The sequence below is a fragment of the Paracidovorax wautersii genome (assembly GCF_031453675.1).
In the GTDB taxonomy this organism is placed as follows: Bacteria; Pseudomonadota; Gammaproteobacteria; order Burkholderiales; family Burkholderiaceae_C; genus Paracidovorax.
The window spans coordinates 2,047,419-2,954,145 of the sequence record NZ_JAVIZX010000001.1; the positions used below are offsets into that span (position 1 = coordinate 2,047,419).

At 68.2% G+C, this 906,727-nt stretch carries 785 protein-coding genes, 8 tRNA genes, 3 rRNA genes, 2 other RNA genes, 11 pseudogenes and 4 riboswitches (2 of these 813 only partly in view); of the genes and pseudogenes, 465 read left to right on the forward strand and 344 right to left on the reverse strand.

What is annotated here, in order from left to right:
• From QE399_RS09325 to QE399_RS09345, 5 genes are all read left to right on the forward strand, one after another.
• Positions 1-114: the end of a DUF1289 domain-containing protein gene (locus QE399_RS09325; protein ID WP_309828197.1), read on the forward strand. It extends 144 nt beyond the left edge of the window; only the last 114 of its 258 coding nucleotides appear in the window; the start codon falls outside the window, past its left edge; it ends in the stop codon at positions 112-114.
• A 192-nt stretch (positions 115-306) separates the two neighbouring features.
• Entirely contained in the window at positions 307-957 is a 651-nt protein-coding gene (locus QE399_RS09330) for a DsbA family protein (protein WP_309828199.1), read from the forward strand.
• Positions 958-1,390: 433 nt separating this feature from the next.
• On the forward strand, positions 1,391-3,049 hold the full coding sequence (locus tag QE399_RS09335; RefSeq protein ID WP_309828201.1) for an MFS transporter: 1,659 nt from the start codon (positions 1,391-1,393) through the stop codon (positions 3,047-3,049).
• Between the two features lie 227 nt (positions 3,050-3,276).
• Positions 3,277-4,290 (forward strand): porin, encoded by a 1,014-nt coding sequence (locus QE399_RS09340; RefSeq protein ID WP_309828203.1) that lies wholly within the window; start codon positions 3,277-3,279, stop codon positions 4,288-4,290.
• A gap of 114 nt (positions 4,291-4,404) precedes the next feature.
• A complete protein-coding gene (locus QE399_RS09345; protein ID WP_309828204.1) occupies positions 4,405-4,596 on the forward strand; it encodes a hypothetical protein in 192 nt (63 codons plus the stop codon).
• 537 nt (positions 4,597-5,133) lie between these two features.
• Here the strand turns inward: QE399_RS09345 and QE399_RS09350 are convergent.
• The gene (locus QE399_RS09350; RefSeq protein WP_309828206.1) at positions 5,134-6,261 is read right to left on the reverse strand and encodes an ABC transporter substrate-binding protein; all 1,128 of its coding nucleotides are present in this window, start codon (positions 6,259-6,261) and stop codon (positions 5,134-5,136) included.
• A 360-nt stretch (positions 6,262-6,621) separates the two neighbouring features.
• On the opposite strand from QE399_RS09350, the gene uvrA reads away from it, so the two are divergent.
• From uvrA to QE399_RS09375, 5 genes are all read left to right on the forward strand, one after another.
• The gene (uvrA, locus tag QE399_RS09355; RefSeq protein ID WP_309828207.1) at positions 6,622-12,543 is read left to right on the forward strand and encodes an excinuclease ABC subunit UvrA; all 5,922 of its coding nucleotides are present in this window, start codon (positions 6,622-6,624) and stop codon (positions 12,541-12,543) included.
• A gap of 275 nt (positions 12,544-12,818) precedes the next feature.
• A complete protein-coding gene (locus tag QE399_RS09360) occupies positions 12,819-13,319 on the forward strand; it encodes a hypothetical protein (RefSeq protein WP_309828209.1) in 501 nt (166 codons plus the stop codon).
• A gap of 185 nt (positions 13,320-13,504) precedes the next feature.
• Positions 13,505-14,881 (forward strand): aspartate aminotransferase family protein, encoded by a 1,377-nt coding sequence (locus tag QE399_RS09365; protein ID WP_309828210.1) that lies wholly within the window; start codon positions 13,505-13,507, stop codon positions 14,879-14,881.
• Between the two features lie 5 nt (positions 14,882-14,886).
• Positions 14,887-15,954, forward strand: a complete 1,068-nt coding sequence (locus QE399_RS09370) for a GNAT family N-acetyltransferase (protein ID WP_309828211.1) — start codon at positions 14,887-14,889, stop codon at positions 15,952-15,954.
• Positions 15,951-16,856, forward strand: coding sequence for a hypothetical protein (locus QE399_RS09375; RefSeq protein WP_309828212.1), 906 nt, complete (start codon positions 15,951-15,953; stop codon positions 16,854-16,856). Before QE399_RS09370 ends, QE399_RS09375 begins: the two co-directional genes overlap by 4 nt.
• 278 nt (positions 16,857-17,134) lie before the next feature.
• Here the strand turns inward: QE399_RS09375 and QE399_RS09380 are convergent, their stop codons facing one another.
• The 9 genes from QE399_RS09380 to QE399_RS09420 are packed head-to-tail and all read right to left on the reverse strand — an operon-like array spanning position 17,135 to position 25,191.
• Positions 17,135-18,373: a DegT/DnrJ/EryC1/StrS family aminotransferase gene (locus tag QE399_RS09380; RefSeq protein WP_309828213.1), complete on the reverse strand. Its 1,239-nt coding sequence runs from the start codon at positions 18,371-18,373 to the stop codon at positions 17,135-17,137.
• Complete coding sequence (locus QE399_RS09385; RefSeq protein ID WP_309828215.1) at positions 18,363-18,770, reverse strand: DMT family transporter; 408 nt, start codon at positions 18,768-18,770, stop codon at positions 18,363-18,365. The genes QE399_RS09380 and QE399_RS09385 overlap by 11 nt, the downstream gene beginning before the upstream one ends.
• A 4-nt stretch (positions 18,771-18,774) precedes the next feature.
• Positions 18,775-19,161: a DMT family transporter gene (locus tag QE399_RS09390; protein ID WP_309828217.1), complete on the reverse strand. Its 387-nt coding sequence runs from the start codon at positions 19,159-19,161 to the stop codon at positions 18,775-18,777.
• Positions 19,158-20,081, reverse strand: a complete 924-nt coding sequence (locus tag QE399_RS09395; protein ID WP_309828218.1) for an alpha/beta hydrolase — start codon at positions 20,079-20,081, stop codon at positions 19,158-19,160. Before QE399_RS09395 ends, QE399_RS09390 begins: the two co-directional genes overlap by 4 nt.
• Positions 20,078-20,845, reverse strand: coding sequence for an MtnX-like HAD-IB family phosphatase (locus QE399_RS09400; protein ID WP_309828220.1), 768 nt, complete (start codon positions 20,843-20,845; stop codon positions 20,078-20,080). Before QE399_RS09400 ends, QE399_RS09395 begins: the two co-directional genes overlap by 4 nt.
• A gap of 35 nt (positions 20,846-20,880) precedes the next feature.
• On the reverse strand, positions 20,881-21,852 hold the full coding sequence (locus QE399_RS09405) for an efflux RND transporter periplasmic adaptor subunit (protein WP_309828221.1): 972 nt from the start codon (positions 21,850-21,852) through the stop codon (positions 20,881-20,883).
• Positions 21,849-22,622 (reverse strand): ABC transporter ATP-binding protein, encoded by a 774-nt coding sequence (locus tag QE399_RS09410; RefSeq protein ID WP_309828223.1) that lies wholly within the window; start codon positions 22,620-22,622, stop codon positions 21,849-21,851. Before QE399_RS09410 ends, QE399_RS09405 begins: the two co-directional genes overlap by 4 nt.
• Positions 22,619-23,758 carry an FtsX-like permease family protein gene (locus QE399_RS09415; RefSeq protein WP_309828224.1) on the reverse strand — a complete coding sequence of 380 codons (1,140 nt, stop codon included), beginning with the start codon at positions 23,756-23,758 and terminating at the stop codon, positions 22,619-22,621. The genes QE399_RS09410 and QE399_RS09415 overlap by 4 nt, the downstream gene beginning before the upstream one ends.
• A complete protein-coding gene (locus QE399_RS09420; RefSeq protein ID WP_309828225.1) occupies positions 23,755-25,191 on the reverse strand; it encodes an efflux transporter outer membrane subunit in 1,437 nt (478 codons plus the stop codon). The genes QE399_RS09415 and QE399_RS09420 overlap by 4 nt, the downstream gene beginning before the upstream one ends.
• 181 nt (positions 25,192-25,372) lie before the next feature.
• On the opposite strand from QE399_RS09420, the gene QE399_RS09425 reads away from it, so the two are divergent.
• The 6 genes from QE399_RS09425 to htpX are packed head-to-tail and all read left to right on the forward strand — an operon-like array spanning position 25,373 to position 31,136.
• Positions 25,373-26,134, forward strand: coding sequence for a response regulator (locus QE399_RS09425; RefSeq protein ID WP_309828227.1), 762 nt, complete (start codon positions 25,373-25,375; stop codon positions 26,132-26,134).
• Entirely contained in the window at positions 26,134-27,291 is a 1,158-nt protein-coding gene (locus QE399_RS09430) for a sensor histidine kinase (protein ID WP_309831997.1), read from the forward strand. Before QE399_RS09425 ends, QE399_RS09430 begins: the two co-directional genes overlap by 1 nt.
• Before the next feature lie 56 nt (positions 27,292-27,347).
• A complete protein-coding gene (gene pyrC, locus QE399_RS09435) occupies positions 27,348-28,430 on the forward strand; it encodes a dihydroorotase (protein WP_309828228.1) in 1,083 nt (360 codons plus the stop codon).
• Positions 28,431-28,460: 30 nt separating this feature from the next.
• Positions 28,461-29,357, forward strand: a complete 897-nt coding sequence (locus tag QE399_RS09440) for an NYN domain-containing protein (RefSeq protein WP_309828230.1) — start codon at positions 28,461-28,463, stop codon at positions 29,355-29,357.
• Complete coding sequence (locus tag QE399_RS09445; protein WP_309828231.1) at positions 29,354-30,205, forward strand: DUF3025 domain-containing protein; 852 nt, start codon at positions 29,354-29,356, stop codon at positions 30,203-30,205. The genes QE399_RS09440 and QE399_RS09445 overlap by 4 nt, the downstream gene beginning before the upstream one ends.
• A 52-nt stretch (positions 30,206-30,257) precedes the next feature.
• Positions 30,258-31,136: a protease HtpX gene (htpX, locus tag QE399_RS09450; RefSeq protein WP_309828233.1), complete on the forward strand. Its 879-nt coding sequence runs from the start codon at positions 30,258-30,260 to the stop codon at positions 31,134-31,136.
• A 136-nt stretch (positions 31,137-31,272) separates the two neighbouring features.
• Here htpX and QE399_RS09455 read toward each other — a convergent pair whose 3' ends face one another.
• A complete protein-coding gene (locus QE399_RS09455) occupies positions 31,273-32,196 on the reverse strand; it encodes a LysR family transcriptional regulator (protein WP_309828235.1) in 924 nt (307 codons plus the stop codon).
• Between the two features lie 127 nt (positions 32,197-32,323).
• Between QE399_RS09455 and QE399_RS09460 the strand changes: the two genes are divergently transcribed.
• From QE399_RS09460 to QE399_RS09535, 16 genes are all read left to right on the forward strand, one after another.
• Complete coding sequence (locus QE399_RS09460; protein WP_309828236.1) at positions 32,324-34,462, forward strand: 3-hydroxyacyl-CoA dehydrogenase NAD-binding domain-containing protein; 2,139 nt, start codon at positions 32,324-32,326, stop codon at positions 34,460-34,462.
• A 160-nt stretch (positions 34,463-34,622) separates the two neighbouring features.
• Positions 34,623-35,801, forward strand: a complete 1,179-nt coding sequence (locus tag QE399_RS09465; RefSeq protein ID WP_309828238.1) for an acetyl-CoA C-acyltransferase — start codon at positions 34,623-34,625, stop codon at positions 35,799-35,801.
• A 159-nt stretch (positions 35,802-35,960) separates the two neighbouring features.
• Positions 35,961-37,157 carry an acyl-CoA dehydrogenase family protein gene (locus tag QE399_RS09470; RefSeq protein ID WP_309828239.1) on the forward strand — a complete coding sequence of 399 codons (1,197 nt, stop codon included), beginning with the start codon at positions 35,961-35,963 and terminating at the stop codon, positions 37,155-37,157.
• Between the two features lie 25 nt (positions 37,158-37,182).
• Complete coding sequence (locus QE399_RS09475) at positions 37,183-38,319, forward strand: acyl-CoA dehydrogenase family protein (RefSeq protein ID WP_309828241.1); 1,137 nt, start codon at positions 37,183-37,185, stop codon at positions 38,317-38,319.
• Between the two features lie 3 nt (positions 38,320-38,322).
• On the forward strand, positions 38,323-39,123 hold the full coding sequence (locus QE399_RS09480; RefSeq protein WP_309828243.1) for an oxepin-CoA hydrolase, alternative type: 801 nt from the start codon (positions 38,323-38,325) through the stop codon (positions 39,121-39,123).
• A gap of 32 nt (positions 39,124-39,155) precedes the next feature.
• Positions 39,156-40,403, forward strand: coding sequence for a CaiB/BaiF CoA transferase family protein (locus QE399_RS09485; protein ID WP_309828245.1), 1,248 nt, complete (start codon positions 39,156-39,158; stop codon positions 40,401-40,403).
• 108 nt (positions 40,404-40,511) lie between these two features.
• A complete protein-coding gene (locus QE399_RS09490) occupies positions 40,512-41,516 on the forward strand; it encodes a Bug family tripartite tricarboxylate transporter substrate binding protein (protein ID WP_309828247.1) in 1,005 nt (334 codons plus the stop codon).
• A gap of 213 nt (positions 41,517-41,729) precedes the next feature.
• Positions 41,730-42,743 carry a Bug family tripartite tricarboxylate transporter substrate binding protein gene (locus QE399_RS09495; RefSeq protein ID WP_309828249.1) on the forward strand — a complete coding sequence of 338 codons (1,014 nt, stop codon included), beginning with the start codon at positions 41,730-41,732 and terminating at the stop codon, positions 42,741-42,743.
• Between the two features lie 59 nt (positions 42,744-42,802).
• Positions 42,803-43,552, forward strand: coding sequence for an electron transfer flavoprotein subunit beta/FixA family protein (locus tag QE399_RS09500; protein WP_309828250.1), 750 nt, complete (start codon positions 42,803-42,805; stop codon positions 43,550-43,552).
• A gap of 153 nt (positions 43,553-43,705) precedes the next feature.
• Positions 43,706-44,638 (forward strand): electron transfer flavoprotein subunit alpha/FixB family protein, encoded by a 933-nt coding sequence (locus QE399_RS09505; RefSeq protein WP_309828252.1) that lies wholly within the window; start codon positions 43,706-43,708, stop codon positions 44,636-44,638.
• 112 nt (positions 44,639-44,750) lie between these two features.
• Positions 44,751-45,731: a Bug family tripartite tricarboxylate transporter substrate binding protein gene (locus tag QE399_RS09510; RefSeq protein ID WP_309828253.1), complete on the forward strand. Its 981-nt coding sequence runs from the start codon at positions 44,751-44,753 to the stop codon at positions 45,729-45,731.
• Positions 45,732-45,776: 45 nt separating this feature from the next.
• Positions 45,777-47,330 (forward strand): class I adenylate-forming enzyme family protein, encoded by a 1,554-nt coding sequence (locus tag QE399_RS09515; RefSeq protein ID WP_309828255.1) that lies wholly within the window; start codon positions 45,777-45,779, stop codon positions 47,328-47,330.
• A gap of 36 nt (positions 47,331-47,366) precedes the next feature.
• Positions 47,367-48,137 carry a class II aldolase/adducin family protein gene (locus QE399_RS09520; protein ID WP_309828257.1) on the forward strand — a complete coding sequence of 257 codons (771 nt, stop codon included), beginning with the start codon at positions 47,367-47,369 and terminating at the stop codon, positions 48,135-48,137.
• A 72-nt stretch (positions 48,138-48,209) separates the two neighbouring features.
• On the forward strand, positions 48,210-49,139 hold the full coding sequence (locus QE399_RS09525) for a 2-hydroxyacid dehydrogenase (protein ID WP_309828258.1): 930 nt from the start codon (positions 48,210-48,212) through the stop codon (positions 49,137-49,139).
• A gap of 66 nt (positions 49,140-49,205) precedes the next feature.
• Complete coding sequence (locus QE399_RS09530; RefSeq protein WP_309828260.1) at positions 49,206-50,198, forward strand: Bug family tripartite tricarboxylate transporter substrate binding protein; 993 nt, start codon at positions 49,206-49,208, stop codon at positions 50,196-50,198.
• Positions 50,199-50,432: 234 nt separating this feature from the next.
• Positions 50,433-52,043 carry a methyl-accepting chemotaxis protein gene (locus tag QE399_RS09535; RefSeq protein WP_309828262.1) on the forward strand — a complete coding sequence of 537 codons (1,611 nt, stop codon included), beginning with the start codon at positions 50,433-50,435 and terminating at the stop codon, positions 52,041-52,043.
• A gap of 216 nt (positions 52,044-52,259) precedes the next feature.
• Here the strand turns inward: QE399_RS09535 and QE399_RS09540 are convergent, their stop codons facing one another.
• The 4 genes from QE399_RS09540 to QE399_RS09555 form a co-directional block, all read right to left on the reverse strand.
• Positions 52,260-54,005 carry an NAD(P)/FAD-dependent oxidoreductase gene (locus tag QE399_RS09540; RefSeq protein ID WP_309828264.1) on the reverse strand — a complete coding sequence of 582 codons (1,746 nt, stop codon included), beginning with the start codon at positions 54,003-54,005 and terminating at the stop codon, positions 52,260-52,262.
• 121 nt (positions 54,006-54,126) lie between these two features.
• Positions 54,127-55,215 carry a lysylphosphatidylglycerol synthase transmembrane domain-containing protein gene (locus QE399_RS09545; protein ID WP_309828266.1) on the reverse strand — a complete coding sequence of 363 codons (1,089 nt, stop codon included), beginning with the start codon at positions 55,213-55,215 and terminating at the stop codon, positions 54,127-54,129.
• Positions 55,216-55,239: 24 nt separating this feature from the next.
• The gene (gene clsB, locus QE399_RS09550) at positions 55,240-56,484 is read right to left on the reverse strand and encodes a cardiolipin synthase ClsB (RefSeq protein WP_309828268.1); all 1,245 of its coding nucleotides are present in this window, start codon (positions 56,482-56,484) and stop codon (positions 55,240-55,242) included.
• On the reverse strand, positions 56,481-57,245 hold the full coding sequence (locus QE399_RS09555; protein ID WP_309828270.1) for an endonuclease/exonuclease/phosphatase family protein: 765 nt from the start codon (positions 57,243-57,245) through the stop codon (positions 56,481-56,483). The genes clsB and QE399_RS09555 overlap by 4 nt, the downstream gene beginning before the upstream one ends.
• A 230-nt stretch (positions 57,246-57,475) precedes the next feature.
• On the opposite strand from QE399_RS09555, the gene QE399_RS09560 reads away from it, so the two are divergent.
• From QE399_RS09560 to QE399_RS09580, 5 genes are read left to right on the forward strand one after another with little or no spacing between them, the layout of a single operon-like run.
• Positions 57,476-58,012: a MarR family winged helix-turn-helix transcriptional regulator gene (locus tag QE399_RS09560; protein WP_405043428.1), complete on the forward strand. Its 537-nt coding sequence runs from the start codon at positions 57,476-57,478 to the stop codon at positions 58,010-58,012.
• Positions 58,013-58,014: 2 nt separating this feature from the next.
• Positions 58,015-60,141: an FUSC family protein gene (locus tag QE399_RS09565; protein ID WP_309828271.1), complete on the forward strand. Its 2,127-nt coding sequence runs from the start codon at positions 58,015-58,017 to the stop codon at positions 60,139-60,141.
• Positions 60,138-60,344, forward strand: a complete 207-nt coding sequence (locus QE399_RS09570) for a DUF1656 domain-containing protein (protein WP_309828273.1) — start codon at positions 60,138-60,140, stop codon at positions 60,342-60,344. The genes QE399_RS09565 and QE399_RS09570 overlap by 4 nt, the downstream gene beginning before the upstream one ends.
• An 8-nt stretch (positions 60,345-60,352) precedes the next feature.
• Entirely contained in the window at positions 60,353-61,315 is a 963-nt protein-coding gene (locus tag QE399_RS09575; RefSeq protein ID WP_309828274.1) for an efflux RND transporter periplasmic adaptor subunit, read from the forward strand.
• A 20-nt stretch (positions 61,316-61,335) separates the two neighbouring features.
• Positions 61,336-62,811 carry a TolC family protein gene (locus QE399_RS09580; RefSeq protein ID WP_309828276.1) on the forward strand — a complete coding sequence of 492 codons (1,476 nt, stop codon included), beginning with the start codon at positions 61,336-61,338 and terminating at the stop codon, positions 62,809-62,811.
• A 355-nt stretch (positions 62,812-63,166) separates the two neighbouring features.
• Here QE399_RS09580 and cysK read toward each other — a convergent pair whose 3' ends face one another.
• Complete coding sequence (gene cysK / locus QE399_RS09585) at positions 63,167-64,087, reverse strand: cysteine synthase A (RefSeq protein WP_309828277.1); 921 nt, start codon at positions 64,085-64,087, stop codon at positions 63,167-63,169.
• Between the two features lie 453 nt (positions 64,088-64,540).
• Between cysK and QE399_RS09590 the strand changes: the two genes are divergently transcribed.
• Positions 64,541-65,356 carry a hypothetical protein gene (locus tag QE399_RS09590; RefSeq protein ID WP_309828278.1) on the forward strand — a complete coding sequence of 272 codons (816 nt, stop codon included), beginning with the start codon at positions 64,541-64,543 and terminating at the stop codon, positions 65,354-65,356.
• Positions 65,357-65,376: 20 nt separating this feature from the next.
• An RNA gene (gene rnpB / locus QE399_RS09595) (RNase P RNA component class A) lies at positions 65,377-65,714 on the forward strand.
• 140 nt (positions 65,715-65,854) lie between these two features.
• Here the strand turns inward: rnpB and QE399_RS09600 are convergent.
• The 8 genes from QE399_RS09600 to QE399_RS09635 all read right to left on the reverse strand — a co-directional run bounded on the left by QE399_RS09600 (position 65,855) and on the right by QE399_RS09635 (position 75,988).
• Positions 65,855-68,146 (reverse strand): TonB-dependent siderophore receptor, encoded by a 2,292-nt coding sequence (locus QE399_RS09600; RefSeq protein ID WP_309828280.1) that lies wholly within the window; start codon positions 68,144-68,146, stop codon positions 65,855-65,857.
• A 284-nt stretch (positions 68,147-68,430) separates the two neighbouring features.
• Positions 68,431-69,738: a sigma-70 family RNA polymerase sigma factor gene (locus QE399_RS09605; protein ID WP_309828281.1), complete on the reverse strand. Its 1,308-nt coding sequence runs from the start codon at positions 69,736-69,738 to the stop codon at positions 68,431-68,433.
• A gap of 117 nt (positions 69,739-69,855) precedes the next feature.
• Positions 69,856-71,061 carry a M48 family metallopeptidase gene (locus QE399_RS09610; RefSeq protein ID WP_309828283.1) on the reverse strand — a complete coding sequence of 402 codons (1,206 nt, stop codon included), beginning with the start codon at positions 71,059-71,061 and terminating at the stop codon, positions 69,856-69,858.
• A gap of 10 nt (positions 71,062-71,071) precedes the next feature.
• A complete protein-coding gene (locus QE399_RS09615) occupies positions 71,072-72,325 on the reverse strand; it encodes a YjgN family protein (RefSeq protein ID WP_309828284.1) in 1,254 nt (417 codons plus the stop codon).
• A gap of 79 nt (positions 72,326-72,404) precedes the next feature.
• Positions 72,405-73,385, reverse strand: a complete 981-nt coding sequence (locus QE399_RS09620; protein WP_309828286.1) for a tyrosine-type recombinase/integrase — start codon at positions 73,383-73,385, stop codon at positions 72,405-72,407.
• Between the two features lie 93 nt (positions 73,386-73,478).
• Positions 73,479-74,195: a DUF484 family protein gene (locus tag QE399_RS09625; RefSeq protein ID WP_309828289.1), complete on the reverse strand. Its 717-nt coding sequence runs from the start codon at positions 74,193-74,195 to the stop codon at positions 73,479-73,481.
• Entirely contained in the window at positions 74,192-75,070 is an 879-nt protein-coding gene (gene dapF / locus QE399_RS09630) for a diaminopimelate epimerase (RefSeq protein ID WP_309828290.1), read from the reverse strand. Before dapF ends, QE399_RS09625 begins: the two co-directional genes overlap by 4 nt.
• 21 nt (positions 75,071-75,091) lie before the next feature.
• Positions 75,092-75,988 (reverse strand): LysR substrate-binding domain-containing protein, encoded by an 897-nt coding sequence (locus QE399_RS09635; RefSeq protein WP_309828291.1) that lies wholly within the window; start codon positions 75,986-75,988, stop codon positions 75,092-75,094.
• A 118-nt stretch (positions 75,989-76,106) separates the two neighbouring features.
• Here QE399_RS09635 and QE399_RS09640 point away from each other — a divergent pair, with 118 nt between their 5' ends.
• The 5 genes from QE399_RS09640 (at position 76,107) to QE399_RS09660 (ending at position 83,070) form a co-directional block, all read left to right on the forward strand.
• Positions 76,107-77,309, forward strand: a complete 1,203-nt coding sequence (locus QE399_RS09640) for an MFS transporter (RefSeq protein ID WP_309828292.1) — start codon at positions 76,107-76,109, stop codon at positions 77,307-77,309.
• Between the two features lie 83 nt (positions 77,310-77,392).
• A complete protein-coding gene (gene dkgB / locus QE399_RS09645) occupies positions 77,393-78,250 on the forward strand; it encodes a 2,5-didehydrogluconate reductase DkgB (RefSeq protein ID WP_309828294.1) in 858 nt (285 codons plus the stop codon).
• Between the two features lie 172 nt (positions 78,251-78,422).
• A complete protein-coding gene (locus tag QE399_RS09650) occupies positions 78,423-80,123 on the forward strand; it encodes an MBL fold metallo-hydrolase (RefSeq protein ID WP_309828295.1) in 1,701 nt (566 codons plus the stop codon).
• Positions 80,116-80,916: an rRNA pseudouridine synthase gene (locus tag QE399_RS09655; protein ID WP_309828296.1), complete on the forward strand. Its 801-nt coding sequence runs from the start codon at positions 80,116-80,118 to the stop codon at positions 80,914-80,916. The genes QE399_RS09650 and QE399_RS09655 overlap by 8 nt, the downstream gene beginning before the upstream one ends.
• A 963-nt stretch (positions 80,917-81,879) precedes the next feature.
• Entirely contained in the window at positions 81,880-83,070 is a 1,191-nt protein-coding gene (locus QE399_RS09660) for a class I SAM-dependent rRNA methyltransferase (protein WP_309828298.1), read from the forward strand.
• Between the two features lie 116 nt (positions 83,071-83,186).
• Here the strand turns inward: QE399_RS09660 and QE399_RS09665 are convergent, their stop codons facing one another.
• Positions 83,187-84,551 carry a sensor domain-containing diguanylate cyclase gene (locus tag QE399_RS09665; protein WP_309828300.1) on the reverse strand — a complete coding sequence of 455 codons (1,365 nt, stop codon included), beginning with the start codon at positions 84,549-84,551 and terminating at the stop codon, positions 83,187-83,189.
• Between the two features lie 204 nt (positions 84,552-84,755).
• Here QE399_RS09665 and QE399_RS09670 point away from each other — a divergent pair, with 204 nt between their 5' ends.
• The 23 genes from QE399_RS09670 (at position 84,756) to thiC (ending at position 112,165) form a co-directional block, all read left to right on the forward strand.
• Entirely contained in the window at positions 84,756-85,835 is a 1,080-nt protein-coding gene (locus tag QE399_RS09670; RefSeq protein ID WP_309828301.1) for a CobW family GTP-binding protein, read from the forward strand.
• A gap of 208 nt (positions 85,836-86,043) precedes the next feature.
• Positions 86,044-86,763, forward strand: coding sequence for an RNA polymerase-binding protein DksA (gene dksA, locus QE399_RS09675; RefSeq protein WP_309828303.1), 720 nt, complete (start codon positions 86,044-86,046; stop codon positions 86,761-86,763).
• A gap of 81 nt (positions 86,764-86,844) precedes the next feature.
• Positions 86,845-88,590: an STAS domain-containing protein gene (locus QE399_RS09680; protein ID WP_309828304.1), complete on the forward strand. Its 1,746-nt coding sequence runs from the start codon at positions 86,845-86,847 to the stop codon at positions 88,588-88,590.
• A gap of 50 nt (positions 88,591-88,640) precedes the next feature.
• Positions 88,641-89,189 carry an ATP-dependent protease subunit HslV gene (gene hslV, locus QE399_RS09685; protein WP_309828305.1) on the forward strand — a complete coding sequence of 183 codons (549 nt, stop codon included), beginning with the start codon at positions 88,641-88,643 and terminating at the stop codon, positions 89,187-89,189.
• 96 nt (positions 89,190-89,285) lie between these two features.
• Positions 89,286-90,617 carry an ATP-dependent protease ATPase subunit HslU gene (gene hslU, locus QE399_RS09690; RefSeq protein WP_309828306.1) on the forward strand — a complete coding sequence of 444 codons (1,332 nt, stop codon included), beginning with the start codon at positions 89,286-89,288 and terminating at the stop codon, positions 90,615-90,617.
• Positions 90,618-90,874: 257 nt separating this feature from the next.
• Positions 90,875-91,303, forward strand: a complete 429-nt coding sequence (gene mraZ / locus QE399_RS09695) for a division/cell wall cluster transcriptional repressor MraZ (protein ID WP_309828307.1) — start codon at positions 90,875-90,877, stop codon at positions 91,301-91,303.
• An 8-nt stretch (positions 91,304-91,311) separates the two neighbouring features.
• On the forward strand, positions 91,312-92,241 hold the full coding sequence (gene rsmH / locus QE399_RS09700; RefSeq protein WP_309828308.1) for a 16S rRNA (cytosine(1402)-N(4))-methyltransferase RsmH: 930 nt from the start codon (positions 91,312-91,314) through the stop codon (positions 92,239-92,241).
• The gene (ftsL, locus tag QE399_RS09705; protein WP_309828310.1) at positions 92,238-92,552 is read left to right on the forward strand and encodes a cell division protein FtsL; all 315 of its coding nucleotides are present in this window, start codon (positions 92,238-92,240) and stop codon (positions 92,550-92,552) included. Before rsmH ends, ftsL begins: the two co-directional genes overlap by 4 nt.
• Positions 92,549-94,297 (forward strand): peptidoglycan D,D-transpeptidase FtsI family protein, encoded by a 1,749-nt coding sequence (locus QE399_RS09710; RefSeq protein ID WP_309828312.1) that lies wholly within the window; start codon positions 92,549-92,551, stop codon positions 94,295-94,297. The genes ftsL and QE399_RS09710 overlap by 4 nt, the downstream gene beginning before the upstream one ends.
• A complete protein-coding gene (locus QE399_RS09715; RefSeq protein WP_309828314.1) occupies positions 94,294-95,814 on the forward strand; it encodes a UDP-N-acetylmuramoyl-L-alanyl-D-glutamate--2,6-diaminopimelate ligase in 1,521 nt (506 codons plus the stop codon). The genes QE399_RS09710 and QE399_RS09715 overlap by 4 nt, the downstream gene beginning before the upstream one ends.
• Positions 95,811-97,241, forward strand: a complete 1,431-nt coding sequence (locus QE399_RS09720; protein WP_309828315.1) for a UDP-N-acetylmuramoyl-tripeptide--D-alanyl-D-alanine ligase — start codon at positions 95,811-95,813, stop codon at positions 97,239-97,241. Before QE399_RS09715 ends, QE399_RS09720 begins: the two co-directional genes overlap by 4 nt.
• A complete protein-coding gene (mraY, locus tag QE399_RS09725) occupies positions 97,232-98,410 on the forward strand; it encodes a phospho-N-acetylmuramoyl-pentapeptide-transferase (protein WP_309828316.1) in 1,179 nt (392 codons plus the stop codon). Before QE399_RS09720 ends, mraY begins: the two co-directional genes overlap by 10 nt.
• Complete coding sequence (gene murD, locus QE399_RS09730) at positions 98,407-100,371, forward strand: UDP-N-acetylmuramoyl-L-alanine--D-glutamate ligase (protein WP_309828318.1); 1,965 nt, start codon at positions 98,407-98,409, stop codon at positions 100,369-100,371. The genes mraY and murD overlap by 4 nt, the downstream gene beginning before the upstream one ends.
• Positions 100,372-100,427: 56 nt before the next feature.
• Entirely contained in the window at positions 100,428-101,651 is a 1,224-nt protein-coding gene (gene ftsW, locus QE399_RS09735; protein ID WP_309832002.1) for a putative lipid II flippase FtsW, read from the forward strand.
• Entirely contained in the window at positions 101,648-102,718 is a 1,071-nt protein-coding gene (murG, locus tag QE399_RS09740) for an undecaprenyldiphospho-muramoylpentapeptide beta-N-acetylglucosaminyltransferase (protein WP_309828320.1), read from the forward strand. The genes ftsW and murG overlap by 4 nt, the downstream gene beginning before the upstream one ends.
• Positions 102,715-104,148 (forward strand): UDP-N-acetylmuramate--L-alanine ligase, encoded by a 1,434-nt coding sequence (murC, locus tag QE399_RS09745; protein WP_309828322.1) that lies wholly within the window; start codon positions 102,715-102,717, stop codon positions 104,146-104,148. Before murG ends, murC begins: the two co-directional genes overlap by 4 nt.
• Positions 104,145-105,143, forward strand: a complete 999-nt coding sequence (locus QE399_RS09750) for a D-alanine--D-alanine ligase (protein ID WP_309828324.1) — start codon at positions 104,145-104,147, stop codon at positions 105,141-105,143. Before murC ends, QE399_RS09750 begins: the two co-directional genes overlap by 4 nt.
• Positions 105,140-106,030: a cell division protein FtsQ/DivIB gene (locus QE399_RS09755; protein WP_309828326.1), complete on the forward strand. Its 891-nt coding sequence runs from the start codon at positions 105,140-105,142 to the stop codon at positions 106,028-106,030. Before QE399_RS09750 ends, QE399_RS09755 begins: the two co-directional genes overlap by 4 nt.
• Positions 106,031-106,046: 16 nt before the next feature.
• Complete coding sequence (ftsA, locus tag QE399_RS09760) at positions 106,047-107,276, forward strand: cell division protein FtsA (protein ID WP_309828327.1); 1,230 nt, start codon at positions 106,047-106,049, stop codon at positions 107,274-107,276.
• Between the two features lie 164 nt (positions 107,277-107,440).
• Positions 107,441-108,670 (forward strand): cell division protein FtsZ, encoded by a 1,230-nt coding sequence (gene ftsZ / locus QE399_RS09765; protein WP_309828328.1) that lies wholly within the window; start codon positions 107,441-107,443, stop codon positions 108,668-108,670.
• A 214-nt stretch (positions 108,671-108,884) separates the two neighbouring features.
• Positions 108,885-109,808 (forward strand): UDP-3-O-acyl-N-acetylglucosamine deacetylase, encoded by a 924-nt coding sequence (gene lpxC, locus QE399_RS09770; RefSeq protein WP_309828329.1) that lies wholly within the window; start codon positions 108,885-108,887, stop codon positions 109,806-109,808.
• A gap of 15 nt (positions 109,809-109,823) precedes the next feature.
• Complete coding sequence (locus QE399_RS09775) at positions 109,824-110,000, forward strand: hypothetical protein (protein ID WP_309828331.1); 177 nt, start codon at positions 109,824-109,826, stop codon at positions 109,998-110,000.
• 23 nt (positions 110,001-110,023) lie between these two features.
• A riboswitch (TPP riboswitch) is annotated at positions 110,024-110,148 on the forward strand.
• A gap of 172 nt (positions 110,149-110,320) precedes the next feature.
• On the forward strand, positions 110,321-112,165 hold the full coding sequence (gene thiC, locus QE399_RS09780; protein WP_309828333.1) for a phosphomethylpyrimidine synthase ThiC: 1,845 nt from the start codon (positions 110,321-110,323) through the stop codon (positions 112,163-112,165).
• Positions 112,166-112,499: 334 nt separating this feature from the next.
• Here thiC and QE399_RS09785 read toward each other — a convergent pair whose 3' ends face one another.
• On the reverse strand, positions 112,500-114,149 hold the full coding sequence (locus tag QE399_RS09785; RefSeq protein WP_309828334.1) for a methyl-accepting chemotaxis protein: 1,650 nt from the start codon (positions 114,147-114,149) through the stop codon (positions 112,500-112,502).
• A 270-nt stretch (positions 114,150-114,419) separates the two neighbouring features.
• Between QE399_RS09785 and QE399_RS09790 the strand changes: the two genes are divergently transcribed.
• From QE399_RS09790 to QE399_RS09800, 3 genes are all read left to right on the forward strand, one after another.
• Positions 114,420-116,099, forward strand: a complete 1,680-nt coding sequence (locus tag QE399_RS09790) for a methyl-accepting chemotaxis protein (protein WP_309828336.1) — start codon at positions 114,420-114,422, stop codon at positions 116,097-116,099.
• A 291-nt stretch (positions 116,100-116,390) separates the two neighbouring features.
• Entirely contained in the window at positions 116,391-116,816 is a 426-nt protein-coding gene (locus QE399_RS09795) for an RcnB family protein (protein ID WP_309828338.1), read from the forward strand.
• 76 nt (positions 116,817-116,892) lie between these two features.
• A complete protein-coding gene (locus tag QE399_RS09800) occupies positions 116,893-117,432 on the forward strand; it encodes an RcnB family protein (RefSeq protein WP_309828340.1) in 540 nt (179 codons plus the stop codon).
• 56 nt (positions 117,433-117,488) lie between these two features.
• Here the strand turns inward: QE399_RS09800 and QE399_RS09805 are convergent, their stop codons facing one another.
• The 4 genes from QE399_RS09805 to QE399_RS09820 all read right to left on the reverse strand — a co-directional run bounded on the left by QE399_RS09805 (position 117,489) and on the right by QE399_RS09820 (position 120,650).
• Complete coding sequence (locus QE399_RS09805) at positions 117,489-118,061, reverse strand: hypothetical protein (RefSeq protein ID WP_309828342.1); 573 nt, start codon at positions 118,059-118,061, stop codon at positions 117,489-117,491.
• A gap of 152 nt (positions 118,062-118,213) precedes the next feature.
• Positions 118,214-118,762 carry a crossover junction endodeoxyribonuclease RuvC gene (gene ruvC, locus QE399_RS09810; protein ID WP_309828344.1) on the reverse strand — a complete coding sequence of 183 codons (549 nt, stop codon included), beginning with the start codon at positions 118,760-118,762 and terminating at the stop codon, positions 118,214-118,216.
• A gap of 61 nt (positions 118,763-118,823) precedes the next feature.
• Positions 118,824-119,825 carry a phosphatidate cytidylyltransferase gene (locus QE399_RS09815; RefSeq protein ID WP_309828345.1) on the reverse strand — a complete coding sequence of 334 codons (1,002 nt, stop codon included), beginning with the start codon at positions 119,823-119,825 and terminating at the stop codon, positions 118,824-118,826.
• A 6-nt stretch (positions 119,826-119,831) separates the two neighbouring features.
• Entirely contained in the window at positions 119,832-120,650 is an 819-nt protein-coding gene (locus QE399_RS09820; RefSeq protein ID WP_309832003.1) for a lysophospholipid acyltransferase family protein, read from the reverse strand.
• A gap of 668 nt (positions 120,651-121,318) precedes the next feature.
• On the opposite strand from QE399_RS09820, the gene QE399_RS09825 reads away from it, so the two are divergent.
• The 3 genes from QE399_RS09825 to QE399_RS09835 all read left to right on the forward strand — a co-directional run bounded on the left by QE399_RS09825 (position 121,319) and on the right by QE399_RS09835 (position 123,734).
• Positions 121,319-122,089: an HpcH/HpaI aldolase family protein gene (locus tag QE399_RS09825; RefSeq protein ID WP_309828346.1), complete on the forward strand. Its 771-nt coding sequence runs from the start codon at positions 121,319-121,321 to the stop codon at positions 122,087-122,089.
• A gap of 107 nt (positions 122,090-122,196) precedes the next feature.
• On the forward strand, positions 122,197-122,973 hold the full coding sequence (locus tag QE399_RS09830) for a helix-turn-helix domain-containing protein (protein WP_309828348.1): 777 nt from the start codon (positions 122,197-122,199) through the stop codon (positions 122,971-122,973).
• Between the two features lie 197 nt (positions 122,974-123,170).
• Positions 123,171-123,734, forward strand: a complete 564-nt coding sequence (locus QE399_RS09835) for a bactofilin family protein (protein ID WP_309828350.1) — start codon at positions 123,171-123,173, stop codon at positions 123,732-123,734.
• A 103-nt stretch (positions 123,735-123,837) separates the two neighbouring features.
• On the opposite strand, the gene QE399_RS09840 is transcribed toward QE399_RS09835, so the two are convergent.
• Complete coding sequence (locus QE399_RS09840; RefSeq protein ID WP_309828352.1) at positions 123,838-124,281, reverse strand: acyl-CoA thioesterase; 444 nt, start codon at positions 124,279-124,281, stop codon at positions 123,838-123,840.
• Positions 124,282-124,322: 41 nt separating this feature from the next.
• Between QE399_RS09840 and QE399_RS09845 the strand changes: the two genes are divergently transcribed.
• The gene (locus tag QE399_RS09845) at positions 124,323-126,158 is read left to right on the forward strand and encodes an ABCB family ABC transporter ATP-binding protein/permease (protein WP_309828354.1); all 1,836 of its coding nucleotides are present in this window, start codon (positions 124,323-124,325) and stop codon (positions 126,156-126,158) included.
• A gap of 154 nt (positions 126,159-126,312) precedes the next feature.
• Positions 126,313-126,642, forward strand: coding sequence for a nucleotide pyrophosphohydrolase (locus tag QE399_RS09850; RefSeq protein ID WP_309828355.1), 330 nt, complete (start codon positions 126,313-126,315; stop codon positions 126,640-126,642).
• 180 nt (positions 126,643-126,822) lie between these two features.
• On the opposite strand, the gene QE399_RS09855 is transcribed toward QE399_RS09850, so the two are convergent.
• From QE399_RS09855 to QE399_RS09865, 3 genes are read right to left on the reverse strand one after another with little or no spacing between them, the layout of a single operon-like run.
• Positions 126,823-127,854 (reverse strand): DctP family TRAP transporter solute-binding subunit, encoded by a 1,032-nt coding sequence (locus QE399_RS09855; RefSeq protein WP_309828357.1) that lies wholly within the window; start codon positions 127,852-127,854, stop codon positions 126,823-126,825.
• A 27-nt stretch (positions 127,855-127,881) separates the two neighbouring features.
• On the reverse strand, positions 127,882-129,180 hold the full coding sequence (locus tag QE399_RS09860; RefSeq protein WP_309828359.1) for a TRAP transporter large permease: 1,299 nt from the start codon (positions 129,178-129,180) through the stop codon (positions 127,882-127,884).
• Positions 129,177-129,761 (reverse strand): TRAP transporter small permease, encoded by a 585-nt coding sequence (locus QE399_RS09865; RefSeq protein WP_309828361.1) that lies wholly within the window; start codon positions 129,759-129,761, stop codon positions 129,177-129,179. Before QE399_RS09865 ends, QE399_RS09860 begins: the two co-directional genes overlap by 4 nt.
• 201 nt (positions 129,762-129,962) lie before the next feature.
• Here QE399_RS09865 and QE399_RS09870 point away from each other — a divergent pair, with 201 nt between their 5' ends.
• The 7 genes from QE399_RS09870 to QE399_RS09900 all read left to right on the forward strand — a co-directional run bounded on the left by QE399_RS09870 (position 129,963) and on the right by QE399_RS09900 (position 136,215).
• On the forward strand, positions 129,963-130,901 hold the full coding sequence (locus tag QE399_RS09870; RefSeq protein WP_309828363.1) for a LysR family transcriptional regulator: 939 nt from the start codon (positions 129,963-129,965) through the stop codon (positions 130,899-130,901).
• Positions 130,902-131,226: 325 nt separating this feature from the next.
• Positions 131,227-132,114, forward strand: a complete 888-nt coding sequence (locus QE399_RS09875) for an amino acid ABC transporter substrate-binding protein (protein ID WP_309828364.1) — start codon at positions 131,227-131,229, stop codon at positions 132,112-132,114.
• A 113-nt stretch (positions 132,115-132,227) separates the two neighbouring features.
• Positions 132,228-133,130: a transporter substrate-binding domain-containing protein gene (locus tag QE399_RS09880; RefSeq protein WP_309828366.1), complete on the forward strand. Its 903-nt coding sequence runs from the start codon at positions 132,228-132,230 to the stop codon at positions 133,128-133,130.
• Between the two features lie 117 nt (positions 133,131-133,247).
• The gene (locus QE399_RS09885) at positions 133,248-133,979 is read left to right on the forward strand and encodes an amino acid ABC transporter permease (RefSeq protein WP_309828368.1); all 732 of its coding nucleotides are present in this window, start codon (positions 133,248-133,250) and stop codon (positions 133,977-133,979) included.
• Position 133,980: 1 nt separating this feature from the next.
• Positions 133,981-134,649 (forward strand): amino acid ABC transporter permease, encoded by a 669-nt coding sequence (locus tag QE399_RS09890; protein ID WP_309828370.1) that lies wholly within the window; start codon positions 133,981-133,983, stop codon positions 134,647-134,649.
• Between the two features lie 26 nt (positions 134,650-134,675).
• Entirely contained in the window at positions 134,676-135,413 is a 738-nt protein-coding gene (locus tag QE399_RS09895) for an amino acid ABC transporter ATP-binding protein (protein WP_309828372.1), read from the forward strand.
• Between the two features lie 412 nt (positions 135,414-135,825).
• A complete protein-coding gene (locus QE399_RS09900; RefSeq protein WP_309828374.1) occupies positions 135,826-136,215 on the forward strand; it encodes a hypothetical protein in 390 nt (129 codons plus the stop codon).
• Positions 136,216-136,254: 39 nt separating this feature from the next.
• Here QE399_RS09900 and QE399_RS09905 read toward each other — a convergent pair whose 3' ends face one another.
• Together QE399_RS09905 and QE399_RS09910 are read right to left on the reverse strand one after the other, a co-directional pair.
• Complete coding sequence (locus QE399_RS09905; protein ID WP_309828375.1) at positions 136,255-138,351, reverse strand: outer membrane protein assembly factor BamB family protein; 2,097 nt, start codon at positions 138,349-138,351, stop codon at positions 136,255-136,257.
• A 298-nt stretch (positions 138,352-138,649) separates the two neighbouring features.
• The gene (locus QE399_RS09910; RefSeq protein ID WP_309828377.1) at positions 138,650-139,720 is read right to left on the reverse strand and encodes an ornithine cyclodeaminase; all 1,071 of its coding nucleotides are present in this window, start codon (positions 139,718-139,720) and stop codon (positions 138,650-138,652) included.
• Between the two features lie 130 nt (positions 139,721-139,850).
• Here QE399_RS09910 and QE399_RS09915 point away from each other — a divergent pair, with 130 nt between their 5' ends.
• On the forward strand, positions 139,851-140,282 hold the full coding sequence (locus QE399_RS09915) for an Lrp/AsnC family transcriptional regulator (protein WP_309828379.1): 432 nt from the start codon (positions 139,851-139,853) through the stop codon (positions 140,280-140,282).
• Between the two features lie 148 nt (positions 140,283-140,430).
• Positions 140,431-141,393 carry a Bug family tripartite tricarboxylate transporter substrate binding protein gene (locus tag QE399_RS09920; RefSeq protein ID WP_309828382.1) on the forward strand — a complete coding sequence of 321 codons (963 nt, stop codon included), beginning with the start codon at positions 140,431-140,433 and terminating at the stop codon, positions 141,391-141,393.
• A 124-nt stretch (positions 141,394-141,517) separates the two neighbouring features.
• On the opposite strand, the gene QE399_RS09925 is transcribed toward QE399_RS09920, so the two are convergent.
• From QE399_RS09925 to QE399_RS09950, 6 genes and pseudogenes are all read right to left on the reverse strand, one after another.
• Entirely contained in the window at positions 141,518-141,799 is a 282-nt protein-coding gene (locus tag QE399_RS09925) for a hypothetical protein (RefSeq protein ID WP_309828384.1), read from the reverse strand.
• 71 nt (positions 141,800-141,870) lie between these two features.
• Entirely contained in the window at positions 141,871-142,698 is an 828-nt protein-coding gene (locus QE399_RS09930) for an HAD-IIB family hydrolase (protein ID WP_309832005.1), read from the reverse strand.
• A gap of 79 nt (positions 142,699-142,777) precedes the next feature.
• Entirely contained in the window at positions 142,778-143,188 is a 411-nt protein-coding gene (locus QE399_RS09935) for a GtrA family protein (protein ID WP_309828385.1), read from the reverse strand.
• Entirely contained in the window at positions 143,185-144,156 is a 972-nt protein-coding gene (locus QE399_RS09940; RefSeq protein WP_309828386.1) for a glycosyltransferase family 2 protein, read from the reverse strand. The genes QE399_RS09935 and QE399_RS09940 overlap by 4 nt, the downstream gene beginning before the upstream one ends.
• Complete coding sequence (locus tag QE399_RS09945; protein WP_309828388.1) at positions 144,153-145,967, reverse strand: ArnT family glycosyltransferase; 1,815 nt, start codon at positions 145,965-145,967, stop codon at positions 144,153-144,155. Before QE399_RS09945 ends, QE399_RS09940 begins: the two co-directional genes overlap by 4 nt.
• A gap of 12 nt (positions 145,968-145,979) precedes the next feature.
• Positions 145,980-147,610, reverse strand: a pseudogene (locus QE399_RS09950) (peptide chain release factor 3).
• Positions 147,611-147,821: 211 nt separating this feature from the next.
• Here QE399_RS09950 and QE399_RS09955 point away from each other — a divergent pair.
• From QE399_RS09955 to QE399_RS09975, 5 genes are all read left to right on the forward strand, one after another.
• Complete coding sequence (locus tag QE399_RS09955) at positions 147,822-149,060, forward strand: MFS transporter (protein WP_309828390.1); 1,239 nt, start codon at positions 147,822-147,824, stop codon at positions 149,058-149,060.
• Between the two features lie 62 nt (positions 149,061-149,122).
• Positions 149,123-149,201: riboswitch (S-adenosyl-L-homocysteine riboswitch) on the forward strand.
• A 70-nt stretch (positions 149,202-149,271) separates the two neighbouring features.
• On the forward strand, positions 149,272-150,702 hold the full coding sequence (ahcY, locus tag QE399_RS09960; protein ID WP_309828392.1) for an adenosylhomocysteinase: 1,431 nt from the start codon (positions 149,272-149,274) through the stop codon (positions 150,700-150,702).
• Positions 150,703-150,947: 245 nt separating this feature from the next.
• A complete protein-coding gene (locus QE399_RS09965; RefSeq protein WP_309828394.1) occupies positions 150,948-151,949 on the forward strand; it encodes a TlyA family RNA methyltransferase in 1,002 nt (333 codons plus the stop codon).
• Positions 151,946-152,797: a methylenetetrahydrofolate reductase [NAD(P)H] gene (gene metF, locus QE399_RS09970; RefSeq protein ID WP_309828396.1), complete on the forward strand. Its 852-nt coding sequence runs from the start codon at positions 151,946-151,948 to the stop codon at positions 152,795-152,797. Before QE399_RS09965 ends, metF begins: the two co-directional genes overlap by 4 nt.
• The gene (locus tag QE399_RS09975; protein WP_309828398.1) at positions 152,790-153,542 is read left to right on the forward strand and encodes a septal ring lytic transglycosylase RlpA family protein; all 753 of its coding nucleotides are present in this window, start codon (positions 152,790-152,792) and stop codon (positions 153,540-153,542) included. The genes metF and QE399_RS09975 overlap by 8 nt, the downstream gene beginning before the upstream one ends.
• 45 nt (positions 153,543-153,587) lie before the next feature.
• On the opposite strand, the gene QE399_RS09980 is transcribed toward QE399_RS09975, so the two are convergent.
• Positions 153,588-154,472 carry a 23S rRNA (adenine(2030)-N(6))-methyltransferase RlmJ gene (locus QE399_RS09980; RefSeq protein WP_309828400.1) on the reverse strand — a complete coding sequence of 295 codons (885 nt, stop codon included), beginning with the start codon at positions 154,470-154,472 and terminating at the stop codon, positions 153,588-153,590.
• 205 nt (positions 154,473-154,677) lie between these two features.
• Between QE399_RS09980 and QE399_RS09985 the strand changes: the two genes are divergently transcribed.
• The 7 genes from QE399_RS09985 (at position 154,678) to mdtD (ending at position 160,921) form a co-directional block, all read left to right on the forward strand.
• Positions 154,678-156,594, forward strand: coding sequence for a serine/threonine protein kinase (locus QE399_RS09985; protein ID WP_309828402.1), 1,917 nt, complete (start codon positions 154,678-154,680; stop codon positions 156,592-156,594).
• A gap of 173 nt (positions 156,595-156,767) precedes the next feature.
• Positions 156,768-157,199, forward strand: coding sequence for a 50S ribosomal protein L13 (gene rplM, locus QE399_RS09990; protein WP_026437700.1), 432 nt, complete (start codon positions 156,768-156,770; stop codon positions 157,197-157,199).
• Between the two features lie 10 nt (positions 157,200-157,209).
• Entirely contained in the window at positions 157,210-157,602 is a 393-nt protein-coding gene (gene rpsI / locus QE399_RS09995; RefSeq protein ID WP_309828405.1) for a 30S ribosomal protein S9, read from the forward strand.
• A gap of 176 nt (positions 157,603-157,778) precedes the next feature.
• Positions 157,779-158,489: a DUF6776 family protein gene (locus tag QE399_RS10000; protein ID WP_309828407.1), complete on the forward strand. Its 711-nt coding sequence runs from the start codon at positions 157,779-157,781 to the stop codon at positions 158,487-158,489.
• Between the two features lie 86 nt (positions 158,490-158,575).
• On the forward strand, positions 158,576-158,947 hold the full coding sequence (locus QE399_RS10005; protein ID WP_309832007.1) for a bactofilin family protein: 372 nt from the start codon (positions 158,576-158,578) through the stop codon (positions 158,945-158,947).
• Between the two features lie 59 nt (positions 158,948-159,006).
• Complete coding sequence (gene erpA, locus QE399_RS10010; RefSeq protein ID WP_309828409.1) at positions 159,007-159,372, forward strand: iron-sulfur cluster insertion protein ErpA; 366 nt, start codon at positions 159,007-159,009, stop codon at positions 159,370-159,372.
• 97 nt (positions 159,373-159,469) lie between these two features.
• Positions 159,470-160,921, forward strand: coding sequence for a multidrug transporter subunit MdtD (gene mdtD / locus QE399_RS10015; protein WP_309828410.1), 1,452 nt, complete (start codon positions 159,470-159,472; stop codon positions 160,919-160,921).
• Positions 160,922-161,100: 179 nt separating this feature from the next.
• On the opposite strand, the gene QE399_RS10020 is transcribed toward mdtD, so the two are convergent.
• Complete coding sequence (locus QE399_RS10020) at positions 161,101-162,231, reverse strand: anhydro-N-acetylmuramic acid kinase (protein ID WP_309828412.1); 1,131 nt, start codon at positions 162,229-162,231, stop codon at positions 161,101-161,103.
• Between the two features lie 136 nt (positions 162,232-162,367).
• The gene (locus QE399_RS10025; protein ID WP_309828414.1) at positions 162,368-163,729 is read right to left on the reverse strand and encodes a M23 family metallopeptidase; all 1,362 of its coding nucleotides are present in this window, start codon (positions 163,727-163,729) and stop codon (positions 162,368-162,370) included.
• Positions 163,730-163,924: 195 nt separating this feature from the next.
• Here QE399_RS10025 and tyrS point away from each other — a divergent pair, with 195 nt between their 5' ends.
• Positions 163,925-165,157: a tyrosine--tRNA ligase gene (tyrS, locus tag QE399_RS10030; protein WP_309828416.1), complete on the forward strand. Its 1,233-nt coding sequence runs from the start codon at positions 163,925-163,927 to the stop codon at positions 165,155-165,157.
• A 152-nt stretch (positions 165,158-165,309) separates the two neighbouring features.
• Here tyrS and QE399_RS10035 read toward each other — a convergent pair whose 3' ends face one another.
• Positions 165,310-166,311 carry a LysR substrate-binding domain-containing protein gene (locus QE399_RS10035; RefSeq protein WP_405043453.1) on the reverse strand — a complete coding sequence of 334 codons (1,002 nt, stop codon included), beginning with the start codon at positions 166,309-166,311 and terminating at the stop codon, positions 165,310-165,312.
• Positions 166,312-166,435: 124 nt separating this feature from the next.
• Here QE399_RS10035 and QE399_RS10040 point away from each other — a divergent pair, with 124 nt between their 5' ends.
• Positions 166,436-166,972, forward strand: coding sequence for a DUF2917 domain-containing protein (locus tag QE399_RS10040; RefSeq protein WP_309828418.1), 537 nt, complete (start codon positions 166,436-166,438; stop codon positions 166,970-166,972).
• A 117-nt stretch (positions 166,973-167,089) separates the two neighbouring features.
• Positions 167,090-167,464 carry a DUF2917 domain-containing protein gene (locus tag QE399_RS10045; protein ID WP_309828419.1) on the forward strand — a complete coding sequence of 125 codons (375 nt, stop codon included), beginning with the start codon at positions 167,090-167,092 and terminating at the stop codon, positions 167,462-167,464.
• Between the two features lie 75 nt (positions 167,465-167,539).
• On the opposite strand, the gene QE399_RS10050 is transcribed toward QE399_RS10045, so the two are convergent.
• A complete protein-coding gene (locus tag QE399_RS10050) occupies positions 167,540-167,935 on the reverse strand; it encodes a BLUF domain-containing protein (protein ID WP_309828421.1) in 396 nt (131 codons plus the stop codon).
• A gap of 78 nt (positions 167,936-168,013) precedes the next feature.
• On the opposite strand from QE399_RS10050, the gene QE399_RS10055 reads away from it, so the two are divergent.
• From QE399_RS10055 to QE399_RS10065, 3 genes are all read left to right on the forward strand, one after another.
• Complete coding sequence (locus QE399_RS10055; protein ID WP_309828423.1) at positions 168,014-168,781, forward strand: Crp/Fnr family transcriptional regulator; 768 nt, start codon at positions 168,014-168,016, stop codon at positions 168,779-168,781.
• Positions 168,782-168,885: 104 nt separating this feature from the next.
• On the forward strand, positions 168,886-170,319 hold the full coding sequence (gene glmU, locus QE399_RS10060; RefSeq protein WP_309828425.1) for a bifunctional UDP-N-acetylglucosamine diphosphorylase/glucosamine-1-phosphate N-acetyltransferase GlmU: 1,434 nt from the start codon (positions 168,886-168,888) through the stop codon (positions 170,317-170,319).
• Positions 170,316-171,173, forward strand: coding sequence for a sensor histidine kinase (locus QE399_RS10065; RefSeq protein ID WP_309828427.1), 858 nt, complete (start codon positions 170,316-170,318; stop codon positions 171,171-171,173). Before glmU ends, QE399_RS10065 begins: the two co-directional genes overlap by 4 nt.
• A 75-nt stretch (positions 171,174-171,248) precedes the next feature.
• Here the strand turns inward: QE399_RS10065 and QE399_RS10070 are convergent, their stop codons facing one another.
• Complete coding sequence (locus tag QE399_RS10070; protein ID WP_309828429.1) at positions 171,249-171,740, reverse strand: Lrp/AsnC family transcriptional regulator; 492 nt, start codon at positions 171,738-171,740, stop codon at positions 171,249-171,251.
• Between the two features lie 157 nt (positions 171,741-171,897).
• Here QE399_RS10070 and glmS point away from each other — a divergent pair, with 157 nt between their 5' ends.
• Positions 171,898-173,808 (forward strand): glutamine--fructose-6-phosphate transaminase (isomerizing), encoded by a 1,911-nt coding sequence (gene glmS, locus QE399_RS10075; RefSeq protein WP_309828431.1) that lies wholly within the window; start codon positions 171,898-171,900, stop codon positions 173,806-173,808.
• A 287-nt stretch (positions 173,809-174,095) separates the two neighbouring features.
• Here the strand turns inward: glmS and QE399_RS10080 are convergent.
• The 7 genes and pseudogenes from QE399_RS10080 to QE399_RS10110 all read right to left on the reverse strand — a co-directional run bounded on the left by QE399_RS10080 (position 174,096) and on the right by QE399_RS10110 (position 184,242).
• Positions 174,096-176,875, reverse strand: a pseudogene (locus QE399_RS10080) (excinuclease ABC subunit UvrA).
• 199 nt (positions 176,876-177,074) lie between these two features.
• The gene (locus QE399_RS10085) at positions 177,075-177,470 is read right to left on the reverse strand and encodes a hypothetical protein (RefSeq protein WP_309828433.1); all 396 of its coding nucleotides are present in this window, start codon (positions 177,468-177,470) and stop codon (positions 177,075-177,077) included.
• A 56-nt stretch (positions 177,471-177,526) separates the two neighbouring features.
• Entirely contained in the window at positions 177,527-180,646 is a 3,120-nt protein-coding gene (locus QE399_RS10090) for an efflux RND transporter permease subunit (protein ID WP_309828435.1), read from the reverse strand.
• Between the two features lie 10 nt (positions 180,647-180,656).
• Positions 180,657-181,811, reverse strand: a complete 1,155-nt coding sequence (locus tag QE399_RS10095) for an efflux RND transporter periplasmic adaptor subunit (protein WP_309828437.1) — start codon at positions 181,809-181,811, stop codon at positions 180,657-180,659.
• The gene (locus tag QE399_RS10100) at positions 181,808-182,359 is read right to left on the reverse strand and encodes a hypothetical protein (protein WP_309828438.1); all 552 of its coding nucleotides are present in this window, start codon (positions 182,357-182,359) and stop codon (positions 181,808-181,810) included. Before QE399_RS10100 ends, QE399_RS10095 begins: the two co-directional genes overlap by 4 nt.
• Before the next feature lie 44 nt (positions 182,360-182,403).
• A complete protein-coding gene (locus QE399_RS10105; RefSeq protein ID WP_309828440.1) occupies positions 182,404-183,768 on the reverse strand; it encodes a TolC family protein in 1,365 nt (454 codons plus the stop codon).
• Positions 183,769-183,870: 102 nt separating this feature from the next.
• Entirely contained in the window at positions 183,871-184,242 is a 372-nt protein-coding gene (locus tag QE399_RS10110) for a hypothetical protein (RefSeq protein WP_309828442.1), read from the reverse strand.
• Between the two features lie 155 nt (positions 184,243-184,397).
• Between QE399_RS10110 and QE399_RS10115 the strand changes: the two genes are divergently transcribed.
• The 3 genes from QE399_RS10115 (at position 184,398) to QE399_RS10125 (ending at position 186,900) form a co-directional block, all read left to right on the forward strand.
• Positions 184,398-185,084 (forward strand): heavy metal response regulator transcription factor, encoded by a 687-nt coding sequence (locus QE399_RS10115; protein WP_309828444.1) that lies wholly within the window; start codon positions 184,398-184,400, stop codon positions 185,082-185,084.
• Positions 185,084-186,421 carry a heavy metal sensor histidine kinase gene (locus tag QE399_RS10120; RefSeq protein WP_309832012.1) on the forward strand — a complete coding sequence of 446 codons (1,338 nt, stop codon included), beginning with the start codon at positions 185,084-185,086 and terminating at the stop codon, positions 186,419-186,421. Before QE399_RS10115 ends, QE399_RS10120 begins: the two co-directional genes overlap by 1 nt.
• A gap of 125 nt (positions 186,422-186,546) precedes the next feature.
• Positions 186,547-186,900, forward strand: coding sequence for a DUF4148 domain-containing protein (locus QE399_RS10125; RefSeq protein ID WP_309828446.1), 354 nt, complete (start codon positions 186,547-186,549; stop codon positions 186,898-186,900).
• Between the two features lie 153 nt (positions 186,901-187,053).
• Here QE399_RS10125 and QE399_RS10130 read toward each other — a convergent pair whose 3' ends face one another.
• The 3 genes from QE399_RS10130 to QE399_RS10140 all read right to left on the reverse strand — a co-directional run bounded on the left by QE399_RS10130 (position 187,054) and on the right by QE399_RS10140 (position 190,179).
• Positions 187,054-187,785, reverse strand: a complete 732-nt coding sequence (locus QE399_RS10130) for a formylglycine-generating enzyme family protein (protein ID WP_309828448.1) — start codon at positions 187,783-187,785, stop codon at positions 187,054-187,056.
• 23 nt (positions 187,786-187,808) lie between these two features.
• Positions 187,809-188,993, reverse strand: coding sequence for an aldo/keto reductase (locus tag QE399_RS10135; RefSeq protein ID WP_309828450.1), 1,185 nt, complete (start codon positions 188,991-188,993; stop codon positions 187,809-187,811).
• Between the two features lie 82 nt (positions 188,994-189,075).
• Positions 189,076-190,179, reverse strand: a complete 1,104-nt coding sequence (locus QE399_RS10140; RefSeq protein WP_309828451.1) for an aldo/keto reductase — start codon at positions 190,177-190,179, stop codon at positions 189,076-189,078.
• Between the two features lie 142 nt (positions 190,180-190,321).
• On the opposite strand from QE399_RS10140, the gene QE399_RS10145 reads away from it, so the two are divergent.
• Together QE399_RS10145 and QE399_RS10150 are read left to right on the forward strand one after the other, a co-directional pair.
• The gene (locus QE399_RS10145; protein ID WP_309832014.1) at positions 190,322-191,035 is read left to right on the forward strand and encodes a heavy metal response regulator transcription factor; all 714 of its coding nucleotides are present in this window, start codon (positions 190,322-190,324) and stop codon (positions 191,033-191,035) included.
• A complete protein-coding gene (locus QE399_RS10150; RefSeq protein ID WP_309828453.1) occupies positions 191,019-192,377 on the forward strand; it encodes a heavy metal sensor histidine kinase in 1,359 nt (452 codons plus the stop codon). Before QE399_RS10145 ends, QE399_RS10150 begins: the two co-directional genes overlap by 17 nt.
• 54 nt (positions 192,378-192,431) lie before the next feature.
• Here QE399_RS10150 and QE399_RS10155 read toward each other — a convergent pair whose 3' ends face one another.
• The 4 genes from QE399_RS10155 to QE399_RS10170 form a co-directional block, all read right to left on the reverse strand.
• Positions 192,432-193,241, reverse strand: a complete 810-nt coding sequence (locus QE399_RS10155; RefSeq protein ID WP_309828454.1) for an oxidoreductase — start codon at positions 193,239-193,241, stop codon at positions 192,432-192,434.
• A gap of 27 nt (positions 193,242-193,268) precedes the next feature.
• A complete protein-coding gene (locus QE399_RS10160; protein ID WP_309828456.1) occupies positions 193,269-196,379 on the reverse strand; it encodes an efflux RND transporter permease subunit in 3,111 nt (1,036 codons plus the stop codon).
• Positions 196,372-197,490 (reverse strand): efflux RND transporter periplasmic adaptor subunit, encoded by a 1,119-nt coding sequence (locus QE399_RS10165; RefSeq protein WP_309828457.1) that lies wholly within the window; start codon positions 197,488-197,490, stop codon positions 196,372-196,374. Before QE399_RS10165 ends, QE399_RS10160 begins: the two co-directional genes overlap by 8 nt.
• Before the next feature lie 81 nt (positions 197,491-197,571).
• Positions 197,572-198,189: a TetR/AcrR family transcriptional regulator gene (locus QE399_RS10170; RefSeq protein ID WP_309832016.1), complete on the reverse strand. Its 618-nt coding sequence runs from the start codon at positions 198,187-198,189 to the stop codon at positions 197,572-197,574.
• 88 nt (positions 198,190-198,277) lie between these two features.
• Between QE399_RS10170 and QE399_RS10175 the strand changes: the two genes are divergently transcribed.
• From QE399_RS10175 to QE399_RS10185, 3 genes are all read left to right on the forward strand, one after another.
• Positions 198,278-199,747 (forward strand): efflux transporter outer membrane subunit, encoded by a 1,470-nt coding sequence (locus QE399_RS10175; RefSeq protein WP_309828458.1) that lies wholly within the window; start codon positions 198,278-198,280, stop codon positions 199,745-199,747.
• Between the two features lie 223 nt (positions 199,748-199,970).
• Entirely contained in the window at positions 199,971-200,378 is a 408-nt protein-coding gene (locus tag QE399_RS10180) for a DUF2946 family protein (protein ID WP_309828461.1), read from the forward strand.
• 433 nt (positions 200,379-200,811) lie between these two features.
• Positions 200,812-202,932, forward strand: coding sequence for a TonB-dependent copper receptor (locus tag QE399_RS10185; protein WP_309828464.1), 2,121 nt, complete (start codon positions 200,812-200,814; stop codon positions 202,930-202,932).
• A 116-nt stretch (positions 202,933-203,048) separates the two neighbouring features.
• Here QE399_RS10185 and QE399_RS10190 read toward each other — a convergent pair whose 3' ends face one another.
• Both QE399_RS10190 and QE399_RS10195 read right to left on the reverse strand, forming a co-directional pair.
• On the reverse strand, positions 203,049-204,080 hold the full coding sequence (locus tag QE399_RS10190; protein WP_309828465.1) for an IS30 family transposase: 1,032 nt from the start codon (positions 204,078-204,080) through the stop codon (positions 203,049-203,051).
• A 177-nt stretch (positions 204,081-204,257) separates the two neighbouring features.
• Positions 204,258-206,228 (reverse strand): phosphatase PAP2 family protein, encoded by a 1,971-nt coding sequence (locus tag QE399_RS10195; RefSeq protein ID WP_309828466.1) that lies wholly within the window; start codon positions 206,226-206,228, stop codon positions 204,258-204,260.
• Positions 206,229-206,466: 238 nt separating this feature from the next.
• Between QE399_RS10195 and QE399_RS10200 the strand changes: the two genes are divergently transcribed.
• From QE399_RS10200 to QE399_RS10210, 3 genes are all read left to right on the forward strand, one after another.
• Positions 206,467-206,874: a hypothetical protein gene (locus QE399_RS10200; RefSeq protein WP_309828467.1), complete on the forward strand. Its 408-nt coding sequence runs from the start codon at positions 206,467-206,469 to the stop codon at positions 206,872-206,874.
• A gap of 142 nt (positions 206,875-207,016) precedes the next feature.
• On the forward strand, positions 207,017-207,238 hold the full coding sequence (locus QE399_RS10205; RefSeq protein WP_309828469.1) for a hypothetical protein: 222 nt from the start codon (positions 207,017-207,019) through the stop codon (positions 207,236-207,238).
• Between the two features lie 127 nt (positions 207,239-207,365).
• Positions 207,366-207,710, forward strand: coding sequence for an SMR family transporter (locus QE399_RS10210; protein WP_309828471.1), 345 nt, complete (start codon positions 207,366-207,368; stop codon positions 207,708-207,710).
• A gap of 34 nt (positions 207,711-207,744) precedes the next feature.
• On the opposite strand, the gene QE399_RS10215 is transcribed toward QE399_RS10210, so the two are convergent.
• Positions 207,745-207,930, reverse strand: coding sequence for a hypothetical protein (locus QE399_RS10215; RefSeq protein ID WP_309828473.1), 186 nt, complete (start codon positions 207,928-207,930; stop codon positions 207,745-207,747).
• 172 nt (positions 207,931-208,102) lie between these two features.
• Between QE399_RS10215 and QE399_RS10220 the strand changes: the two genes are divergently transcribed.
• The 5 genes from QE399_RS10220 to QE399_RS10240 all read left to right on the forward strand — a co-directional run bounded on the left by QE399_RS10220 (position 208,103) and on the right by QE399_RS10240 (position 215,204).
• Positions 208,103-208,933: a ParB N-terminal domain-containing protein gene (locus tag QE399_RS10220; RefSeq protein WP_309828474.1), complete on the forward strand. Its 831-nt coding sequence runs from the start codon at positions 208,103-208,105 to the stop codon at positions 208,931-208,933.
• Between the two features lie 124 nt (positions 208,934-209,057).
• Positions 209,058-212,561: a response regulator gene (locus tag QE399_RS10225; protein ID WP_309828476.1), complete on the forward strand. Its 3,504-nt coding sequence runs from the start codon at positions 209,058-209,060 to the stop codon at positions 212,559-212,561.
• A 17-nt stretch (positions 212,562-212,578) separates the two neighbouring features.
• Entirely contained in the window at positions 212,579-213,412 is an 834-nt protein-coding gene (locus QE399_RS10230; protein ID WP_309832018.1) for a CheR family methyltransferase, read from the forward strand.
• Positions 213,409-214,053 (forward strand): chemotaxis protein CheB, encoded by a 645-nt coding sequence (locus QE399_RS10235; RefSeq protein WP_309828477.1) that lies wholly within the window; start codon positions 213,409-213,411, stop codon positions 214,051-214,053. Before QE399_RS10230 ends, QE399_RS10235 begins: the two co-directional genes overlap by 4 nt.
• Entirely contained in the window at positions 214,050-215,204 is a 1,155-nt protein-coding gene (locus QE399_RS10240) for a hybrid sensor histidine kinase/response regulator (RefSeq protein ID WP_309828479.1), read from the forward strand. The genes QE399_RS10235 and QE399_RS10240 overlap by 4 nt, the downstream gene beginning before the upstream one ends.
• A 128-nt stretch (positions 215,205-215,332) precedes the next feature.
• On the opposite strand, the gene QE399_RS10245 is transcribed toward QE399_RS10240, so the two are convergent.
• Both QE399_RS10245 and alkB read right to left on the reverse strand, forming a co-directional pair.
• Positions 215,333-215,704: a response regulator transcription factor gene (locus QE399_RS10245; RefSeq protein ID WP_309828481.1), complete on the reverse strand. Its 372-nt coding sequence runs from the start codon at positions 215,702-215,704 to the stop codon at positions 215,333-215,335.
• 334 nt (positions 215,705-216,038) lie between these two features.
• Positions 216,039-216,689, reverse strand: coding sequence for a DNA oxidative demethylase AlkB (alkB, locus tag QE399_RS10250; protein WP_309828483.1), 651 nt, complete (start codon positions 216,687-216,689; stop codon positions 216,039-216,041).
• A 141-nt stretch (positions 216,690-216,830) separates the two neighbouring features.
• On the opposite strand from alkB, the gene QE399_RS10255 reads away from it, so the two are divergent.
• Positions 216,831-217,517, forward strand: a complete 687-nt coding sequence (locus QE399_RS10255) for a DsbA family oxidoreductase (RefSeq protein ID WP_309828485.1) — start codon at positions 216,831-216,833, stop codon at positions 217,515-217,517.
• Positions 217,518-217,731: 214 nt separating this feature from the next.
• Here QE399_RS10255 and QE399_RS10260 read toward each other — a convergent pair whose 3' ends face one another.
• From QE399_RS10260 to QE399_RS10270, 3 genes are all read right to left on the reverse strand, one after another.
• A complete protein-coding gene (locus QE399_RS10260; RefSeq protein ID WP_309828486.1) occupies positions 217,732-218,253 on the reverse strand; it encodes a CreA family protein in 522 nt (173 codons plus the stop codon).
• Positions 218,254-218,631: 378 nt separating this feature from the next.
• Entirely contained in the window at positions 218,632-221,211 is a 2,580-nt protein-coding gene (gene cphA / locus QE399_RS10265) for a cyanophycin synthetase (RefSeq protein ID WP_309828488.1), read from the reverse strand.
• A 75-nt stretch (positions 221,212-221,286) separates the two neighbouring features.
• Entirely contained in the window at positions 221,287-223,458 is a 2,172-nt protein-coding gene (locus tag QE399_RS10270) for a cyanophycin synthetase (RefSeq protein ID WP_309828490.1), read from the reverse strand.
• Between the two features lie 230 nt (positions 223,459-223,688).
• Here QE399_RS10270 and QE399_RS10275 point away from each other — a divergent pair, with 230 nt between their 5' ends.
• The 3 genes from QE399_RS10275 to QE399_RS10285 all read left to right on the forward strand — a co-directional run bounded on the left by QE399_RS10275 (position 223,689) and on the right by QE399_RS10285 (position 227,181).
• Positions 223,689-226,007: a cyanophycin metabolism-associated ABC transporter gene (locus tag QE399_RS10275; RefSeq protein WP_309828491.1), complete on the forward strand. Its 2,319-nt coding sequence runs from the start codon at positions 223,689-223,691 to the stop codon at positions 226,005-226,007.
• A gap of 19 nt (positions 226,008-226,026) precedes the next feature.
• A complete protein-coding gene (locus tag QE399_RS10280) occupies positions 226,027-226,554 on the forward strand; it encodes a cyanophycin metabolism-associated DUF1854 family protein (RefSeq protein WP_309828492.1) in 528 nt (175 codons plus the stop codon).
• A 192-nt stretch (positions 226,555-226,746) separates the two neighbouring features.
• A complete protein-coding gene (locus QE399_RS10285) occupies positions 226,747-227,181 on the forward strand; it encodes a hypothetical protein (RefSeq protein ID WP_309828494.1) in 435 nt (144 codons plus the stop codon).
• A gap of 75 nt (positions 227,182-227,256) precedes the next feature.
• Here the strand turns inward: QE399_RS10285 and QE399_RS10290 are convergent, their stop codons facing one another.
• The 5 genes from QE399_RS10290 to QE399_RS10310 all read right to left on the reverse strand — a co-directional run bounded on the left by QE399_RS10290 (position 227,257) and on the right by QE399_RS10310 (position 233,602).
• Entirely contained in the window at positions 227,257-227,676 is a 420-nt protein-coding gene (locus QE399_RS10290; RefSeq protein ID WP_309828495.1) for an EF-hand domain-containing protein, read from the reverse strand.
• Positions 227,677-227,833: 157 nt separating this feature from the next.
• A complete protein-coding gene (locus QE399_RS10295; RefSeq protein WP_309828496.1) occupies positions 227,834-228,742 on the reverse strand; it encodes a 5'-nucleotidase in 909 nt (302 codons plus the stop codon).
• 28 nt (positions 228,743-228,770) lie between these two features.
• Positions 228,771-229,997: a type II secretion system inner membrane protein GspF gene (gene gspF, locus QE399_RS10300; RefSeq protein ID WP_309828497.1), complete on the reverse strand. Its 1,227-nt coding sequence runs from the start codon at positions 229,995-229,997 to the stop codon at positions 228,771-228,773.
• A gap of 232 nt (positions 229,998-230,229) precedes the next feature.
• The gene (locus QE399_RS10305; protein WP_309828498.1) at positions 230,230-231,237 is read right to left on the reverse strand and encodes an LLM class flavin-dependent oxidoreductase; all 1,008 of its coding nucleotides are present in this window, start codon (positions 231,235-231,237) and stop codon (positions 230,230-230,232) included.
• 148 nt (positions 231,238-231,385) lie between these two features.
• Complete coding sequence (locus tag QE399_RS10310; RefSeq protein ID WP_309828499.1) at positions 231,386-233,602, reverse strand: Ig-like domain-containing protein; 2,217 nt, start codon at positions 233,600-233,602, stop codon at positions 231,386-231,388.
• 325 nt (positions 233,603-233,927) lie between these two features.
• On the opposite strand from QE399_RS10310, the gene QE399_RS10315 reads away from it, so the two are divergent.
• Entirely contained in the window at positions 233,928-234,419 is a 492-nt protein-coding gene (locus QE399_RS10315; RefSeq protein ID WP_309828500.1) for a CZB domain-containing protein, read from the forward strand.
• A gap of 212 nt (positions 234,420-234,631) precedes the next feature.
• Here the strand turns inward: QE399_RS10315 and QE399_RS10320 are convergent, their stop codons facing one another.
• The 10 genes from QE399_RS10320 to gspG all read right to left on the reverse strand — a co-directional run bounded on the left by QE399_RS10320 (position 234,632) and on the right by gspG (position 244,522).
• Positions 234,632-235,993, reverse strand: coding sequence for a GspE/PulE family protein (locus QE399_RS10320; RefSeq protein ID WP_309828501.1), 1,362 nt, complete (start codon positions 235,991-235,993; stop codon positions 234,632-234,634).
• An 18-nt stretch (positions 235,994-236,011) separates the two neighbouring features.
• The gene (gene gspD, locus QE399_RS10325; protein ID WP_309828502.1) at positions 236,012-238,420 is read right to left on the reverse strand and encodes a type II secretion system secretin GspD; all 2,409 of its coding nucleotides are present in this window, start codon (positions 238,418-238,420) and stop codon (positions 236,012-236,014) included.
• A gap of 4 nt (positions 238,421-238,424) precedes the next feature.
• On the reverse strand, positions 238,425-239,231 hold the full coding sequence (gene gspN / locus QE399_RS10330; protein ID WP_405043470.1) for a type II secretion system protein N: 807 nt from the start codon (positions 239,229-239,231) through the stop codon (positions 238,425-238,427).
• A 17-nt stretch (positions 239,232-239,248) separates the two neighbouring features.
• Positions 239,249-239,824 (reverse strand): type II secretion system protein GspM, encoded by a 576-nt coding sequence (gspM, locus tag QE399_RS10335; protein WP_309828503.1) that lies wholly within the window; start codon positions 239,822-239,824, stop codon positions 239,249-239,251.
• Positions 239,821-241,065 (reverse strand): type II secretion system protein GspL, encoded by a 1,245-nt coding sequence (gene gspL / locus QE399_RS10340; RefSeq protein WP_309828504.1) that lies wholly within the window; start codon positions 241,063-241,065, stop codon positions 239,821-239,823. Before gspL ends, gspM begins: the two co-directional genes overlap by 4 nt.
• 82 nt (positions 241,066-241,147) lie before the next feature.
• Positions 241,148-242,170, reverse strand: a complete 1,023-nt coding sequence (gene gspK / locus QE399_RS10345) for a type II secretion system minor pseudopilin GspK (RefSeq protein WP_405043473.1) — start codon at positions 242,168-242,170, stop codon at positions 241,148-241,150.
• Positions 242,167-242,922, reverse strand: a complete 756-nt coding sequence (locus tag QE399_RS10350; protein ID WP_405043474.1) for a PulJ/GspJ family protein — start codon at positions 242,920-242,922, stop codon at positions 242,167-242,169. Before QE399_RS10350 ends, gspK begins: the two co-directional genes overlap by 4 nt.
• Before the next feature lie 2 nt (positions 242,923-242,924).
• Entirely contained in the window at positions 242,925-243,317 is a 393-nt protein-coding gene (gene gspI / locus QE399_RS10355; RefSeq protein WP_309828506.1) for a type II secretion system minor pseudopilin GspI, read from the reverse strand.
• Positions 243,314-243,766 carry a prepilin-type N-terminal cleavage/methylation domain-containing protein gene (locus tag QE399_RS10360; protein ID WP_309828507.1) on the reverse strand — a complete coding sequence of 151 codons (453 nt, stop codon included), beginning with the start codon at positions 243,764-243,766 and terminating at the stop codon, positions 243,314-243,316. The genes gspI and QE399_RS10360 overlap by 4 nt, the downstream gene beginning before the upstream one ends.
• 303 nt (positions 243,767-244,069) lie before the next feature.
• A complete protein-coding gene (gene gspG, locus QE399_RS10365; RefSeq protein ID WP_309832025.1) occupies positions 244,070-244,522 on the reverse strand; it encodes a type II secretion system major pseudopilin GspG in 453 nt (150 codons plus the stop codon).
• A gap of 50 nt (positions 244,523-244,572) precedes the next feature.
• Here gspG and QE399_RS10370 point away from each other — a divergent pair, with 50 nt between their 5' ends.
• Positions 244,573-245,019, forward strand: a complete 447-nt coding sequence (locus QE399_RS10370; protein ID WP_309828508.1) for a type II secretion system protein N — start codon at positions 244,573-244,575, stop codon at positions 245,017-245,019.
• A gap of 59 nt (positions 245,020-245,078) precedes the next feature.
• Here the strand turns inward: QE399_RS10370 and QE399_RS10375 are convergent, their stop codons facing one another.
• The 3 genes from QE399_RS10375 to ilvA all read right to left on the reverse strand — a co-directional run bounded on the left by QE399_RS10375 (position 245,079) and on the right by ilvA (position 248,124).
• Positions 245,079-245,678 carry a histidine phosphatase family protein gene (locus QE399_RS10375; RefSeq protein WP_309828509.1) on the reverse strand — a complete coding sequence of 200 codons (600 nt, stop codon included), beginning with the start codon at positions 245,676-245,678 and terminating at the stop codon, positions 245,079-245,081.
• The gene (locus tag QE399_RS10380; RefSeq protein WP_309828510.1) at positions 245,675-246,487 is read right to left on the reverse strand and encodes an adenosylcobinamide-GDP ribazoletransferase; all 813 of its coding nucleotides are present in this window, start codon (positions 246,485-246,487) and stop codon (positions 245,675-245,677) included. Before QE399_RS10380 ends, QE399_RS10375 begins: the two co-directional genes overlap by 4 nt.
• A gap of 71 nt (positions 246,488-246,558) precedes the next feature.
• Positions 246,559-248,124: a threonine ammonia-lyase, biosynthetic gene (gene ilvA / locus QE399_RS10385; protein ID WP_309828511.1), complete on the reverse strand. Its 1,566-nt coding sequence runs from the start codon at positions 248,122-248,124 to the stop codon at positions 246,559-246,561.
• A gap of 291 nt (positions 248,125-248,415) precedes the next feature.
• On the opposite strand from ilvA, the gene QE399_RS10390 reads away from it, so the two are divergent.
• From QE399_RS10390 to QE399_RS10430, 9 genes are all read left to right on the forward strand, one after another.
• On the forward strand, positions 248,416-248,865 hold the full coding sequence (locus QE399_RS10390) for an OsmC family protein (RefSeq protein WP_309828513.1): 450 nt from the start codon (positions 248,416-248,418) through the stop codon (positions 248,863-248,865).
• 287 nt (positions 248,866-249,152) lie between these two features.
• A complete protein-coding gene (locus tag QE399_RS10395; protein WP_309828514.1) occupies positions 249,153-250,211 on the forward strand; it encodes a porin in 1,059 nt (352 codons plus the stop codon).
• Between the two features lie 619 nt (positions 250,212-250,830).
• A complete protein-coding gene (locus QE399_RS10400; RefSeq protein ID WP_309828515.1) occupies positions 250,831-252,411 on the forward strand; it encodes an ABC transporter substrate-binding protein in 1,581 nt (526 codons plus the stop codon).
• Between the two features lie 138 nt (positions 252,412-252,549).
• On the forward strand, positions 252,550-253,533 hold the full coding sequence (locus QE399_RS10405; RefSeq protein ID WP_309828516.1) for an ABC transporter permease: 984 nt from the start codon (positions 252,550-252,552) through the stop codon (positions 253,531-253,533).
• A gap of 1 nt (position 253,534) precedes the next feature.
• The gene (locus QE399_RS10410) at positions 253,535-254,752 is read left to right on the forward strand and encodes a M20 aminoacylase family protein (protein WP_309828517.1); all 1,218 of its coding nucleotides are present in this window, start codon (positions 253,535-253,537) and stop codon (positions 254,750-254,752) included.
• Positions 254,753-254,790: 38 nt separating this feature from the next.
• Positions 254,791-256,371, forward strand: a complete 1,581-nt coding sequence (locus tag QE399_RS10415) for an ABC transporter substrate-binding protein (RefSeq protein WP_405043478.1) — start codon at positions 254,791-254,793, stop codon at positions 256,369-256,371.
• Positions 256,372-256,489: 118 nt separating this feature from the next.
• Entirely contained in the window at positions 256,490-257,407 is a 918-nt protein-coding gene (locus QE399_RS10420) for an ABC transporter permease (protein ID WP_309828520.1), read from the forward strand.
• A 249-nt stretch (positions 257,408-257,656) separates the two neighbouring features.
• Positions 257,657-258,652 carry an ABC transporter ATP-binding protein gene (locus tag QE399_RS10425; protein ID WP_309828521.1) on the forward strand — a complete coding sequence of 332 codons (996 nt, stop codon included), beginning with the start codon at positions 257,657-257,659 and terminating at the stop codon, positions 258,650-258,652.
• Positions 258,649-259,719, forward strand: a complete 1,071-nt coding sequence (locus QE399_RS10430; protein ID WP_309828522.1) for an ABC transporter ATP-binding protein — start codon at positions 258,649-258,651, stop codon at positions 259,717-259,719. The genes QE399_RS10425 and QE399_RS10430 overlap by 4 nt, the downstream gene beginning before the upstream one ends.
• A 230-nt stretch (positions 259,720-259,949) precedes the next feature.
• Here QE399_RS10430 and QE399_RS10435 read toward each other — a convergent pair whose 3' ends face one another.
• Positions 259,950-260,408, reverse strand: coding sequence for a DoxX family protein (locus QE399_RS10435; RefSeq protein WP_405043481.1), 459 nt, complete (start codon positions 260,406-260,408; stop codon positions 259,950-259,952).
• Positions 260,409-260,637: 229 nt separating this feature from the next.
• Here QE399_RS10435 and QE399_RS10440 point away from each other — a divergent pair, with 229 nt between their 5' ends.
• Positions 260,638-262,608: a bifunctional metallophosphatase/5'-nucleotidase gene (locus tag QE399_RS10440; RefSeq protein WP_309828524.1), complete on the forward strand. Its 1,971-nt coding sequence runs from the start codon at positions 260,638-260,640 to the stop codon at positions 262,606-262,608.
• A gap of 373 nt (positions 262,609-262,981) precedes the next feature.
• Here QE399_RS10440 and QE399_RS10445 read toward each other — a convergent pair whose 3' ends face one another.
• Both QE399_RS10445 and zwf read right to left on the reverse strand, forming a co-directional pair.
• A complete protein-coding gene (locus tag QE399_RS10445) occupies positions 262,982-263,827 on the reverse strand; it encodes a MurR/RpiR family transcriptional regulator (RefSeq protein ID WP_309828525.1) in 846 nt (281 codons plus the stop codon).
• 177 nt (positions 263,828-264,004) lie between these two features.
• Positions 264,005-265,471, reverse strand: coding sequence for a glucose-6-phosphate dehydrogenase (gene zwf / locus QE399_RS10450; RefSeq protein ID WP_309828527.1), 1,467 nt, complete (start codon positions 265,469-265,471; stop codon positions 264,005-264,007).
• Between the two features lie 175 nt (positions 265,472-265,646).
• Here zwf and tal point away from each other — a divergent pair, with 175 nt between their 5' ends.
• The 3 genes from tal to QE399_RS10465 all read left to right on the forward strand — a co-directional run bounded on the left by tal (position 265,647) and on the right by QE399_RS10465 (position 270,633).
• Positions 265,647-266,597 carry a transaldolase gene (gene tal / locus QE399_RS10455; protein ID WP_309828529.1) on the forward strand — a complete coding sequence of 317 codons (951 nt, stop codon included), beginning with the start codon at positions 265,647-265,649 and terminating at the stop codon, positions 266,595-266,597.
• Positions 266,594-268,177 (forward strand): glucose-6-phosphate isomerase, encoded by a 1,584-nt coding sequence (pgi, locus tag QE399_RS10460; RefSeq protein WP_309828531.1) that lies wholly within the window; start codon positions 266,594-266,596, stop codon positions 268,175-268,177. The genes tal and pgi overlap by 4 nt, the downstream gene beginning before the upstream one ends.
• A 362-nt stretch (positions 268,178-268,539) precedes the next feature.
• A complete protein-coding gene (locus tag QE399_RS10465) occupies positions 268,540-270,633 on the forward strand; it encodes a TonB-dependent siderophore receptor (protein ID WP_309828533.1) in 2,094 nt (697 codons plus the stop codon).
• Positions 270,634-270,830: 197 nt separating this feature from the next.
• Here QE399_RS10465 and groL read toward each other — a convergent pair whose 3' ends face one another.
• The 16 genes from groL to napE all read right to left on the reverse strand — a co-directional run bounded on the left by groL (position 270,831) and on the right by napE (position 284,275).
• A complete protein-coding gene (gene groL, locus QE399_RS10470) occupies positions 270,831-272,480 on the reverse strand; it encodes a chaperonin GroEL (protein ID WP_092940477.1) in 1,650 nt (549 codons plus the stop codon).
• Between the two features lie 98 nt (positions 272,481-272,578).
• Positions 272,579-272,869, reverse strand: coding sequence for a co-chaperone GroES (locus QE399_RS10475; protein WP_056660833.1), 291 nt, complete (start codon positions 272,867-272,869; stop codon positions 272,579-272,581).
• A 215-nt stretch (positions 272,870-273,084) separates the two neighbouring features.
• The gene (ccmI, locus tag QE399_RS10480) at positions 273,085-274,404 is read right to left on the reverse strand and encodes a c-type cytochrome biogenesis protein CcmI (RefSeq protein WP_309828538.1); all 1,320 of its coding nucleotides are present in this window, start codon (positions 274,402-274,404) and stop codon (positions 273,085-273,087) included.
• A complete protein-coding gene (locus tag QE399_RS10485) occupies positions 274,401-274,853 on the reverse strand; it encodes a cytochrome c-type biogenesis protein (RefSeq protein WP_309828540.1) in 453 nt (150 codons plus the stop codon). Before QE399_RS10485 ends, ccmI begins: the two co-directional genes overlap by 4 nt.
• On the reverse strand, positions 274,850-275,368 hold the full coding sequence (locus QE399_RS10490; protein ID WP_309828542.1) for a DsbE family thiol:disulfide interchange protein: 519 nt from the start codon (positions 275,366-275,368) through the stop codon (positions 274,850-274,852). Before QE399_RS10490 ends, QE399_RS10485 begins: the two co-directional genes overlap by 4 nt.
• The gene (locus tag QE399_RS10495) at positions 275,365-277,383 is read right to left on the reverse strand and encodes a heme lyase CcmF/NrfE family subunit (protein WP_309828544.1); all 2,019 of its coding nucleotides are present in this window, start codon (positions 277,381-277,383) and stop codon (positions 275,365-275,367) included. The genes QE399_RS10490 and QE399_RS10495 overlap by 4 nt, the downstream gene beginning before the upstream one ends.
• Entirely contained in the window at positions 277,380-277,835 is a 456-nt protein-coding gene (gene ccmE / locus QE399_RS10500; RefSeq protein ID WP_309828546.1) for a cytochrome c maturation protein CcmE, read from the reverse strand. Before ccmE ends, QE399_RS10495 begins: the two co-directional genes overlap by 4 nt.
• Positions 277,832-277,981, reverse strand: coding sequence for a heme exporter protein CcmD (gene ccmD, locus QE399_RS10505; RefSeq protein ID WP_309828548.1), 150 nt, complete (start codon positions 277,979-277,981; stop codon positions 277,832-277,834). The genes ccmE and ccmD overlap by 4 nt, the downstream gene beginning before the upstream one ends.
• The gene (gene ccmC / locus QE399_RS10510; protein ID WP_309828550.1) at positions 277,978-278,724 is read right to left on the reverse strand and encodes a heme ABC transporter permease CcmC; all 747 of its coding nucleotides are present in this window, start codon (positions 278,722-278,724) and stop codon (positions 277,978-277,980) included. The genes ccmD and ccmC overlap by 4 nt, the downstream gene beginning before the upstream one ends.
• Before the next feature lie 31 nt (positions 278,725-278,755).
• Positions 278,756-279,412, reverse strand: coding sequence for a heme exporter protein CcmB (gene ccmB / locus QE399_RS10515; protein WP_405043489.1), 657 nt, complete (start codon positions 279,410-279,412; stop codon positions 278,756-278,758).
• The gene (gene ccmA, locus QE399_RS10520; protein ID WP_309828551.1) at positions 279,409-280,128 is read right to left on the reverse strand and encodes a cytochrome c biogenesis heme-transporting ATPase CcmA; all 720 of its coding nucleotides are present in this window, start codon (positions 280,126-280,128) and stop codon (positions 279,409-279,411) included. Before ccmA ends, ccmB begins: the two co-directional genes overlap by 4 nt.
• Positions 280,115-280,783: a cytochrome c3 family protein gene (locus QE399_RS10525; protein WP_309828552.1), complete on the reverse strand. Its 669-nt coding sequence runs from the start codon at positions 280,781-280,783 to the stop codon at positions 280,115-280,117. Before QE399_RS10525 ends, ccmA begins: the two co-directional genes overlap by 14 nt.
• Before the next feature lie 25 nt (positions 280,784-280,808).
• Positions 280,809-281,273, reverse strand: a complete 465-nt coding sequence (locus QE399_RS10530) for a nitrate reductase cytochrome c-type subunit (RefSeq protein WP_405044093.1) — start codon at positions 281,271-281,273, stop codon at positions 280,809-280,811.
• 36 nt (positions 281,274-281,309) lie between these two features.
• Entirely contained in the window at positions 281,310-283,799 is a 2,490-nt protein-coding gene (gene napA / locus QE399_RS10535) for a periplasmic nitrate reductase subunit alpha (RefSeq protein WP_309828554.1), read from the reverse strand.
• Positions 283,780-284,067, reverse strand: a complete 288-nt coding sequence (locus QE399_RS10540; protein WP_309828555.1) for a chaperone NapD — start codon at positions 284,065-284,067, stop codon at positions 283,780-283,782. Before QE399_RS10540 ends, napA begins: the two co-directional genes overlap by 20 nt.
• A 31-nt stretch (positions 284,068-284,098) precedes the next feature.
• Positions 284,099-284,275 carry a periplasmic nitrate reductase, NapE protein gene (napE, locus tag QE399_RS10545; protein WP_309828557.1) on the reverse strand — a complete coding sequence of 59 codons (177 nt, stop codon included), beginning with the start codon at positions 284,273-284,275 and terminating at the stop codon, positions 284,099-284,101.
• Positions 284,276-284,542: 267 nt separating this feature from the next.
• Between napE and QE399_RS10550 the strand changes: the two genes are divergently transcribed.
• The 4 genes from QE399_RS10550 (at position 284,543) to QE399_RS10565 (ending at position 289,619) form a co-directional block, all read left to right on the forward strand.
• Entirely contained in the window at positions 284,543-285,496 is a 954-nt protein-coding gene (locus QE399_RS10550; protein WP_309828559.1) for a LysR substrate-binding domain-containing protein, read from the forward strand.
• A 419-nt stretch (positions 285,497-285,915) separates the two neighbouring features.
• A complete protein-coding gene (tcuA, locus tag QE399_RS10555; RefSeq protein WP_309828561.1) occupies positions 285,916-287,379 on the forward strand; it encodes an FAD-dependent tricarballylate dehydrogenase TcuA in 1,464 nt (487 codons plus the stop codon).
• Positions 287,366-288,583 (forward strand): tricarballylate utilization 4Fe-4S protein TcuB, encoded by a 1,218-nt coding sequence (tcuB, locus tag QE399_RS10560; protein ID WP_309828563.1) that lies wholly within the window; start codon positions 287,366-287,368, stop codon positions 288,581-288,583. Before tcuA ends, tcuB begins: the two co-directional genes overlap by 14 nt.
• A gap of 52 nt (positions 288,584-288,635) precedes the next feature.
• Positions 288,636-289,619: a Bug family tripartite tricarboxylate transporter substrate binding protein gene (locus QE399_RS10565; protein ID WP_309828565.1), complete on the forward strand. Its 984-nt coding sequence runs from the start codon at positions 288,636-288,638 to the stop codon at positions 289,617-289,619.
• Positions 289,620-289,689: 70 nt separating this feature from the next.
• On the opposite strand, the gene QE399_RS10570 is transcribed toward QE399_RS10565, so the two are convergent.
• Together QE399_RS10570 and QE399_RS10575 are read right to left on the reverse strand one after the other, a co-directional pair.
• Positions 289,690-289,827 (reverse strand): hypothetical protein, encoded by a 138-nt coding sequence (locus tag QE399_RS10570; RefSeq protein WP_309828567.1) that lies wholly within the window; start codon positions 289,825-289,827, stop codon positions 289,690-289,692.
• Between the two features lie 187 nt (positions 289,828-290,014).
• Positions 290,015-290,974: a YihY/virulence factor BrkB family protein gene (locus QE399_RS10575; RefSeq protein WP_309828569.1), complete on the reverse strand. Its 960-nt coding sequence runs from the start codon at positions 290,972-290,974 to the stop codon at positions 290,015-290,017.
• Between the two features lie 229 nt (positions 290,975-291,203).
• Between QE399_RS10575 and QE399_RS10580 the strand changes: the two genes are divergently transcribed.
• Positions 291,204-291,593, forward strand: coding sequence for a response regulator (locus QE399_RS10580; RefSeq protein WP_309828570.1), 390 nt, complete (start codon positions 291,204-291,206; stop codon positions 291,591-291,593).
• A gap of 521 nt (positions 291,594-292,114) precedes the next feature.
• Entirely contained in the window at positions 292,115-292,318 is a 204-nt protein-coding gene (locus QE399_RS10585; RefSeq protein ID WP_309828571.1) for a hypothetical protein, read from the forward strand.
• Positions 292,319-292,405: 87 nt separating this feature from the next.
• Here the strand turns inward: QE399_RS10585 and QE399_RS10590 are convergent, their stop codons facing one another.
• Together QE399_RS10590 and QE399_RS10595 are read right to left on the reverse strand one after the other, a co-directional pair.
• Positions 292,406-293,467 carry a GGDEF domain-containing protein gene (locus tag QE399_RS10590; protein WP_309828573.1) on the reverse strand — a complete coding sequence of 354 codons (1,062 nt, stop codon included), beginning with the start codon at positions 293,465-293,467 and terminating at the stop codon, positions 292,406-292,408.
• A gap of 172 nt (positions 293,468-293,639) precedes the next feature.
• The gene (locus QE399_RS10595) at positions 293,640-294,362 is read right to left on the reverse strand and encodes a TetR/AcrR family transcriptional regulator (RefSeq protein ID WP_309828575.1); all 723 of its coding nucleotides are present in this window, start codon (positions 294,360-294,362) and stop codon (positions 293,640-293,642) included.
• Positions 294,363-294,729: 367 nt separating this feature from the next.
• On the opposite strand from QE399_RS10595, the gene QE399_RS10600 reads away from it, so the two are divergent.
• The 7 genes from QE399_RS10600 (at position 294,730) to QE399_RS10630 (ending at position 304,902) form a co-directional block, all read left to right on the forward strand.
• Entirely contained in the window at positions 294,730-296,082 is a 1,353-nt protein-coding gene (locus tag QE399_RS10600; protein ID WP_309828577.1) for an NAD(P)-dependent oxidoreductase, read from the forward strand.
• A 31-nt stretch (positions 296,083-296,113) separates the two neighbouring features.
• Complete coding sequence (preA, locus tag QE399_RS10605) at positions 296,114-297,436, forward strand: NAD-dependent dihydropyrimidine dehydrogenase subunit PreA (RefSeq protein WP_309828578.1); 1,323 nt, start codon at positions 296,114-296,116, stop codon at positions 297,434-297,436.
• Positions 297,437-297,486: 50 nt separating this feature from the next.
• On the forward strand, positions 297,487-298,953 hold the full coding sequence (locus QE399_RS10610) for an NCS1 family nucleobase:cation symporter-1 (protein WP_309828579.1): 1,467 nt from the start codon (positions 297,487-297,489) through the stop codon (positions 298,951-298,953).
• Between the two features lie 29 nt (positions 298,954-298,982).
• Positions 298,983-300,440: a dihydropyrimidinase gene (hydA, locus tag QE399_RS10615; RefSeq protein ID WP_309828580.1), complete on the forward strand. Its 1,458-nt coding sequence runs from the start codon at positions 298,983-298,985 to the stop codon at positions 300,438-300,440.
• Between the two features lie 23 nt (positions 300,441-300,463).
• Entirely contained in the window at positions 300,464-301,720 is a 1,257-nt protein-coding gene (locus QE399_RS10620) for a Zn-dependent hydrolase (RefSeq protein ID WP_309828581.1), read from the forward strand.
• Positions 301,721-302,026: 306 nt separating this feature from the next.
• A complete protein-coding gene (locus tag QE399_RS10625; RefSeq protein ID WP_309828582.1) occupies positions 302,027-303,115 on the forward strand; it encodes a peptidoglycan-binding protein in 1,089 nt (362 codons plus the stop codon).
• A gap of 212 nt (positions 303,116-303,327) precedes the next feature.
• On the forward strand, positions 303,328-304,902 hold the full coding sequence (locus tag QE399_RS10630) for a methyl-accepting chemotaxis protein (RefSeq protein WP_309828583.1): 1,575 nt from the start codon (positions 303,328-303,330) through the stop codon (positions 304,900-304,902).
• Positions 304,903-305,019: 117 nt separating this feature from the next.
• Here the strand turns inward: QE399_RS10630 and QE399_RS10635 are convergent, their stop codons facing one another.
• The 4 genes from QE399_RS10635 to QE399_RS10650 form a co-directional block, all read right to left on the reverse strand.
• A complete protein-coding gene (locus QE399_RS10635) occupies positions 305,020-306,072 on the reverse strand; it encodes a bifunctional nicotinamide-nucleotide adenylyltransferase/Nudix hydroxylase (RefSeq protein ID WP_309828585.1) in 1,053 nt (350 codons plus the stop codon).
• A 132-nt stretch (positions 306,073-306,204) separates the two neighbouring features.
• Complete coding sequence (locus tag QE399_RS10640) at positions 306,205-307,905, reverse strand: NAD+ synthase (protein WP_309828587.1); 1,701 nt, start codon at positions 307,903-307,905, stop codon at positions 306,205-306,207.
• Positions 307,906-307,966: 61 nt separating this feature from the next.
• On the reverse strand, positions 307,967-309,172 hold the full coding sequence (gene pncB, locus QE399_RS10645; protein ID WP_309828588.1) for a nicotinate phosphoribosyltransferase: 1,206 nt from the start codon (positions 309,170-309,172) through the stop codon (positions 307,967-307,969).
• A 59-nt stretch (positions 309,173-309,231) separates the two neighbouring features.
• Positions 309,232-310,089, reverse strand: coding sequence for a cysteine hydrolase family protein (locus QE399_RS10650; protein WP_309828590.1), 858 nt, complete (start codon positions 310,087-310,089; stop codon positions 309,232-309,234).
• A 171-nt stretch (positions 310,090-310,260) separates the two neighbouring features.
• Here QE399_RS10650 and QE399_RS10655 point away from each other — a divergent pair, with 171 nt between their 5' ends.
• Entirely contained in the window at positions 310,261-310,938 is a 678-nt protein-coding gene (locus QE399_RS10655) for an NUDIX hydrolase (RefSeq protein ID WP_309828592.1), read from the forward strand.
• 38 nt (positions 310,939-310,976) lie between these two features.
• On the opposite strand, the gene QE399_RS10660 is transcribed toward QE399_RS10655, so the two are convergent.
• The 3 genes from QE399_RS10660 to metK form a co-directional block, all read right to left on the reverse strand.
• Positions 310,977-311,450, reverse strand: a complete 474-nt coding sequence (locus QE399_RS10660) for a hemerythrin domain-containing protein (protein ID WP_309828594.1) — start codon at positions 311,448-311,450, stop codon at positions 310,977-310,979.
• 10 nt (positions 311,451-311,460) lie between these two features.
• Positions 311,461-311,646, reverse strand: a complete 186-nt coding sequence (locus QE399_RS10665) for a DUF1328 domain-containing protein (protein WP_309828596.1) — start codon at positions 311,644-311,646, stop codon at positions 311,461-311,463.
• Between the two features lie 317 nt (positions 311,647-311,963).
• The gene (gene metK, locus QE399_RS10670) at positions 311,964-313,145 is read right to left on the reverse strand and encodes a methionine adenosyltransferase (RefSeq protein WP_309828598.1); all 1,182 of its coding nucleotides are present in this window, start codon (positions 313,143-313,145) and stop codon (positions 311,964-311,966) included.
• Between the two features lie 129 nt (positions 313,146-313,274).
• On the opposite strand from metK, the gene QE399_RS10675 reads away from it, so the two are divergent.
• Both QE399_RS10675 and QE399_RS10680 read left to right on the forward strand, forming a co-directional pair.
• A complete protein-coding gene (locus QE399_RS10675) occupies positions 313,275-314,132 on the forward strand; it encodes a lysophospholipid acyltransferase family protein (RefSeq protein WP_309828601.1) in 858 nt (285 codons plus the stop codon).
• Positions 314,129-315,004 (forward strand): lysophospholipid acyltransferase family protein, encoded by an 876-nt coding sequence (locus QE399_RS10680; protein WP_309828603.1) that lies wholly within the window; start codon positions 314,129-314,131, stop codon positions 315,002-315,004. The genes QE399_RS10675 and QE399_RS10680 overlap by 4 nt, the downstream gene beginning before the upstream one ends.
• Before the next feature lie 32 nt (positions 315,005-315,036).
• On the opposite strand, the gene QE399_RS10685 is transcribed toward QE399_RS10680, so the two are convergent.
• Positions 315,037-315,957: an alpha/beta fold hydrolase gene (locus QE399_RS10685; protein WP_309832031.1), complete on the reverse strand. Its 921-nt coding sequence runs from the start codon at positions 315,955-315,957 to the stop codon at positions 315,037-315,039.
• A 52-nt stretch (positions 315,958-316,009) separates the two neighbouring features.
• Positions 316,010-316,762: a ribosome biogenesis GTP-binding protein YihA/YsxC gene (gene yihA, locus QE399_RS10690; RefSeq protein ID WP_309828604.1), complete on the reverse strand. Its 753-nt coding sequence runs from the start codon at positions 316,760-316,762 to the stop codon at positions 316,010-316,012.
• 85 nt (positions 316,763-316,847) lie between these two features.
• Here yihA and QE399_RS10695 point away from each other — a divergent pair, with 85 nt between their 5' ends.
• From QE399_RS10695 to QE399_RS10715, 5 genes are all read left to right on the forward strand, one after another.
• The gene (locus QE399_RS10695) at positions 316,848-317,492 is read left to right on the forward strand and encodes a c-type cytochrome (RefSeq protein ID WP_309828605.1); all 645 of its coding nucleotides are present in this window, start codon (positions 316,848-316,850) and stop codon (positions 317,490-317,492) included.
• A 131-nt stretch (positions 317,493-317,623) separates the two neighbouring features.
• The gene (locus QE399_RS10700; protein WP_309828607.1) at positions 317,624-319,771 is read left to right on the forward strand and encodes a cytochrome c biogenesis protein ResB; all 2,148 of its coding nucleotides are present in this window, start codon (positions 317,624-317,626) and stop codon (positions 319,769-319,771) included.
• On the forward strand, positions 319,768-321,102 hold the full coding sequence (gene ccsB / locus QE399_RS10705) for a c-type cytochrome biogenesis protein CcsB (protein ID WP_309828609.1): 1,335 nt from the start codon (positions 319,768-319,770) through the stop codon (positions 321,100-321,102). Before QE399_RS10700 ends, ccsB begins: the two co-directional genes overlap by 4 nt.
• A gap of 158 nt (positions 321,103-321,260) precedes the next feature.
• Positions 321,261-322,262: a protein-methionine-sulfoxide reductase catalytic subunit MsrP gene (gene msrP / locus QE399_RS10710; RefSeq protein WP_309828611.1), complete on the forward strand. Its 1,002-nt coding sequence runs from the start codon at positions 321,261-321,263 to the stop codon at positions 322,260-322,262.
• 119 nt (positions 322,263-322,381) lie between these two features.
• On the forward strand, positions 322,382-322,996 hold the full coding sequence (locus QE399_RS10715; protein ID WP_309828613.1) for a protein-methionine-sulfoxide reductase heme-binding subunit MsrQ: 615 nt from the start codon (positions 322,382-322,384) through the stop codon (positions 322,994-322,996).
• Between the two features lie 59 nt (positions 322,997-323,055).
• Here QE399_RS10715 and QE399_RS10720 read toward each other — a convergent pair whose 3' ends face one another.
• The 3 genes from QE399_RS10720 to lptM all read right to left on the reverse strand — a co-directional run bounded on the left by QE399_RS10720 (position 323,056) and on the right by lptM (position 325,518).
• Positions 323,056-323,892: an oxygen-binding di-iron domain-containing protein gene (locus tag QE399_RS10720; protein ID WP_309828614.1), complete on the reverse strand. Its 837-nt coding sequence runs from the start codon at positions 323,890-323,892 to the stop codon at positions 323,056-323,058.
• A 73-nt stretch (positions 323,893-323,965) separates the two neighbouring features.
• Complete coding sequence (gene lysA, locus QE399_RS10725; RefSeq protein ID WP_309828616.1) at positions 323,966-325,255, reverse strand: diaminopimelate decarboxylase; 1,290 nt, start codon at positions 325,253-325,255, stop codon at positions 323,966-323,968.
• Positions 325,252-325,518: an LPS translocon maturation chaperone LptM gene (lptM, locus tag QE399_RS10730; RefSeq protein ID WP_309828618.1), complete on the reverse strand. Its 267-nt coding sequence runs from the start codon at positions 325,516-325,518 to the stop codon at positions 325,252-325,254. The genes lysA and lptM overlap by 4 nt, the downstream gene beginning before the upstream one ends.
• Between lptM and cyaY the strand changes: the two genes are divergently transcribed.
• Positions 325,492-325,824: an iron donor protein CyaY gene (cyaY, locus tag QE399_RS10735; protein WP_309828620.1), complete on the forward strand. Its 333-nt coding sequence runs from the start codon at positions 325,492-325,494 to the stop codon at positions 325,822-325,824. The two genes, lptM and cyaY, sit on opposite strands and share 27 nt — an antisense overlap.
• Before the next feature lie 87 nt (positions 325,825-325,911).
• Here cyaY and QE399_RS10740 read toward each other — a convergent pair whose 3' ends face one another.
• Positions 325,912-328,290 carry a penicillin-binding protein 1A gene (locus tag QE399_RS10740; RefSeq protein ID WP_309828621.1) on the reverse strand — a complete coding sequence of 793 codons (2,379 nt, stop codon included), beginning with the start codon at positions 328,288-328,290 and terminating at the stop codon, positions 325,912-325,914.
• Positions 328,291-328,541: 251 nt separating this feature from the next.
• On the opposite strand from QE399_RS10740, the gene QE399_RS10745 reads away from it, so the two are divergent.
• The 10 genes from QE399_RS10745 (at position 328,542) to QE399_RS10790 (ending at position 339,416) form a co-directional block, all read left to right on the forward strand.
• A complete protein-coding gene (locus tag QE399_RS10745) occupies positions 328,542-329,621 on the forward strand; it encodes a pilus assembly protein PilM (RefSeq protein ID WP_309828622.1) in 1,080 nt (359 codons plus the stop codon).
• Positions 329,618-330,226 carry a PilN domain-containing protein gene (locus tag QE399_RS10750; protein ID WP_309828624.1) on the forward strand — a complete coding sequence of 203 codons (609 nt, stop codon included), beginning with the start codon at positions 329,618-329,620 and terminating at the stop codon, positions 330,224-330,226. The genes QE399_RS10745 and QE399_RS10750 overlap by 4 nt, the downstream gene beginning before the upstream one ends.
• Position 330,227: 1 nt before the next feature.
• On the forward strand, positions 330,228-330,899 hold the full coding sequence (locus QE399_RS10755) for a type IV pilus inner membrane component PilO (protein WP_309828626.1): 672 nt from the start codon (positions 330,228-330,230) through the stop codon (positions 330,897-330,899).
• On the forward strand, positions 330,899-331,444 hold the full coding sequence (locus tag QE399_RS10760) for a pilus assembly protein PilP (RefSeq protein ID WP_309828627.1): 546 nt from the start codon (positions 330,899-330,901) through the stop codon (positions 331,442-331,444). Before QE399_RS10755 ends, QE399_RS10760 begins: the two co-directional genes overlap by 1 nt.
• On the forward strand, positions 331,441-333,576 hold the full coding sequence (locus QE399_RS10765; RefSeq protein WP_309828630.1) for a type IV pilus secretin PilQ: 2,136 nt from the start codon (positions 331,441-331,443) through the stop codon (positions 333,574-333,576). Before QE399_RS10760 ends, QE399_RS10765 begins: the two co-directional genes overlap by 4 nt.
• A gap of 16 nt (positions 333,577-333,592) precedes the next feature.
• Positions 333,593-335,218 carry an Ig-like domain-containing protein gene (locus QE399_RS10770; protein ID WP_405043506.1) on the forward strand — a complete coding sequence of 542 codons (1,626 nt, stop codon included), beginning with the start codon at positions 333,593-333,595 and terminating at the stop codon, positions 335,216-335,218.
• A gap of 142 nt (positions 335,219-335,360) precedes the next feature.
• Positions 335,361-336,449 (forward strand): 3-dehydroquinate synthase, encoded by a 1,089-nt coding sequence (aroB, locus tag QE399_RS10775; protein WP_309828631.1) that lies wholly within the window; start codon positions 335,361-335,363, stop codon positions 336,447-336,449.
• 57 nt (positions 336,450-336,506) lie between these two features.
• Positions 336,507-337,679 carry a deoxyguanosinetriphosphate triphosphohydrolase gene (locus QE399_RS10780; RefSeq protein ID WP_309828633.1) on the forward strand — a complete coding sequence of 391 codons (1,173 nt, stop codon included), beginning with the start codon at positions 336,507-336,509 and terminating at the stop codon, positions 337,677-337,679.
• Between the two features lie 151 nt (positions 337,680-337,830).
• A complete protein-coding gene (locus QE399_RS10785; protein ID WP_309828635.1) occupies positions 337,831-338,466 on the forward strand; it encodes a DUF1415 domain-containing protein in 636 nt (211 codons plus the stop codon).
• Positions 338,463-339,416, forward strand: a complete 954-nt coding sequence (locus QE399_RS10790) for a class I SAM-dependent methyltransferase (RefSeq protein ID WP_405043509.1) — start codon at positions 338,463-338,465, stop codon at positions 339,414-339,416. Before QE399_RS10785 ends, QE399_RS10790 begins: the two co-directional genes overlap by 4 nt.
• A 36-nt stretch (positions 339,417-339,452) precedes the next feature.
• On the opposite strand, the gene QE399_RS10795 is transcribed toward QE399_RS10790, so the two are convergent.
• The 8 genes from QE399_RS10795 to QE399_RS10830 all read right to left on the reverse strand — a co-directional run bounded on the left by QE399_RS10795 (position 339,453) and on the right by QE399_RS10830 (position 350,182).
• Positions 339,453-341,198: a bifunctional protein-serine/threonine kinase/phosphatase gene (locus QE399_RS10795; RefSeq protein ID WP_309828638.1), complete on the reverse strand. Its 1,746-nt coding sequence runs from the start codon at positions 341,196-341,198 to the stop codon at positions 339,453-339,455.
• Positions 341,199-341,238: 40 nt separating this feature from the next.
• Positions 341,239-342,051 (reverse strand): formate/nitrite transporter family protein, encoded by an 813-nt coding sequence (locus QE399_RS10800; protein ID WP_309828639.1) that lies wholly within the window; start codon positions 342,049-342,051, stop codon positions 341,239-341,241.
• A gap of 305 nt (positions 342,052-342,356) precedes the next feature.
• Positions 342,357-343,700 (reverse strand): nitrate- and nitrite sensing domain-containing protein, encoded by a 1,344-nt coding sequence (locus QE399_RS10805; protein WP_309828640.1) that lies wholly within the window; start codon positions 343,698-343,700, stop codon positions 342,357-342,359.
• Between the two features lie 87 nt (positions 343,701-343,787).
• Entirely contained in the window at positions 343,788-344,141 is a 354-nt protein-coding gene (gene nirD / locus QE399_RS10810; protein WP_309828642.1) for a nitrite reductase small subunit NirD, read from the reverse strand.
• A 23-nt stretch (positions 344,142-344,164) separates the two neighbouring features.
• Positions 344,165-346,696, reverse strand: a complete 2,532-nt coding sequence (gene nirB / locus QE399_RS10815) for a nitrite reductase large subunit NirB (protein WP_309828644.1) — start codon at positions 346,694-346,696, stop codon at positions 344,165-344,167.
• 432 nt (positions 346,697-347,128) lie between these two features.
• The gene (locus QE399_RS10820; protein ID WP_309828646.1) at positions 347,129-348,118 is read right to left on the reverse strand and encodes an SdiA-regulated domain-containing protein; all 990 of its coding nucleotides are present in this window, start codon (positions 348,116-348,118) and stop codon (positions 347,129-347,131) included.
• 53 nt (positions 348,119-348,171) lie between these two features.
• Positions 348,172-349,476: a tryptophan--tRNA ligase gene (locus tag QE399_RS10825; protein ID WP_309828648.1), complete on the reverse strand. Its 1,305-nt coding sequence runs from the start codon at positions 349,474-349,476 to the stop codon at positions 348,172-348,174.
• A 37-nt stretch (positions 349,477-349,513) separates the two neighbouring features.
• On the reverse strand, positions 349,514-350,182 hold the full coding sequence (locus tag QE399_RS10830) for a site-2 protease family protein (protein WP_309828649.1): 669 nt from the start codon (positions 350,180-350,182) through the stop codon (positions 349,514-349,516).
• Between the two features lie 159 nt (positions 350,183-350,341).
• On the opposite strand from QE399_RS10830, the gene QE399_RS10835 reads away from it, so the two are divergent.
• Positions 350,342-351,544, forward strand: a complete 1,203-nt coding sequence (locus QE399_RS10835) for a methyl-accepting chemotaxis protein (RefSeq protein ID WP_309828650.1) — start codon at positions 350,342-350,344, stop codon at positions 351,542-351,544.
• Positions 351,545-351,592: 48 nt separating this feature from the next.
• Here the strand turns inward: QE399_RS10835 and QE399_RS10840 are convergent, their stop codons facing one another.
• From QE399_RS10840 to QE399_RS10855, 4 genes are all read right to left on the reverse strand, one after another.
• The gene (locus QE399_RS10840; protein WP_309828653.1) at positions 351,593-352,228 is read right to left on the reverse strand and encodes an L-threonylcarbamoyladenylate synthase; all 636 of its coding nucleotides are present in this window, start codon (positions 352,226-352,228) and stop codon (positions 351,593-351,595) included.
• A gap of 10 nt (positions 352,229-352,238) precedes the next feature.
• On the reverse strand, positions 352,239-353,102 hold the full coding sequence (locus QE399_RS10845) for a 3',5'-nucleoside bisphosphate phosphatase (RefSeq protein WP_309828655.1): 864 nt from the start codon (positions 353,100-353,102) through the stop codon (positions 352,239-352,241).
• 447 nt (positions 353,103-353,549) lie between these two features.
• Positions 353,550-355,274 carry a single-stranded-DNA-specific exonuclease RecJ gene (gene recJ, locus QE399_RS10850; protein WP_309828657.1) on the reverse strand — a complete coding sequence of 575 codons (1,725 nt, stop codon included), beginning with the start codon at positions 355,272-355,274 and terminating at the stop codon, positions 353,550-353,552.
• Positions 355,271-356,266 carry a phosphoglycerate mutase gene (locus tag QE399_RS10855; protein ID WP_309828659.1) on the reverse strand — a complete coding sequence of 332 codons (996 nt, stop codon included), beginning with the start codon at positions 356,264-356,266 and terminating at the stop codon, positions 355,271-355,273. Before QE399_RS10855 ends, recJ begins: the two co-directional genes overlap by 4 nt.
• Before the next feature lie 95 nt (positions 356,267-356,361).
• Here QE399_RS10855 and QE399_RS10860 point away from each other — a divergent pair, with 95 nt between their 5' ends.
• The gene (locus QE399_RS10860) at positions 356,362-357,615 is read left to right on the forward strand and encodes a lipoprotein-releasing ABC transporter permease subunit (protein ID WP_309828661.1); all 1,254 of its coding nucleotides are present in this window, start codon (positions 356,362-356,364) and stop codon (positions 357,613-357,615) included.
• Between the two features lie 174 nt (positions 357,616-357,789).
• Positions 357,790-358,476: a lipoprotein-releasing ABC transporter ATP-binding protein LolD gene (gene lolD / locus QE399_RS10865; protein ID WP_309828663.1), complete on the forward strand. Its 687-nt coding sequence runs from the start codon at positions 357,790-357,792 to the stop codon at positions 358,474-358,476.
• 75 nt (positions 358,477-358,551) lie between these two features.
• Here the strand turns inward: lolD and QE399_RS10870 are convergent, their stop codons facing one another.
• Together QE399_RS10870 and QE399_RS10875 are read right to left on the reverse strand one after the other, a co-directional pair.
• Positions 358,552-358,962 (reverse strand): hypothetical protein, encoded by a 411-nt coding sequence (locus QE399_RS10870; protein ID WP_309828665.1) that lies wholly within the window; start codon positions 358,960-358,962, stop codon positions 358,552-358,554.
• A 44-nt stretch (positions 358,963-359,006) separates the two neighbouring features.
• Positions 359,007-359,714, reverse strand: coding sequence for an SDR family oxidoreductase (locus QE399_RS10875; RefSeq protein ID WP_309828667.1), 708 nt, complete (start codon positions 359,712-359,714; stop codon positions 359,007-359,009).
• 112 nt (positions 359,715-359,826) lie between these two features.
• Between QE399_RS10875 and QE399_RS10880 the strand changes: the two genes are divergently transcribed.
• Positions 359,827-360,726, forward strand: a complete 900-nt coding sequence (locus QE399_RS10880; RefSeq protein WP_309828670.1) for a LysR substrate-binding domain-containing protein — start codon at positions 359,827-359,829, stop codon at positions 360,724-360,726.
• 314 nt (positions 360,727-361,040) lie between these two features.
• Here QE399_RS10880 and QE399_RS10885 read toward each other — a convergent pair whose 3' ends face one another.
• The 7 genes from QE399_RS10885 to QE399_RS10915 all read right to left on the reverse strand — a co-directional run bounded on the left by QE399_RS10885 (position 361,041) and on the right by QE399_RS10915 (position 368,309).
• Positions 361,041-361,397 (reverse strand): DUF3325 domain-containing protein, encoded by a 357-nt coding sequence (locus QE399_RS10885; protein ID WP_309828672.1) that lies wholly within the window; start codon positions 361,395-361,397, stop codon positions 361,041-361,043.
• Entirely contained in the window at positions 361,394-363,112 is a 1,719-nt protein-coding gene (locus QE399_RS10890) for a PepSY-associated TM helix domain-containing protein (protein WP_309828674.1), read from the reverse strand. Before QE399_RS10890 ends, QE399_RS10885 begins: the two co-directional genes overlap by 4 nt.
• Positions 363,109-363,456, reverse strand: coding sequence for a DUF3649 domain-containing protein (locus tag QE399_RS10895; protein WP_309828676.1), 348 nt, complete (start codon positions 363,454-363,456; stop codon positions 363,109-363,111). Before QE399_RS10895 ends, QE399_RS10890 begins: the two co-directional genes overlap by 4 nt.
• Before the next feature lie 467 nt (positions 363,457-363,923).
• Positions 363,924-364,970 carry a VWA domain-containing protein gene (locus QE399_RS10900; RefSeq protein WP_309828678.1) on the reverse strand — a complete coding sequence of 349 codons (1,047 nt, stop codon included), beginning with the start codon at positions 364,968-364,970 and terminating at the stop codon, positions 363,924-363,926.
• Positions 364,971-365,010: 40 nt separating this feature from the next.
• Positions 365,011-365,994 carry a DUF58 domain-containing protein gene (locus QE399_RS10905; protein WP_309828680.1) on the reverse strand — a complete coding sequence of 328 codons (984 nt, stop codon included), beginning with the start codon at positions 365,992-365,994 and terminating at the stop codon, positions 365,011-365,013.
• A gap of 143 nt (positions 365,995-366,137) precedes the next feature.
• Positions 366,138-367,160 carry an AAA family ATPase gene (locus tag QE399_RS10910; protein WP_309828682.1) on the reverse strand — a complete coding sequence of 341 codons (1,023 nt, stop codon included), beginning with the start codon at positions 367,158-367,160 and terminating at the stop codon, positions 366,138-366,140.
• Positions 367,161-367,373: 213 nt separating this feature from the next.
• Positions 367,374-368,309 (reverse strand): S1C family serine protease, encoded by a 936-nt coding sequence (locus tag QE399_RS10915; RefSeq protein WP_309828684.1) that lies wholly within the window; start codon positions 368,307-368,309, stop codon positions 367,374-367,376.
• 167 nt (positions 368,310-368,476) lie between these two features.
• Here QE399_RS10915 and QE399_RS10920 point away from each other — a divergent pair, with 167 nt between their 5' ends.
• The 11 genes and pseudogenes from QE399_RS10920 to QE399_RS10970 all read left to right on the forward strand — a co-directional run bounded on the left by QE399_RS10920 (position 368,477) and on the right by QE399_RS10970 (position 382,725).
• A complete protein-coding gene (locus tag QE399_RS10920) occupies positions 368,477-369,316 on the forward strand; it encodes a TatD family hydrolase (RefSeq protein WP_309828686.1) in 840 nt (279 codons plus the stop codon).
• A 208-nt stretch (positions 369,317-369,524) separates the two neighbouring features.
• Positions 369,525-370,103 carry a DNA-deoxyinosine glycosylase gene (locus tag QE399_RS10925; RefSeq protein ID WP_405043520.1) on the forward strand — a complete coding sequence of 193 codons (579 nt, stop codon included), beginning with the start codon at positions 369,525-369,527 and terminating at the stop codon, positions 370,101-370,103.
• Positions 370,104-370,107: 4 nt separating this feature from the next.
• Positions 370,108-370,878 carry a class I SAM-dependent methyltransferase gene (locus QE399_RS10930; protein ID WP_405043522.1) on the forward strand — a complete coding sequence of 257 codons (771 nt, stop codon included), beginning with the start codon at positions 370,108-370,110 and terminating at the stop codon, positions 370,876-370,878.
• A gap of 63 nt (positions 370,879-370,941) precedes the next feature.
• Positions 370,942-372,736 (forward strand): annotated as a pseudogene (gene tfpB, locus QE399_RS10935) (type IV pilus assembly ATPase TfpB).
• Positions 372,737-372,969: 233 nt separating this feature from the next.
• A complete protein-coding gene (locus QE399_RS10940; protein ID WP_309828690.1) occupies positions 372,970-373,461 on the forward strand; it encodes a tripartite tricarboxylate transporter TctB family protein in 492 nt (163 codons plus the stop codon).
• A gap of 18 nt (positions 373,462-373,479) precedes the next feature.
• Positions 373,480-374,991: a tripartite tricarboxylate transporter permease gene (locus QE399_RS10945; RefSeq protein WP_309828691.1), complete on the forward strand. Its 1,512-nt coding sequence runs from the start codon at positions 373,480-373,482 to the stop codon at positions 374,989-374,991.
• Positions 374,992-375,210: 219 nt separating this feature from the next.
• Positions 375,211-376,515, forward strand: a complete 1,305-nt coding sequence (locus QE399_RS10950; protein ID WP_309828692.1) for a DUF3422 family protein — start codon at positions 375,211-375,213, stop codon at positions 376,513-376,515.
• A 332-nt stretch (positions 376,516-376,847) separates the two neighbouring features.
• On the forward strand, positions 376,848-377,774 hold the full coding sequence (locus tag QE399_RS10955; RefSeq protein WP_309828694.1) for a DMT family transporter: 927 nt from the start codon (positions 376,848-376,850) through the stop codon (positions 377,772-377,774).
• A gap of 178 nt (positions 377,775-377,952) precedes the next feature.
• Positions 377,953-378,783: an SDR family oxidoreductase gene (locus QE399_RS10960; RefSeq protein WP_309828695.1), complete on the forward strand. Its 831-nt coding sequence runs from the start codon at positions 377,953-377,955 to the stop codon at positions 378,781-378,783.
• 226 nt (positions 378,784-379,009) lie between these two features.
• Positions 379,010-380,047, forward strand: a complete 1,038-nt coding sequence (locus QE399_RS10965) for a TRAP transporter substrate-binding protein (RefSeq protein WP_309832035.1) — start codon at positions 379,010-379,012, stop codon at positions 380,045-380,047.
• Positions 380,044-382,725, forward strand: coding sequence for a bifunctional diguanylate cyclase/phosphodiesterase (locus tag QE399_RS10970; protein ID WP_309828696.1), 2,682 nt, complete (start codon positions 380,044-380,046; stop codon positions 382,723-382,725). Before QE399_RS10965 ends, QE399_RS10970 begins: the two co-directional genes overlap by 4 nt.
• 32 nt (positions 382,726-382,757) lie before the next feature.
• On the opposite strand, the gene QE399_RS10975 is transcribed toward QE399_RS10970, so the two are convergent.
• Positions 382,758-383,657: a DMT family transporter gene (locus QE399_RS10975; protein WP_309828698.1), complete on the reverse strand. Its 900-nt coding sequence runs from the start codon at positions 383,655-383,657 to the stop codon at positions 382,758-382,760.
• 159 nt (positions 383,658-383,816) lie between these two features.
• Here QE399_RS10975 and QE399_RS10980 point away from each other — a divergent pair, with 159 nt between their 5' ends.
• Both QE399_RS10980 and QE399_RS10985 read left to right on the forward strand, forming a co-directional pair.
• Complete coding sequence (locus tag QE399_RS10980; RefSeq protein WP_309828700.1) at positions 383,817-384,803, forward strand: quinone oxidoreductase family protein; 987 nt, start codon at positions 383,817-383,819, stop codon at positions 384,801-384,803.
• Positions 384,800-385,618 carry an NUDIX hydrolase gene (locus tag QE399_RS10985; RefSeq protein ID WP_309828702.1) on the forward strand — a complete coding sequence of 273 codons (819 nt, stop codon included), beginning with the start codon at positions 384,800-384,802 and terminating at the stop codon, positions 385,616-385,618. Before QE399_RS10980 ends, QE399_RS10985 begins: the two co-directional genes overlap by 4 nt.
• A gap of 78 nt (positions 385,619-385,696) precedes the next feature.
• Here the strand turns inward: QE399_RS10985 and QE399_RS10990 are convergent, their stop codons facing one another.
• Both QE399_RS10990 and QE399_RS10995 read right to left on the reverse strand, forming a co-directional pair.
• On the reverse strand, positions 385,697-386,017 hold the full coding sequence (locus QE399_RS10990; protein ID WP_309828704.1) for a hypothetical protein: 321 nt from the start codon (positions 386,015-386,017) through the stop codon (positions 385,697-385,699).
• Positions 386,018-386,038: 21 nt separating this feature from the next.
• On the reverse strand, positions 386,039-386,932 hold the full coding sequence (locus tag QE399_RS10995; protein ID WP_309828705.1) for a LysR family transcriptional regulator: 894 nt from the start codon (positions 386,930-386,932) through the stop codon (positions 386,039-386,041).
• Between the two features lie 93 nt (positions 386,933-387,025).
• Here QE399_RS10995 and QE399_RS11000 point away from each other — a divergent pair, with 93 nt between their 5' ends.
• Positions 387,026-388,042 carry a bile acid:sodium symporter family protein gene (locus tag QE399_RS11000; RefSeq protein WP_309828706.1) on the forward strand — a complete coding sequence of 339 codons (1,017 nt, stop codon included), beginning with the start codon at positions 387,026-387,028 and terminating at the stop codon, positions 388,040-388,042.
• Between the two features lie 436 nt (positions 388,043-388,478).
• Here the strand turns inward: QE399_RS11000 and QE399_RS11005 are convergent, their stop codons facing one another.
• A complete protein-coding gene (locus QE399_RS11005) occupies positions 388,479-389,543 on the reverse strand; it encodes an NAD(P)-dependent alcohol dehydrogenase (protein WP_309828707.1) in 1,065 nt (354 codons plus the stop codon).
• A 203-nt stretch (positions 389,544-389,746) separates the two neighbouring features.
• Entirely contained in the window at positions 389,747-390,145 is a 399-nt protein-coding gene (locus QE399_RS11010) for a tautomerase family protein (protein ID WP_309828709.1), read from the reverse strand.
• Positions 390,146-390,265: 120 nt separating this feature from the next.
• Between QE399_RS11010 and QE399_RS11015 the strand changes: the two genes are divergently transcribed.
• On the forward strand, positions 390,266-391,138 hold the full coding sequence (locus tag QE399_RS11015) for a LysR family transcriptional regulator (RefSeq protein WP_309828711.1): 873 nt from the start codon (positions 390,266-390,268) through the stop codon (positions 391,136-391,138).
• Here the strand turns inward: QE399_RS11015 and QE399_RS11020 are convergent.
• The 5 genes from QE399_RS11020 to QE399_RS11040 form a co-directional block, all read right to left on the reverse strand.
• Complete coding sequence (locus tag QE399_RS11020; protein ID WP_309828713.1) at positions 391,135-391,308, reverse strand: hypothetical protein; 174 nt, start codon at positions 391,306-391,308, stop codon at positions 391,135-391,137. The genes QE399_RS11015 and QE399_RS11020 overlap by 4 nt on opposite strands.
• A 117-nt stretch (positions 391,309-391,425) precedes the next feature.
• On the reverse strand, positions 391,426-393,096 hold the full coding sequence (locus QE399_RS11025; RefSeq protein ID WP_309828715.1) for a Na/Pi cotransporter family protein: 1,671 nt from the start codon (positions 393,094-393,096) through the stop codon (positions 391,426-391,428).
• Positions 393,097-393,450: 354 nt separating this feature from the next.
• Entirely contained in the window at positions 393,451-393,951 is a 501-nt protein-coding gene (gene lspA / locus QE399_RS11030) for a signal peptidase II (protein WP_309828717.1), read from the reverse strand.
• Positions 393,951-396,836: an isoleucine--tRNA ligase gene (gene ileS, locus QE399_RS11035; protein WP_309828719.1), complete on the reverse strand. Its 2,886-nt coding sequence runs from the start codon at positions 396,834-396,836 to the stop codon at positions 393,951-393,953. Before ileS ends, lspA begins: the two co-directional genes overlap by 1 nt.
• Before the next feature lie 127 nt (positions 396,837-396,963).
• Positions 396,964-398,010, reverse strand: a complete 1,047-nt coding sequence (locus QE399_RS11040; RefSeq protein WP_309828720.1) for a bifunctional riboflavin kinase/FAD synthetase — start codon at positions 398,008-398,010, stop codon at positions 396,964-396,966.
• A 278-nt stretch (positions 398,011-398,288) separates the two neighbouring features.
• Here QE399_RS11040 and QE399_RS11045 point away from each other — a divergent pair, with 278 nt between their 5' ends.
• From QE399_RS11045 to QE399_RS11060, 4 genes are all read left to right on the forward strand, one after another.
• On the forward strand, positions 398,289-398,846 hold the full coding sequence (locus QE399_RS11045; RefSeq protein WP_309828722.1) for an HNH endonuclease: 558 nt from the start codon (positions 398,289-398,291) through the stop codon (positions 398,844-398,846).
• A gap of 236 nt (positions 398,847-399,082) precedes the next feature.
• Entirely contained in the window at positions 399,083-400,066 is a 984-nt protein-coding gene (locus QE399_RS11050; protein WP_309828724.1) for a TRAP transporter substrate-binding protein, read from the forward strand.
• 97 nt (positions 400,067-400,163) lie between these two features.
• Positions 400,164-400,679 carry a TRAP transporter small permease gene (locus tag QE399_RS11055; RefSeq protein ID WP_309828726.1) on the forward strand — a complete coding sequence of 172 codons (516 nt, stop codon included), beginning with the start codon at positions 400,164-400,166 and terminating at the stop codon, positions 400,677-400,679.
• A gap of 27 nt (positions 400,680-400,706) precedes the next feature.
• Entirely contained in the window at positions 400,707-401,990 is a 1,284-nt protein-coding gene (locus QE399_RS11060) for a TRAP transporter large permease (protein ID WP_309828728.1), read from the forward strand.
• 94 nt (positions 401,991-402,084) lie between these two features.
• Here QE399_RS11060 and QE399_RS11065 read toward each other — a convergent pair whose 3' ends face one another.
• The 4 genes from QE399_RS11065 to QE399_RS11080 form a co-directional block, all read right to left on the reverse strand.
• On the reverse strand, positions 402,085-403,464 hold the full coding sequence (locus tag QE399_RS11065; protein ID WP_309828729.1) for an alpha/beta fold hydrolase: 1,380 nt from the start codon (positions 403,462-403,464) through the stop codon (positions 402,085-402,087).
• Between the two features lie 126 nt (positions 403,465-403,590).
• Entirely contained in the window at positions 403,591-404,706 is a 1,116-nt protein-coding gene (locus tag QE399_RS11070) for an acyl-CoA dehydrogenase family protein (RefSeq protein WP_309828730.1), read from the reverse strand.
• Between the two features lie 151 nt (positions 404,707-404,857).
• On the reverse strand, positions 404,858-406,039 hold the full coding sequence (locus QE399_RS11075; RefSeq protein ID WP_309828731.1) for an acyl-CoA dehydrogenase family protein: 1,182 nt from the start codon (positions 406,037-406,039) through the stop codon (positions 404,858-404,860).
• A gap of 66 nt (positions 406,040-406,105) precedes the next feature.
• On the reverse strand, positions 406,106-406,822 hold the full coding sequence (locus QE399_RS11080; protein ID WP_309828732.1) for a YceH family protein: 717 nt from the start codon (positions 406,820-406,822) through the stop codon (positions 406,106-406,108).
• A 24-nt stretch (positions 406,823-406,846) separates the two neighbouring features.
• On the opposite strand from QE399_RS11080, the gene purN reads away from it, so the two are divergent.
• Positions 406,847-407,425: a phosphoribosylglycinamide formyltransferase gene (gene purN, locus QE399_RS11085; RefSeq protein ID WP_309828734.1), complete on the forward strand. Its 579-nt coding sequence runs from the start codon at positions 406,847-406,849 to the stop codon at positions 407,423-407,425.
• A gap of 19 nt (positions 407,426-407,444) precedes the next feature.
• Here the strand turns inward: purN and QE399_RS11090 are convergent, their stop codons facing one another.
• The gene (locus QE399_RS11090; protein WP_309828735.1) at positions 407,445-407,705 is read right to left on the reverse strand and encodes a DUF1653 domain-containing protein; all 261 of its coding nucleotides are present in this window, start codon (positions 407,703-407,705) and stop codon (positions 407,445-407,447) included.
• Positions 407,706-407,775: 70 nt separating this feature from the next.
• Here QE399_RS11090 and QE399_RS11095 point away from each other — a divergent pair.
• The 3 genes and pseudogenes from QE399_RS11095 to QE399_RS11105 all read left to right on the forward strand — a co-directional run bounded on the left by QE399_RS11095 (position 407,776) and on the right by QE399_RS11105 (position 412,287).
• Positions 407,776-409,627, forward strand: a pseudogene (locus QE399_RS11095) (M48 family metallopeptidase).
• Between the two features lie 35 nt (positions 409,628-409,662).
• Complete coding sequence (locus tag QE399_RS11100; RefSeq protein ID WP_309828737.1) at positions 409,663-410,937, forward strand: RsmB/NOP family class I SAM-dependent RNA methyltransferase; 1,275 nt, start codon at positions 409,663-409,665, stop codon at positions 410,935-410,937.
• A gap of 135 nt (positions 410,938-411,072) precedes the next feature.
• The gene (locus tag QE399_RS11105; RefSeq protein ID WP_309828739.1) at positions 411,073-412,287 is read left to right on the forward strand and encodes a DesA family fatty acid desaturase; all 1,215 of its coding nucleotides are present in this window, start codon (positions 411,073-411,075) and stop codon (positions 412,285-412,287) included.
• Positions 412,288-412,333: 46 nt separating this feature from the next.
• Here QE399_RS11105 and QE399_RS11110 read toward each other — a convergent pair whose 3' ends face one another.
• A complete protein-coding gene (locus QE399_RS11110; RefSeq protein ID WP_309828741.1) occupies positions 412,334-412,759 on the reverse strand; it encodes a hypothetical protein in 426 nt (141 codons plus the stop codon).
• Positions 412,760-412,987: 228 nt separating this feature from the next.
• On the opposite strand from QE399_RS11110, the gene QE399_RS11115 reads away from it, so the two are divergent.
• Complete coding sequence (locus tag QE399_RS11115) at positions 412,988-414,544, forward strand: aminotransferase-like domain-containing protein (protein WP_309828744.1); 1,557 nt, start codon at positions 412,988-412,990, stop codon at positions 414,542-414,544.
• Positions 414,545-414,590: 46 nt separating this feature from the next.
• On the opposite strand, the gene rpmG is transcribed toward QE399_RS11115, so the two are convergent.
• From rpmG to trxB, 3 genes are all read right to left on the reverse strand, one after another.
• The gene (gene rpmG / locus QE399_RS11120) at positions 414,591-414,761 is read right to left on the reverse strand and encodes a 50S ribosomal protein L33 (protein WP_187738059.1); all 171 of its coding nucleotides are present in this window, start codon (positions 414,759-414,761) and stop codon (positions 414,591-414,593) included.
• Between the two features lie 11 nt (positions 414,762-414,772).
• On the reverse strand, positions 414,773-415,006 hold the full coding sequence (gene rpmB / locus QE399_RS11125; protein WP_005797187.1) for a 50S ribosomal protein L28: 234 nt from the start codon (positions 415,004-415,006) through the stop codon (positions 414,773-414,775).
• Between the two features lie 176 nt (positions 415,007-415,182).
• Positions 415,183-416,142 carry a thioredoxin-disulfide reductase gene (gene trxB / locus QE399_RS11130; RefSeq protein WP_309828756.1) on the reverse strand — a complete coding sequence of 320 codons (960 nt, stop codon included), beginning with the start codon at positions 416,140-416,142 and terminating at the stop codon, positions 415,183-415,185.
• Between the two features lie 224 nt (positions 416,143-416,366).
• Between trxB and QE399_RS11135 the strand changes: the two genes are divergently transcribed.
• Both QE399_RS11135 and lolA read left to right on the forward strand, forming a co-directional pair.
• Positions 416,367-418,715, forward strand: coding sequence for a DNA translocase FtsK (locus QE399_RS11135; RefSeq protein WP_309828758.1), 2,349 nt, complete (start codon positions 416,367-416,369; stop codon positions 418,713-418,715).
• A gap of 48 nt (positions 418,716-418,763) precedes the next feature.
• Entirely contained in the window at positions 418,764-419,396 is a 633-nt protein-coding gene (gene lolA, locus QE399_RS11140) for an outer membrane lipoprotein periplasmic chaperone LolA (protein WP_309828760.1), read from the forward strand.
• A 10-nt stretch (positions 419,397-419,406) separates the two neighbouring features.
• Here the strand turns inward: lolA and QE399_RS11145 are convergent, their stop codons facing one another.
• Positions 419,407-419,766: a DUF1304 domain-containing protein gene (locus QE399_RS11145; protein WP_309828762.1), complete on the reverse strand. Its 360-nt coding sequence runs from the start codon at positions 419,764-419,766 to the stop codon at positions 419,407-419,409.
• A gap of 212 nt (positions 419,767-419,978) precedes the next feature.
• On the opposite strand from QE399_RS11145, the pseudogene QE399_RS11150 reads away from it, so the two are divergent.
• The 6 genes and pseudogenes from QE399_RS11150 to QE399_RS11175 form a co-directional block, all read left to right on the forward strand.
• Positions 419,979-421,281 (forward strand): annotated as a pseudogene (locus tag QE399_RS11150) (replication-associated recombination protein A).
• Positions 421,282-421,675: 394 nt separating this feature from the next.
• Positions 421,676-422,605, forward strand: coding sequence for a branched-chain amino acid ABC transporter permease (locus QE399_RS11155; protein WP_309828763.1), 930 nt, complete (start codon positions 421,676-421,678; stop codon positions 422,603-422,605).
• 11 nt (positions 422,606-422,616) lie between these two features.
• Positions 422,617-423,696, forward strand: coding sequence for an ABC transporter permease subunit (locus QE399_RS11160; RefSeq protein ID WP_309828765.1), 1,080 nt, complete (start codon positions 422,617-422,619; stop codon positions 423,694-423,696).
• Between the two features lie 22 nt (positions 423,697-423,718).
• A complete protein-coding gene (locus tag QE399_RS11165) occupies positions 423,719-424,501 on the forward strand; it encodes an ABC transporter ATP-binding protein (protein WP_309828767.1) in 783 nt (260 codons plus the stop codon).
• Positions 424,502-424,503: 2 nt separating this feature from the next.
• Positions 424,504-425,232, forward strand: a complete 729-nt coding sequence (locus QE399_RS11170) for an ABC transporter ATP-binding protein (RefSeq protein WP_309828768.1) — start codon at positions 424,504-424,506, stop codon at positions 425,230-425,232.
• Between the two features lie 121 nt (positions 425,233-425,353).
• Positions 425,354-425,773, forward strand: a pseudogene (locus QE399_RS11175) (DMT family protein); the annotation flags it as partial.
• Positions 425,774-425,883: 110 nt separating this feature from the next.
• Here the strand turns inward: QE399_RS11175 and QE399_RS11180 are convergent.
• Positions 425,884-426,483: an outer membrane beta-barrel protein gene (locus QE399_RS11180; protein ID WP_309828770.1), complete on the reverse strand. Its 600-nt coding sequence runs from the start codon at positions 426,481-426,483 to the stop codon at positions 425,884-425,886.
• Positions 426,484-426,801: 318 nt separating this feature from the next.
• On the opposite strand from QE399_RS11180, the gene QE399_RS11185 reads away from it, so the two are divergent.
• Both QE399_RS11185 and QE399_RS11190 read left to right on the forward strand, forming a co-directional pair.
• A complete protein-coding gene (locus QE399_RS11185) occupies positions 426,802-427,449 on the forward strand; it encodes a DUF47 domain-containing protein (protein ID WP_309828772.1) in 648 nt (215 codons plus the stop codon).
• 24 nt (positions 427,450-427,473) lie between these two features.
• Positions 427,474-428,484 (forward strand): inorganic phosphate transporter, encoded by a 1,011-nt coding sequence (locus QE399_RS11190; RefSeq protein ID WP_309828773.1) that lies wholly within the window; start codon positions 427,474-427,476, stop codon positions 428,482-428,484.
• A 270-nt stretch (positions 428,485-428,754) separates the two neighbouring features.
• Here QE399_RS11190 and QE399_RS11195 read toward each other — a convergent pair whose 3' ends face one another.
• A complete protein-coding gene (locus QE399_RS11195; RefSeq protein ID WP_309828775.1) occupies positions 428,755-429,207 on the reverse strand; it encodes an NINE protein in 453 nt (150 codons plus the stop codon).
• Between the two features lie 25 nt (positions 429,208-429,232).
• Entirely contained in the window at positions 429,233-429,754 is a 522-nt protein-coding gene (locus tag QE399_RS11200) for a GNAT family N-acetyltransferase (RefSeq protein ID WP_309828777.1), read from the reverse strand.
• Between the two features lie 122 nt (positions 429,755-429,876).
• On the opposite strand from QE399_RS11200, the gene rpsP reads away from it, so the two are divergent.
• The 7 genes from rpsP (at position 429,877) to QE399_RS11235 (ending at position 435,285) form a co-directional block, all read left to right on the forward strand.
• Positions 429,877-430,128 (forward strand): 30S ribosomal protein S16, encoded by a 252-nt coding sequence (gene rpsP, locus QE399_RS11205; protein ID WP_309828779.1) that lies wholly within the window; start codon positions 429,877-429,879, stop codon positions 430,126-430,128.
• 90 nt (positions 430,129-430,218) lie between these two features.
• Positions 430,219-430,791 (forward strand): ribosome maturation factor RimM, encoded by a 573-nt coding sequence (gene rimM / locus QE399_RS11210; RefSeq protein ID WP_309828781.1) that lies wholly within the window; start codon positions 430,219-430,221, stop codon positions 430,789-430,791.
• A gap of 53 nt (positions 430,792-430,844) precedes the next feature.
• Positions 430,845-431,612 carry a tRNA (guanosine(37)-N1)-methyltransferase TrmD gene (gene trmD / locus QE399_RS11215; protein ID WP_309828783.1) on the forward strand — a complete coding sequence of 256 codons (768 nt, stop codon included), beginning with the start codon at positions 430,845-430,847 and terminating at the stop codon, positions 431,610-431,612.
• A 114-nt stretch (positions 431,613-431,726) separates the two neighbouring features.
• Positions 431,727-432,110 (forward strand): 50S ribosomal protein L19, encoded by a 384-nt coding sequence (rplS, locus tag QE399_RS11220; RefSeq protein ID WP_309828785.1) that lies wholly within the window; start codon positions 431,727-431,729, stop codon positions 432,108-432,110.
• Between the two features lie 129 nt (positions 432,111-432,239).
• Entirely contained in the window at positions 432,240-432,932 is a 693-nt protein-coding gene (locus QE399_RS11225) for a CoA pyrophosphatase (RefSeq protein ID WP_309832036.1), read from the forward strand.
• Between the two features lie 169 nt (positions 432,933-433,101).
• Positions 433,102-434,094: a CobD/CbiB family protein gene (locus QE399_RS11230; RefSeq protein WP_309828787.1), complete on the forward strand. Its 993-nt coding sequence runs from the start codon at positions 433,102-433,104 to the stop codon at positions 434,092-434,094.
• 135 nt (positions 434,095-434,229) lie between these two features.
• Positions 434,230-435,285 (forward strand): hypothetical protein, encoded by a 1,056-nt coding sequence (locus QE399_RS11235; RefSeq protein ID WP_309828789.1) that lies wholly within the window; start codon positions 434,230-434,232, stop codon positions 435,283-435,285.
• A gap of 25 nt (positions 435,286-435,310) precedes the next feature.
• Here QE399_RS11235 and rsgA read toward each other — a convergent pair whose 3' ends face one another.
• The 3 genes from rsgA to QE399_RS11250 are packed head-to-tail and all read right to left on the reverse strand — an operon-like array spanning position 435,311 to position 437,982.
• Entirely contained in the window at positions 435,311-436,306 is a 996-nt protein-coding gene (gene rsgA, locus QE399_RS11240; RefSeq protein ID WP_309828791.1) for a ribosome small subunit-dependent GTPase A, read from the reverse strand.
• Between the two features lie 18 nt (positions 436,307-436,324).
• Complete coding sequence (locus tag QE399_RS11245) at positions 436,325-436,666, reverse strand: 4a-hydroxytetrahydrobiopterin dehydratase (protein ID WP_309828793.1); 342 nt, start codon at positions 436,664-436,666, stop codon at positions 436,325-436,327.
• Positions 436,663-437,982 (reverse strand): M48 family metallopeptidase, encoded by a 1,320-nt coding sequence (locus tag QE399_RS11250; RefSeq protein WP_309828795.1) that lies wholly within the window; start codon positions 437,980-437,982, stop codon positions 436,663-436,665. Before QE399_RS11250 ends, QE399_RS11245 begins: the two co-directional genes overlap by 4 nt.
• Positions 437,983-438,078: 96 nt before the next feature.
• On the opposite strand from QE399_RS11250, the gene orn reads away from it, so the two are divergent.
• The 3 genes from orn to QE399_RS11265 all read left to right on the forward strand — a co-directional run bounded on the left by orn (position 438,079) and on the right by QE399_RS11265 (position 442,702).
• Positions 438,079-438,660 (forward strand): oligoribonuclease, encoded by a 582-nt coding sequence (orn, locus tag QE399_RS11255; RefSeq protein WP_309828797.1) that lies wholly within the window; start codon positions 438,079-438,081, stop codon positions 438,658-438,660.
• Positions 438,661-438,944: 284 nt separating this feature from the next.
• Positions 438,945-440,936, forward strand: a complete 1,992-nt coding sequence (locus tag QE399_RS11260) for a DEAD/DEAH box helicase (RefSeq protein ID WP_309828799.1) — start codon at positions 438,945-438,947, stop codon at positions 440,934-440,936.
• A gap of 296 nt (positions 440,937-441,232) precedes the next feature.
• Complete coding sequence (locus QE399_RS11265; RefSeq protein ID WP_309828801.1) at positions 441,233-442,702, forward strand: sensor domain-containing diguanylate cyclase; 1,470 nt, start codon at positions 441,233-441,235, stop codon at positions 442,700-442,702.
• 29 nt (positions 442,703-442,731) lie between these two features.
• On the opposite strand, the gene QE399_RS11270 is transcribed toward QE399_RS11265, so the two are convergent.
• Positions 442,732-443,964 (reverse strand): multidrug effflux MFS transporter, encoded by a 1,233-nt coding sequence (locus tag QE399_RS11270; RefSeq protein WP_309828803.1) that lies wholly within the window; start codon positions 443,962-443,964, stop codon positions 442,732-442,734.
• A 294-nt stretch (positions 443,965-444,258) separates the two neighbouring features.
• Positions 444,259-444,551, forward strand: a riboswitch (cobalamin riboswitch).
• A 196-nt stretch (positions 444,552-444,747) separates the two neighbouring features.
• Between QE399_RS11270 and cobW the strand changes: the two genes are divergently transcribed.
• The 5 genes from cobW (at position 444,748) to QE399_RS11295 (ending at position 454,476) form a co-directional block, all read left to right on the forward strand.
• A complete protein-coding gene (gene cobW, locus QE399_RS11275; RefSeq protein ID WP_309828805.1) occupies positions 444,748-445,797 on the forward strand; it encodes a cobalamin biosynthesis protein CobW in 1,050 nt (349 codons plus the stop codon).
• 796 nt (positions 445,798-446,593) lie between these two features.
• A complete protein-coding gene (gene cobN, locus QE399_RS11280; RefSeq protein ID WP_309828806.1) occupies positions 446,594-450,436 on the forward strand; it encodes a cobaltochelatase subunit CobN in 3,843 nt (1,280 codons plus the stop codon).
• Positions 450,437-450,589: 153 nt separating this feature from the next.
• Positions 450,590-452,416, forward strand: a complete 1,827-nt coding sequence (locus QE399_RS11285) for a methyl-accepting chemotaxis protein (RefSeq protein WP_309828808.1) — start codon at positions 450,590-450,592, stop codon at positions 452,414-452,416.
• A 126-nt stretch (positions 452,417-452,542) separates the two neighbouring features.
• Positions 452,543-453,748, forward strand: a complete 1,206-nt coding sequence (locus QE399_RS11290; RefSeq protein ID WP_309828809.1) for a magnesium chelatase ATPase subunit I — start codon at positions 452,543-452,545, stop codon at positions 453,746-453,748.
• Between the two features lie 23 nt (positions 453,749-453,771).
• The gene (locus tag QE399_RS11295) at positions 453,772-454,476 is read left to right on the forward strand and encodes a vWA domain-containing protein (RefSeq protein ID WP_309828812.1); all 705 of its coding nucleotides are present in this window, start codon (positions 453,772-453,774) and stop codon (positions 454,474-454,476) included.
• A 140-nt stretch (positions 454,477-454,616) separates the two neighbouring features.
• Here the strand turns inward: QE399_RS11295 and QE399_RS11300 are convergent, their stop codons facing one another.
• Together QE399_RS11300 and QE399_RS11305 are read right to left on the reverse strand one after the other, a co-directional pair.
• Positions 454,617-455,117, reverse strand: a complete 501-nt coding sequence (locus QE399_RS11300; RefSeq protein ID WP_309828815.1) for a copper chaperone PCu(A)C — start codon at positions 455,115-455,117, stop codon at positions 454,617-454,619.
• 136 nt (positions 455,118-455,253) lie between these two features.
• Entirely contained in the window at positions 455,254-455,637 is a 384-nt protein-coding gene (locus QE399_RS11305) for a DUF2946 family protein (protein WP_309828817.1), read from the reverse strand.
• 233 nt (positions 455,638-455,870) lie between these two features.
• Here QE399_RS11305 and ilvB point away from each other — a divergent pair, with 233 nt between their 5' ends.
• Positions 455,871-457,670 carry a biosynthetic-type acetolactate synthase large subunit gene (ilvB, locus tag QE399_RS11310; protein WP_309828819.1) on the forward strand — a complete coding sequence of 600 codons (1,800 nt, stop codon included), beginning with the start codon at positions 455,871-455,873 and terminating at the stop codon, positions 457,668-457,670.
• A 76-nt stretch (positions 457,671-457,746) separates the two neighbouring features.
• Here ilvB and QE399_RS11315 read toward each other — a convergent pair whose 3' ends face one another.
• Positions 457,747-458,145 (reverse strand): hypothetical protein, encoded by a 399-nt coding sequence (locus QE399_RS11315; RefSeq protein WP_309828820.1) that lies wholly within the window; start codon positions 458,143-458,145, stop codon positions 457,747-457,749.
• A 226-nt stretch (positions 458,146-458,371) separates the two neighbouring features.
• The gene (locus QE399_RS11320; protein WP_309828822.1) at positions 458,372-458,632 is read right to left on the reverse strand and encodes a hypothetical protein; all 261 of its coding nucleotides are present in this window, start codon (positions 458,630-458,632) and stop codon (positions 458,372-458,374) included.
• Positions 458,633-458,843: 211 nt separating this feature from the next.
• Between QE399_RS11320 and QE399_RS11325 the strand changes: the two genes are divergently transcribed.
• Complete coding sequence (locus tag QE399_RS11325) at positions 458,844-460,718, forward strand: putative bifunctional diguanylate cyclase/phosphodiesterase (protein WP_309828824.1); 1,875 nt, start codon at positions 458,844-458,846, stop codon at positions 460,716-460,718.
• Positions 460,719-460,731: 13 nt separating this feature from the next.
• Here QE399_RS11325 and QE399_RS11330 read toward each other — a convergent pair whose 3' ends face one another.
• From QE399_RS11330 to QE399_RS11420, 19 genes are all read right to left on the reverse strand, one after another.
• A complete protein-coding gene (locus QE399_RS11330) occupies positions 460,732-461,127 on the reverse strand; it encodes a hypothetical protein (protein WP_309828826.1) in 396 nt (131 codons plus the stop codon).
• A gap of 901 nt (positions 461,128-462,028) precedes the next feature.
• Positions 462,029-463,705, reverse strand: a complete 1,677-nt coding sequence (locus tag QE399_RS11335) for a type IV secretory system conjugative DNA transfer family protein (protein ID WP_309828828.1) — start codon at positions 463,703-463,705, stop codon at positions 462,029-462,031.
• Between the two features lie 257 nt (positions 463,706-463,962).
• Positions 463,963-466,455 (reverse strand): VirB4 family type IV secretion/conjugal transfer ATPase, encoded by a 2,493-nt coding sequence (locus QE399_RS11340; protein WP_309828830.1) that lies wholly within the window; start codon positions 466,453-466,455, stop codon positions 463,963-463,965.
• A 467-nt stretch (positions 466,456-466,922) separates the two neighbouring features.
• Entirely contained in the window at positions 466,923-468,509 is a 1,587-nt protein-coding gene (locus QE399_RS11345; protein ID WP_309828831.1) for an XVIPCD domain-containing protein, read from the reverse strand.
• Positions 468,510-468,545: 36 nt separating this feature from the next.
• Positions 468,546-468,974 (reverse strand): lysozyme inhibitor LprI family protein, encoded by a 429-nt coding sequence (locus QE399_RS11350; protein WP_309828833.1) that lies wholly within the window; start codon positions 468,972-468,974, stop codon positions 468,546-468,548.
• Between the two features lie 182 nt (positions 468,975-469,156).
• Positions 469,157-470,596, reverse strand: coding sequence for an XVIPCD domain-containing protein (locus QE399_RS11355; RefSeq protein WP_309828835.1), 1,440 nt, complete (start codon positions 470,594-470,596; stop codon positions 469,157-469,159).
• Positions 470,593-471,132, reverse strand: coding sequence for a hypothetical protein (locus QE399_RS11360; protein WP_309828837.1), 540 nt, complete (start codon positions 471,130-471,132; stop codon positions 470,593-470,595). Before QE399_RS11360 ends, QE399_RS11355 begins: the two co-directional genes overlap by 4 nt.
• Positions 471,133-471,425: 293 nt before the next feature.
• Positions 471,426-471,938 carry a DUF4189 domain-containing protein gene (locus QE399_RS11365; protein ID WP_309828840.1) on the reverse strand — a complete coding sequence of 171 codons (513 nt, stop codon included), beginning with the start codon at positions 471,936-471,938 and terminating at the stop codon, positions 471,426-471,428.
• Positions 471,935-473,011: a TrbL/VirB6 family protein gene (locus tag QE399_RS11370; RefSeq protein ID WP_309828843.1), complete on the reverse strand. Its 1,077-nt coding sequence runs from the start codon at positions 473,009-473,011 to the stop codon at positions 471,935-471,937. Before QE399_RS11370 ends, QE399_RS11365 begins: the two co-directional genes overlap by 4 nt.
• Before the next feature lie 21 nt (positions 473,012-473,032).
• Positions 473,033-473,785 (reverse strand): hypothetical protein, encoded by a 753-nt coding sequence (locus QE399_RS11375; protein ID WP_309828845.1) that lies wholly within the window; start codon positions 473,783-473,785, stop codon positions 473,033-473,035.
• 14 nt (positions 473,786-473,799) lie between these two features.
• Positions 473,800-474,108, reverse strand: coding sequence for a VirB3 family type IV secretion system protein (locus QE399_RS11380; RefSeq protein ID WP_405043549.1), 309 nt, complete (start codon positions 474,106-474,108; stop codon positions 473,800-473,802).
• A complete protein-coding gene (locus tag QE399_RS11385) occupies positions 474,101-474,541 on the reverse strand; it encodes a TrbC/VirB2 family protein (protein ID WP_309828849.1) in 441 nt (146 codons plus the stop codon). Before QE399_RS11385 ends, QE399_RS11380 begins: the two co-directional genes overlap by 8 nt.
• 38 nt (positions 474,542-474,579) lie before the next feature.
• Positions 474,580-475,395, reverse strand: a complete 816-nt coding sequence (locus QE399_RS11390) for a lytic transglycosylase domain-containing protein (protein WP_309828850.1) — start codon at positions 475,393-475,395, stop codon at positions 474,580-474,582.
• A gap of 48 nt (positions 475,396-475,443) precedes the next feature.
• Positions 475,444-476,484 (reverse strand): P-type DNA transfer ATPase VirB11, encoded by a 1,041-nt coding sequence (virB11, locus tag QE399_RS11395; RefSeq protein WP_309828852.1) that lies wholly within the window; start codon positions 476,482-476,484, stop codon positions 475,444-475,446.
• Positions 476,485-476,499: 15 nt separating this feature from the next.
• Positions 476,500-477,678 carry a TrbI/VirB10 family protein gene (locus QE399_RS11400; protein WP_309828854.1) on the reverse strand — a complete coding sequence of 393 codons (1,179 nt, stop codon included), beginning with the start codon at positions 477,676-477,678 and terminating at the stop codon, positions 476,500-476,502.
• 104 nt (positions 477,679-477,782) lie between these two features.
• On the reverse strand, positions 477,783-478,556 hold the full coding sequence (locus QE399_RS11405; protein WP_309828856.1) for a TrbG/VirB9 family P-type conjugative transfer protein: 774 nt from the start codon (positions 478,554-478,556) through the stop codon (positions 477,783-477,785).
• Entirely contained in the window at positions 478,553-479,527 is a 975-nt protein-coding gene (locus QE399_RS11410) for a VirB8 family type IV secretion system protein (RefSeq protein WP_309828857.1), read from the reverse strand. The genes QE399_RS11405 and QE399_RS11410 overlap by 4 nt, the downstream gene beginning before the upstream one ends.
• Positions 479,527-479,994, reverse strand: coding sequence for a TcpQ domain-containing protein (locus QE399_RS11415; protein WP_309828859.1), 468 nt, complete (start codon positions 479,992-479,994; stop codon positions 479,527-479,529). Before QE399_RS11415 ends, QE399_RS11410 begins: the two co-directional genes overlap by 1 nt.
• A gap of 634 nt (positions 479,995-480,628) precedes the next feature.
• Positions 480,629-480,817, reverse strand: coding sequence for a hypothetical protein (locus tag QE399_RS11420; protein WP_309828861.1), 189 nt, complete (start codon positions 480,815-480,817; stop codon positions 480,629-480,631).
• Between the two features lie 42 nt (positions 480,818-480,859).
• Between QE399_RS11420 and QE399_RS11425 the strand changes: the two genes are divergently transcribed.
• Positions 480,860-481,228 (forward strand): phage terminase large subunit family protein, encoded by a 369-nt coding sequence (locus QE399_RS11425; RefSeq protein ID WP_309832038.1) that lies wholly within the window; start codon positions 480,860-480,862, stop codon positions 481,226-481,228.
• Positions 481,229-482,265: pseudogene (locus tag QE399_RS11430) on the forward strand (phage portal protein).
• Positions 482,266-482,334: 69 nt separating this feature from the next.
• Here the strand turns inward: QE399_RS11430 and QE399_RS11435 are convergent.
• On the reverse strand, positions 482,335-484,104 hold the full coding sequence (locus QE399_RS11435) for a hypothetical protein (RefSeq protein WP_309828863.1): 1,770 nt from the start codon (positions 484,102-484,104) through the stop codon (positions 482,335-482,337).
• Positions 484,105-484,783: 679 nt separating this feature from the next.
• Between QE399_RS11435 and QE399_RS11440 the strand changes: the two genes are divergently transcribed.
• Positions 484,784-485,263, forward strand: coding sequence for a hypothetical protein (locus QE399_RS11440; protein ID WP_309828865.1), 480 nt, complete (start codon positions 484,784-484,786; stop codon positions 485,261-485,263).
• A 358-nt stretch (positions 485,264-485,621) separates the two neighbouring features.
• Here the strand turns inward: QE399_RS11440 and QE399_RS11445 are convergent.
• The 5 genes from QE399_RS11445 to QE399_RS11465 form a co-directional block, all read right to left on the reverse strand.
• Positions 485,622-485,697 (reverse strand) — tRNA-Lys (locus QE399_RS11445).
• Between the two features lie 154 nt (positions 485,698-485,851).
• Entirely contained in the window at positions 485,852-486,829 is a 978-nt protein-coding gene (locus QE399_RS11450) for a GMP reductase (protein ID WP_309828867.1), read from the reverse strand.
• Positions 486,830-487,056: 227 nt separating this feature from the next.
• On the reverse strand, positions 487,057-487,824 hold the full coding sequence (locus QE399_RS11455; protein ID WP_309828869.1) for a hypothetical protein: 768 nt from the start codon (positions 487,822-487,824) through the stop codon (positions 487,057-487,059).
• 87 nt (positions 487,825-487,911) lie between these two features.
• Positions 487,912-488,913 carry a tripartite tricarboxylate transporter substrate binding protein BugE gene (locus tag QE399_RS11460; RefSeq protein ID WP_309828871.1) on the reverse strand — a complete coding sequence of 334 codons (1,002 nt, stop codon included), beginning with the start codon at positions 488,911-488,913 and terminating at the stop codon, positions 487,912-487,914.
• A gap of 44 nt (positions 488,914-488,957) precedes the next feature.
• The gene (locus tag QE399_RS11465) at positions 488,958-490,145 is read right to left on the reverse strand and encodes a M20 family metallopeptidase (protein ID WP_309828873.1); all 1,188 of its coding nucleotides are present in this window, start codon (positions 490,143-490,145) and stop codon (positions 488,958-488,960) included.
• Between the two features lie 157 nt (positions 490,146-490,302).
• Between QE399_RS11465 and QE399_RS11470 the strand changes: the two genes are divergently transcribed.
• Both QE399_RS11470 and QE399_RS11475 read left to right on the forward strand, forming a co-directional pair.
• Positions 490,303-491,172, forward strand: coding sequence for a MurR/RpiR family transcriptional regulator (locus tag QE399_RS11470; protein WP_309832039.1), 870 nt, complete (start codon positions 490,303-490,305; stop codon positions 491,170-491,172).
• Between the two features lie 160 nt (positions 491,173-491,332).
• Positions 491,333-493,798 (forward strand): UvrD-helicase domain-containing protein, encoded by a 2,466-nt coding sequence (locus tag QE399_RS11475; RefSeq protein WP_309828875.1) that lies wholly within the window; start codon positions 491,333-491,335, stop codon positions 493,796-493,798.
• A gap of 16 nt (positions 493,799-493,814) precedes the next feature.
• Here the strand turns inward: QE399_RS11475 and QE399_RS11480 are convergent, their stop codons facing one another.
• Positions 493,815-494,771 (reverse strand): IS110 family transposase, encoded by a 957-nt coding sequence (locus QE399_RS11480; RefSeq protein ID WP_309828877.1) that lies wholly within the window; start codon positions 494,769-494,771, stop codon positions 493,815-493,817.
• A gap of 587 nt (positions 494,772-495,358) precedes the next feature.
• Between QE399_RS11480 and QE399_RS11485 the strand changes: the two genes are divergently transcribed.
• Together QE399_RS11485 and QE399_RS11490 are read left to right on the forward strand one after the other, a co-directional pair.
• Positions 495,359-495,931, forward strand: coding sequence for a hypothetical protein (locus tag QE399_RS11485; RefSeq protein ID WP_309828879.1), 573 nt, complete (start codon positions 495,359-495,361; stop codon positions 495,929-495,931).
• Positions 495,931-496,644, forward strand: coding sequence for an OmpA family protein (locus tag QE399_RS11490; RefSeq protein ID WP_309828880.1), 714 nt, complete (start codon positions 495,931-495,933; stop codon positions 496,642-496,644). The genes QE399_RS11485 and QE399_RS11490 overlap by 1 nt, the downstream gene beginning before the upstream one ends.
• A 132-nt stretch (positions 496,645-496,776) precedes the next feature.
• Here the strand turns inward: QE399_RS11490 and QE399_RS11495 are convergent, their stop codons facing one another.
• The 4 genes from QE399_RS11495 to QE399_RS11510 all read right to left on the reverse strand — a co-directional run bounded on the left by QE399_RS11495 (position 496,777) and on the right by QE399_RS11510 (position 501,904).
• On the reverse strand, positions 496,777-497,937 hold the full coding sequence (locus QE399_RS11495; protein WP_309828882.1) for a DUF1513 domain-containing protein: 1,161 nt from the start codon (positions 497,935-497,937) through the stop codon (positions 496,777-496,779).
• A gap of 7 nt (positions 497,938-497,944) precedes the next feature.
• Positions 497,945-499,054 (reverse strand): imelysin family protein, encoded by a 1,110-nt coding sequence (locus QE399_RS11500; protein WP_309828884.1) that lies wholly within the window; start codon positions 499,052-499,054, stop codon positions 497,945-497,947.
• Complete coding sequence (locus QE399_RS11505) at positions 499,051-500,457, reverse strand: di-heme oxidoreductase family protein (RefSeq protein WP_309832042.1); 1,407 nt, start codon at positions 500,455-500,457, stop codon at positions 499,051-499,053. The genes QE399_RS11500 and QE399_RS11505 overlap by 4 nt, the downstream gene beginning before the upstream one ends.
• Positions 500,458-500,698: 241 nt before the next feature.
• Positions 500,699-501,904: an imelysin family protein gene (locus QE399_RS11510; protein WP_309828886.1), complete on the reverse strand. Its 1,206-nt coding sequence runs from the start codon at positions 501,902-501,904 to the stop codon at positions 500,699-500,701.
• Between the two features lie 342 nt (positions 501,905-502,246).
• Between QE399_RS11510 and QE399_RS11515 the strand changes: the two are divergent.
• A pseudogene (locus QE399_RS11515) lies at positions 502,247-504,483 on the forward strand (PhoX family protein).
• 98 nt (positions 504,484-504,581) lie between these two features.
• On the opposite strand, the gene QE399_RS11520 reads toward QE399_RS11515, so the two are convergent.
• The 3 genes from QE399_RS11520 to QE399_RS11530 all read right to left on the reverse strand — a co-directional run bounded on the left by QE399_RS11520 (position 504,582) and on the right by QE399_RS11530 (position 506,983).
• On the reverse strand, positions 504,582-505,400 hold the full coding sequence (locus tag QE399_RS11520; RefSeq protein WP_309828887.1) for a BPSS1780 family membrane protein: 819 nt from the start codon (positions 505,398-505,400) through the stop codon (positions 504,582-504,584).
• 161 nt (positions 505,401-505,561) lie between these two features.
• Complete coding sequence (locus QE399_RS11525; protein WP_309828889.1) at positions 505,562-506,512, reverse strand: homoserine kinase; 951 nt, start codon at positions 506,510-506,512, stop codon at positions 505,562-505,564.
• A 111-nt stretch (positions 506,513-506,623) separates the two neighbouring features.
• Positions 506,624-506,983, reverse strand: coding sequence for a hypothetical protein (locus QE399_RS11530; protein ID WP_309828891.1), 360 nt, complete (start codon positions 506,981-506,983; stop codon positions 506,624-506,626).
• Between the two features lie 84 nt (positions 506,984-507,067).
• Between QE399_RS11530 and polA the strand changes: the two genes are divergently transcribed.
• Both polA and QE399_RS11540 read left to right on the forward strand, forming a co-directional pair.
• On the forward strand, positions 507,068-509,845 hold the full coding sequence (gene polA / locus QE399_RS11535; RefSeq protein ID WP_309828893.1) for a DNA polymerase I: 2,778 nt from the start codon (positions 507,068-507,070) through the stop codon (positions 509,843-509,845).
• A gap of 85 nt (positions 509,846-509,930) precedes the next feature.
• Entirely contained in the window at positions 509,931-510,857 is a 927-nt protein-coding gene (locus QE399_RS11540; RefSeq protein ID WP_309828894.1) for a LysR substrate-binding domain-containing protein, read from the forward strand.
• A 7-nt stretch (positions 510,858-510,864) separates the two neighbouring features.
• Here the strand turns inward: QE399_RS11540 and QE399_RS11545 are convergent, their stop codons facing one another.
• Positions 510,865-512,091: a D-amino acid dehydrogenase gene (locus QE399_RS11545; RefSeq protein WP_309828896.1), complete on the reverse strand. Its 1,227-nt coding sequence runs from the start codon at positions 512,089-512,091 to the stop codon at positions 510,865-510,867.
• Between the two features lie 294 nt (positions 512,092-512,385).
• Between QE399_RS11545 and QE399_RS11550 the strand changes: the two genes are divergently transcribed.
• Positions 512,386-513,270 (forward strand): transporter substrate-binding domain-containing protein, encoded by an 885-nt coding sequence (locus QE399_RS11550; RefSeq protein ID WP_309828898.1) that lies wholly within the window; start codon positions 512,386-512,388, stop codon positions 513,268-513,270.
• A 41-nt stretch (positions 513,271-513,311) separates the two neighbouring features.
• On the forward strand, positions 513,312-514,121 hold the full coding sequence (locus QE399_RS11555; RefSeq protein ID WP_309828900.1) for an aspartate/glutamate racemase family protein: 810 nt from the start codon (positions 513,312-513,314) through the stop codon (positions 514,119-514,121).
• Here the strand turns inward: QE399_RS11555 and QE399_RS11560 are convergent.
• The 6 genes from QE399_RS11560 to QE399_RS11585 form a co-directional block, all read right to left on the reverse strand.
• Positions 514,085-514,561: a DUF2269 family protein gene (locus QE399_RS11560; protein WP_309828902.1), complete on the reverse strand. Its 477-nt coding sequence runs from the start codon at positions 514,559-514,561 to the stop codon at positions 514,085-514,087. The two genes, QE399_RS11555 and QE399_RS11560, sit on opposite strands and share 37 nt — an antisense overlap.
• A gap of 14 nt (positions 514,562-514,575) precedes the next feature.
• A complete protein-coding gene (locus QE399_RS11565; RefSeq protein WP_309832044.1) occupies positions 514,576-514,953 on the reverse strand; it encodes a DoxX-like family protein in 378 nt (125 codons plus the stop codon).
• Between the two features lie 274 nt (positions 514,954-515,227).
• On the reverse strand, positions 515,228-516,121 hold the full coding sequence (locus QE399_RS11570; protein ID WP_309828903.1) for an NAD-dependent epimerase/dehydratase family protein: 894 nt from the start codon (positions 516,119-516,121) through the stop codon (positions 515,228-515,230).
• Position 516,122: 1 nt separating this feature from the next.
• A complete protein-coding gene (locus tag QE399_RS11575) occupies positions 516,123-516,545 on the reverse strand; it encodes a hypothetical protein (RefSeq protein ID WP_309828904.1) in 423 nt (140 codons plus the stop codon).
• A gap of 33 nt (positions 516,546-516,578) precedes the next feature.
• Positions 516,579-517,028 (reverse strand): thiol-disulfide oxidoreductase DCC family protein, encoded by a 450-nt coding sequence (locus tag QE399_RS11580; RefSeq protein WP_309828905.1) that lies wholly within the window; start codon positions 517,026-517,028, stop codon positions 516,579-516,581.
• An 87-nt stretch (positions 517,029-517,115) separates the two neighbouring features.
• The gene (locus QE399_RS11585; RefSeq protein ID WP_309828908.1) at positions 517,116-517,652 is read right to left on the reverse strand and encodes a GbsR/MarR family transcriptional regulator; all 537 of its coding nucleotides are present in this window, start codon (positions 517,650-517,652) and stop codon (positions 517,116-517,118) included.
• Between the two features lie 423 nt (positions 517,653-518,075).
• Here QE399_RS11585 and QE399_RS11590 point away from each other — a divergent pair, with 423 nt between their 5' ends.
• On the forward strand, positions 518,076-518,972 hold the full coding sequence (locus QE399_RS11590; RefSeq protein WP_309828910.1) for a dienelactone hydrolase family protein: 897 nt from the start codon (positions 518,076-518,078) through the stop codon (positions 518,970-518,972).
• Positions 518,973-519,140: 168 nt separating this feature from the next.
• Positions 519,141-520,073, forward strand: coding sequence for a ZIP family metal transporter (locus tag QE399_RS11595; protein WP_309828912.1), 933 nt, complete (start codon positions 519,141-519,143; stop codon positions 520,071-520,073).
• A gap of 255 nt (positions 520,074-520,328) precedes the next feature.
• On the opposite strand, the gene QE399_RS11600 is transcribed toward QE399_RS11595, so the two are convergent.
• The 3 genes from QE399_RS11600 to QE399_RS11610 form a co-directional block, all read right to left on the reverse strand.
• Complete coding sequence (locus QE399_RS11600; protein WP_405043556.1) at positions 520,329-521,831, reverse strand: lyase family protein; 1,503 nt, start codon at positions 521,829-521,831, stop codon at positions 520,329-520,331.
• A 162-nt stretch (positions 521,832-521,993) separates the two neighbouring features.
• Positions 521,994-522,719, reverse strand: coding sequence for a LytR/AlgR family response regulator transcription factor (locus QE399_RS11605; RefSeq protein ID WP_309828914.1), 726 nt, complete (start codon positions 522,717-522,719; stop codon positions 521,994-521,996).
• Positions 522,720-522,754: 35 nt separating this feature from the next.
• Positions 522,755-523,822: a sensor histidine kinase gene (locus tag QE399_RS11610; RefSeq protein ID WP_309828916.1), complete on the reverse strand. Its 1,068-nt coding sequence runs from the start codon at positions 523,820-523,822 to the stop codon at positions 522,755-522,757.
• A 50-nt stretch (positions 523,823-523,872) separates the two neighbouring features.
• Here QE399_RS11610 and argH point away from each other — a divergent pair, with 50 nt between their 5' ends.
• The 3 genes from argH (at position 523,873) to QE399_RS11625 (ending at position 527,511) form a co-directional block, all read left to right on the forward strand.
• Positions 523,873-525,342: an argininosuccinate lyase gene (gene argH, locus QE399_RS11615; protein WP_309828918.1), complete on the forward strand. Its 1,470-nt coding sequence runs from the start codon at positions 523,873-523,875 to the stop codon at positions 525,340-525,342.
• 158 nt (positions 525,343-525,500) lie between these two features.
• A complete protein-coding gene (locus QE399_RS11620; RefSeq protein WP_309828920.1) occupies positions 525,501-526,508 on the forward strand; it encodes a Bug family tripartite tricarboxylate transporter substrate binding protein in 1,008 nt (335 codons plus the stop codon).
• Between the two features lie 139 nt (positions 526,509-526,647).
• The gene (locus QE399_RS11625) at positions 526,648-527,511 is read left to right on the forward strand and encodes an SGNH/GDSL hydrolase family protein (protein WP_309828921.1); all 864 of its coding nucleotides are present in this window, start codon (positions 526,648-526,650) and stop codon (positions 527,509-527,511) included.
• On the opposite strand, the gene QE399_RS11630 is transcribed toward QE399_RS11625, so the two are convergent.
• Positions 527,495-528,727, reverse strand: a complete 1,233-nt coding sequence (locus QE399_RS11630; RefSeq protein ID WP_309828923.1) for an OpgC domain-containing protein — start codon at positions 528,725-528,727, stop codon at positions 527,495-527,497. The two genes, QE399_RS11625 and QE399_RS11630, sit on opposite strands and share 17 nt — an antisense overlap.
• A gap of 215 nt (positions 528,728-528,942) precedes the next feature.
• On the opposite strand from QE399_RS11630, the gene QE399_RS11635 reads away from it, so the two are divergent.
• The 13 genes from QE399_RS11635 to QE399_RS11695 all read left to right on the forward strand — a co-directional run bounded on the left by QE399_RS11635 (position 528,943) and on the right by QE399_RS11695 (position 549,512).
• Positions 528,943-534,936: an alpha-2-macroglobulin family protein gene (locus QE399_RS11635; protein ID WP_309828925.1), complete on the forward strand. Its 5,994-nt coding sequence runs from the start codon at positions 528,943-528,945 to the stop codon at positions 534,934-534,936.
• Positions 534,937-535,397: 461 nt separating this feature from the next.
• On the forward strand, positions 535,398-536,243 hold the full coding sequence (locus QE399_RS11640; RefSeq protein WP_309828927.1) for an outer envelope protein: 846 nt from the start codon (positions 535,398-535,400) through the stop codon (positions 536,241-536,243).
• A gap of 266 nt (positions 536,244-536,509) precedes the next feature.
• Positions 536,510-536,920, forward strand: coding sequence for a nuclear transport factor 2 family protein (locus QE399_RS11645; protein WP_309828929.1), 411 nt, complete (start codon positions 536,510-536,512; stop codon positions 536,918-536,920).
• Positions 536,921-537,074: 154 nt separating this feature from the next.
• Positions 537,075-537,950, forward strand: coding sequence for a methylglyoxal synthase (locus QE399_RS11650; RefSeq protein ID WP_309828931.1), 876 nt, complete (start codon positions 537,075-537,077; stop codon positions 537,948-537,950).
• A 30-nt stretch (positions 537,951-537,980) separates the two neighbouring features.
• Complete coding sequence (locus QE399_RS11655; protein WP_309828933.1) at positions 537,981-538,367, forward strand: VOC family protein; 387 nt, start codon at positions 537,981-537,983, stop codon at positions 538,365-538,367.
• Positions 538,364-540,739, forward strand: coding sequence for a penicillin-binding protein 1C (gene pbpC / locus QE399_RS11660; protein WP_309828935.1), 2,376 nt, complete (start codon positions 538,364-538,366; stop codon positions 540,737-540,739). Before QE399_RS11655 ends, pbpC begins: the two co-directional genes overlap by 4 nt.
• Before the next feature lie 100 nt (positions 540,740-540,839).
• Positions 540,840-541,700, forward strand: coding sequence for a DMT family transporter (locus QE399_RS11665; protein ID WP_309828937.1), 861 nt, complete (start codon positions 540,840-540,842; stop codon positions 541,698-541,700).
• A gap of 342 nt (positions 541,701-542,042) precedes the next feature.
• Positions 542,043-543,203 (forward strand): alpha-hydroxy acid oxidase, encoded by a 1,161-nt coding sequence (locus tag QE399_RS11670; RefSeq protein WP_309828938.1) that lies wholly within the window; start codon positions 542,043-542,045, stop codon positions 543,201-543,203.
• Positions 543,204-543,686: 483 nt separating this feature from the next.
• On the forward strand, positions 543,687-544,619 hold the full coding sequence (locus tag QE399_RS11675) for a DMT family transporter (protein WP_309828940.1): 933 nt from the start codon (positions 543,687-543,689) through the stop codon (positions 544,617-544,619).
• Between the two features lie 217 nt (positions 544,620-544,836).
• On the forward strand, positions 544,837-545,811 hold the full coding sequence (locus QE399_RS11680; RefSeq protein WP_309828941.1) for a DUF3034 family protein: 975 nt from the start codon (positions 544,837-544,839) through the stop codon (positions 545,809-545,811).
• A 71-nt stretch (positions 545,812-545,882) separates the two neighbouring features.
• On the forward strand, positions 545,883-546,428 hold the full coding sequence (locus QE399_RS11685; RefSeq protein WP_309828943.1) for a group I truncated hemoglobin: 546 nt from the start codon (positions 545,883-545,885) through the stop codon (positions 546,426-546,428).
• Between the two features lie 240 nt (positions 546,429-546,668).
• Positions 546,669-547,844 (forward strand): Y-family DNA polymerase, encoded by a 1,176-nt coding sequence (locus QE399_RS11690; protein ID WP_309832049.1) that lies wholly within the window; start codon positions 546,669-546,671, stop codon positions 547,842-547,844.
• 102 nt (positions 547,845-547,946) lie between these two features.
• The gene (locus QE399_RS11695; protein ID WP_309828944.1) at positions 547,947-549,512 is read left to right on the forward strand and encodes a methyl-accepting chemotaxis protein; all 1,566 of its coding nucleotides are present in this window, start codon (positions 547,947-547,949) and stop codon (positions 549,510-549,512) included.
• A 202-nt stretch (positions 549,513-549,714) separates the two neighbouring features.
• Here QE399_RS11695 and queF read toward each other — a convergent pair whose 3' ends face one another.
• Entirely contained in the window at positions 549,715-550,560 is an 846-nt protein-coding gene (queF, locus tag QE399_RS11700) for an NADPH-dependent 7-cyano-7-deazaguanine reductase QueF (RefSeq protein WP_309828946.1), read from the reverse strand.
• A 342-nt stretch (positions 550,561-550,902) separates the two neighbouring features.
• On the opposite strand from queF, the gene QE399_RS11705 reads away from it, so the two are divergent.
• Positions 550,903-551,319 (forward strand): hypothetical protein, encoded by a 417-nt coding sequence (locus QE399_RS11705; protein WP_309828948.1) that lies wholly within the window; start codon positions 550,903-550,905, stop codon positions 551,317-551,319.
• An 8-nt stretch (positions 551,320-551,327) separates the two neighbouring features.
• Entirely contained in the window at positions 551,328-551,567 is a 240-nt protein-coding gene (locus tag QE399_RS11710) for a helix-turn-helix transcriptional regulator (RefSeq protein WP_309828950.1), read from the forward strand.
• Between the two features lie 38 nt (positions 551,568-551,605).
• Here the strand turns inward: QE399_RS11710 and QE399_RS11715 are convergent, their stop codons facing one another.
• From QE399_RS11715 to QE399_RS11725, 3 genes are all read right to left on the reverse strand, one after another.
• Positions 551,606-552,514, reverse strand: coding sequence for a 2OG-Fe(II) oxygenase (locus QE399_RS11715; RefSeq protein WP_309832051.1), 909 nt, complete (start codon positions 552,512-552,514; stop codon positions 551,606-551,608).
• Between the two features lie 139 nt (positions 552,515-552,653).
• Entirely contained in the window at positions 552,654-553,433 is a 780-nt protein-coding gene (yaaA, locus tag QE399_RS11720; RefSeq protein WP_309832053.1) for a peroxide stress protein YaaA, read from the reverse strand.
• Between the two features lie 257 nt (positions 553,434-553,690).
• Positions 553,691-556,873, reverse strand: a complete 3,183-nt coding sequence (locus tag QE399_RS11725) for an Rne/Rng family ribonuclease (RefSeq protein ID WP_309828951.1) — start codon at positions 556,871-556,873, stop codon at positions 553,691-553,693.
• A gap of 581 nt (positions 556,874-557,454) precedes the next feature.
• On the opposite strand from QE399_RS11725, the gene QE399_RS11730 reads away from it, so the two are divergent.
• The 4 genes and pseudogenes from QE399_RS11730 to QE399_RS11745 all read left to right on the forward strand — a co-directional run bounded on the left by QE399_RS11730 (position 557,455) and on the right by QE399_RS11745 (position 560,594).
• Positions 557,455-558,468, forward strand: coding sequence for an RluA family pseudouridine synthase (locus QE399_RS11730; protein ID WP_309828952.1), 1,014 nt, complete (start codon positions 557,455-557,457; stop codon positions 558,466-558,468).
• 7 nt (positions 558,469-558,475) lie between these two features.
• Positions 558,476-559,144, forward strand: coding sequence for an HAD family hydrolase (locus QE399_RS11735; RefSeq protein WP_309828954.1), 669 nt, complete (start codon positions 558,476-558,478; stop codon positions 559,142-559,144).
• Between the two features lie 2 nt (positions 559,145-559,146).
• A complete protein-coding gene (locus tag QE399_RS11740; RefSeq protein WP_309828956.1) occupies positions 559,147-559,545 on the forward strand; it encodes a Rieske (2Fe-2S) protein in 399 nt (132 codons plus the stop codon).
• Positions 559,546-559,549: 4 nt separating this feature from the next.
• Positions 559,550-560,594, forward strand: a pseudogene (locus QE399_RS11745) (S49 family peptidase).
• A 132-nt stretch (positions 560,595-560,726) separates the two neighbouring features.
• Here QE399_RS11745 and QE399_RS11750 read toward each other — a convergent pair.
• From QE399_RS11750 to QE399_RS11760, 3 genes are read right to left on the reverse strand one after another with little or no spacing between them, the layout of a single operon-like run.
• Entirely contained in the window at positions 560,727-561,914 is a 1,188-nt protein-coding gene (locus tag QE399_RS11750) for a toxin-antitoxin system YwqK family antitoxin (RefSeq protein ID WP_309828959.1), read from the reverse strand.
• 17 nt (positions 561,915-561,931) lie between these two features.
• Positions 561,932-562,717, reverse strand: a complete 786-nt coding sequence (locus QE399_RS11755; RefSeq protein ID WP_309828961.1) for an SAM-dependent methyltransferase — start codon at positions 562,715-562,717, stop codon at positions 561,932-561,934.
• Entirely contained in the window at positions 562,714-563,313 is a 600-nt protein-coding gene (locus tag QE399_RS11760) for a Maf family nucleotide pyrophosphatase (protein WP_309828963.1), read from the reverse strand. The genes QE399_RS11755 and QE399_RS11760 overlap by 4 nt, the downstream gene beginning before the upstream one ends.
• A 26-nt stretch (positions 563,314-563,339) precedes the next feature.
• Between QE399_RS11760 and QE399_RS11765 the strand changes: the two genes are divergently transcribed.
• The 23 genes from QE399_RS11765 to QE399_RS11875 all read left to right on the forward strand — a co-directional run bounded on the left by QE399_RS11765 (position 563,340) and on the right by QE399_RS11875 (position 586,686).
• Positions 563,340-563,891: a YceD family protein gene (locus tag QE399_RS11765; protein ID WP_309828965.1), complete on the forward strand. Its 552-nt coding sequence runs from the start codon at positions 563,340-563,342 to the stop codon at positions 563,889-563,891.
• Between the two features lie 126 nt (positions 563,892-564,017).
• Positions 564,018-564,200 carry a 50S ribosomal protein L32 gene (gene rpmF / locus QE399_RS11770; RefSeq protein ID WP_309828967.1) on the forward strand — a complete coding sequence of 61 codons (183 nt, stop codon included), beginning with the start codon at positions 564,018-564,020 and terminating at the stop codon, positions 564,198-564,200.
• Between the two features lie 109 nt (positions 564,201-564,309).
• The gene (gene plsX, locus QE399_RS11775) at positions 564,310-565,365 is read left to right on the forward strand and encodes a phosphate acyltransferase PlsX (RefSeq protein WP_309828970.1); all 1,056 of its coding nucleotides are present in this window, start codon (positions 564,310-564,312) and stop codon (positions 565,363-565,365) included.
• Positions 565,365-566,342 carry a beta-ketoacyl-ACP synthase III gene (locus QE399_RS11780; protein ID WP_309828972.1) on the forward strand — a complete coding sequence of 326 codons (978 nt, stop codon included), beginning with the start codon at positions 565,365-565,367 and terminating at the stop codon, positions 566,340-566,342. The genes plsX and QE399_RS11780 overlap by 1 nt, the downstream gene beginning before the upstream one ends.
• Before the next feature lie 55 nt (positions 566,343-566,397).
• Positions 566,398-567,351 carry an ACP S-malonyltransferase gene (gene fabD, locus QE399_RS11785; RefSeq protein WP_309828973.1) on the forward strand — a complete coding sequence of 318 codons (954 nt, stop codon included), beginning with the start codon at positions 566,398-566,400 and terminating at the stop codon, positions 567,349-567,351.
• Positions 567,348-568,094, forward strand: a complete 747-nt coding sequence (gene fabG, locus QE399_RS11790; protein ID WP_309828975.1) for a 3-oxoacyl-ACP reductase FabG — start codon at positions 567,348-567,350, stop codon at positions 568,092-568,094. Before fabD ends, fabG begins: the two co-directional genes overlap by 4 nt.
• 103 nt (positions 568,095-568,197) lie before the next feature.
• Positions 568,198-568,437, forward strand: coding sequence for an acyl carrier protein (gene acpP, locus QE399_RS11795; RefSeq protein ID WP_003058049.1), 240 nt, complete (start codon positions 568,198-568,200; stop codon positions 568,435-568,437).
• 41 nt (positions 568,438-568,478) lie between these two features.
• Entirely contained in the window at positions 568,479-569,723 is a 1,245-nt protein-coding gene (gene fabF / locus QE399_RS11800) for a beta-ketoacyl-ACP synthase II (protein WP_309828977.1), read from the forward strand.
• A 602-nt stretch (positions 569,724-570,325) separates the two neighbouring features.
• Entirely contained in the window at positions 570,326-570,955 is a 630-nt protein-coding gene (gene rpoE, locus QE399_RS11805; RefSeq protein WP_309828980.1) for an RNA polymerase sigma factor RpoE, read from the forward strand.
• A gap of 46 nt (positions 570,956-571,001) precedes the next feature.
• Positions 571,002-571,610, forward strand: coding sequence for a sigma-E factor negative regulatory protein (locus tag QE399_RS11810; RefSeq protein ID WP_309828982.1), 609 nt, complete (start codon positions 571,002-571,004; stop codon positions 571,608-571,610).
• 297 nt (positions 571,611-571,907) lie between these two features.
• A complete protein-coding gene (locus tag QE399_RS11815) occupies positions 571,908-573,386 on the forward strand; it encodes a DegQ family serine endoprotease (protein ID WP_309832055.1) in 1,479 nt (492 codons plus the stop codon).
• Between the two features lie 476 nt (positions 573,387-573,862).
• The gene (lepA, locus tag QE399_RS11820; RefSeq protein ID WP_309828984.1) at positions 573,863-575,671 is read left to right on the forward strand and encodes a translation elongation factor 4; all 1,809 of its coding nucleotides are present in this window, start codon (positions 573,863-573,865) and stop codon (positions 575,669-575,671) included.
• The gene (lepB, locus tag QE399_RS11825) at positions 575,671-576,645 is read left to right on the forward strand and encodes a signal peptidase I (protein WP_309828986.1); all 975 of its coding nucleotides are present in this window, start codon (positions 575,671-575,673) and stop codon (positions 576,643-576,645) included. The genes lepA and lepB overlap by 1 nt, the downstream gene beginning before the upstream one ends.
• A 62-nt stretch (positions 576,646-576,707) precedes the next feature.
• Complete coding sequence (locus QE399_RS11830) at positions 576,708-577,073, forward strand: DUF4845 domain-containing protein (protein WP_309828988.1); 366 nt, start codon at positions 576,708-576,710, stop codon at positions 577,071-577,073.
• Entirely contained in the window at positions 577,073-577,756 is a 684-nt protein-coding gene (rnc, locus tag QE399_RS11835) for a ribonuclease III (protein WP_309828991.1), read from the forward strand. The genes QE399_RS11830 and rnc overlap by 1 nt, the downstream gene beginning before the upstream one ends.
• Positions 577,753-578,775: a GTPase Era gene (gene era / locus QE399_RS11840; RefSeq protein ID WP_309828993.1), complete on the forward strand. Its 1,023-nt coding sequence runs from the start codon at positions 577,753-577,755 to the stop codon at positions 578,773-578,775. Before rnc ends, era begins: the two co-directional genes overlap by 4 nt.
• A 239-nt stretch (positions 578,776-579,014) precedes the next feature.
• Positions 579,015-579,788: a DNA repair protein RecO gene (gene recO / locus QE399_RS11845; protein ID WP_309828995.1), complete on the forward strand. Its 774-nt coding sequence runs from the start codon at positions 579,015-579,017 to the stop codon at positions 579,786-579,788.
• A 29-nt stretch (positions 579,789-579,817) separates the two neighbouring features.
• The gene (locus tag QE399_RS11850; protein ID WP_309828997.1) at positions 579,818-581,542 is read left to right on the forward strand and encodes a DUF4153 domain-containing protein; all 1,725 of its coding nucleotides are present in this window, start codon (positions 579,818-579,820) and stop codon (positions 581,540-581,542) included.
• A gap of 116 nt (positions 581,543-581,658) precedes the next feature.
• Positions 581,659-582,429, forward strand: a complete 771-nt coding sequence (locus QE399_RS11855) for a pyridoxine 5'-phosphate synthase (RefSeq protein WP_309828998.1) — start codon at positions 581,659-581,661, stop codon at positions 582,427-582,429.
• Positions 582,430-582,487: 58 nt separating this feature from the next.
• Entirely contained in the window at positions 582,488-582,880 is a 393-nt protein-coding gene (gene acpS, locus QE399_RS11860) for a holo-ACP synthase (protein ID WP_309829000.1), read from the forward strand.
• A 70-nt stretch (positions 582,881-582,950) separates the two neighbouring features.
• The gene (nagZ, locus tag QE399_RS11865; protein ID WP_309829001.1) at positions 582,951-584,042 is read left to right on the forward strand and encodes a beta-N-acetylhexosaminidase; all 1,092 of its coding nucleotides are present in this window, start codon (positions 582,951-582,953) and stop codon (positions 584,040-584,042) included.
• A 22-nt stretch (positions 584,043-584,064) separates the two neighbouring features.
• On the forward strand, positions 584,065-584,376 hold the full coding sequence (locus QE399_RS11870) for a hypothetical protein (protein ID WP_309829003.1): 312 nt from the start codon (positions 584,065-584,067) through the stop codon (positions 584,374-584,376).
• A 312-nt stretch (positions 584,377-584,688) separates the two neighbouring features.
• Positions 584,689-586,686, forward strand: a complete 1,998-nt coding sequence (locus tag QE399_RS11875; RefSeq protein ID WP_405043574.1) for a DUF3300 domain-containing protein — start codon at positions 584,689-584,691, stop codon at positions 586,684-586,686.
• A 346-nt stretch (positions 586,687-587,032) separates the two neighbouring features.
• On the opposite strand, the gene QE399_RS11880 is transcribed toward QE399_RS11875, so the two are convergent.
• The 8 genes from QE399_RS11880 to QE399_RS11925 all read right to left on the reverse strand — a co-directional run bounded on the left by QE399_RS11880 (position 587,033) and on the right by QE399_RS11925 (position 597,000).
• Complete coding sequence (locus tag QE399_RS11880; protein WP_309829004.1) at positions 587,033-587,698, reverse strand: mechanosensitive ion channel domain-containing protein; 666 nt, start codon at positions 587,696-587,698, stop codon at positions 587,033-587,035.
• Positions 587,699-587,859: 161 nt separating this feature from the next.
• Positions 587,860-588,897 carry a GGDEF domain-containing response regulator gene (locus QE399_RS11885; RefSeq protein ID WP_309829006.1) on the reverse strand — a complete coding sequence of 346 codons (1,038 nt, stop codon included), beginning with the start codon at positions 588,895-588,897 and terminating at the stop codon, positions 587,860-587,862.
• Between the two features lie 135 nt (positions 588,898-589,032).
• Positions 589,033-590,577, reverse strand: a complete 1,545-nt coding sequence (gene lysS, locus QE399_RS11890; RefSeq protein ID WP_309829008.1) for a lysine--tRNA ligase — start codon at positions 590,575-590,577, stop codon at positions 589,033-589,035.
• 68 nt (positions 590,578-590,645) lie between these two features.
• Positions 590,646-591,884 (reverse strand): hypothetical protein, encoded by a 1,239-nt coding sequence (locus QE399_RS11895; RefSeq protein WP_309829010.1) that lies wholly within the window; start codon positions 591,882-591,884, stop codon positions 590,646-590,648.
• On the reverse strand, positions 591,881-592,816 hold the full coding sequence (locus QE399_RS11900) for a glycosyltransferase (protein WP_309829011.1): 936 nt from the start codon (positions 592,814-592,816) through the stop codon (positions 591,881-591,883). Before QE399_RS11900 ends, QE399_RS11895 begins: the two co-directional genes overlap by 4 nt.
• Positions 592,813-595,209, reverse strand: a complete 2,397-nt coding sequence (locus tag QE399_RS20810; protein ID WP_473093999.1) for a sugar transferase — start codon at positions 595,207-595,209, stop codon at positions 592,813-592,815. Before QE399_RS20810 ends, QE399_RS11900 begins: the two co-directional genes overlap by 4 nt.
• On the reverse strand, positions 595,206-596,354 hold the full coding sequence (locus tag QE399_RS11920; protein WP_309829013.1) for a glycosyltransferase: 1,149 nt from the start codon (positions 596,352-596,354) through the stop codon (positions 595,206-595,208). The genes QE399_RS20810 and QE399_RS11920 overlap by 4 nt, the downstream gene beginning before the upstream one ends.
• A 7-nt stretch (positions 596,355-596,361) precedes the next feature.
• Positions 596,362-597,000 (reverse strand): LON peptidase substrate-binding domain-containing protein, encoded by a 639-nt coding sequence (locus QE399_RS11925; RefSeq protein ID WP_309829015.1) that lies wholly within the window; start codon positions 596,998-597,000, stop codon positions 596,362-596,364.
• Between the two features lie 78 nt (positions 597,001-597,078).
• Between QE399_RS11925 and QE399_RS11930 the strand changes: the two genes are divergently transcribed.
• Entirely contained in the window at positions 597,079-597,627 is a 549-nt protein-coding gene (locus tag QE399_RS11930; RefSeq protein ID WP_309829017.1) for a YggT family protein, read from the forward strand.
• Between the two features lie 98 nt (positions 597,628-597,725).
• On the opposite strand, the gene accD is transcribed toward QE399_RS11930, so the two are convergent.
• From accD to grpE, 15 genes and pseudogenes are all read right to left on the reverse strand, one after another.
• Positions 597,726-598,598 carry an acetyl-CoA carboxylase, carboxyltransferase subunit beta gene (gene accD, locus QE399_RS11935; RefSeq protein ID WP_309829018.1) on the reverse strand — a complete coding sequence of 291 codons (873 nt, stop codon included), beginning with the start codon at positions 598,596-598,598 and terminating at the stop codon, positions 597,726-597,728.
• A gap of 176 nt (positions 598,599-598,774) precedes the next feature.
• The gene (gene trpA / locus QE399_RS11940; RefSeq protein WP_309829020.1) at positions 598,775-599,638 is read right to left on the reverse strand and encodes a tryptophan synthase subunit alpha; all 864 of its coding nucleotides are present in this window, start codon (positions 599,636-599,638) and stop codon (positions 598,775-598,777) included.
• Positions 599,635-600,903 (reverse strand): tryptophan synthase subunit beta, encoded by a 1,269-nt coding sequence (trpB, locus tag QE399_RS11945; protein WP_309829021.1) that lies wholly within the window; start codon positions 600,901-600,903, stop codon positions 599,635-599,637. Before trpB ends, trpA begins: the two co-directional genes overlap by 4 nt.
• Positions 600,904-601,636, reverse strand: a pseudogene (locus QE399_RS11950) (phosphoribosylanthranilate isomerase).
• The gene (gene truA / locus QE399_RS11955) at positions 601,633-602,460 is read right to left on the reverse strand and encodes a tRNA pseudouridine(38-40) synthase TruA (protein WP_309829022.1); all 828 of its coding nucleotides are present in this window, start codon (positions 602,458-602,460) and stop codon (positions 601,633-601,635) included. Before truA ends, QE399_RS11950 begins: the two are co-directional and overlap by 4 nt.
• A gap of 64 nt (positions 602,461-602,524) precedes the next feature.
• Positions 602,525-605,242 carry a motility hub landmark protein FimV gene (locus QE399_RS11960; protein WP_309829023.1) on the reverse strand — a complete coding sequence of 906 codons (2,718 nt, stop codon included), beginning with the start codon at positions 605,240-605,242 and terminating at the stop codon, positions 602,525-602,527.
• Positions 605,243-605,533: 291 nt separating this feature from the next.
• Positions 605,534-606,664, reverse strand: coding sequence for an aspartate-semialdehyde dehydrogenase (asd, locus tag QE399_RS11965; protein ID WP_309829024.1), 1,131 nt, complete (start codon positions 606,662-606,664; stop codon positions 605,534-605,536).
• Between the two features lie 343 nt (positions 606,665-607,007).
• Positions 607,008-608,078 (reverse strand): 3-isopropylmalate dehydrogenase, encoded by a 1,071-nt coding sequence (leuB, locus tag QE399_RS11970; protein ID WP_309829025.1) that lies wholly within the window; start codon positions 608,076-608,078, stop codon positions 607,008-607,010.
• Between the two features lie 89 nt (positions 608,079-608,167).
• Positions 608,168-608,821 (reverse strand): 3-isopropylmalate dehydratase small subunit, encoded by a 654-nt coding sequence (leuD, locus tag QE399_RS11975; RefSeq protein WP_309829026.1) that lies wholly within the window; start codon positions 608,819-608,821, stop codon positions 608,168-608,170.
• A gap of 17 nt (positions 608,822-608,838) precedes the next feature.
• The gene (locus QE399_RS11980) at positions 608,839-608,964 is read right to left on the reverse strand and encodes an entericidin A/B family lipoprotein (protein ID WP_309829027.1); all 126 of its coding nucleotides are present in this window, start codon (positions 608,962-608,964) and stop codon (positions 608,839-608,841) included.
• Between the two features lie 27 nt (positions 608,965-608,991).
• The gene (leuC, locus tag QE399_RS11985) at positions 608,992-610,413 is read right to left on the reverse strand and encodes a 3-isopropylmalate dehydratase large subunit (RefSeq protein ID WP_309829028.1); all 1,422 of its coding nucleotides are present in this window, start codon (positions 610,411-610,413) and stop codon (positions 608,992-608,994) included.
• Positions 610,414-610,435: 22 nt separating this feature from the next.
• The gene (locus QE399_RS11990) at positions 610,436-611,455 is read right to left on the reverse strand and encodes a LysR family transcriptional regulator (RefSeq protein ID WP_309829029.1); all 1,020 of its coding nucleotides are present in this window, start codon (positions 611,453-611,455) and stop codon (positions 610,436-610,438) included.
• Between the two features lie 334 nt (positions 611,456-611,789).
• Positions 611,790-612,935, reverse strand: coding sequence for a molecular chaperone DnaJ (dnaJ, locus tag QE399_RS11995; protein WP_309829030.1), 1,146 nt, complete (start codon positions 612,933-612,935; stop codon positions 611,790-611,792).
• A gap of 97 nt (positions 612,936-613,032) precedes the next feature.
• On the reverse strand, positions 613,033-614,988 hold the full coding sequence (gene dnaK, locus QE399_RS12000; RefSeq protein ID WP_309829031.1) for a molecular chaperone DnaK: 1,956 nt from the start codon (positions 614,986-614,988) through the stop codon (positions 613,033-613,035).
• Between the two features lie 108 nt (positions 614,989-615,096).
• On the reverse strand, positions 615,097-615,648 hold the full coding sequence (grpE, locus tag QE399_RS12005) for a nucleotide exchange factor GrpE (protein WP_309829032.1): 552 nt from the start codon (positions 615,646-615,648) through the stop codon (positions 615,097-615,099).
• Positions 615,649-615,893: 245 nt separating this feature from the next.
• Between grpE and rpsF the strand changes: the two genes are divergently transcribed.
• From rpsF to dnaB, 5 genes are all read left to right on the forward strand, one after another.
• Entirely contained in the window at positions 615,894-616,277 is a 384-nt protein-coding gene (gene rpsF / locus QE399_RS12010; protein ID WP_309829033.1) for a 30S ribosomal protein S6, read from the forward strand.
• Positions 616,278-616,302: 25 nt separating this feature from the next.
• A complete protein-coding gene (gene priB, locus QE399_RS12015) occupies positions 616,303-616,608 on the forward strand; it encodes a primosomal replication protein N (protein WP_309829034.1) in 306 nt (101 codons plus the stop codon).
• 2 nt (positions 616,609-616,610) lie between these two features.
• Positions 616,611-616,892: a 30S ribosomal protein S18 gene (rpsR, locus tag QE399_RS12020; protein ID WP_011794373.1), complete on the forward strand. Its 282-nt coding sequence runs from the start codon at positions 616,611-616,613 to the stop codon at positions 616,890-616,892.
• 11 nt (positions 616,893-616,903) lie between these two features.
• Positions 616,904-617,356, forward strand: coding sequence for a 50S ribosomal protein L9 (rplI, locus tag QE399_RS12025; protein WP_309829035.1), 453 nt, complete (start codon positions 616,904-616,906; stop codon positions 617,354-617,356).
• 163 nt (positions 617,357-617,519) lie between these two features.
• Entirely contained in the window at positions 617,520-618,956 is a 1,437-nt protein-coding gene (gene dnaB / locus QE399_RS12030; RefSeq protein ID WP_309829036.1) for a replicative DNA helicase, read from the forward strand.
• 203 nt (positions 618,957-619,159) lie between these two features.
• On the opposite strand, the gene QE399_RS12035 is transcribed toward dnaB, so the two are convergent.
• From QE399_RS12035 to QE399_RS12050, 4 genes are all read right to left on the reverse strand, one after another.
• A complete protein-coding gene (locus QE399_RS12035; RefSeq protein WP_309829037.1) occupies positions 619,160-619,528 on the reverse strand; it encodes a hypothetical protein in 369 nt (122 codons plus the stop codon).
• Between the two features lie 2 nt (positions 619,529-619,530).
• Positions 619,531-621,366, reverse strand: a complete 1,836-nt coding sequence (locus QE399_RS12040) for a PhoH family protein (RefSeq protein ID WP_309829038.1) — start codon at positions 621,364-621,366, stop codon at positions 619,531-619,533.
• A gap of 155 nt (positions 621,367-621,521) precedes the next feature.
• Positions 621,522-622,007, reverse strand: a complete 486-nt coding sequence (locus tag QE399_RS12045) for a peroxiredoxin (protein WP_309829039.1) — start codon at positions 622,005-622,007, stop codon at positions 621,522-621,524.
• A gap of 146 nt (positions 622,008-622,153) precedes the next feature.
• Positions 622,154-622,531 (reverse strand): Mth938-like domain-containing protein, encoded by a 378-nt coding sequence (locus QE399_RS12050; protein WP_309829040.1) that lies wholly within the window; start codon positions 622,529-622,531, stop codon positions 622,154-622,156.
• Between the two features lie 162 nt (positions 622,532-622,693).
• Here QE399_RS12050 and QE399_RS12055 point away from each other — a divergent pair, with 162 nt between their 5' ends.
• The 6 genes from QE399_RS12055 to QE399_RS12080 all read left to right on the forward strand — a co-directional run bounded on the left by QE399_RS12055 (position 622,694) and on the right by QE399_RS12080 (position 629,275).
• Entirely contained in the window at positions 622,694-623,923 is a 1,230-nt protein-coding gene (locus QE399_RS12055) for a pyridoxal phosphate-dependent aminotransferase (protein ID WP_309829041.1), read from the forward strand.
• A 76-nt stretch (positions 623,924-623,999) separates the two neighbouring features.
• Positions 624,000-625,346, forward strand: a complete 1,347-nt coding sequence (locus QE399_RS12060) for a homoserine dehydrogenase (RefSeq protein WP_309829042.1) — start codon at positions 624,000-624,002, stop codon at positions 625,344-625,346.
• Entirely contained in the window at positions 625,346-626,776 is a 1,431-nt protein-coding gene (thrC, locus tag QE399_RS12065; RefSeq protein ID WP_309829043.1) for a threonine synthase, read from the forward strand. Before QE399_RS12060 ends, thrC begins: the two co-directional genes overlap by 1 nt.
• A 154-nt stretch (positions 626,777-626,930) precedes the next feature.
• Complete coding sequence (mobB, locus tag QE399_RS12070; RefSeq protein ID WP_309829044.1) at positions 626,931-627,491, forward strand: molybdopterin-guanine dinucleotide biosynthesis protein B; 561 nt, start codon at positions 626,931-626,933, stop codon at positions 627,489-627,491.
• A gap of 282 nt (positions 627,492-627,773) precedes the next feature.
• Complete coding sequence (locus tag QE399_RS12075; protein WP_309829045.1) at positions 627,774-629,009, forward strand: molybdopterin molybdotransferase MoeA; 1,236 nt, start codon at positions 627,774-627,776, stop codon at positions 629,007-629,009.
• Positions 629,006-629,275 (forward strand): MoaD/ThiS family protein, encoded by a 270-nt coding sequence (locus QE399_RS12080; RefSeq protein WP_309829046.1) that lies wholly within the window; start codon positions 629,006-629,008, stop codon positions 629,273-629,275. Before QE399_RS12075 ends, QE399_RS12080 begins: the two co-directional genes overlap by 4 nt.
• 133 nt (positions 629,276-629,408) lie before the next feature.
• Here the strand turns inward: QE399_RS12080 and QE399_RS12085 are convergent, their stop codons facing one another.
• The 4 genes from QE399_RS12085 to QE399_RS12100 all read right to left on the reverse strand — a co-directional run bounded on the left by QE399_RS12085 (position 629,409) and on the right by QE399_RS12100 (position 631,614).
• Positions 629,409-630,383, reverse strand: coding sequence for a 4-hydroxy-tetrahydrodipicolinate synthase family protein (locus tag QE399_RS12085; RefSeq protein WP_309829047.1), 975 nt, complete (start codon positions 630,381-630,383; stop codon positions 629,409-629,411).
• A 277-nt stretch (positions 630,384-630,660) separates the two neighbouring features.
• Positions 630,661-630,987, reverse strand: coding sequence for a hypothetical protein (locus QE399_RS12090; protein ID WP_309829048.1), 327 nt, complete (start codon positions 630,985-630,987; stop codon positions 630,661-630,663).
• A gap of 86 nt (positions 630,988-631,073) precedes the next feature.
• Positions 631,074-631,235 carry a DUF3149 domain-containing protein gene (locus tag QE399_RS12095; protein ID WP_309829049.1) on the reverse strand — a complete coding sequence of 54 codons (162 nt, stop codon included), beginning with the start codon at positions 631,233-631,235 and terminating at the stop codon, positions 631,074-631,076.
• 124 nt (positions 631,236-631,359) lie between these two features.
• Complete coding sequence (locus tag QE399_RS12100) at positions 631,360-631,614, reverse strand: hypothetical protein (protein ID WP_309829050.1); 255 nt, start codon at positions 631,612-631,614, stop codon at positions 631,360-631,362.
• An 85-nt stretch (positions 631,615-631,699) separates the two neighbouring features.
• Between QE399_RS12100 and QE399_RS12105 the strand changes: the two genes are divergently transcribed.
• The 7 genes from QE399_RS12105 (at position 631,700) to QE399_RS12135 (ending at position 639,343) form a co-directional block, all read left to right on the forward strand.
• Entirely contained in the window at positions 631,700-631,930 is a 231-nt protein-coding gene (locus QE399_RS12105; protein WP_309829051.1) for a hypothetical protein, read from the forward strand.
• Positions 631,927-632,439 (forward strand): molybdenum cofactor biosynthesis protein MoaE, encoded by a 513-nt coding sequence (locus tag QE399_RS12110; protein ID WP_309829052.1) that lies wholly within the window; start codon positions 631,927-631,929, stop codon positions 632,437-632,439. Before QE399_RS12105 ends, QE399_RS12110 begins: the two co-directional genes overlap by 4 nt.
• A gap of 206 nt (positions 632,440-632,645) precedes the next feature.
• Positions 632,646-635,255 (forward strand): ATP-dependent chaperone ClpB, encoded by a 2,610-nt coding sequence (clpB, locus tag QE399_RS12115; RefSeq protein WP_309829053.1) that lies wholly within the window; start codon positions 632,646-632,648, stop codon positions 635,253-635,255.
• A 76-nt stretch (positions 635,256-635,331) separates the two neighbouring features.
• Complete coding sequence (locus QE399_RS12120; protein WP_309829054.1) at positions 635,332-635,676, forward strand: hypothetical protein; 345 nt, start codon at positions 635,332-635,334, stop codon at positions 635,674-635,676.
• A 232-nt stretch (positions 635,677-635,908) separates the two neighbouring features.
• Positions 635,909-637,345, forward strand: a complete 1,437-nt coding sequence (locus QE399_RS12125) for a coniferyl aldehyde dehydrogenase (RefSeq protein WP_309829055.1) — start codon at positions 635,909-635,911, stop codon at positions 637,343-637,345.
• A gap of 236 nt (positions 637,346-637,581) precedes the next feature.
• The gene (locus QE399_RS12130) at positions 637,582-638,103 is read left to right on the forward strand and encodes a GNAT family N-acetyltransferase (RefSeq protein WP_309829056.1); all 522 of its coding nucleotides are present in this window, start codon (positions 637,582-637,584) and stop codon (positions 638,101-638,103) included.
• A gap of 46 nt (positions 638,104-638,149) precedes the next feature.
• Positions 638,150-639,343: a methyltransferase gene (locus QE399_RS12135; protein ID WP_309829057.1), complete on the forward strand. Its 1,194-nt coding sequence runs from the start codon at positions 638,150-638,152 to the stop codon at positions 639,341-639,343.
• A 43-nt stretch (positions 639,344-639,386) separates the two neighbouring features.
• Here the strand turns inward: QE399_RS12135 and QE399_RS12140 are convergent, their stop codons facing one another.
• Complete coding sequence (locus tag QE399_RS12140; protein WP_309829058.1) at positions 639,387-639,881, reverse strand: hypothetical protein; 495 nt, start codon at positions 639,879-639,881, stop codon at positions 639,387-639,389.
• Positions 639,882-640,150: 269 nt separating this feature from the next.
• On the opposite strand from QE399_RS12140, the gene QE399_RS12145 reads away from it, so the two are divergent.
• The gene (locus QE399_RS12145) at positions 640,151-641,113 is read left to right on the forward strand and encodes a tRNA dihydrouridine synthase (RefSeq protein WP_309829059.1); all 963 of its coding nucleotides are present in this window, start codon (positions 640,151-640,153) and stop codon (positions 641,111-641,113) included.
• Positions 641,114-641,197: 84 nt separating this feature from the next.
• Here the strand turns inward: QE399_RS12145 and QE399_RS12150 are convergent, their stop codons facing one another.
• The 8 genes from QE399_RS12150 to pilV all read right to left on the reverse strand — a co-directional run bounded on the left by QE399_RS12150 (position 641,198) and on the right by pilV (position 651,498).
• Positions 641,198-643,150, reverse strand: a complete 1,953-nt coding sequence (locus QE399_RS12150; RefSeq protein ID WP_309829060.1) for a phospholipase D family protein — start codon at positions 643,148-643,150, stop codon at positions 641,198-641,200.
• A gap of 162 nt (positions 643,151-643,312) precedes the next feature.
• Positions 643,313-644,425: a bifunctional diaminohydroxyphosphoribosylaminopyrimidine deaminase/5-amino-6-(5-phosphoribosylamino)uracil reductase RibD gene (ribD, locus tag QE399_RS12155; protein ID WP_309829061.1), complete on the reverse strand. Its 1,113-nt coding sequence runs from the start codon at positions 644,423-644,425 to the stop codon at positions 643,313-643,315.
• A 32-nt stretch (positions 644,426-644,457) separates the two neighbouring features.
• Positions 644,458-644,889, reverse strand: coding sequence for a type IV pilin protein (locus QE399_RS12160; protein ID WP_309829062.1), 432 nt, complete (start codon positions 644,887-644,889; stop codon positions 644,458-644,460).
• A gap of 27 nt (positions 644,890-644,916) precedes the next feature.
• On the reverse strand, positions 644,917-646,950 hold the full coding sequence (locus QE399_RS12165) for a pilus assembly protein (protein WP_309829063.1): 2,034 nt from the start codon (positions 646,948-646,950) through the stop codon (positions 644,917-644,919).
• A 91-nt stretch (positions 646,951-647,041) separates the two neighbouring features.
• Positions 647,042-648,571 (reverse strand): pilus assembly protein, encoded by a 1,530-nt coding sequence (locus QE399_RS12170; protein WP_309829064.1) that lies wholly within the window; start codon positions 648,569-648,571, stop codon positions 647,042-647,044.
• A gap of 39 nt (positions 648,572-648,610) precedes the next feature.
• Entirely contained in the window at positions 648,611-649,378 is a 768-nt protein-coding gene (locus QE399_RS12175) for a pilus assembly PilX family protein (RefSeq protein WP_405043596.1), read from the reverse strand.
• On the reverse strand, positions 649,375-650,253 hold the full coding sequence (locus tag QE399_RS12180; protein ID WP_309829066.1) for a PilW family protein: 879 nt from the start codon (positions 650,251-650,253) through the stop codon (positions 649,375-649,377). The genes QE399_RS12175 and QE399_RS12180 overlap by 4 nt, the downstream gene beginning before the upstream one ends.
• A 3-nt stretch (positions 650,254-650,256) precedes the next feature.
• Positions 650,257-651,498, reverse strand: a complete 1,242-nt coding sequence (pilV, locus tag QE399_RS12185; protein WP_309829067.1) for a type IV pilus modification protein PilV — start codon at positions 651,496-651,498, stop codon at positions 650,257-650,259.
• A gap of 82 nt (positions 651,499-651,580) precedes the next feature.
• On the opposite strand from pilV, the gene guaD reads away from it, so the two are divergent.
• From guaD to QE399_RS12215, 6 genes are all read left to right on the forward strand, one after another.
• Positions 651,581-652,855 carry a guanine deaminase gene (gene guaD, locus QE399_RS12190; protein WP_309829068.1) on the forward strand — a complete coding sequence of 425 codons (1,275 nt, stop codon included), beginning with the start codon at positions 651,581-651,583 and terminating at the stop codon, positions 652,853-652,855.
• A 109-nt stretch (positions 652,856-652,964) separates the two neighbouring features.
• Complete coding sequence (gene dcd / locus QE399_RS12195) at positions 652,965-653,531, forward strand: dCTP deaminase (RefSeq protein ID WP_309829069.1); 567 nt, start codon at positions 652,965-652,967, stop codon at positions 653,529-653,531.
• Positions 653,532-653,689: 158 nt separating this feature from the next.
• Positions 653,690-653,977 (forward strand): hypothetical protein, encoded by a 288-nt coding sequence (locus QE399_RS12200; protein ID WP_309829070.1) that lies wholly within the window; start codon positions 653,690-653,692, stop codon positions 653,975-653,977.
• A 166-nt stretch (positions 653,978-654,143) separates the two neighbouring features.
• A complete protein-coding gene (locus tag QE399_RS12205) occupies positions 654,144-654,365 on the forward strand; it encodes a hypothetical protein (RefSeq protein ID WP_309829071.1) in 222 nt (73 codons plus the stop codon).
• An 82-nt stretch (positions 654,366-654,447) separates the two neighbouring features.
• Positions 654,448-655,317 carry a KPN_02809 family neutral zinc metallopeptidase gene (gene ypfJ / locus QE399_RS12210; RefSeq protein ID WP_309829072.1) on the forward strand — a complete coding sequence of 290 codons (870 nt, stop codon included), beginning with the start codon at positions 654,448-654,450 and terminating at the stop codon, positions 655,315-655,317.
• Between the two features lie 177 nt (positions 655,318-655,494).
• A complete protein-coding gene (locus QE399_RS12215) occupies positions 655,495-656,946 on the forward strand; it encodes a DEAD/DEAH box helicase (protein WP_309829073.1) in 1,452 nt (483 codons plus the stop codon).
• A 76-nt stretch (positions 656,947-657,022) separates the two neighbouring features.
• Here the strand turns inward: QE399_RS12215 and QE399_RS12220 are convergent, their stop codons facing one another.
• Complete coding sequence (locus QE399_RS12220; protein ID WP_309829074.1) at positions 657,023-657,865, reverse strand: symmetrical bis(5'-nucleosyl)-tetraphosphatase; 843 nt, start codon at positions 657,863-657,865, stop codon at positions 657,023-657,025.
• A gap of 263 nt (positions 657,866-658,128) precedes the next feature.
• Here QE399_RS12220 and QE399_RS12225 point away from each other — a divergent pair, with 263 nt between their 5' ends.
• Positions 658,129-658,431 (forward strand): H-NS histone family protein, encoded by a 303-nt coding sequence (locus tag QE399_RS12225; protein ID WP_309829075.1) that lies wholly within the window; start codon positions 658,129-658,131, stop codon positions 658,429-658,431.
• A 180-nt stretch (positions 658,432-658,611) separates the two neighbouring features.
• Here the strand turns inward: QE399_RS12225 and QE399_RS12230 are convergent, their stop codons facing one another.
• Positions 658,612-658,923 carry a hypothetical protein gene (locus tag QE399_RS12230; protein WP_309832230.1) on the reverse strand — a complete coding sequence of 104 codons (312 nt, stop codon included), beginning with the start codon at positions 658,921-658,923 and terminating at the stop codon, positions 658,612-658,614.
• On the opposite strand from QE399_RS12230, the gene QE399_RS12235 reads away from it, so the two are divergent.
• From QE399_RS12235 to QE399_RS12250, 4 genes are all read left to right on the forward strand, one after another.
• Positions 658,862-661,780, forward strand: a complete 2,919-nt coding sequence (locus tag QE399_RS12235; RefSeq protein WP_309829076.1) for an aconitate hydratase — start codon at positions 658,862-658,864, stop codon at positions 661,778-661,780. The genes QE399_RS12230 and QE399_RS12235 overlap by 62 nt on opposite strands.
• 157 nt (positions 661,781-661,937) lie before the next feature.
• A complete protein-coding gene (locus QE399_RS12240; protein WP_309829077.1) occupies positions 661,938-665,249 on the forward strand; it encodes a sensor domain-containing protein in 3,312 nt (1,103 codons plus the stop codon).
• Positions 665,246-667,726 (forward strand): putative bifunctional diguanylate cyclase/phosphodiesterase, encoded by a 2,481-nt coding sequence (locus QE399_RS12245; protein ID WP_309829078.1) that lies wholly within the window; start codon positions 665,246-665,248, stop codon positions 667,724-667,726. The genes QE399_RS12240 and QE399_RS12245 overlap by 4 nt, the downstream gene beginning before the upstream one ends.
• Positions 667,727-667,899: 173 nt before the next feature.
• Positions 667,900-669,108 carry an FAD-dependent monooxygenase gene (locus QE399_RS12250; protein WP_309829079.1) on the forward strand — a complete coding sequence of 403 codons (1,209 nt, stop codon included), beginning with the start codon at positions 667,900-667,902 and terminating at the stop codon, positions 669,106-669,108.
• A gap of 103 nt (positions 669,109-669,211) precedes the next feature.
• On the opposite strand, the gene QE399_RS12255 is transcribed toward QE399_RS12250, so the two are convergent.
• Positions 669,212-670,468: an MFS transporter gene (locus QE399_RS12255; protein WP_309829080.1), complete on the reverse strand. Its 1,257-nt coding sequence runs from the start codon at positions 670,466-670,468 to the stop codon at positions 669,212-669,214.
• Between the two features lie 355 nt (positions 670,469-670,823).
• Here QE399_RS12255 and QE399_RS12260 point away from each other — a divergent pair, with 355 nt between their 5' ends.
• Both QE399_RS12260 and QE399_RS12265 read left to right on the forward strand, forming a co-directional pair.
• Positions 670,824-671,648, forward strand: coding sequence for an undecaprenyl-diphosphate phosphatase (locus tag QE399_RS12260; RefSeq protein WP_309829081.1), 825 nt, complete (start codon positions 670,824-670,826; stop codon positions 671,646-671,648).
• 172 nt (positions 671,649-671,820) lie between these two features.
• Positions 671,821-673,149 (forward strand): diguanylate cyclase domain-containing protein, encoded by a 1,329-nt coding sequence (locus QE399_RS12265; RefSeq protein WP_309829082.1) that lies wholly within the window; start codon positions 671,821-671,823, stop codon positions 673,147-673,149.
• Positions 673,150-673,259: 110 nt separating this feature from the next.
• Here QE399_RS12265 and QE399_RS12270 read toward each other — a convergent pair whose 3' ends face one another.
• From QE399_RS12270 to QE399_RS12290, 5 genes are all read right to left on the reverse strand, one after another.
• Positions 673,260-674,078 (reverse strand): alpha/beta fold hydrolase, encoded by an 819-nt coding sequence (locus tag QE399_RS12270; protein ID WP_309829083.1) that lies wholly within the window; start codon positions 674,076-674,078, stop codon positions 673,260-673,262.
• A gap of 60 nt (positions 674,079-674,138) precedes the next feature.
• Positions 674,139-674,966, reverse strand: coding sequence for a proteasome-type protease (locus tag QE399_RS12275; protein ID WP_309829084.1), 828 nt, complete (start codon positions 674,964-674,966; stop codon positions 674,139-674,141).
• 132 nt (positions 674,967-675,098) lie between these two features.
• Positions 675,099-677,690 carry a DNA mismatch repair protein MutS gene (gene mutS / locus QE399_RS12280; RefSeq protein ID WP_309832062.1) on the reverse strand — a complete coding sequence of 864 codons (2,592 nt, stop codon included), beginning with the start codon at positions 677,688-677,690 and terminating at the stop codon, positions 675,099-675,101.
• Between the two features lie 516 nt (positions 677,691-678,206).
• A complete protein-coding gene (locus QE399_RS12285) occupies positions 678,207-679,751 on the reverse strand; it encodes a GGDEF domain-containing protein (RefSeq protein ID WP_309829085.1) in 1,545 nt (514 codons plus the stop codon).
• Positions 679,752-679,880: 129 nt separating this feature from the next.
• Positions 679,881-680,861, reverse strand: coding sequence for an NADPH:quinone oxidoreductase family protein (locus QE399_RS12290; RefSeq protein WP_309829086.1), 981 nt, complete (start codon positions 680,859-680,861; stop codon positions 679,881-679,883).
• 169 nt (positions 680,862-681,030) lie between these two features.
• Between QE399_RS12290 and surE the strand changes: the two genes are divergently transcribed.
• From surE to QE399_RS12480, 38 genes are all read left to right on the forward strand, one after another.
• Positions 681,031-681,822 carry a 5'/3'-nucleotidase SurE gene (gene surE / locus QE399_RS12295; protein WP_309829087.1) on the forward strand — a complete coding sequence of 264 codons (792 nt, stop codon included), beginning with the start codon at positions 681,031-681,033 and terminating at the stop codon, positions 681,820-681,822.
• On the forward strand, positions 681,822-682,601 hold the full coding sequence (locus tag QE399_RS12300; protein ID WP_309832064.1) for a protein-L-isoaspartate(D-aspartate) O-methyltransferase: 780 nt from the start codon (positions 681,822-681,824) through the stop codon (positions 682,599-682,601). The genes surE and QE399_RS12300 overlap by 1 nt, the downstream gene beginning before the upstream one ends.
• An 11-nt stretch (positions 682,602-682,612) precedes the next feature.
• Positions 682,613-683,515 carry a peptidoglycan DD-metalloendopeptidase family protein gene (locus QE399_RS12305; protein WP_309829088.1) on the forward strand — a complete coding sequence of 301 codons (903 nt, stop codon included), beginning with the start codon at positions 682,613-682,615 and terminating at the stop codon, positions 683,513-683,515.
• On the forward strand, positions 683,512-684,555 hold the full coding sequence (locus QE399_RS12310; RefSeq protein WP_405044100.1) for an RluA family pseudouridine synthase: 1,044 nt from the start codon (positions 683,512-683,514) through the stop codon (positions 684,553-684,555). The genes QE399_RS12305 and QE399_RS12310 overlap by 4 nt, the downstream gene beginning before the upstream one ends.
• A 143-nt stretch (positions 684,556-684,698) precedes the next feature.
• Positions 684,699-685,427 (forward strand): SMC-Scp complex subunit ScpB, encoded by a 729-nt coding sequence (scpB, locus tag QE399_RS12315; RefSeq protein WP_309829089.1) that lies wholly within the window; start codon positions 684,699-684,701, stop codon positions 685,425-685,427.
• A complete protein-coding gene (locus tag QE399_RS12320; protein ID WP_309829090.1) occupies positions 685,424-686,731 on the forward strand; it encodes a pseudouridine synthase in 1,308 nt (435 codons plus the stop codon). Before scpB ends, QE399_RS12320 begins: the two co-directional genes overlap by 4 nt.
• 83 nt (positions 686,732-686,814) lie before the next feature.
• Positions 686,815-687,240: a nucleoside-diphosphate kinase gene (gene ndk, locus QE399_RS12325; RefSeq protein WP_309829091.1), complete on the forward strand. Its 426-nt coding sequence runs from the start codon at positions 686,815-686,817 to the stop codon at positions 687,238-687,240.
• A gap of 76 nt (positions 687,241-687,316) precedes the next feature.
• Positions 687,317-688,438 (forward strand): dual-specificity RNA methyltransferase RlmN, encoded by a 1,122-nt coding sequence (rlmN, locus tag QE399_RS12330; RefSeq protein WP_309829092.1) that lies wholly within the window; start codon positions 687,317-687,319, stop codon positions 688,436-688,438.
• A 27-nt stretch (positions 688,439-688,465) separates the two neighbouring features.
• Positions 688,466-689,299 carry a type IV pilus biogenesis/stability protein PilW gene (gene pilW, locus QE399_RS12335; RefSeq protein ID WP_309832068.1) on the forward strand — a complete coding sequence of 278 codons (834 nt, stop codon included), beginning with the start codon at positions 688,466-688,468 and terminating at the stop codon, positions 689,297-689,299.
• The gene (locus QE399_RS12340) at positions 689,292-690,224 is read left to right on the forward strand and encodes a helix-turn-helix domain-containing protein (RefSeq protein ID WP_309829093.1); all 933 of its coding nucleotides are present in this window, start codon (positions 689,292-689,294) and stop codon (positions 690,222-690,224) included. The genes pilW and QE399_RS12340 overlap by 8 nt, the downstream gene beginning before the upstream one ends.
• Entirely contained in the window at positions 690,225-691,508 is a 1,284-nt protein-coding gene (gene ispG, locus QE399_RS12345; protein WP_405043608.1) for a flavodoxin-dependent (E)-4-hydroxy-3-methylbut-2-enyl-diphosphate synthase, read from the forward strand.
• Positions 691,509-691,659: 151 nt separating this feature from the next.
• The gene (hisS, locus tag QE399_RS12350; RefSeq protein ID WP_309832072.1) at positions 691,660-692,925 is read left to right on the forward strand and encodes a histidine--tRNA ligase; all 1,266 of its coding nucleotides are present in this window, start codon (positions 691,660-691,662) and stop codon (positions 692,923-692,925) included.
• A gap of 11 nt (positions 692,926-692,936) precedes the next feature.
• A complete protein-coding gene (locus QE399_RS12355; RefSeq protein WP_309829094.1) occupies positions 692,937-693,617 on the forward strand; it encodes a YfgM family protein in 681 nt (226 codons plus the stop codon).
• Between the two features lie 23 nt (positions 693,618-693,640).
• The gene (gene bamB / locus QE399_RS12360; RefSeq protein WP_309832074.1) at positions 693,641-694,759 is read left to right on the forward strand and encodes an outer membrane protein assembly factor BamB; all 1,119 of its coding nucleotides are present in this window, start codon (positions 693,641-693,643) and stop codon (positions 694,757-694,759) included.
• Between the two features lie 33 nt (positions 694,760-694,792).
• The gene (gene der, locus QE399_RS12365) at positions 694,793-696,136 is read left to right on the forward strand and encodes a ribosome biogenesis GTPase Der (protein WP_309829095.1); all 1,344 of its coding nucleotides are present in this window, start codon (positions 694,793-694,795) and stop codon (positions 696,134-696,136) included.
• 98 nt (positions 696,137-696,234) lie between these two features.
• Entirely contained in the window at positions 696,235-696,489 is a 255-nt protein-coding gene (hfq, locus tag QE399_RS12370) for an RNA chaperone Hfq (protein WP_405043611.1), read from the forward strand.
• A gap of 60 nt (positions 696,490-696,549) precedes the next feature.
• Complete coding sequence (gene hflX, locus QE399_RS12375) at positions 696,550-697,728, forward strand: GTPase HflX (protein WP_309829097.1); 1,179 nt, start codon at positions 696,550-696,552, stop codon at positions 697,726-697,728.
• A 53-nt stretch (positions 697,729-697,781) separates the two neighbouring features.
• On the forward strand, positions 697,782-699,161 hold the full coding sequence (gene hflK / locus QE399_RS12380) for an FtsH protease activity modulator HflK (protein ID WP_309829098.1): 1,380 nt from the start codon (positions 697,782-697,784) through the stop codon (positions 699,159-699,161).
• Between the two features lie 9 nt (positions 699,162-699,170).
• Positions 699,171-700,067, forward strand: a complete 897-nt coding sequence (gene hflC, locus QE399_RS12385) for a protease modulator HflC (RefSeq protein WP_309829099.1) — start codon at positions 699,171-699,173, stop codon at positions 700,065-700,067.
• A gap of 277 nt (positions 700,068-700,344) precedes the next feature.
• Positions 700,345-701,493 (forward strand): ATP phosphoribosyltransferase regulatory subunit, encoded by a 1,149-nt coding sequence (locus QE399_RS12390; RefSeq protein ID WP_309829100.1) that lies wholly within the window; start codon positions 700,345-700,347, stop codon positions 701,491-701,493.
• Positions 701,494-701,520: 27 nt separating this feature from the next.
• Positions 701,521-702,897 carry an adenylosuccinate synthase gene (locus tag QE399_RS12395; RefSeq protein ID WP_309829101.1) on the forward strand — a complete coding sequence of 459 codons (1,377 nt, stop codon included), beginning with the start codon at positions 701,521-701,523 and terminating at the stop codon, positions 702,895-702,897.
• A 64-nt stretch (positions 702,898-702,961) separates the two neighbouring features.
• A complete protein-coding gene (locus tag QE399_RS12400; RefSeq protein WP_309829102.1) occupies positions 702,962-703,486 on the forward strand; it encodes a phosphoribosyltransferase in 525 nt (174 codons plus the stop codon).
• 508 nt (positions 703,487-703,994) lie between these two features.
• Positions 703,995-705,523: ribosomal RNA gene (locus QE399_RS12405) — 16S ribosomal RNA — on the forward strand.
• Positions 705,524-705,596: 73 nt separating this feature from the next.
• Positions 705,597-705,673, forward strand: a tRNA-Ile gene (locus QE399_RS12410).
• 27 nt (positions 705,674-705,700) lie between these two features.
• Positions 705,701-705,776: transfer RNA gene (locus QE399_RS12415), tRNA-Ala, on the forward strand.
• 348 nt (positions 705,777-706,124) lie between these two features.
• Positions 706,125-709,000 (forward strand): 23S ribosomal RNA (locus QE399_RS12420).
• Positions 709,001-709,116: 116 nt separating this feature from the next.
• A 5S ribosomal RNA gene (rrf, locus tag QE399_RS12425) occupies positions 709,117-709,229 on the forward strand.
• The 16S, 23S and 5S rRNA genes sit together here with 2 tRNA genes alongside, the layout of an rRNA operon.
• Before the next feature lie 152 nt (positions 709,230-709,381).
• Positions 709,382-710,119 (forward strand): 16S rRNA pseudouridine(516) synthase, encoded by a 738-nt coding sequence (locus QE399_RS12430; protein WP_309829103.1) that lies wholly within the window; start codon positions 709,382-709,384, stop codon positions 710,117-710,119.
• Positions 710,120-710,330: 211 nt separating this feature from the next.
• Positions 710,331-711,236 carry a YncE family protein gene (locus QE399_RS12435; protein ID WP_309832076.1) on the forward strand — a complete coding sequence of 302 codons (906 nt, stop codon included), beginning with the start codon at positions 710,331-710,333 and terminating at the stop codon, positions 711,234-711,236.
• Between the two features lie 10 nt (positions 711,237-711,246).
• Positions 711,247-712,056 (forward strand): polysaccharide deacetylase family protein, encoded by an 810-nt coding sequence (locus QE399_RS12440; protein WP_405043615.1) that lies wholly within the window; start codon positions 711,247-711,249, stop codon positions 712,054-712,056.
• A 20-nt stretch (positions 712,057-712,076) separates the two neighbouring features.
• Positions 712,077-713,123, forward strand: a complete 1,047-nt coding sequence (locus QE399_RS12445) for a sterol desaturase family protein (protein WP_309829104.1) — start codon at positions 712,077-712,079, stop codon at positions 713,121-713,123.
• Between the two features lie 31 nt (positions 713,124-713,154).
• Positions 713,155-714,045 carry an EI24 domain-containing protein gene (locus QE399_RS12450; protein ID WP_309829105.1) on the forward strand — a complete coding sequence of 297 codons (891 nt, stop codon included), beginning with the start codon at positions 713,155-713,157 and terminating at the stop codon, positions 714,043-714,045.
• Positions 714,042-714,863: a competence/damage-inducible protein A gene (locus tag QE399_RS12455; protein WP_309829106.1), complete on the forward strand. Its 822-nt coding sequence runs from the start codon at positions 714,042-714,044 to the stop codon at positions 714,861-714,863. The genes QE399_RS12450 and QE399_RS12455 overlap by 4 nt, the downstream gene beginning before the upstream one ends.
• 165 nt (positions 714,864-715,028) lie before the next feature.
• Positions 715,029-716,444: a type I glutamate--ammonia ligase gene (gene glnA / locus QE399_RS12460; protein WP_309829107.1), complete on the forward strand. Its 1,416-nt coding sequence runs from the start codon at positions 715,029-715,031 to the stop codon at positions 716,442-716,444.
• 204 nt (positions 716,445-716,648) lie between these two features.
• Positions 716,649-717,164: a hypothetical protein gene (locus QE399_RS12465; protein WP_309829108.1), complete on the forward strand. Its 516-nt coding sequence runs from the start codon at positions 716,649-716,651 to the stop codon at positions 717,162-717,164.
• A gap of 9 nt (positions 717,165-717,173) precedes the next feature.
• The gene (glnL, locus tag QE399_RS12470) at positions 717,174-718,238 is read left to right on the forward strand and encodes a nitrogen regulation protein NR(II) (RefSeq protein WP_309829109.1); all 1,065 of its coding nucleotides are present in this window, start codon (positions 717,174-717,176) and stop codon (positions 718,236-718,238) included.
• Positions 718,239-718,283: 45 nt separating this feature from the next.
• Positions 718,284-719,945, forward strand: a complete 1,662-nt coding sequence (ntrC, locus tag QE399_RS12475) for a nitrogen regulation protein NR(I) (protein ID WP_309829110.1) — start codon at positions 718,284-718,286, stop codon at positions 719,943-719,945.
• A gap of 194 nt (positions 719,946-720,139) precedes the next feature.
• Positions 720,140-721,192 (forward strand): ferritin-like domain-containing protein, encoded by a 1,053-nt coding sequence (locus QE399_RS12480; RefSeq protein WP_309829111.1) that lies wholly within the window; start codon positions 720,140-720,142, stop codon positions 721,190-721,192.
• 173 nt (positions 721,193-721,365) lie between these two features.
• On the opposite strand, the gene xth is transcribed toward QE399_RS12480, so the two are convergent.
• Positions 721,366-722,142, reverse strand: a complete 777-nt coding sequence (gene xth, locus QE399_RS12485; RefSeq protein WP_309829112.1) for an exodeoxyribonuclease III — start codon at positions 722,140-722,142, stop codon at positions 721,366-721,368.
• Between the two features lie 115 nt (positions 722,143-722,257).
• A complete protein-coding gene (locus tag QE399_RS12490) occupies positions 722,258-723,805 on the reverse strand; it encodes a tannase/feruloyl esterase family alpha/beta hydrolase (protein ID WP_309829113.1) in 1,548 nt (515 codons plus the stop codon).
• A 154-nt stretch (positions 723,806-723,959) separates the two neighbouring features.
• Between QE399_RS12490 and QE399_RS12495 the strand changes: the two genes are divergently transcribed.
• Positions 723,960-724,712, forward strand: coding sequence for a Crp/Fnr family transcriptional regulator (locus QE399_RS12495; protein WP_309829114.1), 753 nt, complete (start codon positions 723,960-723,962; stop codon positions 724,710-724,712).
• On the opposite strand, the gene QE399_RS12500 is transcribed toward QE399_RS12495, so the two are convergent.
• Positions 724,694-725,188 carry a dihydrofolate reductase gene (locus tag QE399_RS12500; protein WP_309829115.1) on the reverse strand — a complete coding sequence of 165 codons (495 nt, stop codon included), beginning with the start codon at positions 725,186-725,188 and terminating at the stop codon, positions 724,694-724,696. The genes QE399_RS12495 and QE399_RS12500 overlap by 19 nt on opposite strands.
• Before the next feature lie 14 nt (positions 725,189-725,202).
• Complete coding sequence (locus QE399_RS12505) at positions 725,203-726,042, reverse strand: thymidylate synthase (protein WP_309829116.1); 840 nt, start codon at positions 726,040-726,042, stop codon at positions 725,203-725,205.
• 115 nt (positions 726,043-726,157) lie between these two features.
• On the opposite strand from QE399_RS12505, the gene QE399_RS12510 reads away from it, so the two are divergent.
• Entirely contained in the window at positions 726,158-726,688 is a 531-nt protein-coding gene (locus QE399_RS12510) for a hypothetical protein (protein WP_309829117.1), read from the forward strand.
• Between the two features lie 34 nt (positions 726,689-726,722).
• Here the strand turns inward: QE399_RS12510 and QE399_RS12515 are convergent, their stop codons facing one another.
• On the reverse strand, positions 726,723-728,147 hold the full coding sequence (locus QE399_RS12515) for an FAD-binding oxidoreductase (protein ID WP_309829118.1): 1,425 nt from the start codon (positions 728,145-728,147) through the stop codon (positions 726,723-726,725).
• 115 nt (positions 728,148-728,262) lie between these two features.
• Here QE399_RS12515 and QE399_RS12520 point away from each other — a divergent pair, with 115 nt between their 5' ends.
• On the forward strand, positions 728,263-729,216 hold the full coding sequence (locus QE399_RS12520) for a LysR family transcriptional regulator (RefSeq protein WP_309829119.1): 954 nt from the start codon (positions 728,263-728,265) through the stop codon (positions 729,214-729,216).
• 33 nt (positions 729,217-729,249) lie between these two features.
• Here QE399_RS12520 and QE399_RS12525 read toward each other — a convergent pair whose 3' ends face one another.
• Positions 729,250-729,660, reverse strand: a complete 411-nt coding sequence (locus QE399_RS12525) for a DUF2069 domain-containing protein (protein WP_309829120.1) — start codon at positions 729,658-729,660, stop codon at positions 729,250-729,252.
• An 84-nt stretch (positions 729,661-729,744) separates the two neighbouring features.
• Here QE399_RS12525 and QE399_RS12530 point away from each other — a divergent pair, with 84 nt between their 5' ends.
• A complete protein-coding gene (locus tag QE399_RS12530) occupies positions 729,745-731,016 on the forward strand; it encodes a YihY family inner membrane protein (protein WP_309829121.1) in 1,272 nt (423 codons plus the stop codon).
• Between the two features lie 73 nt (positions 731,017-731,089).
• On the opposite strand, the gene hpnE is transcribed toward QE399_RS12530, so the two are convergent.
• The 4 genes from hpnE to hpnC all read right to left on the reverse strand — a co-directional run bounded on the left by hpnE (position 731,090) and on the right by hpnC (position 735,113).
• Positions 731,090-732,412 carry a hydroxysqualene dehydroxylase HpnE gene (hpnE, locus tag QE399_RS12535; RefSeq protein WP_309829122.1) on the reverse strand — a complete coding sequence of 441 codons (1,323 nt, stop codon included), beginning with the start codon at positions 732,410-732,412 and terminating at the stop codon, positions 731,090-731,092.
• Positions 732,409-733,182: a hypothetical protein gene (locus QE399_RS12540; protein ID WP_309829123.1), complete on the reverse strand. Its 774-nt coding sequence runs from the start codon at positions 733,180-733,182 to the stop codon at positions 732,409-732,411. The genes hpnE and QE399_RS12540 overlap by 4 nt, the downstream gene beginning before the upstream one ends.
• Before the next feature lie 70 nt (positions 733,183-733,252).
• The gene (gene hpnD / locus QE399_RS12545; protein WP_309829124.1) at positions 733,253-734,092 is read right to left on the reverse strand and encodes a presqualene diphosphate synthase HpnD; all 840 of its coding nucleotides are present in this window, start codon (positions 734,090-734,092) and stop codon (positions 733,253-733,255) included.
• 133 nt (positions 734,093-734,225) lie between these two features.
• Positions 734,226-735,113: a squalene synthase HpnC gene (hpnC, locus tag QE399_RS12550; RefSeq protein ID WP_309829125.1), complete on the reverse strand. Its 888-nt coding sequence runs from the start codon at positions 735,111-735,113 to the stop codon at positions 734,226-734,228.
• 152 nt (positions 735,114-735,265) lie between these two features.
• Between hpnC and QE399_RS12555 the strand changes: the two genes are divergently transcribed.
• The 13 genes from QE399_RS12555 (at position 735,266) to QE399_RS12615 (ending at position 747,926) form a co-directional block, all read left to right on the forward strand.
• Positions 735,266-736,534 carry an efflux RND transporter periplasmic adaptor subunit gene (locus tag QE399_RS12555; protein ID WP_405044103.1) on the forward strand — a complete coding sequence of 423 codons (1,269 nt, stop codon included), beginning with the start codon at positions 735,266-735,268 and terminating at the stop codon, positions 736,532-736,534.
• A gap of 9 nt (positions 736,535-736,543) precedes the next feature.
• Positions 736,544-739,687: an efflux RND transporter permease subunit gene (locus QE399_RS12560; RefSeq protein ID WP_309829127.1), complete on the forward strand. Its 3,144-nt coding sequence runs from the start codon at positions 736,544-736,546 to the stop codon at positions 739,685-739,687.
• A 92-nt stretch (positions 739,688-739,779) separates the two neighbouring features.
• A tRNA-Leu gene (locus tag QE399_RS12565) sits at positions 739,780-739,866 on the forward strand.
• Between the two features lie 52 nt (positions 739,867-739,918).
• The gene (gene tig, locus QE399_RS12570; protein ID WP_309829128.1) at positions 739,919-741,232 is read left to right on the forward strand and encodes a trigger factor; all 1,314 of its coding nucleotides are present in this window, start codon (positions 739,919-739,921) and stop codon (positions 741,230-741,232) included.
• Positions 741,233-741,348: 116 nt separating this feature from the next.
• Positions 741,349-741,957: an ATP-dependent Clp endopeptidase proteolytic subunit ClpP gene (gene clpP / locus QE399_RS12575; protein ID WP_309829129.1), complete on the forward strand. Its 609-nt coding sequence runs from the start codon at positions 741,349-741,351 to the stop codon at positions 741,955-741,957.
• 100 nt (positions 741,958-742,057) lie between these two features.
• A complete protein-coding gene (gene clpX / locus QE399_RS12580) occupies positions 742,058-743,323 on the forward strand; it encodes an ATP-dependent Clp protease ATP-binding subunit ClpX (RefSeq protein ID WP_309829130.1) in 1,266 nt (421 codons plus the stop codon).
• 123 nt (positions 743,324-743,446) lie between these two features.
• Positions 743,447-745,879 carry an endopeptidase La gene (lon, locus tag QE399_RS12585; RefSeq protein WP_309829131.1) on the forward strand — a complete coding sequence of 811 codons (2,433 nt, stop codon included), beginning with the start codon at positions 743,447-743,449 and terminating at the stop codon, positions 745,877-745,879.
• Between the two features lie 96 nt (positions 745,880-745,975).
• Positions 745,976-746,051, forward strand: a tRNA-Gly gene (locus tag QE399_RS12590).
• Between the two features lie 52 nt (positions 746,052-746,103).
• Positions 746,104-746,177: transfer RNA gene (locus QE399_RS12595), tRNA-Cys, on the forward strand.
• Positions 746,178-746,332: 155 nt separating this feature from the next.
• A tRNA-Gly gene (locus QE399_RS12600) sits at positions 746,333-746,408 on the forward strand.
• 146 nt (positions 746,409-746,554) lie between these two features.
• A tRNA-Leu gene (locus QE399_RS12605) sits at positions 746,555-746,646 on the forward strand.
• Between the two features lie 14 nt (positions 746,647-746,660).
• Complete coding sequence (locus tag QE399_RS12610) at positions 746,661-747,293, forward strand: DUF6806 family protein (RefSeq protein ID WP_309829132.1); 633 nt, start codon at positions 746,661-746,663, stop codon at positions 747,291-747,293.
• 96 nt (positions 747,294-747,389) lie between these two features.
• Positions 747,390-747,926 carry a M48 metallopeptidase family protein gene (locus tag QE399_RS12615; protein ID WP_309829133.1) on the forward strand — a complete coding sequence of 179 codons (537 nt, stop codon included), beginning with the start codon at positions 747,390-747,392 and terminating at the stop codon, positions 747,924-747,926.
• A 49-nt stretch (positions 747,927-747,975) separates the two neighbouring features.
• Here QE399_RS12615 and murI read toward each other — a convergent pair whose 3' ends face one another.
• The 3 genes from murI to QE399_RS12630 form a co-directional block, all read right to left on the reverse strand.
• Complete coding sequence (gene murI / locus QE399_RS12620; RefSeq protein WP_309829134.1) at positions 747,976-748,917, reverse strand: glutamate racemase; 942 nt, start codon at positions 748,915-748,917, stop codon at positions 747,976-747,978.
• Positions 748,918-749,161: 244 nt separating this feature from the next.
• Positions 749,162-750,721, reverse strand: coding sequence for a fumarate hydratase (locus tag QE399_RS12625; protein WP_309829135.1), 1,560 nt, complete (start codon positions 750,719-750,721; stop codon positions 749,162-749,164).
• 96 nt (positions 750,722-750,817) lie between these two features.
• Positions 750,818-753,013, reverse strand: a complete 2,196-nt coding sequence (locus QE399_RS12630; RefSeq protein WP_405043625.1) for a putative bifunctional diguanylate cyclase/phosphodiesterase — start codon at positions 753,011-753,013, stop codon at positions 750,818-750,820.
• Between the two features lie 334 nt (positions 753,014-753,347).
• On the opposite strand from QE399_RS12630, the gene fumC reads away from it, so the two are divergent.
• The 3 genes from fumC (at position 753,348) to QE399_RS12645 (ending at position 758,668) form a co-directional block, all read left to right on the forward strand.
• Positions 753,348-754,733 carry a class II fumarate hydratase gene (gene fumC / locus QE399_RS12635; protein WP_309829136.1) on the forward strand — a complete coding sequence of 462 codons (1,386 nt, stop codon included), beginning with the start codon at positions 753,348-753,350 and terminating at the stop codon, positions 754,731-754,733.
• A gap of 37 nt (positions 754,734-754,770) precedes the next feature.
• Positions 754,771-756,147 carry a sigma-70 family RNA polymerase sigma factor gene (locus QE399_RS12640; RefSeq protein ID WP_309829137.1) on the forward strand — a complete coding sequence of 459 codons (1,377 nt, stop codon included), beginning with the start codon at positions 754,771-754,773 and terminating at the stop codon, positions 756,145-756,147.
• Positions 756,148-756,310: 163 nt separating this feature from the next.
• Positions 756,311-758,668 (forward strand): TonB-dependent siderophore receptor, encoded by a 2,358-nt coding sequence (locus tag QE399_RS12645; protein ID WP_309829138.1) that lies wholly within the window; start codon positions 756,311-756,313, stop codon positions 758,666-758,668.
• A 10-nt stretch (positions 758,669-758,678) separates the two neighbouring features.
• Here the strand turns inward: QE399_RS12645 and QE399_RS12650 are convergent, their stop codons facing one another.
• The 6 genes from QE399_RS12650 to QE399_RS12675 all read right to left on the reverse strand — a co-directional run bounded on the left by QE399_RS12650 (position 758,679) and on the right by QE399_RS12675 (position 767,622).
• Positions 758,679-759,932, reverse strand: a complete 1,254-nt coding sequence (locus QE399_RS12650; RefSeq protein WP_309829139.1) for a DNA topoisomerase IB — start codon at positions 759,930-759,932, stop codon at positions 758,679-758,681.
• Positions 759,933-760,184: 252 nt separating this feature from the next.
• Positions 760,185-762,260 (reverse strand): TonB-dependent receptor domain-containing protein, encoded by a 2,076-nt coding sequence (locus tag QE399_RS12655; protein WP_309829140.1) that lies wholly within the window; start codon positions 762,258-762,260, stop codon positions 760,185-760,187.
• A gap of 382 nt (positions 762,261-762,642) precedes the next feature.
• The gene (gene proX / locus QE399_RS12660; RefSeq protein ID WP_405044105.1) at positions 762,643-763,686 is read right to left on the reverse strand and encodes a glycine betaine/L-proline ABC transporter substrate-binding protein ProX; all 1,044 of its coding nucleotides are present in this window, start codon (positions 763,684-763,686) and stop codon (positions 762,643-762,645) included.
• A gap of 65 nt (positions 763,687-763,751) precedes the next feature.
• Positions 763,752-765,080 (reverse strand): glycine betaine/L-proline ABC transporter permease ProW, encoded by a 1,329-nt coding sequence (proW, locus tag QE399_RS12665; protein ID WP_309829142.1) that lies wholly within the window; start codon positions 765,078-765,080, stop codon positions 763,752-763,754.
• Complete coding sequence (gene proV / locus QE399_RS12670; protein ID WP_309829143.1) at positions 765,077-766,372, reverse strand: glycine betaine/L-proline ABC transporter ATP-binding protein ProV; 1,296 nt, start codon at positions 766,370-766,372, stop codon at positions 765,077-765,079. The genes proW and proV overlap by 4 nt, the downstream gene beginning before the upstream one ends.
• A 638-nt stretch (positions 766,373-767,010) precedes the next feature.
• Entirely contained in the window at positions 767,011-767,622 is a 612-nt protein-coding gene (locus QE399_RS12675) for a TIGR00645 family protein (protein ID WP_309829144.1), read from the reverse strand.
• A gap of 290 nt (positions 767,623-767,912) precedes the next feature.
• Here QE399_RS12675 and acs point away from each other — a divergent pair, with 290 nt between their 5' ends.
• Both acs and QE399_RS12685 read left to right on the forward strand, forming a co-directional pair.
• Positions 767,913-769,919, forward strand: coding sequence for an acetate--CoA ligase (gene acs, locus QE399_RS12680; RefSeq protein ID WP_309829145.1), 2,007 nt, complete (start codon positions 767,913-767,915; stop codon positions 769,917-769,919).
• Positions 769,920-770,145: 226 nt separating this feature from the next.
• Positions 770,146-770,658: a LapA family protein gene (locus QE399_RS12685; RefSeq protein ID WP_309829146.1), complete on the forward strand. Its 513-nt coding sequence runs from the start codon at positions 770,146-770,148 to the stop codon at positions 770,656-770,658.
• A 108-nt stretch (positions 770,659-770,766) separates the two neighbouring features.
• Here the strand turns inward: QE399_RS12685 and QE399_RS12690 are convergent, their stop codons facing one another.
• Positions 770,767-771,072, reverse strand: a complete 306-nt coding sequence (locus QE399_RS12690) for a c-type cytochrome (RefSeq protein WP_309829147.1) — start codon at positions 771,070-771,072, stop codon at positions 770,767-770,769.
• Positions 771,073-771,174: 102 nt separating this feature from the next.
• Between QE399_RS12690 and QE399_RS12695 the strand changes: the two genes are divergently transcribed.
• Positions 771,175-771,417: a TIGR04438 family Trp-rich protein gene (locus tag QE399_RS12695; RefSeq protein ID WP_309829148.1), complete on the forward strand. Its 243-nt coding sequence runs from the start codon at positions 771,175-771,177 to the stop codon at positions 771,415-771,417.
• A 249-nt stretch (positions 771,418-771,666) separates the two neighbouring features.
• A complete protein-coding gene (gene ilvD, locus QE399_RS12700; protein WP_309829149.1) occupies positions 771,667-773,523 on the forward strand; it encodes a dihydroxy-acid dehydratase in 1,857 nt (618 codons plus the stop codon).
• Positions 773,524-773,685: 162 nt separating this feature from the next.
• Here the strand turns inward: ilvD and bfr are convergent, their stop codons facing one another.
• The 5 genes from bfr to QE399_RS12725 form a co-directional block, all read right to left on the reverse strand.
• Positions 773,686-774,162 carry a bacterioferritin gene (gene bfr / locus QE399_RS12705; RefSeq protein ID WP_309829150.1) on the reverse strand — a complete coding sequence of 159 codons (477 nt, stop codon included), beginning with the start codon at positions 774,160-774,162 and terminating at the stop codon, positions 773,686-773,688.
• 163 nt (positions 774,163-774,325) lie between these two features.
• Positions 774,326-776,521 carry a TonB-dependent receptor gene (locus tag QE399_RS12710; protein WP_309829151.1) on the reverse strand — a complete coding sequence of 732 codons (2,196 nt, stop codon included), beginning with the start codon at positions 776,519-776,521 and terminating at the stop codon, positions 774,326-774,328.
• A gap of 114 nt (positions 776,522-776,635) precedes the next feature.
• On the reverse strand, positions 776,636-779,164 hold the full coding sequence (locus tag QE399_RS12715; RefSeq protein WP_309829152.1) for a TonB-dependent siderophore receptor: 2,529 nt from the start codon (positions 779,162-779,164) through the stop codon (positions 776,636-776,638).
• Between the two features lie 198 nt (positions 779,165-779,362).
• Complete coding sequence (locus tag QE399_RS12720; protein ID WP_309829153.1) at positions 779,363-780,325, reverse strand: FecR domain-containing protein; 963 nt, start codon at positions 780,323-780,325, stop codon at positions 779,363-779,365.
• Positions 780,326-780,332: 7 nt separating this feature from the next.
• Complete coding sequence (locus tag QE399_RS12725; protein ID WP_309829154.1) at positions 780,333-780,809, reverse strand: sigma-70 family RNA polymerase sigma factor; 477 nt, start codon at positions 780,807-780,809, stop codon at positions 780,333-780,335.
• A gap of 317 nt (positions 780,810-781,126) precedes the next feature.
• Here QE399_RS12725 and lgt point away from each other — a divergent pair, with 317 nt between their 5' ends.
• Positions 781,127-781,954, forward strand: coding sequence for a prolipoprotein diacylglyceryl transferase (lgt, locus tag QE399_RS12730; RefSeq protein WP_309829155.1), 828 nt, complete (start codon positions 781,127-781,129; stop codon positions 781,952-781,954).
• Between the two features lie 134 nt (positions 781,955-782,088).
• On the opposite strand, the gene QE399_RS12735 is transcribed toward lgt, so the two are convergent.
• Both QE399_RS12735 and QE399_RS12740 read right to left on the reverse strand, forming a co-directional pair.
• Entirely contained in the window at positions 782,089-783,189 is a 1,101-nt protein-coding gene (locus tag QE399_RS12735) for a porin (RefSeq protein ID WP_309829156.1), read from the reverse strand.
• Between the two features lie 103 nt (positions 783,190-783,292).
• Complete coding sequence (locus QE399_RS12740; RefSeq protein WP_309829157.1) at positions 783,293-784,075, reverse strand: FadR/GntR family transcriptional regulator; 783 nt, start codon at positions 784,073-784,075, stop codon at positions 783,293-783,295.
• Between the two features lie 125 nt (positions 784,076-784,200).
• On the opposite strand from QE399_RS12740, the gene QE399_RS12745 reads away from it, so the two are divergent.
• The 6 genes from QE399_RS12745 (at position 784,201) to QE399_RS12770 (ending at position 790,850) form a co-directional block, all read left to right on the forward strand.
• Complete coding sequence (locus QE399_RS12745) at positions 784,201-785,355, forward strand: mandelate racemase family protein (protein ID WP_309829158.1); 1,155 nt, start codon at positions 784,201-784,203, stop codon at positions 785,353-785,355.
• A gap of 73 nt (positions 785,356-785,428) precedes the next feature.
• Positions 785,429-787,081, forward strand: a complete 1,653-nt coding sequence (locus tag QE399_RS12750; protein ID WP_309829159.1) for an ABC transporter substrate-binding protein — start codon at positions 785,429-785,431, stop codon at positions 787,079-787,081.
• A gap of 33 nt (positions 787,082-787,114) precedes the next feature.
• Positions 787,115-788,185 (forward strand): ABC transporter permease, encoded by a 1,071-nt coding sequence (locus tag QE399_RS12755; RefSeq protein WP_405043632.1) that lies wholly within the window; start codon positions 787,115-787,117, stop codon positions 788,183-788,185.
• Positions 788,186-788,200: 15 nt separating this feature from the next.
• Complete coding sequence (locus tag QE399_RS12760) at positions 788,201-789,139, forward strand: ABC transporter permease (protein WP_309829160.1); 939 nt, start codon at positions 788,201-788,203, stop codon at positions 789,137-789,139.
• A gap of 30 nt (positions 789,140-789,169) precedes the next feature.
• Entirely contained in the window at positions 789,170-790,036 is an 867-nt protein-coding gene (locus tag QE399_RS12765; RefSeq protein ID WP_309829161.1) for an ABC transporter ATP-binding protein, read from the forward strand.
• Positions 790,037-790,088: 52 nt separating this feature from the next.
• A complete protein-coding gene (locus QE399_RS12770) occupies positions 790,089-790,850 on the forward strand; it encodes an ABC transporter ATP-binding protein (protein ID WP_309829162.1) in 762 nt (253 codons plus the stop codon).
• Positions 790,851-791,201: 351 nt separating this feature from the next.
• On the opposite strand, the gene QE399_RS12775 is transcribed toward QE399_RS12770, so the two are convergent.
• Positions 791,202-791,615 carry a carboxymuconolactone decarboxylase family protein gene (locus QE399_RS12775; protein WP_309829163.1) on the reverse strand — a complete coding sequence of 138 codons (414 nt, stop codon included), beginning with the start codon at positions 791,613-791,615 and terminating at the stop codon, positions 791,202-791,204.
• On the reverse strand, positions 791,542-792,018 hold the full coding sequence (locus QE399_RS12780) for a MerR family transcriptional regulator (protein WP_309829164.1): 477 nt from the start codon (positions 792,016-792,018) through the stop codon (positions 791,542-791,544). Before QE399_RS12780 ends, QE399_RS12775 begins: the two co-directional genes overlap by 74 nt.
• 153 nt (positions 792,019-792,171) lie before the next feature.
• On the opposite strand from QE399_RS12780, the gene QE399_RS12785 reads away from it, so the two are divergent.
• The 6 genes from QE399_RS12785 to QE399_RS12810 all read left to right on the forward strand — a co-directional run bounded on the left by QE399_RS12785 (position 792,172) and on the right by QE399_RS12810 (position 798,666).
• Positions 792,172-792,579: a GFA family protein gene (locus QE399_RS12785; RefSeq protein ID WP_309829165.1), complete on the forward strand. Its 408-nt coding sequence runs from the start codon at positions 792,172-792,174 to the stop codon at positions 792,577-792,579.
• Positions 792,580-792,913: 334 nt separating this feature from the next.
• A complete protein-coding gene (locus QE399_RS12790; protein ID WP_309829166.1) occupies positions 792,914-793,582 on the forward strand; it encodes a GntR family transcriptional regulator in 669 nt (222 codons plus the stop codon).
• Positions 793,579-795,033 (forward strand): malonyl-CoA decarboxylase, encoded by a 1,455-nt coding sequence (locus QE399_RS12795; protein WP_309829167.1) that lies wholly within the window; start codon positions 793,579-793,581, stop codon positions 795,031-795,033. Before QE399_RS12790 ends, QE399_RS12795 begins: the two co-directional genes overlap by 4 nt.
• A 125-nt stretch (positions 795,034-795,158) precedes the next feature.
• Positions 795,159-796,181, forward strand: coding sequence for a Bug family tripartite tricarboxylate transporter substrate binding protein (locus QE399_RS12800; protein WP_309829168.1), 1,023 nt, complete (start codon positions 795,159-795,161; stop codon positions 796,179-796,181).
• Between the two features lie 84 nt (positions 796,182-796,265).
• Positions 796,266-797,093 (forward strand): enoyl-CoA hydratase/isomerase family protein, encoded by an 828-nt coding sequence (locus tag QE399_RS12805; protein ID WP_309832084.1) that lies wholly within the window; start codon positions 796,266-796,268, stop codon positions 797,091-797,093.
• A 13-nt stretch (positions 797,094-797,106) separates the two neighbouring features.
• Positions 797,107-798,666: a malonate--CoA ligase gene (locus QE399_RS12810; RefSeq protein WP_309829169.1), complete on the forward strand. Its 1,560-nt coding sequence runs from the start codon at positions 797,107-797,109 to the stop codon at positions 798,664-798,666.
• A 21-nt stretch (positions 798,667-798,687) separates the two neighbouring features.
• Here the strand turns inward: QE399_RS12810 and QE399_RS12815 are convergent, their stop codons facing one another.
• Positions 798,688-799,659, reverse strand: coding sequence for a LysR substrate-binding domain-containing protein (locus tag QE399_RS12815; RefSeq protein WP_309829170.1), 972 nt, complete (start codon positions 799,657-799,659; stop codon positions 798,688-798,690).
• A 216-nt stretch (positions 799,660-799,875) separates the two neighbouring features.
• Between QE399_RS12815 and QE399_RS12820 the strand changes: the two genes are divergently transcribed.
• The 6 genes from QE399_RS12820 (at position 799,876) to QE399_RS12845 (ending at position 805,816) form a co-directional block, all read left to right on the forward strand.
• Complete coding sequence (locus QE399_RS12820; protein ID WP_309829171.1) at positions 799,876-801,108, forward strand: metal-dependent hydrolase family protein; 1,233 nt, start codon at positions 799,876-799,878, stop codon at positions 801,106-801,108.
• Positions 801,109-801,156: 48 nt separating this feature from the next.
• Positions 801,157-802,377, forward strand: a complete 1,221-nt coding sequence (locus QE399_RS12825) for an ABC transporter substrate-binding protein (protein WP_309829172.1) — start codon at positions 801,157-801,159, stop codon at positions 802,375-802,377.
• A gap of 163 nt (positions 802,378-802,540) precedes the next feature.
• The gene (locus QE399_RS12830; RefSeq protein WP_309829173.1) at positions 802,541-803,416 is read left to right on the forward strand and encodes a branched-chain amino acid ABC transporter permease; all 876 of its coding nucleotides are present in this window, start codon (positions 802,541-802,543) and stop codon (positions 803,414-803,416) included.
• A gap of 26 nt (positions 803,417-803,442) precedes the next feature.
• Positions 803,443-804,324: a branched-chain amino acid ABC transporter permease gene (locus QE399_RS12835; RefSeq protein WP_309829174.1), complete on the forward strand. Its 882-nt coding sequence runs from the start codon at positions 803,443-803,445 to the stop codon at positions 804,322-804,324.
• Positions 804,321-805,082: an ABC transporter ATP-binding protein gene (locus QE399_RS12840; RefSeq protein ID WP_309829175.1), complete on the forward strand. Its 762-nt coding sequence runs from the start codon at positions 804,321-804,323 to the stop codon at positions 805,080-805,082. The genes QE399_RS12835 and QE399_RS12840 overlap by 4 nt, the downstream gene beginning before the upstream one ends.
• 11 nt (positions 805,083-805,093) lie before the next feature.
• Positions 805,094-805,816, forward strand: coding sequence for an ABC transporter ATP-binding protein (locus tag QE399_RS12845; protein ID WP_309829176.1), 723 nt, complete (start codon positions 805,094-805,096; stop codon positions 805,814-805,816).
• A 247-nt stretch (positions 805,817-806,063) separates the two neighbouring features.
• Here QE399_RS12845 and QE399_RS12850 read toward each other — a convergent pair whose 3' ends face one another.
• Positions 806,064-806,507 (reverse strand): universal stress protein, encoded by a 444-nt coding sequence (locus QE399_RS12850; RefSeq protein WP_309829177.1) that lies wholly within the window; start codon positions 806,505-806,507, stop codon positions 806,064-806,066.
• 108 nt (positions 806,508-806,615) lie between these two features.
• Between QE399_RS12850 and QE399_RS12855 the strand changes: the two genes are divergently transcribed.
• The 9 genes from QE399_RS12855 (at position 806,616) to QE399_RS12895 (ending at position 814,735) form a co-directional block, all read left to right on the forward strand.
• Complete coding sequence (locus QE399_RS12855) at positions 806,616-809,090, forward strand: heavy metal translocating P-type ATPase (RefSeq protein ID WP_309829178.1); 2,475 nt, start codon at positions 806,616-806,618, stop codon at positions 809,088-809,090.
• Positions 809,090-809,227: a cbb3-type cytochrome oxidase assembly protein CcoS gene (gene ccoS / locus QE399_RS12860; RefSeq protein WP_309829179.1), complete on the forward strand. Its 138-nt coding sequence runs from the start codon at positions 809,090-809,092 to the stop codon at positions 809,225-809,227. The genes QE399_RS12855 and ccoS overlap by 1 nt, the downstream gene beginning before the upstream one ends.
• Before the next feature lie 63 nt (positions 809,228-809,290).
• Positions 809,291-810,730 (forward strand): cytochrome-c oxidase, cbb3-type subunit I, encoded by a 1,440-nt coding sequence (gene ccoN, locus QE399_RS12865; RefSeq protein ID WP_309829180.1) that lies wholly within the window; start codon positions 809,291-809,293, stop codon positions 810,728-810,730.
• Between the two features lie 19 nt (positions 810,731-810,749).
• Complete coding sequence (gene ccoO / locus QE399_RS12870; protein ID WP_309829181.1) at positions 810,750-811,382, forward strand: cytochrome-c oxidase, cbb3-type subunit II; 633 nt, start codon at positions 810,750-810,752, stop codon at positions 811,380-811,382.
• Positions 811,383-811,392: 10 nt separating this feature from the next.
• A complete protein-coding gene (locus QE399_RS12875; RefSeq protein ID WP_309829182.1) occupies positions 811,393-811,530 on the forward strand; it encodes a cbb3-type cytochrome oxidase subunit 3 in 138 nt (45 codons plus the stop codon).
• A 25-nt stretch (positions 811,531-811,555) separates the two neighbouring features.
• The gene (gene ccoP, locus QE399_RS12880; RefSeq protein ID WP_309829183.1) at positions 811,556-812,470 is read left to right on the forward strand and encodes a cytochrome-c oxidase, cbb3-type subunit III; all 915 of its coding nucleotides are present in this window, start codon (positions 811,556-811,558) and stop codon (positions 812,468-812,470) included.
• Between the two features lie 91 nt (positions 812,471-812,561).
• A complete protein-coding gene (gene ccoG / locus QE399_RS12885; RefSeq protein ID WP_309829184.1) occupies positions 812,562-814,010 on the forward strand; it encodes a cytochrome c oxidase accessory protein CcoG in 1,449 nt (482 codons plus the stop codon).
• Positions 814,011-814,066: 56 nt separating this feature from the next.
• Positions 814,067-814,339, forward strand: a complete 273-nt coding sequence (locus QE399_RS12890; RefSeq protein WP_309829185.1) for a FixH family protein — start codon at positions 814,067-814,069, stop codon at positions 814,337-814,339.
• A 111-nt stretch (positions 814,340-814,450) separates the two neighbouring features.
• Complete coding sequence (locus QE399_RS12895) at positions 814,451-814,735, forward strand: hypothetical protein (protein ID WP_309829186.1); 285 nt, start codon at positions 814,451-814,453, stop codon at positions 814,733-814,735.
• An 81-nt stretch (positions 814,736-814,816) separates the two neighbouring features.
• Here QE399_RS12895 and fnr read toward each other — a convergent pair whose 3' ends face one another.
• A complete protein-coding gene (fnr, locus tag QE399_RS12900; RefSeq protein ID WP_309829187.1) occupies positions 814,817-815,536 on the reverse strand; it encodes a fumarate/nitrate reduction transcriptional regulator Fnr in 720 nt (239 codons plus the stop codon).
• A 187-nt stretch (positions 815,537-815,723) separates the two neighbouring features.
• On the opposite strand from fnr, the gene hemN reads away from it, so the two are divergent.
• The 4 genes from hemN to QE399_RS12920 all read left to right on the forward strand — a co-directional run bounded on the left by hemN (position 815,724) and on the right by QE399_RS12920 (position 821,798).
• On the forward strand, positions 815,724-817,106 hold the full coding sequence (gene hemN, locus QE399_RS12905; protein ID WP_309829188.1) for an oxygen-independent coproporphyrinogen III oxidase: 1,383 nt from the start codon (positions 815,724-815,726) through the stop codon (positions 817,104-817,106).
• Positions 817,107-817,114: 8 nt separating this feature from the next.
• Complete coding sequence (locus tag QE399_RS12910; RefSeq protein ID WP_309829189.1) at positions 817,115-817,864, forward strand: sulfite exporter TauE/SafE family protein; 750 nt, start codon at positions 817,115-817,117, stop codon at positions 817,862-817,864.
• A 176-nt stretch (positions 817,865-818,040) separates the two neighbouring features.
• Positions 818,041-819,345 carry a cyclic di-GMP phosphodiesterase gene (locus QE399_RS12915; RefSeq protein ID WP_309829190.1) on the forward strand — a complete coding sequence of 435 codons (1,305 nt, stop codon included), beginning with the start codon at positions 818,041-818,043 and terminating at the stop codon, positions 819,343-819,345.
• Positions 819,346-819,392: 47 nt separating this feature from the next.
• The gene (locus QE399_RS12920; protein ID WP_309832085.1) at positions 819,393-821,798 is read left to right on the forward strand and encodes a putative bifunctional diguanylate cyclase/phosphodiesterase; all 2,406 of its coding nucleotides are present in this window, start codon (positions 819,393-819,395) and stop codon (positions 821,796-821,798) included.
• Positions 821,799-821,849: 51 nt separating this feature from the next.
• Here QE399_RS12920 and ssrS read toward each other — a convergent pair.
• From ssrS to QE399_RS12930, 3 genes are all read right to left on the reverse strand, one after another.
• A non-coding RNA gene (ssrS, locus tag QE399_RS20815) (6S RNA) lies at positions 821,850-822,029 on the reverse strand.
• Between the two features lie 50 nt (positions 822,030-822,079).
• Positions 822,080-822,421: a cell division protein ZapA gene (locus QE399_RS12925; RefSeq protein WP_309829191.1), complete on the reverse strand. Its 342-nt coding sequence runs from the start codon at positions 822,419-822,421 to the stop codon at positions 822,080-822,082.
• Complete coding sequence (locus QE399_RS12930; protein WP_309829192.1) at positions 822,418-822,648, reverse strand: DUF904 domain-containing protein; 231 nt, start codon at positions 822,646-822,648, stop codon at positions 822,418-822,420. Before QE399_RS12930 ends, QE399_RS12925 begins: the two co-directional genes overlap by 4 nt.
• 199 nt (positions 822,649-822,847) lie before the next feature.
• A riboswitch (cobalamin riboswitch) is annotated at positions 822,848-823,083 on the forward strand.
• Positions 823,084-823,150: 67 nt separating this feature from the next.
• Here QE399_RS12930 and QE399_RS12935 point away from each other — a divergent pair.
• From QE399_RS12935 to QE399_RS13035, 21 genes are all read left to right on the forward strand, one after another.
• On the forward strand, positions 823,151-825,049 hold the full coding sequence (locus QE399_RS12935; RefSeq protein WP_405043642.1) for a TonB-dependent receptor domain-containing protein: 1,899 nt from the start codon (positions 823,151-823,153) through the stop codon (positions 825,047-825,049).
• The gene (locus QE399_RS12940) at positions 825,049-826,455 is read left to right on the forward strand and encodes a cobyrinic acid a,c-diamide synthase CobB (RefSeq protein WP_309829193.1); all 1,407 of its coding nucleotides are present in this window, start codon (positions 825,049-825,051) and stop codon (positions 826,453-826,455) included. The genes QE399_RS12935 and QE399_RS12940 overlap by 1 nt, the downstream gene beginning before the upstream one ends.
• Entirely contained in the window at positions 826,452-827,054 is a 603-nt protein-coding gene (locus QE399_RS12945) for a bifunctional adenosylcobinamide kinase/adenosylcobinamide-phosphate guanylyltransferase (protein WP_309829194.1), read from the forward strand. The genes QE399_RS12940 and QE399_RS12945 overlap by 4 nt, the downstream gene beginning before the upstream one ends.
• Positions 827,051-827,950: an ABC transporter substrate-binding protein gene (locus QE399_RS12950; protein WP_405043644.1), complete on the forward strand. Its 900-nt coding sequence runs from the start codon at positions 827,051-827,053 to the stop codon at positions 827,948-827,950. Before QE399_RS12945 ends, QE399_RS12950 begins: the two co-directional genes overlap by 4 nt.
• The gene (locus QE399_RS12955) at positions 827,947-829,038 is read left to right on the forward strand and encodes a FecCD family ABC transporter permease (RefSeq protein WP_309829195.1); all 1,092 of its coding nucleotides are present in this window, start codon (positions 827,947-827,949) and stop codon (positions 829,036-829,038) included. Before QE399_RS12950 ends, QE399_RS12955 begins: the two co-directional genes overlap by 4 nt.
• Entirely contained in the window at positions 829,035-829,835 is an 801-nt protein-coding gene (locus tag QE399_RS12960; protein ID WP_309829196.1) for an ABC transporter ATP-binding protein, read from the forward strand. The genes QE399_RS12955 and QE399_RS12960 overlap by 4 nt, the downstream gene beginning before the upstream one ends.
• Before the next feature lie 34 nt (positions 829,836-829,869).
• Positions 829,870-830,439 carry a cob(I)yrinic acid a,c-diamide adenosyltransferase gene (cobO, locus tag QE399_RS12965; RefSeq protein ID WP_309829197.1) on the forward strand — a complete coding sequence of 190 codons (570 nt, stop codon included), beginning with the start codon at positions 829,870-829,872 and terminating at the stop codon, positions 830,437-830,439.
• A gap of 174 nt (positions 830,440-830,613) precedes the next feature.
• Positions 830,614-831,363, forward strand: coding sequence for a 5,6-dimethylbenzimidazole synthase (gene bluB / locus QE399_RS12970; protein ID WP_405043646.1), 750 nt, complete (start codon positions 830,614-830,616; stop codon positions 831,361-831,363).
• Positions 831,356-832,351 carry an adenosylcobinamide-phosphate synthase CbiB gene (cbiB, locus tag QE399_RS12975; protein ID WP_309829198.1) on the forward strand — a complete coding sequence of 332 codons (996 nt, stop codon included), beginning with the start codon at positions 831,356-831,358 and terminating at the stop codon, positions 832,349-832,351. Before bluB ends, cbiB begins: the two co-directional genes overlap by 8 nt.
• A gap of 2 nt (positions 832,352-832,353) precedes the next feature.
• Positions 832,354-833,376 carry an aminotransferase class I/II-fold pyridoxal phosphate-dependent enzyme gene (locus tag QE399_RS12980; protein WP_309829199.1) on the forward strand — a complete coding sequence of 341 codons (1,023 nt, stop codon included), beginning with the start codon at positions 832,354-832,356 and terminating at the stop codon, positions 833,374-833,376.
• Between the two features lie 81 nt (positions 833,377-833,457).
• Entirely contained in the window at positions 833,458-834,246 is a 789-nt protein-coding gene (locus tag QE399_RS12985; RefSeq protein WP_309829200.1) for a HipA family kinase, read from the forward strand.
• Entirely contained in the window at positions 834,233-834,628 is a 396-nt protein-coding gene (locus QE399_RS12990) for a DUF3037 domain-containing protein (RefSeq protein ID WP_309829201.1), read from the forward strand. The genes QE399_RS12985 and QE399_RS12990 overlap by 14 nt, the downstream gene beginning before the upstream one ends.
• Before the next feature lie 113 nt (positions 834,629-834,741).
• On the forward strand, positions 834,742-835,533 hold the full coding sequence (budC, locus tag QE399_RS12995; RefSeq protein WP_309829202.1) for a meso-2,3-butanediol dehydrogenase: 792 nt from the start codon (positions 834,742-834,744) through the stop codon (positions 835,531-835,533).
• A 180-nt stretch (positions 835,534-835,713) separates the two neighbouring features.
• On the forward strand, positions 835,714-837,174 hold the full coding sequence (locus QE399_RS13000; RefSeq protein ID WP_309829203.1) for a cobyric acid synthase: 1,461 nt from the start codon (positions 835,714-835,716) through the stop codon (positions 837,172-837,174).
• Positions 837,175-837,246: 72 nt separating this feature from the next.
• Entirely contained in the window at positions 837,247-838,314 is a 1,068-nt protein-coding gene (cobT, locus tag QE399_RS13005) for a nicotinate-nucleotide--dimethylbenzimidazole phosphoribosyltransferase (RefSeq protein WP_309832092.1), read from the forward strand.
• A 187-nt stretch (positions 838,315-838,501) separates the two neighbouring features.
• Positions 838,502-839,578: an ABC transporter ATP-binding protein gene (locus QE399_RS13010; RefSeq protein ID WP_309829204.1), complete on the forward strand. Its 1,077-nt coding sequence runs from the start codon at positions 838,502-838,504 to the stop codon at positions 839,576-839,578.
• 77 nt (positions 839,579-839,655) lie between these two features.
• Entirely contained in the window at positions 839,656-840,948 is a 1,293-nt protein-coding gene (locus QE399_RS13015; RefSeq protein ID WP_309829205.1) for an ABC transporter substrate-binding protein, read from the forward strand.
• 216 nt (positions 840,949-841,164) lie between these two features.
• Positions 841,165-842,076 (forward strand): ABC transporter permease, encoded by a 912-nt coding sequence (locus tag QE399_RS13020; protein ID WP_309829206.1) that lies wholly within the window; start codon positions 841,165-841,167, stop codon positions 842,074-842,076.
• A 2-nt stretch (positions 842,077-842,078) separates the two neighbouring features.
• Complete coding sequence (locus QE399_RS13025; protein ID WP_309829207.1) at positions 842,079-842,966, forward strand: ABC transporter permease; 888 nt, start codon at positions 842,079-842,081, stop codon at positions 842,964-842,966.
• Between the two features lie 17 nt (positions 842,967-842,983).
• The gene (locus QE399_RS13030; protein WP_309832094.1) at positions 842,984-843,715 is read left to right on the forward strand and encodes a GntR family transcriptional regulator; all 732 of its coding nucleotides are present in this window, start codon (positions 842,984-842,986) and stop codon (positions 843,713-843,715) included.
• Positions 843,716-843,733: 18 nt separating this feature from the next.
• Positions 843,734-844,477 (forward strand): aspartate/glutamate racemase family protein, encoded by a 744-nt coding sequence (locus tag QE399_RS13035; RefSeq protein WP_309829208.1) that lies wholly within the window; start codon positions 843,734-843,736, stop codon positions 844,475-844,477.
• Between the two features lie 147 nt (positions 844,478-844,624).
• Here QE399_RS13035 and QE399_RS13040 read toward each other — a convergent pair whose 3' ends face one another.
• Entirely contained in the window at positions 844,625-845,971 is a 1,347-nt protein-coding gene (locus QE399_RS13040; RefSeq protein WP_309829209.1) for an MFS family transporter, read from the reverse strand.
• Positions 845,972-846,289: 318 nt separating this feature from the next.
• Between QE399_RS13040 and QE399_RS13045 the strand changes: the two genes are divergently transcribed.
• Positions 846,290-847,354 carry a YcjF family protein gene (locus tag QE399_RS13045; RefSeq protein WP_309829210.1) on the forward strand — a complete coding sequence of 355 codons (1,065 nt, stop codon included), beginning with the start codon at positions 846,290-846,292 and terminating at the stop codon, positions 847,352-847,354.
• 66 nt (positions 847,355-847,420) lie between these two features.
• Here QE399_RS13045 and nth read toward each other — a convergent pair whose 3' ends face one another.
• Positions 847,421-848,059, reverse strand: coding sequence for an endonuclease III (gene nth, locus QE399_RS13050; RefSeq protein WP_309829211.1), 639 nt, complete (start codon positions 848,057-848,059; stop codon positions 847,421-847,423).
• 96 nt (positions 848,060-848,155) lie between these two features.
• Positions 848,156-849,070, reverse strand: a complete 915-nt coding sequence (locus QE399_RS13055) for a LysR family transcriptional regulator (protein ID WP_309829212.1) — start codon at positions 849,068-849,070, stop codon at positions 848,156-848,158.
• 117 nt (positions 849,071-849,187) lie between these two features.
• Here QE399_RS13055 and QE399_RS13060 point away from each other — a divergent pair, with 117 nt between their 5' ends.
• Together QE399_RS13060 and QE399_RS13065 are read left to right on the forward strand one after the other, a co-directional pair.
• Complete coding sequence (locus QE399_RS13060) at positions 849,188-850,660, forward strand: amidase (protein ID WP_405044109.1); 1,473 nt, start codon at positions 849,188-849,190, stop codon at positions 850,658-850,660.
• A gap of 87 nt (positions 850,661-850,747) precedes the next feature.
• The gene (locus QE399_RS13065) at positions 850,748-851,728 is read left to right on the forward strand and encodes a Bug family tripartite tricarboxylate transporter substrate binding protein (protein WP_309829214.1); all 981 of its coding nucleotides are present in this window, start codon (positions 850,748-850,750) and stop codon (positions 851,726-851,728) included.
• 49 nt (positions 851,729-851,777) lie between these two features.
• Here QE399_RS13065 and QE399_RS13070 read toward each other — a convergent pair whose 3' ends face one another.
• A complete protein-coding gene (locus tag QE399_RS13070) occupies positions 851,778-851,996 on the reverse strand; it encodes a hypothetical protein (protein ID WP_309829215.1) in 219 nt (72 codons plus the stop codon).
• A gap of 290 nt (positions 851,997-852,286) precedes the next feature.
• Between QE399_RS13070 and QE399_RS13075 the strand changes: the two genes are divergently transcribed.
• From QE399_RS13075 to QE399_RS13085, 3 genes are all read left to right on the forward strand, one after another.
• Positions 852,287-853,477 (forward strand): aminotransferase-like domain-containing protein, encoded by a 1,191-nt coding sequence (locus tag QE399_RS13075; protein ID WP_309829216.1) that lies wholly within the window; start codon positions 852,287-852,289, stop codon positions 853,475-853,477.
• Positions 853,478-853,667: 190 nt separating this feature from the next.
• Positions 853,668-853,889 carry a SlyX family protein gene (locus QE399_RS13080; RefSeq protein WP_309829217.1) on the forward strand — a complete coding sequence of 74 codons (222 nt, stop codon included), beginning with the start codon at positions 853,668-853,670 and terminating at the stop codon, positions 853,887-853,889.
• Between the two features lie 124 nt (positions 853,890-854,013).
• A complete protein-coding gene (locus tag QE399_RS13085) occupies positions 854,014-855,012 on the forward strand; it encodes an aldo/keto reductase (RefSeq protein ID WP_309829218.1) in 999 nt (332 codons plus the stop codon).
• A gap of 57 nt (positions 855,013-855,069) precedes the next feature.
• Here QE399_RS13085 and QE399_RS13090 read toward each other — a convergent pair whose 3' ends face one another.
• Positions 855,070-855,963, reverse strand: coding sequence for an aldo/keto reductase family oxidoreductase (locus QE399_RS13090; RefSeq protein WP_309829219.1), 894 nt, complete (start codon positions 855,961-855,963; stop codon positions 855,070-855,072).
• A 93-nt stretch (positions 855,964-856,056) separates the two neighbouring features.
• Here QE399_RS13090 and QE399_RS13095 point away from each other — a divergent pair, with 93 nt between their 5' ends.
• Both QE399_RS13095 and QE399_RS13100 read left to right on the forward strand, forming a co-directional pair.
• Positions 856,057-856,965, forward strand: coding sequence for a LysR family transcriptional regulator (locus tag QE399_RS13095; RefSeq protein WP_309829220.1), 909 nt, complete (start codon positions 856,057-856,059; stop codon positions 856,963-856,965).
• A 192-nt stretch (positions 856,966-857,157) separates the two neighbouring features.
• On the forward strand, positions 857,158-857,751 hold the full coding sequence (locus QE399_RS13100) for a sugar O-acetyltransferase (protein WP_309829221.1): 594 nt from the start codon (positions 857,158-857,160) through the stop codon (positions 857,749-857,751).
• Positions 857,752-857,955: 204 nt separating this feature from the next.
• On the opposite strand, the gene mog is transcribed toward QE399_RS13100, so the two are convergent.
• The gene (gene mog / locus QE399_RS13105) at positions 857,956-858,579 is read right to left on the reverse strand and encodes a molybdopterin adenylyltransferase (protein ID WP_309829222.1); all 624 of its coding nucleotides are present in this window, start codon (positions 858,577-858,579) and stop codon (positions 857,956-857,958) included.
• The gene (yjgA, locus tag QE399_RS13110) at positions 858,572-859,234 is read right to left on the reverse strand and encodes a ribosome biogenesis factor YjgA (protein ID WP_309829223.1); all 663 of its coding nucleotides are present in this window, start codon (positions 859,232-859,234) and stop codon (positions 858,572-858,574) included. The genes mog and yjgA overlap by 8 nt, the downstream gene beginning before the upstream one ends.
• Before the next feature lie 88 nt (positions 859,235-859,322).
• Between yjgA and pmbA the strand changes: the two genes are divergently transcribed.
• A complete protein-coding gene (gene pmbA / locus QE399_RS13115; RefSeq protein ID WP_309829224.1) occupies positions 859,323-860,732 on the forward strand; it encodes a metalloprotease PmbA in 1,410 nt (469 codons plus the stop codon).
• Positions 860,733-860,906: 174 nt separating this feature from the next.
• Here the strand turns inward: pmbA and QE399_RS13120 are convergent, their stop codons facing one another.
• The gene (locus QE399_RS13120) at positions 860,907-862,592 is read right to left on the reverse strand and encodes a thiamine pyrophosphate-binding protein (RefSeq protein WP_309829225.1); all 1,686 of its coding nucleotides are present in this window, start codon (positions 862,590-862,592) and stop codon (positions 860,907-860,909) included.
• A 127-nt stretch (positions 862,593-862,719) separates the two neighbouring features.
• Entirely contained in the window at positions 862,720-864,273 is a 1,554-nt protein-coding gene (amaB, locus tag QE399_RS13125; RefSeq protein WP_309829226.1) for an L-piperidine-6-carboxylate dehydrogenase, read from the reverse strand.
• A gap of 246 nt (positions 864,274-864,519) precedes the next feature.
• On the opposite strand from amaB, the gene QE399_RS13130 reads away from it, so the two are divergent.
• Positions 864,520-865,431, forward strand: coding sequence for a LysR substrate-binding domain-containing protein (locus QE399_RS13130; protein WP_309829227.1), 912 nt, complete (start codon positions 864,520-864,522; stop codon positions 865,429-865,431).
• Positions 865,432-865,473: 42 nt separating this feature from the next.
• Here QE399_RS13130 and QE399_RS13135 read toward each other — a convergent pair whose 3' ends face one another.
• Both QE399_RS13135 and QE399_RS13140 read right to left on the reverse strand, forming a co-directional pair.
• Entirely contained in the window at positions 865,474-865,686 is a 213-nt protein-coding gene (locus tag QE399_RS13135; protein WP_309829228.1) for an oxidoreductase-like domain-containing protein, read from the reverse strand.
• Positions 865,687-865,696: 10 nt separating this feature from the next.
• Positions 865,697-865,939, reverse strand: a complete 243-nt coding sequence (locus QE399_RS13140; protein WP_309829229.1) for a hypothetical protein — start codon at positions 865,937-865,939, stop codon at positions 865,697-865,699.
• Between the two features lie 251 nt (positions 865,940-866,190).
• Here QE399_RS13140 and ylqF point away from each other — a divergent pair, with 251 nt between their 5' ends.
• Complete coding sequence (ylqF, locus tag QE399_RS13145; protein WP_309829230.1) at positions 866,191-867,177, forward strand: ribosome biogenesis GTPase YlqF; 987 nt, start codon at positions 866,191-866,193, stop codon at positions 867,175-867,177.
• Between the two features lie 186 nt (positions 867,178-867,363).
• On the opposite strand, the gene QE399_RS13150 is transcribed toward ylqF, so the two are convergent.
• The 4 genes from QE399_RS13150 to QE399_RS13165 all read right to left on the reverse strand — a co-directional run bounded on the left by QE399_RS13150 (position 867,364) and on the right by QE399_RS13165 (position 872,487).
• Positions 867,364-870,225, reverse strand: coding sequence for a hypothetical protein (locus tag QE399_RS13150; protein ID WP_309829231.1), 2,862 nt, complete (start codon positions 870,223-870,225; stop codon positions 867,364-867,366).
• 105 nt (positions 870,226-870,330) lie between these two features.
• Positions 870,331-870,582 carry a hypothetical protein gene (locus QE399_RS13155; protein WP_309829232.1) on the reverse strand — a complete coding sequence of 84 codons (252 nt, stop codon included), beginning with the start codon at positions 870,580-870,582 and terminating at the stop codon, positions 870,331-870,333.
• A 166-nt stretch (positions 870,583-870,748) separates the two neighbouring features.
• Positions 870,749-871,984 (reverse strand): MFS transporter, encoded by a 1,236-nt coding sequence (locus QE399_RS13160; protein ID WP_309829233.1) that lies wholly within the window; start codon positions 871,982-871,984, stop codon positions 870,749-870,751.
• A 71-nt stretch (positions 871,985-872,055) separates the two neighbouring features.
• Positions 872,056-872,487, reverse strand: coding sequence for a RidA family protein (locus tag QE399_RS13165; RefSeq protein ID WP_309829234.1), 432 nt, complete (start codon positions 872,485-872,487; stop codon positions 872,056-872,058).
• Positions 872,488-872,647: 160 nt separating this feature from the next.
• Here QE399_RS13165 and soxR point away from each other — a divergent pair, with 160 nt between their 5' ends.
• Positions 872,648-873,247 (forward strand): redox-sensitive transcriptional activator SoxR, encoded by a 600-nt coding sequence (gene soxR, locus QE399_RS13170; protein WP_309829235.1) that lies wholly within the window; start codon positions 872,648-872,650, stop codon positions 873,245-873,247.
• Positions 873,248-873,307: 60 nt separating this feature from the next.
• Here the strand turns inward: soxR and QE399_RS13175 are convergent, their stop codons facing one another.
• Positions 873,308-873,868, reverse strand: a complete 561-nt coding sequence (locus QE399_RS13175) for an MgtC/SapB family protein (RefSeq protein WP_309829236.1) — start codon at positions 873,866-873,868, stop codon at positions 873,308-873,310.
• A gap of 230 nt (positions 873,869-874,098) precedes the next feature.
• Positions 874,099-874,878: a pseudouridine synthase gene (locus QE399_RS13180; protein WP_309829237.1), complete on the reverse strand. Its 780-nt coding sequence runs from the start codon at positions 874,876-874,878 to the stop codon at positions 874,099-874,101.
• A 143-nt stretch (positions 874,879-875,021) separates the two neighbouring features.
• Here QE399_RS13180 and QE399_RS13185 point away from each other — a divergent pair, with 143 nt between their 5' ends.
• Entirely contained in the window at positions 875,022-875,357 is a 336-nt protein-coding gene (locus tag QE399_RS13185) for an ankyrin repeat domain-containing protein (RefSeq protein WP_309829238.1), read from the forward strand.
• 110 nt (positions 875,358-875,467) lie between these two features.
• Here the strand turns inward: QE399_RS13185 and QE399_RS13190 are convergent, their stop codons facing one another.
• Both QE399_RS13190 and QE399_RS13195 read right to left on the reverse strand, forming a co-directional pair.
• Positions 875,468-875,761: a hypothetical protein gene (locus tag QE399_RS13190; RefSeq protein ID WP_309829239.1), complete on the reverse strand. Its 294-nt coding sequence runs from the start codon at positions 875,759-875,761 to the stop codon at positions 875,468-875,470.
• 24 nt (positions 875,762-875,785) lie between these two features.
• On the reverse strand, positions 875,786-876,097 hold the full coding sequence (locus QE399_RS13195) for a hypothetical protein (protein ID WP_309829240.1): 312 nt from the start codon (positions 876,095-876,097) through the stop codon (positions 875,786-875,788).
• A 167-nt stretch (positions 876,098-876,264) separates the two neighbouring features.
• Between QE399_RS13195 and QE399_RS13200 the strand changes: the two genes are divergently transcribed.
• Positions 876,265-876,534 (forward strand): hypothetical protein, encoded by a 270-nt coding sequence (locus QE399_RS13200; protein ID WP_309829241.1) that lies wholly within the window; start codon positions 876,265-876,267, stop codon positions 876,532-876,534.
• Positions 876,535-876,601: 67 nt separating this feature from the next.
• Here QE399_RS13200 and QE399_RS13205 read toward each other — a convergent pair whose 3' ends face one another.
• Positions 876,602-876,889, reverse strand: a complete 288-nt coding sequence (locus QE399_RS13205) for a hypothetical protein (RefSeq protein WP_309829242.1) — start codon at positions 876,887-876,889, stop codon at positions 876,602-876,604.
• A 224-nt stretch (positions 876,890-877,113) separates the two neighbouring features.
• Here QE399_RS13205 and QE399_RS13210 point away from each other — a divergent pair, with 224 nt between their 5' ends.
• The 3 genes from QE399_RS13210 to QE399_RS13220 all read left to right on the forward strand — a co-directional run bounded on the left by QE399_RS13210 (position 877,114) and on the right by QE399_RS13220 (position 879,988).
• Positions 877,114-878,049, forward strand: a complete 936-nt coding sequence (locus QE399_RS13210; RefSeq protein WP_309829243.1) for a DHH family phosphoesterase — start codon at positions 877,114-877,116, stop codon at positions 878,047-878,049.
• 163 nt (positions 878,050-878,212) lie between these two features.
• Complete coding sequence (locus tag QE399_RS13215; protein ID WP_309829244.1) at positions 878,213-879,016, forward strand: type 1 glutamine amidotransferase domain-containing protein; 804 nt, start codon at positions 878,213-878,215, stop codon at positions 879,014-879,016.
• Positions 879,017-879,079: 63 nt separating this feature from the next.
• On the forward strand, positions 879,080-879,988 hold the full coding sequence (locus tag QE399_RS13220) for a LysR substrate-binding domain-containing protein (RefSeq protein WP_309829245.1): 909 nt from the start codon (positions 879,080-879,082) through the stop codon (positions 879,986-879,988).
• A gap of 24 nt (positions 879,989-880,012) precedes the next feature.
• Here QE399_RS13220 and QE399_RS13225 read toward each other — a convergent pair whose 3' ends face one another.
• From QE399_RS13225 to QE399_RS13235, 3 genes and pseudogenes are all read right to left on the reverse strand, one after another.
• Positions 880,013-881,284, reverse strand: coding sequence for a DUF1501 domain-containing protein (locus tag QE399_RS13225; protein WP_309829246.1), 1,272 nt, complete (start codon positions 881,282-881,284; stop codon positions 880,013-880,015).
• Between the two features lie 81 nt (positions 881,285-881,365).
• Positions 881,366-883,016, reverse strand: a pseudogene (locus QE399_RS13230) (DUF1800 domain-containing protein).
• 131 nt (positions 883,017-883,147) lie between these two features.
• Positions 883,148-884,350: an MFS transporter gene (locus QE399_RS13235; protein WP_405044111.1), complete on the reverse strand. Its 1,203-nt coding sequence runs from the start codon at positions 884,348-884,350 to the stop codon at positions 883,148-883,150.
• Between the two features lie 734 nt (positions 884,351-885,084).
• Here QE399_RS13235 and rarD point away from each other — a divergent pair.
• Positions 885,085-885,993: an EamA family transporter RarD gene (rarD, locus tag QE399_RS13240; protein WP_309829248.1), complete on the forward strand. Its 909-nt coding sequence runs from the start codon at positions 885,085-885,087 to the stop codon at positions 885,991-885,993.
• A gap of 171 nt (positions 885,994-886,164) precedes the next feature.
• Here rarD and QE399_RS13245 read toward each other — a convergent pair whose 3' ends face one another.
• Both QE399_RS13245 and QE399_RS13250 read right to left on the reverse strand, forming a co-directional pair.
• Complete coding sequence (locus QE399_RS13245; RefSeq protein ID WP_309832096.1) at positions 886,165-886,752, reverse strand: pseudouridine synthase; 588 nt, start codon at positions 886,750-886,752, stop codon at positions 886,165-886,167.
• A 101-nt stretch (positions 886,753-886,853) separates the two neighbouring features.
• Positions 886,854-887,750, reverse strand: a complete 897-nt coding sequence (locus QE399_RS13250) for a peptidoglycan DD-metalloendopeptidase family protein (protein WP_309829249.1) — start codon at positions 887,748-887,750, stop codon at positions 886,854-886,856.
• Between the two features lie 169 nt (positions 887,751-887,919).
• Here QE399_RS13250 and QE399_RS13255 point away from each other — a divergent pair, with 169 nt between their 5' ends.
• From QE399_RS13255 to QE399_RS13280, 6 genes are all read left to right on the forward strand, one after another.
• The gene (locus QE399_RS13255; RefSeq protein WP_309829250.1) at positions 887,920-888,702 is read left to right on the forward strand and encodes a DUF6250 domain-containing protein; all 783 of its coding nucleotides are present in this window, start codon (positions 887,920-887,922) and stop codon (positions 888,700-888,702) included.
• Positions 888,703-888,947: 245 nt separating this feature from the next.
• The gene (locus QE399_RS13260) at positions 888,948-890,210 is read left to right on the forward strand and encodes a phospholipase D-like domain-containing protein (RefSeq protein WP_309832098.1); all 1,263 of its coding nucleotides are present in this window, start codon (positions 888,948-888,950) and stop codon (positions 890,208-890,210) included.
• 231 nt (positions 890,211-890,441) lie between these two features.
• Positions 890,442-891,050, forward strand: coding sequence for a hypothetical protein (locus QE399_RS13265; RefSeq protein ID WP_309829251.1), 609 nt, complete (start codon positions 890,442-890,444; stop codon positions 891,048-891,050).
• A 76-nt stretch (positions 891,051-891,126) separates the two neighbouring features.
• Positions 891,127-891,669, forward strand: coding sequence for a cysteine hydrolase family protein (locus QE399_RS13270; RefSeq protein WP_405044114.1), 543 nt, complete (start codon positions 891,127-891,129; stop codon positions 891,667-891,669).
• A complete protein-coding gene (locus QE399_RS13275) occupies positions 891,656-892,132 on the forward strand; it encodes a DUF421 domain-containing protein (RefSeq protein ID WP_309829253.1) in 477 nt (158 codons plus the stop codon). Before QE399_RS13270 ends, QE399_RS13275 begins: the two co-directional genes overlap by 14 nt.
• 62 nt (positions 892,133-892,194) lie before the next feature.
• Positions 892,195-892,428, forward strand: coding sequence for a hypothetical protein (locus tag QE399_RS13280; RefSeq protein WP_309829254.1), 234 nt, complete (start codon positions 892,195-892,197; stop codon positions 892,426-892,428).
• A gap of 171 nt (positions 892,429-892,599) precedes the next feature.
• Here the strand turns inward: QE399_RS13280 and QE399_RS13285 are convergent, their stop codons facing one another.
• Positions 892,600-893,073, reverse strand: a complete 474-nt coding sequence (locus QE399_RS13285; RefSeq protein ID WP_309829255.1) for a hypothetical protein — start codon at positions 893,071-893,073, stop codon at positions 892,600-892,602.
• A gap of 256 nt (positions 893,074-893,329) precedes the next feature.
• On the reverse strand, positions 893,330-893,803 hold the full coding sequence (locus QE399_RS13290) for a CBS domain-containing protein (RefSeq protein ID WP_309829256.1): 474 nt from the start codon (positions 893,801-893,803) through the stop codon (positions 893,330-893,332).
• Between the two features lie 444 nt (positions 893,804-894,247).
• Here QE399_RS13290 and QE399_RS13295 point away from each other — a divergent pair, with 444 nt between their 5' ends.
• A complete protein-coding gene (locus QE399_RS13295; protein ID WP_309829257.1) occupies positions 894,248-894,985 on the forward strand; it encodes a hypothetical protein in 738 nt (245 codons plus the stop codon).
• A gap of 61 nt (positions 894,986-895,046) precedes the next feature.
• Here the strand turns inward: QE399_RS13295 and QE399_RS13300 are convergent, their stop codons facing one another.
• From QE399_RS13300 to QE399_RS13330, 7 genes are all read right to left on the reverse strand, one after another.
• Entirely contained in the window at positions 895,047-895,637 is a 591-nt protein-coding gene (locus QE399_RS13300) for a hypothetical protein (RefSeq protein ID WP_309829258.1), read from the reverse strand.
• 247 nt (positions 895,638-895,884) lie between these two features.
• Entirely contained in the window at positions 895,885-896,403 is a 519-nt protein-coding gene (locus QE399_RS13305; protein WP_309829259.1) for a hypothetical protein, read from the reverse strand.
• 176 nt (positions 896,404-896,579) lie between these two features.
• The gene (locus QE399_RS13310; protein WP_309829260.1) at positions 896,580-897,050 is read right to left on the reverse strand and encodes an SRPBCC family protein; all 471 of its coding nucleotides are present in this window, start codon (positions 897,048-897,050) and stop codon (positions 896,580-896,582) included.
• Between the two features lie 251 nt (positions 897,051-897,301).
• Positions 897,302-898,264 (reverse strand): alpha/beta hydrolase, encoded by a 963-nt coding sequence (locus tag QE399_RS13315; RefSeq protein WP_309829261.1) that lies wholly within the window; start codon positions 898,262-898,264, stop codon positions 897,302-897,304.
• Positions 898,265-898,405: 141 nt separating this feature from the next.
• Positions 898,406-898,738: a DUF2322 family protein gene (locus QE399_RS13320; RefSeq protein ID WP_309829262.1), complete on the reverse strand. Its 333-nt coding sequence runs from the start codon at positions 898,736-898,738 to the stop codon at positions 898,406-898,408.
• Positions 898,739-898,819: 81 nt separating this feature from the next.
• Positions 898,820-899,800, reverse strand: coding sequence for a restriction endonuclease (locus QE399_RS13325; RefSeq protein ID WP_309829263.1), 981 nt, complete (start codon positions 899,798-899,800; stop codon positions 898,820-898,822).
• Between the two features lie 176 nt (positions 899,801-899,976).
• Positions 899,977-901,779: a glutamine--tRNA ligase/YqeY domain fusion protein gene (locus QE399_RS13330; RefSeq protein ID WP_309829264.1), complete on the reverse strand. Its 1,803-nt coding sequence runs from the start codon at positions 901,777-901,779 to the stop codon at positions 899,977-899,979.
• Between the two features lie 231 nt (positions 901,780-902,010).
• Here QE399_RS13330 and QE399_RS13335 point away from each other — a divergent pair, with 231 nt between their 5' ends.
• From QE399_RS13335 to QE399_RS13370, 8 genes are all read left to right on the forward strand, one after another.
• Positions 902,011-902,364, forward strand: a complete 354-nt coding sequence (locus QE399_RS13335; RefSeq protein WP_309829265.1) for a hypothetical protein — start codon at positions 902,011-902,013, stop codon at positions 902,362-902,364.
• A 165-nt stretch (positions 902,365-902,529) separates the two neighbouring features.
• A complete protein-coding gene (gene aroQ, locus QE399_RS13340; RefSeq protein ID WP_309829266.1) occupies positions 902,530-902,979 on the forward strand; it encodes a type II 3-dehydroquinate dehydratase in 450 nt (149 codons plus the stop codon).
• A gap of 8 nt (positions 902,980-902,987) precedes the next feature.
• Entirely contained in the window at positions 902,988-903,872 is an 885-nt protein-coding gene (locus QE399_RS13345) for an alpha/beta fold hydrolase (protein WP_309832100.1), read from the forward strand.
• A 27-nt stretch (positions 903,873-903,899) separates the two neighbouring features.
• Entirely contained in the window at positions 903,900-904,361 is a 462-nt protein-coding gene (gene arfB, locus QE399_RS13350) for an alternative ribosome rescue aminoacyl-tRNA hydrolase ArfB (RefSeq protein ID WP_309829267.1), read from the forward strand.
• 147 nt (positions 904,362-904,508) lie between these two features.
• Complete coding sequence (locus QE399_RS13355) at positions 904,509-905,360, forward strand: dioxygenase family protein (RefSeq protein ID WP_309829268.1); 852 nt, start codon at positions 904,509-904,511, stop codon at positions 905,358-905,360.
• Positions 905,361-905,433: 73 nt separating this feature from the next.
• Positions 905,434-906,105, forward strand: coding sequence for an alpha/beta hydrolase (locus tag QE399_RS13360; protein WP_309832102.1), 672 nt, complete (start codon positions 905,434-905,436; stop codon positions 906,103-906,105).
• A gap of 119 nt (positions 906,106-906,224) precedes the next feature.
• A complete protein-coding gene (locus QE399_RS13365) occupies positions 906,225-906,386 on the forward strand; it encodes a hypothetical protein (protein ID WP_309829269.1) in 162 nt (53 codons plus the stop codon).
• A gap of 264 nt (positions 906,387-906,650) precedes the next feature.
• Positions 906,651-906,727: the 5' end (the start) of a DUF3014 domain-containing protein gene (locus QE399_RS13370; protein ID WP_309829270.1), read on the forward strand. The gene runs 823 nt beyond the window's last position; only the first 77 of its 900 coding nucleotides appear in the window; the start codon lies at positions 906,651-906,653; its stop codon lies off the right edge, out of view.

Below are 906,727 nucleotides of genomic sequence, written 5' to 3' on the forward strand. Positions count from 1 at the left end.
TTCCGCACGCTCGACGAGATCCGCATGTGGTCGCGTGCTGACAGCGGACTGCGCCGCGTGATCTGGGCCGCCGCGCTCGGGCGGGCGGGCGTGGCGCTGCCCGGCGGTCACTGAGACCGGTGGGGCACGCGCCCCCATGGCGTACGGGCCATGGCCCCCGGCGGGGCGCCGTCCCGTGAGCACGACGGCTGGCAGGGTGCCCGGCCGCGGCCGTTATGCCCGGCGCGCGGCGCGGTCGTCCGGCCGGCCCGGGAACGAGCGAGGACGCGCGCCATACTCGGACGGTCGTTTCGCTGGGGACCCCGCATGAAGCAGATCACGTTCTACCTGGATTTCGTTTCCCCCTATGCCTGGCTGGCGTTCGAGCAGCTGCCCCAGGCGCTGGAGGGACTGAGCTACCACGTGCGCTACCGCCCGGTGCTGCTGGGCGCGCTGCTGCAGCACCACGGCAACCCCGGCCCGGCCAGCATTCCCCCGAAGCGCGAGTGGACCTACCGCCACGCCAGCTGGCTGGGGCATGCGCTGGGCTGCGGGCTCGACATGCCCGCCCAACACCCCTTCAATCCCTTGCCCCTGCTGCGCCTGGCGCTGGCCTGCAGCGACGACGGCAGCATCAACCGCTTCGTGGCGCACGCCGTGCTGCGGCACGTGTGGATCGGCGGGCAGGATGCGCTGGAAGCCTCGCGCCTTGAGGCGCTGCGCGCCCTCCTGGCGAACCAGCTGCGCCCCGACGCCGATGGTGCCGGTGCGGCCGCCAAGGCACTGCTGCGTGCCAACACCGACGAGGCGGCGGCCCGCGGCGTGTTCGGCGTGCCTGCCTGGGAATTGGACGGCCGCCTGTTCTGGGGCGTGGACGGCCTGCCCATGCTGCGCGCGTATCTGGCCGGCGACCCGTGGTTCGAGGGCCCCGCCTGGGACACCGCGCCCCGGGTGCCCGCCAGGCCAGCGAAGGCGTAGACCCGCCCGTGCGCGGGCTGCCCGCCGGGGTGGCTCAGCCTTGGTTTGATCTGCGCACAGCGCCAGCCGGACGGCCGCGCCACAGCGCCCTGGCCGCCGCACCGTGCGCCTGGAGCCACATCAAGCCATTCGTCAGGGTTTGTCCCGATCAGTGTTAACCCGGTGCATGGACGTCGGTGTTTACCCGGCGTCCCACACGGGCGTGGACGCGCCCGCGTGCCTAAGGAACTCTCTTATTCCGTATCAAGAAAACGCGGCTAGGGGTTGCTCCCGGGTTTGTCAGTTGGCCGTAAGAAGCACCGCCACAGGCCGTTCCGGCCCTGTCAGTTTTCGGTCAGACGGCGGCCGGATATTGCGCCGCAGGCACCACAGAGTGCTCCCGCATCCTGGCCTCCGAGGCAACTCGGCCAACCAACTCATGGAGACGAAAACCATGGCTACCAACGTCGCTCACCGGCCCATGTCGCCGGAAGAAAAGAAGGTGATCTTCGCGTCATCGCTCGGCACCGTGTTCGAGTGGTACGACTTCTATCTGTACGGCTCGCTCGCCGCCATCATCGCCAAGCAGTTCTTCAGCGGGCTGGACGCCGGCTCGGCGTTCATCTTCGCGCTGCTCGCCTTCGCCGCCGGCTTCATCGTGCGCCCCTTCGGCGCGCTGGTGTTCGGCCGCCTGGGGGACATGATCGGCCGCAAGTACACCTTCCTGGTCACCATCCTGATCATGGGCCTGTCCACGTTCATCGTGGGTATCCTGCCCACCTACGCCAGCATCGGCGTGGCCGCTCCGGTCATCCTGATCGTCCTGCGCATGCTGCAGGGCCTGGCGCTGGGCGGTGAGTACGGCGGTGCTGCCACCTACGTGGCCGAGCACGCGCCGCACGGCCGCCGCGGTGCCTACACCTCGTGGATCCAGACCACCGCCACGCTGGGCCTGTTCCTGTCGCTGCTGGTGATCCTGGGCACGCGGACCGTCATGGGCGAAGAGGCCTTCGGCGACTGGGGCTGGCGCATTCCGTTCCTGGTCTCCATCCTGCTGCTGGGAATCTCGGTGTGGATCCGCCTCTCGCTGTCGGAATCGCCCGCCTTCCAGAAGATGAAGGCCGAGGGCAAGACCTCCAAGGCGCCGCTGGCCGAATCGTTCGGCCAATGGAAGAACCTGAAGATCGTGATCCTGGCGCTGATCGGCCTGACCGCCGGCCAGGCCGTGGTCTGGTACACGGGCCAGTTCTACGCGCTGTTCTTCCTGACGCAGCAACTGAAGGTGGACGCCGTCACGGCCAACCTGCTGATCGCTGCCGCGCTGCTGATCGGCACGCCGTTCTTCATCGTGTTCGGCTCGCTGTCGGACCGCATCGGCCGCAAGCCGATCATCATGCTGGGCTGCATTCTGGCCGTGCTGACGTACTTCCCCGTCTTCAAGGCGCTGACGGAAGCCGCCAACCCGGACCTGGCTGCGGCGCAGGCCAAGAACAAGGTGGTGATCGTGGCGGACCCGGCCGAGTGCTCGTTCCAGTTCAACCCCACCGGTACGGCCAAGTTCACCAGCTCGTGCGACGTCGCCAAGCAAGTGCTGGCGGCCAACTCGGTGAGCTATGAGAACGAAGCCGCTCCCGCCGGCACCCCGGCCGTGATCAAGATCGGCCAGACCGTCATCCCCAGCTACACCAGCAAGGGCCTGCCTGCCGACGAGGCCAAGGCCAAGGACGCAGCGTTCAAGAAGTCGGTGGCCGACACGCTGAAGGCCGACGGCTACCCTGCCAAGGCCGATCCGGCCAAGATGAACAAGGTGATGATGGTCGTCATCCTGACCTACCTGGTTCTGCTGGTCACCATGGTGTACGGCCCGATCGCCGCGATGCTCGTGGAAATGTTCCCCACCCGCATCCGCTACACCTCCATGAGCCTGCCCTACCACATCGGCAATGGCTGGTTCGGTGGCCTGCTGCCGACCATGTCGTTCGCCATCGTGGCCCAGACCGGCAACATGTACAACGGCTTGTGGTACCCCATCATCATCGCGGGCGCCACCGCCATCATCGGCACGCTGTTCATCCGCGAGACGAAGGACGTGGATATCTACGCGAACGATTGAGTGCAGGGGATGCACTGAAAAAGGACGCCGCCGCACCTTGCTGGGGATTCCAGGCCAAAGTGTGGCGGCGGAGCATCACGAACGTTATCAAAACGACACAGAAGTCTGTTATTTCAATAGTTACACCTAGAATTTGTCCAGTAGATGCACAAGAGCCCAAGGTTCTTACAGAGGACTGCAAGCGGTGTCTACCTCACCCGATGGACAAAAGCATTTAAGGAAATCACATGCAAAAAACCAATCGTTTGCTCATCGCAACGCTTGCTCTCCTGGGCACCTCCGCAGCCTTCGCACAAAGCAGCGTCACCATCTACGGTCGCGTCAACACCACCGTCGAGCGTTCCAAGGTCGGCGATCTGGAGCAGACCGGCGTCAACAACAACGCTTCCCGTATTGGCTTCAAGGGCGTGGAAGATCTGGGCGGCGGCCTGAAGGCTGGCTTCCAGCTGGAAAGCGGCTTCGACAGCTCGAGCGGTCTGGGTTCCGGCACCGGTGGCGGCATCAACTTCCGTCGTCAAAGCGAAGTGAACCTGGCCGGTGGCTTCGGTATGGTCCGTCTGGGCACCTGGACGCCTGAGTCCTACTACGCTGTGGCCGACTACGGTGTGCAAGACCAGCCCAACCACGACACCGGCAATTTCGCCAACCAACTGTACGTGTCCGTGGCTCCCTCCGCGAACAAGGTGGCTTACCGCACGCCCCAACTGGGCGGCTTCTGGGCTGAAGCGGCAGTTGGCGCACACGAGCGTGTCGCTCAAGGCGTGCCCTTCACGACCCTGGCTGTGACCAAGAACGCCTACGACCTGGCTCTGAACTGGGAAGGCGGCCCCCTGGCTCTGGGTGGCGGCTACTCCAAGCTGGGCGACAACTGGGACGCCGGCCTGCGCGCCCACTACACCGTTGGCGCCGTGCAAGTGGCAGCCTACTACCAGCGTAACGACTACGACCAGATCGGCACCCGCAACTCCGCTGGCGTTGCTGCTCAGTACGCCTTCGGCGCTTCGGAGCTGGTTGCCAACTACATCTGGGCTGGCAAGTGGAGCGAAATCGCTAACTCCGGCGCTCAACAGCTGATCCTGGGTTACAACTACAACCTGAGCAAGCGCACCAAGGTGTACGGCGCCTACACGTTCGTGAAGAACAAGTCGGCCGCCAACTACGCTTACGGCTTCGTGAACGGCACCACCGGTGCTGGCGCCGATCCCCGTACCTTCGGCGTGGGTGTTCGCCACAACTTCTAATTGCCGCTGTCGTGGGCGTGAGCCCACGGGCATTGCGTAGGCAATCGAGCCCCACACCCGCAAGGGCGTGGGGCTTTTTTTCAACTGTTCAATTCAAATCCAGGAGACAAAAGCATGTGGAAAATCGTCGTAGGCTTCGTTCTGTTCGCCGCCCTGTCGCTGTTCGTCATCATGAAGGCCGGGGACAAGGTGGACATGAGTGGAGAGAAGCACGGTGCGGACGCCGTCCATGTGCCTGAAGCTCCTGCTTCCTCGGTTGCCGCACCGGTCGCGCCCGCTGCGTCCACCGCCAGCCAGCCCCAGTAAGCTGGAACTTCCGTCGCGGCTGCTGCTGCCGCTGCTGAGAAAGCTGATGGCGCCAAGCCCGCATTGCGCGGGCTTTTTTGTTTCCGTTTTCCGCTGGGTCTCCTGCCCGTAGGAGGACGCAAGCCTCTCGAGTGGGCCATGTAGCGAACGGCGCCACGCAGCCCCGCCGTGCGTGGCTGCAGGCGGACGGGCAGGCAGGCAGGCCGCGGCAGGCGCCGCCGGGCCTTCATCGGGGCCGCTCATATGGCGGAGCTGGGACGTCCCCGGGCTTTTCTGTTTCGCAACGATTGCGGAGGAGCGAGGCCGCATTTCACGCGGGCCCTCGGGAAGATGGGAGCGGGCTTGGCTGATGATGCTGGCGTGGGCTGAGCGCCGAACGGGCTCTGCCGAGGGATGTGCTGTCGCAGGAGCGAATCAGACGTCGCTGGAAGCCTGTCCGGTCCGGTCGCCTCACAGCGGGGCGGGGATGTCCCGCCCCGAGGCCCGTGCCCCGTGCCCGGGCGCCGGCCGCCCGGATGCCGGGCTACGGCTGGCCGGTCAGCGGCGGAATTTGCCGTCGGTACCGATGATGGACAGGTCGGTGTAGTCCAGGCCCGAATGGTCTTCGGGGCTGAAGGACACTTCCAGACCGCCGAGGTCGAACTTCTGGATGCTTTCCAGTGCGGCCTGGACCTTGTCGCGGCCGGGCTTGGGACCCGCGCGGCGCAGGCCCTCGACCAGCACCTTGGCGGCCGCGAAGCCCTCCAGCATGGCGGGGCTGATCTCCTGCTGCTGCGCCTTGGCCAACTCCTGGGCCTCGCGCACCATCGGCAGGTTGGTGGCCCGCTCGTTGGGGAATACCTGCGTGACGATCACGCCCCGGGCATTGCTGCCCAGGCTCTTCACGAAGCCGGCCGATGCGTTGTGCGAGAAGGTCACGACCTGGGCGGTGGAGCCGGCGGCGCGTAGCGCGTTGTAGCCCTGCACCGTGGCGGCGCTGGAGGCGATCATGATGACGGCCTGCGGGTTGGCCAGCGCGATCCGGGGGGCAATGGTGGAGAAGTCGGGCTTGGCGCGGTCGAACTTCTCATGCGCCACGGGTGTCAGCTTGGCCGCCTGCAGTCCCTTCTGCACGCCGAGGAGCACGTCCGCGCCGAAGCTGTCGTCCGTCTGTACGATCGCCAAGCGGCTCACGCCCAGGGACGCCAGGTAGCCAATGGCCTTTTCTGCCTCGCGCTGGTAAGGCGCGCGCACGTTGAACACGTGGCGGCGCACGGGCCGGTGCAGCGACATCGCTCCGGTAGAGGGGCCGACCAGCGCAATGCCGTATTTGTCGAGCAAGGGAATGACGGCTTCGGTGTTGGGCGTGCCGCGGGTGAGGAACAGCGCGGACACGTTGCGCTCCTCGATCAGCTTGCGGGCGTTCTCCACGGTCAGGGCCGGGTCGAACTTGTCGTCGAGCGAGATCAGTTCGACCTTCTGCCCCAGCACGCCGCCGCGCGCGTTCACCGCGTCGAGGTACAGGCGTGCGCCAGCCGTCGTTTCCTTCACGCCGTCGGCCACGGGGCCAGAAAAGCCGGCCGTCTGGCCGATCAGGATCTGGGCCTGCGCTGCGGTATTGCCTCCTGCCAGGGCCGCCGCGAGTACGCAAGCTGCCCACCAACCATTCCCACGCTTCTTCGTCATATGGAACGTCCCTCTTTGGATCGGATGTAGACGGCGAGTGTAGGGCCGGCGTGGGTTTTGCGGTGGAACGTTCGTCAGGCGATGCCGCCGGCGTTGGCATCGGCGACGCCTCTCTGGCGGGTGGCTCCCTGCGGCACCGGCGAGGTGGCGCGCTTCCGGCGCGGGCCGGACCGGCCCTGGCCGTCTCCTGCGCCCCGGGACGCTTCCGAGGATGGGGTGCCGTCTGGCATGGGCCTGAGCCGATGGCCCGCGTTGCCTTTTGGCGCGGCCGCCCCAAATACAGGGGCTTGCGATGCCTCGGCCGGCGGTGCCGGGCCCCTTGCCTAGAATGTTCCGCCTCACACTGAAAGACCGCCTCCCATGACCCACGGACTGATCCGTATCCACGGCGCACGCCAGCACAACCTCAAGGACATCGATCTCGATATCCGCACCGGCGAGTTGACGGTGGTGACGGGGCCCAGCGGCTCGGGCAAGTCCAGCCTGGTGTTCGACACGCTGTACGCCGAAGGCCAGCGCCGGTACGTCGAGACCTTCAGCGCCTACGCGCGCCAGTTCCTTGACCGCATGGACAAGCCGGCGGTGGACAAGGTCGAAGGCGTGCCCCCGGCCATCGCCATCGACCAGACCAACCCCGTGCGCTCCAGCCGCTCCACCGTGGGCACGATGACGGAGCTGAACGACCACCTGAAGCTGCTCTTCGCCCGCGCCGGCCAACTGTTCGACAAGCAGACGGCCCAGCCGGTGCGCCACGATTCGCCCGAGACCATCTACGCCGAATTGCTGCGCCGCACCGCGGAGGCGGGCGATCCGCGCATCGTGCTCACCTTCCCGGTCGAGCTGCCCGCCAACACGTCGGCCGAGCAGGTCGAGCAGTGGCTGTCCGCCAGCGGATTCACCAAAGTGCAGGCCGAGCGCGAGGTGGCCACGACCACGGGCCCGCGCAAGCTGCTGGATGTGGTGGCCGACCGCTTCCGCCTGGGCAACACCGAGAAGGCCCGCGCCGTCGAAGCGATCGAGGTTGCGCTCAAGCGTGGTACCGGGCGCCTGAACGTCTACCGCCTGGCCGATGACGGCGAGCCCGAGCTGTGGAGGTTCTCCACCGGACTGCATTCACCCGAAAGCGACCTGCGCTACAGCGAGCCCATCCCGTCGATGTTCTCGTTCAACTCCGCCGTGGGCGCCTGCGAGACCTGCCGGGGCTTCGGCCGCGTGATCGGGGTGGATTACGGCCTGGTCATTCCCAACGACAAGCTCACCCTGCGCGCCGGCGCCATCAAGACCATCCAGACGCCCGCCTGGAAGGAGGCGCAGGACGACCTCATGCGCCACGCCGAGACGGCCGGCATTCCGCGCGATACGGCCTGGTACAAGCTCACCGACGACCAGAAGAAGTGGGTCATCGACGGTGCGCCGGGCTACAAGGAGGGCAACTGGAACAAGCAGTGGTACGGCATCAGGCGCTTCTTCGAGTACCTGGAGAGCAAGGCATACAAGATGCACATCCGCGTGCTGCTGTCCAAGTACCGCAGCTACACGCCGTGCCCCACCTGCGGCGGCGCGCGCCTGAAGACCGAGAGCCTGCTCTGGCGCATCGGCAGCAAGGCCGCCGCCGACGCGGTGGTGGAGCCGGCACGCCGCTTCATGCCGCAGGGTGTGCAGTGGAGCCGCGCGCAGCTCGAGGCGCTGCCCGGCCTCACCCTGCACGACCTGATGCTGCTGCCCATCGACCGGCTGCGCCGTTTCTTCGCGCAGATGGGGGACGAGGAGATTGCTCCTGCATTGATAGCTGATAGCGCAGGCGTGGCAAGCGCTGGAGGCCAAAATGACGCTGAATCGGCGGCCGGCGCTCGGGCTGCTGCGTCCCCGGCCGCCGCATCGGGCGATGCCCAGGCGCTCAAGCTGCTGCACGAAGAGATCACCACGCGCCTCAAGTACCTGTGCGACGTCGGCATCGGCTACCTCACGCTGGACCGGCAGAGCCGCACGCTCAGCGGCGGCGAGGTGCAGCGCATCAACCTGACGACGGCGCTGGGCACCAGCCTGGTCAACACGCTGTTCGTGCTGGACGAGCCCAGCATCGGCCTGCACCCGCGCGACATGCACCGCATCACCGAGGCCATGCTGCGCCTGCGCGATGCCGGCAACACGCTGGTGGTGGTGGAGCACGACCCCGCCGTCATGCTGGCGGCCGACCGCGTGATCGACATGGGCCCGGGCCCCGGCGAGCGCGGCGGCTCCATCGTGTTCGACGGCACCACGGCCGAGCTGCGGCGCGCCGACACGCTGACCGGCGTGTACCTGGGCGGCCGCAAGCAGATCGGCATGGGCTTCAAGCGCATGGTGAGCGAGTCCACGCCGCGCCTCATCCTGGAAGGCGCGCGCGAGCACAACCTGCGCGACGTGTCGGTCGAATTCCCGCTGCAGCGCCTGGTGACGGTCACCGGCGTCAGCGGCTCGGGCAAGTCCACGCTGATCCAGGACGTGCTGGCGCCCGCGCTGCTGCGCCACTTCGGCAAGGCCACGGAGTCGCCCGGCGCGCACGACCGCCTGCTGGGTGCCGACCACCTGGGCGAGGTCGTCTTCGTGGACCAGTCGCCCATCGGCAAGACGGCGCGCTCCAACCCCGTGAGCTATGTGGGCGCATGGGATGCCGTGCGCGAGCTGTTCGCCGTGGCGCCGCTGTCGCGCCAGCGCAGCTACACGGCTGCCAAGTTCAGCTTCAACTCGGGCGACGGGCGCTGCCCGACCTGCGGCGGCTCGGGCTTCGAGCATGTGGAGATGCAGTTTCTGTCCGACGTGTACCTGCGCTGCCCCGATTGCGACGGCAAGCGCTACCGCCCCGAGATTCTGGAGGTGACCATCGACCGCGGCGGCCGCGCGCTGAACGTGGCCGACGTGCTGGCCCTGACGGTGAGCGAGGCCGCCGCCGCCTTCGCGCAGGACCGCGACGTGATCCGTGCGCTGCAGCCCATCGTGGACGTGGGGCTGGAATACGTGAAGCTCGGCCAGCCCGTGCCCACGCTGTCGGGCGGCGAGGCGCAGCGCCTGAAACTGGCAGGATTTTTGGCGGAAGCGGCCCGCGGAGAAACCAAATCGCGCCAGCCCGTCGCGCGCAAGGGCACGCTGTTCCTCTTCGACGAGCCCACCACGGGCCTGCACTTCGACGACATCGCCAAGCTGATGCGCGCGCTGCGCAAGCTGCTCGATGCCGGCCACTCGCTCATCGTCATCGAGCACAACCTGGACGTGATCCGCGCCAGCGACTGGCTGATCGACCTGGGCCCCGAGGGCGGCGACGGCGGCGGTCTGGTGGTGGCCGAGGGCACGCCCGAGGACGTGCGCCAGCACCCCACGTCGCACACCGGGGCGGCGCTGCGCGACTACGAGCTGGCGCTGGGCGAGGGCGGCCATTCGGTGCACGAAAAGGCCGCCGTGCTGCGCAAGGAAAAGCAGGCCGCGCTCATCGCCAAGGCGCCTGCCAAGAACGCCATCGAGATCGTCAACGCCAAGGAGCACAACCTCAAGAACCTGTCGGTGGACATTCCGCGCGGCCAGTTCAACGTGATCACCGGCGTGAGCGGCTCGGGCAAGTCCACGCTGGCGTTCGACATCCTGTTCAACGAAGGGCAGCGCCGCTACCTCGAATCGCTGAACGCCTATGCGCGCTCCATCGTGCAGCCGGCCGGCCGGCCCGAGGTGGATGCGGTCTACGGCATTCCGCCCACGGTGGCCATCGAGCAGCGCCTGTCGCGCGGCGGCCGCAAGAGCACGGTGGGCACGACCACCGAGGTGTGGCACTTCCTGCGCCTGCTGTATGTGAAGCTGGGCGTGCAGCACTGCATCCATGACGGCGCGGCCGTGCAGCCGCAGACGCCCGACAGCATCGCCGCGCAGCTGCTCACGCAGTTCAAGGGCCAGCACATCGGCCTGCTGGCGCCGCTGGTGATGAACCGCAAGGGCGTCTACACCGAGCTGGCCGACTGGGCGCGCCCGCGCGGCTATACGCACCTGCGCGTGGACGGCCACTTCTTGCCCACCACGGGCTTTCCGCGCATCGACCGCTTCAAGGAGCACACCATCGAGCTGCCCGTGGCCAGCCTGGACGTGGGCGCGGCGCACGAGCCTGCGCTGCGCAGCGCCCTGGCCCGCGCACTGGAGCTGGGCAAGGGCGTGGTGCACGTGCTCAGCAGCCTGGATGGGCTGCGCGAGGCGCTGGCGGCAGGCGAGCCTACGGGGCACATCGGCGCGCTGCAGGCCTTTTCCACCAAGCGCGCCTGCCCGGTCTGCGCGACCAGCTATGCCGAGCTGGACCCGCGCCTGTTCTCCTACAACAGCAAGCACGGCTGGTGCCCCGACTGCGTGGGCACGGGCGTCAAGCTCACCAAGGAGCAGCGCAAGGTCTTCGACGACTCGGTGCAGGACGACAAGGACAAGGGCCGCGAGCAGACGTTTGCCGAGCCCGAGGCGGAGGATGTGGCCGACACGGCCTGCCCGACCTGCCAGGGCACGCGCCTGAACGCCACGGCGCGCGCGGTGCAGTTTGCCGGCATCGGCATCACCGACATCGCCGCGCTGTCGGTGAGCGACGTGCGCCGCTGGATCGAGACGCTGCAGGTGGACGGCGCCCTGACGGCGCGCGAGGCCGATATCGCCCGCGACCTGATTCCCGAGATCCGCAACCGGCTCGAATTCCTGGAAGAAGTGGGCCTGGGCTACCTCACGCTGGACCGGGGCGCGCCCACGCTCTCGGGCGGCGAGGCGCAGCGCATCCGCCTGGCGGCGCAGCTGGGCAGCAACCTGCAGGGCGTGTGCTACGTGCTGGACGAGCCCACCATCGGGCTGCACGCGCGCGACAACCAGATCCTGCTGAACGCGCTGCACAAGCTGGGCGACAAGGGCAACACGCTGGTGGTGGTGGAGCACGACGAGGACACCATCCGCCGTGCCGACCACATCATCGACATCGGCCCGAGCGCCGGCAAGCGCGGCGGGCGCCTGGTGGCGCAGGGCACGGCAGCGGACATCGCCGCGGCCGAGGACTCGCAGACCGGCCGCTACCTGCTGCACGCCATGCGCCACCCGCTGAAGGCGCGGCGCTGGGTTGCTACGGATAACGTAGCTGTTGGCGCTGTATCTGCGGGTGATTTAGATGGAAAAGTGCCTGAATCTGAGGAAAAGAAAGCGCAGCCAGCTATCAAAAACGAAGCGGCGCAGCCCCAGCAATGGCTGACGGTGTACGGCGCCCGCTTGCACAACCTGCAGCAGGTGACGGCCCGCGTGCCGCTGAACCGGCTGGTGGCCGTCACGGGCGTGAGCGGTTCGGGCAAATCGACGCTGGCGCGCGACGTACTGCTGGCCAACGTGCAGGCCTGGGTGCAGCAGCGCTCCACCAAGGCGGGCCGCGACGCCATGGATGCGGGCAAGGCGCCGCCGCTGGTCGGCTGCACGGGGCTGGCGGGCTTCGAGACCATCGACCGCGTGCTGGAAGTGGACCAGACCCCCATCGGCAAAACGCCGCGCAGCTGCCCGGCGACCTACATCGGCTTCTGGGACACCATCCGCAAGCTGTTCGCCGAAACGCTGGAAGCCAAGGCGCGCGGCTACGCGGCCGGACGCTTCTCCTTCAACACCGGCGAAGGCCGCTGCCCGGTCTGCGAGGGCCAGGGCATCCGCACCATCGCCATGAGCTTCCTGCCCGACGTGAAGGTGCCGTGCGAGGCCTGCCACGGCGCGCGCTTCAACCCCGAGACGCTGGCCGTCACCTGGCGCGGCAAGAGCATTGGCGACGTGCTGCAGATGGAGGTGGACGAAGCGGTGGAGTTCTTCGCCAGCATGCCCAGCATCGCGCACCCGCTGCAGCTGCTGAAGGACGTGGGCCTGGGCTACCTCACCCTGGGCCAGCCCAGTCCCACGCTGTCCGGTGGCGAGGCGCAGCGCATCAAGCTGGTGACCGAACTCACCAAGGTGCGCGACGAGGTGGGCCGCCGTGGCCAGAAGGCGCCGCACACGCTGTACGTGCTGGACGAGCCCACCGTGGGACTGCACATGGCCGACGTGCACAAGCTCATCCAGGTGCTGCACCGCCTGGTGGACGGCGGCCACAGCGTGGTGGTGATCGAGCACGACCTGGACGTGATCGCCGAGGCCGACTGGATCATCGATCTGGGACCCGAAGGCGGCAAGGAAGGCGGCCTCATCGTGGCCGCGGCCACGCCCGAGGAAGTGGTGCGCCGCGCAACGCACACCGGGGTGGCTTTGGCCCCGGTGCTGGCGCGGTGACGGGCCGCTGCTGAGCGCGGTGCCGGCAGCCGGTCCGTGCTGCCGGCAGGGGCGCAGGCGCGGCATCGGGCTGGGAGGCTGGTTTGGCAACCCGTGGGTTCCATGGGGCATGGGGCCGCGGGCTGCGCGCGCCGCGCGCCGCCATGGCGAACGTCCTACACGGGTAGGGGCGCCGCCCCGACGCACCGGGGTGGGGTGGATTTCTAGCATGGCGCCACGGTCGATGGCCCCGCGGCCCTGCCGGAAACAACCCCTTCAAGAACGGAAAAAACACCATGCCTACCCTGACCCTGCTGCGTACCTGCGCCGCCCTGGCGGCCTCTGCCGCCCTGCTGACCGCCTGCGGTGGCGGCAACGATGACGATCCCACCCCCAGCGAACAGCTGGGCGTGCTCACGGTGACCGGCTCCAACACCGCCGGCATCAACGGCGTCTATGGCGACGGCAACCTGAACCTGACCGATGTAGACAAGAAGAACCCCATCGGTTCCGACCCCGAGGTGTGCACCTTCAAGTACGACGGCGCCAACAAGGTGGGCGCCACTGGCACGGCCTTCGGTGATGTGCGCTACCGCCCCGACGCGGCCAACGTCTACCAGGCCTACCTGACCTTCAACGGCAAGGAATACGGCGCGCTGGACTGGTCCAACGTGGCCGTGGTGCGCGACACCAACCGCATCCGCCTGACGGGCAAGATCGTCGAGGCCAGCGACGGTGACCGCATCACGGTCAACGGCATCATCCCGATGCGCCCCAACCGTCCTTCGGGCTGCTGATGGCCTGAAGCGCCGGCCGCCGCTGCGGCCGGTGCCGAGATGGGCATGTTCAGGCCGGCACGCGCCACCGCGTGCCGGCCTTTTCTCATGGCTTTGTGTCTGCACACATTGCACACAAAAGCTCGATAAACGATCAAGGTTGGCTCAGCAGACTTCGCGGCATCACTTCCCGGAGTCTTCTTTTCATGACCATCGACGTTGACCAGCTCCTCGCGGACGAGGCCCAGTACTGCTCCTTCGGCGACACCGTCCACTATGTGAACCCGCCCAAGATTTTCACGGGCTGCGACGGCAGCTACATGCTGGACGACCAGGGTACGCAGTACTTGGATCTGCAGATGTGGTACTCGGCCGTGAACTTCGGCTACAAGAACCAGCGCCTGGAAAACGTGCTCAAGCGGCAGCTGGACACGCTGCCGCAGATCGCCAGCCAGTACCTGCACCCCACCAAGATCGAGCTGGCCAAGACCATCGCCCAGGGCGCCGAGGCCAAGTGGGGCCGGCCGGGCCGGGTACATTTCAACGTGGGCGGCGCGCAGGCCATCGAGGATTCGCTCAAGGTGGTGCGCAACGCCACGGGCGGCAAGAGCCTGATGTTCGCCTTCGAAGGCGGCTACCACGGCCGCACGCTGGGCGCCTCCAGCATCACGTCGAGCTACCGCTACCGCCGCCGCTACGGCCACTTCGGCGACCGCGCGCAGTTCCTGCCGTTCCCGTACCCGTTCCGCCGGCCCCAGGGCATGACGGCGGAGGAATACGGCGACTCCCTGGTGCAGGACTTCGCGCGCAAGTTCGAGAACGAATACCACGCGGTGTGGGACCCGAAGACGCGCCAGTGCGAGTACGCGGCCTTCTACATCGAGCCCATCCAGGGCACGGGCGGCTACGTGATCCCGCCGGCCAACTACTTCAAGGGCATCAAGAAGGTGCTCGACGAGCACGGCGTGCTGCTGGTGGTCGATGAGATCCAGATGGGTTTCTGGCGCACGGGCAAGCTGTGGTCCATCGAGAACTTCGGCGTGCAGCCCGACGTGCTGGTCTTCGCCAAGGCGCTGACCAACGGCCTGAACGCGCTGTCCGGCCTGTGGGCGCGCGAGGAACTCATCAACCCGACCATCTTCCCGCCGGGCTCTACGCACAGCACCTTCGCCTCCAACCCGCTGGGCACGGCGCTGGGCCTGGAAGTGATGAAGATGACGCACGAGGTGGACTTCGGCAAGCAGGTCTGCGACAGCGGCGCCTACTTCCTCGAAGGCCTGCGCGATTTGCAGAAGCGCCACAAGGAAATCGGCGATGTGGACGGCCTGGGCCTGGCGCTGCGCGCGGAGATCTGCACCGACGACGGCTTCACGCCCAACCGCGCGCTGCTCGACAAGATGGTGGACCTGGGCCTGGAAGGCACGCTGGAGTACCAGGGCCAGAAGCGCGGCCTGGTGCTGGATGTGGGCGGCTATTACAAGAACGTGATCACCTTCGCGCCGTCGCTCATGATCACGCGCGCCGAAATCGACGAGGCGATGGTGCTGCTCGACCAGCTGATCACGCGCGCCAAGCGCAGCTGAGCCACATGCGCTGGCGCAACCGGCTGGAGCCGCCGTCGCTCGTGGAGCATGCGCGGGCCCACCCGCCGGAGGGCTTCCGCTGGCTGGAGGGGGAGCCGGCGCCCACCTTCGCGGCCCCGTTCGACCTGCTGACGACGGCGGACGACGCGCTCAAGTCGCGCCTGCGCTCCTGGCCGGGGTTCTCGCGCTGGTCCCGGTGGCTGCGCGTGCGCACGGCCTTCGTGGGCACGACGGTGACCGAATACGCCCCGCTGCCCCGTGACCTCGCTCCGGAAGCCTTCGCCGCAGCGCTGCGCGCCGGACCGGGCCGCGACTTCGCGCTGGCGATCGTGAAGGACCTGCCGCAGCAGTCGCCCTTGCTCGGCAGCGACGACAACGCCTGGGCCGAGGCGCTCGCGCAGGCCTGCAGGTGGCAGGGCTGCGTGATGGTCGAGGGGCAGGCGCTGGCCTATGTGCCCATCGATTTCGGCAGCCTGGAAGAATACCTGGGGCGCCTTTCGTCCAGCCGGCGCAGCAACCTGCGGCGCAAACTGCGCAGCCGGCCGCTGCTGCGCATCGAGCGTGTGCCCACGGGCCCGGCGTTCGGCAGCGAGGCACGGGTCTCCGCCTACTACGCCCTGTACGAGCGGGTGCTTGCGCAAAGCGAGGTGCATTTCGACCGGCTCACCCCGGGCTTCTTCGCCGCCCTGCTGCGCGACGGCGAGAGCGGCGGCATCGTCTTCGAGTACCGCCACGCCGAAACCCTGGAACTGCTCGGCTGGAACCTGTGCTACGAACACGGCGGCCGCCTGGTGGACAAGTACATCGGCCTGTCCTACCCCGGCGCGCGCGACGTCAACCTGTACTTCGTGAGCTGGATGGTCAACCTGGAGTACGCGCTGGAGCGCGGCCTCACCCACTACATCGCCGGCTGGACCGACCCCGAGGTCAAGCGCAGCCTGGGCGCCCGCTTCACCTGGACGCGCCATGCCGTCTATGTGCGCAACCCCTTGCTGCGCGCGCTGGCGCGGCGCTTCGCGGGCCACTTCGAGGGCGACCGCCGCTGGCAGGACAGCGTGGAGGCGGGCGGGTGAGCGGCGTGGCGGGGCCCCCCGTGGTGATCGATGTGGACCACTCGGTGGGCCCGCTGCCCGGCGAGATCCGCCTGCCGCTGGCGCACGCGTGGCAAGAGCGCATCCGCTTCGGCTGCGGCCTGGGCACGCTGCGCTCCTTTCGCGATGCGCTGGCAAAGGGCATGCCCGCGCCGGCGGACCATGGCACGGTGTTCCTGGGCAGCGGCGACTTCCACCACCTGAGCTGGCCGCTCATCGAGCGCTGCATCGCCGGCCATGGCTTGTCCGCAGCGCAGCCGCTGCGCGTGGTGGTGCTGGACAACCACCCGGACAACATGCGCTTTCCGTTCGGGGTGCACTGCGGATCGTGGGTGCGGCGCGTCGCCCTGCTTGCGCAGGTGGCGCATGTGCACGTGGTGGGCATCACCTCGGGCGACATCGGCGCCGGCCACGCGTGGGAGAACTACTTCGCGCCGCTGCGTGCGGGCCGCCTCACCTACTGGAGCTGCGGCGTGGACACGCGCTGGGCCCGCTGGGCCGGGGTGGCGGACGGCTTCCGGGGGTTCCCCGACGCGGATGCCCTGGCCTGGGAACTGGTGCGCCTGCTCGCGCGGGAGCGGGGGCCCACGTACTTCAGCATCGACAAGGACGTGTTCTCGCCGACTGTGGTGCGCACGAACTGGGACCAGGGTACGCTGGAAACCCGCCACGCGTCCGCGGTGATCGCGGCCCTGCGCGGCTGCCTGGTCGGCAGCGATGTGACGGGGGATGTCTCGGCCTACCGCTATGCCACGGCGTGGAAGCGCTGGCTCAGCGCAGGCGACGGGCAGCAGACCGGCGCGGTGCATGCCAATCTGCCGGCGTGGCAGGCCGCGCAGGCCGCCTTCAACGTGTGGCTGCTGGACCTGCTGGAGGCGGATTAGCCGCGACCCTTAGAACGTGTTTACGATCTCCCAGGGGTCGCGCAGCGGTGTGGGCGGGAGGGATGCAAGGCGCGGTGCGCCGTGGATAGCTCGGCTATCCACCAGCGCCGCAACGCCGCAGACCGCCCGCCCACACCGCTGCCCTTCGGGTTGGAGCGAAATCGGGCGATTGAAGGCCCCGGCCGCTTGCATGGGCACGAGCCCATGCGGCGCACCCGCCGCCTCCACTCATCCCGATTGCGCTCCAACGCGACCCCTGAGAGATCGTAAATACGTTCTTACGCGGCGGCCGTGCCGATGGACTGCCGCAGCACCTCGCACACGCGGTCGAAGCCCGCGTCATCGAGCCAGGGGCTGTTGCTGAGGGACAGCACACGGGACGCGAACTCGCGCGCATTCGGCCAGCCGGTGCGTTCACCGTCCGCGATGAGCGGCGCGTAGCGGGGATAGTCCGGCAGGGCGTGCACGAACGGCAGGCTGATCCCCAGGCCCTGGCCCCATAGCGCGTGCAGTGCCCGCTCGCGGGCGGCCACGTTCGGCATCCAGACCAGCAGACAAGGCCACGTGCCCTGCGCGCCGGGGGCCGTGGGGCTGTCGCCCAGGATCTGCAGCGCGGGCACGCGCGCGCGCAGCAGGGCGATACGCCGGCAGGCGCGCGCATCGCCCTCGGCCAGCCAGGCGGGCAGCCGTTCCAGCGCCCGCACGCCCACGGCCTGGCGCCAGCGGCCGACCCGGTGCAGCGCAATGGTGTCGTGGAAGTCATCGCCCGCGGCGGCGACGCGGTCGCCGCGCGCCAGGGCGCGGCGCAGCGGTAGGCCGTACGCGAAGGGCAGGCCGGCCGGGCGGTAGAGCGCGGCGTAGCCCAGCAGTTCGGCACACCGGCGCAGCTCCCAGCTGCGGCGGCGGGGTGCGACGGTGCGGGCCACGGCGGCGCAGGCGGTGCGCAGGGCGGGGTCGGCCACCACCAGCAGGCCGCCTTCGTACAACGTGAGTCCCTTGCCCAAGGCCAGGCTGAAGAAGACCATGTCGCTGCCCGTGCCGAGCGGTGCCCCGCCGGCCTGCCGGGCCCCCAGGGCCTGGGCCGCGTCTTCGACCACGCGCGCGCCGGCGGCGTGGGCGATCGCGCGGACCAGCGCTACCTCGGTCACCCGCCCCGCCAGGTGCGTGGGCAGCACGGCCAGCGTGCGCGGGCCACACAGGGCGGCGAGACCCTCCGGGCACAGGTCCAGGCTGCCGGGGCGCAGATCGCACAGGCGCAGCCGCAGGCCGCAGTGCGCCACCGCCAGGGCGACCAGGGGGCAGGTATAGGCGGGTGCAATGACTTCGTCGCGCGCGGGCGACGTGGCGCGCAGCGCCGTGAGCGCCACCACCAGTGCCGCCGTGCCGGAGCACTCCACCTGCGCTGCCGGCACGCCCAGGAAGCGTGCGAGCGCGCCCGCCAGATCGGCATCGCCACCGGGGCGCAGGTCGCTCCAGCGCAGCGGCAGGCCTGCGGTGGGCGGCGCCTCAGGTGCCATGGGCTGCGGCCCGCGCGGCGGCGGGCTGCTCCGTCGATTCGCTGCGGGCGAGGCAGCCGATGCCCGCTGCAATGAGCGCGGCGCCCAGCAGCTGCGGCCAGCCGAGGGGCTCGTTGAACAGCAAGGCCGAGAGCGCCAGCACGGCCACCACCTCCAGATGCGAGGCGGCGAAGGCCGGACCGATGGGCGCGTGCTCCAGCAGGGTCATCCAGGTGAAGAAGGCGCCCACGTAGCCGACGAAGGCCCCGTAGATCCAGGGCTGGCCGAAGACCCGCGCCAGCCACGCGACGGAGAAGTCCAGCGGCAGCGCGTGCTCCCCCGCGAGCTTGAAGCTGAGCTGCGCGAGCGTGTCGAAGGCGACCAGGAGGAGGAATCCGATGGCGTAGAAGCGTCTCACGGCCTCATCCCTTCAGGCCGACCACGGCCACGCCGGCCGACACCAGCAAAATGCCCGCCACCCGCATCGGCGAGAGCTTCTCGCGGAACAGAAAGCGTCCGGCCACCATCACCGCCACGATGTTGATCGAGCCCAGCAGCACGCCGTCGGACAGCGGCACCAGCGACAGGAAGGCCAGCCAGACGATGAATTCGGCCACGTAGCAGCCGATGCCGATCCAGAGCCAGGGGCGTCGCACCATCCAGAGCCAGCGCGCCAGACCCGTGCCCGAGCGCGGGTCGGCCGTGGCCGCGGCCTTGAAGGCGAGCTGCCCGCCCGTGTCCACCAGCATGTTGAGCGCCCACAGCAGGGCCACCAGCGGCGTGATGCCGCCGCCGTCCGTCGGCGTCATGGCGCGGGCCCTTCCGCGGGCCGCCCGGCGACCGCCTGGGCGAACGCCACGGTGCGGGCGAGCACGGTGCGCCGCTCGCGGTCGATGGTAATCATGTGGTAGCTGTCGTCCAGCAGCACCAGCTCCACCGGCGCATGGCGCACGCCGCGCACGATGTCCTGCGCGTTGCTGGCCGCGGCGATGTCGTCCTGGCGGGCATGCATCACCAGACAGGGCGCGCGCACGGCATCCAGGTTGCGCCGCACGTGGGCGGACAGGGCCCGCAGCTCGATCACCGACCACCAGGGGTTGCCCGGCAGCCCGGCGGCCGCGCTGTCGCCCGACAGCATCTGCGCGACCACGCGGTCGCGCAGCGCCTCGTCCTTGATGCCGTACGGCGGCGCTTCCATGAAGACGCTGTGCCGGCCGATGCCCAGGGCGCGGAACAGCGGCAGCAGAAAGGACAGCCGCGTGTACGCCGGCATGCTCCAGCCGTCGTAGCGGAAGGTGGGCGACAGCGCGACCACACCGGCCACCTGCCGTGGCCGCTCGATGGCCAGCGCGAGCGCCAGCACGGCGCCCATCGACAGGCCGCCCACGATGAGAGGACCGTCCGTGTGCTGCCTGAGCCGGTCCGCGCCGCGCTGCACGCTGGCCAGCCAGTCCTGCCAGCGGGTGGCCACCAGGTCCTCCGCCGTGCCGCAGTGGCCCGCCAACTGCACGGCCAGCACGGTGAAGCCCGCCCGGTGCAGGCCCTTGGCGATCAGCCGCATCTCGTTGGGCGTGCCGGTGAGCCCGTGGATCAGCAGCACGCCCGTGCGCGCGAGCGGGCCTTGGCCTTCGAGCAGGTATTCGTGCTGCGTGCCGTGGGGGTACGCGGGCGGGGCTGAGACGGATGCGCCCGCCGTGGCCCGCCGGTGGGCGGCTGCTGCCAGGCTCATGCGGCCAGTTCCAGCGCGTGGGACGCGAGCACGTCCAGGCGGTGCAGCAGCGGGAGGGTGTCCGAGAAGCCGGTGAACGGCGCGTGGGCGATGCCGTTGCGCTCGCAATGGCCGATGAGCTTGTACTTGCCGAAGACGAAGTCCGCGCGGCCCGAGACGCAGAAGTCCGAGGTGCTGTCGCCCACGAACAGCACCCGGCCGTGCAGCGCGCGCTGCTCTGCCAGGCGCTCGCACTTGCAGTTGCCGCTGGCGCGTGCGCAGGCGGAGCTGGCCCAGGGCGATTCCAGGCGCCATTGGCGGGGGGCCGCATGCACCAGCCGGTTGGCGATCACCGGCAGGTCGTCCAGTCCGTGGCGTGCCAGCACGGTGCGGATAGCGTAGTCGATGCCGTCGCTCACCACCTGCACGGGCATGCCGAGGGCGCGGGCTTCGCGGACGAAGGCGGCGAAGTGCGGGTCGACCTCGATGGTCGCCAGGTGGGCGTCGAGTTCGGCGCGGTCCATGTCCAGCAGCGCGACCTGGCCCTTCATGCATTCGCGCGAGCCGATCTCGCCGCGTTCCCAGGCGTCTTCCAGCGCCTGCCAGCCGGGCTGGCCGAAGCGCTGCAGCAGCGAGTCCGTCACGTCGGCCGTGCTGATGGTGCCGTCGAAGTCGCACTGGACCAACCAGCCAGCGGGTGTTTCTTCGGGGTGTGGCGCAGATGCTGGCACCACGGGGATTACGCGGCGGAACGCGGTGGGAGAGTCAAGGGCAGCGGTTTTCATCGGAGGGTCCTGCGATGCGCGGTGAACGCGTGGCATCAGCGTTGAAAGGCCACGCGCACCGTCTGGCCGGGGCGCGCGTCCTGGATGGGTTGGTCGAATTCCAGAATGCATTCCACGACCCGCATCGGGCCGCGCTGGGCGTCCTCCTGCAGCCGTGCGGTGCCCAGCACCGGGCTGATGCGGACCACGCGGGCCGGCGGCAGTGCCATTGGGGCGGCATCGCCATCCGTGGTGACGGTGGCCCGCAGGCCCACCTGGATGGCGGCGGCATAGCTTTCGTTGACTTCGGCGCGCACCTGCAGCCGCCGGTTCGGCAGCAGCGTGATGGCCGGCTGGCCGCTGGCGGCCGCCAGACGCTGGCCAGCCTGGGTGGCCACGCGCACCACGGTGCCGTCATCGGGCGCGCGCAGCTCCAGCCGGCCTTGCTGGCCGCGCAGCAGCGCCAGCTTCTGGCGGGACACGTCCCCTTCGGCGCGGGCGATGGCTACGTCGGATTCGGCCGTGCGCAGCGCCTGGGCAGCTTCTTCGGCGCGCTGGGGTTCGGCGGCGCCGGCCGCGCTGGCTTCGGCCAGACGCTCTGCCGTGCGGCGCAGGCCGGGCAGCTGCTGGGCACGGGCGTGGGTGCGGGCCTCGGCCAGGTGCAGTTCGGCCTGCGCCACATGGACCTCCGCCTGCGAGGCCGTGGGAGACAGGCGCAGCAGCACCTGGCCGCGCTTGACGTGCTGGCCCTCGTGCGCCGTGACGGATTCCACCAGGCCTTCCTGCAGCGGGGCGAGTTCGACCAGGCCGCCCTGCACTTCGATGCGGCCGCGCGCCACGGCCACGCTGGCGGGTGCAGCGCTGCCGGCGGCAGGCGCACTTCCGTTGACGCCGGCATTGCTATTGGCGGCCGCGGGCGCGGCCGGGCCGCGGTCATTGCATGCGGCCAGCGCCAGCAGGCCTGCGGCCAGGGTGGCGGCGCGCAGCGGCGAGGAGAGCCGGGAAGAAAGGAGTGAGAGGCGGTTCATGCGGCGGAGTGGTCTGTCACGGCGTCCGGTTGGCGCCAGTCGCTGCGGATGGCGCCGTCTTCCATGCCGAGCACGCGGTCGGCATGGCGCACCAGGCGCGGGTCGTGGCTCACGCACAGCACCGTGGTGCCATGCGTGCGTGCGATGCGGTGGAGGATGTCGATCACCCGCTGACCGCTGTCGGCGTCCAGCGCGCTGGTGGGCTCGTCGGCGAAGAGCAACTGGGGCGATTTGGCGATGGCACGGGCGATGGCCACGCGTTGCTTCTCGCCGCCGGACAGCTGCGCCGGGCGCATGTGGGCGCGGGGCGCCAGGCCCACCTCGTCCAGCGCGTCCCGCGCGCGCTCCGCGCTTTCACGCGCACTCAAGCCCAGGTAGCCCAGGGGCAGCTGCACCTGTTCGATGGCGGTGAGCGCCGGGAACAGGTTGAAGCCCTGGAACACGAAGCCCGTGTGGTGCAGGCGGAAGCGCTCCAACGCACGCGCATCCAGCGAGGCCAGGTCTTCGCCCAGCGCGCGGATGGTGCCCGCGTCGGGCTTCTGCAGCGCCGACAGCAGCGACAGCAGCGTGCTCTTGCCGCAGCCCGACGGGCCCGAGATGAGAGTCAGCTCACCAGCGTGAATGGACAGATTCATCTGGCGCAGCACCTGCACCTGCACCACGCCCGAAACGAAGGACTTGTGCAGGTCGATGGCCTGCAGGCTGGGCGTGCCGCGGGGGGCACGGTGGCCCGGGGTGCCGGAGGTGGAGCGGGGCAGGGCGGGCTTCATCGCAGCAGCAGGGCCGGGTCGGCGGCCAGGAGGCCGCGCAGGGCGAAGAGGCCCGACAGCAGGGAAACGGCCGCCACCAGGCCGGCGCAGGCCAGGGCGGTGCCTGGGGTCATCGCCACGGGCACGCCGTTGGCGCGGGCCACGACCAGCAACCCCGTGCTGGCCGCGGCGCCCAGGAGCAGCCCCAGGCCGCCGATCCAGCCGGCCTGGCCGATGACCAGACGGCCCAGGACCCGGCGGCTCACGCCCAGGGCGTTGAGCACGGCGTATTCGCGCGCAGAGCCGGCGACTACGCCCATGAGCGACTGGCTGGTGACCACGGTGCCGACCAGGCACACGATGCCCACCATGAACAGGACCGCCACGCCGGCGCCCGTGTCCAGCAGCCAGTACAGCTGGGAGCGCTGGGCGAACTGCGCGGCCGTCCACACTTCGAACGGGCCGAAGCCGGGGGAGCCGGCGGCCAGGCGTGCCTGGACCTGCGGGGCCTCGGCCTCGGCGCGGGTGCGCGCCACCACATACGTCGGCCCGGCGTCGGCGCCGTTGCCGGAGATTTCGCGCGCGGTATCGAGGGAGGCCAGCACGTTGACCCCGCCCAGGCCGCGCAGCCCCTCCACCACGGCCACCACCTGCACGGGGTGGGCGTTGATCCAGGCTCGGCCTCCTTCCTCGGTGTGCAGGGTGGACAGGTCTTCCCGGTCGACGATCACCGCGCCCGGCGCGCGCAGCGCAGCGCGCTGCCAGTCCGCCAGCAGGCGCGAGAAGAGCATGGCGTCGCGCGTGGTGCGGATGCCCGACAGGTACACCGACACGCTGCCGCCGCTGTTTGGCTGGGCGCTGCGCCAGTCGCCGTCCACCCAGAGGTAGGGTTCGGTGGCAGCAACGGCCGGGTCGGCCGCCAGGCGCAGGTCCACGTCACGGCCGATGGCGCGGCCGAAATTCACGCTCTGCGTGCCCGGGTAGCCCGCCCACAGGTTGGCGCCGGAGGCCTGCACGTACAGCGCGGCACTGCCGAAAATGCCCTGCACCAGGGCCGCCTGCACCACCAGCAGCACGCAGGAGAAGCCCACGGCGAAGACGGCGGGGACGAAGCGTCGCCATTCATGCAGGAGCGTCTTGCGGCCCAGCGCGATCATGGGGCCTCCGGCCTTTCAGCCCGTTCCTGCGCCGTCGCCGGCGGCAGCGGCGCGCCGCCCAGCGCCTTGTAGAGCGCGACGAAGGCCAGGGCCCGTGCGTCCTGCGCGGTGGCTTCCTCCATCTGTGCCTGCAGCAGCGCCCGCTGCGGCGCCAGCGCGTCGTATTCGCTTGCCAGGCCCAGGCGCACGCGGGTGGCGGCCGCCGTGGAGCGGCCCCCCCATGCTGCGGCGGCATCGGCCAGGGCATCGGCGCGGGCCTGCTGCGCCGCCAGGCCGGCGAGCGCGCCCTCGGCTTCTGCCACGGCGGTGCGCACCGTGCGCTCGCGCGCCAGGACGGCGGCTTCGAACGCCTGCTGCTGGGCATCCACCTGCAGGCGCCGGCGGCCCCAGTCGAACAGCGGGATGTCGATCACCGGGCCGATGGCCGGCACGTTGTCGCTGACGAGGCGTCGGTTCTGCGTGATGTTGTAGGCGTAGAGCAATGAGCCCGTGATGGCGACGCGCGGGTACAGCTCGGAGCGGGCCAGCCCCACGCTGGCGGCCGCCTTGCGCATGCCCGCCTCTGCGGCCTGCACATCGGGCCGGGTGCGCAGCAGGTCGGCGGGCAGCGCAGTGACGGCGAAGGGGGCGAGTGCCAGGGGCTCGCCGGGGCCGGGCGCGGCCCAGGCCGGATCGGGCGCAACGCGGCCCAGCAGCACGGACAGCGCCTGCGCCGCGCGGGCCGCGGCTTCCGCGGGGGCAGCGCGCGCCGCCCGCGTCTGCGCGGCCAGGGCGGCGGCCTGGGCCATGTCGTCCGCCGCGCCGGTGTGGGTGCGCCGGCGCACCTGGGCCAGCGCGAGCGCACGAGTGTCGAGCCCGGCCATGCGGTCCAGCAGCCCGAGCTGTTGGCGGGCGGCCTGCAGATCGAGGTAGTTGCGCACCACATCGGCCACCACGGCCACGCGCACGCCCTGGCTGTCGGCCAGGGAGGCTGCGGCGTCCGCGTCGGCTGCGGCGCGTGTGTGCTCGCCCGCGCCGAACAGGCCCAGTTCCCAGGCCATGTCGATGCTGGCGTGGAAGTAGGTGTCGGTGGCGGAGATGTCCTGCAGCGTCCGCGCGCCCGCGCTGAACGCGGGCCGGAACTGCACGGCGGCGCGTCCGGCCTGCAGCCGCGCTTCCTGCAGCCGGTGCGTGGCGGCTGCGAGATCGAGGTTGTGCGCCAGGGCCTCGTCCACCAGGGCGTCCAGCGCGGGGCTCTGGAACGCCTTCCACCAGCTGCGCAGGTCGGGTGCCGCGGGGCCGCCCGGCAGGGGCGTGGCCCAGGCGGCGGGCATCGGCAGCTCCCGGGGCACCTTCGGTCCATCGCCCGGAAGGGCACACCAAGCCAGCAAGGCCAGCACCGCCAGCGGCAGGCCGGCGCGCAGGAGTCGCGAAGGAAGGGGCGGGGAGGGCACGCGCGGACGGGATGGGCGAAGGTGGCAGGACGGCGAAGAAGCCAGGCCATTGGACGGCGCGAAGCTTGCGCGACCGTGCATGGAATGTGGAGGGTTCATGGAGATGCCACAGACGTCGCGCAGGCCGTGCGCGGACGGCCCCTGCTATGGATAATCCGCCCACTTGCCGCCGCGCCCGCCCATGACGCCTTCCTCCACGCCACCCTCCCCCGCGCCCCTCATCCTCGTCGTGGAGGACGAGCCGGGCATCGCCAGCATCCTCACCGCCTACCTGGAGCGCGACGGCCTGCGGGCGAGGCAATCGGGGGACGGCCTGGAGGCGCTGGGCCTGTTCCGCCAGTTCCGTCCCGACCTGGTGCTGCTGGACATCCACCTGCCGGGCATGGACGGCCTGGACCTGCTGCGCGCCATCCGCGAGGAAGGGCAGACGCCCGTCATCATGGTCACCGCGGTGGCCGACGACGTGGACAAGCTGCTGGGACTGCGCCTGGGTGCAGACGACTATGTCGTCAAGCCCTTCAGCCCGCCGGAGGTGGTGGCCCGCGTGCGCGCCGTGCTGCGCCGCACGCGCGGGGCCACGGCCGCGCCGGCCCGCGCGGCCCTGCCGATCCGGGTGGGCAGCATCGAGGTCGACCAGGAGGCGCACGCCGCCTTCGTGCACGGCAGCGACGGGCAGGCCACAGCGCTGCCGCTGACGCTCACCGAGTTCCGCCTGCTGGCCTGCCTGGCTGCGCAGCCACGGCGGTGCTTCTCGCGCAGCCACCTCATCGAGCACTGCCTGCCCGAAAGCGATGCGCTCGACCGGGTGATCGACTCCCACCTGTCCAAGCTGCGGCGCAAGCTGCAGCAGGCGGGGCAGGGCGATCTCATCGAGACCGTGCGCGGCATCGGCTACCGGTTCCTGCCGGGCGCCGGTGCCGGGCAGCCGGGTGCTGCGGCGTGATGCAGCCCGGCCCGCTGCTGTCGCGCGTGTGGGTCCGCTTCGGCCTCAGCGTGGCGGCCACGCTGCTGGCCACGATGGCGCTGCTCACCGCGAGCGTCACGATCTTCTCCGAGCTGCAGTACCGCGACTTTTACCGCACGCTGCCTGCCGAGGTGCAGCGCGAGCTGGACGACCTGCGCGACCGCGACCTGGAGGACGGCCCCCGCGCCATGGAGATCTACAGCCAGTACTGGCATGGGGACCTGCTGTTCGGGGAGAAGCTCTCGCTGGTGGTGGGGCTGGTCGTGTGCCTGCCCATCGGGCTGGTGGTGGGGTTCTGGGTGTCGCGCTTGGTGACGCTGCCGCTGGCGTCGATGGCCGAGGTGGCATCGCGCGTGGCCGAGGGCGACTTCTCCCTGCGCGCCCAGCCAGGCCGCTACCACGACGAGATGGCCGTCACCGTGGGGCATTTCAACGAGATGATCGACTCTCTGGAGCGCATGGCGCGCGAGCGCAAGGCCACCGCGGCCTCCATCTCGCACGAGCTGCGCACGCCGCTGGCCGTGCTGCGCGCGCGGCTGCATGCGATCTGCGACGGCGTCATCGAGGCCGATGCCGCGGAGTCCCGCGCACTGCTCGACCAGGTGGAGTACCTTGGCCGGCTGGTGGGCGACCTGCACACCCTGTCCATGGCCGAGGCCGGCCAGCTCTCGCTGGAGGCGCGCCGCGTCGATCTGGCCGAGCTGGTGCGCGACGCCCTCGCCACGCATGCGCAGCGCATTGCCGAGCACGGCATGGTGCTGGAATTCACGCCGCCGGGCGACGGTGCGCAGGCCCCCGTGCTGGTGGACCCGGACCGCGTGCGGCAGATTCTGTTCAACCTCGTCGAGAACGCTCTGAGCCATGCCAGCGGCGGCGCGTGGCTGGGCGTGGCGGTGTCGGCTGCGGCGGACGCCGTCGTGCTGCAGGTGAGCGACGCCGGCCAGGGCCTGCCCGCCCACATGCGGGAGCGGCCGTTCGAGCGCTTCCCCCACCCGGCGGGCCGGCGCGGCGAGGGCTCGGGCCTGGGCCTGTCCATCGTGCAGGCCCTGGCGCAGCGCCAGGGCGGCAGCGTGCAGGTCGAAAGCCGGCCGGAAGGCGGCACCTGCTTCACCGTGCGCTTTCCCCTGGCCGCCTGAAAGCAGCCTGGAGGCCGCCCGCGGGCCCACGGCCCGGCGATGGGACAATACGGCGCATGACCGCAGCCGCCCCATCCTCCTCTTCCGCTTCTTCGTCCGTCGACACGCTCACGATCACCCGGCCCGACGACTGGCACCTGCACGTGCGCGACGGCGAGCCCCTGCGCACCGTGGTGCCGCACACGGCGGCCCAGTGCGGCCGCGCGGTCATCATGCCCAACCTGCGCCCGCCGGTGACCACGGCCGAGCAGGCCCTGGCGTACAAGCAGCGCATCCTGGCCGCCGTGCCAGAAGGCGTGGCCTTCGAGCCGCTGATGACGCTGTACCTGACCGACAACCTGCCGCCCGAGGAAATCACGCGCGCCAAGGACGCCGGTGTGGTCGCCCTCAAGCTCTACCCCGCGGGCGCCACCACCAACAGCGATGCCGGCGTGACCGACCTGCGCAAGACCTACAAGACGCTGGAGGCCATGCAGAAGGCCGGATTGATCCTGCTGGTGCACGGCGAGGTGACCAGCAGCGACATCGACCTGTTCGACCGCGAGGCCGTGTTCATCGACCAGCAGCTCATTCCTCTGCGCCGCGATTTCCCCGAGCTGAAGATCGTCTTCGAACACATCACCACCCAGGACGCTGCGCAGTACGTGCAGCAGGCCGACCGCTTCACGGCCGCCACCATCACCGCGCACCACCTGCTGTACAACCGCAACGCCATCTTCACCGGCGGCGTGCGGCCGCACTACTACTGCCTGCCCGTGCTCAAGCGCGAAACGCACCGCGTGGCCCTGGTCCAGGCCGCCACCAGCGGCAGCGAGAAGTTCTTCCTGGGCACCGACAGCGCGCCCCATCCCGCGCACCTGAAGGAGCACGCCAGCGGCTGCGCTGGCTGCTACACCGCGCATGCGGCCATTGAGATGTATGCCGAGGCCTTCGACAACGCCGGTGCGCTCGACAAGCTGGAAGGTTTCGCCAGCTTCCACGGCCCGGCGTTCTACGGCCTGCCGCGCAACCAAGGCACGATCACCCTGCGCCGCGAATCGTGGACGCCGCCGGACAGCTTCGCCTTCGGCGAGGCCCAGCTCAAGCCGCTGCGTTCGGGCGAGGCGCTGCCCTGGCGCGTGGTGTCCGCCAACGCCTGATTCCCCTTTTTCTTTGAAGGACCGTCGCCCATGCCGTCCGAACGCCAGTTGCGCATTGCGCTGCTCATCGATGCCGACAACGCGCCGGCCGAGAAGATCGACGAGATCCTGACCGAGCTGTCCACCCTGGGCGAGATCAGCATCCGGCGCGCGTACGGCAACTGGACCAAGTCCGGCCTGAACGGCTGGCAGCAGCGGCTTCTGGAGTTCGCCATCCGGCCGATGCAGCAGTTCGACTATTCCAAGCGCAAGAACGCCACCGACATGGCCATGACGGTGGATGCGATGGAGCTGCTGTACACCGAACACCCCGACGCCTTCGGCATCGTCTCGTCGGACGCGGACTTCACGCCCCTGGTCATGCACCTGCGCAGCAAGGGGGCGGCGGTGTATGGCTTTGGCGCGGAGCAGACGCCCAAGCCCTTCGTCAACGCCTGCTCGCGCTTCCTGTACCTGGAGTCGCTGGGCAGCGATGCCGACGGCGTGGCGGTGGAGGGCGCTGCTGCAGCCAGCACGCCGGCCGGCGAACCGGCGCGCCGCGAGGCCGCTGCGCCAGGCCCTGCAGGCAGCGCGCCAGCGGCAGACGCCGACATGGCGCCCGAGAATTTGCCCGCGCCCGGCGTGCCCGCCCGCCCCGCCACGCTGCGGGTGCCCACCGCCCAGCTGCGGCAGGACAGCCGGCTCATGAGCCTGCTGCGCGATGCGGTGCAGGCCTCGGCCGACGAGACGGGCTGGGCGCGCGTGGGCGCCGTGGGCACGCAGATCGGCAACAAGACCTCGTTCGACGCCCGCAACTACGGCTACGGCTCCCTCACCAAGCTGCTGCTGGCCACGCAGGGCTTCGAGATGCGGGACGAAGGCACCTCCAAGGTGTCCGTGCGCGACAAGCGCAGCGCCCGTCCGTCCGGCACGCCCACCCCGCCGTGAGCGGCGCCGGTTTCCAGTCCATCGACTGGTCGCGGCCCTGGTTCGCGGATGCGGTGCCGGGGGCCAGCGCGGCGGCACGGCAGATCGCCGAGGCTGGCACCGCAGTGGCTGATGCCCTCAACCGGCTGGCGGCGGATTCGGTCCCGGAAGAGGAGGCGGTGGTTCCGCGGTTCGTCGCCCCTGAACTGCTGCTCGCCGGCACCGCCTATGAGCCGTTCATCTTCGACACCGGCACCGTGCCCACGCGCGACAACCTGCACGACTTCTTCAACGGGCTGGTCTGGCTGAGCTTTCCGCAGGCCAAGCGGCGGCTGAACCAGTTGCAGGCCGAGGCGATCGCGGCGCACGGCGTGGGGGCGGTGCGGGGGCCGCTGCGCGATGCGATCACGCTGTTCGACGAGAACGGCGCCGTGCTGCTGGCGCCCGCGCCGCTGCACGCGGCGTTGCAGGCGCGCGACTGGCAGCAACTGTTCGTCGGCCTGCGCCCGCTGTGGCAGCAGGCGCGGCTGGTGCTGTTCGGCCACGCGCTGCTGGAAAAGCTGGTGCATCCGCGAAAACCGATCACGGCGCATGTCTATCAAGCGCCGGTAGCTATTGAATCAATAGCAAGCCTGGACGGCTGGCTGGCGCAAGCGCTGGATCCGGCGCATCTGGCGACCAAGCCGTTCAATCCCCTGCCGGTTCTGGGCGTGCCCGGTTGGTGGCCCGAAAACGAGAACTTTTGCTTCTATGATGACTCTTTAGTTTTCCGCCGCGCGCGCCCCGCACAAGCAACCACAACAGGGCCAGCGACGCGCAGCGAGCACGGCTTGAAGGCCTCCGCGCCGCCCCCAATTGACGGGCTGTGACGGGCCTTCCGGCCGCTGCCACACCCCGTATCCCTTCGTGGAGAACCTTTCGATGAAACGAATCGCCCTTTTCCTGTTGACCAACGTCGCCGTCGTGGTGGTGCTGGGCATCGTCGCCAGCCTGCTGGGCGTCAACCGCTTCCTGACCGCCAATGGCCTGAACCTGGGCGCGCTGCTCGGCTTCGCCTTCATCATGGGCTTCGGCGGCGCCATCATCTCGCTGCTGATCAGCAAGCCGGTGGCCAAGTGGAGCTCCGGCGTGCAGATCATCGACGGCACCGGTTCGGCCGACGAGGCCTGGATCGTCGAGACCGTGCGCCGCTTCGCCGACAAGGCCGGCATCGGCATGCCCGAGGTCGGCATCTTCGAAGGCGACCCGAATGCCTTCGCCACCGGCGCCTTCAAGAACAACGCCCTGGTGGCCGTGTCCACCGGCCTGCTGCAGAACATGACGCGCGAAGAGGTCGAGGCCGTGATCGGCCACGAGGTGGCCCACATCGCCAACGGCGACATGGTGACCATGACGCTGATCCAGGGCGTGATGAACACCTTCGTGGTGTTCCTGTCGCGCGTGATCGGCTACGCGGTGGACAGTTTCCTGAACAAGAACAACGAGAACCGCTCGGGCCCCGGCATCGGCTACTACGTGACCACCATCGTGCTCGACATCGTGCTGGGCTTCCTGGCCGCCATCGTCGTCGCCTGGTTCAGCCGCCAGCGCGAGTTCCGCGCCGACGCGGGCGCCGCCCAGCTCATGGGCCGCAAGCAGCCCATGGTGAACGCCCTGGCCCGCCTGGGTGGCCTGCACACGGCCGAACTGCCCAAGAGCATGCAGGCCCTGGGCATCGCCGGCGGCATCGGCAAGCTGTTCAGCACCCACCCTCCGATCGAGGAGCGCATCGCCGCCCTGCAGAACGCGCAGAACGTCTGAGCGGTTCGCGCCGGACCGGTCTCTACTCTCTTGAGAGACCCCCGGCGCCCCCGCCGCACCAGCCCCTGTCCGGCAACGGCAGGGGCTTTTTCGTGGGCGTTCGATTCGCGCGAAAGGTGCGCCGCGGGGCGCGGCGTCAGCGGGGCGCCGTGGGCGCTTCGGCCCGCGGGCCGTCCGCCGGCTGGGCCTTGGCCAGCAGGAAGTCGATGCAGGTGCGTACCGCGCGGGTCTGGTGGCGGTTGGGCAGGTACAGCAGGTACATGTGGGTGCCGAAGATGCTGAGGCGGTACTCGTTCAGCGTGGTCAGCACCTCGCCGCTATCGAGCTTGTCCTGCACGACGTAGTCGGGCACCAGGCCCACGCCCAGCCCGGCCAGGATGCCCTGGCGCAGGAACGGGAAGTGCTCGGAAACCATGGTCGGCTCCAGCATCACCTCGTGCCGCTCCTGGCCCTGGTAGGCCGCCAGCCGCAGTTGCCGGCCGGTCACGCCGGCGGTGATCACGGGGCTGCTGCGCAGCGCGTGCAGGGTGCGCGGCAGACCGTGCCGGTGTGCGTAGTCGAGCGAGGCGCAGGCCAGGTAGCGCACGGTGCCCAGGCTCCGGGCCACGAGCGACAGCGGCGGCTCCTGCACCACGCGGATGGCGATGTCCACCTCATCGCGCAGGTTGTCGGCCCGGTTCTCGAACAGCACGTCCAGCACGATGCCCGGGTAGGTGCGCTTGAACTCGATCAGCCAGTCGCTCACCACGATCTGGCCGTAGCCGCTTGGCACGCTGATCCCCACACGGCCCTGCAGGCCCTGGCCCAGGGTGGTGATGGCCTCGCGCGCGGCCAGCATCTCGTTGTGGATGGTGCGCCCGTGCTGGTACAGCCGCAGGCCGATCTCGGTGGGCTCCACGCGGCGGGTGGTGCGCTGCACCAGCTGCACGCCCGCGTCCTTCTCCAGCTTGGCGAGGTGGTAGCTCACGTTGGCGCGCGTCATCTTGAGCTTGCGCGCCGCCTGGCTCAGGTTGCCGCTGTCGATGATCTCGACCAGCAGCGTCAGCGATTGGGAATCCATGGCTCTCGGTGGCTCGATTGGTTGAAATCATTTGACAGTCTGTCAATGATTCATGGGATTGTTAGAAATCATTGTCGCCGCAAGAATGCCTGTTGGACATTCCACACCCATTAGAGGAGACAAGCGCATGACTCGTGAGGCAGCGGCTTCCGTGGTTTCAACCCGCCTGCAGGGCGACGTGCTGGTGGTCAGCATCCACAACCCGCCGGTCAATGCGCTGGGCGCGGCCGTGCGCCAGGGCCTGCTGGCGGCCGTGGAGCAGGCCGAGGCCGATGCCGCCGTGAAGGCCGTGCTGATCGTGGGCGAGGGCAAGGCCTTCATCGCCGGGGCCGACATCCGCGAGTTCGGCAAGCCTGCCGTGCCGCCGTCGCTGCCCGAGGTGTGCGCGCGCATCGAGTCGTGCGCCAAGCCCGTCGTGGCCGCCATCCACGGCGCCGCGCTGGGCGGGGGGCTGGAAGTGGCCCTGTCGGCCCACTACCGCCTGGCCTTGCCGGCGGCCCAGCTGGGCCTGCCCGAGGTGAACCTCGGCCTGCTGCCCGGTGCGGGCGGCACGCAGCGCGCCCCGCGCCTGATGGGCGTGAAGCCCGCCGCCGAACTGATGCTGAGCGGCAAGCCCCTGTCGGCCCAGGCCGCGCTGGCGGCCGGTCTGGTGGACCGGCTGGAGGAGGGCGCGGATGCCACCGCCGCAGGCCTGGCCTATGCCAACGCCTTGATCGCCCAGAACGTCCCGGTCCGCCGCACGCGCGACCTGGCCGTGGCCGACCGGGCCGCCGCGCTGGCCGATCTGGACGCCCTGGCGGCCGACACGGCGAAGAAGAGCCGCGGCCTGTTCTCGCCGATGAAGATCGTCGAATGCGTGCGCGCGGCCGTCGAGCTGCCCTTCGACGAAGGCATGGCAAAAGAGCGCGCGCTGTTCGTGGAATGCCTGAACAGCCCGCAGCGCGCCGGCCTGATCCACGCCTTCTTCGCCGAGCGCGAGACCGCCAAGATTCCCGAGGCCAAGGCCGCAGCGCCCCGGCCTTTCCACCAGATCGCGGTCATCGGCGGCGGCACCATGGGCGCCGGCATCACCGTGTCCGCGCTGGATGCGGGCCTGACGGTGACCATGATCGAGCGCGATGCCGACTCCATCGCCCGGGGCCAGGCCAACGTGGAGAAGGTCTACGACGGCCTGATCGCCAAGGGCCGCATGACGGCGGAGGGCAAGGCCGCCATCCTGGCGCGCTACACGCCCTCGACGCGCTACGACGACATCGCCGGCGTGGACCTGGTGATCGAAGCCGTGTTCGAGGACATCGAGGTGAAGAAAGCGGTGTTCCGGGAACTGGACCGCGTCTGCAAGCCCGGCGCCGTGCTGGCCACCAACACCTCGTACCTGGACATCGACGCCATCGCCGCCTCCACGCAGCGTCCGCAGGACGTGATCGGCCTGCACTTCTTCAGCCCGGCCAACATCATGAAGCTGCTGGAGATCGTGGTGCCCGCCCAGGTGGCGCCGGACGTGGTGACCACGGCCTTCGCGCTGGCCAAGCGCATGAAGAAGATTCCGGTGCGCGCCGGCGTGTGCGACGGCTTCATCGGCAACCGCATCCTGGCCGTGTACAAGCAGGCGGCCGACTACCTGATGGAAGACGGCGCATCGCCCTATGAGATCGACGCCGCGCTGCGCGGCTTCGGCTACCCCATGGGCCCGTTCCAGGTGACCGACCTGGCGGGCGGCGACATCGGCTGGGCCACGCGCAAGCGCCGCGCCGCAGCGGCGGTGGAATCGGGCGCCCCGAAGGCGCGCTACGTGGAGATCGCCGACCGCATCTGCGAGCGCGGCTGGTTCGGCCAGAAGACGGGGCGCGGCTTCTACCTGTACCCCGAGGGCGCCCGCACGGGCCAGCCCGACCCCGAGGTGCTGGCCATCGTCGACGCGGAGCGCGCCAAGAAAGGCATCACGCCGCGCAGCTTCACGCCGGAGGAGATCGTGCGCCGCTACATGGCGGCCATGGTCAACGAAGGCGCCAAGGTGGTGGCCGAGGGCATCGCCCTGCGGCCTTTGGACGTGGACGTGACCTTCCTCTCGGGCTACGGCTTTCCGCGCTATCGCGGCGGGCCGATGAAGTACGCCGACACGGTGGGGCTGGACACCATCCTGGCCGACATCCGCGCGTTCGCGAAGGAAGACCCGCTGTTCTGGCAACCCGCGCCGCTGCTGGAGCAGCTGGTGGCCGAAGGCCGGAATTTCGACAGCCTGAACCAGGCCGCAGCGAAGTCCTGAGCGGCCGCGCTGCGGCGCCAACGATCAAAAAAGAGAGCTGCCTGCGCTTGAAGAACGGGCGATTCAGATGCTTTTGGTGCTGAATCGCTTGCGGAATAAGCGCAGACAGCTCCTCAAAAAATAGCTAACCCTGCAGAAGAACAGACAAGAGACAACACCCATGCGCGAAGCCGTCATCGTTTCCACCGCCCGCACGCCGCTGGCCAAGTCCCACCGCGGCGAATTCAACGCCACGCCCGCGCCCCAGCTGGCCGCCTATTCGGTCAAGGCCGCCGTCGAACGCGCCGGCATCGACCCGGCGCTGATCGAGGACCTGATCCTCGGCTGCGGCAACCCCGAAGGCATGCAGGGCAAGAACCTGGGTCGCCAGACGGTGCTGCGGGCCGAGCTGCCGCTGTCCATCGCCGGCACCACGGTCACGCGCTTTTGCGCCTCGGGCCTGCAGTCCATCGCCATCGCGGCCGGGCGCATCGTGGCCGAGGGCGTGGACGCCATGATCGCGGGCGGCGTGGAGAGCATCTCGGGCGCGCGCGCCCTGGGCACGCCGGCCGACCTGGACCCGTGGCTGGTCGAGCGCAAGCCCGAGCTGTTCATGGCCATGATCGACACGGCCGACGTGGTGGCCCGGCGCTACGGCATCACGCGCGAAGACCAGGACGCCTTCTCGCTGCAGAGCCAGCAGCGCACGGCCGCCGCGCAGCAGCAGGGCGTGTTCGCCGAAGAGATCATCGCCTGCGCCGCGCGCATGACCGAGAAGAACAAGGACACCGGCGAGGTCACCTGGCGCGACGTGGTCGCCACGCAGGACAACTGCAACCGCCCCGGCACCACGCTGGAAGGGCTGGCCAAGTTGGAACCGGTGAAGGGCCCGGGCCACTTCGTCACCGCGGGCAATGCCTCGCAGCTGTCGGACGGCTCCAGCGCCTGCGTGCTGATGGAAGCCCGGCAGGCCGAGCGGCTGGGCCTGCAGCCGCTCGGCGCCTTCCGCGGCATGGCCGTGGCGGGCTGCGAGCCCGACGAGATGGGCATCGGCCCGGTGTTCGCCGTGCCCAAGCTGCTGCAGCGCCACGGCCTGACGGTGGACGACATCGACCTGTGGGAACTGAACGAGGCCTTCGCCTCCCAGGCGCTCTACTGCCAGCGCCAGCTGGGCATTCCGATGGAGCGGCTGAACGTGAACGGCGGCGCCATCTCCATCGGCCACCCCTTCGGCATGACGGGCGCGCGCCTGGCCGGCCACATCCTGCTGGAGGGCCGGCGCCGCAAGGCCAAGTACGGCGTGGTGACCATGTGCATCGCCGGCGGCATGGGCGCTGCCGGCCTGTTTGAGATTTATTGAGACACCCCCTGAGCGGCTGGCGCCGCTTCCCCCTCTCCTGCGGGAGGGGGACGACGCCCTCGCTGCGGGGCGGCCCTTGCTCGGCGTCTCTCGCATGGAGCGCGCCGGTGCACAGGCCCCCTCAGGTGCACAACGCTACGGACGATGAGGAAACAAGCAATGGATCTGCAATTCACCCCCCAGGAAGAGGCCTTCCGAACCGAAGTCCAGACCTTCCTGAAGGACCACCTGCCCGCGCGCATCGCCAGCAAGGTGAAGGCCGGGCAGCGCCTCACCAAGGCCGACCAGGAGGAGTGGCACGCCATCCTCAACGCGCGCGGCTGGCTGGCCAACCACTGGCCCGAGGCCTACGGCGGCCCGGGCTGGGGCGCGGTCGAGAAGTTCATCTTCGACACCGAATGCGCGCTGGCCGGCGGCCCGCGCATCGTGCCCTTCGGCGTGAACATGCTGGGCCCGGTGCTGATCAAGTACGGCAACGAGCAGCAGAAGGCTTACTGGCTGCCGCGCATCCTGAGCGGCGAGGACTGGTGGTGCCAGGGCTATTCCGAGCCGGGCGCGGGCTCGGACCTGGCGTCGGTCAAGACCACGGCGGTGCGGGACGGCGACCATTACGTGGTCAACGGCCAGAAGACCTGGACTACGCAAGGCCAGCACGCCAACATGATCTTCTGCCTCGTGCGCACCCAGCGCGAGGCCAAGGCCCAGGCGGGCATCAGCTTTTTGCTGGTGGACATGAACAGCCCGGGCGTGGAGCTGCGGCCCATCCGGACGCTGGACGGCGACCGCGAGGTCAACGAAGTGTTCTTCACCGACGTGCGCGTGCCGGTCGAGAACTTGGTGGGCGAGGAGAACAAGGGCTGGACCTATGCCAAGTACCTGCTGACCTACGAGCGCACCGGGATCGCCGGCGTGGGCTTCTGCATCGCGGCGCTGGCCAAGCTCAAGGTCATTGCCGACAAGGTGTACAAGAACGGCAAGCCGATCGCGCAGGACCCGCTGTTCGGGGCGCGCCTGGCGCGCGTGGAGATCGACCTGGAGAACATGAAGACCACCAACCTGCGCGTGATCGCCGCCGTGGCCGGTGGCGGCGTGCCGGGTGCGGAAAGCTCCATGCTCAAGATCCGCGGCACCGAGATCCGCCAGGAGATCCTTTCGCTGATTCGCCGCGCCATGGGCGTGCATGCCGCACCGTTCATCGAAGAGGCCCAGTACGAAGGCTATTCCGATGCGCCCGTGGGCCCGGCGGAAGCCGCTACGGCCGCGGCCAACTACTTCAACTACCGCAAGCTGTCGATCTTCGGTGGCTCCAACGAAATTCAAAAGAACATCATCTCCAAGATGATTCTCGGCCTGTGACCCGGCAACGGAAGGAATCAAGACCATGAACTTCGTACACACCGAAGACCGCCGCATGCTGGCGGACACCTTGAACCGCTTCGTGGCCGAGCAATACGGCATCGAGCACCGCAACCAGATCGCCTATGGCGACGAGGGCCACAGCCCGGCGCTGTATGCCCAATTCGCCGAGCTGGGCGCCATCGGCGCGCTGTTCCCCGAGGCCGTCGGCGGCTTCGGCGGCTCGGGCTTCGACATCAGCGTGGTGTTCGAGGCCCTGGGCCGCGGCCTGGTGGCCGAGCCGCTGCTGGGCGCCCTGGTGGTGGGCCAGGCGCTGATCGCCGCGGGCAACGATGCGCAGAAGCAGCGGCTGGAAGACATCATGGCCGGCGGCACCCTCGCCGCCCTGGCGCACGACGAGCCCGGCAGCCATTACGAGCTGGCCAACGTGGCCGCTACGGCCACGAAGAACGCCTCGGGCTGGACGCTGAACGGCGCCAAGTCGGTGGTGGCCTTCGGCGAGAAGGCCGACCTGCTGCTGGTGTCGGCCCGCACGTCCGGCAACGCTTTCGATACGGATGGCATCAGCCTGTTCCTGGTGGACGGCCAGGCCGCCGGCATCGCCCGCCGGGGCTACGGCCGCATCGACGGTGGCCGCGCGGCCGAGCTGTCGTTCACCGACGTGCAGGTGGGCGCCGACGCGCTGCTGGGCCAGGAAGGGCAGGGCCACGGGGTGCTGGAGCACATCCAGGGCTATGCGCTGCTGGCGCTGGCGGCGGAGGCGCTGGGCGCCATGGACGTCGCCAAGCAGAGCACGCTGGAATACCTGCAGACGCGCAAGCAGTTCGGCGTGGTGATCGGCACCTTCCAGGCGCTGCAGCACCGCATGGCCGACCTGCTGCTGGAGGTGGAGCAGATGCGTTCGGCCGTCATCAACGCGGCCGATGCGATCGACAACGCGCAAGGCGTGGCACGCCAGAAGGCGCTGTCGGCGGCCAAGTACACGGCCGGCTACGTGGGCGCGCTGGTGGCTGAGGAAAGCATCCAGCTGCATGGCGGCATCGGCATGACCTGGGAGCTGCCGCTGTCGCACTACGCCAAGCGCCTGGTGCTGATCGACCACCAGTTCGGCGACGAAGACCACCACCTGGGCCGCTTCATGGCCCTGGCGCAGGAGAGCTGAGCCATGCACGCGCCGCTCCTCGTTCGCCGCGAAGCTGCCGTGCTGGTGCTGAGCAACAACGATCCGGCCACGCGCAATGCGCTGTCGCCGGAGTTCTACGCCGCCCTGACCCAGGCCCTGGTCGAGGCCGCGTCGGACCCCACCGTGGGCGCCATCGTGCTCACGGGCGAGGGCGGGCACTTCTGCTCGGGTGGCAACCTGAACCAGCTCGCCAAGCGGCGCGAGCTGCCCGTCGAGGAGCGCCGCGCCAAGCTGGAAGGCCTGCACGATCTGGTGCGGGCGGTGCGTGACTGCCCCAAGCCCGTCATCGCCGCCGTCGAAGGCGCGGCGGCCGGGGCGGGCCTCTCGCTGGCGCTGGCCTGCGACATGCTCGTCGCCGCCAAGAACGCGGTGTTCTCCGTGGCCTATGTGAAAGTGGGCCTCACGCCCGACGGCGGGGCCACGGCCTTCCTGGCGGAGTTCGTCTCGCGCCAGGTACTGACCGAGCTGTGCCTGACCGGCGAGCGCCTGAGTGGCGAGCGCCTGGCCCAGCTGGGCCCGGTCAACCGCCTGGCCGAGCCGGGCGAAGCCCTGGCCCAGGCCCTGGTGCTGGCCCGGCAGATCGCGGCCGGCCCCGACCAGGCCATGGCGCGCATCAAGCACCTGTGCCGCCAGGCGCCGCACCACACGCTGGAAGAGCAGCTGGACATGGAAGCCCAGTACATGGTGCTGTCGCAGGAGACCGCAGAGTCCCGCGAAGGCATCGGCGCTTTCCTGGACAAGCGCGCGCCCGACTACGCCCCGCTGCGGCGCGCCCCGGACTGAGCCGCCGTCGCAAAAAAAAGGAGACAAGGAACATGAGCCCAACCCAAGCAACCGACGACATCGACTTTCCGCTGGAAGGCGTGCGCGTCCTCGACCTTTCGCGGGTCTTTGCCGGGCCGCTGTGCGGCCAGGTGCTGGCCGACTTCGGCGCCGAGGTCATCAAGGTGGAGCACCCGGGCCGCGGCGACGACACGCGCGACTGGGGCATGCGCATCGGCAAGACCGAGACCACCTACTACAACAGCATGAACCGCAACAAGCGGTCCATCACGCTGGACCTGCAAAGCCCCGAGGGCGTGCAGATCATCCATGACCTGCTGCCGCAGTTTGACGTGGTGCTGCACAACTTCAAGACCGGCGGGGCCGAGAAGCTGGGCCTGGGCTACGAGCAGCTCAAGGCCATCAAGCCCGACCTGGTCTACTGCGCCGTGGCGGGCTACGACACCAGCGGCCCCGAGGCCAAGCGCCCCGGCTACGACCTGGTGATCCAGGGCGAGGCGGGCCTGATGGCATTGAACGGCGAGGCGAGCCAGCCGCCGCTGAAGTTCGGCGTGGCCGTGGTGGACCTGGTGACCGGCATGTATGCGGCGCAGGCCGTGCTGGCGGCACTGTTCCGCCGCACCCGGACGGGCAAGGGCCGGCTCATCGAGATGGCGCTGTACGACTGCGGCCTGATGGTGACCGGCTACTACGGGCTGGACGCCATGCAGCTCGGCCACGACCCGGAGCGCTATGGCAACGCCCATCCGTCCATCGTGCCCTACGGCATGTACGACGCGGCCGATGGCCCGCTGATCATCGCCGTGGGCAACAACGCGCAGTTCGACAAGTTCTGCCGCCAGGTCATTCACCGCCCTGACATCGTCGAAGACCCGCGCTTCGCCACCAACGTCAACCGGGCCAGGAACCGGCTGGAGCTGGGGCCCATGCTCAAGGACCTCGTCCGCACCTTCCCCCGCGACGTGCTGCTGGAGCGTCTGACGGCGGCCGGCATTCCCTGCGGCCGCGTGGCCGGTCTGCACGAGGCCCTGACCAGCGAGCGCACGCGCCGCGGCGGCCTGCTGCAGGACATGCCGCACCCCGTGACCGGCACCACGCCGGTGTTCGCCCCCCCTTACCGCCTGGATGGCCAGCGCCTGCCGATCCGCAATGCGCCGCCCACGCTGGGCGAGGGCACTCGTGAGGTGCTGCACCGGCTGCTGTCCCTGAGCGACGAGCAGCTGCAGCAGCTGCAGCAGCGCGGTGTGCTGACGCTGCCGGAGGAGCCGGCGCCGAACTGAGCTTTCACCCGCAGGCCCTTTTGCGTACACACCGCACCAGACGGTGCAACGGGGCCTTTCTTCATCCCTTGACGACAAGCGATCGCAAAGATCACAGGAGACAACGCTATGGGAACGAACTTCAACCGCCGTGACGTCCTGCAGGGCCTGGCCGCTCTGGGTGGCAGCAGTCTGGTCGGCCAGGCCGCCGCGCAGCCCGCCAAGGAGGCCTGGCCGAACAAGCCGATCCGGATCATCGTGCCGTTCAACCCGGGCGGTGCGACGGATATCCTCGCCCGCACCGTGGGCGATGCGCTGTCGCGGCGCGTCGGCCAGCCGGTGGTGGTGGACAACCGGGGCGGGGCGGGCGGCATCCTGGGTACCGACGCCGTGGCCAAGGCCGCGCCGGACGGCTACACGCTGCTGGTGTCGCTCAGCACCTCGATGCTGATCAACCAGTTCCTGTACACCAAGCTGCCCTACAACCCGCAGAAGGACATCACGCCCATCACGCAGATCGCGGCGGCACCGGTCACGCTGGTGGTGCACCCGTCGGTGCCGGCCAGCAACATGAAGGAGCTGTTGGCGTACGTGAAGGCCCACAAGGCCAAGCTGTCGTACGGGTCCTGGGGAGTCGGGTCGTATGCCCACCTGGCAGGCGCCTACATGAGCAAGACGCTGGACGCCGACATGACCCATGTGGCCTACAAGGGCGAGGCGCCCATGATCCAGGACCTGATCGGCGGGCAACTGCAGCTGTGTTTCTCCAGCGCGCTGAACACCAAGCCCTTCATCGAAGCCGGCCGGCTCAAGGCCATCGGCGTGACGGGCAAGCAGCGCATGGACATCCTGCCCCAGCTGCCTTCTATCTACGAGCAGGGCGTTCAAGACGATGCCTACGCCATCTTCGGCTGGGTGGCCATGGGCGCGCCCGCCGGTATGCCCAAGGAGCTGGTGGATGCGCTCTACGGCCATCTGCGCGAGATCGCCAAGGACCCGAAGGTGCTGGAGCGCACCGTGGGCGCCGGCTTCATGCCCCTGATGAACAGCCCCGACGCCTTCCGCGAGAACTACCAGCGCGACATGCCCGTCTGGAAAGCCCTGGTCGACGCGGCTGACGCCAAACTGGATTGAACCCCCTGAGTCGCTTCGCGCCTTCCCCCTTGAAGGGGGACGACAGCCTCGCTGCGGGGCGGCCCTTGCTCGCTGTCCCTGGCTTTGGGCCGCGCCGGTTGCATGGGCTGCGGGTGGCGCGCAGGGCCATGGATAGCTATTTACCCGGCCCGCGGTAGCGGGCCACCACCGACGACCCAGAGCACGCTCTGGGCAGCTTTGATAGGAGACTTCATGCACATGCGCAATCCCGCATCCCCGGCCCGCACCACGCGGCGTAACGTTCTGGCCCTGGCCGCAGCGCCGCTGCTGGCTGGCATGGCCGGCGGCGCCCTGGCCGAGACCGGCTGGCCCAGCAAGATGCTGCGGCTGGTGGTGCCGTTCCCCGCGGGCGGCCCGACGGACACGGCATCGCGCATCGTCGGCCAGAAGCTGGGCGACCGCCTGAAGCAGCCCGTGGTGGTGGACAACCGCCCGGGCGCCTCGGGCTCCATCGCCGCATCGCAGGTGGCCAAGGCCGACCCGGACGGCTACACCTTCATGATGCTGGCCACCCCCACCTTGCTGGCTCCGCATCTGTACAAGAAGCTGGGCTACGACACGGTGAAGGATTTCGCGCCCGTCGCCACCGTGTACGACCTGCCCATCGTGGTGGTGGTCAACCCTGCGCTGCTGCCCGACGTGACCGATCTGCGCAAGCTCATCGCCCACGCCAAGGCCGAGAAGACGCCCCTCAACTACACCAGCTCGGGCGCCGGCAGCTTCGGCCACTTGAGCATGGAGCTGCTCAAGCAGATGGGCGGCTTCGACATGCAGCATGTGCCCTACAAGGGCGGTGTGCCGGCCATCACCGACACCATCGGCGGGCAGGTGCCCGTCATGTACGCCGATCTGGTTGCCGCGCTGCCGCACATCAAGGCGGGCAAGCTGCGGGCCATCGCCGTCGGGTCGCCGCAGCGGGTGGTCATGCTGCCCGATGTGCCCACCATTGCGGAGCAGGGTTTCAAGGGCTACGACGCCGTGTCGTGGGGCGGGCTGCTCGCGCCGGCGGGCACGCCCAAGGCCGTGGTGGACCGCGTGGCGAACGAGGTCCGTCAGATCCTGGCCGAGAAGGAAACGCAGGACAAGCTGCTGAACGCGGGCGCCATTGCGCGCTTCGAAGACCCCGCCCAGATGGGCAAGCACGTGCAGCAGGACTACGCCAAGTGGGGCCAGCTGATCCGCGACAAGGGCATCGCCTCGGATTGAGCAGCCGCGCCAATCCCTTTCAACCACTCATCAACTACTCCCAGCAGGAAAGAGCCTTTATGAAAATTTTGGTCCCGGTCAAACGCGTGGTGGACTACAACGTGAAGGTCCGTGTGAAGTCGGACAACACGGGGGTGGACATCGCCAACGTGAAGATGAGCATGAACCCGTTCGACGAGATCGCCGTCGAGGAAGCCGTGCGCCTGAAGGAAAAGGGCGTGGTCACCGAAGTCATCGCCGTCTCCTGCGGGGTCACGCAATGCCAGGAAACGCTGCGCACCGCCATGGCCATCGGCGCGGACCGCGCCATCCTGGTGGAGACCACCGAAGAGCTGCAGCCCCTGGCCGTGGCCAAGCTGCTCAAAGCCCTGGTGGACAAGGAACAGCCCTGCCTGGTCATCCTGGGCAAGCAGGCCATCGACGACGACAGTAACCAGACCGGCCAGATGCTGGCGGCCCTGGCCGAGCTGCCCCAGGCCACCTTCGCCTCCAAGGTCGAAGTGGCCGGTGACAAGGTGAGCGTCACCCGCGAAGTGGACGGCGGCCTGGAGACCCTGCAGCTGAGCCTGCCGGCCGTGGTGACCACCGACCTGCGCCTGAACGAGCCGCGCTACGTCACCCTGCCCAACATCATGAAGGCCAAGAAGAAGCAGCTGGACACCGTCAAACCCGAAGACCTGGGCGTCGATGTCAAGCCGCGCCTGAAGACCCTGAAGGTGACCGAGCCTGCCAAGCGCGGCGCCGGCGTCAAGGTGGCCGACGTGGCCGCCCTGGTCGACAAGCTGAAGAACGAAGCCAAAGTAATTTGACCCCCCCTGAGCCGCTTCGCGTCATCCCCCCCGGGGGACGACACCCTCGGTGCGGGGCGGCCCTTCCTCGGTGTCCCTCGCTCCGGCCGCGCCAGAACTGCAAGCCGCGGGCGATATGGGCACACCTAAGAAATCAAGAGAAAGACGACTGACATGACCTCTCTCGTTATTGCAGAACACGACAACGCCAGCATCAAGCCCGCCACCCTGAACACCGTCACCGCCGCCATCGCCTGCGGCGGCGACGTGCACGTGCTGGTGGCCGGCAGCGGTGCCGACGCCGCCGCCCAGGCCGCCGCCCAGATCGCCGGCGTGGCCAAAGTCATCCTGGCCGACGGCGCCAGCCTGAAAGACGGCCTGGCCGAGAACGTCGCCGCCCAGGTGCTCGCCATCGCCGGCAACTACAGCCACATCCTGTTCCCCGCCACCGCCGGCGGCAAGAACGTGGCCCCCCGCGTGGCCGCCAAGCTGGACGTCGCCCAGATCAGCGACATCACCAAGGTGGACAGCCCCGACACCTTCGAGCGCCCCATTTACGCCGGCAACGCCATCGCCACCGTGCAAAGCGCTGATGCCACCAAAGTGATCACCGTGCGCACCACCGGCTTCGACGCCGCAGCCGCCACCGGTGGCTCCGCCTCCGTTGAAAAGGCCGACGCCGCCGCCGACTCCGGCAAGAGCAGCTTCGTGGGCCGCGAAGTCACCAAGAGCGACCGCCCCGAGCTGACCGCCGCCAAGATCATCGTCTCCGGTGGCCGGGCGCTGGGCAGCAGCGAGAAGTTCAAGGAAGTGATCACGCCGCTGGCCGACAAGCTGGGCGCGGCCATCGGCGCCAGCCGCGCGGCGGTGGATGCGGGCTACGCCCCCAACGACCTGCAGGTGGGGCAGACGGGCAAGATCGTGGCGCCGCAGCTGTACATCGCAGCGGGCATCTCGGGCGCCATCCAGCACTTGGCGGGCATGAAGGACTCCAAGGTGATCGTGGCGATCAACAAGGACCCGGAGGCGCCGATCTTCAGCGTGGCCGACTACGGGCTGGAGGCCGATCTCTTCACCGCCGTGCCGGAGTTGGCCGGGCGCCTCTGACCTCTCTTGAACGACAGGCCCGGGCGAGACGCGCGGGCCTGTCCACCCGGGCCAGAGCGGCACGCCAAGCACGTGCGCCGGCCCTCTTCCTTTCCCTTCGGAGACACAACGCATGTCCATGCTTCGCAACCGCCGCAGCCTGCTGGCGGTGACCCTCGCCAGCCTGGCGGGCGCCTGCTTCACCGCCCCCGCAGCGGCCAGCGACTTTCCTTCCAAACCGATCACGCTGCTGGTGCCGTTCCCGGCCGGCGGCTCGACCGACCGCCACATGCGCACGCTGGCCGATCTGGCCAGCAAACAGCTCGGCCAGCCCATCATCGTGGAGAACAAGCCCGGCGCCGGCGGCACCCTGGGCCCCGGCATCATGGCGCGCACGGCGCGGCCCGACGGCTACACGATCACGCAGTTCCCCATGTCCATGCTGCGCATGGCACACATGCAGAAAACGGCGTGGAACCCGCTCACCGACTTCACCTACATCATCGGCGTCTCGGGCTACACCTTCGGCTTCACGGTGCGCTCCGACTCGCCCTACAAGAGCTTCAACGAGTACATCACCGCGGCGCGCAAGAACCCCGGCAAGGTCGAGTACGGCTCGACCGGAATCGGCTCCTCCCCGCACCTGCTGATGGAGGAGCTGGCCGGCAACGCCAAGGTCACCCTCAACCACGTGCCGTTCAAAGGCAATGCCGATCTGCAGCAGGCCCTGCTGGGCGGCCATGTGGGAGCGCAGAGCGATGCCTCGGGCTGGGACACCTATGTGGACGGTGGCCAGATGCGCCTGCTGATGACCTTCGGCGAGAAGCGCACCCAGCGCTGGCCGGACGTGCCCACGGCCAAGGAGCTGGGCTACGGCGTGGTGTCCACCTCGCCCTACGGTCTGGTGGGCCCCAAGGGCATGGACCCGGCCATCGTCGCCAAGCTGCACGACGCGTTCAAGAAGGCCATGGACGACCCGCGCCATGCCGAGGTGCTCAAGCAGCTCAACCAGGATGCCTGGTACCGCTCGGGACCGGACTACCTGCAGTGGGCCAAGGAGGCCTATGCCAAGGACAAGGTGCTCATCGACCGTCTGGGCCTGAGCGCACAGTGAGCCGCCTGCGGCCCTTTTTTGACACCACCTCCCGGGAGCGCTCTCATGTCCGATCTCCTCCCCGCGCCGGGCGCCCCTTTCCGCCCGCTGGCCGATCTGATACGGCTGCATGCAAGCCAGCGCCCGCAGGCCCTGGCGCTGCGCGACGACCAGCAGACGCTGGACTATGCGCAGCTCGACGCGCTCATGGACCGCATCGCCGCGAACCTGCAGCAGCGGGGCATCCGCCCGGGCGAGGCGATCGCCATCTGTGCGCTGAACTCGGTGCGCTACGCGGCGCTGTTCCTGGGCGCGCTGCGCGCCGGCGTGGTGGTGGCGCCGCTGGCGCCCTCGTCCACGCCCGACAGCCTGGCCTCCATGTTGCGCGACGCGCAGGCCCGCTGCCTGTTCGTGGATGCGGCAGCGCCGCAAGGGGAGGACGCTGCGGGCGACGCTTTACCCCGCATCTCGCTGGACGGCATCGCGCCCGGGCAGCCCTTCGCCGACTGGCTGGCAGCAGGCGAGAGCGCGCCGCTGCAGGCCGTGGACGTGCCGCCGCAGGCGGCCTTCAACATCATCTATTCGTCCGGCACGACGGGCACGCCCAAGGGTATCGTCCAGTCCCATGGCATGCGCTGGGCCCACGTCTGCCGTGGCGGCATGTACGCCTATGGGCCGGACAGCCGCACGCTGCTGGCCACGCCGCTGTACTCCAACACCACCCTGGTGGTGTTCTTTCCCACGCTGGCGTTCGGCGGCTGCGTGCACCTGATGGCCAAGTTCGACGCGGCGCGCTACCTGCAGCGGGCGGCGCAGCTCCGCACCACGCACACCATGCTGGTGCCGGTGCAGTACCAGCGCATCATGGCGCTGCCGGAGTTCGGCGCGCACGACCTGTCCGCCTTCCAGTACAAGTTCTGCACCAGCGCGCCGTTCCGTGCGGCGCTCAAGGCCGATGTGCTGGCCCGCTGGCCAGGCGCGCTGATCGAGTTCTACGGCATGACCGAGGGCGGCGGCACCTGCATCCTGGAGGCGCATCGCCACCCCGACAAGCTGCACACCGTGGGCCAGCCCGCGACTGGCCATGACATCCGCCTGATCGACGAGGCGGGCCGCGAGGTGCCCGCAGGCGAGGCCGGCGAAGTGGTCGGCCATTCGGCCGGCATGATGACCGGCTACCACGGCCAGCCCGAGAAGACGCGCGAGGCGGAGTGGTTCGACCCCACGGGCAAGCGCTTCATCCGCACGGGCGATGTGGGCCGCTTCGATGCGGACGGCTTCCTCACGCTCATCGACCGCCGCAAGGACATGGTCATCAGCGGGGGCTTCAACATCTACCCCAGCGATCTGGAGGCGCAGCTGCGCGCCCACCCGGCAGTCGACGATGTGGCCGTGGTGGGCGTGCCGTCCGAGCAGTGGGGCGAAACGCCGGTGGCCTTCGTCGTGCCACGCGCGGCGCCGTCCGCCTCCGCGAGCGAGGTCATGGCCTGGTTCAACCAGCGTGCCGGAAAGACCCAGCGGCTGGCCGACCTGCGCTTCGTGGATGAACTGCCGCGCAGCGCCATCGGCAAGATCCTCAAGCGCGAACTGCGCGATCTGTACCAGGCGCCGGCTGGCTGAACCCGGCCTCCCCCCGCAACCCTTCAGGAGGACTCCATGCATGCCCCTACCGCCCACCCCTCTGTCCGCAGCCAGGTCTCTGCCGAAGAGTGGCAGACCCGTGTCGAACTGGCGGCCGCCTACCGGCTGGTCGCGCATTTCGGCTGGGACGACCTGATCTTCACGCACATCTCGGCCCGCGTGCCGGGCCAGGCGGACCAGTTCCTGATCAACCCCTACGGCATGCTGTTCGACGAGATCACGGCCTCCAGCCTGGTCAAGGTGGACCACGCCGGCACGCCGCTGATGGCCTCGGAGTACGACGTGAACCCCGCGGGCTTCGTGATCCACAGCGCCATCCACGACGCCCGGCCCGAGGTGCAGTGCGTGCTGCACACCCACACGCGCTACGGCGTGGCGGTGTCGGCCCAGGCGGACGGCCTGCTGCCCATTTCGCAGCAGTCGATCTTTCCGCTGGCGCGGCTGGCGTACCACGACTACGAAGGCGTGGCCCTGCGCGACGACGAGAAGCCGCGCCTGGTGGCCGACCTGGGCCAGAGCAACTGCCTGATCCTGCGCAACCATGGCCTGCTGACCTGCGGGCGCAGCGTGGCCGAGGCGGTGCTGGGCATGTACACGCTGGAGTCGGCCTGCCGCATCCAGATCCTGGCGCAGTCGGGCGGCGGCACGCTGACGCGCATTCCCGACGCCATCATTTCCACGGCGGTGGAGCAGTCGCGGCAGGTCACCAAAGGCAAGGGGGCCGGGCTGGCCTGGCCCGGCCTGCTGCGCCGGCTGGACCGCATCGGTCCGAGCTACCAAGACTGATACAGCCTGAGCCGCTGCAGGTCCGCTGCCATCGCGCGCAGCGTGCAGGGGCTCAGCACCATGGGGAAAGCAATGGGAATCCTGGTCAACATCCATCCGAGCATGGGCGCGCCCATCGTCGATGCCCTGCGCCGGCTGGCGCCGGACGAAACCGTCTGGGCCCACCGCGACGAGGCGCCCGCCGATGCGGTCGAGGCCATGCTCGCGTGGAGCCTCAAGCCCGGCACCTTGCCGGCCTACCCGCAACTGAAGCTGCTGTGCGCGCCCAGCGCGGGCGTGGACAAGCTGGTCTCGGTGCCCGACCTGCCCCCCGATCTGCCGGTGGCGCGCACCGTGGACCCGCAGCAGCATGTGGAGATCGCCCAGTACGTGGTGGGCACCACGCTGCGCCACACGCGCGAGTTCGCGCTGTTTGCAGAGCAGCAGCGGCGGGGCGAATGGCTGCGCCGCCCGGTGCGGGCCAGCGCGCAGTGCCGCGTGGGCCTGCTCGGACTGGGCGCGGTCGGGCGCTTCGTCGCCGGTGCCCTGCAGGCCATCGGCTACCCGGTCGCCGGCTGGAGCCGCAGCCCGAAGGCCATCGAAGGCGTGACCACGCACAGCGGCGACGGCGGCCTCGCGCACTTGCTGGCCCACAGCGACATCCTGGTCTGCGCCTTGCCGCTCACGGACGGGACGCGCGACCTGCTCGACCGGCGCACCCTGTCCCTCCTGCCCCAGGGCGCGTACCTGATCAACGTCGGGCGTGGAGAGCAGGTGGTGGACGCCGACCTGCTGGCGCTGCTGGACAGCGGCCACCTGGCCGGTGCCGCGCTGGACGTGCTGCGCGAAGAGCCGCCCCGTCCCGGCGATCCGCTCTGGAACCACGCCAAGGTCTTCGGCACGCCGCACATCGCCGCCCAGGCCTCGCCGGAGACCATCGCCCGCCAGTGCCTGGACAACCTGCAGCGCGTGCGCGCCGGCCAGCCGGTGCTGAACCGGGTCGATCTCGCCCAGGGCTACTGAGACTTGTTTCCCGGCGCCATGCCATGGCGCTCTGCACCACCACAACCATTCCACAGGAGACACCCCATGCGATCCCTTCCTTCCCGCCGCAGCTTCCTCTGCACCGGCTCCGCGCTGGCGGCCGGCGCCGTGCTGGCCACGCCCGCCGCGGCGCAGAGCCCCTGGCCTGCCAAACCGATCCGCATCGTCGTGCCCTACACGGCGGGCGGATTCACCGACCAGATGGCGCGCCTGCTGCAGGTGGGCCTGCAGCAGCGCCTGGGCCAGCCGGTGATCGTGGACAACAAGCCGGGGGCCAACAGCATCATCGGCGTGGATGCCGTGGCCAAGGCCGCGCCGGACGGCTACACCTTCGGCGTGTTCATCGCCGCCTACGCGGCCAACACCACGCTGTACCCCAAGCTGCCCTACGACCCCAAGAAGGACCTGGTGGGCGTGTCGCTCATGGGCGTGTCCCCGCTGGTGGCGGCCGTGCCGATGAACGCGCCGTTCAAGACCACGGCCGAACTGGTGGCCTATGCGCGCGCCAACCCGGGCAAGCTCAGCTTCGCTTCGTCCGGCACGGGCTCGGCCGCACATCTCACCACGGAGCTGATGCGGCTCGTCACCCAAACCGACATGGTGCACGTGCCGTACAAGGGCGCATCGCCCGCGCTGGCCGACCTGATGGGCGGGCAGGTGCCGCTGTTCCTGGACCCCCCGCCCAACCTGATCCAGCCGGCCAAGGCCGGCAAGATCCGCCTGATCGGCGTGGCCAGCGACAAGCGCGTGCCGGCGTTGCCCGACGTGCCCACCTTCATCGAGCAGGGCTACCCCGGCCTGGTGGGCAGCACCTGGGCGGCCATGCTGGCGCCGGCCGGCGTGCCGCGCGAGATCGTGCAGCGCATGTCCGAAGAGGTGGCGCGCATCATCCGCAGCCCCGAGGTCACGCAGCGGCTGGAGCAGACCATGGGCACCTTCGCGGAAGGTTCGACCCCGCAGGAGTGCGACGCCTTCATCGCGGCCGAAACGGCCAAATGGGCCAAGGTGATCCAGGACGCGCAGGTGAAGCTGGACTGACACGGCGCGGAGCAGCCCGCGCAGACGCACTTACCGCCTCTCGGAAAGTGCACCCGGAAAACCGCTGTGGACGGCTGCCGCAGCGGTTTTTTCGTTGTCGGCAGGCGACACAACGAAAGATGCTTCAAGTCGCGGGCGCGGCCGTCGATAACCTAGCGAGGCATCGGCACGGCGCCTGCGCGCGCTCGCGCTGCAGGGCCGGTTGGTCATGTATCCGACTTATTTCTCCCCGCCATGAATCTGCACAACGCCCGCCTCTCCCTGCGCCTGGCCCTGGCCTTCGGCGCCATCTGCCTCGTGATGTCCCTGTCCGCCGCCGTCGGGGTCTGGCGGCTGATGAACCTGCAGGACATCGCCGATGACCTGGGCGGCGATTCCGCCGAGCGGGCCCTGCTGGCGCAGGAGCTGCACGCCATCGTGGTGCTCAGCTCGGTGCGGGCCGAAACGCTGCTGGAGATCGACAACCCCGCCTATGCCAGCCGCATCGACGCCGATCGCAAGACCACGTCGGCCCGCTCCACCGAAGTGCGCAAGCGGCTCGATGCCTTGGCGACGGACGCCGAGTCGGCCCGCATCTTCGACGCCATCGACAGCGCCGGCAACGGCTTCCGCGCGGCGCGCGACGAGCTGGTCAAGCGCCGCAAGGCCGGCGAGACGCTGCCGCCCGACGCGATCAGCCAGCAGCTGCGCCCCGCGGCTGAACGCTATGCCGCCGCCGTGAACGCGATGGCGGAGTACCAGCGCAAGCGCGTGGCCGAGGCCCGCGACGCCGCCGACGCCTCCGAGCGCCAGGGCATCCTGCTGCTGGCGGCCGGCTCGCTGCTGGGCCTGGTGCTGAGCGGCGCCTGCGCCTGGGTGCTGTCGCGCTCCATCCTGAAGCCGCTGGGCGACGCCTCCCAGGTGGCCGACCGCATCGCCGAGGGCGACCTGACCGCCACGGTGGCGCCCGCCGTGCCCGGCAACCGCGACGAGGTGCGTGCCCTGCTGGCCCGCCTGGGCGGCATGCAGTCGCGCCTGGCCGAACTGGTGGTGGGCATGCGCCAGGCCAGCGCCTCGGTGGCGGGGGCCAGCTCCGAGATCGCGGCCGGCAACGCCGACCTGTCGGCGCGCACCGAGCACACGGCGTCCAACCTGGAAGAGATCGCCGCCAGCATGGAAGAGCTGCTCTCCACCGTGCGCCACAGCGCCGACGCCGCCCAGCAGGCCAGCACGCTGGCCGTGTCCGCCAGCGACGTGGCCCAGCGCGGCCGCGATGCGGTGGAGCGCGTGGTGGGCACCATGGACGGCATCGCCCAGGCCTCGCGCAAGATCGCCGACATCACCAGCGTGATCGACGGCATCGCCTTCCAGACCAACATCCTGGCGCTGAACGCGGCCGTGGAAGCGGCGCGCGCGGGCGAGCAGGGCCGCGGCTTCGCCGTGGTGGCGGGCGAGGTGCGCAGCCTGGCGCAGCGCAGCGCCACGGCGGCCAAGGAGATCGGCACGCTCATCGGCGACAGCGTGCGCCAGGTGGGCGAGGGCTCCAAGCTCGTGAACGCCGCCGGCAGCACCATGGGCGAGATCGTCGAGTCCGTCCAGCAGGTGGCCACCATCATCGGCGAGATCAGCACGGCCACGCGCGAGCAGAGCACCGGCCTGGGCCAGGTGGGCGAGGCGGTGAGCCAGCTCGACCAGATGACGCAGCAGAACGCGGCGCTGGTCGAGGAGTCGTCCGCCGCCGCGCAGGGCCTGCGCGTGCAGGCGCAGCAGCTGGCCGCGCTGGTGGAGGCGTTCCGCCTGCCGGCGGGCAGTGCGGGTGCCGCGGGATCCGGTGGCCTAGGGGGCGCGCCCCTGGCCCTGCGCTGAGGGCTGGGCGGCGCCTGCGGGCGGCGAGTGCGCCGCGCCGCGCCGCACAGCCACCGCTGGCGCCTCTCTTACGCTATCGAAAAAATAGCTATTTGCGTTTGTCAATCAAGGACTTCAGGCACAAAAGTGCCTGAAGTCCTTTTTCATTAAGCGCATGGCGCTTCGCTATTGATAGCGCGGGCCAGCCGAACGACGGCCCGGCCCGGCGCAGCCGCGTCAGGCGGCCACGCCCAGGATGGCCCGCGCCACGGCCTCGCCCACCTTGATGCCGTCCACGCCCGCCGACAGAATGCCGCCCGCATAGCTCGCGCCTTCGCCCGCGGGGTACAGGCCGGGCGTGTTCAGGCTCTGCAGCGCATCGTTGCGGCCGATCTTGAGTGGCGACGAGGTGCGCGTTTCCACGCCGGTCAGCACGGCGTCGTGCATGTCGTAGCCGCGGATCTTGCGGCCGAAGGCGGGCAGCGCCTCGCGCATGGCCTCGGTGGCGTAGGTGGGCAGGGCGGCGTGCAGGTCCACCATCGTCACGCCGGGCTTGTACGAGGGCTCCACGCTGCCCAGCTGCGTGGAGGCGCGCTGCGCGAGGAAGTCGCCCACCAGCTGCGCCGGCGCGTTGTAGCTGCTGCCGCCCAGCACGTAGGCGTTGGACTCCAGCTGCCGCTGCAGCACGATGCCGGCCAGTGGGTGCGCCTGGCCGGGGGCCAGCGATTCGACGCCGTGCGTGCCGCCCAGCGCAGCGTCGAAGGCCTCTGCATCGTGCGGATAGTCGCGCGGGTCGATGGCCACCACCATGCCGGCGTTGGCATTGCGCTCGTTGCGCGAATACTGGCTCATGCCATTGGTGACCACGCGGCCGGGCTCGCTGGTGGCGGCCACCACCGTGCCGCCCGGGCACATGCAGAAGCTATAGACCGCGCGGCCGTTGCTGGCGTGGTGCACCAGCTTGTAGTCGGCCGCGCCCAGCAGCGGATGACCGGCGTGGCGGCCCCAGCGGGCGCGGTCGATCACGCCCTGCGGGTGCTCGATGCGGAAACCCACCGAGAACGGCTTGGACTCCATGGCCACGCCCCGGTCGTACAGCATGGCGAAGGTGTCGCGCGAGCTGTGCCCCAGCGCCATCACCACGTGGTCGGCGCGCAGGCCGTAGGGCTGGCCGGTGGCCTGGTCCAGCACCTGCAGGCCGCGCAGATGGCGCTGGCCGCTGCCATCGGTCTCGATCTCCACATCCGTCACGCGCTGGCCGAAGCGCACCTCGCCGCCCAGGGCGATGATCTGCTCGCGCAGCGTCTCCACCACCTTCACCAGCTTGAAGGTGCCGATGTGCGGATGGGCGACGTAGAGGATCTCCGGCGGCGCGCCGGCCTGCACGAACTCCTCCATCACCTTGCGGCCCAGGTGGCGCGGGTCCTTGATCTGGCTGTAGAGCTTGCCGTCGCTGAAGGTGCCCGCGCCGCCTTCGCCGAACTGCACGTTCGACTCCGGCGTCAGCGTGCGCTTGCGCCACAGGCCCCATGTGTCCTTGGTGCGCTCGCGCACCGGCTTGCCGCGCTCCAGCACGATGGGCTTGAAGCCCATCTGCGCCAGCACCAGCGCGGCGAAGATGCCGCACGGCCCGAAGCCCACCACCACCGGGCGGTGCGCCAGCCCGGCCGGCGCGCGGCCCACGGGCGTCCACGCCATGTCGGGCGTGGGCTGGATGTGCGGGTGCGCAGCGTGCTGCGCCAGCAGCGCGGGCGCCAGCGCCGGCTCGGCCAGGGTCACGTCGAGGATGTAGACCGCCAGCAGGTCGGCCTTGCGCGCATCGAAGCTGCGCTTGTGCACATGGACGTGGGCGATGGCGGCAGGCGGCAGGCCCAGGGCGGTGGCGGCCTGGGCGCGCAGCGCGGCTTCGGGGTGGGCGTCGGAGCCCTCGGCGCTGGCGGGCAGGGCGGCCAGCGGCAGCTTGATTTCGGAGAGGCGGATCATCGTGTGCGGGCCCGTGTTGATCGGGCAGCGTGCAGAACAGGGAGGCGCGATTTTAATCGGCCGGGCTGTTTTGCCGGCGCGAGTGCGGTGGCGGGCGGTGTGCGCGCGGACGGAACACGATTTAGTGCGGCGCCGCTCCATCGCCCGGCGCATGCCGGCGCTTCCACCACAGCTCCGTCGCGCCGAAGGCCAGCGCCGCCACCACCAGCGGCGCGAAGAAGTACAGCGTGCGGTAGGCCAGAATGGCCGCCAGCGCCTGCGTGGCCGGCATATAGGCCGACAGCACGGCCGTGCCCACGGCCTCCAGCACGCCCAGCCCGGCGGGGATGCGCGAGATGAGCCCGGCGATCGCACCGAGCAGCACGGTGGCGAGCGTGGCGGCGTAGGGCGCCTGCTGCTGGGTGAGCATCCACAGCGCCGCACCCATGACCATCCAGTTCAGGGTGGACACGGCCACCTGCAGCAGACCGGTGCCCCAGTGCGGCAGGGGGAAGCGGCGCCCGCGCACGGTCAGCGGCCGGCCGTGGCGCCAGGCGCACACGCCCACATAGGCCACGCTGAGCGCCGCCAGGGCCGTGCCGATGGCGCGCAGCTGCCCGCTGCTCACCTGCCAGCCGGGCGGCAGCTGGGGCGTCCAGGTCCAGAACACCGCACCCGCCAGCAGGAAGTAGCCGAGCCAGTTGGTGAGGATGGACAGCGCCACGATCTGCCCGATCCGCGCGACGCCGACGCCCTGGCGCGAGTACAGCCGGTAGCGCACCGACACGCCGCCGATGAGCGAGCCCAGGTTGAGCGTGAACGGGTAGGCGATGAGGGTGATGCCCACCGTGCGCGGCACCGACAGCCCGTGCCGCGTGTAGTGCCGCCCGAAGAGGTCGAAGCTGCTGTAGATGAGGTGGCTGCCCCAGGCGAAGGCCGCGGCCGCGGCCACCACGGTTGGCGGCAGGGCGAGGAAGGACGTCCACACGGCGCCCCACTCCACCTGGCGCGCCTGGTGCAGCAGCAGGTAGCCGATGAACACGATGAAAAGGGCGCTGAGCCCCGTGGCCAGCCAGGGCCACCAGCGCTGGGAGCGCAGCCGGCGCCAGGTGCTCTGGCGGGCATGGGGGCTGCGGGGGGAGGGCGCCGGGCCGTCCCCTGGCGGCCGCGCTGCGCTGCCCGGCCCTTGCCGGGGGGCTATCGCATTACCGTGGGTGGACGGGACGGCCATCGGGGCAGCGGGGCGCGGGCCCCGTCAGTGCGGGCCCGAGGTCTGCGGCGTGCCAGGGGATGCGTCCATCACGCGCTCCGGTGCACCCACCAGCGAGATCTGGGGCTTGTGGCGCGGCAGCCAGCCCACCCAGGTCGGGAACCAGCGCATCAGGTGGAACACGCAGTAGCTGCGCAGCAGCCGCAGCCCTTCCCAGGCCCCCTGGGGCTCGGGCTCGACCTGCCGGCAGCTGTGTTCCATGAGGTGCGCCAGACGCTTGTACAGCGTGGCGTTGAACTCGCTGTCGCGGATGATGACGTTGGCTTCGAGGTTGAGCGACAGGCTCAGCGGGTCGAGGTTGCTGGAGCCCACGGTGGACCACTCGTCGTCCACCAGCGCCACCTTGCCGTGCAGGGGCCGGTCGCAGTATTCGTAGATGCGCACGCCCGCGCGCAGCAGGTGGTCGTAGAGCAGGCTCGCGGCCGTCTTCACGATGGGCATGTCCGGCTGGCCCTGCAGGATCAGCCGCACTTCCACGCCGCGGCGCGCGGCGCGGCGCATCTCGCGGATGAAGCGGTAGCCGGGGAAGAAGTAGGCATTGGCGATCACCACCCGCTTGCGTGCCGAACGCAGGGCGATGCGGTAGTGCCGCTCGATGTCGTTGGTGTGGTTGTGGTTGTCCCGCGTGACGAACATGGCGTGGGACGTGCCCGCATACGGCAGGCCGGTGGCGGGCCGGGTGCGGCCGCGTTGGCGCTGCCCGCGCGGCAGTACGGCCTCGTGCGTGAAGTGGTGCATCTGGGCCACGATGGGGCCGCGCACCTCCACGGAGTAGTCCTGCTTGGCCTCGGGGCCGAAGTCGGCCACATGGTCGGCCGAGTAGTTGATGCCGCCGATGAAGCCGCGCTCGCCGTCGATCACCACGATCTTGCGGTGCATGCGCCGCAGCATGTTCAGGCGCTGCCCGAAGATGCGCTTGCCGCCCGGATCGAAGATGCGGAAGTGCACGCCCGCCTCCACCAGTTCGCCGATGAAGCGCTCGGACAGGTCGGGCGAGCCGAAGCCGTCGACCAGCACATGCACGTCCACTCCACGCTGCGCAGCCTTGAGCAGGGCCGCGTGCAGCTGCTTGCCGATCTTGTCGTCGAACAGGATGAAGGTCTCCAGCATGACCTCGCGGCGCGCCTGGGCGATCGCCTCGAACACGCGCGGGAAGAACTCCTCGCCGTTTTCCAGCAATTCGAAGCGGTTGCCCGGCACCCAGCGGGACGATGGATTGGCGCGTCTCATACGGCGATCTCCGCGGCGAGGGGGGCATGGTCCGAGAGCTTGTCCCAGGGCTTGCGGGGCAGGATGAGCGGCGAATGCACCGAGGCGCTGCGTACGTAGATGCGGTCCAGCGGCAGCAGCGGCATGGACGCGGGGAATGTGCGCACGGCCTTGCCCGTGGCCTGGAGGAACACCTCGTGCAGACCCGCGCCGCGGCGCAGCACATCGTGGGCGCGGCCGCGCCAGTCGTTGAAGTCGCCGGCCAGCACCACCGGGTCCTCCGGATCGAAGGTGTTGACCAGTTCGCACACGCGGCGCAGCTGGCGCTGGCGGTGCGCCTCCTGCAGGCCCAGGTGCACGCAGATGGCGTGCACCGGCCGCTCGCTGCCCGGCGGCTGCAGCACGCAGTGCAGCATGCCGCGGCGCTCGGGGCCGCTCACGGAGATATCGTGGTTCTCGTAGTGCGTGATGGGAAACTTCGACAGCAGCGCATTGCCGTGGTGGCCGTTGTCGTAGACGGCGTTGCGGCCGTAGGCGTACTGCGTCCAGATCGTGTCCGCCAGGAATTCGTAGTGCGGCTCCTGGGGAAAGTTCTCCACCCGCCCGGCATGCTTGTGGTGCGTGCCCAGCACCTCCTGCAGGAACACCAGGTCGGCCGAGACGTTGCGCACGGCCTCGCGCAGTTCATGCAGCATGAAGCGGCGGTTGAAGGACGTGAAACCCTTGTGCACGTTCACCGTGAGCACTTTGAAGGCGATGGGCGGGCGGGAGGCTGTGTCCATGGAAAACAGGCAGGAAATCGGAGCCGCTGGGGCGAGGGTCCATTGTTTCCAGGGGTAGCTTTGGACGCTGTAGGACGGCTGGCCGATTCCGTGAGATGCCCTGCACGCGCCGGTGCTGGGCGCATCCCCTGGCCCCGCGCTCCCGTGGCCCCGGGCAAAGACCTCAGGCCCGCAAAGGTCGGATTTCTGCAGTTTAATAGATAGCAAGCTAACTATTTAATCGGAAGACCATGGCATCCAATCCCTATCCCGAAGGCATGCACCGGCAGGCGGCATTGATGGCCGTGGGCATCGCCATGCCGGTGCTGCAGCGCGCCTACCGTGCTGCCGCCGACAAGGCGGTGGCCCACACGGGGCTGTCGCAGGCCCTGGCCTGGCCGCTGGTGATGATCGGCCGGCAGGGCGAGGGCGTGCGCCAGGGCGTTCTGGCCGAGTCCCTTGGCATCGAGGCGCCGTCCCTGGTGCGCTCGCTCGACCAGCTGGTCGATGCGGGCTTCATCGAACGGCGCGAGGACGCCCTGGACCGCCGCGCCAAGACCTTGCACCTGACGGCGGCCGGCACGGCGGCCTGCGCGCAGATCGAGACCGCCCTGCAGTCGCTGCGCACCGTCGTGTATGACGGCGTGCCCGACGAAGACATTGCGGCCTGCCTGCGGGTGTTCGGCGTGCTGGAGCAGCGGCTGGGCTGCACAGTGATGACCGTGCCGCAGGCGCGGCCTCCCCTGGCGAAGGGCGGTGCCGGCAAAACCACTTCGTCCCGGCGCTGAGCATGGCGTCGTTCACCCTGCCGCGCTTCACCCGCGCGGAGATCGTCTTTTCGCTGAAGAGCTTCGGCGCCGCGATGCTGGCCATGTACCTGGCCAGCCGCGCCGGGCTGCCGCGCCCGTTCTGGGCCCTGATGACCGCCTACATCGTGGCGCATCCGCTGGCCGGCGCCGTGCGCTCCAAGGCGCTGTTCCGCTTTCTGGGCACGCTGGTCGGCTGTACGGCCACGGTGCTGCTGGTGCCGCTGCTGTCCAACGCGCCGGAGCTGCTCACGCTGGCGTTGGCGCTGTGGGTGGGCCTGTGCCTGTTCGTCTCGCTGCTGGACCGCACGCCGCGCTCCTACACCTTCATGCTGGCCGGCTACACCGCCGCACTCATCGGCTTCCCTTCGGTGGAGACGCCGCTGCAGCTCTTCGACACCGGCGTGGCGCGCGTCGAGGAGATCGGCCTGGGCATCCTGTGTGCGACGCTGGTGCACAGCCTGGTGCTGCCGACGGGCCTGGCATCGAGCGTGCTGGGCCTGCTGGACCGCACCCTGAAGGACGCGCGGACGTGGACGGCTGATCTGCTGCAGCCGGGGCGCAAGGAGGGGCGTGCCCCTGCGGACGCGCAGGCGCTCGCAGCGGACCGCCGCCGGCTGGCGGTGGACGTGACGCAGCTGCGCCTGCTGTCGACCCACGTGCCGTTCGACACCACCCACCTGCGCTGGACGGCGGGGGCCATCCGCGCCATGCAGGACCGCGTTGCTGCGCTCACGCCCACGCTGTCGGCCGTGGAAGACCGCTTGCAGGCCCTGGAAGAGGCCGAGGGCGCCCTGCCGCCGGTGGTGGTGGCGGCGCTGGGCGCGGTCCATGCCTGGCTGCAGGAGAGGGCCGGGGAGCGCAGCGCGGCGCCCGGCACCGAAGCAGGGCCGCCGGACCGCCTGGACGCTGCGCTGCGGGCACTGGAAGCCCGCCCTGCGGGCACCACCGACTGGGTGCATGCGCTGCAGATCGGACTGGCCGTTCGGTTGCGCGAGCTGGTGGACGGCTGGAGCGCCTGTGCCCGGCTGCGGCGCGACATCGACGCCGGCCTGACCGGCGCCGCGCTGCCGCTGCGGCGCACGGCCGCGCTGGGCGACCGCGAGATGCACCGCGACTACGGCATGGCTTTGCTGTCGGCGCTGGCGGCCGTGCTGGCGATCTGCCTGTGCGGTGCGTTCTGGATCGTGACGGGCTGGCCGTCGGGCTCGGTGGCCGCCATGATGGCGGCGGTCTTCTGCTGCTTCTTCGCCACCATGGACGATCCCGTGCCCGCCATGCACGGGTTCCTCAAGTTCACGCTGTGGTCGGTGCCGATCTCGGCCGTGTATGTGCTGGTGCTGATGCCGGGCGTTCAGGACTTCGGCATGCTGGTGCTGGTGTGTGCGCCCACCTTCCTGGTGCTGGGCGGCTACATGGCGCGGTCGGCCCATTTCATGGGGGCCATGGCGCTGCTGTTCGGTGTCTCGGGCGCGCTGGCACTGCACGACACGGCCAATGCGGATCTGGTGAGCTTTGCCAACTCGATGGTCGGCCAGGTGCTGGGCGTGGTGGCTGCGGCGCGGGTGACGCGGCTGGTGCGGTCCGTGGGCGCGGACTGGAGCGCCCGCCGCATCCAGCGCGCGACCTGGCGTGAACTGGCCGACATGGCCGCCGCACCCCGGCTGCAGGACGCGGGCGACGCCTATGCCGTGCGCATGCTCGACCGTATCGGCCTGCTGGCGCCGCGCATCGCGCAGACGGGCGGATCGCTGGAAGGCGTCATCGCTGCTGACGCCCTGCAGGACCTGCGCATGGGCGCCGACATCGTTGCCCTGCAGCGCACGCGCACGCAGCTGCCTCCGGGGTCGGCTTCGGGCGTGGCTGCGCTGCTGGCCGAGGTTTCCGCGTTCTTCCGATCCCGTGCGAACGGCGTGGCCCATGCCTCGCCCCCCTTGCTGGCGCGCATCGACACGGCGCTGGCCGGCGCGCTCGATCCGGCCGCTGCGCATCGCTCCACGGGCTGGCGCGCGGCGGTGGCGGCGCTGGTGGGCCTGCGCCGCAATCTGTTCCCCGCCGCGCCTGCGGTGCTGATGACCACCGGGCCGCAGGCCCCAGGAGCGATTCCATGATCGGCGAAGCGAGTTTCTACGGGCTGTACCTGCCCTGGCTGATGCTCTGGGCGCTGGCGGCGTGGCCGCTGGCCTGGGGCCTGCGCCGCCTGCTGGCTGCCGCCGGCGCATACCGCTGGGTGTGGCACCCGGCGCTTTTCGATACCGCGCTGTATGTGCTGGTGCTGTATGGCATCAGCCGCACGGCGTCTCTTTTGCAATGAGTGCCTCCATGAAATCCGTGTCCAAGAACCTTCTTCAACGCCCCGCCGCCCAGGCGGCCGTGCGCCTGCTGGTCACCGCGCTAGCGCTGTGCGCCGCGGCCTGGGCCGCGTGGCAGCTGTGGGACCACTACGAGCTGGCGCCCTGGACGCGCGACGGCCGCGTGCGGGCCAACGTCGTGCAGATCGCGCCCGATGTGTCGGGCCTTGTCACGGCTGTGCCCATCCAGGACAACCAGTCCGTGGCGGCCGGGGCGCTGCTGTTCGAGGTGGACCACGCCCGCTACGCCCTGGCCCTGCGGCAGGCGCAGGCCGCGCTGAACGCCCAGCGCACGGTGCTGGCTCAGGCGCGGCGCGAAGACGCCCGCAACGCCGGACTGGGCGATCTGGTGTCGCGCGAGGCGCGCGAGCAGACCCAGGCGCGCGTCGAACAGGCGCGGGCCGCCGTGGCCCAGGCCGAGGTGACGCTCGCCAGCGCCCAGCTGAACCTGGAGCGCGCCAATGTGCGCGCCCCGGCCGACGGGATGGTGACCAACCTGGACCTGCGCCGCGGCAGCTACGCCACGGCCGGGCACCCCGCGCTGGCGCTGGTGGATGCCCATTCGTTCTACGTCGAGGGCTACTTCGAGGAGACCAAGCTGCCGCGCATCCACCAGGGCGACAAGGTGCGCGTGACGCCCATGGGCGGCACGGTGCTGACGGGCACCGTGGTCGGCATCGCCGCCGGCATCGCCGACCGCGACCGCACCACCAGCGCCAACCTGCTGCCCAGCGTGAACCCCACGTTCAACTGGGTGCGCCTGGCCCAGCGCATTCCGGTGCGCGTGCAGCTCGACCCGCTGCCCGAAGGCGCGCGGCTGGTGGCCGGGCAGACGGCGACGGTGCAGATCATCGAAGCCGCGAGCACCACCGCGGCCTCGGCCGCCCCCGCGGCGGCACCAATGACGGCACCGGTGACGGGGCAGGCCGGTTGATGGCGGAGGACAGCATGCACATGACGCGAACGATCGCCCCCCGCGCGGGGTGGCGGCTGCTGGGGCCGCTGGCCGCGGCCGCCGCACTGGCCGCCTGCGGCACGGCGCCCGTGGGCCCCGACTACCAGGTGCCCGCCGATGCCGTCGCCCGCCAGTCAGCGGCGGCGCAGCCCTTCATCGGTGCCGGCGCCGGCGAGGCGGCCGCAGACGGCGCTGCGGCTGCCGTGTTCGACAGCGCGCCGCTGCCCGACCACTGGTGGCGCCTATACCACGACACGCGGCTGGATGCGCTGGTGCAGCAGGCGCTGGAACACAACACCGACCTGCGCCAGGCCATGGCGAACCTGGAACGTGCTCAGGCCCTGGAAGACGAGGCGAGCGGCGCCGCCCGGCCTTCGGTGGCCGTCAATGGCGGGTTTTCGTTCGGCCATGCCTCGGGTCTGTCGGTGCTGCGCCCGGGCGATGTGCCGCCGGACGCCTTCCACTACAGCGCGGGCGCCTCGCTGTCGTACCAGATGGACCTGTTCGGCCAGATCCGCCGCGCCATCGAGGCGGCGCAGGCCGGCACCGCCGGGGCGCAGGCCGCGGTGGACCTGGTGCGCGTGAACGTCGCTGCCGGCACGGCGCGCGCCTATGCCGAGGTGTGCTCCACCGGCCTGCGCCTGCGCACGTCGCAGGCATCGGTCCGAGTGCAGTCCGACGCGCTGGAGGTCACCCGCCGTCTGCAGGCGGCCGGCCGGGCCGGCGCGATCGACGCCGCGCGCGCCGAGGCCCAGCTGGGCCAGCTGCAGGCCGCCCTCCCGCCGCTGCAGGCGCAGCGCCACTCCGCGCTCTTCCGCCTGGCCACCCTGACCGGCCATCTGCCGCAGGACTTTCCGCGCGCCCTGGCCGATTGCGCTACGCCGCCCCAGGTGGCCGGTGTGCTGCCCGTGGGCGACGGCGCCGCGCTGATCCGCCGACGCCCCGACATCCGCCAGGCCGAGCGCGCGCTCGCCGAAGCCACGGCACGCATCGGCGTGGCCACGGCGGACCTGTACCCCAAGGTGTCGCTGGGGCTTTCCGCCGCATCGGCCGGCAACCTGAGCGGCCTGGGCCGCAGCGACACGCTGAGCTGGAGCCTGGGCCCGCTGATCTCCTGGTCGATCCCGAACACCGGCACCGCGCGCGCCCGCATCGCACAGGCCGAGGCCGGCACACGCGCGGCGGCGGCGAAGTTCGACGGCACGGTGCTCACGGCCCTGCGCGAGACGGAAACGGCGCTGTCCGCCTACGCCCACGAACTGGACCGCCGCGCCCGCCTGCAGGCCGCCCGCGACGCCAGCGCGCAGGCCGCCGACCAGGCCCGCGCGCTGTACCGCAACGGCAAGACCGGCTATCTGGACACGCTGGACGCCGAGCGCAACCTGGCCAGCAGCGAAGCCGCCCTGGCGGCCAGCGAGGCGCAGGTGGCGGACGACCAGGTCACGCTGTTCCTGGCGCTGGGCGGCGGCTGGTAGGGTATGCGGCGCGCGTGATTGCTATGGTTTGAATAGCTGTTTGCGCTTGCCAAATGGAGGTTTCAGGTATGAAAATATCTGAGATTCAATCAAATAGAGCGCAAGCAGCTAGCGTTTTGATAGTGTGATTTGCCGCACCTGCGGCGTAGGGGCTTTGCGAAGGTGCAGCGGCTTTTGGCCCCCCGGCCGGCAGGGAACGCCGCTTCTCCGTCCCGTATGCCGCCGCTGCTCCGGTGCACGCCCGTGGCCGCTGGAGCCCGTCCCGATGCCCCGGCCGATAAAAAGCAAAAAGGCCCGCGAGGGCCTTTTGCTGGGGAGAGGGGCGCCGTGCGGCGCAGCCGGTGGTGCGCGTCGCTCAGGCGTTGGGCAGGAAGCCGTCCACCGACAGGTAGCGCTCGCCCGTGTCGTAGTTGAAGCCCAGCACCTTGGCGCCGGCCGGCAGCTCGGGCAGCTTCTGGGCGATGGCCGCCAGCGTGGCGCCGGACGAGATGCCGACCAGCAGGCCTTCTTCGCGCGCCGAGCGGCGGGCGTATTCGCGGGCGGGTTCGGCGTCGACCTGGATCACGCCGTCCAGCACGCTGGTGTCCAGGTTCTTCGGGATGAAGCCCGCGCCGATGCCCTGGATGGGGTGGGGCGCCGGCTGGCCGCCGGAGATCACGGGCGAGGCCACGGGCTCGACCGCAAACACCTTGAGTTGCGGAAACTTCGCCTTCAGCACGCGGGCCACGCCCGTCAGGTGGCCGCCGGTGCCCACGCCGGTGATCAGCACGTCGATGCCTTCGGGGAAGTCCGCCAGGATTTCCTGCGCGGTGGTGCGCACGTGGACATCGATGTTGGCGGGGTTCTCGAACTGCTGCGGGATCCACGCGCCCGGCGTGCTCGCGGCCAGCTCCTGCGCGCGGGCGATGGCGCCCTTCATGCCCTTTTCCTTGGGCGTCAGGTCGAACGTGGCGCCGTAGGCCAGCATCAGCCGGCGGCGTTCCAGCGACATGCTCTCGGGCATCACCAGCACCAGCTTGTAGCCCTTGACGGCCGCCACCAGCGCCAGGCCGATGCCGGTGTTGCCGGAGGTCGGCTCGATGATGGTGCCGCCGGGCTTCAGCGCGCCGGACTTCTCTGCGTCCTCGACCATCGCCAGCGCGATGCGGTCCTTGATCGATCCGCCGGGGTTGCTGCGCTCCGACTTCACCCACACGTTGGCGCCCGCGCCGAACAGGCGATTGATGCGCACATGGGGCGTGTTGCCGATGGTCTGCAGGATGTTCTGAACGGGCATGGCGACTCCAGTGAAAAGGGGTGGCTGATGGATGGGAAAGGCCCATTGTGGCCCACCGTAGCTGCCGTTTGCGCATATCGATATGCCGTACCGGAGGCCGTGCCAGCCGCCACCGCGCCTCTGCATCCCGGGGCCCACGGGCCTATCCGCTTTCGCGGGCGCAGGCTGTTTCCAGTTGTTCCGGGTGCGCTGCTGTGGGATGGCGGCGACGGGCCACGGGGCCAGACGGCGGATGTGCAATCTGTCACAGATCGCAGTGCCAGCGCTTTCCATAATCCGCCCGCCCGCCGGGTCTTTGGCCGCCGGGGAATGCCGTCGCCCTGGGGCGAATCCGCGTTCTCCGGCCGCGAGCGGCGGGCGGTGATGCAGTCAGTTCCGGCCGGCGGGTTCGCACGGCCTCTCGGCGGCCCAGACCGCCTTTTCTTTTCTGTGGAGGGAGTGGAGATGATGGTGGTGAATTCCAAAGTGTGGGCCTCGGCCGCTGCGATGGCGCTGGCGGCAACCCTGGCCGGGTGCGGCGGCGGTGGTGGTGGCGGAGACGGCGGCAATGCCGGCGGCGCCCAGCCCGCGCCAGTGACCCCGCCCCAGGCCGCGCTGCCGCCCGGCGGCTTGTACGTGGGCTTCTATGCAGAGGATGCTGCCGCCAACCCCGAAGACCCCACGCTGGGCGCCTTCCAGATGCGTTTGCCAGAGGGCAATGCGGACTACGCCGGCAGCATGTTCTTCACCTATGTGGGCTGCCAGAGCAGCAACGTGGGCACCACCGCGGGTACCAAGGCCGACACGGCCATCCGCGGCAGCATCGCCGGCATGGTGGACGGCCTGGCGCTGCGCGGCAGCTACAGCGGCAGCTACGACGCCGCGGTGCAGCGCTACACCGGCACGTATGCGCTCGAAGGCGGCAAGCAGTACCGCGACCTGCGTCCGTGCATCGAGTACTACATCGCGCCCAACGGCACCTTCGAGATGTACCCGGTGGGTGTCGCGCAGCCGGCCAGCTTCCAGGTCCAGGTCAGCGGCCGCAACCTGCAGTGGGGCAGCCTGGGCGGCGCCAGCCAGACGCTGGCGTATGTGCTCGATCCGTCCGCGACGGCCTCCAACGCCAACCCCGTGCTGTGGCAAGGCCTGGTCTTCGGCACGCAGACGCAGGTGACCCTGCCGGACAGCGTGACGCTGACCCGCGGCCGGGAGTACGTGGCCGCGGTGGCCGTGGGGTCTGCCACCCTGCAGCGGCTGGGCTTTGGCAGCGTGCGCTTCGTGGCGCCCTGATCGGCGATAATCACGCCCGTGAAGCGCGCCAGACCGCCGCTGGTGCAATCTGGGAAACCAGGCACTGGAGGAACGTCCGGACTGCACAGGACAGCGTAGCAGCTAACGGCTGCCCACCGTGAGGTGAGGATCAGAGCAACAGAGACGAGTCCCGGGGGAGTGCCGCAAGGTAGACCACCGGGGGTGAAACGGGCAATCTCTACGCGCAGCAATACCAAGTAGGCCAACGTTGATGTGGTTCCGCAGAGTTGGCGGGTAGGTAGCATCGAGCCGGGTGGGCGACCCCCGGCCCAGAGTAATGGCGGTCACGCCCGGGCAACCGGGCGCACAGAATCCGGCTTATCGGCGCGCTTCACACTTATCTCCCCAGGCCGGTGCGCGGCATGCGCACCGGCCTTTTTCCTGGCGCGGCGCTTGGCGCAGGTTCGACGCCCTTCCGGGGGGCGCGCAGGGCACTCGCCCGAATGCCATCCCCGGCAAGGACCTGGAGCGGGCGCTTTACCAGCGGTAGCTGGCCGCTGCGGTGACGCGGCGGGGCTCGCCGTAGTAGCAGACGTCGATGCAGTTGGTCACGTGCACGCGGTCGGCCAGGTTCGACAGGTTGAGCGTGAAGCGCCACGGCCCCGTCTCATAACCCACCATGGCGTCGAGCAGCGTGTACGACGGCACCCGCACCCCTTCGATGTAGGTCGCCGTGGAACTGCCCACGAAGCGCACGCCCGCGCCGGCCTTCCAGCCCGGCAGGCCCAGCGCGCCGAAGGCGTAGTCCGTCCACAGGGACAGCTGCTGGCGCGGCACGGCACCGGTGCGCTTGCCCACCTCGGCCGGGTCGTTGCTGCGCGTGGTGCGGGCGTCGGTGTAGGCGTAGGCCGCCAGCAGGCCCAGGCTGCGGGTGGCCTGCAGCTTGGCTTCCAGCTCCAGACCGCGCGAGCGCACCTCGCCGGTCTGCACCGTGAAGGCGTTGTCCACCGGGTCGGTGGTGGTCACGTTCTGCCGCGTGAGCTGGTACACGGCGGCGGTCAGCAGCAGGTCGCGGCCCTCGGGCTGGTAGCGCACGCCGGCTTCGTACTGCGTGCCGGTGGTCGGCTGGAACCGCGTGCCGCTGCGGTCGGTGCCCGACTGGGGCTGGAAGGACTCGCTCCAGCTCACGAACGGCGCCAGGCCGTTGGGCGCCAGGTACACCAGGCCGGCGCGGCCGGAGAAGGCATGGGAGCGCTCCCGCGTCCAGTTCTCCGCCTCGAAGTAGGGCGATTCGCGGTCTCGCGACCAGTCGTTGCGGCCGCCCAGCAGCAGCACCCAGCGGTCGGCGATGCGCGACTGGTTCTGCACGTACAGGCCCGTCAGGTCGTGCCGCTCGCGGCGCGAGGCGCGGTAGGGGCGCTGCACCTCGGGCGTGAGATCGGGCCGGCCGTACACCGGGTCGTACGCATCGAGCGGCGCGGCCATGCGCAGCCAGCGGGCCGAGCGGTGCTTCTGGCGCGTGTGGTCGGTGCCTACCAGCAAGGTGTTCTGCGTGCTGCCCAGGTCCCAGCGGTACTCCAGCGACAGGTCCATGGCGATGGCGGACGAGGCGTCCTCCCGCCGCGATTCGGCGAACCGCGGAAGGGTGCGCAGCGCCGCGTCCGAGAAGTCGCCGGTGAGCGGCCAGGTGGCCGGCATGGTGGACTCCGCATCGAAGACGTTCAGGTGGTTGCGCAGCCGCAGCCGGTCCGAGAAGGCATGCTCGAACTGGTAGCCGACCGAGCGCAGGGTGCTCTCGCTGCGGTCGCGGCCCGGCTCGCCCAGGTAGCGGTTCTCCGGAATGCGGCCGTTGGGGTTGGGCAGCACGGTGCCCCGCGCGGGGAAGCCGAACACGTACTTGGTGCGGCTCTTCTGGTAGTACGACAGCAGCGTGAGCGAGGTGTCCGCGGAGGGTTGCCACTTCAGCGCGGGAGCGATGTAGGTGCGGTCGTCGGGCACGAAGTCCACGAAGGTGTTGCTGTCGCGGGCCAGGGCGGTCAGGCGGTAGGTCCACACGCCGTCGTCCGTCAGCGCGCCGCCCAGGTCGGCCGAGAGCTGCTTGCGGTCGTAGCTGCCGGTCTCCACGTTCACCTCGCGCACCAGGTCGGCGGTCGGGCGTTTGGAGACCATGTGGATCACGCCGCCCGGGCCGGCGCTGCCGTAGAGCACCGAGGCCGCGCCCTTGAGCACTTCCACGCGTTCCAGTCCGTAGGGCTCGGCCTTGCCGTTGAAGGCGTTCACCATCGACTTGAGCCCGTCGCGGTAGATGCTGCCCTCGATGGCGTCGGAGTAGAAGCCGCGGATGAAGAGCCGGTCGGCGGTGCGGTCGTTGCCTTCGGTGCGGAACACCCCGGCGGTGTAGGCCAGGGCATCCGTCAGGTTCTGCGCCTTGGTGGCCTGCATCTCCTCGGCGGTCACGACCGAGATGGACTGCGGCGTTTCCACCAGGGCCGTGGCGGTCTTGGTTCCAGCGGCGCTGCGCCGGGCGACGTAGTTGCCGGCGGGCCCGGTGGTGGTTCCGGCATCGGCGCCGGCGCGGCCCGTCACGCGCACTTCCGACAGGGTGGCCGAGGACGCGGCGGGTGCACGCTCCACCACCAGCGTCTGCGCGCGGATCTGGCCGGACAGCCCGGTACCCCGCAGCAGTTGCGCGATGGCGGCCGCAGGCGCCATCCGGCCCTGCACCGCGGGCGCCTGCACGCCCTGCACCAGCGCGGGCGGCGCCAGCAGCTGCAGTCCGGCCTGGCGGGCCAGCTGGTTCAGAGCCTGGTCCAGGGGCTGGGCGGGCACGGAGAACGCCACCTCTCCGGCCGGCTGTGCGGCAGAGGCGGGCGCTGCGGTGGGTTACGCCCCGGCCGGCGGCAGGGCCGTGGCCAGAAGTGCAAGGCCGGCCAGGGCGGTGACGCGGTGGGAGCGGGGCGGGAAGCGGCGGGAAAGCATGGAGATCTCCGGGGTGCGCGAGGGCATGAACAGGCCCGGGGCGGCAACGGTGCACTCTCCCGGGTTCCATGGACTCAAACGAACGGCGCGCGCAATTCCCTCATGCGGCTTCGGGCACCGGGCACGGCCGCGGCTCAGCGCCGGGCGATGACGATCGCGCCGCCGCCTGCCTCGCGCACCGCGACGGGCAGGCTGCCCGGCAGCAGGCGCAGCCACTGGCGCGCGTCGGCGATGCGCACCCGCGCCAGCACCGGCAGGTCGGCCGCGTCCGGCTCCACCGACAGGGGCAGGGCGCTGTAGCGGCCCAGGCGCTGCACCGCTTCGCCCAGCGGCGTGTGGTGGAACTCGAGCCAGCCATCGCGCCAGGGCGCGACCGTGCCGGTGCGGGCGCTGCGCTGCGCAGGCGCTTGCGGCGGCAGAAGCACCTGCTCGCCGGCCTGCAGTTCCAGGGGGGCGCCGTGCGGGTCTTCCACCCGCACCCGGCCTTCTTCCACGGAGACGCGCACGCCATGGGGCTCCAGCGCCACCTCGAAGCGCGTGCCCACCACGGTCACGCGCACGCCCTGGGCCTGCACTTCGAACGGTCGCTGCGCGTCCGGTGCGACGGCAAAGAACGCCGATCCCGACAGCAGCTGCACGCCCCGGCGCAGGGCGGTGTAGCGCACCTGGACTTCGCTGCGCGCGTCCAGCGCCAGCGTGCTGCCGTCGGGCAAGGGCTGCACCAGCGTGCATCCGGTGGCCGTGGCCAGGGTCGCCGCGTACTGGGGCATCCACTGGCGCCACGCCTGCCACAGGGCCGCGCTCCCCACACCCATGCCCGCCGCGCCGAGCAGGGCCGACAGCGCGCGCCGGCGGCCCTTGCGGGCGGGCGCGTCCGCTTCGCCGCGCCAGCGGTGCAGCGAGGCCTCGACGCTGTCCAGCGCCCGCATGACCTCGCGCTCGACCGTCTTGACCGAGACGCCGTGGCGGCTGGCCAGCTCGGCATGCGGCAGGCCGTCGATGCGGTCGGCCAGGAAGATGTCACGGCAGCGGGCTGGCAGCTGCGCCAGCGTGCGCTCCACTTCCGTCAAGGCCTGGCGGTAGAGGTGGGTGTCCGCCACGTCGGGCGTGGCGTGGTGGGCGGGGGCGGCCTCGGGCAGCGCGTCGGCGTCGAACCGCTCGTGGGCGCGGCGGTTGCGCCGCAGGTGGTCGATGGTCAGGTTCTCCGCCACCGTGTAGAGGTAGCTGCGCTGCTGCCGCGCGGCCTGCTGGGGGTCGGCCGCGGGCTCGAACGCCGCAGCGCCCTGCACGCCCTGCACGCCCCGCTCGGCCAGCCGCAGCCACGCGTCATGCACCAGGTCCTGGGCGGCCTGCGGTCCGGTGCGCCGCGCCACGAAGCGGACGAGGTCGTGGTAGCTCTCGGCAAACGCCACCAGCAGCGGCGAAGGGGACGGTGCGGACATGCAGAAGGGCCCGGTGGACGCAGAAGGCCTGCATTCTAAAGAATGATTCTTATTTGCAGGAGTGTGGTCTGCCGGCCGCCACCCGCCGAGGGACTGGCCGGCAGACCCGGTGCGTCGTCAGCGCGCGCAGTGCGGGGCGTGGCCGTCGCGCAGTTCGCGGGCCCGCTGGACGGTGTCCGGATGGCTGCTGAGTAGCGTCCATCCTTCCTGCGCCGGCTGGGGATGCGGCGACGGCGGGGCCTGGCTGGCGGGCGTGGAGGCTCCGGCGGCCGGCGTTGGCGCGGGCGTTTCGGCGTCGTGCGCAATGGCCAGCAGCAGGTCGGCCATGGGGGCGGTCGGCAGGCGCGCCTGGCCCATCAGGGCGATGGCGAAGCAGTCCGCCTCGCGCTCCTTGCTGCGGCTGTAGGCCAGGCCCGTGAGCAGCGCGCTGCCGGTGGACAGCAGGCCGGAGACGTCGCCCAGCGCCAGCCCCAGCCCGATGTTGAGCACACCCTGCTCCACCAGCATGCGGGTGGTGTGGCGGTGCACCACGTGGCCGATCTCGTGCGCCAGCACGCCGACGATGGCATCGTCGCCCAGCTGCCGCTCGCGCGCCTCCCGCACCAGATCGTCCGTCACCACGATGGCTCCGCCGGGCAGCGCGAAGGCATTGGGTCCCATGCCCGAGCGGAACGACAGCGTGTAGCGCGGCGCGTAGCCCCGGTAGCGCCGCAGCCCGGGGGGCGTCTGCGCCACCAGGGCGTCGAAGCGCTGGCGCAGCGCGGCCTGGCGTTCCGGCGCGAGCTGGCTGGGCTTGAGCATGCGCCCTTCGTCCATGCGCCGCAGCGTGTCGGTGGTAAGGGCCGTCTCCCAGGCCAGCGGGACGAAGCGCGTGAGCTGCGTGGCCGCCCACGGCGTGCCATACCGGTAGAACAGCGTGAGGCCGATGGCCGCGACCACCAGCACGGCGATGAATGCGGGCCAGCGCGTCTGCATGCGCTGGGCCAGGGTCGGGCGCTGGCCGGCCCGCTGCAAGGCCGCATGCCAGCCGGCGGCGTCCTCGATCTCCAGGCTGCCCGCGTCCTGCAGGTCCACCACCAGACGTTCCTGCAGGCGCTGGGCGTGCCAGGCTTCGGGCCAGCCCACTTGGCGGTGGCCGAACACCACCGGCGCCGCGCCCTGGTGCAGCGGGTGCAGCACCAGGGCCGGCCCCGCCGTGCCGGGCTGGAAGCCGATGAGCACGGGCCGCCCCTGGCTGTTCAGCCCGTCATACCAGCGGGCCCGCACCAGCGCGGCTGGTGGCGCTGCGTTCGCGGTGGGTGGGATGGTGCGGGCGCCGGCCATGGATGCGGTATCAGCCGATCAGGTCCAGCCCGGCCGCATCGGCCAGGGCGTCGCCGATGCCGTCCTTCTGCTGGCGCACCAGCTGGCCGGCCACCTGGTCCACGCCGCCCTTGACGTGCAGGGTGACCGATTCGAGCTTCATGCGGTACTCGCTCACCATCGCGAACGGACGGAAGAAACCCAGCGTGAGCAGCGTGAAGAGCATGTTGCGCAGCCGCAGGAACACGTAGCGGCGCGCGCGCAGATCGCATTTGAAGCGGGCGATCTGGCTCACGCCGATGTTGTTCCACATCAGCTGGAACATGCGCGCCTCGCGGTAGGCCCGCGCCGGGGCCGACGCCAGCATCAGCGCGAACAGCATGACCGCGAAGGCAGCGACGATGGCGATGAACAGCCACAGGCCGAAGGCCGCCTTGGACACGATCGCTGCCGCCATCGCGATGGCCCCGCCGGCGGCCAGGCTGACCAGCAGCGAGATCGCCACGGCGCAGAGGATGAACACCAGCACGGTGGCCAGCCAGATCTTGACGAAGTCCAGGTACACGGGCTTCCAGCGGCCGGGCTCGGCGCCCACCCGCGCGCGCAGCACCAGCAGGCTGCGGTAGTTGTATTCGAGGCGGATGATGCACAGCACCGTCAGCACCACGCCCAGCAGCACCAGCGCGCCCATCGGGCGGGTGATGCGGGGCAGCTTGCGGCCGGCGCTGGCCGCCTCGGCCGTCACTTCCGGTGCCAGGGCCTGCAGGCCGAAGAACACCCCCAGCCACACCAGCGCCAGTGCGAACACCGGCCAGCTGGCGCGGTACACCTCGCCCCAGCCTGCGGTGAACTGCAGCCGCAGGCCGCGCCAGCGCGTGTTGCCCAGGCGAAAACGCATGGCGCTGGCCCAGATGAAGGGCGACAGCAGCGCGCCGCCGAGCAGGAACAGGCCCACGGTCGTGTCCTGCCCCGTCTTGGCGGCGATGTTGTAGGCGGCCGTCAGGGCCACCAGCACCAGGAAGCCCATGACCATGCGGCGCTGCTGCGCGGTGAATTCGAGGGGGCTGTCCGCCACCAGGGAGTGCCCGTAGAAGTACTGGGCGGTTCGCCGCCGCGCCCACGGGGTGTAGAAGCCCAGCGTGACGATGGTCAGCAGCAGGTTGACGATCCACACGCGGAAGTACTCTCCGCCGCTGCCGGTGAACTGCAGCGCATGGGCCTCGATGCCGGGCACGGCAAGGAACGGATGCGGCCGGGAACGGCCGTCCGTCGTGGTGTTGTTCATGGCTCTCCCTCCTGAATCGCGGGCAGTGTATAGCAGGGAGATGGCGGCAGCGCAGGGCTTGCGGCGCCAGCGGCGCGGCTCAGCCGGGCTTGCGCCGCGCGCGCGGGTGGGCCGCGTCGTACACCTGTGCCAGGTGCTGGAAGTCCAGGCGCGTGTAGACCTGGGTGGTGGTGATGTTGGCGTGGCCCAGCAGCTCCTGCACCGCGCGCAGGTCGCCGCTGGACTGCAGCAGGTGGCTGGCGAACGAATGGCGCAGCATGTGCGGGTGCACGGGCGTGGTCAGGCCGGCCTGTTGGCTGCGTTGGCGCAGCCGCAGCCAGACGGACTGCGCCGTCAGCCGCGCTCCGCGCTGGCCCACGAACAGCGCCGCGTCCAGCCGGGCCGATGCCGCGCCGCCGAAGGGCTGCGGCCGCTGCGCCAGCCAGGCCTGCAGCGCCGCCAGCGCGGCCGCGCCTACCGGCACGCTGCGGCGCTTGGAGCCCTTGCCGAAGACATGCGCCTCGCCGGCCTGCAGGTCGATCCAGCCGCGGCCCTGGCGCTGGGTGTCGGGGCCCGGCACGGCGTCCAAACCAACCAGCTCGCCCACGCGCAGGCCGCAGCCGTAGAGCAGTTCGACGATGGCGGCGTCGCGCGCCTCCAGCCACGGGTCGCCGCCGGCGTGCGCGTGTTCCGCCAGGCGCACGGCGTCGTCCACCGGCAGCGCCTTCGGTAACGGCTTGGGCGCCTTGGGCGCGCGCACGTCCTGCACCGGGTTGTGGGCCACCAGGCCCTGGCGCGCTGCCCAGGTGAAGAAGCCGCGCCAGCCGGAGAGGATCAGCGCAATGCCGCGCCCGCTGCGCCCGCTGCTGTGCATCTGCGCGACAAAGCGGCGGATGTGCGCGCTGGTGATCTGCAGCAGCGGCACCGGCACGCCGGCCGCGCACTGCACGAGCTTGTGCAGGTCGAGCGCGTACAGGGTCAGCGTGCGGTCGGCCAGGCGCTTCTCGACGCGTGCGTACTCCAGGTAGCGCTGCGCCTCGGGCGGCAGCGCGGTGACTTCGGCGGGCGCGGAGTGCTGCATACCGTCAGCGAGCGGCCCGCCGTGCACTCGTTGGGCGGGGCCGCTTCATGGGCGCGGCCCCACGCCAGGCGCGCAGCGCCACAGGGGGATGGTTCACCTCAGCCTCGACAGGGCCGAGCTGGCCAGCTCCGCCATGCGAGCGAGGAAGTCCGTGCCCATGGTGGCGTCGAAGCGGTGCGGATCGGGCGAGCCCAGCACCAGCAGGCCGAAGGCCGGGCCGTCGCCGTCGATGGCGCCTTCCCGCAGCGGCAGCAGAGCCAGCGACTGCACGTTGGCCGCATCGGGCAGCCACGCGGTGGCCTCGAAGCCGAGGTTGGGCCCGCAGAAGGGCATGGTGAGCGAGGCGGTGAAGGTGCGGGCGTCCTCGCTCGCGCCTTCGGTGAAGGCAGCGCCCTGGTGGGCGGGGGCCACGTCCCACACGCGCAGCGCGGCCTGCGGCACGTCGAACAGCGTGCGGATGCCGTCGGTGACGGCGGCCGGCAGGGCCTGCGGGTCCTTGGCGGCAGCCAGCTCGCGGCTCCACTGGTGGATCTTCGCGGCCGTGGCGGCGTTCTCGCTGCCGTGGCGCACGATCTCCATCACGCGCTGCTCCAGGCCCTTGATCTTCTCGCGCAGCATCTCGGCCTGGCGCTCCTGCAGGCTCACCGCGCGGTGGCCGTGGGGGCTGGTGATGGTGACACCGGCCAGCACTTCGGCGTGGCGCTCGAAGAAGCCGGGGGTGTTGGCCAGGAACTCGGCGATGTCGTCCTCGGTGATGGGCGGCACGGAGGAGGACGGGTGGGACGTGTGGTTGGAGGAAGGAGGGGTCATGGTGTGTCGGGAAGGTCGATCTGGCCGTCGAAGACGGCGGTGGCGGGGCCGGTCATGAAGACGGCGTCGTCGGCGCCGCCGGCCCAGGCGATGGTGAGCACGCCGCCGCGGGTCTGCACGTCCACGCGGGCGTCCAGCAGCCCCAGGCGGATGCCGGAGACCACGGCGGCGCAGGCGCCGGTGCCGCAGGCCAGGGTCTCGCCCGCGCCGCGTTCGTACACGCGCAGGCGCACATGGCTGCGGTCCACGACCTGCAGGTAGCCGGCGTTGACGCGCTGCGGAAAGCGGGCGTGCCCCTCGATCAGCGGGCCGGTCTGGGCCACGGGGGCGGTGTCCACGTCGTCCACGAGCTGCACGGCGTGCGGGTTGCCCATGGAGGCGACTGCTATCAATACGGTAGCTGGTTGCGCTGGTGTATCAAGCGCCAGCGGCCATTTTTGCCCGGAACCCTGGGCGATGGGCGTGAGGCCGGTGGCGTCGAAGGGCACGCGCGCCGGCTCCAGCACCGGGCGGCCCATGTCGACGGTGACGCGGCCATCGGGCGTGAGCTGCGGCGCGATCACGCCGGACAGCGTCTGCACGCGGATGGTGTCCTTGTCCGTCAGGCCCTTGTCGCGCACATAGCGTGCGAAGCAGCGCGCGCCGTTGCCGCACTGCTCCACTTCGCCGCCGTCGGCGTTGTGGATCACGTATTCGAAGTCGACGCCTTCCGCCGGCGCGGGTCGCACGGTGAGGATCTGGTCGGCGCCCACGCCGAAGTGGCGGTCGGCCAGAAAGCGGTAGTGCGCGGGCGTCAGGCCCAGGCGGCCCCGGGTCTCGTCGAGCACGACGAAGTCGTTGCCCGCGCCCTGCATCTTGGTGAAGCGGATCTGCATGGGGGGATTATCGTCACTGGCTCAGTCCGCAGGTCCGGCCCTGTGCTCCACCAGAAAGTCCAGGAAGCAGGCGATGCGCGCCGACAACTGCGTGTTGCGGTAGTACACGGCGCTGATGGGCTGGCGCACATCGGCCGTGTCCTTGGCCAGCAGCTGCACCAGATCGCCGCGCTCCCGGTCGGTGGCGGTCATGAAGTCCGACAGGCACACGATGCCCGCGCCGGCCAGCGCCAGCTGGCGCAGCGTCTCGCCGCTGGACGCGGTGATGTGCGGGGTGACGGGCCATGCGTCGCCGTGCGCGCCGCGCAGCGGCCAGCGGTTGAGCGATTCGGGCTGGGTGAAGCCCAGCAGCGTATGGCCGGCCAGGTCCTCGACCTTGCGCACCCGGCCGTGCGCGGCCAGGTAGTCCGGGCTGGCCAGCACGCGGATGCGGCTGGCGCCCAGCGGCCGGGCGTGCAGGGTGGAGTCGCGCAGCGCGCCGATGCGGATCGCCACGTCGGTGCGGCGCTCCAGCAGGTCGATGTTCAGCTCGTCGGTGTCCAGTTCCAGCGTGATCTGCGGGTAGGCCCGGCGGAAGGCCGGCACCAGCGGCGCCACCGCATGCAGCATGAAGGGCGTGGCCGCGTTCACGCGCAACCGGCCGGCCGGCTGCAGGCGGCGGGTGGCCATGTGCTCCTCGGCCTCGTCCAGTGCGGCCAGGATGGCGCGGGCGCGGACCAGGAAGGCCTGGCCCTCCTCGGTGAGCCCGATGCGCCGCGTGGTGCGGCGCAGCAGCGTGGTGTCCAGCTTCTTCTCCAGCCGCGCCAGCGCGCGGCTGATGCCGGAGACGGTCTGCCCCAGGCGCTCGGCGGCGGCGGTGATGGAGCCGCCGTCCACCACGGCGGCGAAGGCCTGCAGTTCTTCCAATGTGGTCTTCATGGGGATGGCTGAGAGCTGGGTGATTGTTGATTGCTGCGCAAATATATTCTGCAGAAAACCCTGTTTTTCTGCAAAGGTGATCGGCGGACACTGCGCTCCATTCCCAAGGAGTGTTTCCATGCCCATTGCTTTGTTCGCGCTGACGCTCAGCGCATTCGCCATCGGCACGACCGAGTTCGTGATCGTCGGCCTGCTGCCCACCGTGGCGGCGGACCTGGCCATCAGCCTGCCCTCGGCCGGCCTGCTGGTCAGCCTGTATGCGCTCGGCGTCGCCGTGGGCGCACCGGTGCTGACCGCGCTGACCGGCAGGCTGCCCCGCAAGGCCCTGTTGCTGGCGCTGATGGCGCTGTTCACCGCCGGCAACCTGCTGGCCTGGCAGGCGCCCAGCTACGGCGCGCTGGTGGCGGCGCGCATCCTGACCGGGCTGGCGCACGGCGTGTTCTTCTCGATCGGCTCGACCATCGCCACCGGCCTGGTGCCGCGCGAGAAGGCCGCGAGCGCCATCGCCATCATGTTCACCGGGCTCACCGTGGCGCTGGTCACCGGCGTGCCGCTGGGCACCTTCATCGGCCAGCACTTCGGCTGGCGCGAGACCTTCCTGGCCGTGTCGGCGCTGGGCGTGGTGGCCTTCATCGGCAGCGCGTTGTTCGTGCCGCGCCGCATCGCCCACACCCCGCCGGCATCGCTGGTGCAACAGGCCAAGGTGCTGGCCGAGCCGCGGCTGCTGCTGGTGTACGCCAAGACGGCCATCGGCTACGGCGGCACCTTCATTCCGTTCACCTTCCTGGCGCCCATCCTCACGGACATCGCCGGCTTCAGCGCCGGGGCGGTGGGCTGGGTGATGCTGGTCTACGGCGTCTCGGTGGCCGTGGGCAACCTCTGGGGCGGCCGGCTGGCCGACCGCCTGGGCGCCATCCCCGCGCTGCGCATCATCTTCGCGCTGCTGGCCGCCGTGTTGCTGCTGCTGCAGTTCACCGCGCCGCACCCGGCGCTGGCGGTGGCCACCGTGCTGCTGTGGGGTGCCGTGGCCTTCGGCAACGTGCCGGGGCTGCAGGTGTACGTGGTCCAGCAGGCCGAGCGCTACGCGCCGCAGGCCGTGGACGTGGCCTCGGGCCTGAACATCGCCGCGTTCAACCTGGGCATCGCCGGGGCCGCCTGGGCGGGCGGGCTGATCGTCACGCACCTGGGGCTGATGCACACGCCCTGGATCGGTGCCGCCGTGGTGCTGGTGGCCCTGGCGCTCACGCACTACAGCGGCGTGCTGGATGCCCGCGGCGGCGAGCCTGCCCGCCGCCGCGGCCCGGTACCGACCGGCCACTGACCGGCGGCCCCGGGAATGCCCGGCGGCCGGTCCCCTCTTTTCACCTTTTTCTTCTTTCTTTCTTCCGTCCCAGGAGACTTCCCATGTCCATCATTGATGCATTCGCCGCTTCCGTGGCCGCCCCCGCCGCCGTCACCACCGTGGTGCCGTCCTTCGGCCTGGGCACGTTCCGCCTGAAGGAGCAGGTCGCCGTCGATGCCGTGCGCAACGCGCTGGAGCTGGGCTACCGCCACGTCGACACCGCGCAGATCTATGGCAACGAGGCCGAGGTCGGCCAGGGCCTGGCGGAGAGCGGCGTGCCGCGCCGCGAAGTGTTCCTCACCACCAAGGTCTGGACCGAGCACCTGGCCGGCGACCGCCTCATCCCCAGCCTGAAGGACAGCCTGTCGCGCCTGCGCACCGACCAGGTGGACCTGACGCTGGTCCACTGGCCCTCGCCCGGCGGCGCCGTGCCGGTGGCCGAGACCCTGGCGGCCCTGGCCGAGGCGCAGGCGCAGGGCCTCACGCGGGCGATCGGCGTGTCCAACTTCAACATCGCGCTGCTGCGCGAGGCCATCGCCGCCGTGGGCGCGCAGGCCATCGCCACCCACCAGATCGAACTGCACCCCTACCTGCAGAACCGCGCGGTGGTGGAATTTGCCCGCAGCCAGGGCATCCACACCACGTCGTACATGACGCTGGGCTACGGCCAGGCGCTGCAGGACCCGGAGGTGCAGGCCATCGCCCAGGCGTGCGGCGCCACGCCCGCGCAGGTGGTGCTGGCCTGGGCCATGCAGTCGGGCTACGCGGTGATTCCCTCGTCCACGCAGCGGGCCCACCTGCAGAGCAACCTGCTCGCCCGGCAGCTGCGCCTGAGCGACACGCAGATGCAGCGCATCGCCGCGCTGGACCGGGGCGGCCGCCTGGTGGACCCGGAAGGCCTGGCGCCGGCCTGGGACTGAGCGCCGCGCGGCCCCGCTGCCCGGCGGGGCCGGGTGCGGGCTGCGAGCTGCCAGCCGTCGCCTGCGAAGGGGGATCGGGTCAAAACGGGCCGCAGCGCCCGTCCCTGCTGCGCAGGCAGCTATCGTTTTCGATAGTGACAGCCGGCCCCCGGCCGGCTGCCGATAATCGGGCATGCCCCGCGCCACCCAACAACTGCATGTCCCCCGCACTCCGGCCACACCGCTGGAGGCAGCCACCGTTCTGCTGCTGCGCGACGCGCCCCTGCCGGGCGGCGGCACGGCGCTGGAGGTGCTCATGACGCGGCGCTCGCCGCATGCCAGCTTTGCGCCGGGCGCGTATGTCTTCCCGGGCGGCGGCATCGAGGCGCTGGACGCGCAGAGCCACGCCCAGGCTGACCGCCGGCCCGCGCAGAGCGACCTGTGCGTGACGCAGTCCATCGCCGCCATCCGCGAGAGCTTCGAGGAGCTGGGCGTGCTGCTGGCGCGCCGGCCCGACGGCCGCTTTGCGGGCGCCGCCGACATCGCCGCGCTGGACCGCCAGGCGCCCTTCGTGGCGCAGTGCGCCGCGCGCGGCCTGCGCCTGGCGGCCGATGCCGTCTTCCTGCTGGCGCACTGGACGGCCGACCGCGACCTGCCGCGCCGCTTCGCCGTGCCGTTTCTGGTCGCCCGCATGCCGGAGGATCAGGAGCCCGTGGCCGATGAGTCCGAACAATTCGAACCCGTGTGGGTGCGCCCGGCCGATGCGCTGGAGCGCCACGCCGCCGGCCAGTTCTTCATGATCTACCCGACCATCCGCACGCTGGAGCGGCTGGCGAAGTTCGCTGGCGTGGATGCGGTGCTGGCTGCCGTGGCCGGCGAGCAGCCGCTGTGGGTCAGCAGCCCGCGGGCCGGCCTGAAAGGCGGCAAGGAGTCGCGCCACATGGAGGACGAGCCCGAGTTCGGCGAGCTGGCCCTGGTCTGCCCCGATGGCCAGATCGTGCACGCGCTGGACTGGCAGACCGAGATGGCCGTGCCGCTGCTGAAGAACGTGCAGCGCCTGACGGCGCCCAACCCCGGCGTGATGACCGGCCCCGGAACCAACAGCTACCTGGTGGGCGACCCGGCCACGGGCTACATCGCCATCGACCCCGGCCCGCAGGACGCCGAGCACCTGCAGCGCCTGTGGCGGGCCGCGGGCGGCGACATCCGCATGATCGTCTGCACGCACTCGCACGCCGACCATTCCCCCGGCGCCGCGCCGCTGCAGGCCCTGGTGGCCGCAACCGGGCGCGCTGCCCCGCCCATCCTCGGGCTGCCCTCGGCCCCCACGGCGCGGGCGGCCAGCCACTTCGTCCCCGATCGCGTGCTATCGAATGGCGAGCTGCTGGCGCTTTCCGGATATGGGCTGGAAGGCGAAATCACCCATACCCTGGAAGTGGTGCATACGCCCGGCCACGCGGCCAACCATGTCTGCCTGCTGCTGCGCGAGGACGGCCTGCTGTTCAGCGGCGACCACATCCTGAACGGCAGCACCACGGTCATCGACCCGCCGGATGGCAACATGGCCGACTACCTGGACTCGCTCGACCGCCTGGATGCGCTGTGCGCCCGCCACGGCGTGGACTTCATCCTGCCCGCGCACGGCCACGTGCTGGGCGGCCCGCTGCAGAACGCCCGCGCCTCCATCGCCCGCCTCAAGGCCCACCGCCTGGCGCGCGAGGCCAAGGTGCTGGCGGCCATGCAGGCCCTGCCGGACGGCAGCCTGCAGGACTGGGTGCAGCGCGCCTACGACGACGTGCCGCCGCGCCTGTGGCCCGTGGCCCAGCGCTCCCTGCTGGCGCACGTCGAGCGCATCCGACAATTGAATCTCTCCCTGGAACCCGGACATGCCTGATCTCGTCAACCCACCCGAACACATCCGCCTCGCCAAGCGCGTGGCCGAGCAGCTGCGCTGCTCGCGCACCACCGCCGAGCAATACATCGAGGGCGGCTGGGTCCGCGTGGACGGCCGCGTCGTGGAGGCGCCCGGCGCCCGCGTGACGGCCCTGCAGACAGTGGCGCTCGACCCCGACGCCAACCTGATGGAGCTCACGCCCGTCACCCTGCTGCTGCACAAGCCGGTCGGCTACGAGGCGGGCCTGGGCGCATCCGACGCGGCCGGCGCCCATCACCACCACAGCCACGGCAGCCGCAGCCAGGGCGCGCCCTCGGCCGCCACGCTGCTGACGGCGGCCTCGCACGCGGCCGAAGACGCCAGCGGCACGCGCGTGCTGCAGCGGCACTTCCGGCAACTGGAGTGCTTCACGCCCCTGCCCACGCCGGCCAGCGGCCTGGTGGTCTACACGCAGGACCGGCGCATCGCCCGCAAGCTGGCCGAAGACATCGAATCGATGGAGCAGGAATGCATCGTCGAGGTGGCCGGCCAGATCGCCGAGGGAGGCCTCCAGAAGCTCTGCCACGGCCTGAGCTTCAACGGCCGGCCGCTGCCGCCCATCAAGGTGAGCTGGCAGAACGAGACGCGGCTGCGGTTCGCGCTGAAGGGCATCCGGCCGGGGCAGATTCCGGCGATGTGCGAGGCGGTGGGGCTGCTGGTGATGGCGATCCGGCGGATCCGGCTGGGGCGGGTGCCGCTGGCGAAGGTGCCGGAGGGGCAGTGGCGGTATTTGCAGCCTTGGGAAAAGTTTTGAGGGTTTTTGGGCTCTGGAGCTTATGGGGTAAGCGCTGGTAGCTATCACTTTTGAATGGGCGGCTCTTTAGGGCCGCTTTTTCTTTTGGCGGGGGAGGTGGCTTGGCTTTCCGGGGCCGGGGTGTGCGCCCGGCGGGCGCACTCACTTTCTTTTGCTTCGCCAAAAGAAAGTAAGCAAAGAAAAGGCGACCCTGCTGTCTGCGTCCCCGCTCGCCTGCGGCGAACGGGGCAACCTGCGGTGCTCGGTCACGGGGCGGCGCCGTGGAACTCGCTGCGCGCTGGCGCGCTCCGCTCGGACAGCCACGGCGAGCCAGATCACGAAGCGGGCGTGTCCTGCGGCACACCCGCCCGCCCCGCGCCCTGTGCTCCTCGGCGCATACAGAAGGGAGTGGGGACGACACGGGTCTTTGCTTCGCTCGACCCGGCCTTCGCGGCGCTTCGCGCCTGCGCACGCGCAGAGCACACGCACTTCGCCCCACAAGGGCCGAGCGCAGCGATGGCCCAAGCGGGGCGTTCGGGTTCCCTTCTGCCCGTGCCGAGAAGCGGAGCGCGGGCAGGGCGCATGCGCGTCGGAGCGCGCATGCCTCGTGAACTGACTCGCCGTGGCTGTCCGAACGGAGCTGCTCTGCAGCGCAGTGAGTTCCACGGCGGCCCTGCCTGCGCGAGCATCGCAGGCTGCCCCGTAGCGCAGCGCAGGGGACACGGGCAGCAGGGTCGCCCTTTCTTTGCTTACTTTCTTTCGGCGAAGCGAAAGAAAGTGAGTGCGCCGCCGGGCGCACACCCCGGCCCCGGGAAGCAAAGGCCCTGCATCCCCCAAAAAGCAGCTCGAAGCCAACCTCCGGCCCATCGTAAGAAAGTCCTCGTCCACCAGACTGAGATCCGGCGCGGAAACATCCCAATGTCCCGCCATCGCACCGCCCCCGAGCGCAAGAGCGCGCCGCACGACCAACGACAATACGCCCCCATGAAAACCCTCCGCCTGCGCCCCGGCAAGGAACGCTCCCTCCTGCGCCGCCATCCCTGGATCTTCGAATCCGCCATCGCCAAGGGCGGCGGCGACAGCGGCGAGACTGTGCGCGTCGAATCGGCCGAGGGCCGGTTCCTCGCCTGGGCCGCGTTCAGCCCGAATTCGCGCATCCGTGCGCGGGCCTGGAGCTTCGACGAGGCGCAGCGCATCGATGCTTCTTTTTTCATAGCTGCTTGCGCAAACGCAGTCAGCGCCAGAGCCCGATTTGCCATTGACAGCGATGGCGTGCGCCTGGTGCATGGCGAGTCCGACGGCCTGCCGGGTTTGATCGTGGACCGCTACGGCGACACGTTGGTCGCCCAGTTCACCAGCGCCGGCACCGAGCGCTGGAAGAACGTGATCGCCGACGCGCTGCTGCAGGCCACGGGCCTCACGCACCTGTACGAGCGCTCGGACGCCAACGTGCGCCAGCTCGAAGGGCTGGAGCCCGCCACCGGCTGGCTGCGTGGGGGCGGCGAGGGCGTGCCGGTGGAGCTGACCATCCGCGAACACGGCTGGAAGCTCACGCTCAGCATTGCCGACGGCCACAAGACCGGCTTCTACCTGGACCAGCGCGACAGCCGCCAACGCTTTGCCGAGACGGTGCGCCGCCTGCAATCGCAGCGCGTGCTCAACTGCTTCTGCTACACGGGCGGCTTCTCGGTGGCCGCGCTGGCGGGCGGGGCAGGGCATGTGACGTCCATCGACTCGTCCGGCCCGGCGCTGGAGCGGGCGCGGGCCCACGTGGCGCTGAACGGCTTCGACGCGGCGCGGGCCGATTTCCTGGATGCCGACGTGAACGCTTCCCTGCGCCAGTTCCTGAAGGAGGGCCGCACCTTCGACGCCATCGTGCTGGACCCGCCCAAGTTCGCGCCCACCGCAGCGCACGCGGAGCGTGCCGCACGGGCCTACAAGGACATCAACCGCCTGGCCCTGCAGCTGCTGGAGCCGGGCGGCGTGCTGTTCACCTTCTCGTGCTCGGGCGGCATCAGCGCCGACCTGTTCCACAAGATCGTCGCCGGCGCCGGTGCCGACGCGCATGTGGACGGCTACATCCTGGAGCGCCTGTCCGGCGCGCCGGACCACCCCATGACGCTGCAGTTCCCGGAGGGCGAATACCTCAAGGGCCTGGTGGTGATGCGCAAGTAGCGCGCGCCGGGCCGCCACCGGGCCGCCACCGGGGCGGAAGGGCGCTCCGCAGAGCAACGCAGTGCGGGCCAGCCGGCACCCGGTGCGGCTGCGTGCGGGCTGCTGCTCCGCTGCCTTCAGGCGTCTGCGCCAAACACTTCCACGCGCCCGCGGCCGTTGCGCTTGGCGCGGTAGCAGGCCACGTCGGCGTCGTGCAGCACCACGTCCGGGCTGTCGCTGTGGCCCGAGAAGATGCGCACGCCCGCGCTGGCGCCCACGTGGAAGGCCATGCCTGCGGCCGTGAAGGGCTGCCGGGCGATCGCCTCGATGAGCTTGCCGCCCACCGCGCGCGCCTGCGCCGCGTCGCAACCCTGCAGCACCACCACGAATTCGTCGCCGCCGATGCGCACCAGCGTGTCGCCCTGGCGCACGGTGTGGCGCAGGACGCCGGCCACCTGGCACAGCACCTCGTCGCCGGCCTGGTGTCCGGCGGCATCGTTGACGGCCTTGAACCCGTCCAGGTCGATGTACAGCAGCCCGTGCGGGCCGGCCTCGTCCGACAGCGACTGCACCATGCCGTGCAGCCCGCGCCGGTTCTGCAGGCCGGTGAGGGCGTCGTGCCGGCTTTCCTCGCGCAGCTGGTCGGTCAGCGCGCGCAGTTCGTCGTGGCGCCGCCGGTCGGTACTGATGTCGGTGTGGAACGCGCAGGTCTGGCCATCGGCCAGGCGGTTCATCGACACCCGCACCCAGCGGCCGCCGGGCAGCGGCACATCGAACGGCACCCCGGCAAACAGCAGGCTGTCGTTCAGTGCGGCGGCCAGGTCTTCGGCGCGGGCGCCGTGCTCCTGCGGGGTGCCGTCTTCTGCCCAGCGCTGGCGCACCAGCTCAGGATAGGTGCGGCCCAGGGCGCAGGCCTTGCTGGCCAGCCCATACAGCGACAGGAAATGCGCATTGGCGAAGAGGATGCGCCCGTCGCCGCCGTGCACCGAGGTGCCGTCGCCGGCGTGTTCCAGCACCTGCAGGACCTCTCCGAAGCGGGTGGCCGGCAGCGCCTGCGCCGCGTCGACGGCAGCAGCAGTCGCAGCGGCGGTGGCGGTGGCGACGGCTCCTGGCAGCGGCGCTGCCGCCGGGACCTGCTCCGCGGCGCCCGACAGATCCACCCACACGCGCACCCGGTGACCGTCCTCCGCCGAAGGGGCGGCGGCCACGCGCAGCCAGCGGCCGAGGTGCTGGAAGACATAGGGCCGCCCCTGCGAGGCATGCCGGGCCACGCCATCGGCCACGTAGCGCTCCAGGTACTGCTGGTCCTGCGGGGCGAGGCGCCGGCGGTAGAAGCGCCGCAGGTTGTCCGCGTACGGTTCGCCAACGTGGACCTGCCCCTCATGCTCGGGAAAGAATTCCAGGAAGCACTGGTTCCACAGCACCGTGCGGTGCTGCCGGTCGAAAACGCACAGGGCGATGCCCAGGGAATCGAGGAGCGCGGCGGTCAGGCGGTAATCCATGGCCAGAACGGGTCAATTGACTTCTAGGTATTGATAGCCACTGTATAGCAGCCTCTGCCCATTTCTGCAGTGCCGTCAGGCGCTTGACAGCCCCGCTACACTGGCAGACAGCCCTGCCGGCGGCCCGCGCGCCGGCCGTGCAGACGCAGGCGCGGCGCGCCTGGGCACGCTGCGGCACCCGCTGTTTCATTCAAGGTTTTCCCCATGTCCCTCATCCCCGTCACCATCCTCACCGGCTTCCTGGGCTCCGGCAAGACGACCCTGCTCAAGCGCCTGCTGTCCGAAGCGCACGGCCAGAAGATCGCCGTGATCGAAAACGAGTTCGGCGAAGAGAACATCGACAACGACATCCTGGTCACCGAGTCCAAGGAGCAGATCGTGCAGATGAGCAACGGCTGCATCTGCTGCACCATCCGCGAAGACCTGCGCGAGACGCTGCAGCTGCTGGCCGCCAAGCGCCGCAAGGGCCTGCTGGACTTCGAGCGCATCGTGATCGAGACCACCGGCGTGGCCGATCCCGGCCCGGTGGCGCAGACCTTCTTCATGGACGAGGAGATCGCCGAGACCTATCTCATCGACTCCATCATCACGCTGGTGGATGCCAAGCACGCGGCCCAGCAGCTCAACGACCGCCAGGAGGCACGCCGCCAGGTCGGCTTCGCCGACCAGATCTTCCTGTCCAAAACCGACCTCGTCTCCAAGGAAGAGGCCGACGCGCTGATCCACCGCCTCAAGCACATGAACCCGCGCGCCCCGATCAAGGCCGTGCACTTCGGCGAAGTGCCCCTGGCCGAGGTGCTGGACCTGCGCGGCTTCAACCTGAACGCCAAGCTGGACATCGACCCCGACTTCCTGAAGGAAGACGAGCACGACCACGATCACAGCCATGGGCACGACCACCACGACCATGACCACGAGCACGGCGAGCACTGCAACCACCCCTCGCACGCGCACGACCAGGGGCACGGCCACCACCATCACCACGACGACGATGTGAAGAGCTTCGTCTACCGCGCCCAGCGGCCGTTCGATCCCGCCAAGCTGGAGGACTTCCTGGGCGCCATCGTCAACATCTACGGCCCACGCATGCTGCGCTACAAGGGCGTGCTCTATATGAAGGGGACGGAGCGCAAGGTGATCTTCCAGGGCGTGCACCAGCTCATGGGCAGCGACCTGGGACCGCAGTGGGGCGAGGGCGAAGAGCGCACGAGCAAGATGGTGTTCATCGGCATCGACCTGCCGAAGGACATCTTCCTACAGGGATTGGAGCAGTGTCTGGCATAAGCGGGCTGCGGTTTCGGACACCATAGCGCCCTGCCGTGGCAGGCCCGGAGCCTCTGGCGGGGCGTGTTTTGTCAGATATCCGCAACGAGTTCGCCACCCGGAGCGCAGGTCGATACAATCGCGCCCCGGTAAAACCCCGGAAGGCTTGCCATCCACCCCGGGCTGCAGTAGCAGTTTGGGTTCGCCCCGTTCTACGAGGAGACAGGAAGTGAAAGCCGAAGCCAGCAAATCCAAGGCGGTAGCGAAGGCCTCGTCCCCTGCGGGTGGCGGCCGAGCGACTCCCGCGGCGGCATCCTCTTCCGTGTCCGCGCCTGCGGGGCGGGCTTCCTCGCACCGTACCGGGCCCGCTTCCCGGGCAGTGCAATTGACCGTACCATCCCAGGCAACCCCGGAGGCCTCCGTGGCCTCTTCAGCCAGCTTTACTCATACCATGCCTACGACCCTGCAAGCGCAATCCCCTGTGGCGGCCGCCAAGAAAGACCCCAAGCTGGCCAACAACTGGAAGACCAAGTCGGCCGAGGAACTGAGCGACGCCGAGGTGCTCGCCATGCCCGACGCCGAGTACATGAACGACAAGCAGATGGCGTTCTTCCGCCACAAGCTGGTGCAGCTCAAGCAGGACATGCACAACAACGCGGGCGAAACGACCGAGCACCTGCGCGAGGACACCGTGGTGGTGCCCGACCCGGCCGACCGCGCGACCATCGAGGAAGAGCACGCCCTCGAACTGCGCACGCGGGACCGCGAGCGCAAGCTGCTCAAGAAGATCGAGCAGTCCATCGCCCGCATCGACGCCGGCGACTACGGCTACTGCGACGAGACCGGTGAGCCCATCGGGGTCGGCCGCCTGCTGGCCCGCCCCACGGCCACGCTGTCGCTGGAAGCGCAGCAGCGCCGCGAGCTCAAGCAGAAGATGTTCGGGGACTGATGGGTCCCACTGCTTGCACGCCGGCACTTCCTGGGCCTGGCGCGCCAAGCGCCCCCTTTGCAAGCGCCTGAACGCCCCTCCATGAGCAAGGAAGACACTTCCCCCGGCCTGCTGTCCAAGATGGTGAGGTTCGTGCGCAACCCGACCGTCCACTGGACGGATCTGGACTCCGTCGAGGCGGACCGCGAGAGCCAGTACAGCAAGCAGATGCTCAAGGAGATGATCGAGCGCAAGCGCCGCAACGACTTCGTGCGGCGCCGCGAGTTCGATCAGCTGCGCAAGCTGCGCCAGCGCGAGGCCCTGCAGGGCCAGCGCACCGAAGACCCGACAGCGCGTCCCTCGTTCTTCCAGAGCAGCATGGCCTCGCCCGACGAGCGCGCCGTCACGCTCAAGAAGATCGACGAGATCGAGGCGCAGATGTCCCAGCAGTGGTGGAAGAGCAAGCAGCAGGCCGGCGATGGCCGCGCGGCGGCTGCCGCATCCGCTCCTGCCGCCGCCGATGGCGACGCACCGTTGCCGCCGATGTCCGACACGGCCTATGCACGCGCTTTCGCGCCCACGGCCCCCCTGAGCCTGCCGCCCTCGGTGGAGCCGCTGTTCTCACAGCACAGTGGCGGCGCACCGACCGAAGCGGGTGCGCTTGATGCCGGGGCGCTGTTCTCCCGTGGCCCGGCGCCTGCCGACACCCAGGCCGGCGGCCTGTGCGCCCAGGGCCAGGCACCGGCACCCCTGGCGCGCTTCGAGCACGACCCCGACCTCGAAGAGGCTGCCATCCGCTTTGCCAACGGCGACCACGCCGGTGCCGAGGCCAGCCTGCGCGAGGTGCTGGCGCAACGTGAGGGCGAGGGCGCCGACGGGCAGGCCGAGATCTGGATGACGCTGTTCGATCTGTACCGCGCCATCGGGGCGCAGGAGCCGTTCGACGCCCTGTCCATCGATTTCGCCGCGCGCTTCGGGCGTTCGGCTCCGCACTGGTTTTCCATGCCGGAGCAGCTGGGGCTGCCCGATCCCTCGCAGGCCGCAGCGCCTGCGCCGATCGGCCCGCAGCGCGACTTCAGCTGGAACGCGCCGTCCGAACTCACGCTGCAGTCCGTTGCAGCGCTGAACGCGGCCACGGCCCGGGCTGCATCGCCCTGGACGCTGACCTGGTCCCGCCTGTCCGCCATCGACGCGCCGGCCGTCCCCGCGCTGGCTGACCTGTTCACCCGGTGGGCCGACCAGGATGTGCAGCTGGGCTTCTTCGGTGCCGAGGCCCTGCACGCCGTGCTGCAGGCCAGGACCCAGTCGGGTGATCGGGACTCCAGCGCGGAATGGTGGCGTCTGCGCATGGCCTTGCTGCGGCTGGCGGGCCAACTGGACGAATTCGAGCTGGTCGCGCTGGACTACTGCGTCACGTACGAGGTGTCGCCGCCGTCCTGGGTATCGCCGCGCTGCGGCTACCTGGCCGACGACGCAACCGGCGGCGGGCTGGCGGCCTCGATGGACGCCGTGGATGGCGACGGGCATGCCAGCGGCTTCGGATCCTCCCAGCTGGCGGCCGCGGGCGACGAAACCGTGGCGCACCTGTCCGGCACCATCGAAGGCGACGCCACGCCGCTGCTGGAGCCTCTGGAGGCGCTGGTGCCGGCGAACGGTCCGCTGGTCGTGGCCTGCGACGGCCTGGTCCGCATCGACTTCGCCGCCGCCGGCTCGGTGCTGAACTGGGTGGCCGACCAGCAGGACCGGGGGCGCGTGGTCCAGTTCACGCACGTGCAGCGGCTGGTGGCCGTGTTCTTCAATGTGATCGGCATCGGTGAGCATGCCTGCGTGAGCGCGCGCCGGAATTGACGCGCGCCGCGGCTTGCAAACGCTGCAGGCCGACCCCAGATGCCAACGCTATGGAACAGTACCACGGCACCACCATCCTCAGCGTCCGCCGCACCTTGGCGGACGGCAGCATCCAAGTCGCCATCGGCGGCGACGGCCAGGTCACCCTGGGCAACATCGTCGTCAAGGGCACGGCACGCAAGGTGCGCAAGCTCTACCACGGCAAGGTGCTTGCCGGCTTCGCAGGCGCCACGGCCGACGCCTTCACGCTCTTCGAGCGCTTCGAGGCCAAGCTGGAAAAGCACCAGGGCCACCTGACGCGCGCGGCCATCGAGCTCACCAAGGACTGGCGCACCGACCGCGTGCTGCGCCGGCTGGAGGCCATGCTGGCCGTGGCCGACGCCAGCGCCTCGCTCATCATCACCGGCAACGGCGACGTGCTGGAGCCCGAGCAGGGCATCGTCGCCATCGGATCGGGCGGTGCCTATGCGCATTCGGCCGCCAAGGCGCTGCTGGTGAACACCGAGCTTTCCGCGCAGGACATCGTGAAGAAGTCCCTCGAGATCGCTGGCGAGCTGTGCATCTACACCAACATGCACCACACCATCGAGACGCTGTAAGCGTCTGGATGCGTCACTATCGGATACATAGCTGCTTGCGCTTGCTGGATAAGCGCTGGCGGCTGGTTTGTCACTGAATCACAGGCAGATATCCCCATGTCCTCCATGACCCCCCAGGAAATCGTCTCCGAGCTGGACCACCACATCGTCGGCCAGGCCAGCGCCAAGCGGGCCGTGGCCATCGCGCTGCGCAACCGCTGGCGCCGCCAGCAGGTCGACAGCGGCCTGCGCCACGAAATCACGCCCAAGAACATCCTCATGATCGGCCCCACCGGCGTAGGCAAGACCGAGATCGCCCGCCGCCTGGCCCGTCTGGCCGACGCGCCGTTCATCAAGGTCGAGGCGACCAAGTTCACCGAGGTGGGCTACGTGGGCAAGGACGTCGATTCCATCATCCGCGACCTGGTCGAGATGGCCGTCAAGCAGACGCGCGAGAGCGATGTGAAGAAGCTGCGCGCCCGCGCCGAGGACGCTGCAGAGGACCGCATCCTCGACGTGCTGATTCCTCCGGCGCGCAGCACGGGTGCTGCCCCCGGCGCGGCGCCGGCGGACAACACCGCGCGCCAGGTCTTCCGTAAGAAGCTGCGCGAGGGCCAGCTCGACGACAAGGAGATCGAGATCGACTTGGCCGACGCGCGGCCGCAGCTGGAGATCATGGGCCCGCAGGGGATGGAGGAAATGGCCGAGCAGCTGCGCGGCATGTTCAGCCAGATGGGCCAGGAGCGCCGCCAGACCCGCAAGCTCAAGATCAAGGAGGCGCTCAAGCTGCTCACCGACGAAGAAGCCGGCAAGTTGGTGAACGAAGAGGACGTGAAGACCCGCGCCCTGCAGAACGCCGAGCAGAACGGCATCGTCTTCCTGGACGAGATCGACAAGGTGGCGACGCGCCAGGAGACCAGCGGATCCGACGTCTCTCGCCAGGGCGTGCAGCGCGACCTGCTGCCGCTGGTGGAGGGCACGACCGTCACCACCAAGTACGGCATGGTCAAGACCGACCACATCCTGTTCATCGCCTCGGGCGCCTTCCATTTGAGCAAGCCCAGCGACCTGATCCCCGAGTTGCAGGGGCGCTTTCCGATCCGTGTGGAACTAGAGTCGCTGTCGGTGCAGGACTTCGAGGCCATCCTGACGAGCACGCACGCATCGCTGGTCAAGCAGTACCAGGCCCTGCTGGCCACCGAGGGCGTGACCCTCGAATTCGCGCCCGATGGCATCACCCGCCTGGCCCACATCGCCTTCGAGGTGAACGAGCGCACCGAGAACATCGGCGCGCGCCGGCTGTCCACGGTGATGGAGCGCCTGCTGGACGAGGTGAGCTTTGACGCCGTGAAGCTCTCGGGGCAGACGGTGGTCGTCGATACCGCCTATGTGAACGCCCGCCTCGAATCCTTGAGCCAAGACGAGGACTTGTCTCGATACATCTTGTGAGGTGACGGGCCGCCCCGGCCCGTGCCTTCAGGTATCACTTGCAGAGCCTACTCTAAGTGCTTATGCAATAAGGGAATTTGCGCTATTGCTCCCTGCAAAACAGGCGCTAAGTCCTTGATTTCATTGAAAAATTTTGTTGCAAGCCCCCTTGCGTGCTGTGCTTTTGCTGCTACAGTGCAAAAAAGTGCAATTAAGTGGTGAAAAGTGCCCTCGGCGCCCGTTTTGGGCGATGCGGGACCAAGCTGGGGTTTCAATCCGTGTTTCAAGGGGCGTCATCGCTGAGTCTGGATGCCAAGGGGCGGCTGTCTGTGCCGACCCGGCACCGTGACGTCCTCTCGGCGACGGCGGGCGGCCAGCTCACGATCACCAAGCACCCCCACGGCTGCCTGATGGTGTTCCCGCGCCCCGAGTGGGAGAAATTCCGCGAACGCATTGCCGAACTGCCCATGTCCGCCCAGTGGTGGAAGCGCATCTTCCTGGGCAACGCCATGGATGTGGAGATGGACGGCACCGGCCGCGTGCTGGTCTCGCCCGAGCTGCGCCAGGCGGCCGGCATCACCAAGGACACCATGCTGCTCGGCATGGGCAACCACTTCGAGCTGTGGGATAAGGCCACGTACGACGCGCAGGAAGCGCAGGCCATGCAGGGCGAGATGCCCGAAGCCTTCAAGGACTTCTCGTTCTAAGGCACGACGTGAACCATCCGCTGCAGCACACCACCGTCCTTCTCGACGAAGCGGTCGATGCCCTTTTGGGCGCGGCCGGCGATCCGCCGTCCGGCACCTTCGTCGACGGCACCTTCGGCAGAGGAGGGCACTCGCGGCGCATCCTGCTGCGGCTCGGGCCCTCAGGGCGCCTGGTGGCGTTCGACAAGGACCCCGAAGCCATTCACGAGGCAGCGCGCATCACCGATGCGCGTTTTGCCATCCGGCACGAAGGTTTCAGCCACCTGGGCGATCTGCCCGAAGGCAGCGTGGCCGGGCTGCTGATGGACCTGGGCGTCAGCTCGCCCCAGATCGACAGCCCGGAGCGCGGCTTCAGTTTCCGTTTCGACGGGCCGCTCGACATGCGCATGGACACCACCCGCGGCCAGAGCGTGGCCGAGTGGCTGGCCGAGGCCGAGGTCGGGCAGATTGCGGAGGTGATACGTGAATACGGTGAAGAACGGTTTGCTGGCCCCATTGCAAAGGCGATTGTTGCTTGGCGGCAGGAACGGGGCCCTCTTGCAACCACCGCCGAGCTGGCCCAACTCGTGGCTGGCGCGGTCAAAACCCGCGAGCAGGGCCAGAACCCTGCAACGCGCACATTTCAGGCTCTTCGGATTTTCATCAATGCCGAGCTTGAAGAGCTGCAACAGGCGCTAGAAGCCAGCCTGCGGGTGCTCGCGCCCGGCGGGCGGCTGGTGGTCATCAGCTTCCACTCGCTGGAAGACCGCATCGTCAAGCAGTTCATCGCCCAGCATTCCAAGGAGGTCTACGACCGCCGTGCTCCGTTCGCCGCGCCGCAGCCCATGCGCCTGAAGGCGCTGGAGCGCATCAAGCCCAGCGCACAGGAAGTGGCCGCCAACCCCCGGGCGCGCAGCGCCGTCATGCGCGTGGCCGAACGCACGGAGGTGCCGGCATGACGCGCCTCAGCCTCGTGCTGCTGCTGGCCGTGATGGCCAGTGCCCTGTACCTGGTGCGCACGCAGTACGACTCGCGCCGCCTGTTCACCGAGCTCGATCGCGCCGTGGCCGAGTCGCGCCGTCTGGAAACCGAGCACCAGCGCCTGCAGGTGGAAAAGCGCGCCCAGGCCACGCCGCTGCGCGTGGAGAAGCTCGCGCGCGACCGGCTGCAGATGCACACCGCCACGCCGGCGATCACGCAGTACGTGATGGACGACGGCACGCCGGTAGCGATGCCCACCGCGCCCGTCGCCAGCGGAGTCCGCCCATGAGCAGCCGCAGCGTGAACTACACGTCCAGCCCGCTGCTGGCGAGCAAAACGCCGGTCTGGCGCAGCAAGTTCATCGTGGCCATGGTGGCGCTGGGCTTCGTGGGCCTGGCTGGCCGCGCGGCTTACGTGCAGGTCTTCGGCAATGCCTTCTTCCAGCGCCAGGGCGAGGTGCGTTTCGCCCGCACGCTGGAGCTGCCGGCCAACCGGGGCCGCATCCTGGACCGCAATGGGCTGATCCTCGCCTCCAGCGTGCCGGCCGCCAGCATCTGGGCCATTCCCGAAGACGTGGAGCAGGACAAGCCCGAAGTGCGCGCCAAGCTGCAGCAGCTGGCCAAGCTGCTGGAGATGTCCCCGTCCGCGCTGCAGGCCAAGCTGGCTGACGAGGACAAGACCTTCGTCTGGATCAAGCGCCAGCTCGACTGGGAGGTGGGCCAGAAGGTGGCTGCGCTCGACATCAAGGGCATCTACCAGCGCAAGGAATACAAGCGCCAGTACCCCGAGGGGGAATCCGCCGCGCACGTGGTGGGCTTCACCAACGTGGAAGACCAGGGCCAGGAAGGCATGGAACTCGCCTTCAACAAGGAGCTGGGCGGCAAGCCCGGCTCGCGCCGCGTGATCAAGGACCGCCTGGGTCGCGTGGTGGAAGGCATCGGTGCCGAAGTGCCGCCGGTGGACGGACAGGACATGCAGCTGTCCATCGACAGCAAGGTGCAGTTCTTTGCGTACCAGAAGCTGCGCGACCAGATCGCCCTGCACAAGGCCAAGGCCGGCAGCGTGGTGGTGCTGGATGCGCACACGGGCGAACTGCTGGCGCTGGCCAACTACCCCAGCTACGTGCCCGACAAGCGCCAGAATCTCACCGGCGAGCAGCTGCGCAACCGCGCGCTGACCGATGTGTTCGAGCCCGGATCGACGATGAAGCCGTTCACCATCGGCCTGGCGCTGAATACGGGCCGCGTGAGGCCGGACACCATCGTCGACACGAATCCGGGCCGCGTCACCATCACGGGCTCCACCATTTCGGATACCAGCAACCATGGCGTGCTGACGGTGGAGGGCGTCATCCAGAAGTCGAGCAACGTGGGCACCACCAAGATCGCCATGCAGTTGCCGGCCAAGGAAATGTGGGAGACCTTCTCCGCCGCCGGCTTCGGGCAGAAGCCGCAGATCCACTTTCCGGGCGTGGTGAGCGGCCGGCTGCGTCCGTACAAGACCTGGCGCCCGGTGGAGCAGGCCACCATGTCGTACGGCTACGGCCTCTCGGCCAGCCTGTTGCAGATGGCCCGCTCGTACACCGTGTTCGCCAACGACGGCAAGATCATTCCGGCGACCATGCTCAAGAGCCACGAACCGGCCGTGGGCGTGCCCGTGTTCACCGAACGCACGGCCGGCCAGGTGCGCAAGATGCTGCAGATGGCCGCCGGACCGGGCGGCACGGGGCAGAAGGCGCAGACCGTGGGCTATTCGGTCGGCGGCAAGTCGGGCACCGCCCGCAAACAGGTGGGCAAGAGCTACGCCTCGGGCAAGTACCGTTCGTGGTTCACCGGCATGGCGCCCATCGACAAGCCGCGCATCATCGTCGCGGTGATGATCGACGAGCCCAGCAACGGCGTGTACTACGGCGGCGCCGTGGCGGGGCCGGTGTTCAGTGAGGTGGTGCAGCAGACGCTGCGCATGATGGGCGTGCAGCCCGACATGGCGATCCGGCCGCAGATCGTGGCCAACACGGTGGAGGAGTCGCTGTGAGCACGCCCTTGCTGACCTCGGTACAGGAAGCCACGCAGTGGCTGCGCGAGCGCGTCACCGGCACGCTGCAGACCGACAGCCGCAAGGTCCAGCCCGGCGACGGCTTCATCGCCTGGCCCGGTGCTGCCACCGATGGCCGTGCCCATGTGGGCGATGCGCTGGCGCGCGGCGCCACCGCCTGCCTGGTGGAGCACGAGGGCCTGGAAGCCTTCGCCTTCGCCATCCCGCAGATCGCGGCCCTGCGCGGCCTGAAGGCCGCCACCGGGCTGCTGGCCGCGGAGTGGTTCGGCCATCCCACCCAGCGCCTGGACGTGCTGGCCGTGACCGGCACCAATGGCAAAACCAGCACGGCGTGGTGGCTGGCGGGTGCGATCAACGCGCTATCAGAAAGAGAGCTGGCTGCGCAGGGTGGATGCGCGTTCGTGGGTACTTTGGGTGTGGGCGTACCACCGGCGCTCGAATCCACCGGCCTGACCACGCCCGACCCGGTGCTGCTCCAGCGCGCCTTCGCGCGGTTCGCCGAGGTCGGCCACGCCGCCTGCGCCATCGAGGCCTCGTCCATCGGCCTGGCCGAGCACCGCATGGCCGGCACGCGGGTGCGCGTCGCGCTGTTCACCAATTTCACCCAGGACCACCTGGACTACCACCCGACCATGGCGGCTTACTGGCAGGCCAAGAGCATGCTGTTCGACGCGCCCGGCCTGCAGGCGGCCGTGGTCAACATCGACGACCCGCGCGGCGCCGAGCTGCACGAGCAGCTGTCCGCCCGCCCGCTCGACGTGTGGAGCATTTCCATCCAGGGCCCGGCCCGGCTGCAGGCCCGCGACATCGCCCACGGCGATACCGGCGTGAGCTTCACCGTGGCCGAGGGCGCGCAGACGCATGTGCTGCAAACGGGCCTGATCGGCCTGTACAACGTGTCCAACGTGCTGGGCGTGCTGGCGGCCCTGCGCAGCCTGGGCGTGCCCCTGGAGCACGCCCTGTATGCCTGCGCGCAGCTCACCCCGGTGCCAGGCCGCATGGAGCAGTTCAGCGTGCGCGGCCTGCCGCTGGTGGCCGTGGACTATGCCCACACGCCCGATGCGCTGGACCAGGCGCTGCAGGCTCTGCGGCCGGTGGCCGATGCCCGCGGTGGCCGGCTCTGGTGCGTGTTCGGCTGCGGCGGCAACCGCGATGCGGCCAAGCGCCCGCTGATGGGCGCGGTGGCGCAGCGTCGCGCCGACCAGGTCATCGTGACCAGCGACAACCCGCGCGGCGAGCCGCCCGAAGCCATCATCCACCACATCCTGCAAGGCACGATCGCCGGCACGTCGGTGCATGCCGAGCCCGACCGCGCTGCCGCCATCGCGCAGGCGCTCATGCAGGCCGACGCGCGCGACGTGGTGCTGCTGGCCGGCAAGGGCCACGAGGACTACCAGGAAACGGCCGGCGAACGCCGCCCCTTCTCCGACATGGCGCAGGCCCGGGCCGCCCTGGCGCAGCGCGTACGCCTTCCGTCTGCCGGAGGTGCCGCATGAACGCGCCGATGCTGACGTTGCAGCAGGCCTTCGCCCTGATCGCTGCCCGCATCCCGGCCGCACGCCTGGTGGGCGACGGTGCCACGCCGCTGCTGCGCGTGCACAGCGACACGCGCAGCCTGCAGCCCGGCGACCTGTTCGTGGCCCTCAAGGGCGAACGCTTCGATGCCAACGCCTTCCTGCCCGATGCCCGCGCCGCCGGTGCCGCCGCTGCCGTGGCCCATGGCGGCTTGGCCGCCGCAGGCCTGCCCGGCATCGAGGTGCCCGACACCCTGGCCGCCCTCGGCGCCCTGGCGGCCGGCTGGCGTGCCGCCCGGCACCTGCCGCTGATCGGCGTGACGGGCAGCAACGGCAAGACCACCGTGACGCAGATGACCGCGTCCGTGCTGCGTGCCTGGAAAGGCGATGCGGCCTTTGCCACGCAGGGCAATCTCAACAACGACATCGGCGTGCCGCTGATGCTGCTGCGCCTGCGCAATGCGCACGCTGCAGCGGTGATCGAAATGGGCATGAACCATCCGGGCGAGATCGCCTACCTGGCGGACATCGCCCGCCCGACCGTCGCCCTGGTCAACAACGCCCAGCGCGAGCACCTGGAGTTCATGCAGACCGTCGAAGCCGTGGCGCGCGAGAACGGCTCGGTGTTCGCCGCCCTGCCGCAGGACGGCGTCGCGGTGTTCCCGGCCGAGGATGTCTACGGCCCGGTCTGGCAATCGCTGGCCGGTGGGCGCCGCTGCGTCACTTTCGGCGGCGCCACGGGCGACGTGCGCTGCCTCGCGGCGCAGTGGAGCGCCGGTGCCTGGCAGGTGAGGATCGACACGCCCGACGGCGCATTCGGCACCACACTGCAGATCGCCGGGCGCCACAACGTGACCAATGCGCTGGCCGTGACGGCGAGCGCCTGGGCTGCGGGCGTGCCGCTCGCTGCCATCGCGCAGGGGCTCGCGGCCTTCGTGCCCGTGAAGGGGCGCTCGCGCGCCTTCGGCATCGCCCACGGCGGGCGGCACATCACCGTGGTGGACGACACCTACAACGCCAACCCCGACTCCATGCAGGCCGCCATCGACGTGCTGGCCGAACTGCCCGGCCCGCAGCTGCTGGTGATGGGCGACATGGGCGAGGTGGGCGACCAGGGCCCGCAGTTCCACGCGGAGGCGGGCGTCCATGCGCGCGCCGCCGGCATCGCGCAGCTGTTCGCCCTGGGCGCGCAGAGTGCACACGCCGCGCAGGCCTATGGGCCGGACGCGCGGTATTTCGAAGACATGGCATCGCTGCAGGCAGCGGTGCAGCAGGCGCTGCCCGCGGTGGGCAGCGTGCTGGTGAAGGGATCTCGGTTCATGAAGATGGAACAGGTGGTGCAGGCGCTCGAGGCCGGCACGCAGCAGGCGCAACCCCACACCACGCAGGGAGGCACCGCATGCTGCTGATCCTGTCGCAATGGCTGCAGAGCCTGTCGCCGGAGTTCAGTTTCCTGCGCGTCTTCCAGTACCTCACCTTCCGCGCCGTGATGGCGGCCCTGACGGCGCTGCTCATCGGCCTGGTGGCCGGCCCCAAGGTCATTCGCATGCTGACGGCGCTCAAGATCGGCCAGCCGATCCGCGGCTACGCCATGCAGTCGCACCTGTCCAAGAGCGGCACGCCCACCATGGGCGGCGTGCTCATCCTGGGTGCGATCACCCTGTCCACGCTGCTGTGGTTCGACCTCTCCAACCGCTTCGTGTGGATCGTGTTGGCCGTCACCCTGGGCTTCGGCGCCATCGGCTGGGTCGACGACTGGCGCAAGGTGGTCAACAAGGACCCGGAAGGCATGCGCTCGCGCGAGAAGTACTTCTGGCAGTCGCTGATCGGACTGCTGGCCGCGCTGTACCTGGTGTTCAGCATCTCCGAGAACTCCAACGCCCGCGTGTTCGAGCTGTTCATCAACTGGGTGTCGTCCGGGTTCTCGCTGGACCTGCCCCCGAAGGCCGGCCTGCTGGTGCCGTTCTTCAAGGAAGTGAGCTACCCGCTGGGCGTGCTCGGCTTCGTCATCCTCACCTACCTGGTGATCGTGGGCTCCAGCAACGCCGTGAACCTGACCGACGGCCTGGACGGCCTGGCCATCATGCCGGTGGTGATGGTGGGCGCCACGCTGGGCCTGTTCGCCTATGTGGCGGGCAGCTCGGTGTTCTCCAAGTACCTGCTGTTTCCGTACATCGCCGGCGCCGGCGAGCTGCTGATCTTCTGCTCGGCCATGGCTGGCGCCGGCCTGGCCTTCCTGTGGTTCAACACGCATCCCGCCCAGGTCTTCATGGGCGACGTGGGCGCGCTGGCGCTGGGCGCCGCGCTGGGCACCATCGCCGTCATCGTGCGCCAGGAGATCGTGCTGGCCGTGATGGGCGGCATCTTCGTGGTCGAGGCTCTGTCCGTGATGCTGCAGGTCACCTGGTTCAAGTACACCAAGCGCCGTTACGGCGAGGGCCGGCGCCTGTTCAAGATGGCGCCGCTGCACCACCACTTCGAAAAGAGCGGCTGGAAGGAAACGCAGGTCGTCGTGCGCTTCTGGATCATCACCATGCTGCTGTGCCTGCTCACCCTCACCACGCTGAAGCTGCGATGAGCTCGACGCCCCGCGACCCCCTCCACCCGGACGACGATGTCGTCGCTGCGGGCGCCGCCGCGCCCCTGCCAGAGGCTGGGCGCGGCGGGCTGCCAGTGGAGTCCGCATCGCCCGCGGCCGCGGTGGGGACGGACGCCGTGCCTGCCGACCGGAGTGCCGAGGACGGTGACACGGGCGCGGTCGCCGATGCCGCCGCGCCCACCGCAGGCCCCGCTGGTGCCGCCACCGCCGCTTCTGCCGACGCCGCGCTCTACACCGCCCCCGCTGTCTCGGCCGCCCAGTCGGCGGCCGAGTTCGTGGCGAAGATCTTTGCCGACGTGGGCGCGTCCGAGGCCCCCGAGTCCGCGGCCTCCGAAGCCCCTGCCGTTGCCGAAGCCGCAACGGATGGCGCGGAACCTGCACCCCTCGATCCTGTCGCGCCAGGCTGGCCGGCCGAGGGTGCCACCGCGCTGCGGGGCCGCAGCGTGCTGATCCTGGGGCTGGGCGCTTCGGGGCTGGCGATGGCGCGCTGGTGCGTACGCTGCGGCGCGCAGGTCACCGTGGCCGATACGCGCGCGCAGCCGCCGCAGCTCGCGGCCCTGCAGGCCGAGCTGCCCCAGGTGCGCTTCGTGGCTGGCGCCTTCGATGCGGCGCTGGTGGAAGGCCAGGCCTTGCACGCGGTGTACCGTTCGCCCGGGTTGAGTCCGGCGGCGGTTGCTCCTGTATTCGTAGCTGCTCGTGCAGTGGGAATCAGCGTTGGAGGCGAATTGGGCTTGTATGCCAACGCCCTGGTTGAACTGCGCGCGGCGCACGGCTATGCGCCGGCCGTGCTGGCGGTCACCGGCACCAATGGCAAGACCACCGTCACCTCGCTCACCGGCCTGCTGGTCGAGTGCGCAGGCCGGTCCGTCGCGGTGGCCGGCAACATCGGCCCCACGCTGCTGGACACGTTGTCGCAGCACATCGACGCCGGCACGCTGCCGCAGGTGTGGGTGCTGGAGCTGTCGAGCTTCCAGCTCGACGACGCCAGCGCCTTCGAACCCACGGCCGCCACGGTGCTCAACATCACGCAAGACCATCTGGACTGGCACGGCGACCTCAAGGCGTACGCCCAGGCGAAGGCGCGCATCTTCGGCGCCACCGGTCTGATGGTGCTCAACCGCGACGACACCGAGGTCATGGCCATGCTGCCACCTCCGGTGCGCGTGAAGCTGCAAAAGCCCCAGGTGCGCACGCACGTCACCTTCGGCGCCGACATGCCCCAGCGGCCCGGCGACTTCGGCATCGAGGTCGTCAGCGGCATGGCCTGGCTGGTGCGCGCGCAGGAGGCGGACGAGACCGCCAAGCGCGCGCGCTCGCAAGTGCAGGACGCCTTGCACATCCAGCGCCTGATGCCCGCCGACGCCCTGCGCATCCGCGGCCGCCACAACGCCGTCAACGCGCTGGCAGCCCTGGCCCTGGCCCAGGCCGCCGGCTGCGCGCTGGCTCCCATGCTCTACGGCCTGCGCGAATACCGTGGCGAGCCGCACCGCGTCGAGCCCATCGGCATGGTGAACGACATCGAATACTTCGACGACAGCAAGGGCACGAACGTGGGCGCCACCGTGGCGGCGCTCACCGGCCTGGGCGCCGACCGCCGCCTCGTCGTCATCCTGGGCGGCGACGGCAAGGGCCAGGACTTCTCGCCGCTGGCGGCACCGGTCGCACGCTACGCCCGGGCGGTGGTGCTGATCGGGCGCGACGGCCCGCAGATCCGCGCGGCCCTGCAGGGCAGCGGCGTGCCGATGGTCGACGCGGCGTCGATGGAAGAGGCCGTCCAGGCCGCTACCCAGCGCGTGCAGCCCGGCGATGCCGTGCTGATGTCTCCGGCCTGTGCCAGCTTCGACATGTTCACCGGCTACGAGCACCGCGCACGCGTGTTCCACGAGGCGGTGCAGACGCTGGCGCACGATGCCGGGCAAGAACTGGAGGGCGGGCTGTGAGCGCCTCGAACGCCACCTCGTCGTCGCCCAACCTGCTGCAGCGCGCGCTGGGCTGGATGGGCGGCAAGCCGGCCGCGCCGGCCGACGTGCTGCCCGTGCGTGTGGGCGGCATCGAATACCGCAAGACCACCAGCACGCCGGCGAGCGTGCTGGGTTTCGACCAGGCCCTGCTGTGGGTGGTCGTGGCGCTGCTCGCCTGGGGGCTGGTGATGGTCTATTCGGCCTCCATCGCCATGCCGGACAACCCGCGCTTCGGCAAGATCGCGCCCACGCATTTCCTGGTGCGCCACTGCATCGCGCTGGTCATCGGCTTCGTGGCGGCGCTGCTGGCGTTCCAGGTCTCCATGGCCACCTGGGAGCGGGTGGCGCCGTGGCTGTTCGTGGTGTCCATCGTCCTGCTGGTGGCCGTGCTGGTTCCGCACGTGGGCACGGTCGTGAACGGTGCGCGCCGCTGGCTGTCGCTGGGCATCATGAACTTCCAGCCGTCCGAGCTGGCCAAGTTCGCGGTGCTGATCTATGCGTCCGACTACATGGTGCGCAAGATGGAGGTGAAGGAGCGCTTCTTCCGCGCCGTGCTGCCCATGGCCGTGGCCGTGGCGGTCGTCGGCGCCCTGCTGCTGGCCGAGCCCGACATGGGCGCCTTCATGGTGATCGCGGTGATCGCCATGGGCATCCTGTTCCTGGGCGGGGTGAATGCCCGCATGTTCTTCCTGATCGCGCTGATCCTGGTGGGCGCCTTTGCCATGATGGTGATGGCCAGCCCCTGGCGGCGCGAGCGCATCTTCGCCTACCTCGACCCGTTCAGCGAGGCGCACGCGCTGGGCAAGGGCTACCAGCTCTCGCATTCGCTGATCGCCATCGGCCGCGGCGAGATCTTCGGCGTGGGCCTGGGCGGCAGCGTCGAGAAGCTGCACTGGCTGCCCGAGGCGCACACCGACTTCCTGCTGGCCGTCATCGGCGAGGAGTTCGGCCTGGTGGGCGTGCTGGTGCTCATCGTCCTGTTCCTGTGGATGACGCGCCGCATCATGCACATCGGCCGCCAGGCCATCGCGCTGGACCGCGTCTTCGCCGGCCTGGTGGCCCAGGGCGTCGCAATCTGGATGGGATTCCAGGCCTTCATCAACATGGGCGTGAACCTGGGTGCGCTGCCCACCAAGGGGCTCACGCTGCCCCTGATGAGCTTCGGCGGCTCGGCCATCCTGATGAACCTGGTGGCCATCGCGGTGGTGTTCCGGGTGGATTACGAGAACAAGCTTCTCATGCGAGGGGGCCGCGTATGACGGACCGGCAGAAGACCGCGCTCGTGATGGCCGGCGGCACCGGCGGCCACATCTTCCCTGGCCTGGCCGTGGCCGAGGAGCTGCGCGCGCGCGGCTGGCGCGTGCACTGGCTGGGCACACCCGGCAGCATGGAGTCGCGCATCGTGCCGCCGCAGGGCTTCGCGTTCGAGCCCATCGACTTTTCGGGCGTGCGCGGCAAGGGCCTGGTCACGCTGGCCTTGCTGCCGCTGCGCCTGCTGCGCGCGTTCTGGCAGTCCGTCGGCGTGGTCCGGCGGGTGAAGCCGGACGTGGTGATCGGCCTGGGCGGCTACGTCACCTTCCCGGGCGGCATGATGGCCGTGCTGCTGGGCAAGCCGCTGGTGCTGCACGAGCAGAACTCGGTGGCCGGCCTGGTGAACAAGGTGCTGGCCGGCGTGGCCGACCGCATCTTCACGGCCTTCCCCAACGTGTTGAAGAAGGGCGTGTGGGTGGGCAATCCGCTGCGCGCCGCCTTCACGCGCCAGGCCGGCCCGCAGGAGCGCTTCGCCGGCCGCAGCGGCCCGCTGCGCCTGCTCGTCGTGGGCGGCAGCCTGGGCGCCAAGGCGCTCAACGACATCGTGCCCCAGGCCGTGGCGCTGCTGCCCGCCGACCAGCGCCCCGTGGTCAAGCACCAGAGCGGCGCGGCGCAGATCGATGCGCTGCGCGCCAACTACGAGGCCGCGGGCGTGCAGGCCACGCTGACGCCCTTCATCGACGACACCGCCACGGCCTTCGCTGAGGCCGACCTGATCGTCTGCCGCGCGGGCGCGAGCACGGTGACCGAGATCGCCGCCGTCGGTGCGGCGGCCGTCTTCGTGCCGTTCCCCTTCGCCGTGGACGATCACCAGACCACCAATGCGCAGTTCCTCGTCAACCAGGGCGGCGGATGGCTCGTGCAACAGCGCGACCTGACGCCCCAGTGGCTGGCCGAGATGCTGCAGAAAACAGAGCGCACCACGCTGATGGAGCGGGCGCTGGAAGCCAAATCAATGCAAAAGACCCAAGCCACCCGCGAGGTGGTGACCGCCTGTGAGGAGCTCACGGCATGAAGCACGCCATTCGCCACATCCATTTCGTGGGCCTGGGCGGCGCCGGCATGTGCGGCATCGCGGAAGTGCTGTTCAACCTGGGCTACCAGATCTCGGGTTCCGATCTGTCCGACAGCGCCACGCTGCGCCGCCTGGCCGCGCTCGGCATCCGCACGCATGTGGGCCATGCGGCGGCGCACATCGACGGGGCGGATGCCGTCGTCACCTCGACGGCCGTGCAGTCGGACAACCCCGAGGTGCTGGCTGCCCGCGAGGCCAAGATCCCCGTGGTGCCGCGCGCCCTCATGCTGGCCGAGCTGATGCGCCTCAAGCGCGGCATCGCCATCGCCGGCACGCACGGCAAGACCACCACGACGAGCCTGGTCACCAGCGTGCTGGCCGAGGCCGGCCTGGACCCGACCTTCGTGATCGGCGGTCGCCTCAACAGCGCCGGCGCCAACGCCAAGCTGGGCAGCGGCGAATACATCGTGGTCGAGGCCGACGAGTCCGACGCCTCGTTCTTGAACCTGCTGCCGGTGATGGCCGTGGTGACGAACATCGACGCCGACCACATGGAAACCTACGGCCACGACTTCGCGCGGCTGAAGGCGGCCTTCGTCGACTTTCTGCACCGCATGCCGTTCTACGGCACGGCCGTGCTGTGCATCGACAACCCCGCCATCCGCGAGATCCTGCCGGACGTCACCTGCCCGATCACCAGCTACGGCTTCGCCGAAGACGCCCAGGTGCGGGCCGTCAACGTGCGCGCCGTGGGCCCGCAGATGCACTTCACGGTGCAGCGGCGCAACGGTGTGACCCTGCCCGATCTGCAGGTGGTGCTCAACCTGCCGGGCGAGCACAACGTGCTCAACGCGCTGTCGGCCATCGCCATCGCGGTCGAGCTGAACGTGCCGGACGAAGCGCTGCTGCGCGCGCTGGCCAGCTTCCGCGGCGTGGGCCGCCGCTTCCAGAGCCACGGCGACCTGCCTGCGAAAGACGGCGGCACGTTCACGCTGATCGAGGACTACGGCCACCACCCGGTGGAGATGACGGCCACGCTGGCGGCTGCGCGCGGCGCCTTCCCCGGCCGGCGCCTGGTGCTGGCCTTCCAGCCGCACCGCTACAGCCGCACGCGCGACTGCTTCGAGGACTTCGTCAAGGTGATCGGCAGTACCGACGCGGCGCTGCTGACCGAGGTGTATGCCGCCGGCGAGGCCCCCATCGTGGCGGCGGATGGCCGCGCGCTGGCGCGCGCCCTGCGCGTGGCCGGCAAGGTGGAGCCGGTCTTCATCGAGGACGTGGCCGACCTGCCGCAGCAGATCGCGGACAGCGTCCGCGGCGGCGATGTGGTGGTGTGCATGGGCGCGGGCTCCATCGGCGCCGTACCCGCCAAGGTGGTGCAAATGCTACAGAAAGATGAGCTGCTTGCGCAGCAAGGACGGGCGCTGTGAGCCAAAAATACTCCCAAATCGATGTGCGTGCGCTGGGCAAGGTGGCCGTGCTCATGGGCGGCTCGTCCGCCGAGCGCGAGGTGTCGCTGATGTCCGGTGGCGGGGTGCTGCAGGCGCTGCGCGCGCGCGGCGTGGACGCCCATGCGTTCGATCCCTCGCAGGCTGACCTGTCCGAACTCAAGAGCCACGGCTACAACCGCTGCTTCATCGCGCTGCACGGCCGCCATGGCGAAGACGGCACGGTGCAGGGCGCGCTGGAACTGCTGGGCATTCCCTATACGGGACCTGGCGTGATGGCGTCCAGCATCGCCATGGACAAGATCATGACCAAGCGCATCTGGCGCTTCGAGGGCCTGCCCACGCCGGACTGGCGCCTGGTATCGAGCGCGGCCGAGACGGCGCAGGCGCTGCAGGCCCTGGGCTCGCCGATGATCGTCAAGCCCTCGCGCGAAGGCTCGACCATCGGCCTGACCAAGGTCACCTCGCCGGGCCAGTGCGAGCAGGCCTACCGCCTCGCGTCGCGCTACGACCCCGAAGTGCTGTGCGAGCAGTTCATCGAGGGCGAAGAAACCACCTGCCCGATCCTGGGCCAGGGGGCGGACGCCCGCGCGCTGCCGGTGATCCGCATCGTGGCGCCCGAAGGCAACTACGACTACCAGAACAAGTACTTCACCGACGTCACGCAGTACCACTGCCCGAGCGGCCTGCCCGAGCACGAGGAACGCGAAATCCAGCGCATCGTCGTCGAGGCCTTCCGCTCGCTGCAGTGCCGCGGCTGGGCGCGCGCGGACATCATGATCCGCGCCAGCGACCGCAAGCCCTTCCTGCTGGAAATCAACACCTCGCCGGGCATGACCGGCCATTCGCTGGTGCCCATGTCGGCCCGCGCCTCGGGCGTGAGCTACGAGGAGCTGTGCCTGCGCATCCTGGCCAGCGCCTCGCTCGACAGCCAGCAGGGCCAAGCCCCCACGACCGGAGCCACGGAGGACGCATGACCCCGACGCTGCCCGCACCCTTCGACGTCAAGCTCATGAACTGGACCGCCACGGCCCTGTTCCTGGGCTGCGCCGTCTTCGTGCTGGTGGCCGGCGGACAGTGGGCCCTGCACCATCCGGCGTTCGCGATCGGGCGCATCGTGGTCCAGGGCGAACTCGTGCACAACAACGCCGTCACGCTGCGCGCCAATGTCGGCCCGCACTTGGTGGGCAATTTCTTCACCGTGGACCTGCGCGCCGCACGCGAGGCCTTCGAACAGGTGCCCTGGGTCCGGCGTGCGCTGGTGCGCCGCGAGTTCCCCAACAGCCTGCGCGTGGACCTGCAGGAGCACGACGCGGCCGCCTTCTGGGGTGCCGAGGGCGGCTCCACCCTGGTCAACAGCCAGGGCGAGGTGTTCGAGGCCAACGGGGACGACGTGGAGCAGGACGATCTGCCGCGCCTGCAGGGGCCGGACGGCCACTCCCTGGAAGTGCTGCAGATGTACCACCGCCTCGCGCCGGCGCTGCAGCCGCTGGGCTCGGGCATCGACGCGCTGGAGCTTACCGGGCGCGGCGGCTGGCGCGCCACGCTGGACAGCGGCGCCGTGGTGGAACTGGGCGGGGGCAGCCCCGCCGACGTGCTGCAGCGGGCACAGCGCTTCGTGCGCACCCTGCCGCGCGTGGCACAGCAACAAGGCCGGCGCGTGGACGCGCTGGAGTCCGCCGACCTGCGGCATGCCGACGGCTATGCGCTGCGGCTGCGGGGGGTGACCACGGTCACGGCGGAGGCGGCCAAGGCCGCGGCGGCACGGGCCCAGGCGCGCGGGGCCGCAGGCGCGCCGCGCAACGCCACCGCGGCGGGCCGGGCCGCCCCGGGAAGAACGACGACGACAGGGCAGACTCACTGAGGGCAGGACACAGAATATGGCAAGAGAGTACAAAGATGTGGTGGTCGGGCTGGACATCGGCACCGCCAAGGTCATGGCCGTCGTCGCCGAGGTCATGCCGGGCGGCGAGCTGAAGCTGGCCGGGCTGGGCGTGGCGCCGAGCAACGGGCTCAAGCGCGGCGTGGTAGTCAACATCGACGCCACGGTGCAGAGCATCCAGCAGGCGCTGAAAGAGGCCGAGCTGATGGCCGACTGCAAGATCCAGCGCGTATACACCGGCATCACGGGCAGCCACATCCGCGGCCTGAACTCCAGCGGTATGGTGGCCGTCAAGGACAAGGAAGTCACCCCCGCCGATGTGGCGCGCGTGGTCGAGACCGCCAAGGCCATCAACATCTCCAGCGACCAGCGGCTGCTGCTGGTGGAGCCGCAGGAGTTCGTGATCGACGGGCAGGACGTGAAGGAGCCCATCGGCATGAGCGGGATCCGCCTGGAGGCCAAGATCCACATCGTGACCGGCGCCCAGAGCGCGGCCGAGAACATCATCAAGTGCGTGCGCCGCTGCGGCCTGGAGGTCGAGCAGCTCATGCTGAACCCGCTGGCCTCCAGCCAGGCCGTGCTGACCGACGACGAGCGCGAGCTGGGCGTGGCCGTGGTGGACATCGGTGCCGGCACGACGGACGTGGCCATCTTCACCGGCGGCGCGATCCGCCACACGGCCGTCATCCCGATCGCCGGCGACCTGATCACCAGCGACATCGCCATGGCGCTGCGCACGCCCACCAAGGACGCCGAGGACATCAAGGTCGAGAGCGGCTATGCCAAGCAGCTGCTGGCCGATGCCGAGGCGCAGGTCGAGGTGCCGGGCCTGGGCGACCGCAGCCCGCGCATGCTGAGCAAGCAGGCGCTGGCCGGCGTGATCGAGCCGCGCGTGGAAGAGATCTTCTCGCTGGTGCAGCAGGTCATCCGCGAGTCGGGCTACGAAGAAGTGCTGTCGTCGGGCATCGTGCTCACGGGCGGCAGCGCCGTCATGCCGGGCATGGTCGAACTGGGCGAGGACATCTTCCTGAAGCCCGTGCGCCGCGGCATTCCCAAGTATTCCAGCGCGTTGTCTGACATGGTGGCCCAGCCCCGCGCTGCTACTGTTATGGGTTTGCTCGAGGAAGCTCGGCTGGCGCGTTTGCGTGGTTTCAAGGTGGCGCAGAAAAGCGGTTCGGTGAAGACGGCATTTGGCCGCTTCAAGGACTTCATCGTGGGGAACTTCTGACATGTTCCCCCATCTGCTCTGGCTGGCCCGTGGCAGCCCTCCTAGACCTTCACGCGGCCGATGGCGAAGCACCGGCCCACCCCCCAACGTTCGAACGATCAACAACAAGACTTCTGTGGTGACTACCACCCATCCCATTCAAGTGAAAGACTAGGAGCACGAACATGACCATCGAAATGATCGAAGCCGAAGAATTCAACCAGGGCACGCAGATCAAGGTGATCGGCGTCGGCGGCGGCGGCGGCAATGCCGTCGAGCACATGATCGCCCGCAGCGTGCAAGGCGTGGAGTTCGTCTGCGCCAACACCGATGCACAGGCCCTCACGCGCAGCACGGCGCACCGCACCATCCAGCTGGGCGGCAGCGGCCTGGGCGCCGGCAGCAAGCCCGACAAGGGCCGTGACGCCGCCGAAGCAGCGGTGGAAGACATCCGCCAGGCCATCGCCGGCTCGCACATGCTGTTCATCACCGCCGGCATGGGCGGCGGCACGGGCACGGGTGCAGCGCCCGTGATCGCCCGCGTGGCCAAGGAAATGGGCATTCTCACCGTGGGCGTGGTCACCAAGCCCTTCGACTGGGAAGGCGGCCGCCGCATGAAGAACGCCGACGACGGCCTGGCCGAGCTGGAAGCCAACGTCGACTCGCTGATCGTGGTGCTGAACGAGAAGCTGCTGGAAGTGCTGGGCGACGACATCACCCAGGACGAAGCCTTCGCCCACGCCAACGACGTGCTGAAGAACGCCGTCGGCGGCATCGCCGAAATCATCAACGAGTACGGCCACGTCAACGTCGACTTCGAAGACGTGCGCACCGTGATGGGCGAGCCCGGCAAGGCCATGATGGGCACGGCCACGGCCGCCGGCCCGGACCGCGCCCGCATCGCCGCCGAGCAGGCCGTGGCCTGCCCGCTGCTGGAAGGCATCGACCTGTCGGGCGCCAAGGGCGTGCTGGTGCTGGTCACCGCCGCCAAGGGCAGCCTCAAGCTGTCCGAGTCGCGCCTGGCCATGAGCACCATCAACGCCTACGCCTCGCCCGACGCGCACGTCATCTATGGCGCCGCCTACGACGACACGCTGGGCGACGAGATCCGCGTGACCGTGGTGGCGACCGGCCTGTCGCGCGCCAACGCACGCCGCCAGCCCATCTCGGTGGTGCAGGGCGGCCTGCGCACCGGCACCGACAACGTGGCGTACCAGATGCCCATGGCCGGTGCCGCCGTGGGCGTGGCCGGCGGCCTGGTCGGCGGCGCGGCCCAGGCGGACTACGGCAGCATGTCGGTCCCCAGCGTGTGGCGCACCAACCGCACCCAGGCGGCCGCCCGCGTGGACGCCCTGTCGTCCGGCGGCATGGACGATCTGGAGATCCCGGCTTTCCTGCGCAAGCAGGCCGACTGATCGCTGCGGAGGCGGTGCCTCTGCGCCGTCCCCGCCCTCCAAGAAGCCGCCAGCGCCGCAAGGCCCTGGCGGTTTTTTTCATGCCCGCGCCGCTCGTGCCCAGGCGGGCCGCCGCGACGATCCAGGCCTTTTGTGACCGAAGTTTCACCTTTGCCTATGGAGGTCATAGCGACAGGGATGGGGTGCACAGGGAGGGCGCCACTAAAATCGGCGGATGCTCCAGCAACGAACGATCAAGACCTTGACCCGCGCCGTGGGCGTGGGCCTGCACAGCGGCCAGCGCGTCGAGTTGACGCTGCGCCCGGCGCAGCCCGACACGGGCATCGTCTTCCGTCGCGTCGATCTGCCGGAGCCCGTCGACATTCCGGTGGCTGCGGCCTCGATCGTGGACACGCGCATGGCCTCGACGATCGGGGTCGGTGCGGCGAAGGTGCACACGGTGGAGCACCTGATGTCCGCTTGCGCGGGGTTGGGCCTGGACAATCTGTATGTGGACATCACGGCCGAAGAGGTGCCCATTCTCGATGGCTCGTCGGCCTCCTTCGTTTTCCTGCTGCAAAGTGCCGGCGTGGAACTGCAGAACGCGCCCAAGCGCTTCATCCGCGTCACGCGCCCTGTCGAAGTGCGCGAAGGCACGGGTGCCAACGCCAAGTGGGCCCGTCTGGACCCCTACCACGGCTTCAAGCTGCGCTTCGAGATCGACTTCGCCCACCCGGCGGTCGATTCCACCGGCCAGAGCGTGGAGTTCGACCTCGGCTCGGGCAACTACATCCGCGATATCGCGCGCGCCCGCACCTTCGGCTTCACCAAGGACGTGGAGATGATGCGTGCCAACGGTCTGGCGCTCGGCGGCGGGCTGGACAACGCCATCGTCATGGACGACTACAAGGTGCTCAATGCCGACGGCCTGCGCTACGACGACGAGTTCGTGAAGCACAAGATCCTCGACGCCATCGGCGACCTGTATGTGGTGGGCAAGCCGCTGCTGGCGGCCTACAGCGCCTTCCGATCCGGCCACGGCATGAACAACCTGCTGCTGCGCGAGCTGCTCGCCCAGGAGGATGCCTGGGAGATTGCGACGTTCGACAACGAGCGCCAGGCGCCCACGGGTTTCACGCAGCCGGCGCGCGCCTGGTAGCCGGGCGCAGGTGCCGTGCTGATCTTTCGCTGGCTCGTCACCCTGCTGCTGCTCATGGCGGCCGTGTCGTTCGCCTTCTACGTGGGCACCGGCCAGGCGCGGTACAAACGCTTTGGCCTGGTCATCCTGAAGTGGACCCTCATCGCGGCCTTCGTGTTCTTTGCCGTCCTTATCCTGGGGCGCATTGCCTGATGCGGGTCAACCCTCCTATACTCGCGGCTGCTCCGGGGTGCACGTAGGAACCAAGGGTTTCTGGGCGTGCTGAGACGGCGGACCCAACCGCCGGAACCGCGAACTTGATCTGGTTAGTACCAGCGTAAGAAGAGCTGCAGCCGGGATTCCCGCACCTGCAAGCGGATGCCGTCCGGCATCCGTCTGGCCGCCGCGCGCCGCAGACCCTCCGTTCGTGAGGGTCGCAGGCTGCGTAGCGGACGCCTCCGCAAGGAGGCCGGTGCGGCACACCCGCGGCTGATGCGGAGCACATTTCCATCCATCCGAGGAGATTGCCCGCCATGAACGCCCCCGATAAATTCGCCCAGCTGCTCGCGCTCACGCGTGAATCCTTTCCCGCGTCCACCAAGAACTACCTGACAGGCAGCCGCCCCGATGTGCGCGTTCCTGTACGCGACATCGCCCTCACCAACGGCGAGCAGGTCAGCGTGTACGACACGTCCGGCCCCTATACCGACCCCGCGGCCGAGATCGATGTGCGCAAGGGCCTGCCCAGCGTGCGCGGCGCGTGGATCGAGGCGCGCGGCGACACCGAGCGCTACGAAGGCCGCAAGCAGCAGGCGCTGGACGATGGCAGCAAGTCCGAGGACGCCGCCCGTCTGGCCTTGCTCCGCACCGAAGCCGCAGCGCTGCAGCGCAAGCCCGTGCGCGCCCGCAGCGGCGCGAACGTCACGCAGATGCATTACGCCAAGCGGGGCATCGTCACGCCCGAGATGGAATACGTGGCCCTGCGCGAGAACGGCCGGCGTGAATGGATGGCCCAGTACGCCCAGGACGAGGCCCGCGAGCGCCGCCTGGCCGGCAACCCGATGGGCGCCAGCATTCCCAAGATCATCACGCCCGAGTTCGTGCGCGACGAGGTGGCCCGCGGCCGCGCCATCATCCCGGCCAACATCAACCACCCCGAGGTCGAGCCCATGGCCATCGGGCGCAACTTCAAGGTGAAGATCAACGCCAACATCGGCAACTCGGCGGTCACGTCGAGCATCGAGGAAGAGGTCGAGAAGCTGGTCTGGGCGATCCGCTGGGGCGCCGACAACGTGATGGATCTCTCCACGGGCAAGAACATCCACACCACGCGCGACTGGATCATCCGCAACAGCCCCGTGCCCATCGGCACCGTGCCCATCTACCAGGCACTGGAGAAGGTGGGCGGCATTGCCGAGGACCTGACCTGGGAGATCTTCCGCGACACGCTGGTCGAGCAGGCGGAGCAGGGCGTGGACTACTTCACCATCCACGCGGGCGTGCGCCTGGCCTACATCCACCTCACGGCGGCGCGGCGCACGGGCATCGTCTCGCGCGGGGGCTCGATCATGGCCAAGTGGTGCATGGCGCACCACCGCGAGAGCTTCCTGTACGAGCACTTCGAAGACATCTGCGACATCATGAAGCAGTACGACGTGTCGTTCAGCCTGGGCGACGGCCTGCGTCCCGGCTGCGCATCGGATGCCAACGACGAGGCGCAGTTCGCTGAATTGCGCACGCTGGGCGAGCTGACCCAGGTGGCCTGGAAGCACGACGTACAAACGATGATCGAAGGCCCCGGCCACGTGCCCATGCACATGATCCAGGCCAACATGACCGAGCAGCTCAAGACCTGCCACGAGGCGCCGTTCTACACCCTGGGCCCGCTGACCATCGACATCGCGCCTGGCTACGACCACATCGCCAGCGCCATCGGCGCGGCCATGATCGGTTGGATGGGCACGGCCATGCTCTGCTACGTCACGCCCAAGGAGCACCTGGGCCTGCCCGACCGCGATGACGTCAAGCAGGGCATCATCGCGTACAAGATCGCGGCCCATGCGGCGGACGTGGCCAAGGGCCACCCTGGTGCGCGTGCGCGGGACGATGCGCTGAGCCAGGCACGGTTCGACTTCCGCTGGCAGGACCAGTTCAACCTGGGGCTCGACCCGGAGACCGCGCAGCAGTACCACGACGAAACCCTGCCCAAGGACTCGGCCAAGGTGGCGCATTTCTGCTCCATGTGCGGCCCCAAGTTCTGCTCGATGAAGATCACGCAGGAAGTGCGCGAGTTCGCGGCGCAGGGCATGCAGGAGAAGGCGGTGGAGTTCCGCGGCACGGGCGGCGAGCTGTACGTGCCCATCCAGCCGATCGCCTGATACGCCAGCGGCTGCGGCGTGCGTCGAATGCGGGCGCGGCTCGTTGGGGCGCCGCTTGGCTCCCCTAAGAACGTGTTTACGATCTCGCAGGGACCGCGTTGGAGCGCAATCGGGATGAGTGGATGCTGCGGATGTGCCGCATGGGCTCGTGCCCATGCAAGCAGCCGGGGCGTCCAATCGCCCGATTTCGCTTCAACCCTTCGGGCAGTGGCCTTTGCGGGCGGTCTGCGGCGTTGCGGCGCTGGTGGATAGCCGAGCTATCCACGGCGCACCGCGCCTTGCATCCCCTCCCGCAAACACCACTGCGCGGCCCCTGGGAGATCGTCAACACGTTCTAGGAGGCAACGTGCGTCAGCAGCGGCTGCGCCGGCGCATGCAGCCGCTGCGGCGCCATGCCGCCCCGCTGGGCGTTGGGCAGCACGAAGCGGCTGATGAGGGCCGCCAGATCGTGCGCCTGGCCGCGCAGGCTTTCCGCGGCGGCGGCCGATTCCTCCACCAATGCCGCGTTCTGCTGCGTCATCTGGTCCAGCTGGGTCACCGCCGCGTGGATGGTGGCGATGTCCTGGTTCTGCGCCTCGTTGTGGGCGCGGATCTCTGCCATGGTGCCGGCCGCGTGCTCGATGGACTGCACCACCTGCGCCATGGTGCGGCCGGCCTCGCCGGCCAGTTGGGCGCCGCTGTCCACCTGCCGGCTGGAGGCCGCGATCAGGGCCTTGATCTCGCGGGCGGCCTCCGCCGACCGGTTCGCCAGAGTGCGCACCTCGCTCGCCACCACGGCAAAGCCCCGGCCTTGATCGCCTGCCCGGGCGGCCTCCACGGCCGCGTTCAGTGCCAGGATGTTGGTCTGGAAGGCGATCGAGTCGATCACGCCCGTGATGTCGCCGATCTGGCGGGCGCTGTGCGAGATCTGCTGCATGGTGTCCACGACGCGCGTCACCACGCCGCTGCCCTGCCGCGCCACGGTGGCGGCATCGGCCGCCAGCGCCTCGGTGCGCTGGGCCGTGCTGACCGACTCCGCGATCTTGCGCGTGACCTGTTCCAGCGAGGCGGCCGTTTCCTGCAGGCTGGCGGCGGCCTGCTCCGTGCGGTTGGACAGGTGGACGTTGCCGCTGGCGATCTCGGCGGACGCGGCGCGCAGGCTCTGCACGGAAGCGCTCACCTGGCCCACCAGGCTGCGCAGGGCGCTCTGCATGGCCGACAGCGAGGTCAGCATGTGGCCGGTCTCGTCGCGGTCGTGGCCGGAGATGTCCTGGCGCAGGTCGAACCCGGCCACGCGGTCGGCGGTGGCGCTGGCCTGCGCGATGGGGCGGGTGATGCTGCGCACCAGCCACAGGGCCAGCAGCGTGCCCAGGACCAGCGACAGTGCACCGAAGGCGAGCAGCGACAGGCGTGCCAGCTGGCCGAGCTCGGCCACGTGCCGGGCCGCAGCGTCGATGGCGCTGCGCTGCGACTGCGTCAGGCCGTCCAGCGCGCCCAGCAGGGTCTGCGACGAGGGCAGGAAGCGCTCGCCATACACGTTGCGGATGCGTTCGGTCAGGCCCGAGTCCCGCGCGGCCACCAGCTCGGTGCGTGCCTTCAGGAAGGCCTCGTCCGCCGCGCGCACGCGCTCCAGACGATCCACGTCGTCGGGCGTGCGCAGCTGCTGGGCCAGCTGGGCGACCAAGGCGGTGTACTCCGCCTGGGTCCGGGAAATGTCGGCGCCCAGGATCTCGCCCACCTCGGGTTCGGAGCTGAGGGCGACGGCCTTGTAGCGCTCGGCGTTGATGGCCTGGAGCCGGTAGGCATCGGCCACCAGGCGCTCGTTGGCCACGCTGCCTTGCACCATGGCCTCGGTGAAGGCATGGATGCGGTGCAGGGACCACAGGCCGATGGCGGAGCCCGCCAGGCTGAGCGCCAGCACGGCCAGAAAAACGCCGAGCAAGCGGCGGCCCAGCGAGCCGCGGGACGCGGCCAGGGAACGAGGGATAAAGGAAGACGGTGGCATGGCAGGCGGGGCGCGACCCGCCGCGCGAGCAGCGCCGGTTGCGTCCAAAAAAGAAACCCAATGCCTGCACTGTGCCGCGCAAGTGTGACAACTTGTTTTAAGCCCGATGCCGCCGCACCAGAGGCGCGCACCGGTGTCACCGCGTAGATACCCTGCTGAGAGACCCGGTTGGGACGCATATAGTTACAGCGCCGTGCGCCCACAAGGCGCGCTGCGTGGTATGGCGCATTTATTGCATGCGCCATGGATCATGTTCTGTAGAGGAGCGCCATGACCGTTTTGGGCCGATTGTCGATCCGTGCACGCTTGTATTTCGGCACGGTTTTTTCCCTGGTATTGCTTGTCATCATCGGCGCAATGGGCTTCGTGGCCCTGGACCGCACCCGCGACACGCTGCAGGTGCTTTTCTCCCAGCGGGTGCAAACGCTCACCGACATGGCGGAGCTGCGCACCACGCTCGGCAACCTGCGCCGGGCGGAGAAGGACATCATCATCAACTTCAACAACTCGGTGGAAGTGGCCGCCCTGCGCGAAAGCTGGGCCAAGACCCTTGCCGCGCTGCGCAAGAGCCTGGCCGATGTGCGGCAGGTGCAGCAGGCAGACGCAGAGTTCGTCGCCTCTATCGACCGCTCCCTGGCCGAACTCAAGCAGTACGAGGACGGCATCTCGCCGATCTTCGAGCAGATCGAGCGGGCCCAGGTCGACGGTGCCGGCGGCGGGGCCTATGCAGACCGCTTCAAGGGCCACATGGAGACCACCGACCAGCTCTTCGCCAGCCTGGCCAGCGCTGCGCGCCAGCAGATGGAGGAGGCTCGCCAGGGCGTGGAGGCGCGCACCTCCAGCATGGCGGCTCTGATTGGCGTGGGCCTGCTGCTGGGCCTGGCGGTGCTCATTCCCCTCACGTTCTTCAGCGTGCGCTCCATCACCCGCTCGCTGGGCCAGGCGCGGGACCTGGCCGAGCGCATCGCTGGCGGCGATCTGTCGCAGGAGGTGCGGCCGGCGCAGCAGGACGAGGTGGGCCAGTTGGTAGTGGCCATGGGCCGCATGCAGGACGCCCTGCGCGGACTGGTACGCCAGGTGCAGGAAGCCGCGGGCAGCATCTCCACGGCGAGTACCGAGATCGCCTCGGGCAACCACGACCTCAGCCAGCGCACCGAGCAGACGGCGGCCAACCTGCAAGAGGCTGCCTCGTCCATGGAGTTGCTCACCAGCACGGTGCAGCAGAGTGCCCAGTCGTCGCGCCAGGCCAGCGAGTTCGCATCGTCTGCCGCCGAGGTGGCGGCGCGCGGCGGCAGCGTGGTGTCGCAGGTGGTGAGCACCATGGACCAGATCACCGACAGCTCGCGCAAGATCGGCGACATCACGGGCGTGATCGATTCCATTGCCTTCCAGACCAACATCCTGGCGCTCAATGCAGCCGTGGAAGCGGCGCGCGCCGGCGAACAGGGCCGGGGCTTTGCCGTGGTGGCCAGCGAGGTGCGCAGCCTCGCGCAGCGCAGCGCAGAAGCCGCCAAGGAGATCAAGGCGCTGATCGGCGCGTCGGTGGAACGGGTCGAGGGCGGCTCGCGCCTGGTGGGCGAGGCGGGTGCCACCATGACCGAGATCGTGAACAGCGTGCGCCGCGTGCACGGCATCATTTCGGAGATCACCGCGTCGGCCTCGGAACAGAGCGACAACATCGGCCAGATCAGCCAGTCGGTGAGCCAGCTCGACCAGATGACGCAGCAGAACGCCGCGCTGGTGGAGCAGTCCACCGCCGCCTCCGAATCGCTGCGCGAGCAGGCCAGCCAGCTGACCCGGGCCGTGAGCCAGTTCAAGCTGGCCTCGCACGGCGCCGAGCCGGTGGCGCTGGCGGGCGGCTCCGCCGGCCCGTTGGTGCGGGCCCATACGGCCCCGCGCGTACCGGCCGCCCCTGCTGCCGCCCCAGCCGCGGCCTTGCCCTGGCAGTGAGTTGCTATTGAAATGATAGCTATAGCCGCTTGCTGAAAAAGCGTTGGCGGCCATTTTCGCTTGAGTGTGGGTTGCGCCGCCGCACGCGGCCGGTCGCTGCCCGCGCAAAAGAGCACGGCAGCGCCGTGGCGGGGTGGAGTCTCCTTGCCAGCCGCCTTGTGTCACGGGTTGGTAAACGCCGAAAAGCTGCGGCAAAGCTTCGGCAAAGACGGGCCTGCGGGAGCTGCCGGAAGGGCGCAAAGGCGGGGACTTGAGGCACGATGGGGCATGCCCACTTCAAGGACGCCCGAAATGACCCTCTCGCTTCGCACCAGCCGATATGCCGGTGCTGCCCTGGCGGTGGCCCTTGCCCTGGCCGCCACGGCCAGCAACGCACAGCCCCGGCCGAACAACGATCACCGGGGGCCGCCAGCCCATGCGCACCAACCGGCACACAAGCCGGCCCAGAAACATGCCGAGCGCGCTCTGCATCCGCCGGGCCACGGCGGCGCCAAGGCGGCGCACGCCCACCGCGGGCGCGGGGCCGGGCCAGAGCATGCGTTCCACAAAGGCGGGCGGCTGCCCAGCCACTACCGCAGCCCGCAGTACGTGGTGAACGACTGGCGCGGCCACCATCTGGCTGCACCGCCGCGTGGCCACCACTGGGTGCAGACCGGCTCGGACTACGTGCTGGTGGCGGTCGCCACGGGCGTGATCGCGCAGATCGTGCTGCATTGAAGAAGGCAGCGGCGGCCCGCACGGCGGCGTGCAGGCGTGCCCCACAATCCGCCCGTCGCTGAACCAGGAGACCCCTATGCTTTTATCTCGCCTTTTTTCCCGCGGCATGCTGGCCGCGTGCATGGCTGCCGCGCTGGGCGCCACCGCCGTTGGCGCGCAGGCCCAGCCGCGCGACCACCGCAACGAAGGGCGCCATGAAGGGCGCCATGAAGGGCGCCATGAAGGGCGTCATGACGGCCGGCACGGCGGCCGCCACGATGCGCGCCATGACGACCGCCGGCATGACGACCGGCGCCATGCGCGGCCCCATGACCACCGCGGTCCGCCGGGCTACCACCCCGGCTACCGGCCCGGTCCGCCTCCCGGCGCCCGCCCGCCGGGGCACCGGCCGCCGCAGCACTTCCACGGCGGCCGCGGCGCCGGGCCGTCGCACAACTGGTACCGGGGCGGCCATGTGCCGCCGGCCTACCGCTCGCGCCACTATGTGGTGAGCGACTGGCGCCACCACCATCTGGCGCCACCGCCCCGCGGCTACCACTGGGTGCAGTACGGCGGCGACTACGTGATGATCGCCATCGGCTCGGGGCTGATCGCGCAGATCGTCCTGAGCAACTGACAACCGGCCGCAGCGGCAGCCCCAGCCGCGCTCGCGGCGGGGCGGCAGGGGTTCTGTCAGAGGTTGTCGCTGGCGCGGCAGAGCTTGGCGTCGGCCAGCGGCACGGACTCGTCGCTGGTGGTGCTGGCGCCCTGCACCTGCAGCCGGTGGACCCGGGTGAGGCACAGCGGGCCGCTGTGGCGGAAGCTGGCCTCGTAGTCCTGTCCCGCCACGGGCGTGAAGGATTTGCGGATGAAGCACTGCTCGGCCTGAAGGCCGTTGGAGCGGCCGTTGCTCATATAAGAGAGCATCAGCGGCTTGCCGGCGGGCACGTAGAACTCCGAGACCACGCGGCCGTCGGCGGGCACCGTGTCGGCGCCGGGCATGCCCAGCGACCGGCCGTTCTGGTCGGCGAAGCCCTTGCGCGCCGCCACCATCACGCCCGCGCCGGGCAGGCGCCAGTCTTCACAGTCGCTCTGCGGCACGGCGCGGACCATGCCGTCGGCCACGACCCGGATGCGGGCGCGCTCGCCCGAGGTGGGCTGCTCATAGGGGGTCGAGAACGATTTGACGTTCTGGAGATTGCCGCAACCCGTGAAGGTCAGGGCGGCGAGCGGTAGGGCAAGGAGGAGGGCGGTTCTCGGCATCATGCGCGGTCTGTGCGGTCGTCAAAACGGAGAAAACTACCACGCCACGGATGACGGCCTTGTCAGCCCATGCCGCATCGGGCGGTGCCGAGGGAGGGCGCCGCGCCGGGCTTGCCGACCCACTGCATGCCGCTCCTTCTTCTCTTGTCCCGCCTTCAGTAACTGCGCCCGCCCTTGTACATGGCGTGCTGGCGGCGCGCCAGGGGGCTCGCCTCGGCCAGCCGCGCCATGGCAGCGCCCGCGTGGGCATGGGTGATGGCCATGCCGAGCGCGTCAGCGGCATCGCTGCCGGGCAGGCCGGGCAGCTGCAGCAGGCGCTTGACCATCTCCTGCACCTGCGCCTTGGCCGCGCGGCCGTGGCCGGCCACGGCCTTCTTCATCTGCACGGCGGTGTATTCGGCCACGGGCAGGCCGCTGGCCACCAGGGCGGTCACCGCCGCGCCACGGGCCTGGCCCAACAGCAGGGTGGATTGCGGGTTCACGTTGACGAAGATGATCTCGACGGTGGCGCTATCGGGTTTGTAGCGCGACACCACCTCCGTGATGCCGTCGAACAGCACCTTGAGCCGCCCGGGCAGATCCCCCAGGGCCATCGCGCTGGTGCGGATGGTGCCGCTGGCGACGTAGCCCAGGCGCTGGCCCTCGACGTCGATGACGCCGAATCCGGTCGTCTGCAGGCCGGGGTCGATTCCCAGGATTCTCATGCAATGCTCATGTTTTGATAGCTGACTGCGCTTGCTGTATAAGCGCCGGTGGCTGACTGGGCTACAAGCCGAAGTACCAGCGCACCGAATGGAAGAACACGGGTGCGGCAAAGCACAGCGCGTCCACCCGGTCCAGCAGGCCGCCGGCGCCGGTGACCGACATGCCCTGCATGCCCCAGCTGGTGATGCCGCGGTCGCGCTTGATGGCTTTCATCACCAGGTGGCCCAGGCTGCCCGCCAGGCAGGCCAGCAGCGCCATGCCCAGCGCCTGCCCCGGCTTGAACGGCGTGATGAAGGACAGCAGCACGCCGGCCAGGCCGCCCACCGCCACGCCGATCACCCAGCTCAGCCACTGGAAGCTCTGGCTCACCTGCGGCGCGACGGGCCGGTGCGGAAACCGCTGGCCCAGCAGGTGCTGGGCGATCATGCCGGCCTGCACCACCACCACCAGGAAGAACACCAGGAACGCGCCCTTGCCCTGGTGGCCCGGAAAGTCCAGCAGCAGCAGCGCCGGCACGTGGCTCATGCCGTACACGCAGACCATGATGCCCCACTGCAGCTTGGCGTTGCGCTCCAGAAAGCGCTGCGGGTCGTTGGCCAGCGCGCTGATCGCCGGAATGGCCAGGAACACGTACACCGGGATGAACACCGTGAACAGGTCGAACTTGCGCAGGCCGACGAGCACGAACTGCAGCGGCAGCACGACGAAGAAGGCCATCACCAGGCTGCGGTGGTCACCCCGGCGGGTGGGCGACAGCGTGATGAATTCGCGCAGCGCGAAGAAGGCGACCATGGCGAACAGCACCGTGGCCACGGTGTCGCCCAGTGCCCAGCCCACCCAGAAGATGGTGGCCATGAACCAGGCGGTCTTCAGCAGGCTCCAGAAGCGGCGCCATTCCAGCTGGCGCGCCTCGTGGTGCGCCTGCTCGGCGGCGTCGTCGCTGCGGGCCTCGCGCAGGGTCTGCACGAAGGCATAGGTGGTGACCGCCGACAGCAGGCCGAAGACCACGACGAACAGGGCGCCGATCTGCTGGGTGGTGGAGAGGTTGCGCAGGAATTCCATGGCGTTTCAGATGTCCCGCAGCGCGATGACGGCCTGGCGAGCGCGGTCGAGGAAGGGGCGGCGCTCTTCGCCGGGCTCCACCTGGATCGGCGCGCCGAAGGTCACCGAGCACAGGATGGGCACGGGCACGACCTCGCCCTTAGGCATGACGCGCTGCACGTTGTTGATCCACACCGGCACCAGCACCACCTGCGGAAACATCCGCGCCAGCATGAACAGGCCGGATTTGAAGGGCTGCGGCTCGTCGCCGTGGCCGCGCGTGCCCTCGGGAAAGATCACGATCGAGTCGCCGCTTTCCAGCGCGCGCACCAGCGGCGCTAGCGGATCGGTGGGCTGCACGGCGGCGCGCAGCTCTTCGGGCGTGGGCTCGGGCGGCAGCGCCTCGGGCGCGGGATCGGGGCCGCCGGCCATGGCCAGGTCGGCCTCGGCCACGGCGGCGGTGATCTCGGCGAGAAGACCGGGCGTCGCGGTGGGCACCGCCGGCGACGCTTCGGCATCGGCGGGTGCAACGGCCGCTGCAGCGGGGCCGGGTGTGCGCGGGGCGCCGGATTGGCGGTCTACGTAGACGGCGTTGAACACCGCCGTGGTGATCCACTGGCGGAACGGCGACTTGGTCCAGTAGTCCTTGGCGGCGATGGGGCGGGTGATGCTGCGCAGTTCCTGCGGCAGCGCCGCCCAGATCATCACCAGGTCGGCATGGCTCTGGTGGTTGGCGAAGTAGATGCGCTGCTCGGCCTTGGGCGGGCAGCCGTACCAGCGCGCCTGCGAGCCGGTCAGGAAGCGCACCAGCCCCAGCAGGAACAGGCTCATCATTTGGGACAGCAACATGCGGGCGATGATACGGGGTGCGTGTGGCGGGCCCGCCCGTGGCTTTCTCCCCACACCGCACCCCTGCCGGCGGGGCATGGGTTCCGACGGCCGGAAAGGCTGGCAATCCCGCGCCCGGCCCCTTCCGCTTCTTCCTAGACTGCGCCCGGACGTGTCAGCGGGGCTATGGCCTTGCACGTTGTCATAGCCATGAATGACGGGCACCGAGGAAGGCGTGCCCGCCAGCTGCCAACTGCAGGCGGCTCGCGTCGCAGGCCGGCAGCCCTTCCCTGTCGGGGGGAGGGCCGCATGGCGGACCGGCAGATATCCATACAAGCACAAGAGAGAGAGACAGGCATGCAAGCAAGCAGGGCTGGGCAACGATTGCCGGTCGCAGCGCGATGGGGAGGGCCTTGGCAGAGGCGCCGTGCCCATGGCGGCGGGCCGGCAGTGCCGCGAGCACCGGCCGCGCGGAAGCAGCCGTGCGGGGCGTTGGCTGCCGATTCGCGCAACGCGCCACGCCCACGCTCTAGCGGGCTGCCCTGCTGTTTTTTCTTCTTCCCTGTATTTCTGCGTTGAGTGCGCTGCCGGACTGATCCAGCGGAATCTTACGTGCGTATTACAAGTGGTTACGGTCGGCTGGGACGGCGCCCAACGACCGAAGATCACAACAAGCCGAGCCCCTTATGTCTGCCCATCTGACTCTCAAATCGCGGTTGCTGGAACGTGAGCCCCTGCTGGCCACGTACGTGAAGACCACGTCGCACCAGACGGTGGAGGTGCTTGCCTCCACCGGCCTGGATGCGGTCGTGCTCGATGCGGAGCATGCCCCGTTCGGCCCCGAAACCCTGGACCGCGCGCTGCTCGCGTCGCGTGCCTGTGGTCTGCCGGCGCTGGTGCGCGTGCCCCATGTGCGAGCGGAGGCCATCCAGCAGGCGCTGGACATGGGCGCCGCCGGCGTGGTCGTGCCGCGGGTGGAATCCGCCGCCATCGCGACGCACGTGGTGCGCGCCTCGCGCTACCTGGGTGGCCGGGGCTTTTCCGACGCGCCCCGTGTCGGCGGCTACGGCCAGCGCGCCATGACCGAGCTGATGCATGCCGGCGACACGCAGAGCGCCGTGATCGTGCAGATCGAGAGCATGGTCGCGGTCGAAGAGGCTGCCGCCATCGCGGCCGTGCCGGGCGTGGACTGCCTCTTCGTCGCGCCGGCCGATCTGGCCGTGTCGCTGGGGGCGTCCAGCATCGCCGACCCGCGCGTGGCCGATGCGCTGGCGCGCGTGTGCGAGGCCGGCCAGCAGGCCGGGCGCGCCGTGGGCTGCTTCGTGGCCGACGGACGGCAGGTGCCGGGCCTGCGCGCCATGGGCATGTCGTTCTTCGTGGTCGGCTCCGACCAGGCCTTGCTCAGACACGCGGCACGCCAGGCCGTCGCCGTCACGAAGGAACCCCTAGCGGCCTAGTTCGCCAGTCCATCCTCCTCGCAGGTCGTGCGGGAAAAGGTCACCTCGATCCACCCTCTTTGTCCCAATCCACAGCCGCACTCCGTGCGCAAGATGGAGGTCCCCGCATGACCACTGAAGTCCGCTCCGTGCAACGCGCATTGCTCATCCTGCGCGTGATGAATGAACGCCCCACCTGGAGCCTGCAAGAACTGCACCGGCGCACCGGCCTGGCCAAGTCCACGCTGCACCGCCTGCTGAGCACGCTCGAAGCCGAGAAATACGTGCGCACCGATCCGCAGGCCTATGGCCAGTATCAGCTGACGCTGGCGGTGAGTAACCTGAGCTGCGGCATCTCCGAGCGGTCGGTGCTGGCCGAAATGGCGACGCCGCTGATGATCGGCACCACGCGTGAGATCAAGTGGCCGCTGTCGCTGGGCGTGGTGGACGGCCACCAGATCCGCGTGGTGTTCTGCACCATGCCCTACAGCCCCTACGCGGTGCGCCCCTCGACCACCGGGCGGCGCTACGAGTTCATGGATTCGGCCCTGGGCCGGGCCTATCTGGCCTTCTGCGGCGCGGCCGAGCGGCGCGTGATCGTGGAGGCGGTCAACCGCCGCGAGGATGGCGGCCCGCGCATCACCGACATGGCCGCGCTGCGCCGCGTGGTGCGCGAGACGCGGCGCCAGGGCTACGCGCTGTGCTACGCGGCCAACAATGCCGAGAGCACGGTGTTCGCGGTGCCCGTTTTCAGCCGTGGCCACCTGCGCGGCACGCTGGTGTATTCGACCTACGCCACCCAGATGAACGAGCGCATGCTGCGCGAGTTCGTGCCGGTGGTGCGTGCCACCGCCGACCGCATCGGCGAGGCCGTGGCCGATCCGAAGGAACTGCGGCGGGCCTGAGAACGTGTTCTGAGGGGGCGCCTGCCGGCCTACCCGGCGGGCCGCAACGGTCCTACATCGGCTCGCGCGGCTGTATGACACTGCAAGGGCTGCAAGTGCATGCAACGAACGAGCGGTTTGGTTACGGTTCTTGCGTAACGCCAGCGTTTTTAGGGGCGCATGGCTTCTAGCATGGCTGCTCTTTTCAAGGAGATCTGATGGCCGTGCAAAACCCCTTCTTCGGCAAGCGTGAACCCGAGTCGTTCCAACCCCGCCAGCCCGGCTCCGTGCTCGGTGGCGCCACGACGCCGGGCACCCTCAACAGCAGCAACGCAGGCGCCCAGGCCGCAGCGTCTTCGGCTGCAGTGAACAAGCCGGGGGCTGCTGCAGCGTCCCAGGGCGTGGGCAGCCAGCTCACGGTGGGCCCCAACATCAAGCTCAAGGGCGTGGAAATCACCGACTGCGACACGCTCGTGGTCGAAGGCACGGTGGAAGCCACCATGGACTCGCGCGTGATCAAGATCGCCGAGCAGGGGGCTTTCCGCGGCTCGGCCGACATCGACATCGCCGAGATCCACGGCGAGTTCGACGGCACACTGACCGTGCGTCAGAAGCTGGTGATCTACAGCACCGGCAAGGTCAACGGCAAGATCCGCTACGGCAAGGTCGTGATCGAGGAAGGCGGCCAGCTGGCGGGCGAGATCGAGGCCGGCACCGCCGGTGCATCGCGCGGCGGTGCCTCGTCGGCAGCCCGCTCCGAGCCGGCGCTGGCCGCTGCCTGAGCCAGGACAGCCCGGCGCCTCGTCGACCGACCGCACGGAAACCACAGCGCCTGCATGTACGGGGTACATGCAGGCGCTTTGCCTTGGGCGCTGCGGTGCTGGGCTATTCGGTGATCGCCGTGCCGTCCGCGGTGTCTGCCGGGCGCGGAATCGGCCGGGGCCGGCCCGAGGCATCGATGGCGACATAGGTGAGCCGGGCCTCGGTGACCTTCATGTAGCGGCCCTGCGTGGCGAAGCGCTCGGCGTACACCTCGACCTCCACCGTGACCGACGTGCGGCCGATGCGCGCCACGCTGGAGTAGAACGACAGGATGTCGCCCACGCGCACGGGCTGCTTGAACACGAACTCGTTCACGGCCACCGTGGCCATGCGGCCCTGCACGTGGCGCGCGGGCAGCACGGACCCGGCCAGGTCCACCTGCGCCATCACCCAGCCGCCGAAGATGTCGCCGTTGGCATTGCAGTCCGCGGGCATGGGAATGACCTTGAGCACCAGCTCCTTGTCGGTGGGCAAAGGGGTGTGGGGCGCGCTCGGGGCATCGGTCATGGGCACAATCTCGCTAAAAACAACAGCTGGAATTGTCCCTCATGCGCCCCACTGGCGACGCCGCCCCCGCTTTTCCGCCGGTAGCCACCCCGGCCCGCTCTTCTCCCTCCGACTGGGCCACGCTGCGCCGGCTGCTGCCGTATCTGTGGCAGTACAAGCTACGCGTGCTGGCGGCCCTGGCCTTCGTGCTGGCGGCCAAGCTGGCCAACGTGGGCGTGCCCGTGCTGCTCAAGCACCTGGTGGACATCATGACGCCGGCCGCGGGCCAGGCGGCCACGCTGGTGGCCGTGCCGGTCGGGCTGCTGCTGGCCTACGGTCTGCTGCGCCTGTCGACCTCGGTGTTCACCGAACTGCGCGAGCTGGTCTTCGCCAAGGCGACGCAGGGCGCGGCGCGCACCATCGCGCTGCAGACGTTTGCGCACCTGCATGCGCTGTCGCTGCGCTTTCACCTGGAGCGGCAGACCGGCGGCATGACGCGCGACATCGAGCGCGGGGTCAAGAGCATCGAGTCGCTCATCTCGTTCGCGCTGTTCAACATCGGCGCGACGCTGATCGAGGTGTTCCTGGTGCTGACCGTGCTGGGCACGCGTTTTGACCCCTGGTTCGCCTGGATCACGCTCACGGCGCTGGCGGCGTACATCCTCTTCACGGTGAGCGTGACGGAATGGCGCACGCAGTTCCGGCGCGAGGCCAACGCCTTCGACTCGGCCGCGCACACCAAGGCGGTGGATTCGCTGCTGAACTACGAGACGGTGAAGTACTTCAACAACGAGGCCTTCGAGGCGCAGCGCTACGACGAAAGCCTGCAGCGGCTGCGCCATGCGCGGCTCAAGAGCCAGACCTCGCTGTCGCTGCTCAACACGGGCCAGCAGATCATCATCGCCTCGGGCCTGGTGGTGATGCTGTGGCGCGCCGCGCAGGGCGTGGCCGACGGGCGCATGACGATCGGCGACCTGGTCATGGTCAACGCCTTCATGATCCAGCTGTACATCCCGCTCAACTTCCTGGGCGTGGTGTACCGCGAGATCAAGCAGAGCCTGACCGACCTGGACAAGATGTTCCTGCTGATCGACCGCGAGCGCGAGGTGGCCGACGCCCCGGACGCCTTGGTGCTGGCAGCGGCGGACCAGCCGGCCGTGCGCTTCGAGGGCGTGCACTTCGCCTACGACACGGGCGCGCAGGGCGGCCGCACCATCCTGCACGGCGTGGACTTCGAGATTCCGGCGGGGCGCACGGTGGCGGTCGTCGGGCCGTCGGGCTCGGGCAAGTCCACGCTGGCGCGGCTGCTGTACCGCTTCTACGACGTGCAGCAGGGCCGCATCACCATCGGCGGGCAGGACCTGCGCAGCGTGACGCAGGACAGCCTGCGCCGCGCCATCGGCATCGTGCCGCAGGACACCGTGCTGTTCAACGAGACCGTCGGCTACAACATCGCCTACGGCCGGCCCGGCGCCACGCAGGCACAGGTGGAGGAGGCCGCGCGTGCGGCGCGCATCCACGGCTTCATCGCCGCGCTGCCGCAGGGCTATGCCACGCAGGTGGGCGAGCGGGGGCTCAAGCTCTCGGGCGGCGAGAAGCAGCGCGTGGCCATCGCGCGCACGCTGCTCAAGAACCCGCCCGTGCTGATCTTCGACGAGGCGACCAGCGCGCTCGATTCGGCCAACGAGCGCGCCATCCAGCAGGAACTGCGCAGCGCCGCCCAGGGCAAGACCACGCTGGTCATCGCGCACCGCCTGTCCACCGTGGTCGATGCCCACGAGATTCTGGTCATGGACGCCGGCCGCATCATCGAGCGGGGCACGCACGCACAGCTGCTGGCCCGCGGCGGGCGCTACGCCACCATGTGGGCGCTGCAGCAGAGCGGCGAAGGCGGCTAGGAAACACCTTGGTGCTATTGATTTGAGAGCTGGCTGCGCTGATTCAGCAAGCACTTTGATGTAATTGAATATTTGAATCCAGGCGGGACAAGCGCAAGCAGCTATCGAATTGGTAGCGATGTCGCCGCCCTGGGTCTCCGGAAAGAACGCCCCCATGGACATTCCCGCTTTGCAGTCCACCCTGCGCCGCTTTGCCGAGCAGCGCCGCTGGCCGCCGTTCCACACGCCCAAGAACCTGTCCATGGCGCTGATGGTCGAGGCGGCCGAGCTGCTGGAGTTGTTCCAGTGGCTCACGCCCGAAGAGTCCCGCACGCTGGCGCAATCCGCGCCGGGGCGCGAGCGCGTCGCCGAGGAGATGGCCGACGTGCTGCTCTACCTGGTCCAGCTGGCCGACCACACCGGCATCGACCTGGATGAGGCCGTCCAGCGCAAGCTGCGCATGAACGCGCTCAAGCACCCGCCGCCGGTGGACGGCAGCTACTGAGCGGCCGCAGCGCCGGCCGGTGGAAGCGCTGGCCGGCTGAGTGGCCAGCCGCGGCGGTTTGTCGGCCGATGCCGGTCGCCTGGCTGCAAGCCCGCAGCGCGGCGCAGTGGGATGTGTTTCGTGCCCATGAAAAAGCCCCGCCGGGGCGGGGCTCTGCGCGGAAGGCGGCTGCCGGGCCGGTCAGGGCTTGCGGGCGGCGATGGCCTTCTCGGCCGCACCCACCAGGTCGGTGCCGATGGGGCCCTTCCACTTCTCGAACACGGGGCGGGTCGCCTTCACGAACGCCTCGCGCTCGGCGGGGCTGAGCTGCGTGACCGTCACGCCGTGGCTGGCGATCTCCTTCAGCAAGGGCTTGTCGGCTTCGACCATGCCCTTGCGCGCGATGGCGATCTGCTCCTTGCCGGCGTCGATGGCGGCCTGCTTCACGATCTCGCGGTCGGCGGGCGTCCAGCTGGCCCAGATGTCCTTGTTCACCACGAAGATCAGCGGGTCGTTCATGTATCCCCACATCGTGATGTGCTTCTGCGCCACCGTGTAGAGCTTGGCGGCCATGTAGACCGACACGGGGTTTTCCTGACCGTCCACGGCGCCGCTGGCCATGGCAGGCTGGGCGTCGGCCCAGCTCATCTGCGTGGGGTTGGCACCCAGGGCGGTGAAGGTATCCAGGAACAGGGGCGAGCCCACCACGCGGATCTTCAGGCCCTTGAGGTCGGCCGGCGACTTGATGGCGTGCTTGGAATTGCTGATCTCGCGGTAGCCGTTCTCGCCCCAGGCCAGCGGCACCACGCCGGACTTCTCCAGCGTCTGGAAGATGCTCTTGCCCACGTCGCCCTGCGTCACCGCGTCCACGGCCGCGTAGTCGGGGAACAGGAAGGGCAGCGAGAACAGGTTGAGTGCCTTCACCTGTGGCGACCAGTTGATGGTGGAGCCCACGGCCATGTCGATCACGCCCTGGCGCAGCGCGCTGAACTCGCGCGTCTGGTCGCCCTGGATCAGCGACACGCCGGGGTACAGCTTGATGTTGATGCGGCCCTGCGTGCGCTCGCGCACCTTGTTGGCCCAGATCTCGCCACCCTTGCCCCAGGGGAAGGCCGTGCCCAGCACCAGCGACATGCGGTACTCGCTTTTGTAGGTCTGTGCCAGCGCGGGCGCGCTGAAGGCGAGGCCGGCGGCAGCGGCCACGGCAGAGGTGAGGAAGGTGCGCAGTTTCATGGTTTCAGTCTCCTTGTATGAATTCGGTCAGTAGCCCAGCTTGGCGGGCAGCCACAGGGCCAGTTGCGGGAAGGCGATCACCAGCAGCATCACCACACCCATGGCCAGCAGCATGGGCCCGACCCAGCGCACGGTGGATTCCATGCGCACGCCGGCGATGCGGCACGACACCATCAGGTTGACGGCGAGCGGCGGCGTGAACTGGCCGAGCGCCACCTTGAGCGTGAGGATCACGCCGAACCACACCGGATCCCACTGGTAGTGGTTCATGATGGGCAGCAGCAGGGGCACGAAGATCAGGAAGATCGAGATGCCATCGAGGAACATGCCCACGGTGATCAGCAGCAGGATCAGCAGGCCCATCACGCCGTATTCGCCCAGGCCGGAATGCACGATGGCATTCGCCACCGGATCGATCACGCCCAGTGTGGACAGCGAGAACGCGAAGATGCCGGCCAGCGAGACGACCAGCAGGATCACGGCGGACAGCTCGCCCGCCTCGCGCAGGATCGGGAACAGGTCGCGGAACGTGATCGTGCGGTGGATGCACATGCCCACGAACAGGCCGTAGAACACCGCGACCACGGCAGCCTCGGTCGGCGTGAACCAGCCGGCGCGCATGCCGCCCAGGATCAGCACCGGCGCGGCCAGGCCCCAGGCGGCTTCGCGCAGGCTCTTCCAGAACGCGGGGCGCGGCATGGACGCTTCGAGCGCACCCATGTTGTGCTTGCGCGCGAGCCACACGGCCGGAACGATGAGCGCGATGCCGGCCAGCACGCCGGGGATCATGCCGGCCGCGAACAGCGCCGGCACCGAAGCGCCGGGCACCAGCACCGAATAGATGATGAAGGCGACGGACGGCGGAATCAGGATGTCGGTGGCCGCCGCGGCGCCCACCACGCTGGCCGAGAAGCTGCCGGGGTAGCCGGCGCGGCTCATGGCCGCGATCATCACGCCGCCCACGGCCGCCGCATTGGCCGGGCCCGAGCCCGAGATGCCGCCCAGGAACATGGCCACGGCAATCGCCACCAGCGGCAGCATGCCCGGGCCGCGGCCCACGATGGCGACGGCGAAGTTGACGAGCCGCAGTGCCACGCCCGAGCGGTCGAAGATCGAGCCGACCAGAACGAACATCGGAATGGCCAGCAGCGGGTACTTGCCCAGGCCGGCGTAGAAGTTCTGCGGCACGGCCAGCAGGCCGAACCACTGCGTTTCCTGGTTGGCGAGCGCGATGGCCGCCGCGCCCGCCAGGCCCAGGGCCGCGCCGATCGGCACGCCCACGAACATCAGTACCAGGAAGGCGACGAAGAGCAGCGTGGCGATCATGGCAGCGGCACCCCGGAGCCGGTCGCCTCGCCGGCGAGGTAGTCCGCATCCGGCTGGCGGCCGCGGCGGATGTAGAGGCCGATGGCGCGCCAGGTGATCAGCAGCGACAGGATGGGCAGCCAGATGGAATACCACCACTGCGGCACACCGATACCGGGCGAGGTTTCCTCGAAGCGGAAATCGTCGTACACCACGCGCACGCTGAGCACGGCGATCACGCCGAACAGCACGGCCACCAGCGCGGCGCCGAACTGCGCCAGAAAGCGCCGGCGGGCCGCGGAGCCGCGCTCTGCGAACCATTCGATGCGGATGTGCCGGTCACGCGCCACGGCGGCGGAGCCCGCCACCAGCGCCAGCACGATCATCAGGAAGACGGAGATCTCTTCCGTCCAGGCGAACGAGGAATTGGTGAAGTAGCGCACCAGCACGTTGGCGAAGGTGATGAGCGCCAGCAGCGCCATCACGATGACGGTGAGCCAGTCTTCGATGCGCAGGGAACGGGGGGCGCCGTGGTCAGCGGCGGCAACGGCCGGCGTGCCGGCATCGTCGCGCGCCGGCACGGGCGTGGGTTCTGGGGACATGGGAGCAGAGGGTCGGAAGATCAACAAACATGGCGATGCTGGTCACTCTGCCCTTCGGTGTTGTGCACCCGGGGCCCGGACGGCGGGGCTGCGCTGTGGGCGCGGGAGCCGTATTTTGCCGCCGAACGCGGGCCGCTCCGGTGCAGGGTGTTCCCGTAGCCTTCCGGCCGCGCGGGGCGCCGCGCGCCGATAATGCCGGCCATGGAAACCAAGTGGCTCGAGGATTTCGTCAGCCTCGCGGAAACGCGCAGCTTCAGCCGGTCGGCGCAGTTGCGCCACGTCACCCAGCCGGCGTTCTCGCGGCGCATCCAGGCGCTGGAGGCCTGGGCCGGCACCGATCTGGTGGACCGCAGCTCCTACCCTACGCGGCTGACCGCAGCAGGCAAGACCTTGTACGACCAGGCGCTGGAAATGCTGCAGGCGTTGCAGAACACCCGGGCCATGCTGCGCGCCCACACCAGCGCCGGCAAGGACATGGTGGAGTTCGCCGTGCCGCACACGCTGGCCTTCACGTTCTTCCCGGCCTGGGTGTCGGGGCTGCGCGAGAAATTCGGGCCGCTCAAGAGCCGGCTGATCGCGCTCAACGTGCACGATGCCGTGATGCGTCTGGTGGAGGGCGGGTGCGATCTGCTCATCGCCTACCACCATCCGTCGCAGCCGTTTCAGCTCGATGCCGACCGCTACGAGATGGTGAGCCTGGGGCAGGAGGTGATCTCGCCATACGCCAAGGCGGGCCCGGACGGGCAGCCCCTGTTCAGCCTGCCGGGCAAGCCGGGCGAACCGCTGCCCTACCTGGGCTACGCGCCCGGTGCCTACCTGGGCCGTGTCACTGAACTCATCCTCAAGCAGTCCAGCACGGCCATCCACCTCGACCGGGTCTACGAAACCGACATGGCCGAGGGGCTCAAGGCCATGGCGCTGGAAGGCCACGGCGTCGCCTTCCTCCCGCACAGCGCGGTCAAGAAGGAGCTGCGCGCCCGCAAGCTGGTGAGTGCGGTGCCGGCCGGCGTGGAAGACCTGCAGATGGTGATGGACGTGCGGGCCTACCGCGAAAGGCCGTCCGGCAAGGAGCCGGCCAAGAGCATGGTCCAGTCGCTGTGGACCTACCTGCAATCGCAGAACTCCGAACGTCCGCTGTAAAGGAAGGGCGGGGCCAACGGGTCCCGTCCTTTAGCACGCGGCAACGCTGTGCCGCCCCTGGGCTACCAAGCAGGCACGGCCTGCACATGGACCACCGAGCGCGCGCATTTGGCAGGCAGGGTTATGCATAGGGTTAACCCGTAATATGCACTTTGCGCATAACATCGCCACGCAATCGGCATTGGCATCGGCAGAACGCGGCACGTACAGTTCGCACCGCGACGGCAAACTACAGATTGCCGCAGGTGTTGCACCATGTTGGTGCAATGCTTGGCGCAGAGATTGCTTGTCCCTTCGCGTCCACACTTCGACGAACCTACCACCCATGATCCGCTGGCCCTGGAAAATCGCATTCGGCGCTGCCGTCCTGTGCTCGGGCCTGGGCGCATCGGCGCAAGGGGCCGTGGAGCGCGTTGCGGCCGGCGGCAAGCTCGTCATTGCCCACCGCGAGATGGCGGTGCCGTTCTCGTACGTGGACCAGGGCAAGCCGGTCGGCTACGCGATCGACCTGTGCCTGCGCATCGCCGAGGCCGTGCGCAAGAAGGCCGGCGCCAAGGACCTCGCCGTGGCTTTCCTGCTCGTCACGCCGGCCACCCGCCTGGAAGCCATCGAGACCGGCAAGGCCGACATGGAGTGCGGTTCGACCACCAACAATGCCGAGCGGCGCCAGAAGGTGGCGTTCACCGTGCCGCATTTCATCACCGGCGCCCGCATGCTGGTGAAGGCCGCCAGCCCCATCGAACGCATCGAGGACCTGGAGGGCAAGAAGCTCGTGTCCACCAAGGGCACGACGCCGCTGGCGGCGGCGCGCCAGGCCAACCGCGAGCGCATGCTCAACATCGAGATCCTGGAAGTGCCGGACCACGGCAAGGGCGTGGAGATGGTCGAGGCGGGCCAGGCCGATGCGTTCGTGATGGACGACGTGCTCTTGTATGGGCTGGCGGCGAGCCGCCCCGACCCGGCTGCGCTGAAGGTGGTGGGGCGCTTTCTCACCACGGAGCCGCTGGCGATCATGCTGCCCAAGAACGACCCGGAGTTCAAGAAACTCGTGGACGAGGAGATGCGGCGCCTGATCTCCAGCCGCGAGATCTATCCGATCTATGACAAGTGGTTCGGTAAGCCCATACCGCCCAGCCAGCGTGCCCTGAACCTGCCGGTGAGCTACCTGTTGCGCGATTTCTGGAAGTACCCCACCGACCAAGTCCCTTTTTGATCCGCTGCATGCGGGTTATCCCGAATTCCTGAGGCTCGCACAGACACGTTGTGAGGGTGCCGGCTCTCTAGAATGAACCCTTCCGTTTGTATTTGTAAGCTAAGGAGCTCCTTATGAAGAAACACCTGTTGGCAGTCGCCATCACCGCACTGGCCGCGGGCAGCGCTTTCGCGCAAGCCAATGACACGCTGGCCAAGATCAAGGCCTCGGGCTCCATCACGGAAGGTGTGCGCGAATCCTCCGGCCTGTCCTATACCCTGGGGGACGGCAAGTACACGGGCTTCCACTACGACGTTTGCGCCAAGGTCATCGCCGACGTGCAGAAGCACCTGGGCCTGGCCAAGCTGGAAACCAAGTACCAGCCCGTGACCTCGCAGAACCGCATTCCCCTGGTCCAGAACGGCACGGTGGACATCGAGTGCGGCTCCACCACCAACAACCAGGCCCGCCAGAAGGATGTGGCTTTCGCCGTCACCACCTATGTGGAAGAAGTGCGCATCGCCGTCAAGGCCAACTCCGGCATCGCCGGCATCAAGGACCTGAACGGCAAGACCATCGCCACGACCACGGGCACGACGTCGGTGCAGACGCTGCGCAAGAACAAGCGCGCCGAAGGCCTGACGTTCAAGGAAGTGTTCGGTAAGGACCACTCCGACAGCTTCCTGCTGCTGGAGTCCGGCCGCGCTGACGCCTTCATCATGGACGGCTCCATCCTGGCCTCCAACATCGCCAAGTCCAAGGCACCTGCCGACTTCAAGATCGTTGGCGAAGTGCTGAGTGTGGAACCCATCGCCATCATGATCCGCAAGGACGACGCTGCCTTCAAGAAGGTGGTGGACGACAGCATCAAGGCGATGATGAAGTCCGGCGACATGGCCAAGCTGTACGACAAGTGGTTCCTGCAGCCCATCCCGCCTGCCAACGTGAAGATCGGCCTGCCGGCCAGCGAAGCCACCAAGGCTGCCTGGGCCAACCCCAACGACAAGCCCATGGAAGAGTACACGCTGAAGGACTGAGCGCCTGACGGCCCGCTCCTGACAAACGCCCACCTGCCGGTGGGCGTTTTTTGTAAGGACGAAGCGTGTACCGCGGGCCGCCGCATCGACGTTTTTTTGATTTGAGAAGGAATTCCCATGGGATCGAATTGGGATTGGCAAGTCTTCCTGCAGGACCCGGGGGGCGAATACCCGACCTACCTCCAGTGGATGCTTTCCGCTTGGGGTTGGACCGTGTCCGTGGCCCTGCTGGCGCTGGTGATCGCGCTGGTGGCGGGCTCCATCGTGGGTACGCTGCGCACGCTGCCCGAGAACAAGGTCCTCGTGGCCTTCGGCAATGCCTGGGTGGAACTGTTTCGCAACATTCCCCTGCTGGTGCAAATTTTCCTCTGGTACCACGTGGTGCCAGCCATCTTCCCGGCGATGAAGAGCGTTTCGGGCTTCGTGCTCGTGGTGCTGGCGCTGGGCTTCTTCACCTCCGCGCGGATCGCGGAGCAGGTGCGGGCCGGTATCCAGGCGCTGCCGCGCGGGCAGCGCTATGCCGGCATGGCGATGGGCTTCACGACCGTGCAGTACTACCGCTACGTGCTGCTGCCCATGGCGTTCCGCATCATCATCCCGCCGCTCACCAGCGAGACGATGAACATCTTTAAGAACTCGTCGGTGGCCTTTGCTGTGTCGGTGGCCGAACTCACCATGTTCGCCATGCAGGCGCAGGAGGAGACCTCGCGGGGCATCGAAATCTATCTGGCGGTGACCGGCCTGTACATCATCTCGGCCTTTGCCATCAACCGCATCATGGCGTTCATCGAAAAACGCGCACGCGTGCCGGGCTTCATCGTGGCCGGCGGAACGGGTGGAGGCCACTGACATGATGGGACTCGACTTTTCCTTCTACAACTGGGACATCATCAGCAAGTTCGTCCTGAAGGGCTTCTACTTCAGCATCGTGCTGACGGTGGTGGCCACGATCGGCGGCATTCTCTTCGGCACGGTGCTGGCGCTGATGCGCCTGTCGGGCAAGAAGTGGCTGGACGTGCCCGCCACCATCTACGTCAACGGCATGCGCAGCATTCCGCTGGTGATGGTGATCCTCTGGTTCTTCCTGCTGGTGCCCTTCCTGATCGGCAAGCCGATCGGTGCCGAGATGTCTGCGGTGGTCACCTTCATCGCGTTCGAGGCCGCTTACTTCAGCGAAATCATGCGTGCCGGCATCCAGTCCATCTCGCGCGGCCAGGTGCATGCCGGTCAGGCCCTGGGCATGACCTACGGCCAGAACATGAAGCTGGTCATCCTGCCCCAGGCGTTCCGCAACATGCTGCCGGTGCTGCTCACGCAGACCATCATCCTGTTCCAGGACACGTCGCTGGTCTATGCCATCGGTGCGTACGACATGCTCAAGGGCTTCGAAACCGCCGGCAAGAACTACGGCCGTCCCATCGAGGCCTACCTGCTGGCCGCTGTCGTGTACTTCGTGATGTGCTTCGCGCTGTCCGCGCTCGTGAAGCGCCTGCACCGCAAAATCGCCATCATCCGCTGAGTTGGCAAGAGTGAGGAATTAAGCAAATGATTGAACTCAAGAACGTTTCCAAGTGGTATGGCAGCTTCCAGGTGCTCAACGACTGCTCCACGGCCATCAAGAAGGGCGAAGTGGTGGTCGTGTGCGGTCCGTCCGGCTCCGGCAAGTCCACGCTGATCAAGACCGTGAACGCCCTGGAGCCCGTGCAGAAGGGCGAGATCTACGTGAACGGCGTGGCCGTGCACGACCCCAAGACCAACCTGCCCAAGCTGCGCAGCCAGGTCGGCATGGTGTTCCAGCATTTCGAGCTGTTCCCGCACCTGTCGGTGACCGAAAACCTCACGATCGCGCAGATCAAGGTGCTGGGCCGCAACCCGTCGGACGCCAAGGTGCGTGGCCTGAAGATGCTTGACCGCGTGGGCCTGTCGGCGCACAAGGACAAGTTCCCGGGCCAGCTCTCCGGCGGCCAGCAGCAGCGTGTGGCCATCGCCCGCGCGCTGTCGATGGACCCCATCGTCATGCTGTTCGACGAGCCGACCTCGGCCCTGGACCCCGAAATGGTGGGCGAGGTGCTGGACGTGATGGTGAGCCTGGCCAACGAAGGCATGACCATGATGTGCGTGACCCATGAAATGGGCTTTGCACGCAAGGTCGGCCACCGCGTGATCTTCATGGACGTGGGCGGCAAGATTCTTGAGGACTGCACGAAGGAAGACTTCTTCGGCAATCCCGATGCGCGCCAGCCGCGCACCAAGGACTTCCTCAACAAGATCCTGCAGCACTGAACGGAACCGACGACGGGCAGGGCGGGCTGCGTGCGGCCCTGGTCGATCATCGAGCAAGGCGCCTGCGGGCGCCTTTTTTCTTGGCTGGCGGGGCGAGGGGTGGGCGCTCCGTTCGCGGCTGGGCCGCTTCCGCTGCCCGTACTGCGCCCATGGCGACATTGCCGGTCGCTCGGGCATCGGTGGGGTGGTGGCCGTCGAAGTGGCCGTGGCAGTAGAAGTGCGCGGCATCGCACCAACCGGTATGCCGTCCAGGCATTCCGGTGCAGATTGCCACCCGCGCGCGGCCTGCTTGTCGTGGACTGGCCCGTTGCCTGGCCCTTTGCGCAAGAATGCCGCAGGGGCTGTCGCCCATGTGGTCCGCCGGTCCGCCGTGTTCTTCCGCCCGCCAGTCCTGGTCCTCCACGCTCTCTCCATGCCCGCGCCCCCTCCGTCTTCCCATGATGCCCCGCCCGCCAACGCCGACTGGCAGGTGGTGCACTGGCATGCGCAGGCCCCGGCGCAGCCGCCCACCGGTGCGCCGTGCAACGGCTGCGGCCTGTGCTGTCTGGCGCAGCCGTGTCCCCTGGGCATGGTGGTGTCGCGCCGGCGCAGCGGGGCGTGCGTGGCATTGCGCTGGGACGACCGGCTGCAGCGCTACCAATGCGGCATGGTGGCCGACCCGGGCAGCGTCATCGGATGGCGCAACGCCTGGGTGGAGCGCCTGCTGCGGGCCCTGGCGTTGCGCTGGATTGCGGCAGGCGTCGGGTGCGATGCGGAGCCGCTGTCCGTGGAGGCTGCTGCGCAGCACCGGGACGTGCGGTAAGGCTGCGCGCTAGGGCATGCGCCGGCAAGCGTCCGTTTGTCAGCCCTGGGGCGGGGCAGCTGCAAGCTGCACCGCGCCGGCGGCGCCAGGGGTTCCCTGGTTTCCCGTGTGCACCAGCAGGTCCGGGCGGCTGGGTGGGGCGGTGGTCATCGGTCCCGCCGGCGCCGGAGCCTGAGGCACTCCGGTGGAGGAGGGCAGTGGCGGCGCGGTGCTGCCGGTGCTGGGCGATTGGCAGGGCAGGCCCAGCGGTGAGCGCAGCGGCTGTAGCTGCACGAGGGCGACCGGGCCTGATTCGGCGGATGCGGTCGAGCGCGTCTGCACCATCAGCGGGCCGGGCTCGGCGCGCCTCGGCGCGGGCAATGCGCTCCCGCCCCCGCCCCCTGTCGACACCTGCAGCGCAGCCGTGCCCGGCGCCTCGCCCGGCAGATCCGGCCAGTGGAAGCGGCCCAGCGTGCCGCCGTGCGCCGGAAGGGCCATGGCAGCGTCCCGCGGGCTGAAGCGGTCCTGGAAGCGCAGCCGTTCGAAGGCGATGCGGCAGGCCAGCTGGTCGAGCAGCGTCACGCCCCACAGGTCGGCACCGCTCGGAGGGCGGCTGCCGGCTCCGCTCGCCGGGCCGGAGGCGGGCTGCAGAGGTGTGCCCGTGCGCCGGTCCAGGACGATGGCGTGCCCGCCGCCCGTCGGATGCACCAGCGCCGGAATGTGGGCCGGTCCGCGGCGCAGATCGGCGAAATAGACGGGTGCCGCTGCCGGGGCCCCTGCGGCCACGGCCACCGGCTGGCCTGGGCCGGCAGGCTCCTCGCTCTCGAACCGCCAGCGCAGGCGCCCGCTGGCCAGGTCGAGCGCTGCCACGGCGATCCCTCCCTCTGCGGCAGTGCCCGTGCGGCCCATCACGTACAGCAGGCCCAGTGCATCGTCGATGTGCGTGAGCGGCTGGCGGCCCGGGGCGGGCGCCAGGCCCGCCGGCGGCTGCCACTGCCACGTGGGGGCACCGGTGCGCAGGTCGTACGCCTGAAGGGTCAGGCGGGCCGCGGGCATGGCAGCGTCGTCCCTGCGCGCCGGCCCCGCCGCGCTCGCGACGAGCAGGCGGTCGCCTGTGGCGGCCAGGGCCACGATGGCTTCCGGGTGGGCACTGCCCTGCGCTGGCTGCGTCTGCAGGGCGATCACGCCCCCGCCCGTGCCGAGTTCGGCGCAAGGTCGGCCGTCGAGCGGATTCAGAGCCAGAACACGGGCAGCGCCCATGGGCACGAAGAGGCGGGCATCGCAGCGCGACTCGGCTGTTGCCGGGCGGGACAGCACGGCGTGCGTTGCCTTTGGTGCGGCCTCGGCGGCGCCAGCGCCTGGGCCTGCGGCGGGCGGCTGGTACGACAGCGCCTCGCAGTCCGCTGCGGCGCCGGGCTCCAATGCGTGCCGCCACAGCGGCGTGCCGGTGGCCGCGTCCAGCGCCACCAGCGCCGGCTGCGGTGTGCAGAAAAAGACCTGGTGGGCGGCATGCAGCGCCGCGGGTGGAAAACCTCCTGCCGCGGCTGCGGAGGGCGCAACGTCGGTGCGAAGCGGCCAGCCGACTTCACGCGGCCCGTTGCCCGCGTTGGGGGACGGGGCGGGCAAGGGCGCAGCGAGGCGGCCTTCGAGTGAATGGGGGCGGGGATGGGCGGCGGCCTCCACCGACGGTGCGGCAAGCGCAGGCACTTCCTGGGCGATGGCTTCGCCCGGCCCGTGCCCGCTGCCCTGGAACCAGGCGACCGCCGCCACGGCGGTGAAGGCGCCCAGCGCAGCGGTCAGGCCCTGGCGGGCCGGTTGCCGCGTGGCGGCGACCAGGCCGCGGGCGAACCAGGGCGTGAGCATGACCAGCGCCAGCAAGAACAGCACATCGCCGCGCGCCACGAGGGCCCACCAGTTCAGCCCGGCCTCCCAGACCGACCAGGCGAGCGTGGCCGTCAACAGAGCGGCATGCACCCACAGCGCTGCCGGGTTGCGCTGCAGCAGGAGCAGCCCGGTGAGGACCAGAACCAGCCCGCCAGGCAGGTAGTACCAGGAACCGCCCAGGGCGATCAGCCACACGCCGCCCGTGCCGACGAGCAGGCCCATCAGGACGAAGAGCGCCCCCAGGACGAGCGGGGCAGGGTGGCGGTCGGGCATGGCGGGCTTCCTCTCAGCGGGCTGCCCGGCCGACTTCGGGCGGGGCATGCAGGTGGGTGTGAAGCCGGCAGCGCGCGCCACGGGCAACGTCCATGACGTTAGGGGCGGCGTCGGGGGGGCGGTGTCGGCTCCGGCAGGCGGGCGCTGTAGGAGGGCGTGCCACGGCGATGCGTGTACGGCAGGCCGTCATTCGCTATCAATTAAATAGCGTTATGCGCAGTATCGGTGGGCGATTTAACCCTGTTTCTCTTGAATGTGTCGGCTGGCAGGCGATGGCCCGACCCGTATATGCCGCGGTCTATGCCACGCGCTGCAGCCGCGGGCCTGCTGCTGCGCTGGCCACCGTGCTGGACGCTCCCCGCGTGCGGCCGAACAGGTCTTTCGGGTCGCCGTCGGTGGGCACCAGTTCCACCTCGGTGCCCAGGCCGCGCTCCTGCGCACGGGCATGCACGTAACGAAGGGCGGCAAAGTCCTCGAGCGCAAAACCGACCGAGTCGAACACCGTCACCTCGCGCTCACTGCGGCGCCCGGGCGCCTGGCCGGCCAGCACCTGCCATAGCTCCGTCACCGGGTGGTCGGCCGGCAGCTGCTGGATGTCGCCCTCCACGCGCGTCTGCGGGGCGTACTCCACGAAGACGCTGGCGCCGCGCAGCACATCGGGGTGCAGCTCCGTCTTGCCGGGGCAGTCGCCACCCACGGCGTTGATGTGCATGCCCGGCGCCACCAGGCCGGGCGTGATGATCGCCGCGCGCGTCTTGTCGGCGGTGGCGGTGGTCACGATGTCCGCTCCGCGCATGGCGTCGGCCACCGAAGCGGCGGGCACGACATGCAGGTCGCGCTCCCCTGCCAGGTTGCGCTGCAGCTTGGCGGTGGCCGCCGGGTCGGTGTCGAACACGCGCAGCTCGTCGATACCCCGCAGCGCATGGAAGGCCAGCGCCTGGAATTCGCCCTGCGCGCCGTTGCCGATCAGCGCCATGCGCCGCGACCCCGGCCGTGCCAGCGCCTGGGCGGCCAGGGCCGAGGTGGCGGCGGTGCGCAGCGCGGTGGTCAGGGTGAGTTCGGACAGCAGCAGCGGATAACCGGTAGCCACTTCCGCCAGCACGCCGAACGCCATCACCGTGGGCAGGCCCTGCGCAGGGTTGCCGGGGTGGCCGTTCACGTACTTGAAGCTGTAGAGCGTATCGTCCGCCACCGGCATCAGCTCGATCACGCCGCCGGCGCTGTGGCTGGCGGTGCGGGCCGATTTCTCAAAAGCCGGCCAGCGCAGGAAGTCCTCCCGGATCTGGTCGGCCAGCTCGGCCATGAAGCGGGCGGGGCCGATGTCTTCGACGAGGCGGGCCAGGGTGGGCAAGTCGATGAGTCGGGTCATGAGAGGCTCCGGGGAGGGCGAGGTGGCGGGGCTGTCTGCCCATTCTCCGAAGGCGCCGCGCCAACTGCCAGCCTGCACAGTGATCGAATAGCGCGGTAAATTGGCGATCTGTTCAATAGGGCTGTGCACCATGACCAGAATGGACGACACCGACCGCGAGATCATCGGCCTGCTGCGCACCGACGCCCGCCTGCCCGTGGCCGCCCTGGCCGCGCGCCTGCGCATCGCCCGCGGCACCGTGCAGAACCGGCTGCGGCGGCTGGAGGAAGAGGGCGTGATTGTGGGCTACACCGTGCGCCTGCGGCCCGACTCCGAGCCCCACCGCATCCGCGCGTGGATGAGCATCGCCGTGGAGGGCAACGCCGCGCCCGAGGTGATCCGCCTGCTGCGGGGCGAGCCCGCGGTGGACGCGCTGCACACCACCAACGGCCGCTGGGACATCCTGGCCGAGTTGCGCGCCGACAGCCTGGAGGCCTTCGACCGCGCGCTGGGCCGTATCCGCCTCACGCCGGGCATCGCCAACACCGAGACCAGCCTGCTGCTGTCCACCTACAAGGCCTAAGATCGTCAACACGTTCTAAGCGCCCGCCCGGGGACCGGTGGGATGACGCCTGCGGGACAGCGGCTCAGGGTTTCCGGCCTGCGTGCCCTGGGCCTGGCTGCGGTGCAATGGGCCACTTGCCCACCGATCCCACAAGGACCTCACCCACATGCAGCGCCGCCATTTCGTCCAGCTCGGGGCCTCCGCCCTGGCTGCCCCCGCCTTCACCGCCCGCGCCCAGGCCTTTCCCACCAAGCCCATCAAGCTGGTGATCGCGTTCCCCGCCGGGGGGCCCACCGACATCACCATGCGCGCGCTGGCCGACAACGCCAGCCGCGTGCTGGGCCAGCCTGTGATCGTCGACAACAAGCCCGGCGCCGGCGGCACGTTGCCCGCGCAGGCGCTTCAGACCTCGGCGCCGGACGGCTATACCGTCGGCCAGATCCCGCTCGGCGTGTTCCGGCTGCCCTACACCACCAAGATCAACTGGGACCCGGTCAAGGACATCAGCTACGTCATCAACGTCACCGGCTATGCCTTCGGCGTGGTGGTGCCGGCCGATTCGCCGCTCAAGACCTGGGCCGACTTCGTGGCCTACGCCAAGGCCAACCCCGGCAAGCTCAGCTACGGCTCCACCGGCACGCTCACCAGCCCGCACCTGACGATGGAGCTGGTCGCGCAGCAGCTCGGCATCCAGCTGCTGCACGTGCCGTACAAGGGCAGCGCCGATCTCATGCAGGGCATTCTGGGCGGCCAGCTCATGGCGGCCACCGATTCCACCGGCTTCGCCCCGCAGGTCGAGGCCGGCAAGCTGCGCGTGCTCAACACCTGGGGCGCCGAGCGCCTGGCCAAGTTCCCTGACGCGCCCACGCTCAAGGAGCTGGGCCTGAACATCGTGCAGAACTCGCCCTTCGGCATCGGCGCACCCAAGGGCACGCCGCCCGACGTGGTGCGCCGGCTGCACGACGCCTTCAAGCAGGCCATGGACCAGGAAAGCTACCGCACCGCCCTGGCCCGCTACGACATGGTGCCCATCTACATGGGCACGGCCGAGTACCAGAAGTTCGCGCAGGACACCTATGCGCGCGAGAAGGCGCTGATCGAAAAGCTCGGGCTGGCCAAGGCGCAGTGATTGCTATCTAAGTGATAGCTGGAGGCGCTTGTTGCATGAGCGTCTCAGCCCACTTTGCTTGTAAATCGCCTGGGGCCGGGTGCCGCCTCGGCGGAGCGCTCGGCGCTGCCGACGCCGCTGTGCCTCAATCCAGGCCCAGCGCGCGGGCGTCTTCCAGGTGCGAATCCCACGCCGGGGTGGCGCGGGGCTCCGGCAGGCGGGTCAGGTAGTCGGTGCCGCGCAGCGCCCGCAGCAGCAGGGCGCCGCCGGTGGCGGCCTGCAGGGCCGCCGTGCCGCGCCGGTCGGAGCGCAGGGAAACGGCAATCAGGGCCAGGCCGAGACCGGCCACCGCGAGATGTTCACCAGGCAGGCTCGGCCGGGTCCGGTCGATTGCCTGCAATTGTCGGAATGCATTGATCAGGTCCATGCGGCACTCTAGCGCAGCTTGCACCAAGTTGGGAGTCTCGCAGGCCCCAACAGGGCCACACCGCGGGGGAATTACGGTGTCGATGTGTGACCGGCAAGGATGGCGCGCGCCACCTCGGCAAACCCCGCGCCGCGCTCGCCCTGCGCCACGTAGCGCGGCAGGTGCTGCAGCTGCGGCACGAAGCGCGCGATGTTGGCCACGCCCACGCTGTGCGGGAAGTGCTGGAACATCAGCTGGTCGTTGGTCGAGTCGCCCACGTACACCCACTGCCCGATCTCCGCGTCCAGATCGCGGCCGAACAGCGTGCGCACGATCCAGCGCGCGCCCTCCAGCTTGTTGTGGTCGCCGTACCAGCCGTTGATGTGGATGCTGCTCACCGTGGCATTCATGCCCGCCGCGCGCATGATCGCCACGCACCGGTCGATGGCGGCCTGGGGCAGCGCGGTGAATTCGCTGTGGTCGATGGCGATGTCGCACTCGCGCCCGGGCGAGTCGGTGGCGCGCACCGCCCCCGGCACCTCGCGCTCGATCCGCGCCAGCACCTCCTGCATGCGCGCGAAGTTGGCGCTCCGAGTGGCGGCATCCTGCTGGTATATTTTTGATAGCTGCTTGCGCCCGCCAGTATTGGGCTGGCGGCTGTTTTGGCTGGTATCGGGCAGCAGCGCGACGGCCCCGTTTTCGGCCACCGTGGCATCCACCGGCCAGGTGGCGGCGAAGGTTTCGCTCCAGCCCACCGGCCGCCCCGTGACGGGAATCACGACCAGGCCCGCGGCCCGCAACGCACCCAGCGCGGCCAGCGCGTCGGGCGTGATGGCGCCGTCGGTCGTCAGCGTGTCGTCGATGTCGGTCAGCACGCCGCGCAGGCCCTGCGGCGCGCGCCACCGGGACAGGGGCTGCATCAAGGAGGAGGGGGGAAGCGTTGGCATGGAGACGAGATATGCGGTCAGGCGGCCGCAGCCGTGGTACCGGGGAGGGTTTTCAAGAGTGGTTGCGCCGGAAGACCCACCAGCGCGCGGCGGTGAAGTTGAAGACCAGGCCCGTGGCGCTGCCCGCGGCCACGCCGAGCCACGGCGCCTGCGGCACGGCAGGGGTGTGCAGGAGCAGCGTGTAAGTCGCGTAGTTGACCGCACCGCCCGCCGTCATGGACAGTAGGTAGCGTGCATACTCGCGCGCCCAGCCCGTGTGCCCGGCCGGGACCTGCGCCTGGAAGGCGTAGCGCCGGTTGATTGCCCAGGTGGTGGTCGCTGCCGCCAGGAAGGAGAGCACCCGCGCCGCGTACCAGCCAAGGGCGGGCGCGAGCGCATAGAGCACGGCGATGTCCACGGCTAGGCCGACGAGCCCGGCGCCCAGGAAGCGCACGAACTGCGGGGCGAACGTGCGCGAGTTCATGACGCCTGCGGGTCGTCTTCCCAGGCCGGGATTGCGAGGTAGGTGAGGCGTTTGGCTTCGCGGCGCCCCAGCGTCACCGTGCGCAGGATGATGCCGCACACCAGCGACAGGGCAGCGCACAGCATGGCGCCGGTGGCGGCCACGGCCGTGGGCAGTCGTGGTACTAGCCCGGTCTTCATGTAGGTCAATATCAAGGGCAGCGCCAGGCCAAGCGACAGAAGGGCTAGCGCGACGGCCAGCAGGCCAAAGAAGGCCACCGGGCGTTCGCTGGAAAAGAGACGGAAGATGGTCTTGAGGATGCGCCAGCCGTCGCTCAGCGTGGATAGTTTGCTGAACGAGCCCTCCGGCCGCGCGCGATAGTGGATGTTGGCCTCGGAATAGGGCATGCGCAGTTCCAATGCATGCACGGTCAGTTCGGTCTCGGTCTCGAAGCCCTCGGCCATTGCCGGGAAGGATTTGGCGTAGCGGCGCGAGAACACCCGGTAGCCGGACAGCATGTCGGAGAAACCGTGGCCGAAGATCCAACTGACCGAGCCCGTCAGCAGCCGGTTGCCGAGCCGGTGGCCTGGTCGGTAGGTCTTGGCGTTGCTACCGTCGTCCTTGCGGCAGCCGACGAGCATATCAAGGCGCTGCGCGAGCAACTCCTGGATGTGGGCGCGCACATCGCGCAGGTCGTAGGTGGCGTCGCCATCCACCATTACGTAGACGTCCGCCTCCACGTCGGCGAACATGCGTCGCACTACGTTGCCCTTACCCTGCGCGCGCACGGAGATCACCGTGGCGCCGCACTCCGCGGCGATGCCGGCCGTGCCGTCGTTGGAATTGTTGTCGAAAACGTAGATACGAGCCTCCGGCAGGCATCCTTTGAATTCGGCGATCACTTGGCGGATGGACAGAGCCTCGTTGTAGCAGGGGATCAGAGCGGCGATGCGCGGTACGGGTGCCTGAATGTGGTCAACGCTGTTCATGGAAGAGGATTTGCAGAGGGGGTCGATCGGGCCGTGGCGCAGGTTGCTGTCCGCAATGCATACAAAGCCACCGAGCCGTCGCGGTGCACAAGCTGGAAGTAGCATTCGAAGTTGGGTTGAACATCCACCATCGGCGCGCGACCGGTGTGGATGACAAGGGCTGTGAAGCCTTGTTCCGACAATTTGCGAAACATCGCCTCAGCAGGAAGGCCAATATAGTCGGTGTAACGCCAGGGGCCGAAGACCTCGCCCCAGATGGGACGGGGCGCATAGTAGATGTTGTCTTCCAGTCCCACCTGATAGATCTTGGTCTGTGGATGGGCTTGGAGATAAGTCCACATTCCATACCCGTCGAGCCGCTTCGCCAGTACAGCGTCGCGCGCTGCCTGAGTCGGGGTCATGTCCCGCCAGTGGTTTCTCGCTTCACGCCAACTGGGCAGGGCCAGAGAGGCCAATAAAAGCACGCCCAGCAGCAGTACCCCCCTTTCGGACCATTGATGGTTTATCCCGAGCCACTGTTGCCCCCGCCGCAGGGCCTGTAGGCAACTCGCCGCTGCCAGAAGAGCCAGCACCGGAAAGGCTGGCATGAGATAGCGGGGATACCGTGAGCTCAAGGCCCAAACTGCCACCATGTAGGTGGCGGCAAGGCAAGCGCGGCGCACCGTCCGCTGGTTTCGTAGTGCAGGCCACAGCAATACAGTGAGAGCCGGCCAGAGTGTCCAATGCGGCCATCCTACGTTGCGACGGAGATCTTCGAATTGCCATTGATAGTCTCGCAGGTTCCAGTCGGAGAATCCAAACAGTCGCCCTCCCATCGGATTGAACGGGTCGCCGGTCATCACTGCATTGCGTGCGTACCAATATAGGCAGGGAAGGCATAGGAAAAAGGCTGCACCTATCCACGTAGATGGACGTCGGTCGTGCCAGGCCAGAACGAGTGCGAAGAAAGGCAAGAGCATCAGCACTTGGTACTTGGCGCCCGCTGCGACGCCCAGTAGGAAGGCACATGCAAAGGCCCAGCGGCGTTCGCGGGAGGCGACGTTTTCCCCGCTGGAGAGCCATTCCTGCATTGCCGCACAGGCGGCTAAAGTGAACATCGCAACCCCCATGTCCACATAAGCCGAACTGTAGAGCGGGCGGGTCAAGAAGATCCAGACCAACGCGGCCAGGGCCGACGCCGCTGGATCTTGAAGATGATGCAGGCCCAGTCGATAAATGAGCCAGGCCGTAATGCCGCCGGCTGCGGCATGCAGCAGATGCGGCAGCACGTCGTTGCCCAGGGTCAGTGCTGCGGCGTAGAGCAGATCGAAGTTATAGGGGAACCAGGGGTAGCGCAGCCATTCGTTGACTTGGAGTGTGCCGCTCAGCGCCCACTCGCGCGCATGTGGCAAGTGGTACATGAGTTCGTCCCACGCGAGCGGTGGCCCCAGTGGAACGACTGCCAGCGGTAGGGCGTACACCATCACTAGCGCCGGAAAGAGCCAATGAGCGGTGCGGCTTATTAGATCCTGCTCAAGGCGGCAGGTATTTGGGGACTTGGTAGTGAGCCGTGAGCGGAGCGCGGCGACCATGGACAGGCACAGGCCTGCACCCACGGTGCCCAGAACAGTCGCTGGACTCAGCCAACCGGCCACCGCCCAGACCTGCAGGCCGCAGATCACAATACCCATCCCTACTGCTAGCGCGAGCGGTGTGTCCACGGGTTGCTTGGGCTGCCGCAGAGGCAGAACCGCCCATCCCCAGCCCCAGCAGGCGATTAAAAATGCGGCCAACTGGGCGTAGAGCGCCAGCGCGAACAGGAGGTTTTGCATGAAGTACTTACGTCAATTCGCGCTGCCCAGCGACAACCCGGCGTGCTCGCGCAGCGGATGGAAGTGGATCTTGGGGAAGCGCTCCTGCGCCAGGCGCACGTCGTAGGGGCTGGTGCACAGGTAGGCCAGCGTGTCGGCCGCGTCGCGCGCCATGCGCAGCGGGTAGGCGTTCTCGAAATCGCGCAGGTCGTTGGCCGAGTCGGCCGTGATCCAGCGTGCGCCCGTGTACTGGCAGCCTTCCAGGCGGATGTCGCAGTCGTATTCGTTGTTCAGGCGGTGCTGCACCACTTCGAACTGCAGCTGGCCCACGGCGCCCAGCAGCATGTTGCCGCCGGCTTCGGGCTTGAAGACCTGGATGGCGCCTTCTTCGCCCAGTTGCATCAGGCCCTGCTGCAATTGCTTGGTGCGCAGCGGGTTCTTCAGCACCACGGTCATGAACATCTCGGGCGCGAAGAACGGCAGGCCGGTGAACTGCAGGCTGGCGCCGTCGGTGATGGTGTCGCCCAGCTGCACGCCGCCGTGCGTGGTGAAGCCGATGATGTCGCCCGCGTAGGCTTCTTCGACCGCCTCGCGGCGCTGGGACATGAAGGTCACCACGCTGGTGGGGCGCAGTTCCTTGGCGGTGCGCTGCACCTTGAGCTTCATGCCCGGCGTGTACTTGCCCGACGCCACGCGCACGAAGGCGATGCGGTCGCGGTGGTTGGCGTCCATGTTGGCCTGTACTTTGAAGACCACGCCGGAGAAGCCTTCGTCTTCCGGCTGGATGGTCTTGACCACGGGCTGCTTGTTGACCTGCAGCGTGCTCACGCGCGGGCCGGGCGAGGGCGCCATGTCCACCAGTGCGTCCAGCACCTCCATCACCCCGAAGTTGTTCACGCCGGAGCCGAAGAACACGGGCGTGAGCTTGCCGGCCAGGAAGGCTTCATGGTCCCACGCGGGCGATGCGCCCACGGCCAGCTCCATGCTTTCCAGTGCGGCGTCGAACTCGGCGCCGAAGCGCGCACGCAGCGTGGCCTCGTCGCTCAAGGGGATGGCTTCGAAGTCCTGTGGGCGGCGCTCGCTGCCGCTCTCGAAGACCGTCATGGTCTTCGTGCGCAGGTTGATGATGCCGCCGAAGGCCTTGCCCTGGCCTACCGGCCAGGTCATGGGGCAGCAGGGCATGCCCAGTTCGCGTTCCACCTCGTCCATGATGTCCAGCGGGTCGCGCACCTCGCGGTCCATCTTGTTGACGAAGGTGATGATGGGCGTGTCGCGCTGGCGGCAGACCTCGATCAGGCGGCGCGTCTGCGCTTCCACGCCGTTGGCGGCGTCGATCACCATCAGGGCCGAATCGACGGCCGTGAGCACGCGGTAGGTGTCTTCCGAGAAGTCCTTGTGGCCGGGCGTGTCGAGCAGGTTGACCACGTGGTCGCGGTAGGCCATCTGCATGACGGACGAGGCCACCGAGATGCCGCGCTGCTTTTCGATCTCCATCCAGTCCGATGTGGCGTGGCGGCTGGCCTTGCGGCCCTTCACGGCGCCGGCGATCTGGATCGCGCCCGAGAACAGCAGCAGCTTTTCCGTCAGCGTGGTCTTGCCCGCGTCGCGGGGTGGGAAATGATGGCGAAGGTGCGGCGGCGCCGGGTTTCGGGGGCGTAGGACAAGGGAGTGCTCGGGAAGTGCGTCGAAAGCGCCCCGAAGGCTGCGGCCGCGCGGGCCTGCGCCCTGGAGGCCGGAACCCGCGATTTTAACGGGCCGGGTGCGGCGCACTCCGTCTATCGGGATCGCCTGTGGCGCCCGCGCGATGCATTGGACAGCCGCGCGGCGCGGCGCGGACAATCGCGGCACAACAACCATCGGGGGAGGGGAGACGCCATGGCAACGACCACACCGGCCGCCGACGCGGCCCTGCCGGACGGCGCGCGCACAGGCACGCCGGCCTACCGGCGCATCAGCCTGGCACTGTTCCTGGCAGGCTTCGCCACCTTTTCGCTGCTCTACAGCGTGCAGCCGCTGCTACCGGAGTTCGCCCGGCATTTTGGCGTTGGCGCCGGGCAGAGCGCCCTGGCGCTGTCGCTCAGCACAGGGTTGCTGGCGGTCTCCATTCTGTTTGCGGGCGCGCTGTCGCAGTCCGTCGGGCGGCGCTGGCTGATGTTCGCGTCCATGGCGCTGGCCGCCGCCTGCAATCTGGCGGCGGCACTGGCGCCGCAGTGGCACCTGCTGCTGTTCGCCCGCGCCGTCGAGGGCGTGGTGCTGGGCGGGGTGCCCGCCGTGGCAATGGCTTATCTGTCGGAGGAGATCGATGCGCGCGGCCTGGGCTTTGCCATGGGCCTGTACGTGGGGGGCACGGCCTTCGGCGGCATGTCCGGGCGCGTGATCATGGGCGTGCTGACCGATGCCTACGGCTGGCGCACGGCGCTGGCGGCCCTCAGCGTGCTGGGGCTGGTGGTGGCCTTGGGCTTCCTGCTGCTATTGCCGCCGTCGCGCCGCTTCGTGCGCACGGCCGGCACGGGCGCGGCCCAGCACGTGCGCATCTGGCGCGACCACCTGCGCGATCCGTCGCTGCCCCTGCTGTTCGCGGCCGGCTGCCTGCTGGTGGGCGCGCTGGTGGCGGTGTTCAACACCATCGGCTTTCGGCTGTCGGGCCCCGGCTTCGGGCTGGGGCAGAGCGAGATCGGCCTGGTCTTCACCGCCTACCTGCTGGGCATGGGCGTGTCGCCCGTGGCCGGCGGCCTGGCGGACCGCCTGGGCCGCGGCCCGGTGCTGTTGACCGGCGTGCTCATGATGGCGGCGGGCGTGGTGATGACGCTGTCCAGCCACCTGGGCTGGGTGATCGCCGGCATCTGCGTGCTCACGCTGGGGTTCTTCGGCTCGCATGCGGTCTGCAGCGGCTGGGTGGGGGCCGTGGCCCGGCACTCCAAGGGCCATGCGTCGTCGCTGTACCTGCTCATCTATTACCTGGGCGCGAGCGTGCTGGGTGTGGTGGCCGGCGGGTTCTGGGAGTTCGGCCAGTGGCCGGCCGTGGCGGCCTTCTGCCTGGCCCTGCTGGCCGGCGCGCTGGGGCTGGCCCTGCGCCTGCGCGCCACGGCGCGGGCCGCCGCGGCGGCGCCCTGAGACGGCCATGGCCTGCGCGAGCGCATCTCCACGTCCCAAGCGGGGTTTTGTACAATCGCGGCCATTCCGAGGAGCGTTGCAGCGCCCCCAGCACAGCGGGGCGTGAGGCTCGGACCAGACAAGCAACGACGCTCACCCACGCTATTTCCGGTGCGGTGAGTGCCTTTCCCAGAGCGTGGTTTTTCACAAACGTCCTTTGTTGGAGAAACCCATGAGCGCAGTTCTCAAGACCCCGGCCGACCTGGTCATTGCCGATATTTCCCTGGCCGACTGGGGCCGCAAGGAAATCAAGATCGCCGAGACCGAGATGCCCGGCCTGATGGCCATCCGCGAGGAATACGCGGCATCGCAGCCCCTGAAGGGCGCGCGCATCACCGGCTCGCTGCACATGACGATCCAGACCGCCGTGCTGATCGAGACGCTGAAGGAACTCGGCGCCGACGTGCGCTGGGCCTCGTGCAACATCTTCTCCACGCAAGACCACGCTGCCGCCGCCATCGCCGCAGGCGGCACGCCCGTGTTCGCCATCAAGGGCGAATCGCTGGAAGATTACTGGGACTACACCCACCGCATCTTCGACTTCGGCCCCAAGGGCTCGGCCGGCGAAGGCCCCAACATGATCCTGGACGACGGCGGCGACGCCACGCTGCTGATGCACCTGGGTCAGCGCGCCGAGAAGGACGCTTCCCTGGTCGCCGGCAACGGCGGTAGCGAGGAAGAGCGCATCCTGTTCGCGGCCATCCGCAAGAAGCTGGCCGAAGACGCCACCTGGTACACCCGCAAGTCGGCCGAGATCATCGGCGTGACCGAAGAAACCACGACCGGCGTGCACCGCCTGAACGAGATGTCCGCCAAGGGCACGCTGCTGTTCCGCGCGATCAACGTGAACGACTCGGTCACCAAGAGCAAGTTCGACAACCTGTACGGCTGCCGCGAATCGCTGGTGGACGGCATCAAGCGCGCCACCGACGTGATGATCGCCGGCAAGGTCGCCGTGGTGGCCGGCTACGGCGACGTGGGCAAGGGCTGCGCCCAGGCGCTGGCCGCCCTGCGCGCCCAGGTGTGGGTCACCGAGATCGACCCCATCAACGCCCTGCAGGCCGCGATGGAAGGCTTCAAGGTCGTGACCATGGAGTACGCCGCCGACAAGGCCGACATCTTCGTGACGACCACGGGCAACAAGGACGTGATCCGCCACGAGCACATGATCGCCATGAAGAACGAGGCCATCGTCTGCAACATCGGCCACTTCGACAACGAGATCGACGTCGCCTCGCTGGAAAAGTACCAGTGGGAAGAAGTGAAGCCGCAGGTGGACCACGTGATCTTCCCGGACGGCAAGCGCATCACCCTGCTGGCCAAGGGCCGCCTGGTCAACCTGGGTTGCGCCACGGGCCACCCCAGCTTCGTCATGTCCAGTTCCTTCGCCAACCAGACTATCGCTCAGATCGAGCTGTTCACCAAGCAGGGCGACTACGAGGCCGGCAAGGTCTACGTGCTGCCCAAGATCCTGGACGAGAAGGTGGCCCGCCTGCACCTGAAGAAGGTCGGCGCGCAGCTGACCGAACTGACCGACACCCAGGCTGCGTACATCGGCGTGAGCAAGGCCGGCCCGTACAAGCCCGATACGTATCGGTATTGAGCAACCCCCTGAGGCGCTGCGCGCCTTCCCCCTTCTCTCGCGCTGCGCGCGGGGAGGGGGACGCAGCCAGCGCTGCGGGGCGGCCCTTGCGCGGCTGCCGCTGGCCTAGTGTGGTGCGGGAGTTGACGCACTGCGCAAAATTGATAGCTGCTTGCGCTGATGTGCAAAAGCTTTGCAATAGAAAAGTATCTGAAAATGGCTGCCAGCAAGCGCTGCCAGCTATCAAAATTGAATAGGAAGGCGCCATGCGCGCAGATGTGTTTCTGGTGGAGCGCGGCCATGCCACGACGCGGTCGCAGGCCCAGCGGCTGATTGCGGCGGGCGTGCAGTGGCGCCTGTCGCCCGGCATGCCGTGGACGAAGGTCGCGAAGAACGGCGACGAGATTCCCGAGATCGCCGAAGTCGAGCTGCTCGACGCGGCCGAGGCCAAGTACCTGTCGCGGGGCGGGCTCAAGCTCGAAGGCGCGCTGCGTGCCACGGGCCTGTCCGTGGCCGGGCTGCGCTGCCTGGACGTGGGGCAGAGCACCGGCGGCTTCACCGACTGCCTGCTGCGGGCCGGCGCCGCGCAGGTGATCGGTGTGGACGTGGGCCACGGCCAGCTGCATGAGCGCCTGCGCGCCGACGTGCGCGTGGTCGGCGTCGAGGGGCTGAACGCCCGCGCCATGACGGCCGAGTCGCTGGAAGACGCCTGCGAAGAGGCGCTGTCCGAGCGCGTCGAGCGCGACGCGGAGGACAACGACACCCAGCCCGTCGCGCCCTATGCCTGGATGCGCAACGGCGGCGAGGTGGACGACGAATACGACGACAGCGACGACGCCAAGGAGCACGACGTGGAGGCCTTCAAGGCTGAGCGCGCGGCCAAGGCCCGGGCGCGTGCCGAGGGCGCGCTGCCCACGGTACGCCGCCGCCGCGCGGACCGCGAAGGCGTCGACGTCACGCCCGCGTTCGATCTGGTGACGGGCGACGTGTCGTTCATCTCGCTCACGCTGATCCTGCCCGCCGCCGCGCCGTTGCTGAAAGCGGGTGGCGATCTGCTCATGCTGGTCAAGCCGCAGTTCGAGCTGCAGCCCGGCCAGGTGGGCAAGGGCGGCATCGTGCGCGACGCGGCGCTGTACCCGGTGGTCGAGCAGCGCATCCGCGATGCCTGCGCCCAGGCTGGGCTGCAGGTCGTGGGCTGGCATGACAGCGCCATCGACGGCGGCGACGGCAACCGCGAATTCTTCATCCACGCAAGGAAGCCGGCATGAGCGCGCAGCACCCCCCCGCGTTTCCCATCAGTTTCGAGTTCTTTCCGCCCAAGACGCCGGAAGGCGCCGAGAAGCTGCGCGGCATCCGCCAGCAGCTGTATGCGCGGCGGCCCGAGTTCTGCTCGGTGACCTACGGCGCCGGCGGCTCCACGCAAGAGGGCACCTTTGCCGCCGTGCGCGAGATCCTGGCCGAGGGCGTGGACGCGGCCTCGCACTTCTCGTGCATCGGCGCCACCCAGGGCAGCGTGCGCGAGCAGCTGGCCACGCTCAAGGCCATGGGCGTGAAGCGTCTGGTGGCCCTGCGCGGCGACCTGCCCAGCGGCTACGGCGCGGGCGGCGAGTTCCACTACGCCAGCGATCTGGTGGCCTTCATCCGCGCCGAGACGGGCGACGACTTCCACATCGAGGTCGCCGCCTACCCGGAAGTGCATCCGCAGGCCCGTTCGCCCGAGGCCGACCTGCAGGCCTTCGCGGCCAAGGTGCGTGCCGGCGCCGACTCGGCCATCACGCAGTACTTCTTCAACGCGGACGCGTACTTCCGCTTCGTGGACGACGTGCGGGCCCTGGGCCTGGACGTGCCGGTCGTGCCGGGCATCATGCCCATCCTCGGCTCGTCGCAGCTGATGCGCTTCTCCGACGCCTGCGGCGCCGAGATCCCGCGCTGGATCCGCCTGCGCCTGCAGGGCTTTGGCGACGACACGGCCAGCATCCGTGCGTTCGGCCTGGATGTGGTGGCCGGCCTGTGCGAGCAGCTGCGCGCCGGCGGCGCCCCGGCGCTGCACTTCTACACGATGAACCAGAGCGCGGCCACGCTGGGGCTGTGCGATCGCCTGGGGCTGCATGGCTGAGGGCATGGCGCGCTGCGGGCGCCGCTGGCGGGGCGCCCTGGGCCTGGGCGCTGCGCTGGCCCTCGCTGCCTGCGCGCCCCTGCCCGTGGCGACGCCGGACGGCTCGGCGGCGGGCGCGGTCGCGCCCTGCGTGGCCGAGTCCGGCAGTGCCGATGCCTGCCCACCGGCCGCCGTGCGCACCCCGCCTGCGCCGGCTCAGGGCTCCGTGCGCGGCCGCCGCGCGGCACCTGCCATCGTCGCCCCGCCGCCGCCCGCTCCGGACGTGCCCGCAGCAGAAGCGCCCTCCGAGCCGGCGCGCGAAAGCGACCAGCAGGGGCTGGCCTCCTGGTACGGCCCGGGCCTGCACGGCCGCCGCACGGCGAGCGGCGAGCGGTTCGACCGCTACGAACTCACCGCGGCACACCGCACGCTGCCCTTCGGGTCGCGCGTGTGCGTGCGCAGCGCCGTCACCGGCAAGACCGTGGTGGTGCGCATCAACGACCGCGGCCCGTTCTCGGGCGGCCGGGTGATCGACCTGAGCCAGGCGGCAGCGCAGGAGCTGGGCATGACCGGCCTGGGCATCAAGCCGGTACAGCTGTGGCTGCTGGGCGAGGACGAGGACACCTGCCCCGACGGCGTGCTGGAGAACCCCGTGATGGCCAAGGAGGCCGATGCGGCCGAAGATGCGGCCGCCAGGGCCGAGGCCGCAGCCGCCCGCAAGCCGGCCGTGCGCAAGGCCCTGCGCTCGCGCAACGCCCGCCGCTGAAGCGCGCCGGGGCCGCCGTGCAGGCAGCCGCTGGCGGGCGGGCTCTCAGCCGCCGCCCGATTCCAGACTGTGCGCGGCGTGGCGGTCCTGCTGCAGCAGTTCGGCCATCTGCGGCAGCGCGTCCTTCAGCGCGGCCTTGAGCGTGAAGGGCGGGTTGATGAGGAACATGCCGCTGGCCGGCAGGCCCGGGCGGCGCTTCTCGCCGTCGGCGGACTCCACCAGCTTGCTGTTCTTCACCGTGAGCGTGGCATGCAGCCACGACTTGCCGGCCTTGACGGCCAGGGTCTTGAGGCGGCGGGGCAGGTCGTGCGCCTCGGGGCGCGGAATGATCGGATACCACACGGCGTAGGTGCCGGTGGCAAAGCGCTTGAGGCTGTCGGCCACCATGTCCAGCACGCGGCCGTAGTCGCTCTTGATTTCATAGCTGGGATCGCAGAGCACGAGCGCCCGGCGGGACGGCGGAGGCAGAAATTTCTTGACGCCTTCGAATCCGTCCTCGTGCAGCACCGCCACCTGGCGGCCGGCCTCCAACTGCGCCACGTTGCCGGCCAGGGCCCGCATGTCGGTGGGGTGCAGCTCGAACACCTTGAGCTTGTCGTGGTCGCGCAGCAGGCGCTGTGCGATGAAGGGCGAGCCGGGGTAGACCTTGGTGCTGCTGCCCTGGTTGAAGGCGCGCACCATGTCCACGTAGTCTTGCAGAGCAGGCGTCAGCGCGGGGGCGGACAGCAGCCGCAGAATGCCGTCGCCGGCCTCGCCGCTGGTGCTGGCGTAGTCGCCGTCCAGGCGGTACAGGCCCGCGCCGGCGTGCGTGTCCAGCACGGCCAGAGCCGCGTCTTTCTGTATCAGGTGCTGCAAGGTGGCAATCAGCACCGTGTGTTTGAGCACGTCGGCGTGGTTGCCGGCGTGGAAGGCGTGGCGATAACTGAACATGGGCCAATGGTAACCAGCGCGCAGTGCTTTCCGTGCGCCCGACGGCAGACGGCGCCCCTGTGGCGCCGGTTCGCTGGGTCGGCGAACGGGGCAGCGCACCTGCGCACACCGGGTGCGCTTGGTTACCGGTGCCCGGTCAGGCCGCCGCATGATGGTCCCGATACGGAAGCTGGGCTGCCCCCTGCCGCCCGGCGATCCCCCACCCATGCCCGGAACGCCACCTCCTTCCCCCGCCAGCGCCGCCGATCGCCGCGCCGATGCCCTGCCGCCCGGCACGCGGCTGGGCGAGTTCGAGATCCTGTCGGTGCTGGGCGCCGGGGGCTTCGGCATGGTCTACCGGGCCTTCGACCATTCGCTGCTGCGCCCGGTGGCCATCAAGGAGTACCTGCCCGCCGCCCTGGCGCACCGCACGGGCGACCAGTCGCTCTGGGTGCGGTCCTCGTCGGACGAGCCTTCCTTCCAGGCCGGGCTGGCGTCGTTCGTGGAAGAGGCGCGGCTGCTGGCCCAGTTCGACCATCCCTCGCTGGTGAAAGTGTTCCGCTTCTGGGAGGCCCACCAGACCGCCTACATGGTCATGCCGCTGTACGAGGGCATGACGCTCAAGCAGGCCCGCGCCCGCATGGTGGCCCCGCCGCCCGAGGCCTGGCTGCGCCAGGTCCTGTGGGCGGTGCTGAGCGCCCTCCGGGAGCTGCATGGCGCGCACACTCTCCACCGCGACATCTCGCCCGACAACATCTTCCTGCAGGACCGCGGGCCGCCGGTGCTGCTCGACCTGGGCGCCGCCCGCAAGGCGATGGACAGCAGCATCCACCGCCGCCACGCCCCCGCCACGGTGCTGACGGCCAGCTACGCGCCCATCGAGCAGTACCCCAGTGCGGGCAGCGAACTGGCGCAGGGCCCGTGGACCGACCTCTATGCGCTGGGTGCCGTGGTGCACGGCTGCCTGAGCAATGCCTCGCCGCTGCCGGCCACGCTGCGCGCCGTCCGCGATCGGCTGGCCCCGTTCCCGCAGGTTGCCCGCGCGGTGCGGCGCGAATTCGGGACCGGCTACTCGCCTGCCTTCGTCGCGGCGGTCTCGCAGGCACTGGCGCTGCGCCCCGAAGAGCGGCCGGCGTCCATCGACGCCTTTCTGAGGGCCATGGAGATGACCGAGCCGCCGGAGCGCGCGGAGCCGTTCGATTTCCGTGCCGCGCTGGGCGCGGCCTGGAGCGGGCACGCCGCCGGTCCGGTGGAGGAGGGGGCTCGGGAAGTTTCCACGTCTGAGGCGCTGCCACCTTTGGAAGGGGCGACCTTCCCGGTCCCTTCGCCGCTGGCCGACCCATCAACGGTGCTACCGGCCCGCTTTTCGGCGCCGCAGGGGCCTCGGGCGGAGGCGGTTCAATCCTGGGTCTCTGGCGACAGCGGCGGCGGCCCTGGCGGCAGGCATCACCCCGGCTTGCTGCCGACGGCGTGGCCGGCCCTGGTAGGCCGTTCGCCCACCTGTACGGAGCCCGCGCTCGCCATCCCGCCGCAAACCGTGGTCCTGCGCGGACGCAGGGCGCAGGCCCATCGCCGCCGCGGGGCCGTGGCACCGTGGATGCTTGCCGGTGCGGCGGCGCTGCTGGTCGCCGGCACGGGCGGTGCGTGGTGGCAATTGCAGAGCCAGTTGGCGGCGCTGCCGGCGGGGCCCGGGTGGGGCGCGCCGGTCGCGGCGCTGGCTCCGGCAGATCCGTCATCGTCGTTTCTGCGGATCGCTGAGGAGGGCGGCAGCCCGCGGCCATCCCGCTCCACGTCCGTGCATGCCGCGCACGGCGAGCGCACCCCGCAGGTCCGGCCTGCGTCGCGCCCCGGCACCGCGTCTGCGCAGCGCGTGTCCGCCGCTCGGCCCGTCGACGGGCCATCAGCAGTCCCCGCCGCGCCACGGCGCCCCGCGGCGGCGCCCGCCGCGCAGCACCGGTCGCGCGCATTTCTGGACGGGCCAGGGCCGCAGGAGGTCTGCGCGGGCACGGGCTTTCTTGTGCGGCCGATGTGCGTGCACCGTGAATGCCAGAAGGCCGCGCAGGCGGCCCACCCGGTCTGCGTGCAGGCACGCCGCCAGCACGCCGAAGAAGGGCGCCGCCAGCGGTTGCTGGCACCCCAGTGAGGGCGTTCGGACAACCCGCTTGCCCCGGTGCGGGCCGGGTTTGTATAATGGCGGGCTTCGCAGCGAATCCCTGGTCCCGCGGCGAGGCTTGAATCACCACCTAAGAGGCTTCCTTCAGAGAAGCACCGACCGTGGAAAAGGACCGCCAAACCCCTCTTACCAGAGAGAAACTCATGACTACTACTTTCAGCGCAAAGCCCGCTGAGGTCGTGCACGAGTGGTTTGTGATTGACGCGACCGACAAGGTCCTCGGACGAGTAGCCAGCGAAGTTGCTCTCCGTTTGCGCGGCAAACACAAGGCCATTTACACGCCTCACGTCGATACCGGCGATTTCATCGTCATCATCAACGCAGCCAAGCTCAAGGTCACCGGCACCAAGTCCCTGGACAAGGTGTACTACCGCCACTCGGGTTATCCCGGCGGTATCACGGCCACGAACTTCCGCGATCTGCAAGCCAAGCACCCCGGCCGCGCGCTGGAAAAGGCCGTCAAGGGCATGCTGCCCAAGGGCCCGCTCGGCTACGCCATGATCAAGAAGCTCAAGGTGTACGGCGGCGCGGAACATCCGCACACCGCTCAGCAGCCCAAAGCGCTGGAAATCTAAGGAGCCTTGAATGATTGGTGAATGGAACAATGGCACCGGCCGTCGCAAGTCCAGCGTCGCCCGCGTGTTTCTGAAGAAGGGTTCCGGCAAGATCACTGTGAATGGCAAGGACATTCAGCAGTATTTCGGCCGCGAAACCTCCATCATGATCGCCAAGCAGCCGCTCGCGCTGACCAACCATGTCGAAACCTTCGACATCCAGGTCAACGTGCACGGCGGCGGTGAATCCGGCCAAGCCGGTGCCACCCGCCACGGCATCACCCGCGCCCTGATCGACTACGACGCAACGCTGAAGTCCGCACTGAGCCAAGCCGGCTTCGTGACCCGCGATGCCCGTGAAGTCGAGCGTAAGAAGGTCGGTCTGCACTCCGCACGCCGCGCCAAGCAGTTCTCGAAGCGTTAAGCTTCGGCTCTGCAGGCTGCCATGGACACGATGGCTCTGCCGGCGGGATGCGTTCCGCCGGCCGCTCCCGGACCCCGATGGCAGCCTCAGGCTGTCCCTGTCTGCACAGGGACCTTCCGCGAAAACCGCCTTTCCGGCGGTTTTTGCATTTCTGAATCCACCGAAAGAGAGCCTCCATGCGCTTTCGCCTGCTGCGGCGCCGCCTGACGATCAGCGCCCCCCGCGTCGCCATCCGCAGCGCCCTGCCCTGGCCGGTGCGCTGGCTGGTGCTGGCCGTGGCGCTGGGTTTGTGCGCGGCCGTAGCGGTGTGGGCCTTCGAATTCGGCAAGAGCATCGCCGGGCTGGATTCAGGGGCGCGCGAGGAACTGGCCCGGCTGCGTGAGGAAGTCGCCACGCTGCGGGCCGACAGCCGCCGGCAGCAGGAGGGCGCCAGCTCCGCCAGCAGCCTGCTGATTGCCGAGCGGGCCGCCACCGAACGCGTGCTGGCGCAGATGCGCCAGCTGGAGGCGGACAACCGCAGCCTGCGCGACGACCTGGGCTTCTTCGAGAAGCTCATTCCTGCCGCCCGCGGCGACGGCATCGCCGTGCGCGGGCTGCATGCTGAGCCCGCCGGCCCGCAGCAGATGCGCTGGCAGGTGCTGGTGATGCAGCCCGTGCGCAACGCCCCTGAATTCAAGGGCCGGCTCGAACTGGTGCTGGCCGGCACGCGCGACGGGCAGCCCTGGTCCGTGGCGCAGCCGCAGGTGTCGCAGCCGCTGCAGTTCCAGCAGTACCGCCGGGTGGAAGGGGTACTGAATGTGCCCGAGAACGCCGTGGTAAAAACCGTCACCGCCCGGGTTCTGGAAGGCACTGCGGTGCGCGCCGTCCAGACGCTGTCCATCGAGTAAGTTGCCCGTCATGCCGGCGCGCCGCCCCTGGCGCCGCCGCCGGCCGAGGAGTCCGACCATGTTTTTCCCGCAAGAAGCAGCCCCCCATCAAGAGCCTGATCGCCCAGGGCACCCGCGTCAATGGCGATGTGCTGTTCGCCGACGGCATCCGTATCGACGGCGAGGTGGTGGGCGATGTGCGCGCCGTGCCCGACGTGCCCAGCATCCTGGTGGTCTCGGAGTCGGCGAAGGTGCAGGGCGCCCTGCACGCCGTCCATGTGATCATCAACGGCACGGTCGAGGGACCGGTCCACGCCACGGAGCTGCTCGAATTGCAGCCCAAGGCGCGCATCACCGGCAACGTGCACTACAAGGCCCTTGAAATGCATCAGGGCGGCGTGATCTCCGGACAGATGTGTCCGGCCACGGCGCTGCTGGAAGATAAACCCACACTGAAGTTAGCGTCTAACGCGACCTGACCAGAGGCCCACCGGGGTTTGCAGTAGCATCGACCGCAAACCCTTCCGAGGAGTAATACATGAGTGCCGTAGCCGAAATCGCCCCCACCGAAATGCCCGCCCCCATTCTGTTCACCGACAGCGCTGCTGCCAAGGTGGCGGATCTGATCGCCGAAGAGGGCAATCCTGACCTGAAGCTGCGCGTCTTCGTGCAAGGTGGCGGCTGCTCGGGCTTCCAGTACGGCTTCACGTTCGACGAGATCACGAACGAGGACGACACCACCATGACCAAGAATGGCGTCTCCCTGCTGATCGACGCCATGAGCTACCAGTACCTGGTGGGCGCCGAGATCGACTACAAGGAAGACCTGCAGGGTGCGCAGTTCGTGATCAAGAACCCGAACGCCACCACCACCTGCGGCTGCGGCTCGAGCTTCTCGGCCTGACCGGCCGCTCCCGGCATGACGAGCCGCCTGCGGGCGGCTTTTTCGTTCCCGACGCCGGGTGATGCCGCCGAGCCCCGGTCTGCGCCACTCCACCGCCATGTCCGCTTCTGCCCTCTCTCCGATTCCGCCCGGGCCGCCCGTCGACCCGCAGGACCGTCGCATCCTGCTGTGGATCGTGGCCGTCGGCTTCTTCATGCAGACGCTGGACGCGACCATCGTCAACACCGCGCTGCCGGCCATGGCGGCCAGCCTGGGCGAGAGCCCGCTGCGCATGCAGTCGGTGATCGTCGCCTACTCGCTCACCATGGCGATGCTGATCCCGGCCTCGGGCTGGCTGGCGGACCGCTTCGGCACGCGCAAGGTGTTCCTGTTCGCGATCGCCGTCTTCTCGCTGGGTTCGCTGGCCTGCGCGCTGTCGCGGCATGTGAACGAGCTGGTGGCGGCGCGGGTGCTGCAGGGGCTGGGCGGCGCGCTGCTGCTGCCCGTGGGGCGATTGGCGGTGCTGCGCACCTTCCCGCGCGGCGAGTTCCTGGAGGCGATGAGCTTCGTCGCCATTCCCGGCTTGATCGGCCCGCTGCTCGGGCCCACGCTGGGCGGCTGGCTGGTGCAGAGCGCCTCGTGGCACTGGGTGTTCCTCATCAACCTGCCGGTGGGCCTGATCGGGCTGGTGGCCACGGCGCGCTACATGCCCAACCTGCGGGCGCCGCGCGTGGATGGGTTCGATCTGGCGGGCTATGTGCTGCTGGCCTTCGGCATGGTGTCGATCTCGCTGGCCATCGAGGCGGCCGGCTGGCTGGGCCGGGGTGGCGCGGCCGCTTTGGGCGTGGGCGGGCTGGTGGCGCTGGTGGTGTACTGGCTGCACGCCGGCCGCCATGCGCAGCCGCTGTACTCGCCGCAGCTGTTCCGCGTGCGCACGCTGTCGGTAGGCCTGCTGGGCAACCTGTTCTGCCGGCTGGGCAGCGGGGCGATGCCGTTCCTGATCCCGGTGTCGCTGCAGGTGCTGCTGCAGTATCCGCCGCTGTACGCGGGCCTGATGATGCTGCCCGCGGCGCTGGCCGGCATGGGCATGAAGCGCCTGGCCACGCCGCTGATCCGGCGCCACGGCTACCGCACGGTGCTGGTGGCCAACACCATCGCGCTGGGGCTGCTGATGGCCAGCTTCGCGCTGCGCCAGCCGGACTGGCCGCTGGCTCTGCAGGTGGTGCAGCTGGCGGCGTTCGGGGCGGTGAACTCGCTGCAGTTCACGGCCATGAACACCATCACGCTCAAGGACCTGGATGGCGCCAGTGCCAGCAGCGGCAACGGCCTGTTGTCCATGGTGCAGATGCTGGCCATGAGCCTGGGCGTGGCCGTGGCCGGCGCCGTGCTGTCGGAATGGAGCCAGGCCTATGGCGGCGCGCAGGTGCCGGGGGCGGTGGCGCATGCCTTCCAGTCCACCTTTTTGACGGTGGGCTTCATCACGGTGGTGTCGGCCGCCGTGTTCTGGCAACTACCGCAGGAGGCCCGCACGCCGCCGCGCGAGGGGCCGGAGGTGTCGGGCCAGGGCTGACGGGCGCCGCTGCGCCGGCATCGCGTTGGGGCCGCCCCGGTGTGTATCCTCGCTACGTTTTGGAGTCAAGGTGCTTCTGAATCGATAGCTGACAGCGCTTTTCTATGCTTGATTTCAGAGTCTTTTGTGCCTGAAATCCAACGCTATCAAGCGCATCGCGCTATGCTTTTCGATGGCTTTCAAGCCGGGTAGACCGCGCCCAGCACCCGCGGGCCGTGTGCGCCGGTCACCTGGGGCAGATTGCCCGGCAGGCCGTGCAGCGTCTGGAGCGCGAGCCAGGCGAAGGCTGCCGCCTCGACCTGCTGGGCGGGCAGGCCATGGTCGTCGGTGGGGCCCACCTGCACGCCCGGCAGCAGCGCGGCCAGGCGGCGCATCAGGTGGCCGTTGCGGGCCCCGCCGCCGCACACGGCCAGCTGGGTGGCGGCCCGCCCATGTTCGAGCACGCTCTGCGCGGCGCTGAGGGCGGTGAACTCGGTCAGCGTGGCCTGAACGTCCACCGGCGCCGCGTCGCGATGGCGCTGCAGGTGGGCATCGAGCCAGGCCGGGTGGAACAGGTCGCGCCCCGTGCTTTTGGGCGGCGGTTGCTGCAGGTAGGGCTCGGCCATCAGGGCGTTCAGCAGCGCGGGCAGCACCTGGCCCTGGGCCGCCCAGGCGCCATCGCCGTCGTAGGGCTGGCCGGTATGGCGCTCGCACCAGTGGTCCATCAGCGCATTGCCGGGGCCGCAGTCGAAGCCCGTCACTTGGCCGTCCGCGCCCAGCATGCTCACGTTGGCGATACCGCCGATGTTGAGCACGCACACGGTGGCGCCCGGCCGGCCGAACACAGCCTGGTGGAAGGCCGGCACCAGCGGCGCGCCCTGGCCGCCCGCGGCCACGTCGCGGCTGCGGAAATCGGCCACCACGGCGATGCCGGTGCGCTCGGCCAGCAGCGCGGGCTGGTTGAGCTGCAGCGTGTAGCCCGTGCCGTCGAACAGGCCAGGCCGGTGCCGCACGGTCTGGCCATGCGCGCCGATGGCCCGGATGTCGGCTGGCGCGAGTTGTGCGCCCTCCAGCAGGCGCTGCACCACCTCGGCGTAGATCGCCGTCAAGGCATTGGCGGCCAAGGCCGCGCGGTGCAGCTCATCGGCTCCGCTGGTGTTGAGCGCCAGCAATTCCGCCTTCAACGCCTCGGGCAGCGCCGCCGACTCGAAGCCGGTCACCCGCAGCCGCGTGCCGTCAAGCTCGACCAACGCCCCATCGACACCATCCAGCGAGGTGCCCGACATCAGGCCGATGTAGCGATCGGTGGCAGTCAGGTCGGAGGAAAGCATGGGCGTATGCGAAGGGTGGGCTTCAGACCAGCAGACGCCGCGGAACCGGCTCCGCCGGGCCGCTGGCGACGTCCCCCTTCCCGGCGAAGCCGAGAGAAGGGGGAAGCGGCGCAGCCGCTCAGGGGGAAGATCGGCGTTACTGCGCGCTGGCCTGCTGCACCATCGCCGCGGACGACAGCTGCACGCGCATGTTGCCGGCCAGACGCTGGAAGGCCGGGCGGGCCGCGGAGGACACGGGCTGGGCGGCCTCGCTCTGCTGGGCGATGGTCATCGGGTCCTGGTGCTGGCCGTTGACGCGGAATTCGAAGTGCAGGTGGGGGCCGGTCGCCCAGCCGGTGGCACCCACGGCGCCGATCTTCTGGCCCTGCTCGATGAACTGGCCCTTCTTCACGTCGATGCGGCTCAGGTGGGCGTACACGGTGACGTGCTGGTTGCGGTGCTTCACGTAGATCACGTTGCCGTAGCCGTTCTGCACACCGGCGAAGTCGACGACACCGTCGCCCACCGTGCGCACCGCCGTGCCCGTGGGCGCTGCGAAGTCGGTGCCCAGGTGGGCGCGCCACTTCTGCAGGATGGGGTGGAAGCGCATCTTGAAGCCGCTGGAGATGCGCGAGAACTCGACGGGCGAGGTGAGGTAGGCGCGGCGCATGCTTTCGCCGTCCAGCGTGTAGTAGGCGCCCTTGCTGCCGGGCTCCTGGAACCACACCGCGTCGTGCGTCTTGCCGTTGTTGTGGAACTCGGCGCTCAGCACGCGACCGCTGCGCAGCGGCTCGCCGTCGGCCTCCAGCGTCTCGTAGACCACTGAGAAACGGTCGTCCTTGCGCAGGGCGCGGTGGAAGTCGATGTTGCTGGAGAACACTTCGGCCAGCTGCACGGCCACGGCGTCAGGGATGTTGGAGGCGTCGGTGGCCGCGAACAGCGAGCTCTTGATGATGCCGCCGGCCAGGCGGTTGCCCACCGTCAGCGGGGCGGTCTCGATGCGCGAGGCGAAGTTGCCGTCGCCCTGGCGCTCGACCACCAGGCGCTTGAAGCTGCCGCTGTCGTCCGGCGCCCAGCGGGCCGTCAGGCGCAGCAGGCGGTGGTCGTCCGAGGCCTCGGCGGACAGCGAGCGGCCGCCGCGCCCCAGCAGGTTCTGGCGCACCTGGCTGTCGTTGCGCAGGAAGGCGGAGGCGGCCGGGTCGGCGATGCCCAGGCGCTGCAGGATGCTTTCGGCCGTGTCGCTGCTGCGGGTCTGGTCGGAGCGGTAGAGCGAGTAGCTCGGGATGTCGACCAGGGAGGTCAGCGGTGTGTCGCTCGCCAGGGACTCCACAGGGTAAGCGACGGTGCTCACCGGCAGGTCGGAAGCATCGGGTGCGAAGGACGCCACGGCGAAGGCGCCGCCGCCGCCGGTGAGCAGCAGGGTGGCTACGGCGGCGGTGATGCGTTTGGGGTGTTTCTGGACGGTCTGGGATAGGCGGTCAATCAGTGCCAGGCAGGCGGTGGTCAAGCCGTTGTTCAAAGTGTCATACCCCAAGTGTGGGCACCCAGGCCCATTCCACGCAGGAGGCGTGGGCAGGCGGGGTGCAGGCTGTCGGTGGGCAGCGGTTCGGAGAGTTCCGCGGGGGAGCTCCTTTTGGCAGGTCGCTAAAATCCGCCGCTGCAAGAAGGCCCGAAGTATAACGACGCGGCCCCGTCCTACATACAAAAAACCCTTATGAATCAATCCACTGTTACAACATTCCCGGTCACCGATGGTGTACGGCAGGCCCTGGAAGTCACGCTGCGCGGCGTCAACGAACTGCTGCCGCAGGAGGATTGGGTTCAGAAGCTGGCGCGGGCGGAGGCCACCGGTCAGCCGCTGCGCATCAAGCTGGGGCTGGACCCGACGGCGCCGGACATCCACCTGGGCCACACGGTGGTGCTCAACAAGATGCGCCAGCTCCAGAACCTGGGCCACCAGGTGATCTTTCTGATCGGCGACTTCACCACGCTGATCGGCGACCCTTCCGGCCGCAACTCCACCCGCCCGCCGCTCACGGCCGAGCAGATCAAGCTGAACGCCGAAACTTACTACCAGCAGGCCGCCAAGGTGCTGGACCCGAGCAAGACCGAGGTGCGCTACAACAGCGAATGGCTGGACGCCCTGGGCGCGCGCGGCATGATCACGCTGTCGGCCAAGTACACGGTGGCGCGCATGATGGAGCGCAACGATTTCCACCAGCGCTTCACCGACGGCAGTTCCATCAGCCTGCACGAGTTTTTGTACCCGCTGCTGCAGGGCTACGACTCCGTGGCCTTGAAGAGCGACCTGGAACTGGGCGGCACGGATCAGAAGTTCAACCTGCTGATGGGGCGCCACCTCCAGCAGGAGTATGGCCAGGAGCCGCAGTGTGTACTCACCATGCCGCTGCTGGTGGGGCTGGACGGCGTGGACAAGATGTCCAAGTCCAAGAACAACTACATCGGCATCACGGAGGACGCCAACAGCATGTTCGCCAAGGTGCTGTCCATCAGCGACACGCTGATGTGGGACTGGTACACGCTGCTGTCGTTCAAGAGCCTGGCCGAGATCGCCGCGCTGAAGGCCGAGATCGAAGGCGGGCGCAACCCCAAGGACGCCAAGGTGGCGCTGGCCAAGGAAATCACCGCGCGCTTCCACAGTGCCGCCGCGGCCGATGCGGCCGAGCAGGATTTCATCAACCGCAGCAAGGGCGGTGTGCCGGACGAGATCCCCGAGGTGCAGCTCTCCGGCGCGCCGCTGGGCATCGGCGCGCTGCTCAAGCAGGCCAACCTGGCACCTTCGACCAGCGAGGCCAACCGCCTGATCGACGGCGGCGGCGTGCGGGTGGATGGCGTCGTGGTCAGCGACAAGGGGCTGAAGCTGGACGCTGGCACCTACGTGCTGCAGGTGGGCAAGCGCAAGTTCGCCCGCGTGGCGCTGGGCTGAACGCAGAACGCCGGCGCGGCGGCCGGGGCCGCTACCACCGCGTGCGAATGGGTAGGCGGGGTTTCAAGCCATTTTGGCCTGTAGCGCCCGTACCTATTGCGCGGGCAGCTCTGTTTTTGATAGTGCGTCGCCAGGCTCCGGGCCGGGGGCGCTCAGTCCAGGTTGTCGTTCAGGTCCGGGTCGGGCAGGTCGCCGATGGCCTGGCGCGTGGACTGCGCCTGCAGCAGCAGCCACGCGCAGAAGGCCTTGATCTCCGGCCGCTGCGCGCTGCGCGGCCCCACCAGCAGCCAGTAGGCCAGCGGCGAGTCGAGCCGGTGGCGGGGCAGCACCTCCACCAGGTCGCCCGAGGCCAGGCTCTCGGCCACCAGGGGCATGCGGGCCAGCGCCAAGCCCTGTCCGGCCAGCGCCGCCTGCACGATCTGCTGCGCGTAGCTGAAGTACAGCCAGCGCTTGGGCTGCAGCTTGGGCTGGCCGTTCAGGTCGAACCAGCGCCGCCAGGTGAGCCATTCCAGGTGCTGCGCGCGGTGCGCATCGCCGGCCTCGATGATGGTGAACTGCGCGACATCCGCGGGCGTGCGGATCGGGGGCGCGCTTTTCAGCAGCCACGGGCTGGCCACCACCGCCAGCTGCTCGCCGAACAGCCGCTGCGCCCCGTGCGCGACCGAGCCCGGCATGGCGTAGCGCAGCGCCAGGTCCACATCGGACGTTTCCAGGTCCACGTTGTTGTCGCTGGCATCGATGCGGATGTCGATGTCGGGGTTGTCGCGCTGGAACTCTTCCATGCGCGGAATCAGCCACATCGAGGCGAAGCTGGCCCAGGTGGTGATGCCCACGCTCTTGCGCCCCGCCGTCTGGCGCACCAGGCGCACGGCCGCGTCGATGCGCTCCAGTGCCGGCCCCACGGCGCGCTGCAGCTGGGCGCCCGCACCGGTCAGCTCCACGGCGCGGGTATGGCGCAGAAAGAGGGGCACGCCCACCTCGTCCTCCAGCGCCTGGATCTGCCGGCTCACGGCGGACTGGGTCAGCGACAGCTCTTCCGCCGCGGCGCGGAAGTTCAGATGCCGCGCCACTGCGAGGAAGGCGCGCCAGTGGCCTGTGGCCACGGGCCGGGTGCGCAGGTGGGCGATGGTGGGGGAGGCGCTGGACAGGCTCATGGCGGACCGCTGATTGATGCCGGGGGTGAATGAATATCGTACTGCGAATTCATTGGACGCAGGAAGGGGTGGGGCGGGATTATCGAGGCCGTTCAATACCTTCCCAGGGTTTCGGGAGCCCGCCATGTCTACAGCCACTCGCCTTGAATCGCAACAATCGCCCGGTGCCGCCCGGCGCGCGGATGCTCCCTGCGGCAGCTGGTCGCTGGGTGATCGCCAGGCCCTGTCGCTGCAACCGCGGGTGCGCAGCGTGTTGCGGGTGCAGGCCGGCGGCTTGTGGGTCACCGTCACGCCGCGGGGCGGGCAGGGCGCCCGTGCGGTGGGTGCGCGGTGGGCTGCCGACGCGTTCCTGCAGCCAGGCGACGCGCTGGTCGTGGACGCCGGCGAGCGCGCGGTGTTCGAGCCCTGGCCCGCCGGTGGCGCGGCCTTCGCCTGGGAGCCGCTGTCCTGTGCGGCCCCGGCGGCCGTGTCCGTGCGGGAGGCTTGGCGCACGCTGGTCGCTCCGCCCTGGGCCGAGCTCGCGGGCCGCACGCGGTCGGCGTTCGGCCATGCGGGTGCCGCCGGTCTCGCCCTGGGCCGGCTGGCGCTGGGACTGTGGCGCTTTGCCGGCGCGCGGCGCCGGGGCCGCATCGCGCCGCCGCCCTGCGGCGCCGCGCATTGACGGGTGGGCCGCGATTGATGCGCTTCTTGAATCGATCCGCAGGGCCGTTTTCATTGGACGCTCTGCCCCCGCCGACGCACCATCGGGCTGCCCGTTGGGGCCTATCTGGAGAATGACATGACCACCTCGAATGTTCTGACTGTGCAACCCGGCCGTGCGGCGGCCCAGGACATCGCCGTGCTGGTGCCGGGCTCGGCGCAGAGCCTGCGCCCCCGCGTGCCGATGTCGCTGCGCGTGATGAGCGGCCGCGCGTGGATCACCCTGGACGACGGCCCGAACGGTGCGCGCGACCAGGCCGCAGGCGACCTCTTCCTGCATGCCGGGCAGATGCTCTGGGTGGCGCCCGGGCAGCATGCCGTGGTGGAGCCGCTCGGCTCCGAAGTGCTGCAATTCCGCTGGCGTGCCGCCAGCGCCGTGGCCCGCGAGGGAGGCCGCGCATCCGACCAGCCCTGGCAGGTCCAGTCGGCCGAAGGCGATGCCTGCCGGGCTTGAGCTGCCAGCCGCCCTGGCACAGGCAAGAAGCCGCCGCGCCCCGCCGGGTGCCGCGGCTTTTTTGGGCCAGTGCCGCTAGCGCGGCTCCAGCGGCAGGGCCAGGAAGGCCTGCAAAGCGGTACGGCCGCGCAGGGTCTCCAGATGGTCCAGGGCCGTGCCTTCGTCCAAGGTGCAGAAGCCGAGGCTGAACTGCTGGAAGCGGCGCTGCGCCAGCGGGGCGTCGTGCAGCACCTCGACGTAGATGTGGCGCGGGTCCTCGCGGATGTGCTGCATCAGCGTGCGCACGGCGGCCTCGGGTCCCTCCAGCTGCTGGCAGAAACGGGCGCCGTCGAACACCAGCAGGCCGGTGATGCCGCGCTCGCGGTTGTGGATGCGGGCGCGGGCAGCGATGGCGTGGACGACGGTCAGGGGTTGGTCAACGGAGAGCGTGCTGACGTACAGCACTTCGTACAGGGGGAGGGAAACGGACATGGGCGGCACATGGTGGGCACGCGACCTTCTTTGCACAATGTAAAAAGACATAGCCGGCGCGCCTAGAATCCGCCTCCTATGAACGCCCCCGCGACCCCCGCCGCCTCGCCCGTCTGCCCCCGCCAGTGCGAGGCCTGCGGCCTGCGCCGCACCTCTGCGTTCACCAAGGTGGGGGCGGAGGAGCTCGCCTTCATCGACGGCCTGCGCAGCGGCACGCACTCGGTTCCGGCGGGCGGCACGCTGATTGCAGAGCACCGCCCCAACGGCAAGCTCTACACGCTGTATGCCGGCTGGGCGTTCCGCTACAAGACGCTGTCCGACGGGCGGCGCCAGATCCTCAACTTCCTGCTGCCGGGCGATCTGATCGGCCTGCAGCAGGAGTTCGGCGACACGGCCATGCACGGGGTGGATGCGCTGACCGACTGCAACTTCTGCGTCTTTCCGGCCGATGGGCTGTGGACGCTGTTCCACGCGCGTCCGCGCCTGGGCTATGACGTGACTTGGCTGGCCGCACGCGAGGAGGGCATGGTGGACGACAACCTGCTCACCACCGGCCGGCGCAACGCGACCGAGCGCGTCGCCATGCTGCTGATGCACCTGCACCGCCGACTGGCCCGCCTGGGCCTGACGGAGCCGGATGGCTCGGTGCTGTTTCCCATCAACCAGCAGCACATCGCCGATGCGCTGGGCCTGTCGCTGGTGCACACCAACAAGACCATGCGGCGCCTGCTGCAGCTGGGCCTGCACGAGATCTCGGGCGGGCGGCTGAAGATCCTGAACCCGCGGGCGCTGGGCCGCATCGCCGAGTACTACGAGACGCTGCCGCGGCCCGTGCCGCTGCTGTAGCCGCCGCGGGCGGGATGGATGGGGGCGCGGACGCGCCCGATAATCGGCGGCATGCGGGCGGATCGCAGGGCCCGCGCTACCAGAACCGAAGAGCACCGATACCTATGACAGCAGCACTGGACATCATCATCATGGCCGCGGGCAAGGGCACGCGCATGAAAAGCCGCACCCCCAAGGTCTTGCAGCGCCTGGCCGGCCGGCCGCTGCTGCACCATGTGATCGACCAGGCGGCCCACCTGAAGGCGCGCAACGTGGTCGTCATCACCGGCCATGGCGCTATGGAAGTGGAAGCGGCTACCGCAGGCAGGACAAGCGCTGCGGGCGGATTCGACCTGAACTTCGTGCGGCAGGAGCCGCAGCTGGGCACCGGCCACGCCGTGCAGCAGGCCGTGCCCGCGCTGGCCGGCGACGGCACGGTGGTGGTGCTGTCGGGCGACGTGCCGCTGACCCAGGCGGCCACGCTGGCCGCGCTGGTCCAGGCTTCCGAAGGCGGGCGCCTGGCGCTGCTGACCGTCACGCTGCCCGACCCCACAGGCTACGGCCGCATCGTGCGCGATGGGTCCGGCGCGGTGCAAGGCATCGTCGAGCACAAGGACGCCAGCGAGGCACAGCGCGCCATCACCGAGATCTACAGCGGCATCATGGCCGTGCCCGCGGGCCTGCTGGCCGGCTGGCTGGCGCGGCTGACCAACGACAACGCCCAGGGCGAGTACTACCTGACCGACATCGTCGCCATGGCCGTGCAGGATGCCGTGCCCGTGGTGGCGCACCGCATCACCGATGCGCTGCAGGTGGCCGGCGTGAACAGCCCGCTGCAGCTGGCCGAGCTGGAGCGGGCGCACCAGCTGCGCCAGGCGCGCGCGCTGATGGAGCAGGGCGTGCGTCTGGCCGACCCGGCGCGCTTCGACGTGCGGGACGATGCGCGCACCGGCGTGCGCGGCGAGGTCGTCTGTGGGCAGGACGTGGAGATCGATGTGAACTGCGTGTTCACCGGCCGCGTGGCGCTGGGCGAGGGCGTGCAGATCGGTGCGCATTGCTGCATCGCCAATGCCACCATCGCGGCCGGCGCGGTGATCCACCCGTACACCCACATCGACGGCGAGAAGGCCGGCGTGCAGGTGGGCGAGGGCGCGCTGATCGGCCCGTTCGCGCGGCTGCGCCCCGGTGCCCAGCTGGGCCGCGAGGTGCACATCGGCAACTTCGTCGAGGTGAAGAACTCCACGCTGGCCGACGGCGCCAAGGCCAACCACTTGGCCTACCTGGGCGACGCCACCGTGGGCGAGCGCGTCAACTATGGCGCCGGCAGCATCACCGCCAACTACGACGGCGCCAACAAGCACCGCACGGTGATCGAGGCGGACGTGCACATCGGCAGCAACTGCGTGCTGGTGGCGCCCGTCACCATCGGCGCGGGCGGCACGGTGGGCGGCGGCTCCACCATCACCAAGAACACGCCCGCGGGCGCCTTGAGCGTGGCGCGCGGCAAGCAGATCACCAAAGAGGACTGGCAGCGACCGGCCAAGCTGCCGAAGGCATGACACACGAGACGCGCGCGGATTCTGGGTGCCCCGAGCCGGGGTCCACCCGGTACGCATCGCTCGATGCCCCGGCTTTGCGCGCGCTGCTGGCCGAGCGCGACCGGGCGCTGGCCGATCTGTCCGCCGCGCAGGAGGAGTTCCTGCGCGCCGTCTCCCACGACCTGCGGGCGCCGCTGCGCCACATCACCTCGTACAGCCCGCTGGTGCGCGAACTGGTCGAGGACGGCGCCCAGGGCCAGGGCCTGCCCGCCGAAGCGCGTGCGGAAGCCGTCCACTTCCTGGACACCATCGACCACGCCGCACGCCGCATGGGGCAGATGCTCGACGGCCTGCTCGGCCTTTCGCGCGTGGGCCGGGCGGCGCTGCAGCCGCAGGCGGTGGATCTGGCGCGCCTGGTGCAGGATGCGCAGTCGCAGCTGGCGCCGCAGGCGGCAGGCCGGCCGGTCGAGTGGGTGGTCGACACGCAAGGTCTGGCCCTGCACGCCGACCCGGTGCTGCTGCGCCAGCTGCTGGGGGAGCTGCTGGGCAATGCGCTCAAGTTCACCGCCCGGCCCCGGGCCGTGGATGGGCCGGCGCACATCACCGTCACGGCCCGCAGGGGGCAGGACGGGTGGGTCGACTGGCAGGTGCGGGACAACGGCGCGGGCTTCGATCCGGCCCGCGCGGGGGCGTTGTTCGGCGTCTTTCAGCGCCTGCACCGCGAGAGCGAATTCGACGGCGTGGGCGCCGGGCTGGCCACGGCCCGCGCCATCGCCCTGCGGCACGGAGCGTCCATCGCCATCAGCGCGGCGCCGGGGGCGGGGTGCACCGTCAGCCTGCGGTGGCCGCAACCCGGGGCCGACCGGGCCGGCTGAGCCCGCCGGGTGCAGGGAGCGCTGCCGCGGGAGCGCCAATGGCTTGATTGCTATTAAATTAATAGCTATATGCGCTTATTCTGCGGGCGCTATGGGCACTTTTGTATCGAATTTGGCGCGCTTCACCCCGAAGAACGCCTTCACGTTGCGCACGTTGGCATCGCCGGTGAAGAGCCGCTGCGTGAGTGCCAGGTAGCCGGGCATGTCCCGCGTGTGGACCACCAGCATGAAGTCCGGCCCTGGCGCCACCCGCCAGCACTGCTGCACCGCCGCCTCGGCCACGGCGCGGGCCTCGAAGGCGTCCAGCAGTTCCGCGCCTTGCCGGTCCAGTGTCACCTCGACGAAAGCCGTCAGCCCATGGCCCTGCAGTGCGGCCAGCCGGTCGGGCCGCAGGATGGCCACCTGGCGCTCGATCAGACCCAGGTCATGCAACCGCTTCACCCGCCGCAGGCAGGTGGGCGGCGACACGTGGGCCAGCGCGGCCAGCGTCTGGTTGCTGAGGCTGGCGTCGGTCTGCAGCAGATCGAGAAGGCGCAGATCGGTGCCATCAAGTTCCAGGTGTTCCATGAATTGATGTTTAATGAAATTTAATTTCTCATGCCGAGTATGAAGAAATGTAAGTTCATTTTGTAGAAAAAAACGATCTGAAATTTTATGCCGCACTGCCTACGATGGCGCCCATTCCCCGTCAGTCACTTCCTCTTCTCACCTGAAGGACCTTCCCATGTGCGGCATCGTCGGCGCAGTTTCCACGCGCAACATCGTTCCCATCCTCGTGCAAGGCCTGCAGCGGCTGGAGTACCGGGGCTATGACTCCTGCGGCGTGGCCGTGCACGAGGCCAGCCTGGGCACCTCGCCCACGGGCGGCCTGCGCCGTGCCCGCAGTACGGCCCGTGTGGCGGAACTGCTGGAGCAGGTCCACACCGACCATGTGGAAGGCGCCACCGGCATCGCCCACACCCGCTGGGCCACGCACGGCGCGCCGGCCGTGCACAACGCGCATCCGCATTTCAGCCTGGGCACCGGCCCCGACACGCCCGAACCGACCCGCGCCGGCCGCGTGGCCCTGGTGCACAACGGCATCATCGAGAACCATGAGGAACTGCGCGCCGCGCTCCAGGCCCGCGGCTATGTGTTCTCCAGCCAGACCGATACCGAGGTCATCGCCCATCTGGTGGACAGCCTGTACGAAGGCGACCTGTTCCATGCGGTGCAAGCCGCCGTCGCGCAGCTGCACGGCGCCTATGCCATCGCCGTGATCCACAAGGACGAACCCCACCGCGTGGTGGGCGCGCGCGCCGGCTCGCCGCTGATCCTGGGTGTGGGGCAGAACGAGCACTTCCTGGCCAGCGACGCCATGGCCCTGGCCGGCGTGACCGACCAGATCGTCTATCTGGAGGAGGGCGACCTCGTGGACCTGCAGCTGGGCCGCTACTGGATTGCCACCAAGGCCGGCCAGCCGCTGGACCCGGCCCAGCGCCCCGTCCGCACCGTGCTGGCCCACAGCGGCGCCGCCGAGCTGGGCCCCTACCGCCACTACATGCAGAAGGAAATCTTCGAGCAGCCGCGCGCCATCGGCGACACGTTGGAAGGCGTGCAGGGCATCGCCCCCGAACTGTTCGACGGCCAGGCGCTGTACGGCGAGCCCGGCGCCTCCGCCTGGCGCGTGTTCAAGGAGGTCGATTCGGTCCTCATCCTGGCCTGCGGCACCAGCTACTACAGCGGCTGCGCGGCCAAGTACTGGCTGGAGTCCATCGCCGGCATTCCCACGCAGGTGGAAGTGGCCAGCGAATACCGCTACCGCACCAGCGTGCCCAATCCGCGCGCGCTGGTGGTGACGATCAGCCAGTCCGGCGAGACCGCCGACACGCTGGCCGCGCTGCGCCACGCGCAAAGCCTGGGCATGCAGCACACGCTGACCATCTGCAACGTGGCGACCAGTGCCATGGTGCGCGAATGCAAGCTGGCCTATATCACCCGTGCCGGCGTGGAGATCGGCGTGGCCTCCACCAAGGCCTTCACCACCCAGCTGGCGGGCCTGTTCCTGCTGACGCTGTCGCTGGCGCAGGCGCGCGGCCGCCTCACGGAAGAACAGGAAGCCGCCCACCTCAAGGCCATGCGCCATCTGCCGGTGGCGCTGCAGGGCGTGCTGGCGCTGGAGCCGCAGATCATCAGCTGGGCGGAAGACTTCGCCAAGATGGAGAACGCCCTGTTCCTGGGCCGCGGCGTGCACTACCCCATCGCCCTGGAAGGCGCGCTCAAGCTCAAGGAAATCAGCTACATCCACGCCGAGGCCTACCCGGCCGGCGAACTCAAGCACGGCCCGCTGGCCCTGGTGACCAGCAGCATGCCCGTGGTGACGGTGGCGCCCAACGACGAGCTGCTGGAAAAGCTCAAGAGCAACATGCAGGAAGTGCGCGCCCGCGGCGGTGTGCTGTACGTGCTGGCCGACGCCCGCACCAACATTGAGAGCGCCGACGGCATGCATGTGATCCGCATGCCCGAGCACTACGGCGCGCTCAGCCCCATCCTGCACGTGGTGCCCCTGCAGCTGCTGGCCTACCACACGGCCTGCGCCCGCGGTACGGACGTGGACAAGCCGCGCAACCTGGCCAAGAGCGTGACGGTGGAGTGATGTCAGCGAGGGGGGGGGCTACCGAGAAACGCACCACGCCAGTCGGTAAAAGTTAAGGCATCCGAGATGCCTTCCCCCAGCGGGCTGGGAAGACACCGGGCAGCCCGCAAATGGCCTGGCGCGGACCACGCAGCGCGGGTGGGGCACGCAGATGCCTTCGGGTTCGTCGGTAAGCTCGCACCATCATGCTCAGCAGCAAGCCCATGCCGGCTGAACATGAGGCGATAGACGGTGGACGGCCGTCCCTTGGAGCGCGTTGCAGCCGTCCATGCCTGCGGAAGACCTAATCAACCGGCGGCCGTTGAACCCAGCGCGGCCGCCAGATACGGCGCGGTGCGCGATTGGGCGCAGGCTGCCACCTGCTGTGGCGTTCCCGCGGCCACGATGCGCCCGCCCAGCGTGCCCGCGCCGGGGCCGATGTCGATCACCCAGTCGCTGGAGGCGACGAAGTGCATGTCATGCTCGACCACCACGACGGTGTTGCCGGACCGGACCAGGGCGTCCAGCTGCAGCAGCAGGCGGTCCACGTCGGCGGGGTGCAGGCCGGTGGTGGGCTCGTCCAGCACATAGAGCGTGTGGCCACGCTGGGTGCGCTGCAGTTCGGTGGCGAGTTTGATGCGCTGGGCTTCGCCGCCCGACAGCTCCGTCGCCGGTTGGCCCAGCCGGAGGTAGCCCAGGCCGATGTCGCGCAGCGCATGCAGGGGCCGCAGCACGGCAGGCTCGGCGGCAAAGGCGTCGCAGGCGGCATCCACCGTGAGGCCCAGCACATCGGCGATCGTGAGCCCGTTCCAGGTGATGGCCAGTGTCTCGGGGTTGTAGCGCGCGCCGTGGCAGGTGGGGCAGGGTGCGTACACGCTGGGCAGAAAGAGCAGTTCCACGCTGACAAAGCCTTCGCCCTCGCAGGTGGGGCAGCGCCCCTTGGCCACGTTGAACGAGAAGCGGCCCGCGTCATAGCGCTTTCTGCGCGCGGCCGGCGTGGCGGCGAAGAGCTTGCGCACGGCATCGAACAGGCCGGTGTAGGTGGCCAGGTTGGAGCGGGGCGTGCGGCCGATGGGCTGCTGGTCCACGCGCACCAGGCGGCGCACCTGGTCCGTCGCGCCGCCCAGGTGGCCTGACGTGGTGGCGTTCTCGTCGAGCAGCGCGCCGGCGCCGGGGTCGTCTCCCTCGGCTGCGGGGTCGGGCGGGCCGCCGGCCGGATCGTCGTCGCTGTCGCTCAGCGCAGGCGATTGTCCCAGGTGCGCGGTGACCAGCTCCAGCAGCGCCTGGCTCACCAGGCTCGATTTGCCCGAGCCCGACACACCGGTCACTGCCGTCAGGCAGCCCGTGGGAAAGGCGACGTCCACGCCGCGCAGGTTGTGGCGGTGCACGCCCTGCAGCGTCAGCCATTCCTGCGGTGCCTTCTCCGGATCGGGTGTACGCCGCGCGCGGCGCTGGCGCGTGCCATCGTCGAACAGGTAGCGGCGCGTCTGCGACTCGGCCACGCTGGCAAGGCCTTCAGGGGGGCCGCTGTAGAGCACGCGGCCGCCGCGCTCGCCGGCCTCCGGGCCCACATCCACCAGCCAGTCGGCGCGCTGCATGGTCGCCACGTCGTGCTCGACCACGAAGATCGAATTGCCGGCGGCCTGCAGGCGCTGCAGCGCCGTCAGCAGCGATGCGGTGTCGGCCGGGTGCAAACCGGCCGACGGCTCGTCCAGCACGTACACCACGCCGAAGAGCTGCGACGCCAGCTGCGTGGCCAGGCGCAGGGCGCTGCAGCTCGCCTGGCGACAGCGTGGGCGTGGCCCGGTCGAGCGACAGGTAGCCCAGGCCCAGGCCGGTGAGCGCCTGCACGCGGACCAGCAATTCCTGCGCGATGCGCTGGGCCGCCAGCTGCTTTTCGGGCGACAGGTGGGGCGTCCGGCGCACGTCGGGCGCCGCGGCATGGGCCGAAGCCCCGGCCGCCGCCCGCTGGAGCGCCGCGCGCTTGCGGGCCGCAGGGGGCAGGGCGGCGCCCGCATCGCCCGTCGCCGCCGGAGTGGCCGCGCCCTCGGCCGCCGGCCGCAGCACGTCAGCCAGGGCGTCCAGGGGCAGGCGCGCCAGATCGCCGATATCCAGCCCGCAGAAGGTGACGGACAGGGACTCCGGCTTGAGCCGCTTGCCGTGGCAGACGGGGCAGGGCGTGCCCACCATGAACTTCGAGACCTTGCGCTTCATCATCGCGCTCTGGCTGGTGGCGAAGGTCTGCATCACGTACCGGCGTGCGCCGGCTGAACGTGCCCATGTAGCTGGGCTGCTGGCCCGCCCGGCGCGCGCGGTGAACCTCTTCCAAGGTAAAGCCCGGGTAGACGGGCACGGTGGGCTGCTCGTCAGTGAAGAGAATCCAGTCGCGCGTCTTCTTCGGCAGCTTGCGCCAGGGAACGTCGATGTCGTGGCCCAGCGTGGTCAGGATGTCCCGCAAATTCTGGCCCTGCCAGGCGCTCGGCCAGGCGGCCACGGCGCGTTCGCGCAGGGTGAGGGAGTCGTCGGGAACCATCGACGCCTCGGTCACTTCGTACAGCCGGCCCAGTCCGTGGCAATGCGGGCACGCGCCCTGCGGGGTGTTGGGGGAAAAGTCCTCCGCATACAGCATCGGCTGGTGAGCGGGGTAGGCGCCGGCGCGCGAGTACAGCATGCGCACCAGGCTGGAGAGGGTGGTGACGCTGCCCACGGATGACCGTGCCGTGGGCGTGCCCCGTTGCTGCTGCAGCGCCACGGCCGGCGGGAGACCGTCGATGGCGTCGACCTGCGGTACGCCCACCTGGTCGATGAGCCTGCGCGCATACGGCGCGACCGATTCGAAGTACCGGCGCTGCGCCTCCGCATACAGGGTGCCGAAGGCAAGCGACGACTTACCCGAGCCGGACACCCCCGTGAAGACCACGAGGGCGTTGCGCGGGATCACCACATCCACGTTCTTCAGGTTGTGCTCGCGCGCGCCGCGGACGTGGATGCAGCCATCGGCGGGATCCGGCAGCGCCGTGGGCGCCTGGCGTTCAGTAGGCGATGCGGGTGCCTTGGCAGACTTGGAGGAACGGGTGGGTGGGGGCATGGAGCGGCCGGCGGAGATCTGATGGACGGGCTCCAGTGTCGCGGCGCGAGGGGCCGCGTGCCGTAGGCCGCCGCCTCTTGCCCGGCTTATCCGCACGCCGGTTCGTCGAGACCATGCGGATCACGCTCTGCCTGTGCAGGATCCGCGCGGTTCGGCGCACGGCCCGCGCTGCGGCGGGTCGCTCAGCGCGCGGGTTCCGTCACTTCAGCGCGAACCGCACGTTGACCGGCTTCTTTCCCGGCAGCGTCACCGCGGCCACGGCCTTGGTGCCCGGGCCGGCCTTGAAGTCCCCCTGTGCCTCCAGCCGGTCGCCCGCAGGCTGAAGTTGCGCCTCGGTCTTGTCCTTGCCGTTCAGCAGGGTGACCTTGGCGGTGGCGCCGGCGATCTGGGCGGGCTTGCCGTGGTCGCGCACGTAAAGGCGCAGGTGGCCCGCGGAGGCCACGAGTTCAAAGTCCATGTCGCTGGCCTCGGCCACGACGCCGCCGTGCACGGGCTGATGGTCATGGCCGGCACCATGGTCGCCTGCTGCGATGGCGACGGTGCTGCTGAGAGCGAGCACGAGACTGGCCAGCAGGGGGGTGATAGGTCGTTTCATGCGGTTTCTCCTGGATTGAGCGGATTGAACGAATGGAAGCAATCGAGCGGTGGGAATCAGAACGCTTCGGCGTTGCGGTCGTCGACCAGGCGCTCTGCGTCGCGGCGGCCGAAGAGCCAGAACATGGCGGGTGTGAGAAAGGTGTCCAGCAGGGTCGAGCTGATGAGCCCCGAGAAGATCACCACCGCCACGGGGTGCAGGATCTCGGTACCCGGGCGCTCGGCCTCGAACAGCAGCGGCGCCAGCGCGAATGCCGTCACCAGCGCCGTCATGAGCACGGGACTCAGACGCTCCAGCGAGCCGCGCACGATCATCCGCGTATCGAAGTTCTCGCCCTCGAACCGCATCAGGTTGATGTAGTGGCTGACCTTCAGGATGCCGTTGCGCACCGAGATGCCCGCCAGCGTGATGAAGCCCACCAGCGCCGCCACCGACAGGGGCTGTCCCGACAGCGCCAGGCCCAGCACTGCGCCCACCAGCGCCAGGGGAATGTTGGCCATGATGAGGAGCGCCAGTCGCGTGCTCTTGTAGCGGCTGAACAGCACCACGAACATCAGCACCGCGGACACGATGGACAGCAGGCCCACCAGGCGCGAGGCTTCCTCCTGCGCCTGGAACTGGCCGCCCAGGGTGATGAAGTAGCCCTCGGGCAGCGGCGTCTGCGCGACCACGGCGCGGATGTCGGCCACCACGTCGGACAGCGGCCGCCCCTGTGCATTGGCAGACAGCACGATGCGGCGCTTGCCGTCATCGCGGCTCACTTGGTTGGGACCGTCGCCGTCTTCGATGGCGGCCAGCTTGGACAGCGGCACGCGGCCGTTGGGCGTCTCGATCAGGATCTTGCCCAGGCCATCCACCGAGCGGGCGCTCTCCGGCAGGCGCACCACCAGCGCGAAGCGGCGGCTGCCTTCCACGATCTGCGTCACGCGTTCACCCTCGACCAGCGCCTGCAGCGTGGTCAGGATCTGCGTGGCGGGCACGCCATAGCGGGCAGCGGCGTCGTAGTCGATGCGGATCTTGATCTGCGGCGCCAGCACCTGCTTCTCGACCTCCAGATCGGCCATGCCGGGGATGGCGGCCAGCCGCGAGCGCAGCAGCTCGGCTTGGCCGCGCAGGGTGTCCAGGTCTTCGCCGAAGATCTTGATGGCGATCTGCGAGCGCACGCCCGAGAGCATGTGGTCGATGCGGTGCGAGATGGGCTGGCCGATGCCGATGGCCGCCGGCAGGTTGGACAGGCGCGCGCGGATGTCCGCGCTGATCTCGTCCATGGAGCGCGTGATCTCGCTGCTGGGCTTGAGTCCCACGTCCAGCTCGCTCACGTGCACGCCCTCGGCATGCTCGTCCAGTTCGGCGCGGCCGCTGCGCCGGCCCACGTGCGTTACCTCGGGCACCTGGGCGACCAGCACCTCGGCCTGGCTGGCCAGGGCCGAGCTTTCGGCCAGCGTCACGCCGGGATTCAGCCGCAGGCCGATGAGCAGCGTGCCCTCGTTGAACGGCGGCAGGAACGTGGTGGGAAAGAACGGCACCGCCGCCAGCGACACCAGCACCGCCACCACGCCGGCCGCCATCGCGGTGCGCGGGCGCTCCAGCGTGGCTTGCAGGCCGTTGCGGTAGCGTGCCTTCAGCCAGGCCAGCATGCGCGTGTCGCCATGGTCCAGCGACTTCATGCGCGGCAGCAGGTACAGGCTGAGCACGGGCGTTACGGTCACCGACACCACCAGGCTGGCCAGCGTGGAGACGATGAAAGCGATGCCCAGGGGCACGAACAGCCGCCCCTCCATGCCCGGCAGGGCGAAGAGGGGCACGAACACCAGCACGATGATGACCGTGGCATACAGGATGGCCGAACGCACCTCCATGGTCGCCTGGGCCACCACTTCCAGCGGGTTCAGGCGGTGGTTCGGGTGCTTGACGCGGTCTTCCTTCAGGCGGCGCATCACGTTCTCGATGCCCACCACGGCATCGTCCACCAGCCCGCCGATGGCGATCGCCAGGCCGCCCAGCGTCATCGTGTTGATCGACAGCCCGAAGTACCGGAAGACCAGCGCCGTGATGAAGATCGACACGGGGATGGCGACCAGGGCGATCACGGTGGTGCGCAGGTTGCCGAGGAACAGGAACAGGATCACCGCCACGAAGGCCGAGGCGGCGATCAGCTTGCCCTGCAGCGTGGTGATGGAGGCCTCGATGAAGCTGGCCTGGCGGAAGGTGACCTGCGGCGCGTCCATGCCCGCGGGCAGCGAGGCCTTCATGCCGGTCAGGGCTTCCTCGATGGAGCGGGTCAGGGCGATGGTGTCGGCCGTGGGCTGCTTCTGGATGCCCAGGATCACCGCCGGCCGGCCCTCGAAGCCGGCGTCGCCGCGCTTGAGCGCGGGCGCGAAGGTCACATCGGCCAGCTGGCGCAGCAGGATGGGCTGGCCGTTGCGGGCGGTGAGGGCGAGGTTCTTCAGATCCTCCAGGTTGGAGGTGCGGCCCAGGTGCCGGATCAGGTACTCGCGCCCGTTCAGCTCCAGGAAGCCGCCGGACGTGTTGGACGAGAAACCCTTCAACGCACCTTCCAGCTGGTCGTGCGAGATGCCCAGCTCCGCCAGGCGCGCGGTGTGGGGCTGCACCTGGAACTGGCGCACCTCGCCGCCGATGGGGATCACCTGGGCCACGCCCGGAATCGCCATCAGGCGCGGGCGCAGCACCCAGTCGGCGTACTCGCGCACCGCCATGGAAGACACCTTGGCCGTGTCGATGGGGATCGCGATCTGCATGATCTCGCCCATGATCGAGCTGATGGGCCCCATGCGCGGCACCACGCCCACGGGCAGGCCTTCCTCCATGGAAGACAGGCGTTCCGACACCATCTGCCGGGCGCGGAAGATCTCCGTGCTCCAGTCGAAGGTGACGTAGAGAAACGACAGCCCCGCGCTGGAAGTGGAGCGCACGGACTCCACGCCTGGCAGGCCGTTCATGGTCGTCTCCAGCGGGAAGGTGATGAGCTGTTCCACCTCCTCGGCGGCCATGCCGCCGGCCTCCGTCATGATGGTGACGGTGGGCTTGTTGAGGTCGGGAAACACGTCCACCGGCGTGCGTGACAGGGTGAATGCCCCGTACGCGACCAGCACCAGGCTGGCGATGATGATGAGCAGCCGGTTGGCCAGGCTGCTGTCCAGAAGCCACTTGAACATGCGGGGCTCCTCAGCGGACTTGGTTGATCAGGCTGGCGCTCTCGGTGACGATGCGCTCGCCTCCCTGCAGTCCCGCCGTCACGCTGACCGATGCGCCATCGAGCGGCGCGGCCGTCACTACACGGGGCTCGAAGCGCTCGGCCGCCGTCTTCACCCAGACGATGGTCTGGTTGGACGGGTTCTTGACCAGCGCTGCGGCCGGCACGGGCACGCCCGTGACCTGGCTGCGTGTCTGCACGACGACCCGTACCGGCTGCCCGATGGCCAGGTGCCCCAGCCCGTCGCCTTGTGCGCGGAACTGGATCGGCAGTGCCTGCTCGCGCAGGCTGCGGGCCGCGCCCACCAGGGTCAGGGCCACACGCTGGCCGCTGTCGGTGGTCACGTAGGCGCCGGCCACGTCCTGGGCCAGTGCCGTGTCGTACGCCAGGGCCTCCACACGCAGGCGCTGTGCGTCCACGATCTCGAACACCAGCTCACGCGCGTCGATCACCTGGCCGGCCACGGCGTACGCCGCGGCGATCACGCCGGAGGCCGGAGCGAGCAGCGCATCGCGCCCGTCCAGGCCCGTGCCCACGACACGCGCACGCTCGCCCAGGCTGGCGACCTCGCTCTCCAGCGCCTCGATCTCCTTGCGGGGCACGGTGTCGGCCAGGTCGCGCAGCCGTGCCAGCCGCTTCTCGGCCAGTTGCTTCGCGGCGCGCAGTTCGGCCAGCTGGGCTTGCTGGCTGGAGCGCTCCAGGCTGCTCGCGGCCGGCTGCACATAGGCGAGCACTTCACCCTTGCGCACGGCCTGGCCCACTGCGGGCAGGCCGCGCGGGCCCGCCTCCAGGCGACCGGCCACCATGGCCTGCACCTTGCCGCCGGCATTCGGGTCCATGAGCACCTGCCCGTTCAGCTCCACCGAGCGGGGCAGCGCGCGCTGCGCGCCGGGCGCCGTGCGGATGCCCATTTGCCGCTGAGCCGGCTTGGGCAGGAACACGCTGCCATCGGGCAGACGCTGCGGACCGTTGCTGTGGGCAGCGGCGGGCGCCTCGCCATGGTCGTGCCCCTCGCCGGCCAGGGCCGGTACGGCGACAAAGCACAGGGCGGCGGACAGCAAGCCGGCCAACGCAGGGGCGCCCAGGGGACGGCGCGGGGTGGTACGGGTGAGGGTGTGGAGCTTCATGCGGCACCTGCCTTCTTGCGGGTCATGCGGAGCGCGGCCACGGCCAGCGCGAGGACGGCGATGCCGCCAGCGGCCCAGAGGGCGTATTCCTTCCAGCCGTGGGCATGGGCGGGCTCGGCGTGCGTGGCGCCGTGGATGTCGATCTCGCCGGCCAGCAGATCGCTGTCGTTGCCGGCCGTCACCGTGGCGGTCACGGGCGTGGTGCCTTCGGGCAAGGCGGCCTCCAGCGTGGCTTCGAACTGGCCGTCGCCCTGCGGCTGGGCCTGCAGCTTGCGGTCGCCGATCTCCAGTTCCAGCGTGGCGTTCTTCACCGGCACGTTGGTGGGCGCATGGTCGAGGTACAGCGTCAGCTGTTTGCCCTGGACCACGCCGACCAGCTCGAACAGGTCGGAGGCCGCCACGAAACGCGGCTGGGACGGGCCCGTGGCCGTGGCAGGCGCGTCGTCGTGGCCCTCGTGGGCGAAAGCGGGGGCGGGCAGCAGCAAGGCCGCGGCCAGAAGCACGCCGACAGGCAGCGCCCGCAGCGAGGGGGAAAGTGGCAGGTTCATGGGGAGGTTCCGAAGAATGCGGGGGGGCTGGGGGCTGCGCGGCGTCATTGCGGCAGCAGGCCCAGGGCCTGGTCGAGGGCGGACAGGGCCTGGTTCACGTTGAGCCGGGCAATGGCCGACTGGCGTTCGGCCTCGGCGGCTTCCAGTTCGACGCGCAGGCGGTTGGGCAGGTCGGTCTCGCCCGCCCGGAATGCCTTGCCGACGAAGCCCTGCGTTTCGCGCGCCAGGGTGGCGCGGCGGTCCGCGGACCGGGCGGCCGCGCGGGCACCGGCCAGCCGGGCACGGGCGCTGGCGATCTCGCCGGTGATGCGCAACCGTTCGCCTTCCAACTGGCTCTGGGCTTCCAGCATCTCGGCCGCCGCGGTGGCTGCCCTGTTCTGCCGCGCACCGCTGGCGCCGAACGGGATGCGCACCCCCACCGTGACGCTCTGGGCGTAGCGCTCGCCGCGCTCGCCCCGTTCCCGTGTGGTGGCCACGGTCAGCTCGGGGTTGGCGCGCGTTTGCGCGTTCGCCAGTTCGTGGTTGCGCTCGGCCACCCGGAGCTTGCCCTGGGCCTCGCGCAGGGCGGGGTGTTCGGCAACCGCCTGCTCATCGGCTGCCGACGGGCCCGATGCGCTCCCGGGCACCTCTGCCGCGGTGCTGTCAGGCAGGGCCTCGGCCGGCTCAGCCTGCACGGTCACGGGCCGGGCTGCCAAGGTGTTTAGGGTCTGCTGGTGAACGGCATGCTGTGCGCGGGCCTCGGCCAGTTCCGCCTCGGCTGCAGCCAGTGCGCCATCGGCTTGGTGCTGGTCTGCACGCGCCAGGTCGCCGGCCCGCACGCGCCGGGCCACGTCTTGGGCCAGTTGGGCTGCGCTGTCGCGACGGGCTTGGGCCAGCGAGATATCCAGCTGCGTGCGGTGCAGCTGCCACCACGCCTCGCGCAGGGTGCCGGCCAGACGCAGCCGAGAGGCCGCCTGACGGGAGTCCAGTGCATCGATCTCGGCCTGGGCCAGGGCCTGCGAACGTCCTCGCTCGCCGGGCAGCCAGAGGGGCACGGCCAGGCCCACTTCCATCTCGCGGCTCCCCTCGTCGCGATGCCAGCGGTCGGTCTTGCTGGACAGCTCCAGCGCCGGAGGTTCGGGCGTCCAGCCGTTCGCGACCGCTTGCCGGCCCTGGGCCGCCTGGCGGTACTGGGCGGCACTGGCCGCTTCGGGCTGGCGTGCCCAGGCCGCATCGAAGGCCTCTCGAAGGGTGGTGATGGCGGGCGCCTGAGAAGGTGTCGCTGGGGCGGCCTGCGCGGGGGCGGCCGGCCCCGGGGCTGGGGCGTATTGCGTCCATGCCGGCAGGGCAGCGAGGCTCAGCGCCGCTGCAGCCCATGCGCGCGCGCGCCGGCCATTGACCCCTGGGCGGGGTCCGGGAAAACAAAGCATGGTGACCTCTTGGGCGGCAGTGCGGGCTGCCGCGGTTTCGTCCGAAAGAAGGCTCGCACTAGGCCGCCGCGCAGGGAGCGCGGCGCCAGGGCGGGCCGGAAATCAGAGGAAACGGGTGTGAGGTGGTCGGATCAGCCGCTCGGGAATGCCCGAGGTGACGGCCCGCAGATAGGGCGTGGCCCCCTGCGGCAGGGGCTGGTGCAGCGCGGGGGCGTGGTGCAGCGCGGTGAGCGCCGGCGCTGCACCGTGGCAATTGGCGCAGTCGGCATGGTCGACATCGGAAAGCTGGGCGCCGGTGTCCGACAGCTTTTCCACCAGCGACCCCCCGTTCACGCCCACCTCATGCCGGTGGTCATGGTGTCCGAAGTGCTGGCTGGCCGCCCCGCTTTCGTGGCGGCAAATGCTGGCAGCGGCGGCCCACGTCCATTGGACGGGCAGCAGAAGCAGCAGGAAGACCAGCACGAAGCGATGCATGGGGCGCGAGTGTAGCGAACGGGCGAGGCAGTCTGGAAGGCACTGGCGTCGATGGGGATTCTTCGCACTCTAGGCCGGCGAAACCCACGGCAGGCCGACGTCCCGATGACAAATCTGTAATCTGCCGCAGCGCCCTGCGGCGCCAGAATGCGGGCATGAAACTGCTGCTGGTGGAAGATGAACCCAAGCTCTCGGCGTATCTGCGCAAGGGGCTCGGCGAAGAAGGCTATGTGGTCGATGTGGCGTTCAACGGGGTGGACGGTCTGCACATGGCCAGCGAGGCCGCCTATGACCTGATCGTGCTGGACGGCATGCTGCCCGGCATCGATGGGCTGGCCGTGCTGGCGGCCCTGCGCCAGACGCGGCAGACGCCGGTGCTGATGCTCACGGCGAGGGCGCAGGTGGAAGACCGCGTGCGCGGGCTCCAGAGCGGGGCCGACGACTACCTGGTCAAGCCCTTCGCGTTCTCGGAGCTGGTGGCGCGCATCCAGGTGCTGTTGCGCCGGGCGCAGGGGCCGCGCGGCACGGGCGAGGCCACCGTACTGCGCCTGGCCGACCTGGAGCTGGACCTGATCCGCCGCAAGGCGGTGCGCGCCGGCCAGCGGCTGGACCTGACGGCCAAGGAGTTCAATCTGCTGAGCCTACTGCTGCGCCGGCAGGGCGAAGTGCTGTCGCGCACCGAACTGGCCGAGCAGGTCTGGGACATGAACTTTGACAGCGAGACCAATGTGGTGGAGGTGGCCATCCGCCGCCTGCGCAGCAAGCTGGACCAGCCGTTCGAGGCGCCCCTGCTGCACACGGTGCGCGGCATGGGCTACGTGCTGGAGCCGCGCACGCCATGATGCTTCGCACAGTGGCGGGCAGCCTGCGGGGGCGGCTGTCGCGGTGGCTGGCGCTGCAGGCCATGGCGGGGCTGGGGCTGGTGTGCGTGGCGGTGTACGTCGTCATCGCCTGGACGCTCGCGGCACGGCAGGACGACGTCCTCCGTCAGAAGCAGGCGGCCGTGCAGCACCTGCTGGCGGAACGGCGGGACGCGCATGACATGGACGGTGTGCGCCACCTGCTGAACGACTTTCTGGCGGGGCATGACGAGCTGTCGCTGCGGCTCACGGACGTGGGTGGCCGCCTGATCTATGAAACCCTGCGCGCCCGGCCCGACAGCCAGGACACCAAGCGGCTGGATTTCGCGATCCGCGTGCCGGGCGATGCCAGCGCCACGGCGCATGCCACGCTTACCTTGAACCAGCAAGGCGACGAGGCCTTGCTGGCGCGTCTGGCCTGGACCCTCGCGCTGGCGGCGCTGGCGGGCACCGTGGCCGTGTCGGCGGGTGGCTTCTGGCTGGTGGGGCTGGGGCTCTCGCCGCTGCACAAGCTGGTGGAGCAGACCCGCCGCGTGCACGCATTGCGGCTGGACCGGCGGCTGGACGGCAGCGAGCAGGCCGAGGAACTGCAGCCCCTGATCGCGCAGTTCAACGCGCTGCTGGACCGGCTGGACGTGGCCTACCGGCAGATGGAAGCGTTCAACGCCGATGTGGCGCATGAGTTGAACACGCCGCTGGCCACCCTCATCAGCAGCTGCGAACTGGCGCTGCGCCGCCCGCGCGGCCCGGGGGAGCTGTGCGATGTGCTGGGCTCCAACCTGGAAGAGCTGCACCGCATGGCCGGCATCGTCGGCGACATGCTCTTCCTGTCGAACGCCGAGCGGGGCCTGCCGGCGCGGCGCACCTGGCAGCCCAGCCTGGCGGCGCTGGCCGCCGAGGTGGCCGAGTTCCACGAGGCGGCGTTGCTCGAGGCAGATCTGCGCTGCGAGGTGCAGGGCGATGCGAGCGCGAGCGTGGATGGGCCTCTGCTGCGCCGTGCGCTGTCCAACCTGCTGGGCAATGCGACCCGCTATGCGCGGACAGGAACCTGCGTGGTCATCGAGATCCTCCCGCTGGCGCAAGGCGGCGTCGAACTGGCCGTGACCAACCAGGGGGCTGCCGTGGACGCCGAACATCTGCCGCGCTTGTTCGACCGCTTCTACCGTGCCGACCCGGCGCGCTCCCACGCCGACCGCAACCATGGCCTGGGCCTGGCCATCGTGGCCGCGATCGCGCGCATGCACGGCGGCGACACGGTGGCCGAATCCTCTGGGGGCACCACGCGCATCGGCATACGGCTGGCGGGCGGTGCGGGATGACCTGATTGTCATCTTCCCGTGGGCGTGCTGTCGGCCCCGAATTTCTACAGTGAAGCCATCTTCTGCTCATGCTGCTGGAGCACGAACGGAAGGTGCCTTTTGTCCACACTGCAAGGAGTTTTTCCATGACCCGACAACGTTCCACACTCGCCGCTCTTGCCGCTGCCGCCGCTTTGGCCGCCGGCGGTCTCCTGCCTGCCACGGCCGCTGCAGGGAGCTACTGGCACCTGGCCCACAACGAGTCCGGCGTGACGGTGCATCCCGAGCACTTCCAGGGCGCGAAGACGCGCGAACAGGTGCGCGCCGAGGCGATCGAAGCCCAGCGCAGCGGCGCCATGGTCCACATCTCCGAGCGGGGCGAGCCGGCGGCTGCGCCCACCTCGGCCGCACGGGGCCTGACCCGGCAGCAGGTGGTCGACGACCTCCTCAGCGAGACGCCCGAAGACCGCAGGGCCCGCCAGCGCGCGTTCCGCGGCTGAGGCAGAGCCGGGGCGGAACGCGCCCGCTGTCCAGGCAGGCGCCGTTGTTCCTGGCGGCCCGAAGCAGCGCGTTCCGTCGCTGCAGGGCCCGACGGCAGTGTGCGCCCTGCGCGTGGGGGCGGCAACAAGTTCACAAGGGCTGACGGCTGCCCCTCAGCGCCGCGCAGGAAGATCGTAGACGCAGCGCAGGCCGACGTAGACCGCGTAGAAGCTGGCTGGCTTCCATTGCATGGACTCCGCCCGCATCTGGTCTTCGCCGTACCACCATGATCCGCCGGCCGTCAGTGCATCGTCGCCCCGGCGGTCTGCCAGCCACTCCCAGGCATTGGCCCCCATGTCGTACAGCCCATTGACGCCCGGGCGGGTGGTGCCTGCCGCGGCCAGGCGCGGCCACCGGTCGGTGCCGTTGGTGTTGGCGCCGCTGGCCGTGTCGCCGGTGGGGTAGGTGTAGGTTCGTGCCCGGGTGAAGCCTGCCTGTGCACCGCCTCCCTGTTCCGTGTAGGCCGCCGACGTCCATTCCGCCCTCGTGGGCAGGCGCCCGCCGGCCCACGCGCAGTAGGCACGCGCTTCGTGCCAGCTCACATGGACGGCGGGCCACTGGGTGCTGTCGGGGGCAGCGCCGAAAGGCCGCCGGAAGCTCCAGCCGGCACGGCGCTCCCAGCCTTGGCCCCATTCGTGGCCGCCGCCCTCGCGCTCGGCGGCCGTCGTGAGCCCGGTCGCCCGCGCGAACTCGGTGAACTGGAATATGGTGACCTCGTGCCGGTCGATCGCAAAGCCGTTCAGGGCGACCCGGTCAGGGCCTGGGGCCTGGGCGTGGGTGCCCAGCCCGACGAGGGCGAGTGCCGCTCCGGACAATACGGCTTGGATGGTGGCGGTCCTCGTCATTCATGCACTCCTATGGCACGGGCTCAGGCAGGGACGGGCGCCTGGCGGGAGATCAGCCCCTCGCGCCGCAGTGCCTCCCAGAAGGCCGTCGGAACGGCCACGCGCATCGATTCCGCGTTGGCCTGGACCTGTCCAGCTGCGCGCGCCCCGGGAATGATGGCAGACACGATGTCCGGCGCGGCGGCAAACTGCAGGGCGGCGGTGCGCAGGTCGATGCCGTGCTGGTCGGCCACGGCCGCGATGCGTGCACGCTTCTCCACAGCGCCCGCCGGAATCTGGTCGCTGAAGTGGTAGCGGTTGCGCCCGCCGAGGAAACCATCGTTCAACGGCGTGCCGACCACGACGGAGATGCCCTTGCGCTGCAGCGCGGGGAAGGTCTTGGCGAGGCTCGTTTCATGGTCGAGGATAGAGTACTGGCAGGCCAGCAGCACGACGTCCGGCGTGGGCACGTCGGATGTGGCGGCAAGCACCGCGGCATCGGCGGTGTTGATGCCGAAACCCCAGCCGCGGATCAGGCCTTGCTCGCGCATGCGCGCCAGCTCCGGCATGGCGCCGCGCGTTGCAACGGCGAAATGGTCGCGCCAGCTGCCGGGCAGTTCGGTGTTGTCAGGGGACAGGTCGTGGATGTAGACCACGTCGATCTTGGGCAGGCCCAGCCGCTGCAGGCTGTCTTCCACCGAACGGCGTGCCCCCGCGGCCGTGAAGTCGTAGCGGTAGCCCATGGGTGCGGGGTTCACCCACAAAGCTGCGTTGGGGAGCGGGCCGCGCGTGGCCTGCAGCACGCGGCCGACCTTGGTGGACACGACGTAGTCATCCGGGTTCTTGCCGCGCAGGAAGTGCCCCAGCCGGTATTCGCTGAGCCCGTAGCCGTAGAACGGCGAGGTGTCGAAGTGCCGGACGCCGGCATCCCATGCGGCCTGCAGCACCGCCTGGGCCTGTTCGTCGCTGATGGCGGCGAAGATGTTGCCGATCTGCGTTCCGCCCAGGCCGAACCGGAACGCCGGGCGGTAGCGCTGGCCCGCGCCTGCCGGCGCATTGACGGGCAGCGGGCGCTGGGTGACGGTGCCCCGCGTGGGCAGAACGCTTCCGCGCTCGGTCAGCCCCGGGGGCAGGACTGGTGCTTGGGCCCGTGCAAGGGGCATGGCGGCAAGGCCGGCCAGCGTGGTGGCGGTAGCGGTGGCGCTATGCAGGAAGTGGCGGCGGTCCATGGTATTCAAATCCTTTGAAGATGATGCGAGCGGCATGCCCGCGGGCGGGCGGTGTTCGGCTGCAGATGCTTCTGCAGGGCGCTCACTGGCGCGCGCGCAGCGCCGCCTGCGCGCGGCGGATCAGGCCCTGGTACTGCGACTGCTTGTCCGGGTACCACGGCAGGGTCTGTACCTGGGCGAAGCCTGGCAGGCCTTCCACGTACTGCACCATGCGCGCGCGCAGGGCCGCGTCCGGCAGGGGGCCGCGCAACGCGCCGATGTTCTCCAGCGCATGCGCGGGGTTCGCGGTGGCGCTCAGGCAGCAGGTGACGGCCGGGTGCGACATCACGAACTTCAGGAAGTACTGCGCCCAGTTCTGGATCCCCAGCTCGCCGGCGAAAGCGGGCAGCGGCGACTGGCCGATGGCCTTGTGCAGCCGGCCTTTCTCCAGGGGCATGTTGATGAACACGGCCACCCCCGCCTCCTGGGCGGCGCGCAGCACGGTGCTTTCGGCCGCCCGGTTGGCGATGGAGTAGTTGACCTGCACCGCGTCCACCACGCCGCGCCGGATCCACTTGGCCAGCACCTCGTGGTAATCGTTCTCGTGGTGCGTCACGCCCACCATGCGGATCAGGCCCTCCTTCTTCCAGGCGGCCATCAGTGGCAGCACGACGTCGACGTTCACCAGGCTGTGGCATTGCATGAGGTCGAAGCCGCGGCGCCACAGGCGCAGCTGAGACTCCTCCAGGCTGCGGCGGGCCTGGCCTTCGTCCGCCAGGAACGCCCCGGTGGACCAGATCTTGTTCGCCAGGAACAGCTGGTCGGTAGCGCCCAGGGCGCTGGCCGCGTCGCCGACGGTCACTTCGGCGCTGCCATACAGCGGCGAGGTGTCGACGACGCGCACGCCGGCCCGCAGGTAGTGGCAGATGACCTCGAACAGCTCCGCGCGCGGCGCTCCAGGCAACTGGTCGAAGGTGAGGAAGGTGCCCAGTCCCAGGGCCGGCACCACGTCGCCCGTGCGCTGGATGCGCTTGGAAAGGATGTCGGGAGGTTGCGCCGGAAAGCGGGGCGGAGCGGAGGGCTGCGTGGAGGGGGCTGCGGTCTGGGCGCTGACGACGCCGTGCGTCGCTCCGGTGGCGGCCAAGGCCAAGCCGCCGCGCAGGAACGCGCGGCGTGCAGCAGCAGTCTGGGGAAGCATGAAGGCCATGCGCGTCACTCCATTCAAGGGGTTGCAGGAATGCGGTCCTCCGGTGCGTGGCCCGCGTTCCGCCATGCTCCACGCCCACATAACGGATGGCGCTCAGATGCATTACAGATCCGTAATCGGCCGCCGCAGATGCCCATGCACAATGGCGGCGAAAGGGGTGCCCGTGCACAAACTGCTAGTGATCGAGGATGACCAGAGCGTGGCGGGCTACCTGTACCAGGGGCTGTCCGAATGCGGCTACCGCGTGGACGTGGCCCACGACGGCATCAGCGGGCGCGCGATGGCCTTGCAAGGCGACCATGCGCTGGTGTTGCTTGATGTCATGCTGCCCGGATGCGACGGGTTCGAGGTGCTCCACGCCATCCGCCGCAAGGGCAGCCAGCCCGTGCTGATGCTGACGGCGCGCGACCGGCTGGACGACAAGGTCCAGGGCTTGAAGGCGGGGGCCGACGACTATCTGGTCAAACCGTTCGCTTTCTCGGAGCTTCAGGCGCGCGTCGAGGCGCTGATCCGCCGGGGGGCAGCCAGCTTCCAGGAGCAGAACCTCCTGCGCGTTGCCGACCTCGAGATCGACCTGGCCGCGCACCGGGTACATCGCGCGGGGCGCCGCGTCGAGCTGTCCACCAAGGAGTTTCAGCTGCTCAGCCTGTTCGTGCGGCGCAAGGGCCAGGTGCTGACACGCACGACGCTGGCTGAGCGGATCTGGAACATCCATTTCGATTCGGATACCAACATGGTGGAAGTCGCCGTCCGGCGGCTGCGGGCCAAGATCGACGATGCCTTCCGCCACAAGCTCATCCACACGGTACGGGGCGTCGGGTACATGCTGGAGGACCGCGATGCCGGCGTGGCGTGAGCCCGCCGCGGACACGCGCCATTCGGTCCTGCGGCGGCTGGCCTGGCAGCTCGGCATCGGCATCAGCCTGCTGCTGGGCGCCATTTCGATGGTGGTCTACCTGGGCGTGCAGCAACTGCACGAACGCGCGCAGTCGCGCCTGCTGGCGATCAAGGTGCAGAAGCTGGTGGAAACGTCGAACGCCCTGCTCAGGCCGGAGAACCAGGATTTCCTGCGCTTGCTGCAGGCCAATGCCGTCAAGCGCCAGGGGTCGCGGCTGCAGCTGCACCATGAGGACGGCTCCGCGTTCTACGTGGACCCTGCGGACGAGGCCCATGTGCTGTCCGGGCAGGTGCGCTCGCGGAGCTTCGTGCTGCATTCGGCGGATGGCCGCATGGCCCTGAACGGCCGCTTCGATATCGATATCTCCGAGGACGTAGCGCGCCAGGAGGCTCTGGCCCGCATGCTGGCCCTGGCCACGGCCGCTGGCGCGCTGCTGAGCGCGGGGCTCGCCCGCTGGGTGGTGCACCGGGGCCTGCGCCCCCTGAGCCAGCTGGCTGAGCAGACGCAGGCCATGTCCGCCACCCGGCATCTCGGGCATCTGCATCTCTCGCCGCCGAGCGTCGAGCTGTCGCCGCTGGTACAGCATTTCAACGAACTCATCGACCGGCTGGAGAATGGCCGGGTGCAGCTGGAGTCGTTCAATGCCGATGTCGCCCATGAGCTGCGCACCCCGCTGACCGCCCTGATCGGGAAGACGGAACTGGCGCTGTCCCGTCCCCGCACCGAGGCGGAGCTCACGCAGACCCTGGCGTCCAATCTGGAAGAGCTGGGGCGCATGGCCTCCGTAGTGAACGACATGCTCTTCCTTGCCCGTGCGGACGGAGGGCAGCGCGCCCGGGTCGGAGCGCCGCTCAGCCTGGGGGCGTTGATGGCGGACCTGCTGGAGTACCACGAGGCCGATGCCGCCGAGCGCGGGCTGCAATTGCGCGTCGAGGGCGACCTCACCCTGCCCGTGGACGAACGGCTGCTGCAGCGGGGGGTGTCCAACCTGCTGAGCAATGCCAGCCGCTATGCGCTGCCGGGCAGCACCATCCGGATCGTGCTGAATGCGGCAGGGGCGGCAGGCCCCAGCGTCTCCGTGGTCAACGAAGGTCCCCGGATTCCGGACGCCGTGCTTCCGCGCCTGTTCGACCGTTTCTACCGGGGGGACGCTGCCCGGCAGCGGGAAGGCATGCACGCGGGGCTGGGCCTTGCCATCGTGGCGGCCATCGCGCGCATGCACGGCGGTGAGGTCTGGGCCAGCTCGGATGCGGATCGCACCGAGGTCGGGATCCGTTTCGCCCCTGCCACCGGCCTGTAAGGGCCGTGGCGGCGGCGCCCAAGCCGTCCCGAAGCGAGGCGTGCGCCCCGGTTCTTACTGCAGTCCGAGCTGCTTTCTCAAACTCGCGTCGACGGGCCCGAAGGGCATGAAGCGCCGCAGCTTGCTCAGAAGCGATGCCTGCCCTTTGGGAGGTGCGCGCATGCGCCAACGGCCCAGGGCCGCTTCGACGATCGTGTCGGCGACCAGCGTGGGCTCCACCGCATGCTTCAGGTGAGCCGCAACGGCCTGTGACACCACCTGCCGCTCGCGGTCGTAGGCCGCGATCGGTGACTCCACTAAGGGCGAGTTGGCCTCTAGCTGCGTCCTGGTGTAGGAGGGTTGAACCAGCGCCACGCGGATGCCGAAGGCGCGCACTTCATGGTCCAGTGTTTCCGACAGCCCCTCCACGGCGTGCTTGGATGCGGCATAGAGGCCCATGTAGGGCGCCGGGAGAAAGCCCAGGACCGAACTGAGGTTGACGATCCGGCCCGCCCGCTGGGCACGCATGTGCGGCAGTACCGCCTGCGTGGTGCGCATCAGACCGAACAGATTGGTCTCGAACAGGGCGGCCGCTTCCTTGACCGTCGTCTCTTCGACCGATCCGACCAGATTGACCCCGGCGTTGTTCACGAGCACGTCGATGCGTGCGGCGCGGTCGATCACGAACTGGATGCCCCGGCGAACGGAGGCGTCCTGCCGCACATCCATCTCGAACAGTTCGACGCCCGGCAGCGGCACGGCATGGTCCAGATCGCGCACCGATCCGAAGACCTGGCAGCCCCGCGCTACGAAGGCCTGGGCGGTCGCGCGCCCGATGCCGGACGAAACGCCCGTCACGACGACGACAGTGGTGGTGTTGTGCATGTTGTTGATTCCTTGGATGGCGTCCGGTCAGTGGGCGGCGGCTGCAGGGCCCGCCGCGGTGGACGGGGCAGGGGCGCCGGCGCCCGGGGGCTTGATGCGGTACCAGATGGCGTACATCGCCGGCAGGAACACCAGCGTGAGCACCGTGCCGGCCAGGGTTCCTCCGATCAGCGTGTAGGCCAGCGTTCCCCAGAACACCGAGTGGGTCAGCGGAATGAATGCCAGCACGGCGGCCAGGGCCGTCAGGATCACCGGCCGGGCGCGCTGCACCGTGGCTTCCACCACGGCGTGGAACGGGTCCAGCCCCTCCTGCTTGTTGTGCTGGATCTGCCCGATCAGGATCAGCGTGTTGCGCATCAGAATGCCCGACAGCGCCACGAGACCCACCAGCGCGTTGATCCCGAAAGGCTGCTGGAAGAGGATCAGCGTGGGCACCACACCGATCAAGCCCAGCGGACTGGTCAGGAAGACCATCACCATGGCAGAGATCGACCGCACCTGCAGGATGATGATGATCAGCGTGATGGCGATCATGATGGGGAACAGCGGCGCCATCGCCGTCATCGCCTTGCCCGACTCCTCGATGGATCCCGCCTCCACGATCTTGTAGCCCGTCGGCAGCGCATCCCTGATGGGCTGCAGCTGCTTCGTGATCACGGCCGAGACATCCGGGGGCTGCAGTTGGTCGTCAATGTCGCCGCGCACCGTGATGGTGGGCATGCGGTCACGCCGGCGCATCACGGGCTCTTCCATGCGTACGTTGATCTCGCCGATCTGGGACAGCGGGATGCGCTGGCCCTGGTCCGTCGTGAGCGTGAAGTCTTCCAGCTTGGCCAGGTCCAGCCGGGTGTTGCCCGCGGAACGTGCTGTCACCTGCACCGTGCGGATGTCCTCGCGGACCGTCGTCACAGGCACGCCGCTCAGGAAGAACTGCAGTTGCTGCGCCACGGATTCCGACGTCAGGCCCACGGCCTGCAGCCGATCCTGCTGCAGGGTGAAATGCACGACCGGCGTGCGCACGCCCCAGTCGGAGTTCACGGTGCGCATCATCGGGCTGGCCTGCAGCACCTTCTGCACTTCCCCCGCGATGTCGCGCAGTTTCTCCGGATCAGGGCCGGAGACGCGGTACGCGACCGGGTAGGGCGAGTAGGGACCGAAGACGATCTGCGAGGCCCGCACCTGCGCCTCGGGCGCCAGTCCCCGCGCGATCTCTTCACGCAGGCGCAGCTTGAGCGCATCGCGCTGTTCCTGGTTGCCCGTTCGGACGACGATCTTGGCAAAGGACGGGTCCGGCAGCTCTGGCGAAATCGCCAGGAAGAAGCGGGGTGCGCCCTGGCCGATGTACGCCGTGACGATCTCGGATTCGGGCTGCTGCGACAGCCAGGCCTCGACCTTCTTGGTCGCCTCGCTGGTTTTCTCGATGGCGGTGCCGTAGGGCATCTGCACTTCCACCATGACCTCGGGGCGGTCGGAGATGGGGAAGAACTGCTTCTTCACGATGGCCATGCCCAGCACGGACGCCACCATGAGGGCGACCACGGCGGCCGCCACGAGCCACTTGCGGGCGATGGCCTTTCCGAGCACCTGGCGGAAGCGCTCGTACCGGGGCGTTCCGTACATCGCATGGTGGCCGCCTTCGACCTTCTTGATGTTCGGCAGCATCTTCACGCCGAGGTAGGGCGTGAAGATAACGGCGACGATCCAGGAAACGATGAGGGCGATGCCGACGATCCAGAACATGTTGCTGGTGTATTCGCCGGCCGTGGACGGGGCAAAGCCGTTGGGCATGAAGCCCACGGCGGTCACCAGCGTGCCCGACAGCATGGGAGCCGCCGTGTGGCTCCAGGCATAGGCGGACGCTGCGATGCGGTCGTAGCCTTCCTCCATTTTCACGACCATCATTTCGATGGCGATGATGGCGTCGTCCACCAGCAGGCCCAGTGCCAGGATCAGCGATCCGAGCGTGATGCGGTCGAAGTTCTTGCCGGTCGCCGCCATGATGATGAACACGGCTGCCAGCGTCAGCGGTACCGCGGCGGCCACCACCACGCCCACACGCCAGCCCATGCTGACGAAGCAGACCACCAGCACCACCATCAGTGCCGCCAGGAACTTCATCATGAACTCGTCGACCGCGCCGCTGATGTTGACCGATTGGTCCGTCACCTTGGCGAGCTGCATGCCCAGTGGCATCTCGGCATTGATGGCACTGACCTCCTTGTCGAGCGAGGCGCCCAGGTCCAGGCCGTTCCAGCCGTCGCGCATGACCACGCCGAGGATCAGCGACGGCTCTCCGCCGTTGCGGATGAGGAAGGTGGAAGGGTCCTCGTAGCCGCGCTTGACGGTGGCGATGTCGGACAGCTTGAGCGTGCGACCCTGCGCCACGATCGGCGTGTCGCGGATCTTCTGCAGCTCATCGAATGCGCCGTCCAGGCGGATGAACACCTGCGGGCCGTCGGTCTCCACCGAGCCGGCAGGCGTGAGTGCGTTCTGCCGGTTCAGCGCGGCGAACACGTCCTGCGGACTGACGCCCAGCGTGGCCAGGCGCTCGTGCGAGAGTTCGACATAGATCCGCTCGGATTGTTCGCCGACGATGTTGACCTTCTTCACGCCGGGAACGTGCAGCAGGCGCTGCCGCAGCTGCTCGGCGTCGCGCACCAGCACGCGCTGCGGCTCGCCGGGCGCCTTCAGGGCATAGAGCGCGAAGGTGACGTCGGAGTATTCGTCGTTCACCATCGGGCCTATGACGCCGGCGGGCAGCGTCCTGGCTTCATCGCCGATCTTCTTGCGCGCCTGGTAGAACTCGGCCTCCACCGCGGAGGGCGGAGTCGAGTCCAGCAGCGTGAGCGTGGTGAAAGCCAGGCCGGGGCGCGTGAAGGTTTCCGTGCGGTCGTACCAGCGCAGTTCCTGCAGGCGCTTTTCCAGCTTTTCCGCGACCTGGTCCTGCATCTCCTGCGCCGTTGCCCCGGGCCATGCGGTCACGATGGTCATCACCTTGATGGTGAATGCCGGGTCTTCCGCGCGACCCAGCTTGAGGAAGGCCGCCAACCCCGTCAAGGAGATCAGGATGATCATGAACAGGGTGATGGAGCGCTCGCGAACCGCCAGCGCCGAGAGGTTGAAGCGGCTTTCACTCACGGGCAGCCCCCGTCGATCCGTGGGCGGCGGGCGCCTGGCCGATCGCCTGCACCTTGGTGCCCTCGGTCAGCAGATGGGCGCCCAGCGCGACGATCCGGTCGCCCTGGTTGAGCTTGCCGGTGACCAGTGCCCGCTCGTCCTCGATCTGCGCGATGGCCACGGGCTGGCGCCTGACCTGGTCCCCTTCGATGACCCAGACGGCCGGCCCTTTGCCTGCATCGAGGATGGAGGCCAGCGGCACGCTGATGCGGGGTGCGGCCTTGCCATCCGCGCCGCCCAGGCGCACGGAAACGGTGCTGCCCAGCAGTGCGTCGGCAGCCCCCGGGCCTTCCAGCACATAACGCGCCTCGAAGGTGCGGGTCGTCTTGTCCGCGGCGTTCGACAGCTGGCGCAGGCGCGCCTGCACCGCCACATCCTGCTGGCCGAACAAGGTGGCCTGCGCCACCGAGCCCAGGGCAGGGCGCAGCGTTTCAGGCAGCTGGACGACGGCTTCCCGCTTGCCTGCGCGGGCGATGCGGGCCACCGTCTGACCGGCTGCCACCACCTGCCCCGGCTCTGCCAAGGTCTCCATCACGATGCCGTCGGCATCGGCTGCCAGTTCGGCGTATCGGCTGGCATTGCGGGTGACCGACGCCTGCGCTTCCGCAGCCTTGAGCTGGGCCCTGGCGGAGTCCGCCGCGGCCTTGATCTGGTCGTAGGCCGAAGCGGAAATTGCCCCGGTGCCCTGAAGGTCCCGGTAGCGCGTCTCCTCGTCGATGGCCTGCTGGGCCCGGGCCCGCGCCGCGGTCACCGCCTGGTCTTGCGCGTCTGCGGCCAGCTTCAGGTCGATGGGGTCGATGCGGAACAGGGGCTGGCCCCGCTTCACGGACTGGCCGGTATCGACCAGCCGCTCCGTCACCTTGCCTGCAACGCGGAATCCGAGGTCGCTCTGCACGCGGGCAGCCACCGTGCCCGTGAAGGTGCGCTCGGCGCTGGTGCCGGTGGACACCGTGACCGTCCGGACGATCGGCGTCTGGGTGCGGGGGTCTGGTGGGGGTGCTTTCCCGCACGCGACCAGCGCAAGCGGCAAGGCGCCCAAGGCGGCGATAGACAGATAACGGTGCCCAAGCATGTGAGTCCTGTGGAGTGAGAGCAGGACCGCATTCTGTGATTGGTGACCAAATCTGTCAATGGTCACGAAGAATTTGTGGCGCTAGGGTGAGAGACTTCGCAAGGCGAGGGCGGCCAAATGGCCTGCGGCTTCGTCCGCATGCTCCAGGCTGTGCTGCAGCAGCAGCGGATTGAGGTAGGGGCGCAAGACCAGGTAGATGGCGCGGCCCGTTTCATCCAGCGGAGTCTTGCGCTCGAAGTCACCTGACTGGCGACCCTCTTCTAGGATGTCCTGCAGCAATTGCTGAATGCTCTTCTCGTAGGCCAGGGCAGACTGCCAGCGCTCGGTGGCGGCCGACGTGGCGATCTCGTAGAGCTTTCGGTCCTCGGCAAACAAGCGCAGGGTGGTGCTCACCGCCGTGCGGAACAGTCGGCGAAGCTTCTCCGGTGGGGAATCCGCCTGGGCGACGGCCTGCCGGATTTCAGCATCCATCTCCATCAGGCAGTTGGAGCAGATCTTTTCGCCAATGACCTGCTTGGATTCGAAGAACTTGTAGATGTAGGCCTTGGAAAAACCGATGGCCTTGGCCAGGTCGGACACCGTGGTCTTTTCGTAACCGTAGCGGCTGAAGTGCTCCTTCGCTGCCGTCACGATCTGCTCGCGGACATCGTGTTCCAGCGGGCCGCGGCTGGAAACCGGATAAAGGGGGGTTGTGCTCATGCCGGCAAGCTTACTCCCCCCGGAAAAAAACACAACAAGTGACCATATTGGAATATAGTCACGGCATTTCCATGTCTTGAGCGTCACCATGTCCCGTTTTTCCACCCTCGTCTTTCTCGGTCTGGCCGGCCTTGCCACGGGCTGCGCGGTCGGCCCGGATTACCAGCGCCCTTCCGTGACCCTGCCGCCGGCGTACATGGGCGGGGCGGTGCAGGCAGGCGCCGGGCCGTCGGGAACCGCCGCGGCGACCGATATCGCGGCCTGGTGGGCCAGTTTCGAAGATCCACAGATCGGAAGGTTCGTCACCGCGGCGTTGGCGCAGAACCTGGATCTGGCCCAGGCTTCGGCGCGCGTGCTGCAGGCCCGCGCGGGGCTCGACGCTGCCGGCGCCGCGTTGCTGCCCTCGGGCAACGTGAGCGGGCAGGCCGCCCGCAGCTACCAGTCCATCGAGACACCGTTGGGGCGTGTGCTGGACGCCACGCCCGGCTTCTCCCGCTACGGCAGCGCCTACGAAGCCAATCTGGGCGCCAGCTGGGAGCTGGACCTGTTCGGGGGGCTGCGGCGCAACCGTGAGGCATCGCTGGCGGACTACCAGGCGTCGGACGCCGGTGCCAGCGCGGTGCGCCTGGCGGTGGCGGCCCAGGTGGCAGACACCTACCTCCAGATCCGCGGCCTGCAGGCCCGCTTGGACGTCGCCCGCAAGCAGGTGCAGACACAACAGCAGCTGCGTTCCATGGTGCAACTGCGCTTGAACAAGGGACTGGCTCCCGAACTGCAGTTCCACCAGGTAGAGGGGGCTCTGGCGCAGGCGCAGGCGACGATTCCCCCGCTGGAAAATGCGCTGGAGGCCGCCATGAACGCCATGGACGTGATGCTGGGCGCGGCACCGGGCACGCACCGGGCGGAGCTGTCCGACCTGCGGCCGATACCGGCCGTCCCGTCCCTGTCGCTGAACAGCACGCCCGCCGATCTGCTGCGCCGGCGCCCGGACATCATCGCCGCAGAGCGCCGGCTGGCCGGTTCGAACGCGCGCATCGGCGCGGCCATGGCCGAGTACTACCCGAAGATTTCGCTGTCCGGATTGATCGGCAGTGCGACCTCCGTCTCCGCCGGCAACTTCCTGTCCAGCGGTGCATCGCAGGCCACGGCCGTGGCCGGCCTGCGCTGGAGGCTGTTCGACTTCTGGCGCATCGATGCACAGATCGACCAGGCCAAGGCACAGGAAGCCGAGTCCCTTGCGGCGTACCGCCAGACGGTGCTGAGGGCCACGGAAGACGTGGAGAACGCACTCGTCGCCCTCGCCAAGCGGCAGGAACAGAAGGCCGTGCTGGACCAGGGCGTGGACGCGTTCGGCCGCGCCCGCCAGTCGTCCGGCGCGGCGTACGAGAAGGGCGTCGTCAGCCTGATCGAGGTGCTGCAGGCCGATGAAAACCTGCTGAACGTGCAGGATGCCCAGGTCGTCGCCCGCACGGAGTCGGTGCGCTCCGTCGTGGCGATCTTCAAGGCGCTGGGCGGAGGCTGGAATCCTGCGGAGTCCGAGGTGGTCGCGCGCCATTGACGCTGCCGCATCGGCGGCGCGGACTCCCGCAGGCTGCGGACGCCGCTGTGCTCCCGCCTGCGTTGCAGGGCGCTTCTCTCTGCCTGCAGGCCTGCGAAGGAGCCGGCGGCGCAGAGCGGGGCATGGCCGTCGCGGCCCGGCCGTGGGCCGAGTTGACCGGCATCAAGCAATAGTGTCCCAGGGAGGCGCGCGACCGGGGAGCGGCCAGATAATCCGGCGCACCATGCTGTCCATGCTCCGCCGCCAACGCCGCCTGACCCTCGGGGTGCTGGGCGCGTTCGTGCTGGTGCTCATGGCGGCCCTGGTGACGGCCGTGCCCACGCGCAACGCCTTGCCCCTGCCGCTGGAGATCTGCACCGGCACCGGCACCGGCACGGTTGCCCTGTGGCATGAAGGGCATGGCGATGCCGGGCTGGATACGGAGGCCGGCACGGCGCCAGGCCACCATGCCGATCCGGCGTGCGTGCTGTGCCTGGCCTGGACGGCGCCGCCTGATGCTCCGGTGGCCGCCTACCGCCCGCCCGTGCCGGGCGGCGAGCCGTTGTGGTGGCTGCGCTCGGCCCCGCAGGCCGAGCGTTTCACGGCACGCCCGCCGCCTCTGCGCGGCCCCCCTGTGTCGGCCCTGGCCTGAGCGCCCCGTGGCGGTGCTTTCCTAGGGCCTGTTCACCCTCTTTTTGCCAGTGCGAAGGCTTCTCCCGCCACGCCCATCTAGGCGCGCGACGACGCCAAGGCCGGGGCCTTGGCCAGAAACGCAACGACGAGTGGCCTGGCGGGGAAGGTTTTCCCTTCAGGTTGCGATGCGCATGGGCCATCCGCGACGTTGCCAAGCCTCGCTGGGGCCGCACCCCAGCGTCGTTTGTCGCCTGGTGCTGGGCCCTGGGGCATCGCAACGCATCTGGCAAAAATAGGGTGAGCAGGCCTCGCACAGAGCGCGGCCGGGGGCGCCGCGCGCCGCCCGCTGCGTGCCAGCGGCCGGTGCGGTTCCCCGCCTTTCCCTTCCATTGAAGACATGCGCGCCGCGGCCGGATGGTCGTGCGCCGCGCGTGTTCGACCAGGGCCTGACCATGCATTCCGTTGACCGTTTCTCCAAGGGATCCCGTTCCCGATTCTCCTGCCGCCCCACGCCATGTCTTGCGGCGGCGCTGCTGTGCCATGCGCTGGCCGTGCAGGCGCAGCCGTCCGCTACGCCGCCCCCGCGCGATGCGCGGGCCTTGCAGGAGGTGGTCGTCACCGCCGTACACGACGCCTCCGCCGTCACCGTGGTGGCCGATCCCAAGCAGCCGCGCCAGCCGGCGCCGGCCAGCGATGCGGCCGACTACCTCAAGAGCATTCCGGGCTTCTCGGCCATCCGCTCCGGCGGCTCCAACGGCGACCCGGTCTTTCGCGGGCAGTTCGGCTCGCGCCTGCCCATCCTGACCAACGGCACCACGCTGCTGGGCGCCTGCCCGGCGCGCATGGACGCGCCCAGCTCGTACATCGCGCCGGAGACCTATGACGTGCTCACCGTCGTCAAAGGGCCGCAGACCGTGCTCTGGGGGCCGGGCGCATCGGCCGGCACCGTGCGTTTCGATCGCGAGCGGCCCGACCTGGGCGACAGCGGCGTGCGCTTCAGCGCCAGCGCGCTGGCGGGCTCCGCCGGCCGCAACGACCAGAACATGGACCTGGCCGTGGGCAACGAGCGCCTCTACGCCCGCGTGACGGCCAACCATTCCCACGGGCAGGATTACCGGGACGGCCACGGCCGGACCGTGCCGTCGAAGTGGGACAAGTGGAATGCCGACGTGGCGCTGGGCCTGACGCCCGATGCCGACACGCTGATCGAGTTCAGCGCCGGCAAGGGCGATGGCGAGGCGCGCTACGGCGGCCGGGGCATGGATGGCAGCCAGTTCCAACGCGAGAGCGCAGGCCTGCGGTTCAAGAAGGAACGCCTGTCGCCCGTGCTCGCCCAGCTGGAGGCGCAGCTCTACTACAACGACGCCGACCATGTGATGGACAACTTCACGCTGCGGCCGTTTGCGCCGTCGGGCGGCATGTCCATGCCCATGGCCAGCAACGTGAGGCGGGCCACCACCGGCGGGCGCGTGGCTGCCACGCTCACGCCGTCCGAGCACTGGCAATGGGTGGCGGGCGCGGACTTTTCCCGCAGCCGGCACGACACGCGCAACGGCACGGCCATGGTCTCGTACCGCGGCAAGCCGTGGGTGCGCGACGCGGAGTTCACCGGCGTGGGCCTGTTCACCGAAGGCACCTGGCATGCCGGCGACAGCGGGCGCCTGGTGGGCGGGCTGCGCCTGGACCGGGCCGTCGCGCAGCGCGTGCCGGCGGGCGTTTCGGGCGGCATGGGAATGGGTGGAATGGGCGGCATGGGCGGCGCGGCGGCGGCGGTGGCCAGCCGCGACCGCCGCACCGAGAGCGCCCTGCCCAGCGGCTTCGTTCGCTGGGAGCAGGGGGCGGCCGGCAGTGCGGCCACGTGGTATGCGGGCGTCGGCCATGTCCAGCGGTTCCCTGATTACTGGGAGCTGATCTCGCCGGCCAACAGCGCGGCTGCGGCGGGCGATGCGTTCAACGCGCTGCGGCCAGAGAAGACCACGCAGATCGATGTGGGGGCGCAGTGGCGTGGCGCCGCGTGGCAGCTGTGGACTTCGGCCTATGCCGGCCGCGTGGCCGATTTCATCCTGTTCGACTACGGCAGCGGCGCCAGTGCGGTACGCAATGTCGACGCCGCGACCGCGGGCGCCGAGCTGGGCGGCAGCCTGCGGCTGGCGCCGGCCTGGACTTTGCAGGGCACGCTGGCCTACAGCTGGGCCCGCAACACGACAGACCGCCGGCCGCTGCCGCAGATTCCGCCGCTGGATGCCAAGCTGGGCGTGGCCTACCAGCAGGGGCCGTGGTCGGCCGGTGCGCTGTGGCGCCTGGTGGCGGCGCAGCACCGCGTGGCGCTGGGGCAGGGCAATGTGGTGGGGCGCGACTTCGGCGCCAGTGCCGGCTTCGGCGTCCTCTCGCTGCACGGCGGCTATGCGGTCAACGCGGGGTGGAAGCTCACGGCCGGCATCGACAACCTCTTCGACAAGGCCTACGCCGAACACCTCAACCTGGCCGGCAACGCCGGCTTCGGCTTTGCGGGCGGCACGCGCATCAACGAGCCGGGGCGCAGCGCCTGGGTGCGCGCGGACGTGAAGTTCTGAACGATCAGGGACGCGGGCTGGCGGGCGCGCCGGCCCTTTTTTGACGCTATAAAGTTGGTAGCTGCTGGCGCTTGATTAATGGGGGCGGTTTCAAGTCCAAGTGCAACAGTGCAAGCTCAGATCACCTCCTCGGGCGCCAGTGTCAGGCGAGCCAGATGCTCCCCATACACCTGCAGCGGCGTACGCCAGCCCAGCGTCTGGCGTGGCCTGCCGTTGAGCAGGTCTGCCACCGCGTCCAGTTGTTCCTGGCTGTAGACGCTCAAGTCCGTGCCCTTGGGCAAAAACTGGCGCAATAACCCATTGGTGTTCTCGTTCGTTCCTCGCTGCCAGGGCTTATAGGGATCGCAGAAGTACACCCGCACGCCTGTGATGTCAAAGAGTGCCTGGTGCTCTGCCATCTCCCGCCCCCGGTCGTAAGTGAGGGTTTTGCGCATGGGCGCAGCAATGGCGTTGAGCTTGTCGCTGAAGGCCTGCAGCACATGCGCTGCAGTGCCCGGGTTGGGGTGGGGCAGCTTGACCAGTACCACCAAGCGCGTGGTCCGCTCCACCAAGGTCCCTATGGCACTGGCGTTGTTCGCCCCCTTGATCAGGTCCCCCTCCCAGTGCCCGGGAAACTGGCGGTCGCGCACCTCGGGAGGCCGCACGTGAATGCTCAGCAAATCCTCTACCTCCTTGCGTCGGTCCAGGCCTTTGGAGCGGGGCCAGCGCTTGGAGTGGGCCATGCGCAGGCAAGACACCAACTCCTTCTTAAGCTCTCCGCGCGGCTGCGCATAGATACAGGTGTAGATGCTTTCGTGGGATGCGTGCATGCGGGGGTCATCAGGGTAGTGCTGGCGTAGCGCTGCCGCGATCTGCTGGGGCGACCAGTACTTGTGCCGCAGCCAGTCCTGCACGACAGGCAGCAGAGGGCCTTCACTGTGCAGTTTAGGGCGAGCCCTGCTATGGATGCGACGACGGGTGCAGCGCTGCTGGGCGAACCTGCTGACATAGCCACCGCCGCCCCTGTTGCGGGCTATCTCGCGGCTAATCGTGCTAGGGCTGCGCCCCAGGGCCCGCGCGATCGCTCTCAGGCTCAGGTGCTGCTGCAAGCCTAGCGCGATGGCATGTCTTTCGCTCGCGTCCAGTTGTTCGTAGGTCTTGGTGGTCATGGCTCAATCTGAAGAGTGTGTTGCACTCCGGATTTGAGGCCACCGGGCGATCCACGGTGAAAAGGCCATTAATCGTCCGTCCTCCAAGCGCATGCAGCTCTATTTTTGATAGCGATTCGGGCGGATGCCGTCGCCGGCTCTTCCACCCGGGCGCCCGGAGACGGGCGCGTGTTCGCCTCAGTTGGCGGCGCTCAGCTGCAGCTGCACGCTGTCGGCCAGGTACACGGGCGTGGCCTTGAAGCCCGCCACGCTCACGCGGTCGAACCGGCCGTGCACGCGGGCCGCGCGCAGCACGGTGACGGTGTCGCCCGCCTTGGGCGCGAAGCCGTTCTGGAAGGTGACCTCGAGCGTGCCCGCCAGCGCGGCGGCCTGCAGCGTGGACACCAGGCCGGCGCCCTGGCTGCCCAGGCGCACCTGCGTGGTTCCGGTGGCTGTCTGCGTGTAGCTGCCGGCCAGCTCCACCGGCGCCCTGGCGCTGGTGGCGAAGGTGCCGCCGTTCACGTACAGCGCGCCCTTGCCGAGTGCCTGGGCCGCGTCGGCCTGCAGCGTGCCGCCGATGACCTCGGTGCCGCCGCTGTAGCTGCTGGTGCCGGCCAGCACCAGCGTGCCGCTGCCGGCCTTGGTCAGCTTGCCGACGCCGCCGATGGGGTTGCGCCAGGTGTCCAGCGCATGGAAGCCGCCTTGGGCCGCGTCCATGGTGATGAGCGCATCGCCGTTGAAGGCGCCGTAGCCGTCCGCCGCGGCGAACAGGTTCAGGCGGCCGAAGCCTTCGGCGTCGTCCATCGCCGGGTAGCCCGAGGGCAGGGCGGTGGTCTTGAGCACCACGCGGCGCTGCGCATCGCTCAGGTAGGGCAGGCGGGTTTCCAGCAGCACTTCGGCGCCCTTGGGCACCACGGCCGGGCGGGTAGCGTCGCCGATGGGCGTGAAGCCGAACACCAGGCGGCGCGCGTACGCGCTGCGGTTGGTGGCGGCGTCGGCAAAGCGGTCCTGCGCCGTACCCTGCGAATGCGCGAAGGCCAGGAACTGCGCGGGCGTGGTGGCGCCTACGGCGGCCATCAGCGTCTGCTGGGCCTGGTTGCGGGCGGCGTCGCGCGTGGCCTGCGGGGCCGCGTAGATGTTGCCCACCGCCGAGGCCTGGCCCAGGATGCGGCCGCTCACCACGTCCAGCGGCGAATGCATGCCCGCCAGGATGCGGCTCTCGCCCAGCTCCAGGCCGCGGGCCAGCATCTCCTGGTAGCGCTGCGGCACCAGGTAGGCCATGGCGATGGCGTTGCGCACGGCCTCGGCCGTGTGGCCGCTGGGGTAGCCGCCGTCGGTCGCGGGCGTGCTGCTCTTGGCGCGCTCCAGGGTGGGCACCACCTGCACCGCGCTGCTCCAGCGCCAGGGGCGGGCGTACTTGTAGAAGCGCTTGGCGGGTTCGGTGGACGCGTTGGCGCCCATGCTGTTGACGAAGTCGATGGCCAGCCCGAACGAGGCATTGGCGCTGCCGCCCACGCCGGTGTTGTTGCCGCCGTCGTTGTACAGCACGGAGGTGGCATCGGCGGCAACGCCGTTGATGGTGGTGGTCTGCTGGGCGGCTGCGCGCCAGGCCGCAGTGAGCGGGCCCATGCCGTCGGTGGCGCTGTAGTTCTTGCCGCGGCGGTCGTCCAGGTAGGCGGCCTCGGCCTGCGCTGCCGTGCGCTGGGCGGTGGCGCGCACTACGTAATCGATGTTCTCGCGGTGGACGGCGGCGTTCTTGACGGTGCCGTCGGTGGCATCGCCCGGCAGGCCGGTCCAGTCGGAGGCGGTGACGGCCGCGAAGCCGTCCACGGCGGGGGCGGTCACGCCGGCATCCACGCGGCGTGCGCGCGGCTCCCAGATGTCCAGGAAGCCGGAGAGCACGCGCACCCCGGCGTTGGTGTCCACCGTGGCGTAGCGCGCATCGCCGCGCTGGTTGGTGCTGGCCGTGTCCACGAAGGCGGGCGCGGTGGGCACGGGGGCGGTGTCCACGAAGCCGGCGCCGGCCGGTGCGACGGGCACGACGAAGCCGTCATCGCTGTTGCCATCGCCGCCGCCGCAGGCGGACAGCGCCAGCAGGGAGCACAGCGCCGTGGCGCGCAGGCCGTAGGGTGCGAAACGAAGGGCGTAGAGGCGGGAGAGGGAAGGCATGGAGTGGGCGACGCCGGCCGCCGGGGCCGGCCAGAAAGGGACAAAGGCGAAACCTTAGGCACCCACGATGAAAACCGCGTGACAGCGGCCCGCTCGAGCCCCCTTCTGCAGGACGGGTGCATCTGGTCGGGCCGGGCCGCCGCGGCCGGGCGAGGGGCGTGCTGTGTGCCGAGAACCGCCGCCTGCGGGTGTGGGAACGGTCTCACTAGAATGGGCCGAACCCCGTCCTGCCCCCGCCATGACGCCTTTTCCCTTTCCTGTGCGCACCGAATGCCCCCCCGGGGCCTGCGTGTGCGACCGCGATGCCCTGCTGCAGTCGCCCGACGCCGAAGGTGCGAAGGTGCTGCGCCTGACGCGCGAGGAAGAGAAGCGCCTGGTGCAGCGCCTGGAGAACGTGCAGAGCCTGGCCGAGCTGCGGCGCATCGAGGCACGGCTGCAGGAGCAACTGGGTATCCGGCTGAGCATCACGGTCAGCCCGAACGAGGTGCGCACGCTGCGCGGCATCGCCATCCTCGTGCACGAACAGCGGGGCCTGTGCCGCAAGACGCGCCAGGCCCTTCCCGCGGCCATCAAAAAGGGCATGGAGCAGTGCCCCGATATCGCCTACGAACTGCTGAACGAAGGCGGACTCTTCGCCGACTCCTGAGCCGCACGCAGGTGGCAGGGAGGGCAGGGACAGGGGGGCGCCAGCCCGACGCGCTGCCGGTACCAAGGCCGATCGGCCTACAGCGAACCCTGCGCACCGTGGCCCAGAATGGGGCAGCTTTTTTTCGATGCAGGAGTGTGAGATGGCTGCTTCCCCCTTGTTGCAGGAAACCGTGTTCGGCGTGGCCGATGGCGCCACCTACTCGGGCATGTTGTGCCAGGAAGAGGGTGGGCATTTCTATTACCGGCAGGCGCAGGTGGATGGGCACAACCTGCCGTTGCCCGACAACCGCTGGCCCACCCGCGACGCGGCGGTCCAGGCGCTGGCCGAGATCGCATCGGGCGCGCGCCGGCCGGGCGAGTAGCCCCGCCCCGGGTGCTGGCGCCCGCCGCTACCATCGCGGTTCGGCATGCCGCTGCCGACCGAACGCCGCACCGCCTGTGCATGCCGGCGCGACGCGGCTGCACTGTATGCAAAGAGGAACCGATGCGATGAGTCTGACGACCAGCTATGTGCTGCTGGGATTTGCCATCCTGAGCGAAGTGATGGGTACCACCGCCCTCAAGGCTTCGGAGGGCTTCACGCGGCTGTGGCCCAGCCTGTTCACCGTCGTGGCGTACGGCGTGTCCTTCTATCTGCTGTCGCTCACGCTCAAGGTGCTGCCCACCGGCATCGCCTACGCCATCTGGTCCGGCGTGGGCATCGTGCTGATCTCGGGCATTGGCTGGGTGTTCTTCGGCCAGCGGCTGGACCTGCCGGCCCTGCTGGGCATGGGGCTGATCATCGCGGGCGTGCTGGTGGTCAATCTGTTTTCCAAGAGCGTGGGCGGCCACTGAGCAGACACGGCCGCTCCCGCATCGCGAGCCGGCTTCAGCCCTGGGCCTGCACCTCGCCCACCCAGGGGTCGGCGAACTGGCATTCGTCGGGTTCGTAGAAGGGCACGTCGCCCTTGTAGGGCATCAGCTGGTCAGACATCTGGCGCTGCGGCAGCGCCAGAACCGGCTGCCCCATCTGCCGGGCGGCAGCCTCTTCAAGGTGGTGGTCGAACGAGAACATGCAAAACCCCGGCGTGGTGGGCAGGCAGGATGGCCTGCACCGATTGAGCCGCCAGCGCCCGGCGGGGGGCGTCAGCAGGTGGGGGCAGGCCCTGTCGGAGCGGGCCTACGCGGCCCGGGTCCAGGCAATCTCCCTAGAATGCCGCCCTTTGCCTGCAATTGCCTCCTGCGCCATGAACATCATCGTCAATGAAGAACTGAAAGCCTATATCGACCCATTGACCCCCCAGGAGCACGAAGCGCTGGAGCGCAGCATCCTGGCGGAGGGCTGCCGCGATGCGCTGGTGCTCTGGGGCGATCTGCTCATCGACGGGCACAACCGCTATGGCATCTGCAGCAAGCACGGACTGCCGTTCCAGACCGTGCAGAACACGCAGTTCCAGTCGATGGAAGATGTACACCTGTGGATGATCGACCAGCACCTGGGGCGGCGCAGCGTGTCCGACTTCCAGCGCGGCGTACTGGCGTTGCGCAAGAAGGAGATCGTGGCCGCACGCCGTGCCCGCCAGGCCGAACCCGCCGAGGACGCGCCGGCGGCTGTCGAGCCGGCTGCGCCGCTGGGCGTGTCCGGCGCAGACGAGTCGCTCAAGAGCCGCGAGGACGTGGCCAAGGCCGCCCGCCTCAGCAGCAGCCAGGTGGTGATGATCGAGAAGATCCAGAAGCAGGCCGCCCCCGAACTGGTGGCGGCCGTGAAGTCCGGTGTCATCTCCCTCAATGCGGCGGCCGCGGTGGCCAGCCTGCCGGCCCAGGAACAGGCCGCCGCGGCTGCGGGCGGCAAGGACGAGCTCAAGCAGGCCGCCAAGCGCGTGCGCGAGGCCAAGCGCAAGCCGGCCGCCGAACCGGCGACTGAGGGCGGAGCGCCCGCAGCCGAAGCCGCCCCCGCGGCGATGCCGGCGGACGGACTCGATGAAGTCGGAGCGCTGCGCCAGCGCGTGGCTGAACTGACGGCCGAGAACGCGGCGCTGCGGGCCGAGCTGGAGCGCTACCAGGCCCCCGCTTTCTGATCGGGCGCGCTGCGGCGGGGCGCTGTGCCACCGGCCGTGCGCACCCCGGCCATGAAGGCCTTGGCCTACACGAGCGTGCGAACTCAGCCCCTATCATCCGGCACCACTTCATCTGCGTCCGTACATGACTCCCTCCTCTTTCGCGGAAGAACGCCAGCGCGGGCAGCGCCGCGTCATGCCGCTGCAGCTTCTGATCGGTTTCGTCCTGGCGGCCCTGGCGACCGCCACCATGGCCCTGTTCACCTACCAGTCGCAGGTCCAGCGTTCGGAGGCGGTGGAGAAGATGAATGCCGCGGTCGAGACCATCTCGCAGCTGCAGGCGGTGCTCAACACGATGAAGAACGCCGAGACGGGCCAGCGGGGCTACCTGCTCACCGGAGAGGATCGGTACCTCGAACCCTTCAATACCGCGGCCATGGCCCTGGGACAGGAACTGCAGCGCCTGGCCGTGCTGACGCAGGATCGCCCGCTGCAGGTGCGCCGCTTCGACCAGCTCAAGCGGCTGACGTCGCAGAAGATGCAGGAACTGGAAGACACCATCGCCCTGCAGCGCGCAGGCAAACGCGACGAGGCCGTGGCGCTGGTGCGCAGCGACTTGGGCCTGCTGTCGATGGACAACATCCGCAACGTGCTGCGCGAGATGCTCATGGCCGAGCGCCAGGAGCTGGAGTCGCGCCGCAAGGCCTGGGAAGAGGCCGCCAGCTTCGCCGCCTACCTGATGTGGGGCAGCTCGGTGGTCCTGCTGCTGCTGATCGGCGGCTCGGCCGCCATGACGGCCGCCGACCACCGTTCCAAGGCGCGCGAGAACTGGATCAAGAGCGGCCTGGTCGGCCTGGGCGGCCGGCTGCAGGGCGATCACCGTCTGCAGGATCTCGGCCCCATGGCGCTGGAGTACCTGGCCGGCTGGCTGGGTGCCAAGATCGGCGCCGTCTACGTGACCGAGGGGCATGGCCTGTACCAGCGCATGGGCGGCTACGCGCTGCCGGACGGCAGCGCGCGCGGCCAGATCGTCAAGGGCGAAGGGCTGGTGGGCCAGGCAGCGCAGTCGCGCCAGTTGCTGCATGTGCAGGACGTGCCCAAGGACTACCTGCCGGTGGTGTCCGGCACGGGCAGCTCGGCCCCGGCCGAGATCGTGCTGGTGCCGACGGTGCACAACGGCGTGGCGCACGCCGTGATCGAACTGGGCTTCTTCCGCAAGGTCAACGCCTCCGACCTGGACTTCCTGTCGCGGGCGTCCGAACAGCTCGCGCTGGCGATCCGCTCCGCCATCGACCGCACCAAACTGGAAGCGCTGCTGGAGGAAACGCAGCGCCAGGCCGAGGAACTGCAGGCCCAGCAGGAAGAGCTGCGCGTGAGCAACGAAGAGCTGGAGCAGCAAAGCCGCATGCTGCAGGAGTCGCAGGCCCAGATGGAGGCCCAGCAGACCGAGCTGGAGCAAAGCAACGCGCAACTGGAAGAGCAGACCCAGCAGCTGGAATACCAGAAGCAGCAGCTGCTGCGCGCCCAGGATGCGCTCACCGGCAAGGCGCGCGATCTGGAGCTGGCCAGCCAGTACAAGAGCGAGTTCCTGGCCAACATGAGCCACGAGTTGCGCACGCCGCTCAACTCCAGCCTGATCCTGGCCAAACTCCTGGCCGACAACAAGCAGGGCAACCTGTCGCCCGACCAGGTCAAGTATGCGCAGACCATCCACGCGGCCGGCAATGACTTGCTCACGCTGATCAACGACATCCTCGACCTGGCCAAGATCGAGGCCGGCCAGGCCACGATGTCCATCGAGGAGATCAGCCTGCAGAAGGCCGTGCAGGCCGTGGCCGATCCGCTGCGTGCGCTGGCCGAGGACAAGCACCTCACGTTCTCCGCGGTGGTCGAGCCGGGCGCGCCGGCGCGAATCGAGTCCGACCCGCAGCGGCTGGCGCAGATTCTCAAGAACCTGCTGTCCAACGCCATCAAGTTCACCGACCAGGGCGAGGTCACGCTGCGCGTGTCCGCCAACGCGGACGGCACGGTGTCTTTCGCCGTGCACGACACGGGCATCGGCATCGAGGAGCACCAGCGCGAGCTGATCTTCGAGGCCTTCCGCCAGGCGGACGGCAGCACGCACCGCAAGTACGGCGGCACGGGCCTGGGCCTGTCCATCTCGCGCGACCTGGCACAGCGCCTGGGCGGCGATATCACCGTGCAGAGCACGCCGGGGCAGGGCAGCGTGTTCACGCTGATTCTTCCCGCGGCAGCACCCCGCCAGTCCGAGGCGTCGGCGGCCGCTTCCACCGAGGCCACTGCGACTGCCCGGCCCACCGCACGGGCCATGGCCTCGCCGACGCTGGCTCCTGCGGCTCCGGCGCCGGTGCCCGCACTGGCAGCGGCCGAACCCGCGGCCGTACCGCAGCGGCGCGTGCCGGGCGCCGTGCCCGATGACCGCGACGCGCTGCAGCCGGGTAAGCGCGTGATGCTGGTGGTGGAGGACGACGTGCGCTTCGCCCGCATCCTGTACGACCTGGCGCGCGAGATGGACTTCCAGTGCATCGTCACGCACACCGGCGGCGAAGGCCTGGCCGCGGCGCTGGAATACATGCCCAGCGCCGTGGTGCTGGACATGAACCTGCCTGACTTCTCCGGGCTGGGCGTGCTCGACCAGCTCAAGCGCAACCCGGCCACGCGGCACATTCCCGTGCACGTGGTCTCCGTGGCCGACTATGCGCAGGAAGCGCTGGGCCGCGGCGCGATCGGCTACGCGCTCAAGCCCGTCAAGCGCGAGGAACTGGTCCACGCGCTGGAACGCATGGAGGCCAAGTTCACGCAGAGCATGCGCCGCGTGCTGGTGGTGGAGGACGACGACCGCCAGCGCGAGAGCGTGGGCCACCTGCTGGCCAACGGCGACGTGGAGATCGTCGGCGCCGAAACGGCGCAGCGCGCCCTGGAACTGCTGCGCTCCACCACCTTCGACTGCATGGTGATGGACCTGAACCTGCCCGACCTCAGCGGCTACGAACTGCTCGAGCAGATGGCCGAACAGGAGGACGTGGCCTTCCCGCCGGTCATCGTCTACACGGGCCGCTCGCTGTCCCGGGACGAAGAGCAGCAGCTGCGCCGCTTCTCCAAGTCCATCATCATCAAGGACGCCCGTTCGCCCGAGCGGCTCCTGGACGAGGTCACCCTGTTCCTGCACCAGGTCGAATCCACGCTGCCCATGGAGCGGCGCAAGATGCTGCAGGCCGCGCGCGACCGCGACTCCACGTTCGACGGACGCACCATCCTGGTGGTGGAAGACGACGTGCGCAACGTGTTCGCCCTCTCCAGCGTGCTGGAGCCCACCGGCGCACGGGTGGAGATCGCCCGCAACGGCCGCGAGGCGCTGGAGGCGCTGGAGCGCGCCGCCTCGCCCGGCGCCGCAGCGGTGGACCTGGTGCTGATGGACATCATGATGCCGGAGATGGACGGTTTCACGGCCATGAAGGAGATCCGCAAGCGGTCCGAATGGCGGCGCCTGCCCATCATCGCCCTCACGGCCAAGGCCATGAAGGACGACCAGGAGAAATGCCTGGCCGCAGGTGCCAACGATTACATCGCCAAGCCGCTGGACGTGGAGAAGCTGCTCTCGCTGGTCCGCGTGTGGATGCCCAAGTAAGGGAGCGGGGCCCGGTGCTGCAGCAACGCAAGAAGACCTTCGACATCGAACAGCACCTGCTGATCGAGGCCATCTACCACCGCTTCCACTACGACTTCCGCGGCTACGCGCAGGCCTCGCTCAAGCGGCGCCTGCAGACGGCGCTCACGCGCTTCAACTGCCGCTCGCTGTCCCAACTGCAGCACCTGGTGCTGCACGAGCCCGAGGTCTTTCCGGCCATGCTGGAATACCTCACGGTGCAGGTCAGCGAGATGTTCCGCGACCCCACCTACTTCCGCGCCCTGCGCGAGAAGGTGGTGCCGCTGCTGCGCACCTACCCGTCGCTCAAGATCTGGGTGGCCGGCTGCAGCACGGGCGAGGAGGTCTATTCGCTGGCCATCCTGCTGCGCGAGGAGGGCCTGCTGGAGCGCACGCTTATCTACGCCACCGACATCAACGCCACGGCGCTGCATAAGGCGGAGGCGGGCGTCTACGACATCGAGCGGGTGCGTGGCTTCACCGAGAACCATGCGCGCTCGGGCGGCCGCTCATCCCTTTCGGAGCACTACAGCGCCGCCTATGGCCGCGTGGTCATGGACAAGAGCCTGCGGCGGCACATCGTGTTCTCCGACCACAGCCTGGCGACCGACAGCGTGTTCGCCGAAGTGCACTTGGTGTCGTGCCGCAACGTGCTGATCTACTTCGACCGCGACCTGCAGGACCGGGCGCTGGGCCTGTTCCACGAGGCGCTGTGCCACAAGGGATTTCTGGGGCTGGGCTCCAAGGAGTCGCTGCGCTTTTCGTCGCACGCGTCCGATTTCGACGACTTCGTGCCGGAGGATCGCGTCTACCGCAAGCGGGTGGGTGCATGAGCGGAAAGGCGTCCTCTTCGTGGCCTGTGCGTGGTGAGCACAGCGCTGGCGGTCCGCAAAAAGCCGCCCGCTTCGATGCCCTGGTCATCGGCGGCTCTGCGGGCAGCATCGAGGCCCTGTCCGTGCTGCTGCCGGCCCTGCCGGCCGATCTGCGGGCTTCCGTCTTCATCGTGCTGCACCTGCCGCGCGAACGGCCCAGCCTGCTGTGCGACATCTTCCAGCCGCGGTGCGCGGTGCCGCTGCGCGAAGCGCAGGACAAGGAGCCGGTCGAACCCGGCACCGTGTACTTCGCTCCGCCGGACTACCACCTGCTGGTCGATGCCGGGCCGTCGATGGCGCTGTCGGTGGACGACCCGGTGCACTTCTCGCGCCCCTCCATCGACGTGCTCTTCGAGTCAGCGGCCGACGTGTACGGCCCGCAGCTGCTCGCCGTGCTGCTCTCCGGCGCCAACCAGGACGGCGCCGACGGCATGGCGGCCGTGCAGCGCGCCGGCGGCGTGACGGTCGTGCAGCACCCGTCCTCTGCGCAGATGACGGCCATGCCGGAGGCCGCGCTCGCGCTGCTGGAGCCCGACCATGTGCTGCCCCCGGCGCAGATCGCGTCGCTGATCAACCCCCTGCTCCTTGGGAGACCCGTGTGATTTTCAGTCCTTCCACGCCGCAGTCCGCGTCCGGAAATCCCAACGTCAAATGCCTGCTCGTCGACGACGTCGAAGAGAACCTCATCGCGCTGGAGGCGCTGCTGCAGCGCGACGGCGTGGACATCCTCAAGGCCAGCTCCGGCCCCGAGGCGCTGGAACTGCTGCTGCAGCACAGCGATGTGGCGCTGGCGCTGCTGGACGTGCAGATGCCCGAGATGAACGGTTTCGAGCTGGCCGAGCTGATCCGCGGCAGCGAGCGCACGCGCCATGTGCCCCTGATCTTCATGACGGCCGGCTCGCGCGACCAGAACTGGCAGTTCAAGGGCTATGAGACCGGGGCGGTGGACTTTCTGTACAAGCCCATCGATCCGCACATGCTGATCAACAAGGCCAACGTCTTCTTCGAGCTGCACCGCCAGAAGCGCGCCATCGCGCGGGAGCTGCACGAGCGCACGGAAGCCCTGCGCATCAACGAGATGTTCATGGCCGTGCTCAGCCACGACCTGCGCGGGCCGCTCAGCGCGATCCTCGCCTCCGCCATGGTGCTGCAACGGCCGCAGGATGCGGACAAGGTGCACACGCTGGCCGAGAAGATCCAGAGCTCGGGCCGGCGCATGGGCCGCATGATCGAGGATTTGCTGGATGTGACCCGTGCCCGCCAGGCCGGCGGGCTGGTGGTGCGGCGCCAGCCGATGGACCTGTCCGAAGCGGCCCAGCGGACGGTGCAGGAGATCCGCTCCAGCCATCCCGAACGGATCGTCGATGTGAAGCAGGCGGGGGACCTGCAGGGCGCCTGGGACGGCGAGCGCTTGTGCCAGGTGCTGTCCAACCTGCTGGGCAACGCCATGCACCACGGGGCGCCGGACCAGCCGGTGCTGCTGCGCCTGGACGGCTCCGCGCCCGATGCGGTGGCGTTCTCCGTCACCAACGGCGGCACCATTCCGCCCGACCTGATTCCGCATCTGTTCGACCCGTTCCGCGGCCGCTCACGCGCGGGCAGCGGCGGGCATCAAGGCCTGGGGCTGGGCCTGTACATCGTGCAGCAGCTGGTGCTGGCGCATGATGGCCGCATCGACGTGTGCTCGCGCGAGGGCCGCACGGCTTTCCATGTGGTGCTCCCCCGGGGCGCAGCCGACCACAGCGCGGGCTGAAGCCGCGGATGGCCGTTTCGCGGGGCGCGACGGCGCGCCGCGCAGGGCGGCTGAAAAACGAGGGAAGGGGTGTGGGGAGGCGCGCCCTGGTGCGGCGGGTTGCCGCGGGCCGTGGGGGCCGCGAAGGATCAGGCCAGGCTGGGGCCGGCCAGCTGGACCTGGACGGACGCCAGCAGCGTTTCCAGCTCCTCCAGCTCGAACGGTTTGAGCAGCGAGCGCACGTGCGGCCCCATGGCCTTGAGCGCGTGCGGGAACTGGTAGCCGGAGCACAGGACGATCCAGCGGTCGGGATCGGCGGCCAGCAGCTTGCGGCACAGGTCGGTGCCGGACATGCCGGGCAGGCTCACGTCGGTGACGACCAGATCGAAGGGATCGGCGGCGTCGAGTTCCAGGGCTTCTTCTGCGGTGGCGCAGGCGGTGACCGTTCGGCCCTCGCCCTCCATCAGCATGCCGATGGATTCACGCAGTTCGCAGTTGTCCTCCACATACAGGATGCGCATGGTGCTCAAACCCGGCCGTGGCCGCCCTGGCAGGGAGCGGTGCACAACAAAGCCGCAGCGCGGCACCGGCCCAGGGAGAGGGCGCGTGATGCGGTGCCGGGAAGGGTGCCCCGCCGGGGAGCGCAGCCGTGGCGGAACGCGTCTGCCATGTTCATAAAGCCTTTGTCTGTAGGTGATTTGCCATGCGAGCCCTGGATCTTTTGTCAGATGCGGCTGGCCGTGTGTAGGACAAGCGCGCAATGCCCGACGTTGCACGGGCAGAACGCGGGCGTCGAATGGCCCGAAGCGCTCTTCCATCGAGCGCGTATAGCTATCAAAACGAGAGCGACGCCGTTCAGCCTGCTTTGCGGAATGTCAGGTTGACGCGAAAAGGCCCGGTGAGCGGATGGCTGCCCGGCGCCACGGGAAGTACGCCATGGAAGCGCAACCGGTCCACGCCGCCCCACACCACGACGTCGCCATGCGCCAGCGGCACGCGCCAGGCCTTGTCGCCCCGGGCCATGCCGCCCCACAGGAAGGTCGCGGGCAGGCCCAGCGAGACGGAGACGATGGGGGCCGCCAGATCGCGTTCGTCGCGGTCCTGGTGCAGCGACAACCGCGTGCCGGGCGCATAGCGGTTGATGAGACAGGCGTCCGGCTCGAAGGCTTCGAACCCTGCCGCTTGCGCCGACGCTCGTGCGAGCCTGAGCAGCGCCGCCGGCAGGGCGGGCCACGGCTCGCCCGTGAGCGGGTCGTGCGTGGCGTAGCGGTAGCCCCGCCGGTCGCTGACCCAGCCACGCGCGCCGCAGTTCGTGGTGGCCACCGACATGGCACGGCCGCCCGGTGTTTCCATGTGCCGCCAGGGCGCACGGGCTGCGATGGCCTCGACGGCCGCCCACAGAACGGGTGCGTCGGCCCGTGCAGCGCCGTGCAGCAGCACCGCCTGGGAGCCTAGCAAGAGATGGGCGGGTTGCGCGCCCGCAGCGGCAAGCAGATCGGCTGTCATGGTGAAGCCCGCATGGTAGGGCAGGCCGTGGCCGATGCGATGGAGCGCGCCCTCACAGGACAGGCCTGCCTGTTTCCTGTGGGCAGCACGGGCATTGCAGCCCGCCTACCATGGCGGCCTGGCTTTTTTCCGGAGCGCCGCATGACCGCCACCACGCCCACCACCCTCAAGATCGATTTCGTCTCCGATGTGTCCTGCCCATGGTGCGCCATCGGCCTGCACGCGCTGGAGCAGGCCGCCGGGCGGCTGCAGGGCGAGGTGGCGCTGGACCTGCATTTCCAGCCCTTCGAGCTCAACCCGCAGATGGGTGCCGAAGGCCAGGACATTGCCGAGCACCTGTTCGAGAAGTACGGCGCCACGCCGGAGCAGTCGCAGAAGAACCGCGATGCGATCACCGAGCGCGGCGCGGCGCTGGGCTTCACCTTCAACATGGGCCAGCGCGGCCGCATCTACAACACCTTCGACGCGCACCGTTTGCTGCACTGGGCGGGCGAAGAGGGCGCGGCCGGCCAGCAGGCGGCGCTGAAGCACGCGCTGTTCGAGGCGTACTTCACGCACGGCCAGAACCCTGGCAGCCACGACGTGCTGCTGCGCCTGGTCGCTCAGCTGGGGTTGGACGCGGAGCGCGCCCGGGCGGTGCTGGCGTCTGATGAATACGCCGATGCCGTGCGCGAGCAGGAGGCGTTCTACCAGCAGCACGGCATCCACTCCGTGCCGGCCGTCATCGTCAACGGCCGCCACCTGATCCAGGGCGGCCAGCCGGTGGAGGTGTTCGAGCAGGCGCTGCGCCAGATTGCCGGGCAGGCCAGCGGCAGCGCTGCGGCCTGAGCCGTGCGCTGGGTCTGCAGGCCGGGCGGCGATCCTGGGCGCAGGCCGGCGAGGACGAATCGAGAGCAAGCGGCTCGCCGCGGTCTTTGCTATCTTTAGGATAGCTTTATGCGCTGGATGTGTATGGCTTCCCAGGCATAAAGAATTTGAAATCAAGAGCTGATAAGCGCATGCAGCTCCTGATCTGATAGCGCTGCTCTCAGCGTCCGAGGGCTTACTTCTTCACAGGAATCGGTGTGGCGCGATCCACCGGCACGGCCGTCACGCTGTTCTGCGGCGAGCCGTCGATGAGCTTGTCCGAATACGTCAGGTAGACCAGCGTGTTGCGTGGCGCGTCCACCATGCGCACGATGCGCAGGCGCTTGAACAGCAGCGACATGCGCTCGCTGAAGACCTCCTCCTGCGCCTTGACGGGCGCGTTGGGAAAGCTGATCGGCCCCACCTGGCGGCAAGCGATCGACGCCTCGGCCTTGTCTTCCGCCAGGCCCAGCGAGCCCTTGATGCCGCCGACGCGGGCGCGCGAGACATAGCAGGTGACGCCCTGCACGGCGGGGTCGTCGTAGGCCTCCACGATGATGTCGTGGTCGCGCCCGATCAGCTTGAAGGCGGTGTCCACCGTGCCCACGGTGTCGGCGGCCTGGGCGCCGCCCGCCAGCGCGGCCAGGCCGATGGCTGCGGCGGCGAGCCGGCGCAGCGCGCCAGGAGCGAAGGGTGCGGAAAGGGAAGTGAGGCGCATCGGCGGATCCTGGAAGAGGGAAGAAGGGGAAGGGGCGGAGTCGGAACGGGACTGGGGCGATTCTGAGCCAGTACGCAGGCGCGGCCCGGTCGGTTCACTGCGGGCCGCGCGGATGGGCCGCGCGGCGGCGCTGGTGGGGGCGTTCAGGGCAGCGAGCCGGCCGGCTGAGAGGCGATGGAGCGGTGAAGGCGATCAGCCGCCCCAGAGGCGGGCGGCTGCGTCGTCCGCAGCCGTCGTTCGCACACCGGTTGCTATGAAAAACAAAGCTGCCTGCGCTGATGGCAAGCGCCTTTCAGGTCTTCATGTCCTGAAGTGGGCTTGCCATCAGCGCAGGCAGCTCTTGTTTCGATAGCGGGGGGGCGCCCGCCGCGAGCGGGGTCAGCCGCCGATCTCGCCGGCCTGGTGGCGGCGCAGGTGTTCCAGCGCCTCCTCGACCTGGTCGATCAGCACCAGGCACAGGTCGCCGGGGGCGAGCCGCGCCAGCGCCGTGTCGATCGCCACGAACTCGCCGGTGATCTCCTGCACGTGCGTGGTGCGCTGGGCGCCCTTCAGGCCCTCGCGCAGCAGGGCGATGACTTCGCCATCGGCGCGGCCGCGCTGGGCGGCGTCCTGGTACAGGATCACGTCGTCGAAGGCGGAGCCGAGGATCACCGTCTGGTCGCGGATGTCCTCGTCGCGCCGGTCGCCGGCACCGCTGATGACCACGCTGCGGCGGTTGCCGGGCATGGCGCCCACGGCCTGCACCAGGGCGCGCATGGCGTCCGGGTTGTGGCCGTAGTCGGCGATCACCGTGGCGCCGCGGATCTCCATCACGTTGAAGCGGCCGGGGGCGTTGTCGCTGTCGTTCACGAAGCCGGCCAGGCCACGGCGGATGGTGTCCCACGGCAGGCCCACGCCCCAGGCCGCGGCGATGGAGGCCATGGCGTTCTCGACCTGGAAGCCGATGGTGCCGCCCCGGGTGAGCGGAATGTCGCGCAGGGCGATCTGCTCGCGCCACGAGTCCTCGGCCGCCACGATGTGGTCGCCGTCCACGTACACCACGCGCTGGCCCTGGGCGCGGTGCGTGGCCATGACCGGATGGTGGCGGTCCAGGGCGAAGAAGATCACCTTGCCGGGGCTGCTGGGCGCCATGGCGGCCACGTGCGGGTCGGCGGCGTTGAGCACGGCGTAGCCGTCCGGCGCCACGTTCTGCACGATCACGCGCTTGAGCACGGCCACGTCCTGCACGGTGTGGATGAAGTTCAGGCCGAGGTGGTCGCCCTCGCCCACGTTGGTGACCACGGCCACCTGGCAGCGGTCGAAGCCGAGGCCTTCGCGCAGCAGCCCGCCGCGCGCGCACTCCAGCACGGCGGCATCGGTCTCGGGGTGGGCCAGCGCATTGCGGGCGCTCTTGGGGCCCGAGCAGTCGCCGCTGTCGATCTGGCGGCCGTTCACGTACACGCCGTCGGTGTTGGTCATGGCGGTGCGCCAGCCGTGCGCGGTGAACAGGTGCGCGATCAGGCGCGTGGTGGTGGTCTTGCCGTTGGTGCCGGTGACGGCCACCAGGGGCACGCGGCCGTTCTCGCCGGGCGGGATGAGGGCGTCGATCATGGGCACGCCCACGTTGCGCGGGCGGCCGAACGAGGGCGCCAGGTGCATGCGCAGGCCGGGCGCGGCGTTCACCTCGACGATGCCGCCGTTCTGCTCTTCCAGCGGGCGCAGCATGGTCTCGCAGACCACGTCCACGCCGCAGATGTGCAGGCCGATGGTCTGCGCGGCCTCGATGGCGCGGGCAGCCACTTCGGGGTGCACGTCGTCCGTCACGTCGGTGGCGCTGCCGCCGGTGGACAGGTTGGCGTTGTTGCGCAGCACCACGCGCTGGCCCTGGGCGGGCACAGAGTCGGGCGTGAGGCCTTCGCCGGCGATGCGGGCGATGGCGATGTCGTCCAGCCGCACCTTGGTCAGGGCCGTGCCGTGGCCGGTGCCGCGGCGCGGGTCCTGGTTGACGATCTCCACCAGCTCGCGGATGGTGTGCTGCCCGTCGCCCAGCACCTGGGGCGGCTCGCGGCGCGCAGCGGCCACGAGCTGGTTGCCCACCACCAGCAGGCGGAAGTCGTGCCCCGGCAGGAAGCGCTCGACCAGCACCTCGTCGCTGTACTTCTGCGAGGTGGCGTAGGCCGCCTCGAGCTGCTCGCGCGTCGTGATGTTCACCGTCACGCCCTTGCCCTGGTTGCCGTCCTGGGGCTTGACCACCACGGGCAGGCCGACCTCTTCGGCGATCTTCCAGGCGTCTTCCACATCGGTGGCGGGGCGGCCCAGCGGCACGGGCACGCCGGCGGCATGCAGCAGGCGCTTGGTCAGATCCTTGTCCTGCGCAATGGATTCGGCCACGGCGCTGGTCATGTCCAGCTCGGCGGCCTGGATGCGGCGGGCCTTGGAGCCCCAGCCCAGCTGCACCAGCGAGCCGCTGGTGAGGCGGCGGAAAGGAATGCCGCGCGCCACGGCCGCATCGACGATGGAGCCGGTGGACGGGCCGATGCGCTCGTCCTCGTCCAGCTCGCGCAGCTGGTGGATCACGGCGTCGGCATCGAAGGGCGTGTCCGCCAGCGCGGCCTGCACCAGCAGGTCGGCCTGCTCCATGGCCAGACGACCCACGGCCTCTTCGGTGTATTCGACGACGACCTGGTAGGTGCCTTCTTCCACCGTGGCCTGCGTGCGGCTGAAGGTGACCGGGCAGCCGGCCAGGGCCTGCAGCGAGTGCGCGGCGGCCTCGACCACTTCGGCCAGCGACACGGGCACGTCGGCGCCCTCGGGCCGCAGCGTGCCGATGCGCGGGAAGCGCGCGCGTACGCGGTCTTCCAGGCCGGCCAGCTGCGTGATGTCACGCTCGGCAGGCTCGCAGTGGACGATGGCTTCGACGGCGGTGCTGCGGGTCCAGATGTTGGGGCCGCGCAGCAGGCGGATGCGGGAGATCTGCATGGAGGTGCTCTTTGGGCGAAATGGGGCGTTGGCGCAGTCGGGTATTCGGCGTGTAGCTATTGAATCAATAGCGAATCAGCGGGGGTACTCGAAGGTCTTGATGCCGGCGGCGATCAGGTCGGGCGTGATGTCCATGGCCCAGGCCGTGGCGATGGCCGCCAGCAGCGCGGCCGTATCGGGCTGCGTGCCGCCGGGCAGGCTGAGCGCAGCCAGGCTGCCCAGGACGCGCTCCTTGGCGCCGGTGGCCAGCACCACGTGGCCGTCCTGCACGAAGACGGCGCGGCCATCGCCTTCGGCGCGGTGCGCGGCGACGGCGGCGTTGTCGGCCACGAGCGAGTACAGCAGCACCTCGCCGTCGCACAGGCGGGCCAGATCGGCCACCTGTTCGTTGTCGGCATTCAGCACGCCGGCGCCATCGTCCAGCACCAGGTCGATCTGCGTGCGCAGCACGCGGGTCATCTGGGCGGGCTCGCGCACGTCATGGTCAGCCAGGCCTTCCCAGCCGTCCATGTCGGTGACCACGCCCACCAGGCAGCGGTCGTAGGCCAGGCCTTCCTCCAGGATGGAGCGGGCCGTGGTCTGCACCACGGCGGCCTCGGCCAGGCGGTTGGTCAGCAGGCGGTGGGCGCCGGCCCAGTTGGCGGCGTCGGTCTTCTGCGTGTGGCGGTTGGCGAGGAACATGCCCTCGCTGCTGGCCACGCCGGTAAGCTTGCCCGACAGCTGCAGCAGCCAGCCGACCAGGCGCGCGATGAACGCATTGCCCTGCGTGCCGGCGATGCCCACCAGCGGAATGCGCCCGGCGGCGGTGCCGTCGTCGGTGCGCGGGAAGAGGTGGTCCACGATGGCCATGCCCACGGGGCGGGGCGTGCCGCTGGTGGGCTTGAGGTGCATCAGCAGACCGGGGCCGGCGTTCACTTCCAGAATGGCGCCGCCCTGTTCCTTCATGGGGCGCGACACGTCCTGCAGGATCATGTCCATGCCGGCGATGTCCAGGCCCACGATCTTGGCGGCCAGCTGGGCGTGGTAGGCCACGTCGGGGTGCACGTCCTCGGTGCAGTCGATGGCCATGTTGCCGTTGCGCTGCAGCAGGATGCTCTGGCCCTGCGGGATCACGCTGTCGGGCGTGACCTGCTGGCGCTTGAGCTCCAGCTGCACGGCGCCGGAGTCCAGCTTGATCCAGTCCAGCGGATATTCCTGTTCAGGGCCGCGGCGCGGGTCCTGGTTGAGCACGTCCACCAGTTCGCGCAAGGTGGCCTGGCCGTTGCCGTGCACGCTCACCGTCTCGCCCTTGGTCGCGGCCACCACCTTGCCGCCCACCACCAGCAGGCGGTGCTCCACGCCGTCGATGAACTTCTCGACGATCACTTCGGAGCCCTCGGGCTCGGCCAGCGCGAAGGCGGCCTTGATCTCGGCCTCGCCCGTGAGTTCGAGCGTCACGCCGCGCGCATGGTTGCCGTCCGACGGCTTGACTGTGACGGGCGCGCCGATGTCCTGCGCCACATCCCACGCCTCGTCGGCGTTGGCCACCACGCGGCCTTCGGGCACCGGTACGCCGCAGGCGGCGAGCAGGCGCTTGGTGAAGTCCTTGTCCTGCGCGATGCCTTCGGCGATGGCGCTGGTCTGGTCGCTCTCCGCGGTCCAGATGCGGCGCTGCGCGGCGCCGTAGCCCAGCTGGACCAGGTTGCCGTCGTTCAGGCGGATGTGCGGAATGCGCCGCTCGCCTGCCGCATCGACGATGCAGCCCGTGCTGGGGCCCAGGTAGCGGTCGTTGATGCTGGTCTTGATGGCCTGGATGGCGGGCTTGAGATCGAACGGCTGGTCGTTGATGGCCGCCATCAGCAGGCGGTGGCCCCACGTGAGCGCCGTGCGCGCCACGTCTTCCTCGGGGCAGCGGAACACCATGCGGTACACGCCGCGCTGCGAGATCTCGCGCGTCTGGCCGAACTCGGCCGGCATGCCCGCCAGGTTGAGCAGCTCGATGACGACGTGCTCCAGCACGTGGCCCATCCAGGTGCCGCCTTCCAGCCGCTGGATGAAGCCGCCGCGTTCGCCCACGCCGCAGTGGTGCTCGATCAGCGCCGGCAGCCAGGCGGTCAGGCGTTCGTTGAGGCCGGGAATCTTGTTCGACGGCCAGTCCTCCAGCTCGCCCAGGTCCAGCCAGACCTCGAGGATGGGACGGTAGGTCCAGACGCTGGGGCCGCGCAGGTAGTTGATGCGCAGCAGTTGGATGTCATTGAAAGTCGCCATGGAGTGCAGCGTAAAGGAATCTGGAATCTGCGGCCCGCGGGGAGCCGGGAGTGCGGAGGAAACCTGGTGCGATTGTGCGCTGTAGTCTAGGGGCAGGCGCCCCCTGTCAGCGCGGCGGGGCGCCAGCGCGTTACAAGCCGATCACGCCGCCGCCCCAAGGGCATCGGAGAGAATGCCTTCCAGCACGCAGGCCCCACGCCTGAATCGGCCGAGCGTAAGTACCCACCAACATGCAACATCACCATCCTGCGGACGCCTCGGGTGTCTTGACGGGCCCCGTTGGGGCCGAACTGCGAGCCAGGCTCGCGCCCACAGAAAACGTGCTGGCCGCACTCGAGGTTGACCTGAGCGCCACGCTGCGCTTCGCGCCGGGCCTGCTGCTGCTCACCGCGCGGCGGCTGCTGGCCCGGGAGCCCGACGGCACCGTGCGCGAATGGGCGCTGGTGCCGGGCCTGTCGGTTCGGCTGATCGAGCATGGCGGCGTGGGCACGCTGGAGCTGCACGATGCCACCCAGCGGCTGGCGCTGTGGCGCTTCACGCTGGGCCTGCACCCGCAAGCCGTGCTGCTGCAGCAGAAGTTCGAGCAGCAGATGGTGCGGCTGGAGGCCCCCGCCGGTCAGCCCCTGGCGGAGGCGCCGGACGACGCCGCGCACTGCGAGGCCTGCGGCGCGGTGCTTCCGCCCGACGCGGAAGAGTGCCCCGCCTGCGCCCGCCAGCAGGCACCCCAGACGTCCACCTGGGTGCTGCTGCGGCTGTGGCGCTTTGCCCGTCCCTACCGGCACCAGCTGCTGCTGGGCTTTCTGCTCACGCTGGCATCCACCGGCGCCACGCTGGTGGCGCCCTACCTTACGATTCCCATCGTCGACAAGATCCTGATCCCCTTCCAGAACGGGCAGCAGATCGATGTCAGCCTGGTGGCGTACTACCTCGGCGGCCTGCTGCTGGCGGCCCTGGTGGCCTGGGCACTGGGCTGGGCGCGCACCTTCGTGCTGGCCAAGGTGTCCGAGCGCATCGGCTCCGACCTGCGCACCACCACCTACAACCACCTGCTGACCCTGTCGCTCGACTACTACGGCAGCAAGCGCACGGGCGACCTGATGGCCCGCATCGGGGCCGAGACCGACCGCATCAACCTGTTCCTGTCGCTCAACGCGCTCGACTTCGCCACCGACGTGCTGATGATCGCGATGACCTCCGTCATCCTGTTCTCCATCAACCCCTGGCTGGCCCTGGTGACGCTGGTGCCGCTGCCCTTCATCGCCTGGATGATCCACCTGGTGCGCGACCGCCTGCGCACCGGCTTCGAGAAGATCGACCGCGTCTGGTCCGAGGTGACCAACGTGCTGGCCGACACCATCCCGGGCATCCGCGTGGTCAAGGCCTTCGCCCAGGAAAAGCGCGAGGCCGACCGCTTCGCCGACGCCAACCTCACCAACCTGCAGGCCAACGACAAGGTCAACAAGACCTGGTCGCTGTTCACGCCCACGGTAACGCTGCTGACCGAGATCGGTCTCCTGGTCGTCTGGGGCTTCGGCATCTGGCTGGTAGCCGGCGGGCAGATCACCGTCGGTATCCTCACGGCCTTCATCGCCTACATCGGCCGTTTCTACAGCCGGCTCGACTCGATGAGCCGCATCGTGTCCGTCACGCAGAAGGCGGCGGCGGGCGCCAAGCGCATCTTCGACATCCTCGACCACGTGAGCAACGTGCCCGACCCGGTTCATCCAGTGCGCCTGCCGCGCGTGGAAGGCCGCATCACGCTGGACAACGTGCACTTCCGGTACGGCAGCCGCTCGGTCATCAAGAGCCTGAGCCTGCAGATCCGGCCGGGCGAGATGATCGGCCTGGTGGGCCACAGCGGCTCGGGCAAGAGCACGCTGGTCAACCTGATCAGCCGCTTCTACGACGTGAGCGAGGGCTCCATCCAGGTCGACGGCGTGGATGTGCGGCGCTTCGCCGTCTCCGACTACCGCCGGCATATCGGCCTGGTGCTCCAGGAGCCCTTCCTGTTCTTCGGCACGATCGCCGAGAACATCGCCTACGGCAAGCCGGATGCCACGCGCCAGGAAATCATCGCCGCCGCACGCGCCGCCCATGCTCACGAGTTCATCCTGCGCCTGCCGCACGGCTACGACTCCCTGGTGGGCGAACGTGGGCAGGGCCTGTCCGGCGGGGAGCGCCAGCGCATCAGCATCGCCCGCGCGCTGCTGATCGACCCGCGCATCCTGATCCTGGACGAAGCCACTTCCGCCGTGGACACCGAGACCGAGAAGGAAATCCAGAAGGCGCTCGACAACCTGGTGCAGGGCCGCACGACCATCGCCATCGCCCACCGCCTGTCCACCCTGCGCAAGGCCGACCGGCTGGTGGTGATGGACCGCGGCGAGATCGTCGAGGTCGGCCCGCACGATGCCCTGATGGAGAAGCAGGGCGCCTACTGGCGCCTGTACGAAGCCCAGGCGCGCCGGGCCGAGGAAGACGCCCAGGCCGCCGGCGTGTTGCTGGACAGCGCGCTGCTGCACTCCGCCCACCCGGCGGGCCAGATCTGATTTCAGCGGAGCCGATGACATGAATGCACCCCTCGCTGCCACCGCACCTTCTTCTTCCGTGACCACCGCCGATGCCCCGGCAGACGGCTTCCGGCTGCACCGCAACGCGCACGGTCGCCTGGTGGTGACCTTTCCGGGCGGCACCGAGCATGCCGGCGTGACCCCGGTGCGCGCCTTTCCTCTGGCGGCGCCCGGCGAAGGGCTGTCGCTGGTGGGCCAGAACGGCCACGAACTGGCTTGGATCGACCGGCTGGACGCGCTGGACGCCCCCACCCGCGCGCTGGTGGAGGAAGAGCTCGCGGCCCGGGAGTTCGTGCCCTCCATCGAGCGCATCCTGCGCGTCTCCAGTTTCTCGACCCCCAGCACCTGGGAGGTGGAGACCGATCGCGGCCCGGCCCGGCTGGTCCTCAAGGCCGAGGAAGACATCCGCCGGCTGGGTTCGCGCACCGCGCTGCTGATCGCGGCCAGCGATGGCGTGCATTTCCGCATCCAAGATGTAACAGTGCTGGACCGCCCCTCTCGCAAGCTGCTGGAGCGTTTTCTATAGCATTCTGTTCAATGGTGGCGGGCGTTTGATGTCGTTTTGATGTTTGGTCTGGCGGGTGAGCGCCCGTTTTTTTGGTCGTGAAATTGTGACAAAGGGCCAAACAGGCCTAAATTTCCCCTTTTGTTTGTCGTTATAGACGTACGAGGATGCGGTAATTCCATTTGCGCGTCCGCCACACAAGGGACCACGGCCATGCAAATGCCACCTGTCGATCGCTCGCCAACCTGGCGTCCTCAGGGCGCCGATTTGTATTCCACCGGGGCGTCCGGGGCGGTGCCCGTGCGGCCCGTCCAGCCCGCCAACCCCGTCGAGTCCACCGACCGGCTGGGCGAGGGGGCCACCGTCCGGGAGCCGGACAAGCCGTCCGCACCCGATGCGGCCAACCGCGACTGGACGGAAGTCAAGAAGAAGGACACCGTCGAAGAGCCCGAGGAGCCGCCGAAGGAGCCGATCTACAAGCAGCTGCTGGAGTTCATCCAGTCGATGTGGCGGGCCAGTGGCAGTGCGGTGGAGATGGCCCAGGAAATCAACAAGACCACGCTGCAGGAACGCCTGGCCCAGCAGGTCAACGACAAGCAGTCGCTCACCTATTCCGACCCGAAGATCAAGCGGACCGGCGGTCTTTGATTGCTATTTAATGGATAGCTGCCTGCGCTTGATGGACGGGCGCAGGAGGCACTTTTCATTCAAAAGTGCCGGTGTTCAGGGCCTGGCCGGTACCGGTGCCGGTGCGGACGCCGGGGCGTCCGGCCCTTGCGGCTGCTGCGCCGCCCGCGCACGGTCCCGCTCCGCGCGGTATTTCACGGCGAAGGCGCGCACCTCGTCCAACGTGACGTAGTTGTCGTGGTTGGTGTCGGCCTCGTCGAAGGCGGCCGCCAGGCGGGGAATGATCGCCACTTCCTTGCGGCTGAGCTTGCCGTCGCCATTCATGTCCAGCATGTTGAACTCACGGATGGCCTTGGCCTCGCCCTTGCTCATGGGCTGGCTGGCCGCTGGGGTGGGCGGCGCGGCCTCGGTGGCCGGCTGGGCATACGCCGGCAGGGACGCCAGCAGGGGCAGCGAGAGCGCTGCGGCCACCATCCAGGGGGCGGCGGGCGTGAAGGGCAGGCGGGCGGCGGTCATGCGGTGGGGCAAGGGTTCGGACTCCTTTGAAGCGATGGCTGGCTGGCCGGCCTGGCTGCAGGCCGGAGTGCTTCTGGATAGAGCAGGCCCACGGCCCGGCGTTCGGCGCTTTGCACAACTTTGCGTCGGCCCCGCGCAGGCGTGGGGGCGCAGACGCTCAGGCCGGGAGGTTGCTGATACCGCTGCTCACATGTCCGGCGGGCACGTGGCGCGCGGCAGAGGTCACGTGGCTCGTCTGGTCGTCGAAGAAGAAATCGGGCTCGAACTCGCGCAGGAAGGGGCCCTTTTCCAGCCCACCCAGGAACATGGCCTCATCCACCGTCACGCCCCAGTCCAGCAGGGTGCGCACCGCGCGTTCGTGCGCCGGCGCGCTGCGGGCCGTGACCAGGGCGGTGCGGATGCGCATGGTCTGTGAGGCATCGGCCTGCTGCTGCAGCTGGTGCAGCGCTGCCAGCAGCGGGCGGAAGGGCCCGCTGGCCAGCGGAGTGGCGGCCTTGGACACCTCGTGCAGCTGGAAGGCCGGCAGGCCGCCTTGCTGGTAGATGCGTTCGGCCTCGTCGGAGAACAGCACGGCGTCGCCGTCGAAGGCGATGCGCACTTCCTGCGGGTAGCGGTCGCCCGCCGGCGTGGAGTCGGTCATCACGCGCGCGGCGGGAAAACCGATGGACAGCGCCTGGCGCACGTCGGCCTCGTTGGCCGACAGGAACAGGTGCGCGCCCAGCGGACGCAGGTAGGAAAAAGGGTCCCGTCCGCGCGTGAAGACGCCGCGCTCGATGCGCATGCCCGCCGCCTTGGCGGAGGCGAACACCCGCATGCCGCTGGCCGGGTCGTTGCGCGAGAGCATGACCACCTCGACCCGCTGCGTCTGTTCGGTGTTGAACGCCAGCAGCTTGCGTACCAGTGGAAAGGCGATGCCGGGGCGCGCCGGCTGGTGCACGAACTCCAGCTGGCGGCGCATGTAGGCCTCTTCGTCGCCGGTTTCGAACAGGCGATTCTCTTCCTCGAAGTCGAACAGCGCCCGCGAGGAGATGGCGACGACGAGCTTGTCGCTCAGGGACTGGGCCATGGTGGGGACTCGCTCTCTCGGGATGGACTCACTTGACGAACTGGTTGAGCTGGATGATGGGCATCAGCACGGCCAGCACGATCAGCATCACGACCAGGCCCATGGCCACGATCAGCAGCGGCTCCAGGATGGTGGCGAGCTGCAACGCGCGGCGCTGCACTTCGGTGGACAGCTGGGTGGCGGCGCGCTGCAGCATCACGGGCAATTGGCCGGTCTGCTCGCCCAGCCGAGCGAACATCGACACCAGTCCGGGAAAGCGTTTCTTCTGCGCCAGGGCCGAGGCCAGCGGGGCCCCTTCGCGCACCAGCACCAGCGCGTCCATGGCATCGGCGCGCATGGCCTGGTTGTTGAGGGTTTCCGCAGCGGCCTGCAGCGCCCGCAGGATGGGAACGCCCGCGCCGGCCAGCATGGCCAGCGTGCCGGCGAAGCGGGCCGCGTTGTAGCCGCGGGCCAGGCGGCCCACCAGCGGCAGGCCCAACCACCAGCCATCGAACGCCTCGCGAAAGCGCGGCCGCTGCAGCGCGGCACGCCCGCCCAGGGCCAGCACCACCACGGCGGCCAGCATGGCCCAGCCGTAGTGGCGCACGGCATCACTGATCGCCAGCATGGCCACGGTGAGGAAGGGCAGGGCACGCTTGGTACCCGCGAACACGCTCGCCACCTGCGGCACGACGTAGCCGACCAGGAAGAGCACGATCACGATGGCCACCAGCGTCACGATGGCCGGGTACAGCGCGGCGCCGATGAGTTTGGCGCGCAGGGTCTGGCGTTCTTCCAGGTCGTCGGCCAGGCTCTCCAGCACCAGGCCCAGGCTGCCGCTGTGTTCGCCCGCGCCCACCACGGCGCAGTAGATGGCCGAGAACTCGCGCGGGTGCGCCGAGAGAGCGCGTGCGAAGGTGGAGCCTGCGTTCACCTCGGCCCGCAGGGCCGCCACCAGATGGCGGGTGCGGTCGTCGTCGGCCTCTTCGGCCAGGGCCGTCAGCGCGCGTTCCAGCGGCAGGCCGGAGGCGACGAGCCCGGCCAGCTGGCGCGTCCAGATCGCCAGGCCGGCGGCGTTGAACACCGGCCGCGTGAACAGCGTGCGGCCCAGCGTGGGCGCACCTTCGCCGGACGCGCCGGACAGGGCCTCGACGGCGAGCGGCACCAGGGCCTGGGCGCGGAGCAGGCTGCGGGCGGCCTTGGCAGTGTCGGCCTCGATCGTGCCCTTGCGGGACTGGCCCTGCGCGTCGAGGGCCTCAAAGGAAAAGGCGGGCATGCGGAAATAGGGGGGAAGCGATGGGAGCGGGCCGTCCGTGGCCGCTCCAGAGGTCGGCCGGGCGCAGGCCCATCCCGCATGGTAGCCGCAGACCAGCGCCGATCACGTGACTGCCGTGCGCGAAGGGCGATGGGGAGGCGCCTGCCGCACGGCAGCCGGCGGCCATGGCGCTGCGGGTTGCCGTGGCGGAAGCAGCCCACGCCTGCGCTCGGCGCCTTTGCGCGGCGGCGCTTCAGCTCCGTGCGGCCGCGGCGGCGATCTCCAGCGAGCGCAGGCGCAGCGCCGGATCGTAGACGTCGCTCACCAGCATGAATTCATCCGCACCCGTGGACTGCGCCAGTTCGGCGAAGCCCGCACGCACGGTGTCCGGACCGCCGACCACGCCGGCCGCGAGAAAGTCCGCCACCGCGGCGCGCTCCTGCGGCTGCAGTCCCTCGGCATAGTTCTCGACGGGCGGCTGCAGCAGTCCGCGCCGGCCCGTCAGAATGCCCAGCACGCGCTGGTAGGTGCTGCTGGCCAGGAACTGCGCTTCTGCGTCGGTGGGCGCAGCGATCACCGGCACGCCGATGGTCACGTAGGGCTTGTCCAGCACGGCCGACGGGCGGAACAGGCGCCGATACAGGTCGATGGCATGGTGCAGCAGCCGCGGCGCGAAGTGCGAGGCGAACGCATAGGGCAGTCCGCGTTCGGCGGCCAGCTGGGCGGAGAACAGGCTGGAGCCCAGGAGCCAGATGGGCACCTGCGTGCCGGCGCCGGGCACAGCCACCAGGCGCTGGCCGGGTTCCGCCGGGCCCAGCAGGCGCTGCAGCTCGGCCACGTCGCGGGGGAAGTCCTGCTCCGACTCGACGCGGTCGCGCCGCAGCGCGCGCATGGTGGGGCCGTCGGTGCCGGGCGCGCGGCCCAGGCCCAGGTCGATGCGGCCGGGATACAGCTCGGCCAGCGTGCCGAAGGCTTCGGCCACCACCAGCGGCGCGTGGTTGGGCAGCATGATGCCGCCCGAGCCGACGCGGATGCGCTGCGTGGCGCCCGCGACGTGGCCCACCAGCACGGCCGTGGCGGAACTGGCGATGCCGGGCATGTTGTGGTGTTCCGCCAGCCAGTAGCGCTCAAAGCCCAGCGATTCGGCGTGCTGCGCGGTGCGCACGGCGATGGCCAGGGCCTCGGCCACGGTGCCGCCTTCGCGGACGGCCACCAGATCGAGCATGGACAGGGCGGGGCGTGGGGAGGGGGCAGAAGTCATGTGGCCCATTGTGGGCCGATGGCCAAAGCCGTGCAGCCATGGGGAATAGTGGGGTAGACCCGCGTGAGCAAGGCTTGCGCGGGAGGCGCGCCGGAACGAAAAAAAGCCCGCCGAGGCGGGCTTTCGAGGCTGGAGGCGTGCCGGCCGCTCAGTTCGGCAGGTTGAGCCGGTAGGTGGAGTACTGCGTTCCGAATACGCGTCCGTCCAGGGCCGCACCGGAGAGCTGCAGCCCGGTCAGGTAGCTGCCTGGCGCGTACCTTCCGGAAGTGCGGTCCGTGCATTGGCCGTTACCGCTGGTGAGCGGCGGGGTGCAGAACACGGTGGCTTTCCGGGCAGAGCTGGCGACCCGGACGGAGTCGTTGAAACTGAATTGGACGGTGTTCTGGGGCGCATAGCTGCCGTTGACCGTCACGGTCGTGGGGAAGGCCGCATCGCCGGGCACCGTCCAGGCATCGCCGCCGCCATTCACATCGATGATGGCCGGTTGCGGACCGTCCTCTTGGCTGTACATGGGCAGGGCTCCGGCCACCGGGCCAGTGGTGGGAATGTCGGAGCCGGCGCTGAACGCCTCCTGCATGAACGCCTCGTTCAGCAGCGCAAAGCGCTTCTGCTTCAGCTCGGCGATGTTGTGCGCACGCGCGAGCGTCCGGTAGGTTTGCACGCCGTCCGGCGTGGGGCCCGTGTTGCCGCGCAGGAAGTACTTGAACGTCCAAGAGCTTTGGGACGCCGATTGGTACAGCTGGGCGTCCGTGAGCAAGGGGCTGGCGAAGTACATGCTTCGCTCGATCCCGGAGTCCGGCGACGACACGGGTGCCGCTGGATCGACGAAGGCAGCGCCCATCCGGATGAAGTTTGTGCCCGAGACGCGCCCGTCCGCGCGCTTGAAGTTCAGGTTCGAGTAATTCTGGTCTGCCCACAGCGTGACGGTGGTGCTGAAAGGTGTGTCCACTTCGACACGGTCGAACTTCAGCACCGGCTGGCCATTGACGACCTCTGTTTCGTTGATGACGTTCAGCGTGTAGCCGGCGCTGTAGTAGTTGTACGCGGACTGGTTCAGCGTGGGGAACATTCTCAGCTGATGGAAGGGTGCAACGCCGCCGGTATAGACATACTGGTTGCCGATCGCACGCAGCTTGCCGTCGGCGTCCTTGCGCAGGACGAGCGACTCGGAGGTCTCCACGTTCTGGGGATCAACCAGCTTGTACGAGATGACGATATCTCCGTTGGCGCATGAGTACTCGTAATTGCCTGTGTGGAATCTGACGCCCTGGGAGCCGCTGCGGAAGATGCCGGCAAACGCGCCGTTGTTGCTGCTGTCACGGCCTACGCGCGCGCCATTGTTCAAGAAGCTCGCGGGATCGTTGCCCGCGAAGGCGCCCCTGCACTCCGAGGCCGTGATGGCGCTGGCGCCGCCGACGGCCACGCCATTGGTGACCGGGCTGCTGATGCGCTGCTCGATCGGCAGCGCATAGCAGGCGGTCAAGGTCTCCAGCAGTGCGGCGATCTTCGCGGCCGTGCCTTCCTCCACCAGCGTGTAGGGCTCCGTCGAGGGCAGTGGCTTCCATGTTTCGCTGCTATTGAACTGCACCGAGATCGGCTTCGCGTCGTCGGAAGCGGTCTGCTGGCGCACGGCGACCTCGATGTTGGTCGTGGTGTCGGATGCGGGCGTGATGCGCACCAGAAGGGAGTCGAGCAACCGGTCGTAGCCCGCACCGTCGGCGGCGAAGGTGTCGCTCAGCGGGTTGGTGGCGCTGACCTGTGCCGCGGCCAGCAGCGGGGCCAGCAGGTTCTGGATCTCGGCCGCTTTTTCCTTGATTTTCTCCGCCGTCAGGGTGGCCGTGCCGCCGGCCAGTTCGGCGGCCAGCCGGGACGGGTTGCCGGAGGGGCTCAGCCGGGCCGCGATCAGCGTCGTGACCGAGGTGACGTTCACCGTCTGGTCGCTCAAGGCGCCGCTCACGCTGACGAGCTTCTCGGTTTCGCCACTGGCGGCGGTGCGGGTCGCCACCACCACGAAGGGCGCCCGGGCGGTGGCGGGAACGGTGACGGTGTACTTCCCATCCGCCCCCACGGCATCGCTGGTGCCCACGATCTGTCCGCTGGCATCTGCCACGGTCACGACCGCGCCCGCGAAGGCAGCGCCGGTCGCCGCGGTTCCCGAGAAGGCATAGCTGGACGGTGCCACGGGCGTGACCGGCGTGGTGGGCGTGCCGGGGGTAGCCGGCGGCGTGGCACCGGGGTCCGTGGTGTCACTGCTGCCACCGCCGCCGCAGGCGGCCACGAGTGACAGCAGCCCCGCGGCCAGCAAGCCCTGGACAAGGCGGCTGCGCGAGCCGCAGAAGACGGGGGAAACGGGGGAAGACATCATGGATAGGTCCTTGCAAATTGGTTACAACTCAACCATAGATCGCAACGATTCAAATCAAAATGATGCAAATGCACTATCGCTTGCATGAGGCAACCCACTGGGGCCGGATGGAGGCGCGGGACACGTGTGTCCGGAACCCGGGCCTGAGCGGGCCGCGAGGCGGTTGCGCCAGCCAGCGGCCCCGCCGTGATGCGCTTTCAGACGGCCGGGCTTGACGCCTTTCGATAGCTGTTGCTTATGATGTCGCCCTGATTCATTGCGCAAAACGAACGAGAGGCCGCTGCAGGCGCCTCCAGGGCCGATGCGAGGAGAGCGAGGGACGTTCATGGGATTCTTCAGCCGTTTGTTCCAGCCCCGGCCCGATGGCACGCCGGTGGCCGATGACTGGACGTCCCTGCCGGGCGACCAGGCGAGTGAACTGGTGCTTCACGGCGATCAGGCGGCCAAGCTGCTGGCAGAGATCGACATCGACGCCGCCATTGCCAGCCACGAGCGCTGGGTGCCCTGGCTCTACCGTGCGCTGCAGGGCCAGCCGGACGAGCAGCTGCGGCCGGAGGTGATCTGCAAGGACGATTGCTCCGAGCTCGGCCAGTGGCTGCACGGCAGCGGCCAGCGCGCCCTGGGGCACTTTCCTGCCTTCGACATGCTGGTGCGCCGCAACCGCTACTTCCACCAGCAGGCTGCAGCCATGCTGACCTTGCTGGCGGCCGGCGACCTGCGCCAGGCGGAGCAGGCCTTCAAGAGCTGTCGCCATGCCTCCGGCCAGGTGGTGTTGCTGCTCAAGGAACTCAAGCGCGGGCTCGGCCAGGGGCGCTGAGCGGCGTGGTGGCGACTTGAAGTAAAAATGGCCGCCAGCGCTTATGGAATAAGCGCACGGCGCTATCAATTTTAATGGTAATGGGGCGTGCCCGGCGGCGCGGGTCGCTGCGGTGGCTGGTTGTCCGCCGCCGCGCCGTGCCGCCCCAACGGAAGGTCTCTGGCGCACGCGCAGACGCCGCACGTACCGGCTGCCGTCCGCGCCCCGCTTTTTCAGTCGCGCGTGACGCGCAGCACCTCTTCCAGCGTGGTGACGCCGGTCTGCACCAGGCGCTCGCCGTCGTCGCGCATCAGGCGCATGCCGCCGGCCAGGGCGGTGGCGCGGATGTCGGCCTCGGAGGCGCGGTTGTGGATTTGCGCGCGCATGGTGTCGTCCACCAGCAGCATTTCGAACACGCCGGTGCGGCCGCGGTAGCCCGTGGGGTCGGCCGGGTCGAGCTTGCGCACCAGACGCTGCGCCAGCACGCCCAGCAGCGAGCTGGACAGCAGGAACGGCTCCACGCCCATGTCGGTCAGGCGGGTGACCGCGCTGGCGGCGTCGTTGGTGTGCAGCGTGGCCAGCACCAGGTGGCCCGTGAGCGAGGCCTGGATGGCGATCTGCGCGGTTTCGAAGTCGCGGATTTCGCCGATCATGATCACGTCTGGGTCCTGGCGCAGGATGGCGCGCAGGGCCTTGGCGAAGGTCAGGTCGATCTTGCTGTTGACCTGCGTCTGGCCTACGCCGGGCAGCTCGTATTCGATGGGGTCTTCCACCGTCATGATGTTGCTGCTGGTGGCGTCGAGCCGGCCCAGCGCGGCGTACAGCGTGGTGGTCTTGCCCGAGCCCGTGGGTCCGGTCACCAGGATGATGCCGTGGGGCTGGGTGATGAGCCCCTCGAAGCGGTCGAGCGTGTCGCCCTGCATGCCCACCATTTCCAGCGTGAGCTTGTTGCCGCTCTTGTCCAAGAGGCGCAGCACGGCGCGCTCGCCATGGGCGCTGGGCAGGGTGGAGACGCGCACGTCGATGGCCCTGGTCCCTAAGCGCAGGCTGATGCGGCCGTCCTGCGGCAGGCGTTTCTCGGAGATGTCCAGGTCGGCCATGATCTTCAGGCGCGAGATCAGGGCGGCGTGCAGCGCGCGGTTGGGCTGCACCACCTCGCGCAGCGTGCCGTCGACGCGAAAGCGCACGCTGGAATGCCGCTCGTACGGCTCGATGTGGATGTCGCTCGCGCCGTCGCGGGCAGCCTGCGTCAGCAGCGCGTTGAGCATGCGGATGATGGGCGCATCGCCCGCCGACTCCAGCAAGTCTTCGACCGCGGGCAGCTCCTGCATCATGCGGGAGAGGTCGGCATCGGACTCGACCTCGCTCACCACCATGGCGGCACTCGACTCGTTTTGCGAATAGGCCGTGCTGATGCGCTGGGCCAGCGTGGCCGCGTCCATCTGCGCCATGGCCTGCACGGTGTGCTTGCGCAGCACCTCGGAGATGGCGCTGGTGTCCGGTGCCGGGCCGTGGCACAGCACCAGCTGCTGGCCGTCGTCTTCCAGCAGCAGCTGCGTGGAGCGCGCGAACGCGTAGGGCAGGGGGTGGCGCATGGTGGCGGCAGGCCTTACTTACTGCGGGCTGTACACGGAGGGTGCGGCAGGCGCCGGGGCCGGTGCGGCCGCGGGCTGCGGCGGCTGAGCGGACTGGCCCGGCAGCAGCGGCGCCAGCGGCACCGTGGGGGCGCCCGCGGGCGTGGCGTTGAGGGCCAGCGGCGGCAGCACCGGGGCGGCGGACACGCCACGCATCACGTTGCTGTCCGCCGGCTGCGTGACCTGCTGCAGCGCGCGGATGGCCTCGTAGCGGTCCATCATCAGCGCATCGCTGGTGGCGGCGTCGCGGATCACCACCGGCCGCAGGAACACCATCAGGTTGGTCTTGCGGCGCGAGCGGTTCTCGTTGCGGAACAGCGCACCGACGACCGGCAGGTCGCCCATCAGCGGCACCTTGTCCTGCGCCATCGAGTAGCGGTCCTCCAGCAGGCCGCCCAGCACGATCACGCTGCCGTCGTTGACCAGCACGGTCGACTCGATGGAGCGCTTGCTCGTCGTGGGGCCGTTGGCGTTGCTCGCCGTGGCGGCGTCCACCTGGGAGACCTCTTGGTACAGCGTGAGCTTGACGGTGCCGTTCTCGTTGATCTGGGGCCGCACGCGCAGCATCAGGCCCACGTCCTTGCGCTCCACCGTCGTGAAGGGGTTGACCGTGCTGCTGCCCGTGCTGTTGGCGTAGGAGCCGGTCACGAAGGGCACGTTGTTGCCGATGATGATCTGGGCCTCTTCGTTGTCCAGCGTCATCAAATTGGGGGTGGAGAGCACGTTGGCATCGCCCGTGTTCTCCAGGAAGTTGGCCAGCGCGCCCAGGTAGTAGTTGCCGTTGATGCGCGGCGCCACGGCCACGTTCAGCCCGCGCCCGAGGCCTGCGGCGCTGCTGGCGATGGTGGTGGCGTTGCCGCTGGCCGCCGCCAGTGCCAGGTTGAGGATGTTGGCGTTGCCGCCGGTGGTCGAGGTCGACGAGTTGGTGCCGATGACCCCCACGGTACCGCTGCCGTAGTTGCCCATCACGCCCTGCCACTGGATGCCGAACTCGGCCACCTTGTTGGCGGCAACCTCGACGATGAGGCTCTCCACCAGCACCTGGGCGCGGCGCCCGTCGAGCTGGTCGATCACCGCGCGCAGCTGGCGGAACTGCGGGTCGGGCGCCGAGATGATCAGCGAGTTGGTGGTCGGGTCCGCCTGGATCTGGCCCCCGGTCGAGGGCTGGTTGCTGTTGGCGTTGTTGAGGCTGCCGGCGCTGCTGCCCAGGCCACCACCGCTGCTGCTGCCGCCGATGCCGCCCATGCCGCCACCGCCCATGCCGCCGCTGCTGCTGGTCTGCGTCAGGCCGCCGGCGGACAGCCCTCCGGCCGAGCCCAGCCCGCCGCTGGAGCTGCCGCCCCCGGTCGACGGGCTGCCCGAGGCACCGTTCGTGCCCGTGCCCCACGACGCGGCCATGGCCGCACGCAGCGTGGCGGCCAGCTTCACCGCGTCGGCGTTCTTCAGGTAGACCACATGGATGTTGCCCGTGGAAGCCGAACTGCCCGGTGCCGCAGGCTGGTCCAGCCGCGCCACCAGCGAGCGCACCAGCGCCAGCCGGGCCGGGTTGGCCGCACGCACGATCAGAGAATTGCTGCGCGGCTCGGGTAGCAGGGTGGTCTTGAACGCCGTGTCGGTCTGCGCGCCGCCCTGGGCACCTGCGGCCGTGGGCACGGCGCCCGCCGCGGGCGCGGCGCTGCCGGAACCTTCGATGAGGCGCGACACCAGCGGCGCCAGGTCGCTCGCCAGGGCGTACTGCAGCGGAATCACCTCCACGTCGGTCGCGTTCGACACGTCCATGGCCGCCACGATGCGCGCCAGGCGCTGCACGTTGTCGGCGTAGTCGGTGATCACCAGCGAGTTGTTGCCGGGATTGACGTTGATGGTGTTGTTGGGGCTGATCAGGGGACGCAGCACCGGCACCAGGTTGGCCGCGTTCTCGAAGTTGAGCTTGAAGATCTGCGTGACGATCTGGCCGCCGGAAGGCGCGCCGCGGCCGCCCTGCGATACGTTCACGGTGCCGGCCTGGAGCTTGGCGTCGGCCTCGGGCACCACCTTGTACAGCCCTGCGGCCTCCACCACGGTGAAGCCCTGCAGGCGCAGCGCCGCCAGGAACTGCTGGAAGGCGGCAGCCGGTGTCACGGCGCGCTCGGTCACCAGCGTGAGCTGGCCCTTCACGCGCGGGTCCACCACCACGTTGCGGCCGGTGATGGTGGCCATGGTGCGGGCCACGGCCTCGATGTCGGCCCCCGCGAAGTTGAGCGTGACCGGTTCGCCAGCGCGCACGCTGCCGGTGTCGGTGTTGATTGCCGTTTGGGCCGTCAATGGGGCGCTGGCGCACGCCAGTATTGCGCCTGCTGCTATCGAATGCAGAGCGGTGCGCAGGTGGCGGCGGGACAAGGAAGTCATAGGGTCAACCCACGGTGATGATGGAGCGGGCGCCGGTGCGCCGTCCGATGATGTTCAGGAGGTTCGCCAGGGCGGCCTCGCGGTCCGGCGCGGCCGTGGCTTCGCCGGTAAAGCGCAGGCGCTGTCCCACCCACTGGCCGCTGCCGCTGAGCAGCAGCGCGCCTTCCAGGGTGGTGAGCGTGAGGGTGGGCGCGTTCCCGCCTTGCAATGCCAGGCGGTAGCTGCCCATGGGGCGCAGCGTGGACAGGCGCGAGGACATGCCCAGCGCATCCAGCTGCATCTGCCCCGACAGCACGGTGCGGCCGGCCGCCCAGTCCACGGTGAGGCCGCGCGTCTGCAGCGCGAGACGGCCCTGGGGCTGCAGCGTGTTCCAGGGCGTGCCCAGGCCGCCCAGAACGGCGGCCGGCCACTGGCTCTGGTGGTCGGCGATGGCGACATGCGCCGAGCGCCAGCCCGGCACCACCTGCAGCTGCAGTGGTTCTGCCATGCAACAGTCCATGCGCAGCAGGGCGCGGGCGCCGGTCCAGGCGGGACGCAGCTGCCAGTCCAGCCGGCCTGGCAGGGCGGCCCGATCCTGGCTGCCTGCGCCGCCGGAAAGCACCAGCTGGGCGGAGCCTGTCCAGACGGTGCCACGGGGCTGCAGCAACTGCACCTGTCCGCCGCTGGCCCGGGCGATGCCGTTGGCCAGCCAGCGTGCAGGCGCGAAGATGGCCATCGCCGGCAGCGCACCCAAGAGCGCGCCCAGCACCGCCCAGCGCCACGGCGTGCGCGGCGCAGCGGAGCGGGAAAGAGGACGGGACAGCCGGGGCACGGGGGCGGGTCCGGCGGTCAGAGAGACGGCAGGGCGAGCACGACGGTGCCGTCCCAGCGGGGGCGGCCATCGGTGTCGGCGGGCGGTGCTGCAGACCCAGCGGCGGATGCCGGCGCGCCAGGTCGGGCCGCAGGGGCCGCGGCGGCCGGGCTGCGCACGAGGCGCATTTCCAGCGGCACCGCATGGGCGGCGCTGCGCGCCTGCGACAGCCAGTCGGCCAGGCGGTCGGCCGGCACGCCCTTCAGCGTGACGGTGGCGCGGTCGCCAGCGGCCGACACCTGGGCCCCGCTGCCCAGACGCTGCGCCACGCCCGACTGCAGGGTGCGCATCGCGTCGGCGGCGGGCACCCGAGGGGCGCCCTGCAGCTGCTGCGCCTCGGCCTGCAGGGTCAGCATGCGCTGCAACTGCGCATCGAGTTCGGCATGGCGGGCCGGCGCCGTGCGCAGCGTCTGCAGCGCGGGCGCCATCAGCAGCCACCACAGCACGGCGAAGGCAACCAAGGCCGCTGCGGCCAGCAGCAAGGTCTGTTCGCGGCGGGCAAGGCCCTGCCAACGGGCCTGCCAGGGCGCGAGATGGGGAGCGAGCGCCTTCACGGTGCCTCCGCCCGCACCAGCACGGCGCCATCCTGCAGGCGCGCCGAATAGCCGGCGCGGGTGAGGTGCTGGCCCATGGCTTCCAGCTCCGGAGGGGGCAGGTCCAGCCCGCGCAGGCGCAGGTCGCCTGCGGCGTACTCGATCCCGCTGGGCAAACGGCTTGCGGGCAGTGCGGCACCCGCCGCCGCCATCAACGGCTCCAGGTCGCGGGCGCCCATGCTGCCGGCCGCCTGGCGCAGCAGCGCCAGCTCGCGCTCCATCTGCACGGGGGCGTCGACGATGACCTGTACCTTCGGGAACGTCTGCGTGAGCGCAGCACGCACCCCGGCCTGCTTGTCGGCGAGGGATTGGCGCTCCTGCCAGGCCCAGACATTGACCCCGACGACCTGCACGGCCAGCGCCACGCCCAGGCCCCAGCGCGCGGCACGCCACTGCGGCGCACGTGCGAAGCTGCCGGCCGCGCTGCCCGCCTTGCGCAGGGCCCGCGTGCGGCCGGTGCTGGCCAGTTCGAACTGGGCCAGGTCCCAGGGGCTTCTTGCCGCGTCCAACGCGCGTTGGCTGCGCGTGTACACGGCGACCGATCGGCCGAGGGCTTGCTCTGCCAATTGCACCACGGCGGGCTCTGCCCGGACGGTGGCCGGGGGCGCGCCCTCGGGGCCGACCTCGTCCAGCGCTCCCAGCGCCGCGAAGGCGGCATGGGACAGCGGCCAGGTCACGACGGCCTGGTCGGCACCCTGCGCCGTGGCCACGATGTGGGCGTCTTCCGGCGTGCCCAGCACGTGGTACTGCGGCGATTCGCCGGCGCCTGGCCCCGGCGCGAATTCGGGCACCACCCGGCTGGCCGGGCGTCCGGCGGCCTCCAGGGCCTGCAGGGCGTCGCGCAGCCAAACGCGGTCGCACACGGCGACCCACACCGGCTCCCCGGCGCGCGCACCGGGCTGCAGGGCGAAATGCACCTGAACGGTGTCGTCCAGCAGGCGCTCCTCGAGCAGGCCTTCCAACACGGCGCGCAGGCGTGGCGAGGGAATGGCCGTGCCCTGCGGCAACTGCACGCGCTGCCAGGACAGCAGCCGCGCAGGCACCACGGCCACGATCTCGCCGGTGCGGCCGGGATCGGGCAGCAGCACGGCGGGCGCGCTGTCGTGTCGGGTGGCGGTGTGTCCGTCCTGGGTCAGCGTGTAGCTGTATTCGGCGGAGCTCCCCGGATGGGCCGGGGGCAGGTGAAGAATGAGGGTGCTCATGGGTGAATTCGGCGGGCCATTCTAGGGCCTGTTCACGTCGGTGCCGGGGCAGGGAGCCGCCAGCCGGGCGGCCGGCGGGCGATCAGCGGGCGGCATTCGCCACGGGTTCCACGAAGCTGCCGCGTTCGCGCCACAGGGTGCGCGCCACGCCGCGCTGCTTGAGTACCAGCGAGCGCTCCTGCACCACCACCGAGCCCAGCCGCAAGCGGCCCTGTACTTCGAAGTAGGTGGAGGCGACGGTATGGGTCGCGCCCGTCAGCTCGGCGGTGCTGCCCACCAGCCGGCTGGCGTCGCTTTCACTGCGGAAGTGGCGCGCGTCGCGCGTCTGCACCAGGCGCTGCGCATCGGGCATGTCCAGCCGGTTGATGCTGGCCCACAGCACCAGGGCGCTGGCCGTGTTGAGGTTGACACGTGTGGGTGCAGGCAGCAGCGTCACGTAGGGCGTCAGGGCCTCGATGGTGGATGCGGGAATGCCCCACCACCCGAGCTGGGCGACGGTGCGCGGCATCAAGGGCGCGGCGCTGGCCTCGCCGCTGGTCGCCACGGCACGCACGATGGCCTGCGCGATGGTGTCCAGCTGCTGCTGGGGCAGGCTCAGGCCTTCGAAAAGGCGCGTGAACTGCGTGAGCGCGACGGGGTCCACCGTACCGTTGCCGGCCAGGTTGCGCAGGTTCATGCGCGACTGCAGGTCGATGATGCGGCCCGACAGGAAGGCGTCGGCGGTGTCGGTGCTCGCATCCTCCACCTGGCTCACATTGCGGTTGGCGGCCAGGAAGCTCGACAGTCGGGCCTCTTCCAGCGGCACGGCCCAGGGCTCGGCCAGGTTGTCGGTGCCGTCGCCGGCGCGGGCCAGCGAGTCTTCGCGCAGGATCAGCCGCGACCAGTCCAGCGCGCCGATCAGGATCCAGGCGGACTGGATGCGCGCACGCTCGGCCGTTTCGACTTCCACGGAGCGCCACTGCTGCCACAGCGCGGCTGCCGCGAAGGTGGCCACCAGGGTCACCGTCAGCATGGCCGCCAGCAGGGCGGCACCGCGCCCCTGCTTGCGGACGCTGCCCGCCGTGCGGCGTTGAGGCTTGCGGAAAAGGGGGCTGGCCGCTCTCATGATTTGTTGCCCCCGGTGAGGGGGTTGACCCAGTCCATCGTCAGGTCGCCCGAGAGCGCGCTGCCCGGCGCCGGCGTGATCTGCAGGCGGATGCCGTCCGGCACGGGCACGGTGGTGGCGGAGGCATTGGTGGGCGCCCCGGCCGTGGGCTGCGTGCCGGTGAACCCGGCGGTGCCCGCGGCCCCAGGGGCGCCGCTCGTGCCGCTGGAGAGGGCGTTGGACCATGCCCCGCCGCGGTAATAGAACAGCCGCCAGTTCTGCAGCGGCATCAGCAGGGTTTCGCTGCGGCGCTCGGCCTCTCCGGGCGTGCGAGCCCACTGCGCCGCGCGCTGCCAGGCCTGCGTCCACTCGGCGCGTGTGCGCACGGCGGGGGACTGCCAGCGCAGCCACTGGCCGCCGCGCAGCGCCCAGGCCACCACCACGGCGCCGTCGTCGCGCTGGCGCGGCCCCTGCCGCGTCAGCCGCAGGGCCTGGCCGTCCCAGTCGATGGGCTCGGCGTGTTCGATCACCTGCAGGGCATCCAGGTCGGCGCTCCACTGCGCCAGGACGGTCTGCACCACCATGAGTTCGTCGGCACGCTGTCGGGTCTGCTCCTGCGAGCGCACCATGCCGTCCAGCCCGCGCCAGCTGATGATGGCCAGCAGGGCCATGACCGAGATCGCCACCAGCAGTTCGATCAGCGTGAAGCCTTGTTGCATGGCGCGCAGCCGGCTCTGGCGCCGCAGCTGCTGGAGAGTGCCGGAACGGAGCATGGTCAGTACCTGCCCACGATGGTGGACAGCCGCAGCACGGGCAGGCCGCTTTCGAAGACCTGCGCATCCACGCGCCGGAACTGCGGGTTGGGCACGGGCATGACCGAGACGGTCACGTCGTAGCGCCGGCCGCCCTGTTCACATCCGAGCGCGGTGTCGCCGATGGATGGCATCTGGTTGGACAGCCGCACCTTGACCAGTTCGTTTTCGGCGCACAGGTGGGCCAGCAGCACGTCCGTCTGGCGAGCGGCATTGCGCGTCAGCGCCGAGGTCGCCTGCAGGCCGGCCATGAGCGCGATGGCCACGATGGCCAGCGCCACCAGCACCTCGACGAGCGTGAACCCGCGCACCGGTCGCGCAGTGCGTGCGGAAAACCGGCGGACGGGCGCGATCATTGCAAGACCTGGGCGATGAAGGGCCTCAGCCCGTCCGTGGCCACCCGCACGGCGCGCTGGGGGTGGGCTGCGTTCACGACCACGACCTCTTGCGGGCCGATCAGCGGCTCGGGGCCGAGCCACAGCACCGCATTGCCACGCACGCCGGTGCCGGCATCGAGCCAGCCGGTGGGCAGCCGCACATCGCCCGGCAGGCCCTCGAAGACGAAGCCCTGCGGCGTGGCGCGCCAGCGCACGGGGATGCCGGCGGTGCGGGACTGCACGCGCGCCGCCTCCAGCAGCGCGGACAGGCGCTCGCCCTCGCGCTGCAATTGCGTGTCGCCGCTGTCGCGCATCGCCAAGCCCACGCCGGCCGTGGCCAGCGCGATGATGGAGATCACGACCAGCAGCTCCAGCAGCGTGAAGCCGCGGAGCCGGCTGGGCCGGTTTAAGCAGTGGGCCGGGCGCACGGCAAACAACAGGACGAGTCAGGCCCGGCCGACGCTGAGGGCATCGGCGGTCATCTTGGGGCTGCCCCAAAAAGCGATCGGGCGCTCCGGGCGTCACCGAGCGACACGCAGTGCGCGACCGTGGGGGCCTGTATCGCCGCCGGGCCGCCCCAAGGCGAAACGCGGCCCCCTTGGGGGGCAGGGAGCGACACGCAGTGCGCGAGCGTGGGGGTCATGGTTTCGCCGCCGGGCCGCCCCAAGGCGAAACGCGGCCCCGTTGGGGGGCAGGGAGCGACACGCAGTGCGCGACCGTGGGGGCCATGCTTACTGCCAGCTCCCGATGTCTGCGTCCTTGCCTTCGCCGCCGGACTGTCCATCGGCACCGAAGGACATCACATCCACTTCGGCCTTGACGCCCGGGTTGAGGTACTGGTACGGGCGGCCCCACGGATCGTTGGGCAGCTTCTCCAGGTACGGGCGCCAGTTGCCGGGTGCGGGGGCGGCGCTGGGACGGGCAATGAGGGCCTGCAGGCCCTGCTCGGCCGTGGGGTAGCGCTGGTTGTCCAGGCGGTAGAGCTTCAGCGCCTGCATGATGTTGGTGATGTCGGTGCGTGCGGCTGTGCTGCGGGCATCGTCGGCGCGGTCCAGCACGTTCGGCACGATGAGCGCTGCCAGCACGCCGATGATGACCAGGACCACCATCAGCTCGATCAGGGTGAAGCCTGCCGCCAGGCGGCGGCGCGCGCGTTGCGCCAGGGAAGGGTGGGGTTGCTGCATCGCGTGGTTCTGACTCGGATGGGACATATCCGGTCAATCATAATCGTGCCATGTTGAGAAACTTAGACAGCCGCTGGGGCGTACGACTGGGCACGCTGGCGCTCTGGGCGCTGGCCGGCGCCAGCACGGTGTACTGGGGCTTGCGCCTGGGCGCGCGCCCGGCCGGGCTGCCGGCGCCGGTCTCCGCGCCGCAGCCGGTCGTGCCCGATGTGCAGGCGCTCGCCAAGCTGCTCGGGGCCGTGCCCACGGTGGCCGCCGCGGCACCGGCGGCGGCCAGCCGCTTCGTGCTGGTGGGCGTGCTGGCGGGCACCGCCAGCGGCGGCGGGGCGGCGCTGATCGCGGTGGACGGCAAGCCGGCCAAGCCTTACCGCGTGGGCGCCACGGTGGACCAGGGGCTGGTGCTGCAGTCGCTGGCGCGCCGTCAGGCAAGGCTCGGACCGGCGGTGGATGGCGAGACGACGATGTCGCTGGAAATGCCGCTCAAGCGTTCGCCTTGACGCCATCCGCAGGCCGATGACCACGCTGGTCGGCGGCGTGTTCTTTTACTTTCCCTTACTCACTTGCCCGGTTCGGCGGTGAGCGGCATGACGGTCCACGCACCATAGGCCGGTGCAGGCGCCGTCCACTCGTGCGATAGCGGTTGCCGTGCAGCGCCATGGTCCATCAGCCAGCGCAGGCATCGCACCACGCCGGCGTGCGTGATCCACAACACATCCCCGCCGTGCTGCAGGGCGCTTTGGCGGGCGTCCTGCCAGGCGGCGTCCACGCGCGCCAGCATCTGCGCGAGCGATTCCCCCTGGCCCGGGCGGTGCTCGCAGAAATCGGCCGCCCAGGCATCGATGTCGGCGCGGGCGATGCCACTCCAGGGGCGGCCTTCCCAGCTGCCGAAGTCCAGTTCTGCCAGGCGTGTATCGGATTTGGAAAGCCAATCGGGCTGTAGTGCTTGTAAATCATGCGCCAGCAGCTCACATCTTTGTAGCGGAGAGTGGCGGATGGCGGCCCAGCGCAGCGGGTGGGCTGCCACCAGCGCCTGGGCGGCCGCGCGGCTGGCCACCGCGTCAGCGGCCACATCCAGCCGGCCGTAGCAGATGCCCTCGTCCACCAGCGGGCGGGCATGCCGCGCCAGCCACAGGCGGGGGGCGGCAGGTTCGCTCATCGGCCGGCAGGGCCGAGCGCGAGGGCCGCGCCCAGATAGAAAGCGATCTCGCACACCTGCTGCGTGGCCCCCAGGCAGTCGCCGGTGAAACCCTGCAGCCGGCGCGTGAACCACCGGCCCATCCACGCGGCGGCCGCCGCGCTGCAGGCCAGTGCCGCGAGCAGCAGCGGCGCGCCCAGCCACCACGCCACCCCCAGCAACGCCGGGAGGCACCAGAGCGCGGCGGCCAGCAGCGAGGGCCCGGCGATGCGGTCCGCCAGCGGCTTGCTCTTGGAGGTGGCGCTGTCGCCCACGTGGCGCAGCCGGTGCACCAGCAACAGCGGCCAGAAGCGCGACAGCACGTGCGCGCCCAGCAGGGTGGGCAGCACGACGCCCAGGCCCTGCGTGCCCAGCAGCGCCAGCAGCGCCAGCTTGGCGGCCAGCGCCAGCACCAGCGCCATGGCACCGAAGGCGCCCAGGCGCGAGTCCTTCATGATCTCCAGCACCCGTTCGCGCTGCAGGCTGCCGCCCAGGCCATCGGCCACGTCGGCCAGGCCGTCCTCATGGAATCCGCCGGTGGCGAGGACCGTGGCGATGGTGCAACCCACCGCGGCCACCAGCGGCGCGAAGGGCTGCGGGCCCAGCCCGGCGTGGAGCGCCAGGTAGGCGAGCCCCCCCACGGTGCCCACCAGCCAACCCACGCCCGGAAAGTGCCCCGCGCTGGCCCGCAGCATGGCCGGGCTGTAGCCCACCCACTGCGCCAGCCGGCCCGTGACCGGCAAACGGGTGAAGAACTGCACCGCAAGCAGGAAATGGCGCAGGGCCGTCATGGGATGATTGCTATGTAAATAATAGCTGTATGCGCTGATGGATAAAGCGCTGGAGGCCTATTTTGCTCTCGTCAATCCGCCTGGGCCTGCAGGAACAGGCGATAGGCCGGGTTCAGCGTTTCCTCGACGTACGGATAGCCCAGCGTCTCCAGGAAGGCCTCGAACGCCGCCGTGTCCTCCGGCGGCACCTGCATGCCGACGAGGATGCGGCCGTAGTCCGCGCCCTGGTTGCGGTAGTGGAACAGGCTGATGTTCCAGGTCGGCTGCATCAGGCTGAGGAATTTCAGCAGCGCGCCGGGCCGCTCCGGGAAGGTGAAGCGCATCAGGCGCTCGTCCTGCGCCAGCGCCGAGCGGCCGCCCACCAGGTGGCGCAGGTGCTCCTTGGCCAGTTCGTCGTGCGTGAGGTCCAGCGCCTCGAAGCCGTTGCGCACGAAGTCCTGTGCGATGCGCTCCGAGCCGCCCTTGCCGGTGGTGGTCACGCCCACGAACACATGGGCACGACGGGCGTCGTTGATGCGGTAGTTGAACTCGGTCACGTTGCGCGTGCTGCCGGGCAGGGCGCCGACCACCTCGCAAAAGCGCCGGAAGCTGCCACGCTCCTCGGGGATGGTGACGGCCAACAGCGCCTCGCGCTCCTCGCCCACCTCGGCACGCTCGGCCACGAAGCGCAGCCGGTCGAAATTCATGTTGGCGCCGCACAGGATGGCGGCATAGGTCTCGCCCTGCGTCTGGTGCGTGTCCACGTACTGCTTGATGGCCGCCACCGCCAGTGCGCCGGCGGGCTCCACGATGCTGCGCGTGTCCACGAAGATGTCCTTGATCGCCGCGCAAACGGCGTCGGTGTCCACCAGCACAAAGTCGTCCACCAGGCCGCTGGCGACGCGGAAGGTCTCCTCACCCACCAGCTTCACGGCCGTGCCGTCGGAGAACAATCCCACGTCCGGCAACTGCACCCGCTGCTGCGCGCGCACGGACTGGGCCATGGCGTCGGAGTCGTTCATCTGCACGCCGATCACCTTGATGTCAGGGCGCACGGCCTTGATGTAGTTGGCCACGCCCGAGATCAGCCCGCCGCCGCCGATGGCGACGAACACCGCATCCAGCCGCGCGCTGCCCAGCCGCTGCACCTGGCGCAGGATCTCCATGGCAATCGTGCCTTGGCCCGCGATCACGTCCGGATCATCGAACGGATGCACGAAGGTGAGGCTCTGCTCCTGCTGCAAACGGGCGGCGTGCTCGTAGGCGTCGGAGTAGCTGTCGCCGTGCAGCACCACATCGCCGCCCAGTGTCTTGACGGCGTCGATCTTGAGCTGCGGCGTGGTCGTCGGCATGACCACCACGGCGCGGGTGCCCAGCTTGCTCGCACTCATCGCCACGCCCTGCGCGTGGTTGCCGGCCGAGGCGCAGATCACACCCTTCTTCAACTGCTCTGGCGACAGGTGCGCCATCTTGTTGTAAGCGCCGCGCAGCTTGAAGCTGAACACCGGCTGCTGGTCTTCGCGCTTGAGCAGCACCTGGTTGCCCAGCCGCCGGCTCAGCGCCTGGGCGGGCTGCAGGTCGGATTCCACGGCCACGTCGTAGACGCGCGCGGTCAGGATCTTCTTGAGGTAGTCGGACGGCGAGAGAGGCTGGGTCATAAGGCGGTCGGCAGGCACACGACCTGCAAGGCGGGCGGGGCGCTCATCATAGGCGCAGGGCGTCGGACCGCCTTGCGCGAAGTCCAAGGCAAAAAAAAACGGCCCCAAACCGTGAGGCTTGGGGCCGAATCCATCCTTTGAGGAGATGGAGGAGACAATCAGCGCGCCGGAACCGTGTGGTGCCTAGCGCATGGACGCAAGTGTATCGCAAGGGATGCTGCGATGCAGCAAAATCAGCGTTGACGCAGGCCAAGCGGCCCGTTTTCATCAATTCTTTTGGGAAAAAACAACATGGAATGCACCGTCAGCTGGACCGGCAACGCCGGCACGCGCTCGGGAATGGGTTTTGTCGCAGAAACCGGAAGCGGTCACGTCCTGGCGATGGATGGTGCCCCGGACGCCGCCAACCCGGCCAACGGCGGGCAGAACCTCGCCCCGCGCCCCATGGAAACGGTGCTGGCCGGCACGGGTGGCTGCACGGCCTACGACGTGGTGCTGATCCTCAAGCGTGGGCGCCATGACGTGCGGGGGTGCAGCGTCAAGCTGACATCGGAGCGTGCCGACACCGATCCCAAGGTCTTCACCAAGATCCACATGCAGTTCGTCGTCACGGGCCGCAACATCCCTGCAGCGGCGGTGGAACGCGCCATCGCCATGAGCCACGACAAGTACTGCTCGGCCAGCATCATGCTGGGCAAGACGGCAGAGATCACGACGGGCTTTGAGATCGTCGAGGCGTGACTGGCAGCCGTCTCGGTCAGATGTGCAATCAAAACAGGAGCGGCGCCGCCACGCAGGGCAACGAAAATGACAGTTTTGCGGCACTGAGTCGACTGTTGCTGTAGGGCAACGGAAAACGCGTTTGGACCGGAATCTAAGGGATTTTCTTTGCGAAACCTGCGTGCGTCTGTTGGAATAAGCAGAACTTCCCCACCAGGAGGTTGGCCCGGGGACCGGCAAGGAGACGATGCGAGCATCCAAAGTCCTAGCAATCCGGCGCCCTCTGTTTAACCTTGGAGTAACTCGTAATGAAAAAATCTCTGATTGCCCTGGCTGTGCTGGCTGCTTCCGGCGCTGCAATGGCTCAATCGTCCGTGACGCTGTTCGGTATCGTCGACACCGGCGTTGCTTACGTGAACAACGTTAACGCAGCTGGTGACAACAACTACGGCCTGTCCACGAGCGGCAACGCTACCAGCCGTCTGGGCTTCCGCGGCGTTGAAGATCTGGGTGGCGGTCTGAAGGCCGGCTTCTGGCTCGAAGGCGAAATCTTCGGTGACGACGGCAACGGCAACGCCGGCTTCGACTTCCGTCGCCGCTCCACGCTGAGCCTGACTGGTGGTTTCGGTGAAGTCCGTCTGGGCCGTGACCAAACCGCTGGCTACAACAAGACCAGCTCCTACGACCTGTTCGGCCAAACCGGCATCGGCCAATTCATGGGCTGGCGCGCCTGGACCGGCGTGGCAAGCACGACCGCTGGTTCCGCCATCAACGACGCTAGCAACATCCGTTCTAGCAACATCGTCAGCTACTACACGCCTAACCTGAGCGGCTTCACCGGCGGCATCAGCTACGGCTTCGACGAGCAAGTCGCTGGCAAGGCTGGCCGTTACGTTGGCGGCAACGTGGCCTATGACAACGGCCCCCTGAGCGTGGCCCTGTCGTACGACCAACGCGAACTGAACGACACGTCTTCGCGTGACACCCTGACGTTCGGTGGTTCGTACAACCTGACCGTTGCCAAGATCAACGCGATCCTGCAACAGTCGAAGTACGACATCCCCGGCGCTTCGGATGCCAAGTTCAACGCCTACGCCCTGGGCGCTTCGCTGCCCGTCGGCGCTGGCGAGTTCAAGGTGCAGTACGCTCTGTACGACCAAAAGGCCATCGACTCCAAGGCTCACCAGATCTCTCTGGGCTATGTCCACAACCTGTCCAAGCGCACCGCTGTGTACGGCAACGTGGCATACCTGAAGAACAAGGACCGTTCCAACCTGGCCCTGCAAGCTAAGAACCTGAGCACCACGGGTCCTGGCGCTGGTGAAAACCAGACCGGCGTGCAAGTTGGTATCCGTCACGCTTTCTAATTGCTTGCTGGCCTAGCCAGCTTGAGTTAGACCAAAACCGCAGCCTTTGGGCTGCGGTTTTTTTTTTGCCCGGATGGGCGGGGTAGCGCCTCGACGCGGATGGTGCAGTCCGGGTCCGTGGCCGTCGCGCGAAGTCCTTGCCAGGGCGGTTTACCGCCGCAAGGTTGTGGGGCGTCTTCAAGGGCTGAGAGCCGGCCCCAGTGCTCTTCATGGCGGAAGGTGGGGCCGATCAATCCGGCGCATGTTCGGGCGCCGCGTTTCCTGCGTGGATTCCACGCGCGGGATACCCCGCTTTTTCCGTGCAGGCTGGGCGAGGCGGCAGCCCGCCTTTTGCCGACGGGCCGAGTCACCCCCATGCCATTTGGCGCGATCAACGCAGAGCGCTCTGCTGATTGGATCTGCCCCGGGCAAGAGGAGGGGCAGCGCGCAGCCCGCCTTCTCCGGTTTGAACCCCGATGCGGAATCAAGACATCGCCAATGGTGGCACCAAGCTTGCATTCACGGCGGCACATGCAGGGGCTGTTCGTGTCGCCGAAAGCGGGGTGTCCTCAGGGAATCCCCGTGGACCTTCCGGCGTGCGCTGCTGCAATAGTCCCCACTTTTCATCCAGGGAGGTTCCATGTCCGGTCTTGCTTCTCGATGGTGCACCGTCGCCGCTTTGGTGCTGGCATCTGTTCCCGTGGCCCAGGCGGCGCCGTTCAAGTGGGCCAGCCAGGGGGAGATATCCACGTGGGATATCCATTCGCAGAACAATGCCCTGCAGAACAACATCCATGCCTACGTGTACGAAACCTTGGTTCAGTACAACAGCCGCACCTTCGAGGTGGAGCCCGTGCTGGCGACGGCATGGAAGGAGATCAGCCCGACGCAGGTGCGCTTCACGCTGCGCCCAGGGGTGAAGTTCCATGACGGCTCGGCCTTCACTGCGGACGACGCGGTGTACTCGCTGAACCGGGCCATGGCCAAGACGTCGAACTACGGCCCGTATGTACAGGGCTTCGATCGCATTGCCAAGGTGGACGCGCAGACCATCGACATCCATCTCAAGGCGCCCAACCCGGTCCTGCTGCGCCAACTGACCGAACTGCGCGTGATGAGCAAGGCCTGGGCGGAGAAGAACAAGTCGGTCGAGCCCAAGGACATCAAAGGCTCCGACGAGAATTTCGCGCACCGCAATGCCATGGGCACGGGACCCTACACACTGGAGTCCTGGCAGCCCGACGTGCGCATGGTGTTCAAGCGCAACCCGAACTGGTGGGGGACGATGGAGGGCAATGTGACGGAGATCGTCTACACCCCCATCAAGTCGGCTGCCACCCGTGTGGCGGCGCTGCTGTCCGGGGAAGTGGACATGGTGCTCGATCCGTCCCCGCAGGACCTGGCGCGGCTGCGCTCCAGTGCCGACCTGAAGGTGGTGGACGGCGTCGAGAACCGGACGCTGTTTCTGGGCATGGACCAGTTCCGCGAGGAACTGGTGGGCTCCAACATCAAGGGCAAGAATCCGCTGAAGGACCTGCGCGTGCGCAAGGCGCTGTACCAGGCCATCGACGTGAACACGCTCACGCGCAGCATTCTGCGTGGCCTGGGCAAGCCGACCGGCACCCTGGTCGCGCCGCAGGTAGCGGGCTGGACCGAGGGCGTGGGCAAGCGCATGCCCTACGACGTGGAGGCTGCCAAGAAGCTGCTGGCCGAAGCTGGATACGCCGAGGGCTTCGAGGTCGACTTCGCCTGTCCCAACAATCGCTACATCAACGACGAAGCCGTCTGTCAGGCCGTCACCGCGATGTGGGCACGCGTTGGCGTGAAGGCCAAGCTGCGCACGCTGCCGCTGGTCACCTACTTCCCCATGATCCAGCGCAACGAGGCTAGCATCTACATGCTGGGCTGGGGCGTTCCGACCTTCGATGCGCTGTACAGCCTGCAGTCGTTGGTGCGCACCGTAGGCACGGGCGGCGACGGCAACTACAACGTGGGCCGCTACAGCAACCAGCGCATGGACTACCTGGTGGACCGCATCAAGATGGAAACGGATGCGCCGGTCCGCTCGCGCATGCTCACCGAGGCACTGCAACTGTCCAACGACACGGTCTCGCACATTCCGCTGTACGACCAGGTCATCCCCTGGGCCATGAAGAAGAAGATCGACATGGTGCACCGGGCCGACAACCGCATCGACATGCGGGCCGTGAAGGTCAACTGAGGCTTCTCGCCCACCCGCAGTACCCGGGCCTGCGCAGCTCTTGCGCACGCCCTGGTGCTATCCCGGGAGCCACTGGGTTTTTGGGGTCCGCGCGAGAGGGACCCTGCTAGCATGCTCCATTCATTTCCGGTTCTCTGAATGCTCGCCTTTATCCTGCGCCGCCTCATACAGGCCGTGATCGTGATGGTCACCGTGGCTTTCATCTCCTTCATGCTGTTCCAGTACGTGGGAGACCCCGTCGTGTTTCTGCTGGGGCAGGATGCGACGCCGGAGCAGATCCGCGAGATGCGCGCTTCGCTGGGGCTGGACCAGCCGTTCATCGTGCAGTTCTGGCACTTCCTGGTGAATGCGGCCCAGGGCGAATTCGGGCTGAGCCTGCGGCAGGGCGCCAAGGTTTCGCGCCTGATTGCCGAGCGCTTCCCCGCCACGCTGGAACTGGCGCTGGTGGCCGCGCTCATCGCGCTGGTCGTCGGCGTGCCGATGGGCGTGTATGCGGCGCTGCGCCGCGGCACATTCACCAGCCAGCTTTTCATGACGCTGTCGCTGCTGGGCGTGTCGCTGCCCACCTTCCTCATCGGCATCCTGCTGATCCTGGTGTTCGCCGTGCACCTGGGCTGGTTCCCCAGCTTCGGCCGTGGCCAGGTCACCGACCTGGGGTGGTGGAGCACCGGACTGCTCACGGCCAAGGGCTGGCACCACATCACGCTGCCGGCGGTGACGCTGGCGATCTTCCAGCTCACGCTGATCATGCGGCTGGTGCGCGCCGAGATGCTGGAGGTGCTGCGCACCGACTACATCAAGTTCGCGCGCGCCCGCGGCCTGTCGGACCGCGCCATCCACTTCGGCCATGCCCTCAAGAACACGCTGGTGCCGGTGATGACCATCACCGGCCTGCAACTGGGCGGCCTGATTGCCTTCGCCATCATCACCGAGACGGTGTTCCAGTGGCCGGGCATGGGCCTGCTGTTCATCCAGGCGGTCACCTTCGCCGACATCCCCGTGATGGCCGCCTACCTGTGCCTGATCGCGCTGATCTTCGTAGTCATCAATCTTGTGGTGGACCTGCTGTACTTCGCCGTCGACCCGCGCCTGCGCGTGGGAGGCAAGGCGGGAGGCCACTGAGATGCAGCCCGCGCGACTGAAGGCCGGCGGCCGGGCGTTTGCGCACATCGCGCAGTTCCATCCCGAGCTCACGGCGTTCCGGCGAGACCTGCATGCGCACCCCGAGCTGGGCTTCGAGGAGGTCTACACCGCCGCCCGCGTCAAGGAGGCCCTGCGCCTGTGCGGCGTGGACGAGGTGCACGACGGCATCGGCCGTACCGGCGTGGTGGGCGTGATCCACGGCCAGGGCCGGTCCACCGGCAGCATGATCGGCCTGCGCGCCGACATGGATGCGCTGCCCATGACCGAGACCAACGAGGTGGCCTGGAAGTCCTGCAAGCCGGGCCTCATGCACGGCTGCGGGCACGACGGGCACACGGCCATGCTGGTGGGCGCGGCGCGCTACCTGGCCGCCACGCGCCACTTCGACGGCACGGCCGTGCTGATCTTCCAACCGGGCGAAGAAGGCTTCGGCGGCGCGCGCGTGATGATCGAAGACGGCCTGTTCGAGCGTTTCCCCGTGCAGTCGGTCTACGCCATGCACAACTGGCCGGCGATGAAGCCCGGCACGGTGGGGCTCAACTCCGGCGCCATGATGGCGGCGGCGGACCGCATCACCATCGAGATCAGCGGCCGGGGCGGCCACGGCGCGCATGCCTATCAGGCGGTGGACGTGGTGCTGGTGGCCGCGCACATCATCACGGCGGTGCAGGGCATCGTCTCGCGCAACGTGCGGCCGCTCGACAGCGCGGTGATCAGCCTGTGCGCCGTGCAGGCCGGGGACCTGGGCGCCTTCAGCGTGCTGCCGGGCACCGCCACGCTGGTGGGCACGGTGCGCAGCTTCGACCCGGTGGTGCAGGACATGGTGCAGCGGCGCATCCAGGAGCTGTGCGGCGCCATCGCACTGGGCTTCGGCGCCACGGCCAACGTGCGCTACGAGCGCATCTACCCGGCCACCATCAACACCGAAAGCGATGCGATCTTTGCCGGCAACGTGGCCGAGTCGCTGGTGGGGGCCGAGAACGTGGTGCGCGACCTGGAGCCCAGCATGGGCGCGGAGGATTTCTCCTTCATGCTGCAGAGCCGCCCCGGGGCCTACCTGCGCATCGGCCAGGGCACGGGGCCCGGCAACAGCGCGCTGCACAACAGCCGCTACGACTTCAACGACGACATCCTGCCCCTGGGCGCTGCGCTGCACGCCAGCCTGGTGGAGCAGGCCATGCCGCTCGCGTCGGCCTAGCCGCCAGGCCGTCACGCCTCTTCCATGCCAGGATCTCCATGAAAATACAAAGAAAATGGGCCGCAGCGTCCGTCCTGATTGCGCTGCCAGCTATGGTTTTGGTAGCGAATGCGCAGGTGATCCGGGTGGCGAACCAGGGCGATGCGCTGTCCATGGACCCGCACTCGCTCAACGAGTCGCTGCAGCTGAGCGTCACCGGCAACGTGTACGAACCGCTGATCGGGCGCAACAAGGATTTGAGCCTGGCGCCGGCGCTGGCCACGGCCTGGAAGCAGACCGCGCCCACGGTCTGGCGCTTCGAACTGCGCAAGGGCGTGCTTTTCCACGACGGCACGCCGTTCACGGCAGACGACGTGCTGTTCTCCCTGCAGCGCACGCAGGCCAACGCGTCCGACATGAAGACGTACACCAACGACTTCCAGGAGGTGCGCAAGATCGACGACCACACGGTCGAGATCGAGACCAAGGCGCCGTACCCCATCCTGCCCGAGGTGCTCACGCTGGTCTACATGATGAGCAAGAGCTGGTGCGAGACGAACCAGGCCGTCGTGCCGGTGGACCGCCGCAAGGGCGTGGAGAACGCGGCGTCGTTCCGCGCCAACGGCACCGGCCCGTTCCGCGTGCGAGAGCGCCAGCCCAACGTGCGCACCGTGTTCACGCGCAACGGCAGCTACTGGGGCACCATCGAGAGCAATGCCGCGGAGGTGGTCTACACCCCCATCGGCAACGATGCCACCCGCGTGGCCGCGCTGCTGTCGGGCGAGGTGGACGTGATGGAGCCCGTGCCGCTGCAGGACATCGACCGTGTGAACGGCAGCAACCTTACGCGCGCCGTCACCGGCCCCGAGCTGCGCACCATCTTCCTGGGCATGGACCAGAAGCGCGACGAGCTGCTGTATTCCAGCGTGAAGGGCAAGAACCCCTTCAAGGACAAGCGCGTGCGCCAGGCCTTCTACCAGGCCATCGACATCGACGGCATCCGCAAGACGGTGATGCGCGGCGCGAGCAATCCGTCGGCGCTGCTCGTGGGCCCGGGCGTGAACGGCTTCACTCCCGACATCAAGCGCCTGGCCTACGACGTCAACGCCGCCAAGAAGCTGATGGCAGAGGCGGGCTATGCCGAGGGCTTCGAGGTCGGCATGAACTGCCCCAACGACCGCTACGTGAACGATGCGCGCATCTGTCAGACCATTGCCGCCAACCTGTCGCGCATCAACGTCAAGGTGAATCTGCAGGCCGAGACCAAGGGCACGTACTTCCCCAAGGTGCTGCGGCGCGACACCAGCTTCTACATGCTCGGCTGGACGCCGGCCACCTACGACGCGCACAACGCGCTGAACGCCATCGCATCCTGCGTGGACGACAAGGGGGCAGGGCAGTTCAACCTGGGCGGCTACTGCAACCCGAAGGTGGACGCGTTGACCCAGCAGGTGCAGTCGGAGACCGACAGGACCCGGCGCAACGCGCTGATCCGCCAGGCGTTCGAACTGCATGCGGCCGACGTCGGCCACATTCCGCTGCACCAGCAGGCCCTGGCCTGGGGGGTGTCCCGCAAGGTCCGGCTGGTCCAGCTGGCCGACAACTTCATGCCTTTCAAGTGGATGAGCATCAGTCCGTAGCCTGACGGCGCCCTGCGCCCGCAGTGCCTGCAGCGGCCACCGCCGACGCAGGCCCCGACCGCAGCCAGACCGGCCATCCGCCTGCCTGACCTGCCCTTGTTTCCCGAGAGTCCTCACGATGAAAAAAACGCTCTTCCGCTGGTACGACAGCGATGTCGGCCACAGCTTCCGCACCTCGCCCGTGGCCATCGGCGCGGCCCTGATCGCCGTCGTCTGCGTGTTCTGCGCGGTCTTCGCCGGCTGGGTGGCGCCGCACAACCCGTTCGACCTGACCACGCTGGAGCTGTCCGACGCGCGGCTGCCGCCCTGGTGGAACACCGAAGGCGGCGGCACCTGGAAGTACCCGCTGGGCACCGACGACCAGGGCCGCGACATCCTCTCCGCCGTGATCTACGGCGCCCGCATCTCGCTGATCGTTGGCTTCGCCTCGGTGGTGCTGTCGGTGGTGGTGGGCGTGGCGCTGGGCCTGCTGGCAGGCTTTCGCGGCGGCTGGGTGGACGGCGTGCTGATGCGCCTGTGCGATGTGATGCTGTCCTTCCCCGCCATCCTGGTGGCGCTGCTGATCGCCGGCGTGGGCCGTGCGGTGTTCCCCAATGCGCACGAGTCGCTGGCCTTCGGCGTGCTGATCATTTCCATCTCGCTCACCGGGTGGGTGCAGTACGCGCGCACGGTGCGCGGCTCCACGCTGGTGGAGCGCAACAAGGAATACGTGCAGGCCGCCCGCGTCACGGGCGTGTCGCCGCTGCGCATCATGCGCAAGCACGTGCTGCCCAACGTGATGGGCCCGGTCATGGTGCTGGCCACCATCCAAGTGGCCACGGCCATCATCACCGAGGCCACGCTGTCTTTCCTGGGGGTGGGCGCGCCGCCCACGTCGCCCTCGCTGGGCACGCTGATCCGCATCGGCAACGACTACCTCTTCTCCGGCGAATGGTGGATCACCGTGTTCCCGGGCGTCATGCTGGTGCTCATCGCACTGTCGGTGAACCTGCTGGGCGACTGGCTGCGCGACGCCCTGAACCCCCGCCTGCGTTGAACATGAAGCACTACCTCCTGTGCGACTTCGTCGCTCCGTACCCCGGCCTGAGGCCGCGGCTCTTCGCGCACGTCCAAGCCTGCGCGGGCAGGCTTGGAGCCACGGCGCTCAGCCCCTTCTCTCATCGCTGCGCGATGGGCGGGGGGACGCCGCCCCCACTGCGGGGCGGCCCTTGCTCGGCGGCCGCTGGCCTGGACCGCGCCAGTTCCACGAACGCGCGCTCGTGCACCAGATAACGGATTGATTGCCATGTCCCTACTCGAAGTCAAGAACCTCGTCGTCGAATTCCCCGGCCGCCGCGGCACGCTGCGCGCGCTGGACGATATTTCCTTCTCGATCGCACCCGGAGAAATCCTGGGCGTGGTGGGTGAATCCGGTGCGGGCAAGTCGCTCACCGGTGCGTCCATCATCGGCCTGCTGGAGCCGCCGGGCCGCGTGGCCTCCGGCCAGATCCTGCTGGAAGGCCAGCGCATCGACCACCTCAAGAACGACCAGATGCGCCACATCCGTGGCCGCAAGATCGGCGCGATCTTCCAGGACCCGCTGACCTCGCTGAACCCGCTGTACACCGTGGGCCAGCAGCTCACCGAAACCATTCAGACCCATCTGCCGGTGAACGCCGCCGAAGCCCGCCGCCGCGCCATCGACCTGCTCAAGGACACGGGCATTCCAGCGGCCGAGCAGCGCATCGACCACTACCCGCACCAGTTCTCGGGCGGCATGCGCCAGCGCGTGGTGATCGCCCTGGCCCTGGCGGCCGAGCCCAAGCTCATCGTGGCCGACGAGCCCACGACGGCGCTGGACGTGTCCATCCAGGCGCAGATCATTCAATTGCTGAAGAACATCTGCAAATCGCGCGGCGCGGCCGTGATGCTGATCACGCACGACATGGGCGTGATCGCCGAGACCTGCGACCGCGTGGCCGTCATGTACGCCGGCCGCATCGCCGAGATCGGCCCGGTGCACGAGGTCATCAACCACCCCGCCCATCCCTACACGGCCGGCCTGATGGCTTCCATCCCCGACATGGCGCAGGACCGTGAGCGCCTGAACCAGATCGACGGTGCCATGCCGCGCCTGAACGCCATTCCCAAGGGCTGCGCCTTCAACCCGCGCTGCAAGCACACCTTCGACCGCTGCCTGGTCGAGCGGCCCGACCTGTTGCAGGCCGGTGCTACGCGCGCGGCCTGCTGGCTGCACGACACCCAGGCGCAAGCCGCCGCCATCACCGGAGAAACCGCATGAGCGCCGTGCAAGAGAAGAACGCAGCCGCCGCAGCATCAGGTGCCACGAGCGGCGCGCAGCCTCTGGTGCGCGCGCACGACCTGGCCAAGACCTTCGACGTGTCCGCCCCCTGGCTGAACCGCGTGCTGGAGCGCAAGCCGCGCGCGCTGCTGCATGCCGTGGACGGCGTGAGCTTCGAGATCGAGAAGGGCAAGACGCTGGCCCTGGTGGGCGAATCGGGCTGCGGCAAGAGCACCGTAGCGCGCCTGCTGGTGGGCTTGTACGAGCCCACGCGGGGCGGCCTGACCTTCGACGACCAGGACGCCCACGCGGCCTTCAAGGGCAGCAACGCGCAGGCCATGCGCCGGCGCATCCAGATGATCTTCCAGGACCCATACGCAAGCCTGAACCCGCGCTGGCTGGTGGAAGACATCATCGGCGAGCCGCTGCGCGAGCACGGCCTGATCACCGACAAGGCGCAGCTGAAAGCACGCGTGGGCGAGCTGCTGCAATCGGTCGGCCTGTCGCCGCTGGACATGGTGAAGTACCCGCACCAGTTCTCGGGCGGCCAGCGCCAGCGCATCTCGATTGCGCGGGCCCTGGCGACCGAGCCGGAGTTTCTGGTGTGCGACGAGCCCACGTCCGCGCTTGACGTGTCGGTGCAGGCGCAGGTGCTCAACATCATGAAGGACCTGCAGCGCCAGCGGCAGCTCACCTACCTGTTCATCAGCCACAACCTCGCCGTGGTGCGCCACGTGAGCGACCAGGTCGGCGTGATGTACCTGGGCCGCCTGGTCGAGCTGGCCGACAAGCAGCAGCTGTTCGCGGCCCCGCGCCACCCGTACACGCGCATGCTGCTGGACGCGATCCCGAAGATGCATGACACGGGCAAGGCGCGCACGCCCGTGCAGGGCGAGGTGCCCAACCCCCTGAATCCGCCGTCCGGCTGCGCCTTCAATCCGCGCTGCCCCTACGCCAACGACCGCTGCCGCACCGAGCGCCCCGCGCTCATCAACGACGGCGGTACCCGCGTGGCATGCCACGGTATCGAGGAAGGCCGCATTCCGCTGCAAGCGCTGGCGGTTTGAGTGTTTTGGGCCGCTGGCACTTGTGGATAAAGCGTAGGAAGCTATCAAATAAATAGCAAAAGCCCCGCAGTCGCCTGCGGGGCTTTTGCTTTGGAAGCCGCGCTATCGCCGGCCCGGATCTGAGGGGTGCGGCTGTGGCCCGCGTGCACCGCTGGGCCGCTCAGAAGGTGTGAAGCAATCCGGCGTTGTTTCGTAGAACGGGCCTGGGTGGTGGACCCGTTTACCCCCTCTTAGTTGAAGCGGCCGTGCACGCCGCCCAGGCTGTAGCGGCCGGCGCCCAGCAGCATCACCGCCAGCGCGCCGAAGAGGTACAGGCCCTGCAGTTCCAGCGCCCAGCCGCCTTGCTTGGTGAGCGCGAACAGGTCGGCCATGTGCACCAGGCCGAAGGCCACCAGCATGTTGACCACGATGATGGCCGCGCCGGCGCGCGTGGCGATGCCGGCGATCAGCAGCAGCGGCGCCACGATCTCGCCGATGAATACGCCGTAGGCCAGCACGCCTGGCAGGCCGGCCTTCTCCAGCATGCCGGCGATGAAGCCCACGCCGGCGTGTACCTTGAAGATGCCGTGCAGCAGCACCAGGATGCCGATGGACAGGCGCAGCACCAGCTTGCCGGCATCGTCGGTCGACGGGATGGCAGCCGGCGAAGCCGTGGTGCGGGACGTGGAATGCAGGGTCTTGGTGTTCATGGTGTGGTCCTCTCTGAATGTGTGTGGCGGAAAGCACGCAGTGTCGGCGGGAGGTGCGAACGCGGTCGGTGCGTTTGCGCACACATTTAGCCAGAAAGTGGCCGTATTGGGGGCCGCCAGCCGAGATGCCTGTGGTGGCCATCCGCCGTGCGAAGCCCCAGGCCTTTCATGCCGCTGTCATCCTTGCGCACCACCATGCCGGCTTTGAATCAAGACGGGAGAGCGTGTGATGGGATCGAACCAGCAGGGCGCATGGCGCCTGCGTACGGGTGTGGTGGCGCTGGTGGCTGCCGGCGTGCTGGCTGCCTGCGGCGGCAGCGGCGACGACAGCAACAACGGCACCGGCAGCACCGGCAATCCGGGCAGCGGCGGCGGCACGGGCAGCGCCGGCCAGCCCATGGAACTGACGATCCTGCACATCAACGACCACCACTCCACCCTGGAGTCCAAGTCCAAGACCCTGACGCTCTCGGCCGGTGGCGCCAGCCCGGTCAACGTGGCGGTGGATGCCGGCGGCTTCCCGCGGGTGGCCGCAGCCATCGAGTCGCTGGCCGCGCAGTCGCCCAACGTGCTCAAGCTGCACGCCGGGGATGCGCTCACCGGTACGCTGTACTTCAACCGCGCAGGCAGCGATGGCGAGGCCGATGCCGCGCTGATGAACACGGTGTGCTTCGACGCCTTCACGCTGGGCAACCACGAGTTCGACAAGGGCGACAGCGGGCTCAAGGGCTTCATCGATCTGCTGCACCAGGGCAGCTGCAAGACGCCGGTGCTGAGCGCCAACGTGGCGTTCGGCGCCAATTCCGCACTGAGCGCGGCCAGGGCGCCCGGCTATGTAAACCCTGTGGCGGTGGTGGAACGCGGCGGGCAGAAGATCGGCATCGTCGGCCTCACCATCGCGCAGAAGACCAAGGCCTCGTCCAGCCCCGACGCCGACACCACGTTCGAAGACGAGGCCACCGCCGCGCAGCGCGAGATCGACAAGCTGCGCGCGCAGGGCATCAACAAGATCGTGGTCATGAGCCATGTGGGCTATGGCTACGACCTGCAGATCGTGCCCCGGCTCTCGGGCGTGGACGTGGTAGTGGGCGGCGACTCGCACACCCTGCTGGGCCCCGATACGCTGGCCACCACCGGCGTGGGCACCCCGGGCGGCGCCTACCCCACACGCCTGGCCGACAAGGACGGCAGGAACGTCTGCGTGGTGCAGGCCTGGGAGTACGCCCAGGTGGTGGGCGAGTTGAAGGTCTCGTTCGACGCGGCTGGCAACGTCACGCAGTGCGCGGGCACGCCGCATGTGCTGATCGGCAGTGACTTCACGGTGGCCGGCAAGGCGCCCACCGACGCGGAGAAGAAGGCGATCGACGCCGCCGTGGCCGCCACGGGCTTCCTGCGCGTGACGCAGCCATCGGCAGCGGCCACGCAGAAGCTGCAGCCCTACAAGGACCGAGTGGCGGTGTTCAACCAGACCCAGGTGGCGACGGTGCCGCAAGAGCTGTGCTCGCGCCGCGTTCCGGGCGGGCCGGGCACGGCCGACTACAGCCGGTCCAGCGCTGCGTGCACGGCCGAGGGCAGCGTGAGCGTGCGGGGCGGCGACATCCAGCAGCTGGTGGCGCAAGCGTATCTGGACGTGGCCAACGCGCAGTACGGCGGTGCCGACATCTCGCTGCAAAGCGGCGGCGGCGTGCGCATTCCGCTGACCGGCACCGTGACGGCGGCGCAGGCGATCCAGGTGCTGCCCTTCGGCAACATGCTGTTCCGCCTCAACGTGACCGGCACGGAAGTGAAGGCCATGCTGGAAGACGGCCTGGAGGCCGTGTATGGCGCGGGCGGCTCCACCGGCCCGTATCCCTACACCGGAGGCCTGCGCTTCGACGTGAATGCCCAGGCAGCGTTCGGCCAACGCATCTCGGGTGCCGAAGTGCGCAACGCCACCAGCGGCGCCTGGGAGCCGCTCGATGCGGCCAAGACCTACCGCCTGTTCGTCCTGAGCTTCAACGCCACCGGCGGCGACGGCTACAAGACACTGGCCGCCGTGCCGGCCACCCGCCGCCTGGACATCGGCGTGCTGGATGCCGACGTGTTCTTCAGCTACATCGAAAAGCAGGCCAAGGACCCGGTCAGCGGGCTGCCCCGCCTGGGCCGCCTGCCGCACGAGCTGTACAGCACCAAGAGCTTCGTCGCGCCTGCGGCGCGGTAGGAAGGAAGAAAGCGGCTGCAGGGGCATCCGAGGCCGCTGGCACTGCCAGCGCAGTGCTTCAGGTGATTTTGCTATAGCTTGTATAGCTGCTTGCGCTAGTGCAGACAGCGCTAGCGCCTGTTTTGGCTTGAATTTCCGCAGGAGCGGACTGGCCAGGTTATGCCGTGGCCGGCTGCAGAAACGTCGCCGCCGCCGCGTGGACGAGCTGTGCGGCCGTCAGCGCGTAGCCCAGGCTGTAGCCCGCGTGGCGCGGAAGATGGCCCGGCGCCACGCCGTAGAACCACCGCCCGTGCCCATAGTCAGCCCGAAGTCCCAAAGCGCGTGCGACCTGCCCGACGTCTGCCAATGGGGCTGGCACCGGACGCGCTCCGACTCAGGTATAGCGCTTGGCGCGCAGGTTGTCCTTCATCTGCTGCAGCAGCGGCTGCAGGGGCTCGCCGATGCGCAGGGCCACGCAGGTGGCCAGCACGTCGATGATCAGCAGGTGCATAAGGCGCGACACCATGGGGCTGTACCGGTCGTAGCCTTCGGGGTGGTCGGCGGCCAGGTGGATGTGGCAGGCCAGTGCCAGCGGCGAGCCGCTGGCCGTGATGGCGATGGTGGTCGCGCCCTTCTTGCGTGCGATGTCGGCCGCATCCATCAGGTCGCGTGTGCGGCCCGAGTTGGACACGATCACCACGCAGTCGCCGGGCCCCAGCAGCGTGGCGCTCATCACCTGCATGTGGCCGTCGCTGGTGCTGATGCTGGTGATGCCCAGGCGGAAGAACTTGTGCTGCGCGTCCTGCGCCACGATGCCCGAGTTGCCCGCGCCGTAGAACTCGATGCGCTTGCCCGTCTGCCAGGTGGCGGCAATCGCCTCGGCCGCGCGCTCGATGGCGCCCGTGCTGGCCGCGTTGCGGTACTGCAGGAAGGCCGCCACCGCGTTGTCCACGACCTTCACCAGCACATCGCCGGTCTTGTCGTCGGCGTCCACGCTGCGGTGGATGAAGGGCACGCCCTCGCTCACGCTGCCGGCCAGCTTGAGCTTGAAGTCCGCCAGACCGTCGTAGCCCATGCTGCGGCAAAAGCGCACCACGGTAGGCTTGCTCACACCGGCCCGCGCGGCCAGCTCGCGCACCGGCAGCCGCGCGAAGGCGCGCGCGTCGTCCAGCACGAGCTGCGCCACGCGCTGCTCGGCCGGTGCCAGCGAGGGCAGGGAGGCGGTGATGCGGTCGAGCATCTCAGCCCTCCGCCCTGCCGGGCGCCGCGGCCTGCGGCCGCCAGCGCGGCAGCAGTCCGACCCGCCCGATGGCCGCGGAGCAGGCCGTGCCAGCAGACGCCGTGGAACCGGCTTTGCCGGGCCACGGGCGTCGTCCCCCCTCGGGGGGAAGGCGCCGCAGGCGACTCAGGAGGGGCTTCACGCCTCCTCCATCCAGCTATGGCCTTCGCGCGCCACCATGGCGCTGGCCGCACTGGGGCCCCAGCTGCCGGCAGCGTAGGGCCGCGGGCCCTCATCGGAGTCGCGCCAGGACTGCATGATGGGCTCCACCCAGCGCCAGGCGGCCTCCTGCTCGTCGGCGCGCACGAAGAGGTTCAGGCGGCCGGCAATCACGTCCAGCAGCAGGCGTTCGTAGGCGCCCACCCGCTCGGTGCCGAAGCGCTGCTCGAAGTCCAGGTCCAAGTGCACGGGCGCCAGCGACTGCACCTCGGAAATGCGCATGCCGCGCTTTTCCTGCCCGGCCGCGAACAGGTGCAGCGCCACGCCGTCGCGCGGCTGCAGATGGATCACCAGCCGGTTGGCCGCGCCCAGCGGCGAGCGGTAGATGGGGTGCGGCGTCGGCCGGAAGTTGATGGCGATGTGCGCCTCGTGCGAGGCCAGGCGCTTGCCGGTGCGCACGTAGAAGGGCACGCCGGCCCAGCGCCAGTTGGCGATCTCGGTGCGCAGGGCCACGAAGGTTTCGGTGCGGCTGTCGGGCGGCACGCCGGGCTCTTCCGCATAGCCCTTCACGCGCTCGCCGCCCAGGCTGCCGGCCGCGTACTGGCCGCGCACCACATCGCGCGCCAGCGTGGCGGGCGTCCACGGCACCAGCGAGCGCAGCACCTTGAGCTTTTCGTCGCGGATGGCGTCGGCGTGCGCATTGATGGGCGGTTCCATGGCAATGGCGCACAGCAACTGCAGAGCGTGGTTCTGCACCATGTCGCGCAGCGCGCCGGTGCCGTCGTAGAAGGCGCCGCGCTTTTCCACACCCAGCTTCTCGGCCATGGTGATCTCGATGCTGGCCACCGTTTCGCGCCGCCACAGCGGCTCGAACAGCGTGTTGCCGAAGCGCAGCGCCAGCAGGTTCTGCACCGACGGTTTGCCCAGGTAGTGGTCGATGCGGAAGATCTGTTCCTCGCGGAACACCGTGCGCACGGCGGCGTTGATGGCGCGATTGGATTCGAGGTCGTGGCCCAGGGGTTTTTCCAGCACCACGCGGGTGTTCGGCGTGGCCAGCCCGGCCGCGCCCAGTTGCTCGCAGGCGGTGGTGAACAGGCCGGGCGCGGTGGCCAGGTACATCACCACCGTATCGGCATTGCGTTCGCGCAGGCGGGCGGCCAGCGCGGCGTAGTCCTCGGGGCGCGACAGGTCCATGCGCTGGTACTGCAGCAGTGCGGCGAAGCGGTCGAACTCTGCGGCGCTGGGCCGCTTTTCCTGGATGACGGCGTCGAAGCGGCTGGCGATGAGGTCGCGGTACTGCGTGTCGCTCAGGTCGTCGCGGGCCACGCCGATGATGCGGCCGTTCGCCGGCAGGGAGCCGTGGCGGAAGGCCTGGAAGAGGGCGGGCAGCAGCTTGCGCCAGGCCAGATCGCCCGTGCCGCCAAACAAGACCAGATCGAAGCTCATCGGGGGAGTGTCTCCTGCGTAGGGAATCGGAATCGGTAATAAAGCGACGGACTATGTTACCGAGTTTCAGCAAGCGGCCTTCGCTGACAGCGGACCGCTCCATCCGCCGCATACACTCATCGGTTGCCGTGCCAGGACCGAGAGCCTGCTGCGCTTCACAGGGAGAGGATTTGCCATGAACCAACTCGACGCGCTCAAACAGTTCACCACCGTGGTGGCCGATACCGGCGACTTCCGCCAGTTGAGCGCCTTCCAGCCGCAGGATGCCACCACCAACCCCTCGCTGATCCTCAAGGCCGTGCAGAAACCCGAGTACGCACCGCTGATGACCGAGGCCGTGGGCCGCTGGCGCGGCCGCGCGCTGGACGAGGTGATGGACCGCCTCATCGTGCGCTTCGGCTGCGAGATCCTCTCGCTCATCCCCGGCCGCGTGTCCACCGAAGTGGATGCCCGCCTGTCCTTCGACACCGCCGCCACCGTGACGCGCGGCGAGCGCATCATCGAGCTGTACCAGGCCGAAGGCATTCCGACGGACCGCGTGCTCATCAAGATCGCCTCCACCTGGGAGGGCATCGAGGCCGCGCGCATCCTGGAGAGCCGCGGCATCCACACCAATCTCACGCTGCTGTTCTCGTTCGCACAGGCCGTGGCCTGCGGCCAGGCCAAGGTGCAGCTGATCTCCCCGTTCGTGGGCCGCATCTACGACTGGTACAAGAAGCAGGCGGGCGCGTCGTGGGACGAGGCGTCGATGTCGGGCCCCAACGACCCGGGCGTGCAATCGGTGCGGACCATCTACAACCACTACAAGCACTTCGGCATCGCCACCGAGGTGATGGGCGCGAGCTTCCGCAACGTCGGGCAGATCATCGCCCTGGCCGGCTGCGATCTGCTCACCATCGCCCCCGATCTGCTGGCCCAGCTGGCCGCGAGCGAGGCGCCCATGGTCCGTGCGCTGGACCCCGCGGCCGCCCGCGAGGTCGATCTGCCTGCGGTGAACTTCGACGAGGCCGCCTTCCGCTATGCACTCAACGCCGATGCCATGGCCACCGAGAAGCTGGCCGAGGGCATCCGCGCCTTCGCGGCCGATGCCGCCAAGCTCGAACAACTGATGCAAGCCGCCGCATGACCGATACCCGCACCCGCTGTGACCGCACGCCCGCCTGGGGCCTGCTGCAAGACCATTACGAACGCATGGGGCGCGGCTTCGACCTGCGGGGTGCCTTCGCCTCCGACGCCCAGCGCTTCGCGCGGTTCAGCCAGCAGGCGCCGCACGTCTTTGCGGACCTGTCCAAGAACCTGATCGACGCACGCGCCGAGGAACTGCTGCTGCAGCTGGCGCGCGAATCCGGCCTGGAGGCGTACCGTGATGCCATGTTCGCGGGCGAGGCCATCAACAACACCGAAGAGCGCGCCGTCATGCACTGGCTGCTGCGCACGCCGCGGGATGCGCAGACACCGAACGCGACCGTCGCTGCGGGGCTGCAGGAAGTGCACGGCACGCTGGACACGATGCTGGCCCTGGCGGAGCGCGTGCGTGCCGACGACGCCATCACCGACATCGTCAACATCGGCATCGGCGGCTCCGACCTGGGCCCTTCGGTGGTGGTCAAGGCGCTGGAAGACCTGCGCCATCCGGGCAAGCGGCTGCACTTCATCTCGAACGTGGATGGCATGGAGCTGGGCACCATGCTGCGACAGCTGCGGCCCGAGAACACGCTGTTCCTCATCGCCTCCAAGACCTTCACCACCGCCGAGACGATGACGAACGCGCATGCCGCGCGGCGCTGGTTCGTGGAGCACGGCGGCAGCGACGACCGGGCGGCCCCGCTGTCGCTGTCGCGCCATTTCTATGCGCTGACGACCAACATCGAGGCCGCGCGCACCTTCGGCATCGACACCACCCTGGGCTTCTGGGACTGGGTCGGCGGCCGGTACTCGCTGTGGTCCGCCATCGGGCTGCCGATCGCCATCGCCATCGGTGCGGAGCGTTTCCGTGCCCTGCTGGCCGGCGCGCACGCCATGGACGAGCACTTCCGCAGCGCGCCGCTCGCGCAGAACCTGCCCGTGCGCCTGGGCCTGCTGGACGTGTGGTACCGCAATTTCCACGGATTCACCAGCCGCAGCGTGGCGCCCTACAGCCATGGCCTGCGCCGCCTGCCGGCCTACCTGCAGCAACTGGAGATGGAAAGCAATGGCAAGGGTGTGGACGCGCGGGGCGAGACCCTGCCGTTCGCCACCTCGCCCGTGATCTGGGGCGAGCCCGGCACCAATGGCCAGCATGCCTTCTTCCAGATGATCCACCAGGGTCCGGACATCGTGCCCGTGGAGTTCATCGCCCTGCGGGAGGCCGGCCGCGATCTGGCGGACCAGCACCCGCGCCTGCTCGCCAATGCGCTGGCGCAGGCCAAGGCGCTGATGCTGGGGCGCGCCAACGACGACGGCCACAAGCGCTTCACGGGCAACCGGCCCAGCACCTTCCTGGTGCTGGAGCGGCTGGATCCCGCCTCCCTGGGCGCGCTCGTCGCCCTGTACGAGCACCGCGTCTTCGTGAGCGGTGCGGTCTGGGGCATCAACAGCTTCGACCAATGGGGGGTCGAACTGGGCAAGGTGCTGGCCAAGGACCTGGAGCCGCGCCTGGCGTCCGGGGCGACCGAGGGCATGGACGCCTCCACCGCCGGGCTGGTGGCCCACCTGCGCGCGGGCTGACACACACGCGGCCAGGGGCCAGAGCCCTGGCCGCCATCCGAGATGCCAAGGGCCGCTGATGCGGCCCTCGTGTTTTCTGAGCGGGGCCGGCCCGTTGCGCCGGGTCCGGTAGCGCGCCGCAGGCATCTCGACGCCTCGATGGAGGTTTAAAAGTGGCCTGAACGCTTATCTATCAAGCGCAATGCGCTATAAAAATAATAGCTATCCGGGCGTTGGCCAGGTTAGCCCTGAGCGGCGAGGCCGCCGTCTTCTTTCTCCGGATTCCACGCCGCCACGTTGTCTGCACACGACACACGCTCCGCGTTTACGGCATTGATTTTTAGAATGCGAATCCTTATCAATTCTATTTTCATACATTCATCATGCCTACACCCCAGAAGCGGATCGCCCTAGCCGTGGCCCTGGTCTGCAGCCCGCTGCCTTGGGCGGCGGCGCAGACGGCGGGAGCCACCCTGTCCGAAGTGCGCGTGGACGCCAGCGCTGAAAAGGAAACCGCCACGGGCCCTGTGGTGGGCTATCGCGCCCGCAATGCCGCCACCGCCACCAAAACCGATACACCGCTCAGCGAGACGCCGCAGTCGGTGACGGTCATCACCCGCGACCAGATCGTCGACCAGGGCGCGACCACCTTCCAAGGCGCGCTCCTGTATGCCGCAGGCGTGCGCAGCGATGCCTACGGCCTGGACAGCCGCGCGGACAGCGTGCGCGTGCGCGGCAGCTCGCCGGACATCTACCTGGACGGCCTGCGCCAAGGCTACAACTACTACACCAGCACGGCCGCGGCCGACCCGTACACGCTGGAGCGGCTGGAAGTGCTGCGCGGCCCATCGGGCATGCTGTTCGGCGCCGGCACGGTGGCGGGCGTGGTCAACATGGTGAGCAAGCGCCCCTTGCAGGAAACGCAGCGCGAGGTCGGTGTGCAGATCGGCACCTGGAACCGCAAGCAGCTGCAGGCCGACCTGACCGGCCCGCTCACCGCCGACGGCCAGTGGTCGTACCGGTTGGTCGCCGTGGCCCGCGATGCCGACACCCAGGTGGACCATGTGCAGGATGACCGCCGGCTGGTGGCGCCATCGCTGATGTGGCGCCCCAACGCCGCCACGTCCCTGCTGCTGCAGGCGCACTGGCAGCAGGACCGCACGGGCAGCGTGGCGCAGTTCCTGCCCTGGTCGGGCACGCTGCTGCCCAACCCCAACGGCAAGCTGCCGACCAGCCGCTTCATCGGCGACCCGGGTGACTACTACAACACCGACCGACAGACGCTCGGCTACCAGTTCGAACACCGCTTCAACGACGCCTGGGCCGTGCGCCAGAACCTGCGTTACGCGCGCAACGACAACCGGGGCGCGTACCACTACGCCGACTTCTTCCGCATCCCGGGCGGCTTTGGCGACGACCCCGTGAACCAGCGTGTGATCGGCCGCCTGTACGGCGAAAACACCACCCGCACGCGCATGGCGACGGTGGATACCAACGTGCTGGGCCGGCTCAACACCGGCCGCCTGCAGCACCAGCTGCTGCTGGGGGTGGACTGGAACCGCCAGACCGAGGATAAGACCGACTCCGGCGATGCCTACGACCTGCCCATCGATGCCTTCTCGCCCGTGTACACCGGGCGGCCCGCGGTGAGCGCCGTGCCGGTGGCGGGCAACCAACAGCGGCAGACGGGCCTGTACGTGCAGGACCAGATGAAATGGGACCGTTGGATCTTCATTGCCGGCCTGCGCCACGACCGCGTGACCAGCGCCGTGGACGGCACGCCCGACGAACGCTCCAGCGACACGACCAAGCGCCTGGGCGTGATGTACCAGCTGGCGGGGGGCTGGACGCCGTACCTCAGCTATGCGGAGTCGTTCACGCCCGTCAGCGGCACCAGCCCCGTATCCGGTGCCCGGTTCAAGCCGCTCGAAGGTGAGCAGATTGAGGCCGGACTGAAGTACATGCCCGAGGGCAGCGCGACCACCTTCACGGCGTCGGTCTACCAGCTGAAGGAAAAGAACCAGCTGATCGCCGACCCTGTCAATCCTGGCAACCGGCTGCAGGCGGGCGAAACCAAGAACAAGGGCGTGGAGCTGGAACTGAAGACCCGCCTGTCGACGGTGTTCGACCTGATTGCGCACTACAACTACACCGACGTGGACAAAACGCTGGAAGGCCTGCCGCGCAACCAAGCGGCGGTGTGGGGTCTGTACCGCTTCTCGCTGGGTGGCGTCACCGGCTTCTCGGTGGGTGCGGGCGCCCGCTATCTCTCCGCTTTCCGGGACGGTACCGGCCCGCGCGTGCCGTCTTCCGTGGTGGGCGATGCGTTGTTCGCCTATGACAGCCAGCACTGGCGCTATGCGCTCAACATCAACAACGTGGCGGACAAGAAGTATGTGAGCACCTGCCTGGCCCGCGGCGACTGCTGGTGGGCGGAGCGGCGCAAAGCCGTGCTGACCGCCACCTACCGGTTCTGAGCGCAAGCACCGGTCGCGCCCGGTGCCGGCGGCGCCCGGCCCGGGCGGGCGGGGCATCCGGTTCGGAGCGTCCTCCGTTGCCGGGATCTGACCATAAGAAAAGCCCCGCAGGCCTTGCGACCTGCGGGGCTTTTTTGTGGATGCGTGGCAGGCAGGGCCGAAGCCCTTGCCTGCGGCAGCAGCCGGGCGGGCTGCGATTACATGCCCATGCCGCCCATGCCACCCATGCCGCCCATGTCGGGCATGCCACCGGCGGGAGCGTCGTCCTTCGGTGCTTCGGCGACCATGGCTTCGGTCGTCAGCAGCAGCGAGGCCACGGAAGCGGCGTTCTGCAGGGCCGTGCGGGTCACCTTCGTCGGGTCCAGAATGCCCAGTTCGAGCATGTCGCCGTAGGTGTCGTTGGCGGCGTTGAAGCCGAAGTTGCCGGAGCCTTCCAGCACCTTGTTGACCACCACCGAGGGCTCGCCACCGGCGTTGTAGACGATCTCGCGCAGGGGCGCTTCGACAGCCTTCAGCACCAGCTTGATGCCGGCTTCCTGGTCGACGTTGTCACCCTTGACCTTGTCGCCCACGGCTTGCTTGGCGCGCAGCAGGGCCACGCCGCCACCGGCCACGATGCCTTCTTCCACTGCAGCGCGGGTCGCGTGCAGGGCGTCTTCCACGCGGGCCTTCTTTTCCTTCATCTCGACTTCGGTGGCTGCGCCGACCTTGATCACGGCCACGCCGCCGGCCAGCTTGGCCACGCGCTCTTGCAGCTTCTCGCGGTCGTAGTCGCTGGTGGCTTCTTCGATCTGGATGCGGATCTGCTTGACGCGGGCTTCGATGTCACCCGCAGCGCCGGCGCCGTCGATGATGATCGTGTTTTCCTTGCCCACTTCGATGGTCTTGGCTTGGCCCAGGTCGGCCAACGTGACCTTCTCGAGCGTCAGGCCCACTTCTTCTGCGATGACCTTGCCGCCCGTCAGGATGGCGATGTCTTCCAGCATGGCCTTGCGGCGGTCGCCGAAGCCAGGCGCCTTGACGGCCACGACCTTCAGGATGCCGCGGATCGTGTTCACCACCAGGGTCGCCAGGGCTTCGCCTTCGACTTCTTCGGCAATGATCAGCAGGGGACGACCGGCCTTGGCGACTTGCTCCAGCGTGGGCAGCAGGTCACGGATGTTGCTGATCTTCTTGTCGAACAGCAGCACGAAGGGGTTGTCCAGAATCGCGGCTTGCTTTTCGGGGTTGTTGATGAAGTAGGGCGACAGGTAGCCGCGGTCGAACTGCATGCCTTCCACGACATCCAGCTCGTTGTCCAGGCTCTTGCCGTCTTCCACGGTGATCACGCCTTCCTTGCCGACCTTGTCCATCGCGTCGGCAATGATCTTGCCCACGGACTCGTCGGAGTTGGCGGAGATCGAACCCACTTGGGCGATTTCCTTGGAGGTCGTCGTGGCCTTGGAAGCCTTCTTCAGCTCTTCGACCAGGGCCACCACCGCCTTGTCGATGCCGCGCTTCAGGTCCATCGGGTTCAGGCCGGCGGCCACGTACTTGGAGCCTTCCCGCACGATGGCCTGGGCCAGCACGGTAGCGGTCGTGGTGCCGTCACCAGCGATGTCGTTGGTCTTGGAGGCCACTTCCTTCACGAGCTGGGCGCCCATGTTCTGCAGCTTGTCCTTGAGTTCGATTTCCTTGGCCACGGACACGCCGTCCTTGGTCACGGTGGGGGCGCCGAACGAGCGCTCCAGCACCACGTTGCGGCCCTTGGGGCCCAGGGTGACCTTGACCGCGTTGGCCAGAACGTTCACGCCTTCAACCATGCGTGCGCGGGCTTCGCCGCCGAAAACTACGTCTTTTGCTGCCATGATTGGCTCCTACAAAATGGGGTTCAAATTGGCCGCTAGCGCTTATGTATCAAGCGCATGCAGCTATGGAAATTAGAGTGTTCGATGGGGAGAAGAAATTACTTCTCGACCACGGCGAACAGGTCGTCTTCCTTCATCACCAGCAGCTCGTCGCCATGGACCTTGACGGTCTGGCCCGAGTACTTGCCGAACAGAACGCGGTCACCGACCTTCACGTTCAGGGCGACGACTTCGCCCTTGTCGTTCTTCTTGCCGGGGCCGACGGCCAGCACTTCACCTTGATCGGGCTTTTCGGCAGCGTTGTCGGGGATCACGATGCCGGAAGCGGTCGTGGTTTCGCTTTCAATACGCTTGACGATCACGCGATCGTGCAGAGGGCGAAGGTTCATTGCATCTCTCCTGGGTCAAAAAGGACTGGGATATCAACACGGCGCCCGCTGGGTGCGAGCGCTTGCGAAAGTCAGCAGGCGGGCGCTGTTAGCACTCTCCTGCATCGAGTGCTAATGATACGGGCATTCGTGACGGTTTCAAGTCCACCTGGCTGCAGACGCGCGATTTGCGGGGGCACAGCCCGGCACCCGGGCTGTCCGAACCCCTGTCCGCACTATGGCGTCAGGTGATCGATGACCAGTTCGACCGGGGCGGATGCGGAACCTGCCGGCTGGGCGGTGCTGGTGGGCTGTCCGGTCGTGCGCGATGCCGAGCCGGAACGCGACACCCAGGCCTGAACGGTCACGGACCGGAAGCGGGACAGGCGCAGCTCGGGCGACATGGCATGGCGATCATCCAGCGTGAACGCAACGGGAAAGCTGCCCGCGTCCAGCTTGAGCACGGCGACGGGCGTGCGCCCCGCTTCCTCCGCGCGGGCTGCGATGAACAGCGTGTCCCCTTCGCGCACCTGCGCGGCCATCGCCGGACCGAGGCGAACCGTGCCGTGCACGGAGGACAGAAGCGGCGCGGATGCGCCGGCGGTGCCCTGGGCGCTGCCGTCGCCGCCTTCGGTCACGGGGGCTGCGCCCGACAGGCCGTCCAGCCTCTGCAGGTCGTTCTGCACCCGCAGAGCCATGTCGGTGCCTGGTTCCAGCTGGGCCAGCAGCTGCTGCCAGTGTTGCCGGGCCGCCGCCGCATCGCCCCTGCGCACCGCGGCCGAGCCGGCCAGCGCCAGCGCCTTGGGCTGCAAGGGGTCGAGGCGCAGCGCGTCGGCGAGCGCCTGCTCCACGGGCCCGTCCATCTGCCCGTCCCGGGAGGACGCCAGGGCATCGGCCAGGTCCGCATGCAGCTTGGCCTGCAGGCCGGCCGGGAAGGTTCCGCGCTGCGCCGCGGCGATGGCCTGGCGGTAGGCATCGGCGGCCTTCTGGAATTGTTCCTGCACCTCGTACGACCGGGCAAGAACGATCCAGCCCTCCACGTCGTCCGGGGCCTGCGCCAGCCGCGAGGCCAGCCCGCTGACCATGGTGTCGACATCGACCCCGCTGGTGGCGTGGCTCTGCGGCTCCGCGGCTGCCACCGTCGCGGCGGCCTGCGGATCGCCCACCTTCAGGTACAGCGCCAGCGCGGCCACGGGCAGCGCCAGGGCCAGCAGGCCGGCGAGGCTGCGGCGCAGCCACACGCGCTCGGGCAGGGCCGGGGCGCGGGCGGCCTTGGCGGCGGCACCTGCCGCCAGGGCATCCGTATCGTCCAGCAGCCGGCGTTGCAGTTCTTCCAGCGCCTGTGCCCGGTCGGCGGGTCCCATCGTCTGGTGCGCCCATTCACGCTCCAGCTCTTCGCGCTGGGCCTGGTACACGCGGCGCAGCTGCGCGGCGGCCCGGTCTTCGTCTTCGGCAGGCGCCTTGTCGGGCTCCCGCATCAGCGGCCAGATCAGGACGGCCATCGCCAGCAGCAGCAAGACCAGGGCGCTTGCCCACAGGGGCCAGATTGCACTCACGGGTTCGACTCCTCATCCAGCAGCTGGCGCGCCCGGGCGCGCTGTGCTTCGGTCAATGGGCGGGGGTAGCCGCGGACGGCGCGCCGGCGCAGGATGGTCGCGAGCCCGAACAGGCCCAGGACTGCCAGGGCGAACGGGCCGATCCACAGCAGCCAGGTCGACGCCTGGAACGGCGGCGAGTAGTGCACGAAGGCGCCGTAGCGCTGTTCGAAGAAGTCGACGATCTGCTCGTCCGACTGCCCGGCCTGCAACTGGGTGCGGATCACGCGGCGCATGTCGGCGGCCAAGGGGGCGTTCGATTCTGCGACGGTCTGGTTCTGGCAGACCACGCAGCGCAGCTGGCTGGCCAGGCGCGCCTCCCGGGCCTCCAGTGCGGGGTCGGACCCCGAAGCATGGGCCGCGCCGAGCAGCAGGGCACTCAAAGCGAAGGCGAGGTGACCGTGTTTCATCGCAAGGCCTTCACCACCGGCATGAGCTTGGTTTCCCACACCTCGTTGTTGACCGGCCCCAGGTGCCGGTAGCGCACCCGGCCGGCTGCATCGATCACGAAGGTCTCGGGCACGCCGTTCACGCCCAGGTCCATCCCCACGCGGCCATCGGCGTCCACGGCCGAGCTGCGGTAGGGGTTGCCGAAGCGCGCCAGCAGCGCCAGGGCAGGGGCCTGCTGGTCCTTGTAGTTGAGTCCGTACAGGGGTACGCGGTCCCGCGCCGCCAGCACATTGAGCGCAGGCAGCTCTTCCTGGCACGGGCCGCACCACGACGCCCAGACATTCAGCATCCAGACCTGTCCGCGCAGCTGCGTGCTGTCGAAGCGGCGCCCGGGCTCCTGCAGCAAGGGGCTGTCGATCTGCGGCAGCGGCTGGTCGATCAGCGCCGAAGGCAAGGCACGCGGGTCGTGCTGCAGGCCCAGCACCAGCACCACGGCCAGGGCCAGAAAGGCGATCAGGGGGGCGAGCAGTTTCATGGCGCCCCCTCTGGGATGGGTGCCGCTGGAACGGTGGCGTGGGCTGGGGCGCGGCGGGTGCGGGCCGCCGTACGGTAGCGGCGGTCGGCCAGGGCGAGGAACCCGCCCAGCGCCATCAGCATGCAGCCCAGCCAGATCCAGTCCATGAAGGGCTTGACCTGGATGCGGGCGGTCCAGGTCGTGCCGTCCACCGGGTCGCCGAGCGCAACGAAGAGGTCGCGCAGCCAGCCCGAGTCGATGGCCGCCTGGCTCAGCGGCATTTCCTGCGCGCGGTAGCGGCGTTTTTCGGGCGCGAGGGCGACGAAGGGCTGGCCATCGCGCAGCACCTGCACATGCGCCCGGTGTGCCTCGTAGTTGGGGCCGCTGACTTCGTCCACACGATCGAGCCGGAAGCCGAAGCCGGCCACCGACACCGTTTCGCCGACGGTCAGCGTGAGTTCGCGCTTGGTCTCGAAGCCCGAAGCCATCGTGACCCCGAACACGAACAGGCCGATGCCGAGGTGCGCCAGGACCATGCCCCACCAGCTCAGGGGTTGCCGGCTGGCGCGCCGCCGCCAGCTGCCGTCAGCCGGCCCCGTGGCGAACAGGCGCTGGCCCGCCTGGACCAGGGTGCTCCACACACACCAGGCAGCCAGCACCAGCCCGAAGGCGGACAGCGGCGTCCACGCCGCGTTGCCGCCCCGCGGCAGCAGCCAGGCCAGCAGCAGTGCGGTGACACCGCTGGCACCCAGGGCCCAGCGCAGCTGGCTGCGCAGTTCCACGGGCGCACTGCGCTTCCAGCGCACCATGGGGCCCACCCCCATCAGCACCAGCGCAGGAACCATCAGCGGAACGAAGACGGCCTCGAAGTACGGTGGTCCCACCGAAATCTTGCCGCCGTTGAGGATGTCCAGCAGCAGCGGGTACAGGGTGCCGATCAGCACGGCCAGCGCGGCCACGCTGAACAGCACGTTGTTCACCAGCAGCAGGGACTCACGCGAGAGCATGGCGAACCACCCGCCCAGTCCCATGCCCGGCGCCCGCAGCGCGAACAGCAGCAAGGACGTGCCGACCACCAGCACCATGAAGCACAGGATGTACAGCCCGCGGCCGGGATCGACGGCGAATGCGTGAACGGACGTGATCACGCCGGAGCGCACCAGGAAGGTGCCCAGCAGGCTGAGCGAGAAGGCCGCAATGGCCAGGAGCACCGTCCAGCTGCGAAAGGCCCCGCGCTGGTCGGTGACGATCAGCGAATGGATCAACGCAGTGCCCACGAGCCACGGCATGAACGAGGCGTTCTCCACCGGGTCCCAGAACCACCAGCCGCCCCAGCCCAGAACGTAATAGGCCCAGGCGCTGCCCAGCAGGATGCCCAGCGTGAGGAAGCTCCAGGCCGCCAGCGTCCAGGGCCGCGACCACCGGGCCCAGGCCGCGTTCAGCTCGCCGGACAGCAGGGCGGCGATGCCGAAGGCGAAGGCGACGGAGAAGCCCACGTAGCCCATGTAGAGCAGCGGCGGATGCAGCACCATGCCCGGGTCCTGCAGGAGCGGGTTGAGATCCCGGCCTTCCGCTGCCGCAGGAATCAGGCGCTCGAACGGATTGGACAGAAAGAGCAAGAAGAGGATCAGGCCGATGCTGAGAAAGCCCATGACCGACAGCACGCGCGCGGCGTAGGCCTGCGGCAGCTGGCGGCTGAACAGCGCCACGGCCACGGTCCAGGCCGAGAGCAGGCACTGCCACAGCAGCATGGAGCCCTCGTGGCCCCCCCAGATCGCTGCGAACCGGTAGACCGCCGGCAGTTCGGAGTGGGAGTTGCCCGCCACATACAGCACGGAGAAGTCACCGGTCAGAAACGATGTGGCCAGGCAACCGAAGGCGAGCCAGGCAAAGATCCCCTGAAGCAGGGCAGCCGGACGCGCCACCCGCATCCAGCTGAGCACGTTCCAGTGGGCTCCGGCCAGGGGCAGCGTGGCTTGCACCACCGCAACCAGCAGCGCCAGGACCAGCGCAAAGACACCGATTTCCGGGATCACTTCACGGCCTCCTGGTGCATCTTGCGGGCGTCTTTCATGGCGGCCGCAGCTTCAGGCGGCATGTAGTTCTCATCGTGCTTGGCCAGCACCTCGGTCGCCACGAACACCAGGCCGTCCTGCAGGCGCCCGGCTGCCACCACCCCCTTGCCCTCCCGGAACAGATCGGGCAGCAGTCCGCGGTAGCGCACGGGGATGCTGTGGGCGCCGTCGGTCACGATGAAGTGCACGTCGAGGCCGTCCTTGCCGACTGCAGCGCGGCGCACGGAGCCGGCCTCCACCAGGCCTCCCAGCCGGAATGCCGCATTCCGCGGCGATTCGCCGGCCTGGATCTGGCTGGGACTGTAGAAGAACATGACGTTGCTGTTGAGCGCATTGAGGACCAGCGCCGTGGCGACGGACACTGCCGCCACGCCCAGCAGAACGAACAGCAGTCGCCTTTTGCGCGGGGTCATGGGCGGTCCTCCACGGCAGGCGACCCGCCCTGGGCTCTGTGGGCACGGCCGCGCCGCCAGAGCAGGGCGACCTCGGCGGCCACCAGCAGGGCGGATACGCCATATGAAATCAAGATGAAGAAGTTGTGGTCTTGCAGGCTGTTCATGCCTGGGCCTCCAGCGCTGCGCGCTCATTGATCAGGCACCGTACCCGGGCAAAGGCGGTCGCAAAGCTGTACGCCCAGCAGGCCAGCGCCATGACCAGCAAGCCGGCGAGCATGGTGTGGGTCATCGACGGGGCGGCGTCCAGCTTGATCGACGCCCCTTGGTGCAGCGTGCTCCACCACTGGACGGAGAAATAGATGACCGGCACATTCACGGCACCGGCAAGCAGCAGGACGGCGCCGGCGTTGTCGGCACGGTCGGGGTCTTCGATGGACGCCACCAGGGCCATGTAGCCCAGGTAAAGGAACAGCAGGATCAGCTCGGACGTCAGCCGGGCATCCCAGACCCACCAGGCGCCCCAGGTGGGCTTGCCCCAGGCGGCGCCCGTCCACAGCGCGATGGCGGTGAACAGGGCGCCCGTCGGCGCGATCGCGCGGGACATCAGGTGCGACAGCTTGGTGCCGAACACCAGGCCGATGGCCGCATGCAGCGCCGCGGCCAGGTACAGGAGCATGGACATCCACGCGGCCGGAACGTGCAGGAAGATGATGCGGTACACCTCGCCCTGCTGCCGGTCCGTTGGGGCTACCACGAAGCCCAGCCACAGGCCGATGGCGAACAGCACCAATGCGCTGCAGGTAAACCACGGAATGGCATGGCCCGCCAGCGGGTAGAAGGCGCGGGGAGATGCGAACCGGAGCCAGCGGTAGCGCCGGCGATCGGCCCGGTGCGGCGGGGCTTTCATGGAGTCTGGTGGGAGAGATGAGGTCATCGTGTCATTCCATGGCCAACCGCAGCGCCGCTGCCGTGGCCCAGGGGCCCAGGAAGACTGCCAGCGACAGGCATGCCCCCAGCAGGCTCAGCTGTGGCGTGGGCGACAGGCCCTGCTGGCTGGCAGCGACGGCGGCACAGCCGAACACCAGCGGCGGCACGCACAGGGGCACCATGATGAGGGCGAGCAGCACATGGCTGCGCAGGCCCAGCGTCAGCGCGGCACCCAGGGCGCCCACCAGCGTCAGTGTTGCCGTGCCCAGCACCAAGGCGGCGACGAGCGTGCCCAGAACGCCTTCCTCCAGCCCATACTGCAGCGCCAGCACCGGTGCCACCAGAATCAGCGGAACGCAGGTGATGCACCAGTGCGCCGCCGTCTTGGCAGCGACCAGGGCGGTCAGGCTGGCCGGCGCGAGCATCCACTGCTCCAGGCTGCCGTCCGCGAGATCGGGCTCGAACATCCGGTGCAGCGCGATCAGTACTGCGAGCAGGGCGGCTACCCAGATGACCCCTGGCGCTATCGTGCGCAGCAAGGCCGCGTCGGGGCCGACGGCCAGTGGGAACAGGCTGCCCACGAGCACGAAGAACAGCAGCGCGCTCATCGCTTCGGAGGGGCGGCGCTGCGCCATGCGCAGCTCGCGCTGGAGCACTGCGACCATCATGCGGCGAATGGGGATGCGAGCGCGGGCGCTGCGGCAGCGGCCGCGCGCTGGGGGGCGAGGCTGTAGGCGTCCAGCTCGACCGTGCGCAGGGCTGTTGCAGGCACGTCCAGCGGGCGGTGCGTGGCGATGACCGCGGCACCGCCGCCGCGCAGGTGCTCCGCCAGCCGCGCATCGAGCAACTGGGCGCCTGCGTCGTCCAGCGCTGCGCAGGGTTCGTCCAGCAGCCACAGGCTGCACTGGCGCGACCACACCCGCGCGAGCGCCAGGCGTCTGCGCTGGCCTTGCGACAGGCGGCGCACCGGATGGTCCGCGACATGGGCCAGGCCCCACGCCTGCAGGGCTTGCGTGGCCTGGTGGGGCGCCGGGCCCTGCTGCAGATGCTGGAAGAAGTTCAGGTTTTCCGCCGCGGTCAGTTCGGCGCTGAGTGCATTCAGATGCCCCAGATAGGCCATCTGGCCGGCGAAGTGCTCGTCGTGCCGCGCCACCGGCTTGCCGCGCCAGTACAGCGCGCCTTCGGAAGGCGGGGTCAGACCGGCCAGTACCCGCAGCAGCGTCGTCTTGCCGCTGCCGTTGGCGCCCCGGATCTCGGCGACCTGGCCGCTCTCCACGCGGAAACCCACGTCCCTGAGCAGTTTGCGCCCGCCACGTCGGCAGTGGACTCCCACCACCTCCAGCAGGGCGCTGCGGGAGCCGCCAGGCTCGTCAGGACTTGGCATCGGGCGGGCCCGCGGTGCCACCAGCGTCCGCCTTGGGAACGGTCTGGCCGGGCGTGTCGGTCGGCGCTTCGCCGGGCGGAATGTGCGGCAGCCGGTGGGCGATGCCCTTGTGGCAGTCGATGCAGGTCTTCTCCTTGTTCGCCAGGTAGGTCGAGTGCATGTTCTGCGCGCGCACGCTCTGTCGGGTGAAGTCCATCGAATCGTAGTTGTGGCAGTTGCGGCACTCCAGCGAGTCGTTGGCCTTGAGCCGTGCCCATTCGTGCTGTGCCAGTTCCAGCCGCTTGTCCTGGAACTTCTCCGGCGTGTTGATGGTGCCGAAAATCTTGCCCCACACCTCCTTGGAGGCCTGCATCTTGCGGGCCATCTTGTCGGTCCAGTTGTGCGGCACGTGACAGTCGGAGCACACCGCCCGCACGCCCGATCGGTTCGTGTAGTGGATGGTGCTCTTGAGCTCCGCGAAGACGTTGTCGCGCATCTCGTGGCAGCCGGTGCAGAACTTCTCGGTATTGGTCAGTTCCATGGCGGTGTTGAAGGCGCCCCAGAAGAGTACCCCGCCGATGAAACCGCCGATGGTCAGGAAGCCCAGGCTGAAGTGCACGCTGGGCCGGCGGATCACCAGCCAATAGCGCTTCAACAGGTTCAGAACTCGGGTCACGTCGCCACCTCCGCCGTTCGGGCCGTCATTTCTGCCCCCCGCGCTTCTGCAGCTCGCGCTGGATCACGGTGTCCACGTCCTGGAAGGTGTTGTTCACGATCGGGCGGGCATTTTCCTGAGACACGTGGCACTGCATGCAGAAGTAGCGCCGTGTGGAGACCTGGCCCAGCACGTTGCCGTCCCGGTCCATATAGTGGGTGATGCTCACGGGAATCGCCTGGGAGACGTCGGTCTTTCCCCGCGCATGGCAGTCCATGCACTTGTTGAAATTCTTGTCCACCTGGTAGCCGTCCACCCGATGGGGAATCACCGGCGGCTGCATGGCGTAGTTGCGGGTGCGGCGCAGATCGTCGTTGACGGAATTGCCCAGCAGCGGCGGCTTGGTGGTTTCCAGGATGGGCGTCGGTCCGCGAGCGGCGTCGGTGAAGGTCCGCGACGGCTGCTGCTGCGCCCCGGCCACGCCGGCGGCCAGGCACAGCATGAGCACCATGGTTCTAAGCATCGATTTCATTGCACAACTCCTGCGTCAGACCTTGGTGATCTTGATCGCGCACTTCTTGAAGTCCGTCTGCAGCGAGATCGGATCCGTTGCATCCAGGGTCACCTTGTTGATCAGCTGGCTGGCATCGAACCAGGGCACGAACACCAGCCCACGCGGCGGCTTGTTGCGGCCCCGGGTTTCCACGCGGGAACGCATGTGGCCGCGGCGGGAGGTGAGCTCCACCTCGCTGCCCCTGCGCAGGCCCAGCTCCTTGGCATCTTCCGGGTGCATGTAGCACAGCGCGTGCGGCACCGCCCGGTGCAGTTCGGGGACGCGGCGCGTCATCGATCCCGAATGCCAGTGCTCCAGGACGCGGCCGGTGGACAGCCAGAACGGGAAGTCCTTGTCCGGCGCCTCGGCGGGCGGCTCGTAGGGCAGGGCGAAGATGTTGGCCTTGTTGTCGGTGTTGCCGTAGAACTGGTAGCCGGTGCCGGCCTTCACATACGGATCCGAGCCTTCCCGGTAGCGCCACAGCGTTTCCTTGCCGTTGACGACCGGCCAGCGCAGGCCACGGGCCTGGTGGTAGTCATCGAAGGGTGCCAGGTCGTGGCCGTGGCCGCGGCCAAACGCGGCGTATTCCTCGAACAGGCCTTTCTGCGGATAGAAGCCGAACGCCTTCGCTTCGCTGTTCTCGTAATCGGGCGACACGTCCGCCAGCGGGAACTTGTCCACCTGGCCGTTGCGGTACAGCACCTCGTACAAGGTCTTGCCGCGCACCGACGGCTTCTTGGCGATCAGCTCCTCGGGCCAGACCTCCTCGATCTTGAAGCGCTTGGAGAACTCCATGAGCTGCCACAGGTCCGAGCGGGCTTCGCCCGGCGCGGTGACCAGCTGGTGCCAGAAGTGCGTGCGGCGCTCGGCATTGCCGTAGGCGCCTTCCTTTTCCACCCACATGGCCGTGGGCAGGATCAGGTCGGCCGCGACCGCGGTCACCGTGGGGTAGGCGTCCGAGACGACGATGAAGTTGTCCGGGTTGCGGTAGCCCGCGTAGCCTTCATGCAGGTTGGCGCCGGCCTGCATGTTGTTGTTCACCATGACCCAGTAGGCATTGAGCTTGCCGTCCTTGAGCATGCGGTTCTGCAGCACGGCGTGGTAGCCGGGCTTTTCGGGGATCGTACCCTCGGGCAGCTTCCAGATGTGCTCCGCGTGCGCGCGGTGCTTGGGGTTGGTCACCACCATGTCGGCCGGCAGCCGGTGCGAGAACGTGCCCACCTCGCGCGCCGTGCCGCAGGCCGAAGGCTGGCCCGTGAGCGAGAACGGGCTGTTGCCGGGCGTGGCGATCTTGCCGGTCAGCAGGTGGATGTTGTAGACGAGGTTGTTCGCCCAGGTGCCGCGGGTGTGCTGGTTGAAGCCCATGGTCCAGAACGACACGACCTTGACCTTGGGGTCGGCGTACAGCTCGGCCAGCGCCAGCAGGCGGTTCTTGGGCACGCCGGTCAGTTGGGCGGTGTACTCCAGGTCGTAAGTGGAGACGAACTTGGCGTATTCGTCGAACGTGATCGGCTTGGAACCGTTGGGGTCGCCCGCGTTCTTGGCGGCCACCTGCAGCGGGTGTTCTGGCCGCAGGCCGTAGCCGATGTCGGTGTTGCCGGCCTTGAAGTTGGTGTGCTTGTCCACGAACTCCTTGTTCACCCGGCCCGTGGAAATGATGTGGTGAGCGATGAAGTTCAGGATCGCCAGATCGGTCTGGGGCTTGAACGTCATCTGGATGTCGGCCAGCTCGTACGAACGGTGTTCGAACGTGGAGAGCACGGCCACCTTCACGTTCGGGCCACTCAGGCGGCGGTCGGTCACGCGGGTCCACAGCACGGGGTGCATCTCGGCCATGTTGGAGCCCCACAGCACGAAGGCGGTGGCGGCTTCGATGTCGTCGTAGCAGCCCATCGGCTCGTCCATGCCGAAGGTGCGCATGAAACCGGTCACGGCCGAGGCCATGCAGTGGCGCGCGTTGGGGTCGAGGTTGTTGGAGCGGAAGCCGGCCTTCATCAGCTTGGAAGCGGCGTAGCCCTCCCAGACCGTCCATTGCCCGGAGCCGAACATGCCGACGGCCGTGGGGCCTTTCGCCTTGAGCGTCTTCTTGAACTGCTCGGCCATCACGTCGAAGGCCTTGTCCCACGACACGGGCTGGAACTCGCCGTCCTTGGCGTACTGGCCGTTCTTCATGCGCAGCAGCGGCTTGGTAAGCCGGTCTTCGCCGTACATGATCTTGGAGAGGAAGTAGCCCTTCACGCAGTTGAGGCCGCGGTTCACCTCGGCTTGCGGGTCGCCTTGCGTCGCCACCACGCGGTTGTCCTTCACCGCTACGGTCACGCCGCAACCGGTGCCGCAGAAGCGGCAGGGTGCCTTGGACCAGGTGAGCTTGGAGGCCTCGGCGGTGGCATTGCTGCCTTGCGCCTGGACGATGGGGATGCCGGCTACGGAACCCGCAGCGGCCGCGGCCGATTGCCGCACGAAATCACGTCGGGTACTCGACATTCTTTATCTCCTTGTTCATGGCGTCGAGCGGCTCGGCGTGTTGGTACACCATTGCCACATTGATGACGCCGTCGGTGCGCTGGATGGCCGAGACCTGATCCAGGATGGCGGAGGCCGAAGCAGCCTCCAGCGTGACGACGCGCTTGCCGTTGTCGTCTGCCCCGTGGATGCAGGCACCCGGCAAGGCGGAGATGGCTGCATCGGCACGGTCAGCGTGCCGGGGCTGTACCTGGACGACCAGGCTGGTGATGTGAACTTCTTCGGTCATGGCTGGCTTGCGGCTGGCGTCTGCGGGGGGTTCAGCTGCCGGGCGGGCCGGCGAACATCTGATAGAACCAGACCATGAAGCCGTAGCTGGCCACGGTCAGCACAGCCAGGACGGGAACCATGACGGCTGCCAGGAACACGAAGCTCCGCGCTTCTTCCTGGCGGGTCGACGGGCCAGTCGGTGGGGCATCGGGCGTGTTGCTGGACATGTTTCCTCCTGATGGAAATAAATTGTAGGAGGCGGCCTCGGGCCGAAAATGACACACTGGCGGATCGCTTGACCAGGGTCAAGGAAAATGCACAACAACTGGTGAAAAGTGTTGTTTTGTGTTCTATGTTGGTGCGCCCTGCCCATAACGGTGCGTCGGCGGCCTGCGTGCAAACCAGATTTCTCGGGCGTTGCGTACTGTGGGAACATCCCCTGCTGCGCACGGGACGCCGGCATGGGGCCGGCAAGACCGTCCCATTGAGGTGCCATGGAGCTGCGACAACTGCGGTATTTCGTCAGGGTGGTGGAACTTGGCTCGATGAGCCGGGCGGCCCTGGACCTGGAGGTGGTGCAGTCCGCCCTGAGCCAGCAGATCACCCGGCTGGAGGGAGAGCTGTCCACCCGGCTGCTGCACCGGACCCCGCGCGGCGTATCACCGACCGAGGCGGGCGCGGCGTTCTTTCGCGAGGCGCAGCTCACCCTGCGCCATGCCGACCAGGCCGTCCGTGCAGCGCAGCAGGCGCGGCTGTCGGGCAGCGTCACCATCGGGCTGGCGCCTACCACGTCCGGCGCGCTGGGCCTGCCGCTCATGCAGGCCATGCGCGCGCGTTACCCCGACGTGCGTCTGCACATGGTCGAAGGCATGTCCGGCCACCTGACGGCTATGCTGAATGCGCGCGAACTGGATGTGGCCGTGCTGTTCGATACCCGGCTGCACCAGGTGCAGCAGACGGCCGGCGCGCGCCACTGGGCCATGTTTCCGCTGCTGGAGGAAGACCTGTTCCTGGTGCGCAGGTCGGCAGCCGGCGACCTGGCTCCGCAGGTGGCACTGGCCGATCTGGCGCAGGAACCGCTGATCCTGCCCACCGGCCCGCACGGGCTGCGCAGCACGCTGGATACAGCCTTCGCCAGCGCCGGCATTGCGCCGCGGGTGGTGCTGGAGGTGGATTCGCTGGCCATGGTGATGGCGGCGGTGGACGCCGGACTGGGATCGACCCTGCAGCCCTGGGCCGCACTGGGGCGCTATCCGGACGCGGCCACGCGCTTTCGGTGCGCGCAGCTCACCGGCGTGCCGGTGCGCCGGGTCAATCTGCTGTGCAGCCTGCCCGACGAAGAACTGTCCCCGGCAGCGCTGGCGGCGCGGCTGGTGCTGGCCGACTGCGCCCGCACGCTGGTCACGAGTGGGCGCTGGCCAGGTACGGCCTGGATCGGCCGGCCGTAGCCTCTGTTCAAAGTCTTTGAGGGGATCGGGTAGGCGTGCAATCGGGATGCGTGGTGGAGGGAATGCGGTGCATGGGCTCATGCCCACGCCACTGCTAGAGGATCGTCGGCGACGTGTTCACCGGAGGCTTTTGAAGTAGCCATTTGTCTCGGGTTCAGACGCGGCCGGGCAGTCTGCAGCCTGCGCGGCTTGAGGAGAGGGCGTGCCGCGAGCTGGCTGAATGGAGCAAACGAACCGGGTCCGGCCAGAGCCGCGCCAGGCCGGCCTTTGCACCGCGCTCCCCCGCTCGCCGAGGGTATCGGGCTTCGTGATACCCCCATGACGCAGCCGCCCTGCACGGCAGGGCTGCGTCTGCCTAGAGTCCTTCCTGTGCCGGAGGTGCGTCCGGCCGTTCCACGAGAAGAGACCCGAGGAGACCCATGTTCGAAGAACCCGATGTGCTGGTCATCGGAGGCGGCAATGCCGCGCTGTGCGCCGCGCTGATGGCCCGCGAGGCCGGTGCCAGCGTGCTGCTGCTGGAGGCGGCCCCGCGCGCCTGGCGCGGCGGCAATTCGCAGCACACCCGCAACCTGCGCTGCATGCACGACGCACCGCAGGACGTGCTGGTCGATGCCTACCCCGAGGAAGAGTTCTGGCAGGACTTGCTCAAGGTCACCGGCGGGCTCACCAACGAGCGGCTCGCGCGGCTGGTGGTGCGCCATTCGGCCCACTGCCGGCCCTGGATGCGCCGCCACGGCGTGCATTTCCAGCCGCCACTGTCGGGCGCCCTGCATGTGGCACGCACCAATGCCTTCTTCATGGGCGGCGGCAAGGCGCTGGTGAACGCCTACTACCGCAGCGCCCAGGCGCTGGGCGTGCAGGTGCGCTATGAAGTGCCGGTGGAGCGCATCGAGATGGACGGCGGACGCTTCGTCGCAGCGCACTTGCAAGGGGGCGAGCGCATCGCGGCCAAGGCCTGCGTGCTGGCGGCCGGCGGCTTCGAGTCCAACCGCGACTGGCTGCGCGAGGCCTGGGGCCAGAACGAACGCGGCGAGTGGCCGTCGGACAACTTTCTGATCCGCGGCACGGCCTACAACCAGGGCGTGCTGCTGCGGCACCTGCTGGAAGACCACGGCGCCGACCGCATCGGCGACCCGACCCAGGCGCACATGGTGGCCATCGACGCGCGTGCGCCGCTGTACGACGGCGGCATCTGCACGCGCATCGACTGCGTGTCCCTCGGCGTGGTGGTCAACCGCGACGCGGAGCGCTTCTATGACGAGGGCGAGGACTTCTGGCCCAAGCGCTACGCCATCTGGGGGCGCCTGGTGGCGCAGCAGCCGGGGCAGATCGGCTATTCCATCATCGACAGCCAGGCCATCGGGCGGTTCATGCCGCCAGTCTTCCCCGGCGTGCGGGCCGACAGCCTGCCCGAGCTGGCGCAGAAGCTGGGCCTGAACGTGGACACCTTCCTGCGCACGCTGGACCGCTACAACGCCGCCTGCCGTGTCGGCACCTTCGACCACACGGCGCTGGACGACTGCCACACCGAGGGCGTGTCGCCCCCCAAGACCCACTGGGCCCGGCCCATCGACAAGGCGCCGTTCTATGGCTACGCGCTCAAGCCCGGCGTGACCTTCACCTACCTGGGCCTGGAGACCGACGACACCGCCGCGGTGCGCTTTGGCGGGGTGGCCAGCGCCAACCTGTTCGTCGCCGGCGAAATGATGGCCGGCAACGTGCTCGGCAAGGGCTACACCGCCGGCGTGGGCATGAGCATCGGCACGGCTTTTGGGCGCATTGCCGGCACCAATGCGGCTTTGGCATCAAAACAGGCCCCAGCGCAATCCCTGTCTGCGCTGGTAGCTATGGAAAAAGGAGTAGACGACCATGCAATCGCTTGAGGCCCTGACGCGCGACGCCCAAGCCCTGGCCCGGGGCGAGCCCGTCGCCTTTGCTCCCGCGGGCGCTGCGGCCGCTTTCACCGGCCCGGCTCCCACCACGGCGGCCGAGGCCGAGGTGGCGCGCCAGCTGCAGATCTGCAACGCCTGCCGCTACTGCGAAGGCTTTTGCGCCGTGTTCCCTGCGATGACGCGCCGGCTGGAGTTTCCGAAGGCGGACGTGCATTTCCTGGCCAATCTCTGCCACAACTGCGGCGCCTGCCTGCACGCCTGCCAGTACGCGCCACCGCACGAGTTCGCGGTGAACATTCCGCAGGCCATGGCAACCGTGCGCGTGCAGACCTACCACGACTACGCCTGGCCGCCCATGCTGGGCCGGCTCTACCACCGCAACGGCCTGGCGCTGTCGCTCGCCCTGGCCGGCGGGCTGTCGCTGTTCCTGCTGCTGGCCGTAGCGCTCAAGGGCACGCTGTGGAGCGCGCCGGGCAGCGACTTCTACGCCATCTTTCCGCACAACCTGCTGGTGGGCCTGTTCGCGCCGGTGTTCCTGTCCGCGGTGCTGGCGCTGGGGCTGGGCGTGCGGCGGTTCTGGCGCGACGTAGCGCCCGTGACCAGCGGTGCGCCGCTGTCGCCGCCCGCCACGGCCGAGGCCGCAGACGCGGTGCTGCGCCTCAAGTACCTGGACGGCGGCCATGGCCAGGGCTGCAACAACGAGGACGACGCCTATACCCAGGCCCGCCGCCGCTGCCACCACCTCACGTTCTACGGCTTCCTGCTGTGCTTTGCCGCCACCAGCGTGGCCACGCTCTACCACTATGCGCTGGGGCTCCCCGCGCCCTACGACCTGCCCAGCCTGCCCAAGCTGCTGGGCGTGGTGGGCGGCATCAGCCTGGCGCTGGGCACGGCAGGGCTGTGGCGCCTGAATCTGCGGCGCCACCCGCTGCAGGGCGACGCGGCGCAAAAGCCCATGGACCGCGGCTTCATCGCCCTGCTGTTCCTCACCGCCACCAGTGGCCTGGCGCTGTGGCTGGTCCGCGGCACGCCGGCTCTGGCACTGCTGCTCTGCCTGCACCTGGGCGCGGTGATGGCGCTGTTCGCCACGCTCCCCTACGGCAAGTTCGCGCACGGCATCTTCCGCACGGCGGCGCTGCTGCGCCACGCCGTCGAGAAGCGGCAGCCATCCCCCATCGGCCTGGGGGCCGATTGACTCACGGTATCCCGCCATCACCACCCACAACAGAACCACAAGGAGACCTTCCATGACCCCACGACTTTTGCTGCGCACCGTCGCGCTGGCCGCGTGTGCCTGCGCCGGCCTGTCGGGCGCCGCAGCCCATGCCCAGGACTTTCCGCCCAAGAAGCCCGTGACCCTGGTCGTCGGCTTCGCGCCCGGCGGGGCAGCCGACGCGGCGGCGCGGCTCATCGCCAAGAAGCTGGGCGAGAACATCGGCCAGTCCGTGGTGGTGGACAACAAGGGCGGGGCCGGCGGCAACATCGCGCACCAGCAGGTCGCCGGTGCCGTGGCGGATGGCTCGGTGCTGCTCTTCGGATCGGTGGGTCCGCTCACCATCGCGCCCCATCTGATGAAGCTGAACTACGACCCGTTCAAGGACTTGGCACCGATCTCCGGCGGCGTGTACTTTCCGAACGTGCTGGTCGTGCACCAGGGCGTGGGTGTGAAGACGCTGGCCGAGTTCGTGCAGCTGTCGAAGAAAAAGCCGGGCAGCGTGGATTACGCGTCGACCGGCGCGGGCTCTGCATCGCATTTGGCAGGGGAGCTGTTCAACCAGCGCGCCGGCATCGACATGGTGCACGTGCCGTACAAGGGCGGCGCCCCGGCGCTGCAGGACCTGCTGGGCGAACGCGTGGCGTCGTATTTCTCGGCGCCGCCTACAGCGCTTCCGCACATCGAATCAGGTCGGCTCATCCCGCTCGCCACCACGGGCGTGACCCGCCCGGCCTACATGCCCCACATTCCCACCGTGGCCGAAGCCGGCTACCCGGGCTTCGAGGCGCTGAACTGGTATGCCTTCGTGGCGCCCGGCAAGACGACGGCCGGTGTCCTGGACCGCTGGAACCGGGAGATCGTCAAGGTGCTGAAGGATCCAGGAGTGGAGGAGGCGCTGACCAAGCACGGCCTGACGCCCCAGCCTACGACCCGGGCCGAGCTGACCGCCTTCATGAAGAAGGAGTCGGCACAGTGGGGCGCGATCATCAAGGAGCGCAAGTTGACGGCGGAATAGACGGCGGGGAGAGCCGCGCCGCGCGGGCGGTGGCCGGCGCGCGCAGCACCCGCAGGCCCGCGACCGTTGCCTACCAGATCACGAACAGGATCAGCGATGCGTAGGCACCCACGAGCATGTAGGTGATGCCCTGGTGTTCCTGCGGTTCGGGCTCGGCGACGCGCCAGGGTACGGGAACGGGACGGGGATCATTGGTCGCGGCGCGCATAAGACCTCCTCGGCAGGGCATGGGGGGGTGGGGAGCTCCACGGTAAGAGAGGCGCCCCGATGGGCCTGTCGGCTGAGGACTACGCCGCTGACAGCCTGCCGCGCAACCACGCGGCGCTAGCGGCGGGCCGCTCTGTCATCCGTTCACCCGCCAAAGGCCAAGGCGTGCACCCCGGTGTGCGGGCGCGCTACGGTTTTTGAGGTGCCGCGCCGCTCGGCTCGGATTCGCCATGGGCCTGCGGGACGGGCGGGGCAGGGGGCTCCGCATCGGCCCTCAGGCGGTCTTCCCGCAGCACGCCGTTGATCTCTGCGCCGAAGATGAGCGTCGTCGCGCTGATGTAGAGGAACACCAGCGTGGCGACGACACCGGCGAAGCTGCCGTAGATCAAGGCCAGCTTGCCGGCGCTGCGCAGGGTGTAGGAGAGCACGGCCGCTGCACCCACCCACAGCGCGGCGCCGGCCACGGCGCCAGGCAGCACCGTGCTGAGCCGCTGGCGGATGTCCGGCAGCCAGCCGTAGAGCAAGGCATACAGCACCGACAGCACCACGAAGGCCGAACCGTAGCGCACGCTGTTGCGCAGCCAGGGCGCCTCGGGCCCGGCACCCATCTCCCGCAGCACTTGCCACACGTACGGCATGATGATCAGGGAGCCGAAGGCTGCCACCACGCCGGCGCCCACGACCAGCGTGAAGATGGTGACCTTGAGTCGAGCCATCCAGAACGACAGGCCCCGACCCACGCCGTATGAGCGGTTGAGCGCCGTACGCACCGCCTGCATGCCCGACGAAGCCGTCCAGAGGGTGACGACGAGGCCGATGGTCAGCAAGGCCTGGTTGCGCTGGGCCAGCACTTCCTGCACGACCGGCCGCATCACGTCGCGCACCACCTGCGGCGCGTACTCCAGGACGCGATGCGCCAGTGCGGCGGCGTCCCCCGGGTCGCCCACATAGCCCGCCGTGGCCGACAGCAACAATAGCAACGGGAACATCGCCAGCACCGACGAGAACGCCATACTGCCTGCCTGGTTGGCACTTTGATGCAAGATGTAATTTCTCACGGCCCGTAAGGCAATACCCAGGCCGGGGAAGGCGAGTGCCGACTCCCGGGCACGGAGCGCCAGTTGCTTCCACTTATGCATCGCCGCCATCTTCTCTGAATCTCTTGACTGCCTCTGAAACGCCCGCTCGCCCGCTGCGGTGGGCCATTGCAGAGGGCCTGAAGCACTGTGCCGCAGCAGGGCCGGTACCGCTGTAGGACGCCGCTCCCTACGCGCGGGCCGGACCAAAGTTGTTTCCTGCGGGAGTCACCGGTGTGTCAAATGACATAGCGCACCCCCGCTTGGCGGGCACAATGCGCGGTCTTCCCAAGACTGTTGCATGTCCCCTCACTCCACGCGTACCTCTCCACAGATTCTTTTGGTCGATGATTCCGCTGATGCCGCGGAGTTGATGTCCATGGCCCTCGAACAGGAGGGCTACTCCATCGCCACCGTCGCTGGAGGGGCAGAGGCCCTCGCATACCTCGATCGGAACGTGCCCCCGGTCTGCATGTTCATCGACTACGACATGCCGGGCATGAACGGCATGGAACTGGCCCAGGCGGTGCGCCAGCGCTACGGGGACGACATCGTGTTGATCGCCATCACGGGCTCCTTCGATGTCGAGCGCCAACGCATGCAGACATTCCTCGACTTCGTCGATCACCATTTCTGGAAGCCTGTGGACTGGAAGCGGCTCATGGCCGTCATCGCATCGCTGCGCGAGTGACGGCGCGGTCATCCACGGGCAGGGCCGGGGTCAGCGTGCCGGTGGCAGCGGTATGGCGGGGGCGTCCGATCCGGTCGCGGACCGCGCTCCGGGCACGTAAGGGCTCTCCTCACCGCCGGCACCTGAGAGAAGCCAGCCGCCCAACGTGACCAGGGCCGACAGCGCCAACGAAGCGAGGATGATCCAGACCGCTCTGCGTCTGTCCTGTCCGGCAGGCACCTGCCGGGGATGGATGGGCGGGTCCGAGCGCTCGATGCGCGACTCTGCAGAGGGAATGGGGGGCATGGTGTTCTCCTGGGGTTCACGGTCCACGCTACGGAGCGCGCAGGGGCCCGTCCGTCGGACTGCGCGCCCTGAAACCCGAAGAATGGACAGCACGGGAGGTATGGAGGGCAGGGCTGCCGGACTACGCTGCCATCGTCCGGCGCCTACCTCCGGCGCCCGTGTCTGCGCCCAGATTGGAAGCACGTCGCCGGGGTGCTACCCGTGCACGGCCTCTTCCAACCTTCCAGGAGATTCTCATGGTCACGCAACTCGATTCCCCCGACGGACGGCCCCGCAACGATCCCGACCGGCCTTCACCTGACCTGGTGGAGACCGATACCGCCAGCAAGGAGAAGCTGCCCGGCTACGGCCAGGATGCGGGCCGTCGACCCGCGCCGGCCTACACGCCCGAGGAGGCCCCGCCGGAGCGCGGATCTGACAAGCCGGACGCGGCCATTTGAGCGCGTGCGGGCGACCTGCCGGGTGCCACGCCGTGCAGCCCGAGGAGACGGACAACCGTTCCCGGCCCATGTTTCGCTGAGCGCGGTTCAGGCCCAGCCGCTGAATGGGCAGGCCTGGTTGCGGCCGTTTTGCTTGGCTTCGTAGAGGGCGCGGTCCGCACGTGCCAGCAGGGTCGCGGGATCGTCTTCCGACTGGGGCGTGGCAGCCGACACGCCGATGCTGGCCGTCACCGTCCTGTGGGCCCAGGAGGATGCCTGCAAGGCCGTGCGCACTTTTTCGGCGACCTGCATGGCGGCGCGCAGGTCCGCCCCCGGCAGCAGCACGGCGAACTCCTCTCCGCCGAAGCGCGCGACGATGTCACTGTGCCGCACGCAGTCGCGCAGCAGGCGAGCCGTCTGCATCAGCACGGCGTCACCGGCCGGGTGGCCGAACTCGTCGTTGATGCGCTTAAAGTGGTCCAGATCGGCCATCAGCAGGGAGAGCGGCGCCTGGTCGGCAGCGTGGCGCCGCCACAGCTCACGCAGGCTGCGGTCGAAGGCGCGCCGGTTGCCTATGCCGGTCAGTCCATCTGTGTGTCCCTGCATTTCGAGATCGGCCACGGCCTGGCGAAGCTCCATTTGCGCCACGGCCTGCCGGGCCAGTGATTTGAGCGCCCGGCGCTCGTCCAGGGTCAGCCTGCGGGGTTGGTGGTCCACGATGCAGATGGTCCCGAGCGCGACGCCGCTCGGCGTCACCAGGGGCGCGCCGGCATAGAAACGGATGCCCGGAGGCCCCGTGACCAGGGGGTTGGTGGCGAAGCGGCCGTCATGTGTGGCATCGGGCACTTCCATGAGCGTGTCGGGTGTCAGGATCGCGTGGGCGCAGAACGACATGTCGCGCGGCATGTCGTCCGCCTGCAGCCCTTGGCGCGCCTTGAAAACCTGGCGGTGCTGGTCGACGAGCGTGATGAAGGCCATGGGCGCGTGGCAGACCGCTGCCGCCAGCGTGGCCAGGTCGTCGAAGGCTTGTTCGGTGCCGGCATCCAGGGTCTGGTAATCCGCCAGCAGGCGAAGGCGCTCCGCCTCGTTGTAGGGCGGTGCCGCGGGTACCGTGCCAGGCGTGGGCGGCGCGGCCGGTGCGCTGTGGCGGTCATGGAAATGCGTGGTCATCTTGTTGCGCTCCCGTGGGTCCCTGAACAAGAGAGGCTGCTGACGGCAGTGCACTGCGCCGGCAGGGCAGAGGGGCCGAAGGTCCGGCCGGAACCACCTTCGGGCAATGATAGCGAGGCTGGGCGCAGCCGGCACGCCCCGCTGTAGCCCGTCGCCGCGCCAAGGCGCAGGATCAGGCCGGGGCAGCCAGGCCCTGCAGCACCAGGTGGCAGATCAGCTCCTGCGCCTGATCGTAGTCCCGCTCGGTGAGGGCCGGTTTGCCCAGCAGCAGCGCGAACTGCGCCTGCTGGTCTGCATAGGCCTGTGTGACCGACCAGATGATGAACATCAGGTGCGTGAAGTTCACCCGCGCGATGCGGCCTTCGCGGGCCCACCGTTCAAAGGTCCGTACGTCCTTCTTGAGCACAGGGCCGACGCGCTCCGCAATGACCTGGCCGTAGCGCGGCGCTCCCGCGATGACCTCCTTGGCGAAGACCTTGGCCGCATTCGGGTGCTCGAGCGAGGAGCGCAGCTTGGCACGGATGTACCGCTGCAGCGCTTCGTGCGGATCGTCCCCATGCGACATCTCTTCCATGCCGGCTAGCCACTGGGTCAGCACATCGTCGAGCACGCGCTGGTACAGAGCCTCCTTGCTGGGAAAGTAGTACAGCAGGTTGTGCCGGCTCAGCCCGGCGGCGGCGGCGATGCTTTCCAGCGATGCGCCTTCAAAGCCGAACTGGGCAAACTGGCTCTCGGCCTCGGCCAGGATGCTGCGCTCCTTCTTCTGCCGGGCGGCGCTGGGCCCACGGTGGGGGGACGGGCGCGCCACCGCTTCCTCAGGTGTGTCGGCGCTGGTGCGCGGCTGCACGGCGGCGGGGCGGGTGGAAGGGCGGGAAGACGGTCTGACGGATCGCATCGCACCATTGTGGAACGAACGGAGGGCTGCAAGCTGGCACGCGGCTTGCAGTCGGGGATTTTACCGATTGGTAAATTTTGACCAGTTGGTAAATTGACCGACCAACAGGGGCCCGGCACGCCGGTGACACCCACAACACAGCGAGGACCACGATGACCCCTCCGCCAGCAGTGTTCCGGCCATTCCAGGCCCTCCCGGGCGCCACCCTCCGCCCTGGCGCCAGCAGCGATGCGGCGGCGCCTGTCCGCCGCCCCTGGATGCGGCCCCCGCGCAAACGGGCCTGATGGCCCCGGCGGGGTGCGTTCGCGCCCGCCGCCTCTCCGCTCTCCTTTTTCCCGCTTTCTTTCCCACTGCCGGAGGATTTCCGATGGAAGCTACCGCAAGCCGCGCCTGCGGCATTCATGCTGCACGCCTGAACCTCGCCGAGTACGCCGCGAACTTCAGCGATGCCCACCCGCCGCTGACGCGGCCCCAGGCCCTGATCGAGGCCGAGCGCTGCTATTACTGTTTCGATGCGCCGTGCGCTGCTGCGTGTCCGACCAGCATCGACATTCCCTCGTTCATCCACCGCATCGCGCAGGGCAACGAGCGCGGCGCGGCGCGGGCCATCTTGGAGGCGAATCCGCTGGGCGGCATGTGCGCCCGGGTATGCCCCACGGAAGTGCTGTGCGAACAGGCCTGCGTACGCAACTCCAACGAAGACAAGCCGGTGGAGATCGGTGCTCTGCAGCGCCATGCAACCGACGCCTACTTCGCCCAGCCCGGTGCTCCGCTGTTCACGCGGGCCGCGCCCACCGGCCGCCGAGTCGCGGTGGTCGGCGCTGGCCCGGCGGGCCTGGCCTGCGCACATGGCCTGGCGCTGCGCGGGCACGATGTGGTGCTGTTCGAGGCCCGCCCCAAGCTGGGCGGCCTGAACGAGTATGGCCTGGCGAGCTACAAGACCACCGGCGGCTTCGCCCAGAAGGAGGTCGAGTGGTTGCTGTCCATCGGCGGCATCGAGGTGCGCTGCCAGCAGGTGCTGGGCCGCGACATCACGGTGGACGGCCTGCTTCAGGCCTACGACGCCGTTTTCCTGGGGCTGGGCCTGGCGGGTGTGAACGCCCTGGGCATCACCGAGCCGCAGGTGGACGGTCTGCGCAACGCGGTGGACTTCATCGCCGACATCCGCCAGGCGGGGGACCTGTCGAAGGTGCCGGTGGGCCGCCGCGTACTGGTGATCGGCGGCGGGATGACGGCCGTGGACGCCGCCGTGCAGGCCCGCAAGTTGGGCGCCGAAGAGGTGACGATGGTGTACCGCCGGGGCGCCGAATCCATGTCTGCATCGGTGGACGAGCAGCAATGGGCGCAGACCAATGGCGTGGCGATTCACCACTGGGCGGCTCCACAGGAGCTTCTGTGCGAGGGGGGCGCGGTGACCGGCATGCGCTTTGCCGCCACGGCGCAGCAAGATGGCCGGCTGGTCGAGACGGGGGAAACCTTCACGCTGCCGGCCGACATGGTGCTCAAGGCCATCGGCCAAAGCTACATGCCGGAGTATGCCGGCCCGTCCATCGCCTTGCAGTCCGGCCGAATTGCCGCCGATGCCGAAGGGCGCACCAGCTTGCCCCGCGTCTGGGCGGGCGGCGATTGCCGCGCCGGCGGGCGCGACCTGACCGTGGAGGCGGTCGAGCACGGCAAGGTGGCCGCCGCGGCGATCAGCGAGGCGCTGTTGCGCGCCTGACTCCACCCCCGACCACGCAAGGGAGCACTCCATGGCAGACATCCGCAGCAATTTCCTGGGCATCCGCAGCCCCAACCCGTTCTGGCTGGCCTCGGCCCCGCCCACCGACAAGGAGATCAACGTCACCCGCGCATTCGAGGCCGGTTGGGGTGGCGTGGTCTGGAAGACCCTGGGCGAAGACCCGCACGTGGTCAACGTGAACGGCCCGCGCTACTCCACGCTGCTGTCGCAGGACCGGCGCGTGATCGGGCTCAACAACATCGAGCTGATCACCGACCGGCCGCTGCAGACCAACCTGGAGGAGATCCGCCGCGTCAAGCGCAATTGGCCTGACCGGGCCATGATCGTCTCGCTCATGGTGCCGTGCGAGGAAGAAAGCTGGAAGCGCATCCTGCCCATGGTGGAAGACACGGGCGCCGACGGCATCGAACTGAACTTCGGCTGCCCGCACGGCATGAGCGAGCGCGGCATGGGTGCGGCCGTGGGCCAGGTGCCCGAGTACATCCAGATGGTGACGGCCTGGTGCAAGCACTACAGCCGCCTGCCCGTCATCGTGAAGCTCACGCCCAACATCACGGATGTGCGGCACCCTGCGCGGGCCGCCAAGGCGGGCGGGGCCGACGCGGTGTCGCTCATCAACACCATCAACTCCATCATGGGCGTGGACCTGGAGCGCATGGCCATGAGCCCGTCGACCGATGGGCAGGGCTCGCATGGCGGCTACTGCGGCCCGGCCGTCAAGCCCATTGCCCTGAACATGGTGGCTGAGATCGCGCGCGACGCGCAGACGGCAGGCCTGCCCATCAGCGGCATTGGCGGCATCACCACCTGGCGCGACGCGGCAGAGTACATCGCGCTGGGCTGCGGCACCGTGCAGGTGTGCACGGCCGCCATGGTGTACGGCTTCAAGATCGTGCAGGACATGTGCGACGGGCTGTCCAACTTCATGGACGCCCACGGCTACGACGGCATCGACGACTTCCGCGGGCAGGCCGTGCCGACGGTGAAGGATTGGAAGCAGCTCAATCTCAACCACATCGACAAGGCGGTCATCCACCAGGAGGCCTGCATCCAGTGCGGCCGCTGCCATGTGGTGTGCGAGGACACGTCGCACCAGGCCATCACGTACACGAACGCGGGCGGGGTGCGCAAGTTCGAGGTGAACGAAGCCGAGTGCGTGGGCTGCAACCTGTGCGTGTCGATCTGCCCGGTGCCCGAATGCATCACGATGCGCAGCCTTGCGCCCGGGGAGGTGGACGCCCGTACCGGCAAGGTGGTGACGGGCGAGTACGCCAACTGGACGACGCACCCCAACAACCCGCAGCGCACCGCGCCTGCCGTCACGGCCGCCTGACGCCGCCGGCGATTTCTCACCATCACTCAGTCCACGACAGGAGCGACGACATGATGAACAGTTCAGGCGGTGCTGCACCGCTCGCAGCACCTGCGCCCGGCCAGGGGCGCACACAGGATGCATCGCTGGCCAACGACGACCTGCTGCCCACCACTGCCGCGCAGCGGCACTGGGCTTGGAAGGACTATGCGGCCCTGTGGGTGGGCATGGTGGTGTGCGTGCCCACGTACACCATGGCCAGCTCCATGCTGGACCAGGGCTTCTCCTGGCAGATGGCGGTGTGGCTGGTCTTTCTGGCCAACTGCATCGTGCTGGTGCCCATGGTGCTGATCGGCCGCGTCGGACCGAAGTACGGCGTGCCCTTTCCGGTGCTGGCGCGGGCCTCGTTCGGGGTGAAGGGCGCCAATCTGCCGGCGGTGCTGCGGGGCCTGGTGGCCTGCGGCTGGTTCTCCATCAATTGCTACTTTGGCGCGCTCGCGCTGCATGGGTTCCTGAACATTCTGGGCCTGGGGCTCGCCGGTCCGGCGGACGGGCAAACGATCAGCACCTCGCAGTTCATGTGCTTCCTGGCATTCTGGGCGGTGCACATCTGGTTCATCTGGAAGGGGCCGGAGTCGATCCGCAAGCTGGAGGTGATCGCCGCCCCGCTGATGGTGGCGGCATCCATCCTGCTGGTCGTGGTGCTGCTCATGCGCGTACCGCCCAGCCAGTTGTTCAACCTGCCGGCCAAGGTGGTCGAGGGCGGGCCCAAGACCTGGGCGGCGCTGACCGGCCTGGTGGGCTTCTGGGCCACGCTGGCGCTGAATATTCCCGATTTCACGCGCTTTGCCCGGTCGCAGAAGGACCAGGTGCTGGGCCAGGCGATCGGCCTGCCCATCCCCATGGCGCTGTTCTCGATGGTGGGCGTCATCGGCTTCTCGGCCTCGGCCATCCTGTATGGCAAGGCGCAGCTGTTCCCGGATGGATTGCTCACGCAGATGGGCAGCGTGGCCGCCGGCCTGGGTCTGCTGGTGATCCTGCTGGCCAACCTGACGACCAACGTGGCGGCCAACCTGGTGTCGCCCTCGTATGACTTCAGCCAGATCGCGCCTTCGAAGATCAGCTTTCGCATGGGCGGCGTGATCGCGGCGTTGCTCGGCCTGCTGTTTATGCCCTGGAAGCTGCTGGCCACGTCCGGCAGCTACCTGTTCGTCTGGCTGGGCGGCTACGGCACCCTGTTGGGCGCCATCGCCGGCATCCTGCTGGTGGACTACTACCTGGTGCGCAGGACACAGCTGAAGGTGGACGACCTGTACTGCCGCGGCGGTGACTATGAATACACCAACGGCTGGAACCTGCACGCACTCGTCGCCTTCCTGCTGGGCGTGCTGCCCTGCCTGCCGGGCTACCTGGCCGTGTCGGGCGTGGTGGACAAGGCCGGCATGCCCGCCATCTGGCTCACGCTGTTCGATTCGGGCTGGTTCTTCAGCCTGGCCGTGGCAGGGCTGTACTACTTCGTGACCGCCAAAAAGCGGTGACGGTTCCCATCCCTTTCCAAGGAAATGCCATGACCCAAGCCCTTCTGATACGCGGCGGCACCGTGGTGAATGCCGACCGCGAGGAGCGCGCCGACGTGCTCTGCGTGGATGGCCGCATCGCAGCGGTGGGCGACGGCGCCGCCGCCCAGGCGCCCGCCGGTGCGCAAACGCTGGACGCCGGCGGCCAGTACGTGCTGCCCGGCGGCATCGACCCGCACACGCACATGCAGCTGCCGTTCATGGGCACCGTCACCATGGACGACTTCTTCACCGGCACGGCGGCCGGGCTGGCGGGCGGCACCACCAGCATCATCGACTTCGTGATCCCCGACCCGCAGGAGCCGCTGCTGGACGCCTACCGCAAGTGGCGCGGCTGGGCGGAGAAGTCGGCGGCCGACTATTCCTTCCACGTCGCCGTCACCTGGTGGAGCCAACAGGTCCATGCCGACATGGCGACCCTGGTGCAGGAAGAGGGCGTGAACAGCTTCAAGCACTTCATGGCCTACAAGAACGCCATCATGTGCGACGACGAGACGCTGGTGAACAGCTTCAAGCGCGCGCAGGAGCTGGGTGCCATGCCCACGGTGCATGCCGAGAACGGCGAGCTGGTCTACCTGCTGCAGCAGGAGGTCGCCAAGATGGGCATCACGGGGCCCGAGGGCCATCCGCTGTCGCGTCCCCCCATGGTCGAAGCCGAGGCCGCCAACCGCGCCATTGCCATTGCCGACGTCCTGGGCGTGCCCATCTACGTCGTGCACGTGAGCTGCATGGAGTCCGCCGACGCCATCGCCCGCGCCCGCGCGCGCGGGCAGCGGGTCTACGGCGAGGTGCTGGCCGGCCATCTGCTGGTGGACGACAGCGTCTACCGCGACCCGGACTTCGCCACGGCCGCCGGCTATGTGATGAGCCCGCCGTTCCGCTCCCGTGCCGGCGGGCACCAGGAGGCGCTCTGGCGCGGCCTGCAGTCGGGCCAGCTGCACACCACGGCCACCGACCACTGCACCTTCTGCGCTGCGCAGAAGGCCATGGGCCGCGACAACTTCGCCAAGATTCCCAACGGCACCGGTGGCGTGGAAGAGCGCATGGCAGCCATCTGGGACGGCGGCGTGAACACAGGACGCCTTACGCCCAGCGAATTCGTGGCCATCACCTCGGCCAACGCCGCCAAGCTGTTCAACATCTATCCGCGCAAGGGTTTCATCGGTGCAGGGGCCGATGCCGACCTGGTGGTGTGGGACCCGCAGGGCACCAAGACCTTCTCGGCCCAGACGCAGCACAGCAAGGGCGACTTCAACATCTTCGAAGGGCGTACCGTGCGCGGCATCCCCAGCCACACCATCAGCCAGGGGCGCGTGGCGTTCGCCAACGGCGACCTGCGTGCGGAGCCGGGCCGCGGCCGTTACCTCAAGCGCCCGGCCTTCGGCCCCCAATTCCAGGCCGTACAAAAGCGTGCGCAGGATCTGGCGCCTACCGCGGTCGCACGCTGACCTTTCTTTTGCAGGAGCAAGACATGGACACCCCCGTGAAGACCGACATCAGCCAACTGCGCGTGAACGGCGAGCGCCTGTGGGCCTCGCTCATGGAGCTGGCGCAGATCGGTGCCACCCCCAAGGGCGGCGTGTGCCGCCTCACGCTCACCGACCTCGACAAGCAGGGGCGTGATCTGGTCACCCGCTGGGCGCGCGAGGCCGGCATGACGGTCACCATCGACCAGATCGGCAACGGCTTCATGCGCCGCGCGGGGCGCAACAACAGCCTGCCGCCCATCATGACCGGCAGCCACATAGACACCCAGCCCACGGGCGGCAAGTTCGACGGCAACTACGGCGTGCTGGCCGGCATCGAGGTGGTGCGCACGCTGAACGACCACGGCATCGAGACCGAGGCACCGATCGAGGTGGCGTTCTGGACCAACGAGGAAGGCAGCCGCTTCGTGCCCGTGATGATGGGCTCGGGCGTGTTCGCCAAGGCCTTCACGCTGGAACACGCCTATGCCGCCACCGACACCGACGGCAAGACGGTCAAGGGCGAGCTGGAGCGCATCGGCTACGTGGGCGAACAGGTGCCAGGGGAGCATCCCATCGGCGCCTACTTCGAGACCCACATCGAGCAGGGTCCGGTGCTGGAGGACAACGACAAGACCATCGGCGTGGTGACGGGGGTGCTGGGCATCCGCTGGTACGATTGCACCGTCACCGGCATGGAGGCCCACGCAGGCCCTACGCCCATGGCGCTGCGCAAGGACGCTCTGCAGGTGGCTGCGCAGCTGATGCAGGAGGTCGTGGCCTGTGCCCACCGGCACCCGCCGCACGGACGCGGCACGGTAGGCATGGTGCAGGTGCATCCCAACAGCCGCAACGTGATCCCAGGGCAGGTCAAGTTCAGTATCGATCTGCGCAACGCCACCGATGCCGACTGCGACAGCATGGACCAGGACATCCGCGCTGTGGCCGCGAAGCTGTCGCAAGACTCGGGGCTGCCCATCCAGATCGATCTGGTCTCCAACTACCCCGCACAGCCGTTCCATGCCGAATGCGTGGAGGCCGTCGGCCGGGCGGCGGAGAAGCTGGGCTACTCCCACATGCCGGCCGTCTCCGGCGCCGGTCATGATGCTGTGTACATGGCGCGGCTGGCACCGTCCGGCATGGTCTTCATTCCCTGCAAGGACGGCATCAGCCACAACGAGATCGAGGATGCCCAACCGGAGCACATCACCGCCGGCTGCAATGTGCTGCTCCACGCCATGCTGGAGCGGGCCGGCACGTGAGGACGTGGGGCGATGCCTCTGCGGGCGCGGGACCGGGGCGTCCGCTGGGCGGTCTGCGATGTCGCTGCCGTGGAGCGGGCGAGCCGCCGGCAGCGGCGCTGGCGCCCCGCCCGCCACGGCGCCCTCGCCGCTGCGTTGCCCCTGAAAATGCCGCCGATCCGCTCCCAAAGATGTCCGAGGCCCAGGTTGCGGAAAAGCCGCCCGGCGGCTGTTACAGCAACCCCCCCACGGTAGGGTTGTAGGTGCGTGGGGCCATGCCTACCGTGCAGGGCTTTGTGTTTCTCAGAATTTAAATCCTCTGCTGCCATGACGATCCTTTCGAACCTGACCGCCACCTGCGCAACCTCCTCTTTCCTGCGGCCCGCGCGCCTGTCCGTTCTGGCCGCGGCCTGTGCCGCCGTGCTGCTGACGGGTTGCGAGACCACCAACATGCGCATGGGCAGTGCGGACGCCAAGACCGTGGCGACGGGCGCCGCCGGTGGCGCGTCGGCTGCCAATGAAAGCACGCAACTCGAAAAGTGTTCCGGCCCCCTCGGCACCGTTTCGCTGGTCGAAAACCAGGACGCCGGCTGGTACACCATCCTGCGCAACGAATACAAGCTGCCCCCCACGTCCAACCTGCTGCGCCTGCTGATCCAGCAATCCAACTGCTTCATCGTGGTCGAGCGCGGCGCCGCCGGCATGTCGGCCATGGACCGTGAACGCCAGCTGATGGGCTCGGGCGAAATGCGCGGCGGCAGCAACTTCGGCCGCGGCCAGATGGTGGCGTCCGACTACGGCCTGTCGCCCGAGATCGTGTTCTCCAACAACGACGCCGGCGGCATCGGCGGCTCGCTGGGCGGCCTGCTGGGCGGGCGCGGCGGCGCGGCCATTGCCGCCATCGGCGGCAGCCTGAAGACGCGCGAAGCCAGCGCCATGCTGACCCTGGTGGACAACCGCTCGGGCGTGCAGGTGTCGGCCTCCGAAGGCAGCGCCTCCAAGAGCGACTTCGCGGGCATGGGCGAGCTGTTCGGCTCCAGCGCCGGCGGCCGCCTGGGCGGCTACCAGAACACCGCGCAGGGCAAGGTGCTGACGGCGGCGTTCATGGACGCATACAACCAGATGGTCGTGGCGCTGCGCAACTACAAGGCGCAAAGCGTGCAGGGCCAGGGCCTGGGCGGCGGCGGCCGGCTGACGGTGGACGGCGCGGCGGCTCCGTCGCAGACGCGCGCGGGCGCGGCCATGTCCACGCGCGAGGCACAAGAGCGCCTGAACGCGCTGGGCTACGACGTGGGCACGCCCGACGGCTCGAGCGGCCCGCGCACGACCAAAGCCCTGCGCGAGTTCCAGAAGGCGCAGGGCATTCCGCAGACGGGCCGCCTGGACACGGCCACGCAGGGCGCGCTGTCGCGCTGAGACCTGCGGGTTCGGCTCAGCGGCCTCGCTGAGCAGCCCCTTTCCTCAAGCGGCCTACGGGCCGCTTTTTGCTGTGTTTCCAGTCAGTGTGTGCATTGGAAACCACGGCGCAAGCCCTAGAGCCCCTTCGTCAGGGACTCCCACAGCCGGCGGGCACGAGATGTGTCGTATTGTTGCGGGTTGTTCAAAAACGTTCCCACAAGGAGCCTGAGATGAAGTTGCGCACCCGAATCCTGCTGCTGTGCAGCGCCACGCTGCTGGGGCTGCTGGTCCTGTCTGCGGTGGCACTGACCACGCAGTACCAGACCATGATGAAGGAGCGCACGAACCAGCTCTCGACCCTGGTCATCCTGGCCCATGCCGCGGCGCAGAAGGCCTACGACCAGGAGAAGGCCGGCCAGCTGTCGCGCGAAGACGCGATGAAGGAGGCCAAGCGGGCCATCGGCGCCTTCCACAAGGGCGACCTGTATTTCTTCGTGCGGGGCTACACCGACGACGTGAACCTGGTGCATCCCAACCCCAAGCGCATCGGCATCGTCGACGCCAAGGTGGGCAAGGAGGCCGGCGAACGCTACCGCGCTGCGCTGCAGGGCAAGACCATCGGCACCACGGTGGCCAAGGGCACCCGCCCAGGCGCCAAGGAAGAGGTCGAGAAGCTCTACGCCATCATCAAGTTCGAGCCCTGGGACTGGATCATCGGCTTCGGCGACTACACCGACGACATCGACAAGGCCTTCTGGCGCAATGCCACGATCCTGCTGGCCATTGGCGCCGTGCTGATGCTGGTAGTGGCCGCGCTGGCCTGGGACATGCTGCGCACCCTGGTGCGCCAGCTGGGCGGCGAGCCGCAGTACGCCGCCGAGGTGGTGCAGCAGATCGCCGACGGCAACCTGGCCGTGGACGTGCAGACCCGCCCGGGCGACCAGACCAGCATCCTGCATGCGATCAGCGTGATGCGCGGCAACCTGGCGCGCCTGGTGAGCCAGGTGCGCGAGAGCACCGGTTCCATCACCACGGCGTCGGCCGAGATCGCCTCCGGCAACGGCGACCTGTCGTCGCGGACCGAATCGCAGGCCAGCGCGCTGGAGCAGACGGCCGCATCGATGGAAGAGCTGACCTCCACCGTCCACCAGAACGCCGAGAACGCCCGGCGCGCCAACGAGCTGGCCGTGTCCGCCTCGAACGTGGCCGTGCGCGGCGGTGCCGTGGTGGACCAGGTGGTGGACACCATGGGCTCGATCGACGCGTCCTCGCGCAAGATCGTCGACATCATCAGCGTGATCGACGGCATCGCCTTCCAGACCAACATCCTGGCATTGAACGCTGCCGTGGAAGCGGCCCGGGCCGGCGAACAGGGCCGGGGCTTTGCGGTGGTGGCCAGCGAGGTGCGCAGCCTGGCAGGCCGCTCGGCCGCCGCCGCCAAGGAGATCAAGGGCCTGATCGACGACTCCGTGGCGAAGGTCGGCGTGGGTACGGGGCTGGTCAAGGAGGCCGGCGCGACCATGCGCGAGATCGTCGAGGGCGTGCAGCGCGTGACGGCCATGGTGGGCGAGATCAGCGCCGCCAGCGCGGAGCAGAGCTCCGGCATCGCCCAGGTGAACCAGGCGGTTTCGCAAATGGACCAGGGTACGCAGCAGAACGCCGCGCTGGTCGAGCAGGCGCTGGCTGCCGCCCAGTCGCTGAGCCAGCAGGCCCAGGCCCTGGCGCACACGGTGGACCAGTTCCGCGTGAGCGCCTCGGCGCCCAGCGGGCAGCTGCCTGCCGCGACCCTGCAGGCGTTGCGCTGACGGCGCGGCGCGCGGCGGCACCGCCCGTCGCGCGCGGTGATGCATCATTGAAAAGGGGCTGCTTTCGCAGCCCCTTTGCTTTTGCCCTCGCGTGGGCTTTGACTGGGCCGGGCCGGTTCAGCCCTGCGCGGTGAGCCCGAGGAAATGGTCCAGCATGTGGAAGTGGTCCTCGAAGAAGGCCTCTTCCATTGCCGCCAGTCCACCGATGGACAGCCACTGCACCGACTGCGCGTCGTCATCGGCCTGCACGGCCGGCAGCGGCGCGTCGCCCAGGTCGAAATAATGCGCGTGGGTGATGGTGCGGCCCCGCTGGCTGCGGTCCGGGTGATCGAAGACGTGCACCTGGCGCAGGGCGGCGCGCAGGGCTGCCTCGGGCACGGCGCAGTGCGTTTCCTCGGCCAGCTCGCGCAGGCAGGACTGCCACACCGTCTCGCGCTGCTCGATGAAGCCGCCGGGCACCGCCAGCAGGCCCCGGCCGGGCGCGTGAGCGCGGCGGATCAGCAGGATCTGGTCCTGGCAGCGCACCACGGCGTCCACGGTGACGAACACGGGCGGGTAGGGCGCGCGGGACCAGGCCTCGCGGTAGCCGCGCAGCATGGTCCATTCCTGCTGCAGGGCCGCGTACTCCGGCTGGGCCGCGAAGGCGTGCAGAAAGTCCAGCGTGTTCGCGGGGACCTGGTCCGCCACGCCGGCGAGCGCGGTGCCCACGGTCTGCGGCGTGGCGCCAAAGTACGCATCGCGCACGGCGGTGGCGTCGATGCTGCCTTGGCGCTCCATGGTGATGAGCTGCCAGCCGGGGAAGTCGTCCAGATAGCCGCTGGTGGCGTCCTTGAAGTGGCCCACCAGGCCGATGCGCGCATCCGGCGCGCTGTGCCTTGACACGGCCTGCAGCACGGCCGCCACCCAGCGTGTGGCGTGGTAGTAGTCCCGCATGGGCAGCACGGTGAGGCGGGCGCGGTCGGCTTCGGGCAGCGCGTTGCGCAGCATGGCCTCGCGCTCCATCCACGTGAAGGGGTTGCGCGGCGTGCGCGCCTGCCAGGCGGAGCCCACCACCACGATGACCTGCGGCGCGCTGGCCAGTGCCTGCCGCAGCAGCGCGAGGTGGCCTGCATGCACAGGCTGGAAGCGGCCGATGAGCACGGCGGTGTCGAAGGGGAATGCGGTCATCATGCTCCTGATATGAGAGCGGGTTGCGCCCGGTGCGGGCGCACTGCAGGTCTATTGTGCTTTGAAATCGAGCAGGGGTGAGCGCAAGCTGCTCTGCTATTCATAGCGCGGCGGGCGGGGTCCGTGCGCGGCGCATCAGACGTAGCGCGCCGCGATCGGCATCTGCCGGCCATTGCCGAAGGCCTTGGCGCGCACGCGCAGGATGGGCGGGGCTTGGCGGCGCTTGTACTCGCTGCGCGCCACCATCAGGCGCACGCGCTGCAGCAGGGCGCGGCCGTCCTCGCTCTCGTGCAGGCGCTGGGTGAAGGTGCGTGCGGCCTGGTATTCGGCGCGCGACAGGCCTTCGCCCTCGATCAGCAGCTTGAGGATCTCGTCCAGCACGGGGTAGGGCGGCAGGCTGTCCACGTCCTTCTGGCCGGGGGCCAGTTCGGCCGATGGCTCCTTGTCGATGATGGCCTGCGGGATCAGCTCGCGCCCGGCGTTCTCGTTCACATGGCGCGCCAGGGCGAACACCTCCGTCTTGTACAGGTCGCCGATCAGGCCCAGGCCGCCGTTGGTGTCGCCGTACAGCGTGCAGTAGCCCACCGAGATCTCGGACTTGTTGCCCGTGGTGAGCAGCAGGTGGCCGAAGGCGTTGGAATATTCCATCAGCGTGGTGCCGCGGATGCGCGCCTGCAGGTTCTCCAGCGGCAGTCCGGCGAGCGGCTGGCCGAACGAGGCCTCGAACTGCTGCGCGTAGCCCGCCACCAGCTCGGCGATCGGATGGGTGTGCAGCGGCACGCCCAGGTTGCGGCACAGCGTGACCGAGTCGTCCACCGAGCCGCTGCTGGAGTAGCGCGAGGGCATGGTGATGCCCACCACGTTCTGCGGGCCCAGCGCCTCGGCCGCCAGCGCCAGGGTGAGCGCGCTGTCGATGCCGCCCGAGCTGCCCACCACCACCTGCGTGAAGCCGCAGCGCCGCGCATAGTCGCGCAGGCCCAGCACGATCTGCTGGCGGTAGAACGCCAGGGTGGGCAGGCCCTCCTGCGGCACGGGCGGCAGGGGCTGGCCGGCGGTTTCGGCAAAGCGCCCGTCCACCAGCTGCAGCGTGCGCACGTCTTCCTCGAAGCGCTGCGCCTCGAAGACCACGCCCGCCTCGGGCTCGGCGGCGAAGGAGGCGCCGTCGTAGACGATCTGGTCGTGCCCGCCCACCTGGTTCACGTACACGATGGGCAGGCCATGGCGGCGCGCCGCATCGCCGAACACCTGGTGGCGCTGCTCGCGCTTGCCGATGTGGCTGGGGCTGGCGTTGATGCTGATGACCAGGTCGGGCGCCGCGTCGGCCATGCGCATGAAGGGGTTGTGCGCGTAGTCGGCGACGGCGTCGTTCCAGCCGTCCTCGCACACCAGAAAGCCCACCTGCGCGCTGCCGATGCGCAGCACCTTGGCCACGTCCGGGCCGGGCTCGAAGTGGCGGCGCTCGTCGAAGATGTTGTAGGTGGGCAGCAGCTGCTTGGCGTACTGCAGGCGCACCGCACCGGCGTGCAGCACCACCAGGGCGTTGTGCAGGCGCTTGCCCGGGCCCGGGCTGCGCGCGGGCGTGCCCACCACCCAGTGCAGCTGCGGCAGCTCGGCCGAGGCGGCGCGCAGCAGGGACATTCCGGCATCGATGCGATCAAGAAAAACCGCTTCCTCCAGCATGTCGCCGGGGTAGTAGCCCGAGAGTGCGAGTTCGGAGAACACCACGATGTCGGACTGCGCGTCGGCCGCCTGCCGCGCGGTCTCGATCATGCGCTGGACGTTGCCTTCGATGTCGCCCACGGTGAGGTTGAGCTGGGCCAGGGTGATGCGGAGCATGGCGTGTTCCTTGGATACGAAGTCGTCGGAGGGGCTGGGTGACATTGGCGTTGGCGGGCCGTCAGCGGGGCTCGGGCACGCTGAACACCTGGCGCAGGTAGGCCAGGAAGGTTTCATCGTCGCACAGCGTCTTGCCCGGGCTGTCGGAGAGCTTCGCCACCGGCTGGCCGTTGGCGTGGGTGATCTTCATCACGATGTTCAGCGGCCGCATCTCCGGCGAAGATCCCATGTCGTTGGTGAGCTGCGTGCCGATGCCGAAGCCCAGCTGCACGCGGTCGCCGAAGTGGCGGTACAGCGACAGGGCCTTGTCCACGTTCAGCCCGTCGGAGAACACCAGCCGCTTGGTGTGTGCGTCGATGCGCAGCCGGGCGTAGTGCGCCAGGGCCTTCTCGCCCCAGGCCACCGGGTCGCCCGAGTCGTGGCGCAGGCCGTCGAACAGCTTGGCGAAGTACAGGTCGAAGTCGGCGAGGAAGGCGTCCATGCCCACGGTGTCGGTCAGCGCGATCCCCAAGTCGCCGCGGTACTCCTGCACCCAGTCCTCCAGCGCGGCCTTCTGGAAATCGCGCAGCCGCACGCCCAGCGCCTGGTAGGTCTGCAGGTACTCGTGCGCCATGGTGCCGATGGGCACCAGGCCCAGGTCACGTGCCAGCAGCACATTGCTCGTGCCCTTGAACCACTGCGGCGCCTGGGTTGCGAAGCTGCGCACCACCTCGCGCTGCCAGTCGCCGCTGTAGCGCCGGCGCAGGCCGAAGTCGAACACCTCGAACGGATGGCGGCGCTGCACTTCGGTGGCCAGCGCCTGCACGCTGGCGATCTTGGCCGCCAGGCGCCGGCGCCCCTCGGCCAGCGCGGCGGCGGGATCCATGCGGCGGAAGTACAGCTCGTTCACGATGGCCAGCACGAAGATCTCGAAGCCCATCACATGGACCTGCGGGCCGCGCGCGACGATGGACAGCTGGTCGCCCTCGGCCCGCGCTTCGATGAAGGCGCGCTGGAACTGGAACAGCCGCAGAAAGTCCACGAAGTCGCTCTTGATGAAGCGCAGCCCGCCCAGATAGTCGAGCTCGCCCGGCGTGAAGCGCAGGCGGCACAGGTCGTCGAGCGCGGCGTTCACCTCGGGCAGCAGCTCGGCCAGCGGATAGGCCGGCTGGTTGCGGCAGACAAAGCGGTACTCGGCCTGCGTCTGCGGGTGGCGGTGCAGCAAGGCCTGCCACATGGTGAACTTGTACAGGTCGGTATCGAGCAGGCTGGTGATGAGGGGGCGCATGGCGGTGGTCTCCCGGTGTGCTTCTGTTTTGATAGCTAGTTGCGCTTGTCTATAAAGCGTTAGAGGCGTATTTCGCTTGAATCGGCAAGCTGCACGCCCTGGGCGCGCATGGCCTGCAGGAAGGCCGCGTGCTGCGCCTCGAAGCCCGCCACCGGGCTCATGCAGTCCGTCAGCAGCACCACGCGCTCGGCGCTCCAGCCCGGCTGCAGTCGCGGCAGGTGCTGCACGATGTGCTCGGTGGTGGCGCGCACGCAGTGGCTGCTGGCCTCTCCGCCGATCAGCAGCAGGTCGGACTCGCCCAGCCGCTGCAGCAGGCGCGTGTCCAGCGCCGTGGCCGGGTCGGCCGGGTCAGGCACCTCGGCCTGCAGGGCGCTGTAGTGTTCCGTCCAGGGATTCATGCCCTTGAACACGTGCTGCACCGCCCGCTGGCGTGCCGTCTGCCAGGCCCCGCAGGCGGCCAGCACGTCGGCGTGCAGTCCGTGGCCCCAGCTGCCGATCTCGCAGTGCACGGGCCACACCATCAGCGTGTAGCGGCCCTGTGCTTCCAGGGCGTCCAGGTAGGCCAGTACGCGGGGCAGGGCGGCGGCATCGGCCGGCGCGAACTGCCCGCTGCGCACCTGCTGGGCGGTGATGGGGGTGAACGGAGACACCGCGGCGCCATCGCCCCTGAGCCAGAAGCCGGGGTGGGCCACGTCGTAGCGCTGGTGCGAATCGAGCGTGACCGTCACCGCATCGATGTGCTGCGCGTTCGGCCGCAGAAAGGCCGCCAGCCGCTGCATGTCGGCATGCGCGCCGGCCACGGGCAGCGCGGGCGCAACCGCCTGCCCCGCCGGCGCATGGCCGGGCTGCCAGTCCGTGGGCAGATCGCAGAAGTCGTTCTGCGGATCGATGACCAGAAGATGGACGGTGCGGGTCATGGCGGGCCTCCTGTGTTGCGATGGCTGCAGTGTAGGCGTGTTAGTTTATTAATGCAACTAAGTGAGGCGCTTGGCGCCTTTGAAGTTGTTGCAGAACGTGGTTTTGCTGAGGCCCGCCGGCGCTCGGTGGTACCCTTGTTCGTCCATCTGTGATCAGAACCTTTCCACGCAGTGTCCGCTCCGCCGCCCATCCTCTGCACCGTCGACGTCGTCCTGCTCACGCTGCGGGCCGGCACGCTGCACGTGCTGCTGGTGCGGCGCGACAAGGCCCCCTTCGCCGGCGCGTGGGCCTTGCCGGGCGGCTACATCCATGCACAGGAGGACAGCGATGCGCAGGCCAGCGCGGCGCGGGTGCTGCGGGACAAGGCCGGGCTGCAGAGCCCGTATCTGGAGCAGCTGGCCACCTTCTCCGGCATCGCCCGCGATCCGCGCGGCTGGTCCGTCGCCATTGCCTATTGCGCGCTGGTGCCAGAGCATCTGCTGCAGGCCGATGCGCTGGCGGATGGCGTGGCCCTGGTGGCGGTCGATGCCCTGCCGGCCCTGCCTTTCGACCACGGCCAGATCGTGAATGTGGCGCTGGAGCGGGTGCGCAGCAAGAGCCAGTATTCGTCGCTGCCGGTGTATCTTTGCAGCGAGCAGTTCACACTGCCGCAGCTGCAGGCGGTATACGAGTCGGTACTGGACGAGCCGCTCAACAAGGTGAGCTTTCGCCGCAAGATGGACGAGCTGGGCATGCTGGAGCCGGTGCCGGGCGCGCTGCACAGCGGCGGCGCCCACCGGCCGGCGCAGCTGTACCGGCTGCGGCCGGAGTTCCGGCGGCACCTGTCGCTGTCGGCGCGGGGGCTTTAGCGCGGCATGCCCACGGCCAGCGGTAGCGCCAACGGCTTTCAGGCCGTGGCCGTCTTGGCCTCGTCGTAGGTCTGGAGGTAGTCGCGGGCCAGGCTGCGCTTCTGGCTTTCGGTCAGCAGCTTGCCGGCCACCTGGAAGAAGCGGTGTTCCTCTTCCTTCAGGTGGTGCAGCACCTTCTCGCCCAGCTTCTTGGCGATCGCCAGCCACGCGGGGCTGGACGGGTCGGCAGCTTCCAGGTCTTCCACGAGTTCATCCAGCGCATGGTGCTCGGCGATGGCGTGGCGCGACAGGTCGATGCCGCCGTCGTGCTCCATCAGCAGCCGGTAGAAATGGCGGTCCTCGGCCAGCTCGTGCGCGGACAGTTCGCGCTTGAGCTGTTCGAAGAGCTCCTGCCGCTCGGGCGTGTCGCCACGGGTTTCCTGCACCTGGCGGACCAGGGTGCGCTGGATCTCGTGGCTTTCGCGCAGCGCCTCGAAGATGTTGGTGGCAGAGGCAGCAGTCGGGGTGCTCATGCTGCCAGCCTTACTTCAAGGCTCTGCGCGCAGCGCCGACGCCGAGCACGGCCAGGGCCACGAACACGATGGCCAGCACCAGGAACAGGACGAACAGGATCTTGGCGATGCCTGCCGCGCCGGCAGCCACGCCCGTGAAACCCAGGGCCCCGGCAACGAGCGAGACCAGAGCAAAGATGATGGCGTACTTGAGCATGATGGGAACCTCCTGAAATGGTGGCACGGTGGTTATGTGCCGGTGGAGGAACGATAGGCGAGGGGGCGCGGCGGGCCCGTCGGCCTACGGGGGCACCACGCGTAGGAGCGCAGCCACGCCGCTGAAGCCCGCGCGCCTCAACCCGTCGCCGCATGCACGGCAATGCCCGCGGCGATAGCCAGCAGCACGGCGCCGGTGCTGCGCTCGGGCTGCACGCAGGGCTTGTGGCTCCGGCACGGCCCTTCAGGCCTGCACATCGCTGCGCGATGTGAGCTGCGCCGCAAGGCCGCCGAACCCGCTGGCGCGGGTTGCCGGGCTTACAGCCCGGCCGCTGCGCGCAGCGCGGCGGCCTTGTCCGTCTTTTCCCAGCTGAACTCGGGCTCTTCGCGGCCGAAGTGGCCGTACGCGGCGGTCTTCTCGTAGATCGGGCGCAGCAGGTCCAGCATCTGGATGATGCCCTTGGGGCGCAGGTCGAAGTGTTCCTGCACCAGCGCGGCGATCTTCTCGTCGGGGATCACGCCCGTGCCTTCGGTGTAGACGGTCACGTTGATCGGGCGGGCCACGCCGATGGCGTAGCTGACCTGGATCTGGCACTGGCGTGCCAGGCCGGCGGCCACGATGTTCTTGGCCACGTAGCGGGCGGCGTAGGCGGCCGAGCGGTCCACCTTCGTGGGATCCTTGCCGCTGAAGGCGCCGCCGCCGTGCGGGCAGGCGCCGCCGTAGGTGTCCACGATGATCTTGCGGCCCGTGAGGCCGCAGTCGCCCTGCGGGCCGCCGATGACGAAGCGGCCGGTGGGGTTGATCAGGTACTTGGTGTCCTGGATCCACTCCTTGGGCAGCACGGGCTTGATGATCTCCTCGATCACCGCCTCGATGAAGCTGGCCTTCATCTTGGTGGACGTTTCGGACTGGTCAGGGTGGTGCTGCGTGGAGAGCACCACGGTGTCGATGCTGTGGGGCTTGCCGTCCACATAGCGCATCGTGACCTGGCTCTTGGCGTCGGGGCGCAGGAATGGCAGGCGGCCGTCCTTGCGCAGCTGGGCCTGGCGCTCGACCAGGCGGTGGGCGTAGTAGATCGGCGCGGGCATCAGCTCGGGCGTCTCGTCGCAGGCGTAGCCGAACATCAGGCCCTGGTCGCCGGCGCCGGTGTTCAGGTGGTCGTCGCTGGCCTGGTCGACGCCCTGGGCGATGTCGTTGGACTGCTTGTCGTAGGCCACCAGGACGGCGCAGCCCTTGTAGTCGATGCCGTAGTCGGTGTTGTCGTAGCCGATGCGCTTGATCGTGTCGCGCGCCACCTGGATGTAGTCCACGTGGGCGTTGGTGGTGATCTCGCCCGCCAGCACCACCAGACCGGTGTTGGTCAGCGTCTCGGCAGCCACGCGGCTGCGCGGGTCCTGCTGGAAGATCGCGTCCAGGATTGCGTCAGAGATCTGGTCGGCCACCTTGTCGGGGTGGCCTTCAGAGACGGATTCCGAGGTGAAAAGGAAATCGTTCGCCATTTGAATAAACTCCGGTGTTCAGCTTTTGGGGCGTTGCCCTCAGCTTGGGAGCCTTGGCGAACGCTTTAGCAGAATTGTTTTACGTCGCCCTGCAAGTTGCTCATTTAACTCAGCGACCGCGCCATTTTAATGCCATCTCTGTTTCGTTTCCTTGCGGCCTGGCCGCTGTGGCTGCTGCACGCCGTAGGCGCGGTGCTGGGCTGGATCGTGTTCGCCGCATCGCCCACGTACCGCCGCCGCTTCATCGAGAACGCGGCGCGCGCCGGCTACCGGCTGCGCGACGTGCGCGCCGCCGTGGGCCACGCAGGCCGCATGGTGGCCGAGATGCCGCGGTTGTGGCTGCGCGAGGAGTCGCCGCCGTACCGCATCGAAGGCGCGGAGTGCGTGGAGCGCGCCTGGGCCGCGGGCAAGGGCATCCTCTTTCTCACGCCGCACCTCGGCTGCTTCGAGCTGTCGGTGCAGGCCGCGGCGCAGCGCTGGAGCGCCGAGCACGGTCCGATCACGATCCTCTACCGCCCCGCGCGCCAGGCCTGGCTGGCCGACATCCTGGAGACCGCGCGCCACCGCCCCGGCGTGAAGCCCGAGGCCACGACGCTGCTGGGCGTCAAGCAGATGATCAAGGCGCTGCGCCGAGGCGAGGCCGTGGGCCTGCTGCCCGACCAGGTGCCGCCGCAGGGCATGGGCACCTGGTCGCCGTTCTTCGGCCACGAGGCCTACACCATGACGCTGGCGGCGCGCCTGGCCCAGCAGACGGGGGCCACCGTGGTGCTGGCCCGCTGCGAGCGGCTGCCGCGCGGGCAGGGCTACGTGCTGTATTTCGAGGGCTTGCCCGAGCCCGTGTCGAGCGATCTGAACACCGCGGTGCTGCAGATCAACCAGGCCATGGAGCGCACCATCCGGCAGTGCCCCACGCAGTACCTCTGGGGCTACGGCCGCTACAAGCAGCCGCGCAGCGATGCAGCGCCCGCGCAAGGCGGTGGCGCATGATGGTCCGCTTCGGGATTGCTGTGCTCGGCGTGCTAGGGCGGCTGCCGCTGCCGGTGCTGCGTGGGCTGGGCGCGTTCATCGGCCGGGCGCTGTTCGTGCTGGCCGCGGGGCGGCGCAGGGTGGCCCTGCGCAACCTGGAGCTGTGCTTTCCGGACATGCCGGCGGCGCAGCGCAAGTCCTTGGCGCGCGAGTCTTTCGAAGTGTTCTGCCAGACCTTCCTGGACCGCGGCTGGCTGTGGGCCGGTTCCGAAGCGCTGGTGCGCAGCCGCGTGAAGCTGACCGGTGCGCTGCACGAACTGGAAGGCGATACGCCCACCATCGTCTTCGCGCCGCACTTCTACAGCATGGACGCGGGCGGCCTGGCGCTGCCGTTGAACACGCAGCGTGAATTCACGTCGATCTTCGCCACCCATCCCGACCCCGTGCAGGACGCCTGGTTCATGGCCGGGCGCCAGCGCTTCGGCAACGTGCGCATGCTCAACCGCGCCGACGGCGTCAAGCCCATCATCTCGTGCCTGCGCAAGGGCGGCCTGCTGTACCTGCTGCCCGACATGGACTATGGCCCGACCGACTCCGTGTTCGTGCCCTTCTTCGCCGTGCCCGAGGTAGCCACCATTCCGTCGCTGTCGCGTTTCGCCCGCCTGGGCCGTGCCAAGGTGGTGGCCCTGTACAGCCGCATGACGCCAGAGGGCTATGTGGCCGAGTTGACGCCCGCGTGGGAGCACTACCCCACCGACGACCACGTGGCCGACACCGCGCGCATGAACCGCGAGCTGGAGGCCGCCATCCGCACCATGCCCAGCCAGTACTACTGGGTGCACCGGCGGTTCAAGACACGGCCCGAGGGGCAGCCGTCGGCTTACAAAAAATAGGCCTCTAGCGCTTTCCCATCAAGCGCAGGTGGCTATTGTTTTGGTAGCGTTTGGGTCAGGAATTCCGCCAGCGCGCCGATGACGGCCTGCGGCTGCTCATGCACCACCCAGTGCGACGCGCCGGGCAGGGGCTGCACCTGCAGCGGCGCCACCCAGTCCTCCAGCCCGTCGAGCAGGCCCGGCAGCAGGGCCGGGTCGTCCAGCCCCCACAGCACCAGCGTGGGCACATGCACTTCCAGCATCGCCGCAGGCAATTGGATAGCGGCGGCGCCGGCGTCGCCCTCGCGCGGCGGGCGGAGCGGGCTGGCGCGGTAGTAGTTGCAGGGGCCGGTCAGGCCTTGCCGCCATTGCGCGCGGTACTGGGCCCGCACCTCGTCGGTCAGCCAGGCCGGCGGTGTGCCCGCAGGCGTATCGAAGAACCCGAACAGGCGCCGGAAGTCGTCCTCCGCCAGCAGGGCCTCGGCGTCCGGGCGGCAGAGGAAGTGCATGTACTCGCTGGCCGCCTGCTGGGCGGGGTTGTGCTGCAGTTCGCGCACGAAGGCGCCGGGGTGGGGCGAGTTGACGATGGCGAGCCGCTGCAGCAGGTCGGGCCGCTGGTTGGCCAGGTTCCAGGCCACGGCGCCGCCCCAGTCGTGGGCCACCAGGGCGGCCAGAGGCTGGCCCGCGCCGCATTCGGCTTCGATCAGTGCGGCGATGTCCTGCACCAGGTGCTTGGCCCGGTAGGCCTCGGGCTCGGGCGGGTGGCTGGAGGGCGCGAAGCCGCGCAGGTTGGGCGCCACGCACCGGTAGCCGCCGTGCTCCGGCTGCGCAAAGTGCGCCAGCAGCGCGTCCCAGATGAAGCCGCCTTCGGGAAAGCCGTGCAGGAACAGCAGCACCGGCCGCCCCGGGGCGCCGCTCACGCGGCAGTGCAGGGTGGTGCCGTGCGGCAGCGAGTGGTCGACGGTGGAGATCATCATTCGCTACGCTTTCTATAGCTGTAGGCGCTTGATGGATAGGCGCCAGTGGCTAATTTGTCTCTGAATCTTGCCGCGGGGCGGCCTCGGCCGGCGCTGCCTGCGTGCCGCTGTCTTCCGCCGGCACGGCGGCCTGCGCGGGGTGGGACCACTGCCACAGCAGCTGGGCCACCTCGTCCACGCCCTGCTTCTTCAGGGCGGAGAACATCTTCACCTCGCCGCCCCCAGCCTGCAGTCGCGTGATGGACAGGATCTTGGCCTGCTCGCTGCGCGTGAGCTTGTCGGCCTTGGTCAGCACGATGAGGAACTTCAGCCCTTCCTCGACCCGCGGGCGCAAAATTTCGAGCAGCGCTTCGTCCAGCTCGGTCAGCCCGAGGCGCGGGTCGCACAGCAGCACGATGCCCGTGAGCCCGGGGCGGCTGACCAGGTAATTCACCATCACCTGCTGCCAGCGCAGCTTGTCCGAGCGCGACACCTTGGCGTAGCCGTAGCCAGGCAGGTCGGCCAGCACGGCGTCGGTCACGCCCTGCTTGCCCAGCGCGAACAGGTTGATGTGCTGCGTGCGGCCCGGCCGCTTGGACGCAAAGGCCAGCTGCTTTTGCTGCGTGAGGGTGTTGATGCAGGTGGATTTGCCGGCATTGGAGCGCCCGACGAAGGCGATCTCGGGCACATCGATGGGCGGCAGGTGGTGCAACTGCGCCGCCGTGGTCAGGAACCGGGCGGTGTGCATCCATCCCATGGCGACTTTGGCGTCGGGTGCCGGCGGTAGGGAGCCAGCAACTGGCGCATGTGATGGAGTCGTCATAAATCGGGGTTTGAAGGGATAGGCCGCTAAAGGGGCCAATTGTAGAATTGTGCGGTTCCGCTCTCATAACATAAGAACCCTCGATATGAAGTTGCTTGCCTCCTTGTTGATGGCTGCCGCACTCGCGGCACCGGCTCTTCCGACCCTTGCAGCGGGCGAAACCCCGGCTGCCACCGCTCCCAAGGCTGCCAAGCCGGATCTGGTGAAGGGCGAGGCCAGCTACACCGCGGTCTGCGCGGCCTGCCACGCGGCCGACGGCAACTCCAGCATCGTCGCCAACCCCAAGCTGGCGCAGCAGCATCCCGAATACCTGGTCAAGCAGCTGCAGGAGTTCAAGTCCGGCAAGCGCAACGACCCCGTCATGAAGGGCATGGCGGCCCTGCTGTCCGACGACGACATGCGCAACGTGTCGTACTGGCTGGCCTCCAAGTCCGCCAAGCAGGGCTTCTCCAAGGACAAGGACCTCGTCTCTTTGGGCGAGCGCATCTACCGGGGCGGCATCGCCGACCGCAACATCGCCGCCTGCGCCGGCTGCCACAGTCCCAACGGCGCCGGCATTCCCGCGCAGTACCCGCGCCTGTCCGGCCAGCATGCCGACTACACCACCAAGCAGCTGGTCGAATTCCGCGACGGCAAGCGCGCCAACAGCGTGCAGATGACCCAGGTCGCCGCCAAGCTGAACGACCGCGAGATCAAGGCCGTGTCGGACTACATTGCCGGCCTGCGTTGATGCACGTCAAATCCCAGGGGGCTCCCGGTAGCCCCCCAGGAACCTACCGTCGATAATCACACCCAAGACGGGCGGGCCCATCTGCAACAGATGGCCCGCCCTTTTCTCATTCAGGGCCCGCCTCGTTTTCCATGTCTGACACCACCCACGGTATCCGCGTCCAGACGCGCTCCCCGGCACTGCGCACGTCGGTCGAGCTGCTGTCGTCGATGCGCTTCGCCATCGCGCTGCTCACGGTGATCTGCATTGCGTCGGTGATCGGTACGGTGCTCAAGCAGCACGAGCCGGGCGTGAACTACGTGAACCAGTTCGGCCCCTTCTGGGCCGAGCTGTTCTTGGCGCTCAAGCTCAACGCGGTGTATAGCGCGTGGTGGTTCCTGCTGATCCTGGCTTTTCTTGTCGTGAGCACGTCGCTGTGCGTGGCCCGCAATGCGCCCAAGTACCTGGCCGACCTGCGCACCTACAAGGAGAACATCCGCGAGCAGAGCCTGAAGGCCTTTCCGCACCGCGCGCAGGCCGCGCTCGTCGGCACGCCCGAGGCCGAGGCCCGCCGCATCGGCGCGCTGCTGGTGTCCGGCGGCTGGAAGGTCAAGCTGCAGCAGCGCGACACGGGGGCGGGTGCCGGCGCGGGCTGGATGGTGGCCGCCAAGGCCGGTGCCGCCAACAAGCTGGGCTACATCGCGGCGCACAGCGCCATCGTGCTGATCTGCCTGGGGGGCCTGCTGGACGGCGACCTGATCGTGCGCGCGCAGATGTGGCTGGGCGGCAAGACGCCGTATGCCGGTGGCGGGCTCATCTCCGAGGTCAAGCCCGAGCACCGCCTGTCCGAGCGCAACCCCACCTTCCGCGGCAACCTGCTGGTGGCCGAGGGCACGCAATCCAGCACCGCCATCCTGAACCAGTCCGACGGCGTGCTGCTGCAAGAGCTGCCCTTCGCCATCGAGCTGAAGAAATTCATCGTGGAGCACTACTCCACCGGCATGCCCAAGCTGTTCGCCAGCGAGATCGTCATCCACGACAAGGCCACCGGCGCGGCCACGCCGGCGCGCGTGGAGGTGAACCACCCGGCCAGCTACCGCGGCATCGAGATCTACCAGTCCAGCTTCGACGATGGCGGCTCGCAGGTGAAGCTGCATGCACGCCCCATGGTGCCGGGCGTCAAGGCCTTCGACGTGGAAGGTGTGATCGGGGGCTCGTCCAGCCTGTCCGGTGATGCCCTGGGCCAGCCCGTGACGCTCGAGTACACGGCCCTGCGCGTGCTCAACGTCGAGAACTTCGGCGACGCAGGGCAGGGCGGCTCGGCGGTGGACGTGCGCAAGGTCGATCTGCGCGAATCCATCGAGTCGCGCCTGGGCGCTGGCAACAAGACCGTCACCAAGCGCGAGCTGCGCAACGTCGGTCCCAGCGTGACCTACAAGCTGCGCGATGCCGCTGGCCAGGCGCGCGAGTTCCAGAACTTCATGCTGCCCGTGGACACGGGCGACGGCCAGCCGGTGTTCCTGTTCGGCGTGCGCGAGACGCCCGCCGATCCGTTCCGCTACCTGCGCGTGCCGGCTGACGAGCAGGGCAGCATCGATGGATTCATGCGCATGCGCGTGGCGCTGGCCGATCCGGCGATGCGCGAGCAGGCCGTGCGCCGCTACGTCGCCGTCGCGGTGGACGCCAAGGCCCGGCCGGAACTGGCCGAGCAGCTTGCGCAGTCCACCGTCCGCGCCATCAGCCTCTTCGCGGGCCGCCAGGGCGAGGACGGCAAGCCGCACGGCGGCCTGCAGGCGATCTCGGACTTCATGGAAACCAACGTGCCCGAAGCCGAACGCGCCCGCGCCGGCGAGGTGCTGGTGCGCATCCTGAACGGCGCGCTGTTCGAATTGGCGCAGCTGAGCCGCGAGCGTGCCGGCCTGCCGCCGCTGCCGCAGGACGAGAAGACCCAGAGCTTCATGACCCAGGCCGTACTGTCCCTCAGCGATGCCCAGATCTACCCGGCACCGGTGGTGTTCGAGCTCAAGGATTTCAACCAGGTGCAGGCCAGCGTGTTCCAGGTGGCCCGCGCCCCGGGCAAGAACGTCGTCTACCTGGGGTGCGCACTGCTGATCCTGGGCGTGTTCGCCATGCTCTACGTGCGCGACCGCCGGCTGTGGGTGTGGCTCGCGCCGCAGGCCGAGGGCGCCCAGGCGACGATGGCGCTGTCGGCCAACCGCAAGACACTGGACGGCGACCGCGAATTCGCCCAGCTCACCGAGAAACTGATCGGGGTTCCGCCCCACGGAGGCACCGCATGAACACGGCCACCACGACGCTCACCCTGAACGAGGGGTTCTTCGCGCGCCGCAACTGGTTCGACTGGTTGTTCGCCGCCCTGGTCGCGGCAGGTGGCCTGTTTGCGCTGCAGCGCTACGGCCACGCGATGGATGTGTACGAGAAGGGCATCCTGCTCGGCTCCATCCCCTGCCTGATTTGGCTGTGCTGGTTCTGGCGGCCACTGCGCGTGCTCACCCTGGTGGTGGCGGGCGCGTCGCTGCTGGCGATCGCCCTGTACCAGGGCGATGGCGGAGGCGACCTGGCGCGGGCGGACACCGTCTTCGGCCTGAAGTTCTTTCTGTCGAGCCAGTCGGCCATCCTGTGGATGAGCATGCTGTTCTTCATGAGCACGGCGTTCTACTGGATCGGCATGTTCTCGCGCGGCGAGGGCCAGACCATGATGCTCATCGGCTCGCGGCTGGCCTGGGTGTCGATTGCCATGGCGCTCATCGGCACCATGGTGCGCTGGTACGAGAGCTACCAGATCGCCCCCGACATCGGCCACATCCCCGTGAGCAACCTCTACGAGGTGTTCGTGATGTTCTGCTGGATGACCGCGGCCTTCTACCTGTACTACGAAGCGCAGTACAAGACCCGTGCGCTGGGCGGCTTCGTGATGCTGGTGGTGAGCGCGGCCGTGGGCTTTCTGCTCTGGTACACGGTGGTGCGCGAGGCGCACGAGATCCAGCCCCTGGTGCCGGCGCTCAAGAGCTGGTGGATGAAGCTGCATGTGCCCGCCAACTTCATCGGCTACGGCACGTTCGCGCTGTCCGCCATGGTCGCTTTCGCCTACCTCATCAAGCAGCAGGCCACGGAGACGCGCTGGTACAAGCTGGCCCCGCTGTGGCTGCTGGGCGTGGTGCTGTGCTTCGAACCCATCGTGTTCCGCCAGGGCGCGGCCGAGAACGGCGGCGGCTACTGGATGGTGTATTTCGGCATCTCGGCCCTCATTGTGGGCGGCATCCTCTTCGGCCGCCGCCACATCGCGTCGCGCCTGCCGTCGTTCGAGATCCTGGACGATGTGATGTACAAGGCCATCGCCGTGGGCTTCGCGTTCTTCACCATCGCCACCGTGCTGGGCGCGCTGTGGGCCGCCGAGGCCTGGGGCGGCTACTGGAGCTGGGACCCCAAGGAGACCTGGGCGCTCATCGTGTGGCTGAACTACGCCGCCTGGCTGCACATGCGGCTGATGAAGGGCCTGCGGGGCACCGTGTCGGCCTGGTGGGCGCTGGTGGGGCTGGCGGTGACCACGTTCGCCTTCCTGGGCGTGAACATGTTCTTGAGCGGTTTGCACAGCTACGGCACGCTCTAGGCGCCAGCGAGACAGGACACCGGAACGCGCGACCTCTTCATACGCAGGCAGAGGGCCTGTGGATTGGTAACCCCGCCGCCGCCGGGGGCGCGGAACGAAAACGGGCACACGCGGTCTGTCTGGGGCAGACTGCGCAGCACATCCCGGAGAATGTCCCCATGCTGATCCCCCGCCGCCAAGACCAGGGCCTGGTCCACCCCCATTCCTCAGAGATCACCCCGCGCGCTGTCTATGAGCAACGGCGCGAGCTGCTGCGCTGGGTGGCCGGTGGCGCGGCGGGCGCGGCCCTCGCCTCCTGGGCCGGCCGCGAGGCGCTCGCGGAACAGGTGGCCCGCCCCGGCAAGCTGGCCCCGCTGCCCGGTGCGAAGTCGGCGGTGGCGGGCGCGGTGACCATGGAAAAGCTCACCAGCTACCAGGACGCGAGCACCTACAACAACTTCTACGAGTTCGGCGTGGACAAGGCCGACCCCGCCCGCAACGCCCACACGCTGAAGACGTCGCCTTGGACCGTGGAGGTCGAGGGCCTGGTCAACAAGCCGCGCAAGTTCGCCCTCGAGGATCTGCTCAAGCTGAGCCCGCAGGAGGAGCGGATCTACCGCCTGCGCTGCGTCGAGGGCTGGTCCATGGTCATCCCGTGGGTGGGCTTTTCGCTGGCCGAACTCATCAAGCGCGTGGAGCCGCAAGGCAGCGCCAAGTACGTGGAGTTCATCACGCTGGCGGACAAGGCGACCATGCCGTACGTGGGCTCCCGCGTGCTGGACTGGCCGTACACTGAGGGCCTGCGCATGGACGAGGCAATGCATCCCCTGACGCTGCTGGCCTTCGGCATGTACGGCGAGGTGCTGCCCAACCAGAACGGCGCCCCGGTACGGTTGGTGGTGCCGTGGAAGTACGGGTTCAAGAGCGCGAAGAGCCTCGTGAAGATCCGCTTCGTCGAGAAGGAGCCGGGCACGGCCTGGAACAAGGCTGCCAAGCAGGAGTACGGCTTCTATTCCAACGTGAACCCGAACGTCGACCATCCGCGCTGGAGCCAGGCCACCGAACGCCGCATCGGCGAGGACGGTTTGTTCGCCAAGAAGCGCAAGACGCTTCTGTTCAACGGCTACGAAGCCCAGGTGGGACAGCTGTATGCCGGCATGGACCTGAAGAAGTTCTACTGAGCCTGGGCCGCCGAGCGCGCGGTCAGCGTTTCAGGCCTTCGCGTTTCCAGCCATTCAGCCAGCCAGCACCATGCGCGTTGCGGCAGATCCTCTTGCCGCAATGGCATCTTCTTTCAACGATGAAAAAGCTTCTTCTGCATCCGTTGGCCAAGCCGGTGGTGTTTCTGCTGTGCCTGGTGCCGGCGGCCTGGCTGTTGTACGCAGCCTTCGCCAATCTGCTCGGGGCGAACCCTGCCGAAGCGCTGATCCGCTCCACGGGCGACTGGGCCTTGCGCTTTCTGTGCATCGCCCTGGCGGTCACTCCGGCGCGCGTGCTGCTGGGGTGGCCGGCGCTGGCCCGGTACCGGCGCATGCTGGGCCTGTACGTGTTTTTCTACGCCGTGCTGCACTTTGTGAGCTACGCCTGGCTCGACATGGGTCTGGACTGGGGCGAGATCGTGCGCGACGTGCCCAAGCGCCCCTTCATCCTGGTGGGCACCTTGGCGCTCTTGCTCCTGGCGCTGCTGGCCGCGACCTCGTACCAGCAGGCCATCCGCTGGCTGGGCGGCAAGCGCTGGCAGGCGCTGCACCGCAGCGTGTACGCCGTGGCAGGGCTGGCCCTGCTGCATTTCTTCTGGATGCGCGCGGGCAAGAACCATTTCGCCGAGGTGGCGGTCTATGCGGCCATCCTGGCTTGCCTGCTGGGCTGGCGTCTGTGGCAGCGGCGCTTGCGCAGCCGCGCACACGCCATGTGATGCTATAAATTTGGTAGCGGAATGCGCTTGTGCAGTAAGGGATAGGGCCTGATTTCGCTTCAACCCTGTACGGCGCGCAGGGCGGGGCGGACCATGCGGGATGCCGGGTCGATCACGGCGGTGGGTAGCTGGTAGGCCCGGTCGTCGAAGAGGTCTATGCCGCACATCAGGTTCTCGATCCAGTCGAAGAAGTCGCTGATTGCCTGCCGGCCCAGGATGGGCGCGCCATGCTGCGGCACCAGCATGGCGATGTCCAGCTGGCGCACCATGCGTGTCCACAGCCGCAGGATCTTGTTGGACACCATGTAGCGGCGGTGAAACGCCTCCATGCGCGGAATGTGGGGCGCCAGCTCCGTCACGGGCACGCGGGCTTCCAGGCCCGAGGTCATCGACACGCCCAGGTCACCGGTGAAGAGGATGCGGCTGACCGGGTCGTAGAAGTGGAAGTTGCCTTCGGAGTGCATGAAGTGTGCCGGCAGCAACACCAGCTCGTGCCGACCCAGGGGAATGTGCCCGCCGCCGTCCGGCACGCCGATCACCCGCCCTTCGGTCTTGCCGACCTTGGTGAAGTGGGGCGCGAAGCGTTCCCAGATGCGGGAGATCACCAGGGTGGCCTTGGTGCTGGTCATCCAGCGGTCCAGCGAGGCGATGATGTCCGGATCGGCATGCGACGCCAGCAGGTACGAGAGCTTGTGCGGCGGGAAATGCTTGGTCATCCCCATGAACAGCTCATTGAACGCGAGGTTGCCGCCCGGATCGATGATGGCCCCTGTGTCGTCGTCTACGACCAGGAACTGGTTAGCCTGCACCGCCTGTCCGTCCTCCTCGATCAGGTCGGTGAACATCAGGCAGGCGTGGTGTTTGTCGCGGTAGAGCTCCAGCGGTTCGAGGGCCATGGCGGGCTTTGCAGTGAAAAGCGCACTGTAGGCCCCGCCATGGGGTTATTGCTTGATGGGAATCAAGGCTCGATCAAGGAGCCAGCTTTTCGCAGCGGAACGTGTCCTCGACCGATTCGCGCGACCGGATCAGATGCGCCTTGGCGCCGTTGACCAGCACCTCGGCGGGACGCGACCGGGTGTTGTAGTTGCTGCCCATGGAGCTGCAGTACGCGCCTGCCGACAGCACGGCGAGTTGGTCGCCCGGCTGGACGGCCAGGCGCCGGTCGCGGCCGATCCAGTCCCCGCTTTCGCAGATGGGGCCCACCACGTCGTAGACATGTTCTCCGCCACCGCCGGCGGGTGCGGACGCCTCCAGCGGCACGATGGCATGGAAGGCCTGGTACATCGCCGGGCGGGGCAGATCGTTCATCGCCGCATCGACGATGCAGAAGTTCTTCTGCTCGCCGGGCTTGACGTAGAGCACTTCGGTGACGCACACGCCGGCATTGCCCACCAGGGAGCGGCCGGGTTCGATCATGAACTGCCGGTCGCCGTAGCCACGCGCATCCAGCTTGGCGAGCAGCTTGGTCCAGAGCGCGTCGGCGGCCGGTGGCGCGTCACCGTTGTAGTTGATGCCCAGGCCGCCGCCGAAATCGATATGGTGGATCGCGATGCCTGCTGCCTCGATGTCGCGGACCAGGTCCAGCATGCGGTCGACTGCGTCAAGGTAGGGCGTTTCCTCGGTGATCTGGGAGCCGATGTGGCAATCGATGCCCACGACCCGCAACCCGGGCAACGCTGCGGCGCGCTGGTAGGTGGCGACCGTGCGCTCGTGGGCCACGCCGAACTTGTTGCCCTTCAATCCGGTGGAGATGTAGGGGTGCGTCTTCGGGTCCACATTGGGGTTGACGCGGATGCTGACGGGAGCGCGCTGGCCCAGCGACGTGGCCACGTCGTTCAGCACTTCCAGCTCGGATTCGCTTTCCACATTGAAGCAGCCGATGCCGGCCTGCAGGGCTTGGCGCATTTCGGCGCGCGTCTTGCCCACCCCCGAGAAGATCACCTTGGACGCGTCGCCGCCAGCGGCGAGCACTCGCTGCAGTTCACCGCCCGAGACGATGTCGAAGCCGCAGCCCTGGCGGGCGAACAGCTGCAGCACGGCCAGGGATGAATTGGCCTTCATCGCGTAGCAGATCTGAACCTTGCGGCCTTCGAAACCGCGCTGGTACGCCGCCAGCGCGGCAAGCATTGCGGCCTGTGAATACACATACACCGGCGTGCCGTGCTCGCGCGCAAGATCCGCCAGGCGCACGTCTTCTACGAACAAGGAACCCTCACGGTAGGCGATGAAGGGGGAGCCGGGCAGGGAAGTGGGGATCATGGACGGGGGGTGGAGGCAGGGGAGGACGCAGGCATGGCAGCGGGCGCAGCGGCAGGAGAGGCTGCTGTGGGAGCGGGGTTGAGCGTCTGCGGGAGCGTCGCCCGCTGTGCTGCCGCTGGTTCGGTGGGGAGGTACAGGGGGCCCCGCTGGCCGCAGCCGGCCACAACCGCCGCGCCCCAAACAAGGGCAATCGTCCTGACTAGAATTTGGGAAGCTCTCAACATCCGCAAATTGTAATGACCGACCTCGAATTCCTGGACCATGCCGAGAAACTCCTGCTGGCGGTGGAGGAGGGGTGTGACCGGATCAACGACACCACCGACGCCGATCTCGACGCACAACGGGTGGGCGGCATGGTGACCATCACCTTCCACAACGGCAGCCAGATCATCATCAACCTGCAAAAGCCGCTGCACGAAGTCTGGCTGGCCGCCAAGACCGGCGGCTACCACTACCGTTTCGACGGCAAGGCCTGGCAGGACACCAAGGGCGGGCTGGAGTTCTTCGCAGAACTGAACCGTAACGCCCGGCTTCAGTCGGGCCTGGACCTGGAGTTCCACGCGGCCTGAACGCCCCACGGCGGCCGGAGCGGGAGCGCTGAAGCAAGCAGCGACCCGCCGTGCCCTCGCACCGGACGGCGCGCAGGCATGCCGCCGTCAATTCCTGAACAGATCGAGGATCTTGTTGCGCTCTTCCGACGGCGGTGGCGCCGTGGGTGCCACGCCCGGAGCAGCCGCCGGGGGCTGGTCTTCCATGCCCACGCTGGCCACGCCGGCGTTGCGGGCGTACTCCTCGTAGAACCATTCGCCACTGACGTTCACCACGCCGGGCGGCACGGTCGGCTCGGCCACGGGCACGCCCTTGAGCGCGCGCTCCATGAAGCTGATCCAGATCGGCAGGCTCAGACCGCCGCCGGTTTCACGGCTGCCCAGATTGCGGGGCGTGTCATAGCCAATCCACGTGACTGCGGCGATGGTCGGCTGGAAACCGGCGAACCAGGCGTCGACGGCGTCGTTCGTCGTGCCGGTCTTGCCATACACATCCGGGCGCTTCAACGTGGCCTGTGCACGGGCCGCGGTGCCCGACCGCGTGACTTCCTGCAGCAGGCTGTCCATGATGAAGGCATTGCGGGCCTCGATCGCACGCGGGTTGTTCTCGATCGCAGGTGGCTGGAAGTCGGACAGGATGCGGCCCTTGTGGTCGGTGACGCGGGAAATCAGGTACGGATTCACGCGATAGCCGCCATTGGCAAATACCGAATAGGCCGCCACCATCTGCATGGGCGTCACCGAGCCGGCGCCGAGGGCCATGGTCAGGTACGGCGGATGCCGTTCCGGGTCGAAGCCGAAACGCCCCACCCAGTCCTGGGCGTTCTTGGCGCCCACGGCCTGCAGAACGCGGATGGACACCACGTTCTTCGACCGGGCCAAGCCAGTACGCAACGTCATGGGGCCGTCGTACTTGCCGTCATAGTTCTTCGGTTCCCATGGCTGGCCTCCGGTCACGCCCGCACTGAAGAAGAGCGGGGCATCGTTGACGACGGTGGCCGGCGTGAAGCCCTTCTCCAGCGCGGCTGAATAAATGAAAGGCTTGAAACTGGAACCGGGCTGGCGCCATGCCTGGGTCACATGGTTGAACTTGTTCTTGTCGAAATCGAAGCCTCCGACCAGGGCGCGGACGGCACCGGTCCTCGGGTCCAGAGCAACGAAAGCACCTTCCACCTCGGGCAGCTGAGTCGCCTCCCAGGTTTTTTTCGGGGTCTGAACCACGCGGATCACGGCGCCGCGGCGGATCTTGATGTTGGGCGCGGCCTTATCGCTCAGACCGGATTGAACCGGCTTGAGCCCGTCCCCGGTGATCTCGATCGGATCCCCGCTGGCGCGGGCGGCCACGATTTTCTTGGCAGTGACCTCCAGAACCACGGCCGACAGAACGTCGCCATTGTCGGGATGCCCCGCAAGGATGTCGTCAACCGCGTCTTCGGCTTCCTGGGGATCCGACGGAAGCGTGGCGAACTTCTCGGGGCCTCGGTAGTGCTGGCGCCGTTCGTAGTCCATGATGCCCTTGCGCAACGCTACGTATGCGGCTTCCTGCTCGCCTGCATTCAAGGTCGTGTACACGTTCAGGCCCCGCGTGTAGGCCTCGTTGCCGTACTGCGAGAAGATCAGCTGGCGCACCATCTCGGCCACGTATTCGGCATGGACGCGGGTGCTGTCCGGTCCCGAACGCAGCTTCAGGTCTTCCTGCTTCGCCGCAGCGGCTTCCTCGGCAGTAATGAAGCCGTTCTCCACCATGCGGTCAATGATGTACAGCTGACGAATGCGCGCTCTCTTGGGGTTGCTGATGGGGTTGTAGGCGGAGGGGGCCTTGGGCAGGCCAGCGAGCATGGCGGCCTCCGCGATGGAAATCGACTTCAGAGGCTTGCCAAAATACGTTTCTGATGCGGCCGCAAATCCGTAGGCTCTATTACCGAGGTAAATCTGATTCATGTAGATTTCAAGAATCTGATTTTTCGACAGCAAATGCTCCAGCTTGAAAGTCAGTAATATTTCGTAAATTTTGCGCGTGAATGTCTTTTCGGACGAAAGATAGACATTGCGCGCTACCTGCATTGTGATGGTGGATGCCCCCTGGCTCTTTACCCGGCCCAAGTTTGCCAGCCCCGCCCGAACGACGCCTTTGTAGTCCACGCCGCCGTGTTGGAAGAAGCGGGCGTCCTCGATGGCTAGTACCGCATTGGTCATCACCTTCGGAATGTCCTGGATGGGCGTCAGATTTCGCCGCTCCTCGCCGAACTCTCCCAGTAGGGCACCCTCCGTGGAGTACACGCGCAGCGGCAACTTAGGGCGGTAGTCCGCCAGATCGGAGATATCCGGCAAGTTCGGGTAAGCCACTGCCAGCGCTACTGCAATTGTGAGAAGCCCAGCCAAGGCGCCTGCGAGGGCCAAGCCCATCAGCCACGCGAAGCCACGGATCAGCCAACGTAACCAGCGGGGACGAGAGGGGGCAGGAGTAGGCTTGTCGGGATGCGGCATCGGGCGCTCAAAAGGGGCAATCCCCGATTATAAAAAATATGGCGATCAGCCGGGGCCGCCCTTAAAGGGGGCCGCAATGCCGTTGCTGGGGTGCCCACCACGAAAAACACGGCGGCAGCGTCAACTTTTGACAACGGCTCGCCGCTTACATTTGGCAAGGAATCTTTGCCTAAAACTACCTTGCTGCTAGCATCCCTGCAAGCTGTTAGGTTTTGTTGCGTCCAATTTGTATAAGTTCGAGGGGCCAAATTTTGATCTCTTTGGGGTCTTTGTTCAGTCGCCAGTCCGCTCCTCTGTTGGGGATCGACATCAGTTCCTCCAGTGTCAAGCTGGTAGAGCTGGGGCAGCACAAGTCCGGGAATACGGTCTTGGAGCGCTGTGCCATCGAGCCCCTCGAGCGGGGTTGGATCGTGGATGGCAACATCGAAAAGTTCGATGAGGTCGCCGAGGCCATGCGCCGTCTGGTGAAAAAGAGCGGTACGCGGACCAAGAATGTTGCGCTCGCTTTGCCTCCATCGGCCGTGATCACCAAGCGCATCACCCTGCCTGGCGGCATGTCCGAGCAGGAGCTGGAAGTTCAGGTTGAGTCCGAAGCCAACCAATACATTCCTTTTTCCCTGGACGAAGTCAGCCTCGATTTCTGCATCGTGGGCCCCAGCAAAAGTTCCCCGGGCGACGTTGATGTGCTCATCGCTGCATCCCGCAAGGAAAAAGTCCAGGACCGACAGGGACTGGCTGAAGCCGCCGGTCTCAAGCCCGTCATTGTCGACATCGAGTCGAATGCTTCCCGGCTGGCCGCAGGGCGCCTCATTGAAGCACTTCCCAACCGCGGCGTAGATGCCATGGTCGCCTTGTTCGAGGTGGGTGCACTCGCTACCAGCATGCAGGTCATCCGCAACGAGGAGGTGCTGTATGACCGCGATCAAGCTTTCGGGGGGGCTCAGCTCACGCAGCTGATCGTGCGCCAGTATGGTTTTTCGCTGGATGAGGCCGAAAGCAAAAAGCGCAGTGGGGATCTTCCGGAGGACTACCAGAGCGCCGTCCTGCGTCCCTTTGTGGACAGCATGGCGCAAGAGGTTGGCCGGGCGCTCCAGTTCTTCTTCACCAGCACGCCCTACAACCGGGTCGATCACATCTTGCTTGCAGGCGGATCGGCTCCGCTGGCGGGCCTGACGGAAGCCGTTACGCACACCACGGGTTTCGCCTGTTCGATGGTGAATCCTTTTGAGGGGATGGAGATCGGCAGTTCTGTGCGCCTGAAGAAGATGGTGAGGGAAGCTCCGTCTTATCTCACTTCCTGCGGATTGGCCATGCGGAGGTTTCTGCAGTGATCCTGATTAACTTACTGCCGCACAGAGAAGCCGCGCGCAAGCGGCGGAAAGAGGCATTCCAGGCCACCATGCTGATGTCCGCGCTTGCTGGTTTGGCGATTGCCGGCATCGTGTACTGGTGGTTCCAGATGATGATCACGGACCAGCAAGGCAGGAACGCATTTCTGAAACAGGAAATCCGTGTCTTGGAAGGTCAGATCAAGGAGATTGCGACGCTTGAAGACGAAATTGCGGCTTTGCGCGCACGCCAAAAGGCTGTGGAAGATTTGCAATCGGACCGCAACTTGCCCGTTTACATGCTGAACGAACTCGTGGCCCAACTGCCTGACGGGGTCTATATCACCAGTCTGAAGCAGGTAGATCAGACTGTCAGTATGCAAGGGATGGCGCAATCCAATGAGCGCGTGTCGGAAATGCTGCGGAATCTTGCCGACAACACCCCTTGGTTCTCCAAGCCCGAGTTGGTTGAGATTGTGGCGAGCAACGTTGCCTTGACTCCGCGGGATCAGCGGCGCGTCGCCTCTTTCAACCTCCGCTTCAAGCTGGTCCGCAGCAGCGAAGTCCAAGCACAGACCGCGGCAGTTTCTGCAGCGGGAGGACGCTGACATGCCGATGAAGCTTTCTAACCGTATGAGCGGTGAGCAACTGCAGGAGTCGCTGCAGCGGCAGTTCAAGAATCTGGATCCCCAAGATCCTTCGAGGTGGCCGCTTCTGCCGCGTGTCCTGCTATGCCTGTGCATTGCCTCTGCGATCGTGGTTTTCTCTTGGTTTGCGTTTTTAAAGGACTACGAAGCCGAGTTGGAAACGGAGCGGAGTACCGAGCAAACACTGCGGGCAGATTACGAGAAGAAGCTGACTAAGGCCGTTAGCCTGGATGGCCTGAAAAAACAGCGGGAACAAGTCCAGCAATATGTTCTGCAATTGGAAAAGCAACTTCCTAGTAAGGCAGAAATGGCGGCACTGCTGTCCGATATCAACCAAGCCGGACTTGGGCGTAGCCTCCAGTTTGAGTTATTCAGACCGGGCCAAGTCGTTGTCCGAGATTATTATGCTGAGTTACCCATTTCCTTAAAAGTCACAGGGCAGTACCACGACATTGGTGCATTTGCTTCCGATGTGGCCCATCTTTCACGCATCGTGACGCTGAATAACATCGCGTTAATGCCTGGTGGTAAGGATGCGACGGTACTTTCACTGGAGGCTACCGCGCGCACCTTCCGGTATCTTGACCAAGAAGAGATACAGGCCCAGAAGGCAGCCCAGGGGGCACGTAAGTAATGAAGGCAGCACATATTCTTACAGTGGTCGGGCTTGGGATAGTTTTGTCCGGGTGTGGACCGGCCGGCGAGGATGAACTCCGTGAATGGATGCGAGAGTTGCGGGCCAATATCCGTCCAAAAATTGTTCCTTTGTCTGAGCCGAAGCAGTTCACCCCCGTGGACTACGCTGCCGCCAACAGCGTGGACCCCTTCAGTCCACTCAAACTCACCCAGGCCTTGCGCAAGGAAACGGCGCAGTCGACTTCGAGTGCGTTGGTGGCGCCTGAGATGGCCAGGAGAAAAGAGCCTCTTGAGGCCTATCCACTCGATGCGATGGCGATGGTTGGCAGTTTGAACAAGGCTGGCGCGCCAACAGCCCTGTTAAGTGTCGATAAGCTGATCTATCAGGTGAGGGTTGGCAATTACCTGGGTCAGAATTACGGAAGAATCACGAAAATATCCGAGACTGAAATCCAGTTGCGGGAAATTGTTCAAGATGCGGCAGGTGAATGGGTTGAGCGAACGAGCACTCTCGGTCTGCAAGAGGGAAAGGTAAATAAATGATCTGGAGCCAAATCAAGATTGCTCGTCTTTGGCAGGCCACCTGCTTTGCGGCGTGCTGTGGATTCAGCGTGGGTGCAACCGCGCAGGGGTCTATTGAGGCAATTACTGGAAGTGTCCAAAACGGCGCAGAGGTCGTTCGCATTCAATTCACGGAAAACCTTCCTTCCGTGCCGACCGGTTTTTCGATTCAATCGCCTGCGCGCATTGCGTTGGACTTCCAGGGCGTCGGTAATGCGACTGGCCGCAATTTTATCGATGTCAACCAGGGAAACTTGAAGTCTGCCAATGTGGTTCAGGCTGGCGACAGGTCGCGTGTGGTACTGAATTTGAAGTCGGCCACATCCTATCGTACTGACCTTCAAGGCAAAGTTCTTCTGGTGACCTTGGACCCGGTGGCCGCATCGACTGCAACCCCGGTCAACTCCACCGTGTTTGCGGAGGATCGCAGCCGTGATGTGCAGCCACTGAAAGATATCGATTTTCGTCGCGGCAGCGACGGTGCGGGGCGCTTGGTAGTGGGTTTGCCAAACAACCAAGTGGGAGTGGACCTTCGCAAGCAAGGCGAGAATCTGGTCATCGAATTCCTGCATTCTTCGTTGCCAGAGGGCCTTCGGCGGAGGCTGGACGTGACCGATTTCGGTACGCCTGTTCAGCTGGTTACTACAACCCCACAGGGTGACCGGATCAGGATGACCGTCCGCTCTGTCGGTGAATGGGAGCACAGCGCTTACCAAAGCGACAGTCAGTTTGTCGTAGAAATCCGCCAGAAGAAGGTCGATGTCACCAAGCTCAGCTCTGGTACTGTGTACAGCGGCGAAAAGCTGTCGCTGAACTTCCAGAATATTGAAGTGCGTTCGCTGCTACAGGTGATCGCCGATTTTACCAATTTCAATATCGTCACCTCTGACACAGTTACGGGTGCCTTGACGTTGCGGTTGAAAGATGTGCCATGGGACCAGGCACTTCAAATCATCATGGATGCCCGGGGTCTGGGAATGCGTAAATCCGGCACTGTGCTGTGGATTGCGCCGAAAGATGAAATTGATGCGAGAACCCGCAAGGATTACGAGGCAGCGCTGGCCATTCAGAAGTTGGAGCCGCTGCGTACTCAGTCTTATCAGCTGAATTATGCGAAGGCTGCAGATATGGTGACTCAGTTGACCACCTCTACAGGCGGTAGTGGTGGTACATCTGCCCAGGGAAACAGATTCTTGTCGGAGCGAGGAAGTGCGATAGCTGAACCACGGACTAATCAGCTGTTCGTGACCGATACACCGGCGAAGCTTGAAGAGGTTCGGCTGCTATTGCTGACCCTGGACGTCGCGGTGCGCCAGGTGATGATTGAAGCCCGCATTGTGGAAGCACGGGATACTTTTGGTCGATCACTCGGCGTAAAGCTGGGTGGCGGCGATCTGCGAGCGCAACGTGGGGGAGATGGCGGCTACAGTCTCGGTGGCGGCAACCGCGTTGCGCTCGGAACCAGCTTTGATAACGCGACCGGCTCTGCGGGGTTCGGGACGGTCAATACCGGAAGTTCATTTGTGAACCTGCCGGCCTCTCTTTCGGGGGGCGCTGCGGTGGGGAGTTTCGCACTGTCGATCTTCAATTCGGCCGCCAATCGCTTCCTGACCCTTGAACTGTCGGCTCTGGAGGCAGAAGGCAACGGAAAGATCGTATCCAGCCCTCGCCTGATTACCGCGGATCAAACCAAGGCACTGATCGAGCAAGGTACGGAATATCCCTATTCGGTCACTGCACCGAACGGGGCTACGACCATCGCTTTCAAAAAGGCTGTGTTGAAACTGGAAGTCACGCCGCAGATTACTCCGGAGGGGAACATCATCCTCGATTTGGATGTGAACAAAGACAGCCGCGGTGAGACGACCACCCAGGGCGTTGCCATCGACACGAAGCACGTGAAAACGCAGGTGTTGGTGGAGAACGGTGGCACCGTGGTGATAGGCGGCATTTTCGAGATGGAAGAGACCAACCAAGAAAACAAAATTCCTTTACTGGGAGATGTCCCTGTGGTGGGGAATCTGTTCAAGAATCGCACCCGGGAAACGTCTAAGCGCGAAGTGTTGATTTTCATCACGCCCAAAGTGATTTCGGACAAGGGACCCGTACGTTAATGAGGGAGATGGCGAAGTGAAGATGATAAAAAATATTCTCGTGATTTTTCTGGTGGGCTCGCTCGCGGCCTGCGGCGGTGGCGGTGGGAGCGGAGGAACGCCTTCCGGCGGTACTGGTACGGGTACTACTCCTGGCGGTACGGTAACGCCGACGGTAGCGAGCATCGACTACCAACTCGATAAAAGTACATTGACCAACACCGGTTCGGACGGCGCGGTATTGACTGTGACGGCATTGGACTCCAACAACAATCCAGTGAATGGTGCTGCCGTTTCCGTCGTTGTGGACTCCGGCATTTACACGCCGGCAACCACTACGACCGACGCTTCGGGGAAAGCGACCGGTACGATTTCCACCGGCAGCAACAAGGCCAACCGCAACATCGCTTTCACCGTAAGTGCAGGTGCCCAATCAAAGTCCGATGTCCTGCCTGTGACCGGAAGCCAGATCACGTTCTCGACGGTTCCCGCCGCGCCGGCGCCTGGTGCTCCGGTCACGTTGTCGCTACGAGTCACGGATGTGAACAGCGCCGGCATCGGCAACACCAACGTTGTCTTGGGAGGCACCCTGGGGTTTACTGGGACCGTAAGGACGGATGTGAACGGCGTGGCAGCGGCAAGCCTCGCAGCAGCCCCGGCGACGACCGGCAATTACACCGTGGAGGCCAGGGCCTCGGGCGTGACGGCCAGCCGGGACGTACAGGTGGTCAGCGCGACGGGAGGTGTGCCTGATGCCGTCGGCACCATCAGCGCGGCGAGCTTGTCTATCACTCCAAATACGATCGCGCCCAACTCAGCCGGTGCGACAACCAATCGCGCAAGCTTGAGGGCGCTGTTTCAGACCGCGGCCAATCAGGCGATCAAGGATGTGCGCGTGCGCTTCGATATCGTTCCCCCGGGCTTGGGCGCAGGAGAGTTCATCTCCACCGGAGCGGCCACGGTGTATACCGATGTGAACGGGATTGCCAACGCAGACTATGTGCCGGGAACCCGCTCCAGCCCCACCAACGGCGTCGTCATTCGGGCGTGCTATGGCAACACGGATGCAGAGATCGCCAACGGCGCCTGCCCCAATGTCCGGACGGCGACGCTGACGGTTGCAGCAGAGCCCCTATCGATCACTCTGGGTTCCAACAATGAAATGTCCAAGGGGACCGATAACCTCACGTACATCAAGCGGTTCGACGTGGCGGTGGCCGACTCCGCAGGCAACGCGGTCAGCAATGCGCAGATCTCCGCCAGCGTGGACTTGGTGAATTACTTCAAGGGGCCTGCGTACAACGGTGTGAAGCTCATCTGTGCGAATGAAGATGCCAATCGCAACGGGTTGCTGGACGCCGGTGAAGACCGCAACGGCGATGGCGTGTTGACGCCGCGCAAGGCAGACATCCTCATTTCCTACGTGGGCTCCCGCACGACGGGTACCAACGGCCGTGCAACGATTCAGATCGAGTACCCACAAAATGTGGCGACCTGGCTGGAATACGCAGTCAAGGTGACGACCAGCGTGGCAGGATCCGAAGGCACCGTGGAGCGCCGCTTTGTCACGGGCTTTATTGAAGGCGACGAGACAAACGGATCGTTCCTCACGGCTCCCTACGGTTCCGACAATGCGGCTGGCGGTTGTGATCGGCCAAACTGAACACTGGCTCGTTCGACCTGTCGTTCCATAGATAATTCAAGGGCGGGTGGCGCAGGCCACCCGCCCTTTGTCTTTGGCCTATGGTCATCACCGTGCGCCACCGGGTGGGCGCCGAAATGCGTTGCAGGAAGCACTTGAATCTATGAGTTTGGAGATTGCACTCGGTGACCGGTCCTACCAGATCGCCATTGGCTCGTCGCTCCTTTCGTCAGTGGAGTCGTTCATCCAGGTGCCGCGGTCCCATGCAGCCGTCGTTGTGACCAACGATACCGTAGGGCCTTTGTGGGGCGAGAGGCTGTCTACAACGCTGCAGGGCATCCACCGCGTGGTGCACCGCGTCGAGCTGCCGGATGGCGAGCAGTACAAGGACTGGCAGCAGCTGAATCTGATCTTCGACGCGCTGCTGAAGCACGGTTGTGACCGCAAAACCGTGCTGTATGCGCTGGGTGGCGGCGTAGTCGGCGATATGACGGGCTTTGCCGCTGCGTCCTATATGCGTGGCGTACCGTTCGTGCAGGTACCGACGACGCTATTAGCCCAGGTGGACTCCTCCGTCGGCGGCAAGACGGCCATCAACCATCCGCTGGGCAAGAACATGATCGGCGCGTTCTATCAGCCGCGCCTGGTGGTGTGCGATCTCGACACCTTGTCCACTCTGCCGGACCGCGAGGTCTCGGCCGGGTTGGCTGAGGTCATCAAGTACGGGCCTATTTTCGACATGGCGTTCATGGCCTGGTTGGAAGAGTCCATGGATGCTCTGCGGGCGCGCGATATCGGCGCTTTGGCCTACGCAGTGCGGCGCAGTTGCGAGATCAAAGCCGAGGTGGTCAGCGGCGATGAGCGTGAAATGGGTCTGCGGGCGATTCTCAATTTCGGACACACCTTCGGCCATGCCATCGAAGCAGGCATGGGATATGGCCAGTGGCTGCACGGCGAGGGCGTTGCTGCAGGCATGGTGATGGCAGCAGAGCTGTCCAGACGCCTGGGCGGCGTGGATGAAGAGTTTGTGGCGCGCCTTCGGCGCCTCATCGAGCGGGCGGGACTGCCCGTCAAGGGGGCGGTCATCGATGCGAACGACAACGCCGGGCGCTACCTCGAACTGATGCGGATCGACAAGAAGTCGGAAGCGGGAGAGATCCGCTTCGTCCTGATCGACGGGCCGGGGAGCGCCGTTGTGCGCCCCGCTCCCGACGCGATGGTACGTGAGGTCATTGATATCTGTTGTGCGTAATTGCTATATTTATGATAGCTATTGACGCTTTGTAGTGGGGCGTTAGAGGCTTTTTTGATGAGTAACTGCGATCTGGCCCCTTACGCATGCCACCCGGGCCAGTCCCGTGGCCGCAGACATGCTGTGCCATCGGCGCCCACGCGGACGGAGTACCAGCGAGACCGGGACCGCATCGTGCACTCCACGGCGTTTCGGAGGCTCGTCTACAAGACCCAGGTTTTTCTGAACCATGAGGGCGATCTGTTCCGGACGCGGCTGACCCACTCGCTCGAGGTGGCACAACTGGGGCGGTCTGTAGCACGCACCTTGCGCATCAATGAGGATCTTGTCGAGGCCATCTCGCTGGCCCACGACTTGGGGCACACGCCGTTCGGACACGCGGGCCAGGACGCGCTCAACGAGTGCATGACCGACTACGGAGGATTCGAGCACAACCTGCAGAGCCTGCGGGTGGTGGATCTGCTGGAGGAGCGCTATCCGGACTACGATGGCCTCAATCTCACATTCGAGACCCGTGAAGGCATTCTCAAGCACTGCTCCAGGGCGCACGCGCAGGCCTTGGAACAACAGGAGCCACACGGCGTCGGCGAGCGGTTTTTGCTGCGGCAGCAGCCGAGCCTTGAGGCGCAACTGTGCAACCTGGCTGATGAAATCGCCTACAACGCCCATGACATCGACGACGGGGTGCGCTCGGGCCTCATTACGCTCGAGCAACTGCAACAGGTCGCTTTGTTCGAGCATTACCGGCGGCAGGTGCTGGCCGATCATCCCGGTCTGGATCAGCCCCAGCATTCGCGGCGGCTGCTGAGCGAGGCGATCCGGCGGATGTTGAGCGCGCAGGTGTATGACGTCATCGACGCCACCCGGGAGGCCATTGATGGATGTACGCCAGAGTCCCTTGCGGATATTCGCGACGCGGGTGTCGTTCTCGTACGGTTCAGCGAGCCCATGCGTCAGCAATCGCAGGAGCTGAAGAGATTTCTCTTTCGCAATTTGTACCGGCATCCGCAGGTGATGCAGACCACGGCGCGGGCGCAGCAGATCGTCCGTGATCTGTTTGCCGTGTACATGCAGACCCCGGCGGAAATGCTGGGCGCCCATGGCGCCAAGGCGGAATGCGGAGAGGCCATGGACCGCGCCAGGACGGTGGCCGACTTCATCGCTGGCATGACCGATCGTTTTGCCGCCCGCGAACACGAGCGCCTCACCGGAGAGCGTTTGCTGAGCTGATCGGGGTTGGGCCGCACGGCGTTGGCGCAAGCAGGCCTGCCAAGCGTCCTTGATGCTTTCGGATCTCGTGGGCCTCGGCGAGGAGTCGGGGGAGTGCGTCGCGGGCCCGGCGAATAAAATGGGCGCCCACCCTGCCTTTGCTTCCCAACCCATGATCCAAGAACTTTCCGGCGCCGTCGCTGGCTCCGCGCATGCGCGCGACACCATCGTGCAGGACACCGTCCGCTGGCTGGAGCGGGCCGTGATCGGACTCAACCTCTGCCCCTTTGCCAAAGGCGTACATGCCAAGGGCCAGATCCACTACGTCGTCAGTGCGGCCACCGATGCGCGTGAGTTGGTTGGGGATCTGCAGCATGAGTTGGAAGCCTTGGCTGAGATCTCCGCTGAGAAACGCGACACGACCCTGTTGATCGTGCCGGGCTGCATGGAAGACTTCTTGGACTTCAACGATTTCCTGGCGCTGGCCGATGAGTTGGTGGAGGCCATGGACCTGGGGGGCATTCTGCAGGTCGCATCGTTCCATCCGCAGTTCCAGTTCGACGGTACGGACGTGGACGATGTGACCAACTGCACCAACCGGGCGCCGTATCCCACGTTGCACCTGCTGCGCGAGGACAGCATCGACCGGGCTGTGGAAGTGTTTCCTGAAGCCGAGGCGATCTTCGAACGCAACATGGAGGTGCTCGAAGAACTGGGCAGCGACGGCTGGGCTGCCCTGGAGGTGGGACCGCGCTGCCCCGTGCATCCGCCGGGTGCGGCAGCGGGTGGCTTGGGGCCGCAGCCATGAAGGCCGCGCGGCGGCAGTCTGCGACGGGCCACAGTGCAAAGGCGGCAGCCGGGGGTGGGAGCGCCGAGGCAGCCTTGCTGGACGAACTGCGCCCGGGCCAGTCGCTGGAGCTGCTCAAGGAACTGCACATCCTGACCCGCGAAGGGCGGCTCAACCAAGACTCGCGCCGCAAGCTCAAGCAGGTCTACCACCTGTTCCAGTTCATCGAACCCCTGCTGTCGGACCTTGCCGGCGCCGGCAGCGATGGCGGGCGGGGTCCGACCCTGGCGGACCATGGCGCAGGCAAGTCGTACCTGGGCTTCATTCTCTACGACCTGTATTTCAAGGCGCTTGGACATGGCCACATCTACGGCATAGAAACGCGGGCCGAACTGGTGGACAAGTCGCGCGCACTGGCCGAGCGGCTGGGCTTTGGGCGGATGTCGTTTTTGAACCTGTCGGTGGCAGAGTCCACCGGTGCGTCCGAGCTCCCGGCACAGATCGATGTGGTCACGGCGCTGCACGCCTGCGATACCGCCACCGATGATGCGATCGCCTTCGGGCTGCAGAAGCGGGCGAAGGCCATGGTGTTGGTACCTTGCTGTCAGGCCGAGGTGGCCGCCTGCCTGCGACAGGGAAAGGCGTTGCAACTGGCGCGCACGCCGCTGGCGGAGCTGTGGCGGCACCCGCTGCACACGCGCGAGCTGGGCAGCCAGATCACCAATGTGCTGCGCTGCCTGCATCTGGAGGCCTCTGGCTACCAGGTCACGGTGACCGAACTGGTGGGCTGGGAGCACAGCATGAAGAACGAGCTGATCATCGCCCGCTACACCGGCCAGAAAAAGCGCAGTGCGGCGCAGCGGCTGGAGGCGATCTTGGCGGAGTTCGGCTTGGTGGATTCACTCGCCGGGCGCTTCGGACTGGTTTTGGAGGCAACGCCGGCCACCCACGTCGAGCCTCCTCCGGTCTGAGTGTGGGAGCGCCTGCGCTTTCCCCTAAGGGCTTCTTCAGGTGCCGCTGCGGCTCAGCAGCGCGAGCAAGACGCACACTGCCAGTGCCAGAACCGCCGATATCGCCTGCCAGAACGCCACCGGGTTGCGCTCCGCCAGCGGAGGCGCCACCCGCCGGTGCTGGAAGGTCGGTCCGGGGGACTGCAGGTCGTGGGCCAGCTCGGACACGGCCTGCTGCCTGCGCGCCGGATCGGGGTGGAGTGCTTTCTGCAGCACGCCGTCCAGCCATCCAGGCAGATCCGGTCGATGGTGCCGCAAGGGCACATAACGCAGGCGCCGCAGGTCCGCGGCGCCGCGCAGCTGCGTGGGTTGCAAGCCATAGGGCAGTTGGCCGGTGAGCATTTGATAGCACAGCACCGCGAGCGAGAAGAGGTCCGATCGCTCGTCGCCGCCCCGGTCGAGAAAGTACTCTGGCGCGGTGTATTGCAGCGTTCCCATCAGCGCACGGGCGCGCACCTCTTCACCGGATTCGACCAATCCCGCGACGTGGGTGGACGCCAGATCGATAAGGCGCGCCGTACCGGACGGGTCGATCATGACGTTGGCGGGCCGTAAGTCCTGGTGCAGCATTTCGCGGCGGTGCAGTGCATGCAGTCCTGCCGCGATTTGCAGTGCCAGGGACCGTACGCTGACCAGGTCCGGCCGAGGGTGGTCCACCATCCATTGCGCCAGCGTCTGGCCTTCGATGTATTCCATGGCCACGAACAAATGGGTGCGCGGTCGGTCCGCCACATGGGCCCGAACGACGTGCGGGCTGTCCACGCGACGGGCCACCCATTCGTCAAGCAGAAAGCGGTCGAGGTAGCCGGCGTCATCCCGCCGGTCCACGGCAGGCGTCTTCAACGCGACCTGGATCCCCGTCGCCTCATCGATCGCCAGGTAAACATGGCTGCGCGGGCTCACATGCAACTCGCGCACGATGGCATAGCCCTCGAAAACCGAGCGTGGCGCCAGCGGGCCGGGCAGCCGCATGCCGTCGCGCTGAAGCGAAGCCTGCAAGCCGGCTTCCTGGGGCAGGGTGTCGATGCGCAGCAGTTGCACCGTGATGTCATCCGTGCTGCCGCGGGTTCGGGCGAGGCGCGCGAGCGCCGCGGCCGCCGCATCCAAATCGTCGGCGTGCGCAGCCAGCGCCGCACTGACGGCCTCGGCATCCAGAAAGGCATGGGCGCCATCGGTCGCCAGCAGATAGACCTCGCCGGCCTCTGCTTCCCAGGCCGCGTAGTCGATCTCCAAATGTGCCGCCACACCCAGGGCGCGGGCGAGGTAGGACTCGCTGGAGGACACCTGCACCCGGTGGTCCTCGGTCAGCTGTTCCAGCGCACGCGTGTGCACCCGGAAGACGCGCCCATCGCCCACATGCAGCAGATGCAGCTGCCGCCCCTTGAGCAGCAGGGCGCTGAATGTGCAGACGTAGCCGCAGTCCTTGTTGAACCGTGCGTCGCCGCGCTGGTTCTGCGCATGCAGCCAGGAGTTGGTGGCCTGCAGCACGCGCTGCGCGGCCCGCCGCACGGACCACGCCTCGGAGGTGGCGAAATAGTCGTCGAGAAAGCTGCGCACCGCGGCCGCGCTGGCCACCTGGCTCACCGGGCTGGAGCCGATGCCGTCGGCCATCGCCACCGCCAGCCCTTTGCTGGTGCGCAGATAGCCATCGGGTACGCGCGCGCCATGGAAGTCCTGGTTGGTGCCGCCTTCCTTGCCGAGGGAGCATTGCCCCAGAGAAACCTGCGGAAGGGGGGCATTCATAGGAGCGGCAGGCAGCGGCGCGGGCCGGCGGGGCTGCTGATCAGCGGACGGGCCGCTTCGGCGCCGTCTTGTAGTGCGTGGAGTACAGCGTCGCGCCCACGAAGGTCAGGCCACCGACCAGGTTGCCCAGCACCGTGGGGATTTCGTTCCAGATGATGTAGTCCATCAGGGTGAATTGCCCGCCCAGCATCAGGCCGGTGGGGAACAGGAACATGTTCACGATCGAATGCTCGAAACCCATGTAGAAGAACACGGTGATGGGCATCCACATGCCGATGGTCTTGCCCGACACGCTGGTGGACATCATGGCGGCCACCACGCCCGTGGACACCATCCAGTTACACATCACGGCGCGCACGAAGAGCGTGAGCATGCCGGAGGCGCCGTGGGCCGAGTAGCCCAGCGTACGGCCTTCACCGATGTGACCCAGTTTCTGCCCGATGGCGTTGGGGGCCTCGCTGAAGCCGAAGGTGAAGATGATGGCCATGAACACGGCCACGGTCAGCGCACCGGCGAAGTTGCCGCAGAACACCAGGCCCCAATTGCGCAGCACGCCCTTCCAGGTGGCGCCCGGCCGCTTGTCGATCACCGCCAGCGGCGCCAGCGTGAACACCCCGGTCAGCAGGTCGAAGCCCAGCAGGTACAGCATGACGAAACCAACCGGGAACAGCAGGGCACCCAGCAGCGGGTTGCCCGTGTTGACGGTGACGCTCACGGCGAACGCCGCGGCCAGGGAAAGGATGGCCCCCGCCATGTAGGAGCGGATCAGCGTGTCGCGGGTGGACATGAGCAGCTTGGATTCGCCGGCATCGACCATCTTGGTGACGAATTCGGCGGGTGCGAGATAGGCCATGGGGCACTCCTTGGGAGCCTGCCTTGGCAGCTCCCGAAAATGAGAACGACGAAAACAAAAAAGCGTCCACCGGCGCAACCCGCAGGGGTTGCAGCGCAGTTGGACGCCTTTATCCAGGAGAGGGGAGACCAGAATTCGGTCAGGGCCCTGGCGGACCCGTGCTCCTGCCGCCTTTAGCCGGAGCTGCAATCACCTTGCAGATTCCATGCCACGCGCTCCGCGGTGGTGCATGAGCTCGGGCAGCCGACAAGGCACGGAAACGGGGCGGCGGGCCCGCAGGTGGTGCGTGGCTGCACTGCGTTGGATCAGGAGGCGGAGCGCGGAGGCTGCGCGGCGGCCAAATGCGCAAAGGCGAGATCGGGCAGCGCGAGCGTGGCTTCCGCCACCTCCAGCAGCCGCCGGTTCTGGTCCATGGACGTCTTCTGCAGCGCCCGGAACGCGGCTTCTTCGGTCATGCCCAGCCGGGACATTAAGGCGCCTTTGGCCCGTTCGATCACCCGGCGTTCGTTGAGCGTGCGGCGCACGGATTCCAGCTCGGCTTCGGTGCGTGCCAACTGGGCAGCCTGCGACTGCAGCAGCTCCAGCAGCGAAGTCGCGCCGGCCGTGTCGGAACCCGCTGCGGCAGTGCCGGCCGCGACGGCGAGCGTGGGTGCGCCATGGGAGGCCTGGGCGCTGCCGAAGAATCGCTCCACCGCATGCATGTGCGGCGGCGGGTTGTCGTGCAGTCCGCGCAGTAACCCCTCCGAGTCCTGCAGGGCTTGCTGCGCCTGCTGGATATGGGCCGCGCACTCCGCGCGGAGCCGGGCGACCAGTTCGGCCTCGTATTCGCCCAGCGCGGCGATGCGCTCGCTGGTCACGGTGAACCAGTCATCGCTGAGCGCGCTGTCGATGGGCGCGCCTGCCCGGGCCGTGAACAGCACACGGCGCAGGCGCTCCAGCCGCGCGGTGCCGGGGGCCAACTGCAGGCGGTCCCACTGCTCGCGCAGCGCGGTGTCGGAAAAGTCGGCGAACACCTTCAGGCCCCGTTCCTGCGCCTCGATGAGGTGCACGACGCGTTCCTGCTGCACGGCATCGCTGGCGCCCGAGGCGAACAGCTGCGCCCCCACGGCGCGTTCCTGACCAGCGGCTTCCTTGCTCTGCACCAGGTGCAGCAGCGATACCAGCATCCGGGACGCGCTGGGCAGCAGGGCGGCATCGGCCACATGCGAGATCAGCTCCACCATGCCGGCGATCAGCCGGCTGAGAGCCGTGACCGCATCGTGGGCGCTGCTCTGGCGGCGCTCGAAGCGCTCGCGCAAACCGTCGAGCGCGTCCAGTCCGATCCAGGTCAGTGCCATCAGCGACAGCATGTTGGCCGTGCTGCCCTGAGGTGCCTGGGCCTGCGCGGTGAAGGCCGCTTGCAGGCGTTGCCCTGCCGCGCGGGACTGTGCCACTGCGCCTTCGCGCACCTGCGCAAAGCGCTGCCCTTCGGAGGCCAGGTAGATGCTGGTGGCGCCTCGCTCATGCTGCAGCGCATGGATGCACTGGCGGATGGCGTCCACGCATTCGATGCGATCTGCCAGCTGGCGTGCGGCGTCGATCTCCCGCTGTTTGGCCTGCAGCACCAACCGTGCAGCAGAAGGCGAGGTGGAGGAGCGGGCGGCAGGCATGGTGTTGGCGGAACGGCGGCGAGGCCATCCAGTGTAAGGAGTCCGAGCGCCCTTACAGGGCCTACGCCATGCGCCCCTGCAATGCGTTCAGGTGCACGCGACGTAGACGCGGCCTTCTTCCACGCGCACGGGGTGCGCACCGACCGAGTGTTCGGGGGCCTCCACGCATTCGCCCGTGCGCAGATCGAAGTGGTTCTTGTACAGCGGCGAGGCGACGACGATGCGCTCGCCAAGGCTGCCCACCAGCCCTCGGGACAGCACGCTGGCCTGCGACTTGGGGTCCACGTTGTCGATGGCGAACCACTGCGCGGCTCCCACGCGGAACACGGCGACGTGGCGTCCTTCCACGAGGGCACAGACGCCCGTGTCGGGCAGGACATCGTCCACCATGCAGACGGAAGACCAAGGGGCGGCGGCGGTAGAAGAGGAGGAGAGGTCCATGGGGGTGTCCTGGCTTGGCGTGGTCATGCGGGCTCCGCCACGGCTGCGGTGCCGGTGCGTTCCTCCGGACGCGCGGGGCGGATCTGACCGCGTTCCTGCACGAACATGATGCGCTGGTCTCCCTGGCTGCTGTTGACGAAGGTGCGGAAGCGCTGGCGCACCGCCGGGTCGGTCACCGCGGTCTTCCATTCGCATTGGTAGGTATCGACCACATGCTGCATCTGCTGCTCCAGCTCATCGGCCAGACGCAGGCTGTCGTGGAGCAGGACGTCCTTCAGGTAATCCAGCCCGCCCTCGAGGCCTTCGCGCCAGGTGCTGGTGCGCTGCAGCCGGTCGGCCGTGCGCACATAGAACATGAGGAAGCGGTCGATCAGGCGTACGAGCTGCTCCTTGTCCAGATCGCTGGCCAGCAACTCGGCGTGGCGCGGCTTCATGCCGCCATTGCCGCACACGTAGAGGTTCCAGCCCTTTTCCGTGGCGATCACGCCCACGTCCTTGCCCTGTGCCTCGGCACACTCGCGGGTGCAGCCCGACACGCCGAACTTGATCTTGTGCGGCGCGCGCAGTCCCTTGTAGCGGTTCTCCAGTTCAACCGCCAGGCCCACGCTGTCCTGCACGCCGTAGCGGCACCAGGTGGAGCCGACGCAGCTCTTCACCGTGCGCAGCGACTTGCCATAAGCGTGCCCCGACTCGAATCCGGCAGCGATAAGCTCCTCCCAGATCAGCGGCAGTTGCTCGAGCCGGGCGCCGAACATGTCGACGCGCGCCCCGCCCGTGACCTTGGTGTACAGGCCGTATTTCTTGGCTACCTGGCCCACAGCGATGAGGCCGTCGGGAGTGACCTCGCCGCCGGGCATGCGCGGCACCACGGAGTAGGTGCCATCCTTCTGGATGTTGCCCAGGTAGTAATCGTTGCTGTCCTGCAGGGAGGCCAGCTCGCGCTTGAGCACGAACTCGTTCCAACATGAAGCGAAGATGCTGGCCGCCAGCGGCTTGCAGATGTCGCAGCCCAAGCCCTTGCCGTGCTGTGCCAACAGGTCCCCAAAGCTCTTGATCTGGCCTACGCGGACCAGGTGGTACAGCTCCTGGCGGGAGTACGGGAAGTGTTCGCACACATGGTTGTTCACCGCCATGCCGCGCTTGGCCATCTCGGCCTTCATCACCTGCGTGACCAGGGGCACGCAGCCGCCGCAGGTGGCGCCGGCCTTGGTGCACGCCTTCATGTCGGCGATCGTGCACACGCCGTCTCCCACCGCCGCACAGATCTGGCCTTTGCTGACGCTGTTGCACGAGCAGATCTGGGCGCCATCGGGCAGGGCATCCACGCCCAGGCCGGGTTTGGCCTTCCCGTCGCTGGACGGTAGGATCAGGAACTCCGGCTCTTCCGGCAGCACGATGCCGTTGAGCGCCATCTGCAGCAGCGTGCCGTATTCCGCGGCGTCGCCCACCAGCACGGCGCCGAGCAGCCGCTTGCCATCGTCGCTGACCACGATCTTCTTGTAGATCTGCTTGCGCTCGTCGATGTACTGGTAGTTGCGACAGTGCGGCGTGCGCCCCTGCGCGTCGCCGATGCTGGCGACGTCCACGCCCATCAGCTTGAGCTTGGTGCTCATGTCGGCACCCCCGAAGCTTGCGCCGGCGTCGCCGGCGATGTGCCGGGCCGCCACGCGAGCCATGTCGTAGCCGGGCGCCACCAGGCCGAAGGTCTGGTCGTTCCACGACGCGCACTCGCCGATGGCGTACACATTGCGGTCGCTGGTGCGGCAGTGCTCGTCGATGGCCACGCCTCCGCGCGGGCCGATGGCCAGCGCGCACTGGCGCGCCAGCGCGTCCTGGGGCCGGATGCCGGCGGAGAACACGATCATGTCGGCCTCCAGGTGGGTGCCGTCGGCGAACACCATGCGGTGCCGGGCCATGGCGCCATCGGTGATCTCGACCGTGTTGCGGCTGGTGTGCACGTGGACGCCCAGCGCTTCGATCTTGTCCTTGAGCACGCGGCCTCCGCCGTCGTCGACCTGCACCGTCATCAGGCGCGGGGCAAACTCCACCACATGGGTTTCCAGTCCCAGGTCGCGCAGTGCCTTGGCGCATTCCAGCCCCAGCAGCCCGCCGCCCACGACCACGCCGGTGCGTGATTTCGCTCCCGACGCCTGCATGGCTTCCAGGTTCTCGATGGTGCGGTAGACGAAGCAGTGAGGGCGCTCTCGCCCGGGCACGGGCGGCACGAAGGGCACCGATCCGGTGGCCAGCACCAGCTTGTCGTAATGCAGCACCTCGCCGTCGGCCGTGGTGACGGTGTGGTTGCGCCGTTCGATGGCCACGGCGCGTGCCCCCAGGCGCAGGGTGAAGCCGGTGCGCTCGAAGAACCCGGGCTCGACCAGCGACAGGTCATCGGCCGTCTTGCCGGCAAAGAATTCGGAGAGGTGCACCCGGTCGTAGGCGGGGCGGGGCTCTTCGCACAGCACCGTGACGTCGGCCTGCGCGAGCCCGAGCTCGTGGAGTTGCTCGAGAAACTTGTGGCCTACCATGCCGTGGCCAATCACAACGATCTTCATGTCGGATTCCTGTGCACGCCGGCCTGCCCGGCGCGCAGCGCAACCGAGGATCACGTCGTGAATAGGTTGGAACAACCGGGCTGCCAGCGTGGGGGCTTTCAGCTCGCTCGGGTTCCGCCGTCATTAGCGGAGTCATCAACCGCCACCGGCAACGACACCAGTGGATTGCAGGGTGTCTTGCAAGCTTCGTGCCCGGATCGATCGGGGAGTGCCTTGGCTGGGGCGCTGTGGGCGGCGTCCGCATGCTCCACGTCTGTGCAGTCCGTGCGGGCCTGACCGCGCCAACTTGGGGCACCGCACAGCGCCTGTCCGGTCAAGGCCGCGGCGGTGCGTCTGAATCGGCTTCTGCCGCACTGCTGCGGGCCGGGCCGGACGGGGCTGGCGGTTGCCGCCGGCGGTGCTGGCCCCGGTGATCCCGCACTGCAGTCGATCTCAGCGCGGGGGCGGCGGCCGCAGCCGGTAGAACAGGTTGGGCTCGCTGACGAGGTAGATGCCGCCTTGCGGGTCGATGGCGATGCCTTCGGCCTGTGGGACCGCGCCCTCTTGTGCCAGCCAGTCGGAGAGCGCGATGCGACCCAGGAAGCGGCCTTGCTCGTCGAGTTCGACCAGTGACTGCGATTCATCGCTGAGCAGCAGCAGGTGGCCCGTGCGGGGATCGACTTCGGCCGACGACAGGTCGGTACCCACGACCGCATCCGACGCGACCCAGTCGCTGAGGTTCTCCACCGCGATCGACTGCGTGCCACTCGGTGACTGCCGCGCCATGCCGGAGATGCGGTACAGCGCCCGGGGCGAATGTTCCTTGGCGACATACAGGTAGTCGTGGCGCGCGTCATACGCGAGGCCTTCGAAGCCCTGGTTGCCCGTCGTCAGGCCCGGCTTTTCAGGCGTCTGCAGGGACAGGCGCAGCGCCGTGGCGTGCCGCAGGTCCATGGGGGCGTCCGCCGTTTCCGGCAATTGTGCAAACAGAATGCGGCTGCGGCCCTCTTCCACCAGTGCGATGCGGCCGGCTCCGAGGTAGGCGACCCCCTCCACGTCGGCGGCATGCTGCAGGGCGTGCCGGGATTGCACGCTGCCGTCCTGCGACAGGCGCAACAGCGTCGCGGGCCGGTTGACGACCGCGATGAGTTGCTGGCGATCCGGGTCGAAGGCCAGGCCGGACAGATTGCGGCCCACGCCTGCGACCTGAATGGCACGCTCCAGCGCATACCCCTGCAGCGTGAGGCCATCATGGCCGGCCGGTGTCACGGGGGCCTGCTGGCCTAGGTGGCTGAACCAGGCGTAGAGGCGGGTGTCCAGGTGGTGGAAACGGATGGCGATGAAGGTGGCGTAGCCGACGGCCGCCAGCACGACGAGGGTGAACGTCCAGCGGAGCATGTGCTGGAGGCAGGACTGGAGGAAGGTGCGGCTGGTGAGTGGCATGGCGGTCGGGGGCTGCAGCGTGCACAGGCCGGCGCCGCCGGCCTGCCGCAGGGTCAGGCGTCGGCAGCAGCCCGCAGCGCGTCCAGCGCCCGGGCTACGTCGTCAGGGGTCACGCCTTCCACAGGCGCGAGCCTGTCGGCCAGCGCTGCCAGCGCATCGGGCTCCTTCTGCAGGCGGCCGATGGCCTGGCCGGCCTCCTTCGGGGCGCCGAAGCCCGTGCTCTGCAGCAGCATCCTGCCGTCGGCGGCCACCAGCTTGAAGTAGAACTGCCCATCGGCTTCGCGGTACTGCTTGAACACAGGCAGCGCGGCCTTGCCGCCCTTAGCGGCAGACGGCGCGCCGGCGGCCTGGGTGCGCAGGCTGCGCAGGCCGACAGCCGTCCGCAGCTCTTGCGTGAACGGGGTGGCGAGCGCCCGGGCACGTGCTGCGCCGGCCAGCAGGATGTCTTCGATCTGGCCGGGGTCGGCCATCAGCGCCTCGTAGCGTTCGCGCATGGGGGCGATCAGCTGGTCCACGCGCTCGAAGAGGATCTGCTTGGCATCACCCCAGGCGATGCCGGCGGCGTACTGCTGGCGGAGGGCTTCGGTCTCGGCCTCGGTCGCGAACGCCTGGTAGATCTGGAACAGTGCGGAGCCCTCGGTGTCCTTGGGCTCTCCGGGGGCCTTGGAATCGGTCAGCAGGCCCATGATGAGCTTGCGCAACTGCTCGCGCGGCGTGAACAGCGGGATGGTGTTGTTGTAGCTCTTGCTCATCTTGCGGCCATCCAGTCCGGGCAGGAGCGCCACATGCTCGTCGATGGCGGCCTCGGGCAGCACGAAATGCTCGCCGTACAGGTGATTGAAGCTGGACGCCATGTCGCGCGCCATCTCGATGTGCTGCACCTGGTCGCGGCCCACCGGCACCTTGTGGGCCTTGAACATCAGGATGTCGGCACCCATGAGCACGGGGTACATGAACAGGCCGGCGGTCACGCCGTCGTCCGCCTCACGGCCGGCTTCGGCATTCTTGTCCTGCGATGCCTTGTAGGCATGCGCGCGGTTGAGCAGGCCCTTGCCCGTCACGCACGACAGCAGCCAGTTCAGCTCCGGGATCTCGGGAATGTCGGACTGGCGGTAGAAGACCACATGCGCCGGGTCGAGGCCTGCGGCCAGCCAACTGGCCGCGATTTCCAGCGTGGAGCGCTGGATGCGCACCGGGTCTTCGCACTTGATGAGCGCGTGGTAGTCCGCCAGGAAATAGAAGCTCTGCACACCGGCCCGCCGGCTGGCCTCGACCGACGGGCGGATGGACCCGACGAAGTTGCCCAGGTGGGGGGTTCCGGTGGTGGTGATGCCGGTGAGAAAGCGCGTGGTGCTCATGGGAACGACGTGACGGTAAGCGAAGCGAAGAAGGCGGTCAGCCCAGGAGGGCCGTGAGCGGCGTCAGCAGCAGATTGATGATGCTGTAGCCCAGCGACATCAGCGGCCGCAGCCACAGGGTGCCGACGATGCCGGCGACGACCAGCGCCAGCACGATGAAGAAGCCGAACGGCTCGATGCGGGACACCCACTGCGCCTGCTTCCAGGGCAGCAGGCCCACCAGAATGCGGCCGCCATCGAGCGGAGGCAGCGGAAACAGGTTGAAGGCCCACATCACCAGGTTCACCAGGATGCCGGCGCGTGCCATTTCCATGAAGAACCGCTCGTCCACGCCGAAGCCGACCAGTGCGATGAGGAAGATGGCCCAGAGAATAGCCTGGAAGAAGTTGGAAGCGGGACCTGCCAGCGCCACCCAGACCATGTCGCGCTTGGGGTTGCGCAGGTGGCCGAAGTTCACCGGCACCGGCTTGGCATACCCGAACAGGAAGGCGCCCGACGTGGCGAAGTACAGCAGCACCGGCATCAGGATGGTGCCTACCGGGTCGATGTGCTTGAGCGGGTTGAGCGTGATGCGTCCCATCATCAGCGCGGTGTTGTCGCCGAAATGGCGAGCGGCGTACCCGTGTGCGGCCTCGTGCACCGTGATGGCGAACAGCACCGGCAGGGCGTAGATGAGAACGGTTTGAATGAGATTGGAAAGGTCCACTGCCGGATTGTCTCAGAGGCCGCGTTGCGTAGCCGGCACAGGGCAGGGCAATCCCCGGAGACAGGGGCGCGGGAGGCAGGTTAGGATGCATTTGTTGCCAATTGCAACATTTGGGACGCCCAGGGCGTCCTGCACACGGAAACGGCAGGAGACAGATCCATGGCTTGGGATGGTTTGAGGACGGGAACGCGCCTTGTCCTGGCATTTGGTGTGCTGGCGTTGCTGGTGGGGCTGTTGATGGGCGTGGGGGTCTCCGACATCGGTCGGGCGCAGGACGCACACCGTGGCGCGATGCAGGCGGCAGCAGCCCTGCCCGACGCTGCCCTGCGGGCGCCCATCGAGCGCGCCGTTGCCTCGGCGGATGCCGAACTCTCCAGCATGCGTGCCTGGCTGCTGGGCCTGGGCTGCGCGATCTTTCTCGTGGCGGGGGCGGCCTTCGTGCTGCTGCGCCGGGGCATCGTCACCCCGCTGGACCAGGCCATCCTGATCGCTGAAACCGTGGCGGCCGGAGACCTGAGCCAGGAGTTCAGCTCCGAGCTGAAGGGCGACTTCGGGCGGCTGCTGGGCGCGCTGGGCACCATGGAGGACACGCTGACCGAACTGGTCTCCCGCATCAAGCAGTCCACCGATGCCATCGGCGCGAGCGCGGGTGAGATCGACGCCGGCAACGGCGACCTGGAGCGCCGCACTGGCGAACAGGTGGCCTCCTTGGCCGAGACGGCCCAGAGCATGGAGCAGCTCACGGCCACGGTGCGCCAGAACGCAGACCGGGCCCAGTCGGCCAGCGGCCTGGCGGTGCAGGCCTCGGGCACGGCCGAGCGGGGGGGCGCCGTGGTCGGCCAGGTGGTGCAGACCATGCAGGCCATCAGCGGCAGCTCCCACAAGATCGTGGACATCATCCAGGTGATCGAGGGCATCGCCTTCCAGACCAACATCCTGGCGCTGAACGCCGCGGTGGAAGCCGCGCGCGCTGGTGAGCAGGGCCGGGGGTTTGCGGTGGTGGCCTCGGAGGTGCGCAGTCTGGCGCAGCGCAGCGCCGTGGCCGCGCGCGAGATCAAGGGCCTGATCGACGCCTCGGTCGAGCAGGTGCGCAGCGGTGCGGGTCTGGTGGACGAGGCGGGCCGCACCATGCAGGACATCGTGACCGCGGTGGGGCAGGTCAGCGGCCTGCTGGGCGAGATCTCCCACGCGCTGCATGCGCAAAGCGACGGCATCGTGCAGGTGAACCAGTCCGTCGCCCAGATGGACGGCACCACCCAGCAGAACGCCGCCCTGGTGCAGCAGGCGTCGCGGGCGGCCGCGGCCCTCAACGAGCGCGCGCAGGATCTGCAGCGCGCGGTGGGCGCCTTCAAGCTCGATTGAAAGGCGCGGCAGCGGCGCGCTGAAGACCCGCTTGCTGCCGGCCGGGGGCTACAGCCCCAGCGCGGCCAGGCTGCCGCGGCCCTGGCGTACGACCGTGGGTTCGCCGCCGCTTTCCATGGGCGTCAGGTCCACCACGGTGGTGGGCTCCAGGGGGCAGGCGCCCGCATCGACCACGGCGTCAATGAGCTTCTCGTACCGGGCGCGGATGTCCTGCGGATCGTTCAGCGGCTCGGACTCGCCCGCCGGGATGAGCGTCGTGGCCAGCAGCGGCGCGCCCAGCAGTTCCAGTAGCAGTTGCAGGCCTTTGCGGTCCGGAACGCGCAGGCCGATGGTCTTGCGCTGCGGGTGGCTCACGCGGCGCGGCACTTCCTTGGTCGCGTCCAGGATGAAGGTGTACGGCCCCGGCGTGGCCAGCTTGAGCAGGCGGTACTGGCGGTTGTCCACGCGCGCGTAGCTCGACAGCTCGGACAGGTCGCGGCACAGCAGCGTCAGATGGTGCTTCTCGTCCACCTGGCGGATGCGGCGCAGCCGGTCCACGGCGTCCTTGTCGTCCAGTTGGCAGACCAGCGCGTAGCTGGAGTCGGTGGGCACGGCCAGCACGGCGCCTTGCTTGAGTAGCGCGGCCGCCTGCTTGAGCAAGCGGGGCTGGGGATTGTCGGGGTGGACTTCGAAGTACTGTGCCATTACAGGGTGGTCAGGGTGCGGGCCGGATGCGGTCCGCCAGCAGCTCCCACACCGGCGTCAGGTCGGCCGGCAGCGGCGGGAGCGTGCCCAGGTCCACGTGGGATTCGTCCGGGCTGTGGAAGTCGCTGCCCCGCGATGCTGCCAGGCCGAACTCGCGTGCCATGTCGGCGTAGGTGCCGTATTCGGACGGTGCATGGCTGCCGGTGACGACTTCCACACCGCGGCCGCCGTGCTGCTTGAATTCGGAGAAGAGGGCGAACTCTTCGTTGGCGCTGAACTTGTAGCGCGCCGGGTGGGCGATCACGGCCATGCCGCCGGCCTCGGTCACCCAGCGCACGGCGTCGCCCAGCGCGGCCCAGCGGTGGGGCACGTAGCCGGGCTTGCCTTCGGTGAGGTAGCGGCGGAAGACTTCGGAAGTGTCGCGGCATGCGCCGGTTTCGACCAGGAAGCGCGCGAAGTGCGTGCGGGAGATGAGTTCGGGGTTGCCGGCATAGCGCAGCGCGCCCTCGAACGCGCCGCGGATGCCGACCAGCGCCAGCTGCTGCGCCATTTCCTGGGCCCGCTGGCCCCGGCCACCACGGGTCTGGGCCAGGCCGTCCGCCAACTGGGCGTCGTCCGGGTCGAATCCCAGGCCCACGATGTGGACGGTGGTGCCCGCAAAGGTGACCGAGATCTCCGTGCCGGTGAGGTACTGCATGCCTTGCGCCGCCGCAGCGGCTGCAGCCCGGTGCTGACCGCCGATCTCGTCGTGGTCGGTCAGCGCCCACAGCTGCACACCGTTGCCCCGGGCGCGCTCGGCGAGCTGCTCGGGCGTGAGCGTCCCGTCGGACACGACGGAGTGGCAGTGGAGGTCGGCGTTCAGGGTGGTGGGCACTGGACCATTGTAGAAGCGTCGCGCGCGTGCAGCGCCCGCCCCGTGGTTGACACCGTTTGCAAGGGGGGCAAAGGCGCCAAAGGGCAACCCGGGGCATCTTGGACGCACCGTGGCTGCGGCGTTCCGACGCCGTCTTTCGGCCCCGCCGCGTTCTGGGCGCCATGCCTACGCGCCTGCCGGCTCCGCCCGCGGCACGGCCGGTGGGGCAAACGCGCTGCCTGCCTGCCTGCACGCCCGGGTCACCGCATCGGTGGCCGGGAGCCAGGGCCCAGATGGCTGTCAGTGTTTGCTATTTAATTAATAGCTTTTTGCGCTGATTGCTATTGGCCTGGCGGCTGTTTGGACTAGCAATCGCGAAGTGGCATGACGGCGCCCGGCATGCTACGCCCCCAAACTTGCTGCCAGCCTACACGGCGCAGCCCGCGCCCTGGGCCTGTTTGCGCGGGATCAAGCGGCCGGGCTTTGCGCGCCTTCCACCAGGAACTGCACGCGCCGCTCGCCCTTCCATTCGTTCACGTCCAGCCGGAAGGCCAGCATGACCCGGGCGGGCAACTGGTCGGTATGGCCGAACCAGATGCCGTCCACCGGGCGGCCTTGGTGCATGAGCTTGAGCGACAGATGGTTCTTGCCCTCGCCCACCAGCCGCTGGCTCACGATCTCCACCTCTTCGCTGAAGGTGGGCGGCGCAAAGCCCTGGCCCCACACCTCGCGGTGCAGCGTGTCCACCAGTTCGGCGCGGCAGTACTCGGGGGCCAGGGGGCCGTCGGTCTCGATGCGGCGCGTGAGCGTGGCCGCGTCCAGCCATTCCTGGGCCACCTGGGCGAAGGCGCGCTCGAAGGTGTCGAACTGGTCGCGTGCCACGGTGCAGCCCGCCGCCATGGCGTGGCCGCCGAACTTGAGCAGCACGCCCGGGTGGCGCTTGGCCACCAGATCGAGCGCATCGCGCAGGTGAAAGCCGGGAATCGAGCGGCCCGAGCCTTTGATTTCGTGCTCCTTGCCGGGCGCGCTGCTGGCGGCGAACACGAAGGTGGGGCGGTGCAGCTTGTCCTTGATGCGCGAGGCGACGATGCCGACCACGCCCTCGTGGAAGTCCGGGTCGAACACGCTGATCGCGGGTGGAGGCGTGATCCCGTCCGCGCACAGCCCCTCGGCCAGGATCAGGGCCTGCTCGCGCATGCCGCCCTCGATCTCGCGCCGCTCGCGGTTGATGGTGTCCAGCAGCCGTGCCAGCTCCAGGGCGCGCACGGGGTCGTCGGTCAGCAGGCATTCGATGCCCAGCGTCATGTCGGCTAGGCGGCCGGCCGCGTTGATGCGCGGGCCCAGGGCGAAGCCGAAGTCGAAGGTGGTGGCCTCGTGCGACTTGCGGCCGGCCGCGGTGAACAGCGCCTGGATGCCGGGCGGCATGAACCCGGCGCGGATGCGCTTGAGGCCCTGTGCCACCAGGCGGCGGTTGTTGCTGTCCAGGCGCACCACGTCGGCCACGGTGCCCAGCGCCACCAGCGGCAGCAGCGGCTCCAGCTTGGGCTGGCTGGCCTTGTCGTACACGCCGCGCTCGCGCAGTTCGGTGCGCAGCGCCATCAGCACGTAGAACATCACCCCCACGCCGGCGATGGACTTGCTCTCGAAAGTGCAGCCGGGCTGGTTGGGGTTGACCATCGCATCGGGCGTGGGCAGCACGGGGCCGGGCAGGTGGTGGTCGGTCACCAGCACCGACAGGCCCAGCGCCTGCGCTTCGGCCACGCCGTCCACGCTGGCGATGCCGTTGTCCACGGTGATGAGCAGGTCGGCGCCGCGCTCCTTCACGCGGCGGGCGATGCTGGGCGTGAGGCCATAGCCGTCGGCCACGCGGTCGGGCACCAGATAGTCCACGTGCCGCGCGCCCAGCAGGCGCAGTCCGCGCACACCCACGGCGCAGGCGGTGGCGCCGTCGCAGTCGTAGTCGGCCACGATGACCATGCGCCGGTCCTGCGCGATGGCGTCGGCCAGCAGCACGGCCGCCTCGCGCACGCCCAGGAGCCCGGCGGGCGGCAGCAGGCGGGCGAGGGCGTCGTCCAGTTCGTCCAGCGCACGGATGCCGCGGGCGGCGTACAGGCGCGCCAGCAGCGGGTGCACGCCGCCTTGCTCCAACGCCCAGGCGGCGCGGGGCGGGATGTCTCTAGCTATTATATTCATAGCTGCTCGCGCACGTCTGCAAAGCGCTGGGGCCTGAAAAGGCTTCGAATCCTGTGCGCCAGCCCGCGCGGAGCGGTGTGAAAGGACTGGGCGCTGCGCTCGCCGCACAGCGTCAGATGAACGGGCTCGCCGGCGGCGGCGCGCTCGGCCAGCCGGGCGACCGGGCCTGCGTCCAGCGTCGCCCAGGCGGCGGCCCACGCGCGCCAGTCCTCGTGCAGGGCCGCGTCGCGCAGGCCCAAAGGCACGGTGGGCTGCGTGGCTGCGGCAACGGCGGGCGGCGCGCCCAGGCGTCCGGCGCCATGCACCCAGAAGGCATTGACGGGCGGCAGGCCCTGTGCGGCCCGGGCGTCGTTGAGGGGGTGGGTGTAGAGCAGCATCTGCATCTCGCTGTGCAGGCGGTGCAGGGTGCGCGCCCGGGCGGCGTCGGGCATCCAGGCGCGCACGTCGCGCTGGATCACGCGGTCCAGCGAGGCCGTGGCCAGGCCGTCGAACACCGCGCCGCGGGCCAGCCAGCGCGTGGGCTGGTCGTAGAAGAGGGTGATGCCGTCCTCGGCGAACCAGGGGCTGAGCACTTCCATCAGCGCACGCGAGGCGGCTTCGTCCAGCGCCAGGCTGGCCGGGTCAGCCAGGGTCACGTGCTCGGTGCTGACCTGCCACTGGCAGGGGGTGATGAAGGCCCAGGCGGCATTGCCATCGCCACCATCATCGGCATCCGCGACGTTGCTGTCGGTGGATGCGGCCTGCTGCTGGCGATGCCAGGCCGCCCAGGGCGTGGTGCCATCGGGGCCGGCGGGCAGGCCCAGGTGGCGGGCCAGGGCGCGTTCATGCGGGGGCGTGAAGTCGGTTTCTTCGCCGGCATCGGGCGGGGCGGCGGGGGCCAGGCGGGCGAGCAGGCGGTCCAGGTGGGGCAGTTCCAGCCCGCGCAGGGCCTGCTGGCAGCCTTCTGCCGTGCTGGCGGCCAGGGGGATGATCAAGTGGTTCACGTCCGACATGGGTGTATTGTCCGGGATGCCACAATCGGCGCCGCCCGGAGGTCGCCGTTGTCCCTCCTGTCCGCGCTGGCGCCGGGCGCCTCCAACCACACCCCATGCAAATTCCTTACGAACTGGCCCTGGGCTGGCGCTACACCCGGGCCGGGCGTGCCACGCGCCGCAACGGCTTCATCTCGTTCATCTCGGGCGTCTCCATGCTGGGCATCGCGCTCGGCGTGGCGGCGCTCATCATCGTGCTGTCGGTGATGAACGGCTTCCAGAAAGAGGTGCGCGACCGCATGCTCAGCGTGGTCTCGCACATCGAGATCTTCGCGCCCCACGGCGCGGCGCTGCCCGACATGGAGCGCACCCTGTCCGAGGCGCGGGCCAACCCCAACGTGGTGGGCGCCGCGCCGTTCGTGGCATCGCAGGCGCTGCTGGCCCGCGGCGAGGACATGAAGGGCGCCCTGGTGCGCGGCATCGATCCGCAACGCGAGGCCGACGTGACCGATCTGGCGGCCACCAACGTGGAAGCGCTCAAGGCCCTGGTGCCGGGCGAGTTCCACGTGGTGCTGGGCAGCGAGCTGGCACGGATGCTGGGCGTGCGTGCCGGCGACGTGGTGACGCTGATCGCGCCCGGCGGCCAGGTGACGCCGGCCGGCGTGGTGCCGCGCCTCAAGCAGATGACGGTGGTGGGCACCTTCAATTCCGGACACTACGAATACGACTCGGCCCTGGTGCTCATGCACCACGACGACGCCCAGCGCATCTTCCGGCTGGAAGGGCCCACGGGCATTCGCCTCAAGCTCAAGGACCTGCACGCCGCGCCCGAAGTGGCGCGCCAGCTCGCCGGCAGCCTGAGCGGGGACCTGCTGATCCGCGACTGGACGCAGCAGAACCGCACCTGGTTCGCCGCCGTGCAGCTCGAGAAGCGCATGATGTTCATCATCCTCACGCTGATCGTGGCCGTGGCCGCCTTCAACCTCGTCTCCACCTTGGTGATGACGGTGACCGACAAGCGTGCCGACATCGCCATCCTGCGCACGCTGGGCGCCAGCCCGAAAAGCATCATGGGCATCTTCGTGGTGCAGGGCGCCATGGTGGGCGTGATCGGCACGCTGGCCGGCCTGCTGCTGGGCTTGGGGATCGCCGTGAACATCGACGTGATCGTGCCGGCCATCGAGCGTGCGCTGAACGCCAGCTTCCTGCCCAAGGACATCTACCTCATCAGCAAGATGCCGAGCGATCCGCAAAGCAGCGACATCGTGCCCATCGGCGTGATTTCGCTCATCCTCGCCTTCGTGGCCACGCTGTACCCGAGCTGGCGCGCCAGCCGCGTGAATCCTGCGGAGGCGCTTCGGTATGAGTGATCAGGAACACCCCCCTGAGGCGCTTTGCGCCTTCCCCCCGCTCTCGCATCGCTGCGCGTTGCGGGCAGGGGGACGCAGCCCTCGCTGCGGGGCGACCCTTGCTCGGCTGCCGCTGGCCTGGGCCGCGCCGGTCTCATGGGCCGTGGGTGGCGCACAGCGCAAGGAACAACTGAGATGAATGCAGTGAAAAACGATGTGGTTCTGCAGGCCCGTGGCCTGACCAAACGCTTTACCGAGGGGCGGCTGGATGTGACGGTGCTCAAGGGTGTCGACCTGGATGTGCGTGCGGGCGAGACGCTGGCCATCGTGGGCGCCTCGGGCTCGGGCAAGAGCACATTGCTGCACCTGCTGGGCGGGCTGGATGCGCCCACGGCCGGCAGCGTGCAACTGCAGGGCGCGGCCTTCCATACGTTGTCGGCGGCGCGCCAGGGTGAGCTGCGCAACCAGCACCTGGGCTTCATCTACCAGTTCCACCACCTGCTGCCCGAGTTCAGCGCGCTGGACAACGTGGCCATGCCGCTGCGCATCCGCCGCCTGCCCTACGCCACCTGCACCGAGCGGGCCGAGGCGATGCTGACCGCCGTGGGCCTGGGCGAGCGCGTGCAGCACCGCCCGGCTGAGCTGTCGGGCGGCGAGCGCCAGCGCGTGGCCATCGCCCGCGCCCTGGTCACCCAGCCGGCCTGTGTGCTGGCCGACGAGCCCACCGGCAACCTCGACCGCGCCACCGCCGACGGCGTGTTCCAGCTGATGCTGCGCCTGGCGCGCGAGCAGGGCACGGCCTTCGTGATGGTCACGCACGACGAGCAACTGGCCGAGCGCTGCGACCGCGTGGTGCGGATGAATTCCGGCGTTTTGGCTTGAATCGGCCTCCAGCGCTTTATGGGTAAGCGGATTAAGCTATAAATAAAGTAGCAAATGGCGTGGGGCGTGCGGGTGCTAGCCCGGCGCCTTCGGCGTCCGGGGCAGCCGCCACAGCACTGCACCGAAGAACGCGGCGCCCAGCAGGGGCCAGCCGAAGAGGACGATGCGCACCGGCAGCGTGCCGCCGGTCACGGCCATCGACCCCGCGCTCACGGCCGAGCCGCATGCCAGGCCGAGCCAGGCGGTGCGCCGGCTGAAGCCCGCATCCCCGCGCAACAGCCGGTAGTACAGGCGCCACAGCGTCAGCAGCCCGAACCAGCCCGCGGCCATGGCGACGGCCAGCGCGGCCGCAGCGGGCAGCGCGTGGCCACGCCGCAGCGCATCGGCCACGAAGGCCCCGCCGAGCAAGGACCCGAACCCCGCGCCGAGCGTGCTCGGCAGCAGGACGGCGACGGCCATCAGGCGCAGGAGGATTCGGTGGGGCATGGGCATCCGGGAACGTAGCGAAAGGAAAGCGAGCGGCTGCTGGCTCAGGCGGACCGCGTCAGCCCGCCGTCCACCCGCAGATTCTGGCCTGTGATGTACGCCGCGTCTTCGGACGCCAGGAAGGCAATGGTCGCCGCCACCTCCTCGGCGCGGCCATAGCGCTGCAGCGGCACGGCCGCGGCGCGCCCGTCCTGGGCCGGCAGGCTGTCGATCCAGCCGGGCAGCACATTGTTCATGCGGATGTTGTCGTGGGAAAAGCTGTCGATGAAGATGCGTGTGAACGCCGCCAGGCCGGCCCGCATCACCGACGACGCGGGGAACAGCGCGCTCGGCTCCAGCGCCCAGGCCGACGAGATGTTGACGATGGCGCCCCCGGAGCCCTGGCGCTGCATCAGCGGCACCACCAGGCGCGTGGGCCGCACCACGTTCAGCAGATAGGTGTTCATGCCGTCGAGCCACCGCTCGTCGGACAGCGCCAGCAGCGGCGCGCGCGGGCCGTGCCCCGCGCTGTTGACCAGCACGTCGACCCGGCCCCAGCGGGCCTGCGCCTGCGCCACCAGCCGGCCCAGGTCGTCCAGCGACTGGTTCGAGCCCGTCACGCCGATGCCGCCCAGCTCGGCGGCCAGCGCCTCGCCCTTGCCGGACGACGAAAGAATGCCGACCTGGAAGCCGTCCGCCGCCAGGCGGCGCGCCGCGGCGGCGCCCATGCCCGTTCCTCCCGCCGTAATGAGTGCCACTTTTTCTACTGCCATAACCACCTTTGCATGCCGCCAGCCGGCCAAGGCAATTGTTCTTGGAACGGGACGCCCGTGGTTGGAAGAGTGCAGCAGGCCGGCTGCCGCGAATCAGTAGAAAATCTATCGCATGAATGCCCCGCTCGACCCTTTGCCGTCCCTTAACGCCCTGCGGGCCTTCGAGGTGGCCAGCCGCCACCTCAACTTCCGCCTGGCCGGGCTGGAGCTGGGCGTAACACAGGGCGCCGTGGCGCAGCAGATCCGCGCACTGGAGGCGGAACTTGGCCTGAAACTGTTCGAGCGCCATCCCCGCACCCTGGTGCTGACCCAGAACGGCCAACGCTACGTGGCCAACGTGCGCCGGGCCTTCGACCTGCTGGCCGACGCCACCCGCAGCCTGCGGCCCGAGCCGCTGCGCCTCACGGTCAGCGTCACGCCGACCTTCGCGAGCAAATGGCTCATGCCGCGGCTGGCCGACTACACGCGCGTCCACCCGAACGTCGATCTGCGCATCCTGGCGACCGAGCGCCTGTCGCACTTCCACACCGAAGCGGTGGACCTGGCGGTGCGCTACGGCCGCCCGTCGTTCGGACCAGGGCTGCAGGCCGATCTGCTGCTGGAGGAGTGCCTGGTGGCGGTCGGCACCCCGGCTGTGCAGGAGCGCGTGCAGCGCCTGGCCCGGGGCAAGCCGCTGGCGGACGGGCCGGATGCGCTCGTCCTGCTGCACGACTCGCAGTCCTCCTGGGCGCAGTACCTGGAACACAGCGCACCGGCGATGGCGGCGCTACCTTCCAAGGCGATCTGGTTCAACCAGACCACGCTGGCCATCGACGCGGCCCTCACGGGCCAGGGCGTGGCCTTGGTACAGAAGGACTTCGTGGCACCCGACCTGGCGGCCGGGCGGCTGGTGCCCGTGCTGGGGGAGGCCCTGCGCACCGATGCCGGGTACTACCTGGTCTTTCCGCGCAAACAGCGCCAGCCGCAGGCCGTGGCCGAGCTGCGGCAATGGCTGGCCGCGCAGGCGCGTTGAGCGCACAGGCGGCGCGCGCCTCCGAAAAGGCCCTGAAAAGGTTCTAAGAACGTGTTTACGATCTCGCAGGGGTCGCGTTGGAGCGCAATCGGAATGAGTGGACGCTTCGGATGCGCCGCATGGGCTCGTGCCCATGCAAGCATTCGAGGCGTTCAATCGCCCGATTTCGTTCCAACCCTTCGGGCAGTGGCGTTTGCGGGCGGTCTGCGGCGTTGCGGCGCTTGTGGATAGCCGATCTATCCACTGCGCACCGCGCCTTGCATCCCCTCCCGCAAACGCCACTGCGCGGCCCCTGGGAGATCGTAAACACGTTCTTAGCGCCCCAGCCAGGCCGCGGCTGCGCATGCCCCGGCCAGCGCGGTGCCGATCTGCAGCACCCGCATGGTGCGCCGCGGTGCGTAGGTGAACAGCAGCACCACGGCCAGCGCCGACAGCGTCATCACGCCGAACCAGAACACCCAGCCCTGGGCCGCGCCGACCGCTGCGATGCAGGCCCACAGCGATGCCAAGAGCCCGGCCGTGCCGGCCAGGCGCAGCGCGCGCCGCAGCCCGGGGCCGGGCTCCTTGCCGCGCCCGTAGCTGTCTTCGTAGTGGCGGTCCATGGCCAGGCCCAAGGAAGCGAAGGCGGCGATGCAGGACGACAGCGCCAGCGTGAAATGCAGGGGGCTCATGGCGTCGCTCCGGTGGATTGCAGGGCTTGATGGGCGGTGGCCAGACCGGGCTCTGCCTGGGGCGTAAGGGAGGATTCCTCACGGGCGGCGGGACGGGCCGCGGCAGGGCGTGTGGTCCCTTTGGACGCGGGCTTGCGCTTGCCGATCCACCACGCACAGGCCAGCAGTGCCAGGCCCAGGCCCAGGGCGGTAAGGTCGAACCCGGCGATCGCCCACAGGCCCTGGGGCAGCGCCGTCCACAGCCCGGCGCCGCCGGTCAGCGGGTTCAGCACTGGCAGCAGTGCGAACAGCAGGCCGCCGATGGCCAATTGCGCCTGCCACATGCGCCGCGCGGGCCAGGCGATGCCGGCCACGGCCGCCGCACCCCAGGCCGTGAAGAAGCAGGTGATCTCCAGCGGGCTGCGGTCGGCCAGCCCCGCGGGAATCAGCCGGTTGGCCCAGAAGAACGCGGCCATGGCCAGGGGCAGGCCGGCCACGGCGGCCACGTTCAAGCCGTCCACCAGCCGCAGGCCCCAGCCGATGCGGCCGCCCTTTGCCAGGGCCTTGGCGTACTTCTGCCGCTCCTTCACCGCCCACAGCAGCAGGCCCGTGGCCACCATGACCGTGCCCGCCAAACCGGAGAGAAAGAACAGCCAGCGTACGAACGGGTTGCTGAACCGCGCGATGTGCAGGCCGTATAGCACGCCGTGTGTTTCCGAGGCCGCGGGAAGCACCTCGCCGCGCCGCTCCAGCAGCGCGCCCGTCGCGCCGTCGAACACCATGGAGGCCTGCTTGCTCGACACGCCGCGCGTGTTCTCGTTGAACAGCGTGACGCGCGCCGTGGTGTCGCCCGGGTTGCTGACGGTGATGCGCGCCACCGGCTGGCCGCCCCAGGCCTCGCTGGCCTGGCGCACCAGTCCGCCCAGGGGCACGAGCGGCGCGGCCGTGCCGCTGGGCCGGCCGATGTTGCGCGCATTGTTGGGAAAGACCTCGGCGAAGAAGGCCTGCTCATCGCCCTGGTAGGCCGCCTGCGGTCCCCAGGGCATGTACAGGAACATCAGCGTGACCAGCCCGGTGTAGGTGATCATCAGGTGGTAGGGCAGTGCCAGCACGGCCGTGGCGTTGTGCGCGTCCAGCCACGACCGCTGGCCCTTCTTGGGGCGGAAGGTGAAGAAGTCCTTGAAGATGCGCTTGTGCGTGACGATGCCGCTGACGATGGCCACCAGCATGAACATGGCGCAGAAGCCCACGATCCAGCGCGCCCACACGGCCGGCATGTAGTGCAGGTCGAAATGCAGGCGGTAGAAGAAGTCGCCGCCGCGCGTCTGGCGGGGCGCCTCCACCCGCGCGCCCGTGGCGGGGTCGATGGTGGCGTTCTCGAAGCGGGCGCGCCGCGGGCGCTGCTCGCCGCCGGCCGCAGCGGCCGGCTGCTGTGCCTGGGGCACGGGCCAGAACATCGAGACGCCGGGCTCGCGCCCGTCGGGCAGGCGGATGGTCCAGCGGTTGCTGCCCTGGGCATGGGCCTGCAGGTAGTCCTGGGCCTTGGCAGCGGACAGCGCGGCGTCCGCGTGCGTGGCGGGGCCCGATTGGTGCAGTTCGGGCTTCATCCACCGGCTGATCTCGTCGCGGAAGTAGGCCGACGTGCCGGTCGCGAACACCATGAACAGCACCCAGCCGACCAGCAGCCCCGACCAGGTGTGCAGCCACGCCATCGACTGGCGGAAACCTTCCTTCATGCCGCACCTCCGCTGCGCTGGGCCAGCCACAGTGCCGCACCCAACAGCGCCGACGGGATGGCCAGGCCGGCCCAGGCGCGCCAGGCGGTGCGGGCGGCGAACACCCACATCACGGCCCCGGTGTAGACCAGGAACGAGGCCATGGTGCCGGTGAGCACCGCTTCGGCCCGCGCCAGCGGCAGCCACAGCGCCATGGCCGTCGAGCACAGGGCGGACAGCACGTAGCCGCCGCCGATGGCGGCCAGCGCGCGCGAGGCGACGGCCCAGCGGTACCGTGCGCCCTCGCTGAGCGAGAGGCGACGTCCGCGCAGGGCCTGGGAGGAGGAAGGCGCTTGCAGTGTCATGTCGGTGGCCGGCCCTGGGGAACCACGCGGCGAACCTCGGCACGAGGCGCAGCGCAGCGCCGGGGCTGCGGAGAAACAGGGATTCGGGCGCCGGCAAAGGCGCTGGGGTACACGGCAACCCGGCCCCGGGCCAAGCGAGGCCGCCCCGCAAAAGAGGAACATTCTAAATGAAAATCACTATCAACAATGGGGCGATCGGCCGGCGCAAGGTGCTGTGCTTGCGCGTGGAAGCGGCGGCGTGCGCGGAGCGCTGCGCTCTCGGCGGGCCTGCCATGGGCGCCGGGCCGCGCGCAGCGCCCCCGCCTGGGGAAGAGCGCTGTGACCCAACGGTGTTCAGCCGCCGCCGGAGACGCTTCCGGCCGTTGACCGTGGATAGCTGCCGGTGAGAGGCCGCGTCGCCGACTTTTCTCGCCAGGGCCTCGGCGCCCCGTGACAGATTGATGCGCCGGTGGAGGCCCAACGTTGCGCTACAGCAGCCGCCCGAACCACCACACCGACAACCCGCCTGCCAGCAGCATCAGGACGGCGCCGGCCAGCGCCAGCAGGGCGGAGATTTCGGTTTCCTTCTTCTCGACGGTCAACCGTGAGCTGAGGGTCTCGTAGACCTTCTTCAAATCGGCGGCGGTGGCCGCGTGGAAATACTCGGCGTTGGTGCGCAGGGCCACGGCCTTGAGCGTGTCCTCGTCCAGCCGCACGCGCATGGACCAGCCCTCGAAGCCGATCGTCTCCCCCGCGACCGTCCCCACGCCCACGGTGTACACGCGCACGCCGCGGTCGGCGGCCCACTGGGCGGCTTCCAGCGGGTCCACGCCCGTGGTGCGCTGCCCGTCGGTGAGCATGATGATGGCGGCGGAGTTGTACGAGCCGGGCGCTACCGGCGTGAAGGGCTTCTTGCCCGGTTGCGGCCGGCCCACTTCGTCGATGGGCTGGACGCGCATGGACTGGCGCCCTCCCAGGGCCGAGATGTCGATGCCCGCGTCCGGAAACAGCGTGGCCAGCGACAGCAGGATGCCGTTGCCCGTGGCCGTGCCGCGCTGCAGCTGGAAGCTGTCGATGGCCCTGGTCAGGTCCTCGTGGTTCTGGGTGGGCAGCTGCGCCAGCTGGGCGCTGCCGGCAAAGGCCACCACGCCCACGCGCACGTGGCGAGGCAGGTCCGTGATGAAGGCCTTGGCGGCATTCTGCGCGGCGGTGAGCCGGTCGGGCTGGACGTCGTTGGCGCGCATGCTGCCCGAAACGTCCATGGCCAGCATGATGGTCTGCTGCTGCGAGGGCAGGGCGATCACCGCCAGCGGCCGCGCGGCGGCGACCAGCAGCGCCGCCAGCCCCAGCAGGAACAGCGCGGGCGGCAGGTGGCGCCGCCAGCGGTGGCCGCTGCCTATGGCTGCGCGCACCAGGCCCAGGCTGGGGTAGTGCAGGGCCGTGGCCTTGCGCCGGCGCAGCAGCCACCAGTACAGCAGCACCAGCAGCGGCAAGGCCAGCAGCAGCCACAGGAAGGATGGCCAGAGAAACACCATGCCGGGCTCCTTGTTGCGTTCTCTTTGCGTGCCGCGCGGTTCAGGCCGTGTGCCGGGCGGGCGTGCCGGGCACATGCCGCGGCCGGCGGCCGCGCAGGTCCATGAAGCGCACCAGCGCGTCCAGCAGGTCGTCGTCGGTGGCCAGTTCGAGGGTGTCGGCGCCGGCGCGTGCCAGGGCCTGCTTCAGTGCCGCCTCGCGCTCGGCGGCCAGGCGGGCGAAGCGCTGGCGAAAGCCGCGGTCGCGCGTGTCCACCTGCAGTTGCTCGCCCGTCTCGGGGTCGCGCAGCGTGACCAGGCCGATGTCGGGCAGCGCGCGCTCCAGCGGGTCCAGCAGGCGCACGGCCACCACGTCGTGGCGCTGCGCGATACGTGCCAGGGGCTGCTCCCAGCCCGGAGCGCTGAGGAAGTCGGACACCACGAACACGGAGGCGCGCCGCCGCAGGGCGCCTTCGGCGGAGCGCAGCAGGCGGTGCAGTTCGGTGGCCCCGGGCGGGGTGCCGGGCAGAGCGGCGGCGGTGTCTGCCGGCAACAGCTGGTGGACCAGGTGCAGCACGTGTGCCCGGCTGGCGCGCGCGGGCAGCACGGTGTCCCTGGGGCCTTGGGCTCCATGGAGCACGGCGCCGACGCGGTTGCCGTGGCGTGTCAGCAGCCGCGCCAGCACCGCCACGAAGCCGGCCAGGATGTCCCGCTTGGTCTGCCCGGGCGGGCCGAAGTCCACCGAGGGGCTCAGGTCCAGCAGGAACCAGGCGGTCATCTCGCGGTCTTCGGAGAACACCCGCACGTGGGGCATGGCCAGGCGGGCCGTCACATTCCAGTCGATATGGCGCACGTCGTCGTGCGGCTGGTACTCGCGCAGGTCCGCCAGGTCGATGCCGCTGCCGCGCATCAGCGTGCGGTAGTCGCCCTGCAGCAGGCCGTCCAGCCGCCGGATGACCGTCCATTCCAGCCGCTGCAGCAGCCGCTGGGCGGGGCCGGGTGCGCCCAGCGTAGGCAGGGCGAAGCTTGCGGCGGTAGGGGCGGCCATGTCAGTGCCCCATGGCCCGTGGCCTTTGAAGCGGTGGCAGAGGGCCGCGGCTCCGCGTCTGCCTGCGCAGGCTGGGACGTGCCTGAAGGGCCGCCTCTGGCTGCAGCACGGAGGCCTGCAGGGTCTCAAGGGGGGGCTCCACATCAAGCACGGCGCGCCTCCACGGCCTCGGCCTCGTCGGCCGAATGGTGCAGCGGGCGCGCGGGCGCCGGCAGATGGGCCATCAGCCGGGTGATGAGGGCGTCGGCGTCCAGGCCTTCGGCCAGCGCCTCGTACGACAGGGCGATGCGGTGGCGCAGGACGTCGGGGGCGATGTCGGCCATGTCCTCGGGCAGCACGTAGCCGCGCCCGCGCAGCATGGCCAGCGCCTGGGCGCCTTCGGCCAGGGCGATGGTGGCGCGGGGGCTGGCACCACAGGCGATGCGGCCTGCCAGTTCTTTCAGGCCGTAGTCGGCCGGTGCGCGCGTGGCGGCCACCAGCCGCACGCCGTACTGCAGCAGGGACGGGTCCACATAGACCTTGCGGCATTCGGCCTGCAGTGCGGCCAGCTGGTCGGTGGTGGCGACCGCCGCTACCTGCACGGCCGGCGCCAGGGCGCGTTCGGCGATGACGAATTCTTCCTCTTCCGTCGGGTAGCCCACCAGCACTTTCATCATGAAGCGGTCCACCTGCGCCTCGGGCAGGGCGTAGGTGCCCTCGGTCTCGATGGGGTTCTGCGTGGCCATGACCAGGAAGGGCTCGGGCACACGGTGCGTTTCGCCGGCAATGGTCACCTGCCGCTCCTGCATCACCTCCAGCAAGGCGCTCTGGACCTTGGCCGGGGCGCGGTTGATCTCGTCGGCCAGCAGCAGGTGGGTGAACACCGGCCCCAGCGTGGTGCTGAAATCGCCCGTGCGCTGGTTGTACATGCGCGTGCCGACCAGATCGGCCGGCACCAGGTCCGGCGTGAACTGGATGCGCTTGAACCGGCCCTGCACCGCGCTGGCCAGCGTCTTGACGGTGAGTGTCTTGGCCAGCCCCGGCACGCCTTCGACCAGCAGGTGGCCCTGGGCCAGCATGGCGACCATCACGCGTTCCAAGAATCGGTCCTGGCCGACGACGACGCGCTTGACCTCGTAGAGGATCTGCTCCATCAGCGTGGCGGTGTGCGTTGGCACGTGTTCCATGGCGGTCCTTTCTGATGCGTTATTGACGAGGCGGAACGGCCAAAGGCCCATGCACTGGCGCCGGCTGTCCCTTCCGAAGGCCGCGGAGCAGGCCATGCCAGCAGACGCCGCGCAAGGGCCGCCCCGCCGCGCTGGCGTCGTCTCCCTGCCCGCAGTGCGTAGCGCTGCGAGAGCGGGGGGAAGCGGCGCAGCCGCTCAGGGGGGCGTCCATCTTCAAAACGGCGGCATGCCCACGGCCGATGCGGCGTTCTCGATGGGTACCGCGAAGCCGATGCCGATGAAGGTGCGTGCGGGCGTGGGGTTGAGGATGGCGGTGACGATGCCCACCACCTCGCCGTCCATGGTGATCAGCGGCCCGCCCGAATTGCCGGGGTTGGCCGCTGCGTCGAACTGGATCAGGTTGCGCAGCTCCTGCTTGCCCTCGGGCGAGTCGAACTCACGCTGCAGGCCCGACACCACGCCCGCCGAAAGCGACGGCCCGATGCCGAAGGGAAAGCCCAGCGCGACCACCCCGTCGCCCGGCTGCAGCCCCTGCGTGGAGCGCAGCGGCGCGGCCTGCAGGTCGTCGGGAATCTTGTGGGCCTGCAGCACGGCCAGGTCGTTCTGGGGCTGCATGCCGGTGATACTGGCGCCGGCCTCCATGCCGTCGGCAAAGGTCACCGTCACCCGCTGGGCGCCCTGCACGACGTGCAGGTTGGTGAGGATGATGCCCTTGTCCACGATGACCACGCCGGTGCCGATGCCGCGCTCCACCTCCTTGCCCTTCTTGGTGCGTGCATAGCCCACCACGCGCACGACCGACGGCGCCACCGCCGCGGCGGCGCGCGCGGCGGCCGAGGGCAGGGGTTGCGTCTGCAGCCTGTGCAGCACGGCGGCGTCGATGTCCTTCTGCGTGAGGGCCGGGGGCGGCGGTTGCCGGCCCCACCACAGACTGGCGGCCAGCAGGCAACTGAGCAGGGCGATCACGGCCCAGAGGCGGTGGTGGGAAGGTGCACGGACGGAGGGTGGGGGCGAGCCGGAAGCGGCGGGAGCCGAGGGCTGGGAGCGCTCATCGCGCGGAGCCGCAGCCGCTGCGGGCGCGGCAGCGGACAGCGGCGGCAGGGGCGCTGGCGCGCGGCGGGACGGGCTGTAGCGTGGGGGCCGGGGCATGCAGTCACCTCAGGATGGGCTCCCCGGCATGGGGCGGCGGGGGACGTGGCGGACGCGTATGTTCACAGTAGCACGGAACGCGCCCGCCTGCATGTGTCCTTGTGTTTCCCTGGGCGGGCCATGGCCTGCTCGCCGCAGGACCGCGGATGGGCTGGCATCATCGTGCGATGGACGCCTGGATCGACACCCACTGCCACCTTGACGAGTTCGAGGCGCACGCCGGCCGCGCGTATGTGGATGGCGTGCGCGATGCCGCCCGCGGCGCCGGCGTCAGGCATTGCGTGCTGCCGGCCGTCGAGCTGGCCAACCTGGAGGCCGTGCGCACGCTCGCCCACCGGCATGGCGACAGCTATGCGCTGGGCATCCACCCGCTGTTCACCGGCCGCGCGGGCGACGGCGACGTCCAGGTGCTGGAGCAGGCCCTGGCCACCCACCGCGACGACCCGCGCCTGGTCGCCATCGGCGAGATCGGGCTGGACTATTTCGTGCCCGGCCTGGACGCCGCGCGGCAGGAGCGCTTCTACCGCGCCCAGCTGCAGCTGGCCCGCCGCTTCGACCTGCCGGTGATCCTGCACGTGCGGCGTTCGTCGGACAAGCTGCTCAAGGCCCTGCGCGAGCTGCCCGTGCGTGGCGGCATCGCCCACGCCTTCAACGGCAGCCAGCAGCAGGCCGAAGCGTTCATCGCGATGGGTTTCAAGCTGGGCTTCGGCGGCGCCGTCACCTTCGACCGCGCACTGCAGCTGCGGCGGCTGGCGCAGGCGCTGCCACTTTCCTCCCTGGTGATGGAAACCGACGCGCCTGACATTCCCCCGCACTGGCTGTATGTGACGGCCGCCGACCGCGAGGCCGGCACGCCCCAGGCGCGCAACACCCCCGGCGAGCTGCCGCGCATCGCCGCCGTGGTGGCGGAGCTGCGCGGCATGCCGGTGCAGGAACTGGCCGAGGCGACACACGCCAACGCCTGCGCCGCGCTGCCCCGGCTGGCGACGCTGCTGTCGCCGCCCTGAGGCGGGGCGCCGGCTGCGGCACGGCCGAACCGCCCGGCGCAGCGTTTTCACCAGTCCCGCTGCGCACGCAGGGTGGGCGTAGGTTTCAAGCCATTTTGGCATCTAGACCAATAGGGATAAGCGCAATTAGCTATTGTTTTGATAGTGTTGCATCCCGCGTGTGCGCACCCTCCCTGCGATCTCCGCGCTGTCCTGCATTGGCAGGACAATGCCGGCCATGCCCGCCGCTGCCCCGCCGTCCCTCGCTTCCGCCTCCGCCTCTCAGGCCCTGGTGGGTCTGCCGCCGGTCGTGTCGGCACAGACGGTGGTGCTCGTGCTGGGCAGCTTCCCCAGTGCGGCATCCTTGCGCGCGGGGCAGTACTACGGCCATGCGCAGAACCAGTTCTGGCGCATCCTGCAATCGCTGTGGCCCAGCCACCCGCTGCCGGACCGCGCCGATTACGCGGGACGCTGCGCCTGGTTGCTGGACCGCGGCCTCGGGCTGTGGGACGTGTATGCGGCCTGCGAGCGCGAAGGCAGCCTGGACGCGGCCATCCGCAAGGCGCAGGTGAACGACTTCCGCGGCCTGCGTGCGCAGCTGCCGCGGCTGGCCGCCATCGCCCACAATGGCGGGGAGAGCTTCCGGCATGCGCCCGCCGTGCGGGCGAGCCTGGGCCTGGACAGCAGTGCGGACGGGGCGATCGCCTCGCTGCGCCTGCCCTCCACCAGCCCGGCCCATGCCGCCTGGAGCTTCGAGAAGAAACGCAACGCCTGGGCCGACGCCCTGGCCCCCTTTGGATTGGTGTGACGATTTGACGACGACGACCCGCAAGAAGAAAACCCTGGCCGAGCTGCCCGAAGTGAGCGTCTCCGACGACGGCGAGGTCCGCCACCTGCATCTGGGCACGCCCTGGATCCAGGGATCCATGCGCGTGGACCAGCCCTTCGACATCGAGCTGGAATACGTGCAGCGCATGATGGCCTGGCTGCTGTTCGTCGAGCCCGCCAGCGTGGGCAAGCGCCACGCCATGCAGCTGGGCCTGGGCGCCGGCGCCATCACCAAGTTCTGCCACAAGAAGCTGCGCATGTGCTGCACGGCCATCGAGCTGAACCCGCAGGTGCTGGCCGTGTGCCGCGCCTGGTTCAAGCTGCCGCCCGACGGACCCAAGCTGCGCGTGGTGCTGGCCGATGCGGCCGCCGAGATCCGCAAGCCCGAATGGCAGGGCACGGTCGACGCGCTGGCGGTGGACCTGTACGACCACGAGGCGGCGGCGCCGGTGCTCGACAGCGCCGAGTTCTATGCCGACTGCCGCGCCCTGCTCACCGAGGACGGCGCGATGACGGTCAACCTGTTCGGCCGGGCCTCCAGCTACGAACGCAGCCTGGGCAAGATGGCCGAGGCCTTCGGCAGCGACGCGCTCTGGGCCTTCAAGCCCACGCGCGAGGGCAACACCGTGGTGCTGGCCCAGCGCACGCCCACGGCCCCCAAGCGTGCCGAGCTGCTGGCCCGCGCCGAGGCGGTGCAGGCACGCTGGGACCTGCCTGCGAGCAAGTGGCCGCGTGTGTTCAAGCCCATCGGCTGAACGGACCCCTTGCGTCAGCTCTCTGCTGCTTCCTGATCCGCCTGCCTGAAAGAAGAACTGCCCATGACCACCGAGACGACCCCCGGGAAGAAGCCGGTGCCGCCCAAGCCCACCGGCCCCTTGGAGTGGCGGCGCATCGTGGAATGGCTGCGGGCCGACGGCGTGATCTCGGAATGAGGAGGCCGCCCGCACCATCGCACGCTGCTCGCAGGCCGAGAGCAGCCAGCATCCGCTGGTGCGCCTGGCCAGCGTGGCCATGGCACGCGCGGCCGACGGCAAGCCGCTGGACGTGGAGATGCTCACCGAGTACATCGCCCAGCGCACCGGCCTGCAGTACTTCCGCATCGACCCGCTCAAGGTGGACGTGGGCCGCGTGGCCGACGCCATGAGCGCCAGCTACGCCGAGCGGCACAAGGTGCTGCCGGTGCAGGTCACGCCGCAGGAAGTGGTGGTGGCCACGGCCGAGCCCTTCATCGACGACTGGGTGGCCGAGGTGGAGCGCCAGTCGCGCCGCACGGTGCGCCGCGTGCTGTCAAACCCGCAGGACATCCAGCGCTTCACGGCCGAGTTCTTCGCGCTGGCCAAGTCGGTGCGGGCCGCGCAGAAGGCAGGCGGCGCCAGCGCGGGCAGCAGCTTCGAGCAGCTGGTGGAGCTGGGCCGCAGCAACAAGCAGCTCGATGCCAACGACCAGGGCGTGGTCAAGGTGGTGGACTGGCTCTGGCAGTACGCCTTCGACCAGCGCGCGAGCGACATCCATTTGGAGCCGCGGCGCGAGCAGGGCGTGATCCGTTTCCGCATCGACGGCGTGCTGCACCCCGTCTACCAGATGCCGATGGGCGTGCACAACGCCATGGTCTCGCGCATCAAGCTGCTGGGCCGCATCGACGTGGTGGAAAAGCGCCGCCCGCAGGACGGCCGCATCAAGACCCGCAACCAGCGCGGCGATGAAGTGGAAATGCGCCTGTCGACCCTGCCCACGGCCTTCGGCGAAAAGATGGTGATGCGCATCTTCGACCCGGACAACGCCGTCAAGGACCTGGACGCGCTGGGCTTCGCGGTGCACGACGCCCAGCGCTGGGAGCAGCTCGTCAAGCGCCCGCACGGCATCATCCTGGTGACCGGGCCCACCGGCTCGGGCAAGACCACCACGCTGTACTCCACCTTGAAGCGAGTGGCGACCGAAGAGGTCAACGTGAGCACGGTGGAAGACCCCATCGAGATGATCGAGCCCAGCTTCAACCAGACGCAGGTGCAGCCGCAGCTCGACTTCAACTTCGCCGAAGGCCTGCGCGCCCTGATGCGCCAGGACCCGGACATCATCATGGTGGGCGAAATCCGCGACCTGGAGACCGCCGAGATGGCCATCCAGGCCGCCCTCACCGGGCATCTGGTGTTTTCTACGCTACACACCAACGACGCGCCCTCCGCCATCACCCGCCTGATGGAGCTGGGCGTGCCGGCCTACCTGCTCAACGCCACGCTGCTGGGCGTGCTGGCGCAGCGGCTGGTGCGCACGCTGTGCAAACAGTGCAAGCAGAAGGACGAGTCGGCGTCGCCCCAGGCGCTGGCGGACTTCATCAAGCCCTGGAAGATCAACGGCGGCTACCAGCCCTATCGGCCGGTGGGCTGCGTGGACTGCCGCATGAGCGGCTTCCGCGGGCGCATGGGGCTGTATGAGCTTCTGGCGGTGAGCGAGGCGCTGAAGGAGCGCATCACGCAATCCCCGTCCATCGAGGCGCTGCGCCGCCAGGCCGTGCAGGACGGCATGCGGCCCCTGCGCCTGGCGGGCGCCCTGCGCGTGGCCGAGGGTGTGACCACGCTCGAAGAAGTGATCGCCACCACGCCGCCGCTGGAGTAGGCCCGCCGAGGTTCGGCCGCGCCGCACCAAACGGGCGCAGACCTCTGCCGGCGCGTTTCGAAGCACCCGCGGCGGGGCCGCCGACGCACCGCCCTGGTGCCCTGGAACCCGCATGGATGCTCGCTTTGCGGGCACCACCCCCGGGGTATCCCTCTGTTAGTGGAATCCACATCGATCCCCTGGGGGTTGCGCGTCACAATCGCCCGTCGCGAATCCTCTCAGGAGACACTATTGTGAAAATCAAGAGTCAAAAAGACTTTTTTTCAGGCCTCATGTTCATGGGCGTGGGCCTGGCATTTGCCATCGGCGCAGGTAACTACAACATCGGTTCCGGCGCCCGCATGGGCCCCGGCTACTTCCCTCTGATCCTCGGCATCCTGCTCGCCATCCTCGGCGCTGCGGTGACGTTCTACGCCACGGTGGTGGAGAGCGGCAACGACGGCGACAAGATCGGCAAGTGGGCCTGGAAGCAGATCTTCTTCATCCTGGCATCCAACTTCGCCTTCGGCGTTCTGCTGGCAGGCCTGCCGAGCTTCGGCGTGCCGGCCATGGGCCTGATCGTCGCCATCTACGGCCTGGTGTTCATTGCGGCCCAGGCGGGTGAAAAGGTGAACTACAAGGAAACCTTCGTCCTGGCGACCATCCTGGCGGTGGGCAGCTACGTGGCTTTCGTGTGGGCGCTGAAGCTGCAGTTCCCGGTGTGGCCCAGTTTCATTTCGGGTTAAGCAGGAGCATCGACGACCATGGAATTGTTTGACAACCTGGCGACTGGCTTCGGCGTCGCCTTCACCTTCCAGAACCTGATTTACTGCCTGATCGGCTGTATCTTGGGTACGCTGATCGGCGTGCTGCCGGGCATCGGCCCCGTGGCCACCATCGCCATGCTGCTGCCTGCCACGTACGCGCTGCCCCCCGTGGCTGCGCTGATCATGCTGGCCGGTATCTATTACGGCGCGCAGTACGGCGGGTCGACCACCGCCATTCTGGTGAACCTACCGGGCGAGTCATCCTCAGTGGTGACCGTGATCGACGGCTACCAGATGGCGCGCAAGGGCCGGGCGGGCCCCGCGCTGGCGGCTGCCGGCATGGGCTCGTTCTTCGCCGGTTGCGTGGGCACGCTGATCCTGGCGGCCTTCGCTCCTCCGCTGACCGAGATCGCCTTCAAGTTCGGTCCTGCCGAATACTTCTCGCTGATGGTGCTGGGCCTGATCGGCGCCGTGGTGCTGGCTTCGGGCTCGCTGCTGAAGGCGGTTTCGATGATCGTGCTGGGCCTGCTGCTGGGCCTGGTCGGTACCGACGTGAACTCGGGCGTGGCCCGCTACAGCTTCGACATCCCTGAACTGACCGACGGCATCAACTTCGTCGTGATCGCCATGGGTGTGTTCGGCTACGGCGAAATCATCGCCAACCTGTCCAAGCCCGAAGAAGACCGTGAAGTCTTCACCGCCAAGGTGCAGGGCCTGTTCCCCACCAAGGAAGACTTCAAGCGCATGCTGCCTGCCGTGCTGCGTGGTACGGCCCTGGGCTGCTCCCTGGGTATCCTGCCTGGTGGTGGCGCGTTGCTGTCGGCTTTCGCCGCCTACACGATCGAGAAGAAGACCAAGCTGCATGCCGGCGAAGTCCCGTTCGGCAAGGGCAACATCCGCGGCGTGGCAGCTCCTGAAGCCGCCAACAACGCCGGTGCACAGACCTCCTTCATTCCGCTGCTGACGCTGGGCATTCCCCCCAACGCCGTGATGGCGCTGATGGTGGGCGCCATGACGATCCACAACATCCAGCCTGGTCCCCAGGTGATGACGAGCAACCCCGAGCTGTTCTGGGGCCTGATCGCCTCGATGTGGCTGGGCAACGCGATGCTGATCATCCTGAACCTGCCGCTGATCGGCATGTGGATCAAGCTGCTGACCGTGCCTTACCGCTGGCTGTTCCCCTCCATCGTGCTGTTCTGCGCGGTGGGCGTGTACGGCACCAACAACAACACGTTCGACGTGTGGATGGTGGGCATCTTCGGTTTCGTCGGCTACGTGTTCTACAAGCTGGGCACCGAACCCGCACCGCTGCTGCTGGGCTTCATCCTGGGCCCGATGATGGAAGAGAACCTGCGCCGTGCGCTGCTGCTGTCGCGCGGCGACTGGAGCGTCTTCGTCACGCGTCCGATCTCCGCCGGTCTGCTGGCCGCCGCCGTGCTGCTGCTGGTCATCGTGCTGCTGCCTGCCGTGAGCAAGAAGCGCGAAGAGGCCTTCGTCGAAGACTGACGCCCCCCGGCCCCGCAGAAGGGGCGGCCTGTGCCGCGCCTTCTGCCGTGACCCCGCCAACGGCACCTTCGGGTGCCGTTGGCTTTTGTGCGCCCGGCGGTCGCGCCGGTGCCCGGGCTGGGGCACAATGCGGCGCCCCTGCAGGGCATGGCTCTTGCAGGTTCGGGGCTGCCGCCCCTGTCCGAATTTGATCGCCCCTGCCTTCGCGCCCTTCCGCCCATGCCGCTCGCCCACCACCAGCATCCCCGCCAGCACGCCCTGCGGGCGCAACTGCACAACGAGATCCACGCCCGCCCGCCGGAAGCCATGGGCGCGCCGCTGGCGATCTCGCATGTGGTGATGCTGGCCGACGCGGACCAGCGCGAGGCGAGCCGCGCGCACCTGGCCCGGCTGCTGCGCGACCACCACCAGGCCCAGCCGGACGCACAGAGCACGCACCTGCGCGTGGACCTGGGCGCTTTCCGCATCCGTTGGGAACTGCACACCGAATTCGTCTCCTGGACGTTCATGGTGCCGCTGGCCGACGACGGCTGGAACGACAGGGTCCCCGCCGGCGCCATCGGCCAAGTGCCGCTGGACTGGCTGGCGGCCTTGCCCGGCGAATGCCTGAGCAGCCTGCACCTGTGGGTGCTGTCGGCCCAGGCCCCGGGTGCCGGCACGCTGGTGCGCCGCATGCTGCACGACGACACGCTGGTCGCCTCCACCGTGGCCGGCGGGCACGGCGAGGCGTACACCGACTTCGCCATCCATGCCGACGGCTTTTCGCGCATGCTGCTGCTGGCCGGCAGCATGACGCCGCGCCGCCTGGGCCGGCTGGTGCAGCGCCTGCTGGAGATCGAGACCTACCGCATGGCCGCGCTGCTGGGCCTGCCCGCCGCGCGCGAGGCGGGCGCCGCGCTGGCCTATGCCGAGCGCGAACTGGCGGCGCTGGCCGACGCCATCCGCACGGCCAACCGCGACGACGAGCCTGCGCTGCTGGACCGCCTGACGCGGCTGGCCGGCCAGGTCGAGGGGCAGTACGCCGCCACGCATTCGCGCTTTTCGGCCAGCAGTGCCTACTTCGAGCTGGTGGACCGGCGCATCCAGGACATCGGTGAATCGCGCCTGGCCGGTATGCAGACCATCGGCGAGTTCATGGACCGCCGGCTGACGCCGGCGCGCAGCACCTGCGAATGGGCGGCGCGGCGGCAGAACGCGCTGTCGCAGCGCGTCTCCCGCATCAGCAATCTGCTGCGCACGCGTGTGGAGATCGAGCAGCAGCAGAGCAGCCAGGCGCTGCTGTCCGGCATGAACCAGCGCCAGGACCTGCAGCTCAAGCTGCAGTCCACGGTGGAGGGCTTGTCGGTCGCCGCCATCACGTACTACATCGCCGGTCTGGTGAGCTACCTGGCCAAGGGGGCGCAGAAGCTGGGCTGGCCGCTGCAGCCGGAGACTACGGCCGCCATCGCCATTCCGGTCGTGGCGTTCAGCGTGTGGTGGTCGCTGCGGCGCATGCACCGGCGCATGTTCTCGGGACGGCACTGAAAAGGGGGGAACGAACCCACCATGCCTGCTCGTTGTGCCGAAGCACGCCCCGTCTGCGTTGCAGATGCTGGCTACAGCCGGGGCCGCGGCCGCGCTTTGCGCCTTGATGGGCCGCTTTTGTTTTTGGCAGCCTGCCGGGCCACGCCGGATTCATTCACGCCTGCTGACGGGCGGTGTACGGCCCTATGCGTGCCAGCCCGCGGCCATCGCGGGCGGCGGGGGCCGCCGCACTCAATGGCGACACACCGGCCGCGGCCTGCGTGCCACACTGGCAGGCCCCACACGTCCTGCCCACGAGGCGGGACCGGTTTTCTCAAGAATTGCAGTCAAAATTGCCTCCAGCCCCATCGCAGCAAGCGCAAGCAGCTAGCAAAAGAGTAGCAATCGGCCTGGCCCTGGCCTTCTTCGGCGCCATCGCCTTCAGCGGCAAGGCCATCATCGTCAAGCTGGCCTACCGTCACGGCGTGGATGCGGTCACGCTCATCATGTACCGCATGCTGTTCGCCCTGCCCATCTTCGCCGTCATGGCCTGGTGGGCCAGTCGCGGCAAGCCGCCGCTCACCCGCAAGGACTGGGTGGGCATCGCCTGGCTGGGGGTCACGGGCTACTACCTGGCGAGCTTCCTGGACTTCGCCGGCCTGGCCTACATCAGCGCCAGCCTGGAGCGGCTCATCCTGTACCTCAACCCCACGCTGGTGGTGCTGCTCGGCTGGGCGATGTACGGGCGCGGCATCCGCTGGGGCCAGATGGCCGGCATGGCGATCAGCTACTGCGGGGTGATCCTGGTCTTCGGCCAGGAGGTGCACCTGCAGGGCCCCCACGTGGCCTGGGGCGTGCTGCTGGTGTTCCTGTCGGCCGTGAGCTACGCCATCTATCTGGTCTACAGCGGCGAGATGGTGCAGCGGCTGGGTTCGCTGCGCCTGGTGGGGCTGGCCACGACCGTGGCGTGCGTGTGCTGCCTGGTGCAGTTCGTGGTGCTGCGCCCGATGAGCGCGGCCGTGGTCGCGCCCGAGGTGCTCTGGCTGTCGCTGCTCAACGCCACGCTGTGCACGGCGGTGCCGGTGCTGATGGTGATGATGGCCATCGAGCGCATCGGGCCCAGCATGGCCGCGCAGACGGGCATGGTCGGGCCGCTGTCGACCATCCTCATGGGCGTGTGGCTGCTGGACGAGCCCTTCACGCTGTGGGTGGCGGCGGGCACGGCGCTGGTGATCTTCGGCATCTTCGTCTTCACGCGCCTGGCACGGCGGCCCGCCTGACGCGCGGGGCAGACAAACGGAGATGCCATCCGGCCGAGTCCGGGGCACGGCAGCGGCCCGCTGTGTCAGCGCACTTCCACAGTACGGAAAATCCGGCCCGCGGCGGGCTGCCGTCCACTATGATCGTTTGAGCATTGTCAATTGCGGTCCGGTGCGGGCCGCCACCACGGAGACATCGATGGATTTGGGTATTGCCGGTAAATGGGCGCTGGTCTGCGGCGCCAGCAAGGGGCTGGGACTGGGCTGCGCCGAAGCGCTGGTGCGCGAGGGCGTCAACGTCGTCATCAACGCGCGCAACGCGGCGGCGCTGGAGCAAGCTGCTTCGCATTTGATAGCTGTATCCGCTGATGCAGACAGCGCTGCGGCCCGAAAAGGCTTGAAGCCTCAGGTGCTGACGGTGGCTGCCGACATCACCACCGAGGCCGGCCGCGCCGCTGCCTTCTCGGTCGCGGGCGGGCCGGGCAAGGATTTCGACATCGTGGTCACCAATGCCGGTGGCCCGCCGCCCGGCGACTTCCGTGACTGGGACCGCGACGCCTGGGTGAAGGCGCTGGACGCCAACATGCTGACCCCCATCGAACTCATCCGCGCCACGGTGGACGGCATGGCCGCCCGCGGCTTCGGGCGCATCGTCAACATCACCTCCAGCGCGGTGAAGGCGCCCATCAACATCCTGGGCCTGTCCAACGGCGCGCGCAGCGGCCTGACCGGATTCGTCGCCGGCGCGGCCCGCAGCGGCATCGCGTCCAAGGGCGTCACCGTCAACAACCTGCTGCCCGGCAAGTTCGACACCGACCGCCTGGCCAGCAACATCAAGACGAATGCCGACCAGTCGGGCAAGAGCATCGAAGAGGTGCGCCGCGCCCAGCAGGCCGCCATCCCGGCGGGCCGCTACGGCACGCCGCAGGAGTTCGGTGCGATCTGCGCCTTCCTGTGCAGCGTGCAGGCCGGCTACATGACGGGGCAGAACGTGCTGACGGACGGAGGGGCCTACCAGGGAACCTACTGATCCCCGGTGTCACGTTGGCTGCCGCTGGCCCTCCACGGCGCGGCCGATGTGGTGAAGAATGAGCGCGGCGGGCCGCCGGCCCGCGTCGAAGGGTTGTCTTTACATGCCGATGCAACCACACCTCTTCCTCGTCCTGCGCAGGCTGTGCGTGGGGGCAGCCCTGCTCGTCCTGTCGGCCGGCATGGGGCCCGCGGCGGCGCAGACCGCGCCCACCGCCTCGCAGGCCATGCCAGCACGGCCGTCGGCCTCCCGTGCGGCCCCGGGGCCTGCGGCGGCCAGCCCCGCGCCCGTCCGGCTGCGGGTGGTCGGAGGGTTGGCGGCGATCACGCAATACACCCAGCTGGAGGGCCCCTTCTGGTCGCGCGACCTGGCCCAGTTGAGCGGCGGGCGCTACAGCGCCGACGTCGTACCGTTCGACCGGGCCGGCGTGCCCGGCATGGAGATGCTGCGCCTGCTGCAGCTGGGCGTCGTGCCGCTGGGCACCACGCTGATGAGTTCCCTGTCGGCCCAGTACCCGCAGTACACGGCCGCCGACCTGCCGGGTCTGAACCCCTCCATCGCCGCGCTGCGCGCCACGGTCGCCGCCACGCGGCCCTACCTGGAGAAGGTGCTGCGGGAAGAACACGACGTCGAGCTGCTGGCCATCTATACCTACCCCGCGCAGGTGCTGTTCTGCAAGCGCGCCATGGCGCAGCTGTCCGATCTGGCAGGCCGCCGCATCCGCGTGTCGTCGGCCGCCCAGGCGGACTTCATCGCCGCAGTGGGCGGGGTGCCCGTGCTGACCTCGTTCGCGCAGATGCGCAGCAGCCTGGAGTCGGGAGAGACCGAATGCGTCGTGACCGGGGCCATGTCCGGCAACACGCTGGGCTTGCACACCGTGACGACGCACCTTTATCCCATGCCGCTGACCTGGGGCCTCGCGCTGTTCGGCGCCAACCGGGCGGCCTGGAACGCCATGCCGCCCGATCTGCGCCGCCTGCTGCGGGCCGAGCTGCCCAAGCTGGAGGCCGCCATCTGGGCCAGCGCCGAGCAGGAGACCGCCGAAGGCATTGCCTGCAATACCGGCACCTCGGCCTGCGCCCAGGGCAGCCGCGGCAGCATGGTGCTGGTGCCCGTCTCGGCGGCGGACGACCGGCGCCGCCAGGCGCTGCTGCGCACGGCGGTGCTGCCGCGCTGGATGCGCCGCTGCACGGTCCGCTGCGCGGACGTCTGGGCCGCCACCATCGGCCCCGTACAGGGCATTGAAGCCCCGCGGCAGCCATGAACCACTACCGGCCACTGCGGACCCGCCTGACTGTCTTGGGACTGGTGGGCCTGATGCTGGCCGCGCTGGTCACTGCGGCCGCGCTGCTGGTCTGGAGTTCCCGGCAAACCTCGCTCAACGACAGCGAGGCGCAGGTGGTGCGGTTCGCTGCGGGGGCCGAAGCCTCCATCAACCGGGCGCTGCTGTCGTTCGATGTGCTGCTGGCCAGCACCGAGGAACTGCTCGACCTGGCCGCCGTGTCGCGCGCGCAGTTCAATCCCCAGGGCGCGGGCCAGCTGCTGCGCGGCGCGGCGCGCCAGAACCTGATGGTGCGCTACGTGGTGCTGGTGGCGGAGGGACGCGAGGTGGTGGCCTCCTCCGACCAGGCGGGCCTGCGCGTGGCCGACGAGCTGCCGCCGGGCTTCTTCGAGGAGAGCCTGCGGCAATCGACGCCCAGCCTGCTGCTCAGCACGCCGGTGATCAGCAGCGTCAGCTCCGAGCGCGTGCTCTTCATGGCACGGCAGGTGCGCATGGCCGATGGCGAGCGCCTGCTGGCCATCGCCCAGGTGCCTTCCAGCATGCTGGTGTCGGTGCTGATGCAGGGCGTGGACATTCCCGGCCTGGAGGTCACCCTGGAGCGCAGCGATGGCGAGATGCTGATCGGCGCCTGGGGCCGTGGCGAGGTGCGGCGCGACCCGTCCGTCGGGCCGCTCACGGACCAGCCCGAGCAGCGCAGCCTCTGGGGCCTGCAGGCACGCATCAGCGGCGTGCCTGCGCTGGTGGTGGCCCGCCCCATCCTCTACCAGCATCTGTGGGTGTCGGCGAGCCTGCCGCAGGAGGCGGCCCTGGCGTCCTGGCGCAGCGAGCGCAACGCCATCATCTTCGTGGCGGTGCTCTTCGGCGTGATCCTGCTGGTGGCGGGCGGCCTGGCGCTGACCTATGTGGAGCGCATGCACCGCGCACGCCTGGCCATCGCCGAGTCCAAATCCACGCTGGAGCAGGCGCTGGGCTCCATGGTCAGCGGCTTCATGCTGCTCGACGCCGAAAACCGCGTGCTGCAGTGGAACCGCCGGTTCGAGGAAATCTTCCCCTGGCTTAAGGAGGTGGTGGCCGTCGGCGTGCCGTTCCGGTCCCTGCTGGAGGCGTCGGTGCGCCATCACCTGCCCGGCGCGCCGGCCGCGCAGCAGGCCGAGTGGGTGGAGCAGCGCATGCTGCAGCAGAGCCTGCCGCGCGGCACGCACGAGCAGCTGCAGCCCAACGGCCGCTTCGTGCAGATCACCGAGCGCGCCACGCCCCAGGGCGGCGTGATGATCTCCTACCACGACGTGACCGACATGCGCCGCGCGGCGGCGGAGATCGAGAACCTGGCCTTCTACGATCCGCTGACCGGCCTGCCCAACCGCCGCCTGCTGCTGGACCGGCTGCACCAGGCCGAGGTGGCCGCCGCGCGCTCGGGGGAGCTGGGGGCGCTGCTGTTCCTGGACCTGGACCATTTCAAGACCCTCAACGACACGCTGGGCCACGAGGTGGGCGACCAGCTGCTGCAGCAGGTCGCGCGTCGCCTGGGGGCCTGCGTGCGCGCGGCCGACACGGTGGCCCGCCTGGGCGGCGACGAGTTCGTGGTGATGCTGCGCGACCTGTCCACCGACAGCGCCGAGGCGGCCTCGCTGGCGCGCCGCATCGGCGAGAAGATCCTGCACCACCTCAACGAGCCCTACCAGCTCGGGGCGCAGCTGCACCACAGCAACTGCAGCATTGGGGCCACGCTGTTCGGCCATGTGGAGCAGTCGGCGGCTGAGCTGCTCAAGCAGGCCGATATCGCCATGTACCAGGTGAAGGCGCAGCGGGGCAACAACCTGTGCTTCTTCGACCCGGAAATGCAGGTGGCCATCAGCCGCCGCGCGCAGCTCGAAGCGGACCTGCAGGCCGCGCTGGCCGGGCAGCAGTTCGCGCTGCACTACCAGCCGCAGTTCACGCGCCAGGGCCGGCTGGTGGGGGCCGAGGCGCTGCTGCGCTGGCTGCATCCCGAGCGCGGCCTGGTGTCGCCGGCCCAGTTCATCGCCGTGGCGGAGGACAGCGAACTGATCGTGCCCATCGGCCTGTGGGTGCTGCAGACGGCCTGCGAGCAGCTGGCGGCGTGGCAGGCCGATCCGCTGTTCAAGGACCTGCACCTGGCGGTGAACGTGAGCGCGCGGCAGTTCCGCCAGGCCGACTTCGTGCCCAAGGTGGTGCAGGTGCTGCAGCAGACCGGCATCCGCCCGCATCTGCTGGAGCTGGAGCTGACCGAGTCGCTGGTGCTGGACAACGTCGACGACTCGGTCGCCAAAATGCACCTGCTGCGCACCAAGGGCGTGCGCTTCTCCGTGGACGATTTCGGCACGGGCTATTCGTCGCTCGCCTACCTCACGCGTCTGCCGCTGCACCAGCTGAAGATCGACCAGTCCTTCGTGCGCAACCTGGGCGTGCGCCATACCGACGACGTGATCGTGCAGACCATCATCGGCATGGCGCGCAACCTGGAGCTGGAAGTCATCGCCGAAGGCGTCGAGACCGAGACGCAGCGCGAGTTCCTGGTGCGCCACGGCTGCGGGCTGTACCAGGGCTTCCTGCTGGGCCGGCCCATGCCGGTGGAGGCGCTGCAAGCCCTGGTGCGTGAGCGCAGCGCGCTCCCTGCAGCGCCGGACGACGCCAACGGCTGAGGGCCACTGCGGCGCTGGGCCGCAGCCGCGGATCAGCGCCGCGAGGACACCACGATCCCGCCCACGATCAGCAGGAAGGCGGCCGCGTGGTACCCGTGCGGCACCTCTCCCAGGAACGCCGCCGACAGCACGGCCGCGAACAGCGGCGTGAGGTTGATGAAGAAACCCGCCACGGCCGGGCCGGCGCGCTGCACGCCGACGCCCCACCAGCGGTAGGCCAGCACGGCCGGCCCGATGGCGATGAAGGCGAGCGCCGCCGCCAGCGGCCAACCCCATTCGATGTGGCGCGGCGCCCAGGCCCATTCGCCCGCGGCGAACACGCCGGACCAGGCCAGGCCGAACACCATCTGCGCCAGCAGGAAGGCCGACCAGTCCCCGCGGATGCTCGCCGGCTCGCGCGTGCGCACCAGCAGCCAGCTGTAGAACGACCAGGCAATGGTGGCCAGCACCATGTACAGGTCGCCCGGCACCAGGCGCAGCGCCAGCAGCTGGCTCCACTCGCCGCGGCTCAGCACCAGCAGCACGCCGGCGATGGACAGCAGCGCGCCGCCCATCTGGCGCCGCTGCACCGCCACGCCGAAGAAGAGCCGGCCGACGAGCAGCATCCACACCGGCACGCCCGAGCCCACCAGCGTGACGTTCAGCGGCGTGGAGGTTTGCAGCGCCATGTACTGCAGCGCGTTGTAGCAGCCGATGCCCAGCAGCCCGAGCAGGGCGAAGCGGCGCCAGTGCGGCCACACGGGGCCGTCCGCGCGCAGCACGTGGCGGGCCAGCGGCAGCAGGATGGCGAAGGCCAGGGTCCAGCGGATGAAGTTCAGCGTGAGGGGCGGCACCAGCGTGTGCACCAGGCGGCCCACCACCGCGTTGCCGGCCCACATCAGGGGCGCGGCTGCCAGCATGGCGGCCGTGCCGGGCGAGAGTCTTTGCGTCATGGGGCGTAACTGTAGGGCCTGGCGGGCACGGCACCGGCGAGCCGGACGCCCCGCGCCTGCAGGCCGCGCGGAAACATGGCACGATGCCCCGCTCGCACCCGTTGCGGCCGTTGTTGTCCGTTCATGCGCCCGCGCGGCGCCCTGCAGGAGACCTTTCCCATGAGCCTTGCCGTCCAGATCCGCCAGCACGGTGGTCCCGAAGAACTCCATATCGCCGACGTGAGCGTGGGCGAGCCCGGGCCGGGCGAAATCCGCATCCGCCACCATGCCGTGGGCCTGAACTTCATCGATGTGTACCACCGCACCGGGCTGTACCCGCTGTCCATGCCCGCAGGCATCGGCATGGAAGGCGCGGGCATCGTCGAGGCGGTGGGCGAGGGCGTCACGCACCTGAAGGCGGGCGACCGTGCCGCCTACGCCAGCAACCCGCCCGGAGCCTATTGCGAAGTGCGCGTGATGCCCGCCAAGACGGTGTGCCGCCTGCCCGATGCCATCAGCTTCGAGACGGGCGCGGCCATGATGCTCAAGGGCCTGACGGCGCAGTACCTGCTCAAGAAGACGCGGCCCGTGGAGGGCCTGCAGCCGGGCGACCACGTGCTGTTCCATGCGGCAGCGGGCGGGGTGGGACTGATCGCCTGCCAGTGGGCCAAGGCCCTGGGCCTGCAGCTCATCGGCACGGCGGGGTCGGACGCCAAGTGCCAGCTGGCCCTGGCCAACGGCGCGGCGCACGCCATCAACTATCAACAAGAGGATTTCGCAGCGCGCGTGAAGGAGATCACCGGCGGCAAGGGCGTGAAGGTGGTGTATGACTCGGTGGGCAAGGACACCTGGGACCGATCCCTGGAGTGCCTGCGCCCCTTCGGCCTCATGGCCAGCTTCGGCAATGCCTCGGGCCCCGTGGCGCCGTTCGCGCCGGGCAGCCTGGGCGCCAAGGGCTCGCTCTACGTCACGCGCCAGACGCTGTTCACCCACATCGCCACGCGCGAGGCCACCCAGGCCATGGCCGACGATCTGTTCAAGGTGGTGGAAAGCGGCCAGGTGAAGATCCATATCGAGCAGCGCTACCCCTTGCGCGACGTGCAACAGGCGCACCGGGATCTGGAAGCGCGCAAGACCACGGGTTGCACCATCCTCACGCTGCCGTGAGCGCGGTGTTGGCGCCTTGGCTGCAGGCCGCGCGCCAGCGGGCCCAGCAGCCGCCAGTCCAGCCGCGCCTGCCGCTGTGGGTGGCGGGGCAGCAGGTCGGCTCGGTGGTGGATGAGGTTTTAGGTCAAATCAGCCTCCAGCGCTTGCTGGATAAGCGCTACCAGCTACTAAAACGGGAGCATTTGGGTCGCGCAGGCTGGCACCTGGAGGCTCCGGCGCAGGCCGCGACCGACGCCCTCAACACGCTGGCCGCCGCGCTGCGCGACGCCCACCTGTGCGGCCCCTGGCGCAACGAGCAACTGGCCGTATGCAACGCGCGGGGCGAGCGCGTGGCCACGGTCGAGCGCGGCGCCGTGCGGGTGCTGGGCATCGCCACGCTGGCCGTGCACCTGGTCGGCCTCGCGCCCGATGGCCGCATGTGGGTGCAAAAACGCGCCCTCACCAAGCCCAACGACCCGGGACTCTGGGACACGCTGATGGGCGGCATGATCGCCGCCACCGATTCGCTGGAGCAGGCCCTGGCGCGCGAAACCTGGGAAGAGGCCGGCCTGCGCGTGGCCGACCTGCAACATGTCACGCAGGGCGGTCATGTGCTCTTCAGCCGGCCCAGCAGCGAGGCGGGCGGCATCGGCTACATGGTCGAGCGCATCGACTGGTTCCGTGCCACCGTGCCCGAGGGGCTGGAGCCAACGAACCAGGATGGCGAGGTGGATGAGTTTGCGCTGCGCAGCACCGAGGAATTGCAGCTCGACGTGGCGCAGGATCGTTTCACCCTGGAGGCTGCGCTGGTGATGGCGGCGCACTGGGGGCAGTAAGTAGCCGCTTGTCATCCCTCCTGTGCCCGCTTGCCTGCCGTGTGGGTGGTGGTCCAACGGCCCGCATCGGGCCGCCGTTCAGTCCACGCGAATGGGCGCGCGGACCGTAAGGCCCGAGGATTGGAAACGGCTGCCGCCACAGAAGCCTTCCTGCTGGGCCTCGATAAAACGCTTCGCCTCGTCGATGGGCACCTCGACGCCCGGCGGGAGCTTCACCCGCCACCACCGGCCGGCGGCCGTGTAGTGGGGCTCCTCGATGAGGTAGTGCAGCCAGCGCGTGCCACAGGACCTGCACCGATCGATCGCAACGTCCGCACCTTGCGCATCGTCTCCGAGGTCGGTCCGCTCGTAGTGGCTGTAGTGGAACGGGGGACGATGGCATCGGCACATGGCGCCCATTGTGCGGCCTTCCCGGCGCCCCTAACGCCGCTGCGCAGCGACCTCCCGCACCAGGTCCCATGCCGCCTGGGCCACGGGCGCCAGCGCCCGGTTGCGGCGGTGCACCAGCACGATCTCGCGGTCCACGCGCGGCAGCAGCGGGCGCACGGCCAGGCGCGGCAGGCCCTCGGGCGGCAGCGCCAGCGTGGGGATCACCGACACGCCCAGGCCGGCGTCCAGCATGCGGAAGATGGTGGTGGGGTGGCCCACCTCCTGCGCCACGGTGTGCGGCACACCGTGGTCGGCCAGGGCCCGGTCGATGAGCCGGCGGCTGCCCGAGGCATGGTCCAGCAGCACCAGCGATTCGCCGGCCAGGTCCGTCCAGCGCACCTGCCGTTTGCGCGCCAGCCGGTGGTCGGGCGGGCAAGCCAGGCAGAACGGTTCGGCCAGGATGGTTTCGCACTCCAGCAGCTCGCGGTCACCGGGGTCGATCACCACACCGAAGTCCACTTCGCCCGAGAGCACGCTGTCCAGCACGGCGCTCTGGTGGCGGTCCAGCAGCACGAGCTGGATGCCGGGCAGCGCTGTCTGGCAGTGCGCGATGCAGTCCGGCATGAGATTGGCCGACAGCGTGGGGCTGCTGGCCACGCGCACGCGGCCGCGCGGGTCGGTGGCCATGCCGCGCACGTCCAGCAGGGTGCTCTCCAGGTCTTCCAGCACGCGGGTGAGGCGGGCGGCCAGGCTGCGGCCGGCCTCGGTCAGCTCCACCTCGCGCGTGGTGCGGTTGAGCAGCTTCAGGCCCAGCTGCGCCTCCAGCTCGTTGATGGCGCGGCTGACGGCGGGCTGCGTGAGCCCGACGCGCTCGCCGGTGCGGCTGAAGTTGCGCGTGGCGGCGACGGACTGGAAGACCTCCAGCTGGCGCAGGGTGACATTCATGCGCAGAGATCATAAAACCATCAGAACAATCCATTTCACTTTGGAATCGCAGGCGGTTCCAATAGCGGCTTCCTTCGCACCGCGTTTTCATCCATGGCCCGCCCCCGATTCCTTCCCGACAACTTCACGCTCGCGCTGCTGACCACCGTGGCGCTCGCCAGCCTGCTGCCCGCCTCGGGCGCCGTGGCGCATTTCTTCGAGAACCTCACGGTGGCCGCGGTGGCGCTGCTGTTCTTCCTGCACGGCGCCAAGCTGTCGCGCGACGCCATCGTCGCGGGCATCAGCCACTGGCGGCTGCACCTGGTGGTGGTGAGCGCCACCTTCGTGCTGTTCCCGCTGCTGGGCTGGGCGCTCAAGCCGCTGCTGCTGCCGCTGGTCACGCCGGATCTGTATGTGGGCGTGATCTACCTGTGCGTACTGCCGGCCACCGTGCAGTCCGCCATCGCCTTCACCGCCATGGCGCGCGGCAACATGCCGGCGGCCATCTGCAGCGCATCGGCCTCCACGCTGCTGGGCATCGTCATCACGCCGCTGCTGGTGGGGCTGCTCATGCCCGAGGCCAACGGCGCCAGCGCCCACCACGACACGCTGCAGAACATCGGCCGCATCACGCTGCAGCTGTTGGTGCCCTTCGTGGCCGGACATTTGATGCGCCCGTGGATCGGCGGCTTCGTCAAGCGCCACGCGCCGGTGCTGAAGTTCGTGGACCAGGGCTCCATCCTGCTCGTGGTCTACACCGCGTTCAGCGCGGCGGTGGTCGAGGGGCTGTGGAGCCAGCTGCCGCTGCCGGCGCTGGCGGGCCTGGTGGTCGTGTGCGCCGTGCTGCTCGCGCTGGCGCTGGTGTCCACCACCTGGCTGGCGCGCCGGCTGGGCTTCTCCAAGGAGGATGAGATCACCATCGTCTTCTGCGGCTCCAAGAAGAGCCTGGCCAGCGGGGTGCCCATGGCCAAGGTGCTCTTCGCCTCGCACGCCGTGGGCGCCATTCTGCTGCCGCTCATGGTGTTCCACCAGATGCAGCTGATGGTCTGCGCCGTGCTGGCCCAGCGCTATGCGCGCCGCGCGGAACTTGTGCAGGAGCCCGCCGCACAAGCTGCGCCGACCGGGCGCTGAGGCCACAGAGCCTGTTTACGATCTTCCAGGGGGCGCGCAGCGGCCTTTGCGGGATGGGATGCCAGGCGCGGTGCGCAGTGGATAGCCCGGCTATCCACCAGCATCGCAACGCCGCAGACCGCCCGCAAACGCCACTGCCCGAAGGGTTGGAGCGCAATCGGGCCACAGGAAAGAAGCCTTGACGCCCCGGCTGCTTGCATGGGCACGAGCCCATGCGGCGCATCCGCAGCATCCATTCATCCCGATTGCGCTCCAACGCGTTCCCCTGTGAGATCGTAAACAGGCTCTCAAGGGCGGCCGTTTTGCTCTCGGCCTGGTCCACGGCCACGCCCAGGGCTAGCGGCCGCCGCGCAAGGGCCGCCCCGCCGCGCCGGCGGCGTCTCCCTTCCCATCGCGCAGGATGAGAGAAGGGGGAAGGGGGAAGGCGCGTAGCGCCTCAGGGGGTTGTCTGCAGAGTCCCCATGTCGATCACGAAGCGGTAGCGCACATCGCTCTTCAGCATGCGCTCGTAGGCGTCGTTGATCTCGTCCATGCGGATCGTTTCGATATCCGAGACGATGCCGTGCTGGGCGCAGAAGTCGAGCATCTCCTGTGTTTCGCGGATGCCGCCGATCAGCGAGCCGGCCAGCCGGCGGCGCTTCATGATCAGGCTGAACACATTGGGCGCCGGGTGCGGGCTGCCGGGCGCGCCCACCAACGTCATGGTGCCGTCGAGCGTCAGCAGTGCGAGGAAGGCGTCCAGGTTGTGCGGCGCCGCCACGGTGTTCACGATCAGGTCGAAGCTGTTGGCGTGGGCCGCCATCTCGTCGGCGTTCTTGGACACCACGACCTCGTGCGCGCCCAGGCGCAGCGCGTCGTCGCGCTTGTCGGCCGAGGTGGTGAACAGCACCACGTGCGCGCCCATGGCGCGTGCGATCTTCACGCCCATGTGGCCCAGGCCGCCCAGTCCGACGATGCCCACCTTCTTGCCGGGGCCCGCACTCCACTGCCGCAGTGGCGAGTAGGTGGTGATGCCGGCGCACAGCAGCGGCGCCACGGCGGCCAGCGAGCCGGCATCGTGGGTGATCTTGAGCACGAAGTTCTCGCGCACGACGATCTGCGCGGAATAGCCGCCGAACGTGTTTGCGCCCGTGCCCTGTTCGGGGCCGTTGTAGGTGCCCGTGAACCCGTTCTCGCAGTACTGCTCCAGGCCATCGCCGCAGGGCTGGCAGTGCTGGCAGCTGTCGACCATGCAGCCCACGCCGACCAGGTCGCCGACCTGGAACTTGGACACCAATGCGCCCGTGGCCGTGACGCGGCCCACGATCTCATGGCCGGGCACGCTGGGGTACTGCGTGCCGCCCCATTCGCCGCGCGCGGTGTGCAGGTCCGAATGGCAGACGCCGCAGTACAGGATGTCGATGGCCACGTCCAGATCGCCGGGCGCGCGGCGTTCGATGGTGAGCGGGCCCAGGGGCGCGGTGGATGATGTGGCTCCGTAGGCCAGGGTGGCAGTGCGCATGGTGGTGGCTCCGGTGGGTGGGTGGATGACAGCGGCCGACCTTAGCCGAACCGGTGCCGCCCTGCCAGCGGCCCGGCGTTCAACCCCCAACGGAATGCGGACACCGGCAGCGCGCCGATGTCCCTGGCGGACCGGTAGTCGCGCGGGCGGGCGGACGAGACCGGTGGGAAGCCCTGCCGTTCAGTCGGTGGATGCGCAGGCCCTCAAACGCCCGCCTGCTGGTGCCGCCACTCCTGCGTGCGGCCCCCGTAGCCGTAAGCGGCGGCGCGGGCGTCGATCAGGTGCACATAGCTGACCGGGTGCAGATTCGGCCGCAAGGCGGCGAAGGCCGCGAACACCTCGCGCAGGTACTGCGCCTTCTCGGCCTTGGTGTTCGTTTCGTCCGTGATGCTGATGTCGAGGTGGAACGCGCTCTGCTCCAGCTCTTCCAGCGATGCGCTGCCCACGAACCACTGCGCGGCCGGTATGAACTGCACGGTCGTGGCGATCACAGGCAGCTGCTTGCCCAGCACCCGCTGGGTGATGTCCGAAACGGCTTGCATGGCACGGCGGGCGAGGGCGGCGTCGGGCTTGCCGCTGAGGTGGATGACGGTGTGGGGCATGGCGATCTCCGGTGCAGTGATGGTGATGCGCCCAATTCTTCGCTACTTGTATCCATCGGAAAAGCGGGATAATTAGAAGTCATCCGACGGTTTTGCCGATGGATCAAACGGAGGCTTCGCATGCGCCCCTTTCCGCTGGACCAGCTCCAGAGCTTCGTTGCCGTGGTCGATGCCGGCAGCCTCACCTCCGGCGCGCCCCGGGTGTCCCTGTCGCAATCGGCCGTGAGCGAACAGTTGCGCAAGCTGGAAGACCAGGCCGGCCAGGCGCTGCTGGTGCGCTCCAAGGCCGGCGTGGTGCCGACTCCGGCGGGGCTGCGCCTGCTGGCGCACGCACGGCGCCTGCTGGCGCTGAGCGAAGAGGCCTGGCGCGATCTGCGCGGCGTGGCCCTGCAGGGCACGCTGCGCCTCGGGGTCACCGATTACTTTCGTCCGGCCGATCTGGCGGGGCTGCTGGCGCGCATGCAAGCGCAGTACCCCGGTGTGCGCCTGCAGGTCACGGTGCAAAAGAGCGGCGAGATCGAGGCTGCGTATGCGCAGGGCGGCTTCGACGTCGGCCTGACCCTACGGCTGCCCGCTGCCGCAGGAGGGCGCTCTTCCGGCGGCCATGTGTTGCGCCGCGAGCCCTTGCACTGGATGGGCGCCGTGCAGGCCCTGGGCGCACCGCCGGCGGCCGGGGTGCCGCTGCGCCTGCTGGCCCTGCCCGATACGTGTTCGCTGCACCAGTTCACGGTGGCCCTGCTGCGGCGCCGGCGTGTGCCGTTCGCCATTACGCTCATGGCCTCCGGCGTGGCCGGGCTGCAGTCCGCGCTGGCCGCAGGCCTGGGCATTGCCTGCCTGAACGCCTCGGCCTTGGGCGAGGGGGTGCAGGTGCTGCCTGCGGCGTGGAAGCTGCCCGCTCTGCCGCAGGCGCGCTTCGTGGTGCTGCCGCCGCGTGCCGGCGAATCGGACCACGTCCAGCGTGCACGCCAGGTGCTGGCGGCCGACTTCGGCTAGGGCTGCTTGCGTTCCGCCTGCTCTTCCTCGCCGGGCGGCACCTTCAGGCGGTCGTTCCGGACCTCTTTCATCATGTCCTCGCCCACCGGGTCCTTGCCGTCGAGCGGTATGTCGTTTTCCTGGGTGACTTCCGGTTCGTCGCTGGCGGGCTTGCGTGGGGTGGTGGACATGGCGGCTCCAAAGTGAAGGAATGGGTGGAGTCCATGCTGGCATGCACCGCCCGCCGCCCACGTAGGCGCTGGCCGCACTGCGGCGCGCGCAGGGTCTTGCGCCCCTGCCTGCTGGCGTCACTGCGCCGCGGGGGTGTCCGTTGGTGCGGCGTTGACCGTGCGCAGGCGGCTGGGCGCCAGCACGCCGGCGGTGTCCAGGATCGGGTAGGCGATCGAGCAGATGTGCGAGTTGATGCGCTTGAGTTCGCTGATCAGGTCGATGTGCAGCGAACTGGTCTCCATGCTGGGCACCGTCTTGTCGGACAGGCGCACCAGGTGGCTGGCCGCGTAGGCGCGTTCCAGGTCGCGGAAGCGCGCCTTCTCCTCCAGCAGCTTCTGCGCATCGCGTACGTTGCCGTTGAGGAACACGCTCATCCCCAGGCGCAGGTTGTCGATCAGGCGGCCGTGCAGCTCGGTGATCTCGGCCATGCCGGCCTCGGAGAACTGGCGGCCCTTCTTGATCTTCTTGTCCTCAATGTCGATCAGCACGCGCTCGATGATGTCGCCCACCTGCTCCATGTTGATGGTGAAGCTGATGATGTCCGTCCAGCGGCGGCTTTCCTCCTCGCCCATACCCTCGCGCGAGATCTTGGTCAGGTAGTACTTGATGGACGAATACAACTCGTCCACCTCGTCGTCCATCTTGCGCAGGCGCTCGGCCAGCTGCACGTCGTTCTTCTGGATGACGTCGTGCACGCCCAGCAGCATGGTCTCGACCACGTCGGCCTGGTAGAGCGCCTCGCGCGCGGCGCACGAGATGGCCAGCGAGGGCGTGGAGAGTGCGGACGGGTCCAGGTGGTGCGGGCGCCGGCTCTGCGTTCCCACGGGCTTGGGCAGCAGCCGTGCCACCCACTGGGCCACGGTCTGCGTGAAGCCGATGAACCCGATGCTGATGATGACGTTGAAGCCCAGGTGGAACAGCACCACGCCCTGCGCGGTGCCGGGCATGTGCGGCTGCACGTACTTGAGCCACAGGCCGATGAAGGGCGACACGATGATCACGCCCATCAGCTTGAAGGCCATGTTGCCCACGGTGACCTGGCGCACTTCGACGGCGGATTTGGCCGTGGTCAGCACGGCCAGCAGGCCGCTGCCCAGGTTGGCGCCCAGCACCAGGCCCAGGGCCACATCGAGCGGCACCACGCTGGAGGCGGCCATGGCCGCAATCAGCAGCACGATGGCGAGGCTGGAGTACGCCAGCACCGCCAGCATGGTGCCCATGAAGATCTCCAGCACGATGTCGCTGTTGAGCGAGCCCAGCATGGCCTTGATGATGGGCGAGGCCAGCATGGGACCGCTGGCCTGCACCACCATTTCCAGCGCCAGCAGCATCAGCCCCAGGCCGATCAGCACCTTGCCGACCCGGCCGGGCGTGCTGGCCTGGCGGCTGACGAACAGCACCACGCCCACGAAGATGAACAGCGGCGACAGCCACGAAAGGTCGAACGAGAACAGCACCGACATCAGCGCCGTGCCCACGTCGGCGCCGCGCATCACCGCCAGCGCGGCCGGCAGCGTGATGAGGCCCTGGCCCACGAAGGACGATGTCATCAGCGAGGTGGCCGTGCTCGACTGCACCAGCGCCGTCACGCCCATGCCCGACAGCGCGGCGGTGAAGCGGTTGCCCATGCTGCGCGCCAGCATCGTGCGCAGGTTCGCGCCGAACACGCGCAGGACGCCCGTGCGCACGAGGTGGGTGCCCCAGACCAGCAGGGCCACGGCGGACAACAGATTCAACAGGTGCTTCATGGGCGGAAATCAAACTCCTTCGAACGGCGGGCAGACAGCCACGTCCGCAGGGCGCACACGCTGCGCGCGCCGAACAGCACAGCATACTCCTGATTCCATAGCGAATCGGGTGGCAACCACTGGTGCGGCCCTGTGAATACGCGCGGGCGCGGCAGGGATGCCGGGCCGCGGAACGGGCGGGGCCTGCGCGCCGGGCGGTGCACCGCCGCCAAGGAGCGGGGAGGGGCATCCATCGTAGCGCCCGGCGGGCGGGCCGGTGTCAGCCAAAGCCCTGACTGTGACGCGCCTGCGCCTGGGCGGTGAACGCACAAGGCCCGCACGTGGCGGGCCCTGCAGCGGCCGAGGGCGGCCGTCTCAGCGCGAACGCTTGACCCGCAGCAGTTCGTCCAGGATCAGGCAGGCCGCGCCGACGGTGATCGCAGAGTCCGCGATGTTGAAGGCCGGAAAGTGCCAGCTGCCGATGTGGAAGTCCAGGAAGTCGACCACGTAGCCGTGCATCATGCGGTCCACCACGTTGCCCACGGCGCCGCCCAGGATGCTGGACAGCGAGAAGCAGAACAGTTTCTGCTCCGGGTGGGCGCGCAGCTGCCACAGGATGAACAGCGTGGCGACCACGCCGATGCCGGTGAACAGCCAGCGCTGCCAGCCGCCCGCGTCTGCCAGGAAGGAGAACGCCGCACCGGTGTTGTGCGCCCGCACGATGTTGAAGAAGCTGGTGATGTAGGTGGCATCGCCCAGCCGGTAGTAGCCCAGGATCAGCGTCTTGGTGAGCTGGTCGAGGATCAGCAGCACCAGGGCCCAGGCCAGCCAGGGCCACAGCTTGCCGCCCAGGGCGGAAGAGGAAGCGCGCGCCATCACGCGTACACCCGGTTTTCACCGGCGCCGAACAGGTTGCTGGTGCAGCGGCCGCAGATCGTCGGATGCGCCGCATCCTGGCCCACGTCGCTGCGGTAGTGCCAGCAGCGCTCGCATTTGGCATTGGAACTGGCTGTAACGCTGATCTGCAAAGCGCTTCCAGCTATCAAAGTGATAGCTGATGTGATGAACACGAATTTCAAGTCGTCTCCCAGGCTGGCCAGCAGCGCATGGTCTTCCGGCGCGGCCGTGAGCGTGACCGTGGCCTGCAGCGACGAGCCGACCTGGCCGGCGGCGCGCAGGGCCTCGATCTCCTTGTTCACGGCATCGCGCAGTTCGCGCAGGCGCGCCCACTTGGCGGACAGGCCGTCGTTGGCGCTGGCTTCTGCGCCGCCGACGTTGCCGTAGGTCTCCATGAAGATGGAGTCGGAGCGGCCGAAGGTCTTCCACGCCTCTTCGGCCGTGAACGACAGGAACGGCGCCATCCAGCGTAGCATGGCGTGCGTGATCTGGTACAGCGCGGTCTGTGCGCTGCGGCGCGCCACGCTCTTGGGCGCCGTGGTGTACAGGCGATCCTTGAGCACGTCGAGGTAGAAGCCGCCCAGGTCTTCCGAGCAGTACAGCTGCAGCTTGGCGACCACGGGGTGGAACTCGTACACCTTGTAGTGCGCCAGCATGGTGGCCTGGAACTCGGCCGCGCGCGTGAGCGCGTAGCGGTCGATCTCCAGCATCTCGTCGAACGGCACGGCATCGGTGGCCGGGTCGAAGTCGCTCACGTTGGCCAGCAGGAAGCGCAGCGTGTTGCGGATGCGGCGGTAGGCGTCCACCACGCGCGCCAGGATCTTGTCGTCGATGCCCAGGTCGCCCGAGTAGTCGGTCGAGGCCACCCACAGGCGGATGATCTCGGCGCCGAGCTTGCCGCTCACCTGCTGCGGCGAGACGGTGTTGCCCAGCGACTTGCTCATCTTCTTGCCCTGGCCGTCCACCGTAAAGCCGTGCGTCAGCAGGCCGCGGTAGGGCGCGCGGCCGAAGATGGCAGCGGCCAGCAGCAGCGACGAATGGAACCAGCCGCGGTGCTGGTCGTGGCCTTCCAGGTACAGGTCGGCTTCGGGGCCTTCGTCGTGGTGCATGCCGGCGTGCGTGCCGCGCAGCACGTGCCAGAACGTGGAGCCGGAGTCGAACCACACCTCCAGGATGTCGGTGCTCTTGGTGTAGCAGGCAGCGTCTTCGGCGCCCAGGATCTCCTCGGGCGTCACGCGGCTCCAGGCCTCGATGCCGCCGGCCTCGACGATGGCGGCGGCCTGGTCGAGGATCTCCATGGTGCGCGGGTGCAGCTCGCCCGAATCCTTGTGCAGGAAGAACGGGATGGGCACGCCCCAGCTGCGCTGGCGCGAGATGCACCAGTCGGGCCGGCCGGCGATCATGTCGCGCAGGCGGGTCTTGCCGTTCTCGGGGTAGAACTGGGTCTGCTCGATGGCGGCCAGTGCGATCTGGCGCAGGGTCTGCGCCGGCTTCTGGGCCGGGTCGGTGAACACGCCTTCGCCTTCGTCCATGCGGATGAACCACTGCGCCGCGGCACGGTAGATCACGGGCGTCTTGTGGCGCCAGCAGTGCGGGTAGCTGTGCGTGATGTCCTTGGTGGCCATCAGGCGGCCGGCTTGGCGCAGCGCCTCGATGACGACGGGCACCGCCTTCCAGATGTGCTGGCCGCCGAACAGCGGGAAGTCCGGCGCATAGGTGCCGTTGCCCTGCACCGGGTTCAGGATGGCGTCGAGCGCCAGGCCGTGGGCCACGCAGGAGTTGAAATCCTCCAGGCCGTAGGCGGGCGAGGAATGCACGATACCCGTACCGTCGTCGGCCGTGGCGTAGTCGGCCAAGTACACCGGCGACAGGCGGCGATAGCCGAACGAACCGTCTTCGCTGGGCACGTCGTACAGCGGGTGCTCGAATTCGAGGCCGCCCAGCTTCTCGCCGACGGTCGTGGCCACCACCGTGCCGGTGAGGCCGAAGCGCTCCAGGCACTGCGCGACCAGCGACTCGGCCAGCACCAGGTAGCCCTGGGGCGTGTCCACCAGCGCGTACATCAGCGCGGGGTTCAGGTTCAGCGCCTGGTTGGCGGGGATGGTCCAGGCCGTGGTGGTCCAGATGACGACGAAAGCGTCCTTGTTCAGCGCAGGCGCGCCGAAGGCGGCGGCCAGCCTGGCAGGATCGTGCGCCTTGAAGGCCACGTCCAGCGTGGTGCTCTTCTTGTCCTGGTATTCGATCTCGAACTCGGCCAGCGATGAGCCGCAGTCGAAGCACCAGTACACGGGCTTGAGGCCGCGGTAGACGAAGCCGCGCTCCATGACCTTCTTGAGCGCGCGAAGCTCGCCGGCCTCGCTCGCGAAGTTCATGGTCTTGTAGGGGTGGTCCCACTCACCCAGCACGCCCAGGCGCTGGAAGTCCGCCAGCTGCTGCGCGATCTGCTCGGTGGCGAAGGCACGGCCCTTGGCCTGCATCTCGTCGCGCGGCAGGTTGCGGCCGTGCGTCTTCTCGATGGCGTTCTCGATGGGCAGGCCGTGGCAGTCCCAGCCGGGGGTGTAGAGCGCGTCGAAGCCTTCCAGCTGGCGCGCCTTGGTGATCATGTCCTTGAGGATCTTGTTCACCGCGTGGCCGATGTGGATCTGGCCGTTGGCGTAGGGCGGGCCGTCGTGCAGGATGAACTTGGGCGCGCCGCAGCGCGCGTCGCGCAGCTTCTTGTACACGCCCTTGTCCTCCCACTCCTGCACCCAGCCGGGCTCGCGCTTGGGCAGATCGCCGCGCATCGGGAAGGGCGTGTCGGGCAGGTTCAGTGTGGCACGGTAATCCGTGCCGGCGGCGGTGGGGGAGGGTTGGTTGTCGGACATGGGGGCAGGGACCTTGGAAGCGGGCCGCTCCAGAGCGCGTCTGGAGCGTGGAACAGGGGGCGGGGTGGGGCGGACGGGCGGGCTGGCAGGCGGACGGCGCCCCGGCGCCGGCAGCGGGCCGGGCCCGTCAAATTCGGTCGCGCGTGGTCTGGCGACGGGTTTCGGTGTGCGTGGCGGCGTGGGCCGCAAAGTAGGCGCGTGCGTCGCTGCAGTCCTTGGCGATGCCTTCCGTCAGGGCATCGAGACCGTCGTATTTCAGCTCGTCATGCAGTTTGTGCAGCAGTTCCACGCGGATGATTTTACCGTACGCCCCCTCCGGGCCCAGATGGGCGGGCCATTGCAGGCAGTGCGTCTCGAGCAGCACGCGCCCGCCATTGATGTCGTCCGGGTCCAGCGACGGGCGTACGCCCAGGTTGGCCACGCCGGGCAGGGGCGCGTCGGACAGGCCGTGCACCAGCACGGCGAAGATGCCGCTGGCGGCCGGCTTCCAGTGGGCAAAGCGCAGGTTGAGCGTGCGGAAGCCGTCGGTGGCACCCTCACGGCTGGCGCCCAGGGCCCGGCCCAGCTTGCGGCCGTGCACCACGTGGCCCGAGATGGCGTAGGGGCGGCCCAGCAGGCGGGCGGCATCTTCCATGCGGCCGGCGCCCAGCGCCTCGCGCACGGCGGAGCTGGACACGCGCAGGCCGTGCACCTCGTAGCTGTTCATCCGGGCGACGTCGAAGCCCCGGGCGCGGCCGGCTGCGTCCAGCAGCGCGTAGTCGCCGGCGCGTTGTGCGCCGAAGCGGAAGTCGTCCCCCACCAGCACGTAGCGCGCCCCCAGGCCGGCCACCAGCACCTCGTCGATGAAGGCCTGCGGCGACAGGCGCGCCAGCGCCTCGTTGAAGGGCAGCACCACGGCCTGGGCCACGCCGCACTGGCGCAGCTCGGCCAGCTTGTCACGCAGGGTGCCGATGCGGGCGGGCGCCAACTCGGGCCGCTTGAGCAGGCCGGCGAAGTAATCGCGCGGATGGGGCTCGAAGGTGAGCACGCAGCTGGGCACGCCGCGGTGCGCCGCCTCGCTGTTGAGCAGCGCCAGCATGGCCTGGTGGCCGCGGTGCACGCCATCGAAGTTGCCGATGGTGAGCGCGCAGCCCTCTGCGATGCCAGGGTGGTGGAAGCCACGGAAGATCTTCATCCGAATGCTTTTCTTTTGATAGCGCCCCGCGCAGGTGTATCAAGCGCTGGACGCCAATTTGTCATGAATTGGGAGTATATTGTGCGGGAGAGACTGTGACGATTCCCCGGGTATGCGCAGCAGCCCGGCCCTTCGCCCCTTGCAGGTCGGCCGCCCTGGCCGCATCTTCTGCGACGGGTACGGGCAGTGCGATCGTCACCCCTTTCAGGGCGTGCCTGGCACGGCGCCCGCGAGACACCAGCGTTCCGATCTTGTCGTTTGACTGCAGGAGGCGAGTTGTGAAAGTCTTGAAGCTGTCGGCCCAGGGGCTGCCGCAATCGTGGATTTCGCTCGAACAGGCGGTGATCCACTACGCCGCGGGCGAGGTGCGCTGGGAGTCGGGTGCGCAGGTGGCGCTGTTCCGCGGCGGGCACAACGCGGTGACGGGCGAGCAGTCGGTCATCGCCGTCAACAGCATCATCGGCACCAAGGGCGTGCCGGCCATCAACCCCTTCGAGCTCAAGCCCAGCCTGACCAACAGCAAGCTGTTCGCCCGCGACCGCAACGTGTGCGCCTACTGCGGCGGGCACTTCCAGGAGCACGAGCTCACGCGCGAGCACATCGTGCCCTTCGCGCGCAACGGCGTGGACCACTGGATGAACGTGGTCACCGCCTGCCGCCCGTGCAACCACCGCAAGGGCCCGCGCACGCCCGAGCAGGCCCACATGCCGCTGCTGTACACGCCCTACGTGCCCAGCCTGTGGGAGGACTTCATCCTGCGCAACCGCCGCATCCTGGCGGACCAGATGGAGTTCCTGATGGCGCACGTGCCCAAGTCATCGCGTCTGCTGAGCTGAAGGGCCGCGTGGGCGGGGTAGTAGCAGCAGCGCCCGCGGACGAGAAGGCACAGCCGAGGCAGAACGGGGCTCCCGCGGTCGGGCCTGTGCAGGGAGTGGCGCCGGGCGGGCGCCGGTTTCCTGCGGCGTCATCCGTGGTTCCACGACCCTGAACTCGCGTGAACAGGGCCTAGAATCGCCTGCGCTTTCGCACGCCCCGCCGGTCTGGCGGCGGCTTCCTTCAGGAGACAAGACCCATGCACGCTTTTTCCCGCCGTCTGGCGCTGGCCGCGGCCATCGCCAGCCTGTCTGCCCCCGCCGCCTTCGCCCAGCAGGCCAAGGAAGTGAAGCTGGGCTACGCCCTGGCCGTCAACTCGCATTACGGCGCGGCCGCCCAGGCATGGTCCGGAACGGTGGAGAAGGCCACGAACGGCGCCTTCAAGTTCAAGCAGTTCCCGTCCAGCGCCCTGGGCGGCGAACGAGAACTGATCGAAGGCCTGCAGCTGGGCACGGTCGAGGCGGTGATCGTCTCCACGGGCGCCCTGAGCAACTTCGTGCCCGACGTGGGCGTGGTGGACATCCCCTTCCTGTTCCGCGACACGGCCCACGCCCGTGCGGTGCTGGATGGCGCTTTCGGCCAGGAGCTGCTGGGCAAATTCCAGAAGCGCGGCCTGATTGCGCTGGCCTGGGGCGAGCAGGGCTTTCGCCACCTGACGAACAACAAGCACCCCGTCAAGGCGCCGGCCGACCTGAAAGGCCTGAAGATCCGCGTGACGGAGAACCCGGTGCACATCACCGCCTTCCGCACGCTGGGCGCATCGCCCACGCCCATGTCCTGGCCCGAGGTGATCGGCGCGCTGCAGCAGGGGACGATCGATGGGCAGGAGAACCCCATGTCGGTCATCGTGTCGGCCAAGCTGCCGCAGGTGCAGAAGTACCTGTCGCTGACCGGCCACGTGTACGCGCCCATGGCCCTGATCGTGTCGCCCAATTTCTGGGGCGGCCTGAACGATGCGCAGAAGGCCGCCTTCACGCAGGGCGCCAAGGCCGGCGCGCTGGCGTCGCGCAAGTTCGTGGACGACGTGGAGCAAAAGGGGCTGGCCGACGTCAAGGCCGCCGGCATGCAAGTCGTGGAGACGGTTGACAAGGCCGCCTTCCAGAAGGCGCTGGAACCTGCCTACAAGCAGTACGCGTCCAAGTTCGGCCAGAAGACGCTGGACCAAATCACCAGCGTGAAGTGATCCCTTCCGGCCCTGCCGGAAGTCTCCCTGCCCGGCCTGGCCGGGCTTTGTTTTTTCCTGAATGAACGGGGCGCTGCACGGCGCCCCACCCACCACCATGCTGAAACGCCTCGAGCGCGCCCTGGTCGCCGGCAACCGCTGGCTGCTCATCCTGCTGCTGCTGGCCATGGCCTGCATCGTGTTCGCCAACGTGGTGCTGCGCTACACCACGGGCGACTCCATCATCTGGGCCGAGGAGGTGGCGCGCCACCTGATGATCTGGGGCACCTTCCTGGGCGCCGGGCTGGTGCTGCGCTTCGGTGGCCATGTGGCCATCGACAACCTGCACCACGTGCTGGGCGCGGGCGCCGCGCGGGCGCTGCGCGGTGTCATCGTGGTGGCGCTGGGCGGCTTCTTTCTGGTGATGGCCTGGTTCTCGGCGCAGTACGTCTGGGCCACGCGCTTCCAGACCACGCCGGCCACCGACATCCCGTTCGCCTGGATCTACGCGGCCATGCCGGTGGGCTTCGTGCTGCTGTTCGTGCACCTGCTGTTCATGGCACGCGGCTACGTGCGCGATGGCCGCTATGTCGAATCCGACGAGATGGACGCCGAATCGGCGGCCTCGCTGTAATGGCCCCGAGAACGCACTGACCCCGCCATGGCCATCACCCTCTTCGTTTCCGCCATCCTGCTGATGGCGCTGGGCTTTCCCGTCGCGTTCGCCCTGGCCATGTCGGCCGCGATCGCGGTCTTCGTCGGCGGGCGCTATCCGCAGCTGATCGTGTTCAAGGAGATGTTCACGGGCATCGACAGCTTTCCGCTGATGGCCGTGCCCTTCTTCATCCTGGCGGCCGAGATCATGTCCGGCGGCGCGCTCACCGTGGTGCTGCTGCGCTTCGCCGCGCAGTTCGTGGGCCACCTGCGCGGCGGCTTGGGGCACGCCAACATCCTGTCGCTCACGCTGTTCTCGGGCATCTCCGGCTCGGCCCTGGCCGATGCGGCGGGCCCGGGCTCGATGATGGTGAAGATGATGAACAAGGCGGGCTATTCGCGTGCCTACGCGGCGGCGCTCACCGCCAGCACCGCCATCGTGGGGCCCATCATTCCGCCCTCGATCATCATGATCATCTATGCGCTGCAGGACGAGCAGGTCTCGGTGGGCGCGCTCTTCATCGCAGGCTTCGCGCCCGGCATCCTGATCGCGCTGGCCATGGCCTTCGTGAACTGGCGCGTGTGCGTCAAGCGCGACTACCGCTCGCGCGAGCCGCGCCCCACGGGCCGCGAGATGGTGTCCAACAGCATCCGCGCCATCCCCGCGCTCATGCTGGTGGTGCTGATCCTGGTGGGCATCCGCTTCGGCATCTTCACGCCGACGGAAGCCTCGGTGGTGGCCGTGTTCTACGCCCTGGTGTGCGGCAAGTGGATCTACCGCACGCTGGAGTGGAAGGCGCTGCCGCACATCGCCGCGCGGTCGGCCCTGCTCACCGCCTCGGTGCTGCTGGTGGTGGCGGCCTCCGCCGCGTTTGCCTGGGTGCTCACCATCGAAGGCATTCCGCAGCAGCTGGCCGAGACCATCGTGGGCTGGAACCTGTCGCCCGTCACCTTCCTCATCGCGGTCAACATCCTGCTGCTGCTGTTCGGCATCTTCATGGAGCCGTTGCCGGGCGTGATGATTCTGGTGCCCATCCTCGCGCCCATCTCGGCTGCGCTGGGCATCGACCCCATCCACTTCGCCATGGTGGTGATCGTCAACCTCACGCTGGGCATGATCACGCCGCCGGTGGGCGGGCTGCTGTTCGTCACCTCGGTCGCCACCAAGGTGCCGCTGGCGGCGCTCACGCGCGAGCTGCCGCCCTTCCTGCTGGCGCACCTGGTGGTGCTGATCCTGCTGACCTTCGTGCCGGCGATCTCGACCTGGCTGCCGCACGCGCTGGGCTTCTGAGACCGCGGCGAACCACAACAGGAACAAAAAAGGGGGCTGTCCACGGCCCCCTTTTTTTTCTTGGCATGCGCCCGTGGCGCAAGGATGAGACTGCTTACTGGCTGATCTCCAGCAGCACCACATGCCCTTGCGCGGCCGGCCAGGTCTGGCCTGTCACCCGCTCGCCGTTGAACTCGGCGGTGATCGCACGCTGCGGCCCGGCGGGCTTGACCTTGGCGGAGGACACCCCGGCACCGGCGGGCACGCCCGGAGGCGGTGCGCCGTCCAGCAGCATGCGGTCGCGGGCCGGGTCCAGGTAGCCGCGCGGGCGGGTGAAGGTGACGATGGCATCGGCCGTGCGGTCCGCGTCGGCGATGCGTTCGGCGCGCAGGTGGACCAGGTCGCTGCCGCGCGGGAAGCCGCTGCGGTAGATGTGCGTCGTGGCATAGCCCGGCGCGGAGAGAACGAATTCCACCGGCACGTTCGGCGCGACGGTGAGCGGCCCCCACACGCCGTCCGCGCCGACGGTGCGGCTGAGCAGCGGCGCGCCCGTGCGTGCGCCCGTCGCCGGGTCGGTCGTGAACACCTGCAGTTGCGCGCCGGGCAGCGGCAGGTTGTTGCTGAAGCTGCCGGAGGCGGGGTCGGTGGAACTCAGGCCGAGCCCCGTCACCTTGCCGTTGAGCACCACGGTGCTCTCGGCGGCGATGTCCGTGCGGGCGGGGGCTTCGCCGGTGATGAACCGGTAGGTGGCGTCGAAGGCCACGGGCGAGAACGAGGTCTCGCGGTGGTCGATGCGCGGGAACACCACGTTCTGGGCCCCCTTGAGTTCAGGCCCGGCCGCGGTCACGTTGGTGGGGGTGCCCGGCTGGCCGATCCACACGCCGTCCGGCTGGGCGAACTTGTCGTTACTGTCCGAGCGCACGGTCATCCAGCGCACCGGGCCGGCCACCTCGTCGCCGGCTGCGTTCTTGGGCGCGTTCAGCCGCGTGAGGAACGGGCCCGTGCCCGAGAACTCGCTGCCTTCGCGGAAGCCGGGAATGGCCCACACGCCGTGGTTGGGCGTGCCGCCCAGGATGGCGTGGCTCACCGTGCGGTCGCCCCCGCCGTTCTGGATGTAGTTGCGCACGGCATAGCCGCCACGCGAGTTCGCCACCAGCACGACCTGGCGGGCGCCCGTGGCCTGCAGCACCTTGTCCACCTCGGCCTTCAGATAGGCCATGTGCTCGGCCGTGGAGGTGCGGCCGGGCTGGGCCACGGTGTCGTCATCGCGGGCCAGCGGGTAGGGCACGTCGATGGCGTAGAGCCGGTCGCGCGGCCAGCCGTTGGACTCGAAGCGCCAGGCCGTGGTCTGCCACAGCGCCGCCGTATCGCCGTTGCCGTGCACGAAGACGATGGGCGGGCGCTCGGGCGCGCTGGAACCGCAGCCGGCCAGGACCAGGGACGTAGCGGCGGCAGCCATCAGCAACGACCGGCGCGGCAACAGGGAAGAATGCATGGAACGCTCCAGAGGGGGACGAAAAGGCCAGGGCCGGAGGGTGCCATGCGGTTCATGACAGGACTGCGACGAAGTGCAACCCGGTGGCGTGCCGCGCAGCGCCGCACCGCGCTGTGAACGGACGGCTCAGGCGAAGACCCCGGCCGTGTCCTGCATGCGTGCCGATACCTCGCCCAGGTGGTGCAGGGTGTCGCCGTAGGTCATCTCCAGCTGCGTGAGCTTCTTGAAGTAGTGGCTGCCGATGTATTCGTCGGTCACGCCGATGCCGCCGTGCAGCTGCACCGACTGCTGGCCCACGAAGCGCATGGACTGGCCCAACTGGACCTTGGCGCGGGCCATGGCCCGGCGGCGCTCGGCGGGCTCTTCGTCCAGCTTGAGGCTGGCGTAGTAGCTCATGGACCGGGCCAGTTCCAGCTGCATCTTCATGTCGGCCACGCGGTGGCGCAGGGCCTGGAAGCTGGCGATCGGCACGCCGAACTGCTTGCGCTGGTTCATGTATTCCACGGTGAGCGACACAGTCTGGTCCATCACCCCCACGGCCTCGGCGCAGACGGCGGCTATGCCGGTGTCCACGGCCAGTTCCAGTGCGGCCTGCCCGTCGGTGGTGACCAGGGTGGCCGGCGCGTTCTCCAGCGTCAGCTCGGCGGAGCGGGATTCGTCCTGCGTGCGGTAGCCGCGCGTGGTCACGCCGCTGGCGCTGCGTTCGACCAGGAACAGGGCCGTGCGGCCGTCCAGCTGGGCTGGCACCAGGAAGGCATCCGCCTGGTCGCCGGCGGGTACTATGCTTTTGGTAGCTGTAAGCGCATATCCTGATTGGGCTTGAGCCGCTTTTGCCTCGCAAACGTCCAGGCGGTAGCGCGCCTTGCGTTCCTGGTGCGCCAGCACCACCAGCGCTTCGCCGCTGGCGATGCGGGGCAGCCAGTCGGCCTGCACGGCCTCGGGGGCATGGCCGGCCAGCACGCGGCTGGCGATGAACGCCTGCGCCAGCGGCTCCAGCACGATGCCGCGGCCCAGCTCCTCCATGGCCACCATGGCGTCCACGGCGCCCTGGCCCAGGCCTCCGTGCGCCTCGGGCACGGTCAGCGCCGTGAGGCCCAGCTCGGCCAGTTCGCCATAGGCCGCCCGGTCGAAGCCGCCCGCCGCCACGATGCCCTTGCGGCGCTCGAATCCGTAGCCCTTCTCCACCCAGCGGCGTACCGCATCGCGCAACGATTGCTGATCTTCAGAAAAATCGAAATCCATGTCATGTCTCCAAAAGTTGGTCAGGGCAGGGCGCTTGTGCGCCCCCCCACAAAGATCAGCGAAGCTCTGACTGGAACCCCCTCGCGGAGGGGGCAAGGGGGAGCGGTGCGTTTCGCGTCAGCGAAAGATCGTCGCCACCCCGAAAACCCAATCAACCCAGAACGGTTTGAGCGACGATATTTCGCTGCACCTCGTTGCTGCCCCCGTAGATGGTGGTCTTGCGCAGGTTGAAGTACGTCGAAGCCAGCGGCGCATTGGCCGTCACGCCGCCGGGGAAGTCGCCCTGCCAGCCGGCTTCCATGGCTTCTTCGATGAAGGGCAGGCTGAAGGGGCCGGCGGCCAGCATCATCAGCTCGGCGTAGCGCTGCTGGATCTCGCTGCCGCGGATCTTGAGCAGGCCGGCGATATCGAGCGAGTTCTTGCCCGACTTCTCGGCCGACAGCACGCGCAGCACCAGCATCTCCAGCGCGACGATGTCCACCTCCAGCTGCGCGATCTGGTCGCGAAAGCGCTGGTCGTCCCACACGCCTTCGGCCTTGGCGATGCGCTTGAGGCGCTCCAGCTCGCGCTTGCTGCGGTTCACGTCGGCGATGTTGGTGCGCTCGTGGCTGAGCAGGTGCTTGGCGTAGGTCCAGCCCTTGTTCTCTTCGCCGATCAGGTTCTCGGCGGGCACTTCGACGTTGTCGAAGAACACTTCGTTGACCTCGCACTCGCCATCCAGCAGCTTGATCGGGCGCACGGTGACGCCCTGGGACTTCATGTCCACCAGCAGGAAGGAAATGCCCGTCTGCGGTTTGCCCTCGGTACTGGTGCGCACCAGATTGAACATCCAGTCGCCGTGCTGGCCCAGCGTCGTCCAGGTCTTCTGGCCGTTGACGATGTATTTGTCGCCCACGCGCTCGGCGCGGGTCTTGACCGAGGCGAGGTCCGATCCCGAGCCCGGCTCGCTGTAGCCCTGGCTCCACCACACTTCGCCACTGGCGATGCCGGGCAGAAAGCGCTTTTGCTGCTCGGCATTGCCGAAAGCCATGATCACCGGGGCCACCATCACCGGGCCGAAGGGCACGATGCGGGGCGCGCCAGCCAGCGCGCACTCTTCCTCGAACAAATGCTTTTGCACGGCGGTCCAGCCGGGGCCGCCGAACTCCTTGGGCCAGCCGAAGCCCAGCCAGCCCTTCTTGCCCAGGATCTTGGCCCAGCCCTGCAGGTCGTCACGCGTCAGGCGCAGGGCGTTGTGCACCTTGTGCGAAATCTCCTGGGGCAGATGGGCGTGAACCCAGGCGCGAATTTCTTCGCGGAAGGCCTGCTCTTCGGGGGTGAATGCGAGATCCATGCGGCGTGTCTCCTCAATGCTTTCGGGGTGTCGAAGCGATCCCGCGTTGTAGCACGGTCGTTCTTTTTATTCCTGTCCGGGCGGTGACACGGGCGGTGCCTCCGGCGCCTCGATGCCCAGTTCCTGGCACAGGCGCTGCACGGTGGCGCGCAGCTGGTCCACCTCGGCCTCCAGCGCGGCCACGCGAGCGCCGAGCGCCGGGCTGGCGGCACCGTCGGCGACGGCCGAGCCCGCAGAGCCCGCGCTGGCGAGGGCCGCCACATCCACCGGGCCGCACAGCAGGTGGGCCCAGCGCGGCTCGCGGGCGCCGGGCGCGCGCGGCAGCAGCACGACCAGCGGGCCGCCTTTTTCCTCGCTGCGCTCGGCCAGCTCGTTCAGAAAGCCTTCCACGGACGAGATGTCCGCAAAGCGGTGCCAGCGCTCGGCATTGATGCGCAGCTCGCCCGCGGTCTGCGGGCCGCGCAGCATCAGCAGCGACAGCAGCACGGCGGACTGGTCGGGCACGCCCACGCCGCGCGGAAAGTTGTGCTCGAAGCGCGTGGCCCGGTTGCCGCCGATCTCCACCGACAGGCTGCGCTGGCGCAGGCCGTCCAGCGCTTCCTGCGCCTCGGCGTCGGTGATCTGCATGACCGGGTCGCGGCTGCTCTTCTGGTTGCAGCCGGTGACGACGGAGTTCAGCGTCAGCGGATAGCTGTCGGGCACGGTGCGCGACTTTTCCATCAGCGTGGCGAGCACGCGGGCTTCCGTGGCGGTCAGGGGGCGGGTGCGGGGATCGAAGGACATGGCGGCTGGGATAATTGCGGGCAAATGAAGAACATCGTGATTTTGATCTCGGGCGGTGGCTCCAACATGGCAGCCATCGTGCAGGCAGCCCGGCAGCAGGATTGGGAGGGGCGCCACGGCGTGCGCGTGGCGGCCGTGCTCAGCAACCGCGAGAGCGCGCAGGGCCTGGCCTTCGCCCGCAGCCAGGGCATCGCCACCCAGGCCATCGACCACCGGACGCATGCCACGCGTGAGGACTTCGACACCGCGCTGGCCGCCGCCATCGATGCGCATCAGCCGGCGCTGGTGGTGCTGGCCGGCTTCATGCGCATCCTGACCGAGGGCTTCGTGGCGCACTACGCCGGGCGGCTGGTCAACATCCATCCCTCGCTGCTGCCCGCCTTTCCGGGGCTGAACACGCACCAGCGCGCCATCGACGCGGGCTGCAAGGTGGCCGGCTGCACCGTCCACCAGGTGACGGCCGACCTGGACGCCGGGCCCATCGTGGCCCAGGGCGTGGTGCCGGTGCTGGCGGGCGACACGGCCGAGACGCTGGCCGCCCGGGTGCTGGCCCAGGAGCATGCCATCTATCCGGCAGCGGTACTCGGTATGCTTCAAAAATAATAGCTAGAAGCGCTTGATATCAGGGCGCTGGCGGGCTATTTGATTCACATTTCTCGAAGCGCGGCCGCCACTGGCCGTCAATGAGCACCTGTTCCTCGAACATGGCTGCGGGGCGCACCCACAGCTCGCGCCGGCCATACAGGGCGCGGTAGAGCGTCAACGGCTCCAGGGTCTCGCTGTGGCGGGCCATGCCGACGACCTCGTACAGCAGGCCCTTGTAGTGGCGGTACAACCCCGGCGGGGTTGGGTTCAGGGGCGGCAGGTCGTGGTCGTCGTTCATGGGTAGGATGCGGTCGGGGCGCGCCGGAGCGCGAGAAAAACAGACACAACAAGCACAGCGGGGAGCGAGGATGGACCAGGCCGATTTCGTGCACATGGTGCGCATGAGCGAGCATGCCAGCGCAGACGACAGCCGTGCTTACCGCCGCAGTGTCGCCGCATTTGCGGCGCTGGGCTACGCGTGGGTCCTCGGCTGCATGCTTCTGGCCGTGGGCGCGCTGTGGTGGGTGGTCCCCCAATTGCTGCACGGGCGTTTCCGGTGGGCCATGGGCTGGATGCTGCTGGCGGCCGGTGGCCTGCTGTGGGCCTGCGCTCGGGCACTGTGGGTGCGTCTGGACGCTCCGGAAGGCGTCGAGATCACCGCAGAGCAGGCGCCGGCGCTGTTCGAGGCCCTGGAGCGCATCCGCAAAAAGGTCAAAGGGCCGGCCATTCACCACGTGTACGTGGACGGCGAGTTCAACGCCAGCATCCGCCAGCTGCCGCGCTACGGCCTGTTCGGTGGCGCCGTCAACCAGCTCACCGTGGGGCTGCCGCTGGCCATGGCGCTGGACAAGCCCCGCCTGCTGGCGGTGCTGGCCCACGAATACGGCCACCTGCGCGGCGACCATGGCCGCTTCGCCGCCTGGATCTACCGCACCCGGCTGAGCTGGCTGCGCCTGCACGAGCGCTTCAGCGACGACGCGGGGCCGGTGGCCGTGGCCACGCAGGCCTTCCTGGACTGGTACTTCCCCCGCTTCGCGGCCAAGACCTTCGCCCTGGCGCGCCAGGACGAGTACGAGGCCGACCGCATTGCCGCACGCCTGCTGGGCGCCGAGGTCGCCGCGGCGGCGCTGACGGAAATCGAGGTGAAGGGCGCGTGGCTGGGCGATGCCTTCTGGGCGCAGCACTGGCGCGCTGCAGCCGCCCAGCCCCTGCCCGTGGGCCCCTACACCGCCATGCGCTCGCTGCTGGCCTTGCCGCCCGAGCCCCGCTTCGCCCAGGACGCCCTGCGCCAGGCCCTGCAGCGCATCAGCAGCGTGGACGACACCCACCCGGTCCTGCGCGACCGGGTGGAAGCCCTCACGGGCGGCCGGCCGGCGCTTCCGGCGTGGTCGCAGCGCAGCGCGCTGTCCATGCTCGGACCACAGGTGCCGCAGTGGCTGGCCCAGTTCGACCGGCTGTGGTGCCAGGAGAACGCCAGCGCCTGGAAGCGGCACCACGCCTGGCTGGGCCGGGTGCGTGAGCGGGCCGAAGCCCTGCAGCAAAGCCTCGCCCGCCACAACGCGCAGGAGACGGTCGAGCTGGCCGGCTTGCTGCGGCAACTGGACCCCGCCGCCCCGGTGCGCGCCCTGTACGAGCAGGCCCTGCAGCGCAGCGAAGACCATGCGGACGCACTGCAGGGGCTGGTGGAAAGCCTGCCGGGCGACGCCTGGGCCGAGCGCCTGCAGCACCTTGAGCGACTGTGGCAGACCGCCCCGGCGCATCGCTGGTGGGCGGCCCGCGCGGCCGTGGATGGACTGGAGACCGCGCGCGCGGGCAGGGACCACGATGCCGAAGGCCTCAAGCAATGGCGGGAGCGGCTGCGGCTGGCCGATGCGTTTGAAAAGCGCGCCTGGGAGGAGCTGACGGAGCCGCCTTACTTCAGCCGGGTGGCGCGCCATGACCTCACGCCCTTCGAGCTGGGCGAGGTGCAGGCCGAGCTGGCCCAGTGCGAGGGCGTCGCGCGCTGCTGGCTGGTTTGCAAGCAGCTGCAAGAGTTCGCGCAGCGGCGTGCCTATCTGGTGTTCCTGGAACTGCCGGGCATGGACGACGGCGACCGCTATGCCCTGTGCCGCCGGCTGGAGCGCCGGCTCAGCCTGCCCGGCCCTGGCGCTATGGGCTGGCGAATCGCCCACATTGGCAGAGATCCGGCGCAGCGCCTTCGAGCCGGTCTTCGCACGCTAGCCGCCCGGACGGAGCGGCAGTGGGACAATCGGGGCATGCACCCGAAAGCCCTTCTGGATGCCTGTGCGGAACTCGTCAGGCTGACCCTTCCCTTTGAACACCCGGCAGACGCCGTGGTGTCCCGCTATTTCCGAGACAACCGCTCCCTGGGCCCGCGCGAGCGCGCCACCCTGGCGGAGACGGTCTACACCGTGCTGCGCAAGAAGCTGCTGTTCGAGCAACTGGCCCGCTCCGGCAGCGGCCCCAAGGAGCGCCGGCTGGCGATCCTGGGCTTCCACGGTCCGCGCGACTTCCTCAAGAGCGCCCTGAACGACCAGGAAAGGACGTGGATCGACCAGTGCGACGCCGTCCAGCCCGACGAACTGATGGAGCCCCACCGGCACAACCTGCCCGACTGGCTGGTGCCTCTGCTCAAGGAGCAGCTGGGCGAGGGCTTCTGGCCCCTGGCCGCAAGCCTCATGCAGCCCGCCCCGCTGGACCTGCGCGTGAATGCGCTCAAGGACAAGCGCGCCGATGTGCAGAAGGAACTGGCCCAGGCCGGCATCCCCGCGGTGGCGACGCCGTACTCGCCCTGGGGGCTGCGCATCGACGCCAAGCCCGCCCTGACCAAGCTGCCGGCGTTCACGCGCGGCGCCATCGAGGTGCAGGACGAGGGCTCGCAGCTGCTGGCCCTGCTGCTGGACGCCAAGCGCGGCGAGATGGTGGTGGACTTCTGCGCCGGCGCCGGCGGCAAGACGCTGGCCATCGGTGCGGGCATGCGCAGCACGGGGCGGCTGTACGCGTTCGACGTGTCGGCCCACCGCCTGGAAGCGCTCAAGCCGCGTCTGGCGCGCAGCGGGCTGTCGAACGTGCATCCCGCCGCCATTGCGCACGAGCGCGATGACCGTGTGAAGCGATTGACCGGCAAGATCGACCGCGTGCTGGTCGATGCGCCCTGTTCGGGCCTGGGCACGCTGCGGCGCAACCCGGACCTGAAGTGGCGGCAGTCCGCAAAGGCGTTGGAAGAGCTGCAGGGCAAGCAGACGGCCATCCTGGCCAGTGCCGCACGCCTGGTCAAGCCGGGCGGCCGGCTGGTGTACGCCACCTGCAGCATCCTGCGGCAGGAGAACGAGGGCATTGCCGAGGCCTTCGGGGCGGCGCACCCCGACTTCGAGGCACTGGACGCCGGCGAGCTGCTGACCCAGCTGAAGGTGGACGGCGCAGCCGCGCTGTGCAGCGGCGGTGCCGCCGGCTCTGGATATTTGCGCCTGTGGCCCCATCTGCACCAGACCGACGGCTTCTTCGCCGCGGTGTGGACGCGCAAGCGCTGACCTGCCGCCTGCGCGCTGGTTTCCCTGTGCCGGTGCGGGTTATCGCTCCCGCGGCCGGTCCCTGTTTCCTTTAATCTGCCCTGGCGTTCCGGTGGTGGACGTTTTTCCCTTGGCGGATGGATGGAGTAGTTGCCTATGTTCTCGACGGACTGGTCCTTGCTGGACGCGGCCATCAACTGGCTGGCCCACGGTGCGTGGGATCTCGCTTGGTGGCAGGTGGTGCTCTACACCCTCGCCACCACCCACATCACCATCGCCGCGGTGACGATCTTCCTGCACCGTGCACAGGCGCACCGATCGGTGGATCTGGGCGCCGTGCCTTCGCACTTCTTCCGCTTCTGGCTGTGGATCGGCACCGGGATGGGCACCAAGGAATGGGTGGCCATCCACCGCAAGCACCACGCCAAGTGCGAGACCGAGGACGACCCCCACAGCCCGCAGACCCGGGGGCTGAACACGGTGATGTGGCGCGGTGCCGAGCTGTACCGAGCCGAGGCCAGGAATGCCGAGACGCTGAAGAAGTTCGGGCACGGCACGCCGGACGACTGGATCGAGCGCCATGTCTACAGCCGCTTCGGCTGGCAGGGCGTGGGCCTGATGCTGGTGCTCAACCTGGTGCTGTTCGGTGCCATCGGCGCGGCCGTCTGGGCCGTGCAGATGCTGTGGATTCCGTTCTGGGCCGCCGGCGTGGTCAACGGCCTGGGCCACTACTGGGGCTACCGCAATTTCGAAGCCACGGACGCGTCCACCAATCTGGTGCCGTGGGGGCTGGTCATCGGCGGCGAAGAGCTGCACAACAACCACCATACCTACCCGACATCCGCCAAGTTCTCGGTCAAGCCCTACGAGTTCGATGTGGGCTGGGCCTATATCCGGCTCATGCAGGCCGTCGGCTGGGCCCGCGTGAAGAAGACCCCGCCCAAGCTGCGGCTGGGAGCCGTCAAGCCCGTGGCGGACGAGAAGACGCTGGAGGCGCTCATTGCCCACCGCTATGAGGTCATGGCCGGCTATGCCCGCGGCATGCGCCAGGCCTGCCGCGAGGAGCTCGCCGCGTTGCGGGCGCGCAAGGCGGACGTGTCCGTGCTGCGGGCCGCACGCCGCTGGCTGCACCGCGATGCGGAGAAGGTGCCCGCCCGTGCGCGGGAGGACATCGCCCGGGCCCGCGAGGCCCATCCCGTGCTGGACAAGATGGTGACCATGCGCGAGGAACTGCGGCAGCTGTGGCTGAACACCTCGCATTCGCGCGAGCAATTGACGGCCGATCTCCAGGCCTGGTGCCGGCGCGCCGAGGACAGCGGCGTCGCGGCCTTGCGGGAGTTCTCCCTGCGCCTGCGCGCGGCGCAGGCCTGAGCCCTGGCTGAATCAACCGGACCTTGATTCCCCTCAGCGGCCGGCGTCAGAACGGACGTGCTGCGCTGCCGGCCGTTCCTGCAAGCCCCGCCGGTGCGCGCCGCAGTACTTGCGCCAGTGCGGCGGCTGCCCATCGCCCGACCCGCGCCCCCCAGCCCGGGCGCGGGGCGCGCTCTTCCAGTTGTGCCTTGGTGTTTTCCAGCGCCGTGATCCGCAGCCAGCGCGCGCCGCCGCCATCGGCCGCAGACCAGGTCGTGCCTGTCCGCAGCATGCGGGCTGCCGCAGAGCCGACCAGCACCTGACCGCAGATCAGAGGACCCTCCTGGATCAGCAGGCTGCCGCTGTGGGTGCGCAGCGTGGCGCCCTCCGGCACGCAGACCAGCGTGCTGGTGCCTGTGGGCAGGTCGAAGGGCACGATGGCGCCGGTGGCCGTCGTGGATGGCGTGGCGAAGGGGGTGGAGAGGCTTGGCATGGGCGTCCTTGGCGGTGTCGAAACAAGGCCTCCAGCGTAGGACGAAGGGCCTGGGCGCAACAGGCACACGGCCGGGATGCCGCGACCAGAACAGTGCTCATGCAGGCGCGCCTGTTATGGTCCTGCAGGGCCCGGCCTGTATCTGTCGCTGCCTCCGTGCTTGCGGCATGATCGCGAAACCCGCGGCCCCTGTGCCCGGGCCGATGCCGTCCCCCCGCTCCCACGCCCATGCCGCTCCGCTCCGTTGCCCCTCCCTCTTTTGCCGATGACTCCAGTGCCCCCGACGGCTCGGCTTCGACGCTGTACCGGCAGATAGCGGGCCTGTACGAGCAGGCCATCGTGTCCGGCAGCCTGGCTCCCGGCATGCGCCTGCCTTCAGTGCGGGAGCTGTGCCAGCGCCATGGGGTGAGCCTGACCACGGCGCTGCAGGTGTGGCGCCACCTGGAGGAGCGGGGCTACGCCGAGGCGCGCGAGCGCGTGGGCTATTTCGTGCGCCGCCCGGCGCAGGCGGCGCTTCTTCCCGCAGTGCGCGAGCCCGAGCTGCACGAGCCGCTGCAGCCCGACCCGCGCCTGTTCGCGGGCATCAACGAGCGCATCTCCGTGTTCCTGGAAAAAGCCCGCCGTGCCGGCCCGGGCGTGCTCGACCTGGGCAGCGCCATGCCCGCCCCCAGCCTGTTCGACGCGGCCGCGCTCAATCGCCTGGCGATCGGCCTGCTGCGCGAGCAACCCGATGTGCTGGTCTACGGCCCGTCGGCACCGACCACGCATGTCGAGTTCCAGCAGGCCATGGCGCGCCATGCGCTGGGCTTCGGCCTCAGCCTGGCGCCTGACCACATCGGCGCTACGCACGGTAATTCAGAGGCGGTCAACCTGGCCCTGGATGCGGTGGCAGAGCCGGGCGATGTGATCGCGGTGGAGTCGCCCACCTTCTTCGGCATCCTGCAGGCGATCGAGGTGCGCGGCCTGCGTGCGCTCGAGATCCCCTGCAGCCCGCGCACGGGCATCTCGCTGGAAGCGCTGGAACTGGCCGCGCGCAATGAGCCGCGCCTGAAGGCGGTGGTGGTGGTGCCGCATCTGCAGATGCCATTGGGCAGCGTCATGCCCGACAGCCACAAGGAGCGCCTGGTGGCGCTTTGCACCGAGCATGGGCTGGCCCTCATCGAGGACGACATCTACCGCGAGTTCGTGGAGTCGCCCCAGCCGCTGCGTCCTGCCAAGGCCTGGGATCGCCCGGGCACGGAAGGGCAGGTGATCTACTGCGCCTCGCTCAGCAAGAGCTTTGCGCCGGGCTTGCGCCAAGGATGGATGAGCGCAGGCCGCTGGCATGCCCGGGTGCAGATGCTCAAGTTCGCCCGCACCCGCAACATGCAGTCGTGGTCTCAGCTGCTGGCGGCGCGCAGCGTGGGCTCGCCGGCGTACGAGCGGCACCTGCGCCGCATGCGCGTGCAGCTACGCGAGCAGCGCGAGGCTGCCGCGCGCGCCATCGCACGGTACTTTCCGCCAGGCACCCGGCTGAGCCTGCCGCCGGGCGGCATCAGCCTGTGGATGGAGCTGCCGCCGGGTCTTTCGTCGACCCGACTCTACGACCAGGCCCTGGCGCGCGGCATCCGGGTGGCTCCCGGCCCGATGTTCTCCAATACGGGCCGGTACGAGCGGTTTCTGCGCATGAGTTGCGGCATGCCCTTCACCGAGCAGGTGGAGACGGGGTATCGCACGCTGGGTGAACTGCTTTCACAGCAGCTCACTCCGGCGTCCGGCCGCCCTTCCGCCGGCAAGCGGGCATAAAAAAACCGCCCGGAAGGGCGGCTTTTTTGCAAAGAAGCGGGCCGAATTACTTCAGCTTCATTTCCTTGTACTCGACGTGCTTGCGAGCCTTGGGATCAAACTTCATGATCGCCATCTTCTCGGGCATCGTCTTCTTGTTCTTGGTGGTGGTGTAGAAGTGGCCGGTACCCGCAGTGGATTCCAGCTTGATCTTGTCGCGTCCGCCTTTGGTTGCCATGGTGCTTCTCCTTAAGCTTGGCCGCGTGCACGCAGGTCTGCGAGCACGGAGTCAATACCGTTCTTGTCGATCAGACGCAGGGCGGCGCTCGAAACGCGCAGGCGCACCCAGCGGTTTTCGCTCTCGACCCAGAAACGGCGGTATTGCAGGTTCGGCAGGAACCGGCGCTTGGTTTTGTTGTTGGCGTGGGAAACGTTGTTCCCGACCATGGGCTTCTTGCCCGTAACGTCGCAGACGCGTGCCATGAGGACACTCCGATAGTTCGTAAACAGCAGCGGGCCTGGACGCTTTGCGTGTCTGCAAAGCTAGGCCCGGCTGCCTCACCTCGCCAGAAAGGGTGGCGGTAACCCGATTCGCGTGCCCCGGTCGGCTGCAAAGAGCCGGCGGAATTCAGCAAAGCCGCGGATTATAGCGCGGCTTTTCAGATCACGCCATCCTGCTCCAGGAAGCGCTGCGCATCCAGCGCCGCCATGCAGCCCGTGCCGGCGCTGGTGATGGCCTGGCGGTACACATGGTCCTGCACGTCACCGGCGGCGAAGATGCCCGGCACGCTGGTCTGCGTGGCGAAACCCTTGAGGCCGCCTTGCGTGACGATGTAGCCGTTCTCCATCGTCAGCTGGCCGTTGAAGATGTCGGTGTTCGGGGCATGGCCAATGGCGATGAAGCAGCCTTGCAGGGCGATGTCCTGGGTGCTGCCGTCCAGCGTACTCTTGATGCGGATGCCGGTCACGCCGGAGTCGTCGCCCAGGACTTCCTGCAGGGTATGGAACACCTTCAGCTCGATCTTGCCGGCAGCGACTTTTTCGTTGAGCTTGTCCACCAGGATGGGCTCGGCCTTGAACTTGTCGCGCCGATGCACCAGCGTGACCTTGCGCGCGATGTTCGACAGGTACAGCGCCTCCTCGACGGCCGTGTTGCCGCCGCCGACCACGCACACGTCCTGCTCGCGGTAGAAGAAGCCATCACAGGTGGCGCAGCCCGAGACGCCCTTGCCCATGAAGGCCTCTTCCGAGGGGAGGCCCAGGTACTTGGCGGAGGCGCCCGTGGCGATGATCAGCGAATCGCAGGTATAGGTGCCGCTGTCGCCGGTGAGCGTGAACGGACGCTGGCTGAAGTCCACCTTGTTGATGTGGTCGAACACGATCTGCGTCTTGAAGCGTTCTGCGTGCTCCAGGAAGCGCTGCATCAGGTCCGGGCCCTGGACGCCGTGCACGTCGGCAGGCCAGTTGTCCACTTCGGTCGTGGTCATCAGCTGGCCGCCCTGGGCGATGCCGGTAATGAGCAGCGGGTTCAGGTTGGCGCGCGCGGCGTAGACGGCTGCGGTGTAGCCGGCCGGGCCGGAACCGAGGATGAGGACTTTGGCGTGTTGGGTCGTGGACATGGCAGTGACTTCTTGGCGTGCCCGCTGGGCAGGCATGTTGAGCTGGAGAGTGATTCTGAGTATGGGGCCGGGCGGCCCGATTGCAGCCCGCCGTTTTCAATCGCCGCCATTGTAAGAAGCCATCGGCGACCCCGCCTGCACCCGGGTCGAACCGCATGCGCCAGCCGTCGCGGTGATACGTTTGCTGACAGGGTGCATCGGGTAAGCTTGCCGCGCACTGCGCTATGACCTATTCCCTCAATACCCTGAACGCCTCCTCCTCGTCCAAATCTGCCCCGCGCACGGGCGCGGCCCGTTTCGGCCATGAGATCGGGCTGGTGCTGGGCCTGCTGGCCCTGGTCGTCTGGCTGCTGGCGCTGGCCAGCTACTCGCTGCAGGACGCAGCCTGGTCCACGTCCGGCGCCAGCGATGTCCATGTCCTGTCCAACTGGGTGGGGCGTTTCGGCGCGTGGTTGGCGGACTGCAGTTACTTTGCTTTCGGTTTCTCGGTGTGGTGGTGCGCCGCGGCCGCGCTGCGCGCCTGGCTGTCGTCGCTGGCGCGCTGGATGCGCGGCGGCGAGGTGGCGGCCCAGGCGAACGGGGAGGCCAGCCCTTGGCTGCGCCGCGCCTTCTTCTGGGGCGGGCTGGTGCTGTTGATGTGTGCCAGCGCGGGGCTGGAATGGTCCCGCCTGTACCGGTTCGAATCGCTGCTGCCGGGGCAGGCCGGCGGCGTGCTGGGCCACGTCGTCGGGCCGCTGGCGGTGAAGTGGCTGGGGTTCACCGGCTCGGGCCTGCTGGGCGTGATGCTGGTGGTGCTGGGCGCGGCGCTGGTCTTTCGGTTCTCCTGGGGCCATCTGGCCGAACGGCTGGGCGGGCGCATCGACGCGCTGGTGCAGTTTGGCCGCGCCAAGCGCGAGAAGGCCAAGGATGTCGCCGTCGGCAAGCGCGCGGCGCGTGAGCGCGAAGAGGTGGTGCAGGAAGAGCGCCACGAGATCGAGGAACACCATCCCCAGCCCGTGCAGATCATCGAGCCGGTGCTGGCGGACGTGCCGCAGAGCGCCCGCGTGGTGAAGGAGCGGCAAAAGCCCTTGTTCAGCGAGATGCCCGACAGCCGCCTGCCGCAGGTGGACCTGCTCGACGGCGCGCTGGCGCGCCAGGAGACGGTGTCGCCCGAGACGCTGGAGATGACCAGTCGCCTGATCGAGAAGAAGCTCAAGGACTTCGGCGTGGAGGTGCGCGTCGTGGCCGCCATGCCGGGGCCCGTCATCACCCGCTACGAGATCGAGCCCGCCACGGGGGTGAAGGGCTCGCAGGTGGTCAACCTGGCCAAGGATCTGGCGCGCTCGCTGTCGCTGGTGTCCATCCGTGTGATCGAGACCATTCCGGGCAAGAACTTCATGGCGCTGGAACTGCCCAACGCCAAGCGCCAGAGCATCCGCCTGTCCGAGATCCTGGGCTCGCACATCTACCACGAGGCCAAGAGCATGCTCACCATGGGGCTGGGCAAGGACATCGTCGGCAACCCGGTGGTGGCCGACCTGGCCAAGATGCCGCACGTGCTGGTGGCCGGCACCACGGGTTCGGGCAAGTCGGTGGGGATCAACGCCATGATCCTTTCGCTGCTGTACAAGGCCGAGGCGCGCGACGTGCGCCTGATGATGATCGACCCCAAGATGCTGGAAATGTCGGTCTACGAAGGCATTCCGCATCTGCTGTGCCCGGTGGTGACCGACATGAAGCAGGCCGCGCACGGCCTGAACTGGTGCGTGGCCGAGATGGAGCGGCGCTACAAGCTGATGAGCAAGCTGGGCGTGCGCAACCTGGCGGGCTACAACACCAAGATCGACGATGCGAAGGCGCGCGAGGAGTTCATCTACAACCCCTTCAGCCTGACGCCCGAGGAGCCCGAGCCGCTGGAGCGCCTGCCGCACATCGTGGTCATCATCGACGAGCTGGCCGATCTGATGATGGTGGTGGGCAAGAAGATCGAGGAACTGATCGCCCGCCTGGCCCAGAAGGCGCGGGCCGCCGGCATCCACCTGATCCTGGCGACGCAGCGTCCGAGCGTGGATGTGATCACCGGCCTGATCAAGGCCAACATCCCGACGCGGATCGCCTTCTCGGTCGGCTCCAAGATCGACAGCCGCACCATCCTCGACCAGATGGGCGCCGAGGCGCTGCTGGGCATGGGCGACATGCTCTACATGGCCAGCGGCACCGGTCTGCCCATCCGCGTCCACGGCGCCTTCGTCTCCGACGAGGAGGTCCACCGCGTGGTGAACTACCTCAAGGAACAAGGGGAGCCGGACTACATCGAGGGCGTTCTAGAGGGTGGTACGGTCGACGGCGACGACAGCGGCTTCGGTGCCGATGGCGGTGAAGCCGGTGGCGAGAAGGACCCGATGTACGACCAGGCGGTCGAGGTGGTGCTCAAGGACCGCAAGGCCAGCATCTCCTACGTGCAGCGCAAGCTGCGCATCGGCTACAACCGATCGGCCCGTTTGCTGGAAGACATGGAAAAGGCGGGGCTCGTCAGCGGCCTGACCGCCAGTGGCCAGCGCGAAGTGCTGGTACCGGCGCGCGGCGGCGAGTGACACAGCCCGCCGGCTGCAGGCCGGCGCCGCAGCCCCTACGGAGATGGCATGAAGAAACTGATTACTACTGTATTGATAGCTGCCAGCGCACAGCTGGCAAGCGCTGACGGCCTAAAAAGCTTGGAATCCTTCATGAAGGGTGCGCAATCGGGCCGCGCCGATTTCACGCAGACCGTGACCTCCCCTCCCAAGGATGGCGAGACCGCGCGCACCAAGACGTCCACCGGGAGCTTCGAATTCCAGCGTCCCGGGCGCTTCAAGTTCGTCTACAAGAAGCCGTTCGAGCAGACCATCGTCGCCGACGGCAAGACGCTGTGGCTGTATGACGTCGATTTGAACCAGGTCACGCAGCGCGCCCAGGACAAGGCCCTGGGCTCCACGCCCGCAGCCCTGCTGGCGTCGGCGCCCGACCTGCAAGCGCTGCGCGCCGACTTCACGCTGGAATCCGCGCCCGAGCAGGACGGCCTGCAGTGGGTGCTGGCCACGCCCAAGGCCAAGGAAGGGCAGCTCAAGAGCGTGCGCGTCGGCTTCCAGGGCGACAACCTGGCAGCGCTCGACATTCTCGACAGCTTCGGCCAGCGCTCGCAGCTGCGCTTTGCCAACATGCAGGTCAACCCGGCGCTGCCGACCAGTACCTTCCAGTTCAAGCCGCCGGCGCAGGCCGACGTGGTGCGGCAGTAAGCGGAGGACGTCAGGCCAGGGCCAGCAGGCCCAGCGCCAACGCTGCCGGGACCGCCTGGATGAACAGGATCTTGCGGCTGGCGGTCAGCCCTCCGAACACCCCCGCCACCAGCACGCACAGAAGAAAGAACCATTGGACCGAACGGCCTTCGGCGCCCTGCCACAAGCCCCAGAACAGGCCGGCTGCCAGGAAGCCGTTGTAGAGCCCCTGGTTGGCGGCCAGGGTCTTGGTCGCTGTGGCGAATTCCGGCGTCAGGCCGAAGGCCTTGCGGCCCCGCGGCTTGTCCCACAGGAACATCTCCAGCACGAGGATGTAGACATGGAGCAGAGCAATCAGGGCAATCACGAGGGTGGCAACGTTGGAGAGCATGGCGTTCAGAGGCGATGGAGTGCGGAATGCACGGTGGCGCGAGCTTATCGAAGTCGCGGCGATGAAGAGTGTCCCGCACGTGCGGCACCGGCGGCGCGGATGGAGTGTCGCTAGGATGGCAGGCGTGTCCCCGATAACTCTTCTTTCTGCTTCGTCCGTTCGCCTCTGCCTGCGCGGCGCCGTTCCTGACTGTTTGTGGGGGGGCGCTCCCCATGGCTGACCTGTTCGCGCAGGAGCCTTCCGCTCCCCTTGCCGAAGCACTGCGGCCCCGCACGCTCGACGAGGTCATCGGGCAGTCGCACCTGCTGGGCGAAGGCAAGCCGCTGCGGCTGGCCTTCCAGTCCGGCAAGCCCCACTCGATGATCTTCTGGGGGCCGCCGGGCGTGGGCAAGACCACGCTGGCGCGGCTCACGGCGACCGCGTTCCGGTGCGAATTCATCGCCCTGTCGGCCGTGTTCTCCGGCGTGAAGGACATCCGCGCGGCGATGGAGCAGGCCCAGCAGAACCTGGCGATGGGCAAGCACACCATCCTGTTCGTGGATGAGATCCACCGCTTCAACAAGTCCCAGCAGGATGCGCTGCTGCCCTACGCCGAAAGCGGGCTGGTGACCTTCATCGGTGCGACGACCGAGAACCCGTCGTTCGAGGTGAACTCCGCGCTGTTGTCGCGTGCCCAGGTCTACGTGCTCAAGTCACTGACCGACGAGGAGCTGCAGCAGTTGCTGCAGCGTGCGCGGGACAAGGCGCTGGGCGGGCTCGAGTTCGACGACGTGGCGCGGGACACGCTCATCGGGTATGCGGACGGCGACGCCCGGCGCTTCCTGAACCTGCTCGAGCAATGCCAGACGGCTGCGGGCGCTGCTGGCGTGACCCGCATCGATGCGGAGTTCGTGCAGAACGCGCTGACCTTGAATTCCCGCCGGTTCGACAAGGGCGGTGACAACTTCTACGACCAGATATCCGCCCTGCACAAATCGGTGCGGGGCTCCCACCCGGATGCGGCGCTGTACTGGCTGACCCGCATGCTCGACGGCGGCGCCGATCCCCGCTACCTGTCGCGCCGCATCGTCCGCATGGCCTGGGAGGACATCGGGCTGGCGGACCCGCGCGCCCTGCAGATCGCGAACGACGCCGCACTGACCTATGAGCGGCTGGGCAGCCCCGAGGGCGAACTGGCCTTGGGCCAGGCCGTGATCTACCTGGCCGTCGCGGCCAAGAGCAACGCGGGCTACAACGCCTACAACCAGGCGCGTGCCTTCGTGAAGCGGGACAAGAGCCGGGAGGGTTCCCGTCCACCTGCGCAACGCGCCGACCAAGCTGATGAAGGAGCTGGGCTACGGGCACGAGTACCGCTATGCCCACGACGAGCCCAACGCCTACGCCGCGGGCGAGACCTACCTGCCCGACGACATGGCCGAGCCCCGCTGGTACCAGCCAGCCCCCCGCGGCCTGGAGGCCAAGATCGGCGAGAAGCTGGTCCAGCTGAGGCGCTGGGACGAAGAGGCGGACGAGTAGTCAGACCTTCATGGGCTCGCGCGCCGAAGCGGCGTCGCCACCACGCAGGCACGCATCGCGATGCCTTTAAGTCTTGACGCCGCTGCAGAGGCCGGGCCCTGACGGGCGGTCAGGGCAGGCATTGGCTGCCTGCTGCACAGCAGCGCTACGAATGCGCGCGCTGCCTCATCAATATTTCTTATGCACCGGTTGCATTCCTGATGCAACGCGGCATCCAAGGGAAAACCCCGCAGGTGGGCTTGGCGGTGCCGGTTTTCAAGTGGCTACAATCCCGCCACCCAAACCCGCACGGCATGTTTCCTGGCGGGTTTTTTGCTAGATGGAAGTCGGGCTCACAAGGCTGCGTCGATTCCGGCGTTTCCATAGTGCGCGTTACCAACGAAGGACTTTTTTTATGGACATCTTGCTGCAACAGATCATCAATGGTCTGGTTCTCGGCAGCATGTACGCCTTGATAGCCTTGGGCTACACCATGGTGTACGGCATTATTCAGCTGATCAATTTCGCGCACGGCGAGGTGCTCATGATCGGCGCGCTCACCAGCTGGAGCTGCATCGGCATGATGCAGGAGGCCCTGCCCGGCGCTCCGGGCTGGCTCGTTCTGCTCCTGGCGACCATCATCGCCTGCGTGGTGGCTGCCACGCTCAACTTCGTGATCGAAAAGGTCGCCTACAAGCCGCTGCGCAGCAGCCCCCGCCTGGCGCCCCTGATCACCGCCATCGGCATGTCGATCCTGCTGCAGACGCTGGCGATGATCATCTGGAAGCCCAACTACAAGCCCTATCCCACGCTGCTGCCCACCACGCCCTTCAATGTCGGCGGCGCAGTCATCACATCCACGCAGATCCTGATCCTGGGCGTCACCGTGGTGGCCCTCGCGTCCCTGATGTACCTGGTGAACTACACCAAGCTGGGCCGCGCCATGCGCGCCACGGCAGAGAACCCGCGGGTCGCCTCGCTCATGGGCGTCAAGCCCGACATGGTCATCTCGGCCACCTTCATCATCGGTGCCGTGCTGGCAGCCATCGCCGGCATCATGTATGCGTCCAACTACGGCACGGCGCAGCACACCATGGGCTTCCTGCCCGGTCTGAAGGCCTTCACGGCGGCCGTGTTCGGCGGCATCGGCAACCTGGCCGGCGCCGTGGTGGGCGGCATCCTGCTGGGCCTGATCGAGGCCATCGGCTCCGGCTACATCGGCACCCTGACGGGCGGCCTGCTGGGCAGCCATTACACCGACATCTTCGCTTTCATCGTGCTCATCATCATCCTGACGCTGCGCCCCTCGGGCCTGCTGGGTGAGCGTGTGGCCGACCGCGCCTGAGGAACCGTTCCATGAAGAACAACAAACTCGCTCAATGGGTCATCGGCGGTCTGGCGCTGCTGATTCTTCCCCTGATCCTGCAGTACTTCGGCAACGCCTGGGTGCGGATCGCCGACCTGGCGCTGCTGTACGTGATGCTGGCCCTGGGCCTGAACATCGTGGTCGGCTACGCCGGCCTGCTCGACCTGGGCTACGTGGCTTTCTACGCCGTGGGCGCCTACCTGTTCGCGCTGATGGCTTCGCCGCACCTGTCGGATACCTTTGCCGCGTTCGCCGCCATGTTCCCCAACGGGCTGCACACGTCGCTGTGGCTGGTGATACCGCTGGCCGCGCTGGTCGCGGCGATATTCGGGGCCCTGCTGGGCGCCCCGACCCTGAAGCTGCGCGGTGACTACCTGGCCATTGTGACGCTGGGTTTCGGCGAGATCATCCGCATCTTCCTGAACAACCTGGACCACCCGGTCAACCTGACCAACGGCCCCAAGGGCATCGGCCAGATCGACTCGGTCAAGGTCTTCGGCCTGGACCTGGGGCGCCGTCTGGAAGTGTTCGGCTTCGACATCAACTCCGTCACGCTGTACTACTACCTGTTCCTGATCCTCGTGGTGCTGAGCGTCATCATCTGCTACCGCCTGCAGGACTCCCGCATCGGCCGCGCGTGGATGGCCATTCGCGAAGACGAGATTGCCGCCAAGGCCATGGGCATCAACACCCGCAACATGAAGCTGCTGGCCTTCGGCATGGGCGCGTCGTTCGGCGGCGTGTCCGGTGCCATGTTCGGTGCGTTCCAGGGCTTCGTGTCGCCCGAATCGTTCAGCCTGATGGAGTCCGTGATGATCGTCGCCATGGTCGTGCTGGGCGGCATCGGCCACATCCCCGGCGTGATCCTGGGTGCCGTGCTGCTGGCCTCGCTGCCCGAGGTGCTGCGCTACGTGGCCGGCCCGCTCCAGGCCATGACGGACGGGCGCCTGGACTCCGCCATCCTGCGCCAGCTGCTCATCGCCCTTGCCATGATCATCATCATGCTGCTGCGCCCCCGCGGCCTGTGGCCCGCGCCCGAGCATGGCAAGAGCCTGGCGCAGAAGACCTGAAGCACAGCACTGAAAGTTAGCAATGACAGAGCAATCCAAAGAAGTGGTGCTGAAGGTCGCCGGTATTTCCAAGCGCTTCGGTGGCCTGCAGGCCCTCTCCGATGTGGGCATCACGATCCAGCGCGGCCAGGTCTACGGCCTGATCGGCCCCAACGGCGCCGGCAAGACGACGTTCTTCAACGTGATCACCGGTCTGTACACGCCCGACGCCGGCAGTTTCGAACTGGCTGGCAAGCCCTACGAGCCCACGGCCGTGCACGAGGTGGCCAAGGCCGGCATCGCCCGCACGTTCCAGAACATCCGCCTTTTCGCCGACATGACGGCGCTGGAAAACGTGATGGTGGGCCGCCATATCCGGACCAAGTCGGGCCTCATGGGCGCGGTCTTCCGGACCAAGGGGTTCAAGGAAGAAGAAGCCGCCATCGCCAAGCGCGCGCAAGAGCTGCTCGACTACGTGGGCATTGGCCGCTTTGCCGACTACAAGGCGCGCACGCTGAGCTACGGCGACCAGCGCCGCCTGGAGATCGCCCGCGCGTTGGCCACCGACCCGCAACTGATTGCGCTGGACGAGCCTGCCGCCGGCATGAACGCCACCGAGAAGGTGCAGCTGCGCGAGCTGATCGACCGCATCCGCAAGGACAACCGCACCATCCTGCTCATCGAGCACGACGTGAAGCTGGTGATGGGCCTGTGCGACCGAGTGACCGTGCTCGACTACGGCAAGCAGATCGCCGAAGGCACGCCTGCCGATGTGCAGAAGAACGAAAAAGTGATTGAGGCCTACCTGGGCACCGGAGGACATTGAGCATGGCCGAGAAATCCAACAACATCCTGCTGAAGGTCTCCGGGCTGAAGGTGGCCTACGGCGGCATCCAGGCCGTCAAGGGCGTGGACTTCGACGTGCGCGAGGGCGAACTGGTCTCGCTGATCGGCTCCAACGGCGCCGGCAAGACCACCACCATGAAGGCCATCACCGGCACGCTGCCCTTCGCCGACGGCGACATCGAGTACCTGGGCGAGAGCATCAAGGGCAAGGGTGCGTGGGACCTGGTCAAGAAGGGCCTGGTCATGGTGCCGGAAGGCCGCGGCGTGTTCGCGCGGATGACCATCACCGAGAACCTGCTGATGGGCGCCTACATCCGCAACGACAAGGCCGGCATCGCGGCCGATGTCGAGAAGATGTTCACCATCTTCCCGCGCCTGCGCGAACGCAAGGACCAGCTGGCCGGCACCATGTCCGGCGGCGAGCAGCAGATGCTGGCGATGGGCCGCGCGCTGATGAGCCAGCCCAAGGTGCTGCTGCTGGACGAGCCCTCCATGGGCCTGTCGCCCATCATGGTGGACAAGATCTTCGAGGTGGTGCGTGATGTGTACGCCCTGGGCGTGACCATCGTGCTGGTGGAGCAGAACGCCAGCCGTGCGCTGGCGATCGCTGACCGCGGCTACGTGATGGAATCCGGCCTGATCAGCATGACCGGCGCCGGTCAGGATCTCCTGAGCGACCCGCGCGTGCGCGCCGCCTACCTGGGCGAGTGAGAGACGCGGCTGCGGCGGTTACCGCAGTCTGCCGCCCCCGAAAAGCACCGCATCGCGGTGCTTTTTTCATGCCGCGGAATGTTGAGTTTTGCTTCATTTTTGATAGCTATGCGCGCTTGCTGGAATTGCGCTAGAGTCCGATTCCATTCAAACCCCGCGGCAACGCCTTCCGGCCATGTTGAACACGCTCCAATCCCTGCCTATTTCCCTGCAGACCATCCTGTTGCTGGTGGCCAGCAACATCTTCATGACCTTCGCCTGGTACGGGCACCTGAAGAACCTGGCGACTTCGCCCTGGTATGTGGCGGCGCTGGTGAGCTGGGGCATCGCTCTGTTCGAGTACCTGCTGCAGGTGCCGGCCAACCGGATCGGCCACACCCAGTTCTCGGTGGGGCAGCTGAAGATCATGCAGGAAGTGATCACGCTGACCGTGTTCGTCCCCTTTGCCGTCTGGTACATGGGCGAGCCCCTGAAATGGGACTACCTGTGGGCCGGGCTGTGCATGGTGGGCGCGGTGTATTTCATCTTCCGCAGCGCCTGAAGCAGGAGGACCCTGCCATCCGCACAGCAAAAAGCCCCTCGTGAGGGGCTTTTTGCATTCTGGCGCCCGGTGCGCCGGTGAGCGGAACCGGCTCCGGCGCGGCAGGCCGCTCAGAACCGGTACTGCACGCCGATCGAAGTCATGTCCACATCGGACTTGCCGTCCGCGAAGTGGAAGCGGTGGCGCTCCCATTCCAGCACGGCCGCCCATTGCGGGTTGAACGCCCAGCGCACGCCAGCGCCGTAGGAGAGGCCGAAACCATCGTCCTTGCCCGTGGTCACGCCGAAACCGCTGTTGCCGCTGGTACGGGTGCGGCCGTAGGTCGTACCGATCTTGCCGAACACATCGAACTGCTCGTTCAGGGGCGCGCGGCCCACCAGACTCAGATTCAGGCCCTGCGCCTTGGTGCTGCCGCCGATGCGTTCGGACTTGCCCATGTTGATGTAGCCCAGTTCCATGCCGAGGTAGGGATTGAAATAGCCGCCGCTGTAGACCTTCCAGGCGGTGTCGCTGTCGTCGAACCCGAATCCGCCGGTGCCGCTGCGGATGTCGTACTCGGACTGGCCGCCGCTCAGGCCCACGTAGCCTTGCTGGGTGCCGGGAAGGTAGGACCGGTTGGTCAGGCCGGTGCCGGACGTCTGGGCCTGGGCCGCAGCCGCTGCGCAGGCGAGAGCGAGGAGGCAGGGGATAACGCGAAGAGAGGCTTTCATGGGAGTGTCCTTGTCCAGGTGGCGGGGCAAATGCTGAGGCGTCCGGGCGGCGGGACCAGGAGTCGGGGAGAGGCCTGTGTCCCGAGGCGGCGCCGCAGTCTGAGACACCAATCTAAGAAACGTCCCGGGCGCCTCCTGTGGGCGCTCGGGGCGCATGGCCGTAGGCGGGGGCCGACAGGAGGGCGCCATCCGGCGTGGCCAAGACGGCCCTCAGGCCGGGCGGCGCGCCCGGTTAAACTCGCGCCTTTCGCAGAAATGTCACGCAAATGTCATCGCTGCGTCATGTCATCGTTCGCGTAGGTTCGTTCAGGAGTCCGCATGTTCTTTGGAAAGCTGTTGCCCCGCGAGGGCAATTTTTTCGAGATGTTCAACCAGCATGCGGACCGCATCGTCGAGGCTGCCAGGGCCTTCTCGCACCTGGTCGCCAACTACAACGACCCGCATCTGCGTGACAAGTACAACCAGGACGTCGACAACGCCGAACGCGCCGCTGACCGCGTGACCCACGAGGTCAACCGCACCCTGCACAAGACCTTCATCACGCCCATCGACCGCGAACAGATCCATTCGCTGATCAACACCATGGACGATGTGGCCGACCTGATCCAGGATTCGGCAGAGACCATGGCGCTGTACGACGTGCGGCACATGACCGACGAGATCACCCGCCTGACCGACCTGAGCGTGAAGTGCTGCGAGCGCGTGCGCGACGCCGTCAAGCTGCTCGACAAGATCGCCGACCCGGCCGTGGCCGAGGCCGCGCTCAAGACCTGCGAGGAAATCGACCGTCTGGAAGGCGATGCCGACCGCGTGCTGCGCTCGGCCATGAGCAAGCTGTTCCGCGAAGAGGTGGATGTGCGCGAACTCATCAAGCTCAAGGCGATCTACGAGCTGCTGGAAACCGTCACCGACAAATGCGAGGACGTGGCCAACCACATCGAGGGCATCATCCTCGAGAACTCCTGACGCGGCGGCGGGTTCGTCCTCACCATGGAAACCGTACAAACCGCCCTGTGGGTCGTGATCCTGCTCGTCGCGCTGGCGATCCTGTTCGACTTCATGAACGGGTTCCACGACGCGGCCAACTCCATCGCCACCGTCGTCTCCACCGGCGTGCTCAAGCCCACGCAGGCCGTGGTATTCGCGGCCTTCTTCAACTTCATCGCCATCTTCGTTTTCCACCTGAGCGTGGCGGCGACCATCGGCAAGGGCATCGTGCAGCCCGGCGTGGTGGACACGCATGTGATCTTCGGCGCCCTGGTGGGGGCCATCACCTGGAACGTCATCACCTGGTACTACGGCATTCCGAGCAGCTCGTCGCACGCGCTGATCGGCGGCATCGTGGGCGCGGTGATCGCCAAGGCCGGCGCGGGTGCGCTGGTGTCCTCGGGCATCCTGAAGACCGTGGCCTTCATCTTTGTGTCGCCGCTGCTCGGCTTCCTGCTGGGCTCGCTGATGATGGTGGGGGTGGCCTGGATGTTCCGCCGCGCGCGCCCGAGCAAGGTGGACAAGTGGTTCCGCCGGCTGCAGCTGGTTTCGGCCGGCGCCTACAGCCTGGGCCATGGCGGCAACGATGCGCAAAAGACCATCGGCATCATCTGGCTGCTGCTGATCGCCACCGGCTACGCCTCGGCCACCGACAGCGCACCGCCCACCTGGACCATCATCGCCTGCTACGCCGCCATCGGCCTGGGGACGATGTTCGGCGGCTGGCGCATCGTCAAGACGATGGGCCAGAAGATCACCAAGCTCAAGCCCGTCGGCGGCTTCTGCGCCGAGACGGGCGGGGCGATGACGCTGTTCCTGGCCACGGCGCTGGGCATCCCGGTCTCGACCACCCACACCATCACCGGCGCCATCGTCGGCGTGGGCTCGACGCAGCGCGCGAGTGCGGTGCGCTGGGGCGTGGCGGGCAACATCGTCTGGGCGTGGATCCTGACCATCCCGGCCAGCGCCTTCGTGGCGGCGATCGCGTACTGGGTGAGCCTGCAGTTGTATTGATTGGAAGGGGCCACCCCCTGGGCGGCTGCGCCGCTCCGAGCCGCCGACAGAGGCGGTAGCCCTTCGTGCCCGTCCCAGCCTGTGCTTGCAGGTTTGGCCGCGGTGCTCAGCCCCTTCTCTCATCGCTGCGCGATGGGAAGGGGGACGCCGCCCTCGCGGCGAGCGTCCCTTGCTCGGCGGCTACCCGCCAGTGGCCAAGCAGCTTGCTGAGATAGACGCTCTGTTTTTTATAGCTGCTAGCGCTTGTCCTGTAAGCGCTAGAGGCCGATTTCATTGTGAAATCTTGCGTGCTTCCTCGATCTGGTATTCGAAGTAGCGCTGGAAGCTGAAGGCCAGGCTGGCCATGAGAACAGCGGTGCCGATCAGCAGCGACAGGCCGATGGCGAAGATGGTGAACCAGTTCGTGCGGCCGGGTGCCGCCTCGGGTTCCGCTGCAGGGTTGAAGCGCGCATTCCACTTCTCCGGCGTCATCAATCCGTAGACGATGGCGCGCAGCGCGCATCCCGCGATGGTGAAGCCCAGCAGGGGAATGAGCAGCCAGCTGGCGTGGTCGTCCTGGCCCAGCGCCTGGACGCGCTGGATGCCGTAGACCCCCAGCGCCGTGGGAATGGGCAGCAGCCAGCCCAGCCAGTCGCCCAGGCCGTGCAGATAGAAGCGGTGCAGTCCCAGCGGTCCGCCGACGAAGGCCAGCCAGGCGGCGAGGGTTTTGTTCTTGGTCGTCATGGCAGGCGGCCGCAGGGTGACAGGCTTATTCGGGCGCGGTGGTGTCGCCCGCGCCCAGCGTCTTTTCCATGAGCACGATGTCGCGCCAGGCGCCGAACTTCCAGCCCACCGAGCGCATCACGCCGATTTCGGTGAAGCCCGCGGAGCGGTGAACGCCGATGGAGCCGGCGTTGGCCGAGTCGCCGATCACGGCCAGCAGCTTGCGTACACCGGCCTGTTCCGCCGCCTCGCTCAGGGCCGCCAGCAGCTTGCGCCCCACGCCCAGGCCGCGGGCCGCGTCCGCGACGTAGATCGAGTCCTCGGCCGAAAAGCGGTAGGCAGGGCGGGGCTTGAACCAGTTGCAGTAGGCGAAACCCAGGATCTCGCCATCCTTTTCCGCCACGATGTAGGGCAGCTTGCGCCCCAGGACATCGGCACGCCGGCCGGCCATGTCGGCTTCGCTCGGGGGATCGATTTCGAAAGTGCCCGTTCCGTTCAGGACGTGGTGTGCATAGATGGCGGTGAGTGCCGGAATATCTTCGTCGCGGCTGGGGCGGATGGTGGGCATTTGCAGGAAATGGATATAATCGCGGACTTTGCAGCGTGTCGCTGGCCGGGTGGCCATGTCGCGTGTCTCAAACGCAGCAAGAAAACCTGCAGCATCTGCTGCGACCACCCGAAGGATTCATTATGGTCGTTATTCGACTCTCCCGCGGCGGCTCCAAGGGCCGTCCGTTCTTCAACATCGTCGTTGCCGACAAGCGCGTGCGCCGCGACGGCCGCTTCATCGAGCGTCTGGGTTTCTACAACCCCACCGCCAAGGAAGGCGAAGAAGGCCTGCGCATCGCCCAGGACCGTCTGACGTATTGGGTGGGCGTGGGCGCGCAGTCGTCCCCCACCGTGGATCGTCTGATCAAGCAGGCTGCCAAGAAGGCTGCCTGATCGATCCGCTGTTCCGGACAGGGGCGGGTTCCGTTGGCGTGCTGACGGACCCCGCCTTTTTTCATTCCCGCTTCCTTCGTGCATCCGCCCATGCCCACCTTGCCCGTTCTAGAGCCTGCTGAACTGCCCGCTGATGCGGTGGAGGTCGGTCGCATCGCCGACGCGTGGGGCGTCAAGGGCTGGTTCAAGGTGCTGCCCTACAGCACCGCGCCGGAAGCGCTGTTTTCTTCCAAGCGCTGGTACCTGCTGCCATCGGAAAAGGGCGCCAAGAGCTTCTTCGCCGGCCCGGTGCTGCTGGCCGTGCGCCAGGCGCGCGAGCATTCGGATTCGGTGGTCGCCTCCGCCCAAGGGGTGGACGACCGCGATGCGGCCGAGGCCCTGAAAGGCGCGCGCGTGTTCGTGCCGCGCTCCAGCTTTCCCACGGCGGCCGAAGACGAGTACTACTGGGTCGACCTCATCGGCCTGGCGGTGGTCAACCGCGAGGGCGTGGCCCTGGGCGCGGTGCGCGAACTCCTCGCGACCGGCCCGCAGACCACCTTGGTCCTGGCCTACGAACAGGACGGCAAGGCGGCAGAGCGCCTGATTCCCTTCGTGTCCGCCTTTGTCGACAAGGTGGATCTGGCCGAGCGTCGCATCACCGTCGACTGGCAGCCCGACTACTGAGCGCCTGCCCGCCCGTCCGTTCGCTGCTTCTGCCTGTCTGCCTCCCTGCCCGCATGCGTTTCGACGTCATCACCCTGTTTCCTGAGCTGTTCGCACCGTTTCTGAGCAGCGGTGTCACGCGCCGCGCCTACGCCTCGGGGCAGGTGCAGGTCGTGCTGTGGAATCCGCGCGATTACGCCGACGGCAACTACCGCCGCGTGGACGACCGTCCGTTTGGCGGTGGCCCCGGCATGGTCATGATGGCGGAGCCGCTGGCCCGGTGCCTGTCCGCCATCCGTGCCGAGCGTGCGGATGCCCCCGGGCAGGAGGCACCGCTGGTGCTGTTCTCGCCCATCGGCCGCACGCTGGACCATGCCGGTGTGACGGGCTGGGCGGAGGGCGCCGGCGCCATCCTGCTGTGTGGCCGCTACGAGGGCATCGACCAGCGCTTCATCGACGCGCATGTCACGCACCAGCTCAGCCTGGGTGACTTTGTGCTGTCCGGCGGCGAGATTCCCGCCATGGCGCTGATCGACGCGGTGGCGCGGCTGCAGCCCGGTGTCCTGAACGACGAGGGCAGCCACCAGCTGGACAGCTTCAACCCGGCGCTTGACGGGCTGCTGGACTGTCCGCACTACACCCGCCCGGAAGCGTGGGAGGGGCGCGCCGTGCCGGCCGCTCTGCTGTCAGGCCACCACGCGCAGATCGAGCGCTGGCGCCGTGACGAGCGCCTTGCGCTCACCGCGCGCCACCGCCCCGAATTGATCGACGCCGCCCGAGCGCGGGGGCGCCTGAGCAAGGCCGACGAGGTGGTTGTCGCCAAAATCCGCAGCTTGCTATAATGGCGGGCTTTCGATCCTCTGGCCGGCCGCTGAGCCGTTTGTGAGCCCAGCCTGTGGGCGCCCCTTTGAGGGCCCCTAGCCAATCCTGGCGCGGACATGATCGTGGGATGCAAAATGAATCTGATCCAAATCCTTGAGCAGGAAGAAATCGCCCGCTTGAACAAGACCATTCCCGAATTCGCCCCTGGTGACACCGTCATCGTGAGCGTTAACGTGGTGGAAGGTACCCGCAAGCGCGTGCAGGCTTACGAAGGCGTGGTGATTGCCAAGCGCAATCGCGGCCTGAACAGCGGCTTCACCGTGCGCAAGATCTCCAGCGGCGAAGGTGTGGAACGTACGTTCCAAACCTACAGCCCCCTGATCGCCAGCATCGAAGTCAAGCGCCGTGGCGATGTGCGCCGCGCCAAGCTGTACTACCTGCGTGACCGCAGCGGCAAGTCGGCCCGTATCAAGGAAAAGCTGCCCTCGCGCGTCAAGGCGCCTGCAGCCGCCGCCTGATAGGTCGCACTGCCAGCCTCTGGCTCCCAAGCCGCTACAGCGTAAGCTCGTAGCGGCTTTTTCATTGATGGAGTTGCATCGCCTGTGACCACCACCGTCCCTCCTGCCTCCACGCCCGTGCCGGCCGGAATGCCGCCGCTGTCGAAGATCCCCGATTTCGATCCGCGCCATGCGCCGGTCGTCGGCGTGGATACGCAGCTGCCGCCCGTTCCGGCCGCCGCGCAGACGCCCGCCGCCCTGCGCCAGCGCTTTGCCAAGCCACCCGTGTGGGAGCCTGAGGTGTTGCGGGAGGCACGGTTCGCCCAGCGGGCGCCGGCCGATGCCGCGGTGCTGGTGCCCATCGTCCTGCGCGACCGGCCCACCGTGCTGCTGACCGAGCGCACCACGCACCTCTCGACCCATTCGGGCCAGGTGGCGTTCCCGGGTGGCAAGACCGATCCCGAGGATGCAGGGCCGGCTGACACCGCCCTGCGCGAGGCGTGGGAAGAGGTCGGGCTCGAAGCCCGCAGCGTCGAGGTGCTGGGTACGCTGCCGGTGTATGTCACGGGCACGTCGTTCATGGTCACGCCGGTGGTGGCTCTGGTGCAGCCGGACAGCGCGCTGCGGCCGAATCCCTATGAGGTGGCAGACGTCTTCGAGGTGCCGCTCGACTTTCTGCTCGACCCGGCCAACCACCGGCGCCACGCGATGGAATGGCAGGGACACCGGCGCGAGTGGTTTTCCATGCCTTTCCAGGAAAGCGGGCCGGACGGCAAGACGCGCTTCATCTGGGGCGCCACGGCCGGCATGCTGCGCAACTTTTATCGGTTCATGATGGCCTGACCCGAACGGGTCCGGGTTTCCCGCCCGGCGGGGCCCGAGTGCTTTCGGTGGGCCATCGGCAGCGCGCCGATGCGCCACAGGCCGTGGAGACATCGTGAGGCGGCTGGGTCATCGCTCCCGCTGCGGGTACGGCCGTTGCAGGTGTAACAAGCCCCAGTATCATTGGCCCATGAGTTTCTTCGCCATCCTGTTCGCGTTGCTCATCGAGCAGGCCCGCCCGCTGGCACGCACCAACCCCATCCATGGGGGCGTGCGGGCCTGGGCGCTGTCCGTGAACCGCAATTTCGACGCCGGCAAGCCGCACCACGGCTGGGTGGCCTGGGCGCTTGCCGTGCTGGTGCCTGCATTGGCCGCGCTGGCGGTGCACTGGCTGCTGCTGACGGCGGTCGGCTGGCCTCTAGCCATGTTGTGGAACGTGGCAGTTCTCTATGTCACGCTGGGTTTCCGGCAGTTCAGCCACCACTTCACGGCGATCCGCGACGCGCTGGAGGAAGCGGACGAGGACCGGGCCCGCACCGTCCTGGCGCAATGGCAGCAGGTGGACGTGGGCGAGTTGCCGCGCAGCGAGATCGTGCGCCATGTGGTCGAGTACTCCGTCATCGCGGCGCACCGCCACGTGTTTGGCGTGCTGGCCTGGTTCTCCATCCTGGCGGCGCTCGGCCTGGGCCCCACCGGGGCCGTGCTGTACCGCTTGGCCGAATTCGTGTCGCGCCACTGGAGCGCCCGCAGCGCCGTGCTCAGCGCCCATCCGCCCAGCCAGGCGCTGCAGCGCGCGGCCCGGCAGGCCTGGACCGTCATCGACTGGCTCCCGGCCCGCTTGACGGCCCTGAGCTTCGCGGTGGTCGGCAGCTTTGAGGAAGCCATCGAAGGCTGGCGCTTCCATGTCCAGCACTTTCCCAACGACAACGACGGCGTGGTGCTGGCGGCCACGGCCGGCGCCATCAACGTGCGCCTGGGCGGCAACGTGCTGCGGCCCCGCGCCGAGGAGGCGGCCGTGCCCCAGGTCTTCGACGGGGGGCTGGACGAGGGCGACGGTGGCAGCACCATGGGACGCATGCCCGAGGTCGGGCACCTGCGCAGCGTCGTGGGCCTGGTATGGCGCTCGGTCGTCGTCTGGATGCTGCTGCTGGCGTTGCTCACGCTGGCGCGATTGTTGGGTTGAGCGCCGCCGCCCCCTCCGTGTGGCCGTGCAGCCACCTTGCCAGCCGCGGATGCGCTGCGCCGGGACCCCGGCCTTTGCTTGCCCGGGCGCTGTGGTGCGCCGCGTGCGGCCTTGACGTGAGGCCTGTCCGTGCCGATGCCGCCTGAATTGATCCGGGGCGCTGCCCAGCGGTTCTGGGCGCTTGTGCTGATGGAGCACGAGAGCCTGCAGGCGGCCCAGCCTGCAGACCTCGTGCACCGGCTCAATGCCTTGCTGGAGCCGGCCTTGCCGGGTGTCGCCGTCGAGATGGACGGTGCGTCCCCCGCGGGCCCGGCCCGCAGAGGCGCCCGGCTCGTCTTCACGGCCCATGGAGAGGTTCGGCAGTTCGCGGCCGTGCAGGCGCTGGTGGATGCGGCGCCCCAGGGCATCGCATGGCCGGTCCAGGCCTTTCGCCAACGCACGGCGGGTGGTTTCGGGCTCCGCCTGGAGGGCTTTGCGCTGGGTTCGGACGAACTGCTGGTGCGGGTGGGAAGCCTCGATGGTCGCGTGGCGCTGGCGTTGTCGTTCGCCCGGCCTGTGCCGCCCGACCTCCAGGCCCAGGCGCGGCAGATGGCGTTCATCCTGCTCGACCACTTGCTGGGCGAGTTCGATTTCTCGGTGAAAGTGGGTGTGGTGGAGTTCGACGCCGATGGGCTCAGCGACGATGCGGGCTTCGAGCGTTGCCCCGCCACCCCGCTCGACGAGGCCGTGGCGCTCGTGGATGCCTGCTGGCGCGACCGCCTGGGCCGTTCTGCCCATTACCCCGCCGAGCCGCATCGCTGGGCGGCGCTCGAAGGCGCGGCGGCCGACGGCGTGCCCATCCTCGTGCAGGTCAACCGCAGCGCCAATGCCGTGGCGGGGCGGGCCGACCTGGGCTGGCGCATCGAGGCGCGCCTGCCCATCACGGGCAAGCAGGATGTCGAAGCCGCCCAGGCTTTCGAGGAAGCCTGGCTTGCGGCGGCATGCTTGCACCAGCAGGGGCTGTGCAGCCACGTCGTGCTGCGCAGCAGATGGCGTGGCGTGCACTGCTATGTCTCGGATGTGGCCGCTGCCATGCAGGCGGCCCACGCCGCGGCACGGGCGCTGCCGGCGCCCGAGGCGCTGCAGTTGCAGGCCGTGCATGAGCCTGACTGGAGCGACTACCTGTCCTGGTATGTGGAGTGTGCGGACTGAGCGGTCGGCCCGCCCGCGGAGCGCATCACCAGTGCCGGGTTTCGCTCAGTTCTGCAAATAGATTGCTATATATTTGATAGCGATTGGCGCTGATGGTACCTGGGCCAGAGCGTGATTCGCCTTGTAGTCCGTCCACCTGGGCCATTACGGCGCAGCCGGGCTCGTGCAGGTGGGTGCAGTTGTAAAAGCGGCAGTCGCCGGCATGCTGGCCGATGTCGGGCATGTAGCGCGGCAGGTCTGCGGGGGCGATGTGGTGCAGCCCGAACTCCTGAAAGCCGGGCGAGTCGATCAGCGCCGTGGTGCGCGCGTCGTCCACCCAATACCAGGTGGTGGTGGTGGTGGTGTGCTTGCCGGAGTTCAGCGCCTGCGAGATCTCGCCCGTGAGCGCGGAGGCACCGGGCACCAGCAGGTTGATCAGCGTGCTCTTGCCGGAGCCGGACGGGCCCAGCACCAGCGTCTTCTTGCCCTGCAGGTGCTGCATCAGCGCCTGCCGGTCGACCTCGCCCGACTGCGTCAGCGACAGCGGCAGCACGCCGTAATGGTGGCTTTGCGCGCCGTCACCGCCCATGTGCCGGTAAGGCCACAGCCGCTCCCAGGCCCGCGCGAAAGGCTCCACCAGATCGCTCTTGTTCAGCGCGATGAGCGGCGTGATGCGCTCGGCCTCCGCGGCGATCAGCGCGCGGGCCAGCTGGCTTTCGGAGAAGACGGGCTCGGCGGCGATCAGGATCAACACTTGGTCCAGGTTGGCGGCAAACGACTTGGTGCGGATCTCGTCCTGCCGGTAGAACAGGTTGCGCCGCTCCAGCACCTTCTCGATGGTGCCCTCGTCGCCCTGGCCGCCGCCTTGGCCGGCGGCGGGTTGCCACCGCACATGGTCGCCCACGACCGCCTGGCTTTTCTTGCCGCGCGGGTGGCAGATGCGCCGCTGGCCGTCGGGCGTCTCCACCAGGCAGTGCCGGCCGTGGCTGGCCACTACCAGGCCTTCGCTGGCGGTGCTGCTGCTACTGCTGCGTTCAGCCATGGCGGCGTTCCTGCTGCGTCATGCCGGCGCCACCAGGCCGTCGAAGCGCCGAGCGCATTCGATGTCGGTGGCCGAGATGCCGTGCACGTCGTGCGTGTTCAGCCGTACCACGCAGCGGTTGTAGTGCACCGACAGGTCGGGGTGGTGGTCCTGCGCGTGGGCGATGAAGGCCACGGCGTTCACGAACGCGATGGTCTCGAAGTAGTTGGCGAAACGGTAGGTCTTCTCGATGGCCACCTCGCTGCCGTCGCCGGACAGCTGCCAGCCCTGCAGGTCGGCCAGTTGCGTGACCACCTCCGTCGGCGTCAGTGCGCGGCGGGTTGCGGTGGACCAGTCTTTCTTCGTCAACATGGAGGTCATGGTGCGGGTACCAGGGGCATGCGCGCCAGCCGCTCGGAGGCCGGCGGGTGCGAGTAATAGAACTTCACGTACACCGGATCGGGCGTCAGCGTGGAGGCGTTGTCTTCATACAGTTTGAGCAGGGCGGCGGCCAGGTCCGCACCGCTCGCCTGCGCCATGGCATAGGCGTCGGCCTCGAACTCGTGGCGGCGCGACAGCTGCGCGAACAGCGGCGAGATGAAGAAGGTGAAGACCGGCACGGCCAGCAGGAACAGCAGCAGCGCCAGGGCATCGTTGGGTGCGGCGCCGGGCACGCCGTCCAGCGACAGGTTCGGCATCACGCCCAGGCCGGTGTAGAACCACCCCTGCGTGGACAGCCAGCCCAGCAGGGCGAAGCCCGCCAAGCTCAGCGCGAACAGGCTGACGATGCGCTTGACGATGTGGCGGTGCTTGAAGTGGCCCAACTCGTGCGCCAGCACGGCCTCCACTTCGCCGGGCGTGAGCTGCTTGAGCAGGGTGTCGTAGAACACCACGCGCTTGGCCGCCCCGAAGCCGGTGAAGTAAGCATTGGCGTGCGCGCTGCGCCGGCTGCCGTCCATCACGAACAGGCCTTTGGCGGCAAAGCCGCAGCGCTGCATCAGTGCGGTGACGCGGGCCTTGAGCGACTCGTCCTCGAGCGGCTGGAACTTGTTGAACAGCGGCGCGATGAACAGCGGGTAAACCACCATCAGGAGCAGGTTGAAGCCCATCCAGGCGCACCACGCCCACAGCCACCACAGCGGGCCGGCTGCGCCCATCAGCCACAGGATCAGCGCGGCGATGGGCAGGCCGATGGCGGCACCCATCAGCGTCGACTTGAGCAGGTCCGCCAGCCACAGCCGCGGCGTCATCTGGTTGAAGCCGAAACGCTGCTCGATCACGAAGGTCTGGTAGAGCGTGCCAGGCAGGTCGATCAATCCGCTGATGAGTGCAAAGGCGCCCAGCAGTGCGAGTTGCTGCACCATGCCGCCACCCAGAGCCGAGAGCAAGGCCTGGTTGAGCGCATCCAGGCCGCCCAGCAGCGTCCAGCCCAGCAGCACGGCCGCGCCGATGGCGGCGTCCAGCAGGCCGAAGCGGGCCTTGGCGATCGTGTAGCCGGCGGCCTTCTGGTGCGCGGCCAGTGGAATGCGGCCGGCGAACGGCGCGGGCACCGCATCGCGGTGGCGGGCTACGTGCCGGATCTGGCGCGACGCCAGCCACAGGCGCAGGGCCAGCCCCGCCAGCAGGAAGGCGGCGAACACGGCGGTCAGCAGGAACGAGGGCGAGAGCAGCGGAGAGGGCAGGGCGGCGTGGGGCATGTGCGCTGGAGTGTAGGGCTTTGGTGCGGGCCCGCGGCGCCTCGGGGTATGGCGGTATGGTCGGGCGCGGCACCGGCTTCGGCGACAATGCCGGCCATGTCCGAGACCGCTGCTGCTGCCCCCACCCCCGTGCTTCCCAAGTCCGATCAGAACCTGGTCTGGCTCGACTGCGAAATGACCGGGCTGAACCCGGAAACCGACCGCCTGCTGGAGATCGCCGTTGTGGTCACCGGTCCGAATCTGGAGCCGCGTGTCGAGGGCCCGGTGTTCGCCATCCACCAATCGGACGCCTTGCTCAACGGCATGGATGCCTGGAACAAGGGCACGCACGGCCGCAGCGGCCTCATCGACAAGGTGAAGGCTTCCACCATCACCGAGGAAGAGGCGCAGCGGCAGATCATCGAGTTCCTGTCGCGCTATGTGCCCAAGGGCACGGCGCCCATGTGCGGCAACAGCATCGGTCAGGACCGGCGCTTCCTGGTGCGCTACATGCCCAAGCTCGAAGCGTTCTTCCACTACCGCAACCTGGACGTGAGCACGCTCAAGGAACTGGCCAAGCGCTGGAAGCCCGAGGCCTATACCTCGTTCAAGAAGGCCCAGCGGCACACGGCCCTGGCCGACGTGCACGAGTCCATCGACGAACTGGCGCACTACCGCACCCACCTGCTGTCGCTCTGAGCCGCGCGCCACGCAGGTGGCGATTGCGGGAAAACCCGAATCGTGCGACAATCGCCGGCTTGCGTGAATGATCCGTTCACGCAGTTTGCACATCTCCCTTCACACACCGGGCCTGCGGACAGCCGAGGCGCTTCATTTCAGAAGCTCCCGCTGGTCTCCGCGCTAATGCCTACCTGCCCAGCCCAAGCTGGTGCCGGTTTCGTTTGATGGTTGATGTTTTTTAACCATTGACGAAGCCTCCGCAGGCCACGCCTGCGGCCGTCTTCGTGTGAGAAAAAATAGTTATGACCGACACTTTGCAAGTGCAGGGCGAATTCGCGCCTGCAGAATCTTCTTTGGCTGTTGAAAACGCAGCCGCGCCCGCCGTGGAGCTGGCCGAGGGCGCCGAGACCGCCGCCGAAGCCGCCGCGCCTGTGGAGGCCGCCGTGCCCAACGGTTTCGTGCAGCTGGGCCTGGCGCCCGAGCTGGTGCAGGCCGTGGCCGATCTGGGCTACACCCAGCCCACCTCCGTGCAGGAGCGCGCCATTCCCCTGGCCATGGGTTCGGGCGGCGAGTCCAGCCAGTTCATCGACCTGATGGTGTCCAGCCAGACCGGCAGCGGCAAGACCGCGGCCTTCCTGCTGCCCGTGCTGCACACGCTGATCCGCCAGCAGGCGGAGGCCGACGCGGCTGCCCGCGCCGAGTTCGACCGCGCCGCGGCCGAAGCCGCAGCCCGCGGCGAACCCGCTCCCAAGCGCAACAAGCGCAAGGACCCCACGAACCCCCGCAACTTCAAGGCCGCCACGCCGGGCGCGCTGATCCTGTGCCCCACGCGGGAGCTGGCACAGCAGGTGGCGCACGATGCCATCGAGCTGGTCAAGCATTGCCGTGGCCTGCGCGTGGCCAACGTGGTCGGTGGCATTCCCTACCAGCTGCAGATCGCCAAGCTGCAGAACGCCAACCTCGTCGTGGCCACGCCGGGCCGCCTGCTGGACCTGCAACGCTCGATGCAGATCAAGCTCGACCAAGTGCAGTTCCTGGTGGTCGACGAAGCCGACCGCATGCTCGACCTGGGCTTCTCCGACGATCTGGCCGAGATCAACCAGCTGACCGCACAGCGCCAGCAGACCATGATGTTCAGCGCCACCTTTGCGCCGCGCATTCAGCAGCTCGCCATGCGCGTGATGCACGACAACGGCGCCTCGGTGAAGAAGATCCAGGTCGACTCGCCGCAAGAAAAGCACGCCAACATCAAGCAGGTGCTGTTCTGGGCCGACAACGCCCAGCACAAGCGCAAGCTGCTGGACCACTGGCTGCGCGACACCACGATCAACCAGGCCATCGTCTTCGCCTCAACCCAGGTGGAATGCGACGGTCTGGCCAATGACCTGCAGCAGGACGGTTTCAGCGCCGTGGCGCTGCATGGCGCCCTGAGCCAGGGCCTGCGCAACCGCCGCCTGATGGCGCTGCGCCAGGGCCAGGTGCAGGTGCTGGTGGCGACCGACGTGGCCGCCCGCGGCATCGACGTGCCCACCATCACGCACGTGTTCAACTACGGCCTGCCCATGAAGGCCGAGGACTACACCCACCGCATCGGCCGTACGGGCCGTGCCGGCCGCGATGGCCTGGCCGTCACGTTTGCGGAGTTCCGCGACCGCCGCCGTATCTTCGACATCGAAGGTTACAGCCGCCAGCAGTTCAAGTCGGAAGTGATTCCTGGGCTGGAGCCACAGCAGCGCGCCCCGCAGGGTGGACGCCAGGACTTCGGTGGTGGCCGTGGCGGCCCTCGCCGCAATGAGGGCGGTGGTGGCGGCTTTGGCCGCGATCGCAAGCCGGCCGGTGGCTATGCCAACCGCTCGGGCTTCAACGACCGCGGCGGCTTCGGCGGCGGTGACCGGGGTGGCTTCGGCGGCGGTGATCGCCGGAGCGACCGTCCCTCCTTCGGAGACCGTGCCGGCTTTGGTGGTGGCGGTGCAGACCGCGCCCCTTTCGGCGGCGACCGTCCTTCCTTCGGTGACCGTGACCGCGGTGGCTTCGGTGGTGACCGTGGCGCCCCGCGTGGCGCACCCGCCGGCCGTGACGAGCGGGGTTTCGGTCCGCGTCGCGATGCCGATGGCTACGGCCGCAAGCCGGGCTTTGGCGACGCGCCCCGGGGCGGCTTCGCTGGCCGCGACGAGCGCGCTCCGCGTGGGGATTTCGCACCGCGCAAGCCTGCTTTCTCCAAGCCGGCAGCGCCGGGCGGCAAGCCCTTCACGCCGCACGACGCGCGCAAGCGTCCTGCACGTCCCGCCCGCTGAGCGCAGCGGCGGCGCCAGACCCTTCGGTCTGGCATGCCCAGAAAGCCAGCCCATGGGGCTGGCTTTTTTCATGGCGCTGCCCGAGGGGGCGGGGCGTGGCGCCAGCGGCGCCGCGACAGCCCGGGGCTTTTTCGCGGCGTTGCAAGGCCCTCCGGCGCCCGGCAGGGATGGCCAAGGCAATAATCGACCGGACAGGGGAGGGCGCGCCGTGGCGCAGCGTCCGGATCCCCGCGTGAATCAAAACGTGGGCGGAAACGGTGGGCCAAGGCCGGGTTTTCGCGTTGGAGGTTTTCGGGATGTCCTCTTCGTTGTCTTCGGATGCCGATTTCGAACACATGTTCGAGATCGCTCCGGTCTCCTTGTGGCTGGAGGATTTCAGCGATCTCAAGCGCCTGCTGGACGGCTGGCGCGCGTCTGGCGTGCAGGATGTGGCGGCCCACGTGCGCAGCCACCCGGAGTGCATGCAGCAGTACGGTGCGGCCATCAAGGTGCTGAAGGTCAACCAGCGCACGCTGGATCTCTTTGCCGCGCCCGACCAGGCGACGCTGGTGGCGTCGCTGGGCACGGTGTTCCGCGGCGACATGCATGCGCAGGCCATTGCAGAGCTGCTGCAGCTGTGGTCCGGGGCGCTGGAATTCTCCAACCAGACGGTGAACTACACGCTGGACGGGCGCCGGCTGGACGTGCAGATCCGCGGGCGCATCCTGCCGGGCCACGAGCACGACTGGAGCCGCGTGCTCATTTCCCTGGAGGACAACACGGCGCAGGTGCGTTCGCGCAGTCAGCTGCTGCAGAGCGAGCAGTATGCGCGGGGGCTGTTCGAGTTCTCGCCGGTGTCGCTGTGGGTCGAGGACTTCAGCGCCGTCAAGCTGCTGCTGGACGAGGTGCGCTCGCAGGGTATCCGCGACTTCAAGACCTTTCTGAAGGTGCATCCGGAGTTCGTGGACCGCTGCATGCACGAGATCCGCGTCATCGACGTGAACCAGCAGACGTTGTCGATGTTCGGGGCGGACAGCAAGGAGACGCTGCTGAACAACATCGGCAAGGTGTTCCGCGGCGAGATGCATGACTCGTTCGCCGAACAGCTGCTGGACCTGTGGGACGGCAAGCTGGTGCAGCAGCGTGAGGTCGTCAACTACAGCCTGTCCGGAGAGGCCGTCCACATCCACATGCAGTTTGCGGTGATGGACGAACACCGGCACGACTGGCGCATGGTGCTGCTGTCTCTGGTGGACATCACGGCGCGCAAGAAGGCCGAGGCCTACCTGGAATACCTGGGCAAGCACGACGTGCTCACGCAGTTGCGCAACCGCGCGTTCTATGTCGAGGAGCTCAACCGCCTCACCCGCAAGGGGCCGTGGCCCGTGTCGGTGGTGGTGATCGACATGAACGGGCTGAAGTCGATCAACGACGAAGCGGGCCACGCGGCGGGCGACGCGATGCTGCGGCGCGTGGGCGAGGTGCTGGCCAAGGCGGTCGATGCGCCGGCATGCGCGGCCCGGATCGGCGGGGACGAGTTCACGGTGGTGATGCCGGCCACCGACGAACGCGGCGCCCACAACATGATGGACCGCATCCTCTCTCTGCTGGAACTCAACAACCAGTTCTACCCCGGCCAGCCGTTGAGTCTTTCCATGGGCATGGCCTGCGCGGCGTCCGGCGAACAGATCGAGGCCGCCGTGGTCCGGGCCGACCAGGCCATGTACGCGGAGAAGGTACGCTACTACCAGTCCCGCGGCATAGACCGGCGCCAGCAGGGCGCCTGACCTCGGCCTGGTGCCTGCCGGCCGCGGCGCTAGCCTTGCGTGGTGGTGCGGCCGATGTCCGGCCAGCGGTGGTGCAGGTAGATCCAGGCCACCAGGCCGATGCACATCATCGCCAGCGAGGCGCAGGCCAGCAGCCGGGTGGAGTGCATCACCAGGGGAACGACCACGCCGGCCACTAGGCCGTTGGCCGTGGAGCCGACGAAGGCCTGCAGCGACGAAGCCATGCCGCGGCGCTCGGGGTACAGGTCCAGCACCAGCAGCGTCACCACCGGCACCATCAGCGCCCAGCCGAAGGAGAAGATGGCGATCGGAAACAGCGCCCACGACACGTGCGGCGTGAACAGCAGGTTGGCTGCCAGGTTCAGGACCGACATGGTGAACATGATGAGAAAGCCGTGCCGGATCTGCCGCTTGGGGGCGATGCGGCCCGCCAGCCGGCCGCTGAGCCAGGCACCGCCTATGATCCCGGAAATCGTCAGGATGAAGAGCCAGAAGAAATTCGAGGGCGACAGTCCCAGGTGTTCGCCCAGGAAGGCGGGCGCCGCCAGCACGTAGAGGAACATGCCGTTGAAGGGCACGCCGCTGGCCAGCGCCAGCAGCAGGAAGCGCGGGCTCGATCCCAGCTGCCAGTAGCCCTGCAGCAGGTGGCGGGCCTGGAAGGGCTGGCGGTGCTCGGCGTGCAGCGTTTCGGGTAGCAGGCGGAAGTTGGCCACGAACAGCAGCACGCCCACGCCGGTCAGGAACCAGAACACGCTGTGCCAGCCCAGGTGCACGAACAGCCAGCCGCCCACGATGGGCGCGATGGCCGGCGCCACGCCGAAGTAGATCGTCACCTGGCTCATGACCTGCTGGGCCTGGGCCGGCGGGAACATGTCGCGGATGACCGCGCGCGACACCACGATGCCCGCGCCCGCCGACAGCCCCTGCAGCGCCCGGAAGAACACCAGCTGCCCGATGCTGTTGGACAGCGCGCAGCCGGCCGAGGCGAGCGTGAATACCGCGATGCCCCACAGCACCACCGGGCGCCGGCCGAAGCTGTCCGACAGCGCCCCGTGGAACAGCGTCATGAAGGCGAAGCCGAACAGGTAGGCCGACAGCGTCTGCTGCATCTCCACCGGCGTCGCGCCCAGCGCGGCGGCAATGCCCGAGAAGGCCGGCAGGTAGGTGTCGATCGAGAACGGCCCGACCATGCCCAGTACGGCCAGCAGGACAGCGAGGGCCCAGCGCGGTGCGCGCCAGAGGTTGTGGGCGTCAGGATTCATCAGGGGACGGGGCCGTGCGGGCCGGCTTGGAGGCTTGGAAGGGGCCGCTGCATTATCCGGCAAGCCTGTGCACAGGGGCGGGCGGCCAGGACATGGCAACACCGATCCGGGAATCGCGCGGCCCGCAGCCGGAGATGCCTGCAAGGCGTCTGAGCGCCGCAAGTCCCCTGCCTTGCCAGCGCGGGCGACGCCGCGCGGCGTCGCTCCCGGATTTGTGTGAGTAGGCCCTCGGCGGCTATCCCGCATAATCCGCCGCAGGACGGAGGCAGGGCGTCCGGCACGAGGCCGGCACCCGCACCCGTCCGGTTCGAAGGTGCCCCACCGGCCGCAAGGCCCACGGGGTTCAACGGGAAGCAGGTGCGCACCGGGGCGGCAGGGCCTACCCCACGGGTGCTATTCCTGCGCTGCCCCCGCAACGGTCAGCGGACACAAGGACCCTCCGCGCACGCCCTTCTTTGTGGGGCGGCGCAGCCACTGCGCAGGCCGCCCTGCGTGGGAAGGCGAGGGCCCGGTCGCACCCTCCGGCATCGTGTCGGGCGGTGCGGCGGTCCGTGAGCCCGGATACCGGCCTTCGTACCGCTTCGGACGCTGCGGGAGTGCCTTGGTCCGGTCAGGTCGCTGCGCGCGCGGCGCGGCCCTTTCCTTTCCTCTGTGCACACACGCATGCATGCCGCGGACAGACACGCAGGCGACGCGAGCGCCACCTATGCATTCATGCATGCAAGTCGCACGCGCGCCGGCAGGCACGACACCGGAATGAAGAAAGAAAGGGCCGACACCACCATGCAAACGTCCAAGATTCCCGCCACCATCGTCACCGGCTTCCTGGGCAGCGGCAAGACCACGCTGCTGCGCCACATCCTGGACAACGCCGACGGCCGGCGCATCGCGGTCATCGTCAACGAGTTCGGCGAGCTGGGCATCGACGGCGAGATCCTCAAAGGCTGCGGCATCGGCTGCGACGACGAGGGCAACGAACGCGAAGGCGCTCTGTACGAGCTGGCCAACGGCTGCATGTGCTGCACCGTGCAGGAAGAGTTCTTCCCCGTGATGAAGCAGCTGGCCGAGCGCCGCGACCAGATCGACGCCGTGCTCATCGAGACCAGCGGCCTGGCCCTGCCCAAGCCGCTGGTGCAGGCCTTCCAGTGGCCGGAGATCGCCAACGTCTTCACCGTGGATGCCGTGGTCACCGTGGTGGACACGCCCGCCGCCGCCAGCGGCCAGTTCGCGGCCAACCCCGCGGCCGTGGACGAACTGCGCCGCGCCGATCCCAATCTGGACCACGAATCGCCGCTGCACGAGCTGTTCGAAGACCAGTTGTCGGCCGCCGACCTGGTGGTGCTCAACAAGACCGACCTGGTCGATGCCGCCGCGCTGGCTCAGGTGCAGGCGCTGGTGCGCGAGGAGATTCCGGCATCGGTGAAGGTGGTGCAGTCCGAACAGGGCCGCCTGCCGCTGGACGTGCTGCTGGGCCTGTCGAAGGCGGCCGAGGCCACCATCGACCAGCGCGTGAGCCACCACGACCATGACGAGGACCATGACCACGACGAGTTCGACGCCCACGTGATCGACCTGCCGGCCGTGGACCAGGCCCGCCTGCTGGCGGCGCTGCAGAAACTGGTGGCCGAGCAGACCATCCTGCGGGTGAAGGGTTTCGCGGAGATTCCGGGCAAGCCGATGCGCTGGCTGCTGCAGGGCGTGGGCCGGCGGTTCGACCACCACTTCGACCGCGCCTGGCGCGAGGGCGAGGCGCGGGGGACGCGGTTGGTGTTCATCGGGCAGGAGCTGGATGAGGGGGCGTTGCGGGCGGGGTTGGAGGGGGTGGGGGCTTGAATCTTTGAAATTGAAATTGGGTTTGGCGCTTATGTGGTGTGCGCTGGCAGCTATCGTTTTTGACAGGTGCTGTGGGGTTGTTTCCCGGTGCCGGGTCTCGGCCCGGCGGCCGAGGTTCTTTTCTTTGCTTCGCCAAAGAAAAGAACCCAAAAGAAAGGCGTCCCTGCTGCCCGTGTCCCCTTCGCTGCGCTACGGGGCAGCCTGCGATGCTCGCGCAGGCAGGGCCGCCGTGGAACTCACTGCGCTGCAGAGCAGCTCCGTTCGGACAGCCACGGCGAGTCAGTTCACGAGGCATGCGCGCTCCGACGCGCATGCGCCCTGCCTGCGCTCCGCTTCTCGGCACGGGCAGAAGGGAACCCGAACGCCCCACACGGGCCATCGCTGCGCTCGGCCCGGCAGTGGGAGGCCGAGCGCAGTGTTGGCCCGTGTGGACTCCCAACGCCCTTCTGTATGCGCCGAGGAGCACAGGGCGCGGGGCGGGCGGGTGTGCCGCAGGACACACCCGCTTCGTGATCTGACTCGCCGTGGCTGTCCGAGCGGAGCGCGCCAGCGCGCAGCGAGTTCCACGGCGCCGCCCCGTGACCGAGCACCGCAGGTTGCCCTGTTCGCCGCAGGCGAGCGGGGACGCAGACAGCAGGGTCGCCCTTTCTTTGCTTACTTTCTTTCGGCGAAGCGAAAGAAAGTGAGTGCGCCGCCGGGCGCATACCCCGGCCCCGGAAAGCAAACTTCCCAGAAAATCAAAAATGATAGCTGTATGCGCTTGTCCCATAAGCGCTAGACCCCAAAAACACTCCGAATGCACCTCCTCTCCACCCGCCCCGGCGGCTTCGTAGAAGACGACTCCATCGTCACCCGGCTCGACCAGACGCCGGGCGATATCGTCATCCTCAGCTCCGCCGACACCACCCTCGCCCTGCTCTCCGGCGCGTGCGAGGAGCTGGCGCGCACGGAGGAGGCCGGCTTTCCCTCCGTGCGCCTGGTCAACCTGCAGTACCTGCGCCAGCCCGCCTCGCTCGACCTCTACATCGACGAGGTACTGCAGCACGCCCGCGTGGTGATCGTGGACCACCTCGGCTCCGAATCCGTCTGGCCCTACGGCTTTCAGCAGATCGGTGCACTGGCGCGCAAGAACGGCCAGCGGCTGGCCATGTTCTCGGGCGATCTGCAGGAGGACCTGTCCCTGGTGGAGCGCAGCACGCTCGCGCCCTCGGTCTGCCACCTGCTGTGGCAGTACCTGCGCGCGGGCGGGGCGGCCAATGCGCTGCAGTTCGTGCGGGCCGTGGCCTTCCATGGGCTCGGCCATGGCGGCGCACCGCAGCCGCCGCGCAGCCTGCCGCAGGCCGCCGTGCATGTGCCGGCCGCCTTCGCACCCACCCATGCGGTGCCGGGCATCGACGACCTGCGCGCGGCCTGGGCGCCGGGCGCTCCGGTGGTGGCGCTGGTGTTCTACCGCTCGCACCTCATGGCGGCCAACACCGCCGCATTCGACGCGCTGGCGGTGACGCTGCGCGCCCAGGGCCTCAACCCACTGCCCGTGGCGCTCGATTCGCTCAAGGACCCGTTGTGCCTGGCCACCTTCCAGGCACTGTGCGCCGACCATGCCGTACAGCTGGTGCTCAACACCACGTCCTTCGCCGCGCTGAAGCACGAAGGTGCCGCCCTGGCCGGCGATGCGCCGGTGCTGCAGGTGATCGCCAGCGGCGGCAACCGCGAGGACTGGTGGGCCGACAGCCTGGGCCTGCGCCCGCGCGACATCGCCATGCAGATCGTGCTGCCCGAGATGGACGGCCGCATCGTCACGCGGGCCATCAGCTTCAAGGGCCTGTCGCACCGCAGCGCGGTGACGCAGGCGGACGTGGTGGCCTACCAACCCGAGCCGGACCGCGTCGCCTTCGTGGCCGAGCTGGCACGCCGCTGGTGCCGGCTGCGCAGCCTGCCGGCCGCCGAAAAGCGCCTGGCGCTGGTCCTGGCCAACTACCCGGGCAGCGAAGGGCGCATCGGCAGCGGCGTGGGGCTGGACACGCCGGCCTCGGTGGTCGGCATCCTGCAGCGCCTGCGCGCGGAGGGCTACGCGCTGGGGCCCGACGCCGCGCTGCCGGCCGATGGCGACGCCCTCATGCAGACGCTGCAGCAGGGCATCGCCAACGATCCGCGCCAGTGGCTGCTGCGTCCGGCCTGGCAGAGCTACGCGTTGGCGGACTACCGCGCACGGCTGGCGCAGCTGCCGGCCGGCATGGCCGACGCCATCGCCGCCCGCTGGGGGGCGCCGGAGGACGACCCGGCCGTGCGCCAGGGGCGCTTCATGATCGCCGGGCTGCGGCTGGGCCAGGTGTTCGTCGGCATCCAGCCCGCACGGGCGCTGGCCACGGCCGGGGCGCAGGACTACGCCAGCTACCACGACGCCGAACTGGTGCCGCCGCACAGCTACCTGGCGTTCTACTTCTGGCTGCGCGATGTGTTCGCCATCGACGCCGTCGTGCACGTGGGCAAGCACGGCAACCTCGAATGGCTGCCGGGCAAGAGCCTGGCGCTGTCGCAGGTGTGCTGGCCCGACGCCATCCTGGGCCCGCTGCCGCACCTGTACCCGTTCATCGTCAACGACCCGGGCGAGGGCGCGCAGGCCAAGCGCCGCAGCCAGGCCGTGATCATCGACCACCTGATGCCGCCGCTGACGCGCGCCGAGAACCACGGCCCCATGCAGGACCTGGAGCGGCTGGTGGACGAGTACTACGACGCCTTGCTGGTCGACGCGCGCCGGGCCGGGCTGCTGCGCCGCCAGATCCTGGACGCCGTGCGCCAGCAGCATCTGCTGGAGGAACTGGACCTGTGCGGTCCGACTGCAGGCAAGGGCGGCTGCGCGGCGGATGCAGTGCCGCCGCCGGACGACGATGCCATCCTGGCACGCATCGACGCCTATCTGTGCGAGCTGAAGGAGACGCAGATCCGCGACGGGCTGCACATCTTCGGCGCGTCGCCCACGGGCCGCCAGCGGCGCGACACCTTGCTGGCGCTGGCCCGCTACCCCGCCGGCGACGGCCAGGGGGCGCAGGCGGGTCTGCTGCAAGCCCTGGCGGCCGATCTGCTGCGGGGCACCGGCTTCGATCCGCTGCAGATCGACGATGCTGCCCGGCCCTGGGACGGCCCGCGCCCCGCAGCGCTGCAGGCCGTGAGTGCCGACCCCTGGCGCCACCACGGCGACACGCGCGAGCGGCTGGAGCTGCTCGCCCTGCGGGTGCTGGAATCCGCAGAGGATGCCGCCGGCTGGCCGCAGACGCAGGCCGTGCTGGGCCGCGTGCGGCACACGCTGGCGCCCGCGCTGGACGCCTGCGGCGGCCAGGAACTCACGCAGCTGCTGCGCGGCCTGCGCGGCTGCTTCGTGCCGCCGGGCCCGAGCGGTTCGCCCTCGCGCGGCCGGCCGGATGTGCTCCCCACGGGGCGCAACTTCTACACGCTGGATACGCGCGCCATTCCCACGCGCACGGCGTGGGAGCTGGGCCAGCAATCCGCGCGGCGCCTCGTCGAGCGCTACCTGCAGGAGCACGGCGACTACCCGCGCACGCTGGGCCTGTCGGTCTGGGGCACGGCCACCATGCGCACCGGCGGCGACGACATCGCCCAGGCCTTCGCGCTGATCGGCGTGCGCCCCAAGTGGGCCGCGGGCAGCCAGCGCGTGGTCGATTTCGAGGTCGTTCCGCGCGTGGGGCTGGGGCGCCCGCGCATCGACGTCACGCTGCGCATCTCGGGCTTCTTCCGCGACGCCTTCCCGACCACCGTGCAGATGTTCGACGCCGCCGTGCAGGCCGTCGCCGCGCTGGAGGCCGAGGACGCGCAGGAGAATCCCATCCGTGCGCGCATCCTGCAGGAGACGGAGCTGCTGGAGCAGCAGGGCGTGGCGCCCAGGGCCGCGCGCCGGCAGGCGGGCTTTCGCATCTTCGGCGCGCCGCCGGGGCACTACGGCTCGGGCCTGAACCCGCTCATGCGCAGCGGCACCTGGGAGGGCGATGCCGACCTGGCCCGCGCGTACATGGACTGGAGCGCGCACGCTTACGGGCAGGACGCCGACGGCGAACCCGCTGGCCCGGCGCTCGCCCGCCGCCTGGCCGGCCTGGACGTGGTGGCGCAGAACCAGGACAGCCGCGAGCACGACCTGCTCGACTCCAACGACTACTACCAGTTCCAGGGCGGCATGGCCACAGCCGTGCGCCACCTGGCGGGGCGCCAGCCCGCGCTGTACCACGGCGACCATGCCAACCCGCAGGCGCCGCGCGTGCGCTCGCTCAAGGAAGAGATCGGCCGCGTGGTGCGGGCCCGCGTCACCAACCCCAAGTGGATCGATGGCGCCAAGCGCCACGGCTACAAGGGCGCGTTCGAGATGGCCGCCACGGTGGACTACCTCTTCGGCTTCAGCGCCACCACGCAGCAGGTGAGCGACCACCACTACGCGCTGGTGGCCGACGCCTACGTGCTGGATGCCGAGACACGCGCCTTTGTCGAGCGCCACAACCCCACCGCGCTGCAGGACATGCTGGAGCGCCTGATCGAAGCCATGCAGCGTGGCCTGTGGCAGGCACCGGGCGGCTACCGCCAGGCGCTGGAAGACCTGCTGCTGGACCACGAACAGCGGCAGGAAGGCGCGTAGCGCGGCGGCGCGAGGGGCCGAGCGATCCTTTGCCGCGGAGCGGGTGGGGCTTGCGCCATGCAACGCGTGGTTACAGATTTGTGATGTACTCGCGGGCCCGGAAACATCCCGGCATTCGGACCCCTGCCATTTTTTGACGGCTCTTCGTACACCATGACGCAATCCTCTTCCATTTCTCTGAGAACCAAGCTGATCGGGCTGGTGGCTTTCTTCGTTGTCACGCTGCTGGGCGTGGGGGCAATCGGCATGCAGCAGCTGTGGAGCGTGAGCCAGAAGCAGCGCGCGATGTACACCGACACGGTGGTGCCGCTGCGCGTGGTGGTGGACGCTGCGCGGCAGGGCGCCACGCATTTCCGGCGCCTGTACGCCTACATCTACTTCGCCAACCCTGCGCAGCGCGCGTCGGAGCTGAAGTTCAACGAGCAGTCCGAGCAGTCGGTGCTGGACGCCGTGAAGCTGCTGCGCGACGACTCCAAGGACGCCGCGCTGCGTGAGCAGGGCGCCAAGCTGGCCGATACCTGGGCCCGCTACAAAACCGCCGTGGGCAAGATCCAGGAGATGGCCGACCGCGCCGACCCGGCTGCGATGGAAGAGCTTCACAAAGACCCGGCCGCGCTGCATGTCGCCGTGCGCAACATCCTGCTGGAGTCCGCCAAGCGGCAAGAAGAACTGGCGCGCCTGGACACGGAACAGGCCGCGGCCGCCGTCGAGCGCACCTTCTGGACGCTGTCCACCCTCATCGTGCTCGCCATGGTGATCGGCAGCCTGTTCGGCCTGTGGCTGGTGCGCACCATCATGCGCCAGCTGGGCGGCGAGCCCACCTACGCCGCTGCCATCGCGCAGGAAGTGGCCCAGGGCAACCTGGCGGTGCCTGTGCAACTGCGCGCCGGCGACGAGGCGAGCGTGCTGGCCGCGATGGAGGCCATGCGCTCCAACCTGGCGCGCCTGGTGAATGACGTGCGCCACAGCAGCGAATCGATCGCCACCGGCGCCAGCCAGATCGCCATGGGCAACACCGACCTGAGCCAGCGCACCGAGTCGCAGGCCTCCAACCTGCAAGAGACCGCCGCGTCGATGGAAGAGATGAACTCTTCCGTGAAGCAGAGCGTGGACACCATGCAGACCGCCTCCCGCCTGGCCACGTCGGCCAGCGCCACGGCCACCCGCGGGGGCGATGTGGTGCGCAACGTGGTGAGCACCATGGAGGGGATCACGACCAGCTCGCGCAAGATCGGCGACATCATCGGCGTGATCGACTCCATCGCCTTCCAGACCAACATCCTGGCGCTCAACGCGGCCGTGGAAGCCGCCCGGGCCGGCGAGCAGGGCCGTGGCTTCGCGGTGGTCGCCAGCGAGGTGCGATCGCTGGCCCAGCGGTCCGCCAGCGCCGCCAAGGAGATCAAGGAGCTGATCGGCGAGAGCGTGGGCAAGGTCGAGGCTGGCTCGCAGCTGGTGACCGAAGCCGGCACCACCATGGACGAGATCGTGCAGCAGGTGCGCCAGGTGGCCGACCTGATCGGCGAGATCGGCTCGGCCACGCGGGAGCAGGGCCAGGGCATCTCGCAGGTCAACGACGCCGTCACCCAGCTCGACCAGATGACGCAGCAGAACGCGGCGCTGGTGGAGGAGTCCGCCGCCGCGGCCAACAGCCTCAGCACGCAGGCGGCCCATCTCGTGCAGCTGGTGAGCGTGTTCCGCGTGGACCAGAACCCCGCGCAGCCGCGCGGCCCGGGTTTCACCGCCGCCGCGCCGGCGGCGGCACAGCCCGCCGCGGCACCGCTGGCCCGCACCGCGCCGGCCGTGGCACCGGCACCGCTGTCCCGCAAGCTGGCACCCAAGCCGACTGCGCCCCAGCCGGCTGCCCGGCCTGCGCTGCAGCGGCCCGCATCCGCAGCCGCCTCCGCGCCGGCGCCTGCCGCCGCGCCCGCCAAGCCACGGGCGGCGTCTGCTGCGGACAACGACGACTGGGAAAGTTTCTGAGCACGCAGGAGCGCCCGGTGGCCGGGCGCGCCTGACCGTCCGGCAGGGGCTGGCGCTGCTGAAGGGGCATGCGATGATCGGCGCCCGATTCCCGCGTGCGCCCCGGCGTGCGCATCGCCCACCGCCATGTCCGACCTCCATCCTTCCCTGCCCGCGCTGTTTCCCTTCGCGGCCATCGCCGGCCAGCCCCGGTTGTGCCAGGCGCTGCTGCTGGCTGCCATCGACCCGCAGCTGGGGGGCGTCCTCATCGAGGGGCCGCGCGGCACGGCCAAGTCCACCGCGGCGCGCGCGCTGGCCGAGCTGATCGAGGGCGCGCCCTTCGTCACGCTGCCGCTGGGCGCGTCGCTGGAGCATCTGGCCGGCACGCTGGACCTGGAGCAGGCCATGGCAGGCCATGCGGTGCGCTTCGCGCCGGGGCTGCTGGCCAAGGCGCATGGCGGCGTGCTCTACGTGGACGAGATCAACCTGCTGCCCGACGCGCTGGTGGACGTGCTGCTGGACGCCGCCGCCAGCGGCGTGAACGCGGTGGAGCGCGACGGCATCTCGCACCGCCATGCGGCGCGCTTCGTGCTGGTGGGCACCATGAACCCCGAAGAAGGGCAGCTGCGCCCGCAGCTGCTGGACCGGCTGGGCCTGTGCGTGCAGCTCGCCAACGTGGCCGACGTGGCCGAGCGCCAGGCCATCGTCAAGGCGCGCCTCGCCTTCGATGCGGACCCGAAATCCTTCCGCGCGCGGCATGCGCAGGCGCAGGCCGACCTGGCCGCACGCCTGGCCGCCGCCCGCGCCCGCGTGCAGGCCCCGGCCCAGGGGCATGCCCTGCCATGGACCGACGACGTGCATGCCGCGGCCAGCGCGCTGTGCATTGCCGCGCAGGTGGACGGACTGCGTGCCGACCTGGTGATGCTGCGCGCGGCCCGCGCGCTGGCCGCGTGGGAGGGCGCTTCCGCCATCACGCCGCGCCACGTGCAGGAGGTGGCCGAACTGGTGCTGGTGCACCGCCGCAAGCCCGGCGCGGACCCGGCGCGCGCTGCGCCGGCCGCGTCCGCGCAAACGCCCGCGCCGCAACCGCCGCAACCGGCGCAACCGGCGCAACCGGCGCAACCGGCGCAGGCGCCGGACGCCAGCCGGGCCGCCCCGCCATCGCACTCCTCATCGTCGGATGCACCCGGTCCGCACGCCGCGGATGCCGGCGCTGCTTCCGATGCCCGGCAGACCCTGCCCGAAGCGGATTGGGGCGCGCTGCCGCCCGAGCCCGTGGGCCTGGAGCGCGTGGCGGCGGGCACCGCACGGCTGTCGTCGGCCGCTGGGAGCCCTTTCGCAAAAAAAGCCTGAGCCCTCCGGCCGCGCCTGCGCCCGTGGCGTCACGGCGCGGCGACCGGGGGGCGACCCCGCAGCGCAGCACCGGCGCGCCGCCGGGCCTGGCCGCGCACGGCGGGGGCGATGCGCGTGCTGCGGGCGCGGGCAGCTGGGACTGGCCGCGCACCTTGGCCGCGCGCGGCGCCGGCCCGCTGCGCGTGCAGCATCTGCGCCGCCGGCCGGCGCCGGCCCGTGACGGGCGGCTGCATTGCTTCGTGCTGGATTGCTCTGCTTCCATGGCCGCCAGCGGTGCGCTGGCGCGGGCCAAGGGCGTGCTGCTGGCGCTGATGGACGAGGCCTACCGCCAGCGGGACCACGTTGCCCTGGTCTGCTTTGCGGGCACGCAGGTGGAGGTGCGGCTGCCGCCGCGCAAGGCCGGCGCGTGGAACGACGGCTGGATCGCGCCCATCGCGGGCGGCGGCGGCACGCCCTTGGCGGGCGGCGTGGAGGCGGCGGGGCGGCTCCTGGAGCGGGCCGGCAGCGGCCCTGCGCAGGCCTGGGAGGGCTGGCTCTGGCTGCTGACGGACGGCCGCACCCGCGAACAGCCGCCGCGCCCCGGCAGCGCGCAAGAGGCCTGCATCATCGACTTCGACACCGGCCGCATCGCCCTGCACCGCGCCCGCGGTCTGGCCGAGCGCTGGCAGGCGCGGTACCTGCCTGCGGCCGCCTGGAGCGCCGATACCGGTTCAAAAACAGGAGCGTGATGCGCTTGCTAGATAAGGAATTCAGAGCAAAAGATATCTGAATTCCTTGCGTGGAAAGCGCAAGCTGCTATGAATGGCGGAGCGGTCCGCTTTCCGCTTTCTGAACCGGGCCGGCGCGGTCCGGCCCCCGGGCCAGTGGCTCAGTGCTTGTGTTCGCCGTGGCCGGCATGGCCACCGGCCGGTGCGGCGCCCGCGGCCACGCCCCGCGCCTTGGCCTGGACCTGCAGCGTCTCGCGCTGGCCGTCCTTGCCCTCGACCACCAGCGACAGCGGCACCGTGTCGCCTTCCTTCACCTGGGCGGGCAGGTCCATCAGCATCACGTGGTAGCCCCCGGGCTTGAGTTCCACGGCCTTGCCCGCGGGTAGTTCCAGGCCGGGCACGGCGCGCATTTTCATCACGTTGTCCACGACCTTCATCTCGTGGATCTCGGCCACGGGCGCGGCCGGCGTGCTCACCGAGACCACGCGCGCATCCTTGGGCGACACCAGGCGCATGAAGGCGCCCGTGGCCTTCTGGTTGGGCACGGTGGCGCGCACCCAGGCATCCTGCACGGTGACCTGGGCCTGGGCCAGGCCGGCGGCAGACAGGGCCAGCGCGAGGGCGGCGGGGCGGACGAGGGAAGCGATAGAGAAAGCGGACATGGAAGTTCTCCTGAACGGAAAAGAGGAAGGGTTTGCGGGCAAAGGCATGCAGCCTGAGCGGAAGACGGGGCGGTTCGCCCGCGGTTGAGGTTGGGGTGGGCGCTGCAGCGGACTGCCCGGCGCGCTCCAGGCCGTTTCAACCCGCCGTGGGCGGAGCGCGCGGTGGGAATGGCGCGCGCGTGGGCGCGACCGAAGGGGCGGTGGCCGTGGGGCGTGCCACGTGCGACGCCATGGGGTCGCGGCCCGCCTCCCAGTGCGCGGGCGGCGAGGGCGGCGTGGCGGACAGGCACAGAGGGCAGTCCAGCGTGTGATGGCCTGCCGCGGAGGCGCCGGCGATGCCCGCCGCCCCCTCTGCCGTGTGGGCGGCAGCGATCCAGCGGACCTCACCGTCCGCGCTGCACAGCCGCTCCATCGCTGCGGCGGGCCGCAGCACGGGCGCTGCGGAGGCCAGGGCCAGCGACACCATGAACCACGCCAGCGCCAGGCGGGCGAGGCAGCGGGTGGAGCGCAGGGCAGACATGCGCGGATTATGACCGGCGCCCTCCGGCGTCGACCTGCGCCGGCGCAAGCCCCTGGCCGATGGGCCGCGGGAGGTGCCTAGGCAAGCCGCGTTCTCGTCGCATCAAGGGCGGCGGGAAGTGGTGTGGAAAATTATTCTGATGATTCGGTTTGTTCTTGTTTTATTTTCTGTGAATTCGGCGTATCGGTCCCAGCATCGAACCATCTTCTGCCGGCATTGCAGAACAATTTCGCATGCCTACCGCTACTTGCTCTCCCTCCGTTGCGCAGCCCGTCCCCGTCTCGCGGACTTTCGCGCACCCTGTGCGCAACGGCGCCGAGGCGCTGTTAGACACCTTGGTCGCCTGCGGTGTGGACACGATCTTCGGCTACCCCGGTGGCGCGGCGCTCCCGCTGTACGACGCGCTCCATGGCGAGCCGCGCATCCGCCACGTGCTGGTGCGCCATGAGCAGGCCGCGGTGCATGCGGCCGAAGGCTATGCGCGCACCACCGGCCGGGTGGGCGTGGTGCTGGTGACGTCCGGCCCGGGCGTGGCCAACACCATCTCGGGGCTGCTGGATGCGATCAGCGACTCCGTGCCGCTGCTGTGCATCAGCGGGCAGGTGGCCACGGCGGTCATCGGCACCAATGCCTTCCAGGAAAGCGATGCGCTGGGCATGACGCGCCCGGTCACCCGCTGGAACGCCCAGCCGCGCTCGGCCGATGCGATCCCCGTCGCCGTGCGCCGCGCGCTGCGCATCGCGGCCGGTGGGCGCCCCGGGCCCGTGCTGCTCGATGTGCCCAAGGACGTGCAGTTGCAGCGCCTGACGCGCGCCGTGCCGACCGCCTCGACCCTGCCGCTCGAGCGCCGCCAAGCCGTACCCGGCGCGCTGCCGCCCCGCAGCAGCCTGCAGCGCGCGGCCGACCTGCTGTCCACCGCCCGCCGTCCGGTGTTCTATGGTGGGGGCGGCCTGATCAACGCGGGCCCGCAAGCCTGCGAGGCCTTCGCGCAGCTGGTGCGGCGCATGGGCGCGCCCTGCACGCTCACGCTGATGGGTCTGGGCGCCTTCCCGGCGTCGGATGAGCGCTTTCTGGGCATGCTGGGCATGCACGGCACGCTGGAGGCCAACCGCGCCATGCACGCGGCCGATCTGGTGGTCTGCGTGGGCGCACGCTTCGACGACCGCGTCACCGGTAAGCTCGACGAGTTCTGCCCGCAGGCGCGCAAGATCCATATCGACATCGACCCCAGCAGCATCAACAAGACCGTCCGCGTGGACGCGCCCCTGGTGGGCGACTGCGGCGACGTGCTGGCCGCGCTGCTGGCCTTGCCGGACCTGGCCGCGCCCGATCCGGCCCGCCTCGCGCCGTGGTGGGAGCGCATCGCGGGCTGGCGCGCGCAGCGCTGCCTGGCGTTCACGCCGCGTGCCGATGCCATCCTGCCGCAGCAGCTCATGGCGCAGCTGAACGCGCAGCTGGCGGGGCGCGATGCCATCGTGTCCACCGACGTGGGCCAGCACCAGATGTGGGCCGCGCAGTACCTGGGCTTCGAGCGCCCGCGCCGCTGGCTGACCTCGGGCGGGGCCGGCACCATGGGCTATGGGTTGCCGGCCGCCATCGGCGCGCAGATCGCCCACCCCGGTGCGCTCACCGTATGCGTGAGTGGCGATGCGTCGGTGTTGATGAACATCCAGGAGCTGTCCACCGCCGTGCAGCACCGCGCGCCAGTGAAACTGGTGCTGTGCAACAACGGCTACATGGGCATGGTGCGGCAGTGGCAGGAGCTCAACCACGGCAACCGGCTGAGCCACAGCTGGAACGAGGCGCTCCCCGACTTCGTGGCCCTGGCGCGGGCCTTCGGCTGGGGCGCGCGGCGCGTGACGCAGCCGCAGGATCTGGCCCCGGCCCTGGCCGAGTGCCTGGCCGCGCCGGGCCCGTTCTTCCTCGACGTGCAGGTGGCCGCGCAGGAGAACTGCTTCCCCATGATGCCTGCGGGCGTGGGGCACCACCGGATGATGCGCGCCAAGGACGTCTGGTTCGACGAGACGGTCTGACGCCGCGCCGCAACCGGCCAGCGCCGGCCCGGCGCGCCAAGCCCCGGATTAAAAGGCGCCAACATAGGCGCCTGCGTCAGTCGCGCGGCAGGGCGTCGGCCGCATAGCGCGCGGTGAGCCGGCGGCATCCGCCGGCCATCGCCGCGTCCTCCGGCGGCACCGTGGCCCCATCCGATTCGGCCATGCGCAGCATGGTCGCGCAGACTTGCTCGAAGTGGCGGGCTGCCACGGTGTCGCGCGCGAAGTGGTGCCCGTACGCCGCACGGTAGGCCGCAGCCTGGGGCGATTGCTCCGTCAGGGCGTCCAGAAATCTCGCGTAGTCGGTGGCCACAGGAGCTTGGAGCTGGTAGTCCGTCCATGCCCGGAACGCCACCAGCAGGCTCCCCACCAACGCCACCACCGCGATAGGAACGGCCCAGCGGCGCCAGCCGTGTGGCGCCGCAGTGGGGGCGGGTGGGGAAGCGGGGGTATGCACGGACGGGCAGCCTGGGGATCGCGTGGGAATTTGCCAAGTCTACGCGCCGTAGGGCGGGCCTCCCCACCAAAGCCCGGCGTTTGGCTTCCGCGTCTGTCCGGGCGACTGCGAGCCTGCAGCGCGAGGCGAGACCGGACCGCCCAACAAAACAGGCGGCCCGGGGGCCGCCTGTGGTGAAACGACTGTCGCTCGGTCTGTCAGCCAGCCCGGGCGCGCCGTGCTCCGGTCAGTCCGTCGAATTCTTCAGGGACTGCTTGGCCTTGTCCGCCGAGTTCTTCGAGCGGTTCTTGTGGTAGTCCGACTTCACGTTGTTCACGGCCTTGCCGACAGGGCCGCTCTTCTCTGCCTTGTCATCGGCGCGCTTCTGCTCGATCTTGTGTTCAGCGGCGTCCGAGGCCTCGGAAGCGGCCTTGCCCACCTGGGCAGAAGCGGTGCCGGCGGTGAAGACGGCCAGGGTAGCGGCGATGGCGATCAGGGATTTCTTCATGGAACAACCTCCGGATAAGACAAATACGATGGATGCAATCGTGCCTGCAGCCGTGTACCGGGCGTGTCAGCCGATGCCCCACCGCCTGGGCGGGGGCTGCCTCACGGTCGTGCAGGAGGGCGGGCTTTCGGTGCGCGATAGCGAATTGCTATTCCTGCAGGTCATCCACACCGGGGGCTGCTGCGTATGAAGGATTCAACCTGTACCCCGCATGCACGACTCCCACCCCCTGACTGCCTCGCCCGTGCATCCCTCACCGGCCGCATCCTTACCTGACACCGCCGGAGCCGTAGCCCAGGCTGTGCTGCCCGCCGGGTTTCCCGATGCCGCCTGGATCCACGAGCAGGAACGCCTGTTTTTCCTTCGCTCCACCGGCCTGCTCGACAGCAAGGCCAGCGAGGCCTTCGACCGCATCACGCGGCTGGCCGCCGAGCTGTTCCAGGTGCCCATTGCCCTCGTTTCGCTGGTGGAGGACAAACGCCAGTGGTTCAAGTCGTGCGTGGGCCTCGACACCCGCCAGACCGACCGCAGCGTGTCCTTCTGCACCCACACCATCGAGCGGGGCACCGCGCTCATCGTGGAGGACGCGTTGCAGGACACCCGCTTCGCCGACAACCCGCTCGTCACCGGCTACCCCGGCATCCGCTTCTACGCGGGTGTGCCGCTGCGGCTGCCGTCCGGCCATGCCCTGGGCAGCCTGTGCATCATCGATTCCCAGCCTCGCAGCTTCAGCGACCGTGAGCTGCAACGGCTGCAGGACCTGGGCGCGCTGGTGATGGCGCAGATCGACCTGCACCAGATGGCTGGTCGGGTGAACGAGGTCACGCGACTGCCCAACCGCGGCCAATTGGGCGAAGACCTGCAGGAGGCCTGCGCGGCCGAGCCCAGTGCGCCCCGTGTGCTGATGCTCCTCGATGTCATGAGCCATGCGCAACTGCAGGCTGCAGTGCGCGCGGTGGGGGTGGCCCCGCTGGAATCGGCCCTGCGCACCATCGCCACCAAGCTGGTCCAAACCATTCCATCCGATGCGGCGCTCTACCATGTGGGCGAGACCCGCTTCGCCATCGTGCTGGCGGGCGGGGTGCAGGAAGACTTGTCCGACGTGGCCGCCGGCATGATGCTGCGCATGGCAGAGCCCTTCCGCGCCGGCGCGGTCACGGTGCAGCTGGAGCTGCAGGCCGGGCTGGCTCCGTTCACGCTGGTATCCGAGTCATGCCATGACGTGCTTCGGCGCGCCACGGCTGCGCTGTACCAGGCTGGTACGGAGCAGCGGCCCATGGTCTGGTACGGCGAGCAGTTCGACGTACCCCACCGCCGCGCTTACGCCCTGCTGCGCAGCATTCCGTCGGGCTTGATGGCCGGTGACTTCCGCCTGGTGTTTCAGCCCAAGATGAATCTGCACACCGGTCGCGTCACGGCGGTGGAAGCGCTGGCGCGCTGGCGCCACCCCCGCCATGGCGATGTGCCGCCGAGCGAGTTCATCGAGATCATGGAGCGCACGACGCTGATCCACGATTTCACCGAGTGGATACTGCACCGTTCCCTCGAGCAGCTGTCGGTGTGGCGCACCCAGGGCATCGAACTCAGCATGGCGGTGAATGTGTCGGCGCGCAATCTAGAGCATCCCCGCTTTCTGCAGGCGCTGCGCAATGCCTGCGCCCTCTACCAGGTGCACCCGCAGAACCTGCATATCGAATGTACCGAGCATGCCGTGATGACGGGCACGCGCACGGCGGCCACGCTGGAGGCTGTGCGTGCGATGGGGATCGGCATCTCGCTGGACGACTTCGGCGTGGGCTACAGCAACCTGGCCTGCCTGCATTCGCTGCCGGTGCAGTTGCTCAAGCTCGACCAGTCCCTCATCAAGCCCATCGCGACGGACGTGCGCGCGCTCAAGCTCGTCCGGTCGCTGCTCCACATGGGCCACACGCTGGGCTACCGTCTGCTGGCCGAGGGCGTGGAGAGCAAGGAAGTCTTCGACATCCTCAAGCGCGAAGGATGCGATGCCGTGCAGGGCTACTACCTGTCCCGCCCGCTGGAGGCCGAGGACGTTCCGCGCTTTCTGCAGGCCGCGCCCCGGGGCTGACGCGCCCGGGCGGTCAGACGGACGGCTTGTTCGTGCCGGGGTGCATCTCCATGGGCGCGGGTTCGCCTGGCACGGGGTCCTGTCCTGTCGCCGCCACGTGGGGGCCCACGGTGGCACTGGCGGCTGCGCCGCCCAGGGCGCCGGCCACGCCGCCCAGCGTGCCTCCGACGACGACGCCCACGGGCCCTGCCACCGCCACGCCGACGGCGGCACCCGTGGCGGCGCCCGCCATGACGCCGCCGCCCATCAGCACGGACTTGGACTCCCGCGCGGCCTCGTCCGGCGACAGGGCCTGCTGCGCGGCAGGGCGGGGGTCTTGCGAAGGCACGCCGTAGCCGGGCCTGGCCTGTTCCGCCAAATCGGGATCTACCGGTGCAGCAGGGTTGTGGGGGGTGATCGGTGCGTTCATGGGGCTCTCCTTCTCAACAGGGGTGGATGCGGCCGCTCGGGTCGCGGCCGGCTGGTGTCTCTGTTGTAGAAGGGCCGTCTCACCAAAGCCGCCGTCCATCGGGCTCTACGCCTGTCGGACAACGCCCGGTGGCTGCGTCCTACGGCCGTGAGTTCATGACCTGTGTCAAGAAAATGCCCTTGGGATGTTGCTGCCGGTATGGCGCCGCTCCGGCTGAAGCGCCGCGCCGCGTAGTGGGCGGATCCTCTGTCGAAGGTCCGGCGTGGCGTCACTTGGGAAGGCCAGCACTGGTCGACCGCGTGGGTTACGCGTTCTGCAGACGTCAGCGGTCGTGACCTTGGCGATACCGTCTTATTCGTCCTTGAGCGTGACGGTGTCACCGGTCGCCTTCGCCGCGAGTCTGCTGCCCTGCGCCGTCTTGGTGGCGGCGCTGTCATTGCGGTATGAGCGCCTCTTGACGCACGTGGCGGCGGCCCACTTTCCTGGAACGAGGTCCCGGCAGCCAGTCCGGCGGAGGCCGCATTGGCGAGCGCGAACACGGTGAGGGGACGGGGCCTTTAAGGTTTTGAAGGGAAGCATGTCCGATGCGGAGATGCGGAGATGCGGAGGACGGGACGCCTTCGCCTGTTGCTAGGCATCGGCTGCTTAATCAGGTAGCTCCGCGATGGGGCGCCCATCGCTCCTGCGTTCGCAGACAAGGGAGGTGGGCGGACCGGTATGCAGGGAGGGCGGCTCCATCCTCAATGGCTTGGAGCCGAGCAATCGCGCCGAATCAATCACCGCGGGCTCGGAATATCACTACCAAGGGAATGGTACGACACGGCAGAGCTGCGGGGTGGGAAGGACGCGGTGTGAGAGGCCGGCGAGGGCACCCACAACACCAGTTCGCTAAGCGCGGAGTTCAAATCGACAGGGCCGGAATCGCAATTTTGGGCAGCAGCTTTCGCGTGAAATACTTGTCTTGGTAGTAGCGGATCTTGTCGCACTTCACAGGATGCGGAAGACCTTCGTAGAGAAAAACTTCGGTGTCTGGCCCCATAGCCTTAAGCTCCTGCGGCAGCATGAGGGCACGCCGTTCTTCCGATTCGCTGCGACTCGTTTCCCGCCCACGGGTCACGTTCTGCTTACGCACCGTGGTGTAGCCCAACATGTCGGAATAATCGTTGGCGTCTTGCTGCTCCCGCGGCGCGTAGATAATCTGGAGCGCATGGTTGGTGAGCAGCGTGCGTGCCACTTCCTTCCCATAGGTCGCATCGAGTTGGGCCATGCTCTGGATGATGGGCAAAAGCCGCATGTTGTAGCCGGCCATGTAGCTCACGGCGTTGGCAATGATGTCCACCTTGCCGATGCTGGTGAATTCGTCCATCAACAGCAGGCATTGATGCTTCAACTGCGGGTTGTTCTGCGGCAGCTCTTTAGTGTTCACGTTGATGAGCTGGCTGAAGAACAGATTGACGATCAGCCGGCTCTCCGCGAGTTTGTTGGGCTGGATGCCAATGTAGATCGTCATCTTTTTCTTGCGCACGTCGGTGAGGAGGAAGTCGTCCGCGCTGGTGGCGGCGTCCAATATCGGATTGACCCACGCATTGAGCGGCTCCTTAAAGGTGCCAAGAATGGAGGCGAACGTTTCCGCTGCTTGCGACAGCAGGTTGGAGAAAGCCAATCGCGCGTTGTCGCTCAAGAACGGCGCGGCTGCCAGCTCTTCGTATGACTTGCGCAAGTCGGCGCCGTTGCCCGACGACAGTTGATAGATCTGCCCAAGCGTGCGCGCTGTGCGGATCGATTCTGGAATTCCCTGCCTGTCATCGTCCTCCCATTTTTCGAAGAGATACAGGGAGAACGCCAAGAATGCGTTGCGCGCCTGACTGACCCAGAATTTTTGGTCGGCAGCACCGTCCGGATACAGCATGGCCGCAATGCTCATCAAATCAGACACCCGAAAGTTCGGGTCGGTGGAGACATATGTGAGCGGGTTCCAGCGATGCGTCCTCCTATCTTCTGCGAAGGGATTGAAGAGATAGACCTCCTGGCCCTCTTTCGCACGCCATCCGCTGGTGAGTTCGTAATTTTCCTGCTTGATGTCGAGCACTACGACCGATCCGCTGTACTCCAACAAATTCGGAATGACGACACCGACGCCTTTACCGGAGCGTGTCGGCGCCGCAAGAATGACGAATTGCTGGCCCGGCAGGCGAACAAGACGGCCGCCGAATTTACCGACCAAGATCGCATTGGGCGATGGTTTGAACATGGCCTGTTTTGCCAGGTCTGCGCCTGTGGCGAAGCGGGCGTCGCCATGAATCGACTTGGCTTTGGTCCTGACGAGCAGCGCCAGCAGACCTAGCCAGACGAGCGCGGGGACACCAAAGCCGATGTAGCCTGCCCAATGAATCTGCTTCGCAAAGGGGCGATAGGCTGCGAGATCCCGTACCTTCCAGTAATCCAGATACGTACTCCAACTCAGCGCATGGATGTCAACTTTGAGCAGAAAGAGGATAAGCCAGCCAGACAGATAAATCCCTGCAGATAGTGCAAGGGCAAAACACAGGGCTGCGCTAAACAGCTTGACCTTGTTCATCGAATATCACTCATTATTGACAATGCTAACGCAGACCGATTCTTGCGTTGCTAAGCGAACGCCTTTTTGATCGTGGTGCGCTGTCGGGTCCTCGTCAGTAGTGCCAGTCTGAGCATCACTCGAAACTCCTTCAGCCGTTGAATTGGTTTCAAAAATGCATCTGAAGTCTCCTGGAAAATCAGAGCTTTTCACCAATACGCTTCTTCCACGCTATCAAATGGCGCTGGAACTTGCTACCGTACATTGAAATGTGCGGGCTAAGCAATCAAGCGCGGACGCAACGGGCTCTTAAACGCCGGCGATTCATCGGACGCAGAAGCGCGTTTGCCCATGCCTTTGCGGTTGTCGTAAAAGTCCTGCAACCAGTGGTGAGGCCGCAGGTCGTCGATCGAGACGCCTTCGGCCTGGGCGCGCTCACGCAGCACGCTATGCATGATTTCTATGTTGTCCGTGGACGCGGAGATGACCGACAGCGCGTCGTCCATGCCGCGCAGATCGAGTTGGCACACCGAAGAGCTATGCCCCTGCTTGACCAGGAAGCGACGCGAGCGCTCGTCTAGACGGATCACCACCTGATACTCAGACTCGGTAAGCTTCAAGCCGTCGATGTAATCCTTGCGGCTGGCGTTGGGGTTGGGAAGCAGAATCATGGTGGCCGTCTGCTCGATCAACGCGGCGGAGATGTCGCTGCCCAGTGCGTCTTCAGGGCTTTGTGTGGCGAAGATGCCCATGCCATTCTGCTTACGAATGGTCTTTTGCTTGTTCTTTGCGAAGTCCTTGAGGGCACCGCCCCCGTCAAGAATCTTCCAGAACTCGTCCATCACATAGATGAGGCGGCGGCCGTCGATCAGCGCATCGAGACGGTGCAACAGGTAGTTGACGACCGGCACGCGCACCTCCGGATTGTCGAGAACCTCGGTGTAGTCGAAGCCGATGATGTTGGCCTTTTCCAGGTCGATGGTGTCCTTGGGGTTGTCGAACACCCAACCTAGCGAGTTGCCAGCAGTCCATTTGCGCAGTCGGATGAAGAGTCCATCGTCCCCCATGTTGGGCAGACTTTTTTGGAAGTTCGTCATGTTGCGCAGGTGCGCCGGCGTATCGAGCATGGCTTCGACGGCGCGGTAGATTTCTTCTTCCTCCCGAGAGGTGTAGACCGCCTTGCCGGCCAGTACCTTGACCAGATCGCTCAGGAAGTGGATGTTGGCTTCTGTCCGCTCGCAATGGAACGGATTGAAGCCGGTGGGCTGGCCGTTCTCTAACGAAAGATAGTTACCTCCACACGCGCGTACGAAGATCTCGGCACCGCGGTCTTTGTCGAAGAAGAAAATGGTTGGTGCCGGGTCCAGCTTCTGGATCTGGCTGAGCAGGAAATTGATGAGCGCAGTCTTGCCAGTGCCAGACTTGCCGATCACCATGGTGTTGGCAATGGCCTTCTCACCGAACGAGTTTTCACCTGGCAACGTGGCGTGGAAGTTGAAGTAGTAGGGCTGCCCATTAACGGTCTGTAGGGTGGTGACGCAGGCTCCCCACGGGTTGTTGTCGCGCTTGCCGCTCGCGAAATTGTGCAGCGGAGACAGGCCGAGAAAATTGAGCGAACTCACGTTCGCAAGTCGCGTGCGGTACCTCCAATTGCCGGGAAATTGTGCGTAGAACGCGGCGGTGACGGCGAGGTCTTCCTTGACCGAGACGAAGCCAGCATTCGACAGTTCAGCGCGGGTGGTTGCAATGTGCTGGGCCAGCGTTGCCTGATCTGGTGCGTAGAGCGCAATGGTGAAGTGGTACTCGCCGAGCACGAAGTTGCCGGACGTGAGTTGATCCATGGCCTGGTCTAGTTCAATGATCTGACTCACAGCCCTGTCGCCTGAAGAAATCATCATGCCCTTCGTGCGTTCCAACGCCTTCAGCGCGTCGTGCCGCCCCATGGGGCTGAAGGAATGGGTGATGACGTACTCGAGATCGAGGTACTTGAGCCCATTCAAGACGCCGGGGTGCGTGCCGTCAGGGTACTCCTTGATGTTGAGGAGCGCGCCGAAATGGTTGGTGCCGTCAGGCGCGGTGAGCACATAGTCGCCGCTTTTGGCCGAAAAGCGCTGTCGACTGATGGGCAGGTAACGGTAGACCGGTGCCTTCAGTACCGGAACTGGCTCATCGACACGGTTGAGGAGGTAGCCGAGGAATTCGAGCGTTTCAGAGAACACGATGCCGTTCGGCGCCTCATACATGCGCAGGCGAACCGGTGCGTAGTCTTTTAGCACCGCCTCCATGTTGCCAGCGAGTTCGAGTAGCTTGTCGATGGCTTGTTGTTGTTCCGATGCGAGGCGCGAGGTATCGGTAGACCTTTCAACGAAACGTTTGCCGGTCACCACTGGACGATAGATCATCGTCAAGTACAGCTCGTTCTGCATCAGCTTCTGTGCTGAAAGCGCCTGGAAGTAGGCATCGGAAAGCGCTTGGTTGAACGTCTCCTGGAAGCGGCTGGCGTCGTTCACGCGGCGGCGGCGGCGCACGTCATGCACCCAGAAAGCCACATTGGTGAAGTCTGGCGCACGCAGCGTTTGCAGCATGCGGTTGAACGCGTTGTGCTTGTGTTCGATGTCCCATTCCTCGCGGCCGACGAAAGGCAGTCCGTCAAGTCGCCAAGTCAGGAAGAAGTCGCCACCCGTTGTTTTGAGCACTGTTGGGGAGACGTGCGTGGAGATAGGGAGGAACTCGCTGATGGGCGTGTCGGGACTGAAGGGCGACGTGGGCATGGGGTAGCTTTCTATGGGCTATGGCAGGGTGCCCGCAAAGTCTCAAGCAATTTGTTTTTCGGATCAGCGGGCGATGCCGGTCAAGGTCTGTATCCCCACTGGGCGATGATGGCTTCCAAAATTGCCTGATTCGGTACGGTCGCGCCGGGACATCCCATCAGGAATCTCCGGCGTGCCGCCGCCGTGGCCGGTGGGTTGAACTTGGGGCTCCAGACTTGGATGCTGTGAAAGACAGCGATTGGCGCAGCACAGCTGGGACTTGGAGTGCCAAAGCCGGAAACGCTAGCCATGCAGAGAAAGACGGTACAGGGGTCTGGCGCCTGGGCGCGAGCAGTGGCGCTCAGTCCAAGACCCAAAGCCGAAGCCAATGCGAAATTTCCGCAGACAGTACGTAGATTCATGATCAATACTTTCCTGCACGGGTTGAGCTGCCGTGCTTTCTTCCAGACAACTGCGATCAAGGTGGCTCAGTGAGACAAGGCCGGCGCCGCTTGTTGTTGTGCGGGTTGAACCAGCTGTGGTGGCTGCTGGGTCCTGGAGTGGTGCTGGGCTTCCGCAAAGGCCTTGCCGCTTTGCGCAATCGGTGTGTGCATGGCATCTACCGTCTGCACATCAACGACCTTCGAGTGCGCTGTCCCCGGCTTGCCTTGTACGGCGAAGATCTGGCTGTTATCCACACCGCCCAATTGGAGATGGTCGATGCGCGTCAAGCCCGCTCGGTGAGCCGATACCGCGACCGCAGCAGCGGCGTTATCGGTCAATTGATCAGACGTGCGGCCAAACTGTGCGTCGACCTTTTGCAAAGCGCTCTGGGCCTGCTTGAACAACGGACTGTCTTGAATTTGTAGATCTTGCTGCGATTTCGACAACGGTCCGTCAGCAAGCTTGGCACCGAGTGCCTTCAAAGTGGCTGGGCCCGCTATTCCATCTTCTTTAAGATGGTGGTCGTGCTGGAAGGCTTTAATGGCATGTCGGGTGTTGGCACCCATAAGACCGTCAGCCACAATAGTCTTATCGTTGCTGCCTGTGTAACCCAATTCGGCGAGCTTGGTTTGAAGCTCCTTCAAATCGGCGTCGTAAATCTTGCCGCCTTGCTGAAGCCTTCCTGGATGAATCGCTTTCAGGGCAGCGTTGATGTCCGGATCGTTGGCCGATTTGGAGGGATCGAAGTTCGCATCGCTCACTTTGGTCTGTGCACGACCGAGTGCGGCGGCCTTTTCTGGGTCGTTGTAGGCATTCTTGTAGTTTTCCGCGATGGCCGCAGCTTTCGGGCCGTCGTAAGCGCTGTACCTGTTCTTGATCTCGTTGGCCTTTGCGAGCACGTCATCGTAGTCTCCACCGTCCTTGAGGACTCGCTCGAGCTTTCTCATTTGGGACGGCATCTGGTTTTCCGTCTTTGCCAGAATGGCGATGGTTTCCAGGCGACGGTCAGCAGAGATGTTCTCTCCATATTTGTCCAGCACGTCCATGGCGGACTGCGTCGCGTTCTTTACCTGCGGAAAATCGATGTTCTTATGAATCCACTGCTGGCCTTCCGAGGAAGACGCCCAAGCATTGATGCTGTCGCGGGTGTCCTTATCGATATAGACCAGCGGCGTGTGGGGATCTGCCCTTCGGTTTTTGCCTTCGCCGATGAAACGCTGCCCGTCACCGTGACTCAACAGGTCTTCCCTCAGTTTCGCCTTGTCTTGAGTGAACGGAAGGCTATGTGCCTGGGCATACTTCGCGGCTTGGTCCACAACGGCATCCACGTAGGTAGTCTCGCCGGGCTTGAGGGCGGCACCAGAGACCGCGCCGAGCGCCCATGTACCGCGCTGACCGAAGTCGACTTGAATAGTGCCGAGCGAGTAGCCGCTATTGTCCCGAACCGAGTCAACATTTCCCCAATTGGGCTCCGACTTGTTGACCGTCACACCGGCAATGGACAAGTGAAAAGAGGACGCACCTCCCTCGGTGCCGCGACCCACAACGAAATAAGTGGCTCCAGCAACCGCGTTGACATCGCGAGTATCGATGTGGGTGGTGCTGGCAGTGTTCTCATCTTGATTGGCCATGGGCTACTCCATTGTTAACAAGTTGCGACTAACGGACTACCGATCGTTTGCGATCGACAAATACTCTTCCAGAACATTGGCGCGTTCGCAGAGGCGGAAAATCTCTTTCTGCATGACTTGAAAACTACTCACCGTCTCGCTGCCGTAGAGTGATGACTCAAAGGTTTTGCTGGTGTTGTGCAAATCAAGCCAGGCGCGCTCGGCGCGGACCAGAGTGTCCTTGGCCGCGCCGCGCTGCTTACTGAGCAGCGATTTGTAAGCAGCGTTCAATCGCGCGTTTTGTAGTTTCTTCTCCGCAGATTGACAGGCGGCGAGAGCAACGTTGTCTGACTCCGCTTTTTCAACGCATCCATAGAACACATTGCTAATGCCTGTAGGCGCTTGACGTTTGATGACCTGAGCAGTGCTTTCATACGCCAGGGCGCCAGAGCCATACGCAAAGAGTGCGAGGCTGAGGAAGAACATTCTGGTTGCTGTTTTCACTGGATACCACCTCGATAGGCGAAAGGGTTGAAAGAAAGTGTTTGCTCAGTTTCACGAGTAGCGTCACCCGATCCGTCCCAGGCGGAGCCGCCAGGACGATGGAGAGGTCGCTCGTGGTCATGCTGATGAGGTGGACGATGCCACCATCAACGCAAGGTCACGCCTCAGACCGACATGCTCGGCTGCTGCTGCTGCTGCTGATGTGGCTGCTGGATTTGATGTGACAACGCAAATTGCGCTTGCTCAGCCTTGTTCAGCGCCTGGACATAGCTGATGGAGCTGTCTTCAATAGGGGTGTTCATGGCTTGCACGGTGGGCACATGGACCACCTTGGCGTGCGCCGTGCCTGGCGCACCCTGCACCGCAATGAGCTTGTTGCCGTTCTCACCCAGGGCCACATGATCGATCTGCTTGAAACCTGATTGACAAGCCGCTGCAGCCAACGTGCCGGCAGCATTGCAGGTGCGCTGGTCGGATGCAATGCCGTGTTGGGCATTGATCTTCTCTATCCCTTTAAGGGACTGCATGTAGAGTCCGTTGCCGGGGTGTTCTGACTGGCTCATGCTGCCGAACCACGACCCCGGATGCACGACCTTGTCAATGATGCGGGAGGCGCCTTCGCGTCCCGCGTCACGGGCGCGTTCCAGTGCGTCACCGGCGCGTTCCAGTGCCTCTCCTGCCCGACGAGCACCTGTCCCTATCCTATCGCGTGCTGCGTCATAGACCTGGCCTGCGGCCTGGCCCACTGCATTGATGCCATGGCCGACGGTCTGGCCGGCCTCGATGCCTGTCTGCAAGGGAAAGGATGCAATGGAGCGGGCATTGTGCAAGTCATCGCGGTAGCGGTCGATCATGCTGTGATGGGCGCTGTAGCGTGCCACGTTCTCCGGCGAAATGATCGATTGGCCCAGCAGCTTGCTGTTGGGCACGAAATTGTCGATCGAATGCGCATCAAAATCAGTAGCAGCTATGGGGTTACGCGCACTGAGAGCGCCGCCGCCGTCGCGGTAGCCGGCCGCGCCTAGCGTGTCGATATCTTGCTGGACTGCGTAGACACGCACCTCGCCAAAGTGCGAACTGGCTGCGCTCACCGGGTCGCCCGCGCGAATGTGATTGATGACTTGGTGGCCGCCTTCCGGAACGCCATGCACCAGCCCGGCTGCACCGTAGGCGTTGAAGGTTTCGCCTTTCAGGCCGAATTTGTGCGCTTCCAACTCGGCCAGCGTGCCACCCAGCGAATGGCCGGTGACGGTGACATTGAATGGCTTTCCGCTTTCCAGTGCCTCGGCCTTGGCTTGCGCCAGCACCTTTGCCGTGAAAGCTGAGGCATCGGCCGCTTGTGCGTTGACGCCCGCCAACGCCATGCCGGCATCGACGCCCCCGTCGCGCAACGGTTCGCGATCAAATTCGGTGCCGCGATAGCTGATGATGAATTCACCCGTATCGACTCGCTCGTAGGCCGTTGCCTGAAAGCCCGTTCGGGGGTTGTCGACATGGTCGGCGGTTCTATACGTCACACCACCCAGGATGACTTCCTCTTCGAGCTTATGACTGTTGTACGAATCCTGTGCCAGCAGCGCGTAATCCGTCGACTTGATGGTCATTGGAAATTCTCCTTGGCAGAGAGCGATATAGAGAAGGTGTTCGCCGGATCCTTGAATTCGGCCCGGGTTGCGTTGCCGCTGCTGACACGTGGACGGTCGCTTTTTGGTGCCTTGGCGTGCTCGCTGACAAAAGAAATATTGTTGAAATATCGCGCAACTGATTTGCCAGCCAGCACTTCATCCAGGGAGATGGAGTGAGCAAAAACCAGGTCTCCAACTCGCAAACCGAAGTTAACGAAACGCATGGACCAGCGGCAAAGGCCCTGCCCGAAGTAGTCCTCGTCCGTCAACAGGTCAACATAGATGTCGCCCTTGTATGACGTGTCGCTCAGTCTGCGCAAGGACACCGGTACATTCTCTCTAGGAGTCAACGTCGCACCACTGAAAGGGGTGAGCGGTACGCAAGCACCGTTCGTCACTTCATAACCAGTGAATCCATCGACGGAGTCAAATGGCCCTGGAGCGCCTTCGATGGACAAGGTGATTTCATAGCGCATCTTCGGATGCGGATTGAATTTGACATCAGGTTTCTTCATGGGCTTTCCAAGCGCAGGGAGAGTGAAGGGTAAAAGACTGAAAAAAGTAGTGGCGAAGCGGCGCCTCATGTCAATTTCACTTTCAAGGTGCATTGGTTCCGCGGGAGCAATCGAACTTGGGTAATTTGATCGGCCGCATGAATCATGTTGAATTAATAGCTGCCGACTCCAGGCGGAGCAAAAAATTTTGCGCAGGCGCGTCTGGCCCTGGAAATACCTTCATGCCTAGTCCAATCTTCATCCCCAACATGGCGGAATTTGAGGCCTTATAGGTCTTTATCGACAATTTTGAGCTAACGGATACGAACTGGGGGACTGCATGCGCTGTAGTAGGTTTCGCAGTTCTTGTCTTTCTCTTTGCACTTTTGCATGCCCGCAATAACCACCTCGCTCAGCGTCGCATCAGCTCCCCGGTAATACCCTAAATCACCGATCGTGAACGCTGTGCAGCCGTTTTTATAGGAAATTTCGGACTGGCATTTGATGCCGCCTCGAGCTTTGCAATCGTTCAATGCACTCTGCTGCGCAGCGTATTCACTTTGCAGTCCAGTGGCGACGCCCAGTATGCCTTTGGGTCCATCGAATGCAACTGCTCCCCAGCGGTCCTCCCACAAAGGCACTGGAGCGCTGGGCGCTTGCTGTTGTCCGCCGCCGCTCGTGGCGCTGTTACTAGGAATAGGAGCACATCCTGCTGTCGTGCCACCACCAATTGGGTAGTAACCTGCCGGGCAGTTACCCTCGGCGCGCACGCCCATGCTTAGGTAACAAAGAACAAATAGCACACTGAATGAGTTGATGCGATTCATGTGCTAGCTCCTGATTCGCGTTGATGAGTTTTGATCGTGTCGGAGGCGGGGGCTTGAGCACTAGGGCGGCTGTACGCCTGGACGCCTGATGTTGGCGCATCGCGTGTAGAGACCGGCGACGACGACGCCCCTGCCCCGAACCCACCCCAAGACCCGGGCGGCTGCCCCTGCGGCCCAGGGCGGTTCACGGAACCGCCGCCATTCACCTGTGCATAGCTCATGAATTGCCCCAACGTGCCCCCAAAGAACGCTGCGGCCATCGGCGGTGTACTCACCAACAGCACGGTCATCAGCAAGCCAATGCCCCCTTGCTGCAAAGCCTGGTTCGTAAAACCCTCAGCATTCGCTCCGGTGATCGCGTTGATCACCGTGGATGCCCACATGGCAGCAGCCACCCGCAGCGTCAGCTCCAGCACGATAGACACCATGAAGTTGAGCACGGCAAGCGAGAACAGCGTGGCCAACCCATACATCAGCCAGCGGTGAAACATCGGTTTGGTCGGTTCAAAGATCAGGCAAAGTATGAACAGCGGACCCAGCCCGATGAACAGGGCCATCGCCACCTTGTACATCAGCAGCATGGCGCCAGCCGTCATCGGCGGGCCGGCCACACCTAACAAAGCGATAAGCGATGCACGGCTCTGGGCGTTGGAGCCCGCTGCATCGTCCGGCGGAACCGGGATCGCTTCGATTGCTCCCATCGCGAGCTGGGTGTACGCCAGATTACGGTCGATGTTGCTGCTGGGCGATTCGTCGGAGCCGGTGACCAGGGTGTTGATGTTGCGAGTCAGGTCTTCACCAAAGAACTGCTGCAAGTCCAACGAGCCGATCGCCATGACGGTGGCCGCCGCGACGATGACGGCCACGCGGCCCATGTCGCTGACCATGCCCATCATCGAATCTCGCGAACGCCCGGTGAGGATCCGAAAGCCCTGGACGATGATCCATACGGTCAGAAGGGCAAGCGCGATTGAGGTGGCGAATTGCATTGATCGGCCCACAAAGCCTGAACCGAATGTATCGATCTTGTCCGTTAGCCAAGAGTAGATGAGCGCGTAGTAAGTGAATTCCATGATCTTCGCTCGGACGCTTGCTCAACGAAAGGCTGCGGCGAATGCTGCGGCTTGTGTGACGCCCCCCAGCAGCGATGGTTTACCCCGGAGCGACGCCCTGGCGAGAATGGACTGCTGGTCCTCCAGCGTCTTCAGCAGCGTTTGATACGAAGCCATATTGGCAGCGTAATTCTCCATCTCTACTTTGAGTTGTGCGTCTGTCTGCGTTGTGTCCAATATCATTCGCTGGGTGTTGCCGTTGGAGTTGGCGCTTCCAGTCAGCGAGTTAATGAGATTGACGAATTTTTTCAGTTGACCGTCATAGACGGTCAGGCGATTGGCACGCTCGACGCTCTCGTTGTACATCCTGACTTTGAGCTTCGTGGTCATTACGCAGAGGCGTTGAGAGTTCTGTAGAACTGGCCCTTTCAAGTCGATGCCGGTCACTGCGGAGAGAACATCGGAGACCATGTTCCCAGCGCCCGGGCAGGCTTGTTCCGCTAGTCTTTCCTCGTCAAGTCTTTGAAGCGGCTGCTGCGGAAGCAGGCTCTGCATGCTCAAGCCGGAGATGGTCGAGACCATTTGCTGATAGGCCGCGATCTGCCTTTGGTATTGCGCCAACGTTTCGCCCCACCGCTTCGCCTGCTCCGCGTACTCGGCAATCTGTTTACCCACGCCGATCGTGTCATTCACGATGACCTGTGCGCCTGAATGGGTCGATGCACTAATGGCCGCCACGGCCAAAACGATCCGAGCGGCAGCCACTTGCACTCGTTGGATCTTGACTTGTTTCATGGTGGCTCCGGCTCTTAGAAGTTGTCTTTGGATTGCCCGCGATAGACATTGGGCGTGAACACCCACATGCCTTCATGCTGCTGGATGTTGCGCATGCGGGTGCGGAACTGCAGACGCAGCCCGAGCAGCCGGAAAATCAACTCGTCGCGCTTGGCCATCAAGCGCATGACCAGGATCACCACAGGGATCAACGCCAAGAAAAGCAGATCGAAGTACATCGCCAGCAACATGCATCCGCCAGCGCCTATGAAGAAGGGCACATAGGGCACGCCCATGAACATGGGCGGGCGGGTGCAGCCACGAAACATCGGGTTCTTATGCATAGCGACCGATGGCCTCCACGAGACCGGCGAAGCGGGTCAGGGGCTCGGTCATCAGGCTCGCACCGGTGCAGCCAGAGCCCGCTTCGCTGGTATTGGTAGCGATGAGCATGTTGGCAATCTGCCCGGCGGCACCGATCAGGAGCCCGCCGATGAACACCGGCGCCACGTCGCCAATGCGCTTGTGTGCGAAAGCGATTTGGTAACCCGAGAAGATGACGGCGATAGTGACCACGATGATCGACACCGCATTCAGCAAGGTCTTGACTTTGCTAAGTACACCGCAAGTAGCACTGGTGAGGTCACCGGTGCCGACCTGCGCCATGGCCAAGCAAGGAAAAATGATCAGGGCTGCTACGGCGGCACCGCGAAGCACTTGTTGGTGGGAATAAGCGATGTGACCGCGTGACGAGGAGGCGTTAGGGTGACGTTGCATAGTGGATTTACTCGCTGTTGGTTTAGGTGACTGGGAGATCAGAAAACGAAAGCGCTGTCGCTGGCGGGCCGGTCGACGGAAACGGCAGGGGTCGTTGCAGCGGGCGCATTGCCTCTCGAGGGAAGCCGTACTTGCGGCACGAAGACATCGGATCCGACCGCAGCACTGGTCGCTGCCGGTGACGTTGCAACGGGCGTGACAGGCAAGCTTGGCCTTGATTCCGCTACGGTGGCCGGCATCGGCGCAGAGGGGGCCATCGGCACCACCCGCATCAAGATCCGCGATGCCGCCGTGGTGGCCTGTTCTGCATCTGCACGGGCAGAAGCGCGAGGTGCCGGCGTGGCAGCAGCCGTCGGTGCTGCACGCGGCTGCGTGCTGCTCGTACGCAGCGGAATGGCGCTGACTGCGGATGGGACTTGGGCCACGGCCTGTCCCTGATTGATCGAGTCGAAGACCTTCTGCACATAGCCGTCGCGAAACCCGGTTACGAAATTCCCAGAGTAGTAGCAGCTGAAAGCCTTGCCCCAGTCTCCGCCGGCACTGGCGTAGCAATTAGCCAGAATGCTGGCGCCGGCGGCCAGGTTCGCGCACAGGTCGAAGGCTTTTTCGTGGCTGTCGAGCCCATACTTGCGAAAATTGATCCTATTGACTTGCGCCGCACCCAGCGAATAGTTGTATCCGCCGGATTCGAGCATCTTTGCGGTGGCAACCGCCTCCTCCAGCGTCTTAGGCTGCCGCACGAGTTGCGCGCCGACGACACCAATGGCGAACGGATTGGCGCTGGACTCGACATGGACGACGTGCCGCATGACCTGCGCCGGGACAGCGAGGTTGGGGCAGGCCAAAACTTCCATTCCTGGAAACACGGTATTGCTCTTTTTCGGTTGCGGTGAGCGGCAGGGCTAAGAGGCCTCGGCCATGGTGTGACGGCCGGGCTCGTAGTCGATGCCTGTGATGTAGCGTCTGCCCGAATGGGACTTGATGTGCACGACGATGTCTATGGTCATCATGAGCAATCGTTTGATGGTGGCAAATTCGAGCCCGGCGCCTTCGCTCGAGGCCTTCACCATGAGAGCCAGCTGATCCCAGGTCTGCTCGATGCTGCCCGAGTGGCAACTCGTGACGGAGCCTGGATGGCCGGAGGCGCAGTTGCGGATGAAGTAGAACGACTCGTCACCGCGCAACTCCGCAAGGATGATCCGGTCGGGCTTCATGCGCAGGCACGCTTCCATGCAGCTCTTAGCGGTGATGTTGGCGGTGCTCTGACCTCCCTTGGAATAGAGCAGGTGCACGGCGTTGGGTTGATCGATAAAGAGCTCGCGTGCGTCTTCGATGGTGACCAGGCGTTCGCTGGGGGGGATGTGATGAACGAGCGACTTCATGAAAGTGGTCTTGCCGCTGCCCGTCGCGCCGGAGACCACGATGTTCTTCTTGTAGATTACCGCTTGCTTGAAAAAGTCTGCGTAGCGGTGCGCCGCGCGCAGTGCCATCAGTTCCTCGTCCTGCGGGTCGATGCCTGCCGTGTCGTCGAGCAATTCGCTGAAGAAGCCTTCCTGCTGGTATTGGTCTAAGGTTCGCGTCTGCTTTGCAGGAAGGCGGATGGTGATGGACACTTGGCCCGCCTCGACCGCCGGTGGGATGACGAACTGAGCACGCTGTCCTGTCGGGAAAGTCAGCGAGACGACGGGGTTGGCGTCGGTGATGCGCTGCCCGGTGTTGCTCTCGTTGACCACAGTGGTGCAAAACTGCAAGGCGCGCGCCGACGTAAGTGACGGGACCTCGACCCGCTCCCACCCGGACTGGTTCTCGAGATAGATTTCGCCTGGTCGATTGATGCAGATCTCCGTGACATCGGGCGATTGCATGAATTCACGGATGCCCAGTACCTGGTATTGATAGTCCAGGAATTCATTCGAGACGGCTGCAACGAGTTCTTCTGTCATGCGTGGAATGAGTTCTCAGAAGCCCGCAACCACGGCGCTGAAATCGACGTCCTTTGCCACGTAGACATTGACAACGGTGCCTTGGTTGATTGTGACGGTGTCCGGGCGATTGGCGTTGCGGCGAACGGCTTGGCTGGCAAGGTTCTGCAACGTCTGAGCCGTATAGCTCTCATACGGTGACTGGACCGCGAAGCCGCCATTCGCAACTGTTGTCGTGTTGGGTCCGTTCTCTGCGGCCGCGTACTTGAAGGCGTCAGCGAACAGACTGATCAGCAGGGCCGATGTGATCCGCTGTCCCCAATGCTGGTCGAGGTAACCGGGGTGACCGGACCCGCCCAGATTGTCGACACCCGGGCTAGCCATGTTCACATCGATGCCGGTCGGGGTGACGATGCGGTCCCAAATGACTGCAATGCGTGGGCCGTTGGGTTCGGAGTCGTACTTGCCAAGCACCTTGGAGCCCTTGGGCAGCAGCAGGCGCCTGCCCGTAACGGAATAGACCGGCTCAGTCACGACGCAGGACGTGAAGCCGGGAATGTCGCTGATGATGCGTGTCTCCAGCACGCAGCGAATATAGGTGCCACGGAGCATCAGCACGTTCGCATGGGTCAGTGGCTGCGCGTTGGAAACAGCTGGCAGCGGTCTGGCGCGGTACGCATTGTTGGGCGCGAACTCCTGCTCATTGCCGCCCTGCATGCCCATTCCAGCCATGCCTGGCGCACCCATTCCAGGGGGCATGCCGGGGTATGGGCTCTGTGGTGCAGCCTGGGTGTTTTCTGCCGTGCCTACAGCGACGGTGCCTGCATTCGAGGCCATGCGACGCTCGACGAGCGTGGGCCCCCGAGGAGCCCGGGTCTCCTGCTGCGCAGAGGGAAGCGGCGGCAGGGTGGGCTCGGCAACGGGAATCGGCGTGGCCGGGAGCGGCGCGACCGGTAGCGGCGCGGGTGCTCGGACCAGTGGCGGCGGCAACTGTGGAGCAGCGGGAATCGTGACCACTTCTTCCTTGGGTTTTTGCACCTTTTCTGGCCGCATGACGTTACTGAGCATCCAGATGGCGGCAAGGCCAAGCAGAAGTACCAGCGCTGCCATGAAAACGATGGCACGACGGTTCATACGCTGCATGTCGCTGGACTTCAGCTGAGGAGCGGCCGCATCAAGGTCGGGCGCAGGGGGGCTGCCGGGCCGCTCGAACATCGTTGAATAGGGGTTTGTCTGTACAGCGGGCCTACCGCCATCTGCAGGCTCTGACCGGTCACGGTCAGGCGTGAAGTCGCCTGATTGGGAGGGGGGCTGTGAGTTCACTTGACGGTGTTCCTTCGAAGGCCCACGACGTTTTCGCCGTGGCGTATGACCAAGTAGGGGTAGGTCCCGTGAACGATGAGGGTGTTGCCCTCGACGGTGGTATTGACCACAGAGTCTTCGTCGCGTTCGTTCTGCCGCATGTAGACGGTCGGGAAGTTACCCGTCGGGAACTGAGTGAGGTCGCTCAACTTTAGATAAGTGAAACGACCGTCGTCATAGACGTTAACTGGGACCAACCAGGGTGCTTTGGCACTGCTGGTGGCATAGTCGTACTCGAAGTTGTAGCTTCGGTCCTTTTGCAGCGTGGTGTTGAGCGCTGGCGCCTCCGCCGCTTTCTTGGCTTCCTTGGAAAAGCTGGTGTCGGCCGGATAGCTGAACTTGATCCTGTATTGCACACCCGCGCTCCGCGCTTGTTCCAGAGTGCGCCAGTCCGTCGCGGCCACTTTCAGTTCGAAGATATAGGAGTTGGTCGCGGTGCGGATCATCATGTTGGTGTCCACATCCACGTTCTTTGGCTTAAGGTAGAAGATGTTGTCGCGCCGACTTACATCCCACCCGCTGCTGAAGCCGGTGCTGTAGTCCAGGATTTTTTCGTCTGGACTCAATTCGATCTGGGTGGCGATGCCCAAGCCGGCTCGCACGGTATAAATGCGCTCGGGCTGGTATTCATAGATCTGGACGGTTTGCGCAAAGGCGTCGGATGCGGCGCAGACAACAACTGTGCACGCAACTGCCAGCGCCCATCGACGGTGGGTGAACTGTGATTTCATTGGTTGCGCGTTCCCTGATTGACGCCCCTAGGCGCGGCCGGTGCAGCGGGCGCATTGGCGCTGGGCACCCCAAGGTTGAGTGGCGGTGGTGGTGGTGTAGGTGGCATCTCAGTCTGCACAGGCTGGCCGGCCGTAGCCATGCCTGTAGCGTTAGCGGGTGCATTGGTGCCCTGCGGAACTTCCGTGCCCGACATTGCAGGCCCGCTTTCCGCAGGCCTGGCGTTGGTGGAGATTTCCTCTGGTGGAGCCGATGCGTAGTCGTTATCGACCCGATAGTCGGTGACCTGGAATCCGAGCGGATTCTCGATCCGCTGCTTCTCGTCCATTTTTAGATTGGCCTTGTAGGTAAAGACCAAGGTCGCGATCTTGCTATCCAGCGGCTGGGTGGCGCCGCTTTGCTTTTCGTAGAGGCTGCGTTGAAAGCGCACCGTCGCACCTTTTGGAGTCTCGCTGCCCCCTCCGCCGATCAAGGTAATACTCAGGATGCGAACTCGGATGGCCCGATCTTTACCATAGAGCTTGTACGGGTTGGCGGGGTTCTGCGCGGAATACAAGTGGGTGTAGCCCCCGGCGACCTGAGGGGCCGACATGGTCAGCACCGTGGTCCAGTCGCGCAGATTAGTGAGTGCGAGGTCGTACGCCTCCCGAGCCATCACGAAATGCGCTACGTTGCTCCGATTGATCGCTTCGCTCGTGGTGATGCGCTGTAAGCTCGCGTCGTCGGTCAGGCGTGCCGCTGTGCTGGTGCCGGTGTACGCATCGGCGATGACCAGATATGGAACCTTCTCCTTGAGCGGTAACATGTAGAAGTATCCGCTCAGGAGCACAAGTGACATGACCACCGCACTGCCAGCCACCCACCAGGCGCGCCTCTCGCTACGGCGTACCAAGTCCGCCACGGTCAGCTCAAAGTTGACTGATTGGGTGACTGCTTCATCGATTTTCGGGGTCGACGAGTTCTTCTTGAACATCAGGGCAACCCTACAGCGGTAGGTGCAGCAGATGCCGCAGGCTGAACCGCGATTCTCTTGCTGTCAGCCACAATGACAATGCCCTGTGGCGCATAGATAGCACTCAGTTCACTCACTGCGGTTTGGATATCGTTGCTTCGAACCCGCGCCACGGGTTGATGGAGCGTGAAGTCGGAACCGATTTGATAGACCAACTGCAGTCCATTGTCGGAGGCCCAACGGGTCAGCATGTTCCGAAGCGTCGCGTCCATAGGCGAAGCGTAGAAGGTATAGGCAGGGGACAACGGGATTTCTGTCGGTGCGCTTTGAAATCTGTTCACTGGCATCCAAGAGCCGCCGTAGTCTTTAGGGGCGGGAGTGCTGCACCCGGTCAGCGCTAAGGCCAAGATGGCGAAGACCGGAGCTCCCCATTGAAGGCTTGTGGCACCCACGAACCAACTCCGCTCAATAGTTTGAGTCCCTGCCATGTAATTCCTCAAGTTGTTGTAACTTCTATTGTTCGCTAACCAAGATCAACACTGGTCTCACGTCAACTGACTCGGCCAATCGCGTGACAACTGGCAAAAACAACTGATGCCCTCTCGAGGGGCGAACTATCACTTAATTCTAGGATGGCGATTGTTAAAAACTGTTGCCTCATGCCGTAGGACGCAGCCTCGTGATGTTGTCGGAAAGGGGGGCGCTGGGGTTCGTTGAAAACGTGGCTATTCTTCTCGGAAGTGGCCAGTTGAACCGTCTAAGGGCTCGTGAATGTACAAGTGGTGAATGTGATGTAACGATTTCACGACCGGGCCGGGAATCACCTCTTCTTTAAGATGTCCGGCGCCCCCTATGCTGCGGCTGAAAGCAATCGGCGAGGTAGCCGCCGCGGGCCCTTGAAAGGCTTGGGTATCTGCGGTGAAGTTGTTGCCGGCAGGTAGGCAATGGTCTGGTGATCGTTGAGCACTGTCGTTCTCACGTGATGGCTTCCACGTGCCGAACTTCACCCCCGCTCAGAAGTGATTGCATATCGAGTACGAGTCAGTGGCGCGTAGGTCGTGGCTTTCAGCCTCCTTACTTGGAGACACTCGTAGCCGCATCGGTGATCTCCATCTGTACCAGTCAAATGGTGTTGCCGATGCCCAATGCGAAAGCGCGCTTCATGTTGCGCTCGCACCAGCCCAGGAAAGCCTGAGTGATGAACTCCGGTCCGCTGCCCGTGAGTGGCGCCGTAGGAGATCCGCGGCACTGCGCAGCCTCATCTAAAAGCTGCGCGACGTACTGGCCACCGATGCCGGAATCTACGGCCATCTGTACCCAATCTTGGCTTAAGTCGGCACCCAGCCCTACAAACTGCAGCACATCGGCATCGACACCACCGGCATGGGGCGAGGGGTTGGGGAGCTGGTGTTGAACTTCTTCCCGGCTGCGAAGGCCATTCGCTATTCGCCCGAGGTCAAGGCGCGGCTTGTGCTCAAGGCAAAGAGCGACATCAGCAAGGCTAGGCTTGAAATGGACGCGGGCCGCGACATCGACCTGGCGCAGTCGTTCATGGGCATCAAGCGAATGATGACGGCCGGCGGTCAGCAAGCCACGTCCGGCGCCAGTCACACAGCACAAACCGGGCACGCAGACCTGGCATGGACGTGCATGAACGCGCTCGACTTTGAACCGCTCGAAGGCATGACGGGCGCGAACCAATCAAGCATGGAGATTTTCTAAATGGCAGCAGACGACAGCGTGGCCACTGCGGCGCGCACAGGCACGGTGGCACCAGGCGTGCGCGCCTTCTCTTTCGGCGATCCTGAACCCGTCATGCGGCGCGGCGAGATTGCCGACTACATCGAGTGCTGGCTGAAAGGCCGGTGGTACGAGCCGCCGATTTCTTGGGAAGGACTGTCCCGCTCATTCCGCGCGAGCCCGCACCACGCGAGCGCGCTGCAGGTGAAGCGCAACGTGCTGGCCAGCACCTTCATTCCGCACAAGCTGCTCGACCGCGCCACCTTCGGCAAGTTCGCCCTCGACCATCTGGTGTACGGCAATGGCTATCTGGAGCGGCCCCTTCCCGGCTCGGCAGTGTGATGCAGCTCAGCTACGCCATGGCCAAGTACATGCGGCGCGGCGCTGACCTCGACCGCTATTTCTTCGTGCGCAGCTGGAAGGATGAACACGAATTCAAGCCCGGCAACGTGTTCCACCTCATCGAGCCCGACGTGAATCAGGAGGTCTATGGCCTGCCCGAATACCTGGCCGCGCTGCAGTCGGCATGGCTCAACGAGTCGGCGACGCTGTTCCGGCGCAAGTATTACGAGAACGGGAGCCATGCCGGCTTCATCCTCTACATGTCGGACCCCGCCACCAGCCAAGAGGACGTGGACGCGATCCGCCAGGCGCTCAAGGACAGCAAGGGGCCGGGCAACTTTCGCAATCTGTTCCTGCATTCGCCCAACGGCAAGGCCGATGGCGTGAAGCTGATCCCCGTCAGCGAGGTAGCCGCAAAGGATGAGTTTTTCAACATCAAGAACGTGAGCCGCGACGATCTGCTGGCGGCGCATCGCGTGCCGCCCCAGCTGATGGGGGTGGTGCCGAGCAATGCGGGCGGTTTCGGGGCAGTGACGCCGGCCGCCCAGGTGTTTGCCCGCAATGAGATTGAGCCTTTACAGACGCGGTTCATGGAGCTGAATGACTGGCTCGGCGAGGAAGTCATGCGCTTCCGCCCCTACGAAGTGCAGGCGGACGATGGGGACGGTACCAAATAGGCAGCAAACGGCGATAGCCAACGAAAAAGGCCCGCATCAGCGGGCCTTCAGCTTTGTGTTCAAACCGGCTCAGTATGGATGCTCTGCAACACACATCAGTGAATTCACGTACCTTTTATCAGTATCTTCCTCTAATCCCCCCGGGAAACCAGTGTATACAGCCAGCGCATATTGAGAATCTACTTCAGTTGAACTCCAGCTCATCCCCCCGTTGAAGAATCCCTTCTCATAGAGATTCTGCACGATGTTCGGCTGTTGCTGGCAATAGGTTGATCCCAATTCACACACCGCAGGCAAGTACCACTGCGTCCCTAAGTCTCTGCACCTTCTTGCAGCTGTAAATACCCCAAACTGCGATTGAGTGATCGCGTCAGTATTTGCACGCCCATCCGTTCTGGATGTCGCATTTACCAGTGAAGGCATTGAGTGCCAGTCTGAAGCGACCGTAGGAGCGGCAACCATTGCGGCGTTGATCGACTTGACGTCGTAAACCAGATGCCCAGACGACGAGGATGCCACCTTGATATTCACTGCATTCGTGTTATTACCTTGGATACTCATCTGAGCTGTCGCAACAAAAGGCAAAGATGCAAAAAACATGATGTTGCAGCTGGCCTGGGGCGCGAGCAATCCACAGGCTGCAGGGGAGGACCAACCGAGCGGGATATTGCCCGTGTTGTGCGGGATCACCATATTTGCTGGAATGCCACCAGTGTTTGTCACGGTGAGATACACAGGCCCGCCACCGACAGGTACGGTGAGAGGCGATCCCGAAACCGAGATAGTCGTCGTATTGCTCGAGCAAGCTACTCCCGCGCTGGTCACATTGGCCCCTCCGATGCTCCCGCTACCGTTCGTCACCGTGCAGGTTTGCGCTGCGGGCTGGGTCAACACCGTCACGTTGTAGGTTGCCCCGGTCGCCACTGGGGTGGAGAAGGTGAACGCTCCGTTGCTGGACATGGTCAGGTTGTCAGCGCCGTTGTTCTGCAGTGCCACGGAGCCTGTCAGCCCGGAAACCGTGCCGCCCACCGTGTAGGAGTTGGCGGAGCACACCACCTGCACATTGCTCACCGGGCCATTAACCGTGCCGGTGCCGTTGGACACGCTGCAGGTCTGTCCTGCGGGCTGGGTCTGCACGGTCACCGCGTAGGCGGAGCCTTGCGCCAAGCTGGTGGGGAAGCTGAAGGCCCCGTTGGTGCTCAAGGTCCGCGAGGCGCTGCCGTTGAGCTGCAGGGTGATGTTGCCCACAAGGCCGCTGACCGATCCCGCCACCTGATAGATATTGGTGGAACACACCACCGCGACGTTGCGGATCGCCACGCTTCCCACCGTGCCCGAGCCATTGTTCACCGAGCAGGTTTGGCCCTGCGGCTGGGTGTTCACCGTCACCGCGTAAGGGGCGCCGTAGGCGACTGGCGTGGGGAAGAAGAAGCTGCCATCGCCCAGGCTGGCCAGGGTCTCGCCGCCGTTGTTCTGCAGTAGGAGCCTGCCCGCCAAGCCGCTGATGTTGCCGCTGATCAGCTGGGGCAGCATAGCCATCGTGAAGGTACGCGTCCACACCGAGGTATCGGCGAGGGTGGCGTTTTCCAGTTGCACCTTGGTGGGGTCCACGGAAACGGTGAGGGTCTGGCCGGAATCGCACTGGAAGTTGCCCAGCGTCACGGTAAGCACGCGGCCGGTGGCATCCAGGGCTGTGGTCGGTGCTGGCGGGTTGGTGCAGCTACCGCTCACGGTGATCAGGCCCGGCAGGATGGACGTGACCTTGGCGGTGAAGGTGGCCGTGACACGCGTCGGGGGCGTGCTGGCTTGGCCGTCGTGGCTGACGGTGACCGTGGCCACGCCAGGCGTAGGCGTTACCGGCGGCTGGGGCGTTACCGGCGGCTGGGGCGTGACTGGCGGCTCTGGAGTGATGGGGGTTGTAGGGGGGGCCGGCACGACGGGTGGCGTGGCATCAGACCCACCGCCTCCGCCGCAGCCTGCCAGCATTCCCAGCAGTCCGGCGACCGCTACCCAATGCGTGCCCGGCTGCTCCAATGATTCGTCATGACCCGCTCTATCCTTGAGAAGTGTTGCGGGATGCTACCGTTACCAAGAGGAAGCAGTGATAGCGCATCCCCTAGAAACAACAGCAATTTAGCTCAGATCTGCAGAAAAATCGGCGCAAGCCGGCGGCCATGCGCCCCGGACGCTTCGCGAACCATCAGCAGTGGCACCAGAGCCCGCAGTGATCCCACCCACCCTTGCCCCTTGCCCCTCCATCGCTTGGCCCTCTACGGTCCTGCATCCCAGCGCCTGCCCCTCCCCCAGCCCGCCCCCACCGCCGTCCTTAACGGTCCAGACCGCCAGCGCGCAGTCGAGACCCCGCCGCGCCTGCCCGCTTGATCGGCCTCTCTTGCCGACCCTGCCGACACTGACCAGCGCAAGGCCTGGTGCAGCCTCGCGGCCAGATTTCGCCCTATTTCGCATGACGGGAAATGGCGGACTTTGCTTGGTTTCCGCTGACACCATGGGATAGCGATTGCTGTATATTTATACAGTATCAATTTGGGCTTTGAAATGTTCCTACCAGGCGTTTTATCGCGGCGGCCCATGGACGCCCAATAGTCATGCAGACAAGGAGGCCAAGCAGGCGGCCGGTGCCCGGTATTGCGTGATCCGCCTGCGCTTCACAGGATCGTTTCTGCCCGTCCACCTGATCCAGCGGCGCCCCTGGCCAAGGGGTCTGTTTGTCAGCAAACAGCATGAGGGCGGCTGGTGGTCCGCAAGCCTGCCCCCACTCGATGGCGATCTATCCCCAATCCTTCGGCCGCTTACCGACGCGCGCGTGGTCAAAGAAAGGGACGACGGATGCCTGCTGGTGGCAGGGATGGAATGGGATTTCGGCTACCTCAAACGCTGGCCGCAAACGTGGCGTTGCGGGCCTGATGAAAATGCGGCGCGGGCGGCCTTGTTCGATGCTGATAGGTGGCTACGCAACAACTATTTCGGGTTCGTCTAGCGCGCTTAGCCCTTCGGATATCGGAGACTGCGTAGCACTGTATATGTGATGCATCTCATAAACCTCTCATATCCGGCGCGGCCCACCGATCCTTCAACAGCGAAATAAGGACGGTGGGAGGGCAGGGCAACGTGGGTTTGCGACTCCAATCCGCAATGGTCTGGAGCCAGTTTTCGCGCCAAGGCAATCAAGGCGGGCTCGTAATATCACTACCGATTTGATAGCGTGACCCCATGCAGAGCTGCGAGGTCGGGCAGGGCGCAGCGTGAGATGCCGGCCTGTGATTTGGTTGGACTCTCGTAGAGAATCCCAAATGAAAAGGCGCCACAGCCATGAAGCTGTAGCGCCTTGAAATGAGTGGTGGGTCCTGAGTGACTCGAACACTCGACCTACGGATTAAGAGTCCGCTGCTCTACCAACTGAGCTAAGAACCCACTTCTTTCGAAACTTGGTCTGCATCGCTGCAGAGCCTCGAATTATGCACTACTTTTTACGCCCGTGGCAATAGGCGCGCTAAAAATTTTGCGTTCGCGCTGCAGGAGGGGCTTCAGCCACAGGTCAGTCGCCGCTGTGTGCCTCCGCCCGGCCTCACATCAGCAGATGCTCGCCCGCGTTGTCGCCGCCCAGGATCACGTAGTTCACCTTGCGGATGTCCAGCAGCTTCTTGCCTCCGGCGTAGCTGATGGAGCTTTGCACGTCCTGCTCCATCTCGACCAGGGTGTCGGCCAGCTTGCCCTTGATGGGTTCGAGGATGCGCTTGCCTTCCACGTGCTTGTATTCGCCCTTGTTGAAGTCGCTGGCGGAGCCGTAGTACTCCTTGTACGGCTCGCCATCCACCTCCACGGTCTTGCCGGGCGATTCCTCGTGGCCGGCGAAGAGCGAGCCGATCATCACCATGGTGGCTCCGAACCGGATGCTTTTGGCGATGTCGCCATGGCTGCGGATGCCGCCGTCGGCAATGATGGGCTTGGTGGCCACGCGGGCGCACCACTTGAGCGCCGACAGCTGCCAGCCGCCCGTGCCGAAGCCGGTCTTGAGCTTGGTGATACACACCTTGCCCGGGCCCACGCCCACCTTGGTGGCGTCGGCGCCCCAGTTCTCCAGGTCGATCACGGCCTCGGGCGTGGCCACGTTGCCGGCGATCACGAACGACTGCGGCAGCTTCTCCTTGAGGTAGCCGATCATGTTCTTCACGCTGTCGGCATGGCCGTGGGCGATGTCGATGGTGATGTACTCGGGTACCAGGCCCTCGGCCACCAGCGTGTCCACGGTGGCGTAGTCGGGCGACTTCACGCCCAGCGAGATGGAAGCGAAGGTGCCTGCGGCATGCATGTCGCGCACGAACTGGACGTTGTCCAGGTCGAAGCGGTGCATGACGTAGAAGTAGCCGTTCGTCGCCATCCAGCGGCAGATCTTTTCGTCCACCACCGTCTTCATGTTGGCGGGCACCACGGGCAGGCGGAACGTGCGCGAGCCCAGCGTGATGCTGGCGTCGCACTCGGACCGGCTTTCCACGCGGCACTTGCGCGGCAGCAGAAGGACGTTGTCGTAGTCGAAGATTTCCATGAGATTTCCAAGCTCCTGTGAAAGGTCGCAGAGGACCTATTTCCCCCGCGATGGGGCGCTTGGCTTGGAGGCCGGTTCTGCGGGTGGGCCGTGGCGGCCATCACCGAACCCTGCTGTGCGCAGGCGCAAAAAAACCGGACGTCAAGAAACTTGGGCCCGGTGATTGATTCTACCCCTGCCACCCACGGCCATCGGCCCGGGTGCGATTGGCGCGGTGCGGCGCAGGGTTACTTTGCAGCGTTGCCCGTGGCTGCGGCGTCCGCGCCGGCGGCGCACCGCGCCTGGGCCGCCGCAATCACCGTACCGTCCGCGTCTTGCAGCCAGCCGGCCACACCAAGCCGCTGCACATCGGCGCCGTCCGGCACGCGCATGGGGCGCAGTTCGGACCAGCCGGTCTGCACCCGGCCGGCTCCGGCGACCCAGGTGCCCTGCAACGCATTGCGCACCAGATGGCGCGGCGCGGCATTGCCTTCGGAGCTGGCGGGCACGGTCTGGATGAGCAGCAGGGTGAAGGTGTAGCGCGCGCCGGGGCGCAAGGGCCGGGCGCCGCCGCGGACGGGTGCCGGCACCAGCGCGATGGTCGTGCCCACATAGTCGTTGAGCGGAGGGCCAAGGGACACGCGAAGCCGGCCGGGCGCAGCGCCTGCAGGCGCCACATCGCTGACAGCCGTATCGGTGGTGCCGGGCGGGGTGCGGCCCAGAGCCTCCAGCCGATCCAGGGCATCGCGCGTGGCGGCGGCAGACAGCGGTGCGTCATCGCCGGAGCGGCCCGGCACGATCCAGTCGAGCAGCAGCGCCGCATCGCCCGGCGCCGCCGCGGGCACATCGGCCCAGCAGCTTTCGCAGTCTGCGCTCAGAAAGCGCTCGTACAGAGCGCGCGGCGGCGGCTGTCCGTCGCTGCTGCAGACGGCCATCTGGGCCATGGCAGCCAGGGGCGCGCCGGCGAGCAGGGCGGCCGGCGCGAGGGAGCGCAAAAGGGCGGGCAGAGGGCGCATCAAAGGTCCATCCTGGGGCGGTGCGGTAGGTCCGCGCATGTTCCCACAAGACGCCGCCGGTGCGCCGCTCGGCCCGCGCCGGACGGCTTACTCGGGCTTGATGTTGGCCTTGCGCACGACTTCGCCGTAGCTTGCTAGGCGGTCGGACATCATTTTCTCGAAGGCGGCCGGCGTCATCTCTTCGGGCGGGATCACGCCGCGGGCCTTGAGGTTCTCGATCATCGCGGGCTCGGTCGCCGCCTTGCGGATGGCCTTGTGCAGCGTGGCCACGATGGCGGCGGGTGTGCCGGCCGGGGCGGCGATGCCGGTCCACGACGACTGGTTCAGGTCGGGGAAGCCCAGTTCCTTGAAGGTCGGCACATCGGGCAGCTGCGCCACGCGCGTGTCCGACGCCACGGCCAGGGCGCGCAGCTTGCCGGCCTGGATGTGCTGCAGGAACACCACCAGGTTGTCGAGCGCGAACTGCACCTCGCCCGCGAGGATGGCCGTCACGTAGGGCGAGCCGCCGCGGTACGGGATGTGCACGCCCTTGGCGTTCACGGCCAGCAGGAACGCCTCGGCGTTGATCTGGCCCATGCTGCCGGCGCCGGCGGTGGCGAAGTTGACCTGGCCGGGGTTGGCCTTCAGGTAGGCCACGAACTCGGCGAAGTTCTTGGCAGGCACGCTGGGATGCGCTACCAGCACGTTGGGCTGGCGGCCCATGATGGCGATGTTCTCGAAGTCCTTGATCGGGTCGTAGCCCAACTTGGGCTGCACCAGCGGGTTGGCCAGGTGGCTGCTTTGCGACGAGGCCACCAAGGTGTAGCCGTCGGCCGGCGCACGCGCCACGAACTGCGTGCCGATGGAGCCGCCCGCACCGGGCTTGTTGTCCACCACGATCGGCACGCCCAGGATGCGGCCCAGCGCTTCGGTGTACTGGCGGGCCATCACGTCGACCGAGCCACCGGGCGGGAAGGGCACGACCAGCGTGATCGGGCGGCTGGGGTACTTGTCGCCTGCGGCGAAGGCTGGCAGGGCGGCAGCGCCGGCGAGGCCCAGGCCGGTGGCGAGCAGTTGGCGACGGGTGGTGTGCATGCGTTCGAAGGACATAGGTCTCGGAGGGGTCAGAAAAACGAAAAGGGGAGGGAGCCGGCTCAGCCCAGCGCCAGCAGCGTGAGCGCCAGCGCCTGGGCGCGCGGCACGAAGGTGGTCAGGTCGCAGAACTCGCGCTCGCTGTGCGCGTAGCCGCCCACGGGGCCGAGAGCGCAGAGCGACGGGATGCCCATGTTCGACGTGATGCCGCTGTCGGCCGCGCCGCCGGTGGATTCGCCCTCGACGGCGAAACCCACCTGCTGTGCGCAGCGCTGGTAGGTCTGCAGCAGGTCGTCCGGCGTGCGGGCCATGGGCAGGGTGCCCGTCTTGGCGACGATGCGGCCACTGGTGCGCGGCAAAGACTCTTCTTCGATGATCGCCTGGATGCGGGCGAGCACGCCGTCCAGGTCGTTCTCGGCCGTGTAGCGCAGGTCCACGTGCGCGGCGGCCAGCGGGGCCACCACGTTGGACGCCATGCCGCCCTGGATGAAGCCGACGTTGACGGTGATGCCGGGCTCGCAGGCGTTGAGCGCATGCAGCGCCAGGATCTTGCGGGCCAGCGCGTCGATGGCACTCGCGCCCTGCGCGGGATTGATGCCTGCATGCGCGGCCACGCCCGTCACCTCGAAATCGATGCGGTACGAGCCCTTGCGCTCATTCACCACGTTGCCGCTGATGCGGCCCGGCTCGGCGTTCAGCACAGCGCGGGCGCCCTGGACGTGCTCGCGGATCACGGTGCGGCAGGCGGGCGAGCCCACTTCCTCGTCGGCCGTGAACAGCAGGTGCACCGGCGTGGCGTTGCCGCCAAAGCGGGCCAGGGCCTCGGCCACGAAGACGTTCATCACCAGGCCGGACTTCATGTCGGCCACGCCGGGGCCGTAGGCCTTGCCGCCCTCCACGCGCCAGGGGCGCTGGGCGGCCGTGCCCAGCGGGAAGACCGTGTCCATGTGGCCCATCAGCTGGTAATGGCCTGCGGCCGCGGTATCACTGCCCGGCACCTTGGCCAGGATGCACTCGCCCCAGCCGGGTTCCGGAAAGGTCTGCACCGGGATGCCGGCGGCCTCCAGGCGGCCGCGCAGGGCCGCGGCGACCTGGCGCACGCCTGCTTCATGGCCGCTGCCGCTGTCGATGTTGACGATCTGCGCCAGCAGATCGGCCATGGCCTGTTCCTGCGAGGCAAGCCAGTCGAGCAAGGGCTGGGCGGAGGCGGGAGCCGCCGAGGCGGCGATGGCAGGCGCGGTGTGGGACATGGCGGTCGGTGCGGGAATTGAAATGAAAATTTCACAAATCATATTGCCTTGCAATGTGTGTTGCAATTGAAGGCCGGCCCAGAGCGGATGGGCCATGCACAATCGGCCCACGCAGCGCCTGCCGCGCGCCGCTTCTGCCTCTGCCGCCCACGCCACCATGCTCCTGACCGAACGGCTCGCCGCCCGCGCCGCCTCCCTCACCGCCAGCGAGCGCGCGCTGGCCGACGACCTGCTGCGCCACTACCCCGACGGGCTGATGGATTCCGCCAGCGCCATCGCGGCCCGCACGGGCACCAGCGCCTCGACGGTGGTGCGCATGTTCTCCAAGCTGGGCTACGACAGCCTGGCCGAGGTGCGGCGCGAGGCGCGCACCGAGGTCACTTCGCGCCTGCAGACCGCCGCGCAGCGCGCTCCGGCCACGCTGGGCGCCGAGCGCAGCCTGGCCGAGTGCGTGGACGACGCCCTGCTGCACGACCAGCACAACCTGGCGGCCACGCGCCAGGGCCTGGACATGGCGGCCTTCGAGGCCACGGCGCGCCTGCTGGGCCAGGACGGTGGCCGCGTCTTCGTGATGGCCGAGAAGAACAGCGCGCCGGTTGCCAGCCACCTGGCCACGCACCTGAACATGTGCCGCCCCGGCGTGCAGGACCTGGGCGCGGGCGCGCCCTTCGCGGTGGACCGCATGCTGTGGGTGGAGCCGCAGGACGTGTTGCTGGTCTTCACCATCCGCCGCTATTCGCGCGGCGGCCTGCTGGCGGCGCAGCACTTCCGAGCGCAAGGCGCCACGGTGGTGGCACTGACCGACAGCCCGGTGGCGCCCATCGTGCAGCACGCGCAGCACACGCTGGTGGCGCGCACGGCCAATGCATCGCCGTTCGATTCCTACACCGCCGCGTTCTTCCTGTGCAACGCGCTGGTGTCCGCGGTGGCGCAGCTGCGCCATGGCGCCGTGGGCGAGTCGCTGCAGCGGCGCGACGCGCTGTGGACGCGGTTCCAGTCCGACGCGATTGACGGCGTGCTGACGTGATGGCATCGCTACAAAAAAAATAGCTGCTTGCGCTCGAATTCATTCGGTTTCAAGTTGATTTGTGTCCAAATTCGTTGAAGGACAAGCGCAAGCCGCTATCAAAGTAGTAGGGCTTGACCCTGCGGCGCGGGCTGCGCGGCCGGGTTTCTACAATGGCGGGATGCCTTCTCAAGACCTGTTTTCCGGCGCGCACGATGCGCCTTTCGGCGCTGGCCAGGCCGGCCCTGCGCCGCGCGTCGACCCTGCCACGTCGCCCCTGCTGCAGAACCTCAACGACGAGCAGCTCGCCGCCGTCACGCTGCCGGCGGGCCACGCGCTGATCCTGGCGGGCGCCGGCTCGGGCAAGACCCGCGTGCTGACCACGCGCATCGCCTGGCTGCTGCAAAACGGCTACGCCACGCCCGGCGGCATCCTGGCCGTCACGTTCACCAACAAGGCTGCCAAGGAAATGGTGGCGCGCCTGTCGGCCATGCTGCCGGTGAGCGTGCGCGGCATGTGGATCGGCACCTTCCACGGCCTGTGCAACCGCCTGCTGCGCGCGCACTACAAGCTGGCGGGGCTGCCGCAGTCGTTCCAGATCCTGGACACGCAGGACATGCTCTCGGCCGTCAAGCGGCTGTGCAAGCAGTACAACATCGACGAAGAACGCTTTCCGCCCAAGCAGCTGGCCTATTTCATCGCCGGCTGCAAGGAAGAGGGCCTGCGCCCCGGCGCGGTGGACGCGCGCGACGCGGACACGCGCAAGAAGGTCGAGCTGTACCAGCTATACGAAGAGCAGTGCCAGCGCGAGGGCGTGGTCGACTTCGGCGAGCTGATGCTGCGCAGCTTCGAGCTGCTGCGTGACAACGACCCCATCCGCGAGCACTACCAGCGCCGCTTTGCGCACATCCTGGTGGACGAGTTCCAGGACACCAACAAGCTGCAGTACGCTTGGCTCAAGCAGCTGGCGGGCGACACCGTGGCCGGGCGCTTCCAGTCGCGCAGCAGCGTGATCGCCGTGGGCGACGACGACCAGAGCATCTACGCCTTCCGCGGCGCGCGGGTGGGCAACATGGCCGACTTCGTGCGCGAGTTCGACGTGCAGCGCCAGATCAAGCTGGAGCAGAACTACCGCAGCTACAGCAACATCCTCGACTCCGCCAACGCGCTCATCAGCCACAACAGCAAGCGCTTAGGGAAAAACCTGCGCACCACGCAGGGCCCGGGCGAGCCGGTTCGCGTGTACGAGTCGAACACCGATCTGGCCGAGGCGCAGTGGATAGTCGACGAGATCAAGCAGCTGGTGCGCAGCGACGGCTTCGAGCGCAAGGAGATCGCCGTGCTCTACCGCAGCAATGCGCAGAGCCGGGTGATCGAATCCGCGCTGTTCAACGCCAGCGTGCCCTACCGCGTGTACGGCGGCCTGCGCTTCTTCGAGCGCGCCGAAATCAAGCACGCGCTGGCCTATCTGCGCCTGCTGGAGAACCCGCACGACGACACCAGCTTCTTGCGCGTGGTGAACTTCCCGCCGCGCGGCATCGGCGCGCGCACGATCGAAGTGCTGCAGGACGCAGCGCGCAACGCGGGCTGCTCGCTGCACGACGCGGTAAGCGCCGTGCCCGGCAAGGCCGGCGCCAACCTGGGCGCCTTCGTGGCGCTGGTGGATGTGATGCGCGAGCAGACGCAAGGCCAGAACCTGCGCGGCATCATCGGCCAGATGCTGGAGGCCAGCGGCCTGCTGGAGCACTACCGCAACGAGAAGGAAGGCGCCGACCGGATCGAGAACCTGGACGAACTGGTGAATGCGGCCGAAAGCTTCGTCACGCAGGAAGGCTTTGGCCGCGACGCGGTCGCGCTGCCGGTGGACGAGCACGGCGCCAACCTGTCGCAGAGCCCCGCCAGCCAGGGGCTGGATCCGTCGCTGCCGCAGACGGACGAGCCGCTGGCACCCGTCGCCGGCATCGTCGATGCCGACACGGGCGAGACGCTGTCGCCGCTGGCAGCCTTCCTCACCCACGCCGCGCTGGAGGCCGGCGACAACCAGGCCCAGGCCGGCCAGGACGCCGTGCAGCTCATGACCGTGCACGCCAGCAAGGGCCTGGAGTTCGACGGCGTTTTCATCGGCGGCATGGAAGAGGGCCTGTTCCCGCACGAGAACTCCATGAACGACCGCGAGGGCCTGGAAGAAGAGCGCCGCCTGATGTACGTGGCCATCACGCGCGCCCGCAAGCGCCTGTACCTGAGCCATTCGCAGACCCGCATGCTGCACGGCCAGACGCGCTACAACATCAAGAGCCGCTTCTTCGACGAACTGCCCGAAAGCGCGCTGAAGTGGATCACGCCCAAGCAGCAGGGCTTCGGCTCGTATGCTCCTAATCCAGGAGCTGGAAGCGCTTATGGGGCGGGCGCCAAGGGCGGTTTTGGCTATCGGTCGGAAACCTTTGCCAGCCCACCGGTGCCGGTGCAGAAGGCAGCGCCGTCGCACGGCCTGCGCGTGGGGCTGGCGGTGTTCCACACCAAGTTCGGCGAAGGCAAGGTCAAGGCGCTGGAGGGCACGGGCGACGACGCACGCGCGCAGGTGGACTTTCCCCGCCACGGCACCAAGTGGCTGGCCCTGAGCGTGGCCAAGCTCACCATCGTCGACTGAGCAACCGTCTTGGCTGTCAAGCGTTATGCATAGCCGGATCCCATGTGGAGCCATGCTTGGCTATGGCGTTGAGCATGGTCAGTAGCTTGCGCATGCAAGCGACCAGGGCAACCTTCTTGCGCTTGCCCACTGCCAGCAGGCGTTCGTAGCAGGCCTTGAGCGCTGGGTTGTGGCGCACCGCCACAAGGGTGGCCATGTACAGCGTGCGTCGCACATCTGCCCGCCCGCCCCAGATGGAGCGCTGCCCGCGCATCTGGCCGGAGTCTCGGTTCAGGGGAGCTACGCCCACCAGCGCAGCAATGCGGCGCCGGTCGAGTTTGCCCAGCTCTGGCAACTCGGCCAGCAGCACTGCCACGCTGGCTGCGCCAATGCCCGGCACACTGGCCAGCGCCTGGGCCAGCTGCGAGTGGTGTCCTTGCACATGCGTTGCCACCTCGGCCTCGCTGTCGCCAATCTCTTGCTTGAGGAACTCGATGACCCGCTCGATGCTCGGGCGAGCGGCGGCATGGGCCAGCCGCAGGCGCTGTCGCTCGGCAGTCAGCATCTGCACCAACTGGCGCCGGCGCAGCACCAGTGCCTGCAACTGCTGCAGCTCGGCATTGGCCAGCGGCTTGACGAAGCGTTCGCGCTCGGGGTGTTGGTGCAGCACGCGGGCGAAGGCCGCCAGCATGCGCGCGTCCAGCGCATCGGTCTTGGCAAGAGCGCCCATGGCGCGGGCAAAGTCGCGGGCCGTGCGAGGGTTCACCACGACCACCGCAAGGCCTGCGGCCTGCAGCGCACACGCTGCCTCGAACTCGTAGCCGCCGGTGGCCTCCAGCACCACCAGAGCCGACGTCAAGGCCGATGCCTGATCGACCAGTTGCTCAATGCCAGCTGCGTCGTTGGCGACCTGCCAGGTCTTGGCCTGGCTGCTGCTGGCCACCTCCAGCGTCTGGCTGGAGACGTCAATACCAATAAAAACAGAGTCGGACACGTCCTCTCGCTCCCATCCTTGTCTATGCGAACTACAAGTTCCTACAACCGTTCGGGCTGCAAGAAAGGACGGTCCAGCTCAGGCGCCCAGTGCTCAGTCACGGGCTTCAAACTTCCCAGAGGCGCTTCGGGCTACCTGAACTGGTCCGAGCGTCAAAGATACAAGGCGGCACTGTCGCGGCACTGCGGCGGCGGGCCTTGCCTGACTGCCGGTCTGCCGTGCCGCTCGCCAGCCCGCGCGGGCCGGCTCCACCCGCGAGCGCTGCGGCGCGCTCCAGCCCGTGCACAGGCCAGGCCCCATGTGCGGCGTCCAGGCGCGGCCTGCGTTGCCACGCGCTCCTGCGATCTTGCGGCCTTTGCTGACGGCAACGCGAAACCATTCTTTACAGCCCTTTTTGTGCCTCGGCCGACACTAGCCGTGGCCGGCGGTGCGCGCGTTCAGCGCGGTCGCCGGGCCGCCTGCGCCCTGCGGCGGCGCCCGCACCACAACAACAGAAAGGCAACGAAGGGATGAGTTCTACCGCGACGCACCGTGCTCCGAAACTGCCGCGAGGCGCCCTCTGGGCAACAGCCGCTCTGGCGCTGGCCTTGACGGCCTGCAAGGACCAGACAAGCGCTCCCGCCGCCGCACCGGCCCAGCCTGCCACGCCGGCCGTCCCCGCCACGCCGGCGACCCCCGCAGCACCGGCTGCACCGACCGCTCCCGCAACCCCCGCGACACCTGCCGCCCCTGCGGCAGCGGCCTCGCCGGCACCGGGGGCCGCGCCAGCCGCCGCAGCCCCGCGCAAGCTGCCCCTGGGCGTGCAGGGCGTGGCGCCCGCTGGCGTCACCGTGCGGGTGAAGGGCGCGGAGATCGGCGGCGATGCGACGGTGCTGGACGTGAGCATCTCGTTCGCCAACCGCATCACCGATTCCACCATGCTGGCCCTGGCCGACACGTATATCCAGGACGAGTCCGGCGCCAAGCTGCACATCAAGCGCCCGGAGGGCAACCGCGACCTCACCATCCGCGAAGGCGAGACGCTCAACGGCCAGCTGGTGTTCCTGGGCAGCGTGCCGCCCACCGCCCGGCAGCTGAAGCTGGTGTTCAATGACGGCGCCCAGGGCGACAACATCGTCTCGCCTGGCTTCTCCATCGACCTTCCCCTGCAGGGCGGTTGATGCGCGGCGCCCCATGGCAACGCCGCCTGGCCACGGCGCTGCTGGCGGGCAGCGCGTGTGCTGCCGCCGTCGCCCAAGGCCTGCTGGTGGAGCGCAGCGGGCGGCCCCTGGCCCAGGCCCCGACGGCATTGCAGCCGGTGGCCGAGGCGCCCCGAACGCAGTTGAGTCCCCAGAACGTGCAGGGCGGGCTGTCGCCCCAAGGGCCTGCCACCCGGCTGCAGCCGCAGGCCGGGCCGGCGACGGTGCTGCGCGAGGCCGAGGTGCCGGCGGCACGGCTCGCACAGACCCGGGCGCTGCTCGCGGAGTTGAAGGCGCAGCCCACGCCCCAGCAGGCCATCTCCGTCGATCTGCCCGCCGACGTGCTGTTCGACTTCGACCAGGCGACGCTGCGGCCGGACGCCGCGGCTCCGCTCGACAAGGCGGCCGAACTGATCAAGAGCTATGCCCAGGCGCCGCTGCAGGTCGTCGGTCACACCGACAGCAAGGGCACCGACGCCTACAACGACGACCTCTCGCTGCGCCGGGCGCACACCGTGGCCCAGGCGCTGCAGCAGCGCACGGCGCGTCTGCCCCAGGCGCTGGGACGGGGCGAGCGCGAACCGGTCGCCCCCAATGCGACGCCGGACGGGCGCGATGACCCGCAAGGGCGCCAGCGCAACCGCAGGGTGCAGATCCTGATTGGTGCGCTTCCCGGGGCCGGGGCACGGAACTGAGTGGATGGCGGCGCCGCCACCGCGGCAATGTGCGCAGGGCCCAGGGCTGTGTCTTGGACGGGCTGCGGCGTGGCCGTCCCTCCGGCCGGCGCAGCGGGGCCGCGTGCTATGTGGGGCGGGTAGCGCTGCGCGCTACGTGGGCCGGGCAGCGCTGCGCGCGACCGCCCAGTGGTTGTCCATGCGGGCGCCGTCCAGGCTGCGGGCATGTGGATGGCGCTGCGGGTGCTGGAGTGCGTCCTGCAGCGAATGCGTCACCCCCGCCGCCCAGAGCTGCTGGCGGTCCACCGCCAGCGCGCAGACCTCGGACAGGGCGACCAGGCCGTGCCAGGCGCCTTGCGGCGCGAAGGTGGCGATGCCGTTCGCCCGCGGACAGCTCACGGCCCAGCCCGATGCCGTGGCCGCAATGCTGCCGCCGTAGCCGTGGATGCTGCGGGCAACGTCTTGCGGGGCGCTCGCCACACGCAGCGCCTGGCCGTCGAAGAGGGCGAGGATGGGCGCCGAATGCCTGGTCGCCAGGTCGTCGTGCTCGGCCTGCAGGGCGACGCCCAGCACGCGGCGGTCGGTACTCCAGGCCAGGTGGCGCAGGCTCAGGCGCGGGTCCTGCAGCCGCCATTGGCCCAGCAGCTCGCCGCTGCGGACGTCCAGGCGCACGATGGAAGAATCCATGGTGTGCAGGTCGCGCTTGACGCGGCCGGTCTCCGGTGCCGTGGGCACGCCGCCGTTGGCGACGATGAGGGTGCGCTCGCCGCTGCCTTCGGCCGCGGGCGCCCAGAGGAGTTCATGCGCGTCGATGCCGTGCGTGGACCATTCGGCCTCGGTCTCCAGGCTGCGCGCATCGCGCCGGGCGACCAGGCTGGCACCGGTATCGATATCGGTCTCGGTCGTGTAGATGTGGCGGCCGTTGGGGCTGCCGATCACGTGGCCGTTGAACGAGCGCGTGGGGTCCACCCAGTGCCAGAGCGGCTCGGCGTCGGCGCCGCCAGGATGCCAGCGCAGCAGCCAGTCGCCGGGCCGGCGTGCCGTAGCCAGGATGCTGCCGTCCGGCAGCGGGTGCACGCCGTGCGCGCGCGTGGGCACTTCCAGTTCATGCAGCACGCTGACGGGGGCGTCGGGGGCTCCGGGCGCGGCCAGCAGCCCGATGCGGTATCCGCCGTCCGCCTGCTGCCAAGCGGCGGCCAGCTGCAGCGCGCGGAGCGGCTCGGCGGCCGCCCGTGCGAGCATCGGTGCGGTCAGCAGGCCGCTGACCCAGGCCAGGGCGCCGCGCCGCGACACAAGGGGTGAGAAGGCCGCCATGGCCCGATCAATCCCCGTCGGCATCCGAGAAGCCGATGCTCACCTGCAGCGCGGGCGCGATCTCGGCCTCTGCCAGGCGCTTGAGGGCGGACAGCGCCTTCGCCACCTGCTGCACCTGCGTGCCGTTGTTCTGGCCGGCGCGGGTCAGGGCCGAGAAGGCGGAGTCGATGTCCTGCGTGGTCTTCACCAGCCTGTCGGCCAGCGGGTTCAGGCCGCGGCCGCGCAGGTAGGTTTCGAGCGGTACCAGCGCCTGTCCCGGGGCGGGCACGGCGGCCTCGGCGGGCAGCACCGCCAGCGTGCGCAGCGTGCTCCATTCGGCCGTCCAGGCCTCGGCGGTCAGTGCGCTGGCGGCGCGCGGGTAGTCGGGCGCGCGCGTGCCCTTCGCGGCGCGCAGAGGCTTTTCCATGTGGGCCCAGCGCAGGCGCTCGATGCCGCCCACCCACTGGTTGATGAACTCGCCCATGGCCTGGGTGGAGCGCTCCTGCTCGTCCTCGGCGCCCCAGTCAGTGGTGGATGCCTCCTTGAACGCGGCTTGCAGCGCCAGCGCCTCGCGCTCCACATCCAGGGCGACTTCGACGGCGTAGCTGCAGGCCGGCGATGCGGGCCGCACGGGCTGCGTCCACAGCAGCCACTCCAGCGCCGGCAGGCCCTTGGCAGGCGTGCCCACGCGCTCGAACGCTTTCGCGCCCTGAGGCTGGGTCTTGATGGCGCGCTCGATGAGCTGCGGGCGGGTGGGCGCGAAATCGATCTGCCGCTGCGCGCGCCGCGACACCACGGGGCCGACGGCCACGGCGGAGAGGCTTTCCCAGGCCAGCATGGCCTTCTGCCACGCCGTGCGCGCATCGCCCAGGGCGGCCTCCGGCTGGGCAGCCGGGGCGGCGCACAGGGCGCGCAGTGCCGCTGGCAAGGCCTGCGATACCTGGGCAAAGTCGGCCGAGCGGGGCTGGCCCCAGTGGGCATACAGGCCTTGCAGCGCATGCGTGGTGTCGTAGAACGGCACGGCGTCCTGGCGCCATTGGCTCTGGGCGTTCGCTAAGGGCGCGAGCAGGGCGCCCGCGGCCCACAGGGCGGCGCAACCCAGGCGCCGGACGGCAGATGGGGAGGGAACAACGGTCATAGAGACTCCACGAACTTGACCAGCGCATCGCGCTCGGCCTGGTCCATTTTCAGCACATTCTGCTTGGCGCCCTCGGCCTCGCCGCCATGCCACAGCACAGCCTCCAGCACGCCGCGGGCGCGGCCGTCGTGCAGCAGGCGGGTGTGGCCGTTCACGTCCTTGATGAGGCCGGTGCCCCACAGCGGCGGGGTCTTCCACTGCCGTCCGCTGGCGGCGAAGTCGGGGCGGTTGTCGGCCAGCGCCTCGCCCATGTCGTGCAGCAGCATGTCGGTATAGGGCCAGATGCGCTGGCCGTGCAGGGCCTTGCTGGTCAGGCGCGGGAACACGCCCTCATTGGGCCCGCTCTTGGTCACGTAGCTCGGCCGGTGGCAGGTGGCGCACTGGGCCTGGGCGAACAGCGCCTGGCCGCGCAGCACCTGCGCATCGTTGGTGTTGCGGCGGGCCGGCGGGGCCAGCGTGGCCTGGTAGAACACCACGTCGTCGAAGGTCTTGTCGTCGATCTCCACGCCGGGCTGGCCCTTGGTGCCGGCGCTCTTGCCGCTGGGCGCGGCGAGGCAGTCCTTCTGTGCGGGGGTACAGGTCTCGGCAGGGAAGTGGCGCGAGGTGATGCCCATGTCGCCCTGGAAGGCGCCGCCGGTCTGGTGGGCGATGGTGGCCACGTTGCCTTTCCAGCCGAAGCGGCCGATCAGCATCTTGCCGGACGGCGCGTCCCACACGCGGTTGGGCACGCCGCGGATGAGGCCGCCGGCCCGGGCCTGGTCCGCCGCATTGGCGAGGATGTCCGCTTCGTCGATGGCCTCCAGCAGACCCACACCGATGATCTGCGGCGCGATGCGCGGACTGACCATCACGTCCTTGTGCATCGGTCCGTAGCCCAGGTCGGCAAAGCCGTAGTGGGGCTTCAGCAGGCTGTAGGGGGTGCCGTCGGCGAACCGGCCATTGAGGGTCTCGTAGCGCAGCGTCACGCGGCCTTCGGGCTTGACCCCGGTGATGGCCGCGTTGTTGAACTGGTCGCCATACACCGGGTCGTGCTTGGGCCCGCCGTGTGCGTCGGCACCGGGAATCGACAGGCGCATGAGCAGCGCCACCGTCGGGTCCCGGGTCTCGCCCAGGCGGTTGAAGATCTCCGGCGGCTCGCCGCGGCCGTCCTGCACGTGGCAGCCGCCGCAGGAGCGCGCGATGAAGTGCGGTCCGAGCCCGTCGCGCGCCTTGGTGGAGGCCGGTGCCTCCACCCAGTTGCGGCGGAAGAACGAGTTGCCGATCACGAAGCGCGTGCGCTCCGGATCCTCCAGGTTCGCGGCAGGGAACGAAAAGGCGTTGCGGCCCGTGGCGTACACGGTGGTGTCGCCACCGGTCTTCTCGCCCAGCGGATCCGCATCCGTGGCCGCCGTGAGCCCGCCCATAGTGAATACGCCGGCACTGGCTAAGAACAAGCGCCAAGCTTGGCGACGGTAGGGGGCAGGTGAAAGCATGTCGATGTGACGGCGCCTAAGTCAGGTCACCGCGAATGGGGAGGGCGCGGCCGCGCCAGTGGCCGCCGCGCAAGGGCCGCCCCGCCGCGCTGGCGGCGTCCCCCTTCCCGCATCGCGCAGCGGTGCGAGAGAAGGGGGAAGCGGCGCAGCCGCTCAGGGGGTTGTCGCATGTTCAGGGCTGCACCAGCGTCAGCTTGGTGATGCCGATGGCGTTGGCGGCCTCGACCAGGTCCTTGCTTTGCTGCGTCAGGCTGTCGATGGTCTTCTGGATGCGCAGGCGGCCGGGAGCATCGTTGCCGCCGATGATCTCACGGTCGAAGGGGGCCTGGATGCCTTCCGCAGCCTGCACCGAGGCGGCAATCTGTTTGGAGGTCTTGTCCGCCAGCGCCGCATCCTTGGCGACGACGAGGTCGCGCAGCGAGGCACCCTTGACGACGCTGCCATCGGCGCGCTTGTACTCGCCCAGCCACACGTTCTGGATGCCCTGGGCATTGGTGACCGCGTCGCGGTGGGTGTTGTCCGAGAAGCACGAATGCTCGTCTTCCTGGTCCTGGCTGTTCAGCGCCACCTCCAGCCGCTCGCCGGCCAGTTCGCCGCGCGACAGCGAACCCAGGCCCACCAGCATCTTGCGCACCGACTCCTGACCACCCTTGACGAACTGGGCGCGGTAGTTGTTCTTGGCCTTCGGATCCCAGGCCTTCACCAGGAAGGTCAGGTCGTCGATGAGCAGCTCGGTCACCACGTTCAGGTACTGGCGGCGGCGGTCGGCGTTCTTGGCCTTGCCGTCCACGAAGTCCTCGAAATTGCGATCGCCCGGGCCGGTCTCGGACAGGTCCTGGCCCCACAGGAAGAACTCGATGGCATGCCAGCCCGTGGCGATGTTCTCCTCGCCGCCGCGCTCGTTCTGCGCGGCCAGGGCCTTCTTGGTGATGGCGAACTTGCGGTTGTTGATCAGGCCTGAATCGGGCTTGCCTTCCACGCTGTCCACATACGACTCATCCATCGGCCAGGCATTGAGCTGGCCTTCGGGGCCGTTGTCGTCGTCGATCGGGCCGCCATAGAACCGGAAGGCTTCGGTCTGGCCGTAGAACTCGCGGGCGGCCAGCCAAGTCTTGCGGGCTTCGGCCAGCGTCTCCGCCGACGGCTTGGCGGTGAACGCCTTGATCGCGGTCTGCATGGCCTTGGCGCTGTTCAGTGTGTCGAGGTAGTTGGCATGCACCAGCGTGGCGTAGTGCGTGGCCACGGCGTTGGCCGTGACCGGCTGCTGGGCGGTCGTGGCCGCCGCCTGGGGAGCCTGCTGCGCCAGCGCCATCGGGCCCAGCGTGCACGTGGCCAGCACGGCGGCGATGGCGGTGGTCTTGAAGAGGTGGCTTGTCATGCAATGTCTCCTGGAACGAAAGGTGGCGGTGGCGGGCCCGTAGCGCATGTGCTGCCGCGGGCAGCGGCATGCCGATGCCACGCGTTGCGTGGAACGGGAGGGGCCGGGAGGGGAGGGCGAACCTGACGCTGGGTGGTGCGCGCGGGGCTGCACTGCCGGTCGGTTCATGGCGCGGGTGATTATATGAATGCGATTTATTTGCATCTTTCAATCTCTGTCGCCGTGCAAGGGATAGCGCGGCAGCGGGGTGTCTTGCGGATGTCACGGAAGCTTCACGCCGACGTCATCGGCGGTTTCTACGCTCCCGTGGTTTGCACAACCTACCCACCCACGAGGACTTCCATGATCGATCCCGATGACATCGGCTACAACTCCACCAGCAACCCGTCGTTCTCGACCCTGGTGGAGGAGCGGCTGAGCCGCCGCAACCTGCTGCGGCGCAGCGCTGCCACGGCGGGCGGTGCGATGCTGGGCAGCATGTCCCTGGCGGCTTGCGGTGGCGGCAGCGATGACCCGGTGGCTGCCCCAGCACCGGCTCCGGCCCCCGCGCCTGCACCGGCGCCCGCCCCCGCTCCAGCGCCGGCCGGCGTCAAGCTGAGCTTCAACCCGGTGGCCAAGAGCCTGGCGGACGCCGTGATCGTCCCCCCGCCGGCTACACCGCCAGCGTGCTGTACCGCCTGGGCGATCCGATCGCCGCGGGCGTGGCCGCCTACAAGAACGACGGTACGGACGATCCGGCCACCTACGACCGCCGCGCCGGCGACCACCACGACGGCATGACCTGGTTCGGTGTCGGCACCAACGGCGCCTGGGATGCCAAGGCCGGAAACCGCGGCCTGCTGGTGATGAACCACGAGTCCCTGACCCCCGTGTTCCTGCACCCCGCCGGCCGCACGGTGGTGGGCGGCGTTCGCACGGTGGCCAGCGAAGTGCGCCGCGAGTTCTTCCTGCACGGCGTGAGCGTGATCGAGACGAACAAGGGCGCCGACGGCAAGTGGACCTACAAGCAGGACTCCACCTTCAACCGCCGCGTGCACACGCTGACGCCGATGGAGCTGTCCGGCCCCGTGCGCGGCACGGACTACGTCAAGACCCGCTACTCCCCCGCCGGCACGGGCACGCGCGGCACGGTCAACAACTGCGCCAACGGCACCACGCCCTGGGGCACCTACCTCACCTGCGAAGAGAACTGGTACGGGTACTTCTCGCGCACGCCGGCCACCGACGACGCCCGGCGCACCGCCAAGGAACTGGCCGCCATCAAGCGCTACGGCGTGGGTCCGCAGGCCTTCTACGGTCTGTGGGGCACGACGCAGGGCGCTGCTGATTCGACCGAGCAGGACACCTTCGACCGGTGGAACCTCGATGTCACCGGCGCCACGGCGGTGAACGACTACCGCAACGCCCACAACACCTACGGCTGGGTGGTGGAGATCGACCCCTTCAGTCCCACCAGCACGCCGCGCAAGCGCACGGCCCTGGGCCGCTGCGGCCACGAAGGCGCCTGCTTGGGCACGGTGGAAGCCGGCAAGCCGCTGGTCTGGTACATGGGCGACGACGCCCGCAACGAGTACATCTACAAGTTCGTCTCCAACCGCAATTGGGACCCGGCCGACGCCACGGGCGGCCTGGCCGCCGGCGACAAGTACATGGACGACGGCAAGCTGTACGTGGCCAAGTTCAACGCCGATGGCACGGGCGAGTGGGTGGAGCTGGCCTTCGGCAAGAACGGCATCACGGCCTCGGCGGCCAACTACGCCTTCGCCGACCAGGCCGACGTGCTGATCCATGCACGTCTGGCGGCCGATGTGGTGGGCGCGACCAAGATGGACCGCCCCGAGTGGACGGCCGTCAACCCGAAGACGGGCGAGGTGTACGTGACCCTCACCAACACCAATGCCGCTTCGCGCCCCATCGACAAGACCGATGCCGCCAACCCGCGCTTCTACAACGACCCCAAGGGCGCGACGGCGCAGATCGGCAACCCCAACGGCCACATCGTGCGCTTCGCGGACAGCGGCGGCAACGCCGGCACCACGCTGGCCTGGGACGTGTACCTGTTCGGCGCACGCTCCACGGCGTCGGCGAACATCAACATCTCGGGTCTCAGCGCCGACAACGACTTCTCCAGCCCCGACGGCCTGTGGTTCAGCCACGCCACGCCGGGCCTGGCATGGCTGGAAACCGATGACGGCGCCTATACCGACGTGACCAACTGCATGCTGCTGGCCGCGGTGCCGGGCAAGGTGGGCGACGGTGCCAAGCAGACCATCACCAACGTGAGCGGAGCCACGAGCCGCACGCAGGACACCATCGTCGGTGCCAAGCCGGGCGAGAAGGACACGCAGCTGCAGCGCTTCCTGGTGGGCCCCAAGGGTTGCGAGATCACCGGCATCGCCGAATCGGGCGACGGGCGGGCGGTGTTCGTCAACATCCAGCATCCCGGTGAAGACACCAAGGACGCGGACATCGGCGACGCCACCAAGTACCAGAGCCACTGGCCCGACGGCGGCACCTCGCGCCCCCGCTCGGCCACGGTGGTGATCACGCGCAACGACGGCGGCCTGGTCGGCGTCTGAGTTCCAGCGCGCAGCAAAAAGGGCGGCCCCGTGGCCGCCCTTTTTTTCTTGTCTTGTGGTTGCCGCTGCTGTGCGCGGCCCCGGATCAACCCGGCCGTTCAGTCCAGGCGGACGTCTTCCGCAGGTTCGGGCGTCGCCGGTTCAGGCGCTTCGAAGCTGTCGCGGAAGGTGAACACGACCGAGGTGAAGAACATGCCGGCCAGCATCAGCGCCGTGGCCACCAGAATGCCGCTGCTGGCCACGGTGCCCAGCCCGACCAGCGTCAGCAAGGTCATGAGCACGCTCACGACGATGCCCGCGCCGAGGAACACCCCCATCCAGGAAAGCCCGTACACCGTGAACGCGCCGAAGTTGCGCAGGCAGGCCACGATGCTGAAGAACAGCGCCTTCACCGGCGGGATGTTGTGCCAGTGCACCAGCCCGGGTGCGTGCCAGAACAGCAGCGACAGCGGCAGGTACAGCGCCAGCGACAGCCACATGGCGGCCTGGAATTCCCCGCTCTGCGCGAGTTCGGGCGTCAGGGGCGCGCCGCCCAGGTAGACCCGGGCGAACTGACCGCCGTCCACCAGGGCCGACAGCCCCATCACGGCCAGAAAGCCCACGGCGTACAGGGCGCCCAGCGTCAGCATGGCGCGCAGCCGCTGCTGGCCGGTGCGGAACGCCACCAGCAGCAGGGCGGGCGTGGGGAAGCGGCCGAGCGTCGTCTCCGCGGCCGCGACCATCATGGCCAGGGTGGCCGACGGCAGCAGCGCCAGCGCGACGGCCGGGCCGACGAGCGGCAGCATGGAGGCCAGCGACATGGCCGTCATGGTCATGAAGAACAGCGCCGCCAGGGCCAGCGGCTGGCGCCAGAAGGCGCGGATGCCGAGGCGAACCCATTCCAGACCCGTGCGAGCGGGGACGATGTGCAGTTTCATGAGGTGGTGGTCGTGAAGCGCATCCCTGCCGGGCGCAGGGACGGTGCGTGGTCGGTGAATTTACCGCAGTGGCCGGAGAGCGCCGTGGCACGGGGCCTTTGGGCGGAGCTCAGAACGTGTTCGCGATCTCGCGCGGCCACTGGAAGATCGTGACCACGTTCTCAGGCGTGGACCGGATGGGCCAGCCGCTGGCGCAGCACGCGCTCGAAGTGCGTCGGGTCGTGCGGGGTGAGCATGGCGGCTTCGCGCGGCAGGTGGAAGTCCCACAGGCGGGAGATCCAGAAGCGCAGCGCTCCGGCCCGCAGCATGGCCGGCAGCAGCGCACGCTCGTCTGCAGAGAGCGGGCGCACGGCCTGGTAGGCCTGCAGCAGCGCTGTGGCGCGTGCGGCATCGTGGGCGCCGGTGGCCAGATCGATGCACCAGTCGTTCAGGCACACGGCCAGGTCGAACAGCCAGGTGTCGACCCCGGCGAAGTAGAAGTCGAAGAAGCCGGTGAGCTCCTCGCCGTCGAACATGGCGTTGTCGCGGAACAGGTCGGCATGGACGGGACCGCGCGGCAGGGCCGCATAGGCGGACGAGGCTGCGACATGGTTCTGGTAGGCCAGTTCGGATTGCAGCAAGGCGGCCTGGCCCGCGTCCAGGTGCGGCAGCACCACGGGCACGGTCTCGTTCCACCACGCCAGGCCGCGCAGGTTGGGCTGCCGGCGGTCGAAGTCGCGGCCGGCGAGGTGCATGCGCGCGAGCAGGGTGCCGAGGGCCGCGCAGTGCACGGGCTGGGGCGCCAGCTGGCTCTTGCCGCGCAGCTTGTTGACCACGGCGGCGGGTTTGCCGGCCACGGTGTGCAGGATGTCGCCGTCCTGGTCCGCTTGCGGGTCGGGCACGGGAATGCCGGCGTGCGCCAGGTGCTTCATGAGGTGCAGGTAGAACGGCAGCTGGGCGGCGGACAGGCGCTCGAACAGGGTCAGCACGTACTCGCCCTGGTCGGTGGTGGCGAAGTAGTTGGTGTTCTCGATGCCGCCCTCGATGCCGCGCAGGTCGGTCAGGGTGCCCAGCTGCAGGCGGCGCAGCAGATCGCTGGCCTCGGTGGGAGAGACTTCGGTGAAAACGGCCATCGATCGATCGGTCAGCGGAAAACGGTCAGCGCGACGCAGTGCGCGGGCGGGGAGGCGGAAGAAGCAGAAGAGGACGGGCGCAGCGGGCGGCCCGCTGTGGCCGTGGCCCGGTCAGAAGCGGCCGACGTTCCAGACGCGCGGGCCGGTCACCGTCTCGGCGCCGCTGCGGCTGCCGGCACGCGAGCGGACGCCGTCGGACGACTGCACCTCGTACTCGGGCATGGTGCCCACCTTGGGCTGCACGGTGATGGAACGGGTCTGGCCGCCCACGCGCAGTTCGTTCACGCGGCTGCCTTCGTCCTCCACCTGGATGCGCTCCACGCGTTGGTTCTGGCGGTCACCGCGTTGCTCCTGTTCCAGGAGCGCCTGGCGCTCGCCAGTATTGGGCTGGGAGCTGTTTTGGCTGGCAGTCTGGGCCAGAGCCGGGCCGGAAGCCAGGGCCAGAAGGAGGAGGGTGTGGGCGGCGCGCATGGCGGGATTGTAGGCTGCGTCTGCCCCGCCCAGCCGTAGGACGCCGCACGGCTGGCATGAAAGCCGGAGTGCACAATCCACGGCATGAGCAAACCCAAGACTTTGGTGCTGGTGGACGGCTCCAGCTATCTGTACCGCGCCTTCCACGCCATGCCCGACCTGCGGGCCGTGCCGGGCGACCCCACCAGCCCGGCCACTGGCGCCATCCGCGGCATGGTGAACATGCTGCAGGCGCTGAAGCGGGAATACCCGGCGCAGTACGCCGCCTGCGTGTTCGACGCCAGCGGCCCCACCTTCCGCGACGCGCTGTACCCTGAATACAAGGCGCACCGCGCTCCCATGCCCGACGACCTGCGCTCGCAGATCGAGCCCATCCACCAGGTGGTGCGCCTGCTGGGCTGGCCGGTGGTCTGCGTGCCCGGCGTGGAGGCGGACGACGTCATCGGCACGCTGGCCGCCTGCGCGGCGGCGCAGGGCATCGAGGTCATCGTCTCCAGCGGCGACAAGGACCTGTCGCAGCTGGTGAACGAGCACATCACCATCATCGACACCATGAACGGCAAGCGCCGCGACGTAGCGGGCGTGACGGCCGAGTTCGGCGTGCCGCCCTCGCTGATGGTGGACTACCAGACGCTGGTGGGCGACACCGTGGACAACGTGCCCGGCGTGCCCAAGGTCGGGCCCAAGACGGCGGCCAAGTGGCTCAACGAATACGGCTCCCTCGACAACCTGCTCGCGCGTGCCGGCGAGATCAAGGGCGTGGCGGGCGAGAACCTGCGCGGCGCGCTGGAGTGGCTGCCCAAGGGCCGGCAGCTCGTCACCATCAAGACCGACTGCGATCTGGCAGGCCATGTGGCCGGCCTGCCTGCTATCGATGAGATAGCTGTCGGCGCAGAAGAGACGGTTGCGCTGCGGGATTTCTATCAGAAGTATGGCTTCAAGGGCCTGGCGCGCTCGCTGGAATCTGCCGCCGCCCCGGCCGCTGTGCCGTCCGGCGCGAGCGGCGACCTGTTCGCGTCGCCCGAGGCCACCTTCGTCGCCGAGGCGGCCCAGGGCCGGAAGGTGGCGTACGACACCATCCTGACCTGGGAGGACTTCGACCGCTGGCTGGCCCGGCTGCAGTCTGCGGAGCTGGCAGCCATCGACACCGAGACGACTTCGCTGGACGAGCTGCGCGCCGAGATCGTGGGCATCAGCTTCAGCGTGGAGCCCGGCACGGCGGCGTACGTGCCGCTGCAGCACTCCGGCCCCGACGCACCGGAACAGCTGCCGCTGGGCGAAGTGCTGGCACGCCTGAAGCCCTGGCTGGAAGATGCCACCCGGCCAAAGCTGGGCCAGCACATCAAGTACGACCGCCACGTGTTCAAGAACCACGGCATCGATGTGCGGGGCTATGCACACGACACCATGCTGCAAAGCTATGTGCTGGAGGTGCACAAGCCCCACGGGCTGGCCAGCCTGGCCGAGCGCCACACGGGCCGCACCGGCATCAGCTACGAAGACCTGTGCGGCAAGGGCGCCAAGCAGATTCCGTTCGCCCAGGTGGAGGTGGACAAGGCCGCAGCGTATTCGTGCGAAGACTCCGACCAGACGCTGGATGTGCACCGCGTGCTGTGGCCCTTGCTGCAGGCGGACGAGAAGCTGCGGGGCATCTACGAGCTGGAAATGGCCAGCAGCGAGCGGCTTTTTCGCATCGAACGCAACGGCGTGCTGATCGACGCCGCTACGCTGGCCACGCAGAGCCATGAGCTGGGCCAGCGCATCCTGCAACTGGAGCAGGAGGCCTACGACATCGCGGGCCAGCCGTTCAACCTGGGCTCGCCCAAGCAACTGGGCGAGATCTTCTTCGACAAGCTGGGCATGCCCGTGGTCAAGAAGACCGCGACCGGCGCCCGCAGTACCGACGAAGAGGTGCTGGAGAAGCTGGCCGAGGACTATCCGCTGCCCGCCAAGCTGCTGGAGCACCGCAGCCTCTCCAAGCTCAAGGGCACCTACACCGACAAGCTGGCGCAACTGGCCAACCCGGTCACGGGCCGCGTGCACACGCACTACGCGCAGGCCGTGGCGGTGACGGGGCGCCTGTCGAGCAACGACCCCAACCTGCAGAACATTCCCATCCGCACGGCCGAAGGCCGCCGCGTGCGCGAGGCCTTCGTGGCGCCGCCGGGCCGCGTGATCGCCAGTGCCGACTACAGCCAGATCGAGCTGCGCATCATGGCGCACCTGAGCGGCGACCAGTCGCTGCTGGACGCCTTCACCAACGGCCTGGACGTGCACCGCGCCACGGCGGCCGAGGTGTTCGGCGTGGACGTGAGCCAGGTCAGCAGCGAGCAACGCCGCTACGCCAAGGTCATCAACTTCGGCCTGATCTACGGCATGAGCAGCTTCGGGCTGGCGAAGAACCTGGGCATCGAGACCAAGGTGGCGGCCGCCTACATCGACAGCTACTTCCAGCAATACCCGGGCGTGCGGCGCTACATGGACGAGACCAAGGCCGCCGCCAAGGCCAACGGCTATGTGGAGACCGTCTTCGGCCGGCGCCTGTACCTGCCCGAGATCAACTCGCCCAACGGCCCGCGCCGCAGCGGCGCGGAACGCGCGGCCATCAATGCCCCCATGCAGGGCACGGCCGCCGACCTGATCAAGAAGGCCATGGTGGCCGTGCAGGACGTGCTGGACGCCGAAAAGCCGGGCATCCTCATGATCATGCAGGTGCACGATGAACTGGTGTTCGAGCTGCCCGAGTCCGAGGTGGATTGGGTACGCACCGAGGTGCCCCGCCTCATGGCCGGCGTGGCCGATCTCAAGGTGCCCCTGCTGGCCGAAGTGGGCGTGGGGCCCAACTGGGACAAGGCGCACTGAGATCGTCAACACGTTCTGAGAGCTTGCCGCAGCGCCAGCGTGTGCGTTCTGCTGCAGGCTGGCGCGCTCGTTGCAAGATAGCGCCATGCGCCTGCGCCACATCGAAGTCTTCAACGCCGTGATGCTCACCGGCAGCGTGAGCGCTGCCGCACGGCTCATCAACGTCACCCAGCCCGCGGTCAGCCGCATCCTCGCGCATGCGGAGCTGCAGCTGGGCTTTGCGCTGTTCCACCGGCACAAGGGGCGCCTCGTGCCCACGCGCGAGGCACAGACGCTGTACCCGCACATCGAGCGCCTGTTCAACCAGCTGGACGAGGTGCAGCGCCTGGCTGCCGGCCTGCGCGGCCAGCAGCGCGAGGGCGAACTGCACATCCTGAGCGTGCTGGCGCTGAGCCACGAGGTGATGCCGCGCGCTCTCAAGGCCTTCCGGGCCCTGCACCCTGGAGTGGATGTGACCATCGATGCCCTGCATTCGCCGCAGATCGTCTCGGCCTTGGTGCTGCAGGAGGCGGACCTGGGCTTTGCCTACAGCGCGCCGGCGCACCCGGCGCTGGCCCAGCAGGTGCTGAGCGAGGCGCGCATGGTGTGCGTGGCGCCGCGGGGGCTGCTGCCCCCCGCGCTGGTGCAGGCAGGCCGCGTGCATCTGTCCGATCTGGTGCAGACACCGGTCATCCGGCTGATGGTGACCGACCCGCTGGGCGCCCTGTTGGGCCTGGCCTGCCGCGAGGCCGAAGTGGGCCTGCAGACGGCCGTCACGGTGCAGACCTACCACGCGGCCCTGGCCCTGGCGCACCACGGCGTGGGCGTGGCGTTGGTGGATGCGTGCACTGCCGCCTCCGCCGACCGCCGCAAGGTGGATGTGCTGGAGCTGGAGCCCCGCATGCCCGTGCCGGTGGTCCTGCTGCGCCTGGCCAACCGGCCGGCGTCGCTGCTGGCAGACGCCATGGCCCGCTGCATGCAGCAGGCGGTGCAGCAGACCCTGAGCGATTGCGGCCTGGCTGGGCCGGCATGAGCGGCCGTCAGCCCCGCGCGGCGTCCGCGATCCCGGTGGCTACCGCCTGCGCCGTACCGAAGGCCAGCGTGAAGCCCAGCGCGCCGTGGCCCGTGTTGAGCCACAGGTTGTCGGGCCCGCTGGCATGCCTCCCGTACAGAGGCAGTCCGGTGGGGGTGGCGGGGCGCATGCCGGTCCATGGCCGCACCTCGGCATCCTCGGGCACGGCGTGCCCCAGCACATCGCGCACGGCGGCCCGCAGGATGGCGATGCGGGCCGGCGGGACGCGGGCATCGTCACCCACCAGCTCCGCCATGCCGGCCACGCGCAGCCGGTTGCCCAGCCGCGCAAAGACCACCTTGCGCGCCGCATCGGTGATGCTCACTTGCGGTGCCCACTGCGCGCCCGTTGGCGCGTCCACGGTGATGCTGTAACCCTTGAGGGGGTAGACCGGCAGGCGCAGGCCGATGCCCCGCGCCACGGCCGCGCTGCCGCTGCCCAGCGCAAGGACGAAGCTGTCGGCCTCGATGGAGCCTGCCGTCGTGTGCGCCGCCACGATGCGCCCGCCGCGCCGCTCCAGTCCCCGCAGCGCCTGCGGCGGCGCGAAGCGCACGCCCCGTGCGGCCAGCCGCGCATGCAGCCCCTCGCAGACCTGCTGGCAGTCGGCCGCGCACTCGCTGGGCGTGTGGATGGCGCCGGCGATGTGGCGTGCATACCGGCCCAGCGCAGGTTCCAGTTCCACGCAGCGCTGGGGGGACACGGCCTCCTGCACGCTGCCCCAACCGCGCTGCAGGTCCAGCTGCCGCTGGGCGGCCGCCAGGCCTTGGGGTGTGGCGTACAGCACCAGCTTGCCGGTGCGGCTGAAATCGCAGGCCAGCGTTTCGGCCGCCAGCATGCGCTCGAACCCCGCGCGGCTGTGCGCTGCCAGCGCCAGCAGCGCCTGGGTGGTGCGGCGCGAGGTGCGCCCGTTGCAGGCTCGCAAAAATTCCAGGCCCCAGCGCCACTGCTGCAGATCCCATTGAGGGCGCAGTTTCAGTGGCGAGCGGGGCGACAGCAGCAGCGTAGGCAGCTGCGCCCAGATGCCCGCGTCGGCTAGCGGCTGCACGTAGCTGTAGCTCAGCTGCCCGCCGTTGCCGCCGCTCGCGCCACTGCCGGGAGCTGCCCGGTCCAGCACGGTCACCTGCAGGCCCTGCCGCTGCAGCTCATAGGCCGTGGCCAGCCCCACGATGCCTGCCCCCAGAACACACACATGCATGACGATCCGATCCTCCGGCGCGGTATGCGCAGGGGCACTGTAGGCGGCGCGCCCTGCGGCCGACAAATGCCGAATGGCGCATGGGGCATGCATGCAGGTTATGGAGCAGGGCCGACCCGGTGGACGGGCGCGGCCCTTGCTTGCACGCCCTGTCCGGGGGACGGTGGCCATAACTTTTGGACATGGCCATGCCCCTGGAATGAATTGTTCAAACCTGCCTCGGGTTCCTACAGTGCGTTCCTGCGTTGCGCCCCGCGGCGCTGGCCTATTCCACCCACCCCCGAAGGAGTCGTCATGAAGTTCCGTGTTCCTGCCGTCGCACTCGCCTGCGGCCTGCTCGTCTGCACTGCCGCCCACGCCGACACCCTGAAGAAGATCGCCGACAGCGGCAAGATCACGCTGGCCTACCGCGAGTCCTCGGTGCCCTTCAGCTACCTGGCCGGGGCGGGCACGCCCATCGGCTTCTCGGTCGACATCTCCAACGCCGTGGTCGATGCGGTGAAGAAGAAGCTGAACAAGTCCGACATCAAGGTCGAGCTGCAGGCGGTCACCTCGCAGAACCGCATACCGCTCGTCACCAATGGCACGGTGGACCTGGAATGCGGCTCCACCACCAACAACACGGCGCGTGGCAAGGACGTGCAGTTCGCCATCAACCACTTCTACACGGGCACCCGGCTGCTGGTGAAGAAGTCGTCCGGCGTGGCCAACTACGCCGACCTGGCCAGGAAGACCGTGGCCAGCACGTCCGGCACCACCAATGCCCAGGTCATCCGCAAGTACAACCGGGACAACAACCTCGACATGGACATCGTGCTGGGCAAGGATCACAACGACGCCATGCTGCTGGTCGACACCGGCCGGGCCCTGGCATTCGCGATGGACGACATCCTGCTGTACGGCCTCAAGAGCAACGCGACCAACCCCGGCGATTGGGATGTGGTGGGCGATGCGCTGCAGGTCGAGCCCTACGGCTGCATGCTGCGCAAGGACGATCCGCAGTTCCAGGCGCTGGTCAATGGCGTGATCGGCGGAATGATGAAGTCCGGCGAGTTCGAAAAGCTCTACAACCGCTGGTTCCTGCAGCCCATTCCACCGAAGAACCAAGCGCTGGGCCTGCCCATGCCCAAGGAACTGCGCGACAACCTGACCGCGCAGAGCGACAAGCCGGCGGTGTGATGGTCGCTTGTGCCGAAAGGCCGCCGCGGGCACCGGGCCCGGTGGTGCCAGTCCCGCCAGCGGCCCGGCCGCGCACGGTGGGCATCCTGGGCGGCATGGGCCCGGCAGCCGGCGCCGACTTCGTGCGATTGTTCGTTCAGGCCTGCACCGCACGCATGCAGGCGCTGGGCCTGCCCGTGACCGACCAGGCCTACCCTGAGCACTGGCTGGCCCAGGTGCCCGTGCCCGACCGCACGGCCGCGCTGCAGAACGGATCGCCGGGCGCCCACCAGCCGGGCGATGCGCTGCTGCAGGCCACGGGGCGGCTGGCTGCGCTGGGTGCGCAGGTGCTGGCCATCGCTTGCAATACGGCCCATGCCTGGCACGGGCTGCTGCAGGCGCGGTTTCCGCACCTGCAGGTACTGCACGCGGTGCGCGAGGTGGCGACCGTGCTGGGCGTGCAGGGAGTGCAGCGCGTGGGCCTGCTCGCCACGGAGGGCACCTACCGGACGGGCCTGTATCCCCAGCCGCTGCAGCGGGCCGGCATCGTCTGCGTGGAACCCGGTGCGGCGCACCGCGCGCTGCTGATGCGCGGCATCTACGACGGGGTGAAGGCCGGTGATCTGCCGCTGGCGCGCCGCTGCTTTGCCGAAGTGTCGCGGGCTTTGGGCGAAGAGGGCGGGGCCCAGATGCTGATCCTGGGCTGCACCGAGATTCCGCTGGCCCTCGACGCCGCCGATGCCGGCGTGCCGCTGCTCAACCCGGCCCAGGTGCTGGCCGAAGCCCTCGCGCGCGAGGCGTATGCGCCCGCCGCCGGCCTGCCGGCCGTGCTGCATCAACCCCAGAGGGCGGGCTTGGCCACCATCAGGTAGTACACGGCCAGCATGGCGACGAAGGCCGGGTAGCCGAGCGCCTCCCACCAGCGCGCGTAGCGGGCGTAGGGCGCCGGCAGTGGCGCACCGGCATCCGCAGCGGTGCGGGCCATGGCGGCCATGCGCCACTGCAGCCAGAGCACGGGCAGCCAGCACAGCCCGGCCAGCACGTACAGCCCGACGGACAGCGCCAGCCAGGGCGTGGTGAGCGGCCAGCCGGCCATGGACGCCATGGCCACGCCGGTCACCGGCTGGATGATGCCGGCCGGTGTGGTGAACCATGTATCCGCCCGCACCACCAGCCGGGCCACCACCGCCTGCGCCTGCACGCTACCGCTGCGGTTGGCAAAGAACAGGTAGAAGGCCGAGCCGAGCCCGGTGCCCACCAGCAGCACGCTGGAGACGATATGGATCCACTTGAGCAGCAGGTAGGTGTTCATGGTGCGCTATCGGTCTACGGTGTGGGAGTCGCCCCGTTGCGCCACAGCACGGCCAGCAGTGCCGCAATGGGCAGGTTCTTGAGCAGCGGGCCCAGCGGATCGAGCCAGAGCCCGGGCAGTAGCGCGGTGGCGATGGCCGTCATCGCAGCCATCAAGACCAGCGCCGCCGCATAGGCCGCCCGGCCCGGCCACCGCCACAGCGCGATACCCACCGCTGCGTCGGCGGCGATGCCGCCCCAAATCCAGATCTGCATCCACGCAGGTGATTGCAGGCCCGCCTGCACCAGCAGCGCCTGGCTCGCGCCCTGCCATTCGATGGCGCTGGCCACGGCCGTGCCCAGCCACACGGCCACCAGGCTGAAGCGCAGCAGGCGATGGTCGCGGGCGTTCATGCGTAAGAACGTGTTGGCGATCTCCCAGGGGTTGCGCAGCGGTGTGGGCGGAATGGGATGCAAGGCGCGGTGCGCAGTGGATAGCCTTTGCTATCCACCAGCGCCGCAACGCCGCAGACCGTCCGCCCACACCGCTGCCCTTCGGGATGGAGCGAAATCGGGCGATTGGAGGCCCCGGCTACTTGCATGGGCACGAGCCCATGCGGCGCACCCCAAAGCCTCCACTCATCCCGATTGCGCTCCAACGCGACCCCTGCGAGATCGCAAACACGTTCTAAGTAGCCCACGCCGCGGCGACCATGTGATCGGGATGCACGGCTTCACCGGTGATCAGGGAGCGCAGCACCGCGGCATCGCCCACGTTGTCTTGCTGCAGCAGCGCCAGCGTCTCGGTGCACCACGGCGCTACGGGCACGAGGTCGCCGGCACGGGCGCTGAGCTGCGTGAGCCAGTCGGGCAGGGCCAGGATGCGCGCGGGGCCGTGGCCGGTCTGGCGGCGCAGGCTGGCGATGAAGGCCGCCAAGGGCAATGCCTGCGGACCGGTGAAGACCACCGTGCCTTGCACGCTGCCGTGCGGCCCGAGCAGCGCGGCAATGCCGTCTGCCAGATCGCCCACGGCCACCGGCTGTACCTGGGCGCGCAGCACGGGCCGTGGCAGGCTGAGCACCGGCAGCCGGGCCAGTTGCATGAACAGCGCACTGCTGTCGCCGCCGCGGCCGAAGACAATGCTGGGACGCACCACCGCCGCCGACAAGGCGCCTTGCGCCTGCAGGGACAGCAGATGCGCATCCGCCGCGCGTTTGGTTTCGGCGTATCGGGTCTTGCCGTGCTCCACACCCAAAGCGGAGATCTGTACTACCCGCCGCACGCCGGCCTGTGCGCAGGCGTCGAAGAGGGCGATGGGCGTGTCGCGGTGGACCGCGTCGATCGGGCGGCTGGCGGTATCGCGCAGCACGCCGACTGCATTCACCACGGCGTCGATGCCGGCCAGCCGGGGCAGCCATGCGGCAGCCGTGGTGTCGCGGGCAAAGTCCGTAGGCACAGCCTCCGTGGCGCCCGCTGCGGAACGCGGCGAAACGCCGCAGCGCACGGTGTGGCCGGCCGCCAGCAGGGCCTGGTGGATGCGGCGACCGATGAAACCCTGCGCTCCGGTGAGGAGGACGTGCATGTCAGGCCTCCTGAGCGCGATGGCCGTGGGCCGATGCCGGTGCGCGCCCCACGGCGGGCAACGAGGCCCGCAGCAGCCTTTCCTGCTGGCGCTGCCGTTCCCGCGTGTCCAGCGTGTGCCAGACGGCGCGGGCCATGACCGCCACCGACACGAACAGACCAGCCGCCACCAGCCAGAGGGTGCGTCGCAGCACGGTGAGCAAGTCGGCGCCTTCCCGGAACTCGCCGAAGCTCAGCACCAGCATCACCGTGCCGAGGATGGCCAGCCAGCGCAGTGCGGCCAGCCAGAAGTCCAGGCTGTTACCGGCTTCGCACGGGTCCGTGGTGGCGGAGGCACGCCGTAGCGCGGGGATAAGGTAGTGCAGCACGGCCAGGGGGGCGGCGATGGCCACGCCGAGGCTCAGGAGGAAGGCGGTGGGGTTCATGGTGGACTCCTTGGGACAGAGAGGTTGCTGGTGTCAGAGCCGGCAGCCGCCATCGGCAGGGCAGCGCCTCGCGGCGGCAGCTTCGGCCGCTCGGCGCAAGGCCGGCGTGAACAGTGCTTGCACCAGGGGGCGCGGAATGCGGTGCCGGTTGCGTGCCAGCACGGGGTAGGCCGCATCGGCCAGGCGGCCCAGCAGCGGCCACCGCGTGGCGTGCGTCACCCAGCCCAGGCCCACGGCTTCATAGGCGCGGCGGAACACCTCGACGCCGCGGACCACCGTGCCGTCGGCGCAGCGGGCATGGATGAGCGTGAGCAGATCCTGCTGCGTGCAGCCCGCGGGCGGGCCTTCGAAGTCCGGCGCCCAGATGTCGCTGAAGCGGAGCTGGCCGGCAGCGTCCCGGTGCCGCAGGTGGTCCATCTCCGCCACGCACAGCGGGCAGTGCGAGTCGTAGTACAGCGTGAGCGGATACGTCTGCGAAGACATGGGTGGCTCCTTCAGAAGAAAAACAGGGCGGTTGCTTGAAATTTCTGTAAAAACTGAAATTCGCTATCAAAAAAAAAGGGGTGCCTGTCAGCGCTTGTCGGCGTCCCCTCGGACGAACTTCTGCACGCTGGCGCCCATGCGCAGCACCTTGTCGAGCGTGGACGGGGTCAGTCGCAGCATCTCGTCGGCCCACACGCCCAGCGACTGCATCAGCTGCAGCGTCTCGCGCACCCGGTCCTGCGCATCCGCCGCCTCGTCGGCAAAGCCCGGCTGGGCCACCAGGTCGCGCAGCATGCGGACGGTGGGGTCGAATTCACGCTCCTTGCGCTCCCGGACCACGGTGCGGAACAACTCCCACACATCGGTCGACGTCTCGAAATAGTCGCGCCGGTCTCCCAGTACATGGGTGGTGCGGATGAGGTTCCAGTTGAGCAGTTCCTTGAGGCTGTTGCTCACGTTGGAGCGCGCCACGCCCAGCGTCTCGCAGAGCTCTTCAGCATGCAGGGGGCGGCCGTGGAAGAAGAGCAGGGCATGGATCTGTGCGACGGTGCGGTTCACGCCCCAGGCGGTTCCCATTTCTCCCCAGTGGACGACGAAGCGGCGGGCGGTGTCTGTCAATTGCATGGCCGCATCGTAGGCTTTCTGAAATTTCTGTCAATAGAGAAATTATTTGCTGATCCGGTGTTTTGCGTGGTGTGACGTTTGTCCGGCAAGCGCGGTGGCGGGCAAGCCCGTAGACTCTGAGAACCTGTTCAAAGTCTTTTCGGGGATCGCGTTGGGTGCAATCGGGAGGAGTGGATGCTCCGGGTGCGCCGCATGGGCTCGTGCCCATGCAAGCAGCCGGGGCGTCCAATCGCCCGATTTCACTCCAACCCTTCGGGCAAGCCCTTTGCCGGGCGGTCTGCGGCGTTGCGGCGCTGGTCCATAGCGGGGCTATAGACTGCGCACCGCGCCTTGCATCCCCTCCCGGCAAGGGGCTTGCGCGACCCCGAAAAGACTTTGAACAGGTTCTTACGCTGCTGCCTCTTTCAACCCAGGAGATTCACCATGCTGGATGACGACCTCAAGAAAGACTTCGACGCCCTCGTGCCGGGCCGGAGCACCGAAGCCGGCGCCAACCGCCGCACCGCCCTGCGCGTGGGGCTGGGCGTGGGCTATGCCGCGGCAGCCATGCCCATCATGGCGCAGACGGCCATCCAGACGCCGGCCGACGGGCTGACCGCCGGCCGGGTGACCATCGACAGCGGCGGCTTCCAGATGCCCGCCTACCGCGCGGCGCCGGCCGGCAAGACGGGGCTGCCGGTGGTGCTGGTGATTCAGGAGATCTTCGGCGTGCACGATTACATCGCCGACACCTGCCGCCGCTTCGCCAAGGCCGGCTTCCTGGCGATCGCGCCTGAGATGTATGCCCGCCAGGGCGACCCGTCGCAGTACACCGAGATCGCCAAGCTGCAGAGCGAACTGGTTTCCAAGGTGCCCGACGCGCAGGTGATGGCCGATCTGGACGCCACGGTAAAGTGGGCCGGCGCGCATGGCGGCAACCTGAAGAAGGTGGGCATCACCGGTTTCTGCTGGGGCGGCCGCATCACCTGGCTGTATGCGGCGCATGGCCCGGTCAAGGCCGGCGTGGCGTGGTACGGCCGGCTCGTCGGCCAAGCCGGCCCGAACACGCCGGTGCACCCGGTGGACGTCGCTGCCCGCCTCAAGGCGCCGGTGCTGGGTCTGTACGGTGGCCAGGACAGCGGCATCCCCCTTGACACGGTTGCTAAGATGCAAACGGCCCTGAAAGAGGGCTCTGCCGCAGCGAAGGCGTCGGAGTTCGTGGTGTACCGCGAAGCGCCGCACGCCTTCCACGCCGACTACCGGCCGAGTTTCCGCAAGGAAGCGGCCGAGGACGGATGGAAGCGCGCGCTGGAGTGGTTCAAGATCCACGGCGTGGCCTGAGGGCGGGGCGCCCGGCGCCCTTCCCACCTCGCACGGCCGCCGTGCCGCACAAGCCCTTCGGGGCTTTTTTTGTTGCACTGGCCGGGCGGGCGGGCGTGGTGGCGGCCGCAGGTACGGGATTTAGAGTGAAAACAGGCCAGAGGCCATACAGGGAAAGCGCAAGTAGCTATGACATTGGTAGCAATCATTCTGGCCACGCTGGCGGCGGGTATCGGCAGCGTCTGGGTGGCGGCGTTGCTCATGCGGGCCGGAATGGGCGGGCAAGGGAATCGAGTCGGGCCGCAGCACCTGCTGAGCCTGGCCGCCGGTGCCCTGCTGGCCACGGCGTTCATGCACCTGTTGCCCGAGGCGTTCGAGAGCCAGGCCGGCGCGCACGACCTGTTCGCCACGTTGCTGGTCGGCCTGGTGTTCTTCTTCCTGCTCGACAAGGCCGAGCTGTGGCACCACGGCCATGAGCATGCGCACAGCCATGCGGCCCCGGTCCCCCCTGTTCCCCATGCGCCGGCCACGGCATCCCATGCCGGGCCGCCCCACGGGCACGTCCATGCCCATGGCGAGAATGACCACCACGGCCATAACCATGACCACAGTCACGCGCATGCCGCCTCGGCAAACGGGCATCACCACCACCATCACCACCATGCCCCGCGCGCCGGCGGCTGGGCCCTGCTGACGGGTGACAGCGTGCACTGCTTCGGCGACGGCATCCTGATCGCGTCGGCCTTCATGGCGGACATCCGCCTGGGCCTGATCGCCGCGGTGTCGGTGCTGGCGCACGAGGTGCCGCACCACATGGGCGATCTGGTGGTGCTGCGCCAGACCAGCAGCAACCGCCGCGTCGCCCTGCTCAAGGTGTCGCTGGCCGGGGCCGTCACCGCGCTGGGCGGCATCGTCGGCTACTACCTGGTCGGGCAGCTGCAGGACTGGCTGCCGTATTTCCTGGCCATCGCATCCAGCAGCTTCGTCTACGTGGCGCTGGCCGATTTGATCCCGCAGCTGCAAAAGCGCCTGAGCGCGGCGCAGACCCTGGCCCAGATCGCCTGGCTGGTGGCGGGCATGGCGGTGGTCACGCTGGTCAGCGGGCTGGCCCATGCGCATTGAGGTGACACCCCCCTGAGCGGCTGCGCCGCTTCCCCCCGCTCTCGCCGTGCTGCGCACGGCGGGCAGGGGGGCGCAGCCCTCGCTGCGGGGCGGCCCTTGCTCGGCTGCTGCTGGGACGGGCCGTGCGGAGTCAGAAGCCTTGCACTATGGCTGGCCGGCTCACTGCGCCCGCTGTTCCTTTCAGCCTTCGGCTATGTTCGCCCCGCGTCGCGCGCACGGCTGGCACCAGACCAGTCTTCGCCGGAGCGTCAGGCGTCAGCGCGGCGCCAGCTTCTCGAAGTCGCGGTCCAGGCGGGCCAGGCTGCTGGTGATGCGGGCGCGCTGGGCGCCGATCCAGGCGGACTGCTGGTCCACGCGGTCCTGTGCGGCCTTGAGCATGCGGGCCATCTCGGCGGGCTGCGGGCCGCCGGCGGTGGCGCGGTGCTGGATGATGGCCACCGGGTCCAGCGTGGCGCGGAACTCGGCCTCGTCCATGGGCAGCTGCGCGGGGAATTCCGAGCCATGCACCGATGCGGCGTAGATGCGGCGCGCCTCGGCATACGGGAAGTCCAGGGGCTTGATGTCCCTGGCCTTGGCGTAGCTCACCACTTCCGACGCGAAGTGGTGGCCCACCCGGAAGGGCAGCTTGTACTTGCGCATCAGCACGTCCGCCAGCTCCTGTGACGCCGTCCAGTCGTTGTTGAGCTCTTCCAGCGCGCGCTGCGGGTCGATGACCAGCGCATTCAGGATGCGGTCCCAGCGCTGGAGCACGGTGATGGCGCTGCGCACCATGGCGACGTTGGTGCTGGTCTCCTTCGGGTCCTGCATGCCAGGCGGAATGTTGTGCGCCTGGATGGCTGCGCCCATGCCCAGCGTGAGCGCCTGCGAGGCGTCGCGCCGCGTGCTGTTGAGCAGGCCGGGGTTGCGCTTTTGCGGCATGGCGCTGGACACATAGGTGTTCCCGCCCCCCTCCTGCAGCAGGATCCACGGACGGGGCTGCGCATACTGCGTCATCACGTCCTCGATGAAGGTGCCGGCGTGCAGGGCGATCGCCATGACGATGGCGCCGGCCTCCACGGGCTGGTCCACGGCCGAGACCTGCGCCGCGTCGTAGGCGTTGTCCACCGTGGCGGCGAAGCCGAGGTAGTCCGCCATGCGCTGGCGGTTGAGCGGCCAGCTCGTGCCGTTGAGCACCGTGGTGCCCATGGGCGAGCGGTCAATGCGGGCATAGGCCTCGCGGATGCGCTGGGCGTCGCGGTCCAGCCCGCTGGCCAGGCCCAGCAGGTAGTGGCCGTAGCTGTTGGGCTGCGCCGCCACGCCGTTGGTGTAGTTGGGCACGATGGTGGACTGGTGCTGCCCGGCCAGCCGCACCATGGTGGCCGTGGTCTGGTTCAGCGCCTCGGCCAGGCGCAGCATCTCCTCGCGCAGCAGGGCCGAGCGCACGGTGGAGAGCATGTCCTGGCTGGAGCGGCCGGCGTGCAGCAGCGTGATCTGCGGGCCGGCGGCCTCGATCATCAGCGGCTCGAAGGTGATCACCAGGTTGGGCCGCTTGCCGCCCGGGCGGTTGCCGTCGGCCAGCACCTTGCTGATGCCCTGGTAGGCCAGCGGGGCGATGGATTTGTCGAGCAGGCCTTCCTCGGTGTTGATGACGGCGCTGGCCTTGTTGATTTCTCCGAGCCAGAAGAATTCGTCCTGGACGGGGGCGGCCTGGGCCGGTGCGGTGGCGAGGTGCATGGACAGGGCGAGCGCGGCGAAGGCGCGCAACGGCAGTGGGGGCATGGGGTGTTTGTCTCCTGCTGGGGTATGTTGTGTAGCGCTACCCCCGTGCCCACGACCCGTTCGCACGTACGCGGATGCCGAATGCGCGGAGCGGCGCCCCGCCATTGTGCGTGCATGCGGCCCCGCCTGCGGAAGCAGGGCGGAGGGAACAGGCTGGGGCGCTCAGCGCGCCAGCACCTCGCGCACCGCCGCCACCTGCCGGCGGGAGACGGCCAGCGGCTCGGCCAGCCCGTGCAGGCGCACGGCCCAGCCTTCGCCCTCTTCGGCGTCGTAGTGCTTCTCCAGCGCGCGGATGGCGCGCCGGGCCACCAGCGCATTGCGGTGCACGCGCAGGAAGAGGGCGGCGTGGCGCGCCTCCAGCTCCGCCAGCGAGCCGTCGAGGATGTAGCTGCGCAGGGCCGTGCGCACGGTGACGTACTTCAGCTCGGCCTTCAGGTACAGCACTTCAGGCAGCGGCACGCGCTCGGTGCGGCCCCGGTCCTGGATCAGCAGGGCCTCGTCCGCTCCCGGCGCGGGGGCCGGCGTGGCGCGCGCGCGCTGCACCTTGGCCAGCGCCTGCTGCAGCCGCTCCAGCCGCACGGGCTTGGTCAGGTAGTCCACGGCGTCCAGTTCGAACGCGCTCACGGCATGGTCGGCATGGGCGGTCACGAAGACGATGGCCGGTGGCTGCGGCAGGCTGCGCAGTGCCTGGGCCAGGGCCAGGCCGTCCATGCCGGGCATGTGGATGTCCAGCAGCACGGCGTCCACCGGCTGGCCGGTGCGCAGCATGGCCAGGGCGGCGTCGGCGTCGGCGGCTTCCACTACGGCATGCGGCTCGGCGCAGTCGCCCAGCAACATGCGCAGGCGGCTGCGGGCCAGGGCTTCGTCGTCCACGATGAGGATGTGCATGGTGTCGGGCTCGTCGGACAGTGGGGACGGGTCGGTCAGCGGGGCGGGGCGGGCAGGGCGATGCGCACCTGGTACAGGCCGTCGTGCAGGCCGGCGGAGAAGTCGCCCTCCACATCGTGCAGCAGTCGCAGGCGGGCCCGTACGTTGTCCAGGGCGATGCCATGGCCGCGCGGTGCGGGGGCGCCGTCGGCCGGGGCGGGCGGGACGGTGTTGGTGATCTGCACCACCACCCGGCTGCCGCGCAGTTCGGTGCTGATGCGCAGCTTGCCGCCGCGGGCGCTGGGCTCCACGCCGTGCTTGACGGCGTTCTCCACCAGCGGCTGCAGCAGCAGCGGCGGCAGCCGGGCGCCGTCCGCACGCGCATCCAGCACCCACTGCACACGTAGCCGCTCTTCAAAGCGCACCTGCTCGATGTCAAGGTAGCGGCGCGCCAGCAGGATCTCCTCGCCCAGCGTGGCCGACTCGCCCTGTTCGACCAGCGCGTGGCGGAACAGGTCGCTCAGGTCTTCCAGCAGGGCCTCGGCCTTGGCGGGCTCGGCGCGCACCAGGGCGATGGCGCTGTTGAGCGTGTTGAACAGGAAGTGCGGGCGGATGCGCGACTGCAGCTCGGTCAGCCGCGCCGTGGTGGCGGCCGGCGTGCGCCCGCGGGCGCGCAGCACCAGGCCCGCCACCAGCGCGGCCGACAGCAGCGCGCCACTGGCCATGCTGGCCAGCCACGGCGGCGGCGTAGCCACGCCCACCAGCGCCAGGATGCCGCAGGCATACGCGCCGGACAGCGCGCCCAGCAGCACCCCCGCGGCGTACTGCTGGGCGACCGGCAGGCGCTGCAGCACCTTCTTCAGGCTGCAGGCCGTCAGCAGCCAGGCCAGCGTGGCGGGCAGGGCGCCGCCGGTGAGCAGCGACACCAGCGCCAGCCACTGCAGCGGCGTGGCCGCGCCGAACATGGCGCCCACGCCGAGCACGGCCTCCACGAAGAGCACGGCGCGCAGAATGACGCCCACATGGCACGCGTCGAACACGAGCGCGCGGCCCTGCAGGGCCGCTGGCGGAGCAGGCGGCGGCAGGGGCTGGGGCCGGGTCGATAAAATTTGCGTTTCTTGCATTGCGGCATCCGGGCGTTCCGGGTGTCTGAACCACCGGATTATTGCCCTCCATGTCCTTAAGCCCCGCATCCAGCCCAGCGTCGCAGCCCTCCCAAGACCAACTGGCCACCAAGGCCCAGGCCTGGTCGGCCCTGTTCTCCGAGCCCATGAGCGACCTGGTCAAGCGCTACACGTCGAGCGTTTTCTTCGACAAGCGCCTGTGGCAGGCCGACATTGCCGGCAGCCTGGCGCATGCCGAGATGCTGGCCGCCCAGGGCGTCATCAGCGGCGATGACCACGCGGCCATCCAGCGCGGCATGGCGCAGATCACCGCAGAGATCGAATCCGGCGGCTTCGAGTGGAAGCTCGACCTGGAAGATGTGCACCTGAACATCGAGGCCCGCCTGACCCAGCTGGTGGGCGATGCCGGCAAGCGCCTGCACACCGGCCGCAGCCGCAACGACCAGGTGGCCACCGACGTGCGCCTGTGGCTGCGCGGCGAGATCGACCTGATTGCCGATCTGCTGAAGGAGCTGCAGGTGTCGCTGGTGGATGTGGCCGAGCAGAACGTGGAGGTGATCCTGCCTGGCTTCACCCACCTGCAGGTGGCGCAGCCGGTGAGCTTTGCGCACCACATGCTGGCCTATGTGGAGATGTTCGCCCGCGATGCCGAGCGCATGCAGGACGTGCGCCGCCGCGTCAACGTGCTGCCGCTGGGCGCCGCCGCGCTGGCCGGCACCACCTACCCGCTGGACCGCGAGCGCGTGGCCCGCACGCTGGGGATGGACGGCGTCTGCCAGAACAGCCTGGACGCCGTGAGCGACCGCGACTTCGCCATCGAATTCACCGCCGCCGCCAGCCTGTGCATGGTGCACGTGAGCCGCCTGTCCGAAGAACTCATCATCTGGATGAGCCAGAACTTCGGCTTCATCAAGATCGCGGACCGCTTCACCACCGGCTCGTCGATCATGCCGCAGAAGAAGAACCCCGACGTGCCCGAACTGGCGCGCGGCAAGACCGGCCGCGTGGTCGGCCACCTGATGGGCCTGATCACGCTGATGAAGGGCCAGCCCCTGGCCTACAACAAGGACAACCAGGAAGACAAGGAGCCGCTGTTCGACACCGTCGATACGCTCAAGGACACGCTGCGCATCTTTGCTGAAATGGTCGGCGGCCAGCCGAATGCGGCCACGGGCAAGAAGGAGGGCGGCATCACCGTCAACCCGCAGGCCATGGAACAGGCCGCACTCAAGGGCTATGCCACGGCGACCGATCTGGCCGACTACCTGGTCAAGAAGGGCCTGCCCTTCCGCGATGCGCACGAGACCGTCGCGCACGCCGTCAAGGCCGCCCAGTCGCACGCCTGCGACCTGTCGGAGCTGCCCCTGACCGTGCTGCAGGGCTTCCATCCCCAGATCGAGAAAGACGTGTACGAAGTGCTGAGCCTGCGCGGCTCGCTCAACGCCCGCAACACCCTGGGCGGCACGGCGCCGGCCCAGGTGCGGGTGCAGCTGGCGCGGCACCGGGCACGTCTGGGCTGATCCCGACTGGGTGGTATGACGCTCTTTCTTTGATAGCTGTTTGCGCTTGATGTATGGGCAGTTCAGATGCTTTTGAATCTGAATTCCTTGCTGAATAAGCGCAACCAGCTATCTTTTCCGTAGTGACGATTTCGTTTCCGTTCCCTGAGGCCCGCGCCATGTCCTTGCATCGCACCGATCCCCGCCTCTGGAACCGCCGCCGGGTGCTTGCTGGCGGCCTGGCCGCGGCGGCGGCCACGGCCCTGCCGGGGCTCCCCACCCGGGCCGAAACCGGCCGGCCGCTGCGCATCCTGGTGGGCTTTCCGCCCGGCGGCGGCACCGATGCCATCGCCCGCGCGCTGGCCGACAAGCTCAAGGACCGGCTGGGCGTGCCCGTGGTGGTGGACAACCGCCCGGGCGCCGGCGGGCAGATCGCGGCCCAGGCGCTCAAGGCCGCGCCGGCGGACGGCAGCACGGTATTCCTCACGCACGACCACACCATCTCCATCCTGCCGCAGGTGGTGCGGCACGCGGGCTTCGACCCGGAGCGCGACTTCGTCCCCGCAGGCGGCTTCGCCACCTTCGTCAACTGCTTCGCGGTGGCCGGCGGCACCCCGGCGAACACCTTCGCCGAATACCTGGACTGGGTGCGCAAGGCCGGCGGCGGCCAAAGCGCCGTCGGCATTCCGGCGCCGGCCTCCACGCCGGAGTTCCTGGTGCGCCTGCTGGGCGAGCGCTACCGGCTGGACCTGGTGGCCGCCCCCTACCGCGGCAGCGCCCCGCTGATCGGCGACCTGCTGGGCCAGCAGATCCCGGCCGGCGTGGCCTCGGTGCAGGATTTCATCGAACAGCACCGGGCGGGCAAGCTGCGGGTGCTGGCGGTGCTGGGCGGCCAGCGCCAGGCAGCGCTGCCCCAGGTGCCCACCTTCGCGGAGCTGGGGCTTCAAGGTTTCGAGGACACGCCGTACTACGGCTTCTACGCCCCGGCCGGCACGCCGCGCGGGTTCATCGACACCTTTTCCGCCGCGCTGGCGCAGGTGGTGGCCGTGCCGGCCATGCAGCAACGCCTGGCCGCCATGGGCCTGACCGTCGGCTACATGGCCCCGGCGCAGCTGGCCCAGCGCGAACGCGCCTACACGACGACCTGGGCGCGCATCATCCGCGCCAGCGGTTTCCAGCCGCAGTGACGGGGCTGGCGTCGCCCGGGTGGAGTTCCGGCCGATATGTAACGCCGGCTGGTTAATTTGTAAAAATTGTGTGCGCCAGGGAATGTTGCGGCGGACAATCGCTCAGAGCCGGTTCAACTTCTTCGCGGAGCTGCTTTCCATGCCTTCTCCCCAGGCCCATCGCCCCCTGCGCCTTTCCCTGTTTCCCCTGCTGCTGGCCTGCGCCAGCGTGGCGGCCACGGCTGCGCCGGTGGCCGGGAGCAGCGCCGCGGCGGTGGATGCCAGTCCCGCCGCCACGGTGGCCCTGCCCGCCGCCTATGCCCGGTGGCAGTCGAGCATGGACGCCTTCGCCGCGGCCGACCGGGAGCGCCATCCCCAGACCGACGGTGTGCTTTTCGTCGGCAGCTCCACGATCCGCCTGTGGTCCGACCTGCGCGAAGACTTCCGCCAGCTGCCTGTGGTCATCAACCGCGGCTTCGGCGGCTCCACCATGGCCGACTGCAACTACTTCGTGAAAAGCCTGGTGGTGCAGTACCGGCCCCGCCACGTGATGGTCTACGCTGGCGACAACGACCTGGCCGAGGGCCGCACGCCGGCCCAGGTGCTGGAAAGCTTCCAGTCGTTCGTGACGGCCGTGCGCACCGCGCTGCCACAGACGCGCATCAGCTACATCTCGATCAAACCCAGCCCGCTGCGCGCCAGCCTGCTGCCCCGCGCGCGGGAAGCCAACGCCTTGCTGGCCAGTTACGTGCGCACCCTGCCCAACAGCGACTACATCGACATCTTCACGCCCATGATGGCGGCCGACGGATCGGTGCGCACCGACCTGTTCGGGCCCGACCGGCTGCACATGAACGATGCGGGATACGACCTGTGGCGCTCCGTCATCTCGGCCTATGTGGGGCGTGACGGCGTGATGCAGGCCCGTGAGGCTGCGCCGGCGTCGGCCACCGGCCCTGCCGCCGCAGCGGTCGCCGTGCCGGCTGCGGCGGGCGGCATCGTGCGCGTCAGCGTGGAGCGCTGAGCGCAGGGGCCACGGCCTGCCGCAGTGGTCCGGCCGTTGCGGGCACGGTGCACGGTGCCCCACCAGCGCCGGCCTGCGTCGTGGCGGGTTGCGACGGTGCGCCGTCGTCCGGCGGCTTGTCCACCCACAGCGTGATGCGCGCCACCACATAGAGCGTGGCAAAACAGGTCGCCAGCAGGGCGATGTCGTGCAGCCAGGGACGGGGCGCGTCGCCCAGCAGCCCCAGCACCAGCAGCACCACCACCAGGTGCGCACAGAACACCGCCAGCGAGGCGGCGCCCAGGGTTTCCAGCCAGCGCATGCGCGGCAGCCGCGCGGCCAGCGCGGGGCCGAAGCGGATCGCCAGGATGGTGAGCGCGAACAGGTCGATCAGGCGCAGCGGGCCCAGCAGCCACTTGTCGAAGAGCGGGTTCAGGCCCCACGCGGGCGGGAACGGGGTCTGCCCGATCACATGGCGCCACACGAAGCCGATCAGGGCCACCACGCCCGCGGTCCACAGCGCCCAGCGCGGGAACTCAAACGCAGGGGCTTCCGGGTCATTGCGGCTGGCGCCCATCCACAGGCCCATCATCCACAGGAACTGCCAGGCCCACATGTTGAAGGAGCCCGTCTCCGAAAACGGCACCGACAGCGGTATGGCCTGGATGAAATGGCTGTAGAACCATTCCGAAAACCCGAACTGCGCCAGGAACCACAGCCCGATGCTGACCGCCATCACCGGCGCCCAGCCGCGCCGCAGCGCGAACGTCATGATCCAGGGGCTGGCCAGCATGAAGAGGACGTACAGCGGCAGGATGTCCAGCAGCGGCGGCTCGTACACCAGCAGCAGTCCGCCGACGAGCGCCTGCAGCGGCTGGGCGAGGTAGAAGTTCATCAGCCCCTTCACGGCGGGCTGGTCCACCTTGAGGCCGATGAAGGCGATCACGGTGAACAGGAACAGCAATGTGGCGGCCTGGCAGGCGTAGATCTTCACCGCGCGCCGCAGGAAGGATTGCCGCATGTGGGCGACGCTCTTGCGCCACGCCTGGCGGCCGTAGACCAGGCCGGCCATGTACGCCGACAGCAGCACGAAGCCCTCGGCCGCCGATACGAACCCGAACGGTTGCCCCAGCGGCTGCGTGAGCCGCGTCGGCAGATGGGTGACGGTCATCAGGACCAGCATCAGGCCCCGAACGGCGTCGATCTCCCATCGGCGGGCATTGGAGGTGGGGGGCATGGGCGCTCGCGATGTGGGTGTGCGCGAATTGTCCGGCCGCAGGCAGGCCCGCGCGTGTAGGCGGTTTACAACTGCGTCCCTCGTCCGGTAGCCCACGGGGGTGCGATGGGCTACGCTTTCGGGCTTCGGCGCGGCGCCCCACCCGTGGGCGCCTCCCGGTGCGGGTGTCTGTGGAGGGACCGCCGCCGGGACGTCGCTCTTTCGCTTGCAAACACATGAAACAAGAACACAACAACAAGGTTCGGCTTTTGCGCGGCGCCCTGCTGGCCTGGGGCCTCGCCGCCACCGCGCTGTCTGCCCAGGCGCTCACGGTGGTCAGCTTCTCCCCGCAGGGCGAGGTGGCCCGCATCCGCCAGGCCGTGGCCAAGTTCGACAGCGCAGCCGTCAATTTCGGAGACCCCAAGGCACCGGCCCCCTTCACCGTGAACTGCGGCGACACCGAAGCCGGCAAGGGCACGGGCCGGTGGACCAGCGAGCGCGAATGGGTCTACGACTTCCAGAGCGACATGCCGCCCGGCGTGCGCTGCACGGCCACGGTCAAAGCAGGCTTCAAATCGGCCTCTGGCGCAGCATTGACGGGCGCAACCAGCTATGCATTCAATAGCGGTGGTCCGTTCGTGCAAAGCGTGCGGCCAGGCACCTACCAGGAGATCGACGAAGAGCAGTTCTTCGTGCTGCAGTTCAACGGCGCGGCCACCACGGCCAGCGTGCAGGAGAACGTCTGGTGCGCGGCCGACGGTGTGGGCGAGCGCATCCCCGTGCGCCTGATCGAGGGAACGCAGCGCCAGGAGCTGCTGCAGTCCCAGGGCCTGAAGCCGGCGGCCGAGAAGCAGCCGCAGCGCTACGCCACGCTGGCCTGCAACCGCCGGCTGACATCGGGCTCGCAGATGCAACTGGTGTTCGGCAAGGGCGTCGCCACGCCCAGCGGCGTAGCCAATGCGGTGGAGCGCCGCTTCAGCTACAAGGTGCGCCAGCCCTTCTCGGCAGAGTTCACCTGCGAGCGCGAGAACGCCCAGGCCGCGTGCCTGCCCATCCGGCCGCTGCGCCTGTCGTTCAACGCGCCCGTGCCGCGCAAGCTGGCCGAGGGCATCCGCCTGCAATCCGACAAGGAAACGCTCAAGCCCCAGGTGGACGGCGAGGGCGACGGCGACACGGTGGTCACCGGGGTGGAGTTCAAACCGCCCTTCACGGCGCAGACGGCCTTCACGCTGCAGCTGCCGCGCGACTTCAAGGACGCCTCGGGCCGCACGCTGCGCAATGCCGACAGCTTCCCGCTCAAGGTGGGCACGGGCGCCATGCCGCCCCTGGCCAAGTTCGCTGCCTCGCCCTTCGGCATCGTCGAGCGCTTCGCCGAAGGTCCGCAGGGCCCGGCGCTGCTGCCCGTGACCCTGCGCAACGTGGAGGCCGACCTGCGCGTGCAGGGCCTGCAGCCGGGCCAGACCCTGGATGCGTCCAAGGTGGCCACGCTGCAGCCCAAGAGCGACGCGGACATCATTGCGTGGTTCCGCAAGGTGCGCCGCTATGACAGCTACCAGATCCAGCGCTCCGAAGCACGCCGCGACGTGAAAGGCGCATTGCCCGCCGTGCTGGAGGACTCCGACAAGAACTACGTGCAGACCCGCATGCTGTCACTGCTCTCCGGGCAGGGCGGCGTCAAGACGCTCGACATCCCCAAGCCCGCCAACGGTGACCCGCGTCCGTTCGAGGTGGTCGGCATTCCGCTGCCGGCGGGCTTCCACGTGGTCGAGATCGCTTCGCCGATGCTGGGGCAGTCCCTGCTGGACGAACGTCACGGCGCCGGCCGCACCATGTACGTGCGCACCACCGCGCTGGTGACCAACCTGGGCGTGCACTTCAAGCTCGGGCGCGAGAACGCCGTGGCCTGGGTGACGACGCTCGACAAGGGCCAGGTGGTGCCGAACGCGCAGGTGCGCGTGTCCGGCTGCGATGGCCGCGAACTGGCCACCGCCACCACCAACGCCCAGGGCGTGGCCACCTTCGAGGGGCTGTCGCCGCAGGCGCCCTCGTGCCGCGGCAACGACTGGATGCAGGCCTACTTCGTCAGCGCCCGCGTGGCCGGCGCGGACGGCGTGCAGGACATGGCCTTCACCTGGAGCGACTGGCAGCGGGGCATCGAGCCGTGGCGCTTCAACGTGCCCACCAGCAGCGACCCCAGGCCCGACGAGATCGCCCACACCATCTTCGACCGCACGCTGCTGCGCGCCGGCGAGACGGTGTCCATGAAGCACGTGCTGCGCAGCCAGAACCGCCAGGGCTTCGGCCTGCCGGACAGCGAGCCGGCCACGCTGGTCATCACCCACGTGGGCAGCGGCCAGCAGTTCACGCAGCCCGTCACCTGGCGCAAGACCGCCACGGGCGGCCCGAGCGCCGAGAACACCTTTGCCGTGCCGCCGGCCGCCAAGCTGGGCGTGTACGACGTCGAGCTGCGTGGCGCGGGCGGGCGCGAGCGCAGCTTCAGCTCCGGCCAGTTCCGGGTGGAGGAGTTCCGCCTGCCCGTGCTGGAGGGCCGCGTGGCCCCGGCGGAGAAGAAGCCGCTGGTGCGCGTGCGCTCGGTGCCCACCGATGTGCAGATCAACTACGTGTCGGGCGGCGGCGCGGCCAATCTGCCGGTACGCGTGTCGGCCCTGGTGCGCGGCAAGTCGCTGCAGTACGCCGACTTCGACGCGTTCAGCTTCAGCCCGCCGCGCAAGCGCGACCCCAACGGCAACGCCGGCAGTAGCAGCAGCAGCGACGACGAGGAGGCCACCGCCAGCGACGACGCCCGCGTGATCGCCGACAAGCTGCCCCTCACGCTCGACAAAAACGGCGCCGGCAAGGTCGCCATCGACAACGTGCCGCAGTCCGCCCAGCCGCAGGAGCTGGTGCTGGAAGCCACCTACGCCGACCCGAGCGGCGAAGTGCAGACGCTGCGCAGCACGCAGCCGCTGTGGCCCGCGGCCGTGGTGGCCGGCATCAAGACCGAAGGCTGGGTGTCGGCCGCGCAGAAGATCCGTTTCCAGGCGCTGGCGCTGGGGCTGGATGGCAAGATCCAGGCCGACGTGCCCTTGTCCGTGCAGGCCATCGCCCGCATCACCACCACCAGCCGCAAGCGCATGGTGGGCGGCTTCTACAGCTACGACAACAAGACCGAGACCAAGGACCTGGGCACGGTGTGCACGGGCAAGAGCGACAGCCGCGGCCTGCTGCTGTGCGAGACCAAGCTCGACGAAGCGGGCGAGGTGGAGCTGGTGGTAACCGCGCGCGACAAGGACGGCAACGAGGCCCGCGCGGCGTCGTCCGTCTGGGTCACGCGCCAGGGCGAGCTGTGGTTCGGCGGCGAGGACCACGACCGCATCGACCTGCTGCCCGAGAAGAAGAGCTACCAGCCCGGCGAGACCGCCAAGCTCCAGGTGCGCATGCCGTTCCGCCAGGCCACGGCGCTGGTGTCCATCGAACGCGAGGGCATCATCGACACGCGCGTGGTGCAGCTCAACGGGCAGGACCCGACGGTCAACGTGAAGATCGAGGAAGGCTGGGGCCCCAACGTCTACGTGAGCGTGCTGGCCCTGCGCGGCCGCCTGCGCGAGGTCCCGTGGTACAGCTTCTTCACCTGGGGCTTCAAGGCGCCGCGCGAATGGTGGAGCGCCTTCTGGTACGAAGGCAAGGAGTACGTTGCGCCCACGGCCATGGTGGACCTGTCCAAGCCCGCCTACCGCCTGGGCCTGGCGGAACTGAAGGTGGGCACCAAGGCGCACCAGATCGACGTGAAGGTGGCGGCCGACAAGGAAAGCTACCCCGTGCGCGGCAAGGCGCAGGTGACCATCACCGCCACGCTGCCTGACGGCAAGCCCGCGGCGAATGCCGAGGTGGCGCTGGCCGCGGTGGACCAGGCCCTGCTGGAGCTGATGCCCAACACCAGCTGGAACCTGCTGGATGCCATGCTGCAGCGCCGCGCCTGGGGTGTGGAGACCTCCACCGCGCAGATGGAAATCATCGGCCGGCGCCACTACGGCAAGAAGGCCGTGCCCGCCGGCGGCGGCGGCGGCCGCGCGCAGACGCGCGAGCTGCTGGACACGCTGCTGCTGTGGCAGCCCGCCATCCAGCTTGACGCCAACGGCCAGGCCAGGGTGACGGTGCCTCTGAACGATGCGCTCACCACCTTCAAGATCGTGGCCGTGGCAGACGCGTCCACGGGCCTGTTCGGCACGGGCAGTACCAGCATCCGCGCCACGCAGGACCTGCAGATCATCAGCGGCCTGCCCCCGCTGGTGCGCGAGGACGACCAGTTCCGCGCCCAGCTCACGCTGCGCAACACCACCAAGGCGGCCATGAAAGTGGAGGTGGCGCCGCGCGCCACGCTGCTGAACCTGGACAAGCAGACGGTGGACATTCCCGCAGGCGAGTCGCGCGAGGTGGCATGGAACGTCACCGCGCCCGCCCAGCTGGCGCAGACGCGTGCCGAGGCCATCCTGTGGGAGATCGAGGCGCGCGACACCGTCGGCGGCGCCCGCGACGCGCTCAAGGCCAGCCAGCGCATCATCCCAGCCGTACCGCTCACGGTGCAGCAGGCCACGCTGGTGCAGGTGGACGGCAGCTTCAACCTGGACGTGAACCCACCGGCCGATGCGCTGCCGGGCCGTGGCGGCCTCAAGATGTCGCTGCAGCCCAAGCTGGCCGAAGGCCTGCCGGGCGTGCGCGACTGGTTCGCCAACTACCCCTTCGCCTGCCTGGAGCAGAAGACCAGCAAGGCCGTGGGCCTGCGCGACGGCAAGCTGTGGCAGACGGTGGTGGGCCAGCTGCCCACCTACCTGGACAGCGACGGCCTGGCGAGCTACTTCCCGCCGCAGGCGGGCAGCAGCAACCGCGGCAGCGACACGCTCACCGCGTACCTGCTGGCGGCCACGCACGAGGCGTCCGGCCTGCACCCCGAGTTCGCCCTGCCCGACGAGGCCCGCGCGCCTATGGAGCGCGGCCTGATCGCCTTCGTCGAAGGCCGCATCCAGCGCGACTTCTGGAGCCCGCGCAAGGATCTGGACATGCGCAAGCTGGCGGCCATCGAGGCACTGTCGCGCTATGGCAAGGCCACGGGCCGCATGCTGGGCAGCATCACCATCGCGCCCAACCAGTGGCCCACGCACACGGTGATCGACTGGCTCAACATCCTGAAGCGGGTGCAGGACGTGCCCCAGCGCGAGCAGCGCCTGGCCGAGGCGCAGCAGGTGCTCAAGGCCCGCCTGAGCTACCAGGGCACCAAGCTGATCTTCAGCACCGAGCAGGACGACTACTGGTGGTGGCTGATGCAGAGCGGCGACGTGAACACCGCACGCCTGATGCTGGCCGTGATGGACGACCCGGCCTGGAAGGACGACATGGGCCGCCTGGCCAACGGCTTCATCAGCCGCCAGCAGGGCGGGGCGTGGCACACCACCACGGCCAACCTGTGGGGCGGGCTGGCGCTGGAGAAGTTCAGCGCCAGGTTCGAGGCCACGCCCGTCGCCGGCACCACCCGCGCGGCCATGGGCGGCAACAGCGCCAGCGTGGACTGGGCCAAGGTGGAGCGCGTGAAGACGACGGATGCCACCGGCGCCGCACACCAGACCACCTGGTTCGGCGCGCCGGCGGCTCCGGGCAACCTGAAGAACAACGGCATGTTCCTGCCCTGGAGCGCCGCAGGCGGCAAGGAGAACCTGGCCGTGACGCACCAGGGCCCGGGCAAGCCGTGGCTCACGCTGCAGTCGGTGGCCGCCATCCAGCTGAAGGCGCCGTTCGCTGCGGGCTACGCCATCAAGAAGACGGTCACGCCGGTTGAGCAGGCCGTGGCCGGCCAGTACACGCGCGGCGACGTGCTGCGCGTGACGCTGGAGGTGAACGCCAGCGCCGACATGACCTGGGTGGCTATCACCGACCCGATCCCGGGCGGCGCGACCATCCTGGGCAGCGGCCTGGGCCGCGACTCCGAGATCGCCACGCAGGGCGAGCGCAAGTCCGGCAGCGGCTGGCTGGCGTACGAGGAGCGCAGCTTCGAGGCCTACCGGGGCTACTACGAGTACCTGCCCAAGGGCAGCCTCAAGACCGAGTACACGGTGCGCCTGAACAATGTGGGCGACTTCGCCCTGCCGCCCACGCGGGTCGAGGCGCTGTACGCGCCCGAGATGTTCGGCGAGTCGCCCAATGCCCGTGTGAAGGTGGCCCCGGCCGCCACGCGCTGAGCACCGGCGCGCGCGCAGCGAACGGGGCACGCCGTCCGTCGCCGCCGTGGCCGCCGTGACCGCGTGCGAGGCGGTGGCGGCAGGCGCCGGTCGGCGCGGCCGGCCCCCTCCGCGCCCGATGGCCCCGTGCCGCACGGCATCCGCCGGGGTGCGGCACCAATCCGGTGCCGACGGGCCCGCAAAGTGCACCCAGAGACTGTATACAAACTGGCACGGCCCCTGCTTAGGTAGTCGCGGAGTGGATGCATTCGGCGGCCGGGGGTCTGGTTGTCTGAAACGCCTCTCTGATCCCGCGGGCCTTCGGGCCGGCGGATTCGTCCAGGCGCGTGTGAGGGAGCGTCTGCCGGCCGCTGCCCATGCACGCCGCGCAGGTCCCGCCCGAGGGTGCGCCCACGACGGATGCGAATGCAGGGCCGCGAGCCGCCCGCATCCCAACAAACCACGCTAGAGAGGAGTTCCCTATGACCAAGACAACATCGACTTCCCCCGCCGTCCGGCTGGCCCAGGGCGTCATCGCCACCGCCGCTCTGGCCGGCGCCTCCCTGGCCGGCGCGGCCACCTGGAGCGACACCCACATCGGCTACCGCTACGGCACCGACTTCGCCGAGCCCTTCGTGGGCGACGGCATCGCCAAGAACATCGTCAACATCGGCCACGCCAGCGGCTACAAGTACGGCACGAACTTCTTCAACGTCGACTTCCTGATGGCGGATTCCAAGAACACGAATTCGCACGAGGCCTACGTCGTCTACCGCAACACGCTCGATTTCAGCAAGGTCTCCGGCCAGGACCTGGGCATCGGCCCGGCCCGCAGCTTCGGCTTCACTGCAGGCTTCGACTGGAACACCAAGACCGGCGACGTCTACCAGTCCCGCAAGCGCATGCTGGTGTTCGGCCCGACGGTGATGTTCGATGTGCCCGGCTTCCTGAACGCCAGCGTGCTGGTGCTGCGCGAGAGCAACCGCCCGGCCACGCTGCCCGCTGGTCGTGACCGCTACAGCTACAAGGCGCACCCCATGCTCAACCTGGCCTGGGGCATGCCCGTGGGCAGCACCGGCCTGGCCTTCGAGGGCTACCTGAACTGGATCGCCGCCAAGGGCAAGAACGAGTTCGGGGGCAATACCTCGGCCGAGTTCAACTTCGACGGCATGTTGATGTACGACGTGAGCCCCCTCGTCAAGGCCGAGCCCAAGACGCTGCGGGTCGGCGTGGGCTACCAGTACTGGCGCAACAAGTTCGGCAACCCCAAGAACGTCAACGGATCGAAGGCCAGCACGCCCATGATCCGCGCCGAATACCACTTCTGACGCCCCACGCTCGCATCCCCCGGGCGACACCCGCTGCGGCCCGCCGGGCGAAGGGCCTGCAGGCCGGCCAGCGTGTCCGCCACACCCGTGGCGCACGCGGCCGGCCTTTCTCCTTTTTTCTTTGCTGCGCGCGGCAGCGGGGCTGCGCTGGCGCCGGCCTATGATGGCAGCGCCATGCCATTCCCCAGCACCTTCTTTCTTCAGGTGGTGTCCGCACGCAGCGGACGCGACGCGTCTGCCGCCTGCCTGACCACGGGGGCCGTGCGTTGAGCGCGCAGTCACCCGAGTTGCCGGACGATCTCGGCGCCCTGCAGGCCACGCTGCGCGCGCTGGAGATCGAGTTGCACCATCCGGGCGCAGCCTGTACCGCGCAGCGGCTGGAGCAGTTGCTGCACCCTGAATTCCACGAGGTGGGCCGGTCCGGCCTGCCGTATGACCGCGCCACGGTGCTGCGCTACCTGGCGCATCGGCCCGCGGTGCCCCCGGTGCAGTCGCACGGCTTTGCGGTCAGCCGCCTGGGGCCGGACGTGGCGCTGCTCACCTACCGCAGCACAGAACACCGCGAGGGCCTTGGCGCGCCGCCCGTGCACACCTGGCGCTCGTCGCTGTGGGTGCGCTCGGCGGCAGGCTGGCAGCTGCGCTACCACCAGGGCACCCCGGCGGCGGCCGGTCACTGACCCCGGGCCACGGCCCGGCAACCGGTGGCCGGCTGACCTGCGGCAACCGGCACCGGGCCGATCCCGGACTATGCTTGCGGCTGTCCGCGCGCCGTGCCCTCTGCGGCCGCACCGTTCTCGCCCTCTTTGTCCTTTCGCCAGGAAGCCACACGCCATGCTGATGGGCCTTGCCGCCAATCGTTTGCACCACCGCTCGCAAGATTCCGCCCTGTTCGCGCTGCTGCGCGCCTGTGAGCCCGGCATCCGCGAGCTGCAGCTCGGCCTGCACGCCGTGGGGCGCACGCACGATGCCATCGTCGCCGCGGGCATGCTGCGGGGCTACCGTTCGCTGGTGCGCTACCCGTATGGCCGCGAAGGCGGTCTGATGAAGCTGGTGGCCGAGGTGGTCGGCATGCCGCACGAGGAAGGGCGCACGCTGGACGGCGCCATCTACCTCACCGACCCGGTGGATCCGTCCTCCATCTTCCCCGAGGCGCTGGCGCTCAAGCGCCAGTGCGTGATCCACGGCAAGCCCTTCCTTTCCACCGTGGCCAGCGCGCGCGATTGGATCGAGATGGAGCGCATCCATGCCGGCCTGCCTGCGGACCGCCAGGCCGACGACCTGCACGACCACGCCGAGCAGACGCTGGCCCTGATCGCGCACGACGCGCTCAAGGAGGCCATGGTGGCCTTTGCCGACCGCCACTTCGACGTGCTCAGCCGCTTCCGCCGCCGCGTGGCCACTGGCACCACGGGCCAGCGCCTCAACGAACTGGCCTGGAGCAAGGGCTGGCCCGCCGGCACGCCCTGGGTGGACCGCTACCAGAGCGGCCCGCTGGGCGGCGACGCGCAGATCGCCGACCTGGTGCTGGCGCGCCGCTGCCAGCGTGCCATCTTCTTCGAGGACCCCCACGTCGCTCGCCAGCACGAGGCCGACATCCAGCTGCTGGAGCGGGCCGTCACCACCCGCTCGCACGACGCCGTCTGCACCACCTCCCCGCGCGTGGCCGAACGCTGGTGCGAGGCCGCGCGCCTGCGCCAGGCGCGCTGATACGGCCCTGTTTTTCGATTGGAGTGCTTCATGATCGACCACATCGGCATCGCCGCTTCCGACTTCCAGCGCAGCCGCGCCTTCTATGCGCAGGCGCTGGCGCCCCTGGGCTGTACGCTGCTCATGGAGGTGACGGCCGAGCAGAGCGGCGCCCATGCGCACGCAGGTTTCGGCGTGGCCCCCAAGCCCGACTTCTGGATCAGCGACGGCCCGGCCATGCAGACGCGGGTGCATGTGGCCTTCCGTGCACCATCCCGTGCGCAGGTCGATGCCTTCCATGCCGCCGCGCTGGCGGCCGGCGGGCGTGACAACGGCGCGCCCGGCCTGCGTCCGCATTACCACCCGCACTACTACGGCGCCTTCGTGCTCGACCCGGACGGCCACAACATCGAAGCCGTGTGCCACGACCCCGCATGACGGTTGCTCCGGAAGGTTCGCAACGGCCCCGGGCGTGGGCCTGGCTGGCGCGCGCCGCGGCCGTGGCGGTTGCCTGGACGGCCCTGGTCCCGGCGGCGCAGGCCCTGCCGTCGTATGACGAGGTGCGCCGCGATTTCCGCCCGTCCGACACACAGGTCCTCTCGCGCGAGGGCGAGGTGGTGCAGCGCCTGCGCACCGACGCCACCGTGCGGCGCGGGCAGTGGGTGCCGCTGGCCGACGTGTCGCCCGCGCTGCGCACGGCGCTGGTGTTGAGCGAGGACAAGCGCTTCTACGAGCACAGCGGCGTGGACTGGCGGGCCGCCTCCGCCGCCGCCTGGGGCAACCTGTGGAATCAGCGTACGCGCGGCGCCAGCACGCTCACCATGCAGCTGGCCGGCCTGCTCGACGGCGACTGGCGGCAGGGCCCCGGCGGGCGCAGCGTGACGCAGAAGATCGGCCAGACGGTGGCGGCGCAGGTGCTGGACCGGCGCTGGCGCAAGGACCAGATCCTGGAGGCCTACCTCAACCTGGTGCCCTTCCGCGGCGAGATCGTCGGCATCGACGCGCTGTCGCGCACGCTGTTCGGCAAGGCCGCCCACGGCCTGGACGAGCGCGAGGCCGCCGTGGCCGCGGCCCTGGTGCGCGCGCCCAATGCCCGCGCCGCGCTGGTGGCCCAGCGCGCCTGCGGGGTGCTGCGTGCGATGCAGCCGGGCGGTGGCGCCCCTGCGGACTGCGACGCGCTGGACCTGTTCACCACCGCGGCCCTGCAGCGCCGCGCCTTCGACGCGACGGACGGCATCGCCCCGCACTTCGCGCGCCAGCTGCTGCGGGAGCTGCCGGCCGGGCAGCCCGCCGCGCCCGCCGGCCTGCGCTCCACCTTGAGCGCGCCGCTGCAGCGCGTGGCCGTGCAGTCGCTCACGCAGCACCTGCGCGAGCTGCGCGGGCGCAACGTGGAGGATGGCGCCATCGTGGTGCTGGACAACGCCACGGGAGAGGTGCTGGCCTGGGTGGGCTCGTCCGGCGCCCTCAGCCAGGCGGGGGAGGTGGACGGCGTGCTGGCGCTGCGCCAGCCGGGCTCCACGCTCAAACCCTTCCTGTACGGCCAGGCGTTCGCCGAGAAGCGGCTCACGGCCGCCTCGCTCATCGAGGATTCGCCCGCCCACATTCCCACGGCCAGCGGCCTGTACATCCCGCAGAACTACGACCGGCAGTTCAAGGGCTGGGTGTCCGCGCGCACGGCGCTGGCGGCCTCGCTCAACGTGCCGGCCGTGCGCACGCTGGTGATGGTCACGCCCGACGCGTTCTTCGATCAGCTGCGCGCGCTCGGGATGCCGCTGCGCGAATCCGGCGGGTACTACGGCTTCAGCCTGGCGCTGGGCAGCGCCGAAGTGCCGCTGCTGCAGCTCACCAACGCCTACCGCGCGCTGGCCAACGGCGGCGTGGCGGCGCCGGTGGCCCCGCTGCGGGCCGCAGTGCCGGTGCCCCGCAGGGTGCCCGCGGCGGCCGGCGCTGCGGCGGGCCAGGCGCCGGCGCCGGCGGGCGGCCGGCGCGTGCTGGACGCGGGCGCGGCCTTCATCGTGGGCGACATCCTCTCCGACGGGAATGCGCGTGCGCGCACCTTCGGCACCGACAGCGTGCTCGCCACGCGCTTCTGGTCCGCCGTGAAGACCGGCACCAGCAAGGACATGCGCGACAACTGGGCCGTGGGCTGGTCGCAGCGCTACACCGTGGGCGTGTGGGTGGGCAACGCCAGCGGCGCGGCCATGCACGACGTGAGCGGCACCAGCGGCGCCGCGCCCATCTGGGCCGAAGTGATGGGCTGGCTGCACCGCAGCACGCCCAGCCGCGCGCCCCGGCCGCCGCAGGGGTTGGTGCAGACGGCGGTGCGCTTCGGTCCGCACGGCGGGCAGGACGGCTGGATCGAGAGCGCCCGGCAGGATTGGTTTTTGCCCGGCACGCAGCAAACGCTGTTTGCTATCGATAGTGGAGCTGATGGCGCAGGCAGAACGGGCGCTGCAAGCCAAAAAGGCTCTGAAATCATGGCAGATGCCACCGCTGCGGCGCGCATCCTGAGCCCGGCGCCCGGCACCATCGTCGCGCTGGACCCGGACATTCCGCCTGCCCGCCAGCGGCTGCAATTCGTGGCCTCGGGCGCACCGCGCGGCGCCGTGCGCTGGCGCATGGACGGCAAGGTCGTCGCCCAGGGCCCGCGCTGGGCTTGGCTGCCGTGGCCGGGCCGCCACCGGGTGGAGCTGGTCGATGCCCGCGGCCAGGTGCTGGACCAGGTGCAGATCGAGGTGCGGGGCGCGGGCGTGCGCGGCGCGGCAGCGGCTGCTGCCCCCGCCGCCGGCCCGGCCACGGCGCAGCGCTGAGCGCGCGGCGGGCAGGGCGCCGCCGCTGCGGCCAGGCGACCCGGCGCGATCGGCGCGCGCGGCCTACACTGCCCAGCCTTGCCGCCTCTGAAGGTCGTCCGTGTCCACCGCCGCTCCCCTGCTGTTCGTCCTGATCTGGTCCACCGGCTTCCTTGTGGGCCGCGGCGTGGCCGCGCACGCCGATCCGTTCTGGTTCCTGGCGGCCCGCTTCGTATGCGTGGCCTCGGCGTTCACGGCCGCGGCGCTGTGGGCGCGCGTGGCCTGGCCGCGCGGGGCGCGCCGCATCGGCTGGCACTTGCTGGCCGGCGCGCTGATGAGCGGCCTGTACCTGGGCCCGAGCTGGTGGGCCATGGCGCAGGGGCTGCCGGCCGGCATCATGTCGCTCATCGGTGCGCTGCAGCCGCTGTTCACCGCGCTGATCGCGGTGGCGGTGCTGCAAAAGCGCCTGTCCGGGCGGACGTGGGCTGGCCTGGCGCTGGGCTTCGGCGGGGTGGCGCTGGTGCTGCTGCCGCGCCTGCAGGCCACCGATGCCGGCGCGCTGTCGCTGCCCGTGGTGCTGGTGGCGGCGGGCAGCATTCTGGCGCTCACGGTGGGCTCCATGGTGCAGAAGTCGCCGCTGGCCACGGGCGACCTGCGCAGTGCCAGCGCGGTGCAGAACGTGGGCGCGGTGCTGGTGCTGGCCGCCATGGCGCTGGTCTTCGGCCAGCCGCACTGGGACAACACGCCGCTGCTGTGGGGCTACCTGGCGTTCGCCGTGCTGGTGCTGTCCATCGGCGGGGCCACGCTGCTGATCTGGCTGATGCGCCACGGCGAGGCCACGCGCACCACGGCGCTGCTGCTGGCCGTGCCGCCCCTGTCGGCGCTGCAGGCCTGGCTGATCTTCGACGAGACGCTGTCGGCCGTGCAGCTGGTGGGATTCGTGGTGGCGATCGCGGGCGTGGCGCTGGCACGGAGCCGGTGACAACCCCCTGTGGCGCTCCGCGCCTCCGTGCAGCCGCCAGAGGCGGCAGCCCTTCAGGCACGTCCAAGCCTGCGCAGGCAGGCTCGGAGCCGCGGCCTTCAGCCCCTTCTCTCGCGCTATCGCGCGGGAAGGGGGGACGCAGCCAGCGGCCCGGCGGAGCCGGTTCCGCGGCTGCCGCTGGTGGCGAACCCGCGCATGGCAAGGGCCTGGGTGCGCTACGGGGAGTCCTTGGCGGTGCTGCAAAATTTTCAACACCCCCGCAAAAGCCTTCACGCAGGTGCGAGGCGGTGGCGACTACGATGCGCGATTACCTGCAAGACACCGCCACCAGAGAGACCGCCCGTGCCCGATCTGTCCAAAATCACCACCATCGAAGACCTGCGCGTGATCGCCGAGCGGCGCGTGCCGCGCATGTTCTACGACTACGCCGACTCGGGCTCGTGGACCGAAGGCACCTACCGCGCCAACTCCGAAGACTTTCACCGCATCAAGCTGCGCCAGCGCGTGGCCGTGAACATGGAGGGCCGCACCACCGCGTCCACCATGGTGGGGCAGGCCGTCTCCATGCCGGTGTCCATCGCGCCCGTGGGCCTGACGGGCATGCAGCATGCCGACGGCGAGATCCATGCCGCGCGCGCGGCCGAGAAGTTCGGCATTCCGTTCACGCTGTCCACCATGAGCATCTGCTCCATCGAGGACATCGCCGAGCACACCACGGCGCCGTTCTGGTTCCAGCTGTACATGATGCGCGACCGCGACGCCATGGCCCGCATGATCCAGCGCGCCAAGGACGCGAAGTGCAGCGCGCTGGTGCTCACGCTCGACCTGCAGGTGATCGGCCAGCGCCACAAGGACATCAAGAACGGTCTCACGGCGCCGCCGCGGCCCACGCTCAAGAACATCCTGAACCTGATGACCAAGCCGCAGTGGTGCCTAGGCATGGCCGGCACGCAGCGGCGCACTTTCCGCAACCTGGTGGGCCACGTGAAGGGCGTGAGCGATATGCGCTCGCTGGCTGCGTGGACCAACGAGCAGTTCGACCCGCGCCTGTCGTGGGCCGATGTGCGCTGGGTGAAGGAGCAGTGGGGCGGCAAGCTGATCCTGAAGGGCATCATGGATGCCGAGGACGCGCAGCTGGCCGTGGCCGCGGGCGCCGACGCCATCGTGGTCAGCAACCACGGCGGGCGCCAGCTGGACGGCGCGCCGTCGTCCATCCACGCGCTGCCCGCCATCGTCGATGCGGTGGGTTCGCACATCGAGGTGTGGATGGACGGCGGCATCCGCTCCGGGCAGGACGTGCTCAAGGCCTGGGCACTGGGCGCGCGCGGCACCATGATCGGCCGCGCCATGGCCTACGGGCTGGGTGCCTACGGCGAGGCCGGCGTCACCCGCGCGCTGCAGCTGATCCACAAGGAGCTGGACGTGACCATGGCGTTCTGCGGCCACACCAACATCCAGAACGTGGACCGGGGCATTCTGATTCCGGGAACCTACCCGGTTTGAATCAAATTGGGCTGTAGCGCTTGATAGGCAAGCGCTTCTTGCTGTAAATATAATAGCGCAGTGCGCGGCGGGCCTTGTCGCGCCGACGGAGCCCCCCAGCCCACGCCCAAGCCCCGCCGCCATCGCGGCTGCGCATGCAAGCCCTGCCGATCGGCGGGCGATGCCATACCGCTGCCGCCCGGCGCGGCGTGCCGGCGGCTTTAGAACGTGTTTACGATCTCGCAGGCGTCGCGTTGGAGCGCAATCGGGATGAGTGGAGGCTTCGGGTGCGCCGCATGGGCTCGTGCCCATGCACGCAGCCGGGGCCTCTAATCGCCCGATTTCGCTCCAACCCTTCGGGCAGTGGCGTTTGCGGGCGGTCTGCGGCGTTGCGGCGCTTGTGGATAGCCGAGCTATCCACTGCGCACCGCGCCTTGCATCCCCTCCCGCAAACGCCGCTGCGCGGCCCCTGGGAGATCGTAAACACGTTCTTATAACCAGCGCATGTTTTCTGCTGCCGTCTTCGCCTGGATCTGGATTCCCATCACCCTGTGGGCCGCCCTGGCTCAAACCGTGCGCAATGCCGCGCAGCGCACGCTGACGGCCGAGCTGGGCACGCTTGCCGCCACGCTGGTGCGCTTTCTGTACGGGCTGCCGGTGGCGGCGGCCTGGGTGCTGGGCACCTGCGTGCTGGGCGACCGGCCCGGCCTGGTGCCCGTGTTCACCGGCACCTATGCCGCGTGGCTGGCGATGGGCGCGCTCACGCAGGTGGGCGCCACGGCGTTCCTGCTGCTGGCGATGAAGGAGCGCAACTTCATCCTCGCCGTGGCGTACTCCAAGACCGAGGTGCTGCAGGTGGCGCTGTTCTCCACCGTGCTGCTGCATGAGCTGCCCGGCACCGTGGCGATGCTGGCCATGGCGGCCGCCACCCTCGGCGTGGTGCTGCTGTCGCTGCCGCGCAGCGGGCGCGTGGTGGTGGCCGGGCAGGGCGGCCAGGGGCGCATGGTGGCCTACGGCCTGGCTTCGGGCGCGTGCTTTGCGCTGGCGAGCGTGGGGTTCCGCGGCGCGTCGCTGGCCCTGGGCGAAGGCGTGCAGCCCTGGGTGTCGGCCGGCTGGGGCGTGCTGTGGGCGCAGCTGCTGCAGTCGGTGCTGCTGGGCGGCTGGCTGCTGGCCCGCCAGCCGGGCGTGGTGCAGGCCATCGGCCGGGCGTGGAAGCTCTCGGTGGTGGCGGGCACCATGGGCGGCATCGCGTCCATCGCCTGGTTCACCGCGTATGCCCTGCGCCCGGCGGCCGATGTGCGCACGCTGGGGCTCATCGAGGTGGTGTTCAGCTACCTGGTGTCGCGTCAGCTGTTCCGCGAACGGCTGTCGCGCGTGGAGAAGGCGGGCCTGCTGCTGGTGGTGGCGGGGCTGGTGGGCATCTGCCTGCAGTGGTGAGCGGACAGCGCGGCGCCCCTTTACCGGGCGAGCATCAGCAACTCCTGGATTGATAGCTTGAAGCGCTCATCCAGCAAGCGCCGACGGCCATTTTCCCTCTGAATCGCTACGTGCCGAAGATGTAACGAGCCACGTTTTCTGTGTGCAATCTGTCATCCTACGGGGCTGCTGCCACGTGGAGGTAAGTAACACGATGACACATTTGACGAGACAAGCGATGGCCCCTCGCACCCGTTCCCACCAGCCCGTTCTGCGGGCGCTGCCGCGGTATGCCGCTGCGGCGTTACTTCTTCTGCTGGGCGCCGGCCTCTGGTCCACCGCCCGCGCCGAGACCGGCAAGCTCCTGCTGACCGGTGGCGTCAGCACCGTCAGCGGTTCGGCCGGCGGCGGCATCACGCCCTGGGCCGTGATCGGCACCCAGGCCACCGAGGGCGAGGTGGGCGTGAGCGCCTTTGCCACCCGCGTCGGCACGCTGGACTACGCCCTCAAGAGCTACGGCGCCGCCGTCGCGGTCCACGACCGGGTGGAAATCTCCGTGGCGCAGCAGGACTTCGACGCCGGCCCGGCCGTGGCGCTCAACGGCATCGCCCCCTTCGGCATCGAGCCCAAGCCGCACCTCAAGATGGACATCGTGGGCGTCAAGGTCAAGCTGCTGGGCGACGCCATCCTGGAGGCGCAGAGCCTCGTGCCCCAGATCGCCGTGGGCATCGAGCACAAGCGCCTGCGCCCGGGCTCGCTGGGCGGCGTGATGGACTTCCTGGGCGTGGACCGCTCCGGCACCGACTTCTACGTGAGCGCCACCAAGCTGCTGCTCGACAAGGGCCTGCTGCTGAGCGGCACGCTGCGCTACACCAAGGCCAACCAGAACGGGCTGCTCGGCTTCGGCGCGGCCACCCCGGGGCGCGACCGATACAGCCTGCAGCCCGAGATCTCGGTGGCCTACCTGCTGCGGCGCGACCTGGCCATCGGCGCCGAATACCGCTTCAAGCCCAACAACCTGCAGGCGCTGGGCACTGCCGCCGGCCTGGGCGATGCCCTGCGCGAGGACGACTGGAAGGACGTGTTCATCGCCTGGGCGCCCAGCAAGAACCTGTCGCTCACGCTGGCGTACGTGGACCTGGGCCGCATCGTGCCCGGCGTCGCGCCGCGCCGGCAGACCGGCTACTACTTCTCCGCCCAAGCCGGGTTCTGAGGCCGCACATGCCGACCGTGTCGCCCCTGCCGCCTTCGTCGCCCGCGCTGCCTGCCTCTCGGAGCCTTGCCATGCGATCCCTGATGTCCGCCGCCCGCCGGGGCCTGATCGCCGGGTTGGCCTTGGCCTTGCCGGCCCTTGCCGTGGCGCAGCCGGCGCCCGCCGCTGTCACCGCCGCGCCGGCGTCGGCCCCTGTCTCCACGGCCCCGCCGCCGCTGGGCAACGGCGCCGACAACGCCGGCATGACGCGCCCGGCGCCCGCCGGCCTGTACCAGGCGCTGGGCGAGCGCGAGGGCATCGCCCGCATCATGGACGACCTGGTCAACCGCGCCATGGCGGACGCCCGCATCGGCCCGATCTTCAAGGACACCAAGGCGCAGGCGCTCAAGGACAGCCTCACCTTGCAGATCTGCGTGCTGGCCGGCGGCCCCTGCGTGTACGAGGGCGACAACATGAAGGCCGCCCACGCCGACTTCGTGATCACCAAGGGCGACTTCAACCGGCTGGTGGAACTGCTGCAGTTCGCCATGGACGGGCAGAACGTGCCCTTCACGCAGCAGAACCGTCTGCTGGCGCTGCTGGCACCCATGCACGGCGACGTGATCACCCGCCGGTGAACGCCGCGGTCATTGCTGCAGATTGAATAGCAGTCAGCGCTTTATCCATCAGCTCTGTAGGCCGAAAAGGCTTGAACCGTTGCGGAGGCGGGCCATTCCCCAGCGCCACGGCCGCGCCTGGTTGCCAGCGCCACAATAGCGGCTGTGACTGCGCCTGCCGATTCTTCTGCTGCCCCTGACTCCCCTGCGGCCACCGTCGTCAGTGCCCCTGCGCGGCCGCGCCGCATCGCGCACCTGGACATGGATGCGTTCTATGCGTCCGTCGAGCTCTTGCGCTACCCGCAGCTCAAGGGGCTGGCGGTGGTCATCGGCGGCGGCCGGCGGGCGCAGGACGATGCGCTGCTGGCCGAATACGGCCAGCTGGCCGACATCCCGGTGGCTGCCTTCCCGCGCCTGAAGGACTACGTGGGCCGCGGCGTCATCACCACGGCCACCTACCCGGCGCGGCAGTTCGGCGTGGGCTCGGCCATGGGCATGATGAAGGCCGCGCGTCTGTGTCCCGAGGCCATCCTGCTGCCCGTGGACTTTGCCGAGGTGCGGCGCTTCTCGCGCCGCTTCAAGGAGATCATCCTGTCCATCGCGCCGGTGATGGAAGACCGCGGCGTGGACGAGGTCTACATCGACTTCACCGACGTGCCCGGCGGCCAGCGCGAGGGGGGCCGCGTGTTGGCGCGGCTCATCCAGAAAAGCATCTTCGACGACACCGGCCTGACGTGCTCGCTGGGCGTGGCGCCCAACAAGCTCATCGCCAAGATGGCGAGCGAGTTCAACAAGCCCAACGGCATCTCCATCGTCCGCGAGGGCGATCTGCAGACGCTGATCTGGCCGCTGGCCTGCCGCAAGATCAACGGCGTGGGTCCCAAGGCGGACGCCAAGCTGCAGGCCCTCGGCATCGAGACCATCGGCCAGCTGGCGGCCGAGCCGCGCGAGAGGCTGGTGCAGCACTTCGGCCGCTCGACCGGGGCGTGGCTGCACGAAGCCGCCTGGGGCCGGGACGACCGCCCGGTGGTGACGGAAAGCGAGCCCGTGTCGATGAGCCGCGAGACCACCTTCGACCGCGACCTGCACGCCGTGCGCGACCGCGCCGAGCTGGGCCGCATCTTCACCGACCTGTGCGTGCGGGTGGCCGAGGACCTGCGCCGCAAGGGCTACATGGGCAAGACCATCGGCATCAAGCTGCGCTTCGACGACTTCAAGATCGCCACGCGCGACCAGACCATCGACGTGTACACGCAGGATGCGGCCGTGATCCGCCGCGCGGCGGGGCTGTGCCTCAAGCGCGTGCCGCTGGACCGGCGTCTGCGCCTGCTGGGCGTGCGCGTCGGCAGCCTGCTGCCCGAAGACCAGGCCGCGCAGGCGCTGGAACCCCGCGGCGTGCCGTCTGGCGGAATCGGGACCAACGCCGTCTTGTTTTGACCACTGCGGCGTTTGACGTGCGTCAAACGCCATGCCGATGGACACAGCGCTGAAATGTGAATTTCTATACTGAAAATCACATTCAGAAACACCCCCTGTTCGATGCGCGTCAACCTGCCTGTCACCCCGCACGAGTACGACTATCCCGGCGAAGAGCTGCTCATGTCCACCACGGACGCCCAGGGCCGCATCACGCACTGCAATGCCGCCTTCATCCGCGTGAGCGGCTATACGGCGCAGGAGCTCATCGGCCAGCCGCACAACATCGTGCGCCACCCCGACATGCCGCCCGAGGCCTACCGCGACCTGTGGGCCACCGTGGGCCACGGCCGCAGCTGGACCGGCCTGGTGAAGAACCGGCGCAAGAACGGCGACCACTACTGGGTACGCGCCAGCGTCACGCCCATCGTGGCACAGGGCCAGCCGCGCAGCTACATGTCGGTGCGCGCCAAGCCCTCGCGCGAGGAGATCCAGGCGGCCGAGGCGCTGTATGCCCGCATCCGGGCCGAGCGCGAAGCCGGCCGCACCACCTTCCGCCTGCATGCGGGCCGCGTGCGCCGCACCGGCTGGCGCGATCTGCTGGGCAAGCTGCACCGCACCAGCATCACCCAGCGCCTGGGCGCCGCCCTGGGCGTGCTGCTGGCGCTGCTGCTGTTGCCGGGCGCGCTGGGCTGGCAGGGCGGGGCCGTATGGACGGCCCAGGCCTTGCTGGGCACGGCGCTGGCCGCGGGCATCGTGTGGCGCTGCCACCGCGGCATCGCCCGCGGCCTGGCGGACGCCAACCTGCTGGCGCGCGACATCGCGGGTTGCAACCTGGCCTCGGCCGTCAGCGGCGGTGCGCAAGGCCGCCATCCCATGGCCCTGCTGACCGAACGGCTGCAGCAGATCCAGACCAACCTGCGCGCCGTGGTGGGCGACGCGCGCGTGGAGATCGGCGGCTTCGGCGCCCTGTCTGCCGCCCTGGCGCAGGGCGCGCAGAACCTGTCGGAGCGCACCGAGTCGCAGGCCAGCAGTCTGCAGCAAACGGCGGCGTCGATGGAGGAGCTGTCCACCACCGTGCGCCACGCGGCCGACGCGGTGCAGCAGGTCTCGCAGCAGAGCGAGCACAGCGCCGACCTGGCGCGCCGCGGCGGCCAAGCCGTGGCCGAGGTGGGCCAGGTGATGCAGTCCATCGAGCAGTCGTCGCGCAAGATGGGGCAGATCATCGCCACCATCGAGGGCATCGCCTTCCAGACCAACATCCTCGCGCTCAACGCCGCCGTCGAGGCCGCGCGTGCCGGCGAGCAGGGGCGGGGCTTTGCCGTGGTGGCGGGCGAGGTGCGGGCGCTGGCCCAGCGCAGCGCCACGGCCGCCGGCGAGATCCGCACGCTGATCGGCGAGTCGGGCGGGCACATCGCCCGCGGCGCCGGCCAGATGCAATCCGCCGGGCAGACCATCGGAGAGGTGGTGGATTCGGTGGCCTACGTGAACACGCTGATGGCGCAGATCGGCCAGGCGGCGCGCGAACAGTCGCAGGGCATCGCACAGGTGAACGGCGCCGTGGTGGACCTGGACCGCGTCACCCAGCAGAACGCCGCGCTGGTGCAGGAGTCGGCCGCGGCAGCATCCAGCGTGAACGGCAACGCCACCATGCTGGGACGCACGCTGGCGGTGTTCACGCTGCCGTGAGTGGCGGCCCCGGTCAGGGTCCCGCCCCTGCGGAAGGCATCGCCATCACGGCCACGGCGATGCCCGGACCGGAAACGTTTTGCTCCTGAATAAGGAGCTGGATGCTCTTGTCAAACAAGGATTTCAGGTTCGAATGCCATTGAAACCTTCGCACATCAAGCGCAGTGCGCTCTCTTTTTTGAAGTAACCCGCAGCGCACCGGTTACTGCCGCGCCGTTCGCACGTTGGCCGGCAACTGCTGCGGGTGGCTGGTGCGCAGCGGGTTGATGTCCAGCCCGCCGCGGCGCGTGTAGCGGGCGTACACGGCCAGCTTGATGGGTTGGCAGCGCGTCCACACGTCCATGAAGATGCGCTCCACGCACTGCTCGTGGAATTCGTTGTGGTTGCGAAAGCTCACCAGGTATTTCAGCAGCCCTTCCTGGTCGATCTGCGGGCCGCTGTAGCGGATCTGCACGCTGCCCCAGTCCGGCTGGCCGGTGACCAGGCAGTTGCTCTTGAGCAGGTGGCTGACCAGCGTCTCGGTGACGGGCGCGTCGGTGTGGTTGGCTTTGAGCAGTTCGGGCGCGGGCGTGTACTGCGTGCACTCCACGTCCAGCCGGTCGAGCAGCAGGCCGTCCAGCTCGTGCACGGGCTCGCGGTCGAACAGCTCGGGCAGCAGCAGCTTCACGCCCACGCTGGACGCCTGCGCCGCGCCGCGCCAGGCGGCCTCGCTCAGGTCGGCCCGCAGGCGCGCCTGCACCTCGGCCGCATCGGCGAAGCGCGTGTTGTTGAAGCTGTTGAGGTAGAGCTTGAACGACTTGCTCTCGATGATGTTGGGCGTCTCGCAGGGCACGGTGATGTGCGCGATCGCCACCTGCGGCTTGCCGCGCGCATTCAGCCACGACAGCTCGAAGGCCGTCCACAGGTCGGCGCCGAAGAAGGGCGCCTGGCCGTCGATGCCGATCTCGGCCCGCTTGCCGACGCGCGGAATGGGAAAGAGCAGCGAGGCGTCGTACTGGTCCACATAGGCCGAGGACTTGCCGAGCTGGGATTGTTCTGGGGTGTTCATGGAGCGGGATCGGGTGAAGGCCGGCAATGGCTGAAGAAAAGGGGACGGCCCGGCAAAGGGGGGGCCGGGATGGCGTAATTGCGGCAGATCTGCCGCTTCTCCCGTGCAACGTGAGTCACGCTGGGCCACATCCGAGGTGTCTGCAACTCGCGTGGCCGTCGGGTCGCCATTGTCGTTGAGACCTGCCTTGAGCGCAGCTTGCCGCTCAATGGCGTGCGTCTCCGTTACGTGAGCATGCCTGCCGAGGGCATTGCGCCGGTCGCGAAAAGAATGGTTTTCTTGACTATTTGACAAGTAAACATGACATCGATAAAGTCACGTCAACCTTACATGGAGTTGCCGATGTCTGTTCTTGCCTCGCCGCGTTCTGCGGCTGTTTCTTCATCTACCCGGCGCTATGTGGTGCGCACAATGGGCTTCATGGCCGCCTATTGCCTGCTGAACATGGCCGCGATCTTCGGCGTCTTCGATGCGTGGATCGGCACGCCGACGGGCTGGGTGCTGGCACTGGCGGTGGCGCTGCCGATCGCGGGCCAGGCCTGGGCCTTGCTGCGGTTGATCGTGGACAGCGATGAGTTCCTGCGCGTGCTGTGGGCCAAGCGCGTCATCTGGAGTGCCGGCGTGGTCATGGTGGTGTGCACGGCCTGGGGCTTTGGCGAGAGCTATGCCAATGCGCCGCACCTGAGCGCCTGGCTGATCTTTCCGCTGTTCTGGGCCGTCTCGGCCGTGGTGTGGCCCTTTGTGCGCTCCAGCCGCTGAGTGGGCCGATGAAGAACCGCTTACGTGTGCTGCGCGCCGAAGCCGGCTGGACGCAGGCCCAGCTCGCCGAGCGCCTGGCCGTCTCCCGCCAGGCCGTGAATGCGCTGGAGGTGGAGAAGCACGATCCTTCGTTGGACCTGGCCTACCGCATCAGTGTGGTGTTCGGCCGGCCGGTCGAGGACATCTTCGAGAACCCGCACCGCCCGCCGGCTGAGGGGAGGAACCCCGGGCTCGGATCCGGTGGGTGACGGAGCCGTGGCAAAGAGCACTGCAGCCGCGCGGCGTGTCACTGGAATTCGCGTTCGCGCAGCCACTTGGTGGCGATCCACTTCGAGCCCGCCCGCACCGGCGATCCGCCGTGCAGCGTGCCGGTGCTGGGATCGGCTCGGTCGTAGCTGAAGAACACCGCGTTGCCGCGCCGCGGAGCCACCTCCAGGTGGGCATCGGGGAACACGGTGCCGCCGCCTTGCTCGGGCTCGTTCAGGTAGATTACCAGCGTGGCCAGGCGCTGGCCGCCGCGGCGCAGGATGGTGGCGGTGCCGGGTTCCTTGGGGTCGAAATAGTCGTAGTGGGGCTTGTATTCGGCGCCCGGGCGGTAATGCAGCACCTGCAGGCCCTCGCCGTTCTCGACGGGCCAGTTCACCAGCCGGGCGATGCGCTCTTCCAGGCGGCGGACCACCTCGTTCTCGCCGCGCTGGAAGAACATGCCGTCGCTGGTGCGGTCTTCGTTGACCTCTTCGCCGCCGGTGCGCGTGGCCACCGTCAGCGAGCGGGCCAGGCGCGGCTCGGCCGCGGCCACGATGGCGTCGCATTCCTCGGGCGACAGCAGGTTGCCGAACAGCACCACGCGCGGCTGCGCCATGACCATCAGCACCTCGACCTCGCGGTCGCCCACGTCGATGCGCAGGGGCGAGGCGGACAGGTCGGGTTCGGGCACGGCCACCGCTGCAGCCACAGCAGCCGCTGCGACCGGGGCCTCTGCGGGCGCGGCAGCGCCTCCGTCGCGCGCCCGGACCAGGTCGTCCAGGTGGGCGCGCAGCACATGCTCCATGGCGTAGGTGGCCACGTCCTCCGACCAGCCCGCGTCGAGCATCGATTGAAGCACCACCGGCCCCGTGAAGCCGGCCTGCGCCTGCGCGATGATCCATTCCCGCAGCTCGGGCGTGATGGCCCGGGCGGCGGCCTGGTCATCCATGGCAGAGGCGGTGGCTGCGGAAGAGGAGGGGCTCGTGCGTGGTGGCATGGCGGTATGCGTGCGTCGTCAGGCGTTGGAGCGTAAAGGGAGGATGGCAGCCAGGGCTGCGGCCGGAGCCGCCAGCCTAAAGCGTTTGGGGTCAGGCCGCCAGCTTGCGGCGGAACACCAGGCGCTCGGGGGAGGAGGCCGCGGCGTCGAAAGCATAGCCTTCCAGGTCAAAACCCTCCAGCTTGCGCGGGGTCGTCACGCCGTGCTGGATGGCGTAGCGGGCCATCAGCCCGCGCGCGCGCTTGGCGTGGAAGCTGATGATCTTGTACTGGCCGCCCTTCCAGTCCTCGAAAACGCAGTCGATCACGCGTGCCTTGAGCACCTTGCGGTCCACCGACTTGAAATACTCCTGCGAGGCCAGGTTGACGATGACCGGCGTGGCGTCGGCCTGCAGGCGGGCGTTGAGGTGCTCGGCAATGCGCGCGCCCCAGAACTGGTAGAGGTTCGCGCCTGCGTCCGTCGCCAGCCGGGTGCCCATTTCCAGCCGGTAGGGCTGCATCCAGTCCAGGGGCCGCAGCACGCCGTAGAGCCCGCTCAGGATGCCGATGTGCTCCTGCGCCCAGTCCAGCTCGGCGCGCGAGAGGCTCTGCGCCTGCAGGCCTTCGTACACGTCGCCGTTGAAGGCCAGCACGGCTTGGCGCGCATTGCGGGCCGAGTACTTCGGGCTCCAGGCGGCGTAGCGGCCCACGTTCAGCGCCGCCAGCGGGTCACTGATGTCCATGAGCGAGGCCACCTGCTGCGGCGACAGGCCGCGCAGCACCTCGATCAGCTCCCGGGTCTGGGCCGGAAAGGAGGGCAGGGTGTGGGGCAGCCCATCGGGCAGCGGGGTGTCGTAGTCCAGCGACTTGGCAGGGGACAGCAGGAACAGCATGGTGCGGATCATTCCTTCGGATGCGGGGTGCGTGACAGCCTGCCAAGCCGGCATGCGGCGGGGTGGCGATGTGCTCGCCGCGCCCGGTGCGCCGGCGTCAGGCCCGCCATGGTAGGCACAAAAGGGAAGCGGCCCATGACGGGCCGCTGGAAGGGGCCGTGCGGCACAGCGGCCGCACGGAGGTGCCCGGTCTGCCCGGACTACGCTGAACCAGCCCTTCGCGGGCTGTGCATCTCTGGGGCGGGTTCAGCGGGGCCTCAGGCGGTGGGCGTCTGCTCGAAGGGCAGCTTCAGCTCGCTCAGGTCGCGGCGGGTTTCCACCAGCACCAGCGGGCCTTCGTCCACCACGACGACCGGGGGGCGCTCACGCGGCACATGCACCGGGCGGGGCTCGGCGGCGATGGCGGCCTGCGCTGCCGCGATCTTGTCGGCATCCGAGTTGATCCATTGCAGGCCGGAGCCTTGCGCGATCTGCTGCAGGCTGTCAACCGGCAGCTCGAAGGTCGACACGCGGGGCATGGTGCCAGCGGCGGCCTGGGCCTGGGCCGGTGCCGGTACGGCGCGAGCAGGAGCTGGTGCCGGTGCCGGTGCCGGTGCCGGAGCGGCGGCCACGGGGGCAGGCGCCGGCGTTGCCACTGCGGCAGGTGCGGGCACCGGTGCGGGGGCGTCCGCAGCCACGGCGGCAGCCGGTTCGGCCACGGTGGTCGCTGCCGGGGCGGGGGCAGCCACCGGGGTTGCTGCAGGTGCGGCATTGAAGTAGCTGCGGCGTGCGGGCTCCTGCTCGGCAGGTGCCGGAACCGGGGCCACTGCATCCGTCACCGGTGCGAAGGACGCATCTGCCGCGTCCGCTGCACTGGCGGCGGCTGCTGCTGCCTCGTCGCGCGGGGCGCGCTCGCCGCGTTCACGGCGGTCGCGGCCGTAGCGGTCGCGGGAGCGGCGCTCGCGGCGCTCTTCACCATTCGCTGCGGCTGGCGCGCCATTGCCGCCATTGGCTTCTGCCGTGCCCAGTTCCAGATCGGGCAGGGCCGTCAGCGGCGAGCTGTCGGCGAGGTCGCCGGTGGGCGCTGCTGCGTTGGCGTCGACGGTGCGCGGTGCGCGCTCACGGCGCTCACCGTTGCGTTCGCCGCGTTCGCGGCGTTCGCCACCCGTTTCCCCGTTGCGTTCGCCCCGGTCACCCCGCTCGCCGCGTTCGCGGCGGGGGGCGCGCTCGGCGCGGGCTTCCGGTGCGCCGGACTCGTTCAGGGCCACGCCCGCGGCTGCAGCGGCGGTCACCGGCGCCAGGGCGTCGGCAGCCAGCGGTGCGCGGGATTCACCGCGCTCACCGCGCTCGCGGCCATTGCGGCCTTCACGGCCTTCACGGCCTTCACGGTTCTCGCGGCCTTCACGGCGGTTGTCCCCTTCGGGGCGCTCGCTGCGGCGGCCTTCTCCGTTGCGGCCTTCTCCACGGCCTTCGCCCGAGCGCTCTCCGCGGCGGCCACGGCCTTCGCCATTGCCTTCGCGGGCTCCGTCACGGCTGCTGCCGTTGCGTTCGCCGCTGCGCTCTCCATTGCGCTCGCCTCGGCGGCCACGGTCACCGCCGCGGCCGTCACGGCGCGGCTCGCGGGCGGCCGTGCCTTCGCCGGCCGGGGTGGCCACCGGTGCGGCCACGGGGGCTGCCGCCGGCTTGTCGCCAAAGCCGAACAGGCTCTTGAGCCACGAGAAGAAGCCTTGCTCCTGCGGCACGGGCGCCGGGGCGGGTGCGACGGGGGCCGGTGCCGGCGCAGCAGCGCTGCGGGCCGGCTGGCCGGCGCGCGCCGGGCGGGCCACGCCTTCGGGGCGCGCTTCCGCCACGGGCGCGGGCGCATCGGGCAGCACGCCCTTGATCACCGGCGTTTGCTTGTTGGTGGGCTCCTGCGAGCGGCGCGTGACGGCGGTCGGGTCCTCGAACTCTTCGGCCAGCTTGTAGCTCGCGTCGAGGTGGTCCAGGCGTGGGTCGTCGTGCTTGAGGCGCTCCAGGCGGTAGTTGGGCGTTTCCAGCGTCTTGTTGGGCACCATCAGCACGGCCACGCGCTGCTTGAGTTCGATCTTGGCGATCTCGGTGCGCTTTTCGTTCAGCAGGAAGGAGGCCACTTCCACCGGCACCTGGCAGTGCACGGCGGCCGTGTTGTCCTTCATGGACTCTTCCTGAATGATCCGCAGGATCTGCAGGGCCGAGGATTCGGTGTCGCGGATGTGGCCCGAGCCGCCGCAGCGGGGGCAGGGGATGGACGAGCCTTCGGAGAGTGCCGGCTTCAGGCGCTGGCGGCTCATTTCCATCAGGCCGAACTTGCTGATCGTGCCAAACTGCACGCGGGCGCGGTCCTGGCGCAGCGCGTCGCGCAGGCGGTTTTCCACTTCGCGGCGGTTCTTCGACTCTTCCATGTCGATGAAGTCGATCACGATCAGGCCGCCCAGGTCGCGCAGGCGCATCTGGCGGGCCACTTCGTCGGCCGCTTCCAGGTTGGTGCGGGTGGCGGTTTCCTCGATGTCGCCGCCCTTGATGGCGCGGGCCGAGTTCACGTCCACGGACACCAGCGCTTCGGTGTGGTCGATCACGATGGCGCCGCCCGAGGGCAGGCTCACGGTGCGCGCGTAGGCGGACTCGATCTGGTGCTCGATCTGGAAGCGGCTGAACAGGGCCGCGTCGTCGCGGTAGCGCTTTACCTTGGCGGCATGCTCGGGCATGACGTGCGCCATGAACTGGTGCGCCTGCTCGTAGATGTCGTCGGTATCGATGAGGATGTCACCGATGTCGTTGTTGAAGTAGTCGCGGATGGCGCGGATGACGAGCGACGATTCCTGGTAGATCAGGAAGGCGCCCTTGCCGCCCTTGGCGGCGCCGTCGATGGCGCTCCACAGCTTGAGCAGGTAGTTCAGGTCCCACTGCAGTTCGGGCGCCGAGCGGCCGATGCCGGCGGTGCGCGCGATGATGGACATGCCCTTGGGGTACTCGAGCTGGTCCATCGCCTCCTTCAGCTCGGCGCGGTCCTCGCCCTCAATGCGGCGCGACACGCCACCGCCACGGGGGTTGTTGGGCATCAGCACCACGTAGCGGCCGGCCAGCGACACGAAGGTGGTCAAGGCAGCGCCCTTGTTGCCGCGCTCTTCCTTCTCGACCTGGACCAGTAGTTCCTGGCCTTCGCGGATCACTTCGTTGATGCGGGCCTGGCTGGGGGAGACGCCCTCGGCGAAATACTGGCGGGAGATTTCCTTGAACGGCAGGAAACCGTGGCGGTCTTCGCCGTAGTCGACGAAGCAGGCTTCCAGCGACGGCTCGACGCGCGTCACCACCGCCTTGTAGATGTTGCCCTTGCGTTGCTCGCGTCCTTCGATCTCGATCTCGTAGTCGAGCAGCTTCTGGCCGTCGACGATGGCCAGGCGCCGTTCTTCGGCTTGCGTGGCGTTGATGAGCATCCGCTTCATGATGCGATTCCTTTTCGTTGTCGTGCGGGCCGGCACGCAGTCGCAGACTGCTGGCGGCGTGCGTCCCGCTGATTTCCAAACCAATGACAGGCTCTAGAGGAGCCGTGAATGCCTGGACTGGCGGATCGAAACGAAGGGAATGGCCGGGGAACCCCGCGGCTGCAAAGCGGCTAGCCGTGCAGTCGGGGTGGGGGCGCGTGGATGGGGGCGAACCGGGAAGCGTACTGATTTGCTATGAAAGATATAGCTGGTAGCGCTTGCCGGACGGGCGCTGCAGGCGTATTTGCCGCCCATGCCGAAGGCTGACGCCTCCGCCACAGGGACACAATCCAAGCCATCAGCACCCACATAGTTATCGCTTTGATCCGCTGGCATGCCGCACCGTGGTGGGGAGGCCAGCTTGGAATTCCGTATTCAATGTTTCAATTCGTCAGCCTGCACGGGTGGAGTGCGGGCCCCTGCAGGCATCTGGCCTGCAATCTGCGCGCACGACGCCCGTTGGCATCGACCTTCCTGCGCGGCTTGTAGGGCTGGGTGGACTAAACTCCAGACAAATCAACCACTTACACAACATCGCGCAGGTGAAACACATTATAGGGGCCAAACCGGCCGCAGACCGCGCCGCGGGGCTACCGCTGCCCTCGGCCCGCATCGTGGAAGTCGATGCCGACTCCGCCGGGCAGCGTCTGGATAACTTTCTGATACGTCATCTCAAGGGCGTTCCCAAGACCCACGTCTACCGCATCATCCGCAGCGGCGAGGTGCGCATCAACAAGGGCCGCGCCAGTGCCGACACGCGGGTGGAGACGGGCGACCAGGTGCGCCTTCCGCCGGTGCGCATCTCCGACAAGGTGGCGGAGAAGGCCGAGCGCCCGGCCCCGGCACGTGAATTCCCCGTGCTGCTGGAGGACGAGCACGTCATCGCGATCGACAAGCCGGCCGGCACGGCCGTGCACGGCGGCAGCGGCGTGAGCTTCGGCGTGATCGAGCAGTTGCGCCAGGCCCGTCCCCAGGCCAAGTTTCTGGAACTGGTGCACCGCCTGGACCGCGATACCTCCGGCATCCTGCTGGTGGCCAAGAAGCGCTCGGCACTCACCCACCTGCAGGACCAGTTCCGCGAGCGCGAGACCGGCAAGACCTACCTGGCGCTGGTGACCGGCACCTGGGCGGCCAACAAGAAGGTGATCGACACGCCGCTGCACAAGTACCTGCAGGCCGACGGCGAGCGCCGCGTGCGCACCACCACGGCGGACGACCCGGACGGCATGCGCTCCATCACGCTGGTCAAGGTCCGCTCGCATCTGCCCGCCCGCCCGGGGCAGGGGCTGCCGGCCATGTCGCTCCTGGAGGTGACCATCAAGACCGGCCGCACCCACCAGATCCGCGTGCATCTGGCCAGCCAGGGCCACCCCATCGTGGGCGACGACAAGTACGGCGACTTCGACCTGAACAAGCGCGTGCCGAAACACGGCCTCAAGCGCATGTTCCTGCATGCCTGGCGATTACAGTTCAGCCACCCCGCGACGGGCCAGCGCATCGAGCTGCATGCCGAGCTGCCGCCCGAACTGTCCGAATTCATCGCTTCTTCCGCCTGACCCGACCATGCCCGCATCCCGCCCGCGCCGTTTCGACCTCATCGCCTTCGACTGGGACGGCACCCTGTACGACTCCACCGCCATCATCGTGCGCTGCATCCAGGAGGCCGTGCGCGACGTGGGCGGCACCGTGCCGTCCGACCGGGATGCCGCCTGGGTGATCGGCATGGGGCTGATGCAGGCGCTGGCGCATGCCGCCCCCGACGTGCCCGTGGAAAAGCACGCCGAGCTGCGCAGCCGCTACGGCTTTCACTACATCCGCCACCAGGGCGACCTGAGCCTGTTCGACGGCGTGCTGCCGATGCTGGAAGACCTGCGCGCGCGCGGCCATCTGCTGGCCGTGGCCACCGGCAAGAGCCGCCGCGGCCTGGACGAGGTGTTGCACACGGTGCAGCTGCGCGGCATGTTCGATGGCTCGCGCACGGCGGACGAGACGGCCGGCAAGCCGCATCCCCTGATGCTGCAGGAGCTGATGGCCGAGTTCGATGTGCCGCCCGAGCGCGTGCTGATGATCGGCGACACCACGCACGATCTGCAGATGGCGCTCAATGCCGGCTGCCCCAGCGTGGGCGTGAGCTACGGTGCGCACGAGCCCGGAGGCTTCGAGGCGCTGCGGCCCTTGTTCGTCGCGCATTCCGTGGCCGAGCTGCATGCCGGTCTGCTGGCCCAGGCATGACGATGCAGCCGCCTCCGCGCCCGCCCGCGCCGCCGTCGACCGAGGCTCTGGACCTCTGCGCCAGCGAGGCGCTGGTCAATGGCGGTGCGGCCGTGGCCTTCGACGTGGTGTACCTCGGCCAGGTCTGCCGGGCCTTCGCCATCCGCTACGAGGGGCGGCCCCACGCCTATCTCAACCGCTGCACGCACGTGCCGATGGAGATGGATTACCAGGAGGGCCGTTTCTTCGACGACACCGGCGAATGGCTGCTTTGCGCCACCCACGGCGCCGCCTACCGGCCGGACAGCGGCCGGTGCGTGGGTGGTCCCTGCCGCGGCGGGCTGGTAAAGATCGCCCTCACGGAGGAGGACGGCCGGGTCCGCTGGCATACTGCCCCCCAATTGCAACCCGTCGAGTTCTGATTCCATGACCGAACCTACCCGCACCGAACCTTCCGGTTTCGGTGGCAATCCGCCTCCAGCGCCCGATCTGTGGGCGCAGAAAGCTCCTGAATCAGGAGCGCCGGCCGCACCGGGCGCGCCCGCCGCCGGCTGGGAACGCGGTGTGCTGGAAAAGCTGGTGATGTCCACCCTGGCCGAGCAGCGCGCGGCCCGCCGCTGGCGCATCTTCATGCGCATGTCGTGGATGCTGATCGTCATCGCCGTGGCCTGGGTCGTGCTGTCGCGCGATACCGCCACCGCCAGCAAGAGCACGCCGCACACGGCCGTGGTCGACATCAAGGGCGAGATCGCCTCGGGCGCCGAGGCGAGCGCCGAATTCGTGGTGGCCGCCATGCGCAGCGCCTTCGAGGACTCGGGCTCGCAGGCCGTGGTGCTGCTCATCAACTCGCCGGGCGGCAGCCCCGTGCAGGCCGGCATCATCAACGACGAGATCGTGCGGCTGAAGGCCAAGCACGGCAAGCCGGGTGTACGCCGTGGTCGAGGAAACCTGTGCCTCGGCCGCGTACTACATCGCCGCCGCCGCGGACCAGATCTTCGTGGACAAGGCCAGCATCGTCGGCAGCATCGGCGTGCTCATGGACGGCTTCGGCTTCACCGGCACCATGGAAAAGCTGGGCGTGGAACGCCGCCTGCTGACCGCTGGCGAGAACAAGGGCTTCCTCGACCCCTTCAGCCCGCAAAGCGAGAAGCAGCGCGCCTTCGCGCAGCAGATGCTCGACCAGATCCACCAGCAGTTCATTGCCGTCGTCAAGGCCGGCCGCGGCGACCGCCTGAAGGTGAACGACGAGACCTTCAGCGGCCTGTTCTGGACCGGCCAGCAGGCCGTGGACATGGGCCTGGCCGACAAGCTGGGCAACCTGGACTACGTGGCCCGCGAAGTGGTCAAGGCCGAGGAAGTCATCGACTACACGCGCCGCGACAACGTGGCCGAGCGCCTCGCCAAGAAGTTCGGGGCCGCCATGGGCGAGACGGCGCTGCGGACCATGCAGAGCGCACCGGCCATCCGCTAAGCACGGCTACTCCTCCCGCGCTATAGCGCAGCAGCCTTCGGGTTGCTGCGCTTTTTTGATGGAGAGCCTTGGTCTGCCGGGTCCAGGGGCGCGACCTGCGACGCTGACCGCGCTGCTGCAGCGCCGGGTGCGTCAGCTGGCCAGGCCGCCTGCCTTGCGCTGGCGCGAGCCGTCTTCCAGGAATGTGTCGTCTGCCGTGGGTTGCCCTGCCTCGTCCCATTCCTTGCGCGACAGCAGGCGCGTGCGGCCCCGGGCGTCGGGCGGGCCGTAGGTGTCTTCGCGCGCGACGCGGCCGCTGGGGTGGAAGGCCTGCTGCGGCCCGGTGGGTTGCTGATCCCGCGTCAGCTGCCGGCGCTCGGCCAGCCGGCCGTCGTCGCCGTACAGCTCCTGGGCGATGCGGACCTGGTCACCTTCGCCGCGCACCGTGGAGCGCTCGCGCAGCGCGCCGTTCAGGTACCAGCGTTCCAGCGCCACTTCATGGCCGCCGGCAAAGCCGCGCTGTTCGGTGAGCTGGCCTGAGGCACCCCAGCGGCGCAGGCTAGCCAGTGGGCCTCGGCGGTCAGGCAGCGCCAGGTCGTCGGCGTCGAAGATGCGCTCTTCGCGCAGCACGGACCGGCCGGCCTCGTTGCTGTAGCTGCGGTGCACGCGCCGGCCCTGCTCGCGCAGTTGCTCCGCGGTGACGACGCCGTCCGCGTCCCATACCGTGCTGCTCAGTAGCCGCCCCCGGTCGTAGCGCACCTGGGCCGCCTTGATGCCCCGGGCGCTGTAGAGCACCGTGTCGGTGGCGCCACTGGCAAAGCCGCAGGGCTGGCGGTCTTCGTCGAACAGGCTGGCGGCCGGGCACTGCAGCCGCTGCGGCTGGCCCACGGCGTTGTATTCGAGGACGAACTGCTCGCGTCCCTCGGCATGGACGGCCAGCCGTTCCAGCCGCCCCTGTTCGCTGAACCGGCGCACGGCGCCCTGGGTGCGGCCGTTGTCCGCGGTTTCTTCCCGCTTGAGCTGCCCACTGGGCCAGAACTCGGCCACGCGGCCGTGGCTGTTGCCGCGCTCGTTGACTGTGCGCTCCCGCAGCAGCCGGCCCTCGCGGTCGAAGAAGCGCTCCAGGCCGACGAAGCGGCCATTGCGCAGTTCCTGCTCGCGCTGCAGCTGGCCGGAGTCCACATCGCGGCAGCGCATCAGGCCCGTCAGCCCGGCCGTCTCCGCACCGTTGGAGGGATTGACGGAGCGGCCGTCCACTTCGCAGCGTTGCAGCCCCCAGGCGCCCGTGGATATTGCGCTGGCAGCTATTAAAAGAAGAGTGTTCAGTGGGCGGCGCAGCATGACAGTGGGGTAAGGCGTTACCGCCCGATGGCAAATACCGTGGGCGTGCGGTTGTCGGGCGCGTCGGGCTGCTGGCGCCACTGGCGCACCAGGCGGCTGGCGTGGCGCGCGGTGGGCAGGGTGATGCCGCTGGCCATCGCCAGGCGCGTGTTGGCCTGCAGCGTCTGAAGCAGCGACTGCCACAGCGCGGCATTGCGGTAGGGGGTTTCGATGAAGAGCTGGGTCTGGCCCTGCTTGAGCGCCAGCGACTCCAGCTCGCGGATGCGCTGGGTGCGCTGGCCGGCGTCCTGCGGCAGGTAGCCGGTGAAGGCGAACTCCTGGCCGTTGAGTCCGCTGGCCGCCAGCGCGAGCAGCAGAGAGACGGGGCCCACCAGCGGCACGACGGGAATGCCGAGGTCGTGCGCGGCCCGTACGACCGAGCTGCCCGGATCGGCCACGGCGGGCATGCCGGCCTCACTCACCAGCCCCATGGCGTGGCCCGCCAGCGCTGGCGCCAGCAGTGGACGGGCGTCGAACGTGGCGTGGCCGGCGCCGCCGTGGTCGCCCTTCTTGTGCACCTCGCGCGGCAGCTCTGTGATCTGCTGCGCCTGCAGCGCGGCCGCCAGCGGATGAAGGGCGTCGATGCGCTTGAGATAGGCGCGCGTGCTCTTGGCGTTCTCGCAGATCCAGTGCGTCAGGCGCGCAGCGGTCTGCAGGGTGCCTTCGGGCAGGGCGTCCTGCAGCGGTGTCTGGGTGTCACAGCCGAAATCCAGCGGCGCGGGCACCAGGTACAGGGTGCCGGGCGTGGTGGCAGCGGTACTCATGGCAGCGTCAATCCTGCGGCGCGCAGCATGCGGCAGGTGCGGATCAGCGGCAGGCCGACGAGGGCAGTCGGGTCGTCGCTGTCGATGGCGTCGAGCAAGGCGATGCCCAGGCCCTCGCTCTTGGCACTGCCGGCGCAGTCGTAGGGTTGCTCGGCCCGCAGGTAGCGCTCGATCTCAGGGTCGGACAGATCGCGGAACTGCACGCGCACCGGCGCCAGGTCCACCTGCTCGAAGCCCGTGGCCAGGCAAACCACGGCCACCGCGGTCTGGAAGACCACGGTCTGGCCGCGCATCTGCTGCAACTGGAGCGTGGCGCGCTCGTGGGTGCCCGGCTTGCCCAGCGGCTGGCCGGCGAGGTCGGCGACCTGGTCCGATCCGATCACCACGGCATCCGGGTGCTGGGCGGCCACGGCGCGGGCCTTGGCGAGGGCCAGGCGCAGGGCGAGCGCCTTCGGGGACTCGCCGGCGGCGGGGGTCTCATCCACATCGGGTGCGGCGACGTCGAAGGGCAGGGCCAGGCGGGTCAGCAGTTCGCGGCGGTAGCGCGAGGTCGAGCCCAGTACCAGGGGCCGGGGCAGGGAGGACGGTTCAAGCATGGCGTCGATTCTCTTACACTGCCCGCATGACCAAGGAACACTCCCCCGACCGGTTGGACGTCAAGGCCTTCGCCCAGGCCGGTGCACACCTGTCCGGTCACGACTCGCTCCTGAAATATGAGCGGCTGGCGTCCGAAGCCAAAGGGCTGCATCCCGATCTGCTGGTGGACTGGCAAGCCCATGGCGAGGTCCGCGCGACGCACGGCATCGGCGGCCAGATCTGGCTGCACCTGACGGTGCGCGCGCTCTTCCCCATGACCTGCCAGCGCTGCCTGACGACCGTCGACGTGCCGCTGGAGGTGGACCGGGAATTCCGCTTCGTCGCGGACGAGGCCACCGCCGAGGCCCTGGACGACGACAGCGAAGAAGACCTGCTCGCCCTGAGCCGCGAATTCAACCTGCGCGAACTGATCGAGGACGAACTGTTGATGGCCCTGCCCGTGGTGCCCCGCCACGAAGAGTGCCCCACGGCCATGCCGCTCGCCTCCACCGATGAGGATTTCGAAGAGGCCAACGCCCAGAAGCCCAACCCCTTCGCAGCCCTGGCTTCGCTGCGCAAGGACAAGCCGGACGCATAGTTCGAAGACGGGGCTTTGGCCTCCAAAACCATTTGCGATATAATCGAGGGCTTCTCGCGAATCCCCCTCGTGTCTTTTATGGGCTGATCGCGTTTTTACCAACCCTTCAAGACTCAGGAGCCGATCATGGCTGTTCAACAAAACAAAAAGTCCCCCTCCAAGCGCGGCATGCACCGTTCGCACAATGCCCTGACGGTGCCGGGCACCGCCGTGGAAACCACCACCGGTGAAACGCACCTGCGCCACCACATCAGCCCCAACGGCTTCTACCGTGGCCGCCAAGTGCTGAAGAACAAGTCTGAAGCCTGACCCGGTTCGGCGCCCAAGGCCCGTTGCTACAAAAAATGTAGCGCGGGCCTTTGTCTTTTTCGTCGTATTCCCTTTTCTTCCAGCCGCGCTCGCGGCTCTTTAGTCGCCCATGATCACACTGGCTGTTGACTGTATGGGGGGCGACCATGGCCCCCGCGTCACGCTGGCGGCATGCCGCCAGTTTCTTGCAACCCATGCCGAGGCCCGCCTGCTGCTGGTAGGGCTGCCCGAGAGCCTGCAGGCGTTCGCCCATGAGCGGGCAACGATCGTGGCCGCTTCCGAAGTGGTGACGATGGATGACCCGGTGGAGGTCGCCCTTCGCCGCAAAAAGGATTCATCGATGCGGGTGGCCATCCAGCAGGTGAAGGATGGCAATGCCCAGGCCGCCGTATCGGCTGGCAACACTGGCGCTTTGATGGCGATCGCCCGCTATCTGCTCAAGACATTGGACGGCATCGATCGGCCTGCCATCGCCACGCAGATGCCGAATGCCCGCGGCGGCGCCACCACCGTGCTGGACCTGGGCGCCAATGTCGATTGCACTGCGGAACATCTGTTGCAATTCGCCGTGATGGGGTCGGCCCTGGTTTCCGCGTTGCAGGAGGGAGGCGAGCCGACGGTGGGCTTGCTGAATATCGGCGAGGAAGCCATCAAAGGCAGCGAAGTGATCAAGGCTGCGGGTGAACTGCTGCGATCTGCGGGCAAATCGGGCGATCTCAATTTCTACGGCAACGTCGAAGGCAACGATATCTTCAAGGGCGTTGTAGACATCGTGGTGTGTGACGGTTTTGTCGGCAACGTGGCGCTCAAGGCGAGCGAGGGCGTGGCATCGATGATCGTTGGCGCGCTGAAGCAGGAGTTCAAGCGCAATATCTTCACCAAACTTGCAGCCATCATTGCCTATCCGGTGCTTTCGGCCTTGATGCGTCGCATGGACCACCGACGTTACAACGGCGCGGCCCTGTTGGGGCTCCGCGGACTGGTGTTCAAGAGCCATGGATCGGCCGACGCTCTCGCCTATGAGCAGGCTTTGAACCGCGCGTATGATGCAGCCCGCAACAACCTGCTCGACCGCGTCCGGACGCGGGTTGCGCACGCAGCGCCGCTTCTGGCGCCAGCCGATGCGCAGGTGCCTCCCTCCGGAATGGCCGCGGCCACACATTGATGAGACGCTATTCCCGTATCAAAGGCACCGGCAGCTACCTGCCGCCAAGGCGCCTGTCCAATGCCGATTTGGTGGCCGAACTCGCACAGCGCGGGGTCGATACTTCGGACGAGTGGATCGTCGAACGCACCGGCATCCGCGCGCGGCACTTTGCCGAGACCGATGTCGCCAGCAGTGACCTGGCACTTGAGGCCTCGCGCCGCGCTCTGGAGGCCGCTGGCGTCCAGCCGCAGGACATCGACCTGATCATCGTCGCCACGTCCACACCGGACATGGTGTTCCCTTCGACTGCTTGCATCCTGCAGAACAAGCTGGGGGCCAACGGCTGCCCGGCCTTCGACGTGCAGGCTGTCTGCAGCGGTTTCGTCTACGCGCTGTCCGTGGCGGATTCCATGATCCAGTCCGGGGCCGCGAACCGGGCGCTGGTGGTGGGTTCGGAGGTCTTCAGCCGCCTGCTCGACTTCAATGACCGCACCACCTGCGTTCTGTTCGGCGACGGTGCCGGCGCGGTCGTGCTCGAGGCGTCCGATACGCCGGGCATTCTGGCGAGCGAATTGCGTGCCGACGGCAAGCATGTGGGCATCCTGTGTGTGCCGGGCAATGTCCTGGGCGGACAGATTCTGGGCGACCCGCTGCTCAAGATGGACGGCCAGGCCGTCTTCAAGCTGGCGGTGGGGCTGCTGGAAAAGGCGGCCCGCGCCACGCTGGACAAGGCCGGTCTGACGGACGCGGACATCGACTGGCTGGTGCCCCACCAGGCCAATATCCGCATCATGCAAAGCACGGCCAAGAAGCTTGGCCTGTCCATGGAAAAGGTGATCGTCACCGTGGGCGAGCACGGCAACACCTCGGCGGCCTCGATTCCGCTGGCGCTGGACCATGGTGTGCGCAACGGCCAGATCCTTCCGGGGCAAACGCTCATGCTGGAAGGCGTGGGCGGTGGCTTCACCTGGGGTGCGGTGCTCCTCAAAATGTAGCGCTATTCGCTTGTTGGTAGGGCGCTAGAGCCTGTTTTTATTCATGTTTCAAACGATGTCGAAGTCTTTTGCTTTCGTTTTTCCTGGGCAGGGCTCCCAATCGGTCGGCATGCTGGATGGCTGGGGCGACCACCCCGCCGTGGCGCAGACCGTGCAGGAAGCCTCGGACGCCCTGGGAGAGGACGTGGGCCGCCTGATCCAGGAAGGTCCCAAGGAATCCCTGGCCCTCACTACCAACACCCAGCCTGTGATGCTCGTCGCCGGCGTCGCCGCGTGGCGCGTCTGGACCGCCGAAGGGGGCGCCTTGCCGGTCGCCGTTGCGGGTCACTCGCTGGGTGAGTATTCGGCCCTCGTGGCCTCCGGGGTGCTGACCCTGGAGCAAGCAGCGCCGCTGGTGCGCCTGCGCGCCGCTGCCATGCAGGAAGCCGTGCCCGTCGGGACTGGCGCCATGGCCGCCATCCTGGGCATGGATGCAGCCAAGGTCATCTCCGGCTGCGCCGAGGCTGCGGCTTCGTTCGGCGCCGGCTCTGCAGAAGTTGTGGAGGCCGTGAACTTCAACGACCCGGCCCAGACCGTGATCGCGGGCACCAAGGCCGGTGTCGACAAGGCGTGCGAGGTGCTCAAGGCCGCCGGCGCCAAGCGCGCATTGCCGCTGCCCGTGTCGGCGCCTTTCCATTCCAGCCTCATGAAGCCCGCGGCCGAGAAGCTGCGCGAAGCGCTGGCGTCGACCCCCCTCGCTGCGCCCCGGATTCCGGTGGTGAACAACGTCGACGTGGCTGTCGAGCAAGACGCCGACGCCATCCGCGACGCGCTGTACCGCCAGGCCTTCGGTGCCGTGCGCTGGGTGGAATGCGTCCAGGCGCTCAAGGCCCGCGGCGTGACCCATCTCATCGAATGCGGTCCCGGCAAGGTTCTGGCCGGCATGACCAAGCGCATCGACCCCGAACTGGTGGGTGCTTCCCTGTATGACACGGCCACCTTGGCCGAGACCCGAGAACTGCTGGCATGACCGACACCACTGCAAACCCTTCCCAGATCGCCCTTGTGACGGGCGCGACGCGCGGCATCGGCGCGGCCATCGCCGCGGAACTGTCGGCCCGCGGCTACCGCGTCATCGGCACGGCAACCAGCGAAGGCGGTGCTGCCAGCATCACGCAGGCGCTCGCTGCGTCCGGTGGCAAAGGAGTGGTCCTGAATGTCACTGACGGCGCCGCCGTGGATGCGCTGACCGATGCCATCGTCAAGGAATACGGCGGTTTGCATGTCTTGGTGAACAACGCCGGCATCACCCGTGACACCCTGGCGATGCGTATGAAGGACGACGATTGGGATGCAGTGGTCGACACCAACCTGAAGGCGGTCTTCCGTGTCAGCCGCGCGGCCATCCGTCCCATGATGAAGCAGCGCTTCGGCCGCATCATCAACATCACGAGCGTGGTCGGTGCATCGGGCAATCCCGGTCAGGCCAACTACGCCGCCGCCAAGGCGGGCGTGGCGGGAATGACCCGCGCGCTGGCGCGCGAACTGGGCAGCCGCGGCATCACGGTCAACTGCGTCGCCCCGGGGTTCATTGCCACCGATATGACGGCGGAATTGCCCGAAGAGCAGAAAAAAGCGCTCAAATCGCAGATCGCCCTGGGCGACCTGGGGCAGCCCAGCGACATCGCGCACGCCGTCGCGTACCTGGCCTCCGCCGGCGCAGGTTATGTGACGGGGCAGGAATTGCACGTCAATGGCGGCATGTACATGTAATTGAAGAGAGTTGGCGCCGATTACTCCGCTCGGCGGGCCGGTAAGGGAGTTCTCCCGAACCAGCTAGAATCGCGGATTCATTCACAACCCCCTGAGGGAAACCATGAGCGATATCGAAGCACGTGTCAAAAAAATCATTGCCGAACAACTCGGCGTGGAAGAGTCTCAAGTCACCAATGAAAAAGCCTTCGTGGCCGATCTGGGTGCTGACTCCCTGGACACCGTGGAACTGGTGATGGCCCTGGAAGACGAATTCGGCATCGAGATCCCTGACGAAGACGCAGAGAAGATCACGACGGTGCAGAACGCCATCGACTACGCCAACACCCATCAGAAGGCCTGAGCGCCTTCGAGCCCAGAGCGAACAGCAGAAAGTTTTAGCGCATGAGCCGTCGTCGCGTTGTCGTGACCGGCCTGGGTTGCATCAGTCCCGTGGGTAACACGGTGGCAGACGCCTGGGCCAACATCCTTGCCGGCCAATCCGGCATTGGCCTCATCACCAAGTTCGACGCGTCGAACTTCGCCTGCAAGATCGCCGGCGAGGTCAAAGGGTTTGATGTGGAGTCCTACATCAGCGCCAAGGATGCGCGGACGATGGACACCTTCATCCACTATGGCATCGCCGCGGCCCAGGAGGCCATCCGCGATGCAGGCCTGCCCACGGGCGAGGCGCTGGATGAAGAGCTGGCCACACGCATCGGCTGCATCATCGGCTCTGGTATCGGCGGCCTGCCGCTGATCGAAGGAACGCACGCGGAATATGCCAATCGCGGGCCGCGCCGCATCACCCCATTCTTCGTGCCGGCTTCCATTATCAATATGGTGGCCGGGCACGTGTCCATGAAGTTCGGCTTCAAGGGGCCCAACCTGTCCGTCGTCACGGCGTGCACGACGGGTCTGCACTGCATCGGCGAGGCCGCGCGCAAGATCGAGTACGGCGATGCCGACGTGATCGTGGCGGGCGGCAGCGAGGCCACGGTCTCGCCGCTGGGCGTGGGTGGCTTCGCGGCCATGCGGGCTCTGTCCACACGCAACGACGATCCGCAGACGGCGTCCCGTCCCTGGGACAAGGACCGCGACGGCTTCGTGCTGGGCGAGGGCGCCGGCGTGATGGTGCTGGAAGAGTACGAGCACGCCAAGGCCCGCGGCGCGACGATCTACGCCGAGGTCAGCGGCTACGGTATGAGTGCCGACGCCGGTCACATGACGGCGCCGAACATGGACGGCCCCCGCCGGGCCATGCAGGCTGCGCTGCGCAATGCCGGTATCAACGCCGACCAGGTGGACTACCTCAATGCGCACGGCACCTCGACGCCTCTGGGCGACCTGAACGAAACCAATGCCATCAAGGCCGCCCTGGGCGACCATGCCAAGAAGATGGTGGTCAGCTCGACCAAGTCCATGACCGGCCACTTGCTGGGTGGGGCGGGCGGGATCGAGAGCGTGTTCACCGTGCTGGCACTGCGTGACCAGAAGGCGCCGCCGACGATCAACCTCTTCGAGCAGGATCCGGAATGCGATCTGGATTACTGTGCCAATGCCGCCCGTGACATGAAGATCGACATTGCCGTGAAGAACAATTTCGGCTTTGGCGGCACGAACGGCACGCTGGTCTTCAAGCGCGTCTGATCCCGCACGACTCCCGGCCGTGCATGCGCAGGGAGCCTGATGCCTCAAGGCCCAACCAACGCAGTGCCGGCCGTCCCGCCGGGATTGGCGTCTGCGCCGGCCGTGCGATTTCCCCTTGTTCGCAGTGGGCGGCTGCTCGCCGCGCTACTGGCCTGTGCCCTGCTGGCGCCGGCCACGATGGGGGGCATCATGTGGCAAGGGCATTTTCCTTCTCCACTTCACGGCCTCGTCTTCGTGCTCATCTGGCTGCTGGCAGCGACTGCGGCAGTTCTTTGGTGGCGCAGATTGCCTGCCGCAGGCTGGCTCGACTGGAACGGTGCGGAATGGATGGTCCAGGCCGAGGGCGTACCGCAGCGGGTGTGTCCGGCCCAGTCCATGGAGGTGGCCGTGGATGTACAGGAGGCCCTGCTGCTGCGCTGCGCGTGGGGTCCCGGAGCGCGGTGCGTGTGGCTCTGGCTGGAGCGTTGCCATGCACCCACGGCTTGGCTGGCACTGCGCCGGGCTTTGTATGCCCACACATCCCGAGACGCAGACCGCACTGCTGCGATCGATGCGGAGGTGCGTTCTGCACCGCTCCGCTCCCACCACAACGATGATCCGAGATGACCGCTGCCCCGCTTTCGCCCCCCAGTTCAGACAGCGACTTCCAGCTTGTGGAGAGGACGCTGGCCGGTGACCAGCGGGCCTACGAATTGCTCGTCATCAAGTACCAGCGCCGGATCGAAAGGCTGATCGGACGCATGGTCCGGGACGTGGACCTGGTGCCCGACATTGCGCAGGAGACCTTCATCCGGGCCTATCGGGCGCTGCACCAGTTCCGCGGCGACGCCCAGTTCTATACCTGGCTGTACCGGATTGCCGTGAACACGGCCAAGAAGGCGCTTGTCGACATGAAGCGCAATCCCGTGATCTCCGAGAACGCTTTGCGCAATGGGGATGACGAGGATGAAACTTCCCGCCCCGGCAATGAACTAATCAGCGACGAAACCCCCGAAACCGTCTTGGCGGCCCAGGAAATCGCCGCGGCGGTCAACAGCGCCATGGAGGCGTTGCCGGAAGATCTGCGCCAGGCGGTGACCTTGCGGGAGATCGAGGGTTTGACCTATGAAGAGATTGCGGTGGCTATGAGTTGCCCGATCGGGACGGTGCGTTCGCGCATCTTCCGGGCCCGTGAAGCCATATCCGCAAAGGTGCGTCCCCTGCTGGAGAGCCAGTCGGGTAAGCGGTGGTAGTGGTTGGCTGTGGCCAAGGAATGTTGCGGATTGCGGGTGGTACACCATGAATGACGATGTAAAGACGCAGGAACAGTTGTCCGCCTTGACGGACGGACAGTTGCAGGGCGACGAATTCGCCCAGGCCATGCGATGGGCCGAGACGGACGAAGGCCTTCAGACGTGGCAGGTCTACCACCTCATCGGGGACGTGATGCGTTCCTCTGAGCTCGCCCGCCCCGCCGACCTGGGCTTTCTTTCCACGCTGCGGGCTGAGCTGGCGAAGGCTCCGCCGGTGGCTGAACTGGCGCAGGCGCAAGTTGTGCAGGTCGCGCCGGTGGATACCCGGGTGGAAGTTTCGGCCAATGCGTCGGTATTCCACTGGAAGGTCGCGGCAGGGCTGGCTTCGCTGGCAGCCGTGGCGGCACTGGGCTGGCATACGTACGCCGGCATGCCGGGTGTATCGGGCCCCCAACTGGCCATCGTCGCGCCTGTGGCGGGGCCGGATGCGGCCACGGCAGTGGCTGAGAACGGCCCTCCCGGGCAATCCGTCATGATTCGGGATCCGCGCCTGGACGAACTGCTGGCTGCGCACCGCCAGTTCGGTGCCACCTCGAACCTGCAGATGCCGGCGGGTTTCTTGCGTAACGCGACTTTCGAAGCGCCTGCGCGCTGAGGCGCTGACAGCACCGCACAGGTGGCAAGGCGGCACGCCATGCGCCCCACGGCGCGTTGCCGGGTGCCATCTTGCCGAAACCTCCCTTCAGTTCCGCAGCGGGCGGTTCGTGCGCAGCCCGGCGCTCTGCTGCGCAGCGGTACTGCCGCGACTTTGCCTGGGGTCTGCGTGGGGCGGGTGCCGACGTCTCGGCCCACGTCGATCTGCGATCATGGCCGCGGAACCAATTCCCCGACGCCGCTTCTCAAAAAGCGTACTACTGATTTGATATCACAACTGTCTTTGGAAGGGTCGACGATGTTCAGAATCGATTGGAAGCCGATGCGGATCGCCGCAATCGCGGGCGTTCTGGCCGTGTCTGCGGGAGGCGTTCTGTGGCCGACGGCGCAAGCGCATGCCCAGGCAGCGGCATCGGTGCGCGGATTGCCCGACTTCACGGATCTGGTGGACCAGGTGGGGCCCTCGGTGGTGAACATCCGGACGCTGGAAAAGGTGTCCAGCCAGTCCGGCGCCGGTTCCATGGACGAGGAAATGCTCGAGTTCTTCCGCCGCTTCGGGGTGCCCGTGCCCAATATGCCCAAGCAGCAGGCGCCTCAGCAGCGCACGCCGCGCGAGGAGCAGCCCCGCGGCGTGGGCTCTGGCTTCATCCTGACCGCCGACGGCTTCGTGATGACCAACCACCACGTGGTGGAGGGGGCGGAGGAGGTCATCGTGACCCTCACGGACAAGCGGGAATTCAAGGCGAAGATCGTCGGGTCGGACAAGCGCACCGACGTGGCCGTGGTCAAGATCGATGCCACCGGCCTGCCTGCCGTGAAGATCGGGGACCTGAACCGCCTGCGGGTGGGCGAGTGGGTCATGGCCATCGGTTCGCCCTTCGGGCTCGAGAACAGCGTGACGGCCGGCATCGTGAGCGCCAAGCAGCGAGATACCGGCGACTACCTGCCCTTCATCCAGACCGACGTGGCCATCAACCCCGGCAATTCGGGCGGGCCGCTGATCAACATGCGCGGCGAAGTGGTCGGCATCAACAGCCAGATCTATTCGCGATCGGGTGGCTTCATGGGGATCTCTTTTGCGATCCCCGTTGACGAAGCCATCCGCGTGAGCGAGCAACTGCGTGCGACCGGCCGGGTGAGCCGCGGCCGCATCGGGGTGCAGATCGAAACAGTGCCGCGCGATGTGGCGGAGTCCATCGGTCTGGGCAAGGCGGTGGGCGCGCTGGTGCGCGGCGTGGAAACGGGGTCCCCTGCGGACAAGGCGGGTGTCGAGGCTGGCGACGTGATCACGAAGTTCGACGGCAAGGCCGTCGAGAAGGTGTCTGACCTGCCGCGCCTGGTGGGCAATACCAAGCCGGGAACGAAGAGCACGATCACGGTCTTCCGCCGCGGCAATACCCGCGACCTGTCGATCACCATCGCCGAGGTGGATCCCGATGAGAAGCCGGTGGCGAAGGGGGCCGAGCGCGAAAGCAGCAAGCCGCCGAAGGCTTCCGCGGCCGCACAGCAGATCGGCTTGCAGGTCACCGACCTGACAGATGCCGAAAAGAAAGAACTCAAGATCAAGGGGGGCGTGCGCGTCGCCGCGGCAGCCGATGCGGCTGCCCGTGCAGGCCTGCGCGAGGGCGATGTCATCGTGGCGCTGGCCAACACCGAGGTCAACACCCTGAAGGAGTTCGAGGCGGCACTCGGCAAGGCGGACAAGGGCAAGCCCATCAATGTCCTTTTCCGTCGGGGCGAATGGGCGCAATACGCGCTGATCCGGCCCGCGCGCTGAGCCAAGGCCCCGGTCCCTCCCAGAACCGGGAGCGGGCCGTCGGCTGTCGGACCACATCGTGAAATGCAAGTGATTTATTTCGAAAGTTAGCCCTGGCTAACTTATTAAATGGGCTATGTGCAGTTTTCGATAGAATGTGGTCCTTTCATCGTGGGTCTGGGGAATAACCGAGGGCGCTTAGCCCACGATGTGAAAGACGAGAGAATCATGCACAGGTGCTCCACAGATCGCCCACATGTTGTTCAATACATGTTGGCGGGAATTGTGAATAACCTGTTGATAAATTGCCCGTTGCAAGGTGGCAACGACCCTGTAGCGCGCTGGGCTGGGCTTTCCCGTCCAGGCTTTTTGCCTACAATGAAGCTCCAACTATCGCAGTTGCCAAAAGATTGTTGGTTCAGGGCGCGTCACCATCTGACGCGCCCTTTTTTCTTGTCTGCGTTCTTTTCAATTCAATCACTTGTCGCATTCCGTTGATGAACCACATCAGAAATTTTTCCATCATTGCGCACATCGACCACGGCAAGTCGACGCTCGCTGACCGCCTGATCCAGCGCTGTGGAGGGCTTGAGGAACGGCAGATGGAAGCCCAGGTCCTCGACTCGATGGACATCGAAAAAGAGCGTGGGATAACCATCAAGGCACAGACCGCTGCGCTGCAGTACAAGGCCAAGGATGGGCAGGTCTACAACCTCAATCTGATCGACACGCCGGGCCACGTGGACTTCTCGTATGAAGTGTCGCGTTCGCTGTCGGCATGCGAGGGCGCGCTGCTGGTGGTCGATGCTTCGCAAGGCGTGGAAGCCCAGACGGTGGCCAACTGCTACACCGCGCTCGACCTGGGCGTGGAAGTGCTGCCCGTGCTCAACAAGATGGATCTGCCGCAGGCCGATCCTGACAACGCCAAGGCCGAGATCGAGGACGTGATCGGCATCGATGCGACGGATGCGATTCCGTGCTCGGCCAAGACCGGCATGGGCATTGACGAGATCCTGGAGCTCATCGTCGCCAAGGTGCCCGCTCCGCGCGGCAATCCCGACGCGCCGCTGCGCGCCATGATCATCGACAGCTGGTTCGATCCGTACGTGGGCGTGGTGATGCTGGTGCGGGTGGTGGACGGCCGCCTGCTCAAGGGCGAACGCTTCAAGATGATGGCTTCCGGTGCGGCCTACAACGCCGACAACCTGGGCGTGTTCACTCCCGCCAACGAGGCGCGCAGCGCGCTGAACGCAGGCGAAGTGGGCTACATCATCGCGGGCATCAAGGAACTGAAAGCCGCCAAGGTCGGCGACACCATCACGCTGGAAAAGAAGCTGCCCAACAACCTCGGCCCGGCCGAGCAGGCACTGCCCGGCTTCAAGGAAATCCAGCCGCAGGTCTTCGCCGGCCTCTATCCGACGGAAGCGAGCGAATACGACCAGTTGCGCGACGCGCTGGAAAAGCTGCAGCTCAACGATGCCTCGCTGCATTTCGAGCCCGAGGTGTCGCAGGCGCTGGGCTTCGGCTTCCGGTGCGGCTTCCTGGGCCTGCTGCACATGGAGATCGTGCAGGAACGCCTGGAGCGCGAGTTCGACCAGGACCTGATCACCACCGCGCCCAGCGTGGTCTACGAAGTGGTCAAGGGCGATGGCGAGGTCATCATGGTCGAGAACCCCTCCAAGATGCCCGAGCAAGGCAAGATCCAGGAGATTCGCGAGCCCATCGTGACCGTGCATCTGTACATGCCGCAGGACTACGTTGGCGCGGTGATGACGCTGGCCAACCAGAAGCGCGGCGTGCAGCTCAACATGGCCTATCACGGCCGCCAGGTCATGCTGACCTATGAGATTCCCCTGGGCGAGATCGTGCTGGACTTCTTCGACAAGCTGAAGTCGGTGTCGCGCGGCTATGCGTCCATGGACTACGAGTTCAAGGAGTACCGCGCGTCGGACGTGGTGAAGGTCGACATCCTGCTCAACGGCGAGAAGGTCGACGCGCTGTCGATCATCGTGCACCGCAGCCAATCCACCTACCGTGGCCGTGCCGTGGCCGCCAAGATGCGCGAAATCATCAGCCGCCAGATGTTCGACGTGGCCATCCAGGCGGCCATCGGTGCCAACATCATCGCGCGCGAGACCATCAAGGCACTGCGCAAAAACGTGCTGGCGAAATGCTATGGCGGTGACATCACCCGCAAGCGCAAGCTTCTCGAGAAGCAGAAGGCAGGCAAGAAACGCATGAAGCAGATCGGTTCGGTGGAAGTGCCCCAGGAAGCGTTCCTGGCCATCCTGCAGGTGGAGGATTGATGAAAGCCATGCAGTTCATCACCTCCCTGGTGATCGCCGCGTTCGTCGGCTATGTCGGTGCCTGGTACCTGGGCGCCATCGACGGCAACTTCGCTCTGCTGCTGTTCCTGGCCACGGTCGTGACCGGCGCGTACTGGCTGGCCGAGCGCTTCTACTTCCTGCCCCAGCGCCGCAAGGCGGCCCAGGCCATCGAGGCTGCTGCCGTGCAGCGCCGCGCCGAGCTGGACCGCATGGGCATCGCCAAGGTCGACGGCGACGTGGAAGAGGCCAAGGGCCGCATCCTCATGCAGCCCTGGTGGCTGGACTGGACGGCGGGGCTGTTCCCGGTGATCGCCATCGTCTTCCTGCTGCGCTCGTTCCTCTTCGAGCCGTTCAAGATCCCCTCCGGCTCGATGATCCCCACGCTGCTGGTGGGCGACCTGATCCTGGTGAACAAGTTCACCTACGGCATCCGCCTGCCCGTCATCAACAAGAAGATCACCGAGGGCAACGCACCCCAGCGCGGCGACGTGATGGTGTTCCGCTACCCGCCCCAGCCCAACATGGACTACATCAAGCGTGTGGTCGGCGTGCCCGGCGACGAGGTGGCCTACCTGAACAAGCGGCTGACGGTGAACGGCCAGCCCGTGCCCACGAGCGCGCTGCCCGACTTCTTCGACGAAGACGCGATGCGCTACTTCAAGCACTTCGAGGAACAGCTGGGCACGCACCGCCACGGCATCCTGAACAATCCCGACATGCCGGCCTTCGTGCAGGGCGCGAGCAACTTCGCCTACCGCGACCAGTGCCGCTACAGCGTCGAGGGTGTGGTGTGCAAGGTGCCCGAGGGCCAGTACTTCATGATGGGCGACAACCGCGATAATTCGCTCGACTCGCGCTACTGGGGCTTCGTGCCGGACGCCAACATCGTCGGCAAGGCGTTCTTCGTGTGGATGAACTTCGGCAATCCGAAGCGCATCGGCTCGTTCAACTGAGCCGTTCGTCCGCTGAACCGGGCCGCGCCGCAACAACACAACCACCATCGAGAGGGGAAACCATGGGCCTGCAACGTTCCACCAGCCGCTCGCGCCAGCGCGGGCTGTCCTTCATCGGACTGGTGCTGATCGGCTTCCTGGCCGTGGCGGCCTTTGCCATTGGCGGCCAGTCGGTGCCCATCTTCCTGGAGTACCAGGCCATCCGCAAGGCGGCCAACAAGGCCGCACGCGACGGCTCCACGGTGCCGGAAGTGCGTGCCGCTTTCGACCGTGCCGCCGCCATCGACGACATCAGCTCCATCAGCGGCAAGGACCTCGAGGTGACGAAGCGCAACGACAAGGTCGTGGTGTCGTTCAGCTACTCGCGTGAGATTGCGCTGGCCGGGCCGGCCTATCTCGTCTACCGTTTCCAAGATTCGACCCGTTAGTGACCAGCAGTCTGTCTTCCCTGCAGGATCGCCTGCAGCACACCTTCTCCGATCCCGCGCTCCTGCAGCGCGCGGTGACCCACCGCAGTTTCTCGGCGGACCACAACGAGCGCCTGGAATTCCTGGGCGACTCCGTGCTCAACCTGGCCGTCTCCAGCCTGCTGTACCGGCAGCTGAGGGACCTGCCCGAAGGCGATCTGTCCCGCGTGCGCGCCAACCTGGTCAAGCAGGACACGCTGCACGGCCTGGCCATGCGGCTGCAGCTGTCCGACCTGCTGCGCCTGGGCGAAGGCGAGGCCAAGTCGGGCGGCAAGCTGCGCCCGTCCATCCTCGCCGATGCGCTGGAGGCCCTGATCGGCGCCGTCTACCTGGATGCCGGCTACGGGCCTGCGGAGGCGCTGGTGCACCGGCTGTTCGAAGGCGTGGACGTCAACCCGCAGATGCAGGCGGCCGCCAAGGACCCCAAGACCGCGTTGCAGGAGTGGCTGCAGGGCCGCAAAATGAAGCTGCCGCTGTACCGCGTGGTCGGTACGGTGGGGGCTGCGCACCGCCAGACGTTCGACGTGGAGTGCGAAATTTCCGAACTGGGCCTGACCGAGCGCGGCATTGGCGGCTCGCGCCGGGCCGGCGAGCAGGCGGCCGCTGCCGCCATGCTGGCCACATTGAAAGCAAGACACGCATGAACGAAGATGCTACGAAAGATGTAGCTGGTGGCGCTGATGAATCAAGCGCTGGCGGCCAAAATGACCTGGAAGCCATGCTGGCGGCCGCCAAGCCGGGTGGCGGCGCGGCGGCGGTGGACGCCACGGGCCAGCGCTGCGGCCTGATCGCCATCGTCGGCAAGCCCAACGTGGGCAAGTCCACGCTGATGAACGCGCTGGTGGGGCAGAAGATCTCCATCACCTCGCGCAAGGCGCAGACCACGCGCCACCGCATCACCGGCATCCGCACGCGCGAGAACACGCAGTTCGTGTTCGTCGATACGCCGGGTTTCCAGACCAAGCACAGCACGGCGCTCAACAAGTCGCTGAACAAGACCGTGATGGGCGCCATCGGCGACGTGGACCTGATCCTCTTCGTGGTGGAAGCCGGCAGCTTCACGCTGGCCGACGCCAAGGTGCTGTCGCTCTTCAAGCCCGGCATTCCCACGCTGCTGATCGCCAACAAGCTCGACGAGGTGCACCGCCGCGCCGAGATCGCGCCCTGGCTCAAGGGCATGCAGGAGCGCCACCCGTTCGCCGAGTTCGTGCCCATGTCGGCCAAGAACAAGGGCGATATCGAGCGGTTGTTCGGCATCTGCGCCAAGTACCTGCCCGAGCAGCCCTTCTGGTACGCCGAGGACGAACTGACCGACCGCAGCGAGAAGTTCCTGGCCAGCGAGACGGTGCGCGAGAAGCTGTTCCGCTTCACCGGCGACGAGCTGCCCTACACCTCGACCGTGGTCATCGACAAGTTCGAGGAAGAGCCGAGCAAGACGCACAAGCGCTTCGTGCGCGTGGCGGCCACCATCGTGGTGGAGCGCGACGGCCACAAGGCCATGGTGATCGGCGAGAAGGGCGAGCGCCTGAAGCGCATCAGCACCGAGGCGCGGCAGGAGATGGAGCGGCTGATGGACGCCAAGGTGTTCCTCGAAGTGTGGGTCAAGGTCCGTTCGGGCTGGGCCGACGACGAGGCCCGGGTGCGCTCTTTCGGATATGAATGACTTCCCCCTGAGTCGCCTGCGGCGCCTTCCCCCCAGGGGGACGACGCCAGCGGCCGGGCAAAGCCCGTTCCGCGGCGTCTGCTGGCGTGGCCTGCTCCGCGGCCTTCTGACGGGTGACCGCGGCGTGGGGCTTGTGCACTGCTCGCTGCCGGTGCAGGTTACCTTGAACTGATATTGAAGAAATCGGCCTCCAGCGCTTATCCATCAAGCGCTTCTAGCTCCTGAAAGCATAGCAAACTATGGCCGCCCGCCGCGTTGCCGACGAACCCGCCTATGTGCTGCACCGCTACGACTGGAGCGAGTCCAGCCTGATCCTGGAGACCTTCACGCGCCACTATGGCCGCGTGGCGCTGGTGGCCAAGGGGGCGAAGAAACCCACGTCCAACTTCCGCCCGGTGCTGCTGCCGCTGCAGCCGCTGCGCGTGACCTATACGCTGGGCGCCGAGGGACATGGGGAGATCCATGCGCTCAAGGGCGCGGAGTGGGTGGGCGGGCACGTGATGCCGACTGGCGACGCGCTGCTGTCCGGCCTGTACCTGAACGAACTGCTGCTGCGGCTGCTGGCGCGCGAGGACACGCATGCCCCGCTGTTCGACGCCTATGCCGGCGTGGTGCGCGTGCTGGGCAGCGAGCACGGCGACGCCCTGGAGCCCGTGCTGCGCAGCTTCGAGCTGCTGCTGCTGCGAGAGATCGGTCTGCTGCCGGCGCTCGATGCCGAGACCTCCACGCTGGCCGCCCTGGAGCCCGGCGCACGCTATGCCCTGGTGCCCGAGGCCGGGCTGCGCCCGGTGTTGCCGGCCGACCGTGCCACGCTGGCCGGCAGCCAGTGGCAGGCGCTGCAGCGGGCGCTGGACGCGCCGGCGCACTACACGGCCACGCTGCGCGCCATCGCGACGGCGGAGGGCGCCGTGGCAGCCGACCTCAAGAGCCAGCTCCGCGCCGTGCTGCAGTACCACTGCGGCAGCCCGGTGCTGCGCACGCGCCAGCTGATGATGGATCTGCAGAAACTCTGAAATACAGCCGACCGGGGAGGGGACAGGACATGGATCACGGCCAAGCGAGACCTTGGATGCTGGCCTGGGCGCTCGCGCAGGGCGCTGCCCTGTGGGCATTGCACGGCGCGGTGGCGAAGGACCGGTGGGCGCTGCTCTGGCCGGTGTACGCCGTCGTGCTGGCGGTTCCGCTGACCTTGCAGTTGCTGGCCGCGCACCGTTCGCGCCACGGGTTGTGGCTGCAGGCGGCTGCTCTGGGCATGGTGTTCGCGGCGGCTGCGGGCTATGGGGGGCATGTCTCCGGGGCAGAGAACCGCGGGCAGATGGGGGCAGCCCTGGTGCTGCTGCTGTCCGGCAGCTGGTTCGTGCTGCTGCCCTTTGCCGAGCAGCGGCTGGCCTGCGGCACCTGGGCGCGCGACTACCCGCGGCTGTTCACCACGGCGTGGCGCCACGCCTTCCAGCTGCTGCTGGCCGGGCTGTTCACCGGCCTGTTCTGGGCGCTGCTGTTTCTGCTGGCGGGGCTGTTCCAGGTGCTGGGCGTCTCGCTCTTCATGCAGACCTTCACCAGTCTCCCCTTCGTGTACATGGCCACGCCGGTCGCGTTCGCCCTGGGCCTGTCGCTCTATGCCGCGCGGGAGGAGGCGCTGGCGGGCTTCTGGCGGTCCATGCTCCAGGTGCTGGGCTGGCTGCTGCCGCTGGCCTGCCTGATCGCGCTGCTCTTCCTGGCAGCGCTGCCGGTGCGTGGCCTCGCGCCGCTGTGGAAGACGGGGCACGCCACCGCGCTCATGCTCGGCCTGATCGGGTGGATGGTGTTTCTCTTCAACGTGGCCTGGAGCGACGGCCGGGAGGAAAGCCAGCGCTTCGGCCCTGCGCTGCAGCGCTTTGTCGCCATGGGCCTGCTGACGCTGCCGGTCTACGCCGCGCTGTGCGCCTATGCCCTCGGCCTGCGGGTGGCGCAGTACGGCTGGACGGCCGATCGCGTCTGGGCCGCGCTGGCCGTGGTGCTGATGGCGGTGTACGCCGTCGGCTACGCGCTGGCCGCGTTGCAGCGCAGCGTGCCCTGGATGTCGATGGCGCGGCGCGTGAATGTGGCCGTTGCCTGGCTGGCCGTCGCGCTGGCCTTGCTGACCTGCACGCCGGTGCTGGACCCCGCGCGCATCGCCGTTGCCAGCCAGCTGGCCCGGCTGCAGGCGCAGCGGGTGGACGTGCCGGCCTTCGACTTCGGCTACCTGCGCTGGGATGCCGGCCGTGCCGGGCAGGCGGCGCTGGAGCAACTGACGCAGGAACAGAGCCATCCGCAGGCTGCGCAGATCCGTGAGCGGGCGCAGGCCGCCCAGCAGGACAAGAGCCGCTACGCGCGGCGCTCCGGGGCGCAGGCGCAGGTCTGGACGGCCGACACGCTGCGCGCCCGGCTGCGGCCCTTCCCGGCGGACGCGGCGCCGGACGCCGCATGGCTCGACTACCTGCTCGCACAACTGCGTGAGCACAAACTGTCGGTCACCTGCACCGACGCCGCGCCGTGCCCGGTGCTGCGCATCGACCTGGACGGCGACGGCCAGCCCGAGCAGGTGCTGCTAAGCGACTATCTCAGCCAGGTCTTCGTGCGCGAGAACGGGCAGTGGCGCGCGGCGGGGCGTCTGCAGGGCGGCAACCTGGGCAAGCTGAACGGCAAGCAGGCCCAGCAGTGGACAGAGCAGGGCGTTGCCACCCAGCCGCCCCGCTGGCATGACTTGGTGATCGGCGGCGAGCGCTATTCGGTGCGCCCGGCGGATTGACGCGCCCGGTGGCGGCGGTGGCGCCGCTACCGACCTTCTCGCGCCCCACCACCGCAGCGCCCTGCCGCAGATTGCTATATTGCCGAGCTTCACGCATCCGCCCCGCATCGCATCGCATGACCACCTCCCATCCGCGCACCGCCCTGTCCGTCAACGTCAACAAGGTGGCGCTGGTGCGCAATACGCGCCACCTGGGCATTCCCAGCGTGACCCGTGCCGCCACGCTGTGCCTGGAAGCCGGCGCGCAGGGCATCACCATCCACCCGCGCCCGGACGAGCGCCACATCCGCGCGCAGGACGTGCACGAGCTGGCCGCGCTGATGCAGCAATGGCCCGGCCGCGAGTTCAACATCGAAGGCAACCCCACGCAGAACCTGATGGACTTCATCCGCCAGGTGCGGCCGGCGCAGGCCACCTTCGTGCCCGACAGCGAGGCGCAGTTCACCAGCGACCACGGCTGGAGCTTTCCGCAGGACGCAGAGCGCCTGCAGCCGCTGATCGCCGAATGCCGGGCCCTGGGCGTGCGCGTCAGCCTGTTCATGGACCCGCTGCCCGAGCAGATGGCCGCGGCCCGCGCTGTCGGCGCCGACCGGGTCGAGCTGTACACCGAGCCGTATGCCGCCGCCTGGGGCACGCCCGACCAGGCCACGCAGCTGGCGCGCTATGCCGCCGCCGCGCAGGCTGCGCTGGATGCCGGCCTGGGCGTGAACGCCGGGCACGACCTGAACCGTGACAACCTGGCGGCCTTTGTGCGCGACGTGCCTGGCCTGCTGGAGGTCTCCATCGGCCATGCGCTCATCGCCGACGCGCTGGAGCTGGGCTATGCCGCCACCGTGCGCGCCTACCAGCAGTGCATCGACGACGGCGTGGCGGCACGGCGCTCCTGAAACCATAGCTGCTTGCGCTTGATCATCAAGCGCTGAGGGCTGATTTGACCTAAACCCCATGATCTACGGCATTGGAACCGACATCTGCGACGTGCGCCGCGTCCGGGCCAGCCTGGAGCGCCACGGCGACCGCTTCGCCGAGAAGGTGCTGGCCGAAGGCGAACTGGCCACCTGGCGGGCCCGCAGCGCCCGCTGGCCCGAACGCGGCGTGCGCTACCTCGCCACCCGCTTTTCGGCCAAGGAGGCATTCAGCAAGGCCGTCGGCATGGGCATGCGCATGCCCATGACCTGGCGCCACTGCGAGGTGGCCAACCTGCGTACCGGCCAGCCCGTGATCGTGCTGCACGGTGCGCTCAAGGAGTGGTTCGAGGCGCAGGGCCTGCGCTGCCACATCACCGTGACCGACGAGAGCGACTACGCGGCCAGCTTCTGCGTGGTCGAGAAGATTTAAGCCCAATCGCCCGCTGACGCTTGTGCAGCAAGCGCAGGCTGCTATCAAAACCACCATCTAACCCTTGCCCATGATCGAACACGCTCCCCTGATCCTCGACGTGGCCGGCACCGCGCTCACCGCGGCCGACCGCCGCCGTCTGGCCCACCCGCTCACCGGCGGCGTCATCCTGTTCGCCCGCAACTGGGAAAGCCGCGCGCAGCTGCTGGAGCTCACCGCCACCATCAAGGCCGTGCGGGACGACCTGCTCATCTGCGTGGACCACGAAGGCGGCCGCGTGCAGCGCTTTCGCACCGACGGCTTCACGCACATCCCGCCGATGCGCGCCTTCGGCGAGCTGTGGATGAACGACGGGCAGGGCGCGAAGGCGCTGCCCGGCAGCGGCGCCCTGCGCGCCACCAATGCGGCCACCGCAGCGGGCTACGTGCTGGGCAGCGAGCTGCGCTCCTGCGGCGTCGATTTCAGCTTCACGCCGGTGCTGGACCTGGACTACGGCGAGAGCGGCGTGATCGGTGACCGCTCCTTCCACCGCGACTCGCGCGTGGTGGCGCTGCTGGCCAAGAGCCTCATGCACGGCCTGCTGCAGGCCGGCATGGCCAACTGCGGCAAGCACTTCCCCGGCCACGGCGCCGTGCGGGCCGATTCCCATACCGAGATCCCGGTGGACAAGCGCAGTCTCAAGGCCATCCTGGCCGACGACGCCGCGCCCTACCCGTGGCTGTCGAGCACGCTCACCAGCGTCATGCCCGCGCACGTGATCTACCCCAAGGTGGATGCGCGCCCCGCCGGCTTCTCGCGCCGCTGGCTGCAGGACATCCTGCGCCAGCAATTGCGCTTCGACGGCGCGGTCTTCAGCGACGACCTCAGCATGGAGGGCGCGCGCCGCATCGAAGGCCAGGCCGTCAGCTACACCGACGCCGCCCTGGCTGCGCTCGACGCCGGCTGCGACCTGGTGCTGCTGTGCAACCAGAGCCTGGGCGACGGCGAGCCGGTGGACGAACTGCTGGACGGCCTGGAGGCCGCACAGCGCGCCGGCCGCTGGCAGCCAAGCCCGGACAGCGAATCGCGCCGCATCGCCCTGCTGCCCGAGACGCTGCCCCAGCCGTGGGACGAGCTGATGCTGCAGCCGGCCTACATGCAGGCGCTGGACCTGTTGCCCTGAGTCCACCCCCGTTCTGAGCGCCATGGCCTCTCCCAACTGCCGCTCCGTGGTGATGGCGTCGGCCTATGCCATCGGCCTGGTGCTGCTGGCCGCTGGGGTGGTGGTCATCCTGCGCATGCGCTGCGAGAACTTCGGCTGCATGGGCATCGGCGTGGCGTGGTTCGCCTGGGCGGTCGCCGGGTTTCTGCCGGTGCTTGTGCTCGGGCTCTGGGCCCGCTGGCGGGCCGCTGCCGCCAGCCCGGTGCGGCGTTGGGTGGGCTGGGGCCTGTCCGCCCAACTCGCCGGCGGGCTGGCGCTGGCCGCCCTGTGGGGCTGGCGGACGCTGCGCTTCTAGCGTTGCTGACCGGGGGGGCCTTGCCGAGGCGCTCCATCCAGGCGGTGTCAGTGGCCTTCTTTGCAAAGTTAAGCCCACGGGATGTATCTCCTGGTGTCCCTCTGGTTTCCCAAGGAGGGCGCCGCATGCGCAACAGGTTCACCAGGGGCTTGATAGCCATGGTGAAAAGAGGCGCAAGGGCTGCGTGTACCCGTTCTGGGGCTGACACATCGCGCTACAAGCCGGGTCAACGGGTGCGCGCATGCTTCGTTGGAACGGCAATAGTGCTTGGCAGTTGTCACCGCACCGCACCGCACCTGCAGGAGGTTTCCCATGCTGCGAGTTCCCGCCTCATCCAACGGTATTTCAGGCCTCTCTGCGCATCGCCATGGGTGGCGTGCGGCGATGGGCTGTGTGGCGGCCGCTTGCCTGATGGTGGCCGGCTGCGAACGCGTGACGCCATCCTCGCCACCTGCTCCGCAGGCCGCAGCGGCATCGGCCCCGGACGCGCCGGCCGCCGTACCCGTGGCCTATACGGCGCCCTCTGCCGATGCGCTCTACCAGATGGTCGCTCCCATCGCCCTCTATCCCGACAAGCTGGTGGCGCAGGTGCTGGCGGGTGCAACCTACCCCGACCAGATCACCGCGGCCGAAAGCTGGCTGGGCCAGAACCCTGGGCTGAAAGGCGCCGCTCTGGCAGGCGCGGCCGATGCGCAGCCCTGGGACCCCAGCGTGAAGTCGCTCACGGCCTTTCCGAACGTGCTGGAGCAGATGGCCTCCAACCTGCCGTGGACGACGGCGCTGGGCAAGGCCTACTACCGCGACCCCTCGGACGTCATGAACGCCATCCAGGCGATGCGCGCCCGCGCCGCCCGGCAGGGCACGCTCAAGAGCTCCGACCGCTTGCGCGTGGCCACCGTGCCGGCCGCCGCCCTGCCGCCGCTGTCACCACCCGCCCAGGCGCCCGTGTCGGTATATGCGGGCCCCGCCGTCGTGCCTGCGCCGGCAACCGTCATCACCATCGAGCCTGCGCAGGCGCAGACGGTCTATGTGCCGCGCTATGACCCGGCCGTCGTCTACGGAACGCCGGTGCCGGTGTACCCGAGCTACCGCTGGGCAGCTCCCGCGCCGGTCGCCGTGGCTGCCGGACCCGATCCGGTGGCCGTCGGGGCGCTGGCCTTCGGGGCGGGCGTGCTGGTCGCCGCCGTGGCCAGCCACCACCATGCGTGGGGCTGGGACGCATGGGACGTGCATTGGGGGGCTCCACCTCCGCCGCCGGCTGCGGTGGCCTGGGGGCCGGCGCCTCCGCCACCCCCCGCCTGGCGGCCGGCGGTGGTCTATCGCGGCAATACCTACGTGTCGAACTCGACGACGGTGATCGAGAACGTCCACCGGACCACGGTGAACAACCGCAATGTCTACGTGAACGCTGCGGCGCAGCCGCCCGGACTGCCTGCGCCCGCCGCCGCTGCTGCAGCTGTTCTGCCGGCCCGTGGGCCGGGGGGTGGACCGGTAGCGCCTTCTCCGGCCGCCATTGCGACGCCTTCGCCGGATACCGCCCGGCAGGCGCTGCACCCGCAGCCCATGGCGACGGCGCTCCGGGCGGGTTCCGGCGAAGCGGTGCGGCCTGCACCGGGCGTGCACGGGTCCGGCAGGCCCGGCCCTGTGCTTGCCTCTGTGCCTGCGGGCGATCCCGTCGCCGTGCAGCATGCGCATGCGGGTCCCGGACAGGGAATGCTCAGGGCAGGGATGCCGGGCGTTACCACCACCGCACCCGGAATGCCCGGCGCGCGGCCCGCACCCGCCACGGCGGTACTGCAGGAAGGTCCCGCCGGTCGCCATGACGGCGGCGGGGTAGACGCTCATGTGGCGGCCGCGCAGGAGCGTCACGCTGCGGTACCTTCCTCAGCCACTGCGGCGCGTGCAGAGCCGCCCATTGCGTTGATGGGGCAGCGGCCTGCCGCTGCTGCGCCTGCGCATCAGGACCGGTTGAATGTCCAGGCCCCCCGGGGCGCGGCGCTGGAGCTGCCAACGGCGCATACATCACAACCGCCGCAGCCGCCGGCCGCCCTCCGCGTCGCTACGCAGCCCCAGCGGCCCACATCGCAGCTTGCTGCAATGCAGCCGCCCGTCCACGCAGAGCCGCGTCACCTGCCGGTGGCGGCGATGCATGCACCGCAGCAGGCCGCGCCCCATGTGCCGTCCCACCCCGCTGCGATGCAGCCGCGGCCTGCGGCACCACCGCAGCAGGCGCAAGCGCCGCACGCACACGGGCCGCAGCAGCACGGCCCGGAGCGGGAGCACAGGCCGCACGGCGAGCATGGGGGCTGAGGTGGCGGTGCACCGTGTAGAGACGCGGTACGGAGCTGACACGGCGCCGTCCTGTCGGACTTCAAGCCTCGGCCGGATCCAGGACCGCGTCTCCGCCAGGGGCCCGCTAGGGCGGGCCCCGCAGCAGCATCGCCGCCGCCCTGTGTGGGCTGTGCCCACTTCTCGCCACAGCATTGTCGGCGGGGTGAAGGAGATTATTGGTTAAATTGGGCTGCAGGCCAATGAATGAAAGCGGATGTAGCTATAAATAATATAGCAATACCGCGCGGTCCTGCGCATTTGCCGCTTTGCTTCGCCGGCATGCCAGCCGTCCCGCAACCGCCCCCTCGCGGCTATGGATGCCGGTTCAGAGCGCGGGCGGCAAGCCTGCTGGCGGTGTGGGCGCAGCCGCGGGTGCGGTGGCCGCCGGGGTGGCGGGCTCGGCCGGCACGGTGGCCGCAGCCGGGGGCGGCGTGCCTTTCCAGCGCCGCACGACGCGCTGGAACATCAAGGCGTTGGGCACCTGGATGAAGGCCGGGTGCTCGTCATCGGCCCCGAAGTCTTCCAGCGTGGTGTAGAGCAGGTTGATGTCCACCACCCGGCCCTTGGCGCCGGGCTTTTCGGCCGTGTCGAGCACCTCGATGTAGTCGCCCAGCCGGAAGGGCCCCACGGTGAAGATCAGCAGCGCGCAGAACAGGTTGGAGAGCACGCTCCAGGCCGCGAAGAAGGCCACCGCCCCCACCGTGGCGAAGCCGGTGAAGGCGGTCCACAGCACCGTGGCCGATACGCCCAGGCGCTCCAGCACCAGCAGGACGGTGCTGCCCAGGATGATCCAGCGCAGCAGGCCGTTGACGGTCACCACCAGTTCGATGGGCCAGTGGTAGTGCTCGCCGGCGCGCCGCAGCAGGCGCCGCAGCAGGCGCTGCAGCAGCAGGGCGGCGATGACGATGGCCAGGATCTGTATCCCGGGCACGATGATGTCCAGCCAGTCCTGGATCCAGGGGGGCAGATGGTTCTTGAAGCGAAGCAGCATGGCGGTGGAATCGGTCACGGGCAATAGGGGGGCCGGGCTCCGGGCGCGGCGGGGTGTCTGGATCGGCAAGGATGGCGCTGCCCGGTGCGTGGCACCCATGGCGGCCGCGCCAGGGAAGAACGGTGGATGCGCAGGGCCGGGCCAGCGTCGTCGCCGGCAGCTCAGCCGCGCAGCTGCTCGACGGTGTCCATCTGCATCTCGAAGCTGAAGAAGCGGTTGCGGCCCTGGGCCTTGGCCGCGTAGAGCGCCTCGTCGGCACGCATCAGCATGCCTTCGGCGCTGGTCGTCTCGTCGGGGATGCAGGTGGTGATGCCGCCGGACAGGGTCAGCCGGTCGCCCAGGGGCGAGCCTTCGTGGGCGATGGCTCGCACCTTCAGCACCTTGCCGAGCGCGCGGGCGAACGTCATGGCGCCCGAGCGTGGCGTGTTCGGCAGGATCAGCGCGAACTCTTCGCCACCGTAGCGCGAGGCCACGTCCCGCGGGCGCACGCACACTTCGCGCAGCACGCGGCTGACTTCCTTCAGACAGGCGTCGCCCTGCACATGGCCGCGGGTGTCGTTGTAGTGCTTGAAATGGTCCAGGTCGCAGAGCATGAGCGTGAGCGGCGTGCCGTCGCGGCGCGCGGCTGCGATCTCGCTGTGCAGCAGGCGGTCGAAGCCGCGGCGGTTGACCAGGCCGGTGAGCGCGTCCACCTCGACCATCTCGTTCAGGCGCTGGTTGGCCTGATGCAGTTCCTCGGACAGCGAGACCAGGCGCCGGCGCATGTCCAGCAGGCGCCGCATGGCGCGCAGCTTGGCCACCAGCACGATGGGCTTGACGGGCTTGACCAGGTAGTCGTCGCCGCCGGCCTCGATCCCGCGCCACACGTCCAGATCGCTGTCCAGGGCCGAGAGGAAGATGATGGGGGTCCAGCCGCCGGGCTCGGACTCGCGCATCTGCTGCGCGACCCAGTAGCCGTCTTCGGCGCCGGCCAGGCGGATGTCGAGCAGCACCAGATCGGGACGGTGCTGGCGGAAGGCTTCGACGGCCGGGTGGGCCGAGCCGGCCTCGTGCACTTCGGTGATGCCGACGTGGCGCAGCTCGCCCACCAGCGCAGCCCGCATGGAGGCCTGGTCCTCGACGACCAGCACCGAAAAGGAGCCTGCTTCGGCAATGGGGGCCGAGGGAACGGGCTGGCCGGAGATGGGGGTGACAGGCATGGGCGGTTCCGGTGGATCTCTGTGCGGGGCAGGGCACGCGCAGTGCCGTGCAGGCCAGTGTAGGCCCGCTCAGCACGTGTTGACGATCTCCCTGCGGCCGCGCAGCGGCATTTGCGAGATCGGCAACACGTTTTTTCAGTTCTCGCGGCGCAGGGCCGGGAACAAGATCACATCGCGGATGCTGGGGCTGTCGGTCAGCAGCATCATCAGCCGGTCGATGCCGATGCCGCAGCCGCCGGCGGGGGGCATGCCGTACTCCAGCGCACGCACGAAGTCGTGGTCGAAGTACATGGCCTCGTCGTCGCCCGAATCCTTGGCCGACACCTGCGCGTTGAAGCGCGCGGCCTGGTCTTCGGCATCGTTCAGTTCCGAGAAGCCGTTGCCGAATTCGCGGCCGGTGATGTACAGCTCGAAGCGCTCGGTGACCTCGGGGCGCAGGTCGTTGGCGCGGGCCAGCGGGCTGATCTCGGTGGGGTGCTCCATGATGAAGGTGGGCTCCCAGAGCTTGTCTTCGACGAGTTCCTCGAAGTACAGCACCTGCAGGCCGGCCAGCGTGCGGGTGGACAGGCGGTTCTTCTCTTCCGTCAGGCCCAGCTTCTTCAGCGCGCTGATGAGCCAGGCGGCATCGTCCACATGCGCGCCGGCTTCGGTGTGCTGGAAGATCGCTTCGCGGATGGTCAGGCGCTGGAAGGGCTTGGACAGATCGACCGCGCGGCCGCCGTAGGTCAATTCGAGCGTGCCGACGGCCTTCATGGCGGCGTCGCGCACCAGCTCCTCGGTGAAGTCCATCAGGTCGCGGTAGTTCCAGTAGGCCGCGTAGAACTCCATCATCGTGAACTCGGGGTTGTGGCGTACCGAGATGCCTTCGTTGCGGAAGTTGCGGTTGATCTCGAACACGCGCTCGAAGCCGCCCACGACCAGGCGCTTGAGGTACAGCTCGGGCGCGATGCGCAGGTACATCTCCTGCTCCAGCGCGTTGTGGTGCGTCACGAATGGCTTGGCGTTGGCGCCGCCGGGAATGGGGTGGAGCATGGGCGTCTCCACTTCCAGGAAGCCGTGCTGCACCATGAACTCGCGGATACCGCTCACTGCCTTGCTGCGCGCCATGAAGCGCTTGCGGGCGGAGTCGTCCGTCATCAGGTCGACATAGCGCTGGCGGTACTTCACCTCCTGGTCGGCCACACCGTGGAATTTGTCGGGCATGGGGCGCAGGCTCTTGGTGAGCAGGCGCAGTGCGCTCACCTTGACCGACAGCTCACCCGTCTTGGTCTTCATCAGCGTGCCTTCGGCGCCGACGATGTCGCCCAGGTCCCAGTGCTTGAAGGCAGCGTACAGCTCCTCGCCCAGCGCGTCGCGCGTCACGTACAGCTGGATGCGGCCGCCGGTGGTGCCGAGCGAGCCGTCCTGCACGGTGGCGAAACTGGCCTTGCCCATCACCCGCTTGAGCATCATGCGGCCGGCCACGCTCACCGTGACGGGCTGGGCTTCGAGCGTTTCGGCAGACGTTTCGCTGTGGGCGGCCTGCAGATCGGCAGCGTGGTGGGCAGGCTTGAAGTCGTTGGGAAACGCCACGCCCTTGCCCTGCTCCTGCGCTTCGCGCAGGGCGCGCAGTTTTTCACGGCGCTCGGCGATGAGCTGGTTGTCGTCTTGGGCGGGTGCGGGCGTTTGGTTTTCGGACATGGATGTGGCCATTCCGCTGCCAAGGGGCGAGCGGGCAGGAGGGTAGAAGAAGGGCGAAACCCCCGATTCTAAGTTTCCTGGCCGCCCCCGGGGGCGCGGCAGTGCCCGGCGGATGCCTCGCAGGCACGCACGATCCAGGCCGTCCACAGCAGCAGCCCGGCGGCAGACGCGATGGACAGCCACCACACATGCGCGGCGGCCGTGAGTGAGAAGGCTGGTACGGCCGGCAGGCACAGTGCGACCCACTGCAGCGCCGCGAGCGCGATGGCCGCGCGCGAGAATCCCGTCGCCCGCCCTGACTGAAAGGGCAGGTGGCTGCAGGCCGCATGCACGCAGGCGGCCGCCTGCCACAGCGTGATGGGCAGCACATACGGCAATGCGGCCTGCCATCCGGGCAGCCAGCCCAGCGACAGCGCCGCTGCGCAGGCCGCGCCCAGCGCGCCCGCCAGCCCGGCGCCCGCCGCGCCGGCCCACAGCGGATGTGCGTGCCAACGTTGCCCGCGGGCCAGCAGCACCTGCGCCCAGGCGGTGTGCACTACCACGGGCACCATGCCCAGCAGGCGCAGCAGCACGGCCAGCAGGCCTGCCTCCGCCGCACCGTGCACCCGCTGCCAGACCAGCAGCAGCGCCGCGCCGGTCGCGGCGTCCACGGCGGTGTGCGCCAACCGCAGCGCCGGGCTGCGCGAATCACGCTGGGTGGATTCTGCCGGCGCGGGAGCACTGCCGGGCGTCGCGGGTGGCGCGGCGCCCTCTGCCGCGCCGCGCAGCCACAGGCAACCCACCGCATAGCCGGACGCCGCGGCTGCCAGCAGCAACGGGGCGCCGGCGTCCGGCCAGGCCGAAGCGCCCACACCGGCGACGGCCAGCGCGCACACCGGTGGAACGGCCCGCGCACCGGCCGCCGACAGCGGGGAGGCGGCGCGCAGCGCCACCGGTTGCGCGATGTACCAGCCGGCCTGCAGCACGGCCAGCAGCGCGGCCCAGCCGAGGCTGGCCGCCAAGGGGGCGCCGCCCCACACCATGGCCAGGGCCGCCACGGGCAGCAGCAGCGCCAGCCGCCGCGCCGTGCCCACCACGGCCTGGCGGCGCGCCTGCGCCACCGGCACGTGTGCATCGGCCAGCAGGCGCAGCGGGCTCTGGGCCAGTGCGAGCGTCATCCAGAAGAACGCCACCTGTGCGATCACGGCGAAGCGGCCCACCGCGTCGGGCGCGAAGGCGCGCAGCATCAGCAGGCTGAACAGCGCCTGCGCTGTCAGCGAGGCTGCGCTGCCGAGCGCCACGGCCACCGAAGCGCGCGGCAGCTTCATGGCGTGAGCCCCATGTGGCGCCAGACGGCCATGCGGGCGACCACCCGGGGCCACGCGGCATCGGAGAGCGCTCCCGGAGGAAGCGCCGGCGGCAACTGCAGCGCATGCTCCAGCGCGGCGGTGGTTGCGGCACCGCCGGTGGCGCGCGCCGGCAGATAGCCGATCTGTGCACCGTGCTCTTGGGCAAAGCGGCGCACCCAGGGGTAGTCGGTGCTGGCCACCTGGAGGCCGGCCGCGCAGTATTCCAGCAGCTTGGTCGATGTCTGCTGCGTGAACGGCGCGCGGCGGGGCACCAGGTTCAGGCCGCAGCGGGCGGTGCGCAGCAGGGCGGCCACCTCAGGCTGGGGGACCCGGCCGGTGCAGGTGGTGCCCGGCAGCTGCTGCAGCGCCTCCAGCTCGGGCGGGAGCGCACCGATCAGCAGCAGGCGCCGGCCGGACCGCGCGATCGCGTTCAGCACAGGCAGAAAGCCCGCCAGCCGGCGCATCTCGCCCAGGTAGACGAAATCGTGCGCCGGCGCGGCGGCGGCCGGTGTGGTGGCCGTCTGCAGCAGATTCGCGGGGATGCCCATGTCCCGGCACTCGTGCGGCACGCCGTCGGCAAAACCCATACGGTCGCGCACCCAGGCATTCTGGAAGATGCGGTAGTGCGGCCGGGGCTGCGTCCAGCGCTTGATCAGGTCCTTGGGCCAGGCCAGCGGCGGCACCGAGGCCGACGCGTATTCGTGCACCTGCCAGGCCTGGGGAAAACGCGCGGCCTGCGCCGGCGCCACGCGCCCGCACATCCACCAGACGAATCGCGCATCGGCCGGCACGGTATCCGAGCGGCGGTGCATGGCGGCCTGTGCCTGCCGTGACTGCAGCCAGTCCTGGTAGGCCGCCAGCTCGGGCAGATAGGCCTCGCCCGCATGGATGAAATGCACGGTGACCGTCATCGCCGCACCAGCACCTGGGATAGGGCATCGCTCCACTGCTGCGCAAAGCGTGCCGGATCGTGCGCGCCGAGCACCGCGTTCAGCGCGGCTTGCACTTCGGCCGCCGGCAGGCCCAGCACGCGCACCACGGCCTGCGCCAGCGCTGCGGGGCTGTCGCCGGCCGCCAGCAACGGAGCGGCAGCGCCGCACACGGTCTCCTGCAGGGCGGGCAGCGGCGGCGCGACGAAGGGAAGGCCCGCCGCCGCGGATTCCAGCACGCTCAAGGGGCAGCCGCCCTCGTAGCGCGAGGCCAGCACCGTCAGGCGCCAGGCCGGGTCGATCGCCTGGTGGCGAGGGCGCTCGCCCGCAAAGACCAGGCGCCCGGCGGCGCACAGGTCGGCGCCTTCCGCTTCCAGGGCCGCGCGCAGCGGGCCATCGCCGACCAGCGTGAGACGGTAGGTGCGTGGTAGGGCGCGCAGCATGGCGATCAGGTGCTGCGGGGCTTTCTCGGGGGCGAGGCGGCCCACGTAGCCCAGTTCCACGGCAGCGCCGGCGGTGATGGCGGTGTGCGCGGACAACGGGGCGGCGCGTTGCCGCACGGCATTGGGAATCACCCAGCCGCGGCCCGGCGCGATGGCACGGCCTGTAAAGGCTTCGAATGATTGACGGGTATGTGCGGAGTTGAAGACGTAGGCCGGTATGCGGCGGTACAGCCACCGCAGGACGGCCTGGCGGGCCGGCGGCACCGGCGCCTGTGCCAGCACCTCCTGCAGCGGGCCGTGCACCCACACCAGACAGGGCCTGCGGCGCAGTTGCGCCAGGGCCCGACCCACGTAGGCGGTACGGAAATTGTTGGTGGCCACGATGGCGTCGCACCGCCACGCGGCCCGCGCGAGCGCGGCGGGCGAGGTGCGGTTGAGCGCCTCCACTTGCAGCCCCTCCCAGCCCAGCGCCTGCAGGCCGTGCTGCAGCTCGTCGATCATGGCGTTCACGCCGCCGGTGGCGTCGTTCTCCTGCAGCAGCAGGATGCGGGCCTGGCGTGGCGCGTGCGGCGGAGAGCGGTCCATGGGCGGAGGCGGGGCCATCAGCGGGCGCCGAAGCCCGTGGCGACGATACGCACGGTCTTGTAGGCGATGAGCAGGTCCAGCGCGATGGAGTAATGCGCCAGGTAGTACAGGTCGTAGCTGAGCTTGGTGGCGGTTTCCGCCTCGCTGCCGGCGTAGCCCTGCTGCACCTGCGCCCAGCCCGTCAGGGCCCGGGCGGACCAGGTGGCGGTAGGCGTACGCCGGGATGCGCCGGGTGAATTCCTCCACGAAGGCCTGCTGCTCCGGCCGGGGCCCGATCAGGCTCATGTGGCCGCACAGCACGTTCCACAGCTGGGGCAGTTCGTCCAGCCGCGTGCGGCGCAGCACGCGGCCCAGGCGGGTGATGCGGGCATCGCCGGTGCGGGCGAAACGCGCAGCGGCGTCCTGCGGGTGGTGCTGCATGCTGCGCAGCTTCCACAGGCGGAACGGCTGCCCGTCACGGCCGACGCGGATCTGCGAGAACAATGCCGGCCCGGGCGAGTCGCACCGGACGGCCAGGCCGAGCAGGGCGCACAGCGGCAGCCACAGCGGCAGCGTGGCTGCGCACACGGCAAAGTCCAGCCCGCGCTTGAAGAGGTCGTAGCTGGGGCTGACTTCCAGATCCCACAGCGAGCGGGCGTCGTGCGGCACCACCACCTTGCGGCCGCTCAGCAGCTCGGCCAGCTGTTCGACCGTGTACAAGCGCATTCGTGCCAGGCGCAGGGCGCTGATCATCTGCTCCGGGCCGCACGTAGCGCCGGAGGCGCGCTCGTCGATCACCACACCGTCCCAGTGCCTGGCGGCCGCCGCCTCGCCCTGCCAGGGCTGCAACTGCAGGCGCGGCGCGAGGCCTGCGACGGGCTGGCCGACGAGGGCCTCCAGCCGCTGCGGCACGCTGGGGTCCAGATAGGCCAACTGCCATACCTGGCGCCGCTGTTGCAGCCAATGGCCCCAGAGGAACCAGACGGTCGCGAGCAGGTAGGACAACAGCACGGCGCCGCGCGAATAAGGCTGCTGCGCCAGCGCAAAGCCCAGCGGCGTGAGCAGGTAGGGCAGGCTGGTGGCGGCGAGGATGAAGCTGCTGCGCTCCATGGCGGGCAGATGCGCGCCCTTGTAGATCCAGCGGGCCGACACGGCATAGGGCAGCGCGCACCACAGGACGGTCTGCGCGAACTGGTAGGTGGCCCGCCCGGTGTGCTCCAGCAAGAGCGCCATGGCGTAGGCGAGCACCAGCGTGGCCATGCCGGCCAGGCTCCAGCGCAGCACGAAGCCCCGCTGGCGCGCTGGCATGGCGTGCCCCAGCTGGGGCAGGCCCGCAGCAGCGAGCGGGGAAGGGGAGGGTCGGGTCATGCGAGAGCTCGCTCGTAGGCGCGCAGCACGCCTGCGGCCATGGTGTCGGGGGCGTGGTGCTGGGCGTAGCGTGCCCGGGCTGCCTGGCCCAGTCGCCCGCGCAAGGCGGGGTCCGCTGCCAGTCTCAGCAGGGCGTCGGCCAGCGCAGCGGGATTGTTGGGCACACGCAGGCCGCAGGTGTCGTCTGGCAGCAGTTCCCGCGTGCCCGGCAGGTCGCTGGCCACGATGGCCTGGCCGGCGCGCATCGTCTCGATGACGGCGAGCGGCAGGCCCTCGTGGTCGGAGACCAGCACGCCGATGGCATGGCGTGCCAGGCGCTGCGGCACATCGTCCACATCGCCTGTGAAGCTGATCTGCGCCAGGCCCAGCTGCTGCGCCTGGGCCTCGAGGGCGCCGCGCATCGGCCCGTCGCCGATGAGTGTGGCGGGCAGCTCGCGCCCGAGCGCATCGCGCACGCGGCCAAGGGCCTGCAGCAGCAGATCGGGCCGCTTGGGCGCTGCCAGGCGGGCCACCATGGCGATGCGGGGTGTGTCGTCTGCGGGCCGGGCGCGCTCCTCGCAGTCTTCCACGCCGTTGTGCACCACGAGGACGCGGTCGCGCGCGATGGGCAGGGTCCGCGCCAGCTGGGCCTCGTGGCCGGAGACGCACACCATCGCGCGGGTGAGCGGCGCCAGCGCGCACTCCACGGCCCAGGCGGGTATGCGGCGCGACCACGGCGCACCGGCCTTGAACGCAAAGCCGTGCACGGTGTAGACCACCGGCACGTGCGCCAGGCGGCCGGCCAGCCGGGCGACGACGCCTGCCGCGGCGCTGTGCGCATGCAGCAGGTCGGCAGGGTGTGCTTGCAGGTGGCCGCGCAAGGTGCGTACGGCACGCCACACGGCCGAGGGCGTGAGCCGGTTGCCCAGATCGGGGATCCGCAACACGGGAATGGACCGGGTCTGCAGGGCCTGGGCCAGCGGTGGCTGCGTGTCGCTGCCGCCGATGGCGACCTGCGGTGTGATCCGGCCCGTGGCCTGCTGCGCGCTGCACAGGGTGCGCACATGGGTCTGAGCGCCTCCGGCCTCGCCCTTGGTGATGACGTGGAGGATGTTGAGCGTGCGGTGTGGAGGGGCCGCCGGCGCGGGCGATGCGCCCTGGGTCATGGGGCGATCATGGGGCGATGCCCGTGCGGTCCAGCACGTCGCCCACCAGCTCCAGGCGCAGCAGCGGGTTGTCCAGCGCCATCAGCTGTTGCTTGAGGTCGACCGGAACGGGCAGCAGTTCGCACCAGCGGTTCGCCACCCAGCCGCAGTCGGCCAGCTGATCCGGCGTCGGGTCGGGCAGGGTGGCGGCGGCTTCCGCATCGCGCTGGCGCAGCTGACCCAGTACCTGGGCCAGGGCGGAGGGAATGCGCTGCAGGTCTTCCGGCACCGCCACTACCGTGTCGGCAGGCAGTTGCTCCACATCGGCCACCCACAGCCCGCTCGGAAGGCGCTCGCGCCGCTGGATGCGAAAGCGCTGCGTGCCGCTGGCCTGCAGCAGGACCAGGCCGGCCTGGGGGCTGTGCAGGCTGTCGATGGCGGCCAGCGTGCCTACGTCGTGCAACTCCTCCTGCGGTGCGCCCGCCTGGCGCACTTCGCTGCCCTGCCGCAGGCCGACCACGCCGAAGGGTGCACCGGCCTGCTGGCACTTGCGCACCATGTCCAGGTAGCGCACCTCGAACACGCGCAGCGGCAGCAGTCCGCCCGGAAACAGCACAGTACCGAGCGGAAACAGCGGGAGGGAAGACAGGGTGAGGGGGCGGGGCATGGCGGAAGGGCGGGACCAGGCCGCTATCATCCCACGGCCTGCGGGGGTTGCGCTGCGGGCTCTTTGCCGGACCCATCCATGCTGTACCAGATTGCTTCCTTCCTGCTCGACGTCATCGGCGGACTGCTCACCGGAGCCTGCCTGCTGCGCCTGTACATGCAACTGCAGCGCGTGCCGTTCTCGAATCCCGTGGGCCGGCTCGTGTTCGCGCTCAGCGACTGGCTGGTGCTGCCCCTGCGCAAGGTGATCCCCTCTGCCGGCGGGTGGGACCTGGCCTGCCTGGTCGGCGCGCTGCTGCTGCAGCTGGCGCAGTACCTGCTGCTGTGGCTGATGCTCGGGGCCGGCGCCGGCCTAGCGTGGCTGCCCTGGCTGGCCGTGTTCGGGCTGGCACGGGTGGCCGTGTCGGGCCTGATGGGTTTGCTGATCGTCTATGCCGTGCTGTCGTGGATCCAGACGCGCTCGCTCATCGGCGACGTGATCGCCCGCCTGTGCGATCCGGTGCTGCGCCCCGTGCGCCGCGTGGTGCCCCTGCTGGGCGGTGTGGATCTGTCGCCGCTGGTGCTGCTGGTGCTGCTGCAGGTGCTGATGATCGTGCTGGGCCACCTGCAGGGCGCGGTGATGCGCTGAGCGGTATTCGACTATTTACCCCATAAAAATAGCTGCTGGCGCTTGCTGTACAAGCGCGAGCAGCTATTTTTTTGATAGTGCGGTACTGGCGGTGCGCGTCAGGCCACGGAATCTGCCGGCAGGCGCTGCAGCATGGCCAGGCTGCGGGCGATGGTGTCGCGCAGTTCGCGGCGGTCGCAAATGAAGTCCACGGCACCCTTGGTCTGCAGGAACTCGGCGCGCTGGAAGCCCTCGGGCAGCTTCACGCGCACGGTGGATTCGATCACGCGCGGGCCGGCAAAGCCGATCAGCGCCTTGGGCTCGGCCACCACGATGTCGCCCACGAAGGCGAAGCCGGCCGACACGCCGCCCATGGTCGGGTCGGTCAGCACGCTGATGTAAGGCAGGCCCTTCTTGGCCAGGCGCGTGAGCGCCGCATTGGTCTTGGCCATCTGCATGAGCGACAGCAGGCCTTCCTGCATGCGGGCGCCGCCGGTGGCGGTAAAGCACACGAACGGCACTTTCTGCTCGATGGCGGTTTCCACGCCGCGCACGAAGCGCTCGCCCACCACGCTGCCCATGGAGCCGCCCATGAAATCGAACTCGAAGCAGGCGGCCACCAGGTTGATGCTCTTCACCGCACCGCCGATGACGATGAGGGAGTCGGTCTCGCCGGTGTTCTCCAGCGCTTCCTTCAGCCGCTCGGTGTACTTGCGGCTGTCCTTGAATTTGAGCGCATCCACGGGCAGCACTTCCTGGCCGATCTCATAGCGCCCTTCCGGGTCCAGGAAGGCGTTGAGGCGGGCGCGCGCGCCGATGCGGTGGTGGTGGCTGCAGTGGGGGCAGACGTTCTGGTTCTGTTCCAGATCGGTCTTGTAGAGCACGGTCTCGCAGCTCGGGCACTTGATCCACAGGCCTTCGGGCACCTGATGGCGCTCTGCGGGGTCGGTCTGCTGGATCTTGGATGGCAGGAGTTTTTCGAGCCAGGACATGAGAATTCCTTTGGTTGGATGGGCCAGCGAAGCAGGGCCTCTGAAGCCGGCGTGCCCCCAGGCCAGGGACACCGTGGAACCGGCTTTGCCGGGCCACTGGTGTCGTCCCCCTTCCCGCGCATCAGCGCGAGAGAAGGGGGAAGCGGCGGAAGCCGCTCAGGGGGTAGTGCCGTATTTTATGCGTCCAGCGCCTTGCGCACCCCGCGCAGGAAGTCCACCGTCACCGGGACCACCTTCTCGTGGGGCTGCTCTTCGATCAGCTGGATGATGCGGCTGCCGATGACCACCGCGTCCGCCACGCGGCCGATGGCCTGGGCCGTCGCCGCATCGCGGATGCCGAAGCCCACGCCCACCGGGATCTCCCGCACGTGCTGGCGGATGCGGGGCAGGGCCGCCTCCACGGCGCCCGTGTCCAGCGCGCCGGACCCTGTCACGCCCTTGAGCGACACGTAGTACACGTAGCCGCTGGCCACGCGCGCCACCTGCTGCATGCGCTCTTCGGTGCTGGTGGGGGCCAGCAGGAAGATCAGGTCCATGCCGTGGGCGCGCAGGTCGGCCGCGAAGGCCTCGCATTCTTCGGGCGGGTAGTCCACGATCAGCACGCCGTCCACGCCGGCTTCGGCTGCATCTCGCACGAAGGCCCCCGCGCCGCGGCGCTGGTCATAGCGCTCGACCGGGTTGGCATAGCCCATCAGCACCACGGGCGTGGTGCTGTTGCGCTGGCGGAAGCTGCGCACCTGTTCCAGCACCTGCGCCATGCCGATGCCGAGGGACAGGGCCTTTTCCCCCGCCTTCTGGATGACGGGACCGTCGGCCATGGGGTCGGAGAACGGCACGCCCAGTTCGATCACGTCGGCGCCAGCCTCCACCATGCCGTGCATGAGCGCCGGCGTGATGTCGGCGAACGGAAAGCCCGCCGTCACATAGGGAATGAGTGCCTTGCGGCCCTGTTCGCGCAGCCGCGCGAACGTCGTGGCGATGCGCGAGACCGCGGGCGGTGCCGCCTGTGGCGCCACGGAGGAAAGCGGCTGCTGGCTCATGCTGCGGCCCCTCCCTTGACCACGTGGCCGCGCATCGAGGGCCGGTCGTAGAAGTCCACGCCCGACAGGTCGGCCACCGTGCCGATGTCCTTGTCGCCGCGGCCGGAGAGGTTGACCAGGATGGACTGGTCGGCGCGCATCGTTTTGGCGAGCTGCATGGCATAGGCCACGGCGTGGCTCGACTCCAGCGCGGGGATGATGCCTTCGGTGCGGCAAAGGTAGTGGAAGGCCTCCAGCGCCTGGGCGTCGGTCACGCCCACGTACTCGGCGCGGCCGATCTCCTGCAACCAGGCGTGCTCGGGGCCCACGCCGGGGTAGTCCAGGCCGGCGCTGATGCTGTGCGTTTCGGTGATCTGGCCGTTGTCGTCCTGCAGGATGAAGGTGCGGTTGCCGTGCAGCACGCCGCTGCTGCCGCGCTGCAGGGAGGCCGAATGCTTGCCGCTGTCCAGGCCTTCGCCCGCCGCTTCCACGCCGATCAGGCGCGTGGCCTTGAACGGAATGTAGGGGTGGAAGATGCCCATGGCGTTGCTGCCCCCGCCGACGCAGGCAACGACGGCGTCCGGCTGCTCGGCGGCGATGCGTTGCGCGCCCAGCAGGGATGGCATCTGCTCGATGCACTCGGTGCCGATCACGCTCTGGAAGTCGCGCACCATCATCGGATAGGGGTGCGGGCCCGCCACCGTGCCGATGATGTAGAAGGTGTTGTCCACATTGGCCACCCAGTCGCGCATGGCTTCATTCAGCGCGTCCTTCAGCGTGCGGCTGCCCGATTCGACGGGCACCACCGTGGCGCCCAGCAGCTTCATGCGGTAAACATTGGGGCTCTGGCGCTTGACGTCTTCGGCTCCCATGTAGACCACGCACTCGAGGCCGTAGCGCGCGCAGATCGTCGCCGTGGCCACGCCGTGCTGGCCGGCTCCGGTCTCGGCAATGATGCGCGGCTTGCCCATGCGCTTGGCGAGCATGGCCTGGCCGATCACGTTGTTGATCTTGTGTGCGCCGGTGTGGTTCAGGTCTTCGCGCTTGAGGAAGATCTGCGCGCCACCCATCTCGCGGCTCGTGCGGGCCGCGTGGTAGACGGGCGAGGGCCGGCCCACGAAATGGGCGAGTTCGTAGTGGAATTCGGCCAGGAACTCCGGGTCGTTCTGGTAGCGCGCGTAGGCCTCGCGCAGTTCGTTGATGGCGTGCGTCAGCGTCTCGCTGACGAAGCTGCCGCCGTAGGGCCCAAAGTGGCCCGCGGCATCGGGTTGCTGGTAATCAGACATTCAGAGATAGGGTGCAGGTGCCGCATCGGCCGCGCGCACGGCGGCGATGAAGCGGTGGATCTTGTCGGCGTCCTTGATGCCCTTGAGGGTGGAGCCACCCGGGCCATCGGCTTCGACGCCGGAGGAGACATCAACGGCCAGCGTCTTGCAACGCGGGCGAACCTGCCAGATGCCATCGGTCACGTTTGCAGGCGTGAGTCCACCAGACAAAACGAGGTGACAGTCGACGCTTGGTGGAAGGAGTGACCAATTGAAAGCCTTGCCGCCGCCGCCATAGCCTTCGACGTGGGCGTCGAGCAGGATGGCCTGGGCGCGAGAGTGATCCTGGGCATATTCTACGAGGTCGAACCGGGCCGCACCGTCGCCCAGGGGAATCCGTGCGGCGCGCAGGAACGGGCGCCGGCCACCGTCCGTGGCCGTCCAGCAGTCCTCTGCGGATTCATCTCCATGAAATTGCACGATAGCGCCCGGCACCATTGCGCTGGCAGCTATCACTTTGTGAGCATCCTCGTTCACGAACAGCAAGACCGGCGCGACGAACGCCGGCAGCCGGCGGGCCAACTGCGCAGCGCGCTCGGGCGTGACCGCCCGGGGGCTGGGGGCGTAGAGCACGAAGCCCACCGCGTCGGCACCCGCCGCCACGGCGGGCGTCCACGTCCTGCTCGCGCGTCAGGCCGCAGATCTTGATGCGGGTGCGTGCGGGAGGGGAGGGTGCGGAGGCTTCTTCGTTCATGGCAGCCAATCATACGCAGCGGTACGCGAGGGAAGGCCCCACGCCGCGTCGTACATCGGCCCCAGGAAATACAGCCCGTCCGGCGAAAACGTGGGCGCAGCGGCGTCCCGCGACCGGGCATCGCGCACGGCACGCATCCAGTCCGGGGGCTGCTGGCCCTGGCCGATGGCGATCAGGCAGCCCATGATGTTGCGGATCATGTGGTGCAGGAAGGCATTGCCCTCGAACTCGAAGCGCCAGTAGCAGGGCATCCAGTCCGTGTGGGGCGTGGCGCTTTCCGCCGTGTCGCCGCCCCGCTGCGTGATCGCAATGCGATGCAGCGTCTTGATGGGCGTCTTGGCCTGGCAGGCCGATGCGCGGAACGACGTGAAGTCGTGCTCGCCCAGCAGATGGGCGGCGGCCGCACGCATGGCATCGCCGTCCAGCGGGTGGTACACCCAGCCGACCCGGCCGGCGTCCACACTGGGGCGCACGGGCGACTGCAGCAGCACATAGGCATAGCGCCGCGCCACAGCGCTCGCGCGGGCGTGGAAAGCCTCGGGCACAGGCTGCGCCCATTGCACGGCGATGTCCGGCGGCAGGAAGGTGTTGGTGCCGCGCACCCACGAAAACGGGGCGCGCTGCAGCGGCGTGTCGAAGTGCACCACCTGCATCAGCCCGTGGACACCGGTATCGGTTCGGCCTGCGCACAGCGTGCTCACGGGCTGCGTGGCGAAGCGGCCCAGGGCCGCTTCCAGGTGGTCCTGCACGGTGTTGCCGGAGGGCTGGCTCTGCCACCCGTTGTAGGCCTGGCCGTTGTAGCTGACGCCCAGCGCGATCCTCATGGCAGGCCCCATGGCCGGGACACCCGGCACGCCGTGGTGCGCCGGGTCGTCCTGCGCCTGTGCATCAGCCGAGCTCGGAGAGCAGGCGCTGCGCGCGGGCCTTCAGCGGACCCGAGGCTTCGGCAATCACTTCCTCGATCAGCGTGCGTGCGCCTTCGCTGTCGCCGATGGCGTTGAACTCCTCCGCCAGCGCGAGCTTGGTGGCCAGGGGATCGTCCGGCAGTGCGGCGTCGGCGGGGCCAGCCGCGGGCGCATCGCTGGCAGGCGGCTGGGTGCCGGTGCCGCTCTGGGCCGGCGTGTCCAGGTCCAGCGACAGGTCGCCCAGATCGAATTCCAGCGGTGCAGGCGCGCTGTCGGCTTTGCCGTCGAGCGGGGCCTGGGCGGAGTCGAGCAAGGACAGATCGCTCGCATCGAAGTCGGCTCCGTCGGCCTTGCCGGCGCCGAGGCGGCCGGGTTGGGTGTCCGCCGGAGCGTCCCAGGCGCCGTCCGGCAGATCAAGGTCGAAGTCGGGAGCGCTCGGCTGGGACGGGTCATTGACGGGTGCCGGAGCCGGGGCCGTGGGAGCGGCCGGCGCGGCAGGGGAGGCGGCCAGGCCTGCAGCGGTGCCGGCTGCCGCGGCCGCGGCGGCTGCGGCAAATGCGCCGGGCGGGGCGGCGGGCGCGTCCGGGGCAGGCGGTGCCTCGGTCAACGCATCGCCAGGCAGGTCGAGGTCAAGATCCAGGTCGAGATCGGGCGGGAGTGCCGACGGGAAGGCATTGGCGGTCTCGGGCATGGTGCTGGCGAAACCGCCGGCGGGCAGGGCCGCAGCAGCGCCCGCCTGCGCACCGAGCAGGCCCGGGTGGCCGCCCGGCCGGTACAGCGGGTTCTCGGCGTCGAGCTCGCGGCCCAGGTCGGCGATGCGCGCCCAGTCCGGGCCTTGCCCGTCGGTCAGGCGGAAAACGTCGCGGGCCACGTTTTCGAACGCCTTGCGGTCCTGGCGCTTGGCATAGATCTCGCCCAGCTTGACGTGCACGGAGGTGCGGTCGGGGTTGTGGCGGATCGCTTCCTTCAGGATTTCTTCGGCCTGGAGGTCGCGGCCATAGGCCAGGTAGACATCGGCCTCGGCCACCGGATCCACGTCGCCCCCGGCGTCGAGCTGGCTCGGCGAGTAGGCCATGGACGAACCGGTCGTCAGTTCGCTGCTGGAGGTGTCCACGCGCTGGCCGCCGCTGTTGCCAAAGAAGGAGTCCGGCGCGAGCCGGCTTTCCATGAAGGAGCTGTCGACGCCCTGCTGGGCGCGGCGGCGCTGCGCCATCCGGTAGCCGCCATAGCCCAGCAGAAGCAGCACGATCGCCAGGGCGCCGCTGGCAAACAGCGGGTCGTCGAACAGCGCGTCGAAGAAGCTGGGCTCTTCCACGGGCGTGGGTGCGGGCAGGGCGGCGCCTGCAGCCGCTGCTGCGGAGGCTGCCACCGCGGCCGGTGCTGCCGCGACAGACGCCGCTGGTGCCGGTGCCGACGCTGCGCTGTCAGCTGCCGAAGCCACGGCAGCGGGCTCGCTGGCAGGGGCCGCCGGTGCAGGCGCGGCCACAGCAGGAAGGCCCGCCAGCGCTGCGGCACTGGCCGCGGCGGCCGGGCTGCTGGCGCCTGCTGCAGGCGTGCCTGCGGGGGCGCTGGAGGCCGCGCTGAGCCGGTCCAGCTCGGCGATGTTCTTGTTCAGCTCGGCCATGCGTGCGGATGCGTCGTTGGCCTGCTTTTCCTTGGCGAGCTGCTCTTCGGCTTTCTGGGCCTGCACGCCGCCCTTGGACAGGGTCAGCTTGTCAGGGGCCGCTGTGGCGGGCTTCCTGTCTTCCACCTGGGTCTGGACCGAGCCGCTGGCGGAGCGCTCTGCGGCGGCCACGCCGGCAGCGGGGGCTGCTGCAGCCAGGCGGCGGCGGAATTCGTTGAAGTCCCGGCTCTGGGCCGCCATGATCTGGCGCGCCTCGCCTTGCGGCACGGCCTGGGCCTGCGCGGCATCGGGGATCTGCAGCACGGCGCCCGAGCGCAGGCGGTTGACGTTGCCGCGGACGAATGCATCCGGGTTGGCACGCATCATCGCGACGAGCATCTGATCGAGCGAGACGCCGTCCTGGCGGTAGGCGTTGGCCAGGCGGCCGGCAGTGTCGCCCTGGCGGACGGTCACCTCGGTGGAGGACTGCGCTGCTGCTGCGGCGGCGGGCGCGGTAGCGCGCGGGCGCTCTGCGGCGCGGCTGGCGGGCGTGGGTGTGCCAGCCACTGCTGGCGCAGCCGGCGGCGGGGATGCGGGTGCAACGGCCTGGGCGGGCGCGCGCGCCACGGAGGGCGATGGCAACGGGGGCGTGACCTGGGGCGCGGCCGTGATGGGGGCCGGCGCACGGCCCGCAGCCGGCGGGTCGAACAGCATCGTGTAGCTGCGCACGACCTGGCCGGCATTCCAGGATGCGTCGATCACCAGGTCGACGAACGGGTCGTTGATGGGGCGGCTGCTGGACAGGCGCAGGAACATGGAGCCGTCCGGGCGGCGCTGCAACTGCACCTGCAGGGCGCTGACGGTGGGCGAGTATTCGAGGCCTTGCGCACGGAAGACCGCGGGCGAGGCCGTGGTTGCACGCAGGGACTCCGCTTCCGAGGCGGTGATCTGGGGCAGATCGATCTCGGCCCGCAAGGGCTCGCCCAGTGCGGACTGCACCGTGACCCGGCCCAGGGCGAGTGCAGACGCATCGTTGGCGTACAGGCCAGCCGACAGGACGGCCGCGGCGGCCAGGGCAGAGAACTTCCAACGATGCATGTGTGACATCAGATGTGTAGGTGAAGCGGTCCGGGCGAGCGGCGTTGTTCTTGTCATGGGAATGGGCCGGCCCGGTTCGTGAAATTATGTAAAAAGCACCATAGCATCAATGGTTTGCACTGACAAGCCAAGCTCTGGGGCCCGTTGCGGGGCCTGCATTTTGAGGGCGGGCAGAGGGGTGGGGCTGTTGGTTACCGACAACGAGGGGTAACCACCTGTTTCAGAATGTGCAAACCTATGCGTCCGGTGGCGCGCCGAAAAAAAGGGGCCTGGGGCCCCTTTTTTGCTGTCTTACGCGTCGAGCAGGATGCGCAGCATGCGCCGCAGCGGCTCGGCCGCGCCCCACAGCAGCTGGTCGCCGATGGTGAACGCGCCGATGTACTCGGGACCCATCGCCAGTTCGCGGATCCGGCCGACGGGAATCGTCATGGTGCCCGTCACGGCCACGGGTGTCAGGTCCTTGAGCGTGGCCTCGCGCGTGTTGGGAACGACCTTCACCCACTCGTTGTCGGCGGCGATCATGGCTTCGATGTCGGCCACGGGCACGGCCTTCTTCAGCTTGAAGGTCAGGGCCTGGCTGTGGCAGCGCATGGCGCCCACGCGCACGCAGAAGCCGTCCACCGGCACGGCCGGCGTGCCGAAGCCTTCGCCCTGGCCCATGATCTTGTTGGTCTCGGCCATGCCCTTCCACTCTTCCTTGGACATGCCGTTGCCCAGGTCCTTGTCGATCCAGGGGATCAGGCTGCCGCCCAGGGGAACGCCGAAATTGGCGGTCTCAGCCTCCGACAGGCTGCGCTGCTTGGCGATGACCTTGCGGTCGATTTCCAGGATGGCGCTCTTGGGGTCGTCGAGCAGGGCGCGCACCTCGGCGTTCAGGGTGCCGTACTGCGTGAGCAGCTCGCGCATGTGCTGCGCGCCGCCGCCGCTGGCCGCCTGGTAGGTCTGGGTGCTCATCCACTCGACGAGGCCTGCCTTGTACAGAGCGCCCACGCCCATCAGCATGCAGCTCACGGTGCAGTTGCCGCCCACCCAGTTCTTGCCGCCCTTGGACAGGGCGTCCTTGATGACGGGCATGTTGACCGGGTCCAGCACGATGACCGCGTCGTCCTTCATGCGCAGGGTGGAGGCGGCATCGATCCAGTGGCCGTTCCAGCCGGCGGCGCGCAGCTTGGGGAAGACTTCGGTGGTGTAGTCGCCGCCCTGGGCAGTGATGATGATCTCGCAGCGCTTGAGCTGGTCGATGTCGAAGGCGTCCTGCAGCGTGGTTTCGTTCTTGGCCTGCGCTGGGGCCTTGCCGCCCGCGTTGGAGGTGGAGAAGAACAGCGGCTCGATGAGACCGAAGTCGCCCTCGGCCTGCATGCGATCCATCAACACGGAGCCGACCATGCCGCGCCAGCCGACCAAACCTACCAACTTGCTCATTTCAACGCCCCTTCAGTTTAAGTAACAGTGCCCGACCGGGACTGACTTCTGCCCCGGCTCGTCTGGGCCAGGGAGGGCGCACGACGATACCGGAGCTGGGTCAGCCCTTAATGGTCGTGGTTTTGGTGGTGATTGCGCGCGTGGCCACGCCTGCCAGGGCGGCAGAGGCGGTGTTCAAGGCGAACGGGCGAGCGGCAAACATGGAGAGCGATTGTAGTCCAAGCGGCTCGTATGCGTGTTGTGCATCGGCCCATGCCTGTTGCGGAACCGCCGCATCGGGCCGCCGCAAAAAAAAACGGCCCGAAGGCCGCTTTCACGCGAGGACGCTAGCTTTGACTGCCGGTCAGCGCAGCGCCTGCACGACGGCATCGCCCATCTGCGCGGTGCCGACCTTGGTCGTGCCGTCGCTCCAGATGTCGGGCGTGCGCAGACCTTGGGCGAGCACCTTCTGCACGGCGGCCTCGATGCGCTGGGCGGCTTCTTCCTGGTTCAGGCTGAAGCGCAGCATCATGGCGGCGGACAGGATGGTGGCCAGCGGGTTGGCCACGCCCTTGCCGGCGATGTCGGGCGCGCTGCCGTGGCTGGGCTCGTACAGGCCCTGGTTCCGGCTGTTCAGGCTGGCGGACGGCAGCATGCCGATGGAGCCGGTGAGCATGGAGGCTTCGTCCGACAGGATGTCGCCGAACATGTTGCCGGTCACCACCACGTCGAAGGCCTTGGGCGCCTTCACCAACTGCATGGCAGCGTTGTCCACGTACATGTGCTGCAGCTCCACGTCGGGGTACTGCTGGCCCACTTCGGTGACCACGTCCTTCCAGAACTGGAAGGTTTCCAGTACGTTGGCCTTGTCCACGCTGGTGACCTTCTTGCTGCGCTTGCGCGCGGCCTGGAAGGCGACGTGGGCGATGCGCTCGATCTCGGGGCGCGAATAGCGCATCGTGTCGAAGGCTTCCTCGGCGCCGGGGAAGTGGCCGTCGGTGGCCACGCGGCGGCCGCGCGGCTGGCCGAAGTAGATGTCGCCCGTCAGCTCGCGGATGATGAGGATGTCCAGGCCGGCAATCAGCTCGGGCTTGAGGCTGGAGGCGCCCACCAGCTGCTCGTAGCAGATGGCGGGGCGGAAGTTGGCGAACAGGCCCAGGTTCTTGCGTAGGCCCAGGATGGCCTGCTCGGGGCGCAGCGGGCGGTCGAGCTTGTCGTACTTCCAGTCGCCCACGGCGCCGAACAGGATGGCATCGGCCTCCTTGGCCAGCTTCAGCGTGGCGTCGGGCAGGGGGTGGCCGTGGGCCTCGTAGGCGGCGCCGCCCACCAGGGCCGATTCCATCTCGAAGGGCAGGTCGAGGACTTCGAGCACTTTGACGGCCTCGGCGACGATTTCGGTGCCGATGCCGTCACCCGGGAGAACTGCGATTTTCATGTCTTTGCTTCTCTTTCTATAGCTGGTTGCGCTTGTTGCATAAGCGCTAGAGGCCGATTTCCATCAGAGGCCGGGCGTGGCGCCGGCGGTCAGGACGCCATCGTGTGTGCGAGCCACGGCTTGGTGGCCAGGCGCTCGGCTTCGAACGCCTTGATCTTGTCGGACTGGCGCAGGGTCAGGCCGATGTCGTCGAAGCCGTTGAGCAGGCAGTACTTGCGGAAGGCGATCACGTCGAACGGGATCTCTTCGCCCTGGGGCTTGACGATCACCTGGCGCTCCAGGTCCACGGTCAGTTCGTAGCCCGGGAAGGCGTACACCTCGTCGAACAGCTGGGCGATCGTGGCCTCGGGCAGCACGATCGGCAGCAGGCCGTTCTTGAAGCTGTTGTTGAAGAAGATGTCGGCAAAGCTGGGCGCCAGGATGGCGCGGAAGCCGTACTGGTCCAGCGCCCAGGGGGCGTGCTCGCGGCTGGAGCCGCAGCCGAAATTCTTGCGCGTGATCAGGATGCTGGCGCCCGCGTAGCGCGGCTGGTTGAGCACGAAGTCGGGATTGGGCTTGCGGTCGGATTCGGGCACGCCGGGCTGGCCCGGCTGGTCCAGGTAGCGCCACTCATCGAACAGGTTGGGGCCGAAGCCCGTCTTCTTGATCGACTTGAGGAACTGCTTCGGGATGATGGCGTCGGTGTCGACGTTCTCGCGGTCCATGGGGGCCACGAGGCCCTTGTGAATGGTGAATTTCTGCATGGTGCTAATCCGTTGGCTTACTTGGCGGCGCGCTCGATGGCACTGCCGGCGCGCTGCACGTCCTGGCCCATGCCCTTGACGGTGTTGCAGCCGGCCAGCGCAAAGGCGGCGGCCAGGGCGAGGAGGAGGGCGGTCTTTTTCATGGGAGTTCCTGGAAAAAGGAAGAGCGATCAGGCGAACTGGCGCACATCCACGAAGTGGCCGTGCACCGCCGCGGCGGCGGCCATGGCGGGCGACACCAAGTGCGTACGTCCGCCCGCCCCCTGGCGGCCTTCGAAGTTGCGGTTGCTGGTGGAGGCGCAGCGCTCGCCGGGCTCCAGGCGGTCGGCATTCATGGCCAGGCACATGGAGCAGCCGGGTTCACGCCACTCGAAGCCGGCGGCCTTGAAGACCTTGTCCAGGCCTTCGCGCTCCGCCTGTTCCTTCACCAGGCCGGAGCCGGGCACCACCATGGCGACCTTGATGTTCTTGGCCACCTTCTGGCCCAGCTTCTTCACCACGGCGGCCGCCTCGCGCATGTCCTCGATGCGGCTGTTGGTGCAAGAGCCGATGAAGACCTTGTCCACGAAGATGTCGGCCAGCGGCTTGCCGGGCTCCAGGGCCATGTAGGTCAGCGCGCGCTCGATGGCACCGCGCTTGTTGGCGTCCTTTTCCTTGTCGGGGTCGGGCACGCGGGCGTCCACGCCCAGCACCATCTCGGGCGAGGTGCCCCACGTCACCTGCGGCAAGATGTCGGCCGCATTCAGGGTGACGACGGTGTCGAACTTGGCGTCCGCATCGGAGTGCAGCGTCTTCCAGTACGCCACGGCCTGGTCCCATTCCACGCCCGTGGGCGACAGGGGGCGGCCCTTCACGTACTCGATGGTCTTGTCGTCCACGGCCACCAGGCCGGCGCGGGCGCCGCCTTCGATGGCCATGTTGCAGACCGTCATGCGGCCTTCCATGCTGAGCGCGCGGATGGCGCTGCCGGCGAATTCAATCGTGTAGCCCGTGCCGCCGGCGGTGCCGATCTTGCCGATGATGGCCAGCACGATGTCCTTGGCCGTCACGCCCAGGCCAACCTTGCCATCCACCTGCACCAGCATGTTCTTGGCCTTCTTGGCCAGCAGGGTCTGCGTGGCCATCACGTGTTCGACCTCGCTGGTGCCGATGCCGTGGGCCAGCGCGCCGAACGCGCCGTGCGTGCTGGTGTGGCTGTCGCCGCACACCACGGTCATGCCGGGCAGGGTGGCGCCGTTCTCGGGGCCGATCACGTGCACGATGCCCTGGCGTTTGTGCATGAACGGGAAGAACGCCGCCGGCGAGATGGTCGCCATGTTGTCGTTCAGCGTGGTGATCTGTTCCTTGCTGATCGGGTCGGTGATGCCGTCGTAGCCGGCCTCCCAGCCCGTGGTGGGCGTGTTGTGGTCGGCCGTGCCCACGATGGAGCTCATGCGCCAGACCTTGCGGCCGGCCTCGCGCAGGCCCTCGAACGCCTGCGGGCTGGTCACCTCGTGCACCAGATGGCGGTCGATGTAGAGGATGGAGGTGCCGTCCTCTTCGGTGTGGACGACGTGTTCGTCCCAGATCTTGTCGTACAGGGTGCGTCCCATGGCAGTCTCTTTTCGTGGGGGATCAAAGGGGTGGAGAGGATTCTAGGAGTGCCGCTGGCGGGGCAGCGGCCGGCATGGTTGCATCGCGTAACGGCGCTGCCGCCGCGTCGCTGCGGGCCACGTCCGGGGCCGGCGCCAGGTGCTCGACCAGCAGCCGTGCGGTGACGGGCAGGGTGTCGAAGTCGCGCGCCACCAGGCGCAGTTCGCGCTCGGCCCAGGGCTCGTTCAGGGCGATGGCGTGCAGCCGGCCCACGCCCTGCATCAGGGCGAAGGCCCGGTCGGGCAGCAGGCCCACGCCCAGGCCGTTGTCGATCATGCGGCACATGGCGTCCAGGCCGGTGACCTGGATGCGCTGGCGCAGCGGCCGCGCCGCCTGGGCCGCCGCCTGGCGCATGGCCAGGCTGATGCTGCTGTTGGCCTGCAGGCCGACGATGTCCCACTGCAGCACCTCGTCGAAGCCCACGCGGCCCTGGCGGGCCAGCGGGTGGCCCTGCGGCACGACGACGACCAGGCGGTCGCGGCGGTAGGGGCGGCTGTCGAGCCCCTCCGCCACGCCGGCCGCGCTGGCATGGCACAGGCCCAGGTCCGCCGCGCCTTCGCGCACGGCGTTCAGCACATCGGGGCTCAGGTGCTCCTGCAGATCGATCTTGACCTGCGGGTGCTGGGCAGAGAAGGCGCCCAGGTCCTCGGGCAGGAACTGCACGATGGCCGAGATGTTGGCGTGCATGCGCACATGGCCGCGCACGCCGTCGGCGTATTCGCTCAGCTCGCCCTGCATGCGTTCCAGGCCGAAGAGCACCGTGCGGGCGTGGTGCAGCAGGCTTTCGCCCGCAGGCGTGAGGGTGACGCCGCGGCTGTGCCGGTACAGCAGGGCGGTGTCCACGGCGGCTTCCAGGTCCGACAGGCGCTTGCTCACGGCCGAGGCCGCGATGAACTCGCGCTCGGCCGCGCGGCCGATGCTGCCCAGTTCGCACACGGCGACGAACAGTTGCAGCGAGGTCAGGTCGATGCGGCGCGCAAAACTGCGCTCGGAGCTTTTCATGGGGCGGAGCGAATTCTTTTGTTCTCGTTTGACGAGGTGATTGGTATTTTCCTACACGAAAAAACTATCAGCCATCGCAGACCGCGATGTCGTCCATCGCGGGGAGGGCATCTTGGCTCGCGTGCTATTAAGAATGGAGCGTGCAGCGCTTGCTTCGCGCCGACCTTGATGGTTTATGACCTTGAATCCTCCCAGGCATAAGCGCAAGCAGCTATCCCATTGATAGCAACACCGTCGTGCGCGGAGGGGCCCCAAACAAAACCGCCCCGCGGCCATGCGGGCGCGGGGCGGTCTGCAAGGGGCTGCGCGGCCGGCAGGCCGGCCACGGGGCGCGTCAGGTGAACAGGTTCTTCAGCTTGTCGGTCCAGCTCTCGCCGCTGGGCGAGTGCTTGCCGCCGCCCTTCTTGAGCGACTCGTCCAGCTCCTTGAGCAGCTTGCGCTGGTGCTCGGTGAGCTTCACGGGCGTCTCCACCGCGATGTGGCAGTACAGATCGCCCGGGTAGCTGGAGCGCACGCCCTTGATGCCCTTGCCGCGCAGGCGGAACTGCTTGCCGGCCTGTGTGCCTTCGGGAATGTCGATGGCCGCCTTGCCCTGCAGGGTCGGCACCTCGATCTCGCCGCCCAGCGCCGCGGTGATAAAGCTCACGGGCACCTGGCAGTGCAGGTCGTCGCCGTCCCGCTCGAAGATGTCGTGCTTGCGGATGCGGATCTCGATGTACAGATCGCCCGGCGGCCCGCCGTTGGTGCCCGGCTCGCCATTGCCCGTGCTGCGGATGCGCATGCCGTCGTCGATACCGGCGGGGATCTTCACCTCCAGCGTCTTCTGCTTCTTGACCTTGCCCTGGCCGTGGCAGGTGCCGCACGGCTCGGGAATGATCTTGCCCGTGCCGCGGCAGTGCGGGCAGGTCTGCTGCACGCTGAAGAAGCCCTGGCGCATCTGCACCGTGCCGGAGCCCTGGCAGGTGCCGCAGGTCTTGGCGCTGGTGCCCGGCTTGGCGCCGCTGCCGTGGCAGGTCTCGCAGCTGTCCCAGTTGGGGATGCGGATCTGCGCGTCCTTGCCCTTGGCGGCCTCTTCCAGCGTGATGTCCATCGCATAGCTGAGGTCGTTGCCGCGGTAGACCTGGCGCCCGCCCGCGCCCCGCGCGCCGCCGCGCTGCTGGCCGAACATGTCGCCGAAGATGTCGCCGAACGCCTCGGCAAAGCCGCCGAAGCCTTCCGCGCCCGGCCCGCCGGGGCCGCGCATGTTCGGGTCCACGCCAGCGTGGCCGTACTGGTCGTAGGCCGCGCGCTTCTGCGGATCGGAGAGCATCTCGTAGGCCTCCTTGGCCTCCTTGAACTTCTCTTCCGCCGGCTTGGCCGCATCACCCTGGTTGCGGTCCGGGTGGTGCTTCATCGCCAGCTTGCGATACGCCTTCTTGATCTCTTCGTCCGAGGCGTTCTTGGGAACGCCCAGAACCTCGTAAAAGTCTCTCTTGGACATGGTATTTCCGGTGCCGGTGGGAACAGGAACGCCGCGCTGGCCCCTGGGGAGGGGCCGGGCGCGGCGGCTAGGGTGCTCGTGCCCGCTCGCGCGGTGATCAGCCCTTCTTCACTTCCTTGACTTCAGCGTCCACCACGTTGTCGTCCTGCGGTGCGGCGCCAGCGTTTGATGCGCCACCCGCTGCGGGGCCCGCGCCCTCGGCAGCGCCGCCCGCAGCGGCTTGCGCCGCCTGGGCATCGGCGTACATCTTCTCGCCCAGCTTCTGGCTGGCGGCCATCAGCGCGGTGGTCTTCTCGTCGATGGCGGCTTTGTCCTCGCCCTTGAGCGCGGCTTCCAGGTCCTTCACGGCGGTCTCGATGGCTTCCTTCTCGCCGGCGTCCAGCTTGTCGCCGTGCTCGGACAGGCTCTTGGTCACGCTGTGCACGGCGGCTTCGCCCTGGTTGCGCGCCTGGACCAGCTCCAGCTTCTTCTTGTCGTCGGCGGCGTTCAGTTCCGCGTCCTTCACCATCTTCTGGATCTCGTCCTCGGACAGGCCGGAGTTCGCCTTGATGGTGATCTTGTTTTCCTTGCCCGTGCCCTTGTCCTTGGCGCCCACGTGCAGGATGCCGTTGGCGTCGATGTCGAAGCTCACCTCGATCTGCGGCACGCCGCGGCCGGCCGGCGGAATGCCTTCCAGGTTGAACTCGCCCAGCAGCTTGTTGGCGCTGGCGATCTCGCGCTCGCCCTGGAACACCTTGATCGTCACGGCCGGCTGGTTGTCGTCGGCGGTCGAGAAGGTCTGCGCGAACTTCGTCGGGATCGTGGTGTTCTTGGTGATCATCTTGGTCATCACGCCGCCCAGCGTCTCGATGCCCAGCGACAGCGGCGTCACGTCCAGCAGTAGCACGTCCTTGCGGTCGCCCGACAGCACCTGGCCCTGGATGGCAGCGCCCACGGCCACGGCTTCATCGGGGTTCACGTCCTTGCGGGGTTCCTTGCCGAAGAATTCCTTGACCTTCTCCTGCACCTTGGGCATGCGGGACATGCCGCCGACCAGGATCACGTCATGGATGTCGGACACGCTGATGCCGGCGTCCTTGATGGCCGTGCGGCAGGGAGCGATGGTGCGCTCGATCAGCTCGTCCACCAGGCTTTCCAGCTTGGCGCGGGTGAGCTTGATGTTCAGGTGCTTTGGACCCGAGGCGTCGGCCGTGATGTAGGGCAGGTTGATGTCGGTCTGCGAGGAGTTCGACAGCTCGATCTTGGCCTTCTCGGCGGCTTCCTTCAGGCGCTGCAGGGCCAGCACGTCCTTGGACAGGTCCACGCCTTGCTCTTTCTTGAACTCGGCAATGATGTAGTCGATGATGCGTTGGTCGAAATCTTCGCCGCCCAGGAAGGTGTCGCCGTTGGTGGACAGCACTTCGAACTGCTTCTCGCCGTCGACGTCGGCGATCTCGATGATGGACACGTCGAACGTGCCGCCGCCCAGGTCATACACGGCGATCTTGCGGTCGCCCTTTTCCTGCTTGTCCAGGCCGAAGGCCAGTGCGGCTGCGGTGGGCTCGTTGATGATGCGCTTCACATCCAGCCCGGCGATGCGGCCGGCGTCCTTGGTGGCCTGGCGCTGCGCGTCGTTGAAGTACGCGGGCACGGTGATCACGGCCTCGGTGACGGCCTCGCCCAGGTAGTCCTCGGCGGTTTTCTTCATCTTGCGCAGCACTTCGGCGCTGATCTGCGGAGGCGCCAGCTTCTGGCCGCGCACTTCCACCCAGGCGTCGCCGTTGTCCGCCTTGGCGATGGCGTAGGGCATCAGATCGATGTCCTTCTGAACTTCCTTTTCCTCGAACTTGCGGCCGATCAGGCGCTTGGCGGCGTAGATCGTGTTGCGCGGGTTGGTGACGGCCTGGCGCTTGGCCGAGGCGCCGACGAGGATCTCGCCGTCTTCCTGGTAGGCAATGATGGACGGGGTGGTGCGGGCGCCTTCGCTGTTCTCGATCACGCGGGTCGTGTTGCCCTCCATGATGGCAACGCAGCTATTCGTGGTGCCCAGGTCGATACCGATGATTTTTCCCATGTTGTTCTCCGATGTCTGAAAAAAGAGTGGATAGCCGTAACTTGTGGATAACTTGCGCGGCTTCAAGCCGCCCGGTCCGGAAATTTGCGCGGCGGCCGTAAGGGGGGCTTACTTGGGTGCGGCCACGGTCACCAGGGCCGGGCGCAGCACGCGGTCGGCGATGACGTAGCCCTTTTGCAGCACGGACACGACGGTGTTGGCCTCCTGGTCGGCCGGCACGACGCTGATGGCCTGGTGGCGGTGCGGGTCGAACTTTTCGCCGGCGGCCGGCTGGATGGCCAGCACCTTGTTGCGCTCCAGCGCTGCGGTGAGCTGGCGCAGCGTGGCGTCGGAGCCCTCGCGCAGCTGCTCGATGGTGGCGTCCTTGATCGCCAGGGCGGCGGTCAGGCTGTCGGCGACGGGCAGCAGGCTTTCGGCAAAGCTCTCGATGCCGAACTTGCGGGCCTTGGAGACCTCCTCTTCGGCGCGGCGGCGGGCGTTTTCGGCCTCGGCCTTGGCGCGCAGGAACTGGTCGGCCAGGTCGGCGCTCTTGGCCTTCAGCTCGGCCAGCTCGTTTTGCAAGCGGCTGAGTTCATCCGAGGCATGCGCGGCCATGGCGGCTTCGACTTCTTCGGGCGCTGCGGAGGTCTCGGGGGCGTTGGCGGATGGTTGGTCGGACATAGGGTTTCTTCTGAAATAGTGGAACACGATACGCGCGGCACTTGGGTGCAGCGGCCCGTATTTCAAGCGCTGTAGGCGCGCGGCAGCTGCACGGAGGCATGGCCGCAGGCGGCGGGAGCCCCGGCCCGGGGCGCGGGAGGAAAGGGCAGAGTGTACAAGCCCCGGATGCAGGGCTATAATCGGCGGCTTTGCCTTGCCACACTGCTTCTGGACGCAGCAGGTGGTGTCATCCAAAAGGAGTCTGCATGCGTCATTACGAAATCATTTTGTTGATCCACCCGGATCAGAGCGAACAAGTTCCAGCCATGCTGGAGCGCTACAAGGGCATGATCACCGCCGGCGGTGGCAAGGTGCACCGCGTGGAAGACTGGGGCCGCCGTCAACTGGCGTACCTGATCAACAAGCTGGCCAAGGCCCACTACCTGTGCGTGAACATCGAAGCCGACCAGGCCGTGATGGCTGAACTGGAGCACGCCTTCAAGTTCAACGACGCCGTGCTGCGCCACCTGACGGTTCAGAAGAAGAAGGCCGACACGGGCCCGTCTTCGATGATGAAGACCGTCGAGCGCGAAGAAGCCCGCAAGGCCAGCCAAGCCGAGTTCGCCGCTGGCGAGCGCGAGCAGCGCTGATCGGTCGCTTCCTTCCCCCGGAGGAGTGGAAAACCACGTTGCCCTGACTGCCTGTATCGCCGAGGCCCAGCCTTTGCGCTACACGCCCGCCGGATTGCCAGCCCTGGATCTGAAGCTCGAACATGGTTCGCGCCAGCAGGAAGCGGGCACCGAGCGAGAGGTCAAGGTGGTCGTGAAAGCGGTGGCGTTCGGCGCGCTCGCAGAGCGGCTGTCCCGCCAGGCCATCGGTAGTCTCTGGACTTTCCAGGGCTTTCTGGCCACACCGCGACACGGCAAGGGCTTGGTGTTCCACATCCAGGACATTCAACAAAATTCATTTTCAAGAGGCTAACAATGGCCACGTTCAAGAAGTTCAACAAAGACAAGCGCCCGAAGCGCAACACCCAGTCGCTGCTGTTCAAGCGCAAGCGTTTCTGCCGTTTCACGGTCGCTGGCGTGGAAGAGATCGACTACAAGGATGTCGACACGCTGCGTGACTTCATCGCTGAAAACGGCAAGATCATCCCCGCACGCCTGACCGGCACGCGCGCCATCTACCAGCGTCAGCTGAACACCGCCATCAAGCGCGCCCGCTTCCTGGCTCTGGTGCCCTACAGCGACCAGCACAAGATCTAAGGAGTACGACCATGCAAATCATCCTGCTCGACAAGGTCGTCAACCTCGGTAACCTGGGCGAGATCGTCAAGGTCAAGGACGGCTACGCACGCAACTTCCTGATCCCGTCGGGCCGCGCCCGCCGCGCCACGGAAGCCAACAAGGCCGAGTTCGAAGCCAAGCGCGCCGAACTCGAAAAGGCGGCTGCCGCCAAGCTGGCAGAAGCCCAGGCCCAAGGCGAAAAGCTCGGCGGCACGACCGTCAAGCTGACGCAGAAGGCCGGCGTGGACGGCCGCCTGTTCGGCTCCGTCACCAACCACGACATCGCCGAAGAGCTGAACAAGCAAGGCTACAAGGTCGTGAAGGCCCAGGTCCGCCTGCCCAATGGTCCGATCAAGACCGTTGGCGACAGCACGATCAGCGTGGCTCTGCACACCGATGTGGTGGTGGAAGTCACCGTGTCGGTGTACGGCGAAACGGCTTAATCGCCCAACGCCCGGAGCACCGACTTCGACACAGAGGCCGCCTTCGGGCGGCTTTTGTGTTTTTGGGACGATAAGTTGTCCACCGCCATGCACCGGGTGTCAACGGGTTGTCCACAGGTTTGTCCCCGCCGCAAGCTGCGGCCCGTCCTCAAGGAACTCGTCCATGTCTGCCGTGATGCCTCCGCTCGAAGACGATTTCTCTCCCGCGGCGCCCGCCGCTGCCTCTGCGCTCGATCCGCAGGTCGCGCAGTTGCGCGTCCCTCCGCACTCGATCGAGGCGGAGTCGAGCGTGCTGGGTGGCCTGCTGCTGGACAACAACGCCTGGGACCGCGTGGGCGACCTGCTGGTCGATGGCGACTTCTACCGGCATGAGCACCAGCAGATCTACGCGGCCATCGGCAAACTGGTCAATGCCAGCAAGCCGGCCGACGTGATCACGGTGTTCGAGGAACTGCAAAGCCTGGGCCAGGCGGCGGAGGTGGGCGGGCTGGCCTACCTCAACAGCCTGGCGCAGTACGTGCCCAGCGCCAGCAACATCCGCCGCTACGCCGAGATCGTGCGGGAGCGTTCGGTGCTGCGCAAGCTGGTCACGGCCAGCGACGAGATCTCCACCAACGCCTTCAACCCCAAGGGCAAGACGGTGGAAAAGATCCTGGACGAGGCGGAGTCCAAGATCTTCGCGATCGGCGAAGAAGGCTCTCGCATGAAGCAGGGCTTCCAGTCGCTGGACAACCTGGTCATCGACCTGCTCGATCAGGTGCAGGAGATGGCGGACAACCCCATGGACGTGACCGGCGTGCCGACCGGCTTCGCCGACCTGGACCGGATGACGTCCGGCCTGCAGGCGGGCGACATGATCGTGCTGGCCGCGCGCCCCTCCATGGGCAAGACCTCGTTCGCGGTGAACATTGCCGAGCATGTGGCGCTCAACGAGGGCCTGCCGGTCGCCATCTTCTCCATGGAAATGGGCGCCGCCCAGCTGGCGGTGCGTATCGTGGGCTCCATCGGCCGCGTGAACCAGGGCAACCTGCGGACCGGCAAGCTGACGGACGAGGAATGGCCGCGCCTGACCGAGGCCATCGAGCGCCTGCGCACCGTGTCGCTGCACATCGACGAGACGCCGGGCCTGACTCCGGGCGAGCTGCGCGCCAACGCCCGGCGCCTGGCGCGCCAGTGCGGCAAGCTCGGCCTTATCGTGGTCGATTACCTGCAGCTGATGAGTGGCTCGGGCGCCGGTAGCGCGGACAACCGCGCCACCGAACTGGGCGAAATCTCCCGGGGCCTGAAGATGCTGGCCAAGGAACTGCAGTGCCCGGTGATCGCGCTGTCGCAGCTCAACCGCTCGGTGGAGCAGCGCACCGACAAGCGGCCCATGATGTCCGACCTGCGCGAATCGGGCGCCATCGAGCAGGATGCGGACATCATCATGTTCATCTACCGCGACGACTACTACAACAAGGACTCCAAGGAGCCCAACGTGGCCGAGGTCATCATCGGCAAGCAGCGGAACGGCCCTACGGGCACGGTGAAGCTGTTCTTCCAGAAGAACCAGACGCGTTTCGAGAACCTGGCCCAGGGCTACGGCGGCGACGATTACTGACGGCGGGCGGGGCGCTCTGGCGGGCCTGCAGGGGTGCCCGCCGTGCGCCTGCGTTGCCTTCGCCGTCCGCGGGGCCGCCTGCCGTCGGCGGGCACGGGTCGGGCAACAACAACGGGTGGCGACGGATTTCCAATGAAAAATAGCTGCTGGCGCTTGTGTATCAAGCGCCAGCAGCTATTGTTTTGATAGTGCGGTGGGTCAGCTCAGCGGGTGAGGGCCCAGGCCAGCAGGCCGATCGTCACCACGCCTGTGGCGACGCTCCCCCACAGCAGCCGCTGGCTGCGTACGCGCAACGCATCGATGGCGCGCACCAGCTGCGCGTTCTGCTCCGCCAGCGACTGGATCAGCACCGCCGAGGCGCGCTGCTCTTCCTCGAGCTGCGTGATGCGCGCCTGCATCGCCTGCAGCGGATCCACGGGCGCACCGGTGGCCGCTATCGGCGCAGCCGCCCCGGGCGGCGTCTTCTGCGTGGAGCCCAGCAGCTTGCGCGCGGCCTGCATGATCTGCGGCGTGGCCTCGATCACGTCGCCCCACGGGACCAGCTTCAGGGCGGTCATCCATCCCACGGCCATGGTCAGAGCACCTCGCTGGCGAAGTCGGCCAGGCGCGAGCGCTCGCCGCGTGCCAGGGTGATGTGGCCGCTGTGCGGCCAACCCTTGAAGCGGTCCACCGCGTAGGTCAGGCCGGAGGAGCCTTCCGTGAGGTAGGGCGTGTCGATCTGCGCCAGGTTGCCCATGCAGATGATCTTCGTGCCGGGACCCGCGCGGGTGATCAGCGTCTTCATCTGCTTGGGCGTCAGGTTCTGCGCCTCGTCGATGATCACGTACTTGTTCAGGAAGGTGCGGCCGCGCATGAAGTTCATGCTCTTGATCTTGATGCGGCTGCGGATCAGCTCGTTGGTGGCCGCGCGGCCCCATTCGCCGGCGTTGCCGCCGTCGCCCTTGGCCAGGAATTCGAGGTTGTCGTCCAGCGCGCCCATCCACGGGCCCATCTTTTCCTCTTCGGTGCCGGGCAGGAAGCCGATGTCCTCGCCCACGCTGACGGTGGCGCGGGTCATGATGATCTCGGTGTAGCGGCGGTCGTCCAGCACCTGCGTGAGGCCCGCGGCCAGCGCCATCAGCGTCTTGCCGGTGCCGGCCGTGCCGGTGAGGGTGACGAAGTCCACATCCGGGTCCATAAGCAGGTTCATGGCGAAGTTCTGCTCGCGGTTGCGGGTGTTCACGCCCCAGACGGTGTTCTTGGACGAGCCGTAGTCCTTGAGCGTCTGCAGCACGGCCGTCTTGTCGCGGATCTCGCTGACCCGGGCGAACAGGCTGGGCTCGCCGGGCGCCTCGAAGTACACGAACTGGTTGATCATCAGTTGCGGCACGATCGGCCCGCCGATGCGATAGTACGTGTGCGCGCCGCTCTGCCAGCTCTCGACGTTCTTGCCGCTCTTGACCCAGAAGTCGGGTGGCAGGGCCAGCAGGCCGGAGTAGAGCAGGTCGCCGTCCTCCAGCGTCTTGTCGTTCTGGTAGTCCTCGGCGTGCAGGCCCAGGGCGCGCGCCTTCACGCGCATGTTGATGTCCTTGGACACCAGCACCACCTCGCGCGGGGCGTGCAGCTTGCGCAGGGCTTCCACCACGCCCAGGATCTGGTTGTCGGCCTTGCCCTGGGGCAGGCTGGTGGGCAGGCTGTAGTCGAGCGGCGCGGTCTGGAAGTACAGGCAGCCGCCGGCCGCCTTCTGGCCGGTGGAGTCCAGCTTCAGGCCGAGGGCGATGTCCGCGCCCTGGGCGGCGGCCAGCGCGTCCAGCGTGCGGCTGGCCTGGCGGCCGTTGCGGGCCACTTCGGTCATGCCCTTCTTGTGGCCGTCGAGTTCCTCCAGCACGATCATCGGCAGGAAGATGTCGTGTTCCTCGAAGCGGAACAGGCTGGTCGGATCGTGCAGCAGCACGTTGGTGTCCAGCACGAACATCTTCTTGGGACCCGTGCCGCGCTGCTTGCGCGTGCGGCCGGCCGGCGCCGTGGTCATGGGCTCGTGGGCCGCACGCACGGGCGCGGAACTGGGCGCGCTGGCCGCTGGCGAGGTGGCAGGAACCGGGGCGGGCGTGGCCCGGCTGGCAGGCGCCGGTGCGGTGGCGGGGGATTTGCGGCCGCGGGCCGGGGTGGGTGCAGGCGTAGCCGTCGTCGTGGCCGCTGCGGTCGGCGCCGGCGCGGCGGTGCTGGCACGTGCGGCAGGAGCGTCCTGCCGGCGTTCTGCGGCGCGCGTGGAGGTGCTCGCGCTCTTCCTGCGGGTGCCGCGTGCGGCGGGCGCATCGGCGGCGGAGATATCTTCTAGAACAGGGGTCTGTGGTTCCAGGGCCGCCGGGTTGTTATAGGCATCCGGGGAGAGCAGTGCGGCGCGCTTCGTGGGGGCGGGGGGCAGGGGCATGGTGCAAGGGCCTCGCGAAAGGAAGGGTCAGAAAGCAAAAAGCCGCCTGGAGGCCAAGGCGGCTTTCGGGTCGGGGGAGGACGTTGCGTTTCTCAGCGGCATTGACCCATTATGCATGCTCCCCGTGACGCACCGCGGCGATACGCCGCAGCGCCTCAGGCGGCTTTTTTCAGCGCCTTGATGGACTTCACGGCCTTGAGGACTTCGTCCACGTGGCCGGGCACCTTCAGGCCGCGCCATTCCTGGACCAGCAGGCCGTCGGGGCCCACCAGGAAGGTGCTGCGCTCGATGCCCTTGACCTTCTTGCCGTACATGATCTTGTTCTTGACCACGCCGAACATGTGGCACATCTTCTCTTCGGTGTCGGCGATCAGTTCGAAGGGCAGCTCGAGCTTTTCCTTGAAGTCGTCGTGCGACTTCATGTTGTCGCGCGACACGCCGAACACCGCAGCGCCGGCCTTCACGAAGTCCTTGTACTTGTCGCGGAACTGCATGGCCTCGGTGGTGCAGCCGGGGGTGTTGTCCTTGGGATAGAAGTACAGGATCAGAATCTGGCCGAGGTGCGAGGTGTTGGATACCTTGACTCCGCCGGTCGCGTTGGCTTCAAATTCTGGGAGGGGTTTGTTGACAACGATCGCCATGGCACTTCAATCTCTCTGGATGTAGTCGTTGATAAGTCGGGGGAGCGGGTGTGTTATTGCTCTTGTAGGGCCCCCGACCGCAACCCGAGATTTTACCCCGAAACGACCTCTGACGCGACTCGCAGTCTGTAACCAAAGAACACAAATCAGGGGGTGGTTTCCAGCAGCAGCGCCGCGACCACGTTGCGGCCTTCGCCCGCCAGGATGTTGTAAGTGCGGCAGGCGGCCTGGGTGTCCATGGTCTCCAGGCCGATGCGGCGGGCCATCAGCGGCTGCAGCCAGGCCGGCGGCGGAAACCGGTTGCGCGCGCCGCTGCCGAACACGATCAGCTCCGTATCCAGCTCGGCCAACTGGGCGAAGTGCTCCGGCGTGAGGTCCTCGAAGCGGGTGCAGTTCCACGGCTGGCGCTGGCCGCGGGAGCCCACCACCACGCTGGCGGTGAGGCGTTCGCCATCGATGCCGATCCAGCCCGGGCCATAGCCGCTGATGGTCTGGGCGTCGGAGCGGTCGGGCTGGAATTTCATGGGGTGTCCGGTGGGCAGACGGCCCGTGGCGGGCCGCCGGGGGCAGGGGCGCGAAGGCCCGGGCTGGCGGTGGGAACTGTGGTCAAATTATAGGTTTCGCCAGGTGCGCGCGCCTGGTGCGGCATCCATCTCCCTTTCCGGCCCATTGTTGCCCCGCAGAGCATGAAGACCGTCCACAAATCCGCCAAGCTCAGTAACGTTCTCTACGATGTGCGGGGCCCTATCGTGGATGCGGCCAAGCAGATGGAGGACGAGGGCCAGAAGATCATCAAGCTGAACATCGGCAACCTCGCGCCGTTCGGCTTCGATGCGCCGGAAGAGATCCAGCAGGACATGATCCGCAACCTGCCCAACTCGGCGGGCTATTCGGACAGCAAGGGCATCTTCGCCGCGCGCAAGGCGGTGATGCACTACACCCAGCAACAAGGCGTATCGGGCGTGACGCTCGACGACATCTACCTGGGCAACGGCGCCAGCGACCTGATCGTGATGGCCACCACCGCGCTGCTCGACGACGGCGACGAGCTGCTGGTGCCCGCCCCCGACTACCCGCTGTGGACGGCGTCCGCCAGCCTGGCCGGCGGCAAGCCCGTGCACTACCTGTGCGACGAGGCCAACGGCTGGATGCCTAACCTGGACGACATCCGCAGCAAGATCACCCCGCGCACCCGCGGCCTGGTGGTCATCAACCCCAACAACCCGACCGGGGCGCTGTACTCCGACGAGTTGCTCAAGGGCTTGGTGGAGATCGCGCGCGAGCACGGGCTGGTGCTCATGGCCGACGAGGTCTACGACAAGGTGCTGTACGACGGCGTGGAGCACACGGCCATCGCCAGCCTGTCGACCGATGTGCTGACGCTGACCTTCAACTCGCTTTCCAAGGCCTACCGTTCGTGCGGCTACCGCGCGGGCTGGATGGTGGTGTCCGGCAACAAGGCCGTGGCCCGCGACTACATCGAAGGCCTGAACATGCTGGCCAACATCAAGCTGGGCTCGAACGTGCCCGGCCAGTGGGCCATCCAGACCGCGCTGGGCGGCTACCAGAGCATCAACGACCTGGTCCGCGAGGGCGGGCGCCTGCGGCGCCAGCGCGACCTGGCTTACGAACTCATCTCGGCGATCCCGGGCGTGAGCTGCGTGAAACCCAAGGCGGCGCTCTACATGTTCCCCCGCCTCGACCCGGCGATGTACCCCATCGCCGACGACCGCCAGTTCTTCATGGAAGTGCTGCGCGCGACCCGCGTCATGCTGGTCCAGGGTTCGGGCTTCAACTACCCGGACAACCAGCACTTCCGCATCGTCTTCCTGCCGCACGAGGACGACCTGCGCGTGGCGATCGGCCGTCTCGCAGACTTCCTCGCGCAATACCGCCAACGCCACGGTACGGCCTGAAACTCCTTTTTTTTTTTGATAGCTGCATGCGCAATCAGAACAAGCGCTGCAGCGTGATTTGACTGATATCTCGACCATGAAACCGATTCAAGTAGGCCTCCTGGGCATTGGCACCGTGGGCAGCGGCGTCTTCAACGTGCTGCAGCGCAACCAGGAAGAGATCCGCCGCCGCGCGGGCCGCGGCATCGAGGTGACCATGGTGGCCGACCTGGATGTGGAGCGCGCCCGTGCCGTGGCCGGCGCGAACGTGCAGGTGGTGAACGACGCCCGCGCCGTGATCGCCAATCCCGACATCGACATCGTGGTCGAGCTGATCGGCGGCTACGGCATCGCCAAGGCGCTGGTGCTCGAAGCCATCGCCGCCGGCAAGCACGTGGTGACGGCCAACAAGGCCCTGCTGGCCGTGCACGGCACCGAGATCTTCGCGGCCGCATCGGCCAAGGGCGTGATGGTGGCCTTCGAGGCGGCCGTGGCCGGCGGCATCCCCATCATCAAGGCGCTGCGCGAAGGCCTCACGGCCAACCGCATCCAGTGGATCGCCGGCATCATCAACGGCACGACGAACTTCATCCTGTCCGAAATGCGCGACAAGGGCCTGGACTTCGACGTGGTGCTGAAGGAAGCGCAGCGCCTGGGCTACGCCGAGGCCGACCCGACCTTCGACATCGAAGGCGTGGACGCCGCGCACAAGGCCACCATCATGTCGGCCATCGCGTTCGGCATTCCGGTGCAGTTCGACAAGGCCTATGTGGAAGGCATCACGCAGCTGGCCGGCGCGGACATCAAGTACGCCGAGCAGCTGGGCTACCGCATCAAGCTGCTGGGCATCGCCAAGCGCCGCTCGGGTGCAGACGCCGACGGCGTGGAGCTGCGCGTGCACCCCACGCTGATCCCGGCCAAGCGCCTGATCGCCAACGTGGAAGGCGCCATGAACGCCGTGGTGGTGCAGGCCGATGCCGTGGGCACCACGCTGTACTACGGCAAGGGCGCGGGCAGCGAGCCCACGGCCAGCGCCGTGATCGCCGACCTGGTGGACATCACCCGCCTGGCTTCGGCTGACCCCGAGCACCGCGTGCCCTACCTGGCCTTCCAGCCGCACACCCTGGACAAGGCGCAGGCCCAGCTGCCGGTGCTGCCGGCCAGCGAATTCGCCACCAGCTACTACCTGCGCCTGCGGGTGGCCGACCAGGCCGGCGTGCTGGCCAAGGTGACCGGCTTGCTGGCCGGTGCCGGCATCAGCATCGACGCCGTGCTGCAGCGCGAAGCCGATGAGGTGGGCGGCGAAGGCTCCACGCAGACCGACCTCATCATCCTGACGCACGAAACCCGCGAAGGCACGATGAACGACGCCATCGCGCAGATGCAGGCGCTGCCCACGGTGCTGGCGCCCATCACGCGCATCCGCAAGGAGGAGCTGAACTGATGCTGTACCTCTCCACGCGCGGCCACCCGGACCGCAAGCGCTTCTGCGACATCCTGCTCGAAGGCCTGGCGCCCGATGGCGGGCTGTACCTGCCCGAGCGCTATCCGCAGATCGATGACGCGGCCCTCACGCGCCTGCGCAAGGCCTACCACGAGCAGGGCTACGCCGAGCTGGCGTTCCAGATCCTGTCGCTGTACATCGACGACATTCCGGCGGCTGACCTCAAGCGCCTGTGCGAGAAGACGTACACGGCCGAAGTCTTTGGCACCGGCGAGATCGTGCCGCTGCGCCACCTCGAAGACGGCCTCTGGCTCGAAGCCCTGTCCAACGGCCCCACGCTGGCCTTCAAGGACATGGCCATGCAGCTGCTGGGCAACCTGTTCGAGTACGAACTGGGCCGCCGCGGCGAAGAGCTGAACATCCTCGGCGCGACCAGTGGCGACACCGGCAGCGCGGCCGAGTACGCCATGCGCGGCAAGCAGGGCGTGCGCGTCTTCATGACCAGCCCGCACGGCCGCATGAGTGCCTTCCAGCAGGCGCAGATGTTCAGCCTGCAGGACGAGAACATCCACAACATCGCCATCGAAGGCGTGTTCGACGACTGCCAGGACATCGTCAAGGCCGTGAGCAACGACCTGGCGTTCAAGCGCCAGTACAAGATCGGCACCGTCAACTCGATCAACTGGGCGCGCCTGCTGGCGCAGGTCGTGTACTACTTCGCCGGCTACGTGCAGGCGACGGAGCGCAACGACCAGAAGGTGAGCTTCACCGTGCCGTCGGGCAACTTCGGCAACGTCTGCGCCGGCCATGTGGCGCGCATGATGGGCCTGCCCATCGACAAGCTGGTGGTCGCCACCAACGAGAACGACGTGCTGGACGAGTTCTTCCGCACCGGCGTGTACCGTGTGCGCGGCAGCGCCGACACGCACGAGACGTCGAGCCCGTCGATGGACATCAGCAAGGCCAGCAACTTCGAGCGCTTCGTGTTCGACCTGCTGGGCCGCGATGCCGCGCAGACCCAGGCACTGTTCGGCGAAGCCCTGACCCAGGACGGCCGTTTCGACCTGAGCCAGGATGCGCGCTTTGCCGACGCGGCCGCGAAGTACGGCTTCCTGAGCGGCAAGAGCACGCACGCCGACCGCCTTGCGACCATCAAGGACAACTACCAGCGCCACGGCGTGACCATCGACACCCACACCGCCGACGGCGTGAAGGTGGCGCTGCAGCACCGGGGCGACCCGGCGGTGCCGATGATCGTGCTGGAGACGGCCCTGCCCATCAAGTTCGCCGAGACCATCTTCGAAGCCCTGGGCCATGCGCCCGAGCGGCCGCCGAAGTTCGACGGCATCGAGGCCCTGCCCAAGCGCGTGCACGTCATGCCGGCCGATGTGGCCCTGGTGAAGGCCTACATCGCACGGCATTGCGATTGATGCCGTCCACCGCCCTGCGGCCCTGCGCGCCGGGGCTGCGGCGGTGCAGGGTGGCGGAACGCTGAATCCTGGGTTCGATGCCAAATCGGGCTGCAGCGCTTGTCCATCAAGCGCTGACAGCTATTAAATGAAGAGTGACGGCAGGAGTGGCAGCATGAAGGTGGTCGGCTTTGCCGGGTTCTCGGGCAGCGGCAAGACCACGCTGATCGCCCAGCTCATCCCGCTGCTGCGCGTACGCGGCCAGCGCGTGTCGGTCGTCAAGCATGCGCACCACCGCTTCGACATCGACCACCCGGGCAAGGACAGCTGGCGCCACCGCGAGGCCGGTGCCTTCGAGGTGGTGATCGCGTCCGACCGGCGCCTGGCGCTGCTGCGCGAATTCGAGCAGCGGCAGGAGCCCTCGGTGCACGACCTGCTGGCCGAACTGGACCCGGCCGTGGACTGGGTGCTGGTGGAAGGCTTGAAGGAGGCCGATGTGCCCAAGGTCGAGGTCTGGCGCGCACCGTCCGCCGATTACGCGGCGCGCCCGGCGCGCTATCCTGAGGACGCCTGGGTGCAGGCCATCGCCACCGATCGTGCCGACCAACTGCCCCAGCCCACGGCGCTGCCCGTGTTCGACGTGCACGCCCCCACGCCGCTGGCCGACTGGCTGCTGGCCCATGGCCCCCGTTTTGACTATGCACCGCGCGGCGTGCCCGCAGCGCGTGTGCCGTAAGAACGTGTTTACGATCTTCCAGGGGCCGCGCAGTGGTGTTTGCGGGAGGGGATGCAAGGCGCGGTGCGCAGTGGATAGCTCGGCTATCCACAAGCGCCGCAACGCCGCAGACCGCCCGCAAACGCCACTGCCCGAAGGGTTGGAGCGAAATCGGGCGATTGAACGCCTCGAATGCTTGCATGGGCATGAGCCCATGCGGCGCATCCGAAGCGTCCACTCATTCCGATTGCGCTCCAACGCGACCCCTGCGAGATCGTAAACAAGTTCTAAGGACCTTCTCCGATGCGCCCTCCGATGAAGCCGCTGGCCGATGCGCTGGCTGATCTGCTGGCCCAGGCCACCCCGTTGGCCGGGACCGACACCGTGGACACCTTCGATGCCGACGGCCGCGTGCTGCGCGCCGCGGCCGTGTCGCCGCTGCAGGTGCCGCCCCAGGACAACAGCGCCATGGACGGCTACGCCGTGCGCTGCGCCGATGTGGCTGCCGCCGGCGCCGTGCTGCCGGTGTCGCAGCGCATTCCCGCCGGCAGCCTGGGCACGCCCCTGGCCGCCGGCACGGCCGCCCGCATCTTCACCGGCGCGCCGCTGCCCGAAGGGGCGGACGCCATCGTCATGCAGGAGGACTGCGAAGCGCTGGACGAGGGCCGCAGCGTGCGCGTGAACGCCGTGCCCGCCGCGCACCAGTGGATCCGCCGCGCGGGCGAGGACATCGCCCTGGGCGCGCAGGTGCTGGCCGCCGGCACGCGCCTCACGCCCGCCGCCCTGGGGCTGGCCGCCAGCATCGGCCTGGGCCGGCTGGACGTGGCCCGCCGCCCGCGCGTGGCCCTGTTCTCCACGGGCGACGAACTGGCCATGCCCGGCGAGGTGCCGCCCGAGCAGATGAAGCCCGGCGCCATCTACAACAGCAACCGCTTCTTTCTGCGCACGCTGCTGCAGCGGCTGGGCTGCGAGGTGACCGACCTCGGCATCGTCCCCGACCGGCGCGATGCCACCATCGAGGCGTTGCGCAGCGCCAGCGCCTCGCACGACGTGATCCTGACCAGCGGCGGCGTGTCCGTGGGCGAAGAGGACCACATCAAGCCGGCCGTCGAAGCGCTGGGCGCGCTGCACCTGTGGCAGATCGCCATGAAGCCGGGCAAGCCTTTTGCCTACGGCCAGATTCCGCGCGCCGGGGGCGTGGCGCACTTCATGGGGCTGCCGGGCAATCCGGTGTCCAGCTTCATGACCTTTCTGGTGCTGGTGCGGCCCTTTCTGCTGCGCCTGCAAGGCGTGCAGGACGTGGCGCCCAAGGCGTTTGCCGCCACCGCCGGCTTCGATTTGCCGCGGGCCGACAAGCGGCGCGAATTCCTGCGCGTGCGCCAGGGCGCGGACGGGCGCCTGGAGCTGTTCAGCCACCAGGGCTCGGGCGTGCTCACCTCCACCGCCTGGGGCGATGGCGTGGTCGACAACCCGCCGGAAACCCCCATCGCGCGTGGCGACACCGTGCGCTTCATTCCCTTTGCCGAGCTGATGTCATGACCGACGCCGTCCACAAGACCATCGAGGTGCGCTACTTCGCCTCCATCCGCGAAGCCGTGGGCCAGGGCAGCGAAACCGTGCGCACCACGGCCGCCACGCTGGGCGCCCTGCGCGACGAGCTCATCGCGCGCGGCGCGCCCTGGGCCGACTGCCTGGCCCGCGGCCGGGCCGTGCGCATGGCGCTCGACCAGACCATGAGCGGCGACGACGTGGCCCTGGCCGACCGCGCCGAGGTGGCGTTCTTCCCGCCCGTCACGGGCGGGTGATCGCGTTGCAGCGGCGGCTCGCCAGCGTGAGGGTGGACGCTGCATGCTCCTGAAGATGTAGCTGGTTGCGCTTGAAAATAAAGGATTTCGGATAGATTTATATCTGAAGTTTTTGCGTATCAAGCGCAGGCAGCTATGTTCTTGGTAGCGGGTCGCAGCCAACCAACCGCGCCAATACCGCGTCCTGCTGCTCTGCAAGCGCCACCATGTGCTGCGCCAAAGCGGGCGATGCCGCCGTCATCGGCGCCCGCAAGCCGCCCTCCATCTGCCCCTGCGCAGCGAGCAGCGCCTTGATCGGCGCCGGGTTGGGCTCGGCAAAGAACGGCTCCACCAGCGGCAGCAACGCCTGCCAGAGCTGCCGAGCGCGCTGCAGGTCGCCGGCAGCGATCGCCTGCATGCACTGCACCCAGCGCGCCGGCTGCCAATGCGCGCTGGCTGCGATGGCGCCGGCCCCGCCCGCGGCCATGGTGGCGAAGATCTGCGCGTCCTCCCCGGCCAGCACCTGCAGCGCGCCATCGGCGATCAGCGCCTGCGTCTTCGCCGCCTGGCCGCCGCAGTCCTTGAGGGCGCGGATGCGCGGGTGGCGGGCCAGGGCGCGCAGCGTGGCCAGCTCCAGCGTGGCGCCCGTGCGGTAGGGAATGTCGTAGACGATGAGCGGAAAGGCGCTGGCCTCGGCAATGGATTCGAACCAGCCCTGCAGGCCCGCCTGGGACGGACGGACGTAGTGCGGCGGCGGCACCAGCAGGCCCGCCAGCGGGCGGTGCGCCAGGCTGCGCACGCGCGCCAGCACATGGCCCAGGTGGTAGCCGGACAGCCCCATCACCACGGGCAGGCCGTCCGCTGCGGCAAGGACGGTGTCCAGCACCGCGTCCTGCTCGGCTTCATCGAGCGCGGCGGCCTCGCCGGTGGAGCCGCAGGCAACGAGGCCGGCGATGCCCTGGCCGCGCAGGCTGTGCACCAGCGCGCGCAGGGCGGCGTGGTCGACCGGATCGGCTCGATCGGCCTGATCGGCAGGGCCGCGGCGGAACGGCGTGACGAGCGGAATCCACAGGCCGGAGAAATCGGCGACGGGGCCCGCAGGCGTGGGGCGGGAGAGGGGCGATGGCATCGGAACATCCTTCATGGCAGAACACGACCGAAAACAGGCCGTCGGATGGACGCACACGCATGCCGTTCAGGCAGGCGATCGATGCAAGAGAGAAGGGGAAAAGAAAGCCTGCCAGGCGGTTCCGTCGCTCATCCGGACGGAACCGCAGCTCCGGTCAGATGAGCTGGGGGTTTTTTGGCTTTGCCTGCGCAGCCGGGCCTCTGCGGCAGGGCGCAGGAGTCAAGGGTGGCGTGGTGTGCAGACATGGCCGGCAGTATATCCAGCCGGGCGTGGCGGATCAGGCCGGGGGCGTGGCGGCGGGCAGCTCGGGGCAGCGCCACTCCAGCAGTTCGGCCAGGCGCAGCGTGATCCAGCGGGCCTCGGCGGGCGAGACGCCGGCGCCCGCATCGCGCAGGCCGGCGTGGATGCGCAGCAGGATGTCGGACTCTGACGGCGCCTGCACGTGGTAGAGCGTCTGCGCCTGCTCCACCAGGTGGCAGGCGAGGTCTTCGCACAGCTCGTAGCGGGCGCGCACCACGGCGGCCGGCTCCGTGAGGCGGTTGCGCGCGTCGCTGTACACGGCCATGAACGACGGCGGGACGAGGATCTGGTTGTCTTCGGACATGGCGCCATTGTCTGCCCGCCACCGCGCACGGGCATAAAAAAAAGCGCGGACGGCGCCGCGCTTTTGTGGGAGTGGAAGAGGGCCGCTCAGGAGCGCTGCTGCGGGTCCTTCGCGCCGCGTGCTGCCTGGGGCGCATCGCCCTGCGTGAACAGCCAGACGAAGAAGCCCGCCATGCACAGCATGATGCCGATGCCCACGGCGCTGAACAGGCCGACCTGGGTGGTGAAGAGTTCCTTGAGCAGATGCATCGCGCTTTTCCTCCGTCATCGTTGTGGATGGAGGCGATTGCAGCGCGCGGGCAACCGGCGGTCTTTGCGCCACGTCAACGGCGGCGGGCCGTGCCGGCGCCGGGCGGCGGCCGTTTGCGGGCGGTCAATCCGGCACGAAGCGCGATTCGAAGCGCTCCATGTCCTGCGTCAATTCGAAGGTGACGAGCTGGCCCATCTTCATGTCCGACAGCCGGCAGGCCGCGAACAGGCTGTACTTGCCGCGCAGGTCGAAGCTGGGCAGGTCGATCAGCGCGTAGGGGTGGGGCACGAACACCTCGTGCTCGAACACCACGCGGTGCTCGTTGCGCGGGGAGGGGAAGAGCTTGTAGCGGTCGGTGGTGATGGTCTGCGTGGCCATGGCGGGGGTACAGTTCGGTTGTCGCGGGCGCACGGGGTGTGGCCCGCATCCACGCCGCTATTGTCCCAGGAGAAGCTTCGCACCGATGGCCCGCAACCCGAATGAATGGACCCAGAAGATCATGGCCCTGGTCAAGGCCGGCAACGCGCCCGCCGCCACGGCGCAGATCCGCGTGGCGCCCACCGTCGCCGACCTGAAGCGCCTGCAGACGGCGCTGGCCGCGCCCGGCGCGCCCGCGGCCGCCAAGACCCTGCACACGGTGGTCGAGGAGCAGATCGTGGCCCTGTCCGCGCCCCGCCTGCACCGTTCGCCATGAACGGCACGCCCCGTCCGGCCGATCCGTCAGCCCGCGCGCTGGCCTGCGTGGCCATCCAGACCGCCGACTTCGACGTGGCCGCCGAGCTGGCCGCGCTGCGGGCGCAGGATGCGCGCGTGGGCGCCGTGTGCAGCTTCGTGGGCGTGGTGCGCGACCGCAACGAGGGCGACAGCGTCGCCTCGATGGAGCTGGAGCATTACCCGGGCATGACCGAGAAGTCCATCGCCGCGATGGTGGACGCGGCCTACGCGCGCTTCGACATCTTCGGTGCGCGCGTGGTGCACCGCGTGGGCCTGCTGGCGCCGCTCGACCAGATCGTGCTGGTGGCTGTCACGTCGGCCCATCGCGGCGAGAGCTTCCAGGCGTGCGAATTCCTCATGGACTACCTCAAGACCCAGGCGCCGTTCTGGAAGAAGGAAGTCACCCCTTATGGCGCCCGCTGGGTGGATGCCCGCGTGAGCGACGACGCGGCGCTGGCGCGCTGGGGCATCGCCGCCTCCAACGCCTGAAGGCGGCGCGCCGGCCCCGGGTCCCGCGGGTGCCCGGTTTGGGGTGAAATAGGCCTCTGGCGGTTGCTGGATAAGCGCGGGCAGCTATCAATAGGTGAGCGATATGGGCGCATGGCGGTCGTCCCGTGGTCTGCCTCTGCCGCGTGCAGTGCTTGAAAAGTGGCCCGCCTTGCCCCAGATGAACGGCAATTCGGAGGACATTGACCATGCGTCTCGACAAATTCACCACCAAGTTCCAAGAGGCTCTCGCCGACGCCCAGACGCTCGCGCTGGAGCATGACAACGCCTACATCGAACCCGTCCACATGCTGGTGGCCATGCTGCGCCAGGACGACGGCCCGCGCGCGCTGCTGCAGCGTGCCGGCACCAACGTGCAGGGCCTGCTGGCCGCTGCCGAGGGGGCCGTCAAGCGCCTGCCGCAGGTGCACGGGCAAGACCAGGTGCAGGGCGGCCCCGAGCTGGGCCGCGTGCTGCAGGCCACTGAGAAGGAGGCCATTAAGCGCGGCGACCAGTTCATCGCCAGCGAGTTGTTCCTGCTGGCCTTGATCGACAGCAAGGGCGACGCCGCCCAGATCGCCAAGGACAACGGCCTCACGCGCAAGAGCCTGGAGGCCGCGATCGACGCCGTGCGCGGCGGCCAGAAGGTCGACAGCGCCGACGCGGAAGGCCAGCGCGAGGCGCTCAAGAAGTACACGCTCGACCTCACCGAGCGCGCCCGCGCTGGCAAGCTCGACCCGGTGATCGGCCGCGACGACGAGATCCGCCGCGCCATCCAGGTGCTGCAGCGCCGCAGCAAGAACAACCCCGTGCTGATCGGCGAACCGGGCGTGGGCAAGACCGCCATCGTCGAAGGCCTGGCCCAGCGCATCGTGGCCGGCGAGGTGCCCGAGAGCCTGAAGGGCAAGCGCGTGCTGTCGCTCGACATGGCCGCGCTGCTGGCCGGTGCCAAGTACCGCGGCGAGTTCGAGGAGCGCCTGAAGAGCGTGCTCAACGAGCTGGCCAAGGACGAGGGCCAGACCATCGTCTTCATCGACGAGCTGCACACCATGGTGGGCGCCGGCAAGGCCGAGGGCGCCATGGATGCGGGCAACATGCTCAAGCCCGCCCTGGCGCGCGGCGAGCTGCACTGCGTGGGCGCGACCACGCTCGACGAGTACCGCAAGTACATCGAGAAAGACGCGGCGCTGGAGCGGCGCTTCCAGAAGATCCTGGTGGGCGAGCCCAGCGTGGAGGCGACCATCGCCATCCTGCGCGGCCTGCAGGAGCGCTACGAGCTGCACCACGGCGTGGAGATCACCGACCCGGCCATCGTGGCCGCGGCCGAGCTGTCGCATCGCTACATCACCGACCGCTTTTTGCCCGACAAGGCCATCGACCTGATCGACGAGGCGGCGGCCAAGATCAAGATCGAAATCGACTCCAAGCCCGAGGCCATCGACAAGCTCGACCGCCGCCTGATCCAGCTGCAGATCGAGCGCGAGGCCGTGCGCCGCGAGAAGGACGAGGCCTCGCAGAAGCGCTTCGGCCTGATCGAGGAAGAGATCGAGCGGCTGCAGAAGGAGATCGCCGATCTGGAAGACGTCTGGACGGCAGAGAAGGCCCAGGCCCAGGTCGGCAGCCAGCAGGTGCGCGAGCAGGTCGAGAAGGTCAAGCTGCAGATCGAGGACCTGAAGCGCAAGGGCGACTTCAACAAGGTGGCCGAGCTGCAGTACGGCAAGCTGCCCGACCTGGAGCGCCAGCTGAAGGAGGCGCAGGCCAAGGAAGAGGGCAAGGACGGCGCGTCCACGCCCAACCGGCTGCTGCGCACGCAGGTGGGTGCGGAAGAGATCGCCGAAGTGGTGAGCCGCGCCACGGGCATTCCCGTCGCCAAGATGATGCAGGGCGAGAAGGACAAGCTGCTGCAGATGGAGGGCAAGCTGCACGAGCGCGTGGTCGGCCAGGACGAGGCCATCGCCGCGGTGGCCAACGCCATCCGCCGCTCGCGCTCGGGCCTCTCCGACCCGAACCGGCCCACGGGTTCGTTCCTGTTCCTGGGCCCCACGGGCGTGGGCAAGACCGAGCTGTGCAAGGCGCTGGCGGGCTTCCTGTTCGACAGCGAAGACCACCTGATCCGCATCGACATGAGCGAATTCATGGAGAAGCACTCCGTGGCCCGCCTGATCGGCGCGCCGCCCGGCTACGTGGGCTACGAGGAGGGCGGCTACCTGACGGAAGCCGTGCGCCGCAAGCCGTATAGCGTGCTGCTGCTGGACGAGGTGGAAAAGGCCCACCCGGACGTGTTCAACGTGCTGCTGCAGGTGCTGGACGACGGCCGCCTGACCGATGGCCAAGGCCGCACCGTGGACTTCAAGAACACGGTGATCGTGATGACGAGCAACATCGGCTCGCACCTGATCCAGGCCATGGTGGGCCAGGAGTCGGACGACATCAAGGAAGCGGTCTGGGGGGAACTCAAGAACCATTTCCGACCCGAATTCCTGAACCGCATCGACGAGACGGTGGTGTTCCACGCCCTGGACGCGAAGAACATCGAGGCGATCGCACGCATCCAGCTGCAGTTGCTGGAGGCCCGCCTGGCCAAGATGGACCTCACGCTGCAGGTGTCCGACACCGCGCTGGCGGAGCTGGCCAAGGTCGGCTTCGACCCCGTGTTCGGCGCGCGGCCACTCAAGCGTGCCATCCAGCAGCGCATCGAGAACCCGCTCTCGAAGCTGCTGCTGGAAGGCCGCTACGCACCCAAGAGCGTCATTCCGGTCGAGGTTGACCCGGTGACGGCGCCGGGGGTATTCCGCTTCGGCGAGACCGCAACGGGTTAAGCTGGAGACAGGCCGCGGTCGCCGGCACGCACCACCGTGCGGCGGCGAACGCGGCCCTGCCAGAAAGGGGCATGGTTTGAACGATTTGGTGGCCGGCTTGGTCCGGTGGACGCTGCGGCTGGTGGTCGTTGCGATGGGCGTCGTGGTGTTTCTGAGCCTGCTGTTCGCAGCGGCGCTGCTGGCCGCGGTGTGGGGCCTGCGGGCCCTGTGGGCACGCGTGACCGGCCGTCCCGTCATGCCCTGGACGATGCGCATGGACCCGCGCACGGGCTGGAGCACGGTGTACCGCAGCACGGCCCGCTGGTCGGCCCGCGGCGCGGCGACCGGCGCCGAGGCACCGGATGCCGCCCCCGGCATGCGCTCGCGCGAACTGCCCGGCGCGCGCGACGTGAGCGATGTCGAAGCGCGCGAAGTGCGCTGATCAGGCCTCGCACTGTCTTTCTCTCGTAACCGCCTGCGCCGGACCCGCCTTCGCTTCGTGCCGGTGCCGGTGCCGGTGCGACGGCGGCCTATGCGCCTCGCCTTATTTCTCTCTCTCTGCCACGCCGCGCGGGCGGCCCATCCCGGAACGCCGTGGATGAGTGATGCCATTGAGTGGGCTTGGAGACGCCCGTTTACAGGCCGTTGCACGCCCGGTGCCTATGATGCTTGCCATGACGCCTGACGCTATCCGCAACCAGTTCGAAGTCCAACGCCAGGCCAGTCGCGCGCACATCGACGTGCCGCTCTTGGTGCGCCGCGAGCGCCTGCTGCGCATGCGCAAGCTCATCGACGAGCACGGCCCGGCGCTGGCCGCAGCCGTGCAGGCGGACTTCGGCATGCGGTCTCCGCGCCTGACGGAAGTGGCCGATCTGCTGGTGCTGCGGGCGCAGCTCTCGCACACCCTGCGGCACCTGTCGCGCTGGTGCCGCCCGCGCAAGGTGCGCACGCCATTGCACCTGCAGCCCGCGCAGGCCTGGATCGCGCGCCAGCCGCTGGGCGTGGTCGGCGTGATCGCGCCGTGGAACTACCCCGTGCAGCTGGCGCTGGGGCCCGCCATCGCGGCGCTGGCGGCCGGCAACCGCGTGATGCTCAAGCCCAGCGAGCTCACGCCGCACACGTCCGCGCAGCTGGCGGCGCTGGTGGCGCAGTTCTTCTCCCCAGACGAGTTCTGCGTGGTGCAGGGCGATGCGGCCACCGCCGCGCTGATCGCCTCGCTGCCCTTCGACCATCTGGTCTTTACCGGCTCCACCGCCGTGGGCCGCAAGGTGGCCCAGGCCGCCGCCGTCCACCTGACGCCCACCACGCTGGAGCTGGGCGGCAAGTCCCCCTGCATCATCGACGCCGACTGCGACCTGCGCGACGCGGCGCTGAAGATCGCGCACGGCAAGCTGCTCAACGCCGGCCAGACCTGCATCGCGCCCGACTATGTGCTGCTGCCGCACGGCAGCGAGAGCGCCTTCGCCGAGGCCTACCGCGCGGCCGTGGCGCAGCTGTTTCCCTACTTCGAGGGCAATCCCGACTACGCATCGGTCATCAATGCGCGCCACCTGGCACGGCTGCGCACCATGCTGCAGCAGGCCCAGACGCAGGGCGCGCAGATCGAGGTGCTGGAGCCCGTGCCCGGATCGCCCCCGCCGCCGCCGCAGGGCATCGGCGATGGGGTGGGCCGGCAGATGCCGCCGGTGCTGGTGTTCGGCGCCACGCTGAACATGCAGCTGATGCAGGAAGAGATCTTCGGCCCCGTGCTGCCCGTGCTGGGCTACGAGCGGCTGGACGACGCCATCGCCCACATCAACGCCGGGCCGCGCCCGCTCGCCATGTACTGGTTCGGCCGCAGCGAGGCGGTGCGCGACGACGTGCTGCGCCGCACGGTCAGCGGTGGCGTGACGGTGAACGACACGCTGATGCACGTGGCCCACGACAACCTGCCTTTCGGCGGCGTGGGCGACAGCGGCTGGGGGGCCTACCACGGCGAGGCGGGCTTTCTGCGCTTTTGCCACCAGAAGTCCGTCATGGCGCAGTCGCGGTGGTCCCTGGGGCACTGGCTGTATCCGCCGTACGGTGCACGCTTCGACCAGGTGGTGGGGCTGATGCGCCGCTGGCTCTGAGGTTTTCGGCAGGTACGGCGGCCCTCGGGTTGCGGTAGGCGAATGCTATTGAATTGGTAGCTATCTGCGCAGTATTGGCGGGCGGTGCAGCCGATTGGATCGCAAAAGGGCGACTGCCGTAGATTGCATGGGGCGCGGCGCCAGAGGGCGCCGGTGGACCGAGAAATCTCATTTGCGCGACAATCACGGGTTTTTCGTTTTCCCTTCACCGTTTCCCGGTTCGATTGTTTCTCCCCATGTCCAGTATCCAGGTCCGTCCCGCCACCCTCCGTGATGCCAAAGCCATTGCACAGATCCACACGCAATCCGCGACGGAGGCTTACCGCGGTTTGGTTCCAGACGACCAATTGAAATCCATGTCTTCGGTCGAGAAACGCCAGGCCTACTGGCGCGAGGCGATCGAGTATTGCGAGCCCCAGGTCCAGGTCGCCGTCGACGGCGACAAGATCGTCGGCTTCGTCGGCTTCGACCGTTCGCGCGATGAGAAGTCCCGTCCCACCACCGGTGAGATCTGGGCCATCTACGCCGCCCCCACGCACTGGAGCCAGGGCGTCGGCGTGGCCCTGTGGGACGCCGCCCGCGACGGCCTGCAGGAAGAGGGCTGCACCAACGTGACCGCCTGGGTGCCGCTGCGCAACGAACGCGCCTTGCGCTTCCACGAGCTGGCCGGCTTCAAGCGTGAAATGACCACGGCCAAGACGGCCGTGATCGGCGGCGTGAAGATCGAGGAAGTGCGCCTCAAGCGCCCCTTGAACTGAGCCGCGCTGCCTGCACCGAACGTCGTCCACCCCGCCGCGCCTTCGCATGATCCACTGGACCACCACCGCCTCTGGGCAGGAGCACAGCGCGCGCTGGCGCTCCGAAAGCGGCGCCCTGGCGCCGCACCGCGTGGTGCTGGCCGATGACACGCTGGCAGCGGACGCCGCCTACCGCATGGCCTGCGAGGGCACGGGGCTGCTCTGGCAGGGCGACTTCCAGAACGCCCGCCATCTGCTGCAGGCGCTGATGCGCCGCGCGGATGCGCGCTCCGCCGGCCGTGGCGGCAGCGCACGGGGCCGCGGCAAGGGCAGGGCGCCCAAGCCCGCGGCCGCAGCCGCCGGAGTCACGCCCGAACAGGCCTTCCATCTGCACCGGCAGGCGCAGGCCCAGCGGGCCCGTACGCTGGGCCAGGTGCTGATCCCGGTGGAGGGTGACTACCGCATCGCCCTGCGCCGCGCGCCCGACCTGCAGCAGGTGCTGACGCAGGCCTGGGGGCCGGCCACGGGCGAGCCCTGCGTCGTCTCCCTGCGCGAGCTGCTGGGGCTGGTGGGCGCGTTCGAGTGGCGCAAGAAGGGCGTGGAGATTCCCGCCCTGGGCGCCCCCCCGGGCAACCGCATCCACCCGCACTACGGTGTCTTCTCGCCGGTGCGCGGCGAGTACATCGACCTGGTGGCGGCCGCGCCGCTGCCCGCCGGCGCCAAGGCGCAGGCCTTCGACATCGGCACCGGCACCGGCGTGCTGGCCGCCGTGCTGGCGCGCCGCGGCGTGCAGCGCGTGGTGGCCACCGATCAGGACCCCCGGGCCCTGGCCTGCGCGCAGGACAACCTGCAGCGCCTGGGTGCCGCCGCGTCGGTGGAGGTCGTGCAGGCCGACCTGTTCCCGCCCGGCCGCGCCGCGCTTGTGGTGTGCAATCCACCCTGGGTGCCCGCCCGCGCCAGCTCGCCCATCGAGCATGCGGTGTACGACGAAGGCAGCCGCATGCTGCGCGGCTTTCTTGCTGGTGTGGCCGAACACCTGGCGCCGGGCGGCGAGGCCTGGCTGATCCTGTCCGACCTGGCCGAGCACCTCGGGCTGCGCCCGCGCGCACAGCTGCTGGAATGGATCGCTGCGGGCGGCCTGCGCGTGGTGGAGCGGCATGATGTGCGCCCGCGCCACGCCAAGGCCGCCGATTCCACTGACCCGCTGCACGCGGCCCGCGCGGCCGAGCTCACATCGCTGTGGCGCTTGGCCACGGCCTGAGGCGCCGCTGCAGGCCGCGCCGCCGCGCTGCAGGCGTATTGCGCTAGGCCGGCAGCAATTGCTCCATGCGTTCCCGCACCGACGCCGCCCGCTCCGGCCCGGCCAGCAGCGTGATCTCGTCCAGCAGTGCCTCGCTCACGTCGAGCATGCTGCTGCGGTCCCGCGCGTTGCGCAGCGCCTCGTGGAAGCTCTGCGCCAGCAAGGCGTTGCGGCGCGCGAACATGCGTTCGCAGATGTCGAACAGGTACATGCGCGTGCCCGCCAGCGATTTGGGGGCGACGTCTGTGGTGGCCGCGGAGGCGGCGTCGGGTGCCGCGGCCGCGTTGCCGGGAGCGGCGCCTGCGGCGTCCACCGCAACCAGATACCCTTGCTGGACGAGCCCGTCGACGATCTGCGCGCCGCCGCCGCTGTACATCGCGTGCAAGGTCTCCAGTGGGGTGCCGTCGGCCAGCAGGAGCAGGGAGCGCTCACGCAGGCTCAGCGTGCGGACGCCCGGAGACAGTTCCAGGCGGGCTTTGTCGGTTTTGAGCAGCAGCATCGGGGAAGGGAAGGCGGTGCGCCCGCAGCCCCTCGGGCTGCAGGAACCGCCCATTGGAAGCGACCTGCGTGACGCCGTGATGACGCGGCGCGCCCCCAGAATGCAGGCCTGCTGCACGCCCAGCTCTGCTGTGGTCTTGATATGCTATAAAAAATATAGCTGCTTGCGCTTGATGGACGGGTGCAAGCGGCCCAATTGATGATGAATCTGTGTGACCTGCCAATGAAGGACTGCCGTGCGCCGCTGGCATGGCTGGGAGCGGTGCGGCCATGACCACCCTGCTGCTGGCGCCCATGGAGGGGTTGCTCGACTTCGTGCTGCGTGACGTGCTCACCAGCGTCGGCGGCGTGGACCGCTGCGTCTCGGAGTTCATCCGCGTCACCGACAGCCTGCTGCCCGACAAGGTGTTCCTGCGCTACCTCCCCGAGCTGAACCACGGCGGGCGCACGCTGGCCGGCGTACCGGTGCGGGCGCAGCTGCTCGGCTCCGACCCGTCGAGCCTGGCCGAGAACGCCGCGCGGCTGGCTGCGTTGGGCCCGGAGGGCATCGACCTGAACTTCGGCTGCCCGGCCAAGGTGGTGAACCGCCACGGCGGGGGCGCGGCGCTGCTGCGCGAGCCCGAGCGCATCGCGGGCATCGTGGCCGCGGTGCGGCGGGCCGTGCCGGCGCACCTGCCGGTGTCGGCCAAGATGCGCCTGGGCTACGACGACACACGCCTGGCGGTGCAATGCGCGCAGGCCATGGTGGACGGCGGTGCGTGCGAGCTGGTCGTGCATGCCCGCACCAAGGCCGATGGCTACCGGCCGCCAGCCTATTGGGAGCAGATACCGGCCATCCGCGCCGCGGTGAACGTGCCGGTGGTGGCCAACGGCGAGATCTGGACGGTGGAGGACGCACAGCGCTGCCGCGTGGCCTCCGGCTGCGATGCCCTCATGCTGGGCCGCGGCATCGTGGCCGATCCGGGACTGGCGCTGGCGATCCGCGCCGCAGATGCCGGTAAACCTGCCGGGGGCGCCATGCTGGAATGGCCGGCCCTGCTGCCGCATTTGGAGCGCTTCTGGCAGCTGGTGTGCGCCGATCTGGAGCCGCGTCAGCGGGCCGGCCGGCTCAAGCAGTGGCTCAACCTGCTGCGCCGCCGGTTCTCTGAGGCGGAGGCGGCCTACCAGGAGGTGCGCACCATGACGGACCAGCGAGCCATCACCGACTGGCTGGCGGCGCAGCAACCCGAATAGTCGAGGCCGGCCGTGTCGCCGGCTGAGCGGGAGCGCTTCGCTGCGCCGGACGAAGCCTGTGTGTCCCGCGCGGCGATGGGCTCATCAAAGCAAATGGTCCGGCGCCAGCGGCCCCAGCAGCTTGAGCAGCAGCCGCAGGCCCAGGCTGCTGTCGGGGTCGGTGCGCGCATCCTGCAGGCCGCTGCCTTCCGGCGCACGCCACACCAGCCCCCCTCCGTCCTGCCGCTCCACGCGCCAGGCGCCCGTGCGCATCGCATCCTCGATCTGCTCCGATGCCTCGCGCGAGAGTTCGCGGCTGCGGATCAGCAGCGCGATCTCGGTGTTCTGCAACTGCGAGCGCAGGTCGAGGTTCATCGAGCCGATCACCAGCAGCCGCCCATCGACCACCATCACCTTGGAGTGCAGCATGGAGCGCGATTCGCCCGCTGCGCTGGCGCCCGAGCTGCCGAACGCCGAGCCCACGCCCGCCTGTTCGCTGCGCATCTCGTACAGCTCAATGCCCATGTCTAGGAGCTCCTCGCGGTGCCGGGCATAGCCCACGTGCGCGATGGGTGCGTCGTTCGAGGCCAGCGAGTTGGTGAGGATGCGCACGCGCACGCCGCGCGCACGGGCCTCGGCGAAGGCGGCCTTCATGTCGGCGCCCGGTACGAAATAAGGAGAAATGATGAGCAGTTCCTGCCGGGTGCGGCCCATCAACTTGAGCAAACCGTCCACCACCGTGTCGCCGGACGAGGTGGTGGGAATGGCCCGAGGAGGCGCGCCCGAGGTGCCGGTTTCGTCGGCTGCAGGCCCGCCGGCCTCGCTGGCTTGCGCGTTGGACGACGGGGTCGGCGCCCTGGTGGCTGCGTGCGCCGTCTTCTGCACAGCGGCGCGCTGAACGGGAGTGTCTGCGTTCGGGCTGGAACCTTCAGCGCCCGCGGCCGCGGTCACAGCCGCGGCTTCGGCGCTGTCGTCCAGCGGAATCTTGGTGGGCTGGTCCGCCAGCATCACGGCCGGGGCCCAGACGAAGGGCACGGCGCGCAGGTCCATGGCCTGCTTGTTCCAGACGCGCGCGCGCTGCTCGGCCGTGCTGCCTCCAGGGCCGGGCCGGGGCTCGCCATCCGGCGGGGTGGGCCCGCCGGATGTGGTGGCGGACGCGCCAGCCGAGGCGGGGGGCTCCAGCTGCGCCGGGTTGTTGGGTGCTGGTGGGGCTGCTGCACCGCCTCCATCCTGCGCGGCCGCCGTGCTGCCATCGTCGCGCAGCACCTGGGCCCGGATGCGCGCCAGTTCCTCTTGGCTGATCAGCGAGGGCACGGGGTAGGCGCGCGGGTTGTTCCAGTAGGTGTCGAAGCTGCGCGACATCTCCTGCACGATCGGTCCGACGGCCAGCACATCCATGTCGACGAAGTTGGCCGCGTCGGAGATGCCGAAGTAGGCGTCGCCCAGGTTGCGGCCGCCGGTCACGCCCATCACGTTGTCGGCCAGGAACAGCTTGTTATGCATGCGCTGCTGCACCCGCGCAAAGTCCGTCAGGGAGCCCCACAGGCGTCCCACGCTGGAGCCGCGCGGGCCGGACACGGGGTTGAACATGCGCATCTCGATGTTCGGCTCGAAAGCCATGCGCATCACCAGCGCATTGCGCCCCGTGCTGTGGAAGTCGTCCAGCAGGATGCGCACCCGAACGCCTCGGCGCGCCGCGGCCACCACGCCGCGCAGCAGCCGCTCGCTGCTGGCGTCGGCATGAATGGCGTAGTACTGCAGATCCAGCGTTTTCTCGGCCTGCTGGGTCAGGGCAAGGCGGCTGCCGTAGGCATCCTGCGGCCCGCTCAGCAACAGGAAGCCCGAATCCGTGCCGCGGGTGCCTGCAGGGGTGCGTTGCTGCGCGATCTGGCCCAGCGTGGTCTGCGTGGTGGCGGGGAGCGCCGTGGACACCGGGCGGTCGACATGCTGCGGCAGGCTACCGCAGGCGGCCAGTCCGCCGATCACAGCCGCCAGCACCAGCCCCCGAAAGGGCCACGGAAGCCGCACGCCCGCGGGCGCAACAGAAGGAGCAGTCATAGAAGAGGGCGCTGGCGAAGGGGTGGGACGATGGACATGGCGACGGCAGGTATATCCCGCCGTGCACGGTTTGTCACGTCGGACAACTGCGCCGGATCGGTGGTTCGCCCGCAGACCATTTCCACCGTCGGCCCCGCTGGAGAGCGAGCCGGGCGCACCCTCTCAGAAGTCGGCTCGGCCCTTGCCGCGGGCCACGATGCGGAGGTCGGGGCCGATGCGTTCGACGGCGTGGAACTCCAGGGGCATGGCCTGTGACAGCTCGTCCAGCGGACCCCATTGGGCCAGGCCGAGACCGGCGCCCAGCAGCGTCGGGGCCTGGTAGAGCAGCAACTCGTCCACCAGCCCGGCCTGGAGCAGCGCGCCGTTGAGGCGGGCACCGGCTTCCACATGCAGTTCGTTCACGCTGCGCTGGCGCGCAAGATCCTTCACCACCCAGTGCAGGTCGATGTGACCATCGCGCTCCGGAGCGAAGACGATCTCGGCCCCCCGCGCACGCAGCGCGTCGGCTCCTGCCGTGTCGGCATGGGCGCCGGCGTAGATGAACACCTTGCGGTCCGGTACATCGAAAAGACGCGCGTGTGCAGGAGTCTGCAAACGGCTGTCGGCAATCGCCAGATGGGGTTGCCTTGGCGCGGGGGCGTCACGTACATCCATACGCGGGTCGTCCGCCAAAACCGTGCCGATGCCGGTAAGCACGGCGCAGGCGCGCGCGCGCCAGGCATGTCCGTCGGCCCGGGCCTCGGGAGAAGTGATCCACTGGCTCGCCCCATTGGGCAAGGCGGTAAAGCCATCCAGCGAGGTCGCCGCCTTCATGCGCACCCACGGCAGGCCCCGCTGCATGCGGCTGAAGAAACCGAGGTTCAGCTCCCGGGATGCCGCCGCGCCTGGGCCCACTTCGACCTCGACACCAGCGGCACGAAGCCGCTCGAAGCCCTGCCCAGACACCAGCGGGTTGGGATCGGCGATCGACGCGACCACCCGGCGAATGCCCGCCTGGATGAGCGCATCGCAGCAAGGCCCCGTGCGGCCCTGATGGGAGCAGGGCTCCAGCGTGACATAGGCCGTAGCGCCCCGCACATCCAGGCCCGCCGCGGCGGCGCTGCGCAACGCCACCACTTCGGCGTGCGGGCCCCCGGCTTGCTGGGTGAAGCCTTCACTCAGAAGCGCGCCATCGGCAGTGGTGATGACGCAGCCGACGCGGGGGTTGGGGTTGGAAAGACAAAGCGCCTGAGCGGCCAACTCGAGCGCTTGTGAGATGCAGAGATGTGGGTCCATCAGCCCACCATGTTAGCTCGGGTGAGTGCCCATCATTTGGCCCAGCAACTGCTGTCGTAGCCTGTTTCAGAAGCCTTCTTTCCGTTCGCGCCCCGCAGACCATCCTGGCCCAACGTGAAGGTGCCACATTTGTCGCCCGTTTGCGCATTCTTCGGCGCCGCTGACAGGGTATAGGTGGTATCTGTTCGGCTGACCGAAATGGTGTAGGTGTTGGAGGGCACCTTGACCAAAGGCGTTTTGTCGAACTCCGTGTCGGCAGGGTACTTGCCCGAGGCTGTTGCGGCGCGTTCAAGCCACTGAGCAGCTTGCAACAGTCCCGCCCTTGCCTCCGCTCGGTAACCACGCTTGATGTACTCGCGGTAATTAGGGAGGGCGATTGCACTCAGGATGCCAATCACCGCCACGACGATCATGAGTTCGATCAGTGTGAACCCGCCGCTTCTTCTCGGTGCTGGATAGGTCATGCATTCAATCATAGGAAAGATTTCTGCTTATTTCAGTTGACGCCAAGTGGGACGCAAAAGCAATTCGGGCAGCCTGGCAAGCTTGTCTACCTTGCCGTCGTTGCCCTTGCGCACCTGCTCGCCGCGTGTCGCAATACGCAGTTCCTTGCTGGAGGCGGTCATGCGCGCGAAACCGGCGTTCGCGGATGAGTACCCGTTGCCGTCCACGTTCATGACAGGCGGAGTAGGGCCTTTGCCCGACATGATGTTGATCAGAGTGCGAAAGGGCTTTGCCGCTTGAGGTGTGGGCGCGCAGACTTCTTGTCCACTGGCGGTAGCACTGCCTGACGCCGGCACCTCGCTGATGATTTCGAGAATGTTGCTGCCATCGTAAAAATCCAGGCTCGTGAAAACGCGCTCTCCGGGTTCCGGCAAATCCAGATACCACCCTTTTTTCGCCGTGCAGGATGTCGCCCCGGCAGCGCAGCTGTAAACAACTTCTTGCGTGGTGAGCTTCCAGAAGCTCCGGCTGGCGCTATCGCCGGTCCCTGCGGTTTTGCTGGTGTCGTTCACCGATTGTGAGGTCAGCGATGATCGGTCGCCGACCGCTGCGGGGGTTGGCGATGTCGCTATCGTCACTTTGCCCACGTCGTTGCCGGTCGAAGCGATGCTGTACCGGGTGTTGTCCAGGATGGAGTACACGGATTGCGTAGATCGGTCGGTGCGATCCGTCTCCGTGAGGCTTTGCCCCGTGCCAAAAGCCACCATCAGCCCGCCAGCCAGATTGTTGGGACGCAGTACAGGAGGGGCGGTGATGGGCTGTCGACTTGAACTTCCGGTGGCCGCTGAGTAAGTCGCGGTGAACAGTGGGCTACCATTGAACGCGACGCCCCAGTTGGACGCAGTGCCGCTGGAAATGTCGAACTTCCACAGATTGCCTCGCAGGTCACCTGCGTATACGAAGTCGGGCTTACCGTCGGCATTGACGTCAAGGAACTGCGGAGTCGAGAGGCCGTTGCCCGACGCCTCAGCTCCCGAAGTGGCTGCTGGAATGGTCTTAAGCTCTTTGTTGCCGTCCAGATACTGGATAAGCAGTACCGGGCGTTCATTTGCGCTGTTGTATCCGTTCCCCAAAATCAGTGCCCAGCGGTTGTCGTTCGTCTGGGTGATATGTAAAGCACGTTGTTGATTGCTTTCGGCTACCACCGGGGTACCAAAGATATGGCCTATGTCCGCGTGCGCATTGGCATCGGCCGGCTTGCTGGGGGGGGCGGCATCATTGACAGCGGCTGCCGTTTTGTCCAGAACGACCAAGCTGGCAGCATTGGCTTCCGTGAAGTTGCCGGTCACTGTGGAGGTGCCAGCGGCCGGGCCAGGCTTTGTAACATCCAGCACAAAGTATCCGCGGCCGCCCGCGCCCAATGTGCCGGCCAAGTAAGTCCGCCAGTCGGCGGTATCTGCAGTACCGATGTTGACGTCGCCCGACAATGGTGAGCCATCAACGTAGTATTGGTGGGTGTATTCAGGGTTGGAACGGTCCGTTAGTTTGGCCAAATTTTGAATTACGCCGTGGGGAACATAGGCGATCTTCTCAGTGCCATCTTCAGCCGAGAAGCCGTGGAGCATGCCGTCGTTCCCCCCCACATATACCATCGGCAAGCGCGTGCGGTTGGTGGCTGCAAAAGAGCGGTAGCTAGTAGAGGCGTAACCACTGCTGGGCGCGCCCACGTACCAGATGGACGAATTGACGATGTCACCCTGCCGGCTTTTGCGATTGCGAAATGTCGCAGTGCCGCCACGGCTTGCTTCTTTGGTACGGTCACCCCGAACGAAGTTGAGCCGGTCTTCGCCCTTTGAATCACCGCCGAAACTGGCGTTCGTGCCAATGGTCCCCTTGTTCAGCCACATCCGCGCAGTGGCCGTGTTGGTCGCAGTACTGAAATTTGCCCATTTAAACGAAATGCCCTTGTTGGCGCTGGTGCTCGAAAGGTCATAAGAAAGGACCAGTCGGTTGCCCAAATCGGCGGGAAGGATTGCATCCAGTTTGTCGGCGGACGTTACGTTTTTCCGGTCGGACGTCAATCCCCACCCAGCCAAGGGTGACGTTGCCCCCGTCGTGGAAATGGAGTCTGCAGTGACATAGCCGTACCAGCGGTTGTCCAGTGAGTTGGGGTCATCGGCCGCAAAAGTACCTGGTTTGGAAGGATTGCGACCCTACACGACTCACCGATCCTGACGCTGAGGTAAAGCCGCTAACAGGCGCGGTTGTGTCGACGATGATGTCGTCAAAAATATCGGCAAAAACCGCTGTAAGGTCACCACCCGTCACCGGATAGAACTTACCGCGGCTATTGATGGCCATGTGCCACATTTCCTGAGGGCGAACTGCGTCATAGCCTGTCGTAGCACTGCTGCCGTCTGCAGTTGATGACGTCGTGTCATCCCAAAAGGTGTTTCCCACTGCAAGGCTGGAGAATCCTGCGCCGTACATATTTAGGGTCCCTCCGCTCCACTGGGGGGATGTTGAATTGACCTGAGGGAGATTCCCTGCGGATGTCCCATATCCGATCGTATATTGCGTTAGGTGCTGCCACTCCGCCGTATCGTTCTTCGGGTTCCAGTATTCGCTAAAGGTGACGCTGTTGTTGCCGCTGGTGAATGTCTCGGTGCCCGTCTTTCTGACTTTGGGTATTAATCCATTGGGAATGTTGGGTTGAAGGTCTGTAGCCCAGAAATAGAAGGCGATATCCGCCATGCTGGGGTAGGCATAGTAGTCGTATGTATAGGTGGGATTCCACCCTCCCGAGCTAGCCCTGGTGCTGACAACTCTTGTTCCATAGGCGTCTCTGTAGATCTTTGTTTCAGCAGTCGCGTTATCTGCAGAATAGGCTTTTATGCCATAAGGCGATCCGGTGGCTGGTGTCGGCAATGCTGCTATGGATTTTCCGTCGAAATTGCTTATGGTCTTTGTATTACTGGGCGCATCTGGGGTATTGCTGCTTTTGCTGGTGATCGTGCCGATTTTCATATCGGTTTCGAACGACGTGCCGGCCACTGCCGCATTATTAAAGGTGTAATTCCAGCCGCCGTCGGTGAGGAAGATATGGTATGAGCGCCGGCACGCGAGAGGAGAGGAATCTGCGGTGCCAGGTGTGGCATTCCATGGACTATTGTCACCCGTGGTCTGAAGATATTTGCCCGCGTTCCATGCCAATACAGGCGAAGGGGTGCTGCCTGTCGCTGTCAGTCGGTTAACCCAGTTTCCGAAATTAGTCCGATGGGTGCTGGTGAATTTGCCAATTGCATTATCATTGTTGCAGTTGCCATCGCTGGATGGAATGTTGTTGCAAGCAAACGACTGCCATGCAAGACGAAATTGATTTTCGTATTTGTTGCTGTCGATTAAAAGCGAGCGCAATCCGTTTTTGACAAAAGTAATGCGACGGAGGTCCAGGGAGTTGGTGTAGCAATTGCTGGACTGGGTGCCGTTGGAGTTGCCTATCACCTCTCCATTGACATCGCAGAAGTTCATGCTGCCCGACGTGTCTACGGAAAGTATCACATTGGGGATAGGCGCTTTGTATGCTGTGCCAGCAGGATACTGCGCAAAATTGAGCTGCGCTGTCCATGCCGTGACAGGAGTCCACATTGCAGCAATCAAGATGGACAGCAAGGTTGGATGCGGTTTGATATTATTTCGCATGGATTTTGCCTGGCGGTTATCAGTTATCGCTGGAGTGATTTACTCAACGACTTTGATTGAAAGTGCGGATTGAAGTACTACTTCACTATTGGGCTTCGTGCCTCTCGCGAGCGCAGTGATCCGATAAATGAAAAGTTTTCTCCGGGCTGGAGCAAACCTGTCTACGTTCGAACCTGCTGGCAGCCCTGCCAACAGCGCTATGTTCGGATCCATGTAAGGCATCATTTCTACCCAGTACCAAGCACCTTTTCCCGCGCTGGTCTCGGAAAGGACGGGGTTCGCTGTAGATTTGGCATCGGCCCCGGTGAATTGACCGTAGCGCGCCCCGATGTTGGTGGCAATCATCGCGCTCAACATCGACGAATCGTTCCAGAAGTCTTGGGCTCCTGTTCTTTTGTGGCAGATGCCTTTGTAGCATTTTGCTGTCGCGCTATTGGTTTGGATAGTGCTCAAGACGCCGTCGAGTTCTTTGGTTTCAATATCAAAATAGACCGATGTGGTTCTTCGGCATACGTCGCCCCCGCCGGAGGTTTCGTCCGGCGTGCAAATGGTGCCGTCGGGCTTTACTCCTCTAATATCGAATTCCGCGTCTTGCAGCATGGCTTGCGCGGCCTCGAATGTTCGCTGATAGTCAGCATCGTTGCCGACGAGTATTTCATTAAAAATTGAACTGCGCGCGGCCCACAGAGCGAGGAGCATGGACAGCATGACGAAAACAATGACAACGAATAGTGCCAGTCCGCGCTGTCGATAAGCAGGCGATTTTCCGCTCACGGGTCTGAGTCGAGATTGAGCTGCGGGTGTCATACCTGTCCCTGGCTCCTGATCTGGTACACGTTGCGGAAAACCATTTTGAGCCGGTTTCCGTAAGAAATTTCTGTCCCGCTGCAATTGATATAGGTGGCTGCTGGTGTTGGTGTTTCTTCACTGCCGGTCAATTCGAGGCAGACCTCAATGGCATAAATGGAACTCCACTGGGTAATTGTGCTGGCATCGGAAATGTATTTCAGCGTTGTTGTATTGGGCACCTGCTGGACATAACGGGTTTTAAAATCGGTGACATTGCCTATGATTGCTTGAGCTCCCGTGCTGCCCTGGCCAGTGCAAACCAGTTCATTAGTGCTGGCCTTCCGCTCAAACTTGCTCGTCAATATCGCATAAGTAGGAGCCGTGCTGCCACTGGCAACCGGGTTTTGTCCAAGACAGTCGCGCAGCAGAATGCCGCTGGTTGGAAGGGATGCCGGCGGAGTCGGTGCAACGGTTTCTGCGTAGTTTTGGAATCCGACCGTGAAGTTGGGACTTGACGCTGAGGTAACGGTGACCGTGCTGCTCGCACGGTCGAATTGAGCCCTCGCCCCCGTGGGATCGGGGGGGTCAAATGCGACCGGACTCATGGCTGCGTCTACGCCGCTGGCAGGGACCATGCTTGGCGCCAGGCTCAATTCCAGGCTGCCGGCCTGGCGAATCTGTTGCCCAATGATCCGGAAGGCATACGAGGCTTGCTGTTGCAGAAGTGTGGCGTCCGACACGGTTCCTGTAATGCCGCGCGATGTCATGAGCGCAACCATGGCCACGGCGACGACGATCAGCCCGATGGCAATTCCGACCATCAGCTCAAGGAGCGTCACACCTCGTTGTCGGTGTCGGTGGCGGTCGGGAACGGAGTGCATAAGAAAGTCCATGGCTCAGTTGGGACAGTACAGAGTGGCCCCGCCCACGCCCCAAGGCGCGCAACGCTGCGTAGGCTGGATGTACTGAAGATGGCACAGGTGACCATCGGTACATTGAATCGCTTGGTCTGCGGCGTCGGTTCCGGAGACGGCCATTGGCGCGTTGAGTGCAGTCTTTTCCGCGGTACTGAGAGCGTTGCCCGAAGAACTGAAACGGCTCTCGGTCCAGCTGATCAACACGCCCAACTGCCGTCCACCGCCTTTGGGAACAAATACCGTGGCGTCCCCGTCAGGCAACCCACTTGTCACCGCTGTACGCCATTGCTTGATGTCGAATTTTGCGAGGTCGGCAGGGTTGCATGCTGTGGACGTGCAGTCGGTGGTTACCGACGTTGGCTTCGTCGTGTAGGTGCTTAAATTGCCAAGCGCATCAGGATTGTTCTGAATTCGTTCACTCAAGTCCTCGATCAGTCGAATGGCCTGTGCTCGCCTGACCCCGGCTTGCGTATCGGTAAGAGTGCGCATTTGCACACCGACAATGCCGAGAATGCCAAGGGCCATGACTACGATGGCAATAAGTGATTCCAGCAACGCAATGCCGCGCTGCGGTTTGGATCTGCTGGCTGTGCGTTCGGACTTTACGAGCATGGCACGTCCTCCTGGTTGATGACCCTTACCCGCCCACCAGTAGCCATGCACACCCCTTTGGTCGCTGGAGAAGAGATGCCGTCCGCGGGTGCGACGGTAAATCCCAATAGATTTGCGCCATTTGCCCCTCCCCACCGATTGATGGCGATGGATTTGCCGCTCGGTTTTTTTGGTCACTGTGACATTGCCCGAAGGGGTGAAACGCTGTATCTCCTCGCCAGCGTCCCAGACGCCATCCCCGTCAGCGTCCACAAATACCACCCAGCCACAATCCCAGTCTTGATTCGTATCGGCAGAAACGCAGCCAGGGGCCTTGGATTTGGCTATTTTTTCGATGTAAACATTGCCGCCCCGTTTGAGCGCCTCTGAGCGCGCGTAGTACAGCGTGGTCTTCAGGCCGTCCACGGTCTGCAACACGTGCCAGCGTTCGATCAGTAACTTAAAACTGGGGGCAGCGATAGCCATGAGAATTGCCAGGATCGAAACTACGACCATCAACTCGATGGCTGTGAATCCGTGGTGACGGCGTGCTGAGTACATAGAGTCGGGTTGCAGCGGGTCAGCAAATGTTACGGAAATGTTAGTGTCTTTCGCGCCGTCATAGGGCACCGTCGGTCTGCTGGCTACATCCGTTGAGCATCCTGTGCATGCTCGCCGGTAAGCTCGTGCCTATCTAGTTTGTGAGGGTTACATGCAGGTTTACCGTTGTGCACTTTTGCGGTTTCTCCGGGATGGTCGCGCTGTTTTTGATCAGGATGGTTTGTTGGCCGTCGCCGCGGTGGCGGGGAAGTGCGGTCGGGTAGCTGCTGCTGGGCCTTGGTGTGAGCTGCATTCGCGCTATCAGGGCGCGCCAGTCACCCACTGGCCCGGCCGCATCATCGCCCCCGGTTTCGTCGACCTGCATGTCCACTTTCCCCAAACCGACGTCATCGGCTCCCCAGCAGCGGGCCTTCTGCCCTGGCTGGAGAACTACACCTTCCCGCATGAATCCCGCTTTGCCGACGGCAACTATGCGGCCTCGGTGGCGCAGGTGTTCCTGGACGAGCTGCTGCGCAACGGGGTAACCACGGCGTTGGCGTTTGCCACGTCCCACCCCGCGTCTGTGGATGCCCTGATGGGCGAAGCTGCGGCGCGCCGGCTTCGGCTGGTTGCTGGCAAGGTGCTCCAGGATCGCAACTCCCCCGATGGGGTCCGCGACGAAACCGAGCAGTCGCTGCGCGATACCGAGACCCTGATCGGCCGTTGGCATGGCAATGGCCGCCTGGGTTACGCCATCACGCCGCGGTTCGCGCCCAGCTGCAGTGCGGCCCAGCTGCGAGGTGCCGGCGAGCTGGCGGCACGCTATCCGGATGTTTGGATCCAGTCGCACGTGGCCGAGAACAAGGACGAAATCCGCTGGGCGCGCGAGCTGTTCCCCGATGCGCGCAGCTATCTCTCCATCTACGACGACTTCGGGCTGATGCGTGAGCGCGCGATCTACGCCCACTGCATCCACTTCGACGACGAGGATCGCGCGCTGATGCGGTCCACGGGCGCGGCGGCCGCCGTCAGCCCGACCAGCAATCTGTTCCTGGGCAGTGGGTTCTTCGATTACGAGGGCGCTGACCGCGTGGGCTTCCAGTACGGTCTGGCGAGCGATGTGGGGGGCGGCACCAGCTTCAGCCCCTTCCACACCATGTTGGCTGCGTATTACGTGGGCCGCGAGGGGCAGACCAAGCCCGGTGTGAGCCTCAGCCCGCAGGCGCTGTGGTGGCAACACACGGCTGGCGCCGCGCGTGCGCTGGGGTTGGAGGGCGTCATCGGCAACCTCCAGCCGGGGTGCGAGGCGGACTTCGTCGTCCTCAATCCCCAGGCGACCCCGTTGCTGGCGCGCAAGACTGCCCAGGCCGGCAGCCTGGACGAGCTCTTGTTTGCACTGATCGTGCTGGGCGACGACCGGGTGATCGAGCGTACGGTCATTGCCTAGCCAAATGGCCCGCAGCGCTCGATCCGTTTGTGCGGACTGCTATCTTTGTTGACGAGGTAAAGGGCCGCGCAGGAGGGCGCCGCCTAGAATGGCGCGTAGGAGTGACGCAATGACTATCAAGAGTGACAAGTGGATCCGCCGCATGGCCGAGCAGCACGGGATGATCGAGCCGTTCGAACCCGGCCAGATCCGCGAGAGCGATGGCCGCAAGATCATCAGCTATGGCACGAGCAGCTACGGCTACGACATCCGCTGTGCGCCGGAATTCAAGGTCTTCACCAACATCCACAGCACGGTGGTAGACCCGAAGAACTTCGATGAAAAGAGTTTTGTCGACTTCGAGGGCGACAGCTGCATCATTCCGCCCAACAGCTTCGCACTGGCGCGCACGGTGGAGTACTTCCGCATTCCCCGCAACGTGCTGACCATTTGCCTGGGCAAGAGCACCTACGCGCGCTGCGGCATCATCGTGAATGTCACGCCTTTCGAGCCGGAATGGGAAGGCTACGTCACGCTCGAATTCAGCAACACCACCCCGCTGCCTGCACGCATCTATGCGGGAGAGGGCTGCGCGCAGGTGCTGTTCTTCGAAAGCGACGAGGTCTGCGATGTCAGCTACAAGGACCGTGGCGGGAAATACCAGGGGCAGAGCGGCGTGACGCTGCCCAAAGCGTAAAACCCCCGCCTGCCTCCGACGTAGCGGCGAAACGGCTTGCGAGCCGCCACGAGGCTTTGTCCTACAGCAAGTTGGCTCCGTCGAGAGGCGCGATGGAAGGCGGCGGTTTCTAGCATGGCAGCAGATTCATCTCGCAATGTCTGTTGCCAAGCCTCACCATGTACGCCGCTAATGCTGTCGTTCCCGCCTCCCATCCTGTGCTCGCTCTGGATGCTGACGTCCTGGCCTCCCGAGTGCCCGCAGGTCGGTGTGCCGGCACCTACTGGCCCGCGGAGACGTTGAACGTCTTCATGCTCCGCATGGCCGCTGCAGGCCATTGCGTGAATGCGGCCATGATGCTTGGCGATCGGGACTATGCCCTCCAGCAATTGACCGTGGCACTGGCCTTGCAGGACCAGGCGTTGCAGGATCTGGCAAGCGAGTTGCGCTCCTATTTCAAGTTCTGAGCCCTTCCTGGACGGGCGGCTGGCACTTTGAAATCCTGACGTTGGGGTGCCGCTGGGCGGACAGTACGTACCGCCTCGCGTCCGACAAGGCCTCTCGCCTTTTGCGCTGCTTTTACAAGGCCGCTCGTCCATAGGATCAGGACATCTCATTTGAAGGAGTTCTCCTATGCGAGTCGATGTCGCAGAGCCGCAAGCCGCAGCACCCCGTTCGCCCGTTCCCCGGTCCTGGCTGCTGTGGGCGGGCGCGGTAGTCATCGTGGCCCAACTGGTCGCCATGGGCCTTGTCGTCTCGCGCCATGCCGAGCAGGCGGCAGCGCGCCATGCCGCCATGCTGAAAGCACCGGCGCCCGTCGTGGCGACCTCGGCGCAAATGCTCGCTCAGCAGTAAAGGCGGCCGCCGTGTCTGAGCGGCTTCCGCGCGGGGGTAACATCCCCAGCCGTGCTGGATAGACCGGCAAGGGGAACGCATCATGAAGTGGGAAGGCAACCGCGAATCCGACAATGTGGAGGACCGGCGTGGCATGGGTGGCTCGCCCGTGTTCGGTGGGCGCAACCTCAGCATCGGCACTATCGTCATCGCACTGGTCGCGGGCTGGATCTTCGGCATCAACCCGCTGACATTGCTGGGGGTTCTCAGCGGTGGTGGCGGGCCGGTCGCCGTGCAGCAGCAGGCGCCGGCGCAGCGCTCTGCGAGCGACGACACGATGGCCCGCTTCGTGCGGACGGTGTTGGCGGACACAGAGGATGTGTGGGGCACGCTCTTCCGGAGCGCTGGCAGCCAGTACCGCGATCCGCACCTGGTGCTTTTCCGCGACGCCACCCGCACCGCCTGTGGGACAGGCCAAGCGGCCATGGGTCCTTTCTACTGCCCGGCCGACCAGAAGGTGTACATCGACCTGAGCTTCTACGAGACCTTGAAGAACCAGCTGGGCGCGCCAGGCGATTTCGCGCAGGCTTATGTGATCGCGCATGAGGTGGGACACCATGTGCAGCATCTGCTGGGCATCAGCGAACAGGTGGAGCAGGCGCGTGGCCGGGTCAGCAGCGCGGAATACAACCGCCTGTCGGTCAAACTGGAGTTGCAGGCGGACTGCCTCGCCGGGGTGTGGGCCCACCACGCGCAGCAGGCTCGGCAAATCCTGGAGCAGGGCGACGTCGAAGAGGCCATGAACGCCGCAGCCAAGATCGGCGACGACGCGCTCCAGCGTGCTGGCGGCGGCGCCGTTGTGCCGGACAGCTTCACCCATGGCACCAGTGCGCAGCGTCAGCGCTGGTTCCGCACCGGGTTGGACCAGGGAAGCGTCAAGGCCTGCGATACGTTCTCTGCCCGTGCGCTGTAAGGCTGCGGATTGCCAAGTTAAAGGGAAATTGGCCGCGGGCTCTTGTCTGGTAAGCACTTAATGCTATTGAATGTGTAGCAATTGGGGCGGGCGCACGACAGGCATCGGTGGCGCCATCCCGGGTGTATGGGAAAAAAATCGCTCTTTGCGCCCCTGGTGCGACAATAGCGGGCTCAAATGACAAGTTCCTTCTCCAATCTATCGCTGGCGGAACCGCTGGCGCGCGCCGTGGCCGAAATGGGCTACGAGTCGATGACCCCCATCCAGGCCCAGGCCATTCCCGTGGTGCTCACGGGCAAGGACGTGATGGGCGCCGCGCAAACGGGCACCGGCAAGACTGCGGCATTCTCGCTGCCGCTGCTCCAGCGCCTGCTCAAGCACGAGAACAGCTCCACCTCGCCTGCCCGCCATCCCGTGCGCGCCCTGGTGCTGCTGCCCACGCGCGAATTGGCGGACCAGGTCGCCCAGCAGATCGCCCTGTACGCCAAGCACACCAAGCTGCGCAGCACGGTGGTCTTCGGCGGCATGGACATGAAGCCACAGACGATCGAGCTCAAGAAGGGCGTCGAAGTGCTTGTGGCCACGCCCGGCCGGCTGCTGGACCACATCGAAGCCAAGAACGCGGTGCTGAACCAGGTCGAGTATGTGGTGCTCGACGAGGCCGACCGCATGCTGGACATCGGCTTCCTGCCCGACCTGCAGCGCATCCTGTCGTACCTGCCCAAGCAGCGCACCACGCTGCTGTTCTCGGCCACGTTCTCTCCCGAGATCAAGCGTCTGGCCAGCAGCTACCTGCAAGACCCGATCACCATTGAGGTGGCGCGTCCGAACGAGACGGCCTCCACGGTGGAGCAGCGCTTCTACTCTGCGTCGGACGACGACAAGCGCCGCGCCGTCCACAAGGTGCTGAAGGACCGCGGAATCAAACAGGCCTTCATCTTCGTCAACAGCAAGCTGGGCTGTGCACGGCTGGCGCGCGCGCTGGAGCGCGAAGGCCTGAAGACCGCGGCTCTGCACGGCGACAAGAGCCAGGACGAGCGGCTGAAGGCGCTGGACGCCTTCAAGAAGGGCGAGGTCGATCTGCTGGTGTGTACCGACGTGGCTGCCCGTGGCCTGGACATCAAGGACGTGCCTGCCGTGTTCAACTTCGACGTGCCGTTCAATGCGGAGGACTACGTCCACCGCATCGGCCGCACGGGGCGCGCAGGCGCATCGGGCCTGGCGGTGACGCTGGTGTCCGGCAGCGATGCGCGCCTGGTGGGCGACATCGAAAAGCTCATCAAGAAGAAGATCGATCTGGAAGCGCTGGAGTTCGAGGCGGAGCGCCCCCGCGGCCGTTTCAACGACGGGCGTCGGGCCTGGCGTGAAGAAGATGAAGGCGCGGCGGCCTCTGCACCGCGCGAGCGCCGCGAACCTTCGCGCGGCTATCGCGCGCCGGCGCCTGCGCGGGACCCGTTCTTCGACAGGCCTTACGAGCCTGCGGAGGCAGGAGCTGTTGCTGCCCCGTCGTGGGATGCGGGCGCCAAGGCCCAGCCCGTGCGCTCCGGCATCTCGGCCAATATCAAGAGCAAGCGCAAGGTGGCGGCCCTGTTCAAGCCCGGGGCGGCCGAGCCCTCGCAGGGTTCCTGACCACCAAGACGGCCCCGCTGGGCCGCTCATTCATAGCGGGCCGTGCTGATGCCGCGTGCACGGCACCCGGCGCGCGTCAGCCAGGCGCCTGGGCCTGCTCGCACTTCACTGTGAGATGCTCGCGGTCCGCCAGAGTGGCGCCAAAGCGCACGGCGCTCAGGCAGCCGCCCCACACGCATCCGGTATCCAGCCCCAGGACGTCCGCGCGGCTCATCCAGCCCAGGGTTGACCAGTGGCCGAAGGCGACCACCACATCGCGCGTACGGCGTCCCGGTGCGTCGAACCAGGGTACCAGCCCTGGGGGCGCCGCGGCGGCGCTTTCCGAACTCTCGAAGTCCATGGCGCCGACGGGTGTGCAGAAGCGCAGGCGCGTGAGCCCGTTCACGATGGCGCGGAGCCGGTCGGCTCCCTCCAGCGCGTCGCTCCAGCGTGCGGGGGTGTTGCCATACATCTGTTGCAGAAACTGCGGCAACTCGGGGCTGCGCAGCACCGCGTGCACCTCGTCTGCATAGGCGAGAGTGTCGGCAGCGCTCCATTGGGGCAGCACTCCGGCATGGACCATGAGCAGCGTCTCGCCTGCATGGTCCCGCTGCCGGGCCAACGGCTGCTGAGCGATCCAGGCGAGCAGTGCCGCCCGGTCGGGTGCTTCGAGAATGTCGCGCAGTGTGTCCCGGCGTGAAGGCTGCCGTACGCCGTAGGCGGCCGCCATCAGATGCAGGTCATGGTTGCCCAGCAAGGCCCGGGCGCTGTCGCCTAAGCGCATACAGCGCCGCAGCACGGCGGCCGATTCCGGGCCTCGGTTTACAAGGTCGCCCAGCAGATAAACGATGTCGCGACTAGGGGAAAACCCTATGGTTTCCAGAAGTCGCGCGAATGCCGAATCGCAGCCCTGAATGTCGCCGACGCAATAGATGGCCATGTAGTAACGGTGGTCGTGGAGCCGAAACGTGGATTGTCGTTCACAGCAGCCGGTGTCTTACACGGCGGATAAACCCGTCTTTTTATTCGCGAGTACGCCGTGGGCGTTTGTTTGCGGCTAGCGAGAGAGCGGCGCGGAAGCTGCGCGGCGAAGCGAATTCGCATTTCGCGGTATCGCACGGGGGTTCATTCGGTATGGTCGTGCACGGTGACCGGATTTATTTCTATAATCCCGATTATTCTTTTCTACTGAAATAGCCGACCATGAGCACCAGCTACAAAGACCTATTGAAGCAGCGTGAAGCCCTCGAGCAGCAAATCAACGAAGCGCGCCGTCGCGAACTGTCGGACGCAGTTGCGCAAGTGCGTGCTCTGATCTCCGAATATGGCTTGAGCCAGCAGGATATTTTCCCTTCGGGCCGTTCGGCTTCTACGCGCGCCTCCTCGGGCGGCGGCGCCAAGGTGGCACCGAAGTACCGCAATCCGGAAACCGGCCAGACCTGGACGGGCCGCGGCAAGGCGCCGAAATGGATCCAGAACGCGGACCGCGAGCAGTTCGCGATCTGACGGCGAAGGATTCACTTCCGTTAATCCGATACCGATCAGCTAGTGATTCCAAAAAGCCGCCTTTAGGGCGGCTTTTTTTATGTTCATGAATATTCACCGAACAGCCGTTAATGAACCGCGAGCCATCCCGGTGAGCGTGCTGCGGGATCGGTGCGGACGACGTAATTCCGGTTGGCGAAATTAGGGCGGATGCTGGCCAGATTCGCAGGCCAAAATGTCGGACACGACGCTGCGTCGTAGTACGTCTAGAAGTTTCTTCATCGACGGACTTGGGCCATTTTTTCCCGCTGTTTCAGCGACCCTGCCCAACTCCACTGCCACGCTCCAGCCTTTGGGTAACGCCGCCGGCGATTCAACGGGATATCCCCACAATTGCGTCGTCACCTGAGGGTGCCAGAATGGAATGTGTCGTCCCATACAGGAGTAGTCCATGGCATCCACAAAAACACCGCGCCACGCTTTTGCATCGACCCTGAAGTCTTTCAGCACCACGTCCGGCAAAAGAGGCAGTTTCTATTCATTGCCGGCGCTCAGTGAGCAATACCCATCGGTCCGCCGTTTGCCGGTGTCGATTCGTATCGTGCTGGAATCGGTGCTGCGCAACTGCGATGGGCGCAAGGTGACACCGGAGCACGTGGAGCAACTGGCCCACTGGGCGCCCAACGCAGCGCGCACGGATGAGATTCCCTTCGTGGTGTCTCGGGTGGTGCTGCAGGATTTCACGGGCGTGCCGTTGCTCGCGGACCTGGCCGCAATGCGCAGCGTGGCCCAAAAGCTGGGCAAGAACCCCAAGAAGATCGAGCCGCTGGTGCCGGTGGACCTGGTGGTGGACCATTCCATCATGGTGGATCACTACGGCACCAAGAAGGCGCTCGACTTGAACATGAAGCTGGAGTTCCAGCGCAACCGCGAGCGCTACGAATTCATGAAGTGGGGCATGCAGGCGTTCGATACCTTCGGCGTGGTGCCGCCGGGCTTCGGCATCGTGCACCAGGTGAATCTGGAGTACCTGGCGCGCGGTGTGCACAACACCCGGGACGGTGTGTACTACCCCGATACGCTGGTGGGCACCGACAGCCACACGACGATGATCAACGGCATCGGCGTGGTCGGCTGGGGCGTGGGTGGCATCGAGGCCGAGGCGGCCATGCTGGGCCAGCCGGTGTACTTCCTCACGCCCGATGTGGTGGGTTTCGAACTGACGGGGCAACTGCGCGAGGGCGTGACGGCCACCGATCTGGTGCTCACCGTCACGGAGATCCTGCGCCGCCACAAGGTGGTCGGCAAGTTCGTGGAGTTCTTCGGTGAAGGCACGCGCACGCTGTCGCTGCCTGACCGGGCCACCATCGGCAACATGGCGCCGGAGTATGGCGCGACCATGGGTTTCTTCCCGGTGGACGAGAAGACCATCGATTACTTCAAGGGCACGGGGCGCTCGCGCGCCGAGATCGAGGCGTTCGAGGCCTACTTCAAGGCACAGGGCCTGTTCGGCGTGCCGCTGGCCGGCGAGGTGGACTATTCCCAGGTCGTGCGCCTGGACCTGGGGGATGTGACCCCCAGTCTGGCCGGCCCCAAGCGGCCGCAGGACCGCATCGAGCTGGGCCATGTGGCCAGCCAGTTCGTTTCGCTGTTCAGCCAGCCGGCGTCGCAGAACGGCTTCAACCGCCCGGCCGAGCTGTTGCACACCCGGCACCACATCCATCGCAAGAACGCGGAGTGTGCCGAAGGCGTGCCGGCCGAGAAGCCGGCGCCCGAGGGCGGCCCCCGCTTTCTGGTGGAGATGGAACAGAACAAGCCCAAGCTCGCGGTCAAGCATGCCGACGCGGCCATCCGCCTGCCGGCACGCGGGTCTGACCCCTCGATCGGCAACGGCGATGTGCTGATCGCGGCCATCACCAGCTGTACCAACACGTCCAACCCGAGCGTGCTGCTGGCGGCCGGCCTGCTGGCCAAGAAGGCCGTGGAGGCGGGGCTCAAGGTGCAGCCGCACATCAAGACCTCGCTGGCCCCGGGTTCGCGCATCGTGACGGAGTACCTGACGCAGACTGGCTTGCTGCCCTATCTGGAAAAGCTGGGTTTCGCGCTGGCCGGCTACGGCTGCACGACCTGCATCGGCAACGCGGGTGACCTGGCGCCCGAACTCAACGAGGCCATCACCGGGAACGATCTGGTGTGTGCGGCGGTGCTGTCGGGCAACCGCAACTTCGAGGCGCGCATCCATCCCAACATCAAGGCCAACTTCCTGGCCAGCCCGCCGCTCGTGGTGGCCTACGCCATCGCCGGCACGGTGCTGCGCGACCTGATGACCGAGCCAGTGGGCCGGGGCAAGGGCGGCAAGGAGGTGTACCTGGGCGATATCTGGCCCAGCAGCGAGGAGATCTACCAGCTGATGAAGTTCGCCATGAACGGCAAGGCGTTCAAGGCCAACTACGCCAAGGTCAAGACCGACCCCGGTGCGCTGTGGGGCAAGATCCAGGGCGTGACGGGCAACGTCTACACCTGGCCTGCAAGCACCTACATTGCCGAGCCGCCATTCTTCAGCCAGTTTGCTCTCGAAACAGGAGCTGACAGCGCAGGCCAGGCAAGCGCTGGGGGGCAAAAACGTTCGGAATCCGTGCGCGGCGCGCGCATCATGGCGCTGTTCGGGGACTCCATCACCACCGACCACATCTCGCCGGCCGGCTCGATCAAGGAAACGTCGCCCGCCGGGCAGTGGCTGCTGCAGCACGGTGTGATGAAGCCGGATTTCAACAGCTACGGCGCGCGGCGCGGCAACCACGACGTGATGATGCGCGGCACCTTCGCCAACGTGCGCATCAAGAACCTCATGATCCCGCCCCAGAGCGATGGTTCGCGCGAGGAGGGCGGCGTCACGCTGTTCCAGAACGACGGGCCGCTCAAGGGCTCGAAGATGTACATCTTCGATGCGGCGATGCACTACATCGCCGACGAGACGCCCACCGTGATCTTCGCGGGAGAGGAGTACGGCACCGGCTCCAGCCGGGACTGGGCGGCCAAGGGCACGCAGCTCCTGGGCATCAAGGCGGTGGTGGCACGCAGCTTCGAGCGCATCCACCGCTCCAACCTGGTGGGCATGGGCGTGCTGCCGCTGCAGTTCCGCGGCGACGACTCGTGGGAGTCGCTGGGCCTGAAGGGCGATGAGGTGATCGACGTGGTGCCGCACCCCGACCTCACGCCCCAGAGCGACGCCAAGCTGGTCATCCGCAGCGCCGATGGGAGCGTGCGCGAGGTGGTGGTCACGCTGCGCATCGATACCCCGATCGAGGTGGACTACTACCGCGCAGGAGGCATCCTGCCCTATGTGCTGCGCCAGTTGCTGACGGCCTGAGCAAGGCCGCGGGAGCGCCACAGGAGCCGGGCTGAGCCCGGCGGCCTGTGGTGAGCCCGCCACTGCCGGCCGGCCGGGGTCGGGGCAGGGCCCGTCGCAAGGGCGGAGCTGGCTACACTTGTCCGGTGATGCCCGCCGCGACGCCCCGCTCCCAACCATGAAGCCCGTCACGCCGCTGCATCCCGTGACGCGCGCGTTGCTGTCCGACGCCCCTGCCGTGACGGTGGTCCTGGTGGTGGCCGTGCTGGCCCTGCTGCTGGTGCCCATGGTGCAGCTGCTCGGCGGGGGCCGCCAGGGGCTCTACGGGCTGGAGCCTTTTCTCGATCTGGTGATCGTGCTCATCGGTCTGCTGGGCGTCGCTGTGTCGCTGCACATGCTCGATGACACGGTGCAGGAGCGCGCCAACACCCTTGTGTTCGGATTGGCGACGGCGGCCGTCTGCAACTTCCTGCACACCCTGCTGCAGCACCGGGTGGACATCCCGGGTTCCGGTGCGCGGGCCGACGTCGCGCTGTACTTCAGCATGCTGGCCCGGGTGGTGGAATCGCTCACCCTGCTGGCCTTCTCGCTGCGGGTCACGGCGCCGGGCCCCGGCCGGGCCTGGGCCGCCGGGGCCGCCGCCATGTCGCTGGCCCTGGTGTGGTCCGGCGCGGGCCCGCTGCCCGGCTGGATGGCGCTGGCGCGCCGGCCGGACCATCTGGCCGCTGTTTCTGTGCTGTGCGCCGCCGCTTTCGCGCTGGCTGCCGCGCTCCTGTCACGGCGCGGTCCCGAGCACCGCACGGGGCGTGAGCACCTGGTGGCCTGGGCCGCCCTGGCGCTGGCCGTGGCCGAGGCCGGGTCGCTCGCGCGGGGTGACTTCCCTCTTGCCGCAGACACCGCCGTGCACGCGCTGCGCGTGCTGGGCTACGCCTTGCTGTTCCAGGCAGTCTTCGTGGCGGGCATCCGCACCCCGTATGCGCGCGCGCGGCAGGCAGAGGCCCAGCTACGCGAGAGCGAGACGCGCCTGCAGCTGCTGGGCCGCAACCTGCCCGGCAGCGTGCTCTACCAGCTGGTGCGCGAGCGCGATGGGCGCCGCCACTTCGTGCACATGGGCGATGCGATCGCCCGCCTCAACGGCGTGCAGGCGCAGGAGGTGGTCCGTGACGCTGCGGTGCTGTACCAGCAGATCCTGCCGGAGGACCGCGGGATCAACGCGCTGGCCGAAGAGCAGTCCTACCGCACCATGGGCGTGAGCGACAGCGTGGTGCGCATGCGCCGCCCCGACGGCCAGTTGCGCTGGATGCGCATGAGCGCCTCGCCCCGGGCGCTGGAGGAGGGCCGGGTGATCTGGGACGGCGTGCTGACGGACGTGACCGAGCAACGCGAGGCCGAGCGCCTGAGCCGTGCGAAGGACATGCAGCTGGCCGGCCTGCTGCAGCATCTGCCCGGCGGCGTGACGCGGCTGGGCCGCGACCTGCGCATCCTGTACGTCAACCCGCTGCAGGCCGAATGGCTGCACTGCACCGTGTCGGCTTTGGAAGGTCAGCTCCTGCCCGAGGTGCTGCCGCAGGACCGCATGGCGCAGGTCCGGCCCCATCTGGAGCAGGCGTTTGCCGGCCAGACCGTGACCTTTGAGAACCGCATCGACTACGAGGATGGCACGCACTTCCGGCACACCACGCTGGTGCCCGAGATGGAACCGGATGGCCGCGTCAACGCCGTGGTGCTCTTCGCCTACGACCTGACGGACCAGCGGCGCATGGCGCAGGAGCTGATCCAGCAGCGCACGCAGCTGGCCAGCCTGGTGAGCGCCATTCCCGACATGGTCTTCCTCAAGGATGTCGATGGCCGCTACCTGTCGTGCAATCCGGCGTTCGAACGCTATGCCGGGCGCAGCGAGGGCGACATCGTCGGCCTGAGCGACAGCGATCTGGTGCCCCCGGCCGAGGCCGAGCGCGTGCGCGGCCTCGACCAGCGGGCGATGGAGGCCTGGCAGCCCTTGGTGTATGAGGAAACGCTGACCTTTGCCGAGGACGGCTATGTGGGCCGCTTCGAGACCATCAAAACCCCCATCCGCGATCTGCACGGCCGGGTCGTGGGCGTGCTGGGCGTGTGCCGTGACATCACCGACCGCAAGAAGGCCGAGCAGGAGATCGAACGCCTGGCGTTCTACGACGCCCTGACCGGCCTGCCCAACCGCCGCCTGTTGCTGGACCGGCTGCAGCGCGCCGCCACGGCCTGCCAGCGCAGCCGGCACCTGGGCGCGCTGCTGTTCATCGACCTGGACAACTTCAAGGACCTGAACGACACGCTGGGCCACGACATGGGCGACCAGCTGCTGGCCCAGGTCGCGGCGCGGCTGGTCGACTGCGTGCGCGAGACCGATACGGTGGCCCGCTTCGGCGGCGACGAGTTCGTCGTCATGCTGGAGAACCTGAGCGCCGAGATCAACGAGGCAGCCAACCAGGCCGAGCATGTGGCGGAGAAGCTGCTGGCCCAGCTCAACCAGCCCTTCCGGCTGGGGACGGCGCCGCCGCACTACAGCACGCCGAGCATCGGCATCACGCTGTTCGGCGACCAGCGCTGCAGCGTCGACGAACTCCTCAAGCGCGCCGACCTGGCCATGTACCAGGCCAAGGCGGCGGGGCGCAACACGCAGCGGTTCTTCGACCCCGACATGCAGGCCCAGGTCAATGCCCGCTCCCAGCTGGAAGCCGATCTGCGCCAGGGCCTGGCCCGCGGCGAGTTCAGTGTGCACTACCAGCCCGTGGTGGACGAGCGCACCCGCCTGTGCGGCGCCGAGGCGCTGGTGCGCTGGAAGCACCCCGTGCGCGGCATGGTGAGTCCGGCCGAGTTCATTCCGGTGGCGGAGCAGACGGCGTTGATCCTGCCGCTGGGCCGCTTCGTGCTGCGCACCGCCTGCGAGCAGCTGGTGCGCTGGGGTGGCCATGCGGACACGCAGCATCTGAGCATTTCCGTGAACGTGAGCGCGCGCCAGTTCCGCCAGCCGGCCTTCGTGTCCGAGGTGCTGGAGATACTGGCGGAGACGGGCGCCCGGTCCAGCCTGCTCAAGCTCGAGCTCACCGAAAGCATGCTGCTGGGTGACATCGAGGACACGATCGCCCGCATGGCGCTGCTCAAGAAGGAGGGCGTGGGTTTCTCGCTGGATGACTTCGGCACCGGCTACTCGTCGCTCAGCTACCTCAAGCGGCTGCCGCTGGACCAGATCAAGATCGACCAGAGCTTCGTGCGCGACGTGCTGTCCGATCCCAACGACGCCGCCATCGTGCGCACCATCCTGGCGTTGGCCAAGAGCCTGGACCTGCAGGTCGTGGCCGAAGGCGTGGAGACGATGGGACAACTGTCGTTCCTCAAGCTGCACGGCTGTGATGGTTTCCAGGGCTACCTCTTCGGCCGTCCTTCCACCGCGCAGCAGTTCGAGCGCGAGCAGCTGCCGATGACGGACACCGTCGCTCCGGGCCTGGGATGAGCGTGCGCATCGCCTGGATCGACGCCGATGCCGACCACGCCCGCCGCGCGCAGGACGCGCTGCGAGAGGTGCGTCCGCACTGGCTGGTGGTACCCATTTCAGCGCCCGGGTTCCGTCTGGCGCCCGCGCAGGACTGGGACGCGGTCGTGCTCTGCCTCGGGGTCGGCGAGGTGCAGCTGCCGTCGTGGACGCGCGAGCAGGCTCCCTGGCCGCTGATGCTGTGCCTGCACGGCCCGCAGGAGGGCTTGGCGGCGCGATGGCTGCGCGCGGCCCGGGGAGACTATGTTCTGCGCGATGGGGCCGCCCACCTGCCCGACCTGGTGGCGCGGCTGCTGGCGTTGGTGCGCGGCAGCGTGCGCGCCCCGGTCGCTGACACCGAGCCCAGCGCGCTGGTGCACCTGCAACTGCACCGTGCGCAGCTGCTGTCGGCGCTGGGCAGCATGAGCCACGGCATCCTGCAGACCGGGCCGGACGGCGGCGTGAACGTCTACAACCAGCGCGTTCTGGAACTGCTGCGGCTGCCGGAGTCGCTGATGTCCACGCGCCCCACGCTGCAGGACATCACCCGCGTTCAGATCGAGCGCGGCGACTTCGGCCCGGACTGCACCCTGGTGGACGACCGGGGCCGCGAATACACCCGAGGCGGGGCCAACGCGCCGGTCCCTTCGCTGTACTGGCGCAAGACGCACGACGGCCGCACCCTGGAGATCCGCACCACGTCCCTGGTGGGCGGCGGCATGGTGCGCACCTTCGCGGACGTGAGCGACTACGTGCGGGTGGAGGGCGAGCTGCGGGTGAGCGAGGCGCGCTTTCGCAGCCTGAGCGACCTGTCGTCTGACTGGTACTGGGAGCAGGATGCGCAGTACCGCTTTACGCACTTCTCGGGCGACGAGATGCGCCAGGCCCTGCGCCTGGACGATTACGTGGGGCGCGCGCGCTGGGATGTTCCGGCGCCCAACATGTCCGAAGAGGACTGGGCCGCGCACCGGGCCGTGCTCGACGCCCGCCTGCCCTTCCGCGACCTGGAGTTGCAGCGGCTGCAGGCCGACGGCACCAGCTACTGGACCTCCATGAGCGGCGTGCCCATCGTCGACCCCGACGGCACCTTCCGCGGCTACCGCGGCGTGGGGCGCGACATTTCGGAGCGCAAGCGCGTGCAGGCCCAGATCACCCGCCTGGCCTACTTCGACGCGCTCACCCGCCTGCCCAACCGCCGCATGCTCACCGAGCGGCTGGAGCGGGCGCGCGCCGCCACGCTGCGCAGCGGCGAACACGCCGCGCTGCTCTTCATCGACCTGGACAACTTCAAGGACCTGAACGACACGCAGGGCCACCACACCGGCGACCGTCTGTTGCTGCAGGTGGCGCAGCGCCTGCAGCACTGCGTGGGGGAGGGCGACACCGTGGCGCGCTTCGGCGGGGACGAGTTCGTGGTGCTGTCCGAGCGGCTGCCCCCCGAGCGGCTGGGCGCGCGCCAGGCTGCGGCCCAGCTGGCGCGCCGCGTCATCGAATCGCTTTGCCAGCCGTATGCGCTGGAAGGCTTCAGCCACCACAGCACGCCCAGCATCGGCATCGCCCTGTTCGGCGACCAGCCCTACAGCGTGGACGACCTGCTGCAGCACGCAGACCTGGCCATGTACCAGGCCAAGGCGGCCGGACGCAATACGGTGCGCTTTTTCGACCCCCGCATGCAGGAGGCCGCGCGCGCCCGCTCGGTCCTGGAAGCGCAGTTGCGCCAGGGCCTGCAGGCGGGTGAGCTGCAGCTGCATTACCAGCCCATCGTGGACGGCGCAGGCCGCATGGTGGGGGCCGAGGCGCTGCTGCGCTGGCAGCATCCGCAGCGCGGCATGGTGCCGCCGGCAGAGTTCATCCCGCTGGCCGAGCAGAGCGGCCTGATCCTGCCGCTCGGGCGGTGGGTGATGGAGCAGGCCTGTGCGCAGCTGGTGACCTGGTCCCGCAGCATGGCCACGCGCCACCTGGTGCTGTCGGTCAACGTGAGCGTGCGCCAGTTCAGGCAAGGCGACTTCGCGGACCATGTGCTGCATGTGCTGCGCGGCAGCGGCGCCCGTGCCCGGCAGCTGAAGATCGAGCTGACCGAGAGCCTGCTGCTGAGCGACGCGGAGGAGGCCATCGCCAAGATGGATCTGCTGCGCGCACACGGCGTGGGCTTTGCGCTGGACGACTTCGGCACGGGCTATTCGTCCCTGAGCTACCTCAAGCGACTGCCGCTCGACCAGCTCAAGATCGACCGCAGCTTTGTGCGCGACGTGCTCACCGACCCGAACGACGCCGCCATCGTGCGCACCATCCTGGCCCTGGCGCAGAGCCTGGATCTGGAAGTGGTGGCCGAGGGCGTCGAGACGACCGGGCAGTTCGACTTCCTGCAGCGGCACGGCTGCCATGTCTTCCAGGGCCATCTGTTCGGCCGGCCCGCAGCGGCGGGTCTGCTGGAGCGCGCGCTGCGGCCTGCGGCGTGAGCGAGGGCCGATGCGGCGCGGGGCCGCATTGCGCCTTGAGGGTTGAAGCAAAAATGGCCGTCCGCCCTTGCCAGAAGAACGCATGAAGCTATATTTTTAATAGCATTGGGTTCGGGGCCGCCCCTTGATCCAGCGCGCCCCTGGCAACCGGCCGCGCACGCACAATCGGGCCCATGCAGAAACAGATATTGATTGCCGGTGGCGGTATCGGCGGGTTGGCGGCAGCCCTGGGCGCATCGCGCGCGGGTTGGGAAGTGCGGCTGTTCGAGCGCGCACCGCAGTTCAGCGAGGTGGGGGCCGGCGTGCAGATCGGGCCCAACGTCGTGCGGCGCCTGCAGGCCTGGGGTCTGCAGGGCGCGCTACACGCTGTGGCGGCCTTCCCGGACCGGCTGCAGGTGCGCAGCGCGCTGTCCGGCGCCGAGCTGGCCACCCTGCGCCTGGGCGCTACGGCCATCGAGCGCTACGGCGCGGCCTACGCCACCATCCACCGCGCGGACCTGCACGGGCTGCTGCTGGAGGCGGTGCAGGCCGAGGGCGACGTGCACCTGAACCTGGGCGAAGCCATTGAAGGGCACACCGAGCAGGGCGACGCCGTGACGCTGCAGCTGCCCGGCGGCCGCGTGGTCGAAGGCGATGCGCTCGTCGGTGCGGATGGCCTGCGCAGCGGCACCCGCGCGCGCCTGCTGGGCGAGACGGCCACGCGCGTGTCCGGCCACCTGGCCTACCGCGCTGTGGTGCGGCAGGACACGCTGCCGCAGGTGCTGCGCACCGGCCACGTCACCGCCTGGCTGGGACCGCGCCTGCACGTGGTGCAGTACCCGCTGCGTCGCGGCGAGCTGATGAACATCGTCGCTATCCGCCACGGCGCCGCGCCGGCCGACCTGGACGGCTGGGACCATGCCGCCAACGCGACTGACCTGGATGCCGCTCTGGCAGGCACCTGCACCGCCCTGCGCGACCTGGTGCATGCCGTGCCGCAGGTCGGCAGTGGCTGGCGGTTGTGGCCGCTGTCCGACCGGCCTCCGGTGCAAGGGCCGCAGGAGATGGCCCAGGGCCTGGTGGCACTGCTGGGCGACGCGGCCCATCCCATGCGCCCCTACCTGGCGCAGGGCGCCGGCATGGCGATCGAGGACGCCGCCGAGCTGCAGCGGGCGCTGTCCATGCACGATCTGGAGGTGCCGCTGCGCCTGCGCCGCTACGCGCTCAACCGCTGGCAGCGCAATGCCCGCGTGCAGGAGCGCTCCCGCCGCAACGGCCGCATCTTCCACGCCACCGGCGTGGTGCGCTGGGGCCGCGACACGGCGCTGCGCCTGCTGGGCGAGCGCCTGCTCGACGTGCCGTGGCTGTACCGGGGCGATGGATCCAGCGCCAGTCGGCTGTAGTTTGCTACTCTTTGTATAGCTGCTTGCGCTGGATGGGCGGGCGCTGCAGAGTCTTTTGGCTTTCATGGCGGCGGCACGGGCTGCCGCCGCTGGGCCGGCGGCCTCAGCCCTTGGTGGGCTCGCCCGGTGGTGCCGGCAGTGTGCGGAACGCGACCATGCCCCCTGCCAACAAGGCGGCGATCCCACCCATCACGGCCAGGAACGGGTCGATGCCCCGCGCGGTGGCCCACGTGGCGATCCAGCCCGTCAGCCACTGCATCGCCGCCACGCCCAGGAACATCGCCATGGTGAACACCGCCATGGCCCGGCCGGTGAGCGCCGCAGGGTAGGCCGCCCGCACATCGGCGTACTGCAGGATGATGTAGCCCGACAGCAGCCCGACCAGCAGCGCGCCGCCCACATCCACCCAGGTGTGCTGCGCGAAGGCGAATGCGACGAACAGCGCGGCCACGGTCAAGGTGCAGCCCATGATCCAGCGGCGCCGCGTTCCGGGCCCCGGGTCGAGCCGGCCAAAGAGTAGCGGGCCGCACAGCGAGACCACCGAGACCACCAGCGCCACGTGGCCGCTTTCCACCAGCGAGAACCCGTGGCGCTCGATCAGCAGCGGCCCCAGCCACAGGCCCCGCAGCGAGATGAAGGCCGCGTAGGTCACGCTGCCCAGCGCCACGATGCCCCAGGTGTGCGGCAGCGTGAACAGGGCGGCGAAGCGGCCGACGGCTTCACGCAGCGACTCGCGCTGTGCAGGGGCGCCGCCTGCGCCGCTGCCCGGGGCGGCCGGCTCCCGCACGGCCACGCAGATCCACAGCCAGGCCAGCGCCGACAGTCCGCCGAGGACGGCGAACCCCGCGCGCCAGGACAGGTGCTCCACCAGCCAGGCGAGCGGCGTGCCGGTGAACAGCATGCCCAGCGTGCCCATCGCCATCGACGCACCCGACACCGCTGCGAAACGTGATGCCGCGAACTGCCGCGCGATGAACACCGTGCACACCAGGAACGCCGGCGCGCAGCCCACGCCGATCAGCACCTGCCCGCACAGCAGGGCCGCGTAGCTGGGGGCCAGTGCGGAGAGCACCGCGCCGGCGATGGCCACGGGAAAGGCCGACAGCACCGTGCGCCGCACGCCATAGAGATCGATGCCGATGCCCATGAACAACTGCATCGCCCCGAACGCGAAGTGGAAAGCCCCGGCGAAGACGCCCAGCGCCTGCGGCGTCAGGCCGAACTCGGCCTGCAGGCTGATGGCCATGAGGGCGGCGACGGTGCGGTAGGCCTGGCTCAGCGCGAAGCCGGAGGTCAGCGCCGCGAGCATCCACCAGGCGGCGCGGGTGGAGGAAAGAGAAGGGGGTGCTATGGAGGACATGGGGGCTGGGAGCGCTTCGGGGGAGCGTACAGGGCGCCTTGCCCCGGCGCTGTCGCCTGCGGGCGCTTCAGGCGCCGGCACACCGGCACGGCCGCTCCCCTCGCATCTGACACCAGGGCCGCAGGGGAACGCAATAGGATGACTCCGGACGGGTCAGCGGTGCCGTCGGGAAGGTGCTGTCTGCCCCGGGCCTTCACATGGGATGGGCCTGAAGACCAGCCCTTGCCGGCGGCGGGTTTGCGGCCACCGCCAGGACCCTGCAGCGGTCGTTCACGCTGCATTCATGCGCTGCCCCGGATAATCGGCGCCGTTCTTGTTTTTTTATCCGTTGTATTTCATCTCACAGGAAGCTTGCGTGGACATTCTTTTGCTGATCAAAGCCGCCATCATGGGCGTCGTCGAGGGCCTGACCGAGTTCCTTCCCATCTCGTCGACCGGCCATCTGATCCTCGCAGGCGCCTTGCTCGGTTTCGATGACGCCAAGGCCAAGGTTTTCGATATCGCCATCCAGACCGGCGCGATCTTCGCGGTGATCCTGGTGTACTGGCAGAAGATCCGTTCCACGGTCGTGGCGCTGCCCACCGACCGGCAGGCGCGGCGCTTCGCCATGAATGTGGTCATCGGATTCATCCCCGCCGTGGTGCTGGCGCTGATCTTCGGCAAGTTCATCAAGGCCCACCTGTTCACGCCCACGGTCGTGGCCACCACGTTCATCCTGGGGGGCTTCATCATCCTGTGGGTGGAGCGCCGGCCCGCGACGGCCGTGCGCGTGCAGTCCGTGGACGACATGACGCCGATGGACGCGCTCAAGGTCGGCCTGGTGCAGTGCCTTGCCATGGTGCCCGGCACCAGCCGCAGCGGCGCCACCATCATCGGCGGCATGCTGCTGGGCCTGTCGCGCAAGGCGGCCACGGACTTTTCCTTCTTCCTGGCCATCCCCACCCTGATCGGCGCGGGCGTGTACAGCCTGATCAAGGAGCGGCACCTGCTGTCGGTCGAGGACATCCCGCTGTTCGCCACCGGCCTGGTCTTCGCCTTCATCAGCGCCTGGCTCTGCGTGCGCTGGCTGCTGCGCTACATCAGCACCCACAGCTTCGTGCCCTTTGCCTACTACCGCATCGTGTTCGGCATCGTCGTGTTGGTCACTGCCTGGACGGGCGTGGTGACCTGGGCGGAGTAGGCGCTTCGATTTCGGCGCGCTTGCAGACGCGGGCGGTGCCGGGGGCGCGTGCCCTCGGCCGGGGCGTCGCCTCTGGCTGATCGGGCGGAAGGTGATAAGCTGGCGAAACAAAACGTAACCAGGGCGTTGCCGGTCGGGTGGAGACGGCGGTGCCCGCTATGGTCCCCGCCGCATGACGTCCAACGAGCCGCCGTTCCGAAGCAAAGCCTCCGAGTCGCCCCTTCCTGCCTGGCCGGCCGAGGAGATGCTGGCTTTGCTCACCCGGAATGTCGGCTCCACCATCGCGGTGATCAACCGCCAGCAGAGGCTGGTCTACGCCAACACCGAGTACGCGCGCTGGTTCCGCAAGGAGCCGCACGAACTGCAGGGCAAGACGCTGCTTGAACTCTATGGCGAGTACAACTACGCCCGTTTCCTGCCGTTCGTCGAACGCGTGATGCGTGGCGAGCGGGTGGGCTACCAACGGCTCCTGCTGAACCCCGACGGCGTGGAGGAGTGGCGCACCATCTGCCTCACGCCCTGGCGCAATGCGCAGGACGAGATCGACGGTTTCGTGACCGCTGCTTTGGGCGTGCACGAGTTGCAGGTGACGATGACCGCGCTGCGCGTGGCCAACCAGCGGCTGTCCTCGCATATGGACAACAGCCCGCTGGCGGTGCTGGAGATGGACCAGGACCTGCGCGTGGTCCACTGCTCGCGCCGGGCCGTGCACCTGATGGGCTGGGAAGACGTGGTGCAGATCGAGGCGCGGTCCCTTTACGAACTGCTGGGCCCGGGCACCCCCGACAGCAATCTGGCCGTCGCCTTGAACCGGCTGCAGATGGGTGAGGAGTCGCAGAACCGCATCGAGACCTCCTTCCTGCGCGCCAGCGACGGGGCACAGGTGGACTGCGAGTGGTTCAATTCCGCCCTCACCGATGCCTCGGGCCGCGTGATCTCCATCATGGCGCTGGTGCAGGACGTATCGGCGCGCGCCCAGATCGCCCGCCAGCACCACTACCTGGCCAACCACGACTCGCTCACCGGCCTGTCCAACCGGGCGGCGTTCCATCAGCGGTTCCAGCAGGCGCTGGCCGATGCCTGCCACCGGGGAACGCGGCTGGCGCTGATGTTCATCGACCTCGACGGGTTCAAGCACATCAACGACGCCCAGGGCCACCTGGTGGGCGACGAGGTGCTGCGCATCGTGGCGCAGCGGCTGCGCGGCGTGGTGCGCGAGCACGACATGCTGGCCCGCGTAGGAGGCGATGAGTTCGTGATCATGATCGACCGCGAAGAAGGGCCGGACACCGCGCGCCGGATCGCCGAACGTGCGATCGAGGTCCTCTCCGGCCCCATGGAGATGCATGGCCACACCCTTCGGATCGGTGCCAGCATCGGCATCGCCACGCATCCGCCGATCCGACCCGACGTGGACGAACTGCTGCGCCGAGCCGACCAGGCCATGTACGCCGCCAAACGGGCCGGCCGCGGCTGCGTCTGCTACGCGCAGACGACTTGAAGGCGGTTGGCTTCTGGCCGCGGACGGAGAGGCTGTCGCTCTGCTTGAGCCCCACCCAGGTCAGTAGATCTACCGCTTAACGCCCCGCCGTGCTCGTGCCGCAGGCGTGCTCAGTGCGTGCCGCGGACGGCGGCCAGGTTCAGCACCGAGGCCTCGATCGCCGCAGCCGTGGCTTTGGGCTGCTCCATCGGAAACAGATGCGTGCCGTCGAGCATCATGGTCCGCCCCTGGGTGATGCGCTGCGTCATCGCCATGCCCACCTGGCGCATCTCTTCCGAGGCGCGGCCGCCGATGAAGGCTGCAGGGCATTGCAGCGGGTGCGTGCGCAGCAGGTGCGCCAGGTTGTGCGGCAGCGTGTTGTAGATCGCCGTCTCCACACTGCGGTCGAAGGCCAGCACGCGCTGGCCGTCCTCGTCGAGCAGGCCGTGCCTGACATAGTCCTCCAGAACCTTCGGGTCCCAGCGGGCGAAGGCCTTCTTGCGGCGGAAGTGCTCCAGCGCCTCGGCGTCGTCGGCCCAGGTATTGCGGCGCGCGCGGCTGATCTTGCCGGGCGAGACCGAGCCGACCACCTGGGTGCGCTTGGCCACGTCCAGTGCACTGGCGCGCCAGCCGCTGATCAGCGGGGAGTCGATCAGCACCACGCCCTGCGCCAGGCCCGGGTGCCGCGCTGCCGCCATCACGCTCAGAAAGCCGCCCAGCGAGTGGCCCACCAGGAAGGCCGGCTCCCCCGTGCGCTGCTGCTGTTCGGTCGCGAAGTCCGCCAGGTGCTGCACCAGGTGCGGCCAGTTGTTGGTGACGGGATAGCGCGGATCGTGCCCGTAGCGGTCCACCGCGCTCACGTCGAAGCCCCGTTCGCGCAGCAGGCCGAACAGGACGCGGTAGGTCCCGGCCGGGAAGCTGTTGGCGTGCGAGAAGACGATGGAGGGCATGGGGCGGCGGCGCGGTGGTGCCGCAGGCTCCGGCGCGCAGGCCGGTACCCGCGGCAGGGTTCAGATGAGCTTGTCGCGCGGGTTGGTGATCTTCTTGATCGGCCGGCTGCGCGTGGGGTCGACGCGGATCGGCACCTCGGTGGCGCCGCCGTTCCAGGCGGGGTCCTCGATGCTGTCGAACACCTGGCGCAGCTTCTCGCCCCAGCTGTTGTGCAGCATGCGGAAGTAGGGGTTGTTCTCGTCGATGCAGACCACCTTGTCGGTGGAGAACCGGCCTTCCTCGTAGACCACCAGGTCCAGCGGCAGGCCGACAGACAGGTTGGACTTGAGCGTGCTGTCCATGGACACCAGCGCGCACTTGGCGGCCTCGTCCAGCGGGGTCTCGGGCGTGAGCACGCGGTCGAGCACGGGCTTGCCGTATTTGGACTCGCCGACCTGGAAGTAGGGCGTCTCCGCCGTCGCCTCGATGAAGTTGCCGGCCGAATACACCTGGAACAGGCGCATGCCCTCGCCCTGGATCTGCCCGCCCAGCACCAGCGAGACATTGAAGTCCACGCCCGAGCGCTTGAGGGCGGCGCCGTCGCGCTCGTGCACGCGGCGCACGGCCGAGCCCAGCACGCGGGCCACGTCGAACATGCTGGTGGCGTTCCAGATGGTGACGGGCGGGCCGTCATCGCGGTCCTGGACCTGCTCGACCTGGAGGATTTCCCGCACCGACTGCGAGATGCTCAGGTTGCCGGCCGACAGCAGCACCATGAAGCGGTCGCCTGCCTTCTCGTAGATCATCATCTTGCGGAACGAGCTGATCTGGTCGAGGCCGGCGTTGGTGCGCGAGTCGGAGAGGAACACCAGGCCGGCGTTGAGTTTGATGGCGACGCAATACGTCATGGAGCGGTTCGGAGCAAAAGAAGGGAGTTTAGTCGGCCGCACTCTGCCATGCAGGGTACGAGCCGGAGTATCAAAATTGATAGCTGCTTGCGCAGTTGGGATAAGCGGTAGAGGCCATTTTGGCTTGTGGTGTCACTGCCGCGGTGGCACCAGGCGCTGCAACTGGTACAGCGCATCCAGGGCCTCGCGCGGGCTCATCGTGTCCGGTTGCAGGGCCGCCAGTGCGGCCTCCACCGGGCTCGCGGCGGACACCTCGGGCTCGGGCGGCGGCGCGAAGAGATCGACCTGCAGATCGTCCTCGCCCGCGCGCTCTTCCAGCGCCGCCAGGGTGTGGCGTGCGTGGTTGAGCACGGCGGCCGGCACGCCCGCCAGTTTGGCCACCTGGATGCCGTAGCTGCGGCTGGCGGGGCCGGGCTGGATCTCGTGCAGGAAGACGATGTCGTGGCCCGACTCGGTGGCGCCCACGTGCACGTTCATGGCGTGCTGGTGGCGGGCCGACAGTTCGGTCAGCTCGAAGTAGTGCGTGGCGAACAGCGTGAACGCCTTGGTGCGGTCGTGCAGGTGCGTGGCGATGCCACTGGCCAGGGCCAGTCCGTCGAAGGTGCTGGTGCCGCGCCCGATCTCGTCCATCAGCACCAGGCTGTGCGGCGTGGCCGCGTGCAGGATTTGCGCCGCCTCGGTCATCTCCAGCATGAAGGTGGACTGCGCGTTCGCCAGGTCGTCCGCCGCGCCGATGCGGGTGTGGATGGCGTCGATGGGCCCCAGCCGGCAGCTGGCCGCCGGTACGTGGCTGCCCATGCTGGCCAGCAGCACGATCAGCGCCACCTGGCGCATGTAGGTCGATTTACCGCCCATGTTGGGGCCGGTGATGACCTGCATGCGCGTGTTGGCGTTGAGCCGCGTGTGGTTGGGGATGAACGCGCCGGACGAGGTCTCGGCCAGCCGCGCCTCCACCACCGGGTGGCGGCCGGCCTCGATCTCGATGCAGGGCTCGTTCACGAACTGCGGCGCGCACCAGTTGAGCGTGAGCGAGCGTTCGGTGAGCGCGCACAGCGCGTCCAGCGTCGCCAGCGCGTGCGCCAGGCGGGTCAGGGCGGGCACGTGCGGCTGGAGCTGGTCCAGTACCTGTTCGTACAGCCACTTCTCGCGCGCCAGGCCGCGCTCCTGCGCCGACAGGGCCTTGTCCTCGAAGGTCTTGAGCTCCGGCGTGATGAAGCGTTCGGCGTTCTTAAGCGTCTGGCGGCGGCGGTAGTCGTCGGGCACGCGGTCCAGGTGGCTGCCCGTCACCTCGATGTAGAAGCCGTGCACCTTGTTGAACTGCACGCGCAGGTTGGGGATGCCGGTGCGGGCCTTCTCGCGCGTTTCCAGGTCCAGCAGGAAGGCGTCGCAGTTGGTCTGGATGCCGCGCAGCTCGTCCAGCTCAGCATCGAAGCCGGCCGCGATCACGCCGCCGTCGCGCACCAGCGCGGCAGGCTCCTCGTGGATGGCAGCGCGCAGCAGCGCGCCGCAGTCCACCGGCGGGCGCAGATGCTCGAAAATTTGGGCCAAAAACGGCTCTGGCGCTGGTGCAGATTGCGCAAGCAGCTCTGCTTTTTGTAGCGTCTTGCACAGGCCGACCAGCTCGCGCGGGCGTACTTGCCGCAGCGCGATGCGCGCGGTGATGCGCTCCACATCGCTCACGCCGCGCAGTTCGCCGCGCAGCACCTGCCACGGGCCGCTGCCGGCGCTGGCGCCCCCACGCAGGGCCGCGGTGGCCGCCAGCCGCTGGCGGGCCTCGGTGCGGTCGCGGCGCGGCTCCAGCAGCCAGGTCTTCAGGAGGCGGCTGCCCATGCCCGTCATGCAGGTGTCGAGCAGCGAGAACAGCGTGGGCGCGTCCTCGCCGCGCAGGGTGCGCGTCAGCTCCAGATTGCGGCGGGTGGCCAGGGGCAGGGCGATGAGCTCGTTGCTCTGCTGCACGCGCACGCTGTGCACGTGCGTCAACGCGCGGCCCTGCGTGTGCTCGGCATAGGAGAGGAGGGCGGCCGTGGCGGCATGCGCATGGGCCAGGTCCTGGGCGTTCCAGGCAGCCAGGCTGGCGGCCTCCAGTTGTTCCAGCAGCTTGCGCTCGCCCAGGGCCGCGTCGAACTGCCAGTCGGGCCGCAGGCTCAAAGGGCAGGTGAGCACGCCGGTCTGGCGCAGCGCGGTCAACTGCTGCTCGAAGCGCTCGGTCACGCCGGCGCTGTAGATGACTTCGCTGGGGCCGATGCGGGCGATCCACGCGCCCACCTCGTCGTGGGCGCATTCGGCCAGGTGCACCACGCCCTGCGTGACGGACAGCCAGGCCAGCCCGCAACGCGCGCGGACGCCCTGGTGCACGGCCAGCAGCATGGCCTCGGCCTTGTCGGACAGCAATTCGCTGTCGGTGAGCGTGCCGGGCGTGACGACGCGCAACACCTTGCGCTCCACCGGCCCCTTGGCCGCGCCCACCTCGCCCACCTGTTCGGCGATGGCGACCGATTCGCCCATCTTGATGAGCCGGCCCAGGTAGTTCTCCAGCGCATGGAAGGGCACGCCCGCCATGGTCACCGGCTGCCCGCCGGACTGGCCGCGCTGCGTGAGCGTGATGTCGAGCAGGCGCGCCGCCTTCTCCGCGTCGGCGTAGAACAGCTCGTAGAAGTCGCCCATGCGGTAGAACACCAGCGTGTCTGGGTGTTGCGCCTTGAGCCCCAGGTACTGCTGCATCATCGGGGTGTGGTGCGAGTAGTCGGCACCGGCCGTTGCCGTGCTGCCCTTCGCGCCTTGCGCACCGCCGGCCTGGTCTGTGTCGTGGCCGCGGGGCTTCCCGGTTTCTACCTGCTGCATTCTCGCCTTCTGTGATGGTTCCTGGACGTCCCGTCGACGGATGGCGCAGGGACGCGCGGGTCGGACAGGGGCTGCGCCCGCTGCGGAGCGCAACCCGGCATTATTGCGGAGCCGAAAGCAGGCGCGGCGTTAGTACGTGTTTGCGATCTCCCTGGGGCCGCGCAGTGGCGTTTGCGGGATGGGATGCAAGGCGCGGTGCGCTGCCAATAGCTCGGCTATTGGCAAGTGCCGCAACGCCGCAGACCGCCCGCAAAGGCCACTGCCCGAAGGGTTGGAGCGAAATCGGGCGATTGAACGCCTCGAATGCTTGCGTGGGCACGAGCCCATGCGGCGCATCCGAAGCGTCCACTCATTCCGCTTGCGCTCCAACGCGACCCCTGCGGGATCGTCAACACGTTCTTAGGCCGCCATCACCCGGTTCTTGCCCGAGCGCTTGGCCAGGTACATGCCTTGGTCGGCACGCCGGATCGCGCCGGTGCTGTTCTCGCTGTCCTCTAACTGCGCCACGCCCGCGCTGAAGGTGATCAGCACCTTCTCCTGCCCACGCAGGAAGTAGCGTGTGGTCAGCTCCCGCTGCAGCCGGGTCATGGCATCGACGCCGTTCGCCAGCGGCGTGTCGGGCAGCACCAGCACGAACTCCTCGCCGCCGTAGCGGGCCAGCATGTCCTGCGGGCGCATGACCTCGCGGGTGACGCTGGCCAAGTGCACCAGGGCCTCGTCGCCGCCCGTGTGGCCCATGCGGTCGTTGATGGCCTTGAAGTTGTCCACGTCCAGCAGAGCCACGCACAGCGGCGAGCCGTTGCGCCGGGCGCGGGCGATCTCGCGCTCCATCACCTCGTCCAGTCCCTTGCGGTTCAGCGAGCCCGTGAGCGGATCGTGGCGCGCCTGCGCGCTGGCGCGGTCCAGTTCCTCGCGCAGCTGCTCGATCTCGGCGCGCTTGGCTTCCGCTCGCTCGCGCAACTGGTGCAGCTCGTCGCGGGTCAGCCGGCTGTCGAGGGCCATGGAGCGCGTCGCGTTCATCACCTCTTCCAGCAGCGGGGTGATTTCCTGGAAATGGGTGGCCTGGCCGATGCGTTCGGCGCATTCCTCCAGCTTGCCGTGGTAGGCGCTGCTGGACGCGTCCATGTGCGCCAGGCGCTCGATGAAGGTCGCCAGCAGCTCCTTCATCTGCTCCTGGGCCTGCAGCGTGCGCTCCTTGGCCTCGGTCTGCTTGAAGATTACGTCCTTGAGCCGGCGCTGCACCTCGTCCAGCCGGCGCAGGGTGAGCGGCGGGGTGGATGCGGCCATCAGGGCCTCCGCCTGGCCCTGCAGCCAGGGTTCGTCCAGGCTCAGGGCCGCGATGTTCTCGAAGACCATGTGCAGCAACGCGAGCAGATTGGCTCGGATGGCAGCCTGATCCTCGGTGGCGAAGGACAGCCGGTAGCTGAAGTTGTTCAGCATGAGCGCCAGCGTCGACACGGCGGGTGCAGGCTGGCGCAGGAACTGGGTCAGCTGCTGGGCCAGTTCATGCACGCGGGCATCGTCCTCACTCAGGGCGGGCAGGGTGTTGTCCACCAGCCGCGCCAGCTGTTCGGCCAGATCGTCCGGCAGCTGCGTGGCGGCTGCCGGCGCGGTAGCCGCCGGTTCGACGGGCGCGGAGGAGGGGGCCGCGGCGTGCAGCCCCAGGTTGGCGTAGCCCACCATCACCGATTGCAAAGCCGCCCAGTCGCTGGCAGCGATGGCCTGCTCGAACAGGCCCAGCAGGCGCTTTTGCGCCGGCGTCTGCCCGGGCAGCACGCGGGAGATGGAGCGCAGCGGCGCCTCGGGGAAGTCCGGGCTGCTGCTGCGCACTCCGGCAATCTCTTCGTAGAGCGCCTGGTAGTTGTCGGGGGTCGGTGCCAGGCGGCGCGTCGCCAGCAGCTTGAGCGTTTCGCGCGCGATTTCGGAAGGGGTTCTGTCGGCCATCGTGGGCACCGGCGGGGATGCGGAGATGCGCGAGTTTGACAGAGCGCATTGCCCTTGGATAGCCGATAGCGTGGAACGTGCGCAAGAAGTTCGGGCGGAGGGCGCGCCCGGGCTGGGCGGCGCCCGGCCTCAGTTCACCATGACGAGCTTGCCCATGACACCGCGTGAACCCATATGGGCGTAAGCAGCGTGCAGGTCGGCCATGGGCATGGTCCGGTCGATCACCGGCTTGACCTTGCCCTGGCCATACCACTGCGCGAGCGTCCCCATCATGGCGGCGTTCGCCTCGGGTTCGCGCTTGGCAAAGTCGCCCCAGAACACGCCGACGATCGACGCACCCTTGAGCAGCGCCAGATTCAGCGGCAGGGCCGGAATGGGACCGGACGCGAATCCCACGACCAGATAGCGGCCGCGCCACGCGATGGAGCGGAAGGCCGGCTCGGCAAAGTCACCCCCCACGGGGTCGTAGATCACGTCGGGCCCCTTGCCCCCGGTCAGGGACTTGATGGCCTCGCGCAGGTTCTGCGTGCCGTCGCCGTAGTTGATGACCTCGTCGGCACCGATGGAGCGGCACAGGTTGCACTTGGCCTCGGTAGAGGCCGCTGCGATCACCCGCGCCCCCATGGCCTTGGCGATCTGGATGGCAGCCGTGCCCACGCCGCCCGCAGCGCCCAGCACCAGGACCGTCTCGCCGGCCTTCAGCTGCGCGCGGTCTACCAGGGCATGGTAGGAGGTGGCATAGATCATGATGAATGCAGCGGCGTCCACCGCCGGGAAGCCGGCCGGCAGCGGCATGCACAGCTTGGCGGGCGCGATGGCATGGGTCGCAAAGCCCCCGGTGCCCGTCAGGCAGGCCACCCGCTGGCCGGGCTGCAGGTGCTTGACGCCTTTGCCGATGGCTTCCACCGTGCCGGCGTACTCCGAGCCAGGCACGAAGGGCAGTGGCGGCTTCATCTGGTACTTGTTCTGCACGATCAACAGATCGGGAAAGTTCAGGCTCGCGGCTTCGATGGCGATCCGCACCTCCCCCGGGCCCGGTTCGGGTGTGGGTTGCTCGGTCCAGGCCAGGGCCTCGACCCCCGTGGGTTGCGTGCAAAGCCAAGCGTGCATGGGCTGTCTCCTTGTGTGATCCGTATCGGGTGTGGAAACCATGATAGGGGGCCGGTCGAGCGTTGACTTGTCTCAAGAGCGACGAAGCAGTGCCCGCCGGCAGCCATGCCTGCAACCCCCGCCGCGCCAGGATGCGGCACCTACAATCCGGCATCCAGCCAGACCGACCATGAAGATTCTCATTTCCAACGATGACGGGTACCAGGCGCCCGGCATCGTCGCACTGCACGATGCGCTGCGTTCCATCGCCGATGTCGAGGTCGTCGCGCCGGAGCACAACAACAGCGCCAAGTCCAACGCCCTCACGCTGCATTCGCCGCTGTACGTGCACACCGCCCACAACGGCTTTCGCTACGTGAACGGCACGCCGGCCGACTGCGTGCACATCGCGCTGACCGGGCTGCTGGGCTATCGGCCCGATCTGGTGGTCTCCGGCATCAACAATGGCGCCAACATGGGGGACGACACCATCTATTCCGGCACCGTGGGCGCGGCGATGGAGGGCTATCTGTTCGGCATTCCGGCCATCGCTTTCTCGCAGGTGGACAAGGGCTGGGGAGAGATCGAGGCCGCCGCAGCGAAGGCGCGCGAGATCGTGCAGCAGATGGACCGGCAGCAGCTCATCGGCGAGGCGCCGTGGCTGCTGAACATCAACATCCCGAACATGCCGCTCGAAGCCCTGAAGCCCCCGCGCCTGTGCCGCCTGGGGCGGCGCCACGCGGCCGAACGCGTGATCGAGCAGCAGAGCCCGCGGGGCGAACTGATGTACTGGATCGGCGGCGCGGGCGCCGCCAAGGACGACAGCGAAGGCACCGATTTCCACGCCACGGCACATGGGCATGTGGCCATGACGCCGCTGAAGGTCGACCTGACCGACCACGATGGACTCGGTTACTGGGCGCAGACGGTGGCCAGGCTGGCCCCGGACGGAATGGCCCCCGCGGCCGCAGGGGCGCCGTGATGCAGAACAAGCGCCCCGGTTTCCCCGCCCGCATGGACTGGCCGCAAGGGCAATCGCCCAAGCCCGCTGGGCCTGCTGTTGGTGCCCGGCGCGAGGCGCCGCCCCCGGTGCCGCAGGGGCTGGGCCTCGATTCGGCCGCCGTCCGGGCGCGCATGGTGCAGCGCCTGGCCGCTTCCGGCATTTCCTCCGCGCCGGTCCTGGCGGCGATGGGCGCCGTCGAGCGGCATCGTTTCGTCGACAGCGCGCTGGTCAACCAGGCCTACGAAGACACCAGCCTGCCTATCGGGCTGGGACAGACCATCTCCAAGCCCAGTGTGGTCGCGCGCATGGCCGAACTTCTGCTGGGCGCCGAGGGCGCGCGTGCGAGCGGCGGTCTGGGACGTGTGCTGGAGATCGGTACCGGCTGCGGCTACCAGGCCGCCGTCCTGGGCCGGATCGCGCGGGAGGTGTACACCATTGAGCGGCTGCGCGCGTTGCACGAAAAGGCCCGCGACAACCTGCGGCCCTGGCGGCTGGCCCACGTCCACCTGATCCTAGGGGATGGCATGGCCGGCTACCCGAGAGGGGCACCCTATGCGGGCATCATCTCCGCCGCCAGCGGGGATGATTTGCCCGCTGCCTGGTGCGAGCAACTGGCCGTCGGCGGCCGGTTGGTGGCGCCCACGGTCGGGCCCGGCGGACAGCAGGTGTTGCTGGTCATCGACAAAACTCCGCACGGACTGAAACAAACCGTTCTCGAGCCCGTGCACTTCGTCCCCCTAAAATCGGGGATTGCCTGAAGGGATTGCTTATGTTGGTTTCGCGTGGTCTTGTTGCTTGGGGTTCTGTTGCGCTGGCGGGGCTGGTACTTGCCGGATGCACGAGCACCCGCGTCAACAGGGCACCGGTCGAGGACCGTGGCACGGCCGCTTCGCAGCCGATGGCTGCGGCGCAGTCGGGCGTGGTCGTGGCTCCCAAGCCGCTGCCTGGGGCAGAGAACGCAGGCAAGCCGGGCTATTACACGGTCAAGCCGGGCGACACGCTGATCCGTATCGGACTGGAAAGCGGCCAGAGCTGGAAAGACATCGCCCGCTGGAACAACATCGAGAACGCCAACCTCATCGAGGTCGGCCAGGTGCTGCGCATCACCCAGCCCACGGCGGGTACCCCGCCTGTGGCGCAGTCCTCGGCGTCCATCGCGTCGGATACCGGCGTGGTCACGCGGCCGGTCACCTCGTCAACGCTGGCGCCGGCCTCGGCGGCCAGCGCGCCCCGTCCCGCGGCGTCCGCCGTGGCCGCGGCGCCTGCACCCGAGCCCACTCCCGCGCCTGCTGCCGGTGGCGACGATGGCACGGCCTTCATCTGGCCTGCGTCTGGCACCCTGCTGGCGGGCTTCGATGAGGCGCGCAACAAGGGCTACGACATCGGCGGCAAGGCAGGCGACCCGGTCCTGGCCGCGGCCGATGGCCGTGTGGTGTATGCCGGTGCCGGCCTGCGCGGCTATGGCAACCTGGTCATCCTGAAGCACAACAACACCTACTTGACGGCCTATGCGCACAACCAGACGCTGTTGGTCAAGGAAGACCAGACGGTGCGCAAGGGCCAGAAGATCGCCGAGATGGGCAGCACCGACGCAGACCGCGTGAAGCTGCATTTCGAGATTCGCCGCCAGGGCAAGCCGGTCGACCCCGCCCGCTACCTGCCTTCGCGCTGATCGCCGTGCGGCCTCCGTCGCAGGAGCCTGCCGGGGCGCTGGCAGAGGAGTTCGAGGATCTGCCGCCCGGCGAGCTGGACGGTGGAGAACCGGGCCAGACCGAAGCGCCCGAGGTGCGCGCGGCTTCTGTCGACGTCGCGCTGCACGACTGGCGCCTGGACAAGGCGCTGGCAGAACTGGTGCCGGAGTTCTCCCGCAGCTATCTGCAGCAGTTGCTGGCCCAGGGCTGTGTCCGCCTCAATGGACGTGAGGCGGGTAAGGCGTCCGCCCGGGTCAAGGCGGGCGATGCGGTGGAGGTCGAGATGCGGCCCACCCAGCAGAGCCAGGCCTTCCGGCCCGAATCCCTGCCACTCGACATCCTCCATGAAGACGAGCACCTGCTGGTGGTGAACAAGCCGGCGGGGCTGGTGGTTCACCCGGCGCCCGGCAACTGGAGCGGCACGCTGCTCAACGCGCTACTGGGACGTGACCCGAAGGCTGCGCTCGTACCCCGCGCCGGCATCGTCCATCGGTTGGACAAGGACACGAGCGGCGTCATGGTCGTCGCCCGGACCCGCGCGGCCATGGATGCCCTGGTGCGGATGATCGCGGCGCGTGAAGTGAGCCGGCAGTACCTGGCGTTGGGCTGGGGCGCGTGGAGTGGAGCGGCGCACCGGGAAGTGGATGCGCCCATCGGGCGCGACCCGCGCAATCGGCTGCGCATGGCCATCGTGGACCTGGCGGCGCATTCGGGCAAACCGGCCCGCACCGATGTCGATGTGCTGAGCTCGGGATCGGACGCGTGCTTGGTGCGTTGCACCCTGCACACGGGCCGGACCCACCAGATCCGGGTGCACATGGCCTCGCTGAAACATCCGCTGGTCGGAGATGCGCTTTACGGTGGGCAGGCTGGTGCAGGGCTGCAGCGCCAGGCATTGCACGCCTTCCGCCTCGCTTTCAGGCATCCGGTCACCGGCGCAGACCTGGTCTTTCGCGCAGAGCTTCCCCCGGACATGGCAGAGGCCCTTGATTTTTGGGCCCTACGTTACAATCCCGCCTGACAGCCTGCTCTGGCTGACTGCCAGTTGCGTACAACCGCAGGCGGCGGTGCGATGCCCTGCTGCATCCGCCCCATGAATACTTCCTCCTTTGCCTTCAGGCGCCCTGGCGGGCGCGATATGCGCACTTCCCGGAATTGCCGACCATGAACACGGTGGATGCCAAGCGGATCCTGGAGACCGCTCTCATCTGTGCGGTCCAGCCGCTGTCGGTGCGCGAAATGCGCACGCTGTTCGACGACGCGCTGGGATCCGACACGCTCAAGACCCTGCTCGCAGAACTGGAGCAGGACTGGATGCAGCGCGGCGTGGAGCTGGTGCAGGTCGCTAGCGGATGGCGATTTCAGAGCCGGCCGGAGATGCGTCCGTACCTGGACCGCCTGCATCCGGAAAAACCGCCGCGCTACACGCGGGCGGCTCTGGAGACGCTGGCCATCATTGCCTACCGGCAGCCAGTGACCCGCGGGGACATCGAGGACGTGCGTGGCGTCACCGTCAACAGCTTGATCATCAAGCAGCTGGAGGATCGGGGCTGGGTCGAGGTCATCGGGCACCGAGAAACGGTAGGTCGTCCGTCGCTGTTTGCGACGACGCGGCAGTTTCTCGATGACCTGGGGCTGCAGTCGCTGGACCAACTGCCCGTGCTGGACGATCCCGGAACGCAGGCGAGCGTGTTGGATGCCCTGAATGGGCGCTCGGCTGAACTGCCGTTGGAGATGCCTGACGCAGACGTGGCGCCGGAAGGTGCACCTCAGCTGCCAGTGGTGGCGGTCGGTGGGGCGTCGGTTGCGGAGGATGCTCTGGAGCGGGTGCCGGTCGAGGGCGAGAGTGCGTCTCACGGGGATGCGGAACAATTGACAGAAAGAAACACATGAACGATTCCTCTCGTGGTGCCGATCAGGCCGGGCGCAAAGGGGCCTCCAAGGGACGCCGCGCGCAGCGGCCAGCCAGCGGCGGTGCAGCAGATCCTGCAGTTCCGGGTCAGGCCGTGTCCTCGAATGGGGCCCCGGCGGAGCAAGATGGCGTTGCTGCCGGATCTGCTGCCGACTCGGCGACCTTGACGCCGCAGCGCCAGCCTGCGCACGCAGGGGAGGGCTATCGGTTCGCCGATGTCGTGTCCGGCCAGCTGGATGAAGACGAGGGGCGTGAGGATGTTGCCCCGACCAAGCGCGTGTTGCTGCCGCAGGTGGAGACGCCCAAGCTGCACAAGCTGCTGGCCCAGGCCGGCCTGGGGTCGCGGCTCGAGATGGAACAGCTCATCCTGGAAGGGCGCATCTCGGTGAACAACGAGCCGGCGCACATCGGCCAGCGCATCCAGTTCGGCGACCAGATCAAGGTCAACGGCAAGCCGATCCGCTACCGCATCGACCCACCGCCGGCCCGCGTGATCGCTTATCACAAGCCGGTCGGTGAGGTGGTGACCCATGACGATCCGCAGAACCGGCCCACCGTTTTTCGCAAGCTTCCGCGCCTAGCGCATGGCAAGTGGCAATCGGTCGGGCGTCTGGATCTCAATACCGAGGGGTTGCTGCTGCTGACGAGTTCGGGTGAGTTGGCCAACCAGCTCATGCATCCGCGCTTCGGCCTTGAGCGCGAATACGCCGTCCGCGTCCTGGGTGCACTGAGCAATGAAGAGAAGCAGCGCCTGCTCGACGGGGTGCAACTGGACGACGGCATGGCGGCGTTCGGGTCGATCGAAGACGGCGGTGGTGAAGGGTCCAACTGCTGGTACCGGGTCACCATTTCGGAGGGGCGCAACCGCGAGGTTCGCCGCATGCTCGAGGCCGTGGGCCATGCAGTCAGCCGACTGATCCGCATCCGCTATGGCGCCATGATGCTGCCCCGCGGGCTGAAGCGCGGGGCCTGGATGGAGCTGGATGAGCGCGATATCAGGGCGCTGGCGCAGGCCGCGGGTGCGGCTAGCCCGAAGCTGCAGCGCCGGGATGGAACCCCGCCGCCCGCCCGCCGTGGCGACGGGCCCCAGGGCGGCCCGCGCAGCATCTTTGAGCGCGCAAGCGGCGCCAAACCGCGTGGCGGCAATGGCGCGGGCAAACAGGCCAAGCCGTCTCAGCCTGACCCGATGAAGACATCCGTCGGCTACATCGGCAGTGACAGCCTGTCCCGGCAACGCCAGGAATCGCGTCGAGGTGGTCCCAACGGTCGCCGCAAAGGGCGGTAGGGGATTACCCCGGCGGTTAAAATCAAGGGTTTTGTCCGCCGGGCAAAAATTTTTACATCAACATCCATCTCAGGAAAACCAAAATGGCTATCGAACGTACCCTCTCCATCATCAAGCCTGACGCCGTCGCCAAGAACGTGATCGGCCAGATCTACGCCCGTTTCGAAGCCGCCGGCCTGAAGGTTGTGGCTGCCCGCATGGCCCACCTGTCGCGCCTGGAAGCCGAGCAGTTCTACGGTGTGCACAAGGAGCGTCCTTTCTTCAAGGACCTGGTGGACTTCATGGTCTCCGGCCCTGTGATGATTCAGGTCCTGGAAGGTGAGAACGCCATCCTGAAGAACCGCGAACTCATGGGCGCTACGGACCCCAAGAAGGCCGAGGCCGGCACCATCCGCGCCGACTTCGCTGACAGCATCGACGCCAACGCTGTGCACGGTTCGGACGCTCCCGAGACGGCCCAGGGCGAAGTGGCCTTTTTCTTCCCCGGCCTGAACATCTACTCGCGTTGATCGGAGTGGCTTGCTGCCGTGGCCCAGCGGCGTACGGCAGCAGCTGTTTTCCGATGACTTGCATGCCTGGAATGCCATGACCACGAACCTTCTCGATTTCGATCTGGACGGGCTGGCCGCTTTTTGCGAGCGGCTGGGGGAAAAGCGTTTCCGGGCGACGCAGCTTTTCCGCTGGATCCACCAGCGTGGAGCCAGCGACTTCGATCAGATGAGCGATCTCGCCAAGTCCTTGCGAGAAAAGCTCAAGACCTGCGCGCATGTCGCAGGGCTTCCCATCGTCAGCGAACACGTGTCGACAGACGGCACGGTGAAATGGCTGTTCGATGTAGGCGACGGCAATGCCGTCGAATCGGTGTTCATCCCCGAAGACGATCGCGGGACTCTGTGCATATCGTCCCAGGCCGGTTGTGCCGTGGGCTGCCGTTTCTGCTCCACGGGCCACCAGGGGTTCAGCCGCAACCTCACCACCGGCGAGATCATCGCCCAGTTGTGGTTTGCTGAACATGCGCTGCGCCAGCGTACGGGCGCGCAGGAACGGGTGATCTCCAATGTGGTCATGATGGGCATGGGCGAGCCGCTGCAGAATTACGCAGCCTTGGTGCCCGCTTTGCGAACGATGCTGGACGACCATGGGTATGGCCTTTCCCGCCGCCGTGTCACGGTGTCTACGTCGGGCGTCGTGCCGATGATGGACCGCTTGGCGCAGGACTGTCCGGTGGCCTTGGCCGTGTCGCTGCATGCCCCCAACGATGCGCTGCGGGATCATCTGGTTCCGTTGAATCGCAAGTACCCTATCGCTGAACTGCTCGAGACCTGCAACCGCTATCTGGAGCATGCGCCACGCGACTTCATCACTTTCGAATACTGCATGCTCGACGGCGTGAACGACCAGCCCGAGCATGCGCAGCAGTTGATCGACTTGGTGCGCACCTACGCCGGCAAAGGCGTGTGGTGCAAGTTCAATCTGATTCCCTTCAATCCGTTCCCTGCGTCCGGGCTGGTGCGCTCTTCCCCGCAGCAAGTGTCGGTCTTTGCCAAGATGTTGAGCGATGCGGGTATCGTAACGACCGTCCGCAAGACCCGAGGCGACGACATCGACGCCGCCTGTGGTCAACTGGCTGGCGACGTCAAGGATCGCACCCGGGCGGCTGAGCGCATGGCAAGGCAGCGAATCATCGAAGTCAAAGCCGTGGTCTAGATGCGAGGCATGACACAAGGGGTTTGCATGGCGGAATGTGTGGCAGAACGGCTTGGCCGCGGACGTTGGATGGCCGCATGGTGCTTGGCGCTGGGTTGCATGGGAGCGCTGTCGGCGTGTGGCAACCTGCCGCGTGACGGTGCCGGTAGTGGTGGCGATGCCATGACGACGCCGTCCGATGAAACGGATGCGCGGCGCCGCGCCCGCATTCGGCTGGAGTTGGCGGCCGGGTACTTTCAGCGCGGCCAGACCACGGTCGCCCTGGACGAGGTCAAGCAGGTGCTCAACACCGACCCGTCCTATGCCGACGCCTACCATTTGCGCAGTCTGATCGACATGAGCCTCGGCGACCTGCCGAGTGCCGAGGACAACCTCCGCCGCGCCCAAAGCCTCCGGCCAAATGATCCGGACATCATGCACAACTATGGCTGGCTGCAATGTCAGCGCCAGCGATACGCAGAAGCCAACCAATGGTTCGAGCGCGCACTGGCGGTACCGACCTATGGCTCACGGAGCAAGACCTTGATGTCTCAGGGCATCTGCCATGACCGTGCGGGGCGCGCGGGCGATGCCGAGCAGACATTGCTCAGGTCGTACGAGCTGGATGCAGCCAATCCGATCGTCGGTTACCACCTCGCAGGGCTGGCGCTGCGTCGCGGCGACGCCAAGCGTGCGCAGTTCTACATTCGCCGGGTCAACAACGGCGAGTACTCGAATGCCGAGTCGCTGTGGCTGGGTATCAAGATCGAGCGTGCCCTGGGTGACACGGTGGCTATGCGACAACTGGGGGACCAGCTTCAAAAGCGCTTCCCTGATTCCAAGGAACTGCTCGCGTTAGAGCGGGGTGCGTTCAATGAGTGATTCGGTAATTCAAGGGGGCGCAGAAGAGGGCGCTCCGGCCAGTTCGTGGGCCACACCCGGCGGGCTCCTGCGGCAGGCGCGGCTTCATGCCGGGGTTCAGGTGGACACGTTGGCTGCGGCGTTGAAGGTGCCTGTGTACAAGCTGGAAGCGCTCGAAGAAGACCGCCTGGAAGTCTTTCCCGACGTGGTATTTGTTCGCGCACTGGCGTCCAGCATCTGTCGCACCTTGAAAGTCGATGCGACCCCCGTGCTGGAGCTGCTCCCGCAGGGCCAGGCGCCGCGCTTGTCTGCCGACAACGGAATCAATGCTTCATTCAAGGATGGACACGGTGCGAGGAAGGTCACCAGTGCCTCACTCGCTGGCGGTCCTTCCGGCCCACGCTGGATTCCGGCCGTGGTGGCCGTGCTGCTCTTGGCTGCGTTGGCTTTGGTGTTTTTGCCCCGTGGTCTGGAGTGGTGGCGTGGGTCGCAAGACGCTTCGGCTGTAGAGTCCTCCTCTTCGAGTGCAGGTGCTTTGCCCGCAGGGATGGTCGAAGAGCCTGCGGCAGCGCTCAGTGCTCTTGCGGCCGCCAGCGCTACGGCGGGCGGCGCGGACGCTACGGCAGCGCCTGTGGCAGCCCCGACGGGGGGGGTGAATGCCGAGGTCGCTGTGCCAACCCCCGTCGCGCCAGTGCCGGCGTTGGCTGGCGGCGAAGTGCTGGTGGTGCGTGCCCGGGGCGAAACCTGGGTTCAGATCCGCAACCTCGTGGGAGGCTCGTCTGTGCAGCGTGTGCTGCAGGCAGGCGACAGCCTGGTCGCCCAAGGTGAGCCGCCATGGGCGGTGGTGATCGGCAAGGCCGCCATGACTGATGTGTTGGTACGTGGAGAGCGTCTGGATTTGACGGCCATTGCGCGTGACAACGTTGCTCGTTTCGAGGTGAAGTAAATGGCTATGGACAACGCAGCCGTTCCCATCCCGCTGGCGGCACCGCAGGCCCGCAGAACCCGCCAAGCCCGCGTGGTGTGGGGCTCCCGGGTCGTCACGGTCGGGGGCGATGCTCCGATCCGGGTGCAGTCGATGACCAATACCGACACGGTGGATGCCATCGGCACTGCCATCCAGGTCAAGGAGTTGGCACAGGCAGGTTCGGAGTTCGTGCGCATCACGGTCAACACACCGGAGGCCGCTCAGGCAGTGCCCTATATCCGTGAGCAACTGGACCGCATGGGTGAGACGGTGCCGCTGGTGGGGGATTTCCATTACAACGGGCACCGCCTGCTGACGGAGTACCCGGACTGTGCACAGGCCCTGTCCAAGTACCGGATCAATCCAGGCAATGTGGGCAAAGGCGACAAGCGCGACAAGCAGTTCGGGCAGATGATCGAAGCTGCGGTCCGGTGGGACAAGGCGGTTCGGATTGGCGTGAACTGGGGCAGCCTCGACCAAGATCTGTTGGCCGGGCTGATGGATACCAACAGCCGTCGCGCCCAGCCCTGGGATCCTCGCCAGGTCATGTACGAAGCTTTGATCACCTCGGCGATCGAATCGGCCCGGCGGGCCGAAGAGATGGGGCTGAACGGCGACCAAATCATCCTGTCGTGCAAGGTCAGCGGGGTGCAGGATCTGATCGCCGTGTACCGCGAGTTGTCCCGACGCTGCGATTACGCGCTGCACCTCGGATTGACCGAAGCTGGCATGGGTACCAAGGGCACCGTGGCCTCTGCTGCGGCCCTTTCGGTGCTGCTGCAGGAGGGCATCGGAGACACGATCCGCGTGTCGTTGACGCCCCAGCCGGGGGAGGCTCGAACCCAGGAGGTCGTAGTCGCCACGGAAATTCTCCAGGCCATGGGTTTCCGGTCCTTCGTGCCCAGCGTCACCGCCTGTCCGGGATGTGGGCGTACGACCAGCACGACATTCCAGGAGCTTGCCAAGCAGATCGACGATCATCTGCGCTCGCAGATGCCGGTCTGGCGTGTGCGTTACCCCGGCGTCGAGAAGATCAAGGTTGCAGTCATGGGCTGCATTGTCAACGGCCCTGGCGAGAGCAAGCACGCCGACATTGGCATTAGCCTGCCAGGAACCGGGGAGGCGCCAGCCGCCCCGGTCTTCATTGACGGTGAGAAAGCGATGACATTGCGCGGCGACAATATCGCGCAAGAGTTCCATCGGGTGGTCGAAGAGTACATCGACCGGCGCTTCGGTGCAGCCACCGTGCTCCGGTCTGCCTGAGCCTTTGCCGCGTCTTCTGCGCTCTTGCCCAGAGGCCTCCTCGTAGAGGTTCTGGTGGTTTCCCAATTTCTAATTCAATGCTGCCAACGCTGTGAGCAACCTTAACAACACCCCCGGCAACAAGGCGCAAAAAGTCGCCGCCGTCAAGGGCATGAACGACATCCTTCCTCCGGACTCTGCGCGCTGGGAGTGGCTGGAGGACAAGGTCCGGCGCCTGATGGCTCAGTACGCCTATCGGAACATGCGCACGCCGATCGTGGAGCCCACGGCGCTCTTCGTGCGCGGACTCGGCGAAGTGACGGACATCGTCGAAAAGGAGATGTATTCCTTTGAGGACCGTCTCAACGGCGAGCAGCTTACGCTCAGGCCTGAAGCCACTGCCGGTGTGGTGCGGGCCGTCGTCGAACACTCCATGCTCTACGACGGTGGCAAGCGGCTTTATTACATGGGCCCGATGTTTCGCCATGAGCGCCCCCAACGTGGCCGCTACCGGCAGTTCCACCAGATCGGCGCGGAGGCGCTGGGCTTCCCGGGGGCCGAGGCGGATGCCGAGCTGATCCTGTTGGCGACCGCCCTCTGGAGGGAACTGGGTCTGCAGGATGTCCGCCTGGAGCTCAACAGTCTGGGGCAGCCTGCCGAGCGCAAAGCCCACCGTGCGGCCCTGATCGGGTATCTGGAGCAGCGCACCGACCAACTCGACGAAGAAGCGCGTCGTCGGCTGCACAGCAATCCGTTGCGCATTCTGGATACCAAGAACCCTGGCATGCAGGCCCTAGTGGAGGCCGCACCGAAGCTGATCGACTTCCTCGGGGAGGAGTCGTTGCGCCATTTCGACCGGGTCAAAGCGATCCTGGACGCGAACGGTGTCGCCTGGTGGGTCAATCCCCGGCTGGTGCGGGGCATGGATTACTACAACCTCACGGTCTTCGAATTCGTGACCGACCGGTTGGGCTCGCAGGGCACCATTTGCGGCGGTGGGCGATATGACTACCTGATTGAGCAGATCGGTGGCAAGCCGGCGCCGGCGGTGGGCTGGGCGCTGGGCGTCGAGCGCGTCCTTGAACTGATCAAGGAGCAGGAGGCGTCTGCTCCCGATGTAGCGGCAGATGCGTACGCCATAGTGCCCGAGGCGGATACGGTGCCCCAGGTGATGGCTGTACTTCAGCAATTGCGCAGTTGTGGCGTGAGCGTACAGATGCACGCGCCGACCACTTCCGGCGACGGCATGGGCAGCATGAAGTCCCAATTCAAGAAGGCGGACGCCAGCGGCTGCCGCTACGCGCTGATTTTCGGCGCAGACGAGCTGGGCCGCGGTGCAGTGACCGTCAAGGCGCTGCGGGATGGCGAAGGCGGACAGGTGGAGCGTCCCCTGGATGCCGTTGCACAGTGGGCAGGGTCCCTACAATCGGCCCGATAACTGGATTAATCATGGCAAACCATCTCGACCTTGAAGAACAAGAGCAAATCGACCAGCTCAAGCATTTCTGGAATACCTGGGGCACGCTGATCAGCGTCGTGGTCATTGTGGTGTGCGGGGCTGTCGCGGCCTGGAATGGCTACAAGTACTGGCAGAACCGCCAAGCCGTGCAGGCAGCTGTGCTTGCCGAAGCGGTCGAGTCGGCTGAGCGTGCTGGAGACAAGGGCCGGGTGGAGCAGGCCTGGAGTGATTTGTCTGGCAAGTACGGCTCCACGGTGCAGGCAGGTCAGTCCGGCCTGGCGGTCGCGAAGTTCTGGAGCAACGCCGGCAATCCCGATGCAGCCAAGGCTGCGTTGGGCTGGGTGGCGGACAAATCATCGGACGACGGGTTGAAAGCGCTCGCCAAGCTCCGTCTTTCCAGTCTGCTGATGGAGCAAAAGGCGTATGACGAGGCGCTGGCCCAACTCGGTGGGAGCTTCCCCGCCGAGTTCGAGGCGGTGGTCGCGGACCGCAAGGGAGACCTGTTGACGCTCAAAGGTAGCAACCAAGACGCGATTGCAGAATACCAGCGAGCTTACAAGGCCTTTGATCCTCGGACGGACTACCGCCGCCTGGTGGAGATCAAGTTGAATGCGCTGGGCGCGAAGCCACAAGTCGTTGCCTCCGCTGAACTGACCAAGGAAGTCAAGTGAATACAACGCACAAGTCCCGTTGGATGGCGTCGGGTAGCGCGCTGGTGTGTGCCGCTTTGTTGGCTGGGTGTTCTTTGTGGGGCGGTCCCGCCAAGCCGAAGCCGGCCGATCTGGGGCCGAACGTGGCTGTACTAGGCGTCAAGCAGGCCTGGACTGCCAAGATTGGCTCGACGGCCAACTTGCCTTTGGATGTGCGGGTGGTGGGCAATGCCGTGTTTCTGGCATCCGCAGACGGGACCGTTGCATCTATCGACTCACGCACAGGGGGCGACATTTGGCGCACGGCCTTGAACGTGCCGCTGTCTGCAGGTGTCGGCAGCGATGGCAAGTGGGCTGCCGTAGTCTCCACGAAGAATGACATCATCGTGCTGTCCGACGGCCGTGAATTGTGGCGCAAGCCCCTGCAGGCCCGTGCGTATACCGCACCTTTGGTGGCCGGCAACCGTGTCTTCGTACTGGCAGCAGACCGGTCCGTGTCTGCCTATGACGCCGCGACGGGGCAACGCCTGTGGCTGCAGCAGCGTCCCGGCGAGCCGCTGATCCTCAGCCAGAGCGGTGTGCTGATGGCCGTGGGCGACACGTTGGTGGCAGGCCAGGCGGGCCGCTTGGTGGGCTTCAGTCCGGATACCGGCGCTGTGCGTTGGGAGGCGCCTTTGGCCAGCCCACGGGGTACGAATGATGTGGAGCGCTTGGTAGAGATGGTCGGACGCACGAGCCGTGTCGGCGACAGCGTCTGCGCACGGGCATTCCAGGCATCGGTCGGTTGTATCAATGCCGCGCGTGGCACGGTTGCGTGGACGCAGCCGGCAAGTGGCGCAGAAGGCGTCCATGGGGATGGAGAGTGGCTCTTCGGCACGGAAAGCAACGGAACCATTATCGCGTGGAAGCGCGCCGATGGCGCCAAAGCCTGGACTTCCGAGCGCTTGCAGTACCGCAAGCTGACTGCGCCGCTCCTGCTGGGACGGTCCATCGTTGTCGGGGATGATTCTGGTCTCGTCCATCTGCTGTCACGCGACGATGGCGCTCCGCTCAACCGCCTGACTACCGACGGCTCTGGCATCGCCGTCGCGCCCGCCGCGGCGGCGGAAACCCTGATCGTGGTCACCCGCAACGGTGGCGTGTACGGCTTCCGTCCCGATTGATGGCGACCAACGCAAAGTAGAACAAGGTCTGGAATGAAACCGGTCATCGCTCTGGTGGGGCGCCCCAACGTGGGGAAATCCACACTCTTTAACCGTCTCACGAAGACGCGCGATGCCATCGTGGCGGACTTTGCTGGCCTGACCCGGGACCGACACTACGGTAACGGGAAGCAAGGCAAACACGAATACATCGTGATCGACACGGGGGGCTTCGAGCCTGACGCATCCACGGGTATTTATCGGGAGATGGCCAAGCAAACGCAGCAGGCCGTTGCTGAAGCAGACGTCGTGATCTTCGTGGTTGACGCACGGGCGGGATTGTCTTCGCAAGACCATGACATCGCGAAGTATCTGCGCCGCCTCGGCAAACCCTGCGTGCTTGTCGGCAACAAGGCAGAGGGCATGCGTGAAGGCGTGCAACTCGCCGAATTCTACGAATTGGGTCTCGGCGAGGTGTACCCGATTTCCGCAGCACATGGACAGGGTATCCGCGGCTTGGTGGAACTCGCGCTCGAGCCGTTGCAGTTGCCTGAGCCAGATGATTCAGATGAAGATGCAGCGAGTGGCATCGTCCGCCTCGCGGTAGCGGGGCGGCCCAACGTGGGTAAGTCAACCCTCATCAACACCTGGCTCGGTGAGGAACGTCTGGTGGCGTTTGATATGCCGGGCACGACGCGGGACGCTATCTCGGTGCCCTTCGAGCGGCAGGGGCAGAAGTTCGAACTGATCGATACCGCGGGGCTGCGGCGTAAGGGCAAGGTTTTTGAGGCGATCGAAAAGTTCTCGGTAGTGAAAACCCTGCAGGCCATCGAATCGGCAAACGTTGTGCTGTTGCTGCTTGACGCCACGCAGGGCGTTACAGATCAGGATGCGCACATCGCGGGCTACGTGCTGGAAAGCGGCCGTGCAGTCGTGCTGGCGGTGAACAAATGGGATGCGGTGGATGATTACGGTCGCCAGATGCTGGAGCGGTCCATCGAAACCCGGCTGTCATTTCTGAAGTTTGCCTCGCTCCATTTCATCTCCGCCAAGAAGCGGCAGGGCCTCGGCCCGTTGTGGACGTCGATTGTTCAGGCCCACAAGGCTGCGACTTGCAAGATGTCTACGCCGGTACTTACGCGTCTTTTGCTTGAAGCGGTTCAGTTCCAGAGTCCCAAGCGCGCCGGCATGTTCCGTCCCAAGATGCGTTACGCGCACCAGGGGGGCATGAATCCACCGGTGATCGTGATCCATGGAAACTCGCTGGAGCATGTCACTGATGCCTACAAACGGTTCCTGGAGGGGCGTTTCCGCAAGGAGTTCAATTTAGTGGGGACGCCGCTTCGGATCGAAATGAAGACCTCCCAGAATCCGTTCGCGGACAAGGAAGACGCTTAGCCGCCCACTCGGTACGTCAATAGGCTTTTGCCTTTCACGGCTTAATTGCTGTGGTAAGGTGGTGGTTTACAACAACATTCTTGAACACGGAGAATATCGTGAGCAACAAAGGCCAACTTCTGCAAGACCCGTTCCTGAACGCGCTGCGCCGCGAACACGTGCCGGTTTCTATCTATCTGGTCAATGGCATCAAGTTGCAAGGCCAGATCGAATCCTTCGATCAGTATGTGGTGCTCCTGCGTAATACGGTCACCCAGATGGTCTACAAACACGCCATCTCGACCATCGTTCCCGGCAGGGCCGTCAATTTCTCGACCGGTGATTCGGCTGATACCGAGGCAAGCAACGCCTGATCCGGGTCCTACGGGGCGCCCTCCCGGGCGCTCCGGTAGCGCACACACAGGTGGGCCGCTTTGAATTCTCCTTTTTCTGCAGAGCCGCCAGCGGCGCCAGTGCTGCTGGTAGGCGTTGACTTTGGGTTGCCCCACTTCGACGCCGACTTGGAAGAGTTGGGTCTGCTCGCGCAAACGGCTGGCCTGGAACCAGTTGCTCGGCTGACATGTAAGCGTAAGGCGCCCGACGCTGCCTTGTTTGTGGGCAGTGGCAAAGCGGATGAAATCCGCACCTTGGCACATATGCATGGTGCCAGGGAGGTTCTGTTTGACCAGGCGCTCAGCCCGGCCCAGCAGCGGAACCTTGAGCGTCACATCGAACTGCCGGTCAACGATCGTACTCTCCTCATCCTAGAAATCTTTGCTCAGCGTGCACGCAGTCACGAAGGGAAGCTGCAGGTTGAGTTGGCCAAGCTGCAGTATGTCAGCACGCGGCTGGTCCGTCGCTGGACCCACTTGGAACGCCAGCGAGGGGGCATTGGGGCCCGCGGCGGCCCCGGTGAAACCCAGATCGAACTGGACCGGCGCATGATTGGTGAGGCGATCAAGCGTACGAGAGAGCGCCTGCTCAAGGTCAAACGGCAGCGAGCCACTCAGCGGCGTCAGCGAGAGCGTCGCGACACTTTCAATATCTCCTTGGTTGGCTACACCAACGCAGGCAAATCGACGTTGTTCAACGCCATGGTCAAAGCCAGGGCGTATGCCGCCGACCAACTGTTTGCGACGCTGGACACCACCACGCGGCAACTGTATTTGGAGGAGGCGGGGCGCTCCGTTTCACTATCAGATACGGTGGGCTTTATTCGTGACCTACCGCATGGGTTGGTCGACGCTTTTCAAGCCACGCTCCAGGAAGCTATCGATGCTGACTTGCTGTTGCATGTCGTGGATGCTTCCAATCCTGATTATTCGGAGCAAATTGCGCAAGTGCAGCGCGTGCTGCACGAGATCGGCGCGAGCGATGTGCCTCAACTGCTGGTCTTCAACAAGCTGGACATGCTGGCGAGTGAAGCCCGGCCTGCGGTAGAGCAGGACACGTACGATCTGGAAGGCAGGCAGATTCCTCGTATTTTTGTGAGTGCCCAAGCAGGGCTGGGCCTGTCGGCGTTGCGTCAGCACCTGGCGGCAACCGTTATGGCTGCTGCGGGAGTGACCATGACCCCTGGCGGCGCTGCTGAATTGTCAGATGACCGTGACTGACTTGGGCACAATGCCCATGGCTCGAATGTCTTCAGAGATCAGAGAATTTCCGCATGAATCTTCATAACCGCGCCTCCCGTTGGGCTGTCTTGCCCAGCCGAATCCGGGGGATGTTCAATTTGAATGATCCCCGCTGGGGTCGAGGCGATGACGCGAACGAGGGCAGAAACTCCTCGGACCCGGAGCGCCCCCCGACATCAGGCGGTCCTCAAGGCAACCGTAGGCGCGACCCTGGTCCCGGAGGGCAGCCTCCGGACCTCGACGAGTTGTGGCGTGATCTGAACCGCAAGCTTGGAGGGCTCTTCGGCGGCAAGAATGGTGGTGGCCGTGGTCCGACCGGTGGTGGCGGTGGTTTCCAACCCGACATGAAAAATGCGGGCGTCGGCGTGGGACTGATCGCCGCGATAGCCCTTTTGATCTGGCTGGCGACGGGCTTTTTCATCGTTCAAGAAGGCCAGCAAGCCGTCATCACGCAATTCGGCAAGTACAAAAGTACGGTCAACGCGGGCTTCAACTGGCGCTTGCCTTATCCCATCCAGCGGCATGAGTTGGTGTTCGTGACGCAGATCCGTTCCGCTGACGTGGGCCGAGACAGCGTAATCAAGAGCACGGGGCTGCGTGAATCCGCGATGCTGACCGAGGACGAGAATATCGTCGAGATCAAGTTTGCGGTGCAGTACCGACTGAGTGACGCGCGCGCGTGGCTTTTTGAAAGCCGCAACCCCGCTGAAGCCGTGGTTCAGGCTGCTGAAACGGCCGTGCGTGAAGTGGTCGGCAAGATGCGCATGGACACCGCGCTGGCCGAGGAACGGGATCAGATCGCACCGCGGGTTCGCACCTTGATGCAGACGATTCTCGACCGCTACAACGTGGGCGTTGAAGTGGTAGGCATCAACCTGCAGCAGGGGGGAGTGCGGCCGCCGGAGCAGGTGCAGGCCGCATTCGATGACGTGCTGAAGGCAGGCCAAGAGCGGGAGCGGGCGAAGAATGAGGCACAGGCGTATGCCAATGACGTGGTTCCCCGCGCTGTGGGCTCTGCTTCACGCCTCACGGAAGAGGCTGCTGCGTACAAGGCCAGGATCGTCGCCCAGGCCCAGGGCGATGCACAACGGTTCAGTGCCGTCCTGGCCGAGTACCAAAAGGCCCCTCAGGTGACCCGAGACCGAATGTACTTGGAGTCCATGCAGCAGATTTACACCAATGTGACCAAGGTGCTGGTGGAGTCGCGCCAAGGCTCCAACCTGCTGTACCTGCCGCTGGACAAGATTATGCAAAACGTGTCCCAGGGTGGGGCAACTGCCCCCACCACTGGAGCGGCGCTTGAAACGCCGCCAGCCACCAGTTCGAGCTTGCCGCCGGCAGCGTCGTCTCAGTTTTCCGGTGATGCGCGTGCGCGCGACAGCAGCCGCACGCGTGAGCGTGAGTCCCGTTAGGAGTGCATCGTGAATAGAGTTGGATTTATCGCCTCCTCGGTCCTTGTCGTTCTGGCGCTTCTGAGCTCCATGCTGTTTGTCGTTGATCAACGGCAGTTCGGCGTGGTCTATGCGTTGGGCCAGATCAAGGAAGTGATCACAGAGCCGGGGCTGAATTTCAAGTTGCCGCCACCTTTCCAAAATGTGCGCTACATCGACAAGCGGCTGCTGACGCTGGACAGTTCCGACACCGAGTCCATGCTGACAGCTGAAAAGCAGCGAGTGGTCATCGATTGGTATGTGCGCTGGCGCATCTCCGACCCGTCGGAGTACATCAGGAACGTCGGCCTCGATGAGAACGCGGGTGCTCTGCAGCTCAATCGCGTGGTACGCAATGCCTTCCAGGAAGAAGTGAATCGCCGTACGGTGAAGGAACTGCTATCGCTCAAACGCGATGCACTGATGTCGGATGTGAAGCGCGAGGTGCTGGAGGTCGTCCGAGGGGCCAAGCCCTGGGGCGTGGATATCGTGGACGTGCGCATCACGCGCGTTGATTACGTGGAAGCCATTACCGAATCTGTGTACCGGCGTATGCAGGCCGAACGTCAGCGGGTGGCTAACGAGTTGCGCTCCACCGGGGCCGCGGAGGGAGAGAAGATCCGGGCCGATGCTGATCGCCAGCGAGAGATCACGATCGCCAACGCTTATCGTGATGCTCAGAAGATCAAGGGCGAGGGTGATGCGGAAGCGGCTCGTGTCTACGCCGAGGCATTTGGCCGTGATCCGCAATTTGCGCAGTTCTATCGCAGCTTGGAAGCCTACAAGTCGAGCTTCAACAAGAAGAGCGATGTGATGGTATTGGACCCTTCCAGTTCGGAGTTTTTCAAAGCATTCCGTGGCGGTGCTCCTGCGTCGGGACGCCCTTGATCCATCTCCGATAAGGGTGATAGCAGAGAGCCGATAGGTCGCACAGGGCCCGCTGCTGATAGTCGAGGGGCTTCTGCCCCTCCTTTCGCCGATGGCTAGGCGGATCTTGGGTCGCCCGACTGTCGTAGCTTCGGTACGGCCAGATGCGCTCCCATGCTTTGGCGAGGTTGGTGTCCGGCCTTTTCGGTTAAGCCTCTTCCCAGCCTGACACCTGCCGCAGGGAGCTTCGGTATGCCATGCCGGTAGAATCACGTTTTTAACAGCCTCCCCACTTCTCATGTCTGCCTGGGTCCTCCCGGATCACATTGCCGATGTTTTGCCTTCCGAGGCTCGGCATATTGAAGAATTGCGTCGCGGGCTCCTGGATACGGCGCGCGGTTATGGATACGAGCTGGTCATGCCGCCGATGCTGGAACATCTGGAGTCGCTTTTGACGGGTACCGGCGAGGCGCTCGATCTCCAGACCTTCAAGCTGGTGGATCAATTGTCTGGCCGCTCCATGGGGCTGCGAGCAGACACGACCCAGCAGGTTGCCCGCATCGATGCCCATCTGCTCAATCGCGTGGGGATCACGCGACTGTGTTACTGCGGCCCTGTTCTGCACACTCGCCCTGATCGGCCGCATGCCACCAGGGAGCCGCTGCAGTTCGGCGCGGAGATCTATGGGCACGCCGGAATAGAGGCAGACTTGGAGGCCGTGACGCTGGCTCTGGAGTGCCTTCGGGTCGCTGAAGTCAAGCAGCCCATCGTCGACCTTGCGGATGTGCGCATCGTGCGCAGCCTTCTGGCGGATGCGGCGGCGGATTGGCCAATGCTGAACCGAATCCACGCAGCCCTCGCTGCCAAGGATGCGAGTGAACTGCGCGCGTTGACCCGGAAATTTCCCGCCACATCCAGAAATGGGCTGGCGGCGTTGTTGACGCTGTATGGCGACGTCTCTGTGCTCGACGAAGCGGAGATAGCGCTGAAGGATGTACCCGGAGTGCCCGCTGTGTTGGCCTCCTTGCGATCGATCGCCAGCCGGATTGTTGCTGCTGATGTGTCTGTTGATTTGGCAGACCTGCGAGGCTACGCGTACTACAGCGGAGCCAAGTTCAGCGTTTATTCGGACGGCGCTGCGGATGCACTGGTGCGTGGTGGCCGGTATGACGAGGTGGGTGCCGTTTTTGGCCGCACCCGTCCTGCTGCTGGATTCAGCCTGGACATCAAGCAGTTGGTCGCTGTCGTCGGGCCCCGTCCGCTCAAGGCCGCCATTCGGGCCCCTTGGAATGATGTTTCCGACGTGAATGCGGCGGTGGCTGCATTGCGCCGGCAGGGTGAAACGGTCGTATGCGTTCTTCCCGGTCACGAGAGCGAAGTGGATGAATTTCACTGTGATCGGGAGCTCGCCTTCGTCGAGGGGCGCTGGATAGTCCAGCCCCTGTGAGATTTTGACAATTTAATCGAATTTGACATGAACGCAACCAAAGGTCGTAACGTAGTTGTCGTCGGTACCCAGTGGGGCGACGAAGGTAAGGGCAAACTGGTGGACTGGCTTACCGAAAGCGCGCAGGGGGTGGTGCGTTTTCAGGGAGGGCACAACGCTGGTCATACGTTGGTCATCAACGGCGTCAAGACGGCGCTGCATCTGATTCCTAGTGGCATCATGCGACCAGGCGTGAAGTGCTACATCGGCAACGGCGTGGTGCTGTCCGCAGCCAAGCTTTTCGAGGAGATCGAAGGTTTGGAGAAGGCCGGTGTCGAGGTGCGTTCGCGACTGCGCATCAGTGAAGCCTGTCCACTAATCCTGCCTTTCCATGCAGCATTGGATGTTGCCCGTGAAGCTGCTCGCGAGCATGGCGGTGCTGAGAAGATCGGCACAACCGGTCGCGGTATCGGGCCCGCGTACGAAGACAAAATTGCCCGCCGTGCACTACGCGTTCAGGATCTCAAGTACCCAGACCGTTTTGCAGCGAAGCTGCGCGAACTACTGGCTTTGCATAACCACGTCCTGAGTTCTTTCCTCGGGTCCAACAGCTTTGTCTTCGGAGACGCTCTCAAGCCCTACATCCAAGACGGCCTCGTCCAGTTCGACGCGGTGTACGACGAGGCCATGCGCCACGCCGAATTGCTGAAGCCGATGATGGCCGATGTCTCCCGTGAGCTGAACGAGGCCCACATCGCGGGCGCCAACTTGCTGTTCGAGGGTGCGCAGGGCACGCTGCTGGATGTGGACCATGGCACATATCCATATGTGACCTCCAGCAACTGCGTTGCGGGTAACGCGGCTGCGGGCTCGGGCGTAGGCCCTGGGATGTTGCATTACATCCTGGGCATTACGAAGGCCTATTGCACCCGTGTGGGCGGGGGGCCATTCCCCACTGAATTGGATTGGGAAACCCCTGGTACGCCTGGATATCACATGAGCACGGTAGGGGCGGAGAAGGGTGTGACCACGGGTCGGAGCCGCCGCTGTGGTTGGTTCGACGCCGCATTGCTCAAACGCAGCGCCCAGGTCAACGGGCTTTCCGGCCTGTGCATCACCAAGCTCGACGTGCTTGATGGGCTCGACGAACTCCTGCTGTGCACGGGATACGAACTCGATGGGGAAAAGATTGACCTGTTGCCCATGGGAGCAGAGGAGATCGCGCGTTGCGTTCCTATCTATGAGTCGATCCCCGGCTGGAGCGACTCTACCGTTGGAGTAACGCGCTACGACTCGCTGCCTGCCAATGCCCAGAAGTATCTCGAACGTATTGAACAGGTGACGGGCGTGCCGATCGCCATGATTTCCACCAGCCCAGACCGTGATCACACGATCATGATGCATCACCCCTACGCGGCTGGCTGAGCGTGGCAATGGCCGGGCGTTGGCATGTCCGACCCCGTGTCTTTTTCGAATCAGGAGCTATTGAATGTTGACGGAAGACGGCAAGCATCTGTATGTGAGCTATGACGAATACCACAGCCTCATCGAGAAGCTGGCGCTCAAGGTGCATCAGTCGGGGTGGGAGTTCGATACCATCCTTTGCTTGGCTCGAGGAGGTCTGCGTCCAGGGGACATCCTCAGCCGAATCTTTGACAAGCCGCTGGCCATCATGTCCACGAGCTCCTACCGTGCGGAAGCAGGAACGGTGCAGGGGCATCTCGACATCGCTCGCTTCATCACGACCCCCAAGGGCGAAATTGCAGGCCGGGTCTTGCTCGTGGACGATCTGGCTGACTCCGGGCATACGCTGAATGCAGTGATCGCTATGCTCAAGACCAACTACTCACCCATCACTCAGTTGCGTAGTGCGGTGATTTGGACCAAAGGGTTGTCCACCTTCACGCCAGACTATTCGGTAGAGTTCCTGCCGACCAACCCTTGGATCCATCAGCCCTTCGAAGGCTACGACAGCCTCAGCCCTGACAAGTTGCTGGAAAAGTGGAGAGTCTGAAGATCTAATTCGCAGTCTTAGACATAGTCGGCCGGCGGTTGAAAGAATTTTCAACAATCGGCCGCAACCGCGAAAAATAGTGGTTATACTAGCGGGCTTGGCAGCACAGAGAAGTTCTTAGGAATCTCTGGGGTGTTGAGAAAAAAGGTTGGTTTTGAGTTGTGATCGGATGGAAATTCGATGTAGAATTCAAGGCTTCGCTGCTGAGACGGGTTGCTAATGTGATCGGTTGATGTGAAAGGCGAAAGACCTTAAAGTTTGACAGGACTTTAAAACTTGTGCTAGAATTCAAGGCTCTGCTGATTGCAGCAAAGCAAGAAAACAAAGAAGAAATTCTCTGGTTTCGGTTCCTTAAAAATATACAGCCGATAAGCGTGGGCGTTTGAAGGCGAGTGCCAAGTTCTTCGGAACTAGTGCTTAGCACTACAAATGCTCATGAGAATAGAAGTGAAGTTCACTTCAATTCCGTTTTTATGAGTGAAGTCGAAAGACTTTAAATTTCAAGATCGAACTGTAGAGTTTGATCCTGGCTCAGATTGAACGCTGGCGGCATGCCTTACACATGCAAGTCGAACGGTAACAGGTCTTCGGATGCTGACGAGTGGCGAACGGGTGAGTAATACATCGGAACGTGCCCGATCGTGGGGGATAACGGAGCGAAAGCTTTGCTAATACCGCATACGATCTACGGATGAAAGCAGGGGACCGCAAGGCCTTGCGCGGACGGAGCGGCCGATGGCAGATTAGGTAGTTGGTGGGATAAAAGCTTACCAAGCCGACGATCTGTAGCTGGTCTGAGAGGACGACCAGCCACACTGGGACTGAGACACGGCCCAGACTCCTACGGGAGGCAGCAGTGGGGAATTTTGGACAATGGGCGAAAGCCTGATCCAGCCATGCCGCGTGCAGGATGAAGGCCTTCGGGTTGTAAACTGCTTTTGTACGGAACGAAAAGCCTCTTTCTAATAAAGAGAGGTCATGACGGTACCGTAAGAATAAGCACCGGCTAACTACGTGCCAGCAGCCGCGGTAATACGTAGGGTGCAAGCGTTAATCGGAATTACTGGGCGTAAAGCGTGCGCAGGCGGTGATGTAAGACAGATGTGAAATCCCCGGGCTCAACCTGGGAACTGCATTTGTGACTGCATCGCTGGAGTGCGGCAGAGGGGGATGGAATTCCGCGTGTAGCAGTGAAATGCGTAGATATGCGGAGGAACACCGATGGCGAAGGCAATCCCCTGGGCCTGCACTGACGCTCATGCACGAAAGCGTGGGGAGCAAACAGGATTAGATACCCTGGTAGTCCACGCCCTAAACGATGTCAACTGGTTGTTGGGTCTTCACTGACTCAGTAACGAAGCTAACGCGTGAAGTTGACCGCCTGGGGAGTACGGCCGCAAGGTTGAAACTCAAAGGAATTGACGGGGACCCGCACAAGCGGTGGATGATGTGGTTTAATTCGATGCAACGCGAAAAACCTTACCCACCTTTGACATGTACGGAATTTTCCAGAGATGGATTAGTGCTCGAAAGAGAACCGTAACACAGGTGCTGCATGGCTGTCGTCAGCTCGTGTCGTGAGATGTTGGGTTAAGTCCCGCAACGAGCGCAACCCTTGCCATTAGTTGCTACGAAAGGGCACTCTAATGGGACTGCCGGTGACAAACCGGAGGAAGGTGGGGATGACGTCAAGTCCTCATGGCCCTTATAGGTGGGGCTACACACGTCATACAATGGCTGGTACAGAGGGTTGCCAACCCGCGAGGGGGAGCTAATCCCATAAAGCCAGTCGTAGTCCGGATCGCAGTCTGCAACTCGACTGCGTGAAGTCGGAATCGCTAGTAATCGCGGATCAGAATGTCGCGGTGAATACGTTCCCGGGTCTTGTACACACCGCCCGTCACACCATGGGAGCGGGTTCTGCCAGAAGTAGGTAGCCTAACCGTAAGGAGGGCGCTTACCACGGCAGGGTTCGTGACTGGGGTGAAGTCGTAACAAGGTAGCCGTATCGGAAGGTGCGGCTGGATCACCTCCTTTCTGGAAAACAGCGCTCAAATTTGAACGCCCACACTTATCGGTTGTTGGAAGAGACGTCGGGAAACCGGCGAATGGGTCTGTAGCTCAGCTGGTTAGAGCACCGTCTTGATAAGGCGGGGGTCGTTGGTTCGAGCCCAACTAGACCCACCATCACTTCCATAGACAGTGAGGATCACTGGGGGATTAGCTCAGCTGGGAGAGCACCTGCTTTGCAAGCAGGGGGTCGTCGGTTCGATCCCGTCATCCTCCACCAATCAATCGGAAATCTAAGCAACACCAAAGCGGCTTCGCAAGAGGCCTCTTTGTTGTTGGACGAGATTACTCGGACCAATCGGCTGTTCTTTAAAAATTCATAGAGTCGAATCAGCGTTGCTGATGGAAACTGCACATTCGTAAAGGTTTAGTGCAGACCGTGCCATCAGCAACATAAATTTGATTGCGTCAAAACGAACGAACTTTGTTTGTTCAAGTAATGACGAATCGTTCTCTAGGTAGCAATACCGAAGAAACATTCACATTACGGCATAACGCGCGAGGTGAAAGACCTCGCAAGTCCTTGAAAGAAAACGGAGGCGTCTCGCAAGAGAGGTCAAAGTTATAGGGTCAAGTGACTAAGAGCATGTGGTGGATGCCTTGGCGATGATAGGCGACGAAAGACGTGAAAGCCTGCGATAAGCTTCGGGGAGCTGGCAAATAAGCTTTGATCCGGAGATTTCTGAATGGGGAAACCCACCCTTCGGGGTATCGTTAACTGAATACATAGGTTAACGAGGCGAACCGGGTGAACTGAAACATCTCAGTAGCTCGAGGAAAAGACATCAACCGAGATTCCGAAAGTAGTGGCGAGCGAAATCGGAAGAGCCTTCTAGTGATAGCACGACTGTTAGCAAAGCGGAATGGAAAGTCCGGCCATAGTGGGTGATAGCCCCGTATGCGAAAACAGACGTGTGGTACTAAGTTAGAGAAAAGTAGGGCGGGGCACGAGAAACCCTGTCTGAATATGGGGGGACCATCCTCCAAGGCTAAATACTCATCATCGACCGATAGTGAACCAGTACCGTGAGGGAAAGGCGAAAAGAACCCCGGGAGGGGAGTGAAATAGATCCTGAAACCGCATGCTTACAAAAAGTAGGAGCCCGCAAGGGTGACTGCGTACCTTTTGTATAATGGGTCAGCGACTTACATTCAGTGGCAAGGTTAACCGAATAGGGAAGCCGTAGAGAAATCGAGTCCGAATAGGGCGTTCAGTCGCTGGGTGTAGACCCGAAACCAAGTGATCTATCCATGGCCAGGATGAAGGTGCCGTAACAGGTACTGGAGGTCCGAACCGACTAGTGTTGCAAAACTAGCGGATGAGCTGTGGATAGGGGTGAAAGGCTAAACAAACTTGGAAATAGCTGGTTCTCTCCGAAAACTATTTAGGTAGTGCCTCAAGTATTACCGTCGGGGGTAGAGCACTGTTTTGGCTAGGGGGTCATGGCGACTTACCAAACCAAGGCAAACTCCGAATACCGACGAGTACAGCTTGGGAGACAGAGCACCGGGTGCTAACGTCCGGACTCAAGAGGGAAACAACCCAGACCGCCAGCTAAGGTCCCTAAAATTGGCTAAGTGGGAAACGAAGTGGGAAGGCTAAAACAGTCAGGATGTTGGCTTAGAAGCAGCCATCATTTAAAGAAAGCGTAATAGCTCACTGATCGAGTCGTCCTGCGCGGAAGATGTAACGGGGCTAAGCCAGTTACCGAAGCTGCGGATGTGCAATTTATTGCACGTGGTAGGAGAGCGTTCTGTAAGCCTGTGAAGGTGTCTGGTGACGGATGCTGGAGGTATCAGAAGTGCGAATGCTGACATGAGTAGCGTTAAAGGGGGTGAAAAGCCCCCTCGCCGTAAGCGCAAGGTTTTCTACGCAACGTTCATCGGCGTAGAGTGAGTCGGCCCCTAAGGCGAGGCAGAGATGCGTAGCTGATGGGAAACAGGTCAATATTCCTGTACCGATCAATAGTGCGATGTGGGGACGGAGAAGGTTAGCTCAGCCAACTGTTGGATATGTTGGTTCAAGCCTGTAGTCGTGCCCGGTAGGCAAATCCGCCGGGCTTAGATGAGGGGTGATAACGAGTCTGCTTGCAGACGAAGTGAGTGATACCCTGCTTCCAGGAAAAGCCACTAAGCTTCAGCTATTGACGACCGTACCGCAAACCGACACTGGTGCGCGAGATGAGTATTCTAAGGCGCTTGAGAGAACTCAGGAGAAGGAACTCGGCAAATTGATACCGTAACTTCGGGAGAAGGTATGCCCCTAGTAAGTGAAGTTGTACAAACGGAGCTAAACGGGGTTGCAAAAAATCGGTGGCTGCGACTGTTTAATAAAAACACAGCACTCTGCAAACACGAAAGTGGACGTATAGGGTGTGACGCCTGCCCGGTGCTGGAAGATTAAATGATGGGGTGCAAGCTCTTGATTGAAGTCCCAGTAAACGGCGGCCGTAACTATAACGGTCCTAAGGTAGCGAAATTCCTTGTCGGGTAAGTTCCGACCTGCACGAATGGCGTAACGATGGCCACACTGTCTCCTCCTGAGACTCAGCGAAGTTGAAATGTTTGTGATGATGCAATCTCCCCGCGGAAAGACGGAAAGACCCCATGAACCTTTACTGTAGCTTTGTATTGGACTTTGAACAGATCTGTGTAGGATAGGTGGGAGGCTTTGAAGTGAGGACGCTAGTTCTCATGGAGCCAACGTTGAAATACCACCCTGGTGTGTTTGAGGTTCTAACCTAGGTCCCTTATCGGGATCGGGGACAGTGCATGGTAGGCAGTTTGACTGGGGCGGTCTCCTCCCAAAGCGTAACGGAGGAGTTCGAAGGTACGCTAGTTACGGTCGGACATCGTGACGATAGTGCAATGGCATAAGCGTGCTTAACTGCGAGACTGACAAGTCGAGCAGATGCGAAAGCAGGACATAGTGATCCGGTGGTTCTGTATGGAAGGGCCATCGCTCAACGGATAAAAGGTACTCTGGGGATAACAGGCTGATACCGCCCAAGAGTTCATATCGACGGCGGTGTTTGGCACCTCGATGTCGGCTCATCTCATCCTGGGGCTGTAGCCGGTCCCAAGGGTATGGCTGTTCGCCATTTAAAGAGGTACGTGAGCTGGGTTTAAAACGTCGTGAGACAGTTTGGTCCCTATCTTCCGTGGGCGCTGCAGATTTGAGGAAGCCTGCTCCTAGTACGAGAGGACCGGAGTGGACACACCTCTGGTGTATCGGTTGTCACGCCAGTGGCATTGCCGAGTAGCTAAGTGTGGAAGAGATAACCGCTGAAAGCATCTAAGCGGGAAACTCGTTTCAAGATGAGATCTGCCGGGGCCTTGAGCCCCCTAAAGAGTCGTTCAAGACCAGGACGTTGATAGGTCAGGTGTGGAAGCGCAGTAATGCGTTAAGCTAACTGATACTAATTGCTCGTGCGGCTTGACCCTATAACTTTGACGACACCGTCAAGGTTGTTATGCCAAGTGACGCAATCAAAAATTACATGCTGATTTAGCTCTGTGAATTCGTTGTCTTGACCCAGTCAAGGCAGCAACAAGTTATGCCTGATGACCATAGCAAGTTGGTACCACTCCTTCCCATCCCGAACAGGACAGTGAAACGACTTTGCGCCGATGATAGTGCGGGTTCCCGTGTGAAAGTAGGTCATCGTCAGGCTCTTACAGCCCAAACCGCCCTTCTGCTCTAACGAGTAGAAGGGCGTTTTGCTTTGTGGTGACAGAATTGTTTGGGTAGACGCCCATTGTTAACTTCAATGGATACCAGCTCAACGTAGCAGCTTTTCTGCTTTTCGCCTCTGGATCTGCACGATGCAATTGCAAGACATTCTTTATTCGCAGGGCTTCGGGACGCGACGTGTCTGCGCAGGCCTGATTCAACAGGGTTTTGTTGCCGTCTGTCCGAGTGGAGCTACTCAGTTTTCCTTGGTGTTGGATGCTGCCGCGAATATTCCGGAGGCTGGCTTGCGTTTTCAAGTCCAGGGGGGGCTTTGGCGATACTGTACCAAGGCATATCTTGTTTTGAACAAGCCGGCTGGCACCGAGTGCTCGCAGAAACCTTCGACCTATCCGAGCATCTATACCTTGCTACCCGCCCCGTTGCGGCAACGCCCCAGTAAAAGTGCGGTGGCAGGAGTTCAGGCGGTCGGGCGACTGGATCAAGATACGACAGGTATGCTGTTGTTGAGTGACGATGGGCAGTTTCTGCACAGAATGACGTCACCCAAAAAGCATGTCCCAAAGGTGTATCAGGTCACCACCAAGCATGCGATCGATGCCGACCAAATTCGGTTGCTGATCGACGGGGTAGTGCTAGATGACGATTCGGCGCCAGTACGGGCGGCGGCTTGCGTGCAAACTGGAGAGCGGTCTATCGATCTGACGCTCACTGAAGGTAAGTACCATCAGGTCAAGCGCATGGTGGCCGCGGCTGGAAACCGGGTCGAGGCACTGCATCGGTCACAGATCGGCCACATGCGGCTCCCCTCTGACTTGAAGCCTGGGCAGTGGCGTTGGCTGGAGGATGAAGAACTCGCGCTGCTCAGATGATGCCGGAGATGGTCGAGTAGGGCCCCCAGGGGAGGGTCAACGCTGCTCCTCCCTGTAGCGTTTAAGTGGGGTTTGGCTGGGAGTCGTGAACCGCGATGCCAGCTTGTATGGCGTTTTTGGAGGCTCTTTGAATTCTCTGATCAGCAAGTGGGTGCGTTCGGCTCTGTTGTGTGGAGTTGCGGTGGTTGCGAGCGTTGGCGCGCGTGCAGGCATGCCGCCAGTGTTCGTGCTGAACTCGCTGGATGCCGACATCAGTGTCATCAATCCTGAGACGTGGACCGAGACCGCCCGAATTCCGACCGGAAAAGAGCCTCACCACATGTACCTGACCCCCGACGAGAAGTCGTTGGTAGTGGCCAATGCGCTGGCAGATACATTGACATTCGTGGACCCTAGGACGGCACAGGTGCAGCGAACGGTACGGGGCATCTTGGATCCGTACCACCTGCGCTTTTCGCCCGATATGAAATGGCTGGTCATTGCGGCCAACCGCTTGAACCATGTAGATTTTTATCGATGGGATGGCCAGAACCTCACCCTTGCGCAGAGAGTGGCGACCGGCAAGACCCCGAGCCATTTGTGGGTCGACAGCCAGAGCCGCACCGTCTACTCCACTATGCAGGACAGCGACGAACTGGTCGCCATCGATATCGCCACTCAAAAGATCAAATGGCGGATCAAGACGGGGGCCATGCCGGCGGATGTCTACGGCAGCAGCGACGACAAGCAGTTGTTCGTCGGACTCACGGGAAGCGACAGCGTGGAGGTGTTCGATGTTTCAGGCACTGAACCCCGCAGTGTCCAGCGAATCAAGACCGGAGCCGGGGCCCATGCGTTTCGGGCCACCGGTGATGGCAAGCATCTGTTCGTCAGCAACCGCGTGGCCAACACCATCAGCAAGATCAACATGCACACCCGCCAGGTCGTGGACGTCTACCCGGCGCCGGGTGGGCCGGATTGCATGGATGTCTCTCCTGATGGACGCTGGATTTATGTGACGGCCCGATGGGCGCGCAAGTTGCTGGTGATCGACACCCAGGAACGCAAGGTCGCCCACAAGGTCAGTGTAGGGAAGTCGCCGCACGGCGTCTGGACGCTGCAACACGCAGCACGGTAGAGAGTACGAGATGGGCATCGTGCGACGGGCAGGCCGTTGGTTCGCACTTTTCTGCGTGCTGGGTGTCGTGCCGATGGTCGCTTGGGCGCAGGCGGAATGCCACAAGCCGGTGTATCTGACGTTCGACACGGGGCATATGGAGATCGCGCCCCTCGTCGCTGAGGTGTTGAGCCGGCACAAAGTACGGGTCACTTTCTTTGCTGCGAATGAGGCTACGAAGACAGGGGATGGCAGCCTCGGCGACCACTGGGCATCATGGTGGAAAGCGCGCACGGCCGAAGGGCACGAGTTCGCTTCGCACACGATGGATCATGTGTATTGGCGAGCAGACGTCGGAACCCCCAAAGCGCCGGCCTTTCGGGTCCGTCCATCGGCGGGGCCTCAGGCCGGGCGGGAGTTCGTCTTGACTGCCAAGCAGTACTGCGAAGAAATCCAACGGGCTGCTACACGCCTGGGGGCGCTCACCGGGCGGCCTGTACTACCGTTGTTCCGTGCCCCGGGCGGAAAGACCTCCACCGAACTGCTGGCTGCGGCGAAGGCCTGCGGATACAGCCATGTCGGTTGGTCGCCGGCGGGCTTTCTGGGCGATGAACTGCCCAGCGAGCGCGTCAGCAATGCCACCCTCCTGGAGCGCTCGCTGCGGACCATCCGCAGCGGGGATATCTTGCTGGCTCACCTCGGCATTTGGTCACGCAAGGATCCATGGGCTCCAGCGGTGCTGGAGCCGCTCATCGTAGGTCTCAAGGAACAAGGCTTTTGCTTCAGGACGCTGCGGGAGCATCCGGACTACCAGGCGGCGCTCCGCGCGGCCAAGCCTTGACGAAGGGTATTGGACGGATCATGGACCGGATGTTGGCTATCTTTGACGGCGTGCAGCAGTGGCTCTTCGAGTCCGTCTTTCAGCCAGTACTCTTCTGGCTGGGCTTGGCCAATGTGCTCGAGGATGCGTACGACGCCACGGGATGGCTGGTGGTGGGAGTGCTGCAATTGCTTGTCATGCTGCTGTTGATTGCCCCGTTGCAGCGCTGGCGGCCAGTCGAGGCCGTGACGGATCCGAAAGCCATTCGTGTCGACATCCTCTACACCCTCATTCACCGGTTGGGGGTATTCCGCCTGGTGCTCTTCTTCGCTGTGACCCCGCTGTGGGACGGGCTGTTCGGCTTCCTGCGGGTGCACGGGCTCAGCACCTTCCATCTGGACGAAATCTGGCCCGGCGTGACCGATATCCCGTGGGTCAGCCTGCTGATATACCTGGTGGTGTTCGACTTGCTGGATTATTGGATCCACCGCGGCCAACACCACTTCGAATGGTGGTGGCGCCTGCACTCGCTGCATCACTCGCAGCGGCAGATGACGATGTGGAGCGACAATCGCAACCATTTGCTGGATGACTTGCTGCGCGATCTCATCGTGGTGACGGTGGCGCAGCTGATCGGCGTGGCGCCGGGGCAGTTTGTTGCCATCGTGGCGCTGACGCAGCTCAGCGAAAACTTCCACCATGCGAATGTGAGGCTGTGGTTCGGGCGCTGGGGCGAGCGGCTGTGGGTGAGCCCCCGTTTCCATCGGCGGCACCACACGATCGGGATCGGGCATGAGGCCCCTTCGACGCGCCATACGATGGGCGCACAGGTCGCTTCGCTGTCTGAACCTGTGCGCGCCGGCCCCGCTCACGCTGAGCGGCCGCCTGTCCTCGGCGGCAACAACTTTGGCGTACTGCTTCCATGGTGGGACATGCTTTTTGGCACGGCCAACTTCGAGCTGCGGTACGAGCCTACCGGGGTGCGGGACCAGGTGGAGCCGGGGCCCGATGGCCGCGTGCGGGATTACGGCAGCGGTTTCTGGTCGCAGCAGTGGCGCGGCCTTCTGCGGTTGTGGGGGCATGGCTAGATTGGCCTTGTTCAGGCGCTATCCTTGAGGCATGGGACAGCTTCTGGATTCCTTCTGGCGAGCCGCCGCCTATTGCGTGCTGCCGCGCGTCATAGCTCTGTCTTTGCTGCCGTTGCTGCTGATTGCTTTGATCGCAGGAGGGGCCGCCTATTTCTGGTGGGCCGCGGCCGTCGCATGGACGCAGGCTGCGCTTCAAGGCTCCGATTGGCTGGCCATGCTCTGGTCTTGGTTGCAGGCCTTCGGAATTCCAGATCTGCCGTCGGTACTGGCTCCGCTGCTGGTCGTAATGGTTGCCGTGCCCGTGGTGGTGGTCGTGTCCGTGCTGGCGGTCGCGTTGCTGATGAGCCCGGCGATGGTCAGTCTTGTGGCGGATCGCCGGTTTCCCACGCTGGAGCGACAGAAAGGCGGCTCTTTCATGCTCAGCCTTGCGTGGTCGCTGGGCGCGACGGTGGCCGCGCTGTTGGCGTTGGTGGCCTCGATGCCTCTGTGGCTGGTGCCGCCGCTGGTGCTGATACTTCCTCCGTTGATTTGGGGCTGGCTGACTTACCGCGTTTTGGCGTTCGATGCGCTGGCCGAGCATGCTAGCAAGGAGGAGCGCATCGAACTGTTCAAGCGGCATCGCTTCAAGCTTCTGGGCATTGGCGTGATGTGTGGGTATCTGGGCGCCGCGCCCGGCATCGTCTGGGCGTCGGGTGTCGTTTTTGCCGCCGCATTCCTTGTACTGATTCCCCTTGCGATCTGGATCTACACGCTCGTGTTCGCATTTTCTGCCCTGTGGTTCACCCACTTCGGGCTGGCTGCGCTGCAACGCTTGCGGCAGGAGCGCGATGCGCTGCACCAAGCCGCCGTTGCGTCCGTGGCTCCTGCGGCTCCTTCCGCCGGCATGGCGCCATCGTCTTCCTCCTCCTCTTCCCTCCCATGATTCCCACATTTGGTCTCATCATCGTCGGCGACGAAATACTGTCCGGCAAGCGGGCCGACAAGCACCTTCCCAAGGTCATCGAGCTCCTGACTGCGCGCGGCCTCTCTCTGGGATACGCCGACTATGTGGGTGATGATCCCGAGCGAATCACCGCGACGCTGCGGCGGGCCTTCGCTTCAACAGACGTGGTGTTTTCCTGCGGCGGCATCGGCGCCACCCCGGACGACCATACGCGCCAGTGCGCAGCACACGCCCTCAACGTGCCGCTGCAGTTGCACCCGCAGGCCGAAGCGTTGATCCGTGAGCGCATGCAGGATGTGGCGAAAGAGCAGGGTGAGGCTTATGAGCCCGATCGACCCGACAACGTGCACCGTCTCAACATGGGCGTGTTCCCTCAGGGGGCGCAGATCATTCCCAACCCTTACAACAAGATTCCGGGGTTTTCCTGCCAAGGCGCTGGTGGCGGCAGCGTGCACTTCGTTCCAGGCTTTCCGGTCATGGCCTGGCCCATGATCGAGTGGGTGCTCGACCAGGAGTGCTCGCAGTGGTTCAACCAGCAACCGCAGACCGAGCATTCGGTCGTCATCTACGGCGCCATGGAGGCGGCACTGACGCCTTTGATGGAGCAGGTGGAGCGCGACCACCCGCAGGTTCGGGTGTTCAGCCTGCCCAGCGTCGATCACCCTGTGCATGGGCGGCACATCGAACTGGGGGTAAAAGGTCCATCTTCGGCCGTTCCAGCGGCCTGGACGTTGTTGCACCAGAGTTTGCACGGTATTGGTGCAAACTTCGGCCCCGAAGTGGTGCGTAATTTTTGAGGTACGAAGCAGGCTAGAGGTGTGTATCACATTGGTGCAGGGCAGCGCATGCGCGGTACAGGGGAGCCCCGACGCTCCGCCTTAGTGCATGCCCAGCCTTCTTGGCACGTAAACTGCTTTTCTTTCGACGTTTTTTCAACAAGCGCTTAAATCCTGGAGATCCTGATGGCAAAGACCGTTGCAGACGTGATGAAGCTGGTGAAGGAAAACGAAGTCAAGTTCGTGGACTTCCGCTTTACCGACACCCGTGGCAAGGAACAGCACGTGACCGTGCCGGTGTCCCACTTCGACGAAGACAAGTTCACGTCGGGCCATGCATTTGACGGATCGTCCGTGGCGGGTTGGAAGGGCATCGAAGCGTCGGACATGCAACTCATGCCCGACCCCAACACGGCCAACATCGACCCGTTCTTCGAAGAAACGACGCTGTTCCTGCAGTGCGACGTGATCGAGCCCGGCGATGGCAAGGCCTATGACCGTGATCCCCGTTCCATCGCCAAGCGCGCCGAAGCCTACCTGAAGGCCTCTGGCTTGGGCGACACCGCCTACTTCGGTCCGGAACCCGAATTCTTCATCTTCGACGGCGTGCGCTGGTCCAACGAACCCGGCAAGGTCATGTTCGAGATCGAAGAGTACGAAGCCCCCTGGAATTCGGGCGCCAAGCTCGAAGGTGGCAACCGCGGCCACCGCCCCACAGTCAAGGGCGGCTACTTCCCCGTGCCCCCGGTCGACAGCACGCAAGACATGCGCGCCGAGATGTCCCTGATCCTCGAATCCCTGGGCATCCCGGTCGAAGTGTTCCACCACGAAGTGGCAGGCGCCGGCCAGAACGAAATCGGTACCAAGTTCAGCACGCTGGTCGAGCGCGCCGACTGGACCCAGGTTCTGAAGTACGTGGTCTGGAACGTGGCCAACGCCTATGGCAAGACCGCCACCTTCATGCCCAAGCCCTACGCCGGCGACAACGGCTCCGGCATGCACGTGCACCAGTCCATCTGGAAGGATGGCAAGAACCTGTTCGCCGGCGACGGCTATGCCGGTCTGTCCGACTTCGCGCTCTACTACATCGGCGGCATCATCAAGCACGCCCGTGCCCTGAACGCCATCACCAACCCGGGCACGAACTCGTACAAGCGCCTGGTGCCCGGCTTCGAAGCCCCTGTGAAGCTGGCCTACTCGGCCCGTAACCGCTCGGCCTCGATCCGTATTCCTTACGTCGCGAACCCGAAGGGCCGCCGTATCGAAGCGCGCTTCCCCGATCCTTCGGCCAACCCCTACCTGGCTTTCTCCGCCCTGATGATGGCGGGTCTGGACGGCGTGGAAAACAAGATCCATCCGGGCGAAGCCGCCACGAAGGACCTGTACCACCTGCCGCCCGAAGAAGACAAGCTGGTGCCCACCGTGTGCCACAGCCTCGATCAGGCGCTGGAGTACCTGGACAAGGACCGCAGCTTCCTGACGAAGGGCGGCGTGTTCACCGACTCCATGCTGGATGCCTACATCGACCTGAAGATGGGCGAAGTCACGCGCTTCCGCATGGCTCCCCACCCCGTCGAATACGACATGTACTACTCGCTGTGATGCATGGCGTGGCAGCGGTCTGCGCTGCCGCGGCACCATCTCGCAAGGGCGGCTTCGGCCGCCCTTTTTCATGAGGGGCTTGCACGCCCGATTTCTGCTGGGGGCAAAGCCCCGCGGCTACGACCGGGCTGCGTTGGCGGCCCAGATCGATTGTTGGATACTTGCCTTCGTCTTGCATGCTTCCCGCATGCGCACGAGGAAACCATGAAGAAACCGCTCATCGCCCTGTTTGCTGCTGCCTCGTTCATGCCCTTTGCGGCATGGTCGCAGGATCGCATCTTCCGGTGCGGCAACGAGTACACCAACAACGCCACACAAGCGAAGGAGCGCGGCTGCAAGCCGGTGGAGGGGGGGAATGTCACCGTGCTGCAAAGCCCCCGTCTGCCGGCCGCCGCAGGTGCGCCGTCCTCCGGTGGCGGCAGTGGCGGCAGCGCTGCGTCCCCGTCGCCTTCGAATGCTCCCCGTGTGGCGACATCCGACCAGCGTGCGCGCGATGCCGATGCCCGGTCGATCCTCGAGTCGGAACTGCGCAAAGCCGAAAGCCGCGTGGCCGAACTCACGCGCGAATACAACAACGGCACGCCCGAGCGCACGGCGCTTGAGTTGCGCAATCCGCAGGGCTACATCGAGCGCACGGCCGAACTGAAGGCCAGCTTGGCAAGGGCCGAGAGCGACGTTGCCGGCATCAAGCGGGAACTGGCGCGTCTGCCCGCGCCTTAGGACGACTTTTTGGACAAGCCCGATACCGAGCGCTATCACGCGCTGGACCTCGTTTCCACCCTCGTCGCGGTACTGCGTTCCGACGGTGCCGTGGTGTTCGCCAATGCCGCGCTGGAAAATTCGCTCGGGCTGTCCCGGCGCACATTGGAAGGCACGGACTTCAGCGGTTTCTTCACCGATCCTGCCTTGTTGCAGACCGCGCTGGCGGGGGCCCGCGGGCAGGACTTCGCCGCGCTGCGTTTCGAGGCGGGCTTGCGACGCGGGCAGCAGGAAGCCGTGCCGGTGCATGTGAACGTCTCGGTGGCCGAGCATGGCGGTGAGGTGCTGGTGGAACTGTGGCCGCTGGAGGCGCAGGCGCGCCAGGACCGCGAAGAGCGGCTGCGCGAGCAGGCACTGGCCAACAAGGAACTGATCCGCAATCTCGCGCACGAGATCAAAAACCCCCTGGGCGGCATCCGGGGTGCGGCCCAGTTGCTGGAGATGGAGCTGCAGAGCCCCGAGATGACCGAGTACACGCAGGTCATCATCCACGAGGCGGATCGCCTGCAGAGCCTGGTGGACCGGCTGCTGGCGCCGCACCGGCACCCGCACCTGGTGGGCGACGTGAACATCCATGAGGTCTGCGAGCGCGTGCGCTCGCTGGTGCTCGTCGAGTACCCGCACGGCCTGCGCGTGCAGCGCGACTACGACACATCCATTCCCGAATTCCGCGGGGACCGTGCACAGCTGATCCAGGCGCTGCTGAACATCGTGCAGAACGCGGCGCAGGTGCTCACCGAGCGCATCGCCCAGGGTGACGCCGTGATCACCCTGCGCACGCGCGTGGCGCGACAGGTCACATTCGGCCGGCAGCGTTACCGCCTGGCACTGGAATTGCATGTCATCGACAACGGACCGGGCGTGCCCGAAGCCATCAAGGAGCGTATTTTTTACCCTCTGGTGACGGGGCGGGACGGGGGATCGGGACTGGGGCTGACGCTGGCGCAAACCTTTGTGCAGCGCCACCACGGATTGATCGAATGCGACAGCGTGCCGGGTCGTACCGATTTCCGCATCCTCATTCCCTTGCCCTGAAGGTCCCGACACATGCCATCAACGGGAACAAGGTAGAACAATCACATGAAGCCGATCTGGATAGTAGATGACGACCCCTCGATCCGCTTCGTCCTAGAAAAGGCCCTGGCACGCGAGAACCTGCCCACGCGCAGCTTCACGCATCCGCGCGAGGTGCTCGATGCCCTCGCCGAGGTCGCTGCCGGCGACCCGGCGCGCCAGGGGCCACAGGTCCTGGTCAGCGACATCCGCATGCCGGGTGGCTCGGGCCTGCAGCTGCTGGAGCAGGTGCGCGAGCAGCAGCCGGGCCTGCCGGTCATCATCATGACCGCCTATTCCGATCTGGACAGCGCCGTGTCGGCCTTCCAGCGGGGCGCCTTCGAATACCTGCCCAAGCCGTTCGATCTGCCCAAGGCGGTAGAGCTGATCCGCCGCGCGGTGGAGGAGAGCCAGCGCGAAGAGGTCACCGAAGAGCGGCAGACCGCCGCGCCCGAAATGCTGGGCCAGGCGCCGGCCATGCAGGACGTGTTCCGTGCCATCGGCCGGCTGAGCCAGAGCCAGGTGACCGTGCTCATCACCGGCGAATCCGGTTCGGGCAAGGAACTGGTGGCCCGGGCGCTGCACAAGCACTCACCCGTGTCCGGCGGCCCCTTCGTCGCCATCAACACCGCCGCCATTCCCAAGGACCTGCTCGAGTCCGAACTCTTCGGCCATGAGCGCGGCGCGTTCACTGGCGCGCAGACGCAGCGGCGCGGTCGCTTCGAGCAGGCCGAGGGCGGCACCCTGTTCCTGGACGAAATCGGCGACATGCCGTTCGACCTGCAGACCCGCCTGCTGCGCGTGCTGTCGGACGGACAGTTCTACCGCGTGGGCGGCCATGCCGCGGTCAAGGCGCATGTGCGCGTAATCGCCGCCACCCACCAGAACCTGGAGCAGCGCGTGAAGGAGGGCGGTTTCCGCGAGGACTTGTTCCACCGACTGAACGTCATTCGCCTGCGTCTGCCGGCTCTGCGCGAACGGCACGAAGACGTGCCCATGCTCACGCGGCATTTCCTGCAGCAAAGCGCCCGCCAGCTCGGTGTGGAGCCCAAGCGTATTTCCGAGGCCGCCCTGGCACGGCTGGAGCAGTTCGCTTTTCCGGGCAACGTGCGCCAGCTGGAGAACATCTGCCACTGGCTGACGGTAATGGCACCGGCCCAGACGATTTCGCTGCAAGACCTGCCGCCCGAGGTGCTGGACGCGCCTGTCCAGGCTGCGCAGAGTGGCGCGCCCGCGGATCCCGCACCCGGTGCCGCCACCGCAGAAGCACCGCCGCGCTCCGCGGATCCGGCCAGCGCCCCCGCATCGCCCGCGTTTCCCTGGGCGGGCGTGGGCAGCGCGGCGGCCACGGGAGCTGCCGTCGCAGCCTCCACCGGTGGTGCCCTGCCGACCGGCGATGACGGCGTGAGCACGGCCAGTGCCGGTGCCGGCACCGCGGCGACACCTGCTGTGGGCCCTGGCCCAGGCTGGGAGCATTCGCTGGAGGCAGAGGCCCAGCGCATGCTGCTGGGCGGCCAGCCCGAGGTGTGGGATGCCCTGACGCGGCGCTTCGAGTCGCGGCTGATCCGCACGGCCTTGCAGGCCACGCACGGTCGCCGCATGGAGGCCGCACAGCGCCTGGGCATCGGCCGCAACACCATCACGCGCAAGATCCAGGAACTGGGGCTCGACGCACCGGAAGAAGTGTGAAATAAGCCGCTGGCGCTTGATGGATAAGCGCTTAATGCTATTATATTTATAGCGTAATGGCGTTGCCGGCATGGGTTTGGAACATGTCGTGGCCCCGCGCGGCTGTCCTACAGGGGGGCAACGCGTGGGCCGACCGACGCGCAAAAAACCGACTTCCAGAATGAATCCACTGTTCAACCAACTGGAGCTCATTCATGTCGGACTTCAACGATGCAACCCGTGAAAACCGTGACCCGCTGACCAACGAGCCGGGCGCCCATCCCGTCGGTACGGGCGTCGGCGCCGCAGGCGGAGCCGTTGCCGGCGCCGCTGCCGGCTCGCTGGGCGGCCCCATCGGCGCTGCCGTCGGCGGCGTGGCAGGTGCGGTGGTCGGTGGCTTGGCCGGCAAGGCTGCGGCCGAGTCGGTCAATCCCACGGCAGAAGACGCCTACTGGCGCGAAAGCTACCAGCGCGAGCCCTACTACTCCGGCGATCGCACCTATGACGAGTACCGCCCCGCCTACGAGCTGGGATGGAGCTCGGTCGGCCGCTATGAAGGCGACTTCGACACCGTGGAGCCGCACCTGGCCCGCGACTGGGGCCAGGCTCGCGGCACCAGCGGCCTGGAGTGGGACGAAGCCCGCCCGGCGACCCGCGCCGCGTGGGAGCGTGCCGGCTCCGGCACCACGACGGCCACCGCCGGCGCGGGCCTGGCCGCAGGCGCAGCGACCCTGGGCGCCGCTGGAACCTCCGGCGCGGGCGCCACGGTGGGCAGCATGACGCAATCGAGCACGGGTAGCGACAGCGCCATCGTCGACAACGACGACGTGGTCGACGTGCTGGACGATCTGCTGGAATCCTGCCGCGACGGCGAATACGGTTTCCGTACCTCGGCCGAGCACGCTGAATCGCCCGAACTCAAGGGCATCTTCCTGCGCCATGCCAGCGAATGCGCTGCCGCCGCAGCAGAGCTGGAGCGCGAAATCCGCAACCATGGCGGCGAGCCCTCGTCGGGTGGCACGGTCTCTGGCGCACTGCACCGTGGCTGGGTTTCGGTGAAGGCCGCCATGACGACCCGCGATGACAAGGCCGTGCTGGAAGAGTGCGAGCGCGGCGAGGACGCCGCCGTAGCCCGCTACCGCAAGGCGTTGAAGGCCCCGCTGCCCGCCTCGGTCCGGGCCTTGGTGGAGCGCCAGGCGCAGGGCGCTCAGCGCAACCACGACGAAGTGCGCGACCTGCGCAACCGTTACCAGGCTGCAGCCCGCTGATACAGCGAATGGCGCAGATGGCGCGGTGCCGGTGATGGCCTCTTGACTCATCACCCTGCCGCGCTTCCTGGCAAAAAGCCGCCCCTCGGGGCGGCTTTTTTTGTCAGCTGGTGGAATGTCCGCGGGTGGGGGCTGCAGGCCGCAATGCGGACCGCGGCCCTCCAGGCGCTACCTCAGCCGAGCGTCACTACGACCGGCGTGTGATCGCTGGGCTGCGGGTTCTTGCGCGGCGCCCGGTCGATGGTGCAGGCCTGCACGCTGCCCTTGAGATCGTCGCTCACCAGGATGTGGTCGATCCGCAGGCCGCGGTTCTTCTGAAAGCCCAGCATGCGGTAGTCCCACCACGAGAAGCTCTTCTCGGGCTGATCGAACATCCGGTACGCGTCCGTCAGCCCCAGTTGCAGCAGCTCCTGGAAATGCGTGCGCTCCTCCACGGTATGGTGGATGGTGTCCTTGAGGCCCACCGGGTCGAAGGAGTCGCGGTCTTCGGGCGCCACGTTGAAGTCGCCGACCAGCACCAGGCGCGGGTGCGCCAGCAGCTCTTCCTTCACCCAGCGGTGCAACGCGGCCAGCCAGAGCATCTTGTATTCGAACTTTTCCGTGCCCGGCGCCTGGCCGTTCACGAAGTAGCAGTTGATCAAGCGCAGCGGGCCCTGCGGCGTGTCCAGCGTGGCGGCGATCACGCGGGCCTGCGCATCCTCGTGGCCGGGGATGTTGCGCACCACGTCGCGCAACGGGGTGCGGCTCAGGATCGCCACGCCGTTGTACGTCTTCTGCCCAAAGGCCACGGCGTGGTAGCCGGCGGCCTCGAAGGCGTCGTGCGGGAACTTCTCGTCCACCAGCTTGAGCTCCTGCAGGCCGATGGCATCCACCGGGTTGGCCTCCAGCCAGGCCAGTACCTGGGGCAGCCGCACGGACAGGGAGTTGATGTTCCAGGTGGCGATTTGCATGGGGCCGCAGTCCGTTGAGAAAAACGGGAATTTTAATGATGCGCTGCTCCGTGCTGCTGCCCAACGCAGCCGGGGAGCGCGCCGCTTCCGTGCGCTCCCCGCTCCCCGCCTCATGTCATGACGTCTGGCAGGTATAGCTTTCTGCTGCCGTCAGGTCGCCGGAGCCGCGGTATTTGGGAAAGCTCGGGTACTTGCACAGCGGCCGGGACTGCTGCACCGCGCGCGTCTCGGGCGCCAGGGTGCGCGCGACGATGTTCTGCGCAGACGGCTTGGTGCCGCTTTCACGCCACCGCGACACGGCGTCGACCAGATCGACCGTGTCCGGGCCCACGCCGCCTGAGCAGTGCTGCACCCCGGGCTGCAGGAAGAATTCCAGGGACTGGTCCCGCGCAGCGACGCCGCCCACCTTGTTGGCCACCTGTTCCACATACCGGATGGAGGCCTTGTAGCTGATGGCCCAGTCGTGGGTGCCATGGGCGAAGACCATCTTGCCGCCCTGCTGGAAGAACGGGCCCAGATCCGGCGTGGCGTCCAGGGTCGTGGCAGCCAGCTGCAGCCCGGCGCGGTAGCGCTCGGCGTCGAAGGTCAGCGGGTTGAAGTTGGGGTCGCCGGTGACCCAGTAGTTGACGAGGCCGGTCCCGAACTGGAACTGCAGGCCCACGCCCCCGATGGCCGTGCCGGTGACCCACAGGGGCCAGCCGATGTCTTCGCCGCCCGGGCCCCAGCCCGGGTAGATGCTCGTCCCGTCGGGCCGGCGCAGTTCGGCGTACATCGTCTGGGCGGTGCTCACCTCCGCATCCGTCAGGCAGTCGGGGCCGTCGTCGGCCGTGCAGCGCAGCACGGCGGGGTCGAAGTTGCAGGCCTCCTGGTTGCTGACGATGCCGTCCGCAGCGCCATCCAGCCGGTCGCACTGAGCCACGACGGTGCGGCCGATCAAGCCTGCCTTCGCGCTGCTGACGCGGCCGCCCGGCGCCGCCAGTGCCTTGCCGTTGGAGACGAAAGCCTGGAACAGTTCGGTGAACGAATAGGCTGGCGCCCGCACGACAATGCCGTCGAAATCGGTGGGAAAGCGCGTGGCGGCGACCAGGGCCTCGCGCCCGCCGTTGGAGCAGCCTTCGAAGTAGCTGAAGGCGGCGTCGGTGCCGTAGCGCTTGCGGATCAGCTCCTTCGCCACTTCGCTCACGGAATGCACCGACAGGTATCCGAAGTCTGCCTGCGCGGTGGGGTTGTTGAGAAATACCGAGGCATCCAGCCCGTTGCCCTGGCGGCCCCCGTCAGAAGCCACCAGCACATACCCCGCCGTGGAACCGCTGGGCGAGATGGGCGTGATGGCAATGCTGCCGTTCCAGCCGCCGCCGCCCGCATAAAGCATCTTGTTGTTCCAGGTGCTCGGCAGCTGCACCTCGAAGTTGAGCGTGCCGTGCAACGTGCCGGTGACCTTGCAGAACTCGGCTGCCGTGGCCGTTGCCGCGACCAGCGTGGCGGCGTTCAGCGTGGCGCCACCGACCGAAGTGCCCGCCAGTGATGCGCATTGCTGTGCGGCAGACGCCACGGGCGGTGCGGGTGGCGGGGCATCGTCGTCGTCGCCTCCGCAGGCCGCGATCAAGACGGACGCGCAGGCCGCGACGGCGGCGCTGCTTGCGGGAAATCGAGGGTATTTCATGGTTTGTCTCCGTTGGGTTGGGCCTCTTACACTGCGTTGGCTCCGACAGCTGCTTCTTCTTGTTCTGAAAAAATTCTAGGCATTCGCCCCCGGCAAGAAAGTCCTTGCAAAGACACGTGGCGGCAGTGGGGCACCGCTGCAGAAAGTCATCCGAATGACAAACCATGTCCACACCATCGCGATGCTGCGGGCCACCGCGTGGGCGCGTGAGCTCACCGACGAGCAGCGCGAACGCGTGGAGCGTGAGACCCAGGACAGGACGTTTGCAGCCGGTGCCGTGGTGTGCGAGCGGGGGACGCTGGCCGCGCATTGGTTCGGCGTGGTGGAAGGCATGGTGCGCGTGGACCTGCTGGCCGCCGACGGCCGCAGCACCACGCTCAGCGGGATCTCTTCCGGGGGCTGGCTGGGCGAAGGGTCACTGCTGAAAGGGGAGCTGCGGCCGTACTCCGTGGTGGCTGTGCACGACAGCCGGATGGCGGTCATGCCCAGCAGAACCTTCCATTACCTGCTGGGCGACAGCCTGCCGTTCTGCCACTTCATGATCCACCAGCTCAATGCCCGCGTGGGGCAGTTCGTCGCCCTGGCGGAGAGCTACCGCATGCACGACATCAGCGCGCGCGTCGCCAGTTGCCTGGCCGAGCTCTTCAATCCGCAGCTGAACCCGAACGCCGAGAAGGCCTTGCGCATCTCGCAGGAAGACGTCGGGCGTCTGGCGGGCGTCTCGCGGCAGATCGCGCACCGCGCCTTGCACGAGCTGGAGAACGCCGGCCTGCTGCAGATCCGGTACGGCACGGTGGACGTGCTCGACATCGATCGACTCAGGCGCTTTGCGCGCCATGGCGACGACCTGGGCGCACCGCCGCCGCCGCAGCCTCCGGCGCGGGCCGCTCACTCGACCTTGCTGTAGGTGACGAAGCTGTAGTCCAGGCCCGTGGCCGATACGCCGCGTGCGCGCTGCACCTCGCGCCATGCGGGGCCCAGCACCGGGGCATGGGCATCGCCGTCGTAGTCGCGGGCGATTTCCGTGGCCTCCACGCGCTGCGCCAGCGGCAGGGCCTGCGCGTAGATCTGCGCGCCACCGATCACCCACGCCGTGGCCGGGTGTGCGGCCGCGGCCAGCGAGAGGGCCTCTTCCAGGCTGGCGGCGCGCTGCGCTCCTTCGGCCTGCCAGTCCGCCTGGCGGGTCACGACGATGTTGGCGCGGCCGGGCAGGGGGCGAAAGCGCGGCGGCAGCGAGTCCCAGGTCTTGCGGCCCATGATGACCGGGTGGCCCTGCGTGAGCGCGCGAAAGTGCGCCAGGTCCTCCGGCAGATGCCAGGGCATCACGCCGTCCTTGCCGATCACGCCGTTGGCCGCGCGCGCATAGATCAGGGCGATTTCCATGGACTTTTCCGTCCTCATACCGCCACCGGTGCCTTGATGGCCGGGTGGTGTTCGTAGCCCTGCACCTCGAAGTCCTCGAACCGGTAGTCGAAGATGGAAGCGGGCTTGCGCAGGATGCGCAGCGTGGGGTACGCGAACGGCGCGCGCGACAGCTGCAGCGCCACCTGCTCGGCGTGGTTGCTGTAGATGTGGCAGTCGCCGCCAGTCCAGATGAAGTCGCCCACATCCAGGTCGCACTGTTGCGCCACCATGTGCGTGAGCAGGGCGTAGCTGGCGATGTTGAACGGCACGCCCAGGAAGATGTCGGCGCTGCGCTGGTAGAGCTGGCAGCTCAGTTTGCCGCGCTCGCCGGGCGCCTGCGGCGGGGCCACGTAGAACTGGAAGAACGCATGGCACGGCATGAGGGCCATCTTGTCCAGATCGGCCACGTTCCAGGCGCTGACGATGATGCGGCGCGAGTCGGGGTTCTTCTTCAGCGTGTCGATCACCTGGCTGATCTGGTCGATGTGGCCGCCATCCGGCGTGGGCCAGCTGCGCCACTGCACGCCGTAGACGGGGCCCAGGTCGCCGTCCGCGCGCGCCCATTCGTCCCAGATCGTCACGCCCCGTTCCTTCAGCCAGTGGTTGTCACTGGAGCCGGTGAGGAACCACAGCAATTCCACAATGATGGATTTGAGGTGCACCTTCTTGGTCGTCACCAGCGGAAAGCCTTCGTTCAGGTCGAACCGCATCTGGTGGCCGAAGACGCTTTTCGTGCCGGTGCCCGTGCGATCGCCCTTGGCCACGCCGTGGGTGGCCACGTGGCGCATGAAGTCTTCGTACTGGGAGCGGATGGGGCGGGCGTGGTCGGTCATGACGAAGGCGGAAGGGCTGAGGGCGAAACGCGCGATTTTAGGCCGTGGCGCCGGGCGGCGCAGGCGGCGGTAAGCTCGCCCCTTTGCCTGACCGTTGACCGAAGGAATTCCTGCCATGCGTTCGTCCCCGTCCCTTGCCCCGCACCGTTGCGCATTGCTGGCCGGCCTGTCGTGTGCTGTGCTTTTGGCGGGCTGCGGCGCCACGGCGCCTGCAGCGCCCGCCGCTGCGGGGGCGGCTACCACCGCGGCACCCGCAACGGCAACGTCTGGCGCGCCGGCCGCGAACCGCTGGGCCAGCCTGGAGGCGCAGGTGGGGCGCCGCCCTTCCGGCGGCACAGACTTCCTGCGCACAGGGCCGCTGGCCGAGCGGCTGCGCGGCCTGATGGGCGAGGTGAACTACCCCGTCTTGCTGGACAACCTGGGCGTCAGCGGCCCGCTGCAGCGCGATGGCAAGCTGCTGTTCATCATCGGCAACCGGCCGCACCAGGGTGGTTCGGAAGAGGCGGCCGTGGTGATTCACCCCGCTGCGGATGCGGTACGGGTGTGGCTGCTCACCGGCGGCGAGGAATGGGACGTGCAGGACCAGGGCACGCCGGTGCCCCTGCCGGCCGACGTGCTGACGATGCGGGAGAACGCGCGGCGCTGAGGGCGGGGTAGCGGGGCAGCGGCCCGCTGCGCGTTCAAACCGCAGGCAGCACCCGTCCCGGGTTCATCAGCCCCTGCGGGTCCAGCGCGCCCTTGATGGCGCGCATCATGGAAAGCGCCACGGGCGACTGGTACTTCTGCAGCTTGTCCACCTTGAGTTCGCCCACGCCGTGCTCGGCGGAGAACGAGCCGCCGAACTGCGCCACGGCCTCGTAGACCAGGTGATTGACGCGGTCCTCCTGCTCGCGCAGGAAGGCCTTGGGGTCGCCGTCGGCCGGGGCCTGCACGTTGTAGTGAAGGTTGCCATCGCCCAGGTGGCCGAAGTTGACCAGGCGCACACCGGGGATCTCGCGCTGCAGCAGCGCGTCGGCGTATTCCACGAAGGCCGGAATGCGCGGGATCTGCACCGAGATGTCGTGCTTGATGTTCAGCCCTTCCTCGGCCTGGGCCAGCGGAATGTTCTCGCGGATATGCCAGAGCTGGTGGGCCTGGGCGATGTTCTCGGCCACCACGGCATCCTGCACGCAGCCGGCGTCGAACGCCGTTTCGAGCAGCGCCTCGAAGCGCGCGCGGGCGTGCTCTTCGGATTCGCTATCGCTGTTTTCCAGCAGCACGCCGTAGGGCACGTCGTCCTGGTCGATGAAGGGCACGCGCAGCTGCGGCATGTGCTTGGCGACCAGGCTCAGGGCAAAGCGGCCCATCACCTCGAAGCCCGTGAGGCCTGCGCCCAGATGCTTGTGCGCCAGGGCCAGCAGTTGCACGGCATGCGCCATCGACGGCACGGCGGCCCAGGCCGTCAGGCTGGCGGCGGGCTGGGGGTAGAGCTTCATCGTCGCGGCGGTGATGATGCCCAGCGTGCCTTCGCTGCCGATGAACAGGTCGCGCAGGTCGTAGCCCGTGTTGTCCTTGCGCAGGCCCTTCAGCCCATCCCACACCTCGCCGTGCGGCGTGACCACTTCCAGGCCCAGGCACAGGTCGCGTGTGTTGCCGTATCGCACGACCTGGGTGCCGCCGGCATTGGTCGCTAGGTTGCCGCCGATGGTGCAGCTGCCCTCGGCCGCCAAGCTCAATGGGAACAGCAGGCCGGCCTTCTCGGCCGCCTCCTGCAGGTTCTGCAGGATGCAGCCGGCCTCGACGGTCATGGTGAGGTTGTCGGTGTCCACGCTGCGCACGGCGTTCAGGCGTGTCAGGCTGAGCAGCACCTGCGTGCCCGTCGCGTCGGGGATCGATCCCACGGCCAGGCCGGTATTGCCGCCCTGGGGTACCAGGGCCGTACCGTTCGCGGCGCAGGCCTTCACCACGGCGGCCACCTCGGCCGTGTTGCCGGGCCGCACCACGGCCAGCGCCTTGCCGCGCGAGCGGCGGCGCCAATCCTGTTCCCACGCGGTGAGGTCGCCCTCGGTCAGCACATGGGGGGCGCCGACGATGGCGCGCAGTTGGTCGATGAAGGGCTGGGTCATGGCGTGAAGTCTCGGTGGTCGATGCGCAGCGATCCATGGCGTGGAAAGCGCTGTGCGAAGCCTGTGAGCCTAAGGCCAGACTAGACTCAAGGCAATTTGAATAATTCGCAGGGTTATGCCGGTGCTTCCGAATAATGTCAGCCTGCGCCAGCTGCGCGCCTTCCAGGAGGTGGCACGCAGCAGCACATTCGCCGCCGCGGCGCGCCAGCTGCACATCACGCAGTCGGCCCTGTCGGAGTCCATCCGCCAGCTGGAAGAGGCCGTGGGCGTGCGGCTGTTCGACCGCACCACCCGCTCGGTGGGGCTCACGGCCGGCGGCAGCGCGTTCCTCGAAGACGTGCAGCAGTCCCTGGCGGCGCTGGAGCAGGGGCTGCGCCGCATGGACGACCTGGCCTCGCTGCGCGGGGGCGAGGTGCGCATTGCCGCGGCGCCGTCGGTGCTGGCGGCCATCGTGCTGCCGGCACTGCCTGCCCTGCAGCGCAGCCACCCGCACATCCAGGTGCAGTTGTTCGAAGAGGTCGCCAGCACGATCACGCGGCTGGTGCGCGAGGGGCAGGTGGACTTCGGCATCAGCGGCTGGCACCCCACGGCGCAGGGCCTGGAGGCGCAGCCGCTGCTGCGCGACCCTATGGGCCTGCTGGCGCGCGCGGACGATCCGCTGCTGCAAGGGCCCACGCTGCAGGCGTCGCAGCTGGCGGGGCGCGACTGCATCGGGCTGACGGAAGACACGGCTATCAGCCAGTTGCTCCAGTCCGGTGAAAGCCTGCCCGACAGCGTGCGGCGGCCGCGGCTGCGCGTTTCCCACACGCTTCTGCTGTGCCAGGCGATCCGCCTGGGGCTGGGCGTGGCCGTCATGCCTGCGCTGACCGCGCAGCACCCGCTGCTGGGCGATTTGCGTTTCCGTCCGCTGGCAGCGCCGCACATCGCACGGCGCATCATGCTGCTGCAGCGGCCGCGGCGTTCCCTCTCACCCGCGGCGCGGGTGTTCTTCGATGCGATCGCCCTGCAGGCGCGCACCGTGGCCGGCTACCCGGGCATCGCACTGGACGGGGCGCAGGGCGCGGAGTAACCCGCCCCCTCTACCCGTCCCTTTACCCCTCCGCTACCCAGCGGACGGCGTGCCCGCCTGGGCGGCCGCGCGCGCATGGCGCTGGCGCAGCCGCACGTGCAGCGCGCAGGCCGTGAACAGGCCCAGGCACAGGATGACCTCCACCAGGGCCAGCCAGCGGCCGGGGGCCGGGTCGCTCCATGCGCGCACGACACCTTCCGTGAAATACAGCCACACCACCAGGCTGACCCAGCGGTAGGTGTACATGCGCCGCTTGAGCAGCCCGGCCAGCGGAACCGCCAGCGGCAGGGCCTTGAGCGCCAGCCACGACCCGCCCGGGCGCAGGGGCGCGAGCCACAGCTCCCACGCCAGGCACAGCACGATAAGGCCCAGCAGGCTGCCCACGGCCAGCCACCGCGTGGCGGCGACGTCGGTGGCGGGAGAGGGGTCGGAGGGAGCGTTCATGGAGCGATGCCGCCGTGGGGCGGCGGCGGGATTCTTTGGGTGCGGGCCCGGCGGGGCGTTGCCGAATCGGGGATCATATCGGCCATGTCGCAGACCCTACAGTCCACCGCCGCACGCCTGGAAGCCTGGCTGGTGGACCTATCGCACTTCCCCTGGCGCACCACCGCGCACACGCTGCGCGAGCGCTTTCGCGAAGACCGCCTGGGCCTGACGGCCAGCAGCCTCACCTTCACCACGCTGCTGGCGCTGGTGCCGTTCGTCACCGTGGCGCTGGCGGTGTTCACCGCGTTTCCCATCTTCGGGAAGATGCAGTTCGTGCTGCAGCGCTGGCTGGTGGACAGCCTGGTGCCGGACAGCATCTCGCGGCCCGTGCTGGGCTATCTCACCCAGTTCGCGGCCAAGGCCAGCGGGCTGGGCGTGGCGGGGTTCTCCATCCTGCTCGTCACCGCGCTGGCGCTGATCCTCACCATCGACCGCACGCTCAACAACATCTGGCGGGTGCGGCAGCTGCGGCCGCTGGGGCAGCGGGTGCTCATCTACTGGGCGGCCATCACGCTGGGGCCGCTGGTGCTGGCGGCCAGCCTGGCGCTGACGACCTCCATGGCCTCGGCCGCCTCGCGCGGCATCGGCGAGACGCTGCCGGGCAGCGCGCGCTTCCTGTTCGACTCCATCGAGTTCTTCGTGCTGGCCGCCGGCATGGCGGCGCTGTACCGCTACGTGCCCAACACGCAGGTGAGCTGGCGCCATGCCTGGGCCGGCGGGGTGTTCGTGTCGGTGGGCATCGAGGTGGCCAAGAAGGTGCTGGGGCTGTACCTGGCCTCCGTGCCTACGTACTCGGTGCTGTACGGCACCTTCGCCACGCTGCCGATCCTGCTGCTGTGGGTCTATGTGGCCTGGGTCATCGTGCTGCTGGGGGCCGTGGTTGCCGCCTACCTGCCCAGCCTGCTGGCGGGCGTGGCGCGGCGCCCCAGCGGGCCGGGCTGGACCTTCCAGCTGGCGGTGGAGGTGCTGCTGCAGCTGCACCGCGCCCGCCAGGGCCCTGAGCGCGGCTTCACGGCGCCGCAGCTGGCGCAGCGGCTGCGCGTGGATGTGCTGCAGCTGGAGCCCGTGCTGGAGGCCCTCACGGCGCTGGACTGGGCGGTGCAGGTGAACGAGACCGCGTCCGGCGCGCTGGACACGCGGCAGTCGCGCTATGTGCTGGTGGCCGACCCGGCCGCCACGCCGCTGCAGCCGCTGGTGCAGCGCCTGCTGATCGAGCCGGCCGACAGCCTGGAGCGTTTCTGGGGGCACACGGGGCTGGCGGTCGTCACGCTGGCAGATGTGCTGCCCCGCGCCCAGCCGCCAGCTATCACTTGATTGCTATAGATGTAATAGCTGCTTGCGCTGGTGGAATAAGCGCTGCAGGCCATTTTTGCTTGGATATCGAGGCCTAGGCGCTGCCCAGCACCTGCGCTGCCGCGGTGCCGCTGAGCACGGCCCCCTCCAGCGTGGCGGGGTAGGGCCCGTCGATGTAGTCGCCGCAGGCCCATAGCGCCAGCCCGGGTGCCGGCTGCAGCGCCGGACGCTGCAGGTCCGGCAGGCAGGCGAACGTCGCGCGCTTTTCCACCACCGTCTGCACGATCTCCAGCGGCGCCAGCCCCAGCTGCTCGGCGGCCTGCTGGCGCACCTGGGCTTCGAGCGTGCTGCGTTCGCCCTCGAAGGCGCTCACCACGAAGGCCAGCAGCCCGGCCGGCCCGCCCAGCGGCTGGCGGTCGAAGACGAATTGGGCCGGTTGGCCCGGGCCGCTGCGCAGCGCCACCATGGGCCCGGGCAGCACCGGCCCCCGCGCGGCGGGATGGCGGGCGTAGACCGTGGCGATGGCGGTGAAGGGCAGGGCCTGGGCGCAGGCGGCCCAGGCCGCGAGCGCCATCCCGTGCGGCGACTGGGCAGGCAGCGTGGCTGCGGCCGTGCCGGCCAAGCGGGCCGCTTCGGTGCTGGTGGTGGCCAGCACCACGGCATCGAAGGCTTCGCCGTCCAGCAGCCAGCCGGGTTGGGGCTGCGCGGCCTGCAGCGCTGCCACGCGGCGGCCCAGGTGCACGGTGTGGCCGTGCGCGCGCAGCCACTGCGCCGCGGGCTCGGGCAACAGGGCGCCCAGGTCCACGCGCGGCAGCAGCAGGTGGGAGCCGCCGCGCCCGCTGAACAGGCTGTCGCGCAGCACGCGCAAGAAGACGCGCCCGCTGGACTGCGCGGCCGGCGTGTTCAGGGCCGAGACGCACAGCGGATCGATGAACTCCTGCTGCAGCCGCGCCGGCAGGTGGGCGCACAGATCGGCCACCGTGGACTGCGGCCCGCAGGTGAAGCCGCCCAGGCGCCAGGCCGCCGCCGTGCGCAGCAGCGCCAGCCGCTCGCCCCACGACCAGCCGCGCGCACGGGCGATGCCCACCAGCGCATCCCAGGGCGGGGGCAGGTCGGGCAGGCGTAGCCCGGTGCCGTCGGCGAAGGGCAGGGCCAGCGGCATGCGCAGCAGCGCATCGCGCTCGGCCACGCCCACGCTGCGCATCAGGCGCAGGCATTCGGCGTAGGCGCCGATGAGGATGTGCTGGCCGTTGTCCAGCGTGAGCGGCGTGCCGTCCTGCGCGGGTACGGTGAGCGCCCGCGCCCGCCCACCCACGGTGCGCGCGGCCTCGAAGACGGTGACGGCATGGCCTTGCCGGGCGGCGCCCAGCGCGGCGGCCATGCCGGCCCAGCCCGCGCCGACGACGGCGACCTTCATGGCTTGGGCGAAGGGGCCGCGGGCGCGGGCCGCGCGCTGCTGCACATGGCGGCCTGCTCGGCCTCCAGCCCGGCCGGTGCGGCGGACTGGCAGCGCTGCTGCAGATTCTGCTGGGCGCTGCGGTTGCCCGCGCCCGCCGCATGGGCCAGCAGCCGCAGCGCGTGCAGCGACAGCTCGGCGCTTGTCGACAGGCCGGAGGCTGCGGGTGCGCCGGCGGCCACGGGTGGGGCGGCTGCGGCGGCGGGGGGCGTGGCCTGCGTGCCCTGCAGCGTCTTGGCGCCGTGCGCCGGCGGCATGCGCTCCACGGCCGTGAAGTCGCCCGTCTTGCCGGCACGGGCCATCAGGTCCTGGTAGAGCTGCACCATGTGCGAGGTATCGGCTTCGGTCAGCGACTTCGCCGGCTTGGAGAGGTAGCGCGCCACCTCGGGCGGCAGGGCGTTGGCCGACAGCGTGGTGTGCGCCAGGCTGCCCTCGGCCAATGGCGCCTTGCCGGCCCGCCGCGCCGCGTCGTCTGCGGCCAGCACGCCCTTGGCACCCACGCCCGCCAGTTCTGCGCCGCCGGCCGCTGCCGTACCGGCCACGGCCGCCTTGCCCGCGGTGCCGGCGGCCCCCGCCGACTTGCCGGCGCTGGCGGCCTTGCCCGCCTTGCCCAGTAGGCCCCAGAACGCGTGGCTGGGCGTGGCCGGCAGCAGCAGGCTGGCAGCCAGCAGCGCGGCGGCCAGGCCCTGGAGGCGGCGATGAGGTGCGGCGGAGCGCGGCATGGAAGTCATGGGGCAAAACCTCGGGTGAATCCCGCGAAGCGGGGCGCAGGCCGCAGCGGCGGCCGGGGGGCGTAGCGGGCTACATGCGGCCCAGGGCCTGCATCTTCCACGCCAGCCACAGCTTGCGCAGCGGCGTGAGCGCGATGCGCTGGTGCAGCACCTGGAAGTTCTCGTGCTCGATCTCGCGCAGCAGCGTGCGGTAGATGCTGGCCATCATCAGGCCCGGCTTCTGGGCACGGCGGTCTTCGCGCGGCAGCAGGGCCAGCGCCTCGTCGTACAACTGGTGCGCACGCTCGGCCTGGAAGCGCATCAGCGCGGTGAAGCGGTCGGAGTACTGGCGCTTGAGGATCTCGTGCGCCTTCACGTCGAACTGCTGCAGCTCCGACACGGGCAGGTAGATGCGGCCCAGCATGGCGTCCTCGCCCACGTCGCGGATGATGTTGGTGAGCTGGAACGCCAAGCCCAGCTTGTGCGCGTACTGCGTGGTGGCTTCCTGCGTCTGGCCGAAGATGCGGGCCGCCACCTCCCCCACCACGCCGGCCACCAGGTGGCAATAGCGCGTGAGGCCGGCGAAGTCCAGGTAGCGGGTCTGCTCCAGGTCCATGTGGCAGCCGTCGATCACGGCCTGCAGATGGCGCTCTTCGATGCCGTAGGTGGCGGTGTGCGGCATCAGGGCCTGCATCACCGGGTGCGTGGGCTGGCCGGCGAAGGACTTGGCCACCTCGGCCTGCCACCAGGCGAGCTTGGTGCGCGCCACACCGGCGTCGGACACTTCATCCACCACGTCGTCCACCTCGCGGCAGAAGGCATAGAAGGCGGTGATGGCCGCGCGCCGCGGCGCGGGCAGGAACAGAAAGGCGTAATAGAAGCTGCTGCCGGAGCCGGCGGCTTTTTGTTGGACGTACTGTTCCGGGGTCATAGGGGGCGGATTGTCCCATGGCAGCGCCCGCTGCCCTGGCGCATTTGAAGTGTTTTGGGCCTCTGGCGCAGGTGGGACGGGCGCGGGCAGCTATGTTTTTTGATGCGTAGGGGTTACAGGGCGGCGCACCGGGTCACATGCGCACTGCGCGCGCCAGCATGCGCACCCCGTCCAGCGGGCCGAGCGTGGGACGCGTCTGCAGGCTGCCGCCGTTCAGCGCCTGCACCTTGTCGAGGATGCGCAACCCGCCCTGCACGACCAGGCGCAGCTCCCAGCCGACGCGGCCGGGCAGGCGGCGCACCAGCGGCGCGCCCTGCAGCATCAGCGTGCGGGCCCAGTCCGCGCAGTCCATCACCAGCGCGTCGGTCTGCGGCGTGCGCCGCAGCGCTGCCAGCGTGGTCCGGTCCACACCGTGCGCGGCGCAGTCGGCGTCGGTCAGGTAGTGGCGGCAGCGCGGCAGGTCCACGCTCAGGTCCTGCCAGAAGTTGATCAGCTGCAGCGCGGAGCAGATGGCATCGCTCTGTGCCAGGGCCGGCCCGTCGTGCACGCCGTACAGATGCAGCAGCAGGCGGCCCACGGGGTTGGCGGAGCGGCGGCAGTAGTCCAGCAGCTGGGCGCGGTCGGCGTAGGTCGCCTGGTCGCGCGAGAAGGCGACGTCCTGGAGGAAGGCATCCAGCAGATCGTCCAGCAGCGGCACCGGCAGCGCATGGGTTCGCTGCACGGCCTGCAGGGGCGCGAAGACGGCCGTCCAGCGGGGGGCTAAGGGTTCCCCGGCGGCCATGGCGTGCAGTTGCGCGCGGTAGGCGGTCAGGTCGGCCAGGCGGGCGTCGGGCGTGGCGTCGCCTTCGTCGGCCAGGTCGTCGGCCGTGCGCGCGAAGGCATAGATAGCGGCAATCGGCTGGCGCAGATGCGGGGGGCACAGCAGCGACGCGACGGGAAAATTCTCGTAATGCGTCACGGGCGGCGCCAGAGGCGCGACTGGCGGGGTTGTTGGGGGGCGGGGTGATTCGGGGGCTTGCACGCCGGGATTGTCGCGCTTGACAACCCGGGATGGCTTCTCATAGATTACTAACCAGTCAGTCAGTAATAACATCCAGGGACTCTTCCATGACCAGCATCTTTGCGCCGCGCAGCCCGCGCCGGCCGGTTTTTGCGCATCGGCAGGGCGCGTCGATGGAAGAGGGGCTGCCGTCTGCGGCGCAGCCCAGCCGAGGGGCCGCTGGCCGTCCCCGATCCCGTGCGCTGGGCGGTCTGCTGATCGCCGCCGCGGTGCTGGCGGGCTGTTCGCGCCCGGCGCCGCCGGCCGAGCCGATACGTTCCGTCAAGCTGGTGACGGTGGGCGCCGCGCCGCTGCATTCCCAGCTCGAATACTCCGGCGAGGTGCGGGCCCGCGTGGAGTCGCGGCTGGGCTTTCGCGTGGCGGGCAAGATCGTGCAGCGCCAGGCCGAACTGGGCCAGCGCGTGCAGGCCGGCCAGGTGCTGGCCCAGCTCGACCCGCGCGACTATGAGCTCGCCGCCGAGGCCTCCCGCGCTCAGGTGGCGGCCGCCCGCACGCAGCGGGACCTGGCCGCTGCGGACTACCGTCGCTATGCGGCGCTGAAGGCGCAGAACTTCATCAGCGGCGCCGAGCTGGAGCGCCGCGAGGCGTCGCTCAAGTCGGCCCAGTCCTCGCTCGACCAGGCCCAGGCGCAGCTGGCCTCGCAGGGCAACCAGGCAGCCTACACGCGCCTGGTGGCGGATGCGTCCGGCGTGGTGACGGGCATCGATGCCGAGCCGGGCCAGGTCGTAGCCGCAGGCACGCCCGTGGTGCGCATTGCCCAGGACGGGCCGCGCGACGTGGTCTTCGTCGTGCCGGAGGACCGGGTGGCGCGCGTGCGCCCCGGCCAGTCCGTGGCGGTGCGCCCATGGGCGGGCGGCGCGGCGCTGGCCGGCCGCGTGCGCGAGGTGGCCGCCAGCGCCGACCCGGTGACGCGGACCTTCCAGGTGAAGGTCGCCGTGGAAGGCGCCGATGTGCCCCCGCTGGGCGCGACGGTCTACGTGGCGCCGCAGGCGCTGGAGCCTTCTGCCACGCAGCCCGTGCTCAAGCTGCCCACCAGCGCGTTGCGCCAGGAGGGCGGGCAGACGGCCGTGTGGGTGTACGAGCCCGCCAGCAGCACGGTGCGTTCGCAGCCGGTGGCGGTGGCCACGGCGGACGGCAACGAGGCCGTGATCGCCTCCGGGCTGCAGCCCGGCATGCAGGTGGTCTCGGCCGGCGTGCATGTGCTGACTGCAGGGCAGAAGGTGCGCATCTATCAGCCAAAAGGGGCTCCGGCGCTTGAGCAGCAAGCGCAGGGTGCTATGAAAAGCGGAGCTGATGGCGCGGGGCAGTCTTCTGCCGCGCCTGCGTCGTCCGCTGCTTCGGCGGCATCCCATGCCGCCGGCGCAGCCAGCGTCGCCAGATAAGGGCCCGCCATGTCGCAGACACCGACGAAAGAGGGCTTCAACCTCTCGAAGTGGGCGCTGGAGCACGCGGCCCTCACGCGCTACCTCATGGTGGTGCTGATGGTGCTCGGCTTCGCCGCGTACTTCCAGCTGGGGCAGGACGAGGATCCGCCCTTCACCTTCCGCGCCATGGTCGTGCGGACCTACTGGCCCGGCGCCACCGCGCAGCAGGTGGCCGAGCAGGTGACCGACAAGATCGAGCGCACGCTGCAGGAAGTGCCGTACGCCGACAAGATCCGCAGCTACAGCAAGCCGGGCGAGTCGCAGGTGATCTTCGAGCTGAAGGACTCTTCCAAGCCGGCCGAGGTGGCCAACGTCTGGTACACGGTGCGCAAGAAGATCGGCGACATGCGCTACCAGCTGCCGGGCAACATCCAGGGCCCGTTCTTCAACGACGAGTTCGGCGACGTCTTCGGCGTGATCTACGCGCTGCAGGGCGACGGCTTCAGCTATGCCGAACTGAAGGACTTCGCCGACGACGTGCGCCAGCAGCTGCTGCGCGTGAAGCATGTGGCCAAGGTCGAGCAGTTCGGCGTGCAGGACGAGAAGGTCTGGATCGAGGTCTCCCAGAAGCGCCTGGCGCAGCTGGGCCTGGATTTCAACGCCGTGCTGCAGCAGCTGGGCGCGCAGAACGCCGTGGAGAGCGCCGGCACCATCCAGGCCCCGCAGGACGTGGTGCAGGTGCGCGTGGGCGGGCAGTTCACCGATGTGGAGCAGCTGCGCGCCATGCCGATCCGCGGCAGCAGCGGCAACCAGCTGCGTCTGGGCGACATCGCCGAGGTGCGGCGGGGCTACGCAGACCCGCCGTCGGTCAAGGTGCGCTTCCAGGGCCATGAGGTCATCGGCCTGGGTATCGCCATGGCCAAGGGGGGCGACATCATCGCCATGGGCGAGGCCTTGCGCACGGCCGCGGCTCGGATCCAGCAGACGCTGCCGGCGGGCATGACGCTGGCCCAGGTGCAGGACCAGCCGGCGGCCGTGTCCACGTCGGTCAACGAGTTCGTGAAGGTGCTCATCGAGGCGGTGGTGATCGTGCTGGCGGTGAGCTTCATCTCGCTGGGCCTGCACAAGGGCGGGCGCTTCGGCTGGCACATCGACTACCGGCCCGGGCTGGTGGTGGCCATCACCATTCCCATGGTGCTGGCCGTGACCTTCCTGGCCATGCACTACTTCAACATCGGGCTGCACAAGGTGTCTTTGGGCTCGCTCATCATCGCGCTGGGGCTGCTGGTGGACGACGCCATCATTGCGGTCGAGATGATGGTGCGCAAGATGGAGGAGGGCTACGACAAGGTCAGCGCCGCCACCTATGCCTACGACGTGACGGCCAAGCCCATGCTGACGGGCACGCTGATCACTGCGGCCGGCTTCCTGCCCATCGGCATCGCCAAGTCGGCCACCGGCGAATACACCTTCGCCATCTTTGCCGTGACGGTCATCGCGCTGGTGCTGTCATGGCTGGTGTCGGTGTACTTCGTGCCCTACCTGGGCACGCTGCTCCTCAAGGTGAAGCCGCACGACCCGAACGCCCCGCCGCACGAGCTGTTCGACAGCCCCTTCTACAACCGCTTCCGCAGGACCGTGGGCTGGTGTGTGGAGCACCGCTGGCTCACCATCGGCGCCACGGTGCTGATCTTCGCGCTGGGACTGGTGGGCATGGGCCGGGTGCAGCAGCAGTTCTTTCCGGATTCGAGCCGGCCCGAGATCATGGTCGACCTCTGGTTCCCCGAGGGCACCTCGTTCTCCGAGAACGAGGCCGTGGCCAAGCGCCTGGAGCAGCGGCTGATGCAGGAGCAGGGCGTCGAGAACGTGGCGACCTGGATCGGCTCCGGCACGCCGCGCTTCTACCTGCCGCTGGACCAGGTGTTCCCGCAGACCAACGTGTCGCAGTTCATCGTCCTGGCCAAGAGCCTGCCCGAGCGCGAGGCCATCCGGCTGCGGCTGCCGCAGGTGCTGGCCGAGGAATTTCCCGAAGCCCGCGGGCGCGTGAAGCTGCTGTCCAGCGGCCCCCCGGTGGCCTACCCCGTGCAGTTCCGCGTCATCGGCAGCGACCCGGCTGCACTGCGCCGGCGTGCGGACGAGGTCAAGGCGGTGATGCGCGGCAACAGCAACCTGCTGGGCGTGAACGACAACTGGAACGAATCGGTCAAGGTGATCCGCCTGGAGGTGGACCAGGACAAGGCACGCACCCTGGGCGTGACCAGCTCGAGCATCGCCCAGGCGTCGCGCACCATGTTCTCGGGCAACACGGTAGGGCAGTACCGCGAGAACGACAAGCTGATCGACATCGTGCTGCGCCAGACCCCGGACGAGCGCGAGGCCATCTCTGACATCGGCAGTGCCTATGTGTCCACGGCATCGGGCCGCGCCATTCCGCTCGCGCAGATCGCCAAGCCCGTCTTTACCTGGGAGCCGGGCGTGATGTGGCGCTGGAACCGCAACTACGCCATTACGGTGCAGGGCGACATCGCGGAAGGCCTGCAGGGCGCCACGGTGACCGAGCAACTGCTGCCGCGCCTGCGCGAGCTGGAATCGAAGTGGCATGCCGAGGGCGACACCGGCATCCGCGTCGAGGTGGCGGGCGCCGTCGAGGAAAGCAGCAAGGGCTCGTCGTCCATCGTGGCCGGCATTCCCATCATGCTGTTCATCGTCTTCACGCTGCTGATGCTGCAGCTGCACAGCTTCAGCCGCTCGCTGCTGGTGTTCCTGACGGGGCCGCTGGGCATCGCGGGGGTGGCGGCCGCACTGCTGCTGCTCAACCGGCCGTTCGGTTTCGTCGCCTTGCTCGGCGTGATCGCGCTCATGGGCATGATCCAACGCAATTCGGTGATCTTGATCGACCAGATCGAGCTGGACCGCGCGGCCGGCGTGCCCACGTGGAACGCGATCGTCGAGGCAGCCGTGCGCCGGCTGCGGCCTATCGTGCTCACGGCCGCGGCAGCGGTGCTGGCCATGATCCCGCTCTCGCGCAGCGTGTTCTGGGGCCCGATGGCCGTCGCCATCATGGGCGGCCTGATCGTGGCGACGGTCCTGACGCTGCTGGCATTGCCGGCCATGTATGCGGCCTGGTTCCGCGTGCGCAGGCCCGATCCGGAGCCCGTCCAGGGCGGCTGATCGGAAACGGTCTGCCGACAGGGTAAAATCTAAGGTTGACCAATTTCACACAGATGGCTGGCCCTGCCTGCCGCCTGTTTGTCTGAAGAAATGCGCGGGTGGCGAAATTGGTAGACGCACCAGGTTTAGGTCCTGACGCCAGCAATGGTGTGGGGGTTCGAGTCCCCCCCCGCGCACCACGCTGCGGCTGCTTCGGCACCGCGAGCGGAATCCATTCATATAGGAAGAGCCATGGCAGTTACTGTTGAAACCCTTGAAAAGCTCGAGCGCAAGATCACCCTGAGCTTGCCCGTCACCGCGATCCAGTCCGAAGTCGACGTTCGCCTCAAGCGCCTGGCCCGTACCGTCAAGATGGACGGCTTCCGTCCCGGCAAGGTGCCCATGAGCGTGGTGGCCCAGCGCTACGGCTATTCCGTGCAGTACGAAGTGCTGAACGACAAGGTCGGCGAAGCCTTCGCCCAGGCGGCCAACGAGGCCAACCTGCGCGTGGCCGGCCAGCCCCGTATCACCGAGAAGGACGGCGCTCCCGAAGGCCAGGTGACCTTCGACGCCGTGTTCGAAGTGTTCCCCGAAGTCAAGATCGGTGACCTGTCGGATGCCGAAGTCGAGAAGCTGTCCGCCGAAGTGACCGACAGCGCCATCGACAAGACGGTCGACATCCTGCGCAAGCAGCGCCGCTCGTTCGCCCAGCGCGCACAAGGCACGCCCGCTGAAGACGGCGACCGCGTGACGGTGGACTTCGAAGGCAAGATCGACGGCGAGACCTTCGCCGGCGGCAAGGCCGAAGACTTCCAGTTCCTGGTCGGCGAAGGCCAGATGCTCAAGGAGTTCGAGGACGCCGTGCGCGGCATGAAGGCAGGCGAGTCCAAGACCTTCCCCCTGGCGTTCCCTGAGGACTACCACGGCAAGGACGTGGCCGGCAAGACGGCTGACTTCCTGGTGACGGTCAAGAAGATCGAAGCTGCCCACCTGCCCGAAGTGAACGAGCAACTGGCCAAGTCCCTCGGCATCGCCGACGGCACGGTGGAAGGCCTGCGCGCCGACATCAAGAAGAACCTGGAGCGTGAAGTCAAGTTCCGCGTGCTGGCCCGCAACAAGCAGGCCGTGATGGATGCCCTGGTGTCCAAGGCCGAACTGGATCTGCCCAATGCCAGCGTGCAGGCCGAGATCGCCCGCCTGCTGGAAGGCGCCCGTGCCGATCTGAAGCAGCGCGGCATCAAGGACGCCGACAAGGCCGAGATTCCCGAGGACGTGTTCCGTCCCCAGGCCGAGCGCCGCGTGCGCCTGGGCCTGGTGGTGGCCGAGTTGGTGCGCGCCAACGAACTGCATGCCAAGCCCGAGCAACTGAAGGCCCACATCGACGAGCTGGCAGCCAGCTACGAGAAGCCGGAAGACGTGGTCCGCTGGTACTTCGGCGACCGCCAACGCCTGGCCGAAGTCGAGGCCGTGGTCATCGAGAACAACGTGACCGACTTCGTGCTGAGCAAGGCCAAGGTCTCCGACAAGGCCGTCTCGTTCGACGAACTGATGGGACAGCAGGGCTGATGCCCTGCGCCGGGGAGGCCGGATGGCCGACCTGGCACCGATTCGGGGGGCTTGTGCTTTCGGGCGCAAGCCCCAAGTCATTTCTGGGTACAGTATCCGACTGATTGGAGAAACACATGAGCGCACTGGAAACACAGGCCCTGGGAATGATCCCCATGGTCATCGAGCAGTCTGGCCGTGGCGAGCGGTCCTTCGACATCTATTCGCGCCTGCTGAAGGAGCGCATCGTCTTCCTGGTGGGCGAGGTCAACGACCAGTCGGCCAACCTCGTGGTGGCTCAGCTGCTGTTCCTGGAGAGTGAAAATCCGGACAAGGACATCTCGTTCTACATCAACTCGCCCGGCGGCAGCGTTTCTGCCGGCATGTCGATCTACGACACCATGCAGTTCATCAAACCCGACGTCTCCACCATGTGCCTGGGATTCGCCGCCAGCATGGGGGCGTTCCTGCTGGCCGCGGGTGCCAAGGGCAAGCGCTTCTCGCTGCCGAACTCGAAGATCATGATCCACCAGGTGCTCGGCGGTGCCCGTGGCCAGGCGACGGACATTGAGATCCACGCACGGGACATCCTGCGTACCAAGGACCAGATGAACCGCATCCTGGCCGAACGGACCGGTCAGCCCCTGGAAAAGGTCAAGACCGACACGGAGCGCGACTACTTCCTGACGGCCGACGAGGCCAAGGAATACGGCATCGTGGACGAGGTGATCGCCAAGCGCCCCTGAGCGTTTCGCGTCTGCCGCGCGGCGTTTTCCCCCAGGGAAAGCGCCGCTTTTTATTTCGTTATCATCTTGACAACTTCCCTTGTCATAAGGCACTGCCCCCATGGCCGAGAAAAAAGGCTCTTCCAGCGAAAAAACCCTTTACTGCTCTTTCTGCGGCAAAAGCCAGCACGAGGTAAAGAAGCTGATCGCCGGTCCGTCTGTCTTCATCTGCGACGAGTGCATTGACCTGTGCAACGAGATCATCCGCGACGAGTTGCCCACGGGTGAGAGCGCGCGCGAGGGTCGCAGCGATCTGCCGACGCCATCCGAGATCAAGACGAACCTCGACAACTACGTGATCGGCCAGGACGTTGCCAAGCGGACCTTGTCCGTCGCGGTGTACAACCACTACAAGCGCCTGCGCCACAAGGACAAGGCCGGCAAGGACGATGTCGAGCTGTCCAAGAGCAACATCCTGCTGATCGGCCCCACGGGGTCGGGCAAGACGCTGCTCGCACAGACGCTGGCACGCATGCTGGACGTACCGTTCGTCATGGCGGATGCCACCACGCTGACCGAAGCCGGTTATGTGGGGGAGGACGTCGAGAACATCGTCCAGAAGCTGCTGCAAAGCTGCAACTACGACGTGGAACGCGCGCAGCGCGGCATCGTCTACATCGACGAGATCGACAAGATCTCCCGCAAGTCGGACAACCCCAGCATCACGCGCGACGTGTCGGGCGAGGGTGTGCAGCAGGCGCTGTTGAAGCTGATCGAAGGCACGATGGCCAGCGTGCCGCCCCAGGGCGGGCGCAAGCATCCCAACCAGGACTTCCTGCAGATCGACACGACCAACATCCTCTTCATCTGCGGCGGCGCCTTCGCCGGCCTGGAAAAGGTCATCGAAAGCCGCACCGAGGCATCGGGCATCGGCTTCGGAGCCTCCGTCAAGAGCAAGAAGCAGCGCTCGCTTACCGAAGTGTTCACCGAAATCGAGCCGGAGGACCTGATCAAGTTCGGTCTGATTCCCGAACTGGTCGGCCGCATGCCCGTGGTGACGGCGCTGGCGGAGCTCAGCGAGGACGCGCTCGTGCAGATCCTGACCGAGCCCAAGAACGCGTTGGTCAAGCAATACAGCAAGCTGCTGTCGATGGAAGGCGTGGATCTGGAAATCCGCCCAGCCGCGTTGAAGGCCATCGCCCGCAAGGCGCTGGCGCGCAAGACCGGCGCCCGGGGCCTGCGGTCCATCCTGGAGCAGTCCCTGATCGGGACGATGTTCGATCTGCCCAACGCCACCAATGTGGAAAAGGTCGTGGTGGACGAGTCCACGATCGAAGAGAGCAAAGCGCCGTTACTCGTCTACCGCGAGGCGGCAAAGAAGGCCTGAGAGCCTGCGGGCAGGGCGGACGACGGCCCGCCTGCCTTCTCCCTCTTCGGCGGCGGCACCGCCGGGGTGGGTTGAAAAGAATTGTTTGCGGACCATATTCCACAGAGTTACATGAGGATCACCATGTCCGGACACACTCCCTTGCCACCCACCCCCATCGATCTGCCCCTGTTGCCTCTGCGTGACGTGGTGGTGTTTCCTCACATGGTGATCCCGCTGTTCGTGGGCCGCCCCAAGAGCATCAAGGCGCTTGAGCTGGCCATGGACGCGGACCGCCGCATCATGCTGGTGGCGCAGAAAACGGCGGCCAAGGACGAGCCCCAGGTGGCCGACATGTTCGACGTGGGTTGCATCTCCACGATCCTGCAGATGCTCAAGCTGCCTGATGGCACCGTGAAGGTGCTGGTCGAGGGGCAGCAGCGCGCGCTGGTGGCCTCCATCGACGATGGCGAGACCCACTTCACCGCCACCGTCACCCCGGTCCAGGCCGGCGAGGAAGAGCACAAGCCGAGCGAGATCGAGGCGCTGCGCCGCGCCGTGATGCAGCAGTTTGACCAGTACGTCAAGCTCAACAAGAAGATACCTCCAGAGATCCTGACCTCAATCTCCAGCATCGATGATCCCGGCCGGCTTGCCGACACCATCGCGGCCCACCTGCCGCTCAAGCTGGAGAACAAGCAATTGGTGCTTGATCTCTCCGACGTGAAGCTGCGCCTGGAGAACCTGTTCGAGCAACTCGACCGAGAGGTCGACATCCTCAACGTCGACAAGAAGATCCGCGGTCGCGTGAAGCGGCAGATGGAGAAGAACCAGCGCGACTTCTACCTCAACGAGCAGGTGAAGGCCATCCAGAAGGAACTGGGCGAGGGTGAAGAAGGCGCGGACATCGAAGAGATCGAGAAGAAGATCAAGGCCGCCAAGATGCCCGCCGAGGCGCGCAAGAAGGCCGACGCGGAGTTCAAGAAGCTCAAGCTCATGTCGCCCATGTCGGCAGAAGCCACCGTGGTGCGCAACTACATCGACGTGCTGACCGGTCTGCCCTGGGCCAAGCGCACGAAGATCAAGCACGACCTGGCCAATGCCGAGGGCGTGCTGAACGAAGACCATTACGGCCTGGACAAGGTGAAGGACCGCATCCTCGAGTACCTCGCGGTGCAGCAGCGCGTGGACAAGGTCAAGGCGCCCATCCTGTGCCTGGTGGGGCCCCCCGGCGTGGGCAAGACCTCGCTTGGCCAGTCCATCGCGAAGGCGACGGGCCGCAAGTACGTGCGCATGGCGCTCGGCGGCATGCGCGATGAGGCCGAGATCCGCGGGCACCGCCGCACCTACATCGGCGCCATGCCGGGCAAGGTGCTGCAGAGCCTGAACAAGGTTGGCACGCGCAATCCGCTGTTCCTCCTCGACGAGATCGACAAGCTGGGTACGGATTTCCGCGGCGACCCTTCCAGCGCGTTGCTCGAAGTGCTCGATCCTGAGCAGAACAGCAAGTTCGGCGATCACTATGTGGAGGTCGACTTCGATCTGTCCGACGTGATGTTCGTGGCCACGTCCAACTCAATGAACATTCCGCCGGCCCTGCTGGACCGCATGGAAGTGATCCGCCTGTCGGGCTACACCGAAGACGAGAAGACCAACATCGCCATGAAGTACCTGCTGCCCAAGCAGATGACGAACAACGGCGTGAAGGACGAGGAACTGCAGGTCACCGAGTCTGCCGTGCGCGATGTGGTGCGCTACTACACCCGTGAGGCCGGCGTGCGTTCGCTGGAGCGCGAGCTGTCCAAGATCTGCCGCAAGGTGGTGAAGGGCCTGCAGCTGAAAAAGCTGGAACCCCAGGTCGTGGTGACCGCTGACAACCTGCCCGACTACCTGGGCGTACGCAAGTACACCTACGGCCGCGCGGAGCAGCAGAACCAGGTAGGCCAGGTCGTAGGCCTCGCGTGGACCGAGGTGGGCGGTGATCTGCTGACCATCGAGGCGGCCAGCATGCCCGGCAAGGGCGTCATCACGCGCACCGGTTCGCTGGGCGATGTGATGAAGGAATCGGTCGAGGCCGCACGGACCGTGGTGCGCAGCCGGGCACGCCTGTTGGGCATCAAGGACGAGGTCTTCGAGAAGCGGGACATGCACATCCACGTGCCCGACGGTGCGACGCCCAAGGACGGCCCGAGCGCGGGCGCCGCAATGACGACCGCCTTCGTGTCGGCGCTGACGGGTATCCCTGTGCGCGGCGACGTGGCGATGACCGGCGAGATCACCCTGCGCGGCGAGGTCACGGCGATCGGCGGCCTCAAGGAGAAGCTGCTCGCAGCCCTGCGTGGCGGCATCCGCACGGTTCTGATTCCGGAAGAGAACGTCAAGGATCTGCAGGAGATCCCGGACAACGTGAAGAGCGGCCTGGAGATCATTCCCGTCAAATGGATCGACAAGGTGCTCGAGGTGGCGCTGGAGCGCAAGCCCATCGCGTTGACGGAGGATGAAGTAGCTGCAGCCGCCGTTCCGGCCCCTGAGCCTGCCAAGGCTGCGGGAACGGCCACGGGGTCGGTCAAGCACTGAGCGCGGAAGCCGCCGCGATTTCTTCGCGGCGGCCTAAAAATGCGCTACAATTCATCCATCGACGCAAACGATGTATAATCTGAGGCTTCGGTAAATGCGGGAATAGCTCAGTTGGTAGAGCGCAACCTTGCCAAGGTTGAGGTCGAGAGTTCGAGACTCTTTTCCCGCTCCAGTTTTTAAAAGGGGAGGCAATTGCTTCCCCTTTTTGCCAGGTAATTCGGCAGGGCGCGGTAGCAAAGCGGTTATGCACCGGATTGCAAATCCGTGTAGGTCGGTTCGACTCCGGCCCGCGCCTCCAGGTTTTCGGTAGGCGCTTCACTAAAGAGTGGAGCCAGGCCGCAAGCGTGGCGATTGCCTGGTAGGTAGCACGAGAGTTTCGCTTAGTTCTCTGAACGGTAGAAAATCAGTGCTAGAATTTGGTTCTTGCCAGCCCGCAAATGCGGGTTGGTCAATGCGGGAATAGCTCAGTTGGTAGAGCGCAACCTTGCCAAGGTTGAGGTCGAGAGTTCGAGACTCTTTTCCCGCTCCAGTTTGCAAAAAGGGAAGCCCAGGCTTCCCTTTTTTTTGCCTTGCGCTTTGTCATGCGTCCAGGCTGTCGGGCCCGATGGGGTAATGCCACCATGACCCCCGGGTTCGGCGGGCCGGTCCCTGTATGCTGCATGGGTTGCAGCCGGCGCCCCGATGGTGAAATTGGTAGACACTGCGGACTTAAAATCCGCCGCTTCCTGAGAAGGGGCGTGCCGGTTCGACCCCGGCTCGGGGCACCAATTACGATTCGATCATGTCAAGTTACAACGCTCCCTTTGAAATCCACGTGCACGGCCAGGTCCAGTTGCGCCCCGAGGCCGGGTTCGATCAGATCCAGGAGGCGTTGAAGCCTTTGTGGAAGTACGCCGGAGCCCGTTCGCTGGCCGATGGCGCGGCCAGCGCCTATGAGGAAGAGCCGGGGATCCAGTTCGATGCGAAGGCGCACATGCTGCAGATCTGCTGGACGGTGCGAGGCGACGAGGACTTTCGCCAGTCGCTGGACGAGATGTGCATGAGCCTCAACGAACTGGCCGAGCAGGGTGCAGCCATCGAAGTCACGTTCTATGACACGGACTTCGACGAAGAGGAAGAGGACGACGGCACCGAGGCGCGCGACGACTTCGTGATGCTGTTCGTCGGACCGACGCCCGCGGCCATCATGCAGGTGCAGCGCGACCTGCTGGTGCAGGACGTCGTGAACATGATGGAGCGGCACTTCGACGGCTCCGAACTGAGCGGCGTGGTGGCCGAGATCGACAAGCTGTTCTCCGAGCGCTTTGATGCACTGGTGAATTCGCTGGAGATCGGCAAGCCGCCGCGCGGTTCCGGTGGCTCGGGCAGCGGCCATGGTGGCACTGGCGGACGCCGGCCCCGCCATTTGCACTGACACTGCATCCGGCTTCTTCCGCTTCGTCTCTGGGGCGGCGGAGGGCCCGGCGGTCGACCAACAGGGCCCGGTGCAACGCCGCAGGCCCGTCGCCTGATGACTTCCAACGATCTCCCTTATCTGAGCGCCTATCCCGCAGCGCTGCTGGCGCAGGTGCGTGATCTGATCCAGGGCGAAGGCTTGGGACCGGTGCTGCTGCGCCGCTATCCACAAGGCCATGCCGTACGCAACGACAAGGCGCTGTACCAGTACGCGGCGGACCTGAAGGCCCGGCACCTGCGCAATGCCGGTACGGTGCAGAAGGTCGTGTTCGACAGCAAGATCCACGTCGTGCGGCATGCCCTCGGGCTGCACACGGCGTCTGCGCGAATACAGGGCGGGCGGCTGACGGCCCGGCACGAGATCCGCATCGCGTCGATGTTCAAGCAGGTGCCGGAGGAGTTCCTGCGCATGATCGTCGTGCATGAACTGGCCCATCTGCGCGAGAAGGACCACGGCAAAGCGTTCTACCAGCTGTGCGAACACATGGAGCCGCGCTACCACCAGTACGAGTTCGATACCCGGCTGTATCTGACCCACTTGGAGCGATCGGGCGAGCGGCTGTGGGCGGCCGCAGCGGGCTCGGACGTTTAGGCGCTGTCTTTCGGGCGGCTACACCCGCGCTCCCGGTTAAGGTGTGTGCTCATAAATTGATAGCTGCTTGCGCTTGATGGGTGGCCGTCAGGGCCGAAAAAGCTTGTGAATGGGCTCCGGATGCAAGCGTGGGCACCAACACCTGCGCACAGCACCGGGCTGGCAGGCCCAGCCAGCGCTGGGCTGCGGCCTGCAGCAGCGGCAGTTCTCCGGTCGTGAGCAGGCGGACGGCCTCTCCGTCGGGTGTGCTCACCGGGGCCAGCGCACCGGCGGCTTCCAGCAGCCGGCGCGTCTGGCGCGCCACGGGCTCGCCCGTCTCCACGAAACGCACCGCCGGCCCGGTACAGGCCCGCAGCGCCTGTTCGGCAAAGATGTAGTGGGTACAGCCCAGCACCAGCGTGTCGATCTCGCCGTGGCCGGTGCCGAACGGGGCCAGGGCCGCGGTATAGCGCTCGCAGAGCGCGCGGACTTCGGCCGTGGCCGGATCCGTGTCGCGGGCGTCCGCCGTGCTGCGTTCGATGGCCAGGGCCAGCCCGTCGCAGGGTTGGACGGCGAACTGCACGGGGCCCTCCAGCGACGCGCGCAGCCGGCCGAACTTGCCGCTGGCCAGCGTGCCGCGCGTGGCGATCACGCCCACGCGGCCGGTCTGCGTGAGCGACAGGGCCGGCTTCAGCGCGGGTTCCACGCCCACCAGGGGCAGTGCCGGGTAGCGGGCGCGCACCTCGGCGATGGCCGCGGCCGTGGCGGTGTTGCAGGCCACGACGAGCGCCTTGATGCCGTAGGTCTGCAGCAGATGGTGCGCGATCGCTTCGGTGCGTGCGGCCACATAGGCGTCGCCCTGCTCGCCGTAGGGCGCGTGTGCGCTGTCGGCCAGGTACACGAAGCGTTCGTGCGGCAGCGCGGCGCGCAGGGCCCGCAGCACGCTCAGGCCGCCGATGCCGCTGTCGAACACGCCGATCGGCGCCGTGGAAGGGGAGAGGGTAGGGGACATCGAAGGGTCCTTGGAGAGCAGAACTGCAAGCCTGCGTCCGGGCATGCGCCGCGCGCGGTGGCCAGTATGCCCGCGCCGGGAAGATCGTGCAGCCCGCTCTGCTGCCCGGACCGTGGCGAGAGCACGGAGTTGGCGTGGAACCGGTGGTGGACTGCCGTGAAAATCGCCGGGCTGCCCCGCCACACCGCCCAAAGCAAAACCGCCCGAAGGCGGTTTCGTCAGGGGGCGTGCAGGCAGGCCGCGTTCAGGCTTCAGCCAGCGCAATGCCCTTGAACTCGCCCGTGGCGATCTTTTCCTTCCACAGCGCCGGGCCGGTGATGTGGGCGCTGGTGCCGCCCGCATCCACGGCGACCGTCACCGGCATGTCGACCACATCGAATTCATAGATGGCTTCCATCCCCAAGTCTTCGAAGCCCACGACCTTGGCCGTCTTGATGGCTTTGCTCACCAGGTAGGCGGCGCCGCCCACGGCCATCAGGTAGGCGCTCTGGTGCTTCTTGATGGCCTCGATGGCAACCGGGCCCCGCTCGGACTTGCCGATCATGGCGATCAGGCCGGTCTCGGCCAGCATCATGTCGGTGAACTTGTCCATGCGGGTGGCCGTGGTCGGGCCGGCGGGGCCCACGGCTTCGTCGCGGACCGGGTCCACCGGGCCCACGTAGTAGATGACGCGGTTGGTGAAGTCGACCGGCAGCTGCTCGCCCTTGGCCAGCATGTCCTGGATGCGCTTGTGCGCGGCGTCGCGGCCGGTGAGCATCTTGCCGTTGAGCAGGAGGGTATCGCCCGGCTTCCAGCTGGCGACCTCTTCCTTGGTCAGCGTGTTCAGGTCGACGCGCTTGGACTTGTTGTAGTCCGGCGCCCAGTCGATCTTGGGCCAGAGGTCCAGCGACGGCGCTTCCAGGTAGACGGGGCCGGAGCCGTCCAGCACGAAGTGCGCGTGGCGGGTGGCTGCGCAGTTGGGGATCATGGCCACGGGCTTGGACGCGGCGTGCGTGGGGTACATCTTGATCTTGATGTCCAGCACGGTGCTGAGGCCGCCCAGGCCTTGGGCGCCGATGCCCAGGGCGTTGACCTTCTCGAACAGTTCCAGGCGCAGTTCCTCGACCTGGTCGAGCTTTTCGCCGCGCGCCGACTTGGCCTGCAGTTCGTACATGTTCAGGTCGTCCATCAGGCTTTCCTTGGCGAGCAGGACCGCCTTCTCGGCTGTGCCGCCGATGCCGATGCCCAGCATGCCCGGCGGGCACCAGCCGGCACCCATGGTGGGCACGGTCTTGAGCACCCAGTCGACCAGGTTGTCGCTGGGGTTCATCATGACCATCTTGGACTTGTTCTCGCTGCCGCCGCCCTTGGCCGCGACGGTGATGTCCACCGTGTTGCCGGGCACGATCTGCGTGAAGATCACCGCGGGCGTGTTGTCCTTGGTGTTCTTACGCAGGAACTGCGGATCGGCCACCACGCTGGCGCGCAGCGTGTTGTCCGGGTGGTTGTAGCCGCGGCGCACACCTTCGTTGACCGCGTCTTCCAGGCCCTGGCCTGCGGGAAAGCCTTCCCAGCGCACGTCCATGCCGATCTTCAGGAACACGTTGACGATGCCGGTGTCCTGGCAGATGGGTCGCTGGCCCGTGGCGCTCATCTTGCTGTTGGTGAGGATCTGCGCCATCGCGTCCTTGGCCGCGGGGCTTTGTTCGCGCTCATAGGCGCGGGCCAGGTGGGCGATGAAGTCGGCGGGGTGGTAGTAGGAGATGTACTGCAACGACGCAGCGACGGATTCCACGAGGTCGTGGTACCGGATGGACGTGGTCATGGTGGGGTGTGTTTTGTAGGAAGAAGCGAACACCGCAATTATCGCCGCCTGGTGCGAAGCGCGCCCATGCCCAGAGCGGGGCGGCCTGCGGCGCGTTCAGGCGGCGGCTGCGGCGGGACCCGCGCGCGGCGCAGGGCTATCCGCCCAGGTGCCGGCCGTGTGCCTGCGTGCCCAGTCCAGCAGCGCATCGGCCGGCATGGGCCGGGCGAAGAGAAAGCCCTGCAGCTCGTCGCACTGCATGGCCCGCAGGATGTCGCGCTGGCCCTGCGTTTCGACGCCTTCGGCCACCACGTGCAGCCCCAGTGCGTGCGCCAGGCGCACCACGGCGTCGACCACGGCGCGGGCGTCTTCCTGGTGCTCCAGATCGGCCACGAAGCTGCGGTCGATCTTGAGCTGCTGCACCGGCATGCGGCGCAGGTAGCTCAGGCTGGAGTGGCCGGTGCCGAAGTCGTCGATGGACAGCGAAATGCCGATGCGCTCCAGCTCTTCCAGCGTGCGCTGGGTGGCCTGCGTGTCCTCCATGGCCACCGATTCCGTGATCTCGCACAGCAGCTGCGAGGGCTCCACGCCGTGCTCCTGCAGCGCCTGGGCGATGCGCCGCGCCAGGCCGGTCTCGCGCAGCTGGTGGACCGACAGGTTGATGGCCACCGGCATCTGCAGGCCCTGCGCATGCCACTCGGCGATCTGGCGGCAGGCCTCGCCGATCACCCAGTTGCCCAGCGGGTTGATGAGGCCGGAGCGCTCTGCCAGTGCAATGAACACCGCCGGGCTCACGGGACCCCGGGTGGGATGCTGCCAGCGCAGCAGCGCTTCGACCCCGCGGGCACCGCCGCGCGCGCCGTCGATCTTGGGCTGGTAGTGAAGCGCCAGCTGCCGGCTGGCGTCGCCCAGCGCGCGGCGCAGGTCACTCTTGAGCTCCAGCAGGTTCGTGGCGTCCGACCGCATCGATTCCTCGAACAGCGCGTAGCCATTGCCGCCCGCGCGCTTGGCGGCATACATGGCCGCATCCGCATGGGCCATGAGCTTGTCGCGCTCCCCGTGGTCCGGGTAGACGACCACACCGATGGAGCACGAGATCTGCACCTGTCGGCCCCCCAGGTCGAACGGCTGCGCCATCGACGCCAGGATGCGCTCGGCCACGCCCCCGCATTCCGGCACGCTGCCCACGTTCTCCAGCAGCAGCACGAACTCGTCGCCGCCCACGCGCGCGACGGTGTCGCTATCCCGCGCATCGCCATGCAGGCGCTGTGCGGCCTGGGCCAGGATGGCGTCGCCGAAGGCATGGCCGAACGAGTCGTTCATCGGCTTGAAGCCATCCAGGTCGACGAAAAGCACCCCCAGCCGCTCCGTGACCTTGCGGTGGTTGGCGCGGTCCAGCCGGAGCAGCGCCTGCGCCAGGCGGTCTTCGAACAGCAGGCGATTGGGCAGGCCGGTCAGCGGATCGGCGAAGGCCTGCTTCTGCAGGGCCGCGTTAGCGCGGGTGAGCTGGTCGTTGCTTTCCTGCAGGGAGCGCGTGAGGGCGCGTGCGGTGCTCTGCAGGCGCGCGTCCAGGATGGACGTGAACAGCGTGCTGATGAGCAGCATGCCCGTGGCGAGCACGATCACCGCGGTCAGCCCGGAGCCGCCCAGCGCGTTGGCGCTGGTGCAGACGGTGCCTACGGGAAAGTCGGCCGCCGCCATGCCGGTGTAGTGCATGCCGCAGATGGCCGCAGCCATGACCACGGAGGCCAGCATTTGGAAGGCCGGGCGGCGCGGCCCGTGCACCTTGCGCAGCAGCTGGAAGAGGGCCAGCGCCGAAGCGGAGGCCAGCACCGCGATGAGGACGGAGGCCGCCACGACCCACGGGCGCCATACGATGGGCAGCGACATGTCCAGCGCCTGCATGCCGATGTAGTGCATTGCGCTGATGCCGCCGCCCATGGCCAGCGCACCCCAGACGAGGTGGCGCCGCCGGAAGGCCGGCATGCTGGCCAGGGCCAGTGCGATACCGGAGGCGCCCACCGCAGCAATCCAGGACAGCAGGGTCAGCAGACTGGTGAACCCGAGCGCGATGGGCAGCCGGAACGCCTGCATGCCCAGAAAGTGCATGCTCCACACGCCGGAGCCCATGACGACCGAGCCGGCCACCCACCACGCCAGGCCGCTGCGCCGTTCGGACGTACGCACGCGCCGCGCCAGGTCCAGCGTGACATACGACGCCAGCAGCGCGATGCCGAACGACGCCGCCACCACGGGCGGGTCGTAGCTGGCAGGCATGAAGCCTGTCGCGGTGGTGAGGAGGGCGGATGACATGACTAAGAAACGTGTGCAAATGCAGGCGGGTCAGGCGCCTGCCTTTCTCATACGCAGGCCCCGCCCGTTTGGTTTACATCAAGTAACAAAAGATTGGAAATACGCGCGCAGTACGGAACCGGCTGGGTCAGGCAGGAAGACTGGAACGGCGCGTTGCTGCAGAAATGAGAATGGTTTCTCTTCCGCGCTATGCTCTTCGGCTGTGCCCGCTGGTCCAGGTGCTCCAGGATTTGCCGGTGCAACTGGTGCCATCGGTAATCCGGCGCCGCTGGCGCCCACCCCATCGCCGCTCTTCGCTTTTTTCCTTCACCTTCATTCCCGGGGAATGCCTGCTATGACCATCCGTACCGAACGTGACACCTTTGGACCCATCGACGTCCCCGCACACCGACTGTGGGGCGCGCAGACGCAGCGCTCGTTGCAGAACTTCGACATCTCCGGTGAGCAGCAGCCGCGCGAGATCATCAAGGCGCTGGCCCAGGTGAAGCGGGCATCGGCCCAGGTGAACCACGCCCTGGGCCTGCAGGACGCGCGCAAGACCGAGGCCATCGTGGCTGCCGCCGACGAAGTGATTGCCGGCAAGCACCCGGAAGAATTTCCGCTGGTCGTCTGGCAGACCGGCTCGGGCACGCAGACCAACATGAACGTCAACGAGGTGCTGGCCAACCGCGCCAGCGAGATCCTCGGCGGCGAGCGGGGCGAGGGCCGCCTCGTCCACCCCAACGACGATGTGAACCGCAGCCAGTCCAGCAACGACGTGTTCCCCACGGCCATGCACGTGGCGGCGGTGGAGGCGCTCACGCACCGCCTGCTGCCGGCCATCGCCAAGCTGCGCACCACGCTGGAAGCGAAGGCGCAGGCCTTCGACGGTATCGTGAAGATCGGCCGCACGCACCTGCAGGATGCGACGCCGCTCACGCTGGGTCAGGAGATCTCGGGCTGGGTGGCCCAGCTGGCGCACGGCGAGAAGCACGTGCGCGATGCGTTGCCGCATCTGTATGAGCTGGCCCTGGGCGGCACCGCCGTGGGCACCGGCCTGAATGCGCCCAAGGGCTACGCCGAAGGCGTGGCGAAGGAGCTGGCTGCGCTCACCGGGCTGCCGTTCGTCACGGCGCCGAGCAAGTTCGAGGCGCTGGCCTCCGTGGATGCGCTGGTGCATGCGCATGGCGCGCTGAAGACGCTGGCGGCCAGCATGATGAAGATCGCCAACGACGTGCGCTGGCTCGCCAGCGGCCCGCGCAGCGGCATCGGCGAGATCAGCATCCCCGAGAACGAGCCCGGCTCGTCCATCATGCCGGGCAAGGTGAACCCCACGCAGAGCGAGGCCGTGACCATGCTGGCCGCGCAGGTCTTCGGCAACGACGTGGCCATCAACTTCGGCGGGGCCTCGGGCAACTTCGAGCTCAACGTGTTCCGCCCGATGGTGGCGCACAACTTCCTGCAGAGCGTGCGCCTGCTGGCGGACGGCATGGTCAGCTTCAACGACCACTGCGCCGTCGGCATCGAGCCCAACCGCGAGCGCATCGGCGAGCTGGTCAGCCGCTCGCTGATGCTGGTGACGGCGCTCAACACCCACATCGGCTACGACAAGGCGGCCTTCATCGCCAAGAAGGCGCACAAGGAGGGCTCGTCGCTGCGCGAAGCGGCGATCGCTTCGGGCCACGTCACGGGCGAGCAGTTCGACCAGTGGGTCGTGCCCGAGAACATGGTCGGCCGCTGACCGCCAGGCCTGATCCCCGCCGCGCCCCGCTGCTCCCATGACCGCCCGGACAGGATCCTTCTCCCTGCTCGCCAGCTTCCAAGCCAGCTATGCCGACCTGGTGCGCTATCTGGCGCGCCGCACCGGCAGCGCCGAATCCGCGCGCGATGCGGCGCACGACACCTGGCTGCGGGTGGCCGACATGGCAGCGCGCGGTCAGGGCCCGGCGCTGGCCTGCGAGGACGAGGCGCGGGCGTATCTCTTCGCCATGGCGCGCAACCTGGTGATCGACCAGCAGCGCCGGCAGGGGCTGGAGCTTCGCCATGCGGCCACGCCGGCGCACGGCGGCGCCCACACGCCCGATGTAGCGGAGGCGGCCATGTACGGGCAGGCCATCGCCGCGGTGGAGGCGGCGCTGGCGGGGCTGCCGGACCGGGTACGGCAGGTCTTCCTGCGCAGCCGGGTCCATGGCGAGGACCAGGGCGCGCTGGCGGCCGAATTCGGCGTGTCGCGCAACATGATCGAGCGCGACATGATCCGCGCCATGGACGGGGTGCAGCGCGCGCTGGAGCAGTGGAGGGCGGGCCACCGTCCGCCGGATCTGGCGACGGAGGGGGCTGCGCCTGCGCCCCGGGCGGGCCGGCGCCGGTCGCTGGCGGCGCTGCTGGGCGTGGCCGGCCTCGCCATGGGCGGAGTCGGCGGTGTGGCCGGCTGGCGCTGGTGGCGCCTGGCAGTGCCCGAGTGGCAGCAGACCGCATCCACCGCGCATGGCCGAACGCTGCGCCAGCCCTTGCCGGACGGCAGCGTGCTGTCGCTGGACGCTGCCACGCGCGTGGCGGTGGCCTACTACGCCGCGCTGCGCCGCGTGCAATTGCAGGAAGGCGCGGCGTTCTTCGAGGTCGCTCCTGACGCCGGCCGGCCGTTCGTGGTCGAGGTGGCGGGCGACCCCGCCACGGCGCATGCCGGCGTGCGCATCACCGTGCTGGGCACGCGCTTCGGCGTGGAGCGGGGCGCGCACGGCGCCGTGCAGGTGCAGGTCGAATCCGGCCGCGTGCGGGTGGAAACGCTCGACGCCGCGGGCCTGCCGGTGCTGTCCCGGGAACTGGCCGCTGGCGATGCCCTGCGCATCGACGCCGAACACGGCTTTGCGCAGACCCGTCTGCCCGACCCGCGCGCGGCCGCCGGCTGGCGCCACGGCGCCGTCGGGTTCGACGCCGTGCCGCTGGGAGAGGCGGTCGGGCGCCTGCGCCGTTACCTGCCGCGCCCGGTCGAGGTGGATGCCGCGGCCGCCGGGCTGCGCCTGTCAGGCCAGGTGCGCATTGCGCAGGCGGAAGACTTCGTGCGGGCGCTGCCCGGCGTTCTGCCGGTGCGCTCGCGCCTGCAGAACGGGCGCTGGCGCGTGGACGCCATCGCCCAAGGAGCGCCCGGGGGATGAATTCAGCGTTTTGAGCCAAATCGGCCTCCAGCGCTTACGTATCAAGCGCTGTTAGCTATTATTTTTGATAGTCTGTAAAAAAACAGGCGCAGCCTGTTCAGGATGTCGCGGGCCCGGTTCGTTGTAGCGGGATTGCCAACCCTTCAACCCGTTGCTGGCCGCCATGATTTTTTCCCCGCCTCCGTTATCCCGTACCGCCCTGGCCGCCGCGCTGGCCCTGGTCAGCCTGCAGGCTGCCGCGCAGCCGTCGCCGCAGTTCGCCATCGCGGCCCAGCCGCTGGCCGATGCGCTCCGCGACTTCACCGCGCAGTCGGGCCTGCAGCTCGTCTACCCGCCGCATTGGCTGGAGGGCCGCACCGCCAGCGCGGTGAACGGAGCGCTGGCACCGCAGGCCGCGCTCGCGCAGTTGCTGCAAGACACGGGCCTGCAGGCGCAACGCGACGGCGCCACTTGGACGCTGGCGCGCGTGCCCGCCGTGGAGGCCGTGGCGCTGCCGCAGGTCACCGTGCGCGCGGGGGCCGGCGAAACCGCCACCGGCCCGGTGCCGGGCTATGTCGCGCGCCGCAGCACCACGGCCACCAAGACCGATGCGCCGCTGCTGGAAACGCCGCAGTCCATCAGCGTGGTAGGCGCCGAGGAAATGGCCGCACGCAAGACTGATTCCGTCGCCGAGGCGCTGGGCTACGCGCCCGGCATCCTCACGCAGCCCAGCGGCTTCTCGCGGCTGGCGGACGACTACATCATTCGCGGCTTCGACGCGGGCGGGCGCACGGGCAGCGTGCTGCGCGACGGCATGAAGCTACAGTCCGCGCAGTTCGATGGTGGCCAGGAACCGTACGGTCTGGAGCGCGTGGAGCTGCTGCGCGGCGCGTCGTCCGTGCTGTATGGCCAGCTATCGCCTGGCGGCCTGGTCAACGCCGTCAGCAAGCGCCCCAGCGCCGAGCCGATGCACGAGCTGATCGCCGAGACCGGCAGCCACGGCCGCAAGCAGATCGCCACCGACCACACCGGCGCGCTGAATGCCGACGGCACGCTCAGCTACCGGCTCACGGCGATGCTGCGGCGCAGCGGCACGCAGGTCGATGCCATTGACGACGACAAGCACTACATCGCTCCCGCATTGCGCTGGCAGCCCAGCGCCGCCACCTCCGTCTCGCTGCTGGCCAGCCACCAGCGCATCGACACGCGCCTGGTCGCGCCGATGCCCTTCGACAGCACGCTCTGGAGCCAGCGCACCGGCCGCAAGATCCCGTACACGCAGTTCGCGGGCGAGCCGGGCTTCGACCATTACGTGGGCGAGATGAGCACGCTCGGCTGGTCGCTGGAGCACCGCTTCAATGACCGGCTGCAACTGCGCCACGCGCTGCGCGGCTACCGCTCCGACGTGCGCTATGCCTACCTGACGCCCGGCGCCGTCGCGGGCACGCGCCTGGCGCGCCGCGCCGATCTGCGCACCGACGCAACGCACGCCGTCACCAGCGACACGCAACTGCAGTGGGACGGCCCCCGCACCGGCAACTGGCAGCACACCCTGCTGGCGGGGCTGGACGTGTACCGCCGCCAGTACGACACCACCCGCCGCGCCGGCACGGTGGCCCCGCTGGACCTGGCCCAGCCGGCCTACGGCGCCGTGCCCGCCATCGGCGCCACCGACACCGGTGCGGACCAGACCGGCCGGCAGACCGGCGTGTATCTGCAGGACCAGATCCGCTGGGCCGACCGCTGGGTCTTCGTGCTGGGCGGTCGTTACGACTGGGCCACCAGCGACACGGTGGCCCACCGGGGCGGGGCGGTCACGCGGCAGGACGACGGCCGCTTCAGCGGACGCGCCGGCGTGGTGCGCCTGCTGGATGGCGGCTGGGCGCCGTATGCCAGCCTGAGCCAGTCGTTCTTCCCGACGGCGGGCACCGACCGCCAGGGCCAGGCCTTCCGCCCCACGCTGGGAGAGCAGGCCGAAGTGGGCGTGCGCTGGCAGCCGCCGGGGTCGGACACGCTGGTGTCCGCCGCCGTCTACGAATTGAACCAGCGCAATGTGCTGACCGACGACCCTGCCGACGGCAACTTCAGCGTGCAGACCGGCAAGGTGCGGTCACGCGGCGTGGAACTGGAAGCACGCGTGACGCCGGTACGCCGACTGAGCGTGGTGGCCGCGTACAACTATGTCGATGCGCGCACCGTGCGTGACAACGACGCGGCCCTGGTCGGCCAGCGCAGCACCGGCGTGCCGCGGCACACGGCGTCGCTGTGGGTGGACTATGCGTGGGGTGCGCTGGGCCTGCCCGGCCTCTCCACCGGTGCGGGCCTGCGCTGGCGCGGGGAGGCGCCCACCGCCGCCACGGCCAGCGTGCGCGAGACGCCCTCGTATGCGTTGATCGATCTGCGCGTGGCCTATGCGTTCGGCCCCTGGCTCACCAGCGTCAAGGTCAGCAACGTGGGGGACAAGCGCTATCTGCACTGCCAGGGCACCTGCCGCTACGGCGACCTGCGCACGGTCGTCGCGCAGCTGGGCTACCACTGGTAGAGAGACCGTGTCAGGCCGCCAGGCGCGCCGGCGCTACGCGAGCGGCCTTGCGGCGGCGCGGTCTGGCTGCGCTGGGGGCGGTTGCGGCCGCCTGGGATGCGGCCTGCTTCCTCGGCCGCGCGGGCGGGCTCGGGCTGCGGGCCGGCGGCCGGCGCAGAAAGGCCAGCAGCCGCCGCTCCGGCGCCGCGAGGCCCCGGGGCGCAGCGCCTTCGCCGCCGATGCGGTCCCACACCTTCTGCATGTCGGGCCCCGCGTCCGACGCCAGCCGCGTGCCCAGTTCCAGCACCGCGGGGTGGACGTAGGACTTCTTGCACACGGCCGGCGTATTGCCCAGCTGGCGCGCCACTTCGATCAGGATGGCCTTGGCGCTGTACGACGCCGGGCCGCATTCACCCGTGCAGGCCAGCCGCGTCAGCTCCAGGGCCTGCGCGGTGCCATGCCAGGTGCGGAAATCCTTGGCGGTGAAGGTGGGGCCGAGGGCATCGCCCGTGCCGTGGGTGATCTCACGCAGGTAGTCGTTCACGTCGCTGGAGCCGATGGCGTGGCGCTGGCCGTCCGCATCCTCGTACTGGAACAGCTCCTGCCCGGGCAACTGCTGGCAGCGGCGCACCACGCGGGCCACGCGCGGGTCGTCCAGGCGGGCCTCCTGCTCCACGCCGCTCTTGCCGCGAAAGCGCAGCGTGAGCTGGCTGCCGCGTACGCCGGCATGGCGGTTGCGCAGCGTCGTCAGGCCGTAGGACTTGTTGGTGGCGGCGTATTCCTCGTTGCCCACGCGCAGGAAGGTGGTGTCCAGCAGGCGCACGATGGTGGCCAGCACCACGGTGCGCGACAGCGCGGGCTCGCCCCGCCGGGGCTTGAGGTCGCGTGCCACGCGGGCGCGGATGCGCGGCAGCGCCTGGCCGAAGGCGCGCATGCGCTCGAACTTGTCCTCGTCGCGCACGCGGCGCCACTCGGGGTGGTAGCGGTACTGGCGCCGGCCGCGCGCATCCAGGCCCGTGGCCTGCAGATGGCCGTTGGCGCGCGGGCAGATCCACACGTCGGTGTAGGCGGGCGGAATGGCCAGCTTGCGGATGCGGGCGATCTCTTCTTCGTCGCTCAGCCAGCTGCCGTCGGGCCGGCGGTAGCGGAAGGTCTTGCCGTGCCGCACGCGCGCCAGGCCGGGCATGTCGGCAGACACATAGACCAGCCCGCCGGGCAGGCGCGTGCCCGGGCGGGGCGGTTCGGCGGCGGCAGCATCAGAGACGGCGGCGGGGCTGGTGGGCATGCGGCGTACGGTTCGGAGCGGGGTGGTGCGGGGCCAGGACGGTGCCTGAAATAGCGGCTGCCGCCATCACACCGCAGCGCGCCGCACGCGGCTGTAGGAGCCCGTCCGCACCCAGGGTGGGAGCGTCCCTCCGCCGGTACCGCTGCTCGTAGGTATCCGCACCCTTTGCTGAAAATGCCTCCAGCGCCCGTCCATAAAGCGCAGTTAGCTATTGAAATAATAGCGTTCTGCTTTGCGCGCGTGGTGGGGTGCTCAGAACCGCGCCGTCGCGCCGACGAAGTACGTGCGCCCCCCGTTGTCGTAGTTGCTGCCCAGTTCGCGGGACTGCTTGTCGGTGAAGTTGATGACGCCGGCGCGCAGGGTCACCGTGTCGTTCACCTGGTAGTTGGTGGAGACGTCGAAGGTGGTGTAGGCCTTGGCGAAGTTGCTGGCGGAGCCGGTAGTGAGCAGTTCCTTGCCCGTATGGTGCGCGCTCAGCGCCGCCGTCCACGCCGCGCGGATGCGCCACTGCAGCGACGAATACGCCGTGAGGCGCGGCACGGCCAGCAACGAGGCGCCCGTGGTCAGGTTCTTGGACTCGAACATGCGGGTGACGTTGGTGTTCCAGTCCAGGCCCGGGGCCAGCGGCACGTTGAAGGTGGCCTCCAGGCCGCGGGTGCGGGCGCGCTGGGCGTTGGCCATGCGCGTCCACCAGTAGCCGTTGAAGAAGCCGAGCGGCTGGTAGTCGATCTTGTTCTTGAAGTTGGTGTGGAAGTACGTGGCGCCCAGCGACCAGCCGTTGCGGTCCCAGCTGGTGCCCAGCTCGAAATTGGTGCTGGTCTCCGGTTCGAGGTCGGGGTTGCCCGCCATGTAGCAGCCGCGCGTGCCGTCCGCGTTGACGCTGGTGCTGGTCCAGCCCCGCCCGGCCAGGCTGCGACAGCCATTGCCGCCGGACTGCGTGGCCGCGTTAGGCGAGTTCTCCTTGAGCCCCGGCGCGCGGAAGCCGCGCGACACGCCGCCGCGCACCGTCCACTCGGGCTGCGGGTGGTAGACGATGTAGGCCCTGGGGCTCCAGTTGCTGCCGTACTTGTGGTGGTGGTCCATGCGCAGGCCGAGCGTGAGGGCCAGGTTCTCGCGCAGGAAGATCTGGTCCTCGCCGAAGAGCGCCCAGGTCGATGCGCTGATGGACGAGCCGTTGACCGCGTTGCCGCGGTAGTCGATGGGCGCCAGGCCGATGGTGTCGCGGTTGTCCAGCTCCTCGCGCTTCCACTGGCCGCCCAGGGCCAGGGCCTGGTCGAAGCCGAATAATTTCGCCGGCAGGTCCACCCGGCCGTCCAGCGTGGTCTCGCGGGAGTTGTTGCCGATGGTGTCGCCCTTGTCCTCGTAGCGGTGGTGGGCGAGGTTGATGCGCGAGCGCACGTCGCCCCAGCGGCCTTCATGGCTGGCACCGACGTGCGTGTGCTCCAGCTTGCTCAGGCCCCACTGCGCGACCAGCGGGTTGCCGTTGGCGGCACGCACGTCCGAGCCGGTGGCGCGCTGCGTGCCATGGCCGGTCTCCAGGCCGATCACCTGGTCGGGCGTGAGCTGCCAGTTCAGCAGGGCGTTGAGGTTCTGCTTGCGCGAGCCCGCCGTGGACAGGTACGCGCCGGGGAAGCCGCCGTTGCCCTCGTCCGCGGCGCGGTCGGTGTAGTTGCCGGCCAGGCGCAGGCCGAGGCGGTCCGACACGGGGCCGCTGGCATTGAAGCCCCACTGCCGCGTGTCGCCCCGGTCGCCGTCCGAGGGGCGGCTGTAGTTGAGCGTGGTCGAGCCCGACCAGCGCGGCGCGATCTTGCGCGTGATGATGTTGATGACGCCGCCCATGGCGTCCGAGCCGTAGAGCGATGACATCGGGCCGCGCACCACCTCGATGCGCTCGATCATCTCGGGCGAGATCCAGTCCAGATCCTGCTGGCCCAGATCGTCGCGGTAGTTCACGCCGGCCGAGTTGCCCTGGCGCTGGCCGTCCACCAGGATCAGCGTGTACTTCTCGGGCAGGCCGCGCAGTCGGATCTTGGACTGCGCGCCGGTGCCCGACAGGCCGCCCGTCACACCCGGCACGGTGGCCAGCAGCTCGCCGATGCTGGTGACGGGTTTGCGCTCGATGTCCTCGCGGGTGATGACGCTGATGCTGGCGGGCGCCTCCCGGATGTCCACGGCCGTGCCCGACGCGGTCACCACCACGGTGGACAGCGCCGCGGTGTCCGGGGCCGCGGGAGATGACGACTGTGCGTGGGCTGCGGCCATGCCGGCACAGGCCAGGGCGGCAGCGAGGGGGAGGGGCAGGGGGCGGAGCAGTGCGTATCGGGCCATCGGTCAAACATCCTTCGATCAATACAACAAGACAATTGCTAATGATAACAATTCGTATTTGTATTGTATCGAGGGTGTAAAGACGCTCTGGGATGGAGTGGCCGGGTGCCTTGAAAATGGAACCGGGCGGAATGGGCTCGGCCGGCCAGGCCAGGTCTGCCTCGGACGGGACTGCGTAATGTGTGGGGAGCTGGGGAAGACGCCGATCCCGCCGGCCGTGCTCTGCTGTCGGAGTGTTTCGCTATTTTATTGATAGCTGTATGCGCTTGTGGATAGGGCGTTCCCGGCAATTTTGGCAAATAAAAACCCGCGCCTCTTGCGAGGGCGGGCGTTCGGGAACGGGGCGCGGGCGGCGGCGCGGTTGCCGCGCCTGCAGCGCTACTTACTTGGCCGCGGCCAGCGCCTGCTGGATCCAGCCGTCGAAGGTCTTCTGGTGCGCCTTGATCCAGCCGTCGGCGTGGCGCGCGATGTCGGCCGGCTTGTTCTGGCCGTTCTTCATGGCCAAGTTCTGCGCGTTGATGTCGCCCACCGACACCTGCATCACCTCGAACAGCTTGGCGGCGGCCGGGTTCTTCTGCACGAACTGCTTGTTGGCCACGATGCGCTGGTTGTTCAGCACGAAGCCGTAGTTCTTGCCGTCAGGCAGCTTGGTGTCGATTTTGGCCTGCTCGCCGGGCAGCGAGGAGTGCGGCACCTGCAGCCACACCACGTCCTGGCCCGGGCGCAGCACGCCGCTCACCCAGTAGGGCGTCCAGGTGTAGTACAGGATGGGCTTGCCCTGCTTGAAGCGGGCGATGGTGTCGGCGATCAGCGCCGAGTAGCTGCCCTGCACGTGCGTCACCGTGTCGCTGAGCTGGAAGGCCTTGAGCTGGTGCTCGATCACGCCCTCGCAGCCCCAGCCGGGGTTGCAGCCCGTCAGGTCGGCCTTGCCGTCGCCGTTGGTGTCGAACAGCTTGGCGAGCTTCGGGTCCTTGAGCTGGTCGATGTGGGTGATCTTGTACTGCTCGGCCGTCTTCTTGTCGATCAGGTAGCCCTGCGCGGCATTCTGCGAATAGGTGCCCGTGCGCGACAGCTTGGCGTCGCCGCCGGCGTTCTTGTAGAAGTCGGCGTGCAGCGGGTCCCAGTGGTCGGCCATGTAGGTCGCGTCCCCATTGGCGATGGCGACGTGGGCCGTGGCGTACTCGATCTCCTTGATGGGCTGCACGGTGTAGCCGAGCTTTTCCATTGCGCGGCCCACCAGCAGGGTCTGAAAGGTCTCTTCCGCGATCGAGCTTTGCAGCGGCTGCACGGTGATGCCCTTGCCGGGCAGGTCCTGCGCGTGGCTTGCGGCGGCGCCGCCGGCCAGGCCCAGGGCCACGAGGCTGGTAGCCAGCAGGCCGCGGGCTGCGGCGGTGGGGGCGATGCGGTGGGTCTTCCAGGTCATCATCATCATCAGTTCAGGCTCCTTGGTTTTTTGAAATCAATGGCAGTCGGGGAGGGAGGGCGCGGCCCTCAGTGGGCCGTGCCGGCCAGCGTGGTGCGGTGCAGGGACGTGTCCACGGTCACGACGGACGGGCTGGCCGCCGCGGCGGGCTCCTGCGCGGCCGGTGCGGCCTTGGCGGGCCGCTGCACCAGGCGCCACACCAGGCCCGCGGGGCCGGTCTGCCACCAGTGGCGCGCGCCGCGGCGGGATTGGCCCAGCGACTGGGTGATGCGGTCCAGCGTGATGGCCAGCAGCACGATGCCCAGGCCGCCCACGGTGGCCAGGCCCATGTCCAGGCGGCCGATGCCGCGCAGCACCATCTGGCCCAGGCCGCCCACGGCGATCATGGAAGCGATCACCACCATCGACAGCGACAGCATGAGCGCCTGGTTGATGCCGGCCATGATGGACGGCATGGCCAGCGGCAGCTGCACCTTGAACAGCATCTGCAGGGGCGAGGCGCCGTACGCGCGGCTGGCCTCGATCAGGTCGGGCCGCACCTGGCGGATGCCCAGGTTGGTCAGGCGCACCAGCGGCGGCAGCGCGAAGACGATGGTCACCACCACGCCCGGCACGTTGCCGATGCCGAACAGCATCACCACCGGCACCAGGTACACGAAGGCCGGCGTGGTCTGCATGGCGTCCAGCACGGGGCGCATCAGGCGCTGCGCGCGGTCGCTGCTGGCCAGCAGGATGCCCAGCGGCAGGCCGATCAGCACGCAGAAGGCCAGCGACGTGAGCACCAGCGACAGCGTCACCATGGCCTCGGGCCAGATGCCCAGCATGGCGACCAGCAGCAGCGAGATCACCGTGCCGATGGCCAGCGCCCGGCCGGCGAACTGCCAGGCCAGCAGGCCGACGATGGCGATCATGCCCAGCGTCGGCACGCTGGTGAGCACGCTCTCCACCCACTGCAGCGTGCCGTCGATGGGCGCACGCACGCTCTGGAAGAAGGGGCGGAAGTGCTCCACCACCCAGCCCAGGCCCTGGTTGATCCAGTTCTCGACGGGCAGCGAGCCGTCGAAGAGCTGGCTCAGGTGCAGGCCGCCCGCAGCCGAAGGGTCGGCGCCGGTGGCCGCGTCCACGCCGCCGGGCGCCGCGTTCAGCCAGTCGGTGGCGCCGCCGGCGCTGTCGCTGGGCGCGGTGGAGGCGGCCCACGGGTCGGTGGGGGCTGCAGCGTCCGGCGCTGCGCCGGCCGGAGCGTCCCAACCGGGCGAGGCGGGCGAGGGGGCTGCGGGCGCGTCACCGCCGCCCGCCCAGGGATTCGTGTCCGCTGGCGGCGGCAGGTCGGCCTGTGCCAGCAGCACGGGCGCTTGCGTTTCGGTCAGGGTGTGGGCGGTCGTGCTGGTGATACTCATGCGGGGCTCCCGGTACGTTGTTCTGACGGCGTGGCCGTGGCGGCGGCGTGGGCGGCGGCGGCAAAGCCGTTCGGGGGCGCGCCCGGCGGCACGGGCGGCGTGTCGCGGTCCAGGAAGCGCAGCAGCGTGGTCTTGCTGATGGCGCCGCGCAGTCGGCCGTCCCCATCCACCACGGGCAGGGCGCAGGGCGCCTGCGCCACCTGGCCGAACAGGTCGGCCACGGGCGCGTCGGCGGCGATGGTCGTCACCTCGGGCATGAAGGCGTGCTGCAGGCCCATCGGCCCGGTGTGGCCGTGCAGCGCCGTGCGCAGCGAGTCGGCCGACACTGTGCCCAGGTAGCGCTGCGTGGGGCTCACCACGTAGGCGAAGTTGTCGTCATGGCCTTCGATGAGCTGCAGCGCCGCGCGGCAGCCGCGGTCGGTGTGCTCGCGCACCACGGTCAGCCGCTTGCGCGCGATGTCTCCGGCCTTGAACACGGCCGCCGCGTCCACGCCGCGCACGAAGTTGCGCACGTAGTCGTTGGCAGGGTTGCGCAGGATCTCGTCCGGCGTGCCCACCTGCACCACCTGGCCGTCCTTCATGATGGCGATGCGGTCGCCGATGCGCATGGCCTCGTCCAGGTCGTGCGAGATGAAGACGATGGTGCGGCGCTGGATCTGCTGCAGGCGCAGCAGCTCGCTCTGCATCTCGGTGCGGATGATCGGGTCCAGGGCCGAGAAGGCCTCGTCCATCAGCAGGATGGACGGGTCGGAGGCCAGCGCCCGGGCCAGGCCCACGCGCTGCTGCATGCCGCCCGACAGCTCGTCGGGGTAGCTGGCGCCCCAGGCGCCCAGGCCCACCTGCTCCAGCGCGCGGGCGGCCTGCTGCTGGCGCTCGGCGCGGTCCACGCCGGCCAGCTCCAGGCCGAAAGCGGTGTTGTCCAGCACGGTCATGTGCGGCATCAGCGCGAACGACTGGAACACCATGCTGATGTCCTTGCGGCGCAGGGCGCGCAGCTGGCGGTCGCTCAGCGCGTTGATGTCCTGCCCGTCCACCACGATGCGGCCGGCGGTGGGCTCGATCAGGCGGTTGAGCATGCGCACCAGCGTGGACTTGCCGGAGCCCGACAGGCCCATGACGACGAAGATTTCGCCGGCCTCGATGGTGAAGGTGGCGTCGAACACGCCGATCGAATTGCCGGTGCGCTCCAGGATGTCCTGCTTGCTCAGGCCCTGGCGGACCAGTTCGAGCGCGTCGTCGGGCGAGTCCCCGAAGACCTTGAAGACATGGTCGATGATGATTTGCTTGGCCACGGTGTGGTTCCTCCCTCGGTTGATACGGGTTGAACAGCAGCCGGCACGCGCCCGCAGGCGGCTCCGGCACGAAGGCCGCGGACACGGAAAACCCTGATGCGGCAGCCCGGCCCGGTGCGCCCTGGGGGCGCAGCGCCAAAGGCTGCAGAGACGTGGAAGGGACACGCGGAGGTGTCGCCAGATCGGCCCGAATGGCACGCATGAAGAGGTGCGCAAGGGCCTGTGCGGTACGGAAGAGGTCTGGGCAGAGGACTTCCGTTTGCCGCGGTGGCGGCTGCGCGTGGTGCGCGGGCCGCCGGGGCATCAGGGCCGATGTTCCGGCCGAGGTGTGTCAGGGGCAGCGGCGTCGCAAAAGAGCCGGCTTTCTGACGAGATTCGCTCCGAAAGGGGCGAATTACCTGCGTTGCAGGTTGTAAAACACCCCGAAAGTATAGGTATTGGGTGCTTTTGTGTCAAAAGCACTGGGTTTTTGGGGATGTGTTATGCGCGTGCGCAGGCCGGTCGCATCGGCCGGCAATGCCGGCTCGTGCTTGCTATTGAAAATATAGCTGAATGCGCAGGCTGTACAAGCGCCAAAGCCCCGAAAGACCTCAAGAAAGAGGCCCTGCGGGGCTTTGGCATCGGCGCCGGGCGCCGGGTCAGTGCTTGCTGCTGGAAGCGTTCAGCAATTTGTCAGTGTAGGCAACGGCCAGGGCGCTGAGCAGGAACACCGTGTGGATGATGGTTTGCCACATCAGCACCTTGACGTCGTAGTTGGCGGCGTTGATGAAGGTCTTGAGCAGGTGGATGGAGCTGATGCCGATGATCGACAGGCCCAGCTTCACCTTCAGCACCGAGGCGTTCACGTGGCCCAGCCATTCGGGCTGGTCGGGGTGGCGGTCCAGGCCCAGGCGGCTCACGAAGGTCTCGTAGCCCCCGACGATCACCATGATCAGCAGGTTGGAGATCATCACCACGTCGATCAGCGCCAGCACGACCAGCATGATCATCGTCTCGTTGAGCGTGGTGATCTGCACCTCGGGCTTGTAGCCGATGCTGGTGACCAGCGCCTGCAAGGCGGCCTGGTTGCCGAAGGCCGCCTCGATGAGGTGCCACAGCTCGACCAGGAAGTGCCACACGTACACGCCCTGTGCGGCGATCAGGCCCAGGTACAGCGGCAGTTGCAGCCAGCGGCTGGCGAAGATGAGCGAGGGCAGCGGGCGCAGGGGCGCGTTGGCCCGGTCGGTGCCGGTGGGCGTGGGGGTGGACATGTCCGTGCGTTCAGGAGTGGGAAAAAGGTCGCGCGATTCTAGTGCGGCGTCTGCGGCCGCCGGATGGGCCGTGGCGTTGCGCCGCAGGGGGTTCCGCAGGGCGGTCCAGGCGAAGGGCGACGGGCGATGGGCGGCGCAGCGGCCTCTGCGCCCCGGTGCCGACCACCCGGGCGGGAAAGGCCGCGCAAGCCCTGGCCGCAAGCCGATTGCCGGTAAAGTCTCCGTCAGTGGCCTGTAAGTACCGCCCCCGAAAGTACTTCCAAAAAATCCCCATCCGATAGGAGACAAACATGACTGCGACCGCCTCTGCGTCCACGTCCGCGATCGAATCCGTTCTCGTGGAAAACCGCGTCTTTCCGCCGCCCGAGGCCCTGTCACGCAATGCGCGCGTGTCCGGCATGGACGGGTACAACGCCCTGTGCGCCGAGGCCGAGGGCGACTTCGAAGGCTTCTGGTCCCGCCTGGCGCGCGAGAACGTGCAGTGGACCAAACCCTTCACACAAGCGCTCGATGAATCCAACGCCCCCTTCTTCCAGTGGTTCGCCGACGGCGAATTGAACGCCAGCGCCAACTGCCTGGACCGCCACATCGGCACGCCGGTCGAGCACAAGACGGCCATCGTCTTCGAGGCCGACGACGGCGCGGTGACGAAGGTCACCTACAAGGAACTGCTGGAGCGCGTGGGCCGCTTCGCCAACGCGCTCAAGGCCCAGGGCGTGAAGAAGGGCGACCGCGTCCTGATCTACATGCCCATGACCATCGAGGGCGTGGTGGCCATGCAGGCGTGCGCGCGCATCGGCGCCACGCACAGCGTGGTGTTCGGCGGCTTCAGCGCCAAGGCCGTGCAGGAACGCATCATCGACGCGGGCGCCGTGGCCGTCATCACCGCCAACTACCAGATGCGCGGCGGCAAGGAGCTGCCGCTCAAGGCCATCATCGACGAAGCGCTGGCCATGGGCGGCTGCGACACCCTCAAGAGCATCCTGGTGTTCCAGCGCACCCCCACGGCCTGCAATATGGTCGCCGGCCGCGACAAGACCTTCGACGAGGCGCTGGCGGGCCAGAGCGCCCAGTGCGCCCCCGAACCGGTGGGCGCCGAACACCCGCTCTTCATCCTCTACACCAGCGGCTCCACCGGCAAGCCCAAGGGCGTGCAGCACGCCACGGGCGGCTACCTGCTGTGGGCCAAGCTCACGATGGACTGGACCTTCGACCTGAAGCCCGAAGACGTGTTCTGGTGCACCGCCGACATCGGCTGGATCACCGGCCACACCTACGTGGCCTACGGGCCGCTGGCCGCTGGCGCGACGCAGGTCGTGTTCGAAGGCGTGCCCACGTACCCGGACGCCGGCCGCTTCTGGCAGATGATCGAGCGCCACAAGGTATCGATCTTCTACACGGCGCCCACGGCCATCCGCTCGCTCATCAAGGCAGCCGAGGCCGACAAGGCGGTGCACCCCTCCAGCTCCGACCTGTCGAGCCTGCGCATCCTGGGCAGCGTGGGCGAGCCCATCAATCCCGAAGCCTGGATGTGGTACTACCGGAACGTGGGCGGCGAGCGCTGCCCCATCGTGGACACGTTCTGGCAGACCGAAACCGGCGGCCACGTCATCACGCCGCTGCCGGGCGCCACGCCGCTGGTGCCGGGCTCGTGCACGCTGCCGCTGCCGGGCATCACCGCCGCCATCGTGGACGAGGCCGGCAACGACATCGCGGACGGCACGGGCGGCATCCTGGTCATCAAGCGCCCCTGGCCCAGCATGATCCGCACGATCTGGAACGACCCGGAACGCTTCAAGAAGAGCTACTTCCCCGAAGAGCTCAAGGGCTACTACCTCGCCGGCGACGGCGCCGTGCGCAGCGCCGACCGCAGCTACTTCCGCATCACCGGCCGCATCGACGACGTGCTGAACGTCTCGGGCCACCGCATGGGCACCATGGAGATCGAGTCCGCCCTGGTCGCCAAGACCGACCTGGTGGCCGAGGCCGCGGTGGTGGGCCGGCCCGACGACGTGACGGGCGAGGCCATCTGCGCCTTCGTGGTGCTCAAGCGCCCGCGCCCGTCCGGCGACGAGGCCAAGGCCATCGCCAAGGAATTGCGCGACTGGGTGGCCAAGGAGATCGGGCCGATTGCCAAGCCCAAGGACATCCGCTTCGGCGACAACCTGCCCAAGACGCGCAGCGGCAAGATCATGCGCCGGCTGCTGCGCTCCATTGCCAAGGGCGAGCAGATCACGCAGGACACCAGCACGCTGGAGAACCCGGCCATCCTGGACCAGCTGTCACAGGCCAACTGAGGCGCAGCGCTGCTCGCGAGAAACTAGAGCGCCGTTCATGGCGCGGCGCCACCCACGCCACCGCGGCCCGTCCGCGGTGGCTTTTTTTACGTGCGGGGCGCTGTAGGACGGCACCGGAATCGCCTTGCGGGGCTGCGGGGTGGATGGCGGGATGGGGTACAACCGGGCGACCGCCGGGGCCGCTGCGCCTGGCCAGCCCCCATAACTCTGCTACGGAGTGTCTCCCATGAATCTCAGAACCATCCTGCTGCTGCTCATCGTTCTCGCCATTGCCGCCCTGGCCGCCCTGAACTGGGGCACCCTCGCCACGCCGTCCTATATCTCGCTGGGCATCACGTCGTTCCAGGCGCCGCTCGGTCTGATCATGCTGGGCCTGACCCTCCTGCTGGGCGTGTTCTTCATCGCCTACGTGCTGTCGCTGCAGGGTTCAGTGCTGCTGGAAACCCGCCGCCATGCCAAGGAAATGGCGGCACAGCGCGACCTCGCCGACAAGGCCGAAGCATCGCGCTTCACCGAACTGCGCGCCTTCCTGCAGGGGCAGCATGTGGAGGGCCAGCAGGCCGTTCTGGCGCGGCTGGACACGCTGGAGGCCCATCTGGCCGCCCGCGCCCAGGAGTCCGACAACACCACCGCCGCCTACGTGGGCCAGCTGGAGGACCAGTTGCGTGGCCGTGCCGTCGCGCCTGCGCAGCTGCGCCCCGAGCCGCCCCTGCGGGCCGACCCCGATCTGCGGATCTGACGCACGTCGGCCGCGTGCCGATACCAAAAAAAAGCCGCAGGGGCCTGGGCTCCTGCGGCTTTTTTGTGGATCGCGCGGCAGAGCCGGAGGCCCTGCGCGGCAGCGGCGTCACTTCACGGTCAGGATCCAGGCGGCCAGCTTCTTGGCCTCGGCCTCGTTGACCTGGGTGTTGGCGGGCATGGGCACCGGGCCCCAGACGCCCGAACCGCCCTTCATGATCTTGGCGGCCAGCTTGTCGGCGGCGCCGCCCTGACCGGCGTACTTGGCCGCCACATCCTTGAACGACGGGCCGACCAGCTTCTTGTCGACCCCGTGGCAGGTCATGCAGTTCTTGGACATCGCCAGTGCCTGGTCTGCCAGGGCAGGGGCGGCAACCGACAGTGTGACGGCGAGGGTGACCAGGGTACGCTTCATCGGGGGATCCTGTGGTGGTTGCAGTACATTTATCTCAATGAAATTGTAGTGGCGTGGGTTGACGGGCCTTTCCCGCAAACCCCGCTGCGCCGAGGAGGAACCATGTACGCACTGGGCCTGGGGCTGTTTCTGGCCCTGCTGAAGTTTCTCGAGGTGGGCCCCGTGGCCGGCTGGTCGTGGTGGTGGGTTCTCTCGCCCTTCGCGGTGGCCGCGGCGTGGTGGGCCTGGGCCGATGCGCAGGGCTACACCAAGCGCAAGGCGATCGAGAAGATGGAGCGCCGCAGGCGCGAGCGCATCGACCGCCAGAAGGCGGCCATGGGCATGAAGCCCCGCCGCCCGCGCTGATTCGCGGGTTCCCGTTGCTGTGTTCAAGCCCGCGTCCGGCGCCGGACGCGGGCTTTTCCTTTGGCGCTCTCCGCTGGCGCCAGTGCCGGGCGCCGGCATTGGGCACGTTCGCGGCAGGGGCTCGGGGGTGGGGGATAATTGGCCGGTCTGCCCAGGGCACGGCTCAAGAGGTTGTTTGTTCGCACGGGCGCGCGAGGGGCCTATTCCTGCGGCCCGATTCCTTCCAGCGATATTCCTGAAGCAACCACGATGCCCGCATACCGTTCCAAAACCTCCACCGCCGGACGCAACATGGCCGGTGCCCGCTCGCTGTGGCGCGCCACCGGCATGAAGGACGAAGACTTCAGCAAGCCGATCATCGCCGTGGTGAACTCGTTCACGCAGTTCGTTCCCGGCCACGTGCACCTGAAGGACCTGGGCCAGCTCGTCGCCCGCGAGATCGAAGCCGCCGGCGGCGTCGCCAAGGAGTTCAATACCATCGCCGTGGACGACGGCATCGCCATGGGCCATGACGGCATGCTGTATTCGCTGCCCAGCCGCGACATCATTGCGGACTCGGTCGAGTACATGGTCAACGCCCACTGCGCCGATGCCATGGTCTGCATCAGCAACTGCGACAAGATCACGCCCGGCATGCTGATGGCCGCCATGCGCCTGAACATCCCGGTGATCTTCGTGTCGGGCGGCCCCATGGAAGCCGGCAAGACCCGCCTGGCCAACCCCGTCACCAAGACCATCGAGTTCAAGAAGCTGGACCTGGTGGATGCCATGGTCATCGCCGCCGACGACCGGTACTCCGATGCCGACGTGGCCGAGGTGGAGCGCTCCGCCTGCCCGACCTGCGGCTCGTGCTCGGGCATGTTCACCGCCAACTCGATGAACTGCCTGACGGAAGCCCTGGGCCTGTCGCTGCCCGGCAACGGCACGGTGGTGGCCACGCATGCCGACCGCGAGCAGCTCTTCAAGCGCGCCGGCCGCCGCATCGTGGAACTGGCCCGCCAGTACTACGAGCAGGATGACGAGCGCGTGCTGCCGCGCACCGTCGGCTTCAAGGCCTTCGAGAACGCGATGACGCTGGACATCGCCATGGGCGGCTCCACCAACACCATCCTGCACCTGCTGGCGATCGCACGCGAGGCCGAGATCGACTTCGACATGGGCGACATCGACCGCCTGTCGCGCGTGGTTCCGCAGCTGTGCAAGGTGGCGCCCAACACCAACAAGTACCACATCGAGGATGTGCACCGCGCCGGCGGCATCATGGCCATCCTGGGTGAGCTGGAGCGTGCCGGCAAGCTGCACACTGATGTGCCCACCGTGCACGCGCCCACGCTGGGCGACGCGCTCGCGCAGTGGGACATCACCCGCACGCAGGACGATGCGGTGCGCACCTTCTACATGGCCGGCCCGGCGGGCGTCCCGACGCAGGTGGCCTTCAGCCAGAACACGCGCTGGCCCAGCCTGGACCTGGACCGCGCGGAAGGCTGCATCCGCTCGTACGAGCATGCCTTCAGCAAGGAAGGCGGCCTGGCCGTGCTGCGCGGCAACATCGCGCTGGACGGCTGCGTGGTCAAGACCGCGGGCGTGGACGAATCCATCCACGTGTTCGAGGGCTCGGCCCACGTGACCGAGTCGCAGGACGAAGCGGTGGAGAACATCCTGGCCGACAAGGTCAAGGCCGGCGACATCGTCATCGTGCGCTACGAAGGCCCCAAGGGCGGCCCCGGCATGCAGGAGATGCTCTACCCCACCAGCTACATCAAGTCCAAGGGCCTGGGCAAGGACTGCGCGCTGCTGACGGACGGGCGCTTCTCGGGCGGCACCTCCGGCCTGTCGATCGGCCACTGCTCGCCCGAGGCGGCGGCGGGCGGCGCCATCGGCCTGGTGCGCAACGGCGACCGCATCCGCATCGACATTCCCAACCGCACCATCGACGTGCTGGTGAGCGACGAAGAGCTGGCCCGCCGCCGCGCCGAGCAGGACGCCAAGGGCTGGAAGCCGGCCCAGCCGCGCCCGCGCAAGGTGTCTGCCGCGCTCAAGGCCTACGCCAAGCTGGTCATGTCGGCAGACAAGGGCGCGGTGCGCGATCCGGCGCTGCTGGATTGACGCCGCGGCGGGTGGCGTGCTCCTGATTCAGGAGCTGCCTGCGCTGAATGCAAAAGGGTTTGAAGGCCGCAAGACCTTCAAACCCTTTGTTCTTGAGCGCTACCTGCTTGTATTTCGATAGCGGTCTTGGAGTGCTTGGGGCGCCTGTGTCGGCCCCGGCCCTCAGGCCGGCGACCCCATCTGGCTTTGCAGGTAGTTCTGCAGGCCGATCTTGTCGATCAGGCCGATCTGCTTTTCCAGCCAGTAGGCGTGGTCTTCTTCCGTATCGCGCAGCTGGGCCAGGAGCAGGTCGCGGCTGACGAAGTCGCCCACGCTCTCGCACAGCTGCATGCCCTTCTGCAGGGCGGCGCGCACTTCGTACTCGGTCTCCAGGTCCTTGCGCAGCATCTCGGGCACGGTCTCGCCGGGCGTGAAATCCTTGGGACGCATGTCGGGGCGGCCGCCGAGGAAGAGGATGCGGCGCAGGATGGCGTCGGCGTGCTGGGTCTCTTCTTGCATCTCGTGGTCGAGGCGCGTGTAGAGCTTGAGGAAGCCCTGGTCCTCATAGATGCGCGAGTGGGCGAAATACTGGTCGCGTGCGGCCAGCTCGCCGCGCAGCAGGTCCTTGAAATATTCGATGACTTGTGGGTTGCCCTGCATGGAGTTTTCCTTGTTCTGATCCAAGGAGTATCGCGCCGGCAGGGCGTTTCGGGGGGAATGGCCCCCGCGGGCCGTTCTGCATGCGCACGGGCATCAGAAGCGTTCTCATTGGGCGCCTGTGCGGCCCCGCCACCAGGCCCGGGGCCGCACAGTAGCCTGCCGATCAGAAGTCGAACTGGGCCGACAGCGTCAGCGTGCGCGGCAGGCCCGTGGTGGAGTAGCCGTTGATGCCGGTGATCCAGTAGCCCTTATCGCTCACGTTCTCCAGGTTGGCGCGCAGCACGACCGGCTTGCCCGACAGCTTGGTGGCGTAGCGCGCGCCGATGTCCAGGCGCGTCCACGACGGCGTGCTCAGCGTGTTGTCCGCGTTGCGGTACACGGATGAAGAACTGACGACGCGGCCATTGAGGCTCAGGCCCGGCACCCACGGCGCATCCCAGTCCAGGCCGAGGTTGTAGTTGCGGTCAGGCACGCCCGAGACCTTCTTGTCCTGGTTGACGCCGCCTTGCGTGCGGGTGAGCTCGGCTTCGGTGAAAGCCACGCTGGCCATCAGGCGCAGGCCGCGCTGCAGTTCGCCATAGGCCGTCAGCTCCAGCCCGCGGTTGCGTTGCTCGCCGTCGTAGCTGTAGTGCTGCAGGGCAGGGTTGCTGGCCGACGGCGTGGAGTAGGCGCTGGGCCGCTTGATCTGGTAGACCGCCGCCTGCGTGGTCAGTTGGCCCCAGTCCACCTTCACGCCCATTTCGATCTGCTTGGACTTGAAGGGCGGAATGGTCTCGCCGGCGTTGTCGTAGGCCGGCGTCGCGTTCTCGGCCACCTTGCTGCCGCGGGAGAGGCCGGCCGTGTAGTTGGCGTAGACCGACGTGCTGCGGGTGGGCTTGAACACCACGCCTGCCAGCGGCGTGGTGCTGCTGGCCTTGTACTGGCTGGTGGATGCGCCCGTGGCCACGTTGAAGCCCTCGTAGTCCATGGTTTGCCGGCGCAGGCCCAGCGTGACCAGTAGGCTGTCGTTGAAGAAACCCAGGGTATCGGCGATGGCGAAGCTGTGCTGGTGGTTTTCGACGCTCTTGCCGGGCGCGCCGCGCACGCCTGTCATGGCCGGAGCGCGCACGGGGTTGTACAGGCTGGACGGCGCAGAGCCGCCCGTGGCATAGAAGTAGCCCGTCTCCTGCGCCATGTAGTTCATGCCCAGGGCCACGGTGTGCTTGATGGCACCGGTGGTGAAGCGGGTGCGCAGGCCCACGTCCGCCGCCTTGGAGTCGGTGTACTGGTCGTACCAGGCGTTGCTGACGGTGAAGTTGCCGTTGGCGTCGAGCCCGCGGCCGCCCGGGAAGTCCTGCTTGTAGTCCAGCTTGGACCAGCCCACGCTGCCGTAGACCGTGGTGCTGTCGGTGAGGTCGTGTTCCAGGCGCGAGGTCACCAGCTTGAAGTTGTCTTTCAGTTCGGTGCCGGGGTACCAGGCCGTGCGCGTGTCGGGCACGGCGGGGATGCCGCCGGTGGTGGGCAGGGTGATGTGGTTGCGGAAGTCGTCGGTCTCGCCGCGCGAGGCCGTGGCGTCGAGCGACCAGCGGGTACGCGCGCCCGCATAGTCCAGCGCGATGGAGCCGAGGTTGAGGTTCTGTTTGCCGCCGTCGATGGTGCCTTCGCCGCCGCGCACGAGACCGTTGACGCGCACGCCCCATTGGTTGTCTTCGCCGAAGCGGCGGCCCACGTCCAGATGGGCGGCCAAGTTGGACTTGCTCATGTAGCTGGTGGTCAGGCGCGTGAGCGGTGCGTCGCCCGCACGCTTGGACACCGCGTTGATGCTGCCGCCCACGCTGCCGTTGGGCCCGACGCCGTTGGTCAGCGCGCCAGGGCCCTTGAGCACTTCCACGCGCTCGATGGATTCGAGGGGAATGCGGGTGGAGGGCGCCAGGCCGTACAGGCCGTTGATGGCGAGGTCGCCATTGCCCACGGTGAAGCCGCGGATCTGGAAGTCGTCGCCGAAGCCGCCACGCGATGCCATCGGACGCACGGACGCGTCGTTCATCACCACATCGGCCACGCTCTGCGCCTGCTGGTTGGCGATCAGCTCGGAGGTGTAGTTGGTGGTGCTGAACGGCACGCTCATCAGGTCGACCCGGCCGAGCAGGCCCAGATCGCCGCCGCGGGCCAGCTGGCCGCCGGAGTAGGTCTTCTGCAGGCCGCCGATGGCCTCGGCCTGGTCGGACACGGTCACCTGGTCGAGCGTGGTGGTGCCGCTGGTCTGTGCCGCAGCGCCGACGGCGGCCAGCGCGAGGCCGGCACCCAGGCATTGGCGCAGCACGCGCACCAGGGGCAGCGGAGTGCAACGGAAATCAGAGCGAGAAGCATGTCGATTCATGGAGTTCATGGCATCAAGGGTTGGTGGTGGATCAAGGAAACCAGGGCCGCCGGGGGGCGGTGCGGGAACGGAGCGAGAAGGGAGGGGTGGCGGCAGCCTGGCCGCCGGCCGCCGTCAGAACTGGGCGCGCACGGACAGCATCACATTGCGGGGATCGCCGTAGTAGTTGTTGAAGTACGTGCTGTTGGGGGAAAACTTGCTGAAATAGACCTTGTCGAAGAGGTTGTTCACATGCAGCTGCACCGTCAGGTGGGTGTCGATGCGGTAGCGCAGCAGCGCATCGAAGACGGCGTAGCCGCCCTGGTGCGCGGTGGTGCCGCCCACGGTCACGTAGGAGCCGCTTTGCACCCGCGCGCCGCCGCCCACCGTCCAGCCCTGCAGCGGGCCGCGCAGCTGGTAGGTGCTGAACAGCCGCAGCGCGTGGCGCGGGTCGATGCTGCGCAGGGGCTCGCCGGCGCGCGCGGTGGGGGTGGCCTGCAGGTAGGCGGTGCGGGTGTAGGTGTAGCCGGCCGAGAGCTGCCAGCCGGGTTGCAGCAGGCCGGCCACCTCGGCCTCGATGCCTTCGCTGCGGCTCGTGCCGCCAGCGCGGTAGCAGGCACTGTCGGTGTAGTAGGGCAGGCAGGGCGTGGGGGTGCCCATGTCCTGCTCGGCGCGCCCGCGCTGGTGGATGCGGAACAGCGACAGCGACGCATCGGCCCGGCCTTCCCACCACTGGGCCTTGAGCCCCGCTTCGATGTCGCGGCCTTCCACGGGGGCCAGCAGCCGCCCGCCGGCGGCGCGGTAGTTCTGCGGCGAGAACACCTCGCTGTAGCTGGCGTAGGCGCTGAGCCCGGGCGACAGGTCGTACACCAGCCCGGCATACGGCGTGAGTTCGTGCGGCACGCGGTAGCCGCTGGCCGGCTGGCCCGTCACGCCGTGGCGCCAGTGGGTGAGCCGCGCGCCCGCGATGGCGGTGAGCCGGTCGCTCAGCGACAGGTGGGCCTTGCCGTACAGGCTGTCCTGCGCGGTGCGCGTGTCGGGGCTGCGGTAGGGCGTGCCGCCGGCCGTGGTGGAGGAGGTTTCGGGGTAGCTGGTGGAGGGGTTCCAGGTGCGTACGTCCACGCCGGACAGCGGGGCGAGGCCCCACACGCCGGCGCTGCCAGTGGTGTGCACGCGCTGCACCTGTGCGCCGGCGACGAGCTGGTGGGTGCGCCCGAACAGTGTGAACGGGCCCTGCGCGCTGAAGTCCATCGCGTTCTGGTCGCTGGCCTCGCCGCCGTAGACGGCCGTGCTGACGTTCACCAGGTAGGGATCGGTGGCGCTGGCGGCCGAGAACGACGCCTGCTTGAAGCCGTCGGAGCGAAAACGGGTGTGGGCGGCGCGCAGCCGGGTGCTCCAGCCAGCATCCCAGCGCTGCTCCAGCTCGGCGAAGGCCTGCTGGTTGTGGCGGTCCCAGCGGTTCCAGTCGGTGCCCAGGTAGGTGCTGCGCGGCAGGCCCAGCGGGCTGCCGTTGGTGGCGGCGGGCAGGCCGCCCCAGGCGCCGGTGGCCTCCAGCTGCGTGTGCTGCAGGCCGGCGGTGAGCCGGGTGGCCGGGCCCAGGTCGGCTTCCAGCACGCCGTAGAGCGTCTGGCGCTCTTCTTCACGCGCGGTCTGTGCAAAGCCCTTGTGGTCGGCCGCGGCCACGATGCGCCCGCGCAAGGTGCCGGCGGCGTTCCAGGGACCGCTCAGGTCCGCCTCGGCGCGGCGGCGGCCCCAGGTGCCCGCCGCCACACGCGCATCGGCCTGGAATTGCGGCAGCGGCCGCTTGCGGACCATGTTGACTGTGGCCGACGGCTGGCCTGCGCCCTGCAGCAGACCGGCGGCGCCGCGCAGGACCTCCACGCGGTCGAGCACGGCGGTGTCGGGCTGGATGAACACCGCCGCGGCGCTGTTCTGGCTGACGGGCAGCCCGTCCACCTGAAGCATGTCGATCTGGTGCCCGCGCGACCAGTAGGTGATGCGCTCGGTATCGATGTAGTCCACGGCGATGCCGGGCGCCTGCTGCAGCACGTCGCGCAGGTCGGTCAGGGCGCGGTCGTCCATCAGCTGGCGCGTGACCACGGTGACGGGCTGCGGGATGCGGCGCAGCGGCTGCTCGGTATGGAACACCGCGGCAGAGCCGGCCGCATACGCGCCCGCGCCGTCGGTCAGCGGACCGGGCGGCGCTGCGGCCGTGACCGTGACGGTGTCCAGCGTTGCGCTGTCCGCCACCGGCGCAGGAGCCGCCGCCGTGGGCAGGGCGCGCAGCGTATAGGCCCCGGCCGCCGTGCGCACCGCCTGCAGGCCGCTGCCTTCCAGGACGCGAGCGAAGCCGGCCTCCACGCCAAAGCGCCCCTGCAGTCCGGGCGACCGGCGCGCCGCCAGCGGGGCCGCGTCGAATGACAGCGCCACGCCGGCGGCATGGGCGTACTGCGCCACCACCTGGGCCAGCGGGCCGGCAGGGATCGAGAACCACGGCGCGCCAGCGGCGGGCTCGGGGGCGCTGGGGTGGCCCGGCTGCATCGCCCGGGCTGCGTCTGCCCGGGGTGTTGCGCTGCCCGCCGCGCCGGCCAGCAGGCACAGCAGCGCCGCGCCCAGGCGATGGGCGCGCGGCAGACAGGCGGCAGCAAAAAGGGGGGACAGCATGGAAACGGGTGAAAGGCCCCGGCGGGGGCGAAGGCGTCGGAGAGGGCCTGCCTTCACCGGGTAGGTCGAACGGGGCGGGCCGAACCTGCAAGCGGCCGATAACTTTTTCTGGAGTGCGGGTGCGTCGGTTTGGAGCCTTTTTGGCCTCCAGCCCTTGCTGGATAAGCGCTGGTAGCTCCTGATGCAGGAGCAAAAAAATCAGAGGGGCTCGACGCGCACCCAGTAGCGGGTGCGGGTGCGCACCTGCACGGGAAAGCCCGCCGCCAGCGCGGCCAGGGCGCGGTCGGTGTCGTCCAGCGGGAAGGCTCCGGACACGCGCAGCGCGGCCACCTCGGGCGCGCACTGCAGCAGGCCGGGCCGGTAGCGGGCCAGTTCCTGCACCAGCTGGGCTAGGGGCATGTCGATGGCGATCAGGCCGCCTTCGCTCCAGCTGGCAGCGGCCAGCTCCGCAGGTTCGGGCGGCGTGGCCGCGTCCACGGAGAAGCGGGCCTGCTCGCCTGCGCGCAGCTCCCGCGGCGCGCCCTGTGCCGGTTGCAGGCGCACCGCCTTTTCCTGCACGGCCACGTGCGTCAGGCCTTCTTCGGTGCGCACGGTGAAGCGCGTGCCCAGGGCCAGCACCTCGCCCTGCGGCGTCTGCACCCGGAAGGGCCGGCCCAGCGGGTCGGGCTGCGTGGCGACCAGGATGCGGCCCGCGTGCAACTGCAGCCGGCGCGCCTGGGCGTCGAAGGCGACGTCCACGGCGGTGGCGGTGTCCAGCGCCAGCGACGATCCGTCCGGCAGCGCCAGCTGCCGCCGCTCGCCGCGGGCCGTGTGGTGCGTGGACTGCCATGCCTGCCAGGGCAGGGCGTGCCAGCCGATCCAGCCGGCCGCACCGGCGGCCAGCAGCGCGCCGGTGCCCTGCAGCAGGCCGCGCCGCGACGCGGTGCCAGGCCGGTTGCGGTCTGCGGCCAGCGCCGCGCGCCCCAGCGGCGCCGGGATGCGTGCCAGCTGCGCGCTGACGGTCTGCACCCGGTCCCAGGCGCGGCGGTGGGCCGGGTCGGCGGCATGCCAGCGCTGCCAAGCGCCGCGGTCGTCCGCATCCGGGGTGCCGTGCAGGCGGGTGTGCCAGGCGGCCGCCTCGCGCAGGGCGGCGCGGTCCCGGTCGGCGGGTGAAGGGCTCATGGGCGGCTCATGCCAAGGCCAGGCAGCAGTGTTCCATGGCCCGCGTCAGGTAGTTGCTGACGGTGCGCAGCGAGATGCCCAGGCGCTCGGCGATCTCGGGGTAGGTCAGCTCGTCGAAGTGGGCCAGCACGAAGGCGTCGCGCACCTTGGGGGGCAGGGCGTGCAGCAGGCGGTCCACCTCCAGCAGCGCCTGCTGCACGATGGCCTGCTCTTCGGGCGAGGGGGCGAGGTCTTCCGGCAAGGCCGTGAGGTAGTCCAGGTAGGCCTGCTCCAGCGTACGGCGGCGCAGGAAATCCACCATCAGCCCGCGGGCCACCGTCGCCAGATAGTGCTGGGGCTCGCGCAGGTCGCTCAGCGGCACGTCGGAGCGCAGCAGGCGCACGAAGGTGTCGTGCGCCAGGTCGGCGGCATCGTCGCGGTTGCCCAGGCGCTTGCGCAGATAGCTCTGCAGCCAAGGGTGGTGGTCCTGGTAGAGGGTGTGCACAGGCGGCGGGGACGGCAGGCGGGGGAGGAAGAGAGCGAAAAGGACGGGCTCGCAAAAGAATGAGAACCGTTATCAATTATGCCTTCCTCTCGGAGCAGCGGGCAGTTGCCCTCCGCAAAGCGGGCTGCGGTGCGGCGCCCGCGCCACAGCGGGCCCCTTGGCTGGAGGCGCCGGGGGGCGCGGGCCGCCGCGCGAACCGCTCGGGGGCGAATGGCAACACGGAAGGTGCCTGCGCCGCTGGATGGCCGGGCCATGGGCCCACGGCCGGCCGGCCTTGCGCCTCGCCACGCCCCAGCGCGCGGGCACAATACCCGACCATGCTGATGTACCCCCAAATCGATCCCGTGGCCCTGCAACTCGGGCCGCTGTCCATCCACTGGTACGGCCTGACGTACCTGGCAGCCTTTGCGCTGTTCATGTTTCTGGGCATCCGCCGGCTGCGGCACGAGCCGTTCGCGTCCCTGACAGGCCCGCAGGCCTGGACGCGCAAGGACGTGGAGGACATCCTCTTCCTGGGGGTCATGGGCGTCGTGGCCGGTGGCCGCCTGGGCTACTGCCTGTTCTACAAGCCGGGCTACTACCTCAGCCACCCGCTGGAGATCTTCTACATCTGGCAGGGCGGCATGAGCTTCCACGGCGGGCTGCTGGGCGTGATCCTGGCCATGGTCTGGTTCGCGCGCTCGCGCCAGCGGCCCTGGCTGCAGGTGGCGGACTTCGTGGCGCCCTGCGTGCCGACGGGCCTGGCCGCGGGCCGCGTGGGCAACTTCATCAACGGTGAGCTGTGGGGCCGCTTCTCCAGCCCCGATCTGCCCTGGGGCATGGTCTTCCCGCAAAGCGGTTCCATGCTGCCGCGCCACCCGTCGCAGGTCTACCAGTTCCTGATGGAAGGGTTGCTGCTCTTCGTGCTGCTGTGGCTGTATGCGCGGCGCCCGCAGCGCCGCCAGGGCGAAGTGGCGGCGGCCTTCCTGATCGGCTACGGCGTGTTCCGCTTCATCGCCGAGTACTTCCGCGAGCCGGACGCCTTCCTGGGCATCCTATCGCTGGGCATGAGCATGGGACAGTGGCTGTGCCTGCCGATGATCCTGGCCGGCGCCGCTCTGTGGGGCTGGGCGCACCGCCGGCCCGCGTCCGTACCGGCGCGCTGACGGCGCCGGGGCGGCCGGGGCCGGGGCTTGTCCCTGCCCCTGGGCCCGCCTTCGCGCCCACGGCCTGACGCCGTGGCGCGCTGGCCGCTGCGGGCGCGGCCGCGCCTGTGCTGCCGTCGTACCGGGGTATGCGGTCAGAAGCGATGGGTCATGCCCACGCCCCAGCGCAGCACATCCAGCGACGTGCTGCCATCGGCCCGTTTCACTTTGAGTTGGCGCGCTGCCGAATAGAGCCGGGTGCGCTTGGACAGGTCGTACGTGAGCATGCCGCTGTAGCCCGTCGCGTCGACCACCTTGCGGTTCTCGGCGTTGCGGGTGTCGGCACCGGCGATGCCCAGGGCCACGGTGGCGGCGCCGAAGGGAACGTCCACGCCGAACTGGTATTCCTTGGAGGTCTGCCCGCCCGCCACGCGCTCTTCTTTCTGCCGCTGGATCGAGCCCACCACGCGGAAGCTGCCGAAGTCGTAGCGGCCCGAGATGAGGTGGAACAGGTTGTTGCCGGTGGTGTAGTGCTCCTTCTGGAAGGAGTAGCCCACGCGCAGCGTGTCGTCGTCGTACTTGATGTTGGTCGTCAGCGTGCGCGGCGCCGCGGTGGCGGTCGTCTCCCGCTCGCCCGCGCCCACGCTGATGGAGCCGCTGAAGTCGTGGAACTCCGGCGTGCCGTAGTAGACGGTGTTGTTGGTGCGCGCCAAGTAGTCGCTGCCCGACACGGCTGGCAGGCCATTGCCGGCCGTGGCGCCCGCGCTCCAGGTCTGCCCGGTCGATGCGAAACCCGACGAGTCGTACAGCTGGTTCATCGGCCCGCGCATCGCGTCGTATGCCGTGAGCATGCGGCCGATCTTGATGTCGCCGAACCCGCCAGAAAGCCGAAGAAAGCTGTTGCGGTTGAACCCCTGGCTGGAGGCAGAGGTGTTGCTGATGCCGCCGGTGTCGGTCATCAGCCCCTGTTCCAGGGCGAACTGCAGCTTGAGGCCGCCGCCCAGATCTTCCGTGCCGCGGATGCCCCAGCGGCTGGCCTGCGCGCCGCCGCTCTCCACGACGTTTACCGTACCCGGCGTGGCGCCGGACCGGGTCCGCTGCATCCCCGCCCAGTTATCGACGATGCCCCACAGCTCCACCTTGTTCCCGCCCTTCGCTTCCTGGGCCTGAACAGGCCCGCCCATCGCCCCGATGCCCGCGGCGACCGACAGGCCGGCCAGCGCCATGCAGCGCCTATGAAAAATGGTATCCCGCACGCTTGTCTCCTTTTATAAACATCAGTCGTCTGACGACTTGCGGAGTGTGCTGTGGTTTGCGCCGCTTGGAATGCGTGCTAACCCGGAGAAGGTGGAGGATGGATCAGTGGTCGCCGCGCACCATGCGCAGGCGCTCGCGGCTGTGGATGAGGTGCATCAGCATCGCGGCGCGGGCGGCATTGGCGTCCTGGCGGCGGATGGCTTCGTAGATGTCCTCATGCTCTCGCTGCGTCACTTCCTTGTTGTGCTCCAGCGACACCAGGGGTGTGCCGAAGGTCGGGGCGGGTGGCGGGGCGGCTTCGGCGGCGGGCGCCGGCGTGTGGGCGCGGGGCGGCTGGGCGGGGCGTGGAATGGTCGCGCTGCCGAGGCTGCGCAGCACTTCCTCGAAATACTCATTGCCGGTCGCGGCGGCGATCTGTACGTGGAAGGCGAAGTCGTCTTCGGTGGTGCTGGCTCCGGCGCGCCGGTGGGCGTCGAAGGCGTCCAGGGCGGCGCGCATGGCGGCCAGATGCGCATTGCTGCGGCGCTGGGCCGCGAGGTGGGCCGCTTCGGACTCCAGGCTGATGCGCAGTTCGAGCATGGCCAGCACCTGCCGGATGCGGGTGCTGGAGGCGGCGGCGAGCAGCGGGCGGGCCTGTGATGGCTCCAGCACGAAGGTGCCCACGCCCTGGCGGGTGGCGACCAGCCCGCTGGCCTGCAGCCGCGACATGGCCTCGCGGACCACGGTGCGGCTGACGCCGAATTCCCGCATCAGCTCGGGCTCGGTCGGCACCCGGTCGCCCGGACTCAGCAATCCGTTGCCGATGCGTTCTGCGATGCCGTCCACGACGCGCTGGGGTTGGCTGACGGCACGGGCGGGTGAAGAAGGGTTGGCTGCTGCGCTCATGGGAGGAGTATTGCGCGCAAAGCGCAGGGTGTGGATCGTGCGGGGCTCATGGCTCAGGGGTTTCTACCGATTCGCCCACAAAAAAGCGCTTCGACAATGTCGTCAGACGACTGATGAAGGCCATTATGAAGATCGAGCGAGTTACCGGTACCGAATTCACCTATCCCACCTTCCGCAGTGTGGACAGCGCAGGGCACTCCCATCCCGGGCCCGAAACGCTCGGCCGCATGGCGATGATCACCATCACCACCGACGAGGGGCACCAGGGCCACGCGTTCGCACCGCCCGAAGTGATTCGCCCCTACGTGCTGGCATCGTATGCCCGCAAGGTGCTGGTCGGCGCCGATCCGTTCATGCGCGAAAAGCTCTGGATGTCGCTGGAGCACTGGCAGCGCGGCAGCGCGGGCCAGTTCACCGACCGTGCGCTGGCCGCCATCGAACAGGCCCTGTGGGACCTGGCAGGGCGCGCGCTGGGGCAGCCCGTCTACCGCCTGCTGGGCGGTTACCGCGACAAGGTGCCGGCGTACGGCAGCACCATGTGCGGCGACGAGTTGAAGGGCGGCCTGTCCACCCCGGACGAATACGGGCAGTTCGCAGAAAAGCTGGTGGCCCGGGGCTACAAGGCGATCAAGCTGCACACCTGGATGCCGCCGGTGTCCTTCGCGCCCGATCCGGGCATGGACATCAAGGCCTGCGCCGCCGTGCGCGAGGCGGTGGGGCCGGATGTGGCGCTGATGCTGGACGGCTACCACAACTACAGCCGCATCGACGCGCTGCGCATCGGCCGCGCGCTGGAGCAGCTGAACTTCGCGTGGTTCGAGGAAATGATGAACGAGCAGAGCATGGCGTCGTATGCCTGGCTGTCGTCGCAGCTCGACATTCCCATCGTCGGTCCCGAAAGCCTGTCCGGCAAGCACCACAGCCGGGCCGACTGGGTACAGGCGGGTGCCTGCGACATCCTGCGGGCCGGCGTGCCCGGCGTGGGCGGCATCACGCCGACCCTGAAGGTGGCGCACCTGGCCGAATCGTTCGGCATGGAGTGCGAAGTGCACGGCAACGGCGCGGCCAACCTGGCGGTGTGCGCCGCCATCCGCAACTGCCGCTGGTACGAGCGCGGCCTGCTGCACCCCTTCCTGGAGTACGACGACAAGCCGGCCTACCTGCACAGCCTGCCCGACCCGATGGACGAGCACGGCTACGTGCACCTGTCGCAACGGCCCGGTCTGGGCGAGGACATCGACTTCGATTACATCGAAGCGCATGCCGTGGCGCGTTATTGACGCGGCGCCGCCCCACCTTGCCTTACCGTGCCGTCACGCAGAAAGCCCGCGCATGTCCCATGATGAGTTCTTGATGTTGCCCGCACCCCGGCGCCGCCGGGTGCTGCAGGCCGCCCTGGCGGGCGCCTGCACCGTGCTGGCGCCCCTGGGCGCGGCACACGCGGCCGGCGGCGGCAGCGCTGCCAGCGCCACGCCCGAGGATCAGCTGATCATGGGCATCAGCATGAACAACCTGCTGTCGCTGGACCCGGCCTCGGCCACGGGCAACGGCGTGGTGGAGATCGCCGCCAACCTGTACGACTACCTGATCGAGCTGGACCCCGAGTCCACCACGCGCATCCTGCCCGGGCTGGCCGAGCGCTGGGACGTGGCGGCCGATGGGCGGTCGCTGCGCTTCACGCTGCGCAGCGGCGTGCTCTTCCATTCCGGCACGCCGGTGACGGCGCACGATGCCGCCTGGTCGCTGCGGCGCGTGCTGCAGCTGAACCTGGCGCTGGCGTCGCCGTGGAAGAGCTACGGCTTCTCGGCCAAGAACGTGGACCGGCTGGTGCGTGCCGAAGACGACCGCATGCTGGTCATCGACCTGCCTGCGCCCACCGATCCGAAGATGGTGCTCTACACCCTGGCCACGTCGGTCAGCGCGGTGGTGCTGGACCGCGGCGAGGTCCTCAAGCACGAGAAGAATGGTGATCTGGGCAGCGCGTGGCTGACCACGCATGCGGCGGGCTCGGGCCCTTTCCGGCTGGACCAGTGGCGCGCCAAGGAAATCCTGATGATGAGCCGCAACGACGCCTACTGGCGCGGGCCGGCGCGCTTGCGCCGCGTGGTCATGCGGCACATCACCGAATCGCAGTCCATGCGGCTGATGCTGGCACGGGGCGATCTGGACATGGCCACCGGCCTGTCGGTGCCCGACATCAATGCGCTCAAGGCCATGCCCGGCCTGGTGGCGCACACGGTGCAGCGGGGCACGCTCTATTACGTGGCCATGAGCATGCAGGACGCGAAGTTCGCCGATGTGCGCGTGCGCCGCGCCGTGCGCAAGCTGATCGACTACAGCGGCATCAACGGCACGGTCATGCCGTATTACGGTCTGCTGCACCAGCGCCCCGTGCCGCTGGGCCTGGCCGCCACGCTGCCCGAGCCCGGCTATGCGCTGGACGTGGCCGGTGCCCGCGCGCTGCTGGCCGAGGCCGGCTTCGCCAACGGCTTCAGCACCACCATCCGCGTGGTGGCCGAGGCGCCCTTCGTCAACATCGCCACCAGCCTGCAGGCCACGCTGGCGCAGGCCGGCATCGAGGCCGCGGTGCTGCCCGGCACGGGCAACCAGGTCTACGGTGCCATGCGTGAACGCAAGTTCGAGATCGTGGTGGGCCGGGGCGGCGGCGGTGCGGAGCCGCACCCGCATTCGAGCCTGCGGGCGCTGGTCTACAACCCCGACAACCGCGATGCGGCCCGGCTCACCAACTTCCAGGGCTGGCGCACGGGCTTCCACAGCCCGGCCATGAACCGCATGATCGAATCCGCCCTGCTGGAGCCCGATGCCGAGCGGCAGCTGAAGGCCTACCAGGACATCCAGCGCGCCTATGACGAGGAGGTCGGCGCCATCCAGCCGCTGTCGCAGATGGTGGAGACCGTGGTGTACCGCGACACCGTGCGCGGCTACGTGGGCCACCCCAGCGCGACCACCCGCCTGCACGGCGTGCACAAGGCGCCCCGCGCCTGAGCCGGTGCGTTGCTTTCACCGAGAAGAAGAAAGGTGTCTTCCATGACGACGACTGCGCTTGCGATGCGTGCGCCCTCCCGGTGGCCGCGCCATGCCCGGCGGCTGGGCGGCCGTGTGGCCACGGTGCTCATCACCCTGCTGGGCCTGCTGGTGCTCACCTTCCTCATCGGCCGGGTGATGCCGCTGGACCCGGTGCTGTCCATCGTCGGCCCCGACGCCGACCGATCGACCTACGAGCAGGTGTACCGGCAACTGGGGCTGGACCGGCCGCTGCCGGTGCAGTTCGGCTACTACCTGCGCGACCTGCTGCACGGCGATCTGGGCAACGCCATGTTGACCGGCCACCCGGTGCGCGAAGACCTGGCCCGGGTGCTGCCCGCAACGCTCGAATTGGCCACGCTGGCCATCCTGCTGGGCACCGGCCTGGGCGTGCCCCTGGGCGTGTACGCCGCCACGCGGCGCGGCCGCCTGGGCGACCACCTGGTGCGGCTCTTCAGCCTGGTGGGCTATTCCACGCCGGTGTTCTGGTTCGGAATGATGGGCTTGCTGGTGTTCTACGCGTGGCTGGGCTGGGCCGGCGGCATCGGCCGCGTGGGCATCGCATTCGAGGGCACCGTGCCCACCGTGACCGGGCTGCTGCTGGTGGACTCGCTGCTGGCGGGCGACGGCGCCGCCTTTCGCAGCGCGCTGCGCCACATCACGCTGCCGGCCTGCATCCTGGGCCTGCACGCCATGGCCTACATCAGCCGCATGACGCGCAGCTTCATGCTGGCGCAGCTGTCGCAGGAATACGTGCTGGCCGCCCGCGTCAAAGGCCTGCCCGAACGGACGGTGGTGTGGGGCCATGCCTTCCGCAACATCCTGGTGCAGCTGCTCACCATCGTGGCGCTGGCCTACGGCGGCCTGCTGGAAGGCGCCGTGCTGATCGAGACCGTCTTCGGCTGGCCCGGCTTCGGCCAGTACCTGACCAGCAGCCTGCTGCTGGGCGACATGGCCGCGGTGATGGGGTCGGTGCTGGTGGTCGGCGTCATTTTCGTCTCGATCAACCTGGTGACCGACGCGCTGTACCGCGTGTTCGACCCCCGCACCCAGCCGACGCGCTGACCCGGCGAGCTGCCCATGAACTCATCTTCCATCACCACCATCGCACCGCCCTCCGGCCTGTCTGCCATGTCCTCCACTGCATCTTCTGCGCACACGGCCACGGCAGGCCAGGCCCTGCGCCGCGAGGCCGCGCGCCTGCTGCGCCAGCTGCTGCGCAACCCGCTCACGGCGGCCGGCGTGGCGGTGATCCTGCTGCTCGTCGGCGTGGCTGCGTTCGCCCCCTGGCTGGCCACGCACGGCCCGTATGCGCAGGATCTCTCGCAGGCCCTGAAGCCGCCCGGTGCGCAGCACTGGTTCGGCACCGACGAGTACGGCCGCGATGTCTATTCCCGGCTGGTGCACGGCGCCCGCATCACGCTGTATGTGGTCGCGCTGGTGACGGTGATCGTCGGCCCGATCGGGCTGGTGGTCGGCATCGTTTCGGGCTACTTCGGCGGCTGGGTCGACACCCTCATGATGCGCATCACCGACATCTTCCTGTCGTTCCCGAGCCTGGTGCTGGCCCTGGCCTTCGTGGCCGCCCTCGGCCCCGGGCTGGACCATGCCGTGATCGCCATCGCGCTCACCGGCTGGCCCCCCATCGCCCGGCTGGCCCGCGCCGAAACCCTGTCGCTGCGCCATGCCGATTTCATCACCGCCGCGCGGCTGCAGGGCGCCTCGTCGCTGCGCATCCTGGCCCGCTACATCGCGCCGCTGTGTCTGTCGTCGGTGGTGGTGCGCCTGACCATGAACATGGCCAGCATCATCCTGACCGCCGCCGGCCTGGGCTTTCTGGGCCTGGGTGCGCAGGCGCCCCTGCCCGAATGGGGCGCCATGATTTCCGAAGGCCGCCGCTACATGCTCGACTCCTGGTGGCTGGTGGCCGCACCCGGCGCCGCCATTCTGATGGTCAGCCTGGCCTTCAACCTGCTGGGTGACGGGCTCTACGACGTGCTCGATCCGCGCAGCGAATGACGTGCCCCGTCCAAGGAAAGAACCCACGCCATGCACACCCCGAATGACTCCGCTCCGCTGCTGCAGGTCGATGACCTGACCGTGCGCTTCACGTCGGCCGACGGCCGCATTGCCGACGCCGTGCGCGGTGTCTCGTTCACGCTGGGGCGCGAAAAGCTCGGCATCGTGGGCGAATCGGGTTCGGGCAAATCCACCGTGGGCCGCGCACTGCTGGGGCTGCACCCCCGCTCTGCCACCGTTGCCGCGCGGCAGCTGCGCTTTCAGGACGTGGACCTGCTGAACGCCAGCCCGAAGGTGATGCGCGGCATCCGGGGGCGGCGCATGTCCATGGTCATGCAAGACCCCAAATATTCGCTCAACCCGGTGATGCGCGTGGGCGACCAGATCGCCGAAGCCTACCTGGCGCACCACGCGGGCGACCGCGCCCTGGCGCGCGCCGAGGTGCTGTCCATGCTGGAGGCCGTGCGCATCCGCGACCCCGAACGCGTATACGACCTGTACCCGCACCAGGTGTCCGGCGGCATGGGCCAGCGGATCATGATCGCCATGATGCTGGTGCCGCAGCCCGAGGTGGTGATCGCCGACGAACCCACGTCGGCGCTGGATGTGTCGGTGCGCATGCAGGTGCTGGACGTGCTGGACGATCTGGTCACCCGGCGCGGACTGGGCCTGGTGTTCATCAGCCACGACCTCAACCTGGTGCGCCATTTCTGCGACCGGGTGCTGGTGATGTACGCCGGCCGCGTGGTCGAGAGCATTGCCGCCGCCGACCTGGCCGACGCCCGGCACCCGTATACGCAGGGCCTGCTGGCCGCACTGCCCAGCATGCAGCACCGGCGCGCCACGCTGCCCACGCTGCAACGCGACCCGCGCTGGGCCGAAGGCCTCGCCGCATGAGCCGAGGCGCCCACCACCACAGCAGCAACGCCCCCACCGCAGGACGCACCGCATGATCGACATCGAACAACTGGAACTGGCATTCGGCGAGGGCGCGGGCGCTGCGCGCGTGCTGCGCGACGTCAACTTCTCCGTGGCGGCCGGCGAATCCTTCGGCCTGGTGGGTGAGTCGGGCTCGGGCAAGACCACGCTGCTGCGCTGCCTGGCGGGCCAGTTCACGCACTGGACGGGCGCGCTGCGCATCGACGGCCAGCCCGCGGCGCGGCGCCTGGACCGCAGCCGTGCGCGCACCACGCAAATGGTCTTCCAGGATCCGTACGGATCGCTCCATCCCCGGCACACCGTGCACACCACGCTGGCCGAGCCGCTGCGCATCCACGGCATCCGCGGTGAAGACGAGCGCATCGGCGCGATGCTGCGCAAGGTCGGGCTGGACGACAGCTTCCGCTACCGCTACCCGCACCAGCTGTCGGGCGGCCAGCGCCAGCGCGTGGCCATCGCACGGGCGCTGATCCTGCAGCCCAAGGTGCTGCTGCTGGACGAGCCGACGTCGGCGCTGGACGTGTCGGTGCAGGCCGAAATCCTGAACCTGCTGACCACCCTGCGGCGGCAGGAAGGTTTGACCTATCTGCTGGTAACGCACGACCTGGGCGTGGTCGCCCACCTGTGCGGCCGCGTGGCGGTCATGCAGCAAGGGCAGGTCGTGGAACTGCTCACGACCGATGCCTTGTGCGCCGGGGAGGCCGCACACCCCTACACCCGGATGCTGGTGGACACCACCCTGATGCACGGCCTGAACGCGCAGGCGGCGTGACGGGCCTGCGCGGGCCGTGGGGCTGCTTGGCTGCGTGGGGCGCCATCGGCGAAGCGCGCGGGGCCCTCTGCCGTCCCGGCGTGCCCTGGAGCAGGCCGGTCCGCGAGGCGGCTGCCGGCCGGCCCGTGGCGGCGCCTGCGGATGACCCCGGCCGGCGGGCAGAGTGGGCAGGGCGCTCCGCCAGCCGGCGGTTGTGGTCAAATTTTCAAGCCAAATCGGGCTCTGGCGCTTTACGCATAAGCGCATATGGCTATCATATTAATAGCATATATAGTTTTGTCCCGCTTGAGCCCTGGATGCCAGCGCATCCGGTGAACGGGCGCCGGCGGTCCGTAGGGCGCGGCGCGTGCCTCATGCCGCAGGGGATGCCGCAGCCTCTGCTGCATCCGCTGCGGCAAACACCTCCCGGGCTGCGAACAGGCCGTTGAGTGCCGCGGGGAAGCCGGCGTACACGGCCATCTGCATGATGACCTCGACCACCTCCTCTCGCGTGACGCCCACATGCAGCGCGGCCTGCAGATGGACCTTGAGCTGGGGCTGCGCATTGCCCAGGGCGGTGAGGGCCGCGACGACGGCGATCTCGCGGCTGCGCAGGTCCAGCCCAGGCCGGGAATAGATGTCGCCGAACGGAAACTCGATCAGGTAGCGCGCAAAGTCCGGCGCGATGTCGGCCAGGCTGGCGACGACGTTCTCACCGGCCTGGCCGTCGATTTCGCGCAGTTTGGCGAGGCCCTGGAGGTAGCGGGGCGAGGGGCTCTGAAGCATGGGTGTTTTCCTGGAATGACGTGGATGGGCCAGGAAGGGAGGCCTCCAGCCGCGCGTAGTGCCCGATCTTGGCCTGCAGCACCTGTGCGGCCTGCTGCATGGCATCGATCGTGGCCTGCACCTGGGCCAGGTGCCTTTCGAGCAGAGCCCGGCGCTCGGCGGCGGTGCTATTCCCTTCGCTGCGCAGGCGCGCGAACGCCTGCATCTGCCCGATGGGCATGTGCGTGGCACGCAGTCGCAGCAGGAATCCGATCCACTCCAGGTCGGAGGCCGCATAGCGCCGCTGGCCGCCCGGGGCGCGGGCCACGGGTGCAATCAGGCCCGCACGCTCGTAGTAGCGCAGCGTGTGGGCGGTGAGGCCCGAACGTTCAGCGACCTCTGCAATGGAGAGAAGGGATGCCATGGGACGATTCTGGAAGTTCGAGCGCACTCTAAGTCAAGCGCCGCGTGCAAAGCCGCGCTGCCGACTCCTGCCGGGGCGCCGCTGCAGGCCCGGGATCGCTCTCGAAGCGCAGAATCCGGTGTTCGAGGTCTTATAACTCAGGAGGACGTGGCCATGAAGATCGAGGGTGCCTGCTACTGCGGCGCGATCGGGTACGAGGCGGAAGTGCAGCCGGGCACGGCGACCGTCTGCCATTGCGACGACTGCCAGGCCCAGTCGGGCTCCGCGTTCCGCGCCAACATCCCGGCGCCTGCATCCAGCTTCCGGCTCATCCGGGGCACGCCCCGCACGTACATCAAGACGGCGGCGAGCGGCAACCGGCGCGCCCTGGCGTTCTGCGAGGTTTGCGGAAGCTCCCTGTACGCCTGCGCCGTGGAGCATCCCACCACCTATTCCCTGCGCATCGGAACGGTGAAGCAGCGGCACGCCCTGGGCCCGCCGCAGCGCCAGATCTGGACCCGGCGGCGCCTGGACTGGGCCGACCTGCCGGAGTGCGGGGCGTCTTTCGACGGGCAGCCGTAGAACCTGTCCGGCGCTTTTCGGAGTCGCGCGCCGCCCGCGCGGAAGGTCTTCAGGTCTTCAGACCGCCAGACCGCCAGACCGCCAGACCGCTAGACCGCTAGACCGCTAGACCGCTAGAGGTCGGCGCTGCCGCGGTCCATTCGCCGTCAGGCGCAAAGCCGCGAGCATGGCGAGCGGGACCCTCTGCCGTTTGCTGCCAGCTTGACGACCCCGGTGTAATCCCTGGTAACGCCATCTTGGTTATTTTTCATAATTATGAGAAATTACTAGAACCAACGCGGCCTGAACCCTGCCACTTCCACCACCGACCCACGCCCCACTCACCGTGACCTCCATGCGCCTTGTCGCCAACTCCCTGTACGACCAAGCGGCCGAGCGGCTGCGCGAGCAGATCTTCAGCGGCGCGCTGTCGCCGGGCAGTTTCCTTGACGAGGCGGCGCTGTGCGAGCGGCTGGCCATCTCGCGCACGCCGCTGCGGGAGGCGCTCAAGGTGCTGGTGGCCGAGGGGCTGCTGCGCCACGAGCCGCGCCGCGGCTGCTTCGTGGCCGAGATCACCGAGCGCGACGTGGACGAGATCTTTCCCGTCATCGCGCTGCTGGAAGGACGGGCTGCCTACGAAGCCACGGAGCGGGCCGGAAGTGCCGACATCGCCGCGCTGGAGGTGCTGCACGAGCGTCTGCGCAGCCATGCCGCCGCCGGCCGCATCGACGCCTACTACGAAGCCAACTACGCCATCCACGAGGCCTTCATCACCCTGGCCGACAACCGCTGGCTGGCCCAGGTGATCGGCGACCTGCGCAAGATCCTGCGCCTGGCGCGGCACCAGACGCTGCATGTGCCCGGCCGTCTGCAGCAAAGCCTGGGCGAGCACCTGGCCATCTTCGATGCCCTGCAGCGCAAGGACTGCGCCGCGGCCGAGCAGGCCATGCGCAACCACCTCATGGCGCAGCGCAATGCGCTGCGCGACATCGCCCGCAACCACCACTCCCGGATCGCACCATGAACGCCGCCGCTACCTGGATCTCGCGCAACGTCTCGCGCCTGCGCCCCGCCGACAACAAGACCGAGGCCGCCGACGGCGCCGGCAGCGCGCCGGCCAAGCCGCCCGCGCCGCGCTCCACGCACGAGCGCCTGCAGGCCACGCTGCGCCGCGGCCAGGAGGCGCTGTCGCCGCGCGCCCTGCGCCGCCTGCTGACCGATCTGCAGGAGGTGGCCGCCACGCAGGTCAGCGAAGTGGAGGGCGGCCGCCGCGCCGAGGCCGTGGCCGCCTGGTATGCCGAGGCCGCGCCCGAAGAGCGGCGCGACCTGTGGCTGCTGATGTGCGAGCAGTTCGCGCCGGACGCCACGCGCTTCAAGTCCGCGCGCCAGCGCTACGAGGCTGCCACCGGCGCCGAGGAGCAGGCCCAGGCCGAGGTGCACCTGCGCCGCGCGCTGGTGTCGCCGCGCACGCGGCTGCTACAGCGCTTTGCGGTGTTCCCGCAGGGCATGCGCTTTCTGGTGGATCTGCGCGCCGAGCTGCTGCCGCAGCTCAAGGGCGACAAGCGGCTGATGGCGCTGGATGCCGAGCTGGAGCACCTGTTCTCCACCTGGTTCGATGTGGCTTTCCTGGAGCTCAAGCGGCTGTCGTGGGACTCCCCGGCCTCGCTGATCGAAAAGCTCATCAAGTACGAGGCGGTGCACGACATCCGCAGCTGGGCCGACCTCAAGAACCGCCTCGACAGCGACCGGCGCTGCTACGGCTTCTTCCACCCGCGCCTGCCGAACGAGCCGCTGATCTTCGTCGAGGTGGCGCTGGTCACCGACATCTCCAGCAGCATCACGCCGCTGCTGGACGAGTCGGCCGCGCCGGCCGACCTGTCGCGGGCCACCACGGCCATCTTCTACTCCATCAGCAACACGCAGACGGGTCTGCGCGGCGTGAGCTTCGGCGACTCGCTCATCAAGCACGTGGTGGAGACGCTCACGGCCGAATTCCCGCGCCTGCGCACCTTCGCCACGCTGTCGCCCATTCCGGGCTTCCGCGGCTGGTTGTCCAAGCACTGCGCGTCGGTGCTGGACCAGCTGGACGACAAGCGCAAGGCGGAGCTGGGCCGCGCGGTGGGCTTCGAGCCGCCGCAGGCCGCGCACGTGCTGGCCGCCGCCGACAAGGCACTCGACCTGCCGGCCAAGTCCCCCGTGCGCCAGCTGCTCCTGGAATGGGCGGCCCAATACCTGGCGCGCGAGCTGAACGAGGGCAAGCCGCTGGACCCGGTGGCACGCTTCCACCTGGGCAACGGCGCCCGCGTGGAGCGCCTGAACTGGGCGGGTGACCCTTCGGCCAAGGGCCTGAAGCAGTCGTTCGGCCTGATGGTGAACTATCTCTACGATCTCAAGCGGATCGACAAACACCGCGGCCTGCTGGCGCAGGGCCGCGTACCGGTGTCGGGAGACATCGAGAGCCTGGTGCGCGACTGACGCGGCCGCGGCGCCGCGCTGCCCCTGGGGCGGCGCTGGCTCCGCGTTCCGGGCCGGCCGTGCACCGCTGTGACAAGAAGCGCCTTCCTTCCATGATTCGATAAATACGACAGGAGACAAAAGGAATGACCGTAGACCATCAAACCATCCCTCCGGCAGCGCTGCGGCGCCGCGGCGTGCTCAGGGCGGCAGGTGCTGCCGGCTTGGCGCTGGCATCCGGCGGCCACGCCTGGGCGCAGGGCGCCGCCGGCTGGCCGACCAAGCTGGTGACGCTCGTGGTGCCGTTTCCGGCCGGCGGCGGCACCGATGCCTTCGCCCGCCCCCTGGCGGCGCAGTTTGCCAAGTCCACCGGCAAGACGCTGGTCATCGACAACCGCGGCGGTGCCGGCGGCACCGTCGGCGCCAGCTTTGCCGCCAAGGCGCAGCCGGACGGCTACACGCTGTTCATGGGCGGCGTGCACCATGTGATCGCGCCGTCGATGTACCCCAAGCTCGACTACGACATCGAGAAGGACTTCATTCCCCTGGCCCTGCTGGCCAACGTGCCGCAGGTGCTGGTGGTGAACCCCAAGACGGTCAAGGCCACGAACATGACCGAGTTCCTCGCCTTCGTGCGGGCCAACCCGGCCAAGCTGAACTACGCGTCGGCGGGCTCGGGCACCTCGCACCACCTCGCGGGCGAGCTGTTCAAGCTGCAGACCAACACCTTCATCACTCACATTCCCTACCGCGGCGCGGGCCCGGCGCTGCAGGACCTGATCGCCGGCAACGTGGACATGCTGTTCGACGGCCTGGGCTCCTCGGCCTCCCACATCAAGGGCGGTCGCATCAAGGCGCTGATGGTGTCGGGCAACAAGCGCAACCCGGCCTTCCCCGACGTGCCCTGCGCCGCCGAGGTGGGCCTGCCCGACTACACCGTCACCACCTGGTACGGCCTGTGGGCGCCTAAGGGCACGCCGGCCGACGTGCAGGCGCGCATCGTGGAGGAGGTGCGCAAGCTCGGCGCCGCAGAGGAGCTGAAGACTGTCTGGGCGAGCAACGGCGCCGACTTCGGCGGCATGACGCAGCAGCAGTTCAGCGCCATGGTCAGCTCCGAGGTCAAGCGCTGGGCCCAGGTGGTCAAGGCCTCCGGCGCAAAATTGGAGTGAGGCCGTGCCGGTGCGCGCCGCTGCGCCGATTCGGCGTGGCGGTGGCGCGGCGCCATGTATGCAACCCAGAGGGAAGACGACGAGATGCCGGGTGAGGTGACGATGACGGTGGGCGAGGGCGGCCTGGTGCACGTGATGCTGCGCCATCCGGGCCGGCTCAATGCCATGTCGCGTGCGATGTGGCGCCAGCTGCGCACGGTGTTCGAGGCGGTCCACCGCAGCGCCGATGCGCGTTGCGTGGTCGTGGCGGGCGAGGGCGGGGCGTTCTGCGCCGGCGGCGACATCTCGGAGTACCCCGACTTCCGCTTCGATGCGGCACTGCTGCGCGACTTCCACGAGAACGACGTCTGGGGCGGCCTGTCGGCCATGCTGGATTGCGACGTGCCCATCGTGGCGCGGATCGACGGCGCCTGCATGGGCGCGGGTGTGGAGATCGCCAGCTGCTGCGATGTGCGCATCGCCGCCGACACGGCCCGCTTCGGCGCCCCCATCGCCCGGCTCGGCTTTCCGATGGCCCCGCGCGAGGCGGCGCTGGTGGCCAGTGCCGTGGGCGATACCGCTGCGCGCCTGATGCTGCTGGAAGCGGCCACCTTCCCGGCCGCCGATATGCTGCAGCGCGGCTTTCTCAGCCGCGTCGTGCCGGCCGAGCGGCTGGACGCAGAAGCCCTGGCATCGGCCCGCCGCATCGCCGAGCTGGCCCCCGTCGCCGCGCGCATGAACAAGCAGACGCTGCGCGCCCTTAACATGCCAAATCAGGCTGCAGCGCCCGTCCATCAAACGCCATCAGCTATGAATTTGGTAGTAGATGGGGGTGCTGTTCCGCTGCCGCCCGATCCGTACGCCTATGCCGACAGCGCGGAACACCGCGAAGGCATCGCCGCATTCCTGGCCAAACGGCCTCCCGCTTTTTGACACTCTTGCAACCATGAGCACTTCTTCCCAGAACCTGTTCCAAGCGCTGCGCGCAGCCTTTCCCTCCGATCTGGACGCGGTCGCCGTCGAGGCCCACGCGCCCGACGGTACGCCGCTCCACTACACCTGGCGCGACCTCGACCGCGCCAGCGCCCGCATGGCCAACCTGCTGGCCTCGCTGAAGCTGCCCGAGGGCAGCCGCATCGCCGTGCAGGTGGAGAAGTCGGTCGAGGCCATGATCCTGTACCTCGCCACGCTGCGGGCGGGCTACGTGTTCCTGCCGCTGAACACCGCCTACCAGAGCGCGGAGATCGAGTACTTCGTCGGCAACGCCGAGCCCGCCGTGGTGGTGTGCTCGCCCGCCAACTTCGGCTGGGTGTCCAAAATCGCCTTCACGGCCGGCACGCAGCATGTGTTCACGCTGGGCGAGGACCGCAACGGCAGCCTGCTGGAGCGCGCCGCGCACCACGGCGACGAACACACGCCGGTGCCGCGCAAGGCCGACGACCTGGCCGCCATCCTCTACACCAGCGGCACCACGGGGCGCAGCAAGGGCGCGATGCTCACGCACGGCAACCTGCTGTCCAACGCCGAAGTGCTCAAGGACTACTGGGGCTGGAAGGCTGGCGACGTGCTGATCCATGCGCTGCCCATCTTCCACGTGCACGGCCTGTTCGTGGCCATCCACGGCGCGCTGATCAACGGCAGCAAGATGATCTGGATGGCCAAGTTCGACCCCAAGGCCGTGCTGGCCGCGATGCCGCGCGCCACCGTCTTCATGGGCGTGCCCACGCTGTACGTGCGCCTGCTGGCCGAACACGGCCTGGACAAGAACGCCACGCGCCACATGCGCCTGTTCGTGGCGGGCTCCGCGCCGCTGCTGATCGAGACCTTCAAGGAATGGCAGGACCGCACGGGCCACACCATCCTGGAGCGCTATGGCATGAGCGAGACCATCATGCTCACCTCCAACCCCTATGCCGCCGACCCGCGCCATGGCGGGCAGGACGAGCGCCGCGGCGCCACGGTGGGCTTTCCCCTGCCGGGCGTGGGCCTGCGCGTGGTGGACGATGCCGGCAAGGCGCTGCCCACGGGCGAGATCGGCAACATCCAGGTGAAGGGCCCGAACGTGTTCAAGGGCTACTGGCGCATGCCCGAGAAGACGAAGGAAGAGTTCAGCGCCGATGGCTGGTTCAAGACCGGTGACGTCGGCAAGGTGGACGAACGCGGCTACGTGAGCATCGTCGGCCGCAGCAAGGACCTGATCATCAGCGGCGGCTACAACGTCTACCCGGCCGAGATCGAGGGCTACATCAACGAGATGCCCGGCGTGGCCGAAAGCGCGCTGGTGGGCGTGCCGCACCCCGACTTCGGCGAGGTGGGCGTGGCCGTGGTGATCGCCAAGCCCGGCGCTCAGATAGATGGCGACGCCATCGTCGCCCAGCTCAAGGGGCAGCTGGCCAACTTCAAGATTCCCAAGCGCTGCTTCGTCGCCAAGGAGCTGCCGCGCAACACCATGGGCAAGGTGCAGAAGAACGTGCTGCGCGACCAGCACAAGGGGCTCTTCGCCTGACCTGCCCCGGCGCGGCTGCCCTCAGGTCGTCTTGGGTCCGTTTTCGCAGAAGATGCAGGGGGCGGCCGGCTCCCCTGTGGCCGTCCCGCCCTGCGCGACCTCAGCATGGCTGCAGCAGTGCTCCAGCCAGGCCCCCACCAGCTTGTACACCGACAGGTTGGTGCGGGCCGTAGGCGCGCAGAGGTAGTAACCCAGAGGGCTTTCGAAACGCTCACCCAGTGGCTCCACCAGGGTGCCGGCCTGCAGCTCGTCCTCCACCAAGCAGGTCGGCACGATGCCCACGCCGAAGCCCGATACGGCCGCGCGGATGATGAGCGAATACAGGTTGAAGCCCGGCCCGAAGCGGCTGCCGCTGGTGTCGCAGCCGTTGGCCACCATCCAGTCGTGCCAGGCGAGCGGCACCTCGATGTGCTGCAGCAGCGTCGCGTGCTGCAGGTCGGCAGGTGTGCGCAGGGGCAGGGCGGCCTGCAGCTGCGGGCTGCAGACGATGCTGGTTTCCTTGCCGATCAGGTAGCGCGCGTTGGCGCTGGGCCAGTTGCCGTAGCCGTACTGGATGGCGGCGTCGAATTCATACGGCACCGCGAAGTCGTGCGCGTGCTGGTAGCGCACGAAGTTCAGCGACACCTGCGGCAGCGTGCGCTTGAAGTGCCCCAGGCGCGGAAACAGCCACTGCGCCGCGAAGGTGGGCGGCACCGAGAGGTTGAGCGCGCCGCCGCTGCCGCCGTACGACATGAGCTGCGTGGTGGCCGATTCCAGCGCCGCCATGGCCGGCCGCGTGGCGTTCAGGTAGGTGGCGCCGGCATCGGTCAGCTCCAGGCCGCTCGCCTTGCGGATGAAGAGCTTCTGGCCCAGGTAGTCTTCCAGCGATGCGATGTGGCGGCTGATGGCGCTCTGCGTCACGCACAGCTCGCGCGCCGCCATCGTGAAGGCCTGGTGCTTTGCGGCCGAGTGGAAGGCGTTCAGTTCCGAGATGGTGGGGCACAGGCGTCGCATGGCGGGCATGAGTAATAGTCATGGGTGGGTGAGATTTTAGGGCGTTGCCCGCGGCCCCGATTGGCCTGATAAATGCGTCCTGTGACGGCGCCGTGACGAGGTTTCCCGTGTGATCTGCTCCTTTAGCACCAAAGTTGTGCGGGGCGACCTGCGGATAACCCGAACATGCACCGCCATGAGTATTTTTCAAGCCATCGCGTTCCACCGGTTTTCTCCATGACCACTTTGCTGATCGATAACTGCCGCGTGCTCGACGTGCATGCGCTCACCGTGCGCACCGGGCTATCCGTTCTGGTGCAGGACGGGCGCATCGCCGCCGTGGGCGAGAACCTGGCGGCAGGCGAGGGCGCCACGCGCATCGACGCGCGCGGCATGACGCTCATGCCCGGCATGATCGACTGCCACGTGCACGTGGTGGCGTCGTCGTTCAACCTGGGCACCGTGGCCAAGATGCCCAACGTCTTCACCATGCTGCGGTCGCTGCCGATCATGCAGGGCATGCTCGGCCGCGGCTTCACGTCCGTGCGGGACGCGGGCGGTGCGGACTGGTCGCTCGCCGAAGCCGTGCGCACGGGGCTGGTGCAGGGCCCGCGCATCTTCCCCTCGGGCAAGGCGCTGTCGCAGACCGGCGGGCACGCGGACTTCCGCCAGCGCAACGACGACCTGGACGTCTGTTCCTGCGCCTACAAGCTGGGCAACATCGGCCGCGTGGTCGATGGCGTCGATGCCTGCCGCCTGGCCGTACGGGAAGAGATGCTCAAGGGCGCCACGCAGATCAAGGTGATGGCCTCGGGCGGCGTGGCCTCGCCCAACGATCCGATCCAGAACCTGGGCTATTCCGAGGCCGAACTGCGCGCCATCGTGGAAGAGGCCGACAACGCCAGCACCTACGTGATGGCGCATGCCTACACGCCGCGCGCCATCGCCCGCGCCGTGCGCTGCGGCGTGCGCACCATCGAGCACGGCAACCTGGTCGATGCGCCCACTGCCGAAATGATGGCCGAGAAGGGCGCCTTCATGGTCCCGACACTCGTCACGTATGAAGGCCTGGCCACCGAGGGCGAGCGCTACGGCCTGCCGGCAGTGTCCATCGCCAAGATCGACACGGTGCGCGGCCAGGGCAAGAAGGCCGTCGAGATCCTGGCCAGGGCCGGCGTGAAGATGGGCCTGGGCAGCGATCTGCTGGCCGAGACGCACTACCTGCAGTCCGACGAACTGCGCCTGCGCGCGCAGATTCTGGGCAACGGCCCGGTGCTGCAGCAGGCCACGCTGATCGGCGCCGAGATCCTGAACCAGCAGGGCCAGCTCGGCGAGATCACCGCGGGGGCCATCGCCGACCTGCTGCTGGTCGATGGCGACCCTCTGGCCGACATCAGCTGCCTGCTGGGCCAGGGCGAGCGCATCCGCGCGATCGTCAAGGACGGCGCTTTCGTCAAGAACACGCTCTGAGATCCCCTCGTTTCTTCTTTCGATTCCCCCGCCTCACCGGAGACCACCATGCAACGTAGAAACCTTCTGAAGCTCGGCGGCGCCGCAGCCGCCCTGCAATGCCTGCCTTCCATCGGCTTCAGCCAGCAGGGCGACGTGTTCCGCATCGGCTCGCTCACGCCCATCACCGGCGCGGGCAGCCCCTACGGCCCGGGCATGCAGCAGGCCATTCGCCTCGCGGTGGACGAGGTCAACGCCGCCGGCGGCGCGGGCGGCCGCAAGCTCGAGCTCTTCACCGAAGACTCGCAGACCAAGCCGGACGCGGCCGTGCTGGCCGCCAAGAAGCTGATCGAGGTGAACAAGGTGCAGGCCGTGCTGGGCACCTGGGCCTCCGGCGTGTCGCTGGCGGTGATGCCGCTGACCGATGCCGCCGGCATCATCGAGATGAACGTCTCGGGCGCACCGGCCATCTCCACGCTCGATACGAAGGACCTGGTCTGGCGCTTCCAGGCCACCAACGACCGCTTCGGCGCGGCGTTCGCCGAGATCTGCGCCAAGCGCGGCTTCAAGCGGCCCGCCACCATGGCGTTCAACAACGCCTCGGGCCTGGGCAACGTGGAAGGCTTCACCCGCGTGTGGGAAAAGCGCGGCGGCAAGGTGGCCGCGCACGTCACCTATGAACCCAGCCGCCCGAGCTACCGGAGCGAACTGCAGAAGATCCTGGCGGCCAAGCCCGACGTGATCGTGATGGGCTCGTACCTGCCCGACACCACCATCATCCTGCGCGAGTGGTTCCAGTCCGGTGCCGACAACAAGTGGATCATCCCCGGCTGGGCGGCCAACCCCGACCTGGTGAAGGCGCTGGGCGCCGAGGTCTGCGAAGGCATCATCTCGGTGGAAACCGTGTCGAACGAGAAGAGCACGTCGTACGCCCAGTTCGATGCCGCCTTCACCAAGGCCACGGGCAAGTCCGCCGCCACCAACATCTACGCCGCCATGGCCTACGACATGGCGATCTCGCTGGCCCTGGCCATGGAAGCCGCCGGCGCCAAGGCCACGGTGGAGCAGGTCAACGCCAAGATCCGCGACGTCTCCAACGCACCCGGCACGGCCGTGTATTCCTTCGCCGAAGGCAAGGCCCAGCTGGCCAAGAAGGCCAAGGTGAATTACGAGGGCGCCTCCAGCAAGCTCGACTTCGACAAGTTCGGCGATGCCACGCCCGACTTCGGCGTGTACGTGATCGAGAAGGGCCAGCTGGTCCGCCGCGACGTGGTGTCCATCACCATGTGACCGCACAGGCCGCGCGCGCCGCGTCGTCGGCGCACGCGGCATTTTTTTCCAGTCGCCCATGGGCGGCTGACACAGCCCGGCACAGCCGTTCTGGCCAGGCGTTGCAACGCCGGCAGAAAGCTTGTGCCGGCCGCCTGACGTGGGATCTGCACGAGATGACGCAATGACCTGGATCGATTTCGCAAACCTCCTGATCAATGGATTGATCGAAGGCCTGGTGGTGGCCCTGCCTGCCTTGGCCATGACCCTGGTGATGGGCGTCAACCGCTTTCCCAACGCCGCCACAGGCGACCTGATGACGACCGGCGCCTATGCCGCCGTGGCGGTGCAGCTGCTGGGCGGCGCGCCGCTGTGGCTGGCCGCCATCGCCAGCGTGGTGGTGACGGCGCTGGTGTCGGCGGGCTCCTACCAGCTGATCTTCCGCAAGCTGGCGGGGCGGCCGATGGTGGCCTCCATGCTGGCCGCCATCGGCCTGGGCTTTCTGCTGCGCAGCCTGATCTCGTTCTTCGCCGGCCACGACCAGCGCACCTTCGACATGCCGCTGGTGCGCGCCTGGAACTTCGGCGGCCTGCGCATCCTGCCCATCGACGTGCTGATCGCGGCCATCGCCGCTGGCTGCCTGGCGGTCGTGTTCGTGCTCATCTATCGCACCAGCTTCGGCCGCCAGCTGCGCGCCGTGGCCGACAGCGCCGATCTGGCGCGGGCCAGCGGCATCCGCGCGGGCGGGCTGATGCTGAGCCTGTGGCTGCTGGTGGGCGCGCTTTCGTCCATCGGCGGGGTGCTGCTCGGCATGAAGGCCATCGTCATGCCCGAGATGGGGTGGGAGAGCCTGATCCCCGCGTTCGCCGCCATGGTGCTGGGCGGCATCGGCAGCCCGGTGGGCGCCGTGCTGGGGGCGCTGGTGCTCTGCGTGGTGCAAGAGCTGTCGGTGCCGCTGCTGGGGCCCTCTTACAAGCTCGTGCTGTCGTTCGTGGTGCTGGCGCTGGTGCTGCTGCTGCGCCCCGCCGGCATCATGGGCCGCGTGCAGCTGGTGCGCTGATAAGAACAAGAACCAAGAGGCCAACCATGATTGCCTATCTCTGTGCCATCGGCATCGTCGCGCTCATCTACTGCCTGCTGGCGCTGGGCCTGAACCTGCAGTTCGGGCTGACCCGGCTGGTCAACTTCGGCGTGGTGGCGTTCTTCGCCGTGGGCGCCTACACCTCGGGTCTGCTGTCGCTCAAGGGGCTGCCGCTGCCGCTGTGCTTTGTCGCGGCTGGCATCCTAGCCGGCCTGCTGGCGCTGCCCATCGGCCTCTTGTCGCTGCGGCTGCGCGACGACTACCTCGCCATCGTCACGCTCGGCTTTTCGGAAGCCGTGCGCATCACCATCCAGCAGGAGAGCTGGCTCACCAACGGCGTGCAGGGCCTACCGGGCCTGCCCAAGCTGTTCGCCAGCTGGGGCGGCGGTGTGTCCGACGTGGCCATCTTCACGTTGCTGGCGGTGATCGTCGGGCTGGTCTGCTGGGGCACGATGCGGCTCACGCGCAGCCCGTTCGGCCGGCTGCTGAAAGCCATCGGCGACGACGAGGCCGCGCTCTCGGCCCTGGGCAAGGACCCGGCGCGCTTCAAGGTGCAGGTGTTCATGCTGGGCGCGGCGCTGGCCGGCCTGGCGGGCGCCTTCTATGCGCACTTCATCACCTTCATCACCCCGGAGCAGTTCATCCCGCTGATCACCTTCTACGTGTGGATGGGGCTGGTCATGGGCGGCTCGGGCTCGGTGCGCGGCGCCATGTTCGGCTCGCTGCTGCTGATGGTGTTCCTGGAGGGTTCGCGCTTCGCCAAGGACTGGGTGCCGGGCGTGTCGGAAGTCGGCATGGCCAGCCTGCGCCTGGCCGCCGTGGGCCTGGCGCTGATCCTGATCACGCTCTACCGGCCCAACGGTTTGTTCGGAGGCTCGTCGAAATGAGCATGCTGCAAGTGGACAACGTGAGCCGCCTCTTCGGCGGCTTCAAGGCGGTGGACGACGTGTCGCTGCAACTGGCCGAGCGCGAGGTGCTGGGCATCGCCGGCACCAACGGCGCGGGCAAGAGCACCCTGTTTGCCGCCATCGCGGGACAGCAGCCGGCCGACGCCGGCCGCATCCGATTCGCCGGGCAGGACATCACCCGCCTGCCGCCCCACCGCCGTGCCCACCTGGGTCTGGTGCGCACCTTCCAGATTCCGCGCGAATTCAAGAGCCTGACGGTGCACGAGAACCTGATGGCCGCCGCCGCCAACCCGCAGGGAGAACGCCTCGTCAACGCCTTCTTCCAGACGCGCAGCCTGCGCGAACACGAGGCGCAGCTGGCGGCCAAGGCCGATGGCATCCTGGCCTTTTTGAACCTGGCGCGCGTGCGCGACGTGCCGGCCGGGGGCCTGTCGGGCGGGCAGAAGAAACTCGTGGAGCTGGGCCGCGTGCTCATGCTGGACCCGCGCTGCATCCTGCTCGACGAACCCTTCGCCGGGGTCAACCCGGTGCTGATTGACGAGATCTGCGACCGTGTGCGCGAACTGCAGGGCCGCGGCATCGCTTTCATCGTCATCGAGCACCATCTGCAGGCGCTCAAGGCGCTGTCGCACCGCATGATCGTGATGGACCGGGGCCGCATCCTGGCCGAGGGCGACCCGCACACCGTGCTGGACGACCCGCGCGTGCAGGAAGCCTACATGGGAGGGGTGGTATGAGCGGAGCAGGCATGAGCCATGAGAACCACGGCGGCAAGCTGCTGCAGATCGGCCAGCTGCGCGGCGGCTATTCGGAAGTGGACATCATCCACGGCATCGACCTGGCCGTGGCGCCGGGCCAGATCGTGACCATCGCCGGCACCAACGGCGCGGGCAAGTCCACGCTGGTGAAGGCACTGCTGGGCCTGCTGCCGCGCGTGGCGGGCAGCATTCACCTGGATGGGCGCGACATCACGCGCCTGTCGGCGGAAGACCGCTTCGACGCCGGCCTGGCCTACGTGCCGCAGGTGGCGAACGTGTTTCCATCGCTCACGGTGCGCGAGAACCTGCAGGTGGTGCGTGGCGTTAAGCATCTCAAGCAGCGCATGGACCAGGTGCTGGCCGATTTCCCCGCGCTGGTCGAACGGCTGCCGCAACCGGCCAGCAACCTTTCGGGCGGCGAGCGCCAGCAACTGGCGTTTGCCCGCGCGCTGATGCCCTCGCCGCGCATCATGGTGCTGGACGAGCCCACGGCCGCGTTGGCGCCTTCGCTGGTCGGCAAGGTGTTCGACATGGTCCAGAAGCTGCCCGCTGCCGGCGTGGCCGTGCTGATGGTGGAGCAGCGCGCGCGGCAGGCGCTCGCCATCAGCCAGCAGGGCTACATCCTGGACCAGGGCCGCTGCGTGCTGCACGGCCCTGCGCAGGAACTGCTGGAGGACCAGCGCATGGCGCAGCTGTATCTGGGCAGCCACTGAGCCGTGTCTGCGCGAATGTGCCGTAAAGGCAGATCGCATGGTTTGCTATATTTAATATAGCTAATTGCGCTTTATGGATAAGCGCTGTAGGCCAATTTGATGCATGGGCCAATAAGCATGCGCCATCTCGCCAGGGGTATCTCATGGCGCTGGACTAGGGAACTGGTCGGGAAGACCGGCGCAGGTCAATGCGCTGGCGAGCGTGGGCCGCGCCGTGGTGCCTTGGCCTCCGGTGGGGGCGCTCGTTCTAGCGCAGCACCAGCACCGGAATGTGCGAGTGCGTCAGCACGTGCTGCGTCTCGCTGCCCAGCAGCAGGCGCTTGAGGCCCTTGCGGCCGTGCGAGGCCATCACGATCAGGTCGCACTGATGCTTCTTCGCTGCCGCGATGACGGATTCCGCGATCAGGTCCGACTTGGCGACCACCGCGCGCACCTTGACGCCGTCGGCCTCGCCACGCGCCTTGATCTGCTCCAGCAGGGCCTGGGCGGCGGCCGTCCACTGGGCTTCCACCCGCTTGGCATCGGCTGCGTCCACGGGGGCGCCGCCCTCGAAGTAGCTGCGCGGGTAGCGGGGCACCACTTTCAGCGCCACCACAGAGGCGCCCGCCAGGGCGGCCAGCGAAAGCCCACTCTCGACGGCCTGGTCGGACAGGGGCGAGCCGTCGGTGGCGATGAGGATGCGTGTGTACATGCTGGGCTCCTTGGAGGGTGGGTGACGGGTCCAGCTTAGACAGGGTGGTGGCGCACGTCTTGATCCATGTCAATGGGCTTGGCGTGGATCAAGAATAGTCTCCGGGCCATGTCAAACCACCCTTCGGGCCCGCAGGTCGCCGCCGCCGACCCCGTGCAGGCAGGCGTGCCACGCGGGAGCGCTTTGGACGGCGCCACAGCCGCCACCCTACTGGACGATCCTCTCGAATGGTCTGCCTTCGGACGCCCGGTGGGCGCGCCGGTCTCCGATGATCCGGCCGTCAACGCGTCGGTGCCTTGGGAATCGCATGTGGTGCTGGAGGGCATGCATTGCGCGGCCTGCGCGCTCACCATCGAGGAGACCTTGCGCCGGGTGCCCGGCGTGCGCGAGGCCGAGGTCAGCTCCGCCACGCGCCGCGCACGCGTGGTGTGGCATCCGGCGCAGGTGCGCCCGTCGCAGTGGATGGCCTCCGTCGGCCAGGCTGGCTACCGCGCGCTGCCGGCCATGGACGCCTTCGTGCGCGAGCAGCGCCAGCGCGAGCACCGCCGCGCCCTGTGGCGCTGGCTGGTGGCGGGCTTTTGCATGATGCAGGTGATGATGTACGCATGGCCTGCCTACCAGGCCATGCCCGGCGATCTGTCGCTGGAGATGGAGCGCCTGCTGCGCTGGGCGTCCTGGGTCATCAGCCTGCCGGTGATGCTGTTCGCCTGCGGCCCGTTCTTCTCGAGCGCGCTGCGCGACGTGCGCCAGCGCCGCATCAGCATGGACCTGCCGGTGGCCCTCGGCATGGCCATCACCTTCCTCGTCAGCTCTGCCGGCACCTTCGATCCGGCCGGGCCGTTCGGGCGGGAGGTCTACTACGACTCGCTGACGATGTTCGTGTTCTTCCTGCTCACGGGCCGGTGGCTGGAGCTGCGGCTGCGCGACCGCACCGCGGGCGCGCTCGAAGCGGTGATGAACCGCCTGCCTGACAGCGTGGAACGCCGGGGCGCCGACGGCGACTTCGTGCGCGTGGCGACGCGCCGTCTGGTGGCGGGCGACACCATCCGCGTGCTGCCCGGCGAAGCCTTCCCTGCCGACGGCCGTATCGTCGCGGGCCGCACCCAGGCCGACGAGGCGCTGCTCACCGGCGAATCCACCCCTGTGCTGCGCGGCGAGGGCAGCACGGTCACGGCCGGCAGCTACAACCTGCAGGCGCCGGTCGAGGTGCAGGTGCAGAGCCTGGGCGCCGAGACGCGTTTCGGCCAGATCGTGGCGCTGATGGAAAGCGCTTCGCTGCAAAAACCCCGGCTTGCGCAGCTGGCCGACCGCATCGCGCGGCCCTTCCTCGTGGCCGTGTTGGCGGCCGCGGCGCTGGCCGCCGCATGGTGGTGGCCCACCAGCCCCAGCCACGCGCTGATGGTGGCGGTGGCCGTGCTCATCGTGACCTGCCCCTGCGCGTTGTCGCTGGCTACGCCCGTCGCCATGCTCACGGCGGCCGGGACGTTGGCGCGCCAGGGCGTGCTGGTGCGCAACCTGCAGGGACTGGAGGCGCTGGCGGCCGTGGACACGGTGGTGTTCGACAAGACCGGCACGCTCACGCGCGATGGCATGGCCGTGCGCGCCGTGCATCTCGCGCCGGGCGCCGGCCTCCTGGAGGCCGATGCCGTGGCGCTGGCCGGAGCGTTGGCGCTGCATTCGCTGCATCCGGTGTCGCGCGCGCTGGCCGCTTTTGCGGAGCGATCGGCGGGCGCTGGCGGCTGGGAGGTCGAGCAGGTACAGGAGGTTTCCGGCCGCGGTCTGGTCGCCACGGTGCGGCAGACGGGGCAGGGCGGTTCGCCATGGACCGTGCGGCTGGGCTCGGCTGCGCACACCGGTGTGGTGTCTGCCGGTCTGCAGCAGCAAGTGGTGCTGGCCTGCGAACGTGGGGAGCGCGGCGAGGGGAGCCTGCAGGAAGTCGCCCGGTTCGATCTGAGCGAAGACCTGCGCCCCGAGGCGGCCGAGGTCGTGCGCGGGCTGCAGGAGGCCGGCGTGGCGGTGCAGCTGCTGTCGGGTGATCGCGACGGGGCCGTGCAGCGCGTGGCCGCTCAGGCCGGCATCGCCGAGGCCGTGGGGGACTGCACACCGCAAGACAAGCTGCAGCGCCTGCAGGGCGCTCAGGCGCAGGGCCGGCACGTCGCCATGGTCGGCGATGGCCTCAACGACGGCCCGGTGCTGGCGGGTGCGCATGTGTCCTTCGCCTTTGGCCGTGCCGTGCCGCTGGCGCAATCGCGGTCCGATTTTGTCGTCCTGGGTGATCACCTGGACCTGGTGTTGCAGACGCTCCTGCTGGCGCGCCGCACGCTGCGCATCGTGCGTCAGAACCTGTGGTGGGCCGCTGGCTACAACGCCCTGTGCGTGCCCTTGGCGATCGCCGGCTACATGCCGGCGTGGCTGGCCGGCCTGGGCATGGCGCTCAGTTCCTTGCTCGTGGTCATGAATGCCGCCCGGCTGGCCCGCGGCACCGCTGCGCACGCGAGATTCCAGGCCCCCGGAGCGCCGTCCGGCAGCCCGGCGCAGCCCCCTTCGGCCCTTGCGGCTGCAACCCCTGTCGAGGTGGCCTGATGGACATCCTGTACCTGTTGATTCCCCTGTCCGTCGGCCTAGTCCTGCTCATCCTGGGAGGACTTTGGTGGGCGGTTTACCGAGGTCAATTCGAGAACGTGGAGCAGGAAGGCGAGCGCATTCTGAGAGACGGTTGATGTTCGTCAATGCCCTGAATTTGTGCCTGATTGAAACTTTCGCTGCAATAAAAGAGGTGCCCGATGGATTCTTCAACAACAAATGCTGCGCATTACAACGACACCGTTGTTCGCCAGTTTTCTATCATGGCCGTCGTGTGGGGGGTGGTCGGCATGCTGGTGGGCGTTTTCATCGCCGCCCAGCTGGCCTGGCCTGAGCTCAACTTCGGCATTCCATGGCTCAGCTATGGACGGCTCCGGCCGCTGCACACCAACGCGGTGATCTTCGGCTTCGGCGGCTGCGCCCTGTTCGCCACCAGCTACTACGTCGTCCAGCGTACCAGCCAGGTGCGGCTGTTCTGCGCACCTCTGGCTTCCTTCACGTTCTGGGGGTGGCTGCTGGTCATCATCTCGGCCGCCATCTCGCTGCCCCTGGGATTCACCACGGGCAAGGAATACGCCGAACTCGAGTGGCCCATCGACATCCTGATCACGCTGGTCTGGGTCTCGTATGCCATCGTCTTCTTCGGCACCATCGGCACCCGCAAGGTCAAGCACATCTACGTGGCCAACTGGTTCTTCGGCGGGTTCATCCTGGCCGTCGCCATCCTGCACGTGGTGAACAGCGCCGAAGTGCCGGCGGGCTGGATGAAGAGCTACTCGGCCTACGCTGGCGTACAGGACGCCATGGTCCAGTGGTGGTACGGCCATAACGCCGTGGGCTTCTTCCTGACCGCGGGCTTCCTGGGCATGATGTACTACTTCATCCCCAAGCAGGCCGGCCGCCCGGTGTACAGCTACCGCCTGTCCATCGTGCACTTCTGGGCTCTGATCTTCACGTACATGTGGGCGGGTCCCCACCACCTGCACTACACCGCGCTGCCCGACTGGACGCAGTCCGTGGGCATGGTGTTCTCGCTCATCCTGCTGGCACCCAGCTGGGGCGGCATGATCAACGGCATCATGACCCTGTCGGGCGCGTGGCACAAGCTGCGTGACGACCCCATCCTGCGCTTCCTGATCGTGTCGCTGTCGTTCTACGGTATGGCCACGTTCGAAGGTCCGATGATGTCCATCAAGACCGTCAACGCGCTGTCGCACTACACCGACTGGACCGTGGGCCACGTGCACGCCGGCGCCCTGGGCTGGGTGGGCCTGATCTCCATGGGCTCCCTGTACTTCCTGGTGCCGCGCCTCTTCGGCAAGGAAAAGATGCACTCCATCAAGGCGATCGAGCTGCACTTCTGGATGGCCACGATCGGCATCGTGCTGTACATCGCCGCCATGTGGATCGCCGGCGTGATGCAGGGCCTGATGTGGCGCGCAGTGAACGCCGACGGCACGCTCACCTACACCTTCGTCGAGAGCGTCAAGGCGACCTATCCGTTCTACGTGATCCGCTTCCTGGGCGGCCTGCTGTACCTGGGCGGCATGGTGATCATGGGCTGGAACGTCTGGATGACCGCGATCTCGGGCCGCTCCGTCAAGGTGGCCATTCCCGCCGTCAACGCAGCACACGCCTGAGCCGCGAGGAGCTAGATTCATGTCCAACACGCATAAAAAAGCATCGACCGGCTTCTCCCACGAGAAGATCGAGACCAACAACTTCCTCATGATCGTCCTGATCCTGGTGGTGGTGGCCTTCGGGGGCCTGGTCGAGATCGTTCCGCTGTTCTTCCAGAAGTCGACCACGGAACCGGTGCAAGGCATCAAGCCCTACACCGCCACGCAACTGGTGGGCCGCGACATCTACCTGCGCGAGGGTTGCTACAACTGCCACTCGCAGATGATCCGCCCCTTCCGGGCCGAAACGCTGCGCTACGGCCACTACTCCGTGGCGGGTGAGTTCGTCTACGACCACCCGTTCCAGTGGGGCAGCAAGCGCACCGGTCCCGACCTGCACCGTGTGGGTGGCAAGTACAGCGACGAATGGCATCGCATCCACCTAAACAATCCGCGCGACGTGGTGCCAGAGTCCAACATGCCAGCCTATCCCTGGCTGGAGAAGTCGCCCGTGGATCCAGCGGTGGTCGCACCGCGCATGAAGGCGCTGCGCGTGGTGGGTGTTCCGTACACCGACGAGGAAATCAACGCCGCCGCCGAGGAAGTCAAGGGCAAGACCGAAATGGACGCACTCGTCGCGTACCTGCAGGTCATGGGCCGCGCGCTCAAGTAAAGGAGTCGCCATGGATATCACCACCATGCGAATCGTCGTCACGCTGGCATCGATGGCGTGTTTCATCGGAATCTGGGTGTGGGCCTTCATGCGCCGCAACCAGGACCGCTTCGACGAGGCAGAACAACTGCCCTTCGTCCAAGACTGAACTCCACAAGAAATGAGAACAACCCATGAGTGACTTCACCAGTAATTTCTGGTCCCTCTTTGTGGCCGGAATCACCCTGGCCGGGATCTTCGGCTGTGCGCTCTTGCTGTGGCTGACCGCCCGCAACACGGAAGCCCCCACGGGAGACAACACGACGGGCCACGTCTGGGACGAGGACCTGACGGAAATGAACAACCCCATGCCGCGCTGGTGGATGTGGCTGTTCGTCATCACCATCGTGTTCGGCCTCGGCTACCTAGCGGCCTATCCGGGGCTGGGCACCTTTGCCGGCAAGCTGGGCTGGTCGCAGTTGTCCGAGTACAAGGCGGAGGTCGCCAAGGCCAACGCCGAGCTCGAGCCTCTGTATGCACGCTTCTCCACCATGAAGCCCGAGGAGATCGCAGGCGATCCGCAGGCCATGGCCATCGGTGACCGCCTGTTCATGAACAACTGCGCTCAGTGCCACGGTTCCGATGCGCGCGGCAGCAAGGGCTTTCCGAACCTGTCCGACGCGGACTGGCTGCACGGCGGCGCTCCCGAGCAGATCCGCCAGACCATCCACGACGGCCGCACCGGCGTGATGCCGCCCATGGCTGCGGCAGTCGGTTCGCCCGAAGACGTGCGCAATCTGTCCCACTACGTGCTCAGCCTGTCCGGCAGCCCGCACGACTCCCTGCGGGCGTCGCTCGGCAAGTCCAAGTTCACGGCGTGCGCCGCCTGCCACGGCATGGATGGCAAGGGCAACACCGCCCTGGGCGCCCCTAACCTGACGGACGACGTCTGGCTGCACGGCTGGGGCGAAGCCGCGATCACCGCCATGATCAACAACGGCAAGACGAACCAGATGCCGGCCCAGGCCGGCAAGCTGACCGACGCGCAGATCAGCGTGCTGACGGCCTACGTCTGGGGCTTGTCCAACAAGGCGGTCGCCACGCGCTGACCGCACGGGCCGGGGGCTCTACGGGGCACCCCGGCCATCGCGCCTCGCGCGCATGGTTCCCCACAACTAGTAAATGCCCACAGGTCCCACCATGAAGCCCCCCGAGGGAAGCCCCCGCAAGGTGATCCCGATAGCCCCCGCCCCGGCGCCCTCGCAGGGAACCCAGGCAGAAGTCGTCTCGCTGTACGAGGCGCAGAAGAAGATCTACCCACGATCCATCAGCGGTTTGTTCGCGCGGTGGCGGTGGGTTATGGTGTTTCTGACGCAACTGGTCTTCTACGGGCTGCCATGGCTGGAATGGGGACAGCGCCAGATGGTGCTGTTCGACCTGGGCGCGCGGCGCTTCTATATCTTCGGGCTGGTCCTCTATCCGCAGGATTTCATCTACCTGACGGGCCTGCTCATCATCTCGGCCCTGGCGCTGTTCCTGTTCACCGCCGTGGCAGGGCGCCTGTGGTGCGGCTTTGCCTGCCCGCAAACGGTCTACACCGAGATCTTCATGTGGATCGAGCACAAGGTGGAGGGCGATCGCAGTGCGCGCCTGCGCCTGGACCAGGGACCCTGGACCGTGCAGAAGGTCGGCAAGAAGAGCCTCAAGCAGTTCCTGTGGATTGCCGTTTCGGCATGGACGGGCTTCACCTTCGTGGGCTACTTCGTGCCTATTCGCGAGCTGGGCGCGGAGGTGCTGGCGCTGCAGGGCTCGTGGCAGCTGTTCTGGGTGGTGTTCTACGGCTTCGCCACCTACGGCAACGCCGGCTTCCTGCGCGAGCAGGTGTGCAAATACATGTGTCCGTATGCGCGCTTCCAGAGCGCGATGTTCGACCCGGACACTCTTATCGTGACGTACGACGAAGCACGCGGAGAGCCCCGCGGCCCCCGTACCAAGACCATCGACTACAAAGCCAAGGGCCTGGGCGACTGCATCGACTGCACGCTGTGCGTGCAGGTCTGCCCTGTGGGCATCGACATCCGCAACGGCTTGCAGTACGAGTGCATCGGCTGCGGGCTGTGCGTGGATGCCTGCAACACGGTGATGGACAAGATGAAGTACCCGCGTGGGCTGATCCGCTTCTCCACGCAGAACGGGGTGGCCAACCGCTGGACGCAGTCTCAGATCCTGCGGCGGGTGCTGCGCCCCCGGGTGTTGATCTACAGCGCTGCACTGGTGCTGCTGTGCATTGCGATGCTGGCCAGCCTGGTGGCGCGCACTCCGCTGAAGGTGGACGTGGTGCGCGACCGGGCAGCGCTGTCGCGCATCGTGGCCGGAGGCAAGCTGGAGAACGTGTACCGGCTGCAGATCATGAACGCCACCGAAGGCCCGCAGCGCTACCGCATCACCGCGCGCGGCCTGCCGGGGCTGGAAGTGGCGTCGGAGGCGGAGGTGGCGATCGATGCGGCCGAGTCGCACTGGGTCTCGGTGCGGCTGCAGATCCCGTACGGCAGTGCCGACCCCGGTTCGCACCCGGTGTACTTCGAGGTGCAGGCGCTGGAGCGCAAGGACCAGGTGGCCGAGAAATCGGTGTTTTTGGTCCCCCGATAGGCAGCGGCGACGGGCGCCGACCGTGAAATCACAGACAAGCTTTCAAGGAGTTCGCTATGTCAGTTCAATCCATGAAGACCGCTGCGGGTACGCCCTGGTGGAAGTACGGCCATGTCTGGATGGTGATCGCCGGCCCGGCCGTGGTGGTGGTGGCAGGCTTCTTCACGCTCTGGCTGGCAATGCGCCAGCCCGACCCCGTGCTGGCCGAGGACTATTACCAGCGCGGCATCGACATCAACAAGACGCTCCAGCAGTCCGATACCAGCATGGCGCCTGCCCTCAAGGGCCGCAACCATGCGGCCACGCCGGTGGAAGACCAGCCCCGCTGACTGGGCCTGCCGTCGGCGCCTGACCGACACCGCATTGGGGCATCCCTCTATACGACGCCCCTCGCCTATGACCTATCGTGCAGACTTCAGTACACGACAAGGAGCCCTGCGATGTGGACACAACGTCTGATGTGGATTGCCTGGCCGGCCTTTCTGATGGCGGCCGTGCTGGAGATGGTCGTTTTCGCTTTCGTCGACCCGCAAGCGCTGCACTGGTTCGATCAGCCGCTGGCGGTGTCCCGGGAGGGCGTCTACACGGTGGCGTTCTTCGTGTTCTGGCTCATCATCATGGCCGCAGGCGCGCTGACGACGCTGCTCTCGCTGTCCCCTTTCGAGATGAACCGCTGCCCCGTGCCGGAGGGCGAACGCCCGCTCGACTGCGCAAGGTACTCCTGAGCGCGCCAACGAAAAAAGGGGCCGCGGCCCCTTTTTTTGATCCGTGCGCGACTCTGGGCCGCGCCTGCCGCCGCTGCGTTTTCAGTGGCACTGCTGGCTGTTGACGATGCGCTTGAGCGCGTCGGTGTCGACGATGCGCACGTGCCGCTGCTTGACCTCCACCACGCCTTCCTCGACGAACTTGGAGAAGGTGCGGCTCACGGTTTCGAGCTTCAGGCCCAGGTAGCTGCCGATCTCTTCCCGCGTCATGCGCAGAACCAGTTCGGACTGCGAGAACCCACGCGCATGCAGGCGCTGTACGAGGTTGAGCAGGAACGCCGCCAGACGCTCTTCCGCACGCATGCTGCCGAGCAGCAGCATCACGCCGTGCTCCCGCACGATCTCGCGGCTCATGATCTTGTGCACATGGTGCTGCAGCGCCGTGACTTCGCGGGACAGCTCTTCCAGGCGGTCAAAGGGCATGACGCACACTTCGGCGTCTTCCAGTGCCACCGCATCGCAGGTGTGATGGTCGCTCACGATGCCGTCCAGGCCGATGATTTCGCCGGCCATCTGGAAGCCGGTCACCTGGTCGCGTCCGTCTTCCGTCGCCACACAGGTCTTGAAGAAGCCGGTGCGGATGGCAAACAGCGAACTGAACGGCTCGCCGTTGCGGAACAGGGTGGCACCGCGCTTGACCTTGCGGCGCGTGGCGACGATTTCGTCGATGCGTTGCAATTGCTGATCGTTCAGCCCCATGGGCATGCAGAGTTCGCGCAGATTGCAGTTCGAGCAGGCAACTTTGATGGTTTGCAGATTCATATGCACTGGGCCCTGTTCCTGTCCTGAGCTTACCTGGAGAGGTAGCGGGGTTCAAATGTTGCAGGAGCACGGAGGGCTACTGTCATGCTGCATTGTGGCAGCCCTCTTTGGACAGACTCTTGATTAATGTCAAGGACTGCCCTGGTGCTCTGCGGCACAGTCGGATCAGGATGCAAGGAATTCTGTCATGACCGCTGTTACTCCCGAGCTTTTGCGTCGTTTCGACGTGCCAGGGCCCCGCTATACCTCTTACCCCACCGCGGACCGCTTTGTCGAAGCGTTCGGGCAGGACGAGTACATCCTCGCCTTGCAGCAGCGCAGGCTGGGCTCGGTGGCGAAGGCGCTGCCGCTGTCCTTGTATGTGCACATCCCTTTTTGCGAGTCGCTGTGCTACTACTGCGCCTGCAACAAGATCATCACCAAGCACCCGGAGCGGGCCGACGTCTACCTGCGCTACCTGAGCCGGGAGATTGATCTGCACACGGCGCACTGCGGCGTCGGCCAGTACGTGAGCCAGCTGCACCTGGGAGGCGGCAGTCCGACTTTCCTGTCCGATGCGGGGCTGCGCGAGCTGATGGCCATGATCAAGCGCAGCTTCAATCTGGTGCCGGGCGGGGAGTATTCGATCGAGGTCGACCCGCGCACGGTGAACGAGGAGCGGCTGGCGCTCCTGGCCGAGCTGGGCTTCAACCGTCTGAGCTTCGGTGTGCAGGACTTCGACCCCGAAGTGCAGAAGGCCGTGCACCGCGTGCAGCCCGCCGAGCAGGTGTTCGGCCTCGTGGCGGCCGCGCGCCGCCTGGGCTTCGAGTCGGTCAACGTCGACCTGATCTACGGCCTGCCGCGCCAGACGCCGGAGTCGTTCGACCGCACCCTCAAGCAGGTCGTGGAACTGCGGCCCGACCGCATCGCCTTGTACGCCTACGCCCACCTGCCCGAACGCTTCAAGCCCCAGCGCCGCATCGTCTCTGCAGAACTGCCCATGGCCTCGGCCAAGGTGTCGATGCTCTCGCAGTCTCTGGATGCCTTCCTGGACGCGGGATATGTCTACGTGGGCATGGACCACTTCGCATTGCCGGAAGACGCGCTGGCGGTGGCCAAGCGGCAAGGGCGGCTGCACCGCAATTTCCAGGGCTACAGCACGCAGCCGGACTGCGATCTCATCGGCCTGGGCGTGTCCTCCATCGGGCGCGTGGGAGCTACCTACAGCCAGAACGCGAAGACGCTGGACGAGTACTACGACTTCATCAACAACGGGCGCCTGCCGGTGGTGCGGGGGCTGGCATTGACCCGCGACGATCTGGTCCGGCGTTCGGTGATCATGGCGCTGATGTGCCAGGGCGAGCTTTTGTTCGAACCCATGGAGCAGTCCTGGCTGATCGACTTCCGCAGCTATTTCGCCGCCGAGATGCAGCAGCTGGAAGAGATGGCGGCGCAGGGCCTGGTGACCCTCGGCAAGGACGGCATCACGGTGACTGCCATGGGATGGTTCTTCGTGCGCGGCGTTGCGATGATTTTTGACCGCCATTTGCAGGTGGACCGCAACCGCGCCCGTTTCTCACGCATCATCTGAAGACGTCCATGTGGGCCACTATCGCAGGGACGGCGTTGCTCATGGGCCTGGCAGGAGGCCCGCACTGCCTGGCCATGTGCGCGGCTCCCTGTGGCGCACTTGCGTCGGCTTCCGGCACTGACAAGGCCACTGACAAAGCGTTTGCTGTCGGTGGCGTCCGCCCGGTTGGCTGGGCCGGGCGAGTGTCGGAGAGCACGCTCCTGCGGACGGCAGCTTTCCATCTGGGCCGGCTGGTCGGCTACGCCGTCGCGGGCGGAGTGGCCGCGCTGGCGATGGAGCGGCTGGCCTGGCTCACCCAACACACGGCGGCGCTGCGGCCCGCTTGGACGCTCTTGCACGCGTCCGTGCTGGCGTGGGGCCTGCTGTTGCTGGTGCAGGCGCGTCAGCCCGCATGGGTCGATGAGGCCGGACGTGCCGTATGGCATCGGGTGCGGCCCTTGGTGTCTGCACCGGGCGGCACCTGGTTCGCGGGAGTCGCCTGGGCGCTGATGCCCTGCGGCTTGCTCTACTCGGCACTGCTGGTGGCCGCGCTGAGCGGCGGGGCGCTTCAGGGGGCGTTCACCATGGCGTTGTTCGGCTTGGGCAGTGGCGTCTGGCTCATCGCCGGGCCGTGGGCCTGGCAGAGGCTGCGCCTCCGCCTGAATGCGCTGCGGGACGGCTGGGGTACCCGGTTCGCCGGGCTCATGCTGCTGGCCATGGGCGGTTGGGCACTGTGGATGGATGTGGTGCACCGGGAGCCTGCGTTCTGGTGTCTGTGACCTCCGCAAGCCTGGGAAGGCTGCCGTGAGGGTCGGGCGACGAAAACCGCCCACCAAGGACCTGCCCGGGTCGCTGCTCCCCTACACTGTGCATCTTGTTGCGCGTTTCACAGTCTGGTAACTGGAGATAATCCACTCGAGTTTTCTGCATGCACAGCGACTGCGGTACCTCCGAAGTGACCACTCCCATCCTCATCGACATTCGCCAGGTGCGCATTGGCATGTTCATCCAGCTAGACATGGGCTGGATGAATCATCCGTTTCCCATGAGCAGCTTCAAGCTCACCACCCCGGAGCAGTTGCAGACGCTGCGCGGGCTGGGGCTCTCCGAGGTGCGCTACATCCCGTCTAAGAGCGATCCCGAAACTGTGCCGGACGAAGCCCTGCCTCCTGCCACCCGCACGGTCGTCCAGGCCGGCGTGGACGTGTCCCCGGAAGCGCGCTCCACCTCTGCGTCAGTGGGCGCAACTGGCCGCGACGGGTCCCCGCGCCTGCCGCAGGCCGACCATGTCGCCGCCATGCGGTGCGATTGGCGCTTTGCCGAGGCGACGCGTATCTACCAGCAGCTCGTCCATTCCCTGGGCGAGGACCTCGGACCGTCGCGCGCCAGCACGGAGGCGCTGGTGTCCGGATGCGTCAGCGAACTGCTGTCGAACGGAGACTGCGCCATCCGGCTGCTGTCCGAGGGCGTGGGCATGCGGCCTGCCCTGCACCCTGTGAACGTCATGGTCCTGTCGCTGCTGCTCGGGCGCGCGCTGGGCATCGAAGGGTCCGAGCTCCAGGATGTCGGCGTGGCCGCGCTGCTCCACGATTTGGGCAAGGCGTCCCTGCCTCTGCACCTGGCCGAGCCGCAATCCCCGCTCATGCCGGCGGATCGCCGGCGCTACGAGAGCCATGTGGGGGAATCGGTCGTGCTCGCCCGCAAGATGGGCTGGCCCGCTCCCGTGCTGCTGGCCATCGCGCAGCACCATGAAATGATGGATGGATCGGGCTTCCCACAGCAGTTGGCAGGCCGGGACATGGTCCGGGCCGGGCAGATCCTGGCGCTCGTCAACCATTACGACCGGATGTGCAACCCCTTGCACGGCGGCGACCCGCTCACGCCGCACGAGGCGCTGTCCGTGATCTTCGCGCAGCACAAGCCGCGGTTTGACGCCGTGGTGCTGGGCGCCTTCATCCGCATGATGGGCGTGTACCCGCCCGGGTCCGTCGTCCAATTGGTGAATGACCGCTATGCCTTGGTCATTTCGGTCAATTCCTCGCGGCCGCTGCGGCCCCGCGTCCTCGTGCACGACCCGCGGGTGCCGGTGGACCAGGCCCGCATCCTGGATCTGGAAACGGTTCCCGAACTGGGCATCCGCCGCAGCCTGCGGCCTGCGCAGCTGCCGCGCGAAGCCCTGGACTACCTCTCGCCGCGCAAGCGCATCTGTTATTTCTTCGAGCGGGCCGTCGATCCCGTACCGCGAGAGGGCGACGCGTGACCGACCTCCCTCTCAACGAAGAGGAGTGGCACGCCATCTGCGACGGCATGGACCAGGCCTTGTGGCTGGTCCATCCTGAGACGCTGCGCATCGTGTATTGCAACCGGGCCGCGGCGGACCTGGCGGACCAAGCGGCCGCGGCCATGATCGGTACGCCGGTCCAGCAGTTGGCGTCCACGCCCGAGGACCTGTTTTTCTGGAGCCAGCCGCCCGCGGATATCCTGGCGGGCATCCATTCGGAGTCGGGCCTCGTCACGGCGCAAGGCCGTCTGGTGCCGGTGGAGCGCCGCGTGGCCGCCGTACAGCGCAGGGAGGGCCCTCTGCTGGTGCTGACCATGCGCAGCCGGGTGCGCGAAGAGGGGGCCGAGCGCGAACTCGAGACCCTGCTGGCGGAACTGCGCGCAACCCTTGATTCCGCGGCCGACGGCATGCTGGTGTGCGACATGCAGGGCCGCGTGCGGGCCTTCAACCAACGCTTGGCGCTGCTCTGGGCCATGCCGGATGACCTGCTGCGGCAGCGGGACGACGATGCCGTCCACGCTTTCATGGCGTCGCAGGTGGCAGAGCCCTTGCCCTACCGGGAGCGGCTCGCGGCCATTGCCCGGGAACCTCTGCTGGAGACCACCGACGTCTTCGTGCTTCGCAACGGCACGTCGGTCGAACGCCGTTCCGTACCGCAATTGCTGCACGGGCGGCCGTCGGGGCGCGTGTATTCCTTCCGGGATGTGACCCGGCAGGCGGAGGCCCAGGCCAGCCTGAGGCTGGCTGCGCAGGTGTTCGAGTCGAGCCTGGACGCCATCTTCATCGCCGACGAATACCACACGCTCATCCGCATGAATCCCGGCTGCGAGCGGCTGGTGGAGGATTCGCCCTGCGGGCTGCTGGGCAAGCCGGCGGCTGCCCTCTTCGGCCACGCGGAAGCACGTGAGCTGATGCAGCGCGTCGTGGCCACCTGGGAACGGGAGGGCTTCTGGGAAGGCGAACTGCTGCTGCCGCGCCGCACCGGACCGGATTGCGCGGTGCATCTGTCCTGGGTGGCCGTGCGGGACGAGCGGGGACAGGTTGCGCAGAGCATCGGCTTCGTGCGCGATCTGACCGAGCAGCATGCAGCCCAGCAGCGGATCGAGGAGCTGGCCTACAGCGACCTGCTGACGGGGCTGCCCAACCGGGTGCTGCTCGCCCGCCGCGTCGATGCCGCGATCGAGGCGGCCGCCCGCGAGCGGGGAACAGGTTTCGCCATCCTCTTCCTGGACCTCGACCGCTTCAAGAACATCAACGATTCCCTGGGGCATCCGTTCGGCGACCGCGTGCTGCGCCTGGTAGCGCAGCGGCTCCAGGCCTGCCTGCGGCAGACGGACCTGCTGTGCCGGCTGGGGGGCGACGAATTCGTCATCTACCTCCACGGGGGCGACGAGAGCATTGCGGCCGCCGTGGCGCAGCGCATCCTGGACGACATGCTGCGCCCGTTCGCGCTGGATGGCATGGGGTTTTCCATCCAGTGCAGCATCGGCGTGTCGCTGTACCCGCAGGACGGCGCGACGCTGGACGATCTGGTCAAGCAGGCCGACACCGCCATGTACGGCGTGAAGGAGCGAGGCCGGGGCAGCTATGGCTTCTACCAGCCGAAGATGAACGCCAACCTGCTGTCGCGCATGCAGATGGAACATGCGATGCGGCAGGCGGTGGGGCTCGGCCAGATGGCCGTGCACTACCAGCCGCAGGTCGCCATGGCGTCCGGCCGCATCGTGGGCGCCGAGGCGCTGTTGCGCTGGACCCATCCCGAGATGGGGGCGGTGTCTCCCGCAGAGTTCATCCCGCTGGCGGAGGAGTCCGGCTACATCGTGGCGCTGGGCGCTTGGGTGATGGAGCAGGCCGTCCAGGAGGCCGCGGCGTGGTTGCGGGCCGGAACGCCGGTGGTGGTCGCGGTGAACGTGTCGGCGCTCGAATTCCGCCAGCCCGGCTTCGTGGAGCACCTCACCCAGCTGCTCAGCCGGCACGGCCTGCCCGCCAGCCTGCTCGAACTGGAACTGACCGAGACCATCCTGCTGCAGGACGGGCAGGAGACCGAGCAGCGGCTGTCGGTCCTTTCGGCGTTGGGGGTGGGGCTGGCCATCGACGACTTCGGTACCGGCTATTCCAGCCTGGCGTATCTGAAGAAGCTGACCATCCACAAGCTGAAGATCGACCAGTCCTTCGTGCGCGGGCTCCCCGAGGACGATGGGGACCGTGCCATCGTGACGGCGATCACGAGCATGGGCCGTGCCCTGCATATCGAAGTGGTCGCCGAAGGGGTGGAGACCGAGGCGCAGCGCGTGGCGCTTGCGCACATGGAGTGCCAGTATTTCCAGGGCTTCTTGTGTGCGCCGGGCCTGCCGGCGGGCGCTTTGCGCACGCTGCTGGCAGAGCGCAAGGCGTACTCGTGGGAGCCGCCGTCACCGACGCCGTCGGCGTGATGAAGAATACGCTGCCGCGCTACGGGCGCGTGGGGGCGGATTCAGGGGGAAGAGGTGTCTGCGAATGCCACCGGGCCGTCATCCTGAACCGGGGGTTCAGGTGGGCGAGGGCAGCCAGGCGTTGGGTTCATCTGACGCGAGATGATCACGCTCACCGGGCGATGTACCAGGCCCATGCTCGTTGAGCATTGGTTCAAGGAAATATAAAGCCCGGCAGCACCGCAGACGCCTCCATTGTAGGCCCGCCTGCGGCGCGCGTCGACGCGCCGGGGGAAGACCCGTCAGAGAAGGCGGCCATCGTCGCCCAGCGCCTCGTCCAGGCGCTGGAGCAACGACGCCATGCGCTGGTCGTCTTCGGGCTGCGGCGGGGCCGCACCGGTGGGTGGTGCGGGCGGCTGTGGCTGCTGCAAGGCGGGCTGCTGCTCCCGGTCGGCGATGTCGAAGGCCAGGTTGAGCGCGGCCAGCACGGCGATGCGCTCGCGGGCGCGCACCTTGCCGGCGTCGCGGATGCGCGTCATGGCCGAATCCACGCGCTCGACGGCCTGGAGCAACCGCTCCTCGTGGCCCTCCGGGCAGGCCAGCAGATAGCTCTGCTGCATGATCTGAACCTCGATCTGCTTCATTCGCCCTCCTTGGCGCCGGGCGTTTCCGGCGAGACGGGCAGACGGTCGAGCAGCGCGTTCACGCGGGCCCGGGCGGCCTGCAGCCGCGACTTAAGGGAATCGCGCTCCTGGGTGAGTGCCGTGACCTGCTGCGACAGCAGCGCATTGGTACGCTGCAACTCGGCGTGGCGCAGGAGCAGGCGTTCGACGCGCTCGGCGATCTGGTCGATGGAAGACGTTGGGGCCATACAGCGGGCGATTGTAGGGTTCGTCCGCCGAACGGTCATCCAGGCGACGCTGAGCCGGGTCCGCCGCGCGCTGCGCTTCTCTGCTGCGGGCGGTCTGCCGCGTGGCACATCTTCGCCATCGCTGCGGCTAGGGCGGTGGGTCTGCGCCTTGCAGCGGTCCCCGGCAGAGCGCGCCGCATCGCGGGGCTTGTTCAGCGTCGCCTAGAATCGCGCCGTTGGTGCTCGCTGCATGGTTCGCATGCCGCAGTTCAACGGGAAGCAGGGAGGCGCGCCCTACGGGTTTGCGCTGTGCCTGCGCTGCCCCCGCAACGGTCAGCAGACGGGTCTTCGGGCCCTCTCTTTCTTCTCAAGCCACTGGTGCCGTGAACAGGCGCTGGGAAGGCGACGAAAGGGTGTTCTGCCAGCCCGGATACCGGCCAACACCAGGGGGTCGTGGCGTCGATGGATGCCGTGGCCTGTCAGCCCATTGCCGGCGGGGAGGCCGGCGCGGGTATTTCACGCAATGACCACCATGTTCTCGACCCTCTCGAGCGTGCGCGCGGCCCCCGGTGCCCGCCCACGCGCCGTGGCCCTCGCCACTGCCTGCCTGTGTTCCCTGTCCGCCCTTGCCGCGGACCAGATCCCTTCTTCCGATGTGGCTTCGATGCCTGACACGGTGGTGACCGCCACCCGCACGGCGCAGCCGCTGTCCGACCTGGTCGCCGATGTCTCGGTGGTCGACCGCGAAGCGCTGGACCGCAGCGGCGCGGCGGCGCTGGAAGATGTGCTCGGCCGCCTGCCGGGCGTCGAACTGGTGCGCAACGGCGGACCCGGCTCCACGACCAGCGTGTACCTGCGCGGCGCCAACAATGAGTTCACCGCGGTCTATGTGGACGGCATCCGCCTCGATACCCAGAGCGGCTCGGGCGGCGCGCCGTGGGAGGCCCTGCCGCTGGATGCCATCGACCGCATCGAGGTCCTGCGTGGCCCGGCCGGCGCGGTGTACGGGTCGGACGCCATCGGGGGCGTGATCCAGGTGTTCACCCGCAAAGGGGAAGCGGGCGTGCGCCCTTACGCCAGCGTAGGCGCCGGCAGCCAGAGCACATACCGCGCCTCGGCGGGCGTCAGCGGCGGCGCGGGCGCATGGGACTATGCGCTGGGTCTGAGCCATGTGGACAGCGAGGGCTTCAACTCGCGCACCACGGCCACCGCCAACCCCGACAAGGACGGCTATCGCCGCATGGCGGGCAGCGGCCGCCTGGGTTGGCAGGTGGCGCCCGGCCAGCGGCTGGACGCTACGCTGCTGTACGCCGACACGCATAGTGGGTACGACAGCACCAGCCGCACGGCCGACGACCGCAGCCGCAACCGGCTGCAGGCGGTGGGCCTGAACTGGCAGGCACGCTGGAGCGAGCGCTACAGTACTTTGATGACGGCCAGCGAATCCCGCAGCGACTACCGCACGCGCCCCTCCGTGTACGACACGCGGACGGTGCTGCGCAATTACCTGTTCCAGAACCAGTGGGCGCTGGGCGCGGGCCAGCAACTGACGGCGTCGCTGGAGCGGCGCGAGGACCAATTGACCAACACCAGCATCGAAGGCAACGAGCGCGAGCGCCACCAGGACGCCCTGGCCCTGGGCTACGGCCTGCGCCATGGCGCTCACACCGTTCAGCTCAACGCCCGCCATGACCGCGACAGCGAGTTCGGCGGCAAGAGCACCGGCAGCGCCGGGTACGGATACGAGTTCGCGCCACAGTGGCGGGCCACCGCGTCCGTGGGCACCGCTTTCCGCGCGCCCACGCTGTACCAGCGCTTCAGCATGTACGGCGAGGGCAGCCTGCGCCCGCAGGAGGGCCGCAATGCCGAGCTGGGCCTGCGCTGGGCGCGCGGTGGCGACAGCTTCTCGGCCACGGCCTACCGCAACCGCGTGCGCAATCTCATCAACTGGACGGGCGGCACGGGTGCCTGCGCGGGTAATGACGGGCCCTTCGGCGGCTGCTACGCCAACGTGGGCCGGGCGCGCTACGAGGGCGTGACGCTGGCCGGGGCCTACCGCCTCGGCGCAGCGGTGCGCCTGCGCGGCTCGGTCGACTTCCAGAACCCGCGTGACGAGGCCACCGGCAAGCTGCTGGCACGCCGCGCCAAGCGCCACGCCGTGCTGGGCGCCGACACCGACGTGGCCGGCTGGACGCTGGGCGCCGAAGCGCAGGCCACCGGCCGCCGCTTCGACAACGCGGCCAACACCAGGCGCCTGGGCGGCTACACCGTGCTCAACCTGTCGGCCAGCCGCACGCTGGGCCGTGACCTGCGCCTGCAGGCCCGGCTAGACAACCTCGCAGACAAGGCCTATCAGCTGGCTGACACCTACGCCACGCCCGGCCGCACGTTCTACGTGGGGCTGGCGTGGGCGCCGCAGTGATGGCGCCGGGCTCCCACGCCGGCAGCGCCCGCTGCCCGGCCCTGGTGGTGGCGGCGCCAGCCTCCGGACAGGGCAAGACCACGGTCACCGCCGCGCTGGCGCGCCTGCATGCGCGCCAGGGCCGGCGGGTACAGGTGTTCAAGTGCGGGCCGGATTTCCTCGACCCCCACTGGCACGCCCTGGCCAGCGGCCGGCCGGTGCACCAGCTCGACCTGTGGATGACCGGCGAGGACGACTGCGCGCGCCGCCTGCATGCCGCAGCGCAGGCATCCGACTTGGTGCTGATCGAAGGGGTGATGGGCCTGTTCGACGGCGAGCGCAGCGTGGCCGACCTGGCCCAGCGCTTTGGCATTCCCGTGCTGGCGGTGATCGATGCCTCCGCCATGGGGGGCACACTGGCCGCCATCGTGCACGGCCTCAAGCACTACCGGCCGGGCCTGCCCTGGGCGGGCGTGCTGGCCAACCGCGTGGCCACGGAGCGCCACATCGACCTGCTGCGCAGTGGCCTGGGCGATGCGCAGGACTGGCTGGGCGCCTTGCCCCGCGTGGTGCCGCAGGCGGGTTCCGCCACAGCGGCCGGCCCGCTGCGCTCCCCCGGCGCACTGCTGCCCGAACGCCACCTGGGGCTGGTGGCCGCCCACGAGCTGCACGACAGCCTGGAGCGCCTGGACGCCGCGGCCGATGCGCTGCTGAACACGCCGCTGGGCCAGATGGACCTGGCTGCGCTGGGGCAGCGCTGGTCCGTAGACTTTGCTGCGCCCACCGAGCCGCCCGGCGCAGCGCAACCGCGGCTGCTGCAGGGGCGCCGCGTCGCCGTGGGCGGGGACGAGGCCTTCTGCTTCGTCTACCAGGCCAACCTGGACACCCTGGCCGCGCTGGGGGCCGAGGTGGTGCGCTTTTCGCCGCTGCGCGATACGGCGCTGCCCCCTTGCGACGCCGTGTGGCTGCCCGGCGGCTACCCCGAGCTGCATGCCGACACGCTGGCCGCCAACACCGGCATGCGCGATGCGCTGCACGCCCATGTGGCCGCAGGCCGGCCGCTGTGGGCCGAGTGCGGCGGCATGATGGCGCTGATGGAGTCGATCACGCTGGCCGACGGCCAGCACAAGCCCCTGTGGGGCCTGCTGCCGGGCCACGTGCGCATGCAGCGCCGCCTGGCCGCGCTGGGGCCGCAGCAACTGGACCTGGGCGGCCACGTGCTGCGCGGGCACACTTTTCACTATTCGACCTGCGACAGCGCAGCCCCGGTGCGCACCTGCACGGCGCGCCCCGGCCAGGCGCCCGAGCCCGCCGTGGGCGAGGCGCTGTACCGGCGCGGCAGCGTGCATGCCAGCTATTTCCATGCGTGGTTCGCGTCCAGCCCGCAGGCCACGGCGCTGCTGCTGGGCGGGGAGGGCGGGGCATGAGCCATGCGTTGCGCCCCATCGCCCGTAGCGAGCTGATCCTGGGCGGGCAAAAGAGCGGCAAGTCGCGCCGCGCCGAACTGCTGGCACGCCAGTGGCTGCAGGCCTCGCCGCAGCACCGGGCGCTGCTGGTCGCCACCGGCCAGCCCTGGGACGACGAGATGCGCGCGCGCATCGAGCGCCACCAGCGCGAACGCGCCGAACGCGTGCCCGGCCTGGCCACGCTGGAGGAGCCGCGCGACCTTGCCGCCGCCCTGGCCCGGCACAGCCGCGCCGACACGCTGATCGTGGTGGACTGCCTGACGCTGTGGCTCACCAACTGGCTCATGCCGATGGAATCATCCGAATCCAAGCCAAATAGGCCTCTAGCCCTTGACTGGAAAGCGCAGTGCGCTCTCTTTTTGGAAGCGGTTCAGGCCGCGCCCGGCCCGGTGGTGCTGGTGGGCAACGAGATCGGCCTGGGCGTGATTCCTATGGGCCGCGAGGTGCGCGCCTTCGTGGATGCGCTGGGCGTGCTCAACCAGCGCGCGGCCGCGGCCTGCGCGCGCGTGACGCTGGTGGCAGCAGGCCTGCCGCTGACGCTGAAGGACGAGGCGCCATGAACCGCTCTCCCGCCGTGGTGCGCCGCTGGATGGCCGGCGTGCTGTGCGCCCTGGCCTGTGCCACCGCCGGTGCGGCCGCCGCGCAGGCGATCGACGTGACCGATGGCCGCGGCCGCCGCGTGCATTTCGACCGCCCGCCCGAGCGCATCGTCAGCCTGCTGCCCTCGCTGACGGAGAGCGTGTGCGAGCTGGGCCAATGCCATCGCCTGGTCGGCGTGGACCGCTATTCCAACTGGCCGGCGGCGGTGCAGCGGCTGCCGCAGATGGGCGGTGGCATCGATCCGAATGTCGAGGCCATCGTCGCGCTGCGGCCCGATGTGGTGCTGCTGTCCGCCAGCACCCGCGCCAGCGACCGGCTGGAGGCGCTCGGCGTGAAGGTCGTCGCGCTCGAGCCCAAGACCCATGCCGACGTGCGCCAGGTGCTGACCACGCTGGGCGCGATGCTGGCCGTGCCGCCGCAGGAGGGCGCCGAGCGGCTGTGGCGCGTGATCGACGCCGGCGTGCAGGCGGCTGCGCAATCGCTGCCGGCCCGGGCCCGCGGCGCGCGCGTGTATTTCGAGGTGAGCCGCGGCCCGTACGCGGCCGGCACGGCGTCCTTCATCGGCGAGACGCTGGCGCGCCTGGGCGCGCGCAACGTGGTCGGGCCCGAACTGGGGCCGTTCCCGCGGCTCAACCCCGAGTTCGTCGTGCGTGCCCGTCCGGACGTGCTCATGGTGGGCAACCGCAGCATGCAGCCCATGGTGATGTACCCGGGCTGGCAGGCACTGCCCGCCGTGCGCGACCAGCGCCTGTGCGTGTTCGGCCCGCAGGAGTCCGACATCGTTGTGCGCCCGGGGCCGCGCATGGCCGAGGCCGCGCGCCTGATGGCCCGCTGCCTGGCGGACAAGGCGCCATGAGCCTGCGCCCCACCGCTCCCAGCGCCGCACCTGCTGCCGTGGCCCCGGCACCCGCGCCCGCGCCCGCGCCCGCGCCCGCGCCCGCGCCCGCCGGCCGCCGCGGCCTGTGGCTGGCCGTAGCCCTGCTGCTGGCCAGCGCCGGGATGCTGCTGCTGGGCGCCAGCGTGGGCAGCACGGGCTTCGAGAGCATGCTGCGCATGCGCGAAGACCCGGTGGCGCTGCAGATCGTGTGGGACATCCGGCTGCCGCGTTCGCTGGGCGCCTGGCTGGCGGGCGCGCTGCTGGGGCTGGCCGGCGCCATTGCGCAGGGCCTGTTCCGCAACCCGCTGGCCGACCCCTATCTGCTGGGCAGCGCCTCCGGTGCGGCACTGGGCGGGGCGGTGGCCATGGCCTGGTTCGGCCTGTCGCCCACGGCTGCGCAGTGGCTGGCGCGGCTGGGCATCACCGGCATGGCCTTCATCGGCGCGGCCGGGGCCGTGGTGCTCACGCTGGTGCTGGCGCGCGGCGTGCAGCACACGCTGCGGCTGCTGCTGGCCGGCGTGATCGTGGGCGTGGTGCTGGGCGCCGCGCGCGATCTGGTGGAGCTGGCCTCGCCCGACATCCTGCAGGCCATGCAGTCGTTCACGCTGGGCAGCACGGCCTTCGTGGGCTGGGTGGCCTGCCTGCTCATGGCCGCGGCCTGGGTGGTGTGCGCGGCGCTGGCCTGGGCGCTGTCGCGCGTGCTGGACGGCCTGGCGCTGGGCGAGGCCACGGCTGCCAGTCTGGGGCTGCGCCTGGTGCCCATGCGTGTCGGCCTGGTGGCTGCGCTGGCGCTGGCCACCGGCACCGCCGTGGCGCAGACCGGACTCATCGCCTTCGTGGGCCTGGCCGCGCCGCACCTGGTGCGCTCCATCGTGCGGCTGCGCCACGCCGGCCACGTGCTGCTGGCCAGCCTGATGGGCGCCACGCTGCTGCTGGCGGCCGACCTGCTGGCGCGCTGGCTGCTCGCGCCGCAGGAGCTGCCTGTGGGCGTGCTCACCGCCGCGCTGGGCGGCAGCTACCTGCTGTGGCGCATGCACCGCCGCACGGCGCAGGGTGGTGCACTATGAGAAACATAGCTGTAAGCGCCCGTGGATTGGGCGTTAGCGTGCCAAATGGCTGGATACTGCAGGGCGTGGACCTGGCGCTGCCAGGGGGGCGCTGGACGGGCATCGTCGGGCCCAACGGGGCGGGCAAATCCACGCTGCTGAAGGCCTTGGCGGGCGTGCTGCCCGCAGCCCGCGTGCAGGGCGACGTCGCGCTCTTCGGCCGTCCGTTGCAGGCGCTGCCGGCCCGCGAGCGGGCGCAGCAGCTGGCCTGGCTGGGCCAGAACGAAGGCACGGCCGACGACCTGACGGCCTACGACGTGGCCATGCTCGGGCGCCTGCCGCATCAGCGCTGGATGGCGCCGCCCAGCGCGGCCGACCATGCCGCCGTCGAGGCCGCGCTGCGCACCACCCAGGCGTGGGACGGGCGGCACCGCCCGCTGGCGGAACTGTCCGGCGGCGAGCGCCAGCGCGTGCTGCTGGCCCGCGCCCTGGCGGTGCAGGCGGCGGTGCTGCTGATGGACGAGCCGCTCGCCAACCTCGATCCGCCCCACCAGTCCGACTGGCTGCAGACCGTGCGCGCCCTGGTGGCGCAAGGCACCACCGTGGTCAGCGTGCTCCATGAGATGTCGATGGCGCTGCAGGCCGACGACCTGGTGGTGCTGGCCGCCGGCCGCGTCGTGCACCACGGCGCCTGCGCCGACCCCGCCACCCATGCGGCGCTGGAGCAGGTGTTCGACCACCGCCTGCAGGTGCGCCAGATCGACGGCCAATGGATCGCGCTGCCGCGCGCCGCCAGCGCATCGCCTACGCTCTTGTGAACACAGAACCAACGCCCCTTTTTCTTTTTCTTTTATGCAGATAGAGACCCCACCCGCGGAGCGCCGCTCCGACAAGCCCGACGGCGAGCGCCGCGGCATCGTGCTGGTGCACACCGGCAATGGCAAGGGCAAGAGCACGGCCGCCTTCGGCCTGGCCCTGCGCGCGCACGGCCGGGGCAAGCCGGTCAAGATCTACCAGTTCATGAAGGTGCCCACGGCCCGCTTCGGCGAGCACCGCATGTTCGAGCACCTGGGCATTCCCATCGAAGGCCTGGGCGACGGCTTCACGTGGAAGAGCCGGGACCTGGACCACTCCGCCGAACTGGCGCGCGAAGGCTGGCAGCGCGCCCGTGCGGCCATCCTGGGCGGCGAGTTCTTCCTGGTGGTGCTCGACGAGATCACCTACCCGCTGATCTACGGCTGGCTGCCCCTGCAGGAGGTGCTGGACGTGCTGCGCGACCGCCCGCGGCACGTGCACGTGGTGCTCACCGGCCGCCGCTGCCCGCAGGAGGTGATCGACGTGGCCGACACGGTGACCGAGATGGCGCTGGTCAAGCATGCCTTCCAGGCGGGGGTGCCGGCGCAGCGGGGAATAGAAGACTGATGAACACCCCCCTGAGCGGCTGCGCCGCTTCCCCCCGCTCTCGCCGCACTTTGTGCGGCGGGCAGGGGGACGCCGCCGGTGGCCCGGCCGAGCCGGTTCCACGGCGTCCGCTGGCATGGCCTGCTCCGCGGCCACTCGACTGCGAGGGCCGCGCCGCAGGGTGCCGCGGAAGCCATGACAGGTGAGAAACCCATCGTGAGTATTGAAGAAGAATCCACAGGTCCCGGCGTGGGCCAGCCCTACAGCCCGGCCGAGCGCGCCGCGGTCTACCGCGCCATCCGGGAGCGCCGCGACATGCGGCATTTTGCAGGTGGCACGGTGGCGCCCGCGGTGCTGGAGCGCCTGCTGCGCGCCGCGCACCTGGGGCCCAGCGTGGGCTTCATGCAGCCGTGGCGCTTCATCCGCGTGACCGATGGCGCCTTGCGGGAGCAGCTGCACGGCTGCGTGGAGGCCGAGCGCCAGTGCACGGCCCATGCGCTGGGCCAGCGGCGGGAGGACTTCCTGCGGCTCAAGGTCGAGGGCGTGCGCGATGCGGCCGAGCTGATCGTGGTGGCCCTGGCCGACGGGCGCGAGGCGCATGTGTTCGGCCGGCGCACGCTGCCGCACATGGACCTGGCCTCGGTGGCCTGCGCCATCCAGAACCTGTGGCTGGCGGCGCGGGCTGAGGGGCTGGGCATGGGCTGGGTGTCGCTGTTCGACCCGGCTGCTGTCGCGCGGTTGATGGGCATGCCGGAAGGTGCGGAGCCGGTGGCTCTGCTGTGCCTCGGCCCGGTCCACGACTTCTATGAGGAGCCCATGCTCCAGCGCGAGCGCTGGGCGCGCCGCGCGCCGCTGGCCAGCGTGGTGTTCGACAACGCTTGGGGCCAGCCGGCGCCTTGGCTGGAGGAGGGCGGTGCGGCGGCGGAGGATGCTGCCCATGGTTGACGCCGCCGGATCGCTGCTGGCCGCGCTGTGGCTGGCCATGCCGTGGATGGCGGTGCCGGCGCTGGCCCTGGCCGTCGACTGGTGGTGGGGCGAGCCGCGGCCGGCCCTGCACCCCGTGGTCTGGATGGGCAAGGCTCTGCACGGCTGCGCCGCGCAGGTGGCCCCCACGCAGGTCCGCACGGCGGACTACGCGGCCTTTGCGCGCGGCGCCGTGGCATGGCTTGCCCTGGCCGCGCTGGTGGTCGGCGTGGCCTGGGGGCTGCAGCAGGGGCTGCGGCAGCTGCATTGGCTGCTGGCCGTGCCGTTGACGGCGCTGCTGCTCAAGCCGCTGCTGGCCTGGCGCATGCTGCGCGACGAGGTGCTGCAGGTCGAGGCGGCGCTGGGCCGCTCGCTGCCGCAGGGGCGCGAGCGCCTGTCCTTCCTGGTCAGCCGCGATGTGCAGAGCCTGGGTGCCGTGGAGGTGCGCGAGTCGGCCATCGAGTCGCTGGCCGAGAACCTGAACGATTCGGTCGTGGCGCCGCTGTTCTGGTTCGCGCTGCTGGGGCTGCCCGGCGCGGCGCTGTACCGCTTCGCCAATACGGCGGACGCCATGTGGGGCTACCCTGGCATGCGCGGTGCGCGCTACTGGCAGTGGGCGGGCAAGTGGGCCGCACGTGCGGACGATGCCCTGTCGTGGCTGCCCGCCCGCATCACGGCGTGGTTGCTGAAGCTGTGCGCCCGCGGCGTGCGCTGGGCGTCTATCGCCCGGCAGGCACGGCGCACGCCATCGCCCAACAGCGGCTGGCCCATGGCGGCCATGGCGCTGGCGCTCGACATCCGCCTGCGCAAGCCCGGCGTCTACACGCTGCATGGCCGCGGGCGCCAGGCCGCGCCGCTGGACACCCGCCGCGCCGCCACGCTGGCCGCCGAAGCCGTGCTGTTGGCAGTGCCCGCCACCGCGCTGGGCGTGCTGCTGCGCGAAGGGTGGCGGCTCGGGACGGGAGGCTGACGATGGCTGGCTGGAGTCTTGCCGAAGGCGTGCCCGTGCACGGCGGCGCGGACGCGGCCGGCGTGCCGCTGCATGACTTTTCCACCAACAGCAATGCCTGCGGGCCGTGTCCGCCCGCGTTGCAGGCGCTGCAGCAGGCCGATGCATCGCACTACCCCGATCCGGCCTACGCCGCGCTGCGCGAGCGGCTGGGCGGTTTCCACGGGGTGGAGGCGGGGCGCATCGTCATTGCCGGCAGCGCCAGCGAATTCATCCACCGCATCACCGCCCTGGCCGTGCGCCGGGGGGCGCGGGCAGTCTCCCTGCCAGAGCACGCCTATGGCGACTACGCCCGTGCCGCGCGCGCCTGGGATTTGGCGCTGGTGCAGGGCGCCGCCCCTCCCGCTGCGCCGGGCCTGCAGTGGGCATGCGAGCCTTCCAGCCCCCTCGGCCGGGCCGACGACGCGTTGGCCGACTGGGCGCAGGCCGGCCCGGCAGCGCCGGGGCTGCGGGTGGTGGACTGCGCGTATGTGCCGCTGCGGCTCGATGGCCAGGCGCCGGCATGGCCCGCCGCGGCCTGGCAGCTGTGGACCCCCAACAAAGCCCTGGGGCTGACTGGTGTGCGTGCGGCCTATGCCATCGCCCCGGCCGGCGGGCCAGCGGCCGATATCGCTGCGCTGCAGGCGCTGGCCCCGTCCTGGCCGGTGGGCGCCCACGGCGTGGCGCTGCTGCAGGCCTGGACGGAGCCGACCGCGCAGCGCTGGCTGGCACAGTGCCTGCCCACGCTGCAGGTCTGGAAGGCGCGCCAGCAGGCGTTGTGCGCATCGCTGGGCTGGGGCGTGCTGCCGGGCAGCCTCGCCAACTATTTCGTCGCGAGTGTGGACTCGGCGGGCGCGGCCGCCGATCTGCCGGCTGCTCTGGCGCGCCTGCGCGCGCAGGGCATCAAGCTGCGCGACTGTGCCTCCTTTGGTTTGCCCGGGCATGTCCGGCTGGGGGTGCTGCCGCCTGCCGCGCAGGACGCACTTGCGCGCGCCTGGTCCGCGTGAATTGCCGCGGTGTCCGCACGCCCCCGCAGCCTTTCGCATCCCGCTACGATGCCGGACTTGCCGCCAGGAGGACTGCGCACCGTGCGAACCATTACCGTCAACCGCTATGTCACGCCGCTGCGCGAAGGCGGTTCCATGCCCGCTGTCGTCGAAGGTGACGACCTGGGCCTGTACGTGCTCAAGTTCCGCGGCGCGGGGCAGGGCGTGCGTGCACTGCTGGCCGAGATCATCGCCGGTGGCATCGCCCGCGCGCTGGGCCTGCCGGTGCCGGAGATCGTGCTCGCCGAGCTGGACCCGGCGCTGGCGCAGACCGAGCCGGACCCCGAGATCCAGGACCTGATCCGCGCGAGCGGCGGGCTCAACGTGGCGCTCGACTATCTCTCCGGCGCCGTCAATTTCGATCCGGCGGTGGATCGGGTGCCGGCCGGGTTCGCGTCTTCCCTCGTCTGGTTCGACGCATTCGTCGGCAATGTGGACCGCACGGCGCGCAACACCAACCTGCTGATGTGGCACCGCCAGCCCTGGCTGATCGACCATGGCGCGGCGCTGACCTTCCACCATGCCTGGAACGGCACCGTGGCCGTACCCGCCAAGCCCTTCGCGCCCATCGCCGACCATGTGCTGCTGCCGCAGGCGGACGACTTGGCGGCGGTGGACGCCGGCCTGGCCGCGCGGCTGCCCGCCGCGGTGCTGCAGGCCATCCTGGCCGAGGTGCCCGATGCCTTTCTGGCGCAGGCCGGGGCCGACGCGTCGGAAGGGCCGCTGGCCGATCCGGCGCGCCACCGCCAGGCTTATGTGGACTACCTCACCGCGCGGCTCGCCGGGCGGCAGGGCGGCTGGCTGCAAGGAGCGATCGATGCACGCGGCTGATGTGTACGACTACGCCATCGTGCGTGTGGTGCCGCGCGTGGAGCGCGAGGAATTCATCAACGCCGGCGTGATCCTGTCGTGCCAGCGCACCGGCTTCCTGCAAGCCGCCGTGGCGCTGGACGAGGCGCGCCTGCTGGCTCTGCACCCGCAAGTGGATCTGGAGACCGTGCGCCGCCACCTGGACGCCATCGTCGCCATCTGCGCGGGCGAGCCCGGCTGCGGCCCCATTGCCCAGTTGCCGTACCGCGCACGCTTCCACTGGCTGACGGCGCGGCGCAGCAGCATCATCCAGACCTCGCCCGTGCACACCGGGCGTTGCACGGATGCGGCTTTGGCGCTGCAGCACATCATGCGGCGCATGGTCCTGTGCGGCCCTGGCTGACAGCCGTATCGGCCCTGGCAGACACCCCACGACGCGTTCCGCGCGGAGCATGGACGGCACACGGCACCCCATCGCGGGGTGCGCTCGTCCACCCCTCTCCGAAAGGTTCTGCCATGGCCCCCACGCCGCCCGCTCCCATCCCTGATCGCTTCAAGGACAAGGTCGTCATCGTTACCGGCGCCGGCTCCGGCATCGGTGCCGCCACGGCCCGCCGGTTCGCCGCCGAGGGCGCGCGCGTGGTGATCGCCGACCTGACGGCCGACAAGCTGCAGGCCACGGCGAAGGACCTGCCCGCCGAGCGCACCCTGGTGCAGCCCACGGACGTGAGCCGCTATGAAGAGGTTGAGCGGCTGGTGTCCGCGGCCGTGGAACGGTTCGGCGGCGTGGACGTGCTGGTCAACAACGCCGGCATCGCCGTGCAGGGCAAGGTCACCGAGGCCAGCCTGGACGACTGGACCAAGATCCTGGCCACCAACGTGTCCGGCGTGTTCCATGGCGTGCGCGCGGCCATGCCGCATCTGCTCAAGACGCGCGGCTGCGTGGTCAACACCTCGTCGGTGTCGGGCCTGGGCGGGGACTGGGACATGAGCTTCTACAACACCTCCAAGGGCGCCGTCTCCAACTTCACGCGGGCGCTGGCGCTGGACTACGGCAAGCAGGGCGTGCGCGTGAATGCCGTGGCCCCGAGCCTCACCTTCACCGGCATGACGCAGGACATCAAGGAGGACGAGGCGCTGCTGGCCAAGTTCGCCGAGCGCATCCCGCTGGGACGCGGCGCGGAGCCGGAAGAGATCGCCTCGGTCATCGCCTTCCTGGCCAGCGACGATGCCCGCTTCGTCACCGGCGTGGTGCTGCCGGTGGATGGCGGCGTCTCCGCCTCCAACGGCCAGCCACCGCAGGCGTGACCGGGCACGCCATGGCCTGCCGCCATGGCGCCCGCACCGCGCGGCAGGCGTTGAGATCGTCAACACGGTCCAGTGACTCGGGGACAATAGCGGCATGCGCATGTTCCCCCCTCCAGCCGCCGCCGCGGCCGTAGCCGATACCGGCACCATTGCACACGCGCTGGGCCGCGTCGGCGCGCGATGACCGCGCGCTGTGTGATGGTGCTGGGCACCTCCAGCGGCGCCGGCAAGAGCTGGCTGACCACCGCGCTGTGCCGGTGGTTCAGCAACCAGGGCCTGCGCGTGGCGCCGTTCAAGGCGCAGAACATGAGCAACAACGCCCGGGTCGTGGCGGGGCCGCAAGGGCGCTATGGCGAAATCGGCAGCGCGCAGTACTTCCAGGCCCTGGCCGCGCGCGCCGAGCCCGATGTACGGATGAACCCGCTGCTGCTCAAGCCCGAGGCCGACACCCGCAGCCAGGTGGTGCTGCTGGGCCAGGTGGATGCAGCGCTGTCCGCGCTGCCCTGGCGCGGGCGCAGCGCCCGCGTGTGGCCGCAGATCGCAGCGTCGCTGGATGCGCTGCGGGCCGAAAACGACGTGGTGGTGATCGAAGGCGCCGGTTCCCCGGCCGAGATCAACCTGCATGCCAGCGACGTGGTGAACATGCGCGTCGCCCGCCACGCGCAGGCCCGCTGCCTGCTGGTGTCCGACATCGACCGTGGCGGCGCCTTCGCCCACCTCTACGGCACCTGGGCGCTGCTGCCCGAAGACGAGCGCGCGTGGATCGACGGCTTCGTGCTCAACAAATTCCGTGGCGACCCGGCCCTGCTGGCCCCGGCGCCGGAGATGCTGCGCGAGCGCACCGGCGTACCGGTGGTGGCGACCGTGCCCATGCAGTGGCACCACGGCCTGCCCGAGGAAGACGGCGTGTTCGACGACCGCAGTCATACGTCGGGTGCCGTGCACACCACGGTGGCCGTGGTGGCCTATCCGCGCATCAGCAACCTGGATGAATTCCAGCCGCTCAAGAGCGTGCCGGGCGTGCGCCTGGTGTGGGCGCGCAGCCCGGCCGCGCTGGCCGGCGCCGACTGGGTGGTGCTGCCTGGCTCCAAAGCGACCGCGGCCGATCTGGCCTGGCTGCGCGTGCAGGGGCTGGATGCCGCCATCGCCGCACATGCAGCGCGCGGCGGCCGCGTGCTCGGCATCTGCGGCGGCCTGCAGATGCTGGGCGAGGCGCTGATCGACAGCCATGGTGTGGACGGCAATGCACCCGGCCTGGGCCTGCTGCCGCTGGTGACCCAGTTCGCGCCCGAGAAGACCGTGCGCCGCGCACAGGCCACCTGGGGCGCGGTGCATGGGCCCTGGCGGGCGCTGGCGGGCACGGCCGTGCAGGGCTATGAGATCCACCACGGACAGACGGCCCAGCACCCCGCGATGGCCACTGGCGGCGACCTGGCGCACGAGGTGATTCCCGGCCTGGCCTGGCAGAACGCCACGGGGCAGGTGCTGGGCCTGTACCTGCACGGGTTGTTCGAGGATCCGCAGGCGCTGCAGGCGCTGTTCGGCGCGGGCGTGCCCACGCTGGACCATGTGTTCGAGCGGCTGGCCGCCGGCGTGGACCGCTGGTTCGACAGCGGGTGGCTGCAGTCGCTGCGCCCTTGAGGCGCGGGATAGCCTGCACCTGCCACCACCGCATCCTGATTTCTTTTAATGGTTGACATGACGAAAGACCGCATGACCGCGTCCCTGGCCCTTCCCGAGATCGCTTCGCTGCACGACGGCGCGCTGGCGACCCGTCTGCAATACGTGCTGGACCACAAGACCAAGCCCCTTGGTGCGCTGGGCCGGCTGGAGGCGCTGGCGCTGCGCATCGGACTCGTCCTGGGCCGCGAGGCGCCGGCCCTGGTGCAGCCACAGATGCTGGTGTGCGCGGCGGACCATGGCCTGGCGGCGCGGGGCGTATCGGCCTACCCGAGCGACGTGACCTGGCAGATGGTCGAGAACTTCCTGGCGGGCGGCGCGGCGGTGAGCGTGCTGGCGCGCCAGCACGGCCTGGCCCTGACCGTGGTGGACTGCGGCGTGGCCCGGGCCATCGGGCCCCGCCCGGCCGTGCCGGGCACGCCCCGCCTGGAGTCGCGCCGCGTCGCCGCCGGCACGGCCGATGCCTCGGCAGGCCCGGCGATGACGGCCGCCGAGTGCGCTCAGGCCCTGGCCAACGGCATGGAGGTGGTGCGCGGACTTCCGGGCAACGTGCTGCTGCTAGGCGAGATGGGCATCGGCAACACCTCGGTGGCGTCGCTGCTGCTGGCCCGGCTGTGCGGACTGGACCTGAACGACTGCACGGGCGCCGGCACGGGGCTGGATGCAGCGGGCATCGAGCGCAAGCGGGCTGTGCTGCAACAGGCGCTGGACGCCAATGCCGGCGCACGGGAGCCGCTGGATGCGCTCGCCGCGCTGGGCGGCCTGGAGGTGGCGACGCTGGTGGGCGCCGTGCTGGAGGCGGCCCGGCTGCGCCGCGTGATCGTGGTGGACGGCTTCATCACCAGTGCGGCCGTCCTGGTGGCCAGTCGCCTGCAGCCGCATGTGTTGGAGCGCTGCGTGTTCGCGCACCGCTCCGGCGAGCGCGGCCATGCCCTGATGCTGGAGCAGATGCAGGCCGAGCCGCTGCTGGATTTGGGCCTGCGGCTGGGCGAGGGCTCGGGCGCCGCACTGGCCTGGCCGCTGCTGGAGTCCGCCTGCCGGGTGCTGCGCGAGATGGCGAGCTTCGAATCCGCCGGCGTGGCGGGCCCGTCGGCCGCCTGACCGGAGACGGGCGACGGGGCGCCGCGGTGGGGCGGCTGCCTCGCCGTGGTGCAGCCCGTCCGGCCCCGGGGCATGCACGGCCGCGGTGCACTGCCGCGTGCCACCGGCGATGTTCCCTGCCTTTGTATACAAAATGGTGCAGGGATTGCGTTCAAAACCTGGCACATGGCTTGCGTACAGGCCGGCCATGGACGCCTCCACCCCTGCAGCGGCCCCTGCCGCGATCGAGATCGTCGCCCTGACCAAGCGCTACGCGCAGGGAAGGCCGGCCGTCGATGGCATCAACCTGCGCATCGCCAGCGGCAGCTACTGCTGTCTGCTGGGTCCGTCGGGGTGCGGCAAGAGCACCACGCTGCGCATGATCGCCGGGCACGAGTCGGTGACCAGCGGCGATGTCCTGCTGGACAACCGCAACATCACCGACCTGCCGGCGGCGGCGCGCGGCACGGCCATGATGTTCCAGAGCTTCGCGCTGTTTCCGCACCTCACGGCGCTGGACAACGTGGCGTTCAGCCTCAAGATGAAGGGCGTGGCCAAGGCGGAGCGCCAGGCCCGCGCCCGCGCTCTGCTGGAGCGCGTGGCCATGGGGCACCTGGCCGAGCGCAAGCCGGCCGAGCTGTCGGGCGGACAGCAGCAGCGGGTGGCCCTGGCCCGGGCGCTGATCACCGAGCCGCGCGTGCTGTTGCTGGACGAGCCCCTGTCCGCGCTCGATCCCTTCCTGCGCATCCAGATGCGGGCGGAACTGCGCCGCTGGCAGCAGGAGCTGGGGCTGACCTTCATCCACGTCACGCACTCCCAGGAAGAGGCCATGGCGCTTGCCGACACCATGGTGGTGATGAACCACGGCCTGATCGAGCAGGTGGGTTCCCCGCACGAGGTCTACAACCGGCCCGCAAGCGAGTTCGTCGCCCGCTTCATGGGCGGCCACAACGTGATCGACACGCCCGCCGGAAAGATCGGCGTGCGCACCGACCACCTGCAGATCGCCCGCACCGCTGAGGCGTTGCCTCCGGCGTCCAGCCACATGCGCGCCGTGGTCACCGATGTGGAATACCAGGGCACCTACGTGCTGCTGGGCCTGCAGAAAGCGGGCGCGGCGCTGTCGTCCCATGCCACCGCCGAGTACTCGGTGATGGTGTCGGAGGCGGCCTTCGCCGCCAGCCCGTACCAGGTGGCCGACGAAGTGCTGCTGCACTGGACCCAGAGCCACGCGCATGCACTGGGGCCTGCGGCCGCCGCCGCCGCCCACCTGGCACCTGCGTGACGGCCTGACGCGCCTCCCTCTCACTTCACTTTCCCTTCTCCCACTGTCCTCCGTTTTCAACCCAAGGAGCTTTCACCATGTCCGATGTGCTCGCAGAATCCACCGCCACGCCTGTCGCCCCCGCTGCGGGTGTGCAGCGCCGCTCGTTGCTCAAGGGCACGGCGGGCATCCTGGCCGCAGGGGTCTTTCCGGCGGTGCACTCGCAGGAGAAGATCGTGCTGCGCTACCTGGGCACGGCCGTGAACCAGGACAAGGCGATTGCCGAGCGCTTCGAGAAGGACACGGGCATCAAGATCCAGTACGTGGCCGTCACCACCGACGATGTGACCAAGCGCGCAGTCACCGCGCCCAACAGCTTCGACCTGATCGACACCGAATACTTCTCGCTCAAGAAGATCGTGCCCACGGGCAACCTCAAGGGCATCGACACCAAGCGCATCAAGAACGCGGACAAGATCACCCCGCTGTTCACGACCGGCACGGTGGCGGGCAAGGCGGTGGGCGACCAGGGCACGGCCCCCAAGAAGGTCATCTACCTGGAGGGCGAAAAGAGCAAGGTCTTCGCCAAGGCGCCGACGCAGTTCATGAGCCTGATCCCGACCGTGTACAACGCCGACACGCTGGGCATCCGGCCCGACCTCATCAAGCGGCCCATCAATTCGTGGGCCGAACTGCTGAACCCCGAATTCAAGGGCAAGACGGCGATCCTGAACATTCCTTCCATCGGCATCATGGACGCGGCGATGGTGGTCGAGGCCATGGGGATCTACAAGTACCCCGACAAGGGCAACATGACCAAGAAGGAGATCGACCTCACCATCAAGACGCTGATCGAGGCCAAGCGTGCCGGCCAGTTCCGCGCCCTGTGGAAGGACTTCAACGAGTCGGTGAACCTGATGTCCTCCGGCGAGGTGGTGATCCAGTCGATGTGGAGCCCCGCCGTGACGGCCGTGCGCACCAAGGGCATCGACTGCGCCTTCCAGCCGCTCAAGGAGGGCTACCGTGCCTGGGCCGCCGGCTTCGGCCTGCCGGCCACCTTGAGCGGCCGCAAGCTCGACGGGGCCTACGAGTTCATCAACTGGTTCCTGGATGGCTGGGCCGGCGCCTACCTGAACCGCCAGGGCTACTACAGCGCGGTGCTGGACACGGCCAAGGCCAAGATGGAAGCCTACGAATGGGCCTACTGGATGGAAGGCAAGCCGGCCGCGCAGGACATCAAGAGTCCCAATGGCGACCTGCTGGCCAAGGCGGGCAGCGTGCGCGACGGCGGCAGCTACGAGTCGCGCATGGGCGGCATCGCTTGCTGGAATGCGCTCATGGACGAGAACAACTACATGGTCCAGAAGTGGAATGAGTTCGTGGCGGCTTGACGGTACATCCCCCTGAGGCGCTGCGCGCCTTCCCTCTTCTCTCGCACTGGCGCGCGGGAAGGGGGACGACGCCAGCGCGGCGGGGCGGCCCTTGCGCGGCGTCTGCTGGCCTGGACTGCTCCGCGGCCTTCTGAATGTTGAGGGCGTGTCGCCTTGTGACAGCGCGCACGGTGCCTGAGGGTTGCCACGGTTTCTTCTTGATGTCAGGTGTTGCTCATGAGCACTGTCGTTTCTTCTCCTCCGTCCGCCGGTGGCACTGCCAAGGCTGGCATCGCCGCCTGGTGGCAGGCGGCGCCGCTCACGCTGGTGTTCGCGTTGTTCTTTCTGGTGCCGCTGGCGCTCATCCTGATGGTGAGCTTCTGGGACTTCAACGAATACGAGCTGCTGCCGGCGTTCACGGTCAAGAACTACCTTGCGGTCTTCGACGGCTGCGGCAACACCTCCGATATGTGCGTCACGCTGCGCACCTATCTCTCCACGCTCAAGTTCAGTTTCCTGGTGTGGCTCATCACCCTGGTGCTCGGCTTCGCGGTGGCCTACTTTCTGGCCTTCCATGTGCGCTCGTCGGGGATGCAGACGGTGCTGTTCGTGCTATGCACCATTCCGTTCTGGACGTCCAACGTGATCCGCATGATCTCGTGGGTGCCGCTGCTGGGGCGCAACGGGCTGGTCAACCAGACCTTGATCGACCTGCACCTGATCGAGACGCCCATCGAATGGCTGCTGTTCTCGGATTTTTCGGTGGTACTGGCCTTCGTGCACCTGTACACCATGTTCATGATCGTGCCGATCTTCAACAGCATGATGCGCATCGACCGCAGCCTGCTGGAAGCCGCCAGCGACAGCGGCGCCAGCGGCTGGCAGACGCTGTGGAACGTGATCGTGCCGCTCTCGCGCACGGGCATCATCATCGGTTCGATCTTCGTCATCACCATCGTCATGGGCGACTTCGTCACGATCGGCGTGATGGGAGGGCAGCAGATCGCCTCCGTGGGCAAGATCATCCAGGTGCAGACCTCGTACCTGCAGTTTCCGCTGGCGGCGGCCAACGCCGTGATCCTGCTGTCCGTCGTCCTCATGATCATCTGGGGCCTGACCCGCATGGTCGACATCCGCAAGGAACTGTAGCCATGCATGTCCGCGAATCCCGCCCCGCCAGCTTCTGGCCCCTGGCGATCGTTTTCGCCCTGTTCGTGCTGTTCATGTACGGCCCGATGCTGGTGATCTTCATCCTGAGTTTCCAGGGGCCCGAAGGCGGCCTCACCTTCCCGGTGCGCGGCGTCTCCTTGCATTGGTTCCGGCAGCTGGGCGAAGGGCTGGGGGTGGTGGACATCGGGGCGGCGCTGCGCCGCTCCCTGGGGCTGGGTGTCGCCGTCATGCTGTGCACGGTGGTGTTCTCGGTCCTGGCGGGGCTGGCATTCCGCAAGCGGCTGGCCGGTGGCAACACGCTGTTCTTCATCGTGGTGGCCAGCCTGATCATGCCGTCCATCATCGTGTCGCTGGGCATCGGCCTGGAGTTCCGCCTGCTGGACACAGGCATCAAGGCCGTGCTGGGCGGGCTGGGGCTGGAGAGCACCCTGGAGAACTTCGGCACGTCGCTTGGCCTGTTCACGTCGGCGCTGGGCGCCCACCTGACCTGGACGCTGCCCTTCGGGCTGCTGATCATGTTCGCCGTGTTCAACCGCTTCAACCCCGCCTACGAAGAGGCCGCACGCGACCTGGGCGCCACGCCCTGGCAGGGCTTCGCCCATGTGGTGCTGCCGCTGATCGCGCCGTCGGTGGTGGGCATCGGTATGTTCGGCTTCACGCTGAGCTGGGACGAGATCGCCCGCACCTCGCAGGCCATCGGCGACGTGAACACGCTGCCGCTGGAGCTGCAGGGGCTCACGTCCACCGTCACCACGCCGGCCATCTACGCCCTCGGCACCGTGACGACGGTGGTGTCTTTCGTGGTGATGGCGGTCACGCTGGGCCTGGTGTGGCTGCTGGGCCGCCGACGTGCCGGAGGCGCCGCATGAGCGTGGGCGTGGATGCAATGGCCGTGGGTGGGCCGCATTCGCCGGTGGGCGAAGAGGGCCTGCTGAGCGACAACGACATGTACGAGCGCATGGTCTCGGCCATCCTCGACCACCGCCTGCTGCCCGGCACCAAGCTGGTCGAGGACCGCCTGGCTGCGGCGTTCGGCGTCTCGCGCACGCGCGTACGGCCGGTGCTGGTGCGCCTGGCCAACGAGCAGGTCGTCACGCTCACGCCGCGCAAGGGCGCCTCGGTGGCGCAACCCAGCGTTCAGGAGGCCCGCGAGGTGTTCGAGGCGCGCCGGCTCATCGAGCCCCGCCTGGTCACGCTGTTCATGGGCGCGGCCACGGCGCAGGACGTGCAGCGGCTGGTGCAGTGCATTCAGGACGAAGACCAGGCGCGCGCCACGGGAGACATCCACCGCGCGATCCGCCTGTCCGGCGACTTCCATCTGCACATCGCCCAGGCGGCCGGCCACCAGACCCTGGGCCGCATCCTGCGCGAGCTGGTGTCCCGCACGTCGCTCATCCTCATGACCTACGGTCCGGCAGGCGCCCGCGAGCGCGACGAGGCCACGGCCTGCGGCTGCCGCGAGCACCGTGCACTGATCGACGCCATCCGCCTGCGCGATGCGCCCGAGGCGGCGCGGCGCATGCTGCAGCACCTGGAGCGGATCGAGTCGCAGCTGGAGTTCACACCGCCGCAGCAGGAGGTGCCCGATCTGGTGCGGCTGCTGGGCGGCCGGGGCTGAACCTCTCGGGTGAACACGATGCGTCAACTGCTGGTCATCAATCCCAATACCTCCGCCGGCGTGAGCGTGCTCTTGCAGCGCCACGTGCAGGCGGCCGCCGGGCCGCAGGTGCAGGTGCGTACTGCCACGGCGCGCTTCGGTGCGCCCTATATCGCGTGCGAGGCGAGCTACGCCGTGGCTTCGCACGCCGCCCTGGACGCGTGGGCGGCGGCCCTGGCGGACGGCCCCGCGCCCGATGCGGTGCTGGTCGGCTGCTTCGGCGATCCGGGGCTGATGGCCCTGCGAGAAAGCAGTCCCGTGCCCGTGACCGGCCTGGCGGAAGCCTCCTTCATCACCGCGGCAAGCCATGGACGCTTCGCCATCGTGACCGGCGGCGCCCGCTGGGGCCCGATGCTGCAGCGCGTGGCGCAGGCGCTGGGCCACGCGCAGGCCCTCGCGGGCATCCGCACCGTGGCGCCCACGGGCGCACAGTTGGCCGCTGACCCCATGGCCGCCCAGGCCCTGCTGGCGCGTGCCTGCGGCGATGCGGTGCGCGAGATGGGCGTGCAGGCGGTGATCCTGGGCGGCGCCGGCCTGGCCGGCATGGCCAGGGCCATCCAGCCGGAACTGGAGGTGCCCGTCATCGACAGCGTGGAGGCCGGCGCCCACTGGGCGCTGCATGGTCACGCAGAGGCTCCGGAGCGGGCCCGGCCGGCCTGCGATGTGGCGTGGGAGAGGGTGTCGCGCGAGCTGGCCGTCCTGGGGCTGCCGGCCGCCGGCTGAGGCAGCCGGCGCCCGGGCCACCCCCTGCACGGGCTCTGTGCGTCGCGTCTGCGCAGGCGATGCCCTGTGAGGAACGGGTTTGGCCGGGGATCTGCCGGCCGGACGCAGCGCCGGGCGGGGCGGCGAAGCGGCCCCGCCGCGCACGCCTCAATGGTCGTGGTGCAGATAGGCCGCCTGGCGTGGCAGCCGCAGGCTGACCAGGAAAGCCACCACCATCATCGCCGTCACGTACCAGAAGAACGCGGATTCGTGGCCGATGGACTTCAGGCCCAGCGCCACATACTCGGCCGTGCCGCCGAAGAGGGCATTGGCGATGGCGTACGCGAGGCCCACGCCCAGCGCGCGCACTTCGGGCGGGAACATCTCGGCCTTCACGATGCCGCTGATGGAGGTGTAGAAGCTCACCACCACCAGCGCGGCGGCGATCAGCAGGAAGGCCACCACCGGGTGCGTGGTGTGCTGCAGCGCGGTGAGGATGGGCACGGTGGTGAGGGCGCCCAGCGCGCCGAAGATCAGCATGTTGTTGCGCCGGCCGATGCGGTCGGACAGGGCACCCACCAGCGGCTGCATGCACATGAACAGCAGCAGGGCCCCGGTCATCACATAGCTGGCGGTCTTGATGGGCAGCTGCACCGTATTCACCAGGTACTTCTGCATGTACGTGGTGAAGGTGTAGAAGATCAGGGAGCCGCCGGCGGTATAGCCCAGCACGGTGAAGAAGGCCGCCTTGTGGTGGCGGAAGATGCCGCCGATGGTGCCGGCCTCCTTGTTGTTCTTGGCGGCCTCGCTCTGCGTCTCGTGCAGCGTGCGGCGCAGCAGCAGGGCGACCACGGCCGAGATGGCGCCGATCACGAACGGAATGCGCCAGCCCCAGGCCTTCAGCTCCGCCTCGGACAGCAGGGCCTCCAGCACCACGATCACCAGCACGGCCAGCAGCTGGCCGCCGATCAGCGTCACGTACTGGAACGAGGAGAAGAAGCCGCGCTGGCCCCGCAGCGCCACCTCGCTCATGTAGGTGGCGGTGGTGCCGTATTCACCGCCTACCGACAGCCCCTGGAACAGCCGGCACACCAGCAGCAGGAAGGGCGCCCAGGCGCCGATGGCAGCATAGGTCGGCAGGAAGGCGATGACCAGCGAGCCGGCGCACATCATGGTCACCGAGATGAGCATGGAGCGCTTGCGCCCGTAGCGGTCGGCAATGCGGCCGAACAGCCAGCCCCCGATCGGGCGCATCAGAAAGCCTGCCGCGAACACGCCTGCCGTGTTGAGCAGCTGGACGGTGGGATCCGACTTGGGGAAGAACGCCGAGGCGAAGTACAGCGCCGAGAACGCATACACGTAGAAATCGAACCACTCGACCAGGTTGCCGGAGGAGGCGGCCATGATCGAGAAGACGCGGTGGCGTTTCTCTTCGGCGGTGTAGGCGCGGGGCTCGGCCGAGCCGGGCGCATCGAGCGTGCCGGGCACACCGGCGGATGCTGCGGGAGAGGACATGCGGAAATCCAGCCTTTCTTGACGGTGCGCCCGGGGGAGCGCGCCTTGTTGTGTTGTGTTGCTGTGGCAGCCTGCCCATTGTGGGCATAGAGAAAAACCCTGGTTGTCAGTCAAAGGCTGACGCAGCGCAACGGCTCTTGAAAATCCGCAGGCCCGCTCCATCTGCGAGCCGTGCTGCTGGCCCACGGGCGGCAGCCATCTCTCTTCCTCTGCAGAACCAGTCATACAGCGCGGGGGAGCCAGGAGGGCGACTGCGCACCCCGGGGTGCTGCGGCTGCCGTCCGTCTCCACGGGGCTGGCGCGGCCACGCGCAGCCCGATGTCCTGTCTACCCGAGGAACCTGCATCCATGGAAAGCCAACACCTGCGCGCCGTCCTGTCCATCAGCCTGATGGCGGCCTTTGCCGACGAACACAAGGACGAGCGCGAACGCGACCACCTGCGCGACATGGCCGAATCGCTCAGCGCCGGCAGCGGCGTGGACCTGATGAAGCTGTACCAGGACGTGCTGCTGCAGCGCGTACGCCTGGAGGACGCCGCCGGCGCACTCGACACGCCTGCGCTGCGCCACCTGGCCTTCGAGATGGCCGTGGGCGTGTGCGATGCCGACGGCGTGTGCAATGCCAAGGAAAAGGCCTTCCTGCAGCGCCTGGCTGCCGCGCTGCAGGTGCCGGCGCCCGAGGCAGCGCAGGTGATCGAGCAGGCCGACGCGCTGGCCGATGTGCCGCTGCGCGCCGAGCCCGCACCGTCCGAGGCCTGGTCCGGCCCCACGGCCGCCGTGCCGATGGCGGTGGGGGGCGCGGCGGTTGCGGCAGCGGCTGCTGTGGCGGCTGCCTCGCCCGCCGGTGCCACCGTCAACGCCGCCTCGGTGAGCGATGCCGAGATCGACTCCATGATCCTGAACGCGTCCATCCTCAACGGCGCGCTGGAGCTGCTGCCGCAGTCGCTGGCTTCCATGGCCATCATTCCGTTGCAGACGCGCCTGGTCTACCGCGTGGGCAAGGTCTATGGCTATGAGCTGGACAAGCGGCACATCGCCGACTTCCTGGCCACGGTGGGCGTGGGGCTCACCTCGCAGTACGTGGAGCAGTTCGGCCGCAAGCTGGTGGGCGGGCTGCTGGGCAAGGTGATGGGCGGCATGGGCCGTGCGGTGGGCAGCGCGGCCACGGGCTCGGCATTCTCGTTCGCCAGCACCTACGCGCTGGGCAAGGTGGCGCAGCGCTACTACGCCGGGGGCCGCACGCTGAGCACCGACGCGCTCAAGGCCTCGTTCTCGCGCACGGTGGACGAGGCCAAGGGCCTGCAGCAGCGCTATGCCCCGCAGATCCAGGAGCGGGCGAAGGGGCTGGACGTGGGCAAGCTGCTGCGCGAGCTCAAAGCCTGATTTGCTATTAAATAGATAGCCTCATGCGCTCCATTGGCGGGCGCTGGAGCCTTATTTAATGCAAATTCAGGGCGCTGGCGTCTTGGGCTGGTAGTCGCAGTACGGCGCCACCGCGCACTCCCAGCAGCGCGGTTTGCGCGCCTGGCAGACGTAGCGGCCGTGCAGGATCAGCCAGTGGTGCGAGTCCACTGCGTACTCGGCCGGCACGCGCTTGAGCAACTGCATCTCCACCGCCAGCGGGTTCTTGCCCGGCGCCAGGCCGGTGCGGTTGCTCACGCGGAAGATGTGCGTGTCCACCGCCATGGTGGGCTGGCCGAAGGCCACGTTCAGCACCACGTTGGCCGTCTTGCGGCCCACGCCGGGCAGCGCCTCCAGCTCCTCGCGCGTGCGCGGCACCTGGCCGCCGTGCCGCTCCACGAGGATGCGGCAGGTCTCCATCAGGTGCCGCGCCTTGCTGCGGTACAAGCCGATGGTCTTGACGTAGCCCTCCAGCCCTTCCAGGCCCAGGTCGAGGATGGCCTGCGGCGTGCCCGCCGCCGGGAACAGCTTGCGCGTGGCCTTGTTGACGCCCACGTCCGTGGCCTGGGCCGACAGCAGCACGGCGGCCAGCAGTTCGAAGACGGTGGTGTATTCCAGTTCAGTGTTGGGCTGCGGATTGGCCGCCTTGAGCGTGGCGAAGAAAGGGACGATGTGCTCGGTCTTCATGGTGGCGTGGGTATTTTTGTCGTTGCCTCGCATTGTGCTGCGCGGCCGGCCTGCTTCCTGCGCAGCGTCTCCAGGCACCTTCGGCGGCGGCTTCCTTCAGCCACTGGGCGCCGGCAATGCACTGCGCAGGTAGTCGAGGAACAGGCGCACACCCAACGGCAGGGTGCGGCCGCTCAGCGTCTGGATTTCGGTGAGACGTGCGCTCATGCCGCGTTCGCGGATCTGTGCCGCATGCAGTTCGCCGCGGGCCACACGGTCCCGCACCGTGACCTCTCCGGAAATCGACAGCCCGCCGCCGTGCAGCACGAAGTGGGTCAGCGTCTCGAAATGGTTGCAGACCAGGGCCGGCTCGAACACCAGGCCGCGCTGGCTGCAGCCGATGTCGAACAGCTGCCGCACGGTGTTGTCGCGCTCCGGCAGTGCGATGGGGTGCGCATGCATCTGCGCCAGTGTCACGGAGGGGAAGCGCGCGAGCGGGTGGTCCGGCCGCATGATGGCGATCACGGGAGAGGCTTCGCGGTGCTGCACCGTGATGTCCCGTTCCGCCGAGCGGCTGTAGGTCAGGCCCACGTCGGCATCGCCGTTGAGCACGGCGACGGTGACGGCGGCAGGGCTGGCGACGCTGAGGCGGAACTGCATGCCTGGATAGCGCACCCTGAACTGGGCCATCACGCGCGGCAGGAATTCGATGGCGAAGCCGGCCGAGCTGCTCAGCCGGATCAGCCCGGTATGCACGCCCTGCAGAGCCTGGATATCGGACACCACGCGGTCGGCCTCCAGCGCCCCGCGGCGGGCGTGCGCGGCCAGCAGCTCGCCAGCGGGGCTCGGTGCCATGCCGCGAGGGCGGCGGTCGAACAGCGGCACGCCCAGCAGGTCCTCCAGCGCCGCGACCTGTCGGCTCACGGCGGACGGCGACACATTGAGCCGGGTGGCGGCCTCGCTCACGGAGCCGCTGCGCACCACTTCCAGGAAGTAGCGCAGGGCGGTTTCCTGCAATCGGCTGGACAGCATGGAGAAGATTCTGGTTTGCGTAAAACGCAACGATACCCTCAGAAAACGTCGATTGTCGAAGGGCAGGGGCGTCCTTATGCTGCCATCGCAATGACACCACCTGCCGCCGCTTCCACCCTGCCATCCGGCGCCGTCCGCGCCGCCTTGCCCAACGGCCTGGGTCTCTTGGGACGGACCGCCACCGATCTGTCCCGCGCCATCCACGGCCGGGAGGTGTCCTGCGTGGAGGTGCTTGACGCCACGCTGGCGCAGATCGACCGCCTGAACCCGGTGGTGAATGCCATCGTCGCGATGCCCGATCGCGAGGGGCTGAGAGCGCAGGCCGCCGAGCGGGATGCGCAACTCGCGCGGGGCGAGAGCCTGGGCCCGCTGCACGGCTTTCCGCAGGCGCCCAAGGACATCATGCCCGCGGCCGGCCTGGTGACCACGCGCGGCTCACCGATCTTCGCCGGGCAGGTCTCGTCCAGCGACGCCGTGGTGTATGAGCGCATGCGTGCCGGCGGCGCACTGTTCATCGGCCGCACGAACTCGCCCGAGTTCGGTTTGGGTGGGCACACCTTCAACCCGGTCTACGGCACGACGCGCAATGCGTTCGATCCAGCACGCTCCGCGGGCGGCAGCAGCGGCGGGGCCGGGGTGGCCGTCGCATTGCACATGCTGCCCGTGGCCGATGGCTCGGACATGATGGGCTCGCTGCGCACGCCGGCGGCCTTCAACAACGTCTACGGCCTGCGCACCTCGTTCGGCCTGGTGCCGCACGGGCCGACGGAAGAGGTGTTCTTCCAGCAGTTCAGCGTGGCCGGCCCGATGGCGCGCAACATACCCGACCTGGCGATGCTGCTGTCCGTGCAGGCCGGCTTCGATGCGCGCCTGCCGCTCACCCGCCGGCACGACGACGTCGCCGCGCTGGGCCGGCCGCTGGAGCGCGATGTCAACGGCACGCGCATCGGCTGGCTCGGCGATCTGGGCGGCCACCTGCCGTGCGAGCCCGGCGTGCTGCAGACCTGCGAGCAGGCGCTGGCGCACTTTCGCACGGTGGGCTGTACCGTGGACGCGGCGGTGCCTGCCTTCGACCTGGAGCAGCTCTGGAACGCCTGGATCGACCTGCGCAGTTTCAGCGTGGCGGGCGCCAACGCCGCGCTGTACCGCGACCCCGCCAAGCGGCCCCTGCTCAAGGCCGAGGCCGTGTGGGAGATCGAACGCGGCATGCGCCTGAGCGCCTTGCAGGTGTACGACGCCGCACGCGTGCGCTCGGCCTGGTACCAGGTGCTGCGCGGGCTGTTCGAACGCTTCGACTTCCTCGTCATGCCGGCGGCACAGGTCTTTCCGTTTGCGGCGGAACTGGACTGGCCGCATGCCGTGGGCGGCCGTGACATGGACACCTACCACCGCTGGATGCAGGCCGTGGTGCCCGCCACGATGGCGGGGCTGCCCGCGCTGGCTGCGCCCGCGGGCTTCGGCCCCGGCGGGTTGCCCGCAGGCTTGCAGATCATCGGCCCGGCGCAATGCGATGCAGCGGTGCTGCAGATCGGCCACGCCTACGACCAGGCCAGCGGCCACGCGCGCGTGAGGAGTCCGCTGCTGGCGTGAGCGTTTTTTCCCTTGCGGGGGCGGCAGGCCATTCGAGGCCGTTCCCCGCCGGTTTGTCCGTCGTCCGTTGCCCTGGAGAGTTTCATCATGCTGCGTTCCCGCTTCCTTGCCTCGACCCTCTTGCTCGGCGCCCTGGCGCTCACCGGCCCGGCGGCTGCGTGGGCTCAGGCCTACCCGGACCGCCCGGTCAAGCTCGTGATCCCTTTCGCGCCGGGCGGCGCCACGGACATCCTGGGCCGGCTGCTGGCCACGGCGCTCGGTGAACGCCTGGGGCAGCCCATGGTGGTCGAGAACAAGCCGGGGGCCGGCACGGTGGTGGCGGCCTCCATGGTGGCGAAGGCGCCCGCGGACGGCTATACGCTGCTGCTCGGGGCCAACACCACGCTCACGCTCAACCCGGCCATCCGCAACAACCTGCCTTACGACCCTTTGCGCAGCTTCACGCCGCTGGGGCTGGTGGCCGACATGGGCCTGCTGCTGGTGGCGCACAACGACACGCCGGGCAGCACGCTGAAGGAGGCCATCGCGCTGACGAAGGCCGCGCCGGACAAATACTCCTACGGCTCGTACGGCACGGGGTCGTCGGTGCACTTCGGGGGCGAAGTGCTGAAGTCCACCACGGGCATGCGGATGATGCATGTGCCGTTCAATGGCAGTTCGCCCAACCTCACCGCGCTGATGGGCGGGCAGGTGCAGTACGCCGTGGACACGGTGGTGGCCAGCACGCCGCTCATCCAGGCCGGCAAGATCAAGGCGATCGCGGCCCTGAGCCCGCAGCGCCTGGCCTTGCTGCCGCAGGTGCCCACAGTGGCCGAAAGCGGCTACCCCGGCTTCGACATGGGCTCGTGGTTCGCGTTCGTTGCGCCGGCCGGCCTGCCGGAGCCGGTGCGCAAGAAGCTGGAGAAGGCGCTGCAGGACACGATGGCATCGGCCGAGTTCCGCAAGAAGCTGGAAGGCATCGGCCTCACGCCCACCTGGGGCAGCGGCGAAGCGCTGCGCGCCCGTGTGGAGCGCGAGCTGCCCCTGATGCGCGCCGTGGCGGCGCGGGCCGATATCCGCGTGGATTGACGGCAGGCTTTGAAGGCCCCGTCCCGGCCGCCGTCTGCGCTGCGGTGCCCTAGCCCAGTGCCGCGCCGCCCGCATCCAGCGCCGGCGGGCGCAGCAGGTCTTCGTTCACGCCCATGGCCTGGCTGGCGCGCTCCACCGCGGTCCACAGCGGGGCGGGCATCTGCAGGATGTCTTCCGGCGTGGCGGACCGGGCGATCCAGGCGCTGATCTCATGGTGCTGCTCGTGGGTGAGCAAGTCCAGGTTCAACATTTCGTCGATGGTCTTCATGGGGCTGTTGGTCGTTCTGTGCGTTCCGGCGGGCGGGCCGGAGGGGATGTCGTAGGTGCGGATGCGTGGCCTGAAGCACATGGTGCCAAAAATGCCGGACGCAAGCGGAGCGTGGCCCGGATGCCCTTGCGGGCCGAGGGAGTGCGGCTGGCGAAGGCTGCGGCGCGGTGCGGGCCTTCGCGCCGCGCCCGCCTGCGGCGGCGGCGCTCTGCGAATCGCCGAAACCGCGGAAACCTGCGCGGCAATTGGCGACAATGCCTGTTTTCCATTGCCACCGGGGTGCCTTTTCCATGCAATTCGCCGACCGCCTGAACAACGTAGAAACCTCTGCCATCCGTGAGCTGTTCAAGCTCCTGGGCAAGCCGGGCATCATCAGTTTCGCGGGCGGGTTTCCGGACAGCGCGATGTTCGATGTGGACGGCATCAAGGAAGCCTCGCTCAAGGCACTGACCGAAGAGCCCGGCGCGGCGCTGCAGTACGGCGCTACCGAGGGCTACAACCCGCTGCGCGAGCAGCTGGCCGCCTTCATGGCCGCCAAGGGTGCGACTGCGCTGGCGCCCGAGAACCTCATCGTCACCACCGGCAGCCAGCAGGCGCTGGACCTGCTGGGCAAGACGCTCATCAGCCCCGGCGACAAGGTGATCGTCGAAGGCCCGACCTTCCTGGCCACCATCCAGTGCTTCCGCCTCTACGGCGCCGAACTCATCAGCGCGCCCATCGACGCCAATGGCGTGAAGACCGACGAGCTTGAGAAACTCATCGCCGAGCACCGCCCCAAGTTCGTCTACCTGATCCCCACCTTCGGCAACCCCAGCGGCGCCATGCTGAGCCTGGAGCGCCGCAAGGCCGTGCTGGAGATGGCCGTCAAGCACAACACCCTCATCGTCGAGGACGACCCCTACGGCGACCTGTACTTCGGCGAAGCGCCGCCGCCCAGCCTGCTGAACCTGTCGGCCCGCGTGCCGGGCAGCCGCGAGCTGCTGGTGCACTGCGGCAGCTTGAGCAAGGTGCTGTCGCCCGGCCTGCGCGTGGGCTGGATGATTGCCCCGGCCGAGCTGCTGGGCAAAGCCACGATGTGCAAGCAGTTCAGCGATGCGCACACCAGCACCTTCGCCCAGGCCACGGCCGCGCAGTACCTCAAGGCCGGCCGCATGCCCGCCACGCTGGCCAAGGTGCGCGCGGTGTACGCCGAGCGCGCCCAGGCCCTGGGCGATGCGCTGCGCCAGGAGCTGGGCGACGCCATCGAGTTCGTGCAGCCGCAGGGCGGCCTGTTCGTGTGGGCGCGCCTGACGGGCGCGGGCGGCAAGGTGGCCGACGGCAACGAACTGGCGAAGCGCGCCATCGACCAGGGCGTGGCCTTCGTGCCCGGCACGCCGTTCTACTGCGCCAACCCCGACCACGCCACGCTGCGCCTGTCGTTCGCCACGGCCGATGTGGAGAAGATCCGCGAAGGCGTGGCGCGCCTGGCGCAGGCGCTGTGACCGGCACGGTGTGCTATCGATAGCGGAGCTGTCTGCGCTTGATCAGTAAGCAATTCGAGGCGATTAATGCCTGAAAGCCAGAAGGATAAAGCGCAAGCTGCTCTCATTTTTGATAGTCCCCGCGGCGCACGCTGGAAGGGTTCTGCACCGACGGTGCCCCGGCAGCGCCGGCATGCGTTCCAATAGGGCCATGTCCGCATCCCGTTCCCCCGACCAGCGCCTCGACGAGCTGGAAATCAAGGCCAGCTACACCGAAGACCTGCTGGACCAGCTCAACCTCACCATCTACCGCCAGCAGCGGCAGATCGACGCGCTGGCGCGCACCATCGCGCAGCTGCGCCAGCAGATGCCCGAGGCCGGCGGTGGCGCCGCCGCGCGCAACCTGCGCGACGAGCTGCCGCCGCACTACTGACCCTGTCCTGCGCTGCGCTCGGGCGGGTGGCAGCTCAGCGCAGGCGCCGCGTTGTCCGCACCCTGGGTCTGACTCCCTCATCGTTGATGCAACCCGCCTTCCACCGAAGGCCAGAAAGGCAACCATGCAGTACCGCAACCTCGGCAAAAGCAACCTCAAAGTCTCGGCCCTGTGCCTGGGCGCCATGATGTTTGGCGACCAGACCGACAAGGCGGAGGCCGCGTCCATCGTGGCCGACGCGCGCGCGCAGGGCGTGAACTTCATCGACACGGCCGACGTGTACACCAAGGGTGCGTCGGAGACGATGCTGGGCGAGCTGCTCCAGGGCCAGCGGCACGAATGGGTGCTGGCCACCAAGCTGGGCAACAAGATGTCCGAGCGCGTGAACGAGAGCCACTACTCCCGCAGCTGGATGCTGCGCGAGGTGGACGCCAGCCTGGCGCGTCTGCAGACCGACCATGTGGATGTGCTGTACCTGCACCGTGACTTCAACGGCATGGACCTGCAGGAACCCTTGTTCGCCATCGACGCGCTGCTGCGCGCGGGCAAGATCCGCTACTGGGGCGTGTCCAACTTCCGCGCCTGGCGCATCGCCGAGCTGGTGCACGGCGCGCGACAGCTGGGTATGCCCGGGCCGGTCGTCTGCCAGCCGTACTACAACCTGCTCAACCGCATGCCCGAGGTCGAGATCCTGCCCGCCTGCGCACACCACGGCGTGGGCGTGACCTCGTACAGCCCCATCGCGCGCGGGGTGCTCACCGGCAAGTACCTGCCGGGCCAGGCACCGGAGCAGGGTACGCGCGCCGCTCGCGGCGACAAGCGCATGGCAGAGACCGAGTTCCGCGAAGAGTCCCTGGTCATCGCCCAGCAGCTCAAGCAGCATGCCGAGGCGCGCGGCGTGACGCTGGCCCAGTTCGCCACCGCCTGGGTGCTGGCCCACGGCGCCATCAGCTCCGTCATCGCCGGCCCGCGCACGCTGGCCCAGTGGCAGGACTACGCCCCGGCGCTGGGCTATACCGTGACGGCCGAAGACGAGGCGCTGGTGGATTCGCTGGTAGCGCCCGGCCACCCCTCCACGCCCGGCTTCACCGACCCGGCCTATCCGCTGCCGCCGCGGGTCTGACGGCGGGGCAGGGGCCCGCGCAGGCAAGGCAAGGCGCCGGCGTGCCAGGGGGCGCGCTCAGTGGCCTGCAGGCCGCGCGCCGGCCTGCGCCGCGACGCCGTCCAGTTCGCGCACCACGTCGTCGCTCAGTTGCACATAGGCGGCTGCCAGGTTCTGCCGCAGGTGCGCCACCGACGAGGTGCCCGGGATCAGCAGGATGTTGGGCGAGCGCTTGAGCAGCCACGCCAGGGCCACCTGCAGCGGCGTGGCCCCCAGGCGCAGGGCGATCTCGGACAGCGCGGTGGACTGCACGGGCGTGAACCCGCCCAGCGGGAAGAAGGGCACGTAGGGAATGCCGCTGCGGGCCAGCAGGTCCACCATGGCGTCGTCGGCACGGTGGACCAGGTTGTAGTGGTTCTGCACACAGGCCACGGTGGCGATGCGCATCGCCTGCGCCAGCTGCGTGGGCGTCACGTTGCTCAGGCCGATGTGGCGCACCAGCCCTTCCTTCTGCAGCGCGGCCAGTGCCGCCACGGGTTCCTCGATGGAACCTTCCTTCGGGCCCATCGTGTCGATCATCACCCGGAAGTTCACCACGTCCAGCGCCTCCAGGCCCAGGTTTCGCAGGTTGTCGTGCACGGCCTGGCGCAGTGCCTCGGGCGACGCCGCCGCCAGCCAGGCGCCCTGCGCGTCGCGCCGCACGCCGACCTTGGTCACCAGCGTCAGGTCGCTGGCGTAGGGGTGGAGAGCTTCGCGCACGATCTGGTTGGTGATGTGCGGGCCGTAGAAGTCGGCCGTGTCAATGTGGTTCACCCCGTTTTCCACGGCAGTGCGCAGCACGGCGATGGCCGCCTCGCGGTCCTTCGGGGGGCCGAAGACGTGGGGGCCTGCCAGCTGCATGGTGCCGTAGCCGATGCGGTTCACGGTGCGGTCGCCGAGGGGGAAGGTGCGGTGGGAGTCTGGAGCGTTCATGGCTTGCCTTTCGTGGAATGAGCGCAGTCTAGGAAGGCTTCGGTTGTTTGATAATCCATCGCAATCCGCACGGCCTGTTCGAATATCTGCACAATGAAAGCCGACCTCAACCAGCTCCACGCCTTTGCCGCCGTGGCCCAGGCCCAGGGTTTCCGCGGTGCGGCCCGGCACCTGGGCGCCAGCCCGTCTGCGGTGAGCGATGCCGTGCGCCGCCTGGAGGACGACCTGGGCGTGCGCCTGCTCAACCGCACCACCCGCAGCGTGTCCCCCACGGACGCCGGGCGCAGGCTGCTGGAGCGCCTGATGCCGGCGCTGCAAGAGGTGCAGGAGGCGCTGGGCGCCGCAGGCGCGCTGCGCGGAGCCCCGGCCGGCACGCTGCGCATCAACGTGCCGGTGTCGGCGCTCAAGCTGGTGCTGCCGGCCATCGTGCCGGACTTCCGCGCCGCCTATCCGCACATCCTGCTGGAGGTGATCGCGCAAGACAGCTTCGTGGACGTGCTGGCCGCGGGCTGCGACGCCGGTATCCGCTACGGAGAGAGCCTGGACCAGGACATGATCGCCGTGCCCATCGGGCCGCGTGTGCAGCACTTCGCCTGCGCCGCGTCGCCCGGCTACCTGAAGCGGCGCGGCAAGGTGGCGCATCCGCGCGAACTCATGGCGCACGACTGCCTGCGGGTGCGGTTCGAGAGCGGGTCCATGCCGCTCTGGGAGTTCGAGCGCCGGGGCGAGACGCTGCGGCTGGACCCGGCACCGGCCCTGGTGGTGCAGGCCGGGGCCGCCGCCGATCTGGCGGTGGAGGCCGCCGTGGAGGGCATGGGCGTGGTCTACCTGTTCCAGGGATGGCTGCAGCCGCACCTGGACAGTGGGGCGCTGGTGCCGATCGCCAAAGAGTGGTGGCCCCGGTTCGCGGGCCCGTTTCTGTACTACCCCGGCCACCGGCTGGTGCCCGAGCCCTTGCGCGCCTTCGTGGACTTCGTCCGGGCGCATCCCAGCACGGCCTGAGAGCCTGCTGACGATCCCCTGTGAGATCGTCAACAGGCTCTGACGGTACCTCCGTCCCCGCGGAGCCACGGCGCCGGTGCGAACTTTCCGCCGGCGCTGCGGTCGCACAGGCTTCCCCTGGCCGCCCGCGAACGGGCTAGCCTGCCGCGGCGCTGCGCGCGCTCTGCCTGCTTCTCAAATCTCCGTTACCCCATGACCTCTCTGGACACCCAATTCGCCCATATGCGCACCGGGCAGATGTACAACGACCTGACGCCCGAGTTGCTGGCCGCCCGTGAGCGCGCCGTGCTGCTGACGAACGAATACAACGCCTCGTTCTCGCAACCGGCGGCCGAGCGCGAGGCGCTGTTGCGCCGGCTGCTGGGCTCGGTCGGCACGCGCGTGCATTTCGAGCCCACCTTCCGCTGCGAATTCGGCAGCAACATCCACATCGGCGACCGCTTCTATGCCAACTTCGACTGCGTGATGCTGGACGGCGGCGGCATCCACATCGGCGACGACGTGCTGCTGGGCCCCCGCGTGGGCATCTACACCTCCAACCACGCCATCGATGCAGCGGAACGCGCCGCCGGAGGCTGCATCGGCAAGCCGGTGCGCATCGGGAACCGGGTGTGGGTGGGCGCGGGCACGCATGTGAACCCGGGCGTGCAGATCGGGGACGACAGCATCATCGGATCGGGCAGCGTGCTCACGTCGGACATCCCGGCAGGCGTGATTGCGGCGGGCGTGCCGTGCCGGGTGCTGCGGCCCATCACGGACGCGGACCGCACGGGCTTTCAGCCTTAGAGGTCCTCTGCCCGAATCACCGCGCCGTGTGCATCTGCGGCCTCGGGCAGTCTGCGGCGTTGCAAATACTCGCAATAGCCACGCTATTGCTGCGTTCTGCGCCTTGCATCCCCGCCCGATCCGCAGCGCCCACTTGCCGCTCGATGCGTGCAGAGGCTCCCTTGGGCAACGCCCCGGCGGCCGCAGCCCGGGGCGGCGGGCGGGTCAGTCCGGCCGCGCCGGGCGTTGCGCCGTCTTGGGCCGGAAGGCCTTGCAGACGCTGGCGCGCGTTTCCAGGTAAGGCCCGCCGATCAGATCGATGCAATAGGGCACGGCGGCGAAGATGCCGGGCACGGCGTGCGTGCCGTCATCGCGCCTGAGGCCTTCCAGCGTTTCGGCGATCGCCTTGGGCTGGCCCGGCAGGTTGATGATGAGGCTGCGGTCGCGGACCACGGCCACCTGGCGCGACAGGATGGCGGTGGGCACGAAGGCCAGGCTGATCTGGCGCATCTGCTCGCCAAAGCCCGGCATCTCCTTGTGCGCCACGGCCAGCGTGGCCTCGGGCGTCACGTCGCGCAGGGCGGGGCCGGTGCCTCCGGTGGTCAGTACCAGGCTGCAGCCGGCGTCCACCAGCTCGATCAGCGTGGCGCTGATGGTGGCCTGCTCGTCGGGGATGAGGCGGGCCTCGAAGGTGATGGGGTTGTGCAGCGCGCGCGTGAGCCAGTCCTGCAGCGCGGGCAGGCCCTTGTCCTCGTACACGCCGGTGCTGGCGCGGTCGCTGATGGAGACGATGCCGATGTGGACGGCCTCGGGCGCCGGCAGGGGCGCAGCGGCGGCGGACTCAGGCATCGCGTTCGGCGCCTTCCTGGCGGGCCTCGGTGCCGGCGTCCTGCATCTGCTCGCGCACCAGCTGGAACAGCTCGCGGTAGGCGCGGCCCTTGCGCGGGGCCAGGCCCTGCGATTCGGCCACGTTGGCCTCCTTGCCGGCGGGCGCGTCCTTGCGCGCCTGGCGGATCAGCGCGCGGATCTGCTGCGTGTCGGTGCGCGGGTACTGTTCCATCCACTGCAGCAGCACCTCGTCGCTGTGGATGAGGCGGTCGCGCCACTGCTCGGCCAGGTGCAGCGCCAGCTTTTCAGTGGCCGAGCCGTTGCGCTGTTCGTCCAGCGCGCCGCGCACGGCGGCCACGGCTTCTTCGTCCAGGCGGCGCATGAGCTTGCCGACGAACTGCATCTGCCGGCGCTTGCCCTCGAAGTTGGTGATGCGCTTGGCTTCGGCGATGGCGTCCTTGAGCTTTTCGGGCAGGTCCAGCCGGTCCATCAGGTCGGCACGCAGGGTGAGCAGCTCGGTGCCCAGGTCCTGGAGTTCGTCGCTTTCGCGCTTCATGTCCGTGCGGCTCGACTCGGTCGTGCCCTTGAGCTCGGCCTTCAGCTGCAGGTCCAGTTCGCTGCCTTCGGCAACGAAATGGCCTCGGACGAAATAGCCTTTTTTGGGTTTGCGTGACATGGTGGGGGTAACGGGTGGGGCACGCGGGTGCCCGGAGAAAGACCCGGCTCCATGGTGCCGGGAAGCGGCAAGTATCATAGCTGCCGATATGAATACACCCGCCTCCCGCGCCGCTGGCGCCGTCTCTTCGCAGGCCGACAGCGGCTTCAGCTACACCCGTCCCTTCTTCGCAGACCTGGTCGATCGGGCCCTGGCCCATGCCAAGAAACTGGGTGCGACCGACGCCGGGGCCGAGGCGTCCGAAGGCTGCGGCCTGTCGGTGAGCGTGCGCAAGGGCGAGCTGGAGACGGTGGAGCGCAACCGCGACAAGTCGCTGGGCGTGACGGTCTACATCGGCAACCGCCGCGGCAATGCCAGCACCTCGGACTTTTCCGACCAGGCCATCGAACGCACCGTGCAAGCGGCCTACGACATCGCCCGCTTCACGGCCGAAGACCCCGTGGCCGGCCTGCCCGATGCGGCCGACATCGCGCCCGAGGACACGCACCGCGAGCTGGACCTGTTCCATCCCTGGGCGCTGACCAGCGAAGAGGCGGCCCGCCTGGCGCTGGAATGCGAAGCCGCTGCGCTGCAGACGCACAAGCGCATCACCAACAGCGAAGGCGCGGGCGTGTCGGCCCAGCAGAGCCATTTCTTCAGCGCGCACACGCGGGGTTTCCGCGGCGGCTATGCCAGCTCGCGCCACAGCATGTCGGTGGCGCCCATCGCCTCGCTGCCCGGCCGGAATGCCGAGATGCAGCGCGACGCCTGGTACAGCTCCATGCGCGACGCCTCCGAGCTGGCTGCGCCGGAGCGCATCGGCCGCTACGCCGCCCAGCGCGCCCTGGCCCGCCTGGGCAGCCGCAAGATACCGACCACGCAGTGCCCCGTGCTGTTCGAGTCGCCGCTGGCCGCGGGCCTGCTGGGCGCCTTCGTGCAGGCGGTGAGCGGCGGCTCGCTCTACCGCAAGAGCAGCTTTCTGCTGGACTCGCTGGGCAAGACCGTGTTCCCCAAGCACATCGACCTGCTGGAAGACCCCTTCGTGCTGCGCGGCAAGGGCAGCTCGCCGTTCGACGAAGAAGGCGTGCGCGTGGCTGCGCGCCGCGTGGTCGATGCCGGGCGGGTGGAGGGCTACTTCCTGTCGAGCTACTCGGCGCGCAAGCTGGGCATGAAGACCACCGGCAACGCCGGCGGCTCGCACAACCTGGTGCTGAGCTCGCGCCGCACCCGCGCCGGCGACGACCTGGACGCCATGCTGCGCAAGCTGGGCACGGGCCTGTTCGTGGTCGAGCTGATGGGCCAGGGCGTGAACTACGTGACGGGTGACTACTCGCGCGGCGCCAGCGGTTTCTGGGTGGAGAACGGCGAGATCGCCTTCCCGGTGCACGAGATCACCATCGCGGGCAATCTGAAGGACATGTTCAAGGGCATCGAGGCCGTGGGTGCCGACGCCTACAACTACGGCGCCAAGACGGTCGGCTCCATCCTGGTCAACCGGATGAAGGTGGCGGGGAGCTGAGGCACCCCGCGGCCGAACCCGGGCTGGAGGCCCCGGCCGGCAACCGGACAGAGAAAGACAAAGGGCTCCCATCGGGAGCCCTTTTTCATGTTTTGCTACATGATTGATAGCTGCTTGCGCTTATCCAGCAAGCGCAAGAGGCCGATTGGGCCTTGAATGGGCTCCGCGCGGCCGTCAGCGCTGCTTCGCCAGCGCCGCATCGCGGATGCCGTCCAGCGTGCCCGTGGGCGTGATGGCCTGGGCGTCCAGCAGGCAGTGCAGTACCGCAGGCAGGCCGCTGGCACGGGCGCGGGCCAGGGCGGGGGCGAAGTCTTCCGTGCGCTCCACGCGCTCGCCGTGCCCGCCGAAAGCCACGGCGTAGGCCTTGAAGTCGGGGTTCTTCAGCATCGTGGCGCTGACGCGGCCGGGGTACTCGCGCTCCTGGTGCATGCGGATGGTGCCGTACATGGCGTTGTCCAGCAGCACCACGAGGATGGGCAGGCCGTACTGCACGGCGGTGGCGAACTCCTGGCCGTGCATCAGAAAGTCGCCGTCGCCCGCAAACACGACGACCTCGCGCTGGGGCCACAGGCGCTTGCCGCCCACGCCCGCCGGCAGGCCGTAGCCCATGGAGCCGCTGGTGGGCGCCAACTGGCTGGCGTAGGTGGTGAAGGGCCAGAAGCGGTGGATCCAGGTGGCGAAGTTGCCGGCGCCGTTGCAGAAGATGGTGTCGGCGGGCAGCACCTCCTTCAGGTGCTGCATCACCGCGCCCATCTGCAGCGTGCCGGGAATGCGGATGGGGGCCGGGTCGCTCCAGGCGAGGTATTCGGCGTGCGCCGCGGCCGTGTGTTCGGCCCAGCGCACCGGCGCCGTGGGCCGCACGCCCGCCAGCGCGGCGGTAAAGGCCTGCGGCGTGGCGTGGATGGCCTGGGCGGGGCGGTACAGGCGGCCCAGCTCGTCGGCATCGGCATGCACATGCACCAGTCGCTGCTGCGGCACGGGAATGTCGAACAGCTCGAAGCCCTGCGACGGAATCTCCGACAGCCGCCCGCCCACGACGAGCACCAGGTCGCTCGCGCGGATGCGCGCCAGCAGCTTGGGGTTCACGCCCAGGCCCAGGTCGCCGCCGTAGTGGGGGTGGGTGTGCGGGAACAGCATCTGCCGGCGGAACGAGCAGTACACGGGCAGGCTCCAGGCCTGGGCGAAGGCGACGAAGTCCTGCACGGCGCGCTCGGACCAGCGGCTGCCGCCCAGGATGGCGACCGGGCGTTCGGCCTGCGAAAGGCGCTCGGCCAGTTCCTGCAGCGCGGCCGCGCCGGGGTGCGTCTCGGGCACGGTGTAGGGCAGGGCGTCGGCCACCTGCACGGCGTCGGTCAGCATGTCTTCCGGCAGCGCGATCACCACGGGGCCGGGGCGGCCGGACGTGGCGACGTGGAAGGCCCGCGAGACCAGCTCGGGCACGCGGCGTGCGTCGTCGATCTGCACCACCCACTTGGCCATGGTGCCGAAGACGGCGGGGTAGTCCAGCTCCTGGAAGGCCTCGCGGCCCAGCGCGCCGCGCGCCACCTGGCCCACGAAGACGATGAGCGGCGTGGAGTCCTGGTGCGCGATGTGGATGCCGGCAGACGCATTCGTGACGCCCGGCCCGCGCGTCACGAAGCAGATGCCGGGGCGCCCGGTGAGCTTGCCCTGCGCCTCGGCCATCATGGCCGCGCCGCCTTCCTGGCGGCAGACGGTGACGCCGAGCTGCGCGTCATGCAGCGCGTCCAGCACGGCCAGATAGCTTTCGCCGGGTACGCAGAAGAGCTGCTGCACGCCGTGCAGGATGAGCTGGTCGACGAGGATCTGGCCGCCGGTGCGGGAGGTAAGGGCTGGGTTCATGGGGTCGCCGGAAAGGATGTCAGGAAGAACAAGAGCGAATGCGGGGCTTGGCCGCCGTGAAGGCGGCGCGGCCCCCGGCCGCAGGGCTTGCGGGGGTGGCCCCTCGGGTGGCCTGGGGTGGCGCGGCTCACACGTCGAACTGCACGCCCTGCGCCAGCGGCAGCGCTCGGGAGTAGTTGATGGTGTTGGTGGCGCGGCGCATGTAGGCCTTCCAGCTGTCGGAGCCGGCCTCGCGGCCGCCGCCGGTTTCCTTCTCGCCACCAAAGGCACCCCCGATCTCCGCGCCGCTGGGGCCGATGTTCACGTTGGCGATGCCGCAGTCCGAACCGCTCGCCGACAGGAAGCGCTCGGCTTCGCGCAGGTCGAGCGTGAAGATCGACGACGACAGGCCCGCGCCCACGGCGTTGTTCCAGGCGATGGCGTCATCCAGCGCTTCGTAGCGCACCACGTACAGGATGGGCGCGAAGGTCTCGCGCAGTGCCGGGCCGGTGTGGGCGGGCAGTTCCACCAGGGCGGGGCGCACGTAGAAGGCCTGGTCACCGCCGATGCCTGCGATGCGTTCGCCGCCGTGCACGGTGGCGCCGGCGCGGCGCGCCTCGTGCAGGGCCTGCTGCATGGCCTCGAAGGCCGCGCCGTCGATCAGCGGGCCCACCAGGGTGCCGGCCGCGCGCGGATCGCCCACCTGCACGCCCGCATAGACCTTGGCTAGGCGCGGCACCAGCGCGTCGTAGATGCTGGCGTGCACGAACAGCCGGCGCAGTGTGGTGCAGCGCTGCCCGGCCGTGCCCATGGCCGCGAAGGCGATGCCGCGCAGGGCCAGGTCCAGGTCGGCGGACGGGGCCACGATGGCGGCGTTGTTGCCGCCCAGCTCCAGGATGGCGCGGGCGAAGCGCGCGGCCAGCTGCGGCGCCACGGCGCGGCCCATGGTGGTGGAGCCGGTGGCGGACACCACGGGCACGCGGTGGTCCTGCACCAGTGCCTCGCCCACCGCGCGCTGGCCGATCAGCAGCTGCAGCAGGCCATCGGGGGCGCCACCGCCGTCGGCATTGAAGCGGGTGAGGGCGCGCTGCGCGATGGCGTGGGTGGCCAGAGCGGTCAGCGGTGTCTTCTCGGAAGGTTTCCACACCACGGCGTTGCCGCACACCAGGGCCAGCGCAGCGTTCCACGACCACACGGCCACGGGGAAGTTGAAGGCCGAGATCACGCCGCACACGCCCAGCGGGTGCCAGGTTTCCATCATGCGGTGGCCGGGGCGCTCGGTGGCGATCGTCAGGCCGTAGAGCTGGCGCGACAGGCCCACGGCGAAGTCGCAGATGTCGATCATCTCCTGCACCTCGCCCAGCCCTTCGGACGGGATCTTGCCGGCCTCCAGCGTGACCAGGCGGCCCAGGTCGTCCTTGGCGGCACGCAGCTCCTCGCCCAGCAGCCGCACGAACTCGCCCCGGCGCGGTGCCGGCACATCGCGCCATTGCAGGAAGGCGGCGTGCGCCTGGCCGATGGCGTCCGAGGTGCCCGGCACGGTGTGCTGATGCACCTGGGCCACGGTGTCGCCTGTCAGGGGTGAGCGCACGGGCAGGTCGCCGCCTTCCCAGGCGGTGCGCGGCACGCCCAGGCGGTCGAGCAGCGCGTGGACTTCTGCTGCAGCGGAGGGGAGTGCGGTGGGGGCGGAGGATGGGGTCATGGGCAAGGAGGTCAACGGTTCGACCGGGAGCGCGGGGGCAGGCGCTGCCGGCGGGAAGAAGCGGAAGGGGCGCGCGGCGGTGGCGCGCCCAGGCGTGGCCGCACTATCGCCCAGCGGTGTGCGGATGCATAGCAAAAAAAGGGAACGAGTTGTTGCGCTGCGGGAATGAAGTGGCATGATGCCGCCCGAGTGGAAGGGGAAGGTGTCCCGCTACTTCATTCTCCAGTCGCATGAAACACTTGCCCCATGTTCCGTAAACGCTTTCTGCCCCCGGTGGCCGATCTGATGGCCTTCGAGGCCGCTGCCCGCCATGCCAGCATCTCGCGCGCCGCGGAGGAACTGCATCTCACCCAGAGCGCCGTCTCGCGCCAGATCCGGCAGCTGGAAGCCCAGCTCGGCCAGGCGCTGTTCGCGCGGGTGCGCCAGCGCGTACTGCTCACCGATGCCGGTCGCCTGTACGCCGCCGACGTGCGCGCCGTGCTGCAGCAGCTGTCGGCCGCCACGCAGAAAGCCATGGCCCTGGCCGATGGCGGCGGCTTGCTCCACCTGGCCGTGCTGCCCACCCTGGGCGCGCGCTGGCTGGTGCCGCGCCTGCCCGATTTCGCGGCGCGCCACCCGGAGGTGACGGTCAACCTCTCGGCCCGGACCGAGCCGTTCGACTTCGGGCAGGAGCCCTTCGACGCCGCCATCCACTACGGCGCGCCGCACTGGGCCGGAGCGGTGTGCGACTTCCTCATGCCCGAAGAGGTGGTGCCCGTCTGCAGCCCGGGGCTGCTGGCGCGCCATGCCGTCGCCGCGCCCGCCGGTGTGGCGGGCCTGACCCTGTTGCACCAGACGACGCGCCCCACGCTGTGGGCCGACTGGTTCGAACAGGCCGGCGTGGCGGCGCCGCAGGCGCTGCGCGGCCCGCGCTTCGAGCAGTTCGCGATGATTGCGCAGGCGGCGGCTTCCGGCTTGGGCGCTGCGCTGCTGCCGCGCTTCCTGGTGCAGGAGGAACTGGCGTCGCGCACGCTGGTGGAGTTGCCGGGCGGCGCGCTCACCGGCAGCGACGCCTATTACCTGGCCGTGCCTTTGGCCCGGGCCGAGGCACCGGTGGTGCGGGCGTTCCGCGACTGGATGCGGCAGGCGATTCCGGTCCCGCCGGCGGGCCAGGGGTAGGAGGGGCGGGCGGAGGCCCCGCCGCAGCCAGGGCCTGCGCGGTCAGGCGGCGGCGAGCGCTTCCTGCGCGTCCTCGCACCACCAGTGGGCGGCGGCATAGAAACCTTCCCAGACGCAGCCATTGCAGCCGCGGCCGCAGCAGCTGGTGGGAAACGGCGGCGGCGGGCGCAGTGCCACGCCGCGGGCGCTGGCGGCGGACTGCAGGGCAGCGAACGCGCGGGCAGCGTCGTCCGCGCTGGCCAGGGGCGGGGTCATGGCAAGGGAATTACGGGCGCGGCTGGCCGCTGGCGCGCGCACGCAGCCAGCCCCAGCGGCCAATGAAGGCCACGCCCAGCACCAGCGCAAACCAGCCCACCAGGTAGACCTGTCCCATCAGATCGCGCACCGACAGCGACTTGGCGTAGTACGGCGCGAGCAGGATCACGATACCGATGATCGTGCAGGTGACGCCCTTGAACAGCAGTTCGGAGTGTTCCTTGTGGCGGCGGGCGGGGGACGGAGAGGGCATGGCTTGGGCAGGTCGAATGGAGCGGGGCGCGGAGGCATTATGGCAACCCTGAACAGGTCCCCACGATGCGGCGCGCGCTGCCTGGGGGATCGGCTGCAAGCGCCAACCGCAGCCATAACCGTGCCCACGGCGAGGATTCGTAGCGCGGCAGATCGTCTCCGGCGGCGATGCGCAGCGCGCGATGGACTGGTTCAGCGTTGCCTTATCCTTGGCGCCCTGATTCCCCACCCCCCGAGCGAAAGATCTTCTCCATGGCCATCCAGTGGTTTCCCGGTCACATGCACAGCACGCGCAAGGCGATCGGCGAGCGCATCAAGGACATCGACGTGGTGATCGAGCTGCTGGACGCCCGCCTGCCGGGCTCCAGCCGCAACCCGCTGCTGGCCGAGCTGACGGGGCATAAGCCGTCGGTGAAGGTGCTCAACAAGCAGGATGTGGCCGACCCCGCGCGCACGCCGCTGTGGCTGGACTGGTACAACGCGCAGGAGGGCATCCGCGCCATCGGCCTGGATGCCTCCGAGCCCGCCCCGGCGCGCCGCCTCATCGACGCCTGCCATGCGCTCGCGCCGCAGCGCGGCGGCATGGCCAAGCCCATGCGGGTGCTGATCTGCGGCATTCCCAACGTGGGCAAGTCCACGCTCATCAACACGCTCAGCAAGAAGAGCCAGGCCAAGACGGGCGACGAGGCCGGCATCACCAAGCTGGAGCAGCGCATCACCCTGGCCGACGACTTCTATCTGTGGGACACGCCCGGCATGCTGTGGCCGCGCATCACCATCCCGCAAAGCGGCTACAAGCTGGCCGCCAGCGGGGCCGTGGGCAAGAACGCCTACGACGAGGAAGAGGTGGCGCTGGAACTGCTGGCCTACCTCAAGCAGCCCTACGCGCCGCTGCTGGAGGCCCGCTACAAGCTGGGGCTGAGCCCGGCGGCCATCGACGCCTTGCGGGAGGAAGAGCTGCTGGAGGCCATCGCCCGCAAGCGCGGGGCGGTGATGTCCGGCGGGCGCGTCAACCTGCAGAAGGCCGCCGAGCTGGTGATGACCGACCTGCGCAGCGCCGTCCTGGGCCGCATCACGCTGGAGACGCCGGCCGAGTTCGAGGCGTGGTGCACCGAGTCCGAGGCACTGGAGGCCGAACGCTCGGCCAAGAAGGCCGCCCGCGAGGCGCGCAAGGGCGGGCGCAAGCGGAGCGGTGCACCGGCGGGCGGCGCGGATTCGGAGGCCGGCGAAGAGTCTTGATGAAAAACGGCTCCAGCGCCCGTCCTGACTTCGCAGTCAGCTATTGAATTGATAGTTGGTCTGGTGTGGTGGCCCCGCGGCCTGTGCGCCGGGCTCTGGGCTCTGGGCTCTGGGCTCTGGGCTCTGCGCACGGCGGGCGTTGGCCGGGCGTTGAGCCCTTCCCTTCCATCACCCAGCGCCGCGCGTTCACCAGCGGATCGGTGCGTCCTCGCCGTGCCAGAAGATCAGCCGCCAGGCCTCGGCAAAGCGCGAGGTGCCGGCGGCGAACGGATCCAGCCCCGGCCCCTTGCGCAGCAGCACCAGGTAGCCGCCGCGGCTGCCCGCCACCAGCGTGCGCCCGTCGCGCGCCATGTCGAGGCCGCACAGTGCGCCGCCGCCGACAGGGTGGCGCCACAGTCCGGGGCCGGAGGCGGGGCGGTCCTGCAGATCGGCCCGCAACCCTCCGTTTCCGTCGCCACGCACCACCAGGCCTTGGGCGGTGGCTGTGGGCGCATCGCCCGCTGCCGGCCACGCAAGGCCGGCGGGCGCAGCCCCGTCAGCAGGCGGCACGCGCTGAACGCCTGTGGCATCCGTGCGGTAGAGGTGGCCGCTGCGGGTGCGCAGCAGCGCGGATTGGCCGTCGTCGCTGGGCAGGATCTGCGTAGGCCCAGCGGCGGCGGTCGCTGCGCCGTCCTCTTCCCCTGCGTTCGGCCCATCGTCCGAGAGGGCTTCCGCGGGCATCGGCAGGCGGGCCAGCACGGGGCCGTCCCAGCCCTCGCGCATGGTCAGGACGCCGTCACCGGCGTCTATGGCGAAGCAGGTGCGTGATGCCGACCGGCCCACGCTGCGCACACCGTCCAGCGGCTGCACCTGCAGCCCGTCCGCGCTGGCACGCAGCCACTGCGCAGCCTGGTCCTGGGCGGGGGCGATGCGCGCCACGATGGTGCCGCCGTCCAGCAGAAACACCGGGCCCACCGCCCGCCCCGCGGCGGCGGCGTGGCCGGCAAAGGCCTCGGGGGCGAAGGCGAACCGGTGGTGCAGGCGCGCGGCCAGGTCCGCATCGGCATGGCGGCTGACCACGCGCGCCAGCTGCAGCACGGTGTCGGCGCGGTGGCGGCGGGCGTCCTCCGGCCAGGGCGGCAACGCACCACCGCCGCTGCCCGGCGCGGCGGCCTCGGACTCGGACTCGGACTCTGCGGCTAGGCGGGCACGCACCTGCGCTACGAAGGCCCGGCCATCGGCCTGCCAGGCGTCGGACGCGGCCAGCAGCGCGGTGGGGAGGACCGCGTCGTCTGGCAGGTGCGGGGCGAAGGGCGGTGTGCGGAGCAGCTGTACCTCGGCGGCGATGCGGCGGGCCTCGGCGTCGCGCGCTGCGGGCTGGGCGCTGGTCTGCTCCAGGCGCTGCGCGATCCCGGCAAACAGCCGCAGCAGCCGCGCCGTGTGGTCCACGGCATGCAGCGGCAGGGGCACGCGCTCGTCGCCCTGCCGCTGGGCATAGGTGATGCGCAGGGCCGGGCGGCCTGCGCCATCGCGTTCGATGTCGATCTGGTAGCTGGCCAGCGTGTCGTCATCCGCGTCGCCCGGGCCCGGGGGGCCGTTCTCCCAGCTGAGCTTGAGCGCACGCCCCCAGCGCCTGCCGTGGCGCACGCAGGGCTGGCGCGCACCGACCCACAGATCGCCCTCCCACCAGCCGTTGCGCTCGCTGTCCCACCAGTCGTCGTACTGCGCGGTGAAGACGGGCCGCAGCGTCAGCGCCTCGGCGCGTGCCGGTGTCAGTTCGGCCAGCAGGCGCTGGTGCAGCGGGTGCCCGGCGCGGCGCTGGCCTTCGGCCTTGCGCCAGTAGTCGACCACGCCCTGCCAGGCCAGCGCGCAGGCCTGCAAGGCTTCGGTGGGTGCCGCCGCCTGCGGTCCGGCGAGCGGCTGCCAGGCACCGGGGCGGCCATCGGCGCCGTAGGCGCGGAACAGCTGGGCGAATCCGGGCGCCAGGGCTGGCGCCGTGCGGCGCCAGGGCGCGGCGGCCAGACGGCGCACGCCCGCCGCCGCGGCCCCCAGCAGGCTGCGCGCCTCGGGGGCGGGCACGTCGGAGAACCAGAAATCCCAGGCCTTCCACTCGGTGAGAAAGAGCCCGTCGTGGTAGGTGTCGCCATCCTCGTCCTGGTGGCGGCGCGTGAGCAGGAAGTCGGTCTGCCCGAACCAGCCCTGGGCCTTGTGCCGGGTCTTGTCGGGCAGGGCGGCGCGCAGCAGCTGGTGCAGCTGCGCCAGCGTGGGCGCGGGGCCTGGGCAGAGGGCGGCATCCATCGGGAGTTGCGCCTCGGGGTCCCCTCGCAGCACCGGCTCGCCGGCCTGCAGTGCGGCGCGCAGGCGGGGCAGATCGACCAATGCGCTGACGCTGTCGGGCGCCGGCGCCATGGGCTGCAGAAGCCCAGGCACCAGCCGCAGTGCCAGGGCTTCATGGGCCAGCGCGGCGTGGCGTGGGTCTTGCCGGGCGGCATCCAGGCACAGGCCGATGTGCTTCTCCCCTGGAAGCTGCACGCGCACGCCAGACGTGAACACGGCCACGGCGGCTTTTAAGGTGCCGTGCACGGCCAGGGCGGCGGGCGGCGCGTGCGCTGCAGCGTTTGCATCGACAGACGCGTCCTCTGGGCCGTCCCCGCACCACAGGAGGCCGGCCACCTGCAGGCGGCCCTCCACCTCGACGGCGGCATCGCCCGAGAGCAAAGCGTGACCGCACGACAGGTCGCCGCGTACGTACAGCGCACAGCCGGCGGGTGTGCTGGGAGCGATGAGCGCGCCTGCGACGCGCAGCGCGCCCTGTACCAGCAGCAGACACGGTGCGGCCGGCGCGTCGGCGCCTCCCGCGGGCAGGGAGTCAGCCAAGCCGGCCAGCGGCGCCTGCAGATCGAGCGACGCCAACTCCAGATCTCCGTGCACCTGCAATACCCACGCATGGTCGTGCCCGACGGCGGATGCCTCGGCGCGTGCCATCAGGGCCTGCGACAGCGCATGGCCAGCCGGAAAGGCCGCGGCGGCTTCGTACAGGGGAATAAGCGTGGCGTGGGACAGGGGCATGGCAGGCGCGAGGGGGCTTCGGCATCCTAGCCCAGTGCCAGTGGCCGCAGACCCAAAGAAAAGGGCCCCGAGGGGCCCTGCGCGGTCAGCAAAGAAGCGGCGCCGTCAGGCCGCCGGGTCGCTCTCGGCGGGGGCGGTGTCCTCTCCTTGCACGCGGATCTTGCCCTCGTTCACATACAGCTCGAACTGGTCGCGTGGAATGGCGGTCAGACCGGCGGCATCGTTGTCGGCCGTCCAGCTCAGGGTCACGCTGTCGGGCGCGTGTTCCAGCTCCACCGGGCCTTGCGGAATGGCGATCGGCATGCCGTCGCCTTCGCGGTACGTCACGTGTCCGTGGATGGTGGCGTGTTGGGTCATGGGTGGGTCCTCCTTGGAGTCAATGGCGCCTGCGGGGTGCAGGGCGTCGCGGACTCCATTACAGGGCAAGGGGCAGCCTCGGCCCTGTCAGAAATCACGCCCGTTTCGGTTGGAAACAAATGGAGGGCAAAAACGGCTGCAGCGCCCGTGGATGGTGCGCAAGCTGCTATGTATTTTGCGCTTCCGGACGGCGCGCCAGCCGCGCGTCGTGAACCATGGCCAGGCCGTTCAGCAAGGCCACGCCGGCGCCCGCCACGCAGGTCGCACCCCAGCCGCCGTGCTGCCACGCCCACGAGCCCAGCGCGGAGCCGCCGGCCGCGCCCGCGAAGTAGGTCGTCATGTAGACGGCATTCAGGCGCGAGCGTGCCTCGGGCGCCAGCTGGTAGATCACGTTCTGGTTGCTGATGTGCACGCCCTGTAGGGCCAGATCGATCAGCAGCATGCCCAGCAAGAACGCCACCAGGCTGCCGCCGCCCAGCCACAGCAGCGCCCAGCTGCCCAGCACCAGCAGCACGGACACGCGGGTGGTGAGCTGCTCCAGGCCGCGGTCCGCCAGGCGCCCGGCGGCGTTGGCCATGAGCGCACCCGCCACGCCGGCCAGGCCCACCAGCCCGATGTGCACGTCGCTCAGGCGGTGCGCGGGCCCGGCCAGCATCAGGGCCATGGTGGAGAACAGCACGCTCACCGAGCCGAACGAGAGCCCGCCCAACAGCGCACGGCTGCGCAGGCGCGGATGGCGCCGCGCCAGCGTGCCCAGCGAACGCAGCACCTGCGCGTAGCTGGGGGCCTGCGGGTTGCGCAGGGCGGGCAGCGCAAACCACAGCGCCACCGCCACGGCGAGCATGGCCACGCCGGCGACGCGGTACACCAGATTCCAGCCGCCCAGTCCCGACAGCAGGCCCGCCACGCTGCGCGCCGCGAGGATGCCGGTGAGCAGCCCGCTCATCACCAGCCCTACGGCCTGGCCGCTGCGCCCCGGCGCGGCCAGCGCCGCGGCCATGGGCACCAGCACCTGCGCCGCCACGGAGAACAGGCCCGTCATGAGCGTGCCCAGGGCGAGCATCGCGAACCCCTGCGCGAAGCCGCTGAGGAACAGGCCGACGGCCGCCAGCACGATGAGCGCCACGATCAGCCGGCGGCGCTCCAGCTTGTCGCCCAGCGGCACCAGCAGGAGCAGGCCCAGCGCATACGACACCTGGGCCAGCGTGACGGTGAGCGCGGCCGTCGCCTCGCTGACACGCAACTGCATGGCGATCGAGTGCAGTAGGGGCTGGTTGTAGTAGTTGGAGCCCGCGCACAGGCCGCAGGCGGCGGCCATCAGCAGCAGCACGGGGGTGGACAGGCCTGCGGCGGCCGCGGGGGCAGGAGAGGAGGAGGGAGCAGAGGACAAACGGGACGGCATGGGGAGCGGTGGGCGCGGGAACGTGGTCGGACCCATGGGAAGGAAAAGATGGGCGTGAGCGGATCCCGGCGTCAGGGGGCGGCCAGCACGGCGGTGGCGTCGATCTCGAACAGCATGCCATCGAGTGCGAGCCGGGGCACGGGAATCAGGGTGCAGGCGGGCAAGGGCGCATCCGCCCACAGCGCCTTGAGGGCCTGTCCGAACACGCCCAGCCGCTCCTCCGTGTGGTCCACGATCAGCACGGTCAGCTTGGCTACGTCGCCAGGCCGGGCACCGGCTGCGGCGAGCGCGGTCTGCAGGTTGGTCAGCGCCTGCCGTACCTGCGCGGCGAAACCGGTGGCCAGCACGCCGTGCGCGTCTTCGCCGCCCTGGCCCGCGATGTAGACGGTGCGCACCGGCCCCTGGGCGATGGCGACGTGCGAATAGCCGTTGGGCTGCGGGTCGTACAGGCCGGCGGGGTTGTTGAAGGAGAGTGCAGACTGGGTGGATGAGGACTGGGGCATGGAAGAAATCCTTGGCAAGTGAAGGGCGCCATTCGCATGGCAGGAGGGCAGTGTCAGACCTCAACTAAACTTGAGGTCAAGCCTGTTCCGGCCCTCACTGCCAGCGCTGTTGTGCGCTGTCGGCGTTCCGCTTCCGCGTTTTTTTGATTCCTTGCCGCGCATGCCTGCTCCCCACACCTCTACCGCTGCCGATCCGTCCCCTGCCGCCGCCAGCGCGCCTGCCGAACTGACCGTGGGCGAGGTGGCCGCGCGCAGCGGCCTGGCCGTGTCGGCGCTGCATTTCTACGAGTCGAAGGGGCTCATCGCCGCGGTGCGCAATGCCGGCAACCAGCGCCGCTATCCGCGCTCCATCCTGCGCCGGGTGGCAGTGATCAAGGTGGCGCAGCGCATGGGCGTGCCGCTGGCGGGGATCGCGCAGGCGCTGCAGGCCCTGCCCCAGGGGCGCACGCCGACGGCGGCCGACTGGCGCCGCATGTCGGCGCGATGGAAGGACGACCTGGAGGAGCGCATCCGCATCCTGGAGCAGCTGCGCGATCAGCTCGATGGCTGCATCGGCTGTGGCTGCCTGTCGCTGAAGGACTGCCCGCTGCGCAACGCCCAGGACAAGCTGGCCGAGTCGGGACCGGGACCGCATTTCGAAGAAGCAGCGGCCGGTGCGGTGGCCACGGCGGCGCCCGAGCCGCAGGCTGCGCAGCGGCCGGAATGGATCTGGCCCCAGCCACGCATCAAGGCGCCGCGCAAGCGTGCCGGCAAAGGCTAACTGCTGGGTTGTGCTCCCCGGACCCGGGCGCTGAACCAGGAGGCCCGCCGCCGTGCGGCGTCAGTACGGCGCTTCGTCGTCCGACCGGTCGCGGGAGCGGTCGGGCGTGGACGGCACCGTCTGCGCACGCCGCGCCGCCGGCCGGTCGAACAGCGTCTGCACCAGGGGCACGGCCCAGAAGATCACCAGGGCCAGTCCGGTAGCCAGCACGGCCGTGGTCTCCAGCCCCAGCCCGGCGGCTACGCCGATGGCCGCCGTGAGCCAGATGCCGGCGGCCGTGGTCAGGCCCTTGACCTGGTTTTCGGCATCGCCTTTCAGGATGGTGCCTGCACCGAGGAAGCCTACGCCCGCGATGATGCCCTGCAGTACGCGGCTGTTGTCGCCGGCCGAGATGCCGGCCTGCTGCGCCGCCAGCACGAACATCGCCGCTCCCATGCTCACCAGCATGTGGGTGCGCACGCCGGCCGCCTTGCCCTTGTGCTCGCGCTCCAGGCCCAGCAGGCCGCCCAGCAGCGCAGCAATCGCCAGCCGCAGCACGATGCGGGTGAACTGCTCCAGGTCGGGCACGTCGGAGAACTCCGCCGACACCGTGCCGGCCATGCTGTCCCACCACGCGCTCATGGCACGGCCCTCCAGGCCAGTGCGGCGCGGCGCTTGAGGAGGATATCGATGTGGTGGGCCATGGTCGTCAATGTGTGGGGCAAGCGGAGATGCGCCGCGTCGGAGCGAGCCAAGCCTGTGCCAACAGGCAGACGTGCTGCGCGCGATGCGCCACTGTGACGCTGCCGATGCTGGCCGGACAGCGCCGCGCGGCGCGACCGGAAGTAGGCTGCGTCCGACAGATGCGGGGATCAGGCCATCCAGGGCAGTGTGGCCCACAGCCCGTGCCAGGCCAACAGATCCGCGGGCTGCGCCGCGTCACCGGCGGGGTGCGGACCGAGGCTAAGGCCTGTTTCTTGGAGCCCGGGCAACTGAAGCCCGCTGACCAGTTCCAATCGTTCGCCGCTCACCGGGTGCGGCAGGCTCAGGTGCCAGGCATGCAGCCACAGCCGCTGCTGGCCCAGGCGCTCCGCCCACCACCGGTTGAGCGGCCCTTTGCCATGGGTGGCGTCGCCCAGGATGGGATGGGCGATGTGCTTGAGGTGCCTGCGGATCTGGTGCCGGCGGCCGGTGGTGGGCAAGGCCTCCACCAGCGAGGCGCGGGTGGTGGCAAAGCGCGGGTCGGCACTGGCGCCGACCTCCGCCCGCGCCAGCCGGCGCAGCGTGGTGTGCGCATCCTGCACGGGCGCGTCGGGCGGCGCATCGTCCGGGCGCAGGGGGTGGTCCACCTCGGCGCTCTCCGGCGCCCAGCCGCGCACCAGGGCCAGGTAGCGCTTGCGCACGCTGTGCTGCTCGAACGCCAGCGACAGCGCCCGCGCAGCGGCCGGATGCAGCGCCATCACCAGTACGCCGCAGGTGCCCTTGTCCAGCCGGTGCACCGGGTAGACATGCTGCCCGATCTGATCGCGCAAGGTCTGCATGACGAACCGCGTCTCCCCTGCGTCGAGCCCGGTGCGGTGGACCAGCCAGCCTGCGGGTTTGTACACGGCGACAAGGTGGTCGTCGCGCCAGAGAATGTGCAGTGGGGGCATGGAAGACACGGGCAGAAGCGGATGCGCGCAAGAGGCGGGCCGCAGCATAACCGCAAGGGATGGCTTGGCGATCGCATCGCGCCAAACGGTGCTGCATGCCGATCCGTTGGCCAGCAACCCCGCAAGGAAAGGAGGGGACGCCGATGTCGGCAGGCGACTGGAAGGACCTATACGCTGCGGCGCAGACCGGCGATCTGGCGCGGGTACGCCACCACATCCAGGAAGGGGTGAATCCCGATTACCAGCACCCCGAGGTGCTCTGCACGCCGCTGGTGGCCAGCCTGGTGCACGGCCATGGTGCGGTGGCGCGCTACCTGCTGGAGCACGGGGCCAGTCCCACCCTGCGGTCCGACTTCGACGACATGACGCCGCTGCAGGCCGCGCAGCGGTTCGGCCGCGAGGACATCGTGGCGCTGCTGAAGGCGCGCGGAGCCGCCGAAGAGCGCCGCCCTTTCTGGTGGCGCTGGCTGCCGCTCTAACAACGTGTTCACGATCACCCGGGGGCCACGCAGCGGCGCGATTGCGTTGCGGCGTGGGCCGGCGGCGAAGCACCGATGCAGCCGTGACGCGGGCCGCAGGCCGCCAGCATTCAGCGCCCCGGCGTGATCTGGATCGTGCCCAGTCCCAGCGGGCTGGCGTTGGCTCTTCGCCGCGGCAGCCACCAGTGCACCCAGCCGCCGCGCAGCCACGCCGCCAGATACAGCAGGGCACAGGCGAACAGCGCAGGCTGGTCAAGATTCCATGTGCCGTACAGCCAGAAAGGCTGCCCGGCCAGGCCTGCCACGCAGGCCCAGCGCCGTAGCGTGTCGGTGCGCGCCTGCGACAGGGCAGCCGCCACGGCGCCGCACAGCAGGCCTGCCGCGAAGAACGGGTCGAAGCCCATGGGTTGCAGCCTTCCTGCCCGCGCTCAGTGGACGATGCGCACATCGAAGTAGGCGCCCTCGGCATCGCCCAGGTCGCGGAAGCCGGCCTGGCGCGCCGCCGTGCTGGCCTTGTTCCACTGCCGCAGCAGTTCGAGGTGCTCGGCCGTCACCTCGTCCGGGGCGGCGTCTTCGAGGCTTCCGATGGCGCGCAGTGCCATGACGACGTCGCCGGGCCCGCGGAAGACGCGCTCCAGTTCGCGGGCATAGCGGCTCTCGGCCTCGATGCGGCTGCGCTCGGGCAATGCATGCGGGAAGTCGCGCAGCGCGACGGTGTAGGTGGCTTCCAAGGTTTCCATGGCGGGCTCCTGTGCAGGTTCGAAGACTATTGATACTGTGTAAATATACAGTCATTTCACCACTTCCTACAAGCGGGAACGCCCCTGGACGGCGGGGTGCACGGCCGCAGGTTCCTAGGCTGGACCTTCTGATTTTTTGGCGACCCCCTGATTGAAAGGACCGACCCATGACCGTTTCCGCCCGCGAATCCCTGAAAGAATTGATCGACTATGACGACGCGCGCGCCAGCGCCCCCTTCGAACACACGACGGCAGCATTGGCCGGACTGGGGCTGGTCGTTTGTGCCATGCGGTCGCGCACACGCTGCGGTGCCGTGCTGCAGGCCGTGCTGGGCGGGGTGCTGTTGATGCGTGCGGCTTCGGGTCAGGGTGGGGTGCGCAAGTGGACGCATGCGCCTGATGCCGATCGTGGGCCGGAACTGATCGTTCCCCGGTGAGTTTGTGAGGATCGCCCCTGCTGACCGGCGGGGCGCCTCGATGCGCCGGCGGGCGGCGTGACAGCCCTCAGGCCAGCTGGCGCTTGTCCGCGAACATCTGCCGGCGCAGTTCGATCACCTGCCGTGCCACCTGCGCACGCAGCGTGGCGCGTCCCAGGCCGGTGATCGCAACCACCTGGGCGGGCTGCAGCGGCGCCTCGGGCAGGTGGGCCTCCACCATGCCGGCGGCGCGCAGCACGCGCACCTTGTCGATGTCGGCCTCGTCCGTGATGGCCAAGGGAAAGTGTTCGCTGTTTGCCAGATTCCGCAGGAATTCCATGGGCATCGCCGTCTCCCAGCGTCGTTGGAAGTCCATTGTGTTCTGCAGGTCGCTGCCGGGCAACAAAGGCCCTGCCGGGGACTGGGAGGTCTGGGGGGCAGCGGTACCGGGCGCGGGTTTCATGCAGAAGAGAAGGGCGGAAGGCGGGGGAAGGAGCAGCGGAAGCCGCATGCACAGCGACCGGCATCATCGCCTGCGCCTGGCGCTATGCATGTAGGAGCAAGGCCCTTTGTGCGTGCCGGTGCCCGACAATCGGTGCCATGATCACGATTCCTGCAAAAACCCGGCTGCCGCTGCAACTGCTGGTGGCGCCCAGCGCCCAAGATCCCCAGCCGCTCATCCTCTACCACGGCCGCTGCGCCGACGGCTTCGGTGCGGCGCTGGCCGCCTGGCGCTTCTATGGCGGGCAGGCCGAATGCATCGGCCTGTCGCACGGACAGGTGCAGTCCCTGGACGACTTGCCTCCGCTGGACGGGCGCGCCGTCTACATCCTCGACTTCTCGTTTGCGCCGCAGCTGCTTTCGGCCATCGACGAGCGCGCCGCCAAGCTCATCATGCTCGACCACCACAAAAGCGCGGCCGAGCAGCTGGCCGGCTTTGCCTGCCGCTGCGGCGTGGTGCACTTCGACATGGACAAGTCCGGTGCCCGGCTGGCGTGGGAGTTCTTCCATCCCGATGCGCCCATGCCCGACCTGGTGCGCTTCATCGAGGACCGGGATCTGTGGAACTGGGCCTATCCGCAGACGGCGGGCTATGTGGCCGCGCTGGACATGGAGCCCTTCGACTTCGACCGCTGGGATGCGATCGCCCGGTTCACGCCCGAGCAGACGCAGGCCTTCGTCGCGCGGGGCGAGGCCATGGACGAGAAGTTCCGCCACCTGGCGGCGGACGTGGCCGGCGGCGCGCAGCCGTTGGTGTTCGACGGCGAGCAGGGCCTGATGGTCAACGCCCCGGGCGCCTTCCACAGCCTGGTCGGCGAGATGCTGTCCCAGCAGTCCGGCACCTTCGCGCTGATGTGGGCGGTGGGCAAGGATGGCAAGGTCAAGATCGGCCTGCGCTCGCAGCGCGGCTACGACTGCTCGGTGCTGGCCACCCGCATGGGCGGCGGCGGCCATGCGCAGGCGTGCGGATTCCGCATGGGTGCAGAGCGGCTGCCCGAGCTGCTGGGCGGCGTTTTCGCTTCCACGCCCGGCTAGCTGCAGCCCTGCCATGCGGATGGCGCATGGCGTGCGTTGCGGCCAGCGCATCGCTACCCCGGTCGAGCGCCTTTCCAATCGGTGACAGCAGCGCGGCCTCCGGAGCGTGCGCCATGGGGGCGCCATGCAGCGGCCGTGCACTGCCTCACGCAAAGAGATGCCCATGCCACCCATCCATCGCCGCGCGGCCGTCCAGGCCGCTGCCATGGCCCTCGCAGCCGTTGCGGTCCCGACCCTGGCAGCGGCTGCCGGTCCATCGTCCGGCAAACCGCCAGGCCGTGAAGCCAGCGGCCAGAAGGTGCTGATCGTGGTGTCCAGCCACGACCGCAAGGGGCCGGACCTGGTGGCCGGGTTCTGGTTCCCGGAGCTCACCCACCCCGCACAGGTATTCGCAGAAGCCGGCCTGGCCTATGACATCGCCAGCCCCCGGGGCGGCATGCCCCCGTTCGACGGCTTCGACCTCCGCGACGAGGGCAATCGCTGGTTCTGGATCCAGCCGGAGCAGCGCGACAAGCTGGCCCGCAGCCTGCCGCTGGCGCAGGTGGATGCCTCCCAGTACGCGGCCGTGGTGCTGGTCGGCGGACACGGGCCGATGTGGGACTTTGCGCGCAACCGGGAACTGCAGGCCATCGTGCGCTCCGTCTATGAACGGGGCGGGGTGGTGGGCGCCGTATGCCACGGGCCGGCGGGCCTGCTCGATCTGAAGCTGTCCGACGGTCGTGCATTCCTGGCGGGCCGGCGGCTGACGGCCTTCACCCATGCCGAGGAGGTGTCGCGCCAGTACGACCGCCTGGTGCCCTTTGTGCTGGAGTCTGCCCTGAAGGACGATGGTGCCGTGTTCGAGCACGCCGGTGTTTTCGAAAGCCGCGTGGTGGTGGACGGCCGGCTGGTCACGGGCCAGAACCCCGCTTCGGCCCGGCCTTTCGGCGAGGCGGTCGCAGCGCTGCTGGCCCGACCGGCCCGGTAGCATCCGGGGATCTGGCAGCGGCGCGCCGCCGCTCGGCGTCCTCCTGCTTTCGGCACACCGCAAATGACTGATCTTCCTCTCTCCGCCCTGCGGGCCTACCAGGCGCTGGCGCGCTGCGGCAGCTTCACGGCGGCGGCGCGGGACCTGGGCTGCGCACAGTCCGCCGTGAGCCGGCAGATCGCGACGCTCGAGGCGCACCTCCAGCAGACGCTGGTCCTGCGCGGCCACCGCCGCGTGCAGCTGACGCAGGCCGGCATGCTCTACCTGGAGACGGTGCAGCGCGTGCTCGCCGAACTGGAGCAGGGTGCGCAGCGCCTGTCGCGGCCAGACGCCAGGCCGGTGGTCAAGATCCTGTCCATGCCTTCGTTCGCGGCGCGGTGGCTGCTGCCGCGTTGCACGGGCCTGCGGGAGGCGCGTATCGAGGTGCAGCTCGAACTCGCCACGTCGATCTGGGACGCCGACTTCCACCGGGAGCGGTTTGACCTCGCGGTCCATTACGGCGACGGTGCCTGGCCGGGCGCCCAACTGCTGATGCATGACAGCCTGGTGCCCGTCGCGGCGCCCGGGCTCGTCGGCGCGGGTGGGCTGCAGCGCATCGATGACCTGGCCCGTTTCTGTTGGTTGCACGACAGCCTGCGCAGCAGCAAGTGGCCGCAGTGGCTGGCCGCGCACGGCGTGGAGCGCCTCGCGGGCGAGCGAGACATGAAGCTGCAGGACGCCGAAACCACGCTTTCCGCCGCCGTGTCGGGGTTGGGCATTGCGATGGGCCATGCCGTGCTGGTGGAAAACGATCTGCGCGAAGGGCGGCTGGTGCGGGCCTGGCCCGCGCAGGTGCCGCTCGCGGCCGGCTACCACCTGCTGCAGTCCCGGCGGGCCGCGGGCAACGCCACGGCGCGTGCGCTGGCGGCCTGGCTGCTGGCCGAGGCAGAAGCCTTTCGCCAGGCGGAGGATCCGGCGCGCCCGGCACCGTGATGGGGCGTCGCCCGGCGGCGGCAGTCAGGCCAGCCGGAGGTCCTTCGGCTTGGCCCCCGGGAATACGCGCGAGAGCGCTGCGCCGTTGAGCCCATACATCCGTGCAAAGAGCCCGCCCAGCACGCCGCGGTAGTCGTTGAGCACCGGGTAGTCGCGGTTCTGGAACAGCGTGTTCGCGGTCAGCGCCTGCTGCTCCCCGGCGATGCGCCCGCCCGCGATGGCGCCGCCCAGCACCCACAGCACGCTGCCGTGGCCGTGGTCCGTGCCGCGGTTGCCGTTCTCACGGAAGGTGCGGCCGAACTCGCTGACCACCACCACCGTCGTGCGGTCCCAGGCCGGGCCCATCTCGTCGGCGAAGGCGGCCAGGCCGCGGCCCAGCTCCTCGAAGCGGTTGGCGAGCGCTCCCGTGGCGTTGCCCTGGCCCACGTGCGTGTCCCAGCCGCCCACATCGACGAAGCCCAGGTTGTAGCGCGACTGCATGAGGCGCGCCATGCGCCGTGCCGTCCCCTCGAAGCCTTTGGTGCTGAGGGCGTTGCGGCTGGCCGCATCCATCTCGCCCTGCATGGTGCGCGCGACCTCATCGCGCGTCTGGAAGCCCTCAGCCACGGGGCCGGCCAGCGGCGTGCCCTGGTACATGGAGGCGATCAGCCCGGCCTGCCGCTCGTCGATGCCCGGCTTGGCCGCACCGGCGGCGGCCAGCGCCGTGTTGGGCACGTCGTATCCGCCGCGCAGCACCAGGGGCAAGGTGTCGGTGAAAGCCATGGGCGCGAGGTGGTCGTGCCAGCGCGGCTGCGCGCCGAGTTCCAGCGCCAGCCGGTTCAGGAAGCCCGAGCGGTAGTCTCGCCGCCCCCCCACCGGCTGGCCCAGTTCGATGCTGTCCTGCGTGTCGAAGTGGCTGCGGGTGAGGTCGTCCGTGCCCGAAAACGGCACGAACGCCAGCTGCTTCTTCGCGTACAGCGGCTGCAGCGAGCCGGCCAGCGACGGGTGCAGGCCCCAGTCGGCGGTGAGGGGCAGGGCGCTGCCTTCGCCGCTGCCGGGGCGCGCGATGGCGATGTTGGGACGGCTCTCGTAGTAGAAGTCGCTGGCGGTGGGCACCAGCAGGCTGGCGCAGTCGTAGCCGCCGCGCAGGAAGACGAGCAGGAAGCGCGCGTCCGTGGCGCCCTGCGGCGTAGCCGCCAGGCTGGCCTGCAGCACACCGGGCGCGGCCAGGGCGGCGAGCGCCTGCAGGCAGTGGCGGCGCGTGGACGCGAAGCCCGGGTGGGACGGGGAGCGTGAGAGGTCGATGGGGTGGGTCATGGCGGGCCTTTCCTTTCGGTGGGCGGCGACGTAGGCGGGGCCGGCTGCCGAGCAGCGCGGCACCCGCGCACGGCGGCGGCATCAGGCGTACATGAATTCGGGGGATGACAGCAGAAAGGTGTTCCACTCGGCCGGGGAGGCGGCACGCGCCAGGGCCATGCGCGTGGCCGGCGCCAGCTGCGGCTCCAGGGCACGGAAGGCGGCGTTCTGCGCCAGGGCCGGCGGCTGCACGCGGGGCGGTGGCGCGCCCTCGGTGCGGTACAACGCGGCGGGCGCCCGCGCCGCCCAGCGCGCGTGCGGTCTCGAAGCGCACGGCCATCTGGCCCGAGCTGGTCCAGGCGGCTGCATCCAGCGGGTAGCCGTCCGGCGTCGCGCGGCCATAGAGCGGCTCGGCCAGCCGCTGCAGCCACGACAGCGCCGGGTCGGGATTGGCCAGCACGCGGTCGGAATAGCCCAGGCGCAGCCCGGCCATCACGTACTGCACGGGGTCGCGCAGCCGGGTGCCGAGCGACGCCTCGAAGGCCTCGTGGCCGAACAGCGTGCGCAGCACCGCGCCGATGTCGCCATCGGTCTGCTGGAAGCGCTCGGCCAGCGCCTGCAGCAGCGCGGGCGGCGGTGCGTCGCCCACCAGGTACGCGGCCAGCTTGCGGGTGACGAAGCGCGCGGTGGCCGGCGCGCGGGCCAGCCGGTCCAGCGCCTCGTCCAGCTCGGCCATGCCCTGGCCCTGCAGGGGCTGGCCCAAAAGCTCCTTGGCGTTCCAGTCGTGGCGTTGCGGGTGAAATTCATACAGCCCGCGGCGCACGTAGTGGCGCGTCCACTCGGGCTTGAGCTTCGGCGGTGCCTCGTCCAGCGGGCGCAGCGACACGCCATGGCCTGTCAGCACGCGCGCCAGCTCCTGCACGTCGCGCTGGCTGTAGCCGCCGTCCACGCCCAGCGTGTGCAGTTCCATCAATTCGCGCGCGTAGTTCTCGTTGATGCGGCCGGCGGCGTTCTGCGCGTTGTCCAGATAGCGCAGCATGGCCGGGTGGCGCACCGTGGCGCCCAGCAGGTCGCGGAAGCGGCCCAGCGCATGCGGGCGGATGGCGCGGTCCTCGTAGTCGCCCACCATCGCGCGGATGTCGGCCTTGCCGGCGAATACGTTGAAGTGGTTCAGCCAGAACCAGGTCATCTTCTCCTGCAACTGCGCGGGCGAGTACACGGCGCGCAGCACGAAGCGCCGTTCGGCCTCGCGCTGCAGGGTGCGCAGGTCGCGCTGGTACGCCTCCTGCGCCGCCTTGCGCGCCTCTTCCTTCGGTTCGTTCTTCAGGGCCTGCTGGCGCGCCTGCAGGTCGATGGCCAGGGTCTCCATCGGCGTGCGGGTGATGGCCATGGCGTCGATCTGGGCCTGGGCTTCTGGCGGCAAGGGGGCCTGCGGCGCGGGCCGCAGCAGGGCGGCCACCGTGGCCGAGGGGCCGATGCGCTGCAGCCTCTCGAGCGACGCCGCGTTGGCGCCCCAGGTGAGCCGGTCCAGCAGGCGCACGCCCTCGGCGGGAGAGCGGGGCGCATCGCGCAGGCTCTCCGCGGCGAGCGCGCCGGGCGGCGCGGCCAGTGTCAGCCCGGCGGCACCGCACAGGCCGACAGCAGCGGTGGTCAGCCACTGGCGGCGGCCAAGCACCCCGGCGCCTGCGCGGCCGACGGGGCCAGCTGCAGCTGCAGCCGCGGTGCGGACCGCGGCGTTCACGGAAAACAGCATGGTGTTGGAGGAGGAGTGCCTGTTGGGGCGCATGGTGCGCCGCAGCGTCCTCCGCCGCAAGGGCCGTGCGCGGGTTTTACCCGGCCTACACAGATGTATCGCGCTGTAGGGCGGTGCTGCGCCCGCTGCGTTTACCGGCCGCTGTCGCGCTGCACGGCCGGGGACGCCTCTTCGAAGCGGTCCACCTTGCGCAGGGGCTTGAACACCCAGGCCCAGGTGCCCACCACGCCTAGCGTGCACACGCCGCCCAGGATGGCTGCCGGCACCACGCCCAGCCAAGCGGCGCTGGTGCCGGCGCGGAACTCGCCCAGTTCGTTCGACGAACCGATGAACAGCATGTTCACCGCATTCACCCGGCCACGCATGTCGTCAGGGGTGGAGAACTGCACCAGCGCACCGCGGATGTACACGCTCACCATGTCGGCCGCACCCGCCACCATCAGCGCCACGAACGACAGCCAGAACAGCGTGGACAGCGAGAACACCAGGTTGGCCACGCCGAAGATGGCCACCGCGATGAACATGCGACGGCCCACATGCCGGTTGAACGGCCGCGTGCTGAGGTACAGGCCCGTGGCGACCTCGCCGATGGCCATGGCGCTACGCAACGCGCCCAGGCCCTGCGGGCCCACGTGCAGCACCTCGTGCGCATAGATGGGCAGCAGCGCCACCACGCCGCCCAGCAGCACGGCGAACAGGTCCAGCGAGATGGTGCCCAGGATGATGGGCCGCGAGCGGATGAAGTGGATGCCCGCGCCGAAGCGCTGCCACATGGTGCCCAGCGCGGCCGACAGCGGCGCGGCATGCGCCACCGTCACGCGGGCCAGCATGGCCGTGCCCAGCGCGAAGCACGCCAGGCAGACCAGGTAGGTGAGCTCGCCCCCGCCGGCCGCATACAGCAGGCCGCCGAGGAAGGGGCCGCCGATGTTGGCCGAGCGCATGAGCATGCTGTTGGCCGCGATCGCCTGCGCCAGTTGGGCGCGCGGCACGATCTGCGGGAGCAGGCTCTGCAGGGCCGGGCCCGAGAACGCCCGCGTGCAGCCGAACAGCACCAGCACCGCATAGATGCCGTTCACGCCGGCTGCGCCGTGTCCGGACAGCCACCACAGCAGCCCGCTGCATACGGCACCCACGGCCCAGCTGGCCGCCAGGATGGGCTTGCGGCTGAACCGGTCGATCAGGTCTCCGGCCGGCATCAGCAGGCACAGCATGGGCAGGAACTGCGCCAGCCCCACATAGGCCAGCGCCAGCGGCTCGCGCGTCAGGTCATAGACCTGCCAGGCCACCACCACGGCCTGCACCTGGGTGGCGAACACGGCCAGCACGCGGGCCATGAGGAAGGAGACGAAACCGGCGTGGCGGTACACGCTCTCGGGCGCGGGAGGCAGGGGTGGTGTGTCGGTCACGGAGATGGGGCAGCGGCGGTGGCGGAAGGGAGAGCCACCGCCCCGTGCGGGCGACAGAGCGGAGCGAACGGCGGGGTTCGGGCTGGCGGCGCGGGAACGGGCAGAGCGGGCGGCTGCAATGCGAAGCGGCCGATGCTACCGCTTTCCACGCTTTCGTGTGCGCAGGCAGCCTGTGCCGTGCTGGCGGCTGCGTGCGTCAGCGGTCCTGGCCCGCCGCACTGCGCGGTGAGCGAGTCGCCCACGCGGATGGCCATGGAAAAGGGGCGGAGGCCAAGCGGTGGGAGTTGTGCGCAGAAGCGGTGGTGCGGCCAGGCCTGGAGGGCGCGCCACAGCCGCTAAAAGCCGCCCTTGCTTCGCCGCATTTTCAGCCGAAAAAGCGCCGGAATATACCTGCTTTCGGGCCCGCCCAAAGCAAGTGCTTCGTGTCCGCCCGCGCTGCCCAAAAACCGGGCAACGCACCGCGGCCCAAGGCTGGCGCGGCTTGCGCGGGTTATTCGTACAGTTTTCCACAGATCGATTCACAGACATTGGGAACAACTTTTTTTGCTGTGCAGGACCGGGCCCGCCATCGTCGACAATCTCGCCCGGCCTGCAGGCGCCGCCAGCGGCTGGCGCTCTGCTCGCCGCCTTCCCTTCGTTTTTTTCTTTGCCGGGTCTTCCACGTGTTCAAGGGCTTGATCGCCTCCGTCCTCGCGTCCGCGCTGTTCGGGGCCATGTACTACCTCTCGCCCTTGCTGGCACCGCTCGATGGCGAGCAGATCTTCGGCTGGCGGGTGCTGCTCACCCTGCCGTTCACCACGGCGCTCCTGCTGTGGCAGGGCCAGGGCGCGCGCGTGCGCACGCTGCTGCTGCGGGTCTGGCGGCTGCCGTCGCTGGCGCTGGCGCTGGGCCTGCTGCTCAGCGCGGCCCTGCTGGGCGTGCAGCTGTGGCTGTTCATGTGGGCGCCGCTGCATGGCCGGGCGCTGCCGGTATCGCTGGGCTACTTCCTGCTGCCGCTGATGATGGTGCTGACGGGCCGCGTGCTGTACCGCGAGCGTCTCACCCCCGCGCAGCAGGCCGCGGCCGTGCTGGCCGCCGCCGGGGTGCTGTACGAACTGGTGCGCGCGGGCAGCATGTCGTGGGAGACCTGGCTCGTCGCGCTGGGCTACCCCGTGTACTTCGTGCTGCGCCGCCGCCTGGGCACCGACCACCTGTGCGGGCATTGGGTGGACATGGTGCTGATGCTGCCGGCCGCACTGTGGTTCATGCTGCGCGATCCGTCCTCGCTGCCGCTGGCGGCAGGGCAGGCCCATCTGTGGACGCTGCTGCCCGCGATGGGCGCGCTCAGCGGCGTGGCCCTGGCGCTGTACATGGCGGCCAGCCGGCTGCTGCCGCTGGGCCTGTTCGGGCTGCTGAGCTATGTGGAGCCGGTGCTGCTGGTGCTGGTGGCGCTGCTGCTGGGCGAAGGGGTCGCCCGCGCGCAGTGGCCGATGTACGGCTTCATCCTGGCGGCCGTCGTGGCCATGATGGTCGACGGTATCTGGCGCCTGCTGCGCGAGCGGCGCACGCGCAGGGCGCTAAGAACGTGTTGACGATCTCGCAGGGGTCGCGTTGGAGCGCAATCGGGATGGGTGGATGTCTCGGGTGCGCCGCATGGGCTCGTGCCCATGCAAGCAGCCGCGGCCTCCCATCACCCGATTTCGCTCCAACCCGAAGGGCAGTGGTGTGGGCGGGCGGGCTGCCGGGCGGTAGGCAGGCAGGCGTCAGCCCTGCCACTGGCCCGGTGCGAGTCCGTCCAGCGCGTACGGCCCGATGGCCGCGCGGATGAGGCGCAGCGTAGGGAACCCCACGGCCGCCGTCATACGGCGCACCTGGCGGTTGCGGCCCTCGCGGATGGCCAGCTCGATCCACGCGGTGGGGATGTTCTTGCGCTCGCGGATGGGCGGGTCGCGCTCCCACACGGTGGGCGGCGGGTCCATCAGGCGCGCGCGGGCCGGGCGCGTGGGGCCGTCGTTCAGCGGCACGCCGTGGCGCAGCGCTGCGATGGCGTCGTCGCCGGGCGAGCCCTCCACCTGCACCCAGTAGGTCTTCTCCATCTTGAAGCGCGGGTCGGCGATGTGCGCCTGCAGCTTGCCGTCATCGGTCAGCAGCAGCAGGCCTTCGCTGTCCGCATCCAGCCGGCCGGCCACATACACGCCGGGCACGTCGATGAATTCCTTGAGGCCCTTCCACCGCCCCTCCGGGGTGAATTGGCTCAGCACCCCGTAGGGCTTGTGGAAGCGGATCAGCCGGGCCGGCGCGCGCTCCACGGCGGGCGCGGGCCGCGCCGGTGCCGCGCCCGTGCGCTGGATCTGCAGGCGTGGGCGGGGCGGTCGGTCGGCAGGGTTTTGGGTCAAATTGGGCTCCAGCGCTTTATCAGAAATCGCATGTAGCTATTAAAATAATAGCAATATCAGGCGGCGATGAAGAGGGCCGGGTCCACCATGGTGCGGTTCAGCATCACGCCCCAGTGCAGGTGCGGGCCGGTCACGCGGCCGGTGGCGCCGACCTTGCAGAACGCCTGGCCGGTGGCGAGCACGTCGCCCACCTGCACGTCCATGCGGCTGAGGTGGCAGTACATGGTGAGCAGGCCGCCGCCGTGGTCCAGCCAGACCGTGCCGCCGTTGAAGAAATAGTCGCCCACGTCGATCACCCTGCCGGGCAGCGGCGCCACCACGGGCGTGCCGGTGGCGGCCGCGATGTCCATGCCGCTGTGTGGATTGCGCGCCTGGCCGTTGAAGACGCGGCGCAGACCGAACGAGCTGGAGCGGCGCCCCGGTACCGGCACGCGCATCTGCAGATCGGCCGCGCGGGGCAGCGGGGTTGAGAAGGTGGCCATCACCGTGCGCTGGTGGTCACGCTCGCGCTCGTAGCGGGCGTTGTCCTCGGCGGACAGGTCGACCGTGCGCGGGGCCACGTTCAGGCGCTGCTCGCTGTATTTCTTGGCGGCTACCTGGTAAGCCAGCGTGCGCGGTGCCTCGCCGGCGACCTCCACGCGGATCTCCGCGGGCCCGACGGGCGCGGCCAGAGGGATGCCCACCAGGGCCGTCCATTCGATCATGTCGCCCAGCACCAGCAGGGGCACGTCGCCGGCCTGCGCGGTGGGCCGCTGCGCCGCCGGACCGAGCGACAGGCGCGCCACGCCGCCCGGCACCTGGAGCGGATGCGGCCAGACCTGGGCGCCTGCCGGTGCAGCGGCCCAGGCCGCGGGCACCGCCGCAAGGGCCGCACCGGCGCCGGCTGCCCGCAGCAGGGTGCGGCGGTGTGCGGACAGGGGCAGGGCGGAGGCGGGGAAGGGGGGAAGCGTCATGGCGGATCGTGGGGAAAGACGGGGAACACGCCGATCTTCGCACCGCGGCCAGGGCATGGACGGTCAGCGCATATCCAAACATGAAAGTCTGCTGAAGAAACGGCAGCGGTGCGCCGCAAGATGCCGCCTCTTCCGTTGGTTTCAGCGCTTTCAAGAAAAGGTGTTTGGTATGGCAATGCAGTATGCAGGGGCGCGCCGCGCCGTGTGGACGGTGGCGGGCGCCCTGGCGGTGGGTGCGCTCCTGGCCGCGTGCGGCGGCAGCGACGACGCGACGATCGCATCCGACGATTTCACGCAGGGCCTGGCGCAGTGGAAGATCGAGCAGCAAAGCGCGGCCGGCACCGTGACCGCCACCGGCGGCGTGCTGGACATCGTGCAGCCCTCCGGGGCCACGCTGTGGTTTCGCCAGAAGTTCACCGGCGACTACGAGATCACCTTCTCGGCCACGCCCGTGCCGATCAGCTTCGCGGGCACTGCCTTCGTCGACCGCATCTCCGACCTGAACATGTTCTGGAATGCGGTGGACCCGCGCATCGGCTCGGGCGATCCCACGCAGAACAGCTTCGACGGCTCGCTCAATGCGTACAACCCGGTCCGGCTCTACTACGTGGGCTACGGTGCCAACGGCAACACCACCACGCGCCTGCGCCGCAACGACGGCACGGCCAGCCGCCCGCAGATCACCGGCTACGCCACGCCGGCATCCGCTACCGCAGACGACCGCGCCGGCGGCATGACGGCGGCCACCACGCTCATTGCGAACCAGGCCACGCGCGTGCGCATCGTCTCGCGCGCTGCCACGGCCAGCGACCCGGCCACCCTGCAGTGGTATGCCGACGGCGCGCTGGTGTTCAGCTACGCCGACCCGGCGCCGTACCGGGAAGGCTGGTTCGCTCTGCGCACCACCACCAGCCACTGGCAGATCCGCGACTTCCAGGTGCGCAGGCTGTGAGCGGCGGCTGACGGGCGGCAGGGGCGATCGGCAGCGCTCGCCTGCGGCGCTGTGCCGCCGCTGCAGTCGCATCCCTTCCGGGCCGGCGGCGATTCCGATGCCCTCCGACGAGAGCGGAACTGACTACCGCGGGGCCTGGGCACCGCCACGGGCTCCGTGGTGCGAGCGGTGGCGGCGTCAGCCTACAGGGCGCTTGCGGGGCGAACTCGACAATGCCCGCCATGTCACGCTCCCGCCGCAGCACCATGCTGATTGCCTTCCTGACCTTCATCGCCACGGTCGCCCTGGTGCTCGTCGCTCTCAACTTCACGGCCGGCGAGAAGAAGGTGCAGCAGCAGCTGCCGCGGCTGTACACCACCGCCAGCCCGCAGTTCGAGCGGGCGTTGGGCAGCCTGCTCGGCCCCGGTGTGCTGCCGGGCAACGAGGTGGTGGAGCTGCTCAATGGCGACCAGATCTTTCCGCCCATGCTGGCGGCCATCCAGGCGGCGCAGAAGAGCGTCACTTTTGAAACCTACATCTACTGGTCGGGCGACATCGGCAAGCGGTTCGCCGATGCGCTGGCCGAGCGCGCGCGGGCCGGCGTCAAGGTGCATGTGCTGCTCGACTGGGTGGGCAGCGCCAAGATGGAGGAAAGCTACCTCACCGAGATGAAGAACGCCGGCGTGGAGATCGAGAAGTTCCACAAGCCCCACTGGTACAACCTGGCGCGGCTGAACAACCGCACCCACCGCAAGCTGCTCGTCACCGACGGGCAGGTGGGCTTCACGGGCGGGGTCGGCATTGCGCCCGAGTGGACCGGCAACGCGCAGGACCCGGAGCATTGGCGCGATTCGCACTACCAGGTGCGCGGGCCGGTGGTGGCGCAGATGCAGGCCACCTTCCTGGACAACTGGCTCAAGGTGACGGGCGAGGTGCTGCATGGCGAAGAGTATTTCCCCCAGCTCGACGCCGTGGGGCCGCACCGCGCGCAGATGTTCTCCAGCTCGCCGTCGAGCGGCAGCGAGAGCATGCAGCTGATGTACCACCTGGCCATCACGGCGGCCGAGCGCACCATCGATCTGTCGGCGGCGTACTTCGTGCCCGACGAACTCACGCGCAAGCTGCTGCAGGACGCGCTGGCGCGCGGCGTGCGCCTGCGGCTCATCACGCCGGGCGAGCACACCGACACCGAGACGGTGAAGGCCGCCTCGCGCGGCACCTGGGGCGAGCTGCTGCGTGCCGGCGCCGAGATCTACGAATACGAGCCCACCATGTACCACTGCAAGGTGATGATCGTGGACGGGCTGCTGGTCTCCGTGGGCTCCACCAACTTCGACAACCGCTCGTTCCGCCTGAATGACGAGGCCAACCTCAACGTGTACGACGCCGCCTTCGCGCAGCGGCAGACCGCCGTGTTCGAGGCCGATCTGCAGCGCTCGCGCCGCGTGACGCTGGAGGCCTGGGAGAACCGCCCCTGGACCGAGCGGGCCATGGAGCGCGTCACACGGCTGCTGGAAGCGCAGCTGTGATTGGATCGGCCGCCGGCGCCCGCCAATCCAGCGCAGGCTGCTATCAAATTTGAGTAGGGAAGCGCGTCTGTCCGGCAGGTGCGCGCTCGGGGCCGCCGTCCGCGGCCCCACTACAGCGTAATCAGCGCGCGCCTACAGTCCGCACGCAGTGCCGTTCCGAGGATGGTGCAGCGCCCCGCGTTCACGCGCAGGGTCCGCTCCCCACAAACCACACCACATCGGAGAACCCCCATGGCCAAGCCACGATACGACGAAGCGCAGCTCAAGGACCTCTTGCTGCAGATGATGGAAACCGAACTGGGCGGCGAGCAGGTGTACCGCACGGCGCTCACCTGCGCGCTCAACGACGACCTGAAAGAAGAGTGGGAAGGCTATCTGGAAGAGACCCTGAGCCACCAGAACGTGGTGCGCACGACCTGCGAGGCGCTGGGCATCGATGCAGACGAAGTCGTTCCCTCGCGCCTGGTGGTCAAGCACATCGGCGAGTCGCTGGTGAAGGCCATGGAACTCGCCAAGCAGGGCGGCAACCCGGCCGCCGCGCAGCTGGTGGCCTGCGAATGCGTGGTGCATGCCGAGACCAAGGACCACGCCAACTGGGAACTGCTGGGCAAGGTGGCGGAAGTCGCCACCGGGGACACCGGCAAGGCGCTGAAGGATGCGCACGAGCGGGTGGAGAAGGACGAGGACCACCACCTCTACCACACCAAGGGCTGGTGCCGCGAGCTGTGGATCGAGAGCCTGGGCATGCCTGCCGTGCTGCCCCCGCCCGAAGAGGTCAAGCAGGTGGAGACGGCCATCGGCGCCTCGCGGGCCGAGCAGCAGCGCACGCAGATGCTCTGAGGTTCCGCCCGCCGTGCCGCGTGCCGCCAACGCCCTCAAGCGCGCCACCCTGCCGCAGAGCCGGGAGGTGCTGCTGATGGTGGATGTGATCAATCCGCTGGACTTTCCCACCGCGGGCGACCTGCTGCCCGGCGCCGTGGCGGCCGCCCAGGCCATCGCGCGGCTCAAGGCGCGGTTGGCGCGGCGCGGCGTGGCGGCCATCTACGCCAACGACAACTACGGCACCTGGCACAGCGAGTTCCGCGACATCCTGGCGCAGTGCCGCGATCTGCCGGGCGAGCGCGGCGAGATCTCGCGGCTGCTGACGCCGGCGCGCGAAGATCTGGTCATCCTCAAGCCGCAGCACTCGGCCTTCCACTCCACGCCGCTGCAGCACCTGCTGGGCAAGATGCGCACGGAGCAGGTGACCATCGTGGGCCTGGCTGCCGACATGTGCGTGATGCTGACGGCCACCGATGCGCGCATGCTGGGCTACCGCGTCTGGGTGCCCGAGGACTGCACGGCCGCCGAATCGCCGCGGCGCAAGGGCGATGCGCTGCGCCAGCTGCACGAAGTGTTCAAGTGCTCGGTGCGGCCGGCACTGCGCAGCAGAAAGGCCGCCGGCCATGCCCAGTCTTGAAATGGATGCCCTGGAACTGGTGGGCCGAGCGGCCGTGGTCTACGGCGTGCTGCTGCTGCTCATGCGGGCCACGGGCAAGCGCACCGTGGGCCAGTTCACGCCCTTCGACCTGCTGGTGGTGATGCTCGTCAGTGAGGCGGCCGGGCCGTCCATGACGGGCGACGACCACTCCATCTGGGGCGGCCTGCTGGTGTGCCTGATCCTCATCGCGCTCAATACCCTGGTGGGCGTGGTCACTGCGCGCAGCCGCCTGGCCGAGCGGCTGCTGGAAGGCGAGGCCGTGCTGCTCGGGCGCGACGGGCGCATCTTCGACGCCACGCGCAAGCGGCACCGCGTCTCGCAGAACGACATCGAACAGGCCCTGCGCGAGGCCGACTGCGATCTGGACGAGCTGCGCTACGCTTTCCTGGAAGCGGACGGCAGCGTCAGCATCCAGAAGCGCCGAGGCAAAGCCGATACATGACGCGCAGGTGCCCGCGCAGTACTTCTCTCCGCCCCCAACCCAAAACAACAAGGACTCATCCCATGCAAGCTTGGATGGATGCACTGCAGTGGCCGGCCTTCGTATGCTCGGTCCTGGCGGCCTATCTGGTCGCGTCGGAATCGGAGCGGCGGCGTAACGCCGGCTTCTGGGTGTTTCTGGGCAGCAACGTGCTGTGGATCGCCTGGGGTGTGCCGGCCAGTGCCTGGGCGGTGGTGGCGCTGCAGGTGTGCCTGGCGGTGATGAACATCCGCGGCCTGAAGAAGACGCAGAAGTAGGGCGAACTGTCGGGCCCAAGCCCAGGAGCCGGCGCTGAAGCAGATCGGGGCTCAAAGCCCCGAAAGGACTTTGAACAGGTTCTCAGAAAGGCAGACAGCCGGCATGCCCCTGTGAGAGGCGTGCCGGCTGCGGGCCGTGGGGAAGCGAACGGGCGCGGTGGTTGTTCCGGCTCAGACCGCGGATCCCACCCCGCCCACGGCGGCCGTGTTGCGCAGCATGGTGGGCTCGCTGGCGACGGCGTTCAGCGAACCATCGCCGCCGATGCGGAAGTGTGCATTGGCCGCGTTGGCGACCTGCAGGTAAGCCGAGAACTGCTGTGCAGGCAGCGTGAGCGTGCCGCGGGCCGAATCGGGTTCGAGCACGAAGCTGTGCGACACGGCAGCCGGATCGTCGGTGAAGCCGATCTGCAGCATGGTGCTGTGGCGGCCCTCGCGCGAGCCGGTCAGTTCGATGATGCCGACAGCGTTCGGCACCTCATAGCCCTCGTCGCTGAAGCTCTGGCGGCCGGACAGCGCGATCACGCGCACGGCCTTGACCTTGGTGGTGACGTAGGCCATCCACTTGGGGGTGAGATCCGTGGGGGTGAAGACCTGGAACAGGCCGCTGTGCCCCGGTGGCCGGGCGTAGTCTTGGACGTTCTTCATGGGTGTGATGGGAATCTGGAGATAGACGGCTGTGGATCCGCCGCAGGCGCGGACGCGCGCAGGGGGCCGCGGCGCGTTGCCGCCGGGCGGGCAGGGAGGCGCAGGTGCAGGAAGGCGGCATGCACGCCGGCCGGCCCCCGCGCGCAGGCCCGGCCGTCAGGGCGCAGCGGCCCGCGTTGGGGCCAGCGACCGGGGCACTGGGGTGCGATCAGGGTGGGCAGGGGGTGCATGCTTGTTTCCTGTGTCGGGCGCAGGCTCAGTCGGTCTGGCCGCCGCCGGCAGGGCCCGCGGCGGCGGACTGGCTGGAGCGGTCCGGCGCAGCGGGCTCCGAGATGGCGCGGAGGGCATCGGCGCCCTGCTGTACGTCGGCGCCGGTGGCCACGTCGGCCATCGCCACGATGCCCACCAGGCGCTTGTCGCGGTCCACCACCGGCATGCGGCGGATCTGCTGGCCGCGCATGGTGGTCAGCGCCTGCTCCAGCGGCTCGTCCTCGAAGCAGTACAGGGGCTCTTCGGTCATCACGTCGCCGATGCGTGCGTGGGCACGTTCCTCGGCCAGGGCCCGCACGACGATGTCGCGGTCGGTCACCAGGCCGACGAGGCGGTTTCGGTCGCATACGGGCAGCGAGCCCACATTGAGCTCACGCATCGCCTGCGCGGCGAAGGTGAGCGAGTCGGTGGGGGCCATGGTGCGCACCCCTCGGGTCATGATGTCGGATACGGTTTGCATGGGTGTCTCTCCAGCGTAAGGGCTAAAAAACACGCGTGCCTTGGATTGCGTGCATGGCTTGACTCTGCGCGCCGCTCCCACCCTGGATGGTGAGACTTGTCTTACATGGGGGTAGGAGAGAGCGCTGTTGCGAACGTTTCCTGTTGCCGCCGCGGCATTTTTCTGCGTGGAGCCTGGAACGCCCCGGCGTCTGTTGCCATTGGAACGGGCTGCGCCCTACGCCCGTGTGGTCCATGACCTACCGCCTACGCCGGACCACAGCCAAAGCATGTGTCTACGTTCGGTGCGCGGCACGCAGCGGACGAACGCCTCGCCTCAATGGGTGTGTGGTTCACGGGCCTTCCAACGGGCGCGACACGCCTTTGGACCCTGACTGGCAACACCGCGCACCGTGCGCACTTCCGTCTTGCTTCCCCCTTCGTTCCGCTTTGCAAGGAGACTGCCATGGCACACCGCGACGACGACAACCGCTACCCGCGCCCACCCTCCGGGCGCGACCTCGACGATCGCCCTTTCCATCCTGACCGCGAGAGCGAGAACTGGGGCAGCGCCTATGGCGGCCCGCGTGCGGTTGCCGGCGGCTACGCGGGGCGCTGCCAAGCCCCGCAAGAGCAGGGCGGTTGGGCCGGCTCCGGTACCGCAAGCGGCCACGGCGATCGCGGCCACGACGATCGCTCTGCCTGGGAGCGCCAGAACGAGGGCGGCTACGCCTACGACTACGACTATGGCGGCCGCGGTGGTGGTGCCGGCGGCCCGCGCCGCTCCAACTATGGCTATGGCAGCGACGAGTTCGCCGACGACTACGGCCACCGCCAGTTCGGGGACGGCATCGCGACGGCCGGCGGCTTCTACGGCAACCGTGACCGCTTCCCCGGTGGCCGCGCGCCGCAGCGTTCACAGGCGCACCACGACCCCGACTACCTGCAATGGCGCAACGAACAACTGCGCAGCCTGGACAGCGACTACGAAAGCTGGCGCCGCGAGCGCTACCAGAAGTTCTCGGAAGATTTCAACACCTGGCGCAGCCAGCGTGCCACGCAGAATGAGAATGTCCCGGCGGCTCAGGCCTCCGCCTCGGCCTCGTTGCAGCCGTCAACGCCTGTGCCGGCGCAGGAGCCAGGCGACGCAGCAGCGGCGCGCGAAGAGGGCGAGGAGGGCGCCAGCGCGACGCGCAAGGCGTGAATCGCGTGGCAGGTGCGCCAGCCCCTACGGCCAGCGCGATCGACCGCATTGCGGCTGGCGCTCATCCGGGCCGCCCGGCCGCGTTCTGCGGGGCCGTCGCCGCCGTGCCGCCGCCTGGTGCGCGCTGCCGCACGCGATAGCGGTAGCAGCGCCACGCTTCCTCGGCAAAAGGCAGCAGCACCAGGACGAGCGTCGCCGTGCCGTAAGCGAGTAGCAGCGCCGGCGTGTGGGCCGCGAGCGGGCGGGGCCGCAGCGCCCAGGGCGATGCGGCCGGCGCGCCGTGCACCACCATGTCGAGCCCCACCACCACGATCAGGCCCAGCGGAATGGCTTCCAGAAAGCTGTGCACCATCTGCTCGAAGGGCGTCACATCGCGCCGTTGCACCACGTAGTGCAGCTCCAGCCAGGTGAGGCCCTGGTGCGCCAGCCAGGCCGCCAGCAACAGGCCGATGAGCAGGGGCGACGGCTGCAGCCACAGCGCTAGCAGCAGGGCCGCGCCGCCCAGGGCCAGCAGCACCCAATGGAACATGCATTCCGCCAGGCCACTGGTGGCTTCGATGCGGGTGCGCCGGTGGCACCACCAGTCCACGCATCCGGCCACCAGCCAGCCGGCGACGGCGAGTTGGATGAACAGCAGGGTGGTGGTGGACATCGGCGTCAGGGGCGAGCGGGTGGAGGAGGAGGTTGGCCCAAGATGGCGGGCTCCACCTTCTTGACCGGCAAGCTAAGGCGGGCGGCAGCGCCCGGGCGTCGGACGGCTGCGCATCTGCAAGGTTGCGGTACCTGGATTGAACTCGGCGCTGGCGCAATCGGGATCAGCGCAGCCAGCTACATTTTTGGGAGCGTTGGAACAGGCCGGGACCGCGCCATCCGGCGGGGGCCGGCCTGCCGTACACACATCAGCCGCCGGAACCGCCGCTGCCACCCGATCCCGAGCCACCCGAGCCACCCGAGCCTGCCCCGCCGCCGGACCCGCTGCCGGACCCGCCCACGCCGCCGCCAGAACCACCCCCTGAACTGCCACCGGAGCCCGCACGGTCCCCCTTGCCGGGGTCCACCCGCGAGCCGCCGCTGCTGCCGGCGCCGCTGCCAGTGCCGGACTTGGAGCGGTTGCCGCTCTTGCCACCGCTGCCGCTCTGCGATGCGCCGCTGGACGGTGCCGCGGAGGGCGAAGAGGACGAGGTGCCGCTGTCCATGGACCCACCAGAGCTGCCCTGGCCCGTCGTGGCACCGGCACCGTTACCGCCGCTGCCGGACGCGCCGCCGCTGCCACCGCCGCTGGAGGGCTGCGTCGTGCTGCCCATGCCGCCGCCGGCGTTGCCGCCACCGGCGCCCTGGCCGCCCGTCTGGGCCATGGCGGGTACGCACAGCAAGGCGCTGGAGGCACACATCGCTACGAGAAGTTTTCGGTCCATCATGTCAAATCTCCTTGAAGTGGAGATTCCACGCTAGGGGCCGGGCCAACCCCATCTTGTGGGCCCTTCCTCCCGGGGCCTGTAGGAATGCTCTTGTCGAGTTCCACCGCCCCTGCCGGGCACCGACCGCCGTGGGCCGGCCGGCAGGCCAGGCCGGTGCAGCCTCCCTTCCCCCTCGCTCAGCCCGGAATGTCCGGCTCCACCAGCTGGGCCAGCAGCTGCAGCGAGTCCTGCCAGCCGAGGTAGCAGCCCGACACCGGAATCGCGGCGGGGATGCCTTCCTGCACGGCCGTCAGCTCCGTGCCCACCTCCACCGCGCGCAGCGTGATGGTGGTGCGCATCTCGCCGGGCATGGCGGGGTCGTCGAAGCGGTCGGTGTTGACGATGCGTTCGTTGGGCACCAGCTCCAGGTATTCGCCGCCGAACGCGTGGACGGTGCCGCTGCTGAAGTTGGTGAACTGCATGCGGTAGCGGCCGCCCACGCGCGCATCCATTTCCAGCACGCGGCCGGTGAAGCCGTGCGGCGGCAGCCATTTGGACATGGCGTCCGGGTCGAGGAAGGCGCGGTACACGCGCTCGGGCGGGGAGCGCAGCACACGGTGCAGGCGGACGGTGCCGGCGGGAGTGGAAGGCGGTGCGGTATCAGGCATGGAGTCTCCTGGGTGAAGGAGGGCGCATGGGGATGCAGGCCGCAGGCGCTGCGCTGCCATGCGCCGTGCGGATGCGTGAGGCCCGCATGCGCACGACGGGTGGCGCTGCGGGGCAGGGCCATTGTTTCGCAAACAGCCCGCTGCGGCCAGCAGCGCGTTGGTGTGCCGCCATGCGTGCGCCGCCTTGCCATGCCGCGAAGGCCCCAACGGCCTGCGGCCCTGCCACTTCGGCCCGGATGGCCGCGCGGCCATCAGGGCGTGCGTGCGGGGGGCGTGCTGTGGACGAAGGCCGCCACGTCGTCCAGCACAGGGGCGATGCCGCGCAGCGGCCAGGCGAAGGCGCCCACCAGCGTGGTGTGGCGCGCATGCGGATAGGTGCGCAGCGTGACGGGCACGCCCGTGGCCTGCAGGCGGCCCGCCAACTGCAGCGTGCTGCGCTCGGGGCTGACCAGCGAGTCCTTCTCCGCCGCGCCCAGAAAGGCCGGCGGCGCACCGGCGTGCGCGAAGCCGACCGGCTGGGCGTCCGGCGGGTAATCGGGGTGGTGGAACACGCTCTGCACATCCGGGTTGTCGGAGGGCAGAAAGTCGTACGGCCCCGCCAGCCCGATCCAGCCGGCCAGCTCGCGCGGCGCATGGCCGGCACCGCCCAGCCAGCGCGGGTCCAGCGCCAGCATGGCGGCGTTGTAGCCGCCCGCGCTGTGGCCCATGGCGAAGACGCGGCGGGGATTGCCGCCCAGGCTTGCGGCGTGGTCCAGGCCCCAGGCCAGTGCCTGTGCGCTGTCCTTCAGGAAGTCGGGGTAGCGCACCTCGGGGTACAGCCGGTAGTCCGCCACCAGGGTGAGCACCCCGCGCGATGCCAGGGCCTGGCCGAGGAAGAGATAGTCGCCGCGCTCGCCGCTCTTCCAGGTGCCGCCGTAGAAGAACACAACCACGGGCCAGCCGCCGGCCGGTGCCGATCCGGCGGGCCGGTACACGTCCAGCCGCTGGCGGGGCAGGGCGCCGTAGGCCACGCCGTGGTCCACCTCGGCCGCGCTGCGCGGCGTCAGGGCGTTGAGCGTGCCCACGCCTGAACAGGCCGCCAGCCCCGCAGCCAGGGCCAGCAGGCCGGCGACGCGGGCGGTGCGCTTCCAGCGCGCGGCAGAGGACAGGGAGCGGGAGGGCACGGTGGGCGTAGACACCGGCGAGGGCGAGGATGAGGCGTAAGGCAGCGGCATGCGAAGGCGTAATGAGGTCGGAGGGCGATAGGGCGCGAGCCCGTGTGCCCTTCTTACGCAAGGCGCCGCGCCGCGGATCGGCGGCGCTGGCCGTCCTGCCCAGCGCGGCGGCGGCCTCCTACAGGCGCCGCAGGTCCGCCGTCAGGCAGCGGCAGCCGCCGCAGGCACCAGGCGCACGGCGTACTCCGCATCGGCGCCCGCCCAGGCCACCAGCCGGTCGATGTTGGGGTGCTTGCCCGGATGCGCCTGCGCGTCGGCCGTGTGCTCCGCATACCACTCCAGCCCCAGCGTGGCCGCGGCCGGCGTGATGCGGCCGCCGTACAGCTGCCCCAGCGCGTGGTACACGGCCACCGAACCGGCCTGGCCGGGCTTGTTCTCCAGCGTGGCAATGACCTGACCGTCCGCGCCGAGAAGTTGAAGGGCGGCGACGTGGGCGACGGAGGGGAGCTGCTTGAGGCGGTCTGCGAAGGTCATGAAAAATATGTGAATGAAAAATGGCTTCAGCGCTCATTCTACGGGCGCAAGCAGCTATCAAAAGAGAAGCAATATGCTGGCTCAGCTCGCCATGGGCAGCGTCCGTTTGCAGCGTGGATGGTGGCTGCAGGCCCAGAAGCGGGCGCCGTCCCGGGAGCGCTTGCGCTCGACCATCTTGGTGCCGCAGCTGGCGCAGGTGGGGCGCCAGTACTCGCCCTCGAACGCCACCTGTAGCAGGGCCTGCTGCTGCGCCTCGGTCCGCTGCGCGATCAGCGACAGCAGGCGCTTGCCGTTCAGGGCGCTGATGCCGTTGTCCTTGGCGAATTGCAGGGCGTCTTCGGTATAGGTGGAGGTGGTGGCGTAGGTGCCGCGCTGCAGCTTGTGGGCCGCCATCACGCCATAGAACTCCCGCATCTCCCGCACGCCCACGGGCTTGCCCTGCCAGTGCTTGCACTGCACGACCGCGGCGGGTCCGTCGCTGTGCGCGCTGTACAGCCAGATGTCGACGCCGCCATCGGCCCCATGGGATTGGGCGCGGGTCTGGAACCCGGCCTGCGCGAAGAGCGCCTCGCACACGGCTTCGAAGCGCCGCCATTCGATGGCGGCGAAGACCTCGGGGCCCCAGCGGGCTGCCGGCTGCCGGACAGGCTCCGGCTCCGGGACGGGGGGAACGCCGGCGGTGCCGGCTGGCGCAGCACCGTCGAACGCATCGGCGTGCGCTGGCGTGTGCGGGCTGGGCAAGGGGCGATCGGATCCGGCGGGAGGCGCTGGGGATCGGGCCGTGCGCGATGGTGCCCGCATGCGTTGCACGGTGGGGGCTGATGCCTCCGCGCCGTTGTTGCGCCGTACCAGCCGGTGCGCCAGCAGCAGCGCCGCACCGATCGCCAGAAGCACCCAGCCCAGTGGCCGCACATTGGCCGCCACTTGGCTGATCAGGGGTGAGCTGCGGGTGAACCACGGGGCCGCCAGCAGGGCGGCGCCGATGATGCAGGCGATGACGCCTTTTTCGAGCAAGGTGTCGAGCGCGCGGGCCTGGCGGCGGCGCGAACGTGAACGGGCCATGGCAAATCCCCCCTTATCGGACTGCATCCGCTCTGGGTGCGGATTTCAGGGGACTTTAAGCCAAAAACGTCTCCAGCCCTTGATGTAAGAGTGCTGTCAGCTATCAAACTGGTAGCGATTGCGCCGAGGCATCCGCGAGCGGTCGCCCGCAAAGCGGACTGCCCCGGCTTGGGGCTTCACTTGCCCCAGCTGTCCTTCAACCCCGTCACCCGGTTGAACACCGGCTTGCCCGGCGCGTGGTCCTTGCGGTCCGCGACGAAGTAGCCGAAGCGCTCGAACTGGAACTTCTCGTCCGGCTGGGCGTTGGCGAGCGAAGGCTCGACATAGGCGGTCACCACCTTCAGGCTGTCCGGGTTCAGCAGGGCCAGATAGTCCTTGCCGCCGGCGTCCGGCTGAGCGTCGGTGAACAACCGGTCGTACAGGCGCACTTCCGCGGGCACGCCATCGGCCACGCCCACCCAGGTGATGGCGGCCTTCACCTTCACGGTGTCGGCGCCCGGGGTGCCGCTCTTGGTGTCGGGCACCACGGTGGCGTTCACCTGGGTGATCTTGCCGTCGGCGTCTTTCTCGCAGCCGGTGCACTCGATGACGTAGCCGCCCTTCAGGCGCACCTTGTTGCCGGGGAACAGGCGCTTGTAGCCCTTGGGCGGCACTTCCTCGAAGTCCTCGCGCTCGATCCAGACTTCCTTGCCCAGCGTGAAGTGGCGCACGGGGCTTTCCACGCCTTCGGGCGGGTGGGGCAGGGCGGGCAGGCTGCAGGGCTCCAGGTGGCCGGCGCCCATCACCTCGTCCCAGTTGGTGAGCACGAGCTTGACCGGGTCCAGCGCCACCATGCCGCGGTGGGCCTTGGCCTCCAGGTCTTCGCGCAGGCAGCCTTCCAGCGTGCTGTAGTCGATCCAGCTGTAGTCCTTGGTCACGCCGATGCGGTCGCAGAACAGGCGGATGGCTTCGGGCGTGTAGCCGCGGCGGCGCAAGCCCACGATGGTGGGCATGCGGGGGTCGTCCCATCCGCTCACGATGCCGTTGTCCACCAGGTGCTTGAGCTTGCGCTTGCTGGTGATCACGTAGGTGAGGTTCAGCCGCGCGAACTCGTACTGGCGCGGCTGGGGCGCGGCGATCAGGCCGCCCTCGACCAGGCGGTCCATCAACCAGTCGTAGAAGGGACGCTGGTCTTCGAACTCCAGCGTGCAGATGCTGTGGGTGATGTGCTCCAGCGCGTCCTCGATGGGGTGGGCGAAGGTGTACATCGGGTAGATGCACCACTGGTTGCCGGTGTTGTGGTGCTCGGCGTGCTTGATGCGGTAGATGGCCGGGTCGCGCAGGTTGATGTTGGGCGAGGCCATGTCGATCTTGGCGCGCAGCACGGCGGCGCCGTCGGGCAGTTCGCCGGCCTTCATGGCACGGAAGCGCGCCAGGTTCTCGGCCACGGTGCGGCTGCGGAAGGGGCTGTCTACGCCGGGCTTGCCGAAGTCGCCGCGGTTGGCGCGCATCTCTTCGGGCGTCTGCTCGTCCACGTAGGCGTTGCCGGTCTCGATCAGGTACTCGGCGGCGCGGTACATGAAGTCGAAATAATTGCTGGCGTAGTACAGGTGGTCCGTGCCGTGGGCCTTCCAGTCGAAGCCGAGCCAGTGCACGGCGTCGATGATGGCGTCCACGTACTCCTGGTCTTCCTTCTCGGGGTTGGTGTCGTCGAAGCGCAGGTGGCAGACGCCGCCGTAGTCGGCGGCCAAGCCGAAGTTCAGGCAGATGCTCTTGGCGTGGCCCACGTGCAGGTAGCCGTTGGGCTCGGGCGGGAAGCGCGTGCGGATCTTGGCCGGGTCGGGCTGGCCGGCGGCGTGCGATGCGCCGTCGCCAGGGGCGCCGCCCCAGCGGGCCTGGGCGTGGGTGCCCTTGGCCAGATCGCTTTCGATGATCTGCCGCAGGAAGTTGCTGGGCTTGGGGGTGTCTTTGGAGGTGTCGGGGGAGGCGGGGGAGCTCATCCCCGCATTCTAGGAGGGCGGCGCCGGCAATTTGAGCCGCAGGGCTCCGGCCACGGGCAGCCGCATGGCCCGGCCGCCGTTTACATCGCGAAACCAGGTGAGCTACGTACGGAAACAATATAGCGGCGGGGTTGTGACATCCTTTCAGGCATCTGGAACGTTATGGAATGGTTCCAGGTACTTTGGGAGCGGCGCCGCAAGGCCCAGGCTTCCGCCCATAAGGAGATTCTCATGACCCAACGCCTTTCTTTCCGTGCCATGGCCGCCTCTGCCGGTGTGGCGCTGGCCTTGCTGGCCGCCTCCGGCGCAGCGCAGGCGCGTGACGTCAGCTGGTCCATCGGTGTGGGCGTGCCCGGCGTGGTGGTCGGTGCCGGTGGCGGATATGCACCGCCGCCGGTGTACTATGCGCCGCCCCCGCGCCCCGTGTACTACGCGCCCCCGCCACCCGTCTACTACGCGCCGCCTCCCCGCCCGGTGTACTACGCACCGCCCGTGGTGGTCGCCCCCTACGGTTACTACCGTGACGGCGGACGTCGCCATCACCACCACTATGACCGCGGCTACGGCCGCCGCGACTGGCGCTGATCGCCCGTCGCCCGGTAGACGGCAATCCATGGCGGCCCTTCGGGGCCGCTTGTCGTTGGTGAACCGCCTGCGGCGCGGCCCGCATAATTCGGGCTCTTGTCCGTGCGCGGGCGCGGCCCCTGGGGCGCAGCGTGTGCGGTGACCGTCCTGCTGGAGTGTTGCCCCGTGAAGAAACCCACCGTCTTCGTTCTCAATGGCCCCAATCTGAACCTGCTCGGCACGCGCGAGCCGGCCGTGTATGGATCGCAGACGCTGGCGGATGTCGAACAGCTGTGCGCCGCTGCGTGCGAGCGCCACGGCTTTGCGCTGCGCTTCCACCAGAGCAACTACGAGGGCGCGCTGGTGGACTGGATCCATGAGGCCGGCCGGCTGCAGGCCGCGGGCGAACTGGCCGGCGTGGTGCTCAATGCCGGTGCCTACACGCACACCAGCGTCGCCCTGCTCGATGCCGTGAAGGGCACGGGCGTGACGCTGATCGAGCTGCACATCAGCAACGTGCACGCCCGCGAGAGCTTCCGCCACCACTCCTACATCGCCGGCGCCGCCAAGGCCGTGCTGTGCGGCTTCGGCGTGCAGGGCTACGGCCTGGCCATCGACGGGCTGGCGGGGCTGTGACGGCGACCATGCAGGCGCAGGGCACCGGCGATTCCCGGATCATCGCCCGTCTGGAAGCAGAGGCCGAGCGCCATACCACCCCGTGCGGCGCGGCAGGCGATACCGTCTGGCACGCCTGGGGCGATGCGCGGTCGCCCGAGCCGCCGCTGGTGCTGCTGCACGGCGGCAGCGGCAGCTGGACGCACTGGGTGCGCAACGTTGACGGCCTGGTGGCGGCCGGGCGGCGCGTGTGGATTCCGGACCTGCCGGGCTTCGGCGCGTCGGCCCTGCCGGACGGCGGTAGCGATGCGGATGCACTGGTCGAGCCCCTGGCCGACGGCCTGCGGTCCCTGTTCGGCCCCCAGCCCTGCGATCTGGTCGGGTTCTCGTTCGGCGGCATGACGGCCGGGCTGTTGCTGGCGGCCCACCCCGAGCTGGCGCGCCAGCTGGTGCTGGTGGGCGCACCCGCCATGGGCGTGGTGCCCAAGCGGCAGTTCGAACTCAAGGCCTGGCGCCATCTGCCGCCCGGCCAGCAGCTGGACATCCACCGCTACAACCTGGCGGCGCTGATGCTGAACGACCCGTCGCTCATCGAAGGCCTGGCGCTGGAGCTGCACGTGGCCAACGTGGTGCGCGACCGCATGCCGCGGCGGCGGCTGGCGCACACCGACATCCTGGCGCGCTCGCTGCCGCAGGTGACCTGCCCGGTGCACGCGATCTACGGCCAGGGCGATGCGCTCTACAAGGAGTGGATCACGGCGCTGGAGGCCGCGTACGCCGCCGTCACGCCTGACCTGCAGGGCTTCGCCCTGATCCCCGATGCCGGCCACTGGGTGCAGTTCGAGCGGCCCGAGGCTTTTCTGCAGGCTCTGCTCGACGCGCTGGCGCAGGGCGCGCAGCGCCTGCACGGCTGAGCTGGCGCACCGAGCGCTGCCGAACCCATGGACGACGCCCCCGGCCGCCCCAAGGCCGCGCCACCGCCCCGGCGCGCATCCACCGCCGCGGCTGCGCCGCAGGTGGACGAGCGTGAGGTGGAATGGACGGCCATGCGCGCCCAAGGCGCGGGCGGACAGAACGTCAACAAGGTGTCCAGCGCCATCCACCTGCGCTACGACGTGCAGGCCTCGTCGCTGCCTGCCGATGTGAAGGAGCGGCTGCTGGCGCTGCGCGACAGCCGTCTCACGCAGGAGGGCGTGTTCGTCATCAAAGCCCAGCAGTACCGCACGCAGGAGGCCAACCGGCTCGACGCGCTGCAGCGCCTGCAGGCCGTGGTGGACAGCGTGGCCCACGCGCCCCGGGTGCGCCGCGCCACGCGGCCTACGTACGGATCGCAGCAGCGGCGGCTGGCGTCCAAGAGCCAGCGCTCCGACATCAAGGCCCTGCGCGGCAAGCCGCGCGACTGAGTGGCCGGCCGCGGCCGCCTCGGCCGGGCCGAGCGCCGCCTGCAGCGTTGATGGGATTGGATCGGCTCGCGCAACAATCTATCCGCTGGTGGCCTCTTGGTGCCGGCATGTGGCGCTCCTACATTCGAAGAAACCCAAGAAACTGCCATGCCTGCACCGAACGCCACCCCCACTTCTGTTTCTGCCTCGGCGCCCACCGCCACGCCGGGGGCGGCCACCGTGCCCGCGCTCTTCGTCTCCCACGGCGCTCCGCTGTTCGCGGTGGAGCCCGGCACCACCGGCCCCGCGCTTGCGCAGTGGGGCGAGCGCCTGCGCGCGGCCCACCCGGGCCTGCGCGGCGTGGTCGTCATGTCGCCGCACTGGATGGCACGCGGCGCGCAGGTGATGACCGGCGCCCGGCCGGCCACGTGGCACGACTTCGGCGGCTTTCCGCCGGCAATGTACGAACTGCAGTACCCCGCCGCCGGCTCGCCCGCGCTGGCGCAGCAGGTGCTGCAGCGGTTGGCGGATGCGGGCATCGCCGCGCAGGGCGACGAGCGCCGCCCCTTCGACCACGGCGCCTGGGTGCCTCTGATGCACCTGTTTCCGCAGGCCGACCTGCCGGTGGTGCAGGTGGCGCTGCCTGTGGGCGCGGGCCCGGCCGAGGTCTATGCCCTGGGCGCCGCACTGCGCGGTTTGCGGCAAGAGGGCGTGCTCGTGCTCGGCACCGGCAGCATGACCCACAACCTGTCGGAGTTTTTCGGCGGCGCGCGCGAGCCAGCGCCCTATGTGGTCGAATTCTGCCGATGGGTGGAATCCGCCGTGCAGCGCGGCGACCTGCCGGCGCTGCTGGACTACCGGGCCCGGGCGCCGCACGCCGCACGTGCGCATCCGTCAGAAGACCACTTCCTGCCGATTTTCTTCGCGCTGGGCGCGGCAGGCGATGCGGCGCGGGCGGACTACCTCAGCCGCGAGGTGATGTACAGCATGCTTGCCATGGATGCCTTCGCCCTGCATTGAAACCCCTTGGTTCCGTGGCCGCCCGCCGCGTCCTGTGAACCGACCGACTGACTGATGGATGGACCGCTTGCCTATGCTGGACCTCGCCCTTTCTTCCCTTCACCGCCCCGCCTCCGCCGACGCGGCCCAGCCCTGGCTGCTGGTGCTGATGCACGGCGTGGGCAGCAACGAGCAGGACCTGTTCGGACTGGCGCCCTACGTGCCTGCGCCGTTCCATGTGCTGAGCCTGCGCGCGCCGTACCGCATGGGTCCCAACGCCAATGCCTGGTTCGCCTTCAGCGTGAACCCTGACGGATCGCGCAGCATCGACGAGCCGCAGGAGGCCGCCAGCCGCGCGCTGGTGGCGCAGACGGTGGACAGCGCAGCGCGCCAGCTGGGCGTGCCCGCCGAGCGCGTGGTGGTGGGCGGCTTCAGCCAGGGCGGCATCATGTCCCTGTCGCTGCTGCTCACGCGGCCGGCGCTGCTCCATGCGGCCTTGGTGCTGCACAGCCGCTTGCTGCCCCAGGCGCTGCCGCAGTCCGCACCCGCCGAGGCGCTGCGCGGCAAGCACCTATGGGTGAGCCACGGCCTGCAGGACAACGTCATTCCGCTGTCCAGCGCCCATGCCATCCGCGACCATGCGGCCACGCTGCCGCTGGAGACGGTCTACCGCGAGTACCCCGGCATGCATGAGATCCGCCCGGCTGAATTGCAGGGCGCCATGGAGTGGCTGGACGGGCTTGCGCGGCAGCCCGCGGCGGCCTGAGAACGTATTGACGAGCTCGCAGGGGTCGCGTTGGAGCGCATCGGGATGGGTGTAGGCTGCGGGCGCACCACATGGGCTCTTGCCCATGCAAGCAGCCGGGGCGTCAAGGCGTCTTTCCTGTGGCCCGATTTCGCTCCAACCCGAAGGGCAGCGGCGTGGGTGGGCGGTCTGCGGCGTGGCGGCGCTGGTGGATAGCCGAGCTGTCCACTGCGCACCGCGCCTTGCATCCCATCCCGTCCACGCCGCTGCGCAACCCCTGGGAACTCGTCAACACGTTCTAACTGCGATCCATCCGCGACCCGGCCGGGCGGCGGCCGCACGCAGAGCTGCGGGGTAAGGCCGGTAACGCTGTGTACATGCGCCGGTTTTGAGGCAAATCGGGCGGTAGCATAGGCGTGATAAGCGCCAGCTGCTATCAAATTTGATAATGCCGTGCGGAAGCCTCAGAGGGCAGGAACCCTGCGGCGGTTTCCGGCTCGCACGTTGAGGCCCAACGCTCTGGCCCATCCCGCGCTCCTCGACTGCCTGTGAAAGGAACCCCGCCCATGCCCGAACGCGACCCTGCCGATTACCGGCCCCAGCCGCCCTCGTCGTCGTCTTCCTGGATTGCGGCCGGCGTGGT

What these genes read in the sequence shown, in the direction of transcription:
- QE399_RS09330 (WP_309828199.1), top strand. Translation starts at nt 307, where the DNA reads ATGAAGCAGATCACGTTCTACCTGGATTTCGTTTCCCCCTATGCCTGG.
- QE399_RS09335 (WP_309828201.1), top strand. Translation starts at nt 1,391, where the DNA reads ATGGCTACCAACGTCGCTCACCGGCCCATGTCGCCGGAAGAAAAGAAG.
- QE399_RS09340 (WP_309828203.1), top strand. Translation starts at nt 3,277, where the DNA reads ATGCAAAAAACCAATCGTTTGCTCATCGCAACGCTTGCTCTCCTGGGC.
- QE399_RS09345 (WP_309828204.1), top strand. Translation starts at nt 4,405, where the DNA reads ATGTGGAAAATCGTCGTAGGCTTCGTTCTGTTCGCCGCCCTGTCGCTG.
- QE399_RS09350 (WP_309828206.1), bottom strand. Translation starts at nt 6,261, where the DNA reads ATGACGAAGAAGCGTGGGAATGGTTGGTGGGCAGCTTGCGTACTCGCG.
- uvrA (WP_309828207.1), top strand. Translation starts at nt 6,622, where the DNA reads ATGACCCACGGACTGATCCGTATCCACGGCGCACGCCAGCACAACCTC.
- QE399_RS09360 (WP_309828209.1), top strand. Translation starts at nt 12,819, where the DNA reads ATGCCTACCCTGACCCTGCTGCGTACCTGCGCCGCCCTGGCGGCCTCT.
- QE399_RS09365 (WP_309828210.1), top strand. Translation starts at nt 13,505, where the DNA reads ATGACCATCGACGTTGACCAGCTCCTCGCGGACGAGGCCCAGTACTGC.
- QE399_RS09370 (WP_309828211.1), top strand. Translation starts at nt 14,887, where the DNA reads ATGCGCTGGCGCAACCGGCTGGAGCCGCCGTCGCTCGTGGAGCATGCG.
- QE399_RS09380 (WP_309828213.1), bottom strand. Translation starts at nt 18,373, where the DNA reads ATGGCACCTGAGGCGCCGCCCACCGCAGGCCTGCCGCTGCGCTGGAGC.
- QE399_RS09390 (WP_309828217.1), bottom strand. Translation starts at nt 19,161, where the DNA reads ATGACGCCGACGGACGGCGGCGGCATCACGCCGCTGGTGGCCCTGCTG.
- QE399_RS09395 (WP_309828218.1), bottom strand. Translation starts at nt 20,081, where the DNA reads ATGAGCCTGGCAGCAGCCGCCCACCGGCGGGCCACGGCGGGCGCATCC.
- QE399_RS09400 (WP_309828220.1), bottom strand. Translation starts at nt 20,845, where the DNA reads ATGAAAACCGCTGCCCTTGACTCTCCCACCGCGTTCCGCCGCGTAATC.
- QE399_RS09405 (WP_309828221.1), bottom strand. Translation starts at nt 21,852, where the DNA reads ATGAACCGCCTCTCACTCCTTTCTTCCCGGCTCTCCTCGCCGCTGCGC.
- QE399_RS09410 (WP_309828223.1), bottom strand. Translation starts at nt 22,622, where the DNA reads ATGAAGCCCGCCCTGCCCCGCTCCACCTCCGGCACCCCGGGCCACCGT.
- QE399_RS09415 (WP_309828224.1), bottom strand. Translation starts at nt 23,758, where the DNA reads ATGATCGCGCTGGGCCGCAAGACGCTCCTGCATGAATGGCGACGCTTC.
- QE399_RS09425 (WP_309828227.1), top strand. Translation starts at nt 25,373, where the DNA reads ATGACGCCTTCCTCCACGCCACCCTCCCCCGCGCCCCTCATCCTCGTC.
- QE399_RS09430 (WP_309831997.1), top strand. Translation starts at nt 26,134, where the DNA reads ATGCAGCCCGGCCCGCTGCTGTCGCGCGTGTGGGTCCGCTTCGGCCTC.
- pyrC (WP_309828228.1), top strand. Translation starts at nt 27,348, where the DNA reads ATGACCGCAGCCGCCCCATCCTCCTCTTCCGCTTCTTCGTCCGTCGAC.
- QE399_RS09440 (WP_309828230.1), top strand. Translation starts at nt 28,461, where the DNA reads ATGCCGTCCGAACGCCAGTTGCGCATTGCGCTGCTCATCGATGCCGAC.
- htpX (WP_309828233.1), top strand. Translation starts at nt 30,258, where the DNA reads ATGAAACGAATCGCCCTTTTCCTGTTGACCAACGTCGCCGTCGTGGTG.
- QE399_RS09455 (WP_309828235.1), bottom strand. Translation starts at nt 32,196, where the DNA reads ATGGATTCCCAATCGCTGACGCTGCTGGTCGAGATCATCGACAGCGGC.
- QE399_RS09460 (WP_309828236.1), top strand. Translation starts at nt 32,324, where the DNA reads ATGACTCGTGAGGCAGCGGCTTCCGTGGTTTCAACCCGCCTGCAGGGC.
- QE399_RS09465 (WP_309828238.1), top strand. Translation starts at nt 34,623, where the DNA reads ATGCGCGAAGCCGTCATCGTTTCCACCGCCCGCACGCCGCTGGCCAAG.
- QE399_RS09470 (WP_309828239.1), top strand. Translation starts at nt 35,961, where the DNA reads ATGGATCTGCAATTCACCCCCCAGGAAGAGGCCTTCCGAACCGAAGTC.
- QE399_RS09475 (WP_309828241.1), top strand. Translation starts at nt 37,183, where the DNA reads ATGAACTTCGTACACACCGAAGACCGCCGCATGCTGGCGGACACCTTG.
- QE399_RS09480 (WP_309828243.1), top strand. Translation starts at nt 38,323, where the DNA reads ATGCACGCGCCGCTCCTCGTTCGCCGCGAAGCTGCCGTGCTGGTGCTG.
- QE399_RS09485 (WP_309828245.1), top strand. Translation starts at nt 39,156, where the DNA reads ATGAGCCCAACCCAAGCAACCGACGACATCGACTTTCCGCTGGAAGGC.
- QE399_RS09490 (WP_309828247.1), top strand. Translation starts at nt 40,512, where the DNA reads ATGGGAACGAACTTCAACCGCCGTGACGTCCTGCAGGGCCTGGCCGCT.
- QE399_RS09495 (WP_309828249.1), top strand. Translation starts at nt 41,730, where the DNA reads ATGCACATGCGCAATCCCGCATCCCCGGCCCGCACCACGCGGCGTAAC.
- QE399_RS09500 (WP_309828250.1), top strand. Translation starts at nt 42,803, where the DNA reads ATGAAAATTTTGGTCCCGGTCAAACGCGTGGTGGACTACAACGTGAAG.
- QE399_RS09505 (WP_309828252.1), top strand. Translation starts at nt 43,706, where the DNA reads ATGACCTCTCTCGTTATTGCAGAACACGACAACGCCAGCATCAAGCCC.
- QE399_RS09510 (WP_309828253.1), top strand. Translation starts at nt 44,751, where the DNA reads ATGTCCATGCTTCGCAACCGCCGCAGCCTGCTGGCGGTGACCCTCGCC.
- QE399_RS09515 (WP_309828255.1), top strand. Translation starts at nt 45,777, where the DNA reads ATGTCCGATCTCCTCCCCGCGCCGGGCGCCCCTTTCCGCCCGCTGGCC.
- QE399_RS09520 (WP_309828257.1), top strand. Translation starts at nt 47,367, where the DNA reads ATGCATGCCCCTACCGCCCACCCCTCTGTCCGCAGCCAGGTCTCTGCC.
- QE399_RS09525 (WP_309828258.1), top strand. Translation starts at nt 48,210, where the DNA reads ATGGGAATCCTGGTCAACATCCATCCGAGCATGGGCGCGCCCATCGTC.
- QE399_RS09530 (WP_309828260.1), top strand. Translation starts at nt 49,206, where the DNA reads ATGCGATCCCTTCCTTCCCGCCGCAGCTTCCTCTGCACCGGCTCCGCG.
- QE399_RS09535 (WP_309828262.1), top strand. Translation starts at nt 50,433, where the DNA reads ATGAATCTGCACAACGCCCGCCTCTCCCTGCGCCTGGCCCTGGCCTTC.
- QE399_RS09540 (WP_309828264.1), bottom strand. Translation starts at nt 54,005, where the DNA reads ATGATCCGCCTCTCCGAAATCAAGCTGCCGCTGGCCGCCCTGCCCGCC.
- QE399_RS09545 (WP_309828266.1), bottom strand. Translation starts at nt 55,215, where the DNA reads ATGGCCGTCCCGTCCACCCACGGTAATGCGATAGCCCCCCGGCAAGGG.
- clsB (WP_309828268.1), bottom strand. Translation starts at nt 56,484, where the DNA reads ATGAGACGCGCCAATCCATCGTCCCGCTGGGTGCCGGGCAACCGCTTC.
- QE399_RS09555 (WP_309828270.1), bottom strand. Translation starts at nt 57,245, where the DNA reads ATGGACACAGCCTCCCGCCCGCCCATCGCCTTCAAAGTGCTCACGGTG.
- QE399_RS09560 (WP_405043428.1), top strand. Translation starts at nt 57,476, where the DNA reads ATGGCATCCAATCCCTATCCCGAAGGCATGCACCGGCAGGCGGCATTG.
- QE399_RS09565 (WP_309828271.1), top strand. Translation starts at nt 58,015, where the DNA reads ATGGCGTCGTTCACCCTGCCGCGCTTCACCCGCGCGGAGATCGTCTTT.
- QE399_RS09570 (WP_309828273.1), top strand. Translation starts at nt 60,138, where the DNA reads ATGATCGGCGAAGCGAGTTTCTACGGGCTGTACCTGCCCTGGCTGATG.
- QE399_RS09575 (WP_309828274.1), top strand. Translation starts at nt 60,353, where the DNA reads ATGAAATCCGTGTCCAAGAACCTTCTTCAACGCCCCGCCGCCCAGGCG.
- QE399_RS09580 (WP_309828276.1), top strand. Translation starts at nt 61,336, where the DNA reads ATGACGCGAACGATCGCCCCCCGCGCGGGGTGGCGGCTGCTGGGGCCG.
- cysK (WP_309828277.1), bottom strand. Translation starts at nt 64,087, where the DNA reads ATGCCCGTTCAGAACATCCTGCAGACCATCGGCAACACGCCCCATGTG.
- QE399_RS09605 (WP_309828281.1), bottom strand. Translation starts at nt 69,738, where the DNA reads ATGTCCGCACCGTCCCCTTCGCCGCTGCTGGTGGCGTTTGCCGAGAGC.
- QE399_RS09610 (WP_309828283.1), bottom strand. Translation starts at nt 71,061, where the DNA reads ATGGCCGGCGCCCGCACCATCCCACCCACCGCGAACGCAGCGCCACCA.
- QE399_RS09615 (WP_309828284.1), bottom strand. Translation starts at nt 72,325, where the DNA reads ATGAACAACACCACGACGGACGGCCGTTCCCGGCCGCATCCGTTCCTT.
- QE399_RS09620 (WP_309828286.1), bottom strand. Translation starts at nt 73,385, where the DNA reads ATGCAGCACTCCGCGCCCGCCGAAGTCACCGCGCTGCCGCCCGAGGCG.
- QE399_RS09625 (WP_309828289.1), bottom strand. Translation starts at nt 74,195, where the DNA reads ATGACCCCTCCTTCCTCCAACCACACGTCCCACCCGTCCTCCTCCGTG.
- dapF (WP_309828290.1), bottom strand. Translation starts at nt 75,070, where the DNA reads ATGCAGATCCGCTTCACCAAGATGCAGGGCGCGGGCAACGACTTCGTC.
- QE399_RS09635 (WP_309828291.1), bottom strand. Translation starts at nt 75,988, where the DNA reads ATGAAGACCACATTGGAAGAACTGCAGGCCTTCGCCGCCGTGGTGGAC.
- QE399_RS09640 (WP_309828292.1), top strand. Translation starts at nt 76,107, where the DNA reads ATGCCCATTGCTTTGTTCGCGCTGACGCTCAGCGCATTCGCCATCGGC.
- dkgB (WP_309828294.1), top strand. Translation starts at nt 77,393, where the DNA reads ATGTCCATCATTGATGCATTCGCCGCTTCCGTGGCCGCCCCCGCCGCC.
- QE399_RS09650 (WP_309828295.1), top strand. Translation starts at nt 78,423, where the DNA reads ATGCCCCGCGCCACCCAACAACTGCATGTCCCCCGCACTCCGGCCACA.
- QE399_RS09655 (WP_309828296.1), top strand. Translation starts at nt 80,116, where the DNA reads ATGCCTGATCTCGTCAACCCACCCGAACACATCCGCCTCGCCAAGCGC.
- QE399_RS09660 (WP_309828298.1), top strand. Translation starts at nt 81,880, where the DNA reads ATGAAAACCCTCCGCCTGCGCCCCGGCAAGGAACGCTCCCTCCTGCGC.
- QE399_RS09665 (WP_309828300.1), bottom strand. Translation starts at nt 84,551, where the DNA reads ATGGATTACCGCCTGACCGCCGCGCTCCTCGATTCCCTGGGCATCGCC.
- QE399_RS09670 (WP_309828301.1), top strand. Translation starts at nt 84,756, where the DNA reads ATGTCCCTCATCCCCGTCACCATCCTCACCGGCTTCCTGGGCTCCGGC.
- QE399_RS09680 (WP_309828304.1), top strand. Translation starts at nt 86,845, where the DNA reads ATGAGCAAGGAAGACACTTCCCCCGGCCTGCTGTCCAAGATGGTGAGG.
- hslV (WP_309828305.1), top strand. Translation starts at nt 88,641, where the DNA reads ATGGAACAGTACCACGGCACCACCATCCTCAGCGTCCGCCGCACCTTG.
- hslU (WP_309828306.1), top strand. Translation starts at nt 89,286, where the DNA reads ATGTCCTCCATGACCCCCCAGGAAATCGTCTCCGAGCTGGACCACCAC.
- ftsL (WP_309828310.1), top strand. Translation starts at nt 92,238, where the DNA reads ATGACGCGCCTCAGCCTCGTGCTGCTGCTGGCCGTGATGGCCAGTGCC.
- QE399_RS09710 (WP_309828312.1), top strand. Translation starts at nt 92,549, where the DNA reads ATGAGCAGCCGCAGCGTGAACTACACGTCCAGCCCGCTGCTGGCGAGC.
- QE399_RS09720 (WP_309828315.1), top strand. Translation starts at nt 95,811, where the DNA reads ATGAACGCGCCGATGCTGACGTTGCAGCAGGCCTTCGCCCTGATCGCT.
- mraY (WP_309828316.1), top strand. Translation starts at nt 97,232, where the DNA reads ATGCTGCTGATCCTGTCGCAATGGCTGCAGAGCCTGTCGCCGGAGTTC.
- murD (WP_309828318.1), top strand. Translation starts at nt 98,407, where the DNA reads ATGAGCTCGACGCCCCGCGACCCCCTCCACCCGGACGACGATGTCGTC.
- ftsW (WP_309832002.1), top strand. Translation starts at nt 100,428, where the DNA reads ATGGGCGGCAAGCCGGCCGCGCCGGCCGACGTGCTGCCCGTGCGTGTG.
- murG (WP_309828320.1), top strand. Translation starts at nt 101,648, where the DNA reads ATGACGGACCGGCAGAAGACCGCGCTCGTGATGGCCGGCGGCACCGGC.
- murC (WP_309828322.1), top strand. Translation starts at nt 102,715, where the DNA reads ATGAAGCACGCCATTCGCCACATCCATTTCGTGGGCCTGGGCGGCGCC.
- QE399_RS09755 (WP_309828326.1), top strand. Translation starts at nt 105,140, where the DNA reads ATGACCCCGACGCTGCCCGCACCCTTCGACGTCAAGCTCATGAACTGG.
- ftsA (WP_309828327.1), top strand. Translation starts at nt 106,047, where the DNA reads ATGGCAAGAGAGTACAAAGATGTGGTGGTCGGGCTGGACATCGGCACC.
- ftsZ (WP_309828328.1), top strand. Translation starts at nt 107,441, where the DNA reads ATGACCATCGAAATGATCGAAGCCGAAGAATTCAACCAGGGCACGCAG.
- lpxC (WP_309828329.1), top strand. Translation starts at nt 108,885, where the DNA reads ATGCTCCAGCAACGAACGATCAAGACCTTGACCCGCGCCGTGGGCGTG.
- thiC (WP_309828333.1), top strand. Translation starts at nt 110,321, where the DNA reads ATGAACGCCCCCGATAAATTCGCCCAGCTGCTCGCGCTCACGCGTGAA.
- QE399_RS09785 (WP_309828334.1), bottom strand. Translation starts at nt 114,149, where the DNA reads ATGCCACCGTCTTCCTTTATCCCTCGTTCCCTGGCCGCGTCCCGCGGC.
- QE399_RS09790 (WP_309828336.1), top strand. Translation starts at nt 114,420, where the DNA reads ATGACCGTTTTGGGCCGATTGTCGATCCGTGCACGCTTGTATTTCGGC.
- QE399_RS09795 (WP_309828338.1), top strand. Translation starts at nt 116,391, where the DNA reads ATGACCCTCTCGCTTCGCACCAGCCGATATGCCGGTGCTGCCCTGGCG.
- QE399_RS09800 (WP_309828340.1), top strand. Translation starts at nt 116,893, where the DNA reads ATGCTTTTATCTCGCCTTTTTTCCCGCGGCATGCTGGCCGCGTGCATG.
- QE399_RS09805 (WP_309828342.1), bottom strand. Translation starts at nt 118,061, where the DNA reads ATGATGCCGAGAACCGCCCTCCTCCTTGCCCTACCGCTCGCCGCCCTG.
- ruvC (WP_309828344.1), bottom strand. Translation starts at nt 118,762, where the DNA reads ATGAGAATCCTGGGAATCGACCCCGGCCTGCAGACGACCGGATTCGGC.
- QE399_RS09815 (WP_309828345.1), bottom strand. Translation starts at nt 119,825, where the DNA reads ATGGAATTCCTGCGCAACCTCTCCACCACCCAGCAGATCGGCGCCCTG.
- QE399_RS09825 (WP_309828346.1), top strand. Translation starts at nt 121,319, where the DNA reads ATGTCTGCCCATCTGACTCTCAAATCGCGGTTGCTGGAACGTGAGCCC.
- QE399_RS09830 (WP_309828348.1), top strand. Translation starts at nt 122,197, where the DNA reads ATGACCACTGAAGTCCGCTCCGTGCAACGCGCATTGCTCATCCTGCGC.
- QE399_RS09835 (WP_309828350.1), top strand. Translation starts at nt 123,171, where the DNA reads ATGGCCGTGCAAAACCCCTTCTTCGGCAAGCGTGAACCCGAGTCGTTC.
- QE399_RS09840 (WP_309828352.1), bottom strand. Translation starts at nt 124,281, where the DNA reads ATGACCGATGCCCCGAGCGCGCCCCACACCCCTTTGCCCACCGACAAG.
- QE399_RS09845 (WP_309828354.1), top strand. Translation starts at nt 124,323, where the DNA reads ATGCGCCCCACTGGCGACGCCGCCCCCGCTTTTCCGCCGGTAGCCACC.
- QE399_RS09850 (WP_309828355.1), top strand. Translation starts at nt 126,313, where the DNA reads ATGGACATTCCCGCTTTGCAGTCCACCCTGCGCCGCTTTGCCGAGCAG.
- QE399_RS09855 (WP_309828357.1), bottom strand. Translation starts at nt 127,854, where the DNA reads ATGAAACTGCGCACCTTCCTCACCTCTGCCGTGGCCGCTGCCGCCGGC.
- QE399_RS09860 (WP_309828359.1), bottom strand. Translation starts at nt 129,180, where the DNA reads ATGATCGCCACGCTGCTCTTCGTCGCCTTCCTGGTACTGATGTTCGTG.
- QE399_RS09865 (WP_309828361.1), bottom strand. Translation starts at nt 129,761, where the DNA reads ATGTCCCCAGAACCCACGCCCGTGCCGGCGCGCGACGATGCCGGCACG.
- QE399_RS09870 (WP_309828363.1), top strand. Translation starts at nt 129,963, where the DNA reads ATGGAAACCAAGTGGCTCGAGGATTTCGTCAGCCTCGCGGAAACGCGC.
- QE399_RS09875 (WP_309828364.1), top strand. Translation starts at nt 131,227, where the DNA reads ATGATCCGCTGGCCCTGGAAAATCGCATTCGGCGCTGCCGTCCTGTGC.
- QE399_RS09880 (WP_309828366.1), top strand. Translation starts at nt 132,228, where the DNA reads ATGAAGAAACACCTGTTGGCAGTCGCCATCACCGCACTGGCCGCGGGC.
- QE399_RS09885 (WP_309828368.1), top strand. Translation starts at nt 133,248, where the DNA reads ATGGGATCGAATTGGGATTGGCAAGTCTTCCTGCAGGACCCGGGGGGC.
- QE399_RS09890 (WP_309828370.1), top strand. Translation starts at nt 133,981, where the DNA reads ATGATGGGACTCGACTTTTCCTTCTACAACTGGGACATCATCAGCAAG.
- QE399_RS09895 (WP_309828372.1), top strand. Translation starts at nt 134,676, where the DNA reads ATGATTGAACTCAAGAACGTTTCCAAGTGGTATGGCAGCTTCCAGGTG.
- QE399_RS09900 (WP_309828374.1), top strand. Translation starts at nt 135,826, where the DNA reads ATGCCCGCGCCCCCTCCGTCTTCCCATGATGCCCCGCCCGCCAACGCC.
- QE399_RS09905 (WP_309828375.1), bottom strand. Translation starts at nt 138,351, where the DNA reads ATGCCCGACCGCCACCCTGCCCCGCTCGTCCTGGGGGCGCTCTTCGTC.
- QE399_RS09910 (WP_309828377.1), bottom strand. Translation starts at nt 139,720, where the DNA reads ATGACCCGACTCATCGACTTGCCCACCCTGGCCCGCCTCGTCGAAGAC.
- QE399_RS09915 (WP_309828379.1), top strand. Translation starts at nt 139,851, where the DNA reads ATGACCAGAATGGACGACACCGACCGCGAGATCATCGGCCTGCTGCGC.
- QE399_RS09920 (WP_309828382.1), top strand. Translation starts at nt 140,431, where the DNA reads ATGCAGCGCCGCCATTTCGTCCAGCTCGGGGCCTCCGCCCTGGCTGCC.
- QE399_RS09925 (WP_309828384.1), bottom strand. Translation starts at nt 141,799, where the DNA reads ATGGACCTGATCAATGCATTCCGACAATTGCAGGCAATCGACCGGACC.
- QE399_RS09930 (WP_309832005.1), bottom strand. Translation starts at nt 142,698, where the DNA reads ATGCAGCCCCTGTCCCGGTGGCGCGCGCCGCAGGGCCTGCGCGGCGTG.
- QE399_RS09935 (WP_309828385.1), bottom strand. Translation starts at nt 143,188, where the DNA reads ATGAACTCGCGCACGTTCGCCCCGCAGTTCGTGCGCTTCCTGGGCGCC.
- QE399_RS09940 (WP_309828386.1), bottom strand. Translation starts at nt 144,156, where the DNA reads ATGAACAGCGTTGACCACATTCAGGCACCCGTACCGCGCATCGCCGCT.
- QE399_RS09945 (WP_309828388.1), bottom strand. Translation starts at nt 145,967, where the DNA reads ATGCAAAACCTCCTGTTCGCGCTGGCGCTCTACGCCCAGTTGGCCGCA.
- QE399_RS09955 (WP_309828390.1), top strand. Translation starts at nt 147,822, where the DNA reads ATGGCAACGACCACACCGGCCGCCGACGCGGCCCTGCCGGACGGCGCG.
- ahcY (WP_309828392.1), top strand. Translation starts at nt 149,272, where the DNA reads ATGAGCGCAGTTCTCAAGACCCCGGCCGACCTGGTCATTGCCGATATT.
- QE399_RS09965 (WP_309828394.1), top strand. Translation starts at nt 150,948, where the DNA reads ATGCGCGCAGATGTGTTTCTGGTGGAGCGCGGCCATGCCACGACGCGG.
- metF (WP_309828396.1), top strand. Translation starts at nt 151,946, where the DNA reads ATGAGCGCGCAGCACCCCCCCGCGTTTCCCATCAGTTTCGAGTTCTTT.
- QE399_RS09975 (WP_309828398.1), top strand. Translation starts at nt 152,790, where the DNA reads ATGGCTGAGGGCATGGCGCGCTGCGGGCGCCGCTGGCGGGGCGCCCTG.
- QE399_RS09980 (WP_309828400.1), bottom strand. Translation starts at nt 154,472, where the DNA reads ATGTTCAGTTATCGCCACGCCTTCCACGCCGGCAACCACGCCGACGTG.
- QE399_RS09985 (WP_309828402.1), top strand. Translation starts at nt 154,678, where the DNA reads ATGCCCGGAACGCCACCTCCTTCCCCCGCCAGCGCCGCCGATCGCCGC.
- rplM (WP_026437700.1), top strand. Translation starts at nt 156,768, where the DNA reads ATGACTACTACTTTCAGCGCAAAGCCCGCTGAGGTCGTGCACGAGTGG.
- rpsI (WP_309828405.1), top strand. Translation starts at nt 157,210, where the DNA reads ATGATTGGTGAATGGAACAATGGCACCGGCCGTCGCAAGTCCAGCGTC.
- QE399_RS10000 (WP_309828407.1), top strand. Translation starts at nt 157,779, where the DNA reads ATGCGCTTTCGCCTGCTGCGGCGCCGCCTGACGATCAGCGCCCCCCGC.
- erpA (WP_309828409.1), top strand. Translation starts at nt 159,007, where the DNA reads ATGAGTGCCGTAGCCGAAATCGCCCCCACCGAAATGCCCGCCCCCATT.
- mdtD (WP_309828410.1), top strand. Translation starts at nt 159,470, where the DNA reads ATGTCCGCTTCTGCCCTCTCTCCGATTCCGCCCGGGCCGCCCGTCGAC.
- QE399_RS10020 (WP_309828412.1), bottom strand. Translation starts at nt 162,231, where the DNA reads ATGCTTTCCTCCGACCTGACTGCCACCGATCGCTACATCGGCCTGATG.
- tyrS (WP_309828416.1), top strand. Translation starts at nt 163,925, where the DNA reads ATGAATCAATCCACTGTTACAACATTCCCGGTCACCGATGGTGTACGG.
- QE399_RS10035 (WP_405043453.1), bottom strand. Translation starts at nt 166,311, where the DNA reads ATGAGCCTGTCCAGCGCCTCCCCCACCATCGCCCACCTGCGCACCCGG.
- QE399_RS10040 (WP_309828418.1), top strand. Translation starts at nt 166,436, where the DNA reads ATGTCTACAGCCACTCGCCTTGAATCGCAACAATCGCCCGGTGCCGCC.
- QE399_RS10045 (WP_309828419.1), top strand. Translation starts at nt 167,090, where the DNA reads ATGACCACCTCGAATGTTCTGACTGTGCAACCCGGCCGTGCGGCGGCC.
- QE399_RS10050 (WP_309828421.1), bottom strand. Translation starts at nt 167,935, where the DNA reads ATGTCCGTTTCCCTCCCCCTGTACGAAGTGCTGTACGTCAGCACGCTC.
- QE399_RS10055 (WP_309828423.1), top strand. Translation starts at nt 168,014, where the DNA reads ATGAACGCCCCCGCGACCCCCGCCGCCTCGCCCGTCTGCCCCCGCCAG.
- glmU (WP_309828425.1), top strand. Translation starts at nt 168,886, where the DNA reads ATGACAGCAGCACTGGACATCATCATCATGGCCGCGGGCAAGGGCACG.
- QE399_RS10065 (WP_309828427.1), top strand. Translation starts at nt 170,316, where the DNA reads ATGACACACGAGACGCGCGCGGATTCTGGGTGCCCCGAGCCGGGGTCC.
- QE399_RS10070 (WP_309828429.1), bottom strand. Translation starts at nt 171,740, where the DNA reads ATGGAACACCTGGAACTTGATGGCACCGATCTGCGCCTTCTCGATCTG.
- glmS (WP_309828431.1), top strand. Translation starts at nt 171,898, where the DNA reads ATGTGCGGCATCGTCGGCGCAGTTTCCACGCGCAACATCGTTCCCATC.
- QE399_RS10085 (WP_309828433.1), bottom strand. Translation starts at nt 177,470, where the DNA reads ATGAAACGACCTATCACCCCCCTGCTGGCCAGTCTCGTGCTCGCTCTC.
- QE399_RS10090 (WP_309828435.1), bottom strand. Translation starts at nt 180,646, where the DNA reads ATGTTCAAGTGGCTTCTGGACAGCAGCCTGGCCAACCGGCTGCTCATC.
- QE399_RS10095 (WP_309828437.1), bottom strand. Translation starts at nt 181,811, where the DNA reads ATGAAGCTCCACACCCTCACCCGTACCACCCCGCGCCGTCCCCTGGGC.
- QE399_RS10100 (WP_309828438.1), bottom strand. Translation starts at nt 182,359, where the DNA reads ATGAACCTGCCACTTTCCCCCTCGCTGCGGGCGCTGCCTGTCGGCGTG.
- QE399_RS10105 (WP_309828440.1), bottom strand. Translation starts at nt 183,768, where the DNA reads ATGCTTTGTTTTCCCGGACCCCGCCCAGGGGTCAATGGCCGGCGCGCG.
- QE399_RS10110 (WP_309828442.1), bottom strand. Translation starts at nt 184,242, where the DNA reads ATGCATCGCTTCGTGCTGGTCTTCCTGCTGCTTCTGCTGCCCGTCCAA.
- QE399_RS10115 (WP_309828444.1), top strand. Translation starts at nt 184,398, where the DNA reads ATGAAACTGCTGCTGGTGGAAGATGAACCCAAGCTCTCGGCGTATCTG.
- QE399_RS10120 (WP_309832012.1), top strand. Translation starts at nt 185,084, where the DNA reads ATGCTTCGCACAGTGGCGGGCAGCCTGCGGGGGCGGCTGTCGCGGTGG.
- QE399_RS10125 (WP_309828446.1), top strand. Translation starts at nt 186,547, where the DNA reads ATGACCCGACAACGTTCCACACTCGCCGCTCTTGCCGCTGCCGCCGCT.
- QE399_RS10130 (WP_309828448.1), bottom strand. Translation starts at nt 187,785, where the DNA reads ATGACGAGGACCGCCACCATCCAAGCCGTATTGTCCGGAGCGGCACTC.
- QE399_RS10135 (WP_309828450.1), bottom strand. Translation starts at nt 188,993, where the DNA reads ATGGACCGCCGCCACTTCCTGCATAGCGCCACCGCTACCGCCACCACG.
- QE399_RS10140 (WP_309828451.1), bottom strand. Translation starts at nt 190,179, where the DNA reads ATGGCCTTCATGCTTCCCCAGACTGCTGCTGCACGCCGCGCGTTCCTG.
- QE399_RS10145 (WP_309832014.1), top strand. Translation starts at nt 190,322, where the DNA reads ATGGCGGCGAAAGGGGTGCCCGTGCACAAACTGCTAGTGATCGAGGAT.
- QE399_RS10150 (WP_309828453.1), top strand. Translation starts at nt 191,019, where the DNA reads ATGCCGGCGTGGCGTGAGCCCGCCGCGGACACGCGCCATTCGGTCCTG.
- QE399_RS10155 (WP_309828454.1), bottom strand. Translation starts at nt 193,241, where the DNA reads ATGCACAACACCACCACTGTCGTCGTCGTGACGGGCGTTTCGTCCGGC.
- QE399_RS10165 (WP_309828457.1), bottom strand. Translation starts at nt 197,490, where the DNA reads ATGCTTGGGCACCGTTATCTGTCTATCGCCGCCTTGGGCGCCTTGCCG.
- QE399_RS10170 (WP_309832016.1), bottom strand. Translation starts at nt 198,189, where the DNA reads ATGAGCACAACCCCCCTTTATCCGGTTTCCAGCCGCGGCCCGCTGGAA.
- QE399_RS10175 (WP_309828458.1), top strand. Translation starts at nt 198,278, where the DNA reads ATGTCCCGTTTTTCCACCCTCGTCTTTCTCGGTCTGGCCGGCCTTGCC.
- QE399_RS10180 (WP_309828461.1), top strand. Translation starts at nt 199,971, where the DNA reads ATGCTGTCCATGCTCCGCCGCCAACGCCGCCTGACCCTCGGGGTGCTG.
- QE399_RS10185 (WP_309828464.1), top strand. Translation starts at nt 200,812, where the DNA reads ATGCATTCCGTTGACCGTTTCTCCAAGGGATCCCGTTCCCGATTCTCC.
- QE399_RS10190 (WP_309828465.1), bottom strand. Translation starts at nt 204,080, where the DNA reads ATGACCACCAAGACCTACGAACAACTGGACGCGAGCGAAAGACATGCC.
- QE399_RS10195 (WP_309828466.1), bottom strand. Translation starts at nt 206,228, where the DNA reads ATGCCTTCCCTCTCCCGCCTCTACGCCCTTCGTTTCGCACCCTACGGC.
- QE399_RS10200 (WP_309828467.1), top strand. Translation starts at nt 206,467, where the DNA reads ATGACGCCTTTTCCCTTTCCTGTGCGCACCGAATGCCCCCCCGGGGCC.
- QE399_RS10205 (WP_309828469.1), top strand. Translation starts at nt 207,017, where the DNA reads ATGGCTGCTTCCCCCTTGTTGCAGGAAACCGTGTTCGGCGTGGCCGAT.
- QE399_RS10210 (WP_309828471.1), top strand. Translation starts at nt 207,366, where the DNA reads ATGAGTCTGACGACCAGCTATGTGCTGCTGGGATTTGCCATCCTGAGC.
- QE399_RS10215 (WP_309828473.1), bottom strand. Translation starts at nt 207,930, where the DNA reads ATGTTCTCGTTCGACCACCACCTTGAAGAGGCTGCCGCCCGGCAGATG.
- QE399_RS10220 (WP_309828474.1), top strand. Translation starts at nt 208,103, where the DNA reads ATGAACATCATCGTCAATGAAGAACTGAAAGCCTATATCGACCCATTG.
- QE399_RS10225 (WP_309828476.1), top strand. Translation starts at nt 209,058, where the DNA reads ATGACTCCCTCCTCTTTCGCGGAAGAACGCCAGCGCGGGCAGCGCCGC.
- QE399_RS10235 (WP_309828477.1), top strand. Translation starts at nt 213,409, where the DNA reads ATGAGCGGAAAGGCGTCCTCTTCGTGGCCTGTGCGTGGTGAGCACAGC.
- QE399_RS10245 (WP_309828481.1), bottom strand. Translation starts at nt 215,704, where the DNA reads ATGCGCATCCTGTATGTGGAGGACAACTGCGAACTGCGTGAATCCATC.
- alkB (WP_309828483.1), bottom strand. Translation starts at nt 216,689, where the DNA reads ATGACAGCCGATCTGCTTGCCGCTGCGGGCGCGCAACCCGCCCATCTC.
- QE399_RS10255 (WP_309828485.1), top strand. Translation starts at nt 216,831, where the DNA reads ATGACCGCCACCACGCCCACCACCCTCAAGATCGATTTCGTCTCCGAT.
- QE399_RS10260 (WP_309828486.1), bottom strand. Translation starts at nt 218,253, where the DNA reads ATGCGCCTCACTTCCCTTTCCGCACCCTTCGCTCCTGGCGCGCTGCGC.
- cphA (WP_309828488.1), bottom strand. Translation starts at nt 221,211, where the DNA reads ATGCAGATCTCCCGCATCCGCCTGCTGCGCGGCCCCAACATCTGGACC.
- QE399_RS10270 (WP_309828490.1), bottom strand. Translation starts at nt 223,458, where the DNA reads ATGGCGACTTTCAATGACATCCAACTGCTGCGCATCAACTACCTGCGC.
- QE399_RS10275 (WP_309828491.1), top strand. Translation starts at nt 223,689, where the DNA reads ATGCAACATCACCATCCTGCGGACGCCTCGGGTGTCTTGACGGGCCCC.
- QE399_RS10280 (WP_309828492.1), top strand. Translation starts at nt 226,027, where the DNA reads ATGAATGCACCCCTCGCTGCCACCGCACCTTCTTCTTCCGTGACCACC.
- QE399_RS10285 (WP_309828494.1), top strand. Translation starts at nt 226,747, where the DNA reads ATGCAAATGCCACCTGTCGATCGCTCGCCAACCTGGCGTCCTCAGGGC.
- QE399_RS10290 (WP_309828495.1), bottom strand. Translation starts at nt 227,676, where the DNA reads ATGACCGCCGCCCGCCTGCCCTTCACGCCCGCCGCCCCCTGGATGGTG.
- QE399_RS10295 (WP_309828496.1), bottom strand. Translation starts at nt 228,742, where the DNA reads ATGGCCCAGTCCCTGAGCGACAAGCTCGTCGTCGCCATCTCCTCGCGG.
- gspF (WP_309828497.1), bottom strand. Translation starts at nt 229,997, where the DNA reads ATGCCCGCCTTTTCCTTTGAGGCCCTCGACGCGCAGGGCCAGTCCCGC.
- QE399_RS10305 (WP_309828498.1), bottom strand. Translation starts at nt 231,237, where the DNA reads ATGACTTCTGCCCCCTCCCCACGCCCCGCCCTGTCCATGCTCGATCTG.
- QE399_RS10310 (WP_309828499.1), bottom strand. Translation starts at nt 233,602, where the DNA reads ATGATGTCTTCCCCCGTTTCCCCCGTCTTCTGCGGCTCGCGCAGCCGC.
- QE399_RS10315 (WP_309828500.1), top strand. Translation starts at nt 233,928, where the DNA reads ATGGGATTCTTCAGCCGTTTGTTCCAGCCCCGGCCCGATGGCACGCCG.
- QE399_RS10320 (WP_309828501.1), bottom strand. Translation starts at nt 235,993, where the DNA reads ATGCGCCACCCCCTGCCCTACGCGTTCGCGCGCTCCACGCAGCTGCTG.
- gspD (WP_309828502.1), bottom strand. Translation starts at nt 238,420, where the DNA reads ATGACTTCCTTGTCCCGCCGCCACCTGCGCACCGCTCTGCATTCGATA.
- gspL (WP_309828504.1), bottom strand. Translation starts at nt 241,065, where the DNA reads ATGAGCACCCTCATTCTTCACCTGCCCCCGGCCCATCCGGGGAGCTCC.
- gspK (WP_405043473.1), bottom strand. Translation starts at nt 242,170, where the DNA reads ATGAGAGCGGCCAGCCCCCTTTTCCGCAAGCCTCAACGCCGCACGGCG.
- QE399_RS10350 (WP_405043474.1), bottom strand. Translation starts at nt 242,922, where the DNA reads ATGCTCCGTTCCGGCACTCTCCAGCAGCTGCGGCGCCAGAGCCGGCTG.
- gspI (WP_309828506.1), bottom strand. Translation starts at nt 243,317, where the DNA reads ATGATCGCGCCCGTCCGCCGGTTTTCCGCACGCACTGCGCGACCGGTG.
- gspG (WP_309832025.1), bottom strand. Translation starts at nt 244,522, where the DNA reads ATGCAGCAACCCCACCCTTCCCTGGCGCAACGCGCGCGCCGCCGCCTG.
- QE399_RS10370 (WP_309828508.1), top strand. Translation starts at nt 244,573, where the DNA reads ATGTTGAGAAACTTAGACAGCCGCTGGGGCGTACGACTGGGCACGCTG.
- QE399_RS10375 (WP_309828509.1), bottom strand. Translation starts at nt 245,678, where the DNA reads ATGAGCGAACCTGCCGCCCCCCGCCTGTGGCTGGCGCGGCATGCCCGC.
- QE399_RS10380 (WP_309828510.1), bottom strand. Translation starts at nt 246,487, where the DNA reads ATGACGGCCCTGCGCCATTTCCTGCTTGCGGTGCAGTTCTTCACCCGT.
- ilvA (WP_309828511.1), bottom strand. Translation starts at nt 248,124, where the DNA reads ATGACCCAGCCTCTCTCGCCGTCCGACTACCTCAAGAAGATCCTGACC.
- QE399_RS10390 (WP_309828513.1), top strand. Translation starts at nt 248,416, where the DNA reads ATGGAATGCACCGTCAGCTGGACCGGCAACGCCGGCACGCGCTCGGGA.
- QE399_RS10395 (WP_309828514.1), top strand. Translation starts at nt 249,153, where the DNA reads ATGAAAAAATCTCTGATTGCCCTGGCTGTGCTGGCTGCTTCCGGCGCT.
- QE399_RS10400 (WP_309828515.1), top strand. Translation starts at nt 250,831, where the DNA reads ATGTCCGGTCTTGCTTCTCGATGGTGCACCGTCGCCGCTTTGGTGCTG.
- QE399_RS10405 (WP_309828516.1), top strand. Translation starts at nt 252,550, where the DNA reads ATGCTCGCCTTTATCCTGCGCCGCCTCATACAGGCCGTGATCGTGATG.
- QE399_RS10410 (WP_309828517.1), top strand. Translation starts at nt 253,535, where the DNA reads ATGCAGCCCGCGCGACTGAAGGCCGGCGGCCGGGCGTTTGCGCACATC.
- QE399_RS10415 (WP_405043478.1), top strand. Translation starts at nt 254,791, where the DNA reads ATGAAAATACAAAGAAAATGGGCCGCAGCGTCCGTCCTGATTGCGCTG.
- QE399_RS10420 (WP_309828520.1), top strand. Translation starts at nt 256,490, where the DNA reads ATGAAAAAAACGCTCTTCCGCTGGTACGACAGCGATGTCGGCCACAGC.
- QE399_RS10425 (WP_309828521.1), top strand. Translation starts at nt 257,657, where the DNA reads ATGTCCCTACTCGAAGTCAAGAACCTCGTCGTCGAATTCCCCGGCCGC.
- QE399_RS10430 (WP_309828522.1), top strand. Translation starts at nt 258,649, where the DNA reads ATGAGCGCCGTGCAAGAGAAGAACGCAGCCGCCGCAGCATCAGGTGCC.
- QE399_RS10435 (WP_405043481.1), bottom strand. Translation starts at nt 260,408, where the DNA reads ATGAACACCAAGACCCTGCATTCCACGTCCCGCACCACGGCTTCGCCG.
- QE399_RS10440 (WP_309828524.1), top strand. Translation starts at nt 260,638, where the DNA reads ATGGGATCGAACCAGCAGGGCGCATGGCGCCTGCGTACGGGTGTGGTG.
- QE399_RS10445 (WP_309828525.1), bottom strand. Translation starts at nt 263,827, where the DNA reads ATGCTCGACCGCATCACCGCCTCCCTGCCCTCGCTGGCACCGGCCGAG.
- zwf (WP_309828527.1), bottom strand. Translation starts at nt 265,471, where the DNA reads ATGAGCTTCGATCTGGTCTTGTTTGGCGGCACGGGCGATCTGGCCTGG.
- tal (WP_309828529.1), top strand. Translation starts at nt 265,647, where the DNA reads ATGAACCAACTCGACGCGCTCAAACAGTTCACCACCGTGGTGGCCGAT.
- pgi (WP_309828531.1), top strand. Translation starts at nt 266,594, where the DNA reads ATGACCGATACCCGCACCCGCTGTGACCGCACGCCCGCCTGGGGCCTG.
- QE399_RS10465 (WP_309828533.1), top strand. Translation starts at nt 268,540, where the DNA reads ATGCCTACACCCCAGAAGCGGATCGCCCTAGCCGTGGCCCTGGTCTGC.
- groL (WP_092940477.1), bottom strand. Translation starts at nt 272,480, where the DNA reads ATGGCAGCAAAAGACGTAGTTTTCGGCGGCGAAGCCCGCGCACGCATG.
- QE399_RS10475 (WP_056660833.1), bottom strand. Translation starts at nt 272,869, where the DNA reads ATGAACCTTCGCCCTCTGCACGATCGCGTGATCGTCAAGCGTATTGAA.
- QE399_RS10485 (WP_309828540.1), bottom strand. Translation starts at nt 274,853, where the DNA reads ATGAAACACGGTCACCTCGCCTTCGCTTTGAGTGCCCTGCTGCTCGGC.
- QE399_RS10490 (WP_309828542.1), bottom strand. Translation starts at nt 275,368, where the DNA reads ATGAAACTGCTCGCCCCCCTGATCGCCTTTCTGGCCCTGGCCGTGGTG.
- ccmE (WP_309828546.1), bottom strand. Translation starts at nt 277,835, where the DNA reads ATGACCCCGCGCAAAAGGCGACTGCTGTTCGTTCTGCTGGGCGTGGCG.
- ccmD (WP_309828548.1), bottom strand. Translation starts at nt 277,981, where the DNA reads ATGAACAGCCTGCAAGACCACAACTTCTTCATCTTGATTTCATATGGC.
- ccmC (WP_309828550.1), bottom strand. Translation starts at nt 278,724, where the DNA reads ATGAAAGCCCCGCCGCACCGGGCCGATCGCCGGCGCTACCGCTGGCTC.
- ccmB (WP_405043489.1), bottom strand. Translation starts at nt 279,412, where the DNA reads ATGATGGTCGCAGTGCTCCAGCGCGAGCTGCGCATGGCGCAGCGCCGC.
- ccmA (WP_309828551.1), bottom strand. Translation starts at nt 280,128, where the DNA reads ATGCCAAGTCCTGACGAGCCTGGCGGCTCCCGCAGCGCCCTGCTGGAG.
- QE399_RS10530 (WP_405044093.1), bottom strand. Translation starts at nt 281,273, where the DNA reads ATGGTGCTCATGCTGTGCCTGGCCGCCGGCGTGGCCGGGGCGCAGCAG.
- napA (WP_309828554.1), bottom strand. Translation starts at nt 283,799, where the DNA reads ATGTCGAGTACCCGACGTGATTTCGTGCGGCAATCGGCCGCGGCCGCT.
- QE399_RS10540 (WP_309828555.1), bottom strand. Translation starts at nt 284,067, where the DNA reads ATGACCGAAGAAGTTCACATCACCAGCCTGGTCGTCCAGGTACAGCCC.
- napE (WP_309828557.1), bottom strand. Translation starts at nt 284,275, where the DNA reads ATGTCCAGCAACACGCCCGATGCCCCACCGACTGGCCCGTCGACCCGC.
- QE399_RS10550 (WP_309828559.1), top strand. Translation starts at nt 284,543, where the DNA reads ATGGAGCTGCGACAACTGCGGTATTTCGTCAGGGTGGTGGAACTTGGC.
- tcuA (WP_309828561.1), top strand. Translation starts at nt 285,916, where the DNA reads ATGTTCGAAGAACCCGATGTGCTGGTCATCGGAGGCGGCAATGCCGCG.
- tcuB (WP_309828563.1), top strand. Translation starts at nt 287,366, where the DNA reads ATGCAATCGCTTGAGGCCCTGACGCGCGACGCCCAAGCCCTGGCCCGG.
- QE399_RS10565 (WP_309828565.1), top strand. Translation starts at nt 288,636, where the DNA reads ATGACCCCACGACTTTTGCTGCGCACCGTCGCGCTGGCCGCGTGTGCC.
- QE399_RS10570 (WP_309828567.1), bottom strand. Translation starts at nt 289,827, where the DNA reads ATGCGCGCCGCGACCAATGATCCCCGTCCCGTTCCCGTACCCTGGCGC.
- QE399_RS10575 (WP_309828569.1), bottom strand. Translation starts at nt 290,974, where the DNA reads ATGGCGGCGATGCATAAGTGGAAGCAACTGGCGCTCCGTGCCCGGGAG.
- QE399_RS10580 (WP_309828570.1), top strand. Translation starts at nt 291,204, where the DNA reads ATGTCCCCTCACTCCACGCGTACCTCTCCACAGATTCTTTTGGTCGAT.
- QE399_RS10585 (WP_309828571.1), top strand. Translation starts at nt 292,115, where the DNA reads ATGGTCACGCAACTCGATTCCCCCGACGGACGGCCCCGCAACGATCCC.
- QE399_RS10590 (WP_309828573.1), bottom strand. Translation starts at nt 293,467, where the DNA reads ATGACCACGCATTTCCATGACCGCCACAGCGCACCGGCCGCGCCGCCC.
- QE399_RS10595 (WP_309828575.1), bottom strand. Translation starts at nt 294,362, where the DNA reads ATGCGATCCGTCAGACCGTCTTCCCGCCCTTCCACCCGCCCCGCCGCC.
- QE399_RS10600 (WP_309828577.1), top strand. Translation starts at nt 294,730, where the DNA reads ATGGAAGCTACCGCAAGCCGCGCCTGCGGCATTCATGCTGCACGCCTG.
- preA (WP_309828578.1), top strand. Translation starts at nt 296,114, where the DNA reads ATGGCAGACATCCGCAGCAATTTCCTGGGCATCCGCAGCCCCAACCCG.
- QE399_RS10610 (WP_309828579.1), top strand. Translation starts at nt 297,487, where the DNA reads ATGATGAACAGTTCAGGCGGTGCTGCACCGCTCGCAGCACCTGCGCCC.
- hydA (WP_309828580.1), top strand. Translation starts at nt 298,983, where the DNA reads ATGACCCAAGCCCTTCTGATACGCGGCGGCACCGTGGTGAATGCCGAC.
- QE399_RS10620 (WP_309828581.1), top strand. Translation starts at nt 300,464, where the DNA reads ATGGACACCCCCGTGAAGACCGACATCAGCCAACTGCGCGTGAACGGC.
- QE399_RS10625 (WP_309828582.1), top strand. Translation starts at nt 302,027, where the DNA reads ATGACGATCCTTTCGAACCTGACCGCCACCTGCGCAACCTCCTCTTTC.
- QE399_RS10630 (WP_309828583.1), top strand. Translation starts at nt 303,328, where the DNA reads ATGAAGTTGCGCACCCGAATCCTGCTGCTGTGCAGCGCCACGCTGCTG.
- QE399_RS10635 (WP_309828585.1), bottom strand. Translation starts at nt 306,072, where the DNA reads ATGATGACCGCATTCCCCTTCGACACCGCCGTGCTCATCGGCCGCTTC.
- QE399_RS10640 (WP_309828587.1), bottom strand. Translation starts at nt 307,905, where the DNA reads ATGCTCCGCATCACCCTGGCCCAGCTCAACCTCACCGTGGGCGACATC.
- pncB (WP_309828588.1), bottom strand. Translation starts at nt 309,172, where the DNA reads ATGCGCCCCCTCATCACCAGCCTGCTCGATACCGACCTGTACAAGTTC.
- QE399_RS10650 (WP_309828590.1), bottom strand. Translation starts at nt 310,089, where the DNA reads ATGACCCGCACCGTCCATCTTCTGGTCATCGATCCGCAGAACGACTTC.
- QE399_RS10660 (WP_309828594.1), bottom strand. Translation starts at nt 311,450, where the DNA reads ATGAGCACCCCGACTGCTGCCTCTGCCACCAACATCTTCGAGGCGCTG.
- QE399_RS10665 (WP_309828596.1), bottom strand. Translation starts at nt 311,646, where the DNA reads ATGCTCAAGTACGCCATCATCTTTGCTCTGGTCTCGCTCGTTGCCGGG.
- metK (WP_309828598.1), bottom strand. Translation starts at nt 313,145, where the DNA reads ATGGCGAACGATTTCCTTTTCACCTCGGAATCCGTCTCTGAAGGCCAC.
- QE399_RS10675 (WP_309828601.1), top strand. Translation starts at nt 313,275, where the DNA reads ATGCCATCTCTGTTTCGTTTCCTTGCGGCCTGGCCGCTGTGGCTGCTG.
- QE399_RS10680 (WP_309828603.1), top strand. Translation starts at nt 314,129, where the DNA reads ATGATGGTCCGCTTCGGGATTGCTGTGCTCGGCGTGCTAGGGCGGCTG.
- QE399_RS10685 (WP_309832031.1), bottom strand. Translation starts at nt 315,957, where the DNA reads ATGATCTCCACCGTCGACCACTCGCTGCCGCACGGCACCACCCTGCAC.
- yihA (WP_309828604.1), bottom strand. Translation starts at nt 316,762, where the DNA reads ATGACGACTCCATCACATGCGCCAGTTGCTGGCTCCCTACCGCCGGCA.
- QE399_RS10695 (WP_309828605.1), top strand. Translation starts at nt 316,848, where the DNA reads ATGAAGTTGCTTGCCTCCTTGTTGATGGCTGCCGCACTCGCGGCACCG.
- QE399_RS10700 (WP_309828607.1), top strand. Translation starts at nt 317,624, where the DNA reads ATGTCTGACACCACCCACGGTATCCGCGTCCAGACGCGCTCCCCGGCA.
- ccsB (WP_309828609.1), top strand. Translation starts at nt 319,768, where the DNA reads ATGAACACGGCCACCACGACGCTCACCCTGAACGAGGGGTTCTTCGCG.
- msrP (WP_309828611.1), top strand. Translation starts at nt 321,261, where the DNA reads ATGCTGATCCCCCGCCGCCAAGACCAGGGCCTGGTCCACCCCCATTCC.
- QE399_RS10715 (WP_309828613.1), top strand. Translation starts at nt 322,382, where the DNA reads ATGAAAAAGCTTCTTCTGCATCCGTTGGCCAAGCCGGTGGTGTTTCTG.
- QE399_RS10720 (WP_309828614.1), bottom strand. Translation starts at nt 323,892, where the DNA reads ATGGCCCTCGAACCGCTGGAGCTCTACCGCGACAAACACCACGCCTGC.
- lysA (WP_309828616.1), bottom strand. Translation starts at nt 325,255, where the DNA reads ATGATCCCCACTTCCCTGCCCGGCTCCCCCTTCATCGCCTACCGTGAG.
- cyaY (WP_309828620.1), top strand. Translation starts at nt 325,492, where the DNA reads ATGACCGACCTCGAATTCCTGGACCATGCCGAGAAACTCCTGCTGGCG.
- lptM (WP_309828618.1), bottom strand. Translation starts at nt 325,518, where the DNA reads ATGGTCCAGGAATTCGAGGTCGGTCATTACAATTTGCGGATGTTGAGA.
- QE399_RS10740 (WP_309828621.1), bottom strand. Translation starts at nt 328,290, where the DNA reads ATGCCGCATCCCGACAAGCCTACTCCTGCCCCCTCTCGTCCCCGCTGG.
- QE399_RS10755 (WP_309828626.1), top strand. Translation starts at nt 330,228, where the DNA reads ATGCCGATGAAGCTTTCTAACCGTATGAGCGGTGAGCAACTGCAGGAG.
- QE399_RS10760 (WP_309828627.1), top strand. Translation starts at nt 330,899, where the DNA reads ATGAAGGCAGCACATATTCTTACAGTGGTCGGGCTTGGGATAGTTTTG.
- QE399_RS10765 (WP_309828630.1), top strand. Translation starts at nt 331,441, where the DNA reads ATGATCTGGAGCCAAATCAAGATTGCTCGTCTTTGGCAGGCCACCTGC.
- aroB (WP_309828631.1), top strand. Translation starts at nt 335,361, where the DNA reads ATGAGTTTGGAGATTGCACTCGGTGACCGGTCCTACCAGATCGCCATT.
- QE399_RS10780 (WP_309828633.1), top strand. Translation starts at nt 336,507, where the DNA reads ATGAGTAACTGCGATCTGGCCCCTTACGCATGCCACCCGGGCCAGTCC.
- QE399_RS10785 (WP_309828635.1), top strand. Translation starts at nt 337,831, where the DNA reads ATGATCCAAGAACTTTCCGGCGCCGTCGCTGGCTCCGCGCATGCGCGC.
- QE399_RS10790 (WP_405043509.1), top strand. Translation starts at nt 338,463, where the DNA reads ATGAAGGCCGCGCGGCGGCAGTCTGCGACGGGCCACAGTGCAAAGGCG.
- QE399_RS10795 (WP_309828638.1), bottom strand. Translation starts at nt 341,198, where the DNA reads ATGAATGCCCCCCTTCCGCAGGTTTCTCTGGGGCAATGCTCCCTCGGC.
- QE399_RS10800 (WP_309828639.1), bottom strand. Translation starts at nt 342,051, where the DNA reads ATGGCCTATCTCGCACCCGCCGAATTCGTCACCAAGATGGTCGATGCC.
- QE399_RS10805 (WP_309828640.1), bottom strand. Translation starts at nt 343,700, where the DNA reads ATGCCTGCCGCCCGCTCCTCCACCTCGCCTTCTGCTGCACGGTTGGTG.
- nirD (WP_309828642.1), bottom strand. Translation starts at nt 344,141, where the DNA reads ATGGACCTCTCCTCCTCTTCTACCGCCGCCGCCCCTTGGTCTTCCGTC.
- nirB (WP_309828644.1), bottom strand. Translation starts at nt 346,696, where the DNA reads ATGAAGATCGTTGTGATTGGCCACGGCATGGTAGGCCACAAGTTTCTC.
- QE399_RS10820 (WP_309828646.1), bottom strand. Translation starts at nt 348,118, where the DNA reads ATGCCACTCACCAGCCGCACCTTCCTCCAGTCCTGCCTCCAGCACATG.
- QE399_RS10825 (WP_309828648.1), bottom strand. Translation starts at nt 349,476, where the DNA reads ATGAGCACCACGCGCTTTCTCACCGGCATCACCACCACCGGAACCCCC.
- QE399_RS10835 (WP_309828650.1), top strand. Translation starts at nt 350,342, where the DNA reads ATGGCTTGGGATGGTTTGAGGACGGGAACGCGCCTTGTCCTGGCATTT.
- QE399_RS10840 (WP_309828653.1), bottom strand. Translation starts at nt 352,228, where the DNA reads ATGGCACAGTACTTCGAAGTCCACCCCGACAATCCCCAGCCCCGCTTG.
- recJ (WP_309828657.1), bottom strand. Translation starts at nt 355,274, where the DNA reads ATGAATATAATAGCTAGAGACATCCCGCCCCGCGCCGCCTGGGCGTTG.
- QE399_RS10855 (WP_309828659.1), bottom strand. Translation starts at nt 356,266, where the DNA reads ATGTCGGACGTGAACCACTTGATCATCCCCCTGGCCGCCAGCACGGCA.
- QE399_RS10860 (WP_309828661.1), top strand. Translation starts at nt 356,362, where the DNA reads ATGCAAATTCCTTACGAACTGGCCCTGGGCTGGCGCTACACCCGGGCC.
- lolD (WP_309828663.1), top strand. Translation starts at nt 357,790, where the DNA reads ATGAATGCAGTGAAAAACGATGTGGTTCTGCAGGCCCGTGGCCTGACC.
- QE399_RS10870 (WP_309828665.1), bottom strand. Translation starts at nt 358,962, where the DNA reads ATGCCCCACCGAATCCTCCTGCGCCTGATGGCCGTCGCCGTCCTGCTG.
- QE399_RS10875 (WP_309828667.1), bottom strand. Translation starts at nt 359,714, where the DNA reads ATGGCAGTAGAAAAAGTGGCACTCATTACGGCGGGAGGAACGGGCATG.
- QE399_RS10880 (WP_309828670.1), top strand. Translation starts at nt 359,827, where the DNA reads ATGAATGCCCCGCTCGACCCTTTGCCGTCCCTTAACGCCCTGCGGGCC.
- QE399_RS10885 (WP_309828672.1), bottom strand. Translation starts at nt 361,397, where the DNA reads ATGAGCCCCCTGCATTTCACGCTGGCGCTGTCGTCCTGCATCGCCGCC.
- QE399_RS10890 (WP_309828674.1), bottom strand. Translation starts at nt 363,112, where the DNA reads ATGAAGGAAGGTTTCCGCCAGTCGATGGCGTGGCTGCACACCTGGTCG.
- QE399_RS10895 (WP_309828676.1), bottom strand. Translation starts at nt 363,456, where the DNA reads ATGACACTGCAAGCGCCTTCCTCCTCCCAGGCCCTGCGCGGACGTCGC.
- QE399_RS10900 (WP_309828678.1), bottom strand. Translation starts at nt 364,970, where the DNA reads ATGGTGTTTCTCTGGCCATCCTTCCTGTGGCTGCTGCTGGCCTTGCCG.
- QE399_RS10905 (WP_309828680.1), bottom strand. Translation starts at nt 365,994, where the DNA reads ATGGCCGCCCCTACCGCCGCAAGCTTCGCCCTGCCTACGCTGGGCGCA.
- QE399_RS10910 (WP_309828682.1), bottom strand. Translation starts at nt 367,160, where the DNA reads ATGGAACACGTGCCAACGCACACCGCCACGCTGATGGAGCAGATCCTC.
- QE399_RS10915 (WP_309828684.1), bottom strand. Translation starts at nt 368,309, where the DNA reads ATGCCCCGGCCCCCACGCTACAGCCCGTCCCGCCGCGCGCCAGCGCCC.
- QE399_RS10920 (WP_309828686.1), top strand. Translation starts at nt 368,477, where the DNA reads ATGGACGCCTGGATCGACACCCACTGCCACCTTGACGAGTTCGAGGCG.
- QE399_RS10925 (WP_405043520.1), top strand. Translation starts at nt 369,525, where the DNA reads ATGCCGGCCATGCCCGCCGCTGCCCCGCCGTCCCTCGCTTCCGCCTCC.
- QE399_RS10945 (WP_309828691.1), top strand. Translation starts at nt 373,480, where the DNA reads ATGGAATTGTTTGACAACCTGGCGACTGGCTTCGGCGTCGCCTTCACC.
- QE399_RS10950 (WP_309828692.1), top strand. Translation starts at nt 375,211, where the DNA reads ATGCCGCTCGCCCACCACCAGCATCCCCGCCAGCACGCCCTGCGGGCG.
- QE399_RS10960 (WP_309828695.1), top strand. Translation starts at nt 377,953, where the DNA reads ATGGATTTGGGTATTGCCGGTAAATGGGCGCTGGTCTGCGGCGCCAGC.
- QE399_RS10965 (WP_309832035.1), top strand. Translation starts at nt 379,010, where the DNA reads ATGCCAGCACGGCCGTCGGCCTCCCGTGCGGCCCCGGGGCCTGCGGCG.
- QE399_RS10970 (WP_309828696.1), top strand. Translation starts at nt 380,044, where the DNA reads ATGAACCACTACCGGCCACTGCGGACCCGCCTGACTGTCTTGGGACTG.
- QE399_RS10975 (WP_309828698.1), bottom strand. Translation starts at nt 383,657, where the DNA reads ATGACGCAAAGACTCTCGCCCGGCACGGCCGCCATGCTGGCAGCCGCG.
- QE399_RS10980 (WP_309828700.1), top strand. Translation starts at nt 383,817, where the DNA reads ATGAGCCTTGCCGTCCAGATCCGCCAGCACGGTGGTCCCGAAGAACTC.
- QE399_RS10990 (WP_309828704.1), bottom strand. Translation starts at nt 386,017, where the DNA reads ATGGGCGCCATGTGCCGATGCCATCGTCCCCCGTTCCACTACAGCCAC.
- QE399_RS10995 (WP_309828705.1), bottom strand. Translation starts at nt 386,932, where the DNA reads ATGAATGTCACCCTGCGCCAGCTGGAGGTCTTCCAGTCCGTCGCCGCC.
- QE399_RS11000 (WP_309828706.1), top strand. Translation starts at nt 387,026, where the DNA reads ATGGCCCGCCCCCGATTCCTTCCCGACAACTTCACGCTCGCGCTGCTG.
- QE399_RS11005 (WP_309828707.1), bottom strand. Translation starts at nt 389,543, where the DNA reads ATGCGCACTGCCACCCTGGCCTACGGAGCCACATCATCCACCGCGCCC.
- QE399_RS11010 (WP_309828709.1), bottom strand. Translation starts at nt 390,145, where the DNA reads ATGCCCCACACCGTCATCCACCTCAGCGGCAAGCCCGACGCCGCCCTC.
- QE399_RS11015 (WP_309828711.1), top strand. Translation starts at nt 390,266, where the DNA reads ATGCGCCCCTTTCCGCTGGACCAGCTCCAGAGCTTCGTTGCCGTGGTC.
- QE399_RS11020 (WP_309828713.1), bottom strand. Translation starts at nt 391,308, where the DNA reads ATGTCCACCACCCCACGCAAGCCCGCCAGCGACGAACCGGAAGTCACC.
- QE399_RS11025 (WP_309828715.1), bottom strand. Translation starts at nt 393,096, where the DNA reads ATGAAGCACCTGTTGAATCTGTTGTCCGCCGTGGCCCTGCTGGTCTGG.
- lspA (WP_309828717.1), bottom strand. Translation starts at nt 393,951, where the DNA reads ATGGCGCGCGCTTCCTCTTCCGCCCTGGGCGGCAAGCTGTGGCCCTGG.
- ileS (WP_309828719.1), bottom strand. Translation starts at nt 396,836, where the DNA reads ATGTCCGACAACCAACCCTCCCCCACCGCCGCCGGCACGGATTACCGT.
- QE399_RS11040 (WP_309828720.1), bottom strand. Translation starts at nt 398,010, where the DNA reads ATGAAGATCTTCCGTGGCTTCCACCACCCTGGCATCGCAGAGGGCTGC.
- QE399_RS11050 (WP_309828724.1), top strand. Translation starts at nt 399,083, where the DNA reads ATGCACGCTTTTTCCCGCCGTCTGGCGCTGGCCGCGGCCATCGCCAGC.
- QE399_RS11055 (WP_309828726.1), top strand. Translation starts at nt 400,164, where the DNA reads ATGCTGAAACGCCTCGAGCGCGCCCTGGTCGCCGGCAACCGCTGGCTG.
- QE399_RS11060 (WP_309828728.1), top strand. Translation starts at nt 400,707, where the DNA reads ATGGCCATCACCCTCTTCGTTTCCGCCATCCTGCTGATGGCGCTGGGC.
- QE399_RS11065 (WP_309828729.1), bottom strand. Translation starts at nt 403,464, where the DNA reads ATGCATTCTTCCCTGTTGCCGCGCCGGTCGTTGCTGATGGCTGCCGCC.
- QE399_RS11070 (WP_309828730.1), bottom strand. Translation starts at nt 404,706, where the DNA reads ATGGATTTCGATTTTTCTGAAGATCAGCAATCGTTGCGCGATGCGGTA.
- QE399_RS11075 (WP_309828731.1), bottom strand. Translation starts at nt 406,039, where the DNA reads ATGGATCTCGCATTCACCCCCGAAGAGCAGGCCTTCCGCGAAGAAATT.
- QE399_RS11080 (WP_309828732.1), bottom strand. Translation starts at nt 406,822, where the DNA reads ATGTCCTTCGATCCCCGCACCCGCCCCCTGACCGCCACGGAAGCCCGC.
- purN (WP_309828734.1), top strand. Translation starts at nt 406,847, where the DNA reads ATGAAGAACATCGTGATTTTGATCTCGGGCGGTGGCTCCAACATGGCA.
- QE399_RS11090 (WP_309828735.1), bottom strand. Translation starts at nt 407,705, where the DNA reads ATGAACGACGACCACGACCTGCCGCCCCTGAACCCAACCCCGCCGGGG.
- QE399_RS11100 (WP_309828737.1), top strand. Translation starts at nt 409,663, where the DNA reads ATGCACCCGAAAGCCCTTCTGGATGCCTGTGCGGAACTCGTCAGGCTG.
- QE399_RS11105 (WP_309828739.1), top strand. Translation starts at nt 411,073, where the DNA reads ATGTTCTCGACGGACTGGTCCTTGCTGGACGCGGCCATCAACTGGCTG.
- QE399_RS11110 (WP_309828741.1), bottom strand. Translation starts at nt 412,759, where the DNA reads ATGCCAAGCCTCTCCACCCCCTTCGCCACGCCATCCACGACGGCCACC.
- QE399_RS11115 (WP_309828744.1), top strand. Translation starts at nt 412,988, where the DNA reads ATGCCGCTCCGCTCCGTTGCCCCTCCCTCTTTTGCCGATGACTCCAGT.
- rpmG (WP_187738059.1), bottom strand. Translation starts at nt 414,761, where the DNA reads ATGGCAACCAAAGGCGGACGCGACAAGATCAAGCTGGAATCCACTGCG.
- rpmB (WP_005797187.1), bottom strand. Translation starts at nt 415,006, where the DNA reads ATGGCACGCGTCTGCGACGTTACGGGCAAGAAGCCCATGGTCGGGAAC.
- trxB (WP_309828756.1), bottom strand. Translation starts at nt 416,142, where the DNA reads ATGTCCACGACCCAACACGCCAAAGTCCTCATCCTCGGTTCCGGCCCG.
- QE399_RS11135 (WP_309828758.1), top strand. Translation starts at nt 416,367, where the DNA reads ATGACCTATTCCCTCAATACCCTGAACGCCTCCTCCTCGTCCAAATCT.
- lolA (WP_309828760.1), top strand. Translation starts at nt 418,764, where the DNA reads ATGAAGAAACTGATTACTACTGTATTGATAGCTGCCAGCGCACAGCTG.
- QE399_RS11145 (WP_309828762.1), bottom strand. Translation starts at nt 419,766, where the DNA reads ATGCTCTCCAACGTTGCCACCCTCGTGATTGCCCTGATTGCTCTGCTC.
- QE399_RS11155 (WP_309828763.1), top strand. Translation starts at nt 421,676, where the DNA reads ATGGACATCTTGCTGCAACAGATCATCAATGGTCTGGTTCTCGGCAGC.
- QE399_RS11160 (WP_309828765.1), top strand. Translation starts at nt 422,617, where the DNA reads ATGAAGAACAACAAACTCGCTCAATGGGTCATCGGCGGTCTGGCGCTG.
- QE399_RS11165 (WP_309828767.1), top strand. Translation starts at nt 423,719, where the DNA reads ATGACAGAGCAATCCAAAGAAGTGGTGCTGAAGGTCGCCGGTATTTCC.
- QE399_RS11170 (WP_309828768.1), top strand. Translation starts at nt 424,504, where the DNA reads ATGGCCGAGAAATCCAACAACATCCTGCTGAAGGTCTCCGGGCTGAAG.
- QE399_RS11180 (WP_309828770.1), bottom strand. Translation starts at nt 426,483, where the DNA reads ATGAAAGCCTCTCTTCGCGTTATCCCCTGCCTCCTCGCTCTCGCCTGC.
- QE399_RS11185 (WP_309828772.1), top strand. Translation starts at nt 426,802, where the DNA reads ATGTTCTTTGGAAAGCTGTTGCCCCGCGAGGGCAATTTTTTCGAGATG.
- QE399_RS11190 (WP_309828773.1), top strand. Translation starts at nt 427,474, where the DNA reads ATGGAAACCGTACAAACCGCCCTGTGGGTCGTGATCCTGCTCGTCGCG.
- QE399_RS11195 (WP_309828775.1), bottom strand. Translation starts at nt 429,207, where the DNA reads ATGACGACCAAGAACAAAACCCTCGCCGCCTGGCTGGCCTTCGTCGGC.
- QE399_RS11200 (WP_309828777.1), bottom strand. Translation starts at nt 429,754, where the DNA reads ATGCCCACCATCCGCCCCAGCCGCGACGAAGATATTCCGGCACTCACC.
- rpsP (WP_309828779.1), top strand. Translation starts at nt 429,877, where the DNA reads ATGGTCGTTATTCGACTCTCCCGCGGCGGCTCCAAGGGCCGTCCGTTC.
- rimM (WP_309828781.1), top strand. Translation starts at nt 430,219, where the DNA reads ATGCCCACCTTGCCCGTTCTAGAGCCTGCTGAACTGCCCGCTGATGCG.
- trmD (WP_309828783.1), top strand. Translation starts at nt 430,845, where the DNA reads ATGCGTTTCGACGTCATCACCCTGTTTCCTGAGCTGTTCGCACCGTTT.
- rplS (WP_309828785.1), top strand. Translation starts at nt 431,727, where the DNA reads ATGAATCTGATCCAAATCCTTGAGCAGGAAGAAATCGCCCGCTTGAAC.
- QE399_RS11225 (WP_309832036.1), top strand. Translation starts at nt 432,240, where the DNA reads ATGCCGCCGCTGTCGAAGATCCCCGATTTCGATCCGCGCCATGCGCCG.
- QE399_RS11230 (WP_309828787.1), top strand. Translation starts at nt 433,102, where the DNA reads ATGAGTTTCTTCGCCATCCTGTTCGCGTTGCTCATCGAGCAGGCCCGC.
- QE399_RS11235 (WP_309828789.1), top strand. Translation starts at nt 434,230, where the DNA reads ATGCCGCCTGAATTGATCCGGGGCGCTGCCCAGCGGTTCTGGGCGCTT.
- rsgA (WP_309828791.1), bottom strand. Translation starts at nt 436,306, where the DNA reads ATGGCTGAACGCAGCAGTAGCAGCAGCACCGCCAGCGAAGGCCTGGTA.
- QE399_RS11245 (WP_309828793.1), bottom strand. Translation starts at nt 436,666, where the DNA reads ATGACCTCCATGTTGACGAAGAAAGACTGGTCCACCGCAACCCGCCGC.
- QE399_RS11250 (WP_309828795.1), bottom strand. Translation starts at nt 437,982, where the DNA reads ATGCCCCACGCCGCCCTGCCCTCTCCGCTGCTCTCGCCCTCGTTCCTG.
- orn (WP_309828797.1), top strand. Translation starts at nt 438,079, where the DNA reads ATGTCCGAGACCGCTGCTGCTGCCCCCACCCCCGTGCTTCCCAAGTCC.
- QE399_RS11260 (WP_309828799.1), top strand. Translation starts at nt 438,945, where the DNA reads ATGACCGACACTTTGCAAGTGCAGGGCGAATTCGCGCCTGCAGAATCT.
- QE399_RS11265 (WP_309828801.1), top strand. Translation starts at nt 441,233, where the DNA reads ATGTCCTCTTCGTTGTCTTCGGATGCCGATTTCGAACACATGTTCGAG.
- QE399_RS11270 (WP_309828803.1), bottom strand. Translation starts at nt 443,964, where the DNA reads ATGAATCCTGACGCCCACAACCTCTGGCGCGCACCGCGCTGGGCCCTC.
- cobW (WP_309828805.1), top strand. Translation starts at nt 444,748, where the DNA reads ATGCAAACGTCCAAGATTCCCGCCACCATCGTCACCGGCTTCCTGGGC.
- cobN (WP_309828806.1), top strand. Translation starts at nt 446,594, where the DNA reads ATGCACCTCCTCTCCACCCGCCCCGGCGGCTTCGTAGAAGACGACTCC.
- QE399_RS11285 (WP_309828808.1), top strand. Translation starts at nt 450,590, where the DNA reads ATGACGCAATCCTCTTCCATTTCTCTGAGAACCAAGCTGATCGGGCTG.
- QE399_RS11290 (WP_309828809.1), top strand. Translation starts at nt 452,543, where the DNA reads ATGTCCGACCTCCATCCTTCCCTGCCCGCGCTGTTTCCCTTCGCGGCC.
- QE399_RS11300 (WP_309828815.1), bottom strand. Translation starts at nt 455,117, where the DNA reads ATGTCCGCTTTCTCTATCGCTTCCCTCGTCCGCCCCGCCGCCCTCGCG.
- QE399_RS11305 (WP_309828817.1), bottom strand. Translation starts at nt 455,637, where the DNA reads ATGTCTGCCCTGCGCTCCACCCGCTGCCTCGCCCGCCTGGCGCTGGCG.
- ilvB (WP_309828819.1), top strand. Translation starts at nt 455,871, where the DNA reads ATGCCTACCGCTACTTGCTCTCCCTCCGTTGCGCAGCCCGTCCCCGTC.
- QE399_RS11320 (WP_309828822.1), bottom strand. Translation starts at nt 458,632, where the DNA reads ATGAAGAAATCCCTGATCGCCATCGCCGCTACCCTGGCCGTCTTCACC.
- QE399_RS11325 (WP_309828824.1), top strand. Translation starts at nt 458,844, where the DNA reads ATGCACGACTCCCACCCCCTGACTGCCTCGCCCGTGCATCCCTCACCG.
- QE399_RS11330 (WP_309828826.1), bottom strand. Translation starts at nt 461,127, where the DNA reads ATGAACGCACCGATCACCCCCCACAACCCTGCTGCACCGGTAGATCCC.
- QE399_RS11335 (WP_309828828.1), bottom strand. Translation starts at nt 463,705, where the DNA reads ATGAACAAGGTCAAGCTGTTTAGCGCAGCCCTGTGTTTTGCCCTTGCA.
- QE399_RS11340 (WP_309828830.1), bottom strand. Translation starts at nt 466,455, where the DNA reads ATGCCCACGTCGCCCTTCAGTCCCGACACGCCCATCAGCGAGTTCCTC.
- QE399_RS11345 (WP_309828831.1), bottom strand. Translation starts at nt 468,509, where the DNA reads ATGGCCAATCAAGATGAGAACACTGCCAGCACCACCCACATCGATACT.
- QE399_RS11350 (WP_309828833.1), bottom strand. Translation starts at nt 468,974, where the DNA reads ATGTTCTTCCTCAGCCTCGCACTCTTTGCGTATGGCTCTGGCGCCCTG.
- QE399_RS11355 (WP_309828835.1), bottom strand. Translation starts at nt 470,596, where the DNA reads ATGACCATCAAGTCGACGGATTACGCGCTGCTGGCACAGGATTCGTAC.
- QE399_RS11360 (WP_309828837.1), bottom strand. Translation starts at nt 471,132, where the DNA reads ATGAAGAAACCTGATGTCAAATTCAATCCGCATCCGAAGATGCGCTAT.
- QE399_RS11365 (WP_309828840.1), bottom strand. Translation starts at nt 471,938, where the DNA reads ATGAATCGCATCAACTCATTCAGTGTGCTATTTGTTCTTTGTTACCTA.
- QE399_RS11370 (WP_309828843.1), bottom strand. Translation starts at nt 473,011, where the DNA reads ATGGAATTCACTTACTACGCGCTCATCTACTCTTGGCTAACGGACAAG.
- QE399_RS11375 (WP_309828845.1), bottom strand. Translation starts at nt 473,785, where the DNA reads ATGAAACAAGTCAAGATCCAACGAGTGCAAGTGGCTGCCGCTCGGATC.
- QE399_RS11380 (WP_405043549.1), bottom strand. Translation starts at nt 474,108, where the DNA reads ATGCATAAGAACCCGATGTTTCGTGGCTGCACCCGCCCGCCCATGTTC.
- QE399_RS11385 (WP_309828849.1), bottom strand. Translation starts at nt 474,541, where the DNA reads ATGCAACGTCACCCTAACGCCTCCTCGTCACGCGGTCACATCGCTTAT.
- QE399_RS11390 (WP_309828850.1), bottom strand. Translation starts at nt 475,395, where the DNA reads ATGGAAGTTTTGGCCTGCCCCAACCTCGCTGTCCCGGCGCAGGTCATG.
- virB11 (WP_309828852.1), bottom strand. Translation starts at nt 476,484, where the DNA reads ATGACAGAAGAACTCGTTGCAGCCGTCTCGAATGAATTCCTGGACTAT.
- QE399_RS11400 (WP_309828854.1), bottom strand. Translation starts at nt 477,678, where the DNA reads ATGTTCGAGCGGCCCGGCAGCCCCCCTGCGCCCGACCTTGATGCGGCC.
- QE399_RS11405 (WP_309828856.1), bottom strand. Translation starts at nt 478,556, where the DNA reads ATGAAATCACAGTTCACCCACCGTCGATGGGCGCTGGCAGTTGCGTGC.
- QE399_RS11410 (WP_309828857.1), bottom strand. Translation starts at nt 479,527, where the DNA reads ATGTTCAAGAAGAACTCGTCGACCCCGAAAATCGATGAAGCAGTCACC.
- QE399_RS11415 (WP_309828859.1), bottom strand. Translation starts at nt 479,994, where the DNA reads ATGGCAGGGACTCAAACTATTGAGCGGAGTTGGTTCGTGGGTGCCACA.
- QE399_RS11420 (WP_309828861.1), bottom strand. Translation starts at nt 480,817, where the DNA reads ATGGCCGTAGATTCCGGCATCGGTGGCCAGTACGTCGCGCAGCTTTTA.
- QE399_RS11450 (WP_309828867.1), bottom strand. Translation starts at nt 486,829, where the DNA reads ATGGAAATCTTCGACTACGACAACGTCCTTCTGCTGCCGCGCAAGTGC.
- QE399_RS11455 (WP_309828869.1), bottom strand. Translation starts at nt 487,824, where the DNA reads ATGCGCCCTCTGCCCGCCCTTTTGCGCTCCCTCGCGCCGGCCGCCCTG.
- QE399_RS11460 (WP_309828871.1), bottom strand. Translation starts at nt 488,913, where the DNA reads ATGTCCTTCGAACGCATGCACACCACCCGTCGCCAACTGCTCGCCACC.
- QE399_RS11465 (WP_309828873.1), bottom strand. Translation starts at nt 490,145, where the DNA reads ATGTCCCACACCGCGCCTGCCATCGCCGCCTCGGCGGCTCCCGCCTCC.
- QE399_RS11470 (WP_309832039.1), top strand. Translation starts at nt 490,303, where the DNA reads ATGCTCCTGACCGAACGGCTCGCCGCCCGCGCCGCCTCCCTCACCGCC.
- QE399_RS11475 (WP_309828875.1), top strand. Translation starts at nt 491,333, where the DNA reads ATGCCTTCTCAAGACCTGTTTTCCGGCGCGCACGATGCGCCTTTCGGC.
- QE399_RS11490 (WP_309828880.1), top strand. Translation starts at nt 495,931, where the DNA reads ATGCGCGGCGCCCCATGGCAACGCCGCCTGGCCACGGCGCTGCTGGCG.
- QE399_RS11495 (WP_309828882.1), bottom strand. Translation starts at nt 497,937, where the DNA reads ATGGCGGCCTTCTCACCCCTTGTGTCGCGGCGCGGCGCCCTGGCCTGG.
- QE399_RS11500 (WP_309828884.1), bottom strand. Translation starts at nt 499,054, where the DNA reads ATGACCGTTGTTCCCTCCCCATCTGCCGTCCGGCGCCTGGGTTGCGCC.
- QE399_RS11505 (WP_309832042.1), bottom strand. Translation starts at nt 500,457, where the DNA reads ATGGGCGGGCTCACGGCGGCCACGGATGCGGATCCGCTGGGCGAGAAG.
- QE399_RS11510 (WP_309828886.1), bottom strand. Translation starts at nt 501,904, where the DNA reads ATGACAAGCCACCTCTTCAAGACCACCGCCATCGCCGCCGTGCTGGCC.
- QE399_RS11520 (WP_309828887.1), bottom strand. Translation starts at nt 505,400, where the DNA reads ATGAAACTGCACATCGTCCCCGCTCGCACGGGTCTGGAATGGGTTCGC.
- QE399_RS11525 (WP_309828889.1), bottom strand. Translation starts at nt 506,512, where the DNA reads ATGGCCGTTTTCACCGAAGTCTCTCCCACCGAGGCCAGCGATCTGCTG.
- QE399_RS11530 (WP_309828891.1), bottom strand. Translation starts at nt 506,983, where the DNA reads ATGCGCGCCGCCCACACCCTCCTCCTTCTGGCCCTGGCTTCCGGCCCG.
- polA (WP_309828893.1), top strand. Translation starts at nt 507,068, where the DNA reads ATGAGCAAACCCAAGACTTTGGTGCTGGTGGACGGCTCCAGCTATCTG.
- QE399_RS11540 (WP_309828894.1), top strand. Translation starts at nt 509,931, where the DNA reads ATGCGCCTGCGCCACATCGAAGTCTTCAACGCCGTGATGCTCACCGGC.
- QE399_RS11545 (WP_309828896.1), bottom strand. Translation starts at nt 512,091, where the DNA reads ATGCATGTGTGTGTTCTGGGGGCAGGCATCGTGGGGCTGGCCACGGCC.
- QE399_RS11550 (WP_309828898.1), top strand. Translation starts at nt 512,386, where the DNA reads ATGAAGTTCCGTGTTCCTGCCGTCGCACTCGCCTGCGGCCTGCTCGTC.
- QE399_RS11560 (WP_309828902.1), bottom strand. Translation starts at nt 514,561, where the DNA reads ATGAACACCTACCTGCTGCTCAAGTGGATCCATATCGTCTCCAGCGTG.
- QE399_RS11565 (WP_309832044.1), bottom strand. Translation starts at nt 514,953, where the DNA reads ATGAACGCCCGCGACCATCGCCTGCTGCGCTTCAGCCTGGTGGCCGTG.
- QE399_RS11570 (WP_309828903.1), bottom strand. Translation starts at nt 516,121, where the DNA reads ATGCACGTCCTCCTCACCGGAGCGCAGGGTTTCATCGGTCGCCGCATC.
- QE399_RS11575 (WP_309828904.1), bottom strand. Translation starts at nt 516,545, where the DNA reads ATGAACCCCACCGCCTTCCTCCTGAGCCTCGGCGTGGCCATCGCCGCC.
- QE399_RS11580 (WP_309828905.1), bottom strand. Translation starts at nt 517,028, where the DNA reads ATGTCTTCGCAGACGTATCCGCTCACGCTGTACTACGACTCGCACTGC.
- QE399_RS11585 (WP_309828908.1), bottom strand. Translation starts at nt 517,652, where the DNA reads ATGCAATTGACAGACACCGCCCGCCGCTTCGTCGTCCACTGGGGAGAA.
- QE399_RS11590 (WP_309828910.1), top strand. Translation starts at nt 518,076, where the DNA reads ATGCTGGATGACGACCTCAAGAAAGACTTCGACGCCCTCGTGCCGGGC.
- QE399_RS11595 (WP_309828912.1), top strand. Translation starts at nt 519,141, where the DNA reads ATGACATTGGTAGCAATCATTCTGGCCACGCTGGCGGCGGGTATCGGC.
- QE399_RS11600 (WP_405043556.1), bottom strand. Translation starts at nt 521,831, where the DNA reads ATGCCCCCACTGCCGTTGCGCGCCTTCGCCGCGCTCGCCCTGTCCATG.
- QE399_RS11605 (WP_309828914.1), bottom strand. Translation starts at nt 522,719, where the DNA reads ATGCACATCCTCATCGTGGACGACGAAGCCCTGGCCCGCAGCCGCCTG.
- QE399_RS11610 (WP_309828916.1), bottom strand. Translation starts at nt 523,822, where the DNA reads ATGCAAGAAACGCAAATTTTATCGACCCGGCCCCAGCCCCTGCCGCCG.
- argH (WP_309828918.1), top strand. Translation starts at nt 523,873, where the DNA reads ATGTCCTTAAGCCCCGCATCCAGCCCAGCGTCGCAGCCCTCCCAAGAC.
- QE399_RS11620 (WP_309828920.1), top strand. Translation starts at nt 525,501, where the DNA reads ATGTCCTTGCATCGCACCGATCCCCGCCTCTGGAACCGCCGCCGGGTG.
- QE399_RS11625 (WP_309828921.1), top strand. Translation starts at nt 526,648, where the DNA reads ATGCCTTCTCCCCAGGCCCATCGCCCCCTGCGCCTTTCCCTGTTTCCC.
- QE399_RS11630 (WP_309828923.1), bottom strand. Translation starts at nt 528,727, where the DNA reads ATGCCCCCCACCTCCAATGCCCGCCGATGGGAGATCGACGCCGTTCGG.
- QE399_RS11635 (WP_309828925.1), top strand. Translation starts at nt 528,943, where the DNA reads ATGAAACAAGAACACAACAACAAGGTTCGGCTTTTGCGCGGCGCCCTG.
- QE399_RS11640 (WP_309828927.1), top strand. Translation starts at nt 535,398, where the DNA reads ATGACCAAGACAACATCGACTTCCCCCGCCGTCCGGCTGGCCCAGGGC.
- QE399_RS11650 (WP_309828931.1), top strand. Translation starts at nt 537,075, where the DNA reads ATGCTGATGGGCCTTGCCGCCAATCGTTTGCACCACCGCTCGCAAGAT.
- QE399_RS11655 (WP_309828933.1), top strand. Translation starts at nt 537,981, where the DNA reads ATGATCGACCACATCGGCATCGCCGCTTCCGACTTCCAGCGCAGCCGC.
- pbpC (WP_309828935.1), top strand. Translation starts at nt 538,364, where the DNA reads ATGACGGTTGCTCCGGAAGGTTCGCAACGGCCCCGGGCGTGGGCCTGG.
- QE399_RS11675 (WP_309828940.1), top strand. Translation starts at nt 543,687, where the DNA reads ATGTTTTCTGCTGCCGTCTTCGCCTGGATCTGGATTCCCATCACCCTG.
- QE399_RS11680 (WP_309828941.1), top strand. Translation starts at nt 544,837, where the DNA reads ATGGCCCCTCGCACCCGTTCCCACCAGCCCGTTCTGCGGGCGCTGCCG.
- QE399_RS11685 (WP_309828943.1), top strand. Translation starts at nt 545,883, where the DNA reads ATGCGATCCCTGATGTCCGCCGCCCGCCGGGGCCTGATCGCCGGGTTG.
- QE399_RS11690 (WP_309832049.1), top strand. Translation starts at nt 546,669, where the DNA reads ATGGATGCGTTCTATGCGTCCGTCGAGCTCTTGCGCTACCCGCAGCTC.
- QE399_RS11695 (WP_309828944.1), top strand. Translation starts at nt 547,947, where the DNA reads ATGCGCGTCAACCTGCCTGTCACCCCGCACGAGTACGACTATCCCGGC.
- queF (WP_309828946.1), bottom strand. Translation starts at nt 550,560, where the DNA reads ATGAACACCCCAGAACAATCCCAGCTCGGCAAGTCCTCGGCCTATGTG.
- QE399_RS11705 (WP_309828948.1), top strand. Translation starts at nt 550,903, where the DNA reads ATGTCTGTTCTTGCCTCGCCGCGTTCTGCGGCTGTTTCTTCATCTACC.
- QE399_RS11710 (WP_309828950.1), top strand. Translation starts at nt 551,328, where the DNA reads ATGAAGAACCGCTTACGTGTGCTGCGCGCCGAAGCCGGCTGGACGCAG.
- QE399_RS11715 (WP_309832051.1), bottom strand. Translation starts at nt 552,514, where the DNA reads ATGGATGACCAGGCCGCCGCCCGGGCCATCACGCCCGAGCTGCGGGAA.
- yaaA (WP_309832053.1), bottom strand. Translation starts at nt 553,433, where the DNA reads ATGCTGTTCCTGCTGTCCCCTGCCAAGTCGCTGGACTACGACACCCCG.
- QE399_RS11725 (WP_309828951.1), bottom strand. Translation starts at nt 556,873, where the DNA reads ATGAAGCGGATGCTCATCAACGCCACGCAAGCCGAAGAACGGCGCCTG.
- QE399_RS11735 (WP_309828954.1), top strand. Translation starts at nt 558,476, where the DNA reads ATGCCCGCATCCCGCCCGCGCCGTTTCGACCTCATCGCCTTCGACTGG.
- QE399_RS11740 (WP_309828956.1), top strand. Translation starts at nt 559,147, where the DNA reads ATGCAGCCGCCTCCGCGCCCGCCCGCGCCGCCGTCGACCGAGGCTCTG.
- QE399_RS11750 (WP_309828959.1), bottom strand. Translation starts at nt 561,914, where the DNA reads ATGCTGCGCCGCCCACTGAACACTCTTCTTTTAATAGCTGCCAGCGCA.
- QE399_RS11755 (WP_309828961.1), bottom strand. Translation starts at nt 562,717, where the DNA reads ATGAGTACCGCTGCCACCACGCCCGGCACCCTGTACCTGGTGCCCGCG.
- QE399_RS11760 (WP_309828963.1), bottom strand. Translation starts at nt 563,313, where the DNA reads ATGCTTGAACCGTCCTCCCTGCCCCGGCCCCTGGTACTGGGCTCGACC.
- QE399_RS11765 (WP_309828965.1), top strand. Translation starts at nt 563,340, where the DNA reads ATGACCAAGGAACACTCCCCCGACCGGTTGGACGTCAAGGCCTTCGCC.
- rpmF (WP_309828967.1), top strand. Translation starts at nt 564,018, where the DNA reads ATGGCTGTTCAACAAAACAAAAAGTCCCCCTCCAAGCGCGGCATGCAC.
- plsX (WP_309828970.1), top strand. Translation starts at nt 564,310, where the DNA reads ATGATCACACTGGCTGTTGACTGTATGGGGGGCGACCATGGCCCCCGC.
- QE399_RS11780 (WP_309828972.1), top strand. Translation starts at nt 565,365, where the DNA reads ATGAGACGCTATTCCCGTATCAAAGGCACCGGCAGCTACCTGCCGCCA.
- fabD (WP_309828973.1), top strand. Translation starts at nt 566,398, where the DNA reads ATGTCGAAGTCTTTTGCTTTCGTTTTTCCTGGGCAGGGCTCCCAATCG.
- fabG (WP_309828975.1), top strand. Translation starts at nt 567,348, where the DNA reads ATGACCGACACCACTGCAAACCCTTCCCAGATCGCCCTTGTGACGGGC.
- acpP (WP_003058049.1), top strand. Translation starts at nt 568,198, where the DNA reads ATGAGCGATATCGAAGCACGTGTCAAAAAAATCATTGCCGAACAACTC.
- fabF (WP_309828977.1), top strand. Translation starts at nt 568,479, where the DNA reads ATGAGCCGTCGTCGCGTTGTCGTGACCGGCCTGGGTTGCATCAGTCCC.
- rpoE (WP_309828980.1), top strand. Translation starts at nt 570,326, where the DNA reads ATGACCGCTGCCCCGCTTTCGCCCCCCAGTTCAGACAGCGACTTCCAG.
- QE399_RS11810 (WP_309828982.1), top strand. Translation starts at nt 571,002, where the DNA reads ATGAATGACGATGTAAAGACGCAGGAACAGTTGTCCGCCTTGACGGAC.
- QE399_RS11815 (WP_309832055.1), top strand. Translation starts at nt 571,908, where the DNA reads ATGTTCAGAATCGATTGGAAGCCGATGCGGATCGCCGCAATCGCGGGC.
- lepA (WP_309828984.1), top strand. Translation starts at nt 573,863, where the DNA reads ATGAACCACATCAGAAATTTTTCCATCATTGCGCACATCGACCACGGC.
- lepB (WP_309828986.1), top strand. Translation starts at nt 575,671, where the DNA reads ATGAAAGCCATGCAGTTCATCACCTCCCTGGTGATCGCCGCGTTCGTC.
- QE399_RS11830 (WP_309828988.1), top strand. Translation starts at nt 576,708, where the DNA reads ATGGGCCTGCAACGTTCCACCAGCCGCTCGCGCCAGCGCGGGCTGTCC.
- era (WP_309828993.1), top strand. Translation starts at nt 577,753, where the DNA reads ATGAACGAAGATGCTACGAAAGATGTAGCTGGTGGCGCTGATGAATCA.
- recO (WP_309828995.1), top strand. Translation starts at nt 579,015, where the DNA reads ATGGCCGCCCGCCGCGTTGCCGACGAACCCGCCTATGTGCTGCACCGC.
- QE399_RS11850 (WP_309828997.1), top strand. Translation starts at nt 579,818, where the DNA reads ATGGATCACGGCCAAGCGAGACCTTGGATGCTGGCCTGGGCGCTCGCG.
- QE399_RS11855 (WP_309828998.1), top strand. Translation starts at nt 581,659, where the DNA reads ATGACCACCTCCCATCCGCGCACCGCCCTGTCCGTCAACGTCAACAAG.
- acpS (WP_309829000.1), top strand. Translation starts at nt 582,488, where the DNA reads ATGATCTACGGCATTGGAACCGACATCTGCGACGTGCGCCGCGTCCGG.
- nagZ (WP_309829001.1), top strand. Translation starts at nt 582,951, where the DNA reads ATGATCGAACACGCTCCCCTGATCCTCGACGTGGCCGGCACCGCGCTC.
- QE399_RS11870 (WP_309829003.1), top strand. Translation starts at nt 584,065, where the DNA reads ATGGCCTCTCCCAACTGCCGCTCCGTGGTGATGGCGTCGGCCTATGCC.
- QE399_RS11875 (WP_405043574.1), top strand. Translation starts at nt 584,689, where the DNA reads ATGCTGCGAGTTCCCGCCTCATCCAACGGTATTTCAGGCCTCTCTGCG.
- QE399_RS11880 (WP_309829004.1), bottom strand. Translation starts at nt 587,698, where the DNA reads ATGCTGCTTCGCTTCAAGAACCATCTGCCCCCCTGGATCCAGGACTGG.
- QE399_RS11885 (WP_309829006.1), bottom strand. Translation starts at nt 588,897, where the DNA reads ATGCCTGTCACCCCCATCTCCGGCCAGCCCGTTCCCTCGGCCCCCATT.
- lysS (WP_309829008.1), bottom strand. Translation starts at nt 590,577, where the DNA reads ATGTCCGAAAACCAAACGCCCGCACCCGCCCAAGACGACAACCAGCTC.
- QE399_RS11895 (WP_309829010.1), bottom strand. Translation starts at nt 591,884, where the DNA reads ATGAAGCTGCCGCGCGCTTCGGTGGCCGTGGCGCTCGGCAGCGCAGCC.
- QE399_RS11900 (WP_309829011.1), bottom strand. Translation starts at nt 592,816, where the DNA reads ATGACGGTCACCGTGCATTTCATCCATGCGGGCGAGGCCTATCTGCCC.
- QE399_RS20810 (WP_473093999.1), bottom strand. Translation starts at nt 595,209, where the DNA reads ATGACCCGACCCTCCCCTTCCCCGCTCGCTGCTGCGGGCCTGCCCCAG.
- QE399_RS11920 (WP_309829013.1), bottom strand. Translation starts at nt 596,354, where the DNA reads ATGACCCAGGGCGCATCGCCCGCGCCGGCGGCCCCTCCACACCGCACG.
- QE399_RS11925 (WP_309829015.1), bottom strand. Translation starts at nt 597,000, where the DNA reads ATGCCCCGCCCCCTCACCCTGTCTTCCCTCCCGCTGTTTCCGCTCGGT.
- QE399_RS11930 (WP_309829017.1), top strand. Translation starts at nt 597,079, where the DNA reads ATGCTGTACCAGATTGCTTCCTTCCTGCTCGACGTCATCGGCGGACTG.
- accD (WP_309829018.1), bottom strand. Translation starts at nt 598,598, where the DNA reads ATGTCCTGGCTCGAAAAACTCCTGCCATCCAAGATCCAGCAGACCGAC.
- trpA (WP_309829020.1), bottom strand. Translation starts at nt 599,638, where the DNA reads ATGAGCCAGCAGCCGCTTTCCTCCGTGGCGCCACAGGCGGCACCGCCC.
- trpB (WP_309829021.1), bottom strand. Translation starts at nt 600,903, where the DNA reads ATGTCTGATTACCAGCAACCCGATGCCGCGGGCCACTTTGGGCCCTAC.
- truA (WP_309829022.1), bottom strand. Translation starts at nt 602,460, where the DNA reads ATGAGGATCGCGCTGGGCGTCAGCTACAACGGCCAGGCCTACAACGGG.
- QE399_RS11960 (WP_309829023.1), bottom strand. Translation starts at nt 605,242, where the DNA reads ATGCATCGTTGGAAGTTCTCTGCCCTGGCCGCCGCGGCCGTCCTGTCG.
- asd (WP_309829024.1), bottom strand. Translation starts at nt 606,664, where the DNA reads ATGAGCAAGTTGGTAGGTTTGGTCGGCTGGCGCGGCATGGTCGGCTCC.
- leuB (WP_309829025.1), bottom strand. Translation starts at nt 608,078, where the DNA reads ATGAAAATCGCAGTTCTCCCGGGTGACGGCATCGGCACCGAAATCGTC.
- leuD (WP_309829026.1), bottom strand. Translation starts at nt 608,821, where the DNA reads ATGCAGAAATTCACCATTCACAAGGGCCTCGTGGCCCCCATGGACCGC.
- QE399_RS11980 (WP_309829027.1), bottom strand. Translation starts at nt 608,964, where the DNA reads ATGAAAAAGACCGCCCTCCTCCTCGCCCTGGCCGCCGCCTTTGCGCTG.
- leuC (WP_309829028.1), bottom strand. Translation starts at nt 610,413, where the DNA reads ATGGGACGCACCCTGTACGACAAGATCTGGGACGAACACGTCGTCCAC.
- QE399_RS11990 (WP_309829029.1), bottom strand. Translation starts at nt 611,455, where the DNA reads ATGAAAAGCTCCGAGCGCAGTTTTGCGCGCCGCATCGACCTGACCTCG.
- dnaJ (WP_309829030.1), bottom strand. Translation starts at nt 612,935, where the DNA reads ATGTCCAAGAGAGACTTTTACGAGGTTCTGGGCGTTCCCAAGAACGCC.
- dnaK (WP_309829031.1), bottom strand. Translation starts at nt 614,988, where the DNA reads ATGGGAAAAATCATCGGTATCGACCTGGGCACCACGAATAGCTGCGTT.
- grpE (WP_309829032.1), bottom strand. Translation starts at nt 615,648, where the DNA reads ATGTCCGACCAACCATCCGCCAACGCCCCCGAGACCTCCGCAGCGCCC.
- rpsF (WP_309829033.1), top strand. Translation starts at nt 615,894, where the DNA reads ATGCGTCATTACGAAATCATTTTGTTGATCCACCCGGATCAGAGCGAA.
- rpsR (WP_011794373.1), top strand. Translation starts at nt 616,611, where the DNA reads ATGGCCACGTTCAAGAAGTTCAACAAAGACAAGCGCCCGAAGCGCAAC.
- rplI (WP_309829035.1), top strand. Translation starts at nt 616,904, where the DNA reads ATGCAAATCATCCTGCTCGACAAGGTCGTCAACCTCGGTAACCTGGGC.
- dnaB (WP_309829036.1), top strand. Translation starts at nt 617,520, where the DNA reads ATGTCTGCCGTGATGCCTCCGCTCGAAGACGATTTCTCTCCCGCGGCG.
- QE399_RS12035 (WP_309829037.1), bottom strand. Translation starts at nt 619,528, where the DNA reads ATGGCCGTGGGATGGATGACCGCCCTGAAGCTGGTCCCGTGGGGCGAC.
- QE399_RS12040 (WP_309829038.1), bottom strand. Translation starts at nt 621,366, where the DNA reads ATGCCCCTGCCCCCCGCCCCCACGAAGCGCGCCGCACTGCTCTCCCCG.
- QE399_RS12045 (WP_309829039.1), bottom strand. Translation starts at nt 622,007, where the DNA reads ATGGCGATCGTTGTCAACAAACCCCTCCCAGAATTTGAAGCCAACGCG.
- QE399_RS12050 (WP_309829040.1), bottom strand. Translation starts at nt 622,531, where the DNA reads ATGAAATTCCAGCCCGACCGCTCCGACGCCCAGACCATCAGCGGCTAT.
- QE399_RS12055 (WP_309829041.1), top strand. Translation starts at nt 622,694, where the DNA reads ATGAAGACCGTCCACAAATCCGCCAAGCTCAGTAACGTTCTCTACGAT.
- QE399_RS12060 (WP_309829042.1), top strand. Translation starts at nt 624,000, where the DNA reads ATGAAACCGATTCAAGTAGGCCTCCTGGGCATTGGCACCGTGGGCAGC.
- thrC (WP_309829043.1), top strand. Translation starts at nt 625,346, where the DNA reads ATGCTGTACCTCTCCACGCGCGGCCACCCGGACCGCAAGCGCTTCTGC.
- mobB (WP_309829044.1), top strand. Translation starts at nt 626,931, where the DNA reads ATGAAGGTGGTCGGCTTTGCCGGGTTCTCGGGCAGCGGCAAGACCACG.
- QE399_RS12075 (WP_309829045.1), top strand. Translation starts at nt 627,774, where the DNA reads ATGCGCCCTCCGATGAAGCCGCTGGCCGATGCGCTGGCTGATCTGCTG.
- QE399_RS12080 (WP_309829046.1), top strand. Translation starts at nt 629,006, where the DNA reads ATGACCGACGCCGTCCACAAGACCATCGAGGTGCGCTACTTCGCCTCC.
- QE399_RS12085 (WP_309829047.1), bottom strand. Translation starts at nt 630,383, where the DNA reads ATGCCATCGCCCCTCTCCCGCCCCACGCCTGCGGGCCCCGTCGCCGAT.
- QE399_RS12090 (WP_309829048.1), bottom strand. Translation starts at nt 630,987, where the DNA reads ATGTCCGAAGACAACCAGATCCTCGTCCCGCCGTCGTTCATGGCCGTG.
- QE399_RS12095 (WP_309829049.1), bottom strand. Translation starts at nt 631,235, where the DNA reads ATGCATCTGCTCAAGGAACTCTTCACCACCCAGGTCGGCCTGTTCAGC.
- QE399_RS12100 (WP_309829050.1), bottom strand. Translation starts at nt 631,614, where the DNA reads ATGGCCACGCAGACCATCACCACCGACCGCTACAAGCTCTTCCCCTCC.
- QE399_RS12105 (WP_309829051.1), top strand. Translation starts at nt 631,700, where the DNA reads ATGGCCCGCAACCCGAATGAATGGACCCAGAAGATCATGGCCCTGGTC.
- QE399_RS12110 (WP_309829052.1), top strand. Translation starts at nt 631,927, where the DNA reads ATGAACGGCACGCCCCGTCCGGCCGATCCGTCAGCCCGCGCGCTGGCC.
- clpB (WP_309829053.1), top strand. Translation starts at nt 632,646, where the DNA reads ATGCGTCTCGACAAATTCACCACCAAGTTCCAAGAGGCTCTCGCCGAC.
- QE399_RS12125 (WP_309829055.1), top strand. Translation starts at nt 635,909, where the DNA reads ATGACGCCTGACGCTATCCGCAACCAGTTCGAAGTCCAACGCCAGGCC.
- QE399_RS12130 (WP_309829056.1), top strand. Translation starts at nt 637,582, where the DNA reads ATGTCCAGTATCCAGGTCCGTCCCGCCACCCTCCGTGATGCCAAAGCC.
- QE399_RS12135 (WP_309829057.1), top strand. Translation starts at nt 638,150, where the DNA reads ATGATCCACTGGACCACCACCGCCTCTGGGCAGGAGCACAGCGCGCGC.
- QE399_RS12140 (WP_309829058.1), bottom strand. Translation starts at nt 639,881, where the DNA reads ATGCTGCTGCTCAAAACCGACAAAGCCCGCCTGGAACTGTCTCCGGGC.
- QE399_RS12145 (WP_309829059.1), top strand. Translation starts at nt 640,151, where the DNA reads ATGACCACCCTGCTGCTGGCGCCCATGGAGGGGTTGCTCGACTTCGTG.
- QE399_RS12150 (WP_309829060.1), bottom strand. Translation starts at nt 643,150, where the DNA reads ATGACTGCTCCTTCTGTTGCGCCCGCGGGCGTGCGGCTTCCGTGGCCC.
- ribD (WP_309829061.1), bottom strand. Translation starts at nt 644,425, where the DNA reads ATGGACCCACATCTCTGCATCTCACAAGCGCTCGAGTTGGCCGCTCAG.
- QE399_RS12160 (WP_309829062.1), bottom strand. Translation starts at nt 644,889, where the DNA reads ATGACCTATCCAGCACCGAGAAGAAGCGGCGGGTTCACACTGATCGAA.
- QE399_RS12170 (WP_309829064.1), bottom strand. Translation starts at nt 648,571, where the DNA reads ATGCGAAATAATATCAAACCGCATCCAACCTTGCTGTCCATCTTGATT.
- QE399_RS12175 (WP_405043596.1), bottom strand. Translation starts at nt 649,378, where the DNA reads ATGACACCCGCAGCTCAATCTCGACTCAGACCCGTGAGCGGAAAATCG.
- QE399_RS12180 (WP_309829066.1), bottom strand. Translation starts at nt 650,253, where the DNA reads ATGGACTTTCTTATGCACTCCGTTCCCGACCGCCACCGACACCGACAA.
- guaD (WP_309829068.1), top strand. Translation starts at nt 651,581, where the DNA reads ATGCAGGTTTACCGTTGTGCACTTTTGCGGTTTCTCCGGGATGGTCGC.
- dcd (WP_309829069.1), top strand. Translation starts at nt 652,965, where the DNA reads ATGACTATCAAGAGTGACAAGTGGATCCGCCGCATGGCCGAGCAGCAC.
- QE399_RS12200 (WP_309829070.1), top strand. Translation starts at nt 653,690, where the DNA reads ATGTACGCCGCTAATGCTGTCGTTCCCGCCTCCCATCCTGTGCTCGCT.
- QE399_RS12205 (WP_309829071.1), top strand. Translation starts at nt 654,144, where the DNA reads ATGCGAGTCGATGTCGCAGAGCCGCAAGCCGCAGCACCCCGTTCGCCC.
- ypfJ (WP_309829072.1), top strand. Translation starts at nt 654,448, where the DNA reads ATGAAGTGGGAAGGCAACCGCGAATCCGACAATGTGGAGGACCGGCGT.
- QE399_RS12215 (WP_309829073.1), top strand. Translation starts at nt 655,495, where the DNA reads ATGACAAGTTCCTTCTCCAATCTATCGCTGGCGGAACCGCTGGCGCGC.
- QE399_RS12220 (WP_309829074.1), bottom strand. Translation starts at nt 657,865, where the DNA reads ATGGCCATCTATTGCGTCGGCGACATTCAGGGCTGCGATTCGGCATTC.
- QE399_RS12225 (WP_309829075.1), top strand. Translation starts at nt 658,129, where the DNA reads ATGAGCACCAGCTACAAAGACCTATTGAAGCAGCGTGAAGCCCTCGAG.
- QE399_RS12235 (WP_309829076.1), top strand. Translation starts at nt 658,862, where the DNA reads ATGGCATCCACAAAAACACCGCGCCACGCTTTTGCATCGACCCTGAAG.
- QE399_RS12240 (WP_309829077.1), top strand. Translation starts at nt 661,938, where the DNA reads ATGAAGCCCGTCACGCCGCTGCATCCCGTGACGCGCGCGTTGCTGTCC.
- QE399_RS12245 (WP_309829078.1), top strand. Translation starts at nt 665,246, where the DNA reads ATGAGCGTGCGCATCGCCTGGATCGACGCCGATGCCGACCACGCCCGC.
- QE399_RS12250 (WP_309829079.1), top strand. Translation starts at nt 667,900, where the DNA reads ATGCAGAAACAGATATTGATTGCCGGTGGCGGTATCGGCGGGTTGGCG.
- QE399_RS12255 (WP_309829080.1), bottom strand. Translation starts at nt 670,468, where the DNA reads ATGTCCTCCATAGCACCCCCTTCTCTTTCCTCCACCCGCGCCGCCTGG.
- QE399_RS12265 (WP_309829082.1), top strand. Translation starts at nt 671,821, where the DNA reads ATGACGTCCAACGAGCCGCCGTTCCGAAGCAAAGCCTCCGAGTCGCCC.
- QE399_RS12270 (WP_309829083.1), bottom strand. Translation starts at nt 674,078, where the DNA reads ATGCCCTCCATCGTCTTCTCGCACGCCAACAGCTTCCCGGCCGGGACC.
- QE399_RS12275 (WP_309829084.1), bottom strand. Translation starts at nt 674,966, where the DNA reads ATGACGTATTGCGTCGCCATCAAACTCAACGCCGGCCTGGTGTTCCTC.
- mutS (WP_309832062.1), bottom strand. Translation starts at nt 677,690, where the DNA reads ATGATGCAGCAGTACCTGGGGCTCAAGGCGCAACACCCAGACACGCTG.
- QE399_RS12285 (WP_309829085.1), bottom strand. Translation starts at nt 679,751, where the DNA reads ATGGCCGACAGAACCCCTTCCGAAATCGCGCGCGAAACGCTCAAGCTG.
- QE399_RS12290 (WP_309829086.1), bottom strand. Translation starts at nt 680,861, where the DNA reads ATGCACGCTTGGCTTTGCACGCAACCCACGGGGGTCGAGGCCCTGGCC.
- surE (WP_309829087.1), top strand. Translation starts at nt 681,031, where the DNA reads ATGAAGATTCTCATTTCCAACGATGACGGGTACCAGGCGCCCGGCATC.
- QE399_RS12300 (WP_309832064.1), top strand. Translation starts at nt 681,822, where the DNA reads ATGCAGAACAAGCGCCCCGGTTTCCCCGCCCGCATGGACTGGCCGCAA.
- QE399_RS12305 (WP_309829088.1), top strand. Translation starts at nt 682,613, where the DNA reads ATGTTGGTTTCGCGTGGTCTTGTTGCTTGGGGTTCTGTTGCGCTGGCG.
- scpB (WP_309829089.1), top strand. Translation starts at nt 684,699, where the DNA reads ATGAACACGGTGGATGCCAAGCGGATCCTGGAGACCGCTCTCATCTGT.
- QE399_RS12320 (WP_309829090.1), top strand. Translation starts at nt 685,424, where the DNA reads ATGAACGATTCCTCTCGTGGTGCCGATCAGGCCGGGCGCAAAGGGGCC.
- ndk (WP_309829091.1), top strand. Translation starts at nt 686,815, where the DNA reads ATGGCTATCGAACGTACCCTCTCCATCATCAAGCCTGACGCCGTCGCC.
- rlmN (WP_309829092.1), top strand. Translation starts at nt 687,317, where the DNA reads ATGACCACGAACCTTCTCGATTTCGATCTGGACGGGCTGGCCGCTTTT.
- pilW (WP_309832068.1), top strand. Translation starts at nt 688,466, where the DNA reads ATGGCGGAATGTGTGGCAGAACGGCTTGGCCGCGGACGTTGGATGGCC.
- QE399_RS12340 (WP_309829093.1), top strand. Translation starts at nt 689,292, where the DNA reads ATGAGTGATTCGGTAATTCAAGGGGGCGCAGAAGAGGGCGCTCCGGCC.
- ispG (WP_405043608.1), top strand. Translation starts at nt 690,225, where the DNA reads ATGGCTATGGACAACGCAGCCGTTCCCATCCCGCTGGCGGCACCGCAG.
- hisS (WP_309832072.1), top strand. Translation starts at nt 691,660, where the DNA reads ATGAACGACATCCTTCCTCCGGACTCTGCGCGCTGGGAGTGGCTGGAG.
- QE399_RS12355 (WP_309829094.1), top strand. Translation starts at nt 692,937, where the DNA reads ATGGCAAACCATCTCGACCTTGAAGAACAAGAGCAAATCGACCAGCTC.
- bamB (WP_309832074.1), top strand. Translation starts at nt 693,641, where the DNA reads ATGGCGTCGGGTAGCGCGCTGGTGTGTGCCGCTTTGTTGGCTGGGTGT.
- der (WP_309829095.1), top strand. Translation starts at nt 694,793, where the DNA reads ATGAAACCGGTCATCGCTCTGGTGGGGCGCCCCAACGTGGGGAAATCC.
- hflK (WP_309829098.1), top strand. Translation starts at nt 697,782, where the DNA reads ATGAATCTTCATAACCGCGCCTCCCGTTGGGCTGTCTTGCCCAGCCGA.
- QE399_RS12390 (WP_309829100.1), top strand. Translation starts at nt 700,345, where the DNA reads ATGTCTGCCTGGGTCCTCCCGGATCACATTGCCGATGTTTTGCCTTCC.
- QE399_RS12395 (WP_309829101.1), top strand. Translation starts at nt 701,521, where the DNA reads ATGAACGCAACCAAAGGTCGTAACGTAGTTGTCGTCGGTACCCAGTGG.
- QE399_RS12400 (WP_309829102.1), top strand. Translation starts at nt 702,962, where the DNA reads ATGTTGACGGAAGACGGCAAGCATCTGTATGTGAGCTATGACGAATAC.
- QE399_RS12430 (WP_309829103.1), top strand. Translation starts at nt 709,382, where the DNA reads ATGCAATTGCAAGACATTCTTTATTCGCAGGGCTTCGGGACGCGACGT.
- QE399_RS12435 (WP_309832076.1), top strand. Translation starts at nt 710,331, where the DNA reads ATGCCGCCAGTGTTCGTGCTGAACTCGCTGGATGCCGACATCAGTGTC.
- QE399_RS12440 (WP_405043615.1), top strand. Translation starts at nt 711,247, where the DNA reads ATGGGCATCGTGCGACGGGCAGGCCGTTGGTTCGCACTTTTCTGCGTG.
- QE399_RS12445 (WP_309829104.1), top strand. Translation starts at nt 712,077, where the DNA reads ATGGACCGGATGTTGGCTATCTTTGACGGCGTGCAGCAGTGGCTCTTC.
- QE399_RS12450 (WP_309829105.1), top strand. Translation starts at nt 713,155, where the DNA reads ATGGGACAGCTTCTGGATTCCTTCTGGCGAGCCGCCGCCTATTGCGTG.
- QE399_RS12455 (WP_309829106.1), top strand. Translation starts at nt 714,042, where the DNA reads ATGATTCCCACATTTGGTCTCATCATCGTCGGCGACGAAATACTGTCC.
- glnA (WP_309829107.1), top strand. Translation starts at nt 715,029, where the DNA reads ATGGCAAAGACCGTTGCAGACGTGATGAAGCTGGTGAAGGAAAACGAA.
- QE399_RS12465 (WP_309829108.1), top strand. Translation starts at nt 716,649, where the DNA reads ATGAAGAAACCGCTCATCGCCCTGTTTGCTGCTGCCTCGTTCATGCCC.
- ntrC (WP_309829110.1), top strand. Translation starts at nt 718,284, where the DNA reads ATGAAGCCGATCTGGATAGTAGATGACGACCCCTCGATCCGCTTCGTC.
- QE399_RS12480 (WP_309829111.1), top strand. Translation starts at nt 720,140, where the DNA reads ATGTCGGACTTCAACGATGCAACCCGTGAAAACCGTGACCCGCTGACC.
- xth (WP_309829112.1), bottom strand. Translation starts at nt 722,142, where the DNA reads ATGCAAATCGCCACCTGGAACATCAACTCCCTGTCCGTGCGGCTGCCC.
- QE399_RS12490 (WP_309829113.1), bottom strand. Translation starts at nt 723,805, where the DNA reads ATGAAATACCCTCGATTTCCCGCAAGCAGCGCCGCCGTCGCGGCCTGC.
- QE399_RS12495 (WP_309829114.1), top strand. Translation starts at nt 723,960, where the DNA reads ATGACAAACCATGTCCACACCATCGCGATGCTGCGGGCCACCGCGTGG.
- QE399_RS12500 (WP_309829115.1), bottom strand. Translation starts at nt 725,188, where the DNA reads ATGGAAATCGCCCTGATCTATGCGCGCGCGGCCAACGGCGTGATCGGC.
- QE399_RS12505 (WP_309829116.1), bottom strand. Translation starts at nt 726,042, where the DNA reads ATGACCGACCACGCCCGCCCCATCCGCTCCCAGTACGAAGACTTCATG.
- QE399_RS12510 (WP_309829117.1), top strand. Translation starts at nt 726,158, where the DNA reads ATGCGTTCGTCCCCGTCCCTTGCCCCGCACCGTTGCGCATTGCTGGCC.
- QE399_RS12515 (WP_309829118.1), bottom strand. Translation starts at nt 728,147, where the DNA reads ATGACCCAGCCCTTCATCGACCAACTGCGCGCCATCGTCGGCGCCCCC.
- QE399_RS12520 (WP_309829119.1), top strand. Translation starts at nt 728,263, where the DNA reads ATGCCGGTGCTTCCGAATAATGTCAGCCTGCGCCAGCTGCGCGCCTTC.
- QE399_RS12525 (WP_309829120.1), bottom strand. Translation starts at nt 729,660, where the DNA reads ATGAACGCTCCCTCCGACCCCTCTCCCGCCACCGACGTCGCCGCCACG.
- QE399_RS12530 (WP_309829121.1), top strand. Translation starts at nt 729,745, where the DNA reads ATGTCGCAGACCCTACAGTCCACCGCCGCACGCCTGGAAGCCTGGCTG.
- hpnE (WP_309829122.1), bottom strand. Translation starts at nt 732,412, where the DNA reads ATGAAGGTCGCCGTCGTCGGCGCGGGCTGGGCCGGCATGGCCGCCGCG.
- QE399_RS12540 (WP_309829123.1), bottom strand. Translation starts at nt 733,182, where the DNA reads ATGACTTCCATGCCGCGCTCCGCCGCACCTCATCGCCGCCTCCAGGGC.
- hpnD (WP_309829124.1), bottom strand. Translation starts at nt 734,092, where the DNA reads ATGACCCCGGAACAGTACGTCCAACAAAAAGCCGCCGGCTCCGGCAGC.
- QE399_RS12555 (WP_405044103.1), top strand. Translation starts at nt 735,266, where the DNA reads ATGGAAGAGGGGCTGCCGTCTGCGGCGCAGCCCAGCCGAGGGGCCGCT.
- QE399_RS12560 (WP_309829127.1), top strand. Translation starts at nt 736,544, where the DNA reads ATGTCGCAGACACCGACGAAAGAGGGCTTCAACCTCTCGAAGTGGGCG.
- tig (WP_309829128.1), top strand. Translation starts at nt 739,919, where the DNA reads ATGGCAGTTACTGTTGAAACCCTTGAAAAGCTCGAGCGCAAGATCACC.
- clpP (WP_309829129.1), top strand. Translation starts at nt 741,349, where the DNA reads ATGAGCGCACTGGAAACACAGGCCCTGGGAATGATCCCCATGGTCATC.
- clpX (WP_309829130.1), top strand. Translation starts at nt 742,058, where the DNA reads ATGGCCGAGAAAAAAGGCTCTTCCAGCGAAAAAACCCTTTACTGCTCT.
- lon (WP_309829131.1), top strand. Translation starts at nt 743,447, where the DNA reads ATGTCCGGACACACTCCCTTGCCACCCACCCCCATCGATCTGCCCCTG.
- QE399_RS12610 (WP_309829132.1), top strand. Translation starts at nt 746,661, where the DNA reads ATGTCAAGTTACAACGCTCCCTTTGAAATCCACGTGCACGGCCAGGTC.
- QE399_RS12615 (WP_309829133.1), top strand. Translation starts at nt 747,390, where the DNA reads ATGACTTCCAACGATCTCCCTTATCTGAGCGCCTATCCCGCAGCGCTG.
- murI (WP_309829134.1), bottom strand. Translation starts at nt 748,917, where the DNA reads ATGTCCCCTACCCTCTCCCCTTCCACGGCGCCGATCGGCGTGTTCGAC.
- QE399_RS12625 (WP_309829135.1), bottom strand. Translation starts at nt 750,721, where the DNA reads ATGACCACGTCCATCCGGTACCACGACCTCGTGGAATCCGTCGCTGCG.
- QE399_RS12630 (WP_405043625.1), bottom strand. Translation starts at nt 753,013, where the DNA reads ATGTCATCCGCCCTCCTCACCACCGCGACAGGCTTCATGCCTGCCAGC.
- fumC (WP_309829136.1), top strand. Translation starts at nt 753,348, where the DNA reads ATGACCATCCGTACCGAACGTGACACCTTTGGACCCATCGACGTCCCC.
- QE399_RS12640 (WP_309829137.1), top strand. Translation starts at nt 754,771, where the DNA reads ATGACCGCCCGGACAGGATCCTTCTCCCTGCTCGCCAGCTTCCAAGCC.
- QE399_RS12645 (WP_309829138.1), top strand. Translation starts at nt 756,311, where the DNA reads ATGATTTTTTCCCCGCCTCCGTTATCCCGTACCGCCCTGGCCGCCGCG.
- QE399_RS12650 (WP_309829139.1), bottom strand. Translation starts at nt 759,932, where the DNA reads ATGCCCACCAGCCCCGCCGCCGTCTCTGATGCTGCCGCCGCCGAACCG.
- QE399_RS12655 (WP_309829140.1), bottom strand. Translation starts at nt 762,260, where the DNA reads ATGGCCCGATACGCACTGCTCCGCCCCCTGCCCCTCCCCCTCGCTGCC.
- proX (WP_405044105.1), bottom strand. Translation starts at nt 763,686, where the DNA reads ATGATGACCTGGAAGACCCACCGCATCGCCCCCACCGCCGCAGCCCGC.
- proW (WP_309829142.1), bottom strand. Translation starts at nt 765,080, where the DNA reads ATGAGTATCACCAGCACGACCGCCCACACCCTGACCGAAACGCAAGCG.
- QE399_RS12675 (WP_309829144.1), bottom strand. Translation starts at nt 767,622, where the DNA reads ATGTCCACCCCCACGCCCACCGGCACCGACCGGGCCAACGCGCCCCTG.
- acs (WP_309829145.1), top strand. Translation starts at nt 767,913, where the DNA reads ATGACTGCGACCGCCTCTGCGTCCACGTCCGCGATCGAATCCGTTCTC.
- QE399_RS12685 (WP_309829146.1), top strand. Translation starts at nt 770,146, where the DNA reads ATGAATCTCAGAACCATCCTGCTGCTGCTCATCGTTCTCGCCATTGCC.
- QE399_RS12690 (WP_309829147.1), bottom strand. Translation starts at nt 771,072, where the DNA reads ATGAAGCGTACCCTGGTCACCCTCGCCGTCACACTGTCGGTTGCCGCC.
- QE399_RS12695 (WP_309829148.1), top strand. Translation starts at nt 771,175, where the DNA reads ATGTACGCACTGGGCCTGGGGCTGTTTCTGGCCCTGCTGAAGTTTCTC.
- ilvD (WP_309829149.1), top strand. Translation starts at nt 771,667, where the DNA reads ATGCCCGCATACCGTTCCAAAACCTCCACCGCCGGACGCAACATGGCC.
- bfr (WP_309829150.1), bottom strand. Translation starts at nt 774,162, where the DNA reads ATGCAGGGCAACCCACAAGTCATCGAATATTTCAAGGACCTGCTGCGC.
- QE399_RS12710 (WP_309829151.1), bottom strand. Translation starts at nt 776,521, where the DNA reads ATGAATCGACATGCTTCTCGCTCTGATTTCCGTTGCACTCCGCTGCCC.
- QE399_RS12715 (WP_309829152.1), bottom strand. Translation starts at nt 779,164, where the DNA reads ATGCTGTCCCCCCTTTTTGCTGCCGCCTGTCTGCCGCGCGCCCATCGC.
- QE399_RS12720 (WP_309829153.1), bottom strand. Translation starts at nt 780,325, where the DNA reads ATGAGCCCTTCACCCGCCGACCGGGACCGCGCCGCCCTGCGCGAGGCG.
- lgt (WP_309829155.1), top strand. Translation starts at nt 781,127, where the DNA reads ATGCTGATGTACCCCCAAATCGATCCCGTGGCCCTGCAACTCGGGCCG.
- QE399_RS12740 (WP_309829157.1), bottom strand. Translation starts at nt 784,075, where the DNA reads ATGAGCGCAGCAGCCAACCCTTCTTCACCCGCCCGTGCCGTCAGCCAA.
- QE399_RS12745 (WP_309829158.1), top strand. Translation starts at nt 784,201, where the DNA reads ATGAAGATCGAGCGAGTTACCGGTACCGAATTCACCTATCCCACCTTC.
- QE399_RS12750 (WP_309829159.1), top strand. Translation starts at nt 785,429, where the DNA reads ATGTTGCCCGCACCCCGGCGCCGCCGGGTGCTGCAGGCCGCCCTGGCG.
- QE399_RS12760 (WP_309829160.1), top strand. Translation starts at nt 788,201, where the DNA reads ATGAACTCATCTTCCATCACCACCATCGCACCGCCCTCCGGCCTGTCT.
- QE399_RS12765 (WP_309829161.1), top strand. Translation starts at nt 789,170, where the DNA reads ATGCACACCCCGAATGACTCCGCTCCGCTGCTGCAGGTCGATGACCTG.
- QE399_RS12770 (WP_309829162.1), top strand. Translation starts at nt 790,089, where the DNA reads ATGATCGACATCGAACAACTGGAACTGGCATTCGGCGAGGGCGCGGGC.
- QE399_RS12775 (WP_309829163.1), bottom strand. Translation starts at nt 791,615, where the DNA reads ATGCTTCAGAGCCCCTCGCCCCGCTACCTCCAGGGCCTCGCCAAACTG.
- QE399_RS12780 (WP_309829164.1), bottom strand. Translation starts at nt 792,018, where the DNA reads ATGGCATCCCTTCTCTCCATTGCAGAGGTCGCTGAACGTTCGGGCCTC.
- QE399_RS12785 (WP_309829165.1), top strand. Translation starts at nt 792,172, where the DNA reads ATGAAGATCGAGGGTGCCTGCTACTGCGGCGCGATCGGGTACGAGGCG.
- QE399_RS12790 (WP_309829166.1), top strand. Translation starts at nt 792,914, where the DNA reads ATGCGCCTTGTCGCCAACTCCCTGTACGACCAAGCGGCCGAGCGGCTG.
- QE399_RS12795 (WP_309829167.1), top strand. Translation starts at nt 793,579, where the DNA reads ATGAACGCCGCCGCTACCTGGATCTCGCGCAACGTCTCGCGCCTGCGC.
- QE399_RS12800 (WP_309829168.1), top strand. Translation starts at nt 795,159, where the DNA reads ATGACCGTAGACCATCAAACCATCCCTCCGGCAGCGCTGCGGCGCCGC.
- QE399_RS12805 (WP_309832084.1), top strand. Translation starts at nt 796,266, where the DNA reads ATGCCGGGTGAGGTGACGATGACGGTGGGCGAGGGCGGCCTGGTGCAC.
- QE399_RS12810 (WP_309829169.1), top strand. Translation starts at nt 797,107, where the DNA reads ATGAGCACTTCTTCCCAGAACCTGTTCCAAGCGCTGCGCGCAGCCTTT.
- QE399_RS12815 (WP_309829170.1), bottom strand. Translation starts at nt 799,659, where the DNA reads ATGCGACGCCTGTGCCCCACCATCTCGGAACTGAACGCCTTCCACTCG.
- QE399_RS12820 (WP_309829171.1), top strand. Translation starts at nt 799,876, where the DNA reads ATGACCACTTTGCTGATCGATAACTGCCGCGTGCTCGACGTGCATGCG.
- QE399_RS12825 (WP_309829172.1), top strand. Translation starts at nt 801,157, where the DNA reads ATGCAACGTAGAAACCTTCTGAAGCTCGGCGGCGCCGCAGCCGCCCTG.
- QE399_RS12830 (WP_309829173.1), top strand. Translation starts at nt 802,541, where the DNA reads ATGACCTGGATCGATTTCGCAAACCTCCTGATCAATGGATTGATCGAA.
- QE399_RS12835 (WP_309829174.1), top strand. Translation starts at nt 803,443, where the DNA reads ATGATTGCCTATCTCTGTGCCATCGGCATCGTCGCGCTCATCTACTGC.
- QE399_RS12840 (WP_309829175.1), top strand. Translation starts at nt 804,321, where the DNA reads ATGAGCATGCTGCAAGTGGACAACGTGAGCCGCCTCTTCGGCGGCTTC.
- QE399_RS12845 (WP_309829176.1), top strand. Translation starts at nt 805,094, where the DNA reads ATGAGCCATGAGAACCACGGCGGCAAGCTGCTGCAGATCGGCCAGCTG.
- QE399_RS12850 (WP_309829177.1), bottom strand. Translation starts at nt 806,507, where the DNA reads ATGTACACACGCATCCTCATCGCCACCGACGGCTCGCCCCTGTCCGAC.
- QE399_RS12855 (WP_309829178.1), top strand. Translation starts at nt 806,616, where the DNA reads ATGTCAAACCACCCTTCGGGCCCGCAGGTCGCCGCCGCCGACCCCGTG.
- ccoS (WP_309829179.1), top strand. Translation starts at nt 809,090, where the DNA reads ATGGACATCCTGTACCTGTTGATTCCCCTGTCCGTCGGCCTAGTCCTG.
- ccoN (WP_309829180.1), top strand. Translation starts at nt 809,291, where the DNA reads ATGGATTCTTCAACAACAAATGCTGCGCATTACAACGACACCGTTGTT.
- ccoO (WP_309829181.1), top strand. Translation starts at nt 810,750, where the DNA reads ATGTCCAACACGCATAAAAAAGCATCGACCGGCTTCTCCCACGAGAAG.
- QE399_RS12875 (WP_309829182.1), top strand. Translation starts at nt 811,393, where the DNA reads ATGGATATCACCACCATGCGAATCGTCGTCACGCTGGCATCGATGGCG.
- ccoP (WP_309829183.1), top strand. Translation starts at nt 811,556, where the DNA reads ATGAGTGACTTCACCAGTAATTTCTGGTCCCTCTTTGTGGCCGGAATC.
- ccoG (WP_309829184.1), top strand. Translation starts at nt 812,562, where the DNA reads ATGAAGCCCCCCGAGGGAAGCCCCCGCAAGGTGATCCCGATAGCCCCC.
- QE399_RS12890 (WP_309829185.1), top strand. Translation starts at nt 814,067, where the DNA reads ATGTCAGTTCAATCCATGAAGACCGCTGCGGGTACGCCCTGGTGGAAG.
- QE399_RS12895 (WP_309829186.1), top strand. Translation starts at nt 814,451, where the DNA reads ATGTGGACACAACGTCTGATGTGGATTGCCTGGCCGGCCTTTCTGATG.
- fnr (WP_309829187.1), bottom strand. Translation starts at nt 815,536, where the DNA reads ATGAATCTGCAAACCATCAAAGTTGCCTGCTCGAACTGCAATCTGCGC.
- hemN (WP_309829188.1), top strand. Translation starts at nt 815,724, where the DNA reads ATGACCGCTGTTACTCCCGAGCTTTTGCGTCGTTTCGACGTGCCAGGG.
- QE399_RS12910 (WP_309829189.1), top strand. Translation starts at nt 817,115, where the DNA reads ATGTGGGCCACTATCGCAGGGACGGCGTTGCTCATGGGCCTGGCAGGA.
- QE399_RS12920 (WP_309832085.1), top strand. Translation starts at nt 819,393, where the DNA reads ATGGACCAGGCCTTGTGGCTGGTCCATCCTGAGACGCTGCGCATCGTG.
- QE399_RS12925 (WP_309829191.1), bottom strand. Translation starts at nt 822,421, where the DNA reads ATGAAGCAGATCGAGGTTCAGATCATGCAGCAGAGCTATCTGCTGGCC.
- QE399_RS12930 (WP_309829192.1), bottom strand. Translation starts at nt 822,648, where the DNA reads ATGGCCCCAACGTCTTCCATCGACCAGATCGCCGAGCGCGTCGAACGC.
- QE399_RS12935 (WP_405043642.1), top strand. Translation starts at nt 823,151, where the DNA reads ATGACCACCATGTTCTCGACCCTCTCGAGCGTGCGCGCGGCCCCCGGT.
- QE399_RS12940 (WP_309829193.1), top strand. Translation starts at nt 825,049, where the DNA reads ATGGCGCCGGGCTCCCACGCCGGCAGCGCCCGCTGCCCGGCCCTGGTG.
- QE399_RS12945 (WP_309829194.1), top strand. Translation starts at nt 826,452, where the DNA reads ATGAGCCATGCGTTGCGCCCCATCGCCCGTAGCGAGCTGATCCTGGGC.
- QE399_RS12950 (WP_405043644.1), top strand. Translation starts at nt 827,051, where the DNA reads ATGAACCGCTCTCCCGCCGTGGTGCGCCGCTGGATGGCCGGCGTGCTG.
- QE399_RS12955 (WP_309829195.1), top strand. Translation starts at nt 827,947, where the DNA reads ATGAGCCTGCGCCCCACCGCTCCCAGCGCCGCACCTGCTGCCGTGGCC.
- QE399_RS12960 (WP_309829196.1), top strand. Translation starts at nt 829,035, where the DNA reads ATGAGAAACATAGCTGTAAGCGCCCGTGGATTGGGCGTTAGCGTGCCA.
- cobO (WP_309829197.1), top strand. Translation starts at nt 829,870, where the DNA reads ATGCAGATAGAGACCCCACCCGCGGAGCGCCGCTCCGACAAGCCCGAC.
- bluB (WP_405043646.1), top strand. Translation starts at nt 830,614, where the DNA reads ATGACAGGTGAGAAACCCATCGTGAGTATTGAAGAAGAATCCACAGGT.
- cbiB (WP_309829198.1), top strand. Translation starts at nt 831,356, where the DNA reads ATGGTTGACGCCGCCGGATCGCTGCTGGCCGCGCTGTGGCTGGCCATG.
- QE399_RS12980 (WP_309829199.1), top strand. Translation starts at nt 832,354, where the DNA reads ATGGCTGGCTGGAGTCTTGCCGAAGGCGTGCCCGTGCACGGCGGCGCG.
- QE399_RS12990 (WP_309829201.1), top strand. Translation starts at nt 834,233, where the DNA reads ATGCACGCGGCTGATGTGTACGACTACGCCATCGTGCGTGTGGTGCCG.
- budC (WP_309829202.1), top strand. Translation starts at nt 834,742, where the DNA reads ATGGCCCCCACGCCGCCCGCTCCCATCCCTGATCGCTTCAAGGACAAG.
- QE399_RS13000 (WP_309829203.1), top strand. Translation starts at nt 835,714, where the DNA reads ATGACCGCGCGCTGTGTGATGGTGCTGGGCACCTCCAGCGGCGCCGGC.
- cobT (WP_309832092.1), top strand. Translation starts at nt 837,247, where the DNA reads ATGACCGCGTCCCTGGCCCTTCCCGAGATCGCTTCGCTGCACGACGGC.
- QE399_RS13010 (WP_309829204.1), top strand. Translation starts at nt 838,502, where the DNA reads ATGGACGCCTCCACCCCTGCAGCGGCCCCTGCCGCGATCGAGATCGTC.
- QE399_RS13015 (WP_309829205.1), top strand. Translation starts at nt 839,656, where the DNA reads ATGTCCGATGTGCTCGCAGAATCCACCGCCACGCCTGTCGCCCCCGCT.
- QE399_RS13020 (WP_309829206.1), top strand. Translation starts at nt 841,165, where the DNA reads ATGAGCACTGTCGTTTCTTCTCCTCCGTCCGCCGGTGGCACTGCCAAG.
- QE399_RS13025 (WP_309829207.1), top strand. Translation starts at nt 842,079, where the DNA reads ATGCATGTCCGCGAATCCCGCCCCGCCAGCTTCTGGCCCCTGGCGATC.
- QE399_RS13030 (WP_309832094.1), top strand. Translation starts at nt 842,984, where the DNA reads ATGGCCGTGGGTGGGCCGCATTCGCCGGTGGGCGAAGAGGGCCTGCTG.
- QE399_RS13035 (WP_309829208.1), top strand. Translation starts at nt 843,734, where the DNA reads ATGCGTCAACTGCTGGTCATCAATCCCAATACCTCCGCCGGCGTGAGC.
- QE399_RS13040 (WP_309829209.1), bottom strand. Translation starts at nt 845,971, where the DNA reads ATGTCCTCTCCCGCAGCATCCGCCGGTGTGCCCGGCACGCTCGATGCG.
- QE399_RS13045 (WP_309829210.1), top strand. Translation starts at nt 846,290, where the DNA reads ATGTCCTGTCTACCCGAGGAACCTGCATCCATGGAAAGCCAACACCTG.
- nth (WP_309829211.1), bottom strand. Translation starts at nt 848,059, where the DNA reads ATGAAGACCGAGCACATCGTCCCTTTCTTCGCCACGCTCAAGGCGGCC.
- QE399_RS13055 (WP_309829212.1), bottom strand. Translation starts at nt 849,070, where the DNA reads ATGCTGTCCAGCCGATTGCAGGAAACCGCCCTGCGCTACTTCCTGGAA.
- QE399_RS13065 (WP_309829214.1), top strand. Translation starts at nt 850,748, where the DNA reads ATGCTGCGTTCCCGCTTCCTTGCCTCGACCCTCTTGCTCGGCGCCCTG.
- QE399_RS13070 (WP_309829215.1), bottom strand. Translation starts at nt 851,996, where the DNA reads ATGAAGACCATCGACGAAATGTTGAACCTGGACTTGCTCACCCACGAG.
- QE399_RS13075 (WP_309829216.1), top strand. Translation starts at nt 852,287, where the DNA reads ATGCAATTCGCCGACCGCCTGAACAACGTAGAAACCTCTGCCATCCGT.
- QE399_RS13080 (WP_309829217.1), top strand. Translation starts at nt 853,668, where the DNA reads ATGTCCGCATCCCGTTCCCCCGACCAGCGCCTCGACGAGCTGGAAATC.
- QE399_RS13085 (WP_309829218.1), top strand. Translation starts at nt 854,014, where the DNA reads ATGCAGTACCGCAACCTCGGCAAAAGCAACCTCAAAGTCTCGGCCCTG.
- QE399_RS13090 (WP_309829219.1), bottom strand. Translation starts at nt 855,963, where the DNA reads ATGAACGCTCCAGACTCCCACCGCACCTTCCCCCTCGGCGACCGCACC.
- QE399_RS13095 (WP_309829220.1), top strand. Translation starts at nt 856,057, where the DNA reads ATGAAAGCCGACCTCAACCAGCTCCACGCCTTTGCCGCCGTGGCCCAG.
- QE399_RS13100 (WP_309829221.1), top strand. Translation starts at nt 857,158, where the DNA reads ATGACCTCTCTGGACACCCAATTCGCCCATATGCGCACCGGGCAGATG.
- mog (WP_309829222.1), bottom strand. Translation starts at nt 858,579, where the DNA reads ATGCCTGAGTCCGCCGCCGCTGCGCCCCTGCCGGCGCCCGAGGCCGTC.
- yjgA (WP_309829223.1), bottom strand. Translation starts at nt 859,234, where the DNA reads ATGTCACGCAAACCCAAAAAAGGCTATTTCGTCCGAGGCCATTTCGTT.
- pmbA (WP_309829224.1), top strand. Translation starts at nt 859,323, where the DNA reads ATGAATACACCCGCCTCCCGCGCCGCTGGCGCCGTCTCTTCGCAGGCC.
- QE399_RS13120 (WP_309829225.1), bottom strand. Translation starts at nt 862,592, where the DNA reads ATGAACCCAGCCCTTACCTCCCGCACCGGCGGCCAGATCCTCGTCGAC.
- amaB (WP_309829226.1), bottom strand. Translation starts at nt 864,273, where the DNA reads ATGACCCCATCCTCCGCCCCCACCGCACTCCCCTCCGCTGCAGCAGAA.
- QE399_RS13130 (WP_309829227.1), top strand. Translation starts at nt 864,520, where the DNA reads ATGTTCCGTAAACGCTTTCTGCCCCCGGTGGCCGATCTGATGGCCTTC.
- QE399_RS13135 (WP_309829228.1), bottom strand. Translation starts at nt 865,686, where the DNA reads ATGACCCCGCCCCTGGCCAGCGCGGACGACGCTGCCCGCGCGTTCGCT.
- QE399_RS13140 (WP_309829229.1), bottom strand. Translation starts at nt 865,939, where the DNA reads ATGCCCTCTCCGTCCCCCGCCCGCCGCCACAAGGAACACTCCGAACTG.
- ylqF (WP_309829230.1), top strand. Translation starts at nt 866,191, where the DNA reads ATGGCCATCCAGTGGTTTCCCGGTCACATGCACAGCACGCGCAAGGCG.
- QE399_RS13150 (WP_309829231.1), bottom strand. Translation starts at nt 870,225, where the DNA reads ATGCCCCTGTCCCACGCCACGCTTATTCCCCTGTACGAAGCCGCCGCG.
- QE399_RS13155 (WP_309829232.1), bottom strand. Translation starts at nt 870,582, where the DNA reads ATGACCCAACACGCCACCATCCACGGACACGTGACGTACCGCGAAGGC.
- QE399_RS13160 (WP_309829233.1), bottom strand. Translation starts at nt 871,984, where the DNA reads ATGCCGTCCCGTTTGTCCTCTGCTCCCTCCTCCTCTCCTGCCCCCGCG.
- QE399_RS13165 (WP_309829234.1), bottom strand. Translation starts at nt 872,487, where the DNA reads ATGCCCCAGTCCTCATCCACCCAGTCTGCACTCTCCTTCAACAACCCC.
- soxR (WP_309829235.1), top strand. Translation starts at nt 872,648, where the DNA reads ATGCCTGCTCCCCACACCTCTACCGCTGCCGATCCGTCCCCTGCCGCC.
- QE399_RS13175 (WP_309829236.1), bottom strand. Translation starts at nt 873,868, where the DNA reads ATGAGCGCGTGGTGGGACAGCATGGCCGGCACGGTGTCGGCGGAGTTC.
- QE399_RS13180 (WP_309829237.1), bottom strand. Translation starts at nt 874,878, where the DNA reads ATGCCCCCACTGCACATTCTCTGGCGCGACGACCACCTTGTCGCCGTG.
- QE399_RS13185 (WP_309829238.1), top strand. Translation starts at nt 875,022, where the DNA reads ATGTCGGCAGGCGACTGGAAGGACCTATACGCTGCGGCGCAGACCGGC.
- QE399_RS13190 (WP_309829239.1), bottom strand. Translation starts at nt 875,761, where the DNA reads ATGGGCTTCGACCCGTTCTTCGCGGCAGGCCTGCTGTGCGGCGCCGTG.
- QE399_RS13195 (WP_309829240.1), bottom strand. Translation starts at nt 876,097, where the DNA reads ATGGAAACCTTGGAAGCCACCTACACCGTCGCGCTGCGCGACTTCCCG.
- QE399_RS13200 (WP_309829241.1), top strand. Translation starts at nt 876,265, where the DNA reads ATGACCGTTTCCGCCCGCGAATCCCTGAAAGAATTGATCGACTATGAC.
- QE399_RS13205 (WP_309829242.1), bottom strand. Translation starts at nt 876,889, where the DNA reads ATGGACTTCCAACGACGCTGGGAGACGGCGATGCCCATGGAATTCCTG.
- QE399_RS13210 (WP_309829243.1), top strand. Translation starts at nt 877,114, where the DNA reads ATGATCACGATTCCTGCAAAAACCCGGCTGCCGCTGCAACTGCTGGTG.
- QE399_RS13215 (WP_309829244.1), top strand. Translation starts at nt 878,213, where the DNA reads ATGCCACCCATCCATCGCCGCGCGGCCGTCCAGGCCGCTGCCATGGCC.
- QE399_RS13220 (WP_309829245.1), top strand. Translation starts at nt 879,080, where the DNA reads ATGACTGATCTTCCTCTCTCCGCCCTGCGGGCCTACCAGGCGCTGGCG.
- QE399_RS13225 (WP_309829246.1), bottom strand. Translation starts at nt 881,284, where the DNA reads ATGACCCACCCCATCGACCTCTCACGCTCCCCGTCCCACCCGGGCTTC.
- QE399_RS13235 (WP_405044111.1), bottom strand. Translation starts at nt 884,350, where the DNA reads ATGGCCCGCGTGCTGGCCGTGTTCGCCACCCAGGTGCAGGCCGTGGTG.
- QE399_RS13250 (WP_309829249.1), bottom strand. Translation starts at nt 887,750, where the DNA reads ATGACGCTTCCCCCCTTCCCCGCCTCCGCCCTGCCCCTGTCCGCACAC.
- QE399_RS13255 (WP_309829250.1), top strand. Translation starts at nt 887,920, where the DNA reads ATGGCAATGCAGTATGCAGGGGCGCGCCGCGCCGTGTGGACGGTGGCG.
- QE399_RS13260 (WP_309832098.1), top strand. Translation starts at nt 888,948, where the DNA reads ATGCTGATTGCCTTCCTGACCTTCATCGCCACGGTCGCCCTGGTGCTC.
- QE399_RS13265 (WP_309829251.1), top strand. Translation starts at nt 890,442, where the DNA reads ATGGCCAAGCCACGATACGACGAAGCGCAGCTCAAGGACCTCTTGCTG.
- QE399_RS13270 (WP_405044114.1), top strand. Translation starts at nt 891,127, where the DNA reads ATGGTGGATGTGATCAATCCGCTGGACTTTCCCACCGCGGGCGACCTG.
- QE399_RS13275 (WP_309829253.1), top strand. Translation starts at nt 891,656, where the DNA reads ATGCCCAGTCTTGAAATGGATGCCCTGGAACTGGTGGGCCGAGCGGCC.
- QE399_RS13280 (WP_309829254.1), top strand. Translation starts at nt 892,195, where the DNA reads ATGCAAGCTTGGATGGATGCACTGCAGTGGCCGGCCTTCGTATGCTCG.
- QE399_RS13285 (WP_309829255.1), bottom strand. Translation starts at nt 893,073, where the DNA reads ATGAAGAACGTCCAAGACTACGCCCGGCCACCGGGGCACAGCGGCCTG.
- QE399_RS13290 (WP_309829256.1), bottom strand. Translation starts at nt 893,803, where the DNA reads ATGCAAACCGTATCCGACATCATGACCCGAGGGGTGCGCACCATGGCC.
- QE399_RS13295 (WP_309829257.1), top strand. Translation starts at nt 894,248, where the DNA reads ATGGCACACCGCGACGACGACAACCGCTACCCGCGCCCACCCTCCGGG.
- QE399_RS13300 (WP_309829258.1), bottom strand. Translation starts at nt 895,637, where the DNA reads ATGTCCACCACCACCCTGCTGTTCATCCAACTCGCCGTCGCCGGCTGG.
- QE399_RS13305 (WP_309829259.1), bottom strand. Translation starts at nt 896,403, where the DNA reads ATGATGGACCGAAAACTTCTCGTAGCGATGTGTGCCTCCAGCGCCTTG.
- QE399_RS13310 (WP_309829260.1), bottom strand. Translation starts at nt 897,050, where the DNA reads ATGCCTGATACCGCACCGCCTTCCACTCCCGCCGGCACCGTCCGCCTG.
- QE399_RS13315 (WP_309829261.1), bottom strand. Translation starts at nt 898,264, where the DNA reads ATGCCGCTGCCTTACGCCTCATCCTCGCCCTCGCCGGTGTCTACGCCC.
- QE399_RS13320 (WP_309829262.1), bottom strand. Translation starts at nt 898,738, where the DNA reads ATGACCTTCGCAGACCGCCTCAAGCAGCTCCCCTCCGTCGCCCACGTC.
- QE399_RS13325 (WP_309829263.1), bottom strand. Translation starts at nt 899,800, where the DNA reads ATGGCCCGTTCACGTTCGCGCCGCCGCCAGGCCCGCGCGCTCGACACC.
- QE399_RS13330 (WP_309829264.1), bottom strand. Translation starts at nt 901,779, where the DNA reads ATGAGCTCCCCCGCCTCCCCCGACACCTCCAAAGACACCCCCAAGCCC.
- QE399_RS13335 (WP_309829265.1), top strand. Translation starts at nt 902,011, where the DNA reads ATGACCCAACGCCTTTCTTTCCGTGCCATGGCCGCCTCTGCCGGTGTG.
- QE399_RS13345 (WP_309832100.1), top strand. Translation starts at nt 902,988, where the DNA reads ATGCAGGCGCAGGGCACCGGCGATTCCCGGATCATCGCCCGTCTGGAA.
- arfB (WP_309829267.1), top strand. Translation starts at nt 903,900, where the DNA reads ATGGACGACGCCCCCGGCCGCCCCAAGGCCGCGCCACCGCCCCGGCGC.
- QE399_RS13355 (WP_309829268.1), top strand. Translation starts at nt 904,509, where the DNA reads ATGCCTGCACCGAACGCCACCCCCACTTCTGTTTCTGCCTCGGCGCCC.
- QE399_RS13360 (WP_309832102.1), top strand. Translation starts at nt 905,434, where the DNA reads ATGCTGGACCTCGCCCTTTCTTCCCTTCACCGCCCCGCCTCCGCCGAC.